Source organism: Pseudoxanthomonas sp. LARHCG66 (assembly GCF_052871755.1).
The window spans coordinates 651760-1460846 of record NZ_JBIXJW010000001.1 but is presented as its reverse complement, the minus strand read 5'-3'; the positions used below and the strand labels follow the sequence as shown (position 1 = coordinate 1460846).

Genomic DNA, 809087 nt, shown 5'->3' with positions numbered 1-809087 from the left:
GCTGCTTTTGCATCTTGCCGTAGGCATCGCTCTGTTGGGCGCAGGCTTTTCCGGTCTGCGGGGCGGTGCCTAACAATTCATTCAAGCCGACGCCGCTTCGCGGCGCGGCTTAATTCAGGCGTTAGGCATCTGTGGCACACGTCCGCATAGCCCTTCCGGAGCCGCACTACACGCTCTTTGACAGCAATCGCAATGATCTTCCAGAGGTCATTGTGGTTAATGACGCTTTGCTGTCCTTCCAGCACCCGGAGATATTTCCTTGGCACCTAGAGGTAAATATCCAGGCGGAGGAGCTTGCCGAGAAAGGCATGCCAACCCCTGAGGAGAGCAAACTCTTGTTCGAGATTGGCGACAAGATTGAGTCCGCTATTGAGGGAAAGAATGCCTTGTTTCTGGCGCGCAGCACCTGGAACGGCCTCCGGCAGCTATCATTTCGCGTGCATGACCCGGAACTAGCGAATGACAGCTTGCAGTCACTACTTTCGGACAAGCCACATACCCGGTTCTGGGAGTTCCGCATGCACCACGACCCAGAGTGGCAAGAGGCTGGTTACATCTTCAGGCTCTTCCCATTGGCTAACGGGACAGATGCCTAACAATTCATTCAAGCCGAACCCGCTTCGCGGGTCGGCTTAATTCCGGTGTTAGGCCTTGGAGCGAGCTATGCGGCTACTCGTAGTAACGGCATTGGCAATTGCCTGCTCCTCGTGCGCATCCACGCCGCACCTTGCTGATACGAGCATGTGCGAGCACTTGGATTCATGGGCCAAAACTGTGCCGGCGGGACAATCGAGCACAGTCAAGCTAATCCGGGGAGGCACATGGATGGTCAACCATTACAAGAGCTGCGAGCACTCCGATGGTGACATAGCGGCAGGCGTCTTCTGTGAGTGGCTCATGGAGAACACTTCCACAGAGTTCATGGAGTCAAACATCAACCGCTCCATTACCTGCCTCCAAGGCCAACGCATCGCCGGGCCGAGTGGGAATACCGGCATTGAGTCTTGGTCCGGTAAAGCGTCCTTCTACAGCCCGCAACTGACCACGGCCGATGTCCAGATCGACTTGGAGTACTCACTGGACAACTCCAAGGAGAGTAGAGAGGATTTCCTTCAGTTCACTGTTCGGGCCCAGTAGTTTGCAGCCAAGGCCTAACAATTCATTCAAGCCGAAGCCGCTTCGCGGCTCGGCTTAATTCAGGTGTTAGGCGGCACAGCATGAACTTCCGCACTTCAGGACTTGAATCTCGACTGTTCAGACTGGCCCTCTTCAGTTCGCTGCTCACTAGCGGCTGCGCTCACCAATCAGCCAGACCTGAGCTGGAGCCAAGGAAGTTCTCGCGAGAGGTTGGACTTGCCGGCTGTGAGGTTTCCGTTCCACTAAGTCGCGATGAGACACTGGACTTTGCCCGCAGGCTTGGTTCTCCGGATCTGGCAGCCTCACCTGAATGGACCGAGGCAATTGCACTTACTGGGCCGGGAGATCACGTGCGTCACGTCTATTGCCCCAAGAACACCGACAACTTCTTTGGCGTCTTCCGTGGTGAGTCCATCTTGTTCAAGTTTGGGAGCTTTATCTATGACTAACACGCGAGTGCCGCCTAACAATTCATTCAAGCCGAACCCGCTTCGCGGGTCGGCTTAATTCAGGTATTAGGGCTCATGTTCAAACGATCTTGCGGCCTTGTAGTTGCAATTCTAGTGGTCGCGCTATCCGCGTGCGGGGCCCATAGCAAGACAGTCATGAACTCGACTGTTCTGACTCGGTCTAGCGACAGTCTTCTTAACCAATCCATTCTGGTTAGTGGATGTTTGACAAAGCATCAGCATGGGTTGTTTCTTGCTTCTTGCGACAGCGCGGACTCCCGTATTCGTACCATCGTTCATGACCCTTACAATGTTGTCCTCGCAGCACTTCCCAGTCTCCGTGAGAAAGAGCTTTATCGGGTCAGGGGTAAGTTTCGTGGGACATTAAGACGCGTTGCTCATGGCACAACCGCCTACATGTTGTTTAGCTTGGACTCGGCGGAGGAGGTTACTGAGCATGAGCCCTGACAATTCATTCAAGCCGAGCCCACATCAGGGCGGCGCCTAAGTGCGCGCCTTCGGCTATATTTGCACTCAGTCGCCGCCCCGCTGCGGGCCAGCTTAATTCAGGCGTTAGGCCGCATGTCAGACTGGTCTGATCTGTTGAGAGATTTCAACTTTCCGCACACGGGGCGTGGCGGTGTCACGCTGGTGTCGCGGGCCGACGCGCCACGCTGCATTGAGCTTATCTACTCTCAAGGCTGGCGGTTCTTGGGCTACGATTCCTTCACGGTTACGGACGAGTTCATCCAGCCGCACCTTCAGTGGAGCCCTGATTGGAGCGGCCCTGGCGCACCTGACATGAAGGCTGTCCTGGCAGAGATTGCTCAACATCCCAATGAGGTCACGCACTATGAGTTCGTGTTCAGAGATGCGGCCTAACAATTCATTCAAGCCGAACCCGCTTCGCGGGTCGGTTTAATTCCAGTGTTAGGTGCGCACGTGAAAAATTTCGCAGCTGTAGCATTCTACTCCCTGCTATTTGGCAATCCTGTAGCTCATGCGACTGACCGTTGCAAGTACGACGAGGACGCCTTACTTGCGCTTGATGAAAACGCCTTTGACCAAGACCTTTCAGATGGCTGGCGGGCCATTGCCAATATTCCTGGCTGCGAGCTCGCAGCTGCGGACCTATTGGCGGCGTACCGGGCCAAGCATTCAAACGCAGGCTCGCTTTTAGCGTGGCACGAGGGTCAAATGCGTGCCTCAGCAGGTCAATACGAGCAGGCAATCCCGCTGTTAGAGGCCGCCCGGAAGCCCGTAGAGCAAGACCCAGTCGGTTGGAACTATTACGTGGATGCCACCTTAGCTTTCCTGCGACAGGACAATCCTGCACTACTGGCCGCGCAAGAGCGCCTCGCAGCTGTTGCTTACCCGGAAGGCGCTGGTATGCCGCCACTGAAGGATGGCTACTTTGAGCTGCCTACTCCACCCGGCCAGCCAACCATGAAGATGCGCTGGCCACCTAACATCGAAGTCGTGGACGGGTTGGTGGCCTGCTTCGGCAAACCTTACACGGAAGCATATGGCACCTCATGTCGTCCGCCCAGTCCATGAGGTGCGCACCTAACAATTCATTCAAGCCGACGTTGCTTCCGAACGCGGCTCAATTCAGGTGTTAGGTGGCTGCAATGACATCCCGTGAAGTGCACATACTCTCGTACTTCTCGCTGCCCACTGATTTGGCTGCATCCTTAAAGAGTTGGCCCGAGTTTCAGGACGGCAACGAATATCACGTTGATCTATCGGACTCACGTGAGAACGGAGCTGTCCGTCTCATCGAGCCCAAAGACGAGTCACCGTACATTTCGGTTGCAGGGCAAGGTAGCGGGCGACTCTTCGATCAGGTTCTTGGCTTTGTCATCCACTCGTTGGCAGCTCATAGTGACAGTCTGATGGTGGACCGTGTCAGCTAGCACGCCACCTAGCAATTCATTCACGCCGAACCCGCTTCGCGGGTCGGCTTAATTCAAGGTGTTAGGTGCAATGGTCAAGATCAACGCACTCCTAATCGCTGCGTTGTTAGCGTCGATGAACCATGACGCTGCTGCCTGCTCGATACTTCCCGAGCCGCCCAGCAGAAGATTTAGTGACGCTCACTCGGTAGCTCTTGCGGTGCCACTCGGAAACTCCATCAAGCCAGATACGGCAAAGCTTCCGCGACATGTGGGCGAGGCTCAACAGACCATTCAATGGCAAGTGCTGGTAGCGTGGAAGGGCCGATACAGTGCTGGTGACAAGCTAACAACGCGGCAAAGGCTGGATATTCAGCCCGGCAATTGCCACTCTCTGCTTCGGATGCATGGGCAGCAACCCCATCTTCTATATCTCTTTGATCAAGAGCCGTTTGCTAGATTCTTTGCATTTCCACCGGAGCTTGCAATCGACGACCTACGGTACTTGGAGCGACAGCAAGTAGGCGGCGGCAACAGCATCTGACAATCATTCAAGCCGATCCGCTCTAGGGCGCGGCTTAAGCCAAGCGTCGGTTGATGTCCGCTTCTGGCCAGAAGCGGAAATGGGTTCTGCTTCGACAGAAAGAGCAAAGCCGGTTTGGCGGCTGCTCGACTGCTACAGGCTTCCGCCCGTGAGTAAAAGTGGCACTTCGCCAGTTCGCTCGCCTACCCATACCTGCATTTCAAAAGTCTGCAACCAGCCGTAATTGGTCAGAAAAGCCACATCGGCAGCATCGCGGCCGTAAGCGACCACGATCCGACCCCCACGGGGTGCGGCCTGCGTCGGGTCGAAGGTGTACCAGCGGCCGTCCAGGTACGCCTCGAACCATGCATGCAGATCCATCGGTTCCAGTCCGTGCAGATATCCGACCACCATCCGGGCAGGAATGCGCAGGCTCCTGCATAGCGTGATTCCGACATGTGCGTAGTCGCGGCAGACCCCTGCACGTGCTTCCATGGTGCCGAGTGCATCCGTGGTGGCGTCGCTAACCCCGTACCGGTACGCGATATGGGTGCGGATCCATTCCACGATTGCCCCCACTTGCCCACTGCGGGGGGCGGCCGCAGCCACGATGGCCTGCGCCTGGTCGAACGTACGATCGCTCGGGCAGTAGCGACTCGGCAGCAGGTACTGCAACGCGTGATCGGGCAGGAATGCGGCCGGTGTCGGCGCGACCCACGGCGCAATGACGATATCTCGCTCGGTCTCGACCTCAAGCTCTGCCCGGATTCGCATGCGTCCACGCCGGACCACGAAACGCTGGCACAGGTTGCCGAATACATCGACGAACTCGGTCGGGCGAACATGGGGGTCGAACGTGTAGGTTTCGCTGATCATCCATTGCGCTTCGCCATTGCGCGGTCGCAACATTGCGACCACCGCGCAGTCCTCGTTGGATTCGACAGTCAGTTCGCATCCGGCTAGCAGGCGCATGTTCGGTCCGATGCGAGGTGGGAGTTCATCGTGCGCGCGGTCAGTTCAAGGCTTGGCCGACATTGCAGCACGTAGCCTCCCACATCTCGCACACGTCTGGCGTTACGCGCCAATGAAACGCGCGGTGCACAAGTCATGGGTCAGCATGGGAATCCATGTCCCCCGCGCGTCGATCGACACCCGGGCATGGTACGGCAGAAGATGTCCGCATCGGGTCGGGAGCGGACACCAGGCGCCGACTTCGTACAAGGTTGGTCAGATGCGCCCCTCCGCGACCAGTTCGCGAGTGCGTTTCAGCGTCGACTGGATCGCGGCCTTGAACCCTTTTTCGCTATCCATCCAGGCCTGGGCTGCCTGTTCCTCCGGGCCGTTGGGTACTTTGCCGCGCAACCCGAGATAACCGTAGAAGCGAAGCTGGAGCTCGCCGCGTTCGTCTTCGAACAGTTCGTTGATGATCGCGCCTTCGCGTGGGCTGATGGCCTGGAAGAAGGTGATCTTCGTGTTTGCCTCGAAGGTGATGATCTCGGTGAGATCACTGCCCAGGATGGTCGCTTCGCGCACCAGGTGCGATGGGCTCTCCCCGACGATCTCGCTGCGGGTGCATTCGTCGGGCGGGAAGAAGAGCCTGGCGTCGCGTGCCTTCTGCACCAGCCCCTCCCATGCCTGGGAACGGGTGAGTGGTGTCTGGCCGGGCGCGTTCACCGGCAAGGTGGCGGTCGAGTAGATCATGGTGGGCTCCGTGATGGATGAGGTTGGAAGAGGTCAGCCGGCTGCGGCGGTTTCAGCAGCGAAGTCGCGATACGAGCGCAGCGGGCGCCCCAGTCGCTCGGTGAGCCGCGCGACGTCGCCGGGTTCGGGCACCATGCCGTCGGTGAGGAAGCGTTCTCCCATCTGGCGCATGTCATAGGCCATCCACGCCGACATGAACTGGCGCAGGTTCTGCTCGAAGCCCGCCGTGTCGTCACCGCCGTATGCGATGTCGCGGCCCAGCGTCGCGGACCAGATGTCCGCGACCTCCGCACCCGTCAGCGTATCCGGGCCGACCAGGTTGAGGCGGGTCAGCGCGCTGCCATCGGGTGCCCGATCGCGGGACAGCAGCTCGATCGCCGCGATCTCGCCGATGTCGCGCGCATCGATCATCGCCAGGCCCTTGCTCCCGATCGGCATCGGGTACACGCCATGGCCGAGCACCACGTCCTTGACCGTCAGGTCGTTGTCCATGAAGTAGGCCGGGCGCAGGATCGTCGCGTTGAAGCCCATCTGTTCGAGCATGCGTTCCACGCCGAACTTGCCGGCGAAGTGGGGCACGTTCACGTAGCGGTCGCTGTGGATCACCGAGAGATAGACGACCCGCTTAACCCCGGCTTCGCGGGCGACATTGAGCGTGATCAGCGCCTGGGTGAATTCATCGGCCACCACCGCGTTGAGCAGGAAGAGCGTGGACACGCCCTGAACGGCCTGGCGCAGGGAATCGACATCGAGCAGGTCGCCCTGGACGGTCTCGACCCAGGCGGGGAGGTTCGCGTTGGCCGGGTTGCGGACCAGGGCGCGCACCTTGGCGCCACGCTGGGAGAGGTGCTGCACGACGTGGCGGCCGACAGTTCCGGTGGCGCCGGTGACGAGGATGCTCATGGGAGTGCTCCGGGTGGGTGAGGAGGCTCCATGGTTGTTGATCCGGATTCGGGTCGATAGCCCATATACTTGGACTGCCCGTCTCACTGGTGGAACACGTGGACCTTCTGGCCCTGGCCGACTTCAACCTGGTGGCACGTCATGGCGGCTTCGGCCGGGCGGCTAGGGCCGCAGAACGACCCAAGGCCACGTTGTCGCGACGGGTCGCGGACCTGGAAGCGAGCCTGGGCGTGCGCCTGTTCGAGCGCGGGTCCCACACCCTGAAGCTGACGCAGGAAGGGCGTGCGCTGTTCGAGCGCACCGAAACCCTGCTGGCCGAGATCGGCGAAGCCGCCACGGCGGTTGCCTCGGGTGGCGAAACGCCACGCGGCAGGCTGCGCATCAGCGCGCCGCTGCTGTTTTCGCAGATGGCACTGGGCAAGCTGTCGGCCCGCTTTGCATTGCGTTACCCCGAGGTGCGCGTGGAGATCACCACCGAGGACCGCGCCGTCGACATGGTGGAGGAGGGCTATGACCTGGTGATCCGGGTCAATCCCGATCCCGACGAACGCCTGATCGGGCGTGTCCTGCTCCGTGATCGCCTGGTTGCGGTGGCCGTCCCTGACCTTGGGAGGCCGGAGCCAGACGTTGCTGCGCGTGCGGTGGTGCGTGCCTCCGGCAATCAATCGGCGTGGGATCTGGCGACCCAGGGCGGTGATGTGCGCGTGTCCATCGAACCGGTCCTGCGCCTGGCGTCGCTGATCATGATCCGCGATGCGGTTCGGACGGGAATAGGCGCCGCCGTGCTGCCCTTGTCGCTGGTGGCCGGCGACCTGCACTCAGGCGCGCTCGTGCCATGGGGCGACGTGAAGGGGCGGCCCATCGAGATCTGGGCGCTATACCCATCCCGGCGCCTGCTGAGCGCACGCGTATCCGCGTTCCTGGAGTTCCTGAAGGAGGCATTCCCTCAGGGACAACCAGAAGAGCTGGCGGCCTATCTCACGAGTGAAGAGATCACGACGCAGACAGTGAAGACTGGCTTGCCGTAGGACGTCCCCCGATATCCACTATCGATCGAAGTGGACATCGTGCGCAGTGAGGGAGTGATGCCGGGCGACACGACCTCGATCGTCCGGAGGCATGGGAGTGACGGCGTGGCTTCCTCGCCGACGAATGGCAGGCGTCGGGGACGTCTTTGAAGATCAGTCGGTGCAAACACCGCCCGCATGTTGCGGCCTGCGGTCTACCTCAGGTGGGATCGGTGACGCAGATTCGTTGTGATCCCGGATTACAAACTGCGATTCGTCCCTGCGACTGACGGATTCGAGCCGGGATGCACACGAATTTCTGTATTTTCACGCTCCATCTACGTACTCCAACGTTAGCTGAAGATATGTTGCGGCGCCGGCAAGAAAGGCCGCTATATTCCGAGTCCCCCAGACGAAGGAGAATTGTAATGTTCCAGAACAAGCGATATCTCAAGACGGCACGCGTGCTCGGCGTGGCGATGGTTGCGGCCGTGGGTCTTGGCGGCTGCGCCAGCTACGACGATGAGTTTGCAGGGATCAACTCGCGTCTCGATCAGCTCGATACGAAGGTGCAGGGCGCTGCCCAGAGCGCCGAATCCGCGAATCAATCCGCGCAGCAGGCAAACCAGCGGCTGGATCAGATTGAAGGCCGCGTGCGGCAGCTCGAAGCGGCACCGCGCCGCGTGCCGCGCGGCTGATCGCGTTTGCACGATTCGCTACGCGCAGTGTGAACCCGGGACCCGGTGGCCCTTGCTGGCCACCGGGATCCTTTCTTGCCCCCATCTTGTCCAGAGGATCCACGCCATTCGTACGTCCATACACCCTGCGATCCGCGCAGCCTCTGGCGCGCTGCTGTTGGCGCTGGCGTTCGCGAGCTTCGGGGCGTCCAGTGCCGAAAATGTCGACAAACAAGCGGCGACCGTCGCCGACCAGCTTCCGGAAGGGCAAGAGGTGTCCGACACGGTGATCGAGCTCGCAGGCTGGATCGTCGCGACCAAGGACAGCCAAGACTATCCCTTCGCAATCATCGACAAGGCCTCTGCCCAGATCCTGGTGTTCGGCGGCGACGGCCGGCCTCGCGGGGCGGCACCCGGACTCTTCGGATCGGCGGTCGGCGACCACACGGCCCCCGGTGTCGCCGGTCTCGCGCTTCGCGAGATTCCGGGCCGCGATCGCACGACGCCTGCGGGTCGCTTCGTGGGCGGTTTCGGCCCGTCCATCGACGCGGGGCGCGTACTGTGGGTGGACTACGATTCCGCAGTCTCCATCCATCCTACCGCCACCGGCGTCCCCGCCGAGAAGCGTGAAGAGCGCCTGGCATCGCCGACGCCCGATGACAATCGCATCACGCATGGCTGCATCAACGTCTCGCCGGAGTTCTACGAGCGGATCATGCAGCCTACTTTCGAGAAGGGCGGGGTGTTCTACATCCTCCCGGACAAGGCGCCGCTGGCGGAGACCTTCCCGGAGTTCGCGCAAAGTCGCGAGACCGCGGAACGCCACGACGGAAGACGCGCACGACCCGCCCGCCGGTGAAGGGCGCGTCGGCGCGCTGCCCTTGGTGCAAGGCAGCGCAGAGGAGGCTGCTGCTACTTCTGCCAGTGCAGCACAATGCCGTGCCCTCCATGAAGTGAGGGTCCGATCAGGCATTTCGTCGGATCTTGGCACCTTCTCGACCCACCAAAGTCCACACGCATACGTCCGTAACTCGGACATTCGTCTCCTCGGCATTGCTGCGTCCCGTTCGCCCAGTGGGCAGGTCTGGCGATCATTCAAGCCGGAGCGGACATCGCTAGAGTTGTTTTGCAAGGGTGAACCGGGTTGGTTCGTCTTGGCAGGCCTCCATGCGGCGTTGCACTGTCGGAGGATCTAGTCGTCCATGGAAGACAACAGGGATCGAATGTAGGCACCCTTCTCCAACGTATACGCAGCCTTGTCGCCGGCATGCACGATGTCGAGCCGGCGCTTCAGGGCCTCGTACTCGGACCGGCGTGCGTCGTCGACGCGCAGCAGGTCACGGAAGCGGAGATGTTCCCGCCAGAGTCGACCGCCTTGTTCGACGCCATGCAGGTGGATGCGCAGGTCGCCCGCGATGTCTTTGACGAAGTAGCGACGCTGCGGGATCGCGGTTTCGTAATGAGGCCGGTAGATGTAGTCCAGCCTCACGATGTCTGCGACGCGGGCCTCGATCTCGGCGAGTGTTGGCGCGCCCAGCAGGAGGTCGATGACCGGCTTGGCCGCGAGGCCGGGTACCGAGGTACTGCCGATGTGCATGATCTCGATCGGCGTACCGGCGAAAACCGGCAGCAGTGCCTGCCGGAGATCCTGGAAGACCAGCGGCCATGTGTGAGAGTAGGGTACGAGCATGATGCGGGTCCGTGGATCGGGGGACGGCGGACCAGGCGTCAAACGCGCTGGCCGTCATCGGGGGATGTCATTGTCGTGACGTCCGGCGAAGTCCGCACGATCCACAGGCCCAGCAGGCAGTACCAGAGGCTCTGCGCGACGACCACGAAGGTCATGCCAGGAACGTCGAGCGAGATCATTCCCATGGCATAGCCGATCAGGCACAGCAGGCCCGCGATCGCGCCGTAGGCGCTGCATGCGATCGCCAGCGGCCCGGCGTGGCGCAGCATCGCGACCGACCACAGCACGATTCCCGCCGACATGCCGAGCGTGCCGAATCCCGCCAGCACCTGATTGGCGGAGAAGGCAAGCAGCACCGAAGGCAGCGCGTCCTCGGCAAGCGGGATCAGCGGCAGGACGCGCTGCAGATAGTCACCGATCAGGAAGCCGCTGATCAGTGCCGCGCCCAGCATGGCAGCTGCGCCCAGGGTGTAGAGGCGCATTGCGGCCCACACCCAGCCATTGCCTGGCCAGCGCCGTGCGAGGTGGGCCAATGACAGCCAGAGGGCGATGATGCATACGATCATCGCCAGGTGCACGTGCCGGCTGAGTGCCGAGATCTCCGAGAGGCGGGTGAGCCGCGCCGCCATGTCGGCGCCCTGCGCGGTGGGATGGAAGATCATGATGAGCGGCGCCAGCACCCCGCTCGCGATCAGCAGCACGCCGGGCAGCACAGCGCTCGGCGCGCGGGAGGAAGTCGTGGTCATGCGATGCCCTTGCGAAGAAGAGGGTACAGGCTAGCGAGGCGATCGCCGCCGGTTTCCGGACAATCGCGGCCCAATGTCCGGCAGGGTTCGTGGGATGATCCAGCGCATGACACAGCTTGAGCCCAACGAGGATCCCCGCAGGCGGCGCACGCGCCAGGACCTGATGGCGGCGTTCTTCTCGCTGGTGCTCAGTCAGCGCTACCACGAGATCCGCGTCGGTGATGTGCTGGCGCGATCGGGCGTCAGCCGCTCGACGTTCTACGAGCACTTCCGCAACAAGGACGAGTTGCTTGCCGCCAGCCTGGAGGGTCCGTTCCGGACACTGGCCAATCTGGTGGGAGGGCAGGCGGACGTCAACAAAGTGCGCGCGATCCTCGAGCACTTCTGGCAGAACCGCGCGCTCGCACGCAGCCTCTTCCAGGGCGCTGCGCTGCGTATTGTCCGGTACACGCTGGTCATGCACGTGGAGAACACGCTGTCTCCGGCGCAGCGCAGCCGCCTGCGCATTCCCGTGCGCCTTGCCGCACATGGGCTCGCCGATGGTCTGTTCTCGCCGGTGGTGGCGTGGTTGCTGGGCGACGCCAAGTGCAGTGCGCAGGAACTCGCCGTGGCGTTGCAGCTGTCCACGGCGGCGGCCACGCGCGCACTGCAGACCGGCGCCCCCGCCGACGATTAGCCAAGGAGAAAAGAATGAAGATGCAGCGCGCAATCCCGATGCTGCCCGTCCGCCACATGCCGACGAGCGTCGAGTTCTACGCAAAGCTGGGCTTTGCGGTGGAAAAGCGCAACGACGAATGGCGCTGGGCGATGCTGTTGCTGGACGAGTGCCGGCTGATGGTGGACGAATCGATCAACCAGCCGCCGGATGCACCACGCACTTCGGTGGTCTACCTGTACCCCGACGACATCTTCGCCTACCACCGCGACGTGCGGAGGCGCGGCTTGGACGTGCCTTCGATCGGTCATCCCTTCTACGGCATGAGCGAGTTCCGCATTGAAGACCCCGACGGCAATCGGCTGTGGATCGGGCAGCGGACTGGCAACTGAGCTTCCCGCATGGAGTACGGCGTTCATCGGAACGCATCCACGGGTTCGATGATGTCCGCTTCTGGCAGGGAGCTGATGGAAATCCTCGACACGTTGGGATGTCCTTCGCAGTCCAGGGACAGTCAGCCGGAAAGTGAGCCAGGAAGTGAGTCGTCGCTGCTTTCTTGATGCTTGTATTTCAGCAAGGACGGTGGCGCAGCGGTTCAATCCGGTTGCGGGTGGCTACATGGTCGGTGTCTCGATGTGCGATCAAGCACAGGTTTCCGGGATGGCCAAACCATGACGGACGTCCGGCAGGATTGTCCGCCATGGAACGCTCCATGCTCGCCGGCCAACGACAACGCGTCGGTCCGCTCGCGGCCCTGGACTCAAGCAGGGATCGCATCATTGCTCAAAGTCCATGCGCTTTCTTGATGATCTCTGCGGCCCGCTCGCCAATCACTACACAGGGTGCCATCGTGTTCCCGCTCGGGACGTTGGGCATGATGGATGCATCCGCGAGCCGCAACCGATCGATGCCGTAGACCTGCAGGTTGCCGTTGACCACCGACATCGCGTCGCGCCCCATCTTCGCCGTGCAGGCCTGATGCCAGAAGGTCACTGCCGAGTCGCGGATGTAGGTTTCCATCCCGGACGCATCCAGGCTTCCCGGCATGGCCTCGCGCTTCAACAGCTTCTTGAACGGCGAGGCGTGCGCCATTTCGCGTGCCAACGCGATGGTCGCTACGGCGCTGCGCACATCGTCGGGATGCGACAGCGTATTGGCTTCGATCCGGCAGGGTGCGCCCGCGTCGGCGCCGGTCAGGTGTACCGAACCCCGACTCTTGGGATGGGAAAGCCCGGCGAAGGTCATCCAGCCATGTGCCGGCACGCCGCGATGCGCGGTCTCCGGTGTCGGCACCGGGAATTCCAGCTGGCAATGGAATACATCCGGAGCAGCCAGCGCAGGATCGGTCTTCCAGTACAGCGTGGCCTCCGACCCGCCGTTGCCCACGCCCACCGGCGCGCCCGACTCGAAGATGCAGCCGAAGGACACGTGGTCCTGGTGGTTCCGTCCGACGCCGGGCAGGTGCTGGATCACCTTGATGCCATGAGGCGTCAGTTCCTCTTCCGGACCAATGCCGGACTGCATCAGGACCTTGGGCGTATTGATCGCGCCCATCGACAGGATCACCTCGCGGTCGGCCATGATGCGCATGCTGCGCGCGCCCTGCATGACCTCGACGCCGATGGCCGTAGTGCCATCCAGGACAATTCTGCTGACCTGGGCGTTGGTCATCACCGTCAGGTTGGGCTGCCCCCGCTTCGGGAAGATGTAGGAGCGGAAGAGCGATGATCTTCGGCCCGCCTTCACGATCAGGTCGTTGAGTGCGACGCCGCCGCGCCCTTCCATCATGACGCCATTGGGACTGTCGAACGTCGGCAGTCCGAGGGTTTTCGCGGCCTCGATCATGGCAGTCGCCACCGGTTGGGGGTGCGGTGGCGTTTCCACGTGCACCGGACCACCGGTGCCGCGCCGGACGGCATCGGGCACACCGCGCCAGTCCTCGATGCGTCGATAGATGTCGAGGACTGCACGATAGCCCCACGCCTCGTCGCCGGCTTCTTCGGCGAAGTGCTCCCAGTCACTCTGGTGCCCCCGCGCCCACACCATCACGTTGATGCTGGATCCGCCTCCCAGCACCTTGCCCATGTTCAGCGGAATGGCCCGGTGATTGAGGTGCGGATTGGGCTGCGCCACGAAGGCCCAGTCGCGATCGGAGCCGAGGTTCAGTGGCCATTGCGTGGGCTCCAGCACCTCAGGCAGCTCATCGGATCCGCCCGCCTCGATCAACAGCACGCGCACGGCGGGATTTTCCGCGAGCCTGCCGGCCAGGGCGCAGCCGGCAGGACCGGCGCCGCAGACGATGAAGTCATGACGACCCGGATGTCGTGCGTCGGTCGCGTGAGAAGCATGGAAAGGACGGTGAGAGCTGGACATGGACACGGCGGCGGATACTCAGAGCGAAGTGGGGCGTCCAGGCAGCCGGGTGCGGCCGCCCGTCGTGGGGAGGAGGTGCGATGGGGAAGCTGCGGACGCGCCGTCCGGCGCGCCCGCGAGCGACGCTTACCTGGCCGGTTGGCCGGCTTCCCTGGCGGCGCGATCGATCGTATCGGCGACCACCTTGGGCTGCGTCATGAAGACCGCGTGGCTGGCGGACACCTTGGTGATGCGCGCGTTGATGCGCTCGGCCATGTGGATGAGCATGGCCTGATCGAACGCCTTGTCTTCGGTGGCAATCACGGCCCAGCTGGGCTTCGTGCGCCAGGCCGCGTGGGTCAGCGTGGTGCCGAACACAGACATGTTGATCGGCACCTGCGAGTCGCGCAGGAATGCCGCGTCGGCATCGGTGGTGTCGTGGGCGAAGCCGGCCTTGAACTTGGCGGGACTGATGAAGCCGTAGCCGTCGCTGCCTGTCTCGATCACGAACTCGGGCGTGGGCGCGAAGCCCGTGTACTGCTGGGCGGTGGTTTCACCGGCGTCCGGCGCCAGGGCGGACACGTAGACCAGGCCGGCCACCTTGTCGTGAACGCCGGCTTCGGTGATGACGGTGCCGCCCCAGGAATGGCCGACCAGAATGGCGGGACCGTCCTGGCGGTCGAGCACGCGCTGGGTCGCCTTCACGTCATCGGCGAGCGAGGTCAACGGGTTCTGCACGATCGAGACGCGATAGCCACGCGCGGTGAGGTCGTCGTAGACCGGGCGCCAGCCGGCACCGTCGGCGAAGGCGCCGTGCACCAGCACGACATTCTTCACCTGCGCGCCGTGGTGGCCGGGCGTAGCGTCGTGGGCCTGTGCGGAGGGGGAGATGGTGGCCGCGAGAGCGGCCGCGAGCACTGCAGGGATCAGCTTGAACATGGTCGTATCCTCGGGCGTTGGGTAGGTGTGCGGCGTGTCGGCCGGCAGGGCTACTGTGCGGCGCACGGCAGGACTATCGGTTGCTTCAAGTCCTGAAAACTTGATCAATCGTGCTATTGACTCGCCGGGCAGCCTGAGGGGCGCCATCACGCGGTCGGTACGGTCCCGCCGTCGATCGTGTACTCCGTACCGGAGATGGAGGCCGCGCGGGGCGACACCAGGAACGCGATGAGGTCCGCCACCTCGCCCGGCCTGGCCGGGCGACCCAGCGGGATCCCGCCCAGTTCGTTCATGACCAGCTTCTTGCCACCCTCATAGTCGGTGCCGGCCTGTGCGGCGACGCGTTCGACCAGCGCCACCGATGCCTCGGTCTCGATCCAGCCGGGCGATACACGGACCACACGCACGCCTTTCGGAGTGACTTCCTTCGACAGCGCCTTGCTGTAGGTCGACAGCGCGGCCTTGGCGGCGGCATAGGCGGTCGTGGCATCGGGCAGCGGCAACGTGTGCTGGATCGAAGTGACGTGCAGGATCACCCCCGATCCCTGCGCGATCATCGTCGGGAGCAGGGCACGATCCAGCCGCACCGCCGACATCAGGTTCAGGTCGAGCTCCTTCGCCCATTGCGCGTCATCCAGTGCGGCAAACCCACCTGCGGGTGCCGACGATCCGCCCACCACGTTGATCAGGACATCGATGCCGCCGAGGTGGTGCAGCGCTGCGGCTGCCGCCAGGCGGGCGCCTTCGGCGGTGGCAAGGTCTGCCGTGACATAGCGGACATCATCGATGGCGTGCTCCGGGCGCGAGAGCGCCGTCGCCACGGTCCGTGTGCCGAGTCGGGCCAACAGCCCGACCACTGCCGCACCCACGCCACGCGTGCCGCCCGTGACCAGGACACGCTTGCCGGCCAACTGCAGGTCGAAGCTCATGGGACGATCTCCAGCGTGGCGATCTTTCCGCGCTCCAGGGTGAAGGTGTAACGCAGGTCCACGGGGCTGCCGGGGAAGTTGCCCGACACGTGGCAGGTCACGGTGCAGCTGCGCCCCTGCTTCTCCCACGCATGGGGTGTGGCGGTGTAGGTGTACCTGGCAGATGCGTCCGCCTTCCACGCTTCGATCGCCGCCAGCCCGGCGTGGGTCTTGCCCTCGTCCAGCACCCGCCCGTCCCTGGTGAAACAGCGGGCAACGGCCTGGGCGCCCTGGTGGTCGGCATCGAAGTAGGCCGCGATGGGCTCGGGCAGGTTCAGGTCTTTCATCGCAATGCTCCGGTGGGGTCTGTGGAGCTAGGTTGATCCGTCCTGGAAGATAAGAGAATCGCCTATTATCCGATCAGGCTATGTAGGGGTCAGCACACAATGCGCGGCACCGAATTTGCCGAACTCAAGGCCTTCGTGGCCGTCGTCGACCGGGCCAGCTTCGCCCGGGCGGCCGATCACCTGGGGCTGTCCCGGTCGGCCCTCAGCCAGATCATTCGACAACTCGAATCACGGCTGGGCGTTCGCCTGTTGAACCGGACCACGCGCAGCGTCTCGCCGACGGAACCGGGGCGGCGTCTCCATGGGCGGATCGCCCCGATGCTGCGCGAGATGGACGAGGCCGTTGCGCAGGCGGTAGGCGCGAATGCGCGCGCTGCGGGAACGCTGCGGATCAACACACTGAGCATGGCGGCGAAGAAGGTGATCGCACCCCGGCTTGGCCGGTTCGCGAACGCGCATCCGGATGTGGTGCTCGACATCGTGGTCGACGATGGCCTGAGTGACATTGCAGGAGAAGGCTTCGATGCGGGCATCCGCGTGGGCGGTCGCCTGCAGAAGGACATGGTCGCAGTGCGGCTCACGCCCGACATCGAACTGCTGGCGGTAGCGTCGCCCGACTACCTCGCCCGGCACGGCGAGCCCAGGACACCTGCCGACCTGGGCCATCACGCCTGCATCAACTGGCGATTCCCGGGCAGCGGAAAAGTGGCCGGGTGGGAGTTCCGGAAGAAGGGAAAAGCGGTCGAGTTCCTGGGCGAAGGCACCGTGATCGGCAATCACCAGGACATCGTCGTGCCCGCGGCACTCCAGGGGCTTGGAATCTTCTACGCCTACAACGACGAGGGCATTGCCGATGCCCTGCAGGACGGGCGGCTCAGGCGGGTCCTTTCCGACTGGTCGCCGACCGTGCCAGGCCTGTATCTGTACTACTCCAGTCGACGGTACATGCTGCCGGCACTCCGTGCCTTCATCGATTGCCTGCTGGATCGCGATCTCGGCAGCGAGGGTCAATCAACGTCAGGAAGTGCCAGCTGACAGGTCGAGGGAATTGCTGGCCTCGCCATGTCCGTCTACGGCTGCTGATTCAAATGGTCGATGCAACACACTGAAGGCTGCGCAGGCAGCAGGCGTGTTGCAGATGAGGCGCAGGAAGAAGATCCATGGCACCGACGGCCGGAAGGCGCGGAGGGGTGATCGCTGGCAACTGGGCAGGTCCCTGCATCGGATCGCGTTCCTGTTTGATCGGCACCCCAACTCCGTTCGGGACCTCCTCGCCGGACACGGCGGCATTCGCCCTCCGATGAGGCGGCGATCCACGAGCCGGCCGTTGCGCGCAAGCATGTTTCCGGGCGGGTCCGGGCGCGGCCTTCCTTCCCTTTTGAAACGATCCAAATCGAACGTATAGTGCTGCGTCTCCACACGTGATCCCGGCGTCGGCCGAGTTTTCCCATGGGTTCTTCGCAGCACCGGATCGCTTGCCTCGTGGCCGACGTTGGGGGCACCCATGCCCGGTTGGGCTGGTGTACCGAGGGCGATCCGATCGATGTGCGGGACATGGCGATGTACCGCTGCGCGGAGCACGCGTCGCTTGCCGCCATCCTGGAAGACTACCTGCTGCGCCTCCACTCGACCCGGCCGGGCCTGCGGGTGGCGTCCGGTGTTGTCGCCATCGCCGGTTTTCTCGATGGCGACCGCCTGGTCAACGCCAACCTGCCGTGGAAGGTGTCCGTGCGGCGTACGGCGCAGGAAGCCCGGCTGGCGTCGCTGGAGGTGATCAACGATTTCGAAGCCGTCGCACGTGCCATCCCCGGCGTGCAGCGCAGCGCGCTGGTGGCACTGCTTGCGCAGGACGACCCCGGCATGCAGTCGCCGGCTCTCGTGCTGGGTCCGGGCACCGGGCTGGGCGCGGCGCTGTGCCTGGATGCACGGGGCCGTGAAGTGCTGCTGAGCGAAGCCGGCCACGCGGCGCTGGCCGCCCACACTGCCGTCGAACTGGACGTGCTGCAGCGCCTGTCGCGACGCTGGTCGCACGTGGACAACGAACGCGTGTTGTCCGGCAACGGATTGATGCATCTTTACGATGCGCTGGCCGATGTGCGCGGCGCCGTGCCGCGCTGGAAGCAGGTCGCACCGCTGGTGGAAGCCGCCCGTGGCGACGATGCGCTGGCGCGGGAAACGCTGGAGGTATTCTGCGGGTGGCTCGGCAGCCTGATCGGCGACCTGGTGCTCACCGTCGGCGCACGCCAGGCCTACCTGGCCGGCGGCGTGACCCGCCACATCGCGCCGTTCCTGCACCAGGGCGACTTTGCGCGGCGATATGCCGAAAAATTCACCGGCGCACGCACGCCACCACCGTTGTGGCGCATCGACCACGGGCAACTGGGCCTGGTGGGTGCCGCGATGCATGCACGCACGCATCGACCCGCGCGCGCCGAACCAGCACATGAGGAGCAGGCATGAACGGCAGAAGAAAATTCCTGGGCCAAGCGGCGTTGTCGGCCGGTGCGCTGGCCTTGTCCGGCCGGTTGGCGAGCCAGCCGGCGGGCAGCACGCCGATGGGCGCGCGCGTGGTGTCCACCTGGGATTTCGGCGTACAGGCCAATCAGCCGGCGTGGAAGATCCTGTCGGCGGGCGGTAGCGCACTGGATGCGGTGGAACAGGGCGCGCGCTGGGCCGAGACGGATCTGTGCAACCCCACGGTCGGGCGCTGCGGCAACCCCGATCGCGACGGCATCCTGACCCTGGATGCCAGCATCATGGATGGCGATGGCCGCTGTGGCGCGGTGGCGGCACTGGAGGACATCGACCACCCCATCAGCGTGGCGCGGCGCGTGATGGAGAAAACGCCGCACGTGATGCTGGTCGGCGATGGCGCGCAGCAGTTCGCGGTGGAACAGGGCTTCAGTAAACAACGCCTGCTGACGCCGCAGGCCGAACAGGCATGGCGCGAGTGGCGTGCACGCGCCGAGTACAAGCCCGAGATCAATGCCGAGCGCAGGCAGCGGCCGGGCGACCGCGACAACCACGACACGCTCGGCATGCTGGCGATCGACCGCCACGGACGCCTGGCGGGCGCCTGCACCACCAGCGGCATGGCGTGGAAGCTGCACGGTCGCGTGGGCGACAGCCCCATCATCGGTGCAGGCCTCTACGTGGACAATGAGGTCGGCGCGGCCACCGCTTCGGGCGTGGGCGAGGAAATGATCCGCAACGCGGCCAGCTTCCTGGTGGTGGAACTGATGCGGCAGGGCCGTTCGCCCATGGAGGCGTGCCGCGAGGCCATCGCGCGGGTGGTGCGCAAGCGCCCGGAAGCCAGCAAGGCGTTGCAGGTCTGTTTTCTGGCGTTGAACAAGCACGGTGAAGTGGGTGCATTCGCGCTGCACCAGGGCTTCGTCTACGCGGTCTGCGACGCGCAGCGGCAGGACGCATTGCTCGCCTCCGACGCCGTCTACGGTGAAGGCGCGTGAGTGCATCCCCGCCGCTGGCGCTGGAGATCGCTGCCGGCTCGCTGGGCTCCGCGCTGGCGGCGCAGGCGGCCGGTGCCGACCGGGTGGAACTGTGCGAAGGCCTGTCGTCCGGCGGCACCACGCCGTCCTACGGCACGCTGGCGCTCGCGCGCGAACGCGTGCGGATTCCGCTGTTCGTACTGGTGCGGCCACGTGCGGGCGATTTCCTTTACGACGCCCGCGAAGCCGACGTGATGCTGCGTGACATCGAGATGTGCGTGCGCCTAGGCTGCGACGGAGTGGTGATCGGCGCGCTGCAGGCCAATGGCGCCATCGACCTGCCGTTATGCGAACGACTTGTCGCCGCGGCGGGGTCGTTGCAGGTGACGTTCCACCGCGCCTTCGACGCGGCGCGTGACCTGGCGCAGGCGCTGGAACAGGTGATTGCCCTCGGGTGCCAGCGCGTGCTGACGTCCGGCGGGCAGGCCACGGCGATGGAGGCCGCTGACCGTATCGCCGCCCTGGTGCGTCAGGCCGCGGGCCGCGTGACCGTGATGCCGGGTGCCGGCATCGATGCCGGCAACGTCACCGCGCTGGCGATGCAGACCGGTGCACGCGAGTTCCATGCCTCGGCCAAGGCGACGCGCGTTTCCTCGATGGCGTTCCACAATCCGGCGTTGCAGGGACTGGCGCCGGACTGGTCGGAAACCGATCCGGCGCGCGTCAGCGCCCTGCGTGCGGCGCTCGGTGCCGTACGCCCTCGCTAGCGGGACATCGAGTACGGACGCTGGGTCGGATCGGTGGCCCAGGTGGTGTTCGGCTGCGCCTGCATCATGAAGCGCAGTTCGCCACCGGCGAGAATCTCGTCATGGGTCAGGTACGCGCGCGTCAGCGGTTTGCCGTTGAGGCTGGCGCTGCCCACGTAGGCATGCGCATCGTCCAGGCCATCGGCGATGATGGCGAAGCGCTTGCCATTCGGAAGATGCAGTGTCGCGCGTGGCAGGAACGGCCGGCCGATGATGTACTGGTTGCTGCCCGGCGTGACCGGATAGAACCCAAGTGCGGTGAACACGTACCACGCCGACATCTGGCCGAGGTCGTCATTGCCCGCCAGCCCGTCCGGTCGCGCCGCGTACTGCGTGGCCATGATGCGCTGCAACCGTGCCTGCGTGCGCCATGGCTGGCCCGCGTAGGCATACAGGTAGGCCACGTGGTGGCTGGGTTCGTTGCCGTGCGCGTACCAGCCGATCAGGCCGGTGATGTCCTCCATGTGCGCGAACACCGACGCATCCACCTTCGCATCGAACACCGCATCCAGGCGCGCCAGCAGCGCATCGTCGCCGCCTTGCGCCTCCGCCAGGCCCGCGACGTCCTGCGGCACGTACCATGAGTACTGCCACGCATTGCCTTCGGTGTAATCGGTGCCGTAGCCACTGGCGCTGGGGTCGAACGGCGTGCGGAAACTGCCATCGCGCTTGCGCGCACGCATGAAGCCGGTGTCGGCGTCGAACGCATGCTTCCAGTTGGCGGCGCGCTTGTCGAACGTTGCGGCGACATCGGCCTTGCCCATCGCACGCGCCATCTGTGCCACGGTCCAGTCGTCGAAGGCGTATTCCAGCGTCTTGCTGGCTGCTTCGCCTTCCTCGTCGATGGGCACGTAGCCCAGCTCGCGGTACTGCGCGATGCCGTCGTACGGCCCGTAGTTGGCGCTGGCCACCATCGCCTGCAACGCTTCCTCGGCGTCGTAGCCGCGGATGCCTTTCATGTACGCATCGGCGATCACCGGCACCGCGTGGTAACCGATCATGCACCACGTTTCCTGCCCATGGAACGACCATACCGGCAGCACGCCGTACGGGCTCTCGCGACGCGCGGCCAGCAGCGAATTGACGAAGTCGTTCGTGCGCTGCGGCGGTTGCACCAGTGTGGCCAGCGGATGCAGGGCGCGATAGGTGTCCCATAGCGAGAAGGTCGAGTAGTTTGTCCAGCCTTTCGCCTGGTGCACGGCATTGTCGGGGCCGCGGTACCGCCCGTCGCTGTCCATGAACAGCGTCGGGCCGAGCAGCGTGTGGTACAGCGCGGTGTAGAAGCGGGTGCGCTGCGCCGGGTCGCCCTGGGCATCCACTGCGCCCAGTGCTTCGCTCCATTGCTGTTTGGCGGACGCGCGCATGCCGTCGAAATCCCAGCCGGGCGATTCGGCATCGAGGTTGGCGATGGCGTTGTCTTCGCTGACCGGCGAAATGGCCACTTTCACCAGCACGGGTTTGCCGGCGCCCGGGGCTAGGTCGAATGCCGCAACCAGCTGCCGGCCTTCGATCTGCGCGCGTTGGCGTGGGTCTTTCTCGCCGGGCGGCGGAAACCCCTTGTACGGGATGTCCTGTTCGGTGTTGTGCAGCGCATGGCCGGTGACCGGCTGCGAGAAGCGCAGGGCGAAATACACCTGGCGGCCCGGCGCCCAGCCGCGCGTTTCACGGAAGCCGGTGACCGTGCCGTCGGCGCGCACGCGCACGCGCGACCACGACACCTTGCCGGGGTAGTCGTACATGCTGGTGCGCAGGTCCAGCACCACATGCGCGGGCTTGCCGGCGGGGAAGTGGTAGCGATGCATGCCCACGCGCGCGCTCGCGGTGAGTTCGGTGCGCACGTCGTAGTCGTCCAGGGTGACGGCGTAGTAGCCGGGCTGGGCGGTTTCGGTGGCGTGGCGGAAGCGCGAGGTATAGCCGCTGCCGGGTTTGTCGGGGTCGCCGCGTTCGAGCTTCAGCTCGCCGGTGGTGGGCATCAGCAGCAGGTCGCCCAGGTCGGAATGACCGGTGCCGGAAAAATGCGTGTGCGAGAAGCCGACGATGGTGGTGTCGTCGTAGCGGTAGCCGGCGGCCCAGCCATAACCGTCCTTGCGTGGCTGGATACGGGTGTCGGGCGACAGCTGCACCATGCCGTACGGAACAGTAGCGCCGGGGTAGGTATGGCCTTCACCCCCCGTCCCGATGAAGGGATCCACCGCCTTGTACGCGGCCTCGCCGATGTCTGCCGATGCCGCCCACGCGCTTCCCGCCACCGTCATCGCGCACGCTGCGAAACCCGCCAGCATCAAGACCTTCGTCGCGTACCGCGTGTTCATCCTGCACCCTTTTGGATCGGTCGAATTCGGCGAAGCTAGCACACGCCCGCGAGACCGGTCACTCGGGCTCCCCGTGGTCGGCGGCGTGAACGCGCCGCGCGCCGGACAAGGGTGCCGATCGCTTCCTGCTGCGCAGCAGCATGCGTCGTCGCGCCCGGCATGCTACATCTTAGCTGCGCAATTGGATCGATCCAACTAGGGCTTATTCGCACGGAAATGCCATCGGCGCCGCACGCGCGCCATGGTCAGCCGTCGGAATTCCGGAACGTCGTTCACCGGAAGGCCCCGCGTGTGCGGGTAGCCGCGCAGGTGTCGAACAATGCACGCATCGATCATCAACCGGGGAGTCCACATGCCGCACTTCATCACGCACCACACGGGCCGCATCCTGTGTCGCGGATGGCAGGTGCATGTGCTCTTCGTGCTTGCGCTGGTCGCAGGGGCCGTCCCCGCCATGGCGCAGGCGGCAAGCGAACGCACGCTGGAGGGCGGCTGGGAATTCCGGCAACTGACCGATGGCAAGGTCGCGCCCGGCGCCGGTCCCGCACAGGCACGACAATGGCATCGCGCCACGACGCCCGGCACCGTGCACACCGACCTGCTCGCTAACGGCCTCATTGCAGATCCCTACAAAGGTGCACCGGAGGCCGGCCTGCAATGGATCGGCCTCGCCGACTGGGAATACCGGACGAACTTCGACGTCTCCCGCGACACACGTGATGCCGTGCGCAGCGACCTGGTGTTCGAAGGACTGGATACCTTCGCCGAGGTCTTCCTCAATGGCGAGAAGGTGCTCGACGCCGACAACGCGTTCCGGACATGGCGCGTGCCCGTCCATGGCCGGCTGCGCGCGGGCAGGAACGAACTGCGCGTGATCCTGCGCTCGCCGATCGCGAAGCTGCTGCCCCAGGTGCAGGCGATGCCGCACCGGATCGCCGGCAACTATCCCTCGCCCTACGGCGACGAACCGAAGGACGCGATGACCGCGAACTTCGTGCGCAAACCGGGTTACCACTACGGTTGGGACTGGGGGCCGCGCTATGTCACGGCGGGCATCTCGAAGCCGGTGCGCCTGCAAAGCTGGGACCGCGCGCGGATCGACGATCTGCAGCTGCGGCAGGACCATGTGACGGAAGCGCGCGCGGACGTGACCGCGGTGGCGACAATCGACGCCGTACGCGCCGGCCGCTACCTCGCGCGCCTGTGGTGGACCGCGCCCGATGGCGAACGCGTGCTCGCGGCGACCCAACGCGTGTCGCTGGCGGCCGGCGTCAATCGCATCTCGCAGGCGATCCGCATCGAAAAGCCGCAGCGGTGGTTTCCGGTGGGCTACGGAGCACAGCCACTGTACCGCTTCGAGCAGGAACTGCTTGACGGCACGGAGGTCATCGACGCGCGGGGCGAACGGACCGGCCTGCGCAGTGTGGTGCTGCGCCGCGACCCGGATGCGCAGGGCAGGGGGTTCGCCTTCAACGTCAATGGCATCGCAATCTTCGCCAAGGGCGCCAACGCGATCCCGTTCGACATGTTCCAGCCGAGGGTGACCACCGCGCAGCTGCGGCGCGTGCTGCAGTCGGCAGTCGATGCGAACATGAACATGATCCGCAGTTGGGGCGGTGGCTACTACGAAAGCGATGCGTTCTTCGACATCGCGGACGAACTCGGCCTGCTGGTCTGGCAGGACTTCATGTTCGGCGGCGGCATGCAGCCCGCCTATGACCCCGCGTTCCGCGCCAACGTGGTGGCGGAGGCGCGCGACCAGGTGCAGCGGCTGCGCAATCATCCCAGCATCGTGTTGTGGTGCGGCAACAACGAGGAAGAGATCGCCTGGAAATACTGGGGCCACGGCAAGACACTGAAGGAAGCCGATCCGGTGTTCGCGCAACGCATCTGGGAAGGCTACGCGCACCTGTTCGGTCATGACCTGCGCAAGGTCGTGGAGGAGGAGGCCGGCGGCATCGCCTACTGGCCAAGCTCGCCCAGCGACGACATGGCCGAGGTGGCGAACACGCCGGCCAGCGGCGACATGCACTACTGGGAGGTCTGGGGCAATCCGGCGCGCCCGCCCTCGGCCTACCTGGACGTGACGCCGCGCTTCGTGTCCGAGTACGGCCTGCAGGCGTGGCCCGTGCAGCGCACGATCGATCATTTTGCGGCGCGCGATGAACAGCGTGTCGATGCGCCGGTGATCGAGGCCCACCAGAAGTTCATGGCCGGCAAGGGCAACGAGCGTCTGCTGCACTACGTGCGGATGGAGTTCGGCGAGCCGCGCGACTTCGCGGACTTCGTCTACCTGAGCCAGGTGATGCAGGCCGAAGGCATCGGGTTGGCGGCGCGGCACCATCGCGCCAGCCGGCCGTACACGATGGGTTCGCTGTACTGGCAGCTCAACGATGTGTGGCCCGGCGCTTCGTGGTCGGGCATCGACTGGTTCGGGCGCTGGAAGGCGCTGCAGTTCCATGCGCGCCGGTTCTTCGCGCCGGTCACCGTCGCTGCCCTGCGCAAGGAAGGACAAACCACCGTCAGCATCGTCTCCGACCGGACCACGCCGCGTGGCGGCACGCTGCGCCTGCGCGTCATGACGCTGCAGGGGCGAGTGTTGCGGGATGAGACGCGACGCGTCGAGATCGCGCCGCTGTCGGCGTCGCGCATCGCCACCTACGATGATGCAGAGCTGTTCGGTGGCGCGCCGCCATCGTCGACGGTCGCGGTGTTCGATCTGGCCGCCGACGGCGAACCCGCCGCGCGCGAGGTCGTCTATCCCGCGGCGGCCAAGGACATGCAGTGGCCCGATCCCCGCCTGCAAACCCACCTGCGCCAGGAAGGCGACCATCACGTGCTCGATATCACCGCCGCGGCGCTGGCCCGCGCGGTGTGGGTCGACTTCGGCCAGGTCGACGCCGACCTGTCCGACAACGCGCTGATCCTGCTTCCCGGCGAACGCATCTCGCTGCATGTGGCCTCCGATGCGGATCCCGACACCCTGCGCAGCGCCCTGCGGATACGTTCGCTGGCCGATGCGCTTCCCTCCGATTCCCCCATTCCCCGGAGCATGCCGACGCCATGACGCAGTCCGTTTCCGTGCACGACGACTTCCGCAGCGAAACCTTCCTGCGCGACCACATCCGCAGGACGATGGCGTTCTACCATCCCCGCTGCATCGATCCGGCAGGCGGTTTTTTCCACTACTTCAAGGACGACGGGCGCGTCTACGACGCTTCCCATCGCCATCTGGTCAGCAGCACCCGGTTCGTCTTCAACTACGCCACCGCGGCCCGCGAGTTCGGCGAGGAAGATCCTGCGCTGCGCGATGCGTACATGAAGGCCGTGCGTCACGGGCTTGCCTTCCTGCGCGAACGGCACCTCGATCCACAGAGTGGCGGTTACTTCTGGACGCTGCGCGACGGCGTGCCGGAAGACACCACGCAGCACTGCTACGGCGCCGCCTTCGTCCTGCTGGCGTACTCCATTGCGCTGCGCGCAGGCGTGGAAGAGTGCCGAACCTGGATGGACGCCCATTGGGACCTGCTGGAAACGCGCTACTGGGAGCCGGAGTACGGCCTGTACCGTGACGAAGCCACGCGCGACTGGCAGTTCAGCCCCTACCGCGGACAGAACGCCAACATGCACATGTGCGAAGCCATGCTGGCCGCGTACGAGGCCAGCCGCGAGCGTCGCTACCTGGAGCGCGCGCTGCAGCTGGCCGACCATATGACCCGGCGCCAGGCGGCCCAGAGCGAAGGCCTGGTCTGGGAGCACTACGACGCGAACTGGCAGGTCGACACCGACTACCATCGCGACGATCCCCGGCATCTGTTCCGTCCGTGGGGTTTCCAGCCCGGGCACCAGACCGAATGGGCCAAGCTGCTGCTGATCCTGGATGGCCATCTGCGCGACGCAGGCGCGACGGCCGCCGACTGGCTGGTGCCGCGTGCCGCGGAGCTGTTCGACCGCTCGATGGAAGCATCATGGGATCCTGAGTTCGGCGGACTGGTCTACGGCTTCGCCCCGGAGTCGCTGCGCAAGGACATCGCGGGTCCATCGCTGTCCGATGGCCGCCATTTCATCTGCGACGACGACAAGTACTTCTGGGTACAGGCCGAATCGCTCGCCTGTGCGGCGCGATTGGCCAGCGCCACCGGCGAGGCGCGCTACTGGGCGTGGTACGACCGGCTGTGGGACTACGCCTGGCGGCACATGATCGACCATCAGCATGGTGCGTGGTTCCGCATCCTCGATCGCGAGAACCGCAAGTACGACGACGACAAGAGTCCCGCCGGAAAAACCGACTACCACACCATGGGGGCTTGCCATGACGTCCTGTCAGTGTTGCGCCGCGATGTCTGACGCCGCCCGCCGCCGTGGTGCATCCGCAAGCGTCCTTGCCACCCTGCTGCTCCTGGCTTCCGGCGCCGCAGGCGCGCGCGAGGCGCAGTTTTCGACATCGTTCGAACCTGGCCAGCCCGCCCCCGTGCTGACGGAAGCAGGCGGCGTCCGCACGGCCGTGGGCAACGGACCCGACCAACCGTACGCGGCAAAGCGCGGCATGGGTTACAGCGGGATGCATGCGTTGAAATACAGCGGCGACGTGGCAGGTCGTGCGCATCTCTACACCGTCGATATCGGAATCGGCACGGACACGACCCTGTCGTGGATGGTGTTGCCCGAGATCGTCGAAGGCGATGTCTCCACGTCCACGGGCGTTTCGCTAGACCTGGTGCTCGACGACGGCACGCGGCTGACCGATGCCGGCGCGCGTGATCAGCAAGGAGCCGCCATTGGTGCGACCGGCCAGGCGGCTTCCATGACGCTGTATCCCCAGCAGTGGGCACGGAAGCAGGTCCACCTGGGCGACCTGCCTGCCTTGCACGGGCGACGCATCAAGGCCATCGAGCTGGAGCTGCAGCCAGGCTCGCGCGCTGGCGCGAGCGGCTGGATCGACGACATCGCCATCGAAGAGGCGCCACGCATGTCGGCGCGGCGCCCCAGCGACCTGGTGCTGACCAACCGCGGCACGCAGTCCAACAGTACGTTCTCTCGCGGCAACAACATCCCCGCGACCGCGATGCCGCATGGCTTCAATTTCTGGGTACCCGTCACCGATGCGGGCACGCTGGCATGGCTCTATCGCTGGAGCGAGCACAACGGTGCCGACAACCGGCCGCGCCTGCAGGCGCTGTCCATCAGCCACCAACCCAGCCCGTGGATGGGCGACCGCCAGACCTTCCAGGTGATGCCGTCCTCCACGCGCGGCGTGCCCGAAGCCGACCGGGAGCGCCGGGCGCTGTCGTTCTCGCACGAGAACGAGCTCGCCAGGGCGCACACCTACCGCGTCGACTTCGACAACGGCATCCGGGCCGAGATCGCGCCGACCGAGCGCGCGGCGATCTTCCGGTTCCGGTTCCCGCAAGGCGGGGACGCGAATCTCCTGTTCGACAACGTCGATGCGCGCGCCGGCCTGACGCTGGATTCCCGCACGCAGACACTCCACGGCTACACCGAGACCCGCAGCGGCCTGTCGAATGGCGCCACCCGGATGTTCGTCTACGCGACGTTCGACCGGCCGTGGGCCGGCAGCGGTGCGATCGAGACCGGACGCCCCACGCACTACATCAAGTTCGCGCGTGGCGGCGGCGATGAAGTGAACATGCGCATCGCCACGTCGCTGATCTCGGTGGAACAGGCGCGGCGCAACCTGGAACAGGAGATCGGGGCCGAGGGTTTCGACACCGTGCGTGAGCGTGCGCAGACAGCATGGGATGCGCTGCTCGGTCGGGTGAAGGTAGACGGCGCGAGCGAAGACCAACTGACGACGGTCTATTCCAATCTCTACCGCCTGTTCCTGTATCCGAACATCGCGCACGAGAACGTGGGCAGCGTCGAGCGTCCCGACTGGCGGCACGCCGACCAGAACAGCTGGTCGAAGGACCATGCCGGCGGCGACCCGCTGCGCACCTCCGCATCCATCAAGGCCGGCAGCATCTACGTCAACAATGGCTTCTGGGACACATTCCGCACCAGTTGGCCCGCGTACGCGCTGTTCGCCCCCGGGCGCGCCGGCGAGATGATCGACGGCTTCCTGCAGCAGTACCGCGATGGCGGCTGGATCGCCCGCTGGTCGTCGCCGGGCTATGCGGACCTGATGGTCGGCACCAGCTCCGACGTCGCGTTCACGGACGCGTGGCTCAAGGGCGTGCGTGGCTTCGACGCCGATGAAGCCTACGAGGCCGCACTGCGCAACGCCACCGTCGTTGCGCCCGTGTCCAATGTCGGGCGCAAGGGTCTGGTGCACTCGATGTATCGCGGCTACGCGGACAACACCGTGCACGAGGGACTGTCCTGGACCCTCGAGGGCGCGATCAACGACTTCGGTCTGGCCCAGTTCGGCCAGGCACTGGCCGCCGATGAAGGCGATCCTGCGCGCGCGCAGCGCTATCGCGAGGAGGCCGAGTACTTCCAGGCCCGCGCCACAGACTATGCCCATCTGTTCGACCCTGCGACCCGGTTCTTCCGCGGGCGCGATGCGAAGGGCGCGTGGGGGCAGTCGGCGGCGGACTTCGATCCACGCGTGTGGGGGGGCGACTATACCGAGGCCAATGCATGGACCTTCGCGTTCACCGTGCCGCACGACGCCGCGGGGCTGGCAACGCTGCTGGGCGGAGAGAAGGCGCTGGCGGATCGGCTGGACGAATTCTTCGCCACGCCGGAAACCGCAGGCCGCGAGTTCGCAGGCACCTACGGCAATGTCATCCACGAGATGACCGAAGCGCGTGACGTGCGGATGGGCATGTACGCGCACAGCAACCAGCCCTCGCACCACATTCCCTGGATGTATGCCGCCGCCGGCCAGCCCTGGAAGACGCAGCGCATCACCCGCGACGTGCTGCGCCGGCTGTATCTGGGAAGCGAGATCGGCCAGGGTTATCCCGGCGATGAAGACAACGGCGAGATGTCGGCGTGGTACCTGTTCGGCATGATGGGGCTGTATCCGCTGCGGATGGGGGCGCCGGAGTACGTGATCGGCTCGCCCGCGTTCAAGCGTGTCGACGTGCGGCTCGAGAATGGGCGCACGCTTACCGTCATTGCCCATGGCAACGACGACCGCAACGTCTATGTGCAGTCGCTGAAGCTCAATGGTCGCCCGTGGGACCGCGCCTGGCTCCGGCATGAGGACATCGCCAACGGCGGCGTCCTGGAATTCGTCATGGGCAGCACGCCGTCCAAGTGGGGAAGCGGGGCCGACGCGCTTCCTCCCTCGATGACCGCGGCTGGTACGGCGCCTGCGGGCCTGACGGATGCGTCGCGCAACGCGGAGGTCATCGCGCTGGCCGGGAAAGCATCGCCGCGATTGTTCGACGACGATGCCGCCACTTCGCTGCCATTGCCCGCGCAGGCGGCGGTCGATGTCCGGTTCCGTGCGGCGATCCGCGTGAGTCACTACACCATCACCAGTGGCGGCGCGCCGTTGGCGGGGTTGGCCTGGGCGCTGCAGGGACGCAACGGAGCAGGTTCATGGACGACGCTGGACGAACGTGATGCCGAGGACTTCAAGTGGGCGCGGCAGCTTCGGCCATTCCGCATCGGCAAGCCCGGGGACTACCGGGAGTACCGGCTGCAGTTCACGAACGGTGCGGTGATCGACGTTGCGGAGCTGGAACTGCTGACGCCGACCAAGGTCCTGAGCGTATCCGGGCGATAGGGTGGTCACCGTCCCCTGTCGCGCACCGATGAGGGACGGAAAGGGCGCAGTGCCAGCGTCGTGCATGGGCGCCCTGCATGCGCTATCCACGAGGTGGAACAGGATGTTGCGCGGCAGCATGCATGCGCTGAAACATTATGGTAATTATTCGCGCGGCGGAATTAGAACGATCTAATTCCGGGATTACTGGCAGCTGGGAAGGGGAGGCGCAGCGGAAGGGTGCGCTTGCCGGTTTGTGTGGACGTACTGCCTTCCATTGAAAACAGATTCATCGCAGCAGAAATTTGGATCGATCCAAACAATCTTGCGTCAGCAGCTAATCAATCTTGGGAGAGGGTGATTGAAATGAAAGGCACGCCACACGTACGCATCCGCAATTCTCTATCCACCGCCATCGCCGTCGCGCTGGCCACCGCCGTACTGCCGGGCATCGCGCTCGCGCAACAGGCGACGGCGGAGCAGGGTGGTTCCGCCGCCACGGACCTGGACAAGGTCACCGTCACCGGCTACCGCTACTCGATCGAGCAGAGCCTGGACCAGAAGCGCAACGCGAACGCCATCGTCGAGGTGATCACTGCCGAGGATGTCGGCAAGTTCCCCGACAAGAACGTGGCCGACGCGCTGCAGCGCGTGCCGGGCGTGATCGTCAGCCGCGACGGCGGCGAGGGCAAGAACGTCAGCGTCCGTGGCCTGTCTTCGGAACTGGTTCTGACCCAATTGAACGGCAACTACATCGCCAGCGCCGAATCCAATGGCGACCCGACCCGTTCGTTCAACTACACGCTGCTGCCGTCGAACATGCTGGGCAGTGCCGAGCTGTTCAAGACGCCGGAAGCGCGCATCGACGAAGGCGGCATCGGCGGCACCGTGATCCTGCACACCCGCCGTCCGCTGGAACTGGAGCCGAATTCCGGCTTCGCCTCCATCGAAGGCACCTGGGCCGACACCACCAAGAAGACCGACGGGCAATTCTCCGGTTCGTATTCCTGGCACGACAAGGATGACCGCTTCGGCGTCTTTGTCGGTTACACGCAGCAGAAGCGCACCACGCGCACGATGGGCGCCAGCACCGAGGGCTGGCAGTGGTACGGCCGCGACGAAGGCGGAACCGCCGTCGATGTCAATGGACAACCCTCCGACTTCAACTCGAACTGGTGGGGCGGCACGGGCTTCTGGGACCAGAACGGCAACTATTACACCGGCTTCATGATGCCGACCTCGGTCAACCTCAACGTCAAGGAAGAGGAGCGCGAGCGCAAGGGCGGCCAGCTGACCTTGCAGTTCAAACCCACCGACAACCTGACCCTGACAGCGAACTATTTCCGCTTCGACCTGTCGCAGAACTCGCAGACCAATACGCTCAAGGTTCCGGAATGGAACATCGCGCGTTACTTCGGTGACGGCAACTGGCGCGGTGGCCGCCTGCTCGACGGGCTGAGCTTCGATCCGAGCGGCACGATCGTCACTGGCGCGGATTACAGCCTGCATCCCGGCAAGACGTACTACTGCAGCGAGGCCGAAGCGGCCGCAGCCGGCATGGCGCCGGGCGGCTGGGGTTCGGACGACTGCACCGTGCCGACGCCGCAGATCACCGGCAGCTACAACATCGAGAAGTCGCTGTCGCAGACCGTCGATTTCGGTGGCGAATGGCGCGGTGAGAAGCTGGACATCAGCTTCAAGGGCGGCCGCACTTGGGCCGAGGGTGGTCCGGAACTGCAGTTCGCGGTGCCGCTCAAGCCGCGCCGCCAGAACGCGGACGGCAGCTGGACGAACGGCAACTTCGCCAGTTCGTGGAATCTGACCGGCACGCCGACGATGACGTTCTCGCCGGAACTGATGCAGAACCTGCAGAACGGCATCCTGCAGGTCGACCTCGGCTCGACCGGCTCATCCTGGACCCGGAACGACACCGAGCAGAAGTATGCGCAGGCCGACGGCACGTGGCACCTCGACGGCGACTTCTTCGAATCGCTCCAGTTCGGCGTCAAGGGCCGCGACGGCGGCATCCATCGCAGCACCGGCAACAGCTACTGGGTGTGCCCGGGCACCGATCCGAGCGACTACAACAATCGCTACTGGAATGGCCGCTGCAACGATGTCGCCACCCAGTTCTCGCCGAGTTTCCTGCGTTCTCTGGGCAACCTGGCCGGCGGTATCGACGCCAGCGCTTACCCGGCGATCAACTATCCGGCATACATCGCCTATCTGAACAGCACATACGGTCCGATGCTGACCCGCGAGGAAGACAACTTCGTCTACAACGTTGACGAGAAGATCTACTCGACCTATCTGCAGGCCAACTTCCGCACCGATCGCCTGCGCGGAAATGTGGGCGTGCGCATCGCGCGCACCAAGCAGCATGCCGATTCCACGGACAAGGTCACTTCGTACAACGATTACTTCTTCGATGGTGCCGATGGCAATCCTCTGGCATGCCAACAAGGCGCTGCGGCACCCACTGGCGCGCCAGCCGACACATACTGCGGCACCGAAGGGTACTGGAGGCTTTCGGACAGCCAGCAACGAGCCGAATCGTTCGTCGTCAGCGCGCTCGACCGCAACTACACCGATGTACTGCCGAGCTTCAACCTCGCCTACGATCTGACCGATAACCTGGTGTTGCGCGCAGCGGCGTCCAAGGTGATCTCGCGTCCGAGCTACAGCGACATCGCTGCTCCCGGCAGTCTTGAGTACTTCAGCCCCGAGTATGTGGCCGATCGGCGCTTGACGGGTGGCGCAGGCGAGCAGGGTTGGTACGGTTCTGGCAGCAACAAGAATCTGGAACCCTACAAGGCGACCCAGTTCGACCTGGGCCTGGAATGGTACTTCCAGCCGGGTTCGGTCGCCGGCGTGGGCCTGTTCCGCAAGAACGTCAAGAACTTCGCGGTGGGCGTGATCAACGACGTGGACATGATCGTCGATGGCCAGACCGTGACGGTGCAGAACTACAGCACCCAGGCCGGCGGTCGCGATGCGGTTTCGCAGGGCGTCGAACTGTATGCGCAGCACACGCTGGATTTCGGCCTCGGCTTCCAGTTCAACTACACCTACAACGACGCCAGCGAGGCGGCCGTGACCCTCGAAGACGGCACCGAACTCGGCAAGACCTCGATGCCGGGCAGTGCCAAGAACCAGACCAACTTCACCGTGTTCTACGAAGCGCAGAAGCTGTTGCTGCGTGCCTCGTACAATCGGCGTGGCGAAGTGGTGCAAGGACTGGTCAACGGGCTGAACGTCTACGAAGAGCCGTACTACCAGATCGATCTGAACGCGGCATACAGCTTCACGCCCGCACTCAGCATCAGCGCGTCGGTGCTGAACCTGACCGAGGAAGAGACACGCTCGCATCTGGGCAACGACACCAAGGATCGCTTCTACACCAATGGTTATGCCGGCCGCGTCGCCTACCTGGGCCTGACCTACAAGTTCTGAGGACGTGTCCCCTGTTCGCCCCTTGCCTTCTCTCCCGCCTGGCGACAGGCGGCTTGGGGCCGACGGCCCGGCTACGGCCGGGCCACTTTTCCATTCATCGTGGCGGGCATGGACGCTGCCACATCCGGTGAGGCCCGCACGATGCCAGCTCCCGTCGTCGTCGTGCAGATGCTGCTCCCCGCCCGTGCCACCCTTGCAGACCCACGACGACCAGTGACCGCATGAAAGACATGACGATCAACGCGATGTTCCGCTCGCTGTTCCTGCTCCTGGCAACGACCACATGGGCGGCCGAAGCGGCGCCGCGAAGCCTGGCCGAAGAGGTCAACACCTTCATCGGCAGCAAGGACGACGGCAACACGTTTCCTGGAGCGTCCGCGCCTTTCGGCCAGATCCAGGTCAGCCCCATCGGTTCGCACTACTCGGGTTGGCGCTACGACGACCCGCAGATCCGCGGCTTCGGCCACTCCTTCGTTTCCGGCGCGGGCTGCTGGGAGCAAGGGGGACAGGTATCGGTGCTTCCGGTCACCGGGCGCATCGGTCCGGGCGGCGAATTCGACACGGCCGACGCCAAGACGTTCGACCACAAGCGCTACGGTTCGCGCTACCGGCATGACGGCGAGAACGGCCAGGCGGGCTACTACAAAGTGCGGCTGACCGACTACGGCGGCATCGATGCCGAGACGACCGCACTGACCCGCGCCGCCGCCGAACGCTACACCTTTTCCAGCCGCGGCGAGGGCCACGTGCTGGTCAACGTGGGGCAGGCCAATGAACGCCATGCAGTGACCGGCAGTGCCATCAATGTCGTGGGCGACCGCGTGCTGGAAGGCAAGCTGGTCACCAAGAGTTTCTGCGGTGGTCATCAGTACACCACCTGGTTCCGCCTGGAATTCGATCGCCCGTTCAAGGCGTTCGGTACCTGGGGCGAAGCCGGAGGCGTAGTGAATGCGCGCCACAGCATGGAAGGCGAGGGCAAGCCCAACGGGGCATGGCTGACCTTCGACCTGGAAGGCAATTCTTCGGTCACGGCCGTCTCGGCCATTTCCCATGTCGATGCGGACGGTGCGCGCAACAACCTGCGCAGCGAAGGCATGCAGGGCGGACGGCTGCTCGGCTTCGACGCCATGCGCACGCGCGCGCAGTCGGTGTGGAACAAGGAACTGGCCAGTGTGCGTGTGCATGGCGGCAGTACCGACGACCGTGCCGTGTTCTACACCGCGCTGTACCACGCGCTGCTGCAGCCGTTGACCGGCAGCGATGCCGACGGCCGCTATCGCGGCTACGACGACCGCATCCACCGTGCCGATGGCTGGACCTACTACGAGTACTACTCGCTGTGGGACACCTACCGCTCGCAGAACCAGCTGGTGGCATTGCTGCGACCGCAGCGCGCCGCCGACATCGGCCGGTCGTTGCTGGCCATACGCGAGCAGGGCGGCTGGCTGCCGCGCTGGGGTTACGCCAGTTTCGAGACCAACATCATGACCGGCGATCCGGTGACGCCGTTCCTCGTCGATCTGTGGCGTTTGGGTGCGATGAAGGGGCGCGAGGCGGATGCGTATGCGGCGCTGCGCGAGAACGCATTCGGCGTGCCGCCGTTGAACTCGCGGCATGCCGGCCGTTCCGGCAATCCCCACTATCTCGAGCACGGCTTCGTGCAGTACGACCGCGCTTTCCCATCCAAGGGCATGGACGTGGATCCGCACCATGGCGGTTCGGCGACACTGGAATACGCGCTGGCCGATTGCTCCCTCTCGTTGATGGCCGATGCGTTGGGGCATGGCGATGACGCTGCCGTGCTCAAGCGGCGGGGCCGCAACTGGCGCACGCTCTGGGATGCCGACATCCGCGACGAGGAAGCCGGGTTCAGCGGCTTTCCGCGTCCGCGCACCGAGGACGGCCAGTGGTACACGCCGGCGGACGGCCGCTATGGCCCGCGCTCGCACCATGGCTTCCACGAGGGCACGGCCTGGCAGTACCAGTGGTTGGCACAGCAGGACGTCCCGGGCCTGGTCGAGGCGATGCACGGGCGCGACCAGGCGGCCCGGCGCCTGGATACGTTCTTTGCCTACGATGCGCTGCTGGCCGATCCCGCCGGGGCTGCACGCAAGGCATGGGTGGTGGGGCCTTACAGCTACTACAACCAGTTCCGCTACAACCCCAACAACGAACCCGACCTGCACGCGCCGTGGATGTACACGCTGATCGGCCAGCCGTGGAAGACCGCCACGGTGCTGCATGCGGCGCAGCGGCTGTTCACCAATGCGCCCAATGGCGTCACCGGCAACGATGACCTGGGCACGATGTCGGCGTGGTACCTCTTCAGTGCCATGGGCCTGTATCCGGTGGTGCCGGGCACGGGCCAGTTCGTGCTGCATCCTCCGCGTTTCGCGCGCATCGACATCGATCTGGGGCAGGGCCGCACGCTGCGCATCGACGCGCCGCAGGCGGACGGCGACAAGCTGCAGTACATCGGCAACGTGTCGTTGCGGGGGCGTGCGCATCCGTCCGTGTGGGTGGATTGGGAAGACCTGCAGCAGGGCGGTCGCCTGCACGTGGAACTGACCGGCACGCCGCCGCAGCAGGGCTGGGGTACGCGGCCGGACGACCTGCCCGCATCGCCCTGCGCCGCGGGTCCGGCCACACTGCCCGGGGCGGGTCGATGAGTCTTCCTGCCGCTCTGGCGAGCGTGCCGGTGCAATGGTTTACGCTGAGGACCTTCTCTGGAATGAATCGATCCATATGAGCCAGAAGCGTCCCTCGCGCACGGCTGCCACCGGCAAGGCCGGGTCCTCGTCGACCAAGGCGGGCAAGCCGGTGAAAAAGACGGCGAAGAAGGCGGGTGAAGCCAAGCCGGCCGCGCCCGAGCGCAAGCGTGAAAGCCAGCGCGTGGTCACCGTCACCGATATCGCCAATGCCATCGGGGTGTCGCGCGCGACCGTGTCGCTGGTATTGCGTGGCAGTCCGCTGGTGCATGCCGACACGCGCGCCCGGGTGGAGGCCGAACTGAAGCGCCAGCGCTACGTCTACAACCGCAGTGCGGCCAACCTGCGCAGGCGCACGTCATCCAGCGTCGCGCTGGTGATCAATGACCTGTCCAACCCGTTCTTCGCGGAGTTCGCCGCAGGCGTGGATGAAGCGCTGGGCGGGCAGGGCTACGTCACCCTGCTCGGCAGCACGGGCGAATCGCCGCAGCGCCAGCAGGCGGTACTTGCGTCGCTGATGGAGCACACGCCTGCCGGCGTGATCCTGTCCCCCGCCGAAGGCAGTGATGCCGCCGAACTGCGTACCGTGCTGGATGCACGCAGCCATGTGCTGCTGTTCAACCGGGAACTGGCCGGCGCGGACGCATGGGATTTCCTGGCGCTGGACAACGAGCGCGGCGCACGCATGGCGGCCGAACACCTCATCGGCCTGGGCCACCGCCGCATCGCCTTCTTCGGCGGCCATGCCGATTCCAGTTCGTGCCGGCAACGACGCGCGGGTTTCGCGCAGGCGATGGCCGCGGCGGGCTTGCCGGTGGAGCCGCAATGGCTGATCGAATCGGCGCCCAACCGGCTGGAAGCCGCCACGCGCACCGGTGCGCTGTTCGGTGAGCGCGCCAGTCCGACCGCCGCAGTCTGCTACAACGATACGGTGGCGCTGGGCCTGATGCTGGGCCTGGCCTCGCGCGGCATCCAGCCGGGCCGGGGCTTCGCCGTCACCGGCTTCGATGACATTCCCGAAGCGGCGATGACCACGCCGCCGCTGACCACGCTGTCGGTCGATCCGCGCGAGCGCGGCCGGCAGGCGGCGCGCATGCTGCTGCAGCGCGTGGCCGATCCCGATGCTGCCCCGATGCGCACGATCGCGCCCGTGCGTCTGTGCATCCGCGAAAGCAGCGGCGTACCGCGCCCATGACGCTTCCCCTTTCTTCTTTCCCATTCGCCCGTTGAGGTCTACGACCGCATGCCGATCGCATCATCCCCACCCTCAGTGACCTCCCGCGGGTCCGCCTCGGCCGTCACGCCGCGTGCGGCGCTGGCCGTGGTGACCACGATCTTCTTCATGTGGGGCTTCCTGACCTGCCTCAACGACATCCTGATCCCGCACCTGAAGGCCGTGTTCGAACTGAATTTCGCACGCGCGATGCTGGTGCAGTTCACCTTCTTCGGTGCGTACTTCCTGATGTCGCTGCCGGCCGGCAGGCTGGTCGCGCATCTGGGCTACAAGAAGGGCATCGTGGCCGGCCTCGCCATCGCTGGCGTGGGTGCACTGGGCTTCTGGCCGGCAGCGGAACTGCGTGTGTACGAAGCCTTCCTCGGCGCGCTGTTCGTGTTGGCCACCGGCATCACCGTGTTGCAGGTGGCAGCCAATCCCTACGTGGCGCTGCTGGGGCCCGAACAGACCAGTTCCAGCCGCTTGACGCTCGCGCAGGCATTGAACTCGCTGGGCACCGCCATCGCGCCACTGATCGGTGGCCTGCTGATCCTCGGCAACACGGTGAAGAGCGCCGATCAGATCGCGGCGCTGCCGGCGGTCGAGCAGGTCGCGTATCGCGCACAGGAAGCGCAGGCGGTGCAGGGGCCGTATGTGGGGCTGGCGGTCGTGCTGTTCCTGCTGGCGCTGTTCGTGTTCCTGTTCCGCCTGCCCACGCTGAGCGAGACCACCGAGCAGGCCGGTCCGGTGCGACATACGCTGGGCGAAGCCTTGCGCCACCGTCACGTGCGCTTCGGCGTGCTCGCCATCTTCTTCTACGTCGGTGCGGAAGTGGCCATCGGCAGCTTTCTGGTCAACTACCTGTCGATGCCGGCCATCGGCGGCTTCAGCGAACAGGAAGCCTCGCGCTACGTGGCGGCGTACTGGACGCTGGCGATGATCGGGCGTTTTGCCGGTTCGGCGATCATGGTGCGCTTCTCGCCGCGCCGACTGCTGGCGTTGTTCGCGGTGGCCAATGTGGTGTTGCTGGCGACGACGCTGCTCGGCAGCGGAAAGCTCTCGCTCTACAGCGTGGTGGCAGTGGGCCTGTTCAATTCGATCATGTTCCCGACCATCTTCGCGCTCAGCATCGAACGCCTGGGACCGTTGACCAACAAGGCCTCCAGTCTGCTGATCATGGCCATCGTCGGTGGCGCCGTGGTGCCCTATTTGCAGGGCGTGTTCGCGGATGGCGTGGGCGTGCAGGCTTCCTTCCTGCTGCCGCTGTTGTGCTATGGCTACATCGTGTTCTACGGCCTGTCGGGTTCGCGCCCGGCACCGGCCACGCAGGCGCAGGGAGCGTAAGCGATGTCGAAGATCGTCTGTTTCGGCGAGGCCCTCATTGATCTGCTGGCCCAGCCCCCTGCCACCGCCGACACGCCGCGCGCATTCCTGCAGTACGCCGGCGGTGCGCCCGCCAACGTGGCCGTGGCCGCGGCACGGCTGGGCGCCGACGCGCATTTCGCCGGCATGCTGGGTCACGACATGTTCGGCGACTTCCTGCTGCAGAGTTTCGTCGCTGCCGGCGTGGCGACGGATTGCATCGTGCGCACCAACGCTGCCAAGACCGCGCTGGCCTTCGTTGCGCTGGACGAGCAGGGCGAGCGCAGCTTCAGTTTCTACCGCCCGCCCGCCGCCGACCTGCTGTTCCGCAGCGCGCATTTCCTGCCTGCCTGCTTTGGTGGCACCGGCAGTTTCCATGTCTGCTCCAACAGCCTGACCGAAGCCGGTGTCGCCGAAGCGACCCTCGATGGCATGGCGCGCGCACGGGATGCCGGAGCGATGGTGAGCCTGGATCTCAACCTGCGTCCGGCGCTGTGGCCCGAAGGCGTGGATCCGGGCCCGCGCCTGTGGCAGGCCTTGTCGGCTGCCGACCTGGTCAAGCTCTCGCAGGAGGAACTGGATTATCTGGCGCAGCCACTGGGTGGCGGCGCCGATGGCGAGGCGGCCGTGCGGGCGCGCATCTTCGAAGGCAAGGCGCACTGGCTGATCGTCACCGATGGCGCCGCGCAGATCCGGTGGTTCACGCGGCAGGCGTCCGGGCACGCGCCCAGCTTCCGCGTCGAAGCGCGCGATACCACGGCGGCCGGTGATGCCTTCGTGGGCGGGCTGCTGTTCCGGTTGGGAGAACTCGGTGGCGATGGCCGGGGTTTCCATGTCTTCTGCCAGCATCGGGAAGGTCTTGAAGACGCCATCCGCTTCGGCGCTGCCGTGGGTGCGTTGGCGGTGACGCGGAAGGGTGCATTCGCCGCCATGCCGTCGTTGGCCGAAGTGAACCAGCTTCTCCGGGAGCAGCACCACGAACCCGCCGCCCTCGTTCTGGGAGAAGAAGGCTGACGCGCCTCCAGGAAAGCAGCGTCGTGATTCCCCGCGGCGGTAGGTAGGTCCTGCCGGCTCGGCAGGGACAGCCGCGGACCGGAGGAAGACCCGCACGCACCGGCGAATCACGCCGCTGGCGTGCACCGGGGTTTCAACACGACGTTGAACACGTCTAGAATCCCCGCCACGATCCCATCGGTCGTGGCCGCTCCGCGGCCGGCACAGCTGCCGCCATGCCAATCCTCCCACCTGCTTGCCGGAGATTCGCATGCGCGTCACACGCCTGGCCGCCGCCTTGTGCGCGGCCCTGTTGCCTGCTTCATTCGCCCACGCCCAGACGTCCGCTCCCGACAGCGGCGGTACCGGCCCTGCCACGCTCGACACCATCGTGGTCAAGGGCGAGAAGTCCGATCGCGACCTGCAGGACACCACCACCAGCGTGGCGGTCACCACGGACGTGCGCATGGAGCAGGAAAACCTGGTGAGCCTGTACCAGGTGTTCGACCGCACCGCCAATGTCAGCAAGACCTATGGCGATTCGGGCTTCACCTTGCGCGGCATCAACAACAACGACGGCGAAGGATCGCCGCTGTCCACCATCTACCTGGATGGGGCGGCGATGTCGCACTTCATGACGGCCACCGGTCCGAGCACGCTGTGGGACCTGTCCCAGGTCGAGATCTTCCGCGGACCGCAATCGACCATCCAGGGCGAGAATGCGCTGGCCGGTGCGGTCGTGCTCCGCACGCAGGACCCGGACCTCGACGCATGGGGTGGGCGGGCCCGCCTGCTGTTGTCGGACCCCTCCGACCAGCGGCTCGCTTTCGCGGTCGGCGGACCCCTCATCGAGGATGAGCTCGGTGTGCGCCTGGCCGTGGAGCGGCGCGATTTCGACGGCTTCGTCGACAATCCGACCCGCGGTGTCGGCGAGGATGCGCTGGAGTCGGTGCTGGTGCGTGCCAAGGTGTTGTGGACGCCCGCGGGAATCCCGGGCCTGACGGCGCGCCTGAGTCTCAACCACTTCGATCGCACGGGGCCGTATTCGTTCACCTACAGCAGCCTGGATGTGCCGGACTACTTCGACAACCGGGTGAACCTTTCCGACGCACCCAACATCGACGACACCCGCACCAACAGCGCCACGCTGGAAGTCGACTACGGTCTCGGTGACCGGTGGTCGCTCAATTCCGTCACCGCCTGGAGCGATGCCGACAGCCATCGGCGCTACGACAACGACTACACCGCCACGCCCGGTGCGGCCGGTGGCGCTGAACTCGATTCCCAAGCCTTGTCGCAGGAGTTGCGGGTGCGCTACGAAGGCGCGCGCCTGCGCGCCCTGGCAGGGCTCTACTACTCCGAGCGCGACACCCGCAATGCCACGGCCAGCCTGACCAATGTCGACACACCCGGCGAAACCATCGCCGGCCTTCTGCAGTCGATCGGGCTGGACCCGGCAACGGCCGGCGCCATCGCGCAGCAGTATGTCGCCGCACTGCCCGTGATCCCGGTGGACTACCGGAGCGCATCCCCCTCGCGTTCGGAGAACAAGGCATTGTTCACCGATGTCGAGTTCGACCTGGCCCCGCGCTTCACGTTGCTGGGCGGCTTCCGCTACGACCGCCAGCGCTATGGCTTCGGCAGCCGGACCTCGGCTGTCTTCACCGGCACGCTGCCCGATCCGGCGATGTTCGGTTCGCCGCTTGCGCCGGTGATCGCGGGCATCAACCAGGCCGTGCTGGGCTTCGTCGGCGCGGCCAACGGCACCTCACCGTACTCCACGCGCACGTTCGACACGTTCCTGCCCAAGCTGGGCCTGCGCCATGACATCAGCGAGGATGTTTCGCTGGCTTTCGTGGCGCAGCGGGGTTACCGGTCGGGCGGTTCCAGCTTCAATCTGGCACGCAGCATGGTGGTCGCCTACGACCCGGAATACACCGACAACTACGAAGTCTCGCTGCGTTCGCAATGGTTCGATGGTCGGCTGACGGTCAATGCCAATGCGTACTACATCGACTGGAAGGACAAGCAGGTCAGCGTCAACTTCGGCCAGGGCAGTTTCGACTACCACACCGTCAACGCCGGGCGCGCGCACCTGTACGGCTTCGAGCTGGAAGCGACGCACCGTCCCTCCGACGGTTTCGACTGGTACGCCTCGCTCGGTCATTCGCGCACGCAGTTCGATGACTTCGAACCGGTCCTGGGCGGCAACATCTACGACTACTCCGGCAGCGAGTTCGCGTATGCACCGCACTGGACGCTGGCCGTCGGCGCCAACTGGCGCTTCGCGGACAACTGGGTGGCCAACCTCAATGCCAATCACCGCAGCGCTATCTATGGCACCACCGGTACCGTGCAGGACCAGCTTGGATCACGCACGCTGGTCAACGGCCGTTTCGGCTACGAAGCGCTGGACTGGAGCGCCTGGCTGTTCGCCGAGAACCTGTTCGGGGAGGAGTACATCCAGTACCGGTACACCGACCAGAGCCTGGACCTGACCCACGGCATCCTCGGCGCACCGCGTGTGCTGGGGATCGGATTCGAGGCGCGCTGGTAGCGCGCGGTATCCGGACATGACGACGAGGCATTCGCGATGACCCTGCTCTACCTGTTGCTCTCGCTGTTCTCCGCGAGCGCCTTCTATCTGGCGAGCCCGCACCAGCAACTGTGGGCGCGCATGTCAGCGCACCGTACGCTGGCGCGCGCAACGGCCTGGCTGTCCGCCGTGTTGGCGGTTGCCATGGGCATCGTGGCGCTGGGGGTCTGGGCCGGCGTGTTCTCCGCGCTGACCGCCTGGATGTCCGGCGTCGTGGCGCTGCCTTACCTGGATGCCTGGCGCCGCACGCGCAAGGGGGTGGCCCATGTGGGGTAAGTCGTTCGCCGCAGCATTGCTGGGGTTGCCCCTGACCGTGGGCGTCATCGGTCTGCTGGTGCTGGTATGGCCGGGGGAACTGCAGCGCATCACCCTGCCGTGGCTGTTGATGGCATTCCCGCTCTGGGTAGGGGTGATGTCGCTGGCGTTCCTGGCCAGGACCGGTTGGCGCGCCTGGATGTGGATGGGAGGCGCGACGTTGCTGTGCTTCGCGCTGATCCATGTGGCGAAGTCCGTGGGCTGGGCGGCGGAGTTGCCGGCATGAAGGCGACGACGCTGAGGATCTTCCTCTCGGTGCATACCTGGGTCGGGCTCGCCTCGGGCATGCTGCTGTTCATCGCGTTCTACGCCGGTGCCATCACCGTCTTCGTGCACGAGCTGCAGGGGTGGGAACGCGCGCCGCAGGCGACGCCGTCGCATGCCGAGGCCATGGACGTGTCGCAGGCGCTGGTCGAACGCGTGCTGCGCGAGCAGCCGAAGGCGGCGGAGGGGCTGACGCTCGTGCTCCCCGGCGACCACGGCCCACGACCATCGGCGTACTGGTACGAAACGGCGACGGACACGCAGCACAAGTTCGTGTTCAGGGACGATGGCGAGCTCGAACAGATGCCCGGGCGCAGCGGATTCGTCCAGTTCATCTACGACCTGCACTTCACCGCAGGCCTGCCTCGCACCTGGGGGACGTATCTCTTCGGCGTGGTGTCCATCCTGTACGGGCTGGCCCTGGTCAGCGGCGTGGTGATCTATGCGCCGGTGTTCCTGAAGGATCTGTTCGCGCTGCGCGTGGGCCGCAACATCAAGCGGCTGTGGCAGGACGCGCACAACGTGGTCGGCGTGCTCTCGCTGCCTTTCCACGTGATTTTCGCCTGGAGCGGGGCGGTGCTGACCATCGGCTTCCTGATGCTGGCGCCGTTCCAGTTCCTGGTGTTCGACAACAGATTGATGACGGTGCTGGAGCAGGATTTCGAGATCGCCCCGCATGTCGAGCCGGCCGGGGTCGCCAGACCCTTCCTGCCTGTCGCGGACCTGGTGCGGCGGGTCGAGACGGCACTGCCCGGCATGACCGCCGAAAGTCTCTTCTACCATGACGCAGGCGATGCCAATGCCCAGGTGACGGCGTACGGCGAAGCGCCGCAACGTCGACTCAACGGATTCGGCGGCGTGGCCGTCAACGCGGTGACCGGCGAGGTCATCGCCGCCGTCGGGCCGAAGGATTTTCCGCCCGGCATGTCGATGTTGCGTGGCCTGCAGACGCTGCATTACGGCAATTTCGGCGGGTTTGCGGTGAAGTGGCTGTACTTCCTGCTCGGTCTCGCCGGTGCGTTCCTGTTCTACAGCGGCAACCTGCTGTGGATCGAGGCGCGGCGCAAGCGGCGGCAGGTGGAACAACCCGGACAAACGCGCTTCGTGGCCGGCCTGACCATCGGCGTGTGCCTGGGGTGCATCGCCGGCATATCGGCGGTGTTCCTCGTCGCCGCGCTGCTGCCAGGTGTATCCATCGCGGGCAGCTATGCCGTTGTCTTCCTGGCGGCCATCGCATGGGCATTCCTGCGGCCGCCGGCACGCGCAGCGCACGAACTGCTCTGGTTGTGCGCGTTGTTGACCGCGGCCATCCCGGTCGCCGGTTGGATCGGGTCGGGTGAACACCTGTTCGCCGCCCTGTGGAACGGCCACTGGCACCGCGCCCTGACCGATGCAACGGCGCTGGCCATGGCGCTGGCGTTCCAGCGCATGGCGGCGGCGACCCTGCGACGGGGCCGCGAAGGCGATCCCCATAGCGTGTGGTCGTTGCAGTAGGAGCGCGCGCGGTTGCCGCACCTGCGACCCGGGACAGGCGTCAGCCTGGTCCGCGTTGCGCGGGAAGGCGACCCGGCGCGATTTCCCCTCGTGGGGGTCGACATCGCCCGTGAAATGTGAGTTACGCTACATTTGAGCCGTCGACTTCCCCTTCCATGAGCCAACACGACTTGCCGTCTCCACGCGTTGCCGTTGTCGAAGATGAAGACGAACTGCGAGGCCTGATCGTTGAGGAGCTGAGCGAGCGTGGCTACGACGTTGTCGGGCTGGCGAGTGCGGAAGCCCTGTATCGCCACATGAGTGTCCAGGCGCTCGACATCGTGGTCCTGGACATCGGCCTGCCTGGCGAGAGTGGGCTGGGGGTGGCATCGCACCTGCGGCAGCTTGCCTCGGTGGGCATCATCCTGCTGACCGGCCGCGGCGGCAAAAAGCTCATGGCGCAGAGCTTTGCGGTAGGTGCCGATCTCTTCCTGACCAAGCCCGTCGATTACGACGTGCTGGCCGTGGCCGTCGCCAATCTCCATCGCCGGCTCGCGCCTGCCATGAATGGCGCGTCATCGGATGACCCGCGTGCGGTGGTCTGGTCGTTGTCCGATGCGGGCTGGACGTTGCACGGACCCGATGCCAGGACGCTGGCGCTCAGCGAGGCAGAACGCACGATCCTGGCACGGCTTCTGGAGCAGCCTGGCATTCCCGTATCGAGGACGGCCCTGATCGACGTGCTGACCGATCAGCCCTGGGATTTCGATCCCCATCGGCTGGACGTTCTGGTCCATCGTCTCCGCGGCAAGGTCAACAGCCGTTTTTCGCAGCCGCTGCCGCTGCGCGCCGTGCGTGGAATCGGCTACGTATTCGCACCCTGATGCTCTTCCGGTGAGAAACGGTGAGTTTGGGTGAGTCACCGTCATTGATGCGCGTCCCGGCGCAATAGAGACTTTTCTCACATCCGGTGCCGACATCGGTACCGGAACCGCACCGCGCGAGCGGTGATGTCTTCTCGCCATCCCGAGGGTCGCCCGCCGCCACGGTTTACGCCGCGACGCGGGCAAGGCCGTCCTGATGGCTTGCCGGGTTCGATCCGGCCAAGCGGAACAGGGGAAAGTCAGTGAACAAGCAGGGTGAGCCGACGTTGATCGGCGGATGCGCGCGCGCGCGCGCGGGTTCGACAGGGTGGTCGCTGCAGAATCGCAGCCGGGCGTGGCGCTGGATGACCCTGGCGACATGGCTGCTGGCACCTGCCGCACTGGCTGCCGACCTGCAGATCACGGACCTTTCCGACACGGGCTACGATCCGACGCCGGCTGGCGGCGAGGTGGTCTACAACGTCACGGTCGAGAACGGTGCCGCCGATACGGTGCCCAACGCCGTGGTGATCTTCGACCTGCCTGCCGGCACCGTGGCCGGCACGCTGCCGGCGTTCTGCAGCGCCGACGCCGGCGTGCCCGCGCGCGTGGTGTGCGCGGTGGGCGAACTGGTGGGCACGCAGACGGCGCAGGGCGCGCCGGTCAGTTTCCAGCTCGGCGTCGATACGGGCGGCCAGGCGCCGGGCACGGTGACGATGCGTGGCGCCATCGGATTCGGTTCCGCAGTACCGCCGGCCGGTACGCCGATCACGGCACTCACGCCGGGCGATGCATTCTTCGCCAGCGACACCAACACCGCCAACAACCAGCGCAACGAAGCCACCACGCTGACCACCGCCGGCGACCTGCGCCTGCTCAAGAGCGCCACGCCGGATCCCGTGGTGGGCGGTGCCGAAGTCACCTACACGCTGACCGTGTTCAACGACGGTCCGAGCGCATCCACCAACTTCCGTGTCGTGGACACGCTGCCGGCAGCGACGACGTACGTGGCCAGCAGCTTCAATGGCGCCGGCTGGACGTTCAACAGCGGCACCATGACCGCGACCCACGCCGGCACGCTGGCGGTGGGCTCGAGCAGCAGCTTCACCTTCCGTGCCCGCGTGAACGCCGGCAGCGGCAACATCATCAACGCGGCGACGGTGGAAGCCATCGGCACGCCGGATGCGGATCCGAGCAACAACGATGCCGACGTCACCACCAGCATCACGCCGGGTGCCGACCTGGCACTGAGCAAGTCCGCGGCACCCGCGCCCGCGATCGCGGGCCAGTCCGTCACCTTCACCCTGACCGCGCGCAACCTCGGCCCGAGCGTGGCGCAGAACGTCAGCCTCACCGACGCGCTGCCGGCGGGCTTCGTGATCACCGGCGGCACCCAGCCGGGTGGCTGGAACTGCAGCAACGATGGCGCCAACGGCACGCGGACATGCACGCGCGCGGCGGGCATGCCGGTCGGCGCGGTGGAAACACTGACCATCGTCGCCACCGTGCCCTCCACGGGCGCCAACAGCAGCGGCGACGTCACCAACACGGCGACGATCACCTCCACCACGCCGGATCCGAACGGTCCGGTCCTGGGCGTGAACAACAACGATGGCAGCGTCACCTTCACCGTGCTGGCCGACGGTGCCGACCTGTCGATGACCAAGAGCAAGTCGCCGGCGCTGGTCGCGGTGTGGGACGGCATCGGCCCCGACACCGACAGCCGCATGACCTCGCTGATCCGCGTGCGCAACCTGGGGCCGCGCGCCGCCAGCGGGCAGGTGCAGGTGGTCGACGAACTCGCAGCGGGTGAGGAGTTCGTGTCCGCGTCCGGTCCGTGGACCTGCGCGGTCGACAATCCGTACGCCGTGCCGCCCGCGCGGCAGCGCGTGACCTGCGACCTGAATGCCGGTTCGCTTCCGCTGGCGGTGAACAGCGACTCGCCGCAGCTGCAGATCATCAGCCGCGCGCGTGCCGCGGGCGCGCTGACCAATACCGCGTGCACCGGCGGCTCCAACGGTTCGGTCGAACCGCTGACGGCCGGCGGCATCGACCAGGATCCGGAAACCGGCAACGACTGCAGCGGCGCGGGCACCCGCACCACCGACGAGCGCGCCGACCTGCGCATCGCCAAGCAGACCAATGGCCCGGGCGATGCGGACAACGTGCTGACCGCCGCGCAGGACACGGTGACCTACACGCTCACCATCACCAACGACGGCCCGGACAGCACCACCGGCATCGTGGTGAACGATGCGATCCCGGGTTTCGTGGCCGGCCGCACCACCGTCAGCGCGAACGCACCCGCGGGCTGGAACTGCACGACCGGCGCGTCGGTCGTGTGCCGTTCCGGCACCACGGCCCTGGCGAATGGCGCCAGCGCCAGCATCGTACTGACGGTGCAGCGCGCGCTCTTCGACAGTGCCGGCCTTGGGGCTGGAACCTGTGGTGGCGTGCCCACGACCAACGCGTTCTGCAATACCGCCGGGGTCGGCATCGATGCCGCCGTGGCGGGGTCGGTCGGCGAGATCAACGCGGCCAACAACAACGCGTCGGACTGGCTGCGGATCGATCGCGTCGCCAACGTGCAGACCACGGCGAAGAGCATCACCTCGGGCGCGACCGGCCAGGCCGGCGTCAACACGACCTACGTGATGTCGTTCCGCAACCAGGGGCCGTCGACGGTGCCGGGCGTGGTGTTCCGCGATGTGTTCACGCTGCCCGCCGACGATGCCGGCTTCGTGCTGATGTCGGCCACCCGGACCGGTGGCGGCACCGCCACGTGCACCGCCACGCCCGGTCCCGGCATCACCACGGCGCCTGCCGCAGGTGGCGTGTCGTATGCCAATCCGACGGCGGGCACCGCACAGGTCACGCTGACCTGCGTGCCGCTGTCGCTGGCCAATGGCCAGACCGAAAGCCTGACCGTGGTGATCCGTCCGAACGTCAACGTCGGCAACACCGGACGCGTGTTCACCAACGTGGCGGACTTCTTCTTCGACCGCAACAACGACGGTACGCCCGATCCGGCCAGTGGTTCGGATGCCAATGGCAGCTTCGACTTCAATACCGACGGCAGCGCCGGCGACGACCAGCGCAGCGCCAGCCTGCCGTTCAACAGCGGCAGCGTGGACCTGATCACCAACAAGGTGGATACCGGCTTCACCGGCGGCGTGGATCCGTTGGGCTACGACGCCGTGACACCGGCCAACAACGCCATCACGTATCGCGTGACCGTGCGCAACAACGGACCGTCGGTGGCGACGAACGTCCGCATCAGCGATACGTTGACGCCGCTCGCGGGCCGTACCGTGCGCTTCCTGGGCGTGTCCGCGTCGACAGCGGGGCCGTTCGTCGACACGGATTGCAGCGTGACCGCAGGCAGCAACCCTGCAGTGGGTGCGCCGCTGGTGCTGGATTGCGTGATGCCGGGCATCGGCTTCTCCACCAACCTGCCGGGTGTGGTGGCATCCGGCCAGACCAGCACGCTCTACCTGCGCTATGCCTACGAGACGCCGCCCGGCGCCTCCGGCGATACGCTGCTGAACTCGGCGACCGCCAGCTCGGCGGAGACCGACACCAACCTCGCCAACAACACCGCGGACCAGGACACGACGATCCGTTCGCGCGCCGACCTGGCCGTCACCAAGACCATGGTCGCGCTGGCACCCGACCCGGATCCCGCCGTGGCGCTGCCGCCCACCATCGGCTCGGTGTCGCTGCGACAGCCGTTCTATTACGTGATCGGCGGGGTCAACAACGGTCCGGGTGCGAGTCTCTCGCGCGACCGTACGGGTACCAGTCCGCTCAATGGCACCGGCACGGTGGTGACCGACACATTGCCGGCGAACCTCATCGTCACCGGTCCGATCACCTGGCGGAAGGATGGCCCCGATCCGGGCGGCGACGAACAACCCGTCGGGACGGGCACCTGCAGCCAGGCGGGCAATACCGTCACCTGCAACCTGGGCGACATGACCGTCACCGGTCGCGCACGCATCATCGTGCCCGCGCGCTGGGATGCGTATCCCGCTGGCGGTACCAGCAACAACACCGCGACCATCGTGACCGAACAGGTCGATCCGGTCCCGGGCAACAACACGACCACCGTGCCGCTGGGCATCACGCGCTCCAGCCTGGCGGGCGTGGTGTTCGAAGATCGTGACCGCACCGGCGCCAACGGCGGCACCCACCAGGGTGCAGCCACCGAGCCGGCCATCGCGGGCGTGACCATCACCCTGACCGGCATCGATGCGTACGGCAACGCCGTCAATCGCAGTGCCATCACCGCTGCCGACGGCAGTTACAGCTTCACCGATCTGTCGCCGGCCGATGCCGCCGGCTACACACTGACGCAGACGCAGCCTGCCGGCTTCGTCAACAGTCCCGCGGCCCTGCCCACCAGCGGTGGCGCGGAGCCTTCGCTGGGTGGCACCTACAGCGCCGGTTCGCCCAACTCGGTCATCGCCGCCATCCCGGTCGGCGCCGACCAGGCCGGCGTGCGCTACGACTTCCCTGAAGTGCGCCGCCCGGCGCTGTCGGGCTTCGTCTACATCGACGGCAACTTCAACGACATCCGCGACGCGGGCGATGCGCCCATCAGCGGCGCCACGGTCGAACTGCTCGACGCCGGCACTGGTGCCGTCGTCGCGACGACGACGACGGATGGCAGCGGTGCTTACGGTTTCAGCAATCTGGATCCGCTGATCGTCTACACGCTGCGCGAAGCGCTGCCCACCGGCAGCTACCAGAACCGTCCGACGGCAGTGAATCCCGGCCAGGTCGGCGGCGCGCCGTGCGCCACGGGCTGTACGCCGGGCACCGGTGTGGCGGGTGATGCCGCCACCACCGACCGCATCAGTGGCATCGACCTGGGTGCGGGTACCGACGGCACCGTGTTCAACTTCGGCGAAGACGCCGTGGCCGGTATTTCCGGCAGCGTCTACGTGGACCGCAATGGCAACGGCAACTTCGACGGCGGTGACGCCGGCACGGTCAATTCGCGTCCCAACGGCGGGCTGCAGGGCGTCAGCGTCACGCTGACCGGTGCGGGCGCCGACGGCATTTTCGGCAATGGCGATGATCCGGCACCGGTGACGGTGCAGACCGATGCCAATGGCGCCTACCAGTTCGCCGGCCTGGTGGTCGGGCAGGACTACCGCGTCAGCGAAACGCAGCCTGCGGGCTATGCCGACGGCACCGAAAATCCCACCAACGCCATCGACATCGCCAACCTGCCGCCGGCCGGTTCCGCCGGCAACGACTTCGGTGAAACGCTGGGTTCGCTGGCGGGCCTGGTGTTCGAGGATTTCTCGGCCACTGCCGCCAACAACAACAACGGCACTTTCGACGGTGGCGAGAATCCGATCGCCAACGTCACCGTGACGCTGACCGGCACCGATGTGCTGGGCAATGCGGTCAATGTCACCGCGCAGACCGATGCGGCCGGTGCGTACGTATTCCGCGACCTGCTGCCGCCGCAGGCCGGTACCACGTACACGATCACCGAGACGCAGCCCACCGGCTACATCGATGGCCGGCACACGCCGGGCAATGCCGCCACGCCGGGCAGCGCCACCACGTCGAACGTCATCGACGGCATCGCGATCACTGCGGGCCAGGCGGCCACCGGCTACCTGTTCGGCGAACTCGCCAATGCCGTCATCAGCGGCACGGTCTATCTGGACCGCAACGACAACGGCGACCAGGACGGTGGCGAACCCGGCATCCCCGGCGTCACCGTGGTCATCGAAGGCGCCGGCCCGGATGGCGTGTTCGGCACTGGCGACGATCTGCCGCCGGTCACGCTGACCACCGATGCGAACGGCGGCTACAGCTACGGCGGCGCGATCACGGGGCAGAACTACCGCATCGTCGAAACGCAGCCCACCGGCCTGGCCGATGGGCAGGAGAACACCTCCAACCGCATCACGCTGACCAACCTGCCGGCCGCCGGTTCCAGCGGCAACGACTTCGGCGAACTGGCGGCATCGCTGTCCGGCAGTGTGTGGCTGGATGCCAACAACAACGGCGTGCGCGAAGCGGGTGAGAACGGCATCGCCGGTGTCAGCGTCAGCCTGCCTGCCGGCACGCTGGATGCGCTGGGCAATGCCGTCGCTGCCGCCGTGACCGACGCCAATGGCGAGTACCGCTTCGGCGATCTGCTGGCCGGCACCTATGCGGTGACCGAGCAGGCTGCGCAGCCCGTCGTGGGGGGCGTCACCACGCTCAATGGCATCACGGTGGCCGGCACTGTCGGTGGCAGCAGCAGCGGCACCGCCACGCCCGTGACGACCCTGCCCAGCGCCATCGCAGGCATCGTCCTGCCCGCGGGCGGCGATTCGGTACAGAACAACTTCGGTGAAACGCTGGGCGTGTCGCTGTCCGGCCGCGTGTTCTTCGACGCCAACAACGACGGCGTGCAGTCGGGCGCGGCCGAAACCGGCATCGAAGGCGTGACCCTCACCCTGACCGGTACCGATGACACCGGCGCGTCGGTGTCGGTGACCACGACCACCGATGCGAACGGCGACTACGCCTTCGGTGGCCTGCGTCCCGGCACCTACACGGTGACCGAACCGCAGCAGCCCACCGGCACCAGCAACGGCCAGACCGTCGCGGGCACCGTCGGCGGCACGTCGACCGGCACCGCCACACCGATCGCCACCGTGCCCAGCGCGATCAGCACCATCGACCTGACCACGCCGGGCAGCGCATCGGTCGACAACCTGTTCGGCGAGATTCCGCTGAACAGCGCGATCAGCGGCCGCGTGTGGGAAGACACCGACAACGACGGCGTCATCGACCCGTCCGAGCAGGGCATCGGCAACGTGGTCGTGCGCCTGACCGGCACCGACCTGGCCGGCAACACCATCACCCGCGACGTGACCACGCAGCCGGATGGCAGCTATGCCTTCACCGAACTGCCGCCGGGCACGTACACCATCACCGAGCCCGACCAGCCGGCCGGCACGCTCAACGGCACCACCGTGCCTGGCACGGGTGGCGGCACCGCCACGCCGCCGACCAGCGCACCGTCGGTGATCAGCACTGTCGTGCTGGGCGTGGGCGAGGAAGCCAGCGGCAACAACTTCGGTGAAGTGCCTTCGGGCAGCATCGCCGGCCGCGTCTACAACGACGGCAACAACAACGGCGTGATCGATGCCGGCGAAGGCGGCTTCCCCAACGTGCAGGTCGTGCTGACCGGCACCAATGAGCTGGGCGAAACGGTCGACGTCACCGTCACCACCGACAGCGAAGGCCGCTACCGCTTCGACGACCTGCGCCCGGGCACCTACACGGTGACCGAGCCCACCCAGCCGGCGGAGACGCTCAACGGCATCACCACGCCGGGCACCCTCGATGGCACGTCGGTGGGCGTTGCCACGCCGGTGAGCACCACGCCATCGGCCATCAGCGGCATCGTGTTGCCGCCGGGCGGCGATTCCGTCGACAACAACTTCGGCGAGATCGGCGATTCGCCGGACCTGGTGGTCAGCAAGACCGCTACGCCCACCACGTTCACCGTCAACAACCCGGGGAGCTACACCATCCGTGTGCGCAATATCGGCCAGCAGCCGAGCGCGGGTGAGTACGTGGTGGAAGACCGCCTGCCGGCCGGCCTCACGCTGGCGGCCACGCCGACCGGCAACGGCTGGACCTGCACCGGCGCTTCCGGCGACAACCGCTTCCGCTGCAGCAGCAGTGCGGTAATCGCGGCGGGTGCCACGCTGGCCGATGCCATCATCGCGCAGGTCCGCGTGGATGCCTCGGCGGCGACCGGTTCGCCGGTCAACAACGCCGTGCTGGTGGAAGGCGGCGGCGAGAACGAGTTCCGCACGCCGACCACCGACGAGCGCGCCGACTTCGAAGGCAATCCGGCCGATCTGCCGGTGTGCGATCCGGCGATCACGCAGAACGCGTGCCGCCTGCCCACCGCCGTGCAGTTGTCTGCGTCGGTGTCGGGCACGGTGTGGTTCGACCAGGGCAGCGAGTTCGGCCTGATCGATGGCGGCGACCGTCGCCTGTCCGGCTGGGTGGTGGAGGTGGTGAACGGCAGCGGCCAGGTCGTCGGCACGGCGACCACGGGCGCGGACGGTACGTACTCGATCGCCGACCAGGTGCCGGGCATCCCGCTGGCCATCCGTTTCCGCGACCCGGCGACGGGCGTGGTCTGGGGCCTGCCGGTCAGCGGCGAAACCGTCACCGGTCCGCCGGTGCCGTGCGATGCGGGCAGTGCCGTCGCCAACGGCACGGCCAGTTCGTGCCGCAGCAGCGACAGCGGCTTCACGCATCTGGCGGTGGTACTGGCGCCGGGCGCCAACCTGCCGCAGCAGAGCCTGCCGCTGAATCCCGGTGGCGTGGTGTACGACGCGACCACGCGCACGCCGGTCCCCGGTTCACGCGTCACGCTCACGCCGGTGGGTACCTGCGCGGGCTACGCGCCCGAGCAGCACGTGCTGAACGCCGCGCTGGGCGGCTACACCGTGCAGGGCACGTCGGTGTCGATGACGGTCGGTGCGGAAGGCTTCTACCAGTTCCTGCTCGGTCCGGATGCGCCTGCCTCGTGCCGCTTCCAGCTGGAAGTGACGCCGCCGGCCGGCTACGCGTTCGAGTCCGGGATGATCCCGGCGGAAACCGCGCCGCTGTCGCCGCCGTCCACGCCGGGCGTGGGGCATCCGGTGCAGACCAATGCCACCGCGCCGACGGCGCCGGTGGGCACGGCAACCCGCTACTACCTGGAGCTGACGCTCGGTTCGGGCGTGGCAGTGCCGGTGCACAACCACATCCCGCTCGACCCGCAGGTCGCACCGGGCCTGGTCATCACCAAGACCGGCGACCGCAAGACGGTGGAAGTGGGCGACAGCCTGGTCTACACCATCACCATCCGCCAGACGGCGGGTGCGTCGATGGGCACGGTCAACGTGGTCGACCGCCTGCCGCACGGGTTCACCTTCATCGACGGCACCGCGCGTGTCGATGGTGCGGGCATCGCCAATCCGCTGGGCAAGCCCGGCCCGACGCTGGTGTTCGATGTCGGTCCGCTCGCGGTGGGCGCGCAGAAGACGCTCAGCTACCGCGTGCGCGTCGGCGTGGGCAGCCAGCAGGGCGACGGCATCAACCGGGCGCGTGCCCATGGTTGTTCCATCGAGGGCGGTTGCGTGGATCCGACCACGCTGACGCCGTACCCGAACGGCGGCGTGGTGCCGTCCAATCCGGCCGAGTACCGCGTGATTGTCAGCGGTGGCGTGTTCACCGACGAAGGCTGCGTGCTGGGCAAGATCTTCGTGGACTGCAACGTCAACCACGTGCAGGACCGCGAAGAGATCGGCATCCCCGGCGTACGCATGTACTTCGAGGACGGCACCTGGATGGTCAGCGACTCGGAAGGCAAGTACAGCTACTGCGGCCTGCCGCCGAAGAGCCACACGCTGAAGGTCGATCCGTCCACGCTGCCGGTCGGCTCGCGCCTGACCACCAGCAGCAACCGCAACCTGGGCGATGCGGACAGCCTCTTCATCGACCTGAAGAACGGCGAGCTGCACCGCGCGGACTTCATCGAGGGCAGCTGCTCCAACCCGGTGATGGAACAGGTGAAGGCGCGCCGCACGCAGGGCGAGATCCGCGCGCCGGAGACCGAACGCAACCAGCAACCGTTGCGCTTCGACAGCAAGCCGGCGCGCGCGCCGCAGCAGGCCACCGATTCGGCCAACCAGCAGCCGATCGTCGCGCCGAGGCCGACCGCCACGGACGGGGATGAAGGCACGGAGGTGCAGCCATGAGCCGCATCCCCTCCCGCCCCTCAGCCCCGTCGGAAGCCAAGCCCATGCGTGTCACGCGTCATTCCCACCATCCGCTGGCGCTCGCCCTCGCGCTGGCCATCGTGCCCACGCTGGCGACGGCGCAGACCGTGTCCGGCGACCAGCGCTTCACGCCCGTGCTGGGGCAGGGCACGCCCCTGTTCCCGCAATCCCCGCAGCTGCAGGACACCGCCTCGCAACCGCTGTACGCGCAGCCGGGCAACGTGGACTACCGCGTCAACGCGGGTGTCGACCGCGTGGTAGTCGATGTCGACCGCGACGGCGTCCCGGCCGATGGCCAGTCGCCGGTGCGCGTGGTGGTGCAGCTGTTCGATGCCGACGGCAAGCCGATGGCGGGCGACGCGTTCGCCACCATCGAGCACACCGGTGGGCGCATCAAGCTGCCGGACGGACGCACGGACGAACTCGGTCCCGGCCGGCTGGACGCCGACAAGGCCACGCCCGGCGTGCAGCTTCCCGTGCGCGACGGCAGGGCCGAATTCGAACTGCTCGCGCCGCATGATCCGCAGGACGTGCTGCTGCGGGTGACGTCGGGCGCGCACAGCGCCGAGGGCGTGGTCGGCTTCGTGCCGGAAATGCGCGACATGATCGCCACCGGCCTGATCGAAGGCGTGATCAACTTCCGCCGCAACGGCGACGGGCTGATCAACGGCACCCAGCGCGGCGATGGCTTCGAGCGCGAGATCCGTCGCTGGGAGAAGCAGTTCAACAGCGGCAAGGCCAACGGTGCGGCGCGTGCGGCGTTCTTCGCCAAGGGCACCATCAAGGGGGAGTACCTTCTCACCGCGGCTTACGATTCCGACAAGGAGGTGCGTGCCCGCCTGTTGCGCGACATCCAGCCGGAAGAGTTCTACCCCGTATACGGCGACGCCTCGCTGCGCGGCTTCGATGCGCGTTCGGCCGAACGCCTGTACGTACGCGTGGACAAGGGCCGCAGCTACCTGCTGTATGGCGATTTCCAGACCGGCGACAACCTCGCGACGCAGACTGGCGTGGATGCCGGCACCCGCGCCGCGCCGCGCGTGCTGGGCACCTACAACCGCACCGCCACCGGCCTGGGCTGGCACTTTGAAAATGCACGCGTGCGCGGCAATGTCTTCGCCATCGAGGATTCGCTGCGCCAGGTGATCGAGGAACTGCCCGCCTCCGGCAGCGGTCCTTACGGCCTGCGCAACAATGCGGTGCTGGAAGGCAGCGAGCGCGTGGAAGTGGTCGTCCGCGATCGCAACCAGCCTTCGCGCATCGTCTCGGTGCGTCCGCTGGGGCGGCTGGTGGACTACAGCTTCGAGCCGTTCTCCGGGCGCATCCTGCTCAACAGCTTCCTGCCGTCGTTCGACAGCGACCTCAACCCCGTTTCGCTGCGCATCACCTACGAACTGGACCAGGGCACCGAAAAGTTCCTGGTACTGGGCGCGGATGCGCAGCTGCGCGTGGGCGAGCACGGCGAGATCGGCGGCTCGTACGTGGACGACCGCAATCCGTTCGCCGCCTTCGAGATGGGCAGCGCGAACATCGGCTACCGCCTGGGCGCGAACACGTGGCTGGTGGCCGAAGCCGCGCGCACGCGCAGCGAAGTGAACACCAACTCGGTCAACCAGTACGGCACGCCCGCGCTGCAGGGCCTCAGCGGGCTGGTGGAAGGCAACGCGTGGCGGGTGGAGCTGGGACACGCCAGCGAGGACGTGGACCTGAAGCTGTTCGCCGGCCAGTCCGATCCGGAGTTCAACAATCCCGCTTCGCCGCTGTACGGCGGCCGCGGCGAGTACAGCCTGACCACGCGCTGGCGTCTCAACGACCGGTTCGAGCTGTATGCCGAAGGGCTGCGCAGCGAAGACCGCAATCCCGATGGGGGCGAACGCAACGCCGCCAGCGCGGGCACGCGGGTGAAGCTGACCGACAAGCTGACGCTGGATGTCGGCTACCGCGCCATCCGCGAGACCGTGGGCGCCTACTACACCTGGGCCACCAACAGCGGCTACGGCAACATCGGCGGATTGTCCGGCGGCTATGCCACCGGCGCCGGCGGTGGTGCGCTGGGCTATGGCCAGCAACCGCTCGATCCGTTGACCGGCCTGCCGATCATCAGCAGCGGCAATCCGAACGACGTGGCCAGCGGCCTGCCGGTGGGCACCGAACTGTCCTCGGACATGCTGCGCATCGGCGTGGGCTATCGCGCCAGCGATCGCTTCAGCCTCGGCGGCGAAGTGGAGCAGGACATCCATGGCGAGGACCGCAACCGCGTGGCGCTCGGCATGGACTACCAGCTGCGCGAACGCAGTCGCGTGTATGGACGCTACGAAAAGCAGACCGGCATCAGCGGCGTCAACGGCCTGACCCAGGATGGCCGCGAAGCGGACACGCTCGCGCTGGGCGTGGATACCAGCTTCATCAAGGATACCCAGCTGTTCTCGGAGTACCGGCTGCGTGACGCCATCGCGGGCCGCGACATCCAGGCCGCGTCGGGCATCCGCAACCGCTGGGACCTGCGCGAGGGCCTGCGCCTGGATACGTCGTTGGAACATACCAACGTGATCTCCGGCAACGTCGGCGATTCGACCGGCATCGGCGTCGCGCTGGACTACACCGCCAATCCGATGTGGCGCGGCAGCGTGCGCGTGGAGCACCGCATCTCCGACGACGTGGCCGGCACGCCGACCAACGAGGGCTACAACACCACGCTGCTGCAGTTCCTGGCGGCCCGCAAGCTGAGCCGCGACTGGACGCTGCTGGCACGCAACTACCTGCTGCGCACCGAGTACGACGCGCGCGGCGACGTGTTGCAGGACCGTTTCCAGATCGGTGCGGCGTACCGCGACACGGACACCAACCGCGTCAACGCGCTGGCCCGCTACGAGTACAAGCTGGAGAAGGACGAGAGCGGCATGGACGGCTCGGGCTTCGGTTCGGACACGGGCCAGGACATCCGCACCAGCGCGCACATCGTCTCGGCGCATGCCGACTGGCATCCGTCGCGGCCGTGGTGGCTGACCGGCCGCGTGGCCGCGAAGTGGCAGCAGGACAGCTTCTTCTATGCCGACACCGGCCGCGTCGATGACGACTTCAACGCGGTGCTGGTCTCCGGCCGCGTGGTCTACGACATCACCGAGAACTGGGACATCGGCGTGCTGGGTTCCGCGTTCCGCGGCCAGGACGGCGCCAACCAGTATGCGTTCGGCGTGGAAGTGGGGCGGCTGCTGCGGCAGAACCTCTGGCTGTCGGCGGGCTACAACGCCACGGGCTTCCGCGGCGACGAGGACCTGACCGGTTACGAGTACACGCAGCAGGGCGCGTTCATCCGGCTGCGCTTCAAGTTCGACGAAGACCTTTTCCGTAGAGACGACGTCCGCTACCGCGACCCGGTGCGCTGAGGAAACACGACATGACCATCACCAAGCCCACCCTTCTCGCCGCCGCCGTCCTCGCCACCCTGGCCATCGGCGCCAGCGCGCAGCAGACCGTGCTCTCCCCGCAACGCGACCGGATCACCGACGAGGCCATCCACGCCGACCTGTCCGGCTACGAGCACACGCAGGGGCGCATCAAGGCGCTCAACGATGCCGGCCGCCCGGTGCGCGACTACCACCTGTCCAAGGCGCAGTGCTGGCTGGACGTGTCCTTCCACGAATACAGCCGCAACGACCGCAGCGACTTCCCGCAGGAAGCGCTGACCGAATCGGAGAAGCTCATCGTCGGCATGGAACAGGGCGTGTCACCGCTGCCGACCGACACCCCGCTGGTGAACGGTGCCGCACGCGTGCGCGAGGACCTGTGGCAACGCCTGCGTGCCATCCACGGCACGCCGGGCTTCGGCTGCGCGCAACAGGCCGTGGCCTGTGGCGAAGTGGAACTGGTGCACGCGGGCAACGAGTTCAACCAGCAGCAGTGGCGCCACGCCAAGCCCTACATCCAGATCGCCGAGGACTGGATCAGCGACGCCGAAGCCATGGCGCGCCAATGCGGCGCCGCTCCCGACGCACCCGCCGCAGTGCCCGCCGGCACCGCGCTGACCGTCAACGTGCTGTTCGAGTTCGACCGCTCCGGTCGCGACGACATCCGGGTCTACTCGCTGTGGAGCCTCGATCGCGAACTGGCCCGCCTGCCCAAGGAAGGACTGACGCTGACGGGCGTGGAACTGGTGGGCCACGCCGACCGTCTGCAGGGGCGCGGATTCGACTACAACCAGGCGCTCTCCGAACGGCGTGCCCAGACCGTGCAGGCCTTGCTCATGGAGCGCGGCATCGATCCGGCCATGATCGCGTACACCTTCAAGGGTGACGTGGAGCAGGTCCAGCAGTGCGACGGTGTGAAGCCCCAGGCGGCCCTGCGCGAATGCCTGATCCCCAATCGCCGCGTCGAAGTGCGGCTGCTCGTCCAGTCCGCCCGGGTCGACTCACAGTAACGCCTATACTTCACCCGTCTTCGTGGTTGGATGGAGTGGAGTGATGGGAAACCTGCGCGTCGTCCGGTCGTCCGGAGAGCGGATTCATGAGTGAGGGCGACATCCTCGTCGCCCGCGGGCGCCAGGGTATTCCGGCATCGCGTCTGGCCCGCCTGTGGCGCGCGCCCATGGCCTGGTGGCGCGATGTACCCATCGCCGACCCGGTCGACAGGCGCAATGCGCCGATGCTGCAACTGATCTCGTCGCTGCTGGCGGTGCTGCCTGCGCTGGCGTGGGCGTATCGCGCCTTTGCGGTCGATATCCCGTGGCGGCCGGGCGAATTGACCAGCATGGCGCTGAGCCTGTCGGTGTGCGCCGCCGCGGCCATCAGCTTCGCGCTGATCCGGCATGGACGTTTCGCGTGGGCTTCGCGGCTGTTGCTGGTGGTGTTCGCCGCCTCCGTGGTGCCTGCCTACCTGGCCACCGGGTTCGGTGCCCAACGCTTCGAGCAGCCCGTGCTGGTCATCTGGATGGCGATCGCGGGGCTCGTGGTGGGCAGGGCGGCGCTCTGGCTGATGTTCGCCTGCATCGTGGCCGCGTTCTTCCTGGGCATCTCGGTGGATGTGTCCCGCCAGGGCGATGCCGCCGCGCTGTACGGCGACGCCGCGTTCAGTGCCGCCATGTTCCTGATGATCGCCATCGTGCTCGACCGCAGTTCGGCCGCGTTGCGCCAGAGCCTGGGCGAAGCCACGGAGCGCGGGAACCAGCTGGCGGCGGCGAACCAGCGCCTGCTGCAGGAGATCAACGAACGCGAGCTCGCACAGGAGCAACTCATCCACGCGCGCAAGGTCGAGGCGGTGGGTCGACTGGCGGGAGGTGTGGCGCACGATTTCGGCAACATCATGGCCGTGATCAGCGGTTATGCGCGCAAGGGCCTCAGGGCGGGCCAGGTTGAAGACGGCAGGACATCATTCGAAGGCATCGAGGCGGCGGCGCGTCGGGCGACGCTGCTGACCCACAAGCTGATGACGTTCGCGCGCCAGGACGACTACGCGGAAGAGACCTTCGATGCCGCCAGCGCCCTGGCGGACGTCCAGTCCATGCTGCGCCAGTTGCTCAAGCCCGAGGTGGAACTGCGGTTCGCCCTGGGCGATGCCCCATCGCCGATCCGGATGGACAGGGACCGGTTCGAGCTCATGGTCCTCAACATCGCGGCCAACGCGGATCATGCAATGCCCCATGGCGGCGTCTTCTCCATCGGCGTCGCGCAAGGTGACGACGGTGGCAGCGTGCTGGAGTTCGCCGATACCGGCGCCGGCATGGGGGAAGAGGTGCTGGCGCGTGTCTTCGACCCCTTCTTCACCACCAAGCCAGCGGGCGAGGGCACCGGTCTTGGCCTTTCCGTCATCCGCGACCTGGTGACACGGGCAGGCGGTGCGATCACGGCACAGAGCCAGGTGGGCGTCGGGACCACGTTCAGGGTCGTACTCCCCGCAGCGGCAGGATGAAACGGCTGCCGGGGCGATCCCGGCAGGTGCTGGCCCCGGCCAGTGGGATCCGGGCCGGACGTCGCCCCTGAAAGCCGCGCAACGTCTTCACCCGTTGTCCAGCAGGCGGGGCAATCCGGAGGCCGCGGCGTCGGCTGCATTGCTGACCAGTGCGAAGCTGGTGTCGCGCACCGACCAATACCGCGCCAGCAGGTCGCCATCGCGGCGCTGGCCTTGGCCACGCAACTGGCCGCGCGGACGCAGGTAGAAGCCCACGCGTGCGCCCGATCCATCCTGATAGACCAGCATCGCGGCGGCGCCCTGTTCGGTGGAGAGCAATCGCCCGCCCATCAACCGGTAGCCGGCCGCGCGCAGGTCGGGCACCCGTCCCGCTTCGCCGAAATGGCGGTGCAGCCAGCGCTGCAGATCGTCGGCGCGGCTGGCATCGAACTCCATCGGCGGCGCATCGGCATCCACGTATTGGCGATACGCGGCGACGGCATCCGCCATCGGCAACGCGGCCTGCCCCGGCCGCATGTCGCGCGCCTGCCAACCCACGCCGCCGCCCACGCCGAAGGCCAGCAGCATCGCCGCCGCGATGCCCAGGCGGGCACGCCTGCGCGCGCCGAGACGGCGGCGCACCTGGGCCGGTTCCAGCGCCGCGTTCGAGCTCCAGTGCTCCGGGTGTGCATGCAGGGTGCGCAGCCGCTCGGCATCCTGCTTCCAGCCTTCCACCTGGACGGCATGCGCCGGGTGGGCGGTGAGCCAGGCTTCGATCTGGGCCCGGCGTGCAGGGGGGAGCCTGCCATCCACGTAGGCATGCAGCTCGCTGTCGTCGGGGGAGGGGTGCAGTGCATCGATGTTCATCGCAGGGCCCTCAGCACGGGAGCGGCAGGGTCGTTTTCGTCGTCCATCGCACGCAATGCCTGCCGCGCCCGCGACAGGCGCGACATCACCGTGCCGATGGGAATGCCAAGGACTTCGGCCGCTTCGCGATATGCCAGGCCCTCCACGCTCACCAGCATCAGCAGGGCACGCTGGTCCGCTGGCAGGCGGGTGAACGCGGACAGCGACGTGCGAGCGTCGAAGACCTGATCCGGCGTTGGCGGGCGATGCGCGTCTTCGGTGGCGAACAGGGATGCGATGCGCTTCCAGCGCGCCGCGCGCCGATGGTCGTCGACGAACTGGCGGTACAGCACCGAGAACAGCCAGGGCTGCAAGGCGGCTTCGTCGCGCCGGGTGTCGCCGCGGGTCAACGCGCGTTCCAGCGTGGCCTGCACCAGGTCGTCGGCCGCTGCGGGGTCGGTCGCCAGCGAGCGTGCGAACCGGCGCAGGCGCGGGATCAGCACGCGCAGGGTGTCATCATCCAGTGGCGGTGAAGCAGGCATGGGCGAGCACGCGGTGCGGGGTCCGGGGTGGGACGCATGGGCAGGCCGGATTATTCCGCATGGCCCGTGACGAGGGGGCGCGACACCCGCGGCAGCGGGAATAAATCGCGCCACGCGGCGTCCTACCGTCATCCCACGCTGCAGGAACTCCCCATGTCGAGCCCTCCCCCCGATCCGCTCCCGCCGACAACCTCCACCGCGCCGTGGCCGGCCCTGGTCGCCATCGCCACGCTCCTCCTGGTCCTGGCCGCGGCGTTCGCCTGGGTGGGAGGCTGGATCGGGAGGGATCGCCTGACAGCGCCGCGCCTGGTGGATGCCATCGAGGGCGGCAAGCCCTACCCCGGCTTCCGTCGCGCGCACAGCAAAGGCGTCTGCGTGGCCGGCTATTTCGAACCTTCAGCGCAAGCCGCGCAGCTGTCGCGTGCACGGGTGTTCCATCAGCCACGCACGGCGGTGCAGGGCCGGCTGTCGATCGGGGGCGCCGATCCGCATGCGCTCGATGCGCAGGCGCGGGTACGCAGCTTGGCGCTGTTGCTGAAGACCGACGATGGACAGGAGTGGCGCATGGCGATGAACAGCTTCCCCTTCTTCGCCGTGGCCACGCCGGCCGGATTCCACGCGCAGTTGCTGGCATCGCGTCCGGATCCGGCAACGGGCAAGCCGGATCCGGACAGGATGGCGGCGTTCCTTGCCGAGTATCCGGAGGCGAAGCGGTTCCAGGCGTGGGCGAAATCCGCCGCCTGGTCGAGCAGCTGGGCGAACACGGCCTACAACGGGGTCAACGCATTCCGCTTCATCGATGCCGCCGGACGCGAACGCTTCGTGCGCTGGTCGATGCAGCCACAGGCGCCCTTCGAACCCCTGGGCGATGCAGAACGCGAGCATGCCGATGCGGACTATCTGCATGAGGATCTCCAGGCGCGCCTGCAGCAGGGTCCGCTGCGCTGGAACCTGGTCGTCACCGAGGCGGCAGCCGGCGATCCGGTCGACGACCCATCGCAGGCCTGGCCCGAAGACCGTCCGCAGCACGTGGCCGGCGTCCTGGTGCTGGAGCGCAGCCAGCCGCAGGCCACCGGCCCGTGCCGCGACGTGAACTACGACCCGACGGTGGTGCCGGAAGGCATCGCGCTTTCCGGCGATCCGATCCTGGCGGCGCGCGCGGCGGCCTATGCGGTGTCGTTCAACCGTCGAGAGCGCGAGACCGCCCGGGGCGATGACGGGGAGGCCGCGCGATGAATCGCCACGGACATTTCGATGCGCTTGCCCGTCTGCTGCATTGGGGCATGGCCGTCCTGATCCTCTCGATGCTGTTCATCGGCGTGGGCATGGTCGCCTCGTTGGCGCTGCGCCCCGTGCTGATCGATCTGCACCGGCCGCTCGGCATCGCCATCCTGCTGCTGGCGCTGGTGCGGCTGTACCACCGTTGGCGCAGTCCGCCGCCTCCGCTGCCTGCGGACCTGCCACGTCCGCAGGTGATCGCCGCGAAGGCCTCGCACGGGCTGCTCTACGCGTTGATGCTGGCCATGCCGCTGCTGGGCTGGGCGACGGTGTCGGCAGGCGGTTATCCGGTGCAGATGGTCGGCACGCTGGCACTGCCTGCGCTCGTCCCGCACGACCCGACGCTCTACGCCTGGTTGCGCGGCGCGCATGGCGTGCTTGGTTACGCGCTGTTCGCACTGGTGATGGCGCACCTGGGCGCCGCCCTGTATCACGCCTGGGTACGTCGTGATGGCGTATTCGAAGCGATGGCGCGGAGTGGTGCGCCACGGACGGTGCCGGCACGGGATGCGACGGCGATGCGGGAATCCGATGTCGCGGAAGACTGAATTCCCGCGCGGCGCCGCCATCCGGAGGGCAGCGCAGGCCCGGGATTCATGACCAGCACGCGGGCGATGGCCCCGATACTTCGCATGCTCTCCGGAACAGCCGACCGGGCGTCACGTGTTGATGCCCGTGCGCGGCATGGCAGGTACAAGCCGGTGTCTGCCCTTGTGTGCGGATTGAACGGATGGATGAGACCGCTTGTTGCAGGAAGGCGTCGGGCTGTACGAAGATGTTCCGCGTGATCCTTCTCAAGCAGAAAGTGCGTCCGCAAGCGAGTCACTGACGTCTCATGCGCGGATGAATGTCGGAACACGCGACGGCCTGCCAGATTCATCCGGTTGCAGGCCTACCAATCCCTGGTGGATGGTCAGCAGCGACAGGATGGGCTGAACGTACGTATTCCGCGCCTGGAACTGGCGGAGCGGACTTTTCGCTGGCCTGTGCTCCGCGCCATCGCCCCGCCTTCCGGTCCATGCATGCAAGCGATGTCGCGAATCCGTTGGAAAACCGGCACCCTGCTGCTGATCCCGTGCGCCGCCGCGATGGCGGCGGATGAGCAGCGGGTGGCTGCAGAGACGCTTGACCGCATCGTGGTCACCGCCACGCGCCTCGAATCGGTGGATGCCTTCGACGTGCCGGCCTCCGTCAATACCGTGGTGTTGGGCGATGGTGGTGCGCGACCTCTTTCCGCATTGTCGGAAGTGCTGGACGGCATCCCCGGATTGCGTGCGCGTGAACGGCAGAATCTGGCGCAGGACACGCAGCTTTCGATCCGCGGCTTCGGCGCGCGCTCCACCTTCGGCGTGCGCGGACTGCGCCTGTACGCCGATGGCGTGCCCGCGACCATGCCCGACGGGCAGGGCCAGGTATCCCATTTCAACATGCAGGGCGCGGATCGCGTGGAAGTGCTGCGTGGTCCGTTCTCCGCCTTGCATGGCAACTCTTCAGGCGGCGTGATCCAACTGTGGAGCGACATTCCCGGGGAGGGTCATGAGGCCCGGGTGCAGGCAGGCGCGGGCAGCCACGGCAACCGCGTGCTGGGTGCACGGGTGCGCGGTGCCGGCGATGTGGCGGGTTACAGCGTGGCGGCGTCGATGCTGGAGACGGACGGCTACCGCGCGCATAGCGCCGCGCGCCGCGAATCGCTGAATGCGAAAGTCCGGTTGAAGCCCGGCCGTGCCACGCTGGACCTGGTCCTCAACCATTTCGACGCGCCCGACGCCAAGGACCCCCTCGGCCTCACGCGTGCGCAGGCATGGCAGGATCCGCGCCAGGCAACGTCGGTGGCGACCCAGTTCGACACGCGCAAATCCGTCCGGCAGGACCAGTTGGGCACCGTGTACGAATGGCCTTTCGCCAGCGGACACCTGCTGCGGGCGATGGCCTATGGTGGACGCCGCGACGTCGAGCAGTATCTCGCGTTGCCGGGCGCGGCGCAGGCCAATCCCCTCAACGCCGGCGGCGTGATCGATCTCGACAACGACTACGGCGGAGCCGACCTGCGCTGGTCATGGACGGGTGAGCTTGCCGGGCGTGCGTTCGAGGTCAGCGCAGGCGCGAATGCCGATCGGCAGCGCCAGCATCGTCGCGGCTACGAGAATTTCGTCGGCCCGGCGCTGGGCGTGCGGGGCGCGTTGCGTCGCGACGAGCGCAACCAGGTGTGGAATGTCGACCAGTACGCGCAAGCCTGGTGGCAGTTCGCATCCCGCTGGTCCGTGCTGGTCGGCGCGCGCCACAGCCGCATCGCATTCCGCTCGCGGGATGCCTACATCACGGCTACCAATCCCGACGATAGTGGCCAGGTGACGTACGAGCGCACCATGCCGGTGGCGGGGCTGGTGTACGCGCCCATCGATGCGCTGCGGTTGTACGCATCGACCGGGCGCGGCTTCGAGACGCCGACGTTCAACGAGATCGGCTATCGCGCCGATGGCGGGGCCGGGCTGGCGTTCGATCTGCGACCGGCGATCAGCCGGAACATGGAGCTGGGGATGAAGTGGCGTGGCGGGCAGGGCGCCCGCATCGACGCTGCGCTGTTCCGCGCCGATACGGACGACGAGCTGGCGGTCGCACGCAACGTGGGTGGCCGGAGCAGCTACCGCAACGCCGGCGCTGCACGGCGCCAGGGCGTGGAACTGCAGGCGGGTCTGCAGCTGCACGCCGCCTGGCAGCTGCAGCTGGCCTACACGTGGCTGGACGCGACGTTCCGCGACGGCTTCCCCATCTGCACCTCGAGCGGTTGCACCACGCCGGGAGTGCAGGTCGCGGCAGGCACGCGCATCCCCGGGGTCGCCCGGCAGCAGGCATCGGTGCGCCTGGGCTGGCAGGGCGAGCAATGGAGCGCGGCCGCCCAGCTGCTGGGCGTCGGCGCCGTCACGGTGAACGATACCGGCAACGAACGCGCCCCCGGCCATGGCCTGCTGAACCTCGAACTCGCGCGCGATTGGCCGGCGGGCACCGGGCGCCTGCAGGGCTTCGCCCGCATCGACAACGCGCTGGACCGTTTCCATATCGGTTCCGTCATCGTCAACGAAGGCAACGGCCGCTTCTACGAGCCCGGGGCCGGGCGCACGTTCACCGTGGGGCTGCGCTGGCATTGGGCGGACCGCTGACGGCGCATCGGTCTCCTGGCGCGCCTACGCCGATCGATGGGGAAGATGGACACTGGCGCGCAGGCCCCCGTCGCGGCGGTTCGACAGCGTCACATCGCCACCGTGGGCGAGCACGGTGGATTTCACGGATGCCAGGCCCAGCCCGATGCCGCCCGTGCTGCGGTTGCGTGAGGCATCCCCGCGCACGAAGGGCATGAACAACTGCTCTTCCTGCGTGGGATCGATGCCGGGCCCCTCATCGTCCACCTGCAGGCGATAACCTTCCGGCTCCGCCGTCAGCGTGAGCTGCGCGCGTTGTCCGTACTTGAGCGCGTTGTCGACCAGGTTGGCGACCATGCGCCGCAGCGACAACGGGTCGCCTTTCATCGGCGCGGGCGGGCCGTCCGCAAGCTGCACGTCGTGCCCGGTATCGCGCAGGTTGTCGACCACGCTTTCCACCAGCAGGCGAAGATCGAGTGATTCGTGCGCGCGCAGGCGATTCTGGTCGTGGATGAACTCCAGCGTGGCATCGATCATCTGCGACATCTCGTTGATGTCGGCGGATGCCTTGCCGCGCGCATCGGGAGGCAGCGCATCCAGCCGGAACGCCAACCGTGCGAGTGGTGTGCGCAGGTCATGGGCGATGGCGCCCGCCATCTCGCTGCGTTCTTTCAGCAGGCGGTTCAGTCGCGCCTGCATGGCGTTGAAGGCGGTGGCGGCGCTGGCGATCTCGCTGGGACCCGTGAGGGGGAGGGGCGGAGCATCGGCGTCACGGCCCATCCGGTTGGCAGCACGCGTGAACTGGTGGATCGGTGACGCCAGCGCACGCGAGAACCACCATGCCAGCGGCGTCAGCGCCAGCACGCCCGCGAGGAACAGGGTGCCCAGCCTTGCGATGAAGGCAGCACGATTGCGCGTGTTCTCGACGACCCGCCAGCGCCCGTCAGCCTGACGGTAGGCCGCCACGAAATCGCCGCGAAGGGGAGCGTCGGGGTGCCAGTTGGGCGGGAACGGCGGCGGTCCGCCTTTCACGTCGACGGCTCCCTGCGCTCGTCCTTCCCCCGGCATGCCTCCGGGCGGGGGGACGGGAAGTGCTGACGCAGGCGGCGCGGGAAACGGCGCGAGCGAGAAGGGTGGCCGGGGGCCTTGCAGGTGGAAGAAGCGCACCCGTTCCACTTCGCTGCCCAGCCATTGGGCGAGCAGTGCGGAGAACAGCGGCGAGGCACGGTAGCGCGCAGCGTCGGGCGACGGCGCCTGGTCGGCGTAGGAGACCTGCAGGTCGGGGCTGGTTGCGGGCATGCGCGAAGACAGCAACGCCGTCAGCTCGCTCAAGGCGATGCCATCCGCGGGCGGCCGGTACAGCAGTACCGCCATGCCGACGGTATACGCGACCACCAGCGCGACAAGCAGGAGGAGGAATGTCCGTGCGAAAAGCGGCAGGCGCCGACGGTTCGTCATCGGCGCACGACGGAAGGCAGCAGCATGTAGCCCTCGTTGCGCACGGTGCGGATCATTTCCGTGCCGCCACGCTCGTTGAGCTTTCGGCGCAGCCGACTGACCTGGCTGTCGATGGCCCGGTCGTATACGTCCACGTTGTGGCCGCGCGCGTAGTCCAGCAACTGGTCACGGCTGAGCACGCGCTGCGGATGTTCGATGAAGGTGCGCAGCAGCGCGAACTCGCCATCGGAAAGATTGATGTAGGTGCCCGCAGGATCGCGCAGTTCACGGCGGGCCACATCCAGGCTCCAGCCATCGAAACCGAAGACGGTAGCGCCGTTCGGGCCGGTACCGCCATCGCCGGCGGGAGACCGACGGCGCAGAAGCGCGCGCACGCGGGCCAGCAGTTCGCGCGGATTGCACGGTTTGGCGAGGTAATCATCGGCGCCGACTTCCAGGCCGATGATGCGGTCGGTATCCGTGCCGAGCGCGCTGAGCATGATCACCGGAGGGCCGGACTCGCTGGCCAACCGGCGTGCGGCAACCAAGCCATCCTCGCCCGGCATCATCACGTCCAACACGATCAGGTCGGGTCGCCGCCGCGCAATGGCATCCCGCATCGCGGCCGTATCGCCCACCTCGTCCACGCGATAACCGTGCTCGCGCAGGAAGCCGCCGATCAGCGTGCGCAGTTCGGGGTCGTCGTCGACCACCAGGATGTGGGAGCTCAGGTCCATGGCGCGGGAGGGGGTGCAGCGTCCGTGAGAAGTATGCGTCATTCCCCGGTCCTCCCCGACACAGGGGAAAAGAGCCGCCATGAGGGATGGCGGCAGGGGATTTCCAGGGGAGAGTACAAGGTTGGTCTGTCGCCAACGCCACCGCAGGGTGCAACGCGTTCTTCGCGCCGGTATGTCGTCGTGTGTCGCGACGTGGCACTGCCCCCGGCACGAGGTGACACACGACGACATAGGCAAGCGACACGGCGCGTCCATCCTCACCACTCCCCGCCGCCGATGTTCGCCCATGCCATCCGTTCCGCCTTGCAGGGCCATGTGGCGGCGGCCGCAGTTCCATGCGTGCGACGGATTCATCCGCTGCGGAGCCTGCAGACACCATGCCCGCCAACCCCCTTCTCAAGGAGCTTCCTTGTTGCTCGCCACGCCCTCCCGCGCCGCCCTGTTGAGCTTGCTGGCCTTCGGGCTCGCCGCCTGCTGCTCGCCGCCGCATCTGCATCGTCCACCGCCGCCTGTACCTTTCGGTCACGACGGACCGCCACATCATCCGCATGCGGATGGGTATAGCGCGCCGCCGATGCCGGATCCGGAGCTCAGGGACGCGATCGCGCGCTGCGCCGACGAGCTCGACCTGCCGTTTCCTGCCGCGGATGCCTCGCATGAACCGCCCCTGCTTGATCCGGAGCAGCACGACCTGCTGGACGCATGCCTGGAAGACCAAGGGTATCCACCACCCCCGCCGACAAAGGGTCACTGGGACGACCCGGTTTGATCCTGCCGCCGCATAGGCTGTCCGGCTTGCCCCGGACAGCACCGCGTGAGCTCCTGCATTGACTGGCGCAACCGCGACAGGTCCGCGACCGCGCGCCGCAGGCCACGAGTGGCAGGTGCCGGCCGATGCCAAGGACCGCCTGATTGCGTGCCTGGTGAGCGTCATCGTCCTGGCGCTGACCGCACGCGTGCTGATGCTGCACCGCCCTGTCGTGCGTGCGGAGGTATCCGAATCCACGCTGCAGATACGCTTCATTGCACGCGCGACCGTGACACGGGCCCCGCGCACGTCAGCGCGTCCGTTCCGCCCGGACCAGGACGAGCAGGGCCTGCCGTCGGCGCTGCGCAGGACTGCGTCACCGGCCACGGCCTCCGTGCGGGTCCATGCGGACCAACGCGTCCCACTCGTGCTGTACGGACGTGATGGACGCTTGCTTCTGCCGGAAGATGCGGCAGGGCGCGCCGTGCCGGTGCGGCCGCCACCGGGCGCGGGAGAAGGTGTGGCGCGCAACAACGCGCCGGGTCCCTTCGATCGTCGCAATCCCGTTGATTACCGGGAGACCCGGTTCGACAAGGCCTGGCTCGGGAAAGGCACTGCCGGGGACAGCCTGCTGGAGAACGCGCACGGAACCGTCACCGGCACGGTGGTCATTCCGTTGGGCACGCGCGATCAGCCCGCACGCGCGCGCCCACCACCTGAGGTCCGCTTCAATCCCGCATACCACGAGCGAGTGGCGGATCTCGGCAGCGAAGCAACAGGAGACGCCTACAAGGCGGCGCCCATCGCGTCCGAACCGGCTCCTGGCCTGGAAGGGGCCGCGAGCCGCGCGATCAGGGCGCAATTGGCGGCACTCGGTGCGGATTTTCCGCATTGCCGGAAGTCGCTGTATGCAGAACTGCTGCGGCCCATCCAGCAGCACCTGTCGCAGTTGGAGCGCGTGGAGCATGCGTTCGCGAACGGAGCCGACCCGACGCGCGTGGAACACCTGTTGCCACGGGAGGCCGACATGGCCTACAACCTGGCGCGCCGCGCCGCTTGGCATGCGCGCGCGATGTTGTCGTCGTGCCCGCGCTGAACGGGATGCCCCGTCGAGCGTTTATCGCAGGCGGAAGTTCATGGCGTGGCGGCGCGCGTGCTGCCGGATCGCGACGCATGCGCAGGCGATGGGCGTTCCATTGCGACGTGACGCATGATGTCGATGAAGGGCGCCACCCAGTACACATCCGGATGGGCAGCCAGGTGCCGCAGCAACGCTTCGTGTGCGTTGTTGGAGACGGCGAGGTGGTCGCCGCCGATGCCATGGAAGGTGAAGTTGACCATCGTGCCCCGTCGCGCCGCCTCTTCGACGCGTGCGATCAGCGCTTCGCCGGTCACCTCGACCGGAACGTCCACCGGCACCGCCATCGGATCGAGTGTCGCCATGTCCGCGACCACGCCACCCTGCCCCAGCTTGATCGCCACGAATGCCGATGCGACGGCATCGACATAGTTTCCGTCGCGCGCCTGCGTATCACCGCAGGGCACGGTCATGGTCCGTTCGTGCCGGCCATCCAGTGCGGTCAGCATGACATTCGCCAGCAGCACCTGGTCGCGCATCTGCGCTACGGTGACGCTGTCGAGATCGCGGTGTGCCTCCACCCAGTCGCGATCAGGCCGGGCGCCCGAGCATTGGTGGAACAGGCTGTGGTTCCCGAGCTCATGGCCGTTGCGTGCGGCGGCCACCCACTCCTGTTGCCGCGTACGCAGCGTGTCGGAGGACAGCGTCAGGTAGAACGTGCCCTTCAGGCCGTGGCGGTCGAGTGCGGGGATCGCATTGTCCAGCTGCGACGGGACCGCATCGTCGTAGGCCAGGCTCACGGCAGCACGACGTCCGTCCGGCCATGCGAAAGCATCCGCAGCGGAGGTGGGTGCGCCCGGCAGCAGCAACAACAGGACAAGCAACGGACGCATGTCGGACTCCCCGCAGCGGTGTGGTCAGTTCACCAGTGTCTGGATTGCGCGTGCCGGGATGGTGACCATCGCCGACGCCTGGCCCACGTAGAAGTTGTACGTGATTTCCTTGTCGGTGGGATTCATCACCACCGTGGCCAGTTGCCCGTCCGGATTGACGAAGGCGGTCGCGAGCAGCGTGCTGCGGCTGGTGGCAGCGCTGACGCGGCGCGCCTGCGGGCGGATGAACTTCGAGAAATGGCCGATGTAGTAGTAGCTGGGCGTGTAGATGAGCTCCCCCGTGCGGGTGTCCGCATGCAGCGGGGCGAAGCAGTAGTTGCCCACGTGGTTGGGGCCACCCTTCTCGTCCAGCAGCATGTTCCAGTCGGTCCAGCCGACGGCGCCGTTGTTGAGATCGTGGATCATCGAAGTCCCGTAGCGTTCGGCATTCGGCCAGTGCTGGTAGCGCGCGGGGTCGAACTTCTCGACCGCCGCCTCGGTCAGCAGCACCGGCTTGTCGGGAAACGCCTGCGTCACTGCCGCCACATTGCGGTACATCGGGTCGAAGCCCGCCCACGTCTCGTACCAGTGGAAACCGAGGCCCCAGGCGTACTTCGCCGCCTCCGGGTCGCCGAGGATCACCTGGGCGCGGTACAGCATCATGTCGCGGTTGTGGTCCCACACGATGATCTTCTTGTCGGCATAGCCGGCCGCGTGCATGGTCGGGCCGAGGTGCTGCTTGAGGAAATCCCGCTCTTCCTCGGCCGTGTACAGCATCGATTCCCAGGTCTGCGTGGCCATCGGCTCGTTCTGCACGGTGATGCCCCAGATCGGCACCCCTTCCTTCTCGTAGGCCTGGATGAACCTGACGAAATAGTTCGCCCATGCCTGCCGGTACTCGGGCAGCAGCGCGCCGCCGCGCAGCATGTGGTTGTTCGTCTTCATGAAGGCGGGCGCGCTCCACGGGCTGGCGAACAAGGGCAGCTTGCCGCCGGAGGCCGCGATGGCCTGCTTGATCATCGGCAGGCGAGCCTGGCGGTCATGATCGATCGAGAACGTCTCCAGCGCCTTGTCGCCTTCCTTGATGTATGTGTAGCTGGCCGAGCTGAAGTCGGAGCTGTGGATGGTGGTGCGCGCCAACGAATAGCCGATGCCTTCCCGCGTGTCGTAGTAGGCACGCATGAACTCGGCCTGTTTCGCGGGCGGGAGCGTGGCGTAGACCTCGGCGGTCGAGTCGGTGATGGCGCCGCCGATGCCCAGCAATGACTGGAACCGCACGGCGGGATCCACGAAGACCGATGTCTCCACTTCCGTCAGCGTGTGCCCCGGCTTGAGCACGGCGGTGCCCGTCTCGCTGAGACGCTGGCGGGAGTCCTGGGCGGTCGTGTAGATGGTCACCTTGGAGGCGGGTTGCATGGAGGTCTCCCGGGGTCCGGCGGCACCTGCGCCCGCCATTCCGGCAGCCATGGCAACGCCGAGCGTGACGGCGGAGAACAATCGGATGGAATGCATGTCGGTGCCTCTTGGAGAAGAGTGCAGCCGGGCGCCCCGCTGGACGGCATCGGATGCACGGTAGTTGACAGCGCTGTCATAGCGTTGCTACATCTTGCTGTCAACCGATTGTGCGTCGGTTGCCGGAAAGACGGGATGCATGGCGCATTCCTTGTGTGCGGGCATCGGATGTGTGTTGCCATGCAGCAACGGTTTGCGCGCGATCGTCGGCAGCCGCTGGTTTCCACCCGTGAGGTTTGTGGCACGTCGTACCTGCTGCGGGTCGCACCGTGCGGTATCCAAGCGGCGGGCATCGCTGTCAGAATCCGGCGTCGTGCCGGGAGGGTGGGCGGAGTGGATCAGGAGCATCCCAATGCGTAGTCGGATCGAAGACGTGGCCGCGGTGGCAGGCGTGTCCATGAAGACCGTGTCGCGCGTGCTCAACAACGAGCCGAACGTCCGCGAAGAAATGCGCCAGCGGGTCATGAAGGCTGTCGACCAGCTGCAGTACCGTCCCAACCTGTCGGCGCGCAGCCTGGCCGGGCAGCGTTCGTATGTCATCGCGCTGGTCTACAACAACCCGTCGCGCAACTACCTGATGGAGATCCAGAGCGGCATGCTGGATGCCTGTCGCGACAACCACTACAACCTGGTGCTGGCGCCCGTCGGTGCACCGAAGCAGCGCAAGGCCGACGACCTGAAGGTGGTGTTCGAGCACTTCGCGCCGGACGGCGTGGTGCTGATTCCTCCGCTGACGGACGACCCGGTGGTGCTGGAATTCCTCGAACAGCACGAGGTGCCGTTCGCGTGCATCGCGCCCAAGCACCCGGACGATCGCATCGGCGTGATGATGGACGAGACCGCCGCCGTGCGCGAACTCATCGCAGGGCTGGTGGCACAGGGCCATCGCCGCATCGGCCATATCAAGGGCCCGCCTGCGCATGGCGCCTGCCAGTGGCGTTACAAGGGCTACAAGGACGCGTTGCGTGCGTCGGGCCTGGAGTACGACGCGGATCTGGTGGTGCAGGGCGCCTTCTCGTTCGAGTCCGGCATCGAGGCCGGCAATCGGCTGCTCGACCTGCGCCGGCCACCGACCGCCATCTTCGCGGCCAACGACGACATGGCCGCTGGCGTCATCCGTGCGGCCTGCGAGCGCGGGCTGGCGGTACCGCGCGACATCTCGGTGTGCGGCTTCGATGACACGCCCATCGCGCGCCACATCTATCCTGCGCTGACGACGGTGCGTCAGCCCACGTCGGAAATGGGCAGGCTGGCCACGCTGCAGCTGCTGGCGCGCATCCGCACGGCGGACGCGGGGAGCATGGTGCACGTCGAACATGAAGTGCTGTTCCGCGAATCGACACAGCCACCCGCGCGCCGCTGAAGAGGGCGCGTTCCTCATTTGCATCGGCCCTGGATTCCAGTGGCGCTACGCGCGTCCGGAAGGATGGATGCCGCGCGCGCATTCCATACCAATAGAAAACCTTCCGTGTGGTTGTGCAGGAATTTTTTCAGTTTTCCTGCGGCGACACGCAGGAAAGAAAACGGTTTCAGCTGCGACGCAGCATGAATAATAGTGCTTGAAACAAGCCTTTTTCTTCAAATCACTTGTCGAATCACAGAAAGTTGACAACGCTGTCAATCGCGCGTCCAATTCGGCCCAACGTGAAAGGGGACAGGGGCCTCGAGCACACACACCAACGCCATTCGTGAATTTCCGGAGAGGGGAAAGTCCATGAAGCAAGTGCAATCCGTTCCAAGGAAGCGGGTGCTTACATCCGCATTGTTGCTCGCACTCGCAGGGCCCGCGTGGGCCCAGCAGGTCGAGACCCAGGGCAATGCCGATCCGGCGCCCGCAACCACCGGTGAGGTGGATCCCGCCACGCTGGACACCGTCGTGGTCAAGGGCATCCGCGCGAGCCTGGAATCGTCGATGAACCTCAAGCGCGATGCGCAGGGCGTCGTCGATGGCATCGTCGCCGAGGACATCGGCAAGTTCCCCGATACCAACCTGGCTGAATCGCTCCAGCGCATCAGTGGTGTGTCGATCGATCGCACGTCCAGCGGCGAAGGCTCCAAGGTCACCGTGCGCGGCATGGGCCCGGATTACAACCTGGTGCTGCTCAATGGTCGCCAGATGCCGGCGTCCAACCTGGGCAGCGGTGGAGCGGGATCCTCGACGTCGCGCTCGTTCGACTTCGCCAACCTGGCCAGCGAATCGGTGTCCGAGATCCGCGTCTTCAAGACCGGTCGCGCCGACAATCCGACCGGTGGCATCGGCGCCACCATCGACGTGCGGACGGCGCGCCCGCTGCAGGCCGAACCGGTCGCCACGTTCGGCCTGAAAGCGGTCAACGACAGCTCCAACGGCAACCTGCCGAAGACCATGCAGGGCAACGATTTCACGGGCGAGATGTCGGGCATCTTCAGCCAGACCTATGCCGATGGCCGTTTCGGCATCGCGCTCAGCGGCAGCTACCAGGAACGTGATTCCGGCTTCAACCAGGCGTCGGTGGCCGATGGCTGGCTGACGTTCTACGGCGACAACTCGAACAGCTGGCAGCGCCTGCCGCTGCCCGGCGAGACGTACTACGACCGCATCGACAATCGACCGGGGCCGGACGATGTCTACGCGCGTCCGCAGAACACCGGCTACAGCGTCAACGGCGTGCAGCGCCAGCGCACCAACGGCCAGGTGACGTTGCAGTGGGCGCCGACCGACAACGTGACGACCACCCTGGACTACAACTACATCGAGAACAAGGTGCAGCAGCAGCGCAGCGAGCTGTCGGTGTGGTTCAACTACGGTCCGGGCGACAGTTCATGGACCGATGGTCCGGTTGCCGCGCCGATCATCTACTCCGAAGACATGACCAACGCCGACCTTTCGATGGGCGGCATGCAGCTGGCGACCAAGACCACCGGCGATTCGTTGGGCTTCAACGTCGAGTGGGAAGTCACCGACAACCTCAACCTCGAGTTCGATTACCACAATTCCACCTCCGAATCGAAGCCGGACAGTCCGCTCGGATCGGCTGGCGTGCTCGGCGTGGCTGCGTATGTGCGTGGCACCACCACCGTCGACTACAGCGGCGAGATCCCGATCGTCAACGTGCAGTTGCCGCCCGGCCAGACCGAAGTGCTTGCATCGCAGGCGCTGGTGACCGGTTCGGTGTTCCAGAACAGCTACAACAAGTCCGAGGTCGAACAGCTGCAGGCCAAGGGTCGCTTCGAGTTCGGTGACTACTCCGGGCTGGACTTCGGCGTGTCGGCCATCGATGTGCAGAATCGCTCCGCGTCGTCCGTGATGCAGCGCGATACCTGGGGTGGCGTCGGCACGCCGGCGGACTATGACGACAGCATCTGGTACGTCGATCACATGTCGCGTTACTTCGAGGCCTTCGGCAACCACAACAACCCGAACTGGACTGATGCGTTCCTGGTGTTCGACTTCGAGCGCCTGCGGAGCCGTGCGGGTGAGGTCGTGGGGCCGGGGCCGAACTTTGATCCCGCGTGCCCGACGTGCTACCAGATGCCGACCGAGTTCACCGACGACATGCGTACGACGGAGAAGTCGAAGAGTGCCTATGTGCAGTGGACGACGATGTTCGACTGGTCCATGCCGCTGCACGTGGCGCTGGGTGTCCGCTACGAGAAGACGGAAGTCGTCTCCACTGCACTGGAGCGCGTCGGCGAAACCATCACCTGGGTGGCCGCCAACGAACTTTATGTGGACTACGCGGGCGAGCGCGCCTTCGCGCGGCGCGAGGGAGACTACGATTACTTCCTGCCTAATCTGGACCTGAAGCTGGATCTCAGCGACAGCATGGTGCTGCGCGGCAGCTACAGCCAGACCATCGGCCGTCCCGGCTGGGGCGCCATCCGTGGTGGTCAGCAGCTGGCCAACGTCGTCCGCATCACCGGCGGTGACGGCAGCCGCGGTGATCCGGCGCTGGAGCCGCTCCTGTCTGACAACTTCGATCTGTCGTTCGAGTGGTACTACAGTCCTGGGAGTTACTTCTCCGTGGGCTACTTCCGCAAGGACATCGACAATTTCATCAGCGACACGATAGTTCGTGAAGAGCCTTTCGCGCTCCACACGCCGGTGGGTGGCACGTACTGGAACAACGCACTGGCGGCTGGCTGCCTGCCGACGGATGGCGATTGCATCCGTACCTACATCTTCACCAATCACGCAAACGATCCTGGCGTCGATGTTGCGAGAGGTCGTATTACCGGTCAGCCTGGCGACCCCATCGCCGGGTTCAACATCACCGTTCCAGCCAACCAGCGGTCGGACACGCTCGATGGTTTCGAGATCAACGTCCAGCACCTGTTCGGCGACAGCGGCTTCGGCCTGGCGGCGAACTACACCAAGGTGGATTCGGGCCTGACTTTCGACAACACCGACCTGGGCGACCAGTATCCGCTGGTCGGCCTGAGCGATTCGGCCAACCTGGTGGCGTTCTACGACAAGGGACCGTGGCAGGTCCGCGCGGCGTACAACTGGCGCGACGAGTTCTTCAACGGTGTCGGCGGGCAGGGCAACAACCCGAACTACGTCGAAGAGTACGGCCAGTTCGACATGAACGTGAGCTATCAGGTGACGCCACAGCTGACGATCAGCTTGGAAGGCATCAACCTCACCGACGAGACGATGCGTACCCACGCCCGTCACGAGAACATGGTGCGGTTCGCCACCCAGACCGGCCCGCGCTACATGTTCGGCCTGCGGTACAAGTTCTGACCGCAGCGGTGCGATCCAGGGACGGAGTCGTCGGCAGGTCCGGCGGCTCCGTCTTTCTTTGCCCCATGTGATCGGGCACGATGCCACGGGTTGCGCTGTTCCGCCCGGTAGCCTGCGAGAGCCGATGAGCCAGCACGTCCTGTTGAACAATATCGAGCACCGGGCGCTCCGCGTGCGGGCGGGTCATGGCGCCGCGCTCGGCGATGCCGTGATGCGGGCGCTGACATTCCCTGCCGAGTTCCGCGACGTGCAGGCGCACTACCCGATCGTGTTCGCGCGCGACGGCGAGGGGCGCTTCGTTCCGCTGGCACTGTTCGGCCTGCAGGAAGGCGAGAACCTGTTCCTCGATGGGGAGCGCTGGGACGCCACGTATGTCCCGCTGTCCGTCAGGCGGCAGCCCTTCCTGGTCGGGGTATCCGGCGAAGAGCGTTTGCTGCATGTCGATCTCGAGCACCCGCGTGCCCGCGACGGAGGCGGCGAGCCGCTGTTCCATGACCATGGCGGCGCCACGGAGTTCCTGGAGCGTGTGAAGTCCGTGCTGCTGGCGCTGCATGATGGCGTCGTCGCCACGCCCGCCTTCATTGATGCCCTGCTGGAGCACGGTCTGCTGGAATCATTCGTGCTCGACGTGAAGCTGGATGATGGCTCGCACAACCGGCTGGCTGGCTTCCATACCATCGACGAGGCGCGGCTGCAGGCATTGTCCGGGGATGCGCTGGAACGGCTGGCGCGCGATGGCCATCTGCTGCCCGTCTACATGGTGCTGGCATCGATGTCGCGCTTCCGCGATCTGATCGAACGGACCAACCGGCGCCGTGCTTCCGCTCGCTGAGTCCATCGACGAGATCGCTGGCTGCAGTCCGCAGTCGCTGCCGGAGGCTGTGCTGCTGGGGGCACGGCCGGTGGTCCTGCGAGGGCTGGTCTCGACCTGGCCCATGGTGCAGGCGGCACGTGCATCGGCGGTGGCGGGCATCGACTACCTCAAGCGGTTCGACCACGGCGGCATGCCCGTCGTGGCCACTGTTGCTCCACCCGAGGCGAAAGGACGCGTGTTCTACAACGAGGACCTGAGCGGCTTCAACTTCCGTCGTGAACAGGTGCCGCTGTCCGTCGCGCTCGACACGCTGCGCAAGTATCTCGATGCGGCAGCGCCACCTTCCATCTATGTGGCCTCCACCACGCTCGACGCCTTCCTGCCGGGCTTCCGTGCCGAGAACGACGTCGATCTCCGTCCGCGCGATCCACTGGCCAGCATCTGGATCGGCAACCGCAGCCGGATCGCTGCGCATCAGGATGTGCCGGACAATCTCGCTTGCGTCGTCGCGGGTCGCCGCCGGGTGACGCTGTTCCCGCCGGACCAGTTGGAGAATCTCTACATCGGTCCGCTGGATCACACACCTGCGGGGCAGGCGGTGAGCCTGGTGGATTTCTCTGCGCCTGACCTCGCGCGTTTCCCGCGCTTCGAGGAGGCGCTGAGGCATGCACGCGCCGCAGTGCTCGAACCGGGCGACGCCGTTTTCATTCCCAGCATGTGGTGGCACCACGTGGAGGGCCTGGACGCGTTCAACGTGCTGGTGAATTACTGGTGGCGGCAGTCGCCCGCGTGGATGGACACGCCGATGAACGCACTGATGCTGGCCATCATGAGCGTGCGCGACCTTCCCGCGCACGAGCGCGCGGTGTGGAAGGACGTGTTCGACCACTATGTCTTCGACTACGACGAGGAACGGGATGCCGGCCATGTGCCCGAAGCGGCACGGCGTGTGCTCGCGCCCCTCGACGAAGCCCGTGTCCGCCACCTGCGCGCGCTGCTGCAGCAGCGCCTCAACCGTTGAGTGAACCTGCATGCAGACGTCGCAACCGATGACCAATCCCCGCACCGTCAAGCGTGTCGTCATCGCCGGTGGCGGCACCGCCGGCTGGATGGCCGCTGCCGCGCTGTCCAAGACGCTGGGCAAGACCCTGGACATCACCCTGGTGGAGTCGGAAGAGATCGGGACGATCGGCGTGGGCGAGGCGACGATCCCGACGCTGGTGGTCTTCCATCGCCTGCTCGACATCAAGGAGCAGGATTTCATGGCGGCGGTGCAGGGCACCGTGAAGCTGGGCATCTCTTTCGAGAACTGGAAGGACGTCGGCCACCGCTACATCCACTCGTTCGGCACCAGCGGCAAGGACCACTGGTCGGCGGGCTTCCAGCATTTCTGGCTGCGCGGGAGGGCCGAAGGCCTGGCGAGCGAGTACAGCGACTATTGCATCGAACTGCAGGCCGCGCTGCAGGACCGCTTCTCCCATCTGCCGCGCTACCATGTCAATTACGCGTACCACATGGACGCGGCGCTCTACGCCCGCTTCCTGCGGGGATTCAGTGAGCGCCACGGGTGCAAGCGCGTCGAGGGCAAGATCGTCGATGTCGCCACCGATGCCGATGGCGGCATCTCCTCGATCAAGCTGGAGCGCGGCGAGGTGATCGAGGGCGACCTGTTCATCGACTGCACCGGCTTCCGTGCGCTGCTGATCGGCAAGACGCTGGGCGTGGGTTACACCGACTGGTCCCGGTGGCTGTTCAACGACAGTGCACTGGCCACCCAGACCACCGCGGTGCGCGATGCCGTGCCCTACACGCGTGCCATCGCCGGGACGGCAGGGTGGCAATGGCGTATCCCGCTGCAGCATCGGGTGGGCAACGGCATCGTGTACTCCAGTCGCCACATCAGCGACGACGAGGCACGCGAGCAGTTCCTGTCCAGTGTCGAGGGCGAGGTCATCAAGCAGCCATGGCCGATCCGGTTCAAGCCGGGGCAACGGCAGCAATGCTGGGCGAAGAACTGCGTGGCCCTGGGGCTGGCCGGCAGTTTCATCGAGCCGCTGGAATCCACCACCATCCACCTGATCCAGCGCGGCATCGTGCGCTTGCTGCAGACCTTCCCGCATACGATCACGCAGCCGGCGATCGACGAGTACAACGCCCGCCTGGACGAAGAGCTGCAGCACGTTCGCGATTTCGTGGTGATGCACTACGCGGTCAGCGACCGCCGCGACACGCCCTACTGGCGCGACATAGCGGAGATGGAAATCCCCGCGACGCTCCGGCACAGGATCGAGCTCTTCCGCGAGACGGGCACGGTCTTCCACGTACCCGGTGAGTTGTTCGGCGAGAATTCGTGGATACAGGTCATGCTGGGACAGGGCGTCGTCCCGAAGGGCTATCACCCGACCGCCGATGTCATGTCGAAAGAGGATCTCCAGCGCTTCCTCGACGACATCCGCAGCAACGTGCTGGGTACGGCACGCCAGATGCCCGCCCACATGGATTACCTGCGCAGCTATTGCCCTGCGCCCAAGCCATGAAACACGGGGCCGGCGGCATGGCCTAAGCTGCCGGCATGGGCGATCCACGACTCGAAGCCTTCCTGACCGGACACCGGCGCTTGTTCGTCCTGACTGGTGCAGGTTGCAGCACCGGCTCCGGCATTCCCGACTACCGTGATGAACACGGTGCCTGGAAGCGCACGCCGCCGGTGACCTATCAGGCGTTCATGGGCGACCATGCCACGCGCCAGCGCTACTGGGCGCGCAGTCTGCTCGGTTGGCCGCGCATCGCACGCGCCCGGCCGAACGTCGCGCATCACGCACTGGCGTCGCTTGAAGCGCGCGGGCTGTCGGAAATGCTGCTGACACAGAATGTGGACGGCCTGCACCAGGCGGCCGGCAGCCTGTCGGTGGTCGACCTGCACGGTCGGCTCGACCAGGTGGTGTGCATGGGATGTGGCGCAGGTTCCGCGCGTGCGGAAATGCAGACCCGCCTGGCGTCCGCGAATCCCGACTGGGTGGCGCTCGATGCTGTCGCGGCACCCGACGGCGATGCCGACCTGGACGGGCGCGACTTCAGCGCGTTCCACGTACCCGCCTGCGAAGCGTGCGGCGGACTGCTCAAGCCCGACGTGGTGTTCTTCGGCGAGAACGTGCCGCGTGCGCGCGTCGACCATGCCATGGCGCATCTCCGGCGCGCGGATGCGATGCTGGTGGTCGGCTCGTCCTTGATGGTCTACTCCGGGTTGCGCTTCGTGCATACCGCCGTGCATGCGGGTATTCCGGTGGTCGCCGTCAATCTGGGGCGGACGCGCGCGGATGAGCTGCTGCGGTTCCGCGTGGCGGCCCCTTGTGGTGACGCACTGGGCTTCCTGCTGGAAGACCAGGCGCGCCTTTCGCTCACTCCACCGGTGGTTGCAGGCTGATCCAGCGTTCCAGCGAGTGCGGGGACAGGGGACGCGAGACGTAATAGCCCTGCAAAAGATCGCAGTTGAGCGAGGCCAGCACGGCGCGTTGCGCCGCGTTCTCGACACCCTCGGCGACCACCTTCAACGCCAGGCTTTCGCCGATGCGCAGGATGGACGTGGTGAGTGCACGGGCGGACTCGCTGTGCTCCAGGTCGCGCACGAAGCTCATGTCGAGCTTCAGTTCGCTGATGGGCAGGCGGTGGAGATGGCTCAGGCTGGAGTAGCCGGTGCCGAAATCGTCGATCGACAGGCTCACGCCCATGCGGTGGATCGCATCGATGTTGGCCAGTACCTCGGGTTTCTGCGCCAGCATGACGCTCTCGGTCACTTCCACCATCAGCTCGGACGGGGAAAGCCCGCATTTGCCCAGTACATTGCCGATGAAGGTCGGCAGGTCCTGCTGTTCGAAGTTGATCGCCGACAGGTTGACCGAGACGCGCGGCACCGGCACGCCGCGCCGCCGCCAGTCCGCCATCTGGGTGCAGGCTTCTTCCAGCGTCCACCGGCCCAGCTCGTCGATCAGGCCGCACTCTTCGGCCATCGGCACGAAGGTGGCGGGCGAGATCTCGCCGATTTCCGGATGGCGCCAGCGCAGCAACGCTTCCACGCCATGCAGGCGGGCATCGTCATCCAGCGCGACCTGCGGCTGGTAGTGCAGGCGCAATTGGCCGCTGCGTACCGCCTCGCGCAGCGCATTCTCCAGTGCGAGGCGCTCCTGCATCGCCTGGTTCATCTCGAGGCTGTAGAACACGATGCGCGCGCCGCCCTCGGACTTGGCGCGGTACATCGCGATATCAGCATGGCGTACCAGCGAATCCACATCCCAGCCATCGGCGGGGAACATCGCCACGCCCACGCTGGCCTGGGGCGTCAGCATCATCCGGCCTGCGCTCACCGGTTCGGACAGCCGGGCCATCAGGCGATCGGCCAGGTTGGCGGCTTCCTCCGCACTGCGGTCGGGAACGGCCAGCACGAATTCATCGCCGGCCAGTCGCGCCACCACGTCGCCTTCGCGCAGCTCGCTGCCCAGGCGTTTGGCCAGCTCGCGCAGCAACGCATCGCCAGCCGTGTGGCCCTGGGTGTCGTTCACGATCTTGAAGCGGTCGATGTCGATGAACAGCAACGCCACGGCGCTGTCGCGGCGCGCGGCGCCCAGCAGCATCTGCTCGACCTTGCTGTTGAACAGCGCACGGTTCGGCAGCCCGGTCAGGGTGTCGAAGAACGAGAGCTGGTGCATGCGCGCACGTGCGCGCTCGCGCTCCATCGCCAGCGCGCACAGATGCAGGCAGACATCGACCACGCGCTGGTGGAAATCGTCGGGCGCCCTGTTTTCCCAGTAGTACAGCGCGAACGTGCCCAGCACGCGGCCATCATGGGCCTTGATCGGACTCGACCAGCATGCACGGATGCCCAGCGCGAGGAACGGGGCGTTGTACGCCTGCCAGCGCGGGTCGCGTTCGATGTCGCTGCATTCGACGGGCTGCCCGCTCCAGGCGGCCGAGCCGCAGGCGCCGACCATCGGACCCGCGAGCTCGCCGTCGATCAGCGCGCCGATGGCGTCGGGCAGGCTGGGAGCCGCGAGCGGGCGAAGGCGGCCGTAGTCGTCCAGCGCGATCACCGACGCCACGGCTTCCGGCATGACCTTTTCGACTTCGCGGCAGACCAGCGTCAGCACCTCCTGCAGCGGCTGCTCCCGGACGATGGCGCCCAGCACCTTGCGGTGCAGCTCTTCGTGCAGTTTGCTGTGGGTGATGTCGGTATAGACGCCGAGCAGGTAGCGGACGTTGCGCTCGGGGTCGAAGACGGGATTGACGACCGCAGAGATCCACAGCGGCACGCCGCTCTTGGCGTAGACCAGCAGTTCGGTGCGGTAGCCCTGCTGGACATTCAACTGGCCGCGCACCCATTCGACCGTCTCCGGATCGGTGTGCGGGCCGGCCAGGAAATCGCTGGGGCGGCGGCCAGCGGCTTCCTCCAGCGTGTAGCCGAGCATGCGCGTGAAGCCCTGGTTGATCCAGGTGATGTGCGCTGCGTCGTCGCAGACGACGACCGCGTTGTCGCTGTGGTCGATGACCCAGGATACGTCGGGCGCGCCATTGGCGAAGTGCGGCGGCATGGCGATGGCAGTGGGCCTCACGGTCAGTTCTTCCCCAAGAACGGTTTCCGCCTGATGGACCGGGTTCGCCACGGCACTCCCTGCTCAGCCATCCCCGAAACGGGGAGATACGATGCGGTATCGGCCCCTGATCGCCGCACTTTACCTGAAGTTTCACGTGGCGCGGGGGTCGACCCACCTGCAAACGCTTACAGCCCGCCCGCCAGGCCGCAACCCGCCTTCGATGCCGCCATCGCGCGCATTCGCAGGGCAACTCCCGAGCGGAAGTGCCGGGTGCGAGGAGCGGTGTCGAGGGTGGGGATGGCCTGACGCACCGTCGTCATGATCGCCGCCTAGGCTTGCCGCCCGCATGACAGGGGTGGAGATGAAAGCGAAACGGACGTGGATAGGGGGCGGGTTGCTGCTGTGCCTGGCAGGGTGCCAGGGCGCATCCGCGCCCGACGCGAAGCAGAGCGGTACGGCACTGCCGGTCGCGGCGGACACTCGGCCGGACGCAGCGGCGCCCGCGACGCACTACGCGCGGGCGACACAGGCACTGGCGGAAAACCGGATGCTTGTCCCGGCGGGAGACAACGCGGTGGAACACTACCTGGCGGCGCGTGCCGATGCGGCGGAGCGCGTACGTGCGCAGGCTGCGCTGTCGGAACTGCAGCCTTATGTGCTGATCGCCGCCGAACAGGCGATCGCGCGTGGCGATGCAGGGGAGGCGCAGCGCCTGCTGGGTCTGATCGAACGCATCGATGGGCGGGCGCCCGCGCTGCCGCGACTGGGCGCCGGGGTGGCGGCATTGCTGCGCGAGCAGGCGCTGCAGGCTGCCGCAGCTGACGCGGCGGCAGCACTGCCGGCCATATCCCCCGCGTCCTCGACCCTGGAGGCATCGCCGGCACAGACAGCGCGCGCGCGCGCGCCTGCGCCCGCAGTCGCCGCCGCACCGGTTGTCCGCGCACCCGATGTCGCTCCTTCGCCTGCGCCGCTCCCTGCGCGACAGGAAGAAGCACCGGCCACCAGCCCTTCCGTTGTGCCGTCGCGCGTCGTGCAGGAGAACCGGGCGCCGCGCCTGCTGCAGGACGCACAGCCGCGATATCCGCTGCCTGCGCTGCGCGCGCGCGTGGAAGGGCAGGCGGAAGTCGCTTTCACCATCCAGCCCGACGGCAGCGTGCGCGACGTGCGCCTGGTGTCATCGACGCCTGCGGGCATGTTCGATGCGCCCGCGCTCGCGGTCGCGCAACGTTGGCGTTTCGAGGCGACCGGCCAGGCGCATGCATCACGCCGCACGGTGCGCTTCCGGTTGCCTGCCGCAGGGGCCAGCGACGGCTGATTGGTGTCCGCCCGCGTCTGCGGCGAGAATGGCGGCATGACGACCTCCTCCGCTTCTCCGATCCTCGATACCGTCGAACAGGAAACCGGCCCGGCGCCCCGGTGGTCCGTGCTGTGGTTGCACGGCCTGGGTGCCGATGGCCACGACTTCGCCCCGATCGTGCCCGAACTGGTGCGCCCGGAATGGCCGGCGCTGCGTTTCGTCTTCCCGCATGCGCCCGTGCGCGCGGTGACGATCAACAACGGCGTCCGCATGCGTGCGTGGTACGACATCGTGGGCATGGACTTCCCCACTCGGGCGGACAGCGCCGGCATCGAGGAGTCGCTGGTGCAGGTGGAGGCATTGATCGCGCGCGAGCAGGCGCGGGGCATCGCGCCGGAGCGGTTGCTGCTGGCGGGATTCTCCCAGGGCGGTGCCATCACCCTGGCGGCCGGCCTGCGCAGGCAGGTGCCGTTGGCGGGGCTGATCGCGCTCTCCACCTACCTGCCGGGCGCGGCGCAGGCTGCCACGCACCTGGTGGCTGCGGCCACCGCGCAACCGGTGTTCATGGCGCACGGCACGGGGGATCCGGTGATCCCGCTCATCCATGCCGAACAGAGCGCCCGCGCACTCGGTGACTTGGGTTTCGACGTGCAATGGCACCGCTATCCGATGGCACACCAGGTGTGCGCGGAGGAAATCCGTGACCTGGGTGACTGGATGAGCCGGCGGTTTGCGTTGTAATCCCCACGCGCCCCCCGAAGGATGACGCATGGCGCCGCCATGGGTAACCTAGGACGCGGGGGATCACGCCAACGTTCACCGAGGACGCCTTTGCCGTGAAAGTGGTTATTGCCGACGACGAACCCCTTGCCCGCGAGCGCCTGCGCGCGTTGCTGGCCGAGCATCCCGGCATCGACGTGGTCGCCGAGGCCGAGAACGGCCTGGACGCGTTGCAGGCCTGTTCGCAGCATCGCCCCGACATGGTCCTGCTGGACATCGCCATGCCGGGCGTGGACGGACTCGAGGCCGCCCGCCATCTGGCCGCCTTCGACCCGCGCCCCGCCGTGGTGTTCTGCACGGCCTACGACGAACACGCGCTGTCGGCTTTCGAGGCCGCCGCCATCGATTACCTGATGAAGCCGATCCGCGCCGAGCGATTGGCCGCCGCGCTCGAACGCGCGCGCACCTTCATCGCCGGACGCGAGACCCAGGCGCCGGCGTCATCGAGCAGCCAGCCGCGGACCCACCTGTGTGCACGCCTGCGGGGCAGCCTGCGGCTGATTCCCGTGGATGAAGTGCACTACCTGCAGGCGGAGGAGAAGTACGTGGTGGTGCACCACGCGCGCGGCGAGGACCTGATCGAGGAATCGCTGAAATCGCTGGAAGAGGAATTCGGTGGACGCTTCGTGCGGATCCATCGCAACTGCCTGGTCGCGCGCCACGAACTGGTCGAGATCAAGCGCATCGGCGATGGCCATGTCCAGGCCATCCTGCGCCATGGCAAGGAGCCGCTGGAAGTGAGTCGCCGCTGCGTGGCGGGCCTGCGCGAGACCGTCAAGGCGCTCTGAACGCGCGCGGACGTGGCGCCATGCGGGATAATGCCCGCATGACCCTGCTGCGCATCGCCACCCGCAAGAGCCCGCTCGCCCTCTGGCAGAGCGAACACGTCGCCGACCGGCTGCGCGCCGCCCATCCCGGGCTGACGGTCGAGCTGGTGCCGATGAGCACGCGTGGCGACGAGGTGCTGGACCGCTCGCTGGCCGCCATCGGGGGCAAGGGCCTGTTCCTGAAGGAACTGGAGCTGGCCATGCTGCGCGGCGAGGCGGACTGCGCCGTGCATTCGCTGAAGGATGTGCCGATGGAGCTCGAAGGTCCCTTCGCGCTGCCCGCCATCCTGCCGCGCGCGGATCCGGCCGACGCCTTCATCTCCCATCACTACGACGGCATCGCCGCGCTGCCCCATGGCGCCCGCGTGGGAACGTCATCGCTGCGCCGGCAGGCGCAGCTGCGCGCATTGCGCCCGGACCTGCAGCTGCTGGACCTGCGCGGCAACGTCAATACGCGACTGGCCAAGCTGGATGCCGGCGACTACGACGCGATCGTGCTGGCGTGCGCCGGGTTGCAACGCCTGGGATTCGCTTCGCGCATCCGCGTGCGGCTGGATGCGCCGCGCTGGCTGCCGGCGCCCGCGCAGGGGGCCATCGCGGTGGAGTGCCGGGCGGAAGATCCCGCCACGCATGCGCTGTTCGCGGCGCTGGACGATGCCGCGACGCGCGTTTGCGTGGAGGCGGAGCGCGCCATGAACCGGGCATTGCACGGCAGCTGCCATGTTCCAGTGGCTGCGTTTGCGCAGCGCACGGGCGATGCGCTGTCGCTGTCGGGACTGGTGGGTTCGGCGGAGGGGCAGGTGATCCGCGCGGAAGATACCGGCCCGGCCGGCGATCCCGAGGCGCTGGGGCAACGCGTCGCTGCCCAACTGCTGGCGCAGGGCGCGGGCGCGTTCCTCGCCTGAGCGGCGCGCGCGGTTACTTGAAGCGGTAGACCACGTTCATCGTGGTCAGGGTGTCCGTCTTCTTGATGTCGGGTGCGACATCGCTGTTGTGTCGCGCCTGCCAACCCGCCTTCAGCGCGAGGTGCGAGTTCATCGTGACCGAGACGCCCAGGTCGTTCTGCGCGAAGGTGTTGTATTCGCCGGATTCCACCAGCAGCTTGTTGACGATCTCGGTGTTCTCGCTCAGCGCGTAGCGCAGGTCGATCAGGCCACGGCCGATGAAGCCGGCTTCGGTGCGGTCATCGAGCGTGTCGTACGCGCGGCGATAACCGGGACCGACCTGCAGGTCGAGGTGGCCGCGCTGACCCTCGAGGACGCGGTTGCCGTAGCTGAGACTGACGGACTGCTGCCGGCTGTAGGTGCCGAAGTCGTCTTCTTCGTGGCGCACGGCGGTGTTAAGCGTGCCGCGTTCGTCCATCAGGTAGGCGCTGTTGGCGTTGACCGTGTAGCGGTTGGCCGTGGTGCGGCTGTCGCGGATGACGCTGCCGTCGTCCTGGGTCCGGGTGTATTCGGAGCGCGAATGCAGGCCGAACAGGCTGGCGCTGTGGCGCCATGCGCCGCCGTCGGTATAGGTCAGGTCCAACCGTCCGTTGAAACTCTCGGTGTTGCTGTTGCCGCTGGTGGCGGCGATGCCCAGTTCACCGCCACCGGTGAGCGTGGGCGTCGGCGGTGCCGGCTCAGGTGGCGCTTCGGGAATGGGGCGCACCGCCATGGCGATGACCGGCAGCGCCGCACTGCCCTGCTTGCCGAACCCCTTGCCTGCATGGATGGCTTCCCCCTTCTCGTTACGCGGCAGCACCACCTCGCCAGCCAGGGCAGGCGCAACGTTGCCGGCGATCAGGACGAGTGCCAGCAAGGAGGGAGGCGTCGGGCGTGACATGGCGGGTCTCGAGGAAATGGAGAGGGAATGTAAGCGGTTACATGGTAGATGTGAGCCGACGGCGCCACAACCCAAGTGCTTGTTCCGATTCAGGTTTGCGACATGCATTCTGCCACGGAGACGCGCTCGATTCAGGATGCGTGTCACGGTCGCCAGCATTCCTGCGCCGGGACGCGTCATCTTCCCGTCGTGACCCTCCGCCTCCACTCAAGGCGGCGCGTCGATGCTGATCGCCGGGTCGTCGTAGCGTGAATACGTCAACAGCACCGTGTAGGCGCGACCCTCGTCGTCGCGACCGCTGTGGCGCAGTTGCAGCGGCAGACCGGCGGGACCGATCCAGTAGTCGAACGCCACTGCTTCCGGGTCGTCGTGGCGTACGCGATAACGCCGGGCAGGGTGGCCGGCGATGGTGTCGTCGCCGACGTGTTCGGCGGACAAACCCTGCCCGGCCTGCTGGAATGCGAGCGGGTCGCGCCACGGGGCTAGCGTCTCCGGAGGCAGTGGCACCTGCGTGCGTCGGCCGTTCACCTGCATGTACAGCACATTCCCGATGACGGTCTGCGTGCCGCCGGGCAACGCGATCCTGTAGCGGTCCGGCGCCACGTAGTCCATCTCGCCGGTCATCGGCCGGGCGCCCTCCACCTGCATCCGTGCGTGGAAGCGGCGGGCGGCCAGGAACCGCTGCATCGACGCCTTCACGTCCCGTACGGCGTCGCGCGCGGGGACGACGGGCGGTGTGGGCGGGGTGGCGGCGGGCGCTCCGGTATCGCCGTTCGGGGAGGGCTGGCAGGCGGCCAGTGCGAACAGCAGGGGCAGGACGGCGCGCGGCGACATGGTCGGCATGCTCCCGGGAAGAGGCGGCGCCTTGGGTCCGTGCGTTGAGGGCGTCGCGGCGGCGAAGACACGCCACGGCACCAGGCACCGCACGGGCCCAAGGCGCCGTCGGCGCTTGTCCCCTGTGTCTCTTCCAACGGCAGGCAGGCGACGAAAACGGCCAACCGTCGGCGATAATCCGGCCACGCCCCCCGCTGCCACGCTGCCCATGGACAAGATCGAACGCATCACCGCCCTGCACCGCATCCTGAAGGCGGCGCGCTATCCGGTCACGGTGAAGCGGCTGCAGGAGGAGTTGGGTTGTTCGCGCGCCACCGTCTACCGCGACCTCGCCTACCTGCGCGATGCGCTGATGGCGCCGATCGAAGGCGATGGCGAAGCGGGCTTCCGCTACCACGCGGCCGAGAGCGATCGTTTCGAACTGCCGGGGTTGTGGCTGAGTTCTGAAGAACTGTATGCGTTGCTCGCCGCGCAGCAGTTGCTGGTCCGCACAGGCGGTGGCGTGCTCTCCGGGGCACTGGCGCCGCTGCAGAAGCGCATCGAAGGCCTGCTGGCCGACCATGCGGGCGTGGACCACTGGCCCGTGGATCGCGTGCGGGTGATCCCGCACCGCGGTCGCACGCTGGATGAAGCCAGCTTCCGCACCGTGGCGTCGGCCGTACTCGAGCGCAAGCAACTGCAGTTCGAATATCGCGCGCGTTCCACCGACGAGCGCACGCGACGCGCGGTATCGCCGCAGCGCATCACCCACTACCGCGACAACTGGTATCTCGATGCGTGGGACCACGAACGCAACGCGCTGCGCAGCTTCGCGGTGGATCGCATCGGCAGCGCGCGACTGGGCGACGAGCCGGCACGCGACCTGCCGAACGAGGAGCTGAACCAGCATCTGGCGTCGAGCTACGGCATCTTCTCGGGCGAACCGAAGGGCTGGGCCACCATCCTCTTCAGCGCCAAGGCCGCGCGCTGGGTCGCCGACGAACAGTGGCATTCCAAGCAGCAGGGCCGCCACCTGCCGGACGGCCGTTACGAACTGAAGATTCCCTACAGCGTCTCGCGCGAGCTGTTGATGGACATCCTGCATTACGGCGCGGATGCGGAGATCGTCGAGCCCGCCGTGCTGCGCGAGCAGGCCAAAACGCTGCTGGAACTGGCGCTGTCGAACTACGGGAAGAAGTAGTTTCGCGGCGGGGCGCAGGGTTATGGGAGCGACGTGAGTCGCGACGGTGGAGGACGGGTCCCGGATCCCGGGCAAGCAGGGGTGGGCGAGGGAGCCTTGATTGCCCGCACGAGGCGACACGCCCGGCCCCTCTGATTTCCATCGCGACTGACGTCGCGCGCAGGGATTCCTGCAGCGGACCTCTCTACGGCTCCTTCGGCTCGCCGAAGCCCGGCTTCCCCACCTGCGCCGGCGCCTGGGGCACGCGGACCAGCTGGCGGGCGTTGATACCGTGGTCGCGCGCCTTCTTCACCAGTTCCTCGTAGCGCACGTCGTCCATAAGCGGATCGCGGGCCATGATCCAGCCCATGTCGCGGCCGGGGTAATCTGCCAGTGCCCATGAGTAGTCGGGCGCCACTTCGACGATGCGCCACTTGGCGGGCACCACGCCGACGAACCACAGCGTCCATTCGCGGTTGCCGGACTCCCCCTTGACCGACGCGCGTGCCTCGCGCAGTTGCTCGGGCTCGCTGAAGCCTTCGCGGTAGTGGTACGCCACGCCGACCTTGTCGGTGTCGCGCAGCGTGTACTCGTAGCGCGCCGCCACGTGTCCGCGCTCGGCGAAGTAGGGGATATGCGCGACGACATGCCAGGTGCCCATGAAGCGGGGCAGGTCCACCGCGTCGGGTGCCGCGCGCGCCGGGCCGCGGCTGGCACAGCCGCCCGCCAGTGCCAGCAGCAGCGCGAGCAGTGCAATGCGGACCACGCGGATTGGCAACGCCATGGGCATGTGGGACTCCCTTCTCCCTGTCATACGGACACGCTAGTCATCAGGATGCGACGGAGATGTTAACCGGTGATGTCGCAACCCGTGAGATGCCACTGCGTGAATGTGACGTCGTACTGACATCACACAAGGGAATCCTCCGCCATGTCCATGTCCTCGCTTCAGGTTTCGCATGCGGTCCGCCAGGACCGCCCCGATGTCCATCTGGATCGTGTCCTGCGCCGCGTGGTGCTGTCAGGCGTTGCGCTGGTGTTGCTGCTGCCGCTGGCCCGCGCCAGCACCGACTGGTTGGGCTGGCTGCCCCTGTGGCTGGTCGGGATGCCTGCCGTGGCCTGGTGGGCCCTGCACCGGTTCCGGCTTCCGGTCCGTGGGGCCAGGGCGCATCGGACGGCGCGCCGTCGTCGCAGCCCGCAGGCGCGCCGCATCCGCGACAGGGGCAACGCTCTGCCCCGGGCGGCCTGACCTTCGGCAGGGGGTGCCCTCCGGGCCTTGTGCTAGCGTGCCATGTTCATGAAACGCACCTCCGGAGCCGCACCCGATGCCCAGACTCACCCATGCCTGCCTGGCCGCAGGCCTCGCTGTCGCTGGCGCGCTGTCAGCCCCTGCCCATGCCAAGGAGGCTGACGTGACGAACGATCCGTATGCCTGGCTGGAGGACGTCGAAGGGCAGAAGCAGCTGGACTGGGTGAGGGGTGTGAACGCCAGGGCCGAGGCCGAGATCGCCTCGACCCCGGCCTTCAAGCAGCTGGAATCGGATATCCGCGCCATCCTCGATTCCGACGCCAAGATTCCGGGCGTGCAGAAGATCGGCGAGTACTACTACAACTTCTGGAAGGACAAGCAGCACGAGCGCGGCGTCTGGCGCCGCACCACGCTGGCCGAGTACCGCAAGGCCCAGCCACAGTGGGAAACCGTGCTGGACCTGGATGCGTTGAACAAGGCCGAAGGCAAGAACTGGGTCTGGCACGGTGCCGACTGCCGCAAGCCGGACTACGCGCGCTGCCTGGTCGCGCTGTCGCGCGGCGGTGCCGATGCCGACGAGACCCGCGAGTTCGACCTGGTCAACAAGAAGTTCCTGACCGACGGCTTCTACCGCCCTGAGGCCAAGGGTGCGCTGGGCTGGAAGGACGCCGACACCGTCTACGTCTACAGCGACTTCGGCGCCGGCAGCCTGACCAGCTCGGGTTACCCGCGCATCGTGAAGGAATGGAAGCGGGGCACGCCGCTCGCATCGGCCGCCGTCGTGTACGAAGGCACCGCGGAGGACATGTACATCGCGGCCTACCACGACGACACCCCGGGCTTCCAGCGCGATTTCGTCAGCCGCACCATCGCCTTCTACAACGACGAGCTCTACCTGCGTCGCGCCGACGGCACGCTGGCCAAGATCGATGCACCCAATTCCGCCAACAAGGGCGTGCACAAGGAATGGCTGACGCTGGAACTGCGCGAGCCGTGGACCGTCGGCGGCAAGACCCATGCCGCCGGCAGCCTGCTGGCCGCGAAGTTCGATGACTTCATGGCCGGCAAGCGCGACTTCGACGTGCTGTTCGCGCCGACCGACAAGACCTCGCTGGCGGGCTTCACGTGGACGAAGAACCACCTGGTGCTCAACGTGCTGGAGGACGTGAAGAACCGCCTGAGCGTGCTCACGCCGTCGGCTTCGGGCTGGAAGACCAGCGCCTTCGTCGGCGCGCCGTCCTTCGGCACCATCGGCGTCAACGATGTGGACAGCGACGACAGCGATGCGGTGTGGCTGACGGCTACCGATTATCTGACCCCGACCACGCTGTCGCTGGCCGAGATCGGCAAGCAGCCGGAGCAGCTCAAGTCGATGCCGGCCTTCTTCAATGCGGAAGGCAAGGTCATCGAACAGCACTTCGCCACGTCGAAGGATGGCACCAGGGTGCCGTACTTCCTTGTGCGCCCTGAAGGCCTGAAGTACGACGGCAGCACGCCGACCCTGCTGTACGGCTACGGCGGCTTCGAGATCTCGCTGACCCCCGGCTATTCCGGCGGCGTCGGCAAGGGCTGGCTGGAGAAGGGCGGCGTCTATGCCGTCGCCAACATCCGTGGCGGCGGCGAGTATGGTCCGCGCTGGCACCAGGCCGCGTTGAAGGCCAACCGCCACAAGGCGTACGAGGACTTCGCTGCGGTCGCGCAGGACCTGATCGCCCGCAAGATCACCTCGCCGAAGCACCTGGGCATCCAGGGCGGCAGCAACGGTGGCCTGCTGACCGGCAACATGCTGACGCAGTATCCCGAACTGTTCGGCGCGGTCGTCGTGCAGGTGCCGCTGCTGGACATGAAGCGCTACAGCCACCTGCTGGCGGGCGCCTCGTGGATGGCCGAGTACGGCAACCCCGACACCGCCGACTGGGAATTCATCCAGACCTTCTCGCCGTACCACCTGTTCGACGCGAAGAAGGACTATCCGCCGACCCTGTTCATGACCTCCACCCGCGACGACCGCGTCCACCCGGGCCACGCCCGCAAGATGGCCGCCAGGATGCTGGAAGCGGGCAAGGACGTGCGCTACTACGAGAACATCGAAGGTGGCCACGGCGGTGCGGCGAACAATGCCCAGGCCGCGCACATGAGCGCGCTGGCCTACACCTTCCTCTGGCAGCAGCTGGCCAAGTAACGGTACACAGCCCCTTCCTCCGCTTGCGGGGGAAGGCGGGGATGGGGGGCTCTTGGCGCGGTAAGTCAACGAGCTTGCTCCCACCCCAACCCTCCCCCGCAAGCGGAGGAGGGGGCAGACCGCTTCCCATTGCATCCCGCATCCCCGGACCCCATCCATGAAACCGACTTCCCTGTTGCTGGCCGCCACTGTCCTGATGAGCACCCCGATCACCTCCGCCCTCGCCGCCACCGCCACTCCGCCCGACGTGGCGAAGAAGCCGCACGTGGTGAAGGCGCCGCATGGCGCCGAACGCAACGACGAGTACTACTGGTTGCGCGACGACAAGCGCGAGAACAAGGAAATGCTGGCGTACCTCAACGCCGAGAACGCCTACACCGACTCGGTGATGGCGCCGTTGAAGCCGCTGGAAGACAAGCTCTACGACGAGGTCGTCGCCCGCATCAAGCAGGATGACGCCAGCGTGCCGTATCGCGAGCGTGGCTGGTGGTATTACGCCCGCTTCGTGACCGGCAAGGACTACCCGGTGCATGCGCGCCGCAAGGACGGTCCGGGCCTGGATGCAGTATCCATCCAGGCGGCCAACGCCGCAGGGGACTTCGCCGGCGAGCAGGTGCTGCTGGACGTGAATGCGCTGGGCGAAGGCAAGGACTACTACAACGTCGGCGACTACGAGGTCAGCCAGGACAACCGCCTGCTGGCCTATGCCGACGACACCAATGGCCGCCGCCAGTACACCATCCGCTTCAAGAACCTCGAAACCGGCGAGATCCTGCCTGACACGATCACCAACGCCGAGCCCAACCTGGTCTGGTCTGACGATGGCCGCACCCTGTTCTACGTCGACAAGGATCCGGAGACCCTGCTCAGCAAGCGCGTGAAGTCGCACGTACTGGGCACGCCTGCCGCGCAGGACAAGCTCGTCTACGAGGAAGAGGACGACAGCTTCTACATGGGCATCGGCCGCAGCCGCGACGACAAGTTCATCTGTATCAGTGTGGAGAGCACCGTCTCCTCGGAGATGCGCTGCACGCCGGCTGCCAGCCCGGGCGTGTTCACCGTGCTGGCGCCGCGCGAGCGCGATGTCGAGTACCAGGCCGACCACCTCGGCGACCGCTGGGTGATCCGCACGAACGCCAATGGCGCCACCAACTTCAAGCTGGTCACCGCGCCGACCGATTCGGTCTCCCGCAAGGACTGGAAGGACTGGATCGCACACCGCGATGACGTCTTCATCGAGGGCTTCGAACTGTTCGACGGCTTCAGCGTGGTGGCCGAACGCGCCAACGCACTGGAAAGCCTGCGCGTGATCAAGGCCGACGGCAGCAGCGACTACGTCAAGGCCGACGAGCCGGCGTATTCGATGGGCCTGTCCGCCAATCCCGAGACCGGCACCGACTGGCTGCGCTACAGCTACACCTCGATGACCACGCCGGCCACGACCTACGAGATCAACACGAAGACCGGCGAACGCCGGCAGCTGAAGCAGCAGCCCGTGCCTGGCTACGACGCCTCGAAGTACGTCACCGAGCGCGTGTGGGCGCCGGCGCGTGACGGCAAGACGAAGATCCCGGTGACGCTGGTGTACCGCAAGGACGTTGCCCGCGACGGCAAGGCGCCGATGCTGCAGTACGCCTACGGCAGCTACGGTGCGTCGATGGACCCCAACTTCAGCATCACCAATGTCAGCCTGCTGGACCGTGGCGTGGTCTATGCGCTTGCGCACATCCGCGGCGGACAGGAAATGGGCCGCCGGTGGTACGACGACGGCAAGCTGTACAACAAGGTCAACACGTTCACCGACTTCATCGACGTCACCGACTACCTGGTCAAGGAAGGCTATGCAGCCAAGGACCGTGTGGCGGCGATGGGCGGCAGTGCCGGTGGCCTGCTGATGGGCGCGGTGTCGAACATGGCACCGGAGAAGTACAAGGTCATCCTGACGCTGGTGCCGTTCGTCGACGTGGCGACCACGATGCTGGACCCCAGCATCCCGCTGACCACCAACGAATACGACGAGTGGGGCAACCCGGAAGAGAAGGGCTACTACGACTACATCCTCACGTACTCGCCCTACGACAACCTGCAGGCGAAGGCCTATCCCGCGATGTTCGTCGGCACCGGCCTGTGGGACTCGCAGGTGCAGTACTGGGAGCCGGCCAAGTACGTGGCCCGCCTGCGTGACCTGAACACCGGCACGGACCCGGTGGTGTTCCGCACCAACATGGAAGCCGGCCATGGCGGCAAGTCGGGCCGCTTCCGCCAGTACCGCGAACGCGCCGAGATGTTCGCCTTCATGCTGGACCAGCTCGGCGTCGCCTCGAAGTAAGCGACAGCACGCGCAGGAAAAGAGCCGGGGAGACCCGGCTCTTTTCGTTGCGGACCATGGCGCATCCCCGGCGCTGCCCAGGTTCCAGGGCCGGAAAGCGTCGATGGCGCGCCGCGTTTCCCGCCGCGCCGGGCGTGTTCGCGCCCGGTGGTGGATTTGGGGTACAAGGGCGCCGTGGAAGACAAGTCTCCTTCGCTGCCCGAGCCCGCTGCCCGGCGTCCCGCGCGCTTCCGCTGGGCGTGGTGGCTGCTGGCGTATGCCAGCCTGGGCCTGGGCATCCTCGGTGTGTTCGTGCCGGGGTTGCCGACCACGGTGTTCGTGCTGATCGCCGCGTACGCGGCGTCGCGCGGCTCGGAGCGGCTGCATCGCCGCCTGATGACGCATCCGCGCTTCGGCCCGATGATCCATGACTGGCATCTGCACCGTGCCGTATCGCGACGCGCGAAGTGGATGGCCACCTGGACCATGCTGGCCAGTGCGGCGATCCTGCTTGCACTGATGCTGTGGACCGGCTCGCATCGATGGTGGATGGTCGCCCTGCCGGTCGCCTGCATGGCGACGGTCGCGGCGTGGCTGTGGATGCGACCGGAACCCCCGCGCACGCGGTGAAGGCGCGGCGCATTCATCGGCCTGTGGCTATACTCGCGGCATGAACCGGAACGCCCGTCTTTTCGCCGCTGCCGCCCTGATGGCGGCCCTGTCCGCCTGCGGAGCCAAGGGCCCGCTGTTCCTGCCGGAGAAGCCCGTCGAGGAAGCCCCCGTGGCCCCCGCCGCATCGCCCGAAACGCCGGCCACGGACACCTTGCCCGCCGAGCCGCCCATCGATCCGGCTACGGTGCCGGCCACCGACGGGAATGGCTGAGCCCCTTCACGCACGGTCCACGCCGATGCGCTTCACCAAGATGCACGGCGCCGGCAACGACTTCGTTGTGCTGGACCTGCGTGATGGCGCGCCGCCACCGGATGCCCGGCTGGCGGCGCAGCTGGCGGATCGCCATGTCGGCGTGGGATGCGACCAGATCCTGACCGTCGAACGGCCGCGCAGCGCAGGCGCGGTGGCCGCGTATCGCATCTGGAACTCCGACGGTTCGCCCTCGCAGCAATGCGGGAACGGCGCCCGTTGCGTCGCCGCCTGGCTGATCCGCGACGGCGCGGCGCGTGGCGACACCTTCAACGTGGACAGTCCGCTGGCCACGCACGCGGTGGAGCGCATCGGCGACGACCGCTACGCGATCGCGATGGGCGTGCCGGAATTCGTGCCGGCGCGCATTCCGCTGCACGGTTTCGACCATGTCCAGCCGGAGTACGACGCCGATGTGGACGAAGGACTCCGCCTGCGGTTCGGCGCAGTGTCGATGGGCAATCCGCACGCGGTCATCGAAGTCCCATCCGTCGATGCCGCGCCCGTGAAGCATTACGGCCCGTTGCTGCAGCGCTCGCGCCACTTCCCGGAGTCGGTCAACGTCGGTTTCGCCGAAGTGGTCGCGCGCGACCGCGTGCGCCTGCGCGTATACGAGCGCGGCGTCGGCGAAACCCTGGCCTGCGGCAGCGGCGCCTGCGCGGCGGCGGCCGTGCTGATCCGGCGCGGGCGCGTGGATCGTGACGTGGCCATCGCATTGCCCGGTGGCGAGCTGTGCATCCGCTGGCCGTCCGACGACGCGCCGGTCATCATGTCCGGGCCGGCGGCATTCGTATTCGAAGGGGAATGGAAAGCATGAGCGACACGCAAGAGAAGCTGGGCGCCCACGAGATCGCAGCATGGCTGCGACGGCACCCCACTTTCCTGAAACAGTTCCCTGACCTGGCGCTGAGCCTGGTGGTGCCGCGCGATGAAGGCCCCACCGCGTCGCTGGCCAGCTACCAGCTGGACGTGCTGCGCGACAAGAACCGCGAATTGTCCAAGCGCCTCGGCGACCTGTTCGCCAACGCGCAGGAAAACGAGCGCCTGGCCGTGCGTACCCATCAGCTTGCCCTCACCCTCATGAAGCAGGGCACGGCGGCTGACACGCTGCGGGCGATGGCGGCCTCGCTGGCCGAGGATTTCAACGGCGACCGCGTCAGCATCGTGCTGCTGCAGCCCGTCGACGGCTTGGTGGAGAACGACTGGTTGCAGATCGTGCCGGCCGACAATCCGCACATGGCCCCGTTCCGCGACTGCCTGCGCGATGGCGAGCCGATCTGCGGCCGCCTGCAGCCCGAGAAACACGTGCTGCTGTACGGTGCGCGCGCCGAGGAAGTCGCCTCGTCGGCGTTGCTGCCGCTGCCCGGCATCGGCCTGGTGGCCGTGGGCAGCCGTGACGGCAACCGCTTCTATCCCGGCATGGGCACCCTGTTCCTGCGCATGATGGGCGAGACGCTGGTGACGGCATTGAAGCGGTTCGATGGCTGAGGCGAGGCGATCGCCTCATGCCGTCGTTCCGGCGAAAGCCGGAATCCATTCCGTTCCTGCTCTTGCGGCGGGCTGCCTGAAGCAAACACACAGGCAACATGGATTCCGGCTTTCGCCGGAATGACGGGGAGGGAAGGACCATGTCTGTCACCGACTTCCTGGCCCATCTCGAAGTCGAGCGCCGCGTCTCCGCGCATACGCTGGATGCGTATCGCCGTGATCTCGCCGCGCTGACGGAGTGGGCGCACGCACAGGGCATGCTCGATCTTGCGGAGGTGCAGGCGGAGTTCCTGCGTGGCTTCGTCGCGGCCGAGCATCGTCGTGGACTGTCACCGAAGAGCCTGCAGCGGCGCCTGTCGGCCTGCCGCAGTTATTACCAATGGCTCCTCAAGCATGGCCGCATCGCGGCCAGCCCCGCAGCCGCGCTGCGCGCACCCAAGGCGCCACGCAAACTGCCGCAGGTGCTTGATGCGGACGAGGCCGTCAGGCTGGTGGAAGTGCCCACCGATGCGCCGCTGGGCAGGCGTGACCGCGCGCTGCTCGAACTGTTCTACTCCTCTGGCCTGCGCCTGAGCGAACTGTGCGCGCTACGCTGGCGTGACCTGGACATGGCCGGCGGCATGGTCACGGTGTTGGGCAAGGGCAACAAGGAACGCAAGGTGCCCGTGGGATCGCATGCACGCAACGTGCTCGCCGAGTGGCGGCAGGAACGGACGGTGGGCAACGAGGCGTTCGTGTTCCCGGGGCGAGGGGAGGGGCCGATCTCGCAGCGCGCCGTGCAGATCCGCATCAAGCAGCTGGCGCAGCGGCAGGGCCTGTTCAAGCATGTGCACCCGCACATGCTGCGGCACAGCTTCGCCAGCCACATCCTGGAATCGTCCGGCGACCTGCGTGGCGTGCAGGAACTGCTGGGGCATGCCGACATCGCCACCACGCAGATCTACACGCATCTCGATTTCCAGCACCTGGCCAAGGTGTACGACGCGGCGCATCCCAGGGCGAAGCGCAAGCGCTGATCCCCTGTGGGAGCGACGTGAGTCGCGACGCAGCAGGCACGTCCCGGCGCGTTGTCCGATGGTGGCTGCAGAGACGGGTCCGTGATGGTCCGAGCCGTGCGGTCGCGACTCACGTCGCTCCCGCAGGAGATCAATCAAGTCGAAGGTCATGCTTGAACCGGGGACCGGCGTCCCCACCTCTGGGGGAACACCCCGGAGGCCTCCATGGACCCCAGCCAGAACCCGAACGTCTTCCACGCCACCACCATCCTTTGCGTACGTCGCAATGGCCACGTCGCCGTCGCCGGCGACGGGCAGGTGACGCTGGGCCACACCGTGATGAAAGGCAATGCGCGCAAGGTGCGCCGGCTCGGCCGCGACGGCCAGGTGCTGGCCGGCTTTGCGGGCGCCGCCGCCGATGCCTTCACGCTGTTCGAGCTGTTCGAGGCCAAGCTGGAAAAGCACGGGCAGCTGACGCGTGCCGCCGTGGAGCTGGCGAAGGACTGGCGCACCGAGCGCCGCCTGGGCAAGCTCGAAGCGTTGCTCGCCGTCGCCGACAAGGAGACGTCGCTGATCATCAGCGGCACCGGCGACGTGATCGAGCCGGAGGACGGCATCATCGCCATCGGGTCCGGCGGTTCGTACGCATTGTCCGCCGCCCGCGCGCTGCTCGCGCACACCGAACTGGACGCGAAGTCCATCGCCGTTGAAGCGCTGAACATCGCCGGCGACATCTGCATCTATACCAACCGCAACGTAGTGGTCGAAGAGCTCTGACGCTCCCGCCATCCGCGTGCCCCGTCCATCGCGGCCGGGGCTGAAGCCCCTCCTACAGAACCATCGCCATGACCGAAAACACGTCCTCCACCATGACCCCGCGCGAGATCGTGCAGGAACTCGACCGCCACATCGTCGGCCAGCACGCCGCCAAACGCGCGGTCGCCATCGCGCTGCGCAACCGCTGGCGCCGCATGCAGCTGGATGCCGGCCTGCGCAACGAGGTGATGCCGAAGAACATCCTGCTGATCGGCCCGACCGGCGTAGGCAAGACCGAGATCGCGCGCCGCCTGGCCACGCTGGCCAACGCGCCGTTCGTGAAGGTCGAGGCCACGCGCTTCACCGAGGTCGGCTACGTCGGCAAGGATGTCGAGCAGATCGTCCGCGACCTGGCCGACACGGCGGTGAAGATGTATCGCGAACAGGCCAAGGCGCGCATGCGTACCCAGGCCGAGGACCGCGCCGAGGACCGCATCCTGGATGCGTTGCTGCCGCGACGCGAAGGCGCCGGCGGCGGGTTCGGCTTCGGTGCGAACACCACCACGGTCGACATCGGCGCGGAGCCATCGTCGAAGGAATCCGAAACCCGGCAGAAGCTGCGCCGGCAGTTGCGCAACGGCGACCTGGACGAACGCGAGATCGAACTGGAGCTGGCCGCCAATGTCGGTGTCGACATCATGACGCCCCCCGGCATGGAGGAGATGGGCCAGCAGCTCCGGCAGATGTTCTCCAACCTGGGCGGCAACAAGACCCACAAGCGCACGGTGACGATCAAGGCCGCGCGCCCGCAGCTGGTCGAGGAAGAGGCCGCCAAGCTGGTCAACGAGGACGACATCCGCGCCGCCGCCATCGAGGCCTGCGAGCAGCACGGCATCGTCTTCATCGACGAGATCGACAAGGTTGCCAAGCGCGGCGGCAACATGAGCGGCGGCGACGTCAGCCGCGAGGGCGTCCAGCGCGACCTGCTGCCGCTGGTGGAAGGCAGCAATGTGTCGACCAAATACGGCACGGTGAAGACCGACCACATCCTGTTCATCGCCTCGGGCGCGTTCCATCTGGCCAAGCCCAGCGACCTGATCCCGGAACTGCAGGGTCGCTTCCCGATCCGCGTCGAGCTCTCGGCCCTGAGCAAGGAGGACTTCATCCGCATCCTCACCGAGCCCAAGGCTGCGTTGAGCAAGCAGTATGTCGAGCTGATGAAGACCGAAGGCGTGACGCTGCGCTTCAGCGACGATGCCATCGACCGTCTTGCCGAGATCGCCGCGCTGGTCAACGAACGCCAGGAAAACATCGGTGCGCGGCGCCTGCATACCGTGCTGGAGCGCCTGCTGGACACGTTGAGCTACGAGGCGCCTGATCGCGATGGCCAGAGCGTCACCATCGACCGAGCGTATGTCGATGCGCACCTCGGCGAGCTGGTGCAGGATCCCGACCTGAGCCGCTACATCCTCTGACGCCACGAACCCGCCGCGAGGCGGGTTCTTCGTTTACGGGAGGGGAGTCCGGGCCGTCGGTTACAATCCTGCACCGTCCGAACGATGTCGTCCCTCCCATGAGCACGCTGCCGCCCTGCCCGCAATGCCGATCCGAGTACACCTACGAGGATGGCGTGCAGCTGGCCTGCCCGGAATGCGGCCATGAATGGTCCGCCGGCACAGCCCTCGCAGACGATGACGCGCGCGTCATCAAGGATGCCAACGGCAACCCGCTGCAGGATGGCGACACCGTCACCGTCATCAAGGACCTGAAGGTCAAGGGTTCTTCGCTGGTGGTGAAGGTGGGCACCAAGGTCAAGAACATCCGCCTGGTCGATGGCGACCACGACATCGACTGCAAGATCGACGGCATCGGCGCGATGAAGCTCAAGTCGGAGTTCGTGCGCAAGGCCTGATCCTGCGCTGCCCTTCATTTCCACGGACACGGAACGACCGCATGGCAGGCATGGCGCAGCGATCTCCCGAGGGAAATGGACGCACCGTGCTGGTGGTCGGAGGTGCGGGATTCATCGGAGGCTATCTGGTGGCGGCGCTCCATCGCCACGGCTGGCGCGTGCTGCGCGCGGTGCGTCCGAAGGAACACGCGCTCGCGGATGACGAGCGCGCCTGCGACCTGATGGCGATGCAGCGTCCCGAGGATTGGAGGCCACTGCTGGACGGCGTGGATGCGGTGGTCAATGCCGCAGGCATCCTCCGCGAGGAGGGCGGGCAGACCTTCGGGGCCGTGCACGTGGCTGCGCCGCTGGCGCTCGCACACGCCTGCGTGGACCGTGGCGTGAAGCGGTTCGTGCAGGTCTCCGCGCTCGGCCTGCCGGAAGACGGGCCCTTCATCGCGTCCAAGCATCGTTTCGACGAACAGCTCGCTGCGCTCGCCGTCTCGTCCGTCGTGCTGCGTCCGTCGGTGGTCTATTCGGTCAGTGGTTCCTACGGCGGCACATCGCTACTGCGCGCCCTGGCGGGATTCCCGGGCGCGCAGTGGCTGCCGGGCGATGGCCGCTGGCAGGTGCAACCCGTCGCAGCCGAAGACTTGGGCGAACTTGTCGCGCGCGCGGTCGATGGCACGGTCTCCGGCACCTACGAAGTGGGCGGCCCCGCGCCGATGTCGTTGCACGACTATCAGCGGCAATGGCGACGCTGGTTGCGCGTTCCCGGCGAACGCGTTGTGGCCGTGCCGGAAGCCTGCGTCTCGCTCGCGGTATCGGTAATGGAAGCCGTGGGGCGGGGGCCTGTCGGGCGAACGATGTGGCGCATGTTGCGACGGGGCAACACGACGGCACCGGAGGCGGCCGATCGACTGGAGGCTTCGTTCGGGCTGCGGCCTCGTACGCTTGCGGAGGCCCTGGCGCAGGCGCCCAGCCAGGTGCAGGACCGCTGGCAGGCGCAGCTGTACTTCCTCGCGCCCGCCCTGCGCTGGGCCGTGGTGGCATTGTGGCTGCTGTCGGCATTGGCCGGCCTCGTCACGCCGGCCGCCGACATCCTGCGACTGTCGTCGGGCACGCCGTTGGCCGCGTGGGATCCCATCATGCTGGCGCGCGTGGGTGGCGTGGCCGATCTCCTGCTGGGCCTCTGGCTGGCCAGCGGCTGGCGCCCCCGTGCCGCCATCGGCGCGATGCTGCTTCTGCTGCTGGCCTACACGCTGGTGCTCGGCGGCATGGTCCCGGCGCTGTGGTGGGATCCGCTGGGCGGAATGGCCAAGAACCTGGTGTTGCTGCCCGCATTGGCAGTGCTGTGGGTCCTGACGGAGCGACGCTGAGATGACCTACCTGTGGGTGAAGTGGATCCACATTCTGGCGTCCACGCTGCTGTTCGGCACGGGGCTGGGTATCGCGTTCTTCATGTGGCTGGCGCACCTGCGCGGCGATCCGCGCGTGATCGCATCCACCGCGCGCACGGTGGTCATCGCCGACACCTGTTTCACTGCGCCGGCCGTCATCGTGCAGCTGGCCACGGGCTGGTGGCTGACCCGATTGCTGGGCCTGCCACTGGATGTCTTCTGGGTGAAGGCGGCACTGATGCTGTTCTTCGTGATCGGCTCGTGCTGGCTGCCGGTGCTGTGGCTGCAGATCCGTGCACGTGATCTGGCCCTGCAGGCGGTGGCAGCATCGCAGCCGCTGCCGCCGGCCTACTACCACGCGATGCGCTGGTGGTTCTGGCTCGGCTGGCCTGCCTTCATCAGCGTGATCGCGATCTTCTGGCTGATGGTGATGAAACCGGCCTGAGGGCCGCAGGCTTCAGTCCTCGCCGATATCCTCGTTCCACACCTCGGGATTGGCGCGGATGTAGTCGCCCAGCAGGTCGATGCATTCCCGGTTCTGCAGATCGATGACATTGACGCCGGCTTCGCGGAGCCAGTCGATGCCGCCCTGGAAATTCACCGATTCGCCCACCACCACGGTGCCGATGTTGAACTGGCGCACCAGTCCGCTGCAGTACCAGCAGGGTGCGAGCGTGGTGACCATGATGGTGTCCTGGTAGCGCCGCTGGCGACCAGCCTTGCGGAAGGCATCGGTCTCGCCGTGCACGGAAGGATCGCCTTCCTGCACGCGGCGGTTGTGGCCGCAGCCCAGCAGTCGCCCGTCGTCGTGGTACAGCGCGGCCCCGATCGGAATGCCACCTTCGGCCAGACCTAGGCGCGCTTCGGCGATGGCGGTTTCGAGGAGGGCGCGGTAGTCGGGCACGTGGCTCATGAAGGGGTCGTCGTCGGCATGCAGCGTGACGCTGCTCAAGAATCCAGCATCACACATCCCCGAATGTGATGCCACTCACGGCGCGCATGATGCGTGCGCACTACAACGCCTCACGCGCGCGCGGCGCGCATCCGCATGACGATGGAGTGGGGGAGTGGACATGGAGACGCGAGCGGCGAAGGGTCGCAGGTGGACGATCATCGTGCTGGCGATGCTGGGTCTTGCCGGGATGGGTGATGTCCGCGCGCAGACCATCGAACAGGGGCTGCTGCAACTGGAGTGGGGCGATCCCGCGCGGCCGGCCCCCGGACAGGCACGCCTGCAGCCCCGCTTCAACGCGCATCTGGTGAAGGACGATGGCAGCCGCATCGTGCTTGACGCGGCGCAGGCACGCCTGGCAGCAGGCGATCTGTATGTGCTGGCCAATCGCCGCGTAGCGGTGGCGTTCGCGGCACAGGGGCGCGTGATGTCGTCGGCGCCGGCCATCCAGGCCATCGTGCCGGCGGATCGGGTCACGCAATCGGCGCCCGTGCATCCCGCCAACGCGCGCGTGATGGCCGCAGCGCCCGTGGGTGGCAACACGCGCTGGGTCACGCTGATGTGCAAGTTCAGCGACATCGATGCCGAGCAGAAGAACAAGGCGTTCTTCGATTCCCAGTACGGCGAGGCGGTCGGGCAGCTAGGCCACTACTGGCGCGAGGTGTCCTACAACAAGATCGACCTGACGGGCAGCAGTGCGTACGGCTGGTTCACGCTGCCGCAGCCCCGCAGCCATTACGTCACGCAGGAGAACGGCAAGGACAAGGCCGATCTCAGGAAGCTGTTCGCCGATTGCGGTGCGGCGGCGGACGCGACGGTGGATTTCAACAGCGTGCAGGGCGTGAACATGATGTTCAACGGCAATCTGGATGGCTATGCCTGGGGTGGCGGGAGCTGCGCGCCGCTGGAAGGCAGGACCAACTTCTGCACGCGCGTGACGTGGAATCCGCCCTGGTCCTTCAGCAACCTTGCGCCACTCGCGCACGAGATGGGCCACGGTTACGGCTTGCCGCATTCGGACAACTCCGACGGTGACGACGACACCTACGACAATCCGTGGGACGTGATGAGCGATGGCTGGGCCAATGCAGTGGGCGACGCCACGTACGGCACGCGCCCCAAGCACATCAACATGTTCCAGCGGCACCGGTTGAACTGGGTGGACACGGCGCGCCAGCGGGTGATCGCGCTGGGCGACCTGGCCACGCGCGACATCGCGCTGGACTATGCCCACCTGCCAACGTCCGGCGATGTGCAGATGCTGGTGCTGTCACTGTCGCCGCAGGCGGATCCGTACGCGACCATCGTCTACACGCTTGAGGCGCGCAGGCGTCAGGGTGCCTACGAGAATGCACTCGCCGGCGACGCCGTGATCATCCACAGGGTCGAGCGCTCGGGTACCGCATACAGCGTCGATGCCGACGTGCCGGCGGCCAATCGCGCGAACAACGAAGGCTCCATGTTCAAGGTGGGCGAGCGCTGGGTTACGCCAGAAGGGTCGCATGTGGTCACCGTCAAGGCGCAGACGGCGACCGGCTTCGTGTTGTCGATCGGTCCGCCGCGCGTCATGAGCAGTCCGCTGCCCGCACTGGTGAGGACGACGCCCGTGACGTCCTCATCCGCGTCATCCCCGGTCGTCACGCCGGCGAGCGGCAATGGCGTGCGCGCGATGCCACCTGCCCGTTGCAGTTCCGCGCATACGGGCAACTCGCGCGCGGCGGTGTGCACACTGCGCGAGCGCTGAGCCGTAGGGGATCTCCCGACACGCTCCGGCATTCCCTGACGCGGCGCCAGTGCGCGGCGTTGTCCGCGAACACGATGAGGTTCGCGTTCGATTCCTGCACTGCATCGCAGTTCGGAACATCCGTGTCGCGAATGGGCGCATTCGCCGCGAAACCGGCTCAAGACTCGCGCAAGCCAGCCGACACCCCCCATGGCGGTGTCATGTCGGCCCGCCGATCGTGAGCGGGGTCGCGCGTGTTCAAACACCGATCGGCCGATGCACGGCAGATGAGCGTTCGGGCGCTCATCACCGGATGTGTATTGGCATTGGCAGGCACTCTTCCGGCCTTTCCGCTGCGGGCGGAAACCGTCGTGCAAGGCATCCTGCAACTGCAGTGGGCGGACCCTCCGCGCGCGCTGCCTGGCCGGGTGCAGGCAGCGCCGCAGCTGGACGTATGGCTGGAAACCGGTCCTGGCCAGCGCATGCCGCTGGATGTCGTGCAATCCCGGCGCGCGGCCGGCGACCTGTATGCGCTGGCGAACCGCCATGTCGCGGTGTCGTACCAGGCACCGGCCACGAAGGTGATGTCGTCCTCGTCTGCACGCTCCGTGATCGACACCATCGTGCCCACCGGACGGGTTCCGCAACGGGCGACATCGGTAGGCGCGGATGGGCGCGTGATGGCCGCGGCGCCCGTGCTCGGCGCGACGCGCTGGGTGACGCTGATGTGCAAGTTCGCCGACATCGAAAGCGAGCAGAAGCCACGCGCGTATTTCCAGGAGCAGTACGGCAACGCGCCGGGCCAGCTGGGCCACTACTGGTCGGAGGTGTCCTACGGCCAGGTCAACCTTGCGGGAAGCACCGCGCACGGCTGGTACACCTTGCCGCAACCGCGAGCCGCGTACCTGACCACCACCAACGGCAAGCAGAAGGCCCAGCTGTCCACGCTTTTCGCCGACTGTGCGGCGGCGGCGGATGCCGAGGTGGACTTCAGGAACATCCAGGGCGTCAATCTGATGTTCAACGGAGAACTGGATGGCAATGCATGGGGTGGCGGCGCCTGCGCGACGCTCGACGGCGTATACACCTGCACGCGGGTGACATGGAGTCCGCCCTGGTCGTTCATCAACCTCGCTCCGCTCGCCCATGAGATGGGGCATGGCTACGGGTTGCCGCATTCCGACAATTCCGACGGTGACAGCGACACCTACGACAATCCGTGGGACCTGATGAGCGATGCCTGGCGCAACGCCACCAGCGATACGACCTATGGCCTGCTGCCCAAGCACATCAACATGTACCAGCGCGAGCGGCTGGGCTGGTTGCCGGCGTCGCGCAAGCGCACCATCGCCGCCGACAACCGCGAGACGCAGGAGTTCGTGCTGGATGCCGCCAGTCTGGTGCAGACGACCAATGCGCAACTGGTCGTGCTGGCCATGCCGTCGCAGCCGGATCCGTACAAGACCGTGATCTACACGCTGGAAGCGCGGCGGCGCACCGGGACCTACGAGGCCAAGCTGGCCGGTGACGCGGTGATCATCCACAAGCTGGAGGATTACGGCATCGCCTACAGCGTCGACCGTGATGTTCCCGCCGCCACCCTGTCGAGCAATGAAGGCTCGATGCTGAAGGTGGGCGGTCGCTGGAACACGCCCGACGATCTGCATTGGGTCGAGGTGGTGTCGGCGACGGCGAATGGCTTCGTGGTGCGCGTCGGGCCACGACCGCGCTCGATGAGCTCGCCGGCGCCCGTGCTCGTGAGGCCGGCCACGGTCGCGGCTTCTTCGTCGCCGCCGGTCAGCCAGCCACCACGCGTGACGCCGGTGGCCGTCGCGGCCGGCAGGGCCCGCAGGCGCGGCTGCGACGTCCTGCCCAGGGCGCTGCGCCTCCAGGCCGTGTGTGCGCTGATGGAGCGCTGAGCACTCGGGCCGGGGTCGCCCGGCCTGCTTGGATACGGGGTGGATGCCCTGGGCGTGGGCTGGCCCGGCCGGTAGTGCGATAATCCGGTGATGAGCGAATCCCCCTACGAACGCGGCACCACCCATTTCGGCTTCCGCGATGTCGCCGCCAAGGACAAGCAGAAGCTGGTGGGCGAGGTCTTCACGTCGGTCGCCGGCAACTACGACCTGATGAACGACCTGATGAGCCTCGGCATCCATCGGGTGTGGAAGCGCTACTTCGTGGGCACCTGCCAGGTGAAGCGTGGCGACCGCGTGCTGGACCTCGCGGGCGGCACGGGCGACATCGCCGCATTGCTGAAGGACCGCGTGGGCGACACCGGGCAGATCGTGCTGGGCGATATCAATGCCGGCATGTTGTCGGTGGGCCGCGACCGCATGACCGACCGCGGCCTGGTCCAGGGCCTGGAGTACGTGCAGTGCAACGCCGAGGCGCTGCCGTTTCCCGATGCCAGCTTCGACCTGGTGACCATTGCCTTCGGCCTGCGCAACGTCACCGACAAGGACGCCGCGCTGCGCGACATGCACCGCGTGCTGAAGGTCGGTGGCCAGGCGCGCGTGCTGGAGTTTTCCGAAGTCACGGTGGACTGGTTCAAGCCCGTGTACGACTTCCACTCGTTCAAGGTGTTGCCGAAACTGGGGAAACTGTTCGCGCAGGACGCGGACAGCTACCAGTACCTGGCCGAGAGCATCCGCAAACATCCGCCGCAGGCCGAACTGCAGGGCATGATGGATGCTGCGGGCTTCGCGCGGACGAGCTACAAGAACCTCTCCGCCGGCATCGTGGCCATCCATACCGGTTACAAGGTCTGACCCACGCTGTGCAGGACCCCGCAGGAGCGCCCACGGGGCACTTCTGCAACGGAAACGGGTCGATCAGGAAGGTGGCGCGGTAAACTGCCCGCTTCCCCCGATCGCTGGAAGTCCCCTGATGCGTTCACTGGCTTTGCTGTTGTCCTGCGCCGCCGTGCTGGTGGCCGGTTGCTCCAAGGAACCTGAATCCGCCCCCGTGGCCGCCATGCCCAAGCCCGCCATAGAGAAGGCCGTCGACCAGGACGAGCACTCCTACGCCGAACCGCAGAAGGTTGCCATCGCCGACCTGGCGCTGGACATCGCGGTCGACTTCGACACCAAGACGATCGGAGGCACCGCCACCTACACCCTGGACTGGAAGGACAAGGCCGCCACCCAACTGGTGCTGGACACGCGCGACCTGACCATCACGAAGGTCGAGGGCGAAGCCGACAACGCCTGGGCGCCGCTGCAGTACGCACTGGCCACGAAGGATCCGGTGCTGGGCAGCAAGCTGACCATCGAGACGCCCGCGCGCAACGCCAAGGTCAGGGTCACCTACACGAGTTCGCCGGAGGCCTCCGGCCTGCAGTGGCTGACACCGGAAATGACCGAAGGCAAGCAGCTGCCCTTCATGTTCAGCCAGTCGCAGCAGATCCACGCGCGCAGCTGGGTGCCGCTGCAGGACACGCCGCAGGTGCGCTACACCTACAGCGCGCACGTGACCTCGCGTCCGGACGTGATGGTGCTGATGAGCGCCGACAACGATCCGGCCGCTGTGCGCGACGGCGACTACACCTTCAAGATGCCGCAGAAGATCCCGTCGTACCTGATGGCGATCGCCGCGGGCGACCTGGTCTTCAAGCCGATCTCCGCCCGTAGCGGCGTATGGGCCGAACCGGCGATGGTCGACAAGGCCACGAAGGAGTTCGAAGACACCGAAAAGATGATCGCCACCACCGAGCAGCTGTACGGCCCCTACCGTTGGGACCGCTACGACATGCTGGTGCTGCCGCCGTCGTTTCCCTACGGCGGCATGGAGAACCCGCGCCTGAGCTTCATCACGCCCACCGTGATCGTCGGCGACAAGACGCTGGTCTCGCTGATCGCCCACGAACTGGCGCACAGCTGGTCGGGCAACCTGGTGACCTTCTCCAGCGCCAAACACGGCTGGTTGAACGAGGGCTTCACCAGTTACGTCGAGAACCGCATCGTCGAATCCCTGTATGGCAAGGAACAGGCCAGCATGGAATACGCGATCGCGCGCAACGGCCTGAAGAAGGAAATCGGCACGATGCCGGAGGCCACCCAGGCGCTGGCAGTGAAGCCGGGCACGAAGCTGGATGCCGACGACGCGCTCAGCGCCGTGTCCTACGACAAGGGCGCCTGGTTCCTGCAGATGCTGGAGGAGCGTTTCGGCCGGCAGGAGTTCGACGCCTTCCTGCGCGGCTACTTCGACCACTTCGCTTTCCAGAGCATCACCACCGAGCAGTTCCTGGACTACGCGAAGAAGAACCTGTTCGACAAGCATCCGAACCTGGTCAGCGATGCCGAGATCCAGGAATGGATCTATGCGCCGGGCATCCCGGCGCGCGCTCCGCAGGTGCAGTCGCGCGGCTTCTCCAGCACCGACACCGCACGCATCGCCTGGCAGGGAAGCGGCCAGTTGCCGAACCCGCAGGTCACCGGCACCTGGATCACCCAGCAGTGGGTGCACTTCATTGAGGGCATGGGCGACAAGCTGACCGTGGAGCAGCTCAAGCAGCTCGACGACGCGTATCACTTCACGGGTACCGCCAATGGCGAGATCGCGATGCGCTGGTATCCGCTGACGATCCGCAGCGGCTACGTGGATGCGCGTCCGGAGATCGCCAGGTTCATCGAGCGCGTCGGCCGCCGCAAGCTGATCATGCCGATCTACGAAGAACTGGCGAAGACACCGGACGGCCTGGCCTTCGCACGCGAGAGCTTCGCGCGCGCCAGGCCGGGCTACCACCCGATCACGACGGGTTCGGTCGAGGCGACGCTGGCGAAGGCACCGGCGGGCCCGTAAGGCATGCCGCTCCGCCTGACCCGCGCACGGACGGTCGCCCTGGGGGCGGCCGTTCTTGTCTGTGCACTGGTGGCGTGGGCATGGCGGGACCCGATGGCGCCGCTGCGTGCCGTCATGGCCCTGCAGGGAGCGTGGGTCGGGCTGTCCGAGAAACGCATCGTCATCGGCGACCACCGCTGGGCCTACGACGAGCGCGAAGCGGCGTCGGACGATGCCCCGACGGTGGTCATGGTGCATGGCTTCACCGGCAGCAAGGAGAACTGGTATCCGCTCGCGGCGCGGCTGCGCGGCCGGTACCGGCTCGTCATCCCCGACCTGCCGGGCTGGGGCGAGAGCCAGCGTGTCGCCGGGGCCGACTACGGATTCTCCGCGCAGGCCGGGAGGCTGTCGGCGTTCCTGGCGCAGGTCCGGCGCGATGGCAGCCCGATCGTGCTGCTCGGCCATTCGATGGGCGGCGGCATCGTGGCGATCACGTCGGCCCGGCATCCGGAAGTCGTCGCGCGCGTGGGCCTCATCGATGCGGCGGGCGTGCGGTTCGCCGACAACCGCTTCGGCATCGAGGTGCTGGCCGGGCAGAATCCGTTCGCCGTCCACGATGCCGCGTCGCTGCAGCGCTACCTTGATACCGTCTTCCACGATCGCGGCGTGCAGCCGTCCATCCCGTGGCCGGCATCGCGGGCGGTGATCGACTGGCGTATCGCGCAGGCGCCATTCGAGCAGCAGGTGCTGGACCGGATCGGCCGCAGCGACGAACGTTTCCTGCCCGGCGAAGCGGCTGCGGCGATCCGCCAGCCGGCGCTGCTGCTGTGGTGCCGGCAGGACCGCGTGATCGATCCCAGCGCGATGGCGCTGTATGCCGCGAAGATGCCGCAAGCCATGCAGGTTTCACTCGATGGTTGCGGCCACATGTCCATCATGGAAAAACCCGACGAGGTGGCGGCCGCAGTCGCCCTGTTGATCCAGCGAGGCGTACCCCGATGAAGAAGCACGCAATGAAGTTCCTCCTGCTGGCGATCGCCTGCCTGGCCGTCTCGGCCTGCGGCGATCGCGAAGCCGAACGCGCCGCCGCCGCCGCAGCGCAGGCCGCCGCCGTCGAGCAGCAGGCGGCCGAACTGGCGAAGAAATACGACAGCGCCGTAGCCTCCAGCGACTGGGACATGGCGCGCATCCACGGCGTGGCGCTGCTCGACCAGTATCCGCAGAGCGAGGCGGCTGCCCGCATCGGCCCGGGCCTGGATGACGTGAAGGGAAAGGCTGAAGCCGCGCGCGAGCAGCGCCGGATGGAAGCCCTGTGGGATTACTCGCAGGTCGGCACCGATGGCGGCACGCAGCGTTCGGCCGCGCTGCTGAGCAAGGAGCCCGTGGATGTGGACGGCAGCGGGGCCAAGCCGGTGCAACTGGTGTTCCGCGACCATCCCACCTGGAAGCGCAGCAGCTACCTGGTGCTGCACGCGAGCGACTTCGCCCGGGCCTGCTACAGCCGCTGCCAGGTGTCCGTGGTCGCCGACGGCGCGGCGCCCCGGCGCATGTCGGCCAACCGTCCGGATACCGATGAAGCCACCGCGATGTTCATCGACGACGAGAAGGCCCTGTGGCGACTCGCGCGCAAGACGAAGGTGCTGGAGATCGAGTTCACGGTGAAGGATGGCGGCACGCACAAGGCCGTGTTCGAAACGGGCGGCCTGGACGGCAGCCAGATGCCGGGATGGGACTGAGGCCGACGGCGCTACGCCACCACCCGGTTGCGCCCCGTCGCCTTCGCGCGATAGAGCGCCACGTCGGCCTGGCTGAGTAGCCGTTCCAGCGCATCGGCACTCTCAGGACTGGAGGGCGCGGACACGCCGACGCTTACCGTGATGTCGAGGACGCGTCCGTCGTCCAGCGGCATGGGTTCGCCTGCGAGTTCGCGCAGGCGCTCGGCCACGGCGATGGCCGACACCGCGTCGACCCCCGGCAGCAGGACGGCGAACTCCTCGCCCCCCAGGCGACCGAACAGGCCGTCTTCTCGCAGGTGCGAGCGCATCCGTTGCGCGAAAGTCACCAGCACGGTGTCGCCCGCGGCGTGCCCGTGTCGGTCGTTGACCGACTTGAAGTGGTCGATGTCCAGCATCATCGCGGCAACGGGTTGGCCATGCCGATGGGCGTGCGCCATCAGGTCGCCGCCGCGGCGCAGGAAGGCGCGACGGTTCAATGCGCTGGTCAGCGCATCGTGGTCGGCGGTGTGGTTGAGGGTGGCGAGCAGGCGGTTGCGCATCGCGTTGACGCTGGCGACCGTGAGGGGTGCCACGGCCAGCAGGGCCATGCCCATGCGCAACGAAATGACCGGCTGCACGCTGGTCTCCTGCAGTTGCAGATCGATCAGGCCCGTCGCGATCGCGATCAATGTCCACATGCACAGCAATGCCGTGATCACCGCCGTGGTGAACAGCCGATACGCCAATGCGCACCACAGCAATGCCGGCACCGGGAACGCGATGGCGCCGGGGCCGCCGATGGCCACGCCCAGCAGGATTGTCAGCGCCAGCGCGACCAGCGGCATCAGCAGCAGGGGCCGCTGGCGTGCGCGGTCCAGTCCGTCGCGGAGTTCGCGAAGCGCTTGCCCGGGCGCGGGAGCCAGCAGGACGACCGGCAGGACGGCGACGTAGCTGACCAGTTCGGCGGAAAACCAGAAACCGCTGGCGGTCAGGAAGCCCATCCGCATCATCGCGTGGGAGGTCAGGCTGCCCACCAGGCTCGCGCCCACCGCCGCCGTTGCCGAGACCGCCAGCACCCACAGCATGGACAGCGGATGCTGCAGGCGGAGGTCTTCCTCGCGGATGTGCCGGAACACGAGATACCCGGCCAGTACGCCCGCCAGGTTTGCCGCCGTCAGGCGCACGGTGGTGGGCAGCGAGGTGCCGGTGAGCAGGTCCGCCGCGACATAGCCCAGCGCCGCCGCAGCCCAGCCGGCGGGTGATGCCAGCGCCGGACGGCGCGCGAACAGCCCCAACAGCAATGCATTGGTCAGCCAGAACGCGGCCAGCTGCTTCTCGGGACGGGTCAGGATGCCGAGGCCGCTGGCAAGGAAGACCACCACGGCGACCAGCAGGGCCTGGCATGACAACCGACGGAACAGGGCGATGGCGGGCACGGGATCGCTTGGATCCCGTGGAATGGGTTGGCGTTGCTGCCCGACCATGCTGCCCCTGCCTGATTGCTGACGGCGCGGGGACCGGCGCCTGCGCCATCCCCCGGTCTTACCTTACGCATTGCGCATCGGCAGCGCGAGTGTGCCGGCGGGCCGGAGGCGTGTCAGCCGCAGCCAAGGCCACGGCGGGAAGCGGGGCTGCGCTGGTTGCGGTTACAGCGAATAGCCGAACTGCTGCTTGAACTGTTCGTTGAACTCGTCGTAGTCGAAGCGCTGGTTCTGGGTGCCCGGGTGCTCGACCTTCAAGGCCCCCATCAGGTTGCCCATGCGGCCGATGGTCAGCCAGTCGTAGCCCTTCTCGATGCCGAAGATCAGGCCGGCGCGGAAGGCGTCGCCACAGCCGGTGGGGTCGGTCACGCGGCGCTCGTGCGCCGGCGGGATGTCGTAGGTCTTGTCCGGCGTATGGATCTGCGAGCCATGCGGGCCACGGGTGGTGATGTAGGCCTTCACGCGCTTGACGATGTCGGCCTCGTTCCAGCCGGTGCGTTCCTGCAGCAGGTTGGACTCGTAATCATTGACGGTCACATAGTCCGCCAGTTCGATGAAGTTGCGCAGTTCCTCGCCGTTGAACAGCGGCATGGCCTGGCCCGGGTCGAAAATGAAGGGAATCCCGCCTTCCGCGAACTCGGCCGCGTTCTGGATCATGCCCTCGCGTCCGTCCGGGCTGACGATACCGAAGGTCACCCCGGCTACGTCCTTCACGTGGTTCTCGTAGCTGCGCATCATCGCGCCCGGATGGAAGGCGGTGATCTGGTTGTTGTCGTGGTCGGTGGTGATGAACGCCTGCGGGGTGAACAGCTCGTCGATCACCTTCACCTTCTCCAGGCGGATGCCCTGCTCGGTGAAGTGCTCGCGATACGGGCCGAAATCCTGCCCCACCGTGGCCATCGGGATCGGATCCCCGCCCAGCAGCTTCAGGTTGTAGGCGATGTTGCCCGCGCAGCCACCGAACTCGCGGCGCATGCGCGGCACCAGGAACGACACGTTCAGGATGTGCACCTTGTCCGGCAGGATGTGGTTCTTGAACTGGTCCGGGAACACCATGATGGTGTCGTAGGCAAGGGAACCACAGATCAGTGCGGACATCGGCAGACTCGGTTGGAGGCGGATGCGGCCGTCCCGGGCCGCAGGAAAATCGGGACGTGCGCCCCATTCCCGGCGCGCCGGTGCGAAGGTTACCGGCTGGGGCCGGTGCCGACCAGCCTTGATCCGGCGCTGCCGGCCGCGCGGTCGCCAGGACCATGCGTGCGGGCGGACGCAGCGAACAGCGGTTTTCCCCGTGTATTCACGAGATTTTTCCTTGCCCGCACCATGCCGGATTGTTAGGCTAGCTGACTTCGTTTTTTGCCCAAAAAATCGCCATTTCAAGGCGATCCGCCCCCAGCAGGAACCCGTCCCCCGATGTTCAAGAAGCTCCGCGGCATGTTCTCCAACGACCTGTCCATCGACCTGGGCACGGCCAATACCCTGATCTACGTGCGCGGGCAGGGCATCGTGCTGAACGAACCCTCGGTCGTGGCGGTGCGCCAGGACCGTGCCATCGGAGGTTCGCGCTCGGTCGCGGCGGTCGGCGCGGAGGCCAAGCAGATGCTCGGCCGTACCCCGGGCCACATCACCACCATCCGCCCGATGAAGGATGGCGTGATCGCCGACTTCACCTACACCGAGGCGATGCTGAAGTACTTCATCAAGAAGGTGCACAAGTCGCGCTTCCTGCGCCCCAGCCCGCGCGTGCTGGTGTGCGTGCCGGCAGGCTCCACCCAGGTGGAGCGCCGCGCCATCAAGGAGTCGGCAGAAGAGGCCGGCGCGCGTGACGTATACCTGATCGAGGAGCCCATGGCGGCCGCGATCGGTGCCGGCATGCCGGTGACCGAGGCGCGCGGTTCGATGGTCATCGACATCGGCGGCGGCACCACCGAGGTGGCGGTGATCTCGCTGAACGGCATCGTCTATTCGCAGTCGGTCCGCATCGGCGGCGACCGCTTCGACGAGTTCATCACCAACTACGTGCGCCGCAACCACGGCATGCTGATCGGTGAGGCCACGGCCGAGCGCATCAAGCTGGAGATCGGCTGCGCCTACCCGCAGGCCGAGGTGCAGGAGATGGAGATCTCCGGCCGCAACCTCGCCGAGGGCGTGCCGAAGATGATCAAGATCAACTCCAACGAAGTGCTGGAAGCCCTGCACGAGCCGCTGTCCGGCATCGTCAGCGCGGTCAAGCTGGCGCTGGAGCAGACCCCGCCGGAACTGTGTGCCGACGTCGCCGAGCGCGGCATCGTGCTGACCGGCGGCGGCGCCCTGCTGCGCGACCTCGACCGCCTGATCAGCGAGGAGACCGGCCTGCACGTGCAGGTGGCCGACGACCCGCTGACCTGCGTGGCCCGCGGTGGCGGTCGTGCGCTGGAGCTGGTGGACATGCACGGCAACGAGTTCTTCGCGCCGGAATGAAGAACGGAAAGGGGAACCGGGAGTCGGGGATGGGCGTGTCGCCTGTCCGTGTTCCTGGTTTTCCCGGCCCGCGTCCGCTTCCGCAGCCGTTGCCGGAGGCGCACGATTCGAGACGCTGTCCACGCGCGTTTTCCCATTCCCGATTCCCCCTTCCCGACGCCCGGCCCTGATGCCTTCCTACGCCGGTCCCCCCGTTGCCTCCCGCCCCGGTGAAGTCGCCAGCACGCTCCGGTTGCTGGGCTATCTGGCGCTGACCATCGCGCTGGTGATCCTGGACCATCGTGGTGGCTGGCTGTCGCAGGTGCGTGCGCAGGCCAACGTGGTCACGCAGCCATTGTGGTGGCTGGCTGGCCTGCCCGGCCGCGTGACCACCCGCGTACAGGACGATGCCGCGACGCGCAGCGGGCTGCAGGAAGAGAACGCACGCCTGCGCAACGATGCGCTGGTCGCCAACGCCCGGCTCGCCCGTCTGCAGACGGCGGCGGCCGACAACGCGCAGTTGCGCGCGCTGCTGGGCGTGAAGACATCCCGCGGACTGGACGTGCAACTGGCCCCCATCCTGGACATCGACCTGGCACCCGGCCGCCAGCGCCTGGTGCTGGATGCGGGCAGCCGCGCGGGGGCTACCGTCGGCCAGTCGGTGATCGACGCGGGCGGCCTGATGGGCCAGATCATCGAGACCACGCCTGCCCATGCCACCGTGCTGTTGCTGACCGATCCCGACCACGCGGTGCCGGTGGTGATCGCGCGCAACGGCGTGCGGCTGATCGTCTATGGGCGCGGCCGCAGCGATCTGCTGGAACTGGCCGATGTGCCGCTGAACAGTGGCGCGCAGGTGGGCGACCTGCTGGTGACCTCCGGCCTGGGCGGCCGCTTCCCGGCCGGGTTCCCGGTCGGCACGATTTCGGCCCTGCGTCCGGATGACAGCCACGCGTTCCTGATCGGCGACGTCACGCCGGCCGCACGCCTGGACCGCGGCCGCGACGTGCTGCTGCTGAAGTCCGCACCGCCACAGCCGTTGCCGCCGGCCGATCCGGCGCGGTTCCTGCCCGAAGCGTCGTCGCCCGTGGAAGGCGCGACCCAGCCCGAAGACGTGCCGGCGTCCGTGCCCGCGACCCAAAGTCCCTCTCCCGCCGGGAGCGGGGTTGGGGTGAGGGGCAACGAAGGCAGTGTAGGCGCCGCCGAACAAGCCTCTGCCGCGCCCGCGACGGGTTCTCCGCGAGCGCCGAACACTGCGAACGTCCCGACCCTCACTCCAACCCCGCTCCCGGGGGGAGAGGGGCTCAACGCGCGCGCCCGACGCACTGAATCTCCGCCGCAGGAGCCGCAACGATGAGTCGCTCGCGTGCGGGCTGGCTGATGCCGGTGAGCATTGTCATCGCCCTGCTGCTGGGCCTGCTGCCGTTGCCCGACCTGCTGCAGCCGCTGCGTCCCTACTGGCTGGCGCTGATCGTGGCCTACTGGGTGATCGAGGCGCCGGACAGCGCCGGCCTCGGTTTCGCCGTCGCCATCGGCCTGGTCGCCGACCTGATGTTCGGGACCCTGCTGGGCGAACAGGCGCTGCGGCTGCTCATCATGGCGTTCATCCTGCAGCGCTTCCGCGCGCGGTTGCGTTTCTTCCCGATGTCGCAGCAGGCGCTGGCCATCGGTGGCCTGCTGCTCAACGATCGCATCGTGACCACGGTGGTGCACCTGGCGTTGGGCGAACCGACGCTCCCGTGGGAATACTGGTGGGCGCCGCTGCTGGGCATGTTGCTGTGGCCGCCGCTGTTCGTGCTGATGGACGCGCTGCGGCTGGGTCGCCGCAAGCGGGGCTGAGCGATGATCGGGCCGCGCCGGCGCAGCAAGAACCCGCATGCCGAAGCCGACCAGTTCCGTCGGCGCGCGGTGACGGGCTTCGTGGTGGTGGCGCTGTGCCTGATCGGCCTGGGTGCCTGGTACTTCAAGCTGCAGGTGGTCGACCATGACGACTACGCCACGCGCTCGGAAGCCAACCGCATCCGTCCGCGCCCCGTCGTGCCCGGCCGCGGCGCCATCTACGACCGCAACGGACTGCTGCTGGCGGAAAACGTGCCGGCGTTCCGGCTCGATGTCACCCCGGACAAGGTGAAGGAACCGGCGAAGCTGGTGGCCGAGCTCGGCAGGATCATCGAACTCTCGCCCGAAGACATCGAACGCTTCGAGGCCACCCGCAAGACCACGCGCGGGTTCCGCCCGATCACGCTCAAGCTGCGCGTGGGCGAGGAGGAAATGGCGCGCTTCGCGGTGGACCGCTGGCGTTATCCGGGCGTCGAGCTGGTGCCGTACCTGACCCGGCGCTATCCCTACGGCGACCTGTTCGCGCACATCGTCGGCTATGTCGGCCGCGTGGACGAGAAGGACCTCGAGCAACTCGGCGAGATCAATTCCGCCCTGACGCACATCGGCAAGACCGGCCTGGAGCGCTACTACGACGAGCAGTTGCGCGGGAAGATCGGCTACGAGAAGGTCGAGACCAACGTGGAAGGGCGCGCGCTGCGCGTGGTCGGCCGCGTGCCGGCGCAGGCGGGCACCGACCTGCGCCTGAGCGTGGATGCGACGCTGCAGCAGGCCATCGTCGATTCGTTCGGCGAGCTGGAAGGGTCGGCCATCGCGGTCGATCCGCGCACGGGCGAGGTGCTGGCGATGGTCAGCCTGCCAAGCTACGACCCCAACCTGTTCGTCAACGGCATCTCCAGCAAGGATTTCAGGGCGCTCAACGAGAATCCGTCGCGGCCGCAGTTCAACCGGCTGGTGCTGGGCGGCGTGGCGCCGGGTTCCACGCTGAAGCCGCTGATCGCGCTGGCCGGCCTGGACAGCGGCAAGCGCAAGCCGGAGGACACCGTGGTCTCCACGGGCATGTTCTACCTGCCCGGTACGAGTCGCGGCTGGGGCGACGCGAGCCGGCGCGGCCACGGGGTGACCGATCTGCGCAAGTCGATCTCGCAATCCGTCAATACGTACTACTACCGTCTCGCGCTGGATCTGGGCATCGAACAGTTCGACTGGTACATGGAGCATTACGGGTTCGGCGAACCCACGGGCATCGACCTGCGCGGCGAGATCGGCGGGATCCTGCCGTCGCCGCAGGCCAAGCTCAAGGCGCGCAAAGAGCGCTGGTATCCCGGCGACACGGTGAACGTCGCCATCGGGCAGGGCGACTGGAAGGTCACGCCGCTGCAACTGGTACGGGCCACGGCCGGCATCGCCAGCGGGCAGATGCGGCGGCCGCACCTGGTCAGACAGACGCGCGTGGGCTTCGATCGGCCATGGGAACCGACGCCGCAGCCTGCGCCCATCGCCATCAGTCCCAACCCGGCGAACGTGGAAGTGGTGCGGCTCGGCATGCAGGACACCATGCAGCCGGGCGGCACGGGCTGGCGCGTGGCCCAGGGTGCGTCGTACCTCATGGCCGGCAAGACCGGCACCGCGCAGGTGATCAGCCGTCGCGGTACCGCCGCCGTCGATCCGCGCAGCCTGCCGATGCACCTGCGCCATCGCTCGTTGTTCGTCGGCTTCGCGCCGGCCGACAACCCGACCATCGCCATCGCCATCGCGGTGGAGGGCGGCGGTTACGGCGGCAGCACCGCCGGCCCGATGGCGCGCAAGATCTTCGATGCGTATCTGCTGGGGAAGATGCCGGAGAAGGAGGGCGAGGAGGCGGCGCCCGCAGGCACGGCGCCCGCCACATCGCCGGCAACGGCACCCGTGCAGCCGACGAATCCGAACCCGAATCCAAGCCAGGTTCCGGGCCCCTCTCGCTCGGGCGGGGCGCCCGCTCAAAGCCCCTCTCCCATTGGGGGAGGGGTTGGAGTGAGGGTCGGCGAAGAGCGGATGGGCGGAGATGCTCATGGCGTGGCCGCGCTCGTACCTTTGCGCTCGAACATGTCCGCCACCGCGTACGCCCCGACCCTCACCCCAACCCCTCTCCCGGGGGGAGAGGGGCTTGAAGCCGCTTCTGCGGTGCGGAGGCAGGCATGACCGACCTGCTGCGCTGGGGCTTTGACCTGCTGCGCCATCTGCTGCGCACGCTCGATTGGCCGTTGCTGGGTGCGCTGGTCGCCTTGATGGCGATCGGCCTGGCGGTGCTGTACAGCGCCGGTGGCGAAGCGTTGGGTGCGCGCCTGATGCTGGCGCAGGGCGTGCGCTTCGGCGTCGGCCTGGCCGCCATGTGGGCACTGTCGCGCGTCACGCCGGTGCGGTTGCGCGCGTGGACGCCCGGCGTGTTCGCGGTGGCGCTGGTGCCGCTGGTGCTGGTGCTGTTCATCGGCACGGGCAAGCACGGTGCGCACTGGATCGACCTGAAGGTCTTCTACCTGCAGCCCTCCGAACTGTTGAAGATCGCGTTGCCGATGATGCTGGCGTGGTACCTGCATCGCGAGCCGCTGCCACCGGGCTGGCGAACGACCTTCGTGTCGGCGCTGCTGATCGGGTTGCCGACCGGCCTGATCCTGATGCAGCCGGACTTCGGCACGGCGATGCTGGTCGCTGCGAGCGGCGTGTTCGGCCTGTACCTCGCGGGGCTGTCGTGGTGGTGGTTCATCACGGCGGGCGTGCTGGGCGGCACGGCGGTGGGCCTGGTGATGTTCGCGCCGATCTCGTGGTTCTCGTTCCTGCGCGAATACCAGCAGAACCGCATCCTGACCTTCCGCGACCCCGAGAACGATCCGCTCGGCGCGGGCTGGAACATCCTGCAGTCGAAGATCGCAATCGGCGGCGGCGGCTGGACCGGCAAGGGCTGGGGGCAGGGCTCGCAGTCGCACCTGGATTACCTGCCGGAGCACACCACCGACTTCATCTTTTCGGTGCTGTCCGAAGAATTCGGCTGGGCCGGCGTGGCCACGGTGCTGGCGCTCTATCTGTTCGTGGTGGGGCGCTGCCTGTGGATTGCGATGGACGCGCGCGACACGTATTCGCGCCTGCTCGCCGGTACGCTGGGGATGGCGCTGTTCGTCTACGTCATCGTCAACGGCGGCATGGTGTCCGGCCTGTTGCCTGTGGTCGGCGTGCCGATGCCGCTGCTGAGTTACGGTGGCACGTCCGCGGTATCGCTGCTCGCGGGCCTGGGACTGGTGATGGCGGTGCGCGCGCACCGGCCCGTGCACGGGTATTGATGCCGCATCACGACGTGCTCTGTTCACCCTGCCCGCAAAATCGCGTGCTACCCTCGCGCCGATGATGCGACACGCACTTTCCTCTCTGCTGGTGCTGGGCCTTGCGTCCTGCGCCACACCGCAACCGCCGCCGGCTTCTTCGGCGACTCCCTCCGCTCCTGCTCCGACGACGCCCGCCGAAACCTCGGTCGAGCGCGTCGCCGAGGTGCCCGCCGAGGTGCTGAAGCCGGTCGACTTTCCCACCGCGCGCGCGCAGTTCGTGCGCGATACCGCGGCGAAGTACGGCATCGCGCCCGCCGAGATCGAGGCCACGCTGGCCAAGGCACAGTTCCTGGACAGCGTGGTAGCCGCGATGTCGCGTCCTGCCGAACGCGTGAAGCCGTGGAGCGAGTACCGGGTGGGCTTCCTCACCCAGACGCGCATCGACGGTGGCCGCACGTTCATCGCCGAGCACCGCGACGAACTGGCCCGCGTCGAACAGCAATACGGTGTGCCTGCCGAAGTGATCGTGTCGATCATCGGCGTGGAGACCAACTACGGCGGTTTCACCGGTCGCCACAAGGTGCTGGATGCGCTGTACACGCTGGCATTCCGCTATCCGCGCAGCGGCAATCCCGAGCGCGCGGCCTACGAACACCGTCGCGAGCAGTTCTTCCGCGACGAACTGGCGCAGCTGTTCGCGCTGGGTCGCGAGGAGAAGCTCGACATCGCCTCGCTGACCGGCAGCTATGCCGGCGCGATGGGGCTGGGCCAGTTCATGCCATCCAGCTACCGCGAGTTCGCGGTGGATGGCAACGGCGACGGTCGTCGCGACCTGTTCACCACGTATCCGGATATTTTCGCGTCCATTGCCAACTACTTCCGCAAGAAGGGCGGCGAACGCGGCGGCTGGGTGCCGGGCGGTGCGGTGGTCGCACGTGCGCAGTTGCAGCCGGGCTTCGCCGAGTTCAATCCGGAAACGTGGACGCCCGACTACACGCTGGCGCAGCTGGCGGAGAAGGGCTATCGCCCGCTCGATCCCGTCGCCCCCGACGCCACCGCCACGCTGGTACAGCTGGATGGCGCCGACGGCAAGCAGTACTGGCTGGGCTTCCAGAACTACTACGCGATCACGCGCTACAACAATTCGAAGATGTACGCGATGGCCGTGCACCAGCTGTCGCAGGCCATCGCGGGCCGAGAGATCCCGTCGGCATGAAGTGGCTGGCATTGCCCGTGCTGGCAGTGGCCCTGGCCGCGTGCGGCACGGCGCCGAAGAAGTCCCCGTCGCCTTCCGCAACCGGCGGTGCGGTCCGGCCGTCGCCAACGGCGCCTTCGCCCACCGTCGCCGGCAAGGACTGCTCGCGTTACGCCCCGGCCCAGGAAAACCTGGCCACGCGCGGCGACTACACCGCAGGCGGTCTCTACAAGCCGGGCGTGTCGGATACCACGCCGGATCATGTGCCGGACCTGGACTGCATCCGCGAACCCGTCGTCACCGCCGAGGCGCGCTCGCGCGTGGGCAACAAGTCGCCCTACTCGGTGCTCGGCAAGCAGTACCGGGTGCTCGACCGCGTCGATGGCTACGTGGAGCAGGGCACGGCGTCGTACTACGGCAACAAGTTCCACGGCCGCCGCACCTCCAACCAGGAGGTGTACGACATGTACGCCTACAGCGCGGCGCACAAGTCGCTGCCGCTGCCCAGCTTCGCCCGCGTCACCAACCTGGACAACGGCAAGTCGGTGGTGGTGCGGGTGAACGATCGCGGGCCGTTCCACGAAGGCCGCGTGATCGACCTCAGCTATGCAGCGGCCGTGCGCCTGGGCATCACCCAGCGCGGCACCGGACGTGTCGAGGTGCGCGCATTGACGCCGGACGACAGCACGCTGGCCACCGCGCCTGCGCCTTCCGCGATGGATCACCTGGTCGGACGTTTGCCGCAGGACACCGCGCGCTACCACGTGCCTGCCAAGCCGGGTGATGCGCCGAGTGCGGCCGGCTTCGAAGCGTGGATGAAGGCCAACGGCGTGCGCGTGGCGTCCGGCAAGCCCGGGGCGCCGGTGGCATCCCCGGTTTCCAGCGTCGCGCCGCCGCTGCAGCCGGTACAGGCCGCGACAGCGCCGGCTGGTGCCGCCGCGGAATCGGCATCACCGCCTTCCGCCCTGCAACTGCAGGTCGCCAGCTTCTCGAGCCGCGACAACGCGGACCGGGCACTGGCACGTCTCGCGGCGGCCGGCATCGTCGATGCGCGGCTCAGCGACGTCCCCGGCCAGGGCCGCACGCTGTGGCGCCTGCGCGTGGGCGCACCCGATGTCGCCACGGCGGAAGTCCTCGCCGGCAGGATCGCGAGCCTGGGTTTCGGCCGCCCGCAGGTGGTCCGCGAGTAACCCTGCAAGCCGCCTGTTCGCCGGTTTTTACGTCTTTCCAACCCAACCCGCGGCCGGCCTCCCTACAATGATCGCCTTGAATCGTCAGGCCCACGGCCTCGCCAGGAGTTTTCCGCCGATGAAGTTCCGTTTCGTCCTTGCCGCGCTCGCGACCACCGCCATGGGCCTGGCCATCGCCCAGACCCCGGCGCCGACCCCGCAACCCGCCGCCGCACCGGCGTCCGCCGCCGTGGCCATCCCGCCCGCACCCACGCCCACCGCTACTGCCTGGGTGCTGATGGACTACATCACCGGCCAGGTATTGGCGGGCGAGAACTACAACGAGCGCGTCGAACCGGCCAGCATCACCAAAGTCATGACCTCGTACGTGCTGGCGGCCGAACAGAAGAACGGCAAGATCAAGCCCACCGACCAGGTAATGATGAGCGAGCGCGCCTGGCGCGAGGGCGGCGCCGGCACCGATGGCAGCTACAGCGGGTTCGCCGTCAACAAGACCGCATCGTTGCTGGACATGGAGACCGGCATGGCCGTCCAGTCCGGCAACGACGCCGCCATCGCGCTGGCCGAACATGCCGCCGGCAGCCAGGAAGCCTTCGCGGCACTGATGAACAACTACGCCGCGCAGATCGGCATGAAGGGTTCGCATTTCGCCAATGCGCATGGCCTGTCGGCACCGGAGCACTACTCCACCGCGTACGATCTGGCCCTGCTGGGGCGCGCGCTGATCCGCGAATACCCCGAGCAGTACGCTTTCAACAAGATCAAGGAATTCACGGTTGGCGCCATCACCCAGCCGAACCGCAATCTGCTGCTGTGGCGCGACCCCAGTGTCGACGGCATCAAGACCGGCCACCATTCGGCTGCCGGCTACTGCCTGATGAGCTCGGCCAAGCGCGGCGACCAGCGCCTGATCGCGGTGGTGATGGGTTCCACATCCGAGAAGCAGCGCGCCGACGACAGCCTGGCGCTGTTGAACTGGGGCTTCCGCTTCTACGAGACGCACCGCCTGTACGAGCCCGGCAAGGCCATCGCCACCCAGCGTGTGTGGAAGGGCAAGACCAAGGACGTGCAGCTGGGTGTGGCGCAGCCGATGCTGGTCAGCGTGCCGCGTGGCCGCTACGACGACCTGAAGCCGACCATGGACGTGCCGAAGACGCTGGTGGCGCCGATCACCGCAGGCCAGGCCATCGGCACGGTGAAAGTCACGCTGGACGGCAAGGTGGTCGCGCAGTCGCAGCTGGTGGCGATCACCGCCATCGAGGAAGCCGGCTTCTTCAAGCGCCTGTGGGACGCCTTCTGGATGTGGTGGGAGTCGGAGTGATCCACCACGTGCCATGACGACGAAGAAGCCGGCGGAAGCCGGCTTCTTCATTTCCCGCTCAGCGCATGCCCGCGGCGATCAAGCCTATCGCCAGGATGGCCAGCGGGATGGCCAGCAGATTGAGGCGGCTCAGGCGTTCGCCGAAACCGAGCATGCCTACCAGCGTGCCAAGCAGCACCACGCCGATGTTCATCATCGAGAACACCACCGCCGGGTTCTCCGGCAATGCGCGGTGGGCCTTCACGTAGAACAGGATGTTGGCGAAGTTCAGTGTGCCCAGCAGCAGGCCGGTGGCAAGCGCAGCACCGGTCAGCGCGATCCGCCCACGCCAGGCACGCAGCATCTGCACGGCCAGCATCACCACGAAGGCCGCGACGAAAGCCACCTGCAGCGAGGCGGCAAACGGTGTGCCCGCTGCGGAAAGACGCTTCAACAGCACGTCGACGCTCGCGTAGCCCATCAGCACGAGCAGCGGCAGCGCCCAGCCGGTCCAGCCCGCGTCTGCATCGTTGGCCGGCCCGTGTCGCGGGCGGAGCACCAGCATGACGATGGCCGCCACGCCGAGGACGAGGCCGATGATCCTCAGGCTGTCCACGCGTTCGCCGAACCACAGGAAAGCCGCCAGCAGCGACAGCACCAGCGACATCCGTTGCGCCACGTCGGTGCGCACGATGCCCGCGGCGCGCACGGACGCCGACAGCGCCAGGAAGATGCCGGGCAGCAACAGGGCCAGCAAGGCCAGTTCCACGTGCGGCGCGCCGGCACGCGACAGGGCTGCCAGCGGCGGGTCCAGCAGCGCGAAGCACAACAACGACGCGGCCAGGTAGTTCCAGGTGATGCCCTGGGCGATATCGATGCCACGCCGCTGCATCAGCTTGAGCAGCACCGAGACCAGGACGCTGCAGACGACGCTGATGAGCAGGTAGGACACGGCCGGACTCGCGGGAGGGGAGCGGATTATGGCGCAAGGCGCGCATCGGCCATCACCCCGCGCGGCTGGCCGCAGCCAGTCACATTTCTCGTGCCTACCGGGGAACATGGCCGCCATGGCCTATCATCGAGGACGGGGACAACGGCACACGTGCCGTGGCGCCCCTGCATCGACGGAATGCCCTCGCATGGGGCGACAACCTTTCAAGGAGATAGACGAGTGAACAGGGGAACGAACAACACGCTCCGCATCGCGGTGGGCATGCTGGCCATCGCCGCCACGCTGCCTGCCTTCGCGCAGCGGCAGAGCGCGCAGGACCAGCGCAAGCAGCAGATGGCCGAGATCCCGACCTGCAGCAAGCCGCTGGGTTCGATCTCGGTGATCGAACCGGAGGACGGCGTGAACTGGTGGAGTGGCCAGCAACTGCCGGCGCCATCGAAGCTGATCAAGGTCTTCGTCAACAAGTCGCGCTGCTTCACCCTCGTCGATCGCGGCGTGGGCATGGGCGCCGCGATGGCCGAGCGCGACCTGGCGGCCAGCGGCGAGCTGCGCAACCGCTCCAACATCGGCAAGGGCCAGATCCGCGCCGCCGACTACGTGCTGGTGCCCGACCTGATCTCGCAGAACAGCAATGCCGGCGGCAATGCGATCAGCGGCCTGCTCGGGGGGCTGGTGGGGGGCAACCTCGGTCGCGCCGTGGGCGGCCTGGATTTCAAGAAGAAGACCGCCGACGTGGTGCTGACGGTCACCGACGTGCGCTCCTCCGAGCAGGTCGCCATGGCCGAAGGCAGCGCCAAGAAGACCGACATCGGCTGGGGTGCGGGTGGCAGCCTGTTCACCGGCAGCCACTGGGGCGGCGGCGGCGCCAGCGGCTACGCCAATACCGAGATCGGCCAGGTCATCACGCTGGCCTACCTGCAGGCGTACACCAACCTGGTGACCGAGCTGGGCGGCCTGTCCGGCAACGCGTCCGCTTCCAACGCCCAGCAGGCAGTGGAAATGACCAAGCCGGGTCGCCTGTTCGCCAATCCCAAGGGCACCGGCAAGGCCGTGCGCGACCTCGACCCGGGCATGCTGCTGTACCCCACCGGCAACAAGGACGGGATGATGTGGGAAGTGGAAGACGAACTGGGCAACAAGGGGTGGGTGTCATCCAGCCTGGTGCAGCTGGCGCGCTGAACCGCCTGCCGGATGTGCATGAAGGGCCGCGAAAGCGGCCCTTCCTCGTTCCGGGATGCCCACGGCTTGGCTTTCCCGCCCGCCATCCCAATAATTCCCGCATGGAAATCAAATCCGACAACCCCGACCACGGCTTCCAGTTCCCCGGCACCTTCGAGCTCAGCGCCATGGGCACCGCCGGCACCGGCCTGGAGACCGAACTGCCCCGTCTGCTGGAAGCCTCCGGCGTGCCGGTGGTGCATGAAGACATCACCTGGAAGCACTCGGCCAACGGCAAGTACGTATCCGTGCGCATCCGCTTCCAGGCCAATGACCGTGCGCAGTACGACGCCGCCCATGAAGCGTTGCGCGAGCATCCCGAAGTGAAGTGGACGCTGTGACGTCGCCCTGCGTCGTCCGCGAACTGGGACGGCAACCGTATGAGCCGGTGTGGCGCGCCATGCAGCGCTTCACCGACGCGCGGACCGATACCACCAGCGACGAACTGTGGCTGGTCGAACACGACCCGGTGTTCACCCTCGGCCAAGCCGGCAAGCCCGAGCACGTGCTGGCGGCGGGCGACATTCCCGTCATCCACGTCGACCGCGGCGGCCAGGTGACCTACCACGGCCCCGGCCAGATCGTTGCGTACCCGCTGTTCGACCTGAAGCGCCTGAAGGTGGGCGTGCGCGACTACGTCTGCAAGATCGAGCAGGCGATGATCGACACGCTGGCCGAATGGAACCTCCATGCCGAGCGCAAGGACGGCGCCCCCGGCGTGTACGTGGCCGGTGCCAAGATCGGTGCGCTCGGCATCCGCGTGCGGCGCGGCTGCACGTTTCATGGCCTCGCGTTCAATATCGCGATGGACCTGGAACCGTTCCACCGCATCAACCCCTGCGGCTACCAGGGCCTGCAGGTGGTTTCGCTCGCCGACCTCGGCGGCCCTACCGGCATGGACCAGGTGAAGCCGGTATTGCTGAAGCACATGGCGGACCAGTTCGGCCTGTCGCTGCAGCACGAAGCCGCGCTGCCGGACCTGTCGCAGGCGGCGTAATCCGCTTGTTGTAGGAGCGACGTCAGTCGCGACCGCACGGCCGGCCCGCCAGCGAGCGTGGAGGGCATGAAGCGTCCTGACCAGGGTGCAATGCCGAGTCGTGGTCCGCGGTCGCGACTGACGTCGCTCCTACAACAGCCGTTGGCCCATGCCACAATCGGCCGCGATGAACGACGCGACCCGCTCCCTCGATGCCGAGCTTGAAGCACTGACCGAACGCGGATTGGCGCGCCTGCGCATCGCATCGCCGGACCTGAATGCCCTGCTCGGCGACGCGCGCAATGTCGATCGTGTGTCGCGCGTGATCGCGACCAGCGACTTCGCATTCGAAACGCTGCGCCGGCAGCCCGACCTGCTGGCGGCACTGCTGCACGACGATGGTGCCGCACCGTGGCCAGTGCCCGCGCTGGTGGCGGACAACGCCGTGCAATGGCCCGAGTTGCTGCGTCGCTACCGCACCGCCGAATCCACGCGCCTGGTGTGGCGCGATGTGCATGGCCTCGATACGGTGGACGACACGCTCGCGGGCACCACGCGATTGGCCGAAGTCTGCCTGCAGACCGCGCTGGAGGCATTGGAAGCCGAGTTCGCGCAACGCCATGGCGTCGTGCGCGCACGCGACGGCAGCGTGCAGCGGCTGGTCGTGTTCGGGCTGGGCAAGCTGGGCGGTGGCGAACTGAACTTCTCGTCGGACATCGACCTGGTCTACGCGTATCCGCAGGGCGGCGAGTCGGACGGTGCGCGATCGCTCGCGGCCGAGGACTACTTCATGCGGCTGGGCCAGCGGTTGGCGAAGTTGCTGGACGAGCCCACCGTCGATGGCTTCTGCCATCGCGTCGACCTGCGCCTGCGGCCGTTCGGCAACGCCGGGCGGGTGGCGCTGTCGTTCGCCGGCATGGATCAGTACTTCCAGCGCGAAGGCCGCGACTGGGAGCGCTATGCGTGGCTGAAAGCGCGCGCCGTGGCCGGTGATGTCGAGGCGGGCGAGCGCTGGCTGGAATCGCTGCGCCCGTTCGTCTATCGGCGCTACCTGGACTACACGGCGCTCGACGGGCTGCGCGAGATGAAGGCGGCGATCGCCGCCGAAGTCGCGCGCCGCGAGTTGGCCGATGACATCAAGCGCGGGCCCGGCGGCATCCGCGAGATCGAGTTCCTGGTGCAGGCGTTGCAGCTGATCCGCGGTGGGCGCGAAGCCGCGCTGCGCGAGCGGAGGCTGCGCATGGCCTTGCCCGCGCTGATCGCCACGCGGCAGATGTCCGAAGAGGAGGGCGATGCGCTGGCGCAGGCCTACCGTTTCCTGCGCCGGCTGGAGAATCGCCTGCAGATGCTGCGCGATGCGCAGACGCATGCGCTGCCGGAGGACGCGATGGACCGCCACCGCATCGCGCGTGGCCTGGACTATCCGGACTGGGATGCGTTGCGTGTCGCACTGGACCTGCAGCGTGCGCGGGTGTCGGCCGAGTTCGCCGAACTGCTCGCACCGCGCCAGCGCGATGCCGCGCCGGATGCGCTGGCGCTGTACTGGCGCGCGCTGCCCGATGGGGGCGATGTCCAGACGCTGGCCGCATCCGGGTTCGCCGACGCGGGCAGCGCCGACGGTGCACTGCGCGAGTTCGCCCAGTTCAGTGGCGTGCGCGCGCTGTCCGATGGTTCGCGTGCGCGGCTAGATCGCGTACTGCCGGCCTTGCTCGACGCCTGCGCACGGTCGTCGCAACCGGATGCGGCATTGCGGCGCGTGTTGTCGCTGCTGCAGGCGATCCTGCGCCGCGCCAGCTATCTCGCGCTGCTCGACGAACAGCCCAGCGCACTGGCGCGGCTGGTCAACGTGCTGGCGCGCAGTGCGCTGCTGTCCGAGCGGCTGGCGCAGTACCCCTTGCTGCTCGACGAACTGCTCGACACCCGCGTCTCCGGCCCGATGCCCGATCGCGACGAACTGCGCATGGAGTGCGAAGCGGCACTGGTGGAGGACGATCCGGAAACCTGCCTGCGTGTCGTGAACGAGCGGCGGCTCGCGCTGAGCTTCCGCGTGGCGCTGGCCGCGCTCGATGGTCGCCAGGCGGCACGCGACAGCGTGCGCCAGTTGGCGTGGCTGGCCGACGAGGTCGTCCGGATCGTCGTGCAGGTCGCCGCGCGCGATGTCGCGTCGGCACATGGCGGTGTCGCAGGCGGCCGGTTCGCGGTGATCGGTTACGGCAGCCTGGGCGGCGAGGAACTCGGTTTCGGTTCGGACCTGGACCTGGTGTTCCTGTTCGATGCGCCCGCCGATGCCGAATCCGATGGCGCGCGCCCATTGGAGGCGGGTCGCTGGTATGCGCGCCTGGCGCAGAAGATCGTCGCCCTGCTGGGCGCGGTGACGGCGGCGGGACGCCTCTACGATGTGGACGTACGCCTCCGCCCCGACGGCGCCAAGGGTCTGCTGGTCTCGTCGCTGGCCAGCTTCGGCGATTACCAGCGCGAGCGCGCCTGGACCTGGGAGCACCAGGCCCTGGTGCGTGCCCGGGGCATCGCCGGCGATGCCGGCCTGCTGGCGGCGTTCGAACGTATCCGTGCGCAAACGCTGTCCTCTCGGCGCGATGCCGCGAAACTCCGGGACGACGTGATCCACATGCGTGCACGCATGCGCGGCGAACTGGACCGCAGCGATGCCGCGCGCTTCGACCTGAAGCAGGGCGCGGGCGGGCTGGTGGATCTGGAGTTCCTGCTGCAGTACCTGGTGCTGCGCGACTCTGCCACGCACCCGGCGTTGCTCGCACCGCGCGACAGCAGCGGATTGATCATCGCGATGGCGGAGGCCGGTGTGCTGCCGCCCGAGGAAGCCGAGGCACTCTGCCGGGTGCATGCCACCTTCGTGGCCGAAGGGCTGGCCTGCACGCTGGACCGGCGGCCGCGACTGGTGGTCGAGAATGCCGCGCTGGCGACCGCCCGCGCGCTGGTCGTCCGCACGGCGGAGGCGCATGGACTGGTGTTCGCCCCGTGAGGCGCGCTTGCCTGTCGCGCGCGTCCGCCGCTAACCTGCACCCCCGCGTGACTGGCGCCTGGAGGGAGCACCCTCGGGAAGCGCGGGCATGGCCGCCGCGCGCCTGGGCATCCTTTCCTCCACCAGGAGATGCTCCGTGCCCGACGCTTCCCCGCTACTCGCATTCGCACTGATCGCGCTCGGCATGGTCCTGACACCGGGGCCGAACATGATCTATCTGGTGTCGCGCTCGATCAGCCAGGGCACGCGTGCCGGACTGATATCGCTGGGCGGTGTTGTCGCCGGATTCGTGGTCTACATGCTGTGCGCCGCCTTCGGCATCACGGCGCTGCTGATGACGGTGCCCTATGCGTACGACGCGCTGCGCATCACCGGCGCAGCCTACCTGCTCTACCTGGCCTGGCAGGCAGTGCGCCCCGGTGGCCGTTCGCCACTGCAGGTGCGCGAACTGCCGGCCGATGGCCCACGCAAGCTGTTCCTGATGGGACTGCTGACCAATCTGCTGAATCCCAAGATCGCCGTGCTCTACCTGTCGCTGCTGCCGCAGTTCATCGACCCTGCGCGCGGTGGCGTGCTGGCGCAGTCGCTCGCGCTGGGGTCGGTGCAGATCCTCGTCAGCCTGGTCGTCAATGCGCTGATTGCGGTATTCGCGGGCAGTGTTGCCGCCTTTCTGGCGCAGCGGCCGTTCTGGACCACGGCCCAGCGCTGGCTGATGGGCACGGTGCTGGCGGCGCTGGCGGTGCGGATGGCGACGGAAGCGCGCCGTTGACGTCAGGGCGCGAGGCGGTCGCGGAGTGCCGCGGCCACGCGCGCTGTTTCCCGCAGCGGTTCGACATCGAAGGCCTGCAGTGCGCCATCCATCACGCGGATGCGCCCGCGTTGCAGCAGGGCGTCCAGGAACCGGCGCGGCCGGCCACTGACGCGGTGGGGATCGAAGACGTGCACGGGCACCCTGGTCGCACAGGCTTCGGACAGCATGTTGACCGAGTCCGGCGTGCAGACGATGCGGTCGGCCCAGGCCAGCAGGCCGGGGTAGGGGTTCGGGCCATCGTGTTCGCCGCACCAGACAATGCCGGGCGTGGCTGCATAGCGTTGGCGCACTGCGTCGATCACCTGGCGCGGCGTGCGCCGCGAGGTGGTCACCAGCACGCTGCCGCCCTCGCGCGCCAGCACCGCGTCCAGGTCCGCGGCCAACGCCAGGAAGGCTGCAGGGTCGAAGCGCGCATGCGCGCTGTCGCCGCCCAGCAATACGGCGGTGCGCGGCGATGGCAGCTGGGCGAAGGTCGCGAACTGCAGGCGCGCGTCCGCCAGCCAGGCATCGTCGACCGGGTTCAGGCTGCCTGTCAGGGTGATGACGTTGCGGCCACGCAGGCCGTCATGCGCCGGCGCGATGACCACGTCCCAGTGCATGGGGTCGATGCGAGGGGCCAGGATCTGCACCGCCTTGCTGCCGCGCTCGCGCAGCAGCCGCGTCGCCAGCGCAGCCTGCCGGCCACAGCCGACGGCCAGCGGAGGGGGCGTGCGCAGGGCAGCGGCGAAAGCGCTTCCGAACGCCTGCGTGGATCCGGGCCAGAGGCGAGGGGCCGCCCAGCGCCACGGCGCACGCGGTTGCAGCACCCACTCGCGCGCTTCAACGGCATCCAGCTCCTTCATCAACGCCCGGGCCTGCCGCACATTGCCGGCGTGGCCATCGGTCAGGGTCCAGGGGCGCGCCGAATCGGTCGTGGGAGGGCTCGTTCGTTCCACTGGTTAAAACAATCCGTTCCGGGTCGGTTGGATGTTGCCATAGTCAGGACGCCCTACACTGCCCGTCCGATCCGCCGGCCCAGGCCGGCCGCTGCGGATGCTGTTTCCCTCTTCGCGACAGGTATGCCATGCCCCACGTTCTCGACGCCGCTTCGCTCGACCAGTTGTTCCGCACCGCCCGCACCTACAACGCGTTCGGCGGTGACGTCAGCGACGACACGCTGCGCCAGCTGTACGACCTGCTGAAGTTCGGTCCCACCCAGGCCAATACCACGCCGGCGCGCTTCGTGTTCGTGAAGTCGGCCGAAGCCAAGGCCAAGCTGGGCCCCGCGCTGGACGAGGGCAACTACGCCAAGACCATGGCCGCACCGGTGACCGTCATCATCGGCCGCGACGAGGACTTCCACGAGAAGCTGCCGTTCCTGTTCCCGCATACCGATGCCAAGGCCTGGTTCGACGGCCCGCGCGAGAACCGCTTCAAGCCCGCGCTGCGCAATGCCAGCCTGCAGGCGGGCTACCTGATCGTCGCCGCGCGCGCGCTCGGCCTGGATGCCGGTCCGATGACCGGCTTCAACGCCGCGAAGGTCGACGAGGCCTTCTTCGCCGGCACCGCGATCAAGTCCGACATCCTGGTCAACCTGGGCCATGGCGACCCGGCCAGCATTTTCCCGCGTTCCCCGCGCCTGGGCTTCGACGAAGCCGCGCGCATCCTCTGACACCCCACCACCCCGGAGATATCCCATGCGCAAGACCCTGCTCGTTGCCGCCCTGTTCGCCTTCGCCGGCTCCGCCTTCGCCGCGTCGGTCACCTACAAGATCGACCCCGGCCACACCAACGTGCTGGCGACCTGGAACCATTTCGGCTTCTCCAACCCGAGCGCCAACTTCGGCCAGGCCGACGGCACCCTGGTGTACGACGCCGACAAGGTCTCCGCGTCCAGCGTCCAGGTCACCCTGCCGCTGAGCGGCCTGAGCGCGCTGGCCGACCAGTTCTACGAGCACCTGACCAGCGACAAGTGGTTCGACGCCGCCAAGTACCCGTCCGCCACCTTCAAGAGCACCCAGGTGGAAGCGGCCGGGGAAGGCAAGCTGAAGGTCACCGGTGACCTGACCATCAAGGGCATCACCAAGCCGGTGGTGCTGGACGTGACCCTCAACAAGGCCGGCGAGCACCCGATGAAGAAGGTGCCGGCGATCGGCTTCGATGCCACCGCCACCGTGAAGCGCAGCGACTTCGGCGTGGGCGCGTACGCCCCGATGGTCAGCGACGAAGTGACGCTGAAGATCACCACCGAAGCCACGGCCGACGCCACGGCCGACGCCAAGAAGTAAGCACGCCTTCCCCGGCCTTCGCGCGCCGGCCGGATGCTGCCGGAAACGCCGCCCCGCTCGCGCCGGGCGGCGTTTTCCGTCATGGGAACCCCTTCCTTGGGCCGTCACGGTACCGGCTGGTAGACTGGCCGCCTCGTTCCAGCACGTCCCGCATCGCCATGACCCAGACCGCCACCGCGCCCGCCAACGCCGAGAAGCGCTACACCGTCTCGCGCGCCGACCTGCCGCTGAGCTGCCCGCTGCCGTCGATGGCGCTGTGGAATTCGCACCCGCGCGTCTACCTGCCCATCGAAGACGCGCCGGGTGGGGATGTGCAGTGCCCGTACTGCGGTTCGCATTTCGTCCTGGCCGACTGATCGCCTGATGCGGCCGAAGCGCGCGGCCCGTCGTCCATGCGCCGCCTGACCGTCGTCCAGCTGCTGCCGGCACTGGAATCCGGCGGTGTCGAACGTTCCACCCTCGAGATCGCGGATGCACTGGTGCGCGCAGGCCACCGTGCCGTGGTGGTGTCGGCGGGCGGGCGGCTGGAGCCGGCGTTGCGCGCGACGGGCGCGGAGCACATCACGCTCGACATCGGTCGCAAATCACTGCCGACATTGCGCCATGTGATCACGCTGCGCCGGTTGTTCGCCGATGTCGGGGCCGACATCGTGCACGCGCGCTCGCGGCTTCCTGCGTGGCTTGGCCTGTGGGCGATCCGTGCGATGCCCGCAGCCGCGCGGCCACGATTCGTCATCACCATGCACGGGCTCAATTCGCCCGGGCGCTACAGCGCGGTGATGACGTATGGCGAGCGCGTGATCTGCGTGTCCGACACGGTGCGCGCGTATCTGCGCCAGCACTATCCGCAGACCGACGCCGGCAAGCTGGTCGTGATTCCGCGCGGCATCGATCCGGCGCAGTTCCCGCGCGCGCCCTCGCGCGATCCTGACGCACGTGCGTGGGCTGCCACCCAGCATCCTGCACTGGTGGGCGAAGGCCCGCTGCTGCTGCTGCCGGGGCGCGGCACTCGCCTCAAGGGCCACCAGGATGCCATCGCGCTGCTGGCCCGCCTGCGTGGCAGCGGCATCGATGCACGCCTCTGGATGCCGGGCACGCGCGAGGCGGGGCGCGAGCACTACGTCCTCGACCTGGAAGCAGACGCGCGACGTGGCGGATGCGCCGATGCGCTCGCGATCACGCCACCGACAACCGCCATCGCACGCGCCTACGCCGCCAGCGACCTGGTGTTGCAGCTGTCGCGCAAGCCCGAAGCGTTCGGCCGGACCGTGGTCGAAGCGCTGTCCGTGGGACGTCCCGTCGCCGGCTGGGCGCATGGCGGTGTCGGCGAGTTGCTGCGCGAGCTGCAGCCCGCGGGCGCGGTGCCGGCATTCGATGGAGACCGCCTGTTCGACGCGGCGCGTTCGATGCTCGCCCATCCGCCGCCGCCATTGGCTACGATGGACGCCTACACCCTGCGCGCGATGCAGGACGCCACGCTCGCCCTTTACCACGACCTTGCCGATGACCGCAGACTCGCCATCGATCCCTGACATGCCTGTCCGTGGCCGCACCCACGGCTGGCGCTGGGCACCCGCGTGGGTGCTGACGTTCGTCGCCCTCTGGCCGGCACCGGGCTATGCCGAGGCCGTGATGGTGCTGGGCGCGCTGGCGGCTGTCATCCGGTTGCTGCTCGACAGGTTCCGTGGCGGCACGCGCCTGCTGAGCGGCGCGGCATGGGCGCTGACCAGCGCGCTGTTTGCCGCCTATTGGCTGCCCGAAGTCATCTCGGCCGTGGATGCCGTCGACGCACCGCGGGCATTTCGAGAGGCCGCGGTGGATCTTCGCTACCTGCCGTTCCTGTGGCTGGTGGCGGCCGCCGTGGCGAACAGGGAAGCGCGGCGTACCACCTTCAACGGTCTCGCCATCATCGTCGCGGTGTGGACGCTGGACGCGCTGGCGCAGGTCGTGTTCGGCACCAGTCCGTTGTTCTGGGGCCTGGACCAGCTCAAGCAACTGGTCAGCGGACGTCCGATGTGCACTGCGGAACAGATGGCCGGCATCGACAGGCTCAGCGGCTTCCTCGGCCCCTGCAACCGGAAGCTGGGCGTCGTGATGGCGAGCCTGTCGCCGTTCCTGCTGTTTGCAGCGGCGCGGCGCATGGATTCGCTCGGATGGATCTTGGCCGCCGGGGCCATCGGTCTGGTCATCCTGCTTGCGGGCGCCCGCGCGTCATGGATTACCTACGCATTGGTCCTGGTGGTATCCGGGTGGCGGTTGCTCGGCCTGCGCAGGCTGTTCGGTGTGCTGGCGGCGGGACTGCTGATACTGACGCTGCTAGCCATGTCTTCCACGCAGTTTCGGGAGCGCATCCGGCTCACCACGCATGCATTGACCGCCAACGAATCCGGCGTGGACACCGCATTGTCGGGCCGTGGGCAGATCTGGTCCGCCGCCGGTTGCATGATCGTCGAGCACCCCATCAACGGCGTGGGTGCGCGGGGCTTCCGCGAAGCATTCCCCGGGTGCGATGCAGGGGCCGGCGAGCGGCCTGCATGGGGCCAGGGTCCGGCGTTCCACGCACACCAGATCGTGCTGGAAGTACTCAGCGAAACCGGCGTCATCGGCCTGTTGCTGTGGCTGGCGGGCGCAGCGCTGGCATGGCGTGCCTGGCGTTATGCCGCACCGCAGGCGAAGGAGCGCGCGCGGCCGGCGATGCTGGCGCTGGCGGTGACGGTCTTCCCGTTCAACACGCACCTTGCGTTCTATTCCACGTTCTGGGGCGGCCTGACGCTGATGCTGGCGGCCTTGTACGCCGGCAGCCTGCTGGCGCGCGATGACGATTGAGCTCGCGGCGGGCGCGCGCTGCTGGTTCGTGGCGCCCGCCAACCTGATCGCATCGGCGGTCGCGCGGTTGCCGCAGCGGGCGCTGCTGCGGCTCGGGAACCTCACGACGTGGTTGCTGTGGCCGCTGCTCGGCAAGCGGCGCCGTTACGCGGCGACCAACATCGCGCTGTGTTTCCCCGCACTGGATGACCGTGCCCGCGCCAGCCTGCTGCGCGACACCCTGCGCGCCACGGTGACCGGCATGTTCGAACTCGTGCGCGGCTGGTACGCACCTGCGCAGGCGCTGCGCGGACTGGCCGACGTGCAGGGGCTGGAACACATGCGCGCCGCGCGCGCACAGGGGCGCGGCATCCTGCTGTTCGGTGGCCACATTCCGCACTCCGAACTGTGCGCGCGCCTGCTGGGCGACGCGCTGGGCGAACGGGTGAGCATCGTCGCGCGGCGCAACAACGATCCCTGCATCGAGCATCTGCTCGACACTGCCCGTCGCCGCGTCTTCGCCGATGTCATCGGCAAGAAGGACGTGCGCGGCCTGCTGCGCACGCTGTCGCGCGGCGGCATCGTCGCGTATTCCGCGGACCAGGATTTCAACTACCAGAATGCCTTCGTGCCGTTCTTCGGCGTGCAGGCCGCGACCCTGACCGCCACGCCCGATCTCGCACGCCGCAGCAATGCCGTCGTGCTGCCGTTCTGGTTCCACCGTGACGCGGCGGGACGCTACCAGCTGCGCGTCGAGCCGACGTGGGAAGGATGGCCGACCGGCGACCCGGTGCAGGATGCGGCACGCTACATGGCGGAACTGGAGGCCGTCGTGCGCCGGCATCCCGAGCAGTACCTGTGGGTGCACCGGCGTTTCAAGACGCGGCCCCAGGGCGAACCCGGCCTCTACCGGTAGAGTTCGCCGCGCCCGTCGGGCTGACGCTTGAAGCGGCGGTGGATCCACAGGTATTGCGTGGGGGCTTCGCGCACCATGGACTCGATCGCGGCGATCACGCGCGCAGTGTCCGCCGTGGCGTCCGATGACGGGAAATCCTCCAGCGCGGGCGACAATGTCAGCGTGTAACCACCGTCTTCGCGTCGGACGTGCGAGAACGCGATCACCGCCGCGCCCGACAGCCGCGCCAGTTGATGGGTGGACGTGAGGCTGTAGGCGGGGTGGCCGAAGAACGGAACGAACACGCTCTCGCCGCGCCGCGTGTCCTGGTCGGGCGCGAACCAGAGCAGCCCGCCCTGCTTGAGGTGCTTCAGTGCAGGGCGCAACTCTTCGCGGGTGAACATTGCGGTGGCATAACGCAGGCGGCCGCGCTTGACCGCCCACTCCATCGCGCCCTGGTTGTGCGGGCGATACATGCCGGCCAGCGGTGCGTGGTCGCACATCAGTCGTGCCGAGATCTCCAGTGTAGTGAAGTGTCCGGACACCACGATCACTCCGCGGCCGCCGGCACGCGCCGCCGCCAGGTGCTCCAGGCCCTCGACCCGCAATCCCCGCCGCATCGGTGCCACGCTGCCCCACCAGGCGCGCGCGAACTCGAACAGCCCGATGCCGAGCTCGCCGAAACTGGCGCGCGCCAGCGCGTCCCGGGCACCCGCGTCCAGCTCCGGGAAGCACAGGGCGATGTTGCGGCGGGCGACGTTCCTGCGCTCGCGCATCGCGGCAAAGAGCAGCGTGCCGATGAGGCGTCCCAGCACGCGCTGCAACGCCCACGGCAGGCGCGCCACCAGCCATGCGAGCCCGATGCCGAGCCAGGCCGGCCATTGCGCGGGTCCCATGGGTGGACGCTCGCGGGCGTCGGCGGATCGCTTCTCGGTTTCGGCCATGGCCCATTGTAACGGCGGCCCCGGGTATCCTTGTCGGCGATGCCGAACCGAACCGCCGAACGCCTGCTGCGCGCCCTCTATTCGGCGGTGCTGTACGTGTTGACGCCGGTCACCCTGTACCACCTCATCTGGCGCGGCTTCCGCTACCCCGAGTACTTCCAGCGCTGGAACGAACGCTACGGCAGCTACGACACGCCGGGCAGTCCGGTGGATGTCTGGCTGCATGCGGTCTCGGTGGGCGAAGTGAACGCGGCCGCGCCCGTGGTGAATGCACTGCTCAGGCGCCATCGCGGCCTGCGCCTGCTGATCACCACCATCACCCCCACCGGCTCGGAGCGCGTGCAGGCGCTGTGGGGCGATCGCGTGCTGCATGTGTACTCGCCCTACGATCTTCCCGGCGCCGTCGCGCGGTTCCTGCGCCATTTCCCGCCGCGGCTGGCGCTGATCATGGAGACCGAGCTGTGGCCCAGCCTGTTGTTCGGCTGCCATGACCGGAAGGTGCCGGTGTACATCCTCAACGCGCGTCTTTCAGCGCGTTCTTTGCGCGGCTACAGCGTGCTGCGTCCGCTGATCGCACGCATGCTGCGCACCGTGCGTCGCGTGGCCGCGCAGTCCGGTGACGATGCCGCCCGTTTCGTGCAGCTGGGCGCCGCGCCCGAACAGGTACGCGACGTCGGCAATCTGAAGTTCGACATCCCCGTGCCGGACACAGTCGCCGACATCGTCGCCGGTTTCCGCGGGCACCTGGCCGCGCAGCGTCGCGTCTGGATCGCCGCGAGCACGCACGAGGATGAAGAGGCGCCGGTACTCGCCATCCATGCGCGGTTGCGCAAGCGCTGGCCCGACCTGCTGCTGCTGTGGGCGCCACGCCATCCGGAGCGCTTCCCGCGCGTGGTGGAGGCCGCGCGCGACGCCGGCTGGAAGGTGGGAACCCGGCGCGGAGATCGCTGGCCGTCGTCCGGCGATGATGTCTTCGTACTCGACACGCTGGGCGAGCTGATGGCGTTCTACGCCTGCGCCGACGTGGCCTTCGTCGGCGGCAGCCTGCAAGCCATCGGGGGACACAACATGCTGGAGCCGGCTGCCGTCGGCACGCCTGCCGTCACCGGACCGCACCTGCACAACTTCAGCGAGATCTCCCGCCGCCTGAAGGAAGCCGAAGCCCTCGTGATCGCGCCGGACGCGACGGGGGTAGCCGTCGCCATCGAAGACCTGCTCGTCGATGACGCGCGGCGCCACGACATGGCGAACCGTGGTCGCGCCCTGGTCGAACACGGTCGCGGCGCACTGGCACGCACGCTGGCGATGATCGCGCCGCACATGCCGGCTCCGGTGGCATGAACGGCGTTGCGCCGCGCGCGCTGGCCGGCGTGCGCGTACTGGACCTGACGCGCGTGCTTGCCGGGCCATGGAGCACGCAGGTGCTCGCGGACCTCGGCGCAGATGTCATCAAGGTTGAACGGCCGGGCAGTGGCGACGATACGCGTGGATGGGGGCCGCCCTTCCTGCGCGACGCAGCGGGGAACGAAACCGCAGAGTCCGCGTATTTCCTGTGCGCGAACCGCAACAAGCGCTCGCTGACGGTGGACATCTCCACCGACGATGGCCAGGCCATCATCCGGCGGCTTGCGATGCAAAGCGATGTGCTGGTGGAGAACTTCAAGGTCGGCGACATGGCGCGGTACGGACTGGATGCCGCGACGCTGCGCGCCGCCAATCCGCGCCTGGTGTACTGCTCGATCACCGGCTTCGGCCAGGACGGTCCGTATGCGCAGCGCGCGGGTTACGACTTTGCCGTGCAGGGGCTCGGTGGCCTGATGAGTGTCACCGGCGCCGCGCAGGGCGAGCCCCAGAAGGTCGGCGTGGCGGTGGCGGACCTGTTCACCGGCCTGTACGCCACCGTCGCCATCCTCGCTGCGCTTCGCCATCGCGACGCCACGGGCGAAGGGCAGGTGATCGACATGGCTCTGCTGGATGCGCAGGTTGCGATGCTGGCCAATCTGGGCAGCCACTATCTGGTCGGTGGCGACGTGCCGCCACGGCAGGGCAATGCACACGCCAACATCGTGCCTTACCAGGTATTCGTGGTGGCCGACGGTCACATCATCGTCGCCGTCGGCAACGACCGGCAGTTCGCGCGCCTGTGCGACCTGCTGGATGAACCTGCACTCGCCACCGACGCGCGGTTCACCACGAACGCGGAGCGCGTGCGATGTCGCGACGTGCTCGTACCGATGCTCCAGGCGCACTTTCTGCAACGCGACCGGCGCGCATGGCTGTCGTTGCTCGAAGCCGCGGGCATTCCCTGCGGCCCGGTCAACGACCTGGCCGATGTGTTCGCCGATCCGCAGGTTCGAGCGCGCGGCATGGTCGTCGAGGTGCCGCACCCGCATGCCGGCACGTTGCCGCTGGTGGGCAGTCCGATCAAGTTGTCGGTGACACCGGTGCAGCCGTCGCGTGCGCCGCCGATGCTGGGGCAGCACACCGACAACGTGTTGCGTGAGGCGGGCTACAGCGACGATGAGGTCGCGGCGCTGCGGGCGCGCGGCGCGATCTGAGTCCCGATTGTAGGAGCGACGTAAGTCGCGACCGCACGCCCGAACGACATCGGCGGGCCGAAGCCCGCCGTTGTCGTAACGCCAGGGGCGCGAGGGATTACTGCGAAACGGGCTGCGACGACAGGTGTGCTTCGGCATCCGCCGCGTCACTACCTATCGTGGCCAGCCCGATAAAATGTCGGCTACACCCATTCGCTATGTTCGACCGCCGCCTCTACTCGGTGAGCATACCGCAGAAATTTTTGTTGAAATGGAGGTTATAGGTCGCCGGAATTCTGGTTAATGGTTCTTTAGCATCGGCGCAATATGTCGATGAGATACTGAGGCTGCCACACTGGTGGCCTTTGTCATATTTCAAGGATTGATCTATGAAGAACGCACTCAAGAAAGTCCGAGTAGTCGCTATTGCCACGATTGCAACTGTTTTAAGCTTTCCTGCAATTGCAGCGTATGCATATGTAACAGCGAATGGAGCGGGGCCCACACGTCAAGCAGCCGTTTCCTATGCTGCTGGATCGGCCAGTCTGGCTTGCAGGCAACGAGGAGGGAGTCTTGTGAGCTACACGGTGCCATTTGCTTATGAAAACAGCTTGGGTCACTGGTCGGTCACGGTGTCTGGCACTTGCTTCATCCAGTAACTGAGAAGAAATCCAGTTACCCAAAAGGAAACGGCGGGATTGCTCCCGCCGTTTCTCATCACCACCCTGAAGGTGCTCGTCGGCGGCCTTCATTGCTTAGGAGCTTGACGTTCAAGCTCACTGTGTATCGCTAACTGGCGTAGACAGGCGTGCTTCGGCATCCGCAGTCAGCAGGCGGTTGACGTCCTGCATATCCGCACCATCCAGCGTGCCGGCTGCTTGTTCCAGCAACAGGCGGTTCTGCAGGAAGCGATACTTTGCCTCTGAATAATCCACCTGCGCCTGGAACAGCGTGCGCTGGTTCTGCAGCACGTCCAGCACGGTGCGGGTGCCGACTTCCAGGCCGACCTGCGAGGCATCCAGCGCGCTTTGCGCGGAGACCACCGCCAGGCGGCGGGCTTCCACTTCGCTGACGCCGGCGACCAGTGCCTGGTAGGCATTGCTGGTGTTGCGGATCAGCGCGCGGCGGGTCTGCTCCAGGCCGTCCGACGCGCGGTCACGCTGGGCCAGCGCCTGGCGCACGCCGGACTGGGTGGCACCACCGGAGAAGATCGGCACGGTCAGGGTCACGCCCCAGTTGTAGCCTTCGCCGTCCTGCGACAACGTGCCCGGCACGCTGTCCCAGGCGGTGCCGTTGGTGTAGCGGCCACTGAAGTTGAGGGTGGGGTAATGGCCGGCACGTGCGCTGGAGACGCCATGCTGTGCGGATTCCAGCGAATATTCCGCCGACTTGAGGTCGGGATTCTGTTCCAGCGCGCGATCGACCCAGGACTGGGCGTTCTGTTCCGCCGGCAGTTCCGGGCGGAAGTCGTCCGGCAGACCTTTCAATCCGCTGATCGGCTGGCCGGTGATCTCGGCCAGTGCGCGGTAGCTGTCATCCAGGGAATTGCGGGCCAGGATGGTGTTGGCGCGCGCGCTGTCGTACTGGGCGCGGGCTTCGTGTACGTCGGTGATCGGAGCCAGGCCCACGTCCAGGCGCTTCTGCGCATAGTCGAACTGTTTCTTCGACGCGGCCTCGTTGGTTTCGGCGGCCGCCAACGACTCGATGCCGATCAGCACGTTGAAATATGCGGCCGAGGTGCGGGTGATCAGCTCGTTGTTCGCCGAGGCCAGGTCGTAGTCGGCGGCCTGGCTGATGGCGCGCTGGCCACGCAGGTTGGCGATGCGGCTCCAGTCGAAGATCGTCTGGCTGACCGAGGCACCGTAGCTGCGGCTCTTCCCGTCACCCAGGGGATCGCCCGGCCGGCTGTCGTGGGTCAGCGTATAGCCCGCGCTGCCGGTGATCTGAGGCAGCAGCGCTGCACGTGCCTGCACCGCGCCTTCCTTGTCGAACAGGCGGGTGGATTCGGCGATGGACAGCTGAGGGTCGCCTGTGCGCGCCAGCTCATAGGTCTGCATCAGGTCGGTGGCACCGGCCGCAGACGGCAGGGCCAGGGCGAGCGCGAGTGCGAGGGGGCGACGGCTCATGCGGGTTCCTTTTTTTAATCTTCAGAAGACGAACTGGGGCGCCGGCGCGGCGCCGACCAGGTAGGGGAGGTCGGTTTCGAACAACGATTCGATGCGTGGGCCGTTGACATCGTTGACGTGCAGCACGGCTTCCATCACCGGTGACGTACCCCGCACGACGAACAGGCGGCCACCGGGGCGCAGCCATTGCACGAAGCGGGCAGGCACGCTGGCCATGGCACCGGTCACGCAGATCACGTCGAAGCGGCGGTCGGTGTCCCACGTCAGCGCGTCGAGGGTGTCGATGCGGACGTTGCTGCCCAGGCCAGCGGCATCGAGGCGCGCACGCGCAGCCTCGGCGAATTCGGGGTGGATCTCCAGGCTGACGACGTCGCGCGCCAGGTGGCCCAGGCAGGCGGTCAGGTAGCCGCTGCCGGTGCCGATCTCCAGCACGTCCTCATCGGCCTGCGGCTTCAAGGCCTGCAGGGTGCGGCCTTCGACGACGGGCTTCATCATCGACTGGCCGTGGCCCAGTGGCAATTCCAGGTCCGCATACGCCAGCGCGCGGTGCGAGTCCGCCACGAAGACCTCGCGCGGCAGCGTGGCCAGCGTTTCCAGCACGCGCGCATCCAGCACGTCCCAGGGACGTACCTGCTGCTCGACCATGTTTTCGCGGGCCTGGGTGTAGTTGATCGTCATGAGGGTGGTTATCCGACGCGGGGGGCTGGGCCGGGCATTTTACCGGGCTGGCCCCGTCCGCGCTGGGCAAGGATCGGGGCAGCCCCCATGGCGGGCGCAGTGCCGGAAGTCATCGCCACCTCCGGCGCGCGGGGCTGGCCTTCAGCTTCAGCGCCGGCCATAGGCCCTCAGGAACATGTCCACGGTGGCGTCGATATGCCGCCGGGTGTCGAGCTGGCCGGGCTGGCTGCACAGGCCGCATGTCATGCGGGCATGCAATTCGCCCTTTATGAGGGTGAAGAACTGGATCGAAGCCGTCGCCACGTCGGGGATGTCCAGCTCTCCTTTGGCAACCTGCGCCTGCAACAGCGCCGCGAACGCTTCATGGGTGCGCTGCGGGCCGGCTTCCCAGAAGGTTCGCTTGAGTTTGTCGTCGATGTTGCCCGGGACCATCATCATGCGGTGCGTGCTGATGGCCTCTTCGCTGGTGATCAGCGCGAAGAAAGCCTGTGCGATGGCTTTCAGCTGTTCGCGCAGCGAGCCCTTCAGCTCGATCTGGAACAGCGTGTCGGGGAGCATTTCCTCGCACTTGGCCTGCACGGCGGCGGCGAACAGGGCGTCCTTGTCGCCGAAGTGGCTGTAGACCGTCAGCTTGGAGACGCCCGCCTCGGCGGCAATCTGGTCCATGCTGACGCCGTTGAAACCCTCGCGCGCGAACAATTGCTTGGCGGCCTCCAGGATCGCGGCACGCTTGCCGAGATCCTTCGGGCGGCCGGGACCGCTGGTGGCGGGCTTGGCGGGGGGCTTGCGACGGCTGGCGGAAGTGGGCGGGCTGACCATGTCTTAATACTAGACTACTCGGTTCGATATTTATACTATACCGCCAAGTCTACTAATTGAAGTCGTCATGGAGCGGTGTATGCGCCATATGCGCTGGAACGGAGTGTTCGGAATCGTGCTGCTCGGCCTGACCGCGTGCGGTGCGGAGCAGCCTGTGGAATCGCCGCGCCCCGCGCTGGTGGTCCACCCTGGCGGTGGCGCCGAGGCCGCCCTCTCGGCGTACGCCGGCGAGGTGCGCGCACGCGAGGAGAGTCCGCTGTCGTTCCGTGTCGGCGGCAACCTCGTGCGTCGCAATGTCGACGCCGGTGCACGCGTGCAGAAGGGCGAGGTGCTTGCGCTGCTGGACCCGGGCGACTTCGCGCTGCAGGCACAGGCCGCGCAGGCGCAACTTGCCGCGGCCGACGCCGACCTTGTCCGTGCGCGTGGCGACCGGGACCGCTACGCGAAGCTGGTCGGCGACAAGTTGATCAGCCAGTCGGCGTACGACGCGCAGGTTGCCGCGTACAAGGCGGCCGAAGGCCAGGCGCGTGCCGCACGTGCGCAGATGGACGTGATGCGCAACCAGGAAGGCTATTCGCAACTGCGTGCTCCGCGCGACGGTGTGATCGCCAGTCGCCAGGCCGAAGCCGGCCAGGTGGTCGCGGCCGGGCAGACCGTCTTCACCCTGGCCGCCGATGGCGGACGCGAAGTGGCCATCGGCCTGCCGGAAAACCGCATCCGCGATTTCAGTGTGGGCCAGCCGGTGATGGTCGAGCTGTGGAATGCGCCCGGCCAGCGCCTGCCCGGGACCATCCGGGAGATCGCGCCCGCTGCCGACGCGCAGACGCGCACCTATGCGGCGCGCGTCAGCCTGGTGGGCGACGCGCAGCAGCAGGTCGAACTGGGCCAGAGCGCGCGCGTCTACGTGCAGGAAAACGGCAGCAAGGCCGCATTGAAGCTGCCGCTGTCGGCCATCCAGCGTGGAAGTGAGGGCAGGACCACGGTGTGGATCGTCGATCCCGCGACCGGCAGGGTGCGTGCGCAGGTGGTGCAGCTGGGGCGGTATGGCGAAGCCTCGGTGCCGGTGCTGGGCGGAGTGAAGGCCAGCGACTGGGTCGTCGCGGCCGGCGGACATCTCCTGCGCGAAGGGCAGACCGTGGTGCCGGTGGACCGCAATAACCGCCCGCTCCGGGTCGCCGCGGGTGGCGATGCGGCCAACATCGCATCGCGCCCGGAGTAACGGCATGCGCCGCTTCAACCTTTCCGAGTGGGCACTGACCAACCGCAGCCTGGTGCTGTTCCTGATGATCCTGCTGGGCATCATCGGTGCGTGGTCGTACAAGCACCTGGGCCAGTCCGAGGATCCGCCGTTCACCTTCAAGGCGATGGTCGTGCGAACGGTATGGCCGGGCGCGACCGCCGAGGAAGTCTCGCAGCAGGTGACCGAGCGCATCGAGAAGGCGCTGATGACCACCGGCAACTACGAGTTCATCCGCTCGTACTCGCGTCCCGGTGAATCGCAGGTGATCTTCATGGCGCGCGACTCCATGAAGTCGAAGGAAATTCCGGACCTCTGGTACCAGGTGCGCAAGAAGGTCGGCGACGTCCGTGCCACGCTGCCGAGCGGCGTGATCGGTCCGTTCTTCAACGACGAATTCGGCGACACGTTCGGCAACATCTATGCGCTCACCGGCGATGGCTTCGATTACGCGGTGATGAAGGACTATGCCGACCGGATCCAGTTGGAACTGCAGCGGGTGGACGACGTCGGCAAGGTCGAACTCGTCGGACTGCAGGACGAGAAGATCTGGATCGAGCTGTCCAACACCAAGCTGGCCACGCTCGGCATTCCATTGAGCGCGGTCCAGCAGGCGCTGGAAGAACAGAATGCGATGACGCCGGCCGGCTTCTTCGAAACGGCGAGCGATCGCGTGCAGTTGCGCGTGAGCGGCGAATTCAGTTCGGTGGACGAGATCCGGGAGTTCCCGATCCGCGCCGGCGGCCGTACGGTGAAGCTGGGCGACATCGCCGAGATCAAGCGCGGCTTCGCCGATCCCGCCGCGCCGCGCATGCGTTTCATGGGCCAGCCCGGCATCGGCATCGCGGTGGCGATGAAGGACGGCGGCGACATCCTCAAGCTCGGCCAGACGCTGGAGACCGAGTTCCAGCGCCTGCAGAAGACCCTGCCGCTGGGCATGGAACTGCGCAAGGTGTCGGACCAGCCGGCCGCCGTGGAGGAATCCGTGGGCGAATTCGTCCGCGTGCTCGCCGAAGCGGTGATCATCGTGCTGCTGGTCAGCTTCTTCTCGCTGGGCCTGCGCACCGGGCTGGTGGTGGCGGTGTCCATCCCGCTGGTGCTGGCGATGACGTTCGCCGTGATGCACTACTTCGGCATCGGCCTGCACAAGATCTCGCTGGGCGCGCTGGTGCTGGCGCTGGGCCTGCTGGTCGACGACGCGATCATCGCGGTGGAGATGATGGCCATCAAGATGGAGCAGGGCTTTGATCGCCTGAAGGCGGCCAGCTTCGCCTACGAGTCCACGGCGTTCCCGATGCTGACGGGCACGCTGGTGACGGCGGCCGGCTTCCTGCCGATCGCCACGGCGGCGTCCAGCACGGGGGAGTACACGCGTTCGCTGTTCCAGGTGGTGACCATCGCGCTGGTGGTGTCGTGGGTCGCGGCGGTGCTGTTCATTCCCTACCTGGGCGACAAGATGCTGCCCGACCTGGGCAATCCGCAGCCGCCGAAACCGGGTTCGTTCGCGGCGCGCTGGCACGGGTTCCGTGCGCGGCTGGCCGATCGCTGGCCGCAGTATGGCGCGTTGCTGGCGCCGAAGCCGCATGACGCGCACGACCACAATCCGTACCACACGCCGTTCTACCAGCGGTTCCGTGGCTGGCTGGCGTTCTGCCTGCGTCGCCGCTGGCTGGTGATCGGCGTCACCGTCGCGGCGTTCGTCGCGTCGATCGCGCTGTTCCGCTTCGTGCCGCAGCAGTTCTTCCCGGATTCGGTACGCCCGGAACTGATGGTGGACCTGGAACTGGCCGAGGGCAGTTCGCTGAAGTCCACCGATGCGCAGGCGCGCAAGCTGGAGAAACTGCTGGCCACGCGCAAGGGCATCCAGAACTACGTGGCCTACATCGGCACCGGTTCGCCGCGTTTCTACCTGCCGCTGGACCAGCAGTTGCCGCAGGCGAATTTCTCACAGTTCGTCGTGTTGACGGATGACGCCCGGGCCCGCGAGGACGTGCGCCGCTGGCTGATCGACGAGGTCGGCCCGCAGTTCCCCGAGCTGCAGTTCCGCGTGACGCGGCTGGAGAACGGGCCGCCGGTGGGTTATCCGGTGCAGTTCCGCATCTCCGGCGAACACGTCGACCGCGCGCAGGCGATCGCGCGGCAGGTGGCGGAAAAAGTGCGCGCGAACCCGCACGTCACCAACGTCAACCTGGACTGGAGCGAGCCCAGCAAGGTCGTGCGGCTGGAGATCGACCAGGATCGCGCACGCGCGCTGGGTGTCAGCACGGCGCAGGTCTCGCACTTCCTGTCGGGTTCGCTGTCGGGCCTGAGCGTGAGCACCTATCGTGAAGGCAACGAACTGGTCGAGATCCTGTTGCGGGGACCGGACGAAGAGCGCGCCCGCCTGGACCTGCTGGGCAGCCTGGCCGTGCCGACCAGCAACGGCGGCAGCGTATCGCTGTCGCAGATCGCCAACCTCGAATACGCGTTCGAGGACGGCATCATCTGGCACCGCGACCGTCTGCCGACAGTCACCGTGCGCGCCGACATCCGCAATGACGACGTGACGCCGCCCACGGTGGTGCAGCAGATCCTGCCGACGCTGGACGGGATACGCGCGCAGTTGCCGCAGGGCTACCTGCTGGAGACCGGCGGTACGGTGGAGGATTCCGGGCGCGGGCAGAAGTCCATTGCCGCCGGCATGCCGTTGTTCCTGCTGGTGGTCACCACGCTGTTGATGCTGCAGCTGCGCAGCTTCTCGCGGGTGGCGCTGGTGCTGCTGACCGCGCCGCTGGGCCTGATCGGCGTGACCCTGGCATTGCTGGTGTTCCGGGTGCCGTTCGGTTTCGTCGCCATGCTGGGCACCATCGCATTGGCCGGCATGATCATGCGCAACTCGGTGATCCTGGTGGACCAGATCGACCAGGACATCCGTGCCGGGCATGACCGCTGGCACGCGATCATCGACGCCACCGTGCGCCGCTTCCGTCCCATCGTGCTGACCGCACTGGCGGCGGTGCTGGCGATGATCCCGCTGTCGCGGAGTGCCTTTTTCGGCCCGATGGCGGTGGCGATCATGGGCGGCCTGACCGTGGCCACGGTGCTGACGCTGTTCTTCCTGCCCGCGCTGTATGCGGCATGGTTCAAGGTCAAGCCGGAGCAGGGCGCCGGTCCGTAACGCCCCGCGCGCGGCGGGGTTCAAAGAAACCCCCGCCGCAGCCGATACTGCACAGGTCGAAGACCTTCGGACCCGGTGCCGTGCGCTGCCTGCTGATCCCCGGCCTCTGCCTGTTGGCCCTGTTCGTCGGCGCGCCCGCGTGGGCGCTCGACCCTGCGCGCAAGGTGGAGGAGTACACGCTTGCGCGCTGGACCATGGAGGACGGGTTGTCGCACAACCTGGTGCACGCCCTCAGCCAGGATGCCGAGGGCTACCTGTGGACCGGGACATGGGAAGGCGCCGCGCGGTTTGATGGTCGCCGCTTCACCCAGTACGACGCGGGCACCGTGCAGGGACTGGAAATCGAGGGCGTGCGTGCCATCACGCCCCATCCCGAGGGCGGCATGGTGCTCAGCCTGGGGCGTGTCGGCCCCGGCCTGCTGCGGTTCCACCAGGGCCGCTGGCAACGCCTGCCCGGACGGGCCGGCACCTTGCCGGACGTGTCGGTGCTGCGGTTCGGTCCGGACGGGGTGTTGTGGATCGGTACCGATCATTCCCTGTTCCGCCTCGACGGCGATGGTCGCCTGCACGACGTCGGCAGCGCACACGCGCGCCTGGCCAACGAGCGCGTGCTGGCGATTCTGCCGTTGTCCGACGGGCAGGCGCTGGTGGGCAACCGGCACGGCCTGTTCCGGATCGCCCAGGGCCGGGCCAGCGACTGGGGACGCGCGATGGGCCTGCCCGAGACCTCTGTGCTCGCCATCCAGCCTTCGCGCTGGGGCGGCATGCTGGTGGGAGGAAGCGGGGGTGCATGGCGGATCGAACGGGGTCGCGCGCAACAGATCACCGGCGCGCGCGCCGAGGCCATGCTGGAGGACCGCAACGGCAATCTGTGGATCTCCACCCTGGATGGCCTGCGCCGGTATGTGCATGGGCGCCATGAGACGCTGGGAGAGCGCAACGGCCTGATGGGCCGCCTGGCCCCGGCCCTGTTCGAGGATCGTGACGGCCTGCTGTGGGTGGGCACCACGAACGGGTTGTTCCGCATCTCCGACGGGCCCGTCTTCGGACTTGGACGCAGCAACGGTCTGCGCGACATCTACGTGCGCGCCATCATCGAACGGCCGGGCCAGGGCGTCTGGATCGGTCATCCGATGGGCGTGGACGCATGGGAGAACGGTCGCAGCCGCGCGGTGTCGCTGGCATTCGATGGCAAGCCCGACCCCTCCGTGCTGTCGATGGCCAACGCGCGCGACGGCGGGCTCTGGGTGGGAACCTACGACCAGGGCGTGATCCACCTGCCTGCCACCGCTGACACCCAACAGACGCTGCCCTGGCGCATCGACGAAGCACGGGGTCTGCCATCCAACCATGTGCGCGCCTTGCTGGAGCGCGCGGACGGCTCATTGTGGATCGGCAGCAACGAGGGCCTGAGCGTGTACCGGGAGGGGCGCATCGTGCGGCACTACAGTGCCGCCGACGGCCTGCCCGAAGGAAATGTCTACGTCCTGTACGAAACCGGCGAGGGCGGGATGTGGATCGGCACCAGCAACGGCATGGCGATGATGCGCCGTGATGGGTCGCTGCGGACATGGACGCCGGGCTCCGGTTTCCCCGCCGTGGCCGCGTTCGACTTCCTGGCCGATCCCGATGGCAGCCTGTGGATCGCGACCGATCGCGGCCTGCTGCACTGGCGGGACGGGCGGTTCGTGCAGTTCGATCATCGCCAGGGCTTGCCCAACAACCGTCTCTTCCGGTTGCTGGAAGACGACAACGGCGATTTCTGGGCATCGAGCAACCGGGGCGTGTTCCGTATCTCCCGACCGGCGCTGACGGCGGTGGAAAACCATCACCTGGCCCGCTTGCCGGTGGAGGCATTCACCCACGCCGACGGCCTGCCCAGCAGCCAGGCCAACGGCGCGAGCGCACCGGCGGGATGGCGCATGCGCGACGGCAAGCTGTGGTTCGCGACGGCAAACGGCATTGGCGTGATCGATCCCGACGACGCAAGGCGCCAGCGCGCCCAGGGCGTCACACTGGTGATGGAAGCCGTGGAAGCCGACGGTCGCGTGTTGCCCATGCAGGCGCGCCATGATCTGGCCGCAGACACGCGACGGGTGGTGATCCGTTTCACCGGCATCAACCAGCGTGCACCGGAGCGCCTGCGTTATCGCTACCGCATGGTGGGCTTCGATCGCGACTGGATCGAGACCGACGACGGCATCGCCCACGCCGCCGTGTACACCAACCTGCCCTCCGGACAGCTGCGCTTCGAGGTCCAGGTGATGAATGCGCCCGCGGATTGGAGCAAGCAGGACGCCGTGGTGACGCAGGCGGTGGCGTTCGACAAGGCGGCGCCGTGGTGGCAGCGCGCATGGGCGATGGTGGCTTACGCGCTGCTGCTGGCGCTGGCCGGCTGGGCCATCCTGCTGATAGCGATGCGGCGCCAGCGACGCCGGCAGCGCAGGCTTGAAGCGCTGGTGGACGCACGCACCTCGGAGCTGAGCGACAAGAACGCGCAGCTCGAGCGGGCCAGCCAGGCCCATGCCCACCTGCTGGAACAACTGGCCTACCAGGCCGGGCATGATCCCCTGACCCGCCTGGCCAATCGGCGCGCGGGGGATGCGTTCCTGGCCGACGCGCTGGGGGCCAGTCGTCGCGAAGGCCGTCCGCTCTGCGTTGCCTTGATGGACATCGATCACTTCAAGTCGGTCAACGACCGCTATGGGCATGCGTTCGGTGACGACGTGCTGTCGCAGGTGGCGGCGCTGGCCGGGCAGCTGGCAGGCGATCAGGAAGGCGTGCTGATCGCGCGCTACGGCGGCGAGGAATTCCTGGTGTGCCAGCAACTGCCGTGGACCGTTGCGCGCGCGCGACTGGAGGCGCTGCGCGAGGGCATCGCGCAGGCCAGCATCGAGGCGCCGGACGGCAGCGCGCTGCGCTGCACGGTCAGCATCGGCATGGCCGAACTGCAGCCGGGCCAGGACCTGCGCGATCTGCTGCGCGTGGCCGACGAACGCCTCTATCGTGCCAAGGAGCGGGGGCGCGACCGGCTGGTGTCGAACTGACAGGCGCGGCGCATCCGATTGCTCAGTCGCGCAGTTCCGCCACGTAGCAATGCGCCTGCATCTGCTCGATGACCGCCTGCGCCGCGACCTGCGTGGACACGCCGCGACCGCCGGTGGCCAGGTCGTTGGTGAAGACCTGTGCGTTGAGCGCGCCATCCACGGCCCGCTCGATGCAGTCGGCCTCTTCGTGCAGGCCCAGCGAGTGACGCAACAGCAGCGCACAGCTCAGGATGGTCGCGTAGGGATTGGCGATGCCCTTGCCTGCGATGTCGGGCGCGGAGCCGTGGATCGGTTCGTACAGGCCGATCTTGCCGTCGCCCAGCGAGGCGGACGGCAGCAGGCCCAGTGAACCCGCCAGCATCGAGGCCTCGTCGGTGAGGATGTCGCCGAACATGTTCTCGGTGACGATCACGTCGTACTCGCGCGGTTTGGCCAGCAGGTGCATCGCCATCGAGTCGACCAGCTGGTGCTCCAGCTTCACGTCCGGGAATTCCTCTCGGCCGATCCGCGTGGCCACGTCGCGCCACAGGCGCGAGGTCTCCAGCACATTGGCCTTGTCCACCGACACCAGGTAGCTGCGGCGCTGGCGCGCCAGCCTGAAGGCGCTGCGTACCACGCGCTCGATCTCGGTGACGCTGTAGCTGCACAGGTCGCTGGCGCCGCGTGCATCGCGGGTCTTCTCGCCGAAGTAGATGCCGCCGGTCAGCTCGCGCACCACCACGATGTCCACGCCGGTGAGCAGGTGCGGCTTGATCGGCGATGCATTCAATGCAGCCGGGTGCGGACGCACCGGGCGCAGGTTGGCGAACAGGCCCAGGCCCTTGCGCAATGCCAGCAGGCCCTGCTCGGGGCGGACCTTCGCATTGGGGTCCGACCACTTCGGGCCGCCGACCGCGCCAAGCAGGACGGCGTCGGCCTGCTGGCAGCCCTGCAGCGTGGCCTGCGGCAGCGGCTCGCCGTGACGGTCGATGGCGATGCCCCCGATGTCGTATTCGTGGAAGTCGAAGGCATGGCCATGGCGCCGCGCCAGTGAGCGCAGCACGGTGACGGCGGCAGCGGTGACCTCGGGACCGATCCCGTCACCGGGCAGGAGGGCGATATCAGCGTGCATGGCGGGTGGCCTCGTAATGTTCGATGTCGTTGTGGCGGGCCAGCAGGTAGCCCAGTTCGTCCACGCCTTCCAGCAGGCAGGTCTGCGCGAAGGCATCCAGCGGGAACGCGAAGACGGAGCCGTCGGGCGTGCGCAGTTCCCGGCTCGCGATGTCGACGACCAGCTCATCGTCCGGCCGCTGCATCAGCGACTGCACGATCTCCTCCGGCAGCACCACCGGCACCAGGCCGTTCTTCAGGCTGTTGTTGCGGAAGATGTCGGCGATCTCGCTGCTGACGATGGCGCGCAGGCCGAGATCGGTGAGGGCCCACGGCGCATGCTCGCGCGAGGAGCCGCAGCCGAAGTTGCGCCCGGCCAGCAGGATCTGCCTGCCGGCGTTCTCCGCCTGGTTGAACGGGAACGCGGGGTTCGGCGAACCATCGGCCTGCCAGCGCCAGTCGTTGAAGGCGTTCTTGCCCAGGCCGGCACGTTCGGTCGTGGACAGGAAGCGTGCCGGGATGATCTGGTCGGTATCGATGTTGGTCTGCGCCAACACCACGCTCTTGGAGCGCAATTCGCGGAAGCCGGGCATCACGCCACCTCCTTGTGTGCGGCGAACAGGTCGCGCGGATCGCTGACACGTCCGTTCACCGCCGCCCATGCGGCCGTCAACGGCGACGCCAGCAGCGTGCGCGCGCCGGGCCCCTGGCGGCCTTCGAAATTGCGGTTGCTGGTGCTGACGGCCAACTGGCCCGGCGCCACCCGGTCGCCATTCATCGCGATGCACATCGAGCAGCCGGGCTCCCGCCATTCAGCACCGGCAGCACGCACGATGGCATCGATGCCCTCGGCCTCGGCCTCGCGCTTGACGATCTCCGAGCCCGGCACGACCAGCATGCGCACGCCTGCGGCGACCTGGCGGCCGCGCAGCACCTGCGCCACTTCGCGCATGTCGCGCAGGCGGCCGTTCGTGCACGAACCGACGAACACCACGTCCACCGGCGTGCCTTCCAGGCGCTGGCCGGCGCTCAGGTGCATGTAGTCCAGCCCCTTCTGCGCGGCCGCATCGGCGGGCGCGGGAATCGGTGCGTCCACCGCGATCGCGGTGCCGGGGTGCGTGCCCCAGGTCAGGGTCGGGCGGATGTCGGCGGCCTCGATGCGTACCTCGGCATCGAACGCGGCGCCGTCCTCGCTGCGCAATGTCTTCCAGTAGGCGACCGCCACATCGAAGGCTTCGCCCTTCGGCCCGCGCGGCGTGCGCGCCACCCAGTCGAACGTGGTCTGGTCGGGGGCCACCATGCCCGCGCGCGCGCCGGCTTCGATCGACATGTTGCACAGGGTCATGCGCTGCTCCATGTCCAGTGCCTCGATCGCGCTGCCGCGGAACTCGATCACATGGCCGGTGCCGCCATTGACGCCGATCACGCCGATCACGTGCAGCACGATGTCCTTGGCGCCCACGCCCGGTGCCAGCGCACCGTCCACGGTGATCGCCATCGTCTTCGGCTTGCGCTGCAGCAGGCACTGCGTGGCGAGCACATGGCCCACTTCACTGGTGCCGATGCCGAAGGCCAGTGCGCCGAACGCACCATGCGTGCTGGTGTGGCTGTCGCCGCACACGATGGTCATGCCGGGCAGGGTGAAGCCCTGCTCGGGCGCGATGACGTGGACGATGCCGCGGTTCGGCGACGCCATGTCGAACAGCTCGATGCCGTGCTGCGCGCAGTTGCGTGCCAGCGTATCCACCTGCGTTTCGGCGGCCTGCGTGTAGTAAGGCAGCTTCCCGTCCGGGCCAGCCGGCAGGGTCGGCGTGGAGTGGTCCATCGTCGCCTTGGTGCGGTCCGGGCGGCGCGGCGACAGGCCGCGCGCCGCGAGCTCGGTGAAAGCCTGCGGCGAGGTGACCTCGTGGATCAGGTGCAGGTCGATGTACAGCACGGCGGGCGCCGCGTCAGTCTCGGGGACGACGACGTGGGCGTCCCACAGTTTGTCGAACAGGGTGCGTGGCGCAGTCATGCAGAGGTTCCCGTCATGCTTTTCATGGTGTGTCGAACAAGGCGATCCAACCCGTTTCCCGTCGTCATCCCGGCGGAAGCCGGGATCCATGTTGCCGTTGCTGTTGTCCGACTCGCTGAGCAAGAACCAACAGCGCACTGGATTCCGGCATTCGCCGGAATGACGGTGGGAGGTTCCTAGGCGGCCGCTGCTTCCTGCTTCTCGATGCGGCGCTGGCGCAGCAACCGGTTGGCCACGTCCAGCCAGGCCAGCGCGCTGGCTTCGATGATGTCCTTGCTGGTGCCGGTACCCTCGTACTCTTCGCCATTGCAACGCACCGACAGGCTGGCCTCGCCCCGCGCATCGGCACCGATGCCGACGCTGTGCACCTGGTAGCTCTCCAACTGCAGCTGCACGCCGGTGGCGGCGGCCAGCGCGCTGAACAGCGCATCGACCGGTCCGTTGCCCTGCGCGGTTTCGGATACGCGGTTGCCATCCGGATCCGACAGTTCGACCAGCGCGTTGGCGCGGCTGCCGACATCGCTGATCGTCATCGAGGCCAACCGGTAGCCGTCGCTGACCGCAGCGTCCTGCATCAGCGCCTGCAGGTCGGCATCGCCGACCACGCGCTGCTTCTCGCACAGCGCCTTGAACTGTTCGAATACCAGCTTCAGTTCGTCTTCCTCCAGCCAGTAGCCCAGTGCGCGCAGGCGCTGCTCGACGGCGGCGCGGCCGCTGTGGCGGCCCAGCACCATCTGCGACGACGGCCAGCCCACATCCTGCGGCTGCATGATCTCGTAGGTGCCGCGATGGCGCAGCATGCCATGCTGGTGGATGCCGGATTCGTGCGCGAACGCGTTGGCGCCGACGATGGCCTTGTTGCGCTGGACCGGCATGCCGACCAGGCGCGACAGCAGCTGCGACGTGGGCACGATGCGCCGCGTGTCGATGCGCGTGTCCAGGTTGTAGAAGGCATTGCGCACCTTCAGCGCCATCACCAGCTCCTCGATCGCGCAGTTGCCCGCGCGTTCGCCGATGCCGTTGATCGAGCCTTCCACCTGACGCGCGCCGCCCTCGATGGCGGCCAGCGAGTTGGCCACGGCCAGGCCGAGGTCGTTGTGGCAGTGGGTACTGAAGATCACCCTGTCGGCGCCGGGTACGTTGGCGATCGCGCGCTCGAACATGCCGCGGATCTCTTCCGGCGTGGTGAAGCCCACCGTATCGGGCAGATTGATGGTGGTGGCGCCGGCGGCGATGGCGGCGGCGATGGCCTCGTGCAGGAAATCCTCCTCGGTGCGGGTGGCGTCTTCGGCCGAGAATTCGATCTCGTCGACATGGCCGCGGGCGAGGCTGACGTGCTTGCGGATCGATTCCAGCACCTGTTCGCGGGTCATGCGCAGCTTGTGCTCGCGATGCAGCGGGCTGGTGGACAGGAACAGGTGCAGGCGTGGTTTTGCGGAGGCCGAGAGCGTGCGCAGCGAGGTTTCGATGTCGGCGGGCAGGCAGCGTGACAGCACCACCAGCGTGGTCTCGCGCAGTTCACGCGCGATCAGTGCATGCGCTTCGCGGTCGGACTGGGAACTGGCGGGGAAGCCGGTTTCGATGGCATCCACGCCCAGATCGGCGAGGCCGCGGGCCATCACCACCTTCTGCTGCGGCGTCATGCTGCACCCGGGCGACTGTTCGCCGTCACGCAGCGTGGTGTCGAAAATGCGGATCTGCGCGGAGGGGGACGTGATTGGCGTATTCACCAGATGGTTTCCTCGTGTACTTCTGTTTCCAGGGCGGCGGCCGGAATGCGGCGCACGCCGGTTTTGGCGGGAGATTTCGGGGTGGCCGCGCGCGCGGTGGCGCGGCCTTCGGCAAGCGCAGGCTCGCCCTCCACGGTGCGGCGGCGCGGCTTGCGCGGCGGCCGTGGGCGCACGTCGGACAATAACTGGGCCAGCACGGTGGCGTCGATGTTGCCGCCGGACACGACAGCGCACTTGCGCCTGCCCGCTACGCGTCGGCCTGCGGCCAGCGCCAGTGCGCCGGCGCCCTCGGCGATCAGGTTCTCTTCCAGCGCCAACCGCACCAGCGTTTCGCGCAGCTCGGCTTCGCGCACGATGACCACGTCATCCAGCAGCTGCGTGCACAGGCGGCGGGTGATGAAGCCCGGCACCTTCACGCGCACGCCGTCGGCCAGCGACGCGACGGGATCGACGGGCGACACATCGCCCTTCATGGCGCGGATCATCGAATCCACGCCTTCGACCTGGGCACCGACCACGCGGACGCCCTGCGACTTCAGCGCGAGCGCGACGCCGGAGGCCAGCCCACCGCCCCCGATCGGCACGATGACCACGTCCGGTGCGTACGGTGCGATCTCGATGCCCACCGTGCCCTGGCCCGCGATCACGTCGGGATCGTCGAACGCGGACAGGAAGCGGTAGCCGTTCTGCTCGGCCAGGTCACGGGCGAAGGCGAAGGCCTCGTCGTAGCTGTTGCCGTGCTGACGCACGGTGGCGCCCCAGTGGGCGACGCCGGCGATCTTGGTCGCCGGTGCGCCGTGCGGCATCACCGTGATGGCCTGCACGCCCAGCCGGTACGCGGCCCACGCCAAGCCTTGCGCATGGTTGCCAGCGGAGGCGGCGATCACCGGGCGGTGGTCGCCCCGCTCGCGCGCGGCCAGCAGTGCATTCAACGCGCCACGCACCTTGTAGGAACCGGTGCGCTGCAGGTTCTCCAGCTTCAGCATCACGCCAAAGCGCTCGGCGTGATGCAGCGGCGTGGGCGGCAGGTACCGTCGCAGTCGCGCCTGCGCCGCCAGCACGTCGGCCACGGTGACGACGACGTCGCCTACGTCCGGTTCGTTGCTGGCGGTGGCGCGGCCGGCATCAGGCATCGCGGCACGCGAACGGCTGATGTCGAAGAAGACGCCTCCGGACCACGACGTCCGCGTTGGCGGGCGTGGCATTCATGCGGCGCGGTCCTGGTGGCGACGATCCCTGCTCAGTTCCTGCACGGCACTGAACGACAGTTCCTCGACATCGTAGATCTTCAGCAGTTGCTGGCGCAGGGTTTCCGGCGCGCGGGTACTGTCGATCACCAGCGCCAGTGCCCAATAGCCTTCGCCGTCGTGGGTGGCATGCACCGCATGGGGCGGAAAACCACGGCGCTCGATCATGCCCAGGACGCGCAGCAAGGCGCCCTCGGCAGGTTTGAGCTTGAGTTCAAGCCGGTAACGCATTCTTCTTCTCCGGGCCGTCGGCCGTGACGGCAGGCTCGGCGGATTGTTTGGCGGGATTGGCATCCAGCATCGAGCTGTTGGCGTGGTTCGGCGGCACCAGCGGCCAGACATTGGCCTTGATGTCGATGGTGACGTGCAGCAACGCGGGTCCGGGCTGGGCCAGCAGGTCGGCCAGGCCGTCCTCGACTTCGTCGCGCAGGCTGATGTGGCGTGCCGGGATGCCGAACACGCGCGCCAGGGCGGCGAAGTCCGGGTTGTCGGACAGGTCGATCTCGCTGTAGCGCTCGGCGAAGAACAGTTCCTGCCACTGGCGGACCATGCCCAGCGCGCTGTTGTCGATCAGCACGATCTTCACCGGCAGCTTGCAACGCGCGATGGTGGCCAGCTCCTGCACGTTCATCATGAAGCCGCCGTCGCCGTTGACCAGGATCACGGTGCGGTCGGGACAGGCGAACTGCGCGCCCATCGCCGCCGGCAGGCCGAAGCCCATCGTGCCCAGTGCGCCGCTGGTCAGGTGGTTGCGCGGATGGGTGAACCCGCAATGCTGCGCCACCCACATCTGGTGCTGGCCCACGTCGCACGCGATGATCGCGTCCGCCGGCGCCACTTCGCTCAGCCGCTTCAACAGGCCGGGCGCATAGATGTCGGTGCCCGGCGCGTCGTAGCGGAAGCCGAAACGCTCGCGGTTGCCCGCGCAGCGCTTGCGCCATTCATCGCAGGTGCTGCGTGCCGCCGTCAGCGTCTTCAGGCTGGTAGCCACGTCGCCGGGAACGGCGATGTCGGCCGTGCGCAGCTTGCCGATCTCGTAAGCGTCGGCGTCAACGTGCAGCACGCGGGCGAACGGTGCGAACTCGGCCAGCTTGCCGGTGGCGCGGTCGTCGAAGCGCGCGCCGACCACGATCAGCAGGTCCGATTCCTGCACCGCCATGTTGGCCGCGCGGGTGCCATGCATGCCCAGCATGCCCAGGTAATGCGGATGGCCGGCCGGCAGGGCGCCCAGGCCGCGCAGGGTCAGCACGGTGGGGATCTTCGTCGCGTCGACGAACTGGCGGAACGCGTCCACCGCGTCGGCGATGCCGATGCCGCCGCCGCCGTAGATCACCGGCTTCTCGGCACCGGCGATCGCGGCCAGTGCATCGGCCAGCCGCGCATCTTCCGGGGCCGGAACGGGACCGACGCTCGCCGGCACGTGGTCGGGCAGGTGCGAGGCATCGGACATCTGCACGTCCTTGGGCAGGTCGATCAGGACCGGACCCGGACGCCCTTCGCGCGCGATGCGGAAGGCTTCGCGCACCATCTCCGGCAGGTCGTCCACGCGCCGGGCGATGAAGCTGTGCTTCACGATCGGCAGCGTCAGTCCGAACACGTCCAGTTCCTGGAACGCATCGGTGCCCATCAGCGTGGTGGCGACCTGGCCGGTCAGGCACACCATTGGTACCGAATCCAGCATCGCATCAGCGATGCCGGTGACCAGGTTGGATGCACCGGGGCCGGAGGTGGCCACGCACACGCCGACCTTGCCGCTGGCACGGGCATACCCGTTCGCGGCCAGCGCCGCGCCCTGTTCGTGACGCACCAGAATGTGCTTCAGCCTGGAATCCACCAGCGCGTCGTAGAACGGCATGATGGTGCCGCCGGGATAGCCGAACAGCGTGTCCACGCCCTCGGCTTCCAGGGCGTGGGCCAGCCAGCGGGCGCCATTGCGTGGGGCAGTGGCCGCGGCGGCGTTCATGCGGCGGCCTGCTCGTCTGTATCGGGTTGGGCGGCGTTGGCCTGCAGCCACACCATCTTCGCGCGCAGTTCCTTGCCAACCTTCTCGATCGGGTGGTCCTTGTCCGCCTGCTGGAACTTCTTGTAGTTCGGCAGGCCCGCGTCGTACTCGGCCTGCCAGTTGCGGGTGAAGGTGCCGTTCTGGATGTCGGTCAGTACGTCCTTCATGCGTGCCTTGACGCTGGCATCGATGACGCGCGGGCCGCTGACGAAGTCGCCGTACTGCGCTGTCTCGGAGATGAACTCCAGCATGCGGGTGATGCCGCCTTCGTAGAAGAGGTCGACGATCAGCTTCAGTTCGTGCAGCACTTCGTAGTAGGCGATTTCCGGCTGGTAGCCGGCTTCCACCAGCGTCTCGAAGCCGGCCTGCACCAGCGACGAGGCGCCGCCGCACAGCACGGCCTGCTCGCCGAAAAGGTCGGTCTCGGTCTCTTCCTTGAAGGTGGTCTTGATGATGTTGGCGCGCGCGCCGCCCAGGCCACCGGCATACGCCAGCGCGAACTGCTCGGCCTTGCCGCTCTTGTCCTGGTGGACGGCGTAGATGCACGGCACGCCACGGCCGATCTCGTACTCGCGGCGCACCAGCGCACCCGGGCCCTTCGGCGCGACCAGTACCACGTCCAGGTCGGCGCGCGGCTCGATCATGCCGAAGTGGACATTCAGGCCGTGCGCGAACAGCAGCACGGCGCCTTGCTTCATGTTCGGCGCGAGCACGTCGGCGTAGAGCTTCTTCTGCACCATGTCCGGGGTCAGCACGGCGACCAGGTCGGCGTCCTTCACCGCGTCGGCCGGCGCCTTCACCACGAAGCCATCGGCCTCCGCCTTCGCTTCGGTCGGGCCGCCCGGGCGCAGGCCGACGACGACGTCGAAGCCGGAATCGCGCAGGTTCAGCGCGTGCGCGCGGCCCTGGCTGCCGTAGCCGACGACGGCGATCTTGGGGTGCGGGAGAGCGTTGGCGGTGGTCATGGAGCTGGATTCCTGGAGGTTGAGGTGAAGGGAAAGGCTCTTAAACAAAAAACCCCGCACTTCTCAGTGCGGGGTTTTGCGAATCTGGCGTTGTTTGTTGCTTACGCGCCGGTCCGTCCCGCAGTTGTGGGCGAGGTAATAAGGACGAGTACGAGGAAGGAGGCCGCAGCGCGTGCGGTCGGGTCGGTCATCGTGGGCGTGTGGCGTTGCAACATGCGGCAAGGGAAACATGCCGCTCCGAAGCATGTCAAGCAGTTTTCCCGCCTTTGCGACGATCGGATGATTTCAATCGATATGGTTGCAACTGAAACCGTGGAAACGCAGCAGAATCAAGGCTTCCCACGTCATCGCCGCACTGCTGGTTTTCATGCCCGAGTACCGCTCCAAGACCTCCACCCACGGCCGCAACATGGCCGGTGCCCGTGCGCTGTGGCGCGCCACCGGCATGAAGGATGCCGACTTCCACAAGCCCATCGTTGCCGTCGCCAATTCGTTCACCCAGTTCGTCCCGGGCCACGTGCACCTCAAGGACCTTGGCCAGCTGGTGGCGCGCGAGATCGAGCGGGTCGGTGGCGTGGCGAAGGAGTTCGACACCATCGCTGTCGACGACGGCATCGCGATGGGCCACGACGGCATGCTGTATTCATTGCCCAGCCGCGAAGTCATTGCCGACTCGGTCGAGTACATGGTCAACGCGCATTGCGCCGATGCGCTGGTGTGCATCTCCAACTGCGACAAGATCACGCCGGGCATGCTGATGGCGGCGTTGCGGCTCAACATCCCCACCGTATTCGTATCGGGTGGGCCGATGGAAGCCGGCAAGACGAAGCTGGCCGACCACAAGCTGGACCTCGTCGATGCGATGGTGATGGCGGCCGATCCGAACGCGTCCGACGCCCAGGTGGACGCGGTCGAGCGCAGTGCCTGCCCGACCTGCGGCTCGTGCTCCGGCATGTTCACCGCCAACTCGATGAACTGCCTGACCGAGGCGCTGGGCCTGTCGTTGCCGGGCAATGGCACGGTGGTGGCCACGCATGCGGACCGCGAACAGTTGTTCCTGCGCGCAGGGCGCGTGGTGGTCGAACTCTGCCACCGCTGGTACGGTGCGGAAGACCCCAGCGCTTTGCCGCGCGGCATCGCCACGTTCGAAGCGTTCGAGAATGCGATGACGCTGGACATCGCGATGGGCGGCTCCACCAACACCATCCTGCACCTGCTGGCTGCGGCACAGGAAGGGGAGGTGCCGTTCGACATGCGCGACATCGACCGCCTGTCGCGACGCGTGCCGCAGTTGTGCAAGGTGGCGCCGAACACGCAGAAGTACCACATCGAGGACGTGCATCGCGCCGGCGGCATCATGGCGATCCTGGGGGAGCTCGCACGCGGCGGCTTGCTGCACATCGACGTCCCGACCGTGCACGCGAAGACGCTCGCCGATGCCATCGCGAAGTGGGATATCACCACCGTCGATGACGATGCGGTGCAGACGTTCTACAAGGCCGGCCCGGCAGGCATTCCCACCCAAGTGGCTTTCAGCCAGGCCACACGCTGGCCTTCGCTCGACACCGATCGGGCGGAGGGCTGCATCCGCAGCGTCGAACACGCGTTCTCGCAGGAAGGCGGGCTGGCCGTGCTCTACGGCAACATCGCGCGCGATGGCTGCGTGGTGAAGACGGCGGGCGTGGATGAATCGATCCATGTCTTCGAAGGCAACGCGCGGGTCTACGAGAGCCAGGACGCAGCGGTGGCCGGCATCCTCGGCGACGAGGTGAAGGCGGGCGACGTGGTGGTGATCCGCTACGAAGGCCCGAAGGGCGGGCCGGGCATGCAGGAAATGCTGTACCCGACCAGCTACCTGAAGTCGAAAGGCCTCGGCAAGCAGTGCGCGCTGCTGACCGATGGCCGTTTCTCCGGCGGCACCTCGGGCCTGTCGATCGGCCATGCGTCGCCGGAAGCGGCGGCGGGTGGCGCGATCGGCCTGGTGCGCGAGGGCGACCGCATTCGCATCGACATTCCGCAGCGCTCGATCGCGCTGCTCGTCGCGGACGACGAATTGGCGTTGCGGCGCGCGGCGCAGGATGCGCGTGGATGGAAGCCCGCGCTGCCGCGCACGCGCAAGGTGACCACCGCGCTGAAGGCCTATGCCTTGCTGGCGACCAGTGCCGACAAGGGTGCGGTGCGCGACAAGGCGCTGCTGGATGCGTTCTGATACACCGATGGTCCTGCGCTGCCTTCTTGTCCTCTTGCTCGCCTGCTTTGTCCTGCCCGCTATGGCGCATGACGAAGAGAGGAAACCCTGGGTCATCGCCACCTATGCGTATCCCCAGCGCGACCGCATCGCGGCGATCCAGCCCTTGGCCGACTACCTCGCCAAACGTGGCGGCCATCCGGTACAGGTGAGACTGTTCCCGTCGCCGACGGCATTGGTCGAAGCCCTGCGCGACGGTCAGGTGGATGTCGCGGTGCCCAACCTGCACGCCTATCTGCAGACGCGCCGCTGGCATCAGCACGTGACCACCCTGCCGGTGCCGCAAGTGCCCCTGGCGCAGGCGGATCGTTACCGCGCGGTGCTGGTTGCGCGCGGCGTGTCCTCACTCGATGCGCTGGCGCGCGACGCGGCACGTCTGCGGCTGGTCCTGGTCGGGCGCGATTCGGCCTCCGGCGGATTCGTGCCGGTACACCATCTTCGTGCGCTGGGACTGGAGGCGGAGGCGGCGTTCGCATCCTTGCGCTACGCGGGTTCGCATGCGGCTGCGCTGCAGGCCGTGGTTGAAGGCGAGGCGGACGTTGCCGCGCTCGCGGCCGACGTCTATGACGCATCGCCGAAGCAGCAGGGCATCGTGGAACTGTGGCGCTCCGATCCCATCCCGCCGGGACCGCTGCTGTGCCGCCCGGCACCGGGCGTGCCCTGCCAGGCGATCACGGCGTGGCTGCTGGAAGCGCACCTGAGGGATCCGGCCGTGATGGCGTCCCTTCGCGCAGGCTGGCCGGAATTCGGCGATGCGGAGCGCCTGGTGCCTGCCGATATCGCCCGACTGTCGTCGCAGGCGACGCGCATCGACTGATCGGCGCGCGGCGCGGATCGTGCCTGCCGCCGGACGGCACCCTCAATTCGGCGCCTCCCCTGCCGCTAGAAGGAATGATCAGGGGAGGTGTGTCCATGTCAGTCACAGCGGACGCGGCAACAGCCGGCGTCGATACCCGCCATCGTTTGCCGGACGCCCCCGTCGGCCTGCTGAGGCTGGCGGCCGATGCGCGCGTGCTGGACGCCAACCGCGCGGCGCTGGACCTGCTGGATGTGTCGGCCGAACACCTGCTGGGGCAGGACAGTGCGCATGTGTGGGGCCTGTCACCGGATGCACTGACCGGCGAAGAGGGCGTCTGGCAGGCACCGGGCGGCGACCCGGCGCGACGCGTCCGGTACCAGCGCGACCGCGACGATGATGGCTGGATGCTCTCCCTGCCACACCCCGAAACCGCCACGCTGCTGCGCGAAGCGGCGGGTCTGGCAGCAGAATCTGCTGCGGTGGCGGCATCGCCGGCCTTGCAGCCGCTGGCGCAGCGCCTGTGTGAAGCGCAAGCGGATCGTGCGCTGCTCGAACGCATCGGCCTGTTGCTCGGTGCCTGCGACCTGGACCTGGTTCCCGCCGAGGGACAGGCCGCCGATCCCCTGTTCCGGCAGATCGCAGCGGGTTTCGGCAACCTGGCCGAAGCCATCCGGCAGGCAGTGGCACTGTCGCATCAGGTGGCCGGCGATGTGCCGCACCTCGTACGCGAGAACGAAGACCTGCTGCGGCAATCCCAGTCCCAGGTGGCCGCACTGGAGGAGGTGCTGGTCGCGACGCGCCGCCTGTTGCAGGGGCTGCAGGGTGCCGGCGAGGAACTGCGGGCAGTGGTCAGCATCGCGGCACAGGCCGATGCCAGCGCACGCGAGGGTGTATCCGCCGCGCGCGAGCTGGGCGAAGCGATGCGTGAAGTGGAACGGCGTTCGGCCCGAGCGGGCGATGTCATCGCGGTGATCGACGCGGTCGCGTTCCAGACCAACATCCTGTCGATCAACGCCGGTATCGAAGCCGCGCGCGCGGGCGAAGCCGGGCGCGGCTTCGGCGTGGTCGCCAGCGAAATACGGCGACTCGCCGGACAGGCTTCCGCCGCCGCGCGCGACGTGCGCACCATGCTGGAAGAGAGCGGCCAGGCGTTGGCGGAAAGCGCGCTCTCCGCGCAGGCCACCGAGCAGGTACTGGGCAGCATCGGTGATCTGCTGGGCCGTGCGAGCCGGGCGATGGAGTCCGCAGGCGGCCGGGTGGCCGCCCAGGGCGACGAAATCGCTGCGATCGACCGTGCCGTGGAACAGGTGGTCGACCTGAGCCGCAGCAACCTGGAGCATGCCGGCCAGGTCGCGGCGCGGGGCGCGGCACTGGCGCAGGGCACGGACACGCTGCACGACTGCGTGGGTCTGTTCCGGCTGCCACCCGATCCGCTGCGCGTGCGACGGCACGCACGCGTGCACGACCTCGCCTGCGCGGGCGCGGCGCGGATCGGAGCGGCGTTCGAGCACGCGCTGTCCACCGGACGGTTGGGGGAAGACGACCTGTTCGCGCGCGACTACATACCGATACCCGGCATCGAGCCGGCCAAGTTCACCACGGCCTTCGACACCCTGTGCGATGAGCTGCTGCCGCCGCTCCAGGAGCCCCTCGCCAGCCGGCATCCATGGATCGTGTTCGCCATCAGCGCCAACCCCGACGGCTACGTGCCTACCCACAACCTGCGTTTCAGCCAGCCGCTCACCGGCGACCGCGAGAAGGACCTGGTCGGCAACCGCACCAAGCGCCTGTTCACCGATCGCGTCGGCCGCAGTGTCGGCGCGCATACCGATTCGTACCGGTTGCAGGTGTATCGCCGCGACACCGGACAGATCATGTTCGACCTGTCGGTGCCGATCCACGTCCACGGCCGGCACTGGGGAGGCTTCCGCATCGGCTACACGCTGGGCTGAACACGGCCGCCCGGCCGATGTGGTCTAATTCGCGCCGAAGCGGGGGTATCGCCGGCCTGGCCGGTGATTGAGACAGACCCTTCGAACCTGATCCGGTTGAGACCGGCGTAGGGAAGCTTCGCAGGATGCGCCGTGTTGCCGTGTCGCCCCTCGCGGGCCCGCAATCCGTCCGCCGCCGCGCCGCCGCTTCGTCCGTGATGCGATTCCCTCGCGTCGCATTATGCGAATCCCTCGCAAGAGCCCGCACATCCATGTGCGGGGATCCAAAAGGACGATGCCGATGAATGCCATTCCCAAGCCCGCCGCCGATCTGCTGCAGCAGACCGGGCAACTTTCCGAATCCGTGACCCGGCCCATTCCGGGTTCGCGCAAGATCTTCGTGCAGGGTTCGCGGGCCGACCTGCAGGTGCCGATGCGCGAGATCGCACTGACCCAGACGCCGACCCTGTTCGGTGGTGAAGAGAATCCGCCGGTCACCGTCTACGACACCTCCGGCCCGTATACCGATCCGGCAGCGACCATCGACCTGGCTGCCGGCCTGCCCGCGCTGCGTGCCAAGTGGATCGAGGAACGCGGGGACACGGAACAGTTGCCGGCCCTCAGCTCGGAGTTCGGCCGTTCGCGCGAAACCAATGCGAAGCTCGACAGCGTGCGCTTCCCCGGCCGCATCCTGCCGCGCCGTGCGAAGGCGGGCGCCAACGTCAGCCAGATGCATTACGCCAGGCGCGGCATCATCACGCCGGAAATGGAATACGTCGCCATCCGCGAGAACCAGCGGCTGGATGCGGTGCGCGATGCGATGCTGCTGAAGCAGCACCCCGGTGAATCCTTCGGGGCCAGCATCCAGACGTTCATCACCCCGGAGTTCGTGCGCGACGAGATCGCGCGCGGCCGCGCCATCCTGCCCAACAACATCAACCATCCCGAAAGCGAGCCGATGATCATCGGCCGCAACTTCCTGACCAAGATCAACGCCAACATCGGCAACTCTGCAGTGTCCTCGGGCATCGCCGAGGAAGTGGAGAAACTGGTGTGGTCGATCCGCTGGGGTGGCGACACGGTGATGGACCTGTCCACCGGCAAGCACATCCACGAAACGCGCGAGTGGATCATCCGCAATTCGCCGGTACCGATCGGCACGGTGCCGATCTATCAGGCGCTGGAGAAGGTCGATGGCCGCGCCGAGGCGCTGACGTGGGAAATCTTCCGCGACACGCTGATCGAACAGGCCGAGCAGGGCGTGGACTACTTCACCATTCATGCCGGTGTGCTGCTCCGCCACGTGCCGCTGACGGCCAAGCGCGTGACCGGCATCGTCTCGCGTGGCGGGTCGATCATGGCCAAGTGGTGCCTGGCGCACCACAAGGAGAACTTCCTCTACACGCACTTCGAGGACATCTGCGAGATCATGAAGGCCTACGACGTGGCCTTCTCGCTGGGCGACGGCCTGCGTCCGGGCTGCATCGCAGACGCCAACGACGCGGCGCAGTTCGGTGAACTGGAAGCGCTCGGTGAGCTGACCAAGATTGCCTGGAAGCACGACGTGCAATGCATGATCGAAGGCCCGGGCCACGTGCCGATGCAGCTGATCAAGGAGAACATGGACAAGCAGCTGCGCGAGTGCGGCGAAGCGCCGTTCTACACGCTCGGCCCGCTGACCACGGATATCGCGCCCGGCTACGACCACATCACCTCCGCCATCGGTGCGGCGATGATCGGCTGGTTCGGCACGGCGATGCTCTGCTACGTCACGCCGAAGGAGCACCTGGGCCTGCCCAACCGGCAGGACGTGCGCGACGGCATCATGGCCTACAAGATCGCCGCGCACGCGGCCGACCTGGCCAAGGGCCATCCGGGTGCGCAGGTGCGCGACAACGCGCTGAGCAAGGCGCGTTTCGAATTCCGCTGGGAGGACCAGTTCCACCTGGGCCTGGATCCGGAGAAGGCCAAGGAATTCCACGACGAGACGCTGCCCAAGGATGCGCACAAGCTGGCGCACTTCTGCAGCATGTGCGGGCCGCACTTCTGTTCGATGAAGATCACCCAGGACGTGCGCGACTACGCGGCCGAACACGGAGTGGAGGAGCGGGCGGCGCTGGAGGCCGGCATGGCGGAGAAGTCGGCGGAGTTCCTGGCGCAGGGCGCGCAGGTGTATCGTCAGGGCTGACCGGTCCGGGTGCCAGGCATCCATCCGGCGTACTCATGCGTAATGTTCACCGGGCGTCCGCCATCCTGGCGGCGTCCCGACAGGAGAACGATCATGGCCCGTTTCGCCCGTAATGCCGGCCGCTGGATGATGGCAGCGTGCGTCCTGCTGCTTGCGGCCTGCGCCACCGGCCCGCGCGTCACCAGCGACGTGGACCCGTCCGCGAACTTCGCGCAGTACCGCAGCTTCGCCTTCTATTCGCCGCTGGCGATCGAGGCGCAAGGCTACGCGACCCTGACCAGCGGGCGTATCAAGAATGCGGCGCGAGCGCAGATGGAAGCGCGCGGCTACGTCTACGATGAGACTTCGCCCGACCTGCGGGTTAACCTCAATGCCTACATGCAGGAAAAGACCGATGTCGTGTCGATGCCGGAAGTCGACTACGACTACTACTACAGCTACCGCGCCCGTCGTTATGTATCGGTGCCCTATTGGCGCGACCGCACCGAGGTCTACCAGTACACCGAGGGCACGATGAACGTGGATCTGGTGGACGCGGCGCAGAACCGGCTGGTGTGGACGGGCGTGGCGGTCGGCCGCGTGGGCCGTGCCACGCCGGAAGAGCGGGCCGCGAAGATCGATGCCGCCGTGGCCGACATCTTCCTGCGCTATCCCTATCGCGCGGGCAGCGGCACGCCTGCGGTGTCGCCGTGAAGGGGGAGGGTGCGGGCCTCGCGAAGGCGGGCATAGGTTTCGGCACCGCGCTGGCCATCACCATCTCATGGAGCGCCAACAAATCGCTGTTGTGGGCCGTGATCCATGGCGTGCTGTCGTGGATCTACGTGGTGTATTACGCCTTGGTGTACCACTTCAAATGAGTTTCGCCGCGTGACGAAGCCCTTGCTCTGGTTGCGCTGGCTGGTGACGGCGCGACGGCATCCCTGCGCCTTCCTGCTGATCGTCCAACTGGCGGGCATCCTGCTGTATCCGGTGATGGAAGACACCCAGGCAGGCCGGGCCCTGTTCGGCGCGTTCGGCATCCTGGTGCTCGCGCTTGCGCTGTGGGTGGTCAACCGCAGCGCGGCGGTGAACTGGATCGCATGGTCGCTCGCGGTGCCCGCCGTGCTGCTGTCGGTGTCGTCGGCCATCTTCGACCAGCCTGCGCTGGGCATCTACGCCCACCTGTTGGAGAGCGGACTGTACTTCTACACGGCGGGCAGCCTGATCGCCTACATGCTGCAGGACCACTCGGTCACCAGCGACGAACTGTTCGCCGCGGGCGCGACGTTCACGCTGCTCGCATGGGCCTTCGCCTTTTCGTTCTCGGTCTGCCAGCAGTGGTATCCGGGCAGCTTCACCGCTGCGGTGGATCCGCAGTCGCCGCGCAGCTGGATGGAGCTGCTGTTCCTGAGTTTCAGCCTGCTGTCGGGCGTAGGCCTGAGCGATGTCGTCCCCATCCAGCCCCAGGCACGCGCGCTGGTGATGCTGGAGCAGTTCGCGGGCGTGATGTACATCGCCGTGGTGGTATCGCGGCTGATCGGCCTGACGATCCTCAAGCACCCGGTGCGCAAGGAAGGCTGAGCGTTTCAGGCAGGCAAAAAATTCGCGCCCGGGGGCGCGAATACTGGAGCAGGTTGTAATAGGACGTCGGCGAGAGAGAGAGGTTGCCTGTGATGTTCCCGTTCAGGGGGAACACGGCGGCCACTGTAAAATGCACCGCGACGGTGCGCTTTCCCCATGCTGTTCCTGCACTTTGCCGAATCTGCCGGATTGAACGATCCGGCCGGTGACAGGTATTCAGGCACATGACGGGACAAGGGCGCCGGCGCAGCATCCGCCCCCACATGCCCCGACCTGCCGAGCCCCCATCGTGCCCCCTGCCGAACACCTGAAGGTGGGCGAGTGCTTCGTCGACATCTCCCTGCGCGAGATCCGCGCGCCGGGTGCCCGCAAGCCCGCGCGCATCACGCCCAAATCGATGGGCGTGCTGCTGGCGCTGGCCGACGCGCCTGGAAGGGTCGTCACACGCGACACGCTGCTGGCCGTGGTCTGGCCCGACACGCTGCCGACCAACGATGTGGTCACCCAGGCCATCACCCAGTTGCGCAAGGCATTCGGTGAGCGTGGCGATGGTCCGCGCTATATCGAGACCATCGCCAAGAGCGGGTATCGCCTACTGGCGTCGGTGGAGTGGTTGCCGGCGGCAGGCGACGATGCTTCGCCGCCTGCCGCCGATGAACCTGTCTCTGCTTCATCCGCGCCAGCTGCCGCACCCGTCGTCGTGCCGGTCGACGATGCATCCCGACACGCGGCGGCGCCGGTTCCGGTGATGGCCAACGCAGGGCAGTCGCCAGACCCACGCTTGTTCCGTCGCTGGGCCTGGGGCATCGGGCTGGGCGTACTGGCGTTGGGTATCGCAGCGTGGGGTCTTTGGATGATGGGGACCCGCAGCGGCCCTCTTGCCGCGGAGCCCGGCGTGCAGACACTGGTACCTGCACCGCGTCCGTATCGCCTGATCACCTCGGCACCCGGATTCGAACTGTCACCGACGCTGTCGCCGGACGGTTCGCAGGTCGCCTATCTGTCCAGCCTGACGGAAGAACTGGCAGGCACCGCGGTCATGGTGCAGACCACCGAGCCGGCCCAGCCGCGCACCCTGACCGTGCCGCCGGAGGGCGCATGGGACAGCAATCCGGAGTGGTCGCCCAGTGGCCGTGAAATCGCGTTCCTGCGCCGCTTCCCGGGCAAGGACTGCCGGATCATGGCGGTCCAGGCCAGTGGCGGGGAACCGCGCACGCTCGGGATCTGCGATCCGAACAACCGGCCCAGTTTCGACTGGATGCCTGGCGGCGATGGACTGGTGTTCAGCAGTCCGCTGACGGGTGCGGGCGAACCGGGCCTGCGCCTGCTGGATCTCGCCACGGGGCGCTGGCGTGCGCTGGACTACGGCGCGAGCGACGAAGATGTCGATACCGCGCCGCGCTATTCGCCGGACGGCAAATGGATCGCCTTTGTCCGCAACACGCCGCTGGGCGACCTGTGGCGCATTCCCGCAGAAGGGGGACGGGCGGAGCGCCTCACCCATCAGCGCGCGGAACTGCGCGGCTGGGACTGGACCCCGGACGGCAAGGCCATCGTGTTCGGGCGCCGCGTCGACAGTCACACGCGTCTGTATCGCCTGACCTTGCAGGATGGCCGCATCGAGGATCTCGGCATCGAGGATGCGCAGACGCCGGCCATTGCAGCGCGTGCCGACCAGCTGGCGTTCGTGCAGCGCAAGCCGCAGTTCGGCGTGTACCGCATCAGCAGTGCGCCGGCGATGGACGGGAAGTTGCCCGTGCCGGAACGGCTGTTCCCTTCCACCGGTCGTGACACGTTGCCGTCGGTGGCGCCGGATGGCCGCCAGATCGTGTTCACCTCCGACCGCTCGGGCGACTACGCCCTCTGGTGGGCCGACATGGAACGCCCCGCGTCGTTGCGCCTGATCGAGGGCATCCATCCCGAGTCCCGCCACCTGCCTGCGTGGTCGCCGGACGGCAAGCGGGTGCTCGTCGTCGGGACGGACGGTGCCGGGCGCTATGGCCTGCACGAACTGGTCCCCGCCAGCGGCCAGCTGCAGTCGCTGGCGGTGCCGGTGGCGCTGGAGGACCTGCTGTTCGCGGCCTATTCGCCGGACCCGACGCGGATCTTCGTGGTCGCGGGGCGCGGGGACAGCCAGCAACTGGTGCTGTTCGACCGGAGCAGCACGCCCTGGCGGCAGGTCGCCACCATCGAGGGCGTGTCGTTCGCGCGCCCTGACGGCGCACAGGGACGGGTGTTGTTCACCCGGCTGGGCCACGACGGGCTGTGGCAGGCAGACCTGTCCCTGTCTCCCGGCAGCATTCGCCAGATCGATGGCAATCACCCGGTCAGCCAGCGTTACCGCACCTGGACGGTCACCGAGGACGGCCAGGTCGAGTACCTCGAACAGCGGGCCGGGTGCTATGTCAGCCTGCGCCACATCGGGGCGGGACGCTCGCATCCGCCCCCCCGATGCCTTGAGCCGGACCATCTCTCCACGATCAATGGTTTCAGCGCACATGCGCGCACGCGTGTGGCGTACGTCTCAATGGCGATCAACGACGGGTCCGACATCGGCCTGCTGTCGTTGCAGCGAACGGCGGCGACGCCTCCGGTGCGGTTCTGGTAAGTCGCTGATCCAGAAAAAGAAAACACTTTCGCAAGTTCTTCGGAAGTGGATTCGTGGAGATTTCGGCGGGTTTTCCGCGCAATTTCCTGCGCCGCCCGCCATGTTCCGGCACATCCACTGCTCCTGTTGCGCAAAGTGGAATGACCGATGGAGCAAACCTTGTGGGGGGACCGCGGACAAGTGGTCCGCGCCGATGCGGCCGATGGCCAGGATCCGAACGGCTGCATCGCGGTCTCGCGGTTGGGTGCCGTGCAGGCGGGTGCCGACGTGTTCACCGTGTGGGTGCAGCTGCGCGGTACCTCGTGGGTGGAGGCCAAGGAAGGACGCTTCCGGCTGCGCCGGGGGCACTGGATCGCACTGGAGCGCGACTCCAAGCCGTTGGTGCAGAGCGACCGCTATGGCCTGTGCCTGGGGGTGGCGCTGAGCGCGGATGCCCTGCGCGCGATGGCGCGATTCGCCGACAGCCCCTTGTATGCCGGTCGTGGGTGGTTGTCCCGACGCGATGCGCTGACCCTGCTGCGCCTGTGGCGCGCGGTGTCCCGGCACGCCCCGCAAGGCCCGGATTTCCTCGCACTCCGCCCCTTGCTGCTGCATATGGTGGCCATCCAGCAGGAGTTCTCCGACTACATCCAGCGTTGCCCGGGGCGTTCACGCAGCCGCAAGCGCCAGGTATTCGGCCGCCTGCAGCGCGCGCGCCTCTATCTGGAGGGCAATTGCGACCGCGTGGTGCGGATCAGTGAACTGGCCGAACTGACCAGTTTCTCCAGCTGGTACTTCTCGCGCACCTTCTACAGTCTGTACGACGAGAGTCCGCAGGCGGCCGCGGCACGGATGCGGCTGGAGCATGCGGCCGAACTGCTGCGCAACACCTCGATGATGGTGGGCGAAGTCGCCGCGGCATCGGGTTTCGACAATTGCTGCAGCTTCGCGCGTGCTTTCCGTGCGCGCTTCGGAACCTCGGCCAGTCGCTATCGCATGGCATCGACTGCGTCGAGGACAGACTCGGCAAAGTCATCGGCCCTCGTGCGCAAAGCGGCCGTGAAGACTGGAACGTAAGTTTGCAAGGCGTTTTAACACGCCCATAACGCAACACGTTCCCCTGAGGAGAGATTCAATGAACCATCGTAGTCCGCGTCGCGCGATGCGGGTCGGCTTGCTGCCGGCCGGCATTGCCATCGCACTGGTCCCGGCGTTCGCCATGGCGCAGGAAACCACCGATGCGCCCTCGAGCACCACCACGCTCGATCGCCTCGAAGTCACCGGCTCCCGCATCCGCGGCGCCGACATGGAAACGCAGCAGCCGATCATCACCATCGCGCGTGAGGACATCGAGAAGCAGGGCTTCACCTCGGTGGCCGACGTGCTGCAGAACCTGACTTCCGCCGGTTCTCCCGCGATCGCGCGTTCCGAAGCGCTGGCCTCGGGCGAGAACGTGGGTGGTTACTACGTCGACATCCGCAACCTGGGCGCGACCCGTACCCTGGTGCTGGTCAACGGCCGTCGCCTGGGCGCCACCACCGGTGGTTACCAGGATCTGAGCCAGATCCCGATGTCGGCCATCGACCGCATCGAAGTGCTGAAGGACGGCGCATCCGCCATCTACGGTTCCGACGCGATCGCCGGCGTGGTCAACGTCATCACGCGCAAGCGCTTCGAAGGCGCCGAGGCTTCGGCGTACATCGGCCAGACCGGCGAAGGCGACGGCGACACCAAGCAGTACTCCTTCACCGTGGGCTCGGCCAGCGACCGTGGCGGCGTCACGCTGTCGGTCGAGTACTCGAAGGAAGACCCGATCTCCGCCGCCGACCGCTGGTTCTCCAAGGACGGCAACGCCGGTCCAAACTATCCGGGTTCGGGCTGGAGCCCGATCAGCCAGAACGGCTCGTTCTGCGATCCGTGCCAGACGCCCGGCCTGCGACCGGGTCAGCCCGGCTATGTCGCTCCGGCGGACGAGCTCTGGTATACGCTGCGTGACGGCGGTACTCCTGGAGTGCGTGGCGACTATGTGCTGCACACGGCAGCAGACAATGCCAATGCCAACCAGCAGATGTTCCTGTCCACGGGCATCGAGCGCCGTTCGGTGTTCGTCAATGCGAACTACGACCTGACCGACAACGTCACGTTCAACGCCGACGTGCTGTACAACCATCGCTCCACCCAGTCGCAGATCGCCGGCTATCCGTACCAGTCGGCCGCGTTCGGCACGCCGCTGTCCGCCGACAGTGCGTTCAACCCGATGCCGGGCGACACCACGTTCCGTCGTCGCCTGTGGGAAATGCCGCGCACCACCGACAGCGAGCTGGAAACCTACCGCTTCGCGGGCGGCTTCGCCGGCTTCTTCGACCTGGGCGGCAAGACCTGGGACTGGGATGTCGGTGCGCTGATCAACCGCAACCAGTCGACCAAGCGTGCGCGCGGCGACATGAGCCTGATCGCCTCGCGCCAGGCGCTGGGTCCGTCGTTCATCAATGCCGACGGTGTCGCCCAGTGCGGCAGCGCGGCCGATCCGACCCCGCTGTCCGATTGCCGTCCGTGGAACCCGCTGCTGCCTTACGGCGTCGCCGGCCCGGGCTCGCTGTCCGATCCCGAGCTGCAGAAATTCCTGTTCCCGTGGTTCACCGATACCGGCCTGACCCGTACCACCAGCTACACCGCCAATCTGGCGGGCACGCTGTTCGAATTGCCGGCCGGCGATCTGGGCATCGCGGTGGGCGTGGAGCACCGCAAGGAGCAGGGTCGCTTCGTGCCGGACGCGTTCGCGCAGTCGGGCCAGAGCACCGGCCTGGGTGCAACCACCACCGAGGGTGACTATTCGGTCGACGAGGTCTACGTCGAGCTGAACATCCCGGTGCTGGCCGACATGGCGTTCGCGAAGGAACTGACCTTCAACGTCGCCAGCCGCTACTCCGACTACAGCAACTTCGGCGACACGATCAACAGCAAGTTCGGCTTCACCTGGCGTCCGATCGACGAGCTGCTGGTCCGCGGCACCTACGCCGAGGGCTTCCGCGCCCCGACGATCGACAACCTGTACGGCGGCATCGGCACCAGCTTCGAGAACTACACCGACCCCTGCGGCGTCGGCGCGGTGAACAGCGTCAACGGCAACGCGGCCTGCACCGGCGCGGGCGTTCCGCTCGGCTACGTGCAGCTGGGCCAGGGCCTGGTGCCCTGCACGACCTATCCGTGCGCCACCCCGGACCAGTTCATCACCGGCTCCAACCCCACGCTGGTCCCGGAAACGTCCAAGAGCAAGACCATGGGCCTGGTGTGGTCGCCGCGCTGGGTGGAAGGTCTGGACATCTCGCTGGACTGGTACCGCTACGAGCTGAAGAACATGATCATCGAGGATAGCGTGGACCGCATCCTGCGTGACTGCTATGTGCTCGGCAACAGTGCCCGCTGCGAAGGTATCGTGCGTGCCAGCGACGGCCACATCACCGATCTGTTCTACGGCCTGGCCAACCTCGGCGCGATGGAGACCGAAGGCTTCGACCTGGGCGTGAAGTACGCGCTCCCGGAGCAGTCGTTCGGCAAGATCGCGTTCGACTGGACCTCGTCCTACACCAGCGTCTACGACGAGGAAGCCGAGAACTCGGCCGGCGAGAAGATCATCGTGGGCAACGTGGGCAATTCCGGCATCTTCCGTGTGCGCTCGAACCTGGGCGTGGACTGGTCGCTGGGTGCGTTCGCAGTCAACTGGACGGCCCGTTACTACTCGGGCATGAAGGAAAGCTGCGTGCCGAACCGTCCCTGCACCGAGCCGGACCACATCGCCAATGGTGAAGAGGATGCGATCCGCCGCGTCGGTTCCAACACGTTCCATGACCTGCAGGTCAGCTACAAGGCGCCGTGGGATGCCACGATCGCGATCGGCGCCAACAACGTGTTCGACCACAAGGGACCGCTGATGTTCTCGAACTCCGAGTACCGCCACAGCGACTTCGCGTACTACGGTGGCTTCGACTTCGATCGTTACCTGTACGTCAAGTACACCCAGCGCTTCTGATCTCCGGATCGACGCGTATGCTGCACCACGACGGCCCCGCAAGGGGCCGTCGTTCTTTGTGGGCACGGCGGCGTGGCGGCGGTTGGTATCATCCGGCGTACCGATACACCGTCCCGTCCCCGGGGCCTTGCCGAGATCCGCACGACCCCATGAAGCTGCCCGCCCCCTTCATCCAGCTGCCCGTTGCCTTCGACGCCGAGGCATTGGCGCGCGAGGTGCGGACGATCGACGAGGCATGCTGGCGATCCCATCCGGGCGGAATCCCCGGCAACAGCGCGCTCGCGCTGATCACCACGGAAGGCGATCCCGACAGCGACCAGGTCACGGGACGGATGCGGCCTACGCCTTCGCTGGAGCGGCTGCCGTACCTCATGCAGGTGCTGGAATCCCTCGGCGCCACGTGGGGGCGTTCCCGCCTGATGCGTCTCTCGGGACAGTCCGAGGTCACCGGGCATGTCGACATCAATTACTACTGGCGTGACCACATGCGGGTTCACGTGCCGATCATCACCACGCCCTCGGTGCGCTTCCAGTGCGGCGACAGCGAAGTGAACATGGCGGCGGGCGAGTGCTGGATCTTCGACACCTGGCGCCACCACCGGGTCCTGAACGAAGGCAGCGAAACGCGCATCCACCTGGTGGCCGATACGGTGGGCGGTGTCGCGTTCTGGGATCTGCTGGAGCAGGGCAGGACCCCGGAGCGGCGCGAGCCGGGTTGGGCGCCACGACGGATCGCGCCGATGCAGGGCCACCGGGCGACGCTGGACTACGAATCGTTCAATGCGTCCGACGTGATGACACCGTGGGAGCTGCGCGAATGCATCGCCTTCCTGATCAACGACGCCGAACGGACCCCGCAGCTGCCCGCGATCCATGCGTTGCTGACGCGTTTTGCGCGCCACTGGCACGGCGTGTGGGCCTGCCATGGCAACCAGGCGTCGGGACTGCCGCATTTCAGGACGCTGCTGAAGGACACCCAGGAAAAACTCGCGCAGGCGGGCGTCGCGCAGGTCCGTCTGCAGAACGGACTCGGCCTGCTGGCAGCATTGAAGGCGCACATCTTCAGCATGGCCCTGGCCGCCGACGTGGATGAGTCCGCGCGCCGCGATCCGCATGGCGCCAGGCCAGCCAGCCCCGGGGGGCAGGCGCGCACGGGTGTCGCAGCGAAAGTCCCCGCTTGGAAGCAGCCCGTCTTCATCGTCAGTCCGCCGCGTTCGGGCTCCACGCTGTTGTTCGAGACGCTGTCCGGTGCGCCTGGCGTGCACACGATCGGCGATGAAAGCCATCTGCTGATCGAGGGCGTCGAGGGCCTTGCCCCGGCCCAGCGCGCGTTCCACTCCAACCAGTTGGGGCTTGCCGATGCCACGCCGGCTGTCGTGCAGGCGCTGCGCTCCCGGTTCTTCGATGCGCTGCGTGATCGTGAGGGCAATCCACCCGACGCGGATGCGACGCTCCGCATGCTGGAGAAGACGCCAAAGAACGCGTTGCGCATTCCGTTCCTGAAGGCGGTGTTCCCCGATGCGAAGTTCATCTACCTGCATCGCGATCCCCGTCAGGTCTGGGGCAGCATGATCGATGGGTGGCAGTCCGGCCGGTTCCGCATGTACAACCTGCCCGGCTGGCAGGGACCGGCGTGGTCGTTCCTGCTGACGCCGGGTTGGCAGGCGTTGAACGGGAAGGACCTAGGGGAGATCGTGGCGAGCCAGTGGGAAACCGCCACGCGCCTCATGCTGGACGATCTGGATGCGTTGTCGCCTGCCGACCGGGTATCGGTCGACTACGGACGCTTCGTGCAGGACCCTCAAGGGGAGGCACGGCGCCTGAGCGAATGGGCAGGGTGGTCCTGGGACCGCGAACTAGGTGGGCAGCTTCCCCTGTCGCGCTACACCCTGTCGAAGCCCGATCCCGACAAGTGGCGGCGGCATGCGGCCGACATCGAGCCGCGTCTGGTGCAGTGGAAAGCCACGATCGAACGCGCGGCACGCGCCGCGGGTCTCTGATCGCAGGAAGAAAAAAGGCCGCCCTGCGGGCGGCCTTTCCGGTTGATGCGCGGGGGCGCAATCAGAACTTGTGCTTCTCGCTGTCCGGTTGCGCGGCCTGGCGGGCGATGGCGTCCACCAACACGGCCTTGGCTTCGGCGGCATTGCCCCAGCCATCCAGCTTGACCCACTTGCCCTTCTCCAGGTCCTTGTAGTGCTCGAAGAAGTGGCCGATGCGCTCCAGCCAGTGCGGGCTGACCTGGTCGATGTCGGCGATGTGGCTGTAACCGGCGAACACCTTGTCCACCGGCACGGCCAGCAGCTTCTCGTCGCTGCCGGCTTCGTCGCTCATGCGCAGCACGCCGACCGGGCGGCAGCGGATCACCGAGCCGGGGATCAGCGGCAGCGGCAGGACCACCAGCACGTCGGCCGGGTCGCCGTCGCCGCACAGCGTGTGTGGCACGTAGCCGTAGTTGCAGGGGTAGCGCATGGGCGTGGAGAGGATGCGGTCGACGAAGATCGCGCCGCTGGCCTTGTCCACCTCGTACTTCACCGGCTCGGCGTCCTTGGGGATCTCGATGATGACGTTGATTTCGTCCGGCGGGTTCTTGCCGGCGCTGACCAGATCCAGGCCCATTGCGTGCTCCGAGGGGGTGCGGTGAAAGAGGCCGGCATTTTACGCGCTTGGCTGCTGCGGCGCAGCAGGGACCGGGCCAGGCTGGCCGGCCGTCGGCGCGGGAAGCGTGATTCAGGGTGCCCTTCAGCTTGCCGGGCCTAGAATCCGCCGCCCATGCACCCTCTCCGACGCGCTGCCGGCTTACTGCTGACAGTGCTGGCCTTGGCCAGCACCGAAGCGGGCGCGCGTACGGTGTACCGGTGCGTGCAGGCCGGCACCGTCAGCCTGGCCACGGCGCCGGAACCGGGATCCAAGTGTGCGGCCAGGGAGATCGACGACAACGCCGTCAGCACGCCGAACCTGTGGGGCTCCATGGGCGTATTCAGCGGCACGCTGTACGAGCGCGAGCAGGACGGGCAGAAGGTGTATTCCACCCGCAACCTGCCGGGTTCCACCCCCTACCTGAAATTCACCGTGCAGACCCCGCCGGGTGAGTCCGCCCACCCGGGTCTGGGCAGGGTGGGTAAACCACGACTGGACCGCTATCCCGCCGAGTTCAAGGCGGCCGCGCGCCAGACCGGCGTCGACGACGCCTGGCTGCGTGCCGTCGCGCATGCCGAGAGCGACTTCGACGCGAAGGCGCTGTCGCCGAAGGGCGCGATGGGCGTGATGCAGCTGATGCCGGACGTGGCGAAGGAGTACGGCGTCGCCGACCCCTATTCCTCCACCGAATCGATCAACGCAGGGGCGCGCCACCTGCGTGGGCTGATGCGCCGTTACAAGGGCGACCTGACGCTGGTCGCGGCCGCCTACAACGCCGGCATCGGCACCGTGTCGCGCTACGGCGGCGTGCCGCCCTACGCGGAAACACAGGAATACGTGTCCAAGGTCACTGCGTTGTACGAGCTGTATCTGCGCGCGCTGGGTCGCAAGCAGGCGCCGGAGCGTCCCGCGCTCTGAATCCGCCGCGTGCCCGCCGTGTATCGGCGCGTCAGCCACGGTTGGATTTTTTCACTCGCTGCTTCCCCATCGCGGTCTAGCGTGGTCCGCACGGCCGACCCTCCCGCGCCGGCCAGGAGATCGCCATGAAGACGCGACGCGTGTTCAGCGCCCCCGACATCGACACCGCCGAGGCGGCCCTGCATGTGGCCCTGCATCTGGGCATCCGTCCCGATCACGCGTCCCTTGTCGGACGTCCGGACATCGAGATGACGCAGATGCCCGATGCCGACAAGGAAGGCTCTCCCACCGACTTCATGCCGGCGGCGGCGCGCGGGTTGGTGGGCGGCGGTGTCGTGGGCCTGGTCATCGGCTTGCTCGCGATGGCCATCCCTGCGGTGGGCATCCCGTGGGCGGCGGTGCTGCTTTGCACGGTGGTTGGCGCGACGGTCGGCGGCTGGGCGGCGGCGCTGGCCGGATCCTCCGTGCCCAGCGAAGTGCGCCGCGACTATCGCACCGAGATCGCCGCAGGCAAGGTGCTGGTGGTGATCGATGAGGAGGACGAACGCCTGCTCGAACGCGCCAGCCAGGCCATCACCGCGACGGGTACACAACGCCTGCAGCTCGTGCACCATGGCCTCCTGCACTGAACTGTGGACCGGGGCACAGGTAAGATGCCGCCATTCCCCGGAGGCAAGGCCATGCAACGTTGGTTGGCGATGATGTGTTCTGTGGTGGTCGCAGCGCCCGTGATGGCGTCCGACACTGCCTGGGACAAGTACGGTGCCGACATCCCCGCCGGTGCGGTGGTGCCGTTGGCACAGGCGCTCGCGCAACCGGCAGCGTATGAAGGCCAGGCACGCGTCTTCAGCGGACGCGTCGTCGATGTCTGCCAGAAGAAGGGCTGCTGGGTGATGCTCGAGGACGACGGACATGGCGCGCGCGTGCTGCTGGGCGATCACGATTTCTACGTGCCCAAGGACGTGAGGGGACACGCGCAGGTGCATGGCGTGCTGTCGCGGGTGACATTGTCGCCGGCGGCGCGCGACCACACTGCGGAGGAAACCAGTGCGGGAGCCGCGGTAGCAGAGGCCGAGTACCGCATCGTCGCCGACGGCGTGCAGGTACGCGTGGACGAGCCTGACGCATGACCCGAGGGCATCAGCCCAGCAAATGCTCCGATGGAATGACGTGCCGCCCCGGCACCGCATCCATGGCCGCATCCAGCAACGCCTGCGCCACGCTTTCCGCAGGCACGATCCTGTAGCGCTTCGGCAATACCGGATCCAGCGCACCCAGCACGCGCAGCGCCCAACGTTCGCCGCCCCGGTGCTGCGCGCGTTCGCCGCCCAGCAGGCCCGGGCGCAGCAAGGTGAGCGATGTGAAGCCGATCGCGGCGAGTGCGTCTTCGACCTCGCCCTTCGTGCGCGAATAGAAGATCCGCGAATCTGCATCGGCGCCCATCGCCGACACCAGCGCGAAGGCCTGCGTGCCGTGTGCATGGGCGTGGCGTGCGATCGCAAGCGGATAGTCGTGGTCCACGCGCCGGAATGCGTCCTGCGAACCTGCATCGCGGATCGTCGTGCCCAGTGCGCAGGCCACGGCATCCACTCGCCACCACTCCGCATCGGGGGGCAGCGCCTCGAAATCCACGACCGGGTTCAGCAGTTTGGAATGGGGGGCGAGGGGTTTGCGCGTGGGCGCGACCACCTGGCGCACCCGTGCGGATGCCAGTGCGCGCCGCAGCGTCGCCTGTCCTACCAGACCGGTCGCGCCGGCCAGCAAAAGACGACTCATGCGATGCTCCCGTTGCGGCAATGGCGCCATCATGCCAGCCCAGCACGGGGGCGGGATCGCATCGGTTAACCTGTGGCATCACGCGCGGTCCCGCGCCGGGGAATGCCTGTCCATGCACCGCTACACGAATCCACACACCGCAGCGTGCGTCCTGGAAGGGTGCGCGCGATGAACCTGCCCCTGCACTACGGCGTGCTGGGCGCCATCGAAGCGGGCCTGATCGCTTTCGTGCTGGGCGTGCTCTGCTTCCTGTTCTGGAACTGGGTGAGCACCAGGATGCGCTGGTCGATGGGGCATGCCGTCGGTTGGGCCTGCGTCTCGGCCGTGATCATCGGTGCCGGGGTGGACACCTGGAACATGTTCTACCTGGGCATTTCGAAACTGGAATCTCCGCTGTATGCGCGGCTGGCATTGCAGGGTATCCACGATCCCGATTCGCTCGGCTCGCGCGTGGTGCTGGAAATCGCCGGCGCGTTGAGCGGTGTGGCCCTTGGTTGGCAATGGTTCAGCAAGAAAACGCCGGATTGAGTGCCGTCGAAAAGCGGGCAGGAAACGAATACCTAACGGCAAACGATGCGCGGCATCACGCATTCCACGCGCGCCTGACGACACGCTCACGACGCCCTAACACGGGGCTAGCCGATGCGAATCCGCTTGTGGTTAAGCGTGCGTGCACGTTCATTTCAGCGCGCCAGTTTCGTTCAGAAGCGACGTTGCAAGGTGGGGCCGTGCGCAATCGGACGCACTCCCACAGAACGGAGCACTGACATGACGAAGAACAACCGCAAGCCGCTGATCGCCCTGGTCGCCCTGAGCGCCGCGCTGGCCATGCCGCTGGCGTTCGCGCAGGAAAAGACCGAAGACGCGGCGACGCAGCAGAGCCAGACCGAGCCGACGGCCGAACAGGCGACCGGCGCGGCGACCCAGGGTCCCACCCAGAGCACGCAGTCCGCGACGCAGGCCAAGCAGGGTTGGGCTGACGTGGATACCGACGGCGATGGCGCCATCAGCAAGCAGGAAGCCTCCGCCAACGCCGGCCTCAGTCAGGTCTTCGATCAGGCCGATGCCGACACCGATGGCAAGCTCACCGCCGACGAATACAAGGCATTCGTGAGCAAGAACTACGGTGACCAGCAGAAGTAATCCGGCCCATCGCACCGGGTCGATCGCGGCGCCATGACGCCAGCGCGTGACCCGCCGGAAAGGGCGGCCTGTCGTGCCGCCCTTTCTCTCCCGGAGGGAACTCGATGACTGAGGAGGGATCCATGAACACGAAGACGCTGTCCTGCCTGGGTGCGCTGGCCACTGTCATCGCACTCACCACTGCGCCGCTGGCACATGCGCAGGAGGTGCCGCAGCGCGGCGAGGAACGACCGTCGCCGCAGACGAGCCCACCCCCCACGACCCCCGTACCGCGCCCGTTCCAGGACCTGGACCAGAATGCAGATGGCGCGATCAGCAAGGACGAAGCGGCTGTCGACCCGCCACTGGCGCAGGTATTCGGCACGCTCGACAAGGATGCCGACGGTCGCCTGACACCGGAGGAGTACGCGGTGCATGCGCGGCAGGACAACCCCTGAAGTCACTGCACATCCATTCCCAATGAACCATGCTGCATGGAGGAACCGATGAAGAATCCCACCCGTACCTTGACGCTGGGCCTCGGCCTTGCGCTGCTCAGCGCGGGCTTGATGACGGCGTGCGGTCCCAGGCCGGAAGACACTCCGCCGCCCAGTGCGCCGGCGCCGGTGGAAACCACGCCGCCCACCGACAACGTGGTGCCGCCATCACCCACCCCGACGGATCCGGCCGTACCGCCGACCGATCCGAACCTCCCGCCGCCGGCCAATCCCAACGCGCCGGAAACCACGCCGCCGGCCACCGATGGCAGCACACCGCCGCCCAGCAGCGGGGGTTAGCGCACGACGCAGAGGCATCCCGCAATGCCATCACGGCCGCCATGTCGATGGCGGCCGTTTTCATTGACGGCTGGGCTGGCTGCTATCCTTCGCGGCCTTCTTGAAGAATGCAGGGCAGGGATCAGATGGCGCGCATCCGATGGGTCGGCTTCGACGGCGACGACACGCTCTGGAAGAGCGAGGATTACTACCGCCAGGCCGAGGCCGACTTCGAGGCCATCCTCGGCACTTACGTGGACCTCGCCGACGCGCGCACGCACCAGCACCTGCTGGATGTCGAGCGCCGCAACCTGAAAATCTTCGGCTACGGCGTGAAGGGCATGACGCTGTCGATGCTGGAGACCGCTATCCAGCTGACCGACGAACGCATCAGCGCACGCGACCTGCACCGGGTGATCGAGATCGGGCGCACCACGCTGCTGCATCCGGTGGATCTGCTGCCGGGCATCCGCGAGGCCGTCGAGCGCATCGCCGCCGACCACGAGATCGTGCTGATCACCAAGGGCGACCTATTCCACCAGGAAGCCAAGATCGCGCAATCCGGCCTGGCCGATCTCTTCCACCGCATCGAGGTGGTGTCCGAGAAGGACGAGCCCACCTATGCGCGCGTGCTGCGCGAACTCGAGGTCGAGCCGTCACGGTTCGTGATGGTCGGCAACTCGCTGCGGTCGGACATCGAACCCGTCCTGGGTCTCGGCGGCTGGGGCATCCACATGCCATACCACGTGACGTGGGCGCTCGAGGCCGAGCATGGCGTGGCCCACGATGCGCCGCGCCTGCGGGTGGTGGAGAACGCAGGGCAGCTGTCGGATGCGCTTGCGACGATCGAATCCGTACCGGATGCCTGAATGCACCCAGCGAAGGCGATGGCCGTGGGGCACAATGGCGCCGTGAAGCGCGCGCTGCCCCCCTTTGCCTTGCTGGCCTGCCTGTCGGCCGCGCTGTGCGCGCCCGTCGCCGCGCAGGACGCCACGGCGGCATATGCGCCCGCCACCGGCGACGCTTCGGTGGATCGCCACCTGGCGGACATCAACGACTACGCAAGCCGCTACCCCGCGTCCTTCGCCGACGAGATGGCGCGCTACTACACCGTGCCGCGTGCCTACGTGGAAGCGATGCAGCAGCAACCGGACTGGACCGCCGGCGATATCTTCATGGCGTGCGCGCTGGCGCAGATCGTGGGACAGCCGTGCCGCGCCGTCGTGCGCGAGTGGTCGCGTGACCACGAAGGCGGGTGGAAGGCAGTCGCGGGTCGCCTGCAGGCCGAACCCGGCACCGCGCAGTACCGGCGTCTGCGCAGTGCGCTGGAAGCCACCTATCGCCGCTGGGATCGCCCCGCGCCTGCGCTGGAGAAATGAGGGGAGAGGCGTGGGGAGTGAGCCAGGGCGCTCTTCCCCTCACGTGTCAGTCCTTCCCGCTCACTCCTGCTTCTTCCCGTACATGATCAACAGCACCAGGTCCGCGTCGCCGTGCTGGCGGATCGCATGCGTGCTGCCGGGGCGTGTCAGCATCGCGTCGCCGGCGCGGACCTCGCGCGCCACGCCGTCCAGTTCGTAGATGCCGCTTCCACCCAGCACGTAGTAGATCTCGTCCTTGTGGTGCTGGTGCAGGCCGATGCCGGCGCCCCGGCGCAACACGCGCTTGCGGAACTCGAAGCCGAGCGCGGGTGCGTCGCGGAAGAACGGATGGGCAACGGTGACGCCAGCGCCACCGTGCGGCCCCGGCTGCTCCACCGCGATGTCGCGCTCGTTCACGATCAGGGACGGATTCGCCTGGGCCTTGCGATCCGCGAGTGCAGTCGCGGGTGCGCCGCAGTCCGTGTCGCGTTTCACGTGGGCCGCAAGCGAGGGGTCGAGCCGTTTCCAGCCCGCCACCACCAGGCAGGCCACCATCACCGCGCCACGCTGCTGGAAATGGGTGTCGTCCCGCTGGTCCTGTTCCGGCACGTGCATGTAATAGGCCTTGCTGGCCTCGTCGCCGGCTGCGCGCAGCCAGTCCATGCTGGCAGCCGACAGGTCGATCAGGCCCACGTTCTCCCGCGACGCAAGATCGCGCACCGCCTGCGCGTACAGTCCGTGCGTGTCGAGCAGTTGCCCATGGTCGAACTTGCGGCGCGCTACCGGGGTCACCAGGATCGGCGTGACACCCTTCTGTCGCGCCAACGCCAGGTAGCGCCCCAGCCATTCGGGGAATGCCTGCCGGGGTTCGTTGTAGCGTGTGGGGTCTTCGATCTTCTCGTCGTTGTGGCCGAACTGGATCAGCAGCACGTCGCCGGCATGCATGTCCTTGGCCATGCCATCGAACCAGCCTTCGGCGATGAAGCTGCGCGAACTCCGCCCGCTCTGCGCGTGGTTGCGGACCACATAGGCGTCATCGAGGAACCCCTGCAGCTGCTGCCCCCATCCTTCGCGCGGTGCGCGTTCAGGTCCGTAGTGACTGGCAGTGGAGTCGCCGGCGATGAAGACCTGGCGGGGGGGCGCGGCGGCCACCGATGCACAGCAGGCGAGAAGCGCGACGAGGGTGAGCGAACGAAACATCAGCCATGTCCTTCATGTCGCCTGTGGGAGCGACGTCAGTCGCGATGAACTTCTGGATACTCCCATCGCGACTTACGTCGCTCCCACAGGATCCGGTGCGTCAGCGCGCCAGCCAGCCGCCGTCGACGGGGATGATGGCGCCGTTGATGTAGTCCGACGCGCGCGAGGACAGGAACACGGCCGCTCCGCCCAGGTCCGACGGCTCACCCCAGCGACCGGCCGGGATGCGGTCCAGGATCGCTTTGTTGCGGTCTTCGTCCGCACGCAGTTGCGCGGTGTTGTCGGTTGCCATGTAGCCGGGCGCGATGGCGTTGATGTTGACGCCCTTGTTGCCCCACTCGTTGGCCAGCAGGCGGGTGATGCCGGCGATGCCGGACTTGCTGGCCGTGTACGACGGCACGCGGATGCCGCCCTGGAACGACAGCATCGACGCGATGTTGATGATTTTGCCGCTGCCCTGCGCGATGAAATGGCGTCCAGCCGCCTGCGACATGAAGAACGCCGACTTGATGTTGACGTTCATCACGTCGTCCCAGTCCTTCTCGCTGAAATCCACCGCATCGGCGCGACGGATCAGACCGGCGTTGTTGACCAGGATGTCCAGCCCGCCGAGACCCTCGACGGTCTCTTTCACCAGGCGCTCGACCGGCTCGATGCTGATCAGGTTCGCGTCCAGGTTGAGGAAGCGGCGGCCCAGGGCGCGCACCTTCTCTCCTGTTTCGGTGGCTTCGACGATGCCGGCGGCGGCGATGTCGGCACCGGCTTCGGCGAGCGCCAGCGCGACGCCCTGGCCCAGGCCGGTGTTGGCGCCGGTCACCAGCGCGACCTTGCCTTCGAGACTGAACGGATTGCTTGCCATCGGGATGCCCCTCGATATGTGCTGCTGCAGGTTGGATGGAGCGGAGCTTGCTCCGCTGCGTTCTTGATCGCGTGCTTCGGTCCGTCGTGCAGCCGAGCAAGCTCGGCTCTACATGCGAAGGATCATTTCAGCTGGCAGATGTCCAGCACATGCATGTCGGTGTAGTCCAGGTTTTCGCCGCCCATTGCCCAGATGAAGGCGTAGTTGCTGGTGCCCGAGCCCATGTGGATCGACCACGGCGGCGACACCACGGCTTCGTCGTTCTGCACGACGATGTGGCGCTGCGCTTCCGGTTCGCCCATGAAGTGGTAGACGCGGTCGTTCTCGGCCAGGTCGAAGTAGAAATACACCTCGCTGCGGCGGTCGTGCAGGTGCGGCGGCATGGTGTTCCACACGCTGCCGGTCTTCAGCACGGTCAGGCCCAGCAACAGCTGCGAAGACTGGCAGGTGGCCGGCACGATGAACTGATAGATCGTGCGCTCGTTGCTCGTTTCCAGCGCGCCGCGCTCCAGCGCGACGGCATCCTTGATCGAGAGCTGCTTGGTTTCGAAGCGCGCGTGCGCCGGCGTAGAGGTGAGGTAGAACTTGGCGGGGTTCGACGCGTCATCGGATTCGAATGCCACGTCGGCGCTGCCCATGGCCACGTACAGGCCATCCTTCGGCCCGAGCGCGTACGTCGTGCCGTCGACGGTGACCTTGCCGGCGCCGCCGCCGACATTGATCACGCCCAGTTCGCGACGCTCGAGGAAGGGCTTGCCCGCGGCCGAAGCGGGTTCGGTCTGCCGCGGCAGGTCGACCTTCTTCGAGACCGGCGCGGCACCGCCGATCACGAAGCGCTCGTTGTGCGAGTAGTTCAGTTGCACCGTGTCCGCAGCGAACAGGTTGCCGATCAGGTAGCGGTCGCGCAGTTGGTCGTTGCTGGCCCCGTCCATCATGTCCGGATGGGTGGCGTGGTAGGTCTTGCAGAACATGGGCGGGGCTCCGTGGATGCGGACGCCCGTGGAGCGGGGCGTCGGGTTAGGTCGTGGGGCGATTTTACGGGCTTTGGTAACCGGTGTCATTTTGCGGTGCGGCACCGGGCGGGCATGCTGCGCCTGGTGTCGACACGTGTTACTCGGGTGGCTGCGAGGAGTCGCGGATGATCAGGTGCGGGCGGATGCTGGCCGCGGCCAGCACAGGCGTGCCTTCCGGCTGGATCAGCATGGCGGCCGCGGTGCGGCCCGTGTCGCGGGTGTTGCGGCGGACCGAGGTCAGCGAGGGCCACAGGCGCGAGGCGAGCGGGCTGTCGTCGAACCCGACCACCGACAGTTGGCGCGGGATGTTGATGCCGGCGCGCATGGCGACCTTGTAGACACCCGCCGCCATTTCGTCGTTGCCGGTGAAGATGGCGGTGGGCCGGTTCTTGCCGGACAGCAGCTTCTCGGCCGCGACCACGCCGGATTCGAAGGTGTAGCCGGCTTCGATGATGCGCGACTTCGGCAGTTCCAGCCCGCGTTTGGCCAACGCCTGCAGGAAACCGTCGGTGCGCTCGATCGACGACCGGTACGCCGCGGGGCCGGTGATCAACGCGATATCGGTGTGGCCGAGCGAGAGCAGGTACTCGGCGGCTTCGGCGGCGCCGTCGCGGTCGTGCGTGACCACCATCCGCGCGGGCGTGTCCATCGACACCGAGGCGATGCGCGAATAGCGGCAGCCGATCTCGGCCAGCATGTTGGCCAGCGCCTGGTCTTCCGAGGCGCGCGGTACCAGCATCACGCCGTGCAGTTTCTGCTGCTGCACGAAGCGGCGCACGCCGTCGATGTAGCCCGGGCTGCGGCTGTCGCACGGATGCACCACCAGTTCGAAGCCCGAATCGCGCAACGCGTCCAGCGCGCCGTACTGCATGTTCACGATGTACTGCGCGGTCGGGTTGTCGTAGACCATGCCGATCAGGAACGACCGGCGGAACGCCAGGCCGCGCGCCATCGGATCGGGCACGTAACCGACTTCCCGCATCAAGGTCTCCACTTTCTCGCGGGTGTCCTTACGGACCAGGGGAGAGTGGTTGATGATGCGCGAGACGGTCTTCTTCGAGACGCCGGAAAGCCGCGCGATGTCGTTGATGGTCGCGGCCTTGCCGCCGATGGGCAGGGAGGCGGGGCTTTCGGGCTTCTTGCGCGCGGGCATGGAGTGGGTACGGGTCCGTTCGTCTGTCTGAGGGATTCTAGCGGTTGGGGGTCAGTCCAGCGCGCGGTAGCGGAAATTACGGAAGTGCACCTTGCCCTGGCCGGCGGCGTACAGCGAGGGCTTCAGCGCCAGGAAGCCGCCCGCCACGTTGTGGTGGTAGCCCGAGACTTCCATCTGCACCGGATACTTGGTCCAGGTCTTGCCGTCGGTGCTGGTATGGATCGTGACGATGTGGCGGTTGTGCGTGACCTGCAGCCAGAGCTTTCCCCCTTTGGCGCTGGGGGCCAGCCTGCCTGGGCGCTCCAGACCGTAGCGGTGCATGACGAACTGCTCGCCGTTGCTGCCCACGCCGGCATACAGGCGGTCGTTGTAGAACAGTACCGCTCCGCCCTGGGCGCCGGGTTCCACCTCCATTTCGACCTCGAACTGGTAGGCCAGGTCGCCGGCGATGATGCCCAGGGGCGAGCTGTCGCGCGGCGAAGTGCCCTTGCCCTGCAGCGTCATCACCCCGTCGCCGAAACCGAGGCGGGCGAATTCGCCCGGCGCGGGGTCGTAGAACGCCCATTGCGGCCCCAGCTTCCCGCTGCGGAAATCATCCGATAGCGCCATTCCATGCGATGCCAGCGTCGTGCCCGCCGGCTTGCGCAACGGCGTGCTCAGGTCGCCGCCCTTGGCGACGAACCAGCCGTCGTCGGTCCATTCGATCGGGTCCAGCAGCGCCTGCCGCCCCAGCGTCCAGAAGTCGCGCTCGTAACCGTGGTAGATCATCCACCACTGTCCACCGGCATCCTCTACCAGCGTGGCGTGGCCGCGCGACCACCAGTACTGCTCGCGCGAGGTGGTGCGTACCACCGGATTGTTGGGCGCGTTCTGCCACGGTCCATGGATGGAGCGCGAGCGCGCGACGATTACCATGTGCCCGGTCGGCGGGCCGGCGGTGCCGCCGACGGCAGTGATCATGTAGTACCAGCCATTGCGGAAGGTGATCTTCGGGCCTTCCTGCGCGTAGCCCTCCACGTCCCACGATTCCGGATAGCGCCAGCCGTCGTAGACGTGCTTCACCTCGCCCACGGTGCTCAGGCCATCGTCGGCGAGCTGGACGTAGTCGCCTGCACTGAGGAACAGGTAGCGCTTGCCGTCTTCGCCCACGGCATGGCCGGGGTCGATGTGGCCCGGCAGCCCGATGTCGATGGGCTCGCTCCAGGGGCCGCGGATGTCGTCGGCCCACACGACGAAGTTGCTGCGTCGCGGCGACTCGGTACCGCCGACGCGCGCGGGGAAATAGATGTAATAGCGGCCCTTGTGCTTGATGAGGTCCGGTGCCCAGATCGAGCCGACGTTCTTCGTGATCGCATGGCCGACCGGCTGCCAGTTGATCAGGTCGCGCGAATGCCACAGTGGCAGACCGGGGTAGGCGGTGAAGGACGACAGGGTGAGGTAGTAGTCCTCGCCATCCTTCAGTACCGACGGGTCGGGGCGGTCGCCCGCGAGCACGGGATTGAGGAACGTGCCGTCGCCCAGGTCCGCCTGGCGCTGGTGTTCGATGCCGCGCTTCCACGCCGGTTCGCGGTGGCCATCACCCGCCAGCGCTGCCAGTGGTGCGAACAGGCACAGGGCGATCATCCACGACTTCATTGCCATCAGGAGTCCTCTACTTCGACGACGTGTGCTGCGATTTCCACTGCGGGTATTCCTTCGACAGCAGCCGCTTCGGCCAGCTGCCGTACCACTCGTAGCCCGTGCGGCGCTCGCGCGGAATGTCTTCGTAGCGTGCGACCCGCTGGCTTTCGCGCGTCGCGAGCACCACGCTGTTGTCCTTCACGTCGTAGAAGCGCGCCCACAGGCCGGTGGCCGACGGATCGGCGACCAGGCGACGGTCCTTGGCGCTGCTGTGGTACTGGAACTGCTCGGCCGGCGCCTCGAAGGTCTCGATGCGCCAACCGGTGATCTCCACCCTGCGCAGCCAGTCCACCGCGCCGTCCACGGCCGCCACGACGGCGGGCGAGGGGTCGGGGATCGACATCAGGTAGCGGACCACGCCGACGGTTTCCTGTCCCGCGATGGACGGCAGTTCGAACTTGCGCCCCTGTGCGGGCAGCAACGTCCGCGCGTCGTACTGGCCTGCCCAGCCGGCCAGCGTACGGCCCTGCCGTACCTGCAACGTCAGCAGGCAGGCATCGCCCTTGTCGATGGCGGACTGCACGCGTGCACGCAACGCGGCATCGACGAAGGCATAACGGCGCGTGTCCGAGACGACCTTGCGCAACGTGCCCAGCACGCCCGCGGTGACGTCGTCGGCGATGGTGATGTGCGGATGGTAGGTCTGCGTGGCCGGCACCGTGTGCGGCCAGCCGCCGCATCCGGGAATCTGTTGTTCCAGCGTGAATGCGAGGCCCTTCAGGCTGCCGTCGCGGTAGCGCGCATCGCCGGTGATGGCGTAGGCCGTGGCCAGATAATCCAGCTGAGTGTAGATGTTGCGGTTGTCGAAGCTGCCCCCGGACTTGCGCGTCTCGGCATCGAAGCGCGCCTTCTCTGCGTCATCGAGGATCCGTGCCGGATCCTGGTTCTCGATCCAGCCGCCATCCATGCGTTGATAGCGCAGGATGTTGTCGGCGATCTGCGCGACCTGCTCCGGCGCATGGCGCGGATACGTGTCGCCGTGCACGTTGCGCCAGTGATGGATGGCGTCCTCGAAGCCCGCCAGCGAGGGCGTTTCGGTCCCTTGTTGCGCGCACGCTGGCATGACGGCGCCCAGCAGAAGCCCGTAGAACAACAGCGTGCGCCGCGCCGCCCTCACTTGATCGCCCTGGGCAGCCAAAGGGAGAGTTCGGGGAACAGTGCCACGATCAGCAGCACGGCCAGGCCGGCCAGCCAGAAGGGCCAGATCGTACGCATGCTCTGCGCGATGGTGATCTTGCCGATGGCCGTACCGATGAAAAGCACGGACCCTACGGGAGGCGTCACCAGGCCGATGCCGCCCGTCAACACGAGCACCAGCCCGAAGTGGATCGGGTCGATGCCATAGGCCTTCGCTACCGGCAGGAAGATCGGCGTGCAGATCAGGATCATCGGCGCCAGATCCATGAAGGTGCCCAGCAACAGCAGCACCAGCACGATCAGCAGCAACACCGTGTACTTGCTGTGCGCGATCGACTGCAGCGCGTCGACCGCAGCGGCAGGCACCTGCAGGTAGGCCAGCAGCCAGCCGAACACCGCCGCCGTGGCGATCACGAACAGGATCACGCCGGTGGTGCGCGCCGCATGCGTCACCGTGGCGAAGAACTCCTTCAGCGACAACTGTCGGTACAGCACACTGGTCACCAGCAGTGCGTACACGACCGCGATGGCGGCGCTCTCCACCGCAGTGAAGATGCCCGCGCGGATGCCGAAGAAGATCAGGCCCACCAGGCCCAGCCCCGGCAGCGCGGCAACCAGCCGCAACAGCACCGCACGCATGCCGGGGAACGGTTCGGTACCGTAGCCTCGCTTGCACGCCACCGCCCATCCCGTGAACATCAGCACCACCGTCATCAGCAGCGCGGGCACGATGCCGGCGGCGAAAAGATCGGCGATGGACAGTCCGCCACCGGCTGCTGCGGAAAACAGGATGAGGTTGTGCGACGGCGGTACCAGCAGCGCCACCAGCGCGGCGGTGATGCTGACGTTGACGGCGAAATCACGGTCGTAGCCACGCTTGACCATCTGCGGGATCATCGTGCCGCCGACGGCCGAGACGTCGGCGATGGCCGAGCCCGACACGCCGCCGAAGAACAGCGACGACAGGATGCTGACCTGGCCCAGGCCGCCGCGCAGGCGGCCCACCAGCGAAGCGGCCAGGCTGATCAGGCGCTCGGAGATGCCACCCCGCAGCATGATCTCGCCGGCGAAGATGAAAAGCGGGATCGCGATCAGCGATGCCGAGCCGGTGCCCGAGGAAATCTGCTGCACCAGCACGATGCTGGGCAGATCCAGGTAGAGCAGGGTTGCCAGCGAGGCGGCCGCAAGCGCATAGGCGACCGGTACGCCGATCAGCAGCAGGATTGCGAAGATCGAGAACAGCAGGGTGATCGCCATGGGTCAGCGGGCCTCGTCGGTCAGCGGCGCGCGCAGCACCAGGAGCAGTCGATTCAGGGCGAACACCGCCATCAGCAGGCCGCCCAGCGAGAGCGGCAGGTATCCGATGCTCTGCGGCATCGGTGCGCCGGCGATGCGGATGTCCAGTCCGTCGAACAGCAGCACTGCGCCCCAGTAGGCCATCACCGCGCCGATCGCGGCGATCATCAACGGGGATACGGCGTGCAGCAGCTTCTTCAGTCGAGGACCCACTGCATCGGCCAACAGGAAGAAGCCGAAGTGGCGGTTCGTATGGACGCCTGCCGCGGCCCCAAGGCTCATGGCGGTGGTCAGCAGCAATACGGTGACCGGCTCGGTCCAGCTGGGCGAATCATTGATGACGTAGCGGGCGATCACCTGCCAACCCTGTACGACTACCAGTCCGAGCAGGGCAACGACCGCCACGGCGATGGCAGCGTTCGACAGCAGGTCCATGCCGCGTTGCAGCGGCGTGGCGGGAGACGGTGTGGTTTCTTCGGACATCGCGTTTGTTCTCAGGCCAGGTCACGGATGCGGCGGTACAGGGCGTCCATGGTGGCGTCGCGCCGGTATTCGGACAGCAGCGGTGCCGACGCGCGCGCGAACGCCACCAGGTCGGCATCGTTGTGCTTCACCCCGGCCGCGAACACGGCATCGCGTGCCTTCGCTTCGGATGCGTCCCAGAGCGTGCGCATCACGCCCACGGACTGGCGCGCCGTCTCCACCAGCAACTCGCGGTCGCGGGGCTGCAGTTGATCCAGCGTGCGCTGCGAGACCAGCAGCACGTCCGGTGCGTAGGAATGGTTGGTTTGCGACCAGTACTGCGCCGCCTCGAAGTGACGACTGGAGTGGAAACTGCGGATATTGTTCTCCGCCCCGTCGATCATGTGCGTCTCGAGGCCGGAGAACACTTCGCCCAGCGAAAGCGGGGTGGGATTGGCACCGAACAGCCGCAGCATCCGGATGAAGATGTCCGACACCGGCACACGGATCTTCATGCCATGCAGGTCCCCGGGTTTCTCGATGGCGCGGCGTGCGTTGTAGAAGCAGCGCGCACCGGAGTCGTAGATCGCCAGGCCGACCAGCCCGCGGCGGGAGAAGCCTTCCAGCACTGTCTTGCCCACGCCTTCATCCATCGCGCGGCGCATGTGCGCCACCGAATCGAATACATACGGGAGACACAACGCCTGGGTCAGCGGGAAGGCATTGTTCAGCGCACCGGCATACACGCGGGTCATGTCGATGGCGCCGAAGCGCGCCATGTCGATCGCTTCCGACTCGCGACCGAGCTGGCCGGAGTGGTACTGGCGCAGCGTCACGCGGCCCCCGGTCTCGCGCGCCATCGTTTCGCCGATCCAGCGCACGGCTTCGACCGTGGGGTAGTCCTTGACGTGCACGTCGGTGGCGGTCAGCACGTGCCGGCCGTCGTCGGCCAACGCACGGGTACCGGCCAATGGCAGCGCAGCAGCGACGCCGAGGCCCGTGCCCAGGAAACGCCGACGGTTCATCATGCGCGCCAGTCTCCTTCGTCCTTCGGGGTCGCGGCGACCGCGAGGCATTCGATGGTGCCATGGCCGGCGAAGTCGATGCGTGCCCGCTGGCCCGGCAGGATGTCGTGGATGCCGGTGGCGTTACCCGTGGCGATCAGGTCGCCGGCCTTGAGCGGCCGGCCACGCCGGGCCGAGCGTGCGAGCGCGAAGGCGAAGGCCGCGCGCAGGCCGCCAGGCAGCGTTGTCGCCCCCCCCTGACCGACCTGCCGACCCTCGATCCAGGTCCTGCACGTCAGCGACGCATCGCTGCGGTCGGCCCATCCGGGAATCTCGGCACCCATCACGAGTCCGTTGTTGTTGCCGAAGTCGGATACGACGACACGCGGACCCAACTGGTTGATCGTGGCCAACGGGCTGCTGGCCACTTCCATGCCGATGAACAGCGTGGAGGCGACGGTGGCGGCCTCTTCCGGTGTCCAGTGGGTCTTCTCGGCAGGGGCATCCGCGTCCAGGCGCAATACGTACTCCGCTTCCACCGCGCCGAAGCCGCCGGCGAACACGTCGAAGGTTTCCTGACCACCGGTGGTCAACTTGAGCTGACGGGCGAAGATCGGTCCCAGCAGGCGCTCATCGCCGGACCCGTCGCGCCGCTCGGGCGCGATGAAGCCGACCTTCCACCCGGCGACCCGGTCCGGCCACTGCGCGATCGCAAGATCCTGCACGCGGTATGCCGTGACCAGATCATCCGGGATATCTCCGGGGAAGCCGGGCAATGCGCGTCCCTGACGCCGCGCGCTGACGAAGCTGTCCGCGATGGCGGCCAGTTCTGGGGCTTCCGTGCGACCGTCGGACGGCGCGCTGTGGTCAGTACTCAAGAGGGTTCTCCCCGCTGCGTTTTGTTGCACTGCCGAGTGACAGTGCAGGTTGATGGCCTGTATATGGTAAACCGGTGTCATTGACAATGTGCACTGCCGCAAAACCCATCCCGATGCCACGATGCGTCGATCCACTCCTGGGAGGGAGCCAATGCTTCATATCCGTTTTCCCGCGCGGGCCCGCGGACTGACCTGCGGCCTGGCCGCCCTGCTGATGGCGCTGGCGATGACGCCGGTCCTCGCCGCCGCCGCGCCCGTGCTTGCATTCCCCGGCGCGCAGGGCGCGGCCGCGCACACGCCCGGCGGGCGTGGCGGCAAGATCATCCGCGTCACCAGCCTGGCCGCCGACGGTCCCGGCTCGTTCAAGGAAGCGGTGACGGGCAAGGGCCCGCGCATCGTGGTGTTCGAGGTCGGTGGCGTGATCGACCTCGGCATGAAGGAGCTGCGCATCACCGAGCCGTTCCTGACCATCGCCGGCCAGACTGCACCGCACCCTGGCGTGACCATCATCAAGGGCGGCCTGACCATCGCCACCCACGATGTGGTCATCCGCCACATTCGCATCCGGCCCGGCGATGGCGGGTTGCCCAAGCGTTCGGGCGACATCGATGCCATCACCACCGTGCGCGGCGCGCATGACGTCGTCGTCGACCACTGCTCGCTTACCTGGGCGACGGATGAAAACCTCAGCGCATCCAGCACGCGCTTCCATGGCGAAAACGAAGCCGAGTGGATGGCCAACGCGTCGCGCCGCATCACCTACAGCAACAACATCGTCGGTGAGGGACTGGCGAATTCGATCCATGCCAAGGGCGAACATTCCAAGGGCTCGCTGATCCACGACCACGTCAACGAGGTCCTGATCGTCGGCAACCTGTATGCGCACAACTACGAGCGCAGCCCGCTGTTCAAGGGCGGCGCGCGCGGCCAGGTGATCAACAACCTGATCTACAACCCCGGCCAGCGCGCCATCCACTACAACCTGATCGCAGAGGAGTGGATGGGCCATCCGTACTCGCGTGGCGAGATGATCGTGCGCGGCAACGTCATGCGTGCGGGCCGGTCCACCGAGCCGCTGGCGTTCCTGATGATCGGCGGCTCCGGCGATCTCGACCTGTACGCGCAGGACAACCTCATCGTCGATCGCGTGGGCAACAAGAGCATCCAGGAGACCGGCAGCTACACGACCGCGCCGGTGAAGCTCAACCGCGTCAAGCAGGCGCCCGCGTTGCCCTTCGGCGTCACCCTCCGGGGCTCCGGTGAAGTCCAGGATGCCGTCATAGAGACTGCGGGCGCGACGCCATGGAACCGCGACCTGGTCGACCGCCGCATCGTCGCCGACGTCATCGAAGGCCGTGGTGAAATCATCGACAGCCAGGAGCAGGTGGGTGGCTACCCGCAGTACAAGGAAGCCCGCAAGCCGTTCATCGAAAGCGAATGGAATCTCGACGTGATGGAGCCCATCAGTGGTTACCCGAAGGGCGAACCGTTGCGCTGAGGCGCCGTGCCGCCGCTGTACCGCGCGCGCAAGGTGACGAAGACGACCCGCCGGAAGGCGGGTCTTCCATGTACACGGCTCGCCACGCCCGCCCGCCCGCCGGACCATGCGCGCCGGGCTTTCAAACTGTGGATTTCCTGTGCCTTCAAGCATCAACCGAACACCCGTCGGTCACGGGGCATCAGTGCCGCGGGGATCATGCCGGCGCCCGTGACGTTGCAGCAGCAGAAGGGAAGGCGGGCGCCCGTGCTGGCGCGCCCGCCCGCAGCGGTCAGAAGTTGAACCGCGCGCCGACGTAGTACTGGCGTCCCGTATGGTGGTACACGGAGGCGCGATCGCCGACCGAATCCACGTACTGGTCGTTGAACTCGTCTGTCAGGTTGATCCCCTCGAAGGTGAGGGTGAAGTGCTTGTCCCACTTGTACGACATGGAGAAGTCCACGCTGCGTGCACTGCGCTTTCCTTCCACGTCGTTGTTGTTCTGTCCCGGGACGCGCTGCAGATAGTCGTCGCGGAACGACGTGGAGATACGTGCGCTGAACTTGTTGTTGTCGTAGTAGAGCGTGGCGTTGTAGGACTTCGGCGACAGGTTGACCAGCTCATCGGCGATGTAGGTCACGGGGAAGCTGCCCGGCACCGCATAGTCGATATCCGATTTCACGTGCGTGTAGTTGAGCAGCACGCCGAAATGACGGAAACCACCCGGCAGGAACGAGAACGGCTGCTGGTAGTTCAGCTCGAAACCCTTCAGCGGACCGCCGGGAGTGTTGATGGGCGTGCGGACATCGAACGGCACGTCCCAGAACGTGGACGGCACCCATTCCAGCGGAAGGCCGGTGTCGCGGTAGGCAATGTTCTCGCGCAGTTCCTGGATGTAGGTCTCGATGTCCTTGTAGAACAGCGCCAGCGACAGCACCGAGTCTTCCGCGAAGTACCACTCCGCACTGAAATCATAGGTCTTGGCACGGAACGGATCGAGATACGGGTTGCCCACGCGGATGTTGGGCGACCCGGTGGTGGTGATGCCGGCACCGGGCGACAGGTTGCCCAGTTGCGGCCTTGCCATGACCTTGGCGGCACCGAAGCGCAGCACCAGGTCGTCGGTGACGTCCCATGCGAGGTTCAACGACGGCAGCCAGTCCTTGTAGTCGTTGCTGACCGTGACCGGGCTGCCGCCACCGACCGACGTATAGCCGCTGGCATCGACATCGGTGGTCGCGTAGCGGACGCCCACGTTGCCGCGCATCGGGCGGCCCGCCAGATCCGCGTTGAAATCCAGTTGCAGGTAGCCGCCCCAATCCTCTTCGCTGATGCTGCGGTTGTTGCCGCGCGCATTGCCGTTGGTGATGCTGCTCAAGGTGAAGTCGCCGCCGGGCACGCCGGTGTTGCAATTGCAGTAGATGTTGAAGAGGCTGGCGATCGCATCGAGGTCCGGGATCAGCCATGAGCCGGGCGCCCGCCCGTCCAGGCCGCGGCCGAAGCCGGTGACCAGCGAGGACAGGTCGCCGAGCGTCGTGCCGGTGGGCAGGGCGGGGACCGACGTTTCGCTGCTGCGGCGGAACTCCCACGTGTCCATGCCGAACTTCTTGTACGACATCCCCCCGCGCAGCGTGAATGTCTCGTTGATGACGAAATCCAGGTCCAGCTTGCCGGTGTCGAAGGTGTTGTCGACGCCCTGCGGGCGGATGCGGATCTCGGAGCCGGTGGTGTTCGCCGCCGGGCTGCTGATCCAGCGCCAGGACGACGGGCTGTTCACATCGAGGCTGCCGTAGGTGATCACCGGCAGGCGGCTGTTGCCGCGATAGTCCCAGCTGTAGCCGTCGAGGTTCTGGATGTCGAACGTCACCGTGGTCTGCACGGGATTCTTGAACTCCGACGTGGACGTGCCGACCATCGCGTTGAGCTTCAGGCGATCGGTGATGTCCTGCTCCAGGCTCAGGCTGTACTGGCTGAACTCCGTGGACAGCTCGTCGAAACGGGATTCCGAACGCACGTCGACATTGTCGAACACGCCGTAGACCAGGTTGCCGCGATCATCCACTTCAGCCTGGAGCACATGCGTCTCGTACTTGCCGCCCTGCGTGTTCGAGCGGCTGAAGGAGATCGTCTCCAGGAAATCCTCCTGGCGGGTCGCATCCAGCTTCGAGTACATCGCATCGAAACTCAGCAGCGTGCGGTCGCTGGGCTTGAACTGCAGCGCGGCGGTCACGCCCAACCGTTCCTGTTCGTGGGTCAGGCGGCCGTAGCGCGGCAGGCGCGGATGGAAGGTGGTGGTGGCCGATGCCAGGCGGTATGCATCGTTGTTGGCCTGGGTGTTGGCGGGGCGCGGATTGCCGGTGGAGCAGTTCAGCGCGGTGGTGCCGCGCCCGCCATTGTTGGCGTTGTTCTGCGGTGTGTAGCCGACCGGACTGCAGAAGCCGTTGGAGGAAGGACCGTTGTCCCAGCGCACCGCGCTGTAGCCTTCCTCCAGCAGGTTCCGCTCGCTGTAGGCCGCCGACAGCAACGCCCCGAACTTGCCGTCCGCCCAGGTATTGCTGATCAACGCGGAGAAGCGCGGATCCCATTGCTTCGACAGGTCGTTGTAGCCCATCTGGCTGGTCACCGTGCTGGTGAAGCCGTCGTAATCGAAAGGACGCGCCGCGCGCAGATCGACGGTGGCACCGAGCGAGCCTTCGTCGATCTGGGCCGATTGTGTCTTGCGCACCGTCAGCTTGCTGAAGAGCTCTGCGGCGAACACGTTGAAGTCGAAGCCACGTCCCCGGTTCGCACCGCCCGAGCTGTCCGTGCCGCCCGTCGTGGCCAGCGCTTCCAGTCCGTTGATGCGTACGCGGGTGAAGTCCTGTCCCAGGCCGCGGACGGTGATCGAGCGGCCTTCGCCGGCATCGCGATCGATCGCCACGCCAGGAATGCGCTGGAGCGCTTCGGCAAGATTGAGATCAGGAAACTTGCCGATGTCCTCCGCAACGACGGCGTCGATCTGTTCGGCGCTGTAGCGTTTCTCTTCCAGCGCCTTCTCGAGGCTTGCACGGAACGTGCCGACCACCTCGACGCGATCAAGATCCGTGGCGACGGGCGGCGTTGGTGAAGTCTCCTGCGATTGCGCGAAAGCCGGCGCGTGCAGTGCGACGGCGATCGAGAATGCGAGTACGGTAACCGGTGTCTTCCGATTCTTCAGATTGCGCTTCATGACATCCCCCTCCCAAGGGCGGCCAACCGTTTTTGTGTGTCAGCGAGCGCCGACGACGACGTGATTTCCCCAGTGGATCGTTCGCGATGCAGTCGTGATGACACCGCTGGTCAAAGACGCTATCAGAGTGTGCGGTGCAACAACAACTGATTGATTCGAAACAGAAAATGTCCCATGGACAGCGAGGCGCGATGTAATCGCTTTCCCGGCCGGGACGCTGGTCGCGGGAGATAAAAAAAGCCCGGCCGGGAGAGTCGGCCGGGCTTCGGGTGCACCTCCACCAGGGAGGTGCGGGACGGTCAACGCATCAGAACTTGTAGCGCAGGCCCAGAAGGTACTGACGGCCGGTCTCGCTGTAGTCCAGCGGCAGGGTGACGCTGGGGTTCGACACCCAGGATTCCTGCGGTTCGTCGGTGAGGTTGATGCCCTCCAGGCTCAACTCGAGCTTGTCGTTGATCTTCCAGCGCACCGAGGCATCGACCGTCGTGGTGCCGGTCTGGCCATGCACGCCGTCCAGGTTGAACCCTTGTTCCGCACCCGGTGCCTGGATGAGGTAGTCGTCGCGATTGGTGGCCGAGACACGGCCGGAGAAGCGCTCGCCTTCATAGAACAGCGTGGCGTTCCAGGCGGTCTTGGACAGGCCAAGCAGGTCAGTCTTCAGCACATTGGTGCCGCCGCTGTTGACGTACTGGATCTTCGAATCGACATACGTGTAGTTCAACTGCACGCCGAGGTTCGCCCACTTGCCTGGCAGGAAGGTGAACGGCTGGACGTAGTTCGCCTCGAAACCCGTCAGCTCACCACCCGGCGTATTGAGCGGAATGGTGAAGGTGAAGTCATCGGTGACCGAAGCGCCCGTGCCTTCCAGCAGGCTGGCCGGCAGTCCGCTTGACTCGTAGCTGCGGATCTCGCGCGTGGTCTGCACGAAGCTGTCGATGTCCTTGTAGAACAGGCCAACGCCGAGCATCGCGCCTTCGTTGAAGTACCACTCCAGGCCCAGATCGACGGTCTTGGCGCGGATGGGGTCGAGGTTGGGGTTACCACCCGACACCGTGCGCGCGCCACCGGCGACGGCAACGGTAACACCGGGCGTCAGTGAACCCAGGCCCGGTCGCGACATCACCTTGGCGGCGCCGAGGCGCAGCAGCAGGTCGGGGCTGAGTTCCGCCACAAGGTTCATCGACGGCAGGGTGTCGCTGTACTCGCGCGTTACGGTCGCCGCGACCGGCGTGCCACTGGTGGTGGCAATGCCGGTCGACGTCTGCTTGGTCCGTACATAGCGCACGCCGACGTTGCCCGACAGCGGGATCGGGCCGAGGTCCGTGGAGAACTCGCCCATCAGGTAGACGCCGCGGTCTTCCTCTTCCACGCTGCGCGTGTTGACCGCGCGCTCGGTCACCGCGAAGGTGCCGCTGTTGCTGTAGATGTCGAACAGGTCGGCCACGGCCTGGTAATCGGGGATGACCCAGGTGCCCGGCGACCCGCTCACGCCACTCAGACGGGCCAGTTCGGTCAGGTCGGCCGGCACGATGCGTGTTCCACCCGTGAAGGTCGGTACCGAAAGCTCGTTGCCGCGACGCAGTTCACGCGTATCGAACGAGTAGTCCTTCGCCTGCACGCCGCCCTTCAGGCGGAAGCCCGGGCTTATGTTCCAGTTGAAATCAAGCTGTGCATTGTCGAACTTGTTGGTCACATACTGCGGGCGGATGCGGATCTCGGCCAGCGTCCAGCCATTGGGGTCCGTCGGGTCGATGCCGTAGTTCAGCACCGGCTTGTACCAGTCGCCGCGGTAGTCGTAGCTGTAGTTGTCGACGTTGTACTTGTCCATGATGATCGTCGTCTGGATCGGATTCTCATGCTCCGACTTGGACGTGCCGATCTTGCCGCTGATCTTGAAGTTGTCGGTGAACTCGTGCTCACCCTCGAAGTTCAGCTGGGTGTAGACCGTGTTCCATTCGTCGTGACGGCTCTCCGAGCGGATATCCACATCGTCGAAGAGGCCATAGACAAGGGCGCCGTCCTGGATCACGCCATCGCGCACGATCGTATGCGGCTTGCCCGACAAGGGATTGGTCGTCGGATTCGGATTGGCGACGTTGCGACTGAATGAAATCGCCTCGATGTACTTCTCGTCCCGGGTAGCATCGATCTTCGAATAAAGCGCATCCAGCGCGAACTGGGTGCGGTCGCTGGGCTTGAACTGGAACGACGCGGTCACGCCGGTGCGCTTCTGGTCGTGTTCCATCAGCGTGTAACGCGGGAAGCGCGGATGGTAGACGTCGGCGGCGCGCGCTGCCGCGAACGGCGACGTTGCGCTGAATCCGCCATTGCTGGGGCCGTTCGCCCAACGTCCGCTGCCGCTACCTTCTTCCAGCAACTGGCGTTCGGAATAGGCGACGGACAGAAGGGCGCCGAACGTGCCATCGGCCCAGGTGTTGGCGATCAGCGCGGCCACGCGTGGATCGGTTTCGCTGGCCATGTCGTTGTGGCTGAGCTGGCCGCTGGCGACGAAGGTAAAGCCGTCGTAATCGAACGGGCGTGCCGTGCGCAGGTCGACGGTGGCGCCCAGCGAGCCTTCTTCCACGTCAGCCTGCGCGGTCTTGCGCACGATCAGCTGCGAGAACAGATCCGACGCGAACACGTTGAAGTCGAAGCCACGGCCACGGTTGGAGCCACCTGACTGGTCGGTGGCGCCCACCGTGGTCAGCGCTTCCATGCCGTTGATGCGCACGCGGGTAAAGTCAGGGCCCAGGCCACGCACCGAGATGTTGCGGCCTTCGCCGGCATCACGCGTGATCACCACGCCCGGGATGCGTTGCAGGGATTCGGCCAGGTTGAGGTCCGGGAACTTGCCGATGTCCTCGGCCACGATGGCATCGACCACGCCGGCTTCGCCGCGCTTGATGTCGAGCGCCTTTTCCACGCTGGCGCGGTAGCCGGTGACACTGACGGTATCCAGGGTGGAGACATCAGCCTGCGCCGGCGCGGCCTCACTCGATTCAGTGGATTGCGCTGCTTCCTGGGCGTGTGCGGCTGCACTCATCTGCAGCGCCAGGCCGATCGAGACAGCAAGCAAGGTAACCGGTGTCTTCCGGCTGTTGTGACTGACTGGCATGTTCTCCCCTCCTCAAGGGACCATGGCCGCGTGTAGCGACTGTTTTGATCGAAAATAAAGCGGTTTATTCCCTTACAGATCCTGCCAGCTGGTAAAATGACACCGCTGGTCAAAACGAACGCTAACAGAGTGTGCGCTGCAACAACAACTGGCGACTGACCCGGATTATCTTGTCCCGAGGACAAGCCGGAACTGGCTGTCGATGAGGTGACACGTGTCGTCGCAACGGGAGGAAAGGGTGATGGGGAAGATCGTCTGTTTCGGAGAATTGCTGTTGCGGCTGGGCGCGCCGGGTCGTCAGGTATTGCTGCAATCGCCTGTGCTCGACGTGCACGTCGGTGGCGCGGAGGCGAACGTGGCCGTGTCGCTGGCGAGATTCGGCCATGACGCGGCGATGGTGGGGCTGGTCGCCGACAATGCGCTCGGCGAAGCCGCACTGGGTGAGCTGCGCAGGCACCGCGTCGATACCTCCGCCGTGCAGCAGGCACCGGGCCGGATGGGCCTGTACTTCCTGACCTCCGGCGCCATCCATCGGCCGAGCGAGGTGCTCTATGACAGGGCCGACTCGGCGTTCGCGCGCGTCGGCGGTGGCCGGCACGACTGGACGACACTGCTTGATGGTGCAGACTGGCTGCATGTGTCGGGCGTGACACCGGCCCTCGGCCAGCAGGCCGCCGATGGCGTCCTCGAGGCAGTGAAGGCAGCACGTGCGGCGGGCGTGAGGGTCTCGTTCGACGGCAACTTCAGGCCGAAGCTGTGGGAAGCGTGGGGCGGTGATGCGCCGACGATCCTGCGTGGACTGATGGCCGAAGCGGACATCCTGTTCGCCAGCCATCGCGACCTGCAGGTCGTGCTGGGCCTGGATTTCCCGCAGGCGACGCCGCAGGAACGCTTCGCGGCCGGCGCCGCCGCCGCGTTCAAGGCGTTCCCTCATCTTGGCCAGATGGCCGCGACGGTTCGCGTCCAGCGCAGTGTCGACCACCACGCGCTGTCGGCCATCACCGCGTTGCGCGATGGCGCGTTGCATACCACGCCGGCCTACGAGGTCTCGCCGATCGTGGATCGCATCGGGACCGGCGATGCATTCGCTGCCGGCGTGCTCCATGGCGGTCTGGCCGGCATGACCAGCGCCGATGCGTTGCATTTCGGCGTGGCGGCGGCCTGCCTGAAACACTCGTTGCCGGGCGACTTCAATCTTGTGGGCGCCGCCGATGTACAGGCGTTCCTTGGCGAGAACAGTCTCGACGTGAAGCGTTGAGTGTCTGACAGCACCAGGGGATGTTGCGTTGCGACATTCCCGGACGCAGGAAAATCTATCGTTTGAAGATGCTGGCGCGGGCTTTGCCTCTCGCCTGTTTCCCGCAGACTGCGCGCCATGATGAGCGCTGTCCATGCGTAGCAAACTGTTCGTCCCGGGAAGCCGTCCCGCCCTGTTCGCCAAGGCGTTGGCGAGCGATGCCGACATGCTGTCGCTCGACCTCGAAGACGCGGTGGCCGAGGCCGACAAGCAGGCAGCGCGTGCGCAGGTCGCGGCGCTGCTCAGCGGTGCGCCGCATCGCGCGGCGGGCAAGCAGATGGTGGTCCGCGTGAATGCGTGGAGCACGGCGGCGTGGGAAGCCGACCTGCGCGCGATCCTGCCGCTGGACATCGATCTGCTCAATCTTCCGAAAATCGAGTCGGCGGAGCAGCTCAGGCAGGCGGTCGCCGAGATCGAAGCGATCGAGGTGCGCCTGCCTTCGCGCAGGGCGGTCGGGCTGCTGGTCAATATCGAGACGCCTCGCGCGCTCCGGCATGCGGTCGCCATCGCGAAGGCGCATCCGCGCGTGCGCGGCCTGCAGCTGGGGCTGGGCGATCTGTTCGAGCCCCACGGCATCCGCCGCGATGACCTGCGCAACGTGCACGCCACCCAGTACGCGCTGCGCTTCGCCGCCGCAGAGGCGGGCGTGTTCGCCTACGACGCCGCTTTCCCGGGATTGGACGACGAGGCAGGCTTCCGTGCCGAGGCGGAGTCCGCGCGGGCGCTTGGCTATCTGGGCAAGAGTTGCGTGCATCCGCGCCAGGTGGCGTGGGCCAACGCCGTATTCGCCCCGTCCGAAGGCGAAATCGAAGCAGCCCAACGCACGGTCGACGCCGCGGAGCGCTCGGGCGAAGGCGCCTTCGCCGTCGACGGTCGCATGGTCGATGCGCCCTTCCTGGCGCGCGCGCGCGCGGTCCTTGCCCTCGCCGAAAGGGGGCGGGCGTGACGCGCGCCACCGGTGCCTGCGTGGCTGCGCTGCTGCGTCGCATGGGCAGGCTCGTGGTTCTGCTCCCGCTGTTCCTCCTCAGCACCGCGCTGTTGCCAGCGCAGGCGGAAAGCCTGGCCGGCGTGAATCAGTCTTCGGTGCCGGCACCGCCGGTCGAGGTGCGCGCGCTGCATACGGTGGGGCCGCATCTTGTCGCATTCGCGGATGCCGGCGCGTGGCAGTGGGTACCTGCGGAAAAGCAGTGGCGCGCCGTGGCGTTGCCGTCGAATGCCGATGCCGATGGCTGGAAGAACGCGGCCATCGGGCGGCTTTACCACGTACGCCCGTCGCCGGATGAGTCCGGCGCGATCGCGATCGCGGAGGCGACCCTTGTGGACGGTCGGCTGGCATTGCGTGATCTACCGCAGTTCCCGCTTCCGTTGGCAAGGCTGCGCGTGGCGGAAGGCGCCGGTGTGCTGCATGTCGTGGGGCAGGACGAACTGGGCGTCAATCACGTGCTCCGGCGAAGGCTGGACGCTGCAGCGGGCACGGACTGGCAATCCATGCCGGCCTGGGGCGGCGCCGGTGCCGCGGACACACTGGTCGCGCAGCGCGGTGAACTGGTCGTCACCATTGCCGACGAGAGCGGTGACGCCTTGTGGCGGTGGTCGCCGGACCACGGTTGGCAGGCATTGCCGCCCGTGCCCGGCCGGGTGCTGGCAGCGGATGGCGCGCGCGCGGTTGGGCAGGCGCACGTGCTGTATCTGCTGCAGACCGATGCAGCCGGTATCCGGACACCGCGCCTTGCCACCTTCCACACGGTCACGCGCGCGTGGGCGGATCTGCCTGCGCTGGCCGACACGATGCCTGCGCCGGTCACCGCGTGGGGCGCAGGCTTCGCCGGTGCGGACGAATCGGCAGGCGCGATCCGGATGGTGGAGGTCACTGCGCGCAGCCACCTGCTGAAGTGGCTGGACTGGCTGGTGATCGTGGTCTATCTGGCGGCGATGGTCGGCATCGGCATGTATTTCTACCTGCAGGAGAAACGTGCCTCCACCGCGGATTTCTTCGTGGGCGGCCGCAGCATTCCGTTCTGGGCGGCGGGGGTGAGCCTGTACGCCACCAACACCAGTTCGATCAGCTTCATCGCCATTCCGGCCAAGGCATTCGAGACGAACTGGCAGTACCTCACCAACAACCTTATCGCCGTGCTGGGCCTGATGTTCGTCGCGGTCTGGATCGTGCCGCTGCTGCGCCGGCTGGACCTGATGTCGGTGTTCTCCTATCTGGAGAAGCGCTTCCACCCCGCCATCCGCATGCTGGCCAGCGCGCTCTGCATCGCCATGCAGATCGGCAGCCGCATGAGCGTGATCCTGTTCCTGCCGGCGCTGGCCATCGCGACCATCACCGGCGTGGACGTGGTGTGGAGCATCCTGATCATGGGGGTGTTCACCATCCTGTACACCACGCTGGGCGGCATGAAGGCGGTCATCTGGACCGACTTCGTGCAGGTTTTCGTGATGTTCGGCGGCGCGATCTTCGCCATCGGCTTCATCATCTACCACCTCAATGGAGGCGTGCCTGAGCTCCTGCACGTCGCCATGGCGGAAGACAAGACGCGCCTGTTCGATTTCAGCTTCGACCTCACCAAGGCCACCGTCTGGGGCTTCATCTTCCTCGTCCTGTTCGACGTGGTGCTGACCTTCCCCAAGGACCAGGTGCTGATGCAGCGCGTACTGTCCACCAAGTCGGACAAGGAAGCGGGGCGTTCCATCTGGACTTTCGCGGCGATCATGGTGCCCGGCGGGTTCTTCTTCTACGCCATCGGCACGGCACTGTACGTCTACTACCAGTCGCACCCGGAGCGGATGAATCCATTGCTCCCCCTCGATGCCACTTTCCCCTTGTTCATCGCCGCCGAGCTCCCGATGGGCGTGACCGGCCTGATCATCGCCGGCATCTTCGCCGCCGCGATGTCCACGTTGTCCAGCATCATCAACAGCGTCTCGACCCTGGCATCGGTCGACTTCTACGAGAAGCTGGCGAAGCATCCCACGCCCAAGAAGAGCGTCCTGTTCGCGGAAGTCATGGGCGTGCTGGTCGGGCTTGCCGGCATCGGCATTGCGCTGGTGCTCTCGCGCTACGACATCCATTCGCTGTTCGACGTGTCCATCGAACTGGCCGGCTTGCTGGGCGGCGGGTTCGCGGGCGCGTACACGCTTGGCATGTTCACCCGTCGGGCGAACGCGCAAGGCGTGGCGATCGGCATCGGCGGCAGCATCGCGCTGACGCTGGTGGTGTGGTCGATGGACCTGGTGCATCCCTATTTCTATCTCGGCATCTCGATCCTGCTCTGCATCGTCATCGGCTATGCCGCCAGCTGGCTGTTCCCCCCGCCGGCGCAGTCGCTGAGCGGACTGACCATCCATCGCCAGGATGCGGTAGGCGCGACGCGCTGATGGCGCATGGGCCATATGTCCCATCGTCGTGCGGTCTGCCCTCGTGTAGCCTGAGGGCGACAAGGGGAGGCGCGTGGACACCCAGTTCCTGAATACGTTCGTGGTGGTGGCCGACCGCGGCTCGATGGCCGCGGCGGCACGCGTGCTCAACATCACGCCGGCGGCCGTGGCGCAGCAGATCCGCACCCTCGAACGCGAACTCGGCGCGCCGCTCATCGCGCGTGCCGGCCGTACCGTCAGCCTGACCGAAGAGGGTTCGCGCATCCTGCAGCGGGCGCGCGACCTGCTGCGTGACGTGGCCGACATGCGCGGCGTCGCCAACGACAGCGAAGTCTCCGGCGAATTGCGCCTGGGCGCGTGCCCCACCGCGCTCGCGGGGATGTTGCCGGACATCCTGGCGCGGATGGTCGACAAGTTCCCGCAGATCAACGTCTACATCCGCCCCGGCTATTCGGCCGAGCTGTACCGCGCGGTGGAAACCGGCGAACTCGATGCGGCGCTGGTGCTGCAGGCGCCGTACAACCTGCCCAAGACCTGTGATTGGCAGCTGTTGCGCGAAGAGCCGCTGGTGATGATCGCGCCTGCGCGCATGGCCGGCCGGGATCCGCACGACCTGCTGCGCGAGGAACCGTTGATCCGCTACGACCGCAACCAGTGGGGTGGGCGGGTCGCCGACGACTACCTGCGCCGCGCAGGCATCGTGCCGCGCGAGCGCTTCGAACTGAACGGCCTGAATGCCATCGCCGTGATGGTGGACCGCGGCCTGGGCGTATCGCTGGTGCCGGACTGGGCACGTCCGTGGCCCGAGGGCCTGGACCTGCTTCGCATCCCCTTGCCGCTTGCCAGCGAACCCCGACGGATCGGCATGGTGTGGTCGCGTTCCACGGTGCGTATCCGCCTGGTCACCGTGCTGCTGCAGGAGAGCCGCGTCGCCACCGGGCAGGCCTGATCGCCGTGCGATGTTGCAGTGCACGCTACAAAAACTAGCCTGTGAACATATCCGCGGACGATTCTTCCGTGACGGCCGTCCACCTAGGCTTTGAGCATCGTCGGGTTCAAGCGTCTGGGAGGAACGCTGGGCACGCCGGCCGTCCCTTGCGGCCTTTCTTGCACGCACATCCCTGTCACGGAACGGTCGCCTGCTGTGCCGCCGTGCCGTCCACCGAAGCATTCCGAGAACTGACCATGAAACAGGTACCCGCCGCGTTCGGCGTTTTCCTGCTGGCTGCCGCCGTCAGCGCCAGCGTCCAGGCCCAACAGAACACCCCGCTGCCGCAGGACGCAGCAGCCGAAGAAGAACGGGCGAAGGATGCCGTCGACCTGGACCAGGTGATCGTGACGGGTGTGCGTACACCGAAGGCCGTGGACAAGATTCCGGGCGCCATCACCCTGGTATCGCGCGAAGAGATCCAGCACACCCTGCTGGTGACCGAGGATGCCACCGCCGTGCTCGCGCGCACGGTTCCCGGATACGCGGAATCGTCGCAGGCGATGAGCAATACCGGCGAGACGCTGCGTGGCCGCATCGCGCTGCGCCTGTTCGATGGCGTGCCGCAGGGTTCGCCGCTGCGCGAGGGTGGACGCAACGCGACGTTCACCGACATGGGCATGGTCGGCCGCATCGAGGTCATCAACGGGCCGTCGGCGTCCGAAGGCATCGGCGCCGCTGGCGGCATCATCAACTACCTCTCCAAGGTGCCGGAGAAGGAAGGCCACGAGACCACGGTGGTGTCGCGATATTCCAGCCAGTTCGGCGACGACAGCGCCGGCTGGAAGCTGGGCGTCAACCACGCCTACAAGCAGGACAACGTGGATTTCCTGGGCGGCGCATCGGTCATCGACCGCGGCATTTCGTACGACGGCAATGGTCGCCGCATCGGCATGAACACCAGCGGTTCGGTGTCCGATTCCGAGGCAAAGAACCTGTTCCTGAAGGGGGGCATCAACTTCGGCGAAAGCGGCGAGCAGCGCCTGCAGGCGACCCTGAGCCACTTCAAGATCGAGGGTAAGGGCAACTACGTCCAGGTTGAGGGTTGCCGCTATGTCGACGAAGACTGCCCGGTGCCGGTCACCAATACGTCCGAACGCGGACAGATCTTCGGCCAGAAGGCCGAGTTCAACGACTTCAAGCAGTACGCATTGAAGTACACGCATGGCAACTTCCTCGGCGGCACGCTGGGCGTGGATGCCTACTACGCCGACCAGGCGATGCGCTACCTGCCAGAGAACGGCGACGACAAGCAGCTCGTGAAGGTGGACGACGACTTCGACGAAGCCGACCGCATCTTCGACCAGTCCGAGATCGTCACCGAGAAGAAGGGTTTCCGCATCGGCTGGACGCGTCCGGAACTGTTCAACGTATCCGGGCTGGAACTGCGGACCGGCATCGATCTGGTGAAGGACACCGCGGAGCAGCGCCTTGCGCTGACCAACCGCCTGTGGGTGCCGCCGATGGAATACGAAAGCAAGGCGCCGTACGCACAGTTGACCTGGGACATCGGGCCGGTGACGTTGAGTGGCGGCTACCGTCGCGAAGACGGCGACCTGCACGTGGACAGCTACACCACCACCGCCTACCGCAACAGCGTGGACGTGCAGGGCGGCGGCGTGCAGTACAAGGAGAACCTGGTCAACTACGGCGCGATCTGGCGCATCACCGACGAGTGGTCGGTGTTCGGCTCGTATGGCGAGGGGTTTGGCCTGCCGAACATCGGCATTCCGCTGCGCAACATCAGCGTGCCGGGACAGTCGGTTGACCGTATCGCGGACATCGCGGCCATCGTGGTGGAAAACACGGAGTTCGGCGTCAACTGGCGCGGGCAGCACGGCTCGTTCAGCGCGTCGCACTATGACTCGGAGACGCCGTTCGGCACATCGCTCGCCATCGATCCCAACAACAACGATTTCATCCTCACCCGTGCCCCCACCCGCATCAAAGGCATCGAGGTAAGTGGCGACTGGCGTTTCAACGAGCAATGGAAGGTCAGTGCGCTGTACTCGCGGATCCGCGGCAAGACCGCGTTCTGGGCCGCAGCGCCAAACGGCGACTACGGTGCCGGCGGGTTGAACAAGCCGATGGGCGTGCTGGACATCAATCCGGACAAGATCTCGGCGTCGGTGACATGGAATTTCCTGCCCAACGGAAACGTGACGCTGGGCGCGACGCGACTGGCGGACCGTCATCTTTCGGGAAGCGACGTTCGGGATTTCGACGGGCGGGAATTCGAGTATGAAGAGAACACCTACGGCTACACCCTGTTCGACCTGGGTGTGAACTACGAGACCGAACGCTTCGGCAAGTTCTCGCTCGGCATCGAAAACCTGACCGACAAGCAGTACATCCTCAGCTGGTCGCAGCTGGAGGGCTTCCAGAACTACTGGGCGGGCCGTGGCAGGATGGTGTCCATCACCCACACCATCACGTTCTGATCTTGGATCCTTCGCTGTCCCCACGGCAGATGCTGGCCAACCGTGTCGCCTCCGCGCCACCTGCACAGGCAGGTGGCCGTCGGCGACCGTCGTGGTGGGGTCTTGTGCTGCTCACGCTGCCGTGGTTCGCCGCGGCGCAGCCGGCGGCATCCCTGGATCGCCTGGACGAATACCTCCAACGGACGACGGACCAAGCGGGATACCTTGGCGTGGTGGCCGACGTCTGGCAGGAGGATGCGCGGGTCTATCACCGGGCCATGGGCGAGGCCGACCTGCAAGGCACGCCCCTGCGCGAAGATGCGATCTTCCGCATCTATTCCATGACCAAGCCGATCACCTCGGTGGCGGCGTTGATGCTGGTGGAGGAGGGCAGGTTGCGGCTGGATGATCCGGTCGCGCGCTATCTGCCCGGGTTCGCCGGGTTGCAGCGCGTGGCTGGCGGCGGCGAGGCGGAGCCGCAGCTCATGGCGGTGCATCGTCCCCTGACCGTGCGCCATCTGTTGACCCACACGGCGGGCTTCGCCACTGGCGGCGACGATATCCGGGTGGCGTCGGCATTGCTTCAGCAGCAGGCGCCGGAAGACGCGGAAGATCTGGCGGACTACGCACGCCGTGTCGCACGCGCGCCGTTGGCCGATGAACCCGGTACCCGGTTCCGGTACGACGGCGTCAACAGCGAGGTACTGGCGCGGGTCGTAGAGGTGGCCAGTGGGACGCCGTTCGATGTGTTCCTGCAGTCGCGGATCTTCGCGCCCCTCGGCATGCGCGACACCGGCTTCCAGGTGCCGGCATCGCAGCGCGGGCGGATCATGGCGCTGACCACGCGCAACGCCGAGGGCCATCGCGTGCTGGCGGATACGCCTTCCGCGCGTGAGCCGGGCATTCCGCTGCGTGCCTACCGCAGCGGCGCGGGCGGCCTGTACTCGACGGCCGCCGATTACCTGCGTTTTGCGCGCATGCTCGCCAACGGCGGGGAACTGGATGGCATCCGCCTGCTCCAGCCATCGACCGTCGACCAGATGATGCAGGACCAGCTCGTGCGTTTCGATCCGCCGGTCGCCTACCCGGAGGCGGGCGAAGGTTTTGGCCTGGGCGGCTACGTGGTCACCGATACCGCGAAGACAACGCGACCTGGCTCGCAGGGGCAGTTCGGCTGGTCCGGCGCTGCGTCCACGTGGTTCACCATCGACCGTAGCCGCAAGCTGGTGATCGTGCTCATGTCGCAGCACCTGCCGACGGACGGCGCCCCCGCGTTGCCGAAGATCGCGGCGCCGTTCTACCGGCAGGTCTATTCAACGGTGTCGCCATGAAGGCGCCGGTACTGGTGGCCGGTTCGGCCAACCTGGATTTCGTTGTCCGCGCGCCGCATGTGCCCGCGCCGGGCGAAACCGTGCTCGGTCGCGACTTCGCCACCTTCCCCGGCGGCAAGGGCGCCAATCAGGCCGTGGCCTGCGCGCGCGCGGGTGGCGTGGCGACGCGCATGCTGCTGGCGCTGGGCGATGATCCCTACGCCACGGTGCTGGAAGCCGCACTGGTGGATGCCGGCGTGGCGACGCACATCGTCCGCGCGCCCGATGTCGCCAGCGGCACCGCTTTCATCTGCCTGTCCGACGACGCGGAAAATGCGATCACCGTGGCGCCGGGCGCAAATGCTGCCCTGCGCCCGCACCACCTGCCTTCCCTATTCGGTGTCACCCACCTGCTGCTCCAACTTGAAACGCCACTGGATGCCGTGGCGAGCTTCGCACACGTGGCACACGCCGCCGGCGTGCACGTGCTGCTGAACGCCGCGCCCGCCACCGCGCTTCCGCCCTTGTTGCTGCAGGACGTCGACCTGCTGGTGGTCAACGAAGGCGAACTTGCCGCGCTCGCCGGTCCCGGCACGCTGGTCGCGCAGATGTCGCGCCTCCCGGTGCCGTGCGTGGTCGCCACACTGGGCGCCCGCGGCTGTGTCGCGAGGCGCGGGGGCGAACTGTTCCTGCAGCCGGCGTTCCGCATCGATGCCGTGGATACCACGGCTGCGGGCGATACGTTCTGCGGTGCGCTCGCCGCCCGGCTGGCGCAGCATGCACCGCTTGCGGACGCGTTACGCTTCGCCAGTGCGGCATCGGCCCTGGCATGCACGCGCCTGGGTGCGCAGGCCAGCATCCCGGCGCGCGACGAGGTCGATGCATGGCTGGCCGCGCAGGTCGAAGCGCCCGACCACAAGGCTGCCCTCGCTGCTTACTGCGGTATCACCGGTTCCGATTGAAAGACCCATTCCATGAATTCCCCCACGCCCCCCGATCCCTCCGACACACCGGACGCCACCGACGCGCTGCCATCGCCGGTGAAGACCGAATACAAGTTCTCCCACGTCACCACCCAGCGCTACCTGCCCACGCCGGGCAAGGCGCCGGGCTGGCCGTTCGCCGACATCGGCCAGTGGAAGATCGATGCCAACGCCTCGGCCGACGACTGGGTCGCGGAACTGAAGGACTGGCGTCGCGAGCACCTGACCCGCATCGGCTACGACGACGCCAACTACCGCCGGCCGGAACTGCAATGGGCGCAGCGCAACTTCGTGCATGCGCAGGTGATGGTCGAGGACCGGTACCTCTACGATCCCGTCGCCGGCCGATATACGGTCGATCGCTACCTCGATGACCTGGACGCGCGCTACGGCGGCCTCGACAGCGTGCTGCTGTGGTGCGTGTACCCCAATATCGGCGTGGACGACCGCAACCAGTTCGATTTCGCCCGCAGCCTGCCGGGTGGGCTGGAGGCGCTGCGGGGTGCCATCGAGGACTTCCACCGTCGCGGCGTGCGCGTGTTCCTCACCACCATGCCGTGGGACAACGGCACCCGCGACGAAGGCGAACCGGACTGGCAGGCCATCGCGAAGATCGTCAAGGCGGTGGGTGCGGACGGCATCAATGGCGACACCTACAACGGTGTGCCGCGTGCGTTCTTCGACGCCTGCGATGCGCTGGGCCATCCGGTGGTGGTGCAGCCGGAATCCACGATCAGCGCCGAGGAGCACCTGATCTGGAACGTGCAGAGCTGGGGCAAGAAGGCGCCGAACGAAGTCGTGCCGCCGATAGCGAAGTTCAAGTGGCTGGAACCGCGCCACATGATCAACTACGAGAACCGCTGGGGCCGCGACCGCAACCACGACCTGCAGTACATCTTCTTCAATGGCGTGGGCTACAACGCGTGGGAAAATGTCTGGGGCCTGTGGAACCAGCTGACCCCGCGCGATGCCGAATCGCTGCGCCGCATCGCCATCCTCTACCGCCGTTTCGCGCCGCTGCTGGTCAGCCTGGACTGGCGCCCGTACGAGCGCACGCTGCAGGCCGGCATCTTCGCCAGCCGCTTCCCGGGCGAGGGCCGCACGTTGTGGACCCTGGTCAACCGCCACGAATATCCGATTGAAGGCGAACAGCTCGCCGTGCCGCATGTGGACGGCACGCGTTATTTCGACCTGTGGAACGGTACCGCGCTGTCGCCACGCATCATCGACGGCCAGGCGATCCTGGAGACGACGCTGGAAGGCCGGGGTTTCGGCGCGCTGCTGGCGCTGCGCGATGGCGTGCAGGAAGAAGGCCTCGACACGTTCCTGGCCCGGATGGCCGAACGCGCCGCTACGCCGCTGGCATCGCTGTCCGCGCAGTGGACCGCGTTGCCGCAGGTGCTGCAGCCAATCGCGCCGACCGCACCGCAGGCCGCGGCGCCGGACGGCATGGTGACGATCCCGTCCGGCGAGTTCCTGTTCGCCGTGCAGGGTATCGAGATCGAAGGGCAGATGTGGGAAGGCGTGGACGTGCAGTTTCCGTGGGAGCCGACCGCGCGCAGGCACCACCGCCGCCGCATGCAGATGAAGGCTTTCCACATCGACCGCCACCCGGTGACCAACGCGCAGTACAAAGCCTTCATGGACGCGACCGGCTACGCGCCGCAGGACGCGCAGCACTTCCTGCGCGACTGGCGCGAGGGTGCGCCGCAGCCCGGGTGGGAGAACAAGCCTGTCACCTGGGTGTCGCTGGAGGATGCGCGCGCCTATGCCGCCTGGGCGGGCAAGCGTCTGCCGCATGGGTGGGAATGGCAGTACGCCGCGCAGGGCACGGATGGTCGGCTGTATCCATGGGGCGATGCGTGGCGCGACGACACGGCGCCGCCGGTGTTCCGCGGCCGCACGTTGCCGCCGCCGGCCGATGTAGGTAGGTACCCCGCCGGGGCCAGCCCGTTCGGTGTGCAGGACCTGGTGGGGCACATCTGGCAATGGACGGACGAGTTCCACGACGAGCACACCCGCGCGGCCATCGTGCGCGGTGGCAGCGACTACGAGCCGCGCACGTCGCACTGGTACTTCCCGCAGGCCAAGCGGCTGGACCAGCACGGAAAGCTCCTGCTGATGGCACCGGGCAAGGACCGCTCCGGCCGCATCGGCTTCCGTTGCCTGGTGGACGCAGGATGACCGCGACAATGCCCGACGAGGGGCTGCAGCTGCCGTCACCCGCGCAGGTCACGCTGGGCGGCGTGCTTGGCGCGGCGCTGGACGCGAACCGCGCCGGGCGCCTCCACCATTTCATCGTGGATGAGCACAGTCCCGCGATCGCCCTGTTCGCGCCGCAGCATGTCGACCACAACGAAGAGGGCGACTGGTACGGCGAACACGCCGGCAAATGGCTGGTCGCCGCCGCGCGTGCCGCCGCGCGCGACGGTGATGCCGGCCTGCAGGCGAACGTGCGCCGTGTCGCCGATTACCTGGTCTCGCGGCAGCAGCCCGACGGCTACCTGGGCAACTACGCGCCTGCGCGCCGTTTCATGCACCCGCAGCCCCCGAAGCCGCTGACGTGGGATGGCGCGCCCGCGCTGCGCACCTGGGACATCTGGACGCACAGCTACCTGATCCTCGGCCTGCTGGAAGTGCATCGCCACTTCCCGGACGCGGCCTACCTGGAGGCCGCACGCCGGATCGGCGACCTGTGCTGGCAGGTGCTGACGGAAGGCGGCATCGACATCACCACGCTGGGCAACCATCACGGCATGTCGGCGACCGTGTTGATGGATCCGGCGATGGAGCTGTACTTCGCCACGGGCGAAGCGCGCTACCTGCAGCTGGCCGAACACGTGCTGGCGCAGGCCGACGCCCACGCACCGCTGGCGCTGCTGACGCGCGCGCTGGCCGGTGCGGATGCGGCGGAGATCGCCACCGGCAAGGCCTATCAGCTGGCCTGGAACCTGGTCGGACTGGCCAAGCTGGCGCGCGCCACGGGCGAGGCGCGCTATCACGAGGCCGTGGATCGCGTGTGGCAAAGCATCCGCGAGCGCCATCTCACCCTCGGCGGTGGCCCGTGGGGGGGCGTGGCGCATCGCTCGCGCGAAGTGTTCAATGCGCCCGGCAGCTTCAGCCCCAACGCGTATGTGGAAACCTGTTCGCTGCTGGCCTGGATCCAGCTCAACCGCGAGCTGCTGCGCCTGACCGGCGAAGCGCGCTACGCAGAGGAAATCGAGCGCACGGCCTACAACGATCTGCTCGGTGCCCACGCGCCCAATGGCGAGGACTGGTGCTACTACTCGTTCCCGAATGGCCGTCGCGTGCACACCACGTATTGGCGCTGCTGCAAGTCCAGCGGCGCGATGGCGCTGGAGGAGCTGCCCTCCATCGCGTACACGCAGGCCGGCAACGCCGTGGCCATCAATGTGTACGGACCCGGGGAAGCACGCCTGGTGCATCCCCGCGCGGGTGCATTGCGGTTGCGCCAGCACACCACGTACCCGTTCGACGGTACCGTGTCGCTGCAGGTCGAGCCGGAGCACGACGCCAGCTTCGAAGTACGCCTGCGCGTGCCCTCATGGGCGCACGGTGCCACCGTCAGCGTGAATGGCGAGGCGGTGGGCGCGGACGTGGTGCCCGGCACCTTCGCCCGCGTGACGCGACGCTGGAGCGCGGGCGATCTGCTGACCATCGTGTTCCCGCTACGGCCCGTCCTGCACCACCACGCGCTGCGCAATGTGCAGGAGTCGCGCGCGCCCGACGGCGGCGACGTCAGGCAGCAGGTGCTGGACCTGCGCTACGTCGGCCTGACCCGCGGCCCCCTGGTCTACGCCACCGAACTGATCGATGGCTTCAAGACCGAAGAAACCATCCGGCTGCCGGATGGCCCGCAGGACGATTGGCTGCAGGTGCTGCCCGTCAGCGACGGCGAAGAAGGCGCGGGCATCGCCATGCAACTGGGCTATCGCGCGCCCCTGCTGTTCTGGCCGTACTACCGCGCGGGTGGCCGCGTGGATGGCGCCTGGCGCCTCACCTGGCTGTCGTTGCCGCCGGCATGAAGGCATCGGCGCTCGCAAGAATTTGTGGCAGAAGAAAGTACGGCGGCTGGCTGTATCCGGTCCGCCGCGTGGCACAGACTTGCCATCGCCGTCGTGGCGGCGGCTGAAGGAGGCTTCTCCCATGGACAACGCGTCTCCCTTCCGTTCGCGCCTGCGCCAGGGCGCTGCGGGCCCGCTCAGCGGCGTGAAGGTGCTCGATCTGAGCGCCTATATCGCCGGCCCCTACGGCTGCACGCTGCTGGCCGACCAGGGCGCGGACGTCATCAAGGTCGAGCCGCCGGACGGCGACAACCTTCGCCAGTATCCGTCCACGCTGGAAAAGGAGAGCCGCGCGTTCCTCGGGGTGAACCGCAGCAAGCAGGGCGTGGTGCTGGACCTGAAGCAGCCGGCCGACCACGCCGCGCTGCTGCGGCTGGTGCGCGAGGCCGACGTGCTGGTGCACAACTTCCGCCCCAGCGTGCCGAAGCGTCTCGGCATCGACTTCGACAGCCTGTCGGTGATCAATCCGCGCCTGATCTACTGCGCCGTCACCGGCTATGGCGAGCATGGGCCGATGAAGGACAAGGCCGGCTACGACCAGGTGCTGCAGACCATGACCGGCATGTGCACGCTGCAGGGCAAGCGCGGCGGTGCCCCCGAGATCATCTACGGCTCGGTGGTGGACTACTACGCGGCGGCGCTGCTCGCGGCCGGCGTCTCGTCGGCGCTGTATGAGCGTGAACGCAGCGGGCTTGGCCAGTTCGTCGGCGTGTCGCTGCTGCGCAGTGCGTTGACCATGCAATCCGCGCGCATGATCTGGGCCGAAGGCGAGGCGCTGGACATCGGCCGCGACATGCGGTCGGGCGGCGTCACCGGCATCCATCCCGCGCGTGAGGGCTACCTGTACCTGTCCGCGAACACGCAGCGCTTCTGGAAGGCGCTGTGCCGGCTGACCGGGCTGGATGCGCTGGCAGACGATCCGCGCTACGACACCGTGCGCAAGCGAGCCCAGCACGCCGCCGACATCGTGCCGCGCCTGCACGAGGCGCTGCGCAACCGCGATGCGCTGGAATGGGAGGCGCACTTCGGCGACGAAGTGCCCTGTGCGGCGGCGCGGCGGGTGGAGGACATGTTCGAGCATCCGCAGGTGCTGGCCGAGGACATGGTGGCGGAGATCGCGCATCCGGTGATCGGCAGCTATCGCGGCGTCACCCGCCCGATCGCGTTCGGCCGCACCGTGGGGCCCGATCCGTTCGCAGCGCCCACCTTCGACCAGGATGCGGATCATGTGCTCGGCCGCAGCGGCAGGACGCGCGCGTCGGGCTGACCGCGGTTGGCCGGAGAGGTTTACGCAGACTTTACGGCGCAGCGAACAGCGTAAATAGCGCCTTTACGCGCGCGGAGAACAGACTGTCCGGGTCGGCGGACCACCCTCCGCCTGGAACCCGGACATGTCACCCGCACTCCCCCGTACCGGCAGGCGAACGCCTGCCTTGCGCGCCGCCGCAGCGCTCTCCCTCGCACTCGTCATCACCGCGCCGGCATACGCCGCCACCGGCGGCGGCTCGGCAGCGCTGACCACCGACTACGTGTGGCGCGGCACCACCCAGACACAAGGCGATCCTGCGGTGCAGGCCGGCTTCAAGGCGTCGGCCGACAACGGCCTCTACGGCGCCGTGTGGGGCTCGAACGTCGAGTTCGCGCCGGAGACCCGGGCCAGCAGTGAACTCGATGTCACCCTCGGCTGGAGCGGCAACGTCGCCGAAGACTGGGCGCTCGATGTCAACCTGACCCACTACCGCTATCCGTCCACCACCGTCGACCTCAACTGGACCGAGGCGATCGGCACGCTGACCTGGAAGCAGAACTACTGGGCGCAGCTGGGCTACTCCACAGAGGCGCTGGCCACCGACGAAGCCGGCATCTATGCACAGGTCGGCGCGAAGTTGCCGTTGAACGAGCAGGTCCGCCTGGAAGCCGCCGCCGGTTACTACTGGCTGGACGACGCCTACGACGACAGTTACGCGCATGCGCAGCTCGGCGCGGTGTGGGCATTCAAAGCGCCGTTCGAACTGCGCGTGACGGCGCACGCCACCGACAGCAGCGCCAGGGACCTGTTTCCGGGTCTGGCCGGCTCGCGCGTCGAAGCGGCGCTGCAAGCCGCGTTCTGACCGCCGCCATGGCCACCGACTTCCTCCACCTGATGTTGGCGCTCGCGGGCGTGCTCGCCGGCGCCGGCCTCCTGTTCCTGCTGATCACGCGGTGTGCGCGCATGCCGATGGACGATACCCATGACTGAATTCCTCCTTGTCTTCGCGCTTGCGATCGCACTGGGCTGGCCGCTGGGCCGGTACCTGGCCGCGGTGATGCGCGGTGCGCCGATGCGCGGCGATGCGCTGTTCGGCTGGATCGAGCGTCCGCTGTACCGGCTGCTCGGCATTGATCCGGCGCAGGGCATGGACTGGAAGGCCTATGCGAAGGCTTTCCTGCTGAGCAACCTGGTGCTGGGCCTGCTGGCCTGGCTCGTCTTCATGACCCAGGCCTGGCTGCCGCTCAATCCCAACGACGCCCCGAACATGCGCTGGGACCTGGCGCTGCACACGATGGTGTCGTTCCTCACCAACACCAACCAGCAGCACTACGCCGGCCAGGCGCAGCTCTCGCACCTGGCGCAGATGACCGGCATCGTCGGGTTGCAGGTGGTCACGCCGATGATGGGCCTGGCGCTGGTCGTGGCGACGTTGCGCGGTTTCTTCGGTGGGCGAGGGAAGAACACGACGGAGGCGCAGGGCAACGGTGGCGCCGATGTCGGCAACTACTGGGCCGATGTTATCCGCCCGGCCGTGCGCGTGATGCTGCCGCTGTGCCTGCTGTGGTCGGTGCTGCTGACCTGGCAGGGCGTGCCGTCCACGCTGCAGGGCGGTCCGGTGGCGACGCCCGTCGATGCCGCCGCGCAGATGGGCGAGCAGAAGATCGCGGTCGGCCCGGTCGCGCCGATGGTTGCGGCCAAGCAGCTCGGCACGAATGGGGGCGGCTGGTACGGCCCCAACAGCGCCGTGCCGCTGGAGAACCCCACGCCGCTCTCCAATCTGCTGGAAACGCTGGCCATCATCCTCATCCCGGTCAGCATCGCCTTCATGGTGGGCAGTTTCACCGGGCGCAGGAAGTTCACCGCGCTGGTGTTCGGCACCATGCTGACGATGTCGCTGGTCTCGGCCGGCGCGGCGTTGTGGTCCGAAAGCCTGTCCGGCACGTCCACCGACATCGCCGTGATGGAAGGCAAGGAGGTGCGCTTCGGCGCGGCGCCGTCCGCACTGTGGGCGGCCGTCACCACGCAGACGTCGAACGGCTCCGTCAATGCGATGCACGACTCGCTGGCGCCACTCACCGGTTTGGTGACGCTCGGCAACATGCTGGTGAACAGCATCTGGGGCGGCATCGGCTGCGGCCTGCAGCAGTTCCTCGTCTACCTGCTGCTCAGCGTGTTCCTGGCCGGACTGATGACAGGCCGCACGCCGGAACTGTTCGGCCGCAAGATCGAAGCACATGAAGTGAAGCTGCTGGCCGTGCTGGTGCTGCTACAGCCGCTGGTGCTGCTGGGCCTGACCGCCCTCACCCTCGCGGTGCCGGCGATCACCGGCACTTCCAATCCGTCGTTCCACGGCATCAGCCAGGTGTTCTACGAGTACACGTCCGCCTTCGCCAACAACGGGTCGGGCTTCGAAGGCCTGGGTGATGCCACGTACTGGTGGAACCTGAGCGCGTCGCTGGTACTCGCGCTGGGCCGCTACCCCGCGCTGATCCTGCCGCTGGCCATCGCCGCCTCGCTCGCGCGCAAGCGCGCCGCACCCGAAGGCCCCGGCACGCTGCAGATCGAAACCCCCACCTTCGCGCTCACCCTGATCGCCGTGGTCGTCATCCTGACCCTGCTGCAGTTCATGCCCGTGCTGGTCCTCGGCCCGATCGCCGACCACCTGGCCCTGGGCGCGCTCTGAGAACACCTACATGAATCCTTCCTCCTCACGCTCTGCCGGCCGTGCGCCGGTCCTGCTCGACAGCGCGGGTTTCCGCGCCGCCGTGATCAGCTCCTTCGCCAAGCTTGCCCCACAGCATGCGTTCAAGAACCCGGTCATGGCCGTGGTCTGGCTGGGCACGGTGCTGACCGCCGGCCTCACGCTGGCCGGCACCACCGCGCCGGGCACCGGCTGGGCGGTGACCGCGTTGCTGTTTGTCACCGTGCTGTTCGCCAACTTCGCCGAAGCGGTCGCCGAGGCGCGCGGCCGCGGCCAGGCGGCGTCGTTGCGCCGCGCTCGCAAGGACCTCGTCGCGCGTCGCATCGACACGCCGCTGGGCGGTGCCGAGCGGCGCATTCCGGCGGCCGAACTGAGGCCCGGTGATTACGTCATTGTCTCTGCCGGCGAGCAGATCCCCGCCGACGGCGAGATCGTCAAGGGCCTGGCCACCATCAACGAGTCTGCCGTCACCGGCGAATCCGCGCCGGTGCTGCGCGAAGCCGGCACCGACCGCAGCGGCGTGATCGGCGGCACCAAGGTGCTGTCCGACGAGATCGTGGTGAAGATCACCGCCGAGCCCGGCCACAGCTTCCTCGACCGCATGATCGCGCTGGTCGAAGGCGCCAACCGGCAAAAGACGCCGAACGAGACCGCGCTCGGCCTGCTGCTGCTGACGATGACGCTGACCTTCCTGATCGTCGTGGTCTCGTTGCCCTTCATCGCCGGCTTCGTCGGCGCCAAGCTCGACCCGCTGCTGCTCGTCGCGCTGCTGGTCTGCCTCATCCCGACCACCATCGGCGGCCTGCTGCCGGCCATCGGCATCGCCGGCATGAACCGCGCGCTGGCCGCCAACGTGCTGGCCAAGTCCGGCAAAGCGGTGGAAGTAGCCGGCGACGTCGATGTGCTGCTGCTCGACAAGACCGGCACCATCACCCACGGCGATCGCCAGGCCACGCTGTTCCACCCGCTGGCCGGCATCGATCACGCGCAGCTGCGCGATGCCGCCATGCTGTCCTCGCTCGCCGACCCGACGCCGGAAGGCAAATCCATCGTGCGTCTGGCGCGCGAGCAGGGCGCCACGCTGGTGGAACCGGCGCAGGCGCAGTTCGTCGCCTTCACCGCGCAGACGCGCATGTCCGGCGTGGACCTGGCCGGTGACGGCCCCGGTCGCGCACGCCGCATCCGCAAGGGCGCCGCCGACGCCATCCTGCAGCACGTGCAGGCGTTGGGTGGCAGTGCGCCGGCCGAACTCACCGCGCGCGTCGAACAGGTCGCGCGCAATGGGGCCACCCCGCTGGTGGTCAGCGATGGCCAGCACGTGCTCGGCGTGGTGGAACTCTCCGACGTGGTCAAGCACGGCATCAAGGAGAAGTTCGCCCACATGCGGGCGATGGGCATCCGCACGGTGATGATCACCGGCGACAACCCGCTGACCGCCGCCGCCATCGCCGCCGAAGCCGGCGTGGACGACTACATCGCCGAAGCGCGTCCCGAGGACAAGCTGGCGCGCATCCGGCAGGAACAGGCCGGCGGCCGCCTGGTCGCCATGGTCGGCGACGGCACCAACGACGCGCCTGCGCTGGCGCAGGCCGACGTCGGCCTGGCGATGAACTCCGGCACGCAGGCGGCGAAGGAGGCGGGCAACATGGTCGACCTGGACTCCGACCCGGCCAAGCTGCTGGAGGTCGTGGAAGTCGGCAAGCAGCAGCTGATCACGCGTGGCGCGCTGACCACGTTCTCGCTGGCCAACGACGTGTCGAAATACTTCGCCATCCTGCCGGCGCTGTTCGCGGCCGCCATCCCTTCGATGAGCGCGCTCGACGTGATGCACCTGTCCAGCCCGACGAACGCGGTACTGGCTGCGCTGATCTTCAACGCCATCATCATTCCGCTGCTGATCCCCCTGGCGCTGCGCGGCGTGCGCTTCCGCCCGGCCGGCGCCACCGCGCTGCTGCGCCGGAACATGCTGGTCTACGGCGTCGGCGGCGTGCTGCTGCCGTTCGCCGCCATCAAGCTCATCGACCTGTTGCTGGCCGCCCTCACCGGCGCCTGAGGAATTGCCATGAATGCTGCTTCCACTCCTGCCCCTGCCCGCAGCGCGCTGCGCCCGTCACTCATGCTGGCCGCCGTTTCGCTGCTCGGCTTCGGCCTGTTGTATTCGCTGGCGGGCACCGGCCTGGGTCGCGTGCTGTTCCCGCACCAGGCCACCGGCAGTCTGGTCGAACGCGACGGTCGCGTGATCGGTTCGGCACTGGTCGCGCAACCGTTCGCCGACGACCGCTATTTCCAGTCGCGTCCTTCCGCGGCCGGGTACGATGTGATGGCGTTGGCCGGCAGCAACCAGGCGCGTACCAACCCGGACCTGCGCACGCGCATCGACGAGGCGCGCGCTGCCGTCGCCGCGCGCGAAGGCGTGGCGCCAGCCGACGTGCCCAGCGACCTGGTCACCCAGTCCGGCGGCGGCATCGACCCGCACCTGTCGCCGGCCGCGGTGCGCATCCAGATCGCCCGCGTTGCGCGTGCGCGCGGCATCAAGGCGGCGGAAGTCGAACGCCTCGTCGCCGCGCATACCGAGGCCCCGCAGTTCGGCGTCCTCGGCGCGCCGCGGATCAACGTGCTGGAGCTGAACCTGGCGATGGATGCGGAGAAGTAACTCCTCCTCGCCCCGCGCGCAGAGATGGAGGTAGGCAAGCGATGTGGATCGAACGTTCCCTCTCCCCGTAAACGGGGAGAAGGGTATTTCCTGGCGATGTGGAACAGCAGTGCCCCTCTCCCCGCCTGCGGGGAGAGGGTGCCGAAGGCGGGTGAGGAGCCGACGGAGCCGCAGTCGCTGGCATTGCAAGGCGGATCGAGTGTTGCGAAACAACGCGCACGCATGTGGAGATGTTGCGTGACCGGACAGTGCCCAGCCTCCGCTCGCCCCTCATCCGCCCGCTGGGCACCTTCTCCCCGTAAACGGGGAGAAGGGTGTTTCCTGGCGATGTGGAACGGCAGTACCCCTCTCCCCGCCTGCGGGGAGAGGGTGCCGAAGGCGGGTGAGGGGCGACGAAGCCGCTGCGGGTCACGGCTGCACAATGCCTTCGAAGCCGGCTTAGCCCGGATAAGGCCAGCGGCCGCATCCGGGGAACGGGGTGCCGACAGGTCGCGGTGCCCCGGGTGCGCTGCGCTTACCCGGGCTACGCGGCTCCCCACAGGCGGGGAGAAGGCATGGGTGTGCTCGCCATGCGCAAGGGTGATGCGACGAGGAGAATCTCCCCGCTTACGAGCTTCTTCGGCGAGACAACACAGGGAAAGACCTCGCATGCGAACCAGAAAAGTACGGCATCAAGCCAGATAGGTGAGGTGACGAAGCAGATTTCCTCGGCGCCAATGCTCAAAGGTTCGGCGACGAGGAAAATCTCCTCGCTCTCGAACCAGAAAGGCGCGGCATCGAGGCGGACAAGTGAGAAGACGAGGAAAAATTCTTCCCGCGCAACGCTTTCAGGTGAGCTGACAAGCAAAAAAGAATCCCGTACCCGAACCAGAAAGGTGCGACGCCGAGGCAGATAGCCGAGACGACGCAGCACGCATGGTCTACATGGAACAGAAAAGCCTTGCGGCCAAGGAAAATTGCCTTGAGGTCGAGGAACATTTCCTTGAAGGCGATTTCCCGGGGCCAAGGCGCGAGGGTCCTGATGTCGCGGGCGGCCCGTACGCCGCGACGGATGTCGCTCCTCCACCTGCGATTCCGTCGTCACGCAACAGTTGAGAGCACACTATGTCCATGACCGACCCACGCCACCGCCAGGCCGATGCCCTGATCGACCACCTGCAGCGCGAGCGGGGCGGGCGGCTGACGATCTTCCTGGGCGCGGCGCCCGGTGTGGGCAAGACGTACACCATGCTGTCCCGCGCCAGCGAACTGCGCCGGCAGGGCAGGGACGTGGTGGTGGGCATCGTGGAGACGCACGGGCGCGCGGAGACCGCCGCGCTGACCGAGGGGCTGGAGATCCTGCCGCGCAGGCGCGTGGCCTACCAGGGACGGTGGCTGGAAGAAATGGATCTGGATGCGCTGCTGGCACGGCGTCCGCAGATCGCGCTGGTGGACGAACTGGCCCACCGCAATGCGCCCGGCAGTCGCCACGAACGGCGCTGGCAGGACGTGATCGAACTGCTGGACGCCGGCATCGACGTGCACACCACGATCAACATCCAGCACTTGGAAAGTCTCAACGATGTCGTCCACCGGATCACCGGCGTGCGCGTCAGCGAGACGGTGCCGGATGCTGTGTTCGACCGCCTGCGCGATATCGTGCTGGTGGACCTGCCGCCCCGCGAGCTGATCGAACGCCTGCACCAGGGCAAGGTGTACCTGCCGGAACAGGCATCGCAGGCGCTGCAGGCGTTCTTCTCGCCGTCCAACCTGATCGCCCTGCGCGAACTGGCCATGCAGACGGCGGCCGACCGCGTGGACAGCGACCTGCGCGAGGAACAGACCGCGCGCGGCCTGCCCGGCATGCCGGTGCGGCGCCGCGTGCTGGTGGCCATCGACGGCATGGGCCAGTCCGACTATCTGGTGCGGGTGGCGCGACGGTTGGCCGAGCGGCGTGATGCGCCGTGGACCGTGGTGACGGTACAGGCGCGGCAAGCGCTGGATGAAGCCAGGCAATCGGAGATCGATCACGCCTTCGCGCTGGCCCGCAAGCTGGGAGCCGACACCGTACTGCTGCATGGCGCGAGCATCGCCGATACGTTGCTGGACCACGCCTCGCAGAGCGGCGTCTCCACCCTGGTACTGGGACGCACGCGCGAGCGGCCGGTGGCGCGCATGTTCAACCGCACCCTGACGCAACAGCTGCTGCAACGTGCGGCCCACTACGAGCTCGTCATCGTCAACACCCCCGAGGCGCGTGCGCGTGCACGGCGCAGCGGCCGGCCGGCGGGCGGACTGCTGGCGCGCCATGACCTGGCGTTCGCCGTCGTGGCCTCGATGCTCGCGGTGGCGGTGGGGTGGCTGGCCGAACGCTGGATCGGCATCGACGACCTGTCGATGGTGTTCATCGTGGCGGTGGTGCTGGTGGCTTCGCGCACGCGCATGGCTGCTGCGGTGGTGGCGGCGCTGCTGGGCTTCCTCGCGTACAACTTCTTCTTCATCGAACCCCGTTTCACCTTCCATATCGGCGCGCGCCAGGGCGTGACCACGGTGTTCCTGTTCCTGATCGCGGCGCTGGTGGCCGGCAGGCTGGCATCGCGGCTGCGCATGCAGGTGCTGGCACTGCGCGCGGCCAATGCACACGCCACCGCCCTGCAGGCACTGGGACGGCACCTGGCGGGCGCTGCCGACCTGGGGCAGGTGCTGGTGGCGGGGCGCAAGGCGCTGGAGGACGCGCTGGGCGTGGCGGCATGGTTGCGCGTTGACACCACCGTGACCGACGCAGGCGCCGCGCCGGACGCGGAGATCGATCGCAGCGCGGCGGACTGGGCGCAGAAGCATGGGCAGCCCACCGGCCGCTTCACCGACACGCTGGCCGGTGCGCACTGGTGGTTCCTGCCGCTGCGCAACGACCGCGGCACGTTGGGGGTGGCGGGCCTGCGCGTCCCGCAGGACACGCCGCGCTTGAACGTCGAGCAGCGGCGCCTGGCCGAAGCCATGGTGGACGACATCGGCCAGGCGGCGTTGCGCACGCGGCTGGTCGCCGACCTGGAAAGCGCGCGCGTCGGCAGCGAGACCGAGCGGTTGCGCTCCGCGCTGCTTTCCTCGGTGTCGCACGACCTGCGCTCGCCGCTGGCATCGATGATCGGCTCCGCCAGCAGCCTGGCGAGCTACTGGGGTGCGATGGGCGAGGAGGATCGACGCAGCCTGCTGGATACCATCCAGCATGAAGGCGAGCGCCTGGACCGTTACATCCAGAACCTGCTGGACATGACCCGGCTGGGCCACACCGGACTGACCCTCAACCGCGACTGGATTGGCGTGGACGAACTGATCGGTTCCGCGGTGGGACGGCTGCAGCGCTATCAACCGGAGGTCCGTGTCGTCACCACGGTGGCGGCCGACGTGCCACCGATCTGGGTGCATCCGGCGCTGGTGGAACAGGCCCTGTTCAACGTGCTGGAAAACGCGGCGAAGTTCTCGCCACCGCACGAGGCCGTGGAGGTGGATGCACGCCTGGTCGACGGCGCGCTGCGGATCGATGTGCGCGACCGCGGCCCGGGTATTCCCGAAGACGAGCGTGCGCGCATCTTCGACATGTTCTACAGCGTGGAGCGCGGCGACCGTGGTCGCCAGGGCACCGGACTGGGCCTGGCGATCTGCCAGGGCATGGTCGGCGCGCATGGTGGCAGCGTGGAAGCGCTGCCGGGCCGGGATGGGCGCGGCACCACGCTGCGGATTACCCTGCCCCTGCTGACCCCCGCGCCGCAGGCCGACCCGTGACCTCTACCGAATCCCCCGTGACCGTTTCCGCGCCGCCGGCACGCGTGCTGGTCATCGATGACGAGCCGCAGATCCGCCGGTTCCTCGACATCAGCCTGCGCGCGCAGGGTTACGTGGTGGCGCTGGCCGAGAGCGGGCATGCCGGACTGGCCGCCCTGGCCGCGCATGGCGCGGACCTGGTAGTGCTGGACATCGGCCTGCCGGACCTGGATGGTCACGAGGTATTGCGCGAACTGCGGCAATGGTCGCAGGTGCCGGTGATCATGTTGACCGTGCGCAGCGGGGAGGGTGAAAAGGTCGCCGCGCTGGATGGGGGGGCGAACGACTACGTCACCAAACCGTTCGGCGTGCAGGAACTGATGGCCCGCATCCGCAGCCTGCTACGGACACGCGTGGTCACGGCGGAGGCGGCGCTGCCGCGTTTCGACGACGGCCACCTGCACATAGACCTGGTCCGCCGCGAAGTGACGCTGGATGGCCAGCCGGTGGCGCTGACCCGCAAGGAGTTCGCCCTGCTGGCGCTGCTGCTGCAGCATGCCGGTCGCGTGGTGACGCAACCGCAGATCCTGCGCGACCTGTGGGGGCCCACCCACCAGCACGACACCCACTACCTGCGCATCCTGGTGGGCAAACTGCGCCAGAAGCTGCACGACGACGCTACCGCGCCGCGCTACATCGCTACCGAGCCGGGGGTGGGGTTGCGCTTCGTTCCCGCGCCCTGAGCCATCCGGGACCGCACGTTACAATGGCGGCATGACGTCGCCCCCCATTCCGCATGCCGCCCTGCGCCTGTCCGTCGCGCCGATGATGGACTGGACGGATACGCATTGCCGCGTGTTCCATCGCCTGCTTGCACCCGACGCGCGCCTGTACACCGAGATGGTGCACGCGCAGGCGGTGATCCATGGCGACCGCGATCGCTTGCTGGGATTCGATGCCGTCGAGCATCCGGTGGCGGTGCAGCTGGGTGGCAGCGAGCCGGCGCACCTGGCGCAGGCTGCGCGCATCGCGCAGGACTGGGGCTATGACGAGGTGAACCTCAACGTCGGCTGCCCGTCCGACCGTGTGCAGGCGGGTCGCTTCGGTGCGTGCCTGATGAAGGAGCCCACCCTGGTCGCCGACTGCGTGGCGGCGATGATCGCGGCGGTGGACATTCCCGTGACGGTGAAGTGCCGTCTTGGCGTGGACGAACAGGAGGACTACGGCCTGTTCCGTGCCTTCATCGACACGGTGGCGGACACCGGTTGCCGGGTCTTCTTCGTGCATGCGCGCAAGGCGTGGCTGCAGGGGCTTTCGCCGAAGGAAAACCGCGAGATCCCGCCGCTGCGCTACGACTGGGCGTACCGGCTCAAGCGCGAGCGCCCCGAACTGACGGTAGCGCTCAACGGCGGCATCACCACCACGGCGCAGGTGCATGAGCACCTGCAGCACAGCGATGGCGTGATGATCGGCCGCGCGGCGTACCACGAGCCCTACGTGCTGCACGAGATGCAGGCGGCGCTGTCCGGCGGCGGGACGACGTCGCGCATCGAGCTGCTGCGCGCATGGCGGCCGTATGTGGAGCAGCAGCTGGCGAAGGGCGTGGCCTTGAAGCACCTGACCCGCCACGTGCTGGGGCTGTTCCATGCACAGACCGGTGGAAGGGCGTTCCGCCAGATCCTGAGCGAAGGCGCGCACCGGCCGGGTGCGGACTGGTCGCTGGTGGAGCAGGCGATGGCGGCGACCACGCGCGAACTGCGCCCGGCGGCGTGAGCGCATGATCACGCGCGACATCGCCGCCTTGGCCGCGCACGTGCGAACGCTGGCGCCGGATGTCGGGCCGGCCACGGCGCGTGCGGCGTTCCTGGTGTCGCCGGACGGATTCATGCGCGCGGAACAGTCCGCGCAGGACAACCGCTATATGGCCGGCGCCGACGCGTTCGATGCCGGCGCCGCACTGCGCGAACACCATGCGCTGCATCGTGCGCTGTCGGAGGACGTGCCGGTGTTCTGCTTCCCCGGCTGCGAGGCGACGCCGGATGCGGTGTTCCCCAACAATGTGTTTGCCACCGCGCGGGTGGGTGGGGAGCCGCGACTGGTCATCGGCCGCATGCGCCATCCGGTGCGGCAGCGTGAAGCGGAACGGCCCGATATCCGGGGTTTCTTCCGAGACACGCTGGGATATGCGGAAGTCGATCTGTCGACCCAGCCGCATCCCTGCGAACTCACGGGGGCACTGGTCATCGACCGCGCCCGCGGCATCGGCTTCTGTGGGCTGTCCGAGCGCTGTGACGAGACCGGCGCGGCGCGCATGCACGAGGCGTTCGGCCTGCGCGCGACGTTGATGTTCGACCTCGCCGCTGGCGAGTACCACACCAACGTGCTGCTGGCGGTACTGGCCGGCCGTGCCGCCGTGGTCTGTCCCGACCGGTTGCTGGCGCCGGGCCTGGTGGATGCGCTGAGGGCGATCTACGGGCCGCACGTGGTGGTGCTGTCCGCTGCCGAACAGGCGGCGTTCGCCGGCAACGCGATCGCACTGACCGGTAACGCCGTCTGGATGAGCCGGCGTGCGAGCGCGTCGCTCAGCGGCGCCAGCCGCAGGCAGCTCGAAACCGGCGCGGGTTTCGCGGTCCGGAGCGTGGGGCTGGATGCCATCGAGGCGGGTGGCGGCTCGCTAAGGTGTTGTGTGGCCGAGGTTTTCTGATCGTTCATCTGTCTGAATGCGGGGCGCGACCCTGTGGATAAATTCAGAACGGATTCACCGCTGCGGGCCAAGACTTCGCTTCCAATCAAAAGAGGCGGTTTCGGGTTCCGTTCAGTTTCGCGATCCCAGTTCCGTTACGATTCCGTTATGCGCTTTCGTACCCCCACTCTGGCTGCCATCACCCTGGCGGTATTCGTCGCCCTAACGGGCACCCACGGGGTGCGCGCGCAGGACGAACGCGGCCGTGACGATCCGCCGCCAGCGCGCGAGCGCGGCGCATTGCGGGCGGAAAACATGGGGCACCGCTCGTCGATGTCCGATTCGGTACGCCGCGTGCGCAACGAAACCGGTGGACAGGTACTGAGCGTGGAGCGCATGCAGTACGAGGGACGCGAGATCAATCGCGTGAAGTATGTCGACGACCGCGGCCGGGTACGCACGATGGATGATGCGGGCACGTCCCGTCGCGGCATGGACGCACAGGTGCGGCCCCGGCGTGAGATGACGCAGCCTCCACGCGGTGATAACCCCCCGCGCCCGTAGTCTTACGTAGAATCACGGCTCATCACGAGCACGCCCGCGCGGTCACTGAAGCCGCGCCGCATTCCCAAGGAGAGTCCATGCGTATCCTGCTGGTCGAAGACGAAGCCCCCCTGCGTGAAACCCTCGCCGCGCGCCTGAAGCGCGAAGGCTTTGCGGTGGACGCGGCCCAGGACGGCGAGGAAGGCCTGTACATGGGTCGCGAGGTGCCGTTCGACGTGGGCATCATCGATCTCGGTCTGCCCAAGATGTCCGGCATGGAACTGATCAAGGCGCTGCGCGACGAAGGCAAGAAATTCCCGGTGCTGATCCTGACCGCGCGTTCCAGCTGGCAGGACAAGGTGGAAGGCCTGAAGCAGGGCGCCGACGACTACCTGGTCAAGCCTTTCCACGTGGAAGAGCTGCTGGCCCGCGTCAATGCGCTGCTGCGCCGCGCGGCCGGCTGGAGCAAGCCCACGCTGGAGTGTGGTCCGGTCGCACTGGACCTGGCCGCGCAGACGGTCAGCGTCAATGGCAGCAACGTCGACCTGACCAGTTACGAGTACAAGGTGCTCGAATACCTGATGATGCACGCGGGCGAACTGGTCTCGAAGGCCGACCTGACCGAGCACATCTACCAGCAGGATTTCGACCGCGACTCCAACGTACTGGAAGTCTTCATCGGTCGCCTGCGCAAGAAGCTGGACCCCGAAGGCGAGCTGAAGCCGATCGAGACCGTGCGCGGCCGCGGCTACCGCTTCGCCATCCCGCGTACCGGCGAAGGCTGATGGACCGCGCCGGCATCGCCAGCATTTGATGCCTGCGCTACCTTCCGGCGCCGTGCCGCCCGCCCACGTCGGTCGCGACCGGTTCGACGGCTGGCGTCCGCGCTCGTTGCGCGCGCGCCAGCTGCTCGCGGCCAGTCTCGCGCTGCTCGCCTTCCTCGCGCTCGCCGGTTACGCGCTGGATCGCGCGTTCGTCGACACCGCCGAGGACAACCTGCGCCAGCGGCTGAAGAGTTATGCCCTGTACTACACCGACAAGGTCGAGTTCGGTCGCAACGGCACGCTGATCCCGCCTTACAACACACCCGATCCCCGCTTCGACATGCCCGACAGCGGCATGTATGCGCAGGTGGTGCTGCAGAACGTGCCGCCCTGGGGCTCCAACTCGACGCTGGGCCCGGAACTGCCGGTGCCCAGGCGACTGGGCGCGCTGGAAGAGACGTTCGAGGGTCCGCTGCCGATACGCCGCGCCGACGGGAGTGAGGGCGAGGCTTATCGCTACGGCGTTGGCTATGCCTGGCCGGCAACCCACCAGCACGCCGAGATTCCCTACAGCATCTACATCCTGGAGGACGCGCAGGCGCTGAGCACGCAGATCCGCGTGTTCCGGGGCTCGCTGTGGGTCTATCTGGGCGGTGCCGGCGTGATCCTGCTGCTGCTGCAGATGCTGGTGCTGCGCTGGAGCCTGCGTCCGTTGCGGCGGGTGATCTTCGAACTCAGCCGCGTGCAGCGGGGTGAGCTGTCGGGCATGACGGAGAGCCATCCGCGCGAACTCGAGCCGCTGACCGACAGCATCAATGCCTTCATCGAAAGCGAGCGCGAGAACCTGGAGCGTCAGCGCAACACGCTGGCCGATCTGGCGCACAGCCTGAAAACGCCCATCGCGGTATTGCGCACGCAGCTCGACGACAACGGCGATCCGCAGTCGCTGCGCGAGGAACTGGACGTGCAGCTCAAGCGCATGAACAACCTCGTGTCCTACCAGCTTGCGCGTGCGGCTTCGAGCGGGCACAAGCTGTTCTCGGCCGCCATCGCCATCGAGCCCAACGCCGAAGAGATCGTGCGGGGACTGGAAAAGGTCTACGCATCGAAGGGCGTCATCTGCGAATTCGAGATCGATCCGCGCGCGCGCTTTCATGGCGAGACGGGCGACCTGCAGGAATTGATGGGCAACCTGCTTGAGAACGCGTTCAAGTGGGCGCGTTCGCGCGTGCTGCTGACGGTGAAGGTGGGAGCGACCGCACCGCAGCGCAGGCCCGGACTGTTCCTGGCCGTGGATGACGATGGCCCGGGCATCGCCGAGGAGGACGTGTCCAAGGTGCTGCAGCGGGGCGTGCGCGGCGATGAGCGCGTGCAGGGGCACGGTATCGGGCTGTCGATCGTGCAGGACCTGATCCGCGACTATCGCGGCGAACTGCAGGTGCTGCGCTCGGAGGAACTGGGCGGCGCGCGCTTCGAGGTGCGGTTGCCGCCGGGCCTGTAACCGTTACGTCGTCGCGAACGGCGATGGACCGTAGAATCGCCGCAAGTGCCCGCACACCTCCGGCATCGCGTCGGCCAGCACGTCCGGCGCGGAGAAGTGGTATTCGGTGACGACGGCGAAAAACTCTTCCGGTGCCTCGGCGGCATACGGGTCGATCACGGTCTCGCGACCCAGGTCGACCTGCGTGCAGAAGTCGTCGTACGCGCGCTGGAAGTCGCGCGCCCAGCGGCCATGCCACTCGCCCGGCAGGGGCGGTGTGCCGTCCAGTTCGCCATCCAGCGCATCCAGCTTGTGCGCCATCTCGTGCACGGCGACGCAGAAGCCGGCATCGGGTTCGGCCAGATCGGCTTGCACGTCGGCCCATGACAGGATCAGCGGACCCTGGTCCCAGGCTTCGCCGGCCAGGTCGTCTTCCCACTCGTGCAATACGCCGGCCGCATCGGTATGCGTGCGTTGCACGCGGAACGCGTCCGGATAGACGATCAGCTGCGACCAGCCGCGCAAGCCGCTTTCGCCGAACTCCAGGAGTGGCAGGCAGCACAGCGCCGCCAGTTGCACGCGTTGCGCATCGTCCAGGCTCAGGCCGGCGAGCGGCGTGATGGTCTTCTGGTGCAGGAAGCGAGCCGCCAGCCCGCGCAGCCTGTCCGAACGCACGTCATCCAGTGCCGACACCCAAGGGGTGTCCGTAGTTACGGTCCGCCAGAGTTCGTCCTGGATGGACGGGGAGGGGCGCCGCAGGCGGCGCAACAGTCCAATCACCGGGTGATGCCGTCCGCGTCAGCGGAACATGCCCGGCAGGAAACTGTGCCACTTGGAGCCGCGGCTGCGTGGCAACGGGGTGTCGTCGTCGTCGCCGCCACCCCGCGAGGTGGAGGGCGTCAATGCGGCGGGTGCGGCGTACTTGCTGCGCACGGCGGTGGCGCGCGCACGGCGTGCGTCCGGAGTGGTCGGCACGGCATCACCCGGGCGGTCGGCGACGGCGCGGTCCGCGACGTCCTGGCAGGTGGTGGCATTGCCGTTGGCGATGCTGCGCCCGTTCTGGGCGAGTACCGCCGCAGAGGCGCCGAGAAGCAGCAGGGCAAGGCTGGCGCGTAACATCGGAGAGACTCCTGTCGGTCGGGGTACAGCGGCCAGATGACGCCGCCGACTATAGCGGGAATGGCCCGGCGCGGCATGAATGCGGCGGGCCTTGCGACGAAACGCCCCTGCGCGGCGATGGATCGAGGAAAACCGGCCGCGGCCTGTTGCGTCGCAACAGGGGTAGTGAGGGGCTTGCGTCAGACTGCGGCGATGTCCGTGCCCGACGCCCGCCCGCTGACCGCCCCCGCCCTGCGCCTGGCACTGATTGCCGGAGCGCGCCGGGTCATCGCCGCGCGGGATGGATTGAACCGCATCAATGTGTTCCCAGTTGCCGACGGCGATACCGGCAACAATCTCGCATCGACGCTCGGCAGCGTGCTGCATGGCGCGCTCAGCCAGCCCAGCCAGCATGTCGGCGATCTGCTGAGCCGCGTAGGCAACGACGCGATCGATGGCGCGCGCGGCAATTCCGGCGCCATCCTCGCGCAGTTCCTGCATGGCGTGGCCGAGCGCGTGCGCAACCTGCCGGAACTGGACGCCCGTTCGCTGGCCGCAGCCGTCCGTCAGGGCGCGCAGAGCGCACGCCAGGCCCTGGCGCAGCCGGTGGAAGGGACGATCCTGAGCGTGATTGCCGCATTCGCCGAGGAACTGGATGCCGCAGCGGGGGAGGGCAACCAGGCCGACGCACGCAGTGGCTTCGTCCGCGCGCTCGTCCGTGCGCGTCGCGCACTCGCCGACACGCCGCGCCAGATGGCCTTGCTGCAGCGTGCCGGCGTGGTCGATGCCGGCGCGCAGGGGTTTGTCGACCTGCTGGAAGGCATCGCCGAGTTCGTCGAAGGCGGACCACGGGCGGTGCGCGTGCGCGCCAGCGCGCCGGGTGCAGCCAACGATGCCGCCGGTCCGACGGTCCACGACCATGCCATCGACCCGACGCGCCGCTGGTGTACCGAATGCCTGCTGCTGGGCGAGGCGCTGGACCGCGATCGCCTGCGTGCCGCGCTGGAGGCCGGCGGTGCGGATTCCATCGTCATCGCCGGTGGCGCGTCCCGCCTGCGCGTGCACGCACACACCGGATCGCCGCAGGCGCTTTTCGATGCGTGCGCGGTGCAGGGCCACGTCGAAGGCATGAAGGCGGACGACATGATCCGCCAGCAGGCGGTGGCTGCCGCCACGCAATCGCTGGTGGTGGTCACCGACAGTGCCGCCGACCTGCCGGACGACATTGCCGAGCGCCATGCCATCGGCGTGGTGCCCGCACGGGTGGACCTGGATGGCCGCGACTACCTGGACAAGGTGGGCCTGTCGACGGGCGAGTTCTACCGGCGCATGGCGGTCTCGCGCCAGTTGCCGCGCACCAGCCAGCCGCCGCCGGGCGACTTCCGCCGGCAGTTCGAGCTGTCGCTGGCCCACCATGCGCGGGTGCTCTATGTCGGCCTGTCGCGGGCGCTGTCGGGCACGCTGCAGTCGGGCGAGCATGCCGCCGCGCGTGATCCCTCCGGACGTGTAAGGGTGTTCGATACGGTCAACGCCGCCTGTGGCCAGGCGCTGCTTGTGTGGCGTGCCGCCGAACTCGCGGCGGAAGGCCGCAGTGAAACGGACGTGGTGGCCGAGCTGGAGCGCCTGCGCCCGCTGACGCGGATGTGGGCCATCGCGCCCGACATCTCCCATGCCGTGCGCGGCGGTCGCATACCGCGCTGGGCCGCGCCCATCGCGCGGCTGAGCGCGTTGACCCCGATGGCGAAGATGAGCGCGGATGGCCGCATGACGGTCGCCGGCATCCTGCTGACGCGCGCGCATGCGCCGGAAGCCTTCGCGCGGCGGGTCGCACGCCAGCTGGAATCCGGGCCGCGCTGGCGGGTGATCGTGGGGCACTGCGATGCGCGTCCGCAGGGCGAGCGATTGCTCGCCGCGCTGCGCGCGCGGCTGACGATCAGCGAGGACCGGCTGGTCGAAACCGGGGCGGCCATCGGCGCGCATGCCGGCCAGGGCGCCCTGATCGTGGCCGTACAGCCGGCACCTGATGCCTGAGCGGGGAGGGGCGTGGCCCATAATGGCGCCATGCTGATCGTCTGCACCTTGTTGCTGCTCGCCTACCTGCTCGGTTCCGTGTCGGGCAGCCTCACGCTGGGCCGGCTGCGGGGCGTGGACATCCGCACGCAGGGCAGTGGAAACGCGGGCGGCACCAACGCCTTCCGCACGCAGGGGGCGAAGTTCGCACTCGGTGTAGTGCTGGTGGACATCGGCAAGGGTGCGCTGGCCGCATGGCTGGCACTGCGTTTCGCGCCGATGGAGGGCCCTCTGTCGCCACGCGCGCTGGGTTTTCTGGCGACGCTGGCTGCGGCGTCGGGGCATGTGTGGCCGATCTGGCACGGGTTCCGCGGCGGCAAGGGCGTGGGCACCCTGCTGGGGGGCGTCGCCGTGCTCTGGCCGTTGGCGTTGCTGCCGCTGTTCCTGGTCTGGCTGGGCGTCCTGGTCGCGACCGGTTACGTGGGGCTGGCGTCGATCATCGCCACCGCGTGCCTCGTGCCACTGGCATGGTGGATGCACGCGGACCGTCCCGCGCAGATGTTCGCCGCCGCCGCCGCGGCGCTGGTGCTTTTCACCCATCGCGCCAACATGCAGCGATTGCGTGCCGGCACCGAGTCGCGCTTCGAACGCGCGCGCGTCTGGCGCCGCCGCGCATGACCGGCGAACGCGAACTGCTGCAGCGCCTGATCGAAGGCCCCGTTTCCGGCGACCTGCTCGCCCGCGACGCCAACGTCACCCGCGCCGCCATGTGGAAGCGGATCGAAGCACTGCGTGCGGGTGGTCTGCGGATCGACGCGCAGCCCGGCCGCGGATACTCGCTGGAAGCACCGGTCGAATTACTGGACGCGGACCTGATCCGCGCCCCGTTGCGGGCCGCCGCCGCGCAGCTGGCATCGCTGGAGGTGGCATGGTCGCTGGATTCGACGAACAGCGAGTTGCTCCGCCGCAAGGCGCCCGAGCATGGGGCTGCGGTGTTGCTGGCGGAACAGCAGACCGGCGGGCGTGGCCGGCGTGGACGGCAGTGGGCGTCCCCGATTGCGGCGAATCTGTATCTGTCGCTGTCGCGCCAGTTCTCCGGCGGGCTCGCGCGCCTCGGCGGCCTGAGCCTCGTGGTCGGCGTGGCCGCCGCGGAAGCCCTGCAGCAGGCCGGCTATGCCCCGGTCGGCGTGAAGTGGCCCAACGATCTGCTGGCGCACGGGCGGAAGCTGGGCGGCATCCTGGTGGAGGGCGGCGGCGAGCATGGTGGCCCGGTGCGCGCGGTGATCGGGATCGGTGTGAACGTGCACATGCCGGCGACTGCGGCGACGGCGATCAGCCAGGCATGGACGGACCTGGCCACGCTGGGCGGTGGTCAACCTTCGCGGAACAGGATCGCGTCCCACCTGCTGGATACCTTGTTGCCCGCGCTCGAACAGTTCGATCGCGAAGGCTTGTCGCCGTTCCTTGCGAGATACGCTGCACTGGACGTGCTGATGGGCCGCGAGGTCGTCGTGCATGGTCCGCAGGGTGACGAGCATGGCGTGGCCGAAGGCATCGGTGATGACGGTGCGTTGCGGGTGCGCGTGGGCGAGGTGCAACGACAGGTGCATGCCGGAGACGTCAGCGTGAGGGCGACATGACGCAGTGGGTATTCGATCTGGGCAATTCGCGCGTGAAAGGCGCACCGTTGAGGGCGGACGGGACATTGGGCGAGGTGCTGGCGACCGGATACGACGGTGAGTTCATCGCCGTGCTGGAGGCTGCCGTTCCGGCGATCGACATGCAGGGATCGTCCGCCGTGCTCGCCAGCGTTGCATCACCTGCACGTACCGCTGCGGTGGTGGACTGGTTGACCACCCGTTTCGGGTGCATCTCGATCGCGCGTACGCAGCCGGCGCTGGCCGGTGTGCGCATTGCCTATGCCGACCCCGGACGGCTTGGCGTGGATCGCTTCCTGGCCTTGCTGGCGGCCTGCGCGCGCGCCGCGCGGCCGTGGCTGCTGGTGGGCATAGGCACGGCGGTGACCGTCGATCTGCTGGATGCGGACGGGCGGCATCGCGGCGGACGCATAGCGCCCTCGCCCCGCCTGATGCGTGAAGCACTCCAGCAAGCGGCCGCGCAGTTGCCATCGCAAGGCGGCGGGTACGTCGAGTTCGCCACCGACACCCTCGATGCGCTGGCATCCGGTTGTGGCGGCGCCGCCCTGGGATTGATCGAGCGCAGCCTGCAACACGCCCATGATCTCCTGGGCGAGCGCCCTGCCTTGCTGCTGCATGGCGGGGGTGCGGCCGAGCTGGCGCCCGCGCTGCGCGATGGCGAACTGGCGCCAGCGCTGGTGCTCGAAGGACTGGCTGCGTGGGCGCGGCTCGGTACCGCCGCCTGAGCACCGCTAGAATCCCTGCATGCTGATCCGTGCCCTGATCGTCCTGCTGATCGTCCTGAACGTGGGCGCCGCCGCGTGGTGGCTCACCCGTCCCGCCGTCGTGCCGCCGCCACCGCCTCCATTGCCAGCCGGCGTGGCGCGCCTGCAACTCGTTGACGAGTTGCCTGCGGCCACCACAGGTCCGTCGGCCGTGGACGCCCGTGCGACGCCGGAAATCCCGGCGGCCTGTTTCAGCCTTGGGCCCTTCACCAGCCAGGCTGCCGCGACCCTGGCGCAGGATGTCGTCAAGGGCCAGCTCCTGCGGGCGCATCTGCGGGAAGTGCCCGGCCTCAGCGCCAGTGGTTACCAGGTGGTCATGCCGCCCGCGCCGTCGCTGGAAGAGGCGCAGGCGATCGCCGGCCGCATCGGGGCGGCGGGATTCAACGACTTCCTCGTCGTGCGCCAGGGCGAACAAGCCAACGGGATCGCACTGGGCCGGTATCGCAGCCGGGAGGCCGCCGAGCGCCGCCTATCGCAGTTGCAGGCTGCCGGGTTCACCGCACAGATGCAGCCCGTCGGCCGCGCGGGCCCAAGCCTGTGGTGGCTGGATGCCGGCGTCGCGGAGGGTGTCGACCCCGTCGTGCTTGCCCGTGCCGCGTCCAGCGGTACGCCGCAATCGCTCGAATGCACGGCGCTGCGCTAGAATTGCCGCCCACGCCGCTTTAGCTCAGCTGGTAGAGCAACCGCCTTGTAAGCGGTAGGTCATCCGTTCGATTCGGATAAGCGGCACCATTTCCTGTCGGCGCATTGCCCACTCGCGTGCTGCGATGCCACAGGCCCGTCATCGCCGACGGCATAGACTGTGCGTCTGTTTTTCGCAGGACGTACCCATGAGTCGAACTTTCCCTCCCGTTTCCCTGATCGGCGTGCCCACCGATGTCGGCGCAGGCCATCGTGGCGCGCGCATGGGGCCTGATGCGCTGCGCATCGCCGGCCTTGCCGAAGCACTCGCGGCACGGGGCGTGGAAGTGATCGACACCGGCAACGTGCAGGGTCCTGCCAATCCCTGGACCGGTCCCGTCCAGGGTTACCGGCATCTCGAGGAAGTGGTCGCATGGAACCGCGCGGTGATGGACGCCACCGCTGCCGAACTGGCGCAGCAACGGCTGCCCATCATGCTTGGCGGCGACCACTGCCTCGCCATGGGCTCCATCACCGCCGTCGCGCAGCATTGCCGTCGGGTCGGCAAGAAGCTCCGGGTGCTGTGGCTGGACGCGCACTCGGATTTCAACACCAGCGAAGTCACGCCTTCCGGCAACATCCACGGCATGCCGGTGGCGTGCCTGTGCGGCATCGGTCCGGACGCGCTGACCAGGCTCGGGGGCCAGGCGCCCGCGATCACGCCGTCGATGGTCCGGCAGATAGGCATCCGTTCGGTCGATCCCGAAGAGAAGAAACTGATCAAGGACCACAAGGTCGACGTGTACGACATGCGCTACATCGACGAAGTGGGCATGAAGCGCACGATGGAGGCTGCGCTGGAAGGCCTGGATGCCGACACCCACCTGCATGTCAGCTTCGACGTGGATTTCCTGGACCCGAGCATCGCGCCGGGTGTGGGCACCACGGTGCCCGGCGGTCCCAACTATCGCGAAGCGCAGCTGGTGATGGAGATGATCGCTGACACCCGGCTGATGGGTTCGCTGGACATCGTCGAGCTCAATCCCGTGCTGGACCGTCGCAATCGCACGGCAAAGCTCACGGTTGACCTGGTGGAGAGCCTGTTCGGCAAGTCGACATTGATGCGGGACTAGGCTCACGGGGGATGAGGGGAAACTGGGACTGAACGGAATGGGTGCTGTTTCACGCGCCCTATACGTCGCGACCTCGAAGGTGTCCGCACACGCCGCCGCAACGTGGGACGCACCTGCGGCAGCACCCAATCCACCCAGGAGAAGACACATGAAGCGTGCGATGACCCTGCTGATGATGGCCATGTTCTCGATGGCGGTACTGTCCGGCTGCAACACCATGGCCGGCGCCGGCAAGGACGTGCAGAAGGTCGGCGAGAAGGTCGAGGACAAGGCCCAGGACTGCAAGGACGGCAAGTGCTGATGCGCGCTGTCGGCTGACCGCATCCGCCGGATGCGAACCGAAGGAAGGGCCGGGAAACCGGCCCTTCCGCGTTGCCGGCCAGGGTTTGGTCAGCCGCCAGCCAGCGTGCTTAAATCAGACTGCACGGGTGGGGCGGCATGGCCGGCGTGTGCCGGACGATGCGCGCCCCAGGCCGTGAATACCGTCCACAGGAGTCGCTTATGAAGCGTATCGTCGCGTTGTTGCTGTTGTCCCTGTTCTCCATCGCCGTGCTGTCCGGCTGCAACACCGTCAAGGGGTTCGGCAAGGACGTGCAGAAGGTGGGCGAGAAGGTCGAGGATTCCTCGGGCAAATAAGCCTGTGGATTCTGAAGACTCGGAAGCGGGCCGCGTATCGCGGCCCGTTTTTTTGCCGGCATCTGCGGTACGCCAGCCGCGACGATGGGCCACGAAGATCGGGAATGCGCGTCGCTGCACGCATTCATCCGTGCGAACGCGTCCTCATGCGACTGAACTGTTCAGTCAATCCTAATGGCGCGTTGACGCGCAGTTGATCGGATGGGAACACGCGGTCTGCGATGCTGTTTCCGCGGCGCCCCCTGCCGCTCAATCAAGCGAGGAAACACCATGAATCAGGACATCATCGCCGGCAACTGGAAGCAGCTGAAAGGCAAGATCCAGGCGAAATGGGGCGATCTGACCGATGACGATTTCAAGGTCGCGCAGGGTAATGCGGAGTACCTCGAAGGCAGGCTGCAGGAACGCTATGGCTACGATCGGGATCGGGCCCATACCGAAGTCGAGGACTTCAGCCGCAGCCTGCGCGACGACAAGTCGATGCGGCACTGACCTCCTGAAATCCGCGCCAATGCCGAGCAGGAAACGGGCCGCCTATGCGGCCCGTTTCTCGTGTGAGGTTCAGCGCGGGTAGGACGGATCCGCGACGAAGCCGTTGGGGAACGCGCGCGGCGACTCGTCTCGCCAGAGCGGACGTGACGGCCGGGGGACGATGCCCAAGGCGACCAGTCGGCGACGCTCGTCGTAACGCAGTTCGCTGACCTGTTCCGGCTGGCGGGTCGCGCGCTCGAAGCCGGTGCGCGAGGTCGGCGCCCATTCGCGTCCCCCGTGGCCGGTACCGATGCTCTGCCGGTGGGCTGCTTCGTCGGCCACGATGGCGCGTGCCGATGCGGTGGGTGCGGATGCTTCTGCTTCCGTGCGTTTCTCCATCGCGCCACGGGCGATCGGCGGCGGCGTGTACTGCGGATAGCGGTAGGCGCGCGCTTCGCGGAAGGCGGCGATGCCGATCACGCCCACGTTGCGCGGCCGGCCGGTACGGGCGGCATAGCTGTCGCCGAGGTCGGTGAACACGAACTGCGCCACGTCGTCCATCGACTTGCGCCAGCCGCTGATCTCGGTGGCCTGCCACGGCTCCAGCACGTAACCTGCCTGTGACGGATCTGCGGTCTGGCCGGTGATGGCGTTGACGCCGTCCACCGACAGCACGACCAGTACGCGCTCGCCCGTCGTGTTGGCCAGGCGCACGCTGTAACGGTGGCCGGGGGTGCCGGCGATCCAGAGATCGCCGCGATGCGGGTACCTCGCGAGCGATTCGCCGGTATCGCGGTCGACGAGGCTGACATCGACCAGGGGGCGGGCGTGGACGGGAGCGCACGCGTTGAACAGCGCGAGCGTGGTGAGGAACGCGAGGATGCGGTGCAACATGTCCGTTCTCCAGGTGGGGACGATGCTGGGAACGGGTCGCCGGAGGGAGTGGGGTTGTCCGACGAGGCGATGCCGTTGCCGGTTAAGCCGCCAGCGGGTCTGGCCTGCGACGCCGTGTCGCAGGCGGGCCGGCCGCATCACCCGGTTCCAGCCGGTAAACTGGCCGCTTTCCCGCATTCCCCCGCCTCGCACATGACCACCCGCGTCCTTACCGGCATCACCACCTCCGGCACCCCGCACCTGGGCAACTACGTCGGTGCCGTGCGCCCTGCCGTGGCCGCCAGCCGTGCCGGAGACACGGAGAGTTTCTATTTCCTGGCCGACCTGCACAGCCTGATCAAGGCGCAGGATCCGGCGCGTACCCAGCGCTCCACGCTGGAGATCGCGGCGACATGGCTGGCCTGTGGCCTGGAGCCGGACAAGGTGTGGTTCTACCGCCAGAGCGACGTGCCGGAGATCACCGAACTGACCTGGTTCCTGACCTGCGTGGCGGGCAAGGGCATCCTCAACCGCGCGCACGCCTACAAGGCCGCGGTGGACAAGAACAATGCCGACGGCGAAGACCCGGATGCTGGCATCAGCGCGGGCCTCTTCATGTATCCGGTGCTGATGGCGGCCGACATCCTGATTTTCAACGCGCACCAGGTGCCGGTGGGTCGCGACCAGATCCAGCATATCGAGATGGCGCGCGATTTCGGCCAGCGCTTCAACCACGTGTACGGCAGGGAATACTTCACCCTGCCGGAAGCGTTGATCGACGACAACGTGGCCACGCTGCCCGGGCTCGACGGGCGCAAGATGAGCAAGAGCTACAACAACACCATCCCGCTGTTCGCACCGCGCGATGAACTGAAGAAGCTGGTGTTCTCCATCCTGACCGACTCGCGCGGCCCCGGTGAGCCGAAGGACACCGAGGGTTCGGCGCTGTTCCAGCTGTACCAGGCCTTCGGCAGCGCGGAGGAAACGCGGGCCTTCGCGCAGCAGTTCGCCGACGGCATCGGCTGGGGTGATGCCAAGCAGCAGCTGTTCGAGCGCATCGATGCCGAGATCGCCCCGCTGCGCGAAAAGTACGAGGCACTGATGGCACGGCCCGGTGACATCGAAGCGATCCTGCGCGACGGTGGAGAAAGACTGCGTGCTATGTATGCAAAACCGCTCCTCTCTGAATTGCGTGCAGCCGTCGGACTTTGCGATCTTTCTAAGCCAATAGTTCTGAATTCAAGCAAGCAGAAGTTTGACAAGGCTTACGCGGAAGTAAAGAGCGGAATGGAAGGCGATGATCTTGTCATTGCTGATGTAACTAACCCATTTCTTTGGGAATCTGATGGAAAGAAGAAGTTCTACTTCAGAATTAACTACTCTAAAAATTCTTCAATTCTGTCTTTTCCTTTTGATAGCCCCCGTGAAGCTGGAGTTTGTGCATCCAGGATAAAAACGACTGGATCAAGAAGTGTTGGATTGGACATTGAGTCGGATGATTCCGGTCTCTACGCGATCGTGATGACTTTTGATGCGAAGCCCGTAGCAAAGGGCCCAGCATTTAAGTTGCATGAAGATGCTTCATATGAGATCGAAAAGATCTGGAGATCATTTAGAAGGCTCGATGATCGAATCTCTGAAGAACAAGCGCAGGGCTAAAAAATGAATTCAGTAGTTGGATCCAACCTCGCGCTGATCCTGTTCCTGCCCTGGTTCCTGCTGCTGGGGTCGCTGTACTGGTTGTTTCCCCGCCAGCCGCGAAATGCGCGCCGCAAGGGCTTCGATCTCGCGGTACTGGCGGTGGCGTTCGTGATGAGCTTCATCGGCATGCAATGGGGCTACGCGTTGGGTGCCGCCGATGTCGGTACCGGCGCGATCTGGAAGCAGGTGCTGGCCACGCTGGTCGCCTATGGCGCGTTCCTGTTCGTGCTGACGCTGGCGGTACCGCTGCGCGGCTGGTGGCTGTCTCGCGGTTGAGGTCGCGCGCGGACGCACCGTTCCACCAAAGGCGGGTCGTGCGCTCACGCGACGGGGACTAGAATCCGGTCATCCGTTCCCACACAGGTCCGCGGATGAGCCGCCACGGCATCCACACCATCGACACCGCGTTCCAGCGCGACCACTTCGACGCCGCCTACCTGATCGTGGAAGCCGGCCGGGGGGCCTTCATCGACTGCGGCACCAACCATTCCGTGCCGCGCCTGCTGGACGCGCTGCAATCCGCCGGACTGGAACCCGACGAAGTGGACTTCCTCATCGTCACCCACGTGCACCTGGATCACGCCGGCGGCGCGGGGCTGTTGATGCAGCAGCTGCCGAACGCCACGCTTGTCGCGCATCCCCGTGCAGCGCCGCATCTGATCGATCCGGCGAAGCTGATCGCGGGTGCGACGGCGGTCTATGGCGAAGAAGAAATGCAGCGCAGCTACGGCACCCTCGTGCCGGTGCCCGAAGCGCGGGTACGCGTGGTGGAGGATGGCGAGACGGTGACGCTGTCGGGACGCCCATTGCAGTCCATCGACACGCCTGGGCATGCCCGCCACCATCATTGCATCTGGGACGCGCGCAGCCGCAGCTGGTTCACCGGCGACACGTTCGGACTGTCGTATCGCGAACTGGACGGCCCACACGGTGCCTTCATCCTGCCGACGACCACACCGGTCCAGTTCGAACCCGTGGCGTTGAAGGCGAGCATCGCGCGGATGGTCGCGTATGCACCGGATGCGATGTACCTGACCCATTACGGCCGCATCGGCGACGTGCCGCGCCTGGCGCAGGCGCTGTACGAGCAGGTCGACGCGATGGTCGCCATCGCCAACGCCTGCGACGGCCGCGCCGACCGTCATCGTTGCCTCGTGGCCGGTCTTTCAGCGCTGTATCTGGAGCGCGCGCACGCATTGCGGGTGCCGCTGGCCGACGAGGAGGTCGAACGCGTCCTCGCGATGGATATCGAATTGAATGCGCAGGGCCTGGGCGTGTGGCTGGATCGTGGGCGCCCATGACGGGCCGCCGTTTCCTGTAGAAGCGACTGACGTCGCTCCTGTGGCAAACATGGATGGACTAGACTGCCGATGTGTCCATTTCCGGCAGTCCCCATGAAGCACTTCCTTCCCGCGCTGCTGTTGTCGCTTGGCGCGACGCCGGCACTCGCCGCGGATGTTCCCGGCGGCGGCATCAGCGCCGACAACCTCTCGCGCCATGTCCGCGTCCTCGCATCGGACGAGTTCGAAGGTCGCGCACCTGCGACGCAGGGCGAAACGAAGACGATTGCCTACGTCGTGGATGAACTCCGGAAGGCAGGCGTGCAGCCGGGAGGTGAGCGCGGTGGTTGGACCCAGGACGTGCCGCTGGTACGCGCACGGGTGGACGGGGCGGTGGACGCGGGGTTGAGGATCGGTGGCGTCACGCAGACCCTCGTCAATGGCGACGATGTCGTCATGCAGAGCCTGAGTCCGGTCGAGCGCGTGCATGTTGTCGACGCGCCCCTGGTGTTCGTCGGTTACGGCGTGAGCGCGCCCGAGCGGAACTGGGATGACTACAAGGGCGCGGACCTGCGCGGGAAGGTCGCGGTGGTGCTGATCAACGATCCGGACTACGAGACGGCGCAGCCAGGTGCGTTCGACGGACCGGCGGTCACCTACTACGGACGCTGGACCTACAAGTACGAAGAGCTCGCGCGGCAGGGTGCCGTGGGCGTATTGATCGTCCATGAGACCGCGCCGGCGGCCTACGGCTGGAGCACGGTCCGTGCTTCGGGTCTATCGCCGGTGTTCGACATTCCACGTGCGGACGCGGCGCGGTACCACACGCTGTTCCGTGGCTGGATGCAGCGCGATCTTGCGGTGTCGCTGTTCCAGCGTGCGGGCCTGGATTTCTCCGCGGAGAAGCGGCGCGCGCAGACGGCCGGCTTCATGCCGGTGGCGCTGGGCGGGGCCACGCTGTCGGCCGACTTCAAGGTGGCGCGTGATCAGGTGATCACGCGCAACGTCATCGGCCGGCTGGAAGGCGCCGAGCGCCCCGACGAAACCGTGGTCTATTCGGCGCACTGGGATGCCTACGGCATCGGCGAGCCCGACGCCGACGGTGATGCGATCCGGCATGGTGCCATCGACAATGCCACGGGAGTGGCGGCCGTGATCGAACTGGCGCGCGCGTTCGCCGCCGGCCCGCGTCCGCAGCGCAGCCTGCTGTTCATGGCGTTGACGGCGGAGGAAAAGGGCCTGCAAGGCGCGATGTTCTATGCGGCCAACCCGGTGGCGTCGCTGGAGAAGACCGCCGCCGTGCTCAATATCGAGATGCTCAGCCCCGACGGTCCGAACCGCGACATCGCCTCCTGGGGCAACGGGCGCGTTTCGCTGGAAGACGATCTGAAACGCGTGGCCGAAGCGCACGGGCGTACCTACTCGCCGGACCCGAACCTCGAAGCGGGCTTCTTCTACCGCGCCGACCACTTCGCGTTCGCCCGCGCGGGCGTGCCGGCGATCACGATCGGCGCCGGACTGGATCGCGTGGATGGCGGTGTTTCCCGTGGCAAGGCGCTGCGCGATGCGTATTTCGCGAAGTGCTACCACCAGCCCTGCGATGCATGGACGTCGACCTGGAATGCAGTGGGGCAGGCGCAGGATGTCGAACTGCTGTACGCGATGGGGCGCGGGATCGCCGACAGCGAAGCGTGGCCCCACTGGCGGGAGGGTTCGGAGTTCAAGGCCACGCGCGAACGTTCGGAGGCTGAACGCAAATAGCGGCGCCTGCGCACGTCGGGCGGAGCGGGTGGCGCGGTATGCTCCGTGTCCTTTCCGCGCCGCCCGAGCATCAGATGGCCTCACTGCATGCGCTGGTCTACCAGAGCCAGGCCACGCGCCCACTGGAGACCGCCGACCTCGATGCTCTGCTGCTCGATGCACGCGTCAACAACCAGTTGGCCAACGTCACCGGCACCCTGATCTACGGCGGGCAACGCTTTGTGCAGTACCTGGAAGGCGCCCGCGCCGATGTCGAGCATGTCTACGCACGGATCGCCCGCGCGCGGCAGCATCGCGAACTGGAGATCCTCGAGCAGGGCAGCCTTGATGCGCGTCGCCTGCAGCGCTGGCACATGGGGTTCGCGGAAGCGCCGCAGAGCCTGGTCCAGCAGCTCAGTCAGGCGCAATGGCAGCGCGACCTGCCGTGGCTGGAGGACGAGACTGCATCGTCTCCCGGTCTGAAACACCTGCTGTCCTTCTGGAACGACCACGTTGTCGTGATGCGGTGAGCTGCTGCTCTCAGGGCCAGCGGTTCGGCGCGCCGCGCGTGCTGCCTTCGTCCATCGGCACCACGCAGAAGCGGTGGCCGGTGGGCGCTTCCATCACCCACCAGCGGTTGCGCACGTGCTGCACGCGCTTGGCGCCGAGCGCTTCCAGTCGTGCGACTTCGGCGTCGATGTCGTCGGTCTCGATGTCCAGGTGCACGCGGGCTTCGTGCTTTACCTTCTGCACTTCGATGTGCAGGCCACCGGGACCGGGTTCGAACTTGTCGTAGATGCCCAGGTCGCCATCATCGGGATGGGTGACTTCCAGTCCCAGCGCCGAGCTCCAGAATGCGGATGCGGCGGGCAGGTCGTCGACCTGGCTGTCGATGATGAAACCGGCGAGACGGCTGCGGTGTGCCATGGCGGATTTCCGGGTGGATGTGCGCGACATCCTGCCACCGTTCGCGGTCAGGTGTCGTCCGCGAACGGGGTACCGAACTGCAGCAGGTAGCCGTTGTTGTCGTAGACGGCGAATTCGCGCATGCCGTAGGCGAACGTCTCGGGCGTGTAGCAGATGCGGGCACGGTCGCGCACGGCGTCCCACAGCGCGTCGACGTCGGCGACTTCCAGGTACAGCGAGCCGGTGAATCCCGGGACCGTATCGCCCTCGTGGTCGTTCATGCCGGACAGCATCAGCTCGGCACCGTCGCGGCGCAGCGCCAGCCAGCCCTGCTCCAGCGCGCCGGACGCGAGTCCGAAGCCCAGCACGTCGCGGTAGAACGCGAGTGTGCCGGGCAGGTCCGGCGTGCGCAGCATCGGCGTGAGCCGACGGAAGGTCACGCCGGCAGGGCCAGGTCGTCGATCAATGCCTTGAGGAAGCGTGCCGCCTCACCGCCGGTGCAGGCGCGGTGGTCGAACGTCACCGACAAGGGGATGACCTTGTGCGATTCGAAGCCACCCATCACCGGCGTGACCTGGTGGCGCGCGCGGCCGGCGGCGACGATGGCGACGCACGGCGGCACCACCACCGGGGTGGCATAGCGGCCGGCGAACATGCCGAAGTTGCTCAGCGAGATCGTGTAGCCGGTCAGTTCCGACGGCGGGATGCTGCGGTCTTCCACCTGCGCGCGCAGGCGGTTGATGCTCTCGCGCACGCCGCCGGCTTCCAGCAGGTCGGCGTTGTGCAGCGCCGGCACGAACAGGCCGTCATCGGTGTCCACGGCAATGCCGATGTCGACGTGTGGATGCAGCGTGCGGGTGAGTTTCTCGCCGTCGAACCACGCATTCATCGCCGGCACCGTCTTGCAGGCACGCACGATGGCGCGGACGAGGCGGCCGGTCATGTCGTTGCCGGGTACCCACGCATGCACGTCGGCATCGTCGCTCAGCGTGGTCGGCACGACTTTGGCATGGGCATCGGCCATCACCCGCGCCATGTTGCGGCGCACGCCCTTCAGCTGTTCGGGCTGGCCGCTGACGGACACGCCCGGCGGCTGCGTGCGCATCGGCTTGCCGCTGGCGGACAGCGTGGTGCGCTGCACGGTAGGCGCCGCTGTAGGAGGGGCTTCAGCCCCGACCACACGGTGGGAAAGCGTCGGGGCTGAAGCCCCTCCTACAGCGGCGGTGCCATCGGCGGCCGCCTGCTTCACATCCTGCATGGTGACCGCGCCATCGGCGCCGGTCGGGCGCACGCGCGCCAAGTCCACGCCGAGCTTCTTTGCCATCGCGCGCACGGCCGGCATCGCCTTGACCCCGCCGACGGCGATCGCCTGCTCGGTGTGTACGGCGTTGGACGATTGCATGGCACCGACCACGGTGCCGGCATCCGCCTCGACGGGAGCGGCGTCAGTCGCGACGGGCGATGGGTCGGCCGTGGCGTTCGCGACTGACGTCGCTGCCAAGGCAGCGGGTTTGGGCGGCCCATGATGGTGACCGGTATCCTGGCCTTCCGCGCGCTGCGGCAGGCTGGCATCGGGCTCGAACACGGCCAGCATGCTGCCGGTGATGACGACATCGCCCGCCGCGCCGGCCAGCTTCATCACCTTGCCGGACACGGGCGAGGGAACCTCGACCACGGCCTTCGCCGTTTCCATCGACACCAGCGGTTCGTCCAGCCGGATCACGTCGCCTTCCTTGACGAACCATTCGACGATGGTGGCGTCCGGGAGGCCTTCGCCCAGGTCGGGAAGGTGGAAGGTCTTGCTCTCGCTCATGCGGATATCTCGTTGGAAGTCGTTTCGTTGATCGGTTGCAGATCGCGCGCCGGCACCCAGCCGCTGCGGCCGTCCGTGTGCGTGCACCACCACCAGTCACCCAGTTCGTGCAGAAGGGCGACGGTGTCGCCGGCCCGCACGTCGAGTTCCTGCGCGGAATAGTCGTGCAATGCGACGGCGTGACCGTCGTCGCGCGGCTGCAGCCAGTCCACTGGCGCCCAGCCGGCATTGCCGTCGGCGGTGGTGGTCCAGGCGAAGGCCGGCCACTCGGTGTCGCGTGCGCCGAGCGCGACCACGTCGCCGCGCGCGAACCGGATCGGGTTCGCGTACTGCGTGCGGTAGTCGCGGATGGCGCGGGCGTGCATCAGCCGTTCGCCATCGCCCGCTTCGCCGCCGCGACGATCTTCTCGACGCTGGGCAGGTACTTCATTTCCAGGCGGAACAGCGGGATGTGGGTGTCGTAGCCGGTGACGCGCTCGACCGGGGCCAGCAGGTCGTACATCGACTGCTCGGCCAGGCGCGCGGCGATCTCGGCGCCGAAGCCCGCGGTGCGCGGCGCTTCGTGCACGATCACGCAGCGACCGGTGCGGGCCACCGATTCGGCGATGGTGTCGAAATCGAGCGGACGCAGCGTCGCCACGTCGATGACCTCGGCGCTGATGCCTTCGCCGGCCAGTTTTTCGGCCGCTTCCAGCGCTTCCTTGACCTGCGCGCCCCAGGTCACCAGGGTCACGTCGGTGCCGTCGCGCAGCACGAAGCACACGTCCAGCGGCAGCGCTTCGCCGTCGTCGGCGACCACTTCCTTGTACTGGCGGTAGATGCGCTTGGGTTCCATGTAGATGACCGGATCCGGGTCGCGGATTGCGGCCAGCAGCAGGCCGTAGGCGCGCTGCGGCGAGGACGGCATCACCACGCGCAGGCCGGGCACGTTGGTGAAGATCGCTTCATTGGCTTCGCTGTGGTGCTCCGGCGCGCGGATGCCGCCGCCCCACGGTACGCGCAGCACCATCGGGCAGTGCAGGCGGCCGCGCGTACGGGTGCGCAGGCGGGCGGCGTGGCAGATCAGATGGTCGACCATCGGGTAGACGAAGCCATCGAACTGCGCTTCGGCGACCGGCTTCATGCCCTGCGCGGCCAGGCCGACGGTGAGGCCTGCGATGGTGGTTTCATCCAGCGGCGTGTCGAGCACGCGTTCGGGGCCGAATTTCTGCTGCAGGCCGGCGGTGGCGCGGAACACGCCGCCGTTCACGCCCACGTCCTCGCCCAGCACCAGCACCGATTCATCGTGCGCGATCTCCCAGGCCAGCGCCTGGGTGATCGCTTCGATGAGCGTGATCGCCGTCGGGGTCGCCGCGGCATCCGGTTTCGCGACTGACGTCGCTCCCACAGTCTTGTTTTCAGGTTTCATCACGGTGCTCACGGGCGGTTCTCCGCGGCGATCGCGGCGGCACGTTGCTGCAGCAGTTCCGGCGGCGGATCGGCGTAGAGGTAGTCGAACATCGCCTCGACCGGCTGCACCGGCGTGTTGAGGTAGGCGTTGACTTCCTCGTCCACGCGCGCGCCGCATTCCTCCTTCCACGCGGCCTCGTCGGCCTCGCTCCAGGCGCCCTGCGCGGTCAGCCAGGTGCGCAGGCGGCTGATCGGCTCGCGTTCCCAACCGGCCTTCACTTCGGCATCGTCGCGGTAGCGGCGCGCGTCGTCGGCGGTGGTGTGGTCGGACAGGCGGTAGGTGACGAACTCGATCACCGTGCCGCCCTGGCCCTTGCGGGCGCGCTCGCTGGCGCGGCGCATGCCTTCGAGCACGGCGATCAGGTCGTTGCCGTCGACCTGCAGGCAGTGCAGGCCGCCGGCCAGGCCCTTCTGGGCAAGCGTCTGCGCGCCGGTCTGCGCGCTGCGCGGCACGGAGATCGCCCAGCCGTTGTTGATCACGCCCAGCACCAGCGGCAGTTCGTAAGCACCCGCGGAGTTCAGTGCGGCGTAGAAGTCGGTCTTCGACGAACCACCATCGCCGCAGGTGCTCACCGCGATATGCGGCTGCCTGCGCAGCTTGAACGACAGCGCCGCGCCGGCCGCATGCAGGCACTGGGTGGAGATGGGCACGCAGAAGGGAAAGTCGTTGCGTGCATCGCTGTCGCGATCGTAGTCGCTGCCGCGCTCGTCGCCGCCCCAGTACATCAGCACGTCGCGCGGCTTCACCCCGCGCATGAACATGGCGCCGTATTCGCGGTAGCTGGGTGCATAGACGTCGCCGGTGCGCATCGACGCGCCGATGCCGACGTGGGTGGCCTCGTGACCCAGGCAGCTGGCATAGGTACCCAGCTTGCCGGTGCGCTGCAGGGCGATGGCCTTGGTGTCGAAGGTACGCACGAACAGCATCTGCTTGAACAGCTCGCGCAGGCGGGCGATGTCGCGGCCGGCCTCGGGCAGGTCGTTGCGTACCTGGGTCCCGTCGGGACCCAGGTACTGGAGGTATTCGATTTCGAAGCTTGCGGCGATGGTCATCTGGACGGTGTTCTCGTCGGCCGGCGGAATTGGTTTCAAATGTAATTTTAGGAGCTGTGTGCCGGGCGGCTGTCGTGCAATGCAGCAAGACGGGGTTGAATGGCGCGCGCCTCTTCGAAGAAACCGGTGCGGAAACAGGGGCTTGCCCGACTGTCGTTCGGTGTCAGTCCGCCTGCGGTCGGCGTGGGTCGGACGTGATGCGCGTCGCGTGCTGCGCAAACGACAAGGGCGCGGTTGCCCGCGCCCCTGTCGACCCCACGATGGCCGGAAAGTTCAGCGGATGCGCTGGACCAGGCGATCGTGGTTGTTGCCGGGGTTCGGGTCCGTCGTCGTGCTGCTCACGGTGGCTTCGAACTCCAGTTCGGTGCCGCGCTTCGGCTTGCCGGGGACCAGCAGGGCGAAGGCCAACGTCTGCACGCCGCGCGGCATGGCGCCACGACGGGTGCAGTCGGCGGCAGCACCGTCGGTGGTGTCCGCCACGCGCGTGCAGCTCCAGCCGCTGGGGGCGGCCACGGCGGCGTAGCGGGCCTCCACGTTACTGGTCAGGCGCACGGTGACCTGCTCGGCCGCATCCGGACCGGCGTTGCGCACCGGCACCAGCAGCGTGGCGATGGTGCCGCGACGCAGCGGCAGGGCGGCACCGAGCAGCTGCACCGACAGGTCGGCGCGGGTCTGCGGCAGTGCGGCCACGGCCACCGAGACGGCGGCGGTGTTGTCGCCGTTGGCGGGGTCGAGCACGGTCGAGTTGGCCGACACACCCAGGCCGAGCGTGGTGCCTGCCGCGCTGGCCGGGACGATGGCGTCGATCGCGAACGTGGCGTCAGCGCCCGCCGCCAGCGACGAGATGGTGCAGGCCACGCGGGTTGTGCCGGCGGTCACCTCGGCGGCTGCGCAGCTCCAGCCGGCCGGCAGCGTGGCCAGCGAAGGCGACAGTTCGGCCGAGAACACGAAGGCGAACGCTGCCGGCGATGCCGCCCCCGGGCCGGCGTTGCGGACCGTCGCGGTGTAACGCACGGTCTCGCCCACGTTGGCGCTGGTGCGGTCCGCGCTGACGATGGCCGACAGGTCGGCGCGGGCGAAGGACGGCACGCGGATGCTCAGACGGACCGGATCGTGGTCGGAGGAGCGCACCGCCAGTGTCGCATCACCGAAGTTGTCCACGCCGAAGTCGGCGTTGATGCGCGCATGGTCCACGCGCAGCGCGGCGTCCATCACCAGCGACTCGTTGACCAGCACGTGGTCCAGCGTCTGCGCATTCCCCTCGAACACGTACGAGTACCGGTGCGCGGGATCGGCGATCAGCTGCGAACCGTCCACCAGCGGCGTCGTCAGCGGGCTGGGCATCCAGGTCAGCACCTGGTCTTCCGGCGCGGCTTCGCCCTTGATGATGCCGAGCACGTCGACGTAGCCATCGTTGAACTCGAACGCGTTGAAGTCGCCGACCAGCACGATCTTCTCGTCCGGGTTCGCCTGCTGCATCTCCTGCACCAGCTGGGCCAGGTAGACCGCCTGGGCACCGCGCTTCACCCGCACGCGTTCGCCGCCGGTGGCCCAGCCGCCGCTGCCGGGCAGGGTGTCGTTGATGTCGTTGAGCGAACGCAGGTGGTTGACGATCACCGTCAGCGGATAGCTCGACGCCGCGTCCTGGTGCACGCGGGCGCGCAGGCGCAGCGGCGGACGGTCGTTGAGCAGGCTGGTGGTGCCGTTCGGGTTGGCGATGGTGGTCTCCTTGCCGAACTGCGCCACGTCCAGCACTTCGACGCGGGCCATGCCGTCGGCGGTCACGCGCGAGCTGACCAGGAAGCCGACGTTGATGCCGCCCACGTCGTTGCCCGGCTGCAGGTACGGTACGTAGCCCGGGCGCGCGGCGCAGGTTGCGTCGATGCGTTCGGACAGCAGCTGCAGCACGCGCAGATTCTCCACTTCCACCGCGCCCAGGATGTCCGGGGCCTTCAGGTAGTCGCAGATCGCCAGCGCTGCCTTGGCCAGGCGCTTGTCCAGCGCTTCCGGCGTCAGCGTCACCGCGCCGTTGCTGTCATTGACCTCGTCGAACAGGCGAAGCAGGTTGAAGCTGCCGACGGTGACTTCGTCGTAGCTCGGATCGTTGACGGCCTCCGGCAGGAGGCCGCCGCTGACCGACGGCGGCGTGGCCACGTCGGGCAGCAGTGCCCAGGTGCCGGCGAAGTAGTCCAGCACGCCGAGCAGGCCGGCCACATCGGCGCCGGTGTCGACCGAGATCGGCTGCGCGCCGACCTGGCCGCGGCTGCGCACCATCAGGCGTTCCTGGTTGGTGTCGAAGCGCGGCGGGTTCTTGCCGGCGGGCAGGGTGATGGCATCCATCACGGCGATGCCGGGTTCACGGAACGGACGCGCCACGCCGGGCAGGGCGACGTGGAACACGCCGTCGCTGAAGGACAGCGCGTCGTTCTCGTCCAGGCTGCCGCCGGACGGGGCGATCACCACCGCCTGTGCCACGCTCACGCGCATGCCTTCCAGTCGCTCCAGCGTGCCGGGGAGGGCGTCGGGGCCCAGCTCGGCGGCGGTCAGTTCGATCGCGGCGGGCAGGGCCACGCCGGTTTCCAGCATTTCGACCGTCGGCGTGACGATCTCGGTGATCGCCAACTGGTGCGGATTGGAGGACGGAGTGAATTCCTCGACCGTGCCGGTTACGCGCACGCGGTTGCCGACCGCAGCGGTGGCCGGCGGCGCGCTGCTGGTGAAGACGAATACGGCATCCGAGGTGGCCGGGTCGCCATCGTCGTTGGCGGCCTGCAGGAAGAAGCCGTTGTTGAACTTGACCGCGGTGACGATGCCTTCGGTCACCACGCGCTTGCCGTTGTGTGGCGACAGCAGGCCGTTGCCCTGGATCTGCGCGATGGTCAGAGCGACTGGCGGATCGGGCGGATCCGGCGGCGCGGCACCGCTGTTGCGCGGGTTCGGTGCACCGACGGCGAAGTCGGCGCCATTGTTGTTGGTGTCGATGCTGCCGTCGCCGCCACGCAGCGCGGCAGTGGTGTTGCTGAGTGTGCCGGTGGGGGCGCTGCCTTCGAAGCAGTTGGCCGCGCTGCCGAAGCCGACGAAATCGGCCACGTTGGCATCGGCGGTCGGGCAGGCGCCGGTCAGCGCCGTGGTGCTGCGGCTCAGCGCTACCTTGCCGGCGGTGCCGCTCATCGCGATGGTGCCGACCGCATCCGGGGTGGGCAGGTCCACCGTGCCGCCGGCGCCCTGCGCCTGCTGGACCAGGTAGAAGCCGCCGGCCGGGATGCTGCCGCTGAGAGTGGTACGCCCGCTCCAGGTGGTGCCGGCGGAGGAGGTGTACTGCACGCTCCAGCCGGTCAGGTCGACGGCGGTCGGGCCGTTGTTGCGCAGTTCGATGAAATCGTTCTTCAGCGTCGCGCCGCTGTTGCCGCCGCCGCCATAGACCTGGCTGATGACTACCTGCGCCTGCACCGACGACGCGGCGAAGAGCAAGGCGAAAGACGCGAACACGGCCGCAAGGCGGCCCCGTGGCATTTCCATGTTACGGACTCTCCCTCAGTGGATGGACGCCGCCCCCTGTCGGAGGCGGTCCCGCCCCCGGCCGACGCAATGTAGCCCAAGCCTGTGGTACACGCATTGCATGGGCGTGACATAAGTGCCCGTTTTTGTTCGCCTTGCCGGGGCGCCCGACCACCATCGGTTACGCTGGCGCCCCTGCCGCCGCCCGGGTGGCGCCCCCGGTTGATCGACGGATGGCCGTAGAAAAGAACGAACGCCCGCTGGAAGCAGGCATCCACACCGACCTGTCGGGTCGCATGAGCTATGGCGGCTACCTGCAGCTGGATCGCCTGCTGTCCGCGCAGCACCCGGTGTCGGATCCGCCGCACCACGACGAGATGCTCTTCATCGTGCAGCACCAGGTCTCCGAGCTGTGGATGAAGCTGATGATCCACGAGCTGCGGGCGGCGATCGGGTTCCTCCAGCGCGACCAGGTCTGGCAGGCCCGCAAGGTGATGGCGCGCGCCAAGCAGGTGCTGCGCCAGCTGACCGACCAGTGGTCGGTGCTGGAGACGCTGACGCCGTCCGAGTACATGGGCTTCCGCGACCTGCTGGGCCCGTCGTCGGGCTTCCAGTCGCTGCAGTACCGCACCATCGAATTCCTGCTGGGCAACAAGAATGCGGCGATGCTGAAGGTGTTCGCGCATGACCCGGAAGGTCATGCCGGGTTGGAGGCCGTGCTGGACGCGCCCAGCCTGTACGACGAATTCCTGATGTACCTCGCGCGCTGGGACCATGCGATCCCCGCGCAGCACCTGCAACGCGACTGGCGCCAGTCTCATGCCGCCGACGCCGCGCTGCTGCCGGTATTCGAAGCGATCTACGAGGACACCGACCGCTACTGGCGCGAGTATTCGCTGTGCGAGGACTTGGTGGACCTGGAAAGCCAGTTCCAGCTATGGCGCTTCCGCCACATGCGTACGGTGATGCGCATCATCGGCTTCAAGCGCGGCACGGGCGGCTCCAGCGGCGTGGGCTTCCTGCGCCAGGCGCTGGAGCTGACGTTCTTCCCGGAACTGTTCGACGTGCGGACCTCGATCGGGCCCGGTCGCTGAGCCGTATTTCCTGTCGAAATCCCTTGGAAATCAGCGAATTGATTGCCTGAATAGGCCGAACAGCCGTTACACCGTCCGTGTTTCAGCGATTTGACGAGGGCCGGCCGGGTCGGTGATCCTCGCCCGTCCCCTGCTCTCGTTGCAAGGGAAACCGAAATCCTGAACCACTTTTTTTCTAGGGGGAGCCCGCATGAGCGGAGCCGTCGACACATCAACGCCGGAACGGATACCGGAATTCAAGCAACTGCTGGGGCATCCGCGCCCCTTGTGGATGCTGTTCATGACCGAGTTCTGGGAACGTTTCGCGTTCTATGGCATGCGCTGGGCGCTAGCGCTGTACATCGTCGCGCAGTTCTACGCGGGCGACAGCGCGGGCGAGGCGCCGGCCAGTCGGCTCTATGGTGCATACCTGGCGCTGGTTTACGCGGCGGCGCTGTTTGGTGGCTATGTGGCGGACCGGGTGATCGGTTACCAGCGTTCGATCCTGCTGGGTGCCGTCATCATGGCCGCCGGCCTGTTCCTGATCATGCTGCCCAATGAGCAGTTGTTCCGGCTGGGCCTGGCCACGGTGATCGCCGGCAACGGCCTGTTCAAACCGAACATTTCGACCATGGTCGGCAAGCTGTATACGACCGGCGACGGGCGCCGCGATTCGGGCTTCACCCTGTTCTACATGGGCATCAACCTGGGCGCGATGATCGCGCCGTGGCTGACCGGACTGCTGGCCGAACGGGTCATGGGCGGCACGCCTGAAATGCCGGCCTACAAGGTGGTGTTCCTGGTCTCGGGCATCGGCATGTTGATCAGCCTGGTGTGGTTTTGGTTCGGCCGCGCGCAGCTGCAAGGTATCGGACGGCCCCAGGAAGGTGCGGAGGGCACTGGCCGCGTACTGGTCACGGCGATCTGCGCCATCATTGCCATCCCGGTGATCTACTTCCTGCTGTCGATCGGGGCAGGCGCACTGCAGTGGATCCTGACCGCGCTGTTCATCGGTCTGTGCGCGCTGATCCTGAAGGAGGGTTTCAAGGATGGCGCCGTGCGGCGCGACATGGCCATCGCGATGCTGATCATCTTCGTGTTCAACGTGCTGTTCTGGTGCTTCTTCGAGCAGGCAGGCAGTTCGTTCAACTTCCTCGCGCAGAACATCGTCAATCGCGACTTCGGCGGCTGGGTGTTCCCGGTGGGCTGGTTCCAGTCGGTCAATTCGCTGGCGATCATCACCTTGGCGCCGGTACTGGCCTGGTTGTGGGTGAAGATGGGAAGCAGCAATCCGTCGATTCCGCGCAAGTTCGGCCTGGGCCTGATCTTCAATGGCCTCGCCTTCCTGCTCCTGATGTTCGCGCTGTCCAGCCTGGTGGACCCGCAGACGCTGAAGATCCCGTTCTGGACGCTGTTCATGGTGTACGTGATCCAGTCCGTCGGCGAGCTGTGCCTGTCGCCGATCGGCCTGTCGATGGTGACCAAGCTGGCGCCGGTACGACTGGTCGGTTTCGGCATGGGCGGCTGGTTCCTGTCCACTGCGATCGGCAACAACCTCTCTGGCATCTTCGCCAGCCATGTCAGTGGCGAGACCGGCATGACCGTCGAGTCGGCCCACGCCGGATATACGATGGGGTTCTGGATCCTGATGGGTGCCGGTGTGCTGCTGTTCCTGATCGCGCCGCTGATCCAGAAGCTGATGCACGGCGTTAAGTAACTCCCTGGCACCCCGGCGCTCGCCGGGCGCCAACGAAAAACGGCGGCCATTGGCCGCCGTTTTTTCTTCCGGCAAGGAAAGGCTTCAGCCTTCGATGCGTCGGACGCCTTCCCCGGCCAGCTTGTCGATCAGCTGGTCGAGCATTGCGCGCTCCTCGTCGCTCAACGGCTCCAGCATGCGCTGGTGGTACTCGATGACCATCGGCGCGACTTCGTCGTAGACCCGGAACCCTTCGTCGGTCAGCGCCAGCACCGAGCGGCGGCGGTCGTCGCCGTGGATCTCGCGCTGGATCAGGGCCCGCTCCAGCAGGCGGGCCACCGCCCGGCTGACCGCGACCTTGTCCATCGCGGTGCGCGTGGCCACCTCGCCCGCTGACAGGCCGGGGAAGCGCCCCAGCACCGCCATCACCCGCCATTCGGTGATCGCCAGGCCGAAGCGACGGTGGTATTCCCGGGAAATCGCGCTGCTGATCCGGTTCGACAGCACGCTCAACCGGTAGGAAAACAGGCGGTCGAGGTCGAAATCTGCGTGGACGACGGGGCTGGCTGGCTGGCTCATGTTGCGCTGCTACTTGTGGTTGGTTTCAGCTGAAACTATAAAATGGGGTCTGACCCGGCAAGCCTAGCGAGGCGCCCCATGAACGCACAACCCAACCTGGGTATCCAGCCCACGACGTTCGACAACCCGATGGGCATCGATGGCTTCGAGTTCGTCGAGTTCGCCGCGCCGCAGGGGCAGGCGCATCACCTGCATGATTACTTCCGCAAGCTCGGCTTCGTCCAGGTCGCGCGCCACAAGACCCGCGCCATCAGCACCTATCGCCAGGGCGACTGCACCTTCCTGATCAACGAAGATCCGGATTCGTTCGCCGCGCGCTTCGCCGCCGAGCACGGACCCAGCGCCTGCGGCTTCGCGATCCGGGTCAGGAAGCTGGCCGAGTGGGCGCGCGTGCAGGCGCTGAAGAACGGGGCCGAATCGTTCGATGCTGCCGACGAACTCACCAAGGCGGTCGCCGCACCGGTCATCAAGGGCATCGGCGACTGCATGCTCTATATCGTCGACCGCTACGACGACAAGGGCACCATCCACGATCCGGACTACGAATACCTGCCCGGGGTGGACCTGCTGCCCGCGGGTTTCGGCCTGACCTTCATCGACCATCTGACCCACAACCTTTACCACGGCAACATGGCCAAGTGGGCGGACTACTATGAGCGGTTGTTCAACTTCCGCGAGATCCGCTACTTCGACATCAAGGGCGCCAAGACCGGCCTGTTGTCGAAGGCGATGACGGCGCCGGACGGCATGGTGCGCATCCCGTTGAACGAGTCCAGCGACCCGAAGTCGCAGATCAACGAGTACCTGGACGCCTACAAGGGCGAGGGCATCCAGCACATCGCCTGCTTCACCGACGATATCTACACGACCGTGGAAAAGATGCGCGAAGCCGGTGTTGCGTTCCTGGATACGCCCGAGACTTATTTCGAGGTGATCGACCAGCGCATCCCGGACCATGGCGAGGACGTCGCGCGGCTGGCGAAGAACGGCATCCTGATCGACGCCGACGTGGAGACCAAGCAGCGCAAGCTGCTGCAGATCTTCACCCAGAACGCGCTGGGCCCGATCTTCTTCGAGATCATCCAGCGCAAGGGCAACGAAGGCTTCGGCGAAGGCAACTTCCAGGCGCTGTTCGAGAGCATCGAGCGGGACCAGATGAAGCGCGGGGTTCTCTGACGCCGTGCGAGCGCCTCTCCCGACGGGAGAGGGGTTGGGGTGAGGGTACGGTGGCATCATGGACGTCAAGCCGCCATTGCCCAGTACCACGCTCCAGTATTCGCGTCGTTTGCGCAGAGAAATGACCGATGCGGAACTCAAACTCTGGAAGGTCTTGCGCGGGCGGGGACTCGAAGGGCTCAAGTTCCGCCGCGAGCACCCGATTCCGCCTTACATCGCCGATTTCTGTTGTGTCGACAAGAAACTGATCGTCGAACTGGATGGCTCGCAGCACACGTCACGGTCCGACGCGGTCAGGACGCGGATCCTGCGTTCACTGGGTTGGACCATCCTCCGCTTCTGGGATCATGATGTGTCGATGGCGATAGAGGCTGTAGTCGAGGGGATCTGGAAAGCCGCGCGCGGACCGGACCCTCACCCCAACCCCTCTCCCGATGGGAGAGGGGCTCAAGCGACAAGCGAGCACGACCATGAGCAGTGACAACTACCAGCCCGGCTTCGGCAACCACTTCGCCACCGAGGCGATCCCCGGCACGTTGCCAGAGGGCCGCAACTCGCCGCAGCGCGTGGCGCATGGTCTGTATGCCGAGCAGTTGAGCGGCACGGCTTTCACTGCGCCGCGCGCGGAGAACCGGCGCAGCTGGCTGTATCGCATCCGCCCGGCGGCGATGCACGGTCCGTTCGCGCCGTATGCGCAGCACCACCTGCACAGCGATTTCAGTGCGGGGCCGGTGTCGCCGGACCAGATGCGCTGGTCGCCGCTGCCGCTGCCGGAGACGCCTACGGATTTCGTCGATGGCCTGTATACGATGGCCGGCAATGGGTCGCCGGAGGCCATGCATGGCGTGGGCATCCACCTGTACGCCGCCAACCGGTCGATGCAGGGCCGCTATTTCTACGATGCGGACGGGGAGCTGCTGATCGTCCCGCAGCAGGGCCGCCTGCGCATCGCGACCGAGTTCGGCGTGATCGAGGTCGAGCCGCAGCAGGTCGCGGTGATCCCGCGCGGCGTGCGTTTCCTGGTCGAGTTGCGGGACGGCGAAGCGCGCGGCTATGTCTGCGAGAACTTCGGTGCGGCCTTGCGCTTGCCCGACCTGGGCCCGATCGGCTCCAACGGGCTGGCCAATCCGCGCGATTTCGAGACGCCGGTGGCGGCGTACGAAGATGTCGAGGGCGAGTTCGAGCTCATCGCAAAGTTCCAGGGCCATCTGTGGCGCGCTGGTATCGGCCACTCGCCGCTGGACGTGGTGGGCTGGCATGGCAACTACGCGCCGTACCGCTACGACCTGCGCCGCTTCAACACGATCGGTTCGATCAGCTTCGATCATCCGGATCCGTCGATCTTCCTAGTGCTCACCTCACCCAGCGACACGCCGGGCGTGGGCAACATGGATTTCGTGATCTTCCCGCCGCGCTGGCTGGTGGCGCAGGACACGTTCCGCCCGCCGTGGTTCCACCGCAATATCGCCAGCGAGTTCATGGGCCTGATCCATGGCGTCTACGATGCCAAGGCCGAAGGCTTCGCGCCGGGCGGCGCGTCGCTGCACAACTGCATGACGGGCCACGGGCCGGATGCGGCCACGTTCGAGAAAGCGTCGAACGCGGACCTGTCGAAGTCGGACGTCATCACCGGCACGATGGCTTTCATGTTCGAGACGCGTGCCGTGATCCGGCCGACGCGGCAGGCGATCGAAGCACCCCATCGGCAGCGCGACTACCAGGCGTGCTGGGCCGGCCTGCGCCGGCATTTCGTCCCGTAGGGAGGGACCGCGCGCTCAGGACAGCGCGGCTTCGTCCTGGGCAGTGAGCAGCGCCTGCAGGCGGGGCAGGTCTTCGCTGGGCAGTGCTTCGACCAGTCGTTCGCGGATGCGCTGGGACAGCGTGGTGGCCACCCGGCCCTCGAGGAAGCCCAGTGCGCTGGCTAGTGCCTCGAGCATGGCATCGTCGTCCAGGCGCGACTGCAGGCGTTCGCGATGACGGCGTGCATCGTCGTCGCGCTGCAGCTCCAGCATGCCGGACAGGTAGACCTTGGCCGCGACCAGCGATCGTCGCGGACCGGCCGGCGCGTTGGTGATAGGCACGCGGGTCGTACTGGCCACGGGCAATGGCGTCGTCGGCGTGTCCCCGGCGGTGAGGTAGCCCGCCTGCACGAGGCGCTGTACCAGCAGCGGCGCATCCTGGCCCAGCAGGCGCACGAGTTCGCCCAGGTCGCGCTGTCCATCGCAGAGGATCAGCGCGCGCCGCTCGCGCATGCCGAGCGTGCCCGTGTGGGCCTGCAACGTCTGGCGGGCGAGGTCGGTCTTGGACGGGCGCATGGCGAGCGGAGGGGGAACCCGCGCGCAGGCTAGCTGCGTGCGATGAAGTGCCGATGACAGCCGCGTGTTCGCGGTGACTTAACGCGATGACGCTAGTCTGCAGGTTTGCGCACTGGAGAGAGCCGATGAAGTCGATGTTGCCGATCGTGATGGTGGTCACCCTGTTGTCCGCGTGCCAGCGCCAGGAGGCGCCGATGGCAGAGGCGGAACCGACCACGACGGCGACCAGCACGCCGATGGCCGATGCGCCGGCACCCGCTCCCGCCGTGGACGACACGGCGGCACCGGCCGGTCCGGTCAGCCAGGCCAGCTTCCTCGGCTATGGCGACATGAAGCTCGGCAGCACGGTCGATGAAGCACGCACCGCGTGGGGCGGCGAGCTCAACGGCGCACCGATGGAGGGCACGACCTGCCACTACTTGTGGCCGAAGTGGATCACGCGGCCCGCCGACTTCGCCTTCATGATGGAAGAAGGCAAATTCGTGCGATACGACGTTGGCACCGACAAGGAAACTGCGCCCGGTGGTGGCAAGGTCGGCATGGGCGTCGACGAGCTGCAGAAGCTGTACGGTGGTGCGCTGAAGGCGTCACCGCACAAGTACACGCAAGGCGGCCAGTACCTGGCGATGGACGCCGGTGACGTGGCGCCGACCCGGCTGGTGTTCGAGGCGGATGCCGCGGGCAAGGTCACCGCCTGGCGCGTGGGCCTGTCGCCGCAGGTCGATTACGTGGAAGGCTGCTCCTGAGTCAGCGCGTCCAACGGAGGCAGGCCGTCGCTGGCCCTGCCGTCGCGCGCAGGCATAGAATCGCCGGACACCATACGGGAAGGGGACGGCGATGATGGAAGCCTGGGGATACTTCGCGCTGGGCCTGGTGTTGCTCGCGCTCGGCGGCGACTCGATCGTCAAGGGCGCTTCGGGCCTGGCGCAGCGCTTCGGCGCGTCCCCCTTCGTCGCCGGCCTGCTGCTGATAGCGTTCGGCACGTCGCTGCCGGAGCTGGCCGTCAATGCGCGCGCCGTGTGGGCAGGTGCGCAGGAACTCGCGCTCGGCAACGCGGTGGGCAGCAATATCGTCAACCTGGGCCTGACGCTGGGCATGGCGGCGCTGGTCGCGCCGGTCGTGATCCGGATGCGCGTGCTCTCGTCGCTGCTGGTGCTGCTGGGGCTGGCCTCGCTGGCGCTGATCGTGTTCGGCCTGGATGGCGTGGTCAGCCGGGTGGAGGGCCTGGTGTTGCTGCTGGGCTTCGTCGCCGTACTGGCGTTCCTGCTGGCGCGTGCATCGCGCGAGGATGCGCGGGTGCGTATCGATGTGGAGACGTTCTCCGTCACGCACACCGTGCTGTGGATGAATCTGCTGCGTTTCGCGGTGGCCGCCGCGCTGCTGTATTACGGGGCCCGCTTCGTGCTGCAGGGAGCGCCGATGATCGGTGCGCAGTGGGGTCTTTCGCCGTTGCTGACGGGCCTGCTGCCCGTGGCGATCGGCACGGCGCTGCCGGAAATCGCCGCCGCCGTGATGGCCGCCAGGCGCGGGCAGGGCGACATGGTGGCCGGCCACGTCATCGGCTCCAGCCTGTTCAATCTTCTGGTCGTGGTCGGCGGCATGGCGGCGTTCCGTCCGATGGCGCTGCCGGCGTCGTTCGTGCGGCTCGAACTGCCGGCGGCCATCGCGTTCGTGCTGGTGCTGTACCCGATGTTGCGCGGGGACCTGCGCATCAGCCGCGTGGAGGGCGGACTGCTGCTCGCCGCATTCGTAGGCTGGGTCGTGCTGGAGGTTGCGCTGCTCGCCTGATCTGAACGCCGGCTCAGGCAGACGTGAACGGGTTTGTTAAACTCGGGCGATTGCTCGCGAATGACGCATTCCCTGCAACGCAAGGCGGTTGATGATCCCTTTCCTCGAAATCCTGCTGGCGCTGCCCTTCGTGCTGGCGCTGGTGGTGGCGCTGGCGCGCGACCTTCCGCGCGGCGCGACGGCATGGCTGGCCGGGCTGGCGCCGCTGCTGGGCCTGGTGGTGCTGGCGTGGATGACGCCGAGCGTGCTGCAGGGTTGGAACGTGCGTGCCGACTACGCATGGATCCCGCAGATCGGCCTGTCCTTCACCCTGCGGCTGGACGGGCTGGCGTGGATGTTCGCGGGCCTGGTGCTGGCGATCGGTGCGCTGGTGGTGATGTACGCGCACTACTACCTCAGCGCGAAGGACAGCGCGCCGCGCTTCTTCGCGTGCCTGCTGCTGTTCATGGGCTCGATGCTGGGGGTGGTGCTGGCAGGCAACCTGCTGCTGCTGGTGGTGTTCTGGGAGCTGACCAGCATCAGTTCGTTCTTGCTGATCGGGTTCTGGTCGCATCGCCAGGATGCGCGCGAAGGCGCGCGCATGGCGCTGGCGATCACCGGCGCCGGCGGACTCGCGCTGCTCGGCGGCGTGCTGCTGATCGGGCGCATCGTCGGCAGCCACGACCTGGACGTGGTGCTCGCCTCGGGTGACCTGATCCGCGCCAGCGGGCTCTATCCGTGGGCGCTGGCGCTGGTCCTGGCGGGCGTTTTCACCAAGAGCGCGCAGTTCCCCCTGCATTTCTGGCTGCCGCACGCGATGGCGGCGCCCACGCCGGTGTCGGCCTACCTGCATTCGGCGACGATGGTGAAGGCCGGTGTGTTCCTGCTGGCGCGCCTGCATCCCGCGCTTGCGGGCACCGACCTGTTCTTCTACGTGGTGACCAGCGTCGGCGCGCTGACGCTGCTGATCGGCGCGTGGTACGCCATCTTCCAGCACGATCTGAAGGGCCTGCTGGCGTACTCCACGATTTCGCACCTCGGCCTGATCACGCTGCTGTTCGGCATCTCCACGCCGATGGCCGTGGTGGCCGGCGTGTTCCACATCCTCAACCACGCCACGTTCAAGGCCTCGCTGTTCATGGCGGCGGGCATCATCGATCACGAAACCGGCACGCGCGACATGCGCCGGCTGGGCAACCTGCGGCGCTACCTGCCGTGGACCAGTGCCTTGGCGATCATCGCCTCGCTGGCCATGGCGGGCATCCCGCTGCTCAACGGATTCCTGTCCAAGGAGATGTTCTTCGCCGAAGCGCTGGACATCGGCGGCCATCGCGCCATGCGCGACATCATCACCGTGGCGGCGCTGCTGTATGGCGTGTTCGGTGTGGCCTACAGCCTGCGCTTCGTCTATGAGACGTTCTTCGGGGAAGGGCCGCGCGCGCTGGATGTCACCCCGCACGAGCCGCCGCGCTGGATGAAGATCCCGGTGGAAGTGCTGGTGGTGCTGTGCGTGGCGGTGGGCGTGGTCCCGGCCTGGACCATCGCGCCCGTGCTGCACGCCGGTGCCGGCGCCATCCTCGGCGACGCGATGCCCGAGTACAGCCTGGCGGTCTGGCACGGCATCAACAAGCCGTTGCTGATGAGCCTGGCCGGCATCGCGGGCGGCGTCGCCCTGTACTTCGGACTGCGCCGCCTGTTCGACCTGCACGCCATCGTGCGGCGGTCACTGGGGCGCAGCGTGTTCCGCTGGAACATGGAAGCCCTGTACGGGCTGGCCGGTCGCTTCACCGACCGGATCGCCAACGGCAGCCTGCAGCGCAGCCTGTTGTTCCTGCTGCTGGCCGCCATCGCGGCGGGCGCGGCGCCGTTCGTGGGTGGCGACGCGGCACCGCTGCAGTGGCGCGGTTCACAGCCCATGCCGCTGCTCGGCTGGCTGTTGTGGCTGGTGCTGGTGGCATGTGCGGTCTGGACGATCCGGCTGTACCGGCAGCGCCTGCTGGCGGTCATCGTGCTGGGCGGCGCCGGCCTGATGGTCAGCCTGGCCTTCGTGTTCCTGTCCGCGCCCGATCTCGCCCTGACCCAGTTGATGGTGGAAATGGTCAGCCTGGTCCTGTTGCTGCTGGGGCTGCACTACCTGCCGCCGCGCTCGCCGCCGGAGCGCACGCCGCGCCGACGCCTGCGCGATATCGTGGTCGCTCTGGTGGCGGGCACGGGTACCGGCCTGCTGGCCTACCAGGTGATGACACGGCCCGGCGATACGATCAGTGGTGAACTGCTGGCGCGCTCGCTGCCGGAGGCTTATGGCAGCAACGTGGTGAACGTGATCCTGGTGGACTTCCGCGGCTTCGATACCTTCGGCGAGATCACCGTGTTCGGTATCGCCGCGCTGATCGTGCATGCCCTGCTGCGCCGCGCGCGGATGGCGCCGGAGAAGGTGATGTCGGGTCCGCCGATCAAGTTGCCGGTGCCTGCCGACCTGGCGCAGATCATGTTCCCGCTGACCCTGACCGTGTCCGTGTTCCTGTTCCTGCGCGGGCACAACGCACCGGGTGGCGGCTTCATCGCCGGTCTGGTGCTGGCGGTGCCGATGCTGGTGCAGTACGTGATCCAGGGTGCCGCATCGGTCGAGTCGCGGTTCGGATTCGATTACGTGCGGTGCATCGGCGTGGGCCTGATCATCGCCGGTCTCAGCGGCGTGGCTTCGATGGGCTTCGGCGTGCCCTTCCTGACCAGCGGGCACCTCGACCTGGAATTGCCGCTGGTCGGCACGGTGCCGTTGGCCAGTGCCATCGGCTTCGATACCGGCGTGTACCTGGTGGTGTTCGGCGGCGCCATGCTGATCCTGTCGATGATGGGCACCATCCGCCCATCGCGCACACGCGTCTCGCACCTGGGCGTGATGGAACCGGGTGAGCGCTCCACCCGCACCGGGGAGCTGCGCTGATGGGAGGTGCACTCTGATGGAGCTGGCCCTGGCAAGCGCGATCGGCATCCTCACGGCCGCGGGCGTGTACCTGCTGCTGCGTGCGCGCAGCTTCGACGTGATCCTCGGACTCACGTTGCTGTCGTATGCGACCAACCTGCTGATCTTCGCCGGCGGCCGGCTGGTCCCCGGCAAGCCGGCGGTGCTGCGCGACGGCGTGGCTCCGACCCTGGCGAACTACACCGACCCGCTGCCGCAGGCGCTGGTACTCACTGCCATCGTGATCGCGTTCGCGATGACGGCGGTCACCGTGGTGCTGGCGATCCGCAGTCGCGGCGACAACGACAGCGATCACGTGGACGGCCCCCGTGCGGAGCGTGATTTCCTGGCCAGCGAACTGCGCCGTCTGGAAGAGGCGCGCGACGCCGCGAAGGCGGACGATGCCGGGGGCAAGGCATGAACCATCTGCCCGTGCTGCCGATCCTGATCCCGCTGTTCGCCGCCTCGATCGCGCTGTTCTTCGAGCACCGTCGCTTCGGCATGGTGCCGCAGCGCATCGTCGCCTGGATGTCGGTCGCCGCGATGCTGGTCGTGGCGTGTCTGCTGGTGGGTTCGGCGGCGTCCGGCGACGTCTCGGTCTATCTGCTCGGCGACTGGCCGGCGCGGCTGGGCATCGTGTTGATGGTGGACCGGCTGTCGGCGCTGATGCTGCTGGTCGGATTGCTGCTGGGCGCCGGCTGCCTCCTGCATGCCTGTGCCGGCTGGGACCGCCGCGCGCCCCACTTCCATGCGTTCTTCCAGTTCCAGCTGATGGGGTTGAATGGTGCGTTCCTGACCGGCGACATCTTCAATCTGTTCGTCTTCTTCGAAGTGCTGTTGATCTCGTCCTATGGCCTGATGCTCAGCGGCGGACGCGGAGAACGGATGCGTGCGGGCCTGCACTACGTCACCTTCAACATCGCGGCCTCGACACTGTTCCTGATCGCGCTCGGCCTGCTGTACGGCATGCTGGGTTCGTTGAACATGGCCGAGATATCGGTGCGCGTCGCGCAGTTGCCGCCAGGCGACCTGGCGCTGGTGCAGGCCGCGGCGGGACTGCTGTTCGTGGTGTTCTGCGCGAAGGCAGCGCTGTTGCCGATGTACTTCTGGCTGCCCGATACCTACACGCATGCGCCCGCCGCGGTCGCCGGCCTGTTCGCCATCATGACCAAGGTGGGGCTTTATGCAGTGCTGCGGCTGGGCACGCTGAGCTTCGGCGCAGCCGGGCCGCTGGACGGGTTCGCATGGCCCGCGCTGCTGGCGTTGGGGGCGGCCACGCTGGTGCTGGCGTCGCTGGGCGTGCTGGCAGCGCAGCGTCTTCGCGCATTGGCGGCGTATCTGGTGCTGGGTTCCGCGGCGACACTGTTCGTCGCCTTCTCGCTGGGCACCACCGGTACGACAGGGGCCGGTCTCTACTACCTGGTGCACAGCAGTTTCGCGGGCGCCGCACTGTTCCTGCTGGCCGACCTGATCCGCCGCCGCCGCGGCCGCGCCAGCGACCGCAAGGACGTGATCGCCGCGCTGCCGGACAAGACCGTGCCGGGCCTGCTGTTCCTGGTGGCGGCGGTGTCGCTGGCGGGCCTTCCACCGCTGTCCGGCTTCATCGGCAAGCTGCTGCTGCTGGACGCCGTACCGGCGGGGCCGCGGACGTTCTGGATCTGGCTGCTGGTGCTGGGCACCAGCTTCATGATGCTGGTCGGACTGGCACGGGCGGGCACACGGTTGTTCTGGCGCGTCGAACCCTGGCCCGATGCCGGACACCATACGCTGGAGGCATACACGCCCGAACAGGAGGTGGTGCATGCCCCCTCGCGGCCCCTGGAAACGGCCGCCGTCGTGCTGCTGCTGGCTTACGGCGTGGCCCTGGTGCTGTCAGCCGCACCGGTGCTGGAGTACACGCGCGCCACCGCGGTGCAGTTGCAGGCTCCGGCCGACTATGTCGAGCATGTGCGTGCCGCCACGCCTGTCTTGAGGGAGCCCTGAGCATGGTCGCGACGTGGCGCAAGCGCTGGTTGCCGTCGTTGCCGCTGAGCGTGACGGTATTCTGTTTCTGGCTGCTGATGAACGACGAGATCAGCGCGGGACAGGTGGTGATGGCGCTGGTCCTGGCGCTGCTGATCCCGCCGTTCGCGGCCCGGCTTGACCGCGAGTTCGCCCGCATCGGCCGCCTGCGCAGCGTGCCGCGCATGCTCGGGGTGCTGTTGCTGGATATCGTGCAGGCCAACGTCACCGTGGCGCTGCAGGTGCTGGGGCCGGAGCGCAAGATCACCCCGGGTTTCATCTGGGTACCCCTGGATATCGGCAACATCCACGGCATCGCGGCGTTGACGAGCATCATCACGCTGACGCCGGGCACGGTATCGTCGGCGCTGTCGGATGATCGCCGACATCTGCTGGTGCACGTGCTGAATCTCGAAGATGCCGACGAGGTGATCCGGCAGATCAAGACGCGCTACGAGGCACCGTTGATGGAGATATTCCCATGACGCCGCAGGCACTGGTGATGTACGCGGTGATCGGCTCGATGCATGTCGTCGGTGTCGCCATGCTGCTCGCGCTATATCGGTTGGTGCGCGGCCCGAGCGTGCCGGATCGCATACTCGCACTCGATACCTTGTATGTCTGCGCGATCGCGCAGCTCATGCTGTTCGGCATGCACCTGGGTACTGCGGTCTATTTCGAGGCCGCGCTGATCATCGCCATGCTCGGCTTCGTCGGCACCGTGGTGCTGAGCAAGTACGTGCTGCGCCGGGATGTCGTCGAATGAGCTGGGTCTTCGCCATCCTGCTGGTGCTGTTGCTGGCTGTCGGAAGCTTCTTCATCCTCGTGGGCTCCTTCAGCCTGGTAAAGCTGTCGGACTTCTTCAAGCGCCTGCATGGACCGACCAAGGCCAGCACGCTGGGCGTCGGCTGCGTGCTGATCGCATCGGTCGGCTACCACGCGCTGGGCGGCACCGATCCGCAGCCGCGCGAACTGCTCATCACCGCGTTCCTGTTCATCACTGCGCCGATCAGCGCGCACCTGATGGCGAAAGCGGCGCTGTCGCTGCACATGGCGGAACGTCCGCCGATGCCGGGCGGCGAACCGCCGTCCACCACCGACGCGGTCAATGAAGACGCCGGCGCGGATGCCTGACATGCCCGTGCGCACCGCCCTGGTCTTCGGCGCCAGCGGGCAGATCGGCGAAGCACTGCTGGCGCGCCTCGATGCCGCGGCGTGGCAGGTGTTCGCGGTATCACGGACGCCAAGAGTGGCTTCATCGAACATCCGCTGGTTGGCGGGTGAATTCGCGGGCGTCGAGGGATTGCCGGCGGCGGTCGACGTGATCTTCAGCACCGGCCCGCTGGACGGATTCGCGCAATGGTATGCACGCCGCCTCGTCGCAGCCCCGCGCGTGGTCGCGTTCGGCTCCACCAGCCTGGATACGAAGCAGGCCTCGGGCGATGCCTACGAGCGGGACATCGTCGCGCGTCTGCAGGCGGCGGAACGGCTCGTCTTCGATACGGCCGAAGCGACCGGCGCGGCGGCGACCATGCTGCGTCCAACCCTGGTCTACGGTGCAGGCCGCGACCGGACGCTCGCGCGGATCGCGGCGATGGCGCGGCGCATGCGGTTCTTCGTGCTGCCGCGGGGCGCCACCGGGAAGCGCCAGCCTGTGCATGTCGACGACCTCGCGGCTGCGGCGCTCGCGGTCGTGGATGCTTCTGCCACGCATGGGCGGGCGTATGCCTTGCCGGGGGGCGAGGCGCTGGCGTACCGCGAGATGATGGCGCGCACGCTGGCGGCGCTGAGTCCGCCGGCGAAACTGTGGGAAGTGCCGGTGCCGATGTTCAAGGTTGCGCTGTCGCTGGCGCGCATGGCTGGAATGATGCGAGCACTTACCGACGATGCGGTCTCGCGCATGCGCGATGACCTGGTATTCGATGCCTCGCCGGCACAGCGCGATTTCGGCTACGCGCCGCGTGCCTTCATCGTGGACGCGCGTGCCGTTGGGTCGTAGCGCGGAACGTGCTCCGCCGCCCCTGGAGACGTCGCTGAGGTGCCCGCCTGGGCATCAGCCGGGCAAGCCCGGCGCGACGCTTCAGTATTTCCAGCCCATCTTCCGGTAGAACTTGCTGAGCACCCACACCGGCCCGATCAGCAGGTAGGTGAGGTCGGTGAGGAAGCTGGGCTTCTTGCCTTCGATCTTGTGGCCGACGAACTGCGCGATCCACGCGACCACGAACACGCCCAGCGCGAGGAAGAACAGGTTCTGCAGGCCCAGCAGGCTTTCCAGCCAGCGCGTCAGCCAGGCCATGGCGATGAAGATGGCCAGCATGCCGAAGCCCAGCGGGCGCGAGAGTTTGTAGTAGTACATCCACGCACCGAACATCGCCAACGCGGCCCACGCGCCGGACTTGATCCAGGTGCCGAATACAGGGATGCACCACAGCAGCGCCACCACCGTCCACAGGATGGCGGGCACGGCGAAGACGTGGATCAGCTGGTTGGTGTCGTTCCGGTGATCGCCGGAGTAGCTGGCGAACCAGCGGTCCACCGGGCGTTGCGCAGTCGCGTTCATTCATCCCTCCCGAGGATGGCAATGCGGCAGGGTATGGAGCATACCCCAGCCCGGCCGGGGTTGCCGGGCCGGTGGTCAGGTCCCGGGCGGTCAGTGCGCGGCGGCCTTCGAAAACAGCTGGATCACCGCTACGCCGGCCACGATCAGGCCCATGCCCAGCATGGCGGGCAGGTCCAGCGGCTGCTTAAGCACCATCCATCCGATCAACGCGATCAGCACGATGCCCGCGCCGGACCAGATGGCGTAGGCCACGCCGACCGGTACGGTCTTCAGCGTCAGCGACAGGAAGTAGAACGCGATGCCGTAGCCCGCGGCGACCAGCAGCGAGGGGCCGGGCCGGGTAAAGCCTTCGGAGGCTTTCAGTGCACTGGTGGCGATGACCTCGGCGGCGATGGCGAGGGCGAGGTAGACGTAGGCATTCACGTGCGTGCACCCAGGGAAGCGGGTGGCAAGCCTACTGCACGGGGCGCTGAACGCCGGCTTGCCCTGCATCGCCTGGATGCAGGGCGGGGAAGCCGGTCAGTCGACGATGATGCCGGCCAGCTTCTGCAGCGCCTCGGCGTACTTGGCACGCGTGCGCTCGATGACCTCCGCCGGCAGCGACGGGCCGGGCGCGGTCTTGTTCCAGTCCAGCGTTTCCAGATAGTCGCGCACGAACTGCTTGTCGTAGCTGGGCGGGCTGGTGCCGACCGAGTACTGGTCGGCGGGCCAGTACCGCGAGGAGTCCGGCGTCAGCATCTCGTCCATGATGTAGAGGCGGCCGTCTTCATCGGTGCCGAATTCGAACTTGGTATCGGCCAGCAGGATGCCGCGCTCGGCCGCGAAATCGGCCGCGAAGCGGTAGATGCGCAGGGTGGCATCGCGCACGCGCTCGGCCAGCTCTGCGCCCACGGTCTTCACCATGGCGTCGAAGTCGATGTTCTCGTCATGGTCACCCACGGCGGCCTTGGTCGACGGCGTGAAGATCGGCTCGGCCAGCTTCTCGGCCTGGCGCAGGCCATCGGGCAGTTCGATGCCGCTGACCTTGCCGGTGCGCTGGTAATCCTTCCAGCCGCTGCCGATCAGGTAGCCGCGTGCGATGGCTTCCACCGGCACCGGTTTGAGTTTCTTGGTCACCACCGCGCGTTTGGCGTACAGCGCCGCATCCACGCCGGCCGGCAGCACGCTGGCCACGTCGATGCCGGTCAGGTGGTTCGGCATCAGGTGCGCGGTCTTGGCGAACCAGAAGTTGGAGATCTGGCAGAGCATCTCGCCCTTGCCGGGAATGGGGTCGGGCAGCACCACGTCGAACGCGGAGAGGCGGTCGGTGGCGACCATCAGCAGGCAGTCGCCGGCGGGCGCATCGGCAGGCAGGCGGTCGCGGGGCAGGTCGAACACGTCGCGGACCTTGCCGCGATGGCGCAGGGTGAGGCCGGGCAGATCGGATTGAAGCAACGTCGTGGGCACAAACACTCCTTGGGGAGTTCCGGAAACCAGCGAGGCGTACAGCGTCGTGGGGGCGTGCGGCAGGCCGTGCGCCCGTGCCCCGGGGTGGCCCTTCACCCGCTGCTGCGGGGCCAGGTACCGGACCGGGCCGCGTAGTGTACGGCGCTTGGGGGCCGTGTGTGCCGTAAAATGGCGCGATTGCCGGAGAAGGCGGGCCGAATGAAGCGCTGGTACGGAAAACTGCTGGGATTCGTGGCGGGTTGGCTGCTGATGCGCCATCCGTTGGGCGGCCTGGTGGGCCTGATCATCGGCCACGCCTTCGACGAGGACTGGTTCAAGCTCAGTCGCGACAATCCCTACCGCGTGCTCGGCCTGACCAGCGACGCGGACGATGCCGAGATCGACCAGGCCTACCGCCGGCTGATCTCCCAGTACCACCCCGACAAGATGGCAGGCGCCGCGGAAGATCTGCGCCGCCAGGCCGAACAGAAGGCCGGCGAGATCAACGCGGCCTACGACCGCATCAAGACCCTGCGCAAGCGCAAGTGAGCCCCTCCATGTCGAACTGCATCATCGCCCCGTCCATCCTGTCCGCGAACTTCGCCCGCCTGGGCGAGGAAGTCGACAACGTACTGAAGGCCGGCGCCGACTGGGTGCACTTCGACGTGATGGACAACCATTACGTGCCCAACCTGACCATCGGCCCGATGGTGTGCAGCGCGCTGCGCAAGCATGGCGTCACCGCGCCGATCGACGTGCACCTGATGGTGGAGCCGGTGGACCGCATCGTGCCGGACTTCGCCGAGGCCGGCGCCAGCATCATCAGCTTCCACCCGGAAGCCTCGAAGCACGTGCACCGCACGATCCAGCTGATCAAGTCGCTGGGCTGCAAGGCGGGCCTGGTGCTCAATCCGGGGACGCCGGTCGAGGTGCTGGACTGGGTGCTGCCGGAACTGGACCTGGTGCTGCTGATGTCGGTGAACCCGGGCTTCGGCGGCCAGGCTTTCATCCCGTCGGCGCTGGACAAGCTGCGTGCGGTGCGCGCCATGATCGACAAGACCGGCAAGGACATCCGCCTGGAGATCGACGGTGGCGTGAAGGCCGACAACATCGGCCAGATCGCGGCGGCCGGCGCGGACGCCTTCGTGGCCGGCTCGGCGATCTTCAATGCACCGGATTATGCCGATGTCATTGCCCGCATGCGCCAGGCCGTGGCCGAAGCACGCGGCTGATCGTGTGCCGTAGAGCCGGGCTTGCCCGGCTCATCCCGCGGCCCTCTGTGGTGTGCCGGGCGGAGCAAGCTCCGCTCTACCCACACAAGAAAGGGCGATGGCCTGCGCCACCGCCCTGGAAGAATTGGAGGCTGATCCTGCCTCCGCCCGTCGTCCCTGCTATGGCCTTCCACGCTACGCATGATCTGTGACGGGCAGATGACGATGGCTGGGCTGTTGTAGGAGCGACGTGAGTCGCGACCGCAGATCATCAGTTCCAGGGCTCTTGGGTCGACAGGTGCGCTGGCCGCTACAGCGTGCGGTCGCGACTCACATCGCTCCTACAGATGAGCGGCTATTCTCGCGCGACCTACAAGGAACCCCCATGCCCCCACCCCGCTGGCGCCTGATCCTCAACGGAAAATCCGCGGGCGACGAAGACCTGCGCGAGGCCGTGCAGGTCCTGCGCGAGGACGGCGTGGCACTGGACGTACGGGTGACCTGGGAGGACGGCGATGCCGAACGCTACGTCGGCGAGGCCATCGACGATGGCGTGGACACGGTCATCGCTGCGGGCGGCGATGGCACGCTGAGCGAAGTGTCCACCGCGCTGGCCTGCCGCGATGAAACGGCTGGAGTGCTGCCCTCGCTGGGTCTGGTGCCGCTGGGGACGGCCAATGATTTCGCCACCGCCGCCGGCATTCCCGATGCGCCCCTGGAAGCCTTGCGTCTCGTGCAGGGTACCGGGCCGGTTTCCATGGACCTGCTGCGCATCGAAGCGGAAGACGGCGACCACTGGTGCGCCAATCTCGCCAGCGGTGGCTTCGGCACCGAGGTCACCGTGGAGACCGACGAAGGCCTCAAGAAAATGCTCGGCGGCCTGGCCTACCTGATCACCGGCATCGCCAGGCTGGGTCGCATCGAGCCGGTGCGCGCACGCGTGCACGGTCCGGACTTCGACTGGCGCGGCGACTTCATCGCCCTTGGTGTCGGCAACGGGCGACAGGCAGGCGGCGGGCAAGCGCTCTGCCCCGATGCGCTGATCGATGACGGCGCACTGGACCTGACCATCGTCCCCGAGCTGTCGGGCGAAGTCGCCGCGACCGTCGGCGCCCTGCTGAAGGACGGGAAGCACGCCGCGCTGGACCGCGTGGCGACCCGCGCACGGCTGCCGTGGGTCGAACTGGAGGCCGACCAGCCGCTGACCCTCAATCTCGATGGCGAGCCCGTCCTTTCGCGACGGTTCCGGATCGAATGCGTGCCCGGCCGGGTCCGCATGCACCTGCCGGCGGAGTGTCCGTTGCGCATGCAACCACCCGCATAGTGGCCCGCGGGTCCGCGCGTCGGGTAAAGTAGGGCGGTGTCCCATCCCGCGCTCCCGCTTTCCAAAGATTCCGCACGCCCTGGCTGGCGATGGTGGCCCGTAGCCGTCGCCCATACCGCCACCGCGTCCCGGAAGGAAAGCCCGCTTGATCTCGCACGACCAGTTCCAGCAGTTTGCTGCTGAAGGCCGCACCCCCGGCTCCTACAATCGTGTTCCCGTTGTCCGGGAAGTGCTGTCCGACCTGGACACGCCGCTTTCGGTCTACCTGAAACTCGCTGACGCGCCGCACACCTATCTCTTCGAGTCGGTGGAGGGCGGCGAACGTTTCGGCCGCTATTCCATCATCGGCCTGCCGGTGCGGCGCGTGGCAACGTTCCGTGGCCATACGCTGCAGATCCATGACCACGGCCGCCTGGTCGAAACGCGTGACGTGCAGGATCCTTTTGCCGAAGTCGAAGCGCTGCGAGCCGCCTATTCCGTACCGCGACTGGAAGGCCTGCCGGGCTTCACCGGGGGGCTGGTCGGCTGGTTCGGTTTCGAGTGCATCGGCTACATCGAGCCGCGCCTGGCGAATGGCGGGAAGCCCGACGAACTCGACACGCCCGACATCCTGCTGATGCAGTCCGAAGAAGTCGCCGTCTTCGACAACCTCAAGGGTCGCCTGTACCTGATCGTGCATGCAGATCCACGCGAGGACGGTGCATGGGACAAGGCGCAGGCGCGCCTCGACGAACTGGTGGCCAAACTGCGCCAGCCGGGTTCGTATCCCACGCCGATCACCCGCGACGTGCTGGATGAAAGCCACTTCGTTTCCGGCTTCACCCATGACGGCTTCATCGCCGCGGTGGAGAAATCCAAGGAATACATCCGTGCCGGCGACATCTTCCAGGTAGTGCTGAGCCAGCGCCTCAGCGTGCCGTTCAACGCACGCCCGGTGGATGTCTACCGCGCCCTGCGCGCGCTGAATCCGTCGCCGTACATGTACTTCCTCGATGTCGGCGACGTGCAGGTGGTGGGTTCCTCGCCGGAAATCCTGGTGCGGCTGGAACAGGGCGAAGTCACCGTGCGCCCCATCGCCGGCACGCGCCCGCGCGGGAAGACGCACGACGAGGACCTCGCGCTGGAAGCCGAACTGCTGGCCGATCCGAAGGAGCGCGCCGAGCACCTGATGCTGATCGACCTGGGCCGCAACGACACCGGTCGCGTGTCGGAAGCCGGAACGGTGCAGGTAGGCGAGCAGTTCGTCATCGAACGCTACAGCCACGTCATGCACATTGTCAGCGAGGTGACCGGCAGGTTGTTGCCGGGCCTCAGCTACGCCGACGTGCTGCGCGCGACGTTCCCGGCCGGCACGGTCAGTGGCGCGCCCAAGATCCGCGCGCTGGAAGTGATCCGCGAACTGGAGCCGATCAAGCGCAACGTCTACGCGGGCAGCATTGGTTACATCGGCTGGCATGGCGATGCCGACACGGCCATCGCCATCCGCACCGCCGTCATCAAGGACGGCCGACTGCACGTGCAGGCCGGCGCCGGCATCGTCTACGACTCCGACCCCGAGAAAGAGTGGGACGAGACGATGAACAAGGGTCGCGCGCTGTTTCGCGCGGTGGCGGAAGCGGCGAAGGGGTTGTGACCGTGACGCCGGAAACCCCATCCGCATCCTCAGCGCGTTGTAGGAAGCGTCGCATCCCGACACCCCTACCACCCATGAAGGCAGGCCATCCATGAAAGCCATCCATCGCGTGCTGCTTGCTATCGTCGCATTGGCATCGGGCCATGTGCAGGCGCAGGTCAACGCGCTCCCGCCGACCCGGCACATCCTGGTCTATGGCGATGCGCAGGCGCGCGCGATTCCGGACCGCTTCAAGATCGCCATCCAGTTCGAAGCAACGGACATCAACCCCGATACGGCCCGGCGCGCGGTGGAGCACCACGTGACCAGCACGCTGGCAAAACTCAAGGACGCCCATGTTCCTTCGGACGAGATCGTGGCGACGTCCTTGCAGATCGGACCCCGGCACCGCTACGACCAGAAGCTCCAGGAGCAGGTATTCGTGGGTACGCAGGTGTCGCGCTCACTGACGGCCCGGTTCTCGCGGCAGACCGACCTGGAGCGTTTCCTGGCGACCGTGGAAACCTCCCAGAGCCTGCGCATCTCCGACGTCACCACTGAGCTGAGCAGCGAGGCAGAACTGCGCAGGGCGCTTCGGGACAAGACCATTGCGTCGGCGAAAACGAAGGCCGACGACATGGCGCGCGCCTATGGCGCACGCCTCGGTCCGGTATACAGCGTGTCGGACGTGGCGCCGCAGTTCGAGTACGGCATCCGCGAGGGCGAGTGGCCCGTCCGCTATGAATGGAGGAGTGGTGGGCTGGATCGCATCGAGGTCACCGGAAGCAGGCTCGAACGTGCCGGCTTCGACACTTCATTGCAATCCGGTTACGTCACCTATACCGACAAGATCTACACCGTGTTCCTGCTGGCGGACTGACCCATGCTGTTGATGATCGACAACTACGACAGCTTCACCTACAACCTCGTGCAGTACCTGCAATCGCTGGGTGCCGAGGTGAAGGTGGTGCGCAACGATGCGATGACGGTCGACGAGATCGCGAAGCTCGCGCCCGAGCGCATCGTCATTTCGCCCGGCCCCTGCACGCCGAACGAAGCCGGGGTCTCGCTGGAAATCATCGAGCGGCTGGGTGCGAACACACCCATCCTCGGTGTCTGCCTCGGTCACCAGAGCATCGGCCAGGCCTATGGCGGCAACGTCATCCGCGCCGGGCGCATCATGCACGGCAAGACCTCGCGCATCCGCCACGAGGGCAAGGGCGTGTTCGCCGGCCTGCCGGATGCCTACGAGGCCACCCGCTACCACTCGCTGGTGGTGGAACGCTCCAGCCTGCCCGCTGCGCTGGAAGTCACCGCCTGGACCGAGAACGAGGACGGCAGCATCGAGGAGATCATGGGCCTGCGCCATCGCGAGTACCCCGTGGAGGGTGTGCAGTTCCACCCCGAGTCGATCCTGACCGAGCACGGCCACGCGCTGCTGAAGAACTTTCTGGAACGATGACGTAGGGCGGGCCTCGGCCCGCCATCGCCATGCCGGTGGGCCAGGGCCCACCCTACGGAGCCGACATGCCACTGACCCCACAAGAAGCCCTCCAGCGCACCATCGAGCACCGCGAGATCTTCCATGACGAGATGGTCGATTTGATGCGGCAGATCATGCGCGGTGACGTCTCGCCGACCATGACCGCCGCCATCCTGACCGGCCTGCGCGTGAAGAAGGAAACCGTCGGCGAGATCGCCGGTGCGGCCACCGTGATGCGCGAGTTCTCGCGTACCGTGGATGTCGCTGACCGGACGCATCTAGTCGACATCGTCGGTACCGGCGGCGACGGTTCCCACACCTTCAACATCTCCACCTGCTCGATGTTCGTCGCGGCTGCGGCCGGTGCACGCATCGCCAAGCACGGCAACCGCAGCGTGTCGTCGAAGTCGGGCAGTGCCGACGTACTGGAAGCCCTGGGCGTCAACATTGAACTGCAGCCGGAGCAGGTGGCGCAGTCCATCGCGCAGGCCGGCATCGGCTTCATGTTCGCGCCTGTCCATCATCCCGCGATGAAAGTCGTTGCGCCGGTGCGCCGCGAAATGGGCGTGCGCACCATCTTCAACATCCTCGGCCCGCTGACCAATCCTGCCGGCGCACCCAGCATCCTGATGGGGGTGTTCCATCCCGACCTGGTCGGCATCCAGGCGCGCGTGCTGCAGGAACTGGGGGCCGAACGCGCACTGGTGGTCTGGGGTCGCGACGGCATGGATGAACTCTCGCTGGGTGCGGGCACGCTGGTCGGCGAGCTGCGCGACGGCGAAGTGCGCGAATACGAACTGCACCCGGAAGACTTCGGCATCGCGATGGCCGCCAGCCGCAACCTGCGCGTGGCCGACGCCGCGGAATCGAAGGCGATGCTGCTGTGCGTGCTGGACAACAAGCCTGGTCCCGCCCGCGAGATCGTGGTACTGAATGCCGGTGCGGCTCTGTACGTGGCCGGTGTGGCGGTGAGCATCGAGGACGGTATCGCCCGTTCACGCGATGCGATCGCCAGCGGCAAGGCACTGGAGCGCCTGCAGCAGTTCATCGCGACCACACAGGCCCTGGGCCTGCCGCCAAGGGAGGCTTGAGATGGCCGCCAGCGGATTCGCCAGCCTGCCCAAACCGCCGTATTACGCGGTGATCTTTTCTTCGCTGCGCAACGGTCAGGATGATGCCGGCTACGGTGCCATGGCCGAGCGCATGGTCGAGCTGGCGCAGCAGCAGCCAGGCTTCCTCGGCATGGAGTCCACGCGCGGAGCCGATGGTTTCGGCATCACGGTGGCCTACTGGGAAAGCGAAGCCGCCATCCTTGCCTGGCGGCAGAACGCCGAGCATACGGCGGCGCGCGAGCAGGGCCGGCGCGACTGGTACGACCACTTCGAGCTGCGCGTGGCCAAGGTCGAGCGGGCTTACGGGTGGGATCGGAAGAAAGGCGTGTAGGAGGGGCTTTAGCCCCGACCGGACTTCGCAAACGCTCCGCGGGCGTGTGCGACCGTCGTTGGAATCGCGTTCTGTCGGGGCTGAAGCCCCCCCTACAGAGGAGCGGATGCGACAATGCGCCGTGCCCTGCACCGGCACGGGAACCGAACCAGGATCTACATGAGCGACATCCTCACCACCATCCTCTCCCGCAAGGCGGACGAGATCGCCGAGCGCAGCGCCCGCGTGCCGCTGGCGGACCTGCGCGTACGCGCGGGCGATGCATCGCCGACGCGCGGCTTCGCCGATGCGCTGAACGCGATGATCGCGCAGGGCGATCCGGCGGTGATCGCCGAGGTGAAGAAGGCCAGCCCGTCCAAGGGCGTGATCCGTCCGGACTTCCGCCCGGCCGACATTGCGGTCAGCTACGAGTTCGGCGGTGCGGCCTGCCTGTCGGTGTTGACGGACGTGGATTTCTTCCAGGGCGCCGACGACTACCTGAGGCAGGCGCGTGAGGCGTGCACGCTGCCCGTGCTGCGCAAGGATTTCACGGTCGACCCCTACCAGGTGTACGAAGCGCGCGTACTGGGTGCGGACTGCATCCTGCTGATCGTCGCGGCGCTCGACGATGCACAACTGGTCGAGCTGTCCGGGCTGGCGATGCAGCTGGGCATGGACGTACTGGTGGAAGTGCACGATATCGATGAACTGGAGCGCGCCCTGCAGGTGCCGGTGCCACTGGTCGGCATCAACAACCGCAACCTGCGAACCTTCGACGTGTCGCTGGAGACCACGCTGGCGATGAAGGACGCAGTGCCCAGGGACCGCCTGCTGGTGACAGAGAGCGGCATCCTGGTGCCGGACGATGTGGCGACCATGCGCGCCGCCGGCGTCAACGCGTTCCTGGTCGGCGAGACCTTCATGCGCGCCGAGGAGCCGGGCGAAGCGTTGCGTCAGCTATTCTTCGCCGCATGAGCGACACTTCCTATCCGACGCCACGCCCGGACGCTCCGGTCGTCGTTTTCGATTTCGATCACACGCTGTACGACGGCGACTCCGGCGGACACCTGGTCAGGTGGCTGATCCAGCGCAATCCGCTGCGCGTGCTGGTGGCATTGGTCGCCACGGTGGTGCTGGGCCCGATGGTGGCGTTCCTGCCCACACGGCGGCGCGGGATTTCCGGCTACATCTGGATCGGCACGTTCGGTCTGCACGGTCGCCGCAGCTTCGACGCACTGATAGACAAATACGTCGCCACCCATCAGCAGGAGGTCCAGCAGCGCCTGTTGCCGATTGCGCTCGAGGTGTTCCGCGAACACCGCGCCAGCGGTGACAGCGTCGTCGTCGCCACCGGTGCGCCCCCCGAACTGGCACGCGCCATCCTGAGCTTCGTCGCACACGAGGACGTGCCCGTCATCGGCACGGCCGTCGGTCCGCGCTTCGGAGCGGTAGTGGCCACGCGCCACTGCCACAATGAAGAGAAGATGCGCATGTTGCGCGAGCGCGGGTATGGCGAAGTTGCCGTCGCGTATTCGGACAGCAGCGCCGACCTGCCCTTGCTGAAGGCGGCGCGCGCACCCGTGGTAGTCAATCCGAAGCCTGCGCGCGTGGAAATGTTCCGCCGCGTGTTGCCGCCGGGGACACCCATCCTCAACTGGGGTTGCAAGGACCGCGGCGGCGCGACCTGACCGGCACTTGCCGGGTCAGATCCGTTCGGGTGCCTTCCAGTCCTTGATCAGGTCGGCGAACTCGATCTCGGCGAAATCCTGGTATTCGCCCGCATCGTAGAAGCGGCCGTAGCAGTTCTTGCAACTCTCGAACCAGATATGCGGTTGCTGCGGATCCACCATCCGGATCAGGTCGCGGTTGCCGATACAGACCGGGCACTTGATGCGGTCGACCTTGTTGCATTCCTCACCCTGCACGGGGTCGCCCGTGTCGATCTCCTCGGCGCGGTGCTTGAGTGTCTCGTGCGCCATCATTTCGAACCAGAGTCCCCGGCAGCGCGTGCAGCGGTGCGCACTGGCTTCGGGTTCGACGATGAGTTCCATCGTGCCTTGGCATTTGGGGCATTGCATGGCGGGGTCTCGTGAGGGCCGGATCGCCGGATTCTACCGCGGACGCCCGCCGTTGCCAGCGATGGCAAGCCCTAGAGCCGCAGGGGCTCGACATCGACCTTCGGCATCAGCCGCCTGGTGAAATAGCCGTCCTGGTAGTAGCGGACCTTGCGGCACAGGATCGGGTGGGCAAGGCCTTCGTAGAGCACGATCTCCTTCTCCGGTCCCATCGCCTTGAGCTCCTGCGGCAGCATCAGCGCACGTTTCTCCAGCACTTCGTTGTCGGATACGTTGCGCCCCTGGCCATGCGAGCGCGTGCGGGCGCGCCGCCGGATGGTGGTGTAGCCGAGCATTTCGGAGTAGTCGTTCGCGTCCTGCTGCTCGCGCGGTGCATAGATGATCTGCAGCGCGTGATTGGTGATGATGGTGCGCGAGACCTCTTTGCCGTAGACGGCATCCAGCTGCGCCATCGACTGGATGATCGGCAGCAGGCGCAGGTTGTAACCCGCCATGTACGCGACGGCCTTGGCGATGATGTCGACCCGCCCGATCGCCGTGAACTCATCCATCAGCAGCAGGCACTGGTGCTTGAGCGATGCATCGTTCTGCGGCAGGACTTTCGTGTTGACGTTGATCAGCTGGCTGAAGAACAGGTTCACGATGAGCCGGCTCTCCGCCAGCTTGTTGGGCTGGATGCCGACATAGATCGTCATCCGGCGCCTGCGCACGTCGTCGAGACGGAAATCATCGGCGCTGGTGGCGGCATCGAGCACCGGGTTCAGCCACGGATTCAGTGGCTCGCGGAACGAGCCGATGATGGACGCGAAGGTGACGTCGGCCTGCGAGAGCAGGCCTGCAAACGCGGTCTGGGCGTGACTGCTGAGAAAGGGCGCCTGCACCAGTTTCTGCAGGTAGGGCTTGAGCTCGCCGCCGTCTCCCGACGCGACGCGCAGCACCGCGCCCAGCGTCGGCTTCTCCGCGCTGCGATCCCGCTCGTATCGCTCGAACAGGTACAGCGAGAAGGCAAGGAATGCGTTGCGCGCCTGGCTGACCCAGAATTTGTCCTTGTCGTCGGCATCGGGATAGAGCATCGCCGCGATGCTCTGCAGGTCCGACACCCGGAACGCGGGATCCGGCGAAACATAGGTCATCGGATTCCAGCGATGCGTGCGCCTGTCCTCCGCGAACGGATTGAACAGATACACCTCATGACCAATCGACTGTCGCCAGCCGGAAGTGAGGTCGAAGTTCTCCTGCTTGATGTCCAGCACCACTGCCGATTCGCGGTAGTCCAGCAGGTTGGGGATCACCACGCCGACACCCTTGCCCGAACGCGTGGGGGCCGCGAGGATCACGAACTGCTGTCCCGGAAGCCTCAGCAGCTTGCCGTTCAACTGGCCGACGACGATGCCATCATCCCGGCTCCCCAGGAATCCTTTTCTCGCCACGTCGACCATGCCGGCGAAGCGTGCGCGGCCATGCAGGTTGCGATGGCTGCGCAGCTTGAACAGCATCACCACCAGCGCTGCCCATGCCAGCAGCATCAATCCACCGGCGATGCCGCCCGCTGCCTTGATTCGCCATGCATAAGGCTGCACGCGCGGGTGTTCGAGATGCTTCAGATAATCGAAATAGGTGCCGAAGCGGAGCAGGTCACCGTCCATGCCGAGGAACAGCAGCGCCAGGTAGCCGGAAAGATAGATCGCCGCCGTGGTGGCCAGTAACGCCAGGACCAGTGCGGTCAGAAAGCGAACGTTGCCCAAACATCCCCCTTTTGAAGCGCGTCAGAACGGTCGGACGCAATCACATGTGTTCGCGGCGAGCCTCAGTGGCCGGCGCCTGTACGGTTACCGTCCTCGCGGCGTGCCGCAGTGTCGATCAGTACGTATTGATCGTTCTTCCCCCAGCGTGGCAGCCCTTCCTGAAGCTTCAGACAGGGCGTGCCGCCGCACGACGTGATGGTTACCTGCTGCAGCGCTTCAAGGACCTCGGCATCCACATGTGCGTGCTTGGCCCGCTCGATGTTGTGCCAGGCCGCATAGCCGGTGCCGGCTACCAGAAGAAGGCAGCCAGTCGACAGGACGCCCAACGATTTCCATCCCAGGAAGCGCGCGCGCTGTGACAATGCCATCTGCTCACGCTGGAGATGGTCGGCGACCTGTTTCAGGCGGGTGGCGGTGTCGCCGATATCCTGTGTGGCGCGTGGAATCTCCTGCGCCAAGGCGTCGCGGACCGCGATGCGCGCCTGCTCCGACATCTCGCGCTTGCCTTCCTCGATGGTCTTCCTCACGACGATGGCGGAACCCTGCAGCTCCTGCGCGGAGGCTAGCTGCGCGGCGGCAGCCTTTTCGCATTGTTGCGTGAGGTGCGCGGCCAGCAGTGCCGAGTTGGCAACGAACTCTTCCATCTTCGACGGTTCCATATCGCTCCCTGCATCCGCGTCGTATATCGCGCTGCGCAAGAATGACGCGATACGCACCCGTGTTTCAAGCGGGGTGCTGGTGCTTCCCTTCATTCGGTAGATGTCCACGCAGAGCGCGGTTGTAAATGTGAAAGTCGCATTCGTTCATCGCGGTGAAGAACCATTTCACGTGAGTATGTGACGTGGTTGTTTCTTTAACCTTGATCTTCACATTCATGATTGAAGAAATCTGTCCTGCTTCATTTTCCTGCAATAAACAGCTTGTTTTATGGGGTTTCCGCATTTCGACAGGCGGCACTTGGCGAATGCTGTAAACAGATTTACTTCCAATGTGGGTTGACGACACAAAATCGCGTGGATATGTTCGGCTCGACTGTCGTGATGCAGTACCGGATCTGATGTGCAACGCGTATTAACGCTTGCATGAAGACCAAAGGAGCGGGAAAGCATGGATGCCATTACAGGGGGTAATGCACGGGCGCATGTTCCGTGCACGGCGGCGACCGCGGAATATCTGCGGCCCCGGGCGCGTTGTGGCGCGCTTTGCCACCCGGAAACAATCATCAGTGCCGTGACGCACTCCCTTGGGAGCGCGCATCGGGTGTGTGTTGCCGACGATTGCAGGATGGTGGATGCGTGAGCCGGAACGTCGTTATTCGCGGTGTGATGTTGTCGTTGATGGTGATGGTGCCGCTGGCGGTGGCCGGATGCGCCGCGCCCAGGGCGGCGGATGTCGGTGGCCGGTGGAGGCCCGTCAATCGGTTCGCAGAGGCGCCGCAAGCTATTCCGCTGCAGCAGGGTTACGTTTACCAGGCGTCGCCTGTCGACGGCACATTGAAGAACATGCTCGGTCGCTGGGCGAAGGATGCACGCCTGTCGCTGGCGTACTTGCATCCGAACGACTACACCCTGCATGCGCCGGTGGCCCAGATCAGCACGGGCAGTCTCGAGGATGCGGCGGCCCAGTTATCGGCAGCCTACGCATCGCAGGGCGTCCAGGTGGTAGTCGAGCGCCCGCGGATCATCGTCAGCCAGGCCTCGCACGCTGACACCGATTCCGCGCCCGCCGCGGCGATGGGCGAGTAGGGGTATCGGGCCGCGCATGTTCTCAAGAAAGAAAACATCGTCCCCTGACATCGACCGCGCTGTGGCGCAGGGCGTCAGTTTCGAGCTGACCCTCGCGGAGCGTGCACGCAAGAGCGAGCGTCGCGCATGGCTCGTGGCGTGGTCGGCCATCGTGATGTCCCTGATCCTGGCGGGCGGCTACTTCCTGTTCCTGCCGCTCAAGGAGAAGGTGCCGTACCTGGTGATGGCCGACCCGTACACCGGTACCGCCAGCGTGGCGCGGCTGACGGGCAATTTCCAGGATCGTGATGTCACCACCGAGGAAGCGATCAACAAGAGCAACGTGGCGCAGTTCGTCCTCGCCCGCGAATCCTACGATTCCGGCCTGATCGGCCAGCGCAACTGGCGAACGACCCTGGCGATGGCGGGACCTGCCGTCTCGCCTGCCTACATCGCGCTGCATTCGGAGAGCAACCCCGAACGGCCGTTCCGCCTGTATGGTGCGTCCAGTTCGGTGCGCGCGCGGATCCTCAGCATCGTCCTGATCGGCGGCGGCGCAGGCACTCGGCCCACCGGTGCGACGGTGCGTTTCCAGCGCAGCCTGTACGACAAGGGACGTGGCCAGGTACAGCCGCTGGACAGCCGGATTGCGACGCTGGAGTTCACCTACAACCCCGACCTCCGCTTGAGCGAAGAGGACCGTCTGCTGAATCCACTGGGATTCCGCGTCACCAACTATCGCGTGGATGACGACTTCGCTGCCGCCAGCGTGCCGGAGCGGGAGTTCCCAGCACCGCCCGCCGTGCCGGTTCCACCTGCGCAGCCAGTGCCAGCACCGCCCGCCGAGCCTGCCGCCGCCGCGCTCGACGGAGCCGTTGCCCCCGCCAACGAGAACGACGTATCGACGGCGCCGCAGCCCGCGGAGCAGTCGGAAACCCAGACTGGACCCGGAGTGCCCCAACGATGAGGTGGAAGGACGCGCTGCGTTTGGCTGTCATTGGCCTGCTGCTCACGACATGGTCGGCGATGGCGCAGGTGATCGAGGAGTACATCTACGCGCCGGACAAGGTGTATCCGGTGCGCACGGGCCTCGGCATCACGACCCAGATCGAGCTTTCTCCGCATGAGGAGATCCTGGACTTCAGCACCGGTTTCAGCGGGGGCTGGGACATCAGCCGGCGCGGCAACGTGTTCTATCTGAAGCCGAAGAATGTCGACGTGGATACCAACCTGCTGGTGCGCACGGCGGCCCACGCCTACATCTTCGAGCTCAAGGTGGTGGCCACCGACTGGCGCGTGCTGGACCAGGCACGGGCGGCGGGCGTGCAGTACCGCATCAAGTTCGCCTATCCCGGCGACACCAGCTTTGCAGGTACGGTCAACAAGCCTCAGGACGTCGCATCCGAGCTCAACACCGATGTCGAGCCGGGTCGCGCCTATCACTTCAACTACGACTACGCCCAGCGCAAGCGCGGGCCCACATGGCTCGTGCCGACGACGGTCTATGACGATCGCCGTTTCACCTACATCAGGATGGGGGACCGGACGCGTTTCCCCAGCGGCAATTTTCCCGTGGTGTTCGCGCGGGACAGCGAGGAGGGCGAAGAGTTCGTCGTCAACTCCACGGTGCAGGAAGACACCATCGTCGTGCATGGCACGTACCCCTACTTGGTCATCCGCCACGGCGACAACGTGGTGGGCCTGCGCAGGAGCCCGGAACGATGAACCAGACACCGCACGACCATCCGGACACGGGGCCTGAGCGCGCGGCGCCGCAGAGTCCCTATCAGACCGCGCGTCCCGCAGCAGATCCCGACCTGGATGCAAACGCACCCTACCTGCGCTCCGCTGACGTGCAGCGGCTCAACCGCAAGGCGTTGCTGTTCCTGGCCGGCATCATCGTGCTGCTGCTGCTCGTGGTGTTCTGGATTTTCAGTGGCGGGCTGTCCTCGAAGGAGGGTGAACCGCTGCAACCCAAGGGTGAGCAGGTGGTGATTCCCGCCGCGCCGCGTGACCTGCCCGAGTTGCCACCCGAGGCTGCGCCGGTGCCGGTCGAGCCTGACCTGCCACCGCTGCCGGTGGTGGACGATACGACGTCTTCGACGGGGCCGATGATGGCCATGCCGTCCGGAATGCCCGGGAGCCAGGAGCCGTCGTTGCGCGAACGCCGCATGCTCGACATGGCCAGCACGTTCGGAGACGGCGGCAACCCCGACGCTGTCGCGGGTGCCGGCGAGCAGGATGCTGGCATGGCGCAGTACGCGGCGCTGATGGGCCAGGCGCCTGCCGCGCCGCGCGAGCCGCCCGACGGCATGACCAGCGCCAAGCCGCTCTACAATCCCAACACCCTGCTGATCCGCGGCACGTACATCCGCTGCGTGCTCGAATCGCGCGTCATCACCGACGTCCCGGGCTACACGTCCTGCGTGGTGACCGAGCCGGTGTACTCCGTCAACGGCAAGCGCCTGCTGCTGCCGCGTGGCTCGAAGGTGATGGGCAGCTACAACTCCGATGCCATCATCGGCGAGCGCGCGGCGATCGTATGGGACCGCATCACCACACCCACGGGCATGGACGTCAACATGCGCAGCCCGGGTACCGACATGCTGGGCGCGGCCGGGAATCCCGGCCACTATTCCGCGCACTGGGCGCAGCGCATCTCTTCCGCGCTGCTGATCAGCATGCTGAGCGATGCCTTCAAGTACGCCGGCGCCAAGCATGGTCCCCAGGAAACCTCGATCGTCAACGGCGCCGTCGTCCAGAACCCCTACGAGAGCAATACCGCCAGGACCATGGAGCGCTTGGCCAACATGGCGCTCGACCGCAACATGGCACGCCCGCCGACGGTGACGATAAACCAGGGCACCATCGTCAATGTCTACGTCGCCCGCGATGTCGACTTCTCTGCGGTGATGCGCTGACAGGCGGCACGATGGACACGCAGAACGAACCTCTCGCCCGCGTTTCGAACGAGTTCCTGGACTACCAGTACCAGGTGCTCGGGATCGGCGAGCACATGCATTCCTCGGATGTCACCGAGATCTGCATCAATCGCCCGGGGGAGCTCTACCTCGAAACGGCGCGTGCGGGCTGGATGAAGGCCGACGTGCCGACGTTGACGTTCGAGCGGGCGAGGCAGTTCTGTACGTCGGTGGTCAACGAGAGCAACACGGGCCAGCGCATCACCGACATCGATCCGATGGTGTCGCTGACCTTCCCGACCGGCCAGCGCGCCCAATTCGTGATTCCACCCGCCTGTGATGCCGGCAAGGTGTCGATCACCATCCGCTTGCCGGCGAAGTTCAGCAAGACCCTGGAGCAGTACGAGCAGGATGGCTTCTTCGACGAGATCCTCGAGCAGCAACAGGCGCTCGGTGACCACGACCAGGAACTGCTGGAACTGCGCCGCAGCCGGAACTACGCAGAGTTCTTCCGGAAAGCGGTGCACTACCACAAGAATATCGTGGTGGCCGGCGCGACCGGCAGCGGTAAGACGACCTTCATGAAGTCGCTGGTGAACCACATCCCCGACCAGGAACGGCTGGTGACGATCGAGGATGCGCGCGAGCTTTTCATCCGCCAGCCGAACGTGGTGCATCTCCTCTATTCCAAGGGCGGCCAGAGCGCCAGCAATGTCACCGCCAAGAACTGCATGGAAGCCTGCCTGCGCATGAAGCCGGATCGCATCATCCTGGCGGAGCTACGCGGTGACGAGTCGTTCTACTTCATCCGCAATTGCGCCTCGGGCCACCCCGGTTCCATCACCAGCTGCCACGCGGGCAGCACGGCGCAGACGTGGGACCAGCTGGCGCTGATGGTGAAGGCGTCCTCCGAAGGCGCCGGGTTGGAGTTCGACGTGATCAAGCGTCTGCTGAAGATGACGATCGACATCGTCGTGCATATCAAGGCGCACGCCGGGCGCCGCTACATCACCGGCATCGATTTCGATCCCGCCCGCGCGCTGTCGTCCTGAAGGAGGAAGAACATGAATCCCCTGAACGCACTTCAAGATTGGGCAACGTACGTGGGGCGTGATGGCGCCCCCGTCTCGTCTGTTGGCGAAGGAGGGGAGCGCTGATGCTGCCTGGCATGGAATTGATGGGATGCACGGGGCTGGCGGTTCCGCCCTCCGTGATGCAGCACGTCGTACAGGTTGAATCCTCGTTCAACCCCTATGCCATCGGTGTGGTGGGCGGGCGGCTGGCACGGCAGCCACGCAATCTCCCGGAAGCACTGTCGACCGCCCGCATGCTGGAGGACCGGGGCTACAACTTCTCCCTCGGGCTGGCACAGGTCAACCGCTACAACCTGGTGCGGCAGGGCCTGGACAGCTACGAAAAAGCGTTCGACGTCTGTCCCAACCTGCAGGCGGGCTCGCGCATCCTGGCGGAGTGCTACTCCCGTTCCGGGAAGGATTGGGGCAAGGCGTTCAGCTGCTACTACTCCGGCAACTTCACCACCGGCTATCGGCACGGATACGTACAGAAAGTGTTCGCGTCCTGGCAACGCCAGGCTGGCGACGATGCCGCGCCCGCCATCCCGGTGATCGACCGCAGGACCACGGCGCAGCGCAGCACTGCCCCGCGTGCGCGCGCAGCGAGCGTGCCGTCGTCCCGCGTGGCGCGCCGTATCGAGGAGGCACGATCCGATCGGAGCGCCATGCCCGCTCCCGTCATGTCCGTGGCGAGCGCGTCCATGCCACTGCCCGTAGCCGCGCCCGCACCCACCACCCACGTTGCGCCCGCGGTCGCGCAGCCGGCGGCCGACGCACCCGTGCTGGTGCAGGCCTATCACCAGAACACAGCCGCGACGCCATCGGCGCCGCAGGTCGTGCAGGCATCCGGGAGGGACGACGCTTTCGTCTTCTAGCAGTACCCGCCAGGGATGGCTTAACGGCACGCGAAAGTGCCACCCACCATTGCAACCACCATTTGGGGTCGACTATGAACAACATGCACGCCACTCAAGCCAAGCAGGCATCCACCGCCTTGATCGTGATGATCGTCGCGGCTATCGCGCTGGCGTATCCCGAACTCGCGCTTGCCCAGGACGTTACGGGCGCGCAGGGGCGCGTCACCAGCTTCTTCACCAACATCAACTCCCTGTTGAACGTGGCGTCCATCGCCATCGTCACCATCGCCGTGATCTTCGCGGGCTATCAGATCGCGTTCAACCACAAGCGCGTCGGTGATGTGGCGCCGGTGCTGATCGGCGGGTTCCTGATCGGTGCCGCTGCGCAGATCGCGAAAATGCTGCTGCCGGACGACGTCACCTCCACGGCGATGGCCGTCGGTCAGATGCTGACGCAGTATGCATAAGAACGTGCTGTTCAGGGGCTGCACACGCCCGCCCATGTTCATGGGGGTTCCCTACGTGCCCTTCACGATCGGGGCGGGTGGCTGCCTGCTGCTCACGTTCTACTTCAACATGTTCTTTCTGGCCCTGCTGCCGGTGGTCATCTTCATCATGCGGCAGATGGCGCGCCGCGACGAGATGATCTTCCGGCTGCTGGGGCTGCGGTGGCAGTTCCGGACCAAGGTCCGGAACCTCCGCCATCACGAAGGCATGTGGGTGTTCACGCCCAACGCGTACCGCACGCGTTTCGACGAATCGATTCCGGACTGACTCATGCTCGCGCCCGACCTGTCCATCGCCGAGTTCATCCCTTTGTCCGCCCACGTGTCGCCGCACGTGGTCAAGACCACGGGTGGCGATTTCCTGCTGACCTGGCGACTTGATGGGCTGCCCTTCGTCGGGCGCGAGGAATGGGAACTGGAGCATCGCCACAACACGTTCAACCGAATGCTGCAGACGTTGCGCGCACCGGACTTCGTCAATGTTGCGTTCTGGGTGCACGACCTGCGGCGGCGCGGGCGGATCCGCTCGGGCGCGCGCTTTGGGCAGGCATTCAACCAGGCGCTGTCCGACGGCTACTTCGACGGGCTGTCCGCACAGAAGATCATGCAGAACGAGCTGTACCTCACGATGATCTACCGGCCCATCGTGATGGGCAAGAAATTCGTCGAGAAGTCCGCGAACATCCCGCGCCTGCAGGCCGAGCAGGAGCAGTCCGTATCGAAGCTGATGGAGCTGGCCGGCAATGTGGAAGCTGTCCTGAAGGATTACGCGCCGATGCGGCTGGGCATGTACGAGTCCGACGCGGGCGGCGTGTTCTCAGAGACGCTGGAATTCTTCGGCTTCTTGCTCAATCGCATCTCGGAGCCGGTGCCGGTGCTGCGGGCGCCACTCTACGACTACCTCGCCGTCAGCCGGCACATGTTCTCGTCCAAGACCGGCGACTTCGTGGTCAGCACACCGGATGGACAGAACCATTTCGGCGCGATCCTGAACATCAAGGAATACACCGACGGCACCTGGCCCGGCATCCTCAACGGCCTGAAATATCTCGACTTCGAGTACGTCATCACCCATTCGTTCAGCCCCATGGGGCGTCAGGACGCATTGAAGGTCTTGGACCGCACCAAGGGGATGATGATCTCGTCCGGGGACAAGGCGGTCAGCCAGATCGCGGAACTGGATGGCGCGATGGACCAGGTCGCGTCCGGCAACTTCGTGTTGGGCGAATACCACTTCATCATGACCTTGTATGCGGAGGACCAGTCCCGCCTTTCGCAGAACGTCGCGGTGGCCCGGGCGGAGCTGTCCAACGCCGGTTTCGTTTCCACCAAGGAGGACCTGGCGGTGTGCTCGTCCTTCTACTCGCAGCTGCCTGGCAACTGGCGCTACCGGACGCGGTTGGCGAACGTCAGTTCGTTGAACTTCCTGGGCCTGTCGCCGTTGCACAACTTCGCCACCGGAAAGCGGGACAACAATCCCTGGGGCGAATGCGTCACCGTACTGCAGACCACCAACGGCCAGCCCTACTATTTCAACTTCCACGCCACCCATCCCGCCGAGAACTCGCTGGGTGAGAAGGCCATCGCCAACACCATGGTCATCGGCAAGTCGGGTACCGGCAAGACAGCACTGATCAACTTCCTGCTCAGTCAGGTGCAGAAGTTCGACCCGGTGCCGACCATCTTCTTCTTCGACAAGGACCGCGGCGCCGAGATCTTCGTGCGCGCCTGCGGCGGCAACTATCTGGCGCTGGAGAATGGCCAGCCGACCGGCTTCAATCCGTTCCAGTGCGAACGAACGGATGCCAACGTGCAGTTCCTGGCGGGATTGATCAAGGTGCTGGCGGGCAAGACGCACTACACCGCCCGAGAGGACGAGGATGTCTTCCGCGCGGTAGAGGCCATGCTCGACATGCCGTTCCACCTGCGCTCGATGACCAATTTCCAGAAGAGCCTGCCCAACATGGGCGACGACGGTCTCTACGCGCGCTTGCGCAAATGGACGGCCGGGAATGCGCTGGGCTGGGTCTTCGACAATCCCATGGACACCATCGACCTTGGCCGGGCCAGCATCATCGGTTTCGACTACACCGATGTCATCGAGAATGCCGAGATACGCGTACCGGTAATCAACTACCTGCTCCATCGCCTGGAGGAACTGATCGACGGGCGCCCGCTCATCTACGTGATGGATGAGTTCTGGAAGATCCTCGACGGCGGCGGTGCGCTCAAGGATTTCGCCAAGAACAAGCAGAAGACGATCCGCAAGCAGAATGGCCTGGGCATCTTCGCCACCCAGAGCCCGGAGGATGCGCTGGCGAGCGACATTTCAGCCGCGCTGATCGAGCAGACCGCCACGCTGATCCTGTTGCCGAACCCGAATGCCTCCCGCGATGACTACATTGAGGGGCTGAAGCTGACCGATGCCGAGTTCCAGGTGATCAAGAGCCTGGACGAGCGCTCGCGCTGCTTCCTCGTCAAGCAGGGGCACGCATCAACGGTCTGCCAGCTCAACCTGCGCGGAATGGATGACGCGCTGGCAGTGATCTCGGCCAGCACCGACAACATCGAGATCATGCACCGCATCGTCGACGAAGAGGCTCAGCGCCTGGAGATCGACAAGGCCGACTTACTGCCGGAACAGTGGTTGCCGCGGTTCCAGCAGGAGCGGAAAGGCTCGCGAAGCCGCCGGGAAACGCCGGCCACTGCTTCCTCTACCGGCCGAGAAGGCCATCCCGACAGCCCGCGCCCCACGCGGCCCACCCACTCCAGCCTCCAACGCTGAGCGAAAAGCAGAGGGATCCACCATGAACAAGCCGACATCACAATGTTATGCCATCCCTGTCGCCCTGATCCTCTTTGCGATGGGGTTGGGCGCTGCGGAGAACGCGCAGGCGCAATGGCGCGTCATCGACAATGCGGCCAATACCAAGCTGCAGGACATGAACGGCCGCATCGGAACCACCAGTGCAACGGGCAATGGCAACGGCACGGTGAACGGCAACCTGCGCGAGCTTTACCAGCAGCAGGTGTTCGAGTCGTTCAATGGCAACAACGAGGACAGCAAGGCGGCGCCCGAGCCCGAGGAAAAGCTGCAGCATGCGCAGCCGACCCAGAGTGGCGTGAACATGTCGGCGGACAATCGTTGCAAACAGGCCAGCAGCGGTATAGCCCAACAGCAGTACCAGCTGTGCCGTGAGATCGTCAACACGGAACTGGCCAAGTACAACTACTCGCTGAAGATGTACGAGGTGACCACGCAGCGCCAACGCTACCTGGACGAGCTCAAGCGCCAGCGCGCCGGCATACGCAGTCATGAAGTAGGCAAGCTGCAGGACAACACGAATCGTATCCTCCTGTTGATGTCTCAGATGGAAATCGATCGCCAGCAGCAGCAGACGTACATGGATGCCTATGTGGCCCGGATCGGTTACCTGCAGGAAGCGAGCAAGACCCTTGCCCAGCAGGCCCTCGAGGGCAAGGGAAGCTCATCGACAGGGACCGGCGGCGGCTTGGGTGGCCTCATCGGTGGCGCGGTGGGTATCGGTACGTTGAAGTTGGCGCTGGATGCGGCGCAGTCCCGCCGTCGTCATTGATCTGACCCGGAATACAGTCCTCGAGGCAGGATGCGTCGCGGCAGCACGAAGGAATGAATATGGTGGATTTGCCTTCACTGGGTAATGGTCTTGGTTCCGTGCTGCGCGAAGTCGGTGCGGCGCTAGGCGCTGTCGAGCGTTGGGCGTTCTTTAGGCTGGTGTTCGACTGGGTGGACGAAGAGATCAACGTCTTCCGGGACAACCTGCTCGGCGAGATGGCCGAGTGGGTGGGAGGCATCGCCTTCGTCCTGCTGACGCTCTGGGTATTGCTGCAGGGTTATCGGATCGTGACTGGCCAATCGCGCCAGTTCATGATGGAACTGGTGGTCAAGTCGTTGAAGTGGGTGCTGATCATCACGGTGGCGACCACGTTCGCCTTGGGCAGCAGCAACATCCATAACCTGCTGACCGACGAAATGCCGCGCACCATCAATCAACTGGTGACGGGCGACGACGAGGGGCCCGAAGACTCCATCGACGACAACCTGCAGCAGATGGAACTGGCGATGGTCGCCATCGACGCGCTCTACACGAGTTTCGATGAAACGTTGCAGGAAGCGAAGACGCGGACGATGTGGTTCACCGGCGTGGGGGTCGCGGGGCCATCCTTGATGGGCGGCGCCATTCTTTTGATGTACAAGATGGCCATGGCGCTGTTCGTCGGCCTGGGGCCGTTCTTCATCCTATGCCTGGGGTTTGAGCAGACCAAGGGAATGTTCCAGAAGTGGGTCTGGTATGGCGTCGGCACCATGTTCTCGCTGGCCGTGCTGAGCTTCACGGTCTCGATGATCTCCAAGCTGCTGGGTGTCGTGGCGCTGTCCTTCGCCGCGCAATACGTTGCGGCCCTGGCAGCCGATGCCTCGCCCCAAGGGATCAGCAGCATGGCGATGCAGCAGGGCGGCCTCGGCCTGTTGATGACGCTGTTCCTCATTACGGTTCCGCCGATGGCAGCCACGTTCTTCCAGGGCACCGTCGGGCAGTTCATGGCGTACAACGCGTTCGGACAGGCGCAGGCGGCTCAGCCAAGTTCGGGGCAGCCAGGCGTGCTGTATCCCAGTGCGCCAGCGCCAGCAGTAGCACCCAACACAAATACGACGGTTGCAGCCCCGCAGACCCCGCAGAGGACATACGGATGATTGGGTCAATGAGCTATCGCTTGCTGCGCCTCGTGCCCTTGTTCCTGGCGCCACTCTTTGCCGTATCGGCAAATGCTCAGATGGCGTGTCCGCAAGGCGTGACGCCTGGAAGTTCGCAGTGCTTGCCTAGTGGAGGCGGAGGTGCCGCGCCACCTCCAGCTCCGCGCTGGAGGCTTACTTGGGGCGCAATGGCCGAGGATGTGGCTACTGGCTATGTTGGCACGTCTACGGGCCAGTTCAGTCGTCGCGCGGCGCGCCGAGAAGCCATGAGGAAGTGCGAAGGCATGGGGGGCGTGAACTGCAAGCCAATCTTTGATTACAAGAACAACTGTGCGGTTGTTGTAGAGCCTGTGAAGTTTATCCAGGGAAGTTCCACTGCTGTGTATCGAGACGGATCAAGCGTGGAGGATGCGTCAAGCGTCGCGCTTGCGTACTGCAAACAACAGAATGGGCGAGAGTGCAAAGTTAACTACTCGAACTGCACCAGTCCGGTGCTAGTGAATTGAAGGTCGCTCCGACAGTTCAATAAGGATGTTGAATGAATATCAGGAATTTGGCGCTATTGAGTTGCATGGCGGTAGCGGGCTGCGCATCCATCCCCGCGAACATGGCAGCCAGGCAGTGGGTTGGACGGAGCATGGGTGAGGCCAATTTAGCTTTTGGTGAGCCCCTCCACGTAAAGACGCAGGGCGATGGGCGAAAGATCGGAATCTGGTATCTCGAGCGCTATATGGATGAACTTAGGCCCGTCGGAAATGTCATCGGGCGTGATGCTGGTGGAAGACCGGTGCTTCATCCCGTACATGAGAAGAGACAGAACAGGTATGCATGCGAGGTAACGCTGGTAAGCGAGGATGAACGGATCGTCTCCGCCAAGGTTCGGCCGATCGCTGGCATGGGGCCGCTGTTGGCGGGAGGTTGTGCCCAGAGAGGGCTATGAGCATGGGCAGGTGAATCGACGGATGGAGCGCGTAGAAGTGATTCCAAGGAACACGCCAGATATGCCGACGTCGCTGGGCGCGAAGTTCGTATCGCAGGCAGGATTGAATGCGATGCCGCGGGCTGCACGGTAATGCCATCATGAGAAGGCGTCTTCCTTGGCTTGCAGATCGCTCTTTCGGCGCGCGCGCGCGCCTAAGCAACAGATCGATGGTGCGTTCGCTGCTTCCCGCAGCGTTGTTATGCGTTTCCGCATGTTCGCAAGGCCAGGATATGAACACCACGACTGATACCCCAACCGAAGAAAGTGCGCCCCTCCGGAAGCTCAACCCGGCGCCGAAGCGCGGTTACGTCATCACCATGACATTGAAGGACGCGCCTGGACCGTTCGCTTCCATCGAAGGCATAGCGCAGTACACCGTGGAGAACTCCGCCGAGTGCGGGAAGAAAGTTCCAATAGCGGGTGCATTTCCCCGTATCAGCACCAGCGAGCCCTTCAAGCTGATCCGAGTCTCGGAAGGCGAGTTTCGCGGAACCGTATACGCCGACTTGGTCCTTGATGAGGATTACTTCGGACGTGGAGTCTGTCGCTGGGAGTTCTCATCTGTAAGTGTCTACTTGAGCGCGACAACAGACAAGGCGGATGCAAGTTTTATCCCTGGTATCAGTTCCGAGGCGGTGATCTCTTCAGGGTCGGAAGCGAGGTATTACTGGAAAAAACGTTATCCAAGCGTGGGGGATTACGATGGATTTCCATTGTTCGGCGAGAGTAGCCTTGACGGTGTGCCAGAGGACAAGCGTGGCGAATTTTTCATAATTTCCTTGGCCTCTGCTGAGGCATCGCCGTGAGACTCTTGTCCCAAGACTATGCTGAGCTGGCTAACGATTCGTACAAGGATCGCGCTGTCGGCATCCGTCCTCCTGGGCAGCGGGAGCCCGTAACTCTGGATGGTGTCGATTACTGGGTCCTGGAGCATGTCGACAGCAAGAAGACCGGATACCAAGGCACGATTTATCAGCGGGTTGACAGCGGGGAGATCGTGGTCGCTCATCGTGGCACCGAGCAGATATGGAAGGATGGCGTCGTCACCGACGGTTCGATGGTGCTGAGCCGGATCAACCCGCAGGCCAACGAGGCGATCGAAATGACAAGGCGTGCTGTCGCTTTCGCCAGACAAGAAGGGATGCAGCCCGGAAAGGTCGCCCCAGAAGTCACCGTGACCGGCCACTCCCTCGGTGGCACGCTGGCTCAGATCGCGGCGCATCACTTCGATCTGCGAGGTGAGACGTTCAATGCGTATGGCGCGGCCAGTCTCGATCGCCGCATCCCTGAAGGCGGAGATAAAGTGCTCAATCACGTGATGGCGGCCGATACCGTCAGCGCGGCCAGTCCACACTATGGATCGGTCAAGTTCTATGCCACCAAGAAGGAGGTGGCGACATTGCAGGCCTCCGGCTACCACAACAATCGGCTGTTCGATGTTGTCACGCCGGACAATCCTCTTCTGGCTGCAGGCGCCTCTTTGGGCTCGCATTCGATGCACCATTTCCTTCCGGTCGATGGCAAGGGCGCGCGTGACAGCTCCGTGCTGGACGACCCCCGCGCGAGCGCGCTTGCGGAAGAGAATCGTCGCGTGATCGACGGCTACCGGAACGATGTGGAGGATCTGCGCCGCGGTATCACCGTGATTTCCCGCGGCCCGTTCGGCGTGTTGCGCGACGGGTTCGATGCCGCGCGCGGCCCAATCCTGCAGGGAGAGCCCGCTGCGCGCAAGGAACGCGCGGGTCAGGCGCAACCGCAGTCGGAATGGGGGGCACTGGCCGCGACCGCGAAGAGCGCGAACGAACGTGCCCGTGCATGGAGGGAAGTCGGGGACGAGTCTTTCCCGTTCCATCCGCCCCTCCGGTCGGACGCGCGGTCTTCGTCGTCGGAGGTGGAGCGCCTGTTGAAGGCCGCGCGGACGGGTGACCCAGGTGCGTTGCGCGCCGCGCAGGAAGAACTTCAGGCATCCGACTTCGGTCAGGCGTGGCTTGCGCGGGTGCACGAGCGCCAGGGCGAAATTTCGCGACAGCTGCCCGCGCAGGAAACTGTGCAGCGCGAGGCCATTACCCCGTCCACGCCCCACGTGGCGCGATGAGATGGAGAGTGTCCGAAGGGCCTTCGACAGGCCTCCGTCCATAAGGAGTACGACGATGAAGAAGGCGATCAAACTTGGAATTCTGCTGGGACTGGTGGTGCTCTTCGACCTCAGTGCCCAGTCCGAAGGCTACTACCAGCGCCTGTACTACCGCATGGACGACCCGTTCGTGTTCTGCACACAGGGTCAGGATGTGAGGAAGAATCCGATGCCGTGCTGGAAGCCCATGCCGCCTTTCACTGGCGCTTTCATGCTGATGCCCTATTGTCGGCCGCCGAATCCCTACGGCAAGGATTGGACGCGGGACGACACGCTCTCGTTCGCCCAATACAAGTCGGTCTGTCCGAAAGCGATTGATTCGGGTCGATGGGAAGGCGGCGGCCGGCCGGAAAACACGCCCATCCGCCATTGATGCGTCCGGGTTGTTTGCGAATGAATGCCCTTGTCATGGAGTCGTCCACATGAGGTTGCAGCGCATGAAGGTCCTTTCCTCCCTGCTCCTGATCGCGATGGTGGTCATTCTTGGCGGTTGCGATGCACCGGCCCAGCGAAGTGCGGATACCACGGAGCAGGCGACATCCCCCCAGAATAAGGAAGAAGACATGTCAGAGCTGAAGCCGCCCTCCGCGGACAGCGTGTTGTATTTCATCTACCAGCGCGACGGCGACGGTGCGGTCAGTTACAAGATCGATGGCGGCGCCACCGTCAGCTACTGGTACGGCCACGAGTTCGATCTCGATGGCAAGCATTACTTCACCGGCTTCGGTGCCAAGACCCAGGGCGAGGGCCCGGACGGTGACGACGGCATGATGGATCCGGAGCACGTTGCCATTTCACAGGCGACCTTCACGCGCGTCGAGAAGGACGGCAAACAGGCATGGTCGAAGCCGGATACCGATGGCTATGTCGGGGAGTTCGGCAGGATGGGGCGGCCCGAGGAGATCGACGATTCGAGAAAGGCGCTCTCGTATGAAACCCGCGATGGGCGCTACCTGCTTGCGGTGCCGACCCGCGATTTCACGGACGGCACCGACGTGCGCATGTTCAGCCTGTTCCTGTTCGACCCCGGCAGCGTCGACAAGCTGGGTTTCAGGCAATGGGGATATGTGGGCGGCATCCCGGTCAGCGAAGACAACAGCGCCGCGTGCGATGGCGGGCAGGTGATGCCGTGTGCTGCCGCCACCGGGACGCTGGCGTTCGAGCAGGCAGGCGATGGTCTGCCAAAGCTGAAGGTGTCGTCCAAGGGAACCACCATCGCGTCTCCCGGCAAGGTTCGCGAGATGACGGAGGCAGACAGCGTGATCTACACCTTCGACGAAACAAGCGGAAGCTACAAGCAGTAAGTCGATTTCCAGTTGACCGACATGCATCAGGCCCATGGAGGGGCCCGGTTGACGTCCTGCGACCCACGGGTCGCGTACATCAGCAAAGGAGCCAACGATGGCCAGTGAACACACGCGTGATCAGATCCTCGACATCATCGAACGACAAGCGCAGGCAAGCGGAATTCCCCGCGAGGATTTCCTGCGGTTCGCCTACATCGAGACCGGTGGACGCTTCAATCCCGATGCCAGCAATCCCAGCGGCGCGAAGGGACTCTTCCAGTTCATGCCAAGGACCGCGGAGCAGTACGGCATCGCGGGGCGCGAGTTCGACCCGGCGGCAAGCACGCGTGCTGCGGCCGAACTCTATGGCGACAATCTGGCGGACATCACCCGCAGGCAGTCGCGCAGCGGGCACGATTTCCTTTCCGGGCGCGAGACTCCCAGCGGGCTGGACCTGTATCTCGCCCACCAGCAGGGTGCCGCGGGCTACGCCTCCATCCAGAGCGCCATCGCGAACGGCGAGTTCACGCGCGACGACACGCGACGCAACATCCTCAACAACATCAGTGCGCGCGATGTGGAGCGTCTGACCGGCCACTCGGCCGCCGAGCTGCGCGGGCTCGACGATCGCGAGCTCGCGACCACGTTCTCGCAATACTGGAACGGCAAGTACGCCGCCATCGATATTCCGGAGCGCGGCATCCACGCCAGCCAGCCGGGTCCCGGTGCCCGCGAGCGGACGTCACCGTTGGCCGATGGCGTCTTGCAGAATGGCGAACGCGGCGACGACGTGCGAGCCTTGCAGACGTCGCTGAACCAGCTCGGGTTCCGCGACGGACAGGGCGCGCAACTGGAAACGCAGTCGGGCATCTACGGTGGCAAGACACAGGAAGCGGTTCGTGCCTTCCAGGCGGCTAACCAGCTTGAAGTCACCGGTACGGCCGACGCGCGAACGCGCGAGGCGATCGCGCAGCAACTTGCGTTGCCAGAACAGACGCGCAACCGCGCCCAGACGGGGGAAACGCAAGAGCGTGAGGGCGGGCTGGCCTGGCCCACGCCCGGCAATCGCGACATCAACGAAGCCGACAAGGCGCGCGAGGGGCGCGGCGAGTTCGGCACGCCACGCAGCGGTGGCCGGCGCCATGGCGGCATCGATATCCAGGGCGATGTCGGTGATCCCGTGGTGACCGTTGCGAGCGGAACGGTGGTGGTGCGCCCGAACAACGGTGCGGCGGGCAATACCGTGCACGTGCGGCATGACGACGGCACGCTGACCAAGTACTTCCATCTGGATGAGTTCAGCGTGCGCAACGGTCAGCGCGTGGAAGCCGGGCAGCAGATCGGCACCATGGGCAGGACTGGCAATACGCCTGCCCAGGGCGATACACACCTGCACTTCGAGATGTGGCGGGACGGTCGGCAGGTCGATCCGATGCCGCACCTGCGTGGCGCCGAGCGCGACACGGCGGTACCCGCACGTCCGGCCGCGCCCGAGGCGTTGCGCGATGGGGCATCGGGCGCATCGGTGCGCGAACTGCAGCAGCAGCTCAATCAGCTCGGCTATCGGGGTGCCGACGGCAAGCCACTGGAGACCACATCCGGCAAATTCGGTCCCCAGACCGAGCACGCACTGCGCACGTTCCAGGCCGATCAGGGATTGAAGGTGGATGGCGTTTACGGCGACCGTTCCCGCGAGGCCATCGCTGCCGCGACGCGTGATGTGGCTCGCAGTCCGGCGGATGCCGGTGCCTCGTCCCAGGGTGGGCGAAGTGAAGATGCGCAACGCTCGTTCGTCGACCGCATGTTCTCCGCCATGCACGGCGGAGATGATCGCGCCATGCGCCAGGCCCTGGACGACTACCTGAAGACGCCTGCTGGCCAGGGGTGGCAGAAGGAACAGATCGTGACCGACCAGCAGGCGGCGCAGTCACGCGAGCAGGCGGGCCCTTCCCGCTGACAGCGAGGCAGGATGGCGGATCGGGTCGCGTGCCCGGTCCGCCCTCTCGTGGAACGCGCCGGCATCGGGGACGGCTCAGGGCATCCGAACGCGGCCCATGTGGCGGCCGGCGCCCGGGTCACCCGCGCCCAGCGCTCCGCTGAAACGGAGCGGGGTGCCAGCCAAGCCGGAAGGTACGGTCGCGCGCGTGGGCATCGGAGCGGTGGAAGGCGATGGTCGGTAGACGCCGCACGCATCCAGCGTGGCGCGTGCGGTGCTTGGCTTAGCGTCGTGGGCGCCAGCCCATGTCGCAGCGTTGGCAGTTCGGGTCCATCACCAGCGCGGTGATCCAGCCGATGGATGCGCCGAGCGGCGAGGGAGGCGAAGAGCAGTCCCGGCAGACCACGGGCACGGTCATGTTCGACGGACCAGCAGCAGGGACCTGGGAAGCATCGGTCGCGTTGGCGTTGACGCGCAGACTGGCTTCGAACGAGGGGCAGGAATAGCCCCGACGGATCGTCCGCCCGGCGACGTCATCGGCGTCGCCAGGCTGTGCATTGCGGATATCGAGCAGATCTGGGGTTGCAGTCCCGACGGCGGCAGGCCTCGTCGGGCCGGCCGCACACCTGGCGGGGTCAGCGGGTACCGTACAGCACGACGGTCTTGCCGCGCGCATGCAGAGAGCCATCGGCCTGCAGCTTCTTCAGCACGCGTCCCGCCATCTCGCGCGAGCAGCCCACCAAGCGTGCCAGCTCCTGGCGAGAGACGCGCAGCTGGGTGCCTTGGGGGTGACTCATCGCTTCCGGCTCGCGGGCGAGGTCATGCAGGGTGCGTACGATCCGGTCGGTCACGTCGAGGAACGCGAGGCGGCTGGCCTTGCGGCTGGTGTCCAGCAGGCGCCGCGAGAGCTGCGCGCCGATCGCGTACAGCAGCTTGGGGGCATCGGCCGACAGCGTGCCCATGAACAGCTGGTGCAGGCGTTCGTAGCTGATTTCGGCCAGTTCGCACTGGGTGCGGGTGCGCAGGATCACCTCCCGACGGTCCGACTCGATGAACAGTCCCATCTCGCCGACGAACTCGCCGGAACCGAAGTAGCCGAGCACCAGCTCACGGTCGTCGTCTTCCTCGGTGATGATGCTGACCGAGCCGCTGACCACGTAGTACAGCGTTCCTGCCGGGTCGCCGGGGCGAAAGACGTCGGCGCGGGCGGGGTAGCGCCGGCGGTGGCTGTGGGCCAGAAAGCGCTCAAGCGTGGCGTTGTCCGGCGTCAGGGGGCTGGCGGCGGGGCGAGCGGGGGCTGAAAGGGGGATGCCTGGGCTCATGATGGTCGCGGCTTGTAATTCCGGAAGCTTAGTCCGAATACGTAGCCGACGGCAAACGCAGGCCATGCAAGGGCTGGGCCAGTCCCGCGCCGGCCGGCCGACGGGTGGTGGCGGACATTTCGCTGTCACCCCATATGGCGCATAATCCGCCCCCTCATCCGACCCCCCCAGAGAGGGACCACCGCCGTGGTAAAACCCCTGCCTCGCCTGCGGCTGCAAGGCTTCAACAACCTCACCAAGGCGCTGAGCTTCAACATCTACGACGTGTGCTATGCCTCGTCCGAGGACGAGCGCCGCCGGTACATCGAGTACATCGACGAGGAGTACAACGCCGATCGCCTGACCCAGATCCTGACGGATGTGGCGGAGATCATCGGCGCCAACATCCTGAACGTGGCCCGCCAGGACTACGATCCGCAGGGTGCGTCGGTAACGATCCTCATCTCCGAGGAGCCGGTGATCGACAAGAAGGATGCAGGCAAGGAGATCATCTCCGATGCGGTGGTCGCGCACATGGACAAGTCCCACATCACGGTGCACACCTACCCGGAGACCCATCCGGACAACGGCATCGCGACGTTCCGTGCGGACATCGACGTGGCCACGTGCGGCGTGATCTCGCCGCTGAAGGCCCTGAACTACCTGATCGAAAGCCTGGAATCCGACATCGTCATCATGGATTACCGCGTGCGCGGCTTCACCCGCGACGTGAAGGGCAAGAAGCACTACATCGACCACAAGATCAATTCGATCCAGGATTTCCTGGCCAAGAACATCAAGTCGCGCTACGAGATGCTCGACGTGAACGTCTACCAGGAGAACATCTTCCACACGAAGATGCACCTGAAGGAGTTCGACCTCGACAACTACCTGTTCGAGGAGAAGGCCAAGAACCTGTCGTTCAAGGAGCGCATGAAGATCGAAGCGCGCCTGAGGCGGGAGATCGAAGAGCTGTATCACGGCCGCAACCTGCCGGAATGACGGGTTGCGTGCTGCCGCGGGTTACACCCGGTTGGGGTGGACCGCAGTAGCCTTGCCCTGAAAACAAGGCGGGACGACCCGCCCGCGGCGCGAGCCGCGCATCAGGACCGACGGCGGTCCGGAACGCAAGTTCCGGGCCGTTCTGCGTTATGGCCCGGGCATCGACCTGAGGAGGTGGCGTATGGCGTGGTTCTATCTGGTGTTGGCGGGCGTGCTGGAAGTGGTATGGGCCGTGGGACTGAAATACTCGGAGGGTTTCAGCCGGCTGTGGCCCAGCGTGGTGACGGGCGTGGCGATGGCGGCCAGTTTCTGGCTGCTGGCCGCGGCGCTGAAGCACATCCCGTTGGGAACGGGCTATGCGGTCTGGGTGGGTATTGGTGCCGTGGGCACGGCCTTCGTCGGCATGTGGCTGTTCAAGGAGCCGGCAACTGCGGCGCGGCTGGTCTGTGTGGGGCTGATCGTGGCCGGCATCATCGGCCTGAAACTGGCCACGCCGTCGTAGCGGCGCAGGGCGGGCTCAAGCCCGCCTTGCTGGCTTTGCCGACCCCGGAGAAGCGACGTCAGTGAGGATCGTCGGACGCGTGGACGTGGCGACGGTGCGCCTGGGCGCACCCTACAGCCGGTAAGCCACTGCCTTCATCAGCTTCGAGGCGCCCGCCATCAGGGTCGGGATGGGGGCTGGCAGGACGGTCGCGCCGGCCTCTTCGGCATGTTCGGCATGGCGGGCCTCGTCGGCCTTCATGACGGTCAGGATCTCGCGGCTGCGCAGGTCGGCAGGGGGGAGGGTTTCCAGGTGTTCGTCCAAGTGGGCTTCCACCTGGCGCTCGGTTTCGACGACGAAGCCCAGGCTCCAGCCGTCACCGCGCAGGCCTGCCAAGGCTCCCAGGGCATAGCTGCCGGCATACCACAGCGGGTTGAACAGGCTGGGGCGGCTGTCCAGCTCCCGCAGCCGGTCGGCGCACCAGGCCAGATGGTCGGTTTCTTCCTGGGCGGCCTCCATCAGGTGGGTGCGCGTCGCGGGGTCGCGGGCGACGGCGGCCTGTCCGAAGTACAGGCCCTGCGCGCACACCTCGCCGACATGGTTGATGCGCATCAGGCCGGCGGCATGACGCTGCTCGGCGGCATCGAGCGCAACCTCGGGGGTGTCGCCGGCCGGGTTGGGGCGATGGGCCGGCGGATTGCCGAAGACCGTGTCCAGGCCGCGCTGGGCTTCCACCAGCCAGTGATCCAGGAGAGAGAAGGTCCGTGAGTTCATGCCGTCATTGTGCCGGCTCGCCGCTCGGGCGTCTGCCGGTCCAGCGCGTGCCGGCAGGGACGCCCCGGCGACTTGCGCGTGGCGGCCTCGCCCCGTACAATCCCGCCTCTTCCGTTTCACCCTTCACAACGCGTGGCAAAGTTCCGCCGGGGTAACCGCGGAATCCGCCCGACCAGACACATGAGATCCACATGAGCACCTTTACCGCCAAGTCCGAGACCGTCCAGCGTGACTGGTACGTCGTCGACGCAGCAGGCAAGACCCTTGGTCGCCTGTCCACCGAGCTGGCCCGCCGCCTTCGCGGCAAGCACAAGCCCGTCTATACCCCTCACGTTGATACCGGCGACTATCTGGTCGTCATCAACGCCGAGAAGATCCATGTCACCGGCAACAAGCTGGCCGACAAGAAGTACCACCGCTTCACCGGCTACATCGGCAACCTGAAGACCGAGACTCTGGCGCAGGCGCTGGAGCGCCATCCGGAGCGCGTCATCGAAACCGCCGTCAAGGGCATGCTGCCGAAGGGCCCGCTGGGCCGCGACATGTATCGCAAGCTCAAGGTCTACGCCGGCCCGAATCATCCGCACGCCGCCCAGCAGCCGCAGGTCCTGGACATCTAATCATGGCTATCACTCAGAACTACGGCACCGGCCGTCGCAAGTCCTCCACCGCCCGCGTGTTCCTGCGCAAGGGCACCGGCAACATCACCGTCAACGACCGTCCGCTGGACGAATTCTTCGGCCGTGAGACCGCGCGCATGATCGTGCGCCAGCCGCTGGAGCTGACCAAGAACACCGAAAGCTTCGACATCAAGGTCACCACGACCGGCGGCGGCACCACCGGCCAGGCCGGCGCCATCCGCCTGGGCATCGCCCGCGCGCTGGTGGAGTACGACGAAACCCTGAAGAACGAGCTGCGCAAGGCGGGCTTCATGACCCGTGATGCGCGCGAAGTCGAGCGCAAGAAGGTCGGCCTGCACAAGGCGCGTCGCGCCACGCAGTTCTCCAAGCGCTAACAGACGCGCTACACTACGCGTCACTGGTTATACAGCCCCGTCGCCAAGCGGTAAGGCACCTGACTCTGACTCAGGCATTCGGTGGTTCGAATCCATCCGGGGCTGCCAACTCGAAGTCCACTGGACATCCGCAAAAGCCCGCCTCTGGCGGGTTTTTGCGTTGAGGGATCCCGCCTATGGTTGCCATGTTCCAACCCCCGTTCTGTCCGCCGGACGAGGCCCTGCGCCGCATGAAGGAGCGCGGCTACGTGGTGCTGGAGCCACGCGCCATGGCGGAGGCGACCGGCACCGGTCTCGATGCCCTCGACGAACTGCTTCCGAGTTGGGGGCGGCTGGAAGTGGACGAGTACCTGAAGGACGGCGGCCGTTACCGGCGCCGCCGGCATTCCTGCTTCATCGTCGACGCGGACGGGGTGCGCCAGGCACCGCATCGCGCGCACTGGCAGTCGCTGGACTACAACGCCCTCCACGGCGGCATGCAACGCTGGTTCCAGCCGATCGAGCCTGCCGTCAGCGGTGCCATCGCCTGGCGGCAGCTGCTGTCGGGGCTTGCGCGATGGTGCTCCACGCTGAGGGGCGAACGGACCTGGTTCGTCGAGGCACACCAGTTCCGCATCGACACGACCGATGGCATCGGGCGGCCCACGCCGGAGGGCGCGCATCGCGATGGCGTGGACTTCGTCGCAGTGCTGCTGCTGGACCGCGAGGGCATCAAGGGCGGCGAGACCCGCGTGTTCGCCGCCGCCGGACCGGACGGCCAGCGTTTTACCCTGGAGGCGCCGTGGTCATTGCTGTTCCTCGACGACGAGCGAGTGATCCACGAGTCCACGCCGATCCAGCCGCTGGACGCGCAGGGCCATCGCGATACGCTGGTGCTGACGTTCCGCCGGGACGGCTTCCAGGGTGAAGCGGGCGCAGGCTGATCGCGGCGCGTATTTCGTTACAATTGAAACCATGGCGCGTGGGCGCCGGCATCCTGGAGTTCCGATGAAGCTGGGTTCCCTGAAGGAAGGCGGTCGTGACGGCACGCTGGTGGTGGTGTCGCGCGATCTGGCGCGTGCCGTGCGCGCGACGGGCATCGCATTGACGTTGCAGCAGGCGCTTGAGGACTGGAGCAACATCGCGCCGCGCCTCAATGCAGTCTACGAAGCACTGAATGCCGGCAACGTCGATGGCATGTTCGACGTGGACTTCCACGCGCTGGCGGCCCCGTTGCCGCGGGCCTACGAGTTCGTCGATGGCAGCGCCTATTTGCCGCACGTCGAACGCGTCCGCCGCGCCCGCAACGCGGAGGTACCGGCGAGCTTCTACACGGATCCGCTGATGTACCAGGCCACCAGCGCCGCCTTTCACGGCCCGCGCGATCCGGTGAAAGTGGTCAGCGAAGACTATGGCATCGATCTGGAAGCGGAGATCGTGGTCATCACCGACGACGTGCCGATGGCGGTCACGCCCGCTCAGGCAGCCGGCCACATCCAGTTGATCGGTCTGGTGAACGATGTGTCCTTGCGCAACCTGATCCCGGGCGAACTGGCGAAGGGTTTCGGCTTCCTGCAATCCAAGCCGCGCTCGGCGCTGTCACCGGTGTTCGTGACCCCGGACGAACTGGACGATGCCTGGCGCGACAACAAGGTGCACCTGCCGCTGGTGACGCACATCAATGGCAACTGGTTCGGCGCACCCGAGGCCGGCGTGGACATGCAGTTCGATTTCGCCCAGCTGGTCGCGCACGCGGCCAAGACCCGGCCGCTGTCGGCGGGCACGATTGTCGGTTCCGGCACCATCGCCAACGAGGACACGTCCAGGGGCGCCTCGTGCTTTGCCGAGCAGCGCACCGTGGAGACCCTGCGTGACGGCAAGCCCTCGACGCCTTTCATGAAGTTCGGCGATCTGGTCCACATCGAGATGAAGGATCGTGACGGTCATTCCATTTTCGGTGTGATCGAGCAGAGGATCGAGCCGCAGCCCTTGCCTTGAAGGCGCGCGCGGGCCCAGTGTGAATACAGGAAGGCTCGAGGTGGACATGGACGCGTATTACAGGCAATCGAAGGGGCAAACCGCGGGAGGCGGCTTGCATGGCTGAGCAACTGCGGCTTTATTCCTATTGGCGCTCCAGTGCCGCCTACCGCGTGCGCATCGGCCTGAACCTCAAGGGGCTGGCGTACGAAACGGTGCCCGTGCACCTGGTCCGTGAGGGCGGGCAGCAGCACAAGCCTGATTACGTGGCCAAGAACCCCCAGCACATGGTGCCCACCCTGCAGCACGGGGAGCGCGTTATCCGCCAGTCGCTGGCGATCCTCGAGTATCTCGACGAAGCCTGGCCTTCACCGCGGCTGCTGCCCATGACGGCACGCGACCGCGCCCGCGTGCGTGCATTGGCGCAGATGGTCGCCTGCGACATCCATCCGCTCAACAACCTGCGCGTGCTGCAGTATTTCGACGGCACCTGGAACGTGCCGCAGTCCGAACGGGACGAGTGGGTCAAACACTGGATCATCGAAGGATTTGCCGCGGTCGAATCGCTGCTCGCCGAGGACTCCGCGACCGGCGCCTACTGCCATGGGCAGACACCGGGACTGGCGGATTGCTGCCTGGTGCCGCAGGTGTTCAATGCGCGTCGCTTCGGCGTGGACATGGCCGCGTTCCCGACCATCGTCCGTATCGAACAGGCTTGCCTGGCGTTGCCCGCATTCGACCAGGCGCGTCCCGAAAGCCAGCCTGACGCAAATGCCTGAATGAAAAAGGGCGGAGAACTCCGCCCTTTGGGATGCTTCTTCGCAGGCTATGGTGCCGTCAGCCGAAGCCGTGGGTGATGCGCGGCGAGCTTCCCGACGTGTCGTAGTCGGCGTAGGGGTCGTGCTCGCCCTTGCTGCCTTCAGACAGGCGGAACTTCAGCGCCAGGCCATCACGCGAGTCGGCGGCACGCAGCGCTTCCTCTTGCTCGATCTGGCCCTCCTTGACCATGCGGAACAGGCACTGGTCGAAGGTTTCCATGCCTTCCTCCAGCGACTCCTCCATGGCCTGCTTGATCTCGTGCACCTGGCCGCGGCGCAGCAGGTCGCGGATCATCGGCGTGTTGATCAGCACTTCGGCGGCCGGCATGCGACGACCGTCGGTACCTTTCACCAGGCGCTGCGACACCACGGCGCGCAGGTTCAGCGCCAGGTTCATCAGCACGTTCTTGTGCGCGCTTTCCGGGAAGAAGTTCAGGATGCGCTCGATGGTCTGGTCGGCGTTGTTGGAGTGCAGCGTGGCCAGGCACAGGTGGCCGGTTTCGGCGAAGGCGATCGCGGCCTCCATCGTGGTGGCGTCGAGGATTTCGCCGATCAGAATGACGTCCGGCGCCTCGCGCATCGCGTTCTTCAGCGCGTTGTGGAAGGCGTGCGTGTCCAGGCCCACTTCGCGCTGGTTGACGATCGACTGCTTGTGCTTGTGCAGGTACTCGATCGGATCCTCGATGGTGAGGATGTGGCCGGTGCTGGTGGTGTTGCGGTAGTCGATCATCGATGCCAGCGACGTCGACTTGCCCGAACCGGTGGAGCCGACGATCAGCACCAGCCCGCGCGGGGTCATGATGATGTCCTTCAGCACCGGAGGCAGGTTCAGCTCTTCGATGGTCGGGATCACACTGCGGATCGCGCGGATCACCATGCCCACCTCGCCGCGCTGCTTGAACACGTTCACGCGGAAGCGCCCCGCATCCTGCAGGGCGATGGCCATGTTGAGCTCCAGTTCGCGCTCGAACACGGGCACCTGGCCCTCGTCCATCAGCGAATAGGCGATCTTCTTCACCATGCCCGGCGGCAGACCGGTATTGCCCAAGGGATAGAGCTTGCCCTCGATCTTGATGTACACCGGCGCCCCGGTGGTGAGAAACATGTCCGAGGCGTTCTTCTCGGTCATCAGCTTCAGGAAATAGCCGATGTCCATGTGCAAAGCTCCCAAGATGCGCGGCGCGACGTTGCAACGGCGCCAAAGGCTTCCGACAATGGCCGCGCGCACCCCTCAACGTCACGGCACCCCAATGACAGTTAGCTTCTCACACTTCCGCTGGCCCCTGCATGTGATGGCGGCCGCAGTAGCAACACTGGCCTTGGCCGGCGAACCGGCACGCGCCCAGAGTGCAGCGCCCCCGGAACTGGAAGCCGCCGTGCAGGCGGTGCAGCGCGCGGACCAGGCGGATGCCGACCAGTACGCCCCGCAACCGCTGGAGGCAGCGCGGCAGGCGTTGGCGCAGGCGCAGGCCGCACACGCTGCGCGGGACAAGAAGGACGCACTGGACCTGGCCCTGCGGGCCACGGTGGATGCCGATCTTGCGCGCGCGCGCAGCCTGGAAGCCGTAGCGACGGCCGAAGTCGCGCAGCGGAAGGCGGAGATCGCCGACCTCCAGCGCCAGATCGGCGCGGAGGGTGGGCGATGAAGGCGTCTCGCAAGGTGACCCGTGCCGGCATGGTGGGGCTGATGCTGATGCTGGGCTCCAACACCGCGTCAGCGGCTGACAATCCCGTGGTCGTGCAGCTCAACCAGCGGTTGTCTGCGCTGCATGCCGATCCGGCGCTTGGGGAACTGGCGGCCTACGAGAAGTTGCAGGCACAACACGCCATCACCGCCTTCGACAAGGCGCGTCGCAGTCAGCGCGAGACTGCCCAGTACGTGGCGGAACGCCGGGTGGAGATCGCGGAGATCGCCGCACGCACCCAGGCGGCCCGTCGTGAAGTGGACCGGTTGGACCGGACCCGCAGCGAGTTGCTGGTGGAAGCGAGTCGCCGCGAAGCGGAGCGCGCGCGCCGGGAGGCAGAGCGCCTGCGCGTGCAGGCGCAGATCCAGGCCGAGGAAACCGAACGCCTCCGCATGGCTGCCGAGGCCGAGGCACTGGCGCGCCAGGAAGCGGAGATCACGCTGGATACCGTCGCGGGCCAGCAGGCGAACCGGCTGAGTGCGGCCCGTCAGCGCGAACTGAAACTGGCGCGCGAGGAGGCGGAACTGGTCTCGGGTGCCAAGCTGCCGCCTTCGAAGTTCGAAACCCGTGGTGAGGTCTTCACCCTGGGCGCCGACGTCTTCGCTGCCAATTCGGCGAAGCTGTCCGCCGGGGGCGCGTCGAGTGCTGCCGCGCTCGCCGCCTACCTGCAGGCCAACCCGAAAGCCCGGGCCCGCATCGACGGTTACGGGGACAAGCAGACGCCCGGACAGCGCCGGGCTGACGTGCTGCGAGATGCGCTGATGGCGGCCGGTGTAGCGAAATCACGCCTGCAGAGCGCAGGCAAGGGCACCGGCAGCAAGGCACGCGCGCTGGAAGTCGTCGTCACGCATTGATAACCCCATGTAAATCATGGGGTTATACGAGGTTGCAAGGCTTCGGCGAGGCTGGGCTGAATCCTGTTCTTGCGGGCTGAATCCTGTCGGATCAACCACTTGCAACGGGCCTTGTCGGGCCCGGCAGTGAGGAGTAGGGTCGTATACCCAAGCGATCCCCGTCGCTTGGCTCACCGGAGAATCGACCCGATGACGCCCGTACCGATCCCGCAGGAGACCGCCGCCGGCAGCCAGGCCGCAGCGGGCATTCCGGTGGGAAGTGCCCGCGCTGCCGGCCAGATGCTCCGCTCCCAAGCCAACGCCCCGTGCCTGCAGAGGCCGGGGCGTTCGTATTTCCGCTGAAGGAGGTAACGATCATGTTCGAAGGTCAACCGCAGGCCGAAATCGATGCACTCATCAAGGCCGATCCGGAGTTCAAGCAGCTGTACCAGCGCCATCGCGAGCTGGACAAGAAGGTCACCGACGCCGAGCTGGGTGTACTGCCCATCGACGACAACCGCCTCGGGCAGATGAAGCGCGAGAAGCTGCACGCCAAGGAGCGATTGCTCCGGATCTACGACGCCAAGCCGCACTGACGCCTGCCCCGCCACTTTCTTGTCGCGGGCGGCGGCGGCCTCCTCGTCGGCCGTCGCCGTCCGCGTCACCCTAGTGCGATAATCCGGGCCACGTTCCGCACCGGATGCACGGCCGCATGGCGATCCACTCCTCAGTACTCGAGCTGATCGGCGACACGCCGATCGTCCAGGCCAGGCGCTTGGACACCGGGCTCTGCACCCTCTACCTGAAGCTCGAAAGCGCCAACCCCGGCGGGTCCATCAAGGACCGCATCGGCATGTCGATGATCGAGGCCGCCGAAAAGCGCGGCGACCTGAAGCCCGGCGCGACCCTGGTGGAAGGCACGGCCGGCAACACCGGTATCGGCCTGGCCCTGGTAGCCCAGCAGAAGGGCTACAAGTTGATGCTGGTGGTCCCGGACAAGATGAGCCGGGAGAAAATCTTCAACCTGAAGGCCATGGGCGCCGAGGTCATCCTGACCCGCTCCGACGTGGCGAAGGGGCACCCGGAGTACTACCAGGACCTGGCCGAGCGCATTGCGCGTGAGACCCCTGGGGCCTACTTCATCAACCAGTTCGGCAACCCCGACAACCCGGCGGCGCACGAGTTCGGCACCGGCCCGGAAATCCTGCGCCAGATGGAAGGCCAGCTGGACGCCATCGTCTTCGGCTGCGGCAGCTCCGGCACGATGACCGGCCTGTCGCGCTGCTTCGCCGAGCATTCGCCGCAGACGGAGATGGTGCTGGCCGACCCGGTGGGCTCCATCCTCACCCAGTACATCAACGAAGGCACGTTGAGCACCAAGTCCGGCAGCTGGCTGGTGGAAGGCATCGGCGAGGACTTCCTGCCGCAGATCTCGGATTTCAGTCGGGTCAAGAAGGCCTATGCGATCAGCGACGGCGAGAGTTTCCACACCGCCCGCGAGCTGCTGGCGAAGGAAGGCATCCTGGGTGGTTCGTCCACCGGTACCCTGCTGGCGGCCGCGCTGAAGTACTGCCGCGAACAGACCACGCCGAAGAAGGTGCTGGTATTCGTCTGCGATACCGGCAACAAGTACCTGTCCAAGATGTACAACGACTACTGGATGCTGGACAACGGGTTCATCGACCGGCCCCAGTACGGCGACCTGCGCGACCTCATCCTGCGCCCGTACAGCCAGCGCGACACCGTGGTGGTCAGTCCGGCCGACCTGCTGACGACCGCCTACCAGCGCATGAAGCTGTACGACGTGTCGCAGCTGCCGGTGATGGAGGGTGACAGGCTGGCCGGCATCGTCGACGAGAGCGACGTGTTGCTGCACGTGTATGGCGACGAAGCCCGTTTCCGCGACCCGGTCTCCACCGCCATGGTCAGCAAGCTGGACCGGCTGGACGTGCATTCCCCGATCGAGGCCCTGCTGCCGGTGTTCGACCGGGGCCAGGTGGCCATCATCACGGATGGCGATGCCTTCCTTGGTCTGATCACCCGCATCGATCTGCTCAACTATCTGCGACGCCGAGCACAGTAGGTCCCCTGCCCGTGCTACCGGCACGGGCGGCGGCACGGCATGGACGGTACGTTAAGACCCGGCTGGTAGAATGCCCGGCTGTTTGAAGGAACATGAACATGGCGCAATCTTCGAGCCCCGCCAGTGGGGCGCCCGGCGACCTTGCCCTGGGTACACTGGCTATCCACGGTGGGCAGTCTCCGGACCCCAGCACCGGCGCGGTGATGCCCCCTATCTACGCTACGTCCACGTATGCACAGAGCAGCCCGGGCGTACATCAGGGCTTCGAGTATTCCCGTACGCACAATCCCACGCGCTTTGCCTACGAACGCTGCGTGGCGGCGCTGGAGGGCGGCAGCCGCGGCTTTGCGTTCGCGTCCGGCATGGCGGCCACCTCGACGATCCTGGAACTGCTGGACAGCGGCAGCCACGTCGTGGCGATGGACGACCTGTACGGCGGCAGCTACCGCCTTTTCGAGCGCGTGCGCCGACGTACCGCGGGGCTGGATTTCAGCTTCGTCGACATGACCGACCTGGCGGCGTTCGAGTCCTCGATACGACCGGAAACGCGAATGGTGTGGGTGGAAACCCCCACCAACCCCATGCTGAAGATCGTCGACATCGCCGCCATCTGCGGGATCGCGCACAAGCGCGGCTTGCGCGTGGTTGTCGACAACACTTTCGCCTCGCCGATCCTGCAGCGGCCGCTGCTACTCGGTGCGGACATCGTGATGCACTCCGCCACCAAGTACCTCAACGGCCACTCCGACATGGTCGGTGGCATGGTCGTGGTGGGAGATGATGCCGAACTGGCCGAACAGATGGCCTTCCTGCAGAACTCCATCGGTGCGGTGCAGGGACCTTTCGACAGCTTCCTCGCTTTGCGTGGATTGAAGACGTTGCATCTGCGGATGAAGGCGCATTGCGAGAATGCCCTGGCGCTGGCGCAGTGGCTGGAGACGCATCCGGCGATCGAGAAGGTTATCTATCCAGGGCTGGAGTCGCATCCGCAGCACGCGCTGGCCACCAAGCAGATGCAGGGCTATGGCGGCATCATTTCGATCGTGCTGAAAGGCGGCTTCGAGGCGGCGAAAAAGTTCTGCGAGAACACGACGCTGTTCACGCTCGCAGAATCGCTGGGCGGCGTGGAAAGCCTGGTGAATCATCCCGCAGTGATGACGCATGCTTCTGTGCCGCTGGAGCGGCGGGAGAAGCTCGGGATCAGTGGTGGGCTGGTCAGGCTCAGTGTGGGTGTGGAGGATTTGCACAACCTGCAAGCCGATATGCAGAATGCCCTGGTCGCGCGCGCATGATGGCGCGCCTGCAGAATGGGCGGCTCGTCTATGGTCGATTGCGCAAGCTGTTTGGGCTGACGCTTTCGCTGGCTTGGCGCGATATTGCTTCCCGCTATCGTGGGGCTAATCTCGGCCTGCTCTGGACCGTCCTCAACCCGCTATTGATGCTGGCGGTCTATGGCTTGGCGTTTGGCTACGTATTCCGGGCCAAGTGGCCGGGCTTGGAAACCAGCGGAGACTTCGTTCGTCTCCTCTTCATCGGCATTGCCATCCATGGATTCTTCGCCGAGTGCTTGACTCGCTCTCCTGGTTCAATCGCTTCCAATCCGAGCTTCGTCAAGAAAGTGGTGTTCCCACTGGGCATCATTCCTCCCGTCACCGTCTTGGTCGCGCTGTTCAATTTCTTTGCTGTCTTGTTGGTGTTCTTTTTCATGCAGCTGGTGCTTGGTGAAGGCTGGTCGTGGCATTACCTGCTGCTGCCGGCCGTGCTGGTTCCCATGTTCTTGCTTGCTCTGGCGCTGTCTTACTTGCTCAGCTTCCTTGGGGTCTACTTCAAGGACATAAATCAGATAGTGCCGAGCGTTAGCACCGTGCTCCTGTTCGTTTCCTCGGCCATCGTGCCTGTCTCGACGCTGCCGCCCGAACACCAGCGCTGGTTCTTCCTTAATCCGATCACCTTCTACATCGACCAGACGCGCCAGGCACTGCTATGGGAACAGCCGCTCGATTGGGAGGGGCTGGCAGTACGTACGCTGTCTGGTTTGGTTTTGCTCGCCGTCTCGATATACCTGTTCCGCCACGCCCGCAGGGGATTTGCAGATGTCATCTGAAACCGCCATCAGCGCTCTAGGTGTCGGCAAGACATTCCGCTCTTACGCAAAGCCGCATCACAGGTTGGCGGAGCTGTTCGCACCTCGTCGAGAAAAGCAATGGGGGCGTGATTTCCAAGCGTTGAGTGAAGTCGATTTCGAGGTGTTCCGAGGCGAGACGGTTGGCATCCTTGGGCGCAACGGCTCCGGTAAATCGACGTTACTGCAGATCCTTTGTGGAATCATGGAGCCTACGAGCGGACGAGTGAAAGTCTCGGGCAGGATCGCGGCGTTGCTTGAGTTAGGCGCAGGCTTCAATCCTGAATTCAGCGGACGAGAGAATGTGAGGTTGTACGCCGGCGTGCTCGGCCTGGATGCGGCTGTGGTGGAGGCTAAGCTCCCCAACATCATCGAATTCGCGGATATCGGTCATTTTATCGACGAGCCCGTGAAGCATTATTCAAGCGGCATGTTCGTACGCCTCGCATTCTCGGTTGCCATCCACGTCGATCCAGAGATACTCGTCGTCGACGAGGCGCTGTCTGTCGGGGACGAAGCATTTCAGCGAAAGTGTTTCAGTCGGATAGAAGAATTGAAAAGGGGGGGCGCCACGATCCTGTTCGTCTCCCACTCTGCCGCTACGATTCTCCAACTCTGCGATCGCGCCATGGTGCTCCATGCCGGTAAGCGCATCTACTTCGGCAAGCCCAACTCTGCGGTCGGGATCTACCAGCGGATCATCTATGCGCCAGCAGATCGCATCGGCAACTTGGTCGAGCAAGCGACTGCGTTGGATCGTGCTGGCATGGAATGGTGCACGGACGAGTCCGGGAGCGAAGCGGCGGAGCAACCGCAGACCATCACCGGCGACATAGACGTGGAGCGTTTCGATGCCGGGCTCGTGTCCCAGAGCCGCTTTGAATTCGAACGTCATGGGGCCTGCATCATCGATCCGCGTATCACCAATGCGGCAGGCGAAATCGTCAACGTCTTGCGTCATGGTGCGCTGTATCGGTATGAGTTCGAGGTGCGCTTCGACCGACAAGCTTCCCATGTCCACTTCGGCATGCTGGTGAAGAGCGTGACCGGCGTGGAGTTGGCGGGCGCTTCGTCCCACCGATTCGATGAGTCCTTGGGCGATGTGCATGCAGGTAACAGGGTGAGGGTGCGCTTCCACTGGCGTTGCAACCTGCTGCCGGGAATGTACTTCCTCAATGCCGGCTGCAATGGTGTGCTGTCCGTCGAAGTCGGCGAGACGTTCCTGCACAGGATCGTCGATGCTTTCGCATTCCGTGTCGAGATCGCCGAGAGGCCGCGCCGGACTGCGGGCTTCTTCGACATTCTGGCCGAACCGTTCGTTGAACTCGAATCCATTGGGGCTTGAGGATATGCACAGTTCAGACCGCTCAACCGTCATCGTGCTGGGGCCGCCCCGAAGCGGAACCTCCGCTGTGTGCCACGTTCTGCGAGATCTCGGCATCGACTTCGGCGATCCCAAGCTGTTTGTCAACCCAGAGAAGCATGCGCATAACCCCATCTTCTTCGAGCTCGTCGAACTCAATGAGATTAACGATGAGATTCTTGCGGAACTCGGCTGGTCTTATCGTGATTTCGTTGCGACGCCGCTCGCGGGGGATTTTTCGCCGGAGATCGCCGACAAGTTCGAAGTCCGTATTGCCCGATTCATCGAGTCGAACTTTGGCAGCTCCACGGAGATCGGACTGAAGGATCCCAGGTTCTGCTTCACGCTTCCTGTATGGACTACGATCCTGGGCCGGCTGGGAATTCGCCAGCGCCATCTGCTGACGCATCGCGATGGGGAGGCGGTGGCCGTTTCGAATTTCCGTCTGAGTCCCACGCGCGGAATTGACTACGCGCGCAGGATCGTCGATCTCTCGATGGGTGCTGCGTTGCATCTTCTCGATGGACGCGACTACCAGGTTGTACGCTTCGAGGGACTGGCCAAGGCGGACGAGGCGTCGATCGCCGCGCTGGCCGACGTGAGCCAGCGCTCGGTAGGGCTGGTTAAGGAGGTCGTCGCCAGCGTCTTCGACGACACGCTTGTCCATGGTCATGGCGACGAGTTTCATGATCTCGCTCTATCCACCGGCACCGACTATGCCGAAGTCGCACGGCTCATCCGCCGGTTTCGCTTGCCGGTTGGTGAAACGATACCGCATGCGCAGGCCAGCTCGGAGGTCGAAGTCGTGGGGCATTTGCTGGGAATCACCGGTCTGTTCGATCAGCGCGCTACGTTCGAATTCGGCAAGGTGCAGCTGTACTTCCGACTGGAGAACGAAAGTTACTGTGAGGAGAGCTCGATCGTCATGCCTTGGCCGTCGCGCGCAGACACCGATGTCATCGCATTCGAGTTGCCTGAGGATTGCAACGCCGGCTATATCAGGCTTGATCTCAACGATTCGCCCGGCGCCTACGCGGTACGGCAACTATCGATAGACGGACAGGCCGTCGCGCCGATCCGACATGCGATAGCGGGTAGTGGCGCCGTGCTGGAGTTGCAGAACGGAAGCATCGGGTTGGTGGCAAATCACGACGATCCTTGGCTGGAGTTCAAGTTGCCGATTCCCGATGCGTGCAAGTTGACCGTACTCATGCAGCGCATGTCGCTTGCCGACCTGGGGCGCCGTGGCTTCGACGACACACAGGTCGCGAATCTCCTTGAGGGCTTGAATCGGCGCATCGCACAGGTTGAAGACAGGATCGTGGGCTTCTGGGAGGACACGACCAGCACCGTCGCCGACGAGATCCGGCAGGCGACCGTTACGGTGCAGGACGGACTGAGTGGCATCCAACGTAAGCAACATGACACAGATACCCTAATTTCTGCAGTTGCGGCAGACGATTCGGCGGCTGCGGAGCGGCTCAGCAGTGAGCTCCTGCGCGTGGCAGATGCGATAAAGGAGGGAGTTATCCCTTCGGTGGATGGCTTGCGAGGCGACTTGGATCGTACGACTCGAGAGTTGCGGTCCGATCTTCTGCGGGTCGAAGGGGATATGCAAGAACAAGTGCGCGAGCATCGTGCTCTTACGGTCCAGGGAAATGAGGCGCTGGAAGAAATCAGGGCAAGGAACTTTAAGAAGATGCTCCAAGGTTGGTTCAAATGAGTGGCCCGCGAGCAGAAGGCCAGGTCGGTGTCAGATCGGCATTTTTTGCACGTTTCAGACCGGCAATGAAAAGCTTGGCAACGGCGAATCCGTTCAAGGTCTTGCCGATGGTCGTGCAGGCTGCGTTGGTAGCGGCCTGTCCGTTGTTCAGAACCGAGTGGTTTGGCCAGCGTACAGGGAACTCAGGGAGCAGGTATCGCGTGGCGCGGCAGTTCGCGCGCGATGGCATAGATGGTGGCGCCGCCAACCCCTTGTTCGACGCTGCCTGGTACCAGAATCGCTACGGTTTCCGGGGAACGGCTGCGCAGTCGTTGCTGCACTACTGGTTGATGGGTGATCGTCTGGGGCTTCGGCCTACGCCATGGTTCGATGCTGGCTTCTTCCGCCGTAGCCACCGGGCGCCGGGGATTTTCGGCACGGCACTGATGCTATTCCTGCAGCGATGGCGGGACCACTCAAACGCGCATCCGCTCTTCGACCAGACATGGTATCTGGAAAGCTATCCCGACATCCGCGAATCCGGTCAGAACCCGCTATTGCATTTCGTGCTTTACGGACAGCAGGAAGGCCGGCAGCCGAATCCCTACTTCTCACCAAACTGGTATCTCGAGAAGAACCAGGACGTGGCCAAGTCGGGTATCAATCCGGCGCTGCATTTCTGCCTGTATGGCGCTGCAGAGGGACGCAGCCCAGGGCCCTCCTTCGATGCGGCGGCGTATCTGGGTAGATATCCGGAAGTGGCGCAAAGCCACCTCGATCCCTTGTCTCATTTCCTTGCCATCGGGCGCCATCGCGGAGCCGATCCTGGTTCACGCGTGCTGAAAGTTTCCACGTTGTCTCCTCGGATTGGGACATTGCCGACTGCGGAGAAAGCACCCGTCGTCGATGTGGTGGTGCCTGTCTATCGAGGGCTGGACGAGACGCGCGCCTGTATCGAGTCCGTCTTGGCGTCCTCGAGCTACGGCAACGTTCGCCTGCATCTGTACAACGATGCTTCTCCGGAACATGAGGTGGCCGACTACTTGCGTGACGTGAAGCAACGTCATCCCGAGGTGGACCTAGTCGAAAATCCGGAGAATAGAGGCTTTGTCGGAACCGTTAACAGTGCGATGCGGGCGACCTTTTCCCGTGCTGATTTCACTGCGGTGATCCTGCTCAACAGCGACGCCGAGGTCGCGAATGACTGGGTGGAGCGGCTGTTTGCACATGTAGGTATCGAAGTGGACAGGGTGGCGACCGTTACTGCGCTTTCCAACAATGCGACGATCTGTAGCTACCCGCAGATCGGCGAGAACGACTTGCCAACCGATTGCGACACAGCAGATCTTGACCTATTGGCTGCACAGGTCAATGCAGGCGAATCGGTGCAGATTCCAACGGGTGTAGGGTTCTGCATGCTGATCACTCGACAGGCGTTGGATGCCTTGGGCTTCTTCGATGAAGAGGCATTTGGTAAGGGCTACGGCGAGGAAGTGGATTTCTGCATGCGCGCCAACCAGGCTGGCATGCGGAATCTGTTGGCGATGGATGTGTTCGTGCGCCATATCGGCGAAGTCAGCTTCGCCGACGTCAGCAAGCCCGGCAAGGTCATTGCCCAGAAGATCCTGCAGGAGCGTTATCCCCATTTCAACAGCCAGGTCGCTGCTTTTGTTGCAGTGGATCCGGGCCTGCCGGCCCGCATTCGGATCACTTGGGCGCGGTGGAAGCGTTCCGGCCGGCCCGTCCATGTGCTCGTCAGTCATGCGTGCGGCGGAGGTACGGAAAGGCGTGTGCAAGAGGTTGCCCGGTCATTAGGGCGGGATGGTCATGTCGTCATTCTCCGTCCGGCGAAGTTTCACTCCGACCGTATCAATGTCGATAACCCGTCGGCATTCGATGGCTTTAACGTCGAGGTTGAGGTCGAGTCGGGCCAGGAGCTGGCCGACCTGCTCGGACTGATGGGTGCCCAAGCGATACAGATCCATCATGTGCTCGGATTCGGCGAGTATCTACGCGAGGGAATCGCGTTGCATGGACGTGGTTTCGATTTCATAGTGCATGATTATTACTCGGTATGCCCTCAGGTAACGCTCACTACGCGGGACTCTTCCTATTGCCGTGAGAAAGGAATGGTTGCGTGCGATGCATGCATCGCCGAGCGGCCCAGTCATGGCGCCGCGGACATACGCAACTGGCGCCTGCGCAATGAATGGCTCGTTGTAAACGCGATGAGTGTGGTCGCCCCGAGTCAGGACACTGCTATGCGCATTGCGGGTTACACGGGCAGGCATCCGGCCGTGCAGTACCACGAACCTGAAATAGTCGGCCAACAGGCGCGACCTAAGCCATCGCAACGGGAGTTCAAGGTTGCAATCATCGGTGTGCTAGCCCCGCACAAGGGAAGGGATAAGGTGCTAGCGATGGCCGGCGCGGCCCGCGAAAAAAGCCTTCCGCTCAAACTACATCTCATTGGTGACACGCAGGGCGAAGTTCCCCGCCAAGCGCAAAAGCACCTGAGTGCCACCGGCACATATCGGGAAGAGGATCTGGACGGATTGATCGCCGCAGCAGATCCTGATGCTTTCCTATTCCCGGCTCCGTGGCCGGAAACCTACTCTTACACACTCAGCGCGGCATTGAGAACAGGAAGGCCGATCATCGCTTCCGATATCGGTGCATTCCGCGAGCGTCTGAGTGACTACCACAGCGCCTTTCTTTTCCCGTGGGACACCAGCGGCGAAGAACTCGCCGAGCACGTCGTAGGCTATCTTAGGTCACTGCAGGAACAGGGTGCCTCGGTACGGACCAAACACCCACCGCAGGCGACGGGGATGGGCAAATGATCAAGGTCGCAGTCGTGCCGGAACGCTATGGTGGGGTGCTTTCGCCCTGCGGGACCATTCGCCTGTCGGCGTTCTTCGATGCTATCCGTGCCCACGGCGTTGGTCTTGAGATCCGCTATTTGTTGGCAGCCGAGCTGGAGCACTACCGACCGGACGTAATCGTCTGGCAGCGCGTCGCGCTGACCGAGGTCAAACAGGTCGAGGCATTGGCGGCGCTCGCAGCGCGGCTGGGTGCGCGCCTTGTCTATGATTTAGACGACAATCTTGTTGATGTCGCCGAGCATGGCGAGGCGGATGCGTATCGCAGCATGGTCGCGGTGGTCGAGGCATCACTAGCCGCCGCAGATGAAGTCTGGGTATCCACCAATGAGCTGGCTCGCCGCGTCGCGGGCATCGTCAGAGGCTCGGTACACGTCATGCCCAACGCACTGGACCCGGGAATATGGCGGGCACCGGTGAGTGCCCCGCGGAGCCCGGTGGCGCCGTTCCAGTTGCTCTACATGGGCACTCGCACGCACGACGAGGACTTCAGGATGCTCGCCGAAGGGTTGGATCTGCTCGATGAGCGTCTTCCGGGCAGTTTCGAGCTGACGATGATCGGTGTGCGTGCTCAGGATGATGCATCGATTCGATGGCTGAAGTTGTTGGAGCCACCGTTGCACGTGGGTGCTTCATATCCTGCGTTCGTGCACTGGTTCTCTGGGCTCAGTGGGTTCGATCTGGGCTTGGCGCCGCTGATGGCCGGACGTTTCAACGATTGCAAGAGCTCGATAAAAGTGCTCGACTACGCGGCCTTGGGGTTGCCTGCGATTGCATCTGACGTGGAAGCGTATCGGGATACTGCCTTGGTGGAAGGCAAGAGCGTACTTCGCGTCGAAAACTCGCCGTTGGCGTGGGCAGACAGGATCAATTCCCTCATGAACCACCCCGAAGCACTGGCCTCCGTAAGAGAGGGCTCACGGGTGTTGGTCGGCGCAGAAAGATTCGAAGATGCCGTAGCGCTGCGTCGCGACCGGCTCTTGAAGCAATACAACACCCGGAGCGGCTTGATCGATGACGGGCAGTTGCATCAATAGGCAAAGAAACAAGCATTCCAACCCAATTCAACCAGGTGAATCTATGAAGAAGCTGTCGGCTAATCTCCTTGCGGGCGCAGTCTTGATTTCAGTATTGTCCGCATGTAATCCGGGCAACAAGCAGGCTGGTACCGATACGGTCGCGGCAGCGCCGGCGGCTCCGGTGGAGGCACCAGAGCCGACGCCAGCGCCGGTCCAGGGCCTGGCTGTTCCGTTCGCGGAGAACGCACTGTCGATGACGGTAGGTGGCAACTGCTCGCTTGATGCCGTGAATGGCAGCGCGGTCGTGGAAGGCAAGCTTCAGCTCAAGCGCGGCGAGTCCGTCGTGATCGGGGGATGGGCAGTCGATCAGGCAGGTGTGGTGCCGGCGCAGCCGCAGCTCGTCATTCACAGCGATGTCGCTGGCTACACCGCGCCGCTGGCCACCGGTATAGAGCGCGCCGACGTCGCCGCCGCGATGAAGAATCCTGCGCTCTCGAAGGCGGGTTTCGAGTCACCGCTGTCGTTGCGGGATGTCCCCGCCGGCGTCTACGACTTGTCCGTGGTCGTGACCGGTGAGGCAGCGCGTCGTTGCCCGCTGAACGTATTGCTGACGGTTACGGACTGATCTAGCGCGTATCGTCTCTCAAGCCTGCAGCGTGCTGCAGGCTTTACTGAATACGGATAGCAAGCCTGTGATGCCAAGATCGTTCAACTTTCGCCACGCAGCGTATGCGCTTGTCGCCATGTGTGTGGCAATCCTCTTCCTTGCCGGGCAGCGCAACGAGAGTTCCGAACGATTCCTGCGCATCGGTCTGAGTTCGCCGGATTCTGGAAGTCTGCAGGCTTTTTTTGACACGGGTTCGGGCTTCAATGAGGCGGAGTCCAAACACGTCCACTTCAAGTCCGGCAGCTCCGCGTTAACGGTGCCGTTGCCATCCGGCAAGGTCCAAGCACTGCGCCTGGACCCTGCTCCAGGCGTCGAGACCATTCTCGTACGGGAACTGGCGATCACGGTACCCCGCTCTGGCGGCTACGAGGCGATCAGTGCAGGTGGGTTGCAGCCGGTGAACGAAATCGCCGGATTGACGAGATCGAATGGAGGGATGCAGATCTCCATGGCTCCCGGCAGCACGGATGCGCAGCTGATACTGGACGCCGACAGCATTTCCGAGGCTAGTACGGAAGCGCCCATGCTGACGATCTGGACCAAGTATGTGCTTGGATTCCTGATCTTCGCGCTAGCCGTGTTCCATCTGGCGCGACGTCCCTCCGGCATCCCGGTGACCGCTCTGCTATTGGCTGGTGTAGTCCTGGTCGCGGCGCTTGCGCTGGTCTCGACCACCGCGCGCTCGATCCATCCGGACGAGCACAACCATGTCGCGGCGGCGCACTATTACTTCAGCCACTGGAAGCCGCCGGCCGTCGACGACCCTGCTATTGCAGATACCTATACAATCTATGGCACCAGTTACCTCAACGAACTGGACATCGGTTATCTGATCGCCGCGAAGGTATCCAATCTCTGGTCGGGCTTCGGACTCGACGATACCGTTTCGCTGCGTTTGTTCAATGTGCTTCTGCTGGCCATTCTTCTTGTGGTCGCGTGGCGGGGCAGGGATACGTGGACGGGTGCTGCAGTGCTGCTGGTGACCTCGCAGCTTTGGTATCTGTTTTCCTATTTCAATGCGGATGCCTTCCCATTGTTCCTTTCTTTGATGCTGGCATTCCTTTACGCGCCGGCCTCGTCAGCCGTTTCTGATTACGTGGAAGGCAAGGCAACCAGAATCTTGCCGTTGCTGGCGTTCGTCCTCGTACTTGGCCTGCTGCTGATATCCAAACGGAACTATCTGCTGATCGTGATGTTCATGGGTCTGTTCCTGAGTGTTCGTCATTTGACGTTACCTGCCTGGTGCGTGGGATTGGCGGCCGTCGGGGCTGGCCTGTTGAGCTTCAGTCTGATCGGTGGCGCGCAAATGCAGTACATGTTCCCATCCATCGGCGGGTCCTTCGTGCCGGTGGGAAGTGCGATGTTGTTGGCCGCCATGCTCGCGGGCGTCTGGCGCGTCTTGGGGAGCAAAGAGTTACGTCCCAAGTTCTATCGGGTGGCGGCCCTCTTCTCGCTTGCTGCAATGCTGGCTTTCCCACGCGTAATGCTGGACCGCGACGTCAACGGCGGCTCCGCCGAGAAGACAGCGAAGGTGCTGGCCGCAGCCGAAAAGTACGGGGAGGTCAGGTTCAAACCGTCTACTCTTGCCAATAATCCTGCAGCCAGCTACCCGGGGCGTAACCTCGCTGCGAAAGGCGTGACGATCGGTCAACTGTTCGGCCATCCATACGACTGGCTCTACCAGAGCTGGCGCAGCTCGATGGGCGTGTACGGGTACATGAATGCGTTCGCTCCGGAATGGCTTTACTTGCTGGTCAGCATCGGCCTTCTGCTGTGCTTGGCAGGCGCGTTCAGGCATGGCATCCGGGACGGGACATTCCGCCGCGATACTTTCGGAGTGTGTTGTATCGCGGCTCTCGTGGTGCTCAGCTCGATCGTCCATAGCTGGGCCTACGACTTCCAGCCACAGGGGCGCTACCTGATGCCTATCGCGGTGTTGCTTGCTGTGCTGGCCTTGGCGCACCCGATCCTGCTGCGCTCACGCTTGATGTCCGCCGGACTGGCGACCAGCTATCTGGCTTCGCTGTTCTCGTTCCTCTTCTTCGCAATCCCGATTCTGGCCAGTCGTTGACGGCCGGCTGGACGTTGGTGGGCGGCGGCGAGCCCAGCCGGTCACCGCACGCCGCAAAGCTCAGGTCCGATTGAGTGCTGCGTCTGCGGCAGCCATCACCTGATCAAGATGGTCCTCGACACCGACCCAGAGCGGCATCCGCACCAAGCGATCGCTGATCGAATCGGTGACGCTCATATCCGACGCTGTTCGGCAGTGGGCGATGCCGGCGGGGGAAGAATGCAGCGGAATGTAATGGAAAACGGTTTGCACGCCCTGCTCCTTCATCGCTTGGATGAAATGCGTCCTGTGCTCCAGAGAGGGTAGCAACAAGTAGTACATGTGCGCGTTGTGCGTACGGTCTGACGGGACAATAGGGCGACGCAGCCGCCCAGCGCCCTCATGTGCCGCGGCCCATGCGTGATAGCGGTCCCAAATGGCGAGTCGCCGTGACGTGATGCCGTCGGCGTCTTCGATCTGTGCTGTCAGGAACGCTGCGGTAATTTCTCCTGGGAGGAACGACGACCCGATGTCCACCCACGTGTACTTGTCCACCTGACCGCGGAAGAACCGGCTGCGGTTGGTGCCTTTCTCACGAATGATCTCGGCGCGCTCGCCGGCCTCACGGTCGCGGCACAACAATGCGCCGCCTTCGCCAGAGATGATGTTCTTTGTCTCGTGGAAGCTGAGAGCGCCGTAGTCGCCGATGGTTCCAAGCGGCCGTCCCTTGTAGGTGGACATGATCGCCTGGGCAGCGTCCTCGACCACCTTCAGCCCGTAGCGATCTGCGATTTCCATGATCGCGTCCATCTCGCAGGCGACACCCGCGTAGTGGACGACGCAGATCGCCTTCGTGCGCGGGCCTATGGCCGCTTCGATCAGGCGTTCGTCGATGTTCAACGTATCCTCGCGGATATCGACGAAGACGGGTACTGCGCCGCGCAATGCAAACGCGCTTGCGGTGGACACGAAGGTATAGGAAGGAAGAATGACTTCATCACCGGGTTGCAGATCCAGCAGCAAAGCCGCCATCTCGAGCGCTGCCGTACAACTGTGCGCAAGCAGCGCGCGGCCGGCCAGGGTTCGCTCCTCCAGCCATGCATGACAGCGCTTGGTGAAGCTTCCGTCACCCGACAGATGCCCATTGGCGTGTGCTTGAGCAATATGCGCGAGCTCGCGGCCTGTCATGTAGGGCTTGTTGAAGGGAATCATTGCGTGGAACTCCTTGTAGAGGCTTTTCAGCCCGTGGATCGCGAGAGGACGACGACGCCGGCCACGATAATCAGCGTGCCGAGAAGCTTGTAGGCATCCAGGCGCTCCTGAAACAGCCATGCGGCCAGAAGGACGACGATGACGAAGTTCATCGACATGAAGGGATAGGCGCGACTGAGCGGTAGCCGGTTGATCGCCGCCATCCAGCAAATGGATGCGCCGAATGCCGCTGCAAATCCGGAAATGACCCAAGGCTTCAGCAGTAGCGTCGCGATGTTGGTAGCCGACAGCGGGCCATTGAGAAGATGCGAATGCAGGCCCACCTGCCACTTGAGTACCAGCTGACCGTACACGGTCAGAAGGATGGTTAGGGTGATGAAGACATAAGCCATAGAGCCGCTCGCTCAATAAGTCGGGCGCGCGACGCGCGCAGGGTGTCAGGCGCCTGGCGTGAGCTTATCCGGATCACGCCATCCCCAGATGTAATGTGACGCGTCCCGGCCAGCGTTGAATATCAAGTCCAGGATACTCACCGCATGCTCGAACCCATCGGAAAGCTGCTTGTACTCGGGGTATCCCGAATAGTCCTTGTATTCCAGTTGGATGCCAGCGTCCTCGAACCTTTGCGGGTCGATATACGAACGGGCTGCCGGGCCGGACAGGTAATGGGTGGCGCCCGACTTCACCAGCAGATCGATTAAGCGATCCAGTTTGCTACCCGTGGCATCGAACTCCAGAGAGTCGCGGAACTCGGTCCGTATTCCCAGCACTTCCTGCGCAATGCGCCGAGTGAAGACCTGATTCATCTCTGAAAGGGACTTCCACGCGGTGCCTGTATACAGCTCCTCGATGAGGGGCGAATACTCGCGGAAATGGCGGGTTTTGGTATAAGCGTGACGGATCGTCGACCAGTGCTTCCGCTGCCAGCCGGCGTCAGACAACTGCACCTCATTGATCAGGCGTTTGATATTGCCGCCTGTCGGCACGGTCAGCCACACGGGCGCTCCGTTCGCGATCACACGGTTACGCGAACGCCAGTCCTGATAGGTGAACTGGACGTCGTCGTAGAAAATGAAGGTGTCAACGTCGTGGATGATGTCGAAGTATCCCTTCCAGGGGATGTAGCTGGATTGCAGTACGGCAACCCGCTTCTGGCTGCTCATGCGCTGAAGGCTCTGTTGTGATGGCGGCTCCCAGCCTTGACGAAGGACCGGGGGGGAAGCGTGGAGCCGTCAACAATGGTGCAGTTGGCGCCGATGAAGCTCAATGCCCCAACGGATACGAAACCGCAAAGTGTAGCAGCCGGGCTGATGAAAGTGCCTTCGCCGATGGCGTTGTCGTGACTGATAGTGGCCTGCGGCCACAGTACGCAGAGGTCGCCGATGCCTGCAAAGGCATCCACATCCACGTTGGCCATCACAAGGCTGCCGGCACCGAGCGAGGCGCGAGGACTGATGCGTGCGCGGGGATGCACGATTGGCGGAAATTGGAATCCCAGCGAACGCAGGTGATGGAACATCGCCATCCGGGCATCCATGTGGCGATAACCGATCGCCATGGCGAGATCGGCGTCCTCGGACGATATGCGCGAGCCCAGATCATCGGTTCGCCCCACGATGTCTTCCCCAATATTGGAATCATCGACGAGCCCCATCACCGTGCGGCCAGATTCTTCGGCGAGCACTTTGACCAGGCGACCGAAAGACGATGCTCCGATGATCACCAAAGGCTTCAATCGCCGACCTCCTCTTCAACCAGGAACAATGGCATGGACGCAGTTTTGAAATTGATGCGCGCCAGGTACTCGCCGAAGATACCGAGGATCAGCAACTGGAGGCCGCCCAGGAATGTCATGCCGGCCATGATCGACGCGTAGCCGCTCACGCTCAGCGCCCCCGTCAGTTTTGCAATCAGGATGGAAACGCCCCATGCCGCTCCACCGAGCGAAGCGCTGAGGCCTAGCCACGTCGCAATGCGCAGTGGAAGATCGGAGAACGTCACGAAGATGTTGATCATGTGAGCGACCAGCATCCTCACGCTGTAACTGCTTTTCCCGTGAAATCCAGCGTCGTGCGGTACGACTACCGTCGCATAGTTGTGCGTGATCCAGGAGATGTAGCCGTCGATGAAAGTGAACGGCGACTGGAATCGCTCAAGGCCGTTCGCCACGGTGCGATGAATGACGCGGAACGAGGTGTATTCCCGGTTCAAGCTGGGTATCGCGAACTTGAACAGGCTGCGGCCCACCTCCGAGGTGAGGTTTCGCCACCAGGCATGGCTGCGCGTTTCGTTCACGCCATACACCACCTGGTGCCCTTCCTCGGCCTTCTGCAGCAGCGCAGGAACCGACTCGGGGGGCTGTTCGAGATCTTCATCGATGGTGACGATCCACTCACCGCGCGCATGAGCGATGCCGCACAGGGTGGCGGCATGCTGTCCGAAGTTCCGACTCAGCCGGATGCCACGGACCTTCGATGGATTTTCGGCACACAGACGGTCTATGGCTGCCCAGTTTGCCGGGCTGCCACGGTCGTCGACAAAAATGATCTCGTAGGATTTGCCCAGCGGCTCCAGCGCCACAGAGAGGCGTCGACGCAGTTCGCCTATGGATTTCGAGCCCCTATAAACCGGAACCACCACGGAGTAATGGGGTGGAATTGAGGGGCCAGCGGGTATGGTCATGGTGTGGCGGAGTCGTTGTCGTCTAGAGGTCGGAAGCTAAATGGCGCGGTATGGGGTCACTGGGCGCTGCAAGAGTAGGTTTGCGACGGCTCAGGCCATCAGTTCAGCGCTGACTCCAGTTCCGGCAGTAGCGCAAATAGATCCCCCACCAGCCCGATATCCGCGATCTCGAAGATCGGCGCTTCGCCGTCCTTGTTGATCGCCACGATGGTGCCTGCGTCCTTGATGCCGGTCAGGTGCTGGATGGCGCCGGAGATGCCGACAGCCACGTACAGCTCGGGGGCGATGATCTTGCCGGTCTGGCCGACCTGCAGTTCGTTCGGCACGTAGCCGGCATCGACCGCGGCACGCGAGGCGCCGACGGCGGCGCCCAGCTTGTCGGCCAGGGCGTAGATCACCTTGAAGTTCTCGGCCGAGCCCACGCCGCGACCACCGGAGACGACGCGCTTGGCGCTCTGCAGGTCGGGGCGGTCGGACTTGCCGGCGGCGAGGCCGACATAACGCGTATGCGTCGGCAGGACCGCATCCGCCCTGGCGGCTTCGACCGTTGCGCTTCCACCCTTGGCGGCTTCCGGCCACGAGGCCGTACGCACGGTGGCGACGACGGTCTGGTCGGCCGGGGTCTCGACGGTGATGATCGCATTGCCAGCGTAGATCGGGCGCTTGAAGGTGTGCGGGCCTTCCACGGCCATCAGGTCGGAGACCTGGTTGACGCCGAGGAGGGCGGCGACGCAGGGCAGCAGGTCCTTGCCGAACGTGGTCGATGGGGCGAACACGTGCGTGTAGCCTGCGGCGAGCTTCGCGATCTGCGGGGCCAGTACCTGTGCGATGGCATTCGCGTTGGCGGCGTTGGCGACGGCCAGCACCTTGGCGACGCCGGCGATCTGCGCGGCTTCGGCGGCGACGGCCGTGGGGTCGGCGGCCAACACGACCACGTCGATGGCATCGGCCTTCACGGCGGCGGCGGCGCTGACGGTCTTGGCGGTGGAGGCGTTGAGCTTGCCGTCCAGGTGTTCGGCGATGACGAGAACCTTGGCCATTACAGCAACCCCTTCTGCTTGAGTGCGGCGACCAGCTCGGCCGCGTCCTTCACCATGACACCCTTGCTGCGCTTGGCCGGCGGGGCGTAGTGCGTGGTCTTGTGGGTGTCGGCGGATTCGACGCCGAGGTCGGCCAGCTGCAGCGTTTCCAGCGGCTTGCTCTTCGCCTTCATGATGTCGGGCAACTTGATGAAGCGCGGCTCGTTGAGGCGCAGGTCAGTGGTGACCACTGCCGGCAGGTCGACGTCCAGCGTCTCCAGGCCTGCGTCGACTTCACGCACCACCGTGGCCTTGCCGTCGGCGATGTCGAGCTTGCCGGCGAAGGTCGCCTGTGGGCGACCCCACAGCGTGGCCAGCATCTGGCCGGTCTGGTTGGCGTCGTCGTCGATGGCCTGCTTGCCGAGGATGACCAGGTCCGGCGATTCCTTCTCGACCAGCTTCAGCAGCGTGCGGGCGGCGGTCAGCGGCTGGATGGCCTGGTCGGTGACCACGTGGACGGCGCGGTTGGCGCCCATGGCCAGACCGTTGCGCAGGTGGGCCTGGGCGTCGGCGGGGGCGATGGTGGCGACCACGACCTCGGTGGCGATGCCCTTGTCGCGCAGGCGCAGGGCCTCTTCCAGCGCGATCTCGTCGAAGGGATTGGGGGACAGCTTGACGCCGTCAGTGACCACGCCGGAGCCGTCCGGCTTGACCTGGATGCGGACGTTGTAGTCCACCACGCGCTTGTAGGCGACGAGAATCTTCATCCTGCGGGAATTCCTGTATGCGACGGTGAGGCCCGGCCGCGGCGGCTGGCCGAGGGCAGACTTGGGATTTTAGCCGTCAGGCGGGGGCCATGCGAGCCCGTACGGTGCCGTCCGCCAGCTGTTCCGCCAGAACACCGGCAAAACGTGCCGCGCTGCCGGGCGCCTGGGCGAAGAACAGCGAGGGTTCGGTCAGTTCCAGCTCAAGCAGGCGGGGCTGGCCTTCGGCGTCGATTAGCAGGTCGATGCGTGCATAAGACAGCGGTGTGTCCAGTTGACGCAGGCGCGCCGTGGCGGCGAGCACCCGTTCGGCCAGCGCTTCCTCTGCCTGGGTGGCCTTGCCCGGCAGGATGTCGCCCAGCGCCATCGGCGCCTGGCGCGCGCCTTCGCCGGCTGCCAACTGGGCGCCCTTGCGGGCCGCGTGACTGAAACGCCCGCCGAAGTAGAGCAGCGCGATTTCACCCTGCTCATCCACCGAGGCGATGTAGGGCTGCAACATCACGCTCCGCTCCTGGTCGAGCAGGCGCGCGACATGGTTGCCGGCCGCGAACTGCTGGTCGCGCGCGTAGCGATGGGTATCCCGGGCGCCAGCACTGACGGCCGGTTTGACGACGAACTCCGCGCAGTCGAATGCCTCCAGGAAGGCTGAGAGCGCTTCCATGGGTTCGGCATCGGGTTCGACGAAGTGGGTGGGGACGGTCGGGATGCCGACGGTCGCCAGGTCCGCGAGGTAATGCTTGTCGGTGTTCCAGCGCACGACATTCAACGGATTCATCAGGTGCGTGACCCGGTCCACGTGCTCGCACCAGGCCAGGAACCCGGGCAGTCGCTCGGTATAGTCCCAAGGCGAACGCAGCAGGACCGCGTCGAAGCGCGCCCAGTTCACGGTAGGGTCGTCCCAGGCCACGGCGCGCGGGTGGAAACCTGCATCGGCGCAGGCTTCGAGCAGCGGGACGAGATCATCATCGTGGCCGGTCGCGGCGACAGCGGTGACAAGCGCTAGGGTCTTCATGCGGGCAAGTGTACGCGCACGTCCGGTGCCGGATTCCCATTGACCGAAAGTACCTGTGTGGCCCTTGGGGGCGTGGGTAGAATGCAGGCTTCCTCAACGAATGGATCACGCCATGGCGGGTAACCCGGCCTCCGGAGGCAAGCAGAAGCTATATCCCAGTGCCGCGGCCGCACTGCAGGGCGTGGTGGCCGATGGCCAGACGCTGGCGGTCGGCGGCTTCGGCCTGTGCGGCATCCCCGAGGCGCTGATCGGCGCGCTGCGGGACAGCGGCGCGAAGGGGTTGACGGCGATCTCCAACAACGCGGGCGTGGACGGCTTCGGCCTGGGCCTGCTGCTGGAAACCCGGCAGATCAAGAAGATGATTTCGTCCTACGTGGGCGAAAACAAGGAGTTCGAGCGCCAATTCCTTTCGGGCGAACTGGAACTGGAATTCAACCCGCAGGGCACGCTGGCCGAGCGCCTGCGCGCAGGCGGCGCAGGGATCCCGGCGTTCTTCACCCGCACCGGTTACGGCACGGTTGTTGCCGAAGGCAAGGAAACCCGCCAGTTCGGCGAGCATTGGTACGTGATGGAAACCGCGCTGGCCGCCGACGTATCGCTGGTCAAGGCATGGAAGGCCGACAAGGCCGGCAACCTGGTCTTCCGCAAGACAGCGCGCAACTTCAACCCGGCTTGCGCCATGGCCGGCAAGGTGTGCATCGCGGAGGTCGAGGAAGTGGTGGAAATCGGCACCATCGATCCCGACCACGTTCACCTGCCCGGCATCTACGTGGACCGCATCGTCCACAACCCGTCCCCCGAGAAGCGCATCGAGCAGCGCACCGTCTGCCAAGGAGACAAGTGATGCCCTGGACCCGCGATGAAATGGCGCAGCGCGCCGCCCGCGAACTGACCGACGGCGCCTACGTGAACCTGGGCATCGGCCTGCCGACCCTGGTCGCGAACCATATTCCGGCCGGCATGGACGTGTGGCTGCAGTCCGAGAACGGCCTGCTGGGCATCGGTCCGTTCCCGACCGAGGACGAGGTCGACGCCGACCTGATCAACGCCGGCAAGCAGACCGTCACGGCCCGCGCCGGTGCCAGCTACTTCGGCAGCCACGATTCCTTCGCCATGATCCGCGGCGGCCACATCGATCTGGCCGTGCTGGGCGCCATGCAGGTCACCGACAAGGGCGACCTGGCCAACTGGATGGTCCCGGGCAAGATGGTCAAGGGCATGGGCGGCGCCATGGACCTGGTGGCCGGCGTCAAGCGCATCGTGGTGCTGATGGAGCACGTGGCCAAGGACGGGAGCCACAAGATCCTGCCCCAGTGCGACCTGCCACTGACGGGGGTGGGGGTTGTTGACAGGATCATCACGGACCTGGCCGTTTTCGATGTCACCCCCGACGGACTGGCGCTGATGGAGATGGCCGATGGCGTAACCGAAGCGGAGCTCGCCGCGAAAACCGGCGTGCCTTTCCGGTCCGGCCACTGAAGCACGCCATGCCGTGATGCAGGTCCGGTTGCAATGCGCGATGGTGCACGTCTGACTTCCAGCTGTACGCTTTCTGGCCGATAACGCGGAGAGGCGAACCTGTTGGCTATTTGTGGCCCGACGGCTGGGCTATAGTGTTAGCTCAGGGGCTCTATCCGTTTTTTTTCAGAGGCGTACGTATGAAACTCCGGGTCGGCGCTTGCGCCTTGATGTTGGTTTTGGCCGGGTGCAGTGGGGAAGGCCCCGAATCGGGCGTGGCAGGGATGCGTGGTGTTGCCGCAAGCAAGGCGACCGGCAGCCTGCCGACGTCGCTCCCCCTGGCTCGTGCGATCGGGGCGTCCATCGCCAACGCGCCTGACCGCGGTTCGCTGCTGTCCTACCCCAATAAAGCGGCGCCAACCAAGCAGGAAGGTGCCTACACCTGGTACCCGACGGCCATCAGCGAAGCCCACGCCTTCAAGGGCATCGCCACCGGCGAAATGACCGTGCCCTCGCCGGATGGCAGCCAGGTCAAGCTGCGCTACGAGCGCCACGTTGAAGAGGTCGACGGCAACTGGACGTGGATCGGCCGGGTGGTTGGCGGCGATCCGATGCAGGAAGCCATCATCACATTCGGTGAGAAGGCCGTGTTCGGCTCGATTCCGCAAGCCAGCGGCAAGCCGGCCCTGAGCCTGCAGACCCGCAATGGCAAGGTGTTCGCGGTGCAGACCGATCCGTCGAAGGTTGTGTCCGCAACCAAGGGTCATGTCGACATCATGGTGCCTGAGGCAGCTTCGCTGCGCTCGTCCATGGCGGCGGCCGTCGGCCAGTCGGCGCAGGTCAGCCAGAGCGCCACCGCAGTGGCGCAGGCAGCGCCGCCTACGGCAGCCAATACGATCGACGTCGCGGTCGGCTACACCCCTGAATTTGCGACGGCCAACGGCGGAGCTTCCGGTGCCGCTACGCGTCTGGTGTTCCTGGTCCAAGTAGGCAACCAGGCCTTCGCCAACAGCGACGTCAACGGCTACCTGCGAATCGTGAACGCCTTGCAGGTCAACTACACCGATACCAACACCAATCAGACAGCGCTGCGGGAATTGACCGGTAGCACGGGCAACTCACCCGTCACCATACCGGCCAGTTTGGCACCCCTGCGGACGGCGCGTGACCAATACGGTGCCGACATCGCGATTCTGGTGCGCAAGTTCAACACGCCGGAAAACGAAGGTTGCGGCATCGCGTGGTTGAACGGTGCAGACCAGAGGGACATCACGTCGGCGGACGCGGCTTGGGGCTATGCCGTGATCAGCGATGGTTACGACACCGGCACCGATGGCAAGACGTACTACTGCGCCGACGAGACGTTGGTGCACGAAGCCGCGCATCTGATGGGTTCGGCACATGATCGTGCCAACTCCACAGCCCCGGGGCCCAATGGCACCACGGTTCTTCAGTACGGTCGTTATCCTTATTCATTCGGCTACAAAACATCGGCCGCCGCTGGCAATTTTTACACGGTGATGGCATATGGCGATACCGGCCAGATCGCGCATCGTATCTTCTCCACGCCGCTAAAGAGCACCTGTGGCGCCGCCGGCAATCTGGCATGCGGTGTTGCCAACAGTGAGGACAACGCTCGGAGTCTTAACCAGACGATTCCGGTAGTGGCCCGCTTCCGTGCGACAGTGGTCCCATTTGTGGGTGCCGCGCAGCGCGACCTCGATGGCGATGGGCGATCGGACGTGTTCTGGCGCAGTTCTGCCAATGGGCAAAACGTTGTGTGGAAGGCGGGCAATCGCGCTGACAGCTACTATTCGGAAACCGTTTCGGACCAGAACTGGCAGATCGTTGGTTCGGGTGACTTCGACGGCGACGGCAAGTGGGATATTTTCTGGAGGCACGCCACCAACGGCCAGAACATCATCTGGTCGGCGGGCTCGGGCAACTCCTCCCGGGTCGTGCAAGCTATTCCCGATGTCAATTGGAAGATCGTCGGTATCGGCGACTTTAACGGCGACGGCAGGTCCGATCTTTTCTGGCGCCACTCCACTACCGGGCAGAACATCACCTGGTGGTCTGCAGACCCGGCGGCCACAGCAAATGGAACCGCGGTGGCTGTCAATTGGCGCGTCGCTGGCGTCGGCGACTTCAACAACGACGGCCGCGACGACCTGTTCTGGAGGAACTCCATCACGGGCGAGAATCTGATCTGGCCGTCGGGAGCGATCGCGAATTCGTGGGTGCAGGTAACCATTCCTGACCAAGGATGGCGCGTTGCGGCGACCGGAGATTACGACGGTAACGGCACCACTGATGTGTTCTGGGTGCATGCAGCGACGGGCCAGACGGCGGTGTGGCCGTCGGGTGCCTACGCGGGATCGTTCTCGGAAGTGACCGTCCAGACCAGCTGGCAGGTGGCGACGTCGGGCGACTACAACGGCGACGGCAAGGCCGATCTGTTCTGGCACAACCCAACGTCCGGCGCGACGATCATATGGTGGGCAGGTCGATCCCCAAACAGTACGTTGATGGAGCCAGTTGCCACGGTGTGGTCGCCCAAGCTGTAGGCGAAAGCGTTCTACTGAGCGATTGCAGACGAGACGCCCGCACGTGTATCCGGAAACGGAATACGTGCGGGTTTTTTTGTTTGTATCGATCGAGGGTCCTGTCGGCTCAGGGCTCGATCCGTGCGGCAACCCGTACGGCAAGCAGCAGCGGTCTGGCGAGAGATTAGCCGCGGCTGGCGTAGGGATATGTATTATCGCCGGTCGATGGAATGCTCCCAGCGGCGCCGCTCTCCGCCAAGACGGACGTATGGAAGCCAGTGCTCGTCACGCAATGCTGGATGATCCGCTCAAAGGCGTGCGCGAGCGTTCCGTCTACCTGTCCTTGTTCGGACTCGAACTCGCTTGGCAGAAAGTGTGCGTCCAGCAGTGGACGAATCGCGGCGAGCCGAACCCAGAACATGCTTCCGGAGACGAACGTCTGCGCATGATGGTCTACGGGAGGGAGCCCGACGCGCCGAGCTAGCGAGTGGACGGAGCGTTCGTTCGCGCCCCAGTAATAATCCAGGCCGAGGACATGGTCGGCGGGCGCGACAAGACCTACCTGCGGATCGTTTTCCATCACGATCATGGCTTCTCGTCCACGGTCACCCGTTATCAGTTTCATGAGCAGGTCTTGGCGCCATGCATCGCCGTCCCGCCGATGCAAGGATTTCTTCGTGTGGAGTTTCAGGACAACATCGACCCCGTTCCCCAGCAGATGCTCGGAGGCGATGAGAAAGGGAAGCATGTCGCGCCCGCGGTTCTCGACAACGATCAGGTTGAAGGAAAAAGCGGATCTTTCCAGGGAATCGCGAACTTCCATCACGCGGTCGTGCGTCGTGGTGACAGTCAGATGCCAGTCCAGGCCGCTACTATCCAGCGCCTCCAGTATCTCCGTCAGCACGTCGACATGCCATGCGTGGACGATGGCATGCGCGCGCGCGCACTTCTCCGCGTGCGTACGTTCGTTGCTGCCGGCAACAATAGCCAGCGCGTCCCGCGTGGCTTGCAGATTGGCATAGCCTAGCCTGGTATCAGGCTCCAGCATGGCCCCTTCGGCCCACTCGTTCCACGCATTGATGAAGACGAGCTGTTCGGCAAGCGTCTCGCCATCGCGGATGCTATCGACGAGCCAGTCGCGATACCCGCGCGGCGAAGCATGAAACAGCGTTCGCCCGCGGCCGGGCCGCCGCGCTTCGTTGTCCCAACTCGGCGTCACTCCTGGGTACCGGTTGCCTTGCTCGGGCGCGGTGACCCGGGACAAGGTACGCCAATCCAGCACCTCACCTTGGAATGCGGGATTCAAGAGCAGCTGCTGCGTCGTGATGTCCTGTGCCGGATACCGGTTCGGAGGGAAGGCAATGGAGGCGTCTAGGCCGTACTGCGCCGGTGGGGGTGATTCGAAACTCTCTACATAGACGATCTGCAGGTCGCCTATGCCGTGGGAGCCGCACCATTCGCGCCATCGTCTGGCCGTGCTGCAGACATCCGGCAGCAGGCCAGGTCGGTACACCACGAGCACTGGCCTCCCCTCCACCCGAAGATACCGCGGGTCGCGCATGTACTCCGCGACATGTTCAATGAACGCGATGTCGTCCTCGGGCGAATGTTGCTGATCGATCAGGATCTCGTCGCCACGCCCATCCCACGTGCGGGTCCACTTCTCGTTGGCCCAGCACAGGCAGAACTTCAGGTCGATGGTCTTGTCGTTCAGCCAGTTGCGAAGCGGCGTTTCCAGCAGGGTCTTGCCGCCGAACCAGTAGAAGTAGAAGCAGAATGCGCTGATGCCGTACTCGCGGGCAAGGCGTGCCTGTTCGTGCATGACCTCGACGTTGCGCAGATCGTAGAAGCCGAGGTCGCCCGGAAGTTTGGGTTGATAGTGGCCTTCGAATTGGGGCAGGGCGCGGGTGACGTTGCGCCACTCGGTGAAGCCCTTGCCCCACCACTCGTCGTTCTCGGGAATGGTGTGGAACTGCGGCAGGTAGAACGCGACGAGCATGGCAGGCAGCGGGTCTGGCAATTCGCCTTTTTCATAGGGTACGTAGCCGATCGCGCGCTCATCGGAGCGGACGTACGGTCTGCGCGGCAGGTCGCCGGTCGGTGCCTTGCCTTTGGGACCCTCTGGCACCCAATGGCCCTTCGTGTCCAGGAAGCGCTCGCGCAGCTTGTCGCGGGTGCCCTGCGGCATCGGCGTCAGCCGGAATGCGGTTCGCAGCGCGTAGAACAGGCCGGTACGAACGCGGCGTGACAGGGAATTCGTCACAGGCTTCCTAGAGATTCTGGTAATTCGGCCCCGCGCCGCCTTCCGGCGTCACCCAGTCGATGATCTGGTAGGGGTCCTTGATGTCGCAGGTCTTGCAGTGCACGCAGTTGGCAGCGTTGATCTGCAGGCGCTTGCCGGTGCCGTCGTCGACGATCTCGTACACGCCTGCCGGGCAGAAGCGTGTGCAGGGGTTGTCGTATTCGGCGGCGCAGCGGGTGACGCAGACAGAGGTGTCGTGCACGCGCAGGTGCACGGGCTGGTCCTCGTCGTGTTCGGTGGCGGCGTAGTAGACGCCCTGCAGGCGGTCGCGCGGGGCGAGCGTACGGTCCACGTAGTCGCGGCTGGGTTCTTCGTACTCGCCGATCTTCTCGAGCGAGGACCAGTCAGGCGTGACTTTCAGTGTCCACGGCGAACGACCACCGACGGCGGTTTCCCACGCGGCGTTGGCCATGCCGAACCACAGGCCTTTCTTGAAGCCGGGCTTGATGTTGCGGACGGACTTCAATTCGGTCACTGCATCGGATGCGCGCAGTTTCGCGTCGAAACCCTCGGGCGCCAGCTGCGACGACACCAGGTGCTCGGCTGCCAGCATGCCGCTGCGGATCGCCTGGTGCGTGCCCTTGATCTTGGGCACGTTGAGCAGGCCGGCGGTGTCGCCGATCAGCAGGGCGCCGGGCATCTCCACCTTCGGCAGCGACTGCCAGCCGCCAGTGACGATGGCGCGCGCGCCGGCGGAAAGAATGCTGCCGCCTTCAAGGATCGGCTTGATCAGCGGGTGGTTCTTCCACTGCTGGAAGGCCTCCCATGGTTTGTACTCGGGGTCCTTGTAGTCCAGGCCGCTGACGTAGCCAAGCGCGATCTGGTTGTTTTCCAGGTGGTAGAGGAAGCTGCCCCCGTAGATGTCGTTGCTGGCCGGCCAGCCGAGCGTGTGCACGATCTTGCCCGGGGTGACGCGGCCTTCGGGCACCTGCCACAGTTCCTTGATGCCGATCGAGTACGCCTGCGGGTCGCTTTCCTTGTCCAGCGTGAAGCGCTTCACCAGTCGCTTGGTCAGGTGGCCGCGCGCGCCTTCGGCCAGCACGGTGACCTTGGCGCGGATGTCGATGCCCTGCGTGTAACCGGATTTTTGCGTGCCGTCCTTTGCGATGCCCATGTCGCCGATGCGCACGCCGACGACCTTGCCGTCGTCGTCATGCAACGTTTCGGCGGCAGCGAAGCCCGGATAGATCTCGACGCCCAGCGCTTCGGCCTGCGGCGCCAGCCAGGCGCACATGGCGCCGAGCGATACGATGAAGTTGCCGTGGTTGCGCATCCCGGGCGGCACGATCGGGAACTTGCGGCCACCGTCCTTGCTGAAGTACCAGAACTCATCGTCCGTGGCCGGCACGCAGACCGGCGGCGGATTGTCGCGCCAGCCCGGGAGCAGCGCGTCCAGCGGCGCCGGTTCGATCACGGCGCCCGACAGGATCTGCGCGCCGATCGTGCTGGCCTTCTCGATCACGCAGACCGAGACATCCGGGTTGAGCTGCTTCAGCCGGATGGCGAACGCGAGACCCGCAGGGCCCGCGCCGACCGTCACGACGTCGTACTCCATCACATCGCGTTCGACATCGGACATCGGGTTCAGCTCCAGCGTGGCATTAGGCTGCCGGTATTTTCGGGGTTTGCACCGGGCGGGGCAAATCCGCCAGCATCCTCCCCATGACCATACCGCTGCCGCTGCCTGCGAATGGAATCGATGTGGCCCTGCCTGGCGCGTCGCTGACACTCCTGCCTGACTGGCTAGAGCGCGAGCGGGCTGACCGGCTCTTCGACGAGTTGCGCGACACCTTGCCCTGGAGCGTGCACCGCCTCCGGATGTTCGGACGTACGGTCGACTCCCCACGGCTCAGCGCGTGGATCGGCGACCCGGCCGCGACCTACCGGTACTCGGGGACCGACTTCGCGCCGCATCCCTGGACGGAGGCATTGTCGGCGCTGCGGGAGCGTCTCGAGAGAGAGCTCGATGTGCCCTTCAACAGCGTGCTGGCGAATCTGTACCGCACCGGGCGCGATGCGATGGGGTGGCACAGCGACGACGAGCTGGAGCTTGGATCGCAGCCGGCCATCGCATCGGTCAGCCTGGGCGGCGTGCGCCGCTTTGCGTTGAAGCATCGCCAGGATGCGACATTGCACCGCACGTTCGAACTGCCGCACGGGAGCCTGCTGGTGATGGCGGGCGATACCCAGCATCTGTACCGGCATGCACTCCCGCGCACGGCGCGCGAGGTGGCGCCGCGCATCAACCTGACGTTCCGCTGGATCGGACCCGCGCGTCGCCGCTGATGCCGGCTCTGCGCGCTGCGTGGATCAGCGGGCAGCCTTGGGATCGCCGTTGCCGGACACGAGCACCCAGCCGACGATGTCGGCGGTCGCCGCTTCCAACGCCTGCTCGAAGGCTGTTGCCACCTGGGCGACGTCGATCCCGCCCGCAGGACGCTGCTGCAGGAAGGTGCGCGACGCGACGACACGCTGGTCGCGGTTGTTGACCAGCTTGGCGTTCACTTCGACGACGGCCTCCGGCTGCGCGCCACCCGCGTAATCGGCCTCGAAACGGCGCAGGTCCATGACCAGCCGGTAGTCGCCCAGGATGCCGGCGTCGGCACTGGCGACGGCGGGAATCCGGCCCGAATCCTCCAGCGTGCGCTGCACCGCATCCTGCAACATGTCGGTCGCCGGCAGCGCCCATGACACGCCGCGATAGACCTGCAGTTCGCCGGGCATCGGCCGCACGCTGATGCGCGGGCTGTCGATCACGCGTGCAGCCGTGGGCTTGGCGATGACGAGCGACCACGCAACGTTGGGCCAGTCCGCCCGCGCGGGCACGCGGACATCGGGCGCGTAGATGGTCACGGGGTCCCGCTGTTCGCTGCCCAGGATGGAGCAGCCAGCCAGCGCGAGCGCAAAGGGCAGGGCGAGGAGGAATCGCTGCGGCTTCATTTCGGGTCGAACTCCTTGGGTGCGTCGCGGCCGAGCAGGTAGCGTGCGGGATTGCCTTCGAGGCGGTCGCTGACGCGGCGCAGGTCGCGCACCAGGCCGCGCAGTTCGGTCAGCGTGGGGCCGAGCTGGCCCAGGCCATCGTTGGCGAAGCTGTTGATCGCGGCGCGGTTCTCTCCCAGGATCGCATCGGCGTTGCCGGCGGCGGAATCCAGTTTCGCGAGCGTTCTTTCCAGCTTGTCGAGGATCCCCGGCAATTCGCGCACCAGGTTCTTGTCCAGGCGCTCGATGGTGCCGTTGGTGGTGGTGAGGGTCTTGTCCAGGTTCTGGGCGGCATCGCGGGCGCTGACGATCAGCGACTCCAGGCCATCTTCGCGGCTGGCCAGCGAATTGCTCATCGACTCCAGGTTCTCCAGCGTGGCCGTGATGCTGGCGACATTCTTGTCGCTGAGCGCCTGGTCGAGGCGTTCGACGATGCGGTTGGCGGTGTCGGTGATGTTCTGCAGCGCCGATGGCGCGGTCTGGATCACCGGTGCCTCGCGCGTGTCGACGCTGGTCAGCGAGGGGGCCTGCGGCGTGCCGCCGCTGAGCTGGATGATGGTGGGGCCGGTGAGGCTGGTGATGGCCAGTTTCGCGCGAGTGTCGGTCTTGACCGGTGTGTAGGACTCCACCCGGATGCGCGCGATCACCTGGCGCGGGTCGTTGGGCGCCAGCGAGAGCTTGGTGATCGAGCCCACCGCGATGCCGTTGTACTGCACCGGGCTGCCCACGGTCAGGCCGGTCACCGCCTCGCGGAAGACCACCTGGTACTCCTGCCAGGTCCGTTCGGAGGAGTACTTCGCCGCCCACAGGCCGAACAGCAGCAGTGCGCTGGCGATGATGAGGGTGAAGGCCCCGATGAGGACGTAGTTGGCGCGTGTTTCCATGGATCAGACCGCCGTTTGCGTGTTGAGGGCCCCGGGGGCCTGCTGTCCGTCGCGCGCGGCGCGCGCGCGGGGACCGTGGAAGTACTCCTGCACCCAGGGATGATCGAAGCGCTCCACTTCGTGCAGGGGCGCTATCGTGATGACCCGCTGGTCCGCCAGTACCGCGACGCGGTCGCAGATGGCGTACAGCGTGTCGAGGTCGTGGGTGATCAGGAAGACCGTCAAGCCCAGGGCTTCCTGCAGTGTCTTGATCAGGCGGTCGAACGCCGCCGCGCCGATCGGGTCCAGGCCGGCCGTGGGCTCGTCCAGGAACAGCAGCGGCGGGTCCAGCGCCAACGCACGCGCCAGGCCGGCACGCTTGCGCATGCCGCCCGACAGCTGCGATGGCAGCTTGTTGATGGCGTCGGCGGGCAGGCCTGCCAGCTTCACCTTCAGCAAGGCCAGTTCGTAGCGCCAGCTGTCAGGCAGCTCCGGGTGGTGTTCCTTCAGCGGCACCTGCACGTTCTCACCCACCGTCAGCGAGGAGAACAGCGCGCCATCCTGGAACAGCACGCCGGTGTTGCGTTCGATGTGCTGGCGTTCGGTCTGGTCGCCCGAACGTGCGTTCGCGCCCAACACGGAAATCTCGCCCTCGTTGGGCTCGCGCAGCCCGAGGATGGAACGCATCAGCACCGATTTGCCCGTGCCGGAGCCGCCGACCACGCCGAGGATCTCGCCGCGCCGGACGTCCAGGTCCAGGCCTTCGTGCACGGTCTGCTCGCCGAAGCGGTTGACCAGGCCACGCACCTGGATGATGGGGGATTCATCGGCCATGTGTCGTCACCAGCCCATATGCATGAACCACAACGCGGCCACCGCGTCGATGATGATCACCAGCGAGATGGTCTGCACCACGCTGGACGTGGTGCGTTCGCCGACGGACTGCGCGGTTCCCTCCACCTGCAGTCCCTCCAGGCAGCCGATCAGGCCGATCACCAGGGCGAATACCGGCGCCTTCGACAGGCCCACCAGGAAATGCTTCACCTCGATGGTGTCGTGCATCCGCGCGATGTACATCTGCGGCGGGATGCCGAGGTCGAATGCACCGACGGTGACACCGCCGGCCAGGCCCGCCATCATCGAAATGAAGGTCAGCAGCGGCAGCATCACCAGCAGCGCGATCAGGCGCGGGATCACCAGCAGGTCGATCGGATCCAGGCCCAGTGTGCGGATCGCATCGATTTCCTCGCGACTCTTCATCGCGCCGATCTGCGCGGTGAAGGCCGAGGCGGTGCGCCCGGCGAGCACGATGGCGGTCATGAGCACGGCGAATTCACGCAGGAACGCGATGCTGACCAGTTCCACCACGTAGATTTCCGCGCCGAAGTCGCGCAGCACGGTGGAGCCGAGGAAGGCGATCACCGCGCCGACCATGTACGACAACAGGATCACCAGCGGCACGGCATCCAGGCCCACGGCTTCCATGTGCGCCACGGTGGCGGTGGGACGAAAGCGGCGGGGCTCCTTCACCATGCGGACCAGCTTGACCAGGTTCTCGCCCGTGAAGCTCAGCAGCGCGACGATCTCCTGACCGTTCTCGTGCACGCGGTAGCCCAGGCGCGAGAGTGCGGCCAGCACACCGTAGTCGCGCTTGCGTGGCGGCCGGTCGTCGGCGACATCTTCAATGGTGCTGACCAGCGCGCGATGGTCGGCGCGGAACTCGATGTCCGACAGTTCCATCCCGCGGCGCTTGGCGAACCTCAGCAGTTGCAGCACGCCGGCCGAGTCGATCCGGCCGATGGCGGTGGCATCGAGCCGGTTGACCGCGTCCGGCAGCGTGCCCAGCTGCTCGGCCACCGTCAGCGCGCTGGCAAGCGTCCAGTCGCCCGCCAGCTTTGCGCGCCGGGGGTCGCCGGGATCGGATTCGTACTGCGGGCGGGCAAGGGCGGGGGTCATGGCGTCGCTCGGCCAAGGAGCATACAGGCTATCCCGCTGAACGTGAGCAGCACGCCTACAAACGCACGACGGCCCATGGGTTCGCGCAGCCACAGGGCGGCGAGCACCACAAGGAAGACCGAGGCGGACTCGTTGAGGATGGCCGCCACGGAGGCCGAGGTGAACTTGTAGCCGCCCAGCCACAGCACCATCGACAAGCCCTGGCCCACGAGCGCCGCCAGCACGAGCCGATGCCAGGCGACATCGCGCGGCACGAAGCGCATGCGCTGGCGCATGGGGGGCAGCGACGCAAGGAACAGCAGGCCCGCCATCGCGCCGCACAGGCGCAGCAGCGTCACCCACAGCAAGGGTTGCGTCTCCAGCGTGCGCTTCACCATCACGATGGCGACCGCCATCAATGCGATCGCCAGCAGGCCCAACAGGATGCCGCGCAGCGTGTGCTGCGGACGGGCCGACTGCCCGCGCGCGGGAATGCTGACCAGCAGCACGCCGCCGGCCACCAGGGCGAAGCCCAGCCATTGCATGCCGCCGAGGCGTTCGTCCAGGAACACGAAGCCCAACAGCAGCACGAGCGGACTGTAGAGGTTGCCGATGACGCCCATGCGCCCGGCGCCGAGTTCGTTGAGCGCGCGGAAATACAGCGTGTCCGCCAAGGCGATGCCGATCACGCCGCTGGCCAGCACGATGAGCATGTCGCGCACCGGCATCACGGGCCACGCACCGGCGTACAGCAGCAACGCCACCGGCGCCAGCACGCACAGCACCAGTCCGTTCTTGAGCAGGTTGAGGGTGAGCGGAGGCAGGTGCACGCCCAGTTGCCGCGCAAGGATCACGCCCACCGCCCACGCGGCGGCACTGCCGAGCGCCATCGCTTCGCCGATTCCCACCGTGCCCCCTGACCCCATCGCCGATGCGTAGTGTAAGCAGGCATGCGTGAAGCCACGGGATGGCACTTGGGCGATACTGTGCCGATGGCCGACGACATGCTGCTTTCCGCCACTTACGCCCAGCGCATCGCCTTCGTGTGCGAGATCGCCGGGCGCCTGCACAGCTACGGCACCACCGCACAGCGGCTGGAGGGAACGGTAGTAGGCCTGTCCCAACGCCTCGGCCTGGACTGCGAGCCGTGGTCGAATCCCACCGGCCTGATCCTGAGTTTCAGCGATCCCGCGCGCCCGCTGGGGGCGAGCGACAGCACCCGGGTCATCCGTTTGGCGCCCGGCGAGACCGACCTGCACAAGCTGAGCGAGGCGGACCGCATCGCGGATGCGGTGTCGTCCGGGCAGATGAGCATCGCCCAGGGCCACACCGCGCTGCGCGCGCTGGACCGCACGCCCAGCCTGCGCTGGCGGGCCATGCAGATCTTCGCCTCGGGGCTGGCGGCAGCGGCCGTGGCAGGGCTGTGGCGGCTGCCGTGGCTGGACATGGCCACCGCCGGCCTGATCGGCGTGATCATCGGGGTGCTCGGTGAACTGATCGCCCGCCGCCCGCAGATGAAGGAGGCCAGCGATGCGATCTCGGCGCTGGTGGCCGGTTTCGTGGCGATCCTGGTGGCCAACTTCATCGCGCCACTGAACCTCAACACGGTGATCATCGCCTCGCTGATCGTGCTGCTGCCCGGCATGGCGCTGACCAATGCAGTGAACGAACTGACCAGCCAGCACCTTGTATCCGGCGTGGCCCGTTTCGCGGGCGCGATGGCCACGGTGCTGAAGCTGACGGTGGGCAGCATGATCGCGGTGACGCTGGCGCAGCTGCTGGGCCTGTATCCGGAGGTGCGCGCATCGCGGCCACAGCCGGAGTGGGTGGAGTGGGGCGCGATGATCGTGGCGGCGTATGCCTTCGCCGTGCTGTTCAAGGCGCACCGCCGCGATTATTTCTGGGTGATGGCAGCGGCCATCGCCGGCTACAGCATCTCGCGCTACGCCGGCCAGGCGTGGGGCAGTCCGGTAGGCATCTTCCTGTCGGCACTGACGCTGACCGCAGCAGGCAATGCGTTCGCGCGCTGGGCCAACCGTCCCGGCGCATTGATCCGCGTGCCCGGCATCCTGATGCTCGTACCCGGCAGCACCAGCCTGCGCGGCCTGCTGACCCTGGTGCAGCAGCAGGATGTGGGCGTGGGACAGTCGGCGCTGCTGGCCGTCACCAACGTGGTGATGGCGCTGGTGGCAGGTCTTCTGTTCGGCAACCTGCTGATTTCGTCGCGCAAGAATCTCTGACGATACCGTTGGAGATGCGCGGGAGTGCACGCCCGACAGGATGGACACCCATGAAAAACGGGAGGCCAAGCCTCCCGTTTCCCTGCCGCATCGTCGCGATTACTTTTTCTTGATCAGGAAGTCGTCGGCCTTCTTGCCCTTCGCGATCAGCGCGGCCATCCAGCGCGGATGCTTGCCGCGACCGGTCCAGGTTTCCTTCGGGTTGGCCGGGTTGCGGTACTTCGGCGCGACCTTGCCGAGCTTCTTGCCGGCCCGCGGACCGGGCTTCGTTGCCGCCTTGGCGGGGCGCGTGCCCGCCATGCCGAACAGTTCCTCCAGCGTATAGCCCTCGGCCTTGGCGAACTTGGTGATCTTGCCGCGGACGGTGGCAATGGGGGTTCGTTTGGCCAGCTTGGTCTGCTGTTCCTTGGCCTTGGCGATCAGGGCGCCAAGTTCCTTGGCGGACAGGTTACGCAGGTCGATCGACATCAGTATCTCCAGTCAGGAAGGGAAAGCCCATCCTTGGCCGAATAATCATCTTAATCGACGAGTTAATCGCGGCACAAACCACGGAGATGCGTGGACGCGCGATGGCGCCCACGCATGCGTACGCGCGATCAGCCGCGCAGGCGCGCGAGCAGTTCGTCCCGGCCGATATTCTCGGCGTCTTCGGCGCGACGTGCGCGATACTCGAACGTGCCTGCCGCCAGTCCGCGCTCGGACACCACCACGCGGTGCGGGATGCCGATCAGTTCGATGTCGGCGAACATCGCGCCGGGGCGCAGTCCACGATCGTCCAGCACGGCCTCGATGCCGGCCGCCTGCAGGTCTGCGAGCAACTGCTCGGCCGCAGCATTCACAGCGGCATCGTTCTTCGGGTTGATCATGCATACGGCAACGGCCCACGGGGCCATCGGTACGGGCCAGATGATGCCGTTGGCGTCGTGGTTCTGTTCGATCGCCGCCGCCACGATGCGCGATACGCCGATGCCGTAGCAGCCCATCGCCGGTGCGGCAGCCTTGCCGGTTTCGTCGAGCACGGTGAACTTCATCGCTTCGCTGTACTTACGGCCGAGCTGGAACACATGTCCCACCTCGATGCCGCGGACAATGCGGATCTCGCCGCCGTCGGCGGCCCTGTCGCCTTCCACCACGTTGCGGATGTCCGCCACGGTTTCAGGTTCAGGCAGGTCGCGGCCCCAGTTGACGCCGGCAATGTGGAAGCCGGCCTCGTTGGCGCCCACGACGAAGTCGGCCATCGCCGCCACCTCGCGATCGGCGACCACGCGGATCGCCTGCTTCGCGCCGATCGGGCCGAGGAAGCCCGGCTCGCTGCCCAGGTGGGCGAGGATCTCGGCCTCCGTCGCCAGCCGGTAATCGGCCAGCCCGGCGACCTTGCCCAGCTTGATCTCGTTGACGGTATGGTCGCCGCGCACCAGCGCCAGCACAAAACCGGCGTCGGTCATGACGGCCACCGACTTCACCGTCCGCTGCAACGGGATGCCCAGCAGCGCGGCGACGTCCTCGCAGGTTTTCTGCGTGGGCGTGGCCACCTTGTTCATCGTCTCCGACGCAGTGGCGCGTGGGCCCGGCGCCGCGGCCTGCGCCTTTTCCACGTTGGCGGCGTAGTCCGAACCGGTGGAGAACGCGATGGAGTCCTCGCCGGAATCGGCCAGCACGTGGAATTCCTGCGAGGCATCGCCGCCGATGGCGCCGCTGTCCGCCTGCACCGCGCGGAAGTCCAGCCCCAGGCGGGTGAAGATGCGCGTGTAGGCCGCATGCATGTTGCGGTACTCGCGGACCAGGTCTTCATCGGTGATGTGGAAGGAGTAGGCATCCTTCATCACGAACTCGCGCGCACGCATCACGCCGAAGCGCGGACGGATCTCGTCGCGGAACTTGGTCTGGATCTGGTAGAAGTTGACCGGCAGCTGCTTGTAGCTGGACAGCTCCTGGCGCGCGAAGTCGGTGACGGCTTCTTCCGCCGTGGGGCTGTAGCAGAACGCCTGTTCCTTGCGGTCGGTGATCTTCAGCAGCTGGCCGCCGAACTTCTCCCACCGGCCCGTCTCTTCCCACAGCTCGCGCGGCTGGATGGTCGGCATGATCATCTCGATCGCGCCGGCGTGGTTCATTTCCTCGCGCACCACGGTTTCCACCTTGCGCAGCACGCGCAGGCCCAACGGCGACCATGTGTACAGGCCGGCGGCCAGCTTGCGGATCATGCCCGCGCGCAGCATCAGCTGGTGGCTGACCAGTTCGGCGTCGGCCGGGGTTTCCTTGGTGGTGCGGAGGTGGAACTGCGACAGGCGCATCGGCATGGGGATCCGTGAGGGACTAACCGCCTATTTTGCCAGCGTTGGCCGCACCCGGGGCGGCGGCGGGTCAATCCGCGGCGGTCGCCGCGTCCCCGCTTACGCGAATGCCTGCCGGGACTTCGCGATCGATGCGCTCGAAGCGGCGGTCCTTCGGCGGCTGCTCGGTGATCTGCAGCACGCCGGCATCGTCGCGCCAGCGATACAGCGAGGGGCGGGCGTCGCGGGCCTGGGCAGCGGCCGCCTGGTCCGCGCGGGCCTGCTTGCGTGATCCGGCATCCGGTGATTCGCGGGCCAGCCACCAGGCGACGCCCACGCCCAGCGCCACGCCCGCCACGATGGCCAGCCAGGCGCGCATGGAACGGGTCAGGCTCCGGCGGCAGGCTTGCAGTAGGCCTTCACGGCGGCTTCGGCCAGGCTCTGCTGGTTGGCACGCCCGGTGTCGTCAAGCGTGGTATCCGCCTTGCCGTCGCCATCGGTGTCCTGCTGCACGGGCCCCTTGCTGGTCGCCAGGACCTGCAGGTTCATGCGCGCGGTGGTGCACTGCGGATTCTCGACCGGCTTGCCGGCGGGCTGCGCATCCGCCGCCGGGGCACCGTATTGGTTGATGCGCCGGTTCTGCACGGTCTGGTTCGGCGGCGGGCTGTCCGAGTAGTGGGTCACGCCGTTCTTGTCCTTCCACTGGTAGACCTGCTGGGCCTGCGCGGTGGAGGCGGTCGCCAGGCAGAGCGCCAGCACGGACAGGCAGGGCAGGAGGCGCATGGGAAGCTCCGGGATCACGGGAACCGCGATTGCAGCACCCCGGGGCCGCGCAGGCAAGCCGGGTGGCGGACCGCTGGGCTAAACTGCGACCCATGAACGAAATCAAGCCGCCCCCGCGCTCCCGCGGGATTTACCTGTTGCCCAACCTGTTCACCACTGCGGGCCTGTTTGCCGGCTTCTTCGCGATCATCGCCGCGGCCAACGGTCAGTTCGTGAACGCCGCCATCGCGGTATTCGTGGCGGGCCTGATGGACGGCATCGACGGCCGCGTGGCGCGGTTGACCGGCACCAGCAGCGAATTCGGCGTGCAGTACGACTCGCTGGCCGACCTGGTCAGCTTCGGCCTGGCGCCGTCGCTGGTGATGTACCACTGGTCGTTGGCGGCGCTGAAGTTCGACGGCGGCGTGATGGGGCGCGTGGGCTGGGTGGTCGCGTTCCTCTATGCGGCTTGCGCGGCGCTGCGGCTGGCCCGTTTCAACACGCAGGTCGGCACGGTCGACAAGCGCTGGTTCGTCGGTCTGGCCAGTCCGGCCGCGGCGGGCCTGATGATGTCCTTCGTCTGGGCCTTCGCCGATGGCGAACTGGGCTGGACGGGCGAGGAACTGCGCTATGTGGCCCTCGGCGTGACCCTGGTTGCGGCGCTGTTGATGGTCAGCCGCATCCGGTTCTGGAGTTTCAAGGGAACGGGCGAAGGCGGGGCGAAGGCCGACCGCATCCCGTTCGTCGTGCTGGCGCTGGTGCCGCTGGCGTTGGCGATCCTGTTCATCGACCTGCCGCGCACACTGTTGGCGGTGGGCGTGGTGTATGCCTTGTCCGGTCCGGGCTACTGGCTGTGGCAGCGCGTGCGCCGGCAGAAGGATGCCGCTGCATGATGCTCGCGGCGGACCGGTTGTGGTCGGCCGAGCAGCAGGGTTGGCTGCGCGCGCTGGGCCATACGGTGTACCTGCCAGCGGATTGGCCGACGGAAGCCGGTGCCGCTGTCGCGCAGGCCGTGGAAACGTCGCCTGCCCGTGTTGCGCCCGATGTTCCTCCGCCCGCTGCCGTGCGTGCGCGTCCGCCTGCGCGTGAGGCTGTCGACGCGCCCCCGCCCCTGCGCCAGGCACCAGCGCTGCGAGCGCCCGGATCGCGGCTGCCGGACCGCCTCCACTTCGCGCTGATCCGCGCCTCGGGCTGCAATCCCAATGCGCCAGGGGCTGCGGAACTGTTCGCCCAATGGCCCAGTTCTGCCGAGCTGCGTGGCAACCCTGCCGCCAAGCGCGCGTTGTGGCCCGCCCTGAGGCGGCTGCGGCGCGGAGCCTCCGCGTGAGCGCGCGGGGCGCCGAAGCGTCACCGGCGTCCGCTTCCAGCCTGCGCCCGATGCGCGAGGGCGACCTTGACGCCGTGATGGCGATCGAACAGCGCGCCTATCCCTTCCCGTGGACGCGCGGCATCTTCCGCGACTGCCTGAAGGCGGGCTATCCCTCGTGGGTGATGACGGAACACGGCATGGTCATCGGCTACGGATTGCTCAGCATCGCCGCCGATGAGGCGCATGTACTGAACATCTGCATCGCCCCCGAGCGCCAGGGCCGCGGACTGGGCCGCCATCTGCTGCGCGCGCTGGTGAAGATCGCCCGCGACCTGCGCGTGCAGCGCGTGTTCCTGGAAGTCCGTCCGTCCAACCCCGGTGCCATCACGCTGTACCACAGCGAAGGCTTCAACGAGATCGGCCGCCGCCCGCGCTACTACCCGGCCCGCGACGGCCGCGAGGATGCGCTGGTGATGGCGATCGAGCTGGTGGCTGACGACATCACCACGATGCCGCCGCTGTAGGGCAGGTCCCGGCCCGACGCGGCACATGGCGAAACCATCCAGCCTTCATCCCAGCTTTCGCCGGAAGAACAACCAGTCCGACTCCTGTTCGTCATTCCCGCGAAAGCGGGAATCCATCTTGCTTCCAACGCTTCCGAAGCGCGAACTGCAACGTCAAGATGGATCCCAGCTTTCGCTGGGATGACGGCTGCGATGACGCGATCCCGCACAGCCAGGCGACGGCTGCCCGACCGTTGCGGGGAGGAGCGAAGCGTCAGAGCTTCGCGCGCTGGCCATGCAGGGCAGCGAGCTGGTTGCTCCAGTCGATCAGGCGCTGGCGCTCCTGCTCGACCACCGCTGGCGGCACCTTGTCGGTGAACTTGGCCAGCTTGGCTTCGCTCTTGTCCTTCTCGCCCGCGACGCGGGCGATTTCCTTGTCCAGGCGGGTGCGCTCGGCGTCAAGGTCGACCAGGCCTTCCAGCGGCACCAGCAGTTTCAGTTCACCCACCATCGCGGCAGCGGAGGCGGGGGCATCGGCGCCGACGTCGAGCCAGGCGATATCGTCCAGCTTCAGCAGGAACGACAATGACGAGGCGAAGCGCGCGATGCGCGTGCGGTCGTTGTCGCCACCATCCTGCAAGAGCAGGCGGATGGTCTTCGCGGGCGAGACGTTGAGTTCGCTGCGCACGCGACGCAGGGTGGACACCATCGTCTTCAGCCATTCCACGTCCGCATCGGCCTGCACATAGTCCTGGCCGGCGAAATCGGCGGCGACAGGGTAGGGGCGCAGCGAGACCGTGCCACCGTCGATGCCCAGCTTCGGCGCGACCTGCTGCCACAATTCCTCGGTAACGAACGGGGTCAGCGGGTGCAACAGGCGCAGCAGCGATTCCAGCACGTGCAACAGCGTGTGGCGCGTGCTGTCGGCCGCTTCCTTGTCATTGCCATTGAGGGCTGGCTTGGCCAGTTCGACGAACCAGTCGCAGAACTCGTTCCAGGCGAATTCGTACAGCGCCTGCGACAGCAGGTCGAAGCGGTAGCCGGCGAACTGCGTGCCGGCCTCGGCGGTGACCTTGGTCAGGCGTGACAGGATCCACTTCTCGGCGTCGGTGACCGGATTCGGCATCGCGCTGCCCCCATCCGCCCTTCGGGCACCTTCCCCCGCAAGCGGAGGAAGGGAGAACGCCGCGGTGTTCATCAGCACGAAGCGGGTGGCGTTCCAGAGCTTGTTGCAGAAGTTCTTGTAGCCCTCGGCGCGGCCCATGTCGAACTTGATGTCGCGGCCGTGCGTGGCCAGCGCGGCGATGGTGAAGCGCAGCGCGTCGGCGCCGTGCGGCACGATGCCGTCAGGGAACTCCTTGCGCGTGGCCTTCTCGATCTTCTCGGCCATCTTCGGCTGCATCAGGCCGCCGGTGCGCTTGGCCACCAGGTCTTCCAGCGAGATGCCGTCGATGATATCGAGCGGATCCAGCACGTTGCCCTTCGACTTGGACATCTTCTGGCCGTCCTTGTCGCGGATCAGGCCGGTCATGTAGACGTCGCGGAACGGCACCTGGCCGACGAAGCTGTCGGTGGCCATCACCATGCGCGCCACCCAGAAGAAGATGATGTCGAAGCCGGTGACCAGCACCGACGACGGCAGGTAGCGGTCGAAGCCGCGCGCGGCCATCGCCTGCGTGTCCGGCCAGCCCATCGTGCTGAAGGGCCACAGCTGCGAGGAGAACCAGGTCTCCAGCACGTCGCTGTCCTGGGTGAGGGCGACGTCGGCGGACAGGCCGGCCTTCGCGCGCGCCTCGGCTTCGTCGCGGCCGACGTAGCAATTACCCGCGCCATCGAACCACGCCGGGATGCGGTGGCCCCACCAGAGTTGGCGGCTGATGCACCAGTCCTGGATGTTCTCCATCCAGTGGCGGTAGGTGTTGATCCAGTTCGGCGGGACGAACTTCACTTCGCCCGACTCCACGAGTTCGAGACCGCGCTTCGCCAGCCCATCCATCTTCACGAACCACTGGTCGGTGAGATACGGCTCGATCACCTGGTTGGTGCGGTCGCCGCGCGGCACCTGCAGCTTGTGCGGCTTGGTCTCGACCAGAAGGCCGAGGTCCTCGAGGTCCGCGAGCACGACCTTGCGTGCTTCGTAACGGTCGAGGCCCTGATACTTTTCCGGAATCCGCGCATCGGTCGCCGTGTCGATCAATCCGCTACGAATCGCTGTCGCGGAAGCTTGACGCTTAAGTCGTTCCGTCCAAGATGAGTCATCAATGATTCGTGCCGCATCATCCAAGATGTTGTACAGCGGTAATCCGTGGCGCAGACCAACTTGGTAGTCATTGAAGTCGTGTGCAGGCGTGACCTTGACCACCCCAGTTCCGAATTCACGTTCAACATACTCATCCGCGATCACGGGCAGCTCGCGGTCGACGAGCGGCAACTTAACCTTCTTGCCGACCAAATGAGCGTAGCGCTCATCTTCGGGATGCACCATCACGGCGGCATCGCCAAGTAGCGTCTCCGGACGTGTGGTGGCGACCACCAGATAATCCCTGGTCTCGCGCATTATCTCGTTGCCGTCCGCATCACGGTCGATGTGGTCGTAGGTGGCACCGTCCTCCAGCCTGTACGCGATCGACCACAGGAAGCCGTCTTCCTCGACGTTCTCCACTTCCAGGTCGGAGATCGCCGTCTTCAACACCGGGTCCCAATTGACCAGGCGCTGGCCGCGGTAGATCAGGCCCTGCTCGTGCCAGCGCACGAACGCTTCGATGACCGCCTTCGATGCCGCTTCGTCCATGGTGAACGTGCTGCGCGACCAGTCGCCCGATGCGCCCATGCGGCGCATCTGCCGCTCGATGGTGTCGCCGGACTGCGCCTTCCACTCCCACACCTTGGCGATGAAACCGTCGCGGCCCAGCGAATCGCGCGTGTCGCCCTTGCCTTCCAGTGCCAGGTTGCGGCTGACCACCATCTCCGTCGCGATGCCGGCATGGTCGGTGCCCATCTGCCACAGCGTGTCGTAGCCGCGCATGCGGTGGTAGCGCACCAGCGCGTCCATCAGCGTGTGCTGGAACGCATGGCCCATGTGCAGTGTGCCGGTGACATTCGGCGGCGGCAGCAGCACCGTGTACGGCTTGCCTTCGCCACTGGGCTTGAAGTAGCCGGCGGCTTCCCACTGCGCGTACAGGCGGGATTCGAAGGATTTCGGGTCGTAGCTGGAGGCGAGGTCGGTCATGGGGTTCCGGGATTTTTGAGTCGTCATCCCGGCGGACGCCGGGATCCATCTTGATCTTGCGTTTGCGTTGCCTTGTCTATGGCCACTGCAACGGCAAGGTGGATTCCAGCGTTCGCTGGAATGACGGGTGTTACATGTCGTGCTTGTTCACGTCAAAGCCGCGCGCCTTGTACTGCTTCCAGCGCTCGCGCAACGGCTCGCGCGCGGACGGGTCGGCCGGTACGACTTCCAGTACGCGTTCGCAGGCGCCGGCGAACGCGTCGTCGCGCAGGTTGATGACCAGTGCGCGCGCCGGCACGTCGATGTCGGGTGTGGCGATCAGCACGGGCGTCAGCTCGTCCTCTTCGTCCCCGGCGATCTGGTGCGGGATGTACGCATCGGGATCGAACTCCCACAACAGCTCGTCCAGCTCCTCCGCCTGCGCGGCGTCGCGCGCGAGGATCAGGGTCCACTGGTTGCTGTCGTAGGCCTTGCGCACCAGCTCGCACACCAGCTTGAGGGGCTCCTCGAGAAAGCGCGGCTTGGCGATCAGGTAGAAGTCGGCACGGGCCATGGCGTAGGGGCAGCGTCGCCGGTCAGGCGACGCGGTCCAGCAGCCACTGGCTCAGCAGGCCGACCGGGCGACCGGTAGCCATGCCGCGCTTGCCTTCGTCGTTGGCCACGCCGGCGATGTCCAGGTGCGCCCAGCGCTGGCCTTCGGTGAAGCGGGCCAGGAAGCAGCCGGCGGTGATCGCACCGGCCCAGCGGCCACCGATGTTGTAGACGTCGGCGAAGCTGGATTCCAGCTGGGTCTGGTATTCGTCCCACAGCGGCAGACGCCAGGCGCGGTCGAATACGGTCTCGCCGGCGCCCAGCAGTTCGTTGCTGAGATCGTCGTGCTTGCTCATCAGGCCGCTGGCGTAGCGGCCCAGCGCCACGATGCAGGCACCGGTCAGCGTGGCCACGTCGACCAGGGCTTCGGGCTTGAAGCGTTCGGCGTAGGTCAGCGCGTCGCACAGGATCAGGCGGCCTTCGGCGTCGGTGTTGCCCACTTCGATCGTCTTGCCGGACATGCTGGTGATGACGTCGGAGGGACGGTACGCATTGCCGTCGATGGCGTTCTCCACCGCCGGCACCACCACCACCAGGTTCACCGGCAGCTTCATCTTCACCGTGGCGACGAAGGTGCCCAGCACGCTGCCCGCGCCCAGCATGTCGTACTTCATTTCCTCGATGCCGCCCTGCGTCTTCAGGTTGACGCCGCCGGTGTCGAACGTGATGCCCTTGCCGACCAGCACGTAGGGCTTGGCGTCGGCGGCCGCGCCATTCCACTTGAGCACGATCAGGCGGGGGCGGTTGACCGAGCCGCGGGCGACGGCCAGCAGCGAGCCCATGCCCAGTGCTTCCATCTGCGCCTCCTCCAGCACTTCGCATTCGGCGCCGTTGTCGGCGGCGAACGTCTGCGACTGCTCGGCCAGATACGCGGGAGTGCAGATGTTCGGCGGCAGGTTGCCCAGCTCGCGGGTGAACTGCACGCCGGCGGCGATCGCCACGCCCTGCGCCAACGCCTGGGCGTCGTCGCCACGGATGGCGAGCTGGGCCAGGCCGGCGTCGTCGGCCTTCTTCTTGCCGAGCGTGGCGGTATAGCGGTAGCAGGCGTGGTCGACGGCGATGACGGCCTGGCGGATCTTCCACGCGGCGTCGCGGTCCTTCACGTCCACGTCGGACAAGGTGAACAGCGCGCTGCGCACCGGCCCGACCTTCAGGGCGCGGGCGGCATCGCCGGCGGCCTTGAGGTATTGCGGTACGCCGAACTTGGCGGCCTCGCCCAGGCCGACGACCAGCACGCGCGGTGCGGTCACGCCGGGCAGGTCGTGCAGCAGCGTGGTCTTGCCGGTCTTGCCGCCGATGTCCCCCCGCTGCACCAGCGCCGACAGCTTGCCGCCGCTGGCCGCGTCCACGGCCTGCGCGGCGGCGGTCAGGCTCTTGTCGGCGTAGGCGCCTACCACGATGCAATCGACGCCGGCCTGGGCGGGGGCTTCGTGGTTCAGGGTGAATTCCAGCGTCATTGATCAGATTCCCGGTTCAGTTACGTACAATCGCAGGCCGGATGAAGGTGGCTGACGCCATCCCGGACCGCAGAGACTGCCGCCATCGATGCGGCGCACAAGCCCGAGATTGTAAATCAAGCCCCCCTGATGCCGAAGCTGGACCGCTACCTCTTCCGGGAATTCACCCAGAGCTTCCTGGCCACCCTGATCATCCTGCTGATGGTCAGCGTGGGCGGCGTGATGGCCGATCTGCTGGGCGATGTGGCGGACGGCAAGGTGCCGGCGCGGTTGCTGCTGTCCCAGCTGGGGCTGCAATTCCTCAACTACATGCCCTACATCATCCCGCTGGCGTTGATGCTGGGCCTGCTGCTGGCGTTCTCGCGCCTGTACCGGGACTCGGAAATGGCGGTCCTGACCGCAGCCGGCATCGGCCCTCGCCGCCTGTTGCGCCCGCTGCTGATGCTGGTGATACCCGTGGTGGTGGTGGTGGGCCTGTGTTCGCTGTGGCTGGGGCCATGGGCACTGCGCACCGCGCAGGACATGCTGGACCACGCCAACCGCAGCCTGGTCGTCTCGGGGCTGGATGCGGGCAAGTTCACTGTCATGTCCAGTGGCGCTGTGGTCTATGTGAGCGCGTTGTCGCCGGATGGCACGGGCCTGAGCAAGGTGTTCATGCACCGCTCGGACGAGGGCCGTATCGACGTGGTGACGGCGAAATCCGGGCAGATGTTCTTCGAGGGCGAGCGCAACCGTTACCTGCGCCTGGACGATGGTTTCCGCGTCGAAGGGCCGGATGGCCCGGGGCTGGATTACCGCCTGATCCGCTACAAGGCGAACGAGGTCGCGCTGCCGGACCGGGCCGACACGATGGACAAGGACGATCCGGAACTCCTGCCGACGCCGCAGCTGCTGTCCGATCCGCGCCCGGATGCGAATGCGCAGGTCCATGCCCGTCTCACCCCGCCGCTGCTGGCGCTGGCGTTCGCCCTGCTGACCCTGCCGCTGTCCAGGAGTTCGCCGCGACAGGCGAGATATGGACGCGTGATGCTGGGGTTCCTCGCCTACCTCGTGGGCATCAGCCTGATGTTCAATGGCACCCAGCTGCTGGCCGACGGCAAGTTGCCGGGCATGGCCGGCCTGTGGTGGTTGACGCTGCCGCTGCTTGCGGCGGCCATCTGGTTCTACCTGCGTGACGGCCAACTGTCGCGCAAGCGGAGGGTGGCATGAGGCTGATCCCCCGCCTGCATGACACCTACGTGGGCCAGGTCGTGCTGGTTACCGTGCTGCTGACCTGGGCGGTGCTGGTGGGACTGGACGTGGTGATGGCGCTGTCCGGCGAAATCGGCGACCTGGGGACGGGCAACTACACCTTCGGCCATGCCGTGGCCTGGGTGCTGTACACCGTGCCGCGCCGGGCCTACACGATGTTTCCCACGGCGGCCGTGATCGGTTCGCTGATGGGCCTGGGCCAGCTGGCGGCCAGCTCCGAACTGACCGCGCTGCGTGCGCTGGGCCTGTCGCGCCGCCGCCTGAGCATTTCGGTGGCAGCGGCGCTGGCCATCCTGACCGCCCTGATGGTGTTCAGCGGCGAGACGCTGGGCCCGTGGGGCCAGCGCCAGGCCGACGTGCTGAAGATGAGCGCGCGTACCGGCAACGTCGCGATGGACCGCTACTCCGGCCTGTGGGCGCGCGAAGGAAACACCTTCCTGTACGCGCAGAGCGGCGAAGAGAAGGACCAGGGCGGCGGCAAGGTGTCGCTGCAGCTGCGCGATGTGCGCATGTACGAACTGGCCGATGACGGGCGACTCGCCTCCATCGCGCACGCCGCCGTCGCCGAACACCTGGATGGCTACTGGCTGCTGAAGAACGTGCGCCGTACGACCTTCAACGAGCGGTCCGCCACCCAGGTCACCGTGCTGGGCGAACGCTGGGAATCGGAACTGGACGCCTCGGTGCTGTCGTCCAGCCTGGTGCGTGCACGCAACATGCCCAGCCATGAGCTGAGCCAGAACATCGACTACCGCAAGCGCAACGGGCTGGACGCGCGCGATTACGAAGACCAGTACTGGGCGCGCTGGTTCTATCCGCTCAACGTGCTGGCGCTGTGCCTGGCCGCCATCCCGTTCGCCTTCGGCAGCCTGCGCAGCGGCGGCATGGGCAAGCGGTTGTTCCTCGGCATCGTGTTCGCGGTCGGCTTCTGGGTGCTGCAGACCATGTTCGTGCGCCTGGCCGGTGCGTTCCGGCTGGATTACCGCATCGCCTACGCGGTTCCACCCTTCGCCCTGCTGGGCATCTCCTGGCTGATGTTCCGGCAGAGAAGCCGCTGACGCGCCGTCAGGCGCGCTTCGGCAATCGCGCCATCCGCGTGCCGCTGTAGCGGTCGTGGAAGGTCAGGCGTTCGCGATCCAGCCACGCCCACCAGAACCCCGATCCCGCCGCCAGCGTCGAGACCGTCGCCAGCGTGTAGCGACGCCACAATGCCGCGCGTGTCGGCGCATCCCCTGCGGCGGTGACCACTTTCAGTCGCCAGGGCCGCATGCCGAGCGTCTGCCCGCCGCGTTGCCAGCTCCACGTGGCGTACACGCCGGTGACGGCCCAGCAGCAGATCCAGAGCAGCCACCACAACGGGCTGAAGGGTGGGATGTTGTGACGGACATTGCCGCTGGCCACCACGTCGATCAGTACGAACGGGACCGCGACGGCGATCCACAGCGCCAGCACGGGCCAGAAGTCGTAGAGCAGCGCGAGCAGGCGCCAGCCGATCAGGGCGCGGGGTTTTCCGGGGAGGGGGGCGGGATGCGTCATCGCGACAGGATACCGGCTAAGGCCCAGCCGCCCATTGGGGGAGCCATGTCAGTCGCAATGGCGAGGCTCCCTCAGACAACTCCGGACAAATGATCCCGCTCGTGGTGAGCCGGTCGAACCCTGCACTTTGCGCTGCATCGACAGGTCACGACAGCCTGCTCTCCCGTGGAAAGCGCGGTTCGACAGGCTCGCCACGGACGATATCCGGGGCACCTGTTAACGGAGTGATCCAGACCTCCGTGGCTACGCCGGGAAAGGCTGTCTGCGTTCATTCCTGTAATCGCGCGGTCTCTGGCGAATGACGTCGCTCCCACAAGGGGGATATGCATCGCCTAAGCTTGCCGCATGACTGCCCGCACGCCCGCCGAACGCCGCCAGCAGGCGAACGCCCTGCCGCCCGTCCCCGACGCCGACGCCGACGCCATCGCGGCATTCCTCGACGTGATCTGGGCCGAGAACGGCTTGGCGAAGCCCTCGCTAGACAGCTACCGGCGCGACCTGGAAGGCTTCGCGCGCTGGCGGAACGGACGTGCAGGCGGACTGGCCGCCGCGGATCGCGCGGCCCTGTTCGATTACCTGGCGTGGCGCACGCGCGAAGGCTATTCGCCACGCAGCAACGCGCGGCTGCTGTCGGCCCTGCGCGCGTTCTACGCGCAGCGGTTGCGCCGGGGCGAACGTGCGGACGACCCCACCGCGCTGCTCGATCCGCCGCGCCTGCCGCGCTCGTTGCCGAAGGCCCTGGCCGAAACCGAGATCGACGCGCTGCTGGCCGCGCCCGACACCGCCACGCCGCTGGGCCTGCGCGACCGCGCGATGCTCGAACTGATGTACGCCGCAGGCCTGCGGGTCAGCGAACTGGTCACGCTGCCCGCGACGGCGGTGAACCTGCGGCAGGGCGTATTGAGGGTCACCGGCAAGGGCAGCAAGGACCGGCTGGTGCCCTTGGGCGAGGAGTCGCAGCACTGGCTGGAAACCTACCTGGCGCAGGCGCGCCCCGTCTTGGCCGGCAAGCGCAGCACGCCCTTCCTGTTCGTGGGCGCGGGTGCCGACCCGCCGACCCGGCAGCAGTTCTGGGGGCTGGTGAAGCGTTACGCGGCGCTGGCCGGCATCGATCCGGTCCGGATCAGTCCCCACGGGCTGCGGCACAGCTTCGCCACCCACCTGCTCAACCGGGGCGCCGACCTGCGCGCGCTGCAGATGCTGCTGGGGCACAGTTCGCTGTCGACCACGCAGATCTACACCCTGGTCGCTCGCGAACATCTCAAGCAACTGCACGGCCGGCATCATCCGCGGGCATGACGCGGGTCACGCTGGCGGGCGGTTAAGCCGCCTGCGTGGCGCCGTGTGCCAGAATCCCCGTCTGTTCCTGCCACCCAGCCGCACCGCGGCATATCCCGGATGCCCTTGATGCCCCGCTTGATGACCGCCGCCCTTCTGGGTGCCCTGAGCCTGACCGCCTGCGCGCAGGCCCCCCAGCCGCCCGTGCAGGACGGTGCCGCGGCCGCGCCCGCCGCCCCGCAGGCGGCCGTGCGCCAGATCAAGGCAGGCGTGGGCGCCACCCCCGACGCACGTGCCCGTTCCGCGATCGCCCAGCTCAACCCGCAGGCGAAAGTGGAATACGTCGGCGCCGCACCGTTGCCGGGTTTCCGCGAGGTGATCGCGGGCGGCCAGTTGCTTTACATCAGTGACGACGGACGCTACCTGATGCAGGGCACCGTTCTGGACCTCGACCAGCAGCAGGACCTGATGCAGACCAGCCCGGCGCTCGCCGGCTACCGCAGCAAGCTGATCGCGACCATCCCGCACGCCGAACGCATCGTGTTCGCACCGCCGAACGCCAAGTACACGGTCACCGTGTTCACCGACATCGAATGCGGCTATTGCCGCAAGCTGCACGGCGAAGTGGGCGAGCTCAACCGTCTGGGCATCGCGGTGGAATACCTGGCGTTCCCGCGCATGGGCCTGGGCAGCCAGGACCACAAGGACATGATCTCGGTCTGGTGCGCCCCGGACCGCAAGCGTGCCCTGACCGACGCCAAGGCCGGCAAGTCGATCCCCTCGCGCGACTGCAAGAATCCGGTGACGATGGAATTCGACGTCGGCCAGCGCATCGGCGTCAGCGGCACCCCGGCGATCTATTCGGCCGAAGGCGTCCAACTGGGCGGCTACCTGCCGCCGGCCGCCTTGAAGGCCAGGCTGGACGAACTGGCCGCCAAGGCGGCGCCAGCCGCCGCTGCCGGCGCCCTGTGACATCCCCGAAGCCGGCCTTGCGCCGGCGCTTCGCTACAATAGCGGGCCCCGTCCTGACGGCTACGCCCCCACGGTTCCGGACATGATCGTCCTCGAAGGCCAACCGGCCTTGTCGCACTTCCGCCGCGCGCGGCTCGAATCCAAGCTCCAGTCGATGGCCTCCGGTGTCCGCATCTGCGGTGCCTGGCATGTCTATTTCATCGAGCCGGAGGCGGGCGCGACGCCCGATCTGGCCACGTTGCGCCGCATCCTGCAGGCGGGTGACGAGGCGGCGGCGCTGGCCGATGGCGCGGTATCGCGCTTCGTCACCCCGCGCCTGGGTACGCTGTCGCCGTGGGCCAGCAAGGCCACCGAACTGCTGCGCGGCGCGGGCCAGCCGGTGAAGCGCGTCGAGCGCGGCTTGCGCATCGATCTTGAAGGCTGGGACGACGGCCAGCCGGCGCTGGCCAAGGCGCTGCACGACCCGATGACGCAGTCCCTGCTGACCACCCGCGACCAGGCGCAGGCCTTGTTCACCGCGCCCGCGCGCGGCGAACTGGAGCGCATCCCGCTGGCGCAGCTGGAAGCGGCCAACACCCGCCTGGGCCTGGCGCTGGCGGACGACGAGATCGACTACCTGCGCACGCGCTACACCGAACTCGGCCGCGACCCCTCGGACGTCGAACTGATGATGTTCGCGCAGGCGAACTCCGAGCACTGCCGGCACAAGATCTTCAACGCCAGCTGGACCATCGACGGCAAGGAGCAGGACCGCTCGCTGTTCCGGATGATCAAGCACACCCACGCGCAGACGCCGGAACACACGCTCAGCGCCTACAGCGACAACGCCGCGGTGGTCGAAGGCTACCCGGCGGCGCGCTTCCGTCCGGACGGAAGCGGCCAGTACCGCCTCGAGGCGACGCTGGATTCGGCTTTCTGCATCAAGGTGGAAACGCATAACCATCCCACCGCGATCGCGCCGTTCCCCGGCGCCAGCACCGGTGCCGGTGGCGAGATCCGCGACGAGGGCGCCACCGGCCGCGGTGGCAAGCCCAAGGCCGGCCTGACCGGCTTCTCGGTGTCGCACCTGCGCATCCCCACGCTGCCTCAGCCGTGGGAAGCGACGCGCGCGCTGAATCCGCGCATGGCGCCAGCGCTGGACATCATGCTCGACGGCCCGTTGGGCGGCGCCGCGTTCAACAACGAATTCGGCCGGCCGAACCTGCTGGGTTACTTCCGCAGTTTCGAGCTGCCCGAAGGCGCCGGTCTGACCCGTGCCTACGACAAGCCGATCATGCTGGCCGGTGGCCTGGGTGCCATCGACCGCATCCAGGTGGAAAAGAAGACGCTGTCGGCCGGTGACGCGGTGATCGTGCTCGGCGGTCCGGCCATGCTGATCGGCCTGGGTGGCGGTGCCGCCAGCTCGGTGGCCTCGGGCGAGAGCGCAGAGGAACTCGATTTCGCCAGCGTGCAGCGCGACAACCCGGAGATGGAGCGCCGCTGCCAGGAAGTCATCGACCGCTGCGTGGCGATGGGCGGAGACAATCCGATCCTGTGGTTCCACGACGTGGGCGCGGGCGGCCTGTCCAACGCGATCCCCGAACTGCTGCACGATTCCGGCGTGGGCGGCGTGATCGACCTGGGCAAGGTGCCCAGCGACGATCCCTCGCTGTCGCCGATGCAGCTGTGGTGCAACGAATCGCAGGAACGTTACGTGCTCGGTGTGCCGCAGGCGCGGCTGGCCGAATTCGCGGCGATATGCGAACGCGAGCGTTGTCCGTTCGCCGCCGTCGGTATCGCCACGAAGGAAGAGCGGCTCGTGGTGGGTTATGGCGCGCTGGCGGATGCCTCCCTTCTCCCTGCGGGAGAAGGTGCCCGAAGGGCGGATGAGGGGAACAATGCGGATGTTTCCGCGTCCGCAAATTCCGGCGCACCCCCGTCTTCGCCGAACCCTCACCCCAACCCCTCTCCCGACGGGAGAGGGGCTTATCCCATCGACCTGCCGATGGACGTGCTGTTCGGCAAGGCGCCGAAGATGCACCGCGATACCGGATATCCCGATGCGCCGAAGTGGCCCGCCCTGCAGACGGCAAGCCTGGATCTGCGTGACGCCGGCCTGCGCGTGCTCGCGCACCCCACGGTCGCCTCCAAGCAGTTCCTGATCACCATCGGCGATCGCAGCGTCGGCGGTCTGACCGCACGCGACCAGCTGGTCGGCCCGTGGCAGATGCCGGTGGCCGATTGCGCCATCACGCTGAGCGGCTATGAAGGCTTCGTCGGCGAAGCGATGGCCATCGGCGAACGCACGCCGCTGTCCCTGCTCGATGCCGCTGCCGCCGCCCGTATGGCAGTGGGCGAGGCCATCACCAACCTGTGCGCCGCGCCGGTGGAATCGCTGCATCGCGTGAAGCTGTCCGCCAACTGGATGGCCGCCGCCGGCCATCCCGGCGAGGACGCGCTGCTGTTCGATGCGGTGAAGGCCGTGGGCATGGAGCTGTGCCCGGACCTGGACATCAGCATCCCGGTCGGCAAGGACTCGCTGTCGATGCAGGCGCAGTGGCACAGCGATGGCCAGGCGCAGAAATCCGTCTCGCCCGTCTCCCTGATCATCAGCGCCTTCGCGCCGGTGACCGACGTGCGCCGGCAACTGACGCCGCTGCTGTCGCGCGAAGACGACAGCGAGCTGTGGCTGATCGGCCTGGGTGCGGGCAAGAAGCGTCTCGGCGGTTCCGTGCTGGCGCAGGTATATCCGCAGTCGGGCGGCGAGGGCGCGTGGCCGGCGTTCGCCGGCGACGGTCGTGACGAAAGCGTGCCGGATCTCGACGATCCGCAGCGCCTGCGCGACTTCTTCCACCTGATCGCGGATGCGCGCGAAGCCGGCCTGCTGCTGGCCTACCACGACCGCAGCGACGGCGGCGCGTTCGCCGCGTTGTGCGAAATGGCATTCGCCTCGCATCGGGGCCTGGACATCAACCTGGACGGCTGGGGCGACGATGCCTTCCGCACGCTGTTCGCCGAGGAACTGGGCGCGGTGGTGCAGGTGGCCGACGAGGACCGTGCCGCGTTCGCCGACCTGATCGAACACCATGCGCTGACGGAGTGCGCGCAGCGCATCGCGCGCCCGACGACTGCGGCCGTGGTGCGCGTGCAGCAGGAGGGTGACGTGCTGGCCGAATGGCGCTGGGAAGAGCTGTTCGATGCCTGGTGGTCGGTGACGCACGCGATGCAGAAGCTGCGCGACAATCCGGAGACGGCCGATGAGGAGCGCGAGACCACGCGCCAGTTCGGCCGCACCGGGCTGAAACCGAAGCTGTCGTTCGATGCGGGCGACGATGTCGCTGCGCCGTTCATCGCTATGGGCAAACGCCCGAAGGTCGCGATCCTGCGCGAGCAGGGTGTCAATGGCCAGATCGAAATGGCGTCGGCCTTCACCCGCGCCGGTTTCGATGCGTTCGACGTGCACATGAGCGACCTGATCAGCGGCCGCGTGGCGCTGGATGGTTTCAGCGGTCTCGCCGCTTGCGGTGGCTTCAGCTACGGCGACGTGCTGGGCGCGGGCCGCGGCTGGGCGACCTCGATCCTCGAGCGCAGCGCGCTGCGTGATGCGTTCGCGGCGTTCTTCGCGCGCGACAACACGTTCTCGCTGGGTGTCTGCAATGGTTGCCAGATGATGAGCCAGTTGAAGGACATCATCCCCGGTGCGACGCACTGGCCCCGCTTCCTGCGCAACCGCAGCGAACAGTTCGAGGCGCGGGTGTCGTTGCTCGAAGTAGTGGAATCGCCGTCGGTGTTCTTCCGTGGCATGGCCGGCTCGCGCATCCCGGTCGCGGTCGCGCATGGCGAAGGGCGCGCGGACTTCGCCAGTACGGCCGACCAGGGCGCGGTCCGCGTCGCGTTGCGCTTCATCGATGGCGATGGCCAGGTGGCTGCGTCGTATCCGCAGAATCCGAACGGTTCGCCCGACGGCATCACCGGCCTGACCAGCGACGACGGTCGCGCCACCATCCTGATGCCGCACCCGGAACGCACCCCGCGCAGCGCCAACCACAGCTGGCATCCGGCCGACTGGCCGGAAGATTCGCCGTGGCTGCGCATGTTCCGCAATGCGCGGGTGTGGGTGGGATGATCGTGCGCGCCCGCCGGCGACGGCGGGCCACGCCCGGGCAACGCGGCACCTGATAAAGTCCGGGCCTTCAAGGAGGCTTCCGTGAACGCTGCCGCGCTCGACAATCCGCTTTCCGACGACGAGCGCATCGTCGCGGCCCTGCTGGCGCGCGGACGCCTGAAGGAGGCCGACCTGGCGCGTGCCCGCCGGCTGCAGGACGAGACCGGTGGCGATCTGCTGGCGCTGCTGTCGCGGCTGGGACTGATCTCCGAGCGCGACCATGCCGAGACCGCCGCCGAGGTGCTGGAGCTTCCCCTGGTCGCGGCGAAGGATGCGCCGGACGCGCCGCCGGAATCGGTGGTGCTCTCGCAGCGTTTCCTCAAGCAGTTCCATGTCTGCCCGGTGGGCGAGGACGAGGCCCACGTCGATCTGCTGATGGCCGATCCGCAGGACCGCTACGCGCTGGAAGCGGTGCGCCTGGCGACCGGCCGCGCAGTGCGGCCCCGCGTGGCGCTGCGCTCGGAGATCAGCGACCTGATCGAGCGTTACTACGGGCAGGGCCGCAGCGCGATGGGCGCCATCGTTGAGAACGCGGATGGCGAAACCACCGCCGATCTGGACGATGTCGAGCACCTGCGCGACCTCGCTTCCGAGGCGCCGGTCATCCGCCTGGTCAACCTGGTCATCCAGCGTGCGGTCGAGCTGCGCGCGTCGGACATCCACATCGAACCGTTCGAGAACCGCCTGAAGGTGCGCTACCGCATCGACGGCGTGCTGGAGGAAGGCGAAAGCCCGCCCGCCAACCTGACTGCGGCGGTCATCAGTCGCGTCAAGATCATGGCCAAGCTCAACATCGCCGAGCGCCGCCTGCCGCAGGACGGGCGCATCATGCTGCGCGTGCAGGGCAAGGAACTGGACCTTCGCGTCAGCACCATGCCCACCGCGCACGGCGAAAGCGTGGTGATGCGCCTGCTGGACCGCGAGACGGTGGTGTTCGACTTCAAGAAGCTGGGCTTCACCGATGCGTTCCTGCCGCAGTTCCAGAAGGTGCTGGAACAACCACACGGCATCCTGCTGGTCACCGGTCCAACCGGCTCGGGCAAGACCACCACGCTGTACACCGCGCTGAGCAGGCTCAACACACCGGACGTCAAGATCATCACGGTCGAGGACCCGGTCGAGTACCAGATCGAAGGCATCAACCAGATCCAGGCCAAGCCGCAGATCGGTCTGGATTTCGCGCATGCGCTGCGCAGCATCGTGCGCCAGGACCCGGACATCATCATGATCGGCGAAATGCGCGATCTTGAAACCGCGCGCATCGCCATCCAATCCGCGCTGACCGGCCACCTGGTGCTCAGCACGCTGCACACCAACAATGCGGCCGGCGGCATCACCCGCATGCTGGACATGGGCGTGGAGGACTATCTGATGACCTCCACGGTCAACGGCATCCTGGCCCAGCGGCTGGTGCGGCGGCTGGAGCCCACGCATGCGGAGCGGTACCCCGCATCGCCCGAGGAAATCGAGAAATTCGCCCTGCGCCGCTTCCAGCCGCATGGCGAGATCTACCTGTATCGCCCGCGCGGTTCGGCCATCGCGCCGACCGGTTACCTGGGACGCACCACCATCGTCGAGTTCCTGGTGATGAACGACGAAATCCGCCGCGCCATCATGCGCCACGCCGGGATGGGCGAACTGGAACAGCTCGCGCGCGACTCGGGCATGCGCACCATGTACGAGGACGGCATCGTCAAGGCGCTTGCCGGCGAGACGACCATCGAGGAAGTGCTGCGCGTGACCGAGGAGGGCTGAGGCGATGAACAGGATGCGTGCGGGCTGCCTGGTCGTGGCGATGTGCGCGATACCGGCCGTCGCGTCGGCCGGCAAGGCCGCGCCGAAGACGCTGGCGCGCGGCGAGCTCCCGGCCGGCTTCGCGGTCGGCACGGCATCGCCGTCGCTGGCGCTGCAGGTCGAGATCGTCGACGGCAAGGTCACGGCGTCCGCGCCGGCCGGCGGTGAACCGGGTAACCTGCGCGCCGCGCGCAGTGGCGACGCTGCACAGACCACCTTGATGGTCAGCAGCACGTTGCCGGTAGCGATCAAGTTCGATCTTTACGTCTCGATGGACGGAGAGCAGTTCACCTACGCCAGCAGCTGCGGCGTCACCCCGGGCATTTCTTCTTTCGAGATGTGGGAACAGCCGGTGAAGCATTTCGCGCTGGGCAACCCCCGCGTGCTGCCTGCCGGCCGCATGGCCTGCGACTGAGTCCGGGCTTCCGGCAGGGAACAAGGGCCCGGCAATGCCGGGCCCTTGTCTGTTGCGCAAACGGAACTTACAGGTCGATACCGAAACCCACGCCGGCCGACTTCTCGTCACCGCTGAATGCGCCGCCGATGCTGAAGGACGCACGCTCGCCGATGGGTTTGGAATAGCCCACCGACAGCGCGTTCTCGCCGTTCTGCCAGCCCGCACCCACGGCCACGCGGCCGCGCGGGCTGCGGCTGCCCGCTGCATTGATCGCCATGTTCAACATCGCCGAGCTCATCGCACCCATCCTGTCGAGCCTGCGATCCTGCTCGGAGAAGCGGCGGTCCACGTCACCACGGAAGGCATTGAAGTCGTCCTCCAGCGCCTTGACCTGGAAGTCGGCATAGGCCTTCGCGCTGGCCAACGTGCTCGCCGAGGATTGATCCGTATAGGACTGTGCGCTGCTGAGCGTGTTGGCGTCGCCCGCATCGGCGTAGGACGCGGCCGCTGCCGGCACGTCCGCTGCCGCGGTGGCGTCGGTCGGTGCCGCGACCGCAGGTTGGCCACTGGTCACGGCGCCGCTGCCGGCTGCATCCGTGGTCGTCGCCGTGCCGCGTGTCGGTGTCGACGGGGTCCCGCCGGTGCTCGGCGCGGACGCCGTTTCGCCGGCGACCTGGCCCTGGCTGGCCTGCGTCGGCGGCGCCGCACGGGTGGATGCCGTGGTGCCGCTGCTCGATCCGCTGTGCATCCCGTACAACTCGTTGAGCTTGGCGTCGACGGCGGTGAATGCCGCGCCCACGTTGTTGTACGACGTGCCCTGGATCGTGTAGCTCGGCGCGATGAACACGCCGCCGGAGAAGCCGGCGCCGCCGCCCAATGCACTGGCGACGAAACTCAGCTGCGACAGGTTCACGGCATCGGTGGCCTGGGTGCCGGCCGCGACGTTGGTGATCTGCCGCTCGCTGCCGGCGCTGCCGACGGAGACCGTGTCCTCGCGGTCGGCCACCGAATCGCCGCCGATGGCGACGCTGTTGTCGGCTTCCGCCGTTGCCAGGTTGCCCAGCGCGACGGCGTTGAATCCCGGCGTGTACGCACCGCCGCCGACGGCAACGGAGTAATCACCCGAGGCTTCCGTCGCCAGCGCGCCGAAGAAGGCGCCACCCACCGCCACGCTGTTGTCGCCGCTGGCGATGGCGCGGGAGCCTACTGCTGTCGCGTCGAAGTTGCTGGCGGTGGCGGCGAAGCCCAGCGCGGTGGCGCTGTCGCTGCCGGCCTCGGCGCCATACCCGAACGCGGATGCACCGAAATCGGACGCGCTGCTGTATCCACCGGCGGCGGTGGCGGCGTCACCCGACGCATCGCTGCGGAAACCGGTCGCGGTGGCCTGCAGGCCCGACGCGGCGCTTTCCGTGCCGGTTGCGGTGGCGTAGGCGCCCGACGCCGCGGCGCCCGCGCCGGTCGCGGTCGCGCCGGTGTCGCCGGCCACCGCGCCTGCTCCCACCGCCGTGGCGTCATCCGCCGTCGCCTCGGTGCTCGCGTAGACAGGATTGCCGTCTTCATCGAGCAGGGGATCGCCGTTGTCGTCGAACAGCTGGCGCTGTCCGCCGATCGCAACCGATCCCGCTCCCGCCGCCTGCGCACCGGTGCCGTTGGCGACGCTGTTCTCGCCGGTGGCGGTGGCATTGAAGCCGCTGGCCGTTGCGCCGTTCGCGAGCGCGAAGGCGCCCGAACCCGTGGCGGTCGCACCGACACCGTCAGCCAGCGCGGCCGAACCGGAGGCCGTTGCGTAGTCGCCGGTGGCGGTGGCGTCATCGCTGCCGTCGCCTGCGCCATTGGCCTTGAAGTAGCGCGTGGCATTTTCCGATGCATCGGCGAGGGCGTTGAGCTGGTCCAGGTTCACCGCATCGGTGCCTTCGGTACCTGCGGCCACGTTGGTGATCTGGCGTTCCGCCCCGACATCGCCCACCGACACCGTGTCGTCGCGGTCGTTCCACGAATTGGCGCCGATCGCCACGCTGTTGGTCGCGCCCGCCACCGAGTTCACGCCCAGCGCCACGCTGTCGTCACCATCGGCGTAACTGTTGTGGCCGATCGCGGTGCTGTACTCGCCCGTGGCCCACGCCCCGTTGCCGAAGGCGGAACCGCCGGTGCCGCTCGCGCGCGTGTTGATCAACCCGAAGAACGTGGTGCCGCCGACGGCCGTGCTTTCCTCGCCGCCGGCACTCGCGCCTTCGCCCACCGCCGTCGCGCCGCTGCCCGCCGCGTCGGCGCCGTAGCCGAATGCCGAGGCGAAATCGCCGCCTGCGCTGCTGTAGCCGCCCATGGTGGTGGAAGCGAGACCGGACGCATCGCTGCGGAAGCCCACCGCGGTGGCCTGCGTGTTGGATGCGCTGGCTTCCGTGCCCGAGGCGGTGGAATAGGCCCCGGATGCGTTCGCACCTGCACCGGTAGCCGTTGCACCGGCTTCGCTGGCGATGGCGCCGGCGCCGAGCGCGGTGGCGTCCTCCGCCGTCGCTTCCGTGCTGGCGTAGACAGGATTGCCCTCTTCATCGAGCAGCGGGTCGCCGTTCTCGTCGAACAGCTGGCGTTGTCCGCCGATCGCAACCGACCCAGCACCTGCCGCCTGTGCGCCGGCACCGTTGGCAACGCTGTTCACGCCGGTGGCGGTGGCGTTGAAGCCTGTGGCAGTGGCGCCATCGGCGAGCGCGAACGCACCGGAGCCGGTAGCGGTTGCACCCACGCCGTCCGCCAGCGCGGCAGAACCGGAGGCGGTCGCGTAGTCGCCATTGGCGGTGGCATCGTCGGTGCCGTCATTGGCGCCGTTCGCCTTGAAATAGCGCGTGGCCTCTTCGGAGGCCTCGGCGACTGCGGTCAATTGGTCGACATTGACAGCGTCGGTGCCTTCGGTACCGGCCGCCACGTTGGTGATCTGGCGTTCGCTGCCCACGTCACCCACCGACACCGTGTTGTCGCGATCCGCCACCGAGTTGGCGCCGAGCGCCACGCTGTTGTCGCCCAGCGCGGTGCTGTAGAAGCCGACCGCCGTGCTGCTGTCGCCGCTGGCCCACGACTCCGCGCCCAGCGCCGTGGCGTAATCGCCGGGCGCGTACGAGAAGAAGCCTGCCGCGGTGCTCTCCAGGCCGGAGGCTTCCGACAGGCTGCCGGCGGCCAGGCTGTAGTCGCCCGCCGCGATCGCACCGGAACCGAACGCCGCTGCGCTGAAGCCGCTCGCCTGCGTATAGACGAGGAAACCGAACCCGGGAAGCAGGTCTGCCGGGCCGCCGACGGCCACGCTGTAGTCCCCGGTCGCATCGCTCGCATGGCCGAAGCTGGAGGCGTATGAACCCGTGGCCGTGCTGCCGTAGCCGAACGCGGAACTGGCTTCGCCACTCGCTTCGCTGAGTACGCCGAACGACGAGCTGCCGAGGGCCGATGCCAGGCTGCCGGAGCCCACTGCCGTCGCGCCGAGGCCGGACGCCACGGTGTTGACGGTGATCGGATTGCCGTCGGCATCGAACGCATCCACCTGTCCGCCGACGGCAATGCTGGATTCGCCACTGGCTTCGGCGCTGCTGCCGTTGGCGAGGCTGTTGCTGCCGGTGGCGGTGGCGTTGAAGCCGGTCGCCGTCGCACCGTCGGCCAGGGCGAACGCGCCGGAACCCGTCGCCGTCGCACCGGCACCGTCGGCAAAGGCCGCCGAGCCCGATGCCGTCGCGTAGTCGCCATTGGCGGTCGCATCGTCGCTGCCATCGCCTTCGCCATTGGCCTTGAAGTAGCGGGTGGCGTCCTCCGATGCCTCGGCGACGGCGTTCAACTGATCCAGATTGACCGCATCGGTGCCTTCGGTACCGGCGGCGACGTTGGTGATCTGCCGTTCGCTGCCGGCACTGCCAATGGAGACCGTGTCCTCGCGGTCGGCCACGGAGTCGCCACCGATGGCCACGCTGTTGTCGGCTTCGGCGGTGGCCAGGTTGCCCAGCGCGACGGCATTGAAGCCCGGGGTATACGCGCCGCCGCCGACGGCGACGGAGTAGTCGCCCGAGGCTTCGGTCGGAATGAGGCCGAAGAACGCACCACCGACCGCCACGCTGTTGTCGCCACTGGCGATCGAATTCGATCCGAGCGCCGTCGCATCCCAGTTGCTCGCCACGGCACCGAAACCGAGCGCGGTAGCGCTGTTGCCGCTGGCCTCGGCACCGTAGCCGAACGCGGAGGCACCGAAGTTGGAGGCACTGCTGTAGCTGCCGATGGCAGAGGCGGCATCGTCCGAAGCATCGCTGCGGAAGCCGACGGCCGTCGCCTGGATGCCCGATGCAGCAGCCTCGGTACCGAGCGCGGAGGAATACGCACCGGACGCATTCGCGCCTGCGCCCGTCGCCGTCGCCCCGATGTCGCTGGCGACCGCGCCGGCACCCAGGGCCGTCGCATCGTCCGCCGTCGCCTCCGTGCTGGCGTAGACCGGATTGCCGTCTTCATCGAGCAGCGGCTCGCCGTTCTCGTCGAACAACTGACGCTGTCCGCCGAGCGCGACCGCGCCGGATCCGGATGCCTGCGCGCCCGCACCGCTGGCGACGCTGTTCTCGCCGGTCGCGGTCGCGTTGAAGCCGGTGGCCGTCGCTCCGTCGGCCAGTGCGAACGCGCCAGAGCCCGTCGCGGTCGCACCGACGCCGTCGGCCAGTGCCGCCGAGCCGGACGCTGTCGCATGGTCGCCATTGGCGGTGGCGTCGTCCGTGCCATCGTTGGCGCCGTTCGCCTTGAAGTAGCGCGTGGCGTTTTCCGATGCCTCGGCGACCGCGTTCAATTGATCCAGGTTCACCGCATCGGTGCCCTCGGTACCGGCGGCGACGTTGGTGATCTGCCGTTCGCTGCCAGCGCTTCCGACCGAGACCGTGTCTTCGCGATCGGCAACCGAGTCGCCACCCAGCGCCACGCTGTTGTCTGCGGTTGCAGAGGCGAGGTTGCCGATGGCGGTCGCATTGGTGCCCGGCGCCCACGCGCCGCCACCGACAGCAGTGGAGAAATCGCCCGACGCTTCGGTCGGCAGGAAGCCCAGCAGTGAGCCGCCGACTGCGACGCTGTTGTAGCCCGTTGCGATGGAGCCCGAGCCCAGTGCCGTGCTGTCGCCGCCGCTGGCATCGGCGCCGTAACCGACAGCCGTGTCGAAATCGCCCGAGGCACTGGAGAAGCCGCCGAGCGCGACGGTCGCGATGCCGGTGGCGGTGCTGGTGTGGCCGGCCGCCAGGGCCTGCGTGCCCGAGGCGGTGGAGGAACTGCCGAAGGCGCCGGCGTACGCACCGGTGGCCTGGCTTCCCGTGCCCACCGCGCTGGCGCCGGCGCCCGTCGCGTTCGCCTGCGTGCCGACAGCGGTCGCATTCGCACCGGCGGCGTTGCTCTGGCTGCCCAGCGCCGTCGCGCCTTGCGCGGTCGCGCTGCTGTCGTACCCGACGGCGGTGGCATTCACGCCCGTGGCTTCGGCGTAACCGCCTACGGCAGTCGCTCCTGCCTTGCTGGCAATGCTCTTGTAGCCGACCGCAACCGCATGGCGCCCGGACGCATCGACGCCGTCGCCGCACGACACCGCATTCTCGCCGGGGCGTCCGTCCTTGATCGGATTGCCGCGTGCATCCACACAGTAGGCAGGTCCCGTTCCGATCTGCGGCTTGTCGTTCTGCGGCGGGCCCTTCTGCTTGTCATGGGCCGATGCCGCGCCGAGCGGCGCGCCCGCGAGCAGTGCCGAAGCGAGCAGCGTCACGCCAAGGCGCGCACGCACGCGGGCGCCGGACGACATGACGCCATGCGCGCGTCGGGCGAACTCCGATGCCACCACCAGCATGCCGAGGGAAGGGTTCCACACCTTGCTGTAAATCCTGTTCATGGATCACGTCCTTCATTCTGTGTTTTCGGGGGAATGCGACAGCACCCGACGCCGCGGCGACGGGCGTTCTACGGTGGACTACGTCAGGGAAACAGACAGCGCGGCGCGCGACAGGGGAGGCGCGACGCCGGATTGCACGGGGTGTTCTGCGGAAGCGGGAGAAGGAGATGCGGATGCGGTGGCCGGGCGTGGCCATGCCTCGTTCCGCGTGCGTCATGCAACGCGAATGGCGTGTGGGCCGAGACGTGGTGACGTGAAGATGCGAAGAAGAACATCGCATCGGTAAAGGCTTCCCGCATTCCCCATCCCCTGATCCGAGATGATGCAAAACAGCTCCGTGTGTCAGAACACTACATGCGCGTTGTGCAATTTGCGAGAGATTTGCTACGTTCGACGCAACGCGGGGAAACAGCTGAAAACAAGGCGTTAATGCCATGTGTACGCGGCGTGTTCCCTGCGTGAAGAGTGTCGTGGCAGGTAAACAGGGGTACCTGGACGATCCGCTTGAAATGGAAATCGCAAGTCGTTGAGTAGGCACGTCGTAAACGCGTTACCCAGTTCGTTCTTCCTTGCAGACATGGAGCAGGTCAAGTGAATCCACATTCCTCTTTCCGCAATTCGCGTCGTCGCCCCTTGGTGGCGTCGCTCACCGCAATCATCGCGTTCGGAGCGTTCGCCACATCGGCATCGGCGGGCGATGTCAGCACTGCCGGTCTGCGCGACGGCGAAACCTATGATCGGTTCATCGTGAAGTACCGGGACGGCAGCGTCGCGCGTACCAACGCCACCACGCTGCAACGTTCGTTGCTCGGTGCGGTATCCCGGGCGGCCCTGGGATCCGCGAACGGGAAGGCGGTGAGCGCTTCGAAACTCCGTCGCCTGGGGATCGGCGCGGAACTGGTGAAGACGTCGCGCAAGCTGGATCGCGTGGAGGCGGAGAGCCTGCTGCGGCAGCTGGCGATGGATCCGGAGGTGGACTTCGTCGAAGTCGATGCGCGCCGCTACGCACGCCTCGTGCCGAACGATACCTACTACAACCAGTATCAGTGGCACTTCAAGGATCCCGTCGGCGGCATCAACCTGCCGGCTGCATGGGACAACGCGACGGGCGCAGGCGTGGTGGTGGCCGTGCTGGACACGGGCATCACGCCCCACAGCGATCTCGATGCGAACATCCTGCCCGGCTACGATTTCATCAGCGACACCTTCGTGTCCCGCGACGGCGATGCGCGCGATGCGAATCCGCTCGACGAGGGCGACTGGAATCCGGTGGCGGGCGAATGCTATGCCGGGTCGCCCGTGCAGGACAGCAGCTGGCACGGCACCCACGTGGCGGGCACGGTGGCCGAAGTGACCAACAACGCCAAGGGCATGGCGGGCGGTGCATTCAATGCGAAGGTGGTGCCCGCACGCGTGCTGGGTCGCTGCGGCGGTTACACCTCGGACATTTCCGATGCGGTGATCTGGGCCTCCGGCGGCACCGTCGCCGGCGTGCCCGCCAACGCGAATCCCGCGGAAGTGATCAACCTGAGCCTGGGTGGATCCGGTGCCTGCAGCACCGTCGAACAGAATGCCTTCAACCAGGCCATCGCGAACGGCAGCACGGTCGTCGTGGCAGCCGGCAACGATGCCGGCAACGTGAGCGGATATTCGCCCGGCAACTGCGCCGGCGTGATCACCGTGGCCGCGACGCGCATCACCGGCGGCATCGCCTCGTATTCCAACTACGGCACGCGCATCGACATCTCCGCGCCGGGTGGCGGTGGCAGCGTGGACGGCAATCCGGGCGGCTACGTCTGGTCCACGGGCAACGCGGGCACCACCGTGCCCACCACCGAGACGTATTTCGGCATGGGCGGCACGTCGATGTCGGCGCCGCACGTGGCGGCGGTCGTCGCGTTGATGCAGAGCGTCGCCGAAACACCGCTGACGCCTGCGCAGATCCTGGCCACCTTGAAGTCGACGGCGCGTCCTTTCCCGGTCGCACCGCCCGCCAACCGGCCGATCGGTGCGGGCATCATCAATGCGGCCGCGGCGGTACAGGCCGTCATCGACGGTGGGCAACCCCCGACAGCGACCTTGCTGACCAACAACGTGGCCGTCGGCGGCAACACGGGCGCGAAGGACGCCGTCATCCAGTACGCCCTCGTCGTGCCGGCCGGCGCCACCAGTCTGTCGTTCATCAGCTTTGGCGGCAGCGGCAATGCCGATGTCTACGTGAAGTTCGGCAGTGCGGCCACGGCGACGAACTACGACCTGCGGTCGGCGCGTCCCGGCAACAACGAAGTGGTCAACATCGCCGCGCCGCAGGCGGGCACGTACTACGTGTCGCTGGTGGGCAAGACGAAGTTCGCCAACGTCAGCCTGAGGGGAAGCTTCACCGCGCCGTGAGGCAAGTGCGGGTGCGATGCGACGGCCCCGGCATGCCGGGGCCGTTTCATGTCGCAGTCGCGTATCCCTGCATGACGTTGCCCGGCGGAATGCGGTAACTTTGCGCATTCCCCGGCCAACGTCCCGCATGCCGCTTTTCCGCTACAAGGCACTTGATGCACACGGCGAGATGCTGGAAGGCCAGATGGAGGCCGCCAGCGACGCCGAAGTGGTGGCGCGCCTGCAGGAGCAGGGCCACCTGCCGGTCGAGGCCGCGCTGGCCGTTGCAGGAGGTGGGCGCAGCTGGGGCCAGTTGTGGCGGCCGAATGCATTCGCAGGTGGCCGGCTGGTGCAGTTCACCCAGCAACTGGCGACGCTGCTGGGCGCAGGCCAGCCGCTGGACCGCGCGCTGGGCATCCTGCTGGACCTGCCTGAGGACGAGAAGGCGCGGCGGGTCATCAGCGACATCCGCGATGCCGTGCGTGGCGGTGCGCCGCTCTCCACCGCGCTGGACCGTCAGCACGGTCTCTTCTCCCGCCTGTACATCAACATGGTGCGCGCGGGAGAAGCGGGTGGCAGCCTGCACGACACGCTGCAGCGGCTGGGCGATTACCTGGAGCGCAGCCGCGCGCTGAAGGGGCGCGTGGTCAATGCGCTGGTGTATCCGGCCATCCTGCTGGTGGTGGTCGGCCTGGCGCTGTTGTTCCTGCTGGGCTACGTGGTCCCGCAGTTCGCGGTGATGTACGAAAGCCTGGATGTCGCGCTGCCGTGGTTCACGCGCGGCGTGCTGTGGGTGGGCAGCTTCGTGCGCGATTTCTGGTTCGTGCTGGTCGCGCTGCCGCTGCTGGCGGTGCTCTGGTTCGACCGTCGCCGCCGCGATCCCGTCTTCCGTGGCCGGCTGGATGCGTGGTTGCTGGACAGGCCGCTGGCGGGGCCGCTGCTGGCCCGGCTGGAAACCGCGCGCCTGGCGCGTACGCTGGGCACGCTGCTGAAGAACGGGGTGCCCCTGCTGACCGCGTTGGGCATCGCCCGCAACGTACTGGGCAATCGGGCTTTGGCGGCCGATGTCGATGCCGCCGCCGAGGATGTGAAGAACGGCCACGGCCTGTCCGCGTCGCTGGCCAAGGGCAAGCGCTTTCCGCGGCTGGCCCTGCAGATGATCCAGGTGGGCGAGGAGTCCGGTGCCCTGGACAGCATGCTGCTGAAGACGGCCGAAACCTTCGAGCAGGAAACCGCTCAGGTGCTGGACCGTATGCTGGCCGCCCTGGTGCCTGCCATCACGCTGGTCCTGGCGGGCGTGGTGGGCATCGTCATCGTCGCCGTGCTGGTCCCGCTGTACGATCTGACCGGCGCCATCAATTGAGAACACTGGAGAGTCCGCCACCATGTCCCGCATGCGCCCCATGAACGCGTTCCATTCCCCCAGGTCGCAGCAGGGCTTCAGCCTGCTGGAAATCATCATCGTGCTGGTGCTGATCGGCGGCATCCTGGTGCTGGTGGGCAGCCGCGTGATGGGCGGCGCCGACAGCGGCAAGGTGAAGCTGGCGCAATCGCAGCTGCAGACGCTGTCCGGCAAGGTCGAGACCTATCAGCTGGATACCGGCCATTACCCCACGCAGCTCTCGGACCTGGTGACGCAGCCGGGCAACGCGGCCGGCTGGCTGGGACCGTACGCGAAGGAAAGCGAACTGCAGGATCCGTGGAAGAATCCCATCGAATACCGCATTCCCGGCGAAGCGCAGCGCTTCGACCTGATCAGCCTCGGCGCCGATGGCAAGGCGGGCGGCGACAGCGTCAATGCGGACATCAAGAACGAATAAGCACCTGCGCCTGCGATCGTGGCATTCCGCAGCGCCACTTCACCGGTGACCGCCTCCAGGCCCGTGGGCTCCAGGACGCGGATGGGTGGTTTCACCCTGCTGGAAACGTTGCTCGTCATGACCTTGATGGCGGCCGCTGCCTTGCTGGCGGCGATGATGTTCACCGGAGGCATGGAGGGTATGCGCCTGCGGTCTGAATCCAAGGAGATCGCCGCGCAACTGCGCTACACGCGTGCACGCGCCATCGCCACGGGGCAGCCGCAGCGTTTTCTCGTGGATCCGCGCGCGCATCGATGGGAGGCCGCCGGTGATCGCCATGGCGACATCGATACTTCGTTGTCGGTGCGCTTCACGGGCACACGGCAGGCGCAGGAACGCGCGGGCGAAGGTGCGATCCTCTTCTTTCCCGACGGTGGCTCGACCGGCGGACGCGTGACCCTCGCGGCTGGACAGGCGGCGTGGAGTGCCGACGTGGCATGGCTGACCGGTGAAGTGCGCCTGGTGCGCGATGCGGTCGCTGCGCGATGAGCATTGGCGCGCGACGGCAGCAACGCGGCTTCACCCTGCTCGAAGTCATCGTCGCGTTCGCGCTGCTGGCGCTGGCGTTGACGTTGCTGCTCGGCGCGCTCTCGGGCGCGAGCCGGCAGGTGCGGACATCGGCCGACAGCAGTCGCGCCACGCTGCATGCGCAGTCGCTGCTTGCCCAGCTGGGTACCGGCGAAGTCCTGCAGCCCGGTCGGCAGGAAGGCAGCTTCGATGGCGACCGCTACCGCTGGCACCTGGACGTGTCGTCGTTCGCCGACCCATTGGCCGCGCGGGCGCAACGCGACGCCGGCGCACCGCAACTGCTGGATGTGCGCCTGGTGGTGAGCTGGGGCGATGCGCGCGACCAATCCCTGCAGTGGCGGACGTTGCGGCTGGCACCGCGCGACATCAACCAGGCGACGCTGCCATGAGATCACCGCAGCGCGGCTTCACCCTGATCGAGGTGCTGGTGGCGCTGGTATTGCTGGCCGCCGGCCTGGCACTGGCATTCGCCACCCTGCGTTCGTCCACTGCGGTCGTCACGCGCGGCGAGGACATGGCGCAGGCCAGCGAACGCATGCGTGCCGTGCATGGTTACCTGCGCGCACGGCTGGCATCGGCGCAACCCATCGTGTTCGCGACCGATCGCGGCACCCTCCGCGAGGCGCGTTTCATCGGCACGCCGCAGCGCATGCGCTTCGTGGCCGATCTGCCGGACTACCTGGGATACGGCGGGCCCTATCTGCACGACGTGGCGTTCGACGGAGAAGGGCGCCTGCAGGTCGCGTTCGCCGTCGCGCAACCGGATGCCTCGCTGGAAGATGTGGACCTGTGGGCGCGTGGACTGCGCGCCGAGCGCCTGGCCGACGGCCTGCGTGCGGTGCGTTTCCGCTACCGCGGGCTGGATGCGGACAACCGGCTTGGCCCGTGGCAGGACCGCTGGGAAACATCGGAGATGCTGCCCCTGCAGGTGAAGATCGAAATGGATGCGGTGCGTGGAGGGCGCTGGCCCGACCTGGTGGTCACGCTGGCGCGCAGCGAAGGTGGTGCGGGTGGCGGACTGCTTCCCGGTGGCGCGAATCCGGTGCTGCCATGAGACGGCAACGTGGAGCGGCCCTGTTGATCGTGCTGTGGCTGGTGGCACTGCTCACCGCGCTGGTCGGGGCGTTCGCGTTGACCGCAAGGATGGAGGCGTTGCAGGGACGGGTGGGGAGCCGCGGCGCGGTGGCGCAGGAGATCGCGCGCTCCGGCATGGAATACGCGCTGGTGCGCGTGGCGGACCGCAATCCGGAAACGCACTGGCAACCCAATGGCCGTGCGTACACCTGGACGTTCGATGGCCATGACGTGCAGGTACGCATCATCGACGAGACCGGCAAGGTGGACCTCAACCAGGCGGATGTGTCCCTGCTGTCGCGCCTGATGCAGGCGCTCGGGCAACCGTCCGACGCGAGCGACCTGATCGCCGCCGCGATCGTGGACTGGCGCGATGCCGACAACCTGAGCCAGCCCGTCGGGGGCGCGGAGGATGGCGACTATGCAGCGGCGGGGCGCGACTATGGTGCCAAGGACGCGTCGTTCGAAACCATCGCGGAAGTCGAACAGGTCCTGGGGATGACGCCGGCGCTGTACGCGCAGCTGGCGCCCTTCCTCACCCTGTATTCGGGACGTGGGCAACCCGATGCCACCTATGCGCAGGGGCCGGTACTGGCGGCGATGGGGATGGACGCGACGGCATGGCTGGCGCAGCGCAACGCGACCGGTGTCACGGGCAGCAACGAACTCGTCGGTACCGGCAGCGGCACGTATAGTATCGAGAGCCGTGCGCGGCTGGCCGATGGCCGCGAGGCGTCGTTATGGACAGTGGTGCGCGCGGGAGCCAGCCCGGTACCGGGTTCGGCCTATACCTTGTTGCGCTGGGAGGAGGGAGCGGCACCACAATGAGCGGCGTGCGCGACACCTTGCAGCAGTTCCGGGCACGTCTGGGGCCCGGGCCACGCAGTTTCCTGGCGTGGTGGGGACAGGCACTGGCGACCTGGTTGCCGGCGCGCTGGCGCGTGCTGCTTGGCCTGACCCGCGACCGGCTGTTCTTCCGGCAGCAGGACGACGAACTCGAGATGGCCTGGGTGGAGGGTACGCAGCGCCACGTGCTGGCGCGCCTGCCTGCCACGACCACGCCCGACGAACTGCGCATGCTGCTCGGCAGCCGCCTTGCGAATCTTCCGCGCTGGTGGTTGGTGCCGGCGGGCATGGTGCTGCGTCGCCGCGTGCTGTTGCCGGCGGCGGCGGCGGATCGCCTGCGCGACGTGCTGCGGTTCGAACTCGACCGGCAGACGCCGTTCACCGCGAACGAGGCCTGTTTCGATGCGCGCGTGCTGAGCGTCCGCGACGACGGTCAACTCGATGTCGAACTGGTGGCGGTGCCGAAATCCGCATTCACCGGCGGCCTGGCCCGGCTGGGAACGTTGGCGGGCGAGCTGGCGGGCGCCGATGTTGAAGATGCCGACGGCGGGCCGCTGGGCGTGAACCTGTTGCCCGAGGAGGCGCGCGTGGCCCGCCAGGCACCGCAGCGCGGTGTGCACCTGGCGCTGGCGGCAGTCGCGCTGATCGCCCTGGTGTTCGGTGCCTGGGCGGTACTCGACAACCGGCGTGCGGCGGCGGAGGCCTTTGCCACGCAGGTGGACAGCCGCGCCGACGAGGCGCGCCAGGTGGCATCGCGCCGCCAGCAGCTGGTCGATCTCGTCGCCGGTACGGCCACGTTGAACCAGACCAGCGCACGACGTCCCACCGCGCTGGAAGTGATGGACGACGTGACCCGGCGCCTGCCGGACAATACCTATCTCGAGAAACTGGCCATCGAGGGCGATCGACTGACGCTGATCGGCTTCAGTCCGGAGGCATCGGGGCTGGTCGCACGGCTGCAGGAATCGCCGCTGTGGCGCAATCCCGCCTTGAGCGGGGCGCTGCAGCCCGACCCGCGCACGCGCATGGATCGCTTCACCCTCACCGCCGAGTTGCTGGGCAAGCAGGAACCCGCCACCGCGGGTACGCAGGGAGGCGCCGATGCCGCTGGCCGTGACTGAACGTGATCGCTGGCTGGCCCTGGCATTGTTGCTGGTGGCGCTGCTGCTCGGCTATCTGGTGCTGGTGCATCCGTGGTGGACGGTGCCGATGCAGGAAGTGAACGTGCGCGTGGCGGAACTGCGCGACCGCGAACTGCGCATCCGCACCCAGCTCGAGCAGGCGCCGCAGGTGCAGCGCGAACTGGCTGCCGCGCTCGCGCAGCAGGCGCAGCGTCCGGGGTTCCTGCCCGAGGCGACGGTGGAACTCGCCACCGCCGGTCTGGTGCAGCGACTGGAAACCGTCGTCAGGCAGGCCAGTCCCGGCAACCGCAGTTGCGCCATCGCCAACCAGTCGCCGCTGGCGATCGCCGGCCGCGAGGTCTATCCGCGCGTGGTGGTGCAGGTGCGCCTACGCTGCGGTGCGCCCGAACTGGCGTCGGTGCTGCACCAGATCGAGTCCGGCAGCCCGCGGTTGTTCGTCGAGAATCTCAACATCCTCGCGCAGCGGTATGCGTTCCAGGCCAGCGAAAGCGGTGCAGGCGGGCTGGACGTGAACTTCGACCTGTACGGTTATCTCAAGCCCACGCCCGCCGCCGTGCAGGAGCCGCCCCGTGCGCCTTGAGGCCTGGACCGCGCGCACCTGGATCCTCGCCGTCACGGCGGGATGGGCGGTGCTGGTCGCGCTGCTGGCGTTGTTCGGGCTGGGTGGCCACATCACGCCGTTGCCCGCCGATCCCGCGCTCGTCCAGGCGTTGCCACGCCTGCCTCCCGGTCCGCCGGAACGCCTGGGTGCGTTGACCCGCTACGCGGAGGTCGGCGAACGGCCGCTGTTCTCGGAGGACCGCCGGCCCAAGCCGTTCTTCCTGTCCGGCGAGGAAGCCGCTGCACCGGCCTTCGACCTGGTGCTGAGCAGCGTGCTGATCACGCCATCGCTGGAGTTGGCCATCGTCCAGCCTGCGCAGGGGGGCGAGGGCTTGCGGGTGAAGGTGGGCGAATCCCCTGCAGGCTTCCCGGGCTGGCGATTGAGCGAACTGGCACCGCGCCGGGCCGTGTTCGATGGCCCCGAAGGTCGGCGCGAGCTGGAACTGCGTGTCTTCGACGGCGCCGGCGGCCAGCCGCCCACCCCCTTCGTGGGCGGGGCGCCAGGCGGACCCCCACTGACGGCCGTCCCGCCGGCCGGTGTGCCCATGCCCATGCCCGCGCCCATGCCGGGCAGCCGCACGACCGGTGGCAACAATGCCCCCGCCGTCATGCCGACCGTGCCGTCGCCGGCTGCGCAGGGGCCGGCGCCAGTGCCTGCACCCTCGCCGCCACGCGCCAACGACGCGACGGCCGCACCGGCCACGACCACCGACCAGCAGATGGAAGCCATCCGCCAGCGCATCGAGCAGCGCCGTGCGCAGCTGCGCCAGCAGCAGGCGCAACCCACCACGCCGCCGGCAACGCCCGGCAAGACACAGTAGAGTGCCGGCATGACGCCACGTGTGATCCTGTTTTCCCTTTGCCTCGGCCTGCTGGCCGGCTGCGCCAGCGCGCCGGTGCCGGATGTGCGCCGCTCCGCGACCACCCCGCCGGGCGAGGTCGTGCCCGGCAGCGCGCAGACCGCACCCTTGGCGGAAGCCGAGGCGCCGGTCGGTGGTCCGCAGGCGCAGATCCGTCGTGGCAGCGGCCAGATGATCAACCGCAGCGCAGCGGCCGCCCCGATGCCGTCGCTGGGCAGCGCAAGCAGCGGATCGGCCACCTTCAATTTCGAAGGCGAATCCGTGCACGCCGTGGTCAAGGCGATCCTCGGCGACATGCTGGGGCAGAACTACGTGATCGCCCCGGGCGTGCAGGGCACGGTCACGCTGGGCACACCCAAGCCGGTGTCGCCCGCCGAGGCGTTGAACCTGCTGGAAATGGTGCTGGGCTGGAACAACGCCCGGCTGGTCTACAGCGGTGGCCGCTACAACATCGTGCCCGCCGACCAGGCCCTGGCCGGCAGCGTGGCGCCCGGTACCGGCAGCCCCGCCAATGCCCGTGGTTTCGAGGTGCGCGTGGTGCCGCTGCGTTTCATCTCCGCCAGCGAGATGAAGAAGGTGCTGGAGCCCTACGCGCGGCCCAACGCCATCGTCAACACCGATGCCACCCGCAACGTCATCACGCTCGCCGGCACCCGCTCGGAACTGGAGAACTATCTCCGCACCGTCGAGATCTTCGACGTGGACTGGCTGTCGGGCATGTCGGTGGGCGTGTTCCCGCTCCAGTCCGGCCGCGCCACGCGCGTGGTCGCCGACCTGGAGAAGGTGTTCGGCAACGACAGCAAGACGCCCAGCGCCGGCATGTTCCGCTTCATGCCGCTGGAAGGCGCGAATGCGGTGCTGGTGATCACCCCGCAGCCGGCCTATCTCGACCAGATCCAGCAGTGGCTGGAGCGCATCGACGGTGCGGGCGAAGGCAGCCGGTTGTTTTCGTACGAGCTGAAGTACGTCAAGGCGCGCGAACTCGCGCAGCGGCTGGCGGAAGTGTTCGGCGCGTCGGGTGGCGGTTCCGGAGGCGATGACCGTTCCACCGGCGGGCCAGGCAATGTGTCGCTGATGCCGGGCACCGATCCCGTGCAGATCAACGACGGCGGCATGGGCGGTACCGGCGGCTCGGTCGATTTCGGTGGCTCGGGCAGCAGCGGTTCCGGCGGTGGCGGACTGGGTGGCGGGTCGCTCTCGCTCAACCAGCGTGACAGCGGCAATGGCGCGGTGACGCTGGATGTCGACGGCAGTCGCGTGGGCGTGGCCGCCGTGGAAGAGACCAACACCCTGCTGGTGCGTGCCAGCGCCAGCGCCTGGCAATCGATCCGCGAGGTGGTCGAGAAGCTCGACGTGATGCCGTTGCAGGTCCACATCGAAGCGCAGATCGCGGAAGTGTCGCTGACCGGCGACCTGAGCTACGGCGTGAACTGGTACCTGGAACGCGCGATGACCGACAACGGCCTCGGTCCCTTCGCTGCGCCCGGTGCGGGTGGGCCCAGCAAGTGGAGCACGCTCGCCGGCAGCATCGGGGGCGTAGGCGGCGCGGGGGCCGTGTGGACGCTGGTCAAGAACGACGCGGCGGCCGTCATCACCGCGCTGGACGAAGTGTCCGACGTGCGCCTGCTGCAGACGCCCTCCATCTTCGTGCGCAACAACGCCGAAGCCACGCTCAATGTGGGCAGCCGCATCCCGATATCGTCCGTCACCGTCAATCCGGGACTGGGCACCGACAACACCTACAGCCAGGTGCAGTACCTGGATACGGGCGTGATCCTCAAGGTGCGCCCGCGCGTGACCCGGGACGGCATGGTGTTCCTCGATATCGTGCAGGAAGTCAGCTCGCCCGGCAGCGAGCCGGACGCCAACGGCAACGTGCGCATCAACACGCGCCGCTTCAAGACCGAGGGTGCCGTGCAGGCCGGCAACACGGTGATGCTGGCCGGCCTGATCAGCGACACGGCGACCCAGGGATCGTCCGGCATTCCGGGCCTGAGCCGCCTGCCGATCATCGGTGGCCTGTTCGGCAGGAAGACCACCGGCACCGAGCGCAGCGAAGTGATCGTGCTGCTGACGCCGACCATCGTCAGCAACCCGCAGGAAGCGAACGACCTGACCGACGAGTACGGCAAGCGCTTCCGCGCGCTGGAACCCCTGAACACGCCGCGCGACAAGTGACGCCATCCGCCGCATCGTCCCTGCCCATCGTCCTGTTGCCCATCGGCACCGATGACGATGCACTCGACGCCTGCCTGGGTGCACTGGAAGCCGGGACACCGGCCGGGACGCGCCTGTGGCTGGCCGACGACGCGCAGGCCGGTCCTCGCGGCCTGGCCATCATCGAGCGCTGGCTGACGCGTACGCGCCTGCAGGCCGATTACACGCGACGGCCGCGCATGCTGGGCGAAGTCGCGCATGTGGACCAGATGCTCGCGGCCTGCGGCGATGCCGACGTGGTGGTGCTGGCACCGGATGCGCAGCCCTTGCCGGGTTGGCTGCAGCAACTGGCCGCCTGTTTCGCCCGCGATGCCGCCATCGCCACCGCCACGCCCTGGTGCAACGCGGGCGAAGCCGCTGCCTGGCCACGGCTCGGCGAAGTGAGCCCGCCCCCCACGGATTTCGAACGCACGGCGCATGCCTGCGCGGCGATGGCACCGCTGCATCCGGAGCTTCCGGCGGCTGTCGCGCACGCGGTGGCGTTGCGTGGCAGCGCCCGCAAGCGCGTCGGTGGCCTGGATGCCGCGAGCTACGGCTCGTGGTACGCCGCGCTGGTCGACCTGTCGCTGCGCCTGGCCGGGCTGGGGTGGCGCAACACCCTGTGCGAGACCGCCTTCGTGGCGCGCGGAGGCGAGGGCGGTCCTGCCGATGGCGACATGGACGCATTGAACGCACGCTGGCCCGCCTTCACGCCGCGGCTGGCAACGTTCCTGATGGAGGATCCGCTGCACGAACCGCGCGAACGGTTGGGTGCGCTGTACGCCGAAGCGGGATCACCGGAGCGCCAGCGTGACCTCTTCGGTTGAGGCGGCCGGCATCGCCGTGGTGGTGGTGACGCATGAGAGCGCCACCAGCATCGACGACTGCCTGATGCGGCTGCGCACGGCGCATGGCGTGGACGAGATCCGCGTGGTGGACAATGCCTCCACCGACGACACGATGGAGATCGTGCAGCGCCACGCGCTGCAGGATGCGCGCTTGCGCTTCATCGCCAATCCCGACAATCCCGGCTTCGCGGTCGGCTGCAACCAGGGTGCACGCGATACGCATGCGCCCTGGTTGGCGTTCGTGAATCCCGATTTGATGGTGGAGGCCGACACGCTGTCGCGGTTGCGCGCGCACGCCCGCCATGCGGCGGGCGAGGTGTTGCTGGGCGTTGACCTGGTGGACGAGGGCGGCGTGCGCGATGCGGCAGCGCGTCGTCGCGATCCTCTGTTCGCCGCGATGCTGCGTTCGCCGGGCGCGGCGTCCAGGCTGGCGGTGCCGGTCGATGACGGGCAAGTGCTGCAGCCGGTGGACATCGTGTCGGGCGCGTTGATGCTGATGCCGCGCGCGCTGTTCGACAGGATCGACGGGTTCGACGAAGGCTATCGCCTGCATGCCGAGGACATGGACCTCTGCCGTCGCGCACGCGCGGCGGGTGCGAGGGTCGCCGTCGCCAACGACATCCGCGTGCTGCATATCCGTGGCGTATCGAGCCGTGCGCGGCCGGTGTTCGTGGAATGGCACAAGCACCGCGGCCTGTGGCGCTACTTCCGCAAGTTCGAAGCCGCACGATGCGGAATGGCTACCCGGGCGGGCGTGTTTGGTGCGATCTGGTTGCACTTCGGCGCGGTGGCCGCGCGCATCCTGCTGCGGCGCCGGTGACGTAGCGGCGGTCTTTCAAGCGTCGATGCGGTGACCGGCGTCGCGCAATGCCGACAGGGCCTCGTCCAGTCGAGGTGCCTGCACCAGCACGTAATCCGTGTCGTAAGTCGACAGTGCGAAGATCCCGATGCCCGCTGCCGCCAGCGGATCCAGCACTGCCTTCAGGATGCCGGTCAGGGCGAAATCGAAGGGCCCCTGCAGCTTGAACATGCGCCAGCCACGCTGGCAGCGCACGTTCCCAGGGACATGCGCTTCTTCGCAGACCAGCGACAGTTCGTCATCGGTCCAGCCGGCGTGTCGCATGCCGGTGCTAGGCCACCACGCCGGTAGCGCGGAATCCGCAGGCAGTTGCGCGACCGCGTAGCGACCGGGAAGCAGGGACAGCGCCAGCGACGTCATCCTGCGCGTCCGTTCCACCAGAACAGGGCGTTGACCGCGAGCACGACGACCATGGTGTAGATCAGCGACAGGGGGCCGCCGACGCGCCACAGCTGGCGCGAGGTGTAGTTGGCCGGACCGACGATCATCGAAATCACCGGATTCGAGGCCGTCATCAGGTTGTTGGACGCCGACAGCGCCACGATCAGCGCGAACGCGGTGGGATTTCCACCCGCCGCTAACGCCAGGTTGATCGCCATCGGCACCATCACGATGGTGGCCCCGACATGGCTGATGACCAGCGAGAAGGCGGTGGTCAGCAGCGCGATGGCGATCTCCAGCGCCCACACGGGGATGCCCTCGGGCAGTCGTTCGACCGTGTGCCCGGCCACCCAGGCGGCAGCGCCGCTGCTGTCCATCGCCCAGCCCAGCGGGATCAGGCCGGCCATCAGGAACACGGTCTTCCAGTTGATCGCGCCGTAGGCTTCGTCCATGCGCAGGACGCCGGTCAGCAGCATGCCGGCCACGCCGGTCATCAGGGTCAGCGCGACCGGCAGCTTGGACGTCAACGCGATGATGATGGTGATGGCGAAGATGGTCATCGCGATCTTGAACTTGTGCGGACGCTGTTCGCCCTTCGGATAGTCCGTCACCACCACGAAGTCGCGGCTCTCGGCGGCCAGTCCCAGGTCCTGCCAGATGCTGTGGAACACCAGCATGTCGCCGGCGCGCAGCTTCTCTTCGCGCACGTTGTCGCGGATGACCTTCTTGTCGCGGTTGATCGCCAGCAGGCTGATGCCGTTCTGCTTGCGCAGGCGCAGCTCGCGCGCGGTCTTGCCGATGAACCTGGATGTCGGCGGCACCACGGCCTCGGAGATGCCGGCGCGGCTCGGGTTGAACAGGTCGCCGAAGTGGCGCAGGCGCGAGGACATGCGCAGGAACTGGTTCTGGGCGAAATCGCCCACCTCCTGCCGCGTGCCCATCACGCCCAGCACGCTGCCCACCCAGATCCGCATGTCGGCCGGCGGTGCGAGCCGCGTATCGTTGCCCGTCTGCAGGGCGAGCATCAACGGCGCATCGTGCAGCGCTTCGGCCTCGCCCAGCGACATGCCCACCAGCGGGCTTTCCGCGGTGACCACCAGTTCGAACACGTCGCCTTCGATGCCGTAGGTATTGGCGAAGTAGCTCTCGGTGCGTGCCGGGGTGACGGCACCGTCAGCGTCAGGGGTTTCCTCCTTCAACTTCCGGTCGCCATGGAAGCGGAAGTACAGCAGCGACGCCGCGACCAGCGCCAGTCCGATCGGCAATGGCGCGAACATGCGCAGTGGCTCCAGCGTGGCCATGCCGGAGGGCAGGTTGTTGTTGGCGGAGACCAGCAGGTCGTTGAGCAGGATCAGCGGCGAGTTGCCGACCATGGTGAACGCGCCGCCCATGACGATGGCGGCGGCAATGGGCAGCAACAGGCGCTGCAACGACAGTCCGGTGCGCGACGACAGCCGCGAGGCGACCGGCATGAACAGCGCCATCACCGATGGGTTCTGCATGAAGGAGGAGTTGAGGCTGGCGATGGCGGTGGTCATCAGCAGCAGCCGCTGCTCGATGCCATGTCCACGCCGCAGCAGCCAGGAGGCGAGGCGGTTGAGCGCACCCGTGCGGTCCAGTCCCGCACCGAGGATCATGGTGGCGATGATGCTCATCACCGCGTTGCCCGAGAAGCCGCCGAAGATCTCCTCCGGCGCGATCAGCCCGGTGATGCCCAGGACCACCAGCACGACCAGGGCGACCAGATCCGCGCGGATGCGTTCGAACAGGAACATCGCCATCGTGAAGCCGACCAGCCCGAGGACGAGCTTCATGTCGTTGGTCAGCGTCAGCGCGTTTTCCATGTCGCGGTCGGTTTCCTGGTGCGTGCTGCGGTATTACTCGCGGTCGTACAGAAGATCCCACACCCCGTGGCCGAGCTTCTGGCCGCGGGTCTCGAAATGCGTCTGCGGCCGCCAGTCGGGGCGCGGCACGCTGCCGCGCGGGCCGGCGCGGTTGGCCAGTCCCGGCGTCGCGTCCAGCACGTCCCACATGTGCTCGGCGTAGGCTTCCCAGTCGGTGGCGCAGTGCAGGCGGCCACCGACGCGCAGCTTGCGCGCGACCAGTGCGGCGAACTCGGGCTGCACCAGCCGGCGCTTGTTGTGGCGCTTCTTGTGCCACGGGTCGGGGAAGTAGATGCGGACTTCGTCGAGAGAGCCGTCGGCCACCTCGTGCTGCAGCACTTCCACCGCATCGTGGTGGTAGACACGGACGTGGTCGCTGCCGTCTTCGGCCAGTGCATTCAACAGGCGGCCCACGCCGGGCGCATGCACTTCCAGGCCGAGGTAGTCGCGGTCCTTGTCGAGGGCCGCCGCGAAGCGCAATGCTTCGCCGTTGCCGAAGCCGATCTCGAGCACGCGCGGTGCGGTGCGGCCGAACACAGCGTCGTAGTCGCGTGGCGCGCCCGTGTAGTCCAGCCCGAAGCGCGGCCATTGCGTGTCGAATGCGCGCTGCTGGGCGTCGGTGAAGCGGCCCTGCCGCAGCACGAAGCTGCGGATTTCGCGTCGGCCTTCGCTGATCGTGAAGGGCTTGGGCGGGGCCTTGGCGCCGGAACTGGAGAACGGGTCCGTCATCGGTTCAGCCGATCAGGCCGTCGATCGGGCTGGAGGCCGAAGCGTTGCGCTTGCGCGGAATGCGTCCGGCCAGGAAGGCTTCGCGTCCTGCTTCCACGGCCTTCTTCATGGCGCTGGCCATCAGCACCGGGTACTTCGCACCGGCGATGGCGGTATTCATCAGCACGCCGTCGCAGCCGAGTTCCATCGCGATAGCGGCGTCGGAGGCGGTACCGACCCCGGCATCGACCAGCACGGGCACCTTGGCGTTCTCGATGATTTCCAGCAGGTTGTACTTGTTCTGCACGCCCAGGCCGGAGCCGATGGGGGCGGCCAGGGGCATCACCGCGACGCAGCCGATCTCCTCCAGGCGACGGGCCAGGATCGGGTCGTCGCTGGTGTAGACCATCACGTCGAAGCCGTCGGCCACCAGCTTTTCAGCCGCGGCCAGGGTCTGCACGACATCCGGGTAGAGGGTCTTCTGGTCGCCCAGCACTTCCAGTTTCACCAGCGTGTGGCCGTCGAGCAGTTCGCGCGCCAGCCGGCAGGTGCGTACGGCATCGTCGGCCGTATAGCAGCCGGCGGTATTGGGCAGGATGGTGTAGCGGTCCGGCGGCAGCACGTCGAGCAGGTTGGGCTCGTTGGGCGACTGGCCCAGGTTGGTGCGGCGGATGGCGACAGTGACGATTTCGGCGCCCGCGGCCTCGGTGGCCAGGCGGGTTTCCTCGAAATCCTTGAACTTGCCGGTGCCGGTGAGCAGGCGGGAACGATAGGTCTTGCCCGCGATCACCAGCGGGTCATGGGGGGCGGTGTTGGACATGCGGCGATTATCGCCCATGTCATGCCGGTGCGTCCCGCCGACCCGGATCGATCCGCAGTTTCAGCCGCCGCCCAGTGCGTGCACGATCTCGACACGGTCATCCGCCTGCAGCACGCACTGTGCGTGCTGTCCGCGCGGGATGATCTCGCCATTGACCTCGATCGCCACCCGGCGCTCGGCCAGGCCTTGCAGGTGGAGGAGGGTGGCGACGGTACTGTGGTCCGGCAGCGCCAGCGGCTGCCCGTTCAAGTGGATGTCCATGCCGCCATTGTCGCCGATGGCCAGGGCGCTTGCCGCATTGCAGCGTGTGCGCCGGCGGGCTTGGTGGAACGATGCGCGCCATGCGCAGCCGTACGGCAGAGCCGGCGCGCAGTCGACCATCCCTTGCCCCGGAGATTCCATGAAGCGTTCCTTTTCGCCCGTCCGCTCGCTGCTGGCCGTTGCGCTGGCGGTGGCGGCCGCCCCTGCCCTGGCAGGCGACAGCCCGTATTCCCAGACCATCTTCTTCGGTGACAGCCTCACCGATTCCGGCCACTTCCGCCCGGCGCTGGTCCAGGCGGTGGGGCCGAACGGCGCCTTGCTCGGCCGCTTCACCACCAATCCGGGCCTGGTGTGGTCCGAGTACCTGGCCGAGTACTACGGCACGGCCGCTGGCAGCGCCAACCAGGGCGGCACCAACTACGCCGTCGGCGGTGCGCGCGTCGGCACCAACACCGCAGGTGCGCTCGGTCCGATTCCGTCGATGACCGCGCAGCTGACCAGCTACCTGTCCGCCAACGGCGGCCGCGCCGATCCGAACGCGCTGTACACCGTCTGGGGCGGGGCGAACGACCTGTTCGCCGTGGTCGCCGGCGCCAACCCGACTACCACCATCGGCGGCGCGGTCACGGCGCAGGTCGGCATCATCGGGACGCTGCAGAATGCGGGTGCGCGCTACATCCTGGTGCCGACCGTACCCGACCTGGGCGTCACGCCGTCGTTCCGCGCGCAGGGACCTGCGAGCGCGGCCGCCGGCACGCAGCTGGCCACGACCTACAACAATGCGCTGTTCGGGGCCATCAACACGGCCGGCCTGCGGGTGATCCCGCTGGATACCTTCACGCTGCTGCGCGAGATCGTCGCCAGTCCGGCGGAATACGGCTTCGGCAATGTCACCGGGACCGCCTGCAATCCGCAGATCACCGCATCCTCGGTCACCTGCAGCCCGCTCAACTACGCCACCCCGAACGCGCCGGACGTGTATGCCTTCGCCGATGGCGTGCATCCGTCGTCGAAGGCCCACGGCATCCTGTCGCAATACGCGGTGGCGATGCTGGAAGGCCCGCGCCAGATCGCGCTGCTGCCGTACACCGCTTCCGTGCATGGGCGCGCGCGCGCAGACCGCGTGGCGTCACACGTGGCCGGCAAGCCGGACGGCGACGGCATGCGCTGGTGGGGTGACGTGCGGGGCGACTTCCTGCGCTACGGTGATGGCGACCTGTACGACGGCGCGGGCCCGATGGGAACCTTCGGCGTCGACTGGTCGAAGGGCTCCTGGGTCTACGGCGCCTTCGCCGGTTACGGTCGCGCGAAGTACGACTTCGGCCTGCGCCGCGGCAGCTTCGACGAATCCGATGCCACGCTGGGCGGTTTTGCCGGCTGGTACGGCGACCACCTGTGGGCCAACGCGCAGGTCAGCTACAGCTGGATCTCGTACGACGTGGATCGCGAAGTGCAGCTGGGTGGCGTGACCCGCCGGCACAGCGGCTCACCGGACGGCACCAACCTGACGGTGGGTGCAAGCGCCGGCTACGAATTCGGCGAGGGTGCGTTCCGCCATGGTCCCGTGGTGAGTGTCGTGTCCCAGACCATCGAGATGGACGGCTACACCGAAAGCAACGTCAATTCGACGGCGCTGGCGTATCCGGACCAGGATTTCGATTCATTGATCGGCAGCGCGGGCTGGCAGGTCAGCTACGCGATCAACGATCACCTGGCGCCCTATGCCCGGCTGACGGTGGACAGGGAATTCGAGGACCCGGCGGAAGAAGTCTTCGCGCAGGCCCTGTCGTTGCCGGGCACCGCGCCCTATGCGGTACCTGGCCTGGACACCGATGACAGCTACGGGACGTTGCTGTTGGGTGCGCGCACGCGGCTGTTCGGCTTCGACGCCAACCTGGGCGTGAACACGACGGTCAACCAGGGCGGCGGGACCAACACCACGGCGTTCATGACCTTGAGCGGCAACTTCTGATGCACGACCCGCGATGCGGCGCCGGATGACGGCGCCGCATTGCCTTGCCGCGTCCTGCGGCATAGACTCGCCGCATCGTGCGGGTGTAGTTCAATGGTAGAACTGCAGCTTCCCAAGCTGCTAGCGTGGGTTCGATTCCCATCACCCGCTCCATCTCCGCATTCCCTTTCCCGCGTCCTGTCATCGCCCGGTATCCCGTGCGTGGCATGCTGTGCCCGGCCCCCGTGATTGCCCACCCATGAAGCTCGCCATCCTGTCGCGCAACGGCAAGCTGTATTCCACACGACGTCTCGTCGAGGCCGCGCGCCAGCGTGGCCACACGGCGCGGGTGCTGGACCCGCTGCGCTGCTACATGCGTATCGCGTCCACCGGCTTCCAACTGCACTACAAGGGCAGGTCGCTGGCGGACTACGATGCGGTCATCCCGCGCATCGGCGCCTCCATCACGCGCTACGGCACGGCCGTGCTGCGGCAGTTCGAGCTCATGGGGACGTACAGTCCCAACCCGTCGGATGCCATCCTGCGTGCACGCGACAAGCTGCGCACGCACCAGTTGCTGGCGGCGCAGGGGATCGATCTGCCGGTGACCGTCTTCGGCGACAACCCGGACGATACCCACGACCTGCTTTCGATGCTGGGTCCCCCTCCGCACGTCATCAAGTTGAACGAAGGCGCCCAGGGGGCCGGCGTGATGCTGACGGAGAAGCCATCCGCGTCCCGCAGCGTCGTCGAGGCCCTGCGCGGCCTATATGCCAGCTTCGTGGTACAGGAATTCATCGCGGAGGCCGAGGGGGCCGACCTGCGCTGCTTCGTGGTCGGTGACGAGGTGGTGGCGTCGATGCGCCGCCAGGCCCCGGAGGGTGACTTCCGGTCCAACCTGCATCGGGGCGGCACGGCCCAGCACGCGGTGGCCACGGAAGAGGAATGCGCCGTCGCCATACGGGCGGCGCGAGTGCTGGGTCTTGGCGTGGCGGGCGTGGACCTGATCCGCGCGAAGCGTGGCCCCCTGGTCCTGGAGGTCAACTCGACCCCGGGACTGGAAGGCATCGAGGCGGTGTGTGGCGTGGACGTCGCGGGGCGGATCGTGGAGCACCTCGCCGCACGCGCTGAATAGGGTGACGGGGCGCTTTGCAGCCCCCAACATCCTGTTTTCACGTGAAATTAACGCGCTCTTTAACGGTGGTTTAATCGAAACCCGCGTAGCCTTGTCCGGACCGCAGCTCTGCGTTCCTCCCGGTGTTTGCATCTGGAAAGCACAGGTTTACGGTAATCGGGGCATTAGTTTGGCCCAAGCGGGTGGAAGCCCGCTTGGGCCTTTGTTTTTCTCAGCCAGCCCTTCCGATACTTGCTGGCGTGGGTCCCGTTGGCTAAATTCGGTAATCCCCATCACGTAAGGAAGCAGCATGCGTCGCCCTCCCTTCATGGCATTGATGCTGCTGCTGTTGGCAGCGACCGCCCACGGCGCTCCCCGCGACAAGTCCACCAAACCGCAAGCGCTGGATCTCGACAAGCCGCTGCCCGAACAGGTCGAGCTGATCCAGAAGCAATTGGACGACGGCGAAACCTATGTCGAGATCGCGACCGCCGACCGTGCCAAGGTCAAGGAATCCCTTGCCCGGTTTGCCGCGATCATCAACGAGAGTGGCGGGTCCTTGAACCCCGAGCAGAAAACCCAGCTGGTCAACGAGCAGAACGAAATCAACCAGATCCTGTCCCAGGCCGCCGCCGACAGCCGTCTTGTCTGCCGCCGCGAGGCGCAGATCGGGTCGCTGCGGACGACGACCCAGTGCAAGACTGTTGCGGAACGTCGTCGCGATGCCCAGGACGCGCAGGAAGTGATGCGCCGCAACCCCTCGGGTACCTACAACAAGGGCAGTTGAGGGAAACGCGTTGCCGCGGCGAGCGCTTGAATGGCCTGGCATTCGAGTCGCCCGGGTCGTGTTTCCCAGACGTGTTTGATCGTGCTCCCAGCCACCCATCAGGAGATTCAAAGCATGCTTAAGGCGATTGTTCTGGGCTTATTGCTGACCACGTCATCCGTAGCGCACGCCAAGATTGATTCCCTGTCTTCACGCGAAGGCGCTGCCAGCAAACTTAATATCCAGTCGCCCTTTGGTGTGCAACAGCAGCAGATCCTCCGCGATCTGGCGGGAGGCGAGAAATATGGCGAAATCAGCGCCCAGGATTCGGCCAAGGTGAAGGAAGCCTTGAGCCGCATGTCCAGCCAGTTGGCGAGCACGGACGGATCGGTTGAAGGTCTGTCCGCAGAGCAGCGGGCGACGTTGCTGAATGATCAGGAATTGATCAACGCCATCCTGACCCATGCGGGCGAAGAGAGTCGCCTGGTGTGTACCAAGGAGAAGGCCGTCGGCACGAGGCGCTCCACGACCCATTGCATTACGGTTGCCGAACGCCGACGTCACCGCGAAGAGGCACAGAATGAAATGGACAAGAATTTCCGCTCGCAGCAATTTGACCCGAATCTCTGAAAATGCGAATCCTGGTTATCGAAGACAACAGCGACATCGCCGCCAACCTTGGTGATTACCTTGAGGAGCGGGGTCATACGGTGGACTTCGCGGCCGACGGTGTGACCGGACTGCACCTGGCGGTCGTGCATGAGTTCGATGCGATCGTGCTCGACCTCAACCTGCCCGGCATGGACGGGCTGGAGGTCTGCCGCAAGCTGCGCAACGAAGCCCGCAAGCAGACGCCGGTGCTGATGCTGACGGCGCGGGACTCGCTGGACAACAAGCTGGCCGGCTTCGATTCCGGTGCCGACGACTACCTGATCAAGCCGTTCGCATTGCAGGAGGTCGAGGTGCGCCTGAATGCGCTGTCCCGGCGCGGCAAGGGCGTGCAGACGCGGGTGCTGGAGGTCGGCGAGCTGGAGTACAACCTGGATACGCTGGAAGTGCGCCGCCAGGGCAAGCTGCTGCAGTTGAATCCCACTGCGTTGAAGATCCTGCAGGCCTTGATGGAGGCGTCTCCCGCCGTGGTGACGCGCCAGGAGCTTGAAACGCGCGTCTGGGGCGAGGAATTGCCGGACTCCGATTCCCTGCGTGTGCACATCCATGGCTTGCGTGCGGTAGTGGACAAGCCGTTCGACAGCCCGTACATCCAGACCCGCCACGGCATCGGATACCGCATCGCCGCGCCCGATGCCAGCAGCTGAGTCGCCGAAACCCCGTCGCCACCGCCGCTTCCGGCGGCGGCTGCGCACCCGCATCATCCTGTCGTTCGTGCTGTTGGGTTTCGGATTGACGGTCCTGTTCGCTTACGCGACCATCGTTGCGCGACAGCGCGTCGAGGATCAGTTGGTCGAAGACGTCATGAACCGCAATCTGGACGAATCATGGCGACGTTTCGCCGAGAGCGATGGTCAGGTCATAGGCGCGCCGTTCGAGCAGGTGAAGGCGTACTACTATTTGCCTGACAAGTTCGAAAGCGTCAGACTCAACAAGCCTGAGTGGTATGCGCTGCCTGACGGTATCCACAACATTACCGACATCGGCGACGATGGGAGGCCTTACCCCTTCAAGCTCGGCGTGAGGAAGACCCCGCAGGTTTGGTTCTTCCTTGCTTACGACATGGGTCAGACAGCACGCGCGGAAGTTCAATTCAAGCGAGCAGTTTATGGCTCGATTGCTGTATTCACTATGTTTTCGCTTTTGGTGGGCTGGTGGTCGGCTTCGCGCGTGATGAGCCCCGTTTCCGAACTCGCCGCACGTCTCCGTTCTTATCGAGGCAGCAGCAACCCTCGCGCGCTGGCATCCCACTTTCCCGAGGATGAGGTCGGTGAACTCGCCAAGGCGCTGGACGACTATTCCGGGCGCCTTACCGAAGTGGTCCAGCGCGACCGCGAGTTCAACGCCGACGTCAGCCACGAACTGCGCACGCCACTCGCCATCATCCGCGGCTCGGTCGAGCTGATTTTGTCGCGCCCTGACATGGACGAGAAGACGCGCACCCGCATCCAGCGCATCCAGCGCGCCGAGCAGCAATGCACGGACCTGATCAGCGCGCTGCTGCTGCTGTCGCGCAACGAGCGTGGCCATGGCAACACCGATGTCGCGCGCGTGGTCGACCAGTTGCTCGATGCGCACCGTGCCACGCTGGGCGGCAAGCCACTGGTGCTGCGCGTGGAGGGCGAGGGCGGAGTGACCGTCGACTCGCCCGAAGCCGCGCTGTCGGTGGCCCTCGGCAACCTGATTGGCAACGCCGTAAAGTACACCAAGGAAGGCGAAGTGGTCGTGCGCCTGCTGCCGGATGCGGTGGAAGTGGTCGATTCCGGTCCGGGACTCAGCAAGGAAGACGCCGCACGGCTGTTCGAACGCGGCTACCGTGGTACCCACGCCGGCCATTCCCAGGGTGGTGGCATTGGTCTGTCGATCGTCAGCCGGCTATGCGCGCTGTACGGCTGGCAGGTCGGTGTGCAGCCGGGCGAGCCAAAGGGTGTGGTGGCCACGCTGCGCTTCTCCACCCATTCGACTGTTCATCAAGCTGGGGGTGTGGCTGGTGAGGAGGCTTCCGGCGTGAAGTGACGGAACGTGGTGCCTTCGCGAAACATTGGAAGGCACCTTTGACGGGATTAGTCCTTAAAGGGGTTTCCTGAAGGAACATCTTCTTCGAAGTGAATGGTGGGCACGGTTCCGCCAGGGCTGTTGAACGGATTGGGGCCTGATGTTGTTCCAGCATCCTTGGGGGACTCAGTGCCGCCCGATACTGCTCTCGTTTCGTGATTGGTCAGATTACGCATACATCAGATCCTTTTCTGTGTTCGCCTAGGTTTAGGCGTCATCAATGTAGTGTGCTCCTATGAGCAGAAGCAATTAACATTGAGTGCGCCATCCTAAGATGGTGAAGTCTAAGAGCACATATGCAGTCCTACAGCGTTATCCAGAAACAGTTGTAGGCCCTGCGCAGGCCGAACGTGGTGTCGGCGGGTGTGGCGCTGTTCTTCAGCGTCTGCACCACGCGCAGGCCGATGGGACGCTGCCGCTGCGCGGTGTGCGGGTAATAGCCATCCTGGTTGGCGTCGACCACCTGTCCGGTGGCATCCAGCACTGGTGCAGGTGCTGGCCGGACCGGGACGATGTCGACCAGCGGACGCTGGGTGACCGCATCGAGCCGGTCGAGGATGCGCAGTGCGGTGGCGTCTGATGTGCCGGTCCAGTGGTAAACGCCGGCCAGGCGGTTCACGTCCTTCGCCTGGATGGCGGACGAGACCTGCATCACCAGGTCGCTGAGCGTGCGGGAGCAACCTCCACGGTAGAGGGCGCCCGTCGCGGCGGTGGGCGTGTCGCCCGACGGCAGCCGGTCCATCGCGCCGATGTCCTCGCAACGCTTATCGGTGTAGACGGTCTGGCCGGACATCGTGCTGCAGCGCTGCACGCCCTGCTGCTGCGCACGCGCGTCATGCACCTTCAGGCAAGTCCACGGGGCCAGGCAAAGCAGGGCAAGACAGGGCAGGGAACGCATGTGGCCAGCCTAATCCGCGCCTGCGTCCAGGTCATGGCGCAAGCGCACGGAATGGGAGGTCGTTCACCTGCCGGAAGGACGGACCCGGTGGCCGACGCTCAACGGCCCCAGCCCAATCGCGCCAGCACGGTCTGGGTGGGCTTGGCCAGGTTGAGCGTGTAGAAGTGCAGCGAGGGTGCGCCGCCGGCGACGAGGCGTTCGCACAGGCTGGCGACCACGTCGGCACCGAAGTCGCGGATGGCGTCCGCATCGTCGCCCAGTGCCTGCATGCGCTTGCCGATCCAGCGCGGGATCTCCGCGCCGCATGCTTCGGAGAAGCGACGCAGCTGGGTGAAGTTGGAGATCGGCATGATGCCCGGGATGATCGGGATCTCCACCCCGAGCTTGCGCACCGCATCCACGAAGTGGAAGTACGCATCCGGGTTGTAGAAGTACTGCGTGATCGCGCCGTCGGCACCGGCATCGACCTTGGCCTTGAAGTGGTGCAGGTCCGTCAGCGCGTCTTCTGCCTGCGGGTGCGTCTCGGGATACGCACCGACTTCGATATGGAAGGCATCGCCGTGTTCGGCGCGGATGAATTCGATCAGCTCCGACGCGTAGCGCAGATCACCCGGATGCCCCATGCCGGAAGGCAGGTCGCCGCGCAGGGCGACGATGCGCTTGCAGCCGAGCGCGCGGTACAGGCGCAGCAGTTCGCGGATTTCTTCGCGGCTGCCCCCCACGCACGACAGGTGCGGCGCGGCGTCGAAGCCGTGGTGCTGGTTGAGGTGCCGGACCGTTTCCGATGTGTAGCTGAGCGTGGAGCCGCCGGCGCCGAACGTGCAGGACACGTAGTCGGGCGCATGCGTCTTCAGCTTGTCCGCGGTGCGATCGAGCTGCGTGCGCTGCTCATCGGTCTTGGGGGGATAGAACTCGAAGCTGATGGATGGCATGGAGGGCGCCCGTCGGATCGTGGGGGCATTATATCTCTTCATCCGGATGAATGATGCATCTTTGTGGCGCGGGGCCGTATCCCGCAGTGGGCCCGCGCCGCTACCCTGTCGCCCTCCCACCTTCGCCTGCCGCATGACCATCGTCCTGACCCCTTTCGCCCGTACCCGCCTGTTCCCGGCCGACAGGCGCCGCAATGCCATCCAGGACTGCACCCCGGAGGCATTCGAGCAACGCCTTAACGATGAGAAGCCGTTCGAAGTACTCGCTGGCTATGCACCATTCTGTCGCCTGCATGTGCACCGGAACTGGACGGCGACCCGCTGCCTGACCGTGCCCATCACCGACGACAACCGGCATCTGCTGCGGTCGGCCTACGAAGCGCGCTCGTCGGCGGAACTGCCCGTGCTGGTGCGCTGGTTCGAAGGGGTCGAACCGCCGGTGGCCGACTACCTGATCGTCATCCTGTACAGCGCCGCGCAGCTGGCGAAGGAGAAGGCGCCGATCGACGGCGACTGGGGCGTGGTGGGTTGCCTTTACACCGCCACGCCGCACGAGATCCCCATGGCGCCCATCACGATGATGCGCAATGCGCTGGGCGTGGAGGAGGGTGGCTCGGGCGTGCCGCTGGATGCCGAGGCCTACCGGCGGAGCGTGGCGTTCTGGGACCGCAACGCCAACTGGCGCCCCTGATGCGCGATGCGGGAAGCCGTGCATTCACGCGGTGGCCATCTACTGCACGCAGAACGTCATTGCAGCTCCGCAAACGCCTGGTCCAGCTGCACCGCCGGTGACTGTTCAATGCCGAGCCGGACTACATCGGTCTCCGCAGTGGGTTCTTCCAGCGCGGCAAACTGGCTGTCCAGCAGCGACGCGGGCATGTAGTGGCGGCTGCGCGCGTGCATCCGTGCGGCGATGAGCCGCTTGTCGCCGTGCAGGAACAGGAAGCGCAACGGCAACCCGGTCGCACGCAGCCTATCGCGGTGACGTCGGCGCAGGCCGGAGAACGCCAGCACCACGCGTTCGCCTGCCGCCACGCGGCGCTGCAGCTCCAGGGCGATGCGGCGCACCCAAGGGGCCCGCATGCGGTCGGTGAGGGGAAGCCCGCCGGCCATGCGCACCTTCGCGGCGATGCTGTGGAAATCATCGGCATCCAGGAACGTCGCGGGCCAGGCGTCGGCCAATGCGTGCGCCAGCGTGGTCTTGCCACTGCCTGACACGCCTATCACCACGGCGACCCGGATGCCGCTCATGCCGGCAGTTCCACCCGCACCTGGTACGTGCGTCCGGCTTCGATACCGCGGATCGCATGGTCGTGCTGCCATTTACCGTCCAGTGCGACGCGCATCCGCGCGAGACCTGGAACCCGTTCGATGTGCGTTTCGAACACGGCGCTCCGGAAGCGGCGCGTTGCGCGTGCCGATGGCCAATGGGAAGGCAGCTGCGGCGCAATCCGCAGCACATCGCCTTCGCCCCGCAAACCGAACAGTTCCTCCACCAGGCAGCGGTACAGCCAGGCGGCCGTGCCGGTATTGAAGAGCTGGCTGGAGCGGCCGGCGGTGCGCGGGTGCAGGCGCCATGCGCCGCGGTAGTAGTTGGGCACGAACACCGGCAACTGGCCACGCTGCAGGCAATCGGCGGCGTCCGGCGTCGGCAGCATCGCGCGCAGTATCTGCCATGCACGGTCGGCGTCGCCGGCCTGGTACAGGCTGTACAGATAGAACGCCGCCGCATGGTTGTAGACCGCGCCATTCTCGGCCGTGCCGGGGAATTTCTGCGTCACCCGTCCGACATCCTCGCGCATGCGGGTGTACGGCGGGTCATACATGGTCACGCCGTAGGGCGACACCAGGTGCGTGTCGACGGCGGCCAGCATGCGCGCGCGCTTGTCGGCGTCGGCCGCGCCACTGAGGACGGCCCAGCTCTGCGGGTTGAGGAAGATGCGGCCTTCGCCATCCCCGCTGACGCCGAACGCGACACCATCGTCGGTGATGCCGCGCCCGTACCAGTCTCCGTCCCACAGGTGTGCGTTCATGGCGGCGTTGCACGCCTGCGTGCCCACGCGGAACTCGTCGGCGAGCATGTCGTCGCCGCGGCGCGCGCAGATCTCCGTCCACTGCTTCAATGCATAGGCGCTGGCCAGCGTCAGCCAGCCGGACACGCCGCGTCCCCGCCAGCCGACCATGTTCATCGGGTCGCACCAGTCGCCCTGCGCGATATAGCTCAGGCCGCGCGCGTCGCGTGCCTGCAGCAGCCAGCGCATGGCGCGCGTGATGCGCTCGGACACGCTGACCGTTTCTCCATGGCGGTCGGTCACCAGGGCGTCGAGGATGGCGTCGTCGCCGGTCTCGTCCAGGTACGCGCGCAGGCAGATCGGCAGCCACACGCAGTGATCGGTGTGCGGGATCTGGTTGATGTACTTCAGCTCGGCACCTTCCACCAGCAGGATGCCGTCCGGCATCGCCCCGGAAGGCTCCTGCTGCGACAGGGCGTGCAGGAACGCCGCCCGTGCGGCTTCCGGACGCAGGAAGCCCATCCCCATGTGGTCCTGCAGGTAGTTGCGCGTCTGCGGGTCCGTGGTCAGGCGGTTGACGTCGCCGTGGTAGTAGACCTGGCGCGGCAACCAGTGGTTGGCGAACGCATCCAGCCACGGGTCCGGTGTCTCGATGTGCAGGCATCCCGTGCCCGCGTCGACGTAGGCCGCGCTGCCTGCCGTCGCTCCCGCGAACGCTTCCTTCGACAGATGCCGTTCGCACAGGCGCCGGATCTCGTCGTCATCGCGCGCCGGTGCGAACAGGAAGCGGTACTCCTGTACCTCATCCTCCGCGAGGTCCACCCGGTACTGCAGCACGGCGGTGGGCATTTCATAGGCCGCATCGCCGCCGCCCAGCAGATCCTGGCCGACGATGGCCTGCGGCGCATGCAATCCGCCTTCGCCTTCGAAGTTCGCCTGGTGGGCTTCCCATGCATCCGGCGTCCGCTCGTAGAGCAGGACGGTGCGGTCCTTGAAGTCGCGGTTGCGGAAGTAATCCTCGACCTTCTGGTAAGGCGTGACGCTGGCGCAGACGATGCCGCCCAGATCGGCGCGATGGCTGCCCGACTGGTTCATCCACGACATGTAGCCGACCGGAAAGTAGGGATACAGGCTGAGGCGTCGTCGACGCCCCGACCGGTTGCGCACGCGCACCGTCCACAACTCCGCCACCTCGTCGACCGGCAACACCACGCCCATCTCGACCTCGATGCCGGCGCATCGCACGCGCCACGCCACATCGGCCAGGCCGACGGAGAACGCGAATGCCTCCGGCATCCGTCGCACCGGTTCGTGTGGCACGGAGAAAAGTCCGCCGTCCTCCTCGTCCTTCACGTAGCAGAAGCGGCCCGGGTGATGCGCGTAGTACGGCTGCTCCGGCTGCATGAAGGTCTTGGCCTCCAGCGTCGGTGCATGCGCGTATTTGGCGGGCTCCGGCTGCATGAACTGCGCCGTGGCGAACCCGCGGCAGTTTAGCTGCAGCAGCATCCTCCGGTTCCACAGGAACGTGGACGCGGCGGGCATCGCCGTGGGGCTGGTCAGGACGAAGCGACGGCCCTGCTCTTCGAAGCCGCAAGGCACGTCCGTCATGCCGATGCCTCCCGGCGGGACTGCAGTTCGGCCTGGACCCGCGACAACGTGGCGCCATCCAGCGGATAGAACCGCATGACCCACGCCGCCAGCAGGGCGACGGCGCCGGGAATCACGGTCAGCAGCAGCACGATGCCCAGCCGCGAGGCATCCGACTGCGCTGCGTTGGCCACGTAGCCCATCCCGGCCAGGATCCAGGCGATGGTCGCCGACGCCAGCGCGCCACCGAGCTTCTGCGAGAACGTCGCCGCGGCGAAGGTCATCGCGGTGGCGCGCCGACCGGTCTTCCATTCGGTGTAGTCGGCGCAGTCGGCGTACATCGAAAAGGCCAGGGGTGACTTGGGCCCCAGCATCAGTCCGACCAGAAGGTTCAGCGTGAACATGAGCCAGACCGCGTCAGGGGGGATGAAGAACATCGCACAGCTCACCACGCCGACGCCCGCCATCAGCCATGCCATCAATCGCCGCTTGTCCACGTAGCGGGTCATCAGGGGCGTCAGTCCGGCGCCCACGGCCAGGGCCAGCGCATAGGTGCCAAGGAAAAGACCGGTCAGCTCCGGCCGCTCGAGGTGGTACTTGAGGTAATACGCCAGCGAGCCGCCACGCATCACGATGGTCACCATGATGATCAGCGCCAGCGCGAACAGCACCATCCACGGCCGGTTGTGCAGCAGGTCCGCGATGTCCTGCCGGATCGCGCTGCGCTGCTGCGGTGGAGGCGCGACGCGCTCGCGCGTGGTCAGGAACACGGTGACGAATGCTGCCGTGGCGATCACGCCGTACAGCGACAGCGTCAACTGCCAGCCCAGCGCCTCGTCGCCGCGCCCCAGCCACCGCACCAGATCCAGCGTGAGCCAGTTCACCGCCATCGTGCCGGCGAAGGCGGCGATGAAGCGGAAACTGATCAACTGCGTGCGCTGCTGGCTGTCGGCGGTGATGACGCCGGAGAGCGCGGAGTAGGGAATGCTCAGCACCGTATAGGCGAGCATCATCAGGGTGAAAGTCGCGTACGCCCACACCAGTCTTCCCCCGTCGCCCAGGTCGGGCACGGTCCAGGTCAGCACGCCCGCGCATGCCATCGGCAATGCGCCATAAAGCAGGTAGGGCCGGAAGCGGCCGAACCGGCTGCGCGTGCGATCGGCCAGCGCGCCCATCAGCGGATCGGTGATGGCGTCCACCACCTTGGTGACGAGCATCATCGTGCCGACCGCAGCAGCCGCCAGTCCCATCACGTCGGTATAGAAGATGAGCAGGAACGCCGAGATGTTGGCCCAATACAGATTGAAGCCGAAATCGCCGACGCCGTAGCCGAGTTTTTCGCCCAGGCGGGGTTCCGTTGCTGGTGTTGCCTTGCTTGCGGGGTGCGCGGTGCCGCCGCTCCCCTGGTCGCGTTGCATGTCCACTCCCGGATTGACGTCGTTGCGCGACGGGTCACGAAGGACAGTGCCCGGCGCAAACCGAAACGGCGGCCAAGCTTGCGATGATCGCGCCGGGGAGGCAAGCGCCGGGGTGTGGTGACGGTGACGGTAAAGCGCATTCCGTCACGCAATGCAGAACGGGCGCCCTGGGGCGCCCGTTCCGGTAGTGCAGCGAAACCGCCGCCGCGATCAGTAGCGGTAGTGGTCCGGCTTGTACGGGCCTTCGACCGCCACGCCGAGGTAGTCGGCCTGGTCCTTGGTGAGCGTGGTCAGCTTCACGCCGATCTTCTCCAGGTGCAGGCGCGCGACTTCCTCGTCGAGCTGCTTCGGCAGGCGGTACACGGTCTTCTCGTACACGTCCTTGTTCGCCCACAGGTCGATCTGCGCCAGCGTCTGGTTGGCGAAGGAGTTCGACATGACGAAGCTCGGGTGGCCGGTGGCGCAGCCCAGGTTCACCAGGCGGCCTTCGGCCAGCAGGAAGATCGCGTTGCCGTTGGGGAACACGAACTTGTCGACCTGCGGCTTGATATTGATGCGCTTGGCTTCCGAGGCGTACAGCGCGTCCACCTGGATTTCGTTGTCGAAGTGGCCGATGTTGCAGACGATGGCCTGGTCCTTCATCGCCTTCATGTGCTCGAGGGTGATGATGTCCTTGTTGCCGGTCGTGGTGACATAGATGTCCGCCAGACCCAGGCTGTCTTCGACGGTGTTGACCTCGAAGCCTTCCATCGCCGCCTGCAGCGCGCAGATCGGGTCGATCTCGGTGACGATGACGCGGGCGCCGTAGGCCCGCAGCGAGTGCGCCGAGCCCTTGCCCACGTCGCCGTAACCGCAGACCACGGCGAGCTTGCCGGCCAGCATCACGTCCATCGCGCGCTTCAGGCCGTCGGCCAGCGACTCGCGGCAGCCGTACAGGTTGTCGAACTTGGACTTGGTGACCGAGTCGTTGACGTTGATCGCCGGCACCAGCAGCTTGCCCTGTTCGGCGATCTGGTAGAGACGGTGCACGCCGGTGGTGGTCTCTTCGGACACGCCCTTCCAGTCCTTGACCACGCGGGTCCAGTAGCCCGGACGCTCCTTGGCGACGCGCTTCAGCAGGTCCTTGATCACCTGCTCCTCGTGGTTGCCCGAGGCGGTGTTGACCCAGTCGCTGCCGTTCTCGAGCTCATAGCCCTTGTGGATCAGCAGAGTGACGTCGCCGCCGTCGTCCACCACCAGTTCCGGACCGGTCTGGGTGCCGTCGGGCAGGGTGAAGGTCAGTGCGTCGAGCGTGCAGTCCCAGTATTCCTCCAGCGTCTCGCCTTTCCATGCGAACACCGGCGTGCCGGTGGCAGCGATCGCGGCGGCGGCGTGGTCCTGGGTGGAGAAGATGTTGCACGAGGCCCAGCGCACGTCGGCGCCGATGTCCTTCAGCGTCTCGATCAGCACGGCGGTCTGGATCGTCATGTGCAGCGAGCCCGTCACGCGCACGCCCTTCAGCGGTTTGGCGGCGGCGTGCTTGCGGCGGATGGACATCAGGCCGGGCATCTCGTGCTCGGCGATGTCGAGTTCCTTGCGGCCCCAGTCGGCCAGGGAAATGTCGGCGACCTTGTAGTCGCCCTCGGTCGAAAACGTGCGTACTGCGTTCATGGCTCTTGCTCCGGTCTGTGCGATCAGGGTCGCAGGTTATCCGGGCGCCGTTGCAGGTTCATTCCACCGAGCCTGGCCGGACTCCATGGTCACGGTCGCAGCGCCCCTCGGCGAAGGGCGGCCATTATATATCGCTTGTTCCGGATGAAACGATGGCGCACGGGTTTGCCTGATCGGGTAGGCTTGGATTGTTGCCCTGCAGCAGACCAATTGTCCTTCCGGGCAATACCAATACAAGCCAAACGAACGACGGGATCCACGCGCCGCGCATGAACAGCCCCCGCAGTCTCGAATTCGCTCCGCCCGACGTCCCCCTGCGTGAAGACGTGCGCCGGCTGGGCGCCCTTGTCGGCGACATGCTGGCCGAACAGGTGTCGCCGGACTTCCTGGCGGGCGTGGAGCGTGTACGCACCACGGCCATCGCGCGCCGGCAGACCGGCGATCCGCCGCAATCATTGGCCGGCCTGCTGGATGGCCAACCGCCCGAACAGGCGGAATCGTTGATCCGCGCCTTCAGCACGTACTTCCAGGTGGTGAACATCGCCGAGCGCGTCCACCGCATCCGCCGCCGCCGCGACTACCAGCGGGCCGGCAGCGCCCGGCCGCAGCCCGACGGCCTGCACGACACCCTGTCCAAGCTCAAGGCGCAGGGCGTGACGCTGGACGAGCTGGCGCAGTGGCTGCCGCGCATCGATGTGGAGCCGGTGTTCACCGCCCATCCGACCGAAGCCGTGCGCCGGGCGCTGCTGGAGAAGGAGCAACTGATGGTGGCCAGCCTGATCAACGGGCTGGATGGCACGCGCACGCCGGGCGAGCTGGCGACCGATACGGCACGCTTCCGCATGGCGCTGACCTCGGCCTGGCAGACGGCCGACTCGTCGCCCGTACGCCCGGGCGTTGAAGACGAGCGCGAGCATGTCGGCTTCTATCTGATCGAAGTGCTCTACCGGGTCATTCCGGTGCTGTATGAAACGCTGGAGAACGCGATCACCGAGGTCTACGGCGCTGCGCCGCAGGTCACCGCGCACCTCCCGCGCGTGCTGCGTTTCGGCACCTGGGTCGGCGGCGACATGGACGGCAATCCCAACGTCGACGCCGGCACCGTCACCGCCACGCTGGATGCGCAACGGCGCGCGATCCTGACGCGCTACCTGAAGGAACTGCGCCAGCTCACCACGCTGCTCAGCCAGTCCAGTTCCATCATCGGGGTGTCGTCCGACGTGACCGCGCGCGTGGAGGCGTATCGCGCGCTGATGCCGGAGGCCGTGAAGAAGTCGCGCCCACGCCATGGCGACATGCCGTACCGCCTGCTCAACGACCTGATGCGTGCGCGCCTGCAGGCCACGCTGGAAGACCGCGCCGAAGGCTATGCCTCGCCGGAGGAACTGGCGCACGACATCGATCTGATCCTGCACAGCCTGGAAGCCAACCGCGGCATCCATGCCGGCTGGTTCGCCGTGCGCCGGCTGGCGTGGCGCGTGCGGACTTTCGGCTTCCATCTCGCTCGGCTGGATGTGCGCCAGGAATCCAGCGTGCACGCGCGCGCCGTGGCGGCCGCACTCGGCGACGGCGGGTGGGAAAACCGTGACACCGTGGAACGTGCGGCGCTGCTGGGGCCTTACGCGCACGGCGACAAGGCATTGCCCGCATCCGATCAGGAAGGGAACGAACGCCTCGACGCCGTGTTCCGTGCATTGGCCGATGCGCGTACGCGCCATGGCACCGACGCGCTGGGCACCTACATCATCAGCATGGCGCACAGTCGCGCCGACGTGCTGACCGTGCTGGCGCTGGCGCGGCGGGGCGGGCTGGTCGACGACGCAGGGCAGGTGCCGCTCGATATCGCGCCGTTGTTCGAAACCATCGACGACCTCGGGCATGGCACCGACGTGCTGCGCGACCTGCTGGCCGACCCCGTCTACCGCGCCCACCTGGCAGCGCGCGACAACGTGCAGATGGTGATGCTGGGCTACTCCGACAGCGGCAAGGACGGCGGCATCGCCGCCTCGCGCTGGGGCCTGCAGCGGGCACAGGTGGATCTCGTCGATGCCGCGCAGGAACTCGGCATCAAGCTGACGTTCTTCCATGGCCGTGGCGGGTCGATCATCCGCGGGGGCGGCAAGACCTCGCGCGCGCTGGAAGCGGCACCGCGCGGAAGCGTCGACGGCCGCCTGCGCGTGACCGAGCAGGGCGAAGTGATCCATCGCAAGTACGGCATCCGTGCGCTGGCATTGCGCTCGCTTGAACAGTCCGTCGGCGCCGTGTTGCTGTCCAGCCTGCGCCCGCGTCCACCGGAACCGCGCGAAGCACGCTGGCGCGAAATCATGGCGCTGGTCGCGAGCGAGAGCACGCAGGCCTACCGCGCGTTCGTGCAGTCGCCGCGCTTCATGGACTATTTCCGCAGCGCCACGCCGATCGATGTGATCGAGCGGATGACGCTGGGCTCGCGTCCCTCGCGACGCCTGGGGCAGGACGCGGCACTCGGCAACCTGCGCGCGATTCCGTGGGTGTTCGCCTGGAGCCAGGCACGCGCGGTGATCCCTGGCTGGTACGGCGTGGGCGCCGGCCTGCAGGCAGCTGCGGACGCCTACGGCGAAGACGCGCTGCGCGAGATGGCGCGCGATTGGCCGTTCTTCAAGACCTTCCTGGACGACGTATCGATGGTGCTGGCCAAGGGCGACCTGAGCATTGCCGAGATGTACTCGCGCATGGCGGGTGACCTGCACGACGTGTTCTTCCCGCAGGTGCAGCGCGAACATGCTTCGGTACTGCACTGGGTGCTGGCGCTGAACGGCAACGAATGGCTGCTGCAGCACGACCAGCGCCTCGCGCTGTCCATCCGCTTGCGCAACCCCTACATCGATCCCATCAGCGTCATGCAGGCCGACCTGCTGAAGCGCTGGCGCGCGAGCGGGCGCGAGGACGAGGCATTGCTGCACGCACTGGTGGCGAGCATCAACGGTGTGTCACAGGGCGTGCAGAACACCGGGTGAGCGAACCTGCCGTTGTAGGAGCGACGTACGTCGCGACCGCACGCTATCCGGTTGCGGTGGATCGAAACAGAGAGAAGACGCGATCGATGGGGCGGCGGATGCAGCGACGGTCGCCGGCAGTCAACGCCTGCGGTCGCGACTCACGTCGCTCCTACAGTGAAGCCACTGCTCACCCATCCAGCTCCGACCAGCGCTGGTAGGCGTGGTCCAGTTCCGCCTGTTTCGCCGCGAGTTCGTCGTTGGCGCGTTGGAGGTCGGCAGGAGGCTGCTGATAGTAAGCCGGGTCGTTCATGGCCTGCGTGCGTTTCGCGACCTCGCCTTCCAGTGCCTCGATGCGCGCAGGCAACTGTTCGAGTTCGCGGGCTTCCTTGAAGCCCAGCTTGCGCTTGGCGGCGACAGGTTCGGGCTGCTGCGAGAGCGTCGGCTTGGTGGGTGATCCGGAGGTCGCGGCCGGCATGCGGCGTTGACGCAGCCAATCCGAATAGCCGCCCACGTAGTCACCCAGCCTGCCTTCGCCTTCCAGCACCAGGGTGCTGGTGACCACGTTGTCGAGGAAGTCGCGGTCGTGGCTGACCAGCAGCAGCGTGCCTTTGTAGTCCAGCAGCAGTTCTTCCAGCAGCTCCAGCGTTTCCACGTCCAGGTCGTTGGTCGGTTCGTCCATCACCAGCAGGTTGGACGGCTGCGCGAACAGCTTGGCCAGCAGCAGGCGGTTGCGTTCGCCGCCGGACAGGCGGGTGATCGGCGCGCGTGCGCGCTCGGGCGAGAACAGGAAGTCCTGCAGGTAGCCGATGATGTGCTTGCGGCTGCCATTGAGTTCGACGAAGTCGCTGCCTTCGGCCACGTTCTCCAGCGCGGTGCGCGATTCATCCAGCTGGCTGCGGTGCTGGTCGAAGTAGGCGATCTGCAGCCCGGTGCCGAGCTTCACTTCGCCGTGCTGCGGGGCGAGTTCGCCCAGCAGGATCTTCAGCAGCGTCGACTTGCCGGCGCCGTTCGGGCCGACAATGCCGACACGGTCGCCACGCATGATTGTGGCCGACACATCGTCCAGCAGCACGCGTCCGTCGTAGGCCTGGGTGATGCCTTTCGCCTCGATGACCTTCTTGCCGGAATTCTGCGCACTGGCCACTTCCATCCGGACGTTGCCGGACAGTTCGCGCCGTTGCGCGCGTTCGCGGCGCATCGCCTTCAGCGCGGTCACGCGGCCTTCGTTGCGCGTCCGGCGCGCCTTGATGCCCTGGCGGATCCACACTTCTTCCTGCGCCAGCAGCTTGTCGAAGCGCGCGTTCTCCTGCGCTTCGGCATGCAGGCGCTCCTCGCGCCGACGCAGGTAGTTGTCGTAGTCGCCGGGCCAGCTGGTCAGCTGGCCGCGATCGATCTCGACGATGCGCGTGGCCAGCGAACGCAGGAAACTGCGGTCGTGGGTGACGAAGACGATGCTGCCCTCGAACTGCTTGAGGAAGCCCTCCAGCCAGGCGATCGCTTCGATGTCCAGATGGTTGGTCGGCTCGTCCAGCAGCAGGATGTCGGGCTTGCGGACCAGGGCCTGCGCCAGCAGTACGCGCCGCTTCATGCCGCCGGACAGGGCGGCGAAGTCGGTCTCCTCGGGCAGTTCCAGGCGCGTCAGCACCTGCTGCACGCGCAGATCCAGGTCCCAGCCATGCTGCGCCTCGATCTGTGCCTGCGCCTCGCCCATCGCGTCCATGTCGCCGTCGTGCAGTGCATGGTGGTAGCGCGCCAGCAACTGGCCCAGGTCGCCCAGCCCTTCGGCCACCACATCGAACACCGTGCCCTGCGTGTCCTGCGGGACTTCCTGCGCCATGCGCGCGACGACGACACCGTTCTGCACGCGGATTTCGCCGTCGTCGGGCTTCAGTTCGCCGGCCATCAGCCGCATCAGCGTGGATTTGCCCATGCCGTTGCGGCCGACGATGCAGACGCGCTCGCCGGGTTCGATGGAAAGGTCTACGTGTTCGAGGAGAAGCGGCCCGCCGACACTGAAGTCGACCCGCTGGAATTGCATCAAGGACATGTGCGTATTGTAGCCGGCGTGCGCCGGCCGAAACGGCGGTTCAGGCGTTTTCCGCTGCCCGGATGCCCAGTTCGGCGTGCCGCCGTTCCATTTCCTCGCGCAACTGGCGGCGCAGGCGTGCGGCGGCGAAGCGTCGGATCTCGTCCGGTGTGGTCGGCTCCAACGGCGGCACCGGGGTGGTGCGGCCCTCGTCGTCCACGGCCACCATGGTGAAGAAGCAGCTGTTGGCGTGGCGCACGCTCTGCTTGCGGATGTCCTCGGCCACCACCTTGATGCCGATCTCCATCGACGAGGTACCGGTGTGATTGACCGAGGCGAGGAAGGTCACCAGCTCGCCCACGTTGATGGCCTGGCGGAACATCACCTGGTCCACCGACAGGGTGACCACGTACTTGCCGGCGTAGCGGCTGCCGCAGGCGTAGGCCACCTGGTCCAGCAGCTTGAGGATCGCGCCGCCGTGGACCTTACCGGAGAAATTGGCCATGTCGGGCGTCATCAGCACCGTCATCGTGAGCTGGTGGCTCTTCAGCGATTCCATGGCACGCCTCCGCAAGGTGAGGCGCGCAGGCTAACCGATCCCGGCGTGGGGCGTGCGACCCGTCGCCGGGAAAGAAAACGGGCCGCGTGAGCGGCCCGTTCCCGTCGTCGCGATGTCCTGCGGCGGTTACTTCAGCTTGGCATCCTTGCGCAGGGCCTCGGCGCGGTCGGTCTTCTCCCAGGAGAAGGCGGTCGCGGTCTGCTTCTTGCCGGCGCCGTCCACGTAGCTGATCTCGCGCGGCTTGCGGCCGAAGTGGCCGTAGCTGGCGGTCGGCTGGTAGATCGGGTGCTCCAGGTCCAGCATCTTGGTGATGCCGTACGGGCGCAGGTCGAAGTGCTTGCGGATCAGCTTCTCGATCACGTCGTCACCGACCTTGCCGGTGCCGAAGGTGGTCACCGAGATCGAGGTCGGCTCGGCCACGCCGATGGCGTAGGAGACCTGCACTTCGCACTTGTCGGCCAGGCCGGCGGCCACGATGTTCTTGGCCACGTAACGCGCGGCGTAAGCGGCCGAACGGTCCACCTTCGACGGATCCTTGCCCGAGAACGCGCCGCCGCCATGACGGGCCATGCCGCCGTAGCTGTCGACGATGATCTTGCGGCCGGTCAGGCCGCAGTCGCCCACGGGGCCGCCGATGACGAACTTGCCGGTCGGATTGATGTGAACCTTGTTCTTCGGCAGCGCGTCCAGCCACTTCTTCGGCAGCACGGGGACCAGGATCTCGGCGCGCACGGCCTCGATCAAGTCCTTCTGCTTGATGTCCGGATCATGCTGGGTCGACAGCACCACGGCATCCAGGCCCAGGACGGTGTTGCCGTCGTAGCGCAGGGTGACCTGCGACTTGGCGTCGGGGCGCAGCCACTTCAGCTTGCCCTTCTTGCGCACCTTGGCCTGCTGTTCCACCAGGCGGTGGCTGTAGTACAGCGGGGCCGGCATGAATTCCGGCGCCTCGTTGCAGGCGTAGCCGAACATCAGGCCCTGGTCGCCAGCGCCCTGTTCTTCCGGCTTCTTGCGATCCACGCCCTGGTTGATGTCCGGCGACTGCTTGCCCAGCATGTTGATGATGGCGCAGGTGTGGCCGTCGAAGCCGACGTCCGAATTGTCGTAGCCGATGTCATTGATGACCTTGCGCGCCAGCGACTCGATGTCCACCCAGGCGGTGGTGGTGACTTCGCCGGCCACGATGGCGGCGCCCGTCTTCACCAGCGTCTCGCAGGCCACGCGTGCGCGCTTGTCCTGGGCCAGGATCGCGTCCAGCACGGCGTCTGAAATCTGGTCGGCGATCTTGTCCGGATGGCCTTCGGAGACCGATTCGGAGGTGAACAGGTAGCTGGACATCAGGCTTATATCCTTTGATTCGGATGAAAAGATGGGCGCGCATGATACACGCCGGAGGCGGTGCGTGCATTCTGCGTTGTTCAGGGTTGCCGCGGGTTAAGCGGGGATCACGGCTCCGCTGTCACCTGACTGCCAGAAAACGGAAACCGGGCTGTCGCCGGCCAGGCGCAGGCTGCGCGGCGAAACCCCGCCGCCAGGCTTTGCCACGACCATGCGCCCCCTGGAACAGCAGATCGTCGAACGCTATCCGCACTGGTTCCGCGGCCGTCGCGCCGGGCTGACCCGGCCACTGCTGCGCACCCTGGGCCGCTGGTCCCGCTTGGACCAGGCGTATGCCTTCCTGGCCGATCACGGCCACCTGCACGGACTCGACTTCGTCGATGCCGCCATCGACCACCTCAACCTGCGGCCGACCGTCGACCCCGCTGCGGAGCGGCGCATCCCGGCGCAGGGCCGGTTGCTGATCGTGGCCAACCATCCTTCCGGTGCGCTGGACGCCCTGGCGCTGCTGCAACTGGTCGGTCGTGTGCGGCGTGACGTGAAGATCGTCGCCAATGACTTCCTGACGGGGATCGCACCGCTGACCAGCCTGTTGCTGCCGGTCCGCATCCTTGGTGGCAAGCCGGGCGCGGACAGCGTGCGCGCGGTCGAACAGGCGCTGGAAGCCGAGCAGTGCGTGATCGTGTTTCCCGCCGGCGAGGTGTCCCGGCTTGGCCCGCGGGGCGTGCGCGACACCCGCTGGCGCCGGGGCTTCCTCCGCTTCGCCCGCACGACAGCCGCTCCGGTACTGCCCATAAGGGTGGAAGCGCGCAATTCGGCGCTGTTCTACGGTGCATCGGCGCTGTTCAAGCCGGCCGGCACGGCGTTGCTTGCGCGCGAGATGTTCCGTCGCCATCAGCGGCGCCTGCGGTTGCATGTGGGGCAGTGCCTGCGCATGGATGCGCAGGAGGATGCCGCTGCGCAGATCCTGCGCGTGCGCAAGGCGCTGTACGCGTTGGGGGGCGGGGTGGAATTGCCCGCGCCGGACGCTGGCGAGCCACTGGAGCCCCTGGTCGATGCGCTGGCGCCGGAAGCGCTCGAAGCCTGCATCGCTTCGCTCGACGTGCTGGGCGAAACCAGCGATGGAAAGCGCATCTGCGTGGGGCGCCTGGCCGGAGGCTCGGCGCTGCTGCGCGAGATCGGGCGTCTGCGCGAGCTGACGTTCCGAGCCGTGGGCGAGGGCACCGGCAAGCGGATGGACGTGGATGCCTTCGACGCGTGGTACGAGCACATCGTGCTGTGGGATGCCGCGCAGCGGAAGATCGCCGGCGCCTACCGGATCGCGCGCGGCGCGCCGGTGCTGGCGGCGCAGGGCCTGAAGGGCCTCTACACGGCCTCGCTGTTCGACTATGCGGACGACGCCCTGCCTCGCCTGGCCGCCGGCATGGAACTGGGGCGCAGTTTCGTGGTGCCCGACTACTGGGGCAGCCGCAGCATCGACTACCTGTGGCAGGGCATCGGCGCGTACCTGCGCCGCCATCCGCGCGTGCGCTACCTGTTCGGCGCAGTGTCGATGAGTGCGGCGCTGCCGCTGGATGCGCGCGAGCAGATCGTCGCGTACTACGCCCACTACTACGGCGACCCGAACGGCGAAGCACGCTCGCGCCATCCGTTCCGCTACACCGCCACGCCCCCCCGCTTCGATGCGCTGGATGCCGACACCGCGTTCCGCGTGCTGAAGACCAACCTGGACACGCTGGGGGCGACCGTACCGATGCTCTACAAGCAGTACACCGACCTGTGCGAACCCGGTGGTGCACGCTTCCTCGCGTTCGGCGTCGATCCTGATTTCAGCGACTCCATCGATGGCCTGATCGAAGTGGACCTGCACCGGATCCGGCCGAGGAAGCGGGAACGTTACCTCGGCGACGCGTGGCGTCCGATGGAGACGGCGGCATGAGCCCGCTGGCCGCGCCACCCCCGATGCGGCGCGCGGTCTTCGTCTCCGACGTTCACCTCGGTTCCAAGCACTGCCATGCAGCAGAGTTCGCCGACTTCCTCGCCGGCCTGCGCTGCAGACGCCTGTATCTGGTGGGAGATATCGTCGACCTGTGGTGGATGGCGCAGCGCCGCGCGTCGTGGGATGCGGCCCACAATCGGGTCGTCGAGGCGCTGCACGCGCTGGCACGCAACGGCACCGAACTCATCTATGTCCCCGGCAATCACGACCGGCCCATCCGGCGGTTCTGCGGCCTGATGCTGCCTGCGATGCAGGTCAGGCGTCGTGCGATCCACACCACCCTGGACGGACGCAGGCTGCTGGTGACGCATGGCGACGACTACGATGGCATCACCCACTTCGGCGGGCTGCAGGAGAAGTTCGGCGACTGGCTCTACTATCGCATCCTCACCGGCAACCGGCTGACCAACCAGCTGCGTCGCCGACTCGGCCTGCGCTACTGGTCGCTGGCGGAATACCTGAAGCGGCAGAGCGATGCGGCCGAGCGCTATATCGCCCGCTTCGTGCAGGCGGGCCTGGACGATGCGCGGCGCCGCGGGCTGGACGGCATCGTCTGCGGACACATCCATCGCGCGTCGCTGCTCCAGCGCGATGGTCTGCTGTACGCGAATGACGGCGACTGGGTCGAAAGCCTTACCGCGCTCAGCGAGGAGGCCGACGGCACCCTGTGCCTGCTCTCGCATAGTGGCAAGGTGCTGGCCGAGGTTGCGCCGCGCCTGCGCCTCGTCCCGCAGGACGTGCCGCGCGCGGCGTGAGGAATCCCTTCGGCGGCTGCTAGGATCGCCGCATGGATTCCCTCAGCCAGATCGTCCTCGGCGGTGCCATCGCCGCCGCCATCGCCCCCGCCGCGCATCGCCGTGCCGCGCTGCTCGCCGGCGCGGCCCTCGGCACGCTGCCGGACCTCGACAGCCTGCCCATCGCATTGTTCTCGGACAACCCGGTCACGCTGATGACCGTGCATCGCAGTTTCAGCCATTCGCTATTCGTGTTGCCCCTGGTCGGCTGGCTGGTCTGGTGGCTGTTCAAGCGGTTCGGCAATGGGCGGGTTGCCGCATCGCCGACGCGGTGGTTCTGGGCCATCCAGTTGGCCCTGGTCACGCATCCGCTGCTGGACGCCTTTACTGTCTACGGCACGCAGCTGTGGTGGCCACTGACGCCGCCGCCGGTCATGTGGTCCAGCGTCTTCATCATCGATCCGCTGTACACGGTGTGGTTGCTGGTGGCCTGCATCGTGGCGTGGTTCCTGCGCGAACGCGCCGCGGCGCAACGCGCGCTCGCGGTCGGTCTGGTATTGAGCAGCGCATACCTGGGGTGGTCGCTGCTGGCCAAGGCCATGGTCGATCGCGAGGCGGGGCGGACGCTTGCCTCGATGGGGCTGGGCGCTGCGCCTCGCTTCTCCGTGCCGATGCCGTTCAATACGCTGCTGTGGCGCGTGGTGGCGATGACGCCGTCCGGATACGTGGAGGCGGAGCGATCCGTCCTGGCCGATGACGGTCCGCTGCAGTTCCGCGGCTATCCGTCCAACGTGCAGGCACTGGCGGAGGCGCACGCTGTTCCGGCGGTCCAGCGGCTGTCCTGGTTCAACCGCGGCTTCATGCGCGCGCGAGTGCAGCAGGATCGCCTGGTGCTGTCGGATCTGCGAATGGGGTTGGAGCCGGACTACAGCTTCAGCTTTGAAGTGGCCGAGCGACGCGACGGAGCGTGGACTCCGGTGACGCCGGTGCAACAGCCCTGGGCCGCGCCCGTGTCGGGCACGGAAGGGCTGCTGCAATTGGTTGCCGCCATGTGGCATCGCATCCGTCATCCATCAACGGAGCCATTGCGGTCCGCCATCGGCTGACGCGTCGTGGAAGCCGGCGCGTCAGCCCCGTGGGACAGGCGAGGCGTCAGGAGCCAGTGAGCCGTTCCTTGCGGACGGGGTCCGCGGGTTGCGCTGCCGGCACCGCGTCCACCGCAACACGTTGCTGCGGGCTGGAATCGGTGCGGCGTTCCAGAACGAACGACTCGCCGTTCAACGCCCGCCGGAAATTGTCTTCACCCACCGCGGCACGGAACTGGGTGGCGGCGCGTTGGTAGGAAGCGCGATATTCCGGGAAAGCGGTGCGCGGACCGATCACCATCTGTACCTTGCGTTCGCTCATGCCGGTGTACTCGGCAAGTTGTTTGATGCTGTCGCCGGCCTGCACGGAGAAGGGCAGGGCGAACAAGGCGACGAAGAGCGGGGTTCTTGCATTCATGACAGCCTCCAGGGGAGGTGATTACCGCTTGTTGGCTGCGGTACTCCGCAGGCCGGCGGGGGAACCGGCATGCCCATCCTCGCGCTGCATGGCTGCACGCCCCAGTGCCGGAAAGCACGGTGACTCAGGTCATGTTTAGCGTGCGTATACCTTCATCAGTAAACCGTTGCGCGCGCCTGCACGAACGCATAGAAGAACACCGCATCCGGGTCGTTCTGCACGTCGCGCATTTCCCGGCGCATGCCGTCCACGACGTCCTGCGTCACGCGGCCGGCTTCGACCAGCGAGTCGGCCGCCGACAGCAGCAGTTCTTCCCAGAACGCGATCATGTCCTTGCGCCGTGCCGGCTCGCGGTTGTCGAAGTGCACCGTCTTGATCTCGGTGGCGACGTCGCGGTAGCCGCCGGCGAGCAGCAGGTTGCCCAGCTTCGCGCCGATGAACGGGTCGCCGCCGCTGTCGTACTGGAAGTCGTTGAATGCCATCCAGTAGCGCCATGTATTCGGCGAATAGGGATGCAGCAGGAACGATGAGTTCATCACTTCGGTGATGTAGATCGGCGAACCGGGTGCCAGCACGCGGCGCACTTCGCTCAGCACGCGTGCCGGGTTCGGCACATGCTCGAGGATCCAGCACAGGAAGGCAGCGTCGAACTCGCGCGCGCCGTAAGGCAGCCGGCTGGCATCCGCCTGTTGCAGGCTGTAGCGGTCGCGGCACCAGGGCATGGTGGCCAGGTTCTGCCGCGCGGCCTGCAGTTGCACGTCGTTGAGGTCGACGCAGGTCACGTGCACGTCGGGGAAGCGGCGCAACAGGATCTCGGTCTGAGCCCCCACGCCGCTACCGACCTCCAGCAACCGGCGTGCCCCGGTGTAGTCGACATGGTTGAACAGCGTGCTTTCGAGCAGGCGCGCCTGCTTCATCAGGCGCGCCTGTTCGACCGACGAGAATCCATGAAGGTAGGCAGGGCGTTCATCGTTCTCGGACATGGGCTCTCTCCTCAGGCGGCTGCAGGCAGTACCGGCGCGATGCCGGCGATCAGGGCGTCGAAGTAGTCACGTGTCAGCCGCACTTGCTCGTCCGCGCTCTCGGCGCGATTGACCACCGCGCGGAATGCGAGGTTCTCGGGGCGGTCCCTGGCGTACCAGCCCAGGTGCTTGCGCGCGATGCGCACGCCCTGCGGTTCGCCATAGAAGCCATGCAGTGCGTGCAGGTGCCCCAGCAGGATGTCGCGCACCTCGGGCAGCGACGGCGGCGGCAGGTATTCGCCAGTGGCGAGGAAGTGGGCGACTTCGCGGAAGATCCACGGGCGCCCCTGCGCGGCGCGGCCGATCATCACGGCGTCGGCACCGGTCTGCGCCAGTACGCGCGCCGCCTTGTCCGGGGAATCGATGTCGCCGTTGGCCACCACGGGAATGCGCAGCGCGGCCTTGATCGCGGCGATGGTTTCGTACTCGGCGCTGCCGGTGTAGTGCTGGTCGCGGGTGCGACCATGCACCGCCAGCGATGCGATGCCGCTTTCCTGCGCGATGCGCGCGATCACCGGGCCGTTGCGGTGGTCGCAATCCCAGCCGGTGCGGATCTTCAGCGTCACCGGCACATCAACGGCCTTCACCACCGCTTCCAGGATGCGGCCCACCAGCGGCTCGTCGCGCATCAACGCGGAACCCGCCCAGGTGTTGCACACCTTCTTCGCCGGGCAGCCCATGTTGATGTCGATGATCTGTGCGCCGTGGTCGGCGTTGTAGCGCGCGGCATTCGCCAACTGCTCCGGTTCGGTGCCGGCGATCTGCACGCTGACCGGGCTTGGTTCGCCCTCGTGGTCCATGCGATGCAGCGACTTGGAGGTGTTCCAGAAACGCGGGTCGCTGATGGTCATTTCCGACACCGCCATGCCCGCGCCCAGCCGCTTGCACAGCAGCCGGAATGGCTTGTCGGTGACGCCGGCCATGGGGGCCAGCATCACCGCGGGTTCGATGCGGTAGGGGCCGATCTGCATGGCGGCATTATCCGCCGCCCGCCCTGAGCGGGAAACCGTCAGGCCTGCTCGCCGTGACGGGCGATCAGCTCCGCGAGCGTCGGCATGGCCAGTGCCGCGCCGGCGCGTTCGGTCGACAGCGCAGCGTAGCGGTTGGCGAAGCGCACGTGGTCGGCAAAGGCTGGCGCCGTGGTCCCGGCCAGCGAGGCGGCCAGCGCCCCATTGAAGGCATCGCCCGCGCCGGTGGTGTCGACGACGGTGGCCGCCTCGGCCGCCACGCGGTAGTGCGGCCGCGGGTCGCCGCGAAGCGCGTCCTCCGGATGGGACACGTAGACGCCGGTGGCGCCCAGCGTCACCACGACCGTGCCGTGCGGGAGCAGTTGCCGGCAATGCTGGTGCAGGGTGACGCCGTCGAGCGTGGCGACGTCGTCGGCGGTGATGCGTTCGCCCAGATGGCGGGCGAGCAGCGCGGCGAACTCGGTTTCGTTGGGCGTGATGAGGTCGGCGAGCGCCAGCAGCTCGGTCGTCGTCGCGGCGTTGGCCGGGGCAGGATTCAGCACCGTCACCGCGCCCTGCTGACGTGCGGCCTGCAGCGAGGTCAGCACCGTGTCCGAGGGCGATTCCAGCTGCACCAGCACCACCCCGGCAGCGGCCAGCACGTCCGCCTGTGCGTCGATGAAGCCGGTCGACAGCGCGGCGTTGGCACCGGCGCCGATCACGATGGTGTTGCGCCCGTGCGCATCCACATAGATGCCGGCCGTGCCCGTCGGTTCCTCGCTGGCCTGCGCGCGCAGGTCCAGTCCATCGACGCCGGCCAGGTCGCGGGCCAGGCGACCGCCGGCATCGTCGCCGAGGGCGCAGACGAAGGTGGTGGCCGCGCCCGCGCGCACCGCCGCGATGGCCTGGTTGAATCCCTTGCCGCCCGCGCCGCTGGCGTAGCGGCCGGCGATGGTGGCGCCGGCCACGGGCAGGGTATCGCAGCGCCAGACGTGATCGACGTTGAAGGAGCCCACGACGACGACGCGGGACAGGGTGGGGGAAGGCGTGTTCATGCGGTGATACCTGAGGTCCGTACCGCGGCAACGCCGCGGTCACGGGAGGGGAACGTAGACAGAAAGAGCGGAGCGGCCGCCGGCCGCCCTGCCCGGATCAGCCGAAGTGCGACAGCACGCCGGCGATGGTGGCCGTCATCAGCGTGGCGATGGTGCCGCCCAGTACGGCACGCAGCCCGAAGCGCGCCAGGTCCGAACGCCGCTCCGGCGCCAGCCCGCCGATGCCGCCGATCTGGATCGCGATCGAGCTGAAGTTGGCGAAGCCGCACAGCGCGTAGGTGGCGATCAGCTTGCCTTCTTCCGACAGCGTCACGCCGGGAACCTTGCCGTTCACGATATCGGCCAGCTGCAGATAGGCGACGAACTCGTTGATGACCACCTTCTGGCCGATCAGCGAGGCGACCGTGGTCGCGTCCTGCCAAGGCACGCCGATCACCCAGGCGATGGGCGCCAGCAGGTAGCCGAAGATCGTGGCCAGGTCGGTCGGCTTGCCGATCGCGGCGGCCAGCCCGGTCGCTTCGCCGAACCAGGTCAGCGGCCAGTTCAGCAGCGCGATCAGGGCGATGAAGGCCAGCAGCATCGCGCCGATGTTCAGCGCCAGCCGCAGGCCGTCGCCCGCACCCGCAGCGGCCGCATCGATGATGTTGCTGGAGGTCTTCTCGACTTCCATCTTCACCGTGCCACGGGTCAGCGGCGTGCCGGTTTCCGGGATCAGCAGCTTGGCCACCACCAGCGTGGCCGGCGCCGCCATGATGCTGGCCGCCAGCAGGTGCTTGGCGTAGAAGGCCTGCTGTTCGGCGTCGCCGCCACCGAGCATGCCGACATACGCGGCCAGCACGCCGCCGGCGATGTGGGCCATGCCGCCGATCATCATGGTGATCAGCTCGGACTCGGTCATCTTGGGGATGTACGGGCGCACCGTCAGCGGCGCCTCGGTCTGGCCGATGAAGACGCTGGCGCAGACGCTGGTGGTTTCCGCGCCCGACACCTTCATCACCTTGGTGATGGCCAGCGCCATGATCCGCACGATGAACTGCATCACGCCCAGGTGGTACAGCACGCCCATCAGTGCCGCGAAGAAGATGATGGTGGGCAGCACCTGGAAGGCAAAGATGAAACCGTAGGTTTCGGTGTTCATCAGGCTGCCGAAGATGAAGCTGGAGCCGGCATTGACGAAGCTGAGGATCTTCACGAAGCCGTGGCCCAGCGCGTCGAACACTTCGCGCCCGCCCGGCACCAGCAGCACCAGGGCGGCGAAGGCGATCTGCAGGGTGATGCCGGTGGCGACCAGCTTCCAGTCGATGGCCTTCCGATTGTTGGAAAACAGCCAGACGATGCCGATCAGCACCGCCAGGCCGAACAGGCCAAAGCCGATCCGCCCCAAGACTTCCAGCATGTATTCCCCCAGACCTTGCATATTGTTCTGACCGCGGAGTCTAGCAGCGCCCGGCCCGGCCCCGGTTGTTCAGCCAACGCCTCGCACGGCGACCCACACGGCCAGGGCGAGGAATACCGCCGCCGCCAGGCTGCGGGCCAGCTTCAGCGGCAGCCTGTCAGCAAAGCGGTGGCCCAGCCATACCACCGGCAGGTTGGCCAGCAACATGCCGATCGTGGTGCCGGCGATGACCTGCCACAGCGGGTCGTACCGGGTGGCCAGCAGGACGGTGGCGACCTGGGTCTTGTCGCCGATCTCGGCCAGGAAGAAGGCCACCGTCGTTGCCAGGAACGCACCATGCGCGGGCAGGTTGTCGGCCTCGTCCTCCAGGGTGTCCGGCTTCAGCGTCCACAGGGCCACGGCCAGGAAGCTCGCCGCCACGCCCCATCGCAATACTTCGGGCGACAGCCACTCGGTCAGTTCCGCGCCCAGCCAGGCCGAGATCGCATGGTTGACCAATGTTGCCGCGAGGATGCCCAACGCGATCGGCCAGGGTTTGCGATAGCGCGCTGCCAGCAGCAGGGCCAGCAGCTGGGTCTTGTCGCCGATTTCGGCCAGGGTGACGGTGCCGGTGGAAACCAGCAGGGCATGCAGGGACAGCATCAGCAACTCCGGGGCCAGGCATTCGCGTCGAACGCGAAGGCAAACGACGCACTGCCCGGCCCGGGTAAGCGCGACGCCTGCCTTCGGTCTTGCCCGGCGAAGCGGATCGCTTCGTCCCGCGCACCATGGTCGGCGACCAAGTGTGTTGACGCGCGGACCCCGTCAGAACGGGTGGGCTACTCCCCGGAGGAGGAAAGTGCGCGCATTGTACGGAGGCACCGCCCGCCGCGGCGGAGTCATTCTCATTTGTGCGGGCATCGCGTGGTCGTCCGGTCGAACGGCGCTAGGATGGGTCGTTGTCACCGGAGCACGCCATGCACTACCGACGCCTGGGCAATTCTGGCCTGCAGATCTCCGCACTGTCCTTCGGCGCCTGGTTGACCTTCGGGCAACAGGTCGGACGCGCAGAGGCGCGCGAACTGATCGCGCTGGCCTGGGACCAGGGGATCAACTTCTTCGACAACGCCGAGGTGTACGGCCATGGCGAAGCCGAGCGCGTCATGGGTGAGGTGTTGCGCGACCTCGACCTGCCACGCGACGGTTACTGCGTGTCGAGCAAGGTCTGCTTCGGTGCCGTGGAGAATCCGCGCCCGACCCAGCGCGGGCTGTCGCGCAAACATGTGGTCGAAGGCTGTCATGCGGCGCTGCGGCGGCTGCAGGTCGATTACCTGGACCTGTACTACTGCCACCGTCCCGACCCGGACACGCCGGTCGAGGAAACGGTATGGGCGATGGATACGCTGGTGCGGCAGGGAAAGGTGTTGTATTGGGGCACATCGGAATGGCCAGCCGCGCGCATCCGCGAGGCCGCCACGATCGCGCGCCGGCATCATCTGCACGGGCCGACCATGGAACAGCCCCAGTACAACCTGCTGCACCGGCAGCGGGTGGAACTGGAATATGCGCCGCTGTACGCGGAACTCGGACTGGGAACCACCACCTGGTCGCCCCTGGCGTCCGGCCTGCTGACGGGCAAGTACGACGCAGGCGTGGCCGCTGACACGCGACTCGGCCAGCCCGGGCACGAGGAACTCCAGCGCATGGTCTTCGGCACGGCAGGCGCGCGTCGCCGGGAGCGCGCCCGGCGGTACGCCCAGGTCGCCGGCGAACTGGGCGAAAAGCCTGCACCGCTGGCGATCGCCTGGTGCCTGCGCAACCCTCACGTCTCCAGCGTCATCCTGGGCGCCAGCCGCCCGGAGCAACTGCGCGAAAACCTCACGGCGCTCGAACTGGCGGCGCGCTACGACGATGCCGTGTGGGCCCGGCTGACCGCAGCGGCCGATTGAACCGCATGAAACCCGGCACGGACCCGTTGACTCCGTAATAAGAATCATTATCATCAAGTTCCGTTCCGCCACGGAGCTTCCCGATGATCTCGAACGTCACTGCCTTGCCCACCATCGACACGCCGGCGCTGCGCGAGCGCCTGTCCCTGCCGCAGGCTGCACCTCGCGCCGAGGAAGCGCTGGACAGCGATGCACTGCTCAAGGGGCAGCGCGAAGTGCTGATCCGCCATGGCGATCGCGTCTATCGCTTGCGCCACACCAGCAACGACAAGCTGATCCTCACCAAGTAGCCACGCAGTCCGGCATCGCCCTCCAACGCGGTGTCCGTCGCAGGCCGTCGTCCTGCGGTCACTCCCTCTCTCCACCGGGCGCCAGCCAAGGATTTTCCGGCCGCCAGCCTTCCGGGTTCTCCATCACCCACAGGAAAGCTGTACGCCATGATGCGCCCCACGCTGCTTACCGCGGCCGTGTGGCTGGCCTTTGCCGGGCCCGCCTACGCTGCACCCGAAGCCACCATGGCTTCTCCCGCTTCCGCCGACGCCGGCACGCATGAACTGGAGCGCATCCAGGTCACCGCCACGCGCAGCGAACGCGCGGTCGTCGACGTGCCGAACATCGTCAGCGTGATCGACCGCGAGGAACTGGACGATCACCTGGTCCGCGACATCAAGGATCTGGTGCGCTACGAACCCGGCGTGACCGTCACTTCCAGCTTCGGCCGCTTCGGCCTGGGGGGTTTCCGCATCCGCGGGCTGGAAGGCAACCGTGTGCGTATCCAGACCGACGGCATCGCCGTGTCCGATGCGTTTTCCATCGGCAGCTTCTCGAATGCCAATCGCGATTTCGTGGATCTCGATACGCTGAAGCAGGTCGAGATCGTGCGCGGCCCGTCCAGCTCGCTGTACGGTTCGGATGCACTCGGCGGCGTGGTGTCCTTCATCACCAGGGATCCATCCGACTACCTGGATGAAGGCAAGGACGCCTACTTCGGCTTCCGCCTCGGTCATGACAGCAGCTGGAATGGCCTGTTCGGCAATGCCACTGCCGCGTTCGGCGGCGAGCGCTGGAGCGGCCTGGTCAACGTCAGCCATCGCCAGGGCCAGGAGACCGAGAACCAGGCCGATGTCGGCGGCACCGGCGCCACGCGTACGCTGCCGAACCCGCAGGAGCGTGACGGCCGCAGCCTGCTGGCCAAGCTGGTGTTCGCGCCTGGTGAAGGGCAGCGCTTCAGGCTGACGGTGGAAGGCAATGAAGACAGCGTCGATACCGACCTGCTGAACCAGCAGGGCTACCAGTCGCTCACGCGCGCCACCAACGATCGCGTCATCGCCCGCGATCACCAGACCCGCGCGCGGGTGGCGTTTGCGCACGAATGGGACGACCTGTCGGCGGGCTTCGCCGACAGCCTGGACTGGCAGGTGTATCGCCAGGACAGTGAGACCACCCAGTACACGCGCGAGGAGCGCACGCTGGCGGCGCCGACGCTGCGCGACATCCGCGAGCGCGAGTTCAACTTCGACCAGCGGACGTATGGCCTGCAGGTGAACTTCCGCAAGACGTTCGGTCAGGCGGTGAGGCATGACCTTGTCTATGGCGTGGACCTGGCGCGCGGTGATACACGGCAGAAGCGCGACGGTCTGAGGACCTTTCCGCTGACAGGCGCCAGCACGCCGGTGATGTCGCCGGATGTGTTTCCCGTGCGCGACTTCCCGGTCAGCAGAACCACCACGGCGGCGCTGTACGTGCAGGACGAAATCGGCTTCGCCGGGGGCGCGTTCCGCCTGGTGCCGGGCCTGCGCGTTGACCACTACCGCCTGGATCCGCGGCATGACGCGATCTTCGATGCCGACAACCCCGGCGTGGCGCTGGCCGACATCCGCGAGACCAGCGTGTCGCCCAAGCTGGGCATGGTGTGGAAATTCGCGCCGGCCTGGTCGCTGTTCGGCGGGTATGCGCACGGCTTCCGTTCGCCGCCCTACAACGACGTCAACATCGGCTTCACCAACGTGCAGTTCGGCTACACGGCCATCGCCAACCCGGATCTGAAGCCGGAAACCAGCGATGGGCTCGAGCTTGGCGTGCGTTACTCGGGTGATGCGATGTATGCCGAACTGAGCGGGTACTACAACGAGTACGAAGATTTCATCGCCTCCATGCGCAACATCAGGTTCGACCCGGCATTGGGGCCGGCAGGATTGTCCGTGTACCAGTCGCAGAACATCGCCGAGGCGCGCATCCATGGCGTCGAGATGAAGGCGGGCGTGGATTTCGGCGCGCTGTCCGAGCGCTGGCAGGGATGGTCGCTGCGTGGCGCGATGGCGTGGTCGCGGGGCAAGGGCAGGGGGCCGGAGTCTGTGGATCTTGGCAACGGCAACACCGTCGAACAGGTCGTCACCCGTGACCTGGACAGCGTGGATCCCCTCACGGCGACGCTCGGCCTGGCGTACGACGCCGATGCCTGGGGCCTGGAGCTGGCGGGCCGGTTCGTCGAACGCAAGCAGCGCGTGTCCGATGACCGCTACTACCGACAGCCGGGCTACGGCGTGCTGGACCTGTACGCGCACTGGGACTTCGCGCCCGGGGCCAAGTTCAATGTCGGCGTTTTCAATCTTGCTGATCGCACCTACATCGAGGCGGGCGACATCGCACTGGTCGCAGCCGACAGCACCACGCTGGACCGCTACACCGCGTCCGGGCGCTCGCTGTCGGCCAGCGTGGCGGTGAGTTGGTAGCCGCCATGGCGACACTGCGCGCGGTGCAGGGCTCTGTCACCGGCAGGTCACGGGATGCGTTCCCCACCGCCGCCCAGGTGGCGGCGCTGGGTCCGGTGCTGTGTCTCTACCGCACGCAGCAGGGCAGCGAACTCGCGGGCTGGCAGCAGGCGGTGCGCGTCCAGGCGCATGCCGGACTCGACAGCGATGGCCTGGATGAGCGGCTGCTGTTCTTCGATGCACAAGGACGCTGCTGCTGGCGTCTTTGCCTGCTTCCGGACAGCGATTTCGTCGCGTGGGACCGCCTGGTGGCCTCGTTGCCGAAGGGGTGCGACGAGGGCACGGCCGGACTGGCCGATCGCCTGTGGCAGCGCCTGGCCGGCCGCCTTCTGGGAGGCCAGTGGCGTGCCTGCGCCCTGCAACTGCACGCGGTGCCGCAGCCTGCCTCGCTGCCGGTGCTGGCGGCGAGCCTGTCGCTGATGTCCGCCCTCGGCGTGGCCACCGCACGCCGCATCGCGCATGCCGAAGGCGCCGAGCTTGAAAGCGGACTGCACGATGGCTGCTGGGCGCCATCCGTGCATCCGGTGAGTGCATATCCACGGAATGAAAAGGAGGCGGACGACAACGTCGTTCCGCTGGTCAGATTGAAATGAGAGAAGCCACCATGAAGAAGCCGGTCGCCGTCATCCTGTCGATTGCCGCCCTGTGCCACGCCGCCTCAGCCGCGGCTGATCCCGCCCGTGACCGCCAGTCCATCCTGGCGATGCAGGGCGACTACATCGTTGATTTCGCTTTCGACGAAACCGTGCTGCTGCAACCCGGCTACGAACGCCAGGCGGCCATACGCAGTGGCGGCGACGAGACGGTGATCGTCGTCGAGGACACGCCGACCAGGATCGTCCTGCAGCACATCCTGGTCGACGCCAGGAGCGGCCATGTCACCAAGCACTGGCGCCAGGACTGGGTCTACCAGGCGCCGACACGCTTCGAGTTCAGTGCCGACCAGACATGGAGGGTACGTCCGGTCCCGGCCGAGGCGACCCGCAGTGCCTGGACCCAGTGCGTCTACGAAGTCAGCGATGCACCGCGGTACTGCGGCACCGGCCGCTGGGACTACGCCCACGGCGTGGCCACCTGGACGAGCGATCTCAGCTGGCGGCCGCTGCCGCGACGCGAGTACACCCAGCGCAGCGATTACAACGCGCTGTCGGTCGTCAACCGCCACACGTTGACGCCGAATGGCTGGACGCACGAACAGTTCAACACCAAGGTGCTGCGCAAGCCGGATGGCACGCAGGTGGCGTTGGCACGCGAGTTCGGCTTCAACGACTACGTGAAGACCACCGAGGTCGACTTCAGGCCCGCGCGCGATTACTGGCAGGCGACGGCAGGGTATTGGGCCAAGGTACGGGCGCACTGGAACGGTTTCCTGTCCAGGGCGCCGGGGCTGCACCTGAAAACCAAGGTCGATGGCATGGCCATGATCATCCCGCTGTTCACCCAGGCCGGCGATGTGCAGGCCGGCAAGCCGGTGCCGGACGCGGACATCGCCAAGGTGTTCACCGACTGGGTGGAGCCCGCGCCGCCCGAACACGCCGGCACCGCGGACACAGTCCGCTGACGCTCTCTCCGGCACAGGGACGTGCCGTTCTTCCTGGAAAAAAGACCCCCGCAGATGCGGGGGCAGGGGATTCAACGCGTCTCTTGTTGTAGTGAGGGTCAGAGCAGAGTGCCGGTTTTGCCGGCGGGTGGAACAGGGGATGCGGGCGGCGGCAACGGGGCGGCTTTCTCGTCCTCGAACGTACGCACGTTGCCGTCCTGGTCGATGATCATCACGCGCCGGCTTTCGAGGACCTTCGGCGCCGTGCCGGGTGTTGCGCCAACGCGCGGCCCTGCTTCCATCCGCGACATGGCGGGGAAACGGAACGACGTGGCTTCGGGGACCGTCAGCGTCGTGGTTTGCGTCCGGCGGTCACGCAGGTAGTCGATCGACACCTTGGCTTCTTCGGGCCTGCCACGCAGTGCCTGCATGACTTCGCGCGGCGTGGTCACCGGCTTGCCTTCGATCCTGCGAATGACATCGCCTGCCTGCAGGCCCTTCAGCTCTTCCCCCACCGAGAGCACCAACACGCCGGTATCGGTTCCGAAGTAGCGCCCCAGCGATGGATCGACGCGGGCGAGATTCAGGTTGCTCCAGCGGAAAGCTTCGGCCAGGACCGGCAGCCTGCATTCCTGCTCCTTGCAATCCCCGAGCCTGCCGAGTTGCCGGAGCTCGCGCTGCACCTCCGGTGCAATGCCCACCGGCAGATCGTCGAGCGTGATGGTGATGTCTTCATCCAGACCACTGAGCGCGTCCGACCCGGCCATCCGGTGGGTGGAGAAGGCGAACTGGGGACGGATGGGAATGGGCGTGGCTTTGGTCTCGTGGTCCCGACCATCACGCTGGTAGGAAACCGAAACGGGCACGTCGATCTTCAAGTCCGCGAGGGCCGCGCGGGCGTTGGCCAGGCGCTCGTCGGCGCTGGTGCCGGCAATCGGCTTGCCGCCGATGCCGACCAGCCGATCGCCGGCCTTCAGGCCAGCCTTCGCCGCGCCGCTGTCGGGTGTGATGCCGGTGATACGCACGCCGGTGTCGTCATCGCCGGTCAGCAGGACGCCCAGGCGTGGCTTGCGCTGGAGCGGGCCGTGCATGGGAATGGCGTGTGGAAGTACGGCGGAACCCCGCGACAGTTCGGCCACGCGCCTGGCCGCCCGTTGCAGGTCGGCACGCGCCGCTTCCAGCTCCTTCTGTTGCATGGAGCCCGCGTCCTGGCGGGCGAGGCTGTCGAGGGGTGATGCCGCTGCGATGATCAGCAACGAAGCGGTGAGTAGGGCGGGTTTCATGCGTGCCTCCGGCATGGGTCGGTGTCGGGTCAGTAGATCGCGGTGTCGGGGTGCGGATAGGATTCGCCGCGCGCCACCTGCCAGCGCTGGGTGGTTTCCACGCCGGTCAACTGCCGGAGCGTGTCCACGCGCGCCCGCCACAGTTGCGCCTGCGTATCGTCGGACAAGGCGGCCTGCGACAGCGCCATGTCGATGCTGGCCACCTGCTCCTGCAGTCCGGCGGACAGCGCTTCCGTGGCGGCGTTGGCCATGCGCGATTCGGGCAGCCGTGCCAGCACGGCTTCCAGTTGTGCCGATTCGGCATACAGCGCATCCAGCGGATCAGTGGCGGTGGGCGCGGCGACTTTTGCAGGCTCGATGTCACCGGTGGGACGTGCCGCGCGTTGCCGGGCGACCGGAAGGGTGCCGCGCTGGAGCGTGGACCGCGCGGCTGCGGTGTCCGTGGCGCGCGCGCCGATCGGGGTGGGCAAGCCTTTTGCGGCCTCCGCATATAAAGGTGGCGAATCCGTGCCCGCCGGCGGGGCGGGTTGATGTGTCGAGGTGGTCGGGGGGGCGGGTGAAGGCGTGGTTGGGTCCGTCCATCGCAGGGGCAGCACCACGGCGAGTGCAAGCGCGGCGGCCATGGCCACGCGCCGCGGCCAGCGATGGGGCTGTACCACCACGGGCGGAGGGAGGCGGGCAACCAGCGTCGCCCAGCTGTCAGCGGGTGCTGCTTCCAGCGGCAGGCCTGCAAGGGCGTCTCCCCAGTCACGCGGCATGGCATCGCGGGTGCGGACATCAGGCATGGACGGGTTCCTCGATCTGCAGCAACGCGCGCAGGCGACGGGTGCCGCGCGAAAGTTGCGATTTGGAGAAGCTGGGCGTGCGCTGCATCAGTGCAGCGATCTCGTCGTGGGTATAGCCCTCGGCGTGGTACAGCCACAGCACGCTGCGGGTGGCGGCCGGCAAGGCATCGAGTGCGCGCTGCAACAGGACGGCATCGGCTGCCGCAGTGGGTGGCAGGCCCTGGTCTTCGGGCAGGTCGTCTTCGTCGACCGCGATCTCGGCCACCAGCCGCTTCTGCCTGCGCAGGCGGAGCAGCGCTTCGTTCACCGCGATCTGGCGCAGCCAACCCCAGAACGGGCAGTCGGCGCGATAGTCGGGCAGGTGGTGGAACAGTTTCAGCATGGTGTCCTGCAACACATCGCCCGCCTGCTCCCGGTCGCCGCAGATGCGCAGCGCCAGCGTGAACACCGGGCGCTCGAACCGTCGATAGATCTGTTCGAACGCCCCCCTGCATCCTGTGCGCGCACGGGCGACCAGGCTGTCGGGGACGTCGATGGCGAACTGGGATCGGCTCAAGCGGGGGAATTCGTCGGGTCGTCCCATACAGGGATGCGGCAGAGGGCAATACCGTCGCAGCGTGCGGAAAGTTCATCGATCGCCGACATGCCGCTGCCCCGGGTAGCCATGCCTGCGGGTCTATACTGGGTCGCATCAGGGACCAAGAGGGGAACATCGATGTTCGAGACCAGTTTCGTGGCCATCATCCTGCTGGTGGCCGGCGTCATCATCCTGTTCAAGACCGTGCGGATGGTGCCGCAGGGTTACGAGTGGACGGTGGAGCGCTTCGGCAAGTACACCCACACGCTGGATCCGGGCCTGCACTTCCTGGTGCCTATCATCTATGGCGTGGGTCGCAAGGTGAACGTCATGGAGCAGGTGCTGGACGTGCCCAGCCAGGACGTGATCACCAAGGACAACGCCGTGGTGAAGGTCGACGGGGTGGTGTTCTTCCAGGTGCTGGACGCGGCCAAGGCGGCATACGAGGTGTCCAACCTCGAGGTCGCAACCATCGCCCTGGTGCAGACCAACATCCGTACCGTGATCGGTTCGATGGACCTGGACGAGTCGCTGAGCCAGCGCGAAACCATCAACGCGCAGTTGCTCAGCGTGGTCGACCAGGCCACCAATCCGTGGGGCATCAAGGTCAACCGCATCGAGATCCGCGACATCCAGCCGCCGCGCGACCTCATCGACTCGATGGCGCGCCAGATGAAGGCCGAACGCGAGAAGCGCGCGCAGATCCTCGAAGCGGAGGGCTCGCGCCAGTCCGAGATCCTGCGTGCCGAGGGCGAGAAGCAGGCCGCCGTGCTGGAGGCCGAGGGCCGCAAGGAAGCCGCGTTCCGCGACGCCGAGGCGCGCGAGCGCCTGGCCGAAGCGGAAGCCAAGGCCACCCAGATGGTCAGCGACGCCATTGCGAAGGGTGACGTGCAGGCGATCAACTATTTCATCGCGCAGAAGTACGTGGAAGCCTTCAAGGAGCTGGCCACGGCGCCCAACCAGAAGTTCGTTCTGATGCCGATGGAGAGCAGCGGCATCATCGGCTCCATCGCCGGCATCGCCGAACTGGCCAAGGAGGCCCTGGGCAAGCAGCAGGCCGCGCCGCCGCGCGTGCCGCCGCGGGTGGGGGGCTGAGCCATGCGCTGGGACGTTGCGGGTTGGGCGGCGGTGGCACTGCTGCTGTTCGCCGCCGAGACCATGGCACCAGGCGCCTTCATGCTGTGGATGGGCTTTGCCGCCGTAGTGGTGTTCATCGGCGTACTGGTGGTGCCGGGCATCCCGCTGCTGGCCCAGGTGGCGGCCTTCGTCGTGCTGAGTTTCGTGTCCATCCAGATCTACCGCACGTGGTTCCGTGGCAAGGGTCGCCAGAGCGACAAGCCACTGCTCAACCGCCGCGCGGAGCAACTGGTCGGCACGGTGACCGTGCTGGACCAGGCCATCGAGGGCGAACGCGGCCGGGTCAGGATCGACGACGCGTTCTGGGCAGTGGAAGGCCCCGACCTGCCGGTCGGCACGCGCGTGAGGGTGGTCGCGGTGAATGGCATGACGTTGAAGGTGCAGGAGGCCTAGATGGGTGCGACGGGGCTGGCGCGATCGATGTCCGTGCTGGCAACGCTGTCCGTCACGGCAGCGGACCTTGTCGGCCGGGTGATGCCGCCGTATCCCGACGGGCTCGACGAACTGGGCGGGAGTTGCGTTTCCCTGTCCCGGGATCCTGACCGTGTGTGCGAGTACTCGGTCGGCGTGCTGGCCTCGCCCGCCGCCGCCGAGAGCGATGAGCCGGTGCCGCGCTTCGTGGTGGCCGGCCAGTTGGCGGGACGCGATGGGCCTCGCGCGCTATGGCGCATCACCGATGCCGTGCCATACGCGGGCGACCGGCCCGGCTACTACCTGCAGTTCGGTACCTGTCGCGTGAAGGGGCAGGACGATGCCCGCGTCGCGGCCATCGTGCGCCAGCACGACACGGCGACGGAATGGTTGAAGGATGTCGCCTGGGCGGGCCGCCTGCGCCTGCCCGATGCCCGTTTCGAGGTGCTGGATGCGCGCACCGTCGACTGCATCAACGAGGCGTACTACGGGTTGTAGTGACGGCGCACCCTGCTGGTGCGTTCTGGGATAATGCGCTTCTTTGCCCGCCCGGACGCCGCCATGACCCAGAAGACCATCCTCAATGACACCCATCGCGCGCTTGGCGCCAAGATGGTCGACTTCGGCGGCTGGGACATGCCGATCCACTATGGTTCCCAGATCGAAGAGCACCACCAGGTGCGCCGCGACGCCGGCATGTTCGACGTCAGCCACATGACCGTGGTCGACCTGCGCGGCGCGCGCACGCGGGAGTTCCTGCGCCAGCTGGTTGCCAACTCGGTGGACAAGCTGCAGAAGCCGGGCAAGGCGCTGTACACCGCCATGCTCAACGAACAGGGCGGGGTGATCGACGACCTGATCATCTATTTCCTGGACGAGGCGTTCTTCCGCCTGGTGGTCAATGCCGCCACCCGCGAGAAGGATCTGGCGTGGATCACCGCGCAGGCGGTCGCGTTCGATGTGCAGGTCACCGAGCGCCCCGACTTCGCGATGGTCGCGGTGCAGGGGCCGACGGCGCGCGAGCGCGTGCACGGCCTGCTGCGCGAGGAGGACCTTGCGAAGGTCGGCAAGCTGACCCGGTTCGCCGCCACCGACACCACCAGCACCGACGGCGTGCCGTTGTTCGTCGCCCGTACCGGCTACACCGGCGAAGACGGTTACGAGATCGTGCTGCCGCAGGCGCAGGCCGTGGCGTTCTGGAACGCGCTGATCGAGGCGGGCGTCAAGCCCGCCGGCCTCGGTGCGCGCGACACGTTGCGGCTGGAGGCGGGCATGAATCTGTACGGGCAGGACATGGACGACACCGTCTCGCCGTACGAAGCCGCGCTGGCCTGGACGGTCGCGCTGGACGAAGGTCGCGCCTTCACCGGCCGCGCCACGCTGGAAGCACAGAAGGCCGGCGGCGCGCCGCGGCAGATGATCGGCCTGGTCATGGATGAGAAGGGTGTGCTGCGCCACGGCCAGAAAGTGCTCACCGCGCATGGCGACGGCGAGATCCTGTCCGGCACGTTCTCGCCGACGCTGGGCAAGGCCATCGCCTTCGCGCGCGTGCCGGCCGGCGACATCCCGCTCGGTGCCGAGGGCGGCGTGCGCGTGGACATCCGTGGCAAGGAAGTGCCAGTGCGCGTGGTGAAGTTCCCGTTCGTGCGCGACGGCCAAGCCCAGCCCGGCGTGCTGGAGTGATCGCACCCCGACATTCTTCACCCGCGCATTCCTCCGCTAAACTATCTTTCCCTACCCGACCCCAGCAGCAATCCGGAGCCCCCAATGAGTGAAATTCCTGGCGATCTGAAATTCCTCAAGTCCCATGAATGGGCCCGCCTCGAAGGTGACGGCCGCATCACCGTCGGCATCTCCGACCACGCGCAAGGCCTGCTCGGCGACCTGGTCTATGTCGAGCTGCCCAACGTCGGCGACCGCATCGAAGCGGGCAACGCCAGCGCGGTGGTCGAATCGGTGAAGGCCGCGTCCGATGTCTACAGCCCGGTCACCGGCAAGATCCTGGAGGTCAATGCGGCGCTGGCCGACAAGCCCGAGACCATCAACGAGGACGCCTATGGCGAAGGCTGGATCTTCGTGATTGAGGCCGAGGAGCCGGACCAGCTCAACGACCTGCTGTCGCCCGACGACTATGCCGAACTGATCGAAGACGACGACAACTGAGGCATCCGTACAGGCTGTCCCCCGACGGGGAACCGGCAACGATGGAACCTGGTGTTCCCCGTTGCCGGTTCCCCGTTTCGTTTCTTGCTCCTGTGTGGCGCCACGGATTTCCCGCCACCACCCAGGACGGATCACCGGCTGCCAGGCGCGTCACGTCCGCCGTGCGTAGCGCGGAGGGCGACACGCGCGAAGGGCCGTAGCCGACGAACGGCGAAGCGGAATGCCAGGTACGCCTGCCTGATGCGAGCGCGTGCAGTGGCGTGCCGAGTCCGCGATGCGATGCCCGTCGTGTCGACTTTCCGGCGCCGGCGATGGCGACGAAGTCGCCGGTGGAAGGAAAAATGTTTGCGCAAATCGGCGCAATCCGACTTGTGCGACGCGAAATCGGACACCCTCGGCAAAAGTTTTTTTTAGCCGCTGTTCAACCCGTCAGGGCGGCAGCGCGCAGCCGTCGAGGACGCATTGCATCGTCGCTCCAACCGGCGGCGTGCAGGACCTCGGAGAAAAAAAAGCGCGTTTTACCGATGTTTTTTTTCAGGCGCATGTCCGTCGGTCGAATCGGGTTCGCCCGTCGGCGGCATGGCGTCGCCGCCATCCACGCTTGCCGGCACCGTCCGGCCATGACGACCAGAGAAAAAAAGTTGAGCGAAGGTGTTGACACCTTGAAAAACCGTGATTAGGTTTCGCCCCAAGCAGAGTGTCCTGCGGAAGCGAGTGAGTCGAATCAACACGACAGCGCGAAAGACAACACAGCCCATCGTCCGCACCGGGATCACGGTGGACGCAGGACTCGCTTCCCCCGGAAAAACGCAAAGCACCTCCTTCATCGCACCCGTGTCGCCTGGCGACACGGGTGTTTTCGTATTTGTAGGGAGCCGGGTTTCGCACGCCTGGCCCCCTGGGGAATCCGCATCGCCGCGCGTGTCGCGACGACGGCTGCCGACGGGTCCGACTCCCGCGGCGTTTCTTGCAGCTGGGCCTGCCTCCGGGCAGATGTGCTGTAACCAGACGTAAAAATCCATAGTTCATTGACGAGGAGCCATCACATGGCAACGAAGAAAGCTGCGAAAAAGAAACCGGCCGCCAAGAAGGCTGCCAAGAAGGCCACCAAGAAGGCGGCTGCTAAGAAGACCGTGAAGAAGGCAGTGAAGAAGGCTGCCAAGAAGGTCGCCAAGAAGGTCGCCAAGGCCAAGAAGGCAGTGAAGAAGGTCGCCAAGAAGGCTGCGAAGAAGGTAGCCAAGAAGCCGGCGAAGAAGGCTGCCAAGAAGACCGCGAAGAAGGCCACCAAGAAGTCGGCCAAGAAAGTAGCCAAGAAGCCCGCCAAGAAGACGGCGAAGAAGGCTGCCAAGAAGACCGCGAAGAAGGCTGCCAAGAAAGTAGCCAAGAAGCCGGCCAAGAAGGCCGCGAAGAAGGCCGCCAAGAAGCCTGCCAAGAAGTCCAAGAAGAAAGCGGCCCCCGTCGCGCTGCCGGCAACCCCGGCTCCGCTGATCTAAGCCAACCCGATTAGCCGTAACACCATGGACTCTCTCCCTGTGCCCAGCGGGGGGAGAGTTTTTTTATGGGCGAACGGCTAGGCTGCCTCCTCTGGAGATGCGAGGAGGGTAGGCATGAGGTTCTTCAAGTGGGTACTGGCGGCCATCGCGGCCATCGGGTTGCTGTTGGGGCTGGGCGGCCTGCTGCTGCCGGCAACGACGCACGTGGAGCGCAGCGTGGTGATCGAACGCAGCCCGGAGCAGGTCTTCGCAACGCTCAACTCGTTCGAGCGCTTCAGCGCCTGGTCGCCATGGGCAGAGTACGACCCGCAGGCGAAGTACACGTTCGAGGGTCCGGCCAGCGGCGTCGGTGCGCGCATGCGATGGTCCGGCAATCGTTCCGTAGGCAGCGGTAGCCAGGAGATCACCGCCAGCGAGCCGCACCGGCGCGTCGTGGTGGCGCTCGACTTCGACGGCAGCCAGGCGCAGGCAGCCTACCTGCTGGAGCCGGAAGGAAATGGCACCCGCCTGACGTGGGCGTTCGATACCCAGCACGGCATGAATCCGTTCAAGCGTTGGCTGGGCCTGTTGTTCGACCGGATGATCGGTGCCGACTACGAGAAGGGACTGGGCAAGCTCAAGTCGCTGCTGGAAGGCACGCAGGCCTGACCCGATGGGTGCACGGCGGGCAGCGCCGCCGTGTACGTGCCTCTCAACGCGGAGACGCGGTGCTGCGGTGCGAAGACGTGCCGCTGTCCTTCTTTCCGTCCGCAGGCGTCGCCTCGGGCGACTCGGCGAGCAGCAGGTCGTAGTCTGCCGGTGTCTCGACCCAGGGTTCACCGGGCAGGCCCATTGCGCGATCGAGGATGGTCGGCAACAGCCCCGACGGAAGCGAACTGTCGCTGTTCCACACCATCGCCACGCCCAGATCCTGTCCGGGAACCAGTGCGACCAGGCCGCGATATCCCTGGACGGCTCCCGCGTGGAAGACGACCTGCTGGCCTGCGTAGTCGAACACGCGCCAGCCAAGCGCATAGCTGGCCGAATGGATGCGTTCGCGTCGCCAGCCACCGCGCATTTCGCCGGGCGTGGTGACCACGGGCGCATGCAGCGTCGCCAGCAGCGGCGCCGGCAGCACGTCGGGGCGATGGCCGGTCTGGGCAATCAGCCACTGCGCAAGATCGCTGGCGCTGGCGTTGACGCCCGCGGCAGGCGGCAATCGGTAATAGGTGGGCTTCGGCGTCAGGGACACCCAGCCATTGCGGCTGCGCACGTGCGGTCGCGCCCAGCGCGTGCTGCCCTGGATGCCGGCCAGGCCCATGCTCGCATCGTTCATGCCCAGCGGCTTGAAGATGCGACGGTCCACCGCCTGGTCGTAGAACGTGCCGGTGGCGGCGAACACCACGTCGCCGATCAGGCTGAAGGCGACGTTCTGGTAGGCATAGCATTCGCCGGGTGCGCACTTCAGCGGCGCGTACGCCAGCTTGCGGGCCACGTCGTAGTACTCCGCATTGGCTTCGATGTCGCGGTCGAAGGCGTTGTGAGCCTGCAGGCCGACGCTGTGGCTCAGCACGTCCGCGACGGTCACGTGGGAGGTCGCGTTCGCATCGCTCAACTGGAAGCCCGGCACGTACTGGTTGACCTTGCTGTCCCAGCGCAGCGAACCGTCCTGCACCATCAGGCCGGTCAGCGTGCTGGCGAAGGCCTTGGACAAGGACGCCAGCCGGAACACCGTATGCGCGTCGACCTGCTGCGGATTGACCACGTCGGTGACGCCGTAGCCGCGCGCACTCATCACGCGGCCGTTGTGGACGATGGCCATGGCGAGGCCGGGAACCCGCTGGCCCACCGTCAGGTGTTCGGCCATGGTCTCGAAGGCCCGCACATCGAACCCCGCCGCGAGCGGCTGGATGTTCTGTCCCGTCAGCGCCGTGCGGTACGGGCGCGGCTGCGTTGGCGAGACGTAGGCAGCCGCGCTCGCAGCCGCGTTGGCGGAGACCGGGGCGGTTTCAGCGCCGTGACTGGCGGACGTCCAGCGCAACGGTGTCTGTGCCGTGGACGACAGCGTCAGCGGAAGCAGCAGCCCGACCAGGCCGATCCGGAAGACGTGCAGCGAGCGCCGGCTTGTCTTGTGTTTCATCGTGCGTGACGCCTGCGTAGGACCCTTGCCTGCTCGGATCATAACGCCGCTTTTTTCGATTGCACAAACAGGGAGAGATTCCATGTCCATGTTGTTCATCCTGCTGCTGATTACAGGTGTGGCGGTCGTCCCAGTTCAGTAAGGCGCGGACGCTTCCAACAGGCGGCTGAACGCATGCGATACGTTCAGGAATGCCTGCTATCCATCGCATGCAATTTCCGCGCCGTTTCGGCCCGATTCGCCGCAGCGCTGCAAGTGCGGAGCGTCGTGGGCGATCGAATGCCGGTAATTGAGGAACATCGCGGCACCGCATTCAGCATGCGCACGCGCGATGCGCTGCGGCGGGCGTCGGACAGGCTGAATGCGGGGCCGGGCCGCAACCGGGGCGAGTCGCCGCCCGGAGATGCGTGACGCGCGAGTGGCGCGCTGCCCGTCCCGTCCTAGTCGGCGGCGGCAAAGGCGGCAGGTGCCGTGGTCGCCGCACGCGCTGGGTGGCCCGACAGCACCGGCAGTCCGCGGATCAGGTCCGAGGCGCGCTCGGCGATCATGATGGTCGGTGCGTTGGTGTTGCCGCCGATCAGCGTGGGCATCACCGAGGCATCGATCACGCGGAGTCCCGCGATGCCATGCACGCGCAACCCGGAATCGACCACGGCGTCTTCGTCTTCGCCCATGCGGCAGGTGCCGACGGGGTGGTAGACCGTTTCGGCCTTGGCGCGGATGAAGGCGATCAGCTCGGCATCCGACAGGTCGTTGCGCGCCGGGTGGATGGGGGCGCCACGGTAGGCGTCGAAGGCGGGCTGCGCGAACAACTCGCGCGAGATCCTGGCGCATTCGACCATCAGCCTGAGGTCGAACCCTTCCGGGTCGCTCAGGTAGTTCGCCTCGATGCGCGCATCCACGCGTGGGTCGGCACTGGCCAGCAGGATCTGGCCGCGGCTGCGCGGGCGCAGGAAGCACGCATGGGCGGTGTAGCCGTCCCCAGGCAGGCGGTTGCGGCCGTGGTCGTCCAGCATGGCCGGGACGAAATGGAACTGGATGTCGGGGCGCTCGTCGGGTGCGAGCGCTGAACGCACGAAGGCGCCGGCCTCGGCGATATTGCTGCTGCCCGGGCCGCGATGGCCGCGCAGGAAGTAGTCGAAGGCGGTCCTGAGTTCGCTGGTGCGGTCGTAGGTGACGCGTTGGGTGCAGTGCTGCAGCGTGCAGATGTCCAGATGGTCCTGCAGGTTGCGGCCGACGCCCGGCAGCGCATGGCGGACGGTGATGCCCTGTTCCTGCAGATGCTCCGCCGGTCCGATGCCGGACAGCATCAGCAATTGCGGCGAGTTGATCGCGCCGCCGCTCAGCAGCACTTCGCGGTCGCAGCGGACAACGATCTCCTGCCCACCACGTGCGTACGCCACGCCGATCGCGCGGCCCTTCTCCAGCAGCACACGACGGACCAGGGCGCCGGTGACGATGTCGAGGTTCTGGCGGTCGCGTGCGGGATCCAGGTACGCCACCGCCGACGAGCAGCGCGCGCCCTCCTTCTGGGTCACCTGGTACAGACCGAAACCGGCCTGGGCCGGCCCGTTGAAGTCCCCGTTGCGCGCGAAGCCGGCCTGGGTGCCGGCCTCGATGAAGACCGCGGACAGTGGATTGGTGTGCCGCAGGTCCGATACGTACAGCGGACCTTCGTCGCCATGCAGCGCATCCGCACCGCGCGCATTGCGTTCGGAACGGCGGAAGTAGGGCAGTACGCCGGCCCAGTCCCAGCCCTCGGCGCCCGCTTCGGCCCACTGGTCGTAGTCCTCCGGCACGCCGCGCGTGTAGCACATGGCGTTGATCGAACTGGAACCGCCGAGCACCTTGCCGCGCGGCCACCACAGGCGGCGCCCATCGAGCTGCGGCTCCGGCGCGGTGTCGTAGTTCCAGTTCACGCCCTTCTGTCCGACCAGCTTGGCCAGGCCGGCCGGCATGTGGATGAAGGGATGCCAGTCGCGCGGGCCGGCTTCCAGCAGCAGCACGCGACAGGCGGGGTCTTCGCTCAGGCGGTGGGCCAGGACACAGCCGGCCGAACCGGCGCCCACGATGATGTAGTCGTACACATGCTGCCCTGTTGCGAAGTACGGCCGAACCTAGCGGCGAGGGGTAGAGCAAATGCTCGGGCTGGCGCGGGGGGAACGCATCGGCGCCCGCATCGCCGGTGTTCCGGCGCGGTACGCGGCGCAAGAGGCTGGCGATGTTGCAGTGCATCGGATACCTTGCGCGCCACAGGCGGGCCTCGTCCGCTCCCGATGATGCGATTGGCAGGCCGCACACCATGGACCCGTCTTCCCCAGCGACCACCCGGTTCGGCCGGTTCCGCGCCGCGATGGCCGAATCGCCTCCGCTGCTGTGGGCCTTCGTCTATTTCTTCTGCCTGCTGAGCGGCTATTACGTGCTGCGCCCGGTGCGCGAGGCGATGGGGGCGTCCAACGACGTACAGGCCGTGTTCCCGCTCGCCATGATCGAGTTCTTCGCCGCGCGCGGCATGGCGCTGAAGGACTTCACGTTGCAGGTCCTGTTCACCTGCACCTTCATCATCATGCTGCTGCTGCAGCCGGTGTATGGCTGGCTGGTAAGCCGGTATCCGCGGCGTGTCTTCCTCCCGGCGGTCTACGGCTTCTTCATCGGCACGCTGTTGCTGTTCTACCTGCTGTTCGACAGCGGCATGCCCGGGCGCGGAATGGCCTTCTTCCTGTGGATCGCGGTGTTCAACCTGTTCGCGGTCGCGGTGTTCTGGAGTTTCATGGCCGACGTGTTCAGCAATGCCGAAGCACGCAAGTTCTACGGCTACATCGGGGCAGCCGGCACCGTCGGCGCGATCCTGGGGCCCGTACTGACACGCACTTTCGTGGAGCGCATCGGCATCGCCAACCTGATGCTGGTGTCGGCGGCGTTCCTGTCCGTCTGCGTGGTATGCCAACTTCGCCTGCGCCTGTGGGCAGTAGCGCGCGAGCAGGAGCGCAAGGCGGTCAGTGGCGAACAGCCGATGGGTGGCGAGATACTGGCCGGCCTGAAGCTCATCGCGCGCGAGCCGCTGCTGCGCTGGCTGGCGTCGCTGGTGGTGATGGGCGTGGGCGTCGGCACGCTGCTCTACAACGAACAGGCCGCGATCGTGCGCCAGTACTACACCGATCCCGCCGCCAGCACGGCGTACTACGCCGGCATCGACATGGCGGTCAACGTGCTGACGCTGCTCATCCAGTTGCTGGTCACGCGCTGGCTGCTGCGCAGCTTCGGCATCGGGCCGGCGCTGCTGATCCCCGGCTGCGCCATCATCCTCGGTTACTCCTTCCTGACCGCCTCGCCGCTGCCGATGATGGTGGCCATCGTGCAGGTGGTGACGCGCGCCAGCGAGTTCTCGCTGGCCAAGCCGGCGCGCGAGACCATCTACACCCGCGTCGGCCGCGAATGGCGCTACAAGGCGGGCGCGGCCATCGATACAGTGATCTACCGCGGCGGCGACCTCAGTTTCGTCTGGCTGCACAAGTTCCTGTCCGCATTCGGCTCGAACGTGGTGTTCGGCGCCGGCCTGCTGGTCGCCAGTGCGATGACCTTCAGCGCGTGGCGCCTGTTGCGCGAGGAGTCGAAGCTGCCATCCGAGCGCGCCCTCCCCGGGAAGACATCGACCACGGCGAGCGCCTGACGCCCGTGTGTGTTGACGCTATGCTGCCTGCCACATGACGGGAGGTGCGAATGGACGTGATCGCGACGGGACTGGTGGTGCTGGTGGCACTGCTGCATGGGTACTTCCTGGTCCTGGAGATGTTCCTCTGGACCAAGCCACTGGGCCTTAAGACCTTCCGCAACACGCCCGAGAAGGCCGAGACCACGCGCGTGCTGGCCGCCAACCAGGGGCTCTACAACGGGTTCCTGGCCGCCGGCCTGCTATGGGGCCTGCTGACCTCGCAGTGGAACGTGGTCGTCTTCTTCCTGCTGTGCGTCATCGTGGCGGCGCTCTACGGCGCCTGGAGCGTCAACAAGCGCATCTTCTTCGTGCAGGGACTGCCGGCGATCGCGGCGCTGGGCGCGGTCTGGCTGTCGTAGACGCGGTTGTAGGAGCGACGTCAGTCGCGACCGCACGTTTCGAACCGCCATCGCCGCTTGTTCGCGCGAACGGATGCCGGGCGGTCGCGACTGACGTCGCTCCTACAACGTCAGCACCTCATCGCGCGGGCCTCGGCGACACCCACATGCTGATGCGGGCGCGGAACACCGGTTCGCCCTGCGGGTTGCTGACCACGACTTCCATCGGCAGCTCGTAACCGTCGGTGGATTCGCGTGGCTCGAACGCCGGCGTGGCGACAGCGTGCATCGTGCCGACCGCCTTCTTCAGGTATTCCACCGTCATGCCCTTGGGAATCCAGCGCATCGAGCGCGGGATGCTGACGTCGGTGGTCAGCCCGCCGACGAATTCCGCCAGGTTGCAGAGCGCGATCGCATGCACCGTGCCCAGATGGTTGGTGACCGAGCGCCGGTGGCGGATCGTCGCCTCGCCGCGCCCGGGTTCGAGCCGCACCATGCGCGGGCCGATGCTGCCGAAGTAGGGCGCCTTGAAGCAGATCAGGCGCGAGAACAGCCAGGCGCCGAACGGCTTGCGCTCCAGGCGGCGGTAGATCCCGAGGACATTCGCGCTCATTCAAGGCTTCCTTGTCTGCTCCTTCCCCGCTTGCGAGGGAAGGTTGGGATGGGGGGCAAGCGGCGACAGTGATGCCGGTTCACTGCGCACCGCGACCGTCTTCGGATGGCATCACGACCCGCACGGGGAGGGGGCTTCGGTCGCCCCACACCCCAGCCCTCCCCCGCTGGCGGGAGAGGGATCAGATCGCGTCCTCAGGCCGCTTCGCGCGGCTGGCGCTTGTTCTGTGGCAGGTCGTAGTAGCTGGCCGCACGCAACTCGTGGGTCTCGAATTCGTCCACGGTGATCGTGTCCAGGGTGATCGCGCGGAGCTCTTCCAGCAGCTTGCGTTCCTCGACCGTGATCCAGCCCTCGCGCACGCCTTCGTCCAGTTGCGCGCTGTAGTCCAGCGCCTCGATGTCCTTGGTCTTCAACGCCTTCAGGAACTTGCGTTCGACCGGCTCGGCGGCGACGGCGGTCGCCAGGTAACTGTCGATGCGGCCACCCGGGTTGTTCTCGCACGGGGTCAGGAACACGCCCTGGCCCAGGCGGTCGCGTGCTTCGTTCGGCGCCATCAGCAGCATCGCCACGCGATGGCTCAGGCGGTCGCCCGGCGCCACGGCACGGCGGCCGAACGGGAACACCACCGGCCACAGCAGCCAGCCGAGCGGCTTGATCGGGAAGTTGCGCAGCGCCTGCGACAGCGCCAGTTCGATCTCGTACGCACTGTTGTGGAAGGCCCAGGCCAACAGCGGCTTGTCGGCTTCCGGCGTGCCCTCGTCATGATGGCGCTTCAGCACGGCACTCATCATGTAGAGGTGGCTCAGCACGTCGCCCAGGCGGCCGGACAGCGATTCCTTGAACTTCAGCTTGCCGCCCAGCGCGCCGAGCGAAATGTCGGTGAGCAGTGCCAGGTTGGCCGCGTAGCGGTCGAGCTTGCGGAAGAACTTCTTCGTATATGCATCGCCAGGCGCGGCGCCGATCTTCGAGCCGGTGATGCCGAACCAGAACGAACGCACCGCGTTGGAGATCGCGCCACCGATGTGCGGATACAGCACGGCATCCAGCATGTTCACGCCGGCCCGGGTGTCCGGATCCTGCGCGGCGCGCATCTCCTTGATGATGTAGGGATGGCACAGGATCGACCCCTGGCCGAAGATCAGCAGGCTGCGGGTCATGATGTTCGCGCCTTCCACCGTGATCGCGATGGGCGAGGCCTGCCACGCGCGACCGGCGAAGTTGCGCGGGCCCAGGATGATGCCCTTGCCGCCGACGATGTCCATCACGTCCTTGGCGACGTCGCGGCCCATGTTCGTGCAGTGGTACTTGGCGATGGCGGACGGCACCGATGGCACGTCGCCGCGGTCCACGGCGGCGGCGGTGGCCTGCGACAGCGCACTGATCGCATAGGCCTTGCCGCCGATGCGGGCCAGCGCCTCTTCCACGCCTTCGAAGCGGCCGACCGACAGGCCGAACTGCTTGCGGATGCGTGCATAGGCGCCGGTGACGCGCGCACCAGCCTTCGCACCACCGCTGGCGGTGGAGGGCAGGGTGATCGAGCGACCCACGGCGAGGCATTCGTTGAGCATGTTCCAGCCCTTGCCGGCCATCTCCACGCCGCCGATCAGCTGGCTGAGCGGGATGAACACGTCCTTGCCGCGCACCGGGCCGTTCTGGAACGGGGAGTTGAGCGGGAAGTGGCGCGGACCGACTTCGACACCGTCGGTGTCGCGCGGCAGCAGCGCCAGCGTGATGCCGATGTCGCGCGTGTCGCCGATCAGGCCGTCCGGGTCGTACATGCGGAAAGCCAGGCCGATGATCGTCGCCACCGGCGCCAGCGTGATGTAGCGCTTGTCGAACGTCAGGCGGATGCCCAGCACGTTGGCGCCGTTCCACTCGCCCTTGCAGACGATGCCGTAGTCGGGGATCGAGGTCGCATCGGAGCCGGCGAACGGTCCGGTCAGGCCGAAGCAGGGCACTTCCTGGCCGATCGCCAGACGGGGCAGGTAGTAGTCCTTCTGTTCCTGCGTGCCGTAGTGGTTGAGCAGTTCACCCGGGCCGAGCGAGTTCGGCACGCCGACGGTGGAGCTGACCACGCTGCTGACCGAGGCGATCTTCTGGATCACCTTGTGGTGCGCCAGCGCCGAGAAGCCCAGGCCGCCGTACTGCTTGGGAATGATCATGCCGAAGAACTTGTTCTTCTTGATGTAGTCCCACAGCTCCGGCGGCAGGTCGGCGTGGACGTGGGTGATTTCCCAGTCGTTGGTCATCCGGCACAGCTCTTCCACCGGGCCGTCGAGGAAGGCCTGCTCTTCGGCGGTGAGCTGCGGCTTGGGATAGGCCAGCAGCTTGTTCCAGTCGGGGTCGCCGGTGAACAGATCGCCTTCGAAGCCGACCGAGCCGGTTTCCAGCGCGATGCGTTCGGTCTGCGACAGCGGCGGCAGTGCGCGGCGCAGGAAGCCCAGCGCCGGCGCGGTGATCAGCGGCTTGCGGATGGCCGGGATCAGCAGCGGCACCGCGATCGCCACCACGACAACCGCCGCGACAAGGGTGGCGGTGGGATTGGCGCCCAGAAGCCAGCACGCGACCAGCAGGCTGGCGGTGATGGCGGCCCAGTACGCGAGCCGGATCCGGTGATAGGCGGCGAACGCACCCGCCAGCAGGAAGGCGATGAAGGGAATGACGATGCTCATGGGGTTGCTCCGGACACGGATTCGGTTACATCGGATTCGGCATTACCCGGCGCGGCCGACAGGCTCGCCAGGTATTCCAGCACGGTGCTGGTAAATGCGTCGTTGTCGTCGCCGGCCACCATGTGCGTGGCCTGCGGCAGGTGGGCGTGGCGCGCATGCGGCACCAGGGCCTTGAACTCGTCGACGGTCTTCTCCGAGACCAGGTCGCTGCGGCCACCGCTGATCAGCAGCACGGGGCACTGTACCTGGCGCGCAGCCTCGGCGATGGCGTCCTGGTGCTGGGCGCTGTCGCGGGCCAGTTCGTCGACCAGGCGAGGATCCCAGTGCCAGCGCCAGCGACCATCGTCGCCTTCGCGCAGCAGCTCGCGCAGGTCGTCTGCCGATTTGCGCGTACGACGCTGCGGCTGGTAGGCGGCGATGATGTCGGCCGCGTGCTCGAGCGATGCGAAACCGTCGGGGAACGCCGTCATGAAGGCGAGGATGCGCTGCAGGCCGGCGTGCTCCCAGCGCGGGGTGATGTCGACCAGCACCATCGCGCGGAACAGGCCGGGCCAGCGCGACTCGGCGATCAGCCCGAACAGCCCGCCCATCGAAGCGCCCACCAGCACCGGCGGCTCGGATTGTTCCCCGGCCACCACGATCAGATCGTCGGCGAACTGGTCACCGGTGTAGGGCATGTCGGCCGCGTTGCGCGACGATTCGCCGTGGCCGCGCGCGTCGTAGGCGAGGCCCGCGTAACCGTGTGCCGCCATGGCTTCGCCGGTGCGGTTCCACGCACCGCGCGTCTGCCCGAAACCGTGTGCATAGATCAATGCAGGATGTCCCTGGAGCGCGCGTGGCGATGCAAAGCGACGGATCGCCAAGGCGACATTCCCCTGTCCCGGCAGCATGCGATCCGATGCGGCAGCAGTGTCACCGTCGAAGCGGAAAGAGGCAGGGGAGGGGGGTGTGACCATACGGGCTAGTATGGGCTCTCGCATTTAGAGCAGTCAATCGATCCCGCGCAAGCGTTTCAAATGCAACCGATTGATTTGCCTTTATTTATGACGCGCCGCAGCAAACGTACCGCTACACACCCCGGCGTATGGTTAAATGCGGAACATGAGCACACCCAGTCCGGAAAGCCCCTCTTCTCCCCCCGCCCGCACCGCGCGCCTCAGCGCCGATGACTGGGCGCAGGCCGCCCTCGACCTGATCGCGGAGCAGGGTGTCTCGGCGGTCGCGGTGGAGCCTTTGGCGCGGCGTCTTGGCGTGACGAAGGGCAGCTTCTACTGGCACTTTCCGTCACGTGACGCGCTGCTGCAGGCGGCGCTGGAACGTTGGGAGGCGGGCGAGCAGGAGAACATCTTCGGCAGCCTGGAAAAGGTCGCCGATCCGCGCGAGCGCCTGCGGACGCTGTTCCAGCTCGTCGGCCACGAAGTGAAGCCGCACATCATCTACAGCGAGTTGCTGAAGGCGCTGGACCACCCGTCCGTGCAGCCCGTGATCGACCGCATCTCCCAGCGTCGCCTGGACTATCTGGTCGCCATGTTCCGCCAGGCCGGCCTGCAGCGGACCGACGCGACCCACCGCGCGCGCCTGACGTACGCGGCCTATGTGGGCTTCCTGCAGTTGTCGCTGCAACTGCAGCAGCCGCGGATGACCTCGGAAGAATTCGAGACCTACCTCGAACACGTCATCTCGACGTTGATCCCGACCTGACGCCTCGTAGGGTGGGCCTTGGCCCACCGCGCGTGAGCGCGTCGTCGATGGTGGGCCAAGGCCCACCCTACGGAGCAGACTCAAGACGCGCCGCGAAGCAGCGGCGGCGTCATTGAATCATTTGGCAGCATCCGGGATCACGCTCTCGGTCACGCCCCAGTGTTCGTCCTTCCAGTAGGTAAGCGAGAGGCCGTTCCTGACGCACAACACGATAGTGCCGCCGACCCGATCCCATTCTTCGCAGCCGTCGAACGCGTTGCGTCGCGCGGGTTCTCCATAGAGCGCGTGGTAGGCGCTGGACACGGACGCCGCTTCCAGGTCCGTGAGTTCCGGAACAAACCGAAACGCCAACTGGTTGATCGCTCCGTGACCAATACCTACCCAGAGGTTGCCCGTACGTCCGAGCACCTGTGCGGTTGGGTCAGCGCAGGAAACTTCGCATTGCATCTCCGGGCGCTGCTGCCGAAGCTCCATGTAGCCAAGGCCGATGCGAGCCCCGGCCAACTCGAACGCTTTGTCATTTCCGGCGGCGACGGACAGCGCGAGCAGTGCTTCAATGATCATGAATCTTCCTGTGGCGCCCAACGATGATGTAGGTGGCGATGTAAGGGCCGTGGTTTGGGTGGATGTGGACGCGGCATGCCTGCGAGCGTCAAAAAACAGCCGGTATTGCTACCCATCAGATCGTCTCGAATCGATCATGGTGGATGTCTAGCGGAGTTCGAGACTTCACGCCGGCCCCATCGCCGCCTGCCGCACACCACCCCGCCATTCCCGCTGCTCGCGCACATACCCGCTGCGCTCCAGCCACTGGAAGATCGAACGCACGGTGACGACGGGATAGTCGCCGGACAATCGCGTGCCGACCGGGTGGTCGGTGAAGTCGGTATTGGCGGAGAACAGTCCGCCCAGCACGCGCTTGGAGTACGCGACGTGCACCGTATCCGGCACGAAGCCGTCGTCCCGCGCGAACGCGTACGCGCTGCGGCGGTCGTAGATGCCACGGTCGGCCAGCGCCGCGGCCATCACCTCCACGATCCACGCGGTGGAGTTCTGGTAGTCCTCGCTGCCGGGACGTGCGATCAGGTTGTAACGCGGATGGTGCAGGCTGTGGCGCGGCATCTGCTGCAGGCGCTGCGCGAGACGGCCGGCGACGTCGGGTGCGAACCAGACGATGCGCAGGTCCTGGTTCACCAGGTCGTCGGCGAAGAAGTTCACCAGCCCCTGCGCGTACAAGCCGGAGCGGTCGCTGCCGCATTCGTTGAGCAGGTGCACCACTGTCCAGCGCCCCTGCGCGTGGTCGCGCACGGCGAAGCCCGCGTGGCTGTAGACCAGGCCCTGCTTCGACAGGTCGGTGCCGACGCGCGCGATCAGTGCGACGGGTGCGTCCACCTCGTCCAACTGCTGCGCCGCCAGCAGCGCGGTGCGGGCTGCTTCCGCCACCTTGTACGGCGGCATCTCCAACGACTGGCAGGCATCGCCCGCGCGTGCCGTCCCTGACAGCGCGAGGACGAAGACGAAACCCAGAATCGCGAGCGCGCGCATCACGCGATCACCCGCCGTAGCGATGGCTGTGGATATGCGGGCGCGCGGTGTCGTTGGCGATGAAGCACAGCGCTTCACCCGCGGCGCTCAGGATCCATCCCGTCGCCACCACGGTGACGCTGATCGCCGTGCCGACCGCGATGCCCAGGCGCCGGATTGCCTCCGCGCTCAGGTAGACCACGAACGACGCGCCGGCCACCACGCCCGCCGCCGCGACGGAGACCGTCACCGCCACGCTGCCGGCGACCACGGCCACGCCGCTGACCACCGCGGAGGCGCCGTGGCCCAGTGCATGGATCACCGCCACCGGCACTTCGATGGACGCCTCCAGGCTGGCCTGCGACATCCGGCTGGCGCCATCGGATTGCGGCGCGGCGTGGGTGGGCAGGGCGACGCCGCCGGAGAGCGCGGTGGCCAGGGCCAGGGTCAGTGAGCGGGCGATCAGGCGGCGCATGCGGGTTCCTCCAGGGACGCCGGAGGGTGGGCGCAGGCTTCGCAGGGATTCAAGGATCATCGACAAGGTAAGCTCTGGCGGAACGACAGGTATAGGAATCCGCTACCCATGGCCGTCTCGGTGGAGCTGGTTGATGCACTGAAGCGTTGCCTGCGCGCGCAGGACATGACCTACCGCGACCTGGCCGCGCGCATCCGCATGAGCGAGGCGGCGGTGAAGCGCATGTTCTCCCGCCGCGCGATGAGCCTGCAGCGGCTGGAGCAGGTCTGCGACGTGCTGGACGTGGGCCTGGCCGAGCTCAGCGCCGAAGCCTCGCGCGGGCGCAAGGCGATGGCGCAGTTGAGCGAAGCGCAGGAACAGGCGCTGGTGGACGATCCGCCGCTGCTGATGGCGCTGTTCCTCACGCTCAACCGCTGGCGCGAGGACGACGTGATGGGGCACTTCGGCTTTACGCCCGCGCAGTGGACCGGCCTGCTGGTGAAGCTGGACCGGCTGGGCATCATCGAACTCATGCCCGGCAACCGTGGCCGCGCGCTGACGGCACGCAATTTCCGCTGGCGCGCCGATGGGCCCATGGAGCGCTACTTCCGGCTGACCCTGCTGACCGACTACTTCGCCGATCCGTTCGATGGCGAACAGGACGCACTGCTGCTGCTCAGCGGCAGCCTGAGCATCGACGGGGTGAAGCAGGTGCGCCAGCGACTGGAGGAAGTCGCGCGCGAGTTCGATGCGCTGCTGGCCCGCGATGCCACGCTGCCGGCGGAAGACCGCGTCGGCGTCAGCCTGGTGCTGGCGCAGAAGCCCTGGCTGCTGCAGCTGTTCAATCCGTACCGGCGCTCGCGCGACGGGTAAGCGCTGTGGCGGAGATCGGGCCCGGAGTGCCATCGATGGGGCCCGGAATCCCATCGATGGGCTTCAGAGCTCCATCGATCGCCCCTCGAGCTGCATCGATGACCCGGTGAGCTCCATCGACATGGCCCTCGGAGCTCCGTCGATGGGTCTATGAGCTCCATCGCGGGCTGTCCGAGCCTGATCGATGAGGCTCGGTGCCCGATCGATGGCTCTGCGAGTGCCATCGATGGCTTTCAGAAAGCCATCGATGGGAGTGCAGAAGCCCCATCGACGGCATGGCGGGCGCGACCGATGGCTCCCGGAGCCTCATCGATCGGCTTCCGAGCCCCATCAACGGCCTTCCAATCTCCATCCCCGGCCCTCGGAGCCCCATCGACACGGCTCCGAGCCTCGCACTCCGCGATTTCTCGCACGGCCGTGAGACGCAACCTCGTGCCTGCGACAGGGTTCGCCCGGCATCCCCCCTTGGGCTGACCGCCCGCCGACCCTGGCCGCGTTCTCCTCGTCACGGGGACAGGACATTGGTATCATTTTGGTCTCACTTTTCGAGGGCGTGGCATGAACGCAGCGGTCGATGTTTTCAAACGCAACGATTTTCCGGGCAGTTCGCTTGCCGCGTTGAATGCCTGGGTTGCCGAGGTTGCCGCGCTCACCCAACCCGACCACATCCACTGGTGCGACGGCAGCGATGCCGAGAACACGCTGCTGACGAAGCAGATGCTGGCCGACGGCACCCTGCTGCCGCTGAATCCCGAAACCCACCCGCACAGCTGGCTGCACCGCTCCAGCCCGAGCGACGTGGCGCGCGTGGAGCACCTGACCTTCGTCTGCACGCCGCAGCAGGAAGACGCCGGCCCCAACAACCACTGGATGGCCCCGGCCGAGGCCCACGCGAAGATGGATGCGCTGTTCGCCGGCTGCATGCGCGGGCGCACGCTGTACGTGATCCCCTACTGCATGGGCCCGATCGATTCGCCGCTGTCGCGCTGCGGCGTGGAGATCACCGATTCGCCATACGTGGTGGCCAACATGCGCATCATGACCCGCATGGGCGCGCCGGCGCTGGCGCGCATCGAGCGGGAAGGGACGTTCGTGAAGGGCCTGCACTCGACCGGCGAGCTGGACCCGGACCGCCGCTTCATCATGCATTTCCCGGATGAGCTGACCATCAAGAGCTTCGGCTCCGGCTACGGCGGCAACGCGCTGCTGGGCAAGAAGTGCCACGCGCTGCGCATCGCTTCGCACCAGGCGCGCAGCGAGGGCTGGTTGGCCGAGCACATGCTGATCGTCGGCATCGAGAACCCGCAGGGCGAGACGCACTACATCGCGGCGGCGTTCCCGTCGGCGTGCGGCAAGACCAACCTGGCCATGCTGATTCCGCCGGAAGGCTACCGCCAGGCCGGGTGGAAGGTGTGGACGGTCGGCGACGACATCTGCTGGATGCGCCCCGGCGCCGACGGCCGCCTGTACGCGATCAATCCGGAAGCCGGCTTCTTCGGCGTGGCGCCGGGAACGTCCGACAGTTCCAACCCCAATGCGTTGGCCACCATCAGCCACCACACCATCTTCACCAACGTCGCCGTCACCGACGAGCAGGAGCCGTGGTGGGAAGGACTGGATTCGCGCACGCCGGCATTGGACTGGCAGGGGCGCAAGTACGACCCGGCCAACGGTCCGGCCGCGCACCCCAACTCGCGTTTCACCGTCTCCGCGCGCCAGTGCCCGAGCTATTCGGCCAAGGCGGAAGATCCGCAGGGCGTGCCGATCAGCGCCATCGTCTTCGGCGGCCGTCGCGCCTCGCTGGTGCCGCTGGTGTTCGAAGCGCGCGACTGGACGCACGGCGTGCTGGTCGGCGCGGCGATGGGTTCTGAGACCACGGCCGCCGCGACCGGCGCGGTGGGCGTGATGCGTCGCGACCCGATGGCGATGAAGCCGTTCTGCGGCTACAACTTCGCCGACTACTTCGCCCACTGGCTGTCGTTCGGCGATACCGATGCGAAGCTTCCCAAGATCTTCCACGTCAACTGGTTCCGCAAGGGCGGCGACGGCAAATTCCTGTGGCCTGGCTTCGGCGAGAACCTGCGCGTGCTGGAGTGGATGATCCAGCGCGTCGAGGGCAAGGCGGACGCGGTGGAAACGCCGATCGGCCACCTGCCGCGCGCCGAAGACCTCAATCTGGACGGCGTGGCACTGAGCGATGAAGCGCACGAGCTGCTGTTCGGCTTCGACCGCGCCGGCTGGCAGGCCGAGTTCGCCAGCATCGGCGAGTACCTGCAGGAATTCGGCGACCGCACCCCGCAGGCACTGAAGGACGAACAGCAACGCATCGCGGCCCGCCTGGCGCACTGATTCCCCGCCTCGCGCATCCTGTTTCCTGCGCACGCCCCGTGTGCGTCCACCCCGGACGCCGCGGGGCTTTTTCTTGCGTCCGGCTTTCCTTCCCGTCGTTCCACGGGGAGAGGGGATCTGCGCACGGGGAGAGGGCCATGAGTTCCAGGCTGAACAATCGCCGGCGGAAAATGCCGTGCAGCTCTAAACCCCTGCGTTCCCGGCTGCATCCCAGTCAGTATGCTGAATGCCGTGATCGAACCTTTCGCTGACAGCCTCGCCCCGGAGGCCTCCGCCGCCCAGGACACTGCACTGGCCCGTTCGGCTGCGGGTGGCGACATGCGGGCGTTCGAGGCGCTCTACCGCCGCCATGCGGGCCGCGTGCATGGCGTCATCCAGCGGCTGGTGGGCGGGCAGGGCGTGCGGGCGGAAGACCTGACGCAGGAAGCGTTCGTGCGGGCGTGGCAGGCATTGCCGGCGTTCCGCTTCGAGAGTGCTTTCTCCACCTGGCTGCATCGCCTGGCGGTGACCACCGCGCTGATGGAACTGCGCAGCCGCCGCAGCGGTCCCCGCTTCGATGACGACGAGGACGCGCTGGACGACCTGGGCATGGCGGACAGCGCGGGCCATGGCACGGCGCTGTCGCTGGACCTGGAGCGCGCCGTCGCCACCCTGCCGCCACGGGCGCGGGCCGTGCTGGTGCTGTACGACGTGGAAGGCTGGAAGCACGAGGAGATCGCCACCGAGCTGGGCATGGCGGTCGGAAGTTCAAAAGCACAGTTGCACCGGGCGCGGCACCTGCTGCGCGAGCGTTTAGGAGGACACGCATGACCCCCCACGATCCCACCCCGCTTTCAGACGACGCGCTGCGCTGGCAGCTGCGCGCACTGCGGCAGGACACGCCGCCCTCGCGCGATCTGTGGCCGGACCTGGCCGCGCGCCTGGCCGCCACGCCGCAGCAGGCCGTGGCACCGCCACGCCGCCGCATGGCGCCCTTTGCCCTGGCCGCGTCGGTGCTGCTGGCGGTCACGGTGACCTGGCAACTGCAGAAAGCGCCGGAAGGCGATGCGCTGATCCAGCGCGAAGCCGCCGCGCTGACCCGCGATTACACCGGTGCACTGGCGCAACTGGACACGCAGGTGCAGACCGTACCCGAGATCGCCCCCGCGCTGCATGCGCTGGACGAGAGCGCCGCGCAGATCCGCCACGCCATCGCCACCGAACCCAACGCGCACTTCCTGCTGAACCAGTTGCGCCGCACCTATGCACGACGCCTCGCGCTGACCCAGCGCGCGGCCATGACCTGAGGAGTTATCCATGCGTACCACCATCGCTTTCTCGCTGCTGCTGGGCAGCGCACTGCTGGCGCCCGCGGCGCTGGCGCAGACCGCCATCAACGAAACCCGGCCGCTGGACGCCCGTGGCCGGGTGGACATCAGCAACCTCAAGGGCCGCATCGAAGTGCGCGGCTGGGAGCGCGACGAGGTGAAGATCACCGGCACCCTGGGCAAGGGCGTGGAGCGCCTGGAGGTGGACGGCGGCGGCCCGCACCTGAGCGTGGAAGTGCGTTACCCGAAGAGCAGCGGCTGGGGTGGCAACCAGACCGGACCGACCGACCTGGTGTTGATGGTGCCGTTGCGCGCCGACCTGGACATCGAGTCGGTCGCGGCCGACGTGCACGTGACCGGCGTTGCCTCGGGCGAACTTTCCATCAGCAGTGTCAGTGGCAGCGTGGCCGCCGCCGCCGCACCGCAGAAAGCGGACATAGAAACCGTCAGCGGCAGCGCCCACCTGACCCTCAACAGCGCGGACGTGGACGTGCAGACCGTCAGCGGCAACATCGTGCTGCGCGGACGGCTCAATGGCGACATCAGCACCGAGACGGTGTCCGGCCGCATCGAAGTCGCCGTCACCGGCGAAGAGATCCGCGATCTCAGCGCGAGCACCGTCAGCGGCACGGCGCATGTCAGTACGGCGCTGGCGCCCGGTGGCGAGATCAGCATGGAATCGGTCAGCGGCGACCTGCTGCTGCGCCTGCCGAAGGATGTGTCCGCGCAGGTCAGTGGCGAGAGCTTCAGCGGCAGCCTGAAGGCCACGGGCGTGGACATCGAGAAGCGCCGCGGCCCGGGCGCCAGTTTCTCCACCCGCTACGGCAGCGGCAGTGCCCGCGTCACGGTGGAGACGTTCTCGGGCAGCGCGGAAGTGCGCGTGGAGTAAGTCGGCCGCACGGACGCGCGCCGCATCTCCCGTATCATCGGGACGGGTTTCCGGTGATACAGAGGCAGGCATGACGAGTGCGGCATTCCACGTCCAGCAGGCGCGACGCCACCTGGCAACCGGCAATGCCGCACACGCGCTGTCCGCGGCCGGGCAGGGGCTGGAAGTACATCCGCATGACCCGGACCTGCAATGGGTGGCCGCGCTCAGCCTGGTGGCACTGCAGCAACCTGCCGCCGCAGCCCGCCAACTTGAAGCGCTGGTGCACGCCCAGCCCGACCATGGCGATGCCTGGCTGAAGCTGGGAGCCTGCCTGAAACGGCTGGACGATCCGGTGGCCGCCACTGCAGCGCTGCGGCGGGGCCTGGCGCTCATGCCGGAGGCGGCGCCGGCGCGGCTGCAACTGGCCGAATGCCTGCAGTCGGGAGACCCGGATGCGGCGCTGGTGGAGTACTTCCGGGCCGTGACCACGGCGCAGGCGCAGGGGCGATGGCTCAATGATGCGACCACCGCGCCCGAGCTGCGGGAGCGGGTGAAGACCGCCATGCGGCTGATCGATGAAGGCCGGCACCGCCTGTTCTTCTCGGCCATCGCGCCACTGCAGCAACAGCACGGCGCACAGGCGCTGTCGCGGGTCACGCGCGCGCTGGAAGGCTATCTGGGCATCGCGCCGGGCGGCAGCCCGGATCCGCGCCAACGTCCCACGTTCCTGTACATCCCCGACCTGCAGCCCGAGCCCTATTTCGAGCGTGCATTGTTCCCGTGGTACGAAGCGCTGGAGCAGGCAACGGATGCGATCCGTGCCGAACTGCAGCAGGTGCTGCAGGCGCGCGACGGATTGCAGCCCTTCCTCGATTTCAGTGGCACTGCACGCAAGGATGATTTCCTGGCGAGCCGGCAGGACATCGACGCGGCCGCGTGGGATGCGTATTTCTTCCATCGCCATGGGCAGGCCTATCCCGAACACCTGGCTGCGTGTCCCGCCACCGCCCGGGCGCTGGCGCAGGTGCCGCTGACGCGCATCGACGCGCACGCGCCGGAGGTGCTGTTCTCGTTGTTGTCACCGGGGACCCTGATCAAGCCGCACCATGGGGTGACCAACAGCCGCGTGGTCACCCACCTGCCGCTGATCGTGCCCGCGGACTGCGCGCTGGAGGTGGGCGGGGTGCAGCACGACTGGCAGGAAGGACGCTGCGTGACCTTCGACGACTCCTACCTGCACCAGGCCTGGAACCACAGCAGCCAATTGCGCGTGGTGATGATCCTGGACACCTGGCATCCGCGCCTCAGGCCCGAGGAAACCCAGGCGCTGAAACAGCTGGTGGAGGTCATCGGCGGATTCAACAGGCAGGCGGGCCTGGGCTGATCGCTGCCTTACTCGTGCGTGTGCTCGGGGCTGCCGGGCTTGTCGAACAGCAGGTAGGTCGAAAGGATGTACTTGTCGTTCGAAACCGGCGCGTTGCCCACGTGCTGGAACATCCAGTACGGCGGAAACACCAGCAGCCGTCCCGCGCGTGGCTGCACGTCGACCCCCAGGTCCATGAAGCGGGTGCTGCCGCCTTCCTGCACGTCGTTGAGGTACCACAGGAACACCATGTAGCGCCCCGCGACCTCGTCGACGGAATCGAAATGCGGCTGGAAGCCTTCGCCTGCATTGGCGCGGTACTTCTTCATCGTCAGCCGGTCGATGCGCGGGCGCAGCGGTACGGGCAGGGTCAGCGACAGGTCTGCGTTGTAGCGTGCCAGGGCTTCCTCGATGCGGGTCATGAAGAACCCGACGAAGGCGGGATCGGCCAGGCGGGTGAGATTCAACTCGGTCCAGCGGCTGTCGTCCAGCGCTGGCCGGTAGCCACGCCCGTTGGGCGCCTGGAATTGCGTGGAAGACTCGAAGCCATCGATCAGCTGCTGGCAGAACGCCGCCGGCAGTGCGTCGTCGTAGATGCGGATGTAGTCGGCCAGCGCTTTCATGGGGTCATCGTACGGTGAGGTCGTAGCCCCAGTGGTCGGCCACGGGTTGCAGGATGGGCAGCGCGGGCACCAGCCAGCGCGAATAGGGTTGCCAGCGGCCGACGGCGCGCGCATTGACCGGCTCCACCACCTGCGAATAGCTGGGCGTGCTGATGTAACCCTTGCGCGCGGCGTGCTGGCTGAACTGCGCGAGGAAGTCGCGGTCCTGGATGCCCAGGAAGCTGCCGATGCGTTCCACCTGCGCGGGGAAATCGCCGACGGTGTCCTCGTAGCGCAGCACCAGCGTGTCGGGTGCCAGCAATGCCTGGTGATGGATCCAGAACTTCATCGCATTGACGTAGCTTTTCGCCAGCCGCTCCAGGCTGGAGCACAGCACCATGAAGGCGGGTGAGCGGAAATTCTGCATGTAGCAGCTGAGCAGCACGTCGCAGGGGTGGCGCAGTGCCAGGATGATCTTTGCGTTGGGGAACAGGCGCAGGATCATCGGCAGGCGCAGCATGTTGAGCGGGTTCTTGTCGACCAGCTGCTGCCCGGGCTGCAGGGTGATGACCTTGGCGACTTCGGACCAGTACACGGCGCGCAGCTCGTCGGCCGCCGCACCATCGAGCATGTCCAGTCCATGCGGATACTCGACGCCACGCGCTTCCATCCGCTCGATGCAGCGCTGCAGCGTGGCGCGTTCGTCCATCGAGGCGTAATGCGGGTGGGCGTCCAGCATCTGTTCCAGCATGGTGGTGCCGGAGCGCGGAAAGCCGACGATGAAGACGGGGGAGTCACCCGCTGACGGCGCGCGGGGGTCGTGGCGGAACGCGCCTTCGTCCGCAGTCAGCCATTTGCTGGACACCTTGAGCGGCTCGGCACCGGAATGCGCGATCTCCGGCACGACGTCAGCCGCAAGCCGGAACTGGATGGCGTGGACCTTCTCGAGGCAGGACATCGCATCGGCTGGTCGCCCCTGCTTGTCCGCAATGCTGGCGAGCGTGAACAAGGCAGTGGTCTCGGCCTGCAAGTGCGGCGTGCGGTCCAGGATTGCCTTCGATGCAGCCAGTGCCTGCGCGTAGTTCTTGTCGCGCATGGCGATGGCCGCCTGCAGTTGCAGCAGGTCGATGCGTTCGTGCAGGTTCAGCGATTCAACACGATGTTCGAGTTGCGAGACCAATTCCCTGGCGCGACCGATGCGGTTGGTGCGTTCGAGCAACTGGGCGAGCCGCACGATCGTGCCGACGCTGTCGGGTTCGGCGGACAACAGCAGCCGTTCGGCATCGTCGGTCCGTCCGACCTGCATCAGGACCGTGGCAAGTTCGTGTTTGAGATCCGGCGGCAGGGCGAGCCATTCGCTTTCGCATGGGATCAACGTCGCTGCACGTTGCGCGTCGCCGCATTCGAAACAGGCAAGTGCGGCGTTGATGCGGGCTTCCGCCGACCCGGGCGCCAAGTCCACCGCGTCGAGGAAACGATGCCTTGCCTCCCCCAGTCGCCCCATTTCCAACAGCAACAGGCCGTGATCGATGAGCAAGGATACGCGGCCCGGGTCGATCGCCACTGCACGCTGGTACGCGTGATCCGCCTTCTGGTAGTCACCCGCCATGCGTGCGGCAGCGCCGAGGTTGGCCCAATGCGCGAGCACCCCCGGATGCCTGGCCGCCATGCGTTCGTATGCCGCAACCGCGCCGGGGAACTGCCCCTGAGCCTGCAGGACCATGCCCATGAGCGTCCACAGCGACGGATCCTCCGGCTGGTCCTCCAGGGCGGCCCGGCACAACGTCAGTGCGACCGCGTAGCGCCCGGACTCGTAGGCGTCAACGATGCTGGCGATGGAGCTGCGATTCATCCCGGAAGTATCGCAAACCGGGAAAGAAAAAGCCGCGCGGGGACACCGCGCGGCTCAAGTACACGAAAGTGCAATCTAGACTCAGAAGTTCATCGTATAGCGGGCCCACAGGTAGCGGCCGACCGTATCGAACGTGTTGACGTCGGTGTTCGCATTGAGCACGTTGTTCTGGTACATCATCTGCGGCTGCTTGTCGAACACGTTGTCGAGGCCGACCTCGACCTTGGAGTTCCACCACGGCAGGTTGTAGCTGGCGCTGATGGCGTGGGTCAGGTAGTCGTCGAAGTCCACCGAGTAGCAGTACTCGGGGCTGGCGGCGCTGCAACCGCCGTCCGCACTGGCGATCTCGAAGCCGCTGACGTAACGCGTGCGCCAGGAAACGCCGAAGTCACCCTTCTGCCAGTTGACGAAGGTACGGGCGCGGACGCGCGAGTAGTTGCCGTACGACTTGTTGTACGTACCGGCGAGGCTCACGACCGTATCGGTGTCATCCAGCGGGTTCACGTCATTGTCGTACTGCGCGATGTACGTCGCGTCCATGCCGAGCACCCAGCTGCCCCATGCGGTGTCGGGCAGGCGGTAACGCAGCGCCAGGTCCCAGCCCTTCGTGTCCAGGCGGCCAAGGTTCACGATCGGCTCGCGGATGAAGTCGACCTGTCCGTTGGCACGGCGATTGATGAAGTCGCAGAACGGGTGGCTGTCGTTGCTGAAGCAGGTGTTCACCACGGTCTGCGCGTCAGCGCGGGTGATGGTCTCGTTGAGGTAGAGGCGCCAGTAGTCCAGGCTGACCGAGAAGCCCGGCAGGAACTCCGGATCGTAGACCGCGCCCCAGGAGAACGACTTGCCTTCTTCCGGCTGCAGGTCGAAGCCGGCGGCCACGGAGCCGGACCACACGCCGTTGGTCTGGGACGTCGGGGCAGCACCGATACCGGTGGTGGGGATGTTGGTCGCGCCGGCACCCGCACCACACGCGTTCTCGTGGTTGCGCGGTGCGCCGGTGGCGCCGTAGCCCTGGCAGGGGTCGTCCAGCTGCGGAGAGTCGCCCTGCGGACCGGCGTACAGATCCTGGATGCGCGGCGCACGGAAGACTTCGGCCACCGTGCCGCGGAACAGCAGGTTCTCGATCGGACGCCATTCCACCTGCAGCTTGCTGTTGGTGGTGTCGCCGAAGGTGCTGTAGTCGGAGTAGCGGCTACCGATGCTGACCGACAGCAGGTGCGCGAACGGCATCTCCGAAAGGATCGGGACGTACAGTTCGCCGTACACTTCGGAAACATCGAACTTGCCGGACAGTGCCGAGCTACAGGCTTCCTGCGAGATGAAGCAGCGACCTTCCTCGTTGGCGATGGCGATGTAGTCGACTTCGCTGCGCTGGTATTCCTCGCGCCACGAAGCACCGAAGGCCAGCTGCACGGCGCCGGCCGGCAGGTTGAACAACTCGCCACTCGCGTTGGCTTCGAAGCTGCGGTTCTGGCGCATGGTCGAGTAGTACGGACGTGCTTCGTACTGGCTCAGCGTCGCGATGGTCTGCGGGTCATCGATGTTGAAGATGTTCAGCGGCGTGCAGCCGGCGATGATGGCACCCGGGGCGCCGCACTTGACCACGCCGTCGGTGTCCAGGAACGACGGACCCAGTGCATCGGCCAGGCCCGCGTAGTACACGTAGCCGTAGCTGGTGTTCTCGCTCAGGTAGTGGCCATAGTTGAACGCGGCGTCCCACTTCCAGGTTTCGCCGACGAAGCCTTCCAGGCCTGCGACGACCTGCGAGGTGGTGGTGTCGTAGTAGGAGCGACGCTGGCCCAGCGAAGTGAAGCGCGTCAGGAACAGGTTGTCATCGGTGGCGCTGACCGGCCCGAAGTTCACACCGAACGGGTTGTAGTAGTTGTCGGCGGAGATGACGACGCCGTCGGACGAGGTGTCGAACGGCAGCGCGGCGATCGCGAAGTTCGACGACGTCTTGTTGTGGTAGACCTCGGCAAATGCGTTCAGGTTGTCCGTGATCTGGTAGTTCGCCAGGAAGAACGCATTGGTGCGCTCCTGCGGCGTCATGATCAGGTTGGTGGCCTGGTAGTTGTACGAGTCGGTCGAGCCCGTGTAGCAGCGGTAATCGTCGGTGGTGTCGCCGGCAGCACCGGGGATGCGGGTGACGTTGTCGCAGCCGTACTGTGCGATCAGCGGGCTGCCTTCCGGGAAGAAGATGCGACCACGCGGAGCGCGGCTCGAACCGGCGATGGAGACCGCACCGCTGTACAGGTAGGTCGCATCCTTCGAGAAATCACGGTCAGCCGAAGAGATGCCATCGAACTTGTTGTAGTTCAGGCCGGCGATGATGTTGCCCTTCTCGCCCACCTGGCCGAAGGTCACCGAACCGCCGCTGCGCTGGCCGTCCTGGTGGCTGGGGGTCATGCCGAAGTCGACCGATGCGGTCAGGCCTTCGAAATCGCGGCGCAGGATGAAGTTGACCACGCCTGCGACGGCATCGGAGCCGTACACGGCCGAGGCGCCGCTCATCAGCACTTCGATGCGCTCGACGGCCGAGGACGGAATGGAGTTGAGGTCGTTGTTGACGATGCGGCGACCGTTGACCAGCAGCAGGGTGCGCTCGGAACCCAGACCGCGCAGTTCCACGGTGGACGAGCCGTCGCCACCGCCATTGTTGACCTGCGGGTTGGTGGCGGCGCCGGAAACGGCGGGCAATTCCTGGATCAGGTCGCCCAGCGTCAGCTTGCCGGTCTGTTCGATGGCGGCGCGGTCGATGATCACGACCGGGCTGGCGGTCTCGGTTTCAACGCGGGCAACGCGCGAACCGGTGACCTGGATGGCGTCCAGGGTCTTGGCGCCTTCGGTGGTGGATTCCTGTGCGAACGCGAGGCCGGTGCCGGCAGCGCTGGTCGCACCCACTGCGAGGACGAAGCCGATGGCTTCGCGCAGCTTGGTGGTCTTGAAGTTCATTCTCTCTCCAGATGAGGTCTGTTACGCCCTAGGGATACCCGGCTGGCAAGCCAAATACGGCTACCAAAATGCTGGGGTGACCCGATCATAGACGCGCGGCCGGGAGAATTAAAGAGTCGTTAAGGCGCTTTGGCGGGCCCGGGCGGGAGAAATTTCCATTTCCCTCTATTCATGCGCGTGATGAATGGGTGAAAGCCCCAGATTCGACGGGGATCAGGTGGGGATGACGTCGAACGCCAGGCTGATGCGCGCGGTGGGGCCACTGTAGGGGATGGTGTGGTGGAAGAAGTACGAAGGGAAAAGCAGCACTTCACCCGTGCGGGGAACGTGCTGGAGGCTGCGGGGAGGCGCGCTCCGGGCAAACTCGGGCTGCGGATGCCCGAACACGATGGCACCACTGTCCGTCGCCGTGGGCTGGCCCGCATCCAGATAGAAGACGCCACTCATCCAGCCGGCCGGATGGATATGGGGCGTCTGGTGGCCTCCTTCGTGCAGAACGGTGGCCCACATCTGCAAGCGCCAGCGCCGGGGCATGGCAAGCCGCCAGGGATGCGTTGCCAGCCCGGGATTGGCGGCCAGTGCCGCCATCTGGCGGGTAACCCCTTCGGACACCGCCTCGCCAAGCGCATGGAAGGGAGACCCTTCCGTCAGGTCGAGCATGATGCTCTGCTGGCCGCGCACCGTTGAACGGCCGGCCGGCTCCCAGTTGAGCTCGGGATGGGATTCGACGGCCACGCGCAATCCGTCCCGTGCGGTCTTGGGAAGGGTGTCGAGTGTCGTCACGCCGAGCAATGCGGCGAAGTCCATCAGCGCATCCACCTCGTCGTGGCGGCCAAGCTCGTTGGCTGCGATGTACAGGCCTGCCAGGGCGGTCTGGTCTCCCGGTGCCAGCGCGAGTGCGCGCTCGAATCGCCGGTAGGCCGCGTCGGGCTGGCGTCCCCGCAGAAGACACAGGGCGTGGTTGGTCAGGAACTCGGGATTGGACGACGTTGCGGGTTCGAGCCGCGAATAGAGCTGCAGCGCAGACGGAACATCTCCCGCGCCATCGTAGGCGCTGGCCAGCGCGTGCAGGATCGCCGGTTGTCCGGGCGAACGTAGTTCCGCGGCGCGCAGTGCGTGGATGGCGTCGGCCGCATCGCCCTTCCGCAGCAGCAGGATGCCCATGTTGACCCAGGCATCCACCATGTCGGGTTGTAGCTGCGTGGCGTGCCGGAAATCGTCCAGGGCCTCGCCGAGCCGGTGCAGGCCGAGGTGGGCCAGCGCACGCTGGAAGTAGGCCGGCGCGAAGCCGGGCGACGCCGAAATGAAGTGGTCGAAATCCGCGCAGGCCTGTGCCGGCTCGCTCAATCCCATGAGGACCAGACCGCGCTGGAAGTACCAGTCATCGTGTCCCGGTGCCTGCGCGATGGCGCGATCCAGCACCTCCCGCGCGGCGGCAAGGTTGCCCACCTGGTAGTGCACGCCGGCCAGTTCGCTGGCAACGGGAGCCCCCGCTTCCAGGCACAGGCGGTAAAGCCGGATCGCTTCACCGGTCTGGCCCTGTTGCAACGCCGCGCGCGCCCGCGAAATCAGTTCTTCGATAGAGGAATGTTCGTTCGTCATCTCGTGGTTACCGGTTGGACCCTGCCGAACGGAGGGAATGGTCCGTCAGGCGAGGATGCCTTTCTCCCGGAGCATCCGCTCGCAGGTCGCTTCTATTCCCGCTGCCGAGCGCCTTGCGTCGAACAGGACGCCTTCCCGCACGGCCGTCGCGACGCGATGGCGCAGCGCTTCCAGTTCGTCGGGATGGTTCGCGAGCCAGACGGCCCGCTCCACATATTCGGTGGTATCCGCCACCACGAGTTCTTCCAGCCCGAGGGCCCGGTTGACACTGACACCAAGGCGTGAGGGTGGGGTCTGCCCGGCGCGGCAGAGTACTGGCAGTCCGCTGGCGACCGCATCGAGTGTGGTGGCGCCACCTTGATAGCGGAAGGCGTCGAGCATCAGGTCGCAGCTCGCCGCCCGGTCGGCCTGCTCTTCCGGTGCAAGGGCGTCGACCACCATGAGCCTGGATGGATCACCTCCGATGGCGCTCCATTGCCTGAGAAAGCCCGGCCGGGCCGCAGGAGGCAGATACACCATCAGCGTGGCCCGCGGCGCCAGCCTCATGATCTCGAGCCATGCCGCCACCAGCGCTGCGTCCAGCTTGTAGCTGTTGTTGAAGCTGGCAAGAACCGGGCTTCCCTCCGCCGGCAGGCCGAAACGTTCGCGCTGTCTGCGACCGCCAACCCGCGGGGGAGGAGGGAAGACGCTTACCGGAAGGCGGACGACACGGTCGTCGAAGGGCCAAGCCTGCGTTGACGGTTGTACATGTTCATCGAGCAGGATGGCGTCCAGCCAGGGCGCCTGCTGGGCATGAAGGAAGCCAAGCCAGCCGAGTTGCAGGGCTGCGGGACGGGATGCCAGGATTTCCAGGCGTGCGCCCGTGGTAGGTCCGTTCAGATCGATCAGGACGTGGATGCCGTCCTGCCGGATACGCTCGACGACGCCAGCGACGCCCAGATCCCCGCACTCTACGTACATGTCGCTGCTCTCGCGGATCCGCGATGCCACCGCATCATCGTGCCGGCGGAGGGAATAGACGAAGACCTCGAATCGCTCCCGATCATGGAGGCGGAACACATCGTCTACCAGTTGCCCCACCGCGTGCATGCCCAGGTCTGCGGAGAGATAGCCGATCCGGATCCTGCCGCCGGCTGGAATGGGTTCCGGGGCTGCGGGCGCGAGTCGGACAAGGGCAGCCGTGCGCGCGGAAACAGCCTCCATGTAGTGGTTCAGGGCGGCCTGGACCAACGCGCTCTCCAACGGGAGATACGTGAGCGGGAACGCCTCGAGAACGGCCTCGCGTGGAATGCCATCGGCGACCAGGCGCCGGAACCGCTCAAGCGTTTCATGTTCGCTCGAGAACTCGCAGAGTCGCGCTTCGGTCTGCGCCAGGCGAAGGAGGATGTCCGGACGGTCGGGATAGAGGCGGCACGCCTGCTGGTATCCACTGCGTGCGAACGCCAGGTTCCCCGACTGCTCGGCGCACATCGCGATGTTGTAGATCTCTCCCGGCTGTTCGGCCGAGGCTCTCGTGTAGGCGTGGATAGCCTCTTCCCAGCGTTGCTGCTGATGAAGGCTTTCCCCCAGGTAATGCCAGGCTTCGCCGAATCCCGGCGCAAGCGAAAGGGCGCGCCGCAACGACATCTCCGCGCGCGGATACTCGCCCGCCCGGACGTCGATGCTTCCCTTCAGCATCCAGGCCATCGCGTCATGTGGCAAACGCCGCGTGGCTTCGTCCGCCGCCTGCATCGCGTCTTCGACGGTGCCGCCCTCGCGCAGGCACGCGGCCAGCGCGAGCAGCACCTGGGTGTCGCCGGGGGCGAGGCGCCTGACATCCGTCAGTATCTTCGCCGCATCCTGGGTTCGCCCCGTCTGCATGAGCAGGAGCGCGTAGTCGAACAGGAGTGCGGCATTCGCAGGATCCGCCACGAGGGCCCGTTCGTAATGGATGCCTGCGGTGACGGCATCACCGGCCGCGTGTGAACGGCGCGCTTGCTCGGCGTCCGTCATGGCGAGACGACGAGGGTCCAGCCCATGCGGCTGCCAGCGGCCTGGTCGAGGGGGCGCAGGATGGATGATGCGTAACCTGCCTCAATGCACTGTTGATGCAGGCCCTCGAGTTCCCGCAGGTCCATGATGGCGCCGGCCAGGTGTTGCAGTCGCGTGCGTTCGTTTTCCAGGTCATCGCGTGCATTCGCAAGATATTGCAGCGCGTGCCATGGCGAACCTTGCGCCTGTTCCAGCGTGGCGTGCAGGTAGTGGAATGCCTTGCGCAGGATCGCCGCCTCGGGAAGCGCCGAGGCGGCGACGACAAGTCGGGTGGACGCCGACTGGAAGGTCTGCTGGATCTGCGCGGTGCCTTGGCTCGAAGCCGGCGGCCCCGCCAGGCTCGAGACCCACTGGTGCGCCAGGTCGAGGATCCGGGTTTCGTCGAACAAGAGGGCGCACGCTTCATGTTGCTGGTGCAGCGTCATGGAAATCAGCGAGTCCGAGCTATGCAGCAGGAACGCCGCGGTGCCCGCGTGCCCGATGATCCGGAAAATCTCCTGCAGCGCAGGTTCTCGCGTGCGTGAATATTCAAAGGCGTATTGGGACGTGACGAGCGCGACACTGCCCGCTTCGAAGGGCAGATCCTCCATGCGCGTGCGGGCATGGAAGGTGATCCCGTCGAATGACGTCGTACCGGATGCCCAGCGCGGAGGGTCGATATCCGCCGCATCCACACCATGGATATCGAAGTCGATGCCACGCTGCGCGGCATGCCGCTTTGCAAGCAGGGGCAATGCGCCGTTGCCGGTGCCGATGTCCACCACCCGCTGCCGTGCTTGGAGACCGTTGAAGCGGGCATTCCAGAATGCCGCGATCTCGCCGTCGTAGTTCCCTTCGATGGCGGTGGAACAGGAGTGCAGCACGCCGGCGCGCCAGAGCCTGCTCCAGGCATCGCTTTCGAGGGCCGCGGGTCCAGTCGGCATGGTGTGTTCGTGGCTCACGGCGCAGGCACGTTCTTCCAGCGGCACCAGGAATTCAGTGCAACGACGATCCGGGGACGCTCACCGGTGTAGGGGAACACTTCGTGCAGCAGGTAGGAAGGGAAGGCGATCATCTGGCCGGGCTTGTGGTTCAGCTGCCACGGGCCAATCCGGTAAGGGGTCTGCATGCGTTCGATGGATGGGTCGCGGTACATGTCGCAACCGGTCCGGGGATCGTGGAATCGCACGGCACCGCTTTCCGGTGCGCTCGCATCGCCAGGATCGACGCAGTAGATGGCGGACCAGCTGGCGTTGGGATGGTTGTGCAGGCTCTGGAACCCGCCCTTCCTCGTGACATGGAACCAGGAATGCATGTCCAGGTTGATGTTGGCCATGTCTTCGTCGGACAGCTGGTTGATGCCCTGGATGAAGGTCTGCAACGACGCGCGCAGAAAACCGAAAAGTTCCTGGATGGCTTTCTCCGGGCGCTGGTGCAGGAAAAAGTGGCTCTCGAAGATGCCGTACTGGGTGTCGCGGCGTATGGGGTCGCGATGCTTGTCGCCCTGGCTTTCCAGGCGAAGGAACAACGATGAGAGTTCAGCGTTGAGCCGCGAAGCGTCGGCGATCTGGCATTGCAGCATCGGCACCGCGTAGAGCGGAAAAACCTGTGCCTGGATGATGTTGTCCGTCATGCCGTCGCCCTCGGATATCTGGATTTCATGATGCCATGCCGGTGTTCCGGTGCATCGGGTGGACCGGAAAGCACGATGCCCCCGTTAGGGGGCATCGCGTGGACCCGATGGATTGGGTCCGGTTCACAGTCTCTGATCAGATCAGAAGTTCTGCTCGTACTTCATGTACATCATGCGGCCGTACATGTTGTACAGGGTGTTGCTGTAGAACGGGAAGCCGAACAGCGCGTTGTTGATGGGCGCGTCCTTGTTGGTGACGTTGCGCGCACCGACCGAGATCTTCGCCTTCCACGGCAGGCTCACGCCGGCCTGCACATCGAACGTGGTCCACGACGGCAGCGTTGTTGCTGCGGTGCCGTTGGAGCTCGATCCGATGTAGTTGGTGATCACGCCGAAGTTGTAGATGCCGCCGGTCCAGTTGAGGGCCAGTTGTCCACGATCTTCCGGGAACGTTGCCGTGCCGGCGCGTTCGATGGTGCCTGCCGCGATCGGGGTGAAGTCGTACTCGAGCTGATGCGACCAGGCCAACTTGGTGTTGAACGTACCGAAGCTGTCGGTCTGGAAGCGCCAGCTGCCCTCGAAGTCCAGGCCCCGGGCCGTCTGCAGCGCGCCGTTGTCGGTCGGCAGCAGGATCAGGTTCGGAGCGCCCGGCAATACGGCGCCATTGGGTGCAATGATCGAAGCGCCACGGGTGACGCCGTAGCCCGGCACACCGGCATCGCCGTTGCGGAAGGCCAGTGCGCGCGGCACGGTGCCGATCACGTTCTCCAGTTCAACGTCGTAGTAGTCCAGCGCGAACGACAGGTCGGCGGTCGGACTCCACACCACGCCGAGGCCCCAGTTGGTGGATTCTTCGGGGGTCAGGTTCGGGTTGGACGAAACCAGCCAGGTGTACTGACCCGACGAGGTGCAGGGATTCACCGGATAGGGCTGGTAAGCAGCATTGCCGGGGGTGGCACGGACCGCTGTCAGTGCGGCGCACGCCAGTTCGTCACCGCCGGCATGCGGCGGGCTGAGCGTGTTGACAGGCGGGCTGTTCAGGTTGGTGCTGGAGCTGTCGCCGTACATGTCAACCAGCGTGGGCGCGCGGAAACCCTTGCCCCAGCTGCCACGGAACAGCAGTTCGTCCAGCGGACGGAATTCCAGCGACACGCGCGGGGAGAACTTGCTGCCCAGGTCGTTGTAGCTGTCGTAACGGCCTGCCAGGGTCACGTCCAGGGACTCGAAGATCGGGAACAGCGCTTCAAAATACGCTGCATAGTAGGCCCGCTCACCTTCGCCGCCCGCACCCGCAGAGCCGAACACATTGCGTGCCGCACTCTGGGCATCGTAGGTCTGGGTGAAGCGGTCATCGCGGTACTCGAAGCCCGTCACGAAGCCCACCGCGCCGGCCGGCATCTCGAACAGGTCGAAGCTGATATGGCCATCGCCCGTGACCGAACGCATCTGCGATTCCACGAACACGGTGTGGCCGATACGGCCGGCGTTGGCGGCCACGCTAGCATGGGTCGGATCGAAGGGGTTGAACGAACCCGAGTCGATCAACTGCTGCAGCGTGCTGCCGATGCCGTAGTTGTAGTTGATGCTGTTCTGCGAGTTGAGGCCGTGGCCCAGGCTGACTTCCCAGTCGGCGCCGCCGAACCATTCATTGCTGCCATTCAGGCCGACCATGTACTCGCGTTGCTTGTCCTGGCGGATCGAGTCGCGCGTGCCCAGCGGAGTGAAACGATAGTAGATCGTGCCCGATTGGCCGAAGGGGTTGAACGGGTTGGTGGCCGAAATGGTCGGCAGCAGACCCGGACCACGACCGCCATTGTCCACTGGCGCCGAAGCGTAGACGCCCAAGCTGCGGGTCTCCGAATTCAGTGCACGGAAGAAGAACTGCGTGGACTCGGTCAGGTTGTAGTTGCCGTTGACGAACAGGGCATTGCGACGCAGCGACGATTCGTTGGCCGAGGTGGCACCGTGATCGAAAGCACAGCGGGTCGGACTGATGCGGATGCTGTTCTCGAACTGGTCGCAGTTGGCAACGCTCTGCAGGCCGGCGCTACCCAGGAAGGTGGCCGAGGAGTTGTACGGGCTAAGGCCCGCGGTCCACAGGGCGGCGGGAATCTTGTCGCGGATGTCACGGTTGAACATCATGTCGCGCTGCTGGTGGTCCAGCACGAAAGTGACGTTGCCGCGGTCGGACGAGATGCCACCCGAGACGCTGAGGGTGTTGCCATCAGGGCCGGCTTCGGACGAAGTCTCGTAGCTGGCGGTGACGTTCATGCCCTCATAATCCTTGCGCAGGATGATGTTGACCACGCCGCCGATCGCGTCGGAACCGTACACGGCGCCGGCGCCTTCGCGCAGGATCTCGATGCGCTCGACCGCAGAGGTCGGGATCATGTTGATGTTGGCCGCGCCGCCGGACAGGGCGCCGGAGTTGGTCATGCGACGGCCATCGATCAGGACCAGCGTGTAGGCCGAGCCCAGGCCGCGCAGGTTGATGGTGGCCTGCGAACCCGTGGCCGAGCCCGAAGATTCGCGCGTGGAGCCGAACGAGTTGTAGACGTTGTTGCGCAGGAAGTCGGAGACCGACAGTTCGCCCGCCGCTTCGATGTCCGCACGGGTGATCGTGGTGATCGGCGCTGCTGTTTCGATATCGGTGCGCTTGATGCGCGAACCCGTCACCTCGATGCGATTGAGGGTCGTGGTTTGATCGCTGCTGGCTTCCTGAGCGAAGGCAGCGCCCACGCCCGTGGCCGACACAGCACCGACCGCGAGCGCGAACGAAATCGCGTCACGAAGCTTCGTGGTTTTGCAGTTCATTTCTCTCTCTCTCCCGTAAGGGGTATCCCAAGGTGTCCCTCGAGGCGGTCAAAAGGGTGACCACGAAACGAGGGGGTGACCGGATACTAGTCGGCTTTTAACGGGAATTAAACCCGCGTGAAGATTGAGAGGGGAGAGACGTAAGTTTTGTTACGTTTTTGTGAGATGGCGCACACAATTCAGCCGCCACGCGTGCCCGTATGGTGCTGGAGAGGGGCGAATCGGGGTTGTGCATACGCAAGCACAGGGCCATACGCCCCCGAATGAGGCGAGCCGCAGAAGGTAGTGGCGGACTAGAGGTCCTGCTCGTACCGGACGTAAGGCACGGTGCCTTCGTCGGCGTTGTCGTTGGTCAACGAGAACGGATTCTTGCCGCGGGTGATGACGTTCTCGGCACCCACGGTGAGCTGTCCGCTCCACGGGGTACGCCAGGTCAGGCCCAGGCCCAGGCCCTCGAACTTGCCAGGCTGGCCAGGCACGTCGATGACGCGGCCGATGATGTTTGCGCTGAAGGGGCCGTAGCCGCCGCCGACGGTGAGGCTGCGGCTGTTCCACCGCTCCGCGAACGCCGGCAGGTCGGAAGCCGGTACCAAGGTGGCCTTGGCGACTGCGCCACCGATGGAGACGAAGCCCTCGCGACCGATGTTCTTCTGCCCGAACACGGCCAGATCGTTCTGTTCGACCCGACCCGTGCCACGGCCGGACGACAGCCATGCCGGCAGCGTGTCGCGGCCGGTGCCGGCCGAAAGACCGAGCTTGCCGCCCGGGCGGCTGAGGACGGCAGACGCGCTGATGCGCTGGCTGGACGTTGCCTCGTCCTCGTCTTCCAGGGTCGCCAGCATGCAGTGGCTCGCCAGGTTGCCGATGTTGCCAACCACCCCGGCCTTGCGATTGCAGACCAGCCCAAGCGCATCGCCGCTTTCAAGCCCGAATGCCGTGGTGAGTGAATTGCGGCCCATGCGCCAGCGGGCACCGGCCTCCGCCTGGCCCGTGGGTTCCAGCAACAGGACGGCCTCGACCTTGCCATCGTTGTTCCAGATGGGCAGGGCAGTGGCTTGGGCATCGGCGGCCGGCTTGCGCGTGTTCTTCTGCGCATGTGCGTCCACTGCCACGCCGGAGGCGAGCAGCAGGGCAAGCGACAGTGACAGGCTACGCAGATTCATGGCTCGCTTCAGACTCCTAGGACGACCTGGAGTTCCCCTCCCGAAGGGGAACCGATGCTATGCCGTTTATGTTTCTTTAACAAGTCCCCGGGGCGTCCGGCTGATGACCGGACTACTGCAGGCGGTGCGGTGCCTCGACTTCGACCGGGTGCGAACTGAAAAGTTCCGCGATCTCCGAGGGCGTGAATCGATACTGTTGCCCACAGAACTCGCAACGGACTTCAGCCGCCCCGTCGGCCAGTGCGGCCGTCGCCTCCTCCTCCCCCAACGACTGCAGCATGCTCTCAACCCGTTCGCGCGAACAAGAGCATCCGAACCGAACTGGGCGTTCGGTCAGTATTTGCGGGGCTTCCTCGTGGAACAGGCGGTGCAGCAGGTCCCGGGTGGGGACCGCCAGCAGTTCGGCTTCACCGAGGGTATCGAAGAGGGCGCCCGCCCGGTTCCAGCCGTCGACGTCGCCCTCGTCACCCGGCAGCTTCTGAAGCATCAGGCCGCAGGCGCGCTCGCCGTCAGCGGACAGCAGCAGTCGGGTAGGCAGTTGTTCGGACTGGCGGAAGTAGTCCTCGAAGGCTTCTGCCAGGCGGCTGGCCTGAAGCCCGACCAGGCTCTGGTAGCGCTGGGGTTCGCGGGGATCCAGTCCGGGATTCTCGATGGTGATGGCGAGCAGCGCGTCGTCGCCCAGGTCGCGCAGATCGCGCGGGGCATCCTGTTCTTCCGGCATCTGGACGATGCCGCGTACGGTGCCAGCCGCCGTGCACTCCGCGAACAGGGTACGCAGGGCGCCGCTGCTGCGGAGTTGGATGGACAACCGCCCATCCACCTTGGTGTGGCCGGTGAACAGCACCGCCGCGGCGCTGGCTTCACCCAGCAGCTCGCGGGCGGCCGGCGGATATGCATCCTGTCCGGCCACGGCCTGCCATGCATCGTCCAGGCGCACGGCCACGCCACGGACGCCGGCAGCGGGGAGCAGGAATCGGGTCAGGGTATCGGCGGTGGTGTCGGCGGTCACGGGAGATCCATACAGGGGAAGTGCGGTCGGGCGGAGCGTCTCGGCATAATGCGCCGTACGAATCCGCCAAGGGAAACGCCACGATGGGGGCAACCATGACCATCCTCAAGCTCGGGATGGCCCGATGAATGTGCCGACGGCCGCCAAGGCGCGGCGTCCGCGTCGTTGGTTCCGCTGGCTGCTCGCGCTGCCGTTCCTGTTTGCGGCTGCCAGCATTCTGCAGGTCGCGGTGCTGAGGTTCGTCGATCCGCCGTTCACCGCGTTCATGGCGGCCCGGATGTTCGAAGCCTGGGGACAGGGGGAATGGGGCTTCCGCATTGCCTACGACTGGCGTGACATGGAGCGCATCGCCCCCAGCCTGCCGGTGTCGATGGTGGCGGCGGAAGACCAGAACTTCGCCGTCCATCGGGGGTTCGACCTAGCCGCCATCGAGAAGGCCCGCGCGCACAACCGCAAGATGGTCGAGCGTGCCGAAAAGCGCGGCCGGCCGGTGACGCGACTGCGTGGCGCCAGCACCATCAGCCAGCAGGTCGCCAAGAACCTGTTCCTGTGGCAAGGCCGTCATGCCGCCACCCGTTGGGCGCGGAAGGGGCTGGAGGCCTGGTACACGGTGTTGATCGAAATCCTGTGGCCGAAGCATCGCATCCTCGAGGTCTACGCGAACGTCGCGGAATTCGGTGATGGCGTGTACGGCGGCCAGGCTGCGGCACGAAGCTACTGGGGCAAGGATGCGGCGCGCCTGACGCCCGCCGAAAGCGCCCGCCTGGCCGCAGTGCTCCCGGCACCGCGCCGCTACAGCGCGCAGAAACCCGGCCCCTACGTGCAGCGCCAGGCACGACGCATCCAGCGGCAGGTCGGCCAGATTGGCGGGACGGCCTATCTGGAGACGTTGCGGTGAGCGGCGTGGCCACGTGGCAGGTCACCGTGGTGGTGGCTGCCTATAACGAAGCGTTGTCGCTGCCGCTGCTGCATCCGCGCATCGTGGCGGCCCTGGATGCGATGCCGGAGGTGCGGGGGCGCGTGCTGTACGTGGACGACGGCAGCCGGGATGCCACATGGCCGGTGCTGCGCGCCCTGGCCGCAGCGGATTCCCGGGTCTCGGTGCTGCGGCTTTCACGCAACTTCGGCAAGGAAGCGGCGCTGACGGCGGGATTGGATCGCGTGGAAACCGGTGCGGCGCTGATCCTGGATGCCGATGGCCAGGACCCTCCGGAGCTGATTGGCGAATTCGTGCGCCAGTGGCAGGCCGGTTACGACAACGTGCACGGCACGCGGATCGCACGTGATGGCGAGGGCTGGCTGAAGCGCGCCACGGCGCATGCGTTCTACCGCGTGATCGGCCGCTTGTCGAAGACACCCATCCCCGCCGACACCGGCGACTTCCGCCTGCTCTCGCCGCGTGCGCTTGCCGCATTGCGCGAACTGCGGGAACGGCACCGTTTCATGAAGGGGCTGTTCGGCTGGGTCGGATTCAACCAGGTGGCAGTGCCCTACCATCGCGAAGCACGGGTGGCCGGCAGCAGCAGCTTCGGTTTCTGGAAGCTGTGGAACTTCGCGCTGGAGGGCATCACCAGTTTCACCACCGCGCCGTTGAGGGTTGCGACGTACATCGGCGTGCTCACGGCACTGCTGGCGTTCGCGTTCGCCATCTACATCGTGACCAAGGCGTTCCTGTTCGGGGATCCGGTCGCGGGCTGGCCGACCATGATGGTGGTCATCCTGTTCCTCGGCGGCACGCAGCTGGTGGCGCTGGGACTGATCGGCGAATACCTGGGCCGTCTGTACGAGGAATCCAAGCAGCGTCCGCTGTACCTGGTCGACGCGTGGCAACCGGCGGCGGCAGGAGTATCCTTGCCCGTGCCAGATCGACCCGCTCCCCATTCCGGAGATCGCCATGCGCACGGTTCGTCAGTTGCTGGGGTCCAAGACCCCTGAAGTCTTTTCGGTTTCTCCCGATGCCTCCGTCCTCGATGCCATCAAGCTGATGGCGGAGAAGGGCGTGGGCGCGGTGCTCGCCATGCAGGGCGCGCGACTCTGCGGCATCGTGTCCGAGCGCGACTATGCGCGCAAGGTGGTGTTGCAGGGACGGTCTTCATCCAACACGCCGGTGCGCGACATCATGACGGCCAGGGTAGTGACGGTGCGTCCCGACGACAGTGTCGACCACTGCATGCAGATCGTCACCGAGCATCGCATCCGTCATCTGCCGGTGGTGGAAGGCGAGGCGATCGTCGGCGTGATTTCCATCGGTGACCTGGTCAAGGCCGTGATCGAGGACCAGCAGGTCGAACTGGACCAGTTGCAGCGCTACATCGCCAGCTGAGGCCGACGCGACTACTACTTCGCGTACTGCCCGCCGCAGCCACTGTCTTCACCGGGACCCACTTCGATCGTCGCCAGCAGGGCGGCCGGCGGTGCAATGCTGCCCAATGCGAGCGCGGTGGCGCCGCGCAGGCCGAGTCGCTTGAAGTCGGGACGGAACGACGGGTCCTTGAACGTGCCACCCACCACCAGCGGCGAGCGCAGCGCCAGGATGCTGCGGTCCTTCGGCCTTGGACGCAGTTCCAGGTCCAGCGTCTCGTCCTTCAGGCTGATCTGGCCCTTGCCGACGATGAGCGTGTCGGTGGTGTCGAACGCGAGCGCGCGTGCCTGCATCACGCCGCCCTTGACGGTGAAGTCGCCGAATGCGCAGCGGACGGGCACGGTGCGGTCTTTCGTCACCAGGAACTTCAACGCCTCGGCGATATCGAGGCCGGCCAGTTCCATCAGCAGATTGCTGATCTGGCCACGTCCCATGCCGATGGCGACGTCGCCGCTGGAGCTGCCGAGGATGGCGGCGATCGAATTACCGGTGCCTGTCAGCGAGATATCGCCGCCGATGCGCCCGATGGCGGACTTCGTCAGTTCGGCCTGCGGGAACAGTTCTCCCAGGTCGAGTCCGCGCGCCGCGATGCGGGCCTGGGTGCGGATCGGGCTGCTGCGCGCATCCATTCGGATCTGCGAACGGATGTCGCCCTGCGCGACACCGAAGTTCAGCGGCTCCAGGCGCAACAGGCCACCTTCGAGCAGCAGGTGGGCATCCATGTCATCGAGGGGCAGGCCGGGGGCATTGATGCGGTGGGCCTTCCATCGCACGTCGGCATCCATCGCGCGCAGCTTCGCCAGGTTGTACGGCGTGTTGGGCAGCATCCGGGCGTCGGCGGCCAGGGCGGCGGCCTCGGCACGTTGTTGGGCGTTGGCGGCTTCGCTGCCACCGGTCTGTGGCGGGGCACCCACGAAACCCGCGAGATCGTCGAAGTCGAGCCGTTTCGATGCGAGGTTTGCCTTCAGGAGAGGGCGATCGCGGCCGACCGTCACGCTGGCGGAGCCACCCAGGTCGCTGTCGCCGACGACGCCGGTGAATCCATCGTAGTTCCAGGTGTTGCCGTCGCGGGTGAAGCGGCCATCGAGGCGATAGGGCGGTGTGGGTGGCGTGGCCACGCCGATCAGCGGGAACAGGTCTTCCAGGTTCTGCCCCGCGAGCATGAGCTTGAGGTCGAAGTCGCGCAGGCGGAACGGATCCAGCAGTGTCCCGCGTGCGTGCGCCCGGGTAGCGCCTGCAGTAGCGCGGAGATCGATACGGTAAGGCTTGTCGGTCTCCCGCAGTGCCAGAGGCGAGGCCACCTGGCCGGCGAGGGTGAACCGGTTTCCGGACCACCGGCCCTTGCCTTCGATGTCGACCGGGGGCGAATCCGCAGGCGTCGCGCCCGGCGTGCTTGCCAGCCGGACGTCCACGTCCGTCCTGCGTGCCGGGTCGAGAAACAGCAGGCGTCCGTTGTCGATCCAGAGCGCCCGGTAGACGATACGGCTTTCGCCATCGCGGTCGCCGAACACCCAGTTGCCCTTGCGGTCGGGCCCGGTTTCAAGCCGGAGGTGCGGCTTCGTCAGCCGGATGTCCGTGATGCGTGTTTCCCGTTTTAACAGGAGCGGCCAGATTTCCACGCTGAGTTCGGCGCGGTCTGCGGCGGCCATCACAGGGACCTTCGACCAGGGCGCATTGCCGAAGCTCAGGGTGTTCGCGCGGAGCGTCGTCACCCGCCCGAGGTCCACGTCCAGATCGCCCGCGATCTCGAAGCTGCGCCCGGTCTGCCACGTGACGATGCGTTCGATGGGGCCGCGAAGCCAGTTCCACTGGAAGAGCAGCGCCAGCACCACCAGGCACGCGGCCAGCGCGCCCAGCACCAGCGCGCGGGTGCGCGTCAACGCGCGTAGAGCGAAACGGCTGCGTGGGGAGGGCGCTTCGTCCATGGCCCCATCGTCCTGTGCCGCGTGTTCATGCATTGCGAAGTGCGTACCCGCCGGTTCATGTGCGGGACACGAACGTCGAGGGCCGGTTCAGGGTGCCAGGCGCGGCGTCAGCACCTGCTGGGTGACCGCCACGAAGTGGCAGACGCTGCCCGCGATGACGAAAAGATGCCAGATGGCATGCGAATAGCGGATCGATTCGCGGTGATAGAAGAAGGTGCCCAAGGTATAGAACAGGCCGCCAGCCAGCATCCATCCCAGCGTCCACGGGTCGACGGAGGTCAGCAGCGGCTTGACCGCCACGACCACCAGCCATCCCATCGCGATGTAGATGATCGTGGAGAGCAGCTTGAAGCGGCCGGTGTAGAAGAGCTTGAAGATCACCCCGGCGAGGGCGAGCGTCCAGATGGCCGTGAACAGTCCCCAGCCCCATGGTCCGCGCAACCCGATCAGGGTGAACGGGGTGTAGGTGCCCGCGATGAGCAGGTAGATCGCGCAGTGATCGAAGACCTTCAGCCGTCCCTTCGCCACCGGGTGCTGGATGGCGTGATACAGCGTGGAGGCCGTGTAGAGCAGGAGCAGCGTCACGCCGAACACGATGGAGGCGCCCAGCTGCCAGCCGTCGCCGTGGATGGCCGCCAGCGTGATCAGCACTGCCCCACCCGCAAGTGCGGCGACGGCACCCAGTCCGTGCGTCAGGGCGCTCGCGATCTCGTCGCGGATATCGATCAGGTGATCCGCCCGCTTGCGGGCGCGCAGGGTCTCGAGAGGGGAGGAATCAGACATGCGCCAACGTTACCGCAATGCAGCACCTGATGCATGGACATGGCGCTCATGGTCGGTGGATGAAGGGGCTCCGGCTTGGCCTGGAGCCCTCAACGGCATGCCGCACCGGCTTCCCGCCGCTGGTCAGCCCAGGTCCACGCTGTGGGCGTGCTCGCGCGTCGCCAGGAACGCCACGTCGGGCGCGCGTTCCTGCGCCAGTTGCAGGTTGACCCGCGTCGGCGCCAGGTAGACCAGCTGGCCCGCCGCGTCCAGGGCCAGGTTCATGGCGTTCTTGTCGCGGAACTCTTCGAGCTTCTTCGCGTTGTCGCAGCGGATCCAGCGCGCCGTGGCCACGCTGACGTTCTCGAACGACGCATCCACGCCGTATTCGTCCTTCAGGCGGTACGCGACCACATCGAACTGCAGCACGCCCACCGCGCCCAGGATCAGGTCGTTGCTCATCAGTGGGCGGAAGAACTGGGTGGCGCCTTCTTCGCTCAGCTGCGCCAGGCCCTTCTGCAACTGCTTGAGCTTGAGCGGGTCGCGCAGGCGCGCGCGGCGGAACAGTTCCGGTGCGAAGTTGGGGATGCCGGTGAAGCTGATCGCTTCGCCTTCGCTGAATGTGTCGCCGATGGAGATGGTGCCGTGGTTGTGGATGCCGATCACGTCGCCGGGGTAGGCCTCGGCGGCGATCTCGCGGTCGCTGGCCATGAAGGTCAATGCATTGGCCAGCTTCATTTCCTTGCCGGTACGCACGTGGAAGGTCTTCATGCCCGCCTCGAAGCGGCCGGAGCACACACGCATGAACGCCACGCGGTCGCGGTGCTGCGGGTCCATGTTGGCCTGGATCTTGAAGACGAAGCCGGTGAGCTTGTTCTCCTCCGGCTGCACCTCGCGGCCGGTGGTCTCGCGCGGCTGCGGCGACGGCGCGTGTTCGATGAAGAAGTCCAGCAGCGGCTGCACGCCGAAGTTGTTGACGCCCGAGCCGAAGAAAACCGGCGTCTGCTTGCCGTCCAGGTAGGCCTGCTTGTCGAAGGGATGGCTGGCGCCCTGCACCAGTTCCAGTTCGTCGCGCAGTTGCGCCAGCATTTCTTCGCCGATCTTCTCCGCCAGACCGGGCGCATCCAGCGAGGGGAAAATTGTCGAATCCTGGCGGGTGAAGTTGCGGCCGGGCTCGTACAGGTGCACTTCGCCGGTGATCAGGTGCACCACGCCCTTCAGGCGCTGTCCCATGCCGATCGGCCAGGTGACGGGCGCGCACTGGATACCGAGCACGCTTTCAACCTCGTCCAGCAGGTCGATGGGGTCCTTGCCTTCGCGGTCCAGCTTGTTGATGAAGGTCATGATGGGCGTGTCGCGCAGGCGGCAGACTTCCATCAGCTTGATCGTGCGTTCCTCCACGCCCTTGGCCACGTCGATCACCATCAACGCGCTGTCGACCGCGGTGAGCACGCGGTAGGTGTCCTCGCCGAAGTCGGCGTGGCCCGGCGTATCCAGCAGGTTGACGATCTTGCCCTCGTACGGGAACTGCATCACCGATGAGGTGACCGAGATGCCGCGCTCTTTTTCCAGCGCCATCCAGTCCGAGGTCGCGTGGCGCGCGGCCTTGCGGCCCTTGACCGAGCCGGCCATCTGGATCGCGCCGCCGAACAGCAGCAGCTTTTCGGTCAGCGTGGTCTTGCCGGCGTCGGGGTGGGAAATGATGGCGAAGGTACGGCGGCGCGCCGCTTCGGAGGCCACTGCGCTTTTCGGATCGGACATGGGGCGGGCGCCCGGACGGGCGCAGAGGAAGCGGGGAGGGGCGCGATTATAGCGGGGCGCGGGGGATGGATCGTCGGCGCCGGCTCAACGGCTGGCCGGGAACTGCAGTCGTCCCAGGGGGCCGAACATGCGGAACGGCACCGATTCCAGCCGCATGCCACGGTTGGCCTGCACCACGAAATGCAGGTGCGGTGCGGTGGAGAACCCCGTATTGCCCGACAGTCCGATGTACTGGCCCTTGCGCACGTACTGGCCCACGCGCACCTGTGCGCCTTCCGCCTTGAGGTGTGCGTACAGCGCCATGCTGCCGTCGGAATGCAGGATACGGATGAAATTGGCGCGCCCGCCGTACTTCTCGCGGTTCAGCCCTGCCTTGTCGAAATCCGATTCCACCTGCATCACCAGCCCTTCGCGGGCCGCCACGATCCGGGTGCCCTCGGGAACGGCAAAATCGACCGCGTGCAGGTTCTGCGCGTCGCTGTGGCTGAACCGGCCACCGGGCCCCTGGTCCACGCGCACGCGTCCGTAGTCGAACGGCAAGCGGTACTCGTAGTCCTGCGGGCGGCTGTCCGGATCGCCGGGCATGCCGTCCAGGGTCAGTTCGAAGTCGCCGCCCCGCAGCGGGTCCGTCACCCCGATGTCGGCCACCAGCACGCTGCTGCGCGCCGGGACCACGGCGCGGGCGGGCAAGGCCGGCACGCTGCGTACGTCGCGCTGGCGACGGAAGCCGAGCTGCACTTCCACCGGCCCATGCATCAGGTTGTCGGCCCAGGCTTGGTAGCGCAGGCCCTGTTTCTCCAGCCGCAGACGCACCAGCGCACTGGGCGGATTGCGGAACCGCATGACGTCCAGGCTGCTGTCCGCCAACTGGTCGGGCGGCGGGGGCTGGTCGCCGTACTGCGTATAGCCCTGCTTGTCCTTCCAGCGGTACAGGCGGGCCGCGTGGACGGCGCCGATGCTGGCAACCAGCACGGCGACGCCGCAGGCCAGGGCCAGTACGCGTGCGCTCACCGTGGGCAGTCGCCCTGCAGGTCGAGTGCGCGGGCGATGTCGCGCAGGTCGAAGGCGGCCAGTGATACGTCGTTGTGCAGCGCGAACAGCGCGCCGGCCGGGAACCGCCTGGTCGGCATCGCGTAGACCGTCTCGCCGTCGGTATTGGCCGTCACCTGCCCGGAAAACACGCCGCGGGGCGCCAGCGTGGTGCGGTCGAACACGCGGAAGCGGGTCGGGGTCAGCTGGTCCACCGCCACCCAGTACCCGTCCTCGGCGCTGCATGCCCACAGCGCGATGCCTTCGGCATCGGCGTCGAACACCGGCAGGCTGTGGCCGTTGTAGCGCCCGGACAGGGTGTAGTCGCGCAGCGTGGAGCCCACGCGGCGGTCCTCTTCGGCCACCAGCAGGCGCTGGTGCACCGGATCGCCGGCGATCGACTCCACCATGCGCAGCGCACCCGCCGCACCCGTGTCGCCGAACTCGCCCACCAAGCTGGCCTCCAGCTTGCCACCGTCTTCCACGCGTACCTGGAACCGCTTCACGCGCCCGGACAGTTCTTCCATCGGGGGCAGCTTCATGGTGCGGAAATCGGCCATGAAGCTGTCGGTGACGAACAACTCCAGTTCGCCCGGCGCGGTTTCGTGCACCCACAGACCGTACGGCGCGCGCAGCGCGTCAGCCCCGAACGCGCCCAGCGGCGCGAACTCCGGCAGCCGGAACGCCTGCACCCGGTGATTGTCGCGTTCGGCCACGAACAGCAGGTCGCCGAACACCGCGATGCCGTTGGGGCGGTTGAACTGGCCCACTGCACTTCCGGACGTACCGACCGTGCGCAGGCGCTGGCCGGTGTCCGCGTCGTAGATGGCGAGGTGGTGGGTGGCCTTGGCCGTGGCGATCAGCCAGACCTGGCCGTCCTCCGCGGGCCATGCCACCAGCGAATCGAGTTCGTCGCCGGCGACCGGGTCGGAGACCCAGGCTTCCGCAATGGTGGCGTCGGCTGCGGTCCTGGGCGGAGGCGCGGGCGGAGTGGAGGTGTGCAGGGGGGCGGTGGAGCAGGCGGCCAGCAGCGCCGCGCAGAGACCGCCCAAGAGGCAATTCCGGGTCATGTTGTGAATTATGCGTTATCGCTGTGGCGGCCGGCAGGGAGACCGGCGTCAAATTTCATCGCTTCATCCGAATAAAGCGATTGACATAGGCGGAAACCGGCGGCAGAGTAGCCTCACCATCGAGACCGGCAGAGGGACAGGCCCGAAGAAGCCGGGGCAGCCAGCGACGCGCAAGCGCCGTGTAGGTGCCAAATCCTGCGGGGACCTCAGCGTCTGCCGGAAGATGGTTCGTACCGTGTCCTCAGCACGGCGAACGCGAGCTCCGCGAAGCTCGGTGGTGCAGTCCCGTCCCGCAAGGGATCACGCCCACCGGATGCCGCCATGAGTTTCGTCAGTCCTTCGCTCCATCGCCTTGCCGAGCCTTCGTCGCTCGAGGGCCTCCCGCTGTCTTCCACGCAGGACGACGCGCCCCGCGCCCTGCGCGGCGAAGTGGTGGTGGAACTGGCCATGCGCCACGCCGGCACCCGTGCGGTGACGCTGCGCTACGAGCTGCAGGGACCGGTGGGCGCACCGGTGGTCTTCATCGCCGGTGGCATCTCCGCGCATCGTCACCTGACCGCCAGCGACGTATTCCCCGAAAGCGGCTGGTTGAACGACCTGGTTGGCGCCGGCCGCGCGCTGGATCCGGCGCAGCGCCAGCTGCTCGCATTCGACTTCATCGGCGCCGACGGCCGCCTCGATGCCCCGATCGACTCCGCTGACCAGGCCGATGCAATCGCCAAGCTGCTGGGCGCACTGGGCATCGCGCGTCTGGAGGCCTTCGTCGGTTACTCGTACGGTGCGCTGGTCGGCCTGCAGTTCGCCACCCGCCATCCCGAACGCGTGAAGAAGCTGATCGCCGTCAGTGGCGCCCATCGCGCGCATCCGTATGCGGCCGCCTGGCGCGCCCTGCAGCGGCGTGCGGTGACGCTGGGCCAGTTGCAGTGCGCCGATGCGCAGGGCCTTTCGCTGGCACGCCAGTTCGCCATGCTCAGCTACCGCACGCCGGAGGAATTCGGCGAGCGCTTCGACAGCGCGCCCGAGATCGTCAACGGCCGCGTGCGCGTGGCCGCCGAAGACTACCTGGATGCTGCCGGCGCGCAGTACGTCGCACGCACGCCGGTCACCGCCTACGTACGCCTGTCCGAGTCCATCGACCTGCACCGCGTCGATCCCGCCGATGTCCGCGTGCCCACGCTGGTGGTCGCGGTGGAAGGCGATCGCCTGGTGCCGCTGTCCGATTCCGTGTCGCTGGTGGAAGGCCTGGGCACGCTGGGCCAGTTGCGCGTGTTGCGCTCGCCCTATGGCCACGACGCCTTCCTGAAAGAAACCGACCGCATCGATTCCATCCTCACCTCGGCCCTGCGCGCCGCCGGAGACCTCGCATGAGCAGCTTCATCCCCACCGACGCCGACACCGCGTGTCGTCCCGCCACCGCCGCCGTGCGCGCCGGCATCGACCGCGATACCGCCTATGGCGCCGTCACGCCGCCCATCGTGCTGTCGTCCAACTTCAGCTTCGCCGGCTTCGCGCAGAAGCGCGAATACGACTACACGCGCAGCGGCAATCCCACGCGTGATTTGCTGGCCGAGGCACTGGCCGAACTGGAAGGTGGTGCGGGCGCCGTCATCACCGCTACCGGCATGGGGGCGATCACGCTGGTGCTCAACGCGCTGCTTGAGCCGGGCGACCGCCTGGTGGTGCCGCATGACGCGTACGGCGGCAGCTGGCGCCTGTTCAACGCGTTGGCGAAGAAAGGCCACTTCGAACTGATCACCGCCGACCTGACCGATCCGCGCTCGCTGGCCGATGCGCTGGCGCAGTCGCCCAAGCTGGTGCTGATCGAGACCCCGTCCAATCCGTTGCTGCGCATCACCGACCTGCGCTTCGTCATCGAGGCCGCGCACAAGGCCGGCGCGCGTACGGTGGTGGACAACACCTTCCTCTCGCCAGCACTGCAGACGCCGATCGCGTTCGGTGCCGATGTCGTGCTGCATTCCACCACCAAGTACATCAATGGCCACAGCGACGTGGTCGGTGGCGCGGTGGTAGCGCGCGATGCGGAAACCCACCAGCAGCTGGTCTGGTGGGCGAATGCACTGGGCCTGACCGGCTCGCCGTTCGACAGCTTCCTGACCCTGCGCGGCCTGCGCACGCTGGATGCCCGCCTGCGCGTGCACCAGGAGAATGCCGATGCCATCGCTGCGCTGCTGGATGGGCATCCGGTGGTATCCAAGGTCTACTTCCCCGGGCTTGTGTCGCATCCCGGTCATGCGGTGGCGGCGCGCCAGCAGAAGGGTTTCGGCGCCATGCTGAGCGTCGAACTCGACGGCGGCGAAGAAGCCGTGCGCGCCTTCGTCGAGGGCCTGCGCTACTTCACCCTGGCCGAATCGCTGGGCGGTGTGGAAAGCCTGGTCGCGCACCCGGCGACGATGACGCATGCGGCGATGACGCCGGAAGCGCGCGCCAAGGCGGGCATCTCCGACGGCCTGCTGCGCCTGTCGGTGGGCATCGAGGCCACCGACGACCTGCTGGCCGACATCGGTGCCGCCCTGGCGCGCGCCGAAGCCGTGGTGGCCGAGTCCAAACGCAGGCTCGCCGACGCATGAGCACCGTCGTACGGCTGGCCACCGCGCCGCGTGCCGCGCCGAAACTGGCGCTGCTGGGGACGGGCGTGGTGGGCAGTGCCTTCGTCGCACGTTACCAGCGCCTGCAGGAGCGCGCGTTGCATGTGCCGACGCTGGCATGGCTGGCCAATTCACGCGCCTTGCAGCCTTGCGACGTGTCCGTGCGACAGGCACTGGATGATGCCAACCAGGCCGTCGCCCGCGCTGACGACCTGCCACCGTGGGCGGAGGGCGAAGCTCTGCGTGCCGGCGACATCGTGGTGGATGCCACGGCAAGCGAGACCGTGGCGGACTGGCATGCGGAATGGCTGTCGCGGGGCGTGCATGTGGTGACCGCCAACAAGCTGGGAAGCGGCAGCTCGCTGCCGCGCGCACAGGCCATCGCGCGTGCACGAGCGGATTCCGGCGCGCAGTACGGCGATGCCGCCACCGTCGGCGCGGGACTGCCGCTGCTGCGCAGCCTGCGCGCGCTGGTGGCTGGCGGCGACCGCATCCATCGCGTCGAAGGCGTGCTGTCCGGTTCGCTGGCGTGGCTGTTCAACCAGTACGACGGCATGCGCGCGTTCTCCGGCTTCGTCCGCCAGGCGCGACAGGCCGGTTTCACCGAGCCCGACCCGCGCCTGGACCTGTCCGGCGAGGACGTGCGCCGCAAGCTGCTGATCCTGGCGCGTGCGGCGGGCTTCCCGTTGCAGGCCGAAGACGTGCGGGTGGATTCGCTGGTGCCGGCGGAGCTCGCCGCGCTGCCGCTGGCGGAACTGGACGCGGCGCTCGTCCAACTGGATGCACCGCTGGCAACGCGTTTCAAGGACGCCTACCGGAATGGCGCGCGCCTGCGCTTCCTCGGCCGCTTCGATGCCGAACGCGCCAGCGTCGGCCTGCAGGCACTGCCGGTCGATCATCCGCTGTGCGGCGGTAGCGGCACCGACAATCGCGTGGCGATCTACAGCGACCGCTACCCCGAACAGCCGCTGGTGGTGCAGGGCCCGGGCGCCGGCGCGGACGTCACCGCGGCCGCGCTGCTGGACGACGTACTGGCGATCTCGCAGGCGGCGTAGCAGTCCCTTCCGGGCGCGTCATGGCGTCAGGGCGTCCAGCAACGCCGTGTTGAAGCGCGCCGGGGCTTCCACCTGCGGCGAGTGCCCCAGGTCGTCGAACTCGACCAGCGTCGCGCCGGGGATCGCAGCGGCTGCCCGCTTGCCCAGCGCAGGATAGTCGCCCAGCCGTTTCGCCAGTTCGGGGGATGCCAGATCCTTGCCGATAGCGGTGCGGTCCTTCTGGCCGATGAAGAGGGTGGTCGGTACGGTGATCCGCGGAAATTCGTGGACGACAGGCTGATTGAACACCATGTCCGATGTCAGCGCCTGGCTCCATGCCACCGCGTCGCGGCCGTCGCCTGCGTACATGCCACCCAGCATCCGTACCCAGCGTTCGTACTCCGGCTTCCACTCGCCGCCGTAGTACACCGTGCGCTGGTAGTCGCGGATGGTGTCGAACGAGGTTTTCAGCTCGCGCGCGTACCAGGCATCGATGCTCCGCCACGGCACGCCGTCGGCCTTCCAGTCCTCCAGCCCGATCGGATTGACCAGCACCAGCTGCTGCGTGGCCTGCGGATACTGCAGCGCATAGCGCGTGGCCAGCATGCCGCCCATCGAATGACCCACGACCACCGCGCGCCGAATGCCGAGATCCGCCAGCAGGGCATGCGTGTTGGCAGCCAACTGGTCGAAGGAGTACTGGTAGCGCTGCGGCTTGGCCGACTTGCAGAAGCCGATCTGGTCCGGTGCTATCACGCGGTAGCCGGCCTCCGTCAATGCGGTGATCGCCGACTCCCACGTGGCGGCGCAGAAGTTCTTTCCGTGCAGCAGCACGACGGTACGGCCGTTCGGCGCTGCAGGCGCGACATCGAGATAGGCCATCTCCAGCGATTGGGCCTGTGATGCGATTGCGAAGGCCCGCACCGGATGCGGGTAGTCGAACCCCTCGAGCCGTGCGCCGTGGCGGGGCAGTGCCTCGGCATGCGCGGGCGGGAGGGTGGCGAGGGTCATCGCCAACGTGGCCAGCTTCCAGTGAACAGTCTTCATGCAACGGTTCCGCAACGTGGCACGCCAGCGTATCGCGGATGCCCTTCGGATGACGTCAATCCTGCGGCAGAGATGCGGGCGGCGTGGCGAGCGGATGATGTGGGCCGCGCAACGCGAGGTTGCCGCGACGGACCAGCTCGCCGGGGTCGCGGCGCAGCAGGTCGGGATCGAGCGGAGGCAATGGCAACGTCGTGGCTTCGTAGAGCGCCCAGCCATTGCGGCCGTTCGCCTTCACCTCGTACAGCGCGCGATCCGCCAGCGAAACCAGCTGTTCCCAGCCCAGCAGGTCGGGCGCGGTCGCGAAGGGGGGATAGCCGATCAGGCCCAGGGAGGCCGTCACCTGCAGGTGCGCGCCGGCCACTTCGATCGGTTGTGCGGCGATGGCGGTGCAGATGCGCCGGCCCAGCGCATGCAGCTCGTGCCGCGGCATCGGCCTGAACACCATCAGGAATTCTTCCCCACCCCAACGGATCACGTAGTCGCCGTCGCGCGACAGCGTGCGCAGCCGATGCGCGACGGTCTGCAGCACGTGGTCACCCGCCTGGTGGCCATGGCCATCGTTGATCGACTTGAAGTGGTCGATGTCCAGCAGCGCGAAGGCCAGTACGTCGACCCCGGCCGCGAAGCCGGGCATGCGCTGGTAGTACGCGATATCGGCGGGGAGCTGCCGGGTCAGGTAGCGACGGTTGTGCAGGCCGGTCAGCGGGTCGGTGAGACTGATGGCTTCCAGTTGCCGGTTGGCCTGCTGCAGGTCCCGCGTGCGCTGCTGCACGAGCCGTTCCAGTGCGATGCGCCGGTTGTGGTGGCGTCGCAGCACCCAGCGGTTGGAAAGCACCACCAGGATCGCCAGGCTGACCGCCACCAGCAGGTAGAACCATGCGCTCTCGTAGAAATACGGAGCGATGGAGAACGACTGCATGGCGGCGGCACGGCCGGATACGCCACTGTTGTTGGTGCCGATGACCTCGAACACGTAACGTCCGGCGGGCAGGTTGGTATAGGTCGCGCTGCGCTGGTGGGGGTCTTCCAGCAACCGCCAGTCTTCGTCGTAACCCTTCAGGCGATAGCGGATGTCGATGTGGTCCGAGGCCTGGAAACTGAGGGTGGTGAACTCGAAGCGCAGGTCGCGCGCCGCGCTGGGCAGCGACCAGTCGGCGGCGGGATCCGCCGGGCGCCACTTGCCCTGGACCTGCACGCGTTCGACCACCGATTCGGGCACGTAGGCGTTGGCCAGGTCCTGGTCCGTCGCCATCACCACCACGCCGTCGCGCGTGGGCAGCCATAGAGCGTTGTCGACCAGGAACCCGCGGCTGTTGCCCGCGCCATTGCAGCAGTCCCCCTTCTGGCCGCCGTGGCGGTCGCCGCGTTCGTTGAGCAGCGTCCTGGCGTTGACGCGCACACCGGGATCTTCGGTGGCGGCCAGCAGGTCCGCGACGGCGACCCGATAGATCCCGCGCAGGCCACCGACCCAAAGGAATCCGCTGGCGTCCTCGCCAAAGAAGAACGCGGCGTTTGCGGGAATGCCGCGCTGCTTGTCCAGGCGCGTCCAGCGCTGGCCGTCGAACAGGAGCAGCATTTCCTCCGACAGCGTGCCTGCCACCCATTGCCCGCCGGCGAGTTCGTGCAATGCGACGATGTGCGGCGCGTCCAGGCCGGTGCCGCCAAACGGGATTGCGAGCAACTGCTCGTCGACGAACTCGTACAGGCCGCTCTGCGTGCCGACCAGCAGGCGGCCGTCACGGGTTTCCAGCAGTACGCGCACGCGGATGTCGCGCAGGCCCGCCTGTTCGGCGTAGCGGTGCAGCCGGTCTCCGCCATCCCAGCGGTACAGCCCGGTGCTGGTGGCGAACCAGAGCCGTCCGCTCCGGTCCCGCACGATGCCGTTGACCTGCGCGGTGTCCATCGCCGCCAGCATGCGCGGGCGCTGCACGCGTCCATCGCGGTAGAGCGCCGCGCCGTTGCGCGTTCCGATCCACGTCTGCCCGTTCTCGGGCAACAGGCTGTAGGCGGCGGGATGTGGCAGTGCGCGTCCCGGTATCAGCGTGCGGAAACGCCCGCTTTCCAGCACGCTCACGCCGTCGTCGCTGCCCACCCATGTACGGCCATCGGGGGCCCGCGCGGCCGACCACAGCAGAGGCTGGGCCAGCCCTTCCGCTCGACTGTAACGGCGCGTCCAGCCGTTCCAGGCGCGGCTGACGCCTTCGTTGTTGCTGCCCAGCCAGAGGTTGGATTCACGGTCTTCGTAGAGCGCGCGGATCTCCGCCAGCGGACCTGAGGCGCGGATCCGTTCCAGCAGTCGGCCCTGGCGAAAGCGGTAGAGCGTGTCGCGCGTGCTCGCCCACAGGATGCCGTCGCGGTCCTCGTGCAGTGCCTGCACGCCGCCGCTCACCGGCGCGACTTCGCCGTGCCGCTGCCAGTGGCGGCCATCGAACACGAACAGGCCGGTACCGCACCCGGCCCAGAGCCGTCCATCGTGGCGTGCCAGCGAGGTGATCGCGTCCGCGGAGACGTTGCCGGGCAGTGTCAGCGTGCGTTCGCCTGCGCCATCGAAGACGTGCACCCGTCCGCGGCTACCGGCCCACAGCGTCCCGTCGGCGTCGACATGAAGAGCCAGCGCGCCGCCGTCCTCGATCCGGTGGAGGGTCTGCAGGCGGCGGCCAACGACCACCATCACGCCCCGGTTCGAGGCCATCAGCAGCCTTCCGCGGGCATCGCGTGCCAGCGCGTTCACGTCCACCACGCCCGGTGCTTCGCCGTCGGCCAGGGCCAGCGGCGTGACCTGGTTGCCTTCGCGCACCGCCAACCCCTGTGGCGTGCCGATCCACAGGCGTCCTTCGTCATCGGTGTGCAACGCCTCGATCCACGTGCTGGGCAAGCCGGGCGTGTTGTCCAGGTCGAAATTGGTGAAGCGCACCCCGTCGAAGCGGCTGAGCCCGGCCTGGGTGCCGAACCAGAGGTAGCCAGGCCGGTCCTGGGCGATGGCCAGGACGCTCAGCTGGGGCAGGCCCTGTTCCAGCGCCCAGTGATTGCGCACGTAGTGGTGGAACGACTTGGAGGGGTCGAGCGCCTGTGCCGACGGGCAAAACGCCGCCATCCCGCCCAGCAGGGGCAGGCACCAGGCGGCCAGCCGGCACCGCCAGGAAGGACGGACGCGGCGGGCCATGTCCGTGGGACTGGACAGGGCACGTCTCCGGTAAGTAGGTTTACCAAAAAGGGTATCGGCGCGGACCCGCGTGCCTAAAGGGAAAGCGCGGCATCGCCGCGGGCGGTGTCGGCCTGGTGTCGGGTTCTTGTCGTGGTACCGGGGCGGTCCTCCTCCGACGCTTACGGCTCACCTACACTGGCATGGACCCTGAAACCATCATGGACATGAAACTGAACGCGGAACGGATCCGAACTCTGAGGGAACAGCGCGCATGGTCGCAGGAGCATCTGGCGACGGTAGCCGGGCTGAGCACGCGGACGCTGCAGCGGATCGAGGCAGGCTCGGCAGCATCCCAAGAAACGTGCATGGCATTGGCTGCGGCTCTGGACGTACCAGTGCGTCTGATCGCCGGGACTCAGCTGCCAATCGACATCTCTACGGGGCCTTCGCTGCCCAAGCCGGCGAGCGCCGCGTCTTCATGGCTCATGCCCGCCGTGCTGCTTGTGTGCTTGGTTGTCTGGTTTGGGTATTCCATCGGCAAAGGCATGGCCGAGCGCGACAACCGGGCGACAGCTAACTGTGATCGGGACAGCGCGGCGTGTGAGCCGTCCCGCCGCGATGCTGGCGCTCGATGACGCTGTCTCGAGGAGCGGAGTGATCGGACCGGTCCTTGTTACGGTAGCCGCGTAGCTCGGTAGTGCCCCAGGCTGGGCTCACGGAGCGCTGGTTTGGCTGCGCTCTACCTGGGCTACCCTGACCACACCCGTTCGTGGTTCGACAGGTTCACCGGGGACGGGATATCTGGGGGCGGGTCAACAGGCTGTCGTTGCCGCGTGGCCTGCATGAGGCCGGAGGCCGTATCCGGGGGACAGCATCAAGCCTGCCGAAAAAGAAGATCAGGTTTGGGCGAACCTGTCAGGTGGCACCTGCATCTGCACCCAGTTCGCGGGAGACACGCTCGGTCAGTTCGGTGACATTTCCGACGAACTCGCCCTGCAAGTCGATGCCGCACTTGTGCGCCAGAACAATGATTGACCACAGGCAGTCAGACAGTTCATGGCCAAGCTTGGCTTTGCAGTCATCGATATGCCTGACGCCGGCATTGGCCTGGATCAGCTTTGCCAGGTCACCAACGTCTCCGACGAACCCGAGTGCCAGTTCCTCAGTGGTCCAGACGCGGCCATAACGTTTGATCTCAAGCTGCTCGTAAAGCTCGTTCAGACGCAATGCCAGCTTTTCAAGGTCGTGAAGATTCACGTCATGCCGCCTAACACTCGATCACATTCACCGCCAACCCACCGCGGCTGGTTTCCTTGTACTTGTCCTGCATGTCGCGGCCGGTGTCGCGCATGGTCTTGATGACCTTGTCCAGACTGACCTTGTGCTTGCCGTCGCCGCGCATGGCCATGCGGCTGGCGTTGATCGCCTTCACTGCGCCCATCGCGTTGCGTTCGATGCACGGAATCTGCACCAGCCCGCCGATCGGATCGCAGGTCAGGCCCAGGTTGTGCTCCATGCCGATCTCGGCCGCATTCTCGATCTGGCTCGGCGTGCCGCCGAGTGCGGCGACCAGCCCGCCGGCGGCCATCGAGCACGCCACGCCCACCTCGCCCTGGCAGCCCACTTCGGCGCCGCTGATGCTGGCGTTTTCCTTGTAAAGGATGCCGATGGCCGCGGCAGTGAGCATGAAATCGAACACGCGCTGCTCGCTGTTGCCGGGACAGAAGCGGTCGAAGTAGTGCAGCACCGCCGGAATGATGCCGGCCGCGCCGTTGGTGGGCGCGGTGACCACGCGGCCACCGGCGGCGTTCTCCTCGTTCACCGCCAGCGCATACAGGTTCACCCAGTCCAGCACGGTCAGTGGATCGCGCATGGCGGCTTCGGGCTTGCTGGACAGTTCGCGATGCAGCGCGGGTGCGCGCCGCGAGACGTGCAGGCCGCCAGGCAGGGTGCCTTCCTCGCGGATGCCGCGCGCCATGCACGACTGCATGGCGTTCCAGATCGCGCGGAGTCCGTCGCGGATCTCGTCCTCGCTGCGCCAGGCCTTCTCGTTCTCGAACATCAGCTGGGCGATGCTCAGTCCGCTGCGCTGGCACTGGGCCAACAGCTCGTCGCCGCTCTTGAACGGATACGGCAGCGGGGTCTCGTCAGCGACGATGCGATCCACCGCGGCGTCATCCTGATTGACGACGAACCCGCCACCGACGGAGTAGTAGTCGCGCGTGGCGATCACCTCGTCCTGCGCGTCGTAGGCGGTGAAGCGCATGCCGTTGGTGTGGTAGGGCAGCTTCTGTCGCTTGTTCATCAGCAGATCGCGTTTCTCGTCGAAGGCGACCGCGTGGGTGCCGCCCAGCAGCAGGCGCTTGTCCTTGCGGATGCGCTCCAGCGCCGGCGGAATGATGTCCGGGTCGATCTCGTTGGGGTAATGGCCTTCCAGCCCCATCAGCACGGCCTTGTCGGTGCCGTGGCCGCGGCCGGTAAGGGCCAGTGAGCCGAACACTTCCGCACGTATCCGCGCCACGTCGTGCAGGCGGCCGGGTTCTTCCAGCCAGCGGGCGACAAAACGCGCGGCGGCCCGCATGGGGCCGACCGTGTGGGACGAACTGGGACCGATGCCGATCTTGAAGAGGTCGAACGTGCTGACTGCCATGCCGCGTATTCTATGCCGCCGGCGCGGACAACCCTTCCCGCGTCGCAGCAGATTGCCGGAACGAGGACCTCGATGCCCCTGATCCTTTACCAGCGTGACGATTGCCACCTGTGCGATCTGGCGCTGGACGTGCTGGCCGCTTCACGGGTACCGGCGTTCGAAAGCGTCTTCATCGACCATGACGACGTGCTGGAGGCGCGTTACGGCGCGCGGGTGCCGGTGCTGTGCGACGACGCGACGGGGGCGGAGCTGGATTGGCCGTTCAGTGCGGACCGTGTGAAGGCGTGGCTGCCTTGAACATGCGCGCCTGGCCGCATTGGCTTGCCTTGCTGGGCATCGCGTCCGGCAGTGCCTCGGCAACGGACGTGGACCTGGCGAAGACGGGCCCGGGCCGTGCCGAGGCTTTCGCGTGGCAAGGCCGGACGCTCTCGCAGGTGCTGCCGGTGGATGCCATCGAACGCATCGTGCTGCTGAAAGCGGTGACCAGCGCGCCCGCCGATCTCGATCTGCGCAACCTGCGCCGCATGCTGCGCGATGCCGCCGGCGCTCCCTTGCGGGCGGCGGACCACGATGGGCAGGGGTTTCCGCAACTGGGCGGCAACGACACGATCTGGGAAGTCGTCCTGCTGACGCGGGCAGGCGACGTGTTCGGTCTCGTCATCCGTCCCGACGTTGCGGCGGCGGGGGAGGGTGCACATCGCGCCTGCCTCACGGACGAAGCGGGAAGGCGCGGGTGTTTCGGCATTCCTGCGGTGCCGGCCGGCTGAAGATGCCGGGCCTCAGGGCCTGGGTTTCAGTACCACCTTCGTGCTGATGGCCACGTCATTCGGGATGGTCGAGGTATCGGCCCAGTCACCGCCGCCGATGCCGAAGTCCAGGCGCTTCACGGTGGCCTTGCCCGTCAGCACCGGCTGCGCGCCGGGCGTCCAGGTGAACGTCAACGTCACGGGCTTGCTGGCACCACGCAGCGACAGCGTGCCGTCCGCGGCGTACTGGTTGCCGCCGAGCGCGCGGAACTTGGTCGCCGTGTAGCGGGCCTGCGCGAACTTGCCCACGTTGAAGAAGTCGGCCGAGACCAGCGTGTCGTCGCGGTCCTTGTTGCCGGTCTGCGTGCCGGCGAGCTGGATGGCGACGTCCAGCTTGCTGGTGGCCAGCTGCTTGGGATCGAAGCTCATCGTGGTGGTGAAGCTGCCGAACTTGCCGGTGAAGGTTTCGCCCTGGTAGTTGCTGGCAAAGACCAGCGTGGAGCCGGGGGCCTGCACGTAGTCGGCGGCCATGGCCGGCGCGGTGGCCAGCAACAGGGAAGCGAGCGCCAGGCGCGCGCGGTCAGACGATTTCATCGGGAGAATCCTGCGGTGTGGGGGAAGGGGGAGCGGAAGCAATGGCCTTGCGGCGTCCCGGCAGCATGCGGGTCAGCGTGGCGTCGCCCTGGAAGAGATGGTGGTACAGCGCGGCAGCGGCATGGGCGACCACCAGCACGACGAGTACCCAGAACAGCAGTTCGTGCGCGCCTTCGGCCGCTTCGTGCACGCCGTCGTTGCGCCCGGTGATGGCCGGCAGGTTGAACAGCTTGAACCACTGCAGCGGATAGCCCGCCGACGAGTTCAGCACCCAGCCGGATAGCGGAATGGCGACCAGCAGCGCGTACAGCAGCACGTGCGTCACCGACGCGATGCGCTGCTGCCAGGTGGGCGTGCCCGGCACCGGCGCCGGTGCGCCGGCATACACACGCCACAGCACGCGCAGTACGACCAGCGCCAGGATGGTCAGGCCGATCGACTTGTGCAGCGCGTAGATGTCGATCTTGCGCGGCCCGTTGGGCAGGTCGCCCATGGTCAGGCCGAGGTAGGCCATCACCAGGATCAGCACCACGATGAGCCAGTGGAACAGTTGGCTGATCGCACCCCAGCGCTGGTCGGTGTTCTTGAGGGTCATGGCGTCGGCTCCGGCGGTGGCGGGGAAGGCAGGATGTCGGTGTTGCGGTCGTCGGCCTTGCCATCGTGCGTGGCTTCGGCTTCGATGCGCAGTTCCACCTGGTCGCCGATCACCGACTTCCATGCCGTGATGCCGAAATCGGCGCGGCTGATCGTCGTGGTGGCGGAAAATCCCACCGTACGGCGGAACGGTGGCATCGGATGACGCTTGACGGCATTCAGCACGACATCGAGGACGATGTCGCGCGTGACGCCGCGCAAGGTCAGTTCCCCGTGCGCTCGCGCATGTGCCGCGTCGATGGGCTCCACGCGCGTGGACACGAAATGCGCTTCGGGGTGGCCTTCGGCATCCAGCAGGGATTTCGCCAGCGTGGCCTTGTTCCAGTCCGCGTCGCCCAGGTCCACGCGCGCCAGCGGTACGCGCACATCGACACGCGCGCGCGTCCAGTCCCCGGGATCGAAAGCGAGGGTGCCGGTGCTGCCGGAGACAGTGCCGATGGCTTGCGAGAAGCCGGCGTGGCTGATGGCGAACATCACCCGTGTATGCACCGGGTCCAGCCGGTACTCGGCCAGTGCGTCTCGCGCGGACGCGGCCGCCGGCAGCAAGGCCGCGAGGCAGAGGGCGCGCAACAACAGGCGGCGGGAGGACGATCCGGGCATGGGGACGGATTCTAGGGGCCGGCCCATGAAGATACCCCGCTTGCGCGTGCAACGGTCCGTTGCGACGATGCCCGAGGGGCAACCAGGGAATGAAGGCGGGCAGGAATGGTGATGCGTGCGTGGTGGCTGTTGCTGCTGTGTCTGCTGTGCGCGTCCGCGCCGGCGACCGTGCCCGAGATTCCGCGCTTCCGCCTGCTCGGCGCGGGTGACGGGCTGCCTTCCACCACCATTCCCGCGCTTGCGCGCGATCGCGCCGGTTACCTGTGGGTGGCTACCTGGGATGGCCTGGCCCGTTACGACGGTGTCGGGTTCAAGGTGTGGCGACACGATCCTGCCGATCCGGCATCGCTGCCCGGCAACGTGGTGCAGGCGCTGCATATCGATGCCGCAGACCGGGTCTGGGTGGCGACCGAGAACGGCGGCCTGAGCATGATGGGGAACGATCGGAAGGGTTTCCGGCACTACCGCCAGGCCACCCATCCGCAGATGGGCAGCGACGAGGTGTTCGCGATCACCAGTCGCGGCAACGACCTCTGGTTCGGCACGTTCGGCGGCGGATTGCACCGGTTGTCGGGCGATGGCGGCATCACGCGGTTCGCGGCGGACGCTGGGGATGCCGGAGGCCTGCCGTCGGACAGCGTGCTGTCGCTGGCGTTCGATGCCAAGGGCGTGCTGTGGATCGGCACCATGGGCGGCCTGGCGCGCTATGACGGCCAGCGTGTACAGCGGCTGGCGTTGCCGGGCGGTGATGCGCTGATCATCTATTCGGTGACCGCCGACGGAGGCTCGGTATGGGTGGGTGCGTCCGATGGCGTGCACCGCTGGTCGCCCGAGGGCCGCTGGGTGTCGCCGCCCTGGTCGCCGATGTTCGCGCGCCCCAATGCGTTGATCGCGATGGCCAGCGACGGCCAGGGCGAGTACTGGCTGGCCAGCCAGGGAGGATTGTGGCGGACCGAGGATGACCGCGCGCCTGCACCGGTGAACTACGACGCGCAGAGCGTGGGCATCGGTCGCGTGCTGCAGGCGGTGATCGCGCTGCCGGACGGTGGCCTGTGGGTGCCCGTGCCGACGCGCGGCCTGGCCTATCTCCATTCGGATTGGCGGCGCATCGCCGCGTTCTCGCCGGCGCAAGGGCTCGGTGGCGGGCTGTATCGCGGCCTGTCGCAGGCGGGTGCCGACGGCGTCTGGATCGCCAGCAGTACCGGCAAGGTGGAACGCCTGGATACGCGCCGCGGCCACGTCACGCCGCTGCCGCACCATGCCGCCCTGCTGTCGGAACTGCGCCTCACCTCCGTGCTGGAGGACCGTCGTGGACAGGTGTGGATCGGCCACCGCAATGGCTTGATCCGCACGGATCCGCGAACCGGCGCGATGCTGCAGTGGGCGCATGAAGGGGATGATGCTGCGCCCGACAACACGTCCATCGACTGGCTGGTCGAGGCCAGGGACGACACGCTGTGGCTGGTCACGCAGATGGGCAGCGTGCAGCAGCGCGACGCCGTCAGCGGGCGCGTACTCAGGACGATCCGCAAGGAAGAGGGCGGAAGCGGCAGTCTTCCCGACATCGAGGGTATCGCGGTCTCGCCCAGTGGCCGCGTGTGGCTGGGAGGCGCGGAGGGCATGCTGCACTGGGACCCCGATGCCGGCCGTTTCGTCGCCGTACCCGCGCTGGGCAGTGAGCGCGTGTATGCCTTCGCTTTCGAACATGGCGACCGTCTCTGGCTGCACCGCATGTCGGGAGTGGAGGCATGGCGCCGCGAGGCGGATGGCTGGGTGCGCGAGCGCCGGATCGGCGCGGCGGAAGGGCTGCCGGCCGTCGAGTCCACGGGCCTGGCCGTGGACCCGCAGCGGCGCGTGTGGCTGGGGACGCGTCGCGGCCTGTTCCGCATCGATCCCAACCTGCGTGGCTCGCGCGCATTGCTGCGCAACTTCGGTGTGCGCGAAGGTTTGCTGAGCCAGGAGCTGAATGATCGCGGCATATTGATGACCGCCGACGGGCTGCTCGCCACGACGGCCGCGGACGGTTCGGTGGCGCTGCTCGACACGCACCTGCCCGATCCCCGACCGATCACGCCCAACCTGGTGCTGGACAGCCTGCAGGTGAGTCGAGGCGACACGGTGCTGCACCTGCCGCCGATGGCGGCGCTGGAACTGCGTCCGGAGGATCACGAACTGCTGGTGGGCACCCGCCTGCTGAGCTACGAGAATCCGCTGGGCAATCGTTATCGCTCCCTGCTGGAGGGGTTCGACAGCGGCTGGATGGACCAGGGTTCCAGCGGCGAGCGCGTGTTCTCCACGCTGACGCCGGGCCGTTACCGCCTTCGGGTGCAGGCCTTCGATGCCGCCGGCAACGCATCGAAGGAACTGATACTGCAGGTCCATGTGCTGCCGCCGTGGTGGCGCAGCACCTGGGGCCTGGCGCTGTTCGCCGTCCTGGGCCTGCTGATGCTGCTGGCGGCCGGCGCGGCGTATCGCAGGCGGGTGCGTCGCCGGAGTGCATGGCAGCTGGCCGAGCACAAGCGCGAGGTGGCGGAGCAGGCTTCGCTGGCGAAGACGCGCTTCCTGGCCACGCTGGGTCACGAGATCCGCACGCCCATGACCGGCGTGCTGGGCATGACCGAACTGCTGCAGGCCACGCCGCTGGACGAGCGCCAGCAGGGCTACACGAATGCGATCCAGCGTGCGGGCACGCACCTCCTGCGGCTGGTCAACGATGCGCTGGACCTGGCGAAGATCGAGGCAGGCAAGCTGGAACTGCAGCAGATCGAGTTCGACCTGCATGCGCTGATCGGCGACGTGGTCGCGCTGATGGGCCCGGTGGCGGGCAAGCGCGGGCTCGCTTTCCATGACGGTATCGCGGCGGGCGTGCCGCGCGTGGTGCGCGGTGACCCGCTGCGATTGCGGCAGATCCTGCTGAACCTGCTGGGCAACGCCATCAAGTTCACCGAGGCGGGCCATGTCTCGTTGCATGCACTGCCGCTGGCGCCGCAGGGCTTGCGCCTGACGGTGGGCGATACCGGACCGGGCATCAACGCCGAGCAGCAGATGCGGCTCTTCCGTCGTTTCGAGCAGGCCGAGGGTGCGCAGACCACTTCGCGCTATGGCGGCAGCGGGCTGGGCCTGGCGATCTGCCAGGAACTGGCGGTGGCGATGGGAGGGCGCATCGAGGTGGAGAGCGCACCGGGCAAGGGCACGCGCTTCTCCGTCGACCTGCCGGCCTTGCACGCGAGTGCTGGCGAACCGGTGCAGGCGCCGGTGCCGCCCGTGGGTACGCTGACGCAGGTGAGGCCGCTGGACATCCTGCTGGTCGAGGACGATGCGACGGTGGCGGACGTGGTGGCGGGGCTGCTGCGCGCGCGCGGCCATCGCGTGCTGCACGCTCCCCACGGACTGGCGGCGTTGACCGAGGTCGCGGGCACTGCCTTCGACCTGGCGTTCCTCGACCTGGACCTGCCCGGGCTGGATGGCATGGCGCTGGCGCAGCAGTTGCGGTTGCGGGGCGTGACCATGCCGTTGATCGCGCTGACCGCGCGCACCGATGCGGAGGCAGAGCCGCTCGCGCGGCAGGCCGGCTTCGACGACTTCATCCGCAAGCCGGTGACCGGCGACATGCTGGCCATGGCAATCGCATTGCTCCTCGAACGCAGCGACGGGCCGGAGAAGGGAGAAGCATCTTGAAGGTCGCGAAACCCGGGCTCGGCGTGCTCCTGGTGCTGATACTGGCGCTGGCCGGCACTGCGGCTGCCGAAACGCAGCAGCCTCCGTTGCTGGGCGACTACATCACCGACAGTCGCGCGCTGTACCCGCTGCGCGTGGGCGACTGGGAGGCCGTCGGCGAAAAGCGCTACGAACAGCAGGAACTGGGCGTGTCGGTGCGTTACCAGGACACCCGCAAGCCGGATCGCTGGATGGACCTGTACCTGTACCCGGCCGGCGTGATGTTCGATCCGGCATTCGAGCGCGTGTTCGACCAGAGCGTCGACGAAATCGTACAGATCGCGCGCGAACGCGGCGCCGGCGACGTGCGCCCGGGCGACGCGCGGACGCTCCCCTCGCAGCCGGTGGCGGGCGAAGGGATGCTGGGCGACCTGGCCGTCAAGGCACGTTCGTTCGCGATGGAGATCCCGATGCGCGAGAAGCGGTACCGGTCCGTGCTCGCGATGACCGTGCGCGACCTGTACTTCATCAAGATCCGCTACAGCGTGGAGGCCGATACTGCTTCCGATGAGGATGTGCAGGGGCAGGCCGAGGCCTTGCTCGCCGGCTTCGCCAAGGAGGTGCGCGTGCTGAACACCGGACGCTGCCGGCAGATCCTGCAGGTCAGTCCGCTGCCCGTGGGCGGCGTGAGGCCGGAGGCGGTGATGGCCAGTACGAACGACGGGCGCGAGGACGAAATGTGGATCGCCGACGATACGGTCTATCTTCGCCCGGCGGTGATCGCACGCGAGCAGGACATGGCGCGGCTGCGCAGCGAGGCCCAATCGATCCGCGACGTGCTGCGGGGCCGGTGCGTGTCGCCCGAGATGATGGAGATCGCCGTGCCGGACGGCATGCGCGAGATCCGCTTCGAATATCGCCTGCCGCCGGAGCGCTCGGACGGCACCACGCCACGGCTGCGCGGACGCCGCACGGGCGTGGGGTGATCCTGCGTCCTCAGCGCAACGCGCGGACTTCGATCACGCCGAACACAGGATCGTAGTAGAACCAGTCGCTGGTGTTGTCCGCCAGCCACGCGATCCGTGCGCGTGACGGCTGCGGCACGTGGCAGAGCAGGGCATGGCCGTAGTCTTCGCCGGGGGCGGAAGGCGCGGGCGGAACATCCGACAGCAGGTCTTCGAGCGATCCGGGCTTTTCGCCCCAGCTGAGGCAGTCCGCTTCGGCGCCGGTGCCCTCGGGCCAATCCATGCGGGCCCAGAATGCGTCGCGGCCACGCCGCTGCAATCGATGCGCGTCGGACGCCGCGCCATCGGCCACCTGCACGACGCGCCAGTGGTCGCCTGCCTGCTGCACGATCCACACCACGTCATCGGGGAGTGCGGTCGCGCCGTGGCCATACGTGCCGACGAAGGCCGGTTGTCCGCCTGCTTCAGCGAATGAAGGCGCTATGCAGGCCAGGAGGAACAGGGCAAGGCAGCGCATGGCCTCAGTCCGCCCAGGCTTCGACGTACAGCGTACGGGTGGCGTCGTCCGGATCGGCGTGGATCCAGATCCCGCCGGTATCGCCGGCCGGGAGGTAAAGGCCATCGTCGGCTTTCAGCATCGTGCATGCCATGTCGACTGCTTCCCGCGCGATGGCCTGTTCGCGGCAGGTATCTTCGACGAACCGCCGCAGCGCGGGCGCGGCCGTGACGTAAGGCGTCGCCAGCACGTATTGATGATCGCCCCAGCGCTGGGAATCCATCAGGCGCACTTCCGTCACCGGCTGGCCCGCCAACCGCACGCGCTCAGGATGCAGCAGCGCACGGGCATTCACGGCCGTGAACGCTTCGCTTTCGTCATCGGCCATGGCGTCATCGCAGTCCAGTTCCACGCGGACCACGTGTTGCCGCCATCCGGGCGCGAGTTCATCCAGGCGGCGTGCGCGGATGCGCTCGCAGCCCGGCGCGACGTCCAGTGCGTGCGATGCGTGGTCATCCGGCACCACCATCACCAGCGCTGGGAAGTCACCTCCGGCAACATGCAGGACGTGTGGCGCGCGGTCGTCTTCGGCGCGGGCATGTGCCCCTGCCATCAGCAACAGGCTGGCGGCAGCGGGGGCGAGCAGGGGGCGGCATTCCATTGCGTCACTCCGGCGGGAAAGGGCGTGGATCAGCGCGCGCTGTAGGCGTGCACTTCGTCCACCAGCACCGCGACGTGGTCCGGGTTCATGTCCGGCGACATGCCGTGGCCAAGGTTGAAGACGTGGCCCTCGCGCGAACCGCCGTTGCCGTCGCGATAGCTGTCCAGCGCGCGGCGCGCCTCGCGGCGGATGGCGTCTGGCGAGCCGTACAGCGTGGCCGGATCCAGGTTGCCCTGCAGCGCGACCTTGCCCTGTGTGCGGCGCGCAGCGTCGCCCAGTTCGATCAGCCAGTCCACGCCCACGCCGTCGGCGCCGCTGGCGGCCAGCTCTTCCAGATACGCCGCCGTGCCCTTGCCGAACAGGATCAGCGGCGTGCGTTCGTTGCCGTCGCCACGCTCCAGTTCACGCGCAATGCGCTGCAGGTAGGGCAGCGAGAACTCGCGGTACATCGCCGGCGACAGCACGCCACCCCAAGTGTCGAACACCTGCAGCGCCTGTGCGCCGGCCGCGCGCTGCGCGGCCAGGTAGGCGATCACCGCATCGGTGTTGACCGACAGCAGCTGGTGCAGCACCGCCGGTTCATTCAGCGCCATCGCCTTGATGCGCGCGAAGTCCTTGCTGCCGCCGCCTTCGACCATGTAGCAGGCCAGCGTCCACGGGCTGCCGGAGAAACCGATCAGCGGCACCTTGCCGTCCAGTTCGCGCCGGATCACGCGCACCGCATCCATCACGTAGCGCAGTTCGGTTTCCATGTCCGGCACGCCGAGCTTGGCCGCGTCGGCGGCGCTGCGCACGGTGCGCTCGAACTTCGGGCCTTCGCCTTCGACGAAGTACAGGCCCAGTCCCATCGCATCGGGGATGGTCAGGATGTCGGAGAACAGGATCGCCGCGTCCAGGTCGAAGCGACGCAGCGGCTGCAGGGTGACTTCGCAGGCGATGTCGGGGTTCTTCGCCATGCCGAGGAAGCTGCCGGCCTCTTTGCGGGTGGCACGGTACTCCGGGAGGTAGCGGCCGGCCTGGCGCATCAGCCAGACGGGCGTGCGGTCCACGGGTTCGCGGCGCAGGGCGCGCAGGAAACGATCGTTCTTGAGGGCAGTCATCGGGAATCCGGGGGAAAGGGTTACTTGGGCGCGTCGGCGCCGCGGGCGAACATCAGCTGGAAGCCACGCTTGAGGTGGCTGTCGCGGGCCTTCTCGAAGGCCGCGTTGGCCTCGTCCTGCAGCAGGTACTGTTCGCGCTTGAGCGTGGCGCGACCGCCGATCTGGCCGGTTTCGCGCAACAGCTCCCAGCCGCCGAACAGATCGGGCTGCAGGGTCAGCTGGACGTAGCGGGGCGCTTCGCCCGCGTCGGGGCGTTGCTGGAGGAAGACGCGCATGCCGGCATTTTAGCCGGACAGCAGCGCCAGCACGCGGCTTTCGTCCACGTCCGGCACCACATCGGCCTGGCCCAGGCCCCGCCACAGCACCAGCCGCAGGCGCCCGGCCAGGTTCTTCTTGTCCAGGCGCATGCGGGCAAGCAGGGCCTCCGGTGCCAGTCCGGCCGGAATATGCGTCGGCAGCCCGTAGCCCGCCAGCAGGGTTTCCAGGCGGTCGGTGTCGGTCGCCGGGGCCATGCCGAGCCCGGCGGAAAGCCGCGCGGCCAGCACCATGCCCACCGCCACGGCTTCGCCATGGTTGAGGTTGTCGTTGCCCAGGCCGCCGTAGCCCTGCTCGGTCTCGATGGCGTGGCCGAAGGTGTGGCCGAAGTTCAGCAGCGCTCGCTCGCCCTTTTCCAGCGGGTCGCGCGCCACGATCTCGGCCTTGTGCTCGCAGCTGGCGGCGATGGCCAGTGCCAGCGCCTCGCCGTCCATCGCCAGCAGCGCTTCGCGTTCCTGCTCCAGCCACTGGAAGAAGCGCGCATCGCGGATGGCGCCGTACTTGATCACTTCGGCCAGGCCGGCACCCAGTTCGCGCGGTGGCAGTGTCGCCAATACCTCCGTGTCGGCGAACACCGCGCGCGGCGGATGGAACGCGCCCACCAGGTTCTTGCCCTGCGGGATGTCGACGGCGGTCTTGCCGCCCACCGACGAATCCACCATCGACAGCAGCGTGGTGGGCACCTGCACGCAGTCCACGCCGCGCATCCAGCAGGCCGCCGCGAAGCCGGCCAGGTCGCCGACCACGCCGCCGCCCAGCGCGATCACGCAGGCGTCGCGGGTGGCGCCCAGCGTGGCCAGTGCCTCGATGGCATGGCCGAAATGCGCCAGCGTCTTCGACTCTTCGCCCGCAGGCAGGATGAAGGTGCCGATGGCCAGGTCGGGGCGCGCGGCATGCAGGGCTTCGCGCACCCTGCCCGCGTACAGCGGCGCGACGATGGAGTCGCTGACCAGCAGCACGTGCCGGCCGCGCACGTGTCCGGCGAGCGCGGTGCCATCGGACAGCAGTCCCGGGCCGATGGCGATGGTGTAGGGCGTCTCGCCGCCGACGTCGACGGTGCGTGCGTTGCTCATGCGTTCTCTTCGATGGGCTGCCAGCGATGCGCCAGCAGCTGGGTCAGGCGGGCGGTCGCCTCGGGCGGCGTCAGGCCGTCGGTGTCCAAGGTCAGGTCCGCCACGTCACGATAAAACGGCTCGCGCAGGGTGGCCATGTCCTGCAATACCTGTTCGCGGTCCGGGCGTTGCAGCAACGGGCGGTTGGTGCAGCGGCCGAGCCGGCGCAACTGCGCCTCCACGCTGACCTGCAGGTAGACCACATAGCCGCGCTGCCTCATCAGGACGCGGTTGTCCGCATCCAGGACCGCGCCGCCGCCCGTGGAGACCAGTTGGCCATGGCCGGCCAGCAGTTCGCCCAGGGTCGCCTTCTCGCGCTCGCGGAAGCCGGCTTCGCCGACGTGCTCGAACAGGCTGGTGATGCTGGCGCCGGTGCGATCGACGATGGCCTGGTCCGCGTCCACGAACACCAGCCCGAAGCGCTCGGCCACGCGCTTGCCGATGGATGTCTTGCCGGCCCCGGTGGGGCCGACCAGGATCAGGTTGGGGGCCGGATTCATGATGCTCCAGATGCTAGCACTGCCCACGCGTGGCGTGGCCTTAACACCAGCGGGTCTACGGTGGCCGTCCGGCGTCTTGCCGGGGCAACCGAGGAGGGAAGCACCATGTCCGTCGCCAAGATCATCGAGGTCAATGCGTCATCCAAGACCAGCATGGAAGACGCCGTGAAGGTGGGCCTGAAAAAGACGTCCGAGACCGTGAAGAACATCAAGGGGGCCTGGGTCAACGAGATCAAGGTCGTCACCGACGATGGCGGCAACGTCACCGAGTGGCGCGTGAACCTGCGGATCAGTTTCGTAGTGGCGTGACGCCATCAGCGTACCCGCTGTAGGAGCGACGTGAGTCGCGACCGCGGATCGGGCACGAACGGAAACTGCCTGGGCGGGATGACAATTCCGAGCCTCATGCGCCGCTGAACCTGCGGGCGTGCGGTCGCGACTCACGTCGCTCCTACACCTACAGACGCGGGGTGCGCGCCTCATCCAGCGCTATCGTCCTGTCCGCCATTCCCGGCAGCGTCGCCAGCAGGTGCCGGCTGGTCCGCTCGTAGTGCTGGATGAAGCGGTCCAGCTGCGCGCGATCCATGCCGGTGCGTGCAGGGTCCTGCGCCACCATCGCCTGTTCCTGCTGCCAGCGCCAGGTCCGCACGATGTCGAAGCCCGGCGGCTGCAGGAACCACAGCGCGTCGATGCGCGACCACAGCGCGGAATAGTTGCGGCGCAGGGCGTCGTTGCAGTACCGGCGCCACACGCCGCCAGGGTCTTCGTCGCGTTCCAGCGCATTGAGTGGCACGTGCAGGGCCGCGTCATCCTCGGGCATGGCGTTCAGGCACCAGCCTTCGAACAGCACCAGGTCCACCCGTTCCGCGATGCGTGGCCATCCGGTCTCTGGCAGACGGTCATCGGCCAGCTTGTCGAACCGGGGCAATGCGATGTCCTGGCCGGCACGCAACGCATCGAGTACGCGGCAGCCGAGCGCCACGTCATGGGTCCCCGGCGGCCCGCGCGTGGCGAGCATGGGGTGCACATCTCCGGCAAGACGCACACGATCGGCACGGGTCAGGTACAGGTCGTCCAGCGACAGCACGGCGACGCGCAGGTGGGCCGCTTCTGCCTGCGTGGCGATCTGGCGGGCCAGCGTCGATTTGCCACTTCCCTGCAGGCCGGTGATGGCGAAGACCGGCGTGCGCGCAGGCAATGCGCGCGCGGCGGCCAGCGCGTCGCGGACGAGAACGTCGGGAAAGCCCTCGGGATGCGCAGCCTGCCTCATCGCGCGACAATAGCGCATGCCCGGCACGCGGGCGCTGCCCTGACCACGCCATGACCGATCTGTACGCCGAAGCCCTGTCCACGTTCGCCACACTCTACGGCGAGGCCAAGTCATCGGGCACCGAAGTCGAACCCAATGCGATGACGCTGGCCACCGCCACGCCGGACGGCCGTCCCTCCGCACGCACCGTGTTGCTGAAGGCGTTCGACGAACTGGGCTTCGTCTTCTACACCCACACCCACAGCCAGAAGGGGCGCGAGCTGCACGACAACCCGTGGGCCGCGCTGCTGTTCCTGTGGCGCAGCCTGCGCGAGGCCGGCATCCAGGTGCGCGTGGAAGGCACGGTGACGGCGGTCAGCGATGCCGAAGCCGATGCCTACTTCGCCTCCCGCCCGCGCCAGAGCCAGCTGGGCGCGTGGGCTTCGATCCAGTCCGAGACGCTGGATTCGCGCGAAGCCTTCGAGACGCGCATGGCGGAGGTGGAGGCACGCTTCGCCGGTGCCGACGTGCCGCGCCCGGACGGATGGAGCGGTTACCGCGTGGCACCGGAGGCGATCGAGTTCTGGTACGGCGCGCAGTTCCGGCTGCACGAGCGCTGGCGCTACGAATGCGATGCTGCTGGAGCGTGGAGCAAGCGGATGCTGTTTCCTTGAGCGAGGTACGTATCGCAGAGGCCGCGCCGTCGGACGTCACGGCCTGGGTCGCATTGCGCGCCGGACTGTGGCCGGATGCCGATGCTGCGGAACTGCGTGAGGAGGCCAGGGTCTGGGACGCCACGCGCGGCGTCGCATTGCTGGCCTTCAACGGGGAGGGCCATGCCATCGGCCTGGCCGAAGCCAGTCTTCGGCACGACTACGTCAACGGTACCGACGGCTCGCCGGTCGGTTTCCTGGAGGGCTGGTATGTCGCCCCCGCCTGGCGCGGACGTGGCGTGGGGCGTGCGCTGATCGCGCAGGTGGAAGCCTGGACGCGTGCACGCGGCTGCGTCGAATTGGCGTCGGATGCGTTGCTCGACAACACTGCCAGCCATGCGGCGCATGCGGCCTGCGGCTTCGAGGAGACCGAGCGCGTGGTGTATTTCCGCAAGCGGCTGGTCGACTGAACCATGGGCCCGCAACGCATCGTCTGCCTCACCGAGGAGCCCACCGAAACACTGTATGCGCTGGGCGAGCAGGACCGCATCGTCGGCATCAGCGGGTTCACCGTGCGGCCGCCGCAGGCGCGCAAGGAGAAGCCGAAGGTCAGCGCGTTCACCAGCGCGAAGATCGGCGAGATCCTGAAGCTGCAGCCGGATCTCGCGATCGGTTTCTCCGACATCCAGGCCGATATCGCCGCCGAACTCGTGCGGCATGGCGTGGAGGTCTGGATCAGCAACCACCGCAGCGTGGACGGCATCGTCGACTACGTCCGGCGGCTCGGCGCACTGGTCGGCGCCGCCGCGCGCGCCAACGAGTACGCCGATGCGCTGCAGCGCGGGCTGGATGACGTGCGTGCGCAGGCGGCGCGCCTGCCGCGCCGACCGGCGGTCTACTTCGAGGAATGGGACGAACCGCAGATCACCGGCATCCGCTGGGTGTCGGAACTGATCGGCATCGCGGGTGGCGATGACGTGTTTCCCGAGATGGCGCTCGAGCCGCTGGCGAAGCGGCGCATCCTCGCCGACGGCAGCGAGGTCGTGCGGCGCGCGCCGGACATCATCCTCGGCTCGTGGTGCGGCAAGAAGTTCCGCCCCGACAAGGTCGCGCACCGACCGGGTTGGGATGCCATTCCCGCCGTGCGCAACGGCGAACTCCACGAGATCAAGTCGCCGTTGATCCTGCAGCCGGGTCCGGCGGCGCTGACGGATGGCGTGCGGGCGATCGCGGCGATCGTGCAGGGGTGGGCGGTGCGGCGCGCGTGAGGCTGGTGTCCGTTGTAGGAGCGACGTAGGTCGCGACCGCGGACTGGACGTCGCGAGACGGAACGGGACGTTCGCGATCCTCACGTTTGCCATGGGTCGATGTCACGGATGGCGTGCGGTCGCGACTTGCGTCGCTCCTGCATGGGGCGAGCTGGCCGTCAGAAATTCCGCTGGAACTTCACCGTCTCGGTTCGAGCGCCGGCCGTCACCTCGATTTCGAAACGGTAGGAATTGCGCGGCGAGATGCGCGCCGTGCCTATATGGTCCGCGTAGCCGCCGGCGTCGACCTTGCGCAGCGTGATGGTCTGGCGCGCACCGGACAGGTCGTGCGCGGTGACGCTGACGTTGCCATCCGCATCGACCTCTTCCGCACCGTCCACGGTGCGCAGCGCGACCAGCACCAGCGCCGTGCCCGCGTCGCGTGGCACGCCGTACTGCCTGGCGACCGCCTCGCTCAATGCCAGCGTTGGCAGCGCGTTGTAGCGCACGCGCAGGGTACCGAAGTCGGCCTCGGCCGGCGTGGCTTGCACGAACTCCGCGGTGCGCGGGGCCTCGCCGCCGGAGCAGGCGGACAGCAGGACCAGGGCGAGCGGGGCGGCGAATCGTTTCATGGGCATGGGGAATGTGGGCCTGGGTAGCGTACGACGTCGGGAAAGAGGCGGATGCAGGCTCAGTCGTTCGCCGCCGACAACTCGCCACCACGCACGGTGGCGGCGTGCACGGCCTGCGCCACCAGCGCTTCGAAGCCGCCCGCCTGGAAGGTCTCGATGGCCGCCTGCGTGGTGCCATTGGGCGAGGTGACGCGGCGGCGCAGCTCGGCCGGGGTTTCACCGCTCTCGGTCAGCATGCGCGCCGCGCCCAGTACGGTCTGCAGTACCAGCGTACGTGCCGCCTCATCGCACAGGCCTTCCGCCTTCGCCGCCGTTTCCATCGCTTCGGCAAGCAGGAAGACATAGGCCGGCCCGCTTCCCGATACGCCGGTGACCGCATCCATCGTGGCCTCCGCCTCGATCCACACCGTCGGCCCCGCTGCGGACAGCAGCAACTCGGCGCGCTGCCGGCCCGCCGCATCGACTTCACTGCTGGCGTGCAGCCCGGTGACACCGGCACCCAGCAGGGCGGGCGTGTTGGGCATGCTGCGGACCACGGGCACGCCGCCACCCAGCCAGCGCTGCATCTGCGTGGTCGTGATGCCGGCCGCGATGGACACGGCGAGCGGGCGCTGCGACTGCGCCAGCGGTGCGAGGCCTTCGCATACCGCGCGCATCACCTGCGGCTTCACGGCGAACAACCAGGTATCGGCACCGTAAGCGGCTTCGCCTGCTTCGCCGAAGACCTGCACGCCGAAATCCGCCGCCAGCGCGGCACGCAGGGGTTCTGTGGGTTCCGCCACGCGGATGCGTGAGGGATCCGCGCCGCGCTTGACCAAGCCGCCGATCAGGCTGCGCGCCATGTTGCCGCCGCCGATGAAGGCAAGCGGATGTGTCAACAGAGGGGAAGTGTTGGAGCGGGTCATGAGGTGGAGCCTCGTGGAAGCGACGGGGTGGAAGGCGGCATCAAGCGGTTCGCGCCGGCCGCGCGCCGAACAGTGCGGTGCCGATACGGACCATCGTGGCGCCATGCGCGATGGCTTGTGCGAAGTCATCGCTCATGCCCATCGACAGGGTGTCGATGCCAGGGTGCCGCGACGCCAGCGCATCCTGCAGCGACTTCATGCGACTGAATGCCGCCGCGCGTGCGGCCGGGTCCGGATGCGGGGCGGGAATCGCCATCAGTCCGCGCAGTCGCAGTCCGGGTGCCGCGGCGATGGCATCGGCCAGGGTCATCACCTCGTCGGGATGGCAGCCGTGCTTGCTGGCCTCATCGTCGATGTTCACCTGGATGAGCACATTCAGGGGCGGGCGATCCGCAGGCCGATAGCGTGACAGGGCGCCGATCAATGTGTGACGGTCTACCGTTTGCACCCAGTCGAAGATGCGTGCGGCGATCTCGGCCTTGTTCGATTGCAGGTGGCCGATGAGATGCCATTCCAGCCCCATGCCGGCCAGTTCGCCGATCTTCGCCTGCGCCTCCTGCACGTAGTTCTCGCCGAAGGCGCGCTGCCCGGCACGGGCCAGTGCGGCCACGGCGGCGGCGGGGTGCAGCTTGGACACGGCCAGCAGATCGGGTGCTGGCCGATGGGCGGCATCCGCTGCGTTTTCAAGACGTTGCAGGGTCTCGCTGAGAGCGTCGGCGAGCATGTTCATCCAACCATTGGCGGAAACGGCAAGGGCGCTATACTGCCCTTCGGGGAAGTAACGTTCCAGTTCGCAGCAACTTGGGGAAGCAGCGTCATGGATATCGCCGAACTCTTGGCGTTCTCGGTAAAGAACAAGGCATCGGACCTCCACCTGTCAGCCGGCCTGCCGCCGATGATCCGCGTGGACGGCGACGTGCGCCGCATCAACATCCCGGCACTCGACCACAAGCAGGTGCATGCGCTGGTCTACGACATCATGTCGGACAAGCAGCGGCGCGACTTCGAGGAATTCCTGGAAGTCGACTTCTCGTTCGAGATCCCGTCGCTGGCACGCTTCCGCGTCAATGCGTTCAACCAGAACCGCGGTGCGGGTGCGGTATTCCGTACCATTCCCTCGGAAGTGCTGACCCTGGAAGACCTGGGTTGCCCGCCGCTGTTCCGCGAGCTGATCCAGCAGCCGCAGGGCTTGATCCTGGTCACCGGCCCGACCGGCTCGGGCAAGTCGACCACGCTGGCGGCGATGATCGACCACATCAACAAGAACGAGTACGGCCACATCCTCAGCGTCGAGGATCCGATCGAGTTCGTGCACACCTCGCAGAAGTGCCTGATCAACCAGCGCGAAGTGCATCGCGATACGCACGGCTTCAACGAGGCGCTGCGCTCGGCCCTCCGCGAGGATCCCGACTACATCCTGGTCGGCGAGTTGCGCGATCTGGAAACCATCCGCCTGGCGCTGACCGCCGCGGAAACGGGCCATCTGGTGTTCGCCACCCTGCATACCAGTTCGGCGGCCAAGACCATCGACCGCATCATCGACGTGTTCCCCGCCGGCGAGAAGCCGATGGTGCGCTCGATGCTGTCCGAATCGTTGCGTGCGGTCATTTCGCAGGCGCTGCTGAAGAAGATCGGCGGTGGCCGTACCGCAGCCTGGGAAATCATGGTGGGCACGCCGGCCATCCGCAACCTGATCCGCGAGGACAAGGTGGCGCAGATGTACTCGTCCATCCAGACCGGCCAGAACTACGGAATGATGACCCTGGACCAGCATCTGCAGGACCTGGTGAAGCGCAGCCTCATCACCCGGCAGCAGGCCAAGGAATACGCGAAGGACAAGCGTCTGTTCGAATAGCCTTGTGCGGGGTGATTCGCGATTCGTGATTTTTCAAAAGCCGGGGTTCTGATGAAGTGATGGAGTGAATGCGCGGCCGGGACGTCCGTTCCTGCGAGTCACTGCTCACGAATCACGAATCACGGCTCCTCCAGGAGCCACCCATGAGCACCATCGATTTCACCTCGTTCCTCAAGCTGATGGCGCACCAGAAGGCGTCGGACCTGTTCATCACGTCCGGCATGCCGCCATCCATCAAGGTGAACGGCAAGATCTCGCCGATCACGCAGACGCCGCTGACATCGCAGCAGTCGCGCGACCTGGTGCTGAACGTGATGACGCCGTCGCAGCGCGAGGAGTTCGAAAAGACCCACGAGTGCAACTTCGCCATCGGCGTGGCCGGCGTGGGCCGCTTCCGTGTCAGCTGCTTCTACCAGCGCAACCAGGTGGGCATGGTGCTGCGCCGCATCGAGACGCGCATCCCGACCATCGAAGAGCTGAACCTGCCGCCGGTCATCAAGACGCTGGCCATGACCAAGCGCGGCATCATCATCTTCGTCGGCGCCACCGGTACCGGCAAGTCCACCTCGCTGGCGGCGATGATCGGCTACCGCAACCAGAATTCCACCGGCCACATCATCACCATCGAAGACCCCATCGAGTTCGTGCACAAGCATGAGGGCTGCATCATCACGCAGCGCGAAGTGGGCATCGACACCGACAGCTGGGACGCGGCGCTGAAGAACACCCTGCGCCAGGCGCCCGACGTGATCATGATCGGCGAAGTGCGCACGCGCGAAGGCATGGACCACGCCATCGCGTTCGCCGAAACCGGCCACCTGGTGCTGTGCACGCTGCACGCCAACAACGCCAACCAGGCGATGGACCGCATCATCAACTTCTTCCCGGAAGACCGCCGCACCCAGCTGCTCATGGACCTGTCGCTGAACCTCAAGGGCGTGGTGGCGCAGCAGCTGATCCCCACGCCGGACGGCAAGGCGCGCCGCGTGGCGATGGAGATCCTGCTCGGCACGCCGCTGGTGCAGGACTACATCCGCGAAGGCGAGGTGCACAAGCTGAAGGAAGTGATGAAGGAATCCACCAACCTCGGCATGAAGACCTTCGACCAGGCCCTGTTCGAGTTGTACCAGGCCGGCGAGATCAGCTACGAGGACGCGCTGCGCTTCGCCGATTCGCAGAACGAAGTGCGCCTGCGCATCAAGCTGGCCCAGGGCGGCGATGCCCGCACGCTGGCGCAGGGGCTGGACGGCGTGGAGATTGCGGAAGTCCGCTGATTCCGCGCAGTACACGTCAAACGGAAGGGGCGGGCGACCGCCCCTTTTTCGTGGGCGGTCGCCTGCGATCAACGACCTCCGGCACCTGAAAGTGTTGACTTCCGGCACCTCACGGAAGGGTGGGCAGCTCCGAAGATGTGCGTGAACCGACACGGTGTCGGCGCCTCCAGGACCCTAGCCCCATGACGCAGATCCTCACCCACACGCCCCTCTGGGTCTTCGCCCTGTTCTTCGGCCTGGTCTACCTGGGTTATCTGCAGAGCAGGGCGCGCCGGGTATCGCGCGGCCGCCTCATCGTGCTGCCGCTCGCCATGTTGGCCTGGTCGCTGTACTCGGTCTGGTCGACCTTCGATGCCCACGTCACGGCGCTGGCGGCGTGGGCCTGCGGCTGGGGCGCCGTGGTGGCCATCGCCCTGGTGCGGGTGCCTTCGCACCGCGCGTCCTACGATGCCGAGACCCGGCGGTTCACCGTCGCCGGCAGCTGGGTGCCCCTGGCGTTGATGATGGGCATCTTCTTCTTCAAGTACGCGGTGGCGGTGGTCCATGCCATGAAGCCGGGCGTGCTCGGGACGACAACCGCGGTCGTTGTGGTCGCCGGTACGTACGGACTTTTCAGCGGGATGTTCATGGCGCGTGCGCTGCGGGTGCTGGCGGTGATGAAGCGGCAGCGGCTGGTGGAGCGTAGTGCCTGACGAGACAGGTAGGATGGGTTGAGCCGAAGGCGATACCCGTCATCAAGGCGCTGATGATCCAGCGATGATGGGTATCGCCTTCGGCTCAACCCATCCTACAAACGACTTCAACCCTTCATCGTTCCCGATTCCAACCACCGCTGGTGCCACGACAGCGCTTCCGGCAGCAGGTGCGGGGTGTGCTTGCCATAGCTGTGATGCAGGGCGCGGTCGAAGTAGTCCTGCAGCGCGTCGCGGTAGTCGGGGTGTGCGCAGTTGGCGATCAGCAGGCGGGCGCGTTGCTTGGGCGTGAGGCCGCGCAGGTCGGCGAGGCCCTGTTCGGTGACGATCACCGAAACGTCGTGCTCGGTGTGGTCCACGTGGCTGACCATGGGCACCAGCGCGGAGATGCTGCCGCCCTTGGCGGTGCTCGGGCTGAGAAAGACCGACATGAACCCGTTGCGGGCGAAATCGCCCGAGCCGCCGATGCCGTTCTGGATGCGGCTGCCCATCACGTGGGTGGAGTTGACGTTGCCGTACAGGTCGGCCTCGATCATGCCGTTCATGCCGATGCAGCCCAGCCGCCGCACCAGCTCGGGATGGTTGGACATCTCCTGCGTGCGCATGATGATGCGCTCGCGGTAGAACGCGATGTCGCGCTTGAACGCTTCGTTGGCTTCCGGGCTCAGCGCGAAACCGGTGCATGACGCGACGTCCAGCACGCCTTCGCGCAGCAGGTCGAGCATGCCGTCCTGGATCACCTCGGTGAACGCGGTCAGGCCGCGGAAGCCGCTCTTCGCCAGCCCCGCCAGCACGGCATTGGGAATGTTGCCCACGCCGGACTGCAGCGGCAGCAGGTTCGGCGGCAGGCGGCCGAGCGCGACCTCGTGCTTGAGGAAGTCGATCAGGTGTCCGGCGATGCGCTCGCTGGTGGCGTCGATGGGCGTGAACGGACTGTTGCGGTCGGGTCCGTGCGTACGCACGACGGCGACGATCCTGTCCGGGTCGCAGCGCAGGGCGGTCTCACCGATGCGGTCCTGCACGTGTTCCAGCGGGATCGGCTTGCGGTGCGGCGGCAGGGCCGTGCCGTAGTAGATGTCGTGCATGCCGTCGACACCGGCAGGCTGCCAGTCGTTGACCTCGATGATCACTTTCTTCGCCAGGTCCAGCCAGGTCTTGTTGTTGCCGACCGAGGTCGATGGCACCAGCGTGCCGTCCTCGCGGATCGCCGAGACCTCGATCACCGCCGTGTCGATGGGACCGTAGAAGCCGAACCACACATGCTGGGCGACATGGCTCAGGTGGATGTCGATGTAGTCCAGCGTGCCGTCGTTGATCCGCTTGCGTGCGTCCGGGTCGCTCTGGAACGGCATGCGCAGGGCGATGGCGTCGGCCTTGGCGAGGGCCCCGTCGAGTTCTGGCGCAGTCGAGGCGCCGGTCATCAGCTTGATCTGGAACGGCAGTCCGTCCGCATGGGCCTGCTCGATCTGCGCGGCCAGCGCCAGCGGCACCGCCTTGGGGTAGCCGGAGCCCGTGAAGCCGCTCATGGCGACCGTCTCGCCGGGCTTTATCAGGGCGGCCGCCTGTTCGGCGCTGACCACGCGGTCGCGCAGGCCGGCGTGGCGGATACGGTCTTCCTGTGGCATCGGGCTGGGCGTCCAGTGAGCGAAACACGGATTATCGCGGTGGGGTGTTGCGCCGCAGGATACGACCTTGGTGGCACGCACGTGTTGCGTGGGATCAATGCCCGGTGGCCGTCATCCACGGTGGCCGGTGTTTGGCGGCACGGCGGAACGCGGGGCAATCCTCGCGGTGCGCGCCGGGCAGGTAGCCCAGGCTCATCAGGAATTCGCCGGTGATCTCGCCGCCAGTGAAGCGGAAAGTCTTCTTGAAGAGCCTGATCCAGTCCGCCTTCGGCAGGGGATGGTGGGCATCCAGCCATGCCGCGAAGCCGCCATGGCTGGCGCGCAGCCGCTGGACGACCTGCGCGTTGTGGATCGCGGCGTCGATCTTCAAGCGGTTGCGGATGATGCCGGCGTCCGCCATCAGCCGGGCACGGTCCTTCTCGCCATAGAGGGCCACCGTGTCCACGTCGAAGCCGCCATAGGCGGCGCGGAAACCCTCGCGCTTCCTCAGCATCGTCTCCCAGCTCAGGCCGGCCTGGTTGATTTCCAGCAGCAGGCGCTCGAACAGGACCGCTTCCTCGCGTTGCGGGAACCCGTACTCGCGGTCGTGGTAGGGCCCGTGCAGCGGGTGGCCGGGGGCAATATCGCAATAACCGGACATGGAAGATCGGCCAGGAAGGGGATTCCCGATTCTAGGCCGTGTTGCGGACAGGAACCGCCCGCGCGGGTCCGGGCTAGAATGACGCCCATGCACGATGCCGCCACGCCCCTGGCCAACCAGCTGCTGATCGCCTTGCCGGCGCTGGCCGATCCCAATTTCGCGCGCAGCGTCACGCTGATCTGCCAGCACGACGACGAAGGCGCCATGGGTGTGGTCGTCAATCGCCCGTCGGAGTACACGCTGGGCGAAGTGCTGCGGCAGATGAACCTCGCTTCCCACAACCCGCGCCTGGACGACCAGGTGGTGCTGGCGGGCGGGCCGGTGCATCCGGAGCGCGGCTTCGTGCTGCATGACGACGCGCGCGCGTGGGAGTCCACGCTGGAAGTCGCGGACGGCCTGTACCTGACCACCTCGCGCGACATCCTGGAAGCGATGGCGGTAGGCGAGGGTCCGGCAAACGCCGTCATGGCGCTGGGCTGTGCGGGCTGGGGAGCAGGCCAGCTGGAATACGAACTGGGCGAGAACAGCTGGCTGACGGCGCCCGCCGATGCCGAACTGCTGTTCGCGCTGCCGCTGGAGCGGCGTTGGCAGGCGGCAGGCCAGCGGATCGGCGTGGACATGACGCGCCTGACGGACTACAGCGGCCACGCATGAGCCTCTGCCTGCGCCCGCAGACGTTGTCTCCACAGCGACCGGTGCAGGATGGCGCACGCGTGATCGAACGGAGGCAGATGGCATGAAGCTGGATGGCACCGTACTGGGATTCGACGTGGGCGCCCGCCGCATCGGCGTGGCGGTCGGCAGCGCGTTCGGCACCGGCGCGCGTGCGCTGGCGGTGATCGACGTGCATGGCCACGGGCCGGACTGGCCGGCGATCGACAAGCTGCATGCGGAGTGGAAGCCCGACGGCCTGGTGGTCGGCGACCCGATGACGCTGGACGGCGGCGACCAGCCCATCCGCAAGCGCGCGCACGCCTTCGCCCGCGAACTGCGCGCGCGCTACAACCTGCCGGTGGTGCTGGTGGACGAGCGCACCAGCTCCGTCGAAGCCTCGCAACGCTTCGCACTGGACCGTGCCGAGGGCCGCAAGCGCCGCCGCGACGCGGTGGCGCTGGACGCCGTCGCGGCGGCCGTGATCATCGAACGCTGGCTGGCCGCTCCCCAGGACGCGACCCAGTTGACCTGATTCTTCCCTGACGAAACTCCATGACTTCCCAACTTGATCCGGATGGACGCCTGCGTCACCTGCTGACCCTCGAGGGCCTGCCCCGCGAGACTCTCTGCCGCCTGATCGACCGTGCCGGCCAGATCCGCGATGCCGCGCTCGGTCGCACGCCGCGGCGAAAGGTCCTGGACGGCACCACGGTCTGCACGCTGTTCTTCGAACCGTCCACGCGCACGCGCAGCTCATTCCACATCGCCGCGCAGCGGCTGGGTGCGGACGTGCTGAACTTCGATGCCTCCACCTCGTCCACGCGCAAGGGCGAAACCGCGCGCGATACCCTGCGCAACCTCGAGGCGATGGGCGTGCGCGGATTCATCGTCCGTCATGCCGACGACGGCGCGGTCGCGGCGCTGGCCGCCGAGGCGGGCGAGGGCACTGCGTTGATCAACGCGGGCGACGGCCGCAGCGCGCACCCCACCCAGGGGTTGCTGGACGTGCTGACGATCCGCCAGGCCAAGGGTGCCGATTTCTCGCGCCTGAAGGTGCTAATGGTCGGCGACGTGAAGCATTCGCGCGTGGCGCGTTCCGACCTGCATGCACTGCATACGCTCGGCGCGGGCGAGATCCGCGTCTGCGGACCGCAATCGCTGCTGCCCGACGATGGCACCCTGGCGGGTTGCCGGACGGGACAGGATTTCGACGCCATGCTCGAAGGCGTGGACGTGGTGATGATGCTGCGCCTGCAACGCGAGCGCATGGAAGAAGGCCTTGTCGCATCGCTGGAGGATTACCACCGCGAGTACGGGCTGACCACCGCGCGCCTGGCGCGTGCCGCCAAGGATGCCGTGGTGCTGCATCCGGGCCCGATCAACCGTGGCGTGGAGATCACCGACGAGGTCGCCGACGGCCCGCAGTCGCTGGTGCTGCGCCAGGTCAGCAACGGTGTCGCCATCCGCATGGCGGTGCTGGAGATGTTGCTGGGGTGAGGGCGGCACCCTCGCCCGTAGGAGGCCCTTCAGGGCCGACGGGTTCCGGTCGGCCCTGAAGGGCCTCCTACGCGGGGCGGCTTACTCCGGTGCCGCGACCACCTGGTTCTTGCCCGCCTGCTTGGCCTGGTACATGGCGCGGTCCGCGCGGGCGAGCAGTTCGTCCTGCGATTCGCCCGGTACCCAGCGCGCCACGCCGGCACTGAACGTCGGCATGATGCCGCGGCCCTCGTAGATCAGCGGCTTGTGCGCGAGGCGGGCACGCAGGCGCTCCAGCGTGCCCATCGCTTCCAGGAAGCTGGTGTCGGGCAGCAGCAGCACGAACTCTTCGCCACCGAAACGTGCGACGGCATCGCTGGCACGCAGGGTGGCGCGCGCCAGGGTTACCACGTGGCACAAGGCGGCATCGCCACCCAGGTGGCCGTGCGCGGCATTGATGTGGCGGAAATCGTCCAGGTCCAGCAGTGCCAGGCTCAGCGTCTGCCCGCTGCGCAGCGCGCGCACGGATTCGCGTTTGAACAGTTCGTCGAAGCCGCGCCGGTTCAGTGCTTCGGTCAGCTGGTCCACGCGCACCAGCGCCGAGACCGATTGCAGTTCCTGTTCGAGATCCGCCGCGCGGCGCTCGGCCTCCTCCACGTCGCGCCGCGCCTCCAGCAGGCTGTCGCGCGCGCGCAGCGCCTGCGCCTGCACCTGTGCCGTGTCCGCCAGGATGTCCTCCATCCGCTTGCCCAGTTCGGCGATGCTGCGGCTGTCGCGGATGGCCTGCGCATGGAAGCTGATGCGGTCGTGGTATTCGCCGGTGCTGCACGCCATGCCGTCCAGCCGCTCGACGAAGGTCACCATCATCTCCTTCATCGACGCCTTGGACTCGGCCAGTCCCTGCTTCAGCAGGCCCTGCTTGTAGATCACTTCGCGCAGCCCGGCGCGGGTCTGCTCCAGCGCGGTGCGGTCCAGCGGGCCGGACAGCAGCTGGCGCACCGCACCGATCTGGTCCTGCAGCCAGCTGCCGTCCTCGATCAGTTCGCCGACGTTCTCCAGCAGCAGGTCGAACAGGCTGCGCATCAGTTCCTGCGCGTCGTTGACCTCGTGCGTGCGCAGGCCGACCTGCTGGCAAAGTTCCCGCAGGTCACTGCCCAGCCCATCCAACGGCTGGGCAGGTTGCCACTGGCGGACGCGGTCGGCCAGCGCGTGCGCTTGCGGCAACAGCAACGCGTCGTCGCGCAGCAGGTGCTCCATGCCGGCAACGAGCAGGTGCTGCAGCAGGTCGCGCAGTTGCTCGGCCTCGCCGGCCAGCGGCTCGTCCTGGATCGTGCGGATGTACTTGTCGACCAGTTGCCGCAGTGCGCGGCCGTAGCGGGGCCAGTCGGCATCGGCGTGCGCGGACTGCAGGCGCTCGCCCATGCCATGCAGTTCCCCCGGCAGGCCTGCGACGCCGTCGGCGAAGGCGGACAACAGGGCGGCCGGCTCTTCGGCATGTGCGAACAGGGCCTGCAATTGTTGCGCGCTGATGCTGGTGCGGGGCCCGGCGCTGGCCGCCGGGGCCAGTTCCCGCGACGACGACGGCGCGGCGTCCCGCCGCCGCGACCAGAGCCGGCGCAGGCCACCAGGAAAACCGGAGTTGTCGTCGGCCATGTCAGTCATTGCAGGTCACTCGCACGGCCACGGGCAGGCACCCGTCAGGCGTCCGGGATGCCGGGTTATCGGCCGCGGAGAGCATTGATTGAGGGCGGGGCGACCAGGGGCGGGCACGTGGAGGCGGAAATCGTGACCCTGCGCGCGCGCAGGCGCGCCGATCAGCCCGCGTCCCGGGGGAAGCGGGTGAGGGCTTCTTCGATGATGGCCAACTGGGCGACGGCCTCGGCATGGCCGGCCTCGGCGGCGCGGCGGACCTGCTCCAGGCTGGGATGCGAGACGATCAGCAGCAGGTTGCCGCATTGCGCGCAGGCGTAGTCGGTGACCGCATCGTGCAACTCCATGGCCATCGCACGGCTGTCGCCTTGCCAGCCGCACGGACACGGCAGTTCACGCTCACGCCAGCCCGCGGCGAAGTAGTCGGGAACGAGCTCGGCCACGGCTCAACGTCCGCGGCGTTGTTCGAACAGCCATTCCCACATCGGGGTGTACGCGTAGGTGGCGTCCCAGCTGTTGTGGTTGGCGTCCGGGAATTCGGTGTAGCGCGCGTCGCGTGCGTCGGCGGCCTTCAGCGCGGCGTCCATGCGGCGCGATTGCGACGGGGGCACCACGTCGTCCTTGCCGCCGTGGAAAATCCACACAGGGATGTCTTTCAGGCGCTGTGCGGCGGCGGCAAACGGGTCTGCGGCGTTGGCAACGCTGTGCGCACGCAGGCCCGGCCGCGCATCGGTCCAGTCGACGGTGATTCCTCCGCAGATCGGGACCAGGGCGGCGAACCGGGCCGGCTGTTGCAATGCCAGTTCCCACGTACCGTAGCCCCCCATCGACATGCCCGTCAGGTACACGCGATCGGAATCGCCATTGAACTCGCGCACGGCCGCGTCCAGCGTCGCGAATGCAAGGGGGCCGGCTGCCTCGGTCCACTCCGTGTCATCCGGCGCCTGCGGGAAGACCACCAGGCCCGGGAACGTATCGGCATGCTGGCGCAGGTACGGTCCCAGCCCCGCCATCGTCTGCTTCACGCCATCGCTGCCGCGCTCGCCGGAGCCGTTGAGGAACAGCACCACGGGCGGCTTGCCGCGGCGGAAGCGCGCCGCAGGTACGAACACCTGGTAGCGGTAGGTCTTTCCTTCGAGTGCGACCTCGCGCGAGACGAATTCGCCGGTCGGGTTCATGGGGGGTGTCGTGGTACAGGACGTCATGAGGATCAGCAGCAAGCCCAGGCAGGCGGTGGCAAGAGAGCGCATGGCAGTCGCAATCGAAGGGGACCGGGCGGCAGCATAACCCGATGGGGAAACGGGGCGCCCGATCGACCGGACTGCGTCACCGTTTCGGATCGGCTGGCGGCATGTCGTCCCGCATCCGCATGAAGCGGGCGAAGCGCGGCAGTCCGGTCGAGGTCAGACCGTTGTAGCGATAGGTCAGCCACGCGCCCACCGGCGGAGGCCTGGCCCGCTGGGCATCGGTGAAGCCGGTGCCGATGCGGAAGTGGCGCCCGTCGGGCGTGCGCACCTGCAGCGCGCCCATCATCCCGGCGTATTTGCCTTTGCCCGGCAGATGCGCGACGACTTGTGCCTCGGCGTCCTCATGGGGTTTGTACTTGAGCAGGTCTTCACTGCGTCCGGCGCGATAGCGCGCGTCGCGCCGATGCAGCATCAGACCCTCGCCGCCGCCGGCGACCACGCGGGCCAGTTCTGCGTCCAGTTCGGCCCGGGTGTCGAGGCGTTGCTGCGGGATCATTGCCAGATGCGCGCTGCGTGCCGTCGACACCAGGCTGCGCATGCGAACGACGCGTTCCGCGAACGGCCCAGGGTGGGTGGGCAGGTCGAAGACCATGAAGCGCACATCACGCCATGCCTGCGCATCGGTTCCCACGCGGCGGACGAGGGCGCTGATGTCGTCAAAGCGGCCGCGTGCGATCCACAGCTCGCCGTCCATGGGTTCGGCAGACCAGCCGCGAGTGAACGTGGCCGGTGCCACGATCCGCGCGCCGCCACGCGTCCACAGTGCCCGTCCATCCCAGCGCGCACGCACGCCGTCCAGCTTCTCGCTGACCAGGAAGGCGCCGACCGGCACGCCATCGCGGTATGGCGTCGCCAGCATCGGATCGGTTGGTGGTGCCGACAGGACGGGCCAGATCAGCAGACACAGCAAGGCGGTGAGGATCAGGCGCATGGCGCGGCCAACAGGACGGGGGAGCGACAGCGTCGCCAGCCCGCACGAAGGTGGGCATCGGTGCACATCGCGGCGGCGTGTAGGAAAGCCCCCCCGTGCGGTGATCGCCCGGGGCAGCAGGCTCAGATTGGCCGGGCGGCGTAGACCGAAGCGGCACATCGCTTCGCCATCACGACCTCATCCAGCACCATGCGACCAGCGCGCCGCCGTGCAGGGCCACCATCGTCCAGAAGGCGACGCGATAGCCTGGCTTGCGCGACTTGTGCCGCAGCATCTGCTGCGCGATCCACGCGCCCGGCCAGCCACCGGCGAGTTCCAGCAGATGCAGGGTCGATTCGGGTGTGCGCCAGCGGCCGGTCTGCGCCGCGTGCTTGTCGAGGGCGTACGCGACGAAAGTGATGGCGGACATCGCCAGCGGTATGAACACCGCCTCGAACGGAAGGCGGTCGTTGCCGATGGCCCAGGCCACCAGCAAGGCATAGGCTGCGGTGGCGACTGCGCCGGTTAGCCACGACTCGGGTCGCGGCGAAGCCGTCCGTGCGGGTGCCGGGGGTGTTGCAGGTCGCGTGGCGGATACCGTCCGACGGACCGCTTGGGCGCGCCACTTGCCATCGGGTTGTCGCTGCGCGGTGAACTTCACGAGTTCGCCGCTCTCGGGACGGCGGCCGTCGAGCCGGTAGTCGCGTACGTGGAAGAACACGCGTGCCGGTTCGCCATCGAGTGGCGCGATGAAGCCGAAGCCCCGGTCGTCGTTCCATTCGCTGACTTTGCCGAGCCGTTCCATCGGGGGCGAGGCCTCAGTGCAGCAGAATCAGCGTGGCCAGGCCCAGGAAGCAGAAGAAGCCCATCACGTCGGTCACGGCGGTGACCACCACCGTGCCGGCGACGGCCGGGTCGATGTTCATGCGCTTCAGCAGCAGAGGCAGCAGCACGCCGGCGGTGGCGGCGGCACAGAAATTGATGATCAGTGCCAATGCGATGACCAGCGACAGCAGCGGACTGCGGAACCACGCGAAGGCGATCACGCCGACGATGCCGCCGATCAGCAGCCCGTTGATGAGGGCGACGCGGATTTCCTTCCACAACAGGATCCGCGCATTGCTGGAACCCACCTGGCCCAGCGCCAGGCCGCGCACCATCAGCGTCAGCACCTGTACGGCGGCGTTGCCACCGATGCCCGCGACGATCGGCATCAGAACGGCCAGCGCGACGATCTTCTCCAGCGTGGCGTCGAATTGCTTGATCACCGTCGCTGCCATGAACGCAGTGAACAGATTGATGCCCAGCCACACCACGCGGCCGCGCACGGCGCGCTTGACCGGCGAGAACAGGTCCTCGTCCTCGTCCAGGCCGGCGGCGCCCAGCGCCTGGTGCTCGGCCTGCTCGCGGATGATGTCGACCACGTCATCGATGGTGATGCGGCCGAGCAGGATGTTGTTGTCGTCCACGACGGGCGCGGACACCCAGTCGTGGTCGGAGAACTGACGCGCCACTTCCTGCGCGCTCTCGCCCACATCAATGGCCGGCTGCTCGTCGTCGATCAGCCGGTTGATGGGGGTGGTGTCCTCGTGCGTGACCAGCGCGGCCAGCGGCACGCGGCCCAGGTACTGGTGGCGACGGCTGACCACGTACAGGTGGTCGGTGTGGTCGGGCAGTTCGCCGCGCAGGCGCAGGTAGCGCAGCACCACGTCGACGTTGACGTCGGCGCGCACGGTGACCACGTCCGGGTTCATCAGGCGGCCGGCGGTGTCCTCCGCATACGACAGCACCTGCTCCAGGCGCTCGCGGTTCTCGCGGTCCATCGACTTGAGGACTTCGTCGATGACGGTGTCGGGCAGGTCTTCGACCAGGTCCGCGAGATCGTCGATGTCGAGGTCCTCGACCGCGGCGACGATTTCGTCGGTGTCCATGTCCGCCAGCAGGCTTTCGCGCACCTCGTCGCCGACGTGCACCAGCACTTCGCCGTCGTCCTCGGGATCGACCAGGCCCCACACCACTTCGCGCTTGCCGGGCGGCAGCGATTCCAGCAGGTTGCCGATCTCCGCGGGCGACAAGGTATTGACCAGCCGGCGCACGGGCCCCAGCCGACCGCTGTCGAGCGCGTCGGAGAGCAGGCGCAACTGGCGTGCGGTCTTGTCGTGGCGGATGGTCTCGACCATTCGGTACTCCGGAATGGGGCCGATCCGTCAGGCGGATGCGACCGGGGCATCAGGCGTTCATTGCACCATTATCGCCCGGGCTGCGATTTATGGACACCCTGGAGACGGAGGAGAAGTGGGGCCAGATGTGGGAGCGACGCAAGTCGCGATGAGGCGTTCCCGGTGGTCCATCGCGACTTGCGTCGCTCCCACAACAGGTATCTCAGGCCGTCGTCGCCGTCTTGAGCCAGCGCTCGATGCCGGCGCGGTCGCGTGCCTGCAGCAGTTTGGCCGCTCGCGTCTGCAACGCACCCAGGTCGACATCGCGGATGGCCTTGCGCAGTTCCAGCAGCGTGGCCGGGTGCAGGCTGAACTCCCGCAGGCCGAGTGCCAGCAGCATGGGCGCCAGCGTGGCGTCGCCAGCGATCTCGCCGCACATCGCCACGGGAACCTTGTGCTCCGTGCCCACGCTGATCACATGGCGGAGCAGGCGCACCACGCCCGGGTGGAGCGGCGAATAGAGTTCGCCCAGTGCTTCGTTGTTGCGGTCGGCGGCCAGCAGGTACTGCACAAGGTCGTTGGTGCCGATGGAGACGAAGTCGACCACGTCGACGAACGCGTGCAACGCGATCGCCGCGGCCGGCACTTCGATCATCGCGCCCACGTCGACCTGTTCGGCGATCTCGAGCCCTTGCTTGCGCAGCTGCAGCGCCGCGCGCCGCAGGCGACGGCGTACCTCGAGGATTTCCTCGCGGCTGCTGACCATGGGCACCAGGATGCGGACCGGACCGTAGGCGGAGGCGCGCAGGATGGCGCGGAGCTGGGTGTCGAAGACGCCGGTGTGCGCCAGCGAGAGACGCACGCCGCGCAGGCCGAGCGCGGGATTGTCCTCGTCGCTGACGACGAGCCCGGTGCGGTCGGCCTTGTCCGCGCCCAGGTCGAGCGTGCGGATGGTCACCGGGCGTCCGCTCATGCCGAGCACGAGATCGCGGTAGACCTGGAACTGCTCGTCTTCGCCCGGCAGCTCGCGCCGCTGCAGGAACAGGAATTCGGTGCGGTACAGGCCCACGCCGGACGCACCCAGGGCATGGGCATTCGCCACGTCCTCCAGCGATTCGGCATTGGCCCACAGCGCGATGTCGACCCCGTCACGGGTGCGGCTGGGCTTGGAGCGCAGCCGGCCGAGTTCGCGCGCTTCACGTGCCGCATCACGCAGGCGTTCACGATAGCGGCGCAGGTCTTCGGGGTCGGGATTGACCACGACCTCGCCCGTGCTGCCGTCCACCAGCAGTACGTCGCCGTCGTTGATCTTCTGCAGGGCCAGCGCATTGCCGACGACCAGCGGCAGGTGCAGGCTGCGTGCCAGGATCGCACTGTGCGACAGCGTGCTGCCGGCGGCGGTGACCACCCCCACCACCCCTTGTGTCTGCAGTTCCGCCAGTTCCGAAGGGGCCACGTTGTTGCTGACCAGGATCTCGCCTGCCGCGCCCGGTGTGTCATCGGCGCGTTGGTGCAGGTGCGCGTGGATGCGACCGATCACATGGTCGAGGTCGTCCATGCGGCTCTTGAGGTAGGCATCGTCCATGCCATCGAACACGGCAGCCAGCCGGTCGCGTTGCAGGCGCAGCGCGTAGTCGGCCGAATAGCGGCCGGTGCGGATCAGTTCGTCCAGGCCATGCAGCAGCTCGGGGTCGTCCAGGAGCAGGGCATGCAGGTCGAGGAACTCGCCGACCTCCTTCGCCAGCGCGCCGTGCAGGCGTGCGCGCAGGCTGTGCATCTCGCGGCGGGTGGCGTCGACGGCGTCGTGCAGGCGGACCAGTTCGTCGTCGAGCTGGTCCTGGCGGATGTGCTGCTCGGCCACATCCAGCACATGCGGCAGCCGGACCCGGGCGCGTCCCAGCGCGCTGCCGCGCGACGCCCCATGGCCCGGCAGCAGCGCCCGCATCAGGCGTCCTCGTCGAATCGTCGTTCGAACAGCGACACGACTTCCTGCATGGCGGCGGCCTCGTCCTCGCCCTCGATGCGGACGGTGACCGGCGTGCCCTGGCCTGCAGCCAGCAGCATGACGCCCATGATGCTCTTGGCATTCACCTCGCGTCCCTTGGCGGCCAACGTGGCGTTGCAGCGGAAGCCGGCCAGCGTCTGCACCAGCTTGGCAGTGGCGCGCGCGTGCAGCCCGAGGCGGTTGGATATTGTGAGTTCGCGTTCAAGCATCGTCGTGAATGACTCCATTGCGTGCGCCGGCCGCAGCGGTGGCCGGCAGTTCGTCCAGTCCCTGTTCCGAATAATTCATCACGCGCAACAACATGGGCAGGCTGAGCGCCGAAACGCGGCGCACGGGCGTGCCCAGGCGCGCGAGCTTGCCGGCCAGGTTGCTGGGGCTGGCACCGTACAGATCGGTCAGCACCAGCACGCCATCGCCGCTGTCCACGCGCCGAAGCGCTGCGGATGCCTGCGGAAGCAGCGCGTCCAGGTCGGCGTCGAACGCCACCTCGAAGGCCTCCGCCTTCAGGGGAAGTTGCCGCAGCAGCGCGGTGGCGACCGCCAGGATCGCCGCGCCCACGCCAGGATGAGTTACAAGAAGAATGCCACAGGCCATGCAGGAACGTTAACAGACGGGCATGACGGGCTGGAAGCTGCGTCGGTGGAATGGTGCGGGACCGGGTTGCAGGGCATCGTCTTCGCCGAGCGGCGTAGACGTTGTTGCCTGGCACTCCGGCCCGTGGTTCCGGAGTGCTGTGATGCAGGAAGGGCTGTGGCCCCGACGGTTTTTCGCCTCCAAACAGGGTGTCCGGGGTACCGGGTCGGGGCGAAAGCCCGTCCTGCGACGTGGTCAGTCCAGCTCGCGGTGGAAGGTGGCGACTTCTTCCCAGCCCTGCTCGCGCGCATGCCGCGCCATGGTTTCGGCCAGGTAGACCGAACGGTGCTTGCCGCCGGTGCAACCGAAGGCGATGGTCACGTAGCTGCGGGTCTCGCCGCGCAGGCGGGGCAGCCAGGTATCCAGGAAGCCGCTGACCTGGCCGACGTACTCGGCGACCTCCGGTTGGGCGTCGAGGAATGCCCGCACCTTGGGATCCCGGCCGGCGTACGGGCGCAGTTCGGGGTTCCAGTGCGGATTGGGCAGCACCCGCGCATCGAACACGAAGTCGGCGTCGGCGGGCACGCCCCGCTTGTAGGCGAAGGATTCGAACAGCAGCGAGAGCTGCGTGCCCTTGTTGAAGGCGAACTCGGCGATGATCCGGCGGCGCAGCTGGTGGACGTTGAGCTGGCTGGTGTCAATGACGACATCGGCCTCGTCCCGCAGGGGCTGGATGATCGCCCGTTCCTGGTGGATGGCTTCCTGCAGGGACAGTCCACCGTGGCCCAGCGGGTGGCGGCGGCGGGTGTCCGAGTAACGGCGAAGGAGCACCTCGTCATCGGCATCGAAGAAGATCAGCCGGCCTTCCAGCCCCAACTGCGCCAGTGCGGCGCGCCACTGGGCGAGTTTGGACAGGTCGCTCTGGCGGCTGCGCACATCGATGCCGATGGCGATCCTGGGCGGCAGTTCGTCCTCGCGCATCAGGCTGCGGACGAAGGATGGCAACAGGTCCACCGGCAGATTGTCGATGCAGTAGTAGTCGAGGTCCTCGAAGGTCTTCAGCGCCACCGACTTGCCCGAGCCGGACAGGCCGCTGACGATCACCACGGTCGGTGGAAGTGGAGGCGTGGTGCCGTTCTCTTCGTGTGCGTCCACGGGGTTGTCACCGGCCTGCGTCATGGCGTGCTGCGCTCCAGCAGGTTGCTGTGGCGGGCGATGAACATCGCGGCAGGGTCGATGCCCTTGGTGCGCAGGATGTGCAGGCGGGTAGCGGCCTCGGTCAACACGGCCAGGTTGCGGCCGGGCATGACGGGCAGGGTGATCAGCGGCACGTCCAGGTCCAGCACGTGGCGGGTGCCGGAATCGCCGGTCAGGCGCTCGTAGCCGTGGGGATTGGGCTCGGTCATCGGCCGGGTCAGGTGCACGATCAGGCGCAGGTACTTGTTCTTCTTCACCGCCGTGTCGCCGAACATCTCGCGGACGTTGAGCACCCCCAGGCCACGCACTTCCAGCAGGTCCTGCAGCAGCTCGGGACAGGTGCCGTCCAGCACGTCCGGCGCGATCTGGGTGAACTCGGGGGCGTCGTCGGCGACCAGCCGGTGGCCACGGCTCAGCAGTTCCAGGGCCAGTTCGCTCTTGCCGGACCCGGCTTCGCCGGTGATCAGCACGCCGATGGAATAGATTTCCATGAACACGCCATGGAGCGTGACCCGCGGCGCCAGCGTGCGTGCCAAGTGGTAGGACAGATGATTGAGCAGCTCATGTCCGCGCTTGGGGGAGAGCCACAGCGGCGTGTCGTTCTCGTTCGCCGCCTCGCGCAGGTCCTCGGGGCAGGACTGGTTCTTGCTGATCACCAGCGCCAGCGGCTTGGCCTGCACGATCTTCTCGATCGTCTCCCAGCGTTGACGGGAATCCAGTGAATCCAGCCAGGTCAGTTCCTCGGTGCCCAGGATCTGCACCTTGTTGGGATACACCGCGTTGAGATAACCGGCGAGCGAGGGGCGCCGCGACACGGTGTCGCCGGATTCGAGTATCCGCTTCTCGCCCTTCTGGCCCGCCAGCCAGCGCAGGGCCAGCTTGTCCTTCTGCTGATCGAACAGTTCACGGGCGGTGATGCTGGTATTCATCATGCGGAGGCGGCCGGCAGGAGGGGGTGCCGGGCCCGGGGCAGCAAGGCGCGCATCGACATCGTCGTCGCGTTCGCATGCCGGGAGCGGCGTCTGCCAGTGTAATGGCCCATCCGCGGGTTCGCGACCGCGCGGGCGCTTGGCGGCGCGCTGCGTGCATGCGGTGCGCGCCGGGATCAGTGAAGGCCGCTCCGCGGGGCGGAGCGACCTTGCGTGGCGTCACGTGCGGCCAGCGTCAGCCGATCAGCTCTCCGCGCGCAGCGGTGCGATGGACATCGTTGCGCTTTTCCTTGTGCTTGACCAGCAGGCGGTCGAGCTTGTCGGCCAGGATGTCGATGGCGGCGTACATGGTCTGCGCGCCGGCGTCGGCGTGCAGGGTGCGACCCGCCACGATGATCGTGGCCTCGGCCAGGTAATCGGGCTTGCGGGTTCCCAGCTGCGTACGGACCTCGAAGGGTTGCTCGAAGTGGCGTTCGAGCCGCTTCAGTTTGGTTTCGACGTATTCGCGCAGGGCGGGAGTGACTTCGATTTCATGGCCGTAAGTCTCGATACGCATGTTGCCTCCTTCGGGTCGGTAGAACCGCGCGCAGGGCGCGGATGGCGTGTCATGGAATGACAACGCGGACAGGGTCTGGGTTCCGGCAATCCTCCTCTGTCAGTTGCGATGGGAAGCGGTGCTTCCAGGTTCAAAGATGGACCCGTCGGCGGCAACTATCAACCTCTGGCGCGTTCTTTTTCGCGCAGTGTGAGCTGGTGTGAAAAATGCGTTGCGCCGCCCCGGAACGCGATCACGGAACCGGTGCGCGCCAAGCAGGATTCAGGCGATGCGCACGCGTTCGTGCGAAGAGAGGATGTTCAATGCTTCGCGGTACTTGGCCACGGTGCGTCGCGCCACCGGAATGCCGGACGCCTTGAGCAGGTCAGCGAGCTTCGCGTCGGACAGCGGCTTGCGGGGGTTCTCGGCATCGACCAGCCGGCGGATCATCGCCTGGATGGCAGTGCTGGACGCTTCACCACCGCCCTCGGTGTCGATGCCGGAGGCGAAGAAGGCGCGCATGGGTAGGGTGCCGCGCGGCGTACGGACATACTTGCGGGCGATGGCGCGCGACACGGTGGATTCGTGCAGGCCCACTTCTTCGGCCACGTCGCGCAGCGTCAGCGGGCGCAGCGCCTGCTCGCCGAATTCCAGGAAGCCGGCTTGCTGGTGCAGCAGGCAGCGCATGACCTTGAGCAGGGTCTCGCCGCGCGCTTCGACGCTTTTCAGCAGCCAGCGGGCCTCCTGCAGTTGCGCCTTGAGGTAACCGGCATCGCTGTCGCCGCATTGCCGGATCATCTGTTCGTAGCCGCGATGGATCGCGATCCGCGGCAGCGTGCTGCCTGCGAGCGCGGCGCGCCATACGCCACGCTGGCGCCAGACCACGCAGTCGGGCACCACATAGGTGTCGTGCGAGAGGTCGCCGATCTGCGCCCCGGGCTTGGGATCGAGCGTGCGCAGCAGGTGCACGGCCTCGTCCACCTCGGCGACGGGCCGTTTCAACTCCTGGGCGATGCCGGCCACGCCGCTGCGCGGCAGGCGCTCCAGGGCGGTGTCGGCGATCTGCAGGGCCAGTGCCTTGCCCGGCGTGTCGTCGCTGAGTACCGCCAATTGCAGGTGCAGGCATTCCCCGAGCGTCCGCGCCGCCACGCCCACCGGGTCGAAACGTTGCACCTGGTGCAGGACGACGAGGACGTCCTCTTCGTTCGCCTCGATATCCGGACGCAGCGCCTGCACGATGCCGGACAACGGCTCGCGCAGGTAGCCGTCTTCTTCCAGCGCATCGATCAGCGTGGCGCCGATGCGGCGGTCGCGCGGGGAGAGGTGGGACAGGTGGAGTTGCCACAGCAGGTGCCCGTGCAGCGTATCGGCTTCGGCCACGCGCTCGGCCGGGCTGCCGCCGTCTTCGTCGTCGAACGAGCCGCCGCTCGAGGAGGTCCATGGCCCTTCATCCGGCGACCAGTCGTCGCGATCGTCGGGCGCGTCGCGTTCGGCCTCCCTGGGGCTTTCTTCGGGCGGACGGTCATCTTCCGCACCGTGCGTGGGCACGGGCTCTTCGTCGGCCTCGGTCCAGTCGAGCAGGGGATTGGTCTCCACCGCCTCGGTCAACTCGATCTCGAGTTCGGCCGTGGACATCTGCAACAGCCGGATGGCCTGACGCAGCTGTGGCGTCATGACCAGATGTTGTCCCAGCGATGTCTGCAGGCGTGGCTTCATGTCCGACCCTGGAACCCGAAAGGCGGCCAAGAGCCGCCGACGGGATCACAGGCGGAAGGTTTCGCCCAGATAGACCCGGCGTACGTCCGGATTGGCCAGCAGTGCGTCCGGGGCCCCCTGCGCCAGAACGCTACCGGCATTGAGGATATACGCCCGGTCGCAGATTCCCAAGGTTTCGCGCACGTTGTGGTCGGTGATGAGGACGCCGATGCCGCGATCCTTGAGGTGCTTCACGATGCGCTGGATCTCGCCGACCGAGATGGGGTCCACGCCGGCGAACGGTTCGTCCAGGAGCATCAGGCGCGGTCGCGCAGCCAGCGCGCGGGCGATTTCCACGCGCCGGCGCTCACCGCCGGACAGGCTGGCGCCCAGCTGGTCGGAAACATGGGTGATCTGCAGTTCGTCCAGCAGCGAGGCCAGTTCGCGTTCGATGCCCGCGCTGTCCAGATCCTCGCGCAACTCCAGTACCAGGCGGATGTTGTCGGCCACGCTGAGCTTGCGGAAGACCGAAGGTTCCTGCGGCAGGTAGCCCACGCCCAGCTTGGCGCGCTGGTACATCGGCTGCGCGGTGATGTCCTTGCCGTCCAGTTCGATGGTGCCTGCGTCCGCGGCCACCAGGCCGACGATCATGTAGAAGCAGGTGGTCTTGCCGGCGCCGTTCGGGCCCAGCAGGCCGACCACTTCGCCCGGCTGCAGGGTCAGGCCGAAGTCGGCGACGACCTCGCGCTGCTTGTAGCGCTTGCGCAGTCCCTTCGCGGTGAGCATCAGTTCTTGCCCTGCGCGGGTGCCGCCGCCTTGGGCTGGATCACGGTGCGCACGCGGGTGCCGTCGCCGCCGCTTTCCATGTTGCCCGACTTGGTGTTGTAGACCATGCGCTGCCCGCTGTTGGAGCCGCGGTCGGATTTCACGGTGTAGTTGCCGATGAAGGTGATGGTCTCCGACTTCATGTCGTATTCGACGCGGTCGGCCTGGGCATCCATCCAGCTGCCGTCGTCCATCTGCTGCTTCATCTTCACCTGCTTGCCGGTGAAGATGGAGCGCGAGATCTCGCCGTCGGCCATGTGGATCTCGGCGGCGTTGGAGCGGATTTCCAGCGACCCCTGGGTGACGACCACGCCACCGCCCAGCAAGGTCTTGCCATTGCCTTCCATGTTGCCGGACTGGCTGCCGGAATCGATGGTCATGGCCTGGTTGCGGTCCGTGGACTTGGCCATGGCACCTGCGACGGGCAGCAGGAGCAACAGTGCGGCACTAGCGAGCAGAGCGCGGTTCATAGATGGATCTCACCTCGGATTTGAATGTGTAGTCCTTGGTCTTGAGATTGGTCTCAAAACCGCGCCCGCTCAGTCTAGAGCCGGGCTGGGTAACCGTCACCACGTCATCGGTCTGCGCCACGTCCCGGTCAGGGAACACGTTCAACGTGTCCGTGCGGAATTCCGCCTGGCGGGTGCCGCCCTTCGGTGACGTGCCATGCACATTGCCCTTCAGGCGCAATTCCTCGCCCTTCGCGCTGAGCCAGCCGGTCTTGGAGCGCAGTTCCCACGACCGGCCATCTTCTTCCGGCAGCAGGAACAGCGGGGTGGTGATGGTGAAGGTCTGGTCGTGCGGATTGCGCGCCATCTCGGGGGCACGCACCGCTACGGCCTCTTGCCCCTCTCCGTTGAGTGCGATCATTTCGAAGTCGCGCATCACGTAGTCCGATCGGTCGACCACCACACGGTTGGCTGCGGGAATGTCGCGGTTCTTCCAGGCCGACCAGCCACTCACGATGGCCGCCAGCAGCAGCACCAGGCCCAGCGTAGTGCGCCAGCTCATGCGGTGCCCCCTTCGAAGGTGGGTGCATGGCCCTGCACGCCCAGCAGCAGGTCGCAGGCCTCGCGCGCCGCACCCTGGCCTCCCGCCCGGCGGGTGCGCCAGTGCGCGTGCCGGGCCGTCCATGGGTGCGCGTCCGCAGGCGCGATGGCGAGGCCTACGGCGGAGAACGGCGGCACGTCGGGAAGGTCGTCCCCCATGAAGGCGACCTGCTCCAGGCCGATCCCTGCCAAATGGCACAACTCGCGCACCTTGGCCAGTTTGTCCTTGATGCCGGTGAAGACCTGCACGCCCAGTTCGCGACCGCGGGCGACGGCGACCGTGCCACCGCGGGCCGTGATGAAGACCACTTCAATGCCGGCACGCTTCAGCAGCACAAGCCCTTGACCATCCTGCACATGGAAAGCCTTCTGTTCGCGACCTTCGCCGTCCAGGTACAGGCGGCCATCGGTCAATGTCCCGTCCACGTCGAAGCACGCCAGGCGAATGCGCGCGGCGCGGGCCAGCACGTCATCGGTCAGGTCATGGAGATGGCGAAGGGGCATGGGGGACAGGATCGGGTGGGGATGGGGGCAACGCAAGGGTCGGGGCGAGGACGACCCTGCGGTTTACACCACGCGGGCACGCAACAGGTCGTGAATGTTCAAGGCGCCAAGCGGACGCTGTTCATCGTCCACCACGATCAGGCCGCTGATCTTGTGGGTTTCCATCAGGCGCGCGGCTTCGACCGCGAGTTGGTCCGCACCGATGGTCCTCGGGTGGCGTGTCATCACGTCGGCGATCAGGGCGGTACGTACATCCATTGCCGGATCGTCGAGCGTGCGGCGCAGGTCGCCGTCGGTGAACAGTCCGGCCAGTCGGCCGTCGGCATCGACCACCGCCGTCATGCCCAGGCGCTTGCGGCTCATCTCCATCAGTGCCTCGCTGAGGGTGGCATCCGCGCCTACGCGCGGCACGTCATCGCCTGCATGCATCACGTCGGTGATGTGCAGCAGCAGACGGCGGCCGAGGCTGCCGGCCGGGTGCGAACGGGCAAAGTCGTCGGCGGTGAAGCCGCGTGCATCCAGCAGGGCCACGGCCAGCGCATCGCCCATCGCCAGCGAGGCGGTGGTGCTGCTGGTCGGAGCGAGGTCCAACGGGCAGGCTTCTGCGGGAACGCTGACGTCTAGGTGGAGGTCGCTCTCGCGCGCCAGCGTGGACTGCGGCCGGCCGGTCATGCCGATGACGAGGTTGCCCTGGCGCTTCAGGACCGGCAGCAACATCAGCACCTCGTCCGACTCGCCCGAGTACGACAGCGCCAGCACGATGTCGGCGTCAGTGATCATGCCCAGGTCGCCATGCCCGGCTTCGCCCGGGTGTACGTAGAACGCCGGCGTGCCGGTGGAGGCCAGCGTCGCCGCGATCTTGCGCGCCACGTGCCCGGACTTGCCCATGCCGGTGCACACCACGCGGCCCTGGCCGGCGAGGATCGCCTGGCAGGCCGCCGAGAACGTGCCGTCGATACGGGCGGCCAGGGCATCCAGTGCACGCGCCTCGATCTCGATGACCCGACGGCCGCTGGCTGCCAGGCTGGCAGGCGAGACGGGGGGTGTCAGGGAGGACGGCTGGGACATGCGGACGGGGCGCCGGCGGGTAGAATGGCCGGGTATTTTATTAGGAAAGCCCGTTGGACGCCGAAACCATCCGTAAACTGATCGAAACCGGCCTGCCGGGCGCACGCGCCGATGTCCAAGGCGACGATGGCGTCCATTTCGAGGCGACCGTCGTGTCCGATGCGTTCCGCGGCAAGCTGCCCCTGGCCCGCCACCGCATGGTCTACGCCACGCTGGGCGACCTGATGGGCGGCGCGATCCATGCGTTGCAGCTCAAGACCGTGACTCCCGACGAGGCTGGCGCCGCCCGCTGAAGCATGGCGGCCAGCGATCCGCGTCGATTCCGTCCTCCACCCGAATTCTCCCTTCCGGATTTCCATGCAGAAGATCATCGTCACCGGTGGCAACACGCTCAACGGCGAAGTCACCATCTCGGGCGCCAAGAACGCCGTGCTCCCCATCCTGTGTGCGACGCTGCTAGCGGATGCGCCGGTGGAGATCACCAACGTGCCGCATCTGCACGACGTGGTGACCACCGTGAAGCTGCTGGGCGAGCTGGGCGCGGGCATCACCATCGACGAGGGCACGCTGGCCAAGGGCCGCGGCATCACCGTCGATCCCACCACCGTCAGCCGCTTCGTCGCGCCCTATGAACTGGTGAAAACCATGCGCGCGTCGATCCTCGTGCTCGGCCCGCTGGTTGCGCGCCATGGTGCCGCGGTGGTATCGCTGCCGGGTGGCTGTGCAATCGGTTCGCGTCCGGTCGACCAGCACATCAAGGGCCTGCAGGCGCTGGGCGCGGAGATCACCGTCGAGAACGGCTACATCAAGGCGCGCGCCGCACGATTGAAAGGCGCACGCTTCGTGTTCGACATGGTCACGGTGACCGGCACCGAGAACGTGATGGCGGCGGCGACGCTGGCCGAAGGCACCACGGTGCTGGAAAACGCGGCGATGGAGCCGGAAGTCACCGACCTGGCCGAATGCCTCAATGCGCTGGGCGCGAAGATCGAAGGCGCCGGCACGTCGCGCATCGTCATCCATGGTGTCGAGCGCCTGGGCGGCGGCCGCCACTCGGTGGTGCCGGACCGCATTGAAACGGGCACCTTCCTCGTCGCGGCGGCGATGACCGGCGGCAGGGTCGCCGCGCGCAATGCACGGCCCGACACGCTGGAAGCCGTACTGGACAAGCTCACCGAAGCCGGTGCGAAGATCGAGACCACGGCCGACAGCATCACGCTGGACATGCAGGGCAAGCGCCCGAAAGCCGTCAGCCTGACCACCGCACCGTACCCGGCATTCCCGACCGACATGCAGGCGCAGTTCATGGCGTTGAACTGCGTGGCCGACGGCGTGGGCGTGATCAACGAGACGATCTTCGAAAACCGCTTCATGCACGTCAACGAGTTGCTGCGCCTGGGCGCGGACATCCGCGTCGAAGGACATACGGCCATCGTGCGCGGCGTCGAAAGGCTGGGTGGGGCCCCCGTGATGGCGACCGACCTGCGCGCTTCCGCTTCGCTGATCCTGGCGGGCCTGGTGGCCGAGGGCGAAACCACCATCGACCGCATCTACCACCTTGATCGTGGTTACGAGAACATCGAAGAGAAGCTTGGCGGCCTTGGTGCGCAGATCAGGCGCGTATCGTGAGCCGGCGCGACCCCACGCTGTCCGGGAGCCGCTCGCGGTTCCCCCTTCGTCGCAAGATCCTGTTGGGCATCGTGGTGGGGCTGCTCGCGCTGGTGGCGTGGCTGCATTACACCGGTTCGGCCGCCACGCATGGCATCACCACCCGGGACATGGACTGGAATGGCGACGGCACCGTGACCCAGGGCGAGATCGCGCAGGCGGTGTTCTCGGTGGTAGTCGAGCAGACGCAGGACGGAAACCGGCAGTGCAACGCTTACGCGTGGCGCAACGGCAGCGGGACGATCCGCATGGACTGCAAGACGGTATTCCAGGCCGCGGACGCAGCGGCCAAATGAAAAAGCCCGGCCTGGCCGGGCTTTTTCATGGGTACCTGGAGGATTCAACGCCAGGATGTAAGTTGCAGGCGGAACATGTCGCTGCCGTCTTCCCGCTGCACGATGCGGACCGGCGCGGGGACGCCGGCGGCGATCCACGCGGTGGTCTGCTTGCCGCCCGCGCTCTGCACCACCTTGGTCGTGTCCAGCGCGCGACCACCCACGGTGATCTTCTCGCGTCCGGCCACGCGGTAGGTCATCGGCTTGGCCTTGCCGTTCTCCAGCAGGCGATAGGTCATGACCGTGCGACCGAAGCCGACGTCGCGCACCAGCGCGAGGTTGACCAGCAATGCATCCATGTCACCCGGCTGCATGGCCACGGGGCCCGCGCGTTGCGGTTTCACGTCGCCGGTCCAGCGCGCCTGCATGCCTTTCCAGTTGTAGACGGTGATGACCGAGCGGGTCTTCATCAGGTACGTGGCACGATCGCTGCCACCCAGCGGTCGGTAGCGGCCGGCCGCGTCCTCGAACACCGTAGCCTGGCTCAGGTTCGCCATCGTGTTGCGGATGCCCATCGAGTAGGTCCAGCGGTTGCCCTGCTGGCTGAGCGACATCGCGCCGCCAGCCGAGATGCCTTTGAAGGACGCCTCGTATTGCGCCGTAAACGGCTTGAGCGCATGGGCGGGGAAGGCCACCGTGGCCAGCGCGGCCGTGAAGAGGAGGACGGACATCCGTGTCATGGGGGGCTCGGAAATGCGGAAGCGTGTGGCTCAGCGCCAGGACTTGAGCGTCAGGTCGATGGTGTCCTGTCCGTTTTCACGCTGCAGGATGCGCGCCGGCACCGGCGCGTCGGCTACCACCCAGACGATGGTCTGCTTGTCGCCGTCGGTGCGAACCACCTTGGTGGCGTCCTGCGGCTTGCCGCCAATCGTGATGCGCTCCTTGCCGGCAACCTGGTAGGTCATCGGCTTTGCGCGGCCGTTCTCCACCATGCGGTAGGTCAATGGCTTGCCCGCCGCCACGTCACGCACGATGGCCAGGTTGACCAGCAGGGCGTCCATGTCGCCGGCGGCCAGCTTCACCGGGCCGGCGCGGTCGGGCTTCACATCGCCGCTCCAGGTGGCCTGCGCCTTGGACCAGTCATACACCGTGTTGACGTTCTTCTTCTTGATCAACAGGCGAGAGCTGTCGCTGCTGCTCAGCGGCCGCATGCGGCCATCCTGCACGTCGAACACGGTCTTCTGGCTCAGGTCCACGGCCTGGTTGCGCACGGTCAGCGTGTACTGCCAGCGGTTGCCGGGCTGCGGCGCGACCGCCATCTGGCCTTCGCCGACCATGCCCAGGGCGCTGGCGTTGTACTGCGCGGTGAAGGCCTCGACGGCGAACGCGGGTGCGCTGGCGCTGGCGAGGATCGCGGCAGCCAGCAGCGTGCGCGGAGAGTGGAGCGTGGTCTTCATCATGTTCAAGGTACTCCCTGGTATTCGACCAGGCGCAGATCGACGCCGTCCTGACCGTTCTCCCGCTGCAGGATGCGCACGGGGGTGGGCACGCCGTCGGCGACCCAGAAAATGGTTTCGTCGTTGCCGCCGTTCGCCCGGCTGACACGCAGGGCACTGTAGCTCAGGTCCTCGACACTCACGATCTCGGGCTCGGACGACACGACGTACTGATAGTCGCGGATGCGGCCGTTGTCCACCACGCGGTAGTTGAGCTCGCGCCCCGGTGCGGCGTCGCGGATCACGGCCAGGTTCATCAGCAGGGCGCTCATGTCGCCTGTCTGCAGCGACAAGGGTGCACGGCGGTCTTTCTTGATGTCGCCCCGCCATTGGGCGGTGCGGTTGGTCCAGTCATAGGTGCCGACCATGCTCTTGCCCATCAGCAGGGCGCGGCGGGCCGTGGCCTGGCTGAGCGGACGAAACTGGTTGTCGCTGGCATCGAATACGGTGCTCTGCTCGATGTTCAACCCGGCCAATCGCGCAAAACCACGCGTACCTTTCACATCCAGATCGATCTGCCACTGGCTGCCGGTCCTGGGCGCGACCTTCATGCTTGCGCTGCCGGCCAGCTTGCCCTCGTTGTAGGCCTGGTAGCTGGCCACGAACGGCTCCAGCGCCAGCGCGGGCGCGGTGGCGCCGGCCAGGGACAGGCCGAGCAGCAGGGAGCGGAGTGGGCAGAGCATCGGGGCAAGCAGGTCAGGGGAGCAGACGGTCGGCTGAATCTAGGGACAGCGCATTTAATAGCGGCTGACCGTGACAGAGCGTGATGTCGCCCTGTTCAGCCAAGTTGCCGCTGGTGGCCAGGCGCAGCACGGCCAGCAACAGGGCGTGCTCGCGCGGGAGCAGGCGTGCGGCCAGTGCTTCCGGCGTGTCGCCGGGCAGGACCGGTAGCCTCACCTGGGCGATCACCGTCCCGGCATCCAGTTCAGGAATGACGAAGTGGACACTCGCGCCATGCTCAGTGTCGCCGGCCTCAAGCGCGCGGGCGTGCGTGTGCAAGCCGCGGTATTTGGGCAGCAGCGACGGATGGATGTTCAGCAGCCGGCCGCGGAAGCGGGAGATGAAGGCATCGCCCAGGATGCGCATGTAGCCTGCGCAGACCACCCAGTCCGGACCGGTGGCGGCGACAGCGTCCGCCAGGGCGGCCTCGTATGCGGCACGATCCGGGAATGCTGCGGGTCGCGCGCTCCAGCGCCGCGCTGCCGGGACCAGACGCAGGGCAGGGGCGGTCGGCTTGTCGGAGAACACGCCCACCACGTCGGCATCGAGGGTGCCGTCGGCAATGGCCTGCAGGATGGCCTGCAGGTTGCTGCCGCGGCCGGAGGCCAGTACCGCGATGCGCGCGGTCATGCCTTCACGCCGTGACGCTCGGCGCGCGCCAGTGGCCAGGCCAGCAACGCACCGACCGTGGCCAGCAGCATGTCGGCATGCGCGTCCCACCCATCACCCTGCTGGCCGTTGTAGGACTCGGCCGCCTCGGGCGACATGGTCAGCGCGATGCCCCACTCCAGCCATTCGTACAGCAGGCTCGTGCACATGATCAGCATCACCGCCAGCGTGAACGCCTGGCCCACCGATAGCCGTGACCAGCGCTGGCGCAGCCAATGCCACACGGCGGGCGTGAAGCAGACTCCGTACATCAGGTGGATGAAGCGGTCGAAGTGGTTGCGCTGCCAGCCGAACGCTTCCGCCGGCGACCAGCCCGTCGCGGCCTGCAGCCACGCATCATATGGCACGTAGGAATACAGCCAGCGCGCGCCGATGCAGTGCGCCACGATGAAGGCGCAGATCAGGGCGAAATGCACCGGCCGCAGCGGCCAGCGGCGGTCATGCCACCACAGCCAGGCCAGTCCGAGCACGGTCAGGCTGCTGTGCATGGCCTGTTCGACCGGCCACCGCGGCGCGATCCAGCTGGCGACGAACACCGCCAGCGTCAGTCCGAAGACGATCCCCTTGCTGCGCGGCATGCCGCGCTCAGCCGATGCGGACGCGTTCGCCGCCGTGGGCGGTGACGACTTCACCGATCTGCCAGTGCGCCAGTTGCAGGCGGACGAGATCCGCCTGCACGGCGGCAAGCTGGTCCGGCGCAACCACCAGCACGAAGCCGATGCCGCAGTTGAAGGTGCGCCACATCTCGGCGTTCTCCACCGCGCCTTCCCGTTGCAGCCAGTCGAACACGGGCGGCAGCGTCCACGCACTGGCGTCGATGTCCAGGCCCAGGCCGTCCGGGATCACGCGGATGATGTTCTCGGTCAGGCCGCCGCCGGTGATGTGCGCCATCGCATGCAGGTCGTGCGCCTGCAGCAGCTCCAGCACGGGCTTCACGTACAGCGTGGTCGGTGCCATCAGGGCGTCGGCCAGCTTCACGCCGCCCACATCGATGTCGGCGGGACGGCCGGCGCGGTCGTAGATGCGCCGCACCAGCGAGTAACCGTTGGAATGCGGGCCGCTGGAGGCCACGCCGATCAACACGTCGCCCGCGCGCACCTTGGCGCCGTCGAGCAGTTTCGACTTCTCCACCGCCGCCACGCAGAAACCGGCGAGGTCGTATTCGCCGGGGCCGTACATGTCGGGCATCTCGGCGGTCTCGCCGCCGATCAGTGCACAGCCGGAAAGCTCGCATCCCCGGGCGATGCCACCGACCACCGACACCGTGGTGTCCACGTCCAGCTTGCCGGTCGCGAAGTAATCCAGGAAGAACAGCGGCTCGGCGCCCTGCACCAGCACGTCGTTCACGCACATGGCGACCAGGTCGATGCCGATGGTGTCGTGGCGGCCCAGTTGCTGCGCCAGCTTCAGCTTCGTGCCCACGCCGTCGGTGCCGGAGACCAGCACCGGCTCACGGTATTTGCCGGACAGGTCGAACAGCGCGCCGAAGCCACCCAGTCCGCCCATCACTTCCGGCCGGAAGCTGCGCTTGACCAGCGGCTTGATGCGTTCGACCAGCTCGTTGCCGGCGTCGATGTCGACACCCGCGTCGCGATAGGTCATCGGGGTGGGGGCGGAAGGCGTCGGCTGGGTCACGGGCGGTCGTCGATGGGGCAAGAGACGTGATTTTAATGGAATCGGCAGGCCTCGCGGCCGTCCTGAACGGGTGCCGTTGGCGATGGCGTGCCATTCGGGCAACAATTCACAGGGTCTGCAGAGCCCAAGGACGCTCGATGCGCTGGATCCCAGGTTTCGCCCTCGCCACCGCCGCGCTGTTGGCGGCCATGACCACGACGCCCGTCGCACATGCCCAATCGGGCTTGCGCACCGAAGGCGACGCGGTCTCCGCGCGCGGGCTGTATCAGGCCGAGGTACCGGTCAACGGGCAGGGCGAGGAAGAGCGGCAGGGCGGCTTCGCACGCGCGCTGGGAACGGTGCTGGGCAAACTGTCGGGTGACCGGTCGGCGATGTCGCGCCCTGGCGTGGGCGCCGAGTTGCGCAACGCCAAGGACTACGTGGATGGCTACGACTACCGGCAGGACCAGGGTACGTCGCCCACCGGCGCGCCCACCTTCCGAACCACGCTGGTGGTGCGGTTCGATGAAGACCAGGTCAATGGACTGGCGGGCGCGCTCGGCTTGCCGGTGTGGCCGCAGCCACGCCCGAAGCCGGTGGTCTGGCTGGCGATCAACGACGGCAGCGGCCCGCGCCTGGTCGGCTTGCCGCAGTCCAATGCCGCGCGCCCGCTGCTCAATCGCGCCATCGAGCGTGGCTACGGCCTCGGCTTGCCGGCCGGCGGTGCGGCGGAACAGGCGCTGGTCGGCGCCATCTGGCGCCAGGACACCGCCGCCGTCGCGCGCGCGTCGGCCCGCTACAGCCCGCCGATGCAGCTGATCGGCAAGCTCTACCGCAGTGCCAAGGGTGGCTGGACCGCCGACTGGGTGTTCGTCGATGCCGGCAAGGTGCTGGCGAAGTGGTCGGTGACCGACGCCGATGCGCGCCGCGCGATGGCCTCCGGTGCCGACGGCACCGCCGATGCGCTGGTGAAGCGCTACGGCAAGCGTGGCAGTGCGGGCCCCGCGGGTACCTATCGCGTGCTCTTCACGGGCATTCGCAGCACGGACGATTACCTGCGCCTGACCGGGCATCTGCAGAAGATGGCAGTGGTCCGTCGCATCACCCCGGTGCGTGCCAACGGCGATGTCGTCGAGTTCGACCTGGAGCTCGTGTCGGGCCTGGCCGGGTTCCGTCGCACGATGGGCGACGAAGCTCCCTTCACCGGTGGCGAAGGCGAGCCGCCGGCCTACCAGATGCGCTGACCCACAAGGATGCCCATGGATCTCTCTCCCACGCCGGTCGGAACGCTGGCCCGCCGCTGGCAATGGCTGCTGGTCGCGGTGATCGTCGGCTGGCTGGTCTGGCTGCTGGCGCCGGTGCTGACGCCGTTTGTCTGCGCGGCACTGCTGGGCTGGCTTGGCGACCCATGGGTCGACCGGCTGGAACGCTCGGGGCGCTCGCGCACCGTGGCGGTGGTGCTGGTGTTCACGCTGATGCTGCTGCTGCTGGTGCTGGCGCTTGTGATCCTGGTGCCGATGATCGAACGTCAGGTGGTCACGGTGATCGAATCGCTGCCGGCTTACCGGGACTGGTTCGTGCAGACCGCGCTGCCGTGGGTGGAGCGCCGCACCGGGCTGGAACTGGTCGCGTGGCTGGACCCGGACCGGCTGACCGAATGGGTGCGTGGCCACTGGCAACAGGCCGGTGGCGTGGCGGCCACGATGTTCGGCTATTTCTCGCGCTCCGGTTTCGCGGTGATGGCGTGGGTCGCCAACCTGGTGCTGCTGCCCATCCTGACGTTCTACTTCCTGCGCGACTGGGACATCCTGGTCGAACGTGTCGCGGCGCTGGTGCCGCGCGACCATATCGCCACGGTCACGCGGCTGGCGCTGGAATCGAACGAAGTGCTCGGCGCCTTCCTGCGCGGCCAGTTCCTGGTGATGCTGGCATTGGGCGCGATCTACGCGGCCGGCCTGTCGGTGGTGGGGCTGAAGGTCGGCCTTCTGATCGGCATCATCGCCGGCCTGATCAGCTTCGTGCCCTACCTCGGTACCGCCACCGGCATCGTGCTGGGCGTGATCGCCGCGCTGGTGCAGTCCGGCGGCGACTGGTCGCTGGTGGCGATGGTGCTGGGCGTGTTCGTGGTCGGCCAGATGCTGGAAGGCTACGTGCTGACGCCCCGCATCGTGGGCGATCGCATCGGCCTGCACCCGGTCGCTGTGATCTTCGCCATCATGGCCGGCGGCCAGTTGTTCGGCTTCCTTGGCATGCTGCTGGCGTTGCCGGTGGCGGCGATCGCCAACGTACTGCTGCGCTTCGCCCACGAACGCTACACGCAGAGCCGGCTGTACGCCGGTGACCGCCCCTCCATCGTGCTGGACTCGTACATCGACAAGGGCAGCGTGGAGCAGGCGCCGGCGCGCGACACCGATACGCCGTGAGCAGGGGCATGCAGGGTACCGACCTCGGTCCGCAATTGCCGTTGGCGCTGCGCTATCCGCCGGATCAACGCTTCGAGAGCTTCATCGGTCCGCCGCAGGGCGCGTTGGCGGCGCTGGGTGCCCTGGCAACCAGGCCGGGCGCGGACTGGGTCTATCTGGCCGGCCCGTCAAGGACGGGCAAGACCCATCTCGCGCTGGCGCTGTGCGCCGCCACCGAACAGCAGCATCGTCGCGCGGCCTACCTGCCGATGGCCGCTGCCGCCGGCCGGCTGCGCGATGCACTCGACGCACTGGAGGGCAATGATGTGGTCGCGCTGGACGGCATCGAAGTGATCGCCGGTACGCGCGAGGATGAAGTGGCGCTGTTCGATTTCCACAACCGCGCGCGTGCCTCCGGATTGAACGTGCTGTACACCGCGCGTGGTATCCCCGACGACATCGGCCTTGATCTCCCCGACCTGCGTTCACGCTTGCAGCAGTGCCTGCGCGTGATGCTCGATCCGCTCGACGAGGCGGGGCGGCGCGATGTGCTGCGCGAACGTGCGCAGCGGCGCGGCCTGGTGCTGGAAGACGCTGCGCTGGAGTGGCTCCTCACGCGGACCGATCGTGATCTGGGCGCGCTGGTGGCGCTGCTGGACCGCCTCGATCGCGCATCGCTCGCGGCGCAGCGGCGTATCACGGTGCCGTTCCTGCGCAGCGTGCTGTAGAAGCGAGCCTTGCCCACAACGCTTTCCGCGTAGCGCAAGGAAGAACGCTGGCTACGCGCGCAGCATGGTTTCAAGTTCGGCCAGTCGTTGCGGCGTGCCTACATCCGTCCAATGCCCCTGCAACTGCTCACCGCTGACCTGTCCCTCGTCCATGCGCGCATGCAGCAGCGGCAGCAGCGGAAAGCGCGGTTTGCCGTTGATGGTCTGGCGGACCTGGCCTTCGGCATGCCGCTGCCAGCCGTCGAGCAGGGCGGGGCGGTAGATGCCCAGGCCGGCGTAGGTCAGCCGATGCTCGCCCTCGCGATGCAGGGTGCCGGTGGAGTCCAGAGCGAAATCGCCGCGGGGCGCGAATGTGGGCGGATCGACCAGCGCAAGGTGTGCCAACCCCGCAGGCTCACGCGGCAGTCGCGCGAAATCGAAATCGGTCCAGATGTCGCCATTGACCAGCAGGAACGGCGCTTCGCCGAGCAAGGGCCGTGCGTTGAGCATGCCGCCACCGGTTTCCAGCGGCGTGTCGCCTTCATGCAGGTAGTGCAACCGCAGGCCCCAGCGTGCGCCATCGCCGAGCACCGCCGGGAAGCGGTCGGCCAGCCAGCTGGTGTTGACCACCACCTCGTCCACACCCATCGCCGCCAGTTTCTCCAGGTGCCAGACGATCAGCGGCTTGCCTCCGGCTTCTATCAGCGGCTTGGGTGTGTGGTCGGTCAGCGGGCGCATGCGCTCGCCGAGTCCCGCCGCGAAGACCAATGCCTTCATGCGATCTCACCGCGCGCATGCAGTACGGGCTTGATGCGCGCATCAAGCAAGGTGTGCAGGCCCGCCAGTTCCGGATAGCGTGGCAACACCTCGTCCAGATAGCGGACGAAGCGTGGCACGTCGGGCAGGTAGCGGGTCTTGCCGTCGCGGTAATGCAGGCGGGAGAAGATGCCGAGGATCTTCAGGTGCCGCTGGATGCCCATCCAGTCCGCATCGCGCAGGAACACCTTCAGCTCCGGCACCGGCAGCCCGGCACGGGTGGCGCGGGCGTGGTAGCGCGCCAGCCAGCCGTCCACGCGCTCCACCGGCCAACTCAGGAAGGCATCCTTGAACAGGCTCATCGCATCGTACGCGATGGGGCCGCGGACGCAGTCCTGGAAATCGATCACCGCCGGCCCCGGCGTCACCGGCATCAGATTGCGCGGCATGAAGTCGCGATGGGTCAGCACGCGCGCCTGCTTCAGCGCATTGTCCATCAGGCGCCGCTGTGCCAGTTCCAGCCCCTCGGCTTCGCCGCAGTCCAGCGTCAGGCCCAGGTGGCGCCGCAGGAACCACTCGTCGAACAGTCCCGCATCGCGTTGCAGCAGCGCTTCGCCGAATTCGCCCATGCCCTCCGACGGCGTGATCGCCTGCAGGCGCAGCAACTGTTCGATGGCGGCATCGAACCAGGTGTCCGCATTGTCGTCGCTGATGACGTGCGCGAGGGTCGGGCCACCCAGGTCTTCCAGCAGCAGGAAGCCGTGCTCGGTGTCGATGGCCAGCACGTCGGGCACGCGCACGTCGCCGCCCGCCAGCAGCTCGCGCATGGCCAGCCACGGACGCACGTCCTCCAGGCCGGGGGGCGAATCCATCACGATGCGCCCAGGCCCGTCGCCCAGGCTGCGCCAGTAGCTGCGGAACCCGGCATCCATCGATGCGCGTTCCAACTGCGCGAACGGGTCGCCGAGCGCGCCACGCGCCCACTCCAGGCGCTGGGCTTCCCGCCCCGAGGGGTCCTGAATCGTTGGGTTCATGCGGTCGCGACCGGGCACAGGCGATAAAGGCCTACAGGGTAAACTGGCGCCCTACCGACTTGCGAGGCTTGCATGGCCAAACTCCAACCTGTGCTGCTTTCCGGCGGCTCCGGCACGCGCCTGTGGCCGCTCTCGCGCGAGGCGTATCCCAAACAGTTCCTGCCACTGGCGGGCGACGACACGATGGTGCAGGCGACCTGGCGTCGTGTCGAAGCCATCGCGGATCTGGGGCCCATCGTGGTGGCGAACGAGGAACACCGGTTCCTGGTCGCGGAACAGCTCCGGCAGATCGGCGCGCCAACACCGGCGATCCTGCTTGAGCCGGTTGGTCGCAACACGGCTCCCGCGATCGCTGCGGCCGCGCTGCAGGCGATGGCCGGTGGCGCCGATCCGCTGCTGCTGGTGCTGCCGTCGGATCATGTGGTGCGCGACGAGGCCGCCTTCCAGCGCGCCGTGCGCGAAGCGTTGCCTGCAGCCGACGCCGGCGCGTTGGTGACGTTCGGGATCGTGCCGGATGCGCCGGAAACCGGATTCGGCTACATCCAGGCCGAAGCCGGCGACGGCCTGCGGAAGGTGTCGCGCTTCGTCGAGAAGCCCGATGCCGCCACGGCCCGGTCTTACCTCGATGCGGGCGGCTATTACTGGAACAGCGGCATGTTCCTGTTCCGCGCCAGCCGCTATCTGGAAGAACTCGCGCGTTTCCGCCCCGACATCGTCGAAGCCGTGCGCGCGGCGCATGCTGCCGCGCGCCACGACGGCGACTTTGTCCGCCTCGACAAGGAGGCCTTCACTGCGTGTCCGTCGGACTCGATCGACTACGCGGTCTTCGAGAAGACGGATCACGCGATGGTGCTTCCGGTGGACATCGGCTGGAATGACGTCGGCAGCTGGTCCGCGCTGTGGGATGTCGCGGAGCGCGATGCCGATGGCAACGCCCACCACGGCGACGTGATCGCCGTCGACAGTCGCAACAGCTACGCCTACGCGCAACGACTGGTGGCCCTGGTGGGCGTGGACGACATCGTCGTGGTCGAGACCGACGACGCCGTGCTGGTGGCCCGCAAGGACCGCGTGCAGGACGTGAAGCTGGTGGTGGCGCGGCTGAAGGAAGAGCAGCGCAGCCAGGCCGTGCTGCACCGCGAAGTGCACCGCCCGTGGGGCAGCTACGATTCGGTCGACAATGGCGGACGCCACCAGGTGAAGCGCATCAAGGTCAAGCCGGGTGCGGCATTGAGCCTGCAGATGCACCACCACCGCGCCGAGCACTGGATCGTGGTCAGCGGTACCGCGAAGGTCACGCGCGGCGACGAGACGCTGTTGCTGTCCGAGAACGAGAGCACCTACATCCCGCTGGGCGTGAAGCATCGCCTCGAGAATCCCGGCAAGGTGCCGCTGGAGCTGATCGAAGTGCAGTCCGGCAGTTATCTGGGTGAAGACGACATCGTCCGCTTCGAGGATGTCTACGGTCGCAGTGAGTAATGGCGTGAGCTCCGTGCGCTACCGCCTGGACGATCTGGTGATCGATCTGGAGCGGCAGCGCGTCGAACGCAATGGCGAACTCCTCAACGTGGCGGGTCTCAGCTTCCAGCTGTTGCGCCACCTGCTGGAACAGGGCGACCGTGTCGTCGGTTTCGATGAGCTCATCCAGCGCGTGTGGGCGCCGGCGATCGTCAATGAGGAAACCGTCACCCAGCGGGTGAAGCTGCTGCGCCAGGCCCTGGGGGATGACGGACGCAGTCCGCGCTACCTGCGGTCAGTGCGTGGGCAGGGCTACCAGTTGTGCGCGCGCCCGGAACCGATGCCTGCCTTCGAGCCCGCAAACATGCCGGAACCCGGGTCGCAGCGATCACGCCGGGTGGTCATGGCCACGGCAGGCGTCGTGGTGTTCGCAGCGTGCGCGGGATTGTGGGCGTGGAAGCAGCATGTCGATGGCAAGGACGCCCGTACGCTGGCCACGGCGACCGCCCCGCCCTCGTTGCTGCAGCGTGCCGCCTACTACGCCAGCATCGGTCAGCGCGACGACAACGAACGCGCGGTCGAACTCTTCGGCCAGGCCCTTGAAGAAAAGCCCGGCAACGTGGATGCACTGGTCGGATTGAGCCGCGCCTACAGTGCCCGTGTCTGCCTGTTCAATTTTCCGCCGGAATGGGCGGAACGCGCGCAGATGCTGGCCGAGCAGGCCATCCGCGCCGAGCCCGGGCGCGCGACTGCCCACGCCGCGCTGGGCTATTCGCATGACTGCCGCGGCCGTATCGACGATGCGCTTGCCGGATACGAACGTGCCGTCGCGCTGGACCCCGCCGCCGACAACAGCCGCGCGTCCGCCGCCTACCTCTATGACCGCAAAGGGCTGCTCGCCCAGGCGCTGCTCGCGAACACATCATTGCGCGGCGATCCGGCGCGCGTGCGCTATCTGCAGGTGCAGATCGCCGGCATCCTGGATCTGCTGGGCTATCCGCAGGCGGCGGAAGCGCGTTATCGCCAGAGCTTCGCGCTGTATCCCGACAACGTGTTCTCCAACATCGCGTGGCCGCGTTTCCTGTTCCGCCACGGCCGCACGACGGAAGCGCAGGCCGCGCTGGACCAGGCCATGCGACGCGGCACGGACCATGCCGACCTGTTCCAGCTGGCGGCCGAACTGGCGCAACTGCAGGGTGATCCCGCGGCTGCCCTGGCGGCCTACCGGCAGGCGGAAGCCTTGCGTCCCGGTGCCAGCCTGCCGACGACGCTGGCCCGCCTCCATGCCGGCCCCGTCGACCCGGCGTGGGCCACTGTGCGTGCCGACGGCCTTGCCCGCGAGTTGGAGGGCGGTGCGGGCTATCCCTCCGACTGGCTTGAAGTCGTGGTGCTGCGCGAGGCCGCCGGCGATCGCGCGGCGGCGCTCGCATCGCTGCAACGCGCAGTGGATGCGGGCTACAGCGATGCGGCGTACCTGCGGGTGTCGCCGTTGTTCAGGACGATGGCGGCCGAGCCCGCCTTCGCCCGCAGCGTGGATGCGCTCAACCGTCGCGTCGCGCTCGAGCACCGCAAGGTGCCCGTCGCGTTGCTGGAACGCCTTACGGCATCGCCTTGAGCACGTAGTCGCCAAACATCTGCTGCGACTGCGGGTGGACGTTGCGCTGGTTGAACGAAGTCCGCGTGATCACTGCCACCAGCTGCCGTTCGGGCACGATGAAGACGTAGTTGCCGCCGTTGCCCGACATCGCCCATGCCGCCTGCTCTTCTTGCTTGCCCGGAAACCGGAACCGCCAGAACTGGTAGCCGTAGTCCGCATTCTCGCGCGCCTGCGCATGCACCGTCAGTGCCGCGTTGATCCAGGGCGTGGAGATGATCTGCCGGCCCTGCCAGCGGCCGCCATCGGCTACCAGTTGCCCCAGTTTGGCCAGGTCGCGGCTGCGGTAACGCGTTCCACCGCCACCCATGCCCACACCCTCCGACGACCTGTTCCACTGCACCTGCCGGATGCCGAGTGGGTGTTCCAGTGCTTCGGCAGCGAACGTCGCCAGCGGCTTGCCTGTTGCGCGTTCAATCACCGCGCCCAGCAGGAAGCTGCCCGCCGTGCAGTACGAAAAGGCCCGGCCATGCGGGCTGTCCTCGGGTCGCGTCATCCACGGCGCGAAGCCGCGCATCGGCAGGTCCAGCGCGAACCGGGTCCAGTCCTCACTCAGATACATGCGCTCCTCGTTGCCGGCGGAGAACGGGGTTTCGTCATCGCACTCCCAGGCCGAGCTCATCGTGAGCAGGTCTTCCAGCGTCATCTGCTGCTTGCGCGGACTGGGGTGTTGCCACGGTCGCCTGTCGGCGAAGTAGGCATACACGGGCGCCTGCGCGCCGGGAATGTGCCCGCGATCAATCGCCGCTCCCAGCAGCAGGGCGGTGACGCTCTTGGTGGCCGAACGCGTGTCGTTGAGCACGCCCGGGCCGCCGCCGTTGAAGTAGCGCTCGTACACCAGCTTGCCCTGGTGGGCGATGACGACACTGGTGACGCCCGGGAAATCCCCCTTCGCGATGGCCGCTTCCAGCGCCTGCAGGCGATCAACCTGCCAGCCGCCGCGACGGGCGTCGGCGGTCTGCCAACCATCCTGCATCGGCATGGGTGGGCGATAGGCTTCCGGCACGACTGGGACGCTGGCAGATGGCTCCGCCGCGTGTGCAACGGGGGACATGACGAGGAAGAGCAACAGCAGGGAACGATGCATGGCATGACTCCTTGGAAGGGAGCGTCATTCCATCGCGGGCCTCGATGAAGCGCCTGACAGCCGAATGAAGAATTATGAAAGCGGTCGTGCGCGCCGCACGGGGACAAGAAAAAGCCCCGCGTGGCGGGGCTTTTCGTGGCACTCGGCCGTCCGGTTGTCCCCGGCGGCTCAGGCCTTCTTCTTCACCATGGCGTAGATGAAGAGCAGCACGATGGCGCCGATCACCGAGGCGATGAAGCCCGCCGGTTCGCCGGGTGAGTACCAGCCCAGCGCACCCCCGATGAAGCGCGCCAGCAGGGCGCCCAGGATGCCCAGAACGATGGTCATGAAGAAGCCGAGCTTGTCGTTGCCGGGCTTGAGGGCCCGTGCCAGCAAGCCGGCGAGGAAGCCGATCAACAACGTCCAGAGGATGCCGCCGCCAAAGATCTGTTCCATCGAGTCGCTCCAGTTGGGAATGCGGGGGTGTCCGGAGCGTAACCCAGGACTCCCCCCGCGAACCATCCGGCTCAGCAGCAACCGTGGTCGCCGTGCTGCTCGCCACCGGCCGCCACGCCCACGCCCGTGGTCTCGCCACGCACGCTGGCGGCATGGTGTTCGGCGATCACACGCGCAACGCAGGCGGTCACCTTCTTGCCCATCGGGATGTGCAGGAATTCGTTCGGACCGTGCGCATTGGAATGCGGACCCAGCACGCCCGTGATCATGAACTGCGCACCGGGGAACTTCTCGCCCAGCATGCCCATGAAGGGAATGGTGCCGCCTTCGCCCATGTACATCGCCGGGGCGCCGAAGAACTCGCGGCTGGATGCATCGATGGCCTTCTCCAGCCACGGTGACATGGCGGGCGCGTTCCATCCGGTGCTGGCCTTCTCCAGGTCCAGGCTGACCTGCGCACCGTTGGGCGCATCCTTTTCCAGCAGTTCCTTCAGCAACTGGCCGGCCTGCTTGCCATCCAGCGTGGGCGGCAGGCGCAGCGACAGCTTCACCGAGGTATGTGGTCGCAGCACGTTGCCGGCTGACGACAGCGGCGGCATGCCGTCCACGCCGGTCACCGAAAGCGCCGGGCGCCAGGTGCGGTTGAGCACCAGCTGCGCAAGGTCGTCCGCCATCGGGGTCATGCCGGGAAGGAACGGGAACTTGTCGAACACCGCCGTGTCCAGCACGCGCGCGGCTTCCTGCGCCTGCGCAAGGCGGTCCGCGGGGATCTCGACCTGCAAGCCCTCCGGCAGGATGCGGCCGGTCTGCTCGTCCTCGAGCCGGGACAGCAGCTGGCGCAGCAGGCGGAAGCTGGACGGCACCACGCCGGACGCATCGCCCGAGTGCACGCCTTCCTCCAGCACCTTGACGGTGAAGTTGCCGCCAGCCAGGCCGCGCAACGACGTAGTGCACCAGAGCTGGTCGTAATTGCCGCAGCCCGAATCCAGGCACACGACCAGCGACGGCATGCCGATGCGGTCGGCGAGGTGATCCACATAGGCGGGCAGGTCGTAGCTGCCCGATTCCTCACAGGCCTCGATCAGCACCACGCACCGTGCATGCGGTACGCCCTGTTGCTGCAGCGCCTGGATGGCGGCCAGCGAGCCGAAGATCGCGTAGCCATCATCGGCACCGCCACGGCCGTACAGCTTGTCGCCCTTGATCACCGGCACCCACGGGCCCAGGTCGTCGTCCCAGCCGGTCATTTCCGGCTGCTTGTCCAGGTGGCCGTACAGCAGCACCGTATCCGCTGCTGTCTCGGGCCCGGTCGCAGGAATCTCGATGAAGATCAGCGGGGTGCGGCCTTCCAGGCGCACCACTTCGACTTGCATGCCCGGAACCGACTGCGCCTTCGCCCAGCGCTCCATCAGCTGGACCGCCTGTTCCATGTACCCGTTGGCTACCCAGTCCTTGTCGAACATCGGTGACTTGTTGGGGATGCGGATGTACTCGACCAGCTGCGGGACGATGTCGTCATCCCACTTTTCGGCTACGTAGCGGTCGACTTTGGCGGTATCCATGGCAACTCCGGAGTACTTGAGACGTAGTGCGCCATTCTACGCTCTTGCCTGGGGTAGGACTTTTCCTACGCATGGCCGGGGTGTTTACGGGCAGATTCGCACGCGCAGTGGCGATACCTTGGCACCCATGGGCGCTGGACACTCTCCCTACCGTCGCGGCCCCGAGGCGACCGACGGACACATGACGGATGCGTCGACGCACCCGCCATCCATGGAGAGTCCAACGTCACAAGGAGAGTTGTCATGAAGTCGTTCATCCACATCGTATTCGCCGCTGCACTTTCGCTGTTGATCGCCGTGCAGGCCATGGCGGCGGAGAAGGTCAACATCAACACGGCGGATGCGGCCGCACTGGACCGTGTGCTGACTGGCGTGGGTCCGGCGAAGGCCGCCGCCATCGTCGAGTACCGCAAGGCCAACGGACCATTCAAGAGCGCCGAGGAACTGGCGATGGTGAAGGGCATCGGCCTGAGCACCGTGGAGCAGAACCGCGACCGCATCGAACTGCGGGCCGGTGCCGCACCGGTACGCAAGCCGGCCGCTGCCGCGACGCCTGCCAAGCCGGTAGCACGGCGCTGATCGATTCCCGTGCCCGGCGGTTCCACAGGATGTGGAGCGCCGGACACAGGGGCTGGATGCCAGGGGGAAACAGGCAGGAGGCCGACAAGGACGTACCTACAACGCGCAGGACGCGCATGGGTCAGGAACAGGCATTGGCCTGCCACTGGCAGGATGCCGACACGGAGGTGGACATCGCCCGGACGCGCAGGAGGCGCATCCGGGCGATGTCGTTTTAGGGTTGTCGCGTAGCTGCCTCAATAACGGGGAGGGGCTAGAATCGCGCCGCATCCAGACAGGGGACCACCATGCCGGACGTGTCGCGCATCATTCCCGCCAATGAGTACCGACGGGAGCGTTGGAGGAATGGCCTGGGCTGGACGCGCGAGATCGCGCGGGTGCCTGATGCCGGGGCATGGAACTGGCGCCTCTCGATCGCCGAGATCGAACAAGATGCCGCTTTCTCCGAATTTCCCGGCATTGATCGCGAACTGGTCCTGCTGCGCGGCAACGGCCTGCGCCTCCGTTTCAACGAAGGGCGCGTGGTGGAGCTTGCCCCGCCGCACGGTCGCCATCGTTTCGCGGGCGAAGACGCGGTGACCGGCGAACTGGTCGATGGCCCCACGCATGATTTCAATCTGATGTGGCGACGCGGCGTCGTCCGCACCGAACTGCTGCATCGCCCCTTGGTTGGACCGATGCTTTTCTTCACCGAGCCTGGTGTGCATTGGGTGGTTCACCTGCTCGCAGGGCAGGCGGCGTTTGATGCCGATTGCGGGCTCGGGAATCTCTGGAGCGGTGACACTGCCATCCTGGCCGCCGGGCCGGCGCGCACCCGCTACGCGCTTCAGGGTGGTGGCGAACTGTTGGCCATCCGCATCGAGGATGAGGGCGCTGGCAAGAACGCCTGAGCGGATGGCGTCAGTAGACGTCGCGGCGGTAGCGCCCGTCGCCACGCAGTCGCTCGACCCTGTCATCTCCGAGTATCTGGCGCAGCGTGGCGTCCACGTCCGGCGCCATGCCCGCCAGGCTGCCGCAGACGTACAGGGCGGCCCCTTCGTCGACCCACTGGCGAAGACGGTCGTCCTGCGCCAGCAAGGCGTGCTGGACATACCGGTGCTCGCCGTCATCGCGGGAGAACGCCAGGTCAAGGTGCTCGAGTACACCCTGTGAGTGCCATGCCATCAATTCGTCGGCATGGAAGAAGTCGCGGGAACGCTGGCGTTCGCCGAACAGCAGCCAGTTCCGTGTCACTCCGGCATGCATTCGGGCCTTCACGTGGGCCCGCAATCCCGCCAACCCGGTGCCATTGCCAATCAGCACCATCGGTACGTGGGCAGCAGGGGGGTGGAAGTTCGGATTTCTCCGGATGCGCAGGGCAATCGTTTCTCCAGGCCGGGCGTGACGGCACAACCATCCGCTACCGAGCCCGGGCGCACCGTCCGCGCGCTGCATCAAGCGGACCAGCAGGTGCAGCGCGCCATCTTCCGGTATCGACGCAACGGAATACTCGCGATGGGGCAGCGGCGCGCAGGCGTCAACGAGTGCCTGCGGAGTCGAAAACAGGGACGCGCCGGCAGAGGAAGGCCACTGGCTGCGTGCGAGCACGTCAGTCAATGTCACCCGTTCGCCCTGCCAGTCCACCACAGCATCGCCCTGCAGGCCGCTGGCACGCAGAAAGGCTTCGACATCGGCAATGGCGTGTCGTGGGCCGATCTCCGCGATGTCGCCCGCCGTCCATGCCGGCAGTATTCCCGCGGTGGGTTCCAGCACCAGGTGAAACGCGGGTCCGCCGAGACTTCCGGGATTCAGTTCGATGCGCTCGCGCAATCGCCAGGATTCGTAGCGTGGCGCCGACCAGTCGGGCATGTCCGTGCCATTGCCGAGTTGACCGATGTGGTGCTGCCAGTGGCGCAGCGCGCTGTCGTCGGCGTTGTCGACCTCGACCAGGTCGAACAGCGGTTGCGCGCCGTGGCGACGCAGCCAGTCGTCCAGTTGATGGCCGAAAGCGCAGAAGTGCGCGTACTCACGATCGCCCAGCGCAAGCACCGCGTACTGCAAGCCTGCCAGCGAAAGCGATTGCGGCATCACCTGACGCACAAAGCCCAGGGCGGGATCGGGTGGATCACCCTCGCCGGTCGTGCTGACCACGAAGACCGCGCGGGTCATGCCCTTGAGCCGGACCGCATCCAGATGCTCCAGCCCCGCGCGCTGCACGACCACGCCGCTGTGGCGGAGCGAGGCGGCTGTCAGGTCGGCCAGTTCCAGCGCGAAGCCTGTCTGGCTGGCATGCACGACCCACACTGCATCCTGCACGGCATGCGCACTGGGCTGGGCGGCGCGTTCGCGCACGCGTGCACGGTGCAGGAACCAACCCGTCAAGCCTGCGTACGCGAGCACCGCTGCCGCAGCGGCGTAGCCGCGTATCGCCGAGGGCGCGGCCATCCACCAGGCGCCTTCGTGCAGGCGAGCGAACAGCCACGCGCATGCGACCAGCAGCAGGATCACCAGCGTGTTGCCCAGCAGCGGGGCGATTCCGCGCGAGGGCGTCGGGGACGTGCTCATGCCGCGAGGTGTCGCTCGAAGGCGGGCGTCATGGTTTCCTGCAGGCCCTGTGCGGAGCGTTGGAGGAAGCGCGCGGCCAATCCGTGGCGCGCTGCGAATGCCTGGCCATCGGCTGTCCCCATCACGGTCAACGCAGTCGCCCACGCATCGGCCTGCATGGCATCGGCCGCGACCACGGTGACGGCCGCTGCGGCATCGGTCACCGGCTCACCGCTGCGCGGATCGATCGTGTGCGAATAGCGCCGGCCCTCGTGTGCATAGGCATGCCAACGGTCGCCGGAGGTCGCGACCGCCACGCCATCGAGCGTCAGCACACGCGGCTCCAGCCCATCGTCATCCACTTCCTCGTCCGGCGACGATTCGACCAGCACGCGCCAAGGCTGGCCGTCGGGCTTGCGGCCGTAGCCGTACAGTTCGCCCCCTACTTCCACCAGCGCACTGTCGATGCCGCGACGGCGCAGCAGCGCCGCGACGACATCCACGCCGTAGCCCTTGGCGATGGCCGAGAGATCGAGCATGAGGCCGCCCGGTTGCCTGACGCGGCGTTGGTCGGCATCGAAGCGCAGGTGCTGCCAGCCCACGCGCGCGCGCGCGTCGACGAGATCGGCTGGCGTCGGACGTCCACGGGCGCCGGCATGTGCGCCGAAACCCCATGCGGCCACCAGGGGCGACACGGTCGGGTCGAAGGTTCCTTCGCTGGCGGCCGCGATCTCGAGCGCTGCTGTCAGCACGTGCAGGAAGTCGTCCTGCAGCGCGAACCATTCTCCCGCCCTGCCACGGTTGAAGCGCATGATGTCCGTGTCCACATGCCACGTGCTCATCTGTGCCACGACCTGGTCCAGGCGCGCCTGCACCGCGTCATGCAGTGTGTGGAGATCGAGGCGCGTCGCGCTCGCGCATTGCACCGACCAGGTGGTGCCCATGGTCTGTCCGTGCACGGCCTGTACGGGCGATGGAGGAGCGGAGAGCGGGGAGAGGGAGACGTTCATTCGATCACGCGCCGCCGGATGCCTGTCCGGCGGCGCCATGCGGAATTACTGCGGCAGCACTTCGAGCGTCGCCACGTAGCTCAGGCGACGCTGCTTGGCCTGCGGTACCGACGTCTTGTCATCCTGCGTACCGGTTTCAAGCCAGTACATGCCGGCTTCCGGCCAGGTCACGCTGAACTCGCCGCTCGCGTCGGTGGTGACCTTGATCTCTTCCTGCGCATTGCGATAGCGCGTGCCGCCGCGCGTGATCTCGAATTCCAGGCCGGCAGCGGGCTTGCCGTCGACCAGCATCCGGAACTTCGCCGCTTCACCTGCAAACAGGTCATTCGGGTGCGTCACCGGCACCAGTTCCAGGCCTTCGCCCGAGCTCTTCAACGCCGTGTCGTTGGGCGAGCCGTTGGTCACGAACGTCTCGATGCGGCCGATGGACTGCGATACCTGCAGGTTCTTCGCATCCTTCGGCACCTTGGTGGCGAGGTCTTCCGGCTTGGCGCCACGCAGTCCGCCCGGCTTGCCGTCGGCACCTTCCCAGCGGACCATCAACCCCTTGTTGACGGTCGCGATGCGGTACGTGCCCTGCTGCTTCAGTTCGACATCGAACACGGTGCGGTACTTGCCGGTTGCCAGGTTCTGCGCTTCCACCGTGCTGCCGTCCGGCGCAGTGATGGCCAGGCCCTCGGTGCGCAGCGGCACGTGGTTGAAGTAGAACAGGTCGTTCGACACGGCGGCGTCGACCGTGATCCACGGATTGGTGCCGGCAATGACCGTCTGCGACGGCATCATCCAGGCCTTGTGCGCCAGGGCGGTGGCGGGAATGGTGGCGGCCAGGGCGATGGCGACGGCAAGGGAACGCTTCATGGAAGTCTCCAGCAAGGAAAAGGGAAGGGCGATCAGGGCTTCACGGCCAGGGTCACGGCGCCGAGTTCGGTGCTGCCCTGCGCCTTGCCGGCCTGCGCAGGCTTCTTCGCCGGCCAGCTGAAGGGGATCTTCAGCAGTTCGCGGCCACCGACCTCGCGCGCGGCCTCGACCACCAGCGTGTATTCACCCGGCGCCAGCCTGGCCAGTTGTGGCTGCTTGTCAGTGAAACTCAGCGCATGCTTGCCCACCGGCTTGGTCGGGCCGGTCACGCCGTCCACGGGCACCTTCAGGCTGCGTCCGGACTTGCGCCACCACTGGCGCATGTCGGGCAACCATTTGGTGCCATGGCCTTCGGCGTTGCTCGTCTGCTGGTACCAGACCGACAGATTGGCGGCGACCTTCTGGTCCGCGCCTTCGATCCAGATGGCCACGTAGGGGCGGTGGTACTCGGCCACGTTGAGCTTGGGGATCTCGACGTTGATGTCCAGCGTGGCGGCATACGCCGGCGTGGCCAGCAGGCCGCTGAGCGCGATGGTCAGCGTGGTGTGGACGGCGATCTTCGACATGCGGTCACTCGTGGGTTCGTGGAAGGGAATCAGTGGATGAAGAGCAGCGCGATCAACAGCGGCACCAGCAGGCCCAGGCCGACCATCGGCCAGGTCATGCGGCGCTGCCGACCGTGCAGGTAGAGCAGGAACAGGCCGGTGATGCAGAACACCAGGCAGGCCACGGCGAAGATGTCGAGGAACCAGCCCCATGCCGGCCCGGCGTTGCGACCCTTGTGCAGGTCATTGAAGTAGGAGATCCAGCCACGGTGCGTGCGTTCGTATTCCACCGCACCGGTTTCCCGGTCGATGCTCAGCCATGCATCCGTACCGGGGCCAGGCATGGAGAGGTAAAGCTCCATGTCGGACCATTCCGCTGGCCGCTGACCGACGGATACCGACAATTCCTTGTCGAGCCAATCGGCAACGGTGGCAGGCACCGGTGCATTGCCGTCCTGCCGGTCACCGAGCGCGGCGAGCAAGGGGGCGGGAAGCGTGGCGGTGAGGTTGGTGACCTCGGGCGAGGCCTCGATCCTGGATGCGTGGTTCAGCGTGATCCCCGTGATGGAGAACAGCAGCATGCCGATCAGGCAGACCGCCGAACTGATCCAGTGCCACTGGTGCAACGTGCGCAGCCAGAAGCCGCGGCGTTGTTGCTGGAGGGCGGGGGACGCGGAAGAGGACAACGGCAGTCTCGACGCAGGGTGGAGCGGGACGCCATTACATCACAGATGAGAATGGCTCTCAATTAAGGGGCGCGCTCCCCTCCCGCGTGGAGAGGGGAGCGCGCGTTCGCGTCAGAAGTTGACGTCGAGGCTCAGCCACAGGTTCCGCGACTTGTCCTTGTTGTTGTAGTCGTCCAGGTACGCCACCTCGTTGGAGGTGTAGGTGCCATCGTTGTTGAGGTCGGTGAAGACCGTCTGGAAGGTGGTGAAGTCTTCGTCCAGCAGGTTGTTGATGCGTCCCGACACCGAGACGTGCTCGTTGAAGCGGTACTGCGCGCCCAGGTGCAGCACGGTGTAGTCCTGGTAGTCGCGCCGAACGCCGTTGAGGGTGTCGCGGTAGCGCTTGGAGCGGGCTTCGGCCAGCAACTGCAGGCTGAAGTTCTCCGTGGCTTGCCAGTTCAGGCTGGTATTGACCATGTGCCTGGCGGTGTTGGTGAGCGGCAAGCCCTTCTGCGCCCCACTGAGCTGCTCGCTGTCGGTGAAGGTGTAGTTGGCGCGCAGCGACAAGGCGTCGGTGATGCCCCAGCGGCCGGCAATCTCCACGCCCTGGATACGTACTTCGTCGATGTTGATGTTCTGCGCGTAAGTGCTGTAGCCCAGCAGCGCGTAGTCGCCCAGGTTGGCGCAGGGGCGCACGCCGCCGGTCTGCTCGCAGCTCAGGCTGGTCTCGCCGCGCGCGATCTTGTCGTCGAAGTCGTTGCGGAACACCGTAAGGTTGAAGTTGTGCGCGTCGTCCGGTGACGTCCAGTAGAGCGCGATCTCGCTGTTGACGCTGGTCTCGGGCTGCAGGTCGGGATTGCCGACGAAGGGCGTGGTGCCCTGGCCTCCGAAACCGGTGATGCCGTCGTACAGGTCGGTGGTCTTGGGTGTCTTGAAGCCCGTGCTGACGCCGCCCTTCAGCGTCCAGGCTTCGCTGACGTCCCATACCGCGTAAGCACGCGGGCTGAGATGGCTGCCGAACACATTGTGGTCGTCATGGCGCAGGCCCAGCGTGATGGTGAGGGCTTCGATCGGGTTCCAGTTGTCCTCGGCGAACAGCGACCACATCTTGTGGTCCTGCACGGTGCCGCCGCCATCGCCGCCGCCTTCCATGCCGAACACGCCGTCTTCCAGTTCGCCATCGATGAGCTGTCCGCCGACCACGACGTGGTGGGCCTGGCCGATCGCGAAGTCGAGCTTCGCATCCAGTGTGTACTGGCGGCTGTCCATGGTGCGCTTCGGACGCGGCAGGAAGGTGGAGACTGCGATGGCCTGGCGCTCGGCGACGCTCAGTCCGGCGTATGCTCCCGTGCCCTGGAAGATCTGCCGGTGCAACAGGCGCTCGGCGACGGTGAACGGCAAGGTGCGGCCGTGGTTGCCGGTATCGATGTGGGCCAGCGAGATGAAACTGTTGCCGAAAGTCCACTGGCCGTTGTGCGTGACCGACCACTGGTCACGGGTGAATTCCTGGTCGGCGGCGTATCCCACCTGCGGCGCCGCGCGCCAGATGCCGGCCAGCCCGTCCACCGTGCCCAGCGGATAGGTTTCGGAGCCGAGATTGTTGATGTACGGCGTGTTGTCGTACACCTGCTCCGACGTGTCGTAGTCGAAGACGACGCTCTGGTTGTCCGTCGGTGTCCAGCTCAGCGTGACGCCTGCGCTCTTGTTGGTGTTGTCCACCGTCTTGCCGCCGCCTCCGAAGCCCAGTGCCCGCTCGAACACGCTGCCGTCAGGCGCCGTGATGGCTTCATATTCCGGCGTGGATGCATTGCGCTCGTACCAGGAGCCGCGCACGCCCAGGCCCAGGCGGTCCTTCACCAGCGGCCCCATCAACATGAAGTCGAAGGTGCTGTCGCTGCCGAAGTCGCTGTTCTCCTGGATACCGTGACCCAGCGTGGCCGAGCCCTGCCAGCGGTCCGAGACCTTGCGGGTGATGATGTTGATGACGCCGCCCAACGCATCCGCACCGTACAGCGTGGAGGCCGGGCCGCGGATCACCTCGATGCGCTGGATCATGTCCAGCGGCGGAATGTGGTTGAACTGGTTGCCGCCGAACGCGTTCGGATAGATGTCGCCGTGGTTGTTCTGGCGCTTGCCGTCGATGAGGATCAACGTGTAGTCCGGCCCCATGCCCCGGATGCTGATGGTCTTCTGGCCGGTCTTGTCCGACGTCTCGCCGACGTCCACGCCTTCCAGGTCGCGCACGGCGTCGATCAGCGTGATGTAGGGGCGCTGGCGCAGTTCTTCCGCCGTGATCACGCTGATGCTGGCCGGCGCATCGGTGATCTTCTGCTCGAAGCCGGCGGCGGTGACCACGACGGTGTCGAGATCGGTGGCGTCGGTGGCGCCATCAGGCATCGGCTGGGCGAGTGCGGGCGCGGACACGACGGCGATAAGCGCGATGGCAAGACGGGTGCGGCGCAGCGGCGCCTGCAGGGAGCGGCAAGAGTTCTTCATGAGGTTCATCGAAGTGGGGACAGGGTAGGGATGCACGCGCCCGCCCGCGGATGCGCGGGGCGGCGTACGGTCATGCAGGCCCGCGTGGTGCGGGCGAAAAAGCCGTCAGGCCGTGTGCGGCGGCGCTTGGCCGGGATGCAGGCGGAGGGACGGACAGGCACGGCCAGGGGGCACCGCGTCGTGGGACGCACGGCGATGCGAGTGCAGGTCGCAACTTCCGGGGGCGTCGGAATCGCGGGAAGCAAACACGGCCGGCGTCGTGACCGGCGACGCGAGAGTGAAGACCTGCAGTGCGCTGAGGCGCGGCTTCTTCAGGTGATGCGCACGGTGTCGAATCTCGTCCGGCGGGTCGCCATCCTGGACATGGGCCGACACATGCCCGGTGTAGGAGACGGCATGGGCGCTGGAGGCATCGGGGTGCAGCAGACCGGCCGCGGCGAGGCCCAGCAGGGCCAGCGCGCCCCACAACACGGCGGCCACCATGCCCGCATGCCAGGACGATGCGCGTCGACCGGACACGCGGACTGGGCTGACAGCGGTGGGACGGATGCGGATCAAGCGATTCCCCGGCGACGTGCCAAGAGCGGCACGTCGAACGGGGGTCATTTTAAATGAGAATACTTATCAAGTGCAAACAAGAACGGATCTTGGCCGCGTCGCGGGCCGCGGGATCAGGTCTCGGCCCACTGCCTGAGCAGGTTGTGATACACGCCGGTCAACTGGACCAGTGCGGGATGGTCGGGGACGTCGGCGGTCAGGCGGCGGATCGAGACGTCCAGTTCGAACATCAGTCGCCGGTGGCCGTCGTCGCGCACCATGCTCTGCATCCAGAAGAACGACGCCACGCGCGCGCCCCGCGTCACCGGGGTGACCTTGTGCAGGCTGGTGCCGGGATACAGCACCATGTGCCCGGCCGGCAGCTTCACGCTCTGCGTGCCGAAGGTGTCTTCGATGATCAGTTCGCCGCCGTCGTATTCGTCCGGCGCACTGAGGAAGAGCGTGGCCGATACGTCGGTCCGGACGGGATCCACACCGCCGCGGCTGCGGTCGTAGCGGATCGCGTTGTCGACGTGGTAGCCGAACGACTGGCCGCCGGTATAGCGGTTGAACAGGGGCGGATAAATGCGCTTCGGCAGCGCTGCGGAAAAGAAGGTGCTGTTGCGGGAAAGGGCGTCAAGGATCAGTGCGCCGACCTCGCGTGCCGCCGGCGAATCCTCCGGCAGCTGCGCGTTGTCCTTGGCTTTGGCCGACTGGTAGCCGGCGGTGATGCGGCCGTCGGCCCAGTCGGCGGCGTCGAGCGTTGCACGCGCGTGAGCCACCTGGGCCGGGGTCAAGACATCGGGAATGGCGAGCAGCATGATCGGGAACCTCGAAACAGGAAGCCCCGCCCATTGTGCATGGGCGGGGCGGATCGCGGACCTACAAGCGGAGCCTCAGAACTTGAAAGTGGCGGTCAGCACTGCGGAACGACCCTCGCCCGAGTTGGCCCAGCCATTGCCCGCAGTGACGACGCCATTGGTGACCGTCAGATTGTTGCGAATGCCGGTGTAGTACTCCTCGTCGAACAGATTGTTGACGTTGAGCTGCAAACCGATACGCGAAGTGAGCTGGTAGCTGACCATGGCGCGATGCACCCAGTAGGCGTCTGTCTTGAGATAGGCCGCGGCCGTTGCGTTGTTGGGGTAGAACTCACCCTGATAGGTCGCGCCGTAGCCGAACGTCCAGTCGCCCAGCGCGTAGGTGGTCCACAGGCTGGCCGAATGACGCGGTGTCTGTGTCAGCTCACGCCCTTTGACGGGATCGGCGGTTGCTTCATCGGCGACGCTCTGCAGGACTTCGCTGTCCAGGAATGTGTAGTTGGCGAACATCGACCATTCGCGGGTGATGTTGCCCGCCACGCCCAGCGCGACGCCGTCGACGCGTGCCTTGCCGTCCAGCACCTGCTCAGGCTGCAGTGGATCGGCGCTGGCGACCTTGTAGTTCTGGCGTTCGTTGCGGAACAGGGCGGCAGTGAGCGCCAGGCGCTGATCGATCAGGTCCCATTTGGTGCCGAGTTCGATGTTGACGGCGGTCTCTGGATCCACGTTGCAGTTGTTCGCGGAGGGCGGGAGATTCGGGTTCGCGTTGGGAATGGCGGGTGAGCATGAGCCATTCACCGAAGCCTTGGACGGCGTCTTGCTGTTGGCGTACGACAGGTACACGCTGGCGTTGTCCACCGGCTTGTAAACCAGGCCGGCGCGGTAGGAGAACAGATCATCCTCGTTTCGTGCCGGGTAGCCGGGCGCAATCCCGGTGACCGCGCCTGCGGCGTTCACGGTGTAGTTCACCGTGTCGCCTTCGTTGTGCTCGTAGCGTGCACCCAGGTTCAGCAGCCACTGCTGGCCGAACTTCAACGTGTCGAACACGTATGCCGCCTGATTGTTCAGGCTGCCCTCGGTGCGGCCCGTGCGGAAGTAATTCTGTGGACCCGTCCAGATGTTGTAGGGGTTGTCGAAGTTCTGGATGGGATAAGTGATGCCCGTGGTCGAACCATCCGGATTGCGGAACGTCGTTCCGGAGTCGAGGTCGAAGTCTTCTTTGCTGAAAGACACGCCGACCACCACGTCATGACGGACCGTGCCGGTGTCGAAAGTGGCGGTCAGGTCGGTCTGACTGTGCGCAATGAAATTCTCCGTGTCGCGGACGAGGCCACGAGGTCCACCATTTGGATTCCATGTGCCGGCAGGCTGACCGGCGCAGGCTTGGCCGGTGTAGGGGTTCGTATTGTTCGGCAGGCACCAGCTACCTTGCAGTGCCGTGGCATTGGTGTATTGCTCGACCCGTTGCAGGCGTCCCAGGGTGCGCAGCTTCACGCGATCGCCAAAGTCCATCTCGAATACGCCGGTCAGCATGTCGACCGTGCTTTCCTGGCGGGACGTGTTGCGATAGCCGAAGTACGTCTCGCGATCGACGCCTGGCAGCGGCCCATTGTTGAATGGGCTGAGCGCGAAAGGAACGCCGTACTGCGGCATGTTGTTGTCTTCCTGGTGCAGGTAGCTCAGCGTGAGGCGCGTGTCCGACCCCAGCCCGAACGCAATCGACGGCGCGAAGCCCCAGCGATGCTTGAATTCCTCATCGCGGCCCGGAACGTCCTGGGTATGTCCCATGGCGTTCAGTCGCACGGCGATGCCGTTGTCGAAATCGAAGTTGCTGTCAGCAGTGACCCGGCCGTACTTGTCGCTCCCTGCGCCCACGGTGAACAAGCTGAAGTCGCCTTCGCGCGCGACCTTGCTCACCAGGTTGATGTTGCCGCCGACGGAGCCGGCACCTGACATAGCCGAGTTGGCGCCATTGATCAGTTCGATCGCTTCCAGGTTGAAAGTATCGCTACGGGTGTACTGCGCGCTGTCGCGCACACCATCGGTGGTGATGTCGCTGCTGGCGGTGAAGCCGCGCAGGTTGATGCTGTCGCCGTAGCCGCCGCCGCCTTCACCGGCGCCGAAGGTGATGCCGGGCAGCGTGCTGAGTACGTCCCTCAGTCCGAGCAGGTTCTGCTGCGCCATCACTTCGCTGGTCACCACGGTGATGGTCTGCGGCGTGTCGACCAGGGCTTCCGTGTACTTCGGTGAGCTCGCTTTCTGTACACGTTCGCCGTGCACTTCGACGGCGTCGAGTTCCTTGGCCTGGCCTGTGGCATCGGCGGGCACGTCCCCGGTCGGTGCGGCGAGCGCGGGGGCAGTGATGGCGAGCAACAGGGCGGCGGCAAGCGGGGATGGACGCAGGTTCATGAGGATCCTCAGGTGCGGAGAAGAAACACCCGGTGGCGGAAGGCTGGCGGGAGTGGAGTGAAGACTGGGGCGGCGGATCTGCGCCTTTGCGGGAGCTGGATCCTGCAAGCAGCGGTGTCACCGGCAGGCGCGGTGCACGCAGGTAGCTCAGGCGGCCGGCGGCCCGCGACCGGGATGACGGATATGGCGCGAGGGGGCGCTGCTGGAATGGCCGGCGGCCGCATCATGCACCCGCGACCCTGCCCGCGCGGACTGGGCGCGGGCGCCCGCGTCATCGCCTTCGGACTCGGCCGGCATACACAGACCTTCAATCGCCTGCTCCGCCTGCGACGCCGAGCCGTAGCGGAGCTCGTCCCGGGAGTGGATCCCGGCATCGCGATGCAACAACGTGTCCGAAGATGAACCTGCTGGCGGGAAGATCCCCGTAGAAGCCAGCGCAGCGCTGCCCATGATCACGAGCAGGCACGCCAGCACCAGGCGGGCGAACGCGGTCATGATTGAGCTGGCATCACGCAGCACCGGGGCCTCGGGCGGGTCAGGCTGCGGCGATCCGCCGCAGGGGTGCGACAGGATAATGAGAATGATTTGCGATTACAACAGAATATTCACATTCCCGGCTCAGTCCCGGTCGTCGCGTGTCCAGACGCCACCGTGCTCCGTCTTCGTCGGGAATTTCACCACGGGCGAGTAGGCCGGCGCGCACAGGGCGCGGCCATCGCGGATGTCGAAACGTGCGCCGTGCAGCACGCATTCGATGCTGGCTTCCCCGGCATCGAAACTGCCGGAGGACAGTTCGAAGTCCTCGTGGCTGCATTTGTCTTCCAGCGCGTACAGATCGCCATCATGGTTGAAGATGACGATGGGCGTGCCCGTGACCTCGTCGAAGACCATCTTCATCTCGCCCGGCAGCAACTCGCCGGTGGCGCAGACGAAGGTCCATGTCCCGCTCATGCCGTGTCACCCGGCAGCGGTTTCTCCAGGACCTCGAAACGCAGGTCGTCACGCTTGGGGATGCCGTAGCGCGCATCGCCATAGGGGAACGGTTTCTTGATCCCGGTACGCGCATAGCCGCGCCGCTCATAGAAAGCGATCAGTTCATCGCGCAGGTCGATCACGGTCATCCGCATCGCAGGCAGTCGCCACTCGACGCATGCAATGCGCTCCGCCTCGGCCAGCATGGCCTTCCCCACGCCTGCGCCCTGCAGGTCGGGACGCACCGAGAACATGCCGAAGTAACCGGCACCGTCGTCGTCCGCCACGTGTGCGCAGGCGAGCGGGTCCCCGTCTCGTTCGGCGATGATGATCCGGCTGCGCGGCCGTTCGATGTCGCGGCGGAGCGCGTCGGCGTCGATGCGCTGGCCGTCCAGAAGGTCGGCTTCGGTGGTCCAGCCCTGCCTGCTGACGTCGCCCCGGTAGGCGGACGTCACCAGGGCGACGAGTTCGGGGATGTCGGCCTCGGTGGCCGTGCGGAATGTCAGGGTATCCATGGCCGGATTTTACGGAAATCCGGCAACCTGTAGGAGCGACGTCAGTCGCGACCGCGATCCCGCCATGCCCCGACAGGTTCAGCAGCAGAAGAATGCGCGGTCGCGACCGGCATCGCCCCCGCAGAACGCAGTCGTTACGCCAGCAGGCTACGCGCCTTCTTCAGGGCGGCAATGAAGCGCTCCACTTCCTCGTGCGTGTTGTAGAACGCGAACGATGCCCGCAGCGTGGCCGCCACCCCGTAGAACTGCAGCAGCGGATGGGCGCAGTGCTGGCCGGAACGGACCGCGACGCCCTCCAGGTCCAGCAGCGTGGCCAGGTCGTGTGCGTGCGCGCCTTCGATCAGGAACGAGATCACTGCCGCCTTGTCCGGCGCGCGGCCGAAGATGCGCAGGCCGTCCATCCTGTCCAGCTCCTCGGTGGCGTGCGCCAGCAAGTCCGCTTCGCGTGTTTCGACATGCGCCATGCCCAATGCATCGAGGTAGTCCACGGCCGCACCCAGGCCGATGAAGCCGGCGATGTTGGGCGTACCGGCTTCGAACTTGTGCGGCGCGTCGTTGAAGACGGTGCCGTCGAAGCTGACTTCCTTGATCATCTCGCCGCCACCGATAAAGGGCGGCATGGCCTGCAGGTGTTCCTTGCGTGCCCACAGCGCCCCGGTGCCGGTGGGGCCGCACATCTTGTGACCAGTCAATGCATAGAAGTCGCAACCGATAGCCGCGACGTCCACCGCTCGATGCGGAACCGCCTGCGAGCCGTCCACGACGGTGACGATGCCGCGCTTGCGGGCCTCGCGGCAGATCTCGCGGACGGGACTCACCGTGCCCAGCACGTTGGAGGTGTGGGCGATGGCCAGCAGCTTCACGTCGCCGGTCATGGCGGCGTGCAGGGCATCCAGGTCCAGCGTGCCGTCTTCGCGGATCTCCGCGACCTTCACTGTCGCCCCGGTGCGCTGGGCAACCAGCTGCCAGGGCACGATGTTGGCGTGGTGCTCCATGCGCGAGACCAGGATCGTGTCGCCGGCCTTCAGGCGCGGCAACGCCCACGAGTACGCGACCAGATTGATCGCGAACGTGGTGCCGCTGCACAGCACCAGTTCGTCCGGGCGCACGTTGAGGAAGCGCGCAAGTTTCTTGCGCGCGCCTTCATAGGCCTCGGTCGCCTCGGTGCCGAGCGTGTGCACGGCGCGGCTGACGTTGGCGTTGTGCTGGCGGTAGAACGCGTCGACGGTCTCGATGACCAAGGCGGGCTTCTGGCCGGTGTTGGCGCTGTCCAGGTAGACCAGCGGCTTGCCGTTGACCTGGCGCGTCAGCAAGGGGAAATCGGCGCGGACCTGATCCCAGTCGACGCCGGTTTCCGCCGCAGGCGCCTGGACGGTCTCGCGGTTCATGCCGCGCCCAAGGTCGCCAGCGCCGCATCGACGCGCGCCACCAGCAGGTCACGAAGGCCCGCGTCCTGGATGACGGACAGCGGTTCGCGGCAGAACGCGGCCGTCAGCAGTTGCTGCGCTTCCGGCGCAGACAGGCCGCGGGAGCGCAGGTAGAAGAGTGCATTGGCTTCCAGTTGGCCGACGGTGGCGCCGTGCGCCGCCTTGACTTCGTCGGCATGGATCTCGAGCACCGGCTGGGTGTCGATCTCCGCGTTGTCGGAGAGCAGCAGGTTCTTGTTCGACAGCGCCGCGTCGGTGCCGTCCGCACCCTCGCGGATCAGGATGCCGCCGTGGAAAACCACGCGGCCGCGGCCCGCACCCAGGCCGCGCCACGTCAGCTCGCAGGCGGTATCGCGGGCGATGTGGTCGATGCCCAGGCGCGTGTCCACATGGCGGCGACCGTGCGCCAGCAGCACCCCGTTGGCGATCAGGCGCGCGCCATCGCCTTCGAGGCGGACATTCAGTTCATGGCGCGACAGGCCGCCATCGAGTTCCAGGTCCACGCGACGGTATTCGGTGTCACGGGCCAGCACCGCGTCGGTGCGCAGCAGCGTGGTGGCGCGCGCGCTCTCGGCTTCGACGCGCGCATGGGTGAGGCGTGCTCCCTGCGCCAGGTGCACATGACTCAGGGCGTTGATGAGGTGCGCGTGCGCGCCGATGGCGACATGGTGCTCGACCACGGTCAGGGCAGCGCCGGCACGCAGCTCGATCAGGTTGCGCAGATGCCAGGCGCGCTCAGCGCCATCCTCGGCACCGATGAAGACCAGGTGCAACGGCTGATCGCTGCTGGCATCCGCTTCGGCACGCAGGAGAACGCCTTCGGTGGCCAGCGCGGCGTTGAGGCGGGCGAACACTTCGTCGCCGCGCTCGAAGCGGCGCTGCAGGAAACGCGCGGCGTCACCGCCTTCGGCGAGGGCTTCGGACAGCAGCTGCAGGCTGACACCGTCGGGCAGGTCGGCGGTCAGCGACAGCGCGACGGAATAGCGGCCGTTGACGAACACCGCACGCGGTGCGGGGATGTCGGCCAGCAGCATCGGGTCCACGGTGGGTGCGACGTCCACGCTGGCGAAGCTGCGGCGCTCGAGCTGGCGCAACGACGTGTACTTCCACGCTTCCGCGCGCGGCCCGGGCAGGCCATCGCGCAGGGCTTCGTCCAGTACGGCGCGGCGCGCCGCGTCGCCGTTGAAGCCGGCCGACAGGGAATCCAGCAGCGCGCTCATCAGGCGACCTTCTCCGGTGCCACGCGGTCCTTGATCCACGCGTAACCGTGCTCTTCGAGTTCCAGTGCCAGTTCCGGGCCCCCGGATTCGACGATGCGCCCATTGGCGAGCACATGCACGACGTCCGGCTTGATGTAGTCGAGCAGGCGCTGGTAGTGAGTGATGACCAGGAAGGCGCGGTCGGGCGAACGCAACGCATTGACGCCCTCGGCGACGTTCTTCAGCGCGTCGATGTCCAGGCCGCTGTCGGTTTCGTCCAGGATGGCCAGCTTCGGTTCCAGCACGGCCAGCTGGAAGATCTCGTTGCGCTTCTTCTCGCCACCGCTGAAGCCTTCGTTGACACCCCGGTGCAGCAGTTCGTCCTTCAGGTGCAGCACGGCCAGTTTCTCGCGCACCAGCTTGAGGAACTGCATGGAATCCAGTTCGGCCTCTCCACGCGCCTTGCGCTGGGCATTGAGCGCAGCGCGCAGGAAATAGGTGTTGTTGACGCCGGGGATCTCCACCGGGTACTGGAAGGCGAGGAACACGCCGGCGGCGGCGCGCTCTTCCGGTTCCAGTTCCAGCAGCGGCTTGCCTTCGAATTCCACCGTGCCGGCGGTGACCTCATACCCTTCGCGGCCGGCAAGAATGTTGCCCAGCGTGGACTTGCCCGCGCCATTGGGGCCCATGATGGCGTGCACCTGGCCCGGCTTCACGTCGAGCGAGAGGCCTTTCAGGATTTCCTTGCCGGCGACGCTGGCGTGGAGGTTGTCGATCTTCAACATGGTGCGTTTCCAGTTTGATTTCTTGAGCCCCTCTCCCACCGGGAGAGGGGTTGGGGTGAGGGTCTGGCGGAATCGTTGGCGGTGAACCTTCCCGACTCCGCCGCACCCTCATCCGGCGCTTCGCGCCACCTTCTCCCGGCGGGAGAAGGGAGAAGCCTTATCCCACGCTGCCTTCCAGCGACACTTCCAGCAGCTTCTTCGCTTCCACCGCGAACTCCATCGGCAGTTCCCGGAAGACCTGCTTGCAGAAGCCGTCGACGATCATCGACACCGCGTCCTCCTGGCTGATGCCACGCGCGCGGCAGTAGAACATCTGGTCGTCGCTGATCTTGGAGGTGGTGGCCTCGTGTTCCAGCGTCGCCGTCGGGTTCTTCACCTCGATGTAGGGGAAGGTGTGGGCGCCGCACTTCTTGCCGATCAGCAGGCTGTCGCACTGGGTGTGGTTGCGCGCGCCATCGGCGTTGCGGTCCACCTTCACCAGGCCACGGTAGGTGTTCTGGCCGCGGCCGGCGCTGATGCCCTTGCTGACGATCTTGCTCTTGGTGCGCTTGCCCACGTGGATCATCTTGGTGCCGGTATCGGCCTGCTGGCGATGGTGGGTGAGCGCGACCGAGTGGAATTCGCCGGTCGAGTCGTCGCCCAGCAGCACGCAGGACGGGTACTTCCAGGTGATCGCCGAACCGGTTTCCACCTGCGTCCAGGTCACCTTGCTGCGGTCGCCCCGGCATTCGGCGCGCTTGGTGACGAAGTTGTAGATGCCGCCACGGCCTTCCTCGTCGCCCGGGTACCAGTTCTGCACGGTGCTGTACTTGATCTCGGCATCTTCCAGCGCGACCAGCTCGACCACCGCGGCGTGCAGCTGGTTCTCGTCGCGCATCGGCGCGGTGCAGCCTTCCAGGTACGAGACGTAGGCCTTGTCCTCGCAGATGATCAGCGTGCGCTCGAACTGGCCGGTATGGCCTGCATTGATGCGGAAGTAGGTGCTCAGTTCCATCGGGCAGCGGACGCCCTTGGGGATGAACACGAAGCTGCCATCGGAGAACACCGCCGAATTCAGTGCGGCGAAGTAGTTGTCGCCTACCGGCACCACGCTGCCCAGGTACTGTTTGACCAGCGCCGGGTGTTCCTTGATGGCTTCGCTCATCGAGCAGAAGATCACGCCCTTCTCGGCCAGTTCCTTGCGGAAGGTGGTGCCGACGGACACGGAGTCGAACACCGCGTCCACCGCCACGCCGGCCAGCTTGGCGCGCTCGTGCAGCGGCACGCCGAGCTTGTCGTAGGTATCCAGCAGCTCCTGCGGCACCTCATCCAGCGAGGCGTACTTGGCCTTCGGCGCGGAGTAGTAGCTGATGGCCTGGAAATCGATCGGCGCGATCTTCAGCTTGGCCCAGTGCGGCACCGGCATGGTCAGCCAGTGGCGGTAGGCCGCCAGCCGCCACTCGGTCATCCACTCGGGTTCTTCCTTCTTCGCGGAGAGGGCGCGCACCACGTCCTCGCCGAGGCCGGGCGGCAGCGAATCGGATTCGATGTCGGTGATGAAGCCGGCGTCGTAGCGACGTCCCAGCTGTTCCAGGATTTCAGCGTTCTCGGTGGCCATCGGGCTGCCTGCGGTTCAACGGGTCGCGACCCGCACGGCGATGGGGCGCCTGCGCGTGTCGTCGGAAGAGGAGGGGGGAGGGGTGATCATCTGGGCCAGGGTGAAGCCGCGCAGCGCGTCGGCCACCACGTCGTTGATCAGGCGCCAGTTGGCGCGCGCGCCGCACTGGTGGGCGATGCCGCACTGGCTTTCGCTCTGGCTGCATTCGGTCATGGCCAACGGACCTTCCATGGCCTCGACGATTTCCACCAGGCTGATGTCGGCCGCGTCGCGGCTCAGGCGGTAGCCGCCGTGGACGCCACGCAGGCCTTCCACCAGGCCGGCCTGCGCCAGCGGCTTGAGCACCTTGCTCACGGTGGGGGATTCCAGGCCGGAATGTTCGGCCAGGTCGGACGCACTCAGGACCTCGCCCGGCCGGGCGGCGAGCACGGTCAGGACCACGGTGGCGTAGTCGGTCAGCTTGGTGACGCGGAGCATGGGGGAGGAACTCGGAAAACGTACCGAAATTGTACGCTTTCATGCCGTCCGGCTCAAACCCGGGTGTTTTCCCCGTTCAGGCAAGGCCCGGCGGCTGACGAATGTCACCCGCGATGGCTGACGCCTGCGACTGATGCGGCGCCGGGGCGATCGGGAAGATGGGTCCCGTCCACTCCCGGACGCCCATTCCCAGGATCGCCACCATGACCACCACCCACGCCTCTTCCGGTTCCGCCCCGTCCGCCCGCGGCCTGGACCAGGGCTTCGTCTGGCGCGTGCTGCTGGCCATCGGCGGCGTCTATCTGGCGGTGAAGCTGTTCCGCGGGCTGGGCCAGCTGTTCTGGACGCTGTTCGGATTGGCCTTCGGTCTGTTCTGGATGGTCAGTGGCCGCGTGTTTCCCTGGTGAATGTGTCCATGGTGCAGGTTTTCATAGTGGAGCCCGCCAGCACCGTTCACTGGACGGCGGCGGGCGGTGAGGGCGGTGCCGGCAGCACCATGCCGAAGTAGGGCGGCGGTGGCGTCCTGCCTGGCGGCAACGCCTCCGGCGCCGGCTGTCCTGCAGCGCCGAGGGCGTGCACGAAACGGTAGATCGCGCGGCGGTCCTCTTCACTCATGTCGCGCACGGCGAAGTCCGGCATGATCGGGCGGGTACGCAGGTTGGCGCTGTATTCCAGCCATTGCGCCTCGCTCAGCTGCTGCATGCGCAGGCGCAGGTTGCTGGCGTAGGTTGTGCCCCAGGGGCCGTGGAAACCCATCGGCGAGCCCACCAGCCATCCCGCCTTGTCGACCTTGCCGCCCGATTCGGCATAGCCCGGGGTGTGGCAATCGTTGCAGCCGGCGATGCGGACCAGGTATTCGCCGCGCGCGAGCAGATCGCCTCCCGTCGCTGAGGCGGACGCCGGCGGCAGGCTCGCGACGGCGCGTGGCCCGGCGGGTTGGCACGCGGCCAGGAACAACAGCGAGACGGGCATCAGCAGGGCACGGACAGGGCGCATGGCGAGGACAAATCGAAGGGAACCGGGCAAGGAACGCACCGCCCTGTGGGGACCGGCCATGTGTCGCGCGATGCCGTTCAGCGGCATGGAAGGTGGGAAACGCGGCGGCATTGGGCGAGAATCCCCCCTCCGCACTCCACTGCCTCCCTGGACACCGCATGCCCCGCAAGATCGAAGCCCGCCAATCCGACATCCATGGCAACGGCGTGTTCGCCATCGCCCCGATCGAGAAGGGCGAGCGCGTGGTGGAATACAAGGGCAAGCGCCGCACGCATGACGAAGTGGACGCCGACGACACCGGCGACGCGGATTCGGGCCATACGTTCCTGTTCACGCTCAACGATGATTACGTCATCGACGCGAACCACAAGGGCAACAAGGCGCGCTGGATCAACCACAGCTGCGACCCCAACTGCGAAGCCGTGATCGAAGAGCACGACGGCAAGAACCGCAAGAAGGACAAGGTCTTCATCGAGGCGATCCGCGCGATCAAGCCCGGCGAGGAACTGACCTACAACTACGGCATCACCCTGTCCGAACCGCACACCGCGCGCCTGAAGAAGATCTGGGCCTGCCGCTGCGGCAGCAAGAAGTGCACGGGCACGATGCTGCAACCCAAGAAGGGTCGCTGATCCCCATCAGGCACGGATGCCGCGGAAGGCCGAACGGTTGAAATGACCGAAGGCAGGTGTCGCGCGCGTGTCCCGCCGCTAACGTGCGCGCACCGGACCACCACCCAGCCTCCATGACCCTGCCACGACTGATCGGCCTGCTTGCCCTGGCCCTGCCCTGCGCCGCCGTCCATGCCGTCGAGATCGACGGCCGCGTCGATCCTGCCGAATGGCAGGGTGCCCGCCACGTCACCGACTTTCGCAAGACCCAGCCGCTGACCGGCGAGCCGGGTTCGTTGCCCACCGAGGCCTGGATACTGGCCACGCCGGACGGCCTGGCCATCGCGTTCCGCAACACGCACCCTGCCGGCGTGCCACGCACGCGGCAGAGGGTGCAGCGCGATTTCGACGAACAGGTCGACCGCGTCAACGCGTTCATCGATTTCGACGGGGATGGGCGCACCGGCTATGCATTCACCGTCAGCTCCACCGGGGGCATTGCCGACGAGGTCATCACCAACGAAAACCAGTTCAACAGCGACTGGGACGGCCAGTGGCGGCATGCCGTGGGCGAAGACGAACAGGGCTGGAGCGTCGAACTGCTGATCCCGTGGCATACCGCGCCGATGCGCGATGGCACCGACGGACAGCGCACGCTGAAAGTGTTCCTGGCGCGTGTGATCGGCGTGACCGGCGAGCGCATGGCCTGGCCGAGCGCCAGCTTCGAGCGCCCGCGCTTCATGTCCGATTTCGCGTCCGTCACCGTGCCGCGTTACGACCAGTCGCTGCTGGCGTTGACGCCGTATGTGTCGGGCCTGTACGACAACGTAGGCCGGCGCAGCGACTTCAACGGTGGTGCGGACGTGTTCTGGAAGCCCAACGGCCGCTTCCAGCTCACCGCCACGGTGAACCCGGACTTCGGTCAGGTGGAGGCGGACGACCTGGTGGTGAATTTCAGCGCCACCGAGACCTTCATCAGCGACAAGCGGCCGTTCTTCACCGAGAACCAGGGCATTTTCGAGCTGACCACGCCGTCGGACGACAGCCAGCAGCTGTATACGCGTCGCGTGGGCAGCACGGGCGACATCACAGCGGCGCTGAAGTTGAACGGCAGCCTGGGCAAGGCGAACTACGGCCTGTTCTCGGCCTACGAGGATGGCCAGTACGGAAGGAGCTTCCACGCGCTGCGCGTGGTGCGCGATTTCGAAAAGCAGAATCTCGGCGCGATGCTGACGCGCGTGGAGCAGGACGCCACCGACCGTGAGGCCACCGTGCTGGGCGTGGACCACAACTGGCGGCCGACAGCGCGCTGGAACATCCGCAGTCGCCTGCTGGGCAGCCGCATCGACCAGGCCGGGGATCGTGTGCAGGACCTCGGTGCGACGGTGTGGGCCGACTACGAAATGGACGACGGCTGGCGCCAGCAGTGGATCGCCATGCACTTCGGCAACGACCTGCAGATCAACGACTTCGGCTATCTCTCGCGCAACAGCACCAACTACCTGCACTGGGAAGTCCGCAGGCGGTTCACCGGGTTGCCCGATGCCTCGCGCTATTCCTCCAAGGACTGGCGCTGGCGGGTGAGCAGCAGCCACAACAACCACGGCGACAAGCTCAACGACCAGTTCCGGATGAGCCGCGAGGGCCAGCTGCGCAACGGCAGTTACGAATACGCCCAAGTCAACGTCAACAGCGCGGGCCTGAGCGACCTGCTGCTGCGTGGCAACGGGGTGGTGCGGCTGCCGGCGAACTTCAATACGTACTTCGAGTTCGAGCGGCCGCGAAAGGGCGACTGGGCGCACGAGACGGAGCTGGAAACCTTCACCGGCGGCCTGGCGGGCAACCGCAAGCTGGGTGCGGGTGCCGGGTACACCGCCACCTACTTCATCAGTGATGCCTTCAGCATCTACGCCGGCGGCTATGCGCTGTACACCCCCGATTGGCTGGTGTGGCAACGCGAGGATCTGGTGGGCGGCTTCAAGCGACGGCAGTTCGACCTCAGTGCCGGCCTGGACTGGGTGGTCGATGACCGCCACGAACTGCGGGTGAAGATGCAGGCCATCGCGCTGGACGCGCGCGTGCGGGATGCCTGGCGTTTCGATCCGCAGGGCTACGCGCTGGCGGCGACCGACACGGTGGAGGATTTCAGCGTGCGCAACCTGGGGTTCCAGGTGCGCTACCGCTACGAGCTGGCGCCGCTGTCGTACCTGTACGTGGTCTATGCTCGCGGTGGCTACGAGCAGCGCACCGGCACCGAAGGGGTGGAGGACCTGCTGCAGGACAGCTTCCGCCTGCGTGACGACGAGCAGCTGGTGGTGAAGCTGAGTTACCGCTTCGAGATCTGAGGGCGTCGTCTTCGGTTGGCGCGCAAGCCTCCAGGGCTTGCAGGCGCGTCTCCGGATCCTGCCCACGCACCTCCGTCAGGCCGGGCTCACGGCGTCGCGGACGGTGCCAGCCGCAACTCCACGTGGCCGTCGTTGATCCGCAGCGAGTCCGCGCCCAACGGACCGGGGGCCTGCGCCAGATCCTCTTCGGTGAGCGTGTAGAGCGGCCGGGTGCGGGCGTACTCGCCGATCAGCTCCTGCAGGACCTCGCGCGATCCGCCGGGCAGGCCGCGACCGGCGGCGCCGGTGCCCAGGTGTTCGATCCGCGGATCCACAAGGTGCAGGCCGCGGGTGCCGGGGTCGTAGCGCAGTCCGCTGCTGACCACCACGTTGCCATTCTCCAGGCGCTCGCCCGTGGCCAGCGCGATGTCGTAGTCCATCTGCAGCGTCAAGCGCTCACCGGGCGAGGGAATGCTGACATCGGGATCGCTGAGGGTGAGCGATGCGAAGCCCTCCAGCAGCGACTGTTCCATCGGGAAACCGGCGCGCGCCGCCGTTTGCAGCTGGGCGGCGTTGAAGCGCAGCACGTTGCCGGTATCGGCCATGGCGATGGCGGACAGGGGCAGCAGCAGGGCGAGCAGTGCGACGCGCGAGAGCAGGTTCTTCATCGGAATCCCTTATTGCAGGTGGATGACCACGCGGCCGTCTTCGATCAACGTGCTGCCGATCCGCTTGCTGGCCGGCAGGCGCCGCAAGGTGTCGCTGTCGATCCGGTAGACCGGTTCGGAGCGGGCGTATTCGGCCAGCACGGTGTTGACCAACTGGCGCGTGCCACCGGACATCAGTGAGCCGGAACCGGGCACGTCGACGGACAGGATCTCGGGGTTGTCCAGATGCAGGCCCTGGGTGGCGGGGTCGTAGCGCAGGCGGCTGGCCAGTGCGAAATGGCCGCGGCTGACATCGCGTGCGCCCAGCGCGCTCACCCCGATGTCGAAATCCAGGCGCAGGCGATCGTCGCCCGACGGAATGCTGAGGCGTGGATTGGTGAGCGTGGCCGATACCAGCCCGCCCAGCTTGTCGAATTCGCGCGGGAAGCTGTGGTTGAGGTAGCGCTGCAGCTGCGGCTGGGTGAAGTTGATCTGGTTGCCCAGCAGGCCGGTGACCGTGTTGAGGGTCTCGCAGCCGGCAACGGCGAGCGTGGCGGTCGCGGCGAGGGTCGCGACCAGGAAGCGTCGGCGTGTACGCATGGAAAGCTCCGTGACGTGTCGGCGCACCTTAGCCGGGGCCGCCTGTCCGACGCCTAACCGGCCAGCGCCGGGTCCCGCATGAACTGGCGCTTGCGTTCCGGGGTGTAGTGCCACCACGGCAGCGGCGCGCTTCCCTGCATGAAGTGCACGGCAGCGATGAAGCAGTCGCACAGGCACGGATCGTGGCGCTGCCCGGTGGTTTCGTTCACACGCCGGTAGAGCGCGTACGGGTCCTGGTGGGCAAGCTCCTGCGGCAGGGTGATACCGATGCCGCGCAGGTCCCCGGCAATGGAGGGCCCGATGTTGGGGATATCCTCGAGTACCAGGGCGTCATCGGCGTGGCGTGCTTTCATCGCCGCAGGCTAGCGTGGGATGGGCGGCATGTCAGCCCGCATCCCGGCCGCGCTCCTTGAGCGATGCGATGAACTCGCCCATGTGCGGGCGCAGTGGCGCGAACAGGTCGTCCGTGTCCTTGCGGTGGTCCAGCATCAGGCCGCTCAGCAGCTTGGTGCCGACCACCAGCGCGGCGCGCTCGTCGCCGCTGAGGCCGCGCTGGCGCTGGAGTTTCTCGAGGATGCGCATCCAGTCGTCATGACAGGCATGTTCGAACTCGATGGTGCAACGGCCGTTGCATTGCAGGCCATCGTCTTCGATGGGCGTGACGGTGATGCGGTAGCGGTGGGTGTTGTTGGGCATGGCGGCAGGCGCGGGACGCGCGATGGGGACCAGACCCAAGATAGGCCCGTGGCCGCGGTGGAACGAGGGGCGCCGTCGCGATGGACTGTTCTGCCGGACGGCGTCGTTCAGTCAACGCGGGCGCGTGTCCGCAGCAGCCTTGAACAGCGGCAGCGGATCGTAGGCGCCCTGCTCGCCATAGATGCCGTAGTGCAGGTGCGGCGGTGTGCCCTGCGCGTTGCCGGTCGTACCGACGTAACCCAGTACATCGCCGGGCTGGATCACTTGGCCGGTGGACAGGTCGTCGGCCCAGGCGTCCAGGTGGGCGTAGTAGTGGCGTTCGCGGCCGGGGCCGAGCACCCAGACCTGCTTTCCGCCGAGTCCGCCGTCGCGCACCGACACTACCAGGCCACGCGTGGCGCTGATGATGGGCGTACCACGCGCTGCGAAGATGTCCACGCCCTGATGGGTGCGATCACTGCCGCGCGGGGCGCCGAACGTGTCCGCGATCTGCCGTGCACGCACGCCCTGCACGGGAACCGGGAGTTCGCTCGGCGATGTTGCACGCGAGATGTCCCACAGCATGCGCGCCGATGCCATGAACGGCCGGCCCCACGCCCAGGCGAGCAACGCGGCGAGCGCCACCAGCCACAACAGCGACCATGCGATGCGTCGCAAACGGCGCGCGGCGGGTCGCATGGCGCCGGTCAGGGCAGCGGGGGCGGCTGCGGCTGCGAGAGCTGGCGTTCGAGCTGGGCCTTCAGTGGAGGGTCGAGCTTCAGTTGTTTCGCCAGCTCATCCAGGTAGGCGCGTTCCATGAAACTCTGCTCGTCGGCGACCATCAGGCTGGCGAGATACATTTCGGAGGCGATTTCCGGCGTGCTGGCCGAACGCGCCACCTCGGCCGGGTCCAGTGGCTTCTCCAGTTCCGCATGCAGCCACTGCTGCAGTTCGCCATCGCTGTTGATGCGGGCGAACTCGCCCTCGATCACCTGGCGTTCGCGCGCATCGATGTGGCCATCCGCCTTTGCTGCAGCCACCAGCGCCTTCAGGATGGCCTGGCTGTGCAGTTCGGCCTGCGGCGGCGGCAGGCGATCCACGGTCTGCGGACCGGCACCGGCGGCGAATCCACCCTGTTGTTGCTTGTAGTCGCCGTAGGCGCGATACGCCATCACGCCGATCGCCGTCAGGCCGCCATAGGTGGCCAGCTTGCGCGTGGTCTTGTTCTTGCCCAGCAACAGGCCCAGCGCGCCGCCGGTGACCGCACCCTTGCCGAAGTCGGCGTTGAGCAGACTGCCGCCGTGGGAGGATTTCAGCAGATGGTCGAGGAAGCCCTGGATCTTCATGCGTTGCGTACCCGGTTGGAGGAAGGACAGCAACTGAGTTGCGGGCGGCGCCGGACGATCACAAGGGTGACCCATGGCACGCCGCGCCGTGGTCGCGCGCTGGATGATGTGCCGCAAAAGAAAACGGGACGGCATGGCCGTCCCGTTCGGGTGACGCGAGGTGCGCAGCGATCAGGCTGCGGCGTCCTTCAGCTTCTTCAGCGGACGGACCTTGACCTTCACCGAGGCGGGCTTGGCAGCAAACCACTGCTCTTCCTTGGTGAACGGGTTGATGCCCTTGCGCTTCGGCTTGGCCGGCACGTTGACGGCGCTGATCTTCAGCAGGCCCGGCAGGGTGAAGGAGCCGGCGCCCTTCTTGTTGACGGAAGCGTGCACGGCGCTTTCCAGCGAGGCCAGCACGGCGCGGACGTCCTTGGCGGCGATGGCGGTCGCTTCGGCGATGTGGGCGACGAGGCCCGACTTGCTCAGCGCTTCCTTGATCGGCTTCGGCGCGGCCGGCTTGGCGGCGGCCTTCGGTGCAGCTTTCTTGGCGGCCTTCTTCGGCGCGGCCTTCTTGGTGCTCTTTGCCATGTGTCCTGTCTCTACTGTCGAGTGGTTGGGTAATCGGGCCGATCGCATCGGCAAGCGAAATGTAGGGCAAAGAATTCGCGCCGCCAAGGGCAGGAAGGCCCCAAAACGCCTTTTTCTTCGGTTTTTTTCGATTTTCTTTGGTCTGGCGCTCGCCGCGCGTCGGAAATGGCCGGATATGACGAGCAAACCGGACGGCCTGTGCGCACCGGAAGCGGCATCCATCGCGCCCCGCCGCGACCGGATGCCGCACCACAATGCACACTCACTCTTCCTCGTGCCTCGGCCGGTACGCCTCCACCAGCTTCTGCTGCACGTTGGGCGGCACGGGCTCGTAGTGGCTGAAATCCAGGCTGTATCGGCCCTGGCCTGCGGTCATCGACTTGAGTTCGGCCGCGTACCCCTCCAGTTCCGCCAGCGGCACCTGCGCCTTCACCACGATCTCGCCGCGCAGCGCATCCGTTCCATTGATGCGTGCCCGCTTGCCCGCCAGGCCGCCGGTGATGTCGCCCACCTGTGCTTCCGGCACGGCGACTTCCAGATCGACGACCGGTTCGAGGACCTGTGGCCGCGCCTTGGCGATGGCGTCGAGGAAGGCTTTCTTGCCGGCGGCCACGAAGGCGACTTCCTTGCTGTCCACCGCGTGGTGCTTGCCGTCGTGGACGATCACCCGGATGTCCTGCAGCGGATAGCCGGCCAGCGCGCCGCTGCCCAGCACCTGGCGCACGCCTTTCTCCACGGCCGGCAGGAACTGTCCGGGAATGGTGCCGCCCTTGACCTCGTCGACGAACTCGAAGCCGCCGCCGCGCGGCAAGGGTTCGATGCGCAGGAAGACTTCGCCGAACTGCCCGGCGCCGCCGGTCTGCTTCTTGTGGCGATGGTGGCCTTCCGCTTTCGCGCTGACCGTCTCGCGGTAGGCGATGCGGGGTGGGCGCGTCTTCACTTCCACGCCGTGGCGTTCCTTCAGGCGTTCCAGCATCACCCGCAGGTGCAGGTCGGACAGGCCGCGGATGACGGTCTCGTTCAACTCCGGCTGGTGTTCGACCACGAATGCAGGATCTTCCTCGGCCAGTTTCTGCAGCGCCACCGACAGCTTCTGCTCCTGGCCCTTGCTGGCGGCCTCGATGGCCAGGCCGAACATCGGCTTGGGGAAATCGATCGGCGCCAGGTGGATGTGGTCTTCGTCGTGGCTGTCGTGCAGGACGGCGTCGAAGTGCAGATCGTCCACTTTCGCCACTGCGGCGATGTCGCCGGGAATGGCCTGGTCGACTTCCACGTGGTCCTTGCCCTTCAGCTTGAACAGGTGCCCGACCTTGAACGGCTTCTTGCCGTCGTCGACGAACAACTGGGTGTCCTTCTTCAACGTGCCCTGGTAGACGCGGAAGACTCCCAGCTTGCCGACGAAGGGGTCGTTGACGATCTTGAAGACATCGGCGATGACATGCGCACGCGCATCGGGCACGGCCTCGATGGGGTGCGGGCCGCTGCCGTTGAGCTTCACGAACGGGGGCGGGTTGGCTTCGGCGGGATTCGGAAACAGGCGCTCGGCCACGTCCAGCAGTTCCTTCACGCCCACGCTGGTGCGCGCGGAGGCGAAGCACACCGGCACCAGATGTCCTTCGCGCAGGCACTGCTCGAAGGCGTCGTGCAGCTCCTCGCCCGACAGTCCGCCTTCGCCCAGGTCCAGGTAGTGCTCCATCACCGTCTCGTTGATCTCCACGACCTGATCGATGATCTTCTGGTGCCAGTCGACGACGGGACCGAGATCGGAGTCGCCCTGGGCCTGGCCATAGCAGTCGATCACCGCCTTGCCTCTATCCGCCGGTAGGTTGAGCGGCAGCAGTTCGGGGCCGAATTCCTCGCGCAACGCCGCCAGCACGCCGGCGCAGTCGGCGCCTTCGTGGTCGATCTTGTTGATGACGATGGCGCGGCAGAGGTTGCGTTCGCGTGCGCGCTCCATCAACCGGCGCGTGCCGTGCGCGATGCCGGTATCGGCATCCACCACGATCAGCACGGTTTCCACGGCGGAGAATGCCGACAGGGCGGGCCCGCGGAATTCCGGGTAGCCGGGTGTGTCGATCAGGTTGACGTGCATGCCGCCGTGATCGGTGCTGGCGATGGCGGTGTCGATGGAATGCCCGCGCGCCTTTTCGATCGGGTCATGGTCGGACACGGTGGTGCCGCGCTCGATGGTGCCTGCCACCTGGAGGGCGCCGCCGGCATGCAGCAGGGCTTCGAACAAGGTTGTTTTGCCGGCGCCGGGGTGGCCCGCCAGGGCCACGTTGCGGATCTGTTGTGTGCTGTACGACATGAGGCCGTTCCTCCCGAGGGTTGGGGTCGAAGGGCCGTCATGGCTGTCCGGGCTGAGCGCATCCCGTGAGCGGTGTCGCTCGGCGGGCGGTCATGGCGGGCGGTCAGCATCGGTGCGGCTGCCGGAGGGGTCAAGTCGCACTGCGGAACGCGGCGTGAACATCAGCGGGTGTACGCTGCGCGTCCCTTACCCGAGGAGCACGACCATGGCTTTGAAGCGTTATGCGGATGCGGTGTGGAACGGTGACCTGCAGTCCGGCAAAGGCAGCCTGAGCACGCCGCAGAGCGGCTTGTTCGAGGCGCAGAACTACTCCTTCAAGACGCGCTTCGGCGACGAGAAGGGCACCAACCCGGAGGAGCTGCTGGCGGTGGCGCATGCGGGCTGCTTCAGCATGGCGCTGTCGGCGGTGCTGGGGAAGGCGGGCTTCACGCCCGACAAGATCCAGACCCGTGCCGAGGCGACGATGGAGCCTGGCATGGATCCGGGCCCGACCGTCACCGGCATCAAGCTGACCGTATCGGCCAGCGTGCCGGGGATCAGCGCGGCGCAGTTCGAGGAGATCGCCCAGCAGGCGAAGGCGGGCTGCGTGATCTCCCGCGCACTGTCGGTGCCGGTGTCGCTGGAGGCCACGCTGCTTTGACGGCCGTGCGGGCTGCGCTGCTGGTGCATGGCGCCGGCGGCGGTGGCTGGGAATGGAACGTATGGCGTGGCGTGTTCGAGGCGGCGCGCCTCCGCGTGGAGGCGCCCGACCTTGAGCCAGTGCGCGGCGGACTGGCCGCGACGCGCCTGGAGGACTACCAGGTCCAGGTCTGCGCCGCGCTCGCAGGCCTGCCTCGGCCACGCGCGCTGGTCGGGGCGAGCCTCGGCGGCCTGCTGGCCCTGGGCGCTGCAGCGGACGCGGATGCCCTATTACTGGTCAATCCGTTGCCGCCTGCGCCGTGGCACGCCGGATTGCCCGCGCGCGACTGGCCCCACGTGGTGCCGTGGCGGCGCGATGCCCGGCTCGCCGGCACGCGCAGGGCGTTGCCCGGGACGGATGAGGCCACCGCGCTGTTCGCCTTCCGGCATTGGCGCGACGAATCCGGCGCGGTCCTGCGCGCGGCGCAGGGCGGTGTCGCACGGGCGCGTCCCGCGTGCCCGACGTTGTGCGTGGTGTCGCGACACGACGAAGACGTACCGCCGGAGACAGCCCGCGCCATGGCCGATGCCTGGGGCGCGGAAACATTGCAAACGCTTTCGGATTCGCACGTCGGGCCGCTGCTCGGGCGTGAGGCTGCCGGCATCGCCGCGCAAGCTGTCGAATGGCTAAACCGTGCATCGCCCGCCGCCTGAGTTCAGCCATGTTTCACCCGTCGCGCCCGAGCATGCCGGCACGCCACCCCGGCGTGGGGAGTACCCGACATGAAGCGTCTATCCGCCACCGTGCTGGCCATCGGCCTGCTGACCACGGGCATGGCGTCCGCGCAATCCTCGCGCTACTACGGCACCGAAGACCGTGACGGCGAGCAGCCCTATTACGACTATGCCCGCGTAGTCCGGGTGGATCCTGTCATCGACAGTGGGTACCGAAGCACCGGCGATGGTGAGCGATGCTATTACCGCGACGCCGACGACGTGTATGCGCGCGATGTCCGTCGCGACGATGTATACGACAACGGTGACTACCGTGACGTCTATGGACAGGACCGCTATGGCGACGACCGTCGCTACCCTGCCGGCGGCAACGGCTCGGGCCGCACCGTGGCCACGGTGATCGGCGGCATTGCCGGCGCGGTGCTCGGCAGCAAGGTGGGGGACGGCAGTGGCCGCTACGTCGGTACCGCTGTCGGTTCGATGGTCGGTGGCATGGCGGGCCGTTCTATCTACGACAGCGCCCAGCGCCATCGCCAGGTGCAGCGCGGCCGGGTACGGGTCTGCGATCCGGTACCGGTGAGCGACGGGCGCTACGGTGACGATTACTACGGCGACGGACGCGTCAACGGTTACGACGTGACCTACGAGTACGCCAACCGCACCTACCGGACGCGCACGGACCATCATCCCGGCGACCGCATCCGCATCCGCGTGGATGTCCGCCCCGAATGAGCGTGCAGGCGTGTCCGCTCAGCGGATGCCTCGCCCGGCAACGCAAATCAGTCGAAAACCGGAGGGGCCGCAAGGCCCCTCTTCCGTATCCGGGTTGCCGCAGTGCGCGCGAGACCGCATAGTCCGGCCGGTCACCAAACGGGGAGCGGGGTATGCGGCGTCTGGCATTGGGAATCGGATGTGTCCTGGCGCTGGCAGGTGCCGCGCAGGCGCAGGTGCAGGTATTGACGGCGACGCGCGTGCATACCTCCGATCCGGACCGCCCTGTTGTTGAGGCGCTGGCATGGGACGCCACGGGCCGCGTCCTGGCGGTGGGCGATGCCAAGGCGTTGCTCGCGCGGTATCCCGATGCGAAGCGCGTCGATGCGACCGGCAAGACCGTCATCCCCGGCCTGATCGACGCGCACGGCCATGTGATGGGGCTGGGCTATGCGCTGATGCGTGTCGATCTGGTCGATGCACGCGACAAGGCCGAGGTGATCGCGCGCCTGCGCGCGTACGAGAAACAGCTTCCACCCAACGCATGGCTGCTTGGCAGCGGCTGGGACCAGAACGACTGGCCGGAGAAGGCATTCCCGACAGCCGCCGACCTGGATGCGGCCTTCCCCGAGCGTCCCGTCTGGCTCGAGCGCGTGGATGGCCATGCCGGCTGGGCGAACAGCGCGGCGCTGCGCGCGGCGGCGGCCAAAACGGTGCGTCCGCTGGAAGGCGACTGGCAGCCGGACGGTGGGCGCATCGAGCGCATCGAGGGCAAGCCGAGCGGGGTGTTCGTGGATGCCGCGATGTCGCTGGTCCACGCCGTCGTTCCCGCGCCCGATACCGCGTACCGCCAACAGGCATTGGAGCAGGCGTTGCAGGCCGCAGTGCGCAATGGCCTGACCGGTGTGCACGACATGGGCGTGTCGCGCGAGGACCTGGCGCTGATGGTGCAGTTCGCCGATGAACAACGCCTGCCGCTGCGCATCGACGCGTATGCGGATGGGGATGGCGCCGCGCTTGCAGATCTTTGCGCGCGCGGCCCGTACGGCCATGCGGGTGGCCGACTGCAGATGCGCGGCGTGAAACTGTATGCCGATGGCGCGCTGGGCAGCCGCGGCGCTGCGTTGCTGGAGGACTACAGCGACGATCCCGGCAATCGGGGCCTGCTGGTGACCGAACCCGGCGCGCTGGAAGCCGCGATGCGCAAGGCGCACGGCTGTGGCGTGCAGGTGGCCACGCATGCGATCGGTGACCGTGGCAATCGCCTGGTGCTGGATGCCTACCAGCGCGTGCTGGGTGGCACGGCGAAGACGGACCGTCGCTGGCGCATCGAGCATGCGCAGGTCGTTGCGCCGGAGGAGTTCCCGCGCTTCGCCGAGCTTGGCGTGATCGCTTCGATGCAGCCCACGCACGCCACCTCCGACATGCCATGGGCGCAGGACCGGCTGGGTCCGGTACGCATCGCGGGCGCCTATGCGTGGCAGCGCATGCAGGCCAACGGCGTGAAGCTGGCGCTGGGTTCGGATTTTCCGGTGGAATCGGTTGACCCGCGGCGGGGTCTGCATGCGGCGGTGACACGGCAGGATGCGCACGGTCATCCTGCGGGCGGCTGGAGGGCGGCCGAACGCCTGAGTGCTGCGGAGGCGTTGCGGGGTTTCACCGCCGATGCCGCCTGGGCCGCGCATGACGAGCGCGACGTCGGGCGGCTCGCGCCGGGGTTCCGCGCGGACTTTGTTGTGCTGGACGAAGATCCGCTCGCGGTGCCGGGTGAGCAGCTGGATGACCTGCATGTGCGTTCGACGTGGGTCGATGGCAAACCGGTCTACGAAGTGAAGTAGACCGGCTTTCCTGTAGGAGCGACGTCAGTCGCGACCGCATGGCCAAAGTGGTTACAGATGCGCGGGTCGGGCGCGTTACTCCATTTCCGGGATTTCCTGCATGCCTCAGGCCATGCGGTCGCGACTGACGTCGGCCCTACGGGAGGCCGTGATCGCTACCAGTCGATGCGACCCGTCACGATGGTGCGCACGTGGCCGCCGGACCAGACGTCACCGGCCTCGTCCACGCGTAATTGCAGGCGAGCGTCGTAGCCGACTTCGCGGCCCTGGCTGACGATGTATTGTCCGTTGCGACCCGGCAATGCGTCGCGTGATGTCAGCCAGGCGGCCAGGGTCGCGTTGGCGGCGCCCGAGGCCGCATCCTCGAACGCGGCTGGCGCCCCCACGAAGGCGCGCACGGCGAGGTCATAGCCCTGGCCTCGCGCGCGCGCGTAGGCGCACACGCCCATGCTGTCGGTGGCGGTTGCCAGCGCGCTGATCGCGGTCCAGTCCGGCGCAGCGGCACGCAGCGCCGCCTCGTCACGGACTTCGGCCAGCCACCAGCGGCGTCCACCATCCATCAGGGCGGGAGGCAATCGGCCCGCAGGCAGGTTCGCGATGGCCGCTCGCAGTACCTCGTCGCCGTGCGTGTCCCCTGTTTTCACCACGTGGGCACGGGGCGTGCGTACCGCGATGGTGCGGCCGGCAGCATCGTCTTCGACACGCAGCGGCAGCAGGCCGGCCACGCCCTCCTGCACCAGCAGGCCATCGATGGGCGTCGCCAGTCCGGCATCGAGCACGACATGCGCCGTGCCCACGCTCGGGTGGCCGGCGAATGGCACCTCGCGGCGCGGGCTGAACATGCGTACGGCGTAGCTCGCACCCGGTTGCGTGGGCGCGAACACGAAGGTTGTTTCCGGCAAGCGTGTCCAGCGGGCAATGGCCTGCATGGCTGCATCGTCCAGTCCGGCGGCATCGAGCACGACGGCCAGGGGATTGCCGGCGCCAGGGCGGTCGGCGAACACGTCCAGCTGGACGTAACGGCGAGAAGTCATGTCGGGGTTTCGCGTGGGGGCCGCGCAGCTTACCAAGTCACCTGGCCATCGATGACCAACTGCACCTGACCGCCGATCCAGACATGGCTCTCGTCGTCCACCTGCACCCGGACGCGGCCGTCTCGCCCCAGTTCGCGGCCCTGGCTGGCCAGATAGCATCCCGAGTCGCCGGGCAACGCGCCTGCGGCGTGCAGCGCGGCGGCGATGCAGGCGTTGACACTGCCGGTCACCGGGTCTTCCGGAATGTTGTCGGCAGGGCAGAACGCGCGCACGGCGAGGTGGTGGTCGCTGCCGGGTGGCGTCCGGCCGAACACGGACAGGCCCACCGCGCCCGTGGCCGTGGTCAATGCAGCGATCGCGGCAAGATCGGGCACCAGGTGTCGCACGGCTGCGGCGTCCTCCAGCTCCACGAGCCACCAAGAAGGTCCGTTGTTCCACAGCCCGGGGCGGAGGCCCGCAATCGGGAGTGATGAAAGGACGGCATCCAGGGCAGGGAGCGGCGGCGTCTCGACCAGATGCGCTTGCGGCGTCCTCAGTTGAATCATGGGTTGAGGGCCGCTGTCGTCGATCCGGACGGGCAACAACCCCGCGGCGCATTCCTGCACCAGGCGGTCGGATGCGGTGACCAGGCCGGCCTGCAGCGCGACCCATGCCGCACCCACACTGGGGTGACCGGCGAACGGGAGTTCCTGCCGGGGGGTGAAGATGCGGATGCGGTAACTGGCGTCGGGCGTCGTCGGCGGCAGGAAGAAGATGGTCTCGGACAAGTTCGTCCAGGCCGCGAACGCCTGCATGCGGGAGGTGGCCCAGTCGGCCGCATCCAGCACCACACCCAGCGGGTTGCCGCCGCCAGGACGGTCGGCGAACACGTCGACCTGCAGGTAGCGGTGGGAGGTTCGTTGCATGCGGTACGGTCCGGTCCTGCGCGGAGGCTTCGGCTAGAATCGACGGTTCACGCCCGAAGGGTTCGGGCATCCCTCGCCATTCTACCCATGCCCTCTGCCTCCCCCGCGTCTGATCGTTGGATTGTTCTCAAGTTTGGCGGCACCTCGGTGTCGCGTCGCCACCGCTGGAACACGATCGGCGCGCTGGCGAAAAAACGCGCGGAAGAAAATGATGCCCGCATCCTGGTGGTGGTGTCGGCCCTGTCCGGCGTCACCAACGAACTGACCGCGATTGCCGATGGTGCGACGGACAGCGCGGAGCGCGTGGCGAAGCTGGAACAGCGCCACCGCGAGTTCCTCGCCGAACTTGAGCTCGATGCGGAGGCCGTGCTGGGCGATCGCCTCGCCGCGCTGCGCAACCTGCTGGCCGATTCGCGTGCCGCCGGCCGTGCGCTGGACTGGCAGGCCGAGGTGCTGGGGCAGGGCGAACTGCTGTCCTCCACGCTGGGCGCGGCCTACCTGCGCGCGCAGGGGCTGGACTTCGGCTGGGTCGATGCGCGCCACTGGCTGCAGGCCAACTTCCTGCCCAACCAGAGCCCGTGGGCGCAGCGGCTGTCGGTGTCGTGCAACACCGCGCCCGACCAGGACTGGCGCCGCGCGTTCGCGGGGCAGTCCAGCCGCATGCTGCTGACGCAGGGCTTCATCTCGCGGCATGCCGATGGCGGTACCGCCATCCTCGGTCGTGGAGGCTCGGACACGTCGGCGGCGTACTTCGGTGCGCTGCTCGGTGCGCAGCGCGTGGAAATCTGGACGGACGTGCCCGGCATGTTCAGCGCCAATCCGCGCGAAGTGCCCGACGCGCGCCTGCTGACGCGCCTGGACTACTACGAGGCCCAGGAAATCGCGACCACCGGTGCCAAGGTGCTGCATCCGCGCTCGATCAAGCCGTGCCGCGATGCTGGCGTGGCGATGGCGATCCTGGATACGGAGCGCCCCGATCTTCCCGGCACCACCATCGATGGCAGCGCTATCACGGTGCCCGGCGTGAAGGCGGTCAGCCGCCGCAACGGCATCGTGCTGGTGTCGATGGAAGGCATCGGCATGTGGCAGCAGGTGGGCTTCCTGGCCGACGTGTTCGCCCGCTTCAAGAAGCACGGCCTGTCGGTGGACCTGATCGGTTCGTCGGAGACCAACGTCACCGTGTCGCTGGACCCCAGCGAGAACCTGGTCAATACCGACGTGCTGGCCGCGCTTTCCGCCGACCTGGCCGAGATCTGCCGGGTGAAGGTGATCGCGCCGTGCACGGCGATCACCCTGGTCGGCCGGGGCATGCGCTCGCTGCTGCACAAGCTGTCGGACGTGTGGGCGATGTTCGGCCGTGAACGCGTGCACTTGATCTCGCAGTCGTCGAACGACCTGAACCTGACGTTCGTGATCGATGAAGCGGACGCGGAGGGCCTGTTGCCCGTGCTGCACGAGGCGCTGATCGACAGTGGCGCGATGCCGACCGACGAAGCCAGCGTGTTCGGCCCCAGCTGGCGCGAGATCAACGGCGCCGTGCGTCATCGTGGCGTGCGCTGGTGGAGTGCCGCCGCAGCGCGTGCACGACTGCTTTCGCTCGCGCAGGCGGGCACGCCGCGCTATGCGTACAACCTGGATGTCGTGCGTGCCCGAGCGCGCGCACTGGCCGGCATCGGCGCGGTGGATCGGCGCTTCTTCGCGATCAAGGCCAACTCGCATCCGGCCATCCTGCGCGCGCTGGTGGAGGAAGGGTTCGGGCTGGAGTGCGTGTCGCGCGGCGAACTGGAGCATGTGTTCGAGGTGGCGCCGACGCTCGCCATGCAGGATGTGCTGTTCACGCCGAGCTTCGCGCCACGCGAGGAGTACGCGTTTGCGCTCGACAAGGGCATCAACGTCACCCTCGACAATGTCGAGGCGCTGCAGCAGTGGCCGGAGGTCTTCCGGGGGCATCGCGTGTGGTTGCGCGTGGACCTGGGGCGCGGCGACGGCCACCACGACAAGGTGAAGACCGGGGGCAAGACATCGAAGTTCGGCCTGCCCCTGGTGAAGCTCGAGGAGTTCCTGGCCGCCGCCCGTGCGCTCGATGTGCGCGTGACTGGCCTGCACGCGCACCTGGGCAGTGGCGTGGAGAGCGCGCAGCACTGGAACCAGATCGCGGACGAGCTTGGCGGACTGGCCGATCAGATCGGCACCATCGAGACCATCGACATCGGTGGCGGACTGCCCATCCCGTATGCCGAGACGGACGAACCCTTCGATCTCGCGGCATGGGGTGAAGGCCTTGCCGCGATCAAGGCGGCGTACCCGGCATATCAGTTGGTGATCGAGCCGGGCCGCTACCTGGTGGCGGAATCCGGCGTACTGCTGGCGCATGTGACGCAGGTGGTGGAGAAGCTGGGCATCCGGCGAGTGGGCAGTGATGCCGGCATGCACACCCTGATCCGGCCAGCGCTGTACGACGCCTGGCACGATGTGGGCAACCTGTCGCGGCTGGACGACGAAGCGCAGGAACCCTTCGATGTGGTGGGCCCGATCTGCGAGTCGAGCGACGTGTTCGGCAAGCGTCGCCGGCTGCCCTCGGCGACGGCGGAAGGCGACGTACTCCTGTTCTCGGACGCAGGAGCGTACGGCTACGTGATGGCGAGCCACTACAACCTGCGTGGGTTGCCGGCTGAAGACGTGATCGAAGGAATGGCAGGCGATGACGCCGCGCACTGAGTTCACCCTGCTCAGCATGCTGATGGCGGCGGCGGTGCTGGTCGGCGTGCTGCTGCTCATGGACGCTGATCGGCGCGCCCCCGGCGTGCGCGACGTGCTGTCCGCGCTGAGGTTCGCGCCCGCCGCTTTGCTGGCGACAGGTGCGGGGACATGGTTCGTCACCCGCTGGCACGCGCGCGCCAGGTCGGTGGGACGCGACTGGAAGCCCGGTGGCATGACGCTGCGCACGTTGCTGGTGGTGTTCCTGCTGTTCCCGGTCTCGCTGGCGGCCTGGGCCATGGTCGCCCTGGGCGTCGACCAGATCATGGCCGATGCGCCTGGCGCCATGGGCGACGCCATGGGCTGGTTGCCGGTCATCGTGTTTTACGGTTCGCTGGCCGCGCTGCTGTTCGGTGCCGTGCCCGCTTTCATCCTTGAATATTTTGCCTGTCGCCGCTTCCTGCGCCGGCAGGCGGTGCTTTCCACGGGTCACGCATGACGACTTTCGACAAATCCAGCATCCGCGTCTTCCGCTTTGTCCGCTGTTCCTTCGATGCGGAGACGGGCGTCGCGCGCCTGGTCTATGCCTTCGACGAAGGTCCTGAGCTGACCGAGACCGTTACCGTTCCCGGCGCACCCTTCACCTTGGACGCGACCCGCTCGCGCGCCGTCGAGCAGGCTGTCCGCCTGCTGCACCTGATCACCGGCGTCAGCTACTACAAGGCGGCGGTGCCCAATGAAATCCGGATCGACGGCTATGCCATCGACGCAGCCACGGCAGTGCTGCTGGAGCAGGTGTACGTACACGGGCTGGGCGAATTCGCGTACCGCAACGGGCTGAGCCTGCACGGCCGCGTGCGCTTTCCCGTCGGCGCACAGACGCCGGCTCCCGCTGCCGCCACGGGCCTGCGCGAGCATGCGCTGGTCGCCATCGGCGGCGGCAAGGATTCGCTGGTCAGCATCGAGGCGCTGCGGGGTGCCGGCATCGACCAGACGGTGACCTGGATCGGTGGCTCGCAGCTGATCGCAGCCTGCGCGGCGCGTACCGGCCTGCCGACGCTCAACATCGGCCGCGCGCTGGCGCCGGAGTTGTTCGACTACAACCGACAGGGGGCGTGGAATGGGCATATCCCGGTCACCGCGATCAACTCGGCCATCATGGTGCTGGCCGCGCTGCTGCAGGGCGTGGACCAGGTGGTGTTCTCCAACGAGCGCTCGGCCAGCTACGGCAGCATGATCCCCGGCACGGGCGAAGTGAACCACCAATGGTCGAAGGGGTGGGCGTTCGAGCGGGCGTTCGGCGACTTCGTGCAATCGCATGTCGCCGCCGACCTGCATTACTACTCGTTGTTGCGCCCACTGTCGGAGCTGGCGGTGGCGCGGCAGTTCGCGCGTACCGATCACTACGATGCCCATTTTTCCAGCTGCAACCGCAATTTCCACCTGCTGGGCGAGCGCCCGACCAATCGCTGGTGCGGTGTCTGCCCGAAATGCCATTTCGTGTTCCTCGCGCTGGCGCCTTTCATGCCCAAGCCGCGACTGGTCGGCATCTTCGGACGCAACCTGCTCGATGACGCGAACCAGACGGGTGGCTTCGATGCCTTGTTGGAGTACCAGGACCACAAGCCGTTCGAATGCGTCGGCGAAGGCCAGGAATCGCGCGCGGCGATGGCCGTGCTGGGCGATCGGCCGGAATGGCGCGAGGACGTGATCGTGGCGCGCTTCAATCATGAGATCCGCCCGCAGCTGGATGCCGCAGCGCTGGCGGTGGCCCCGTTGCTGGAGATCGGCCGCGAGCACCGCATTCCGGCCGCGCTGTGGGAGCGCCTGCGTGCGAATTTCGCAGCTTGAGGGTCGACGTGTCGCTCTGTGGGGATGGGGGCGCGAGGGTCGCGCCGCCCATCACGCCGTGCGATCACGGTTGCCGTCGCTGCCGTTGACGCTGTTCTGCAACGAAGCGGAGGCGGCGGAAGCGACCGCGCTGGGCGACCGCCAGCTATCCGTGGAAACGCACGCGACGGGCGAGCGGCTTTCTGCGTTCGACATCGTCATCAAGTCGCCGGGCATCAGCCCGTATGCACCCATCGCGCGTTCGGCAACGGAAGCGGGAACGCGCTTTGTGGGCGGCACCAGCCTCTGGTTCGCCGAGCATGCGCAGGCCGACGGTATCGTCGCGCACTCGATATGTGTCACCGGCACCAAGGGCAAGAGCACCACGACGTCGCTGCTCGCGCACCTGTTGCGTGCAGCCGGGCATCGCACCGCGCTCGCGGGCAATATCGGCCTGCCGTTGCTGGAAGTCCTGGAACCACAGCCCGCGCCGGACTACTGGGCGATCGAGCTGTCCAGTTACCAGACGGGTGATGTCGTCGCCAGCGATGCCCGCCCCGACATCGCCATCGTGCTGAACCTGTTCCCGGAGCACCTGGATTGGCATGGCAGCGAGGCGCGCTACATCGAAGACAAGCTGAAGCTGGTCACCGGCGCGCACCCCCGTGTCGCGGTGCTGAACGCCGCCGATCCCCGCCTGGCGGCCCTCTCGCTGCCGCGAAGCGACGTGCACTGGTTCAACCATGCCGACGGCTGGCACCTGCGCGAAGATGCGCTGTACCGGGGCGACGCCTTCGTGATGGACACCCGGCCGTTGCCGTTGCCCGGGCGACACAATCGCAGCAACCTCTGCGCGGTGCTGACAGCGCTGGAGGCGGCGGGCATCGAGGCGCTGCCGCTCGCGGCGCATGCAAGTTCATTCCGCCCTCTACCCAATCGTCTGCAGACGATGGGCACCCGCGCAGGCATCACCTGGGTCAACGATTCCATCAGCACCACGCCGCATGCCACGCTGGCGGCGCTGGAGTGCTTCGCCGGCCGGCGCATCGCGTTGCTGGTCGGTGGTCATGACCGTGGCGTGGACTGGTCGGATTTCGCGGCGCTCATGCGTGTGCAGGCACCGCACGCGATCATCACGATGGGCGCGAATGGCCCGCGTATCCATGCGCTGCTGGCGGCGGTCGCAGCTGAGGGTGGTTTCAGCCTGGCAGGCGTGGAGACCTTGCCGGAGGCCGTCGCCGCCGCACGCGCGGCGCTGGACGGCGACGGCGTCGTCCTGCTGTCGCCCGGCGCACCGAGCTTCGGCCAGTATCGGGATTACGTGGCACGCGGACGGCATTTCGCGGAACTGGCGGGCTTCGATCCCGACGACATCACGGCCATTCCCGGCCTCGGTATCGCCTGAGCGCGACCGCGCACGCGCCGTCAAGCCCGGCGCGCAGGGGCGGCGTACACTGCGTCTGAACCCCGACGAGGAGTCGACGATGCGCCGCATCCCGCTGTTGCCGTGCCTGCTGTTTCTCCTGTGGTCCCCCTCGCTGCTGGCTGCCCCTGTCGCCGCGCCGGTCGACTGGACCCTCGGTGGCGATACTTTTTCGGGCTACCTCGTCTACGACGACAGCGTGAAGCAGCCACGCCCGGGTCTGGTGATGGTGCCGAACTGGAAGGGCGTCAACGCGTCCGCGATCGAGAAGGCACACGTGGTCGCCGGCGATGACTATGTGGTGCTGGTTGCCGATGTCTACGGCAAGGGCATCCGCCCGGATACGGATGCCGAGGCTGGTCCCGTCGCCAACGCGATGCGCGCCGATCGTCCGAAACTTCGCGCCCGCATACGGAAGGCGGTCGAGGTGCTGCGGCAGCAGCCGGCCACGCTGGTGGACCGCGCCCGCATCGGTGCGTTCGGCTACTGTTTCGGTGGCAGCACGGTGCTGGAGCTGGTACGTGCCGGCGATGCACTGGCAGGTGTCGTCAGCTTGCATGGTGGGCTGGCGACCGACCTGCCGGCGGCCGGGCCGGTGAAGTCGCCGGTGCTGGTGCTCAACGGAGGCGACGATACCTACGTGTCGGCCGCGGAGATCTCCGCTTTCCAGGACGAGATGCGCAAGGCCGGTGCCGATTGGCAGTTCGTGAACTTCAGCGGCGCGGTGCACTGCTTCGCCGAAGCCGATGCCCGGAATCCGCCGGGCTGTGTCTACCACGAGCGCTCGGCCAGGCGGGCCTACCGGATGATGGCGGACTTCTTCGCAGAGGTATTCGCGAAGTGACGCGCCGCGCGGGTCAGTGTCCGCGCTCCACGGCGTAACGCGCCAGGCCGCGCAGGGCCGCCAGGGCATCGGATTCGGGCAGGCCATGGAGCGCCTGTTCGGCCGCCGCCGCATACTGGTTCGCGCGCTCGCGGCTGTATTCCAGTCCACCCGTGGCGCCGATGGCGGCCAGGACGTCGGGCATCGCATCGGCATCACCGGACTGCACGACGGCGCGCAGGCGTTCCGACGTCGCGGGGTCGGAGTGGCGTATCGCATGGATCAACGGCAGCGTCGCCTTGCCTTCCGCCAGGTCGTCGCCGAGATTCTTGCCTAGGGCTTCGGCATCGGCGGTGTAATCCAGGACGTCGTCGGCGATCTGGAAGGCGTAGCCCAGCGCCATGCCGTAGTCGTACAGGCGGCGTTGCGTGGCCACATCCGCGCCCGACGCCATCGCGCCCAGTTGCGTGCCCGCCGCGAACAGCACGGCGGTCTTGCGCTCGATCACGCGCAGGTAGGCCGCTTCGTCCGTATCCGGGTTGTGGACGTGCAGCAGTTGCAGTACTTCGCCCTCGGCGATCCGGTTGGTGGTGTCGGCCAGCAGGCGCATCACGTCCATACGGTCCAGTTCCACCATCAACTGGAAGCTGCGCGAGTACAGGAAATCGCCCACCAGCACGCTGGGCGCATTGCCCCACAGGGCATTGGCCGTGCTGCGGCCACGGCGCAGGTCGGATTCGTCCACCACATCGTCGTGCAGCAGGGTGGAGGTGTGGATGAACTCGATGATCGCCGCCAGCTGGTGGTGGTTTGGCGTGGTCGGGCCGCAGGCCTGGCCGGCCAGGACCACCAGCATGGGGCGCAGGCGCTTGCCACCGGCGGAAATGATGTGGTCGGCGATCTGGTTGATCAGCGCTACGTCCGAGGCCAGGCGCGCCCGGATCAGGGCGTCCACGGATGCCATGTCGGCGTGGGCGAGCGACTGGATGCCGGGCAGGGCCAGCGCGATGCGGGGGGATTCGACGACGGACATGGGACGAGGGGCCGGGAAGTCACTGAATTATAGGGGCTTGGCTGCGGCAATGCCCTACATGTGAGCTGGCGGAAAGCCGATGGCCGGGGTCCGGCAGGTATACTCCACTGGTCTTTGCCCGCGCTTGGCGGGCATCCCTGAACGGATATCGATATGGCCCGCGGCATCAACAAAGTCATCCTGGTCGGCAACCTCGGCAACGACCCCGAAACCCGATACACGCAGGGCGGCATGGCGATCACACGGATCAGCCTCGCCACGACCAGCGTGCGCAAGGACAAGGACGGCAACCAGCAGGAGCGCACCGAATGGCACCGCGTGGTGTTCTTCGGCAAGCTCGGCGAGATCGCCGGCGAGTACCTGCGCAAGGGCAGCTCGGTGTACGTCGAAGGCTCGCTGCGTTACGACAAGTACACCGGCCAGGATGGCCAGGAGAAATATTCGACCGACATCATTGCCGACGAGATGCAGATGCTCGGTGGTCGCGAAGGTGGCGGTGGAGCGGGCGGCGGAGACCGTCCGGCCCGCGCACCGCGACAGGACTACGGCAACCAGGGCGGCGGACAGCGTCGTCCTGCGCCGGCTCCGGCATCCCAGCCGGCGCCGATGGATGACTTTGCGGATGATGATATTCCGTTCTGAGGCATGGTGATTCTCGAACGGTAGTGACGTAAACACAGTACTGGATATATAGGAGCAACACGTGCCCACATGGCTTGTCACCGGCGGTGCCGGTTTCATCGGGGGAAATTTCGTCCTGCGCGCGGTCGCGCAGGGAGTGAAGGTAGTCAATCTGGACGCACTGACGTACGCGGGCAACCTCGATACGCTGGCGTCGATCAAGGACAGTCCCCTGCATGTGTTTGCGCACGGCGATATCGGTGATCGTTCGCTGGTGACGCGATTGCTTGCCGAGCACACGCCGGATGCGGTGGTGAACTTCGCCGCTGAGAGCCATGTGGATCGTTCCATCGACGGCCCCGGAGCATTCATCCAGACCAACGTGGTGGGCACGCTGGGTCTGCTCGAATCCGTCAGGGATTACTGGAAGTCGCTTGACGTCGAGCGTCGCGAGTCCTTCCGGTTCCTCCACGTCTCCACCGACGAGGTGTATGGATCGCTGGGGGATACCGGCCAGTTCACGGAGACGACGCCCTACGCACCGAACTCGCCCTACTCGGCATCGAAGGCCGCATCCGACCATCTCGTGCGTGCGTTCCACCATACATACGGACTGCCGGTACTGACCACCAATTGTTCGAACAACTATGGTCCGTACCATTTTCCCGAGAAACTGATTCCCCTGATCATCGCTCGCGCCCTCGCTGGTGAGCCGTTGCCGGTGTATGGGGATGGCAAGAATGTCCGCGACTGGCTGTTCGTGGGCGACCACTGCAATGCCATTCGCACGGTGCTCCAGAAGGGGCGGGTAGGCGAGACCTACAACGTCGGCGGCAATGCGGAGAAGCAAAACATCGACGTCGTGCACACGATCTGCGCATTGCTGGATGCCCGCGTGCCCCGGGGCGACGGTCAGCCACGCAGCAGCCAGATCACCTTCGTCACCGACCGGCCAGGCCATGATCGACGCTATGCGATCGACGCGTCCAAGCTGCGCGACGAGCTGGGATGGGAGCCGGAATACACCTTCGAGCAGGGCATAGGCGAAACCGTCGACTGGTACCTGTCCAACCAGGATTGGGTGCGGCGCGTGCTGGATGGCAGCTACCGCCTCGAGCGCATCGGCGCCGCCGCCTGAACCGGGAGTGCTGAACATGACGACGCGCAAAGGCATCATCCTGGCGGGGGGCTCCGGCACCCGCCTTTATCCTCTGACCCAGGCCATCAGCAAGCAGCTGCTCCCGGTCTACGACAAGCCCATGATCTATTACCCGCTCAGCGTGCTGATGCTGGCGGGCATCCGCGATGTTCTGGTGATCAACACGCCGCACGAGCAGGCACTGTTCAAGGCGCTGCTCGGCAATGGATCCCAGTGGGGCATGAACATCGAATACGCGGTCCAGCCAAGCCCGGATGGCCTGGCACAGGCTTACCTCATCGGTCGCGACTTCGTCGACGGAAAGCCGAGCTGCCTGGTTCTGGGTGACAACATTTTCTACGGGCACGGGTTTACTGAGCAACTGCGCCGCGCGGATGCCCGCGAAAGCGGCGCTACCGTGTTCGGGTACTGGGTCAACGACCCCGAACGCTATGGTGTCGCGGAGTTCGACAACGACGGACGCGTGATCGGCATCGAAGAAAAACCATCTGTGCCGCGCTCCAACTATGCCGTCACCGGTCTTTACTTCTACGATGGGCAGGCGAGCGACTACGCAGCGTCGCTGAAACCATCATCCCGTGGTGAGTTGGAGATCACGGACCTCAATCGCTGTTATCTCGATGCCGGCAACCTGCACCTGGAACAGCTTGGCCGTGGACATGCCTGGCTCGATACGGGCACGCACCAGTCGCTTCTCGAGGCGTCGAACTTCATCGAAACCATCGAGGCGCGCCAGGGGTTGCGCGTGTGCTGCCCTGAAGAGATTGCCTATGGCAATGGCTGGATAGATGCGGCTCAGCTGGAGAAGTTGGCGGCGCCACTGGCCAAGAATGGATACGGGCAATATCTGCTCTCGCTTGCATCACGTGGAGTGGTCAGGTGAAGGTCGTTGAAACCAGCCTTCCCGGTTGCGTCGTGGTCGAGCCAGCGGTGTTTGGCGACGACCGCGGCTTCTTCTTCGAGACATGGAACGCGGATCGCTACGGCCAGCAGGGACTGCCGACGAAGTTCGTGCAGAGCAATGTGTCCTCCTCCTCGCGTGGAGTGCTGCGTGGACTGCACTACCAATGGCCGAATCCCCAAGGGAAACTGGTCAGTGTGCTGGAGGGCGAAGTCTACGATGTCGCTGTCGACATCCGTCGCGGGTCGCCCACTTTCGGCCAATGGGCTGCGGTGGTCCTGAGCGCTGAGAACAAGCGCCAGTTCTGGATCCCGGAGGGCTTCGCGCACGGCTTCGCGGTGCTATCCGAACGGGCGATATTCAGCTATCTGTGCACGGCCCAGTACGACAAGGCGGCAGATGCTGGCGTACGGTGGAACGACCCTGCCATCGGCATCGACTGGCCGGTGTCTGCGCCGTTGCTGTCCGCCAAGGATGAAGCCGCACCTTTGCTGGCGGACATCGCGCCGGAGCGGCTGCCGGTATACGTGCCGTGACGTTCCTGTTGCTGGGCGCCAATGGGCAGGTTGGCAATGAGTTGCGGCGAAGCCTGGCGGCGATGGGCGAGGTCGTGCCTACGACGCGGTCCGGTCAGCTGCCCGATGGTGGCCGCTGTGAGATTGCCGACTTCGACCGGCCGGACACCCTGGTTGAGCTGGTCGAGCGCATCCAGCCCACGGTTGTCATCAATGCAGCCGCCTACACGGCGGTGGACAAGGCGGAAGACGACATCGAGGCCGCGTTTCGCGCGAACGCGGAGGCGCCGGGTGTGCTGGCACGGGCATGTGCGGACCGCGGCATTCCTTTCGTGCACTACTCGACGGACTATGTCTTCGACGGGCAGGGCACACGTCCCTACCGCGAAGATGACGCGACCTCGCCGCTCGGCGTATACGGCGCCAGCAAACTGGCCGGTGAAGAGGCGGTACGCGAGGCCGGTGGCCGGCACGTGATCCTGCGAACCGCGTGGGTCTATGGCCAGTACGGCCACAATTTCCTGAGAACCATGCTGAGAGTGGGGACCGACCGGGACGAACTGCGCGTGGTGGCCGATCAGAGCGGCACGCCTACCCCCGCGAGTCTGATTGCGGACGTGACGGTCGAATTGTTGCGCCAGCAGACCGAGGTTTCCGGCACCTTCCATCTGACGCCGCGCGGCGAGACGAGTTGGCACGGTTTCGCGGAAGCCATCTTCGATGAAGCGGTTGCGCGGGGGTTGCTGACGCGCGCGCCCCGCGTTCTGGCCATCACGACGGCGGATTACCCCACGCGGGCAAAGCGCCCCTCCTATTCGCGGCTTGACGTGGGAAAGCTCGAGCAGCAACTGGGGCGTCCGCTGCCGGACTGGCGGACTGGCTTGCAACAGGTGCTCGGCGGCTGACGGCCGGCACACGGCCACGCTCCGCCACCCGTGTTCCGCGACCGTTGAACCCGACTCGTGGGTGTGGAACGATGGCCTCCTGCATCGCCTGGGGAGGCAGTATGACGAAGTGGATCCATCTGGCCGTCAAGGCCATCTTGTTGTGCGCGTGCTTTGCCGCTGTGTCTGCGGAGGCGGCGAACGACGTAGACGTGGGCGCGTTCGTCCGCAAGGACAAGTTCGACGACATCAAGCTCTCGCCGGGCGGTGAGTACTATGCCGCCACCGTCAGGCTCGAGGACAGGACCGCACTCGCGATCATGTTGAGGAGCGGCAACAAGCTGACCGCGCACTTCGTGCTGGGGAAGAACACGCACGTGTCCGGCTTCTGGTGGGTAAACCCGGAGCGCGTGCTGATTTCCATCTCCGAGAAGTACGGCGCGCTGGACGAGCCTCAGCCGACCGGTGAGCTGTACGGGATCAATGCCGACGGCACCAAGCTGGAGATGCTCGTCGGCTACCGGGTGCAAAGTCGTGGCGCAGGGACTCGCATCCAGCCGAAGAAGGTCGAGGATGTCGCGGCGTTTCTGGTCGATACCCTTCCGGGTGACGACAAGAACGTCGTCATTTCCGTATGGCCCTTCAGCGAAGATCCTTACACACGTGCGGAGCGCATGGACGTGTACTCCGGTCGACGGACACAGGTGGCGCGTGCGCCGATCCGGAGAGCCAGCTTCGTGACCGACAACGCCGGTATCGTGCGGTTCGCCAGTGGCGCCGGTTCCGACAATATCCGAAAGCTCTACTACCGGTCGGGTGAAGGCGCCGAATGGTCCCTGATCAACGACGAGTCCGCGACTGGCGTCGGCGAGTATGCGATTGGATTTTCCGCAGATGACCGAATCGCCTATCTGCTGAGCGAGCAGCGCAAGGGTCCCGACATCATCGTTGCCTACGACGTGGATTCGGGTCAGCGCAAGACCGTGCTGCAGGATGCCACGGTCGATCCGTATGCCATCCTCTACAGCGATGGTGTCGTGGGTCTGGACGCCGACGCAACCGGTGGCCGCGTACCGGTGGGCGCGCTGTATATGGATGGGCGTCCCCGCACGGCTTTCTTCGACAAGGCAGCCAAGGAGGCGATCCTGCAGCGGGAACTGGAGCAGGCCTTCGCCGGACACACCGTCGGCATCACCTCCATCACGGCCGATGGCGGCACTGCGCTGGTCGAGATGTCCAGTGACCGCAACCCGGGCGATTTTTACCTGTTCCGCATCAATGAAAGGAAGGCGGATTATCTGCTCAGCCGTCGGGACTGGTTCGATCCCGAGGCGATGGCCGAGTCCAAGCCGGTGCAGTTGGTCGCGCGTGATGGCTCGCCACTGCATGGCTACCTGACCTTGCCCAGGGGCGTGGAGCCACGCAACCTCCCCTTGGTCGTGCTTCCGCACGGCGGACCTTTCGGCGTGCGCGATATGTGGCACTTCGATGACGAAGCGCAGATGCTTGCCGGTGCTGGGTACGCCGTCCTCCAGCCGAACTTCCGGGGATCCGGTGGCTACGGCCGCACGTTCCGGGAAGCGGGTGCCCGTCAGTGGGGCCTGGCCATGCAGGACGATGTCACCGATGCGACCAAGTGGGCCATCCAGCAGGGCATCGCCGATCCTCGCCGCATCTGCATTTATGGTGCGAGCTATGGCGCATATGCGGCTGTCACGGGTGCAGCCAAGGAACCCGGGCTCTATCGCTGTGCCGCCGGATACGTGGGTGTCTACGACCTTCCGATGATGCATACGCGTGGCGACGTGCAGCGACGGGGCTCGGGTGATACCTATCTGAATCAGTGGATCGGGCCGCGCAATGAACTGGCTGCGGTTTCGCCGATCAACATGGCCGACAGGATCAAGGTGCCGGTGTTCCTTGCCGCCGGTGGCGAGGACGAACGCGCCCCGGTTCAGCACACTGAAATCATGGAGCGTCGCCTGAAGGCCGCAGGCGTGCCGGTCGAGTCGCTGTACTACAAGACGGAAGGGCATGGCTTCTACATGGAAGCCAACCAACGCGAGTACTACACGAAGTTGCTTGACTTCTTCCACCGCCACCTCGGTGGTGCGAAGGCCAAGTAGGCAGCCTGTTCGATCCAGCCACAACGGCGCCTGCGGGCGCCGTTGTCGTTCATGCCTTGCGCGTCATCCGTTTCAATGCGGGTGCCGCCACCAGTGCCAGGGCCGCGCACCCCAGGCCGATCCACATCATCAGCCAGAACAGGTCCGCGTACCCTGCGGCTGCCTGCGCGATGTCCCACGTCTGGCCTTCCGGGATATCCACGGCCGCCAGCTTGCCGAACTGCGCCGCCAGGGTTTCGGAGAAGGCGGTGGCGAGCAGCCACATGCCCATCATCAGCCCCACCACGCGCGGCACGGACAACTCGGTGACGGCCGCGAGGCTGACGGGCGCCAGGCACATCTCGCCGATTTCCAGCAGCAGGTAGGCGAGCACCAGCCACCACACGCTGGCCATCGCGCCGGTGTCGCCCACCTGTTGCGCGGCGATGGCGAGCGGTACGAATGAAAGTCCGCCGAACAGCAGGCCCAGCGCACCCTTCAACGGCTTTGACGGATCGCGGCCGCGCCGCCCCAACGCCGCCCACAGCCACGCGAAGATCGGTGCCAGCACCACCAGGAACAGCGCGCCGAGATAGGTCAGCGATCCCGCTGTCTGTGGGAGCACGACGGAATCGCGAAGTACCAGCAGCACCATCACGCCGGCAGTTCCGAGGAAAACGGCGCGCGGAAATCCCGTCATCGGGTTGCGCTCTGAGGCGCGAACGGCGACGACGAAGGCAAGGGGCATCGCCAGCAGCCCCCACGTGGACCAGGGTGCGGTGGAAAGGAACATGCGGGTGTTCGCCGCCAGGCTGTCCGACCACACCACCACGCCTTGGGCCTGCACCAGTGACGGGAACAGATCCTTGGTCAGCAGGCGGTCGGTGAACATCACCCACGAGCCGTAGGTCTGCTCGTAGAGCGTGAAGAACACCAGGCACATAAAGATCATCGCCATCAGCGCGATCATCTGCCGTCGCTGCGGCGGCGTGCATTGCGTGGTGACGAACCAGGCGAACCAGGCGAGCACCAGCATCAGCACCACGAGCATCAACACCAGCGCCAGCGAGAGTTCGCCACCCAGCGCGAAAGCGCCGTTCGCCGCCGCCCACATCAGCCAGGCCAACGGCAATATACCGAGCGACGCAGCCAGGTAGATCGCCCACTCGCGCCTCAGGCCCAGCACCGATGTGCGCAGTGCCGTCGGCGACGGCGGTTCCGCATGGCCTTGTAGATAGCGCTGGCCCCACAGGAACATCGCCAGGCCCAGCAGCATGCCGATGCCGGCGGCGCCGAAACCGTACTTCCATCCCAGCGTCTCGCCCAGGTAACCGCAGACCAGCGAGGCCAGCAGCGCGCCCAGATTGATGCCGGCATAGAAGAGGCTGAAGCCTCCATCGCGGCGCGGATCGCCCACCGGATAAAGGCGGCCGACGATGCCGGTGATGTTCGGCTTGAGGAAGCCCACGCCCATCACGATCAACGCCAGCGACAGATACATCGTGCGCAGTGCGCCTTCGTCGCGCGTCACCACGCCGCCATCCGAGACCGCCGCCGCACCCTCCAATGCCATGCCGGCGTGGCCGGCGACCAGCAGCAGTCCGCCGAACACCACGGCCTTGCGCATGCCCAGCCAGCGGTCCGCAAGCAGTCCCCCGATCACGGGGATGCAGTAGACCAGGCCGCCATACGCACCGATCAGGTCATAGCCGGCGCCGTCGGCGAACAGGTGGTACTTGGTCAGGTAGAGCAGCAGCAACGCTTTCATGCCGTAGAAGGAGAAGCGCTCCCACATTTCGGTGAAGAAGCAGACGTAGACGCCCTTGGGATGGCCGAGGAAGTCGTCGCGGCCGGCAATCGCGGGGGCAGGGTGGCTCAAGGACCGCTCCAGCATCGGGAAACCGGCCGAGTATAGGCGGCACGCCGGAGCATGCAGCTGGACTTGCCGGGCAGCGGACGCTAGCGTGTCCGCTTTCCGCCATTCGGGAACGCATCATGAGCTCGCCGGGGACCCCGCAACTTACTTTCCGTGCCGTCGTGCTGGCCATCGTGCTGGCCGTCGTGCTGTCGGCAGCCAATGCCTATTTGGGCCTGTTCGCCGGCCTGACCGTGGCCACCGCCATCCCGGCGGCCGTCGTCTCGATGGGCGTGCTGCGCCTGCTGGGAGGCGGCACGATCCTGGAAAACAACATCGTGCAGACCGGTGCCTCGGCCGGCTCATCGATCGCGGCGGGCGTCATCTTCACCATCCCGGCGCTGATCATCCTGGGCTACTGGCAGGACTTCCAGTATTCCTGGGTGCTGGCCATCGCCGGCCTGGGCGGCCTGCTGGGCGTGCTGTTCTCGGTGCCGCTGCGCCGCTCGATGATCGTCGAAGAGCCGCTGCCCTTCCCCGAGGGCAAGGCCGCGGCGGAAGTGCTGAAGGCGGGCGAGAATCCCGGCCCGGGCCTGAAGATCCTGGCGTTCTCCGCCGCCATCGGTGCCGTGCTGAAAGTCGCCGCGCACAGCGGCATGCGCCTGATTCCCGACACGGCGGCGGGTGCCGGCTTCTTCGGCAAGTACCTCGGCTACCTGGGTACCAACCTCTCGCCGGCGCTGCTGGGCGTGGGCTACATCGTGGGCCTGAACATCGGCATCGTGGTGCTGTCGGGCAGCATCCTGTCCTGGCATATCGCCATTCCGCTGTACCACATGTTCTTCATGGGTACCGATCCGGCGCTGGCGCAGAGCATCGCGGGCGCGGGTGCCGAAGACGTGGCCGGCGCCATCTGGTCGGCCAAGATCCGCTACCTGGGTGTCGGCGCCATGCTGATCGGCGGCGTGTGGACGCTGTTCTCCCTGCGCAAGTCCCTGCTGTCGGGCGTGAAGAGCGGCATCGCTGCCGCGCGCGCCGGATCGGGCGGTGCCGAAGTCGCGGAGACCGAGCGCGACCTGCCGATGAAGTGGATGCTGGTGGCCCTGGTGGTGTTCGTGCTGCCCTTGTTGCTGCTGTACCAGGCCATCGTCGGCATGTGGCACGTCAGCATCCCGATGGCGATCATCATGATCGTGGCGGGTTTCCTGTTCGTGTCCGTCTCGGCCTACCTGGCCGGCCTGGTGGGTTCGTCGAACAACCCGGTGTCGGGCATCACCATCGCCACCATCCTGTTCGCCTCGGTCGTGCTGCTGCTGTTGCTGGGCGAAAGCGGGCGCATGGCGGTCGGCGCGGGTGGCGCGCCGCTGGGCGCGGTCGCCGCGATCATGATCGGCGCGGTGGTGTGCTGCGCTGCGGCGGTGGGCGGCGACAACCTGCAGGATCTCAAGGCCGGCTACATCGTCGGTGCGACGCCGTGGAAGCAGCAGCTGATGCTGGGCATCGGCGCGTTCTCGTGCGCGCTGATCATGGCGCCGGTGCTGAACATCCTGTCCGAGGCCTACGGCATCGGCGCGCCGACGGCCGAACATCCGAACCCGCTGTCCGCCCCCCAGGCCACGCTGATGGCCTCGGTCGCCAAGGGCCTGTTCGGCGGCGAACTGCCGTGGGGCATCATCGCCATTGGCGCCGTCATCGGCGCGGTCATCATCGCCATCGACGAGATGCTGAAGGCCCGGAAAAGCAGCTTCCGCGTGCCGGTGCTTGCGGCCGCCATCGGCATCTACCTGCCGCTGGAACTGATGGTGCCGATCTTCCTCGGCGGCCTGCTGGCGTATCTGGTCGAGAAGCGCCATGGCATGGTGGGTACGAAGGACGAAGAAGCGCGCGATCGCATCCATCGCCCCGGCACCTTGTTTGCCGCCGGCCTGATCACCGGTGAGGCGCTGATGGGCATTGCGGTCGGCATCGCCATCTACGCCACCAAGGATCGCGATGTGCTGGTGCTGCCGGAAGCGTTCCAGCAGGGCGAGATCGTCGGCCTGGTGATCCTGGCCATCGTCGGCTGGCTGCTGTACCGCACCGGCGCCAAGTCGAAGGCGCTGGGCGACGTGGAGCCCGGTCCCCGCTGACCGGACACATGGCGCAAAGGCGTGACCTCACGCCTTTGCGCCGCGGCGCGCTTAGCGCCTACCATCGGGGTTTCCCTGTTGCCGGAGCCCCGGATGAAGCTGAAATCCGCCCTGTTGCCCCTCTGCCTGCTGGCGGCGCTGCCGTCGCTGGCCGCCGCCCGCGGCCTGGACGTGCGCGACCTGCAGAAGCTGGACCGCGTGTCCTCGCCCGTGCTGTCGCCGGACGGCGGCACCGTCGTATTTGCCAAACGCACCGTTGATGCCGAGGTGGTCAAGGCCAGCAGCAGCCTGTGGGTCCGCAACCTGCTGACCCGCGACATGGCGCCGCCCAAGCGGCTGACACCGGAAGGCTGGAGCGTCAACTCGCCGTCGTTCTCCCCGGATGGGAGGACTGTCTACTTCCTGAGCGCGAAGTCCGGCACACAGCAGTTGTACGCGATGCCGGCCGGCGGCGGCACGCCGAAGCAGCTGACGGCCTTCGCTCTCGACGTAGCCGGTTACAAACTCTCGCCCGATGGGACGCGCGTGCTCTTCAGCACCGATACCTTTGCCGAGTGCAAGGCCGATTTCGCCTGTACGAAGAAGAAGCTCGACGACACCGCCGCCAAGAAGAGCACCGGCGTGGTCTACGACGGCCTGTTCGTCCGCCACTGGGACACCTGGGCGGACGGCCGTCGCAGCCGCCTGTTCGTGGCCGCATTGCCGGAAGGCAAGGCCAAGCCGGCCGGCACCGCCACCTCGCTCACGGACACGATCGATGGCGATGCGCCGTCCAAGCCGTTTGGCGGCGCCGACGAGTACACCTGGTCACCCGACGGCAGCGCCGTCGTCGCTGCGATCCGCGTCGCAGGCAAGGGCGAAGCCTGGTCCACCAACTTCGATCTGTACCAGTTCGCCGCCGATGGCAGCACGGCACCGGTCAACCTGACTGCCGCGAATCCGGCGTGGGACACCGGTCCGGTGTTCAGCGCCGACGGCAAGACCCTCTACTACCGCGCGATGAAGCGGCCCGGCTTCGAAGCCGACCGCTTTGGGCTGATGGCGATGGATCTCGCCACGAAGCAGGTGCGCGAGATCGCGCCGACGTGGGACCGTTCCGCCGATGGCATCGTGCTGTCGAAGGATGGCGCGACGATCTACACCACCGCGCAGGACGTGGGCCAGCATCCGTTGTTTTCCGTCGATGTGGCGAGCGGTTCGGTGAAGTCGATCGTCGGCGAAGGCAGCATCTCCGCCTTCGACATCGCGGGCGACACCCTGGCGCTCACCCGCAACACGCTGAAGAGCGGCGACCAGCTGTTCACCACGACGCTCTCGGGCGCACCGCTGCGCGCGATCACGCCGAGCGCGCAGGAAGCCTTGGGCGACGTCAGCTTCGGCGACTTCGAACAGTTCAACTTCAAGGGCTGGAACAACGAGACCGTGCACGGCTACGTGGTCAAGCCGCACGATTACGTCGAAGGGAAGAAGTACCCGGTGGCGTTCCTGATCCATGGCGGCCCACAGGGCAGCTTCGGCAACGGCTGGAGCTATCGCTGGAATCCGCAGACCTATGCCGGCCAGGGCTACGCCGTGGTGATGATCGATTTTCACGGTTCGACCGGCTACGGCCAGGCCTTCACCGACGCGATCAGCCAGCATTGGGGTGATCGGCCGCTGGAAGACCTGCAGAAGGGCTGGGCGGCGGCGCAGAAGCAGTACGCCTTCCTTGATGGCAAGAATGCGTGCGCGCTCGGGGCCAGTTATGGCGGCTACATGATCAACTGGATCGCCGGCAACTGGAACGAGCCGTGGAAGTGCCTGGTCAACCACGACGGCGTGTTCGACATCCGTTCGATGGGCTACGTGACAGAGGAATTGTGGTTCACCGAGTGGGAGAACGGCGGCACGCCGTATGACGTGCCGAAGAACGTGGAGAAGTTCAATCCGGTCAACCACGTGGCCAAGTGGCGCGTGCCGATGCTGGTGGTGCAGGGCGAGAAGGACTACCGCGTGCCGGTGGACCAGGGCCTGTCCACGTTCACCGCGCTGCAGCGCAAGGGCATCGACTCCAAGCTGCTGTACTTCCCGGACGAGAACCACTGGGTGCTCAAGCCGCAGAACAGCATCCTGTGGCACGACACCGTCAACGCCTGGCTGAAGCAGCACATCGGCCGCTGAGCGCCTTGCGAAAGGGCCGGTCACGCCGGCCCTTTTTCTTTACCTGAAGGAGAACGACGCCGATGGCGATCGCAGCCACCGAACCCTCCACCGCGCTGATCCAGAACGACATCGTCCTGTTCGGCCTCATCGCCGCCACGCTGGGCATCATCTTCTGGACGTCCTCGCGGGACACCGGCGTCTTCAAGAAGTTCTATACCTACGTCCCGGCGCTGCTGCTGTGCTATTTCATTCCCGGCATCTACAACAGCATCGGGCTGATCGACGGCAACGCAAGCAAGCTCTACAACCCCGTGGCCAGCCGTGTACTGCTGCCCGCCGCTCTGGTGCTGCTGACGCTGACCATCGACCTGAAGGGCGTGCTGAAGCTCGGTCCGAAACTGCTGGCGATGTATGCCGGCGCGTCGATCAGCGTGATGCTGGGCGCGTGGGTCGCGTTCTGGCTGATGGGTGTGATCCACCCCGAAACCGTCGCCGGCGATACCTGGGGCGGCATGGCGGCACTGGCGGGCAGCTGGATCGGCGGCGGTGCCAACATGCTGGCGATGAAGGAGGTCTTCGCCGTGGACGAGACCACGTTCGGCCAGTTCGTCGTGGTGGATGTCAGCGTGGGTTACGTGTGGATGGCGGTGCTGATCTTCCTGGCCAACCGCGCGCAAGCGATCGATGCACGCACCGGCGCGGACACGCGCGCGATCGAAGACCTCAAGCAGCGGCTGGCCCACTACCAGAAGCAGCACGAGCGGGTGACCACGCTGCCGGACCTGATGGTCATCCTGGGTATCGCCTTCGGCACCGTGGGCCTGTCGCATGCCATCGCCGGGCCGGCCTCGTCGTGGTTCGCGCAGAACGTGTCGTGGGCGAAGCAGGTCAGCCTGCACGAGCCTTTCGTATGGGTCGTGGTGCTGTCGACGTTCGTCGGCCTCGGCCTGAGCCTGACCCGTGCGCGCACGCTGGATGGCGCGGGCGCATCGAAGATCGGCGCGCTGTTCCTGTACATCCTTATCGCGTGCATCGGCATGCAGATGGACATCGGCTCGCTGGCCGACAAGCCCTGGCTGCTGGCGTTGGGCCTGATCTGGATCCTGGTCCACATCGTTCTGTTGCTGCTGCTGGCCAAGCTGCTGCGCGTGCCGTTCTTCTATTTCGCGATGGGGTCGCAGAGCAACATCGGTGGGCCAGCCTCGGCGCCCGTGGTGGCCACGGTGTTCCATCCGTCACTGGCGCCGGTGGGTGCACTGCTGGGTGCGCTGGGTTATGCGACCGGTACCGTGGCGGCTTACGTCGTCGGCGTGGTGTTGCGCGGTATGGCGGGGCAGGGCTGACCACGGAAACCCTGTAGGAGCGACGTAAGTCGCGACGCTGATCTTTCCGGTCGCGACTTACGTCGCCTCTACAGGAAGGCCAGAATGGAAAAGGGCGAAGCCATCGGCTTCGCCCTTTTTGTTTCTTTCAGGTCACGCTGCCTCAGCAGCAGCGGAACCCGCTCTTTCCTCCGAACCTGGCCTCCTGCCGTTCGCGGAAGAAGGTCTTGTAGTCCATCGGTTCGCGGTCGGGGTGCTTCTCAAGGATGTGCCGGACATAGTTGTCGTAGTCGGGCACGCCGCAGCACAGCCGTGCCGTCTGCACCAGCCTCCGCCACACACGCTTGTGCGTGGCGAAGTGCGAGAGCGGGACGAGTTCCGTGCCCATGGCCTACAGCCAGGCCTTCTGCTGCTCTTCGCTCAGCGCGACGAACGGCGTCTCGCGATCGCTTCGCTCGCTGCTGGCGCGCGCCTTCAGGATGCCCTTGATCGCATAGACCAGCACGCTGAACACCACGAACAGGAACAGGATGGTCAGGCCGGTGTTGACGTAGCTGTTCACCACTACCTGGTGCATCTGGCTCATGCTCTTCGCCGCGCCGAGCAACTGGCCGTCGGCGATGGCGGCCTGGTACTTCTTCGCCTGCGCCACGAAGCCGACCGCGGGATTGCTGTCGAAGATCTTGATCAGGCCGGCATAGGTCGTGCAGATCAGCAGCCAGATCGCCGGAACGACGGTGACCCAGGCGTACCGGTCGCGCTTCATCTTGAACAGCACCACCGTGCACAGCATCAGCGCGATGCCGGCGAGCATCTGGTTGGCGATGCCGAACAGCGGCCACAGCGTGTTGATGCCGCCCAGCGGATCGACCACGCCCTGGTACAGGAAGTAGCCCCACAGTGCGACGCAGCCTGCCGTGCCGATGACGTTCGCCCCCCAGGAATCCGTCCTGCGCAGCGGCGGGATGAAGTTGCCCAGCAGGTCCTGCAGCATGAAGCGGCCCGCGCGGGTGCCGGCATCCACCGCCGTCAGGATGAACAAGGCTTCGAACAGGATGGCGAAGTGGTACCAGAACGCCATCATCGCGTCGCCGCCGGGCAGCGCGTCGTGCAGGATCACCGCGATGCCGACCGCCAGCGTCGGTGCGCCGCCGGCACGCGAAATGATGGTGCCTTCGCCGATGTTGTGTGCCGTCTGTTCCAGCATCTCGGGCGTCACCAGGAAGCCCCAGCTGCTGACCTTCGCGGCCACGTCCACCGCCGTGGTGCCGATGGCGGCGGCCGGGCTGTTCATGGCGAAGTACACGCCGGGCTCGATGATGGAGGCCGCGACCAGCGCCATGATGGCGACGAACGATTCCATCAGCATGCCGCCGTAGCCGATGTAGCGCGCGTGGGTTTCATTGGCGAGCAGCTTGGGCGTGGTGCCCGAAGCGATCAGCGCGTGGAAGCCCGACACTGCGCCGCAGGCGATGGTGATGAACAGGAACGGGAACAGGCCGCCCTTCCACACCGGGCCGTCGCCGGTGCTGGCGAACTGCGTCAGCGCCGGCATCTTCAGCGAGGTCACTTCCGGGCTGGCGATGACGATGCCGATCGCCAGCGCCACGATCACGCCGATCTTGAGGAAGGTCGACAGGTAATCGCGCGGTGCCAGCAGCAGCCACACGGGCAGCACGGCGGCGACGAAGCCATAACCGATCAACATCCAGGTGATCTGGGTGCCGGTGAAGGTGAAGGCGGGACCCCAGGTGGGATGCGCGCCGACCTTGCCGCCGAACCAGATGGCCAGCAGCAGCAGGATGATGCCCACCACCGAGATCTCGCCGATCTTGCCGGGACGGATGTAGCGCATGTAGATGCCCATGAGGATCGCGATGGGCATCGTCGCGATCACCGTGAACATGCCCCACGGGCTTTCGGCCAGCGCCTTCACCACGATCATCGCCAGCACCGCGAGGATGATGATCATGATCAGGAACGCGCCGAACAGCGCGATCGTGCCGGCCACCTGGCCCATTTCCTCACGGACCAGATCACCGAGCGAACGGCCGTTGCGGCGGCTGGAGATGAACAGGACCATGAAGTCCTGTACCGCGCCCGCCAGTACCACACCGGCGATCAGCCAGAGCATGCCGGGCAGGTAGCCCATCTGCGCGGCGAGTACCGGGCCCACCAGCGGGCCAGCGCCCGCGATGGCGGCGAAGTGGTGGCCGAACAACACGTGCTTGTTGGTGGGCACGTAGTCCAGGCCGTCATTGTTCAAGTGCGCGGGGGTTGCCCGGCGCGGATCCAGCCCCATCACGTTCTTGGCGATGTACAGGCTGTAGTAGCGATAGGCGACCAGGTAGATGGACACCGCCGCCACGACAATCCACAGCGCGCTTATCTGCTCGCCCTGGCGCAACGCCACCACACCCAGACATCCCGCGCCAAGCAGCGCGAGCGCCGCCCAGCCGATCTTGGAAAAACCGTTCATTCGGCAACCCTCCGACAAGTCCCGCCAAGGGTCCCCCCATGCGGGAAGCCGGTCAATCCGTAATCCCGGATTCAGACTTCGACTTTGGTCGCAGTGCGACGGCGTACTGCGGTCAGAGCCAGCGCGAGCGTTTGAACAGGCGGTACAGGCCGAAGCAGGCCAGCGCGACTCCCGCGATCAGGATCGGATAGGCGAAGCGTCCGCCCAGTTCGGGCATGTGCTCGAAGTTCATGCCGTACCAGCTGGTGATCAGCGTAGGGGCCGCGAGCAGGGCCGCCCACGCACCGAGGCGCTTGACCGTCTCGCCCTGCGCCAGCGTCACCAGCGACAGGTTGACGCTCAGCGCGGTGGTCAGCATCTCGCGCAGCGTGTCGGTGTACTCGTTCACGCGCAGCACGTGGTCCTGCACGTCGCGGAAGTAGAGACGCACTTCTTCAGGGATCAGCGGACTCTGCGAGCGGGTCAGCTGCGCCAGTACATCCTGCAGCGGTGCCACCGCCAGCCGCATCTGGGTCAGTTCGCGCTTCAGGTCGTACAGCTTCACCACCGTGCCGCGCCGGTAGGTGTCGGCGAAGATATCCTTCTCCAGCGTGTCCAGGGTCTGCTTGAACTGATCGATGATGGGGCGATAGTTGTCGACGATGTAGTCCAGCACCGCATACAGGCCATACGACGGACCCAGCGCCAGCAGGTCGGCTTCGCGCTGCACGCGCTCGCGCACCGGTGCGTACGACAGCGAGGCGCCATGGCGCACGGTCACCAGGTAGCGGGGGCCGAGGAAGGCATGCGTCTCGCCGAAGCGGATGCGGTCGTCGACGACCTGCGCGGTGTGCACGGCCACGAACAGCGAGTTCCCATAGGCTTCCAGCTTGGGGCGCTGGTGCGCGTTCTGCGCATCCTCGACGGCCAGGTCGTGCAGGCAGAATTCCTCCTGGAGTTTCTCCAGGATCGTATCGGCTGGCTCGTACAGGCCCACCCAGATGAAGCTGCCATCATCGACCGCGAGTACATCGCTGATCTCGTCCAGGCCGATGTCGCGCCGCTTGCCGCCCTGGTCGTAGACCACGCAGTTGATGACGCACTGGGGCAGGGCGGGTTTCGTATCGATGGCGGCGAGATCGTTCATGGCGTGGATCGTGCGCCACGCACGCCGTTGCGGCAAGCCCGGCTTCCTGTAGGAGCGACGTGAGTCGCGACCCTCGCAACGACGCTCCATGGACGGGGGCGGACACGGATCCTGCGGCTGTGAGTTGGAGCCTCGTCCGCAGGATCCGTTCTTCGTGAGGAGCTTGGCGGCTTTGTTCTCGCGGTCGCGACTCGCGTCGCCCCTACAGAAGCGTCAGGGGTCAGCGCGCCACGAACCGGATCGCCTGCCCGCCGCCCGGCGCCAGCTTGAGCGTCAGCGTGTCGCCACGCGTCACGCTGCGCTCCTCGATCACGATGTCCTGGGGGGCGGTCTTCCAGTTCGCCTTGTCGCCATCGCGGTAGATCTGCGCCGTGTAGCGGCGGCCTTCGTCGAGGAACGACAGGGGCACGTCCAGCGTGCGGCCGTCTTCGTCAGTGAGCGCACCCAGGTACCAGTTGTCGCCGCCGCGTTCCTTGCGCGCGATGGTCACGTAGTCGCCGACTTCACCGTTCAGCACACGTGTGTCCTCCCAGTCCACCGGCACGTCCTTGATGAACTGGAACGGCGCCGGGTTCTTCTCGTAGTTCTCCAGCAGGTCGGCCGCCATCTGCAACGGGCTGTAGATCACCACGTACAGCGACAGCTGCTTGGCCCAGGTGGTGGCGATGCCGTCGGTGGAGCGCGTCTTCATGCCGAAGATGCCCGGGGTGTAGTCCATCGGGCCGGCCAGCAGGCGGGTGAACACCAGGTTGGCCTCGTGCTCCGGCGGATTGCCGGGCTGGCCCCACGCGCTGAACTCCATGCCGCGCGCGCCCTCGCGGGTGATCCAGTTGGGATAGGTGCGACGCAGGCCGCTGTCCTTGATCGGCTCGTGCGGGTTGACCGCGATGTGGTGCTTCGCCGCTTCGGTCACCACCTTCAAATGGTGGCGCGCCATGTCCTGGCCCTCGTGCCACGCGTAGTGACGCTTGCCATCGGCGCCGGTGACCTTGGCCTGGCTGGCATCGGCCACGTAGCCGGTCTTCACCGCCGGCACGCCGACGCGCTCGTACAGATCGAACGCATCAGTCAGCTGCGTTTCGTAGTGCGCGGCGTTGCCCGACGTCTCATGGTGGCCGATCAGCACCACGCCCTTCGATTTCGCGTACGCCGACAGCGCGGGCAGATCGAAATCCGGATACGACCTGGTGAAGCTGAAGTCCTCGCCGTTGCCGAACCAGTCCCCGTCCCAGCCCACGTTCCAGCCTTCCACCAGCACGCCGCCGAAGCCGTGCTTCGCGGCGAAGTCGATGTGCTTGCGGACGTTCTCGTTGGTGGCACCGTGCTTCGGCCCGGAAGCCCAGCTCTTCAGCTCCAGGTGCATCTCCCACCACACGCCGACGTACTTCATCGGTTTGACCCACGACACGTCGCCCAGCGTGTTCGGCTCGTTGAGGTTGAGGGTGAGGCTGGACATGGCCAGGCCGGCGGCATCATCGCTCAGCAGCAGGGTGCGCCATGGGGTATCGAACGGTGCGGCGCGCACCACCTTGCCTTCGCCGATGCCGGGCGTGAGGTCGGCCTTCAGCTTGCGGTCCTCGACGCGGGTCAGGTTCATGCCGCTGTAGTCGACAAGCGCGGCTTCGTGGATCGACAGATGGGTGCCGTCCTCGAACTTGAAGGTGATCGGTGTCTGCGCATCGCCGACCTGCTGCAGGGGCGTGCGGTGATACAGATACTCTTCGCGGTTCCATTCGCCGGCGGGAATCCACCATGCCGTGGCATCGCGTGCGAGGGCGAACTCGGTCAGCTCCTCGCTGATCTTCACCTGCTCAAGCCCCGCCTGCTTCGGGAAGCGGTAGCGGAAGCCCACGCCATCGTCGAATACGCGGAATACCACGTCGAAGCTGCGGAAGGGCTTGGCTTTCTCCTTCAGCGTGACGGTCAGCTCGTTGTAGTGGTTGCGGATGAAGCGGCGTTCGCCCCACGGCTGCTCCCAGGTCTCGTCGAACGTGCGCGTGCGCGGCCGCACGATCTCGATGTTGCGCTCGAACTTCGGCGCATCCAGCAGCAGGAAGCCGAGCCGCGACGACGAAATGACCGGCTGTCCCTTGCGCGACACGGCGTAGGCGGGGCGGCCGTCGTTGTCGGTGGACAGTTCCACCACGATGGAGCCGTCAGGCGATGCGACGCGAGGTCCCGGGGCTGCGTGCGCGACGTCCGCGCCGACGGTGAGCAGGACGACGAGCGGAAAGAGATAACGGAGCATGCGACCCTCGCGATGTGCAGAGGGCCGCATCGTGCGTGGCGGGGCTCAGCGCGACAAGCGTCGCGGCATGAATACGTATGCAAGCGCGAGATGCACCGGCAGCAGCAGCGCGATCCATGGCTGGTTGTACTGCAGGCGCAACGGCAGCCAGTGCAGGAACCAGGCGACCAGCGCACCGCCCGCGATGGCACAGATCAGCCAGCCGAACCAGGCAGGTGGCGTGCGGCGGCGCAGCACGGAAACTGCGCCGGAAATCAGCAGCACGCAGAGGGGGTTCAGCAGCAACAGGTTGCGGTTCGCCCATGCGGCCCAGTGGTCGGTGAAGCCCCACAGGTAGACCAGAACACCGCCGGCCATGAAACACAGCAGCCAGAACGGCAACGCGGCGGCGGCGATGGCACGCGGCCAGCGGCGGCCGGCGAAGCCGATCAGCAACGCCGCCACGACACCCGCGCCGAGCCAGGGCAGCCATCGACGTGGCGTTTCCGCCGGCTCCGGGGCGATACGGTGCGGCAGCAACTGCATTTCCGACTGCACCAGGGGTCGGCCTGCACTGTTCTTCGCTTCGCGCAGGCTGTCGGCCAGCCGCATGGGGACATAGGCCTCTTCCCAGCGCGACATCGGTTTGTCGGCCGAGGGGCCCAGGCCCACGTCGAAGCCCAGCCACATCCATGTTGCCGGCGACGCCAGCCGCACCGCTTCACTGCGAAGCGTATTGCCGCGCGAACGGCCGGCGAGCTGCGACTTCAGCGTGCCGCCGAGCGCAGCATCGAGGGCGTCCCGCACCTGCGTGGAGCAGTTGGAGGTGAAGTAGTCGTAGCGGTAGCGCGCATTCTCCGGCCTGGCCCGTTCGACCAGCGCGTCGGCCAGTGCCTGCGCCTGCGCCGGCGCCAGGTCCAGCCATTGCAGCGAGACGCCGCGGCCGCTGTCGCGGTACTGCAGGAGATCCTGCTCGAACGGCAGCGCCATGAGGTAGTACATCATGTGGCCGCGGGCGAAATTGCCGACGAAGTCTGACTCGCCCGGATCGAAGAAGCCGAAGTTGTACGAGATCGCGTCGCCGCTGGCCGGATCGACCACCACGATGGCGTTGTGACCGAAGCGCTCGAAGAACACCTCGCCCGGCTGCATCGTCGCCACGCCGATCCGCGGGGCGGCCCACGCCGTCACGGCCAGCAGCCACAGCACGCCCAGCAGCGCCAGGCGTGCAGCCACGCTACGCATCGGCGAGCACCCCGACATGGAAAGCATGTACGCGGCGCGCATCGGCCCGGGCGACCCGGAACATGAAGCGCCCGAGCGTGAGCTCCTCGCCGGTCTCCGGCAGGTGGCCTATCGCGGCGGTGATGAGGCCGCCGACGGTGTCGTATTCGTCGTCGGGGAAATCCGCGCCGAAACGCTCGTTGAAGTCGGCGATGGGCGTGAGCGCATCCACCACGAACTGACCATCGGCCTGCGCGGCGATCAGCGCGGCGCCATCCTCGGCTTCATCGTGTTCGTCGTCGATCTCGCCGACGATCTGTTCCAGCACGTCCTCGATGGTCACCAGGCCGGCCACGCCGCCGTACTCGTCGACGACGATCGCCATGTGGTTGCGCGATAGGCGGAACTCCTTCAGCAGCAGGTTGAGCTTCTTCGACTCGGGGATCAGCACGGCGGGGCGCAGCAGTTCGCGCACGCTGCCGGGCCCGTTGTCGGCCACCACGCCGCGCAGCAGGTCCTTGGCCAGCAGGATGCCGAGGATCTCGTCCTTGTCGTCGCCGTGCACCGGGAAGCGCGAGTGGCCGGATTCGACCACTTCTTTCATCAGGTCGAGGAAGCGCGCCTCCACGGGCAACGAAACCATCTGCGCGCGCGGCACCATGACATCGCCCACAGTGAGGTCGGCGACGGCGATGGCGCCTTCCATCATCTTCAGGGTATCGCCGCCGATCAGGCCGTCGGACTGCGCATCGCGCAGGATGGCCACCAGGTCGTCGCGTGTGCTGGGTTCGCCGGAGAACGCCGAACTGAGGCGGTCCAGCCAGGAGCGCCGTTTCTCCGACGGTTTGTCGGAGCCGTCCGGCGCGAAGGTACTGTCGTCTTCTGACATCTCGGGGGAGTGGTCGCCCACGGGGCGTTGAGGCCAGTCTAACCCGGTTGGGCGCCGGACGCAGGCGGCGCGGCCCCGGCGGGCGGTGCTGCTTCGTCCGCGGGCGCTTCCTCCGGAAGGTCCAGGCTGTAACTGCAGCCCACCAGTGTCTTGCCGGGGTGCGAGGCGACGTTGCTGACGTTCAATACGGCCGATTCGATCAGCAGCTCGCCGGTCGCGGCGTCGCGGGTTTCCTCGCTGCGCAGCTCCTTGCCGAACATCGCCTTGGCCGGCGTGTCGATGGCGGTTTCGAGCGCCAGTTGCTTCGCCAGCGGCCGGGGATCGGGCAGGTCGAGCAGCGCGATCACGCCGCCGCCGGAGAACGCGATGTGGTCTGTGTCGTGCCCGAAGACGCGGATCGGCCTGGCCAGCCGGTATTCGGTCATGAACATGTTCGCCTGCGGCAGCGGCTGCCACCCCAGCGCGACCGCCTTCAGCGGGTCCTCCAGCGCGGGTGCAAGCGCGGTCAACCGGGTGATGTCGCTCCGGCACTCGATCAGTGCGGGCAGGTCTGGCGGGGCGTCCTGCGCGGCGGCAGGCGAGGAGAGGACCAGTGCCAGCGTCGGCACGAACAGCAGGGTGCGCAGCATGCGGTCAGTCTTCCGCGTAAGGATCGGCGATGCCGAGTTCGGCGAGGATCTCGCGTTCCAGCTGTTCCATGCACTCGGCTTCCTTGTCGTCCTCGTGGTCCCAGCCCAGCAGATGCAATGCGCCGTGCACGGTCATGTGCGCGTAATGCGCTGCCAGCGGCTTCTTCTGCTCCTTCGCTTCGCGCGCCACGACCGGTGCGCAGATCACCAGGTCGCCCAGCAAGGGCATCTTGACGCCCTTGGGCAACTTGACGCCTTCGGCCATCTCGGCCGGGAAGCTCAGCACGTTGGTCGCGTAGTCGCGACCGCGGTAGTGCCGGTTCAGCGCGCGGCCTTCCTTGCTGTCGACGATGCGGATGGCCAGATCCGCTTCGCGGATGCGGCCTTTCAACGCCGCTGCCACCCACTTGCGGAAACTGACCGCCGAAGGGATGCCGGTGCGCGGCAGGGCGTAGTTCACGGAGACTTCGAGGCGGACAGGGCCTTGGGTCATGGCGATCGCGGTCGACGGAGGGGATCAGGCAGGGCCGGTCTCGGCATCCTTGCCATCGCGTGCATCGTAAGCCCGCACGATCTTCGCCACCAGCGGATGACGCACCACGTCGCGGCTGGTGAAGAAGTTGAACGAGATGCCGTCCACGCCACGCAGGACGTCCAGCGCATCCTTCAGGCCGGACTTCTGGTGCTTGGGCAGGTCGATCTGGGTCAGGTCACCGGTGACGACGGCGGTGCTGCCGTACCCGATGCGGGTCAGGAACATCTTCATCTGTTCGATGGTGGTGTTCTGCGCTTCGTCGAGGATGACGAAGGCATCGTTGAGCGTGCGGCCACGCATGTAGGCCAGCGGTGCTATCTCGATGACGTTCTTCTCCAGCAGCTTGACCACCTTCTCCACGCCCAGCATCTCGTACAGCGCGTCGTACAGCGGGCGCAGGTAGGGGTCGACCTTCTGGGTCAGGTCGCCAGGCAGGAAGCCGAGCTTCTCGCCGGCCTCCACCGCCGGGCGCACCAGGATCAGGCGTTGCACGCGCGATTCGTTGAGCGCTTCCACCGCGCTGGCGACGGCCAGGAACGTCTTGCCGGTACCGGCCGGGCCGATGCCGAAATTGATGTCGTGGGTGGCGATGGCGTGCAGGTATTTCGCCTGGTTGGCGCCACGGCCACGCACGGTGCCGCGCTTGACCTTGATGGCCACGTCCTGGGGCAGGTAGTCCTCTTCCGCCACGCGATCCACGTTGGCGGCGTTGAGCCGCAGGTGGATGGCCTCGCTGTCGAACGTCTCGCTGGCCGCTTCCTCATACAGCGCATGCAGCAGCTTCTCCGTGGCGGCGACGGACTTCTCCGGCCCGGTGACACGGAAGATGGCGCCGCGGTTGGCGATCTCCACGCCCAGGCGCAGTTCGATCTGGCGCAGGTGCGCGTCGAACGGGCCGGCCAGGTTTGCGAGGCGTTCGACGTTCTCGGGTTGCAGGGTGAATTCGTGCTTGCTGGGGGCAGTCATGGGGCGGGGGAATACTCGTGGCAATAACGGTTAGTGGCGCGTCTGGTCGCCCGCGTCGTCCACCGGCCATTGGTGGAAGACGTAGACCTCGTCATCGACGAGTGCCTGGTCGAAGTGTTCGGCTTCCGGAGCGTCGTGGCGTTCGATCTGCAGGGGCTCGTCTTCCACCGCGATGACCTCCCAGCCCTGCTCGCGGACGAACTCGACGGCGCGGCGCATGGGGTCTGGCGTAAAGGCCGGGCGCAGGTAGCAGGTCACGAACGCCCCGCCGGCCTCGACGAAATCAGGGCTGTCGGGCAGGGGACGGGCTTCCAGGGTGAACACCCACAGGCGCGGGCTGTCAGGGGAAATGGCGGCGATTCCTGGCGGACTCAAGGCGGGCAGGCAGGGTAACCCGGCGTCAGGGCAGCGGCCACCGCATGCCGCTCGTCGGAGGGGGCTTGAAATTTAATTAATTCGAAAATTAAATAAGCACATGACATCTCTCAAGCATCCCGAACAGAATGCCGACGGCACGGCGAAGGCGCCGTCGAAGAAGGCCGCGTCGCCCCGCAAGCGCAGCCCTGGCCGCCGTCCCACGGCCGAGGTGGCCGATCTGCGCGCCACGCTGCTCGACGCCGCGTTGACGTGCTTCGTCAGGAAGGGCATCGCCGCGAGTTCGCTGCGTGACATTGCGACGGAAGCCAGCGTCACCCCCGCGCTGGTGCACTACTACTTCGGCGACAAGGCGCAGCTGCAGCAGGCCGTGGTGGCCGAACGTCTGTTGCCGGTCGTGGCGCAGATGCGCGCGCCCGTAGTGGACGCGGGCGAGGGGGACGTGGCCGGACTGGTCGCCGGCTTCGTGCGCGGCATCGGCGGCGTGGTTGCGCAGCACCCTTGGCTGCCGACGTTGTGGGTGCGCGAGATCCTCTGCGAGGGCGGCGCGCTGCGCGACATGATGATCAGCCAGGTCGGTCCGATGCTGCCGAAGATGATGGCCGGCCGCTTCGCCGCCGCGCAGCAGGCCGGACAGCTCAACCCTGACCTGGATCCTCGCCTGCTGATGGTGTCGCTGATCGGGTTGACCATGTTTCCGATGGCCAGCGCACCGATCTGGCGCCAGTTGTTCGGCGCCGACGACATCGATTTCAACGACCTGCGCCGGCACACGCTGGTGCTGCTGGACCGTGGACTGGAGCTGGACCATGCGAAATGACCTGCAACGCGCCGCACTGGCGGCCGCGATCCTGATGCTGGCGGGGTGCGCCGCCGACACGCCCGAGGCCCTGGGCACGCTGGAATGGGACCGGGTGACGCTGCCGTCGCCGGTGGCGGAAAAGATCGTGCGCGTCGACGTGCGCGAAGGACAGCAGGTGGCCGCCGGTGCGCCCCTGCTGCAACTGGAATTGACCCGCACCCAGTCGCAACTGGCGGCCGCGCAGGCGCAGGCCGCGCAGAGCCGCGGGGCGCTGGCGGAACTGCGCGCCGGTCCGCGCAGCGAAGCCATTGCACAGGCGCGCGCCAGCCTGGCCGCTGCGCAGGCGCAGGCCCGCGATGCGGATGCCTATTACGCGCGCTTGCAGCCGCTGGGCCGCCAGCGTCTGGTCGCCGCCTCCGAGGTGGACCGTGCACGCGCCGCGTCGCAGAGCGCGCAGGCCCAGGTCCGGCTGGCACAGGCCGCGTTGCTGGAGCTGGAGCGCGGCACGCGCACCGAGCAGGTGGCGCAGGGCGAGGCCGCCGTCGCGTCGGCCGAAGCGCAGGCCAGTGTGCAGGCGGTGACGCTGGAGAAGCTCAACATCGTGGCGCCGCGCGCGGGCCGCATCGACAGCCTGCCGTACAAGCTCGGCGACCAGGCGCCGGTCGGCGCACCGCTGGCGGTGATGCTGGTGGGCGAGGCGCCCTATGCGCGCGTCTACCTGCCGCAGGCCCTGCGCAACCGGTTGAAGGTTGGCGACACCGTGCAGGTGCGGCTGGACGGACAGGAGAAGACGTATGCCGGCCGCATGCGCATGATCCGCAGCGAACCCAGCTTCACCCCGTACTTTGCGCTGACCGGTCAGGATGCGGAGCGGCTGAGCTACCTGGCCGAAATCAGCCTGGGCAAGGATGCCGCCGATCTGCCAGTGGGTGCGCCGCTGCAGGTGGTGTCCGATGAAGCGAACTGACCCGGCACCCGCAATCGCCGCAGGAGGGGCTTCCGCCCCGACGCTCGATGCTGACGGCGTGCGGTCGGGGCTGGAGCCGCTGCCACGGGAGCGGGACGACCTCGCGATCCGCGTCCGCGGGCTGACCAAACGCTTCGGCGCCCTGGTCGCGGTGAACGATGTCGATCTCGATGTGCCGCGACGCAACGTCTACGGGTTTCTTGGCCCGAACGGTTCCGGCAAGTCCACCACCATCCGCATGTTGTGCGGCCTGCTGACGCCCAGTGCAGGCGAGATCGACGTGCTGGGCCTGCGCATCCCGGAACAGGCCGAGCAACTGCGCACGCGCATCGGCTACATGACCCAGAAGTTCTCGCTGTTCGAGGACCTGACGGTGCGCGAGAACCTGGAATTCCTGGCTGCCGTGCAGGACATCCCGCGAGCACGGGCGCGGAAGCGGATCGACGACCTGGTCGAGCAGTACCACTTCCATGACCGGCAGAAACAACTTGCGGGCACGATGAGCGGGGGACAGAAGCAGCGTCTTGCATTGGCGGGAGCGGTGATCCACGAGCCGGAGCTGCTGTTCCTCGACGAGCCGACCAGCGCGGTGGACCCGGAATCGCGCCGCGATTTCTGGGAGAAGCTGTTCGAGCTCGCCGATGCAGGCACCACGCTGCTGGTGTCCACGCACTACATGGACGAAGCCGAACGCTGCCATCGAATCGCCATCCTCGACCGGGGCGTGCTGGTCGCCGATGGCACGCCCGATACGCTGACGGGCGAACTCGCGGGCCGTACCCTGGTGGTGGATGCTGCGCAGCCGCGGAAGGCGAAGGCGGTGCTGCTGGGGATTGCGGGCGTGGTCAGCGTGGCGCAGATCGGCAACGTGCTGCGTGTGTTGCTGGCGGACAACGGCGACGCTGCGGCGCGCGTCGATGCCGCATTGCGTGCGGCGGGCATCGAAGCGGGCGTGTCGGCATCGCAGGCCAACCTGGAGGACGTCTTCGTGTCCGCCACGCGCGCGCAGCCGGCTCGCGAGGAGGCCGCATGAAACTCCGTCGCCTGATGGCGGTGATGGTCAAGGAACTGCGACAGATGCGCCGCGACCGCATCACGCTGGCGATGATCGTCGGTATCCCGGTCATGCAGTTGCTGCTGTTCGGCTACGCCATCAATACCAACCTGCGCGACCTGTCCGCCGGCTTCGCCGACCAGGCGCGGACGTCCGCCTCGCGTGCGCTGGTGATGGACATCGTCGCCACCGGCGTGGTCAGCCCGGCCCTGGAAGTCGCCACGCCGCAGGAACTGGTCGATGCCATGCGCCGGGGCGAGATCAGCATCGGCGTGGTCATCCCGCCCGACTACGAGCGCCGCCGCGCCGAGGGGCGCGAGGCGGTCCAGATCCTCGTCGATGGCAGCGACAACGCAGTGCAGAGCGCGGCCGCGCAGCTGGCGCAGATGCCTCTCGATGGCGTCAGCAGCGGGCCGCTCGCGACGCGGGCAATCAGCGTGACGGGCTTCTACAACCCGCAGCGTCGATCGGCGGTCAACATCGTGCCCGGCCTGATCGGGGTGATCCTGACCATGACCATGGTGCTGTTCACGGCCGTGGCCATCGTGCGCGAACGCGAGCGCGGCAACATGGAGCTGCTGATCGCCACGCCGGTCAGCAGTGCCGAGCTGATGATCGGCAAGGTGCTGCCGTATGTGGCCATCGGCCTGGTGCAGACCACGGTGGTGCTGGCGCTCGGCATGTGGCTGTTCGACGTGCCGTTGGGTGGAAGCCTGCTGCATGCGTACCTTGCGGCGTGCCTGTTGATCGTGGCGAACCTGGCGCTGGGCCTGCTGATCTCCACGGGCGCGCAGTCGCAGTTCCAGGCCATGCAGATGACGTTCTTCATCTTCCTGCCGTCGATCCTGCTGTCCGGCTTCATGTTCCCCTTTGCCGGGATGCCGAAGGTGGTGCAGTGGATCGCCGAAGCCTTGCCGCTGACGCACTTCCTGCGCCTGATCCGCGGCGTGATGTTGCGCGGCGCGGGGCTGTCCGAACTGTGGCCCGACGTGCTGGCGCTGCTGGGGTTCACCTCGGTGATGATGACGGCGGCGATCCTGCGGTTCCGCAAGCGGCTGGACTGATAGGCTGGCGCTTCTTCCGGGACGGCGGGGCAGACGATGGACGAAGCAGCGATCGGCGCGGCGGTGGACGCCATGTACGCGATGATCTCGGGCCCGGCGGGTCCGCGCGACTGGTCGACACAGGATGCGGTCTTCCATCCCGACTGCCGGCAGATCCGTACCGGCGTGGATGCGCAGGGAAAGCCCTGGCGCCTGTCGTTCTCGCTGGCGGAGTACCGGACCAACGCCGATGCGCTGCTGGCGAAGGTGGATTTCTTCGAGGTCGAGACCGCGCGGGAAATCCGCGTGTTCGGCAACATCGCCCATGTCTGGAGCGCCTACGAGGCACGCCACGCCCCGGGCGACGCCGTGCCCGAGCGGCGCGGGATCAACAGCATCCAGCTTTACAAGGGCGAACAGGGCTGGAAGATCATCCACATGATCTGGGACAACGAGCGCGAAGGCATGCCGTTGCCCGCTGTCGGCTGATCAGGCGCCTCAGTCGGTGCCCGCGACGCGTCCGCGCAGCGAGTTGGCCAGCGCCTCGGTGATCGTCACGTCCACGAACTGCCCGATCAGGCGCGGATGGCCGGGGAAGTTCACCGAGCGCATGTTCTCGGTCTTGCCGGTCAGCTCGTTCGGATTCTTCTTCGACGGGCCTTCCACCAGTACCGGTTGCACCGTGCCCACCATGCGCTGCGAGATCCCCGCGGCGTAGGCGTTGATCTGCTGCTGCAGGCGGTCCAGGCGCGCGTGCTTCACGGCATCCGGCGTGTCGTCTTCCAGGTCCGCGGCCGGCGTGCCCGGGCGGCGCGAGTAGATGAAGGAGAAGCTCTGGTCGAAGCCCACGTCCTCGATCAGCTTCATCGTCTTCTCGAAATCCGCATCGGTCTCGCCGGGGAAGCCGACGATGAAGTCCGAGCTGATCGAGATGTCTGGCCGCACCGCGCGCAGCTTGCGGATCTTCTGCTTGAACTCGAGCGCGGTGTAGCCGCGCTTCATCGCGGAGAGGATGCGGTCGCTGCCGGCCTGCACCGGCAGGTGCAGGAAGTTGGCCAGCTGCGGCACGTCGCGATACGCATCCACCAGCGAGTCGCTGAATTCCAGCGGGTGCGAGGTGGTGAAGCGGATGCGGCCGATGCCGTCGATCTCGGCGATCGTGCGGATCAACAGGCCGAGGTCGGCGACCTCGCCATCACCATAGGGACCGCGATACGCGTTGACGTTCTGGCCGAGCAGATTGATCTCCCGCACACCCTGCGCGGCCAGCTGCGCCACTTCCACCAGCACGTCCTCGAACGGCCGGCTGACCTCGGTACCGCGGGTGTAGGGCACCACGCAGAACGAGCAGTACTTCGAGCAGCCTTCCATGATCGACACGAACGCCGAGGGACCCTCGGCGCGCGGCTCGGGCAGGCGGTCGAACTTCTCGATCTCGGGGAAGCTGATGTCGACCTGCGGCCTGTTCTGCTCGCGACGGGCGCGGATCAGCTCCGGCAGGCGGTGCAGGGTCTGCGGGCCGAACACCAGGTCCACGTAGGGCGCGCGCTTGACGATGGCTTCGCCTTCCTGCGAAGCCACGCAGCCGCCCACGCCGATGATGACGTCGCGGCCACCGGCCTTCAGTGCCTTCCACCGGCCGAGCTGGCTGAAGACCTTCTCCTGCGCTTTCTCGCGGATGGAGCAGGTGTTGACCAGCACCACGTCGGCTTCTTCGGGGTTGTCGGTCAGCTCCAGGCCGTCGGACGCGGCGAGCACGTCGGCCATCTTGGCCGAGTCGTACTCGTTCATCTGGCACCCGTGGGTCTTGATGTAGAGCTTGCCCTTGACCTGCTCGGGCGCACGGGGGCGGCCGGTGGGCAAGGGAACGAGGGCGGGGTCGGTCACGGCAGGGGCGGCCGTGGTCGGCAGTGCGGGGGCTTGCGTCCCGGTCATGGCGCTTAATCCAGTCGGGTGGGCGGGCAGGAGGCACGTAGTTTACGCGCTGCGCGACGGCCGGTCCCCGTCCCCGCTGGCGTTGATAGCGGGTAACAGCCCGGCATGAAGGGGCCGGCATCCGCCAGTCCGAACTCCGACCGGCCGCACAGATTGGAGGAAACCTTTGTTGGACAAGGACTTGGCAATCACCCGGGAATTCGGGACACTGCGCGGCATGAGGGGGACTCTGACGCTTCTGGCCGCACTGGCCGCGGTGACCGCACTGCCGGCCAGCGCGGGCACGCTGTACAAGTGCACCGGCAATGACGGTGTGCCGAACTACGTCAGCAAGCGTGTCAGTGGCGCAAGCTGCGAAGTGGTCAGCCGCTACACGCCCGACCGCAACCGGCCGACGCAGGTCTCCGCCGTGTCACGGCCTGCAGCCGCCACATCGGCGGTGGGAGCGGCCAGCTCGCCCGCCCTGTCCGATTCGGCCAGCGCCATCGTCCCGGCAGCGGTGCCAGCCTCGTCCGTCCCCGCGCCGGCCACCGGTCCACGCCGCGTGGTCAGCGGGCAGGTCTACTCCTACATCAAGGACGGCGTGCGTCACTACACCAGTGCGCGCCCGCGCGGCGGCACCCAGGTCGCCAGCCTGCGCACCATCAAGTACAGCTACATCGAGACCTGCTTCGCCTGCGGGAATCCGAGCGTCGACTTCGGACGGCTGCGACTGAACACATCCGCCTACCAGGCCGAGATCGCCGCCGCGTCGCGCGAATTCGGCGTGGAGGAATCCATCCTGCGCGCGATCATGCACGCGGAATCGTCCTATAACCCGATGGCGCTGTCGCATGCCGGCGCGCAGGGCCTGATGCAGCTGATGCCGGCCACGGCGCGCCGGTTCGGCGTCACCGATTCCTACAACGCCGCGCAGAACATCCGCGGCGGCGCGCAGTACCTGTCCTGGTTGCTGAAGCGCTTCAACGGCAACCTGACCCTGGCCGCCGCCGGCTACAACGCCGGCGAAGGTGCGGTGGACCGCCACGGGGGCGTTCCGCCGTACAAGGAAACCCAGCGCTACGTGCAGCGCGTGGCCGTCCTGGCCGACCGCTACCGGCAGGCGGTTGCCGCGCGCTGAAACAGCTCGCGGCGACGCCGGACGCGCCGCAAGGCCTTGATTTCACGGCGCCCGTTGTCGGCCCATTAAGCCATCCGTTACACTTCGCCGTCTTTATGCGGCCCGCACCGGCGTTTCGGGTGCGGCCTTGGCAGCCTTTTTAGCTACCTGATTGTTTTGCGGAGTGCCGGATGGCCATCGATGGGGTCAATGGGCCTGTGAATACGGGCCGACGCCGGTTCCTGACTGCGACCACCGCTGTGGTGGGTGCAGTGGGTGCCGGTATTGCAGCTGTACCTTTTATCAAGTCGTGGAATCCGAGCGCCCGGGCCAAGCTGGCCGGTGCCCCGGTGACCGCCGACCTGACCGGTCTGCAGGAAGGCCAGCGCCTGATCCTGGAATGGCGTGGTCAGCCGATCTGGATCGTCAAGCGCTCGAAGGCGATCCTGGATGCGCTGCCGACCCTGGACGCGAACCTGCGCGACCCGCAGTCGCAGAACCTCGATCAGCAACCGTCGTACATCAAGGGCGAGACGCGTTCGCTGAAGCCGGAGATCTCCGTGCTGGTCGGCCTGTGCACGCACCTGGGCTGCTCGCCGGAAATGGCGGCCGAGATCAAGCCCGAGCCTTACGATCCGGACTGGAAGGGCGGCTACTTCTGCCCTTGCCACAAGTCGCGCTTCGACATGGCCGGCCGGGTGTTCCAGGGCGTGCCGGCCCCCACCAACCTGGTGGTGCCGCCGCATTACTACGAGAACGACACGACCATCGTCGTCGGCCTCGACCCGCAGGGGGGCGCATAAGCCATGGCGAACATCATTACCCGTACCGCTGATGGCGTGATGGACTGGTTCAACGCGCGCGCCCCGGGCTTCATGCCCGTGTACCGCAAGCACATGAGCGAGTACTACGCGCCCAAGAACTTCAACATCTGGTACATCTTCGGCGTGCTGTCGATCGTGGTGCTGGTCAACCAGATCCTGACCGGCATCTTCCTGACGATGCACTTCAAGCCGAGCGCGGCGGAAGCCTTCGCCTCGGTCGAATACATCATGCGCGACGTGGAGTGGGGCTGGCTGATCCGCTACATGCACAGCACCGGCGCCTCGCTGTTCTTCATCGTCGTCTACATCCACATGTTCCGCGGCCTGATGTACGGCTCGTACCAGAAGCCGCGCGAGCTGGTGTGGATCCTCGGCATGCTGATCTACCTGGTGCTGATGGCCGAAGCCTTCCTCGGCTACGTGCTGCCGTGGGGCCAGATGTCGTTCTGGGGCGCGAAGGTCATCATCTCGCTGTTCGGCGCCATCCCGGTGATCGGCAACGGCCTGACCGAGTGGATCATGGGCGACTACCTGCCCAGCGACGCCACGCTGAACCGCTTCTTCGCGCTGCACGTCATCGCGCTGCCGCTGGTGCTGCTGCTGCTGGTGGTGCTGCACATCTTCGCGCTGCATGAAGTCGGCTCGAACAACCCCGATGGCGTGGAGATCAAGAAGGGCCCGAAGGGCAACCGCTGGTCGCCGACCGCCCCGGCCGATGGCGTGCCGTTCCACCCGTACTACACGGTGAAGGACGGTTTCTATGTCGGTGGCTTCCTGATCCTTGCGGCGTTCATCGTGTTCTTCGCCCCCGCCATGGGCGGCTGGTTCCTCGAGCACGACAACTTCTCCGAAGCCAACAGGCTGGTGACGCCGGAGCACATCAAGCCGGTGTGGTACTACACGCCGTACTACGCCATGTTGCGCGTGGTGCCGCACAAGCTCAGCGGCGTGCTGGTGATGTTCGGCGCCATCGCGATCCTGTTCCTGGTGCCGTGGCTGGACCGCGCCAAGGTCAAGTCCTACCGCTACCGCGGCCTGCTGTCCAAGGTGCTGCTGGGCGTGTTCGCCATCTGCTTCGTCTGGCTGGGCAAGATCGGCGCCGGCCCGGGTACGGATCCGGTGGAAACCATCATCGGCCGTTTCCTGACCGCCTTCTACTTCCTGTTCTTCCTGACCATGCCGATCTGGACCAAGATCGACAAGACCAAGCCAGTGCCCGAGCGGGTGACGACGCATGACTAAGACTTTCGCCTCTCGCCTAGCTGTCTTCGCCAGCGGGTTGCTGATCTCGTTCTCCGTGTTCGCCGCAGGCGGCGGCGACAAGCTGCAGGCCGGCAACGACCTGAGCGATCGCGCCTCCCTGCAGCGCGGTGCGCAGCTGTACATGAACTACTGCGCGGGCTGCCACTCGCTGAAGTACATGCGCTATTCGCGCATGGCCGAGGATCTCGGGCTGACCGAAGACGAGGTGATGAAGAACCTCAACTTCACCGGCGCGAAGTTCGGCGAGCAGATCCAGGTGTCGATGCCGCATGACCCGGCCACGAAATGGTTCGGCAAGATGCCGCCGGACCTGAGCGTGATCTCGCGCGTGCGTGGCAGCGACTGGATCTACACGTACCTCAAGTCGTTCTACCTCGACGAGTCGCGTCCGCTGGGCTGGAACAACAAGCTGTTCCCGAACGCATCCATGCCCAATCCGTTGTGGGAGCTGCAGGGCCTGCAGCATGCGGAGTTCGGCCAGCCCGACGCGGCCACCGGCGAACGCCATGTGGAAAGCCTCAAGGTGACGCAGGCCGGTCGCCAGAACGCGCAGCAGTTCGACCAGACCGCGCGCGACATCACCAACTTCCTGGAGTATGTCGGCGAGCCGGCAGCCCTCAAGCGCCAGAGCATCGGCGTGTGGGTGATCCTGTTCCTGGCGGCGCTGACGTTCCTGGCCTACCTGCTGAAGCAGGAGTACTGGAAGGACGTCCACTAAGGACCGTCGCGCATCCACTGCAGCGGTGCAGGGCTTCCGTGCCCGCACCGCAGGCGAAATCGGCCGGGCTGGGGTTGCTTGGCTTTTTTCGGCAGGGATTGCACACTCAGGGACCGTGGCGACCGTCAGCAAGGGGCTGGCGGCGTCGGTGCGATCGGCGGATTCCGATCGTCGGAGAGCCGTGAATGGCTGCGAGTCCACGTATGCGCAATACACTGACGCTGTTTTCTTCCACCGATGACGTGCTCTGCCACCGCGTGCGGCTGGTGCTCGCCGCCAAGGGCGTCAGTTACGACCTCGTGCCGGTGGATCCGCAGAATCCGCCCGAAGACCTCATCGACCTGAATCCCTACCATTCCGTGCCCACCCTGGTGGAGCGCGACCTGGTGCTGTACGCCGCGTCCGTGGTCAGTGAGTACCTCGACGAACGTTATCCCCATCCGCCGCTGATGCCGGTGGATCCGCTGTCGCGCGCTCGCCTGCGGCTGGCCATGCTGCGCATCGAGCACGACTGGGTGCCCCAGGTCCAGGCCATCCAGCTGGGCAACAAGCAGCAGGTCGAAGCGGGCCGCAAGCGCCTGAAGGAATTGCTGACCGCCTCGGTGCCGCTGTTCAAGGCGAGCAAGTTCTTCCTCAACCCCGAAATGAGCCTGGCCGACTGTGCGATGGCCCCGATCATCTGGCGCCTGCCTTCGCTCGATGTGCCGCTGCCGAAGGACGGCAAGGCGATCGAGGACTATGGCAACCGCATCTTCCGCCACCCCGGTTTCCTGCGCAGCCTGACGGATGCGGAGAGGAAGCTGCGCGAGATCCCGGCTTAGCCGGCATCCGAGCAAGGCTTGGTTTGCAGGCATTGCAGGACAGCCCAGCGACCGGCAGCCGAGACGCGAAATGACTGACGCCACGCCCCGCATGACCAGCCATCGCTCGTACCTGTTGCGGGCGCTGAACGAATGGATCGCCGACAACGGCATGACGCCGCATCTGCTGGTGGACGCCACGCAGGCGGGCGTCCAGGTGCCCGTCAGCGCGGTGAAGGAAGGCAAGGTGGTGTTGAACATCGCCGAACGTGCGGTGGTGCGGCTGTTGATCGACAACGAGGCGGTCAGCTTCACTGCGCGGTTCGGCGGAGTCAGCCAGGCCGTGTACGTGCCGGTCAGTGCCGTGCTGGCGATCTACTCGCGCGAAACCGGGCAGGGCATGGCGTTGCCAGACGACGTGGCACACGATCCCGATGCCGGTGGTGGTGACGATGACCAGCCGCCCTCTCCGGACACGCCACCCGATGACGATGCACCGCCGCCAGCGGGCAAGCGCCCGCCGTTCCTGCGCGTGGTGAAATAGGTCTGCATCGCGCTCCCGCGCGGATAGGTCGACAGACCCCGGTAGCGGACTCAGTGCAGATCGAGCGGCGTGACGGCGCGTGCGACCGGCCCGACGAACGAGACCAGTTGGCCCTTGCGCAGCACCAGCCGCCCCACATGGCGATCGATGCCGTCGTGGGAATACTCGAAGCGGAAGCTGCGCTCGAAGCCCAGCCAGCCATCTTCGCCGCGCCGCAGACGTAGTCCGCTCGCATGCACGCTCTGGTCAAGCCAGATGACCCCGGCTGCCTGGCAGGCATTCCGGCCAAGCGCGCCTGCACGCTCCGCCGCCGCGCGCGCCGCATTCCAGTAGGCGAACGCAGCCGCCGCGGCGATCAGCCATAACAGGGCGCTCAGTGGCGACATGCGTTGCTCATGGCGCCGGGCCGAGTTTCATCGACAGGTCGATGGCGCGGACATGCTTGGTCAGTCCGCCGATGGAAACGAAATCCACGCCGTCTTCCGCAATGGCGCGCAGCGTGCCCAGATCGACCCCGCCGGAGACCTCGAGAGGGATGCGGCCGGAATACGGTGCGGACTTCGCGCGACGGACCGCGTCGCGTCGCGTCTCCGCATCGAAGTCATCGACGAGGATGCGCTCGCAGCCTTCAGTCAGTGCTTCATCGAGCTGGGCCAATGTCTCCACCTCGACGATGAGCGGCAGCGACGGTTGCAGATGGCGCGCTGCGCGGATCGCCGCAGTGAGCGATCCCGCCGCGCGGACATGGTTCTCCTTCAGCATCACGGCGTCGTACAGGCCCATGCGATGGTTCTGGCCGCCACCGCAGCGGACCGCATATTTCTGCGCCAGCCGCAGGCCGGGCAAGGTCTTGCGCGTATCCAGGATCGTGCAGCCGGTGCCGCGCACGATGTCGACGTACGCGGCCGTCACCGTGGCCGTCCCCGTCAGCGTCTGCAGGAAATTGAGCGCGGAACGCTCCGCCGTCACGAGCGCGCGCGCGCGTCCCTCCAGCGTGGCCAACACGGTGCCGGCCGGGACCCGGTCACCGTCCTGGAAACGCCAGTCGATCCGTACGTCCGGATCGAGCGCACGGTGGCAGGCATCGAACCACGGCTGTCCGGCGATGACGGCCTCCTCCTTGCAGAGCAGGTAGGCGATGTCCGCCACGTCCGGCAGCAATGACGCCGTGGCGTCGCCGCTGCCCACGTCTTCGGCCAGCGCGCGCGCCACGTCGTCGGCGATCGCGTCAGTGGAGGGGGGCACAGGGCGCATGCTCATCTGCCGGCGAATTCGCCCACCTGCGCCGTGGCGATCGCTTCTTCTGCGAGCAGCACGGGTATGCCGTCCTCCACGCGGTAGACGGTCTTGCGGTCATGCGTGACCAGCGCCTCGCGCAGGGGTTCGGCCTGCACGGTATCGTCGGCGCGCTTGACCTGGCCCGCACTGATCGCGCGGTTGAGTGCCTCCAGGCCGCGGGCATCAAGCACGGCCAGTGGCTGGCGGGTGGCGGGGCAACAAAGGAGGTCGAGCAGTTTGCGATCCATCGGGATGGGGACTCGATCAGCGGTTCGGTCAGAAGGGTAGAATACGTCTTTGCGACCGAGGACGGCCATGACCGCCAGCGTTTCCAGCCCCGTGGTGGGCATCGTGATGGGTTCCCGCTCGGACTGGGACACCATGCAGCATGCCGCGCAGAAACTGGATGCGTTGGGCGTTCCCTACGAGGTGAAAGTGGTGTCGGCGCACCGCACGCCGGACGTGCTCTTCTCGTACGCGGACGCCGCCGGGTCACGCGGGCTGCGCGCGATCATCGCGGGCGCGGGGGGGGCCGCGCACCTGCCAGGCATGCTGGCGGCGAAGACGGCGGTGCCGGTGCTCGGCGTGCCGGTGCAGTCGAAGGCGCTCAACGGCATGGACTCGCTGCTGTCCATCGTGCAGATGCCGGCAGGTATTCCGGTGGCGACGTTCGCGATCGGCAATGCAGGTGCCGCCAATGCAGGCCTCTTCGCTGCCGCCCTGCTGGCTTCCGACTATCCGGCCATCGGTGCCGCGCTCGCCGCCTTCCGTGCACGCCAGACCGAGGATGTGATGGCGCACGACGATCCCCGCCAGCCGCTATGACCACGGTCGGCATCCTGGGCGGCGGGCAACTCGCGCGCATGCTCGCATTGTCTGGCGCGCCGCTGGGCCTGCGCTTCCTGGTGATGGATACGGCGGCCGATGCGTGCGCCGGCCAGTTCGCTCCGCTGCTCGTCGGCGACTACCGCGACGAAGCCGCGCTGGCCGAGTTCGCGTCGAAAGTCGACGTGGCCACCTTCGATTTCGAGAACGTGCCGGCGGAAAGCGCCGAGTGGCTCGCGCATCGCGTCCCGGTGTTCCCGAATCCGCGCGCGCTCGCCGTCGCGCAGGATCGCCTGGTCGAGAAGACGCTGTTCCGCGAACTCGGCATTCCGGTCGGTGCCTTCGCGAATATCGAAACGCGCGCGCAGTTGCAGGCCGGGGTCGAGCAACTGGGCGGTGCCTGCATCCTCAAGACGCGTCGCCTGGGCTACGACGGCAAGGGCCAGTTCCGCATCAGGTCGGTGGCGGACGTCGACGCGGCCTGGCAGGCGCTTGGTGCGCAGGCTGCGACCGTCGGCCTGATCGTGGAGGCGTTCATCCCGTTCGAGAGGGAACTGTCGGTGATCGCCGTACGCAGCCGTGACGGCGAGTTCCGTACATGGCCGATGACCGAGAACTGGCATGTCGATGGCGTGCTGTCGGCCAGCCTGGCGCCTGCGAGTGTCGACGCAGCGCTGGCAGGCGCCGCGTGCGCCCATGCGCGGCACCTGGCCGACTCGCTCGACTACGTCGGCGTGTTCGCGCTCGAACTGTTCTATCGCGACGGCGAGCTGTTGGCCAACGAGATGGCGCCGCGCGTACACAACTCGGGCCACTGGACGATCGAAGGCGCCGAAACCTCGCAGTTCCAGAACCACCTGCGTGCGGTACTCGGCTTGCCGCTGGGCGACACGCGGGTGCTCGGCCATGCCTGCATGCTCAACTGGATCGGTGAAATGCCGGCGTCCGGCGCGGTCCTGCAAGAGGCGGGCGGGCATTGGCACGATTACGGCAAGGAACCGCGGGCCGGGCGCAAGGTTGGCCATGCCACGTTGCGTGCCGACGATGCCGCCCTCCTGGCCGAAGCGTTGCGCCGCGTGGGATCGGCGCTGGGGCGTGAAGCGCAGGTGGCTCCTGTTGTGGGGCGCCTGTCCGCCTGACTTTGCGGTTCCTGCAGGAAGGAAACGAAAACGGCCGGGTCTCCCCGGCCGTTTCTGCTTTGAAGCGGAGCCTGTGGATCAGCGCAGGTTGCCGGCCACGAAGTCCCAGTTCACCAGCGTCCAGAACGACTCGACGTACTTCGGTCGCGCGTTGCGGTAGTCGATGTAATAGGCGTGCTCCCACACGTCGATGGTCAACAGCGGCTTGTCTTCACCGGTCAGCGGGGTGGCGGCGTTGGACGTGCTGGCCAGGGCCAGTGAACCGTCCGGACGCTGCACCAGCCAGCCCCAGCCGGAACCGAAGGTGCCGATGGCGGTCTTGGTGAATTCTTCCTTGAACTTGGCGAAGTCGCCGAAGGTCTTGTTGATCAGTTCGCCCAGCTTGCCGGTCGGCTCGCCGCCACCGTTGGGCTTCAGGCAGTTCCAGTAGAACGTGTGGTTCCACACCTGCGCGGCGTTGTTGAACATGCCGCCCTGCGACTTGCGCACGATCTCTTCCAGCGATGCGTCGGCGAACTCGGTGCCTTCGATCAGCTTGTTGAGGTTGTCCACATAGGTCTTGTGGTGCTTGCCGTAGTGGAAGTCGATCGTCTCGCCGGAGATGTGCGGTTCCAGCGCGGTGCGGTCGTAGGGCAGGGGGGGAAGTTCGATGGCCATGGCTCGGTTCCTTACGCTAGGCGGGTAAAAAGGGGGTGCGGGCACCGTCGGGGCGATGCGAGGGCTTACACTATGCAATCCGCGGGCGAAGCCGGCGGAACGGACCGAAAGTGTACCCGACGGTGGTTGCCAAACCGTCAAGGAAGGAGAAATCAGCATGCCGGTGATGGAACGCATCCAGGCCGAAGTGGATGGCCACCCGATCGTCCTTTTCATGAAGGGCACGCCGCAGTTCCCGATGTGCGGCTTCTCCAGCCGTGCGGTGCACGCGTTGCGCGAAGCGGGCGCGGAGCATGTCTACACCATCAACGTGCTGGAAGAGCCCGAGATCCGCGCCAACCTGCCGCGCTTCTCCAACTGGCCGACGTTTCCCCAGCTTTTCATCAATGGCGAACTGATCGGCGGTTGCGACATCACGCTGGAGCTGCACGAGTCCGGCGAACTGCAGCGGATCGTGGCCGAGGCGCTGTCGCAGTGAGCCTGGTCGGGTTGCCCAAGCGTGCACCGCGCGCCCTGGACCAGCGTGTGGTGCTGGTCAGTGGCGCGCATGGCGGGCTGGGCAGTGCGGCGGCGGTCGCCTGTGCCGAAGCGGGCGCCACGGTGGTGTTGCTGGGCCGCAAGGTTCCGAAGTTGAACCGGATCTACGACGCCGTGTCGCAGGTGGGCGCGGAACCCCTGTTGTATCCACTCGACCTGGAAGGCGCGACGCCCGACGATTACGCCGAACTCGCCGACCGCCTGCACGCCGAGCTGGGTCGTCTGGACGGCGTGCTGCATTGCGCCGCCGAGTTCAAGGGGCTGACGCCGCTGGAACATACCGACCCCGCCGCGTTCGCGCGCGTCGTACACGTCAACCTGACCGCGCCCTGGTGGCTGTCGCAGGCCTGCCTGCCCCTGCTGAAGCAGTCGGACGACGCGGCGCTGGTTTTCAGCGTCGACGATCTCGCACGGGTGGGCCAGGCGTACTGGGGCGCGTATGGCGTGGCCCAGCATGGGCTGACATCGCTCGTCGGCATGCTGCACGCCGAACTCGCCAGCAGCAGCGTGCGTGTCGCCGCACTGCAGCCGGGGCCGATGCGGACCGCATTGCGCTCTCGTGCCTATGCCGACGACAACGACGCACAGGCCCGGGACGCCACCGACTACGCAGCGGCCTGTGTCACCCTGCTGTCATCTGCGGGCGCAGCGCACAGGGGGCAGATATGGAAGGTGCGGGCATGACCGTCCTGTCGGCGGCTCTGTTGCTGTTCCTGATCCTGGATCCTCTGGGCAACATTCCGGTGTTCCTCAGCGTGCTCAAGCCGTTGCCACCGCGTCGCCAGCGCATCGTGGTGGTACGCGAGTTGCTTATCGCGCTGGTCGTGCTGATGCTGTTCCTGTGGGGCGGCAAGTACGCGCTGGAAATGATGCACCTGCGCCAGGAATCGGTCGCCATCGCCGGCGGTATCGTCCTGTTCCTGATCGGCGTGCGGATGATCTTCCCCCGGCCCGAGGGCCTGATGGGCGAACTGCCCGGGGGCGAACCCTTCATCGTGCCGCTGGCCATCCCACTGGTCGCCGGCCCGTCCGGCATGGCCGCCGTCATGCTGATGGGCAGCAACGACCCGTCCCGGCTCGGCGACTGGAGTCTGGCGCTCCTGCTGGCCTGGGGCGCTACCGCAGCGATCCTGTTCTCGGCGACAGTGCTCTACAAATGGCTGGGAAGAAGCGTCTTGACCGCGATCGAGCGGCTAATGGGCATGCTTCTGGTCGCCATTTCCGTGCAAATGGTCCTGGATGGCATCGGCACCTACCTGAAGCTGACCCCGCCCAACATCTGATATTTCCGGCGCTCCGGCCCGCTGAGGGCAGTGTCCGGCGGCGACCGTCCGCCTTGTGGCTGCACGCTCATGCTGCAGTGCGGAACATTGTCATGCCGCGGTCACAAAATGGTCCTATCGTGTTAACCTGTTATTAACCTCCGCGAACGACGCGTGGGCCATGGGAACCCCTAACACGCCCTTCAGAACCGACCCACCGGGTGGTTCCGCACGTCTCGTCAGCCAGCTTCGCCACATCACTCCCGTACCGAGGTTTATCCGATGAACCAATCCCGTCGTCTTCGCCTGTCCAAGCTCAGCCTTGGCCTCGTCGTCGCACTCGCCGCCGCACCTGCCTTCGCGCAGAGCACCTCGGCTGGCGTGGGCGGCCTGGTCACCGATAATGGCGGCCAGCCCGTCGTCGGCGCCGAGGTGACCATCACCCACGTCGAATCCGGCACGGTCAGCCGCGCCACCACCGATGCCAGTGGTCGCTACAACGCGCGCGGCCTGCGCGTGGGCGGTCCTTACCAGGTGACGATCACCAAGTCGGGCTCGGGCACCAGGACCGAGGACAACGTCTTCCTCACGCTGAACCAGGTGAACACCGTCAACGCGGCGCTGACCGGCGACCTGACGACCCTGGAGACCGTGACGGCCGTGGGCTTCACCGGCGGCTCGGAAGTGTTCAGCGCCACCAAGATGGGTTCGGGCACCAGCGTCGACCAGGTGACGATCCAGGCGCTGCCCTCGATCAACGGCAACATCCAGGACTTCATGCGCCTCGATCCGCGCGTGGTGATGACCGATCGTTCGTCCGGCTCCATCACGGCCGGCGGCCAGAACCCCCGCTTCAACAAGATCACCATCGATGGCGTGTCGGCCAGTGACACCTTCGGCCTGGAAGGCAACAACATGCCTACCCAGCGCCAGCCGGTTTCGATGGAAGCCATCGAAGCCATCGACATCAACCTGTCCAACTACGACGTGACGCTTGCCGGCGCCGCAGGCGCGAACGTCAACGCCGTCACCAAGTCGGGCACCAACGAGTTCCACGGTTCGGTGTACGGTACCTACCGCGATGGCGAATGGTTCGGCAAGCACCCGCTGACGAATGCCGAGTTCAACGAGTTCACGGAAGAGCAGACCTACGGCTTTACCCTGGGTGGCCCGATCATCAAGGACAAGCTGTTCTTCTTCGCCAACTACGAAAACTACAAGCGCGGCAAGCCCAGTCCCGACCTGTCCAACACCCCGTTGATGCGTGCCGATGGTGACTTCAACGCCGCCCACCTTGCCGAAGTGCAGCGCATAGCGCGCGAAATCTGGGGCTTCGAGCCCGGCGAAACCTCGGGCAACGGCGACACCGAGCTCGACGAATACGCCATCAAGTTCGACTGGAACATCAGCGACAACCACCGCGCCGACTTCCGCTACAGCAAGCTGGAGCAGACCCGCGTGCGTCCGGAAGGTTCCGGTGCCAGCACGCTGGCGCTGAGCTCGAACTGGTTCTCGCATGAAAAGACCGTCGAAAGCTACGTCGGCCAGCTGTTCAGCGACTGGAGCGACACGTTCTCCACCGAGTTCAAGGTGTCGTACCGGGATTACTCGGCGGTCCGCGTGAGCCCGACCACTGCGCCGACCATCCAGGTCTACTTCGACGACGGCAACGCGAGCAATGCGATCACTGCGGGTGATTTCATTCGCCTGGGTACCGAGCGCAGCTCGCCAGGCAACACGCTGCTGACCGAGACCTGGAACTACTTCGGCGCGGCCACCTGGACCTTGGGCGACCATGACTTCAAGTTCGGCGCCGAGTACAGCGAGAACGAGATCTACAACTTCTTCCTGCAGGACGCTTGGGGCAACTACAGCTTCTACGTTCCGAAGCCGGGTGGTGTGGCCGATTTTGGCAACCTGACGCGCGGCCAGTACTTCGACTACGACCTGCAGACCAATCCCACCAATCCGGGTGCGATCGCGGCGCAGTACAAGAACAAGAACATCGGCCTGTTCGTGCAGGACACCTGGTACGCCACGCCGAACCTGACCTTGACGTTCGGTCTGCGCGCCGACAAGCCGGAGGCGAGCCCGAGCCCGCCGTACAACGCCTGCTTTGCCGCCGCCCCGGGCACCGCCAACGCCGCATGCGGCAGCGGGTACACGGGTGGTTTCGGTCTGGACAACTCGGTCACCTACAACGGCGACTACATCATCCAGCCGCGCTTCGGCTTCAACTACACCTTCAACTGGGAGCGCCCGGCGCAGCTGCGCGGCGGCATCGGCCTGTTCCAGGGCGATGCTCCGCAGGTCTGGGTGGGTAATGCCTACAGCAGCACCGGCATGAACTACATCTCCTACCAGAACCTCACCGACTGGCAGAACATCCGCTTCAGCGCCGATGGCCTGAATCCGTCCATCCCGGCCACCGGTACGGGCGTTCGCAACGTCAACGTGATCAGCAGCGACTTCGAACTGCCGTCGGTGTGGAAGGCCAACCTGGGTATCGACGTGGAGACGCCGTGGAACGGCATCGTCGCGTCGGCCGAGTTGCTGCTGACCGACGTCAAGAACGGCCTGTTCTATCGCACCCTGAACGTCGGTCCGGGCTACACCGGTCCGGATGGTCGCGTTCTGTACTGGAACCCGAACCTGGTGGGGCCACTGCCGTCCACAGGCAGCGCCTACACCAACAACTCGCGCTACGGCCGCAACACCTACTTCGGTGACGTCTTCCTGCTGGAGAACACCAACAAGGGCAAGGGACAGCAGTTGACGGTCTCGCTGAGCAAGCCGTTCAGCACCGAGAGCGACTGGTCCTGGATGTTGGGTTATACCCGCACCAATGCGGAAGAAGTGGCTGCGTTGACCAGCTCCACTGCAGGCTCTGGCTACGGCTCGCAGCTTGGTTACAACATCAACGAGCCGACCAGCAGCACCGCGCGTTACGAAATCAAGGATCGCTTCAGCGGCTCGCTCAACTGGTCGCACAAGTTCTTCGGTGATTACGCCACCCAGGTGGGCCTGTTCTATGAAGGCCGCAGCGGCCGTCCCTACAGCTATATCTTCACGGGTGATGCCAATGGCGACGGGCGTACGTTCAACGACCTGTTCTACGTGCCCTCGGGTCCTGGCGACGTCAAGTTCGGCAGCCTGAGCGCGACGGGGCAGTTCGTGGCGAACCCGGCGATGGAAGCGGCATTCTGGTCGTGGCTGGAGGCGCAGGACGGCCTGAGCCGCTACAAGGGCCAGCATGCCCCGGAGAATGGTTTCCGTGCCGGTTGGGTCAACACCTTCGACGTGCGCATCAGCCAGGAGCTGCCCGGTTTCTTCAAGGGCCACAAGTCGAAGATCTGGTTGGACATCCAGAACGTCGGCAACCTGATCAACAAGGACTGGGGCCACGTGCTGGACTATGGCTTCAACGCCAACAACGCGGTCGCCACCCTGGTGGGCATCCACGAAGGCCAGTACGTCTACGGCTATCGCAGTGGCACTGAGTTCGGGCAGGCCAGCGCGCTGGGCGTGCCGACCGACTCCGACCAGCAGACCAACGGCATCTCGCAGTGGTCCATGCAGGTGGGCTTGCGTTACGACTTCTGATCCACAGCACTGCAAGACGCAACACGAACGGCCGGGGCAACCCGGCCGTTTTCTTTTGGGCGGGCTCCTCAGGCCCCGGGGACTGCGCTAAAGTCCCGCCTCTGACGAACGAAGACAGGAACAACCCATGAGTGAAACGGCATCGAGGGCGTTGCCGGTGCAGGACGCGCGGATCTACCCGCGCGGTGGCCTGGACGTGCTTTCCCGCGCCGAAGTGGCGCGCCTGCGTGACGCCTCGTCCGGCGGCATGCATGAACTGCTGCGCCGCTGCGCGCTGGCCGTGCTGACCAGTGGCAGCGCCTCAGACGATCCGCGCGCCGCGCGCGATCTGTATCCGGATTTCGACATCCAGGTACTGCAACAGGACCGCGGCGTCCGCATCGACCTGATCAACGCGCCTTCGATGGCCTTCGTTGACGGCGAAATCATCCGTGGCGTGGCCGAGCTCCTGTTCGCCGTCGTGCGTGACCTGGCGTATACCGCGATCGAACTGGGCCCGGAATATGCGGCTGATCTGGAATCTTCCGCCGGCATCACCAACGCGGTGTTCGGCCTGCTGCGCAACGCGCGGATCCTGAAACCGAGCGATCCCAACCTGGTGGTCTGCTGGGGTGGCCATTCGATCTCGCGCGACGAGTACCTCTACACCAAGCAGGTCGGCTACGAGCTGGGCCTGCGCGGGCTGGACATCTGTACCGGCTGCGGCCCCGGTGCGATGAAAGGGCCGATGAAGGGCGCGACGATCGCGCACGCCAAGCAGCGCCGCGCCAAGACCCGCTACATCGGCGTGACCGAGCCGGGCATCATCGCCGCCGAATCGCCGAACCCGATCGTCAATCACCTGGTCATCATGCCGGACATCGAGAAGCGCCTGGAGGCGTTCGTCCGCATCGGCCACGGCATCATCGTGTTCCCGGGCGGCGTGGGTACAGCCGAAGAGATCCTGTACCTGCTCGGCATCCTGCTGCACCCGGACAACGCGCACCTGCCGTTCCCGCTGATCCTGACGGGCCCGACCATCGCCGCACCGTACTTCGAGCAGATCGACCGCTTCATCCGCCTGACGTTGGGCGATGAGGCCGCCGAACGCTACGAGATCATCATCGGCGACCCCGTGGCCGTCGCGAAGAAGATGATCGCGGGCGTCCGACGCGTGCGCGAGTATCGGATCGAGCACAAGGATTCGTTCTTCTTCAACTGGGCCATCCAGATCCCCGAGGACTACCAGCAGCCGTTCGTCCCGTCGCATGAAGCGATGGCAGCGCTGCAGCTGCGGCCGGGACGCGCCGTGCACGACCTGGCCGCCGACCTCCGCCGCGCCTTCTCCGGCATCGTGGCGGGCAACGTGAAGGAAGATGGCATGCGCCGGATCGAAGAATTCGGTCCGTTCGAGATCCACGGCGACGCGGCGATGATGCAAGCACTGGATGCCCTGCTGCGCGCTTTCGTGGAGCAACGGCGCATGAAGATCGCGGGCGAGTACAAGCCCTGCTACCGCGTGGTGACCTGAGGCCCGGAACTGTCAGCGGCTGATGCGTCGTACGGCATGCGGATGGTCGCCAGGTAGCGACCATCCGCTGTCTTGATGCTGACACTGCCCAGGCCCTGGGTCAGGGCATGGATGCGGGCACGCACCGAGCTGAGTCCTACCTGGTGGCCCGTCGCGACCCGCACGGAGTCGGAGGGCAGGGTGTTGGCCACCGATACCCGAAGCTCCGTTGGCCCCACTTCAACCCGGATGCTCACCTCTCCGCCGCCCGTGGAGGGCTCGATGCCGTGCCGGATGGCGTTTTCCGCTAGCGGCTGGATCGACAGGGTCGGAACCCTGACGTCGGGCAGGGTGCCGGGAAGTTCCCACGTCAGGCGCAGTCGATCACCCAGCCGTAGCTGCTCGATCTCCAGATAGCGACGCGCGAGCGACAGTTCCTCGGCAAGGGGAATGGTGTCCCGCGTCGAGAGCGCAGCCCGGAACAGGTCCGAAAGGTCCAGCAGCAACCGTTCGGCGGTGTCGGGCTTTGCGTGCAGCAGCGAGATGCCGGTGTTGAGGGTATTGAACAGGAAATGCGGCCGGATGCGGGCTTGCAGGGCCTGGAGCTTGGAGTGTTCGGCATTGACGGCGAGTTGCTTGGCCCGCCACTGGGCCTGAAACGCTCCCAGACCGAGCAGACCCACTATCAGGGAAATAGCAGTGACCTGAAGTGAGAAGCGCATCCAGCCCTCATTGGGAGCCAGCGCGAGTCCTCGCAGCGCCAGCCAGCCAGCCCCCAGCACGATCCACGTGCTCAGCAGCAGCGCGCCGAGTCCGATCTGTGCCACGACGGGTGGTCGCATCCAGGACAGCCTGGCACGGAGTACATACAGCAGCCCCAACGATGCAAGCGCGATCCACTGGATGACAAGCGACGCCACGCCGAAATAGGTCAGGCGATCTGCCTCCAAGCCTGGGGCCGCAGTCAGCACCGCAGCCAGCGCTTCGCCCGTCAGCAGAATCCAGATCAGGGTCTTGGCCTGCCACAGGGTGTCGAGGGGGCTGAGGAGGGCGGGGGAACGGGGCGGCATTGGCGCGCTCGGTCGGCGGTATGTCCGTACCATGATGCCGCAAGGTGCTGGATGGTTCTCGCACGCCCTGCCTTTCGGGACCCGAATTCCACCGTTCATTCTGGAAACGCTGGTGCGGGTAGGGGCACGCGGGCTAGCTTGGCGCGACTACAAGGGGAGTGATATGCCTGTCCCGTGTCCATCCGACCGCAACTGGCGGAAGCCCAGCGCGCTTCAGCGCATGCAGGGCTTCACCCTGATCGAGCTCATGGTCACCATCGCGGTGGTGGCGCTGCTCGCGGCCGTGGCAACCCCGGCCATGGTGACGCTGATGAACTCCAACCGGCTCAGCAGTACGGCAGGAGAGCTGACGGCCGCGCTGCAACTCGCGCGTGCCGAGGCCGTCCGGCGCAGCGCGCCGGTGACCGTGTGCGGCAGCGCGGACGGTCTCACCTGCGCCAACGGCGCGAGTTGGGCCAGTTGGATCATCGCGGGACAGAACAACCAGGACGCGACCATTGGAGTCGTGCGCAGCGGGACGCTGCCGAATGGGTTGCAGATCAGCGGGCCTGCTGCGGGGATCCGCTTCAACTCTGCCGGCCTCATCGCCGCGCAGCAGAACCTGACGGTGTGCATTCCCACCGACGAGCCTGCAGACAACCAGCGTGTCATCACGGTGCTGGTCAGCGGCGCAGTACTGACGGCACGGAACAATGGGGGAGGTGGGTGTCCATGAATGGTGGTGATTCCTTTGGGGCTTCCCGATGCCTGCGCGCGCCCCGTGGCGCGCGGCGCAACGCGCGCGGCGTGAGCCTGATCGAGGTGCTGGTAGCCGTCGTGGTCCTCAGCATCGGGCTGCTGGGCGTCGCGGCCATGCAATCCATCGCATTGCGCGGTGGCCAGAGTTCGTTTGAAAGCAGCCAGGCCGTCATCCAGACCTCGGCGATCTTGGAGGCCATGCGGGCGAACAGGCTCAACGCCAATGCCTACAACACCGCCGGCGTCGTCTGCGCCATCCCCGGAGGCGGCGCTTTGGCGCAGAACGATGTCAGAAGCTGGATCACCTCGCTCAAGAGCACCATCGGTTCGGGCCTGGCAGACGCAACTACCTGTGGATCGATCACCGGTTGTCCGGCCGCGTGCGTGATCACGGTCCAGTGGGATGACACGCGCGCTGGTGGCGGTGCCACCCGCACGGTGGTGACGAGGACCACGATATGAAGGCTCCCGGCAACGATTTCAGGGTGATCGGGGTCGCGCGTGCGGCGGGCTTTAGCCTGATCGAACTGATGGTGGCCATGGTATTGGGTCTGCTGGTCGCGGGCGCCGCGCTTGCGATCCTGCAGTCCAACCAGACGACGTACCGCTCCAACGAAGGCCTGAATCGCATTCAGGAGAATGCGCGTGTCGCGTTCGAGTTGATGTCGCGCGACATCAGGGCGGCCGGTGGTACTGCGTGCTCCAACTTCTCGGTGGTGGAAGGGGCCGGCGCGGCGGCGAATAGCTTCCGTACCGCGCCTGTGACCGGCAGCGCCACGACACTGCAAGTCATCTCCGGCGACGACACCGCTTATCGCGTGGTTGCGTCCACCAGCAGTTCGGTCGAGCTGGATCCTGAAGAACTCGATGCGGCAGACGATGCTTTCGATGTGGGCGACGTCCTGCTCCTCTGTAACGCGCGCAAGACGCACCTGGTGCAGACTAGCAGCGTGGGTGGCATGACGGTCGGCTTCGCGGCCCTGCCGGATGGCTACAACCCCAGTGCGGACGAATTCGCGCCGCCGGCAGCAGTCGTGTTGTCCCGCTTGCGCGACGTGACCTGGTTCGTGGCGGCCAATGGCCGCGGCGGCAGCTCCTTGTTCGTGAGCCGTTCGGGTGGCGCAGCGGAAGAGGTTGCCGAGGGGATCACTGGCATCGCTTTCCAGTATCTCGAATCCGGCGCGAACGCCTATACCGCCACGCCGGGCAATTGGCTCAACGTGATCGCCGTACGCGTCACCATGACGTTGACGGGACAGGATGTGGACGGCAGAGCACTGACCCGGCAATCCTCCAATGTCGTCAGTCTGAGGGGACGCACCCTATGAAATCCGTGATGCGAGCGTCGGCAAAAGCGCAGCAGGGCGTCGCCCTGATCGTCGTGCTGATCCTGCTGATCGTGATGTCGATCCTGGGCATCGTGATCATGCGCAGTTCGGCCATGCAGGAACGGATGAGCGCCAATCTGCGCGACCGCAGCCTCGGTTTCCAGGCCGCCGAAGGAGCGCTCCGCTATGCGCAGGACCAGGTGCTGGGTGCGGGCAACTGGCATACACAGATTCCCACTGCTGCCAACTGCGCTACGGGAATCTGCCCCACCGGTTCGGATCCGGTATGGGTGCAGGTACCCGCAGGGACATATGACGAGGCGCGATTGGCCGGTGCGGTCCCCGAGTACTGGATCGAGTATCTCGGGGTGGGCCCGGGTTACAAGGGCGCCTGCGACACTCTTCCGCCGTCGGTCGATTGTCAAAGCCCGATGTATCGCGTCACTGCCCGCAGCCGAGGTGTTGGTCGTGCGGATGTGGTGGTCCAAGCCAATATCGTAAGCCGCATCCCGGAACCGGGGACCTGAGCCATGAAGAAGATTCGAATCAAGAAGTCGTCTGTCGCCACGCGCCAATGGTGGGCGGCCCCGGCGGCTTTCATCGCGACCCTGCTGGCGCTGCCGGTCAATGCCGGTATCGCGATCCCGGAGGATCCGCTGACCACGGCCAGCCGCGTAGCGCCGAACATCCTCTTCATCCTCGACGATTCGGGGTCGATGGCGTTCAACTACATGCCGGACAGCGTGCCCGCCACCAGCGCGCCCGACGTTGCCATGAACGCGTACACGCGCAACACGTTGTCGTACAACCCGAACATCGCGTATCTGCCATGGATGAGGGCGGACGGTAGCCGTATGATCGGGGGCACCAGCTTCACTGCAGCGTACGGCAGCTTCAATCGTGTCGGGGGCGGCACGATCAATCTGGGCGATGCCTCCAGCTGCCGTCGATACAATTACAACACCAACGCCACAACAGACGAGTTGAGCAGCGATGGTACTGAGGTGTGTGGAGGTAACCAGGTGTTCTACGCGCCCAAGAACATGGCGAGCACGGATGCCGCCTATCTTGGCGCTGGCACGAACTACTACCGGTATCACGTCACCGGTAGCGATGTCGTCCGATCGGAATACGGCACGGTTACGCTTTCCAATCCGCAGGACGTGGCGGTCAATGGCGCCACGCCCTTCTCCGGCACGCTGGGCAACGATGCCGCCGTGGATCTTGCGCTGGCTTCGGTCACGGCGAATGTCGTGCTGGATATCACCGTGCAGAACACGGAAACCGGCAACAACACGCGCAACCTGAACTACTGGGTCTACACGCCGGGCGGTACCCAGATCTGCAGCGGTTCCCTGGGCAAGGGCAACAGCAACACCTGTCGGGCGAACCCGACGGCGGCAGGCCAGTACCATGTGTGGGTGCAGCGGGGCAACAGCCGTAGCACGGCCTACCGCGTAAGCGCCGTTCGCCGCACCACGAACAGCTGCGATGGCTCCACCAGCGGATCGGGCTGGATCAATTGCCAGGCCAATACTACGCCGACAGGTCGCACCATCGCGGCGGAGCAGTCCAACTACGCCACCTGGTTCTCTTACCACCGTACGCGCATGAAGTCCGCGAAAGCCGGTGCGAGCGAGGCGTTCTCAAGCCTCGACAGCAAGGTCCGCGTGGGTTTCCGTACGATCTGGGACGGGGAGCGGTCCGGCATCCGCTTCGACATTCCTGTCAATGACGGCAACGACGGCCGCTTCATCGACAGCACGGGCGATGTCGCCACGACTTCGAGGACCACTTGGTACAACCGGCTGCACAACGTCATCGGCTACAACGGCACGCCGTTGCGGTCCGCGCTGGACAATGCTGGCCGCTACTTCAGCGACAATTCGCAGACGGGTCCCTATGGACCGCAATCGGGAGTCAACCAGTACTCCTGCCGGCAGAACTTCTCAATTCTGACGACGGACGGTTACTGGAATGGCGCAACCACAGCTGCCGTTGGAAATGCCGATGGTACGGGGGGCACCGCCATCACCGGCCCCAACAATCAGAACTTCACCTACGCGCCGGGCGCCCCTTACACAGACTCTTACTCCAATACGCTGGCTGACGTGGCCATGCACTATTGGAAGACCGACCTGCGCACAGAATCGCACATGACCAACAATGTGCCACCCACGGCCGCGAATCCGGCGTTCTGGCAGCACATGGTGACTTTTGGCATCTCTATCGGCCTCAGTGGCAACAAGGGGTGGTCGAGCGTTGCCTCCGTACCGGCAAATGCGACCTGGAATGATCCGACGGATGGTCCTTCGGGTGGTGACGCGGATCGCATTGACGATCTTCTGCACGCGGCGGTGAACGGGCGAGGCACGTTTGTCTCTGCGTCGAACCCGTCGGAGTTCACCACGGGTCTGGGTGAGGCACTTGCGGCCATTTCGCAACGGACAAGTTCTTTCTCGAATGTGGCCTCGAATTCGGTATCGCTGGACACGGGTTCTCAGGTCTTTAACGCTACTTATGTCTCGGGTGTATGGACGGGGCAGATGACCGCGCGTGCCGTCTCCACCAGCGGCGTTTCCGGAACGCTTAGCTGGACATCTTCGATTCCGGCGCCAAGCACCCGCAAGGTGTTCACCAGTACGGGTACGGCAGGCACGACATTTCCCAGCAGCACCCAGTCAACTGCGCTCACCCGCACCGGCGGCCCAGTCAACTACCCGGTGAGTGGCGCTGACAACGCCAACTACATCAAAGGGGATACCACGCTGGAAGAGCGCAACGGTGGTTTGTTGCGCAACCGCACCTCGATCCTCGGCGACATCGTGGGTTCGTCGCCGGCCTACGTGAAGGACACCAACACGTTGTACGTGGGCGCCAACGACGGGATGCTGCATGCCTTCGATGCGCGCACCGGCGTGGAGCAGTTCGCCTACGTGCCTCGTATCGTGAATATGGGCAACCTGTCCACCCTCAGTCGCGGTGACTACACCCACAAGTTCTTCGTGGACGGCCCGATCACGGTCAGCAGCCGGTCGTTGACATCCAACAGGAATGTTTTGGTCGGCACGCTCGGTAAAGGTGGCAAGGGTGTATATGCACTGGACGTGACTGCGCCCGCCGCTGCCACGGCCGATAGCATCCATAAATGGGAGCTGGCGGAAACACCGGGCAACAACATGGGGCTTGTGCTCGGCAAGCCGATCCTTGCAAGGGTGCAGGGCGGTGGCGTCGCAGCCGTCATCGGCAATGGCGTCAACAGCACCAATGATCGCGCGGTGCTGGTGGTGATGGACGCCGAGACGGGCACCGTCCTCCGCGAGATCGATACGGGCGAAGGTTCGGCACTCGCGCCGAACGGCCTGTTCGCACCCACCGGGGTCTACGGCCCCGATGGCAGGACCTTGGCTTATGTTTACGCCGGCGACATGCTCGGAAACGTGTGGAAGTTCAACCTGAGTGGCAGCACGCCGGGCTCGTGGACCGTGAGCCGCCTCTTCAGCGCCCAGAATGGTGATGGTGACGCACAGCCGATCACGGGCGGCATTGCTGTCGCCATGAATCCACGGACCAACAAGCGCTGGGTGTTCTTCGGCACCGGTCGCTACCTCACGGCGAGTGATGCTGACTCGACCAACACCGACGTACAAAGCATGTACGGTGTGATGGATGAGGACACGACGTACAGCCGCTCCAGCCTGACCCAGCGCACCGTCGCCGTGACGGGTGCGACGGTCAACGGCTATCCCGTGCGCGCATTCGAGGCGAGGACGGCCTTGCCGGCGACATCGAAGGGCTGGTTCATCGACCTGCCAGTGCCGGGCGAGCGCATCGTCCAGGATGCGCAGGTGGTGTCGACGTTCCTGATCACGGCCAGCATGGTGCCCACGGGCAATGCATGCGACGCGGACGGCACCGGCTTCATCAACGCATTGGACGCCTTCACGGGCACGAGTGCCGGCGGGTCCTACTTCGACCTGGATGGAAACGGCCATACCGATGACGCAGCTGTGGGTGGAGACAACCTGCCCGTGGGTTCGGTCAACCTGGGCATCGGCATGCCAACTCTCCCCAACATCTTGCGAGGCTTGATGGTGGTGGCGGGGTCAAGCGGTAATGATGAGGATCCCCCGACCAGTCGGCCGCGCTGGGACCGTGCATCTTGGCGAGAGATCAGGAGAGACTGACGCAATGATTACTTTCAAGAGCGGCGCGTCGCGTGGCGGCGCCCAGGGTTTTTCCCTGATCGAGTTGATGATCGTGGTCGCGATCATGGCGATCATCGCCTCGATCGCGCTGCCCGCCTACAACGAACACGTGCGAACTAGCCGTCGTGCGGCCGGTGCAGCCTGCGTGACGCAGGCAGCCCAGCAAATGGAGCGCTTCTACACCACCAATTTGACCTACACGGGCGCCCCCCTGCCCGTATGCGACCCTGACACCGCCGAGTTTTATGCAATCCAGCGACCGGTACTTACTGCTCGGACCTACACGTTGTCCGCTGTCCCGGGGGGAAGGCAGAACGGAGACCGCTGCGGCAACCTGTCCGTCACCCAGGCGGGGGTCAGGACGCCAAATGACCGCAGTTGCTGGTGAGGCATCAATGGTTTGATCTTGATAGACGGGCTATCAAGCAATATGAAAAAAGGCCGCGATTACTCGCGGCCTTTTTTCATTCAAATCCTGGCGCCCGAAGTTGGACTCGAACCAACGACCCCCTGATTAACAGTCAAGTGCTCTAACCGGCTGAGCTATTCGGGCGGGGCGCGTATTGTAGCCAGCCGCCGGGGCGGGAACAAGCCTCCCGCGGGTCGCGTGGTCGCGCCGGCCTGTATCGGGGCTTCAGCATGGCGTGCTCATGTCCCCACGGACCGTGCGGGCTCGGCCGGTGCTGTTCACGACCACGCTCCCGGCCACCACGCCGTCATGGCAGATGCGGACGGTGAGATTGGTGCCGTAGCTCAGCCCGGAGGATTGGTAGCGCAGGAATCGGCGGCCGTTGCTGGACACGATCCGTATTCTCGGGTCCGAAGGCGCGGCGTCGTTCCGGTAGATGTCGATTTCTTCGTCGGGTTGGCGATTGCCGTCCGGATCTCGGAAGGCCAACCAGTGATCGCTCCAGTCGCTGTCCTGGCGGCATCGACCATTGCCGGCACTGGGGCAGACCACGACCGGCACGTCCTGGACGATCGCGGCCATCCGCGCTGATGCGAAATGCGAAGTCAGCAGGTGCATGGTCGCGGTCGCCTGCTGGCGCACCCGGAATCGCTGGAATGACGGCAAGCCGATGGCGACCAGCATCGTGAGAACTGCGAGACAGACCGACAGCTCGACCAGGGTGAATCCTGTCCTGCCGGTTCTCTTGCCCGTGCGGGCCCCGTTTCCGGGAGATGAGGGCATCCATGCCATCAAAGACTCCTTGTCCGAATTGACGGCTACCACAGTCATCCGCCGGGCGGGGATGCGCCATCAGGACAGTCCCTGTCCGCGTGTAGGAAATGGCTGCAGGGGCTGTCACGCAGGCGCGGCTATACTCAATGGTTGGCTCCCGGGCGGCGTGCGATGACTGATCGTTTCCAGCTTGTTTCCCCGTATTCGCCTGCCGGTGACCAGCCGCAGGCCATCGAGAGGCTCGTGCAGAATTTCGAGGCGGGATTGGCGAAGCAGACCCTGCTGGGCGTGACGGGTTCAGGCAAGACGTACACCATCGCCAACGTGGTCCAGCAGGTGCAGAAGCCGACCCTGGTGATGGCGCCCAACAAGACCCTGGCCGCGCAGCTGTATGGCGAGTTCAAGGCGTTTTTCCCGCACAACGCGGTGGAATACTTCGTCAGCTATTACGACTACTACCAGCCGGAAGCCTATGTCCCGGCTAGCGACACCTTCATCGAGAAGGACAGCTCGATCAACGAGCACATCGAACAGATGCGGCTGGCAGCGACCAAGACGCTGCTTTCGCGACCGGACGCGCTGGTGGTGGCGACCGTGTCCGCGATCTACGGTCTGGGTGCGCCGGAGGACTACCTGTCGTTGCGGCTGATCCTGTCGCTGGCCGAACGCATCGACCAGCGCGAGCTGATCCGTCACCTGACCCAGCTGCAGTACACCCGCAACGAGTACGAGTTGCAGCGCGGCACGTTCCGCGTACGCGGCGAGGTGATCGATGTGCATCCGGCGGAAAGCGACATGGAAGCACTGCGCATCGAACTGTTCGATGGCGAGGTCGAAGGGCTGACCCTGTTCGATCCGCTCACCGGCGAATCCATGCGCAAGCTGCAGCGCTACACCGTGTATCCGAAAACCCACTATGCGACCACGCGTGAACGCGTGCTGGCAGCCATCGATACCATCAAGGTCGAGTTGAAGGACCGCCTGGAGCAGCTCTACGCGCAGAACAAGCTGGTCGAAGCCCAGCGGCTCGCCCAGCGTACGCAGTTCGACGTGGAGATGATGGCGGAGGTCGGTTTCTGTTCGGGCATCGAGAACTACTCGCGCCACCTGACCGGCAAGGCACCGGGCGAGCCGCCGCCCACGCTGTTCGACTACCTGCCGGCCGACGCGCTGCTGGTGATCGACGAATCGCACGTGACCATCCCGCAGATCGGCGCCATGTACAAGGGCGATCGTTCACGCAAGGAAACGCTGGTGGAGTTCGGGTTCCGCCTGCCGTCGGCGCTGGACAACCGGCCACTGCGTTTCGAGGAGTGGGAAGCGCGTTCGCCACGCAGCATCTATGTCTCCGCGACACCCGGGCCTTACGAGCTGCGGGAGTCCAACGGCGAGATCGTCGAACTGGTGGTGCGCCCGACCGGCCTGATCGATCCGGAGGTGGAGATCCGCCCGGTCGGCACGCAGGTGGACGATCTGCTGTCCCAGATCAATGAACGCGTGTCGTGGGGCGACCGCGTGCTGGTGACCACGCTGACCAAGCGCATGGCCGAAAACCTGACCGAATACCTGGGCGACCACGGCATCAAGGTGCGCTACCTGCATTCGGACGTGGACACGGTAGAGCGCGTGGAGATCATCCGCGACCTGCGCCTGGGCAAGTTCGATGTGCTGGTCGGCATCAACCTGCTGCGCGAAGGACTGGACATGCCGGAGGTGTCGCTGGTCGCGATCCTGGACGCGGACAAGGAGGGCTTCCTGCGTTCCACCGGTTCGCTGATCCAGACCATCGGCCGGGCCGCCCGCAACCTGCGCGGCAAGGCGATCCTGTACGCGGACCGCATGACCCGGTCCATGCAGGCCGCCATCGACGAAACCGGCCGGCGCCGCGAGAAACAGGTGGAATACAACCTGGAACATGGCATCACGCCCAAGTCGGTGGCGCGGCCGATCGTGGACATCCTGGAAGGGGCGCGCAGCGAGGGCGCCGAGACCAAGGGCGGCCGGGGCAAGGCACGCCGGGTGGCGGAGGAGCCTGCCGACTACGGCTCCCTGGATCCGGCACAGGCGCTGGCCAAGATCAAGGCGCTGGAGCAGCAGATGTACCAGCACGCCCGCGACCTGGAGTTCGAGGATGCCGCGCGCCTGCGCGACAAGATCCGGCGCCTGAAGGAGGCCAGCCTCGGTGCCTGAGCCGTCCGTGCACGGCCTGGTTGTCGGCGACCCCGCTTCCGGGCTAGAATTCGCGCCCCTGCAAAGGGCAGACCGGGCGGTTAGCTCAGCGGTAGAGCACTACCTTGACATGGTAGGGGTCACAGGTTCGAACCCTGTACCGCCCACCACGCTTCCACAGCGTGGCATCGTTTCCCTTTGACGCCATCCGCAGCATCACGAGGTGGCCCGCGGAAACGCCGGCCGAGCGTGCGACATGAGCACTACCACCGCCTGAACATGGCACTGCCCGAGGCTCTGCATCCCGTAGGCGCCCTCGTGGCGCTTTTTTCATGCCCGTACACGCCCGGACGCCATCGCGCCGGCGTCACCCAGACCGAGTCCACGCTCCGATGATCACGATCACGCTCCCCGACGGCAGCCGCCGCGAGTTCGAGAACCCCGTTTCCGTCATGCAGGTGGCCCAGTCCATCGGCGCGGGCCTGGCCAAGGCCACCCTGGCAGGTGCGGTGGACGGGAAGCTGGTGGACGCCAGCGACGTCATCGACCACGACGCCAGCCTGCGCATCATCACGCCGAAGGACGAGGAAGGTCTGGAGATCATCCGCCACTCCTGCGCGCACCTGGTCGGCCATGCGGTGAAGCAGCTCTATCCCGACGTGAAGATGGTCATCGGCCCCGTGATCGCCGAGGGCTTCTACTACGACATCTACAGCGAACGCCCGTTCACGCCGGAAGACCTGGCGGCGGTCGAGCAGCGCATGCAGGAACTGATCGCGCAGGACTACGACGTTATCAAGAAGATGACGCCGCGCGCCGAGGTGATCGAGGTCTTCAAGGCCCGCGGCGAGGACTACAAGCTGCGTTTGATCGACGACATGCCCGACGAAACCGCGATGGGCCTGTACTACCACCAGGAATACGTGGACATGTGCCGCGGGCCGCATGTGCCCAACACGCGCTTCCTGAAGGCGTTCAAACTGACCCGCATCTCCGGCGCATACTGGCGCGGCGATGCCAAGAACGAGCAGCTGCAGCGCATCTACGGCACGGCGTGGGCCGACAAGAAGCAGCTGGAAGCCTATATCCAACGCATCGAGGAAGCGGAGAAGCGCGACCACCGCAAGATCGGCAAGCAGCAGGAGCTGTTCCACCTGCAGGAAGAGGCGCCGGGCCTGGTGTTCTGGCACCCCAAGGGCTGGGCCATCTGGCAGGTGGTCGAGCAGTACATGCGCAAGGTCTACCGCGACAGCGGATACCAGGAAGTGCGCTGCCCGCAGATCCTTGATGTCGCCCTGTGGAAGAAGTCGGGTCACTGGGACAACTACAAGGAAAACATGTTCTTCAGCGAGTCGGAGAACCGCACCTACGCGGTCAAGCCGATGAACTGCCCGGGCCACGTGCAGGTGTTCAACCAGGGCCTGCACAGCTACCGCGACCTGCCGATCCGCTACGGCGAGTTCGGCGCCTGCCACCGCAACGAGCCCTCGGGCGCACTGCATGGCATCCTGCGCGTGCGCGGCTTCACCCAGGACGATGGCCACATCTTCTGCACGGAAGACCAGATCGAGGCCGAGGTGACGGCGTTCCACCAGCAGGCGTTGAAGGTGTACGCGGACTTCGGCTTCGAGGACATCCAGATCAAGATCGCCCTGCGCCCCGAGTCACGCCTGGGCGACGACGCCACCTGGGACAAGGCCGAGACTGCTCTCCGTGCCGCCCTGCGCAGCTGCGGGGTGGAATGGCAGGAACTGCCGGGCGAAGGCGCCTTCTACGGCCCGAAGATCGAGTACCACCTGAAGGACGCCATCGGCCGCACCTGGCAGCTGGGCACCATGCAGGTCGACTTCATGATGCCGGGCCGCCTGGGGGCCGAGTACGTGGACGAGAACAGCCAGCGCCAGCAGCCGGTCATGCTCCACCGGGCCATCGTGGGCTCCATGGAGCGGTTCATCGGCATCCTGATCGAGCACCATGCTGGTGCATTCCCGTCCTGGCTGGCGCCCCAGCAGGCCGTGGTGATGAATATCACCGATGCCCAGGCCGATTATGTGGCCGATGTCCGGAAAACCCTTTCAAATCAAGGGTTCCGGGTGGCGGCCGATTTGCGGAACGAGAAGATCGGCTATAAGATTCGCGAGCACACGCTGCAGCGGGTGCCGTACCTGCTGGTGGTCGGAGACCGCGAGAAGGAAAATGGCGCCATCGCCGTGCGTACGCGTTCCGGGGAAGATCTGGGCACGATGTCCGTCGCCGCCTTCGCCGAACGTTTGCGGAACGAGCACGCTACGCAATAATTGGTTCCGGTCCTTCGCGGACCGGTGCACCCCTCCCTGGAGACCGCAACATCAGCATCCCTGACAACAAGCAAAACCGCAAAAACCACGAGATCCGCGTACCGCGCGTGCGCGTGATCGGTTCGGACGGCGAAATGATCGGCGTGCTCACGCGCGACGAGGCGTTGGCCAAGGCGGAAGACGAAGGACTGGACCTCGTCGAGATCCAGCCCAACGCCGAGCCGCCTGTCTGCAAGATCATGGACTTCGGCAAGTTCAAGTTCGAAGCGCAGAAGAAGGCCAATGAGGCCAAGAAGAAGCAGAAGCAGGTCGAGATCAAGGAACTGAAGTTCCGCCCCGTCACCGACGAGGGCGACTACCAGATCAAGATGCGCAACATCCGCCGCTTCCTGGAAGAAGGCGACAAGGTCAAGGTCAACATCCGCTTCCGGGGCCGTGAGATGAGCCACCAGGAGCTGGGTCGCGAAATGGCCGCGCGCATCGAGGCCGAGCTGGGCGACGAGATCGTCATCGAATCCCGTCCGCGCCTCGAAGGTCGCCAGATGGTCATGATGATCGCCCCCAAAAAGAAGTGATGTCAGCGGCCAAGCCGCTGACACCTGCCGTTCCCCTCGCCCCGCAAGCGGGGAGAGGGCAAAGGGTGAGGGGAAGGCGCCGCAAGGCGCCTTTCTCGCTTTCAGCTCTCCGCTACTGGGCTAAGTAGCCGGATTTGCAAGAAAAAACAGCAGCGGGCATAATACGCGGCCCGGTACGCCGGGAGGCTGTTCGCAGCCGATGGACCCGTCGGAGGTTCCGTTCTGGAATCAACGACTTACAAGCCGATATGGGCAGGGATGGAAAGTGTGGTCGTCAGACTGCCGCCCCGATCAGTGACATAAACCCGTCAAGGACATAGCAATGCCCAAGATCAAGACCCACCGGGCGGCAGCGAAGCGTTTTCGCAAGACCGCATCCGGCAAGTTCAAGGCTGGCCACGCCAACCGCAGCCACATCCTCACCAAGAAAGCGACCAAGCGTAAGCGCGGCCTGCGTGCGACGAATATCATTCGCGCCGAGGACAGCGGCCGTTTGAACCGCATGCTTCCCTACCTCTGAGGATTTGAGACATGGCACGAGTTAAGCGTGGCGTGACGGCGCGTCGTCGTCACAAGAAAGTCCTCCACCTGGCCAAGGGCTACTACAACGCCCGTCGCAAGGTGTTCCGCGTCGCCAAGCAGGCGGTGATCAAGGCGGGTCAGTACGCCTACATCGGCCGCAAGCAGAAGAAGCGCAATTTCCGTTCGCTGTGGATCACCCGCATCAATGCGGCTGCCCGCATCAACGGCCTGAGCTACAGCCGTTTCATGAACGGCCTGCTGAAGGCTGGCATCACCCTGGACCGCAAGGTGCTGGCGGATATCGCCGTGCATGACGCGGCCGGTTTTGCGGCCCTGGCTGAAAAGGCGAAGGGCGCACTCGCGGCGTAAGCCGCGTCTCCACCGTAACAGCACACCGGCAGTCCATCGCCGGGAACACGTGGGGAAGGGCGCGAGTCCTTCCCCATTGTTTTTTGTGGTTTCCGTCTTGTGGGAGCGACGTGAGTCGCGATGAAGGGGCCCAGATGCCCCATCGCGACTCACGTCGCTCCCACAAGATGGCCTCCTCTCATGGACATCCAATGAGCGATATCGAATCCCTGTCCACCCAGGCGCTGGCCGACATCGCCGCCGCGCCTTCGCCCGATGCGCTGGAGCATCTGCGCGTCGCGCTGCTGGGCAAGAACGGCAGCGTCACCACGCAGCTGAAGCAACTGGGCGCACTGCCTGCCGATCAGCGCAAGGCTGCGGGCGAAGCCATCAATCGGGCGCGCGATGCCATCGGTGATGCGCTGTCCACGCGCAAGGCCGTGCTGGAAGACGCTGCACTGGATGCCCGCTTAGCCGGCGAAACCGTCGACGTCACGCTGCCCGGCCGCAACGGTACACGCGGCGGCCTGCATCCGATCAGCCGCACGCTGGAGCGCATCGCCGACATCTTCGGCCGCCTGGGCTATGAACTGGCCGATGGCCCCGAGATCGAGGACGATTGGCACAATTTCGAGGCGCTGAATTTCCCGCCGCACCATCCGGCGCGCGCCATGCACGACACGTTCTACTTCGGCGACGGTCGCCTGTTGCGCACGCACACCTCCGGCGTGCAGGTGCGCTACATGGATTCGCACCAGCCGCCGCTGCGCATGATCGCGGCCGGCAAGGTCTATCGCAGCGACAGCGACCAGACGCATTCGCCGATGTTCCACCAGGTCGAAGGCCTGCTGGTGGACGAGCATTCCACCTTCGCCGACCTCAAGGGCACGCTGGCCGAGTTCGTGCGCGCGTTCTTCGAGCGCGATTTCGAGATGCGCTTCCGTCCCAGCTACTTCCCGTTCGTGGAACCGGGCGCCGAGGTCGACATCGCCTGGCAGCAGCCCGATGGCAGCACGCGCTGGCTGGAAGTGCTGGGCTGCGGCATGGTGCATCCCAACGTGCTGCGCAACTGCGGCATCGATCCGGAGCGCTACACCGGCTTCGCATTCGGCCTCGGCGTGGAGCGCTTCGCGATGCTGCGCTATGGCGTCAACGACCTGCGTGCGTTCTTCGAGAACGACGTGCGGTTCCTGCGCCAGTTCGCGTAACGGGCTCGCGCCCACCGCAGTTCCGGCATCACGACACCTGATACATGACGACGGCGGGCCATGGCCCGCCCTACGGATCACGAACGATGAAGTTCTCTGAAAACTGGTTGCGCAGCCACGTCCCCACCCAGGCCACCCGCGATGAGCTGGCGGCTACGCTGACCGCGATCGGCCTGGAAGTCGAAGACGTCACCGCATTGGGCGACGGCCTCGCGAACGTGGTGGTCGCACGCATCGTGGAATGCGCCAAGCATCCCGAAGCCGACCGCCTGCAGGTCTGCCAGGTGGACGCAGGGCAGGGCGCTCTGCTGCAGATCGTCTGCGGGGCGCCGAATGCGCGTCCCGGCCTGCTGGCGCCGCTGGCGATGGTGGGTGCCAACGTGGGCGGCATCGCGATCAAGGCCGCCAAGCTGCGCGGCGTCGAGTCCAACGGCATGCTGTGCTCGGCCAAGGAACTGGGCATCGATGCGGACGCCTCCGGCCTGCTGGAACTGCCTGCCGATGCGCCGATCGGTACGCCGATCGTCGATTATCTGGGCCTGCCGGATGCCAGCATCGAGATCAAGCTGACGCCGAACCGCGCTGATTGTTTCAGCGTGCGCGGCATCGCCTATGACGTCGCCGCCTCGCTGGGCAGCGAGGTGAAGCCGATCGATGCCGCGCCGGTGCCGGCGCAAAGCCAGTCGGAACTCAGCGTCGAACTGGAAGCAGGTGAACGCGTGCCGCGCTTCGTCGGCCGGGTGATCGAAGGTGTCGACGCGACGGCGCTGACGCCGGTGTGGATGGTGGAGCGTCTCCGTCGCAGTGGTGTACGACCGATCAGCTTCCTCGTCGATGTCACCCAGTACGTCATGCTGGAACTCGGCCAGCCGATGCATGCCTTCGACAAGGACACGCTGGAAGGCGGCATTGTCGTGCGTCCCGCGCGGGCAGGCGAGACGCTCGCGCTGCTCGACGGGCGCACCGTGACGCTCGATGAGGAGTTCCTGGCCGTTTCCGACGGCCGGGGCGGTCGCGCAGCGCGCGCTGTCGCGCTGGGCGGCATCATGGGCGGCCACGACACCCGCGTCACCGATGCCACCCGCAATGTGTTCCTCGAGGCCGCGCACTGGATTCCCTCGGCGATCATCGGTCGCAGCCGCAAGCTCGGCCTGCACACGGATGCCGGCCATCGCTTCGAGCGCGGCGTCGACCCCGAGTTGCCGCGCATTGCCGTGGAGTACGCCACCCGGCTGATCATGGACGTCGCCGGTGGCGTCCCGGGTCCGGTCACCCAGGCGGACCTGCCCGAACATCTGCCGAAGCCGGCGAGCATCCTGTTGCGCCGTGCGCGTGTCGCACGCGTGCTGGGCGTCGAGATTCCGGACCTGGAGATCGAACGCATCCTGCGCGCGCTGGGCTTGCAGGTCGTGACCGTCGCCGACGGTTGGAGCGTGGTTGCGCCCAGCCGGCGCTTCGACATCGCCATCGAGGAAGACCTGATCGAGGAACTGGCACGCATCCACGGCTACGACCGCGTGCCGACCACGCTGCCGGGTGGTGCCATCCGCATCGCGGCCCCGAGTGAGACCCGCGTCGAGGCCGGCACCGTGCGTCGGCATCTGGCGGCCCGCGACTATCTGGAAACAGTCAATTTCGCTTTCGTCGATGCCCAATGGCTGGCGCAGTGGAACGCGGCCGATGGTGCCGTGCCGCTGGCGAACCCGCTCAGCGCCGAGCTGGCGGTGATGCGTACGCGACTGCTGCCCGGGCTGGTGGCAGCGTTGCAGCGCAACGCCGCACGCCAGGCCGGACGGGTCCGCCTGTTCGAGATCGGCAACGTGTTCCATGCGCCAACGCAGGCGGGCGGTGCGCCGGTCGAATCGCTGCGCCTTGCCGCCGCGATCACTGGCGAGGCGGCGGCCGAGCAGTGGGGCGCCCCTTCGCGCAAGGTCGAATTCCACGACCTCAAGGGCGACCTCGAGAGCGCGGCGGCACTGGCCGGCGCCACCCTCGAATTCCGCCCCTCGCGTGCCGCTCACGGCCACCCCGGCCGCTCGGCCGACATCTACCGCGATGGCGCCTGCATCGGCTGGATCGGGCAACTGCATCCGCGCCTGCAGCGCCAGTGGGACCTGGACGCCGACGTGGTCGCGTTCGAACTGGATCTGGGCCCGCTGACCGCGCGTGCGTTGCCGCGCGCCACGGAGCTGTCCCGGTACCCGTCCGTCCGCAGGGACCTCGCGTTCGTCGTCGCCGAGGCGGTGTCCTGGGCAGCGCTTGGCGATACGGTGAAAGCTGCCGCAGGGCCGCTGCTGCGCGATGTCCAGTTGTTCGACCGGTATGTCGGGCAGGGGGTCGAATCAGGTCAAAAGAGTCTCGCTATGGGCTTGATTTTGCAGGACAACTCACGCACTCTCACGGAAGACGACGTGGCGCAGGTAGTGGCGGCCGTCGTGGCCGCGATCAGCGCTTCGCATGGCGCGAAGATCCGCGGATGACCGATATGAAGGCAGTGGCAGGGCCGGTGACGGCCGCAATGGGGATGCAGTAGTCCATGGCATTGACGAAGGCGGAGATGGCCGAGCGTCTGTTCGACGAGGTCGGCCTGAACAAGCGCGAGGCGAAGGAATTCGTCGACGCCTACTTCGACGTGCTGCGCGAGGCCCTGGAGCAGGGCCGGCAGGTGAAGCTGTCGGGGTTCGGCAATTTCGACCTGCGCCGCAAGAACCAGCGTCCCGGCCGCAACCCCAAGACCGGTGAGGAAATCCCGATCTCGGCACGGACGGTGGTGACCTTCCGGCCGGGCCAGAAACTCAAGGAGCGGGTGGAGACCTATGCTGGATCCGGGCAGTAACCGCGAGCTTCCGCCGATCCCGGCCAAGCGCTACTTCACCATCGGTGAGGTCAGTGAACTGTGCGACGTGAAGCCGCATGTACTGCGGTACTGGGAGACGGAATTCCCCAGCCTCGAACCCGCCAAACGCCGCGGCAACCGGCGCTACTACCAGCGCCATGACGTGCTGATGGTGCGGCAGATCCGCAGCCTGCTGTACGAACAGGGCTACACGATCGGCGGTGCGCGCCTGCGCCTGGAGGGTGAGGGTGCCAAGCAGGAGGCTGCGTTGAGCCACCAGATCGTGCGCCAGGTGCGCATGGAACTGGAAGAAATCCTGCAGTTGCTTCGCCGGTGATGCATGGCGGCGCTCCTGCTGGGAGACGCCGAGGAATTCCGGCTATAATGCGCGACCCGTCGCAAGGCGGGCCGATCCGCGAGATTCGGGGCGTAGCGCAGCCTGGTAGCGCATCTGCCTGGGGGGCAGAGGGTCGTCGGTTCAAATCCGGCCGTCCCGACCAATCGCGGTTCGACATCAAGCCTGCGCTCACGCGTGGGCTTTTTTGTGCCCGCCGCGCGCCGCTGGCGATGGCTGGTCCCGTCCATCGTGTACAGGAAGGCCCATGCACCCACGCGCCGAAGAGCTGATCCGCACGTTGCAGTTGGTACCGCATCCCGAGGGCGGGCACTTCCGTCGCGTCTACGAATCGACCAAGCGCACGGAGGTGAACGGGATCGAGCGGCCCACCCTCACCGCCATCAAGTTCCTGTTGCCCGAAGGCGTCGTGACGCGCTGGCATCGTGTTGACGCGACCGAGGTCTGGGACTGGCACGAAGGGAGCGCGATGGAACTGTCGATGTTCGATCCGGAGCAGCGCACGTTGACCCGTGTACAACTGGATACGTCGGCCCGCGGGGGACAGTCCAGCCAGGTGGTCCCGGCGGGCGTGTGGCAGAGCGCGCGCTCGCTTGGCCATTTCACCCTGGTGGATTGCTCCGTGTCGCCGGGTTTCAGCTGGAAAGGTTTCGAACTGATGCAGAGCGGCAGCGATGCCGAACGCACGCTGCGCGAGGCCGGCGGCAAAGTCGCCTGAACGAATCCCCCCGCGGCAACGTGCCGTCGCGCACGATGCGTGGTTGCCGACGGCACACTCTGGCGGATTCTTCCGATGGAGTCTCAGGGATGCGTCTGTCGCTTTGCGGGATGCTGTGCGTATCGTTGTTGATCGTGCCGGGCGCAGGTGCGCAGGAGGCCGGGGAAGCGCCGGCCGCAGCGGAGACTGGCGTGATCGAGATGGATGCCGTCGTCGTGGCGGGCGTGCAGCCGGGGCCGGGCCTGTGGAAGGTGCGTCGTGGCGACCATCTGCTGTACGTGCTGGGAACCCAGTCACCGCTGCCGAAGCACATTACCTGGCGATCGGACGAGGTCGACCAGGTCCTGCGGATCGCGGATGAAGTCCTGGCTTCGCCCGGCATCACCGTTGATGCCGACGTCGGCTTCTTCCGGGGACTGACGTTGCTGCCTTCGGCCATGAAAGCCTCCAGGAATCCGGACGGGCAGAAACTCCAGGAAGTCCTGCCTGCGGATCTCTATGCTCGCTGGAGTGCGCTCAAGCAGCGGTACATGGGGCGCGATGGCGGTGTAGAGAAGAAGCGCCCGTTGATCGCCGCTTACCAGCTCTACACCGAAGCGCTGTCCGATTCCGGCCTGCGCGAGGGCGGAGTCATCGATCCTGTCATCGACGCAGCGCTGAAACAGCGCAAGATGAAGCGCACTCCCACGTTGCTGAAGCTCAAGCTGGAAGATCCACGCGCCGCGCTGGCGGATTTCCGGAAGGAAACGCTCAAGCCCGAAGACCTGGTCTGCTTCAGCAGGACGCTGGATATCATCGAACGCGATCTGCCGCAGGTGGCGGCGCGGGCCAATGCGTGGGCGGTGGGCGACTGGCCCGCGCTGCGCTCGAGTTCCAGACAGGATTGGCAGCAGGCGTGCGCCACGGCCTGGTTCAACACCGAAACGGCGCGCAAGCGCGGCATCTCCGACGTCGAGGCCCGCATGCAGGCGCGCTGGATGGACGTCGCCGAGGGGGCACTGGAAAAGAACCGCATCACGTTCGCCACCTTGCCCGTCTGGCAGCTGGTCAAGCCGGGCGGCTATCTGGCCGCCCTCCAGGCCAGGGGCTACGAGGTGGAAGCGCCCGAATGATCGGGCGCCATGGAGCGATCAGCCTGCCGCAGTGAGTGCGGGCTGGCCTGCGCCAAGTTGCGGCCAGCGCTTCAGCACGCTGGCACGGATGCCGGCGGCATCGATGCCGGCTTCGGCCAGCAGGTCCTCGCGGCTGGCGTGGTGCTGGAATTCGTCCGGCAGGCCGAGATGCAGCACGGGCAACGTCACGCCTTCGACGCTCAGTAGCTCGGCCACGCCGGAACCCGCGCCACCCATCACGACGTTGTCCTCGATGGTGACGAAACCCTCGTGGCTCTTGGCGAGGTCCATCAGCAGCGCACGATCCAGCGGCTTCACGAAGCGCATGTTCACCACGGTCAGGCCCAGTGCGCGGCCAACGTCTCCCGCCGCCGTCACGGTGGAGCCGAACGCGAGCAACGCGACGCGACTGCCACGCACGCGCAGGTCCGCCTTGCCGATCGGCAGCGTGTCCAGGTTCGACTCGATGGCTACGCCCGGGCCGGTGCCGCGCGGGTAGCGCACGGCCGCCGGTCCGTTGAAGTGGTAACCGGTGCTCAGCATCTGCCGGCACTCGTTCTCGTCCGCCGGCGCCATCACCACCATGTGCGGCACGCAGCGCAGGTAGCTCAGGTCCAGATTGCCGCCATGCGTGGCGCCGTCCGGCCCGACCACACCGCCGCGGTCGATGGCGAACAGGACATCGAGCTTCTGGATGGCCACGTCGTGCACGAGCTGGTCATAGCCGCGCTGCAGAAAGGTGGAATAGATCGCGACCACCGGCTTGCTGCCTTCGCAGGCCATGCCGGCCGCCAGCGTCACCGCATGCTGCTCGGCGATGGCGACGTCGAAGTAGCGCTCGGGATACTCCTTGCTGAAGCGCACCAGGCCCGAGCCTTCGCGCATCGCCGGGGTGATCCCCAGGAGTTTCGGCTCCGCGGCGGCCATGTCGCACAGCCAGTCACTGAAGATGTCGGTGTAGGTGGGCTTCTTCGCGCCGCCCTTGCTGACCAGGCCTTTCTCCGGATCGAATGGCCCCACCGCGTGATAGCCGATCTGGTCGCCTTCGGCCAGTTCGTAGCCTTTGCCCTTGGTGGTCAGGATGTGGAGCAACTGCGGACCCTTGAGGGTCTTCAGCGTCTTCAGCGCGCCGACCAGTGCCTCCACATCGTGGCCGTCGATCGGGCCGGTGTAGTGGAAGCCCATCTGCTCGAACAGCGTGGACGGCACGAACATGCCCTTCCAGTGCTCTTCCCAGCGACGCATGAAGCGGGCGGGCGGCTTCTTCTTGTCGCCGAGCAGCTTCTTGCCGCCCTCGCGTAACGCATTGAGGGTACGGCTGCTGCTCAGGCGGCCCAGCATCTTGGTCAATCCGCCGACGTTTTCGGAGATCGACATCTGGTTGTCGTTGAGGATCACCAGCAGGTTCGGCTCGGGCTCCATGCCGCCGGCGTGGTTCAGCGCCTCGAACGCCATGCCGGCGGTCATCGCGCCATCGCCGATCACCGCCACCACCTTTCGGTCGTCGCCCTGTTGCGCGAGTGCGATGGCCATGCCGAGCGCAGCGGAAATGGACGTGGAGGAATGGCCCACGCCGAACGTGTCGTACTCGCTTTCCTCACGCTTCGGGAACGGCGCCACGCCATCCTTCTGCTTGACCGTGTGGATGGTGTCGCGGCGGCCGGTCAGGATCTTGTGCGGGTAGGTCTGGTGGCCCACGTCCCACACCAGCCGGTCACGTGGTGTCTCGAACAGGTAATGCAGCGCGACCGTCAGTTCGATGACCCCCAGCCCCGCACCGAAATGCCCGCCGCTCCGGCCCACCGACTCGATCAGGTAGCCACGCAGTTCCTCCGCGATCGCGGGCAGTTCGGATTCATCGAACTGGCGCAGATCGGCCGGGATCTGGATGCGGGAAAGGCGGGGGTAGCGGTCGGGGTCGATCATTGGGCGCAAGCTTCGTCTGAGCCGTTATTGTCCCCCCCCGATGTGAAGTGGGGCAAGCAAGCGCGTGAAGCAGGCGTGTGGTCGGCCGGGACGGTTCAGCAATCGCCGTGAAGGCGAGGCGCCACGTTCAGGCGGAGAGCTTGGACTTTCTGGGCAGTTGCGCCTTCAGGAAGGCCATCTGGTCCGCCAGGATGTTGCGGTTGGACAGGATCAGGTGCTCGATCCAGCTGGGCCGGTACGGCACGGCGAGCAGGGGCATGTGCGCCTGCTGCGGCGTGCGGTTGCTCTTGCGCGAATTGCAGTGGAAGCAGGCCGTCACCACGTTTTCCCAGATGTCCCGGCCGCCCTTGGACAGCGGCAGCACGTGGTCGCGGGTCAGGTGCGGCCGCGAATACTCATGCCCGCAGTACAGGCACAGGTGTGCGTCGCGGGCGAACAGCGCGGTATTGGTCAGCGTGGGCGTGGGCGAGAGCGCATGTGCACGGGCATGTCCGCGGGACGCGACGATGGGGTGCAGTTCGATCAGGCTCTGCTCGCCGGTAAGCCGGGAGAGGCCTCCGCGCACGTGCAGGCAGGGGTCACCGAGCGTCCATGCCACGGCCCCGCGGGCGTAAAGGCAGGTAGCGTCCTGCCAGTTGATCCAGTCGAGCACGCGGCCGTGCGCGTCGAGCGACAGCAGTCGCAAGGCGGCGGGGTGTGGACGGGGGGACGACGGAGACGGGACCGGTGAATGATGGGGACCGGTCCGGACCAGGTGAAGCTGAGCTCTGTCTGCTTCCATGGAGGAGCAGGTTATACCCAAATGTTGACGAAATGTGTATATCGCGCGGGCATTTCGTCGGAGGAGCGCGCCGACCGCGCTCCTCCACTGCCCGGATCAGTCGCCGAAGCGCTCGGCATCCATCGCCATCAGCGTGTCTGCCCCGGATTCGATGGCAGCCGCGTGCGTCAGCGTGCGCGGCAGGATGCGACCGAAGTAGAAGCGCGCGGTTTCGCGCTTCGCCTGCCTGAAAGCATCGCCATGCGCGGATGCGTCGGCTGCGGCCACGCTGCGGGCCCACCAGTAGGCCAGCACCACGTAGCCGGAGTAGAACAGGTAGTCCGTGCTGGCCGCGCCGATCTCTTCCGGGTTCGCTGCAGCACGCTCGAGCACCTTCTTCGTCAGTGCCGCCCACTCGGCCGCCTTCTGCTGCAGCGGGTCGATGAACTCGCGCAGCGCAGCATCGTCCTTGTGGATCTGTGCGAAGGCGTGCACATCGGCCAGGAACAGCTTCAGGCCCGCAGCCTGTGTCGACGCCGTCTTGCGGCCCATCAGGTCCAGCGCCTGGATGCCGGTCGTGCCTTCGTACAGCGTGGTGATGCGCGCATCGCGCGCCAGCTGTTCCATGCCGTGCTCGTGGATGTAGCCGTGGCCGCCGAAGCACTGCAGCGCATGGTAGGTGTTCTCGATGCCCCATTCGGTCTGGCAGGCCTTGGAGATCGGCGTCAGGAAGCTGACAAGTGTGTCGGCGCGCTCGCGTTCCGCCGGGTCCTCTGCGTGGTTCGCGACATCGATCAGCGTGCCGGCATGCAATGCGAGCAGGCGGCTGCCTTCCACCAACGACTTGACCGTCAGCAGCATGCGGCGCACGTCCGGATGGACGATGATCGGGTCGGCGGGCTTGTCAGGGGCCTTCGGGCCGCTCAGTGAGCGCGTCTGCAGGCGTTCACGCGCGTAGCGCAACGCATTCTGGTATGCGCGCTCGCTCAGGCCGATGCCCTGCAGGCCCACGCCGAGGCGCGCGGTGTTCATCATGGTGAACATCGCCTGCAGGCCCTTGTGCGGCTGGCCCACCAGATAGCCCTGCGCGCCATCGAAGTTCATCACGCAGGTCACCGATGCCTTGATGCCCATCTTGTGTTCGATGGAACCGCAGTGCACTGCGTTGCGTTCGCCCACGCTGCCATCGCGAGCGACCTTGAACTTCGGCGTGACGAACAGCGAAATGCCCTTGGCGCCCGGCGGGGCATCGGGCAGTTTTGCCAGCACCAGGTGCACGATGTTGTCAGTGAAGTCGTGCTCGCCCGCGGTGATGAAGATCTTGGTGCCGGTGATGGCGTAACTGCCGTCGGCGTTCGGTTCCGCCTTTGTCTTCAACAGGCCCAGGTCGGTGCCGCAATGCGGTTCGGTCAGGCACATGGTGCCGGTCCAGCGGCCCTCCACCAGCGGCTTCAGGAAGACCTCTCGCTGCCAGTCTTCGCCATGGTGCTTGAGGGCTTCGACAGCGCCGTGCGACAGCAGCGGGAAATTGCCCCACGCCAGGTTACTGGCATTCACCAGCTCGTTGAGCGGCACACCCATCGTATGCGGCAGGCCCTGTCCGCCGAAGTCGGGCGAGGCGGTCAGGCCGGTCCAGCCGCCCTCGACGAACTGCGCGTAGGCCGCCTTGAAGCCCGGTGGCGTGGTGACGTCGCCGGTGGTCTTGTCGAACGTACTGCCGACTTCGTCGCCGACGCTGTTGAGCGGTGCCAGCACGGTCTCGGCGAAGCGGGCAGCTTCATCCAGCACGGCATCGAGGATGTCGCGCGTCGCCTCGGTGTAGCCCAGGCGCTGGAACAAGGGTTCCACGCCCAGCACGTCGTACAGGGCGAAGCGGAGATCGGTCAGGGGAGCTTTGTAGGACGCAGGCATGCAGGTTCTCGAAAAGGCATGTAGAGGGAGGCGGCGTAGCTCAGCGCAGCACGCCGTCCAGGCCGGGGACCGGGTTCAGTGTGCTGCGGGCATCGATGTCGAACGTGCGGGGTTTCGCTTCTTCCGGCGTCGCACTGGCACTGCCTTTCAATGCGTAGGGCAGGGCGCGGCGACCAGCGAGGGCATCGGCCACCACGATGCGGCCGGCGCTGTTGGGTGCGAATGCCACCGTAACCACGTCGGCCGATTCGGGTCCAACGGAAAGGCCTGGCGTGGCGCGCAGCTTGCCCGCGCTCTGGTCGCCGACTTGCACGTCCATCTCGACGGTGTCGAAACGCATCGGAATGCTGCTGTAGTTCTGCAGGCGCAGGTCCACGGACCACTGGCCGTCGGCCTTCACCGTGAGCTGCTGCACGCTGACGGCGGGATCGGAAACGCGTCGGACCATGCCATCGCCGCAACCTGCCAGCAGCGCGGTTGCCGCCAGAAGGGCCAACAGGGAAATACGCCTCGTCATGCCGCTGCTCCATGGGAGAAGACGGCAGGATACTACGGCGTATGGCGCCCCGTATGACACGATGCCATCGACCTCAGTCCTGTTGCACTGCGTCAGGCTTCCAGACGAAAGTCGCCACGCTCCGGGCGGGTAGCGTGTAGCCGAACGCGTGCCCGGCGTGTGCCACCGAGAAGTGGCGCGACTGCTTGGCTTCGTTGGCCACCAGCAGGACCAGCGACCCATCGTCGGCATTGCGGAAAGCCACGTTGTCCAGGCCGGCGGTGGCATCGCTGGAGGCGATCCGGCGCGCCCCGGGACGCACGAAGCGGCTCGCGTGCGCCAGTGCGTAGTACTCATCGGTGCGGGTGACCGCGCCGGTGCGGGAGTCGATGGTGACCACGCCGCGGCAGGTATGGCAGCCCCCCGCATAGGGACCGTTGTTCTCATCCAGTGCCAGGTTCCAGAACAGGGCGCCGCGGGCCCAGTGCCTCGCGCTGCGGATGATGATGTTCTTCATCTGTAAGGGCAGTCCCCCGCTGCGCACCGGCTCCCAGTCGCCGCCGGAACACTCGGTCATGTACGCGTCCTTGTCGGGAAACGCATCACGCACGGGGGTCTGTGCGGAGACTTCACCGCCATAGCAATGCCAGGCGACGGCATCGACATGCGGATTCGCCTTCGGGTCGGACAGCACGCCGAGCGGTTCTTCCGGTTTGTCCCAGTTGTGGTCCCAGTCGAAGATCAGCGGGCCGGCGCCGCGTGCCGCGATCATCGGCCCGAGATGGTCGCCGATCAGTCGCGCGCGCGCCGGCGCATTGATCCGCATCCCGGGATAGTCCTTGGGTTCGTAGTCCGGTTCATTCTGTACGGTGAGCGCGAAGATCGGGATGCCTTCGGCAGCGTAGGCATCCACATACTTCAGCAGGTAGCGCGAGAATGCATCGTAGTACTCCGGCAGCAGGCGACCCTGGATCAGGCTGTTGCTGTCCTTCATCCAGCCAGGCGCGCTCCAAGGCGACGCCATGATCTTCAATTGTGGATTGATCGCCAGCATCGCGCGCGCCACCGGGATCACGTCGCCACGGTTCGGTGCGATGCTGAAATGCTCCAGGGCGGGATCCGGCTTGCCATCCGGGGTGTCGGCCAGGCTGTAGTGGTGGCGCGAGAAATCCGACGCGCCGATGGTCAGTCGCGAGAAGCTCAGCCCAAGGCCGCCATTCCCGCGCCCGAACAATTCCTTCAGAAGGGCGTCGCGCTGCCGGTCGTCGAGTTTGTTCTGGATCAGCCACGCGGATGAATCGGTCAGCGATGCGCCGAACCCGACCATTTCCTGGTAGCGCTGCGCATCGTCGACAAGGATCTTCGTTGTTGCGGAGGCATCCTTTCCGAAGCGTGCCGGCGTTGATGGCGCCAGCGCCATCGTGTGATCGGCAGTGGTGATCCACACCGCGACGTCCGGCCTCTGCGATGCGGATGCCAAGGGGGCGGTGGACGAGGCCAGCATGAAGAGGCTGGTGAGCAGCGTGCGGGAGCGCTTCCGGGACGTGGTGTTCATGCAGTGATTCCTTCCTGTTGCAGGTGTCGATGCTTTCGGCGAACCCTTCCCGGACTCCGCGCAAAGCGGGTGCTGCATTGCAGCGAGATTTCTCGTGTGAGTCGACGCGCATCGAGCAAATTCAATCGTGTGCGCGAATGCATGTCGTGGATGTTAGGAATTTGTTGACAGTCCATTGGAGCTTGTATATGACAGCGCTGTCAACCACGGTCGGAGAGGGACCCAGATGAAGCATTCGAACCCCACAGCGGGTGTTGCCCCGCATGCGCGACGTCGCGCCCTGCGCAAGCAGACGCTGGCCATGGCGTGCTGCCTGGCATTGGCGTTCCCGCTTGCCGCACAAGCCCAGCAGGCGGAGCAAGCCGCAGACCAGACAGTCGAGACGCTCGACACGGTGAAGGTCACCGGCATCCGTGCCGCCATCGCGAGCGCGGTGGAAACCAAGAACGAGTCCACGTCGATCGTGGAGGCGATCTCGGCGGAAGACATCGGCAAGCTGCCGGACATCAGCATCGCGGATTCGATTTCGCGCCTGCCGGGTCTGACCATGCAGCGCCTTGACGGTCGCGGCCAGGTGATCCACATCCGCGGCATGTCCGAGCAGTTCGCCGGCACGTTGCTGAACGGTCGTGAGCAAGTCACCACGGGCGACAACCGCGGCGTCGAACTCGACCAGTACCCGGCCGAGTTGATCAATGGCGTCACCGTGTACAAGACCCCCGACGCCTCGTTGATCGGGCAGGGCATCTCGGGCACGGTCGACCTGCAGTCGATCCGTCCGCTGTCGTTCGGCGAACAGCGCATCGTGTTCACCGGCCAGGGCGAGGTGAACTCGTTCGACGAACTGACCGAAGGTGGCAACAACAAGGGCTACCGCGTGTCGGCCTCGTACGTGGACCAGTTCGCCAACGACACCGTGGGCTTTGCGATCGGCGTGGCGCGGATGGATGCGCCGTTCCAGGAGAAGCACTACAAGTCGTGGTGGTGGGCGAACACAGACATGTGGGGCGCGCCGCAGCCCGGCAAGCCTGCGGACGCGATCGCATTGCAGGGTGCCGAAGCCTGGGTGAAGTCGCGCGACACCACGCGCGATGGCGTCATGGCCGTTCTGGAGTTCAAGCCGAATGATCGCTGGCACAGCGTGCTGGACGTGTACGCGTCGCGCTTCGACCAGGAAGAGTGGATGCGCGGTGCGATGTGGAGCAACGACCCCTGGTTCAATAGTGGCGCGGTCAGCTACAGCAACGTGACCACGACCCCGTACCACGGAACCCCGGTGGTCACCGGCGGTACGCTGAACGGTATCCAGCCGGCGCTTCGCAACGACAACAACACGCGCGAATCGCGGTTGTTCTCCGCGGGCTGGAACAACGAATTCAAGCTCAACGAAACCTGGACGCTGACCAGCGACCTCAGCTACTCGCGCGCCAAGGTCGAGGATTCGAAGCTCGAAACCTATGCGGGCCGGCTGGGCGGCGTCTCCGCCGACTTCCGCGCGCGCCTCTCGCCCGGCTACGGCTACTACGCGCTGCCGGACATGGCGGATCCCGCCTCAGTCTACCTGCGCGACCCGCAGAACTGGGGTCACGACGGCCGCCTGGAGGACAGCCACCAGAAGGACGAAATGAAGGCGTTCCGCGTTGCCGTGAACCACGTCATCGAGTCGTCCGACTTCCTGCGCAGCTGGGATGCCGGCGTCCACTACAGCAAGCGCACCAAGGAGAAGAGTGCGGAGGTCTATTTCGCCGACCTGCCCGGCCGCACGCCGACACTGATCGATCCGTCGTTGCTGTCCTCGCCGACGGATCTCGGATTTGCCGGCATGGGCCGGGTCATCACCTACGATCCGCGCGCATTGCTGTCCCGCTACTACGACGTTTATCTCAGCGAGTCGAACGATGACCTGCAGAAGGATGCAATCACCGAAGAGGACGTGAAGACGTTCTATTTCAAGGCCAACCTCGACATGGACCTCACCGATACGGTCCGCCTGCGCGGCAATGCCGGCGTGCAGTACATCCGCACCGAACAGACGTCCGAAGGTGTCGTCATCCAGCAGAACGAGAACGGCCAGGCGCTCGTGGCCGGCACGGCGGGCGCGTCGTACGGCGACATCCTGCCCAGCTTGAACCTGGTGGCAGACTTCGGCAACGGCTGGAACCTGCGCTTCGGCGCCGCCCGGGAAATGATGCGCGCGCGCATCAACGACATGGGCGCGCGGGCCAGTGTCTATGTGCAGACATCGCAGGGCGGCCCGTCCGAATGGCGCGGCAACGGCGGCAATCCGGCGCTCGAGCCTTACCGTGCCAATGCCTACGATCTTTCGGTCGAGAAGTACTTTGGCGAAGCGAGCTATGTCGCGCTGGCGGCGTTCTACAAGGACATGGATTCGTATATCTACACGCGCGAGATTCCTTGGGACTTCTCCGGTTATGACTACGAAGGTGACGAGCCGCCGGCATCCAACATGGGTCTTTTCTCGACGCCGGCCAACGGCACCGGCGGCTACATGCGCGGCTATGAGTTCTCCACCGCGCTCGGCGGCGAGCTGATCCACGATGCTCTCGACGGATTCGGTCTGCTGCTCAATGCGTCGTACACGGAGTCGTCGATCGATCCGGACGGTCCGGGCATCGGGTCGGGCACCGACACGTTCCCGGGGCTGTCCAAGATCGTGGCCAATGCCACGGTGTACTACGAGAAGCACGGCTTTTCCGCACGCGTCAGCCAGCGTTTCCGCGACCCATACCGTGGCGAATACGGTTCGATCTTCAACCAGCGCACGTATCGCTACACGTTGAATGAGCGCACGATCGACCTGCAGTTGGGCTACGACTTCCCGGAATCCAGCCGCCTGTCGGGCTTGTCGATCCTCTTCCAGGTGAACAACGTCAATAACGAGCCCTTCCGCACTGAAGTCAGTTCCGGCACACATCCGGACCTGTTCTTCCCGGAGGAGTACACGGAGTACGGCCGACAGTACCTGCTCGGCTTCCGCTACAAGCTGTGACCGCGCGTCGCGATTGAACGCCGCAATACCCGACGGGATGCGGGGCATGCCCCCGCGTCCCGTCGAATTTTTCGGCGCGGCGCGGATCCTGTCGAGGATCGCGTACGTGCCGCCATATAGAGGGAGATGCGAGTGAAGCCGATCCGAATGACCCTGTTGGGGGCCAGCCTGTTGGCCTGCCTGTCGTGTACCGGCCAGAAGGATGCCGCCGACACCAAGCCCGTTGCTTCCGCCGCCGAATCGGCCGAATTGAAGGACTGGCCGGCGCTGGAGAGCCGGTTTGCCCAGGACCCCGCCATCGAAGCACGCGTGGCCGAGATCCTTGCCAGCATGACGCTGGAGCAGAAGGTCGGGCAGATGGTGCAGCCGGAGATCAAGGCCATCACGCCGGATGAAGTGCGCCAGTACTACATCGGCTCGGTGCTCAACGGCGGCGGTTCGTGGCCGGCGATGAACAAGCAGGCGAAGGTCGAAGACTGGGTCAAGCTCGCCGACGCGTATTACGACGCCTCCATGGGCACCGACGCCAAGATCCCCGTGCCGGTGATCTGGGGCACGGACGCCGTGCACGGGCACAGCAACGTCTATGGCGCCACCATCTTCCCGCACAACATCGGCCTGGGCGCCGCGCATGACGTCGAACTGATCGAACGTATCGCCGAAGCCACCGGACAGTCCACTCGCGCAACCGGTGTGGCGTGGACGTTCGCGCCCACCGTCGCCGTAGCGCAGAACGCGCGCTGGGGCCGCACATATGAGAGCTATTCCTCGCAGCCCGCGCTCGTGCGCGAGTACGCGACCGCTTACGTGAAGGGCATGCAGGGTGTGCTGGACAAGGACGGCAACGTCGTCGCCACCGCCAAGCACTTCATCGGCGATGGCGCCACCGAGGGCGGCAAGGACCAGGGCAACGCGCTGGTCACGCAGGCGCAGATGATCAACATCCACGGCCAGGGCTACTACGGCGCCATCGAAGCCGGTGTGCAGACGGTCATGGCCTCGTTCAACAGCTGGAACGATGTCGCGGCCGGCAAGGACTACGGCAAGATGCACGGCACGCGCGACCTGTTGACGGTGGCGCTGAAGGAGAAGATGGGCTTCGACGGCTTCGTCGTTTCCGATTGGAACGGTATCGGCCAGGTCACCGGCTGCACCGACGACAGCTGTCCGCAGGCCATCAACGCCGGCATCGACATGGTGATGGTGCCGGACAAGTGGAGGAGCTTCATCGCCAACACGATCGCACAGGTGAAGTCGGGCGAAATCCCTCAGGCGCGCATCGATGATGCAGTCACCCGCATCCTGCGCGTCAAACTGCGCGCCGGACTGTGGGACCACAAGCCGTCCGCCAGCCAGCATGCCGGCAAGCTGGAATCGCTGGTGCACCGCGACCTGGCCCGTCGCGCCGCGCGCGAGTCGCTGGTGCTGCTGAAGAACGACGGTGGCGCGTTGCCACTGAAGAAGGGTCAGCGCGTGCTGCTGGTCGGCAAGAGTGCCGACAGCATCTCCAACCAGACCGGTGGCTGGTCACTGACCTGGCAGGGCACCGACAACACCAACGCCGACTTCCCGAATGCCGACAGCATCGCGGCCGGCCTGCGGGAGCAGCTGGGCGAGGCGAATGTGCAGCTGCGCGACAGCGCCGAAGGCGTGGACCCGGCGACCTACGACGTCATCGTGGCCGCCATCGGCGAGACGCCCTACGCCGAGACCAATGGCGACATCGTGCCGTCCGATACGATGGCGCACAGCCGCCGCCACCCGGAAGATCTGGCCACGCTGAAGGCGGCGGCTGCCAGCGGCAAGCCGGTCGTCACCGTGTTCCTGTCTGGGCGCGCGCTGTACGCCAATGACCTGATCAATCTGTCCAACAGCTTCGTCGCCGCCTGGCTGCCCGGCACGGAAGGCAAGGGCGTCACCGACGTGCTGGTCGCGGGCGCCGACGGCAAGCCGGCGCATGATTTCCGCGGCAAGCTGACGTTCCCATGGCCGGCCGTCGCGTGTCCGACGGCCGACAGCACGCCCCAGTTCGCACTGGATACCGGCCTGCGCTATGGCGACAGTGGTCGTGTGGGCAAGTTGCCGGAAGACAGCACGACCCGTTGCGGTGATGCGACCACGCTGGGCATCTTCAAGCAGTCCGACATCACACCCTTCACCCTGCAGATGGCTGCAGGCAGCGAAGAGAAGGCGGTGGGTTCCGACATGAATGCCACGCAGCGCTGGCCGCAGGCGAAGCCTGCGCTGCAGATTGCAACGGTGCAGGTCAACACGCAGCAGGACGGCAAGGAGGTAACCTGGCTGGCGCCGGCACGCTTCTTCGCCCGCAATCCTTCGAAGAACAACCTCGCGGCGATGGCCACCGCGCGTGGCGTGGTGCAGTTCGACGTGGTGGTGAAACAGGCGCCGGTCAAACCCGTGCAGTTCACGCTGGGGTGCGGTGCGAACTGCGGTGCGAGCCTCGACCTGACGGCGACGTTCTCCGGCGATGCGGTCGGCAGGAAGCAGACCGTCAAGGTGCCGCTGGCCTGCTTCGGCAAGCTCGGTGCGGACCTGACCGGCGTGGATACGCCCTTCAGCATCGCCGCCGATGCTCCGTTCGCTGCCGCGTTCACCAATATCCAGGTGGTCGCCGGTGCGGCGGATGGCGCCGATGTGGTGAAGTGCGCGCAGTGAGTGTCCTGCGCCTTGCGGCCGAGCCGCAGGGCGCTGACGCAGTGCAAGTTGCAATCGCGCGGCGGCCCCGTAGGCTGGCCGTTCCGTCCGGATCCCATACCAGCAGGCATACCAATCCATGACCACACAAACCACCCGATGGTCGCAGTTCGGCGTGCTGATCACCGTGTTCTTCTTCTGGGGCTTCGTTGCGGCGAGCAACGACATCCTGATCCCGGTGTTCAAGAAGGCCTTCGACCTGACGCAGGCGCAGAGCCAGTATGTCGCCGTTGCGTTCTACGTGGCGTATACCGTCGGCTCGCTGATCTACGTGGCGATTTCCAAGGTCATCGGGCTCGATCTGCTCAACAGGATCGGCTACAAGAACGGCATCTGCCTGGGGCTGGTGATATCCGCGTTGGGCACGCTGCTGTTCTATCCCGCGGCCAACACCGGTTCGTTCAGCCTGATGCTGTCGGGCCTCTTCATCGTCGGCCTGGGATTCTCGCTGCAGCAGATCGCGGCCAATCCGCTGGCCATCGTCATCGGTGATCCCAAGACCGGTGCGCAGCGATTGACCCTGGCGGGCGGCATCAACAACTTCGGCACCACCATCGGGCCGCTGCTGGTAAGCGTGGCGATCTTCGGCAGCGTGCTGACCGGCAACACCGAAGCCAGCATCGAAAGCGTGAAGACGCCGTACCTGGTGCTGGGCGTCGCCTTCATCCTGGTGGCGATCTTCCTGAAGTTCTCCTCGGTGCCCAACCACATCGACCTGGAGAAGCTGTCCGAGACCGAAGCCCAGGACAGCAGCAAGCTGATCCACAAGAAGTCGGCGCTGGGCTACCCGCAGCTGGTATTGGGCATGCTGGCGATCTTCGTCTACGTCGGCGTGGAGGTGTCCACCATCAGCAACCTGCCGGCCTATCTCGAGTCGCCCGAAGGTCTGGGCCTGGATACGTCGCAGATCGCCCCATTCGTGTCGCTCTACTGGGCCAGCCTGATGATCGGCCGCTGGGGCGGCGCGGCGGGTGCGTTCAATGTGGGAGCGGGCGCGAAGCGCTGGCTGACGCTGCTGCTGCCGTACGTGGCGTTCGCTGTGTTCCTGGCAGTCAACGCCATCATGAAGCATGACGTCTCGCAGTTCCTGGGCTATGCCGCCGTCATCGTGTTGATGATCCTCGCGACCCTGGCCAGCAAGGGCAATCCGGCACGCATGCTGCTGTACTTCTCCATCTGCGGCATTGCCGCGCTGCTGATCGGCATGTTCACCACCGGCTGGACCAGCGTGGTGGCCTTCATCAGCGTCGGCCTGTTCTGCAGCACCATGTGGCCGTGCATCTTCGCGCTGGCCATCACCGGGCTGGGCAACAACACCAACCAGGGCAGCAGCCTGCTGATCATGATGATCATGGGGGGCGGCTTCGTCAGCCTTGCCCAGGGTGCGCTGGCCGACAAGGTCGGCGTCCATTTCAGTTTCATCGTCGGCGTGGCGTGCTTCGCTTACCTTGTGTTCTATGCGATCGCCGCGACCCGTACGCTGCGCAACCAAGGCATCGATCTGGACAAGCTGGCCGCCGGCAACGGCCATTGAGTGCGGTGCGCGCCGGAGAGAGGCCGGCGCGCATCCCCCAAGCCACCGGGCCACTCTCCAGCCCGGTGGCTTTTCTTTTTGGGTGCCGTCCCTTTAGTCCTTGCGCGCAAAGGAACAACATCGCCCTCCTGGGTCTGGCTTCCGGGGCAGGCATGGCGACGAAGGACGTAGACGGCTGCGTCGATGGAGACTGTGGGGGGGGGCTCCAGGAAGTGCGATCGCTGCGCGCCGGCCGGCGTGGATGGACGGGCCGGCGGCGTGACGGATGGGACATGGCGCAGGCCCCCGGCGGGGGCAAGACTGCAAAACTTCCGCCGGAGTCACGCCCATGTTGCCGCGCCTGTCATGCCTGCTTCTTTCGCTTGTTGCATTTCACGCCACGGCGCAGGAAGCCCCGACCCGCGAACACTTCGCCACGCCCGGCCACGAAGCGGCGTACCACGACTGGCACTACACGCCCGTGGTGAAAGTGGGCGACATGGTGATCGTGTCCGGCATTCCCGCCGCCGGCCCGGGGACGTACGAAGAAAAGGTGCGTCGCATGTTCGTGGCGCTGGGCAAGCAGCTGGCACAGGCCGGCGCCACCTATGCCGACGTCGTTGAACTGACGACTTTCCACACCGGCCCGACTGATCCACAGAGCTTCCAGGCCGAGTTCGCCCGCTTCGCCCCGATCCACCACGAGTTCTTCCCCGCGAACTACCCCGCGTGGAGTGCGGTCGGCACGAGCGCGCTGCTCGCACCCGGTGCGGTGGTGGAGATGCGCGCGGTGGCGATGATCGGATCCGGGCGTGCGCCGAAGGCGGACATTCCGAAGCCGAAGCCGCGCCCGGCAACGCCCTGAGTGCGCGCCGGCGTCAGCGCGCCACGGTGTCGTTGCGTTTGGCCAGCATGTCTTCGATCAGGTCCAGGATTTCCGCCAGGCTGATGCCGTAGGCGCCGGCCTGGCCCGCGTCGAAGGCCTGCTTCCACTGGTCGTAGCCTTCCAAGTAGGCCGGGTCGATGGCGCCCTGGCCGACCAGTTCGGCGCCACTGCGTTCCAGCACCTGACCGATGATCGGCAGGTGGGCGAAGGTGGTGATGACGCCTGCGCGCAGGCCGGGATGTCGGATGCGTGCTTCGCTCACGCTGACGTGCAGGATCTCGCCGCCCAGCGGGTGCGGATCGATGCGATTGATCGTCAGTACCGGTGTCTCCCTTGCGCCGCGACCACGGCAGCGCCAGCGTTGGCCGACCGCATAGGGAGAGGGAGCATTCGTCATGGACAGGGGCGGCGAGCGTGGGGTCGCTCAGGATAGGCAGGGCGGCGCTCGTTGTGCGCGATGCGGCGCCGCGAAACCACGATTCGCCCGATGCGGCAAAGCCGTGCCCTAGAAGCGCGCACCGACCGGCAGATAGCGCCACTGGCCCACCGGCATCTTCGCCAGTGCGATCCGGCCGATGCGCAGCCGCCGGATCGACACCACCTCAAGCCCACCTTCGCGGCAGCGGTGGCTCAGCTCGCCCGGCTGCACGTCCTTGATCGCAAAACGCAGCCGCACCTCGTTCTGCCAGCTGACCTTGCAGGGCGCCAGCCCCCGGCCCTGGTAGCTGGCCACGTGGCCGATGCGGCTGAGGGTATACGGGTCGGTGTTGCCGCGGATCTCCACCACGAATTCCTGCTCGATCTCCGCATAGTCCTCGGTCAGGCGGCGCCATACGCGGCCATCCTGGCTCAGCACCATGAGTCCGCTGGCCCCGGTGTCCAATGGCATCAGGGGAGTCAAGCGGTGGAAATGGCGCTTCAGTGGACGCACGCCGCTGTCGTCTTCGAGCAGATGCGTGGCCGGGGTGGCCAAGACGGCCGTATCCTGCCAGGCAGTGCCTTCGGGCTTGTGCAGCAGCAGGGTGGCTGGCTCGGTGGCCGTGAGTTCGGCTGCCGGGTCGATTTCCACGCGCTCGGTGGTAACCGGATGTTGCGGCGCCTCCACCGTTTCACCGTCCACGGTGACCCAGCCCCCTTCGATGTACTGCTCGGCCTCCATGCGCGAACAGCCGGTGAGTTCAGCGACGCGCTTGGCCAGGCGGATGGGTTCAGGCATGGGAACACCGGCGTTTCAGGGCGGCTAGTGTAAAGATAGCGGGGACGCCCCGCGTCGAATCTTCGTTCTTCATCTTCATTTTCCCGCCAGGACCGCATGAAAACGCCCCCAGGACTGCAAGCGCTGATCGATGATGGTGTGATCGACCGCGTGCTGCGGCCGCTGAAAAGCGGCAAGGAAGCCTCTGTCTATGTGGTGGATGCGGGAGGCGAAGTCCGCTGCGCCAAGGTCTACAAGGACATGGCGCAGCGCAGTTTCCAGCAGCGCACGCTGTACCAGGAAGGGCGCAAGGTCCGCGGCAGCCGCGAGGCGCGCGCGATGGGCAAGGCCACGCGCTACGGGCGCAAGCAGCAGGAAGTGGCATGGAAGAACGCCGAAGTCGACGCCCTGTACCAGCTGCGTGATGCCGGCGTGCGCGTGCCAGAACCGTTCGGTTATGTGCATGGCGTGCTGGTGATGGAGCTTGTCGCCGATGCCAGCGGCCACTCCGCGCCCCGTCTGGGCGAAGTGGACCTGACCCCGGAGCAGGCGCGCGACTTCCACCGTTTCCTGGTGCGCGAGGTGGTCAAGATGCTGTGTGCCGGCCTGATCCACGGGGACCTGTCGGAATACATCGTGCTGGTGGGCGGGGAAGGCCCGGTGATCATCGATTTCCCGCAGGTGGTCAGTGCCGCCGGCAACAACGCCAGCCGTCGACTGCTGCTGCGCGACGTCAACGCCCTGACGGCGCGCCTGGGCCGTTATGCGCCGGAACTGCTGGACACCTGGTACGGCGAGGAGATGTGGGCGCTGTACGAAGCCGGCACCCTGCACCCGGACACGGAGCTGACGGGGCTGTTTACCCACGATGCCTCGCGCGTGGATGTGGACAGCGTGCGGCATGCCATCGAGGACGCGCGGCAGGAAGCGATCATCCGCCAGCAGGGCAGGGAAGCGGCCGCTGCGGAGTAACGCGATGAGGGGACGGGGCCGGGCGCATCGGCGCGGCCCTGGGCGCAGGCAAAACAAAAGGGCCTGCCTTGCGGCAGGCCCTTCGGAATGAGTGGTGGCCCGGGGCGGATTCGAACCACCGACACGCGGATTTTCAATCCGCTGCTCTACCAACTGAGCTACCAGGCCAGGATCTGTCGCGGTACGGCAGTGCCGGCGCGAAGAGCGGCAATGATACGGACCGGTCGGGGCAATGGCAAGCCGGACAGCCCCTGAATGGCGGGTCGCGCGGCCGCCGCAGGCTGCGCCGGGCGGAGGCATCATGCATCCACGGGAGTGCGCCCCCTCAACGCGCCGACAGAGAACGACCATGAAACGTCTGATTCCCTTCGCCCTGCTGATCGCGTCCGGTCTGGCCGCCTGCGCGACCGACGGCCGGCAGACCGATGCCGAAAAGCTCGCCTTCTACCGCGGGCATGCCGGAGAGCCGGTCAAGGACTTCAAGTATTTCGGCAGGCTCAATGGCTGGACGCCGCTTGGCGACGGCGCGCTCGCCGTCTGGACCAAGCCCAGCGAAGGGTATCTGCTGGAGCTGTCCGGTCCCTGCCAGGACCTGGACTACGCCACCGCCATCTCCGTGACCCAGTTCGGCGGTCGGGTGTCGGCAAAGTTCGATGACGTGATCCCCTTGGGTGCCGGCACCTCCAGCATCAATATTCCCTGCCGCATCGAGACCATCAGGTCGTTGGACGTCAAGGCCCTGCGCGCCAGCCAGAAGGAGTTGCGCGAAGCCGCGGCCGTGGAGCGGGAGGCTGGAAAGCGTTGATCGTGCGGGGAAGCCCCACGCTTTCCAGAGCACGGCCTGTTGCCGGACCTGTCTGTTCCGGCGGGGCAGCACGCGTCGCGCAGTTCAGGATTCCGGCACGTATCCGGCCGGTTTGTCCGCGCCGCCGCCGAACAGGAACTTCTCCAGTTCCACTTCAAGGAACGCGCGATGCTTGGGATCGCGCGGGGACAGCCGGTTCTCGTTGATCAGCATGGTCTGGTGCGCCAGCCATGCAGCCCACGCCGGTTTGCCGATGTGCGCGAAGATGCGCTTGCCCAACTCGCCGGGGTAGGGCACGAAATCCAGTCCCTCCACGTCGCGGTGTTCGTACTGGCAGTAGACGGTGCGCGACATCATTCAGTTTCCCAGCAGTTTGCGGATCGGCGCGGGCAGGCCCAGCTTCGCGAGTTCGCCGCGAGCGACCCATCGCAGATCGTCATTGTCGCGCACCCTGCCACGCAGGGCGACCCTGCGTACGCGCAGCGGTTGCAGGTGCAGGCGGTAGTGGCTGAAGGTGTGCACCACCACCGGCAGCTCCTCGGCGCTGTCGTAATGCCCCTGCACTTCGTGCGCGAACCAGTCGCGCATGCCCGCGTCGGTGTCCGCCTGCGGCAAGGTCCACAGCGAGGCCCAGATACCGGTCTCCGGGCGGCGCTGCAGCAGGATCTCGCCATCGGCGTTCTCGAGCCACAACGCCACGGCCTCCCGCTCCGGCAGCGTCTTCGAGGGCCTGGAGGTGGGCAGCACGTCCACCAGACCATCACGGCGCGCCACGCAGCCGTCCTGTTGCGGGCACACCACGCAGGCCGGCTTCGCGCGCGCGCACAGCGTGGCACCGAAATCCATCTGCGCCTGCGTGTAGTCGGCCAGGCGGCCGTCGGGCACATCGTGCAGGTGCGTTTCCGCCAGCGCCCACAATCGCTTTTCCACCGCTGGCAAACCGGGCCAGCCGGCGATGCCGTGGAAGCGCGCCAGTACACGCTTGACGTTGCCATCGAGGATGGGAAAGCGGTCGTTCCACGCCTGCGCCAGGATGGCGCCCGCCGTGCTGCGTCCGATGCCGGGCAGTGCATGCAGCGCGTCGAAATCGCGTGGCAGATCGCCGCCATGCTGCGCGACACATGCCTTCGCCGCCGCATGCAGGTTGCGGGCGCGGGCGTAGTAGCCCAGTCCTGCCCAGTGCGCCATCACGTCATCGGTGGAAGCGGCGGCCAGGTCGGGCAGGGTGGGAAAACGCTCGACGAAGCGCAGGAAGTACGGAACGACCGTGGCTACCTGCGTCTGCTGCAGCATGATTTCTGACAACCACACACGGTACGGCGTGCGTGGATGCTGCCACGGCAGGTCGTGGCGGCCGTGCCGGTCGAACCAGGCCAGCAGGCGATGGGCAAAGGGGATGGCCCTGCTCACGCGGGACGACCCGTGTGAGCGACGTCAGTCGAGATGACGCCATCGCGGTGGTCGATCACGACTGACGTCGCTCCCACGACAGCGGTGGCCCTGATGTCAGCCGGCACCCAGCGCTTCCGGCAGCAGTGCATCGACGAAGGCTTCCGCATCGAACACGCGCAGGTCTTCCAGGCGCTCACCGATGCCGGCATAGCGGATCGGGATGCCGAACTCGCGCGCCAGCGCGAACACCACGCCGCCCTTGGCCGTGCCGTCGAGCTTGGTGACCACCAGCCCGGTGACGCCGACCGCGGCGTGGAACTGGCGCAACTGCGAAAGCGCGTTCTGGCCGGTGGTGCCGTCGATGACCATCAGCACTTCGTGCGGCGCGGTGTCGTCGATCTTGCCGAGCACCCGGCGGATCTTGCCCAGTTCGCTCATCAGGCCGGTCTGCGTATGCAGGCGGCCCGCAGTATCGGCGATCAGCACGTCGAAGCCGCGCGACCTGGCCGACTGGAGCGCGTCGAAGGCAACCGACGCCGGATCCGCATCCTGCCCCTGCGCGACAACCGGTACGCCGTTGCGTTCGCCCCATGTCTGCAGCTGGGCCACGGCGGCGGCGCGGAACGTGTCGCCGGCCGCCAGCATCAGGCTGTGGCCATCCTGCTTGAAGCGGCGCGCGAGCTTGCCGATAGTGGTGGTCTTGCCTACGCCGTTGACGCCAATGGTCAGCACGACGAACGGCTTGCGGCTGGCGTCGATCACCAGGGGCCGGGCGACCGGCGCGATGAGCGCGATCAGGTCCGCGCGCAGTGCCTTCAGCAGTGCCTGCGCATCGGCGAACTCGCGTTCCTTCATCCGCTTGCGCAGGTCTTCGATGATCGCGGTCGTGGCGGGAACGCCCACGTCGGCGGTCAGCAACGCGGTTTCGATCTCGTCCAGCAGATCGTCGTCCAGGCGCGGGTTGCGCGTGAACAGGCCGGCCAATCCCAATGCGGCGCTGGTGCGGCGCAGGCGGTCGCGCCAGCCCGACTTGCCGGCCGGCGCCGCGGGCGCGGCATCGACGGGCTCCGGCTCCTCCGCTCCTGGCGCAGCGGCGGCGGGTTCGGGCAGCGGGCTGGCATCGTTCCGGGGCGCATCCGCCTCCGGCACCGCTTCGTCCGCCACGGGAGTGGAAGCAGGGATTGCGTCCGCCGGCAGTGGTTCGCCCGGCGCGCGTGGAAAGACGGCGGCGAGTTCTTCGGTACTGGGGCGGGTCTGGGCGGCGGCCGGGCCGTCCTGGGGCTTCTTGCGGCGGAAAAAACCGATCATTTCAGGGGGTATCTCGAAGAGGGCGACATGCTACCACCCGGCTGTCGGGCGGCCGTGGACGCTGGGCTAAAGTGGGGCCGGCGGCGGCCGATATCGAGGCTGGAAACCCTGTGGAGTCATCGCATGACCCCTATCGCCGGCATCGCTACGTCCGGCCTGCGCGCCGCCTCGCTCGGCATGCAGGCCGCAGCGCACAACATCGCCAACCTGGCCACGCCGGATGCTGCACGACAGGGTGTGGCGCTGTCCGCCGAGGCGATGGGCGGAGTGTCGGCGACGGTGGTCGAGGCGCCTGCTGATCCGGCTGCCCCGGTGGAGGATGTGGCGGCGATGCTGACCTACGAGGCGATGGCCGGCGCGAACCTGTTCGTGCTTAAGGTGGCAGGACAGGCGCTGGGCGGTTTGCTGGATGTAAGCGCGTAACGCCGGCATCCATGTGAGTTCTCCCTCTCCCCGTTTACGGGGAGAGGGTGCCGAAGGCGGGTGAGGGGCTGACGGAGCCGTGATGCGGCAATGACAGATGCCCTGTCGAGTGACATGCCTCTTCAGCACACGAAACGTCTAACTTCCCGCCACTTCGTTCGCCCCTCATCCGCCCTGCGGGCACCTTCTCCCCGCTTGCGGAGAGAAGGAATCCTTCATGCCGACAGTTCCAGCAGCAATGCATTCAGTCGCTTCACGTAGCCGGCCGGGTCCTTCAGGCTCTCGCCGGCGGCCAGCGCAGCCTGGTCGAACAGCACGCGCGTGAGGCTGGCGAAGCGGTTCGCATCGCTCTCGGCATCGAGTTTCGCGATCAGCGGGTGCTCCGGGTTGAACTCGAACACCGGCTTGCTCTCCGGCGCCGCCTGGCCGCTGGCCTCCAGCAACTGGCGCATCTGCAGGCCCAGATCGCCCTGGCCGATGGCGAGGATTGCCGGGGAATCGGTCAAACGGTGCGAGACGCGCACGTCGGCCACGTCCAGGCCCAGCACGGCCTTGATGCGGCCGGTGAGGGCTTCCTTGGCTTTCGCGCTTTCCTCCTGCTTCTTCTTCTCGTCTTCGCTGTCCAGCGCGCCCAGATCGAGGTCGCCGCGGGCGACATCGACGAAGGACTTGCCGTCGAACTCGGTCAGGTAGCCCATCAGCCACTCGTCGATGCGGTCGGTAAGCAGCAGCACTTCGATGCCCTTCTTGCGGAAGATCTCCAGGTGCGGGCTGTCCTTGATCTGAGCGTAGGACTCGCCGGTGAGGTAGTACAGCTTGTCCTGGCCTTCCTGCAGGCGACCGGCGTAGTCGGCCAGCGATACGCTGGGTGCGCCCGAGGCATCGTGCGTGGAAGCGAAGCGCAGCAGGCCGGCGATCTTCTCGCGGTTGGCGTAGTCCTCGGCCGGGCCTTCCTTCAGCACCTGGCCGAAGTTGGTCCAGAACGCCTTGTAGTCTTCCGGCTTGTCCTTGGCCAGTTTCTCCAGCATGTCGAGCGCGCGCTTGGTCAGCGCCGAGCGCATCGAATCCACCACCGGGCCCGACTGCAGGATCTCGCGCGAAACGTTGAGTGAGAGGTCGGACGAGTCCACCACGCCGCGCAGGAAGCGCAGGTACAGCGGCAGGAACTGCTCGGCCTGATCCATGATGAAGACGCGCTGCACGTACAGCTTCAGGCCCTTGGCGCCGTCGCGGTGGTACAGGTCGAGTGGCGCGCGGCCCGGGACGTAAAGAAGCGACGTGTATTCCAGCTTGCCTTCGACCTTGTTGTGGCTCCATGCCACCGGGTCGGTGAAGTCGTGGGCGATGTGCTTGTAGAACTCGGTGTATTCCTCGTCCTTGATCTCGGACTTGGCGCGCGTCCACAGTGCGCTGGCCTTGTTGACGGCTTCCCATTCGGGCGTGGCGGGCTTGTCCTCGCCGTGGTGTTCCTTCGGCATCTCGATCGGCAGGCCGACATGGTCGGAGTACTTCTTGATGATGCCGCGAAGTTTCCAACCGTCCGCAAAGCCCTCCTCGCCGTCCTTCAGGTGCAGCACGATGCGCGTGCCGCGTTCGGGCTTGTCGACCGTGGCGACTTCGAAATCGCCTTCGCCGGCGCTGGACCAGTGCACGCCCTCGCTGGCGGGCAGGCCCGCGCGGCGGCTGAACACGTGCACGCGGTCAGCCACGATGAAGGCGCTGTAGAAACCCACGCCGAACTGGCCGATCAGGTTGGCGTCCTTCTTCTGGTCGCCGGACAGCGCCTTGAGGAAGTCGCCGGTGCCGGACTTCGCGATCGTCCCGAGATGGGCGACGGCCTCATCGCGACTCATGCCGATGCCGTTGTCGTCGATGGTCACCGTACGTGCTTCGGCATCGAAGCCGATGCGGATGCGCAGAATGGGATCTTCGGCCAGCAGGGTGGGGTCCTTGAGGGCCTCGAAGCGCAGCTTGTCGGCGGCGTCGGCGGCGTTGGACACCAGCTCGCGCAGGAAGATCTCCTTGTTCGAGTACAGCGAGTGGATCATCAGCTGCAGCAGCTGCTTCACTTCGGCCTGGAAGCCCAGTGTTTCCTTGCGGGTTTCGGTGGTCATCGTGGACGTGCTCCTTGGATCGGTATGCGGGCCGCAGGCGCGGCCGATGCGTCCCGGTGTATGGGTATGTCCGCCGATTTCAACCCACGACGCCCCGTAGGAGGGGCTTCAGCCCGACCGCGATCCTGTCACCGATGCGCCGCGATCTGGTAAGCGCCGCTGAACGCCAGACGCGTGTTCTGACCTGCGGTCGGGGCTGAAGCCCCTCCTGCACGGGAAGTATCATGCGGGGCCTTCCGTCGCCGTCGCCCCGATGTCCCGAAGCCCCCGCCGTCCCTCCCCAGCACCTGCCTCCGCGCCGCGCGGCGCCGGCCAGGTGCGGATCATCGGTGGGCGATGGCGCGGCACGAAGCTGGCGGTGCAGGACCGTCCCGGCCTGCGGCCGAGCAGCGACCGCGTGCGCGAGACCCTGTTCAACTGGCTGATGCCGGCATTGCCGGGCGCGCGTGTGCTCGACCTGTTCGCCGGTACCGGCGTGCTGGGGCTGGAAGCGCTGTCGCGCGGCGCCACGCACGCCGTGCTGGTGGAGCGCGACCCGGGGCTGGCCGCGGCGCTGCGCGAGGCGGTGGCGAAGCTGTCCGCACCGGCCGAGGTGCACGCGGCTGACGCACTGGCGTGGCTGGGCGGCCGTGGGGGCGCCTTCGACCTGGTATTCCTGGACCCGCCCTTCGCCGATGGCCTGTGGGAGCAAGCCATCGACAGCCTGCGGAACCATCTGGCGCCGGGCGCGTGGATCTACGTCGAATCGCCCGTCGGAACAGCCCCCCGCGTGCCGGCCGGCTGGACCCTGCACCGGGAGGGCAGCAGCCGGGACGTGCGCTTCGCCGTGTACCGGACCCCCGCAGGGCAGGGCGCTGCTACACTTCGCCCCGACGATTCGCCGGCGACGACTGAATGACTGTGGCACGCAACCGGACGGCGGTTTATCCCGGCACGTTCGACCCGATCACCAATGGCCATATCGACCTGATCGACCGCGCCGCGCCGCTGTTCGAGCGGGTGATCATCGGGGTGGCGGAAAGCCCGGGCAAAGGCCCCGCGTTGCCGCTGGCGCAGCGCGTCGAGCTGGCCCGCGATGCGGTGGCCAAGCATCCGCACGTGGAAGTGCGGGGCTTCGACGGCCTGCTCGCGCACTTCGTCACGGAGGTGGGCGGCGGCGTATTGCTGCGTGGCCTGCGAGCGGTGTCCGACTTCGAATACGAGTTCCAGCTGGCCAGCATGAACCGCCACCTGATCCCGGAGGTCGAGACGTTGTTCCTGACCCCGGCCGAGCAGTACGGCTTCATCTCGTCGTCGCTGGTGCGCGAGATCGCCCGGCTCGGCGGCGACGTGTCCGGCTTCGTGCCGCCGGCCGTGGTCGCGGCGCTGAAGGCACAATGGCAAAAGCAAAGACAGGGCGCCTGAGCGCGCCGCGATTCCGACAACAGATCCAACAGGAGGGGGAACACCCATGAAGAACATCGCAACCCGCATGCTGCTCACCGCCTGCCTCGTGCTGCCGTTCGCGGCGTGCAAGAAGCAGGAAGAAGCGCCGGCCCAGCCGGCCGAAGTCGCGCTGGTCGCCCCGACCACGACCGAAGACGGTGCGTGGAAGGAGTACCTGAGCAAGGTGGTCGACGCCAACATGGGCACGATCACCAACACGCCTTACGTGTACTACCTGCCGGCCGAGACCGATCCGGAGTTCGAGGCCAAGTACGGCCGCCAGCTGGAACAGGCCAAGGGCGCCGTGGCGCGTGGCGTGACCAGCGGCAACCTGATCGCGTTCGGTTCGCCGTCCAGCGTCAAGATCGCCGACCTGGCCGTGGCCGCGTTCGAAGGCGTGGAAGCCGACACCTTCAAGGGCGTGCGCATCCTCTTCATCGGCAAGGCGGAGGACAGCGAGCGCGTGAAGGCGGCCGTGGCCCCGAGCAGCGCCGAGTACGTGTTCGTCGAAGCCAAGTGACCTTTCCAGGCGTGGCCGCTCCGGCGGCCACGCCCTGGTGAAAAGGTCATCCCCGCTGTCGCGGGAATGACGAAAGAACATGTCCCTCAAGATCAACGAACTCTGCGTCAACTGCGATGTCTGCGAGCCGGCCTGTCCCAACCAGGCCATCTCGATGGGCGAGACGATCTATGTGATCGATCCGGCGCGCTGTACCGAATGCGTCGGCCATCATGACGAACCGCAATGTGTCGTCGTGTGCCCCGTAGAGTGCATCGATCCCGATCCGGCGTATCCTGAGACCCACGAAGCACTGTTGGCGAAGATGCTCCGGCTGCAGGCCGGCTGATCCGCCACACGGCAGCGCTCCGTGCCGGTTATCGTCCAGGAGAGATCGTGATCCAGCGTCGTCTGTTCGCCCTGTTGTTGTTCGTTGCGTTCGTGCCGGCCGCACTGGCTGCCGATGCTGTCCGTCCCGCCGCCTCGCCGCATCCGCCCGGTGTCGCCATCGCCAGCGCGCACGCGCTTGCCACGCAGGCCGGCCTTGATGTCATCGCGCAGGGTGGCAATGCCTTCGACGCCGCCATCGCGGTGTCGTCGACGCTGTCGGTGGTTGAGCCGATCAGTTCCGGGCTGGGCGGTGGCGGCTTCTTCCTGTTGCATGACGGCAAGACCGGCAAGCAGACCTTCGTGGATGCGCGCGAGACCGCACCCGCCGCGGCCACGCCTGACAAGTACCTGTTGCCCAATGGGGAGTTCAACCGCGACCGTGCCGAGAACGGTCCCTGGGCGGCGGGTATTCCCGGCCTGCCGGCGGCCTTCGTCCATCTGGCCGAGAGGTACGGCAAGCTGCCCCTGGCGACCTCGCTGAAGCCTGCGATCCGCGTGGCCCGCGACGGTTTCCCGGTGTACGCGCGGATGGCGCGGGGCTATCAGGCACGCCGCGACGTGATGGAACGGTACAAGGGCACGCGTTCGGTGTTCCTCGCCAATGGCCAGCCGATCAAGGAAGGCGACACGTTCAGGCAGCCGGACCTGGCGCGCACGCTGGAACGCCTGGCCGCGCAGGGCTTCGACGGCTTCTACCGCGGCGAGACCGCGAAGCTGCTGCTGGCCGGGGTGAAGGCCGAAGGTGGCCAGTGGACGGCGAAGGAACTGGCCGGCTACACCGTGCGTGAGCGCGAGCCGTTGACCTTCAAGTACAACGACTGGCAGGTGACCACCGCGCCGCCGCCATCGTCCGGTGGCGTGGCATTGGCGCAGATGCTGCAGATCCTCGATGCCTACGATCTACGCAGCCTGGACGAGGCGCAACGCACGCACCTGATCGTGGAGGCGATGCGTCGTGCGTTCCGCGACCGCACCTTCTACCTGGGCGATCCGGACTTCGTCGAAATTCCGCTGAAGACGCTGACCAACCCGTACTACGCCGCCGGCCTGCGCGCGACGATCAATCCGCAGAAAGCAACGCCCAGCGACCAGCTCTCCGGCCAGCAGACCCCGCTGGAAGACGAGGAAACCACGCACTTCTCGATCATCGATGCCGAAGGCAACCGCGTTGCCGGCACGCAGACGGTGAACCTGCTGTATGGCTCGGGCCTGGTGCCGCCGGGAACGGGCGTGCTGCTGAACAACGAGATGGATGATTTCGCGCTCAAGCCCGGCACGCCGAATGCGTTCGGCGTGATGGGCTATGAAGCCAATGCGCCCCAGGCAGGAAAGCGCATGCTCAGCTCGATGACGCCCACTTTCATGGAGTCGCCGGAAAAAGTGGCGGTGCTCGGTACACCCGGCGGCAGCCGCATCATCACCATGGTGCTGCTGGGCGTGCTGGGCTACGACGCGGGCCTGGATGCGCAGCCGGTCGCCGCGTTGCCGCGCTTCCACCACCAGTGGATGCCGGATCTCATCGAGATGGAGACCAACGCGCTGAGTCCTGCGTCGCAACAGAAGCTGGAAGCCATGGGTCACAAATTCAAGGTGCCCGGCAACAGTGCGCAGGGTGGTCGCGGTTCGAGCCATGTGTGGGGCAACTTGCAGACGGTGGAGTGGGACAAGGCGGCCAACGTGTTGAGTGGCGGCAGCGATCCGCGCAATCCGGTGGGCGCGGCGAAGGTGGTGGAATCCGCTGCGAAGCCCTGAAAGGGCTTGGCCCCTCTGTAGGAGCGACGTGAGTCGCGACCGCTGCTTCGAGGCCCCGGCCCCGGCGCGTCGGGCGACTGTCTGAACGGCACGCGCCACTCGTCACGTGTCTGCAAGCCTTGCGGTCGCGACTTACGTCGCTCCTACAGGGAGCAAATCGGGGCGTAGAATCGCCGCATGAAACTTTGGTCGCTGCTGGGCAATTCCCAGAAACTCGATGGCGGCGCGATGTTCGGCAACGCGCCGCGCGCCATGTGGGAGAAGTGGTCACCGCCCGATGCGGAGAACCGCATCGAGCTGGCGTGCCGCGCGCTGCTGGCGCAGCCGCTGAACGGCAAGACGGTGTTGTTCGAGACCGGGATCGGGGCCTTCTTCGAGCCGAAGATGCGCGTGCGCTTCGGCGTGCAGGAAGAGCGTCACGTGCTGCTGGATTCGCTCCGCGACGCCGGTTTCTCGCACGAGGACATCGACGTGGTGGTGCTCAGCCACCTGCACTTCGATCATGCCGGCGGCCTGCTGGCGCCGTGGCAGGACGGTCATGCGCAGGAACTGTTGTTCCCCAACGCCACCTTCGTGGTCGGTGCCGAGCACTGGCAGCGCGCACTGAAGCCGCATCCGCGTGATCGCGCCAGCTTCATCCCGGACCTGCAGCCATTGCTGGAAGCCAGTGGTCGGCTGGAACTCGTTTCCGGCGAGTATTCCGTGGCGCTCGGCGACACCGTCCGCTTCAGCTTCAGCGATGGCCATACGCCGGGCCTGATGCTGGCCGAGATCGTCGGTCCGGAGCGCATGGACGATCAGCCCCATGGTGGCGTGGTGTTCTGCGCCGACCTGATTCCCGGCCGGTCCTGGGTACACGTGCCCATCACCATGGGTTACGACCGCAACGCCGAGCTGCTGATCGATGAGAAGCGCGCCTTCCTGGAAGACAAGCTGGTCCGCAACGTCCGCCTGTTCTTCACCCACGACCCGGGCTGCGCCCTGGCGCAGGTGACTCGCGACGAGAAGGGCAAGTTCGGCACCGCGCATGAAGTCCCGGAGTTGCACGCGCGGATGCTGGTGGCTTGAGATTTGAGCCCCTCTCCAGCGGGAGAAGGGTGAGGGTGTGGCGGAGTCCGTGATGGTTCGAATGTCGCTAACTTCGCCGTACCCTCGTCCGCCCCCGTATCAAGTACGGGGCAGGCTTTGCTGGCGCCTTTTCCCGATGGGAGAAGGGAGTTGCGTTACCCCACCCGCGTCCCAAAAATACGATCCCCCGCGTCTCCCAAGCCCGGCAGGATGTAGCCCTTGTCATTGAGGCGCTCGTCGATGGCGGCGGTGTAGACGTCCACGTCGGGGTGGGCCGCTTCCAGTGCCTTGAGCCCTTCTGGCGCGGCCACCAGGAAGATGCCCTTGATCCGCTTCGCGCCCGCCCGCTTCAGCATGTCGATGGTGGCGATCAGCGTGCCGCCGGTGGCCAGCATCGGGTCCAGGATCAGCGCGTCGCGTTCTTCCAGCCGTCCGGTCAGCTTCTCGAAGTAGGGCACGGGCTGCAGTGTCTCCTCGTCGCGCTGCAGGCCGACCACGCTGACGCGCGCGGTGGGGATCAGCGCCAGCACGCCGGGCAGCATGCCCAGGCCGGCGCGCAGGATGGGCACCAGGGTGATCTTCGCCCCGGCGATCTTCTTCACCTGCACCGGACCTGCCCAGCCCGCCATGGTCTCGGTGGTCAGTTCCAGATCGGCCGTGGCCTCATAGGCCAGCAGCGTGCCCAGCTCGGTCACCAGTTCGCGGAAATCCTTGGTGTTGAGACCGGCGTTCCGCAGCAGGCCGATCTTGTGCTGGACGAGGGGGTGGCGGACTTCTACGGTCTTCATGGCGGGGCAGGGCAGCAGGAGAAGCTGGAAGTCTGCATCAAACCCGCTGGTCCCACAAAGCGGAAAGCCGGCATACGCCGGCTTTCCGCATGGACCGTGGCGATGCCGCCGATCAGAACGCCCAGCGCATGACCAATTGGTAGCTCGGCCCGGCCTCTTCGGTTTCCAGTTCGTATTCGTCGTAGTCGCGGTCGATCTGGTCCTGCAGGGTGTTGAACTTGTCGAAGTACTCGTCCTTGCTGGCATCCAGCAGGTTGTTGGCGCTCAGGCGCACGGAGACATTCGTGCCGAAGCGCTTCTCGACGAACACGTCCAGTTCGCCGCCGTAGCGGATGAGGGCTTCCTCTCCCAGCACGCGAGCGTAGGCGTCGCCCTGCTTGCGATAGGTGGCGCCGAAGCTTGCGCCCCACGCCGGGATGTCATGGATGAAGCCGATGTTGTAGACGGACTTGGCCTGGTCGTTGAAGCGGCGTTCGCCCAGGAAGTCGTCCACCTTGGACTTCACCCACGAATAGTTGGCGAAGATGCCGGTGTTCTCCAGGCCGATCGCCGACAGCGGCGTGGACACATCGAACTCGAAGCCGTAGACCTTGCCGTCACCGACATTGGACGAGGTGTACAGCCAGCTTTCCGCCGGTTCCTGCGCCATCGCATCGGCCAGGTCGACGGCGTCGCCGTCCTCGATCATCTCTTCCCAGGTGTCCTGCATCTCTTCGCTGGGCTCGCCGGTGTTGACGATCTCGATGAGATCCTTGACGTCGCGATAGAAGAAATTCAGGCCGACCACGCCCTTGCGGCCAAGGCGGTGTTCGAAACCGAGGTCCAGTCCGTTGGCGGTTTCCGGATCCAGTTCCGGGTTGCCGATGTAGTCGTTGTCGCCGAACTCGCCGTCCAGCAGGGCCGGCAGCAACTCGTTGAAGTTGGGACGCTTGATGGTCCTGGCCAGCGACAGGCTGACGCGGTCCGCGTCTCCCAGGTTCCAGCGCAGGTTCACTGACGGAAGCAGCTCGTTGTAGTCCTTGCTGACGCGACCTTCGCTTTCATCGTCCTCGAGGTACTCCACCTCGGACTTGGTGGTCTCGTAACGCAGGCCGGCTTCCCACGAGAAGGCATCGCCCTTGCCGCTGAGCATGATGTACGGATCCAGCCGCTTTTCTTCGATCACCGAGGCCACGCTGCCGTCCAGCGCGTAATCGGCCAGGGACGCCGGGGTCTCGTCCTCATCCTCGGCCTCCCACTCGTAGCTCACGAGCAGGCCTTCGCGCTTCTTGGTGCGGTAGTCCACGCCGAACTCCAGTTCGGCGCCGCCCAGCGGACGCGCGTGGGTCAGGCGGAAGCCGGTCTCGGAATCCTTTGCGGTCACGGATTCGGCTTCGTAGACGGTTTCGTCCCACTCTGCATCCGCAGGGATGCTCCAGGTGTCGTCCCAGTTCTCCGCGCCGCTCACGTAGACGTGTTCGCCTTCCGTGGTGGCCTGCGAGTTCTCGAAACGGGCGTAGTCAACGCTCACGGCGGTGGTGCCGCCTGCCATGTCGAACTTGTACTCGGCGCCGATGCCGTAGTTCTTCTGGTCGTACGGGTCACGGCCGGGTACGCGCAGGTTGACGGTCTCGTCGTCGTCCAGTTCCTCCTCGAACGACACTTCGGTGACGTCGCGATCGGTCTTGACGTAGAAGCCATCGATGCTGAAGCGGCCGGTCTCGCCGACGTCGGCGGTGTAGGACAGGTTGGCCGAGTAGTCGCGGCCGTCCTTCACCTCGGTCTGGTCTTCCCAGCTGACCTTCTCCTCCTGGGTGTTGTCGGTGAAGCGGTCGGAGCGCTTGGTCTTGGCGCGATACCGGTCCTGCACGTTGATGCCCGCCAACAGGCGGCCCCCGAGCGCCTCGAACGATGTCACGGCACCGAAGGTCGGGTTGACCTCGCCATCGTCCCAGCGATTCACGCCGACACGGATGTAGCTACCGGTGAATTCGTACGCGTCGCGCAGCACGATGTTGATCGCGCCGGCCATCGCATCGCCGCTGCGGTTTGCGCTGGCGCTGCGCTTGATCTCGATGTGGTCCACCATCTCCGCCGGGATGCGGTCGACGTAGAACGAGCGGTCGTCGCCGGCACCCGGCACCTTCTTCCCGTTGATCAGCACCTGGGTATAGCCGCCGCCCAGGCCACGCAGCTGCACGCCGTCGTATTCCATGATGTCCGATCCGACGAAGCCGACGCCGGGCACACGCTTGAGCATATCGCCGACGGTGTTCGGCTCGAAGCGCTGGAAGTACTCCAGGTCGTAGACCAGAGTGGGCGCGATGTCATCTGTGCGGTCGCGGTAGGCGATTTCGCCTTGCACCACCACGGTGTCCAGTTGCTTGGGGTCGCCCGCGGCACCGGCATCCGGCGCTTGGTTCTGGGCAGTGGCGGCGAAGCTGGCCGGCAGCAGGGCAGCGCAGAACAGCACCTGCGAGAGCGAGGCGGCCAAGGCATTGCGTTTCATCGTGTGTCGTCCCCGTGACGAAAGTAAACGGCACTTTGTAAGCACGTCACATGGCGGCAACATGACACGCAGGTTCCCGTCGCATGACAGGTATCCGCGTGTCGTCCGTTGACACGAAAGCGTCACGAAGCCTGCGTAGAACATGACCGTTTGTTGACGCCGTCATGTCATGGGGAAACCAGTGAAACCACGCCTTGCCTTGCTTGCCGTTCCGCTCCTGATCGCCGCATGCGGCGGAAAGCCCGCCACGCCGGCCGCATCTTCTGCGGAAACCAGTGCGCAGGTGCGCGAGAAGGAGCCCGACGAGAACGTCGAGAAGGACCCGCTGCTCGGCGAAGCGAAGGTCGCGCACGTCGTCGTGCCGGAAGCTTTCATCACGGCGGCGACGCCCGCCGAGAACGTCGATTCGCCGGCCAGCTGGCGCGCGGGAGACGGTACACGCTGGCTGATCGCCACCGCCAAGGACACGCACCGCCTGGTCGTCTACGACGGAAGCACCGGCAAGCAACTGCGCACGGTCTCCGGTCCGGGCAGCGAGCTGGGCCAGATGCAGCGGCCGAACGGGATCGCGGTGATCGACGACCTCGTGCTGGTGGTCGAGCGCGACAACCGGCGCGTGCAGGTCTTCCAGTTGCCCGACTTCAAGCCGCTGCTCGTTTTCGGCGCGGAAGACCTGAAGCAGCCGTACGGCCTGTGGGTGCGCCCGCAGAAGGATGCTTACGAGGTGATCGTCAGCGACAACTACATGTCGCCGCAGAACGAAGACGCGCCGCCACCGCTGGCCGAGCTGGGCCAGCGCTTCAAGCGTTACCACCTGCAGCGCGTGGAAGGCGGCTGGAAGGCCAACCTGGCCGGCACGTTCGGCGACACGGGCGAGAAGGGCGCGATCCGCATCGCGGAGTCCGTGTTCGGCGATGCGGCGAACGACCGTCTGCTGCTGGCGGAAGAGGATGTCGCCGTCGGCACGCGCCTGCGCGAGTACGGGCTGGATGGCACCTATCGCGGCCGCGACATCGGCGCGGACCTGTTCAAGGCGCAAGCCGAGGGCATGGCGCTGGCGCAGTGCACGGGCGGCGCCGGCTACTGGATCGCCACCGATCAGTTCAAGGACCGCAGCGTGTTCCACGTGTTCGATCGCACGACGCTGGCGTACAAGGGTGCATTCGCCGGCAACAAGACCGCGAACACCGACGGCGTATGGCTGGACCAGAGCGCCGACGCACGCTTCCCGCAGGGCGCGTTCTACGCCGTCGACGACGACCAGGCGGTGGCGGCGTTCGACTGGCGCGACATCGCCAAGGCGCTATCGCTGCCGGAGTGCCGCGCCGAATGAAGCGGGCAGGGGATGCGGGGATGAAGTGGGTGCTGGCCGTGCTGTTGCTGGGGAACTGCGCGGCGACGCTCGCGCAGGCAGCGACGACGCGTCAGCCCGAACCGAACACACGCGTGCCGAAGGGCGTGGTGCGCTATGCACCCAGCGGGTTCCCGGATCGCATCGTGGTATCGCCCGCGCAGGACGCGGCCAACGGTTTCTCGGTCGCGTGGCGCACGGATGCGCGTGTCAGCGCGCCGCAGCTGGAGATCGTTGTCGCGGGCGATTCGCCCGACATGGGTGAGCCACGCCGGATCACCGCGACCAGTATCCCACTGAAGACCGAGAACGGCGATGCGCACCATCATCGCGCGGACGTCGACGGCTTGCAGGCCGACACGCTGTACGCCTGGCGCGTGCAGGGCGACCGCACCTGGAGCGCCTGGCACCACACCCGCACGGCCGCGACGACGGGCTCGCCGCTGACGCTGCTGTACTTCGGCGATACCCAGAACAAGAACGTCAGCCTGACCACGCGGGTCGTGCGCGAAGCGATGCGGGCGGCGCCGGATGCGCGCCTGGCCCTGTTCGCCGGGGACCTGGTCAGCGGCGGCGATGGCGAAGACGACAACGAGTGGGGCGAGTGGTTCGAAGCGAACGAAGTGCTGCCGACCTCGCTGGTGGTCGCGCCGGCGCCGGGCAACCACGAGTACTTCGAGGAGTTCGAGGACATGCCGCAGGAACGCCGCGTACTGGGCGCCCACTGGCCGGTGACGTTCGCGCTGCCGGGCAACGGCGTGGCGCAGGCGAAGCGCACGACCTACTGGTTCGACTACCAGGACGTGCGCGTGGTGGTGATCGACGGTACGTCGGCACTGGATCTCGGGACAGCGAAGACGCAGGCGGCATGGCTGGATGGCGTCCTTGCCAGCAATCCGAAGCGCTGGAGCATCGTGCTGACGCACCAGCCGTTCTTCTCCCCGCGCGAAGGCCGCGACAACGTGCTGCTGCGCCAGCACCTGCTGCCGGTGATCCGCAAACGCAAGGTCGACCTGGTGCTGCAGGGACACGATCACGTCTACGGTCGCCTGAAGAACGAAGCGCCGACGCCGGTGTTCGTCGTGTCCGTCACCGGCGCCAAGCAGTACCGGCTCTCCGACGAGGCACGCAAGACGATGCGGCCCGTCGCCGAGGACACCCAGCTTTTCCAGGTGCTGCGCTTCGACGGTCCGCGCCTGCGCTACGAGGCGCGCACGGCGACGGGCCGCCTCTACGATGCCTTCGATCTCGTCGATGGTGGGGTGGCGGGCAAGCAGCTTGTCGAGCACGCGGAAGGCCGCATCGAAGAACGTACGTGCATCCGCGCAGAGACCCTGAAGGGCCGCGCCGACCGGTGCTGGGAATGATGCGACTCATGTAGGAGGGGCTGACCAGCCGTTCGGCTGTTGAAAGCCAGCCCCGACTGCCGAGTTTTTCCGAATCCATTCTGTCGGGGCTGAAGCCCCTCCTACAACGAGGCCTGCCATGCGTCGTGTCTGTCTGATGTTCCTGCTCGCCCTTTGCGCGGGGAACGCCCTCGCGCGCGAAGCCCACATCCGCCATCCGTTCCTCGCCCAGCAGCCCAAGGCCGCGCCGGAGGAAGTGCTTTTGGCCGTGGAGATTCCCGCGGGCAGTTTCACCAAGTACGAGATCAACGACGAAGGGCTGGTCTTCGTGGACCGCTTCCAGTCGATGCCGGTGGCGTATCCCGCCAACTACGGTTCGATGCCGCGCACGCTGGCCGGCGACGGCGATCCACTGGACGCGCTGGTGCTGACGCGCGAGCCGCTGCATCCGGGCGTGCTGGTGAAGTTCCGGCCGATCGGCGTGCTGCGCATGCTCGACGACGGCAAGCACGACGAGAAGATCATCGGCGTACCCACCGACAAGGTCGACCCGACCTACGCCGGCATCCGCGACCTGGCCGACCTGCCAGAGATCGAACGCCAGCGCATCGAGGCGTTCTTCCGCATCTACAAGGACCTGCCGAAGGGTCGCAATCCGGTGCAGCTCAATGGCTACGGCGATGCGAAGGAGGCGAAAGCGTTGATCCGGGCATCGCTGGAGCGCTTCAGCGCACAACCGTAGGGTGGGCCCTGGCCCACCGTTGATCCGACATGTGGATGGTGGGCCAAGGCCCACCCTACGAAAGAAAAAGGCGAGCCGAGGCTCGCCTTCTCTTTGGGGTCCGCTTTCCGATCAGGCCGCTGCGGCCTGGCTGATGCGCGGGCCCTCGCGCAGCGCCTTGCCCACCATGCCGACCAGCAGGTCGAGTTCCTCGCCGTCGATGGCGAAGTGCGGGGTGAAGCGCAGCGAGTTGGCGCCGCCGTGGATGACGTTGAGGCCCTGCTGGCGCAGCCATTCCTCGGTGGAGCCGGCGCCGTAGCACTTGAAGGCAGGCGACAGTTCGCACGAGAACAGCAGGCCGGTGCCCTGCACGTTGGTGATCAGGCCGCCGAGTTCCACCTGCAGCTGCTGCAGCTTCTGCACGGCTTCGAGGCCGCGCTTGCGGATGTTCTCGCGCACCTGTGGGGTCAGCTGGGCCAGGGTGGCGCAGGCCACGTCGAGCGCGCGCGGATTGGTGGTCATGGTGTTGCCGTACACGCCCTTGCGGTACAGGCCGGCGGCGCGCTCGTTCACGGCGAGCACGGACAGCGGGTACTGCGCGGCGTTCAGCGCCTTGGAGTAGGTCTCCATGTCCGGCGCATCCAGACCTTCGAAGCCGGGGTAGTCGACGATGGACAGCACGCCGTGTGCGCGCAGGCCGGCCTGGATCGAATCCACCAGGAACAGGCTGCCGTGGCTGCGGGTCAGCTCGCGCGCAGCGGCGTAGAACGCCGGCGGCACCGAGCGGCCCGGGTCGCCTTCGCCCATCACCGGCTCCAGGAACACGGCTTCGACAAACCAGCCCTTGGCCTCCGCATCGGCGAACGCCTGCTTCAGTGCGTCCACGTCGTACGGCGGGATGGCGATGACCGAATCCTCGCCGCGGTAGCTGGCCAGGTGCTGCTGGTAGGACTTGCGCGAGGAATCCGAATACAGCGCCGGGCGTTCGGTGCGGCCGTGGAAGCTGCCCTTCACCACGATGCGCTTGATGGTGCGGCCGGCGTGGCGGCCGTCCGGATCGGTCATCAGCTTGCTGTTGATGTCGGCGATGCGCGCGGCCAGGCCGACGGACTCGGAGCCGGAGTTCAGGCACAGGAACTTCGCGAACGGGCAGCCGCCGCGGGTGTGGCCGATCTCCTTGCGCAGGGCGCGGTCGAAGCGCAGCTGCGACAGGCTGGGGGTCATGATGTTGGCCATCACCTGCGGGCGCGCCATCGCGTCCAGCACGGCGGCCGGTGTGTGGCCGAAGCCGAGCATGCCGTAGCCGCCGGCGTCGTACAGCACCGCGCCATTGAGGGTGACGACCCACGGGCCGCGCGCGGCGAGCGCGATGTAGGGGTTGATGGCGTCTTCGGCGTAGAAGTTGACGTAGCCGGCCTGCACGGCGCGCAGCTGCTCGGCCTCATCCAGGTCGAACAGTTCGGCGAACTCGTCCTTCAGGCGGGCATGTTCGGCTGCGGCCGCTTCGATGACGGCGGTCAGGTCCGGATGGGTCTTTGCCAGGCGCTCGATGGCGGCATCGTCTAGGCCGTGGGTCAGGCGCTGGCCCTGGTGGGCGCGGAGCGGGGCGAGGTGGTCGATCAGGGCCATGGAAATCCTCCGGCAGCAAGCGGCAAACCGTTATTATCGGGAATAATTCGTCATTTGACAGTTGTGAACTGCGCTGATTTAGAGGATATTTCGTCGATTCGACGAAACTCAAGCTGCCGCATGAAACTCACCGACGCCGACCAGCAACTGCTCTCAATGCTCCGTGAGAACGCACGGGCCTCTACCGCCCAGATCGCGCGCCGGCTGAACCTGTCACGGACCACGGTGCAGAGCCGCATCGAGCGGCTGGAGCGCGAAGGCGTGATCAGCGGCTACACCGTGCGCGTGCACGATGAGTACGACCGCAGCCACCTGCGCGCGCACATCATGATTGCCGTGCACCCCAAGCAGATGACCTCGGTGGTCGCCTCCCTGAGGGCGATGCCGGAACTGCGGGTGCTGCATTCGGTCAGCGGCAGCCACGACCTGATCGCCATCGGCGCGGTGCCGACCGTGGGCGACATGGACCTGCTGACCGACCGCATCGGCGCGCTCGAAGGCGTGGAGCGCACCACCTCGTCGATCGTGCTGTCGACCAAGTTCGAGCGCTGACGGCAGGGCGTCCGGGTCCGCTCACGTACAATGCACGCCCCCGCAAGGCCCCAACCGTGAAGAAGTCCGATTTCCACTTCGACCTGCCCGATGCGCTGATCGCGCAGGCGCCGCTGGCCGAGCGTTCCGCGAGCCGGCTGCTCGTGGTGCCGCCGGGTGACGTGCCGTTCGCCGATCGCCATGTGCGCGACCTGCCGGAATGGGTACAGCCCGGCGATCTGCTGGTGTTCAACGACACCCGCGTGATTCCCGCGCGCCTGTTCGGGCAGAAGGAAAGCGGCGGGCGCGTGGAAATCCTGATCGAGCGCCTGCTGCCGGACAACGCCGCGCGTGCGCAGATCGGCGCCAGCAAATCGCCCAAGCCGGGCAGCCGCATCCAGTTGGACGCCGGTGGCGAGGCGGACGTGGTGGGTCGTGACGGCGAGTTCTACCAGTTGCGCTTCCAGGTGCCGGATTCGCTGGAAAGCTGGCTGCTGTCGGCCGGGCGGCTGCCGTTGCCGCCCTACATCCAGCGCGATCCCGGCAAGGACGACGACGAGCGCTATCAGACGGTCTTTGCGCAGGAACTGGGCGCAGTGGCGGCACCGACCGCTGGCCTGCATTTCGATGATGCGCTGCTGTCCGCGCTGCGCGAGCGTGGGGTGGAATTCGGCCACGTGACGCTGCATGTGGGCGCGGGCACCTTCCAGCCGGTGCGCGTGGACAACATCCACGAGCATCGCATGCACAGCGAGTGGCTCAATGTCGGCCCGGCGCTGGTCGAACAGGTGCGCGCGGCGCGTGCCCGGGGCGGGCGCGTCATTGCCGTGGGCACCACTGTCGTGCGCGCGCTGGAGTCGGCGACACGCCGTACGGAAGCCGGCGACGCCGAACTGCAGCCGTTCGCGGGCGAGACGCAGATCTTCATCTTCCCCGGCTACCGCATCCGCAGCGTGGACGCGATGGTCACCAACTTCCACCTGCCGGAGAGCACGCTGTTGATGCTGGTCAGCGCGTTCGCCGGCAAGGAGCGGGTATTCGCCGCCTACGCCCATGCGGTGCGCGAGCAATACCGGTTCTTTTCGTATGGAGACGCGATGCTGTTGTTCCCGGAGGACGCCAGATGAGTCGTGCTCATGCCGCGTCAGAAATCGTGCCGTCATTCCGGCGAACGCCGGGCTTTCAACCGCCGAATGACGGGTCAACCATTTTCATTCTGGCTTCCGACCGCAACACCAACAGCAAAATAGATTCCGGCTTCCGCCGGAATGACGGAGATCGGGCGCGCGGCATGGTGTCCGCATGAGCCGTATGTCCTTCGACCTGCTCACCACCGATGGTGCCGCCCGCCGCGGCCGCGTGACTTTCCCGCGCGGCACGATCGAGACGCCGGCCTTCATGCCGGTGGGCACCTACGGGTCGGTGAAGGGCATCCTGCCCGAACACGTGGAGGACCTGGGCGCCGAGATCATCCTCGGCAACACCTTCCATCTGTACCTGCGGCCGGGGCTGGACGTGATCGGCGCGCATGGCGGCCTGCACGGGTTCGCCCGCTGGAACAAGCCGATCCTCACCGACTCCGGCGGTTTCCAGGTGTTCTCGCTGGCGCACCGGCGCAAGATCACCGAGCAGGGCGTGACGTTCGCGTCGCCGGTGGATGGCAGCAAGGTGTTCCTCGGCCCCGAGGAGAGCATGAACATCCAGCGTGTGCTGGGTTCGGACATCGTGATGATCTTCGACGAGTGCCCGCCGGTGAACGTGGATGGCAAGCCGGTGGACCCGCGCGTCATCGAGCGATCGATGGAGCTGTCGCTGCGCTGGGCGGAGCGCTCGAAGCGCGCGCACGAAGGCAACGACGCGGCGCTGTTCGGCATCGTGCAGGGCGGCGTGCACCACGACCTGCGTTCGCGCTCGGCGGACGGCCTGAAGGCGATCGGCTTCGACGGCTACGCGATCGGCGGCCTCGCGGTCGGCGAGACCGAGCAGGAACGCAACACGACGCTCGAACACACCTGCCCGCAGTTGCCGGAGGACCAGCCGCGCTATCTGATGGGCGTGGGCCGGCCGGAAGACCTGGTGGAAGCGGTGGCACGCGGCGTGGACATGTTCGACTGCGTCATGCCGACCCGCAACGCACGCAATGGCCACTACTTCACCGCGTTCGGCACGGTCCGCATCCGCAACGCCAAGTACGAGCACGATCTGCAGCCGATCGAACCGGGGTGCGGCTGCTATGCCTGCCGCAACGGGTTCACCCGCAGCTACCTGCGCCACCTGGACCGCTGCAACGAAATGCTGGCCCCCATGCTGGGCACGCTGCACAACCTCTGGTACTACCAGCAGGTGATGGCGCAGATGCGTGCGGCCATTGCGGAAGGCCGGTTTTCGGATTTCCGGGCCGCCTTCTACGCGGCCCGGGGCGCGGAACCCATGCCCCTGTAGGAGGCGAGGGCACCGCTGGCGGCTCCATGGCGCCCCGGCGCGGGGCGGTTTTCGCCCTCGGCCGGGAACCATCCGGCGCCGCCGCGGTCTTTTCCGGTCCGGGCCAGCGGGTAGCCCGGGCGGCCCCCTGCCGCGCATGGCATAATCCCCGGCTGCTTTTAATACTGAATGGACAAGTCCATGAATCTGCTTGATTTCTTCATTGCCCCCGCGTTCGCGCAGGCCGCGCCGGCCCCGCAGGGCATGGGCGGCTTCGGCCTGCTGATGCCGATCGCCCTGATCGCCGTCATGTACTTCCTGATGATCCGCCCGCAGATGAAGCGCGCGAAGGAACACCGCTCGATGCTGGACAAGCTGTCCAAGGGCGACGAGGTCATCACGTCCGGCGGCATCGCCGGCACCGTCACCGACATCGGCGACAACTTCGTCACCCTGGAAGTGGCCGACAACGTGCGCGTGCGCGTGCAGAAGGCCGCCGTGGGCAACGTGCTGCCGAAGGGCACGCTGAAGTCCGCCTGATCCGCCTCCTCCGCCCTGCCGTGCATGCGGCAGGACGGATTCCCGCTGTTTCCGAACCATTGCTGAGCGCGTGCCCGGGAAGGGCCTGCGCGGGTCGCCACGATGCTTGAATTCCCTCGCTGGAAATACGTCCTGATCCTGATCGTCGTGTTGGCGAGCGCACTGTATGCGCTGCCCAACCTGTATCCGCAGGATCCCTCCGTGCAGATCACCGCCAATCGCGGTTTCGCCATCGACGCCGCGCTGCGCAGCCGCGTGGATGCCGCGTTGAAGGATGCGGGCGTGCAGGCCAAGGAGGTCGATACCGAGGCCGCCAGCATGCTCGTGCGCCTGCTCAGCCTGGAGGCACAGACCACGGCCAACGACGCGTTGCGCGAGGCGCTGGGCCAGGACTACCTGGTCGCGCTGAGCCTGGCTTCCACCGTGCCGGACTGGTTGGGCAATGTCGGTGCGCGTCCGATGGTGCAGGGCCTGGACCTGCAGGGCGGCGTGCACTTCGTGCTCCAGGTCGACCAGAAGGCGGCGCTGGACAAGCGCGTCGACGGCTATCTGGAAGACACCCGCGTCACCCTGCGCGACAAGCGCGTCCGCTACACGGCGGTCGAACGTCGCCCCGACAACAGCATCGTGGTGACGCTGGCAGATGGCGAAGACGTTGCCGCCGCGCAGCAGGCGCTGGCGCAGACCCTGAGCTCACGCGGCAACACGGGCGGCACGCTGGCCACGGGTTCGGGCCTGACCTACCAGGCCGCCGGCAACCAGATCACCATCGGCCTGCCGCAGGCGGAGCTGGAGCAGATCGCCAGCGAAGCGATCGAGCAGAACCTGACCACGCTGCGCAACCGCATCAACGAGATCGGCGTGTCCGAACCCATCATCCAGCGCCAGGGCAACGACCGCGTGGTCGTGCAGCTGCCCGGCGTGCAGGATACGGCCGAGGCCAAGCGCCTGATCGGCGCGACCGCGACGCTGGAATTCCGCGCCGTGGTGGAAGGCAATGCCGCCGACGCTGTGGCCAGCGGCCGCATCCCGCCGGAGGCCAAGGTCTACCAGCTGCGCGACAACGCCGGTCCGGTGCTGTTGAACAAGCGCGTGCTGGCGTCCGGTGACGAAATGGTCAACGCCCGCGTGGGCGTGGACAACAACGGCCTGCCGGCCGTGGACGTGACCCTCAACAACATCGCCGGCCAGCGCATGTTCGACTACACCAGCGCCAACGTGGGCAAGCTGATGTCGGTGGTGTACATCGAACGCGTGCCGACCGTGACCATGGTCGACGGCAAGGAAGTGCGCAGCGTTCGCGTGCGCGAGGAAGCGCTGGCGCCGACCCGCATCGCCGGCGTGTTCGGCAAGAATTTCCAGACCACCGGCCTGGAGAAGACCGAGGCCGACAACCTGGCCAAGCTGCTGCGCGCCGGCTCGCTGGCCGCGCCGATGGACTTCATCGAGGAGCGCGTGGTCGGCCCCAGCCTGGGCGCCGAGAACGTCGCCCGCGGTACCAAGGCGGTGGTGTTCTCCTTCGTGTTCGCGCTGGCGTTCTTCCTGGTGTACTACCGCATGTTCGGCCTGATCACCTGCATCGCGCTACTGCTCAACCTGGTGATGGTGGTGGCGGTGATGTCGCTGTTCGGTGCCACCATGACGCTGCCCGGCTTCGCCGGCCTGGCGCTGACCATCGGCATGTCGGTGGACGCCAACGTGCTGATCAACGAACGCATACGCGAGGAGTTGCGGGCGGGCGTGCCACCTCAGGCCGCCATCGCGACCGGTTACGACAAGGCGTCGGGCACCATCTTCGACTCCAACATGACCGCGCTGCTGGCGGGCGTGGCGCTGTATGCCTTCGGCACCGGCCCGCTCAAGGGCTTCGCCGTGACGATGGTCATCGGCATCCTGACGTCCGTGTTCACCGCGGTCACCGTGTCGCGCGGCATCGCCACCCTGATCTACGGCGGCCGCCGCAAGATCAAGTCCATCGCCATCTGACGGGAGACAGAAGATGAGCCTTTTCCCGTTGCGGCTGATCCCGCACACCACCAACTTCAACTTCATGCGCGTGCGCTGGGTGTCCATCGGCATCGCCGCGCTGCTGGTAATCGCCGCGATCGGCGCCATCGCGTTCAAGAGCTTCAACTTCGCGCTGGATTTCACCGGTGGCACGGTGGTCGAACTGCGCTTCCAGACCCCGCCCAACGTGGACAGCGTGCGCGAGCGCCTGGAAGCCGGCGGTTACGGCAGCGCCCAGGTGCAGACGTTCGGTACCGGCAGCGACCTGCTGGTGCGCCTGCAGCCGCGCGAGGACGCCGGCACGGCGGCCGGCGCCGAAGCCAGCGACCGCACCGCGCAGGATGTGCTGCGCCTGGCTTCCAGTGAAGGCAATACGGCGACGGTGATGCGCAGCGAGTTCGTCGGCCCGCAGGTCGGCAAGGAACTCGCGCTCAACGGCCTGTACACGCTGCTGTTCGTGGTGGTGGGTTTCCTGATCTACATCGCCGTGCGCTTCGAGTGGAAGTTCGCCGTCTCCGCCATCGTCACGACCCTGGCGGACGTGCTGATCGTGGCCGGCTTCTTCGCCTTCAGCGGCATCGAGTTCGACCTGACCATCCTGGCCGGCCTGCTGTCGGTGATGGGCTTCTCGATCAACGACAAGATCGTGGTGTTCGACCGTGTGCGCGAGAATTTCCGCAACCTGCGCGCCGAGCCGATGGAGATCCTGAACCGTTCGATCAACCAGACGCTGTCGCGCACGATCATCACCTCGTTCGTCGCGTTCCTGACCGTGTTCGCGCTGTACCTGTATGGCGGCGGTTCGCTGGAAGGCATGGCGCTGTCGCAGATGATCGGCATAGTGCTGGGTACCATCTCGTCGATCTTCGTGGCCTGTCCGCTGCTGACCATCGGCTTCCTGACGGTCACCAAGCAGGACCTGATGCCCAAGGCCAAGGACGAGGCGCTGCTGGCGCGTCGTCCGTAAGCAGCGCGGTTTCCCAAAGAAAAAGGCCGCGCATTGCGCGGCCTTTTTCGTGGCGTTGTCTTGTGTAGGAGCGACGTCAGTCGCGACCGCACGGCTGGACCATCGGATGGATCGGTGAGACGCGACCGGCTGGGATCGGCGCGTGTAGCGGGTGTCCCTGAGGCCCTGGATGCGCAGTCGCGACTTACGTCGCTCCTACGACAGCCCGCCCATCGGGCGTCACGCGTTGAATGCCGCCGCGTAACCCGACGACACGATGGTCTTCTGCAGCGCTTCGGCGACCTTGAGGTTGCCGGCCACGATCTGGCGGGGGAGGGCGGTGCGGCCGTCGATCTTGCCCAGGGCGGCGCCACGGAAGTCGCAGACCTTGCCGCCGGCTTCGCGGACCAGCAGCACGCCGGCGGCGATGTCCCAGTCCTTCACGCCGGCTTCGAAGTAGGCATCGGCACGACCACAGGCAACGTAGGCCAGGTCGAGCGCGGCCGAGCCGGTGCGACGGATGTCCTCGGCGTGCACCAGCAGTTCGCGGACGCACTCCAGCTGGGCGCCGGCACGGGTACGTTCGCGCGGCGGGAAGCCGGTGGTGATGACGGTGCCGGCCAGTTCCTTGCGGTCGGCCACGCGGATGCGACGCTCGTTGAGCTGCGCGCCGGCGCCGCGGCTGGCGGTGAACAGGTCGTTGCGCAGCGGGTCGAAGATCACCGCGTCGGTCGGCTCGCCGTTGTCCACCAGGGCGATGGACACGCAGTAGTGCGGGAAGCCGCGCAGGTAGTTGCTGGTGCCGTCCAGCGGGTCGATCACGAAGGTGTAGCGGCCGTTGATCTGGGCGCCGCTTTCCTCGCCCACGAACCCGTAGTCCGGATAGGCGCGGCGCAGTTCCTTGATGATGACCTTCTCGGCATCGGCGTCCACTTCGCTCGCGTAGTCCATCCGCTCCTTCTGCACCACGTTCAGCGCATCCAGCTTGTTGATGCTGCGCAACAGCACGTTGCCTGCCAGGCGGGCTGCCTTGGTCATGACGGTGACGACGGGCTTCTGCATGCGAACGAACCTCGGACAGGCGTGGGGTGGGGCGAACAAGTGGAAAAGAGCAGCACGGCGCGGAGACCGGCCCGCGCAGTTTACCATTTGCCCCCATGAACACGCCCGTTTCCTTCACCGATCCCGTTTCCCTGGCCGCCTCCGCCCGCCTGCGCGTCGTGCTGGTGGGCACCCAGCACCCCGGCAACATCGGCGCGGCCGCCCGCGCGCTGAAGACCATGGGCCTGGCGCGGCTGGTGCTGGTGGCGCCCGAGAACTACCCCGCGGAAGAGGCGTACCGGCGCGCGGCCGGGGCGGACGACCTGCTGGCCGATGCCACCGTGGTCGCCACGCTGGCCGACGCCGTGGCCGACTGCCAGCTGGTGCTCGGCTGCACCGCCCGCAGCCGTCGCGTGCAACTGGAAGAACATGCGCCACGGCAGGCGGCTGCCCTCGCGGTCGGGCGTGCCGCGACGGGTGGCGAGGTGGCCCTGGTGTTCGGCCGGGAGCGCACCGGGCTGAGCAACGAGGAACTGCAGCTCTGCCATGCGGCGGTGCACATCCCGGCCAATCCCGAGTACAGCTCGCTCAACCTGGCCGCGGCCGTGCAGGTCCTGGCCTACGAGCTGAGGCTCGCGCTGCTGGAGCGCACGCAGGTGGCGGATGCCGTGGTCGTGCCGCCCGATGAAGCGCCCGCCAGCCACGCGCACATGGAGGGCTTCTTCCTCCAGTTGGGCGAGACGCTGGATGCGATCGATTTCCACAAGGGGCGCACGCCGGATTCGGCCATGCGCAAGCTGCGGCGGCTGTTCAACAAGGCCGATCTGAACGAGCAGGAGGTACGCCTGCTGCGGGGCATCCTGGCCGATGCGCAGCGCATGGCCCGGCTGGCGGGCAGTGGTGGCGCCGGATCACTGTCTTAAGGTCACGTTTTCCGCTAGGCTGCCGCCATCGTTTCGGCGGGCGCCTATCGTTGCGTACAACCTGGTTCAGCCTGGCGCTGGCCGCGATCGGCGCAGCACTGCTACCCGCAAGCGTCGCGCCGGCCAGCGCCGCCGGTGACGAACGCGTCCTGGTTCTGGGACGCATCAGCGACGACCCGAAGGCCCACTACGAGCAGCTCAAGCCGCTGCTCGACTACGTGGTGCCGCGGATGCGTGACGTGGGCATCACCGAAGGTCGCATCCTGATGGCGCGGGATACCCAGCAGATGACCAGCTACCTGCGTCGTGGCCGGGTGGACTGGGTCACCGAGACGGCCGGCACCGGCATGCGGCTGCAGGAGCGTGCAGGTGCGCGCCCGATGCTGCTGACCGAACGCGGGGGCGTGAGCCGCTACCACGGCGTGTTCTTCGTCCGCCGCGACAGCGGGCTGGAGCGGCTGGCCGATCTCAAGGGCCGTACGGTGGCCTTCCAGAACACCGCCTCGACCAGCGCCTATTTCGCACCCTCCGTGGCCCTGCTGGATGCAGGCCAGCGGATGGAGATCCTGCTCTCGCCGATGGACCGCCCCTCTGCGGATTCGGTGGGCTATGTCTTCGCGCGCTCAGAGCTCAATATCGCGGCCTGGGTGCACAAGCGCCTGGTCGATGCGGGCGTGGTCAGCAACCTCGACTGGGACGATGTGCGGCGCATGCCGCCGGGCTTCCGGCGCGACTTCCGCGTGATCCACGAAACCCAGGATTTCCCGCGCGCACTCGAGATGGTGCGCGGCGACCTCGACCCTGCGGTGGAAGCACGCCTGCGCGAGGTGCTGCTGGAGGCGGCGAACGATCCCGCTGCCCGCGACGCGCTCAACGTCTTTTTCCGCACCACCCGGTTCCTGCCGGTGGATCCGGCATCGCAGCAGGCGCTGGACAACCTGCGCCGTGGCGTCGCCCGCGTCAGGGAGCAGGTGGAGTGAAGGCGCTGCGCTTCGGCCTGCAGGCGCGCTTCCTGGCCGCGATGGCGATCATGCTGGTCGTGGTCATCGCCCTGCTCGCGACGCTGCTGCACCGCCAGAAGGTGATGCAGCAGGAAGTCGCCGACCTCGGGCGCGACGCCATGCACGGCATGGTCGAGGACAGCCTGCGCCGGCATGGCGAGGCCACGGTGGACCAGCTTGGGGATGCACTGGCCAATCCGCTGTACTACTTCGACCTGGACGCGATCGGCAGCATCGTGCGTTCGGCGCAGAAAGAACCGGACGTGAGCTACGTGCTGGTGTACGACAACCAGGGCAGGATCATCCACGACGGAACGGCGGACATCGCCGTCTACGGACAGACGATGACCGACCCGCTGGCCTATGAGGCCGTCAACGCCCGCAGCATGCACACGCAGTGGTCGGCGCAGATCGTGGACGTGTCCGAACCCATCATGATCGGCAGCGAACGCATCGGCGGGGTACGCGTCGGTTACTCGGTCGCCTCCGTGCGGGCGTACGAGGAGAAGGCCATCGCGGCCGCGCGGGCCCGCCTCAACGAACTCGGCGCGCGCCACCTCGGCTGGATCGCCTTGCTGCTGGCCGCGCTGGTCGCTGCCTGCGTGGCGATCATGCTGTACGTGCAGCGCACGCTGATCCGGCCGGTCCGGCAACTGGCGCGTGCGGCGCACGACATCGAAGTGGGTAACTACAACGGCGAGCGCATGGCCAGCGAACGCCAGGACGAAGTCGGCGAACTGGTGCGTGCATTCGGCACCATGAGCGACAGCATCGCGCGGCATGACCGCGACGTGCGCCGCATGGCGTACACCGACTCGCTGACCGGGCTGACCAACCGGCTGGCGTTCCGCGAAAGCCTGGACCACCGCCTGATGATGCTGCGCGGCGCGGGCCGCCAGCTGGCGTTGCTGTTCGCCGACATCGACGACTTCAAGCGCGTCAACGACACGCTGGGCCATGAGGCCGGCGACGAAGTGCTGCAGCAGTTCGCGCACCGCATACGCGATGCGGTGGACCTGATGGGCGGGGATGACGCGTTGCTGGCGCGCTTCGGCGGCGACGAGTTCGTCATCCTGATCCAGGACGGCGATGTGCGCAGCAGCGCCACGCGTCTGGCGGAGAAACTGGTGGCCGAACTGGGCCGTCCCATCGTGGTGCAGGACCGCCAGGTTTTCCTGGGCACGTCCATCGGCATCACCCTGTTCCCGGAAGATGCATCCGGTGCGACCGCCCTGATGAAGAACGGCGACATCGCGATGTACCAGGCCAAGGTGGCAGGCAAGAACTGCTACCGCTTCTACAGCCGCGCGATGGACCAGGCCGTGGAGCGTCGCGTGCGGATGGAGCAGGAACTGCGCGGCGCGTGGGAGCGTGGCGAACTGAGCCTGATGTACCAGCCGGTGTTCCGCATGGCCGACAGCCGCATCGTCGGCGCGGAGGCGCTGCTGCGCTGGCAGCACCCGGAGCTGGGCATGGTGGCGCCATCGGTCTTCATCGACGTGGCCGAGCAGAGTGGGCTGATCGAGAGCATCGGTCCGCGCGTCCTGCGGGCCGCCTGCGCGGCCGCCGCGCGCTGGGGTACCGATCGCGATGCGCTGGATCCGCTGTTCGTCTCGGTCAACGTGTCGCCGCGCCAACTGCGCAGCGGCGACCTGCCGGACGTCGTGGCCGAGTGCCTGCGCGATACCGGACTGGCGGCATCGCGGTTGCACCTCGAGCTCACCGAGACCGCCGTCATCAGCGACGAGGCACACGCCAGCGCGCTGCTGGCCACGTTGCATCGCACCGGCGTGAAAGTCTGGCTGGACGATTTCGGTACCGGTTTTTCCGGCCTGAGCCATCTGCGCCGCGTGCCGGTGGACGGCGTGAAGATCGACCGCAGCTTCATCGCCGACATGCTGCGCGACCCCGACGACCTTGCGCTGACCACGGCCATCATCGCGATGGCGCATTCGCTCGGCATCACCGTGGTAGCGGAGGGCGTGGAGAAGGAAGGCCAGTTCAACCTGCTGCGCGAGCGCGGCTGCGACCTGGCGCAGGGCTACTGGCTGGGGTACCCCGTCACCGCAGCCGAATTCGCGCAACTCGTGGCTTGAAAGAGGGCGCTGTTGCAGGAGCGACGTGAGTCGCGGCCGTGCGCCATGACATGACGCGCTGATGCGTTGCCCGACCTTCGCGGCGCGCTCTTTTTTCTAAGACAGTTTGATTGCTCCGGTCGCGACTTACGTCGCTCCTACAGAAGCAGGCAGCGTCAGAACCAGCGCGCGAACAGCTGTGTCAGCGATTCGACCAGGTTGCCGGACAGGAAGCCGAAGACCACGATGGCGATGCCGCCCGCCACCCACGCCACCAGCAGCAGCGCACCATCGCGTTCCAGCAGTGCCAGTGCGAACAGCAGCAGCAGGATGCCGAACACGTAGTTGGTGAACGGGATCGGCAGTGCGAGCAGCAGGCCCAACAGGATCAGCAGCAGGCCGGTGAAGCTGAGCGCGATGCGGTTGTCCAGGAACGCGGCCATGCGCGGGCGTACCAGTTTCTCCAGACGGCGCAGCCAGGGTGCCATGCGTTGGCGGAAACGCATCATCGCGCTGCGATGCGGGCCGCGGCGGGCCAGGAACTGCGGCAACCACAGCTTGCGCATGCCCAGCAGCAGTTGCGCACCCACCAGGATCACCATCGGGCCACCGATGGCGCCGCCCACGCCCGGGACCGGGATGAAGGCGGGGAGCACGCCGAGGAACAGCAGCATGCCGAAGGCGGCCGGGCCGAAGTCCTTCAACAGGTCGCCCAGGCGCAGCACATCGTCGGGATCGCCGGTGGCGAAGCCGTCGAGCAGCGTCACCGTGCTCGTGTGGGGTGTCGCATCGGGGCTCATGTCAGACGGCCAGGTCTTCGCCGTCGGTTTCCGGCAGCTTCTGCAGCAGCAGCTTGTCGATGCGGGCGCCGTCCAGGTCCACGACCTCGAAACGCCAGCCCGCCCAGTCCAGCCGTTCGCCGACATGCGGGATGCGGCCGAAGCGTTCGATCATCATGCCGGCCAGGGTGTTGTATTCGTCGTCGTCCGGCAACGCCACGCCGCCGAGCAGCTCACGCAGGTCATCGTTCGGCAGCGAGCCATCCACCAGCAGCGAACCATCGTCGCGCACCACCACCAAGGGCGCATCCTCGGTGTTCTCGCTGGCCTGCAGGCGGCCGACCACGGCACCCATCAGGTCGCTCTGGGTGACCAGACCCTGGATCTCGCCGTATTCGTCCACGACCAGCGCCAGCGACTGCTGCTCTTCTCGAAAGATCTCCAGCAACTTCATCGCATGGGTTGATTCTGAGACGAACAGCGGCTCGCGCAGCTTGATGAAAAGATCGGGCTTGTCGATACCGAAACGGTCCAGCAGCGACTTCACTTCCAGCACGCCGATAACGTCCTGATCGTTGCTGCGATACACGGGGAAACGCGAGAACGCGGACTCGTGCATCGTCTGCAGGTTCTCCTCGTAAGATGCTGACGCATCCAGCCAGGTGATCTTCTTGCGCGGCGTCATCAGGCTGTCGGCGGTGCGGTCGCCGAGGCGCAGTACGCGGTTCATCATGTTGCGCTCGTCGACGTCGATCACGCCGGCCTCGTGACCTTCGGACACCAGCATGCGGATTTCTTCCTCGCTGATGGTGGAGACCTGGTCCTTGCCCAGACCCAGCAGGCGCAACACCAGGCGGGTGCTGTGGGAGAGCAGCCAGACAAAGGGGAAGGCGGCTTTCGCCAGCCAGCCCATCGGCACCGCGACGACACCGGCAATCGTTTCCGGCGCCGTGATCGCAAGACGCTTGGGTACCAGTTCGCCGAAGATCAATGTGAGGAACGTGATCAAGGCGACGGCAAGCGTCTTGCCGATCAGCTCCGACCAGGGTTGTGGCTCACCCACAAGGGTGAAACTGGCCGCCAGTGATGGAAATACGCCCTGTAGCCGGTCGGCGATGGCCATGCCGATGGCTTCGCCACCGAACAGGCCGGTCAGCACGCCGATCAGCGTGATGCCGATCTGCACCGTGGACAGGAAGTTCTCGGGCTTCTCGGACAGGTCCAGCGCGCGCTGGGCGCGGTGGCTGGTCTGCGCCATCTGTTTGAGGCGACTCTTGCGCGAGGTCATGACCGACATCTCGGACATGGCGAAGAAGCCGTTCAGCAGGACCAAGGCGAATACGACGAGCAGCTCAAGCACGGCAACCTCCGTTCAGGGCGGGGAGGGCCGGCGGGGCGGGCGGGATCTGTCGCGGGAGACAGTGGGGGGAAGTAGGGTCGTCGTCCATAGGGTGCACCCGGAGGCGCGAGGCGAGTTTAGCAAACGGCCGGTGGGCCGAGGCGTGAACCTGAACGAGGCATTCGGCCAATCCACGCCCCGTGTCCCGGCCTTTGCGCCGCCGGGCTGTCGCGGGAAGTCATGAAACGGTCATAATTCCGTCCCTTGAAGCCGTCCATCCCGTGACGGTGGGACCGCCCGATGTTCTCCCTCCAGACGATCTTCGGCTCCGGCCAGCAGTTCTACACGCTGTTGGACGAGGCCGCCCAAGCCGCCCACGACAGCACCAAGGCCCTGCACACCATGATGAAGGCCACCGACCGCCAGCCGGCGCTCGATGCCTTCAAACTGGCGCGCCTGCGCGAGCGCGCGGCCTCGGACAAGATCGGCAAGGCGCTGGTGGACAGCTTCATCACGCCGATCGAGCGCGAGGACATCGAGGCACTGGGCTCGGCGTTGTACAAGATCCCCAAGCAGGTCGAGAAGTTCGCCGACCGCTATTCGCTGGCTCTCCAGCACCTGGACGGCATCGACTTCGCGCCGCGCGCGGCGATGCTGGAGCAGGCGGCCAGCGTGGTGGTCGACATGGTCCACGAAATCAAGAAGATGAACATCGATCGCATGACCTCGCTCAACGAGAAACTGCGCGCGATCGAGAACGAGGCCGACCGGCTGATGCTGGAGCTGTACCGCGACATCTACTCCGGCCGGCTGGACCACCTGCAGATGTTCCTGTTGAAGGAGTTCTTCGAGATCCTGGAGAAGGCCATCGACCGCTGCCGCGAGGCCGGCGTGGTGGCGTACCAGATCGTCCTCAAGAACAGCTGACGGGTCTCCATCATGCTTACCCTTGTGCTGGTGGTGATCTTCGCCGCGCTCGTCTTCGAGTTCATCAACGGTTTCCACGACACCGCCAATTCCATCGCCACCGTGGTCGCCACCAAGGTGCTGTCGCCGGGGCAGGCGGTGATGCTGGCGGCGGGCATGAACCTGGTCGGCGCGTTGATGGGCACCGCAGTGGCCAAGACGATCGCCTCCGGCCTGGTGAACACCGACGTGGTGCAGGTGACGTCGCAGGTGATCCTGTGCGCGCTACTGGGCGGCATCGTGTGGAACCTGATCACGTGGTGGAAGGGGCTGCCGTCATCCTCGTCGCACGCGCTGATCGGTGGCCTGTGCGGCGCCGCGCTGGCGGCCGCCCACAACGACTGGGCGGCACTTATCTGGTCCGAGACGGTGGGCGACTGGACCAAGAACAAGGGCATCCTGTGGAAGGTGGTGCTGCCGATGGTCACCTCGCCGGTGGCAGGCTTCCTGCTCGGCATCCTGGTGATGGTGGCGCTGTGGGGCCTGATCGCGTTGCTGTCGCGTGCCGGTGGCTGGCTGGGGCGACTGGCGCGCCCGCACTTCGTCAACAGGTTCTTCGGCAAGGCGCAGATCCTGTCGGCGGCCTACATGGGCTACGCGCACGGCCACAACGACGCGCAGAAGACCATGGGCATCATCGCGCTGACGCTGTTCGGCGCCGAAGCCAGTGGTGCGCTGGACGACCTGCCGGGCTGGCTGGCGTTCCTGCACCCGGGTGCGGCCGGCGAGCAGGACATCGCGATGTGGATCGTGATCACCTGCGCCATTGTCATGGCGCTGGGCACGGCGTCCGGTGGCTGGAAGATCATCAAGACGCTGGGCCACAAGATGGTGAAGCTGCATCCCATCAACGGCTTCGCAGCGGAAACCAGCTCGGCCACCATCCTGACCGTGGCCGCGCACTTCGGCATGCCCGTGTCCACCACGCACAGCATCTCGACCGCCATCATGGGCGTGGGCTTCGCCAAGAATCCGCGTGCGCTGAAATTCAGCGTGATCGAACGCATCCTGTGGGCGTGGGTGCTGACCATCCCGGCGGCCGGCGGTATCGCCTACGGCCTGCTGCGCCTGCTGGAAGCGATCGGCTGGGCGTGATGCTCCCGCGCATGCTCGGGAACGAAAAACGCCGGGCACTGCCCGGCGTTTTTCTTTATCCGATGAGGTGAGCCCTCAGAGCAGGTCGCCCTCTGCCGACAGGGCACGCTCCATGCTGTCGCCCAGGCCGCCGATCTCCAGCACCAGCCGGTCCACTTCCGCCGGGTTGAGGCTTTCGTAGGGACGGTTCTCGCACAGCTGCAGGTAGGGCACGCCGTCGAGCTCGCCGATGGCCAGGTAGCCCACGCTGCTCTGCCAGTTGAACTTGAGCGCGCGCTTGGCGTCGATGCCGGTCATCGGTGCGATCACCGTGCTCACGCGCAGGTAGCCGCGCTCGTCGTCGTTGCCCAGTTCCGAAAGGAAGATGGACTGGTGGCGCTTGCCGTTGTCCAGCGACAGTTCCACGCAGGCCACGTAGGCGTCGTGCATCGCCACCTTGTAGCCGGAGGAATGCAGGTAGCCGCGCACCTGTTCGAAGTTCTGCATGGTGTACTCCCGTGTTGCCGATGCCGCTATGCTAATCCGCCATGAGCGCCAAGTCTCCCGAAGATCGCATTCTGGCCGTCATTCGCGCCATTCCGCGCGGACAGGTGGCAGGCTATGGGGAAGTGGCGCACCGCGCGGGATTGCCTGGCCGTGCACGGCTCGCCGCGCGCATCCTCAGCCAGAACGACGATGCCACGCTGCCGTGGCACCGCGTGCTGCGGTCGGATGGGCGCATCGCGTTCCCTGATGGCTCGAAGGCGTTCCGCGAACAGAGCCAGCGCCTGCGCGCGGAAGGTGTGAAGGTGGAGAACGGGCGCGTGAAACGCCCGCGCAGGGAAGACGACCTCGATGCCGCCCTGTGGGGGCCTGGCGCACGGTGACGCGCCGCCGATTATGATGTGACGCGACAGTCCCGAGGCCCGCCATGTTTCCCCGTTTGCTTCCCGTCACCCGAAACCTGCTGATTGCCAATGTCGGCGTCTACCTCCTGCAGCTCATGCTGGGCAATGCGTTCCAGGCATGGTTCGCGTTGTGGCCGGTGGGCCATGGCTTCATGCCATGGCAGTTGCTGACGTACGGATTCCTTCACGACACCAGCGGCCTGACGCACCTGCTGTTCAACATGCTGGCGCTGTACATGTTCGGTTCGTCGCTGGAACAGACATGGGGCCCCAAGCGGTTCCTGACCTATTTCCTGGTGTGCATCGTGGGTGCAGGCCTGCTGCAGCTGATCGTGGGATGGTGGATGGTGTCCGCCGGCGCGCTGCCATACGCCACGGTCGGTGCATCCGGTGGCGTGTTCGGTCTGCTGCTGGGTTACGGCATGTTGTTCCCCAATCAGCGGATGATCGTGTTTCCGTTGCCGATGGAGATCAAGGCACGCACGCTGGTGATCTTCTACGCGGTCCTCGCCCTGGTGCTCGGCTTCACCGGCTTGCAGCCCGGCGTGGCGCATTTCGCGCATCTCGGCGGCATGCTGTTCGGGTGGTTGATGATCCGCTACTGGCGCGGCCAGCCACCGTTCGGTGGACGCCGCCGGGGTCCGCCGCGGATGCGCGTCGTGAAGTAGCCAAAGGGATGATGAAACGAAAATTGGGGGATCATCCGTGGGGAAATTCAGAACCACCGCCTTCTTGCTGGCCTTGTCGTTGTCGAGCGTCGGCATGGCGCAGCCGCAGGAGGCGATTGAGCCGCAACCTATGCCCCGCGTCGTGGGTTGCGACCAGGCGTATGACTCACTGCCATATGGAGCGCTGCCGGATCTCTTGGATGCTCAGGCGCCGGTCGACCGTCGTGAACGCGCGCTCCAGGCCTATCTGAAGCTGGAAGGGGCCAAAGAGTGCCCCGAGTACGGCTACACGGTGGGGCTGTTGTACCGGTTCGGTCCGGACATGCCCGGCAACCTGTTGCCCCGCGACCTGGACAGGGCGCGCCAGCTGATCTTGGCGATGGCAGAGGCAGGTCATCTGCAGGCTTATGCGGACTTGGCCGAAATGGAGATGGTGCACGGCCAGTATCGCGAATCCATGAAATGGACCCAAGTCTATTTGTACTACGTCAAGAACATCCGCATGCCTCAGTCAAGCGATGGCAGGATGATGCAGTTCGACAGATCGGCGTACAGCGGGCACCTGCTCAATCGCGCCGAAGTGGTGTGGCGTTGGCAGAAGCCTGTTCTTCCGCGGCGGCGGGTATCAGAGGATCTCACGGCATATCTCGCCAGTACGGAGGAGCGAGTAGCGCCGTTGATCGGTGGCCGAACCCGAGGAGGAATTGATTTGGGTGCCGCGCCGCGTGTGGTCGTCGAGCCCGGTGAATGCCTGATCCGGCCGCTGGATCGTATCGGTGCAGCGACCGCATCCTATGTGCTGGAGGTGCAACCTTCCGGTGTGGTGAGCCGGATCTTGGTCGAGAATTTTGTCCCCAACATGGACGCTGCAGAATTGCTCAAGTCTTGCGTGCGCAGGTATGTATTCGAACCGTTCGATGGACAGCAGCCGCTGCTGACCCGGGTAACGCTGACGTACGGATCGAGCGAAGGCGCTTCGTTCCGACGTTGAATAGACGCCGGGGAGGGCGGACGGCGGTGTGATGCCGCCCGCCCGACGCTCAGCGCCAGATCCGGACCTGGTCCGCTTCCTTCGCCTGCATCGGCTGGCCCGCCTTGCAGGTGAAGGCCTGGGCGAAGGCCGGTTGCTGGGTGAGCGGACCGTTGGCGCGCCACTGGCCCGGTGCATGCACGTCCACGGCGGCGCGCTGGGCGGCTTCGGTTTCGGACAGGTTCTGCGCCCACAGCGTGGCCCATGCCTTGTAGAACGATTGCCTGGCGGCGGCATTGGCCTGCGGTTCGGCGGTGGTGAACGCGTCCCACGCCAGTTCCACACCGGCCAGGTCGGCCAGGTTCTCGTCCTGGGTCAGCGTGCCGTTGACCTTGACGTTCTTCAGCCCCGGGTATGCGTAAGCGCCGTACTGCGTTGCCACCTTGCTGCCCAATGCACTCCATGCGGCAACATCGGCTGCACTCCACCAGTCGCGCAGCTGGCCCTTGGCATCGACCATGCGACCCTTGCCATCGAAACCGCGGCTCAGCTCGTGGCCGACCAGTGCGCCGAACGCACCGTACTGCACGGCAGCCGGTTGCTTCGCGTCGAAGATCTCTTCCTGCAGCACGGCGGCCGTCACGATCAAGCGATTCTGGGCCAGGTCGTAGGCCAGCGCGGGCTGCTGCGGCAGCACGTCCCAGCGACGGTCGGCGTTGCCCTTGCCGATGCGCTTCATTTCCTCGCGGTGGCGCCAGGTGGACGCGATCAGCATGTTGCCGCCGAAACTGCCACGGCCCATCGGCTGCACGCTGTAGTCCAGGTCGCGTTTGGGCGTGCCGACTTCGATCTTCAGCTTGTCGAGCTTGGCCTTGGCTTCGGCCTTTGCGGCCTCGCTCAGCCAGGTGTTGCGTTCGATGCCGCGGCCCAGTGCGTCGCGCACCTGTCCGGCGATCTGCTCTGCCCGGCGCTTGTGCTCGTTGGGCACGTAGCGCTCGGCGTATTCCTTGCCCAGCATCGGGCCGGCGGCGAGGTTGACGGCATCCAGCACTTGGCGCCAGCGCGGTGCCGGGGCGGCTTCGCCACGCAGCACGCGGCCGCGGAATTCGAATTCGGCATCGCGGAAGGGTTTTGCCAGGTAGGGTGCCATGGCATCACCCACGCGCCAGCGCAGGTAGGCCTTCCACTGATCCGGTTTCAGGCTGCCGACGAGGCCATCGAGGCGCTTGAACAGCGCGGGGTCGGCCATGGACACGGTGTCGTCGGTGACGCCCTGCACCTTGAGGAAGGCATCCAGTTGCAGGTTGCGGTACTGCTTGCCCAGATCCTTGGTCGGCACCGGCGCGTAGTTGGCGAACGGACTGCGCAGGTCCACCAGCGGCTTGGACACCTGTGCCAGTTTGGTTTCCAGGTCGATGACCAGCGCGGACTCGGCATCCAGCTTGTTGGCCGGCGTGCCGGTCAGGGCCAGCATCTGCTTCACGTAGGCGCGGTAGCGGCCCAGCAGTTCGCGCGTGTCGGCGTCGGTGCGGGTGTAGTAGGCAGGGTCGGGCAGGCCCAGGCCGCCCTGCATGAAGTAGCCGATGTGGCGGTCCAGCGCCTGCAGGTCCACGTCCGGGCTGAAGTTGAAGGTCACCGGTACGCCGACCTGGTGCAGCGCGGCGATGGCCGGCGCTACATCCTTGGGCTTCTTGATGGCGTTGATGCGGTCAAGCAGCGGCGCGATCGGCCTGGAACCGTCCGCTTCCACGGCGGCTTCGTCCAGGCCGCTGGCCCAGAAGTCGCCGAGCAGTTTCTGCACGTTGCCCTGCGGTGCCTTCATGGCCCCATCCAGCAGTGCGCGCTGCTGCTCCAGGGTGCGCTCGCGAAAGGCGCCCAGCACGCTGACGCTGCCGGCACCGGCGGGAAGGCTGTTGTTCTTCAGCCAGTCCGCATTGGTGGCGGTGTAGAAGTCGGTGCACTGCGCGCTCACGGCGGGGGTGGTCGCGCGCTTCTTGCGCTGCGCTTCGGCATGGGGGGCGCCCAGCGCGATGACGAGGGCGAAGGCGATCAGGGTGGGGCGGCCGAGAGCGGGGCGCGGGCTGGGCATCAGGAGAATCCAGGGGTTCAGGGGTCGGGCGATTCTAGCAAGCGCGCCCCATCTGCCCTGTCACGGTTCCCCACATCTGCCGACGGTCTTGGCGACGCATTCATGCGCTGTGTCACAGAGCGCACATGCCGTGGTGGGCGGGCGTCCGTGCCCCTGCCCACCCAGGACGTCACAACGCCAATTGCCCCTTGTCCACGATGACCTTGCCGTCCAGCGTCACCGTGCTGCCGGGCAGGAAGAAGTTCATGCCGTAGGCGAGGGCGTTGTCGCCGCCTGCCCACAGGTTGTTGCCCAGACCCAGGGTCACCGTGCCGGCCGGCACCCAGTTGCCCACCTGGCTGCCGGAAGGCAGTTTGACGTTCGGATTGATGCCCATGTCGAAGAACGAGACTTCGTTCTTGCGGGCATCGCTCACGGCATCGAATTCGGCCTTCAGCGCTGCGAAGCCGGGCCCTGTCCCGGTGAGTGCGGTGATCTTGCCCCCGGCGACGGTCACGGCAAGGTCATCGATGGCCTGCCCGCGGAAGTAATCGCGGGTGGCGACGATGCGGCCTTCGCCGGTGCCCGCGACGGGCGTGGTGTAGACCTCGCCGGCAGGCAGGAAGACCTGCAGTGCGGGACCGCCGCTGCGGATGTCCTCCGGTGAAATGACGCCGTCGCTGACCAGCACCGGGCGTCCCTGGATCCGCATCCGGTAATCGGTGCCGTTGGGGTGGCTGACATGCAGTTCGTTGCCGGCGGCCAGCGCGCCTTTCACCGCCTGTCCCCGGGTCTGCAGCGCGGCATGATCCACGTTGACGCCCTCCCAGAACGTCCTGGCCAGTTCGGTTTCGGACATGCCCAGCCGTTGCGCGCGCCATGGCGTGGGATACAGGCCATTGCCGATCTCCACCTGGCGCACGTTCTCCTTCATGAACGCCTGGCCGATGGCTTCCCCGGCCTTGCCGCGCGCCGCCACGCGCTGCGGGTCAGCGCCCTCGAACAGGTTTTCCGAGGTGCCGTTGCTCAACGAGATGACCACGTCGAAGACCTTGGACAGCGCCAGGTCCAGCGCCGGCGCTTGGGTGTCGAACTGCGCCGGTACATCGAAGAACATCCGCTTGGCGAGCCGGTCGCTGGTGTATTCGATCATCGGGAATGCACCCGCGCGGCGCACCTGCAGCGCGATGTCTTCCAGCAGTTCGGCATCGTGGGTCCTGCCGACGATGATGACGGCGTCGCCCTCCTTCACCGCTGCGCTGGCAACCAGGCGCTGGGCAAGCTGCTCCAGGTCAACGGGCGGCGCGGCGGGTTCGGCGGCGGCGGATTCAGCCGTGGCCTGCGCGTCCGCAGGAGGCGGTGTTTCCTGTTTCTGGCACGCGGCCAGCACGACGCAGGCGATCGCGGCGCCCAGTATCGACACGGTGAGACGGGTCATGGCAGTCCTCCTTCGATGGATGGAAGCACAGCCGTACAACGCCCCCTCGATGCGTGGCCAGCACAGGGGTGACGCCCGGAACAGCCTCGAACGGCCGACCGTCGGGCGGACCGTAACCGCAGATGCGCACAAGGAAAGGCCCGGACATCGCCGGGCCTTTCGTGCATCGCATGTTGACGCGGGACTTACCAGATCACGACATGCTGGTCGCCGCTGCGCACCATCGCGTCACCCGCCTTGCAGGAGAACGCCGCCGCGAACGCCGGCAGGTTCGACGGTGCACCGATCGCGCGGAACTGCGCCGGGGCGTGTTCGTCGGTGGCGATGCGGTTCTTGAGTTCCTCCGGCGTGAAGTTGCGGCGCCACACGGTGGCCCAGTTGAGGAAGAAGCGCTGGTCGCGCGTCAGGCCGTCGGTCTTCGGGTCGGGCGTGTCGCCGGCCGCCGCCTTCATCGCGTCGTAGGCCGTGGCCAGACCGCCGAGATCGGCGATGTTTTCGCCCAGCGTGTGCTTGCCGTTGATCTTCTGGCCGTCGCTGGTGCGGTAGTCATTGAACTGCGCGATCAGCTTGTCGGTGCGGGAGGAGAAGCCCTTGGCGTCGGCCGGGCTCCACCAGTTCTCGAACTTGCCGCTCGGTCCGAAGCGGCTGCCCTGGTCGTCGTAGCCGTGGGTCATCTCATGGCCGATCACCGCGCCGATGCCGCCGTAGTTCATTTCATCCGGTGCATTGGGGTCGAAGAACGGTGGCTGCAGGATGGCGGCCGGGAACACGATCTCGTTCTGCAGCGGGTTGTAGTACGCGTTGACCATCTGCGGCGGCATGCCCCATTCGGTACGGTCCACCGGCTTGCCGATCTTGCCCAGGTTCCACTTGTAGTTGAACGCCATGGCCGAGATCACGTTGCCGATGTAGCTGTCGCGGCCGGTCGACAGGCCGGTCCAGTCGCGCCACTTGTCGGGGTAGCCGATCTTGGTGGTGAACGCGGCCTGCTTTTCCATCGCCTTGGCCTTGGTCTCGTCGCTCATCCATTCCAGGTTCTGGATGCGGGCCTTCAGCGCGGTGCCCAGGTTGGCCACCAGCGTCTCCATCTTCGCTTTCGACTCCGGCGAGAAGGCAACCTTCACGTACATCTGGCCCAGCGCCTCGCCGCTCTGGTTCTCGATGGTGCCCAGCACGCGCTTCCAGCGCGGCTCGATCTCCTTCTGGCCACGCAGCGTCTTGGCGTAGAAATTGAAATTCTCGTTGGCGAAAGCATCGCTCAGGTACGGCGATGCACCGTCGATGGTGTGGAAGCGCAGGTAGGCGCGCCACGCGGCGGGGTCGGTTTCACCCAGCATCGTGCTGACTTCCTGGTGGAAGGCGGGCACGGCCAGCGAGAACTTCTCCTGCGGCGCCACACCCTGCGAAGCGAAGAACTTCGTCCACGAGAAGTTCGGCGTCAGCTTGTCCGCATCGGCCAGCGTCACCGGGTTGTAGTACAGCGATACGTCGCGCGACATTTCCTCGTTGGATTTGGACACCTTCGCCAGGCGCGTCTCGAAGGCCATGATGTCGGCGGCCTGCTTCTGCGCATCAGCCGCGGCCACCCCGGACAGCTCCAGGACCTTGGCGATGTGCTTCACGTATTCGTCGCGGATGGTCTTCTTGTCGGCGTCGAAGTAGAAATTCTTGTCCGGCAGCCCCAGGCCGCCCTGGAACGCGTAGGCGATGTTGGTGTCGGGCTTGTTGAAGTCGGCTTCGGCGCCGAAACCGAACAGGAAGGCCTGGCCCTTGGCGGCGGACTCGTTGATGTACGCCACGATGGCGTCCTTGTCCTGCAGGCCGTCGATGGCCGTCAGCATGGGTTTGATCGGCTCGATGCCCTGGGCGTTGACCTTGGCCTCATCCATGCCGGTCGCCCACAGGTCGCCGACGATCTTCTCCACGCCGGTCGCGCCCGGGTGCGCGGCGGCCTGCTCGGCCAGTTGCTTCTGGATGGCGGTGGAGCGTTCGGCCAGCATCTCGAACGCGCCCCAGCTGGTGCGGTCGCTGGGAATCGCATTGGCGGCCAGCCAGGTGCCGTTCGCGTAGCCGGCGAAGTCGGTGCAGGCGTTCTTGGTGGTATCCAGGTCGCCGATCTGGAAACGGTTGACGCCCGGCAGGCTGCTCTCGTCCAGCTTCAGTTCCAGCGCGGCCGGCGCCTTGGCGGCGGTATCGGCGGCGGGCGCGGCATCTTCCTTCTTGGCGCAGGCGGCCAGCACGGTGGCCACGGCGAGCGACAGCATCAGGATCTGGGGTTTGCGGGCAATCACGTTCTACTCCGGCCCCGGGCAGGGCAATGGAAAAAAGGAACCCCCTGAGTGGGGGCGTGCCGCGACTCTACGCCTGTCCCGGGGAGGGCAGGTGTGTCGAAGGTCATGCCTCCCCGCCCCGCAGGGCACATACTGGGCGCAGCTTCGAGGAGGGCATTTGCATGCAGGTCCATTTCCACGGCGCCGCCGGCGAAGTCACCGGCTCCATGCACCTGGTCGAGGCGGCAGGCAAGCGCATCCTGCTGGACTGCGGCCTGATCCAGGGGAGTCGCGAGGCCGAGGCGCGCAATGCCGAGCCGTTCCCGTTCGACCCGGCCACGCTCGACGCGGTGGTGCTGAGCCACGCCCATATCGACCACATCGGCCGGCTGCCACTGCTGGTCAAGCGCGGATTCCGTGGCCCCATCCACACCCAGGGTGCCAGCGCGGAACTGCTGCCGATCATGCTGCTGGACACGGCATCGCTGTCCGAGTCCGAGGCCGAGCGCGCCAACCGCGACCGCCGCCATGGCGAGCCGGAAGCAGAGCCCCTGTTCTCCGCGCAGGACGTGCACGCGACCCTGCGCCAGGTGCAGCCGTTGCCCTACGACGAACGCACGACCATCCTGCCGGGCGTGGACATCGCCCTGCGCGATGCGGGCCACATCCTGGGCTCGGCCATCGTCGAGCTGTGGGCCGAAGGCCGCAAGCTGGTGTTCTCCGGCGACCTGGGACCGAAGGGCACGCCGATCCTGCGCGACCCTGCGGTGGTCACGCAGGCCGACCTGCTGCTGATGGAATCGACCTACGGTGACCGCAACCACCGCGACCGCCCGGAGACGATCCGCGAACTCGGCGAGATCTTCGACCATGCGTGGCGCGATCGCGGCAACGTGCTGATACCTGCTTTCGCGGTGGGGCGCACGCAGGAACTGCTGTACTGGTTCGCGCGGCACTGGGAGGCGTGGAAGCTGTCGCGCTGGCGCATCTTCCTGGACAGCCCGATGGCGGCCAAGGTGGTGAATGTCTATGCGCGCCACCATGGACTGTTCGACGAGGACGCGCGACGGGTGTGGTCGCAGTCGCCCAATCCGTTCCGCCTGCCCAACCTGCATGTGTCGGAAACCACGCAGCAGTCGATGGCCATCAACCAGATCGAGAACGGCGCCATCATCATCGCCGGTTCCGGCATGGCCAATGGCGGGCGCATCCAGCACCACCTGCGCTACAACCTGGGGCGCCGCAACGCCCACATCGTGTTCGTCGGCTACCAGGCGCAAGGCACGCTGGGTCGGCGGCTGGTGGATGGCGCATCGTGGGTCCGCATCCACGGCCGCGACTATCGCGTCAACGCCCAGCGCCACACGGTCGGTGGCCTGTCCGCGCATACCGATCAGCGCGGCCTGCTGGCGTGGTACGACAACTTCCAGCCATCGCCGCCGCTGGTGCTGGTGCATGGCGAAGACAAGGCACGCGAAGCGCTCGCGGGCGAGATCGGGGAGCGCCACGGCGCACCGGTGGAACTCGCAAGGCCGGGAATGGTGATGGACGTCTGAGGCCCGGGGCGTGGTCCGTGCGGGCGCCAATACCCGACATCAGACCCGCGTGGCGGACGTTCCCACCGGTTCGGCCTCGCCGGTGTGGCTGACGCTGCGGTTGCGGCCGGCCTGCTTGGCCCGGTAGAGCGCGGCGTCTGCACGATCGAACACGTCTTCCGGCCCGGCGTCGTCGCCACTCATGTGGGTGTGGATGCCGATGCTGGCGGTGAACGGCGGTGGTGTGCCCGTGCTGGTGCCGTGGGGTTTGCGGCCCTGGTTGGCCAGATCCACGTGGATGGTGGTGGCGATGGTTGCCGCCGCCTGTGCCGACGTTTCCGGCAGCAGCAGCGCGAACTCGTCGCCACCCAGGCGAGCAACCAGGTCGCGCGGTCGCCGCGCACGGCTGCGCAGGATGCGGCCCAGGGCCTTCAATGCGGCATCGCCAGCCGCGTGTCCCTGGGTGTCGTTCAGTTGCTTGAAGTGGTCGATATCCATCACCAGCAGCGACAGCGGCTGGCCGCTGCGGCGCGCCACGCGCAACTCCTGGTCCAGCGCGTGATCGAAGCGGGTGCGGTTGGCCAGTCCCGTCAACGCATCCGACTGCGCCTGTTTGTGCGTCCTGCGAAGCAGGCGGTAGATCCACAGCGATGCGCCAAGCGCGAGCACCAGCAATGCCGGCACGGGAGAAAACCAGATGTGCCCGTAGCGCAGCAGCAGTACTGAAACCACCACGGTGCCTGCCATGGTCAGGACCGTGGGCAGCCAGACGCGGCGTAGCCCCGGCAGCAGGGACAGCAACAACGGCAGTGCCGCGAGCGCCGCGGACAAGCCCGCCTGCCAACCTTCCCCCAGCGGCGTGATGGCGGCGTCATTCAACAGCATGTTCAACAGGTTGGCCTGGTAGTCCGCGCCACTCATGCTGGCGGCCACCGGCTGGCCGGGCGCGCGGGCGATCGGCCCCATGCCGGTCGCGCTCACGCCCACCACGATCCAGTTGCCGCGCAGGAGCGAGGCCGGTATGCGCTGGTTGAGGACGTCCGTATAGGACACATGGCGGAAGGCGTTGGGCGGCGCAGCGAACGGCACGCGTACCTCGTGGTCGCGCACCCACTCGTAGGGCGATGCAGGCGCCAGGTCGGTGGTCACCACCAGCCGGCGCCCCGGCAGCTCCGTGTTGGCGCCGGGCGGCTGCTCCAACTGGAGCAGTGCCAGTGCCAGTGAGGGCCAATGCGGTGAACCCAGGCCGGCACGCAGATAGACGCTGCGCGCCACGCCATCCTCATCGAGCACCATCTCGGCGTGGCCCAGCGAAGCCGCCGAGGCGGCGAACTCGGGGATCGGCATCAGTTCGACGGTGGCACCGTTGAGCTGGACGGGCTCGGCGAATACCGGCAGCACCACGCGGCCACTGCGGCTGATCGCGCGGGCCAGCAGCGCATCGCCTTCCGGATCGAAGAGGGCCGGCTCCGACAGCAGGATATTGAACGCGATGCCCTTCGCGCCGGCCAGCCGAAGCCGGTCGACCAGTTGCGCATGCGTGCGCCGTGACCAGGGCCAGCGGCCCAGCTCGGCCAGGCTCTTCTGGTCGATGTCGACCACCACGATGCGGGGGTCGGCATCCGGGGCCGCGCCCAGCACCAGCCCGTCATAGACAGCGGCGTCCGGGGCCATGGTCACACCGGACAGCGTGACCAGGATCGCCAGCGCAGCCGCGCCCACCGCCGTCAGCAGGCGGGATTTCCATTTGGGCGCGGGCGCGGCGGTACTCACAGGGCGAGCAGTATGAGCAATGCCCCTGCTCCAGCGCCAATGCGGCACAACCGGCAGGGCACGTCGATCACCTGCGGCGCCGGGACCGGGCCCTCGAATCCGTCGACATCGATCGTCTGGGCACGCAGGTACCAGGTGCCACCACGCAGCCGCGGCAGCGTGATTTCGGGCTGGTCGACCAGCATGTCCACCTGTGCCTCGCTGAAGTCCGGGGTGCGCGACATCTGGAAGCGGTAGCGCTGGCCGGGCTGGCCGGCGGGCCAGCGGAAGGTCACCTCGCGCGTGTTGCCGGCTTCGGCTTCGCCGCCATCGATGGCCGTTACTTCGACCAGGGGGCGCAGGGTGAAGGCAAGGCTGTCACCGAAGGGGCCGGCCTTCCCCTGGCGATCCACGCTGCGGATGCGCCAGGTGTAGTCGCCCGGCGGGAGGGTATCGGGAAGCCGGGCGGAGGTGGCGTCGTCCACGCGGGCACGCGCGACCGGCTGCGCGTATCCGCCGCTGCCGGCGACTTCGTACTCGTAGGCGACCGCGTCGGGTGCGCCGGTCCAGTTCAGTGTGACCTCCGGTGTGCGGACCACGCTGGCCGCCGCCGGGGCGATGGAATACGGCGGCACGGGCTGGCCGTCGATCCGGACCTGCACGACGGCGTCGCGGCCTTCCAGGCCGTTTGCGCCGATCGAGCGCACGCGGACGAAATAGCGCCCGGTGCCAAGCGCGGGCAGGGTGAAGGCCGGTGCATCGCTTTCCGCGTCCACCCGCAGGCTGTCGAAGGTGGCGCTTTCGCTCACCTGCACGCGATACCGCGTTGCGCCGGGCACGGCCGGCCAGGCCAACTCGGGGCGCGTGCTCTGCGACAGCAGCGGCGCCTGCGCGAGCTTGGGTGCGGGCAGCAGCTTGACGGGTGTGACGGCCGCCTGACCCGCCGCCACTACCGCGCCGAACCCTGGACGGACCAGCGCGCCGCGCTGGCTGCGCGCACTCACGGCGACGCGGCCTTCGAGGACTTCGGTGTGCGTGCGGCCGTCAGCGGCCTCGACGCGGAACCGGGTACCCCTCACCGCGGAGGACGCACTGGGCGTGTCGACGATGAAGTTGGCCGCAGGTCCGCGCAGGCGGCGCACTTCATTGCCGATGCGCCCGCGTTGCAGGCGCAGGCGTGTGTCGGCCATGCCGGAGCGGCCGAAACGCGTGAGGCGGTCCAGCAGCAGTTCACTGCCGCCCAGCAGCAACAGGCGCGAACCGTCGGCGAACTGCAGGCTGAGCGATGCATCCGGTGAGGTCTTGAGCACGGCGCCACTGGCCAGCGACATGCCGGCCGTGACGGGGGCATCGGTTCCTGCCGCCGTGGTCCGGGTGACGGCGCTGCCCTGCACGGCCACGACCTTGGCGCGGGCGGGCTGGCTGTCCAGCCATTGCAGCGGAATGCGGAGGGTCGAGCCAGGTGCGAGCGCGTACGGGTTGGTGATGCCGTTGTGTTCCTGCAGCCGCTGCCAGGGAATGGTGGGCTTGAGGTATGCACCCGTCACGTCCCAGAGCGTGTCGCCGGGGCGTACGCGGTAGGCCCAGTCCTGTGCCTGTGCCGACCACGAAGCCAGCAACAGGATCGCCAGCCCGCAACCCAGCCATCCTTTCCCTCGGATCGCCCACTTGTGCATCGCCTACTCCCGCTTCTGCTGCTGCGAAATGTTGAATCGGTCACAATTATAGGCGCTTACCGTTGACCGACTGGCCGGTTTTGACGGGTTTTCACGTCACATTAGCCTCGTCCGCCAGGTCGGCTCGCTGGCCTGTGGATCAGGGCGAGGCGCCCCACAATCCCGCGATGCGACGCGCCAGGCGATACGGTTCCGGGGCGTTGCGATTGGTCAGCACGACCACGGTCAGGCGCTGCGTGGGGAAGCGGACCAGCACATTGCGGAAGCCGATGCTCTCGCCGGAGTGCCACTGCATTCCCCCTTGCAGGCGCCAGCCGAATCCGTAATGCGCCACATCGGGCTCGGGGGTGGCGTTGGCGGGCTGGAACGCCAGCGTGCGCGATGCGGCACCCAGCAGGCGGTCGTCATACAAGGCGGCGTCCCAGCGTGCGAGGTCGGTGATGGACGAATAGATGCCGCCATCGCCCAGCACCGCACTGGTCGTGCTCTGGTCGGTACGCTGCCATGTGCCATTCATGAGGCTGTAGCCGTATGCGCGATGGGCCACGCCCGGGCCGTCGTCTTCGCGGGCAACCGTTGCGTCCATGCCCAGTGGCGCGAAGATGCGCGTACGCAGGAAGGTGGCGAACGGCTGTCGCGAGGCGCGTTCCACCACCAGCGCGAGCAGGGCGTAGCCGCTGTTGCTGTAGCGATAGTCGCTGCCCGGCGTGAAGTAGAGGCGATCCTCCCGTTCGAGCAGCCGCAGCACATCCGCGTCATGCACCTGGGTGGCCTGGCCCTCGGGCAGCAGGTCTTCGTAGTCGATCACGCCGGAGGCATGGCTGAGCAGGTGGCGGAGCGTCACCGCATCGGTCGCTGCGGGCAACGCTGGCAGCCAGCGGCGCACGGGGTCATCCAGGGTCAGCGCGCCTTCTTCCGCCAACAACAGGATGCAAGCGGCCGTGAACTGCTTGCTGATCGACGCCAGCCGGAAATTGGTCTGTGGCGTCGCGGCGACATCGGCCTCGAGATCGGCCAGTCCATAGCTGCGCTGGAACACCGCGTCGCCTTCGTGAAGCACGAGGACCGATGCGCCGGCCACCGTGCCGGTGTAGTCCCGCATCCACGCGTCGATCGTGGCTTCGCGCGTCTCGGCGCCGGCATTGCCTGCGGTCATCAACAGCACTCCGAGCATCCAGGTTGCCTTCATCGCCGCCTCGCCTCGATGAAACGGTGCAAGCCTAGCGCATGTGGCGGGCGTCAGTCCGTGGCGGCTTCCAGGCGCAGCTGTCGTTCGCGTTCGTGCCCCAGGTAACGGCGGATACCGTGGCGCATGACGTACAGCAGCGGGATCAGCGCGATCGCGGCGAGCATCTTGTAGGCGTAGTTCACCGTGCTCACAGCGAGGAACAGGGAAGTCGGCCACTTCTGCGGGCCCAGCACGAAGGCGATGTAGATCACCACGAAGCTGTCCACCAGCTGCGAGATCGCGGTCGAGCCGGTCGCGCGCAGCCATACCCAGCGCTCGCCGGTGGCGTTGCGGATGCGATGGAACACCGATACATCGATCAGTTGCCCCGCCAGGAACGCGACCACCGAGCCGGCGATGGTCCACATGCCCTGGCCGAAGATGGCGGCGAAGGCCTTCTGGTAATCCGGCACGCCCTGCGACTGCGCGGCCTCGACCCACCAGCCCGCCGGTGCCAGTGCGATGGCGGCGAAGGCGAAGCAGAAGCCGTACACGATCAGGGCCACCGCCAGCCACGAGATGAAGCGCACGCCGCGTTTGCCGAAGAACTCGTTGATGGTGTCGGTAAGGATGAACACGAACGGCCACAACAGCGTGCCGGCCGTGAAGCTGAGCGATCCGGTCTGGCCGAACAGGTTCCACTCCAGCGGCGCGATCCCCAGCGTGTCCTCCAGCGCGAAGATCTTGACCCCGATGAACTCGGCCAGCACCGCGTTGGCGCAGAACACCGCCGCCAGCACGATGAAAAGACGGACCGCGCGATCATCCAGGGTGCGCGGCGCATGCATGGTTCAGCGGTCCCCGGCGCGGGTGAACGGCATGGTTTCCGGCGCCACCGCACCACCGGAGATGATGAAGCTCATCGCCTGGTCCACGGTCCAGTCCGTGGGCGTCAGCAGCTCGACCGGCACGATCTCCAGATAGCCCGAGGTCGGATTCGGCGTGGTGGGCACGTAGACCGCCGCCAGCTCGCGGCCACTGCCTTCCTCGCGGATCACCCGCGTCACCAGGCCGACCGATTTCATGTCCCGGTGCGGAAAATCGATCAGCACCACGCGCTGCGTGCTGCCCGGCTTGGTCTCCAGCATGTCCAGCAGCTTGCGCGCGCTGGTGTAGATGACGTTCGCCAGCGGCACGCGTGCGATCAGCGCCTCGAACCAGCGCAGCAGGCGCTGCCCGACCACGCGGCGCGTCAATGCGCCCACGGCCAGGATCACGAACAGCGTGGCGATCATGGCAATCGTGTTCTGTACCCACAGGCCGTTGAACCAGCCCAGCGACTGGGGGAAGTTCGCCGCGATCTGGTGCGACATCGGCTCGACCCACGGCTTGCTGATGTCCGACAGCAGCACGAACACGAACTTGATGACCACCCACGTCAGCCAGATGGGCAACAGGGTGAGCAGGCCGGTGATGAAGAGCTTCTGCACCGAAGTACGGTGCGTGGGATGGTCGGGGGGCATGGCGCCATTGTAGGCCGGAGCGCAGGCCTTGCCGTAGCGCCATCGCCGGGATGCTGTGCAGCGGCGGGTGGATCAGCCGCCGGCCTGCCGCGCCTCGGGCTTCAGCCGCACGTAGATCTGCTTGCGCACGCGCGCGACGACTTCGTTCCGGGCGTTGAACACATCCGCGGGCATCCAGCGCAGGTGCTTCTGGCCGTTGGCGGCCTCGGCGCGGATCTCCTCAAGCACGCGTTCGTCCAGGCGGAATTCCGCATGCAGCGTGCCCTTGCCGGGCTTCACGAATTCGATCTCGGCCGCCTTGTCCCAGACGTAGTAGTCCCGGCCCAGGCGTTCCTTGGCCAGGATCATCCAGAACGGATCGGTCATGGCGAACAGGCTGCCGCCGAAATGCGTGCCCACGTAGTTGCGGTTCCAGGGGCGCATGCGCAGTTCGACGCGCGCGAAGCTCCAGTCCTGGGCCATCTCGGTGACATGGACGCCACTGAACAGGAACGGCGGCCAGACATTGAAGATGTGTCGCAGGGTAGTGGGCTTCATGGGTACTGCGCGTGCAAAAGGGACAGGTACGGGGCAATTCGGAAATCAGAACAGCAGGGAGGACATCTTGCGGCGGTACTGGCTGACCAGGGCCTCGTCTTCGATCACGCGGAACGCATCGATCAGGCTCTTCCGCGCCAATCCCTCCTCATACGCGCGGTCGCGCTTGAGCACTTCCAGGAACTGTTCCAGCGCGGCCTCGGAGTCGCCTTCCACCAGGGCGCGCACGCCCAGCAGGTGGCGTGCGCGCAGGTCGTCTGCGTTCGCGGTCACCGCAGCGCGCAACGCTTCGACGGACGGTGCGTCCTTCAGCGCGGCAGCGAAGCCAAGGCGGGCGCGGGCCTTGACCGCGCGATCGTCGGTGGCAAGGTTGGCGGGCAGTGCGTCGAGCAGGCGCTCGGCCTCGGTGGCCTCGCCGGTCTTCAGCAGGGCGAGGACCAGATCGAGCTTCAGTTCGTCCTTGTCCGGATCGGCCGCGACGGCCTCGCGCAAGGCGGCGACCTGCGCCTGGGGGTCGAGCGGGGCGTCCACGACCGGGGCGTCGGCCGCCTCCGCCGGCAGGACGCCGTGCGAGGCCAGGAACTCGCGCAGCTGGCCTTCCGGCAGGGCGCCCGGAAATCCGTCCACCAGCTGTCCGTCCTTGACCAGGAACACGGTGGGCACCGAGCGGATCTGGAAGGCGGCCGCGATCTGCTGCTCCTTGTCCACATCCACCTTGGCCAGCAGGAAGGCGCCGTTGTACTCGCCCGCCAGCTTCTCGAGGATCGGCCCCAGGGTCTTGCACGGCCCGCACCACGTGGCCCAGAAATCCACCAGCACCGGCACTTCCAGCGACTTGCGCAGGACGTCGGCCTCGAAGGTCTCGGTGGTGGCATCGAAAACGTGGGGCAGCTCGCTCATCGGGTCGCTCGTGGCGGGTGGGGAAGTCGCGTTCACATGGTGCCGCGGCGGGCAGGATACAAGGTGATGTAAAAAGGATTTGACATTGCCCCTCCGAAATGTAATTTATGGATTACATTTTGTCTGGCAGGAGTTACGTCGATGGATATGCGACGCGGTGGTTGGCTGTTGCTGCTTGTCGGCGCCCTGCTGGCGTTCTGGGCCCTGCTGGCCGGTCCGGGAATCCTGCTGGGCGTCGACCTGGGCAAATGGGGTACCGCGCTACTGGTGACCGTGGCCTGGGTGTCGATGTATGCGGTTTCGCGCATGCCCATGGGCGAGGCCGAGCGCGGCCTGTCGCCGGGCGAGTGGAAGGCCTGGGTGGGCACGGCGTTCATGCTGGTGGCGACCGGCTATTTCCTCGCCAAATCACAGGTGTTCGTCGCCGGCCCGGCCTGGGACAACCCGGATGCGCGCGCGGTCGGGCGCAACCTGGTATTGCTGCTGGTGGCCTGGAGCGTGCTGACCGGCGTGCTGGGCGCACGCTGGAAGGGGCGGGTGCAGGAGGACGAACGCGACCGCGAGATCGAGAAGCAGGCCGCCGGCTGGGGGCGCAGTGCGCTGACGTTCTGCCTGATTGGCCTGGCGGTGATGCTGGCGTTCTCGCCCGCGGACCGGCTGGCATGGGCGACCCACTTCATGATCGCCAACCTGCTGGTGTTCGCGCTGATGTGGGGGTGGCTCTGCGAGTACGCGGCTACCGCGCTGATGTACTGGAAGGACCGGCGGGGGACGCAGGCGTGAATGGTGGTGAAGCGTCAGCACGGGTTTCGCCGCCGCATGGGGGCGACCGCCGATGACCGGCACGCCGATCGCCAACGATATCCGGCGGCTTCGCTTTGAGCGCGGCGAAATGACCCAGCAGGGCCTGGCCGATGCCTGCGGGGTGACACGGCAGACCATCATTGCGCTGGAAGCCGGGCGCTACGCACCCTCGCTGGAGCTGGCCTTCCGTATCGCACGGGCCTTCGGAGTGGGCGTGGAGGACGTTTTCCATTGGCAACCTTTGGCATAGGGCCCCGCGGCGGCGCTCTGCTAAGGTCGCCGCCGCGGCATCGGCCGCGTCGATGATCGGTCCGGAGGCTGTGATGGATGTGCGTCGCGTCGTAGTGGGCATGTTGCTGGGATGGGCTTTCGTCGGCCAGGCGCTGGCGAAGGACGAAATCCAGGCGTCAGCCGAGTTGAACCCGCCGCCGGTCGAGGCACTCGGACAGTTCGACCGCTACGACCTCAAGCCCGCCACGCTCGCCTCCGACTATGCCGGGCACAAGGCCAACCAGGAGGCGCTGGCATCGTTCCAGCGCAACCTCGACGAGCGCGTGGGCGTGTGGGTTGCAGAGCGCAACGCGGCACCTGCCACGCATGCACCCGTGCGGACGCTGGTGATCGAGCCGCGCATCGAGAAGATCCGCTTCATCAGCGGGGGTGCGCGGTTCTGGGCGGGCGCCTTCGCGGGCAGTTCGCGCATCCTGGTGAAGGTGAAGCTCACCGACCAGGCGACTGGCGCAGTGATCGCGGAGCCCGAGTTCTACCAGCATGCGAAGGGAATGGCGGGTGCCTGGACGTTCGGCGCCGCCGACAACAGCATGCTGGTCCGCAGTGCCTCGCTGGCACTGGATTACCTCAAGGAAAACCAGGCTGCCGCGCAGGGCGGCCGCACCGGCTGGGAAAAGGAGTAGGGCCCCGGCGCTAAGATGCGCGTCCCCGGCGTGCAGGCTCGGTTCGTCTGCACACCTCGTCTCCTCCTGTCGCGAACGCCATGCCGATCCCCTCGTCCCGCCTGTTGCCCCTGACCGGCGTGGCCGCCGCGATCGCCTTCACCTGCGCCGTGCTGGGCTTCGGCTTGGCGCTGTCGGGCTACTCGCAGATCGGGCATCCGGTGGCGGTGCTGGGAGCGAAGGGCGTGCCGCATGCGCTGGGCTTCAACCTGCTGGGCTTCATGCTGACGGGGATATTGGCCGCAGGCACTGCGCTGGACCTGAGGCACCGGTTGCCGGCCGATGCAGGATGGCCCGCCCGCGTTGGTGCGCAGTTACTGCTGTTGTCCGCGCTGGGTTTCGCCGGGCTGGGCGTGCTGCCGCTGGACCCGGAAGACCTGCACAACGACGCGAGCAGCCTGCACGCGACCGCATGGCTGTTGTGGTGGGTGGCATTCGTGCCGGGTGCAGCGCTGTTCGCCCTCGGCATGCGCGGGCAGGGCGGGTGGCGCCCGACGGTGGTGGCGAGCGTTGCGGCGGCCGCGGTCGTGCTGTTCAGCGCGCTGCTGGCGGTCGAATGGATGCCGGCGGGCGTGGCACAGCGACTCGGCTATGCCGCGTGGCTGCTCTGGCTGTGCGTTGTGTCGCGCGCCGGAAGGTGAATACCTCCGCCGCGCGAGCATGGCCTGGTACCGGCCGTTCCGCACGACGGCGCGCTGCGGCGCGTTCGTCATCGCGTCATCGGGCGGGGGCGTCGAGGTGCGGCCGGCGATACACCTTGCCGTCCTTCATCACGAAGTCGACCTTCAGCACCGCATTGATGTCGGCTACCGGATCGCCCGGGACGGCCACGATGTCGGCGCGCTTGCCGGGCTCGATCACGCCCTGGTCGTCCACGCCCAGCACTTCCGCCGCACGGATCGTGGCGGCCTGCAGGGCCACGTCGGCGGGAATGCCGGCTTCCACCATGTAGAGGAACTCGCGCGCGTTGTCGCCGTGCGGGCCTACCCCCATGTCGGTGCCGAAGGCGATCTTCACCCCGTTGCGGTACGCATTGCTGGCGGTCTGCTGGATCAGCGCGCCGATGCGCTGCGCTTTCGGCCGGACCACGGGCGGGAAGTAGCCATCGATCTTCGCCTTGTCGGCCACGAAGCGGCCCGCGTAGATCGTCGGCACGTACCAGGTGCCATGCTGCTTCATCAGCCGCATGATCTCGTCGTCCATGTAGGTGCCGTGCTCGATGCTGGTGACGCCGCCGAGGATGGCGCGCCTCATGCCTTCCTTGCCGTGCGCATGCGCCGCCACGCGGAAGCCGTAATCCCGCGCGGTATCCACGATGGCCTTGATCTCGTCCACCACGAACTGCGGCGCATCCCCCGACTTGGCGTAACTCAGCACCCCGCCGGTCGCGGTGATCTTGATGACATCGCTGCCGTCCTTGTAGCGCTGGCGCACGGCCTGGCGCGCCTCGTCGGGCGAATTGATCACGCCTTCGGTCGGGCCGGGCGGGCCGAGCAGGTGCGAAAGGCGGTCGTTGTAGCCGTTGGTGGGGTCGGCATGGCCGCCGGTGGTGGCGATGGACTTGCCGGCGGCGAAGATGCGCGGACCTTTCACCAGGCCCTGGCTGACGGCGTCGCGCAGGTGCGGCGCCACGTCGCCGCCCAGGTCGCGCACGCTGGTGAAGCCGGCCATCAGGGTCTTTTCGGCGAAGCCCACGGAGCGGAAGGCGTAGTCCACCGGGTCCAGCCGGAACCCTTCGGAGTAGCTCTGCGGGCTGGATTCGCTGCCGAGATGGACATGCAGGTCGGTCCAGCCGGGCGTGCAGGTGTGGTCGTTCAGGACGATCGATTCGGCGTCGGCCAGCTTGGCGCGGCCGGGAATGACTTCGGCGATCCTGCCGTCGCGGACCAGCACCGTGTGTTCGCCCAGCACCTTGCCGCTGCGGGCATCGAACAACTGGCCGCAATGCAGGGCCAGCGTGGCGGGCGGGGCCGGTTCGGCGGCCGTAACGGGCAGGCTGGCGGCTGCCAGGGCTAGGGCAAACAGGCGCTTGGTCATCTTGGATCCCCGGTTTCGACGCGCCCATGCTAACCGTTGGCGTGGCGGGTCATGGTGCGCTGCGGTACCCTTGGCCGCTTTGCCGTCGCCGTAGCCGCACACCGCCATGTCCACTGTCGCCGAACCCGCTTCCTACGATCCGAAAACCGTCGAGTCCCGGGCCCAGGCCTTCTGGGAGGCCCGGCGCGCCTTCGAGGTCGACGAGCAGTCGGACAAGCCGAAGTACTACTGCCTGTCGATGCTGCCGTACCCGTCCGGTGCGCTGCACATGGGCCACGTGCGCAACTACACCATCGGCGATGTGATCAGCCGCTACAAGCGGATGACGGGCCACAACGTGCTGCAACCGATGGGCTGGGACGCGTTCGGCCTGCCGGCGGAGAACGCCGCGATCAAGAACAAGACCGCGCCCGCCAAGTGGACCTACGCCAACATCGAGCACATGCGCAGCCAGCTGAAGTCGCTGGGCTACGCGATCGACTGGTCGCGCGAGTTCGCCACCTGCCGCCCCGAGTACTACGTGCACGAGCAGCGCATGTTCACGCGGCTGCTGCGCAAGGGCCTGGCCTACCGCAAGAACTCGGTGGTGAACTGGGACCCGGTGGACCAGACCGTGCTGGCCAACGAGCAGGTCATCGATGGCCGCGGCTGGCGCAGCGGCGCGGTGGTGGAGAAGCGCGAAATCCCGCAATGGTTCCTGCGCATCACCGACTACGCACAGGAGCTGCTGGACGGCCTGGACGAGTTGCCGGGCTGGCCGGATGCGGTCAAGACCATGCAGCGCAACTGGATCGGCCGTTCCGAGGGCCTGGAAATCCAGTTCGTCGTCGAAGGCCAGGAGCCATTGACGGTATTCACCACCCGCCCGGACACGCTGATGGGCGTGACCTTCGTGTCGATCGCCGGCGAGCACCCCCTGGCGCTGAAGGCCGCCGCGTCCAATCCGGCGCTGGCCGCGTTCCTGGAAGAACTGAAGCACGGCGGCGTGTCCGAAGCCGAGCTGGAGACGCAGGAAAAGCGCGGCATGGACACCGGGCTGAGAGCCGTCCATCCGGTCACCGGTGACAAGGTCCCGGTGTGGGTCGCCAACTTCGTGCTGATGGGTTACGGCACGGGAGCTGTGATGGCGGTGCCGGGCCACGACCCGCGCGACTTCGAGTTCGCCACTAAGTACGCGCTGCCGATCCAGCAGGTCATCGCACTGAAGGCGCCGAAGACCGACGACGAAAAGACCTACGACCCGACCACCTGGCGTGACTGGTACGGCGACAAGACGCGTGACGACCTGGAACTGGTCAACTCGGGCGAGTTCGATGGCCTGGACTACCGCGGCGCGTTCGAGGCGCTGGCCGAGCGCTTCGAGCGCAAGGGCCAGGGCCAGCGGCGGGTGAACTACCGCTTGCGCGACTGGGGCGTCAGCCGCCAGCGCTATTGGGGTTGCCCGATTCCGGTCATCTACTGCGAATCCTGCGGCGCCGTGCCGGTGCCGGATTCCGATCTGCCGGTCGTGCTGCCGGAAAACGTCACCCTGGATGGCGTGAAGTCGCCGATCAAGGCCGACCCCGAATGGCGCAAGACGAAGTGCCCGCAATGTGGCGCCGCCGCCGAGCGCGAGACCGACACCTTCGACACCTTCATGGAATCGAGCTGGTACTACGCTCGCTACACCTCGCCCGGTGCGAAGGACATGGTCGACAAGCGCGGCAACTACTGGCTGCCGGTGGACCAGTACATCGGCGGCATCGAGCACGCGATCCTGCACCTGATGTACTTCCGCTTCTACCACAAGCTGCTGCGCGACGCGCGACTGGTGGACAGCGACGAGCCGGCCACCAACCTGCTCACGCAGGGCATGGTGATCGCCGAGACGTTCTATCGCGACAATGCGGACGGGTCGAAGGACTGGATCAATCCGGTCGATGTCGAGATCCAGCGCGACGACAAGGCCCGCGTCGTCGGCGCCACGCTGAAGGCGGATGGCCAGCCGGTGAAGATCGGCCCGGTCGAGAAGATGTCGAAGTCGAAGAACAACGGCGTCGACCCGCAGTCGATGGTGGACAAGTTCGGCGCCGACACCGTGCGCCTGTTCTCGATGTTCGCCGCGCCGCCCGAGCAGTCGCTGGAGTGGAACGAAGCCGGCGTGGAAGGCATGGCGCGCTTCCTGCGCCGCCTGTGGACGCAGGTGCAGAAGCATGTGGCCGACGGAGCCGCACCCGCGGTGGAGGTGGCAGCGCTCACCGCCGACCAGAAGGCCGTACGCCGCAAGACCCACGAGACCATCGACAAGGTCGGCAACGACTACGGCAAGCGCCACAGCTTCAACACTGCCATCGCCGCAGTGATGGAGCTGTCCAACACGCTGGGCAAGTTCGACGACGCCAGTGCGCAGGGGCGTGCGGTGCGCCAGGAAGCACTGGAAGCTGCGGTGCTGCTGCTCAACCCGATTACGCCGCATGCCAGCCACGCCCTGTGGCAGGCGCTGGGCCACGATGAGACGCTGATCGAGGACGTGGCATTCCCGCAGGTCGACCAGGATGCGCTGGTGCGCGATTCGGTCACCCTGGCGATCCAGGTCAACGGCAAGCTGCGCGGCACGATCGACGTGGCTGCCGATGCACCGCGCGACCTGGTCGAATCGCTGGCCAGGGCGGAACCGAACACCGCGAAGTTCCTTGAAGGCCTGGCGATCCGGAAGGTGATCGTGGTGCCGGGCAAGATCGTCAACATCGTGGCGGGTTGACCGGCGCCGCCGTGCTGCGGATGGATATCGGCGGCGGACGTCTTGCCCCGGTGTTCACCTGCGGTCCGGCTACGCTATTGCCGCCCATGACGGCCTCGTCCAGACTTCGCCCATGACCCGATTCCGCCTGCCTCTGCTCCTCGTCGCCCTGGTCTTCCTGGCCGGTTGCGGTTTCCACCTGCGCAACAAGATCGCGCTGCCTTCCGACCTGGGGCCGATCAGGGTGCAGGGCGCGTCCACGTCCTACAGCGCGCTGGTCACCAGCCTGTCGCGTGGCCTGCAGGGCGCGGGTGCGACGCTGGCCGCGCCCATCGGCGAAGACAGTGCCGCGATGCCCGAAGAGCAGGTGGCCACGCTGCGCATCCTGTCCGAGCGCTGGGGCGATCTGCCTATCGCCGTCGACCAGTTCGGCCGCGCGCAGGAATTCAGTCTGCGCTACGCGGTGGTCTTCGCGTTCAAGCGCGCGGACGGGACCGACCTGGTGCCGCAGCAGGTCGTGGAGCTGTCGCGGGATTACGTGTCGCCACCGCAGGATGCGACCGGTACCGCGACAGAGCGCGAAGTACTCGCTGACGAGCTGCGTCGCGACATGGCGGCCTCCATCCTGCGCCGCATCGACGGCGTGGTGCGCTCCGGTCCGGTGAGCGTGGCGCCCTGATGGAACTCAAGCCGGAACAGCTGGCCGCGCGCGGCGCGTCCGAGACGCTGTATCCGGTTTACCTGATCGCGGGCCCCGAAACGCTGCGCGTGCTGGAAGCGGCGGATGCGGTGCGTGCACAGGCGCGCGCGCAGGGCATCGGCGAGCGCGAAGTCTTCGATGCCGACGGGCGTGATTTCGACTGGGACCGGCTGGAGGCGAGCTTCAATGCGCCCAGCCTGTTCAGTGCGCGCCGCCTGGTCGAGGTCCGGCTGCCGGGCGGCAAACCGGGCAAGGAGGGCGCCGAGATCATCAGCGCGTTCTGCGCCAACCCGCCACCGGACGTGGTGCTGCTGATCACCGCCGGCGAATGGGGCAAGGCCTACCAGGGCAAGTGGAGCGATGCCATCGCACGCGTCGGTGTGGTCGCGGTGGCATGGGCCATCAAACCGCACGAGCTTCCAGGCTGGATCGAAAGCCGCCTGCGCAGCAAGGGCGTGCGTGCAGACCGCGATGCCGTGCAACTGCTGGCCGATCGCGTCGAAGGCAACCTGCTGGCGGCCGCGCAGGAAATCGACAAGCTCGCCCTGCTCAGCGAAGGCGAGGTGCTGGATGTCGAGCGGATGGAATCGCTGGTCGCGAACGCTGCCCGCTACGATGTTTTCCGCCTGACCGATGCAGTGCTGGCCGGGCAGGGCGCGCAGGTTTCGCGCATCCTCGCCGGCCTGCGCGCAGAAGGCGACATGGTCGCCGGCCTGATGCCGATGGTCGTCAAGGAGCTGCTGCGCACCGCAGCGCTGGCGCGCGTGCAGGCCAGTGGCGGCAACCTCGCTGCCGAAATGAAATCGCAGGGCATCTGGGAAGCCAAGCAGGCGCCGTTCAAGCGTGCGCTGCAACGGCATGCGACGCCGGCGCGCTGGGACCGTTTCGTCGCCGAAGCGTCGAAGATCGACCGCACCGCGAAAGGGCGGGGCGATGGCGATGCCTGGGTGGGCCTGGAGCGCCTGCTGCTGGCGATCGCCGAGGCGAAGGCCGTGCGCCTGCTGGTGGCGTGACGTGGCGATCGGCGATTCTTGATTCGCGGAAGCCGATGCCGATGCCGAACCACGAATCCACCCTCACACCTCACGCATCACGGCTGCAGCTCTACTACGGTGGCACGTTCGACCCCGTCCACAACGGGCACCTGGCCATTGCGCGCGCTGCGCGCGATGAATTCCGCGTGCCGGTCAACCTGATGCCGGCAGCCGACCCCCCCCATCGTGCCCCGCCGGGCGCCACCGCTTGCCAGCGCGCGCATCTGCTCGACCTGGCGGTGGCGGATGAAGCCGGCCTGCGCGTGGACCGGCGCGAACTGCTCCGTGCGGCGCGGGAGCCGGACGGCCGCTCCTACACCATCGATACGCTGCGCGAACTCCGGGCCGAGCAGGGCGACGCGGTCCCGGTCGCCCTGCTGATCGGTGCGGACAGCCTGCTGGGCCTGCCGACCTGGCGGGAGTGGACGGCGCTCTTCGATCTGGCGCATTTCATCGTCGCCGACCGACCCGGCAGTCCGTTGGGCGCGGGCCTTCCCCCGTTGCTGTCGGATGCCCTCGCCGACCGGTGGATATCGTGTCCCGATGGACTGTGGCGGGTGCCCGCGGGGCGTGTATACCGGCTCGGTCACCCGCTTCAGCCCGAATCGGCGACCGAGATCCGCCGTCGCATTGCTGCAGGCGAGGCCTGGCGGCACCTCGTTCCGGCGGCGGTCGCGGACGCCATTGCCGACGAAAGGCTTTACGCATCACGGGCGGCCGGCACGGGTTCGCTATAATCGCCGCCGTATTCCCAGAGCCACCAAGCCTTTGTCCAGCCAAGCCCACGTCATCAAGACCCGTCTGCCCAGTCCGCCGCCGGCCCTGCCGGATCTGCTCGCCACGGTGCATGCCGCCGTGCAGGAGCTGAAAGCCAAGGATGTCGTCGAGATCGACGTGCGCGGCAAGTCCAGCGTCGCCGATTACCTGGTGATCGCCTCGGGCACGTCGACCCGCCATGTGAAATCGATTGCCGACGAAGTGGTGAAGTTCGCCAAGAAGCTCGACGTGATGCCGCTGGGTGTGGAAGGCGAGCGCGAGGCCGAATGGGTCCTCGTCGACCTGGGTGATGTGATCGTCCACGTCATGCTGCCGCGCGTGCGCGAGTTCTACGCGCTCGAGCGCCTGTGGACCGTGGGCGACCAGCCGCCGGAAGACATCGAAACGGCTGACGAATCGCGGCTCTGAGGCCGCTCGTCATGCATCGAAGGAACGGCGCCCCAGGGCGCCGTTCTTCGTTCCGCTGATCTCCGTCAGAGCGGCCCGCGCTCCCATGGGCCGGTGATCGCGACGGTGATGCCCGGCGTCTGCAGGTTGACGAACAGCGTGCGCGAGAAGGGGTCCCAGCACGCGCCGCAGAATTCGCTCTCACGGTAGTCGCCCTCGGGCACCGACTTGCCCGCATTGGCGATCTGCGTGGATGTCAGCTGCACATTGTTCTTGCACAGGTAGAACGACTCGCCGGCACGGGTCAAACCGATCAGGCGCGCGCCGGGGCCGTATTCGTCGGGACTCTCGCCGCCGTCTTCGCACAGCACGACGCCGCCGCGGCCACTGACGGTGATGTTGTCGGGGTTGTGGGCAGCCAGCTGGTGGCCGCTGACGAACAGCGCCTTCAGGCGCTGCGTGAACAGGTCGAGGACCCATACCGACCCGTTGCCACGACCCTTGCGGCCCTGCGCGTCCACGCCCGTGCTGGTGTCGACGATGAACATCTTGCCGTAGCTGTACCAGATGCCTTCGCCACGGCTCATGCGCAGCGCGCCTTCGCTCCACGCCTGCGCGAACGGCCCGCTCAGCGTCTCCCCGGCGGAAATGTCGGGGAACCCGGCCGGCGCCACGATCGTGTCCAGGTCCGGATCGGGAACATCCACCCACTCCAGTGCGTATTCGTCGCCGATCGCCGCCACGCTGAGGTCGACGTTGCGACGACCACGCACGCGCGCCGCCTGCAGCCGGCCACCGTTCTCCAGCGAGCCGTTGCGGCCGCGACGGTCGTTCGGGATGAAGCGGTACAGGCCCGACTTGTTCCGGTCGTCCTCGGTCAGGTAGACGATGCCGGTGCGCGGATCCACGGCCACCGCTTCGTGGCTGAAGCGGCCCAGGCCCACCAGCGGGCGGCCGGTCGTGCGTTCGTTCTCGGGATCCACCTCGAACACGTAGCCATGCTTGCGGCCGGTGCTGGAGGTGGCGTCGGTCTTGATCTCTTCGCAGCTCAGCCACGTACCCCACGGCGTCAGGCCGCCCGCGCAGTTCACCAGCGTGCCGCCCAGGCTCGGCTCCATGCGCGTCCATTCGCCATGGCGCCAGCCCAGGGTCGTGGTGCCGCCGCCCGCGCGCTCGGCGCCGCTGACCGTGCCGGTGTCGTACATACCGGGTGCCCGGATCGGCGTGCCGGCGCCGCGCTCGTGATTGCGGATCAGCGCGTACTCCAGGCCATGTCCGTGGCCCTTGCCGCCCCGGCCGCGGCGTGGATGGCGCACGCCGACGACGGCCATGCCGTCGTGGCGGTCGGGGCAGGGCTGGCCGTCATCCATGCGGTCGCCGCTCCAGCCGAAGGAGCGGTAGCGGAAGCCGCGCGGCAGTTGCAGCAACGGCAGGCCGGTGGCGTCATCCGCGACCGGCGCGAGCGGGCCATAGCGGCTCGGGACCGGTGAAAGTTGTGTCGCGGCCGTGGCGGCATGGGCCTGTCGCGCATGCAACGCGCCGAGGCTGCCGATGGCACCCATGGCGACGGCGGCGGCACTGCCTTTCAGGACCTGGCGGCGGGAGGGATCGAACATCGTCATCATGCGACTCCTGCGGGCTGGGGAGTCCGCGACGCTAGGCAGCGCACATAACCGCCACATGACAAAGGCATGACCCTTGCAAGCGGGCCGATGAACGTGTGACGCCGCTATCATGGCGACATGAAATGCCGTCTCATCGCCACCGGCGAGCGTGCGCCCGCGTGGGTCGCCCAAGGTTTCGCCGAGTACCAGAAGCGCCTGTCGCACTGGCTGCCGTTCGAACTGGTCGAAATCGAGCCGGGCCTGCGTGGCAAGGGCCGCGATCCGCAGCGTGCGATCGAGGACGAGGGCAAGCGCGTACTCGCGGCCTTGCCGAAGAATGCCCATGTGGTCGCGCTGGAAGTGACCGGCAAGCCGTACTCGTCGGAACAACTCGCCCGGCGCCTGGAACACTGGCGTACGCTGGGCCGCGATATCGCGCTGCTGATCGGGGGGCCTGAAGGCCATGCACCCGATGTCGTGGCTGCTGCCCACGAGAAGTGGTCGCTCAGCCCGCTGACGTTGCCGCACATGCTGGTGCGACTGCTGGTAGCGGAGCAGGTCTACCGCGCGGCGGCGATGCTGGCGAACCATCCCTACCACCGCGCCTGAGCGATGGGCGCTTTCTGCGGGAGCGCCGCGAGTCGCGACCGCGCGTCGTGCATACACGGGAATCGACATCCGCCACGGAAAGCGAGCCGAGGTAGTGGCAGATCGAGATCGGATGGTCTGCGGTCGCGACTTGCGTCGCTCCTGCAGAAAGCAGAAGCCCGCCTTCCGGCGGGCTTCTGCTTTCATTCCAGGAAGATCACTGCAGGCTGAAGGCGATCGGCACCAGGCCGTAAGCCTGCACCGCCTGCCCGTTCTGCATGGCGGGCTTGAAGCGCCAGGTCTTCAGCACGTGCTGGAGGGCGGACCTGTCCAGATTGCGGTTGCCGCTGCTGTTCTCGATGCTCACGTCGAGGGGCGTGCCGTCCACATCCACCAGCACGCGCAGGACCACCGTGCCTTCCACGCCACTCTTCAGCTCGCTGATCGGATAGCGAGGCGACGTCGCGCGGACGTATTCAAGCGTGGCGGAGGGCAATGGACCGGTGCCGTGCGACGGGACGCCGATATCGCCGCTGTCGATTGCGGCGACGGAGGTATCGATGGCGCGCTCGCTGCCCTGGTCCACGACGATGGGAGCATCGACAATCTGCTTGTCCTCGACAGGCTTCACGACCGGACGTGGCTCGACAGGCTTGGGCGTGACCCGCTTGACGATCTCTGCTTCAACCGGTTTGGGCTCGACCTGTTCCTTTTTGTACCACTCGATGACGATCTTAGGCTTCACAGGTGCTGCGATCGGCGGCGCCGCCATCGGCATCAGCAGCATGAGCAGGGCGGCGGCATGGACCGCGATGGCGGCGGCGATGGCCGCGATGCGGCCGAGCTCGATGCGGGTATCGGAACCGTGGGGTAGTGCGCGAACCATGATCCACCTCCTGAGGGCTGTGAACGGAACAACGCTCGGCCGCGAGGAGTGGGGTTGCAACGTCCCGGCGCCGCATGTCCAGACTGTACTCCGGCGGATGGCGTCCGCAAGGGGGGTGGGGTTCGACCTTCGGCGTAGTCCGGCCATCCGCCCATCCAACGAAAACGGCGCCCCGCAGGGCGCCGTCGTCGGGAGCAGGCGGTGCTTACTTGCCCAGTTCGAACACCACGTCCAGGTTGATCGAGACGGTGGTCTCGCCTGGCGAAACCGGCGGCGCACCGCTGGCGTCGCGGGCCTCCATCTTCGCCATCGCCATCATCGGCATCGGGCGGAAGCCGCCATTGCCTTCGGAGATGCTGACGATGCGGCGCACCTTCAGGCCGAGCGACTTGGCATAGGTCTCCGCACGGGTCTGGGCCTTCTTCAGCGCGGCCAGGCGCGCCTCGTCGTAGACCGGTTCCGGATTGTCGATCTCGAAGCTGGGGCCGTTGATCTGGTTCGCACCCACGCCGGCCAGGGCGTCCAGCACCTTGCCCAGCTTGGCGATGTCGCGGACCTTGATGCTGACGGTGTTGTTGGCCTGGTAGCCGGTGATCTTCGGTGCTTCGTTCTCGGCGTAGCGGTATTGCGGATTGAGGCTGATGCCGCTGGTCTGCACGTCCTTGTCGGCGATCCCGGCGGCCTTGATCGCGGCCACGACCTTGGCCATCTGCTCGCTGTTCTGGCGCATGGCGGTGTTGCCGTCGACGGCCTGGGTGACCACGCCGGCGGAGAGGGTGGCGATGTCGGGAACGCGGGAGGCCTCGGCCTGCGCGGAGACGTTGAGCAGCGTGCCGTCGGCCGGGATGGCATAGGCCGGCGCAGTCTGGGCGGAAGTGGTCATGGCGGCAGTGGTTCCCAGAGACAGGGTGATGGCGAGCAGTAGCGGGCGAAGCAGGGGCAGACGCATGGGATCTCCTTTTCGTGGTTCGGGCGTGCGGGCACCCGGTCGTCGTCGACGCGCAAGGGTGTTCACGATGACATGAACGGGCCGTGATGCGGCGCAGGGTTACGCCGTCCCGGCCATCATCAGCGGTCATTCAGTCAGGCGCCGCGGGTTATTCTTCCGGGATGCTCTACCTGGCTTCCCAATCCCCCCGCCGCGCCGAACTGCTGACCCGCCTGGGGCTCTCGTTCGGCCGCATCGACCTCGACATCCCCGAACACCGCCAGCCCGGCGAACCCGCCACGGAGTACGTGCGCCGGGTCGCCCGCGAGAAGGCGGGCGCCGGCCTGTTGAAGGTGATGGGCTCGCCCGGTGCCGTGGTGCTGGCCGCCGACACCGAGGTGATCCTGGACGACGAGGTCTTCGGCAAGCCCGTGGATGCCGCCGATGCCGTCGCCATGTTGCGCCGGTTGTCGGGCCGCACGCACCAGGCCGTGTCCGCGGTCTCGGTGGTCAGCGCCGCGCGCGAAGCACAGGCGTTCGTTGTCACCGACGTGAGTTTCGCCGAGCTGGACGAAGATGACATCGCGGCCTACGTGGCCAGCGGCGAAGCCATGGGCAAGGCGGGTGCCTACGGGATCCAGGGGCGCGCCGAGCAGTTCGTCACCCGCCTGGCCGGCAGCTACTCGGCGGTGATGGGCCTGCCTCTCCACGAAACCGCGAGACTGTTGCGCGAGTTCGACATCCATCCATCGGCGCCTGTCGCCACCGCGTCAGCCTGAGGGAAGGAAAGCATGTCGGAAGAAATCCTGGTCAACGTCACCCCGCGCGAAACGCGCGTTGCGGTGATCGAAAACGGCATGCTGCAGGAACTGCACATCGAGCGCGGCTGGCGCCGGGGCGTGGTCGGCAACATCTACAAGGGCAAGGTGCAGCGGGTGATGCCCGGCATGCAGGCGGCCTTCGTCGAGGTCGGCCTGGACCGTGCGGCGTTCCTGCATGCCAACGACATCGTGCGCTCCTCGCCTGGTGCGGTGGTGGATGGCGAGGAGGCCCCGCTGCCCGCACCGCCGCCGGCGCCGATCATGGACCTGCTGCGTGACGGGCAGGACATCGTCGTGCAGGTGGTGAAGGATCCCATCGGCAGCAAGGGCGCGCGGCTCACCACGCAGATCAGCATTCCGTCGCGCTACCTGGTGCTGTTGCCCCAGTCCAAGGTGATCGGCGTCTCCGCGCGCATCGAGGACGATGCCGAGCGCCATCGACTGAAGCAGGTGGTGACCGATCTCGCCGCCCAGCATGGCGGACACGGCTACATCATCCGCACCAATGCCGAAGGCCAGCCGGCGGAAGCCCTGGCCGAGGACCTGGCCTATCTGTCGCGCGTCTGGAACATCGTCGAGAAGCGCGGCCGCGAGCTGCCGCCGTGCAGCATCCTGTACGAAGACCTGAGCCTGCCGCTGCGCGCCGTGCGCGATCTGATCCGCAAGGACGTGGAGAAGGTGAAGGTGGATTCGCGCGAAACCTACGAGCGCCTGCAGGCGTTCGTCGCCAAGTACATGCCGGTGCTCGCGGAGCGCATCGAGCTGTACACCGGCGAGCGCCCGATCTTCGACCTGTACGGCGTCGAAGATGAAATCGGCCGCGCGCTGGACAAGCAGGTGCCGCTGAAGTCCGGCGGCTACCTGGTGATCGACCAGACCGAGGCGATGACCACGGTCGACGTCAACACCGGCTCGTTCCTCGGCCAGCGCAATCTGGAAGAGACCGTCTATCGCACGAATCTCGAAGCCGCGCAGGCCGTCGCGCGTCAACTGCGCCTGCGCAACCTGGGCGGCATCATCATCATCGATTTCATCGACATGGATGATCCCGAGCATCGCCGCCAGGTGCTGCGCACGCTCGAGAAGTCGCTGGCCAAGGACCACGCCAGGACCACGGTGTACGAATTCTCGCCGCTGGGCCTGGTGGAGATGACGCGCAAGCGCACCGTGGAAAGCCTGGCGCGCCAGTTGTCCGAGCCCTGTCCGGAATGCAGCGGGCGTGGCGCCATCAAGACGGCCGAAACCGTCACCTACGAGATCTTCCGCGAGATCACCCGCGCGGTGCGCCAGTTCGAGGCCGCGCGCCTGCTGGTGATCGCCTCGCCGAAAGTCGTTGCCCGCATCACCGACGAGGAATCGTCCGCGGTGGCGGAACTGGAGGAATTCCTCGGCAAGTCGATCCGTTTCCAGGCGGACGAGCAGTATCTGCAGGAGCAGTTCGATGTCGTGTTGCTGTGAAGCCGTGATTCGTGATGCGTGGTGGGCGATTCGCACAAGCGAAGCGCGACTCGTGTCTTCTCGAGTCCCGCATTCCGGATCGCAAACCACGGCGAGCGCAGCGAGCTGATGCCCACCCCGCTGCGCCGCCGCCTGCGCCTGGCTCGCCGCAGTGCCGTCTATGGCATCGCGGTGGTGCTGGTATGCATGGCCGTGGTGCTCGGCATCGCCAGCCAGGTGCTGCCGCTGGCGGAGCGGCATCCCGATCGGGTCGCGGCATGGCTGAGCGAACGCGCCGGCCGGCCCGTCGCCTTCGATGCGGTGAAGACCCAATGGACGCGCCGCGGACCGCTGTTGCAGCTCGATGGGCTGCGCCTGGGTGAAGGCGATGCCGGCGTGCGTATCGGCCAGGCAGAAGTGCTGGTGTCGATGTATGGCGGACTGCTGCCAGGGCGCTCCTTCACCGAGTTGCGCCTGCGCGGACTGGCGCTGACGCTGCAGCGGGAGGACGACGGACGCTGGTCGGTACGGGGCCTGCCCGGACAGCAGCAATCCACCGAAGACCCGCTGAAGAGCCTTGAAGGCCTGGGTGAGCTGCAGGTCATCGACGGACGGCTTGCGATCATCGCGCCATCGCTGGGATGGGATATCCGCCTGCCCGAAATCGACCTGCGCCTGCGCGTCCAGGGCGATCGCGTGCGCGCCGGCACGCGGGCATGGATACGCAAGGACGCGGCGCCACTGAACGTGGCGGTCGACTTCGATCGCAAGGCCGGCGATGGCCGTGCCTATCTCGATGTGGCTGCGGAAGATATCGGCGCCTGGTCGCCGTTGCTGCGCTACGCCGGCGTGGTGGCCGAGCGCGGCAACGGTCGCGTGCGGGCTTGGACGGAACTGCGCCGGCATCGCGTGGTGATGGTGACGGCGGACGCCAACCTGCGCCAGGTGGGCCTGCGTGGCGCGCCGCTGCCGACATCGGCAGCACCCACGCGCATCGATTTCGAGCAGATGGAAGGACGCATGCGTTGGCGCCTGGTGGCCGGTGGCTGGCGACTCGATGCTCCGCGCCTGCGGGTGGGCACGGCGCCTGCCGTGCAGACGCTGGACGGCCTGGTACTGGCCGGCGGCGAGCGTTACGCCTTGCTGGCGGACCAGGTGGATGCAGCACCGCTGTTGGCGGTGCTCGGGCTCAGCGACAAGGTCGATCCCGGCGTGCGCCGTTGGCTGTTCCAGGCGCGGCCCGGCGCGCGCCTCGCACGGCTGGCGCTGGCCGGACGCAGGAATGGTCCGATGCGCGTGGAAGGACAGTTGCGTGACATCGGGTTCCGTGCGGTTGGCGATGCCCCCGGCATCCGCGGATTAGCGGGGGATTTCGATGGCGACGCTGCGGGGTTCCGCCTGCGGCTGCTTCCGCAAGCGACGATGCGCTTCGACTGGCCGAGCGGGTTCGAAGTGGTGCACGACGTGCGCCTGGAAGGCGACGTGGTGGGGTGGCGTGAAGGCGCGGGCTGGCGCGTGGGGACTTCGGCGCTGCACGTGCAGGGGACCGATTACGCTGCCGACGTGCGTGGCGGCATGTGGTTCCAGGGCGATGGCACGCGACCGTGGATCGACATCGCGGCGGACCTGGCCGATGCGCCGGTGCCGGTGGCCAAGGGATTCTGGATCCACCACAAGATGCCCAAGGCCGCAGTGAACTGGCTCAATGCCGCGCTGGTGGGCGGCACCGTGCGGGAAGGTCGCGCGATCGTCAGTGGCGACCTCGACGACTGGCCGTTCCTCCACCAGAACGGCAGGTTCGAAGCGGTCGCCCGCATCGCCGATGGCCAGTTCAAGTTCCAGCCCGAGTGGCCGCAGCTGGACCAGGTCGACGCCGAGATCGCCTTCATCGGCAACGGGTTCCAGTTGCAGGGACGAGGGGCGCTGGCGGGCGTGACGATTCCGGCGTTCCAGGCCGGCATCGCCGATTTCCGCGATGCCGACCTGAAGATCATCGCGCGTACCGAGACCGATGCGGGCAAGCTGCTCGCGCTGCTGCGGCAGAGTCCGCTGCACAAGACCTATGGCGACACGCTCGACCATCTGCAGGCCAAGGGCCCGGTGGCGGCGACGTTCGATCTGCTGCAACCGCTGCACGCGGGTGAGCAGGCGCGCAAGAAGCTGGCCGGCACGGTGGACCTGAAAGGTGCGCAGCTGGCCGAAAAACGCTGGGACCTCGTGTTCGACGACGTACGTGGCAAGGCGCGCTATGACGATGGCGGGTTCGCCTCGGGGCCGCTGCAGGTCGTGCACGACGGGCAGGCCGGGGTACTTGGCCTGCGCGCAGGCAGTGGCACGCGCGATCGCACGCAGGCGTTCGAAGCCGACCTGTCCGCGATGGTCGAAGCCGACCGCCTGCTGGACCGTGCCGCCGAGATGGCGTGGCTGAAGCCCTACATGGACGGACGTTCGCAATGGACGGTGGGCGTGAACATCCCGCGCGTGGCGGCAGGCAAGACCGCAGCGCCGACGCAACTCAACCTGACATCGGACCTGGTGGGTACCGCGATGAGCCTGCCGGCGCCGCTGCGCAAATCCGCCACCACGCCGCTGGCGACAACCGTGCGAGCGCCGTTGCCGATGGGCAGCGGACAGATCGACGTGGCCTTCGGCAAGGTGCTCGCGCTGCGCGCGCGCGCCAGCAATGGTCAGACCGGTGTGCGCGTGGTGCTGGGCAGCAGCGAAGTGAAGGATGCGCCTCCGCCGTCCGGGCTGGTGGCCACCGGACATACCGGCACGCTGGACGCGATGGAGTGGGTGGCGGTGGCGCGCGGCGGCAGCGGGGGAAGCGACAGCCTGCCACTGCGCCATGTCGACGTGACTGCGGATCAGTTGCTCCTGATCGGCGCTTCCTTTCCCGATACCCGCCTGCAGCTCGCCCCCGCGCAACAGGCGCTCGCGGTCTCGCTGGATGGCGAGGCCTTGTCCGGTGCGCTGCTGGTGCCTGATGCCAAGGGCGCGCCGATTGCCGGCAAGCTCGCGCGCGTCCATTGGCGCAAGGCGAGTGCGGGTGGCGCACCGCGCACCGACCCGACCGTGCGCGCCGCCACGGACGACTTCGACCCTGCCGCCATTCCTCCGCTGTCGCTGGATATCGACGATCTGCGCTTCGGCGATGCACGCCTGGGTGCCGCCAAGCTGCGCACGCGCCAGCAGGCGGACGGCATGCATGTCGACGCGCTGCAGTTGCGCTCGCCGGGGCAGCAGATCGATGTGCGCGGCCAGTGGACGGGTACCGGTGTCGCGGCACGGACGCGCTTCGCTGCGGACGTGAAGAGCGAGAACTTCGGCGAACTGCTCGACGACCTGGGCCTGGGCGACCGCGTGCGGGGTGGCCATGGGCAGATCACCGCCGAGGCCGGCTGGTCGGGCAGTCCGGAGGGCTTCCGGTTGGCCGCGCTGGAAGGCAGCGTGAAGCTTGCCGCGCGGGACGGGCACCTGCTCGAGGTCGAGCCCGGTGCGGGTCGCGTGCTGGGCCTGTTGAGCGTGGCGGAAGTACGTCGCCGCCTGATGCTCGACTTCAGCGATTTCTTCGCCAAGGGCTTTGCGTTCAACCGCATCGACGGTGACATCCGCCTCACCGGCGGGATGGCGCGCAGCGACAACCTGCTGATCGACGGCCCCGCCGCCGAGATCCTGATCCGCGGCGACACCGACCTGAGGGCCGAGCGGTTCGACCAGACCGTGGACGTGAAGCCGAAATCCGCCAACGTACTCACCGCCGTGGGCGCGGTGGCGGGTGGGCCCATCGGCGCCGCCGTGGGTGCGGTGGCCAACGCCGTGCTGAAGAAGCCGCTGGCGGAAATGGGCGCCAAGACCTACCGCGTCACCGGTCCGTGGAAATCGCCCAAGGTCGAAGTGGTGGGGCGCGAACAATCGCGCGTCCGAAGCGACGATCGCGCCGACAGCGCTGGCGCCCCCTGAATCCGCCGGTCGGCGAGGGCGTCCTTGCCGGCAGCGCTTTTCGTCCCCATTGTGATGACCATGACCCTGCCGATCACGCTCGCCGAAACCCGTCTCCTTCTGCCCGCTGGCCTGGACCCGTCCGGCCTGGATCGCGCCTTCGGTACCTTGCTGGGGCCGGGCATCGATTTCGGCGACCTGTACTTCCAGCATGCGCGTCGCGAGAGCTGGACGGTCGAGGACGGTATCGTCAAGGACGGCGCCCACTCGATCGAACAGGGTGTGGGCGTGCGCGCGATTTCCGGCGAGAAGACCGGCTTCGCCTACTCCGACGACATCAACGCACCGGCCCTGCTGGATGCGGCGAAGTCCGCGCGCGCCATCGCGCGCGACGGAGCCGCGCATTCCCCGCGCACGCTGGTGCGCAGTGGCGGCCACGCGCTGTATGCCAGCGACGATCCCATCGATGCGATGGGCAACGATGCCAAGGTCGAGGCATTGCGTGCGGTGGACCGTTTCCTGCGCGCCGCCGATCCGCGCGTGCAGCAGGTCACCGTCAGCCTGTCCGGCGGCATCGACACTGTGCTGGTCGCGCGCAGCGACGGCGTGCTGGCTTCCGACGTGCGTCCGCTGGTGCGCTTGAACGTGCAGGTGATCGTCGAACAGAACGGACGCCGCGAATCCGGCTACGCCGGCATGGGCGGACGTTACGGCTATGCCGAACTGTTCGCCGACGGCAAGCCGGAAGACCTGGCACGCGAGGCACTGCGGCAGGCGCTGGTGAACCTGGATGCCATCGACGCGCCCGCCGGCGTGATGCCGGTGGTGCTGGGCAGCGGCTGGCCGGGCGTGCTGCTGCACGAGGCGGTCGGCCATGGGCTCGAAGGCGACTTCAACCGCAAGGGCACCAGCGTGTACGCCGGCCGGATCGGGCAGCAGGTGGCAGCCAAGGGCGTCACCATCGTCGATGACGGCACGCTGCCGGGCCGTCGCGGCTCGCTCAATATCGATGACGAAGGCACGCCGACGAACTGCACCACGCTGATCGAGGATGGCGTACTGGTGGGCTACATGCAGGACGCGCTCAACGCGCGCCTGATGGGCGTGGCGCCCACCGGCAACGGCCGTCGGGAATCGTTCGCGCACCTGCCGATGCCGCGCATGACCAATACCTACATGCTGGCCGGCCAGCACGACCCGGAGGACATGATCCGCTCGGTGAAGAAGGGCCTGTACGCGGTCAACTTCGGCGGCGGCCAGGTCGACATCACCAGCGGCAAGTACGTGTTCTCCGCCACCGAGGCCTACCTGATCGAAGATGGCCGCATCACCGCTCCGGTGAAGGGCGCCACCCTGATCGGCAACGGTCCGGAAACCATGCAGAAGGTGAAGATGGTCGGCCATGACCTGGCGCTGGACCAGGGTGTCGGCATCTGCGGCAAGGACGGCCAGAGCGTACCGGTAGGCGTGGGCCAGCCGTCATTGTTGATCGAAGGATTGACGGTGGGTGGGACGAAGGCGTGAAGCGTCCCATGCTTTCCTCCTTCTCCCCCCGGGAGAAGGTGCCCACAGGGCGGATGAGGGTTGGGCGACGTCCATGACGTGTGCGCAACATGGACTTCGCCGTACCCTCACCCCAACCCTTCTCCCGAGGCGAGAGGGGCTAGAGCGCGTCGTCTTCGTCGCCGTCTTGCGCAGCGCTCGCGTCGGCCAGCAGCTCGCGCACTTCGCGGAACAATTCGCGGAACGCGCGCGGCGGCTTGTTCTTCGCGCGTTCTTCGCTGGCATTGCGCGCCAGTTGGCGCAGCTTCTGGCGGTCGGCCTGCGGGAATGCCTCCAGCAGGTCGGCCAGCGCCGCATCGCCATCGGCCAGCAGGCGGTCGCGCCATTGCTCGGCGTGGTGGAGCAGGGCGGTTTCGCGGCGCGCGGCTTCGCCACCCTCGTCCATCGCATCGCGGATGGCTTCCAGCACCTCGTCGTCTTCGCGCCGCATCTGCTTGGCCAGGAACTGCAACTGGCGTTTGTGGGCGATGTGCGACGTGATGCGCTGCGTCTCGACGATGTGCGGCATGAGATCTTCGGGAATCGGCAGGCGCGCCAGTTGCGCGGTCGGCAGCGCCACCAGTTTCTCGGCAAGGCTGCGGATCTCCAGCGCCTCGCCCCGTTGCTGGGTGCGGCTGGGGCCAAGGAATTCGCCGGTTTCGGGGTCGCGTCCGCGCATCGTGGAACCTCTCTGACGCTTCCGCCGCATCGCGTGGAAGCCTGATCCAATACCGATCCGGCGCCCGGGCGCGGATCACAGGACACAAGGATAAAGCATTGAACGTCACCGCCCTGACTTCCCCCGACGACAGCCTGGCCCGCCTGGAGCGCCTGGAGGTGTTGTCGCAGCGTCTTCTCGAACGCGCCAGGGCGCAGGGCGCCACCCAGGCAGAGGTGAGCTGCAGCGAAGAAACCGGGCTCAACGTCAGCGTCCGCCTGGGCGATGTGGAAACCGTGGAGTCCACCCGTGACCGCGGCATCGGCGTGACGGTCTACTTCGGTCAGCGCAAGGGCAGTGCGAGCACGGCCGACCTGCGCGAGGAGAGCCTGGAAGCCACGGTCGCACAGGCCTGCGCCATCGCCCGCTACACCGAGGACGACGAAGCGGCCGGCCTTGCCGATGCCGCGCTGATGGCGCGTCCGCAGGCGGATGGCGCGTTCCCCGACCTCGACGTCTGGCATCCCTGGGCGCTCGACATGGACCGTGCCGTGGATCTGGCGCTGGCCTGCGAGGCGGCCGGGCGCGAGGCGGATGCGCGCATCGAGAACTCCGACGGCGCATCCATCGGAAGCGGCGAAAGTCTGTCCGTCTACGCGAATTCGCACGGCTTCATCGGCCGCGAGCGCGATACGCAGCACACCATCGGCTGCGCGCTGATCGCGGGGCAGGGCGATGGCATGCAACGGGATGGCTGGTACAGCACGGCGCTGTCGCACCTGGAACTCGAGGATCCGTCGGCCATCGGCCGCAAGGCCGCCGCGCGGACCGTGGCGCGCCTGCAGCCGCGCTCGCTGGCGACCGGCGAATACCCCGTGCTGTTCTCGGCTGAGGTGGCGCGTTCACTGATCGGCCACCTGCTGGGTGCCGTCTCCGGCGGCGCGCTGTACCGGCGTGCGAGCTTCCTGCTCGACCATGTGGGCCAGCGGATCTTTCCCGACTGGTTCGCCATCGAGGAGCTTCCCTTGCTGCCGCATGGCCTGCGCTCTTCGGCCTTCGATGCGGAGGGCGTGGCGACCAAGCGTTCGCACCTGATCCGCGATGGCGTGCTCGAGCGTTACGTGCTGGGCAGCTATTCGGCGCGCAAGCTCGGCCTGCAGACCACCGGCAATGCCGGCGGCGTGCACAACCTGCAGGTGAAGGCGAACGCGGGCGGCTTCGACGATCTGCTCGCCGGCATGCGTACCGGCTTGCTCGTCACCGAACTGATGGGGCAGGGCGTGAACGGGGTGACGGGCGATTATTCGCGCGGCGCGGCAGGCTTCTGGGTCGAGGACGGTGCGCTCGCGTACCCGGTCGATGGCATCACCATCGCCGGCAACCTCAAGGCCATCTTCGCCGGCATCGAGGCCGTGGGTCGCGATGTGGACCGCCGGTCCCATGTCGGCGTCGGGTCGATCCTGGTCGGCCGGATGACCGTGGCGGGCGAATGACGCCCGTCGGCCACGACGTGGCCGACGGTGACGCCGTTACCCGTTATGCTTGGCACGCGGAGTGCTGCGGGGGATCGCAGCGCTCGACCGCCCACCTCACCATTTCGGGGATCCACTAGATGAGCGAATTCGACAACGTCACCGCACCGCCTCCGCCGCCGACCGCGGGCGACGCACCGCAGGACCAGCGCACCATGGCGCTGCTGTCCCACCTGCTGGGCATCGTCACTGGCCCGATCGGCGCGCTGATCATCTGGCTGATCAGCAAGGATGACGCCTCCAAGGGCTTCGTCACCGACCAGTCCAAGGAAGCGCTGAACTTCCAGATCACGGTGTTCATCGCGTTCGTGATCTCGTGGATCCTGGCGTTCGTCCTGATCGGCCTGCTGCTGATGCCGCTGATCGGCATTGCCGCGCTGGTGCTGTCGATCATCGGTGGCGTGAAGGCCAACAACGGCGAAGCGTATCGCTACCCGTTCGCGCTGCGCCTGATCAAGTAAAGCGCGCTTGAAGTCGCATGAAAAAGCCCGGCAACGCCGGGCTTTTTCTTTTCGCGCCGGCAGGCCCGGCAGGTCAATGCGCGCGATGGACCGCCAGTTCGCCGAGTGCGTGCAGCGCATCGGCACGCGCGCCATGGCCCACCAGCGCATCGTGCATCGCGGCAGCCAGTTCCTCCAGCTTGGCCTTCGCACCGTCCATGCCCAGCAGTGCGGGATAGGTCGACTTGGCCTGGGCCACGTCCTTGCCGGCGGTCTTGCCCAGCTGCTCGGAACTGGCTTCGATGTCGAGGATGTCGTCGCGCACCTGGAATGCCAGGCCCAGCGCGGTGGCGAAATCATCCAGTCGCGCGAGCGTGTCCGTGTCGGCGGCGCCGGCCTGCGCGCCCATCCGCACCGCGGCGCGGATCAGTGCGCCGGTCTTCAGTGCGTGCATGCGCTGAAGTGCGTCCAGCGTCTGCTGCGTACCGGTGGCGTCGATGTCCAGCGCCTGCCCGCCGCACATGCCGGCGGCACCGGAAGCACGCGACAGGGTGGCCAGCCACTCCACGCGCAGCAGGGCGGGTGCATCGGAGCACGCCAGGTGCTCGAACGCCAGCGTCTGCAGTGCATCGCCGGCGAGGATGGCGGTGGCTTCGTCGAATGCGATGTGCACGGTGGGTTTGCCGCGACGCAGGTCGTCGTCGTCCATCGCAGGCAGGTCGTCATGCACCAGTGAATAGGCGTGGATCAGTTCGACTGCGGCGGCGGGCGCATGCAACGTGGCTTCATCCGCCTGCAGCAGCGTGCCGCTGGCGTAGACGAGCAAGGCCCGCATGCGCTTGCCACCCCCGAGCACGGCATGGCGCATGGCGGCGTGCAGGCGATGCGGCGCCGCATCGGCCGCTGGCAGCACGCGGTCGAGATGGTTTTCCAGGCCCGCCGCCCAGGCGGCGAAGCGGGGATCAGCGGCCATCGGGCGCGGGGGCGAACGCTTCGCCGTCCTCCGGCTGCTCCGGATCGCTCAACAGCCGCACGCGCAGTTCGGCTTGCTCGAGCGCCGCCTGGCATTGCCGGTACAGGCCCACGCCGCGTTCGTAGGCCGCAAGCGATGCTTCCAGGCTCAGGTCGCCGTGTTCCATCTTCTCGACCAGTTGCTCGAGTTCGTCCAGCGAGTGTTCGAAGTGGGCGACGGGGGAGGCGTCCGGGGAAGTTTTCTTTGCCATGCCGCAAGTGTGGGGATCGGTTGCGATCAGGTCAACGCGACGGTGATTCAGCCACGGCGCCAGACGAGACGGGCGCCTTGCGCGCGCAGCCAGGCATCGCATTCGGCCGACAGCGCCACGTCGCCTGCCGCCCACAGTCGGTCGCCCTGCCAGGCGAGCGGAAGCTGCCGGCGTTCCCAGGGGGGAATGCCGAGCGACTGCAGCACGTCCTTCAGTGCATGCCGGTGCGAGCGGCCCGGCAGCGCGATGCGTTCGCCGCCCTGGCGCGCCGTCAGCCGCAGCGGCGTCCCGAAGCCGTGGCGCCCGCCCTCCAGCGACAGCGTGCCGCCATCAGGCAACCGGATGGGCGCCACGCCATCCCACGGGGTCTGCCAGTGCACCGGCAAGGCGGGGCGCTGCCGTTCGGCGTGAAGCAGGCCACGCCAGCGCCGCACGATCGCGTCCTGCCAGGCGAACTCCGCCTGCGCATCGGCCCGTGTCTCCAGCAGGTGTGCCTCGATCTGCGCCACGCCTTCGGCCGGGAGTGGCGGCAGGCGGAGTGCGTCGATCCAGCGCCGGAGTGCGCGTGCGCGCTGCGCGGGACCGGCTGCGCGCAGCGGCGCGACGTTCAAGGCGGCGGGATCCGCCGTGGCGGCGGCCGCGAGCAGCTGCCTGTCCAGTGGCTCCAGCAGTTCGAGGGTTTCCGCGCTGAGGACCGCGCTGCGTGCGAAGGCCGCGTCCGCGTGCGGCCAGCGCTGCCGCAACAGGGGAAGGATCTCGTGGCGCAGGAAGTTGCGGTCGAAGTCGGTGTGCGCGTTGCTGGGATCCTCGATCCATTCCAGCGCGAACCTGTCGGCGTATGCCAGCAATGCCTCGCGCGGTGTTTCCAGCAGCGGACGCCATTGCCAGCCCGGACCAAACGCACGCCACGGCCGCATGGACGCCAGGCCATCGGGACCGGAGGCACGCAGTGCGCGCAACAGGAAGGTTTCCGCCTGGTCCTGGCGGTGATGCGCCGTGGCGAGGATATCGCCGGCATCCATGACAGAGGCGAACACCTGCTGACGCGCGCGGCGTGCGGCGGCTTCGGTTCCCTCGCCGCGCGTGGTGTCCACCTGTACATGCCGTACCTGCAGCGGTACGTCCAGCGCGGTGCACAGCGCCGAACAATGCGCCGCCCACGCATCGGCGTCGAGCTGCAGGCCATGGTGCACGTGGATCGCCGCAAGTCCGTGGCGACGATGCGATGCGTCGTGGGCCAGCCGGTGCAGCAATGCCGTCGAATCCAGTCCGCCACTCAACGCGACCCATACGCGGCTCTCGGCGCGTGCGGGCAACAGCGGCAGGGGCGATGGCGCGGCATCCATGCACGCATGCTAGCGACGATGCGCGCGGCCTGCAGCACAATGTGATGGATGTTGCGATTTCCGCTGCCGTTGACGGGATCTGAACCGGTGCGCGTCGACCATGTCCACGCCCCACACGAGGACCCGCCGTGAACCCATCTTCCACCGACACCCGCGACAACGAACGTCGGCGCCAACATGCGCTGGATCGCTACCATGCTGTGGATACCCTGCCCGGCACGGCCTATGACGATCTGGTGGGGCTGGCTGCCGCGATCTGCGGCACGCCCATCGCTGTCGTGTCGCTGATTGACCGCGACCGCCAGTGGTTCAAGGCGCGCATCGGCCTGGATGACCATGAAACCACCCGCGACACTGCGGTGTGTGACCACGCCATCCGGCAACCGGATGAACTGCTCGAGATATCCGACTTGAGCGAAGACCAGCGCTTCGCCGATTTCCCCATCGTCACGGGCGATGTCAAGGCGAGGTTCTATGCCGGCATGCCGCTGGTGGCCGGCACGGGTGAGGCATTGGGCACGGTATGCGTGGTGGATACCCACCCGCGCCGCCTGAGCAACCAGCAGAAGGCTTCGTTGCGGGCGCTCGCACGGATCACCGTCGCGCTGCTGGATGCCCATCGCGTGCATCACGAAACCCGGGCGGTGGTGGCGCTGCAGGGTCATGGCGAGGCGTCCGTGGCGCCGGGTGAGCCGTGGTGCGTGGTGATCGTGGAGGCACAGGGCATGGCGGAGGAGGCTCGCCGGCTGGGCGAGCGCATGCTGGAGCGAACCCTGCAGGAGCTCGCGTCCACCTTCGACGCGTGCGTGCGCCATGATCTCGGCGATCACGTCAGTCGCGTCACCGACAGCGCCGAGTTCGTCGTGCTGCTGAAGGGAGCCGGCATGGAGGCACGGATCGATGCGCTGCGTGCGGCCGCACACGCTGCGCGGCAGCGACACGGGATGCAGTTGCTGGTGGGCACGGCCACCGCTTCCGCGGTCGACGAGGCGTTGTTGCACGTCTACCTGCGCGCGGAGGAGGACCTCAGCCAGCGCAAGGACGCGCTGCTTGCGGATCGTCGCGAGGCGGCATGAGCGGATGCCCGATGCTCATCGGAGTTGCTGCAGGATGACGATGAGCGCGGCGATCCAGCAGGCGCCCACGAACAGACCCAGCACGAGATGCTGGCTGACGCCGGTGCGGTGGAAGCGCCAGCGGTTCACCGCCAGCGCCACCAGCACGGGCAGCACGAAGAGTACGGTGGGCAGCAGCCACCAGGGCAACGAAAGCAGGTCCATGGCCACCCTCCTGCGCGTGGATCGGCGCGGTGCCGATCGCTGCCTGCATCATCGCGTGTCCACCGCCCCACGGCATTGATCGCGATCAACCGTCCGTCGCATCGTGCGGACCGGGCTAGTCCTGGAGCGTCGCGAGTTCGCGCTTCGCCACGGCGATCCAGTCCTGTTGCTCTCGACGGTAGTAGCGTGGCGCTGCATCGGACCGATCGAGGATCTCCTGGAACACCGCGCGTGCACGCGCCTGCTCTCCATGCCGTTTCAGCAGCAGGCCGAAGCGGGCGCGGGCCTCTTCGCCGGGGTAGCCCTGTACCACGGCTTCGTATTCGTGGATGGCGGCGGCCGCATCGGCGGTGTCCTCCACGGCACGCGCGTACAGCAGGTGGCCGTCGGCGGACCGGAAACCCGGATTGGCGGTGATCAGTGCATCCAGCGTATCGCGTGCCTTCTGCGCGTCGCCCATGCCGAACTGCGCCTTCGCCAGCCCCAGCATCAGGTCCGGATCGGTGGCATACAGGCCTTTGAGTGCCTGCTCGTACAGTTCGGCGGCGTGCGTGTAATCGCCGCTGCGCAGGCTTTCTTCCGCCAGTCGGCGACGGTTCTCCGGGGTGTCCGCGGCCTTCAGCAGCCTGGCTGCGTCGCGGCGGTCGCGTTCGGGATCGATCCGGTTCCGCACGTTGCGCACCGTGCGCCGCGCCGAGGGGCTGTGCCGCAGATCCGGCAGGATCTCGGCGATGAAGTACACGATCACCGCGATGAAGGAGAACACCAGCAGGATGAAGACCCAGTAGAGCGGTCTTCCGGTGCGTACCACATGCACGCAGCAGGCGATCTGGAGGGCGAAGGAGAGCAGGAGGAGTGGACTCATGCGGGTAGCGCGGCGCCGTCGGCGGAGCGTCAAGCATCCGTCATCCACGTGGCCGGCGCCAGCCGGTGGCGGGGAAACGGTTGAAACGACCGCGGCCACCCGCGTGCGGGCCGGCGGGTTGTGCGGCATCGGTCACAGCGGCATGGAGATGCCTCTGCGACCATGCCGCGTCCCGCCATTGGATGGCGTGCCACCGCGTCTCGGGGAGAGACGCCGTGGCGCCGCCGACGTACCCCACGCGTCCCCAAGGAGTCGGTATCCCGATGCATCGCCCCTGTCCTGCAGTCGCCCTGCATCGTCGCGTGCTGGCGTCTTCCGTCCTGTTGGCTTCGCTGTCGCTCGCGGCATGCTCCGCGTCGACCGACGACCCGCGCGATGCCCCTTTCTGGAGCAGGGGCCGCGTGGCGCCGGCGTCGGTTCCAAGCCAGGCGATGGCGGTCACCGCCGCCGCCGCCGCAGAAGCCCAGGCCGTTGCGCCACAGAACATCAATGCCGATCCGGTGCCACCGGGTCGCTACCGCATCGCCAGCGTGCTGAGCGGGCTCTGCATCGAGGTGCGCGACGGCAGCACCGCCAATGGCACGCCACTGGTGCAGTCCGCCTGCGAGGGCACGCTGCACCGGCAGTTTTTCGATATCGCCGAGACCACGGCCGGGCAGTACCGCCTGCGCAACCTGGCGACGCAGAAGTCGGCCGACATTCCGGCCGCCTCCGGTGCCGACCACGTCATCGTCCAGCAATGGGACGACAACGGCAGCGGCGCGCAACGCTTCCGCCTGCAGCGCGTCGACACCAGCGACCGCTACCGGATCGTCAACGTCAACAGCGGCAAGTGCATCGGCATCGTGGGCGCTTCGACGACCGCCGGCGCCTCCATCGAGCAGATCGCGTGCGCCGCGGTGCCCGCGCAGCAGTTCCACCTGGCCGTCGGCGAACCGCAGCCGGTGCGCCAGAACGGATCGCATCCGTTGATTCCGCCGCCGCCACAGGTGCCGCCTTCCGCCAGCTACCAGCCATTGCTGTGGCCCGACGATGCGGCCCCCATCCAGTACACCCAGGACGACGGTACGCTGGTCACCCATGTGGGCGGCCGCGTGCGCGACCGCCATGCGCGCGAGCCCGTCGTCGACGACAGCTACCAGGTCTTCCCGCCCCAGTACTTCGAACGGCGCACGCACGAGATCCTGATCCATGACGATGCGGTGCCCGGCACGTCCGGCGAACAGCGCATCCTGACCATCGTCGTCAAGCCGCAGCACTACTGGTACGGCACCAATTTCCGCCATGGCTACATCGGGCGGCGCAGCGAGGATCCGCTCGAGCCCACGTCGGTGGCGCTGTATGCGGACAACGGCGGCATGAAGCTGCTGCCCGGCGGCGTGCTCGCGCAGACGCCGATCGCCGGCTACGCGCAGTTCGGACAGGATCCCGGCAGCAACTACACGCCTCCGGCCGGCGCGCCCGGCAATGCCTTCGTGCTGGTGAAGGAAATCCGTACCGCCGCCAACGAGGCCCACCGTCCGCTGCGCAAGGGCGACCTGGTGGAGTTCGAACTGGGCATCTTCCTGGCCGGCAATCCGGATGCCATCGGCCGCTTCAACTACTACGCCGCAGCGCTGGTCTACCGCGCAGGCTCGCATGGCATCGTGTCCTGGTACCGCGGCCCGGGCTATGGCGTGCAACGGCCGCTGGACTCGCTGGCCATGCCGGCGGAAGCGCTCAGCGCAGGGCCGTGGATGACGCTGCACGAAGACACGTCCAGCGAGCCGTTCCGCATGCTGCAGCAGGCCTCGCACAACATCGCCGGCTACAACATGCAGCCATGGGCGGAAGGGCGCCGGCTGATCCATACCTCGTTCGCGAGCGGCCGCCATTCGGAAGAAAGCAACACGGTGTTCGCCGCGCATGCGGGCAAGACCGCGCCCCGGTTCTCGCAGACGCGCTGCGTGGACTGTCATGCGGGCAACGGGCGCAGTTCGCCGGTGGTGGGCGCACCGCTCGACCGGCTGGGCGTGTTCGTCGGCGTGGCCGGCGCAGGCACGCAGGCACCGGATGCGCGCTTCGGCCTGCGCCTGCAGCAGGGAACCTATCGCGAGGCCGGGGCCAACGTGGACGGGCGTGAAGCCGAGCTGGTGCTCACCGGCTACACGGAACTGCCGGGTCGCTACGCCGATGGCACGGGCTACGTGCTGCGCCGGCCGAACTACGCCCTGCGCGACCGTGCCGGCCAGCCGCTGGCGTTGCCCAGCGCCTTGTCGGTACGCGTGGCGCCCTCGCTGACAGGATTGGGCCTGCTGGAAGCCGTGCCCGAACAACAGCTCGAACGCATGGCGCTGGCGCAACAGGGCGATCCGGACGGCGTGGCCGGCCGGCTGCAGATCGTGGCCGATCCGCGCGACGCCGGTGTCAGTCGCGTGGGGCGCTTCGGCTGGAAGGCCGCCGCCGCCACGCTGGAACAGCAGACCTCGCTGGCGTTCAACACGGACATGGGCGTCACTTCGCCGTTGATGTCGTCGCTGGAATGCGCACGTGGCAGCCAGGGCACGGCCTGCGCGCAGGTCAACAGCGGCAGCGCGAAGCTGACCGCAGCCGACATCCACCAGACCACGCTCTACCTGAGCCTGCTGGGCGTGCCGCCGAAGCGGGACTTCGACAACCCGCTGGAGCAGGATGCGCAGGCGCGCGCCCGGCAACTGCGCGTCAAGCGCGGAGCGCAGCTGTTCGAAGCCGCCCGTTGCAGTACCTGCCACGCGCCGGAGTTGCGCACGGGCCATCACCGGTTCGTCGAACTGCGCTATCAGACCATCCGGCCGTACACCGACCTGCTGCTGCACGACATGGGGCCCGACCTGGCCGATACCTATGTCGAAGGCCGCGCCACCGCGCGCGAATGGCGCACTGCGCCGTTATGGGGTCTGGGTCTGGCAGCGGCAATCGATCCGAACGTTCGCTACCTGCATGACGGTCGCGCCGCCACGCTCGAGGAGGCGGTGCTCTGGCACGGCGGGCAGGGCACGGCGGCGAAGCAGCGTTTCGAGGCGATGAGTGCCGAGGACCGTCGCGCGCTGGTGGATTTCCTCAGGTCGCTCTGAACGCGAGCGACCGCAATGAAAAAGCGCCGGGTCTACCGGCGCTTCAGTGGAGCTAAGGGCAGCGCTCAGGCGGCTTCGTACGCGCCGTAGCCACGCAGGCGCTCATAACGCTTCTGCAGGAGTTGTTCGACCGGCAACTGCTCCAGCGCATCCAGTTCGTTGAGCAGCACGGCTTTCAGGCGCACGGCCATCTGGCGGGGATTGCGGTGCGCGCCGCCGATGGGCTCGCGCACGACCTTGTCGACCAGGCCGAGTCCGTGCAGGCGCTTGGCGGTCAGGCCCAGCTGCTCGGCGGCGTCCTTGGCCTTGGCGGCGTCCTTCCACAGGATCGACGCGCAGCCTTCCGGCGAGATCACCGAATAGGTGCCGTACTCGAGCATCAGCGTGCGATCGCCGACGCCGATGGCGAGCGCGCCGCCGCTGCCGCCTTCGCCGATCACCGTGCAGATGATCGGGACCTTCAATTCGGCCATTTCCATCAGGTTGCGCGCGATGGCCTCCGACTGGCCGCGCTCTTCCGCGCCCACGCCCGGATAGGCGCCCGGGGTGTCGATGAAGGTCAGCAATGGCAGCTTGAAGCGCTCGGCCATCTTCATCAGCCGCAGCGCCTTGCGGTAGCCCTCGGGGCGCGGCATGCCGAAGTTGCGGGCGATCTTGCTCTTGGTGTCGCGGCCCTTCTGGTGGCCGATGATCATCACGCTGCGGCCGTCGATGCGGCCCAGGCCGCCCACGATGGCGGCGTCGTCGGCGAACGCGCGATCGCCGGCGAGTTCCTGGAACTCGTCGCAGAACACCTTGATGTAGTCGAGCGTATACGGGCGTGCCGGGTGGCGGGCCAGCTGCGAGACCTGCCACGGCGAGAGGTCGCGGAAGATCTGCGCGGTGCGGATGCGCAGCTTGTCCTGCAGCGCGTGCACCTCGGCATCGACATTCACCGCCGGGCCGGTGCTGGCGGTACGCAGGTCCTGGATCTTGGCTTCCAGATCGGCGATGGGCTGTTCGAAATCGAGGTAGTTCGGATTCATCTGCGGGCCAGGGGCCGGAAAGGGGGAAAGTGTAGCCGAAGCGTCCGGACGGTCACGTACGGGGGTGTAGGGCCGTGATGCGGTGCACGCGCTGTGTCAGTGCGTCCAGGGCCGATGGAACGCGGGCTTGGCCGTGCGTACGCCGGGCAGGGCGCGCAACGCATCCAGCAGCTCCGTGTCCACGCGCACGGCCTTCTGCCCATTGAGGTCCAGCATGCCGGCGATGGCGGACGTTCCCGCCGCCATCAACAGGTCGAGCCGCAACGGCGTACCGCCGGGCCGGTGCCGCGAAAGGAGGGCATCGACGCGCTGCCACAGACCGGGCACGCGCAGGTCCAGGCGAAGCTGCAGGCGTTGCGCGTGCTGCTGGCAGAGCTGGGTGTAGTCCCATACCTGGCGGATGCGCAGGCTGTAGCCACCGCTGAACTCGTCCTCGCGCAGGCCGCCCTTGATGACCAGCACGCGATCGCGCGTCAGCAGGGGACCGAACTCGGCCAGGGCGTCGGAGAACGCGCTGCATTCGATGCGACCGCACCCGTCCTCCAGCTGCACGAAGACCTGGCTGTCCCCCTTGCGTCGCACACCGACCACTTGGCCCGCGATCACGCAGGACACTTCGGGGCGCCAGCCTTTTTTCTCGCCGGGCGACTGGTTGGCCCAGATCGCGTCCAGATTACCCAGGTCGTTGCCGACCAGCGAGCGCAGGTCCTCGCGGTAAGGATCCATCGGGTGGCCGCTGAGATAGTGTCCCAGCGTCTCGCGCTCACCGTGCAGCAGCTGGGTCAGCGGCCATTCGTCGGTTTCGGGCAGATCGACGTGGATGTCGTCGCCGCCACTGCTGGAGCCGAACATGTCGACGATCCCGGCACTGCGGTTCTTGCTGATCTGGTCGATGGCCTTCAGGACTTCCGGCAACTGCAGCGCCAGCGACGCCCGGTTGCGGCCCAGCGCGTCCAGCGCGCCGGCATTGATCAGCGCTTCCAGAGCGCGCTTGTTCAACTTGGACGAATCGACGCGCTTGCAGAAATCGAGCAGGTCGGCGAACGGACCCTGCCTGGAGCTGGTCCCGTCGCCGCGGCGCGCTTCCACGATGCTCTCGCACACGCCCTGGCCGACGCCCTTCACCGCGCCCAGGCCGTAGCGGACCGTGCGGGCATCGGTGGCGACGAACATGAAATCGGAATGGTTGACGTCCGGCGGCAGCATGGTCAGGCCGAGTCCGCGCGCCTCGTCGAGGAAGCCGACCACCTTGTCGGTCTTGTCCATGTCGGACGACAGCGTGGCCGCCATGAATTCGGCGGGATAGTGCTTCTTGAGCCATGCCGTCTGGTAGGCGACCAGCGAGTATGCGGCGGCGTGCGACTTGTTGAAGCCGTAGCCGGCGAACTTCTCCATCAGGTCGAAGATTTCGTCGGCCTTGCGTTCGTCCACGCCGCCCTTCGCGGCACCCTCGCGGAAGATCTCGCGGTGCTTGGCCATTTCGGCCGGCACCTTCTTGCCCATCGCACGGCGCAGCAGGTCGGCGCCGCCCAGCGAGTAGCCGCCGACGATCTGCGCCATCTGCATGACCTGCTCCTGGTAGACCATGATGCCGTAGGTCTCTTCCAGCATGGTCCGGGTGCGCGGATCGGGATATTCGAACTCCTCGCGCCCATGCTTGCGCTCGACGAACGACGGGATCATGTCCATCGGGCCGGGGCGGTACAGCGCATTCAGCGCGATCAGGTCTTCGAAGCGGTCGGGCTTGGCTTCCTTCAGCGCGCGCCGCATGCCTGAGGATTCGAACTGGAACACCGAGCCGGTGTTGCCATTGGCGAACACATCGCGATACACGCTGGCATCGTCCAGCGGGATGGTGGTGATGTCCACCGGCGGCAGGCCCGCGCGCGCGTGGCGCTGGTTGATCGCCTTCACCGCCCAGTCGATGATCGTCAGCGTGCGCAGGCCCAGGAAGTCGAACTTCACCAGGCCGACCGCTTCCACGTCGTCCTTGTCGAACTGGGTGACCGGATTCTTGCCGCGTCCGTCTTCGTCGTGTTCGGCGAACAGCGGGCAGAAGTCCGACAGCGGCGATGGGGCGATCACCACGCCACCGGCGTGCTTGCCGGCGTTGCGGGTAAGGTCTTCCAGCTGGCGCGCCAGATCGATCAGATCGCGGACGTCGTCTTCGTCGCGGTAGCGGTCGATCAGCTCCTGCGAGGCGGCCTCGCTGCTGCCTTCGCCCATCGCATCCTTCAGCGACACGCCCAGGATATTGGGGATCAGCTTGGCCACGCCGTCGACCAGGCCGTACGGAAAGCCGAGTACGCGGCCGGCATCGCGCACCACGGCCTTGGCCGCCATCGTGCCGTAGGTGATGATCTGGCTGACGCGGTCGCGGCCGTACTTGCGCGCGACGTAGTCGATCACCTCGTCGCGCCGGTCCATGCAGAAGTCGATGTCGAAGTCGGGCATCGACACGCGTTCCGGGTTGAGGAAGCGTTCGAACAGCAGGCCGTAAGGCAACGGGTCAAGATCGGTGATCTGCAGTGCCCACGCCACCAGCGAACCGGCGCCGGAGCCGCGGCCCGGGCCGATCGGGATGCCGTTGTTCTTTCCCCACTGGATGAAGTCGGCCACGATCAGGAAGTAACCGGGGAACCCCATCTTGCAGATGGTGTCGAGCTCGAAATCCAGCCGCTTCTCGTAGTCCTCGCGCGTGTGGCCGGGCGCCAGCGGACTCTTTTCCAGGCGTGCCTTCAGTCCGGCGTGCGACTGGCTGCGGATCCAGCTGTCCAGCGTCTCGTCGTCGGGCACCGGATAGGCCGGGAGGAAGTAGGCTCCCAGGCGCATCTCGATGTTGCAGCGCTGCGCCAGCGCCAGCGTGTTGTCGATGGCGTCCGGCACGTCGGCGAACAGCGCGGCCATCTGCTCGCCCGACTTCATGTACTGCTCGGCGCTGTAGTCGCGCGGGCGCTTGGGGTCGTCCAGCACGCGACCGGAGGAAATGCATACGCGCGCCTCGTGCGCCTCGAACCCGTCCGGCGACAGGAAGCGCACATCATTGCTCGCGACCACCGGCAGGCCGCGTGCACCGGCGGCATGCAGGGCGAACGCATTGAAGGCTTCTTCGCCGTCGCGCTGCGTGCGGGTCAGTTCCAGGTGCAGGTCGTCGCCGAAGCTGCGTTGCCAGTCGGCCAGGTGCTGTTCGGCCAGATCATGGCGCCCTCCTTGGGCCAGGCGCCCCGCCATGCTCTGCCGGCCCATGATGGCGAACAGGCCGTCATGGTCGGCGCGCAGCCAATCCGGATGGATGGCGACGCCGTCGGTGCGGTGGCCTTCCATCCATGCCCGCGACAACAGGCGCGACAACGAGAGATAGCCGTCGCGGTCGCGGCACAGCAGCGTCACCGGCCACGGCGCATCGCTGCCATCGGCCACCATCACGTCGGCGCCCGCGATGGGCTTGATGCCGACGCCTTCGGCGGCCTTGTAGAACTTGACCAGTGCGAACAGGTTGTTGCGGTCGGTGACCGCCAGCGCGGGCATGCCCAGCTCGACCGCGCGGCTCAGCAGGTTGGGCTGCTTGGCTTTCTTCGGATCGGCGTGGTCCGGTTTCTCGGGCACGCGGATGATCGAATCCGCGAGCGAAAACTCGGTGTGCAGGTGCAGGTGGACGAAACGGGAAGACATGCCGGCTCGGAAGGCTGTCGGGGCAGCGTACCGGCGGCGGTGGGGAGGGGCAAGGCTTGACTTTCCCGGGTCGACGGAAAGCCCACGCCAAGGCAAAAAAGAAGCCGTCCACGGGGACGGCTCAGGGGAAAACCCGGGGATCGGGGTGCGGCGGCCCGCGTGCGGAGGCGCGGGCGAAGAGAGATCAGTGGATGCGGAACAGCGGTACCGGTTCGGGCGCATAGCTGCTGTCGCGCACGTGGCGCAGCTGGTGCTCCAGGGCGGCTTCGGCCACGCGCAGGACTTCCCAGTCGGCGCGGGTGAAATGCAGGGCATCCCGTGGGCAGCCGCGCAGCTGGGCCTCGAGATTGCGCAGCCGGCGGAAATCAAGGTAACCCGCGGTCTCGTCGGCGATCAGGGTCCAGGTGGCCTCATCCATCGTGATCGCGGTGGGTGAGCTCAGCGTGGCCATGGCCTGCTGCAGGCGGGTGCGCAGGCCGGGGTCATGCGTCCAGTCGCGGTCGGCCAGCATGCAGCGCAGCAGCTGCAGGCGTTCGTCGTCGATGTCGCGCGCAGTGGAAGGCGGGGAGGAAAGGGGGAGGGAGGTGGTGGACAGGGTCATGACAAGCCTCGTGGGGCCGGTCCCGGCAGGGGGCGGGACCGCGTGACCATGCTGCCTGCCCGCAGCTGTGCGCGCGTCTGCAGGAAGCCATCGTGACCATGGACAGGGTGCCGTCGGTCATGCGCCGCCGGGCGCACCCACGACTACCGTGGCGCGAGAACGGCCCGCACCGGAGCGAAGCTGTGCCGGTGGTGGGGACACGGCCCGTGTTCCGCCAGCGCGCGCAGGTGCGCGGGCGTCGGATAACCCTTGTGCACGGCGAAGCCGTACTGCGGGAAGTCCGCGTGCAACCGCACCATCAGGCGATCACGCGACACCTTCGCCAGGATGGACGCCGCCATGATGGCGGGTTCGCTCGCGTCGCCGCCGACCAGCGTCTCGGCCATGCAGTCGAGGCCTTTCGGAGCGAGGTTGCCGTCGATGCGGACCAGTTCCGGCAGTGGCCGGAGCGCGGCGATGGCACGGCGCATGCCTTCCAGGGTGGCCTGCAGGATATTGAGACGATCGATCTCGGCGGGCTCGACGAAGGTCACGTGCCACGCCAGCGCGCGCTCCTGGATCAGGGGGAACAGCGCCTCGCGTTTCGCTTCACTGAGTTGCTTGGAATCGTTCAGTCCGGCGATGGGGCGCGACGCATCCAGAATCACCGCCGCGACGGCGACCGGGCCCGCAAGCGGTCCGCGACCGGCTTCATCGACGCCGGCGACCAGGCGGACGTCGGGCATCGGGAACAGCGAGGCTGCGGTCATCGCGCGATGCCCCCTGTAGGAGCGACGTGAGTCGCGACCGCAGAAAGGATGCGCACGCGCCGCTCAGCTCCGAGGTGGATGCAAACTTCCGGAGCAGGCGAGGAAGAAGCGAAATTCATGGCGTGCGGTCGCGACTTACGTCGCTCCTACAGGAGTGGGGACCAGCTCTGCCACTGCATCGGCAGCGCGCGCCGACGCATCCTGGCGCAACTGCTCGTGCAGTCGCAGATAGGTTGGCTGCAGCGAAGCGATGGCCTCCGGTTCGCGGAACCAGTTCAGCACGGCATTGGACAATTGCTCGGGTGTGCAATCGTCCTGCATCAGTTCCGGCGCGATGTCTTCCCCCGCCAGCACGTTGGGCAGCGCATACCGCTCCACCTTCAGCATTCCGAGGCCCTTGACGATGCGGTAGGTCAACGGCGCGATGCGGTAGCCCACCACCATCGGTCGCTTGCACAGCATGGCCTCCAGGGTCGCCGTGCCGGAGGCGAGCAGGACGACATCGCTGGCGATCATCGCCTCGCGCGCGCGGCCGTCGAGCAGGCGCCAGGCGGCATCTGCGCCGTGCGCGGCGAACTGTGCTTCCAGCGCCAGGCGGCAGGCCGCATTGGCCGCAGGCACGACGATCTGCAGACCGCGGATCTGCGCGGCCACCCGGCGTGCCGCCTCGAAGAACGCCGGCGCAAGCCGTCCGATCTCGCCCAGGCGGCTGCCGGGCAGTACGGCCAGCACCGGTGCTTCGGTTGCCAGTCCCAATGCAGTGCGTGCAGCCGCGCGATCAGGCAGCAGTGCGATCTCGTCCGCCATCGGATGGCCGACGAAACGCGCGTCCACGCCATGGCGCGCATAGATCGGTGGTTCCATCGGGAACAGGCACAGCACGCGGTCCGCGCTGTGGCCGATCTTCTCGGCCCGCTTCTCGCGCCATGCCCATACCGACGGGCTCACGTAGTGCACGGTGCGCACGCCATGCGCCTTGAGCCAACGCTCGACACCGAGGTTGAAGTCGGGTGCGTCGATGCCGACGAACACATCGGGTGTCCAGTCGAGCACGCGCTGGCGGAACGCCTTGCGCAGGCGCAACAGCCGCGGCAGGTGGCGCAGCACCTCGGCCAGCCCCATGACCGCCAGCTCGTTCGCATCGAACCAGGTGTCGCATCCTGCGGCACGCATCGCATCGCCGCCGATGCCCGCGAATTCGGCATGCGGGAAGCGCTGCTTCAGCGCTTCGACGAGCCCCGCCCCCAGGCCATCGCCGGATGCCTCGCCCGCACACAGCGCGATGCGCAGCGGCCGCGCTGCGGGTGTCGCCTGCATCACCGCTGCAACGGCCGTTCGCCGCTGTCGATGAAATGCAGCAGCGCCTTCACGTCATCGCTCGTCTGCGCCTGCTCGGCCAGTTGCTGCCTGGCGTCTGCCAGCGGCAGGCCGGCTACGTACAGCGTGCGGTACGCGCGCTTGATGGCGGCGATGCGCTCAGCGTCGAAACCGCGCCGCTTCAGGCCTTCGCTGTTGATGCCGCGCGGCCGGCCGGATGCTTCGCCCGCCACCATGGTGAACGGTGGCACGTCGCCGCTCAGCAGCACGCCCATGCCGATGAAGGCGTGGGCACCGATCCGGCAGAACTGGTGTACGCCCGCGAACCCGCTGAGGATGACCCAGTCTTCCACGGTCACGTGCCCGGCCAGCGTGGCGTTGTTGGAGAACACGCAGTGGTTGCCCACGATGCAGTCGTGCGCGACGTGCGTGTAGGCCAGCAGCATGTTGTCGCTGCCGATGCGGGTGATGCCGGTACCGGTGACGGTGCCGCGGTTGAGCGTGACGAACTCGCGCACCTGGTTGCGGTCGCCAATGACAAGCTCGACGCGCTCGCCCTTGAATTTCTTGTCCTGCGGATCACCGCCGATGGCGGCATGCCCGGCGAAGTGGTTGTCGCGGCCGATGCGCGTGGGGCCGGTGACCGTGCAGTGGGGGCCGATCACCGTGCCAGCGCCGATCTCCACTTCCGGGCCGATGTGGGCGAACGGGCCGACGCGCACGCCTTCGCCCAGCTGCGCGCCGGGATCGACGACCGCGCTGGGATGGATGGCGGTGGGGGCGCTCATCTCAGCGGGTGTCCTCGGCGCACAGCACGTCGGCGCAGGCGACCTGTTCGCCGTTCACCGACGCCACGCCGGTGTAGAAGGCCATGTTGCGGATCAGCCGCTTCAGGGTGACGTCCAGGTCCAGGCGGTCGCCCGGCACCACCATGCGGGTGAAGCGCGCGTTCTCCACTTTCACCATGTAGAACATCCGCCCGGCGGTATCGCCCTGGTGCGAGAGCTGGGTCAGCAGGCCGCCGGCCTGCGCCAGCGCCTCGATGATCAGCACGCCCGGCATGATCGGCCGCTCGGGGAAGTGGCCGGTGAAGAACGGTTCGTTCTGGGTGATGTTCTTGTAGGCCAGCACGCGCTTGTCCGGCTCCAGCTCCACCACGCGGTCCACCAGCAGGAACGGGTAACGGTGCGGCAGCAGCTTGCGGATGGTGGCGGCGTCGACGGGCAGTTGCAGGTCCAGGGTCATCAGGTTTCCTTGTCGGCCGCCAGCACGCGTCGTGCCAAGGCGTCCAGTTGCTTGAAGCGGGCGGCGTTCTTGCGCCAGGTACGGTTGTCGGTGAGCGGCGTGCCGCTGGAGTACTCGCCGGGCTCGGTGATGGAACTGGTCACCAGCGACATCGCGGTGACGACCACGCGGTCGCAGATCTCCAGGTGGCCCAGCACGCCGGCGGCTCCGCCGATCAGGCAGTAGCGGCCGATGCGCGCACTGCCGGCGGCGGCACTGCAACCGGCCATCGCGGTATGCGCGCCGATGCGGACGTTGTGGCCGATCTGGATCTGGTTGTCGAGGCGGACGTCTTCTTCCAGCACCGTGTCGTCGAGCGCGCCGCGATCGATGGTGGTGTTGGCGCCGATCTCGCAGTCGTCGCCGATCACCACGCCGCCCAGCTGCGGCACCTTGATCCAGTGGCCGCTGTCCATCGCCAGGCCGAAACCATCGGCGCCGATCACGGCGCCGGGATGGATCAGCACGCGCTGGCCCAGGCGCACGCGCGTGACCAGGGTGACGCGGGCGATCAGCTCGCAGCCGTCGCCCACGAGGCAGTCATCGCCGATCACGCAGCCTGGGCCGATCACGGCGCCCTCGCCGATGACGCTGCGTGCGCCCACCGTGACGAACGGACCCACATGGGCGCCCGGTGCGATGCGTGCGGTCGGATCGATCACGGCGCTGGTGTGCACCCCCAGTGCACGGTCCGGCTTGCTCTCGAACAGCGCGGCCATCCGGGCGAAGGCGGCGTAGGGGTCCCTGGCGATCAGGACGGCGCCGGTTGCGGCATCGGCATCGTCCGCCCGCAGGACGACCAGGCTGGCCCGGCTGTCCGCCAGCTGGGCGCGATAGCGGGTATTGGCGAGGAAGGCGAGCTGTCCGGCGTCGGCCCGCGCCAGCGTGGCGACGCCGTGGATGCGGAGGTCCGTATCGCCGCGCAGTTCGAGCCCGAAGCGCTCGGCCAGCTCGCCAGCGGTAAAGGATGGGGAGGTCATAGGGCGCGTAGTTTAGCCCCTGCGGCCCGCGAACCGCTTTCACGGTGGCGTATGGTGGACAGCAGACGGGGGGCTTGCGCCCCCCGTCGAATCGCCCGCATGGACGCTGGGATCAGAACGCGCCGCCGAAGGTGAACTGCAGGCGTTCCAGCTCGTCGCCGTCTTCCTTCTTGATCGGGAAGGCATAGCTGATCGAGATCGGGCCGACCGGCGCACGCCACAGCAGCGAGATACCGGTGGATGCGCGCAGCTCGCCGGCATCGAAGTTGTCCACGCCGTCGAACACGTTGCCGAAGTCGAAGAACGCCGCAACGCGCGCGGCGTTGGAGTCGAACAGCTTCGGGAAGATCAGTTCGACCGAGCCGGTGGTCTTCAGCGAACCACCCAGCGGCTGGCCGCGGTAGCCGGAAATGACCTCCGAGCGCGGGCCCAGCGTGTTGTCGCGGAAGCCACGCACGGACCGCGTGCCACCCGCGTAGAAGTTCTCGAAGAACGGCAGGCCGGTCGCGACCAGTGTCCGGTCCAGCGTGCCGCCGTCGGCGCACGTGCCATCCGCCGCCGGCGGGGTGGTGGTCCCCTGGCCCGGGATCTGCGGGTCGGAGCCGTTGGCGCGGCAGATGTAGCGGTAGATGTCCGAGCCGTAACTGTCGCCGTAGCCGATCTCGGCGCGGGTGTTCAGCACGAAAGCGGGGCTGAGCGACCAGTACTTCGAGAACTCGTAGTTGAGCTTGTAGTACTCGACGGTGGAGCCCGGGAGCGCGACTTCGGCCGAAATGCGCTGGTAGGTACCGCCCGTGGGCATGAAGTAGTCGTTGCGCGTATCGCGCGCCCAGCCGAGCTCGGCACGCCAGGCGTGGAAGGTGCGCTGGCCGACGGCATCGATGTAGTCGATGATCGCCTGCGGCGTGGAGCCGCCGAAGGTCAGGATCTCGTTGCTGTCGACGCCGAACAGCAGCGAGACAGTGTCGTTCTCGGAGATCGGCAGGCCCAGGACGCCTTGCGCGGCAGCGCTGGTGGTGGAGTACTGGGCGGTGTTGAAGTCCGAGTAATCGAACTCGCGCCACCACAGGTTGTAGCCCAGCGACATGCCTTCGTCGGTGAAGAACGGGTTGGTGTAGGAGAACGAATAGCGCTGCAGGTAGTCGCTGCGCTGCGCTTCCACCGACACGCGGTTGCCGCCGCCGAGGAAGTTGTTCTGCGACAACTGGATCGACGTGGTCAGGCCGGACAGCTGCGAATAGCCCAAGCCGAACACGAAGCTGCCCGAGGTGGTTTCCTTCACGTTGAACACCACGTCGACCTGGTCGGTCGTGCCCGGCACGGGCGTGGTTTCCGCGTCCACCGTCTCGAAGTAGCCCAGACGGCGCAGGCGCACGCGCGAGCGGTCCACGGCGACCTGGGAGAACCAGCTGCCTTCGAACTGGCGCATCTCGCGACGCAGCACTTCATCGGCCGTGCGCGTGTTGCCCTTGAAGGTGATGCGGCGCACGTTGACGCGCGGGCCGGGCACCACCTGCAGGTTGATCGCGACGGTACGGTTCTCGCGATCGATGGTGGGGATCGGATTCACCTGCGCGAACGCATACCCGATGTTGCCCAGTGTCGAGGTGATGGTGTCGGACGTCATCTCGAGCAGGATGCGCGAGAAGGTCTGCTCCGGCTTCACGATCACGAGCTTCTCGATTTCCTCCTTCGGCAGCACCGTGTCGCCGGTGACCTTCACGTCGGAAATCTTGTACTGCTCGCCTTCGGTGATGCCGGCGGAGATGAACATGTCGCGCTTGTCGGGGCTGATCGACACCTGGGTGGAGTCGATGCTGAAGTCCACGTAGCCGCGGTCCAGGTACCAGGAGTTCAGGCGTTCCATGTCGCCCGACAGCTTCTCCTTCGAGTACTGGTCGTCGCGGCGGTACCAGGACAACCAGGTGCTTTCCTTGGACTCCCAGTTCTCCAGCAGGTCCTCGGTGGGGAACTTCTCGGCGCCGATCACGTTGACGTGCTTGATCTTGGCCGCCTTGCCTTCCTTGACGGCAATGGTCACGTCCACGCGGTTGCGGTCGAGCGGGCTGACCGTGGGGGTGATCTCGACGTTGTACTTGCCGCGGTTGTTGTACTGGCGCACCAGTTCCTGGGTGACGCGGTCCAGGCTCAGGCGGTCGAAGGTCTCGCCCTCGGCAAGCCCGATGTCCTTCAGGCCCGTCAGCAGGTCTTCGGTCTTGATGTCCTTGTTGCCGGTGAGGGTCAACTTGTTGATCGCCGGGCGCTCGGTGACGGTCACCACCAGGATGTCGCCCTGGCGGTCGAGCTTCACGTCCTCGAAGAAGCCGGTCTTGTACAGCGCGCGGATCGACTCGGACACGCCGGCCGAGGTGACCTGGTCGCCCCGTTCGATCGGCAGGTAGGTGAGGACGGTACCGGTGGAGATGCGCTGCAGGCCATCGATGCGGATGTCCGTGGCGGTGAACGACGCGCTGCCCAGCGGCTCGGCCATTGCGGGTGCGGCGGCGGGTTCCGTCGTCTGGGCCAGTGCCGGCATGGCGATGGCCGAAGCCAGGGCGAGGGCAATCAGGCGGCGGGAAGGCAGTCGCGTCATCATTACATCCGGTTGGGGTGGTTCCTGCAGAGCAGGGGTGGATCGCAGGGCCGCGGTCCGGGGTGTCGCCAGGAAGGGACAGGCCGACTTGGAGCGGGCCTGCCCGGGAAAGTTCAGGGGCATCAGGTCACCAGACGCAGGATGTCGTTGTAGAACGCCAATCCCATCAGGCCCGCCAGTGCGGCCAGGCCCATATATTGTCCGGCCACCATGTGGCGCTCGCTCAAGGGGCTGCCCTTGACCAATTCAATAAGGTAATACAGCAGGTGGCCGCCGTCCAAGACGGGGATCGGCAGCAGGTTGATGATGGCCAGGCTCAGCGACATGGCCGCCAGGAACCAGAGGAACCAATCCGGCCCGCGTTTGGCGGAGACATTGGCGACCTGGGCAATGGTGATGGGGCCCGAAACGTTCTTCAGCGAGGCGTCCCCGGTGAGCATCCGGCGGATCATGCCCAGCGAGTCCGAGGTCAGCTTTCCGGTTTCGCGCAGGGCGGCCGGGATGGCGGCGACCGGGCCGTAGTGGAGCGTGGCGTCGTAGCCGGGCATCTGCACCTTCGCGGGAGGCGCCAGGCCCAGGGCCCAGTAGTCGCCCTGGCCTGCGTCGGGATGCCGGGTCCGGCGTGGCGCCAGTTCGAAGGCCAGGCGCTCGCCGGCACGGTCGACTTCGATCATGGCCGCGCCTCCGCGCTTGCCCAGTGCATCGACCTCGGTGGCGATGTCGTTGAAGCCGTGTACCGGCTGGCCATCCACGGCCGTCACCACGTCGCCCACGTGCAGCACGCCATCGGCGGCCGAGCCCGGGGTGACCTTGCCGATGACCGCCGGCGTCATCCAGTGCCGCCAGACCAGCCCGCTCAGGCCGATGGCGTTCTCCTGGTCGAACCCGACCGGCAGGCGGGACAGCGGCAGCGTGCGGGTCAGCTGGCTGCCGGAGGCGGTTTCCACCTCGACCGGAACGTCATCACCATCGATGGCGGCCTTGGTGAGCACGATGGAGGCGTCTGTCCAGGTATCGATCCCGCGGTCGCCGATCCGGACGATCCTGTCGCCGCGCATGAAGCCCGCATCGGCGGCAATGCCACTGACGCTGCCCAGCGTGGCGGAGTAGTCCTGCTTGCCCAGCACGAACATGGCCCACAGCAGGACGACGCAGAGCAGGACGTTCGCCAGCGGGCCAGCGGCGACCACGGCGATGCGCTGCCAGACCGACTTGCGGTTGAACGCCTGGTCCTGTTGCGCGGCGGGGACGTCGCCCTCGGCCTCGTCCAGCATCTTGACGTAGCCGCCCAGCGGGATGGCCGCGATGGCGAACTCGGTGCCGTGGCGGTCGCGGCGCGACCACAGCGGCTTGCCGAAGCCCACCGAGAAACGCAGCACCTTCACGCCGCAGCGGCGCGCCACCCAGTAGTGGCCGAATTCGTGGAACGTGACCAGCACGCCCAGGGCCACGATCATCCACCAGATTGAGCCCAGCACGTCACTCATCGGATGTCGGCGCTCATGGGAAGAGATGGCCTGCGAGGTTGCGTTCGGTAAGTCGGCGTGCCTGCGCATCCGCTTCCAGCAGCGCATCCAGCGAATCGGCCGGCGTTGCGGGCAACGCGGCGAGGGCATCCTCGACCAGCGCAGGAATGGATAGGAAACCGATCCGGCCCTGAAGAAAGGCTGAAACTGCGACTTCGTTCGCAGCGTTCAGGACCGCTGGCGCCGTGCCGCCGGCCGTCATTGCGTGCCAGGCCAGCCGCAGGCAGGGAAAGGCATCCAGGTCGGGCGCCTCGAAGTCCAACCGGGGATGCCGCAACAGGTCCAGGCCCGGCACACCCGATGCGATCCTGTCCGGCCAGCCCAGTCCCACGGCCAGCGACGTACGCATGTCGGGCAGCCCCAACTGCGCCAGCGTGGAACCATCGACGAATTCCACGAGGGAGTGCACCAGGCTCTGCGGATGCACCAGCACGTCCAGCCGTTCGCGCTCCACGCCGAACAGGTGATGGGCCTCGATCAGTTCCAGCCCCTTGTTCATCAGGGTCGCCGAGTCGACCGAAATCTTCGGGCCCATCGACCATTTGGGATGGGCGACGGCCTGTTCGCGCGTGACCTCGGCGAGCGCCGCGCGGCTCCAGCCGCGGAACGGGCCACCCGACGCGGTCAGCACGATGCGGCTGACCTCGCCCTGAGCCTGTCGTGAACGCAGACACTGGAAGATCGCGTTGTGCTCGCTGTCTATCGGGATGATCTCGGCACCCGCGGCATCCGCGGCGGCGGTCATCAGCTCACCGGCGAGGACGAGCGACTCCTTGTTGGCCAGCAGCAGGCGCTTCCCGGCGCGGGCCGCCGCCAGCGTCGACGACAGGCCGGCGGCACCCACGATGGCGGCGACGACGATGTCGCAGCCCGGGTCGGACACCAGCGCGTCCAGTGCGGCGGCCCCGGCATGTGCACGAGTCGCCAGCCCGGCGTCGGACAGGCCGTCACGCAGGCGTGCGAACTGGCTTTCGTCGGCGACGACGGCATGGTCCGGGCGGTGCAGGACGCACAGCGCAAGCAACGCATCCACACTGCTGCCGGCGGCAAGCACGCTGGCGCGATAACGCTCGGGGTGGCGCGCGACGACATCCAGCGTCGATGCTCCGATGGAGCCGGTCGCGCCGAGAACCGCCACGTTGCGTTGTGCGTGCGCGGCCATGCTCAGAATCCGAAGACTTCCTTGCCCAGTACGAAGATGGGCAGTGCCGCCAGCACGCCGTCGATGCGGTCCAGCACGCCGCCATGGCCGGGGATCACGTCGCCCGAATCCTTGGCGCCGACATGCCGCTTGAGCAGGCTTTCGAACAGGTCGCCGACCACCGAGAACAGCACGGTGAACACCGCCACCAGCAGCACGCCGGGCACCTGCGCCACGTCTACACCGGCGATGAGTGCACCGACGCCCGCCACCAGCATGCCCGCAGCCAGGCCACCGAGCAGCCCTTCCAGCGTCTTGTTGGGGCTGATGCGCGGAGCGAGCTTCCTGCCGCGGAACCAGCGGCCGCCGAAGTGGCGCCCTGCGAAATATGCGCCGCTGTCGGCCGCCCAGACGATGGCCAGCGCGACGAACAACCAGATGTGTCCGTTCGGCTCGGAGGAGTGGATCAGGCCCAGCGCGCACCAGGCGGGCACCACGGCCAGCGTGCCGGCGGCCAGCTTGAACACGCGCGCCCAGGTCTCGTGATCGGACGCGAAATGGAAGAAGCGCAGCCACAGCAACGCCAGCAGCCACCACACCGCGCCCACGAGGGCCATCAGGCGCAAGGGGACCAGATCGGTGGATCCGCGCGATGCCCACACCAGCAGCACCATCAGCAGCAGGTTGGCGGTCAGCAGCACGGTGCGCTGCAGGGTGTCGTCGATCTCGGCGAGCTTGAACCACTCCCACAGCCCGACCAGGAACACCAGCGCCGCCAGCATCACCAGCCACGACGTGGGCAGCAGCAGGATCGCGCCGATGGCGAAGGGCGCCATCACCAGCGCTGCGATGACGCGGGTGCGGGTGGCGCTGGGCGTGCTCATGCGGTTGTGTCCTCGTGGGTGCCGCTGGCGATCTGCGCGCTGGTCAGGCCGAAGCGGCGCTCGCGCTGCGCGAAGTCGTCCAGGGCGCGCTGCAGCAGCGTCGCGTCCAGGTCGGGCCACAGTACGTCGGTGAACCAGAGTTCGGTATAGGCCAATTGCCACAGCAGGAAATTGCTGATGCGATGGTCGCCACCGGTGCGGATGAAGAGGTCGGGCGGCGGCAGGTCGGCCAGTGCGACGTGGGCGCCGAGCGTTGCTTCGTCGATGTCCTCGGGGCGCAGGCGTCCGGCGGCGACGTCGGTGGCCACTGTACGCGCCGCGTGCGCGATGTCCTGGCGCCCGCCATAGCTGGCCGCGATGACGAGGTGCAGGCGCGTGTTGCCGCGGGTCAGCGCCTCGGCTGCGTCCATGCGTGCGCGGATGTCGGTGGAGAATCGTGCGCGGTCGCCGATGAAACGCACGCGCACCTCGCGGCGGTGCAGTTCGTCGACTTCGCGGTCCAGCGCGTTGAGGAACAGCTTCATCAGCGCGCCGACTTCTTCCTCGGGGCGACCCCAGTTCTCGCTGGAGAACGCGAACAGGGTCAGCGCGCCGATGCCGCGTTCCAGGCAGAAATCGATGCAGGTATTGACCGCGCGCGCGCCGGCGCGATGGCCGATCACGCGCGGACGGCGACGTCGTTCGGCCCACCGGCCATTGCCGTCCATGATGACGGCCAGATGGCGGGGCACGGACGCGGGGACGGCAGGGGACATGGCAGTCCTCAGACCGCCATCAGTTCCTGTTCCTTGGCCTTGACCACGTCGTCGACGTCCTTGATGGACTTGTCGGTCAGCTTCTGGATCTCGTCCTCGGTACGACGTTCCTCATCCTCGGTGATCTGCTTGTCCTTCAACAGGTCCTTGACCTGCTGGTTGGCATCGCGGCGGATGTTGCGGATCGCCACCTTCGCGTCCTCGCCTTCGCCATGGACGACCTTGGAGAGCTCCTTGCGGCGTTCTTCGGTCAGCGCCGGCAGGTTCAGGCGGATGGTGGTGCCGGCGGTATTCGGGGTCAGGCCCAGGTCGGATGCCAGGATGGCCTTCTCGACCGCGCTGACCATCTGCTTTTCCCACGGCGTGATCGTGAGCGAGCGGGAGTCGGAGACGGTCACGGTGGCGACCTGGCTCAGCGGCATGTCCGATCCGTAGTAGTTGACCTTCAGGTGCTCGACCAGGGCAGTGGAAGCGCGTCCGGTGCGGACCTTCACCAGCGTGTGGCGGAGCGCCTCGATGCTCTTGGTCATGCGCGCCTGCGCGTCTTTCTTGATGTCGTTGAGCATCGCCCTTTCCGTTGCAAAGCCTGTAAACGACCGATTATAGGGCGATTCGGTGCCGTTGCCGACCGTCCGCGCGCCGTTCAGTGGGAATGATGCGGCGCCGCATCGTGCAGGTCATGGCCGCACATGGCGCCGCGTTCGATCTGCAGGGTGGCGTGGTTGATGCCGAAGGTGTGGTCCAGCGCATGCACGGTGGCGTCGATGAAGGCATCGTGGTCGTCTTCGCGCGCCCGTACCAGGTGGGCGGTCAATGCGATCTCGCCCGCGCCCAGCGACCAGATGTGCAGGTGGTGCACGGCCGACACGCCGGGCCGGGCCTTCAGGAACGCGCCGACCTCGACCGGATCGATGCTCGGCGGCACGGCATCCATCGCGGCATCGAAACTGTCGCGCAGCAAGCCCCACGAGCCCACGGCGACCACCACCGCGATCAGCAGCGCCGTGGCCGGGTCCAGCCATGCCCACCCCAGCGTGGCCATGCCCACGCCGGCAAGCACGGCGGCCAGCGACACCGCGGCATCCGCCATCAGGTGCAGGAAGGCGCCACGCTTGTTCAGGTCGTGGGCGTGCCCGTCCTTCACCAGCCACGCGGCGCCCAGGTTGACCAGGATGCCCAGTGCCGCCACCACGATGACGGGTGTGGCGGGGATCTCCGGCGGCGCGCTGAAGCGCCGGAAGGCCTCCCATCCCAGTGCACCGGAAAAGACCATCAGCAGCACCGCGTTGGCGAGCGGGGAGAGCAGGGTGGCGCGACGCCAGCCGTAGGTGTGCCGGCCACGCGGTGCGCGCCTCGCCAGGGCGGCGGCACTCCACGCCAGCGCCAGTCCCAGCACGTCGCCGAGGTTGTGCAGGGCATCGGACAGCAGCGCCAGCGAATTGGTGTGGAAGCCGTAACCGGCTTCGAGCACGGTGTACGCCAGGTTGATCAGCGTGACCCAGGCGAAAGTGTGCGTCGCCGACGCGTGCGGGTGGGCGTGTGGCCCGTGACCGTGGTGGTGTCCGTGTCCCATGGTGGACTAGGGTGCCGGCCGGGGCTGGCCGGACACTATTACAGCAAGCGAAGGGGCACGCGCCGCGGGAAGGTCTTCAGCCCCGACCGCGCCCTGCCCACGTTCCGGCGCACGCGATTGCGCCCCGTGCAGACCGGATGGCGATGGAAAGCGCTGCCACATGCCCATTCGAACCTCGCGGCGTTCTGTCCACCGTCGGGGCTGAAGCCCCGCCCACAGGGAGCTCAGCCGCGCCCTTTCACCAGGGTGCCGACATGTTCGCCGCGCAGGATCCGCATCAGGTTGCCGGGCACGGACAGGTCGTAGATGCGCAGCGGCACGTCGCTGTCGCGGCACAGGGCGAACGCGGCAGTATCCATCACCTGCAGGTTGCGCGCGATGACATCGTCGTAGGTCAGCTGGTCGAAGCGCTTGGCGTCGGCGTGCTTGCTGGGATCCTTGTCGTAGACCCCGTCCACCTTGGTGGCCTTCAGCAGCAGGTCCGCACCGATCTCGATGGCGCGCAGGGCGGCGCCGGAATCGGTGGTGAAGAACGGGTTGCCGGTGCCTGCCGCGAAGATCGCGATGCGGCCTTTCTCCAGGTGGCGGATGGCGCGGCGGCGGATGTAATCCTCGCACACGTCGTTGATCTTGATCGCGCTCATGACGCGGCACTTGGCGCCCAGCTTTTCCAGCGCGTCCTGCATGGCAAGCGCGTTGATGACCGTGGCCAGCATGCCCATCTGGTCGCCGGTGACGCGGTCCATGCCGCCTGCGGCCAGTCCCGCGCCGCGGAAGATGTTGCCGCCGCCGATCACCAGGCCCACCTCGGCTCCCGCGTCGCGGGCCTCGATGATCTCGCGCGCGATGCGGCCGATCACGGCCGGGTCGATGCCGTAATCCTCGGCTCCCATCAGTGCCTCGCCGGACAGTTTGAGCAGGATGCGGCGATAGACCAGGGGGGCGGGCATGGTGAGTTCTCGGCGTGGGGAAACCGCGGCAATTCTAGCCGAGCGCGTCGCTTCAGTCGCCGGGTTCGTAGATCGAATACAGTTTGCGCGCGGTTTCCAGCACCTCCCACGTGCCGGTGAACCCTGCGGGCACGACGAAACTCTGGCCCGCTTCCAGCACGATGTCCTCGCCATCATCGCTGCGCAGGCGGACGCGCCCGCTGAGCAGGTGGCAGAACTCGTGCTCGGTGTAGTGCACCCGCCATGCGCCCACATCGCCTTCCCATACGCCGCAATGGAAACGGTCATCCCGGGTGGAGTAGGCGTTCCCGACCGCCTGCAGGGGGCGCCCACGGATCAGTCGCTCGGCGGCAATGGGTGCTCGCGCAGCCGCCTCCAGCGTGTGTGGCACGGGAACGATGCGGGACATGGGTGGGACCTGCGGCCGGGGCGGATATGATGGCGCTCCTTCCCGCCATCCATCAAGGAACGGACATGAGCGTGCGCACCCTGCAGGAATTCCTCGCATCATCGAAGGAAAAGGATGCGACGGCCGACGCATTCGAACTGGAAAGCCCGCATCTGCTGGAAGTCCGGTTGAACGGTCTGGTCTGGGCCAAGGCCGGCGCGATGGTCGCGCGCAAGGGCAGCGTGAAGTTCACCCGCCAGGGCATGCTGGAACAGGGCCTGGGGAACCTGCTGAAGAAGGCCGTCAGTGGCGAAGGCATGCAACTGATGAAGATCGAAGGGCAGGGGCGTGTCTACCTGGCCGATGCCGGCAAGCGGATCACGCTGCTGCGTCTCGCGGGGGAATCGATCTTCGTCAACGGCAACGATGTGCTTGCGGTGGAGGCCAGCATCGAGAGCCGGATCACGATGATGCGCAAGGTCGCCGGCATGCTGTCGGGAGGGCTGTTCAACGTACGCCTGAGCGGACACGGCATCGTCGCCATCACGTCGCACTACGAGCCCCTCACGCTGCCGGTGAATGCGCAGACCGGGCCCGTGTTCACCGACCCGAATGCCACCGTGGCATGGTCGGGTGGATTGACGCCGGAGATCATCACCGACATTTCGCTCGGCACCCTGCTGGGCCGCGGCTCGGGCGAGAGCATCCAGTTGCGTTTCGCGGGCGACGGCTGGGTGGTGGTACAGCCTTACGAAGAAGTGGCGCTGCAACCGAGGCAGTAGCCACGGGGCCTGTCAGGGGCCGATGGCGCCGACCGATACCCGGTTGCGGCCTTCGCGCTTGGCGCCATACAGCGCTTCATCCGCCGCGCGAAGCAGGTCATCGACGTGGCGGAACTGTTCCAGTGCACCCTGCGTGGCCAGCCCCGCCGAGAAGGTGATGTGCAGTGGCTGGCCGTCGACATCGGCCATCGCCACGCCGGCCACCTCCGACAGGATGCGCCGCACGACCTGGGCGGCGGCCTCTTCGCCGATGCCCGGCAACACCACCAGGAACTCCTCGCCGCCATAGCGGGCGACGATGTCGCTGCCGCGCACCTGCCGCATCAGCGCCTTGGCGAAATTGCGCAGCACTTCATCGCCGACCAGGTGTCCCCAGCGGTCATTGACCTGCTTGAAGTCGTCCAGGTCGATGAAGGCGATCGACAGCGGCCAGCCGTGCCGCGTGGCGGCATCGAACTCCTTCTCAAGCACTTCTTCCAGCTGGCTGCGGTTGTAGGCCCCGGTCAGCGGGTCGCGCCGCACCTCCTCCGCCAGCCGGCGCGCACGGTCTTCGTGCTCGTTGGCTTCCTTGCGGGCACGCGCCGCGTCCTGGATTTCGCGCAGGTTGCGCACGACCAGCAGCTCGCGTGCCTGGTCCAGCAAAGCCTGGATGCGGGCCGGTGGGGCGGGGGGAACGTCGAACAATGCGTAGACCTCGGGCAGCGCCACGAGCATCTCCTCGGTCAGGGCGAGGAACCCCGGGTAGTCGATCCCGAGCCGCGTGGCGGCCTGCATCGCCGCATGGCGATGCGCTTCCTCCGTCCGCGCTTGGTCCATTCCAGCCAGCCAGATGTCGGCAATGTGGCCGGACACGGCCACGCACGCATTGAACGGGGTGTCCGACGCGGGCATCTCGCTCTCGATGATCGCTTCCCTCAACAGCGCCGGCAGATTCCACTGCCGCGCCAACCACCCGCCCACCGTGGCGTGGTCGCACCCCAGCCAGTCGCGCTCGGCGGCCAGCAGTTCGGCATTGCCCACGGCGCGTTCGACCAGTCGCGCATAGTCATCGCCCAGGACTTCCAGCAGGGCCAGCACGCCGATGTCCTGCAGCAGCCCGGCCAGCATCAGCTCTTCCACCTTGCTGATGCCGGCACGCTGGCCCAGCACCCGGCTGGCCAGCGCGGCGATGACGCTGCGACGCCAGACGCGCTCCTGCGCGGCAGGATGGGTGCCGCTGCCGCAGCGTGACAGGGAGAACCCCAGTGCCAGCGTCAGGGTGGCATTCAGGCCCAGCACCGTGAGCGCCTGCGAAAGGTTTTCCACCCTGCGGCGACTGGCGTAGAGCGGGGAGTTGGCGATGCGCAGCATGCGCGCGCTCAATGCCGCATCCAGGCCGATCGCATCGGCGGCCGTCGCCATCACCACGTCCGGATCCTGCGCGAGCTCGATGATCCGCAATGCAACGCCGGGCGGGCTGGGCAGATTGCGGCAATTCAGCAGCTGGGCTTCGAGTTCGGGACGCATCCGGGTGCGGGCCACGCAAGTGGGAATTGCCGGCAGGATGCCAGCAATGCGCGACGAAGTGTCACGTTTGAAACCAGTTTCGGCACGGAACGTGCAAACTTGAGTCGTAGTCGACTAACGGTCACGGCGTGCGCGGCGGCATCCGATCCCGCCCGCTACGCGGGCAACAAAAAAGCCGCGGTTCCCCGCGGCTTTTCCGTCGAAGCGGAGAGGGAAGGCTTACGCCAGCCCGGCCTGCTTCATGACTTCGGCGGCGTAGTCTTCCACCACCTTCTCGATGCCTTCGCCGACCACCAGGCGCTGGAAACCGACCACGTCGGCACCGGCGGCCTTCACGACCTGCTCGACCGACTTGTCGCTGTCCAGCACGTACGGCTGGCCGTACAGGGTCACTTCGTTGACGATCTTGTTGATCTTGCCGGAGATGATCTTCTCCAGGATGTCGGCCGGCTTGGCCTTGTCCTTGTCCGACATCTTCGCCAGCTCGATTTCCTTTTCCTTCGCCACGAATTCGGCCGGCACGTCGGCGGCCTTGTTGTGCGGCGGGTTCATCGCGGCGATGTGCATCGCCAGGCCGCGGGCCAGTTCGGCGTCGCCGCCCTTGACCTCGACCAGCACGCCGATCTTGCCGCCGTGCACGTAGGCCGCGACGTTGTTGGCGCTGTCGATCGACACCAGGCGACGGATCTGCATGTTCTCGCCCAGCTTGGCGATGGCGGCGGCGCGGGCTTCCTCGACGGTCTCGCCCGAGGCCAGCTTGGCGCTCTTCAGCGCTTCCACATCGGCGGCGCCCGAGGTCAGCGCGGCCTGCGCGATGGCGTCGGTGAAGGCGATGAAGTTGGCGTCCTTGGCGACGAAGTCGGTCTCGGAGTTGATCTCGACCAGCACGGCCTTGCCGCCGTCCTGGGCCACGGCCACGCGGCCTTCGGCGGTGACGCGGTCGGCCTTCTTGTCGGCCTTGGCCAGGCCCGACTTGCGCAGCCACTCGGCCGCGGCGTCGATGTCGGCGTTGTTCTCGGTGAGTGCCTTCTTGCACTCCATCATGCCGGCGCCAGTGCGCTCGCGCAGTTCCTTGACCAGGGAAGCGGTGATTTCCACGGGATTACCTCTGTTTGGATTGGCAAAGCCCCTCTCCCGTCGGAAGAGGGGTTGGGGTGAGGGTGCGGCGGAGTCGCGATGCATGCAGCGTCGACGTGCTCCGTACCTTCATCCGCCCTTCGGGCACCTTCTCCCGATGGGAGAAGGCGGAACATGGGCCGCCGCGCAGCATGGCGCGGCGGCATTGCAGCCGGATTACTCGGCGGCGGCTTCGTCGGGCTTCTTGCCGGCGGCCTTCTTGGCCGGGGCGCGACGGGCACCCTTGTCGTCGCCGCCTTCGGCGAACTCTTCCTCGCGCACGCTGGCGGCGTTCGGCTGGGCGGCCTTGCCTTCCAGCACGGCGTCGGCGGCGGCACGGGCGTACAGCTGCACGGCGCGGATGGCGTCGTCGTTGCCGGGGATGGCGTAGTCGACCAGGGCCGGGTCGTAGTTCGAGTCGACCACCGCGATCACCGGGATGCCGAGCTTCTTGGCTTCCTTGATGGCGATGTCTTCATGGCCGATGTCGATGACGAACAGCGCGTCCGGCAGTCGGTTCATTTCCTTGATGCCGCCCAGCGAGGCCAGCAGCTTCTCGCGCTCGCGGCGCAGGCCCAGCACTTCGTGCTTGACCAGCTTCTCGAACGTGCCGTCGGTTTCGGCGGCTTCCAGTTCCTTCAGGCGGGCGACCGACTTCTTCACGGTGGCGAAGTTGGTCAGCGTGCCGCCCAGCCAGCGCTGGGTCATGAACGGCATGCCGCAACGCTCGGCCTCTTCCTTCACGGCCTCGCGCGCGCTGCGCTTGGTGCCCAGGAACAGGATGGTGCCGCGCTTCTGCGCGACGCCCGAGATGAAGTTCATCGCGTCGTTGAACAGCGGAACGGTCTTCTCGAGGTTGATGATGTGGATCTTGCCGCGGGCACCGAAGATGTACGGCGCCATCTTGGGGTTCCAGTAGCGGGTCTGGTGACCGAAATGGACGCCGGCTTCCAGCATCTGGCGCATGGTGACTTGGGGCATTGCAGTAACTCCATCGAAGGGGAACCCACCGCCCGGTTCAATGGAGGACGGTGCCCGTGAGGGCGGGGTTCCGGGGTTGGGCCTCCCTGCGGCGTCCGTGTCCGAACCCTTCAGCGAAGGGCACCCCGGCACGGGTTGGGGCAGCAGGTGTGGATTCGTCGGTGTCGCCCGACGTGGGCGGTCCGGACCGGGCAACCCCGGGCACGAAGCTGCGGGAGTATAGCCGCCTCCAGCCCCCCGCCGCAAACGGTACGGATCGCCTTGGGCTGGGCCTTCTCCCGTGGCCGTTCAGCCCGGGCGCCAAATGGGGGATAATCGGCCACATGGCCATCCAGCTGAAAACCCCCGAAGACCTCGCCCAGATGCGCATCGCCGGCCGCCTGGCCGCCGAAGTGCTGCAGGTGGTCGCCCCGCACGTGAAGCCGGGCGTCACCACCGCCGAACTGGACCGCATCTGCCACGATCACATCGTCAACGTGCAGAAAGCCATCCCGGCCAACGTGGGCTACAAGGGCTTCCCGGCGACGGTCTGCACCTCGGTCAACAACGTCATCTGCCATGGCATCCCGAGCGAAGCGAAGGTGCTCAAGGATGGCGACATCCTCAACATCGACGTCACCGTCATCAAGGACGGCTGGCACGGCGACACCAGCCGCATGTACATCGTCGGCACCCCGTCGGTGATGGCGAAGCGGCTGGTGGACACCACCCGCGAAGCCATGTTCCGCGGCATCCGCGCGGTGAAACCGGGCGCCACCCTCGGTGACGTGGGCCACGCGATCCAGCAGTACGCCGAAGCCGAGCGCTTCAGCGTGGTGCGCGAGTACTGCGGCCACGGCATCGGCAAGGTCTACCACGACGAGCCGCAGGTGCTGCACTACGGCCGCCCCGGCGAGGGCGTGGTGCTGAAGCCGGGCATGACCTTCACCATCGAGCCGATGATCAACGAGGGCGCGCGGCATACCCGCGTGCTGCCCGATGGCTGGACCGTGGTCACCAAGGACCGCAAGCTGTCCGCGCAGTGGGAGCACACCGTCGCGGTGACCGAGGACGGCGTCGAGATCCTGACCCGCGTGCCGGGCGACGACAACGACCTGTGAGCACCACGACAGCCGCGAACGGACACGCGACGCGGCTTCCGGACATCGGCCCGGACGTCGCCGATGACGCGGCCTGGTCGGCGGCGGCGCGCGCCTCGCTCGGCCATACCGATGCGCGGCTGGACAAGCGCTTCGACCAGGACGACGGCATGGACCGCATCCTCGCGCTGCGCGCGCGGGCGGTGGACCACCTGCTGAAGGACGCCTGGCTGCGCTGCATCCCCGCGGATGCGCCGATGGCGCTGTTCGCGGTGGGCGGATACGGACGCGGCGAACTGTTTCCGCAATCCGACGTCGACGTACTGGTGCTGGCCGCACCCGACGTGCAGCAGGCCCACCACGATGCCGTGGCGCGCTTCTTCGCGATGCTCTGGGATGCTGGCCTGCCGATCAGCCACAGCGTGCGCTCGGCGAGCGAATGCACGGCCGCTGCCGCCGCCGACCAGAGCGTGCTGACTGCGCTGATCGAGGAGCGGCTGATCGTTGGCGAACCGGTGGACGAAGGCCTGCTGATCGATGCCATCGGTCCGGCCCGGGTCTGGCCACCGCGCGATTTCTTCGTCGCCAAGCGCGAGGAGCTGCGCATCCGCCACGCACGCTTCGGCGACACGTCCGACAATCTCGAACCCAACATCAAGGAAGGCCCGGGCGGGTTGCGCGACCTGCACACCCTGGGCTGGATGGCGCTGCGCACGTTCGGCGTGCGCGACCTTGAGCCGCTGGTAGGCCTGGGCCACCTGGGCCAGGACGAAGCCCTCGCGCTCGCGCGCGAGCGGCGTGCGCTGGGTCGCCTGCGCTACGGCCTGCATCGCGTGGCAGGTCGCCCCGAGGAGCGCCTTCGCTTCGACTACCAGAAGACGCTGGCGCAGCGTCTTGGTTTTGCCGATGACGCGGGAAGCCTGGGCGTCGAGAAGATGATGCAGGGCTTCTACCGCAGTGCCGCCATCGTGCGCCGGATCAGCGACCGCCTGCTGCAGCGCTTCGAGGAACAGTTCGACGGCGAGGCATTGCCCGAACCGCTGGATGAGCGCTTTGCGCTGCGTCGGGGTTATCTGGCCGCGCGCGAGGTGGCCTGGCCCGGGGACGATGTCGCCCAGGTGTTCGCGTTGTTCGCGACATGGGCGGCGCACCCGCAGATCCGTGGCCTGCATTCGCGCACGGCGCGTGCGCTGGCGGAATCGCTGCCCAGGCTGTCGGCGTACCCGGCGGCCGACCGGCTGCAGCGTGATGCCTTCATGGCGCTGCTGCGCGGCCCGCGCGCGGTGGAAACGCTGACCCGCATGGCGCGCCTGGGCGTGCTGGGGCAGTGGATCCCTGCGTTCGCCCGCGTGTCGGGGCGCATGCAGTTCGACCTGTTCCATGTCTACACGGTGGACCAGCACACCTTGATGGTACTGCGGAACATCGCCGCATTCGCCGCCGGCCGCGCCGACGACCGCTTCTCCATCGCGCACGAAGTCTGGCCACGCCTGCGCAAGCCCGAACTGCTCCTGCTGGCCGGCCTGTTCCATGACATCGCCAAGGGGCGTGGTGGCGATCATTCGGAGCTGGGCGCCGTGGATGCACGCGAGTTCTGCGTGGCGCACGGGCTCAGCGAGGCGGACACCGCGCTGGTCGCGTGGCTGGTGGAACAGCACCTGCGCATGTCGGTGACGGCGCAGAAGCAGGATATTTCCGACCCGGACGTCATCCACGGCTTCGCCACACTGGTCGGAGACCGCGAGCGGCTGGACTATCTCTACCTGCTGACCTGCGCGGACATCGCCGGCACCAGCCCCAAGCTCTGGAACGCGTGGAAGGACCGGCTGCTCGCCGATCTGTACTTCGCTGCGCGGCGCGTGTTGCGCGAAGGGCTGGAGAATCCGGTCGCCGTGGACGAGCGTCTCGACGAAGCGCGCGGAAGCGTGCGTGCGCTGCTGGAAGTGCAGGGCATGGCAGCCGCCCAGGCGGACGCCCTGTTCGCGACCATGCCTGAAGAAAGTTTCCTGCGCTTCCGTCCGGAGCAACTGGCCTGGCAGGCACAGGCCATCCGGGGCGCGATGCCTGGCGAGACGCGGGTGCGCGCACGCCGCATCGCCGACGACGCGGACGCGATGGAAGTGTTCGTGCATTCGCCGGACCGTGACGGCCTGTTTGCCGCGATCCTCGCCACGCTCGACCGCATGGGCTTCGCGATTCACCAGGCACGTGTGCTGGTGGGACCCCAGGGCACCGTCTTCGATACGTTCGAAGTCCTGCCGGCCGATGCCTATGCGCCGCGCGATCCCGTCGAGGTGGCGCGCGGCCTGGGCGACGCGCTCGCGCGGCCGCTGGACAGCGTGCGTACGTCCCGGCGCGCCGTGCCGCGCCAGCTCAAGCATTTCCGCTTCGCACCGCGCATCGAGTTCGGCACCACGCCGGACGGGCGCAGGACCATCCTCGGCCTGGTCGCGCCTGACCGCCCGGGACTGCTGTCGGACGTGGCCCAGGTGCTGCGCCGGCAGGGCCTGCGCGTGCACGACGCACGCATCGCTACGTTCGGCGAGCGGGCGGAAGACGTTTTCCAGATCACCGACGAGCACGACCAGCCCCTGACCGGCGCGGCCATGCAGGACGCGTTGCGCGACGCGCTGCGCGCCGGCCTCGATACCCCCACCTGAGCAGAACCCAGCAGGACCTTTGATGACCCGCAAAGCCAGCAAGAACGAAGAACTAAAGTCCACCATCGAGAGCGCGTTCGAGCGCCGCGCCGAGCTGACGCCGGCCGAGATCGAGGGCTCCACCCGCACCGCCATTGAGCTGGCGATCGAGGGCCTGGAGAGCGGAAAACTGCGCGTGGCCGAGCCCGACGGCAAGGGTGGCTGGAAGGTCAACGAATGGCTGAAGAAGGCCGTGCTGCTGTATTTCCGCGTCAACGAGATGGAACTGGTCGAAGCCTATCCCGCGCCGTTCTGGGACAAGGTCGAGGCGCGCTTCGGCGCCTTCGACGAGAACGATTTCCGCAAGCTCGGCGTGCGCGTGGTGCCGGGCGCCATCGCGCGCCGCGGCACGTACTTCGGCAAGGACGTGGTGCTGATGCCGAGCTTCGTCAACATCGGGGCGTACGTGGGCGAAGGCACGATGGTCGACACCTGGGCGACCGTCGGCTCCTGCGCGCAGATCGGCAAGCACTGCCACCTGTCGGGCGGTGCGGGCATCGGCGGCGTGCTGGAACCGCTGCAAGCCAGCCCGACGATCATCGAGGACCACTGCTTCATCGGCGCGCGCTCGGAAGTCGTCGAAGGCGTCGTGGTCGGGCACCACAGCGTGATCGGCATGGGGGTGTTCATCGGTCAGTCCACGCGCATCTACAACCGCGCCACCAAGGAAATCACGTACGGCTACGTACCGCCGGGCAGCGTGGTGGTGTCCGGTTCGCTGCCGGCTGCCGATGGTTCGCATTCGTTGTACTGCGCGGTGATCGTCAAGCAGGTCGACGAGAAGACCCGGAGCAAGACCAGCGTCAACGAATTGCTGCGCGGATTGGCGGACTGAGCGATGGCGACGACGCTCTACGGTTTGAAGAACTGCGACACCTGCAGGAAGGCGATGAAGTGGCTGGACCGCTTCGGCGTCGCGTACACGTTCGTCGACTACCGCGACAGCCGGCAGTCGCCCGAGACGCTGAAGGGCTGGGCGGACAAGGCGGGCGGCTGGGATGCGCTGATCAACAAGTCCTCGACGACCTGGCGCCAGTTGCCGGACAACCGCAAGGCACCTGGCTCCGATGCGGAGTGGAAGTTGCTGCTGAAGGAGTATCCGCAGCTGATCCGCCGCCCAGTGGTGATCACGGGTGAAGACGGGTTTTCACAGGGCTTCAGCGACAATGGGTTCAAGAAGATCTTCGGAGCCGGCGCGTGAGCGATGTCGTCGAACTCTCCAGCGAACTGATCCGCCGCCATTCGGTGACGCCGGATGACGCAGGTTGCCAGCAGGTGCTGGCGACGCGGTTGGGCCAGGCCGGTTTCCACTGCGAACACCTGCGCTTCGGCGACACAGACAATCTCTGGGCCACGCATGGCGCCGGTTCGCCGGTGCTGGTGCTGCTCGGGCACACCGATGTCGTGCCTCCCGGGCCGCTGGACGCGTGGACCAGCGATCCCTTCGTGCCCACCATCCGCGATGGCGTGCTGTATGGCCGTGGTACCGCCGACATGAAATGCAGCGTGGCCGCGTGCACGATCGCGCTGGAGCGGTTCGTCGACGCGCATCCGGACCATCCCGGCACGGTGGCGCTGCTGGTCACCTCTGACGAGGAAGGCGACGCGCATGATGGGGTGAAGAAAGTCGCCGCGCTGTTTCGCGAGCGTGGCCAGAAGATCGACTGGTGCATCACCGGCGAACCGTCGTCGAAGGATGTGCTGGGCGACCTGCTGCGCGTGGGGCGGCGCGGCACGCTGACCGCGACACTGGCCGTGCGCGGCGTGCAGGGACATGTGGCGTATCCGCACAAGGCGCTCAACCCGATCCACAAGGCGTTGCCGGCGCTGGATGAACTGGCAGCACGGCAGTGGGACGAAGGCTACGAGACTTTTCCGCCGACCAGCCTGCAGATTTCCAACATCCATTCCGGTACCGGTGCCAGCAATGTCATCCCGGGCGAACTGCAGGTGGTGTTCAACCTGCGCTTCAATCCCAGCTGGACGGCGGAGAAGCTGGAGCAGGAGATCGAAGCCATCTTCCAGCGGCACGGCCTCGACTACCGCGTGCAGTGGCATCGCGGTGGCGAGCCGTTCTACACGCCCGAAGGCCACCTGCGCGCCACGGCGCGCGCGGTGCTGGGCGAGTTCGCCGGTGCGCCGCCGGAGGAAAGCACGGCGGGCGGCACGTCCGATGCGCGCTTCATCGCGCCGCTGGGTGCGGAGTGCATCGAGGTCGGGCCGGTCAACGCCAGCATCCACAAGGTCGACGAGCACGTGCGTGTCGCGGACCTGGAGGCACTGCCGGGCCTGTACCAGGCCCTGGTCGAACGGCTGATGCTGCCGGCGCGCGCGCCCTGAGGCATTTGCGCGCTGCCGGTCGCTTTCGGATGAAACAGTTGCCAAGCGGCGGCTGGACCGGTTACGGTCGCGCCATGCCCTGCCGCACCGCCATCAACAACAACCGCAATAACCTGCGCCCGAACAACGGGACGCGGGCGATGCGGCTCTGCGACTAGGCAACGAAAGACCTGCCGGATACCAGAAACCCGCATCGCGAGATGCGGGTTTTTTCGTTTCCGGCTTCCATCATCGAACCCCACCAGGAGTTTCCTCCCATGTGTTCCATCTTCGGCATCTTCGGGCTGCAGCCCGGCGACGACATCCAGGCCCTCCGGCGACAGGCGCTGGAACTTTCGCAGAAGCAGCGCCATCGCGGACCCGACTGGAGCGGTGTCTACCATGACGACGGCGCCATCCTGGTGCACGAGCGGCTGGCCATCGTCGATCCGGCCGGCGGCTCGCAGCCGCTGCGTTCGGCCGATGGGGCGCTGGTGCTGGCGGTCAACGGCGAGATCTACAACCATCGCGAGTTGAAGGCGGAACTGAAACAGGACTACGCCTTCCAGACCGGTTCCGACTGCGAGGTCATCAATGCGCTGTACCGCGAGGACGAACCGGCGTCGTTCCTCAACCGCCTCAACGGCATCTTCGCCTTCGCGCTGTGGGACAAGGCGACGGGCCGGGCGCTGATCGCGCGCGATCCCATCGGCGTGTGCCCGCTGTACTGGGGCCACGATCGCGAGGGCCGGCTGTGCGTGGCATCGGAGATGAAGGCGCTGTCGCCGATCTGCGCGGATGTCGCCCAGTTCCCGCCGGGCCACTACTACGAGACGGCGACGCGGACGCTGGTCAAGTACTACGAAAAGCCGTGGCGTGATTACGCCGCAGTGGAACATGTGGAAGTCGCCAGGCAGGAGCTGCGCGAAGCATTCGAGCGCGCCGTGCATCGCCAGCTGATGACCGACGTGCCCTACGGCGTGCTGCTGTCCGGTGGCCTGGACTCCTCGCTGGTCGCGGCCGTCGCCGCGCGTTATGCACGGCATCGCATCGAGGACAACGACACGACCGAAGCCTGGTGGCCGCGGCTGCACTCGTTCGCCATCGGCCTGGACGGGTCGCCCGACCTGGCGGCGGCGGAAGTCGCGGCGAAGGCATTGGGTACCGTGCACCACGGCTTCACCTACACGTTCCAGGAGGGGCTCGACGCCATCCCGGAAGTGATCCGCCACATCGAAACCTACGACGTCACGACCATCCGCGCCTCCACGCCGATGTACCTGCTGGCGCGTCGCATCAAGGCGATGGGGGTGAAGATGGTGCTGTCGGGCGAGGGCAGCGACGAGATCTTCGGCGGCTACCTGTACTTTCACAAGGCGCCGGACGCGCGCGAATTCCACGAGGAGCTGGTGCGCAAGCTGGACGCGCTCTACAACTACGATTGCCTGCGCGCGAACAAGTCGATGATGGCCTGGGGCGTGGAACCACGCGTGCCGTTCCTTGACGTGGAGTTCCTCGACGTGGCCATGAAGATGGATGCCTTGCACAAGATGATCGACAAGGGCAGCGCCGGCGCGCAGCGGATGGAGAAGGGCATATTGCGCGAGGCGTTCGAGGGCTATCTGCCGGAGTCGATCCTGTGGCGGCAGAAGGAGCAATTCAGCGACGGCGTCGGCTACGGCTGGATCGACGGGCTGAAGGCGCATGCGGAGGCACAGGTCAGCGATCGCGAACTGGCGGCGGCCGACAAGCGCTTCCCGGTCAATCCGCCGCAGACCAAGGAGGCCTATTTCTATCGCACGCTGTTCGAACAGCACTATCCGGGCCAGGCCTGCGCGGAAACGGTGCCGGGCGGCAAGTCGATCGCGTGCTCGTCGCCGGCGGCGATCGCGTGGGATGCCAGCTTCGCGAAGATGGCCGATCCGTCCGGCCGTGCCGTGGCCGGCGTGCACGCGGCGGCCTTGCAGGCGGGCTGACGATGTCACCCGCCGACGTGGTGCGCGAATGGGTCCGCCGCTTCAACGCGGCGGACGTGGATGGCCTGGCCGCGCTGTATACGGAAGACGCGGTGAATCACCAGGTGGTGGCCGACCCGCTGCACGGACGCGAGGCGATCGCGATGCTGTTCCGCACCGAATTCGCGCGCGCGACGATGGTGTGCAAGGTGGAACAGATCCTCGAGGACGGCGAGTGGGCCGTCATGGAATGGCGCGATCCGCTCGGACTGCGCGGCTGCGGCTTCTTCCGCGTGCGCGACGGTCGCATCGTGTTCCAGCGCGGCTACTTCGACCAGCTCAGCTTCTTCCGCCAGCAGGGGCTGGCGGTACCGGATCACTACCTGGGCTGAGCGTTGGCGGGACGCAGCGTCAGTGTGTGGGCGGCATCGCCCGGCAGGAATGGCGTCGGCCGTCCGTGTACCCAGTCGTCATGGCCTGCGCCCCAGAACGGCGACATCGGGTGGCCACTCTGGCCGCCCGGCATGTGGATGATGCCGTCGGCCTCGTGGCCGGGCGACACCACCATGCGTTCCGAGGCGCCGAAGGACGGACCCTGCACGCGCGGCATGGCGCCGTCACCGGCGAGCGGTTCGCCCGGCATGCAGAGCTTGGGCTTGAGGAAGGCGGGCAGGGCGTTCGCCAGCGGATGGCAGATCTTCGCAGTGTTGCGCTCGCCCCAGCGACGCTGCGCCAGCGGCCCTTGATCGGCCAGGTCTTCGCGGACTTCCTTCGCCGCGTCTTCCAGCAGGGCATCCCACGTCCTGTAGCGGCGCGACAACAGATGCGGGGGACGCTGTTCGAGCAATGGCCAGGCGACGCCTTCCAACTGCGGCAGGTCGGGCATGATGAAGTCGTTGCCCAGGGCTGCCTGTGCCGGTGCGGTCAGGCCATCGGCGATGCGCGCATGCACGGCGAGGCGCCAGGCGCGCACGAGGCGATAGCTGACGGAGTCGACGCTGGCGACGCCTTCCCAGGTCCTGCCCGCATCCGCGAGTGCCTTCACGGAGGAGTCCGCGGGCGATCGTCCGGCTTCATCCTGCAGCAGTTGCCACCAGCGCTGCAGGAACACGGCGCGATCGTCGAGCTGGATGGCCAGCAGGTCCTTTTCGGTGAAGCGTTCCTTCGCCAGCAGGCCGTCGCGGATCTGCCTGGCACGCGCGCCCAGCGCATAGCCGCCATCGCCGACCCGTGCCAGCGCATCTCCTTCCAGGACGCGCGCATTCGCGGTCCACAAACGGTGGTTGGGCGGCGAGGTCAGTACCGGCGTGAGCTGGCTGGAGATGAGCCACGGTGTGCATCGGCTCGGTGGTGCGGGGGTGGCTGCTGATGCATCCGCGCTGCCGCGCGTGAACTCCAGCGAGTGCGTGCATGCACCCGCGCGCGATGCCAGTGGGCCCAGGATGCGCCAGGCGACGCGCCCCTTGTGGTCCGCGATGACGAGATTCTGTGCCGGCGTGGCGGTGCGCTGTGCGACTGACAGCACGGAGGGAAGATCACCGGCGGTGGCGAAATCCACCAGGCCGAAGTTCAGCGCGCCGGGCTGGTGTGCGACCCAACGCAGGGCCAGCGCGGGCTTGCCGGGCGTCGCGGGATGCACGATGGGCCCGTAGCGCGTGTCGACAACGTCCAGCGTGACGGCATCGGCACCGGCCACGCGGATGGTTTCGGCATGGCGTTCGATCGCATCGCAGGTGGCCGGATCATCGCCCTTGTTGCACGGCTTCACCGGATACCAGTCCGCGGTGTCCGCATAGCTGTTGGTGAAGCCCCATGCCACATGCCCGTTGCTGCCGACGATGATGGCGGGCAGGCCGGGCAGGCTGAAGCCGGATACATCGACCCTCCCGCCGGGCGCGCGCGGGTTCGGATAACGCAGGCGGACGCGGAACCAGATGTTGGGCGCACGCAGGCCCAGATGCATGTCGTCGGCAACGATGGCGCGGCCGTCGGCGGTCAGTGCGCCGGCCACCGCCCAGTTGTTGCTGCCGGGCGTGCCCTTGTCGGCCAGGCGCTGGTGCGAGTCGGTCTTCGGCATCGGCAGCGTGCGCAGGTCGACGCCCGTCGCCGGTGGAAGCGCGGCGTTGCCTCGTGCCTGCCCGTAGAGCGGTGCGTCCCATTCGGTGCCATCGTGGGTCAGCAGGTCGAACAGGGCCGGCGGCACGTGCTGGCGGATCTTCCACAGGCCGAGCTCGCGCAGGTTCCCGGAGTCCTGCAGGTCGAAGTACATCGCGTATCCGGCCAGCGCCGAGTCGGTCACCTCCCAGGCGCGCGGCGATTGCCGCAGCAACAGGTAGGGCCAGGGACGTGCCCGCAGGTCGCCAAGTCCGGCGTTGACGCCAGCGGCATAGGCTTCGAGCTGCGGCATGCGGTCGCCCGCGAATTCGCCCAGGTGCGCGGATACCCGTGCGCGGATGCGGTGGGTGCGGCGCTCCTTGTCCATGTCCACGGCAATGGGGCCGAACAGTTCCGACAGTTCGCCGGCGGAACTGCGCCGCATCAGGTCCATCTCGAAGTACCGTTCCTGGGCGTGCACGTATCCCAGTGCGCGGGTGGCGTCGGCCTCGCTGGCGGCGTCGATGGTCACCACGCCCAGTGCATCGCGCTGGATCGAGACCGGTGCCGACAGTCCGGCCAGGCCGGACTCGCCTTCCAGCCGGGCCAGGCTGCCCCGCATCAACCACCACACCACAAGCAATGCCACGACAACGAGGGCCAACAGCAGCAGCGCGATGCGCCGGGTCCACTTCAGCATTGCGGGATCCTTGCGGTAGGAGCGTGGGGGTCGCGGCCGATTATTCCATGGAAGCCATGACCGCCACTGCCGCAGCGCAACGACGAACGAGAGTGATTCCGATTCGGTCATCATGGTGCCCGATCGGGCATCCTGTGCGCCTCGCTACCGGAGCCACGTGCCATGAAAGGCCATCCCGACGTCGTCGACTATCTCAAGTTCCTGCTGCGCGGCGAACTCGCTGCCCGCGACCAGTACTTCATCCATTCCCGCCGCTACGAGGACATGGGGCTGAAGGCGCTGTTCAACCGCATCGACCACGAGATGCAGGAAGAAACCCAGCACGCCGATGCGCTGCTGCGCCGCATCCTGTTCCTGGAGGGCGATCCGGACATGCGCCCGGAGTCGTTCGTCGCGGGCAGGACGGTCGAGGAGATGCTGCAGCGCGACCTGGAGGTCGAATACGCCGTACGCGCGAATCTGGCCAAGGGTGTCGGTCTGTGCGAACAGCATGGCGACTATGTCAGCCGCGAGATCCTGCTGGCCCAGCTCAAGGACACCGAGGAAGACCACGCACACTGGCTGGAACAGCAACTGGGCCTGATCAAGCGCCTGGGCATCGAGCTGTACCTCACGTCGAAGCTGGACGGTGGCAGCGTTTCGGGCTGAGGCGAAGACTCAGGCCCGGCGAAGCCGATAGACGGCGGTGGTGAGCGCGGTCAGGCCTTCCGCCTGGAAGCGCGGCTCCTGGTCCAGGATGTCGCGCCGCTCGAGCAGCACGTGCTGCCACGGTGAAGCGAACAGCGCCTCGACTTCCGCCTGCCCGACCGAGAATGGCGGACCGTCCTTCTGCTGCTGCGGGTACTCCAGCGTGATCAGCAGGCCCCGGCAGCCGGACGGCAACGCGGCATACAGCGTGTCGAGGTAGCGGCGGCGCAGGGCGGGCGGGAGCGCGATCAGCGCTGCACGGTCATAGACCGCCTCGACATCGGCAAGCAGCGCTGGCTCCAGTCCGAACGCATCCCCCAGGATGATCTCGATGGGGCCGGCAGTGAAGTGCTCACCGTACTGGCTGACCGCCCTGACTGGCTCCACGCCCGCCTCCTGGAAGAACTGCGCCACGGCCAGGGGCGACAGTTCCACGCCCAGCACGCGGTATCCCTGCGCGGCCAGCCAGTGCATGTCCAGCGATTTGCCGCACAGCGGCACCAGGACGCGGGCATCGGCACGCAGCTGCAGCGATGGCCAGTGTTTTTCCAACAGCGGCATCACGTCGCTGCGGTGGAAACCGATCTGGCCTTCCTGCCATCGCTGCAACCAGAATCCGCTATCCATTCGTGCGACCCTCGTCGAAACCGTTGGATTGAAACTCGCCCAGCTGTTGTAGGAGGGGCTTCAGCCCCGAGGCTTCTCCGCGTGTAAAGCGGTCGGGGCTGAAGCCCCTCCTACAGCAATGCCGCCCTGTTGCATGCAGGGCGTCGCGATCACGAACGCGCCGCAGCGCGTCCATGCGGTGGACTACTGGACATCCAGTCCATCGACCTTCTGCCAACCCCGCGGCAACAACCCACCCCGCGTCGCGCGCGCACCGACGTAGGCATCCAGGTCCTTGAACGACAGGCTCATCGTGCGCTGGCCGCTTTTCACCTGCAGCGTGCCGCCGGGCGACACCGCGGCGATGGCGACGACATGCTCGGTGCCCAGCTTGGCCTTCGGGATTTCGATGATCTTGTTGCCCTTGCCCTTGTCGAGTTCCGGCAGTTCGCTGACGGGGAACGCCAGCAGGTGGCCGGCGCTGGTCACCGCGACGATGCGGTCGGTTTCCGCATTCGGCACCGCCGACGGTTGCAGTACATGGGCACCGGCGGTCAGGTTGAGCATGGCCTTGCCGGCCTTCTGGCGACCGGTGAGGTTCTCGAAGCGGGTCACGAAGCCGTAGCCATGCGACGAGGCCAGCACGAAGCGCGTGTCGTTGTCGCCGCTGGCCAGCGCCTGGAACGATGCGCCCGCGGCAGGAGAGAACCGGCCCGTGAGGGGCTCGCCATTGCCGCGCGCCGATGGCAGCGTGTGCACGGCGGTGGAATAGCTGCGGCCCTCCGAATCGAGGAACGCCACCTGCTGCGTACTGCGCGAACGCACAGCTGCGAGCAGGCTGTCGCCGTCGCGGTAGGAAAGCGTGGCCGCATCCATGTCGTGGCCCTTGGCCGCACGGATCCAGCCCTTCGCCGACATCACGACCGTCATCGGCTCGCTGGCAACCAGTTCGGTTTCATCCAGCGCCTGTGCGGCATCGCGTTGCACCAGCGGCGACATGCGCGCGTCGCCGAATTTCTTCGCATCGGCGGTGAGCTCGTCCTTGATCAGCTTTTTCAGCTTGGCCTTGGAGTCCAGCGTGGCGATCAGCTTCTCGCGCTCGCTGGCGAGTTCGTCCTGCTCGCCGCGGATCTTCATTTCCTCAAGGCGGGCGAGTTGCTTCAGCCTGGTGTCGAGGATGTAGTCCGCCTGCTCCTCGCTCAATGCGAAGCGTGCGATCAACGCGGCCCTGGGCTCGTCCTCGGTGCGGATGATGCGGATGACTTCATCCAGGTTGAGGAACGCCACCAGCAGGCCTTCCAGCAGGTGCAGGCGGCGCTCGACTTTTTCCAGCCGGTGCTTCAGGCGGCGGGTGACGGTGTCGCTGCGGAAGGCCAGCCACTCGGTCAGCAACATCTTCAGGTTCTTGACCTGCGGCCGGCCATCCAGTCCGATGATGTTGAGGTTGACCCGGTAACTCTTCTCCAGGTCGGTCGTGGCGAACAGGTGGCCCATCAGCTGTTCGGCATCCACGCGGTTGGAACGCGGAATCAGCACTACGCGCACGGGGTTGGCGTGGTCGGATTCGTCGCGGATGTCTTCCAGCCAGGGCAGCTTTTTCGCGCGCATCTGGGCGGCGATCTGTTCGATCACCTTCGACGGCGAGACCTGGTAGGGCAGGGCATCGATGACGATGTTGGCGTTGTCCTTGCGCCAGACGGCGCGCGCGCGGACGCTGCCGGTACCGTTTTCGTACATCGCGCGGAGGTCCGATGGCGCGGTGATGATCTCGGCCCTGGTGGGATAGTCGGGGCCCCGCACGTGCTCGCACAGGTCGGCGACCGTGGCATCCGGGTCGTCGATCAGCCGGATGCAGGCGCTGACGATCTCGTTGAGATTGTGGGGCGGCACGTCGGTGGCCATGCCGACCGCAATGCCGGTGGTGCCGTTGAGCAGCAGGTGCGGCAGGCGCGCCGGCAACCAGGTGGGCTCCTCCAGCGTGCCGTCGAAATTGGGCGTCCAGTCCGCCGTGCCCTGGCCCAGCTCGCCCAGCAGCACTTCGGCGATCGGCGTGAGCTTGGATTCCGTGTAGCGCATGGCCGCGAACGACTTGGGATCGTCGGGCGAGCCGAAGTTGCCCTGGCCTTCGATCAGCGGATAACGGTAGGAGAACGGCTGCGCCATCAGCACCAGCGCCTCGTAGCACGCGCTGTCGCCGTGCGGGTGGTATTTGCCGATGACGTCGCCGACGGTACGCGCGGACTTCTTCGGCTTGGCGCCGGCATTCAGGCCCAGCTCGCTCATCGCATAGACGATGCGCCGCTGCACGGGCTTCAGACCGTCGCCGATGAAGGGCAGGGCGCGGTCGAGCACCACGTACATGGAGTAATCGAGGTAGGCGCGCTCGGCGTACTCGCGCAGCGGTATCTGCTCGAAGCCGTGGAAGGTGGGGCGGATCGTTTCGGTCATTGCGGGCTTGCAGTCTGCGGGTCGTGGTCGACCCCGCCATTCTACCCGCCACCCCGTCTCACCCGATGCTACCGGGCAGCAACGGACCGTCCAGCCACAGCCAGCGCGCCAGCCACGCCGTGGTGAAGGCGATGCCCAGCGTGAGCGGAACGCCGACGCGCAGGAAATCGCCGAAGGTGTAGCGGCCGGGGTTGAGGATCAGCAGGTTGCCGTGGTGGCCGATCGGGGTGAGGAACGAGGCCACCGCTCCCATCGCCGTGCATACGACGAAGGGCACCGGGTTCAGCTCCAGGCCACCCGCCAGCGCCAGCGCGATGGGGGCGAGCAGTACCGTCGTCGCGGCGTCGGACAGGATCTGCGTCAGCAGCGCGGCGGTACCGAACATCACCAGCAGCAGCACCAGCGGCGACCAGTGTGCGGTGTGGTTGAGCAGCAGGTCCGCCACCAGCGCCGCAGTGCCGGTCTTCTCCATGGCGATGCCCAGCGGGATAACGCCGCCGATCATCACGAAGATACGCACGTCGATTTCCTGGTAGGCGCGCTCGATGTCCACGCAGCGCGTGAGCACCATGGCGACCGCGCCGGCGAGGAAGGCGATGTGCGGCGCGAGCACCTCGGTGGCCGCGGCCGCCACCGCCGCCGCCATGATCAGCAGGGCGATGGGCGCACGACGACGCGGTTTCTCCCTGCCACCGAACGGCATCAGCATCAGGAAGCCGTGATGGGCCGCCAGCGGTTCGAGGTTCTGCTGCTGACCCCACAGCACGAGCAGGTCGCCCTCCTGCAGCACCATTTCCGAGAGCTCGCCATGCAGCCAGCCTTCGCGGCGCCACAGGCCGACCACCACCACGCCCAGGTTCCGCAGGAAATCGATGTCGGCGACGCTGCGGCCGACGAACTCGGAATGCGGCGCGACCACGGCCTGTACCAGCTGCTCTTCGCCCAGGGCTTCGGTCTTCGGTTGGTCGTTTGGTTTTTCGCCGTACTTGGCCACGGCATGCAGGGCCAAGCCGGTCTCATTGCGGATGGAGGCGATCTCGTCCGGCGAGGCCCGCACCAGCAGCACATCCCCGGCATCAAGCTTGCCGTCCATCCGCTGGTTGCGGCGACGCATGCCCTGGCGCAGCCAGTCCACCACCTGGAGCCGCTTGTCGAACGCTTCGGCGAATTCGCCGCGCGTCTTGCCCACCCACGGCGAGGCTTCTTCCACCAGCAGTTCGGTGTAGTAACGGTCCAGCTTCAGGTAGTCGCCCTGCGGTGTTTCACCCTCGCGCTTGGGTACCAGCCAGCGTCCCAGCAGCATGTAGGCGGTCCCCAGCACCACCAGGGCGGCACCGATGGGCGTGATGGCGAAGATGTCCAGCCCCGGCAATCCCGCGCGCTTGATCAGGTCGTTGGACAGCAGGAAGGCGGGCGCGCTGAACAAGGTCAGCGTGGTGCCGAGCGATGCCGCCAGCGACATCGGCATCAGCAGGCGCGATGCGGCAAGCTTCTGCTCGCGGGCGATCCGCATCAGGATGGGCAGCATCATCGCGGTGACCATCACGTGGTGCGAGAACGCTGCCAGTGCGGCAGTGGCGGGCATCACCACGGCGATCGTGCGCCATTCGCTGCCGCCGGCCGCCCTGCCGATGCCGGCACCGATGCGTTCGGTGATGCCGGTGGCGGACAAGCCGGCCGACAGCACGAACACGGCGGCGACGATGATCGCCGGTTCGCTGGCGAAGCCCGACAGCGCTTCCTTCGGGCCGAGGATGCCCGTCAGCGTGAGCGCGAGCAGCGCGAGTAGCGCGACCAGGTCGACGCGGAGTTTTTCGCTGACGAACAGACCCAACGTGATTGCCAGGATGGCAAGGAAGAGGATCTGCTGGAACTCCATTCGCGCCCCCTGTGCTCGATGTCGGGTCGGATGTCAGGCGCCCAGCCTAACGCGTGCGGCGATGCGTGCGCCCGGCGTCGTCGCGGGGACCGGCGGGTGCGTCGTGATGAAGCACACAGGCCGGAACCCCGAAAACAAGAAACCCCCGCTTGCGCGAGGGTTTCGTGATGCGTGGTGCCCAGGAGAGGACTCGAACCTCCACGGTTTTACCCGCTAGTACCTGAAACTAGTGCGTCTACCAATTCCGCCACCTGGGCAGGTAAGCGAGGCGCGCATTTTGTGGGGAGTGCGGGGGATTGTCAACGGTCCCCTTCGCATGGCGTTGTTCAGGCGGGGTGTACCATCCCCCCATGACCAACAAGACACCACGCAGCGGCGGCAAGACGCCCGCCGGGAAAGGAAGCAAGCCAGGCGGCACGCCCGGTTCCCGCAACGCCGGCAAGCCGGCCCCCTCTGGCAAGTCCGGCAAGCCCGGCAAGCCGGCCAAGAAGAGCCTCCCGCCCTGGATGCCCGATGTGCCCGCGCGAGCGCCGTCCCGCACGCATGCCGGCGCACCGCCCGCGCGCCGCAACCCCGGCTCCGGATCACGTACGGGCGGTCGTTTCGTCGATCCCCATGCGCAACGCGAAGCGCAACGTTATGAACAACCCATCGCCAGTCGCGAGGCCATCCTCGGCTTCCTCGAAGCAGCGGAAGGTCCGCAGACGGCGGAGGAAATCGCCGGTCCGCTGGGCCTGGACGCACCCGAGCGTTTCGATGCGCTGTCCAAGCGGCTGGGCGCGATGGTCCGCGATGGCCAACTCGTGCAGAACCGGCGCGGCGGTTTCGCGCCCGTGCAGCAGACCGACCTCATCTCCGGCACGGTGATCGCCAATCCCGACGGCTTCGGTTTCCTGCGTCCTGATGCGGGCGGCGACGACCTGTTCCTGCCGCCCTACGAAATGCGCAAGGTCATGCATGGCGACCGCGCGCTGGCCAACGTCACCGGCATCGATCGCCGCGGTCGTCGCGAAGGCAGCATCGCGCGCGTGCTGGAGCGTGGCGTCACCCGCCTGATCGGGCGGTTCGGTTTCGAAGTGGGCATCGCCTACGTGGCGCCCGACGACAAGCGCATCCAGCGCAACGTCCAGATCCCGCAGGACGCGACCGGTGGCGCGCGCGACGGCCAGCTCGTCGTGGTCGAACTGACCCAGGCGCCGGACACCCGGCGCCCGCCCATCGGCAAGGTCATCGCCGTGCTCGGCGACAGTCTGACGCCATCGCTGGTGGTCGAGGCTGCGATCCACGGCCACAACCTGCCGCACGAGTTCCCGCAGGAGGTGCTGGACGAGGCCACGGCCGTGCCGCTGGTCATCGAGCCCTCGATGATCGGCGATCGCGTGGACCTGCGCGACATGCCGCTGGTGACAATCGACGGCGCCGATGCGAAGGACTTCGACGATGCGGTGTATTGCGAGAGCAATCGCCAGGGCCTGCGCATGAAGAACCGCAGCGGCTACCGCCTGGTGGTGGCCATCGCCGATGTCTCGCACTACGTGCGCCCGGGTACGCCGCTGGATGATGAAGCGCAGAAGCGCGCGACCTCGGTGTACTTCCCGGGTTTCGTGGTGCCCATGCTGCCGGAGACGTTGTCCAACGGCATCTGCTCGCTGAATCCGAAAGTGGACCGCATGTGTTTCGTCTGCGACATGCAGGTCAACAGCGAGGGCGAAGTCACCCAGTCGAAGTTCTACGAGGCGGTGATGCGCTCGCACGCACGCCTCACCTACGACCAGGTGTGGAAGGCAGTGGGCGAGGGCGACGCCGAGGCCCGCCAGTCCATCGGCGCCTTGCTGCCGCAGGTCGAGCGCCTGCACGAGCTGTATGGCCTGCTGGCCAAGGCGCGCGAGAAGCGTGGGGCGATCGAGTTCGAGACGTCCGAAGTCCGCTTCGAGCTGGACAACCGCGGGGAAGTCACCCAGGCCGGCATGTTGCAGCGGAACGATGCGCACAAGCTGATCGAGGAATGCATGATCGCGGCCAACGTGGAAGCCGCCAGGTTCCTGCTGGGCGCGCGCATTCCCGCGCCGTACCGTGTGCATGACCGGCCGCCGGAATCCAAGTACGCCGACCTGCTCGAGTTCCTGAAGGAATTCAAGTTGAGCCTGCCGGCCTGGAGCAAGGTGCAGCCACGGGATTTCACCCAGCTGCTGAAGAAGATCCGCGAGCGTCCCGACGTGGCCCTGCTGGAATCGGTGGTGCTGCGCAGCCAGAGCCTGGCGGTCTACTCGCCGGACAATGCGGGCCATTTCGGCCTGGCGCTGGAGGCCTACGCGCACTTCACGTCGCCCATCCGCCGGTATCCCGACCTGCTCGTGCACCGCGCCATCAAGTACGCGCTGACCAAGGGCAAGCCGGAGAAATTCCTATATTCCGCGCACGAGATGGCGGCCCTTTCGCTGCAGTGTTCAGAACGCGCGCGACGCGCCGACGAAGCCGAGCGTGAAGTCGATGAGCGCTACCGTGCGGCGTGGATGGAGCAGCATGTCGGCGGCCAGTTCGACGGCGTGATCAGCGGCGTCACCAGCTTTGGCCTGTTCGTGGAGCTGGACCAGTCCAAGGTCAACGGCCTGGTCCATGTGACCCAGCTGCCGCAGGACTATTACCACTTCGATCCGCTGCGCAAGACATTGTCGGGCGAGCGCCGCGGCATGTCGTTCCGCCTGGGCGACCGCGTCCGCATCATCGTGCTGAAGGCCAGCCTGGAGGAACGCAAGATCGACTTCCGCCTGGTCGACGACAAGGCGAAAGACGGTGGCACGCCCTCGCCCCAGCCGCGTGGGCAGCCGGCCAAGCGCAGGAAGCAGAAGTACTGATTGAAGCCCGTCGTCCCAGCGCACGCTGGGATCCAGCTTGATCTTGGCTTTCTTCAAGGACCTGCGTGAAACGGCAGCATCAGGATGGATACCGGCTTCCGCCGGGATGACGATCAAGGGCGGCACCGTCGTCCCAGCGCACGCTGGGACCCATTTTGATCTTCGCTCTCTTCGCACGGACCTGCGTGCAACGGCAGTATCAGGATGGATCCCGGCTACCGCCGGGATGACGATCAAAGGCGGCACCGTCGTCCGGTGCTTGAGGGGATGACGGGATCCTTGTCGTCGGGCGTTGCAGGATGGGCGTGGTCCTGCAACGACATGCGCATCCCACGCCAGGAGCGTCAGTCCATGTCCATCCCGACCCACTCCGGTGGCTGCCAATGCGGCGCGATCCGTTTCCGCGTCAGCGGCGAGCTGAAGGACGCTTCCATCTGCCATTGCCGCATGTGCCAGAAAGCATTCGGTGCGTACTACGCGCCGCTGGTGTCCACGCGCGGCGCGGTGCTGGAGTGGACGCGGGGCGAACCGAAGCGCTTCCACTCGTCCAACGTCGTCCGGCGCGGCTTCTGTGCCGACTGCGGCACGCCGCTGACCTATGAGGCGCCCGACGGCGTGGCGCTGGCCGCGGGGGCATTCGACGACCCCTCGGGATTGCCGCCGTGGGTGCAGTACGGGGTGGAAGGCAAGCTGCCGTACGTGGATACCCTGCCTGCATTGCCGCAGCGGCGCACCGAGGAAGACGAGGCGGCGGCGGCCTTTCTTGCCGGAGTGGTGTCGTTCCAGCATCCCGACAACGACACGGCCGCGTGGCCGCCGCGCTGAGCGACCGGTCGGTGCGATAATGCCGGCCTTTCCAACGCGGCCGTACAGCGCATGAGCAAGCAGAACCAGTGGATCGTCGGCGTCAACGCGGTCGCTTCGGCCGTCGAGAACGATGCCGACAACGTGCGCGAGATCCTGATCGAGGGAGGCAGCAAGAACGCGCGCCTGACCGAGATCGAGGAGAACGCACGTCGCAAGGGCATCGACGTGCGTCGCGTCACCGGGCAGGCGCTGGACGGCGTGGCCGGCGCGTTGCGCCACCAGGGCGTGGCCGCGCGCTATGCCGCTGCCAGGACCTGGGACGAGAACGAACTGCAGGGTCTGGTGGAAGCCGCCGAAGGCAAGGCGCTGCTGCTGGTGCTGGACGGCGTGCAGGATCCGCACAATCTTGGCGCCTGCCTGCGCAGCGCCGCCGCGGCCGGCGTCACCGCCGTGATCATTCCCAAGGACAAGTCGGTCGGCGTCAACGCGACCGTGCGCAAGACGTCGGCCGGTGCGGCCGACCGCATCCCGGTCGTGCAGGTCACCAATCTGTCGCGTTGCCTGCGCGACCTGCAGCAGCTCGGCGTGTGGATCTATGGCCTGGCTGGCGAGGCGGATGCCTCGCTGTACGCCACCGACCTGCGCGGCAACGTGGCGCTGGCGCTGGGCGGCGAAGCCGATGGCCTGCGTCGCCTGACCCGCGAGCATTGCGACGGGCTGGTGAAGATTCCCATGCCCGGCGACATCGAAAGCCTCAACGTGTCGGTCGCGGCCGGCGTCACCCTGTTCGAGGCCGTCCGCCAGCGCCAGTAAAGGAGTCCCCATGTCCCGCACGCCGCATCCTTCGTTCCCTCGACTGGCGGCGCTGCTGCTGGGGCTGTCCTCGCTCACCGCCATCGCGCAGGAAGCGCCGCGCGCACGGGCCCGCGACCTCGGTGTCGCCCCCGGCATCTTCGCGACCGGCACGCACAATGCCATCACCGATGTCGCCGGCGTGCGCGTCGGGCAGGTGACGCTGAAGGAAGGCGACACCGTGCGGACCGGTGTCACCGCAATCCTGCCGCATGCGGGCAACACGTACCGCTCGCGCGTGCCGGCCGCAGTGCATGTCGGCAACGGGTTCGGCAAGTTCATCGGCAGCACCCAGGTCAACGAACTGGGCGAACTGGAAACCCCCATCCTGCTGACATGCACCCTGTGCGTGTGGAAGGCGGCGGATGCAATGGCGGCCTGGATGCTCGACAAGCCGGGCATGCAGCAGGTGCGTTCGCTCAACGTGGTCGTCGGTGAAACCAATGACGGCGGTCTCAACGACATCCGTGCCCGTCCGGTGACGGCCGAGGCGGTGCGGGGCGCGCTTGAAGCCGCCCATGATGGTCCGGTGCAGGAAGGCAGCGTGGGCGCCGGCACGGGTACGGTGGCGTTCGGCTGGAAGGGCGGCATCGGTACGTCCTCGCGCAAGCTGCCCGGTTCGCTGGGAGGTTGGACGGTCGGCGTGCTGGTACAAAGCAATTTCGGTGGCGTGCTGCAGGTATCCGGTGCGCCGGTGGGCCGTGAACTGGCGCGTTACGCGTTCCAGGATGCCGTCGCGGTGCGCGCTGCTGCAGGCCGCGGTCCTGCGGATGATCGCGGGGACGGATCGATCATCATCGTCATCGCCACCGATGCCCCGCTGAGTGACCGCAACCTGCGGCGCGTCGCCTCGCGTGCAATGATGGGGTTGGGCCGGACGGGCAGTTCGGCGTCCAATGGCAGCGGGGATTACATCCTCGCGTTCTCCACCGCCGAGTCGGTGCGGCGCGCCTTCGATGCGCCCCGGCTGGAAACCGCCGAACTCGCGAACGAGCAGATGAGCGCGGTATTCCAGGCCAGCGTGGAAGCGGTGGAAGAGGCGATCTACAACTCGCTGTTCATGGCCACCACCGTCAGTGGCAATGGCGAGACGGTCGAGGCGATTCCGCTGGACCGCGTGCGTGACGTGCTGCGCCGCCATGGCATTGCGCCCACGCGATAGTCCCGTGCGAGCTCAGTGCGCCACGTTGCGGATGAAGCGCAGCGGTGTGTCGCCGTCGTTGCGATAGGCGTAGTCGCGGTCGCTGGGGAACACGAAGAAATCGCCCGCATCGACCGCATGTTCTCCGTCGGGCAGTTCCACCACCAGCGTGCCTTCGATGACGAAGAACATTTCGTGCCATCCGCTCGGGTCGGCCGCCGAGGTGTAGCGGTCCCCGGGCATCAACGTCCAGGCCCACAGCTCCACGTCGTGGGTTGCCGGTGCACTGGCCAGCAGCACGCCCTGCGAGCCCGGCGTGCGCCCGCTCCAGACCAGGGCTTCGATGCGGTCCCGGCTCGGATTGCCCGGCGCCTTCACCAGGTCGGCGAACGTCACCTCCAACGCCTCGGCGATCCGGTCGAGGGTATTGA

715 protein-coding genes, 8 tRNA genes, 4 pseudogenes and 4 riboswitches (1 of these 731 running past the window's edge) are annotated in these 809087 nt (G+C 66.7%); of the genes and pseudogenes, 422 read left to right on the top strand and 305 right to left on the bottom strand.

Annotated elements, in window-relative coordinates:
- Positions 1–131: 131 nt before the first annotated feature.
- The 4 genes from ACIPRS_RS06815 to ACIPRS_RS06800 all read left to right on the top strand — a co-directional run bounded on the left by ACIPRS_RS06815 (position 132) and on the right by ACIPRS_RS06800 (position 4025).
- A complete protein-coding gene (locus tag ACIPRS_RS06815; RefSeq protein ID WP_446537973.1) occupies positions 132–596 on the top strand; it encodes a DUF695 domain-containing protein in 465 nt (154 codons plus the stop codon).
- Positions 597–2168: 1572 nt separating this feature from the next.
- Positions 2169–2468 carry a hypothetical protein gene (locus tag ACIPRS_RS06810; RefSeq protein ID WP_446537972.1) on the top strand — a complete coding sequence of 100 codons (300 nt, stop codon included), beginning with the start codon at positions 2169–2171 and terminating at the stop codon, positions 2466–2468.
- A gap of 60 nt (positions 2469–2528) precedes the next feature.
- On the top strand, positions 2529–3143 hold the full coding sequence (locus tag ACIPRS_RS06805) for a hypothetical protein (protein ID WP_446537971.1): 615 nt from the start codon (positions 2529–2531) through the stop codon (positions 3141–3143).
- A gap of 429 nt (positions 3144–3572) precedes the next feature.
- A complete protein-coding gene (locus ACIPRS_RS06800; RefSeq protein ID WP_446537970.1) occupies positions 3573–4025 on the top strand; it encodes a hypothetical protein in 453 nt (150 codons plus the stop codon).
- Between the two features lie 132 nt (positions 4026–4157).
- Here the strand turns inward: ACIPRS_RS06800 and ACIPRS_RS06795 are convergent, their stop codons facing one another.
- The 3 genes from ACIPRS_RS06795 to ACIPRS_RS06785 form a co-directional block, all read right to left on the bottom strand.
- Positions 4158–4976, bottom strand: coding sequence for a transglutaminase domain-containing protein (locus ACIPRS_RS06795; protein WP_446537969.1), 819 nt, complete (start codon positions 4974–4976; stop codon positions 4158–4160).
- Between the two features lie 255 nt (positions 4977–5231).
- A complete protein-coding gene (locus tag ACIPRS_RS06790) occupies positions 5232–5705 on the bottom strand; it encodes an AtaL-like protein (protein WP_446537968.1) in 474 nt (157 codons plus the stop codon).
- 33 nt (positions 5706–5738) lie between these two features.
- Positions 5739–6608 (bottom strand): SDR family oxidoreductase, encoded by an 870-nt coding sequence (locus tag ACIPRS_RS06785; protein ID WP_446537967.1) that lies wholly within the window; start codon positions 6606–6608, stop codon positions 5739–5741.
- Between the two features lie 98 nt (positions 6609–6706).
- Between ACIPRS_RS06785 and ACIPRS_RS06780 the strand changes: the two genes are divergently transcribed.
- From ACIPRS_RS06780 to ACIPRS_RS06770, 3 genes are all read left to right on the top strand, one after another.
- Positions 6707–7636: a LysR family transcriptional regulator gene (locus tag ACIPRS_RS06780; RefSeq protein ID WP_446537966.1), complete on the top strand. Its 930-nt coding sequence runs from the start codon at positions 6707–6709 to the stop codon at positions 7634–7636.
- 407 nt (positions 7637–8043) lie between these two features.
- Positions 8044–8313 carry a hypothetical protein gene (locus ACIPRS_RS06775; RefSeq protein ID WP_337730827.1) on the top strand — a complete coding sequence of 90 codons (270 nt, stop codon included), beginning with the start codon at positions 8044–8046 and terminating at the stop codon, positions 8311–8313.
- A gap of 163 nt (positions 8314–8476) precedes the next feature.
- A complete protein-coding gene (locus ACIPRS_RS06770) occupies positions 8477–9151 on the top strand; it encodes a hypothetical protein (RefSeq protein WP_446538018.1) in 675 nt (224 codons plus the stop codon).
- Positions 9152–9484: 333 nt separating this feature from the next.
- Here ACIPRS_RS06770 and ACIPRS_RS06765 read toward each other — a convergent pair whose 3' ends face one another.
- Both ACIPRS_RS06765 and ACIPRS_RS06760 read right to left on the bottom strand, forming a co-directional pair.
- A complete protein-coding gene (locus tag ACIPRS_RS06765; protein WP_446537965.1) occupies positions 9485–9982 on the bottom strand; it encodes a GrpB family protein in 498 nt (165 codons plus the stop codon).
- 38 nt (positions 9983–10020) lie between these two features.
- Entirely contained in the window at positions 10021–10683 is a 663-nt protein-coding gene (locus tag ACIPRS_RS06760) for a hypothetical protein (protein WP_446537964.1), read from the bottom strand.
- A gap of 151 nt (positions 10684–10834) precedes the next feature.
- On the opposite strand from ACIPRS_RS06760, the gene ACIPRS_RS06755 reads away from it, so the two are divergent.
- Together ACIPRS_RS06755 and ACIPRS_RS06750 are read left to right on the top strand one after the other, a co-directional pair.
- Positions 10835–11404 carry a TetR/AcrR family transcriptional regulator gene (locus ACIPRS_RS06755; protein WP_446537963.1) on the top strand — a complete coding sequence of 190 codons (570 nt, stop codon included), beginning with the start codon at positions 10835–10837 and terminating at the stop codon, positions 11402–11404.
- Between the two features lie 14 nt (positions 11405–11418).
- Complete coding sequence (locus ACIPRS_RS06750; RefSeq protein ID WP_446537962.1) at positions 11419–11775, top strand: VOC family protein; 357 nt, start codon at positions 11419–11421, stop codon at positions 11773–11775.
- 391 nt (positions 11776–12166) lie between these two features.
- Here ACIPRS_RS06750 and ACIPRS_RS06745 read toward each other — a convergent pair whose 3' ends face one another.
- The 4 genes from ACIPRS_RS06745 to ACIPRS_RS06730 form a co-directional block, all read right to left on the bottom strand.
- Positions 12167–13756: a GMC family oxidoreductase gene (locus ACIPRS_RS06745; RefSeq protein WP_446537961.1), complete on the bottom strand. Its 1590-nt coding sequence runs from the start codon at positions 13754–13756 to the stop codon at positions 12167–12169.
- A gap of 126 nt (positions 13757–13882) precedes the next feature.
- The gene (locus tag ACIPRS_RS06740) at positions 13883–14674 is read right to left on the bottom strand and encodes an alpha/beta fold hydrolase (RefSeq protein WP_192199975.1); all 792 of its coding nucleotides are present in this window, start codon (positions 14672–14674) and stop codon (positions 13883–13885) included.
- A gap of 146 nt (positions 14675–14820) precedes the next feature.
- Positions 14821–15603: an SDR family oxidoreductase gene (locus ACIPRS_RS06735; protein ID WP_446537960.1), complete on the bottom strand. Its 783-nt coding sequence runs from the start codon at positions 15601–15603 to the stop codon at positions 14821–14823.
- Entirely contained in the window at positions 15600–15929 is a 330-nt protein-coding gene (locus ACIPRS_RS06730) for a nuclear transport factor 2 family protein (protein WP_446537959.1), read from the bottom strand. Before ACIPRS_RS06730 ends, ACIPRS_RS06735 begins: the two co-directional genes overlap by 4 nt.
- Before the next feature lie 99 nt (positions 15930–16028).
- Here ACIPRS_RS06730 and ACIPRS_RS06725 point away from each other — a divergent pair, with 99 nt between their 5' ends.
- The 4 genes from ACIPRS_RS06725 (at position 16029) to ACIPRS_RS06710 (ending at position 20142) form a co-directional block, all read left to right on the top strand.
- A complete protein-coding gene (locus tag ACIPRS_RS06725) occupies positions 16029–16964 on the top strand; it encodes a LysR family transcriptional regulator (RefSeq protein ID WP_446537958.1) in 936 nt (311 codons plus the stop codon).
- 447 nt (positions 16965–17411) lie between these two features.
- Positions 17412–18389 (top strand): glucokinase, encoded by a 978-nt coding sequence (locus tag ACIPRS_RS06720; protein ID WP_446537957.1) that lies wholly within the window; start codon positions 17412–17414, stop codon positions 18387–18389.
- Positions 18386–19396 carry a N(4)-(beta-N-acetylglucosaminyl)-L-asparaginase gene (locus ACIPRS_RS06715; RefSeq protein ID WP_446537956.1) on the top strand — a complete coding sequence of 337 codons (1011 nt, stop codon included), beginning with the start codon at positions 18386–18388 and terminating at the stop codon, positions 19394–19396. The genes ACIPRS_RS06720 and ACIPRS_RS06715 overlap by 4 nt, the downstream gene beginning before the upstream one ends.
- Complete coding sequence (locus ACIPRS_RS06710; protein WP_446537955.1) at positions 19393–20142, top strand: copper homeostasis protein CutC; 750 nt, start codon at positions 19393–19395, stop codon at positions 20140–20142. The genes ACIPRS_RS06715 and ACIPRS_RS06710 overlap by 4 nt, the downstream gene beginning before the upstream one ends.
- Here the strand turns inward: ACIPRS_RS06710 and ACIPRS_RS06705 are convergent.
- Positions 20139–22493, bottom strand: coding sequence for a GH92 family glycosyl hydrolase (locus ACIPRS_RS06705; protein ID WP_446537954.1), 2355 nt, complete (start codon positions 22491–22493; stop codon positions 20139–20141). The two genes, ACIPRS_RS06710 and ACIPRS_RS06705, sit on opposite strands and share 4 nt — an antisense overlap.
- A 454-nt stretch (positions 22494–22947) precedes the next feature.
- Between ACIPRS_RS06705 and ACIPRS_RS06700 the strand changes: the two genes are divergently transcribed.
- From ACIPRS_RS06700 to ACIPRS_RS06620, 17 genes are all read left to right on the top strand, one after another.
- Positions 22948–25560, top strand: a complete 2613-nt coding sequence (locus ACIPRS_RS06700; protein ID WP_446538017.1) for a beta-mannosidase — start codon at positions 22948–22950, stop codon at positions 25558–25560.
- Positions 25557–26840 (top strand): AGE family epimerase/isomerase, encoded by a 1284-nt coding sequence (locus ACIPRS_RS06695; RefSeq protein WP_446537953.1) that lies wholly within the window; start codon positions 25557–25559, stop codon positions 26838–26840. The genes ACIPRS_RS06700 and ACIPRS_RS06695 overlap by 4 nt, the downstream gene beginning before the upstream one ends.
- Positions 26833–30192 carry a GH92 family glycosyl hydrolase gene (locus ACIPRS_RS06690; protein ID WP_446537952.1) on the top strand — a complete coding sequence of 1120 codons (3360 nt, stop codon included), beginning with the start codon at positions 26833–26835 and terminating at the stop codon, positions 30190–30192. Before ACIPRS_RS06695 ends, ACIPRS_RS06690 begins: the two co-directional genes overlap by 8 nt.
- A 345-nt stretch (positions 30193–30537) precedes the next feature.
- Positions 30538–33624, top strand: coding sequence for a TonB-dependent receptor (locus ACIPRS_RS06685; RefSeq protein WP_446537951.1), 3087 nt, complete (start codon positions 30538–30540; stop codon positions 33622–33624).
- Positions 33625–33869: 245 nt separating this feature from the next.
- Positions 33870–36293, top strand: a complete 2424-nt coding sequence (locus tag ACIPRS_RS06680; RefSeq protein WP_446538016.1) for a GH92 family glycosyl hydrolase — start codon at positions 33870–33872, stop codon at positions 36291–36293.
- A gap of 76 nt (positions 36294–36369) precedes the next feature.
- Complete coding sequence (locus tag ACIPRS_RS06675) at positions 36370–37527, top strand: LacI family DNA-binding transcriptional regulator (RefSeq protein WP_446537950.1); 1158 nt, start codon at positions 36370–36372, stop codon at positions 37525–37527.
- A 126-nt stretch (positions 37528–37653) separates the two neighbouring features.
- On the top strand, positions 37654–38889 hold the full coding sequence (fucP, locus tag ACIPRS_RS06670) for an L-fucose:H+ symporter permease (protein ID WP_446538015.1): 1236 nt from the start codon (positions 37654–37656) through the stop codon (positions 38887–38889).
- 3 nt (positions 38890–38892) lie between these two features.
- Positions 38893–39921 (top strand): carbohydrate kinase family protein, encoded by a 1029-nt coding sequence (locus ACIPRS_RS06665; protein WP_446537949.1) that lies wholly within the window; start codon positions 38893–38895, stop codon positions 39919–39921.
- Between the two features lie 250 nt (positions 39922–40171).
- On the top strand, positions 40172–42457 hold the full coding sequence (locus ACIPRS_RS06660; RefSeq protein WP_446537948.1) for a TonB-dependent receptor: 2286 nt from the start codon (positions 40172–40174) through the stop codon (positions 42455–42457).
- A 36-nt stretch (positions 42458–42493) separates the two neighbouring features.
- Positions 42494–42772, top strand: a complete 279-nt coding sequence (locus ACIPRS_RS06655; RefSeq protein WP_446537947.1) for a hypothetical protein — start codon at positions 42494–42496, stop codon at positions 42770–42772.
- Positions 42762–43037 (top strand): hypothetical protein, encoded by a 276-nt coding sequence (locus tag ACIPRS_RS06650; protein WP_337730807.1) that lies wholly within the window; start codon positions 42762–42764, stop codon positions 43035–43037. The genes ACIPRS_RS06655 and ACIPRS_RS06650 overlap by 11 nt, the downstream gene beginning before the upstream one ends.
- On the top strand, positions 43034–44569 hold the full coding sequence (locus tag ACIPRS_RS06645; protein WP_446537946.1) for a PepSY-associated TM helix domain-containing protein: 1536 nt from the start codon (positions 43034–43036) through the stop codon (positions 44567–44569). The genes ACIPRS_RS06650 and ACIPRS_RS06645 overlap by 4 nt, the downstream gene beginning before the upstream one ends.
- 155 nt (positions 44570–44724) lie before the next feature.
- Positions 44725–45432 (top strand): response regulator transcription factor, encoded by a 708-nt coding sequence (locus ACIPRS_RS06640; RefSeq protein ID WP_446537945.1) that lies wholly within the window; start codon positions 44725–44727, stop codon positions 45430–45432.
- A gap of 242 nt (positions 45433–45674) precedes the next feature.
- Positions 45675–55193, top strand: a complete 9519-nt coding sequence (locus ACIPRS_RS06635) for an SdrD B-like domain-containing protein (RefSeq protein ID WP_446537944.1) — start codon at positions 45675–45677, stop codon at positions 55191–55193.
- Positions 55190–58600 (top strand): hypothetical protein, encoded by a 3411-nt coding sequence (locus ACIPRS_RS06630; RefSeq protein ID WP_446537943.1) that lies wholly within the window; start codon positions 55190–55192, stop codon positions 58598–58600. Before ACIPRS_RS06635 ends, ACIPRS_RS06630 begins: the two co-directional genes overlap by 4 nt.
- Positions 58601–58611: 11 nt before the next feature.
- The gene (locus tag ACIPRS_RS06625) at positions 58612–59631 is read left to right on the top strand and encodes an OmpA family protein (protein WP_446537942.1); all 1020 of its coding nucleotides are present in this window, start codon (positions 58612–58614) and stop codon (positions 59629–59631) included.
- An 86-nt stretch (positions 59632–59717) separates the two neighbouring features.
- Entirely contained in the window at positions 59718–61118 is a 1401-nt protein-coding gene (locus ACIPRS_RS06620) for a sensor histidine kinase (protein ID WP_446537941.1), read from the top strand.
- 87 nt (positions 61119–61205) lie between these two features.
- Here the strand turns inward: ACIPRS_RS06620 and ACIPRS_RS06615 are convergent, their stop codons facing one another.
- The gene (locus ACIPRS_RS06615; protein WP_446537940.1) at positions 61206–61964 is read right to left on the bottom strand and encodes an anti-sigma factor family protein; all 759 of its coding nucleotides are present in this window, start codon (positions 61962–61964) and stop codon (positions 61206–61208) included.
- On the bottom strand, positions 61961–62485 hold the full coding sequence (locus ACIPRS_RS06610) for a sigma-70 family RNA polymerase sigma factor (protein WP_446537939.1): 525 nt from the start codon (positions 62483–62485) through the stop codon (positions 61961–61963). The genes ACIPRS_RS06615 and ACIPRS_RS06610 overlap by 4 nt, the downstream gene beginning before the upstream one ends.
- A 153-nt stretch (positions 62486–62638) precedes the next feature.
- Between ACIPRS_RS06610 and ACIPRS_RS06605 the strand changes: the two genes are divergently transcribed.
- The 3 genes from ACIPRS_RS06605 (at position 62639) to ACIPRS_RS06595 (ending at position 66921) form a co-directional block, all read left to right on the top strand.
- Positions 62639–63721 (top strand): catalase family peroxidase, encoded by a 1083-nt coding sequence (locus tag ACIPRS_RS06605; RefSeq protein WP_446537938.1) that lies wholly within the window; start codon positions 62639–62641, stop codon positions 63719–63721.
- Positions 63718–64311: a cytochrome b gene (locus ACIPRS_RS06600; RefSeq protein ID WP_337730797.1), complete on the top strand. Its 594-nt coding sequence runs from the start codon at positions 63718–63720 to the stop codon at positions 64309–64311. Before ACIPRS_RS06605 ends, ACIPRS_RS06600 begins: the two co-directional genes overlap by 4 nt.
- Before the next feature lie 483 nt (positions 64312–64794).
- The gene (locus ACIPRS_RS06595; RefSeq protein ID WP_446537937.1) at positions 64795–66921 is read left to right on the top strand and encodes a TonB-dependent receptor family protein; all 2127 of its coding nucleotides are present in this window, start codon (positions 64795–64797) and stop codon (positions 66919–66921) included.
- A gap of 24 nt (positions 66922–66945) precedes the next feature.
- Here ACIPRS_RS06595 and ACIPRS_RS06590 read toward each other — a convergent pair whose 3' ends face one another.
- Both ACIPRS_RS06590 and ACIPRS_RS06585 read right to left on the bottom strand, forming a co-directional pair.
- Entirely contained in the window at positions 66946–68358 is a 1413-nt protein-coding gene (locus ACIPRS_RS06590; RefSeq protein ID WP_446537936.1) for an ATP-binding protein, read from the bottom strand.
- Positions 68355–69074: a response regulator gene (locus ACIPRS_RS06585; RefSeq protein ID WP_337730795.1), complete on the bottom strand. Its 720-nt coding sequence runs from the start codon at positions 69072–69074 to the stop codon at positions 68355–68357. The genes ACIPRS_RS06590 and ACIPRS_RS06585 overlap by 4 nt, the downstream gene beginning before the upstream one ends.
- 409 nt (positions 69075–69483) lie before the next feature.
- Between ACIPRS_RS06585 and ACIPRS_RS06580 the strand changes: the two genes are divergently transcribed.
- On the top strand, positions 69484–69843 hold the full coding sequence (locus ACIPRS_RS06580; RefSeq protein ID WP_446537935.1) for a hypothetical protein: 360 nt from the start codon (positions 69484–69486) through the stop codon (positions 69841–69843).
- A 115-nt stretch (positions 69844–69958) separates the two neighbouring features.
- Positions 69959–70918 (top strand): hypothetical protein, encoded by a 960-nt coding sequence (locus ACIPRS_RS06575; RefSeq protein ID WP_446537934.1) that lies wholly within the window; start codon positions 69959–69961, stop codon positions 70916–70918.
- Between the two features lie 38 nt (positions 70919–70956).
- Here the strand turns inward: ACIPRS_RS06575 and ACIPRS_RS06570 are convergent, their stop codons facing one another.
- Together ACIPRS_RS06570 and ACIPRS_RS06565 are read right to left on the bottom strand one after the other, a co-directional pair.
- Entirely contained in the window at positions 70957–71793 is an 837-nt protein-coding gene (locus ACIPRS_RS06570) for a polysaccharide deacetylase family protein (protein ID WP_446537933.1), read from the bottom strand.
- 24 nt (positions 71794–71817) lie between these two features.
- Positions 71818–73284: a glycoside hydrolase family 30 protein gene (locus tag ACIPRS_RS06565; protein ID WP_446537932.1), complete on the bottom strand. Its 1467-nt coding sequence runs from the start codon at positions 73282–73284 to the stop codon at positions 71818–71820.
- Between the two features lie 352 nt (positions 73285–73636).
- Between ACIPRS_RS06565 and ACIPRS_RS06560 the strand changes: the two genes are divergently transcribed.
- The 6 genes from ACIPRS_RS06560 (at position 73637) to ACIPRS_RS06535 (ending at position 82248) form a co-directional block, all read left to right on the top strand.
- Positions 73637–74647, top strand: a complete 1011-nt coding sequence (locus ACIPRS_RS06560) for a LacI family DNA-binding transcriptional regulator (RefSeq protein WP_192200010.1) — start codon at positions 73637–73639, stop codon at positions 74645–74647.
- Between the two features lie 351 nt (positions 74648–74998).
- A complete protein-coding gene (locus ACIPRS_RS06555; protein ID WP_446537931.1) occupies positions 74999–78010 on the top strand; it encodes a TonB-dependent receptor in 3012 nt (1003 codons plus the stop codon).
- A 124-nt stretch (positions 78011–78134) separates the two neighbouring features.
- Positions 78135–78842, top strand: coding sequence for a SapC family protein (locus ACIPRS_RS06550; RefSeq protein ID WP_446537930.1), 708 nt, complete (start codon positions 78135–78137; stop codon positions 78840–78842).
- Positions 78826–79845, top strand: coding sequence for a cupin-like domain-containing protein (locus ACIPRS_RS06545; protein ID WP_446537929.1), 1020 nt, complete (start codon positions 78826–78828; stop codon positions 79843–79845). The genes ACIPRS_RS06550 and ACIPRS_RS06545 overlap by 17 nt, the downstream gene beginning before the upstream one ends.
- A 10-nt stretch (positions 79846–79855) precedes the next feature.
- A complete protein-coding gene (locus ACIPRS_RS06540) occupies positions 79856–81361 on the top strand; it encodes a tryptophan halogenase family protein (RefSeq protein ID WP_446537928.1) in 1506 nt (501 codons plus the stop codon).
- A gap of 35 nt (positions 81362–81396) precedes the next feature.
- Positions 81397–82248, top strand: a complete 852-nt coding sequence (locus tag ACIPRS_RS06535) for an NAD-dependent protein deacetylase (RefSeq protein WP_446537927.1) — start codon at positions 81397–81399, stop codon at positions 82246–82248.
- On the opposite strand, the gene ACIPRS_RS06530 is transcribed toward ACIPRS_RS06535, so the two are convergent.
- Complete coding sequence (locus ACIPRS_RS06530; RefSeq protein WP_337730784.1) at positions 82223–84427, bottom strand: sensor domain-containing protein; 2205 nt, start codon at positions 84425–84427, stop codon at positions 82223–82225. The two genes, ACIPRS_RS06535 and ACIPRS_RS06530, sit on opposite strands and share 26 nt — an antisense overlap.
- 343 nt (positions 84428–84770) lie before the next feature.
- Between ACIPRS_RS06530 and ACIPRS_RS06525 the strand changes: the two genes are divergently transcribed.
- From ACIPRS_RS06525 to hemC, 4 genes are all read left to right on the top strand, one after another.
- Positions 84771–85724, top strand: a complete 954-nt coding sequence (locus tag ACIPRS_RS06525) for an energy transducer TonB (protein ID WP_446537926.1) — start codon at positions 84771–84773, stop codon at positions 85722–85724.
- Positions 85725–85760: 36 nt separating this feature from the next.
- Positions 85761–86447, top strand: a complete 687-nt coding sequence (locus tag ACIPRS_RS06520; protein WP_337730781.1) for an alpha/beta hydrolase — start codon at positions 85761–85763, stop codon at positions 86445–86447.
- 95 nt (positions 86448–86542) lie between these two features.
- On the top strand, positions 86543–87274 hold the full coding sequence (locus tag ACIPRS_RS06515; protein WP_337730780.1) for a LytR/AlgR family response regulator transcription factor: 732 nt from the start codon (positions 86543–86545) through the stop codon (positions 87272–87274).
- A 38-nt stretch (positions 87275–87312) separates the two neighbouring features.
- Positions 87313–88218, top strand: coding sequence for a hydroxymethylbilane synthase (gene hemC, locus ACIPRS_RS06510; protein WP_337730779.1), 906 nt, complete (start codon positions 87313–87315; stop codon positions 88216–88218).
- 13 nt (positions 88219–88231) lie between these two features.
- On the opposite strand, the gene ACIPRS_RS06505 is transcribed toward hemC, so the two are convergent.
- On the bottom strand, positions 88232–88969 hold the full coding sequence (locus tag ACIPRS_RS06505; protein ID WP_192201204.1) for a DUF481 domain-containing protein: 738 nt from the start codon (positions 88967–88969) through the stop codon (positions 88232–88234).
- 375 nt (positions 88970–89344) lie between these two features.
- Positions 89345–89971 (bottom strand): hypothetical protein, encoded by a 627-nt coding sequence (locus ACIPRS_RS06500; RefSeq protein WP_446537925.1) that lies wholly within the window; start codon positions 89969–89971, stop codon positions 89345–89347.
- 208 nt (positions 89972–90179) lie between these two features.
- Here ACIPRS_RS06500 and ACIPRS_RS06495 point away from each other — a divergent pair, with 208 nt between their 5' ends.
- On the top strand, positions 90180–91151 hold the full coding sequence (locus ACIPRS_RS06495) for a helix-turn-helix transcriptional regulator (protein ID WP_446537924.1): 972 nt from the start codon (positions 90180–90182) through the stop codon (positions 91149–91151).
- 184 nt (positions 91152–91335) lie between these two features.
- Here the strand turns inward: ACIPRS_RS06495 and ACIPRS_RS06490 are convergent, their stop codons facing one another.
- Entirely contained in the window at positions 91336–91914 is a 579-nt protein-coding gene (locus ACIPRS_RS06490; protein WP_337730775.1) for a lipocalin family protein, read from the bottom strand.
- Positions 91915–92061: 147 nt separating this feature from the next.
- Here ACIPRS_RS06490 and ACIPRS_RS06485 point away from each other — a divergent pair, with 147 nt between their 5' ends.
- From ACIPRS_RS06485 to ACIPRS_RS06425, 13 genes are all read left to right on the top strand, one after another.
- Entirely contained in the window at positions 92062–92379 is a 318-nt protein-coding gene (locus ACIPRS_RS06485) for a hypothetical protein (RefSeq protein ID WP_446537923.1), read from the top strand.
- Positions 92380–92455: 76 nt separating this feature from the next.
- A complete protein-coding gene (locus ACIPRS_RS06480; RefSeq protein WP_446537922.1) occupies positions 92456–94561 on the top strand; it encodes a prolyl oligopeptidase family serine peptidase in 2106 nt (701 codons plus the stop codon).
- A 157-nt stretch (positions 94562–94718) separates the two neighbouring features.
- Positions 94719–96890 (top strand): S9 family peptidase, encoded by a 2172-nt coding sequence (locus tag ACIPRS_RS06475; protein WP_446537921.1) that lies wholly within the window; start codon positions 94719–94721, stop codon positions 96888–96890.
- Between the two features lie 174 nt (positions 96891–97064).
- Positions 97065–97499, top strand: coding sequence for a YbaN family protein (locus tag ACIPRS_RS06470; RefSeq protein WP_446537920.1), 435 nt, complete (start codon positions 97065–97067; stop codon positions 97497–97499).
- Positions 97500–97539: 40 nt separating this feature from the next.
- Positions 97540–97752: an LPS translocon maturation chaperone LptM gene (lptM, locus tag ACIPRS_RS06465; protein WP_192200024.1), complete on the top strand. Its 213-nt coding sequence runs from the start codon at positions 97540–97542 to the stop codon at positions 97750–97752.
- A complete protein-coding gene (gene dapF / locus ACIPRS_RS06460) occupies positions 97745–98608 on the top strand; it encodes a diaminopimelate epimerase (protein ID WP_446537919.1) in 864 nt (287 codons plus the stop codon). Before lptM ends, dapF begins: the two co-directional genes overlap by 8 nt.
- Positions 98605–99279, top strand: a complete 675-nt coding sequence (locus ACIPRS_RS06455) for a DUF484 family protein (RefSeq protein WP_337730771.1) — start codon at positions 98605–98607, stop codon at positions 99277–99279. Before dapF ends, ACIPRS_RS06455 begins: the two co-directional genes overlap by 4 nt.
- Before the next feature lie 98 nt (positions 99280–99377).
- Entirely contained in the window at positions 99378–100295 is a 918-nt protein-coding gene (gene xerC, locus ACIPRS_RS06450) for a tyrosine recombinase XerC (protein ID WP_446537918.1), read from the top strand.
- Positions 100296–100499: 204 nt separating this feature from the next.
- Positions 100500–101051 carry an ATP-dependent protease subunit HslV gene (hslV, locus tag ACIPRS_RS06445; RefSeq protein ID WP_337730769.1) on the top strand — a complete coding sequence of 184 codons (552 nt, stop codon included), beginning with the start codon at positions 100500–100502 and terminating at the stop codon, positions 101049–101051.
- Between the two features lie 68 nt (positions 101052–101119).
- Positions 101120–102505, top strand: coding sequence for an ATP-dependent protease ATPase subunit HslU (gene hslU, locus ACIPRS_RS06440; RefSeq protein WP_446537917.1), 1386 nt, complete (start codon positions 101120–101122; stop codon positions 102503–102505).
- Positions 102506–102603: 98 nt separating this feature from the next.
- Complete coding sequence (locus ACIPRS_RS06435; protein ID WP_337730767.1) at positions 102604–102942, top strand: zinc ribbon domain-containing protein YjdM; 339 nt, start codon at positions 102604–102606, stop codon at positions 102940–102942.
- Positions 102943–102983: 41 nt separating this feature from the next.
- The gene (locus ACIPRS_RS06430) at positions 102984–104300 is read left to right on the top strand and encodes an NAD-dependent epimerase/dehydratase family protein (RefSeq protein WP_446537916.1); all 1317 of its coding nucleotides are present in this window, start codon (positions 102984–102986) and stop codon (positions 104298–104300) included.
- A gap of 1 nt (position 104301) precedes the next feature.
- Entirely contained in the window at positions 104302–104766 is a 465-nt protein-coding gene (locus tag ACIPRS_RS06425; protein ID WP_446537915.1) for a DUF2269 family protein, read from the top strand.
- A gap of 12 nt (positions 104767–104778) precedes the next feature.
- On the opposite strand, the gene ACIPRS_RS06420 is transcribed toward ACIPRS_RS06425, so the two are convergent.
- The gene (locus ACIPRS_RS06420) at positions 104779–105234 is read right to left on the bottom strand and encodes a nucleoside deaminase (protein ID WP_337730896.1); all 456 of its coding nucleotides are present in this window, start codon (positions 105232–105234) and stop codon (positions 104779–104781) included.
- Positions 105235–105394: 160 nt separating this feature from the next.
- Between ACIPRS_RS06420 and ACIPRS_RS06415 the strand changes: the two genes are divergently transcribed.
- The 6 genes from ACIPRS_RS06415 (at position 105395) to ACIPRS_RS06390 (ending at position 113514) form a co-directional block, all read left to right on the top strand.
- Complete coding sequence (locus tag ACIPRS_RS06415) at positions 105395–107017, top strand: hypothetical protein (RefSeq protein WP_446537914.1); 1623 nt, start codon at positions 105395–105397, stop codon at positions 107015–107017.
- 350 nt (positions 107018–107367) lie between these two features.
- A complete protein-coding gene (locus tag ACIPRS_RS06410) occupies positions 107368–108915 on the top strand; it encodes a hypothetical protein (protein ID WP_446537913.1) in 1548 nt (515 codons plus the stop codon).
- Between the two features lie 90 nt (positions 108916–109005).
- Positions 109006–109767, top strand: coding sequence for a bifunctional demethylmenaquinone methyltransferase/2-methoxy-6-polyprenyl-1,4-benzoquinol methylase UbiE (gene ubiE, locus ACIPRS_RS06405; protein ID WP_142123235.1), 762 nt, complete (start codon positions 109006–109008; stop codon positions 109765–109767).
- Positions 109768–109885: 118 nt separating this feature from the next.
- Entirely contained in the window at positions 109886–111799 is a 1914-nt protein-coding gene (locus ACIPRS_RS06400) for a M1 family metallopeptidase (RefSeq protein ID WP_446537912.1), read from the top strand.
- A 3-nt stretch (positions 111800–111802) separates the two neighbouring features.
- Positions 111803–112780, top strand: a complete 978-nt coding sequence (locus ACIPRS_RS06395; RefSeq protein WP_446537911.1) for an alpha/beta fold hydrolase — start codon at positions 111803–111805, stop codon at positions 112778–112780.
- Between the two features lie 11 nt (positions 112781–112791).
- Positions 112792–113514, top strand: coding sequence for a hypothetical protein (locus tag ACIPRS_RS06390; RefSeq protein WP_446537910.1), 723 nt, complete (start codon positions 112792–112794; stop codon positions 113512–113514).
- Positions 113515–113525: 11 nt separating this feature from the next.
- Here ACIPRS_RS06390 and ACIPRS_RS06385 read toward each other — a convergent pair whose 3' ends face one another.
- Both ACIPRS_RS06385 and ACIPRS_RS06380 read right to left on the bottom strand, forming a co-directional pair.
- Positions 113526–114929, bottom strand: a complete 1404-nt coding sequence (locus ACIPRS_RS06385; RefSeq protein ID WP_337730759.1) for a GGDEF domain-containing protein — start codon at positions 114927–114929, stop codon at positions 113526–113528.
- Positions 114930–115139: 210 nt separating this feature from the next.
- Entirely contained in the window at positions 115140–116072 is a 933-nt protein-coding gene (locus ACIPRS_RS06380) for a carbohydrate kinase family protein (protein WP_192200038.1), read from the bottom strand.
- A gap of 315 nt (positions 116073–116387) precedes the next feature.
- Here ACIPRS_RS06380 and ACIPRS_RS06375 point away from each other — a divergent pair, with 315 nt between their 5' ends.
- The 8 genes from ACIPRS_RS06375 to ACIPRS_RS06340 all read left to right on the top strand — a co-directional run bounded on the left by ACIPRS_RS06375 (position 116388) and on the right by ACIPRS_RS06340 (position 126254).
- Positions 116388–117434 (top strand): rod shape-determining protein, encoded by a 1047-nt coding sequence (locus ACIPRS_RS06375; RefSeq protein ID WP_055937350.1) that lies wholly within the window; start codon positions 116388–116390, stop codon positions 117432–117434.
- Positions 117435–117603: 169 nt separating this feature from the next.
- Complete coding sequence (gene mreC, locus ACIPRS_RS06370; protein WP_446537909.1) at positions 117604–118770, top strand: rod shape-determining protein MreC; 1167 nt, start codon at positions 117604–117606, stop codon at positions 118768–118770.
- Entirely contained in the window at positions 118767–119252 is a 486-nt protein-coding gene (mreD, locus tag ACIPRS_RS06365) for a rod shape-determining protein MreD (RefSeq protein WP_192200040.1), read from the top strand. The genes mreC and mreD overlap by 4 nt, the downstream gene beginning before the upstream one ends.
- Positions 119253–119255: 3 nt before the next feature.
- A complete protein-coding gene (mrdA, locus tag ACIPRS_RS06360) occupies positions 119256–121433 on the top strand; it encodes a penicillin-binding protein 2 (RefSeq protein ID WP_446537908.1) in 2178 nt (725 codons plus the stop codon).
- A complete protein-coding gene (rodA, locus tag ACIPRS_RS06355; protein ID WP_192200042.1) occupies positions 121430–122566 on the top strand; it encodes a rod shape-determining protein RodA in 1137 nt (378 codons plus the stop codon). The genes mrdA and rodA overlap by 4 nt, the downstream gene beginning before the upstream one ends.
- A gap of 61 nt (positions 122567–122627) precedes the next feature.
- On the top strand, positions 122628–123764 hold the full coding sequence (mltB, locus tag ACIPRS_RS06350) for a lytic murein transglycosylase B (RefSeq protein ID WP_446537907.1): 1137 nt from the start codon (positions 122628–122630) through the stop codon (positions 123762–123764).
- Positions 123761–124933 carry a septal ring lytic transglycosylase RlpA family protein gene (locus tag ACIPRS_RS06345; RefSeq protein ID WP_446537906.1) on the top strand — a complete coding sequence of 391 codons (1173 nt, stop codon included), beginning with the start codon at positions 123761–123763 and terminating at the stop codon, positions 124931–124933. The genes mltB and ACIPRS_RS06345 overlap by 4 nt, the downstream gene beginning before the upstream one ends.
- A 118-nt stretch (positions 124934–125051) precedes the next feature.
- Entirely contained in the window at positions 125052–126254 is a 1203-nt protein-coding gene (locus tag ACIPRS_RS06340) for a D-alanyl-D-alanine carboxypeptidase family protein (protein ID WP_446537905.1), read from the top strand.
- Positions 126255–126312: 58 nt separating this feature from the next.
- Here ACIPRS_RS06340 and ACIPRS_RS06335 read toward each other — a convergent pair whose 3' ends face one another.
- On the bottom strand, positions 126313–127185 hold the full coding sequence (locus tag ACIPRS_RS06335; RefSeq protein WP_446537904.1) for an EamA family transporter: 873 nt from the start codon (positions 127183–127185) through the stop codon (positions 126313–126315).
- Positions 127186–127446: 261 nt separating this feature from the next.
- On the opposite strand from ACIPRS_RS06335, the gene ACIPRS_RS06330 reads away from it, so the two are divergent.
- The 5 genes from ACIPRS_RS06330 (at position 127447) to ACIPRS_RS06310 (ending at position 133146) form a co-directional block, all read left to right on the top strand.
- Complete coding sequence (locus tag ACIPRS_RS06330) at positions 127447–128364, top strand: CsgG/HfaB family protein (RefSeq protein WP_337730895.1); 918 nt, start codon at positions 127447–127449, stop codon at positions 128362–128364.
- A 101-nt stretch (positions 128365–128465) separates the two neighbouring features.
- A complete protein-coding gene (locus ACIPRS_RS06325) occupies positions 128466–128744 on the top strand; it encodes a DUF493 family protein (RefSeq protein ID WP_337730752.1) in 279 nt (92 codons plus the stop codon).
- The gene (lipB, locus tag ACIPRS_RS06320; protein WP_446537903.1) at positions 128732–129400 is read left to right on the top strand and encodes a lipoyl(octanoyl) transferase LipB; all 669 of its coding nucleotides are present in this window, start codon (positions 128732–128734) and stop codon (positions 129398–129400) included. Before ACIPRS_RS06325 ends, lipB begins: the two co-directional genes overlap by 13 nt.
- Positions 129401–129566: 166 nt before the next feature.
- Positions 129567–132377, top strand: a complete 2811-nt coding sequence (glnE, locus tag ACIPRS_RS06315; protein WP_446537902.1) for a bifunctional [glutamate--ammonia ligase]-adenylyl-L-tyrosine phosphorylase/[glutamate--ammonia-ligase] adenylyltransferase — start codon at positions 129567–129569, stop codon at positions 132375–132377.
- 37 nt (positions 132378–132414) lie between these two features.
- Positions 132415–132493: riboswitch (ZMP/ZTP riboswitch) on the top strand.
- Between the two features lie 20 nt (positions 132494–132513).
- Positions 132514–133146, top strand: a complete 633-nt coding sequence (locus ACIPRS_RS06310; protein WP_446537901.1) for a LysE family translocator — start codon at positions 132514–132516, stop codon at positions 133144–133146.
- Positions 133147–133148: 2 nt separating this feature from the next.
- Here the strand turns inward: ACIPRS_RS06310 and ACIPRS_RS06305 are convergent, their stop codons facing one another.
- Positions 133149–134123, bottom strand: coding sequence for a mitochondrial fission ELM1 family protein (locus ACIPRS_RS06305; RefSeq protein WP_446537900.1), 975 nt, complete (start codon positions 134121–134123; stop codon positions 133149–133151).
- A gap of 128 nt (positions 134124–134251) precedes the next feature.
- Here ACIPRS_RS06305 and ACIPRS_RS06300 point away from each other — a divergent pair, with 128 nt between their 5' ends.
- From ACIPRS_RS06300 to ACIPRS_RS06275, 6 genes are all read left to right on the top strand, one after another.
- Entirely contained in the window at positions 134252–134839 is a 588-nt protein-coding gene (locus tag ACIPRS_RS06300) for a malonic semialdehyde reductase (RefSeq protein ID WP_192200051.1), read from the top strand.
- A 25-nt stretch (positions 134840–134864) separates the two neighbouring features.
- Positions 134865–135455, top strand: a complete 591-nt coding sequence (locus tag ACIPRS_RS06295) for a YceI family protein (protein ID WP_446537899.1) — start codon at positions 134865–134867, stop codon at positions 135453–135455.
- Positions 135456–135613: 158 nt separating this feature from the next.
- The gene (locus ACIPRS_RS06290) at positions 135614–135811 is read left to right on the top strand and encodes a zinc-finger domain-containing protein (protein ID WP_192200053.1); all 198 of its coding nucleotides are present in this window, start codon (positions 135614–135616) and stop codon (positions 135809–135811) included.
- 36 nt (positions 135812–135847) lie between these two features.
- A complete protein-coding gene (locus ACIPRS_RS06285; protein ID WP_446537898.1) occupies positions 135848–136987 on the top strand; it encodes a glycosyltransferase in 1140 nt (379 codons plus the stop codon).
- Positions 136959–138281, top strand: a complete 1323-nt coding sequence (locus ACIPRS_RS06280; RefSeq protein ID WP_446537897.1) for an O-antigen ligase family protein — start codon at positions 136959–136961, stop codon at positions 138279–138281. Before ACIPRS_RS06285 ends, ACIPRS_RS06280 begins: the two co-directional genes overlap by 29 nt.
- Complete coding sequence (locus ACIPRS_RS06275; protein WP_446537896.1) at positions 138271–139176, top strand: lysophospholipid acyltransferase family protein; 906 nt, start codon at positions 138271–138273, stop codon at positions 139174–139176. Before ACIPRS_RS06280 ends, ACIPRS_RS06275 begins: the two co-directional genes overlap by 11 nt.
- Here ACIPRS_RS06275 and lpxL read toward each other — a convergent pair.
- Positions 139167–140099, bottom strand: a complete 933-nt coding sequence (lpxL, locus tag ACIPRS_RS06270) for an LpxL/LpxP family Kdo(2)-lipid IV(A) lauroyl/palmitoleoyl acyltransferase (RefSeq protein WP_446537895.1) — start codon at positions 140097–140099, stop codon at positions 139167–139169. The genes ACIPRS_RS06275 and lpxL overlap by 10 nt on opposite strands.
- A 39-nt stretch (positions 140100–140138) precedes the next feature.
- On the opposite strand from lpxL, the gene waaA reads away from it, so the two are divergent.
- The gene (gene waaA / locus ACIPRS_RS06265) at positions 140139–141440 is read left to right on the top strand and encodes a lipid IV(A) 3-deoxy-D-manno-octulosonic acid transferase (RefSeq protein ID WP_446537894.1); all 1302 of its coding nucleotides are present in this window, start codon (positions 140139–140141) and stop codon (positions 141438–141440) included.
- Positions 141437–142657, top strand: a complete 1221-nt coding sequence (locus tag ACIPRS_RS06260) for a CaiB/BaiF CoA transferase family protein (RefSeq protein ID WP_337730742.1) — start codon at positions 141437–141439, stop codon at positions 142655–142657. The genes waaA and ACIPRS_RS06260 overlap by 4 nt, the downstream gene beginning before the upstream one ends.
- Positions 142658–143412: 755 nt before the next feature.
- On the opposite strand, the gene ACIPRS_RS06255 is transcribed toward ACIPRS_RS06260, so the two are convergent.
- The 3 genes from ACIPRS_RS06255 to ACIPRS_RS06245 all read right to left on the bottom strand — a co-directional run bounded on the left by ACIPRS_RS06255 (position 143413) and on the right by ACIPRS_RS06245 (position 146259).
- Positions 143413–144762, bottom strand: a complete 1350-nt coding sequence (locus ACIPRS_RS06255; RefSeq protein WP_446537893.1) for a TolC family outer membrane protein — start codon at positions 144760–144762, stop codon at positions 143413–143415.
- Between the two features lie 21 nt (positions 144763–144783).
- On the bottom strand, positions 144784–145440 hold the full coding sequence (locus ACIPRS_RS06250) for a protein-L-isoaspartate O-methyltransferase family protein (protein WP_446537892.1): 657 nt from the start codon (positions 145438–145440) through the stop codon (positions 144784–144786).
- A gap of 147 nt (positions 145441–145587) precedes the next feature.
- Positions 145588–146259, bottom strand: coding sequence for a TetR/AcrR family transcriptional regulator (locus ACIPRS_RS06245; protein ID WP_192200062.1), 672 nt, complete (start codon positions 146257–146259; stop codon positions 145588–145590).
- A gap of 79 nt (positions 146260–146338) precedes the next feature.
- Between ACIPRS_RS06245 and ACIPRS_RS06240 the strand changes: the two genes are divergently transcribed.
- From ACIPRS_RS06240 to ACIPRS_RS06230, 3 genes are all read left to right on the top strand, one after another.
- The gene (locus tag ACIPRS_RS06240) at positions 146339–147478 is read left to right on the top strand and encodes an efflux RND transporter periplasmic adaptor subunit (protein ID WP_446537891.1); all 1140 of its coding nucleotides are present in this window, start codon (positions 146339–146341) and stop codon (positions 147476–147478) included.
- A gap of 4 nt (positions 147479–147482) precedes the next feature.
- Entirely contained in the window at positions 147483–150653 is a 3171-nt protein-coding gene (locus tag ACIPRS_RS06235; RefSeq protein WP_446537890.1) for an efflux RND transporter permease subunit, read from the top strand.
- Between the two features lie 80 nt (positions 150654–150733).
- On the top strand, positions 150734–153700 hold the full coding sequence (locus ACIPRS_RS06230; RefSeq protein WP_446537889.1) for a two-component regulator propeller domain-containing protein: 2967 nt from the start codon (positions 150734–150736) through the stop codon (positions 153698–153700).
- A 22-nt stretch (positions 153701–153722) separates the two neighbouring features.
- Here ACIPRS_RS06230 and leuB read toward each other — a convergent pair whose 3' ends face one another.
- The 8 genes from leuB to ilvC form a co-directional block, all read right to left on the bottom strand.
- Complete coding sequence (leuB, locus tag ACIPRS_RS06225; protein ID WP_446537888.1) at positions 153723–154811, bottom strand: 3-isopropylmalate dehydrogenase; 1089 nt, start codon at positions 154809–154811, stop codon at positions 153723–153725.
- Positions 154801–155382: a 3-isopropylmalate dehydratase small subunit gene (gene leuD, locus ACIPRS_RS06220; RefSeq protein WP_192200067.1), complete on the bottom strand. Its 582-nt coding sequence runs from the start codon at positions 155380–155382 to the stop codon at positions 154801–154803. The genes leuB and leuD overlap by 11 nt, the downstream gene beginning before the upstream one ends.
- Complete coding sequence (gene leuC, locus ACIPRS_RS06215) at positions 155382–156803, bottom strand: 3-isopropylmalate dehydratase large subunit (RefSeq protein ID WP_446537887.1); 1422 nt, start codon at positions 156801–156803, stop codon at positions 155382–155384. The genes leuD and leuC overlap by 1 nt, the downstream gene beginning before the upstream one ends.
- 176 nt (positions 156804–156979) lie before the next feature.
- Positions 156980–158533, bottom strand: coding sequence for a 2-isopropylmalate synthase (locus ACIPRS_RS06210; RefSeq protein ID WP_446537886.1), 1554 nt, complete (start codon positions 158531–158533; stop codon positions 156980–156982).
- Positions 158530–159666: a threonine dehydratase gene (locus ACIPRS_RS06205; protein WP_446538014.1), complete on the bottom strand. Its 1137-nt coding sequence runs from the start codon at positions 159664–159666 to the stop codon at positions 158530–158532. The genes ACIPRS_RS06210 and ACIPRS_RS06205 overlap by 4 nt, the downstream gene beginning before the upstream one ends.
- Positions 159667–159738: 72 nt before the next feature.
- On the bottom strand, positions 159739–160011 hold the full coding sequence (locus ACIPRS_RS06200) for an ACT domain-containing protein (RefSeq protein WP_056879290.1): 273 nt from the start codon (positions 160009–160011) through the stop codon (positions 159739–159741).
- Complete coding sequence (gene ilvG, locus ACIPRS_RS06195; protein WP_446537885.1) at positions 159995–161743, bottom strand: acetolactate synthase 2 catalytic subunit; 1749 nt, start codon at positions 161741–161743, stop codon at positions 159995–159997. The genes ACIPRS_RS06200 and ilvG overlap by 17 nt, the downstream gene beginning before the upstream one ends.
- Positions 161740–162747: a ketol-acid reductoisomerase gene (gene ilvC, locus ACIPRS_RS06190; protein WP_337730731.1), complete on the bottom strand. Its 1008-nt coding sequence runs from the start codon at positions 162745–162747 to the stop codon at positions 161740–161742. Before ilvC ends, ilvG begins: the two co-directional genes overlap by 4 nt.
- A 367-nt stretch (positions 162748–163114) precedes the next feature.
- Between ilvC and ilvD the strand changes: the two genes are divergently transcribed.
- The 11 genes from ilvD (at position 163115) to ACIPRS_RS06135 (ending at position 180090) form a co-directional block, all read left to right on the top strand.
- Positions 163115–164956, top strand: a complete 1842-nt coding sequence (gene ilvD, locus ACIPRS_RS06185) for a dihydroxy-acid dehydratase (RefSeq protein WP_446538013.1) — start codon at positions 163115–163117, stop codon at positions 164954–164956.
- Positions 164946–165812, top strand: a complete 867-nt coding sequence (locus ACIPRS_RS06180) for a phosphate/phosphite/phosphonate ABC transporter substrate-binding protein (protein ID WP_446537884.1) — start codon at positions 164946–164948, stop codon at positions 165810–165812. The genes ilvD and ACIPRS_RS06180 overlap by 11 nt, the downstream gene beginning before the upstream one ends.
- Before the next feature lie 95 nt (positions 165813–165907).
- Complete coding sequence (locus tag ACIPRS_RS06175; RefSeq protein WP_446537883.1) at positions 165908–167746, top strand: methyl-accepting chemotaxis protein; 1839 nt, start codon at positions 165908–165910, stop codon at positions 167744–167746.
- 31 nt (positions 167747–167777) lie between these two features.
- Positions 167778–167878, top strand: a riboswitch (TPP riboswitch).
- Between the two features lie 148 nt (positions 167879–168026).
- Positions 168027–169913 (top strand): phosphomethylpyrimidine synthase ThiC, encoded by a 1887-nt coding sequence (gene thiC, locus ACIPRS_RS06170; protein WP_446537882.1) that lies wholly within the window; start codon positions 168027–168029, stop codon positions 169911–169913.
- Positions 169914–170006: 93 nt separating this feature from the next.
- Positions 170007–170606 (top strand): DUF4136 domain-containing protein, encoded by a 600-nt coding sequence (locus ACIPRS_RS06165; RefSeq protein WP_225590765.1) that lies wholly within the window; start codon positions 170007–170009, stop codon positions 170604–170606.
- Positions 170603–170770 (top strand): hypothetical protein, encoded by a 168-nt coding sequence (locus ACIPRS_RS06160; protein WP_337730726.1) that lies wholly within the window; start codon positions 170603–170605, stop codon positions 170768–170770. The genes ACIPRS_RS06165 and ACIPRS_RS06160 overlap by 4 nt, the downstream gene beginning before the upstream one ends.
- 10 nt (positions 170771–170780) lie before the next feature.
- Entirely contained in the window at positions 170781–171473 is a 693-nt protein-coding gene (locus ACIPRS_RS06155) for an ion channel (RefSeq protein ID WP_337730725.1), read from the top strand.
- Between the two features lie 289 nt (positions 171474–171762).
- Complete coding sequence (locus ACIPRS_RS06150) at positions 171763–174081, top strand: winged helix-turn-helix domain-containing protein (RefSeq protein WP_446537881.1); 2319 nt, start codon at positions 171763–171765, stop codon at positions 174079–174081.
- A gap of 147 nt (positions 174082–174228) precedes the next feature.
- Positions 174229–175137, top strand: coding sequence for a helix-turn-helix domain-containing protein (locus tag ACIPRS_RS06145; RefSeq protein ID WP_446537880.1), 909 nt, complete (start codon positions 174229–174231; stop codon positions 175135–175137).
- 58 nt (positions 175138–175195) lie between these two features.
- The gene (locus tag ACIPRS_RS06140; RefSeq protein WP_337730722.1) at positions 175196–178090 is read left to right on the top strand and encodes a TonB-dependent receptor plug domain-containing protein; all 2895 of its coding nucleotides are present in this window, start codon (positions 175196–175198) and stop codon (positions 178088–178090) included.
- 149 nt (positions 178091–178239) lie between these two features.
- Entirely contained in the window at positions 178240–180090 is a 1851-nt protein-coding gene (locus ACIPRS_RS06135) for a sulfotransferase (protein WP_337730721.1), read from the top strand.
- Positions 180091–180151: 61 nt separating this feature from the next.
- Here the strand turns inward: ACIPRS_RS06135 and ppa are convergent, their stop codons facing one another.
- A complete protein-coding gene (gene ppa / locus ACIPRS_RS06130; RefSeq protein ID WP_337730720.1) occupies positions 180152–180706 on the bottom strand; it encodes an inorganic diphosphatase in 555 nt (184 codons plus the stop codon).
- 153 nt (positions 180707–180859) lie between these two features.
- Here ppa and ACIPRS_RS06125 point away from each other — a divergent pair, with 153 nt between their 5' ends.
- The 3 genes from ACIPRS_RS06125 to ACIPRS_RS06115 all read left to right on the top strand — a co-directional run bounded on the left by ACIPRS_RS06125 (position 180860) and on the right by ACIPRS_RS06115 (position 182775).
- The gene (locus tag ACIPRS_RS06125; protein ID WP_446537879.1) at positions 180860–181645 is read left to right on the top strand and encodes a lytic transglycosylase domain-containing protein; all 786 of its coding nucleotides are present in this window, start codon (positions 180860–180862) and stop codon (positions 181643–181645) included.
- A gap of 125 nt (positions 181646–181770) precedes the next feature.
- Entirely contained in the window at positions 181771–182274 is a 504-nt protein-coding gene (locus tag ACIPRS_RS06120; RefSeq protein WP_142123285.1) for a hypothetical protein, read from the top strand.
- Between the two features lie 51 nt (positions 182275–182325).
- Positions 182326–182775: a DUF4920 domain-containing protein gene (locus ACIPRS_RS06115; RefSeq protein WP_446537878.1), complete on the top strand. Its 450-nt coding sequence runs from the start codon at positions 182326–182328 to the stop codon at positions 182773–182775.
- Positions 182776–182785: 10 nt separating this feature from the next.
- Here the strand turns inward: ACIPRS_RS06115 and ACIPRS_RS06110 are convergent, their stop codons facing one another.
- Entirely contained in the window at positions 182786–183421 is a 636-nt protein-coding gene (locus tag ACIPRS_RS06110) for an NAD-dependent dehydratase (RefSeq protein ID WP_446537877.1), read from the bottom strand.
- 168 nt (positions 183422–183589) lie between these two features.
- Here ACIPRS_RS06110 and ACIPRS_RS06105 point away from each other — a divergent pair, with 168 nt between their 5' ends.
- The 6 genes from ACIPRS_RS06105 (at position 183590) to ACIPRS_RS06080 (ending at position 186698) form a co-directional block, all read left to right on the top strand.
- On the top strand, positions 183590–183949 hold the full coding sequence (locus ACIPRS_RS06105) for a hypothetical protein (RefSeq protein WP_446537876.1): 360 nt from the start codon (positions 183590–183592) through the stop codon (positions 183947–183949).
- A 240-nt stretch (positions 183950–184189) separates the two neighbouring features.
- Entirely contained in the window at positions 184190–184564 is a 375-nt protein-coding gene (locus tag ACIPRS_RS06100) for an EF-hand domain-containing protein (protein WP_337730715.1), read from the top strand.
- Positions 184565–184686: 122 nt separating this feature from the next.
- Positions 184687–185001: a hypothetical protein gene (locus ACIPRS_RS06095; RefSeq protein ID WP_337730714.1), complete on the top strand. Its 315-nt coding sequence runs from the start codon at positions 184687–184689 to the stop codon at positions 184999–185001.
- Between the two features lie 48 nt (positions 185002–185049).
- Positions 185050–185340 (top strand): hypothetical protein, encoded by a 291-nt coding sequence (locus ACIPRS_RS06090; RefSeq protein WP_446537875.1) that lies wholly within the window; start codon positions 185050–185052, stop codon positions 185338–185340.
- Between the two features lie 125 nt (positions 185341–185465).
- On the top strand, positions 185466–186188 hold the full coding sequence (locus tag ACIPRS_RS06085; protein ID WP_446537874.1) for an HAD family hydrolase: 723 nt from the start codon (positions 185466–185468) through the stop codon (positions 186186–186188).
- Positions 186189–186698: a hypothetical protein gene (locus ACIPRS_RS06080; RefSeq protein ID WP_337730711.1), complete on the top strand. Its 510-nt coding sequence runs from the start codon at positions 186189–186191 to the stop codon at positions 186696–186698.
- A gap of 60 nt (positions 186699–186758) precedes the next feature.
- On the opposite strand, the gene ACIPRS_RS06075 is transcribed toward ACIPRS_RS06080, so the two are convergent.
- From ACIPRS_RS06075 to ACIPRS_RS06030, 10 genes are all read right to left on the bottom strand, one after another.
- Positions 186759–187877: a GDSL-type esterase/lipase family protein gene (locus tag ACIPRS_RS06075; protein ID WP_446537873.1), complete on the bottom strand. Its 1119-nt coding sequence runs from the start codon at positions 187875–187877 to the stop codon at positions 186759–186761.
- Positions 187878–187977: 100 nt separating this feature from the next.
- Entirely contained in the window at positions 187978–188736 is a 759-nt protein-coding gene (gene kduD, locus ACIPRS_RS06070; protein ID WP_192200090.1) for a 2-dehydro-3-deoxy-D-gluconate 5-dehydrogenase KduD, read from the bottom strand.
- Positions 188737–188858: 122 nt separating this feature from the next.
- Positions 188859–189707, bottom strand: coding sequence for a 5-dehydro-4-deoxy-D-glucuronate isomerase (gene kduI / locus ACIPRS_RS06065; RefSeq protein ID WP_337730709.1), 849 nt, complete (start codon positions 189705–189707; stop codon positions 188859–188861).
- Between the two features lie 139 nt (positions 189708–189846).
- On the bottom strand, positions 189847–190902 hold the full coding sequence (locus tag ACIPRS_RS06060; RefSeq protein ID WP_446537872.1) for a LacI family DNA-binding transcriptional regulator: 1056 nt from the start codon (positions 190900–190902) through the stop codon (positions 189847–189849).
- Between the two features lie 51 nt (positions 190903–190953).
- Positions 190954–192543, bottom strand: a complete 1590-nt coding sequence (locus tag ACIPRS_RS06055) for a family 43 glycosylhydrolase (protein WP_446537871.1) — start codon at positions 192541–192543, stop codon at positions 190954–190956.
- A gap of 10 nt (positions 192544–192553) precedes the next feature.
- Positions 192554–193675, bottom strand: coding sequence for a pectate lyase (pelA, locus tag ACIPRS_RS06050; protein WP_446537870.1), 1122 nt, complete (start codon positions 193673–193675; stop codon positions 192554–192556).
- Positions 193676–193695: 20 nt separating this feature from the next.
- On the bottom strand, positions 193696–194976 hold the full coding sequence (locus ACIPRS_RS06045; RefSeq protein ID WP_337730705.1) for a TRAP transporter large permease: 1281 nt from the start codon (positions 194974–194976) through the stop codon (positions 193696–193698).
- 3 nt (positions 194977–194979) lie between these two features.
- Positions 194980–195498 (bottom strand): TRAP transporter small permease, encoded by a 519-nt coding sequence (locus tag ACIPRS_RS06040; RefSeq protein ID WP_337730704.1) that lies wholly within the window; start codon positions 195496–195498, stop codon positions 194980–194982.
- A gap of 11 nt (positions 195499–195509) precedes the next feature.
- Entirely contained in the window at positions 195510–196505 is a 996-nt protein-coding gene (locus ACIPRS_RS06035; RefSeq protein ID WP_446537869.1) for a TRAP transporter substrate-binding protein, read from the bottom strand.
- A complete protein-coding gene (locus tag ACIPRS_RS06030) occupies positions 196502–197359 on the bottom strand; it encodes a 2-keto-4-pentenoate hydratase (RefSeq protein ID WP_446537868.1) in 858 nt (285 codons plus the stop codon). Before ACIPRS_RS06030 ends, ACIPRS_RS06035 begins: the two co-directional genes overlap by 4 nt.
- 151 nt (positions 197360–197510) lie before the next feature.
- Here ACIPRS_RS06030 and ACIPRS_RS06025 point away from each other — a divergent pair, with 151 nt between their 5' ends.
- On the top strand, positions 197511–198857 hold the full coding sequence (locus tag ACIPRS_RS06025) for a pectate lyase family protein (RefSeq protein ID WP_446537867.1): 1347 nt from the start codon (positions 197511–197513) through the stop codon (positions 198855–198857).
- 271 nt (positions 198858–199128) lie between these two features.
- Here the strand turns inward: ACIPRS_RS06025 and ACIPRS_RS06020 are convergent, their stop codons facing one another.
- The gene (locus ACIPRS_RS06020; protein WP_446537866.1) at positions 199129–202044 is read right to left on the bottom strand and encodes a TonB-dependent receptor; all 2916 of its coding nucleotides are present in this window, start codon (positions 202042–202044) and stop codon (positions 199129–199131) included.
- A gap of 307 nt (positions 202045–202351) precedes the next feature.
- Entirely contained in the window at positions 202352–205159 is a 2808-nt protein-coding gene (locus tag ACIPRS_RS06015) for a TonB-dependent receptor (RefSeq protein WP_446537865.1), read from the bottom strand.
- Positions 205160–205400: 241 nt separating this feature from the next.
- On the opposite strand from ACIPRS_RS06015, the gene ACIPRS_RS06010 reads away from it, so the two are divergent.
- The 14 genes from ACIPRS_RS06010 (at position 205401) to kdpC (ending at position 226232) form a co-directional block, all read left to right on the top strand.
- Entirely contained in the window at positions 205401–206417 is a 1017-nt protein-coding gene (locus ACIPRS_RS06010) for a sugar kinase (protein WP_446537864.1), read from the top strand.
- 133 nt (positions 206418–206550) lie between these two features.
- Positions 206551–207402 carry an HpcH/HpaI aldolase/citrate lyase family protein gene (locus tag ACIPRS_RS06005; protein ID WP_446537863.1) on the top strand — a complete coding sequence of 284 codons (852 nt, stop codon included), beginning with the start codon at positions 206551–206553 and terminating at the stop codon, positions 207400–207402.
- Positions 207399–209840: a sodium:solute symporter gene (locus ACIPRS_RS06000; protein WP_446537862.1), complete on the top strand. Its 2442-nt coding sequence runs from the start codon at positions 207399–207401 to the stop codon at positions 209838–209840. The genes ACIPRS_RS06005 and ACIPRS_RS06000 overlap by 4 nt, the downstream gene beginning before the upstream one ends.
- 73 nt (positions 209841–209913) lie before the next feature.
- Positions 209914–210789, top strand: coding sequence for a LysR family transcriptional regulator (locus ACIPRS_RS05995; protein WP_446537861.1), 876 nt, complete (start codon positions 209914–209916; stop codon positions 210787–210789).
- Between the two features lie 236 nt (positions 210790–211025).
- Entirely contained in the window at positions 211026–213269 is a 2244-nt protein-coding gene (locus ACIPRS_RS05990) for a TonB-dependent receptor (RefSeq protein ID WP_446537860.1), read from the top strand.
- 2 nt (positions 213270–213271) lie between these two features.
- Positions 213272–214579, top strand: a complete 1308-nt coding sequence (locus ACIPRS_RS05985) for a serine hydrolase domain-containing protein (protein WP_446537859.1) — start codon at positions 213272–213274, stop codon at positions 214577–214579.
- On the top strand, positions 214576–215520 hold the full coding sequence (locus tag ACIPRS_RS05980; RefSeq protein ID WP_446537858.1) for a ribokinase: 945 nt from the start codon (positions 214576–214578) through the stop codon (positions 215518–215520). The genes ACIPRS_RS05985 and ACIPRS_RS05980 overlap by 4 nt, the downstream gene beginning before the upstream one ends.
- A 12-nt stretch (positions 215521–215532) precedes the next feature.
- The gene (locus tag ACIPRS_RS05975; protein WP_446537857.1) at positions 215533–217725 is read left to right on the top strand and encodes an SUMF1/EgtB/PvdO family nonheme iron enzyme; all 2193 of its coding nucleotides are present in this window, start codon (positions 215533–215535) and stop codon (positions 217723–217725) included.
- Between the two features lie 8 nt (positions 217726–217733).
- On the top strand, positions 217734–219587 hold the full coding sequence (locus tag ACIPRS_RS05970; protein ID WP_446537856.1) for a glycoside hydrolase family 127 protein: 1854 nt from the start codon (positions 217734–217736) through the stop codon (positions 219585–219587).
- Between the two features lie 121 nt (positions 219588–219708).
- Entirely contained in the window at positions 219709–220893 is a 1185-nt protein-coding gene (locus tag ACIPRS_RS05965) for a CaiB/BaiF CoA transferase family protein (protein ID WP_337730690.1), read from the top strand.
- 124 nt (positions 220894–221017) lie between these two features.
- Complete coding sequence (locus ACIPRS_RS05960) at positions 221018–221737, top strand: TorF family putative porin (protein WP_446537855.1); 720 nt, start codon at positions 221018–221020, stop codon at positions 221735–221737.
- A gap of 120 nt (positions 221738–221857) precedes the next feature.
- Entirely contained in the window at positions 221858–223561 is a 1704-nt protein-coding gene (gene kdpA / locus ACIPRS_RS05955) for a potassium-transporting ATPase subunit KdpA (RefSeq protein WP_446537854.1), read from the top strand.
- A 10-nt stretch (positions 223562–223571) separates the two neighbouring features.
- On the top strand, positions 223572–225632 hold the full coding sequence (gene kdpB / locus ACIPRS_RS05950) for a potassium-transporting ATPase subunit KdpB (protein WP_446537853.1): 2061 nt from the start codon (positions 223572–223574) through the stop codon (positions 225630–225632).
- Positions 225633–225641: 9 nt separating this feature from the next.
- Complete coding sequence (kdpC, locus tag ACIPRS_RS05945) at positions 225642–226232, top strand: potassium-transporting ATPase subunit KdpC (RefSeq protein WP_446537852.1); 591 nt, start codon at positions 225642–225644, stop codon at positions 226230–226232.
- A 523-nt stretch (positions 226233–226755) separates the two neighbouring features.
- Here kdpC and ACIPRS_RS05940 read toward each other — a convergent pair.
- Positions 226756–227145: a hypothetical protein gene (locus ACIPRS_RS05940; protein ID WP_337730685.1), complete on the bottom strand. Its 390-nt coding sequence runs from the start codon at positions 227143–227145 to the stop codon at positions 226756–226758.
- Positions 227146–227156: 11 nt separating this feature from the next.
- Between ACIPRS_RS05940 and ACIPRS_RS05935 the strand changes: the two genes are divergently transcribed.
- The 8 genes from ACIPRS_RS05935 to ACIPRS_RS05900 all read left to right on the top strand — a co-directional run bounded on the left by ACIPRS_RS05935 (position 227157) and on the right by ACIPRS_RS05900 (position 235464).
- Positions 227157–227327, top strand: a complete 171-nt coding sequence (locus ACIPRS_RS05935) for a hypothetical protein (RefSeq protein ID WP_446537851.1) — start codon at positions 227157–227159, stop codon at positions 227325–227327.
- 15 nt (positions 227328–227342) lie between these two features.
- A complete protein-coding gene (locus ACIPRS_RS05930; protein ID WP_446537850.1) occupies positions 227343–229994 on the top strand; it encodes an ATP-binding protein in 2652 nt (883 codons plus the stop codon).
- A 17-nt stretch (positions 229995–230011) separates the two neighbouring features.
- On the top strand, positions 230012–230716 hold the full coding sequence (locus tag ACIPRS_RS05925; RefSeq protein ID WP_446537849.1) for a response regulator: 705 nt from the start codon (positions 230012–230014) through the stop codon (positions 230714–230716).
- Positions 230717–230747: 31 nt separating this feature from the next.
- Positions 230748–231746 (top strand): tRNA dihydrouridine(20/20a) synthase DusA, encoded by a 999-nt coding sequence (gene dusA / locus ACIPRS_RS05920; protein ID WP_446537848.1) that lies wholly within the window; start codon positions 230748–230750, stop codon positions 231744–231746.
- Between the two features lie 4 nt (positions 231747–231750).
- Positions 231751–232677, top strand: coding sequence for an arginine deiminase-related protein (locus ACIPRS_RS05915; protein WP_446537847.1), 927 nt, complete (start codon positions 231751–231753; stop codon positions 232675–232677).
- A 147-nt stretch (positions 232678–232824) separates the two neighbouring features.
- Entirely contained in the window at positions 232825–233220 is a 396-nt protein-coding gene (locus ACIPRS_RS05910) for a PepSY domain-containing protein (protein WP_446537846.1), read from the top strand.
- A 77-nt stretch (positions 233221–233297) separates the two neighbouring features.
- On the top strand, positions 233298–233984 hold the full coding sequence (locus ACIPRS_RS05905; RefSeq protein ID WP_142123336.1) for a response regulator transcription factor: 687 nt from the start codon (positions 233298–233300) through the stop codon (positions 233982–233984).
- 28 nt (positions 233985–234012) lie between these two features.
- Positions 234013–235464, top strand: a complete 1452-nt coding sequence (locus ACIPRS_RS05900) for an ATP-binding protein (protein WP_446537845.1) — start codon at positions 234013–234015, stop codon at positions 235462–235464.
- Positions 235465–235467: 3 nt separating this feature from the next.
- On the opposite strand, the pseudogene ACIPRS_RS05895 reads toward ACIPRS_RS05900, so the two are convergent.
- Together ACIPRS_RS05895 and ACIPRS_RS05890 are read right to left on the bottom strand one after the other, a co-directional pair.
- A pseudogene (locus ACIPRS_RS05895) lies at positions 235468–236275 on the bottom strand (M90 family metallopeptidase).
- Positions 236242–236562, bottom strand: coding sequence for a hypothetical protein (locus ACIPRS_RS05890; RefSeq protein ID WP_192200123.1), 321 nt, complete (start codon positions 236560–236562; stop codon positions 236242–236244). The pseudogene ACIPRS_RS05895 and the gene ACIPRS_RS05890 overlap by 34 nt, the downstream one beginning before the upstream one ends.
- A gap of 198 nt (positions 236563–236760) precedes the next feature.
- Between ACIPRS_RS05890 and ACIPRS_RS05885 the strand changes: the two genes are divergently transcribed.
- From ACIPRS_RS05885 to ACIPRS_RS05840, 10 genes are all read left to right on the top strand, one after another.
- Positions 236761–238572 carry a DegV family protein gene (locus ACIPRS_RS05885; protein WP_446537844.1) on the top strand — a complete coding sequence of 604 codons (1812 nt, stop codon included), beginning with the start codon at positions 236761–236763 and terminating at the stop codon, positions 238570–238572.
- Positions 238573–238602: 30 nt separating this feature from the next.
- Positions 238603–239229, top strand: a complete 627-nt coding sequence (plsY, locus tag ACIPRS_RS05880; protein ID WP_446537843.1) for a glycerol-3-phosphate 1-O-acyltransferase PlsY — start codon at positions 238603–238605, stop codon at positions 239227–239229.
- Positions 239226–240191, top strand: a complete 966-nt coding sequence (birA, locus tag ACIPRS_RS05875) for a bifunctional biotin--[acetyl-CoA-carboxylase] ligase/biotin operon repressor BirA (RefSeq protein WP_446537842.1) — start codon at positions 239226–239228, stop codon at positions 240189–240191. Before plsY ends, birA begins: the two co-directional genes overlap by 4 nt.
- A complete protein-coding gene (locus ACIPRS_RS05870; RefSeq protein ID WP_446537841.1) occupies positions 240188–240934 on the top strand; it encodes a type III pantothenate kinase in 747 nt (248 codons plus the stop codon). Before birA ends, ACIPRS_RS05870 begins: the two co-directional genes overlap by 4 nt.
- Positions 240935–240953: 19 nt before the next feature.
- Positions 240954–241616, top strand: a complete 663-nt coding sequence (locus tag ACIPRS_RS05865) for an SPOR domain-containing protein (protein WP_446537840.1) — start codon at positions 240954–240956, stop codon at positions 241614–241616.
- Between the two features lie 13 nt (positions 241617–241629).
- Positions 241630–241705: transfer RNA gene (locus ACIPRS_RS05860), tRNA-Thr, on the top strand.
- A gap of 98 nt (positions 241706–241803) precedes the next feature.
- Entirely contained in the window at positions 241804–242727 is a 924-nt protein-coding gene (rocF, locus tag ACIPRS_RS05855; RefSeq protein WP_446537839.1) for an arginase, read from the top strand.
- A gap of 148 nt (positions 242728–242875) precedes the next feature.
- On the top strand, positions 242876–243028 hold the full coding sequence (locus ACIPRS_RS05850) for an entericidin A/B family lipoprotein (protein ID WP_192200130.1): 153 nt from the start codon (positions 242876–242878) through the stop codon (positions 243026–243028).
- Between the two features lie 200 nt (positions 243029–243228).
- Positions 243229–243363: an entericidin A/B family lipoprotein gene (locus ACIPRS_RS05845; RefSeq protein ID WP_192200131.1), complete on the top strand. Its 135-nt coding sequence runs from the start codon at positions 243229–243231 to the stop codon at positions 243361–243363.
- Between the two features lie 270 nt (positions 243364–243633).
- The gene (locus ACIPRS_RS05840; protein ID WP_337730670.1) at positions 243634–243855 is read left to right on the top strand and encodes a CsbD family protein; all 222 of its coding nucleotides are present in this window, start codon (positions 243634–243636) and stop codon (positions 243853–243855) included.
- Positions 243856–243924: 69 nt separating this feature from the next.
- On the opposite strand, the gene ACIPRS_RS05835 is transcribed toward ACIPRS_RS05840, so the two are convergent.
- Positions 243925–244728, bottom strand: a complete 804-nt coding sequence (locus ACIPRS_RS05835) for a hypothetical protein (RefSeq protein ID WP_446537838.1) — start codon at positions 244726–244728, stop codon at positions 243925–243927.
- A 192-nt stretch (positions 244729–244920) separates the two neighbouring features.
- On the opposite strand from ACIPRS_RS05835, the gene ACIPRS_RS05830 reads away from it, so the two are divergent.
- The 5 genes from ACIPRS_RS05830 (at position 244921) to ACIPRS_RS05810 (ending at position 249958) form a co-directional block, all read left to right on the top strand.
- Positions 244921–246366: a tryptophan--tRNA ligase gene (locus ACIPRS_RS05830; RefSeq protein WP_446538012.1), complete on the top strand. Its 1446-nt coding sequence runs from the start codon at positions 244921–244923 to the stop codon at positions 246364–246366.
- A 3-nt stretch (positions 246367–246369) separates the two neighbouring features.
- Positions 246370–246684, top strand: coding sequence for a hypothetical protein (locus ACIPRS_RS05825; RefSeq protein ID WP_446537837.1), 315 nt, complete (start codon positions 246370–246372; stop codon positions 246682–246684).
- 95 nt (positions 246685–246779) lie between these two features.
- Complete coding sequence (locus ACIPRS_RS05820) at positions 246780–247709, top strand: MBL fold metallo-hydrolase (RefSeq protein ID WP_446537836.1); 930 nt, start codon at positions 246780–246782, stop codon at positions 247707–247709.
- Between the two features lie 93 nt (positions 247710–247802).
- The gene (locus ACIPRS_RS05815) at positions 247803–249449 is read left to right on the top strand and encodes a M28 family metallopeptidase (protein ID WP_446537835.1); all 1647 of its coding nucleotides are present in this window, start codon (positions 247803–247805) and stop codon (positions 249447–249449) included.
- 74 nt (positions 249450–249523) lie between these two features.
- Positions 249524–249958: a BLUF domain-containing protein gene (locus ACIPRS_RS05810; protein ID WP_337730665.1), complete on the top strand. Its 435-nt coding sequence runs from the start codon at positions 249524–249526 to the stop codon at positions 249956–249958.
- 10 nt (positions 249959–249968) lie between these two features.
- Here the strand turns inward: ACIPRS_RS05810 and ACIPRS_RS05805 are convergent, their stop codons facing one another.
- The 7 genes from ACIPRS_RS05805 to ACIPRS_RS05775 form a co-directional block, all read right to left on the bottom strand.
- Positions 249969–250355 (bottom strand): VOC family protein, encoded by a 387-nt coding sequence (locus ACIPRS_RS05805; RefSeq protein WP_446537834.1) that lies wholly within the window; start codon positions 250353–250355, stop codon positions 249969–249971.
- A 47-nt stretch (positions 250356–250402) separates the two neighbouring features.
- Entirely contained in the window at positions 250403–250750 is a 348-nt protein-coding gene (locus ACIPRS_RS05800; protein WP_446537833.1) for a VOC family protein, read from the bottom strand.
- A gap of 20 nt (positions 250751–250770) precedes the next feature.
- Entirely contained in the window at positions 250771–252147 is a 1377-nt protein-coding gene (locus ACIPRS_RS05795) for a dihydrolipoamide acetyltransferase family protein (RefSeq protein ID WP_446537832.1), read from the bottom strand.
- Positions 252144–252512, bottom strand: a complete 369-nt coding sequence (locus ACIPRS_RS05790; protein WP_446537831.1) for an SH3 domain-containing protein — start codon at positions 252510–252512, stop codon at positions 252144–252146. Before ACIPRS_RS05790 ends, ACIPRS_RS05795 begins: the two co-directional genes overlap by 4 nt.
- Positions 252512–253555, bottom strand: coding sequence for an alpha-ketoacid dehydrogenase subunit beta (locus ACIPRS_RS05785; RefSeq protein ID WP_446537830.1), 1044 nt, complete (start codon positions 253553–253555; stop codon positions 252512–252514). Before ACIPRS_RS05785 ends, ACIPRS_RS05790 begins: the two co-directional genes overlap by 1 nt.
- An 8-nt stretch (positions 253556–253563) precedes the next feature.
- Positions 253564–254649: a pyruvate dehydrogenase (acetyl-transferring) E1 component subunit alpha gene (gene pdhA, locus ACIPRS_RS05780; protein WP_446537829.1), complete on the bottom strand. Its 1086-nt coding sequence runs from the start codon at positions 254647–254649 to the stop codon at positions 253564–253566.
- Positions 254650–254922: 273 nt separating this feature from the next.
- On the bottom strand, positions 254923–258168 hold the full coding sequence (locus tag ACIPRS_RS05775; protein ID WP_446537828.1) for a lamin tail domain-containing protein: 3246 nt from the start codon (positions 258166–258168) through the stop codon (positions 254923–254925).
- Positions 258169–258380: 212 nt separating this feature from the next.
- Between ACIPRS_RS05775 and ACIPRS_RS05770 the strand changes: the two genes are divergently transcribed.
- A complete protein-coding gene (locus ACIPRS_RS05770; RefSeq protein WP_446537827.1) occupies positions 258381–259241 on the top strand; it encodes a tryptophan 2,3-dioxygenase in 861 nt (286 codons plus the stop codon).
- A gap of 190 nt (positions 259242–259431) precedes the next feature.
- Positions 259432–260937: a peptide MFS transporter gene (locus ACIPRS_RS05765; protein WP_446537826.1), complete on the top strand. Its 1506-nt coding sequence runs from the start codon at positions 259432–259434 to the stop codon at positions 260935–260937.
- 84 nt (positions 260938–261021) lie between these two features.
- Here ACIPRS_RS05765 and ACIPRS_RS05760 read toward each other — a convergent pair whose 3' ends face one another.
- Positions 261022–261495 carry a MarR family winged helix-turn-helix transcriptional regulator gene (locus ACIPRS_RS05760; protein ID WP_192200146.1) on the bottom strand — a complete coding sequence of 158 codons (474 nt, stop codon included), beginning with the start codon at positions 261493–261495 and terminating at the stop codon, positions 261022–261024.
- Between the two features lie 42 nt (positions 261496–261537).
- On the opposite strand from ACIPRS_RS05760, the gene hppD reads away from it, so the two are divergent.
- From hppD to hmgA, 3 genes are read left to right on the top strand one after another with little or no spacing between them, the layout of a single operon-like run.
- A complete protein-coding gene (hppD, locus tag ACIPRS_RS05755) occupies positions 261538–262671 on the top strand; it encodes a 4-hydroxyphenylpyruvate dioxygenase (protein ID WP_446537825.1) in 1134 nt (377 codons plus the stop codon).
- 58 nt (positions 262672–262729) lie between these two features.
- Positions 262730–263152, top strand: coding sequence for an endonuclease domain-containing protein (locus ACIPRS_RS05750; protein ID WP_446537824.1), 423 nt, complete (start codon positions 262730–262732; stop codon positions 263150–263152).
- Entirely contained in the window at positions 263142–264431 is a 1290-nt protein-coding gene (gene hmgA / locus ACIPRS_RS05745) for a homogentisate 1,2-dioxygenase (RefSeq protein WP_446537823.1), read from the top strand. Before ACIPRS_RS05750 ends, hmgA begins: the two co-directional genes overlap by 11 nt.
- Before the next feature lie 15 nt (positions 264432–264446).
- Here hmgA and ACIPRS_RS05740 read toward each other — a convergent pair whose 3' ends face one another.
- The gene (locus ACIPRS_RS05740; protein ID WP_446537822.1) at positions 264447–264986 is read right to left on the bottom strand and encodes a hypothetical protein; all 540 of its coding nucleotides are present in this window, start codon (positions 264984–264986) and stop codon (positions 264447–264449) included.
- A gap of 125 nt (positions 264987–265111) precedes the next feature.
- Here ACIPRS_RS05740 and ACIPRS_RS05735 point away from each other — a divergent pair, with 125 nt between their 5' ends.
- The 9 genes from ACIPRS_RS05735 (at position 265112) to ACIPRS_RS05695 (ending at position 273715) form a co-directional block, all read left to right on the top strand.
- On the top strand, positions 265112–265732 hold the full coding sequence (locus ACIPRS_RS05735; RefSeq protein ID WP_337730652.1) for a lectin: 621 nt from the start codon (positions 265112–265114) through the stop codon (positions 265730–265732).
- A 91-nt stretch (positions 265733–265823) separates the two neighbouring features.
- Positions 265824–266774, top strand: coding sequence for a calcium/sodium antiporter (locus tag ACIPRS_RS05730; RefSeq protein WP_446537821.1), 951 nt, complete (start codon positions 265824–265826; stop codon positions 266772–266774).
- 91 nt (positions 266775–266865) lie between these two features.
- Positions 266866–269697, top strand: coding sequence for a monovalent cation/H+ antiporter subunit A (locus ACIPRS_RS05725; RefSeq protein ID WP_446537820.1), 2832 nt, complete (start codon positions 266866–266868; stop codon positions 269695–269697).
- 16 nt (positions 269698–269713) lie between these two features.
- On the top strand, positions 269714–270136 hold the full coding sequence (locus ACIPRS_RS05720) for a Na+/H+ antiporter subunit C (RefSeq protein ID WP_337730649.1): 423 nt from the start codon (positions 269714–269716) through the stop codon (positions 270134–270136).
- Positions 270133–271698: a monovalent cation/H+ antiporter subunit D gene (locus ACIPRS_RS05715; protein ID WP_446537819.1), complete on the top strand. Its 1566-nt coding sequence runs from the start codon at positions 270133–270135 to the stop codon at positions 271696–271698. Before ACIPRS_RS05720 ends, ACIPRS_RS05715 begins: the two co-directional genes overlap by 4 nt.
- Before the next feature lie 2 nt (positions 271699–271700).
- Complete coding sequence (locus ACIPRS_RS05710) at positions 271701–272201, top strand: Na+/H+ antiporter subunit E (protein ID WP_337730647.1); 501 nt, start codon at positions 271701–271703, stop codon at positions 272199–272201.
- A complete protein-coding gene (locus ACIPRS_RS05705; protein ID WP_337730646.1) occupies positions 272198–272482 on the top strand; it encodes a K+/H+ antiporter subunit F in 285 nt (94 codons plus the stop codon). Before ACIPRS_RS05710 ends, ACIPRS_RS05705 begins: the two co-directional genes overlap by 4 nt.
- Positions 272479–272850, top strand: a complete 372-nt coding sequence (locus ACIPRS_RS05700; RefSeq protein ID WP_337730645.1) for a Na+/H+ antiporter subunit G — start codon at positions 272479–272481, stop codon at positions 272848–272850. Before ACIPRS_RS05705 ends, ACIPRS_RS05700 begins: the two co-directional genes overlap by 4 nt.
- Position 272851: 1 nt before the next feature.
- Positions 272852–273715 (top strand): NAD-dependent epimerase/dehydratase family protein, encoded by an 864-nt coding sequence (locus tag ACIPRS_RS05695; RefSeq protein WP_446537818.1) that lies wholly within the window; start codon positions 272852–272854, stop codon positions 273713–273715.
- An 81-nt stretch (positions 273716–273796) separates the two neighbouring features.
- Here the strand turns inward: ACIPRS_RS05695 and ACIPRS_RS05690 are convergent, their stop codons facing one another.
- The 3 genes from ACIPRS_RS05690 to ACIPRS_RS05680 form a co-directional block, all read right to left on the bottom strand.
- Positions 273797–274276: an Mpo1 family 2-hydroxy fatty acid dioxygenase gene (locus ACIPRS_RS05690; protein WP_446537817.1), complete on the bottom strand. Its 480-nt coding sequence runs from the start codon at positions 274274–274276 to the stop codon at positions 273797–273799.
- A gap of 90 nt (positions 274277–274366) precedes the next feature.
- Complete coding sequence (locus tag ACIPRS_RS05685) at positions 274367–274699, bottom strand: DMT family transporter (protein ID WP_337730642.1); 333 nt, start codon at positions 274697–274699, stop codon at positions 274367–274369.
- A 96-nt stretch (positions 274700–274795) separates the two neighbouring features.
- Positions 274796–275722, bottom strand: a complete 927-nt coding sequence (locus tag ACIPRS_RS05680; protein WP_446537816.1) for a phosphoribosylaminoimidazolesuccinocarboxamide synthase — start codon at positions 275720–275722, stop codon at positions 274796–274798.
- A 198-nt stretch (positions 275723–275920) separates the two neighbouring features.
- Here ACIPRS_RS05680 and ACIPRS_RS05675 point away from each other — a divergent pair, with 198 nt between their 5' ends.
- From ACIPRS_RS05675 to ACIPRS_RS05630, 10 genes are all read left to right on the top strand, one after another.
- On the top strand, positions 275921–276250 hold the full coding sequence (locus tag ACIPRS_RS05675) for a J domain-containing protein (RefSeq protein WP_142124091.1): 330 nt from the start codon (positions 275921–275923) through the stop codon (positions 276248–276250).
- Positions 276251–276258: 8 nt separating this feature from the next.
- Complete coding sequence (gene rpe / locus ACIPRS_RS05670; protein WP_337730640.1) at positions 276259–276933, top strand: ribulose-phosphate 3-epimerase; 675 nt, start codon at positions 276259–276261, stop codon at positions 276931–276933.
- A gap of 364 nt (positions 276934–277297) precedes the next feature.
- Positions 277298–278236 (top strand): lipid kinase YegS, encoded by a 939-nt coding sequence (gene yegS, locus ACIPRS_RS05665; protein ID WP_446537815.1) that lies wholly within the window; start codon positions 277298–277300, stop codon positions 278234–278236.
- 145 nt (positions 278237–278381) lie between these two features.
- Positions 278382–279869 (top strand): anthranilate synthase component I, encoded by a 1488-nt coding sequence (trpE, locus tag ACIPRS_RS05660; protein WP_446537814.1) that lies wholly within the window; start codon positions 278382–278384, stop codon positions 279867–279869.
- Between the two features lie 91 nt (positions 279870–279960).
- The gene (locus ACIPRS_RS05655) at positions 279961–280728 is read left to right on the top strand and encodes an SIMPL domain-containing protein (protein WP_446537813.1); all 768 of its coding nucleotides are present in this window, start codon (positions 279961–279963) and stop codon (positions 280726–280728) included.
- Positions 280729–280731: 3 nt separating this feature from the next.
- The gene (locus tag ACIPRS_RS05650; RefSeq protein ID WP_446537812.1) at positions 280732–281310 is read left to right on the top strand and encodes an anthranilate synthase component II; all 579 of its coding nucleotides are present in this window, start codon (positions 280732–280734) and stop codon (positions 281308–281310) included.
- 65 nt (positions 281311–281375) lie between these two features.
- Positions 281376–282422 carry an anthranilate phosphoribosyltransferase gene (gene trpD, locus ACIPRS_RS05645; protein ID WP_446537811.1) on the top strand — a complete coding sequence of 349 codons (1047 nt, stop codon included), beginning with the start codon at positions 281376–281378 and terminating at the stop codon, positions 282420–282422.
- 1 nt (position 282423) lies between these two features.
- Positions 282424–282774 carry an antibiotic biosynthesis monooxygenase family protein gene (locus tag ACIPRS_RS05640; RefSeq protein WP_446537810.1) on the top strand — a complete coding sequence of 117 codons (351 nt, stop codon included), beginning with the start codon at positions 282424–282426 and terminating at the stop codon, positions 282772–282774.
- Positions 282775–282933: 159 nt separating this feature from the next.
- The gene (gene trpC / locus ACIPRS_RS05635; protein ID WP_446537809.1) at positions 282934–283728 is read left to right on the top strand and encodes an indole-3-glycerol phosphate synthase TrpC; all 795 of its coding nucleotides are present in this window, start codon (positions 282934–282936) and stop codon (positions 283726–283728) included.
- The gene (locus tag ACIPRS_RS05630) at positions 283725–284441 is read left to right on the top strand and encodes a haloacid dehalogenase-like hydrolase (RefSeq protein ID WP_337730632.1); all 717 of its coding nucleotides are present in this window, start codon (positions 283725–283727) and stop codon (positions 284439–284441) included. The genes trpC and ACIPRS_RS05630 overlap by 4 nt, the downstream gene beginning before the upstream one ends.
- Positions 284442–284456: 15 nt before the next feature.
- Here the strand turns inward: ACIPRS_RS05630 and ACIPRS_RS05625 are convergent, their stop codons facing one another.
- The 3 genes from ACIPRS_RS05625 to ACIPRS_RS05615 form a co-directional block, all read right to left on the bottom strand.
- Entirely contained in the window at positions 284457–284831 is a 375-nt protein-coding gene (locus ACIPRS_RS05625; protein WP_192200171.1) for a zf-TFIIB domain-containing protein, read from the bottom strand.
- Between the two features lie 71 nt (positions 284832–284902).
- Positions 284903–286573 (bottom strand): type IV secretory system conjugative DNA transfer family protein, encoded by a 1671-nt coding sequence (locus tag ACIPRS_RS05620; protein ID WP_446537808.1) that lies wholly within the window; start codon positions 286571–286573, stop codon positions 284903–284905.
- 62 nt (positions 286574–286635) lie between these two features.
- Positions 286636–287325 carry a hypothetical protein gene (locus ACIPRS_RS05615; RefSeq protein ID WP_446537807.1) on the bottom strand — a complete coding sequence of 230 codons (690 nt, stop codon included), beginning with the start codon at positions 287323–287325 and terminating at the stop codon, positions 286636–286638.
- Between the two features lie 573 nt (positions 287326–287898).
- Between ACIPRS_RS05615 and ACIPRS_RS05610 the strand changes: the two genes are divergently transcribed.
- The 18 genes from ACIPRS_RS05610 (at position 287899) to ACIPRS_RS05525 (ending at position 305230) form a co-directional block, all read left to right on the top strand.
- Positions 287899–288318 (top strand): TcpQ domain-containing protein, encoded by a 420-nt coding sequence (locus ACIPRS_RS05610; RefSeq protein WP_337730892.1) that lies wholly within the window; start codon positions 287899–287901, stop codon positions 288316–288318.
- A 16-nt stretch (positions 288319–288334) separates the two neighbouring features.
- Positions 288335–289264 carry a virB8 family protein gene (locus ACIPRS_RS05605; RefSeq protein WP_446537806.1) on the top strand — a complete coding sequence of 310 codons (930 nt, stop codon included), beginning with the start codon at positions 288335–288337 and terminating at the stop codon, positions 289262–289264.
- A complete protein-coding gene (locus ACIPRS_RS05600; RefSeq protein ID WP_446537805.1) occupies positions 289261–290022 on the top strand; it encodes a TrbG/VirB9 family P-type conjugative transfer protein in 762 nt (253 codons plus the stop codon). The genes ACIPRS_RS05605 and ACIPRS_RS05600 overlap by 4 nt, the downstream gene beginning before the upstream one ends.
- Positions 290019–291218, top strand: coding sequence for a TrbI/VirB10 family protein (locus ACIPRS_RS05595; protein WP_446537804.1), 1200 nt, complete (start codon positions 290019–290021; stop codon positions 291216–291218). Before ACIPRS_RS05600 ends, ACIPRS_RS05595 begins: the two co-directional genes overlap by 4 nt.
- 11 nt (positions 291219–291229) lie before the next feature.
- Positions 291230–292270 carry a P-type DNA transfer ATPase VirB11 gene (gene virB11, locus ACIPRS_RS05590; RefSeq protein ID WP_446537803.1) on the top strand — a complete coding sequence of 347 codons (1041 nt, stop codon included), beginning with the start codon at positions 291230–291232 and terminating at the stop codon, positions 292268–292270.
- A gap of 104 nt (positions 292271–292374) precedes the next feature.
- Entirely contained in the window at positions 292375–293166 is a 792-nt protein-coding gene (locus ACIPRS_RS05585) for a lytic transglycosylase domain-containing protein (RefSeq protein WP_446537802.1), read from the top strand.
- Positions 293167–293249: 83 nt separating this feature from the next.
- Positions 293250–293615, top strand: a complete 366-nt coding sequence (locus ACIPRS_RS05580) for a TrbC/VirB2 family protein (protein WP_225590780.1) — start codon at positions 293250–293252, stop codon at positions 293613–293615.
- Positions 293608–293922, top strand: a complete 315-nt coding sequence (locus ACIPRS_RS05575; protein WP_142123391.1) for a type IV secretion system protein VirB3 — start codon at positions 293608–293610, stop codon at positions 293920–293922. The genes ACIPRS_RS05580 and ACIPRS_RS05575 overlap by 8 nt, the downstream gene beginning before the upstream one ends.
- A 3-nt stretch (positions 293923–293925) precedes the next feature.
- Complete coding sequence (locus ACIPRS_RS05570) at positions 293926–296439, top strand: VirB4 family type IV secretion/conjugal transfer ATPase (RefSeq protein ID WP_446537801.1); 2514 nt, start codon at positions 293926–293928, stop codon at positions 296437–296439.
- A 22-nt stretch (positions 296440–296461) separates the two neighbouring features.
- Positions 296462–297250, top strand: a complete 789-nt coding sequence (locus ACIPRS_RS05565; protein ID WP_446537800.1) for a hypothetical protein — start codon at positions 296462–296464, stop codon at positions 297248–297250.
- A gap of 53 nt (positions 297251–297303) precedes the next feature.
- Positions 297304–298386 (top strand): type IV secretion system protein, encoded by a 1083-nt coding sequence (locus ACIPRS_RS05560; RefSeq protein ID WP_446537799.1) that lies wholly within the window; start codon positions 297304–297306, stop codon positions 298384–298386.
- Entirely contained in the window at positions 298383–298892 is a 510-nt protein-coding gene (locus ACIPRS_RS05555) for a DUF4189 domain-containing protein (RefSeq protein ID WP_446537798.1), read from the top strand. The genes ACIPRS_RS05560 and ACIPRS_RS05555 overlap by 4 nt, the downstream gene beginning before the upstream one ends.
- A 643-nt stretch (positions 298893–299535) precedes the next feature.
- Positions 299536–300174 (top strand): hypothetical protein, encoded by a 639-nt coding sequence (locus ACIPRS_RS05550; protein WP_446537797.1) that lies wholly within the window; start codon positions 299536–299538, stop codon positions 300172–300174.
- A 5-nt stretch (positions 300175–300179) separates the two neighbouring features.
- Positions 300180–301463 carry a lipase family protein gene (locus ACIPRS_RS05545; protein WP_446537796.1) on the top strand — a complete coding sequence of 428 codons (1284 nt, stop codon included), beginning with the start codon at positions 300180–300182 and terminating at the stop codon, positions 301461–301463.
- 55 nt (positions 301464–301518) lie between these two features.
- A complete protein-coding gene (locus ACIPRS_RS05540; RefSeq protein WP_446537795.1) occupies positions 301519–301875 on the top strand; it encodes a hypothetical protein in 357 nt (118 codons plus the stop codon).
- Between the two features lie 190 nt (positions 301876–302065).
- Positions 302066–302806, top strand: coding sequence for a hypothetical protein (locus ACIPRS_RS05535; RefSeq protein WP_446537794.1), 741 nt, complete (start codon positions 302066–302068; stop codon positions 302804–302806).
- Positions 302807–302903: 97 nt separating this feature from the next.
- The gene (locus ACIPRS_RS05530; protein ID WP_446537793.1) at positions 302904–304745 is read left to right on the top strand and encodes a peptidoglycan-binding protein; all 1842 of its coding nucleotides are present in this window, start codon (positions 302904–302906) and stop codon (positions 304743–304745) included.
- A gap of 284 nt (positions 304746–305029) precedes the next feature.
- A complete protein-coding gene (locus ACIPRS_RS05525) occupies positions 305030–305230 on the top strand; it encodes a hypothetical protein (RefSeq protein ID WP_446537792.1) in 201 nt (66 codons plus the stop codon).
- Positions 305231–305359: 129 nt separating this feature from the next.
- On the opposite strand, the gene crp is transcribed toward ACIPRS_RS05525, so the two are convergent.
- Positions 305360–306046 (bottom strand): cAMP-activated global transcriptional regulator CRP, encoded by a 687-nt coding sequence (crp, locus tag ACIPRS_RS05520; protein ID WP_225590783.1) that lies wholly within the window; start codon positions 306044–306046, stop codon positions 305360–305362.
- A 186-nt stretch (positions 306047–306232) separates the two neighbouring features.
- On the opposite strand from crp, the gene speD reads away from it, so the two are divergent.
- Together speD and sugE are read left to right on the top strand one after the other, a co-directional pair.
- Complete coding sequence (gene speD, locus ACIPRS_RS05515; RefSeq protein WP_310161971.1) at positions 306233–307027, top strand: adenosylmethionine decarboxylase; 795 nt, start codon at positions 306233–306235, stop codon at positions 307025–307027.
- A 181-nt stretch (positions 307028–307208) separates the two neighbouring features.
- Positions 307209–307529, top strand: a complete 321-nt coding sequence (sugE, locus tag ACIPRS_RS05510; protein ID WP_192200188.1) for a quaternary ammonium compound efflux SMR transporter SugE — start codon at positions 307209–307211, stop codon at positions 307527–307529.
- A 111-nt stretch (positions 307530–307640) separates the two neighbouring features.
- On the opposite strand, the gene coq7 is transcribed toward sugE, so the two are convergent.
- Complete coding sequence (gene coq7, locus ACIPRS_RS05505) at positions 307641–308282, bottom strand: 2-polyprenyl-3-methyl-6-methoxy-1,4-benzoquinone monooxygenase (RefSeq protein ID WP_446537791.1); 642 nt, start codon at positions 308280–308282, stop codon at positions 307641–307643.
- Between the two features lie 191 nt (positions 308283–308473).
- On the opposite strand from coq7, the gene rplM reads away from it, so the two are divergent.
- From rplM to maiA, 6 genes are all read left to right on the top strand, one after another.
- Entirely contained in the window at positions 308474–308902 is a 429-nt protein-coding gene (gene rplM, locus ACIPRS_RS05500; RefSeq protein WP_055936916.1) for a 50S ribosomal protein L13, read from the top strand.
- 2 nt (positions 308903–308904) lie between these two features.
- A complete protein-coding gene (gene rpsI / locus ACIPRS_RS05495) occupies positions 308905–309297 on the top strand; it encodes a 30S ribosomal protein S9 (RefSeq protein ID WP_192200190.1) in 393 nt (130 codons plus the stop codon).
- Between the two features lie 33 nt (positions 309298–309330).
- Positions 309331–309405, top strand: a tRNA-Gln gene (locus ACIPRS_RS05490).
- A gap of 68 nt (positions 309406–309473) precedes the next feature.
- A complete protein-coding gene (locus ACIPRS_RS05485; protein ID WP_446537790.1) occupies positions 309474–310220 on the top strand; it encodes a 2OG-Fe dioxygenase family protein in 747 nt (248 codons plus the stop codon).
- Positions 310221–310284: 64 nt separating this feature from the next.
- Positions 310285–311274, top strand: coding sequence for a fumarylacetoacetate hydrolase family protein (locus tag ACIPRS_RS05480; RefSeq protein ID WP_192200191.1), 990 nt, complete (start codon positions 310285–310287; stop codon positions 311272–311274).
- Between the two features lie 98 nt (positions 311275–311372).
- Positions 311373–312032 (top strand): maleylacetoacetate isomerase, encoded by a 660-nt coding sequence (gene maiA / locus ACIPRS_RS05475; protein WP_192200192.1) that lies wholly within the window; start codon positions 311373–311375, stop codon positions 312030–312032.
- 58 nt (positions 312033–312090) lie between these two features.
- Here maiA and ACIPRS_RS05470 read toward each other — a convergent pair whose 3' ends face one another.
- Positions 312091–313227, bottom strand: coding sequence for a PilT/PilU family type 4a pilus ATPase (locus ACIPRS_RS05470; RefSeq protein WP_192200193.1), 1137 nt, complete (start codon positions 313225–313227; stop codon positions 312091–312093).
- A gap of 94 nt (positions 313228–313321) precedes the next feature.
- On the opposite strand from ACIPRS_RS05470, the gene ACIPRS_RS05465 reads away from it, so the two are divergent.
- From ACIPRS_RS05465 to ACIPRS_RS05410, 12 genes are all read left to right on the top strand, one after another.
- Positions 313322–313717: a DUF4398 domain-containing protein gene (locus ACIPRS_RS05465; RefSeq protein WP_337730619.1), complete on the top strand. Its 396-nt coding sequence runs from the start codon at positions 313322–313324 to the stop codon at positions 313715–313717.
- 29 nt (positions 313718–313746) lie between these two features.
- Positions 313747–314610 (top strand): hypothetical protein, encoded by an 864-nt coding sequence (locus ACIPRS_RS05460; RefSeq protein ID WP_446538011.1) that lies wholly within the window; start codon positions 313747–313749, stop codon positions 314608–314610.
- A gap of 356 nt (positions 314611–314966) precedes the next feature.
- A complete protein-coding gene (locus tag ACIPRS_RS05455; RefSeq protein ID WP_142123411.1) occupies positions 314967–315185 on the top strand; it encodes a YdcH family protein in 219 nt (72 codons plus the stop codon).
- Between the two features lie 116 nt (positions 315186–315301).
- Complete coding sequence (locus ACIPRS_RS05450) at positions 315302–316672, top strand: pyridoxal-phosphate dependent enzyme (protein WP_446537789.1); 1371 nt, start codon at positions 315302–315304, stop codon at positions 316670–316672.
- A gap of 98 nt (positions 316673–316770) precedes the next feature.
- Positions 316771–317964 carry a cystathionine gamma-synthase gene (locus tag ACIPRS_RS05445; protein WP_446537788.1) on the top strand — a complete coding sequence of 398 codons (1194 nt, stop codon included), beginning with the start codon at positions 316771–316773 and terminating at the stop codon, positions 317962–317964.
- Complete coding sequence (locus ACIPRS_RS05440) at positions 317961–318776, top strand: ABC transporter permease (protein ID WP_446537787.1); 816 nt, start codon at positions 317961–317963, stop codon at positions 318774–318776. Before ACIPRS_RS05445 ends, ACIPRS_RS05440 begins: the two co-directional genes overlap by 4 nt.
- The gene (locus tag ACIPRS_RS05435; protein WP_446537786.1) at positions 318766–320139 is read left to right on the top strand and encodes an ABC transporter ATP-binding protein; all 1374 of its coding nucleotides are present in this window, start codon (positions 318766–318768) and stop codon (positions 320137–320139) included. The genes ACIPRS_RS05440 and ACIPRS_RS05435 overlap by 11 nt, the downstream gene beginning before the upstream one ends.
- The gene (locus tag ACIPRS_RS05430) at positions 320114–321880 is read left to right on the top strand and encodes a hypothetical protein (RefSeq protein ID WP_446537785.1); all 1767 of its coding nucleotides are present in this window, start codon (positions 320114–320116) and stop codon (positions 321878–321880) included. The genes ACIPRS_RS05435 and ACIPRS_RS05430 overlap by 26 nt, the downstream gene beginning before the upstream one ends.
- A gap of 65 nt (positions 321881–321945) precedes the next feature.
- Complete coding sequence (locus ACIPRS_RS05425) at positions 321946–324702, top strand: glycosyltransferase (protein WP_446537784.1); 2757 nt, start codon at positions 321946–321948, stop codon at positions 324700–324702.
- On the top strand, positions 324699–325778 hold the full coding sequence (locus tag ACIPRS_RS05420) for a glycosyltransferase (protein WP_446537783.1): 1080 nt from the start codon (positions 324699–324701) through the stop codon (positions 325776–325778). Before ACIPRS_RS05425 ends, ACIPRS_RS05420 begins: the two co-directional genes overlap by 4 nt.
- A 43-nt stretch (positions 325779–325821) precedes the next feature.
- Positions 325822–326385 (top strand): hypothetical protein, encoded by a 564-nt coding sequence (locus tag ACIPRS_RS05415; RefSeq protein WP_446537782.1) that lies wholly within the window; start codon positions 325822–325824, stop codon positions 326383–326385.
- A gap of 70 nt (positions 326386–326455) precedes the next feature.
- On the top strand, positions 326456–328498 hold the full coding sequence (locus ACIPRS_RS05410; protein ID WP_446537781.1) for a hypothetical protein: 2043 nt from the start codon (positions 326456–326458) through the stop codon (positions 328496–328498).
- Positions 328499–328558: 60 nt separating this feature from the next.
- On the opposite strand, the gene rffA is transcribed toward ACIPRS_RS05410, so the two are convergent.
- The 8 genes from rffA to ACIPRS_RS05370 all read right to left on the bottom strand — a co-directional run bounded on the left by rffA (position 328559) and on the right by ACIPRS_RS05370 (position 335166).
- The gene (rffA, locus tag ACIPRS_RS05405) at positions 328559–329689 is read right to left on the bottom strand and encodes a dTDP-4-amino-4,6-dideoxygalactose transaminase (protein WP_446537780.1); all 1131 of its coding nucleotides are present in this window, start codon (positions 329687–329689) and stop codon (positions 328559–328561) included.
- A 26-nt stretch (positions 329690–329715) separates the two neighbouring features.
- Positions 329716–330081, bottom strand: a complete 366-nt coding sequence (locus tag ACIPRS_RS05400) for an EamA family transporter (RefSeq protein ID WP_446537779.1) — start codon at positions 330079–330081, stop codon at positions 329716–329718.
- A 45-nt stretch (positions 330082–330126) separates the two neighbouring features.
- Positions 330127–330852 carry a WbqC family protein gene (locus tag ACIPRS_RS05395; RefSeq protein WP_446537778.1) on the bottom strand — a complete coding sequence of 242 codons (726 nt, stop codon included), beginning with the start codon at positions 330850–330852 and terminating at the stop codon, positions 330127–330129.
- A complete protein-coding gene (locus ACIPRS_RS05390) occupies positions 330849–331424 on the bottom strand; it encodes a PglD-related sugar-binding protein (RefSeq protein WP_446537777.1) in 576 nt (191 codons plus the stop codon). The genes ACIPRS_RS05395 and ACIPRS_RS05390 overlap by 4 nt, the downstream gene beginning before the upstream one ends.
- Complete coding sequence (locus tag ACIPRS_RS05385) at positions 331421–332371, bottom strand: glycosyltransferase family 2 protein (protein WP_446537776.1); 951 nt, start codon at positions 332369–332371, stop codon at positions 331421–331423. Before ACIPRS_RS05385 ends, ACIPRS_RS05390 begins: the two co-directional genes overlap by 4 nt.
- Before the next feature lie 98 nt (positions 332372–332469).
- Entirely contained in the window at positions 332470–333411 is a 942-nt protein-coding gene (locus tag ACIPRS_RS05380; protein WP_446537775.1) for an electron transfer flavoprotein subunit alpha/FixB family protein, read from the bottom strand.
- A complete protein-coding gene (locus ACIPRS_RS05375; protein ID WP_337730609.1) occupies positions 333411–334157 on the bottom strand; it encodes an electron transfer flavoprotein subunit beta/FixA family protein in 747 nt (248 codons plus the stop codon). Before ACIPRS_RS05375 ends, ACIPRS_RS05380 begins: the two co-directional genes overlap by 1 nt.
- A gap of 76 nt (positions 334158–334233) precedes the next feature.
- Complete coding sequence (locus tag ACIPRS_RS05370) at positions 334234–335166, bottom strand: ATP-grasp domain-containing protein (RefSeq protein WP_446537774.1); 933 nt, start codon at positions 335164–335166, stop codon at positions 334234–334236.
- Between the two features lie 112 nt (positions 335167–335278).
- On the opposite strand from ACIPRS_RS05370, the gene ACIPRS_RS05365 reads away from it, so the two are divergent.
- The 3 genes from ACIPRS_RS05365 to ACIPRS_RS05355 all read left to right on the top strand — a co-directional run bounded on the left by ACIPRS_RS05365 (position 335279) and on the right by ACIPRS_RS05355 (position 339191).
- Positions 335279–336010, top strand: coding sequence for a CoA transferase subunit A (locus ACIPRS_RS05365; RefSeq protein WP_446537773.1), 732 nt, complete (start codon positions 335279–335281; stop codon positions 336008–336010).
- Positions 336010–336645 carry a CoA transferase subunit B gene (locus ACIPRS_RS05360; RefSeq protein ID WP_446537772.1) on the top strand — a complete coding sequence of 212 codons (636 nt, stop codon included), beginning with the start codon at positions 336010–336012 and terminating at the stop codon, positions 336643–336645. The genes ACIPRS_RS05365 and ACIPRS_RS05360 overlap by 1 nt, the downstream gene beginning before the upstream one ends.
- Positions 336646–336824: 179 nt before the next feature.
- Positions 336825–339191, top strand: a complete 2367-nt coding sequence (locus tag ACIPRS_RS05355) for an FG-GAP-like repeat-containing protein (protein WP_446537771.1) — start codon at positions 336825–336827, stop codon at positions 339189–339191.
- 163 nt (positions 339192–339354) lie between these two features.
- Here ACIPRS_RS05355 and ACIPRS_RS05350 read toward each other — a convergent pair whose 3' ends face one another.
- The gene (locus tag ACIPRS_RS05350) at positions 339355–341433 is read right to left on the bottom strand and encodes a glycoside hydrolase family 99-like domain-containing protein (RefSeq protein ID WP_446537770.1); all 2079 of its coding nucleotides are present in this window, start codon (positions 341431–341433) and stop codon (positions 339355–339357) included.
- 7 nt (positions 341434–341440) lie between these two features.
- Entirely contained in the window at positions 341441–343051 is a 1611-nt protein-coding gene (locus ACIPRS_RS05345) for a 4Fe-4S dicluster domain-containing protein (RefSeq protein ID WP_446537769.1), read from the bottom strand.
- An 83-nt stretch (positions 343052–343134) separates the two neighbouring features.
- Between ACIPRS_RS05345 and ACIPRS_RS05340 the strand changes: the two genes are divergently transcribed.
- Positions 343135–343758: an alpha-ketoglutarate-dependent dioxygenase AlkB family protein gene (locus ACIPRS_RS05340; protein WP_446537768.1), complete on the top strand. Its 624-nt coding sequence runs from the start codon at positions 343135–343137 to the stop codon at positions 343756–343758.
- Between the two features lie 24 nt (positions 343759–343782).
- Here ACIPRS_RS05340 and ACIPRS_RS05335 read toward each other — a convergent pair whose 3' ends face one another.
- The 5 genes from ACIPRS_RS05335 to ACIPRS_RS05315 are packed head-to-tail and all read right to left on the bottom strand — an operon-like array spanning position 343783 to position 348157.
- Entirely contained in the window at positions 343783–344412 is a 630-nt protein-coding gene (locus tag ACIPRS_RS05335; RefSeq protein WP_446537767.1) for an ABC-type transport auxiliary lipoprotein family protein, read from the bottom strand.
- A complete protein-coding gene (locus ACIPRS_RS05330; RefSeq protein WP_192200220.1) occupies positions 344409–345335 on the bottom strand; it encodes an MlaD family protein in 927 nt (308 codons plus the stop codon). Before ACIPRS_RS05330 ends, ACIPRS_RS05335 begins: the two co-directional genes overlap by 4 nt.
- Before the next feature lie 3 nt (positions 345336–345338).
- Positions 345339–346148, bottom strand: coding sequence for an ABC transporter ATP-binding protein (locus ACIPRS_RS05325; RefSeq protein WP_446537766.1), 810 nt, complete (start codon positions 346146–346148; stop codon positions 345339–345341).
- Positions 346149–346154: 6 nt separating this feature from the next.
- Positions 346155–347270, bottom strand: coding sequence for an MlaE family lipid ABC transporter permease subunit (locus ACIPRS_RS05320; protein WP_446537765.1), 1116 nt, complete (start codon positions 347268–347270; stop codon positions 346155–346157).
- Complete coding sequence (locus ACIPRS_RS05315; protein ID WP_446537764.1) at positions 347267–348157, bottom strand: DMT family transporter; 891 nt, start codon at positions 348155–348157, stop codon at positions 347267–347269. Before ACIPRS_RS05315 ends, ACIPRS_RS05320 begins: the two co-directional genes overlap by 4 nt.
- A gap of 84 nt (positions 348158–348241) precedes the next feature.
- On the opposite strand from ACIPRS_RS05315, the gene ACIPRS_RS05310 reads away from it, so the two are divergent.
- Complete coding sequence (locus ACIPRS_RS05310) at positions 348242–349489, top strand: threonine/serine ThrE exporter family protein (RefSeq protein ID WP_192201227.1); 1248 nt, start codon at positions 348242–348244, stop codon at positions 349487–349489.
- Positions 349490–349594: 105 nt separating this feature from the next.
- Here ACIPRS_RS05310 and ACIPRS_RS05305 read toward each other — a convergent pair.
- The 4 genes and pseudogenes from ACIPRS_RS05305 to ACIPRS_RS05290 form a co-directional block, all read right to left on the bottom strand.
- Positions 349595–349957, bottom strand: a pseudogene (locus ACIPRS_RS05305) (H-NS histone family protein); the annotation flags it as partial.
- A 128-nt stretch (positions 349958–350085) separates the two neighbouring features.
- Entirely contained in the window at positions 350086–351780 is a 1695-nt protein-coding gene (locus ACIPRS_RS05300) for a proline--tRNA ligase (RefSeq protein ID WP_446538010.1), read from the bottom strand.
- A gap of 70 nt (positions 351781–351850) precedes the next feature.
- Positions 351851–352138, bottom strand: coding sequence for a DUF4124 domain-containing protein (locus ACIPRS_RS05295; protein WP_446537763.1), 288 nt, complete (start codon positions 352136–352138; stop codon positions 351851–351853).
- 8 nt (positions 352139–352146) lie between these two features.
- Positions 352147–352542 carry a DUF4124 domain-containing protein gene (locus ACIPRS_RS05290; protein WP_337730596.1) on the bottom strand — a complete coding sequence of 132 codons (396 nt, stop codon included), beginning with the start codon at positions 352540–352542 and terminating at the stop codon, positions 352147–352149.
- Between the two features lie 92 nt (positions 352543–352634).
- On the opposite strand from ACIPRS_RS05290, the gene pssA reads away from it, so the two are divergent.
- Genes pssA through rimI form a run of 3 tightly spaced genes read left to right on the top strand, consistent with a single transcriptional unit; the run spans position 352635 to position 354354 of the window.
- A complete protein-coding gene (pssA, locus tag ACIPRS_RS05285; protein WP_192200227.1) occupies positions 352635–353414 on the top strand; it encodes a CDP-diacylglycerol--serine O-phosphatidyltransferase in 780 nt (259 codons plus the stop codon).
- Entirely contained in the window at positions 353411–353848 is a 438-nt protein-coding gene (locus ACIPRS_RS05280; protein ID WP_446537762.1) for an alanine acetyltransferase, read from the top strand. The genes pssA and ACIPRS_RS05280 overlap by 4 nt, the downstream gene beginning before the upstream one ends.
- Positions 353849–353898: 50 nt before the next feature.
- Positions 353899–354354, top strand: a complete 456-nt coding sequence (rimI, locus tag ACIPRS_RS05275; protein ID WP_192201229.1) for a ribosomal protein S18-alanine N-acetyltransferase — start codon at positions 353899–353901, stop codon at positions 354352–354354.
- A 253-nt stretch (positions 354355–354607) separates the two neighbouring features.
- Here the strand turns inward: rimI and ACIPRS_RS05270 are convergent, their stop codons facing one another.
- The 3 genes from ACIPRS_RS05270 to ACIPRS_RS05260 form a co-directional block, all read right to left on the bottom strand.
- Positions 354608–357562, bottom strand: coding sequence for a valine--tRNA ligase (locus tag ACIPRS_RS05270; protein ID WP_446537761.1), 2955 nt, complete (start codon positions 357560–357562; stop codon positions 354608–354610).
- A 130-nt stretch (positions 357563–357692) separates the two neighbouring features.
- Positions 357693–358115 (bottom strand): DNA polymerase III subunit chi, encoded by a 423-nt coding sequence (locus ACIPRS_RS05265; RefSeq protein WP_337730593.1) that lies wholly within the window; start codon positions 358113–358115, stop codon positions 357693–357695.
- A 22-nt stretch (positions 358116–358137) separates the two neighbouring features.
- The gene (locus tag ACIPRS_RS05260; RefSeq protein ID WP_446537760.1) at positions 358138–359610 is read right to left on the bottom strand and encodes a leucyl aminopeptidase; all 1473 of its coding nucleotides are present in this window, start codon (positions 359608–359610) and stop codon (positions 358138–358140) included.
- Between the two features lie 129 nt (positions 359611–359739).
- Here ACIPRS_RS05260 and lptF point away from each other — a divergent pair, with 129 nt between their 5' ends.
- Together lptF and lptG are read left to right on the top strand one after the other, a co-directional pair.
- A complete protein-coding gene (lptF, locus tag ACIPRS_RS05255) occupies positions 359740–360819 on the top strand; it encodes an LPS export ABC transporter permease LptF (RefSeq protein WP_446537759.1) in 1080 nt (359 codons plus the stop codon).
- A complete protein-coding gene (gene lptG, locus ACIPRS_RS05250; protein WP_446537758.1) occupies positions 360816–361919 on the top strand; it encodes an LPS export ABC transporter permease LptG in 1104 nt (367 codons plus the stop codon). Before lptF ends, lptG begins: the two co-directional genes overlap by 4 nt.
- A gap of 7 nt (positions 361920–361926) precedes the next feature.
- Here lptG and ACIPRS_RS05245 read toward each other — a convergent pair whose 3' ends face one another.
- The gene (locus ACIPRS_RS05245; protein ID WP_446537757.1) at positions 361927–362397 is read right to left on the bottom strand and encodes an RDD family protein; all 471 of its coding nucleotides are present in this window, start codon (positions 362395–362397) and stop codon (positions 361927–361929) included.
- A gap of 345 nt (positions 362398–362742) precedes the next feature.
- Between ACIPRS_RS05245 and xerD the strand changes: the two genes are divergently transcribed.
- From xerD to ACIPRS_RS05220, 5 genes are all read left to right on the top strand, one after another.
- Positions 362743–363696, top strand: a complete 954-nt coding sequence (gene xerD / locus ACIPRS_RS05240; protein ID WP_446537756.1) for a site-specific tyrosine recombinase XerD — start codon at positions 362743–362745, stop codon at positions 363694–363696.
- A gap of 108 nt (positions 363697–363804) precedes the next feature.
- On the top strand, positions 363805–364647 hold the full coding sequence (locus tag ACIPRS_RS05235) for a thioredoxin fold domain-containing protein (protein ID WP_192200236.1): 843 nt from the start codon (positions 363805–363807) through the stop codon (positions 364645–364647).
- An 82-nt stretch (positions 364648–364729) separates the two neighbouring features.
- Positions 364730–368752 carry a phosphoribosylformylglycinamidine synthase gene (gene purL / locus ACIPRS_RS05230; protein WP_446537755.1) on the top strand — a complete coding sequence of 1341 codons (4023 nt, stop codon included), beginning with the start codon at positions 364730–364732 and terminating at the stop codon, positions 368750–368752.
- Positions 368753–368833: 81 nt separating this feature from the next.
- Positions 368834–370546 carry a type II secretion system ATPase GspE gene (gene gspE, locus ACIPRS_RS05225; protein ID WP_446537754.1) on the top strand — a complete coding sequence of 571 codons (1713 nt, stop codon included), beginning with the start codon at positions 368834–368836 and terminating at the stop codon, positions 370544–370546.
- Between the two features lie 4 nt (positions 370547–370550).
- Positions 370551–371000: a hypothetical protein gene (locus tag ACIPRS_RS05220; protein ID WP_337730581.1), complete on the top strand. Its 450-nt coding sequence runs from the start codon at positions 370551–370553 to the stop codon at positions 370998–371000.
- A gap of 67 nt (positions 371001–371067) precedes the next feature.
- On the opposite strand, the gene ACIPRS_RS05215 is transcribed toward ACIPRS_RS05220, so the two are convergent.
- Positions 371068–376857 carry an ESPR-type extended signal peptide-containing protein gene (locus tag ACIPRS_RS05215; RefSeq protein ID WP_446537753.1) on the bottom strand — a complete coding sequence of 1930 codons (5790 nt, stop codon included), beginning with the start codon at positions 376855–376857 and terminating at the stop codon, positions 371068–371070.
- Positions 376858–377448: 591 nt separating this feature from the next.
- On the opposite strand from ACIPRS_RS05215, the gene ACIPRS_RS05210 reads away from it, so the two are divergent.
- The 13 genes from ACIPRS_RS05210 (at position 377449) to ACIPRS_RS05150 (ending at position 390000) form a co-directional block, all read left to right on the top strand.
- The gene (locus tag ACIPRS_RS05210) at positions 377449–379248 is read left to right on the top strand and encodes a S8 family peptidase (RefSeq protein ID WP_446537752.1); all 1800 of its coding nucleotides are present in this window, start codon (positions 377449–377451) and stop codon (positions 379246–379248) included.
- A gap of 127 nt (positions 379249–379375) precedes the next feature.
- Positions 379376–380590 carry a type II secretion system protein XpsF gene (xpsF, locus tag ACIPRS_RS05205; RefSeq protein ID WP_337730578.1) on the top strand — a complete coding sequence of 405 codons (1215 nt, stop codon included), beginning with the start codon at positions 379376–379378 and terminating at the stop codon, positions 380588–380590.
- Between the two features lie 31 nt (positions 380591–380621).
- Positions 380622–381047 (top strand): type II secretion system major pseudopilin GspG, encoded by a 426-nt coding sequence (gene gspG / locus ACIPRS_RS05200; RefSeq protein ID WP_225590914.1) that lies wholly within the window; start codon positions 380622–380624, stop codon positions 381045–381047.
- Between the two features lie 81 nt (positions 381048–381128).
- Positions 381129–381575: a type II secretion system protein XpsH gene (xpsH, locus tag ACIPRS_RS05195; protein WP_446537751.1), complete on the top strand. Its 447-nt coding sequence runs from the start codon at positions 381129–381131 to the stop codon at positions 381573–381575.
- Positions 381572–382003, top strand: coding sequence for a type II secretion system protein XpsI (gene xpsI / locus ACIPRS_RS05190; protein WP_446537750.1), 432 nt, complete (start codon positions 381572–381574; stop codon positions 382001–382003). Before xpsH ends, xpsI begins: the two co-directional genes overlap by 4 nt.
- Positions 382000–382668: a prepilin-type N-terminal cleavage/methylation domain-containing protein gene (locus ACIPRS_RS05185; RefSeq protein ID WP_446537749.1), complete on the top strand. Its 669-nt coding sequence runs from the start codon at positions 382000–382002 to the stop codon at positions 382666–382668. Before xpsI ends, ACIPRS_RS05185 begins: the two co-directional genes overlap by 4 nt.
- A complete protein-coding gene (locus ACIPRS_RS05180) occupies positions 382665–383516 on the top strand; it encodes a general secretion pathway protein GspK (protein ID WP_446537748.1) in 852 nt (283 codons plus the stop codon). Before ACIPRS_RS05185 ends, ACIPRS_RS05180 begins: the two co-directional genes overlap by 4 nt.
- Positions 383513–384655, top strand: coding sequence for a PilN domain-containing protein (locus ACIPRS_RS05175; protein ID WP_446537747.1), 1143 nt, complete (start codon positions 383513–383515; stop codon positions 384653–384655). Before ACIPRS_RS05180 ends, ACIPRS_RS05175 begins: the two co-directional genes overlap by 4 nt.
- Entirely contained in the window at positions 384636–385256 is a 621-nt protein-coding gene (gene gspM / locus ACIPRS_RS05170) for a type II secretion system protein GspM (RefSeq protein WP_446537746.1), read from the top strand. Before ACIPRS_RS05175 ends, gspM begins: the two co-directional genes overlap by 20 nt.
- The gene (locus ACIPRS_RS05165) at positions 385246–386097 is read left to right on the top strand and encodes a type II secretion system protein XpsN (protein WP_446537745.1); all 852 of its coding nucleotides are present in this window, start codon (positions 385246–385248) and stop codon (positions 386095–386097) included. The genes gspM and ACIPRS_RS05165 overlap by 11 nt, the downstream gene beginning before the upstream one ends.
- A gap of 9 nt (positions 386098–386106) precedes the next feature.
- Complete coding sequence (gene gspD / locus ACIPRS_RS05160; protein ID WP_446537744.1) at positions 386107–388314, top strand: type II secretion system secretin GspD; 2208 nt, start codon at positions 386107–386109, stop codon at positions 388312–388314.
- A complete protein-coding gene (locus ACIPRS_RS05155; protein ID WP_446537743.1) occupies positions 388311–389159 on the top strand; it encodes a glycosyltransferase family 2 protein in 849 nt (282 codons plus the stop codon). Before gspD ends, ACIPRS_RS05155 begins: the two co-directional genes overlap by 4 nt.
- Positions 389143–390000 (top strand): glycosyltransferase family 2 protein, encoded by an 858-nt coding sequence (locus tag ACIPRS_RS05150; RefSeq protein ID WP_446537742.1) that lies wholly within the window; start codon positions 389143–389145, stop codon positions 389998–390000. Before ACIPRS_RS05155 ends, ACIPRS_RS05150 begins: the two co-directional genes overlap by 17 nt.
- A 15-nt stretch (positions 390001–390015) precedes the next feature.
- Here the strand turns inward: ACIPRS_RS05150 and ACIPRS_RS05145 are convergent, their stop codons facing one another.
- From ACIPRS_RS05145 to thiS, 5 genes are read right to left on the bottom strand one after another with little or no spacing between them, the layout of a single operon-like run.
- Positions 390016–390399 (bottom strand): ACT domain-containing protein, encoded by a 384-nt coding sequence (locus tag ACIPRS_RS05145; protein ID WP_337730568.1) that lies wholly within the window; start codon positions 390397–390399, stop codon positions 390016–390018.
- Positions 390396–392264: an SLC13 family permease gene (locus ACIPRS_RS05140; protein ID WP_446537741.1), complete on the bottom strand. Its 1869-nt coding sequence runs from the start codon at positions 392262–392264 to the stop codon at positions 390396–390398. The genes ACIPRS_RS05145 and ACIPRS_RS05140 overlap by 4 nt, the downstream gene beginning before the upstream one ends.
- 33 nt (positions 392265–392297) lie before the next feature.
- Positions 392298–393032 (bottom strand): tRNA (guanosine(46)-N7)-methyltransferase TrmB, encoded by a 735-nt coding sequence (gene trmB, locus ACIPRS_RS05135; protein WP_446537740.1) that lies wholly within the window; start codon positions 393030–393032, stop codon positions 392298–392300.
- 4 nt (positions 393033–393036) lie between these two features.
- The gene (locus ACIPRS_RS05130) at positions 393037–393831 is read right to left on the bottom strand and encodes a thiazole synthase (RefSeq protein ID WP_192200256.1); all 795 of its coding nucleotides are present in this window, start codon (positions 393829–393831) and stop codon (positions 393037–393039) included.
- A 60-nt stretch (positions 393832–393891) separates the two neighbouring features.
- The gene (thiS, locus tag ACIPRS_RS05125; RefSeq protein WP_446537739.1) at positions 393892–394092 is read right to left on the bottom strand and encodes a sulfur carrier protein ThiS; all 201 of its coding nucleotides are present in this window, start codon (positions 394090–394092) and stop codon (positions 393892–393894) included.
- A 172-nt stretch (positions 394093–394264) separates the two neighbouring features.
- Here thiS and ACIPRS_RS05120 point away from each other — a divergent pair, with 172 nt between their 5' ends.
- The 7 genes from ACIPRS_RS05120 to ACIPRS_RS05090 all read left to right on the top strand — a co-directional run bounded on the left by ACIPRS_RS05120 (position 394265) and on the right by ACIPRS_RS05090 (position 400608).
- A complete protein-coding gene (locus ACIPRS_RS05120) occupies positions 394265–396064 on the top strand; it encodes an autotransporter domain-containing protein (RefSeq protein WP_446538009.1) in 1800 nt (599 codons plus the stop codon).
- Between the two features lie 79 nt (positions 396065–396143).
- Positions 396144–396217, top strand: a tRNA-Gly gene (locus ACIPRS_RS05115).
- Between the two features lie 85 nt (positions 396218–396302).
- Entirely contained in the window at positions 396303–397178 is an 876-nt protein-coding gene (gene rimK / locus ACIPRS_RS05110; RefSeq protein ID WP_192200258.1) for a 30S ribosomal protein S6--L-glutamate ligase, read from the top strand.
- A 316-nt stretch (positions 397179–397494) separates the two neighbouring features.
- Positions 397495–397944 (top strand): hypothetical protein, encoded by a 450-nt coding sequence (locus ACIPRS_RS05105; protein ID WP_225590789.1) that lies wholly within the window; start codon positions 397495–397497, stop codon positions 397942–397944.
- 114 nt (positions 397945–398058) lie between these two features.
- Positions 398059–398553 carry a hypothetical protein gene (locus tag ACIPRS_RS05100; RefSeq protein WP_446537738.1) on the top strand — a complete coding sequence of 165 codons (495 nt, stop codon included), beginning with the start codon at positions 398059–398061 and terminating at the stop codon, positions 398551–398553.
- 2 nt (positions 398554–398555) lie between these two features.
- Positions 398556–399239: a response regulator transcription factor gene (locus tag ACIPRS_RS05095; RefSeq protein ID WP_055936695.1), complete on the top strand. Its 684-nt coding sequence runs from the start codon at positions 398556–398558 to the stop codon at positions 399237–399239.
- The gene (locus ACIPRS_RS05090) at positions 399226–400608 is read left to right on the top strand and encodes a sensor histidine kinase (RefSeq protein WP_446537737.1); all 1383 of its coding nucleotides are present in this window, start codon (positions 399226–399228) and stop codon (positions 400606–400608) included. Before ACIPRS_RS05095 ends, ACIPRS_RS05090 begins: the two co-directional genes overlap by 14 nt.
- A 343-nt stretch (positions 400609–400951) precedes the next feature.
- Here ACIPRS_RS05090 and ACIPRS_RS05085 read toward each other — a convergent pair whose 3' ends face one another.
- Positions 400952–401545, bottom strand: coding sequence for a hypothetical protein (locus tag ACIPRS_RS05085; protein ID WP_446537736.1), 594 nt, complete (start codon positions 401543–401545; stop codon positions 400952–400954).
- Positions 401546–401643: 98 nt separating this feature from the next.
- Positions 401644–402477, bottom strand: a complete 834-nt coding sequence (gene metF / locus ACIPRS_RS05080) for a methylenetetrahydrofolate reductase [NAD(P)H] (protein ID WP_446537735.1) — start codon at positions 402475–402477, stop codon at positions 401644–401646.
- A gap of 133 nt (positions 402478–402610) precedes the next feature.
- Here metF and ACIPRS_RS05075 point away from each other — a divergent pair, with 133 nt between their 5' ends.
- Complete coding sequence (locus tag ACIPRS_RS05075) at positions 402611–403168, top strand: DUF3228 family protein (RefSeq protein WP_446537734.1); 558 nt, start codon at positions 402611–402613, stop codon at positions 403166–403168.
- Positions 403169–403224: 56 nt separating this feature from the next.
- Here ACIPRS_RS05075 and ACIPRS_RS05070 read toward each other — a convergent pair whose 3' ends face one another.
- The 4 genes from ACIPRS_RS05070 to ahcY form a co-directional block, all read right to left on the bottom strand.
- Positions 403225–403728 carry a gluconokinase gene (locus ACIPRS_RS05070; protein WP_446537733.1) on the bottom strand — a complete coding sequence of 168 codons (504 nt, stop codon included), beginning with the start codon at positions 403726–403728 and terminating at the stop codon, positions 403225–403227.
- Complete coding sequence (locus ACIPRS_RS05065) at positions 403725–406097, bottom strand: GH36-type glycosyl hydrolase domain-containing protein (protein ID WP_446537732.1); 2373 nt, start codon at positions 406095–406097, stop codon at positions 403725–403727. Before ACIPRS_RS05065 ends, ACIPRS_RS05070 begins: the two co-directional genes overlap by 4 nt.
- On the bottom strand, positions 406094–407494 hold the full coding sequence (locus tag ACIPRS_RS05060) for an MFS transporter (protein ID WP_446537731.1): 1401 nt from the start codon (positions 407492–407494) through the stop codon (positions 406094–406096). Before ACIPRS_RS05060 ends, ACIPRS_RS05065 begins: the two co-directional genes overlap by 4 nt.
- Before the next feature lie 210 nt (positions 407495–407704).
- Positions 407705–409144, bottom strand: a complete 1440-nt coding sequence (ahcY, locus tag ACIPRS_RS05055) for an adenosylhomocysteinase (RefSeq protein WP_446537730.1) — start codon at positions 409142–409144, stop codon at positions 407705–407707.
- Between the two features lie 35 nt (positions 409145–409179).
- Positions 409180–409259: riboswitch (S-adenosyl-L-homocysteine riboswitch) on the bottom strand.
- 154 nt (positions 409260–409413) lie between these two features.
- On the opposite strand from ahcY, the gene ppc reads away from it, so the two are divergent.
- Positions 409414–412137 carry a phosphoenolpyruvate carboxylase gene (ppc, locus tag ACIPRS_RS05050; RefSeq protein ID WP_446537729.1) on the top strand — a complete coding sequence of 908 codons (2724 nt, stop codon included), beginning with the start codon at positions 409414–409416 and terminating at the stop codon, positions 412135–412137.
- A gap of 169 nt (positions 412138–412306) precedes the next feature.
- Here ppc and ACIPRS_RS05045 read toward each other — a convergent pair whose 3' ends face one another.
- The 3 genes from ACIPRS_RS05045 to metK form a co-directional block, all read right to left on the bottom strand.
- A complete protein-coding gene (locus ACIPRS_RS05045) occupies positions 412307–414166 on the bottom strand; it encodes an ATP-binding cassette domain-containing protein (protein WP_446537728.1) in 1860 nt (619 codons plus the stop codon).
- Between the two features lie 40 nt (positions 414167–414206).
- Complete coding sequence (locus ACIPRS_RS05040; protein WP_337730554.1) at positions 414207–414704, bottom strand: acyl-CoA thioesterase; 498 nt, start codon at positions 414702–414704, stop codon at positions 414207–414209.
- Positions 414705–414830: 126 nt separating this feature from the next.
- Complete coding sequence (gene metK, locus ACIPRS_RS05035) at positions 414831–416042, bottom strand: methionine adenosyltransferase (protein WP_192200270.1); 1212 nt, start codon at positions 416040–416042, stop codon at positions 414831–414833.
- A 211-nt stretch (positions 416043–416253) separates the two neighbouring features.
- Here metK and ACIPRS_RS05030 point away from each other — a divergent pair, with 211 nt between their 5' ends.
- The 3 genes from ACIPRS_RS05030 to ACIPRS_RS05020 are packed head-to-tail and all read left to right on the top strand — an operon-like array spanning position 416254 to position 419881.
- Positions 416254–417981 carry a lysophospholipid acyltransferase family protein gene (locus ACIPRS_RS05030; RefSeq protein WP_446537727.1) on the top strand — a complete coding sequence of 576 codons (1728 nt, stop codon included), beginning with the start codon at positions 416254–416256 and terminating at the stop codon, positions 417979–417981.
- A complete protein-coding gene (locus ACIPRS_RS05025) occupies positions 417978–418796 on the top strand; it encodes a UDP-2,3-diacylglucosamine diphosphatase (RefSeq protein WP_446537726.1) in 819 nt (272 codons plus the stop codon). The genes ACIPRS_RS05030 and ACIPRS_RS05025 overlap by 4 nt, the downstream gene beginning before the upstream one ends.
- 32 nt (positions 418797–418828) lie before the next feature.
- A complete protein-coding gene (locus tag ACIPRS_RS05020) occupies positions 418829–419881 on the top strand; it encodes a metal-dependent hydrolase (protein WP_446537725.1) in 1053 nt (350 codons plus the stop codon).
- A gap of 46 nt (positions 419882–419927) precedes the next feature.
- Here the strand turns inward: ACIPRS_RS05020 and ACIPRS_RS05015 are convergent, their stop codons facing one another.
- From ACIPRS_RS05015 to ACIPRS_RS04990, 6 genes are all read right to left on the bottom strand, one after another.
- Positions 419928–420278, bottom strand: a complete 351-nt coding sequence (locus ACIPRS_RS05015) for a hypothetical protein (protein WP_446537724.1) — start codon at positions 420276–420278, stop codon at positions 419928–419930.
- A gap of 155 nt (positions 420279–420433) precedes the next feature.
- Positions 420434–421261 carry a class I SAM-dependent methyltransferase gene (locus ACIPRS_RS05010; protein WP_446537723.1) on the bottom strand — a complete coding sequence of 276 codons (828 nt, stop codon included), beginning with the start codon at positions 421259–421261 and terminating at the stop codon, positions 420434–420436.
- A gap of 11 nt (positions 421262–421272) precedes the next feature.
- Positions 421273–422271: a tRNA dihydrouridine synthase DusB gene (gene dusB / locus ACIPRS_RS05005; protein WP_446537722.1), complete on the bottom strand. Its 999-nt coding sequence runs from the start codon at positions 422269–422271 to the stop codon at positions 421273–421275.
- 38 nt (positions 422272–422309) lie between these two features.
- Complete coding sequence (locus ACIPRS_RS05000; RefSeq protein WP_446538008.1) at positions 422310–423281, bottom strand: ribokinase; 972 nt, start codon at positions 423279–423281, stop codon at positions 422310–422312.
- Positions 423282–423399: 118 nt separating this feature from the next.
- A complete protein-coding gene (locus ACIPRS_RS04995; RefSeq protein WP_446537721.1) occupies positions 423400–424698 on the bottom strand; it encodes a NupC/NupG family nucleoside CNT transporter in 1299 nt (432 codons plus the stop codon).
- A 69-nt stretch (positions 424699–424767) separates the two neighbouring features.
- The gene (locus ACIPRS_RS04990) at positions 424768–425340 is read right to left on the bottom strand and encodes a TMEM165/GDT1 family protein (RefSeq protein WP_446537720.1); all 573 of its coding nucleotides are present in this window, start codon (positions 425338–425340) and stop codon (positions 424768–424770) included.
- Between the two features lie 314 nt (positions 425341–425654).
- Between ACIPRS_RS04990 and ACIPRS_RS04985 the strand changes: the two genes are divergently transcribed.
- The 5 genes from ACIPRS_RS04985 to ACIPRS_RS04965 all read left to right on the top strand — a co-directional run bounded on the left by ACIPRS_RS04985 (position 425655) and on the right by ACIPRS_RS04965 (position 430958).
- Entirely contained in the window at positions 425655–426626 is a 972-nt protein-coding gene (locus ACIPRS_RS04985; RefSeq protein WP_446537719.1) for an aldo/keto reductase, read from the top strand.
- Positions 426627–426709: 83 nt separating this feature from the next.
- The gene (gene hemP, locus ACIPRS_RS04980) at positions 426710–426916 is read left to right on the top strand and encodes a hemin uptake protein HemP (RefSeq protein WP_192200282.1); all 207 of its coding nucleotides are present in this window, start codon (positions 426710–426712) and stop codon (positions 426914–426916) included.
- A 147-nt stretch (positions 426917–427063) separates the two neighbouring features.
- Positions 427064–429358: a TonB-dependent hemoglobin/transferrin/lactoferrin family receptor gene (locus ACIPRS_RS04975; protein WP_446537718.1), complete on the top strand. Its 2295-nt coding sequence runs from the start codon at positions 427064–427066 to the stop codon at positions 429356–429358.
- 5 nt (positions 429359–429363) lie between these two features.
- Positions 429364–429990, top strand: a complete 627-nt coding sequence (locus ACIPRS_RS04970) for a Hemin transport protein (protein WP_446537717.1) — start codon at positions 429364–429366, stop codon at positions 429988–429990.
- Between the two features lie 11 nt (positions 429991–430001).
- Entirely contained in the window at positions 430002–430958 is a 957-nt protein-coding gene (locus tag ACIPRS_RS04965) for a DUF6607 family protein (RefSeq protein ID WP_446537716.1), read from the top strand.
- A 98-nt stretch (positions 430959–431056) separates the two neighbouring features.
- Here ACIPRS_RS04965 and ACIPRS_RS04960 read toward each other — a convergent pair whose 3' ends face one another.
- Genes ACIPRS_RS04960 through ACIPRS_RS04950 form a run of 3 tightly spaced genes read right to left on the bottom strand, consistent with a single transcriptional unit; the run spans position 431057 to position 433561 of the window.
- Positions 431057–432220, bottom strand: coding sequence for a PDZ domain-containing protein (locus ACIPRS_RS04960; RefSeq protein ID WP_446537715.1), 1164 nt, complete (start codon positions 432218–432220; stop codon positions 431057–431059).
- Between the two features lie 29 nt (positions 432221–432249).
- Complete coding sequence (locus tag ACIPRS_RS04955) at positions 432250–433005, bottom strand: hypothetical protein (RefSeq protein ID WP_446537714.1); 756 nt, start codon at positions 433003–433005, stop codon at positions 432250–432252.
- The gene (locus tag ACIPRS_RS04950) at positions 432998–433561 is read right to left on the bottom strand and encodes an RNA polymerase sigma factor (RefSeq protein WP_446537713.1); all 564 of its coding nucleotides are present in this window, start codon (positions 433559–433561) and stop codon (positions 432998–433000) included. The genes ACIPRS_RS04955 and ACIPRS_RS04950 overlap by 8 nt, the downstream gene beginning before the upstream one ends.
- A 159-nt stretch (positions 433562–433720) precedes the next feature.
- Between ACIPRS_RS04950 and ACIPRS_RS04945 the strand changes: the two genes are divergently transcribed.
- The 5 genes from ACIPRS_RS04945 (at position 433721) to gcvH (ending at position 437293) form a co-directional block, all read left to right on the top strand.
- The gene (locus ACIPRS_RS04945; RefSeq protein ID WP_192200289.1) at positions 433721–434677 is read left to right on the top strand and encodes an SPFH domain-containing protein; all 957 of its coding nucleotides are present in this window, start codon (positions 433721–433723) and stop codon (positions 434675–434677) included.
- 3 nt (positions 434678–434680) lie between these two features.
- On the top strand, positions 434681–435112 hold the full coding sequence (locus ACIPRS_RS04940) for an NfeD family protein (RefSeq protein ID WP_446537712.1): 432 nt from the start codon (positions 434681–434683) through the stop codon (positions 435110–435112).
- The gene (locus ACIPRS_RS04935; protein ID WP_446537711.1) at positions 435113–435628 is read left to right on the top strand and encodes a hypothetical protein; all 516 of its coding nucleotides are present in this window, start codon (positions 435113–435115) and stop codon (positions 435626–435628) included.
- 63 nt (positions 435629–435691) lie between these two features.
- The gene (gene gcvT, locus ACIPRS_RS04930) at positions 435692–436813 is read left to right on the top strand and encodes a glycine cleavage system aminomethyltransferase GcvT (protein ID WP_446537710.1); all 1122 of its coding nucleotides are present in this window, start codon (positions 435692–435694) and stop codon (positions 436811–436813) included.
- 84 nt (positions 436814–436897) lie between these two features.
- Positions 436898–437293 carry a glycine cleavage system protein GcvH gene (gcvH, locus tag ACIPRS_RS04925; protein WP_446537709.1) on the top strand — a complete coding sequence of 132 codons (396 nt, stop codon included), beginning with the start codon at positions 436898–436900 and terminating at the stop codon, positions 437291–437293.
- Between the two features lie 421 nt (positions 437294–437714).
- On the opposite strand, the gene ACIPRS_RS04920 is transcribed toward gcvH, so the two are convergent.
- Entirely contained in the window at positions 437715–437837 is a 123-nt protein-coding gene (locus ACIPRS_RS04920) for a hypothetical protein (protein WP_446537708.1), read from the bottom strand.
- 502 nt (positions 437838–438339) lie between these two features.
- On the opposite strand from ACIPRS_RS04920, the gene ACIPRS_RS04915 reads away from it, so the two are divergent.
- Complete coding sequence (locus ACIPRS_RS04915; RefSeq protein ID WP_142123522.1) at positions 438340–438786, top strand: histone; 447 nt, start codon at positions 438340–438342, stop codon at positions 438784–438786.
- 114 nt (positions 438787–438900) lie between these two features.
- Positions 438901–439434 carry an SRPBCC family protein gene (locus ACIPRS_RS04910; RefSeq protein ID WP_337730533.1) on the top strand — a complete coding sequence of 178 codons (534 nt, stop codon included), beginning with the start codon at positions 438901–438903 and terminating at the stop codon, positions 439432–439434.
- A 43-nt stretch (positions 439435–439477) separates the two neighbouring features.
- Here ACIPRS_RS04910 and ACIPRS_RS04905 read toward each other — a convergent pair whose 3' ends face one another.
- Positions 439478–440905, bottom strand: coding sequence for a serine hydrolase domain-containing protein (locus ACIPRS_RS04905; RefSeq protein WP_446537707.1), 1428 nt, complete (start codon positions 440903–440905; stop codon positions 439478–439480).
- A gap of 174 nt (positions 440906–441079) precedes the next feature.
- Between ACIPRS_RS04905 and ACIPRS_RS04900 the strand changes: the two genes are divergently transcribed.
- Positions 441080–441316, top strand: a complete 237-nt coding sequence (locus tag ACIPRS_RS04900; RefSeq protein ID WP_446537706.1) for a hypothetical protein — start codon at positions 441080–441082, stop codon at positions 441314–441316.
- A gap of 29 nt (positions 441317–441345) precedes the next feature.
- Here the strand turns inward: ACIPRS_RS04900 and ACIPRS_RS04895 are convergent, their stop codons facing one another.
- A complete protein-coding gene (locus ACIPRS_RS04895; protein WP_446537705.1) occupies positions 441346–442992 on the bottom strand; it encodes a GMC family oxidoreductase in 1647 nt (548 codons plus the stop codon).
- Between the two features lie 215 nt (positions 442993–443207).
- Here ACIPRS_RS04895 and ACIPRS_RS04890 point away from each other — a divergent pair, with 215 nt between their 5' ends.
- Together ACIPRS_RS04890 and ACIPRS_RS04885 are read left to right on the top strand one after the other, a co-directional pair.
- Positions 443208–444575 carry an NTP/NDP exchange transporter gene (locus tag ACIPRS_RS04890; RefSeq protein ID WP_446537704.1) on the top strand — a complete coding sequence of 456 codons (1368 nt, stop codon included), beginning with the start codon at positions 443208–443210 and terminating at the stop codon, positions 444573–444575.
- A 50-nt stretch (positions 444576–444625) separates the two neighbouring features.
- Positions 444626–444976, top strand: coding sequence for a DUF1304 domain-containing protein (locus ACIPRS_RS04885; RefSeq protein WP_337730529.1), 351 nt, complete (start codon positions 444626–444628; stop codon positions 444974–444976).
- Between the two features lie 118 nt (positions 444977–445094).
- Here ACIPRS_RS04885 and ACIPRS_RS04880 read toward each other — a convergent pair whose 3' ends face one another.
- From ACIPRS_RS04880 to ACIPRS_RS04870, 3 genes are all read right to left on the bottom strand, one after another.
- Complete coding sequence (locus ACIPRS_RS04880) at positions 445095–445568, bottom strand: hotdog fold domain-containing protein (RefSeq protein ID WP_446537703.1); 474 nt, start codon at positions 445566–445568, stop codon at positions 445095–445097.
- A gap of 194 nt (positions 445569–445762) precedes the next feature.
- The gene (locus ACIPRS_RS04875; protein WP_446537702.1) at positions 445763–448240 is read right to left on the bottom strand and encodes an acyl-CoA dehydrogenase; all 2478 of its coding nucleotides are present in this window, start codon (positions 448238–448240) and stop codon (positions 445763–445765) included.
- Positions 448237–449130 (bottom strand): alpha/beta fold hydrolase, encoded by an 894-nt coding sequence (locus ACIPRS_RS04870; protein ID WP_446537701.1) that lies wholly within the window; start codon positions 449128–449130, stop codon positions 448237–448239. Before ACIPRS_RS04870 ends, ACIPRS_RS04875 begins: the two co-directional genes overlap by 4 nt.
- 211 nt (positions 449131–449341) lie before the next feature.
- Between ACIPRS_RS04870 and ACIPRS_RS04865 the strand changes: the two genes are divergently transcribed.
- The gene (locus ACIPRS_RS04865) at positions 449342–449941 is read left to right on the top strand and encodes a TetR/AcrR family transcriptional regulator (protein ID WP_337730525.1); all 600 of its coding nucleotides are present in this window, start codon (positions 449342–449344) and stop codon (positions 449939–449941) included.
- 117 nt (positions 449942–450058) lie between these two features.
- Here ACIPRS_RS04865 and ACIPRS_RS04860 read toward each other — a convergent pair whose 3' ends face one another.
- The 3 genes from ACIPRS_RS04860 to ACIPRS_RS04850 all read right to left on the bottom strand — a co-directional run bounded on the left by ACIPRS_RS04860 (position 450059) and on the right by ACIPRS_RS04850 (position 451940).
- Positions 450059–450505, bottom strand: coding sequence for a hypothetical protein (locus ACIPRS_RS04860; protein WP_446537700.1), 447 nt, complete (start codon positions 450503–450505; stop codon positions 450059–450061).
- A gap of 165 nt (positions 450506–450670) precedes the next feature.
- Entirely contained in the window at positions 450671–451486 is an 816-nt protein-coding gene (locus ACIPRS_RS04855) for a DUF2145 domain-containing protein (RefSeq protein ID WP_446537699.1), read from the bottom strand.
- A gap of 7 nt (positions 451487–451493) precedes the next feature.
- Positions 451494–451940, bottom strand: a complete 447-nt coding sequence (locus ACIPRS_RS04850; RefSeq protein WP_446537698.1) for a hypothetical protein — start codon at positions 451938–451940, stop codon at positions 451494–451496.
- Between the two features lie 108 nt (positions 451941–452048).
- Here ACIPRS_RS04850 and ACIPRS_RS04845 point away from each other — a divergent pair, with 108 nt between their 5' ends.
- The 6 genes from ACIPRS_RS04845 (at position 452049) to ACIPRS_RS04820 (ending at position 458703) form a co-directional block, all read left to right on the top strand.
- The gene (locus ACIPRS_RS04845; protein ID WP_446537697.1) at positions 452049–452792 is read left to right on the top strand and encodes a helix-turn-helix domain-containing protein; all 744 of its coding nucleotides are present in this window, start codon (positions 452049–452051) and stop codon (positions 452790–452792) included.
- A 558-nt stretch (positions 452793–453350) separates the two neighbouring features.
- Positions 453351–455141, top strand: a complete 1791-nt coding sequence (locus tag ACIPRS_RS04840; RefSeq protein WP_446537696.1) for a phosphoenolpyruvate carboxykinase (GTP) — start codon at positions 453351–453353, stop codon at positions 455139–455141.
- A 219-nt stretch (positions 455142–455360) separates the two neighbouring features.
- Positions 455361–455951, top strand: a complete 591-nt coding sequence (locus tag ACIPRS_RS04835; protein ID WP_337730519.1) for an RNA polymerase sigma factor — start codon at positions 455361–455363, stop codon at positions 455949–455951.
- Positions 455948–456427, top strand: coding sequence for a hypothetical protein (locus ACIPRS_RS04830; RefSeq protein WP_337730518.1), 480 nt, complete (start codon positions 455948–455950; stop codon positions 456425–456427). The genes ACIPRS_RS04835 and ACIPRS_RS04830 overlap by 4 nt, the downstream gene beginning before the upstream one ends.
- A gap of 10 nt (positions 456428–456437) precedes the next feature.
- Entirely contained in the window at positions 456438–457337 is a 900-nt protein-coding gene (locus ACIPRS_RS04825) for a DUF4097 family beta strand repeat-containing protein (RefSeq protein ID WP_192200310.1), read from the top strand.
- A gap of 70 nt (positions 457338–457407) precedes the next feature.
- Positions 457408–458703 carry an aspartyl/asparaginyl beta-hydroxylase domain-containing protein gene (locus tag ACIPRS_RS04820; RefSeq protein ID WP_446537695.1) on the top strand — a complete coding sequence of 432 codons (1296 nt, stop codon included), beginning with the start codon at positions 457408–457410 and terminating at the stop codon, positions 458701–458703.
- Between the two features lie 8 nt (positions 458704–458711).
- Here the strand turns inward: ACIPRS_RS04820 and ACIPRS_RS04815 are convergent, their stop codons facing one another.
- From ACIPRS_RS04815 to hslO, 10 genes are all read right to left on the bottom strand, one after another.
- Positions 458712–459305, bottom strand: a complete 594-nt coding sequence (locus tag ACIPRS_RS04815; RefSeq protein ID WP_446537694.1) for a 2OG-Fe(II) oxygenase — start codon at positions 459303–459305, stop codon at positions 458712–458714.
- Positions 459306–459309: 4 nt separating this feature from the next.
- Positions 459310–461136 (bottom strand): tetratricopeptide repeat-containing sulfotransferase family protein, encoded by a 1827-nt coding sequence (locus ACIPRS_RS04810; RefSeq protein ID WP_446537693.1) that lies wholly within the window; start codon positions 461134–461136, stop codon positions 459310–459312.
- 81 nt (positions 461137–461217) lie between these two features.
- Positions 461218–464088 carry a TonB-dependent receptor domain-containing protein gene (locus ACIPRS_RS04805; RefSeq protein WP_446537692.1) on the bottom strand — a complete coding sequence of 957 codons (2871 nt, stop codon included), beginning with the start codon at positions 464086–464088 and terminating at the stop codon, positions 461218–461220.
- A 213-nt stretch (positions 464089–464301) separates the two neighbouring features.
- Positions 464302–465690 (bottom strand): putative 2OG-Fe(II) oxygenase, encoded by a 1389-nt coding sequence (locus ACIPRS_RS04800; RefSeq protein ID WP_446537691.1) that lies wholly within the window; start codon positions 465688–465690, stop codon positions 464302–464304.
- Positions 465691–465735: 45 nt separating this feature from the next.
- Positions 465736–467682 (bottom strand): O-linked N-acetylglucosamine transferase, SPINDLY family protein, encoded by a 1947-nt coding sequence (locus ACIPRS_RS04795; protein ID WP_446537690.1) that lies wholly within the window; start codon positions 467680–467682, stop codon positions 465736–465738.
- Positions 467679–468689, bottom strand: coding sequence for a class I SAM-dependent methyltransferase (locus ACIPRS_RS04790; RefSeq protein WP_446537689.1), 1011 nt, complete (start codon positions 468687–468689; stop codon positions 467679–467681). Before ACIPRS_RS04790 ends, ACIPRS_RS04795 begins: the two co-directional genes overlap by 4 nt.
- A complete protein-coding gene (locus tag ACIPRS_RS04785) occupies positions 468659–469333 on the bottom strand; it encodes a TIGR02466 family protein (protein WP_337730509.1) in 675 nt (224 codons plus the stop codon). Before ACIPRS_RS04785 ends, ACIPRS_RS04790 begins: the two co-directional genes overlap by 31 nt.
- Before the next feature lie 141 nt (positions 469334–469474).
- On the bottom strand, positions 469475–472147 hold the full coding sequence (locus tag ACIPRS_RS04780) for a TonB-dependent receptor plug domain-containing protein (RefSeq protein ID WP_446537688.1): 2673 nt from the start codon (positions 472145–472147) through the stop codon (positions 469475–469477).
- A gap of 293 nt (positions 472148–472440) precedes the next feature.
- Complete coding sequence (locus ACIPRS_RS04775; RefSeq protein ID WP_446538007.1) at positions 472441–473274, bottom strand: XOO1806 family protein; 834 nt, start codon at positions 473272–473274, stop codon at positions 472441–472443.
- Positions 473275–473422: 148 nt separating this feature from the next.
- Positions 473423–474319 (bottom strand): Hsp33 family molecular chaperone HslO, encoded by an 897-nt coding sequence (gene hslO / locus ACIPRS_RS04770; RefSeq protein WP_446537687.1) that lies wholly within the window; start codon positions 474317–474319, stop codon positions 473423–473425.
- Positions 474320–474443: 124 nt separating this feature from the next.
- On the opposite strand from hslO, the gene mtgA reads away from it, so the two are divergent.
- The 3 genes from mtgA to ACIPRS_RS04755 are packed head-to-tail and all read left to right on the top strand — an operon-like array spanning position 474444 to position 476642.
- Complete coding sequence (mtgA, locus tag ACIPRS_RS04765; protein WP_446537686.1) at positions 474444–475217, top strand: monofunctional biosynthetic peptidoglycan transglycosylase; 774 nt, start codon at positions 474444–474446, stop codon at positions 475215–475217.
- A gap of 5 nt (positions 475218–475222) precedes the next feature.
- Positions 475223–476254, top strand: coding sequence for a glycosyltransferase family 2 protein (locus ACIPRS_RS04760; protein WP_446537685.1), 1032 nt, complete (start codon positions 475223–475225; stop codon positions 476252–476254).
- Entirely contained in the window at positions 476214–476642 is a 429-nt protein-coding gene (locus ACIPRS_RS04755; protein WP_192200322.1) for a CBS domain-containing protein, read from the top strand. The genes ACIPRS_RS04760 and ACIPRS_RS04755 overlap by 41 nt, the downstream gene beginning before the upstream one ends.
- Before the next feature lie 14 nt (positions 476643–476656).
- On the opposite strand, the gene ACIPRS_RS04750 is transcribed toward ACIPRS_RS04755, so the two are convergent.
- From ACIPRS_RS04750 to ACIPRS_RS04730, 5 genes are all read right to left on the bottom strand, one after another.
- On the bottom strand, positions 476657–478606 hold the full coding sequence (locus tag ACIPRS_RS04750) for an AsmA family protein (RefSeq protein WP_446537684.1): 1950 nt from the start codon (positions 478604–478606) through the stop codon (positions 476657–476659).
- Positions 478607–478693: 87 nt separating this feature from the next.
- The gene (gene trhA / locus ACIPRS_RS04745; RefSeq protein ID WP_337730503.1) at positions 478694–479389 is read right to left on the bottom strand and encodes a PAQR family membrane homeostasis protein TrhA; all 696 of its coding nucleotides are present in this window, start codon (positions 479387–479389) and stop codon (positions 478694–478696) included.
- 123 nt (positions 479390–479512) lie between these two features.
- A complete protein-coding gene (locus ACIPRS_RS04740; RefSeq protein ID WP_446537683.1) occupies positions 479513–481129 on the bottom strand; it encodes a peptide chain release factor 3 in 1617 nt (538 codons plus the stop codon).
- Between the two features lie 84 nt (positions 481130–481213).
- The gene (locus ACIPRS_RS04735) at positions 481214–482140 is read right to left on the bottom strand and encodes a peptidoglycan DD-metalloendopeptidase family protein (RefSeq protein ID WP_446537682.1); all 927 of its coding nucleotides are present in this window, start codon (positions 482138–482140) and stop codon (positions 481214–481216) included.
- Complete coding sequence (locus tag ACIPRS_RS04730) at positions 482137–483228, bottom strand: phytase (protein WP_337730500.1); 1092 nt, start codon at positions 483226–483228, stop codon at positions 482137–482139. The genes ACIPRS_RS04735 and ACIPRS_RS04730 overlap by 4 nt, the downstream gene beginning before the upstream one ends.
- A 113-nt stretch (positions 483229–483341) precedes the next feature.
- A riboswitch (SAM riboswitch) is annotated at positions 483342–483458 on the top strand.
- 91 nt (positions 483459–483549) lie between these two features.
- On the opposite strand from ACIPRS_RS04730, the gene metX reads away from it, so the two are divergent.
- Genes metX through ACIPRS_RS04715 form a run of 3 tightly spaced genes read left to right on the top strand, consistent with a single transcriptional unit; the run spans position 483550 to position 486889 of the window.
- The gene (gene metX / locus ACIPRS_RS04725) at positions 483550–484596 is read left to right on the top strand and encodes a homoserine O-succinyltransferase MetX (protein WP_446537681.1); all 1047 of its coding nucleotides are present in this window, start codon (positions 483550–483552) and stop codon (positions 484594–484596) included.
- Positions 484593–485816: an O-succinylhomoserine (thiol)-lyase gene (locus ACIPRS_RS04720; protein ID WP_446537680.1), complete on the top strand. Its 1224-nt coding sequence runs from the start codon at positions 484593–484595 to the stop codon at positions 485814–485816. The genes metX and ACIPRS_RS04720 overlap by 4 nt, the downstream gene beginning before the upstream one ends.
- Positions 485813–486889: a homoserine dehydrogenase gene (locus tag ACIPRS_RS04715; protein ID WP_446537679.1), complete on the top strand. Its 1077-nt coding sequence runs from the start codon at positions 485813–485815 to the stop codon at positions 486887–486889. The genes ACIPRS_RS04720 and ACIPRS_RS04715 overlap by 4 nt, the downstream gene beginning before the upstream one ends.
- An 18-nt stretch (positions 486890–486907) precedes the next feature.
- Here the strand turns inward: ACIPRS_RS04715 and ACIPRS_RS04710 are convergent, their stop codons facing one another.
- A complete protein-coding gene (locus tag ACIPRS_RS04710) occupies positions 486908–487879 on the bottom strand; it encodes an alpha/beta fold hydrolase (RefSeq protein ID WP_446538006.1) in 972 nt (323 codons plus the stop codon).
- A 91-nt stretch (positions 487880–487970) separates the two neighbouring features.
- Positions 487971–491078: a two-component regulator propeller domain-containing protein gene (locus tag ACIPRS_RS04705; RefSeq protein ID WP_446537678.1), complete on the bottom strand. Its 3108-nt coding sequence runs from the start codon at positions 491076–491078 to the stop codon at positions 487971–487973.
- Between the two features lie 182 nt (positions 491079–491260).
- Between ACIPRS_RS04705 and ACIPRS_RS04700 the strand changes: the two genes are divergently transcribed.
- Positions 491261–491695: a helix-turn-helix transcriptional regulator gene (locus tag ACIPRS_RS04700; protein WP_446537677.1), complete on the top strand. Its 435-nt coding sequence runs from the start codon at positions 491261–491263 to the stop codon at positions 491693–491695.
- Positions 491696–491975: 280 nt separating this feature from the next.
- On the opposite strand, the gene ACIPRS_RS04695 is transcribed toward ACIPRS_RS04700, so the two are convergent.
- Together ACIPRS_RS04695 and ACIPRS_RS04690 are read right to left on the bottom strand one after the other, a co-directional pair.
- Positions 491976–492317, bottom strand: a complete 342-nt coding sequence (locus ACIPRS_RS04695) for a nucleotide pyrophosphohydrolase (protein ID WP_446537676.1) — start codon at positions 492315–492317, stop codon at positions 491976–491978.
- Positions 492318–492327: 10 nt separating this feature from the next.
- Positions 492328–493710: an L-serine ammonia-lyase gene (locus ACIPRS_RS04690; RefSeq protein ID WP_446537675.1), complete on the bottom strand. Its 1383-nt coding sequence runs from the start codon at positions 493708–493710 to the stop codon at positions 492328–492330.
- 72 nt (positions 493711–493782) lie between these two features.
- Between ACIPRS_RS04690 and ACIPRS_RS04685 the strand changes: the two genes are divergently transcribed.
- Entirely contained in the window at positions 493783–494007 is a 225-nt protein-coding gene (locus ACIPRS_RS04685; RefSeq protein ID WP_446537674.1) for a glutaredoxin family protein, read from the top strand.
- Positions 494004–494477, top strand: a complete 474-nt coding sequence (locus tag ACIPRS_RS04680; protein ID WP_446537673.1) for a hypothetical protein — start codon at positions 494004–494006, stop codon at positions 494475–494477. Before ACIPRS_RS04685 ends, ACIPRS_RS04680 begins: the two co-directional genes overlap by 4 nt.
- 12 nt (positions 494478–494489) lie before the next feature.
- Here the strand turns inward: ACIPRS_RS04680 and ACIPRS_RS04675 are convergent, their stop codons facing one another.
- From ACIPRS_RS04675 to ACIPRS_RS04665, 3 genes are read right to left on the bottom strand one after another with little or no spacing between them, the layout of a single operon-like run.
- A complete protein-coding gene (locus ACIPRS_RS04675; protein ID WP_446537672.1) occupies positions 494490–495050 on the bottom strand; it encodes a YceI family protein in 561 nt (186 codons plus the stop codon).
- Entirely contained in the window at positions 495037–495645 is a 609-nt protein-coding gene (locus tag ACIPRS_RS04670) for a cytochrome b (protein ID WP_446537671.1), read from the bottom strand. The genes ACIPRS_RS04675 and ACIPRS_RS04670 overlap by 14 nt, the downstream gene beginning before the upstream one ends.
- Positions 495642–496304, bottom strand: coding sequence for a YceI family protein (locus tag ACIPRS_RS04665; protein WP_446537670.1), 663 nt, complete (start codon positions 496302–496304; stop codon positions 495642–495644). Before ACIPRS_RS04665 ends, ACIPRS_RS04670 begins: the two co-directional genes overlap by 4 nt.
- 111 nt (positions 496305–496415) lie before the next feature.
- Here ACIPRS_RS04665 and ACIPRS_RS04660 point away from each other — a divergent pair, with 111 nt between their 5' ends.
- Positions 496416–499982, top strand: coding sequence for an ATP-binding protein (locus ACIPRS_RS04660; RefSeq protein WP_446537669.1), 3567 nt, complete (start codon positions 496416–496418; stop codon positions 499980–499982).
- A complete protein-coding gene (locus ACIPRS_RS04655; protein ID WP_446537668.1) occupies positions 499979–500947 on the top strand; it encodes a hypothetical protein in 969 nt (322 codons plus the stop codon). Before ACIPRS_RS04660 ends, ACIPRS_RS04655 begins: the two co-directional genes overlap by 4 nt.
- Before the next feature lie 10 nt (positions 500948–500957).
- Here the strand turns inward: ACIPRS_RS04655 and ACIPRS_RS04650 are convergent, their stop codons facing one another.
- The 6 genes from ACIPRS_RS04650 to ACIPRS_RS04625 are packed head-to-tail and all read right to left on the bottom strand — an operon-like array spanning position 500958 to position 505110.
- The gene (locus ACIPRS_RS04650) at positions 500958–501443 is read right to left on the bottom strand and encodes a hypothetical protein (RefSeq protein ID WP_446537667.1); all 486 of its coding nucleotides are present in this window, start codon (positions 501441–501443) and stop codon (positions 500958–500960) included.
- 4 nt (positions 501444–501447) lie between these two features.
- Complete coding sequence (locus ACIPRS_RS04645) at positions 501448–502083, bottom strand: hypothetical protein (RefSeq protein WP_446537666.1); 636 nt, start codon at positions 502081–502083, stop codon at positions 501448–501450.
- Positions 502084–502112: 29 nt separating this feature from the next.
- Positions 502113–503183, bottom strand: a complete 1071-nt coding sequence (hemE, locus tag ACIPRS_RS04640) for a uroporphyrinogen decarboxylase (protein WP_446537665.1) — start codon at positions 503181–503183, stop codon at positions 502113–502115.
- Positions 503184–503203: 20 nt separating this feature from the next.
- Positions 503204–503458 carry a WGR domain-containing protein gene (locus ACIPRS_RS04635; protein ID WP_093300856.1) on the bottom strand — a complete coding sequence of 85 codons (255 nt, stop codon included), beginning with the start codon at positions 503456–503458 and terminating at the stop codon, positions 503204–503206.
- Between the two features lie 9 nt (positions 503459–503467).
- Entirely contained in the window at positions 503468–504571 is a 1104-nt protein-coding gene (aroB, locus tag ACIPRS_RS04630; protein ID WP_446537664.1) for a 3-dehydroquinate synthase, read from the bottom strand.
- The gene (locus ACIPRS_RS04625) at positions 504568–505110 is read right to left on the bottom strand and encodes a shikimate kinase (RefSeq protein WP_446537663.1); all 543 of its coding nucleotides are present in this window, start codon (positions 505108–505110) and stop codon (positions 504568–504570) included. The genes aroB and ACIPRS_RS04625 overlap by 4 nt, the downstream gene beginning before the upstream one ends.
- A gap of 105 nt (positions 505111–505215) precedes the next feature.
- On the opposite strand from ACIPRS_RS04625, the gene ACIPRS_RS04620 reads away from it, so the two are divergent.
- Complete coding sequence (locus ACIPRS_RS04620; RefSeq protein ID WP_142123577.1) at positions 505216–505419, top strand: dodecin family protein; 204 nt, start codon at positions 505216–505218, stop codon at positions 505417–505419.
- A gap of 148 nt (positions 505420–505567) precedes the next feature.
- On the opposite strand, the gene ACIPRS_RS04615 is transcribed toward ACIPRS_RS04620, so the two are convergent.
- The gene (locus tag ACIPRS_RS04615) at positions 505568–506398 is read right to left on the bottom strand and encodes a kinase (RefSeq protein WP_446537662.1); all 831 of its coding nucleotides are present in this window, start codon (positions 506396–506398) and stop codon (positions 505568–505570) included.
- 32 nt (positions 506399–506430) lie between these two features.
- Between ACIPRS_RS04615 and pdxH the strand changes: the two genes are divergently transcribed.
- From pdxH to ACIPRS_RS04600, 3 genes are read left to right on the top strand one after another with little or no spacing between them, the layout of a single operon-like run.
- Complete coding sequence (gene pdxH, locus ACIPRS_RS04610) at positions 506431–507033, top strand: pyridoxamine 5'-phosphate oxidase (RefSeq protein ID WP_446537661.1); 603 nt, start codon at positions 506431–506433, stop codon at positions 507031–507033.
- Complete coding sequence (gene aac(6'), locus ACIPRS_RS04605) at positions 506988–507482, top strand: aminoglycoside 6'-N-acetyltransferase (protein WP_446537660.1); 495 nt, start codon at positions 506988–506990, stop codon at positions 507480–507482. Before pdxH ends, aac(6') begins: the two co-directional genes overlap by 46 nt.
- 3 nt (positions 507483–507485) lie before the next feature.
- On the top strand, positions 507486–508280 hold the full coding sequence (locus tag ACIPRS_RS04600) for a cobalamin-binding protein (protein WP_446537659.1): 795 nt from the start codon (positions 507486–507488) through the stop codon (positions 508278–508280).
- Between the two features lie 158 nt (positions 508281–508438).
- Here ACIPRS_RS04600 and ACIPRS_RS04595 read toward each other — a convergent pair whose 3' ends face one another.
- From ACIPRS_RS04595 to ACIPRS_RS04585, 3 genes are read right to left on the bottom strand one after another with little or no spacing between them, the layout of a single operon-like run.
- Positions 508439–508891, bottom strand: a complete 453-nt coding sequence (locus tag ACIPRS_RS04595; RefSeq protein WP_446537658.1) for a DUF4426 domain-containing protein — start codon at positions 508889–508891, stop codon at positions 508439–508441.
- 59 nt (positions 508892–508950) lie between these two features.
- A complete protein-coding gene (proC, locus tag ACIPRS_RS04590) occupies positions 508951–509796 on the bottom strand; it encodes a pyrroline-5-carboxylate reductase (protein WP_446537657.1) in 846 nt (281 codons plus the stop codon).
- A gap of 40 nt (positions 509797–509836) precedes the next feature.
- A complete protein-coding gene (locus ACIPRS_RS04585) occupies positions 509837–510520 on the bottom strand; it encodes a YggS family pyridoxal phosphate-dependent enzyme (RefSeq protein WP_446537656.1) in 684 nt (227 codons plus the stop codon).
- A 93-nt stretch (positions 510521–510613) separates the two neighbouring features.
- Between ACIPRS_RS04585 and ACIPRS_RS04580 the strand changes: the two genes are divergently transcribed.
- The 3 genes from ACIPRS_RS04580 to ACIPRS_RS04570 all read left to right on the top strand — a co-directional run bounded on the left by ACIPRS_RS04580 (position 510614) and on the right by ACIPRS_RS04570 (position 513617).
- A complete protein-coding gene (locus tag ACIPRS_RS04580) occupies positions 510614–511651 on the top strand; it encodes a type IV pilus twitching motility protein PilT (RefSeq protein ID WP_192200351.1) in 1038 nt (345 codons plus the stop codon).
- A gap of 143 nt (positions 511652–511794) precedes the next feature.
- Complete coding sequence (locus tag ACIPRS_RS04575; protein ID WP_142123584.1) at positions 511795–512925, top strand: PilT/PilU family type 4a pilus ATPase; 1131 nt, start codon at positions 511795–511797, stop codon at positions 512923–512925.
- 119 nt (positions 512926–513044) lie between these two features.
- Positions 513045–513617 (top strand): DUF6622 family protein, encoded by a 573-nt coding sequence (locus tag ACIPRS_RS04570; protein WP_446537655.1) that lies wholly within the window; start codon positions 513045–513047, stop codon positions 513615–513617.
- A gap of 107 nt (positions 513618–513724) precedes the next feature.
- Here ACIPRS_RS04570 and ACIPRS_RS04565 read toward each other — a convergent pair whose 3' ends face one another.
- Positions 513725–515242, bottom strand: coding sequence for an acetyl-CoA hydrolase/transferase family protein (locus tag ACIPRS_RS04565; RefSeq protein WP_446537654.1), 1518 nt, complete (start codon positions 515240–515242; stop codon positions 513725–513727).
- A 94-nt stretch (positions 515243–515336) separates the two neighbouring features.
- Positions 515337–515882: a DNA-3-methyladenine glycosylase I gene (locus tag ACIPRS_RS04560; RefSeq protein ID WP_337730473.1), complete on the bottom strand. Its 546-nt coding sequence runs from the start codon at positions 515880–515882 to the stop codon at positions 515337–515339.
- Positions 515883–515969: 87 nt separating this feature from the next.
- Here ACIPRS_RS04560 and ACIPRS_RS04555 point away from each other — a divergent pair, with 87 nt between their 5' ends.
- The 3 genes from ACIPRS_RS04555 to ACIPRS_RS04545 all read left to right on the top strand — a co-directional run bounded on the left by ACIPRS_RS04555 (position 515970) and on the right by ACIPRS_RS04545 (position 518033).
- Positions 515970–516536: a YqgE/AlgH family protein gene (locus ACIPRS_RS04555; RefSeq protein WP_192200356.1), complete on the top strand. Its 567-nt coding sequence runs from the start codon at positions 515970–515972 to the stop codon at positions 516534–516536.
- An 82-nt stretch (positions 516537–516618) separates the two neighbouring features.
- Complete coding sequence (gene ruvX / locus ACIPRS_RS04550; RefSeq protein WP_142123588.1) at positions 516619–517068, top strand: Holliday junction resolvase RuvX; 450 nt, start codon at positions 516619–516621, stop codon at positions 517066–517068.
- Between the two features lie 20 nt (positions 517069–517088).
- The gene (locus ACIPRS_RS04545; protein ID WP_337730471.1) at positions 517089–518033 is read left to right on the top strand and encodes an aspartate carbamoyltransferase catalytic subunit; all 945 of its coding nucleotides are present in this window, start codon (positions 517089–517091) and stop codon (positions 518031–518033) included.
- 81 nt (positions 518034–518114) lie between these two features.
- On the opposite strand, the gene ACIPRS_RS04540 is transcribed toward ACIPRS_RS04545, so the two are convergent.
- The 18 genes from ACIPRS_RS04540 to ACIPRS_RS04455 all read right to left on the bottom strand — a co-directional run bounded on the left by ACIPRS_RS04540 (position 518115) and on the right by ACIPRS_RS04455 (position 534358).
- On the bottom strand, positions 518115–519674 hold the full coding sequence (locus ACIPRS_RS04540) for a diguanylate cyclase (RefSeq protein WP_446537653.1): 1560 nt from the start codon (positions 519672–519674) through the stop codon (positions 518115–518117).
- A gap of 152 nt (positions 519675–519826) precedes the next feature.
- Positions 519827–520105 (bottom strand): hypothetical protein, encoded by a 279-nt coding sequence (locus ACIPRS_RS04535; protein ID WP_446537652.1) that lies wholly within the window; start codon positions 520103–520105, stop codon positions 519827–519829.
- Between the two features lie 3 nt (positions 520106–520108).
- A complete protein-coding gene (locus tag ACIPRS_RS04530; protein WP_337730468.1) occupies positions 520109–520912 on the bottom strand; it encodes a carboxylesterase family protein in 804 nt (267 codons plus the stop codon).
- Positions 520913–520988: 76 nt separating this feature from the next.
- Entirely contained in the window at positions 520989–521840 is an 852-nt protein-coding gene (locus ACIPRS_RS04525) for a DNA ligase (RefSeq protein ID WP_446537651.1), read from the bottom strand.
- 169 nt (positions 521841–522009) lie between these two features.
- Complete coding sequence (locus ACIPRS_RS04520) at positions 522010–522624, bottom strand: DUF1294 domain-containing protein (protein ID WP_446537650.1); 615 nt, start codon at positions 522622–522624, stop codon at positions 522010–522012.
- Positions 522625–522637: 13 nt separating this feature from the next.
- Positions 522638–523999: a magnesium transporter gene (mgtE, locus tag ACIPRS_RS04515; RefSeq protein ID WP_446537649.1), complete on the bottom strand. Its 1362-nt coding sequence runs from the start codon at positions 523997–523999 to the stop codon at positions 522638–522640.
- A gap of 202 nt (positions 524000–524201) precedes the next feature.
- The gene (ptsP, locus tag ACIPRS_RS04510; protein ID WP_446537648.1) at positions 524202–525923 is read right to left on the bottom strand and encodes a phosphoenolpyruvate--protein phosphotransferase; all 1722 of its coding nucleotides are present in this window, start codon (positions 525921–525923) and stop codon (positions 524202–524204) included.
- Complete coding sequence (locus ACIPRS_RS04505; RefSeq protein WP_337730463.1) at positions 525923–526192, bottom strand: HPr family phosphocarrier protein; 270 nt, start codon at positions 526190–526192, stop codon at positions 525923–525925. The genes ptsP and ACIPRS_RS04505 overlap by 1 nt, the downstream gene beginning before the upstream one ends.
- Complete coding sequence (locus ACIPRS_RS04500) at positions 526185–526577, bottom strand: PTS sugar transporter subunit IIA (RefSeq protein WP_142123597.1); 393 nt, start codon at positions 526575–526577, stop codon at positions 526185–526187. Before ACIPRS_RS04500 ends, ACIPRS_RS04505 begins: the two co-directional genes overlap by 8 nt.
- Positions 526578–526811: 234 nt before the next feature.
- Complete coding sequence (rapZ, locus tag ACIPRS_RS04495) at positions 526812–527735, bottom strand: RNase adapter RapZ (protein ID WP_192200365.1); 924 nt, start codon at positions 527733–527735, stop codon at positions 526812–526814.
- Positions 527732–528682 carry an HPr(Ser) kinase/phosphatase gene (gene hprK / locus ACIPRS_RS04490; protein ID WP_142123599.1) on the bottom strand — a complete coding sequence of 317 codons (951 nt, stop codon included), beginning with the start codon at positions 528680–528682 and terminating at the stop codon, positions 527732–527734. The genes rapZ and hprK overlap by 4 nt, the downstream gene beginning before the upstream one ends.
- Before the next feature lie 235 nt (positions 528683–528917).
- The gene (gene hpf / locus ACIPRS_RS04485; protein WP_142123600.1) at positions 528918–529238 is read right to left on the bottom strand and encodes a ribosome hibernation-promoting factor, HPF/YfiA family; all 321 of its coding nucleotides are present in this window, start codon (positions 529236–529238) and stop codon (positions 528918–528920) included.
- 261 nt (positions 529239–529499) lie between these two features.
- A complete protein-coding gene (locus tag ACIPRS_RS04480) occupies positions 529500–530891 on the bottom strand; it encodes an RNA polymerase factor sigma-54 (RefSeq protein ID WP_446538005.1) in 1392 nt (463 codons plus the stop codon).
- A gap of 87 nt (positions 530892–530978) precedes the next feature.
- Positions 530979–531698 carry an LPS export ABC transporter ATP-binding protein gene (lptB, locus tag ACIPRS_RS04475; protein ID WP_142123602.1) on the bottom strand — a complete coding sequence of 240 codons (720 nt, stop codon included), beginning with the start codon at positions 531696–531698 and terminating at the stop codon, positions 530979–530981.
- Positions 531698–532207 carry a lipopolysaccharide transport periplasmic protein LptA gene (gene lptA / locus ACIPRS_RS04470; RefSeq protein WP_337730459.1) on the bottom strand — a complete coding sequence of 170 codons (510 nt, stop codon included), beginning with the start codon at positions 532205–532207 and terminating at the stop codon, positions 531698–531700. The genes lptB and lptA overlap by 1 nt, the downstream gene beginning before the upstream one ends.
- Positions 532185–532748 carry an LPS export ABC transporter periplasmic protein LptC gene (gene lptC, locus ACIPRS_RS04465; protein ID WP_337730458.1) on the bottom strand — a complete coding sequence of 188 codons (564 nt, stop codon included), beginning with the start codon at positions 532746–532748 and terminating at the stop codon, positions 532185–532187. Before lptC ends, lptA begins: the two co-directional genes overlap by 23 nt.
- A complete protein-coding gene (locus ACIPRS_RS04460) occupies positions 532745–533290 on the bottom strand; it encodes a KdsC family phosphatase (RefSeq protein WP_446537647.1) in 546 nt (181 codons plus the stop codon). The genes lptC and ACIPRS_RS04460 overlap by 4 nt, the downstream gene beginning before the upstream one ends.
- A 63-nt stretch (positions 533291–533353) precedes the next feature.
- The gene (locus tag ACIPRS_RS04455) at positions 533354–534358 is read right to left on the bottom strand and encodes a KpsF/GutQ family sugar-phosphate isomerase (RefSeq protein WP_446537646.1); all 1005 of its coding nucleotides are present in this window, start codon (positions 534356–534358) and stop codon (positions 533354–533356) included.
- Between the two features lie 53 nt (positions 534359–534411).
- Between ACIPRS_RS04455 and ACIPRS_RS04450 the strand changes: the two genes are divergently transcribed.
- From ACIPRS_RS04450 to ACIPRS_RS04440, 3 genes are all read left to right on the top strand, one after another.
- Positions 534412–534651, top strand: a complete 240-nt coding sequence (locus ACIPRS_RS04450; protein WP_192200371.1) for a BolA family protein — start codon at positions 534412–534414, stop codon at positions 534649–534651.
- 64 nt (positions 534652–534715) lie between these two features.
- Positions 534716–535987 carry a UDP-N-acetylglucosamine 1-carboxyvinyltransferase gene (murA, locus tag ACIPRS_RS04445; RefSeq protein ID WP_446537645.1) on the top strand — a complete coding sequence of 424 codons (1272 nt, stop codon included), beginning with the start codon at positions 534716–534718 and terminating at the stop codon, positions 535985–535987.
- Entirely contained in the window at positions 535984–536322 is a 339-nt protein-coding gene (locus ACIPRS_RS04440; RefSeq protein WP_446537644.1) for an EF-hand domain-containing protein, read from the top strand. Before murA ends, ACIPRS_RS04440 begins: the two co-directional genes overlap by 4 nt.
- A gap of 44 nt (positions 536323–536366) precedes the next feature.
- Here the strand turns inward: ACIPRS_RS04440 and ACIPRS_RS04435 are convergent, their stop codons facing one another.
- The 6 genes from ACIPRS_RS04435 to purM are packed head-to-tail and all read right to left on the bottom strand — an operon-like array spanning position 536367 to position 540821.
- The gene (locus ACIPRS_RS04435; protein WP_446537643.1) at positions 536367–537032 is read right to left on the bottom strand and encodes a DUF3108 domain-containing protein; all 666 of its coding nucleotides are present in this window, start codon (positions 537030–537032) and stop codon (positions 536367–536369) included.
- A gap of 39 nt (positions 537033–537071) precedes the next feature.
- Entirely contained in the window at positions 537072–537758 is a 687-nt protein-coding gene (locus ACIPRS_RS04430) for a DUF3108 domain-containing protein (RefSeq protein ID WP_337730881.1), read from the bottom strand.
- Between the two features lie 5 nt (positions 537759–537763).
- Positions 537764–538480 carry a DUF3108 domain-containing protein gene (locus ACIPRS_RS04425; protein ID WP_337730452.1) on the bottom strand — a complete coding sequence of 239 codons (717 nt, stop codon included), beginning with the start codon at positions 538478–538480 and terminating at the stop codon, positions 537764–537766.
- Between the two features lie 13 nt (positions 538481–538493).
- Positions 538494–539147 (bottom strand): phosphoribosylglycinamide formyltransferase, encoded by a 654-nt coding sequence (gene purN, locus ACIPRS_RS04420; protein ID WP_446537642.1) that lies wholly within the window; start codon positions 539145–539147, stop codon positions 538494–538496.
- A complete protein-coding gene (locus tag ACIPRS_RS04415; RefSeq protein WP_446537641.1) occupies positions 539144–539764 on the bottom strand; it encodes a DUF2238 domain-containing protein in 621 nt (206 codons plus the stop codon). Before ACIPRS_RS04415 ends, purN begins: the two co-directional genes overlap by 4 nt.
- Positions 539765–539771: 7 nt before the next feature.
- Complete coding sequence (purM, locus tag ACIPRS_RS04410; RefSeq protein ID WP_446537640.1) at positions 539772–540821, bottom strand: phosphoribosylformylglycinamidine cyclo-ligase; 1050 nt, start codon at positions 540819–540821, stop codon at positions 539772–539774.
- Positions 540822–540958: 137 nt separating this feature from the next.
- On the opposite strand from purM, the gene ACIPRS_RS04405 reads away from it, so the two are divergent.
- From ACIPRS_RS04405 to hda, 3 genes are read left to right on the top strand one after another with little or no spacing between them, the layout of a single operon-like run.
- Positions 540959–542044: a DUF2066 domain-containing protein gene (locus ACIPRS_RS04405; RefSeq protein ID WP_446537639.1), complete on the top strand. Its 1086-nt coding sequence runs from the start codon at positions 540959–540961 to the stop codon at positions 542042–542044.
- Positions 542045–542059: 15 nt separating this feature from the next.
- On the top strand, positions 542060–543223 hold the full coding sequence (locus ACIPRS_RS04400; protein ID WP_192200378.1) for an AI-2E family transporter: 1164 nt from the start codon (positions 542060–542062) through the stop codon (positions 543221–543223).
- A gap of 8 nt (positions 543224–543231) precedes the next feature.
- Entirely contained in the window at positions 543232–543930 is a 699-nt protein-coding gene (gene hda / locus ACIPRS_RS04395) for a DnaA regulatory inactivator Hda (protein ID WP_446537638.1), read from the top strand.
- Between the two features lie 51 nt (positions 543931–543981).
- On the opposite strand, the gene murU is transcribed toward hda, so the two are convergent.
- Together murU and ACIPRS_RS04385 are read right to left on the bottom strand one after the other, a co-directional pair.
- Positions 543982–544686, bottom strand: a complete 705-nt coding sequence (murU, locus tag ACIPRS_RS04390; RefSeq protein WP_446537637.1) for an N-acetylmuramate alpha-1-phosphate uridylyltransferase MurU — start codon at positions 544684–544686, stop codon at positions 543982–543984.
- Positions 544683–545699, bottom strand: a complete 1017-nt coding sequence (locus ACIPRS_RS04385; RefSeq protein ID WP_446537636.1) for an aminoglycoside phosphotransferase family protein — start codon at positions 545697–545699, stop codon at positions 544683–544685. The genes murU and ACIPRS_RS04385 overlap by 4 nt, the downstream gene beginning before the upstream one ends.
- Positions 545700–545771: 72 nt before the next feature.
- On the opposite strand from ACIPRS_RS04385, the gene ACIPRS_RS04380 reads away from it, so the two are divergent.
- Together ACIPRS_RS04380 and ACIPRS_RS04375 are read left to right on the top strand one after the other, a co-directional pair.
- Positions 545772–547178 (top strand): mannose-1-phosphate guanylyltransferase/mannose-6-phosphate isomerase, encoded by a 1407-nt coding sequence (locus tag ACIPRS_RS04380; protein WP_337730444.1) that lies wholly within the window; start codon positions 545772–545774, stop codon positions 547176–547178.
- Between the two features lie 4 nt (positions 547179–547182).
- On the top strand, positions 547183–548772 hold the full coding sequence (locus ACIPRS_RS04375; protein WP_446537635.1) for a winged helix-turn-helix domain-containing protein: 1590 nt from the start codon (positions 547183–547185) through the stop codon (positions 548770–548772).
- Here ACIPRS_RS04375 and ACIPRS_RS04370 read toward each other — a convergent pair.
- From ACIPRS_RS04370 to ACIPRS_RS04360, 3 genes are all read right to left on the bottom strand, one after another.
- Positions 548756–549898 (bottom strand): serine hydrolase domain-containing protein, encoded by a 1143-nt coding sequence (locus ACIPRS_RS04370; RefSeq protein ID WP_446537634.1) that lies wholly within the window; start codon positions 549896–549898, stop codon positions 548756–548758. The two genes, ACIPRS_RS04375 and ACIPRS_RS04370, sit on opposite strands and share 17 nt — an antisense overlap.
- Positions 549899–550066: 168 nt before the next feature.
- Positions 550067–550333 (bottom strand): GlsB/YeaQ/YmgE family stress response membrane protein, encoded by a 267-nt coding sequence (locus tag ACIPRS_RS04365; protein WP_337730441.1) that lies wholly within the window; start codon positions 550331–550333, stop codon positions 550067–550069.
- Positions 550334–550404: 71 nt separating this feature from the next.
- Positions 550405–551895: a M20 family metallopeptidase gene (locus ACIPRS_RS04360; protein ID WP_337730440.1), complete on the bottom strand. Its 1491-nt coding sequence runs from the start codon at positions 551893–551895 to the stop codon at positions 550405–550407.
- 243 nt (positions 551896–552138) lie between these two features.
- On the opposite strand from ACIPRS_RS04360, the gene ACIPRS_RS04355 reads away from it, so the two are divergent.
- The gene (locus ACIPRS_RS04355; protein WP_337730439.1) at positions 552139–552474 is read left to right on the top strand and encodes a ComEA family DNA-binding protein; all 336 of its coding nucleotides are present in this window, start codon (positions 552139–552141) and stop codon (positions 552472–552474) included.
- 287 nt (positions 552475–552761) lie between these two features.
- Positions 552762–553364 carry a HutD/Ves family protein gene (locus ACIPRS_RS04350; RefSeq protein WP_446537633.1) on the top strand — a complete coding sequence of 201 codons (603 nt, stop codon included), beginning with the start codon at positions 552762–552764 and terminating at the stop codon, positions 553362–553364.
- Between the two features lie 10 nt (positions 553365–553374).
- Here the strand turns inward: ACIPRS_RS04350 and ACIPRS_RS04345 are convergent, their stop codons facing one another.
- From ACIPRS_RS04345 to ACIPRS_RS04265, 17 genes are all read right to left on the bottom strand, one after another.
- Positions 553375–555018 carry a sulfite reductase subunit alpha gene (locus ACIPRS_RS04345; RefSeq protein ID WP_446537632.1) on the bottom strand — a complete coding sequence of 548 codons (1644 nt, stop codon included), beginning with the start codon at positions 555016–555018 and terminating at the stop codon, positions 553375–553377.
- Positions 555015–555941, bottom strand: a complete 927-nt coding sequence (locus tag ACIPRS_RS04340) for an FAD:protein FMN transferase (RefSeq protein WP_446537631.1) — start codon at positions 555939–555941, stop codon at positions 555015–555017. Before ACIPRS_RS04340 ends, ACIPRS_RS04345 begins: the two co-directional genes overlap by 4 nt.
- Before the next feature lie 111 nt (positions 555942–556052).
- Positions 556053–556865 (bottom strand): DUF4198 domain-containing protein, encoded by an 813-nt coding sequence (locus ACIPRS_RS04335; RefSeq protein ID WP_446537630.1) that lies wholly within the window; start codon positions 556863–556865, stop codon positions 556053–556055.
- A gap of 32 nt (positions 556866–556897) precedes the next feature.
- On the bottom strand, positions 556898–557431 hold the full coding sequence (locus ACIPRS_RS04330) for a DUF2271 domain-containing protein (protein WP_446537629.1): 534 nt from the start codon (positions 557429–557431) through the stop codon (positions 556898–556900).
- A gap of 29 nt (positions 557432–557460) precedes the next feature.
- Complete coding sequence (locus tag ACIPRS_RS04325; protein ID WP_446537628.1) at positions 557461–558096, bottom strand: PepSY-associated TM helix domain-containing protein; 636 nt, start codon at positions 558094–558096, stop codon at positions 557461–557463.
- Positions 558097–558207: 111 nt separating this feature from the next.
- Positions 558208–560571, bottom strand: coding sequence for a TonB-dependent receptor domain-containing protein (locus tag ACIPRS_RS04320; protein ID WP_446537627.1), 2364 nt, complete (start codon positions 560569–560571; stop codon positions 558208–558210).
- Between the two features lie 105 nt (positions 560572–560676).
- On the bottom strand, positions 560677–561090 hold the full coding sequence (locus tag ACIPRS_RS04315; RefSeq protein ID WP_446537626.1) for a hypothetical protein: 414 nt from the start codon (positions 561088–561090) through the stop codon (positions 560677–560679).
- 152 nt (positions 561091–561242) lie between these two features.
- Complete coding sequence (locus ACIPRS_RS04310) at positions 561243–561929, bottom strand: Fe2+-dependent dioxygenase (RefSeq protein ID WP_446537625.1); 687 nt, start codon at positions 561927–561929, stop codon at positions 561243–561245.
- Positions 561930–562004: 75 nt separating this feature from the next.
- Positions 562005–564338, bottom strand: coding sequence for a TonB-dependent receptor (locus ACIPRS_RS04305; protein ID WP_446537624.1), 2334 nt, complete (start codon positions 564336–564338; stop codon positions 562005–562007).
- Positions 564339–564485: 147 nt separating this feature from the next.
- Positions 564486–564833, bottom strand: coding sequence for a hypothetical protein (locus tag ACIPRS_RS04300; protein WP_446537623.1), 348 nt, complete (start codon positions 564831–564833; stop codon positions 564486–564488).
- Positions 564834–564956: 123 nt separating this feature from the next.
- Complete coding sequence (locus tag ACIPRS_RS04295) at positions 564957–565289, bottom strand: non-heme iron oxygenase ferredoxin subunit (RefSeq protein WP_337730427.1); 333 nt, start codon at positions 565287–565289, stop codon at positions 564957–564959.
- Positions 565286–565825, bottom strand: a complete 540-nt coding sequence (locus ACIPRS_RS04290) for a GNAT family N-acetyltransferase (protein WP_446537622.1) — start codon at positions 565823–565825, stop codon at positions 565286–565288. The genes ACIPRS_RS04295 and ACIPRS_RS04290 overlap by 4 nt, the downstream gene beginning before the upstream one ends.
- Positions 565826–565959: 134 nt before the next feature.
- Positions 565960–567213, bottom strand: coding sequence for a cysteine desulfurase (locus ACIPRS_RS04285; protein ID WP_446537621.1), 1254 nt, complete (start codon positions 567211–567213; stop codon positions 565960–565962).
- Complete coding sequence (gene sufD / locus ACIPRS_RS04280) at positions 567210–568472, bottom strand: Fe-S cluster assembly protein SufD (RefSeq protein ID WP_446537620.1); 1263 nt, start codon at positions 568470–568472, stop codon at positions 567210–567212. The genes ACIPRS_RS04285 and sufD overlap by 4 nt, the downstream gene beginning before the upstream one ends.
- Positions 568472–569236, bottom strand: coding sequence for a Fe-S cluster assembly ATPase SufC (sufC, locus tag ACIPRS_RS04275; protein ID WP_446537619.1), 765 nt, complete (start codon positions 569234–569236; stop codon positions 568472–568474). Before sufC ends, sufD begins: the two co-directional genes overlap by 1 nt.
- A gap of 157 nt (positions 569237–569393) precedes the next feature.
- Positions 569394–570833, bottom strand: a complete 1440-nt coding sequence (gene sufB / locus ACIPRS_RS04270) for a Fe-S cluster assembly protein SufB (protein WP_192200403.1) — start codon at positions 570831–570833, stop codon at positions 569394–569396.
- Positions 570834–570848: 15 nt separating this feature from the next.
- Complete coding sequence (locus ACIPRS_RS04265) at positions 570849–571310, bottom strand: SUF system Fe-S cluster assembly regulator (RefSeq protein ID WP_337730421.1); 462 nt, start codon at positions 571308–571310, stop codon at positions 570849–570851.
- Between the two features lie 203 nt (positions 571311–571513).
- On the opposite strand from ACIPRS_RS04265, the gene ACIPRS_RS04260 reads away from it, so the two are divergent.
- Positions 571514–571717, top strand: coding sequence for a hypothetical protein (locus tag ACIPRS_RS04260; protein ID WP_446537618.1), 204 nt, complete (start codon positions 571514–571516; stop codon positions 571715–571717).
- Positions 571718–571763: 46 nt separating this feature from the next.
- Here the strand turns inward: ACIPRS_RS04260 and ACIPRS_RS04255 are convergent, their stop codons facing one another.
- A complete protein-coding gene (locus tag ACIPRS_RS04255) occupies positions 571764–572306 on the bottom strand; it encodes a cytochrome C (RefSeq protein WP_446537617.1) in 543 nt (180 codons plus the stop codon).
- A gap of 158 nt (positions 572307–572464) precedes the next feature.
- Here ACIPRS_RS04255 and ACIPRS_RS04250 point away from each other — a divergent pair, with 158 nt between their 5' ends.
- Both ACIPRS_RS04250 and ACIPRS_RS04245 read left to right on the top strand, forming a co-directional pair.
- Positions 572465–572938: an SET domain-containing protein gene (locus ACIPRS_RS04250; protein WP_192200407.1), complete on the top strand. Its 474-nt coding sequence runs from the start codon at positions 572465–572467 to the stop codon at positions 572936–572938.
- Positions 572939–573051: 113 nt separating this feature from the next.
- Entirely contained in the window at positions 573052–575262 is a 2211-nt protein-coding gene (locus tag ACIPRS_RS04245; RefSeq protein ID WP_446537616.1) for a DUF5916 domain-containing protein, read from the top strand.
- Positions 575263–575348: 86 nt separating this feature from the next.
- Here the strand turns inward: ACIPRS_RS04245 and ACIPRS_RS04240 are convergent, their stop codons facing one another.
- From ACIPRS_RS04240 to fusA, 8 genes are all read right to left on the bottom strand, one after another.
- Complete coding sequence (locus ACIPRS_RS04240) at positions 575349–575909, bottom strand: hypothetical protein (RefSeq protein ID WP_446537615.1); 561 nt, start codon at positions 575907–575909, stop codon at positions 575349–575351.
- A gap of 9 nt (positions 575910–575918) precedes the next feature.
- A complete protein-coding gene (locus ACIPRS_RS04235) occupies positions 575919–576488 on the bottom strand; it encodes a DUF1439 domain-containing protein (protein ID WP_446537614.1) in 570 nt (189 codons plus the stop codon).
- 53 nt (positions 576489–576541) lie between these two features.
- Positions 576542–576841 (bottom strand): helix-hairpin-helix domain-containing protein, encoded by a 300-nt coding sequence (locus tag ACIPRS_RS04230; RefSeq protein WP_446537613.1) that lies wholly within the window; start codon positions 576839–576841, stop codon positions 576542–576544.
- Positions 576842–576872: 31 nt separating this feature from the next.
- A complete protein-coding gene (locus ACIPRS_RS04225) occupies positions 576873–577184 on the bottom strand; it encodes a DUF3861 domain-containing protein (protein WP_192200412.1) in 312 nt (103 codons plus the stop codon).
- A gap of 111 nt (positions 577185–577295) precedes the next feature.
- Positions 577296–577862 (bottom strand): M23 family metallopeptidase, encoded by a 567-nt coding sequence (locus ACIPRS_RS04220; RefSeq protein WP_446537612.1) that lies wholly within the window; start codon positions 577860–577862, stop codon positions 577296–577298.
- A gap of 8 nt (positions 577863–577870) precedes the next feature.
- On the bottom strand, positions 577871–578509 hold the full coding sequence (locus ACIPRS_RS04215) for a tellurite resistance TerB family protein (protein WP_446537611.1): 639 nt from the start codon (positions 578507–578509) through the stop codon (positions 577871–577873).
- 171 nt (positions 578510–578680) lie between these two features.
- On the bottom strand, positions 578681–579079 hold the full coding sequence (locus ACIPRS_RS04210) for an HU family DNA-binding protein (RefSeq protein WP_142123653.1): 399 nt from the start codon (positions 579077–579079) through the stop codon (positions 578681–578683).
- Between the two features lie 262 nt (positions 579080–579341).
- Positions 579342–581387 carry an elongation factor G gene (gene fusA / locus ACIPRS_RS04205; protein ID WP_446537610.1) on the bottom strand — a complete coding sequence of 682 codons (2046 nt, stop codon included), beginning with the start codon at positions 581385–581387 and terminating at the stop codon, positions 579342–579344.
- Between the two features lie 205 nt (positions 581388–581592).
- On the opposite strand from fusA, the gene ACIPRS_RS04200 reads away from it, so the two are divergent.
- From ACIPRS_RS04200 to ACIPRS_RS04185, 4 genes are all read left to right on the top strand, one after another.
- Complete coding sequence (locus tag ACIPRS_RS04200) at positions 581593–582027, top strand: OsmC family protein (RefSeq protein WP_185741982.1); 435 nt, start codon at positions 581593–581595, stop codon at positions 582025–582027.
- 5 nt (positions 582028–582032) lie between these two features.
- Positions 582033–582719 (top strand): alpha/beta fold hydrolase, encoded by a 687-nt coding sequence (locus ACIPRS_RS04195; protein ID WP_446538004.1) that lies wholly within the window; start codon positions 582033–582035, stop codon positions 582717–582719.
- 69 nt (positions 582720–582788) lie between these two features.
- Positions 582789–583472 (top strand): glycine zipper 2TM domain-containing protein, encoded by a 684-nt coding sequence (locus tag ACIPRS_RS04190; protein ID WP_446537609.1) that lies wholly within the window; start codon positions 582789–582791, stop codon positions 583470–583472.
- A 152-nt stretch (positions 583473–583624) separates the two neighbouring features.
- Positions 583625–585289, top strand: coding sequence for an amidohydrolase (locus tag ACIPRS_RS04185; protein ID WP_446537608.1), 1665 nt, complete (start codon positions 583625–583627; stop codon positions 585287–585289).
- A gap of 155 nt (positions 585290–585444) precedes the next feature.
- Here ACIPRS_RS04185 and ACIPRS_RS04180 read toward each other — a convergent pair whose 3' ends face one another.
- Both ACIPRS_RS04180 and ACIPRS_RS04175 read right to left on the bottom strand, forming a co-directional pair.
- Entirely contained in the window at positions 585445–586323 is an 879-nt protein-coding gene (locus ACIPRS_RS04180) for a PhzF family phenazine biosynthesis protein (protein ID WP_446537607.1), read from the bottom strand.
- Between the two features lie 29 nt (positions 586324–586352).
- Complete coding sequence (locus ACIPRS_RS04175) at positions 586353–587228, bottom strand: PhzF family phenazine biosynthesis protein (protein WP_446537606.1); 876 nt, start codon at positions 587226–587228, stop codon at positions 586353–586355.
- A gap of 87 nt (positions 587229–587315) precedes the next feature.
- On the opposite strand from ACIPRS_RS04175, the gene ACIPRS_RS04170 reads away from it, so the two are divergent.
- The 5 genes from ACIPRS_RS04170 to ACIPRS_RS04150 all read left to right on the top strand — a co-directional run bounded on the left by ACIPRS_RS04170 (position 587316) and on the right by ACIPRS_RS04150 (position 594022).
- Entirely contained in the window at positions 587316–589946 is a 2631-nt protein-coding gene (locus ACIPRS_RS04170) for a bifunctional aspartate kinase/diaminopimelate decarboxylase (RefSeq protein WP_446537605.1), read from the top strand.
- Positions 589930–590424 (top strand): hypothetical protein, encoded by a 495-nt coding sequence (locus ACIPRS_RS04165; RefSeq protein WP_446537604.1) that lies wholly within the window; start codon positions 589930–589932, stop codon positions 590422–590424. The genes ACIPRS_RS04170 and ACIPRS_RS04165 overlap by 17 nt, the downstream gene beginning before the upstream one ends.
- Positions 590421–591776 (top strand): UDP-N-acetyl-alpha-D-muramoyl-L-alanyl-L-glutamate epimerase, encoded by a 1356-nt coding sequence (gene murL / locus ACIPRS_RS04160; protein ID WP_446537603.1) that lies wholly within the window; start codon positions 590421–590423, stop codon positions 591774–591776. Before ACIPRS_RS04165 ends, murL begins: the two co-directional genes overlap by 4 nt.
- A complete protein-coding gene (gene murD, locus ACIPRS_RS04155) occupies positions 591757–593160 on the top strand; it encodes a UDP-N-acetylmuramoyl-L-alanine--D-glutamate ligase (protein WP_446537602.1) in 1404 nt (467 codons plus the stop codon). Before murL ends, murD begins: the two co-directional genes overlap by 20 nt.
- 79 nt (positions 593161–593239) lie before the next feature.
- Positions 593240–594022: a dienelactone hydrolase family protein gene (locus ACIPRS_RS04150; protein WP_446537601.1), complete on the top strand. Its 783-nt coding sequence runs from the start codon at positions 593240–593242 to the stop codon at positions 594020–594022.
- A gap of 13 nt (positions 594023–594035) precedes the next feature.
- On the opposite strand, the gene ACIPRS_RS04145 is transcribed toward ACIPRS_RS04150, so the two are convergent.
- On the bottom strand, positions 594036–595034 hold the full coding sequence (locus ACIPRS_RS04145) for a polyprenyl synthetase family protein (protein WP_337730402.1): 999 nt from the start codon (positions 595032–595034) through the stop codon (positions 594036–594038).
- Positions 595035–595187: 153 nt separating this feature from the next.
- Here ACIPRS_RS04145 and ACIPRS_RS04140 point away from each other — a divergent pair, with 153 nt between their 5' ends.
- The 6 genes from ACIPRS_RS04140 to ACIPRS_RS04115 all read left to right on the top strand — a co-directional run bounded on the left by ACIPRS_RS04140 (position 595188) and on the right by ACIPRS_RS04115 (position 601240).
- Positions 595188–595676, top strand: coding sequence for a single-stranded DNA-binding protein (locus ACIPRS_RS04140; RefSeq protein WP_192200427.1), 489 nt, complete (start codon positions 595188–595190; stop codon positions 595674–595676).
- Between the two features lie 61 nt (positions 595677–595737).
- Positions 595738–596793, top strand: coding sequence for a dTDP-glucose 4,6-dehydratase (gene rfbB / locus ACIPRS_RS04135; RefSeq protein ID WP_446537600.1), 1056 nt, complete (start codon positions 595738–595740; stop codon positions 596791–596793).
- Positions 596794–596809: 16 nt separating this feature from the next.
- Positions 596810–597697 (top strand): glucose-1-phosphate thymidylyltransferase RfbA, encoded by an 888-nt coding sequence (rfbA, locus tag ACIPRS_RS04130; protein WP_446537599.1) that lies wholly within the window; start codon positions 596810–596812, stop codon positions 597695–597697.
- Complete coding sequence (gene rfbC, locus ACIPRS_RS04125; RefSeq protein WP_446537598.1) at positions 597694–598251, top strand: dTDP-4-dehydrorhamnose 3,5-epimerase; 558 nt, start codon at positions 597694–597696, stop codon at positions 598249–598251. The genes rfbA and rfbC overlap by 4 nt, the downstream gene beginning before the upstream one ends.
- Positions 598248–599135 (top strand): dTDP-4-dehydrorhamnose reductase, encoded by an 888-nt coding sequence (gene rfbD / locus ACIPRS_RS04120; RefSeq protein WP_446537597.1) that lies wholly within the window; start codon positions 598248–598250, stop codon positions 599133–599135. The genes rfbC and rfbD overlap by 4 nt, the downstream gene beginning before the upstream one ends.
- A gap of 101 nt (positions 599136–599236) precedes the next feature.
- Positions 599237–601240: an alpha/beta hydrolase family protein gene (locus tag ACIPRS_RS04115; RefSeq protein WP_446538003.1), complete on the top strand. Its 2004-nt coding sequence runs from the start codon at positions 599237–599239 to the stop codon at positions 601238–601240.
- 49 nt (positions 601241–601289) lie between these two features.
- Here ACIPRS_RS04115 and ACIPRS_RS04110 read toward each other — a convergent pair whose 3' ends face one another.
- Positions 601290–603098, bottom strand: a complete 1809-nt coding sequence (locus ACIPRS_RS04110) for a peptide MFS transporter (RefSeq protein WP_446537596.1) — start codon at positions 603096–603098, stop codon at positions 601290–601292.
- A gap of 116 nt (positions 603099–603214) precedes the next feature.
- On the opposite strand from ACIPRS_RS04110, the gene ACIPRS_RS04105 reads away from it, so the two are divergent.
- The 3 genes from ACIPRS_RS04105 to ACIPRS_RS04095 all read left to right on the top strand — a co-directional run bounded on the left by ACIPRS_RS04105 (position 603215) and on the right by ACIPRS_RS04095 (position 608688).
- Positions 603215–605203, top strand: a complete 1989-nt coding sequence (locus ACIPRS_RS04105; protein ID WP_446537595.1) for an OPT family oligopeptide transporter — start codon at positions 603215–603217, stop codon at positions 605201–605203.
- 93 nt (positions 605204–605296) lie between these two features.
- Entirely contained in the window at positions 605297–607363 is a 2067-nt protein-coding gene (locus ACIPRS_RS04100) for a prolyl oligopeptidase family serine peptidase (protein WP_446537594.1), read from the top strand.
- A 62-nt stretch (positions 607364–607425) separates the two neighbouring features.
- Positions 607426–608688: a DUF819 family protein gene (locus tag ACIPRS_RS04095; RefSeq protein WP_446537593.1), complete on the top strand. Its 1263-nt coding sequence runs from the start codon at positions 607426–607428 to the stop codon at positions 608686–608688.
- Between the two features lie 142 nt (positions 608689–608830).
- Here ACIPRS_RS04095 and ACIPRS_RS04090 read toward each other — a convergent pair whose 3' ends face one another.
- The 10 genes from ACIPRS_RS04090 to ACIPRS_RS04045 form a co-directional block, all read right to left on the bottom strand.
- Positions 608831–609055: a YbdD/YjiX family protein gene (locus ACIPRS_RS04090; protein ID WP_062351234.1), complete on the bottom strand. Its 225-nt coding sequence runs from the start codon at positions 609053–609055 to the stop codon at positions 608831–608833.
- A gap of 3 nt (positions 609056–609058) precedes the next feature.
- Complete coding sequence (locus ACIPRS_RS04085; RefSeq protein ID WP_446537592.1) at positions 609059–611146, bottom strand: carbon starvation CstA family protein; 2088 nt, start codon at positions 611144–611146, stop codon at positions 609059–609061.
- Positions 611147–611258: 112 nt separating this feature from the next.
- Positions 611259–612272: a magnesium and cobalt transport protein CorA gene (locus tag ACIPRS_RS04080; RefSeq protein WP_337730391.1), complete on the bottom strand. Its 1014-nt coding sequence runs from the start codon at positions 612270–612272 to the stop codon at positions 611259–611261.
- A 220-nt stretch (positions 612273–612492) separates the two neighbouring features.
- Entirely contained in the window at positions 612493–614520 is a 2028-nt protein-coding gene (locus ACIPRS_RS04075; RefSeq protein ID WP_446537591.1) for a glycoside hydrolase family 97 protein, read from the bottom strand.
- A gap of 45 nt (positions 614521–614565) precedes the next feature.
- Positions 614566–615744 (bottom strand): lipoprotein N-acyltransferase Lnb domain-containing protein, encoded by a 1179-nt coding sequence (locus ACIPRS_RS04070; protein WP_446537590.1) that lies wholly within the window; start codon positions 615742–615744, stop codon positions 614566–614568.
- On the bottom strand, positions 615737–616612 hold the full coding sequence (locus ACIPRS_RS04065; RefSeq protein WP_337730388.1) for an HlyC/CorC family transporter: 876 nt from the start codon (positions 616610–616612) through the stop codon (positions 615737–615739). Before ACIPRS_RS04065 ends, ACIPRS_RS04070 begins: the two co-directional genes overlap by 8 nt.
- Positions 616613–616650: 38 nt before the next feature.
- Positions 616651–617241 (bottom strand): hypothetical protein, encoded by a 591-nt coding sequence (locus tag ACIPRS_RS04060; protein ID WP_446537589.1) that lies wholly within the window; start codon positions 617239–617241, stop codon positions 616651–616653.
- A 4-nt stretch (positions 617242–617245) separates the two neighbouring features.
- Positions 617246–617734, bottom strand: coding sequence for an rRNA maturation RNase YbeY (gene ybeY, locus ACIPRS_RS04055; protein WP_192200446.1), 489 nt, complete (start codon positions 617732–617734; stop codon positions 617246–617248).
- 24 nt (positions 617735–617758) lie between these two features.
- A complete protein-coding gene (locus ACIPRS_RS04050; RefSeq protein WP_337730386.1) occupies positions 617759–618742 on the bottom strand; it encodes a PhoH family protein in 984 nt (327 codons plus the stop codon).
- A 30-nt stretch (positions 618743–618772) separates the two neighbouring features.
- Positions 618773–619117 (bottom strand): hypothetical protein, encoded by a 345-nt coding sequence (locus ACIPRS_RS04045; protein WP_446537588.1) that lies wholly within the window; start codon positions 619115–619117, stop codon positions 618773–618775.
- Positions 619118–619217: 100 nt separating this feature from the next.
- Between ACIPRS_RS04045 and ACIPRS_RS04040 the strand changes: the two genes are divergently transcribed.
- From ACIPRS_RS04040 to ACIPRS_RS04020, 5 genes are all read left to right on the top strand, one after another.
- On the top strand, positions 619218–619937 hold the full coding sequence (locus ACIPRS_RS04040) for a TetR/AcrR family transcriptional regulator (RefSeq protein WP_446537587.1): 720 nt from the start codon (positions 619218–619220) through the stop codon (positions 619935–619937).
- Entirely contained in the window at positions 619927–620886 is a 960-nt protein-coding gene (locus ACIPRS_RS04035) for an HlyD family secretion protein (RefSeq protein ID WP_446537586.1), read from the top strand. The genes ACIPRS_RS04040 and ACIPRS_RS04035 overlap by 11 nt, the downstream gene beginning before the upstream one ends.
- 106 nt (positions 620887–620992) lie before the next feature.
- The gene (locus tag ACIPRS_RS04030; protein ID WP_337730880.1) at positions 620993–621919 is read left to right on the top strand and encodes an ABC transporter ATP-binding protein; all 927 of its coding nucleotides are present in this window, start codon (positions 620993–620995) and stop codon (positions 621917–621919) included.
- Positions 621916–623004, top strand: a complete 1089-nt coding sequence (locus tag ACIPRS_RS04025; RefSeq protein WP_446537585.1) for an ABC transporter permease — start codon at positions 621916–621918, stop codon at positions 623002–623004. Before ACIPRS_RS04030 ends, ACIPRS_RS04025 begins: the two co-directional genes overlap by 4 nt.
- Positions 623005–623040: 36 nt before the next feature.
- Positions 623041–623472, top strand: a complete 432-nt coding sequence (locus tag ACIPRS_RS04020; RefSeq protein ID WP_337730381.1) for a nuclear transport factor 2 family protein — start codon at positions 623041–623043, stop codon at positions 623470–623472.
- 9 nt (positions 623473–623481) lie between these two features.
- Here ACIPRS_RS04020 and miaB read toward each other — a convergent pair whose 3' ends face one another.
- Positions 623482–624918 (bottom strand): tRNA (N6-isopentenyl adenosine(37)-C2)-methylthiotransferase MiaB, encoded by a 1437-nt coding sequence (miaB, locus tag ACIPRS_RS04015; protein WP_446537584.1) that lies wholly within the window; start codon positions 624916–624918, stop codon positions 623482–623484.
- A 208-nt stretch (positions 624919–625126) separates the two neighbouring features.
- On the opposite strand from miaB, the gene ACIPRS_RS04010 reads away from it, so the two are divergent.
- The 6 genes from ACIPRS_RS04010 to ACIPRS_RS03985 all read left to right on the top strand — a co-directional run bounded on the left by ACIPRS_RS04010 (position 625127) and on the right by ACIPRS_RS03985 (position 630166).
- Positions 625127–626038, top strand: coding sequence for a lytic transglycosylase domain-containing protein (locus tag ACIPRS_RS04010; protein ID WP_446538002.1), 912 nt, complete (start codon positions 625127–625129; stop codon positions 626036–626038).
- A gap of 170 nt (positions 626039–626208) precedes the next feature.
- Positions 626209–626820 carry a ubiquinol-cytochrome c reductase iron-sulfur subunit gene (gene petA, locus ACIPRS_RS04005; RefSeq protein ID WP_142123691.1) on the top strand — a complete coding sequence of 204 codons (612 nt, stop codon included), beginning with the start codon at positions 626209–626211 and terminating at the stop codon, positions 626818–626820.
- Between the two features lie 3 nt (positions 626821–626823).
- A complete protein-coding gene (locus ACIPRS_RS04000) occupies positions 626824–628083 on the top strand; it encodes a cytochrome b (RefSeq protein ID WP_192200459.1) in 1260 nt (419 codons plus the stop codon).
- On the top strand, positions 628076–628822 hold the full coding sequence (locus ACIPRS_RS03995) for a cytochrome c1 (RefSeq protein ID WP_192200461.1): 747 nt from the start codon (positions 628076–628078) through the stop codon (positions 628820–628822). Before ACIPRS_RS04000 ends, ACIPRS_RS03995 begins: the two co-directional genes overlap by 8 nt.
- Before the next feature lie 185 nt (positions 628823–629007).
- A complete protein-coding gene (locus ACIPRS_RS03990) occupies positions 629008–629643 on the top strand; it encodes a glutathione S-transferase N-terminal domain-containing protein (RefSeq protein ID WP_142123694.1) in 636 nt (211 codons plus the stop codon).
- 70 nt (positions 629644–629713) lie between these two features.
- On the top strand, positions 629714–630166 hold the full coding sequence (locus tag ACIPRS_RS03985) for a ClpXP protease specificity-enhancing factor (protein ID WP_446537583.1): 453 nt from the start codon (positions 629714–629716) through the stop codon (positions 630164–630166).
- A gap of 50 nt (positions 630167–630216) precedes the next feature.
- Here ACIPRS_RS03985 and ACIPRS_RS03980 read toward each other — a convergent pair whose 3' ends face one another.
- From ACIPRS_RS03980 to ACIPRS_RS03970, 3 genes are read right to left on the bottom strand one after another with little or no spacing between them, the layout of a single operon-like run.
- Positions 630217–630552, bottom strand: a complete 336-nt coding sequence (locus ACIPRS_RS03980; protein WP_446537582.1) for a DUF3301 domain-containing protein — start codon at positions 630550–630552, stop codon at positions 630217–630219.
- A gap of 7 nt (positions 630553–630559) precedes the next feature.
- Positions 630560–631426 (bottom strand): carboxylating nicotinate-nucleotide diphosphorylase, encoded by an 867-nt coding sequence (gene nadC / locus ACIPRS_RS03975; protein WP_446537581.1) that lies wholly within the window; start codon positions 631424–631426, stop codon positions 630560–630562.
- Positions 631423–631692, bottom strand: coding sequence for a Trm112 family protein (locus ACIPRS_RS03970; protein ID WP_446537580.1), 270 nt, complete (start codon positions 631690–631692; stop codon positions 631423–631425). The genes nadC and ACIPRS_RS03970 overlap by 4 nt, the downstream gene beginning before the upstream one ends.
- A 67-nt stretch (positions 631693–631759) precedes the next feature.
- Here ACIPRS_RS03970 and purE point away from each other — a divergent pair, with 67 nt between their 5' ends.
- Both purE and ACIPRS_RS03960 read left to right on the top strand, forming a co-directional pair.
- Entirely contained in the window at positions 631760–632269 is a 510-nt protein-coding gene (gene purE / locus ACIPRS_RS03965; RefSeq protein WP_337730375.1) for a 5-(carboxyamino)imidazole ribonucleotide mutase, read from the top strand.
- Complete coding sequence (locus ACIPRS_RS03960; RefSeq protein WP_446537579.1) at positions 632266–633408, top strand: 5-(carboxyamino)imidazole ribonucleotide synthase; 1143 nt, start codon at positions 632266–632268, stop codon at positions 633406–633408. Before purE ends, ACIPRS_RS03960 begins: the two co-directional genes overlap by 4 nt.
- A 78-nt stretch (positions 633409–633486) precedes the next feature.
- On the opposite strand, the gene ACIPRS_RS03955 is transcribed toward ACIPRS_RS03960, so the two are convergent.
- The gene (locus ACIPRS_RS03955; protein ID WP_446537578.1) at positions 633487–634065 is read right to left on the bottom strand and encodes a superoxide dismutase; all 579 of its coding nucleotides are present in this window, start codon (positions 634063–634065) and stop codon (positions 633487–633489) included.
- Positions 634066–634222: 157 nt separating this feature from the next.
- Here ACIPRS_RS03955 and grxD point away from each other — a divergent pair, with 157 nt between their 5' ends.
- The 5 genes from grxD to ppnN all read left to right on the top strand — a co-directional run bounded on the left by grxD (position 634223) and on the right by ppnN (position 640977).
- Positions 634223–634543 carry a Grx4 family monothiol glutaredoxin gene (gene grxD / locus ACIPRS_RS03950; RefSeq protein WP_142123702.1) on the top strand — a complete coding sequence of 107 codons (321 nt, stop codon included), beginning with the start codon at positions 634223–634225 and terminating at the stop codon, positions 634541–634543.
- Positions 634540–635286 carry an SDR family NAD(P)-dependent oxidoreductase gene (locus ACIPRS_RS03945; protein ID WP_446537577.1) on the top strand — a complete coding sequence of 249 codons (747 nt, stop codon included), beginning with the start codon at positions 634540–634542 and terminating at the stop codon, positions 635284–635286. Before grxD ends, ACIPRS_RS03945 begins: the two co-directional genes overlap by 4 nt.
- The gene (locus tag ACIPRS_RS03940; protein WP_142123704.1) at positions 635283–635885 is read left to right on the top strand and encodes a YhgN family NAAT transporter; all 603 of its coding nucleotides are present in this window, start codon (positions 635283–635285) and stop codon (positions 635883–635885) included. Before ACIPRS_RS03945 ends, ACIPRS_RS03940 begins: the two co-directional genes overlap by 4 nt.
- 261 nt (positions 635886–636146) lie before the next feature.
- Positions 636147–639467, top strand: coding sequence for a carboxypeptidase regulatory-like domain-containing protein (locus tag ACIPRS_RS03935; protein ID WP_446537576.1), 3321 nt, complete (start codon positions 636147–636149; stop codon positions 639465–639467).
- 127 nt (positions 639468–639594) lie between these two features.
- Positions 639595–640977 (top strand): nucleotide 5'-monophosphate nucleosidase PpnN, encoded by a 1383-nt coding sequence (gene ppnN, locus ACIPRS_RS03930; protein WP_192200478.1) that lies wholly within the window; start codon positions 639595–639597, stop codon positions 640975–640977.
- On the opposite strand, the gene ACIPRS_RS03925 is transcribed toward ppnN, so the two are convergent.
- Entirely contained in the window at positions 640959–642026 is a 1068-nt protein-coding gene (locus tag ACIPRS_RS03925) for a sensor histidine kinase (RefSeq protein WP_446537575.1), read from the bottom strand. The genes ppnN and ACIPRS_RS03925 overlap by 19 nt on opposite strands.
- 220 nt (positions 642027–642246) lie before the next feature.
- Between ACIPRS_RS03925 and ACIPRS_RS03920 the strand changes: the two genes are divergently transcribed.
- From ACIPRS_RS03920 to ACIPRS_RS03895, 6 genes are read left to right on the top strand one after another with little or no spacing between them, the layout of a single operon-like run.
- Positions 642247–642741, top strand: a complete 495-nt coding sequence (locus ACIPRS_RS03920; protein ID WP_446537574.1) for a GspH/FimT family pseudopilin — start codon at positions 642247–642249, stop codon at positions 642739–642741.
- Positions 642738–643226, top strand: a complete 489-nt coding sequence (gene pilV / locus ACIPRS_RS03915; RefSeq protein WP_446537573.1) for a type IV pilus modification protein PilV — start codon at positions 642738–642740, stop codon at positions 643224–643226. The genes ACIPRS_RS03920 and pilV overlap by 4 nt, the downstream gene beginning before the upstream one ends.
- Positions 643223–644092: a PilW family protein gene (locus tag ACIPRS_RS03910; RefSeq protein ID WP_446537572.1), complete on the top strand. Its 870-nt coding sequence runs from the start codon at positions 643223–643225 to the stop codon at positions 644090–644092. Before pilV ends, ACIPRS_RS03910 begins: the two co-directional genes overlap by 4 nt.
- The gene (locus ACIPRS_RS03905) at positions 644089–644619 is read left to right on the top strand and encodes a pilus assembly PilX family protein (RefSeq protein WP_446537571.1); all 531 of its coding nucleotides are present in this window, start codon (positions 644089–644091) and stop codon (positions 644617–644619) included. Before ACIPRS_RS03910 ends, ACIPRS_RS03905 begins: the two co-directional genes overlap by 4 nt.
- Before the next feature lie 3 nt (positions 644620–644622).
- Complete coding sequence (locus tag ACIPRS_RS03900; RefSeq protein ID WP_446537570.1) at positions 644623–648279, top strand: pilus assembly protein; 3657 nt, start codon at positions 644623–644625, stop codon at positions 648277–648279.
- Between the two features lie 4 nt (positions 648280–648283).
- Complete coding sequence (locus ACIPRS_RS03895) at positions 648284–648688, top strand: type IV pilin protein (protein WP_446537569.1); 405 nt, start codon at positions 648284–648286, stop codon at positions 648686–648688.
- A gap of 88 nt (positions 648689–648776) precedes the next feature.
- Here the strand turns inward: ACIPRS_RS03895 and ACIPRS_RS03890 are convergent.
- Together ACIPRS_RS03890 and ACIPRS_RS03885 are read right to left on the bottom strand one after the other, a co-directional pair.
- Positions 648777–648853 (bottom strand) — tRNA-Asn (locus tag ACIPRS_RS03890).
- Positions 648854–648934: 81 nt separating this feature from the next.
- A complete protein-coding gene (locus tag ACIPRS_RS03885; RefSeq protein WP_446537568.1) occupies positions 648935–649501 on the bottom strand; it encodes a GspH/FimT family pseudopilin in 567 nt (188 codons plus the stop codon).
- Between the two features lie 153 nt (positions 649502–649654).
- Here ACIPRS_RS03885 and uvrB point away from each other — a divergent pair, with 153 nt between their 5' ends.
- The 13 genes from uvrB to ACIPRS_RS03820 all read left to right on the top strand — a co-directional run bounded on the left by uvrB (position 649655) and on the right by ACIPRS_RS03820 (position 661623).
- Positions 649655–651673: an excinuclease ABC subunit UvrB gene (gene uvrB / locus ACIPRS_RS03880; RefSeq protein ID WP_446537567.1), complete on the top strand. Its 2019-nt coding sequence runs from the start codon at positions 649655–649657 to the stop codon at positions 651671–651673.
- Between the two features lie 74 nt (positions 651674–651747).
- Positions 651748–651822 (top strand) — tRNA-Val (locus ACIPRS_RS03875).
- Between the two features lie 222 nt (positions 651823–652044).
- Positions 652045–653949, top strand: a complete 1905-nt coding sequence (thrS, locus tag ACIPRS_RS03870) for a threonine--tRNA ligase (protein ID WP_446537566.1) — start codon at positions 652045–652047, stop codon at positions 653947–653949.
- A gap of 50 nt (positions 653950–653999) precedes the next feature.
- Positions 654000–654524: a translation initiation factor IF-3 gene (gene infC / locus ACIPRS_RS03865; protein ID WP_233210880.1), complete on the top strand. Its 525-nt coding sequence runs from the start codon at positions 654000–654002 to the stop codon at positions 654522–654524.
- Positions 654525–654846: 322 nt separating this feature from the next.
- Positions 654847–655044, top strand: coding sequence for a 50S ribosomal protein L35 (gene rpmI, locus ACIPRS_RS03860; protein ID WP_014160066.1), 198 nt, complete (start codon positions 654847–654849; stop codon positions 655042–655044).
- Between the two features lie 11 nt (positions 655045–655055).
- On the top strand, positions 655056–655415 hold the full coding sequence (gene rplT / locus ACIPRS_RS03855; protein ID WP_337730361.1) for a 50S ribosomal protein L20: 360 nt from the start codon (positions 655056–655058) through the stop codon (positions 655413–655415).
- A 191-nt stretch (positions 655416–655606) separates the two neighbouring features.
- Entirely contained in the window at positions 655607–656602 is a 996-nt protein-coding gene (gene pheS, locus ACIPRS_RS03850) for a phenylalanine--tRNA ligase subunit alpha (protein WP_337730360.1), read from the top strand.
- Positions 656603–656688: 86 nt separating this feature from the next.
- Positions 656689–659082, top strand: coding sequence for a phenylalanine--tRNA ligase subunit beta (pheT, locus tag ACIPRS_RS03845; protein ID WP_446537565.1), 2394 nt, complete (start codon positions 656689–656691; stop codon positions 659080–659082).
- A 56-nt stretch (positions 659083–659138) separates the two neighbouring features.
- On the top strand, positions 659139–659438 hold the full coding sequence (locus ACIPRS_RS03840) for an integration host factor subunit alpha (RefSeq protein ID WP_055936063.1): 300 nt from the start codon (positions 659139–659141) through the stop codon (positions 659436–659438).
- On the top strand, positions 659419–659775 hold the full coding sequence (locus ACIPRS_RS03835; RefSeq protein WP_056878218.1) for a MerR family transcriptional regulator: 357 nt from the start codon (positions 659419–659421) through the stop codon (positions 659773–659775). Before ACIPRS_RS03840 ends, ACIPRS_RS03835 begins: the two co-directional genes overlap by 20 nt.
- Positions 659776–659861: 86 nt before the next feature.
- Positions 659862–659938: transfer RNA gene (locus ACIPRS_RS03830), tRNA-Pro, on the top strand.
- A 102-nt stretch (positions 659939–660040) separates the two neighbouring features.
- The gene (locus tag ACIPRS_RS03825; RefSeq protein WP_446537564.1) at positions 660041–660511 is read left to right on the top strand and encodes a cupin domain-containing protein; all 471 of its coding nucleotides are present in this window, start codon (positions 660041–660043) and stop codon (positions 660509–660511) included.
- Between the two features lie 89 nt (positions 660512–660600).
- Positions 660601–661623, top strand: coding sequence for a TraB/GumN family protein (locus tag ACIPRS_RS03820; RefSeq protein WP_446537563.1), 1023 nt, complete (start codon positions 660601–660603; stop codon positions 661621–661623).
- A gap of 18 nt (positions 661624–661641) precedes the next feature.
- Here the strand turns inward: ACIPRS_RS03820 and dxs are convergent, their stop codons facing one another.
- The 5 genes from dxs to ACIPRS_RS03795 all read right to left on the bottom strand — a co-directional run bounded on the left by dxs (position 661642) and on the right by ACIPRS_RS03795 (position 668271).
- Positions 661642–663549 carry a 1-deoxy-D-xylulose-5-phosphate synthase gene (gene dxs, locus ACIPRS_RS03815; RefSeq protein WP_446537562.1) on the bottom strand — a complete coding sequence of 636 codons (1908 nt, stop codon included), beginning with the start codon at positions 663547–663549 and terminating at the stop codon, positions 661642–661644.
- A 127-nt stretch (positions 663550–663676) separates the two neighbouring features.
- Entirely contained in the window at positions 663677–664330 is a 654-nt protein-coding gene (locus ACIPRS_RS03810; RefSeq protein WP_192200495.1) for an HNH endonuclease, read from the bottom strand.
- Positions 664331–664426: 96 nt separating this feature from the next.
- Positions 664427–666220 (bottom strand): acyl-CoA dehydrogenase C-terminal domain-containing protein, encoded by a 1794-nt coding sequence (locus ACIPRS_RS03805; protein WP_446537561.1) that lies wholly within the window; start codon positions 666218–666220, stop codon positions 664427–664429.
- A gap of 40 nt (positions 666221–666260) precedes the next feature.
- Positions 666261–666737, bottom strand: a complete 477-nt coding sequence (locus tag ACIPRS_RS03800) for an NDR1/HIN1-like protein (protein WP_446537560.1) — start codon at positions 666735–666737, stop codon at positions 666261–666263.
- A 73-nt stretch (positions 666738–666810) separates the two neighbouring features.
- The gene (locus tag ACIPRS_RS03795; RefSeq protein ID WP_446537559.1) at positions 666811–668271 is read right to left on the bottom strand and encodes a glycoside hydrolase family 30 protein; all 1461 of its coding nucleotides are present in this window, start codon (positions 668269–668271) and stop codon (positions 666811–666813) included.
- Positions 668272–668497: 226 nt separating this feature from the next.
- On the opposite strand from ACIPRS_RS03795, the gene ACIPRS_RS03790 reads away from it, so the two are divergent.
- From ACIPRS_RS03790 to ACIPRS_RS03775, 4 genes are all read left to right on the top strand, one after another.
- Entirely contained in the window at positions 668498–671281 is a 2784-nt protein-coding gene (locus tag ACIPRS_RS03790) for a TonB-dependent receptor (protein WP_446537558.1), read from the top strand.
- 132 nt (positions 671282–671413) lie between these two features.
- Complete coding sequence (locus tag ACIPRS_RS03785; RefSeq protein ID WP_446537557.1) at positions 671414–673957, top strand: glycoside hydrolase family 3 N-terminal domain-containing protein; 2544 nt, start codon at positions 671414–671416, stop codon at positions 673955–673957.
- Between the two features lie 118 nt (positions 673958–674075).
- Positions 674076–675530 carry an MFS transporter gene (locus tag ACIPRS_RS03780; RefSeq protein WP_142123725.1) on the top strand — a complete coding sequence of 485 codons (1455 nt, stop codon included), beginning with the start codon at positions 674076–674078 and terminating at the stop codon, positions 675528–675530.
- 328 nt (positions 675531–675858) lie between these two features.
- Entirely contained in the window at positions 675859–676374 is a 516-nt protein-coding gene (locus ACIPRS_RS03775; protein WP_446537556.1) for a Rid family hydrolase, read from the top strand.
- A 13-nt stretch (positions 676375–676387) separates the two neighbouring features.
- Here ACIPRS_RS03775 and ACIPRS_RS03770 read toward each other — a convergent pair whose 3' ends face one another.
- Both ACIPRS_RS03770 and ACIPRS_RS03765 read right to left on the bottom strand, forming a co-directional pair.
- The gene (locus ACIPRS_RS03770; RefSeq protein WP_446537555.1) at positions 676388–676792 is read right to left on the bottom strand and encodes a hypothetical protein; all 405 of its coding nucleotides are present in this window, start codon (positions 676790–676792) and stop codon (positions 676388–676390) included.
- Positions 676793–676900: 108 nt separating this feature from the next.
- Positions 676901–677611: an rRNA pseudouridine synthase gene (locus tag ACIPRS_RS03765; RefSeq protein WP_446537554.1), complete on the bottom strand. Its 711-nt coding sequence runs from the start codon at positions 677609–677611 to the stop codon at positions 676901–676903.
- Positions 677612–677707: 96 nt separating this feature from the next.
- On the opposite strand from ACIPRS_RS03765, the gene ACIPRS_RS03760 reads away from it, so the two are divergent.
- Positions 677708–678562, top strand: a complete 855-nt coding sequence (locus ACIPRS_RS03760; RefSeq protein WP_446537553.1) for a PA4780 family RIO1-like protein kinase — start codon at positions 677708–677710, stop codon at positions 678560–678562.
- A gap of 92 nt (positions 678563–678654) precedes the next feature.
- Here the strand turns inward: ACIPRS_RS03760 and ACIPRS_RS03755 are convergent.
- A tRNA-Phe gene (locus ACIPRS_RS03755) sits at positions 678655–678730 on the bottom strand.
- Positions 678731–678911: 181 nt separating this feature from the next.
- On the opposite strand from ACIPRS_RS03755, the gene ACIPRS_RS03750 reads away from it, so the two are divergent.
- The gene (locus tag ACIPRS_RS03750) at positions 678912–679367 is read left to right on the top strand and encodes a DUF6491 family protein (protein ID WP_446537552.1); all 456 of its coding nucleotides are present in this window, start codon (positions 678912–678914) and stop codon (positions 679365–679367) included.
- An 84-nt stretch (positions 679368–679451) separates the two neighbouring features.
- Here the strand turns inward: ACIPRS_RS03750 and ACIPRS_RS03745 are convergent, their stop codons facing one another.
- The 3 genes from ACIPRS_RS03745 to ftsY form a co-directional block, all read right to left on the bottom strand.
- Entirely contained in the window at positions 679452–679721 is a 270-nt protein-coding gene (locus ACIPRS_RS03745; protein ID WP_446538001.1) for an oxidative damage protection protein, read from the bottom strand.
- A gap of 3 nt (positions 679722–679724) precedes the next feature.
- Positions 679725–680777 (bottom strand): A/G-specific adenine glycosylase, encoded by a 1053-nt coding sequence (gene mutY, locus ACIPRS_RS03740; protein WP_446537551.1) that lies wholly within the window; start codon positions 680775–680777, stop codon positions 679725–679727.
- 96 nt (positions 680778–680873) lie between these two features.
- Positions 680874–682067, bottom strand: coding sequence for a signal recognition particle-docking protein FtsY (gene ftsY, locus ACIPRS_RS03735; RefSeq protein ID WP_446537550.1), 1194 nt, complete (start codon positions 682065–682067; stop codon positions 680874–680876).
- 123 nt (positions 682068–682190) lie between these two features.
- Here ftsY and ACIPRS_RS03730 point away from each other — a divergent pair, with 123 nt between their 5' ends.
- The gene (locus tag ACIPRS_RS03730) at positions 682191–682490 is read left to right on the top strand and encodes a hypothetical protein (protein ID WP_446537549.1); all 300 of its coding nucleotides are present in this window, start codon (positions 682191–682193) and stop codon (positions 682488–682490) included.
- Between the two features lie 215 nt (positions 682491–682705).
- Here ACIPRS_RS03730 and htpG read toward each other — a convergent pair whose 3' ends face one another.
- Positions 682706–684604 (bottom strand): molecular chaperone HtpG, encoded by a 1899-nt coding sequence (gene htpG / locus ACIPRS_RS03725; protein WP_446537548.1) that lies wholly within the window; start codon positions 684602–684604, stop codon positions 682706–682708.
- 253 nt (positions 684605–684857) lie between these two features.
- On the opposite strand from htpG, the gene rsmD reads away from it, so the two are divergent.
- The 6 genes from rsmD to ACIPRS_RS03695 all read left to right on the top strand — a co-directional run bounded on the left by rsmD (position 684858) and on the right by ACIPRS_RS03695 (position 689738).
- Positions 684858–685502: a 16S rRNA (guanine(966)-N(2))-methyltransferase RsmD gene (rsmD, locus tag ACIPRS_RS03720; protein WP_446537547.1), complete on the top strand. Its 645-nt coding sequence runs from the start codon at positions 684858–684860 to the stop codon at positions 685500–685502.
- Positions 685499–686008 carry a pantetheine-phosphate adenylyltransferase gene (coaD, locus tag ACIPRS_RS03715; RefSeq protein ID WP_192200513.1) on the top strand — a complete coding sequence of 170 codons (510 nt, stop codon included), beginning with the start codon at positions 685499–685501 and terminating at the stop codon, positions 686006–686008. Before rsmD ends, coaD begins: the two co-directional genes overlap by 4 nt.
- A 46-nt stretch (positions 686009–686054) precedes the next feature.
- Positions 686055–686549: a hypothetical protein gene (locus ACIPRS_RS03710; RefSeq protein WP_192200514.1), complete on the top strand. Its 495-nt coding sequence runs from the start codon at positions 686055–686057 to the stop codon at positions 686547–686549.
- A 79-nt stretch (positions 686550–686628) separates the two neighbouring features.
- On the top strand, positions 686629–686877 hold the full coding sequence (locus tag ACIPRS_RS03705) for a YfhL family 4Fe-4S dicluster ferredoxin (RefSeq protein ID WP_055940809.1): 249 nt from the start codon (positions 686629–686631) through the stop codon (positions 686875–686877).
- A gap of 44 nt (positions 686878–686921) precedes the next feature.
- A complete protein-coding gene (ggt, locus tag ACIPRS_RS03700; protein ID WP_446538000.1) occupies positions 686922–688670 on the top strand; it encodes a gamma-glutamyltransferase in 1749 nt (582 codons plus the stop codon).
- 177 nt (positions 688671–688847) lie between these two features.
- The gene (locus ACIPRS_RS03695) at positions 688848–689738 is read left to right on the top strand and encodes an MBL fold metallo-hydrolase (protein WP_446537546.1); all 891 of its coding nucleotides are present in this window, start codon (positions 688848–688850) and stop codon (positions 689736–689738) included.
- 155 nt (positions 689739–689893) lie between these two features.
- On the opposite strand, the gene upp is transcribed toward ACIPRS_RS03695, so the two are convergent.
- Entirely contained in the window at positions 689894–690526 is a 633-nt protein-coding gene (upp, locus tag ACIPRS_RS03690) for a uracil phosphoribosyltransferase (RefSeq protein ID WP_337730340.1), read from the bottom strand.
- A gap of 112 nt (positions 690527–690638) precedes the next feature.
- Positions 690639–693014 carry a TonB-dependent receptor plug domain-containing protein gene (locus tag ACIPRS_RS03685; RefSeq protein WP_446537545.1) on the bottom strand — a complete coding sequence of 792 codons (2376 nt, stop codon included), beginning with the start codon at positions 693012–693014 and terminating at the stop codon, positions 690639–690641.
- A 169-nt stretch (positions 693015–693183) separates the two neighbouring features.
- Here ACIPRS_RS03685 and ACIPRS_RS03680 point away from each other — a divergent pair, with 169 nt between their 5' ends.
- The 3 genes from ACIPRS_RS03680 to ACIPRS_RS03670 all read left to right on the top strand — a co-directional run bounded on the left by ACIPRS_RS03680 (position 693184) and on the right by ACIPRS_RS03670 (position 696453).
- Complete coding sequence (locus ACIPRS_RS03680; protein WP_446537544.1) at positions 693184–694347, top strand: phytase; 1164 nt, start codon at positions 693184–693186, stop codon at positions 694345–694347.
- Positions 694348–694367: 20 nt separating this feature from the next.
- The gene (locus ACIPRS_RS03675; protein WP_446537543.1) at positions 694368–695732 is read left to right on the top strand and encodes a metallophosphoesterase; all 1365 of its coding nucleotides are present in this window, start codon (positions 694368–694370) and stop codon (positions 695730–695732) included.
- 136 nt (positions 695733–695868) lie between these two features.
- Positions 695869–696453 (top strand): inorganic diphosphatase, encoded by a 585-nt coding sequence (locus ACIPRS_RS03670; RefSeq protein ID WP_446537999.1) that lies wholly within the window; start codon positions 695869–695871, stop codon positions 696451–696453.
- 111 nt (positions 696454–696564) lie between these two features.
- Here ACIPRS_RS03670 and ACIPRS_RS03665 read toward each other — a convergent pair whose 3' ends face one another.
- Positions 696565–698061 carry an aminotransferase class III-fold pyridoxal phosphate-dependent enzyme gene (locus ACIPRS_RS03665; protein ID WP_446537542.1) on the bottom strand — a complete coding sequence of 499 codons (1497 nt, stop codon included), beginning with the start codon at positions 698059–698061 and terminating at the stop codon, positions 696565–696567.
- Between the two features lie 120 nt (positions 698062–698181).
- Here ACIPRS_RS03665 and ACIPRS_RS03660 point away from each other — a divergent pair, with 120 nt between their 5' ends.
- The 6 genes from ACIPRS_RS03660 (at position 698182) to secF (ending at position 704527) form a co-directional block, all read left to right on the top strand.
- A complete protein-coding gene (locus ACIPRS_RS03660) occupies positions 698182–698613 on the top strand; it encodes an Lrp/AsnC family transcriptional regulator (protein WP_337730336.1) in 432 nt (143 codons plus the stop codon).
- Positions 698614–698669: 56 nt separating this feature from the next.
- Positions 698670–699719, top strand: a complete 1050-nt coding sequence (gene queA, locus ACIPRS_RS03655) for a tRNA preQ1(34) S-adenosylmethionine ribosyltransferase-isomerase QueA (RefSeq protein WP_446537541.1) — start codon at positions 698670–698672, stop codon at positions 699717–699719.
- 175 nt (positions 699720–699894) lie between these two features.
- Complete coding sequence (tgt, locus tag ACIPRS_RS03650) at positions 699895–701034, top strand: tRNA guanosine(34) transglycosylase Tgt (RefSeq protein WP_446537540.1); 1140 nt, start codon at positions 699895–699897, stop codon at positions 701032–701034.
- 180 nt (positions 701035–701214) lie between these two features.
- Positions 701215–701553 (top strand): preprotein translocase subunit YajC, encoded by a 339-nt coding sequence (gene yajC, locus ACIPRS_RS03645; RefSeq protein ID WP_192200526.1) that lies wholly within the window; start codon positions 701215–701217, stop codon positions 701551–701553.
- A gap of 102 nt (positions 701554–701655) precedes the next feature.
- Positions 701656–703539, top strand: coding sequence for a protein translocase subunit SecD (gene secD / locus ACIPRS_RS03640; protein WP_446537539.1), 1884 nt, complete (start codon positions 701656–701658; stop codon positions 703537–703539).
- 13 nt (positions 703540–703552) lie between these two features.
- The gene (gene secF / locus ACIPRS_RS03635) at positions 703553–704527 is read left to right on the top strand and encodes a protein translocase subunit SecF (RefSeq protein ID WP_446537538.1); all 975 of its coding nucleotides are present in this window, start codon (positions 703553–703555) and stop codon (positions 704525–704527) included.
- Between the two features lie 219 nt (positions 704528–704746).
- Here the strand turns inward: secF and ACIPRS_RS03630 are convergent, their stop codons facing one another.
- Positions 704747–705568 carry an inositol monophosphatase family protein gene (locus ACIPRS_RS03630; RefSeq protein WP_446537537.1) on the bottom strand — a complete coding sequence of 274 codons (822 nt, stop codon included), beginning with the start codon at positions 705566–705568 and terminating at the stop codon, positions 704747–704749.
- Between the two features lie 95 nt (positions 705569–705663).
- Here ACIPRS_RS03630 and ACIPRS_RS03625 point away from each other — a divergent pair, with 95 nt between their 5' ends.
- Genes ACIPRS_RS03625 through ACIPRS_RS03615 form a run of 3 tightly spaced genes read left to right on the top strand, consistent with a single transcriptional unit; the run spans position 705664 to position 709567 of the window.
- Positions 705664–706470, top strand: a complete 807-nt coding sequence (locus ACIPRS_RS03625; RefSeq protein ID WP_446537536.1) for an RNA methyltransferase — start codon at positions 705664–705666, stop codon at positions 706468–706470.
- Between the two features lie 50 nt (positions 706471–706520).
- Positions 706521–707450, top strand: coding sequence for a phosphate/phosphite/phosphonate ABC transporter substrate-binding protein (locus ACIPRS_RS03620; protein WP_446537535.1), 930 nt, complete (start codon positions 706521–706523; stop codon positions 707448–707450).
- Entirely contained in the window at positions 707447–709567 is a 2121-nt protein-coding gene (locus ACIPRS_RS03615; RefSeq protein ID WP_446537534.1) for a putative bifunctional diguanylate cyclase/phosphodiesterase, read from the top strand. Before ACIPRS_RS03620 ends, ACIPRS_RS03615 begins: the two co-directional genes overlap by 4 nt.
- A 155-nt stretch (positions 709568–709722) precedes the next feature.
- Here the strand turns inward: ACIPRS_RS03615 and ACIPRS_RS03610 are convergent, their stop codons facing one another.
- Together ACIPRS_RS03610 and ACIPRS_RS03605 are read right to left on the bottom strand one after the other, a co-directional pair.
- On the bottom strand, positions 709723–710346 hold the full coding sequence (locus tag ACIPRS_RS03610) for an exopolysaccharide biosynthesis protein (RefSeq protein WP_192201255.1): 624 nt from the start codon (positions 710344–710346) through the stop codon (positions 709723–709725).
- 1 nt (position 710347) lies between these two features.
- Positions 710348–711685 carry a hemolysin family protein gene (locus tag ACIPRS_RS03605; protein WP_446537533.1) on the bottom strand — a complete coding sequence of 446 codons (1338 nt, stop codon included), beginning with the start codon at positions 711683–711685 and terminating at the stop codon, positions 710348–710350.
- Positions 711686–711964: 279 nt separating this feature from the next.
- Between ACIPRS_RS03605 and ACIPRS_RS03600 the strand changes: the two genes are divergently transcribed.
- Complete coding sequence (locus ACIPRS_RS03600; RefSeq protein WP_267791932.1) at positions 711965–712591, top strand: DUF47 domain-containing protein; 627 nt, start codon at positions 711965–711967, stop codon at positions 712589–712591.
- Positions 712592–712603: 12 nt separating this feature from the next.
- Positions 712604–713725: an inorganic phosphate transporter gene (locus ACIPRS_RS03595; protein ID WP_142123757.1), complete on the top strand. Its 1122-nt coding sequence runs from the start codon at positions 712604–712606 to the stop codon at positions 713723–713725.
- 75 nt (positions 713726–713800) lie between these two features.
- Here the strand turns inward: ACIPRS_RS03595 and ACIPRS_RS03590 are convergent, their stop codons facing one another.
- Positions 713801–714211, bottom strand: a complete 411-nt coding sequence (locus ACIPRS_RS03590) for a hypothetical protein (RefSeq protein ID WP_192200534.1) — start codon at positions 714209–714211, stop codon at positions 713801–713803.
- Positions 714212–714252: 41 nt separating this feature from the next.
- Here ACIPRS_RS03590 and ACIPRS_RS03585 point away from each other — a divergent pair, with 41 nt between their 5' ends.
- From ACIPRS_RS03585 to ACIPRS_RS03575, 3 genes are read left to right on the top strand one after another with little or no spacing between them, the layout of a single operon-like run.
- On the top strand, positions 714253–714591 hold the full coding sequence (locus ACIPRS_RS03585) for an MGMT family protein (RefSeq protein WP_337730326.1): 339 nt from the start codon (positions 714253–714255) through the stop codon (positions 714589–714591).
- Between the two features lie 44 nt (positions 714592–714635).
- Complete coding sequence (locus ACIPRS_RS03580; RefSeq protein ID WP_446537532.1) at positions 714636–715280, top strand: rhomboid family intramembrane serine protease; 645 nt, start codon at positions 714636–714638, stop codon at positions 715278–715280.
- Between the two features lie 37 nt (positions 715281–715317).
- Positions 715318–716271: a hypothetical protein gene (locus ACIPRS_RS03575; protein WP_337730324.1), complete on the top strand. Its 954-nt coding sequence runs from the start codon at positions 715318–715320 to the stop codon at positions 716269–716271.
- 49 nt (positions 716272–716320) lie between these two features.
- Here ACIPRS_RS03575 and ACIPRS_RS03570 read toward each other — a convergent pair whose 3' ends face one another.
- The 3 genes from ACIPRS_RS03570 to ACIPRS_RS03560 form a co-directional block, all read right to left on the bottom strand.
- Positions 716321–718339, bottom strand: a complete 2019-nt coding sequence (locus ACIPRS_RS03570) for a M13 family metallopeptidase (RefSeq protein WP_446537531.1) — start codon at positions 718337–718339, stop codon at positions 716321–716323.
- Positions 718340–718508: 169 nt separating this feature from the next.
- A complete protein-coding gene (locus ACIPRS_RS03565) occupies positions 718509–719756 on the bottom strand; it encodes an aminopeptidase (RefSeq protein ID WP_446537530.1) in 1248 nt (415 codons plus the stop codon).
- 185 nt (positions 719757–719941) lie between these two features.
- Entirely contained in the window at positions 719942–722023 is a 2082-nt protein-coding gene (locus tag ACIPRS_RS03560) for a M13 family metallopeptidase (RefSeq protein ID WP_446537998.1), read from the bottom strand.
- A gap of 185 nt (positions 722024–722208) precedes the next feature.
- Here ACIPRS_RS03560 and ACIPRS_RS03555 point away from each other — a divergent pair, with 185 nt between their 5' ends.
- Positions 722209–723582 carry an MBL fold metallo-hydrolase gene (locus tag ACIPRS_RS03555; protein ID WP_446537529.1) on the top strand — a complete coding sequence of 458 codons (1374 nt, stop codon included), beginning with the start codon at positions 722209–722211 and terminating at the stop codon, positions 723580–723582.
- A 39-nt stretch (positions 723583–723621) separates the two neighbouring features.
- Here the strand turns inward: ACIPRS_RS03555 and ACIPRS_RS03550 are convergent, their stop codons facing one another.
- The 7 genes from ACIPRS_RS03550 to trxA form a co-directional block, all read right to left on the bottom strand.
- The gene (locus ACIPRS_RS03550; RefSeq protein WP_446537528.1) at positions 723622–725334 is read right to left on the bottom strand and encodes a CHASE2 domain-containing protein; all 1713 of its coding nucleotides are present in this window, start codon (positions 725332–725334) and stop codon (positions 723622–723624) included.
- On the bottom strand, positions 725331–726989 hold the full coding sequence (locus ACIPRS_RS03545) for a FecR domain-containing protein (protein ID WP_446537527.1): 1659 nt from the start codon (positions 726987–726989) through the stop codon (positions 725331–725333). Before ACIPRS_RS03545 ends, ACIPRS_RS03550 begins: the two co-directional genes overlap by 4 nt.
- A 139-nt stretch (positions 726990–727128) precedes the next feature.
- Positions 727129–728178 (bottom strand): serine hydrolase domain-containing protein, encoded by a 1050-nt coding sequence (locus ACIPRS_RS03540; RefSeq protein WP_446537526.1) that lies wholly within the window; start codon positions 728176–728178, stop codon positions 727129–727131.
- Positions 728179–728228: 50 nt separating this feature from the next.
- Complete coding sequence (locus tag ACIPRS_RS03535) at positions 728229–729005, bottom strand: queuosine precursor transporter (RefSeq protein ID WP_337730318.1); 777 nt, start codon at positions 729003–729005, stop codon at positions 728229–728231.
- Positions 729006–729008: 3 nt separating this feature from the next.
- The gene (locus ACIPRS_RS03530; protein ID WP_446537525.1) at positions 729009–729680 is read right to left on the bottom strand and encodes a DUF502 domain-containing protein; all 672 of its coding nucleotides are present in this window, start codon (positions 729678–729680) and stop codon (positions 729009–729011) included.
- Between the two features lie 72 nt (positions 729681–729752).
- Positions 729753–730217: a DUF4442 domain-containing protein gene (locus ACIPRS_RS03525; protein ID WP_337730316.1), complete on the bottom strand. Its 465-nt coding sequence runs from the start codon at positions 730215–730217 to the stop codon at positions 729753–729755.
- Between the two features lie 45 nt (positions 730218–730262).
- Positions 730263–731117 carry a thioredoxin gene (gene trxA / locus ACIPRS_RS03520; RefSeq protein WP_446537524.1) on the bottom strand — a complete coding sequence of 285 codons (855 nt, stop codon included), beginning with the start codon at positions 731115–731117 and terminating at the stop codon, positions 730263–730265.
- A gap of 141 nt (positions 731118–731258) precedes the next feature.
- Between trxA and ACIPRS_RS03515 the strand changes: the two genes are divergently transcribed.
- The 4 genes from ACIPRS_RS03515 to ACIPRS_RS03500 all read left to right on the top strand — a co-directional run bounded on the left by ACIPRS_RS03515 (position 731259) and on the right by ACIPRS_RS03500 (position 733515).
- Positions 731259–731900, top strand: a complete 642-nt coding sequence (locus ACIPRS_RS03515) for a hypothetical protein (RefSeq protein ID WP_446537523.1) — start codon at positions 731259–731261, stop codon at positions 731898–731900.
- 52 nt (positions 731901–731952) lie between these two features.
- A complete protein-coding gene (locus ACIPRS_RS03510; RefSeq protein WP_142123772.1) occupies positions 731953–732171 on the top strand; it encodes a helix-turn-helix transcriptional regulator in 219 nt (72 codons plus the stop codon).
- 73 nt (positions 732172–732244) lie between these two features.
- Positions 732245–732835 (top strand): hypothetical protein, encoded by a 591-nt coding sequence (locus tag ACIPRS_RS03505; RefSeq protein ID WP_446537522.1) that lies wholly within the window; start codon positions 732245–732247, stop codon positions 732833–732835.
- 80 nt (positions 732836–732915) lie between these two features.
- Entirely contained in the window at positions 732916–733515 is a 600-nt protein-coding gene (locus ACIPRS_RS03500; protein WP_446537521.1) for a DUF998 domain-containing protein, read from the top strand.
- A gap of 76 nt (positions 733516–733591) precedes the next feature.
- Here ACIPRS_RS03500 and ACIPRS_RS03495 read toward each other — a convergent pair whose 3' ends face one another.
- Positions 733592–734911, bottom strand: a complete 1320-nt coding sequence (locus tag ACIPRS_RS03495) for an amidohydrolase family protein (RefSeq protein WP_446537520.1) — start codon at positions 734909–734911, stop codon at positions 733592–733594.
- A gap of 106 nt (positions 734912–735017) precedes the next feature.
- Here ACIPRS_RS03495 and leuS point away from each other — a divergent pair, with 106 nt between their 5' ends.
- The 5 genes from leuS (at position 735018) to rsfS (ending at position 740549) form a co-directional block, all read left to right on the top strand.
- Entirely contained in the window at positions 735018–737651 is a 2634-nt protein-coding gene (gene leuS, locus ACIPRS_RS03490; protein ID WP_446537519.1) for a leucine--tRNA ligase, read from the top strand.
- Positions 737652–737763: 112 nt separating this feature from the next.
- Positions 737764–738309, top strand: coding sequence for an LPS-assembly lipoprotein LptE (locus ACIPRS_RS03485; protein ID WP_446537518.1), 546 nt, complete (start codon positions 737764–737766; stop codon positions 738307–738309).
- Positions 738309–739343, top strand: coding sequence for a DNA polymerase III subunit delta (gene holA, locus ACIPRS_RS03480; protein ID WP_446537517.1), 1035 nt, complete (start codon positions 738309–738311; stop codon positions 739341–739343). The genes ACIPRS_RS03485 and holA overlap by 1 nt, the downstream gene beginning before the upstream one ends.
- Before the next feature lie 41 nt (positions 739344–739384).
- The gene (gene nadD, locus ACIPRS_RS03475; protein ID WP_446537516.1) at positions 739385–740101 is read left to right on the top strand and encodes a nicotinate-nucleotide adenylyltransferase; all 717 of its coding nucleotides are present in this window, start codon (positions 739385–739387) and stop codon (positions 740099–740101) included.
- Between the two features lie 31 nt (positions 740102–740132).
- A complete protein-coding gene (gene rsfS, locus ACIPRS_RS03470) occupies positions 740133–740549 on the top strand; it encodes a ribosome silencing factor (protein WP_093490425.1) in 417 nt (138 codons plus the stop codon).
- A gap of 65 nt (positions 740550–740614) precedes the next feature.
- On the opposite strand, the gene ACIPRS_RS03465 is transcribed toward rsfS, so the two are convergent.
- A complete protein-coding gene (locus tag ACIPRS_RS03465) occupies positions 740615–742150 on the bottom strand; it encodes an alkaline phosphatase PhoX (RefSeq protein ID WP_446537515.1) in 1536 nt (511 codons plus the stop codon).
- 120 nt (positions 742151–742270) lie between these two features.
- On the opposite strand from ACIPRS_RS03465, the gene rlmH reads away from it, so the two are divergent.
- Positions 742271–742741 (top strand): 23S rRNA (pseudouridine(1915)-N(3))-methyltransferase RlmH, encoded by a 471-nt coding sequence (gene rlmH, locus ACIPRS_RS03460; protein WP_446537514.1) that lies wholly within the window; start codon positions 742271–742273, stop codon positions 742739–742741.
- Between the two features lie 196 nt (positions 742742–742937).
- Here rlmH and ACIPRS_RS03455 read toward each other — a convergent pair whose 3' ends face one another.
- Both ACIPRS_RS03455 and ACIPRS_RS03450 read right to left on the bottom strand, forming a co-directional pair.
- Positions 742938–743606: an energy transducer TonB gene (locus tag ACIPRS_RS03455; protein WP_446537513.1), complete on the bottom strand. Its 669-nt coding sequence runs from the start codon at positions 743604–743606 to the stop codon at positions 742938–742940.
- 205 nt (positions 743607–743811) lie between these two features.
- On the bottom strand, positions 743812–744555 hold the full coding sequence (locus tag ACIPRS_RS03450) for an SIMPL domain-containing protein (protein WP_446537512.1): 744 nt from the start codon (positions 744553–744555) through the stop codon (positions 743812–743814).
- Positions 744556–744716: 161 nt separating this feature from the next.
- On the opposite strand from ACIPRS_RS03450, the gene ACIPRS_RS03445 reads away from it, so the two are divergent.
- The 4 genes from ACIPRS_RS03445 to tldD all read left to right on the top strand — a co-directional run bounded on the left by ACIPRS_RS03445 (position 744717) and on the right by tldD (position 752258).
- The gene (locus ACIPRS_RS03445; protein ID WP_446537511.1) at positions 744717–745313 is read left to right on the top strand and encodes a Maf family protein; all 597 of its coding nucleotides are present in this window, start codon (positions 744717–744719) and stop codon (positions 745311–745313) included.
- Between the two features lie 12 nt (positions 745314–745325).
- Positions 745326–746813: a ribonuclease G gene (gene rng / locus ACIPRS_RS03440; RefSeq protein ID WP_192200559.1), complete on the top strand. Its 1488-nt coding sequence runs from the start codon at positions 745326–745328 to the stop codon at positions 746811–746813.
- A 108-nt stretch (positions 746814–746921) separates the two neighbouring features.
- Complete coding sequence (locus ACIPRS_RS03435; protein WP_446537510.1) at positions 746922–750755, top strand: YhdP family protein; 3834 nt, start codon at positions 746922–746924, stop codon at positions 750753–750755.
- Positions 750756–750815: 60 nt separating this feature from the next.
- Positions 750816–752258, top strand: a complete 1443-nt coding sequence (gene tldD / locus ACIPRS_RS03430) for a metalloprotease TldD (RefSeq protein WP_446537509.1) — start codon at positions 750816–750818, stop codon at positions 752256–752258.
- Between the two features lie 139 nt (positions 752259–752397).
- Here the strand turns inward: tldD and yjgA are convergent, their stop codons facing one another.
- Positions 752398–752955 carry a ribosome biogenesis factor YjgA gene (gene yjgA, locus ACIPRS_RS03425; RefSeq protein WP_192200562.1) on the bottom strand — a complete coding sequence of 186 codons (558 nt, stop codon included), beginning with the start codon at positions 752953–752955 and terminating at the stop codon, positions 752398–752400.
- Positions 752956–753053: 98 nt separating this feature from the next.
- On the opposite strand from yjgA, the gene pmbA reads away from it, so the two are divergent.
- Positions 753054–754427, top strand: a complete 1374-nt coding sequence (pmbA, locus tag ACIPRS_RS03420) for a metalloprotease PmbA (RefSeq protein ID WP_446537508.1) — start codon at positions 753054–753056, stop codon at positions 754425–754427.
- A 119-nt stretch (positions 754428–754546) separates the two neighbouring features.
- Complete coding sequence (locus tag ACIPRS_RS03415) at positions 754547–754927, top strand: DUF4870 domain-containing protein (RefSeq protein WP_192200564.1); 381 nt, start codon at positions 754547–754549, stop codon at positions 754925–754927.
- A 73-nt stretch (positions 754928–755000) separates the two neighbouring features.
- On the opposite strand, the gene ACIPRS_RS03410 is transcribed toward ACIPRS_RS03415, so the two are convergent.
- Genes ACIPRS_RS03410 through tilS form a run of 3 tightly spaced genes read right to left on the bottom strand, consistent with a single transcriptional unit; the run spans position 755001 to position 757475 of the window.
- On the bottom strand, positions 755001–755879 hold the full coding sequence (locus ACIPRS_RS03410) for a polyprenyl synthetase family protein (RefSeq protein WP_446537507.1): 879 nt from the start codon (positions 755877–755879) through the stop codon (positions 755001–755003).
- Complete coding sequence (locus ACIPRS_RS03405) at positions 755869–756129, bottom strand: exodeoxyribonuclease VII small subunit (RefSeq protein WP_446537506.1); 261 nt, start codon at positions 756127–756129, stop codon at positions 755869–755871. Before ACIPRS_RS03405 ends, ACIPRS_RS03410 begins: the two co-directional genes overlap by 11 nt.
- Positions 756130–756176: 47 nt before the next feature.
- Positions 756177–757475, bottom strand: a complete 1299-nt coding sequence (gene tilS / locus ACIPRS_RS03400; RefSeq protein ID WP_446537505.1) for a tRNA lysidine(34) synthetase TilS — start codon at positions 757473–757475, stop codon at positions 756177–756179.
- A gap of 128 nt (positions 757476–757603) precedes the next feature.
- On the opposite strand from tilS, the gene ACIPRS_RS03395 reads away from it, so the two are divergent.
- Positions 757604–758551 carry a GAF domain-containing protein gene (locus ACIPRS_RS03395; RefSeq protein ID WP_446537504.1) on the top strand — a complete coding sequence of 316 codons (948 nt, stop codon included), beginning with the start codon at positions 757604–757606 and terminating at the stop codon, positions 758549–758551.
- Positions 758552–758566: 15 nt separating this feature from the next.
- On the opposite strand, the gene ACIPRS_RS03390 is transcribed toward ACIPRS_RS03395, so the two are convergent.
- Positions 758567–758755, bottom strand: a complete 189-nt coding sequence (locus ACIPRS_RS03390; protein ID WP_142123795.1) for a hypothetical protein — start codon at positions 758753–758755, stop codon at positions 758567–758569.
- Positions 758756–758870: 115 nt separating this feature from the next.
- Entirely contained in the window at positions 758871–759620 is a 750-nt protein-coding gene (locus ACIPRS_RS03385) for a tetratricopeptide repeat protein (protein ID WP_446537503.1), read from the bottom strand.
- 263 nt (positions 759621–759883) lie between these two features.
- Here ACIPRS_RS03385 and ACIPRS_RS03380 point away from each other — a divergent pair, with 263 nt between their 5' ends.
- Positions 759884–762712: a di-heme oxidoredictase family protein gene (locus tag ACIPRS_RS03380; protein ID WP_446537502.1), complete on the top strand. Its 2829-nt coding sequence runs from the start codon at positions 759884–759886 to the stop codon at positions 762710–762712.
- A 65-nt stretch (positions 762713–762777) separates the two neighbouring features.
- Here the strand turns inward: ACIPRS_RS03380 and ACIPRS_RS03375 are convergent, their stop codons facing one another.
- From ACIPRS_RS03375 to ACIPRS_RS03295, 17 genes and pseudogenes are all read right to left on the bottom strand, one after another.
- Positions 762778–763737, bottom strand: a complete 960-nt coding sequence (locus ACIPRS_RS03375; RefSeq protein WP_192200571.1) for an acetyl-CoA carboxylase carboxyltransferase subunit alpha — start codon at positions 763735–763737, stop codon at positions 762778–762780.
- A 96-nt stretch (positions 763738–763833) separates the two neighbouring features.
- Entirely contained in the window at positions 763834–767409 is a 3576-nt protein-coding gene (dnaE, locus tag ACIPRS_RS03370) for a DNA polymerase III subunit alpha (RefSeq protein WP_446537501.1), read from the bottom strand.
- Between the two features lie 184 nt (positions 767410–767593).
- Positions 767594–768010, bottom strand: a complete 417-nt coding sequence (locus tag ACIPRS_RS03365; protein ID WP_446537500.1) for a hypothetical protein — start codon at positions 768008–768010, stop codon at positions 767594–767596.
- 143 nt (positions 768011–768153) lie between these two features.
- The gene (gene rnhB, locus ACIPRS_RS03360) at positions 768154–768759 is read right to left on the bottom strand and encodes a ribonuclease HII (RefSeq protein WP_446537499.1); all 606 of its coding nucleotides are present in this window, start codon (positions 768757–768759) and stop codon (positions 768154–768156) included.
- A gap of 135 nt (positions 768760–768894) precedes the next feature.
- Positions 768895–770058 (bottom strand): annotated as a pseudogene (gene lpxB, locus ACIPRS_RS03355) (lipid-A-disaccharide synthase); the annotation flags it as partial.
- A 17-nt stretch (positions 770059–770075) separates the two neighbouring features.
- Positions 770076–770864 carry an acyl-ACP--UDP-N-acetylglucosamine O-acyltransferase gene (lpxA, locus tag ACIPRS_RS03350; RefSeq protein WP_446537498.1) on the bottom strand — a complete coding sequence of 263 codons (789 nt, stop codon included), beginning with the start codon at positions 770862–770864 and terminating at the stop codon, positions 770076–770078.
- Position 770865: 1 nt separating this feature from the next.
- Positions 770866–771321, bottom strand: coding sequence for a 3-hydroxyacyl-ACP dehydratase FabZ (gene fabZ, locus ACIPRS_RS03345; protein WP_446537497.1), 456 nt, complete (start codon positions 771319–771321; stop codon positions 770866–770868).
- The gene (gene lpxD, locus ACIPRS_RS03340) at positions 771321–772340 is read right to left on the bottom strand and encodes a UDP-3-O-(3-hydroxymyristoyl)glucosamine N-acyltransferase (protein ID WP_446537496.1); all 1020 of its coding nucleotides are present in this window, start codon (positions 772338–772340) and stop codon (positions 771321–771323) included. The genes fabZ and lpxD overlap by 1 nt, the downstream gene beginning before the upstream one ends.
- Positions 772341–772452: 112 nt before the next feature.
- Positions 772453–774933 (bottom strand): outer membrane protein assembly factor BamA, encoded by a 2481-nt coding sequence (gene bamA, locus ACIPRS_RS03335; RefSeq protein ID WP_337730289.1) that lies wholly within the window; start codon positions 774931–774933, stop codon positions 772453–772455.
- A 122-nt stretch (positions 774934–775055) separates the two neighbouring features.
- A complete protein-coding gene (gene rseP, locus ACIPRS_RS03330; RefSeq protein ID WP_446537495.1) occupies positions 775056–776420 on the bottom strand; it encodes an RIP metalloprotease RseP in 1365 nt (454 codons plus the stop codon).
- Between the two features lie 13 nt (positions 776421–776433).
- Positions 776434–777621, bottom strand: a complete 1188-nt coding sequence (locus tag ACIPRS_RS03325) for a 1-deoxy-D-xylulose-5-phosphate reductoisomerase (RefSeq protein ID WP_446537494.1) — start codon at positions 777619–777621, stop codon at positions 776434–776436.
- 2 nt (positions 777622–777623) lie between these two features.
- Complete coding sequence (locus ACIPRS_RS03320) at positions 777624–778484, bottom strand: phosphatidate cytidylyltransferase (RefSeq protein WP_446537493.1); 861 nt, start codon at positions 778482–778484, stop codon at positions 777624–777626.
- Complete coding sequence (uppS, locus tag ACIPRS_RS03315; RefSeq protein ID WP_446537492.1) at positions 778481–779239, bottom strand: polyprenyl diphosphate synthase; 759 nt, start codon at positions 779237–779239, stop codon at positions 778481–778483. The genes ACIPRS_RS03320 and uppS overlap by 4 nt, the downstream gene beginning before the upstream one ends.
- A gap of 8 nt (positions 779240–779247) precedes the next feature.
- Positions 779248–779805, bottom strand: a complete 558-nt coding sequence (gene frr, locus ACIPRS_RS03310) for a ribosome recycling factor (RefSeq protein ID WP_142123811.1) — start codon at positions 779803–779805, stop codon at positions 779248–779250.
- Between the two features lie 77 nt (positions 779806–779882).
- A complete protein-coding gene (locus tag ACIPRS_RS03305; RefSeq protein ID WP_446537491.1) occupies positions 779883–780812 on the bottom strand; it encodes a cation diffusion facilitator family transporter in 930 nt (309 codons plus the stop codon).
- A gap of 224 nt (positions 780813–781036) precedes the next feature.
- Complete coding sequence (pyrH, locus tag ACIPRS_RS03300; RefSeq protein ID WP_192200584.1) at positions 781037–781762, bottom strand: UMP kinase; 726 nt, start codon at positions 781760–781762, stop codon at positions 781037–781039.
- A 52-nt stretch (positions 781763–781814) separates the two neighbouring features.
- Complete coding sequence (locus ACIPRS_RS03295; protein WP_337730284.1) at positions 781815–782171, bottom strand: cupin domain-containing protein; 357 nt, start codon at positions 782169–782171, stop codon at positions 781815–781817.
- A gap of 65 nt (positions 782172–782236) precedes the next feature.
- On the opposite strand from ACIPRS_RS03295, the gene ACIPRS_RS03290 reads away from it, so the two are divergent.
- Positions 782237–782932, top strand: coding sequence for an AIM24 family protein (locus ACIPRS_RS03290; RefSeq protein WP_192200586.1), 696 nt, complete (start codon positions 782237–782239; stop codon positions 782930–782932).
- 12 nt (positions 782933–782944) lie between these two features.
- Here the strand turns inward: ACIPRS_RS03290 and ACIPRS_RS03285 are convergent, their stop codons facing one another.
- The 3 genes from ACIPRS_RS03285 to rpsB all read right to left on the bottom strand — a co-directional run bounded on the left by ACIPRS_RS03285 (position 782945) and on the right by rpsB (position 786535).
- Positions 782945–784438, bottom strand: coding sequence for an HDOD domain-containing protein (locus tag ACIPRS_RS03285; protein ID WP_337730283.1), 1494 nt, complete (start codon positions 784436–784438; stop codon positions 782945–782947).
- Between the two features lie 219 nt (positions 784439–784657).
- Positions 784658–785536 carry a translation elongation factor Ts gene (tsf, locus tag ACIPRS_RS03280; RefSeq protein ID WP_192200588.1) on the bottom strand — a complete coding sequence of 293 codons (879 nt, stop codon included), beginning with the start codon at positions 785534–785536 and terminating at the stop codon, positions 784658–784660.
- Positions 785537–785731: 195 nt separating this feature from the next.
- On the bottom strand, positions 785732–786535 hold the full coding sequence (rpsB, locus tag ACIPRS_RS03275; RefSeq protein WP_337730282.1) for a 30S ribosomal protein S2: 804 nt from the start codon (positions 786533–786535) through the stop codon (positions 785732–785734).
- Between the two features lie 323 nt (positions 786536–786858).
- Here rpsB and map point away from each other — a divergent pair, with 323 nt between their 5' ends.
- From map to ACIPRS_RS03240, 7 genes and pseudogenes are all read left to right on the top strand, one after another.
- Complete coding sequence (gene map / locus ACIPRS_RS03270) at positions 786859–787635, top strand: type I methionyl aminopeptidase (RefSeq protein ID WP_192200590.1); 777 nt, start codon at positions 786859–786861, stop codon at positions 787633–787635.
- Positions 787636–787679: 44 nt separating this feature from the next.
- Complete coding sequence (gene glnD / locus ACIPRS_RS03265) at positions 787680–790274, top strand: [protein-PII] uridylyltransferase (RefSeq protein ID WP_446537997.1); 2595 nt, start codon at positions 787680–787682, stop codon at positions 790272–790274.
- 46 nt (positions 790275–790320) lie between these two features.
- Positions 790321–791148 (top strand): annotated as a pseudogene (dapD, locus tag ACIPRS_RS03260) (2,3,4,5-tetrahydropyridine-2,6-dicarboxylate N-succinyltransferase); the annotation flags it as partial.
- Positions 791149–791151: 3 nt separating this feature from the next.
- Complete coding sequence (locus ACIPRS_RS03255) at positions 791152–791514, top strand: arsenate reductase (protein WP_192200592.1); 363 nt, start codon at positions 791152–791154, stop codon at positions 791512–791514.
- Positions 791511–792653: a succinyl-diaminopimelate desuccinylase gene (gene dapE, locus ACIPRS_RS03250; protein WP_337730281.1), complete on the top strand. Its 1143-nt coding sequence runs from the start codon at positions 791511–791513 to the stop codon at positions 792651–792653. Before ACIPRS_RS03255 ends, dapE begins: the two co-directional genes overlap by 4 nt.
- Before the next feature lie 257 nt (positions 792654–792910).
- On the top strand, positions 792911–794608 hold the full coding sequence (gene asnB / locus ACIPRS_RS03245; protein WP_446537490.1) for an asparagine synthase B: 1698 nt from the start codon (positions 792911–792913) through the stop codon (positions 794606–794608).
- A 2-nt stretch (positions 794609–794610) separates the two neighbouring features.
- A complete protein-coding gene (locus ACIPRS_RS03240; protein ID WP_446537489.1) occupies positions 794611–794979 on the top strand; it encodes a nuclear transport factor 2 family protein in 369 nt (122 codons plus the stop codon).
- Here the strand turns inward: ACIPRS_RS03240 and ACIPRS_RS03235 are convergent.
- Complete coding sequence (locus ACIPRS_RS03235; RefSeq protein WP_446537488.1) at positions 794967–797381, bottom strand: penicillin acylase family protein; 2415 nt, start codon at positions 797379–797381, stop codon at positions 794967–794969. The two genes, ACIPRS_RS03240 and ACIPRS_RS03235, sit on opposite strands and share 13 nt — an antisense overlap.
- Before the next feature lie 162 nt (positions 797382–797543).
- Between ACIPRS_RS03235 and bfr the strand changes: the two genes are divergently transcribed.
- Positions 797544–798029, top strand: coding sequence for a bacterioferritin (gene bfr, locus ACIPRS_RS03230; RefSeq protein WP_192200597.1), 486 nt, complete (start codon positions 797544–797546; stop codon positions 798027–798029).
- Between the two features lie 9 nt (positions 798030–798038).
- On the opposite strand, the gene ACIPRS_RS03225 is transcribed toward bfr, so the two are convergent.
- The 4 genes from ACIPRS_RS03225 to ACIPRS_RS03210 form a co-directional block, all read right to left on the bottom strand.
- Positions 798039–798695 carry a thiopurine S-methyltransferase gene (locus ACIPRS_RS03225; protein ID WP_446537487.1) on the bottom strand — a complete coding sequence of 219 codons (657 nt, stop codon included), beginning with the start codon at positions 798693–798695 and terminating at the stop codon, positions 798039–798041.
- A gap of 183 nt (positions 798696–798878) precedes the next feature.
- The gene (gene parC / locus ACIPRS_RS03220) at positions 798879–801122 is read right to left on the bottom strand and encodes a DNA topoisomerase IV subunit A (RefSeq protein ID WP_337730276.1); all 2244 of its coding nucleotides are present in this window, start codon (positions 801120–801122) and stop codon (positions 798879–798881) included.
- A 58-nt stretch (positions 801123–801180) separates the two neighbouring features.
- Positions 801181–803001, bottom strand: coding sequence for an SLC13 family permease (locus ACIPRS_RS03215; protein WP_446537486.1), 1821 nt, complete (start codon positions 802999–803001; stop codon positions 801181–801183).
- 172 nt (positions 803002–803173) lie between these two features.
- Positions 803174–803258 (bottom strand) — tRNA-Leu (locus ACIPRS_RS03210).
- Between the two features lie 93 nt (positions 803259–803351).
- Between ACIPRS_RS03210 and rnr the strand changes: the two genes are divergently transcribed.
- The 4 genes from rnr to ACIPRS_RS03190 all read left to right on the top strand — a co-directional run bounded on the left by rnr (position 803352) and on the right by ACIPRS_RS03190 (position 808677).
- Positions 803352–805856 carry a ribonuclease R gene (gene rnr / locus ACIPRS_RS03205; protein ID WP_446537485.1) on the top strand — a complete coding sequence of 835 codons (2505 nt, stop codon included), beginning with the start codon at positions 803352–803354 and terminating at the stop codon, positions 805854–805856.
- A 351-nt stretch (positions 805857–806207) separates the two neighbouring features.
- Positions 806208–806681, top strand: coding sequence for a GFA family protein (locus ACIPRS_RS03200; protein ID WP_446537484.1), 474 nt, complete (start codon positions 806208–806210; stop codon positions 806679–806681).
- 51 nt (positions 806682–806732) lie between these two features.
- Positions 806733–807476, top strand: a complete 744-nt coding sequence (gene rlmB, locus ACIPRS_RS03195) for a 23S rRNA (guanosine(2251)-2'-O)-methyltransferase RlmB (protein WP_337730272.1) — start codon at positions 806733–806735, stop codon at positions 807474–807476.
- Positions 807477–807486: 10 nt separating this feature from the next.
- Entirely contained in the window at positions 807487–808677 is a 1191-nt protein-coding gene (locus tag ACIPRS_RS03190; protein ID WP_446537483.1) for a DmpA family aminopeptidase, read from the top strand.
- A 12-nt stretch (positions 808678–808689) separates the two neighbouring features.
- On the opposite strand, the gene ACIPRS_RS03185 is transcribed toward ACIPRS_RS03190, so the two are convergent.
- Positions 808690–809087: the 3' portion of a helix-turn-helix domain-containing protein gene (locus ACIPRS_RS03185; RefSeq protein WP_225590811.1), read on the bottom strand. 142 nt of this gene lie beyond the right edge of the window; the window shows 398 of its 540 coding nt (coding positions 143–540); its start codon lies beyond the right edge, outside the window; the stop codon is at positions 808690–808692.

Excerpts from the sequence above, each read along its gene's own strand:
- ACIPRS_RS05365 (WP_446537773.1), top strand. The coding sequence starts at position 335,279 with ATGGCGGGTAACCCGGCCTCCGGAGGCAAGCAGAAGCTATATCCCAGT.
- hpf (WP_142123600.1), bottom strand. The coding sequence starts at position 529,238 with ATGCGTATCGAGACTTACGGCCATGAAATCGAAGTCACTCCCGCCCTG.
- gspD (WP_446537744.1), top strand. The coding sequence starts at position 386,107 with ATGACGCCACGTGTGATCCTGTTTTCCCTTTGCCTCGGCCTGCTGGCC.
- rlmH (WP_446537514.1), top strand. The coding sequence starts at position 742,271 with ATGAAATGCCGTCTCATCGCCACCGGCGAGCGTGCGCCCGCGTGGGTC.
- ACIPRS_RS04525 (WP_446537651.1), bottom strand. The coding sequence starts at position 521,840 with ATGCGCCTGATCCTCACCGCCTTGCTGTGTCTGCTGATCTGGCCCGTC.
- ACIPRS_RS05815 (WP_446537835.1), top strand. The coding sequence starts at position 247,803 with ATGAAGCACTTCCTTCCCGCGCTGCTGTTGTCGCTTGGCGCGACGCCG.
- parC (WP_337730276.1), bottom strand. The coding sequence starts at position 801,122 with ATGACCGAAACGATCCGCCCCACCTTCCACGGCTTCGAGCAGATACCG.
- ACIPRS_RS04575 (WP_142123584.1), top strand. The coding sequence starts at position 511,795 with ATGAGCACCATCGATTTCACCTCGTTCCTCAAGCTGATGGCGCACCAG.
- ACIPRS_RS03525 (WP_337730316.1), bottom strand. The coding sequence starts at position 730,217 with ATGAAGCCCACTACCCTGCGACACATCTTCAATGTCTGGCCGCCGTTC.
- ACIPRS_RS04780 (WP_446537688.1), bottom strand. The coding sequence starts at position 472,147 with ATGAACTGCAAAACCACGAAGCTTCGTGACGCGATTTCGTTCGCGCTC.
- ACIPRS_RS04065 (WP_337730388.1), bottom strand. The coding sequence starts at position 616,612 with ATGTCAGAAGACGACAGTACCTTCGCGCCGGACGGCTCCGACAAACCG.
- ACIPRS_RS05650 (WP_446537812.1), top strand. The coding sequence starts at position 280,732 with ATGCTGTTGATGATCGACAACTACGACAGCTTCACCTACAACCTCGTG.
- ACIPRS_RS03240 (WP_446537489.1), top strand. The coding sequence starts at position 794,611 with ATGTCACCCGCCGACGTGGTGCGCGAATGGGTCCGCCGCTTCAACGCG.
- ACIPRS_RS06700 (WP_446538017.1), top strand. The coding sequence starts at position 22,948 with ATGGCGCAGGCGGCAAGCGAACGCACGCTGGAGGGCGGCTGGGAATTC.
- ACIPRS_RS05640 (WP_446537810.1), top strand. The coding sequence starts at position 282,424 with ATGGCCGCCAGCGGATTCGCCAGCCTGCCCAAACCGCCGTATTACGCG.
- ACIPRS_RS04815 (WP_446537694.1), bottom strand. The coding sequence starts at position 459,305 with ATGAAAGCGCTGGCCGACTACATCCGCATCTACGACGACGCACTGCCG.
- uppS (WP_446537492.1), bottom strand. The coding sequence starts at position 779,239 with ATGTCCCCTGCCGTCCCCGCGTCCGTGCCCCGCCATCTGGCCGTCATC.
- ACIPRS_RS05890 (WP_192200123.1), bottom strand. The coding sequence starts at position 236,562 with ATGTTACGCGCCAGCCTTGCCCTGCTGCTTCTCGGCGCCTCTGCGGCG.
- ACIPRS_RS04175 (WP_446537606.1), bottom strand. The coding sequence starts at position 587,228 with ATGCAACGAACCTCCCACCGCTACCTGCAGGTCGACGTGTTCGCCGAC.
- ACIPRS_RS05445 (WP_446537788.1), top strand. The coding sequence starts at position 316,771 with ATGGCGCAATCTTCGAGCCCCGCCAGTGGGGCGCCCGGCGACCTTGCC.
- ACIPRS_RS03800 (WP_446537560.1), bottom strand. The coding sequence starts at position 666,737 with ATGACGAGGCGTATTTCCCTGTTGGCCCTTCTGGCGGCAACCGCGCTG.
- ACIPRS_RS04935 (WP_446537711.1), top strand. The coding sequence starts at position 435,113 with ATGGGTGCGACGGGGCTGGCGCGATCGATGTCCGTGCTGGCAACGCTG.
- hslU (WP_446537917.1), top strand. The coding sequence starts at position 101,120 with ATGACCGAAAACACGTCCTCCACCATGACCCCGCGCGAGATCGTGCAG.
- ruvX (WP_142123588.1), top strand. The coding sequence starts at position 516,619 with ATGAAGCTGGATGGCACCGTACTGGGATTCGACGTGGGCGCCCGCCGC.
- ACIPRS_RS05425 (WP_446537784.1), top strand. The coding sequence starts at position 321,946 with ATGAAAAGCTTGGCAACGGCGAATCCGTTCAAGGTCTTGCCGATGGTC.
- ACIPRS_RS04665 (WP_446537670.1), bottom strand. The coding sequence starts at position 496,304 with ATGCCCGGATCGTCCTCCCGCCGCCTGTTGTTGCGCGCCCTCTGCCTC.
- lpxD (WP_446537496.1), bottom strand. The coding sequence starts at position 772,340 with ATGACCTCCCCATCCTTTACCGCTGGCGAGCTGGCCGAGCGCTTCGGG.
- ACIPRS_RS04650 (WP_446537667.1), bottom strand. The coding sequence starts at position 501,443 with ATGCGCTGCCTTGCCCTGTTCCTCCTGGCCTGCATAGCGCCTTCATTC.
- ACIPRS_RS03920 (WP_446537574.1), top strand. The coding sequence starts at position 642,247 with ATGCAGGGCTTCACCCTGATCGAGCTCATGGTCACCATCGCGGTGGTG.
- fusA (WP_446537610.1), bottom strand. The coding sequence starts at position 581,387 with ATGTCGTACAGCACACAACAGATCCGCAACGTGGCCCTGGCGGGCCAC.
- ACIPRS_RS06275 (WP_446537896.1), top strand. The coding sequence starts at position 138,271 with ATGACGATTGAGCTCGCGGCGGGCGCGCGCTGCTGGTTCGTGGCGCCC.
- ACIPRS_RS04115 (WP_446538003.1), top strand. The coding sequence starts at position 599,237 with ATGACGAAGTGGATCCATCTGGCCGTCAAGGCCATCTTGTTGTGCGCG.
- ACIPRS_RS03765 (WP_446537554.1), bottom strand. The coding sequence starts at position 677,611 with ATGCCTGAACCCATCCGCCTGGCCAAGCGCGTCGCTGAACTCACCGGC.
- ACIPRS_RS06800 (WP_446537970.1), top strand. The coding sequence starts at position 3,573 with ATGGTCAAGATCAACGCACTCCTAATCGCTGCGTTGTTAGCGTCGATG.
- ACIPRS_RS04845 (WP_446537697.1), top strand. The coding sequence starts at position 452,049 with ATGGCCGTCTCGGTGGAGCTGGTTGATGCACTGAAGCGTTGCCTGCGC.
- ACIPRS_RS06285 (WP_446537898.1), top strand. The coding sequence starts at position 135,848 with ATGCGCCGCCTGACCGTCGTCCAGCTGCTGCCGGCACTGGAATCCGGC.
- metX (WP_446537681.1), top strand. The coding sequence starts at position 483,550 with ATGAGTTTCGTCAGTCCTTCGCTCCATCGCCTTGCCGAGCCTTCGTCG.
- ACIPRS_RS05550 (WP_446537797.1), top strand. The coding sequence starts at position 299,536 with ATGGTGCGTTCGCTGCTTCCCGCAGCGTTGTTATGCGTTTCCGCATGT.
- ACIPRS_RS06200 (WP_056879290.1), bottom strand. The coding sequence starts at position 160,011 with ATGCGTTACCGGCTTGAACTCAAGCTCAAACCTGCCGAGGGCGCCTTG.
- dusB (WP_446537722.1), bottom strand. The coding sequence starts at position 422,271 with ATGCAGATCGGCCCCTACCGCATCGAACCCGCGGTGATGCTGGCCCCC.
- ACIPRS_RS04805 (WP_446537692.1), bottom strand. The coding sequence starts at position 464,088 with ATGAACTTCAAGACCACCAAGCTGCGCGAAGCCATCGGCTTCGTCCTC.
- rapZ (WP_192200365.1), bottom strand. The coding sequence starts at position 527,735 with ATGACGCAGGCCGGTGACAACCCCGTGGACGCACACGAAGAGAACGGC.
- ACIPRS_RS06055 (WP_446537871.1), bottom strand. The coding sequence starts at position 192,543 with ATGGCAATGAAGTCGTGGATGATCGCCCTGTGCCTGTTCGCACCACTG.
- mltB (WP_446537907.1), top strand. The coding sequence starts at position 122,628 with ATGATGCGACACGCACTTTCCTCTCTGCTGGTGCTGGGCCTTGCGTCC.
- bamA (WP_337730289.1), bottom strand. The coding sequence starts at position 774,933 with ATGACGCGACTGCCTTCCCGCCGCCTGATTGCCCTCGCCCTGGCTTCG.
- pssA (WP_192200227.1), top strand. The coding sequence starts at position 352,635 with ATGAACGAAATCAAGCCGCCCCCGCGCTCCCGCGGGATTTACCTGTTG.
- ACIPRS_RS06600 (WP_337730797.1), top strand. The coding sequence starts at position 63,718 with ATGAATCGCCACGGACATTTCGATGCGCTTGCCCGTCTGCTGCATTGG.
- ACIPRS_RS03895 (WP_446537569.1), top strand. The coding sequence starts at position 648,284 with ATGATTACTTTCAAGAGCGGCGCGTCGCGTGGCGGCGCCCAGGGTTTT.
- ACIPRS_RS06245 (WP_192200062.1), bottom strand. The coding sequence starts at position 146,259 with ATGGTCAGCCCGCCCACTTCCGCCAGCCGTCGCAAGCCCCCCGCCAAG.
- ACIPRS_RS03940 (WP_142123704.1), top strand. The coding sequence starts at position 635,283 with ATGACCGTCCTGTCGGCGGCTCTGTTGCTGTTCCTGATCCTGGATCCT.
- pdhA (WP_446537829.1), bottom strand. The coding sequence starts at position 254,649 with ATGACCATCGCCGCAAGCTTCGAAATCGAATACCTCCAGTACCTGGGT.
- kdpA (WP_446537854.1), top strand. The coding sequence starts at position 221,858 with ATGACTGAATTCCTCCTTGTCTTCGCGCTTGCGATCGCACTGGGCTGG.
- ACIPRS_RS05375 (WP_337730609.1), bottom strand. The coding sequence starts at position 334,157 with ATGAAGATTCTCGTCGCCTACAAGCGCGTGGTGGACTACAACGTCCGC.
- ACIPRS_RS06295 (WP_446537899.1), top strand. The coding sequence starts at position 134,865 with ATGCGCAAGACCCTGCTCGTTGCCGCCCTGTTCGCCTTCGCCGGCTCC.
- ACIPRS_RS04210 (WP_142123653.1), bottom strand. The coding sequence starts at position 579,079 with ATGGCAAAGAGCACCAAGAAGGCCGCGCCGAAGAAGGCCGCCAAGAAA.
- ACIPRS_RS03235 (WP_446537488.1), bottom strand. The coding sequence starts at position 797,381 with ATGCTGAAGTGGACCCGGCGCATCGCGCTGCTGCTGTTGGCCCTCGTT.
- ACIPRS_RS05595 (WP_446537804.1), top strand. The coding sequence starts at position 290,019 with ATGAACCAGACACCGCACGACCATCCGGACACGGGGCCTGAGCGCGCG.
- ACIPRS_RS04265 (WP_337730421.1), bottom strand. The coding sequence starts at position 571,310 with ATGCTCCGCGTCACCAAGCTGACCGACTACGCCACCGTGGTCCTGACC.
- ACIPRS_RS05535 (WP_446537794.1), top strand. The coding sequence starts at position 302,066 with ATGTCAGAGCTGAAGCCGCCCTCCGCGGACAGCGTGTTGTATTTCATC.
- rlmB (WP_337730272.1), top strand. The coding sequence starts at position 806,733 with ATGAGCAAGCAGAACCAGTGGATCGTCGGCGTCAACGCGGTCGCTTCG.
- kduD (WP_192200090.1), bottom strand. The coding sequence starts at position 188,736 with ATGGCAAGCAATCCGTTCAGTCTCGAAGGCAAGGTCGCGCTGGTGACC.
- ACIPRS_RS04240 (WP_446537615.1), bottom strand. The coding sequence starts at position 575,909 with ATGAAGAACCTGCTCTCGCGCGTCGCACTGCTCGCCCTGCTGCTGCCC.
- ACIPRS_RS04915 (WP_142123522.1), top strand. The coding sequence starts at position 438,340 with ATGGCAACGAAGAAAGCTGCGAAAAAGAAACCGGCCGCCAAGAAGGCT.
- rsmD (WP_446537547.1), top strand. The coding sequence starts at position 684,858 with ATGTCCCGAAGCCCCCGCCGTCCCTCCCCAGCACCTGCCTCCGCGCCG.
- ACIPRS_RS06415 (WP_446537914.1), top strand. The coding sequence starts at position 105,395 with ATGGAGACGCGAGCGGCGAAGGGTCGCAGGTGGACGATCATCGTGCTG.
- ACIPRS_RS03600 (WP_267791932.1), top strand. The coding sequence starts at position 711,965 with ATGTTCTCCCTCCAGACGATCTTCGGCTCCGGCCAGCAGTTCTACACG.
- ACIPRS_RS06795 (WP_446537969.1), bottom strand. The coding sequence starts at position 4,976 with ATGCGCCTGCTAGCCGGATGCGAACTGACTGTCGAATCCAACGAGGAC.
- ACIPRS_RS05935 (WP_446537851.1), top strand. The coding sequence starts at position 227,157 with ATGGAACAGAAAAGCCTTGCGGCCAAGGAAAATTGCCTTGAGGTCGAG.
- ACIPRS_RS06715 (WP_446537956.1), top strand. The coding sequence starts at position 18,386 with ATGAACGGCAGAAGAAAATTCCTGGGCCAAGCGGCGTTGTCGGCCGGT.
- sufC (WP_446537619.1), bottom strand. The coding sequence starts at position 569,236 with ATGTTGAAGATCGACAACCTCCACGCCAGCGTCGCCGGCAAGGAAATC.
- ACIPRS_RS04255 (WP_446537617.1), bottom strand. The coding sequence starts at position 572,306 with ATGCGCCCTGTCCGTGCCCTGCTGATGCCCGTCTCGCTGTTGTTCCTG.
- ACIPRS_RS03885 (WP_446537568.1), bottom strand. The coding sequence starts at position 649,501 with ATGGCATGGATGCCCTCATCTCCCGGAAACGGGGCCCGCACGGGCAAG.
- ACIPRS_RS05130 (WP_192200256.1), bottom strand. The coding sequence starts at position 393,831 with ATGTCCAACACCGCCCCCCATGACCCGCTGGTGATCGCGGGCAAGACC.
- ACIPRS_RS04435 (WP_446537643.1), bottom strand. The coding sequence starts at position 537,032 with ATGTCCGTCCTCCTCTTCACGGCCGCGCTGGCCACGGTGGCCTTCCCC.
- ACIPRS_RS03750 (WP_446537552.1), top strand. The coding sequence starts at position 678,912 with ATGAAACGTCTGATTCCCTTCGCCCTGCTGATCGCGTCCGGTCTGGCC.
- ACIPRS_RS03730 (WP_446537549.1), top strand. The coding sequence starts at position 682,191 with ATGACCCCTATCGCCGGCATCGCTACGTCCGGCCTGCGCGCCGCCTCG.
- ACIPRS_RS05265 (WP_337730593.1), bottom strand. The coding sequence starts at position 358,115 with ATGGCCCGTGCCGACTTCTACCTGATCGCCAAGCCGCGCTTTCTCGAG.
- ACIPRS_RS06025 (WP_446537867.1), top strand. The coding sequence starts at position 197,511 with ATGCTTCATATCCGTTTTCCCGCGCGGGCCCGCGGACTGACCTGCGGC.
- ACIPRS_RS06090 (WP_446537875.1), top strand. The coding sequence starts at position 185,050 with ATGAAGAATCCCACCCGTACCTTGACGCTGGGCCTCGGCCTTGCGCTG.
- ybeY (WP_192200446.1), bottom strand. The coding sequence starts at position 617,734 with ATGACCCAAGGCCCTGTCCGCCTCGAAGTCTCCGTGAACTACGCCCTG.
- ACIPRS_RS05600 (WP_446537805.1), top strand. The coding sequence starts at position 289,261 with ATGAGGTGGAAGGACGCGCTGCGTTTGGCTGTCATTGGCCTGCTGCTC.
- ACIPRS_RS04905 (WP_446537707.1), bottom strand. The coding sequence starts at position 440,905 with ATGAAACACAAGACAAGCCGGCGCTCGCTGCACGTCTTCCGGATCGGC.
- ACIPRS_RS04320 (WP_446537627.1), bottom strand. The coding sequence starts at position 560,571 with ATGAAGAACTCTTGCCGCTCCCTGCAGGCGCCGCTGCGCCGCACCCGT.
- ACIPRS_RS05345 (WP_446537769.1), bottom strand. The coding sequence starts at position 343,051 with ATGTCCGATGTCGAACGCGATGTGATGGAGTACGACGTCGTGACGGTC.
- ACIPRS_RS05560 (WP_446537799.1), top strand. The coding sequence starts at position 297,304 with ATGAATATGGTGGATTTGCCTTCACTGGGTAATGGTCTTGGTTCCGTG.
- ACIPRS_RS05625 (WP_192200171.1), bottom strand. The coding sequence starts at position 284,831 with ATGCAATGCCCCAAATGCCAAGGCACGATGGAACTCATCGTCGAACCC.
- ACIPRS_RS03660 (WP_337730336.1), top strand. The coding sequence starts at position 698,182 with ATGAAACTCACCGACGCCGACCAGCAACTGCTCTCAATGCTCCGTGAG.
- ACIPRS_RS04250 (WP_192200407.1), top strand. The coding sequence starts at position 572,465 with ATGCCCCGCAAGATCGAAGCCCGCCAATCCGACATCCATGGCAACGGC.
- rimI (WP_192201229.1), top strand. The coding sequence starts at position 353,899 with ATGCGCGAGGGCGACCTTGACGCCGTGATGGCGATCGAACAGCGCGCC.
- ACIPRS_RS05460 (WP_446538011.1), top strand. The coding sequence starts at position 313,747 with ATGGTGGGGCTGATGCTGATGCTGGGCTCCAACACCGCGTCAGCGGCT.
- ACIPRS_RS05580 (WP_225590780.1), top strand. The coding sequence starts at position 293,250 with ATGCACGCCACTCAAGCCAAGCAGGCATCCACCGCCTTGATCGTGATG.
- ACIPRS_RS04875 (WP_446537702.1), bottom strand. The coding sequence starts at position 448,240 with ATGAGCATCGTCATTCCCTTCATCGCCTTCCTGCTGGCGGGTGCGTTC.
- ACIPRS_RS04380 (WP_337730444.1), top strand. The coding sequence starts at position 545,772 with ATGGCCAAACTCCAACCTGTGCTGCTTTCCGGCGGCTCCGGCACGCGC.
- ACIPRS_RS05775 (WP_446537828.1), bottom strand. The coding sequence starts at position 258,168 with ATGGAAATGCCACGGGGCCGCCTTGCGGCCGTGTTCGCGTCTTTCGCC.
- ACIPRS_RS05105 (WP_225590789.1), top strand. The coding sequence starts at position 397,495 with ATGCTGCTGCTGTTGGCAGCGACCGCCCACGGCGCTCCCCGCGACAAG.
- ACIPRS_RS03610 (WP_192201255.1), bottom strand. The coding sequence starts at position 710,346 with ATGAGCCCCGATGCGACACCCCACACGAGCACGGTGACGCTGCTCGAC.
- ACIPRS_RS04075 (WP_446537591.1), bottom strand. The coding sequence starts at position 614,520 with ATGCTCCGTTATCTCTTTCCGCTCGTCGTCCTGCTCACCGTCGGCGCG.
- ACIPRS_RS06290 (WP_192200053.1), top strand. The coding sequence starts at position 135,614 with ATGACCCAGACCGCCACCGCGCCCGCCAACGCCGAGAAGCGCTACACC.
- pyrH (WP_192200584.1), bottom strand. The coding sequence starts at position 781,762 with ATGCCCGCCCCCCTGGTCTATCGCCGCATCCTGCTCAAACTGTCCGGC.
- ACIPRS_RS04585 (WP_446537656.1), bottom strand. The coding sequence starts at position 510,520 with ATGCTCGCCGACGCTCTCAGCGAGACCCTGCAACGTCTTGAAAACGCA.
- ACIPRS_RS05840 (WP_337730670.1), top strand. The coding sequence starts at position 243,634 with ATGAATCAGGACATCATCGCCGGCAACTGGAAGCAGCTGAAAGGCAAG.
- ACIPRS_RS04290 (WP_446537622.1), bottom strand. The coding sequence starts at position 565,825 with ATGGATACCCTGACATTCCGCACGGCCACCGAGGCCGACATCCCCGAA.
- asnB (WP_446537490.1), top strand. The coding sequence starts at position 792,911 with ATGTGTTCCATCTTCGGCATCTTCGGGCTGCAGCCCGGCGACGACATC.
- ACIPRS_RS04825 (WP_192200310.1), top strand. The coding sequence starts at position 456,438 with ATGCGTACCACCATCGCTTTCTCGCTGCTGCTGGGCAGCGCACTGCTG.
- thiC (WP_446537882.1), top strand. The coding sequence starts at position 168,027 with ATGAATGCCATTCCCAAGCCCGCCGCCGATCTGCTGCAGCAGACCGGG.
- ACIPRS_RS06040 (WP_337730704.1), bottom strand. The coding sequence starts at position 195,498 with ATGTCCGAAGAAACCACACCGTCTCCCGCCACGCCGCTGCAACGCGGC.
- ACIPRS_RS05235 (WP_192200236.1), top strand. The coding sequence starts at position 363,805 with ATGCCCCGCTTGATGACCGCCGCCCTTCTGGGTGCCCTGAGCCTGACC.
- ACIPRS_RS05820 (WP_446537836.1), top strand. The coding sequence starts at position 246,780 with ATGAGCCGCCACGGCATCCACACCATCGACACCGCGTTCCAGCGCGAC.
- ACIPRS_RS04705 (WP_446537678.1), bottom strand. The coding sequence starts at position 491,078 with ATGGCCCGCCGCGTCCGTCCTTCCTGGCGGTGCCGGCTGGCCGCCTGG.
- aroB (WP_446537664.1), bottom strand. The coding sequence starts at position 504,571 with ATGAGCAACGCACGCACCGTCGACGTCGGCGGCGAGACGCCCTACACC.
- virB11 (WP_446537803.1), top strand. The coding sequence starts at position 291,230 with ATGGACACGCAGAACGAACCTCTCGCCCGCGTTTCGAACGAGTTCCTG.
- ACIPRS_RS05750 (WP_446537824.1), top strand. The coding sequence starts at position 262,730 with ATGGACGTCAAGCCGCCATTGCCCAGTACCACGCTCCAGTATTCGCGT.
- ACIPRS_RS04370 (WP_446537634.1), bottom strand. The coding sequence starts at position 549,898 with ATGCATCGTTCCCTGCTGTTGCTCTTCCTCGTCATGTCCCCCGTTGCA.
- ACIPRS_RS04460 (WP_446537647.1), bottom strand. The coding sequence starts at position 533,290 with ATGCCCCTTCGCCATCTCCATGACCTGACCGATGACGTGCTGGCCCGC.
- ACIPRS_RS06765 (WP_446537965.1), bottom strand. The coding sequence starts at position 9,982 with ATGCTCGTACCCTACTCTCACACATGGCCGCTGGTCTTCCAGGATCTC.
- ACIPRS_RS04530 (WP_337730468.1), bottom strand. The coding sequence starts at position 520,912 with ATGCGCTCTCTTGCCACCGCCTGCCTGGGCTTGCTGCTGATCCTCATG.
- gspM (WP_446537746.1), top strand. The coding sequence starts at position 384,636 with ATGCCGCTGGCCGTGACTGAACGTGATCGCTGGCTGGCCCTGGCATTG.
- ACIPRS_RS06680 (WP_446538016.1), top strand. The coding sequence starts at position 33,870 with ATGTTCCGCTCGCTGTTCCTGCTCCTGGCAACGACCACATGGGCGGCC.
- ACIPRS_RS05085 (WP_446537736.1), bottom strand. The coding sequence starts at position 401,545 with ATGCGTTCCCTGCCCTGTCTTGCCCTGCTTTGCCTGGCCCCGTGGACT.
- lptC (WP_337730458.1), bottom strand. The coding sequence starts at position 532,748 with ATGAGCTGGCGCACTACGCTGGGCCTGGTGCTGCTGCTGGCGGCCATC.
- ACIPRS_RS06570 (WP_446537933.1), bottom strand. The coding sequence starts at position 71,793 with ATGCGTCCGTTGCTTGTCCTGTTGTTGCTGCTGCCGGGCGCACCCACC.
- ACIPRS_RS04350 (WP_446537633.1), top strand. The coding sequence starts at position 552,762 with ATGCCGGACGTGTCGCGCATCATTCCCGCCAATGAGTACCGACGGGAG.
- ACIPRS_RS05630 (WP_337730632.1), top strand. The coding sequence starts at position 283,725 with ATGAGCGACACTTCCTATCCGACGCCACGCCCGGACGCTCCGGTCGTC.
- ACIPRS_RS06640 (WP_446537945.1), top strand. The coding sequence starts at position 44,725 with ATGAGCCAACACGACTTGCCGTCTCCACGCGTTGCCGTTGTCGAAGAT.
- ACIPRS_RS06175 (WP_446537883.1), top strand. The coding sequence starts at position 165,908 with ATGTCAGTCACAGCGGACGCGGCAACAGCCGGCGTCGATACCCGCCAT.
- ACIPRS_RS06810 (WP_446537972.1), top strand. The coding sequence starts at position 2,169 with ATGTCAGACTGGTCTGATCTGTTGAGAGATTTCAACTTTCCGCACACG.
- ACIPRS_RS04385 (WP_446537636.1), bottom strand. The coding sequence starts at position 545,699 with ATGAACCCAACGATTCAGGACCCCTCGGGGCGGGAAGCCCAGCGCCTG.
- ACIPRS_RS06250 (WP_446537892.1), bottom strand. The coding sequence starts at position 145,440 with ATGACGATCAACTACACCCAGGCCCGCGAAAACATGGTCGAGCAGCAG.
- ACIPRS_RS03835 (WP_056878218.1), top strand. The coding sequence starts at position 659,419 with ATGCTGGATCCGGGCAGTAACCGCGAGCTTCCGCCGATCCCGGCCAAG.
- ACIPRS_RS05465 (WP_337730619.1), top strand. The coding sequence starts at position 313,322 with ATGACAGTTAGCTTCTCACACTTCCGCTGGCCCCTGCATGTGATGGCG.
- rplM (WP_055936916.1), top strand. The coding sequence starts at position 308,474 with ATGAGCACCTTTACCGCCAAGTCCGAGACCGTCCAGCGTGACTGGTAC.
- ACIPRS_RS05290 (WP_337730596.1), bottom strand. The coding sequence starts at position 352,542 with ATGCGCCTCCTGCCCTGCCTGTCCGTGCTGGCGCTCTGCCTGGCGACC.
- ACIPRS_RS04865 (WP_337730525.1), top strand. The coding sequence starts at position 449,342 with ATGAGCACACCCAGTCCGGAAAGCCCCTCTTCTCCCCCCGCCCGCACC.
- ACIPRS_RS06705 (WP_446537954.1), bottom strand. The coding sequence starts at position 22,493 with ATGAACACGCGGTACGCGACGAAGGTCTTGATGCTGGCGGGTTTCGCA.
- ACIPRS_RS06595 (WP_446537937.1), top strand. The coding sequence starts at position 64,795 with ATGTCGCGAATCCGTTGGAAAACCGGCACCCTGCTGCTGATCCCGTGC.
- ACIPRS_RS05805 (WP_446537834.1), bottom strand. The coding sequence starts at position 250,355 with ATGGCACACCGCAGCCGTCTCGCCGGTTTCATCATCGACAGCCAGGTC.
- ACIPRS_RS03970 (WP_446537580.1), bottom strand. The coding sequence starts at position 631,692 with ATGGATCGCAAACTGCTCGACCTCCTTTGTTGCCCCGCCACCCGCCAG.
- trhA (WP_337730503.1), bottom strand. The coding sequence starts at position 479,389 with ATGTCTGATTCCTCCCCTCTCGAGACCCTGCGCGCCCGCAAGCGGGCG.
- ACIPRS_RS06750 (WP_446537962.1), top strand. The coding sequence starts at position 11,419 with ATGAAGATGCAGCGCGCAATCCCGATGCTGCCCGTCCGCCACATGCCG.
- ACIPRS_RS04335 (WP_446537630.1), bottom strand. The coding sequence starts at position 556,865 with ATGAAGCGTTCCCTTGCCGTCGCCATCGCCCTGGCCGCCACCATTCCC.
- ACIPRS_RS03995 (WP_192200461.1), top strand. The coding sequence starts at position 628,076 with ATGACTAAGACTTTCGCCTCTCGCCTAGCTGTCTTCGCCAGCGGGTTG.
- ACIPRS_RS06625 (WP_446537942.1), top strand. The coding sequence starts at position 58,612 with ATGACCATCACCAAGCCCACCCTTCTCGCCGCCGCCGTCCTCGCCACC.
- ACIPRS_RS03705 (WP_055940809.1), top strand. The coding sequence starts at position 686,629 with ATGTCCCTCAAGATCAACGAACTCTGCGTCAACTGCGATGTCTGCGAG.
- ACIPRS_RS06380 (WP_192200038.1), bottom strand. The coding sequence starts at position 116,072 with ATGTCCGCACTGATCTGTGGTTCCCTTGCCTACGACACCATCATGGTG.
- ACIPRS_RS06180 (WP_446537884.1), top strand. The coding sequence starts at position 164,946 with ATGCGTTCTGATACACCGATGGTCCTGCGCTGCCTTCTTGTCCTCTTG.
- ACIPRS_RS05555 (WP_446537798.1), top strand. The coding sequence starts at position 298,383 with ATGATTGGGTCAATGAGCTATCGCTTGCTGCGCCTCGTGCCCTTGTTC.
- lptB (WP_142123602.1), bottom strand. The coding sequence starts at position 531,698 with ATGCTCACCGCGAAGGGACTGCGCAAGCGCTACAAGCAGCGCGAGGTC.
- ACIPRS_RS05100 (WP_446537738.1), top strand. The coding sequence starts at position 398,059 with ATGCTTAAGGCGATTGTTCTGGGCTTATTGCTGACCACGTCATCCGTA.
- ACIPRS_RS04870 (WP_446537701.1), bottom strand. The coding sequence starts at position 449,130 with ATGCTGCCGGGACAGGGGAATGTCGCCTTGGCGATCCGTCGCTTTGCA.
- ACIPRS_RS04910 (WP_337730533.1), top strand. The coding sequence starts at position 438,901 with ATGAGGTTCTTCAAGTGGGTACTGGCGGCCATCGCGGCCATCGGGTTG.
- mreD (WP_192200040.1), top strand. The coding sequence starts at position 118,767 with ATGAGTCGCTCGCGTGCGGGCTGGCTGATGCCGGTGAGCATTGTCATC.
- ACIPRS_RS05905 (WP_142123336.1), top strand. The coding sequence starts at position 233,298 with ATGCGTATCCTGCTGGTCGAAGACGAAGCCCCCCTGCGTGAAACCCTC.
- dnaE (WP_446537501.1), bottom strand. The coding sequence starts at position 767,409 with ATGTCTTCCCGTTTCGTCCACCTGCACCTGCACACCGAGTTTTCGCTC.
- ACIPRS_RS04645 (WP_446537666.1), bottom strand. The coding sequence starts at position 502,083 with ATGGAATGCCGCCCCCTGCTCGCCCCCGCTGCCGCCAGCCTGTTGCTG.
- ACIPRS_RS05470 (WP_192200193.1), bottom strand. The coding sequence starts at position 313,227 with ATGGACATCGGCTATTTCCTGAAGCTGATGACCGAGAAGAACGCCTCG.
- ACIPRS_RS06525 (WP_446537926.1), top strand. The coding sequence starts at position 84,771 with ATGAAAGCGAAACGGACGTGGATAGGGGGCGGGTTGCTGCTGTGCCTG.
- ACIPRS_RS04105 (WP_446537595.1), top strand. The coding sequence starts at position 603,215 with ATGAGCTCGCCGGGGACCCCGCAACTTACTTTCCGTGCCGTCGTGCTG.
- ACIPRS_RS05575 (WP_142123391.1), top strand. The coding sequence starts at position 293,608 with ATGCATAAGAACGTGCTGTTCAGGGGCTGCACACGCCCGCCCATGTTC.
- kdpB (WP_446537853.1), top strand. The coding sequence starts at position 223,572 with ATGAATCCTTCCTCCTCACGCTCTGCCGGCCGTGCGCCGGTCCTGCTC.
- ACIPRS_RS04720 (WP_446537680.1), top strand. The coding sequence starts at position 484,593 with ATGAGCAGCTTCATCCCCACCGACGCCGACACCGCGTGTCGTCCCGCC.
- ACIPRS_RS05525 (WP_446537792.1), top strand. The coding sequence starts at position 305,030 with ATGTCGCAGCGTTGGCAGTTCGGGTCCATCACCAGCGCGGTGATCCAG.
- ACIPRS_RS06775 (WP_337730827.1), top strand. The coding sequence starts at position 8,044 with ATGTTCCAGAACAAGCGATATCTCAAGACGGCACGCGTGCTCGGCGTG.
- ACIPRS_RS05145 (WP_337730568.1), bottom strand. The coding sequence starts at position 390,399 with ATGACGTCGCTGGCGCTGTCCCTGCTTCCCGGTCGCTACGCGGTCGCG.
- ACIPRS_RS06555 (WP_446537931.1), top strand. The coding sequence starts at position 74,999 with ATGAAGCAAGTGCAATCCGTTCCAAGGAAGCGGGTGCTTACATCCGCA.
- rocF (WP_446537839.1), top strand. The coding sequence starts at position 241,804 with ATGAGTCGAACTTTCCCTCCCGTTTCCCTGATCGGCGTGCCCACCGAT.
- ACIPRS_RS06630 (WP_446537943.1), top strand. The coding sequence starts at position 55,190 with ATGAGCCGCATCCCCTCCCGCCCCTCAGCCCCGTCGGAAGCCAAGCCC.
- ACIPRS_RS05415 (WP_446537782.1), top strand. The coding sequence starts at position 325,822 with ATGAAGAAGCTGTCGGCTAATCTCCTTGCGGGCGCAGTCTTGATTTCA.
- ACIPRS_RS06665 (WP_446537949.1), top strand. The coding sequence starts at position 38,893 with ATGTCGAAGATCGTCTGTTTCGGCGAGGCCCTCATTGATCTGCTGGCC.
- ACIPRS_RS06135 (WP_337730721.1), top strand. The coding sequence starts at position 178,240 with ATGAAGCTGCCCGCCCCCTTCATCCAGCTGCCCGTTGCCTTCGACGCC.
- rplT (WP_337730361.1), top strand. The coding sequence starts at position 655,056 with ATGGCACGAGTTAAGCGTGGCGTGACGGCGCGTCGTCGTCACAAGAAA.
- ACIPRS_RS03685 (WP_446537545.1), bottom strand. The coding sequence starts at position 693,014 with ATGAAACGCAATGCCTTGGCCGCCTCGCTCTCGCAGGTGCTGTTCTGC.
- ACIPRS_RS05715 (WP_446537819.1), top strand. The coding sequence starts at position 270,133 with ATGAACCATCTGCCCGTGCTGCCGATCCTGATCCCGCTGTTCGCCGCC.
- ACIPRS_RS04100 (WP_446537594.1), top strand. The coding sequence starts at position 605,297 with ATGAAGCTGAAATCCGCCCTGTTGCCCCTCTGCCTGCTGGCGGCGCTG.
- ACIPRS_RS03450 (WP_446537512.1), bottom strand. The coding sequence starts at position 744,555 with ATGCGTCTGCCCCTGCTTCGCCCGCTACTGCTCGCCATCACCCTGTCT.
- ACIPRS_RS04400 (WP_192200378.1), top strand. The coding sequence starts at position 542,060 with ATGGATCTCTCTCCCACGCCGGTCGGAACGCTGGCCCGCCGCTGGCAA.
- ACIPRS_RS03905 (WP_446537571.1), top strand. The coding sequence starts at position 644,089 with ATGAAATCCGTGATGCGAGCGTCGGCAAAAGCGCAGCAGGGCGTCGCC.
- ACIPRS_RS05370 (WP_446537774.1), bottom strand. The coding sequence starts at position 335,166 with ATGAAGACCCTAGCGCTTGTCACCGCTGTCGCCGCGACCGGCCACGAT.
- ACIPRS_RS03590 (WP_192200534.1), bottom strand. The coding sequence starts at position 714,211 with ATGCAGAACTTCGAACAGGTGCGCGGCTACCTGCATTCCTCCGGCTAC.
- ACIPRS_RS05420 (WP_446537783.1), top strand. The coding sequence starts at position 324,699 with ATGATCAAGGTCGCAGTCGTGCCGGAACGCTATGGTGGGGTGCTTTCG.
- ACIPRS_RS04090 (WP_062351234.1), bottom strand. The coding sequence starts at position 609,055 with ATGGGCACGGAACTCGTCCCGCTCTCGCACTTCGCCACGCACAAGCGT.
- ACIPRS_RS04670 (WP_446537671.1), bottom strand. The coding sequence starts at position 495,645 with ATGACCCTCAAGAACACCGACCAGCGCTGGGGTGCGATCAGCCAACTG.
- secD (WP_446537539.1), top strand. The coding sequence starts at position 701,656 with ATGCTTGAATTCCCTCGCTGGAAATACGTCCTGATCCTGATCGTCGTG.
- ACIPRS_RS06610 (WP_446537939.1), bottom strand. The coding sequence starts at position 62,485 with ATGCCTGCTTCACCGCCACTGGATGATGACACCCTGCGCGTGCTGATC.
- hemE (WP_446537665.1), bottom strand. The coding sequence starts at position 503,183 with ATGACTGCCCTCAAGAACGATCGTTTCCTGCGCGCCCTGCGCCGCGAA.
- ACIPRS_RS04455 (WP_446537646.1), bottom strand. The coding sequence starts at position 534,358 with ATGTCCCAGCCGTCCTCCCTGACACCCCCCGTCTCGCCTGCCAGCCTG.
- ACIPRS_RS05990 (WP_446537860.1), top strand. The coding sequence starts at position 211,026 with ATGAAACAGGTACCCGCCGCGTTCGGCGTTTTCCTGCTGGCTGCCGCC.
- ACIPRS_RS05605 (WP_446537806.1), top strand. The coding sequence starts at position 288,335 with ATGTTCTCAAGAAAGAAAACATCGTCCCCTGACATCGACCGCGCTGTG.
- ACIPRS_RS04810 (WP_446537693.1), bottom strand. The coding sequence starts at position 461,136 with ATGAATCGCAGCTCCATCGCCAGCATCGTTGACGCCTACGAGTCCGGG.
- ACIPRS_RS04300 (WP_446537623.1), bottom strand. The coding sequence starts at position 564,833 with ATGACCGCGTTCGCCCGCCTGGTGCTGGCGTGCCTGCTCGTGATCATG.
- ACIPRS_RS05175 (WP_446537747.1), top strand. The coding sequence starts at position 383,513 with ATGAGCGGCGTGCGCGACACCTTGCAGCAGTTCCGGGCACGTCTGGGG.
- ACIPRS_RS04365 (WP_337730441.1), bottom strand. The coding sequence starts at position 550,333 with ATGGAACAGATCTTTGGCGGCGGCATCCTCTGGACGTTGTTGATCGGC.
- ACIPRS_RS05010 (WP_446537723.1), bottom strand. The coding sequence starts at position 421,261 with ATGTCCGAGAACGATGAACGCCCTGCCTACCTTCATGGATTCTCGTCG.
- ACIPRS_RS04885 (WP_337730529.1), top strand. The coding sequence starts at position 444,626 with ATGGACGTGATCGCGACGGGACTGGTGGTGCTGGTGGCACTGCTGCAT.
- rpsI (WP_192200190.1), top strand. The coding sequence starts at position 308,905 with ATGGCTATCACTCAGAACTACGGCACCGGCCGTCGCAAGTCCTCCACC.
- ACIPRS_RS03410 (WP_446537507.1), bottom strand. The coding sequence starts at position 755,879 with ATGGCCGCTGATCCCCGCTTCGCCGCCTGGGCGGCGGGCCTGGAAAAC.
- ACIPRS_RS06675 (WP_446537950.1), top strand. The coding sequence starts at position 36,370 with ATGAGCCAGAAGCGTCCCTCGCGCACGGCTGCCACCGGCAAGGCCGGG.
- ACIPRS_RS03375 (WP_192200571.1), bottom strand. The coding sequence starts at position 763,737 with ATGAATCCGAACTACCTCGATTTCGAACAGCCCATCGCCGATCTGGAA.
- nadD (WP_446537516.1), top strand. The coding sequence starts at position 739,385 with ATGCCGAACCACGAATCCACCCTCACACCTCACGCATCACGGCTGCAG.
- ACIPRS_RS04480 (WP_446538005.1), bottom strand. The coding sequence starts at position 530,891 with ATGACGCCACAGCTGCGTCAGGCCATCCGGCTGTTGCAGATGTCCACG.
- ACIPRS_RS06145 (WP_446537880.1), top strand. The coding sequence starts at position 174,229 with ATGGAGCAAACCTTGTGGGGGGACCGCGGACAAGTGGTCCGCGCCGAT.
- ACIPRS_RS03390 (WP_142123795.1), bottom strand. The coding sequence starts at position 758,755 with ATGGACCTGCTTTCGTTGCCCTGGTGGCTGCTGCCCACCGTACTCTTC.
- ACIPRS_RS05395 (WP_446537778.1), bottom strand. The coding sequence starts at position 330,852 with ATGAGCAGCCAGAAGCGGGTTGCCGTACTGCAATCCAGCTACATCCCC.
- metK (WP_192200270.1), bottom strand. The coding sequence starts at position 416,042 with ATGTCCAGCTACCTGTTCACCTCCGAATCGGTCTCCGAAGGCCATCCG.
- ACIPRS_RS05380 (WP_446537775.1), bottom strand. The coding sequence starts at position 333,411 with ATGGCCAAGGTTCTCGTCATCGCCGAACACCTGGACGGCAAGCTCAAC.
- ACIPRS_RS05795 (WP_446537832.1), bottom strand. The coding sequence starts at position 252,147 with ATGAGCGAGAGCAAGACCTTCCACCTTCCCGACCTGGGCGAAGGCCTC.
- ACIPRS_RS06505 (WP_192201204.1), bottom strand. The coding sequence starts at position 88,969 with ATGGCGGTGCGCCCCATTCCCGAAGCGCCACCTGAGCCGGCACCGCCG.
- nadC (WP_446537581.1), bottom strand. The coding sequence starts at position 631,426 with ATGAGCATGCGCCCTGTGCCCCCCTCCACTGACGCGATCGCCGACGAC.
- ACIPRS_RS03670 (WP_446537999.1), top strand. The coding sequence starts at position 695,869 with ATGTTCCTGCTCGCCCTTTGCGCGGGGAACGCCCTCGCGCGCGAAGCC.
- ACIPRS_RS03505 (WP_446537522.1), top strand. The coding sequence starts at position 732,245 with ATGGATGTGCGTCGCGTCGTAGTGGGCATGTTGCTGGGATGGGCTTTC.
- ACIPRS_RS05910 (WP_446537846.1), top strand. The coding sequence starts at position 232,825 with ATGCGCTTTCGTACCCCCACTCTGGCTGCCATCACCCTGGCGGTATTC.
- hmgA (WP_446537823.1), top strand. The coding sequence starts at position 263,142 with ATGAGCAGTGACAACTACCAGCCCGGCTTCGGCAACCACTTCGCCACC.
- ACIPRS_RS03580 (WP_446537532.1), top strand. The coding sequence starts at position 714,636 with ATGTTTCCCCGTTTGCTTCCCGTCACCCGAAACCTGCTGATTGCCAAT.
- ACIPRS_RS03290 (WP_192200586.1), top strand. The coding sequence starts at position 782,237 with ATGAGCGTGCGCACCCTGCAGGAATTCCTCGCATCATCGAAGGAAAAG.
- upp (WP_337730340.1), bottom strand. The coding sequence starts at position 690,526 with ATGAAGACCGTAGAAGTCCGCCACCCCCTCGTCCAGCACAAGATCGGC.
- ACIPRS_RS03540 (WP_446537526.1), bottom strand. The coding sequence starts at position 728,178 with ATGAAGGCAACCTGGATGCTCGGAGTGCTGTTGATGACCGCAGGCAAT.
- ACIPRS_RS03990 (WP_142123694.1), top strand. The coding sequence starts at position 629,008 with ATGGCTGCGAGTCCACGTATGCGCAATACACTGACGCTGTTTTCTTCC.
- ACIPRS_RS03795 (WP_446537559.1), bottom strand. The coding sequence starts at position 668,271 with ATGAACACCACGTCCCGGAAGCGCTCCCGCACGCTGCTCACCAGCCTC.
- ACIPRS_RS06725 (WP_446537958.1), top strand. The coding sequence starts at position 16,029 with ATGCGCGGCACCGAATTTGCCGAACTCAAGGCCTTCGTGGCCGTCGTC.
- ACIPRS_RS05675 (WP_142124091.1), top strand. The coding sequence starts at position 275,921 with ATGAAGCGCTGGTACGGAAAACTGCTGGGATTCGTGGCGGGTTGGCTG.
- tldD (WP_446537509.1), top strand. The coding sequence starts at position 750,816 with ATGACCCTGCCGATCACGCTCGCCGAAACCCGTCTCCTTCTGCCCGCT.
- ACIPRS_RS05075 (WP_446537734.1), top strand. The coding sequence starts at position 402,611 with ATGACCATCGTCCTGACCCCTTTCGCCCGTACCCGCCTGTTCCCGGCC.
- ACIPRS_RS05455 (WP_142123411.1), top strand. The coding sequence starts at position 314,967 with ATGTTCGAAGGTCAACCGCAGGCCGAAATCGATGCACTCATCAAGGCC.
- ACIPRS_RS04190 (WP_446537609.1), top strand. The coding sequence starts at position 582,789 with ATGAAGCGTCTATCCGCCACCGTGCTGGCCATCGGCCTGCTGACCACG.
- ACIPRS_RS04060 (WP_446537589.1), bottom strand. The coding sequence starts at position 617,241 with ATGCTGCGCACCCTGCTGTTCGTGCCGACGCTGGCACTGGTCCTCTCC.
- ACIPRS_RS03295 (WP_337730284.1), bottom strand. The coding sequence starts at position 782,171 with ATGTCCCGCATCGTTCCCGTGCCACACACGCTGGAGGCGGCTGCGCGA.
- ACIPRS_RS06650 (WP_337730807.1), top strand. The coding sequence starts at position 42,762 with ATGTGGGGTAAGTCGTTCGCCGCAGCATTGCTGGGGTTGCCCCTGACC.
- lptA (WP_337730459.1), bottom strand. The coding sequence starts at position 532,207 with ATGAACCGCGCTCTGCTCGCTAGTGCCGCACTGTTGCTCCTGCTGCCC.
- ACIPRS_RS03565 (WP_446537530.1), bottom strand. The coding sequence starts at position 719,756 with ATGACCCGTCTCACCGTGTCGATACTGGGCGCCGCGATCGCCTGCGTC.
- ACIPRS_RS06115 (WP_446537878.1), top strand. The coding sequence starts at position 182,326 with ATGCAACGTTGGTTGGCGATGATGTGTTCTGTGGTGGTCGCAGCGCCC.
- ACIPRS_RS05530 (WP_446537793.1), top strand. The coding sequence starts at position 302,904 with ATGGCCAGTGAACACACGCGTGATCAGATCCTCGACATCATCGAACGA.
- ACIPRS_RS05720 (WP_337730649.1), top strand. The coding sequence starts at position 269,714 with ATGGAGCTGGCCCTGGCAAGCGCGATCGGCATCCTCACGGCCGCGGGC.
- ACIPRS_RS04960 (WP_446537715.1), bottom strand. The coding sequence starts at position 432,220 with ATGAAACCCGCCCTACTCACCGCTTCGTTGCTGATCATCGCAGCGGCA.
- waaA (WP_446537894.1), top strand. The coding sequence starts at position 140,139 with ATGCCGAACCGAACCGCCGAACGCCTGCTGCGCGCCCTCTATTCGGCG.
- ACIPRS_RS06685 (WP_446537951.1), top strand. The coding sequence starts at position 30,538 with ATGAAAGGCACGCCACACGTACGCATCCGCAATTCTCTATCCACCGCC.
- ACIPRS_RS05260 (WP_446537760.1), bottom strand. The coding sequence starts at position 359,610 with ATGACGCTGGAATTCACCCTGAACCACGAAGCCCCCGCCCAGGCCGGC.
- ptsP (WP_446537648.1), bottom strand. The coding sequence starts at position 525,923 with ATGCGGGCGCTGCTGCCGGGCCATGGGGCGTCGCGCGGCAGCGCGCTG.
- ACIPRS_RS05215 (WP_446537753.1), bottom strand. The coding sequence starts at position 376,857 with ATGAACAGGATTTACAGCAAGGTGTGGAACCCTTCCCTCGGCATGCTG.
- ACIPRS_RS05810 (WP_337730665.1), top strand. The coding sequence starts at position 249,524 with ATGGCCTCACTGCATGCGCTGGTCTACCAGAGCCAGGCCACGCGCCCA.
- ACIPRS_RS03515 (WP_446537523.1), top strand. The coding sequence starts at position 731,259 with ATGGATATGCGACGCGGTGGTTGGCTGTTGCTGCTTGTCGGCGCCCTG.
- ACIPRS_RS05485 (WP_446537790.1), top strand. The coding sequence starts at position 309,474 with ATGGTTGCCATGTTCCAACCCCCGTTCTGTCCGCCGGACGAGGCCCTG.
- tgt (WP_446537540.1), top strand. The coding sequence starts at position 699,895 with ATGAGCCGTATGTCCTTCGACCTGCTCACCACCGATGGTGCCGCCCGC.
- ACIPRS_RS05095 (WP_055936695.1), top strand. The coding sequence starts at position 398,556 with ATGCGAATCCTGGTTATCGAAGACAACAGCGACATCGCCGCCAACCTT.
- ACIPRS_RS03365 (WP_446537500.1), bottom strand. The coding sequence starts at position 768,010 with ATGACCCTGTCCACCACCTCCCTCCCCCTTTCCTCCCCGCCTTCCACT.
- ACIPRS_RS05900 (WP_446537845.1), top strand. The coding sequence starts at position 234,013 with ATGCCTGCGCTACCTTCCGGCGCCGTGCCGCCCGCCCACGTCGGTCGC.
- xerC (WP_446537918.1), top strand. The coding sequence starts at position 99,378 with ATGGATTCCGGCTTTCGCCGGAATGACGGGGAGGGAAGGACCATGTCT.
- ACIPRS_RS04345 (WP_446537632.1), bottom strand. The coding sequence starts at position 555,018 with ATGAGCACGTCCCCGACGCCCTCGCGCGGAATCGCCCCGCTGCTGGGC.
- ACIPRS_RS06005 (WP_446537863.1), top strand. The coding sequence starts at position 206,551 with ATGCGTAGCAAACTGTTCGTCCCGGGAAGCCGTCCCGCCCTGTTCGCC.
- ACIPRS_RS05585 (WP_446537802.1), top strand. The coding sequence starts at position 292,375 with ATGCTGCCTGGCATGGAATTGATGGGATGCACGGGGCTGGCGGTTCCG.
- ACIPRS_RS03985 (WP_446537583.1), top strand. The coding sequence starts at position 629,714 with ATGACTGACGCCACGCCCCGCATGACCAGCCATCGCTCGTACCTGTTG.
- ACIPRS_RS03805 (WP_446537561.1), bottom strand. The coding sequence starts at position 666,220 with ATGCCTGCGTCCTACAAAGCTCCCCTGACCGATCTCCGCTTCGCCCTG.
- plsY (WP_446537843.1), top strand. The coding sequence starts at position 238,603 with ATGCTGATCGTCTGCACCTTGTTGCTGCTCGCCTACCTGCTCGGTTCC.
- dapF (WP_446537919.1), top strand. The coding sequence starts at position 97,745 with ATGGCTGAGCCCCTTCACGCACGGTCCACGCCGATGCGCTTCACCAAG.
- hemP (WP_192200282.1), top strand. The coding sequence starts at position 426,710 with ATGATCTCGAACGTCACTGCCTTGCCCACCATCGACACGCCGGCGCTG.
- ahcY (WP_446537730.1), bottom strand. The coding sequence starts at position 409,144 with ATGAACGCAGTACGCACGTTTTCGACCGAGGGCGACTACAAGGTCGCC.
- ACIPRS_RS05610 (WP_337730892.1), top strand. The coding sequence starts at position 287,899 with ATGTTGTCGTTGATGGTGATGGTGCCGCTGGCGGTGGCCGGATGCGCC.
- ACIPRS_RS03775 (WP_446537556.1), top strand. The coding sequence starts at position 675,859 with ATGTTGCCGCGCCTGTCATGCCTGCTTCTTTCGCTTGTTGCATTTCAC.
- leuD (WP_192200067.1), bottom strand. The coding sequence starts at position 155,382 with ATGCCCGGCTTCCGCGAATTGCGCTCCAAGAGCGTGGTGTTGGCGCAG.
- ACIPRS_RS03955 (WP_446537578.1), bottom strand. The coding sequence starts at position 634,065 with ATGGCCATCGAACTTCCCCCCCTGCCCTACGACCGCACCGCGCTGGAA.
- ACIPRS_RS04000 (WP_192200459.1), top strand. The coding sequence starts at position 626,824 with ATGGCGAACATCATTACCCGTACCGCTGATGGCGTGATGGACTGGTTC.
- grxD (WP_142123702.1), top strand. The coding sequence starts at position 634,223 with ATGCCGGTGATGGAACGCATCCAGGCCGAAGTGGATGGCCACCCGATC.
- birA (WP_446537842.1), top strand. The coding sequence starts at position 239,226 with ATGACCGGCGAACGCGAACTGCTGCAGCGCCTGATCGAAGGCCCCGTT.
- ACIPRS_RS04500 (WP_142123597.1), bottom strand. The coding sequence starts at position 526,577 with ATGGCCTGTGGCATTCTTCTTGTAACTCATCCTGGCGTGGGCGCGGCG.
- leuB (WP_446537888.1), bottom strand. The coding sequence starts at position 154,811 with ATGCACGCTGATATCGCCCTCCTGCCCGGTGACGGGATCGGTCCCGAG.
- ACIPRS_RS04795 (WP_446537690.1), bottom strand. The coding sequence starts at position 467,682 with ATGACGGACGCCGAGCAAGCGCGCCGTTCACACGCGGCCGGTGATGCC.
- ACIPRS_RS05400 (WP_446537779.1), bottom strand. The coding sequence starts at position 330,081 with ATGGCTTATGTCTTCATCACCCTAACCATCCTTCTGACCGTGTACGGT.
- ACIPRS_RS05060 (WP_446537731.1), bottom strand. The coding sequence starts at position 407,494 with ATGCAACGCGACCAGGGGAGCGGCGGCACCGCGCACCCCGCAAGCAAG.
- ACIPRS_RS03810 (WP_192200495.1), bottom strand. The coding sequence starts at position 664,330 with ATGGAAGCAGACAGAGCTCAGCTTCACCTGGTCCGGACCGGTCCCCAT.
- proC (WP_446537657.1), bottom strand. The coding sequence starts at position 509,796 with ATGACCCGCTCCAACACTTCCCCTCTGTTGACACATCCGCTTGCCTTC.
- ACIPRS_RS06010 (WP_446537864.1), top strand. The coding sequence starts at position 205,401 with ATGGGGAAGATCGTCTGTTTCGGAGAATTGCTGTTGCGGCTGGGCGCG.
- ACIPRS_RS05725 (WP_446537820.1), top strand. The coding sequence starts at position 266,866 with ATGATCCCTTTCCTCGAAATCCTGCTGGCGCTGCCCTTCGTGCTGGCG.
- ACIPRS_RS04080 (WP_337730391.1), bottom strand. The coding sequence starts at position 612,272 with ATGAACGATCTCGCCGCCATCGATACGAAACCCGCCCTGCCCCAGTGC.
- ACIPRS_RS04555 (WP_192200356.1), top strand. The coding sequence starts at position 515,970 with ATGCACGATGCCGCCACGCCCCTGGCCAACCAGCTGCTGATCGCCTTG.
- ACIPRS_RS06590 (WP_446537936.1), bottom strand. The coding sequence starts at position 68,358 with ATGACGAACCGTCGGCGCCTGCCGCTTTTCGCACGGACATTCCTCCTC.
- ACIPRS_RS04260 (WP_446537618.1), top strand. The coding sequence starts at position 571,514 with ATGACCACCACCCACGCCTCTTCCGGTTCCGCCCCGTCCGCCCGCGGC.
- ACIPRS_RS03790 (WP_446537558.1), top strand. The coding sequence starts at position 668,498 with ATGAAGCATTCGAACCCCACAGCGGGTGTTGCCCCGCATGCGCGACGT.
- ACIPRS_RS06485 (WP_446537923.1), top strand. The coding sequence starts at position 92,062 with ATGTCCATGTCCTCGCTTCAGGTTTCGCATGCGGTCCGCCAGGACCGC.
- ACIPRS_RS05960 (WP_446537855.1), top strand. The coding sequence starts at position 221,018 with ATGTCACCCGCACTCCCCCGTACCGGCAGGCGAACGCCTGCCTTGCGC.
- yajC (WP_192200526.1), top strand. The coding sequence starts at position 701,215 with ATGAATCTGCTTGATTTCTTCATTGCCCCCGCGTTCGCGCAGGCCGCG.
- pdxH (WP_446537661.1), top strand. The coding sequence starts at position 506,431 with ATGACCGATCTGTACGCCGAAGCCCTGTCCACGTTCGCCACACTCTAC.
- ACIPRS_RS05655 (WP_446537813.1), top strand. The coding sequence starts at position 279,961 with ATGAAAGCCATCCATCGCGTGCTGCTTGCTATCGTCGCATTGGCATCG.
- ACIPRS_RS06325 (WP_337730752.1), top strand. The coding sequence starts at position 128,466 with ATGGAAATCAAATCCGACAACCCCGACCACGGCTTCCAGTTCCCCGGC.
- purE (WP_337730375.1), top strand. The coding sequence starts at position 631,760 with ATGACCGCCAGCGTTTCCAGCCCCGTGGTGGGCATCGTGATGGGTTCC.
- ACIPRS_RS03435 (WP_446537510.1), top strand. The coding sequence starts at position 746,922 with ATGCCCACCCCGCTGCGCCGCCGCCTGCGCCTGGCTCGCCGCAGTGCC.
- ACIPRS_RS04730 (WP_337730500.1), bottom strand. The coding sequence starts at position 483,228 with ATGACCCGGAATTGCCTCTTGGGCGGTCTCTGCGCGGCGCTGCTGGCC.
- leuC (WP_446537887.1), bottom strand. The coding sequence starts at position 156,803 with ATGACTGCGCCACGCACCCTGTTCGACAAACTGTGGGACGCCCACGTC.
- ACIPRS_RS06425 (WP_446537915.1), top strand. The coding sequence starts at position 104,302 with ATGACCTACCTGTGGGTGAAGTGGATCCACATTCTGGCGTCCACGCTG.
- ACIPRS_RS06520 (WP_337730781.1), top strand. The coding sequence starts at position 85,761 with ATGACGACCTCCTCCGCTTCTCCGATCCTCGATACCGTCGAACAGGAA.
- ubiE (WP_142123235.1), top strand. The coding sequence starts at position 109,006 with ATGAGCGAATCCCCCTACGAACGCGGCACCACCCATTTCGGCTTCCGC.
- ACIPRS_RS04955 (WP_446537714.1), bottom strand. The coding sequence starts at position 433,005 with ATGCCTGATGTCCGCACCCGCGATGCCATGCCGCGTGACTGGGGAGAC.
- ACIPRS_RS04230 (WP_446537613.1), bottom strand. The coding sequence starts at position 576,841 with ATGAAAGCACGCCACGCCGATGACGCCCTGGTACTCGAGGATATCCCC.
- map (WP_192200590.1), top strand. The coding sequence starts at position 786,859 with ATGGCCATCCAGCTGAAAACCCCCGAAGACCTCGCCCAGATGCGCATC.
- ACIPRS_RS05710 (WP_337730647.1), top strand. The coding sequence starts at position 271,701 with ATGGTCGCGACGTGGCGCAAGCGCTGGTTGCCGTCGTTGCCGCTGAGC.
- ACIPRS_RS04945 (WP_192200289.1), top strand. The coding sequence starts at position 433,721 with ATGTTCGAGACCAGTTTCGTGGCCATCATCCTGCTGGTGGCCGGCGTC.
- rpe (WP_337730640.1), top strand. The coding sequence starts at position 276,259 with ATGTCGAACTGCATCATCGCCCCGTCCATCCTGTCCGCGAACTTCGCC.
- ACIPRS_RS05435 (WP_446537786.1), top strand. The coding sequence starts at position 318,766 with ATGTCATCTGAAACCGCCATCAGCGCTCTAGGTGTCGGCAAGACATTC.
- dxs (WP_446537562.1), bottom strand. The coding sequence starts at position 663,549 with ATGATCGACCCCGACCGCTACCCCCGCCTTTCCCGCATCCAGATCCCG.
- trpC (WP_446537809.1), top strand. The coding sequence starts at position 282,934 with ATGAGCGACATCCTCACCACCATCCTCTCCCGCAAGGCGGACGAGATC.
- ACIPRS_RS06280 (WP_446537897.1), top strand. The coding sequence starts at position 136,959 with ATGACCGCAGACTCGCCATCGATCCCTGACATGCCTGTCCGTGGCCGC.
- mgtE (WP_446537649.1), bottom strand. The coding sequence starts at position 523,999 with ATGGTCGAGACCATCCGCCACGACAAGACCGCACGCCAGTTGCGCCTG.
- ACIPRS_RS03570 (WP_446537531.1), bottom strand. The coding sequence starts at position 718,339 with ATGCCCAGCCCGCGCCCCGCTCTCGGCCGCCCCACCCTGATCGCCTTC.
- ACIPRS_RS04165 (WP_446537604.1), top strand. The coding sequence starts at position 589,930 with ATGACGCCGCGCACTGAGTTCACCCTGCTCAGCATGCTGATGGCGGCG.
- ACIPRS_RS06015 (WP_446537865.1), bottom strand. The coding sequence starts at position 205,159 with ATGCCAGTCAGTCACAACAGCCGGAAGACACCGGTTACCTTGCTTGCT.
- crp (WP_225590783.1), bottom strand. The coding sequence starts at position 306,046 with ATGAGCCCAGGCATCCCCCTTTCAGCCCCCGCTCGCCCCGCCGCCAGC.
- ACIPRS_RS04545 (WP_337730471.1), top strand. The coding sequence starts at position 517,089 with ATGACTTCCCAACTTGATCCGGATGGACGCCTGCGTCACCTGCTGACC.
- ACIPRS_RS06690 (WP_446537952.1), top strand. The coding sequence starts at position 26,833 with ATGTCTGACGCCGCCCGCCGCCGTGGTGCATCCGCAAGCGTCCTTGCC.
- ACIPRS_RS05140 (WP_446537741.1), bottom strand. The coding sequence starts at position 392,264 with ATGGAAAACGCGCTGACGCTGACCAACGACATGAAGCTCGTCCTCGGG.
- ftsY (WP_446537550.1), bottom strand. The coding sequence starts at position 682,067 with ATGATCGGTTTTTTCCGCCGCAAGAAGCCCCAGGACGGCCCGGCCGCC.
- ACIPRS_RS04150 (WP_446537601.1), top strand. The coding sequence starts at position 593,240 with ATGCGCCGCATCCCGCTGTTGCCGTGCCTGCTGTTTCTCCTGTGGTCC.
- maiA (WP_192200192.1), top strand. The coding sequence starts at position 311,373 with ATGGCTGAGCAACTGCGGCTTTATTCCTATTGGCGCTCCAGTGCCGCC.
- ACIPRS_RS04890 (WP_446537704.1), top strand. The coding sequence starts at position 443,208 with ATGGACCCGTCTTCCCCAGCGACCACCCGGTTCGGCCGGTTCCGCGCC.
- ACIPRS_RS03595 (WP_142123757.1), top strand. The coding sequence starts at position 712,604 with ATGCTTACCCTTGTGCTGGTGGTGATCTTCGCCGCGCTCGTCTTCGAG.
- lpxA (WP_446537498.1), bottom strand. The coding sequence starts at position 770,864 with ATGAGCGCCCCCACCGCCATCCATCCCAGCGCGGTCGTCGATCCCGGC.
- frr (WP_142123811.1), bottom strand. The coding sequence starts at position 779,805 with ATGCTCAACGACATCAAGAAAGACGCGCAGGCGCGCATGACCAAGAGC.
- ACIPRS_RS06490 (WP_337730775.1), bottom strand. The coding sequence starts at position 91,914 with ATGGCGTTGCCAATCCGCGTGGTCCGCATTGCACTGCTCGCGCTGCTG.
- ACIPRS_RS03485 (WP_446537518.1), top strand. The coding sequence starts at position 737,764 with ATGACCCGATTCCGCCTGCCTCTGCTCCTCGTCGCCCTGGTCTTCCTG.
- ACIPRS_RS03820 (WP_446537563.1), top strand. The coding sequence starts at position 660,601 with ATGCGTCTGTCGCTTTGCGGGATGCTGTGCGTATCGTTGTTGATCGTG.
- ACIPRS_RS04965 (WP_446537716.1), top strand. The coding sequence starts at position 430,002 with ATGAAGAAGCCGGTCGCCGTCATCCTGTCGATTGCCGCCCTGTGCCAC.
- ACIPRS_RS06540 (WP_446537928.1), top strand. The coding sequence starts at position 79,856 with ATGCAGACGTCGCAACCGATGACCAATCCCCGCACCGTCAAGCGTGTC.
- trxA (WP_446537524.1), bottom strand. The coding sequence starts at position 731,117 with ATGAGCGAGCTGCCCCACGTTTTCGATGCCACCACCGAGACCTTCGAG.
- ACIPRS_RS04225 (WP_192200412.1), bottom strand. The coding sequence starts at position 577,184 with ATGCCCAACAACACCCACCGCTACCGCATCACCGTCACGCCCATCGAA.
- hprK (WP_142123599.1), bottom strand. The coding sequence starts at position 528,682 with ATGAATACCAGCATCACCGCCCGTGAACTGTTCGATCAGCAGAAGGAC.
- ACIPRS_RS06140 (WP_337730722.1), top strand. The coding sequence starts at position 175,196 with ATGAACCATCGTAGTCCGCGTCGCGCGATGCGGGTCGGCTTGCTGCCG.
- ACIPRS_RS06060 (WP_446537872.1), bottom strand. The coding sequence starts at position 190,902 with ATGCCCGCGCGCAAGAAGCCCGAAAGCCCCGCCTCCCTGCCCATCGGC.
- ACIPRS_RS05970 (WP_446537856.1), top strand. The coding sequence starts at position 217,734 with ATGCCCGACGAGGGGCTGCAGCTGCCGTCACCCGCGCAGGTCACGCTG.
- tilS (WP_446537505.1), bottom strand. The coding sequence starts at position 757,475 with ATGGATGCCGCGCCATCGCCCCTGCCGCTGTTGCCCGCACGCGCCGAG.
- metF (WP_446537735.1), bottom strand. The coding sequence starts at position 402,477 with ATGCCATCCATCAGCTTCGAGTTCTATCCCCCCAAGACCGATGAGCAG.
- ACIPRS_RS04360 (WP_337730440.1), bottom strand. The coding sequence starts at position 551,895 with ATGGATACCGCCAAAGTCGACCGCTACGTAGCCGAAAAGTGGGATGAC.
- ACIPRS_RS06655 (WP_446537947.1), top strand. The coding sequence starts at position 42,494 with ATGACCCTGCTCTACCTGTTGCTCTCGCTGTTCTCCGCGAGCGCCTTC.
- ACIPRS_RS03545 (WP_446537527.1), bottom strand. The coding sequence starts at position 726,989 with ATGCACAAGTGGGCGATCCGAGGGAAAGGATGGCTGGGTTGCGGGCTG.
- ACIPRS_RS06550 (WP_446537930.1), top strand. The coding sequence starts at position 78,135 with ATGAGCCAGCACGTCCTGTTGAACAATATCGAGCACCGGGCGCTCCGC.
- ACIPRS_RS04685 (WP_446537674.1), top strand. The coding sequence starts at position 493,783 with ATGCCCCTGATCCTTTACCAGCGTGACGATTGCCACCTGTGCGATCTG.
- ACIPRS_RS03665 (WP_446537542.1), bottom strand. The coding sequence starts at position 698,061 with ATGGCCCTGATCGACCACCTCGCCCCGCTCCGCGCCCACCAGGGCCAG.
- lpxL (WP_446537895.1), bottom strand. The coding sequence starts at position 140,099 with ATGGCCGAAACCGAGAAGCGATCCGCCGACGCCCGCGAGCGTCCACCC.
- uvrB (WP_446537567.1), top strand. The coding sequence starts at position 649,655 with ATGACTGATCGTTTCCAGCTTGTTTCCCCGTATTCGCCTGCCGGTGAC.
- ACIPRS_RS05020 (WP_446537725.1), top strand. The coding sequence starts at position 418,829 with ATGGATTCCCTCAGCCAGATCGTCCTCGGCGGTGCCATCGCCGCCGCC.
- ACIPRS_RS04840 (WP_446537696.1), top strand. The coding sequence starts at position 453,351 with ATGAACGCAGCGGTCGATGTTTTCAAACGCAACGATTTTCCGGGCAGT.
- ACIPRS_RS04660 (WP_446537669.1), top strand. The coding sequence starts at position 496,416 with ATGCGTGCGTGGTGGCTGTTGCTGCTGTGTCTGCTGTGCGCGTCCGCG.
- ACIPRS_RS06745 (WP_446537961.1), bottom strand. The coding sequence starts at position 13,756 with ATGTCCAGCTCTCACCGTCCTTTCCATGCTTCTCACGCGACCGACGCA.
- ACIPRS_RS05730 (WP_446537821.1), top strand. The coding sequence starts at position 265,824 with ATGATGGAAGCCTGGGGATACTTCGCGCTGGGCCTGGTGTTGCTCGCG.
- ACIPRS_RS04755 (WP_192200322.1), top strand. The coding sequence starts at position 476,214 with ATGCGCACGGTTCGTCAGTTGCTGGGGTCCAAGACCCCTGAAGTCTTT.
- ACIPRS_RS05310 (WP_192201227.1), top strand. The coding sequence starts at position 348,242 with ATGGCCGACGACATGCTGCTTTCCGCCACTTACGCCCAGCGCATCGCC.
- ACIPRS_RS04595 (WP_446537658.1), bottom strand. The coding sequence starts at position 508,891 with ATGAAACGATTCGCCGCCCCGCTCGCCCTGGTCCTGCTGTCCGCCTGC.
- mreC (WP_446537909.1), top strand. The coding sequence starts at position 117,604 with ATGCCTTCCTACGCCGGTCCCCCCGTTGCCTCCCGCCCCGGTGAAGTC.
- ACIPRS_RS06260 (WP_337730742.1), top strand. The coding sequence starts at position 141,437 with ATGAACGGCGTTGCGCCGCGCGCGCTGGCCGGCGTGCGCGTACTGGAC.
- ACIPRS_RS05450 (WP_446537789.1), top strand. The coding sequence starts at position 315,302 with ATGGCGATCCACTCCTCAGTACTCGAGCTGATCGGCGACACGCCGATC.
- ACIPRS_RS06255 (WP_446537893.1), bottom strand. The coding sequence starts at position 144,762 with ATGAGCCGTCGCCCCCTCGCACTCGCGCTCGCCCTGGCCCTGCCGTCT.
- ACIPRS_RS04785 (WP_337730509.1), bottom strand. The coding sequence starts at position 469,333 with ATGACGGACAACATCATCCAGGCACAGGTTTTTCCGCTCTACGCGGTG.
- ACIPRS_RS04050 (WP_337730386.1), bottom strand. The coding sequence starts at position 618,742 with ATGACTGCCCCCAGCAAGCACGAATTCACCCTGCAACCCGAGAACGTC.
- ACIPRS_RS05355 (WP_446537771.1), top strand. The coding sequence starts at position 336,825 with ATGAAACTCCGGGTCGGCGCTTGCGCCTTGATGTTGGTTTTGGCCGGG.
- ACIPRS_RS04540 (WP_446537653.1), bottom strand. The coding sequence starts at position 519,674 with ATGACTGACATGGCCGACGACAACTCCGGTTTTCCTGGTGGCCTGCGC.
- ACIPRS_RS06645 (WP_446537946.1), top strand. The coding sequence starts at position 43,034 with ATGAAGGCGACGACGCTGAGGATCTTCCTCTCGGTGCATACCTGGGTC.
- ACIPRS_RS04975 (WP_446537718.1), top strand. The coding sequence starts at position 427,064 with ATGATGCGCCCCACGCTGCTTACCGCGGCCGTGTGGCTGGCCTTTGCC.
- ACIPRS_RS06240 (WP_446537891.1), top strand. The coding sequence starts at position 146,339 with ATGCGCCATATGCGCTGGAACGGAGTGTTCGGAATCGTGCTGCTCGGC.
- ACIPRS_RS06095 (WP_337730714.1), top strand. The coding sequence starts at position 184,687 with ATGAACACGAAGACGCTGTCCTGCCTGGGTGCGCTGGCCACTGTCATC.
- ACIPRS_RS05870 (WP_446537841.1), top strand. The coding sequence starts at position 240,188 with ATGACGCAGTGGGTATTCGATCTGGGCAATTCGCGCGTGAAAGGCGCA.
- ACIPRS_RS03555 (WP_446537529.1), top strand. The coding sequence starts at position 722,209 with ATGCAGGTCCATTTCCACGGCGCCGCCGGCGAAGTCACCGGCTCCATG.
- ACIPRS_RS05480 (WP_192200191.1), top strand. The coding sequence starts at position 310,285 with ATGAAGCTGGGTTCCCTGAAGGAAGGCGGTCGTGACGGCACGCTGGTG.
- ACIPRS_RS06475 (WP_446537921.1), top strand. The coding sequence starts at position 94,719 with ATGAAACCGACTTCCCTGTTGCTGGCCGCCACTGTCCTGATGAGCACC.
- murA (WP_446537645.1), top strand. The coding sequence starts at position 534,716 with ATGCAGAAGATCATCGTCACCGGTGGCAACACGCTCAACGGCGAAGTC.
- ACIPRS_RS06695 (WP_446537953.1), top strand. The coding sequence starts at position 25,557 with ATGACGCAGTCCGTTTCCGTGCACGACGACTTCCGCAGCGAAACCTTC.
- ACIPRS_RS05830 (WP_446538012.1), top strand. The coding sequence starts at position 244,921 with ATGACCACCCGCGTCCTTACCGGCATCACCACCTCCGGCACCCCGCAC.
- gspG (WP_225590914.1), top strand. The coding sequence starts at position 380,622 with ATGCGCCCCATGAACGCGTTCCATTCCCCCAGGTCGCAGCAGGGCTTC.
- ACIPRS_RS04215 (WP_446537611.1), bottom strand. The coding sequence starts at position 578,509 with ATGAAGATCCAGGGCTTCCTCGACCATCTGCTGAAATCCTCCCACGGC.
- ACIPRS_RS04995 (WP_446537721.1), bottom strand. The coding sequence starts at position 424,698 with ATGCTGGAAGTCTTGGGGCGGATCGGCTTTGGCCTGTTCGGCCTGGCG.
- ACIPRS_RS05030 (WP_446537727.1), top strand. The coding sequence starts at position 416,254 with ATGCGCCCCCTGGAACAGCAGATCGTCGAACGCTATCCGCACTGGTTC.
- ACIPRS_RS06620 (WP_446537941.1), top strand. The coding sequence starts at position 59,718 with ATGAGTGAGGGCGACATCCTCGTCGCCCGCGGGCGCCAGGGTATTCCG.
- ACIPRS_RS03495 (WP_446537520.1), bottom strand. The coding sequence starts at position 734,911 with ATGACCAAGCGCCTGTTTGCCCTAGCCCTGGCAGCCGCCAGCCTGCCC.
- ACIPRS_RS03535 (WP_337730318.1), bottom strand. The coding sequence starts at position 729,005 with ATGCATGCGCCGCGCACCCTGGATGATCGCGCGGTCCGTCTTTTCATC.
- ACIPRS_RS04690 (WP_446537675.1), bottom strand. The coding sequence starts at position 493,710 with ATGGCAGTCAGCACGTTCGACCTCTTCAAGATCGGCATCGGTCCCAGT.
- ACIPRS_RS05185 (WP_446537749.1), top strand. The coding sequence starts at position 382,000 with ATGAGATCACCGCAGCGCGGCTTCACCCTGATCGAGGTGCTGGTGGCG.
- ACIPRS_RS06045 (WP_337730705.1), bottom strand. The coding sequence starts at position 194,976 with ATGGCGATCACCCTGCTGTTCTCGATCTTCGCAATCCTGCTGCTGATC.
- ACIPRS_RS05850 (WP_192200130.1), top strand. The coding sequence starts at position 242,876 with ATGAAGCGTGCGATGACCCTGCTGATGATGGCCATGTTCTCGATGGCG.
- fabZ (WP_446537497.1), bottom strand. The coding sequence starts at position 771,321 with ATGACCCTGGACCTGCAACTGCCCGTCGACGCCGCCACCATCCGCAAG.
- ACIPRS_RS03925 (WP_446537575.1), bottom strand. The coding sequence starts at position 642,026 with ATGCCGCCCCGTTCCCCCGCCCTCCTCAGCCCCCTCGACACCCTGTGG.
- ACIPRS_RS03455 (WP_446537513.1), bottom strand. The coding sequence starts at position 743,606 with ATGGTTCGCGCACTACCCCACGGTTCCGATACCCGCATCGAGCTCGGC.
- rpmI (WP_014160066.1), top strand. The coding sequence starts at position 654,847 with ATGCCCAAGATCAAGACCCACCGGGCGGCAGCGAAGCGTTTTCGCAAG.
- ACIPRS_RS03415 (WP_192200564.1), top strand. The coding sequence starts at position 754,547 with ATGAGCGAATTCGACAACGTCACCGCACCGCCTCCGCCGCCGACCGCG.
- xerD (WP_446537756.1), top strand. The coding sequence starts at position 362,743 with ATGACTGCCCGCACGCCCGCCGAACGCCGCCAGCAGGCGAACGCCCTG.
- ACIPRS_RS06785 (WP_446537967.1), bottom strand. The coding sequence starts at position 6,608 with ATGAGCATCCTCGTCACCGGCGCCACCGGAACTGTCGGCCGCCACGTC.
- coq7 (WP_446537791.1), bottom strand. The coding sequence starts at position 308,282 with ATGAACTCACGGACCTTCTCTCTCCTGGATCACTGGCTGGTGGAAGCC.
- lptG (WP_446537758.1), top strand. The coding sequence starts at position 360,816 with ATGAGGCTGATCCCCCGCCTGCATGACACCTACGTGGGCCAGGTCGTG.
- ACIPRS_RS03900 (WP_446537570.1), top strand. The coding sequence starts at position 644,623 with ATGAAGAAGATTCGAATCAAGAAGTCGTCTGTCGCCACGCGCCAATGG.
- rfbA (WP_446537599.1), top strand. The coding sequence starts at position 596,810 with ATGACGACGCGCAAAGGCATCATCCTGGCGGGGGGCTCCGGCACCCGC.
- ACIPRS_RS05090 (WP_446537737.1), top strand. The coding sequence starts at position 399,226 with ATGCCAGCAGCTGAGTCGCCGAAACCCCGTCGCCACCGCCGCTTCCGG.
- ACIPRS_RS06075 (WP_446537873.1), bottom strand. The coding sequence starts at position 187,877 with ATGTTTCGTTCGCTCACCCTCGTCGCGCTTCTCGCCTGCTGTGCATCG.
- ACIPRS_RS04040 (WP_446537587.1), top strand. The coding sequence starts at position 619,218 with ATGACATCTCTCAAGCATCCCGAACAGAATGCCGACGGCACGGCGAAG.
- ACIPRS_RS03305 (WP_446537491.1), bottom strand. The coding sequence starts at position 780,812 with ATGGGACACGGACACCACCACGGTCACGGGCCACACGCCCACCCGCAC.
- ACIPRS_RS04620 (WP_142123577.1), top strand. The coding sequence starts at position 505,216 with ATGTCCGTCGCCAAGATCATCGAGGTCAATGCGTCATCCAAGACCAGC.
- ACIPRS_RS05220 (WP_337730581.1), top strand. The coding sequence starts at position 370,551 with ATGAACAGGATGCGTGCGGGCTGCCTGGTCGTGGCGATGTGCGCGATA.
- ACIPRS_RS05980 (WP_446537858.1), top strand. The coding sequence starts at position 214,576 with ATGAAGGCGCCGGTACTGGTGGCCGGTTCGGCCAACCTGGATTTCGTT.
- ACIPRS_RS03385 (WP_446537503.1), bottom strand. The coding sequence starts at position 759,620 with ATGAGTCCACTCCTCCTGCTCTCCTTCGCCCTCCAGATCGCCTGCTGC.
- gcvT (WP_446537710.1), top strand. The coding sequence starts at position 435,692 with ATGACCCAGAAGACCATCCTCAATGACACCCATCGCGCGCTTGGCGCC.
- ACIPRS_RS05070 (WP_446537733.1), bottom strand. The coding sequence starts at position 403,728 with ATGAGCGGCATCCGGGTCGCCGTGGTGATAGGCGTGTCAGGCAGTGGC.
- ACIPRS_RS04520 (WP_446537650.1), bottom strand. The coding sequence starts at position 522,624 with ATGGAACGGCTCGGCAAAGTCAGCGAATGGAACGACGACCGGGGCTTC.
- ACIPRS_RS05930 (WP_446537850.1), top strand. The coding sequence starts at position 227,343 with ATGACCGACCCACGCCACCGCCAGGCCGATGCCCTGATCGACCACCTG.
- ACIPRS_RS05965 (WP_337730690.1), top strand. The coding sequence starts at position 219,709 with ATGGACAACGCGTCTCCCTTCCGTTCGCGCCTGCGCCAGGGCGCTGCG.
- ACIPRS_RS04220 (WP_446537612.1), bottom strand. The coding sequence starts at position 577,862 with ATGCGACCCGCCGCGCGCCGTTTGCGACGCATCGCATGGTCGCTGTTG.
- ACIPRS_RS06740 (WP_192199975.1), bottom strand. The coding sequence starts at position 14,674 with ATGTTCAAGCTGATCCCTGCAGTGCTCGCGGCCGCTCTCGCGGCCACC.
- ACIPRS_RS05835 (WP_446537838.1), bottom strand. The coding sequence starts at position 244,728 with ATGTTGCACCGCATCCTCGCGTTCCTCACCACGCTCGCGCTGTTCAAC.
- ACIPRS_RS03225 (WP_446537487.1), bottom strand. The coding sequence starts at position 798,695 with ATGGATAGCGGATTCTGGTTGCAGCGATGGCAGGAAGGCCAGATCGGT.
- ACIPRS_RS03215 (WP_446537486.1), bottom strand. The coding sequence starts at position 803,001 with ATGGAGTTCCAGCAGATCCTCTTCCTTGCCATCCTGGCAATCACGTTG.
- ACIPRS_RS06345 (WP_446537906.1), top strand. The coding sequence starts at position 123,761 with ATGAAGTGGCTGGCATTGCCCGTGCTGGCAGTGGCCCTGGCCGCGTGC.
- ACIPRS_RS04600 (WP_446537659.1), top strand. The coding sequence starts at position 507,486 with ATGGGCCCGCAACGCATCGTCTGCCTCACCGAGGAGCCCACCGAAACA.
- ACIPRS_RS06300 (WP_192200051.1), top strand. The coding sequence starts at position 134,252 with ATGCCCCACGTTCTCGACGCCGCTTCGCTCGACCAGTTGTTCCGCACC.
- ACIPRS_RS06120 (WP_142123285.1), top strand. The coding sequence starts at position 181,771 with ATGAAGACGCGACGCGTGTTCAGCGCCCCCGACATCGACACCGCCGAG.
- ACIPRS_RS04750 (WP_446537684.1), bottom strand. The coding sequence starts at position 478,606 with ATGGACGAAGCGCCCTCCCCACGCAGCCGTTTCGCTCTACGCGCGTTG.
- ACIPRS_RS06495 (WP_446537924.1), top strand. The coding sequence starts at position 90,180 with ATGGACAAGATCGAACGCATCACCGCCCTGCACCGCATCCTGAAGGCG.
- ACIPRS_RS04830 (WP_337730518.1), top strand. The coding sequence starts at position 455,948 with ATGACCCCCCACGATCCCACCCCGCTTTCAGACGACGCGCTGCGCTGG.
- ACIPRS_RS03780 (WP_142123725.1), top strand. The coding sequence starts at position 674,076 with ATGACCACACAAACCACCCGATGGTCGCAGTTCGGCGTGCTGATCACC.
- ACIPRS_RS05790 (WP_446537831.1), bottom strand. The coding sequence starts at position 252,512 with ATGCACGCCCGCGCCATCCGCGACTACCGCACGCAGTACGCGAACCCG.
- ACIPRS_RS04740 (WP_446537683.1), bottom strand. The coding sequence starts at position 481,129 with ATGTCCGATCCGAAAAGCGCAGTGGCCTCCGAAGCGGCGCGCCGCCGT.
- ppc (WP_446537729.1), top strand. The coding sequence starts at position 409,414 with ATGAACAGCCCCCGCAGTCTCGAATTCGCTCCGCCCGACGTCCCCCTG.
- ACIPRS_RS05740 (WP_446537822.1), bottom strand. The coding sequence starts at position 264,986 with ATGCGCCCGTCCAAGACCGACCTCGCCCGCCAGACGTTGCAGGCCCAC.
- ACIPRS_RS06435 (WP_337730767.1), top strand. The coding sequence starts at position 102,604 with ATGAGCACGCTGCCGCCCTGCCCGCAATGCCGATCCGAGTACACCTAC.
- ACIPRS_RS04355 (WP_337730439.1), top strand. The coding sequence starts at position 552,139 with ATGAAGTCGTTCATCCACATCGTATTCGCCGCTGCACTTTCGCTGTTG.
- ACIPRS_RS05300 (WP_446538010.1), bottom strand. The coding sequence starts at position 351,780 with ATGCGCCTGTCGCAGTTCCACCTCCGCACCACCAAGGAAACCCCGGCC.
- ACIPRS_RS03935 (WP_446537576.1), top strand. The coding sequence starts at position 636,147 with ATGAACCAATCCCGTCGTCTTCGCCTGTCCAAGCTCAGCCTTGGCCTC.
- ACIPRS_RS05325 (WP_446537766.1), bottom strand. The coding sequence starts at position 346,148 with ATGGCCGATGAATCCCCCATCATCCAGGTGCGTGGCCTGGTCAACCGC.
- ACIPRS_RS03980 (WP_446537582.1), bottom strand. The coding sequence starts at position 630,552 with ATGTCGCCACTGAGCGCCCTGTTATGGCTGATCGCCGCGGCGGCTGCG.
- ACIPRS_RS03745 (WP_446538001.1), bottom strand. The coding sequence starts at position 679,721 with ATGTCGCGCACCGTCTACTGCCAGTACGAACACCGCGACGTGGAGGGA.
- ACIPRS_RS06125 (WP_446537879.1), top strand. The coding sequence starts at position 180,860 with ATGCACCCTCTCCGACGCGCTGCCGGCTTACTGCTGACAGTGCTGGCC.
- ACIPRS_RS05295 (WP_446537763.1), bottom strand. The coding sequence starts at position 352,138 with ATGCGCGCCTGGCTGGCCATCGTGGCGGGCGTGGCGCTGGGCGTGGGC.
- sufD (WP_446537620.1), bottom strand. The coding sequence starts at position 568,472 with ATGAGCGCGCTGCTGGATTCCCTGTCGGCCGGCTTCAACGGCGACGCG.
- ACIPRS_RS06085 (WP_446537874.1), top strand. The coding sequence starts at position 185,466 with ATGGCGCGCATCCGATGGGTCGGCTTCGACGGCGACGACACGCTCTGG.
- ACIPRS_RS04635 (WP_093300856.1), bottom strand. The coding sequence starts at position 503,458 with ATGCGCGTCTTCCTCCAGCAACGCCCCGACGCGGGCGAAGCGCCCCGC.
- ACIPRS_RS04505 (WP_337730463.1), bottom strand. The coding sequence starts at position 526,192 with ATGCTTGAACGCGAACTCACAATATCCAACCGCCTCGGGCTGCACGCG.
- ACIPRS_RS05565 (WP_446537800.1), top strand. The coding sequence starts at position 296,462 with ATGAACAAGCCGACATCACAATGTTATGCCATCCCTGTCGCCCTGATC.
- ACIPRS_RS04180 (WP_446537607.1), bottom strand. The coding sequence starts at position 586,323 with ATGACTTCTCGCCGTTACGTCCAGCTGGACGTGTTCGCCGACCGCCCT.
- ACIPRS_RS03530 (WP_446537525.1), bottom strand. The coding sequence starts at position 729,680 with ATGCCCCCCGACCATCCCACGCACCGTACTTCGGTGCAGAAGCTCTTC.
- ACIPRS_RS06455 (WP_337730771.1), top strand. The coding sequence starts at position 98,605 with ATGAGCGACACGCAAGAGAAGCTGGGCGCCCACGAGATCGCAGCATGG.
- ACIPRS_RS03285 (WP_337730283.1), bottom strand. The coding sequence starts at position 784,438 with ATGCGTCCCGAACTCGAAGCCCAGCTGCTGAATTGCCGCAATCTGCCC.
- ACIPRS_RS05705 (WP_337730646.1), top strand. The coding sequence starts at position 272,198 with ATGACGCCGCAGGCACTGGTGATGTACGCGGTGATCGGCTCGATGCAT.
- ACIPRS_RS04140 (WP_192200427.1), top strand. The coding sequence starts at position 595,188 with ATGGCCCGCGGCATCAACAAAGTCATCCTGGTCGGCAACCTCGGCAAC.
- ACIPRS_RS03625 (WP_446537536.1), top strand. The coding sequence starts at position 705,664 with ATGAACACGCCCGTTTCCTTCACCGATCCCGTTTCCCTGGCCGCCTCC.
- rffA (WP_446537780.1), bottom strand. The coding sequence starts at position 329,689 with ATGATTCCCTTCAACAAGCCCTACATGACAGGCCGCGAGCTCGCGCAT.
- ACIPRS_RS04560 (WP_337730473.1), bottom strand. The coding sequence starts at position 515,882 with ATGTCCGGTTATTGCGATATTGCCCCCGGCCACCCGCTGCACGGGCCC.
- pilV (WP_446537573.1), top strand. The coding sequence starts at position 642,738 with ATGAATGGTGGTGATTCCTTTGGGGCTTCCCGATGCCTGCGCGCGCCC.
- ACIPRS_RS05280 (WP_446537762.1), top strand. The coding sequence starts at position 353,411 with ATGATGCTCGCGGCGGACCGGTTGTGGTCGGCCGAGCAGCAGGGTTGG.
- ACIPRS_RS05865 (WP_446537840.1), top strand. The coding sequence starts at position 240,954 with ATGCTGATCCGTGCCCTGATCGTCCTGCTGATCGTCCTGAACGTGGGC.
- rnr (WP_446537485.1), top strand. The coding sequence starts at position 803,352 with ATGACCAACAAGACACCACGCAGCGGCGGCAAGACGCCCGCCGGGAAA.
- ppnN (WP_192200478.1), top strand. The coding sequence starts at position 639,595 with ATGAGTGAAACGGCATCGAGGGCGTTGCCGGTGCAGGACGCGCGGATC.
- ACIPRS_RS06110 (WP_446537877.1), bottom strand. The coding sequence starts at position 183,421 with ATGAGTCGTCTTTTGCTGGCCGGCGCGACCGGTCTGGTAGGACAGGCG.
- xpsF (WP_337730578.1), top strand. The coding sequence starts at position 379,376 with ATGCCGCTTTTCCGCTACAAGGCACTTGATGCACACGGCGAGATGCTG.
- ACIPRS_RS03380 (WP_446537502.1), top strand. The coding sequence starts at position 759,884 with ATGCATCGCCCCTGTCCTGCAGTCGCCCTGCATCGTCGCGTGCTGGCG.
- trmB (WP_446537740.1), bottom strand. The coding sequence starts at position 393,032 with ATGACGGACCCGTTCTCCAGTTCCGGCGCCAAGGCCCCGCCCAAGCCC.
- ACIPRS_RS04835 (WP_337730519.1), top strand. The coding sequence starts at position 455,361 with ATGCTGAATGCCGTGATCGAACCTTTCGCTGACAGCCTCGCCCCGGAG.
- ACIPRS_RS03760 (WP_446537553.1), top strand. The coding sequence starts at position 677,708 with ATGAAAACGCCCCCAGGACTGCAAGCGCTGATCGATGATGGTGTGATC.
- rpsB (WP_337730282.1), bottom strand. The coding sequence starts at position 786,535 with ATGCCCCAAGTCACCATGCGCCAGATGCTGGAAGCCGGCGTCCATTTC.
- ACIPRS_RS05015 (WP_446537724.1), bottom strand. The coding sequence starts at position 420,278 with ATGAATGCAAGAACCCCGCTCTTCGTCGCCTTGTTCGCCCTGCCCTTC.
- ACIPRS_RS05785 (WP_446537830.1), bottom strand. The coding sequence starts at position 253,555 with ATGAAACCTGAAAACAAGACTGTGGGAGCGACGTCAGTCGCGAAACCG.
- ACIPRS_RS04185 (WP_446537608.1), top strand. The coding sequence starts at position 583,625 with ATGCGGCGTCTGGCATTGGGAATCGGATGTGTCCTGGCGCTGGCAGGT.
- ACIPRS_RS04940 (WP_446537712.1), top strand. The coding sequence starts at position 434,681 with ATGCGCTGGGACGTTGCGGGTTGGGCGGCGGTGGCACTGCTGCTGTTC.
- glnE (WP_446537902.1), top strand. The coding sequence starts at position 129,567 with ATGAACGACGCGACCCGCTCCCTCGATGCCGAGCTTGAAGCACTGACC.
- ACIPRS_RS06400 (WP_446537912.1), top strand. The coding sequence starts at position 109,886 with ATGCGTTCACTGGCTTTGCTGTTGTCCTGCGCCGCCGTGCTGGTGGCC.
- ACIPRS_RS04340 (WP_446537631.1), bottom strand. The coding sequence starts at position 555,941 with ATGGGCACCACCTGGTCGGTGCAATGCGCGAGCGCGACGCGCCTCGAT.
- kdpC (WP_446537852.1), top strand. The coding sequence starts at position 225,642 with ATGAATGCTGCTTCCACTCCTGCCCCTGCCCGCAGCGCGCTGCGCCCG.
- ACIPRS_RS06535 (WP_446537927.1), top strand. The coding sequence starts at position 81,397 with ATGGGCGATCCACGACTCGAAGCCTTCCTGACCGGACACCGGCGCTTG.
- ACIPRS_RS04860 (WP_446537700.1), bottom strand. The coding sequence starts at position 450,505 with ATGATCATTGAAGCACTGCTCGCGCTGTCCGTCGCCGCCGGAAATGAC.
- ACIPRS_RS03465 (WP_446537515.1), bottom strand. The coding sequence starts at position 742,150 with ATGACGATGTTCGATCCCTCCCGCCGCCAGGTCCTGAAAGGCAGTGCC.
- ACIPRS_RS04855 (WP_446537699.1), bottom strand. The coding sequence starts at position 451,486 with ATGCGCGCGCTCGCGATTCTGGGTTTCGTCTTCGTCCTCGCGCTGTCA.
- ACIPRS_RS04430 (WP_337730881.1), bottom strand. The coding sequence starts at position 537,758 with ATGAAGACCACGCTCCACTCTCCGCGCACGCTGCTGGCTGCCGCGATC.
- ACIPRS_RS06565 (WP_446537932.1), bottom strand. The coding sequence starts at position 73,284 with ATGCATTCCATCCGATTGTTCTCCGCCGTCACGCTCGGCGTTGCCATG.
- ACIPRS_RS04145 (WP_337730402.1), bottom strand. The coding sequence starts at position 595,034 with ATGTCCGTCGTCGAATCCCCCCGCATCGCGCTGGCCCTGCCCGGCATC.
- ACIPRS_RS06330 (WP_337730895.1), top strand. The coding sequence starts at position 127,447 with ATGCTGGCCATCGCCGCCACGCTGCCTGCCTTCGCGCAGCGGCAGAGC.
- coaD (WP_192200513.1), top strand. The coding sequence starts at position 685,499 with ATGACTGTGGCACGCAACCGGACGGCGGTTTATCCCGGCACGTTCGAC.
- ACIPRS_RS05385 (WP_446537776.1), bottom strand. The coding sequence starts at position 332,371 with ATGACCATACCCGCTGGCCCCTCAATTCCACCCCATTACTCCGTGGTG.
- ACIPRS_RS04710 (WP_446538006.1), bottom strand. The coding sequence starts at position 487,879 with ATGACCCTCGCCACCCTCCCGCCCGCGCATGCCGAGGCACTGCCCCGC.
- ACIPRS_RS05800 (WP_446537833.1), bottom strand. The coding sequence starts at position 250,750 with ATGCTGCGCACGCCGGACCTGCCCGGCACACTCGCGTTCTACCGCGAC.
- ACIPRS_RS04675 (WP_446537672.1), bottom strand. The coding sequence starts at position 495,050 with ATGAAATCGTCTGACCGCGCGCGCCTGGCGCTCGCTTCCCTGTTGCTG.
- ACIPRS_RS05320 (WP_446537765.1), bottom strand. The coding sequence starts at position 347,270 with ATGACCCCCGCCCTTGCCCGCCCGCAGTACGAATCCGATCCCGGCGAC.
- purN (WP_446537642.1), bottom strand. The coding sequence starts at position 539,147 with ATGACCGCGCGCATCGCGGTACTGGCCTCCGGCCGCGGCAGCAACCTG.
- ACIPRS_RS05340 (WP_446537768.1), top strand. The coding sequence starts at position 343,135 with ATGACCATACCGCTGCCGCTGCCTGCGAATGGAATCGATGTGGCCCTG.
- bfr (WP_192200597.1), top strand. The coding sequence starts at position 797,544 with ATGAAAGGCCATCCCGACGTCGTCGACTATCTCAAGTTCCTGCTGCGC.
- ACIPRS_RS03630 (WP_446537537.1), bottom strand. The coding sequence starts at position 705,568 with ATGCAGAAGCCCGTCGTCACCGTCATGACCAAGGCAGCCCGCCTGGCA.
- ACIPRS_RS03320 (WP_446537493.1), bottom strand. The coding sequence starts at position 778,484 with ATGAGCACGCCCAGCGCCACCCGCACCCGCGTCATCGCAGCGCTGGTG.
- ACIPRS_RS05735 (WP_337730652.1), top strand. The coding sequence starts at position 265,112 with ATGAAGTCGATGTTGCCGATCGTGATGGTGGTCACCCTGTTGTCCGCG.
- hslV (WP_337730769.1), top strand. The coding sequence starts at position 100,500 with ATGGACCCCAGCCAGAACCCGAACGTCTTCCACGCCACCACCATCCTT.
- ACIPRS_RS05440 (WP_446537787.1), top strand. The coding sequence starts at position 317,961 with ATGATGGCGCGCCTGCAGAATGGGCGGCTCGTCTATGGTCGATTGCGC.
- ACIPRS_RS04715 (WP_446537679.1), top strand. The coding sequence starts at position 485,813 with ATGAGCACCGTCGTACGGCTGGCCACCGCGCCGCGTGCCGCGCCGAAA.
- leuS (WP_446537519.1), top strand. The coding sequence starts at position 735,018 with ATGTCCACTGTCGCCGAACCCGCTTCCTACGATCCGAAAACCGTCGAG.
- ACIPRS_RS06035 (WP_446537869.1), bottom strand. The coding sequence starts at position 196,505 with ATGATGAACCGTCGGCGTTTCCTGGGCACGGGCCTCGGCGTCGCTGCT.
- ACIPRS_RS05270 (WP_446537761.1), bottom strand. The coding sequence starts at position 357,562 with ATGACCGACCTCGCCTCCAGCTACGACCCGAAATCCTTCGAATCCCGC.
- ilvC (WP_337730731.1), bottom strand. The coding sequence starts at position 162,747 with ATGACCACCGCCAACGCTCTCCCGCACCCCAAGATCGCCGTCGTCGGC.
- ACIPRS_RS03445 (WP_446537511.1), top strand. The coding sequence starts at position 744,717 with ATGCTCTACCTGGCTTCCCAATCCCCCCGCCGCGCCGAACTGCTGACC.
- lptF (WP_446537759.1), top strand. The coding sequence starts at position 359,740 with ATGCCGAAGCTGGACCGCTACCTCTTCCGGGAATTCACCCAGAGCTTC.
- ACIPRS_RS03255 (WP_192200592.1), top strand. The coding sequence starts at position 791,152 with ATGGCGACGACGCTCTACGGTTTGAAGAACTGCGACACCTGCAGGAAG.
- ACIPRS_RS03585 (WP_337730326.1), top strand. The coding sequence starts at position 714,253 with ATGAGCGCCAAGTCTCCCGAAGATCGCATTCTGGCCGTCATTCGCGCC.
- ACIPRS_RS05040 (WP_337730554.1), bottom strand. The coding sequence starts at position 414,704 with ATGGAATCGCTGAAGAGCCACCAGCTCACGATGACGGTGCTGATGACG.
- ACIPRS_RS03695 (WP_446537546.1), top strand. The coding sequence starts at position 688,848 with ATGAAACTTTGGTCGCTGCTGGGCAATTCCCAGAAACTCGATGGCGGC.
- ACIPRS_RS04565 (WP_446537654.1), bottom strand. The coding sequence starts at position 515,242 with ATGCCACAGGAAGACCGTATCCGCCACGCCGGCCTGCGCGACCGCGTG.
- rimK (WP_192200258.1), top strand. The coding sequence starts at position 396,303 with ATGAAGCTCGCCATCCTGTCGCGCAACGGCAAGCTGTATTCCACACGA.
- thrS (WP_446537566.1), top strand. The coding sequence starts at position 652,045 with ATGATCACGATCACGCTCCCCGACGGCAGCCGCCGCGAGTTCGAGAAC.
- ACIPRS_RS06100 (WP_337730715.1), top strand. The coding sequence starts at position 184,190 with ATGACGAAGAACAACCGCAAGCCGCTGATCGCCCTGGTCGCCCTGAGC.
- ACIPRS_RS05330 (WP_192200220.1), bottom strand. The coding sequence starts at position 345,335 with ATGGAAACACGCGCCAACTACGTCCTCATCGGGGCCTTCACCCTCATC.
- ACIPRS_RS04285 (WP_446537621.1), bottom strand. The coding sequence starts at position 567,213 with ATGAACCGCGAGACCGTCCAGGCGCCTGCGGCGGAAACCGGCGTCGAC.
- trpD (WP_446537811.1), top strand. The coding sequence starts at position 281,376 with ATGCCACTGACCCCACAAGAAGCCCTCCAGCGCACCATCGAGCACCGC.
- ACIPRS_RS04615 (WP_446537662.1), bottom strand. The coding sequence starts at position 506,398 with ATGCGCTATTGTCGCGCGATGAGGCAGGCTGCGCATCCCGAGGGCTTT.
- ACIPRS_RS06585 (WP_337730795.1), bottom strand. The coding sequence starts at position 69,074 with ATGGACCTGAGCTCCCACATCCTGGTGGTCGACGACGACCCCGAACTG.
- ACIPRS_RS03675 (WP_446537543.1), top strand. The coding sequence starts at position 694,368 with ATGAAGTGGGTGCTGGCCGTGCTGTTGCTGGGGAACTGCGCGGCGACG.
- ACIPRS_RS03405 (WP_446537506.1), bottom strand. The coding sequence starts at position 756,129 with ATGGCAAAGAAAACTTCCCCGGACGCCTCCCCCGTCGCCCACTTCGAA.
- ACIPRS_RS03960 (WP_446537579.1), top strand. The coding sequence starts at position 632,266 with ATGACCACGGTCGGCATCCTGGGCGGCGGGCAACTCGCGCGCATGCTC.
- ACIPRS_RS05975 (WP_446537857.1), top strand. The coding sequence starts at position 215,533 with ATGAATTCCCCCACGCCCCCCGATCCCTCCGACACACCGGACGCCACC.
- ACIPRS_RS05540 (WP_446537795.1), top strand. The coding sequence starts at position 301,519 with ATGAAGAAGGCGATCAAACTTGGAATTCTGCTGGGACTGGTGGTGCTC.
- ACIPRS_RS05845 (WP_192200131.1), top strand. The coding sequence starts at position 243,229 with ATGAAGCGTATCGTCGCGTTGTTGCTGTTGTCCCTGTTCTCCATCGCC.
- xpsH (WP_446537751.1), top strand. The coding sequence starts at position 381,129 with ATGGGTGGTTTCACCCTGCTGGAAACGTTGCTCGTCATGACCTTGATG.
- ACIPRS_RS05245 (WP_446537757.1), bottom strand. The coding sequence starts at position 362,397 with ATGACGCATCCCGCCCCCCTCCCCGGAAAACCCCGCGCCCTGATCGGC.
- murU (WP_446537637.1), bottom strand. The coding sequence starts at position 544,686 with ATGAAGGCATTGGTCTTCGCGGCGGGACTCGGCGAGCGCATGCGCCCG.
- ACIPRS_RS04415 (WP_446537641.1), bottom strand. The coding sequence starts at position 539,764 with ATGCCGCGCAGCAAGGGGATCGTCTTCGGACTGACGCTGGCGGTGTTC.
- yjgA (WP_192200562.1), bottom strand. The coding sequence starts at position 752,955 with ATGCGCGGACGCGACCCCGAAACCGGCGAATTCCTTGGCCCCAGCCGC.
- ACIPRS_RS04020 (WP_337730381.1), top strand. The coding sequence starts at position 623,041 with ATGGACGAAGCAGCGATCGGCGCGGCGGTGGACGCCATGTACGCGATG.
- ACIPRS_RS05765 (WP_446537826.1), top strand. The coding sequence starts at position 259,432 with ATGAGCGGAGCCGTCGACACATCAACGCCGGAACGGATACCGGAATTC.
- ACIPRS_RS04310 (WP_446537625.1), bottom strand. The coding sequence starts at position 561,929 with ATGCTGCTCGCCATTCCCGATGTCTTGACCCCGGCCCAGGTGGCTCAC.
- ACIPRS_RS05065 (WP_446537732.1), bottom strand. The coding sequence starts at position 406,097 with ATGACGGACGTGCCTTGCGGCTTCGAAGAGCAGGGCCGTCGCTTCGTC.
- ACIPRS_RS04025 (WP_446537585.1), top strand. The coding sequence starts at position 621,916 with ATGAAACTCCGTCGCCTGATGGCGGTGATGGTCAAGGAACTGCGACAG.
- pheS (WP_337730360.1), top strand. The coding sequence starts at position 655,607 with ATGAGCGATATCGAATCCCTGTCCACCCAGGCGCTGGCCGACATCGCC.
- ACIPRS_RS06605 (WP_446537938.1), top strand. The coding sequence starts at position 62,639 with ATGTCGAGCCCTCCCCCCGATCCGCTCCCGCCGACAACCTCCACCGCG.
- murL (WP_446537603.1), top strand. The coding sequence starts at position 590,421 with ATGACGACTTTCGACAAATCCAGCATCCGCGTCTTCCGCTTTGTCCGC.
- sufB (WP_192200403.1), bottom strand. The coding sequence starts at position 570,833 with ATGGCCACCGAGAACGCTGAAATCCTGGAACAGCTGGGACGTCGCTAC.
- ACIPRS_RS05690 (WP_446537817.1), bottom strand. The coding sequence starts at position 274,276 with ATGAACGCGACTGCGCAACGCCCGGTGGACCGCTGGTTCGCCAGCTAC.
- ACIPRS_RS04305 (WP_446537624.1), bottom strand. The coding sequence starts at position 564,338 with ATGAACCTGCGTCCATCCCCGCTTGCCGCCGCCCTGTTGCTCGCCATC.
- ACIPRS_RS04295 (WP_337730427.1), bottom strand. The coding sequence starts at position 565,289 with ATGAGCGGGACATGGACCTTCGTCTGCGCCACCGGCGAGTTGCTGCCG.
- holA (WP_446537517.1), top strand. The coding sequence starts at position 738,309 with ATGGAACTCAAGCCGGAACAGCTGGCCGCGCGCGGCGCGTCCGAGACG.
- rng (WP_192200559.1), top strand. The coding sequence starts at position 745,326 with ATGTCGGAAGAAATCCTGGTCAACGTCACCCCGCGCGAAACGCGCGTT.
- lptM (WP_192200024.1), top strand. The coding sequence starts at position 97,540 with ATGAACCGGAACGCCCGTCTTTTCGCCGCTGCCGCCCTGATGGCGGCC.
- secF (WP_446537538.1), top strand. The coding sequence starts at position 703,553 with ATGAGCCTTTTCCCGTTGCGGCTGATCCCGCACACCACCAACTTCAAC.
- ACIPRS_RS04095 (WP_446537593.1), top strand. The coding sequence starts at position 607,426 with ATGGCGATCGCAGCCACCGAACCCTCCACCGCGCTGATCCAGAACGAC.
- ACIPRS_RS06390 (WP_446537910.1), top strand. The coding sequence starts at position 112,792 with ATGAAGTTCCTCCTGCTGGCGATCGCCTGCCTGGCCGTCTCGGCCTGC.
- ACIPRS_RS04990 (WP_446537720.1), bottom strand. The coding sequence starts at position 425,340 with ATGCTGTCCCTGCATGCCCTGCTGGTTTCCACCGGCACCGTCACCCTG.
- petA (WP_142123691.1), top strand. The coding sequence starts at position 626,209 with ATGGCCATCGATGGGGTCAATGGGCCTGTGAATACGGGCCGACGCCGG.
- ACIPRS_RS03825 (WP_446537564.1), top strand. The coding sequence starts at position 660,041 with ATGCACCCACGCGCCGAAGAGCTGATCCGCACGTTGCAGTTGGTACCG.
- ACIPRS_RS05570 (WP_446537801.1), top strand. The coding sequence starts at position 293,926 with ATGCTCGCGCCCGACCTGTCCATCGCCGAGTTCATCCCTTTGTCCGCC.
- ACIPRS_RS06790 (WP_446537968.1), bottom strand. The coding sequence starts at position 5,705 with ATGATCTACTCGACCGCCACCTTGCCGGTGAACGCGCCCGGCCAGACA.
- ACIPRS_RS06105 (WP_446537876.1), top strand. The coding sequence starts at position 183,590 with ATGAACCTGCCCCTGCACTACGGCGTGCTGGGCGCCATCGAAGCGGGC.
- ACIPRS_RS04970 (WP_446537717.1), top strand. The coding sequence starts at position 429,364 with ATGGCGACACTGCGCGCGGTGCAGGGCTCTGTCACCGGCAGGTCACGG.
- ACIPRS_RS04330 (WP_446537629.1), bottom strand. The coding sequence starts at position 557,431 with ATGTCGAAGATCGCCGTCCACACCACGCTGACCATCGCGCTCAGCGGC.
- ACIPRS_RS04070 (WP_446537590.1), bottom strand. The coding sequence starts at position 615,744 with ATGCGTAGCGTGGCTGCACGCCTGGCGCTGCTGGGCGTGCTGTGGCTG.
- ACIPRS_RS03190 (WP_446537483.1), top strand. The coding sequence starts at position 807,487 with ATGTCCCGCACGCCGCATCCTTCGTTCCCTCGACTGGCGGCGCTGCTG.
- sugE (WP_192200188.1), top strand. The coding sequence starts at position 307,209 with ATGGCGTGGTTCTATCTGGTGTTGGCGGGCGTGCTGGAAGTGGTATGG.
- ACIPRS_RS03325 (WP_446537494.1), bottom strand. The coding sequence starts at position 777,621 with ATGGCCGCGCACGCACAACGCAACGTGGCGGTTCTCGGCGCGACCGGC.
- mrdA (WP_446537908.1), top strand. The coding sequence starts at position 119,256 with ATGATCGGGCCGCGCCGGCGCAGCAAGAACCCGCATGCCGAAGCCGAC.
- ACIPRS_RS04700 (WP_446537677.1), top strand. The coding sequence starts at position 491,261 with ATGGACCCTGAAACCATCATGGACATGAAACTGAACGCGGAACGGATC.
- mtgA (WP_446537686.1), top strand. The coding sequence starts at position 474,444 with ATGAATGTGCCGACGGCCGCCAAGGCGCGGCGTCCGCGTCGTTGGTTC.
- ACIPRS_RS04170 (WP_446537605.1), top strand. The coding sequence starts at position 587,316 with ATGCCCTCTGCCTCCCCCGCGTCTGATCGTTGGATTGTTCTCAAGTTT.
- ACIPRS_RS04625 (WP_446537663.1), bottom strand. The coding sequence starts at position 505,110 with ATGAATCCGGCCCCCAACCTGATCCTGGTCGGCCCCACCGGGGCCGGC.
- miaB (WP_446537584.1), bottom strand. The coding sequence starts at position 624,918 with ATGACCGGGACGCAAGCCCCCGCACTGCCGACCACGGCCGCCCCTGCC.
- ACIPRS_RS05025 (WP_446537726.1), top strand. The coding sequence starts at position 417,978 with ATGAGCCCGCTGGCCGCGCCACCCCCGATGCGGCGCGCGGTCTTCGTC.
- thiS (WP_446537739.1), bottom strand. The coding sequence starts at position 394,092 with ATGGACATCCACTTGAACGGGCAGCCGCTGGCGCTGCCGGACCACAGT.
- ACIPRS_RS04900 (WP_446537706.1), top strand. The coding sequence starts at position 441,080 with ATGCGATACGTTCAGGAATGCCTGCTATCCATCGCATGCAATTTCCGC.
- ACIPRS_RS04405 (WP_446537639.1), top strand. The coding sequence starts at position 540,959 with ATGCGCTGGATCCCAGGTTTCGCCCTCGCCACCGCCGCGCTGTTGGCG.
- ACIPRS_RS05180 (WP_446537748.1), top strand. The coding sequence starts at position 382,665 with ATGAGACGGCAACGTGGAGCGGCCCTGTTGATCGTGCTGTGGCTGGTG.
- ACIPRS_RS05915 (WP_446537847.1), top strand. The coding sequence starts at position 231,751 with ATGATCACGCGCGACATCGCCGCCTTGGCCGCGCACGTGCGAACGCTG.
- ACIPRS_RS06375 (WP_055937350.1), top strand. The coding sequence starts at position 116,388 with ATGTTCAAGAAGCTCCGCGGCATGTTCTCCAACGACCTGTCCATCGAC.
- yegS (WP_446537815.1), top strand. The coding sequence starts at position 277,298 with ATGCCCCCACCCCGCTGGCGCCTGATCCTCAACGGAAAATCCGCGGGC.
- ilvG (WP_446537885.1), bottom strand. The coding sequence starts at position 161,743 with ATGAACGCCGCCGCGGCCACTGCCCCACGCAATGGCGCCCGCTGGCTG.
- ACIPRS_RS06755 (WP_446537963.1), top strand. The coding sequence starts at position 10,835 with ATGACACAGCTTGAGCCCAACGAGGATCCCCGCAGGCGGCGCACGCGC.
- ACIPRS_RS04200 (WP_185741982.1), top strand. The coding sequence starts at position 581,593 with ATGGCTTTGAAGCGTTATGCGGATGCGGTGTGGAACGGTGACCTGCAG.
- hda (WP_446537638.1), top strand. The coding sequence starts at position 543,232 with ATGCAGGGTACCGACCTCGGTCCGCAATTGCCGTTGGCGCTGCGCTAT.
- dusA (WP_446537848.1), top strand. The coding sequence starts at position 230,748 with ATGACGTCGCCCCCCATTCCGCATGCCGCCCTGCGCCTGTCCGTCGCG.
- ACIPRS_RS05695 (WP_446537818.1), top strand. The coding sequence starts at position 272,852 with ATGCCCGTGCGCACCGCCCTGGTCTTCGGCGCCAGCGGGCAGATCGGC.
- ACIPRS_RS06020 (WP_446537866.1), bottom strand. The coding sequence starts at position 202,044 with ATGAAGCGCAATCTGAAGAATCGGAAGACACCGGTTACCGTACTCGCA.
- ACIPRS_RS05770 (WP_446537827.1), top strand. The coding sequence starts at position 258,381 with ATGGCCGTAGAAAAGAACGAACGCCCGCTGGAAGCAGGCATCCACACC.
- ACIPRS_RS06735 (WP_446537960.1), bottom strand. The coding sequence starts at position 15,603 with ATGAGCTTCGACCTGCAGTTGGCCGGCAAGCGTGTCCTGGTCACGGGC.
- ACIPRS_RS06235 (WP_446537890.1), top strand. The coding sequence starts at position 147,483 with ATGCGCCGCTTCAACCTTTCCGAGTGGGCACTGACCAACCGCAGCCTG.
- ACIPRS_RS03500 (WP_446537521.1), top strand. The coding sequence starts at position 732,916 with ATGCCGATCCCCTCGTCCCGCCTGTTGCCCCTGACCGGCGTGGCCGCC.
- ACIPRS_RS05410 (WP_446537781.1), top strand. The coding sequence starts at position 326,456 with ATGCCAAGATCGTTCAACTTTCGCCACGCAGCGTATGCGCTTGTCGCC.
- ACIPRS_RS04085 (WP_446537592.1), bottom strand. The coding sequence starts at position 611,146 with ATGAACGGTTTTTCCAAGATCGGCTGGGCGGCGCTCGCGCTGCTTGGC.
- ACIPRS_RS06480 (WP_446537922.1), top strand. The coding sequence starts at position 92,456 with ATGCCCAGACTCACCCATGCCTGCCTGGCCGCAGGCCTCGCTGTCGCT.
- ACIPRS_RS04580 (WP_192200351.1), top strand. The coding sequence starts at position 510,614 with ATGGATATCGCCGAACTCTTGGCGTTCTCGGTAAAGAACAAGGCATCG.
- ACIPRS_RS05045 (WP_446537728.1), bottom strand. The coding sequence starts at position 414,166 with ATGTCCTTGATGCAATTCCAGCGGGTCGACTTCAGTGTCGGCGGGCCG.
- ACIPRS_RS04920 (WP_446537708.1), bottom strand. The coding sequence starts at position 437,837 with ATGCGCCTGAAAAAAAACATCGGTAAAACGCGCTTTTTTTTCTCCGAG.
- ACIPRS_RS03200 (WP_446537484.1), top strand. The coding sequence starts at position 806,208 with ATGTCCATCCCGACCCACTCCGGTGGCTGCCAATGCGGCGCGATCCGT.
- gcvH (WP_446537709.1), top strand. The coding sequence starts at position 436,898 with ATGAGTGAAATTCCTGGCGATCTGAAATTCCTCAAGTCCCATGAATGG.
- xpsI (WP_446537750.1), top strand. The coding sequence starts at position 381,572 with ATGAGCATTGGCGCGCGACGGCAGCAACGCGGCTTCACCCTGCTCGAA.
- ACIPRS_RS04035 (WP_446537586.1), top strand. The coding sequence starts at position 619,927 with ATGCGAAATGACCTGCAACGCGCCGCACTGGCGGCCGCGATCCTGATG.
- ACIPRS_RS04800 (WP_446537691.1), bottom strand. The coding sequence starts at position 465,690 with ATGACGAACGAACATTCCTCTATCGAAGAACTGATTTCGCGGGCGCGC.
- htpG (WP_446537548.1), bottom strand. The coding sequence starts at position 684,604 with ATGACCACCGAAACCCGCAAGGAAACACTGGGCTTCCAGGCCGAAGTG.
- ACIPRS_RS04985 (WP_446537719.1), top strand. The coding sequence starts at position 425,655 with ATGCACTACCGACGCCTGGGCAATTCTGGCCTGCAGATCTCCGCACTG.
- ACIPRS_RS06660 (WP_446537948.1), top strand. The coding sequence starts at position 40,172 with ATGCGCGTCACACGCCTGGCCGCCGCCTTGTGCGCGGCCCTGTTGCCT.
- kduI (WP_337730709.1), bottom strand. The coding sequence starts at position 189,707 with ATGTTCTGCAAGACCTACCACGCCACCCATCCGGACATGATGGACGGG.
- pheT (WP_446537565.1), top strand. The coding sequence starts at position 656,689 with ATGAAGTTCTCTGAAAACTGGTTGCGCAGCCACGTCCCCACCCAGGCC.
- ACIPRS_RS06430 (WP_446537916.1), top strand. The coding sequence starts at position 102,984 with ATGGCAGGCATGGCGCAGCGATCTCCCGAGGGAAATGGACGCACCGTG.
- ACIPRS_RS05700 (WP_337730645.1), top strand. The coding sequence starts at position 272,479 with ATGAGCTGGGTCTTCGCCATCCTGCTGGTGCTGTTGCTGGCTGTCGGA.
- ACIPRS_RS03510 (WP_142123772.1), top strand. The coding sequence starts at position 731,953 with ATGACCGGCACGCCGATCGCCAACGATATCCGGCGGCTTCGCTTTGAG.
- ACIPRS_RS05760 (WP_192200146.1), bottom strand. The coding sequence starts at position 261,495 with ATGAGCCAGCCAGCCAGCCCCGTCGTCCACGCAGATTTCGACCTCGAC.
- ACIPRS_RS03840 (WP_055936063.1), top strand. The coding sequence starts at position 659,139 with ATGGCATTGACGAAGGCGGAGATGGCCGAGCGTCTGTTCGACGAGGTC.
- ACIPRS_RS04880 (WP_446537703.1), bottom strand. The coding sequence starts at position 445,568 with ATGAGCGCGAATGTCCTCGGGATCTACCGCCGCCTGGAGCGCAAGCCG.
- rnhB (WP_446537499.1), bottom strand. The coding sequence starts at position 768,759 with ATGACCGCAGCCTCGCTGTTCCCGATGCCCGACGTCCGCCTGGTCGCC.
- ACIPRS_RS06730 (WP_446537959.1), bottom strand. The coding sequence starts at position 15,929 with ATGAAAGACCTGAACCTGCCCGAGCCCATCGCGGCCTACTTCGATGCC.
- ilvD (WP_446538013.1), top strand. The coding sequence starts at position 163,115 with ATGCCCGAGTACCGCTCCAAGACCTCCACCCACGGCCGCAACATGGCC.
- ACIPRS_RS05360 (WP_446537772.1), top strand. The coding sequence starts at position 336,010 with ATGCCCTGGACCCGCGATGAAATGGCGCAGCGCGCCGCCCGCGAACTG.
- ACIPRS_RS04245 (WP_446537616.1), top strand. The coding sequence starts at position 573,052 with ATGACCCTGCCACGACTGATCGGCCTGCTTGCCCTGGCCCTGCCCTGC.
- hppD (WP_446537825.1), top strand. The coding sequence starts at position 261,538 with ATGGGGTCTGACCCGGCAAGCCTAGCGAGGCGCCCCATGAACGCACAA.
- ACIPRS_RS06420 (WP_337730896.1), bottom strand. The coding sequence starts at position 105,234 with ATGAGCCACGTGCCCGACTACCGCGCCCTCCTCGAAACCGCCATCGCC.
- ACIPRS_RS04850 (WP_446537698.1), bottom strand. The coding sequence starts at position 451,940 with ATGCGCCGCCTGATCGCCCGCTCACTGACCCTGGCCCTGGCCACCGCG.
- ACIPRS_RS04820 (WP_446537695.1), top strand. The coding sequence starts at position 457,408 with ATGACGAGTGCGGCATTCCACGTCCAGCAGGCGCGACGCCACCTGGCA.
- ACIPRS_RS06080 (WP_337730711.1), top strand. The coding sequence starts at position 186,189 with ATGCACCCAGCGAAGGCGATGGCCGTGGGGCACAATGGCGCCGTGAAG.
- ACIPRS_RS03770 (WP_446537555.1), bottom strand. The coding sequence starts at position 676,792 with ATGACGAATGCTCCCTCTCCCTATGCGGTCGGCCAACGCTGGCGCTGC.
- ACIPRS_RS05335 (WP_446537767.1), bottom strand. The coding sequence starts at position 344,412 with ATGAAGCCGCAGCGATTCCTCCTCGCCCTGCCCTTTGCGCTCGCGCTG.
- ACIPRS_RS06500 (WP_446537925.1), bottom strand. The coding sequence starts at position 89,971 with ATGTCGCCGCGCGCCGTCCTGCCCCTGCTGTTCGCACTGGCCGCCTGC.
- ACIPRS_RS06340 (WP_446537905.1), top strand. The coding sequence starts at position 125,052 with ATGAAGTTCCGTTTCGTCCTTGCCGCGCTCGCGACCACCGCCATGGGC.
- hemC (WP_337730779.1), top strand. The coding sequence starts at position 87,313 with ATGACCCTGCTGCGCATCGCCACCCGCAAGAGCCCGCTCGCCCTCTGG.
- ACIPRS_RS03910 (WP_446537572.1), top strand. The coding sequence starts at position 643,223 with ATGAAGGCTCCCGGCAACGATTTCAGGGTGATCGGGGTCGCGCGTGCG.
- ACIPRS_RS03710 (WP_192200514.1), top strand. The coding sequence starts at position 686,055 with ATGAAGAACATCGCAACCCGCATGCTGCTCACCGCCTGCCTCGTGCTG.
- ACIPRS_RS06395 (WP_446537911.1), top strand. The coding sequence starts at position 111,803 with ATGCCGCTCCGCCTGACCCGCGCACGGACGGTCGCCCTGGGGGCGGCC.
- ACIPRS_RS04235 (WP_446537614.1), bottom strand. The coding sequence starts at position 576,488 with ATGCGTACACGCCGACGCTTCCTGGTCGCGACCCTCGCCGCGACCGCC.
- ACIPRS_RS06615 (WP_446537940.1), bottom strand. The coding sequence starts at position 61,964 with ATGAACATCGATGCACTGCACCCCTCCCCCGACGACAGCGAGCTGCAT.
- ACIPRS_RS05615 (WP_446537807.1), bottom strand. The coding sequence starts at position 287,325 with ATGAAGGGAAGCACCAGCACCCCGCTTGAAACACGGGTGCGTATCGCG.
- rseP (WP_446537495.1), bottom strand. The coding sequence starts at position 776,420 with ATGAGTGACGTGCTGGGCTCAATCTGGTGGATGATCGTGGCCCTGGGC.
- rodA (WP_192200042.1), top strand. The coding sequence starts at position 121,430 with ATGACCGACCTGCTGCGCTGGGGCTTTGACCTGCTGCGCCATCTGCTG.
- ACIPRS_RS06165 (WP_225590765.1), top strand. The coding sequence starts at position 170,007 with ATGGCCCGTTTCGCCCGTAATGCCGGCCGCTGGATGATGGCAGCGTGC.
- ppa (WP_337730720.1), bottom strand. The coding sequence starts at position 180,706 with ATGGGCCTGGATCTGGTCAGCGCCGGCAAGAACCCGCCGGACGAAATC.
- purL (WP_446537755.1), top strand. The coding sequence starts at position 364,730 with ATGATCGTCCTCGAAGGCCAACCGGCCTTGTCGCACTTCCGCCGCGCG.
- ACIPRS_RS06560 (WP_192200010.1), top strand. The coding sequence starts at position 73,637 with ATGCGTAGTCGGATCGAAGACGTGGCCGCGGTGGCAGGCGTGTCCATG.
- ACIPRS_RS05825 (WP_446537837.1), top strand. The coding sequence starts at position 246,370 with ATGAATTCAGTAGTTGGATCCAACCTCGCGCTGATCCTGTTCCTGCCC.
- ACIPRS_RS03680 (WP_446537544.1), top strand. The coding sequence starts at position 693,184 with ATGGGGAAACCAGTGAAACCACGCCTTGCCTTGCTTGCCGTTCCGCTC.
- ACIPRS_RS06205 (WP_446538014.1), bottom strand. The coding sequence starts at position 159,666 with ATGCCTGATGCCGGCCGCGCCACCGCCAGCAACGAACCGGACGTAGGC.
- ACIPRS_RS04425 (WP_337730452.1), bottom strand. The coding sequence starts at position 538,480 with ATGCTCTGCCCACTCCGCTCCCTGCTGCTCGGCCTGTCCCTGGCCGGC.